Origin of the sequence: Varibaculum massiliense (genome assembly GCF_900106855.1) — a bacterium.
In the GTDB taxonomy this organism is placed as follows: domain Bacteria; phylum Actinomycetota; class Actinomycetes; order Actinomycetales; family Actinomycetaceae; genus Varibaculum; species Varibaculum massiliense.
The window spans coordinates 1,036,853-1,959,598 of record NZ_FNWI01000004.1 but is presented as its reverse complement, the minus strand read 5'-3'; the positions used below and the strand labels follow the sequence as shown (position 1 = coordinate 1,959,598).

Genomic DNA, 922,746 nt, shown 5'->3' with positions numbered 1-922,746 from the left:
GCCGAACAGGTAACTGTCAGGTCTTGATAAACCACTGGTGTACCTGCAAGTTCGCCCGCTTTGGGCTCCCCCGGGGTGCAAAGTTCATAAATAGTGATGGGGCGGGGTTCCATCCGCACTGCTTCGCCGGCGCGAATCCGATCCGCCGCCCGCCGCCCGCGGATTTTCAGGGCGGAAAAAGCGCTCGGCACTTGCATGACCTGCCCACGCCACCCAGACAGTAGGCTTTCCAGATTATCCAAATCCGCTAAAGTGGCTCCGCGGGTAGCAGTAATGGTACCTTCGGCGTCCTCGCTATCGGTTTCGACCCCAAAACATACCCGCGTGGCATAAGTTTTTCGCTGTCCTTGCAGGTATTGCAGCAGTTTTGTTCCCCGCCCGATGCCGGCAACTAATACTCCCGAGGCCGCTGGGTCCAGGGTTCCCGCATGTCCTACTTTGCGGGTTCCCGCCAGGCGGCGCAGGCGCGCCACTACATCATGGCTGGTAACCCCCAGGGGTTTATCCACCGCCAACACCCCGTCGGGAGCAGTCTTTATGGCACGAGGAATGTCCAGTTCTGCACCTGCAGGGCAAAAGTCCGGAGCCGCTTTGGCAGTACCCATCACTGCAGCTAACTAACTTTCAAAGAGGTTATCACTGCCGGAGGTTTCAACCTCGCCAGATTCCGGAGAATCTGCGAGCACGTCGCCATCTGCGTCCTCGGAGAAAATATCGTCTTCACCAGTCCATTCGGTGAAAGCCGGGGCGGCGGGGACGTCTTCAAAAACTTTCTTTTCCCGGGGTTTGCGGTAGGGGTCTGCTTCACCGGCGTAGGAAGCCGTTTGCGAAACCCCTCGTAACTGCTGGTCAGAATACAGTGCACTGGCGAGTTTTTCTTCAAAACTGGCGGCTTGCTCTGGCAGGGCATCGAGCGCGAACTCGATCGTGGGAGTAAGCCTAATCCCCAGGGCTTTACCTACCTCGGAGCGAATCAAACCTTTCGCGCTGTTCAAAGCACGCGCGGTTTTTTTACGGTCGTCCTCGTCACCAAGAACCGTGTAAAAGACGGTGGCGTGTTGCAAATCCCCAGTGACTTTACAATCTGTAATCGTAGTGAAACCGATGCGGGGATCTTTAATGCGACGTTCTAAAAGCCGCGCCACCGTATTTTGAATCCGCTCTGCAACTTTGCGTCTGCGAGCCTCATCGGCCATGAAAAACTCCTTCACCTAATGCGGCTTTTCGGGCGCAAAAACGTCTGCGCCCGAAAAGCCGACAAGTAACGCTATTCGCGCGGTTTCTCTACCATTTCCCAGGTTTCGATCTGGTCGCCAACCTTGATGTCCTTGACGCCCAGCGAAATACCACATTCGTAGCCTTCGCGAACCTCGGTAACATCGTCTTTTTCGCGGCGTAGAGAAGAAATCTGCAGTTCCGGCTCCACTACCACGCCGTCACGCACCAAGCGAGCCTTAGCGCCCCGCTTGATCAGACCCTCACGCACCAGCGAACCAGCGATATTACCGAACTTGGAGGAGCGGAATACTTGCAGAATCTCGGCGGTACCCATCTGTTTTTCTTCATAAATGGGTTTGAGCATGCCCTTCATGGCGTTCTCAACATCTTCAATCGCCTGATAGATGACGTTGTAGAAGCGCATATCTACGCCTTCGGAATCGGCGTATTCGGCTACTCGCTGCGCCGGACGCACGTTGAAACCAATCACTACCGCGTTGTCTACGCTGGCCAAGTTGATATCGTTTTGGGTAATCGCGCCCACGCCGCGGTGAATAATCCGCAGCTGTACTTCGTCGCCCACATCGATCTTGAGCAGTGAATCTTCCAGAGCCTCGACTGCACCAGACACATCGCCCTTCAAAATCAGGTTCAAAGTATCTACCTTGCCCTGTTCCAAAGCGGCGTTGAAATCTTCCAGCGAAATCCGCTTGCGGCGTTTACCCAGTTGGGCGGCACGTTGCTGCGCCTGCCGCTTATCGGCAATCTGGCGGGCAGTGCGTTCATCTTCCGCCACCAGCAGGGAGTCGCCTGCACCTGGCACGCTGGTAAGCCCCAGCACCGCCGTGGGGAAGGAAGGACCGGCTTCCTCTACCGTATTGCCGTACTCGTCAAGCATGGCGCGCACCCGACCATGAGACGAGCCCACTACAATCGAGTCACCAACGCGCAAAGTACCGCGCTGCACCAAGATAGTGGCGACAGCTCCCCGCCCTTTATCCAGGCGAGTTTCAATCGCTACCCCGCGAGCAGCCGCATCCGGATTAGCTTTCAGCTCTAGGGCGGCATCTGCAGTTAGCAGCACCGCCTCTAACAATTCGTGAATACCTTTACGCTGTTTAGCCGAGACATCAACGAACATTACATCGCCGCCGTATTCCTCGGCCACCAGGCCGTATTCGGTGAGTTGGGCGCGAACTTTATCCGGGTTGGATTCCGGTTTATCAACCTTGTTCACCGCCACCACGATTGGCACATTAGCGGCCTGAGCGTGGTTGATTGCTTCCACCGTCTGGGGCATCACCCCGTCATCGGCGGCTACCACCAAAATCGCAATATCGGTAACTTCCGCCCCGCGTGCACGCATAGCGGTGAACGCTTCGTGACCAGGAGTATCGATAAAGGTAATTGCGCGACGTACGTCATCCATATCGATGTTTACCTGGTAAGCACCAATATGCTGGGTGATTCCGCCGTGCTCGCCGCCCACCACATCGGTGTCACGAATCGCGTCCAGCAGCTTGGTTTTACCGTGGTCAACGTGACCCATAACCGTAACCACCGGAGGACGCGGCAAGGCGTCTTCTTCATCGCTTTGCTCTTCTTCCTTCAAGTCAATATCGAAGGATTCTAGCAGTTCGCGGTCTTCGTCTTCTGGCGAAACTACCTGCACCTGATAACCCAGTTCAGAGCCGAGTGTCATCAAAGTATCTTCGTCCAAAGACTGGTTGGAGGTAGCCATCTCCCCCAAGGTCATAAGGACAGTCACCAAGGATGCGGGATCGCAGTCGATACGATCTGCCATATCCGCTAGTGAAGCCCCCGAACGCAAGCGTAAGGGCGTGGAGCCATCTCCGTGAGGTACCTGCACGCCGCCAATCTTGGGAGCGGTTTGTTGCTCGTATTCGGCGCGTTTAGCGCGTTTGGATTTACGCCGTTTAGCTTTCGAGGAACCGCCGCGACCGAACGCCCCTTGAGTGGCGCCAAAACCGCCGCGACCACGATTATTCATCCGGTGACCGCCGGGACGACCCGGACCGCCCGGACCGCCCGGACCGCCCGGACCGCCTTGCCCGCCGCCACCGCGGCGCTGACCGCGCGAAGGAGCCGGCTGATCCATCATGGGAGCAGCTGGTGAATGGGTAGGCATCACATTAGGAGTAGCCCCCGATCCCCGCTTATTTCCCCGTCCCGGACGTCCACGACCAGCGTTTTTACGCTGCCCGGAGCTGCCGCCGGGACGTGGCATCCCCTGGGAAGATGCGAAGGGGTTGTTTCCGGGGCGAGGACCGCCGGGACGTGGCATCCCCTGGGAAGATGCAAAGGGGTTGTTTCCGGGGCGAGGTACCCCGGGACGCGGTGCCGGTTTCGGACCGGGCTTTGCCGCTGACCTGCCGGGTTTAGGTGCCGGTTTAGCTGCCTTTTCTGCCGGCTTCGCGGCAGTTTCTTTAGCATCCGGTTTCGGACCGGGCTTCGGCGTTGCTTTACTAGCTGCAGTTTTCTTGGCGGGTTTAGCCGCGGGCTGCGCCTTTTGCTCTGGGGCAGTATTCGGTTCGTCATCCTTGCTAGCTGCGGCTTTACTTTCTTCCGCCTGGCTAGCGTTAGCTTTCGCCCCCGCCTTGGATTTAGCTGTCTTTGCGGCAACCTTCTGTTTCGCCGCTTTAACTTTGGGAGCCGCTGCCTCGACCTCTTCGGCTAGCTTGGCAAAATGCTCCCGCATTTTCCGCGCTACCGGAGCCTCAATAGTCGAGGACGCGCTTTTTACGAACTCCCCCGAGTCCTTTAGTGCCTGCAGCACAATTTTCGAAGTGGTTCCGAGCTCTTTAGCTAGCTCATGAACTCTAAGTTTCGCCACAATTCTCCTTGCTGGCCTGCCCAGCTAGGAGCAGGCTATTGGTTTAATTGGCAGATCATCGCTGGTTGCTCATCGGGTGACCATCAGCTTCCAACCCTGCTTTCCTGTATCGGGCATCTACTGGGTGTAAATGCCGGTAACCTTACCTAAAAAAAAGTTCCTACACCGCTCACAATAAAGCACCGGTCAAGGCGAAAGCCCAGAACCGGCGCAGCCATTGCAACCAAAGATAGGTTCCGCCTTCTATATTAGCGCCTTAGCGGAAATAAGCCGAAGCCGCGCCTTTCACGCGCGAAGGTAAAACTGAAGGGTTTAGGACTCTTCCGCGGCAGATTCCTGGTCGGTATCGGAATGAATATCGATCTTTGCCCCGGTTAAACGAGCAGCTAAACGCGCGTTTTGCCCCTCTTTACCAATCGCCAGCGATAGTTGGAAATCTGGTACCACCACGTGCGCCAGTACATGCTCGGCAGGTTCTACCGTGACAGAGGTAACACGCGCAGGTGAGAGGGCATTAGCCACAAAAGTAGCCACATCCTCGGAATAATCAATAATGTCAATTTTTTCGTGATTGAGTTCGTTCATAACCGCCCGCACACGCCTGCCCATCGGTCCGATACAGGCTCCCTTGGCGTTGATATTGGGGCGGCTGGAACGCACCGCTATCTTGGTGCGATAGCCCGCTTCCCGCGCGACGGATTCAATAACTACGTCTCCGGAGGTAATCTCCGGGACTTCCCGCGCAAATAACCCGCGCACCAGATCGGGGTGACGGCGAGAAATCTCAATCCGGGCGCCCTTTTCCCCGCGCAAAGTTTTCACCACTACTGCGCGAATCCACTGCCCATGGCGATATTGCTCTCCCGGAACCTGTTCGGCTTTCGGTAAAACCGCCTCAAATTCGCCAACTTTGACCACTACCGCATCTTTATCGCGGCTCTGCTGAATAATTCCCGAGATCACTTCCCCCTGCTTATCGCGGAAAGACCCCAGTACCTGTTCGTCCTCAGCTTCGCGCAGCCGCTGCATAATAATAGAGCGGGCGGTGGTAGTAGCAATCCGCCCAAACCCAGCGGGAGTGTCATCAAATTCGCCAATCTTATTGCCGTTTTCATCTACCTCGGTCGCCATCACGATTACGTGACCGTTCTTGCGATCGACTTCTACCCGAGCGTCATCGAGCGCCCCGGGGGCGTTATGGTAGGCCTTCAACAAGGCGTCCTCGATAGCAGCCATAAGGGTATCTAGGCTGACGCCCTTTTCCGCTTCTACCATGCGTAATGCGGCCATATCAATATCCATGATGCTCCTTGCGAGCTTTAGAACTGTACCACCATCTGGGCTTGCGCAATATCGGTTAGAGGAATGACGCGCTGCCCGCCGGCGGTTTCCAGTTCGATGTCTTCAGTTGTCGTAGCCACCAGCTTACCCTCTTCGCTGGTGCCATCACACTTCTTCAACAAGACTTGATGCCCAATAGCCCTGGAAAACTGGCGTTCGTCCTTTAAGGGACGCTCAATCCCCGGTGTGGAGACCTCCAGATTATAGGTTCCATTAATCGGGTCAACCTCATCCAGGTGTCGAGAAATCTCTAAAGTCGCCTGGGAAAGCTGATCTTCACGCACCGCGCCCGGACCGCGGGGTAAATCTACCGTCACCACTAGACGGGTATATTTTCCGGCACGTTTTACAGCCACGTCCTCAAGGAAAAGTCCGGCAGCTTCACAATCCCCGGTTAATAACTCATGAAGTTCATTTTCTAGTTTGGTTTTAGGTTTCGTCATTTCATTCCCTCGCTGATTATTTATTTCTAAAAATATGTTACCCGTGGCAAACTTAACTTTGATGAAGAAAACTTGGATTGTTCCCCTTACTTTAGCGCTAACCGTGTCCTTGAGCCTCGCCGGATGCGGGGTACGCATTGATGACGGCAGCGGAGACGGGGTACGCGCAGATCAAACGCAAATCGCACGCTACCGCGCTAGTGCCTGTCAAGAGGCAATTAGTGATGGTATCAAGCAGGTATTTGCTGGCAGCCCCAACCTTTTGGCGTTTAAAGATGGTTTTGAGGCACGCAGTAAAGTACTCGGCCCGCGTTGGCCCCGTCCCCAGGTAAAGATAGCGGGGAAAGAAAAACCGGAGACTTTACCCGAACCCCAGCCTTACCGGATTCCGGGAAACGGTGAAGCTCTGATGCAAAAGCTAGTAGATTGCCAGGTAGATACCTTAAATGATGGGTTAACTTTGGCTGCCCTGGCGAGGGAGAGCCAAGAGTCTTCCCAGGGCAATAAGGACGCAGTAGCACAGTTAAAACAGACTACTGCCCTCGCGAAGGTGCTGGTGGCTACGGGAGTGGCCATGGAGCGAGAGAATAAACAGCTGGCACAGGCAGCTTCGGTAACTTTGCCCCCTGCTAATCCCAGTAAGCTCTCCCCTTGGCGCTACCAGGATGGCAAATGGCACCGCGATAAAACGGTTGTGAACGCCAAAGACAAAGAAGAGAAAACTCCCCTTAGCGATCAGCAAAAGAGTGAACTTAGTAGAGGGATTAAACAGCTGGATTCTCTGCGGTACAATATCGAAAAAAATGCGGCACAAGGACGCGATAACCAGTTAAAACAGCTGGTTTCTGAAGAGATTACTCCCCTGTTGCGCCGGCAGCTACAGGAGTTGGTTACCCAGTTGGGGACAGATCCGCGCGAAGCGGTTTATCAGCCCTTTGAGAATCTGAGCGGCAGCGATAAACAAGCCGCCGCAGGCCTAAAAATCGCCTCTGAAGTGCAGATGAATTTGTTGACAGTGACCCCGGATGCTAAAGCGGCGTTGATTGCTCAAACTTTGAGCTCCCTGGTGGATTTACAGGAAAGGTTAGGGCAGGACACGGGAAGTCTCCCCGGGTTAAATGCTAAGGACGCACAGGTAAAAACCGCTAAAGTCGGGGTCAAGCCCTAGCTGAATGTCTCCCTAGGGACACCCCCAGCTGGTTGCCCACTAAGGGTGAGTGTTTAGACGCTGTTGGGCGCGGGTAAATCCCGCAGTTACTACCTCAGTTACAGCTTCGCAGGCTCGATCTAAGGCGTCCTCGAGGGCGGTTTGTTCCCCGCGGGGAAAGCGGGAAAGCACATAGTCAGCCGGATCTTGCCGCGGGTGCGGGCGTCCAATCCCCATCCGCAGGCGGGCATAGTCTCTAGTTCCCAGGTTTTGACTGATAGAACGCAGACCGTTATGCCCGCCCTCGCCGCCTCCGCGTTTGAGCCGCAAATCGAAGGCCGGCAAATCCAGGTCATCATGGATCACCAGCAAATGTTGAGCCGGATCAATCCCGAAAAACTTCACCAGTTTCGCGGTGGGGATTCCGGAAGTGTTCATAAAGGAATCCAGGATTGCCAGGTGTACCGGTAGGGTCGCATCCCCGGGCATTCCTAGACGCAAAGTAGCCACCTGGCTGCCAGTTTTGTGACGCCGCAGCCGTTCACCTTGGGTTTGTACCAGATGAGAAATCACCAGGTGACCAGCGTTATGGCGGGTACCCGCATATTTTTCACCCGGATTTCCCAGGCCAATCACCAGCCAGGATTCTGCCACTTTCTACCCCTTTATATCGCTTAAATCTTTTCCCTAAATTGATTTCGGGGAGGGCTAATGCCCTCCCCGAAAAGTATAGCCAGTGGTTACTCTGCTGATTCTTCCTTAGCTTCTTCCTCGGAAGCCTCTTCGCCTGCTTCGCCCTCTTCAGCAGCGGGCTCTTCCGGCATTTCTTCGGGCAGCGTAATCGAGAGGACATCGTGTTCGTCGTCCAAAGTGGTAACTACGCCAGCAGGCAGTTCTAGCTCGCCAGCACGCAAGACGCGGCCTTCTTCCCAGCCTTCCACGTTGATAACGATTTCTTCGGGAATCTCCAGGGGAGAAACCTGTACCGGCAAATCGAAGATTTCCAGGTTGACGACGGTACCGGGAGCAGGTTCGCCTGTAACCAAAACCGGTACTTCCACTTCCACTTTTTCGTCGCGGCTAACCGCCAGCAGGTCAATGTGCAGAATATCGCGACGTACCGGGTGGCGCTGGATTTCCTTTAACAGCACCAGGTGCTTTTCCCCATCTACATCCAGGTTAATAATCGCGTTCGGGTTATCTTTAACAATCAGGAAAGTGTCATGCCCCGGCAGATTCAGGTGCAGGTTTTCGTCTACGGTGTGACCGTAGAGCACTGCCGGAATCTGTCCTGCTCGCCGGGCGCGACGCGCTGCGCCCTTACCGGTTTCTTTACGTACTTGTGCGGAAAGTTCTGCCGCCATAACTGTGTTCCTCCTTAGGAGTACGGATATTTACTGGACCCCGGAGGACGTGGATTTTTCCACGGCCACGTCGATAACGGCGCGAACGCGCCCTCGCCGAGGCAACCTGGTTTCAGGATATAGTCCCAATCCGCCCAGGTAAACCGGAAGGGCGAAAAGGTTTGGCAACTCACATTTAGAGTCAGGTATTTTCTCTAATCTTGATCGAAGAGGGCGGTAACCGAACCATCATCGAACACGGTACGAATCGCGCTGGCCAGGAGGGGCGCAATTGGCAGTACCGTCAGCTGCGGGAAACGTTTTTCCGCTGAAATCGGTAGGGTGTCGGTAACAATTATTTCCCTAGCCCCACAGGTAGACAGGCGCTCGGCGGCTGGCGGAGAAAGTACCCCGTGGGTAGCCGCCACAATCACATCTTTTGCCCCCGAATGCAGCAGCACTTTTACTGCCTCGGCGATGGTACCGCCGGTATCAATCAGGTCATCTACCAAAACGCAGGTGCGCCCTTCAACCGTACCCACCACCCGGTGAGCAACCGCCACATTGGGACGAGTAGTATCCCGGGTCTTATGTACGAACGCTAGTTCGCATCCCCCCAGCTTATTAGCCCACTTCTCTGCCACGCGAATGCGACCAGCATCCGGGGAAACAATCGTGAGATTACTTTGATCTACCCGCCTTTTTACATAATCAATCAGGACTGGCTGGGCATAAAGGTGATCCCAAGGACCGTCAAAGAATCCCTGTTCTTGAGCGGCATGCAAATCTACACTCATCAACCGGTCAGCACCGGCAGTTTTAAACAAATCTGCGATTAGACGAGCAGAAATCGGTTCGCGCCCCTGGTGTTTCTTGTCTTGCCGCGCATAGGGGAAGAAAGGGGCGACTACGGTGATTCGCGCCGCCGATGCCCGCTTGAGGGCATCAACCATAATCATCTGCTCCATTACCCACTTGTTTAACGGGGCAGTGTGGGACTGCACTACGTAACAGTCCGCCCCCCGCACAGACTCGGAAAACCGCACGTATATCTCGCCATTGGCAAAGTCGTAGGCGACAGTAGGTAACACCTCGGTATGTAGCTCCTCGGCGATTCCCTGTGCAAGCTCGGGGTACGCTCGCCCCGGCACAATCAGAAGGTGTTTTTGACCTGCAGATTTAATCCCCGTCATTGCGTGTTACCTTTCATTTTTGGCCAGATTCGCCATGCCGTTATTTCGATTCTACAAGTCATGAAGCGCACTACAGGTTGGTTTCGCAACAATGGTTGGAGTCACTAGCCAGATTCACTGCCTGTAAATCACAGCGGCGCGCCCGGGCGCCCTCCCCTACCTTCACATCACGAAGCGAAGTAAAGGGACCTACCTCGGCTCCGGCGCCAATAGCCGTATTGCCATGGAGGTCGCATCCCGGCAAAATCACGGCGTCAGCAGCAATAGTGACACTTTTTTCAATCCAAGTGGTTTCGGGGTCAATAATGCTGACCCCGTCCTTCATTAATTGGTTCAGGATTCGCCGGTTATATTCCCGGTGCAGACCAGCCAATTGAACGCGGTCATTACATCCCTCTGCCTGCATATAGTCATCAAGCAGATACGCTCCGGCGCGTCCGTTTCCAGCCGCTATCGCAATAGTGTCCGTCAGGTAAACCTCGCCCTGATCGTTATCAGTACCCAGTCCTGAAAGCGCCTGGATAAGGAACTGGGCGTCAAAAGCATAAATCCCGGCGTTGATTTCCCGGATTTGCCGCTGGGTTTCCTGGCAGTCCCGATCCTCCACAATGGCACTGACCGCGCCGGTTTCGGATCGGATTACCCGTCCGTAACCACTGGGATCAGGGACCTGGGTGGTTAATACCGTTACTTGATTTCCGGCTCCCTGATGGGTTTGCAGCATTTTCTCTAAGGTGGAGCTTTCTAGCAGCGGTACATCACCGGAGGTGATTACCACGGTTCCGCTGAGCTGGCCTTGCTCAGCCAGTTTTTCGAGGGCGCATTGCACTGCCCTCCCAGTTCCCGGGATTTCATCTTGATCAGCTAAAATAGCTTGCGGGCAGTAGCTGTTTACATACTGAGCCACCGCTTCGCGTTCGTGACGAATTACTACGCACAGTGCCTGCGGCTTCAGAGCTGCCACCGCATCGATAGCGTGTCCCAACAGTGCTTTCCCCGCCAAGGGGTGCAGAACTTTGGGGCGGGCAGATTTCATACGAGTACCTTTACCAGCAGCTAATATAATCGCTGCCGCGGGTGCATTTTCCACGATTTGACCCCTTGTAGGTAGCCGGATTGGAAAGAATAGGCACTTAACTGCCAGTTCCGCCCCCAGGATTCGAACCCGGCTCTCAAGGCACCAAAAGCCCGCGTGTTACCTATACACCAGGGCGGAATACTCCTCTATATTACACAGGGCAAATAAGTTTCCTAAAAACGGTATTTCGCGGCGAGGTAGCCACCCCCTTTCACCAATAAGGTTTTCCTGCTGAGCGGAAAAAGAATATCCCCTGCCGAGAGCCGAAATGGTATGTCCCAAAAACGATTAACTGCCCTCGTGTCGCAAAGTTCGGCGGGGCGAATGGCTTAACTGTGTGTCCAGATACATATTTTAGGTAAACCTAACTTCGTGATGCTAGTCATGGCAATCAGACATAGACCAGTGTCTCGACTTCAAGTAAACTTAGCTTGTGATTCCACAAAACATTTCCTCCGACGCTACTGACGAAGTCGATCGCATCATTCTTGCTTGGCAGATTGAACGCCCAGATCTTGATGTTTCTCCGATGGAAGTTTATTCCCGGGTTGCCCGCCTAGCTCGCCACCTAGATTTGGCACGCAAAGAGGCCTTTAGCGCTCAAGGAATGGAACCGTGGGAGTTTGATGTGCTTTCCGTGCTACGCCGCGCGGCCGCTCCCTATTCTTTAACCCCCGGCACCCTGTTGCAGGAACTGCTAGTTTCTTCCGGCACTATGACCAACCGGATTGATCGCCTAGAAAAGAAGGGGCTGGTCAAACGCACCCCCTCCCCGCATGATCGCCGCGCCGTTTTGGTGACTCTTACCGACAAGGGAGTTACCCGGGTAGATGCAGCCCTCAAGGAGCTCTTGCGGCGCGAGTCAGAGCTAGTTTCTCCCCTAGATGAGGACGAGCGGAAGGTACTCTCGGGACTGCTGCGGCGTCTACTACTACCTTTTGAAGGCACCCCGGTGCGTCCTTTGCGCTAGGTAGATATCTGAGTTCATTGCTTCTGCATGACCTAATACACGCTAATAATTGCTTCTCCCCCTTGCTTTCCAAGGCTTTAATCCCGGTATAATGAAAAATAAAAGCGCTGATAGGTGCAGTTTTTAACTCACCGGCTTAGCAGATAGCAACTAGCGCGCGCACTCAAGAGAAAGAAATCGTGATGAAACGCACTTTAGGGAAACTCGGTTTTTTCCGAGCGCTACTTACCGCTCTAGCACTATCAGCATTGATCGCATTACTTTTTCCCGGGCCCGCTCAGGCCGCTGACCCGGAAGAGCTAGATTCTACGCCCAGCTCGACAGAAGTTGCCCCCGCTGCGGAATCTGGCGCCCCCGAGCAGACCTTACCAAGCTCAGGTGCGTCTGCCGTATCGACACCGGCTGCCGCTCCCCTTCCCCAGCGGGCTCCGGCACCGGCACCTGCCGCTACCGTAGAGATTGCTTCTTTTGCGGATCTGGAACCGTATTTAGAAATTAAGACTCTTACAAACGACTGCTTAGATTCTGCCAGTCGGGAGGTGCTGACTTTAAAGCCGGGCGACTATAAACTGGCCAAAGATTTTCAGATCAACCCTGCTAACCCCTATTTCGCAGATAAAAAACAGCTGGTTAAATACGGTTTAATCAACATTGACGGCACGGTTACTTTTGATGGGGATGGACACACTATCTCTTTTCCTGCCCAGGATGCCTTCCCCTTGTTTGGGCGAGTAGCTGCGGATAAGTTCACGATTACTAACCTGAAACTAAAGTACGCGGGGGATGTCGATGGTTTTCCCTTCGCTATGGAACTACGCGGGGGAAGCACCCTAACCGATCAGGGCTTTGTTGCTGCCAGTGGGAAAGTGGAAAATATTGAGGTTTCGGTAGCCGGCAACGTTAAACCTCTAGCCAGCTTAGGCAAAGTACGCTGCTCCACTAACTATGCCGGCAACTACCAAGGAGTCCTCTCTACCGGGTTCACTTGGTTCGCTGATGACACTAACTTCGATAGCCTTAAGATCGACGTTAAGGGAAATATTGGTAGCGAAACCGCCCCGGAGAGAGAAGACGCTTCGGCAGGAGCTTTTGGTTTTACTTTCCACTTCGGTAACACCACTCCGCAGCGAGAAACTAATCAGATTGATGGGGGTAAAACCTGGCGGGAGCTGTATGTTAACCGCAAGCCTCAGGTGCTGGAGGCTACTGGGCATCTAAAGAATTTGAACCTGCAGGTAGGCGGAAATATTCAGGCGGTGACCAAGAATGCCGGTTATGCCGCCGGTATCGGTTTCGACTTGGGGGAAGCCTGGATAGACAACGCCCAGATCAATATCGTTGGTGACCTCAAAGTGGATATGCAGGGTGGTAAAGGCTATCGGTCGGGTATTTCCGCTCCGCTGGCCGCCGGTATCTCTGAGGAGGTACAAAACTTCACTAATTCCCAGCTCCAGGTAAAAAATATTATTTTCAAATCTAATCCGGCTATTTCCCAAAAGACCGGATCCAGTTGGAATTACACCCGGGTTCATGGTCTTGCTGACGATAATTCCAAAGGAAACTATCTCAACGTTAAAAACAACAATATTAAAATAGCCAAGAAGCTGCAGGTAGAATCGTCAATGCTAATCCTGTCTTCTGTCGGTTTTATGAACTCGTGGAACTCTGACGGAGAAAATGGGGTTAACGACCTGCAAGTTTACGAAAACAACACCTATCGGGTTGGCGAGATTGAACTTAAAGGGACCGGGACAGGCGACATTTTTTATGCCGGACTCGCAATGAAAGCGCGCACCGGCAAGGAAACAAACCCCGCAAAAAAGAGCCCTCTGCCGGAGGTAAGTGCTAAAAATAACCAGCTAACCTGCGGGAACTTTAAGATTGATAATCCTAAAGGGGATGTTGATGCCCAGCTGATGATGTACAACCTGGCTAATGCCAAAGGAAATAGCGTCACTTACGGTGATATTTCAGTTTCGGCTAGCAACTTAGATTTTTCCGGCTTGGGACATATTCTCAACAGCGAACCGGAAGAAAACTTCTATCCACAGCTAACGGCGGATAATCATTTTAAGGCGGGAAATATCAATATCTCCGCTAAAACGGCTGGCACAGTCGCGCTAATGTTCGGCTCCCAAGATAAAAAGCAGCCCGCAGAAAAGTGCTCGGCACAGGCTAAATCTTTTAACGTCGCCCTAACGGATCCGGACGCTAAAGAAGCTGCCTATATCGGCGGTTTAACCGCTTTTGGACAGTCAGACATTAAAGATAGTCGGATTGTAGTGGGGGATGTAAAGGTAGCCAGTGCCAGTCAGAAAAACCTGTACTTTGGTTTGGGGGCTGCACGTGCCCAAAATAATGCTACTCACAGCGGAAACACCGTATTTGTCGATAAAAATATCGAGGTCAATCATGCCGGATCCATCTATGGCGGTGGCTATGGCGGATTCTTGCGGGACTTCAGCATTAAAAATTCGCATTTGCAAGTTGATGGAGTACAAAAAGTTGACTCCAAAGGTGGCTCCTACGGTGGCTTTGCCGGACAGATCAACAACACGACCGTTACTGACTCTTCTGCGTTGCTGCTAAATGATTATCAACCCTTCGTTTTCTTGGCTAAGGGCGGAGAGTTAAACCGGGTAGCTCACTATATTAATAAAGCAGTTCCCACTTATTATTCAGGCCTGCTAGGTGGACACTATGGAGACCAGCCAATGATGGTCAAGAACTCCACCTTATTAGTGGAAAAAGACCATGCGGACAGCCCTTTATTTAGAACCACGAATGTGGCTGCGGGCAGCGAAAATAACTATCTAACAGTAGTTAATGGCCCAGCTTCGAAACTAAATCGCACCGCTTACCGGACCGCTGCTACCAAGATTAGTGAGGATGGTCAAGAGGTAGAGGTGATGGCAAAGGCGGGAGAGCCGGTGGGCAGTATCCAGATTGCTAAACGCTCCTTCCAGGACAAATACTGGAACGCCGCGGTGCAGGATTACCAGACCGGCTCTGCAGAGGCCAACTTCAAATACATGGTTAAAGATAGTTCTGGAGCCAAACTTAAAGTTTTCGCTTTGCCAGCCGGGATTGTCACTGCTGATGCCAGTACCGGCAAACTTAGCGACTATTTCTCCCGGCATGCGGGAATCATCGCGGAAAATGGCCCCGCCTATGACCTGCTGGGAATCAACGCCTTTGCTACCCCGGAAACCCCCGGACAACCGGGACAACCGGGAACACCGGAGCAACCAGGGAAACCTAATCCCGGAAAGCCCTCCCCCCAGGGCGACAGCCAGCATATGCCCCCAACCGGCAGTTATGAGTTACTCTCCCTGCTGTTGAGCGGAGTGCTAGTGCTGGCAGGTGCGGGAGTAGCCTATTCCCGCAAGCGGGATAGGCAGCGTTAAGTAGCAGACGTTAGTTAACAAACTGGTTGCGCCGTAGAAGCTTATTCCAAAGTTTCCGACAGGCGCAACCAGTTTTCTTCTAACTCTGCTTCTTCGCTAACCAATTGGGCGCGGCGCTGATTAAGCTTTTGCAGGTGCTCCAACCCTTTGGGGGAGGTATCGGCGGCACCTTCGCTTAATTCCTGGTCTACTTGTTTGAGCTGCTGGTGCAGCTTATCGAGTTTCTTCTCAGTAGCCGAAAGTAATTTTCGCGCCCGATAAATCTCCGCCCCGCTTTTTTGCGCTGGTTTCCTACTTTTCGCGCTATCCTCACCGGTAGTTTTATCGGCAGCAGATTCCTGGTCGCTGCCTGCGACTATCTCTCCGGATGCCCGCAGCTCTAAATACTGTTCCACTCCGCCGGGCAGCGCCGCCAAGGTACCGTCCGCCAGCAGCGCCACCTGCGAATCAGTAACCCGTTGCAGCAGGTAACGGTCGTGGCTAACCACCACCAGGGTGCCGGGGAAAGAATCTAGCAAATCTTCAAGCTGCGCCAAAGTATCGGTATCCAGGTCGTTCGTGGGCTCATCCAGAATCAACACATTAGGTTCCGCCAACAGCTGGGACGCAATCTGTAACCGCCGCATTTCCCCACCGGAAAGGTCACTTACCCGCGTCCAGGCGCGCTCTTTGCTAAACCCTAGTTTTTCTACCAGTTTGGCGGCGGTAATTTCTTGTTCTCCCCACTGGATTCGCTCTTTAATCTGAGATATGGCTTCTACCACCCGCAAATCGGGATTCATTCCCCGGATTTGGGGAGTTTGTTCCAAGGTAGCTAGCTGTACCGTTTTTCCCCGTTTAACTTTGCCGGCGGTAGGGGTAAGTTTCCCACTCATTATCCTCAGTAAAGTGGATTTACCTGCACCATTAACCCCGATAATCCCCACTCGCTGACCGGGATTTAGCCGCCAAGTCACCTGGTTCAAGATTTTTCGCTTTGAGCCGGGATAAGAAAAGGACACGTCCTCTAACTCGATTACACGCTTGCCTAGACGCGCCGAGGCCAAGCGCACTAACTCCACATTGTCACGCAGCGGGGGGACATCACTAATCAGGGCTTCGGCGGCGTCAATGCGAAACTTCGGTTTGGAGGTGCGCGCCGGGGCTCCCCGCCGCAACCAGGCAAGTTCTTTACGCAACTGGTTTTGACGTTTTTCTTCCGCCACCTGGGCTTGCCGCGCCCGTTCCATCCGGGCAAGTATGTATGCGGCGTAAGAACCCTCATATTCTTCCACGTGACCGGGAATCTGCTCCCGTCCATATCCGGGGTCAACTCCCGGCACTACCTCCCAAATCCGGTTACAAACCGCATCCAAGAACCAGCGGTCGTGGGTAATCACTACTAAGGCGCCATTTCCAGAGCTAAAACGGTTATTGAGGTAACGCGCCAGCCAGGCTACCCCCTCTACATCTAAATGGTTAGTAGGCTCGTCTAATGCCAAAATGGGGGCGTCTTTGCCCAAGGTACGCGCCAGGGCAACCCGGCGTGCCTGTCCCCCCGAAAGTTCGGCGCATTTGGTGGACAAATCTATATCTGGCAGCAGACCTTTATCTATCTCCCGCAAATGCGGCTTAGATGCCCACTGATAGTCGGGGATTTTTCCATGGACTTCCTCTTTAACGCTCAGTGTGGGATCCAGAGTCTGCTGCTGGGAGAGGCAGGCAAAACTTACCCCCGGCGCCTGTGTAACACTGCCACTATCGGGTTCTTGGGTTCCGCTCAGCAGCCGCAACAGGGTAGATTTTCCGGCGCCATTGGGGCCTAGGATTCCGATTCGGTCGCAGGGAGAGAGGCTAACGGTTATTCCGGAAAGTAGACGGCGCGGGCCAGCGAGAGCGCCGGCTTCATGGGTTCCAGCTAAGAAGATGCTCACGCCCACCACTGCTTTCTGGCGAGATCGATTTCGGGGGCTGAAAAAGTTAGCGGCAGGGTGTAGGCAACCTGTTCAAGCTGGGCGAGCTCCCCGGCCAGTTTTTCTGCCTTTTCCGCGCTGTCTACCAGGCAAATAACGCTGGGGCCAGACCCAGTAATAAAGGGAATCGCACCTTGCTGCCGGGCGACCTCTATAGTTGCCCCCAACTGCGGAAGTAGACTTAGCGCTGGGGCTTGCAAGTCGTTACGAATTAGCTTTGCGAGGGCGCCGAAGTCTCCGGCATAAAGCGCCTGCAACAGGGCGGTTATCTCCGGTAGGGTCGGCAAAGCGGTCAGCGGCACGCCTGCCTGGTCAAAGCGTTGAAACACCTTTGGGGTAGGCAAGGTTTCGGGGGAAACTGCCACCACCAGGTGTAAGGGTTTTGCTGGCGGCAGGGGGGTAATCCGGTCGCCCCGCCGATCCGCGAAGCAGGTTCCCCCATAGAGCCCAAAGGGAACATCCGCCCCCAGGCTGGCACCCAGTTCGGCTAACTCCCCTAGGGTTAGCCCGGCAGCTAGTACCTGGTTAGCGGCCAGCAGCGCTGCCGCCCCGTCAGCAGACCCGCCCGCCATCCCGGCCGCTACCGGCACCTGTTTGTTAATCTTTATCTGCGCGCCTCCCTGGTAACCACATTGCGCGGCTACCAGCACAAATGCCCGGGTAGCCAGGTTATCCTGCGGATCTAGCCCCGACATTGCCTGTTGGTCGCGTCCGGGATGGTATCCGACTGCGCCGGGCGGGGCGCTAAAGGAGACTTCAAGGTCAATACCGGCGGGCTGCAGAGTTATCTCTACAGTTTCTTTGAGGCTGACGGCTTGAAAAACTATAGAGAGACGGTGATAGCCGTCTTCCGATTCCCCGGCGGCTAGTAATAGATTTACTTTCCCATTGGCGCTAGCACGCGCCTTGAGGGGAGCTTTTTCTGTCGGAGTTTCTCCCGCTACAGGAAGGTTTTCGTGAGCCTTGTATTCGCCCTCGCCAGAGCCGTTTTCCCAGGTAGATTTCCCTTCCTGAGTTTCGAAACCGGCAAGGAGGGCGCGCTGCAACCGCGCAATTGCCACAAACTGCTCCACCCTCAGGTTTTCAGCACGGGCAGTGGGGTCAATTCCACAGGCTTTCAGGACAGGCTCAGCTGCCAGGGGTCGAGCCCAAGATTTTAACCCTGCCCGCAGCATTTTTCTCCGGGAAGCAAACGCCTGGTCAATCAGGTTAAAAACTGCTTGGCGTTCTTTTTCTTTTTGCTCCTCTAAGGGGGTCGCTCCCGGAGCTAAACCGTTCACCTCCCCCATAAACCCGCTTTCACCTGGAGTTTTTATTTCCCGGGTAATTTCCACTAAGGCCGAATCTACGTTGGGTTGCGGATAGAAAACTCGCCGGGAAATCTCAGAACCCATCCGCGCTCGACCGTACCAAGCGATTTTTACGCTGGGCACCCCGTAGACTTTGCTGCCCGGAGTGGCGCACAGGCGCAGCGCCACCTCTTTTTGCACCATTACTAGCGCGCGTTTAAGAGAGGGGAAAACCGCGAATAGATGCAACAGCACCGGAACCGCCACGTTATAGGGAAGGTTAGAAACTAAAACTTCCGGGGAAAAGTCTCTGCTCGAGGTGGAGGTCGCAACCGAAACATTCCCCCCACGCTCATCCCCGGAGCCCTCCGCGTCCTCGGCTATGCTCAATAGTCCCACTAAATCTGCAGGTAACAGTTTTAAGGCATCCTTTTGAATCAGATACATCTGGCGGGCAGCGCCGGGGGCGTGACTGAGAATAGTTGCCGGTAAGAACCCGGCTAGGCGGGGGTCAATCTCGCAGGCAGTCACGCAAGCCCCTGCCTCTAGCAGACCCAAAGTTAGCGATCCCAGTCCGGGACCGACTTCTAGTACCTGGTCACCAGCTTTTACCCCGGCTTCGCGCACGATCTTACGGATAGCGCTCGGCTCAGTAACAAAGTTTTGTCCCAACTGTTTCGTAGGGCGAATATCCAGCTGGCGGCAAAGCCGGTGAATTACGCTGGGAGTCAGCAGAGTGACTGCAGGGTTTTCTTGCACCCTTCCAGACTACTAATAGGATTTAGCCTTTTTCCAATGCTCCCAAGCCTTGGTGGGATTACCATAGCGTCCGGCAATATAATCGAGCCCCCACCTGATTTGGGTAGCCGGATTAGTGCGCCAATCTTCCCCGGCAGAGGCCATCTTGTTCGCCGGCAGGGATTGTGGAATCCCGTACGCCCCGGAACTGCGATTTTCGGCGCGACTATTCCAACCGGACTCGCGATTCCACAGATTAACCAGGCAGGCAAAATCACTTTCTGACCAGCCCCGAGCAATCACCATCTCGTGGGCGATTTCTTGGGCTTCCCCGGCGGGTACCACCGGTCCATAGTCGATATCACTCGAAGTATCTGCCGGACCTACCCGCACAATCTTAGGCTCGGCCTTAACCAAGGTAGTTACCTGTTCGGGGGACTGAAAAGCCACTTGTCCATCGACTTTTTCTACGAAGGTACTTTTCGCTACGACTTCTTCTTTACCCTCGTCCTCGACTACTTTCTTGCCAGGCTCCAGGTTCTTGTCTTCAACTTCTTTAACCGGAGGGGCACTAACTTTTTCTTCTTTACTCACCCCGCGTTCTACCCGCGAAACCCGAATAGTAGCTGCATCCTGGCTAGTTTTTTCCACCGTCACGCGATCCAGAGCAGACAGTTCAATCCCCGCTGCCTGCGCCGCTGCCCGCGGATCCGCGCCCTCTTTATAGGAGCCGCTAACTTCTCCGCCATCAACCCTAAAAGTGGCCTGCAACTGGGGAGCATCTTGATTGCTCACTCCCCAACCGATTTTTGCGTCTTTGGTTCCCTGCAACACCACCGGGCGGGCATGCACAATTTTAATCTCTTGGTTACGGGACATCTGGCTGCCGAGGGCGGGAATCACTTGATCGTATTGCCCAACCTTGATCCCCATATCGGAAACTACTTGCCCTACCGTACGATTCATGGTTTGCACTTGGCGGGTGGCTCCATCAACCGTAACCGAAACTGTCTTATATTCGCTGGCTACCGCCACTCCCCCGCCCAGGACAATCGCGGCAGAAATCCCGGCGAAAATCGCCGTCATTTTCGCGCTAGTGCGCCGATGTTTCCTGCTCATTTTCACCCTCGCTGCTTCGGTTTAACCGGGAAACCATTAACAAATTCCTCAACAACAACACTGTAACCCGATTGTTATCTAAAAGCTACCCCTTTGAAACAATTTGCAGGTGGGATAGGACACCCTATTTTTGTAGCTCACCCCGGGTTTATAGCCCGGTATGAAACGGCTGCTATTGGGCGAAAGCGGCGACTTTCTCCCCGTAAACTTCGCAGGTATTTTTTAGCAGCTGCGCGGACATATCACTTTCGCTCCGCCCAGTAATTTCCGCCAGTTTCCGCACTGTCCATACACACATATAAGAGGCATTCGGCTGCCCCCGGTGCGGGTGAGGCGTTAAATAGGGGGCATCGGTTTCTACCAGCAACCGGGAAGCCGGTATCGCCGCTGCCGCCTCCCGCTGCCACTGATTGGCGTTATAGGTAACCGGCCCGGCAATAGAGGCATACCACCCCTGTTTAGCCAGCACCTTGGCCATTTCTTTATCGCCGCTAAAACAGTGGAAAATAGTGCGCTCCGGGGCGCCCTCCTCCAGCAAAATCCGGATAGTATCGGCGTGCGCCTCCCGGTCATGAATCTGCAGCGGCAAGTCCAACTCTTTAGCTAGGGATATATGCATCCGAAATCCCCGCTGCTGCGCCTGTCGTCCCTGAGGGGAAGTGCGAAAATAGTCCAGGCCGGTCTCCCCAATGGCTACCGTTTTTTCCGAGGAGGTCGCCGCTTCATATACCTGCTGGACTGCCTGCTCTAAGGAATAGCGTTGATGCCATTCTTGCAGCTGATAGGTTTGCCCATCGGGGGCGGTTGCCACCACTTTTTCGTGCAACGCCGCCTCATTGGGATGAATCGCTAGCGCGCAAAATACCTGGGGATTTTCTGCTGTCAATCGCACGGTAGCAGCTAGCTCATCCACCTGGCAGCCCGAAGTAATCATGGCGCTGACCCCCACTTGCTGGGCGCGTTCCAATTGTTCCGCTAAACTCAGCCTCACTCCCTCTACCTGGGGAATCTGCTGATCCCACAGGGGCAGATGGGTGTGATTATCAATGACTTTCCCGGCTAGCGCTAGCGGCATCTCTGGCCAGCCCCGCCGACGACGCGATTTCCCCATCTATTTAGTTTCCTCCTCTACATGGGCGTGAATATGCGCCTGGGTTCCCCCCTGCTCCGGGCTGCTCCAATCAATAGTGCCTTTCAAGTTACCGCGCACTAAAGTACGCACAATCGAAGTCCCTAAACCAGAAAGCGGTTTATCGCCCAGACCTACGCCATCATCGCGCACCCACACATCTAATTCATTTCCTTCTCTTTTTGCCTCCAGGGTGACGGTGCCGTCATTTCCGCCTAAACCGTGTTCAACCCCATTAGCCACCAATTCGGAAATCACCACTGCCAGCACTGAGGCAGTATCGGCATCTATTACCCCAAAACTACCCTTAAAAATGGTTTTAACTTCTTGATCGGTGGCCGCCATTGCCGCCGCCATGCGCAGCAGACGGGAAATCATATTGTCAAAGTCCACGGTTTCATTAACTGTTTGCGATAGCTCTTCGTGTACTCGCGCAATCGAAGCTACCCGCCGCTCTGCCTCCCCCAGCGCCGCCTTTACTTCCGGGGAATCCGAGCGCCGTATCTGCATTCGCAGCAGTGCGGACACGGTTTGCAAATTATTTTTTACCCGATGATGAATCTCGCGGATAGTGGCATCCTTAGTCATTAACTCGCGTTCTCGCCGGCGCATCTCGCTTACATCCCGGCATAGCAACAGGGCCCCCACCCGTTCCCCCTCTTTTTCGAGAGGCAACGCTCGGAAAGATACCGTTCCTGCCGGTGACTCCACTTCCGCCACCCAAGAGGCTTTCCCCATTATCACTACCGGTAAAGCCTCATCTACCTGGGATTGATCTTGGACTACCTCGGTTATTAACTCCGCCAGTACCTCGCCGTTAACCTCTTCGCGCAGCCCTAAACGGCGCAAACAGGAACGAGCATTCGGGGTTAATTCTAATACTCGCCCCTCAGCATCGAGGCTGATGGCACCATCAATCAGGCGGGGCATCCCGTGCATGCTAGTAGGAGGAACCGAAGCAGAGGGAAAAACACCCCGAGAAATCATCTCGCAAATCAATTTAGCGGTCTGATGAAACCATTGTTCTTGCTGCTCAAAGACCCGCAGTGATTGAATATTAACTTCTAAAGTCAGCGCTGCCACTATCCGACCTTCATGTCTGACTGGCAGTGCGCTGGCAATCACCGAATAGGATCCTGCCCAACGCACCTCGGGAACCGCCGGCTTAGAGTCGGGGGCAAAGGCAGCAGACAGCATTCCTGAGCGCATCGGGGAAGCCGCCAACCCCACCACGTCATCAAGGTGAATAGTAAAACCAGTGGCCGGGCGGGTGTGGGCAATCGCCAGGTAACGTCCCCGGTCATCAGGAATCCATAAAATCAGGTCGGCGCTGGCAATATCAGATAACACCTGCCAGTCCCCCACTAACATATGAAGATGGGCAATATCGTCTTCCGATAGATTCTTTCCATATCGGAGAATTAGTTCCCGCATTCCGCTCACGGCTCTTAGTCTATGCTAGGGCGCGGCGGAGCTGAGACAAGGACAAATCTAGGAGCGATTTAGCAAGTTTATTGAGCAAGCCAACGCGCCGCCGCGTCCTCTTCCCCGCGAGCAAAATCCTGCAGGTAAGAAAGAATTTCTCGTTCCACCTTTCCGCCAATAAAGGGAATGTCTACACTGATATTTCCACTGACTCGCCGCAGAGTTTTATTCTTGCCTCCGCCGGCAGGCTCTAAAGTGGTTTCAGCCTGTACTCGCAAAGGAACTTTTTCCAGGCGTACCCGGAATTCACCTTGCGCTACCAGCCCCGGAGCCGGATTGTCCCCCCAGTCCTCTACCACTTCGATTATTAACTGGTCTGGAAGCAACTTCCCGTATGGAGAAGATGCTTTCATCTGTGCAATATCGACTTTTGCTCGCGTTGCCCAAGTTCTCGCCCCCGCCGGTTCTACCCGGACTTGGCAGTGGATTTTCGGCATTTGCGTCCAGCGAAATTCTAAGAATCCCGAATCGTTAAGCAGTTGCCAAATCTGCTCTGGGGAGTCTGGATACTCGATTACCACCTCAAAATCACGCAAGCCTTATCCCTTTCTTTCGACCTATTTTTTCTTGAAGGTCGCCACTTACAGCCGAGGCGGCTAACCTGATAACAACAAGTAATTTTGATTCTACCCAGTTTCAATTTCCAGCACGCCAGGAGAATACCCCAAATGTTCGAGCGCAAAGTTCCTAAGTTTTTCAAGCCCGCTAGCCGAGCCTCCCAAAAACAGATGGCCACGGCAATGCGGGAGGCAATGGCGAAAGCCCGCCAAGCCTCTAACCTTGGGGAAGTAATAGACGCGGTTCTCGATATCCCCAGCGAATACATCGACAATAAGCTGTTGAGGTTAGTTAAAACCCATCCCCAAGCTGACTTGCAAGAATTAGAGGATATTTTAAATAAGCAGTACATTAAGCGCACCGCTTACGCCTCTTCGGCAGTGGGGGCAGGGGCAGCGGTACCAGGCAGTGGAACCGGGATTGCCCTGGGGCTGACCGCCGGAGAGCTGGCAGTCTACGCAGTGCAGACCACCAGCTATATTTTGGGAGTTTCTCGCCTGCACGGGGTACGCCCGAAAGACCGCGAGCAGCGCCGCGCACTGGTACTGTCCAGCCTGCTAGGAGAGCAGGGCGCAGAGATTGTTTCTGACCAGCTGGGGCTACGTACCCTTAATTGGGCGCGTGCTTCTCTAAAGAATCTTTCTTCCCCTACTTTGGGGCAAGTAAATAAGGCGCTAATGAAATATGCCTCAAAGAAACTGGCGCATCGCACTGCGGGCAGAATGTTTGGGCGACTAATTCCCTTCGGAATTGGTGCCGGAGTGGGGTATCTATCTGGTAAGGCGGTTGCCCAGCGCACCGTCAAGGGGCTGCAAACTGCCCTGGGAGAATCCCGGGATGCCTCTGTTAGCGATTTATTGGTGGAGCTGGCTCCGGTAATTGATCTCACCTCCAATCCTACCCGTGCGAACATAGGGGAAGATTTTTTCGCTGACTAAGGGGGTATCAGGGCGCGCGTCCTCGTTTATTTCCCTAAGATAATCTTCTTTATTGTCCAGGAAGCCTGCCCCCAAGCAAAAGAAGCCCCTGTCCGGCTAGAATATGGGCAACGACTAGCGAAAGGTGAGGACGCGTGACGGACAGGCAATACGAGGATTTACTGGCTAAAATTTTAGAAACTGGCAGCAAGAAAGCGGATCGTACCGGAACTGGAACCCGCTCACTTTTCGGAGCCCAGTTGCGCTATAACCTGGCAGAATCTTTCCCCTTAATTACCACTAAGCGGGTATTTATGCGAGGAGTTGCCGAAGAATTGTTCTGGTTCTTATCCGGCACTTCTAATGTGCATCCGCTACAGGAAAAAAATGTCCATATTTGGGATGATTGGGCGAATGAAGAGGGCGAACTAGGGCCGGTTTACGGGGTGCAGTGGCGTTCTTGGCCCAGCCCTCATGGCAATATCGACCAGATTGAGCAACTGCTATCTACCATTAAGAATGATCCCTCCTCGCGCCGAATGCTGGTATCAGCCTGGAATGTTTCCGAGCTGGATAAAATGGCACTTGCCCCCTGCCACCTGCTATTTCAAGCTTATGTGGCGGACGGTCGCTTGTCTTTGCAGGTTTATCAGCGCTCGTGCGATATGTTCCTGGGCGTACCTTTTAATATCGCTTCCTATTCGTTGCTCACCCATATCCTGGCGCAGCAAACCGGGCTGGAAGTGGGAGAACTGATTTGGACCGGCGGGGACTGCCATATTTATAACAACCATGTGGAGCAGGTACGCGAGCAGCTATCCCGCGAACCTTATCCCTTCCCCACTCTGCATTTGCGTCGCGCCGACAATCCTTATGCGTATAAGTGGGAAGACATCGAGATTGAGAACTATCGCCACCATCCGACCATTAAAGCTCCGATAGCGGTTTAGGAGGCAAACAATGAAGGTGGGCATGATTTGGGCGCAGGCAGCGCACCGAGTTATCGGGGATGGCAAAAAGATGCTTTGGCACGTTCCCGCTGATTTTAAGCATTTCAAAGCCACCACTATGGGCAGCCCAATTATTATGGGACGCCGCTCCTTTGAAGCCTTGGGAAAACGTCCCCTACCGGGGCGGCTGAATATCGTGCTAACTTCCCAGGCGGGATACCAGGCCGAGGACGCGCAGGTGGCGTCCTCCCTTTCTCAGGCAACTCAGCTAGCGGAGGCTTCAGGAGCAGCAAAATGTTGGATTACCGGTGGGGCGCGCCTTTACGAGGAAGGGATGGCGGTAGCTGATGAACTGGCGGTTACCTATCTGGATTTAGATGTGGGTGACCAGCCCGGATACGCCCATGCTCCCCAAATTTCTTCGCAGCTTTGGCAGGTAGATGAGGCGCGCTCCGATAGTGATTTTCGCCCCAGATCCGGGGATTGTCGCTGGAAACTGGTTTACTACCAGAAAGTAGGACAGTCCGGCAATTAACACCATTAGATACACAGGTGTACCGTAACCGTTTAGAAAAGAAGTAAGCCAATTAAATTGGGAGGCACGATGGGAAAGAAATACCGTTGGAACACTCTTTCCAACGTGGTGGTAATTCTTGGCATCCTGGTGATTCCATTAATGTATTCCGGGCTGTTTACCTGGGCTTACGAAGATCCGATGCAGCGCGTCAATCTCCTAAAAGCCGCGGTGGTAAACCTGGATCAGCCAGCTACTGCTGACAGCGCTAATGGTGAAAAAACCCTCAACCTGGGCGATAGTCTGGAAAAAGAACTCTATAAAGATGATGCCCCAGGCTTCGACTGGACAAAAGCCTCCCTCCCCCAGGCAAAATCGGGGCTCAAGGACGGCACCTATAAGGCGTTACTGCTGATCCCCAACAATTTGTCCAGTTCTTACGCAAAACTTGCCGACCCGCAAACACCGGTTCCCGAAAAGAAAGCTCAGTTAGAGTTGCGTACCGATGATTCGGTGAACTACCTGCAAGGCACGATGGCAACCTCCGCTGCTTTGGCACTGCAAGCCGCTTTATCTCACGAGGGAGCAGCCGGATATATTGATCAACTTTTACTTTCCACCGCCCCTCTTAAAGAAGGGTTCCTTGATGCCGCCTCTGGCGCCGGACAACTTAGCGAAGGTGGAAATCAACTAGGAAACGGATCCGACACCCTAGTAGTGGGTTTGGGTGAACTGGCTGATGGCAGCGTTAAAATCCGCAATGGCGCCCTGAAGCTGCGCGATGGTGTCACCGCCTATACCGGCGGGGTTTCCAGTCTCAACTCCGGTCTGGGGCAGCTAAATGGGAATATGCCGCAGCTGGCTGCTGGCGCCAAGCAAGTTGACGGCGGCATCGACCAGATTCACCAGCAGGTGGCTGCCATGCAACCTGAGGTTAGTGAGCTGGCAAAAAATGGGAACGAACTGGTTGATATGCTGGCTCCCCTAGCAAATTCTGGGGTTGATACCACCAAAATAAACCAATTGTTGAATGAGCTTAAACAAGCGGTAGAAAAATGTGCGCAAGTGCCTCCACCTGCACTTCCGTCATTCCCGCAGTGTCAACTGCTTACTGATTTGGCGAAAAAACAGGGCATCACCCTGCAGCAACTGTCAGAAAATATCACCAAAGGTCAAGGTCTGCTGGCAATGGTAGACAAGCTTTCCCAGGTGGATCCGCAACAAATGAAGGCGAAACTCAGCGCAGCAGAACAGGGTGTTAATGAACTTAGCCGGCAAACCGCCCTCACCCCACAGGGGCAAATAGGAAAACAAAAACCGACACTAAAGGATGGTACTTATGCCTTGGCGAATGGTTTAGACCAGGCGCAACAAGGGGTAGGGAAACTCGCTTCCGGGGCGGCAACTTTAGATAAAAATTCTGCCCAACTGCGCGCCGGGGCAGGCGCCCTCAGCGGCGGTCTCGATTCCCTTTCCCAGGGAGCCGGTAAAGCCTCCGAAGGCGGCAAACAGCTCTCTACCGGAATCGATAAACTGACTGAAGGCGCCAATAGCCTGGAAGAAGGACTGCGTGACGGTGCCAAACAGATTCCCACTGTTGACCGCGGGCAAGCAGAAAAAGTTTCTCGAGCCGCCAGTGGAGTAGCAGACGTAAAATCTGTACGGGAAAACCCAGTGCATGATAACGGCGCCGGGTTTGCCCCCTTCTTTATGGCGCTATGTTTATGGATTGGCGGGATTGCTATCTTCCTGATCTTCCCGGCTCTAGATTTGCGGCGCCGCCCCCAGGAGAGCTTCTGGCGCTGCGGTTTCCGCTCTATGTCCATCGGGGCGCTCTTCGGGGCGCTACAGGCGATTACAGTAGTGACCGGGCTGCAACTATTCTTGAAGCTGAACGCCCAAAACTTTGGGGCTTTAATCTTGATAGCAGTATTAGCCTCTATCGGATTCGTGGCAGTAAACCAAGCCTGTGTAGCTGCCCTCGGGTACCGAGGACGCGCCCTGTCAGTAGTCCTGCTCTGCCTGCAAATCACCTCTACCGGAGCTACTTTCCCGGTAGAAACTGCCCCTAAGTTCTTCCAGTTCCTCAGCCCGCTGCTCCCCATGACCCATGTGGCACGTACTATCCGCGCCGCAATTGCTGGCGGAGATCTGCATTTGGGCAAGGCGCTAATGGTATTGGCAATCTGGACGCTACTTTCCTGGGTGGCGACCATTATTTCCGCCGCGCGTCGGAAAGGTCAGCGCCCCATGCCCTACGACCCGGCGCTAACCTTCAAGAAAGTTCCTCTGATGTCATCCCCGCTGGGTGGGGAATCGAACAACAGCGTAGAAGATTACGACCAGCGCACTCACCAAGCCAAAGAAAACCTTCCTAGCTGATTGTGCCTGGGAGCGGGGCTGCCAGGGCGCGAGGAGGCTGAGTTTTTCCTCCTGCCCAAAATCCGAAAAGGCTTGCCTTTTCGGATTTAACGCCCGCCTAGCCGACTCGGATAAAACTTTTCCCCCGCCCCTGTTGCAATCAGCGCCGACCTTTCTCCGCGTACACACCTGCTTATTAGCGCTAAAGCAGCCACAGCTTTCGCACGGTTAAGTAGCTAGCTAAGTGCGCTCGTTTTGCGAGGAGGCTAGGTTTTATCCGAGTGGGCGCGGTGGGCATAAGAATTCGGAAAACGCCGCTACGTTTTCCGAATTATTGGGCGGGAGGAAAAACCTATTCCCGTGCTGGACTGATTGGGAGGCGCGCGGTGTGCACCCGGGCTACATGACTTTCGTTTTTTCAACCTCTTTGGTCATATCGTGGATGCGCCCGGCAATCGTACGTCGCAAAACCATCCCGAGGAGCAAGTTCGGAATCACAAACATCAGGATCATCACCAGGTTATAGGCAAAGTCCCCTGCATAAATTCCGGCGATAGCTGAACGCATCAGGTTAATCGCATAAGTGGCGGGGAGCCAGGGACTGATGTTTTGGAACCATTGTGGTAGCAGTTCCAGTGGATAGGCTCCGCCAGCCGCAGAAATCTGTAACACCAGCAACACCACCGCTAAGGCTTTACCCGCATTGTAAAGCGCCACGACCAGCGTATAAACGATAATGGTAAAGACGGTGGAAATAACCCAGCCTGCTAAAATCAAAAGGAAGGGATGCGCCGGTTCAATCTCCACGAACACAATCAGCCCGATCATCAGCAATGTCGATTGCGCCATCCCGATTACCCAGAACATAAAGTAACGACCTAGGTACTCCTGAGCCCCGGTGAATATAGGCTTTTTTGCCACGGCTTTCGGAGCTGATTTCGCAACTGGAGTCGATGCTGTTTCGATATCTTCTGCATCCGTCTCTTCCGACCGGGATAATTCCTGCGCATTCGTATCAACATCAGCGTCTGCATCCGGATCTTTGCGGGGTTCAATGCTCGCGAGGTAGCGTTTACCCACATTCTCAGAGACCTCAGCGCGCAGGAAAACCCCCGCCAGGAGCGCACCCACCCAGAGGGCTATCACAGTAAAAAGCGGAGCCATACCCACCCCAAAGGTGACGACTGGGAACACTGCATTGCGTTTTAACTCTATGGGGGAAGAAATTAGGCGGGCAAAATCTTTGGGTTCAGCTCCCAAGGTGGTGGCGATTTTGTTCAAGTCACTTTGTGCCCGGGTGGAGGCAATCTGCTGACGAGTCTGATTCAAGCGGCTGGCTCCGTCACGCATCCTCTTCGCGGTATTGTTCAGACTCTTTTGGGAACTGCGCATACTAGCAATCATTCCGCCTGCGCTTTCCGACAGGTCAGTTTGCACCGCCTGCAGATAGGAACGGAAAACCTTCACATTTTTTCCGGCAGAATCCAGGTTTGTACGTAGGCTCTCAATCTTTGGCTGCAAGTTTTTCTGATAATTGGATCGAGCAGTTTCAATGGCCTGTTGCGCGTCTGCTATGGCTTGGCGGGCTTTCTTTCTCAGGTCAGAATCGATAGTTACTCCTCTGCGCAGGTCAGCCGCGGTACTGCCCAGTCGTTCGGACAGAATTTGTTGGCGAGCAATCGCCGCGTCCAGCTCAGCTAGGAATCGGTCGACGGTCGGATCCTTCCCCTCTAAATCCGCCCCGTCCGGCCCCAATGCCTGCCCGAGTGCGTCCCTCGTATGTTGGAAGCCAGTGATTTGTTTATCCAGCAAGGTCTTAAGCTTTTCGACTGTTGCCGCACTGCTCTGGCTGGTACTATTAGCCGAATCCAGCAAACTGTCTAACTGTTTTTGCAGGTCGGAAATATTACCTGCTGCCAGTCGCACGGCATCATCGAGCCGAGCAGAGACAGCCGCAAAGGGATCGGTTGTTCCGCCGGTACGATTGCCCCCGGAAACAAATGTGGAGTCAACAGCCTTCTCAAAGGAGTCCTGCACCCCTGCTGCCAACTGTTTTGCCCCAGTAGCCAGTGGTATCGCTGAACCTATCAAAGTAGACAGGGAACTAAGGGTGTTCGCCCCGGAATCTAGTTCCGCAGAGAGGGTTTCGAGGCGGTTACTCAGCCGATCTAGAGCAGCCTGAGTGTCGGCAGTGTCCAGATAAGAAGACACGTCCTCAGCAATACTCACCGCGACTTCTGCCAAGGTTTGCGAAAAAGTCGTGTTGATCTGCGCAGTTACCCCCTGAGCGCCTTGCGTGGTGAGATTGGCTGACAGCGGATTCTTTTTTTCGTTGGTGTGCAACGTGATATTTGCGGGGGCAGCTCCGCCGGCATAGAAGGTAAACATGGACTGGGAAAAATCCGGTGGTAACACAATTGTCGCGTAATATTCCCCCGAACGCGCACCCTCCAAAGCCTTATCTTTGCTGGTTATTACCCAATCGAACTGGTCATTTACTGCCAGTTCCTTGAGTACCGTATTCCCTACGTTGACTTTGACGTTCAGTATTTTGCTGGTGTAACCCTCATCAGTGTTGGCAACGGCAATCTTCAGTCGTCCCGAATTTGAGAAGGGATCCCAGGTCGCCAGGACGTTGAACCAGGTGAAGAACAAGGGAACGGCAATCAATAAAACCAGGGAAATCCGAACCATGATACTGCCGCGAATCTGACGGAAGTCGTCTCGGATGATGAAAAGTACTTCGTTCATCGTGTCTCCTCGCTAGTTGCGGAGGCATCGGCTTGTCCCGCCGGCTTCTCGGAACTTTCATCCGCGGTATCTGCCCGCACAGAGGAGTTAATGAGGCGACGTTTACTGCGACTGTGCTGATGTTCGCTGCTCAGGGGCTCCGAGCGATTCTCGGTTTTGCTAACATTCGTTTCGCGCTGGCGAGCTAGGCTCTCGAAAAGTTCATCTTCCGTCAGATGCGACAGTCTCTCGGCTCGTTCGATGGAGCTCTTGAGTACCACTACGCCAACCAGAGTCCCCATGATGGCCACTCCCCAAATCGCTAGTATCCCCAAGAGCACTGGCTTACTGGCGGAGGTGAGCCAGGAAATCATTCCGAGTACAACTAATCCCAAAATTCCCACGCTACTCAGTCCCTTAATCAAAGCGGGATAGCGGGCATTAAACTCTTCTTGACGTCGCCGGATACGAGTGGAAAATTCTTTCCGGTTCGCGAGCAGTGCAATGATGTTACTCAAGCGATAACCGCGGCTTTGCAACTGAACGTCTTCATTCACGACCAGTTCAGTGCGAGCCAAATCATCATAAAAGAGCTGGGTAAAGTAACCGAACCGACGCCTCCCCACATACCCCAGAAGGAACATGGTTACACTCATAAGCAATAAAATCGCCATCGCGTGCCAGTAATGCCCGTGATAGAACCCGCCGATAGTCTCTCGCATCGCATCGATGCCGTATGAAAACGGGAGCATCGGGGAAAGCAGCCGGAAGAACCTGGGCATAAGCTCAATCGGATAGATGCCCGAGGCACCGGGAATCTGTAATACCACCAGCAAGATTGCCAAGGCGCGTCCCACATGGCTGAACGCAGCTGCCAAGGCATAAATAATTGCCAAATAACACGGTCCGATCAGCATAGAAGTAGCAATAAAAGCGGGAATGTTGGCTGCCTGCACTCCCAGCAGCAAACTGCCCACACTGACAATTAATCCCTGCCCTATAGACAGCACGCCGGAGAGCATGAATCGTCCCAGATATGCCGAGCGTAAACTCAGCCAGTCAAAGCCTTCTTTATCGACTTCAACCCGGAAAATTATGACCAGGATAAGCGCGCCAATCCACAGGGAAAGATTGATGAACATGGCAGCCATTCCCGAACCATAAGAGTTGATGGGAAAAAGCGTTTGCTGGTCGAATTTTACCGGTGAGGTCAGATAGCGTCCGATATTGGTCGGTTCCAAACCAATGACGGTTTTCAAGGGTCCTGTCTGTAGCGCGGTAGCCAGAGTCGCCACATCGGTTTGCGCTCCGCTTGCCGCACCGGAAAGCGCGCCCAGATTGCCTTGCACCTGCTCAAGTACCTTTTGGGTGTCCACGATCTGGTCATCAATTCCGTGAGTCAGAGCCGAAAGTTCTTTGAGAGAAATCCGTGCGGTACCCACCGCAGATTTTATGGCTCCCAGCTGCGCCGACAGCTGCGTCACCCGGGAGTTTAATGTGGATGCGGTCTGGGCGGACTGTTCACGCAGACCAGTGGCACTACGTTGCGCATCGGTAAGAGCCTGATCAAAGGCTGTCATAAGTGCCTTAAAATCCTTGCTTGTTTTTGCCGCATCTGACCCGGTTTTCCCAACCCTGGACAGCAGATCTTCCATCTCATTCAGTTGGGCGTTCAGCTGCCCAGCGAGCTTTTGCGTCTGGGGGAATCCTTCCAAAATCGCAATCTGATCACGTATTTTCGCTATCGAAGCATTTGTACGCTGAATACTGGATTGCAACTGTGAGTCTATTTCTGTGAGTCTATTCTTCGCATTCGATACCGCCGAACTCGCCGCCGCTGAGGACTCACTGAGTGCCTTTTGAGCGTTAATACTGGCTTCCCCAGCTATGACAGAAAATTCAGAAGCATCGGAGACAACCGTCCTTAAAACGCCTTGGGCATCTGCCAAGGCCGCGGAAACGTCACACAATGCAGGATCAGCTGCAGCCAGCGCTACCCGGACTTTTTTCATGGTTTGTAAAGAATCCGTCAAAGATGCACTGGCGGAATCCAAGATGCCTTGCGCATCGGTCAGATCACGGTTGATACCGCTCAAGGCGTCTAAAGCACTTCCCTCAGCACCGACTACATTCGCGTCAATCTTCAACCCGCCGTCACGCAAAGCCTGTGCAATGGCCTCCCCGACCTGCCCCCGAAAAGTTGACGTGATTTGAATATCGAGTTCATTTGCTCCGACATCAGTAATTTTGGGCGCAATAGCGCCTTTCTTTTCATTTACGTAGTAGTTGATACTCGGCTGGTGACGCTCGCCACTGAAAATAGCAACTAAATCTTTACTAAAGGTCTTGGGAATAACGAAAGTAGCATAAACTTCCCCGGCTCTGATTTTATGAGTGGCTGTGCGTTGATCTGTAAACTGCCAGCCGAGCTGTTCATTCTCTGACAATTGTTCGACTACGAGATTGCCAACATTTAGCTGGCCTGTCAGTGCAGATTCCGTTCCCACATCGTTATTCACTACCGCTATGGGCAGGTTTTCCGTCACGGTGTAGGGGTTCCAGAAGGCCAAAATATTCAGCCAAGTGTACAGAGCTGGAGTAACCAAGATGCCGATTACGATAATCAAGGATCGTGGAACCGCAAAGATCCGCTTTACGTCACGAGCAAACACCCGGCAGGTATCTTTCATCCTGCCATCATAACCTTGTGTTCAGATTTTGCCATTTCGCTCTACATCCCATCGCAATCCCACGCGGAGGAATCCTAGTTTGCGAAAGTTTTACGCTTTCACCGCCGGATTCAGGTCAGAGGCACACGCGTTGTCACCATCTTTTTTAGTCGGAAACACGCTTTTTAGCCTCCTGTTATCAATCTTCATTCACGCTGAAGCGAGAAAAATGGGGTTCCCTGGAGTACTTTTATTGAGCCAGCCCCGCACGCAAGCACGTCGCAATTATTGTCCGGTAGGGCGGAGGGTTTGCAGCATGCGCTCCGCCCACTGGGCATTCGGCTCCACTTGGGAACGTATTTTCGAGACCGCCAGTTCATGTTCAGCAAGTTGAGCTGCCAACGCTGCATCTAGGTGTGGAACTTTCATCTGGGCGCTACCGGGTACTAAATCTAGGCGCACACCCGCCAGTCCTAGGCTTCGCTGAATGGGGCCAGCGCTGGTAGTAACCGATTGGGCGCGTTCGTGGGGTGTGAAGGTAACTTTGCGCCGCAGCCACCCGTCACGGTAGATAAGCACGGTCGCGGTGGCAGCAAAGGCGCGACGAAAGCGCGCAAGGGGATCTAGAATCTTGGCTTTTTCGCTGCAAGGAGTGAATATAACTTTCGATTCCGAATCTGAGTTCTTGCCGTTAAAAGCCGCCTGCAGTAGCCTGTCGGTTGCTGCGCCCTCACTGGCTCCTAAATCTCGGATCGCCATCTGTAAAATAACTTTTGCTTGCTCCAAGGTTCCCGCTGGCAAAAGTAGATTGTCGGCAGCTTGTTTCTTTTGGTTGCCGCTGGTTTCCACTCCGTGTCCGGCTAGAGTAACTTCAGCTTGCCACCAGCCGAAAGGTCTCCACAGTAGCGGTTGGATAAATCGGATGGCATGAATACGTCCTGGCGGCAACGTCTGCGACTTTAGCGCCAGCAGACCCGAAGTAATCCGAATCCCATCGTGAGTGATATTGGCGCTGAAATTGAAACCGGAGTTAAAACGTGACCAGGCATAAGACAGTATCATCAGGGGAATAATTCCAATGGAAATAATGGTGGGGATAAGGCTTCCCGCGACTAACCCTTGCACAGTTAGATCTGCCATGATGAACAGTACGATAGCGCCAATCGCCACAATCAGCGCCATTATCAGCAACCAGACCGTTTGCGAAGTCAACAGCACGGAGGCGATCAGACGCCCTGGTGAAACCCGATAAACTTCATACTCATCGCGGTCTAGTTGGTAATCGTCCTCCGCAAACAGCTCGGTTCCAGCTACGCCCTTTGACCGCTCCCCCAGTATCTGCGGTTCGGCGCTCTGCCGTCCGGCGATACGGGATACTACTTCCCGGCGCGCACCATCTAAATACTTATTGGCTAGGAACTGAATCTGTACTCGGGATCCACTGCCGCCTGCCGCCTCGATTCGCAGCTCCCCCACCCCGCAAAGCCGCGCTAAGAAGGGACGATACGCGTCGACGGATTGCACTCGGTCTAAAGGAATCTTCCGGTGTTTCTTAAAGAAGATCCCCCGTCGATACTGCACGTCCTCGGCGGTTATTTTCCAGGAGGTTGCCCGCCACGCGAAATAAAGATAGCCCCAAAGTAGGGCGAGAATTGCCAGCGGTACCACTATTACCAGCAGTAATACTCCCGGGTGTCCCGGTACATTTTCCCGGAGATTCTTAACCAGCATAATCAGGCTATTTAGCGATTGTGTTAACGCCACCACCACGATTACTACTAGCGCCTGCCACACCTGCAGCAACGGGGTGAGCCAGTGTACTCGCCGCCAAGTGGAGTTTTGATTCCTAGCGCCCGCATCGCTCCTACCGGCGGGTTCCCCTGGCTGCCCCCCTTCCCCGAGCGCCAGGGTAGGAAATCCTTTGGAGACTTCCTCAGAATCCGAAAGATTAAAGTTTAGCTTCTGATCAGCCATTTAAATTCCCTCGAGGTTGCTTTCAGCCAGATCTGCAATCTGTTCACGTAGCTGTGCGGCTTGTTCGCGGGGTATCCCCGGTAGCTGCGCATCGGTACTTGCCGAGGCAGTATGCAGTTTTACCTGCGCTATTCCAAAATGGCGGGCAATGGGACCTTCTTCTACATCCACATATTGCAGCCGACCCAAGGGAACCACCGTTAGGGACTTAAACATTATTCCCTTACGAATCTGCAGGTCAGTTCCAGTAACTGCCCAGCCCATCGCGCGAACTTGCCGGGGAATCAGCCACAGCAGCCAAAGCGCTATCGCCACCACTGTCGCGATTAACAGCAGACCAATCCACTTTTGAGGAAGTAGGAAAAATAAAATAATCACTACCGCCGCTGAGCAGAGCAGGAAAAATGCCACTGCTGCCAGGCGCACTTTTATAAGCTCCAAAGAAACTGGCCGGAACTGTACTCCTGTCGGCGCAAAGGGATCTAACTGAGAAGAAGGCATTGCTAGTCCTTTTTGCTTCTATACTACCAGCATCTTCCCCCTAGCCTTTAGTTGCTTTTAGTAGGCGGCAAAGGGATATGAAAAACCCCGGGCAGTTGAGGGGTGCCCGGGGTTTTTATCAGGTAGTAAGAGGATCTACCCGATCATGAAGGAACGTGTAAGGCTAATAGCACCGGCCGCGCCGATACCACCCAAGATAACGATTCCGGCAAGGGAACCGGCGCCGCCCATGCGGTCAATCGCGGAGAGATTGTTGGCCGCATAAGCCGAAGCATCAACATCGTTAGCGGCTAGGTTTCCGCTAACCTCGGTCGTGCGAGCCTGAATCTGAACAGTGGTCTGCACACCATCATTGGACAGCCCTTCGGCAGCCTGTGCGGTGAGCACGCCAGCAGGAATCAAAGCTGCGGCAGCAACCCCACAAGCAGCCATCTTCTTAATCGAAGTTCCCTTGTTCATTTCAGTCTCCCTCACGACCTGAATTCTTTCTTGTTGGTATTAATGTTACCACTCGGTCAAATGAAAGCAAGCTAATAGCCCTGATTTATGGGTGATGTGTGTCACAATTTACAAAAACTTATGAGGTGGAAAGTAGATCAGTTTTCAAAATAGCCTTACGACCAGCATTAATAGGTGTTTTATTGATTATAACAAAGCTATAACGCCAATACTTACCACCCGGTAAGTATTGGCAATTCCCAAAAACTTAAGCCTAAATTCACCCATTTCGTGACTGCTATCTAATAACTTTTTCATCACTTCAAATCTTTTTGCGTCCCAGTTCACATAGTTGGCCTCAGTGGTGTTGCTCGCCCGCCAATAATCAACTGCCACCACCCCGAAAAATGTCAGCGTTCCCCTTTCTTTTATGCAAAAGCCCCACGAAACCCAAATTATCTCGCCTACTTAATCCCCGAAACACGCCCTACTTGATAACCTAAAACCGTGAATGACATGGACGATTTCCTTCCTCTAGCCGCCATGGCGGCCGCCGCGATGCCCGACAACGACTTTGTATCGCTATGCTCGCCCCGCTATAAAACCGAAGACCTGCGCGTATGCGCAGTTAAAGACAAAGCTGAACGCAAGTGGCTAGTAAACTGCCCTACCACCCAACACCGCGATGAAGAACTGCAAATCCAGAGCCGGATAATGCAGGCACTAGCCCATGATGGCGCCCGTTTACCTTTTGCCCTCCCCTGGCCGGCACATTCGGTACGGATTGTAGGCGGAAAACGCGCCCTCGTTCATGCAGCTTTCCCTGGCAGACCCTTGACCCAAGAGGATCTGACCGTCTCAGACAAACTCGCAGAATCATTAGGAAAGGCCTTAGCGTCTCTCCACGACTTGCCGGCGCGGATTCTACAAGCCGCTGAACGCCCAACTTCTAGCGCCGACCAGATTCGCCGTCGCTGGCTAAATCTCTTGGATCAGGGGGCTGCCACCCGCGCTATCCAGCCCCGCCTATGGCAGCGCTGGGAGGAACGCCTCGAGGATGTTTCGCTGTGGCGATTTTCGCCGGCTTTTATCCACGCAGACCTACAAGAGCCCTACCTATATATAGAGGATGAAGCAATCACCGGTATCACCGGGTTTGGCAACGCCCAATTCGGTGATCCGGCTCGCGACCTGGCCTGGGTGGTATCTTCCTCTTCAGATGAATTCGCTAGAGGGGTACTGGGTACCTACCGCAAGCTACGTATAAGCGAAGACCCCAAACTAAACGCGCGTATCGAGCTTAACTCCGAACTGGTATTGCTGGAATGGCTGCTACATGGAGTAGCAGAAAACAACGAAGAAATCATAGCTGACGCTCGTGACTTAATCACCCAATTGGCAGATACCTTGGATAGTACCGGGCTGCTACCTGCCCTCCGCGAGGATTTTGCCTCTAAGAATGCAGATAAACTGACGGAAACCAGCACAGAGAAATTCAAGGAAACTGAGGAAAACGCCGCGGAAATATCCCCCCAGACGGAGGCAATACCCGCTGGCGATACTTCCTCGGACGCGAATGAGGACGCGCAAGCAGACCCCGGTATTTAAGGGTTTTTATCCTCGCGCGGGAAAACCAGCGCAGCGTAAACCTATCTGACCATCCCTGGCGTCTGCAGCTAAACCAGGTCAGGAAAGAGCTCCTCCAGTTTTTGCGGCAAGTGCAGATGCTCATGCCACTCATCTAGAGGACACAGCAAATCGTAGCGCACAAAGTATAGGGCAGCGCCGATATCTTCCAGCCGCATTCCTTTAGAAAACGCATAGACCAGGCGATAGGTATTAATTTGCCGGAGATATTTTTTAACCACTTCTAGACTGTTAGCACCTATCTCGTTAGAGCTATCAAGATCCAAATAATCCGTTTTCCAGTCAATAATGGTGAGCTTACCGGTCTTAGGACTGCGCATAATAGCATCGATTCGCGCCACCAATTTAGTAGCCATCGGAGCAGCAAATTCAACCTCGGAATCGATATACTCCCAGCCGCGCTGGGGATGAATCCTGCCGCCGCGCCATTTCTTCTGCAAACACCTCAACTCGTCAAGTAGTTTTTTATCCAGATGTTTAGATAAGGGATAGACCTTTCCTCTCAGTTCCTGATCTACCCATTCGTGGAATAAAGTTCCTAAAGTAGCGCCCCCCGACGGGAAATCCGGCAGAGGACGCCGCTGACTTAAGGCAAATCCCGCCGGATCTTCCTGCAATTTACGTGCCCGGGTTACCCCGGTGGAAATCGGTAGCTGAACTTGATTGCGGGCTTCCCATTCGGATTGCTGGTCACAGGTGAGCTGTACCGCCTGTTGCATCCAAGAAGAATGGATAGCAGCTATTTCCTGTGTCTCGTCTTCGTCGGAACTGGATAATAACCCCCGTAAGAAAGAATCAGCATGGATATTATCGATTAGCTCGCTCAGCTCGGCCGCCGCCACAGAAAGTTGGGCTAACTCTGGAGAGGGGCTACCAGGCCATTCGAGGTGGCGGGGTGTTGCCTCCCAGTCATCATCCTCACCCGGAAGCCTATTTCGCAGATCACGCATTTTCCCACTGGAGTCTATTTCCGCCAAAAATTGTGAGGGCACTCGCCTAGTCGTAGCAGTTCCCGAGTGTTCACTCCCGGTGAGTAATAATTCGGATTCCGCGCGAGTGAAAGCCACATAAGCTACCCGGCGGTCAGCTAGCTGCGAGTGAAATCCCAAAGCTAGCTGGTAACTGTTTATCACTTTCCCATTCTCTGAAAACACGCTTGTATCGAAGTCATAGCCACTTTCCTCTAGACCGCGCTCAATAGTAGGGAGTACTTCTTTATCGGGACGCAGGTCGTAGGGAATCATCTTCGGATCAGTGGTCCAGGAGGAAGTTTTACATTCGCCCTTACTCGCAGATATCGGGCGGTCGGGAAGATTTCCGCCAAACTTTGCCGGGCTGGGAGGTTCATCGAGACCAGGAACTGCCACCCAAGTCCATTCCAAACCTTTTGCCGCATAGATTGTCATGACCTGGATGGCATTCGGGTTAGGCTCCTGAAGAGGCATATCTAAGCCCCGCTCATGCTTATCAGCCATTTTTAGCCATTCTAAGAAACTAGGCAGGTTGGTGTTTACTCCGCTGGTCTCGTAGTCGCGGGCGACCTTGACAAAACTGTCAAGGCAGCCTTGCGAGAGTCCCCCATCGGGACGCACTTTGACATCTAAATCCAGAGACAGGGTAAAAATGGTGCGCTGCACCAAAGAACCCAACGGATCGTGAATATGGCGGCGTACCTCTGCTAACTGGGAACGTAAAATATCCAGGCGGCGGCGGGCCTCCGTACTAAAAGCGCTGCCAGTTCCCTTTACAGTCCAGCCAGGCTCCGGCAGATTATCGAGGGCATCCATTAAATAAGGTTGGGGATTAATATCCGGGTTATCCTCCGGGTTGGCTAAATGGCGCGCCCAGCGCCACAACAAATCAATGTCGGCCGGGCTGATACCACACCCGGTAATCAGTCGCATTAGGGCATCTCCCCGTCCGGCATCTGCCGATACTTGCAACGCAGCAATCACATCGGCAACTGCAGGATCATAGATGAGACCGGAAACCCCGGTAACCTCCACGGGAAGTCCCTTCCGGCGCAATGCCTGGGTGATTAACGGACCTTGGGAATGTTTACGCAGCAAAACCGCTCCGGTAGGCAAACTTTCTTGCTTATCTGGCGGTAGCTGCTCATTCTTAGCGATTATTTCCTCATGCAGCTGCCAACGCTTAGCAAAAAAATCTGCAATCCCTTCAGCTTCCTTTTCACTATCCTCAAAGAAATGTATTTCAACGTTACCGGAATCATCACGCTTTTGGGGGCAAGTAACCAGCTCTTTTGCCTTAACTGAGGAAGCCGGAGGGGCGAAAGTATCAGGTGAGGGCGCGGATCCAAGTTTGATTTTCGGCTGCTGCGCCTGGATTAGATTACGAATCTGATTTTCTACCTCTTGAACGCTCACCCCCTCTGCCAGCTGCTTCAACGGGTGCACAATCTGGTTCGCTACCGCCAGTATCGCTTCCCGGTTGCGGTAGGTAATCGGCATGTCCTTGACATGCTTGTCGACCTCACCGGATGGCACCCCGAAAGCGGTTAAAAAATCGCGCATCGAAAGTTCCGAAGCTCCTCGCCAGCCGTAGATTGCCTGATTCGGATCACCGACTGCCATCGCGCCTTTACCGGTAAAGATATTGGAAAAAAGTTCTAGTTGCGCCACGGAAGTATCTTGGAACTCATCCAGTAAAATCACGTCATAACGTTCACGAAACTGCTGCCTAATATCGGGAAATTTCTTAACCAATTTCGCCGCATAATAGATTTGATCTGCGTATTCGATATAGCCATTATGTTGCTTGTACTTTTCGTACTCGGAACAGATAGCTAACAATTCCTCCCTTTGAGTCAACGCGTCCAATAATTTTTTCAAACTACTGCTGGGATTTTTTGAGTTCCCCTGGGCTCTGCCACCGCTATAGAGTTTGAACATTTCCTTCAAACCGCTACAGACTTCTTCGGTCTCTAAAAGCTGGTCGCGCAGCTGAGAACCGATAGCCAATGCTCTATCAACTGCAGTTCCTATAGTAATATCGGCGCTCAGTTCCTGTGTCCAGTTGCTGACGATTTCATACATTATCTGCCAGCGCCGCGCCTCATCTAACAGTACACAGGCAGGGGAAATTCCCAAGCGGGAACCATATTGTTGCACTATCTGGTTAGCGAAAGCATTATAGGTGGAAGTTACTGGACGGGAAAGCCCCCCGGTTTCCCTGTCGGTGAGATATTCTGCCACCTCCGGAAATTCTGGACTATCTGCTAAATGCTGCAGATAGTTACCCACGCGAGTAGCTAACTCCCGATCTGCTTTATTAGAAAATGTCAGCCCCAGCACCCGATCGGGAGCTACCAGCCCGTTAGCCACCAAGTACACTACTCGAAACGCCATAGTGGCGGTTTTGCCGGCTCCTGCCCCTGCAATTGCCATCATCGGCTGATTGATTGGGGCAGTAATCACCCTTTCCTGATCTTCGTTGGGGCGATACTGTCCGATGGCCTCGGCAATTTGCGCGGGAGAATACTTGATTTTTTGACCGTTACTCATAGCACCTGTTCTCCTTCACTCATTAACGGGCAGCAAAAACGCAGGGAACAGTTACGACATTTGTCATTTTCTACTGCCTTAAATTCTGCCCCCGAAACTACCTGCGCCGCCTGCAGGATATTTTCTATAAGTTTGGTTCTTCCTTCATCAGTTAAAGGGCTTTGGGACTTTTCTTTCGGAATTTTCTCAAATTCGGAACCCACGTCCTTTTTGTTGGCATGATTAGAGAGGTCGATTAGACTGGCGCTTTGAATTCGGTTTTCCACATTCTCCAGTAACGGTGCCAGCAATTCTTGAGACTGCTCGTCTCCTCTCGTCAGGAGCTCGGCAACCAGCAGCTGATAACAGGCGAGCTGCAGGCACTCATCCATTTTGCTATCCGCAGGGAGGTCGCCGCCCGTCTTGAAATCAACAATGCGGATTCCCTCCTCCCCTGCTTCCAGACGATCCATCCGGGCATTGAGCGCCGCCGTGTCCCCCACCAAGGCACGGGAACTAATCTCGGTTACTGCCGCCTGCTGATGGTCATCTAAATAACGGCTGAGGAGCCGCACCATATTTTCTTTCCGCTGCAGTTCCTTTTGAGAAAAGAACGCCTCTTTATCCTGTGGCCAGTTTGCATAAAAGAACTCTAAGCGCTCGTCTAAGCTGCTATCGATCATTTCTTCCGCAATCTGGTGTACCAGGGTACCCCAAGCTGCCGGACCGGTAGCATCCACTGCTTTTCCACCCCGCCTGGAAAGTAACCAGCGAAATTCACACCTATTCAGCAGTTCTAAAGCAGAGGGCGATATTCCCGCCCGACTACCGGCAGGTTTTAATCCCGCCGAGTTAGTCCACCAAGTTTCATCTCTGCCCACCTGACGCCAGGTATTCGGGTTAGCGGCACGCACACCCTGATAGCTCAGGTAAGCTAACGTTTCTAGGGCTTTGTGACGAAATTCTTTATCGGTTCCCGTGGCGAGGACTGCCCTCAGATGTGCCACCAGGGAACGTAAAGAGGGGAATAATTGTTTCTGCCGGTAGTTTTCACTGCTAATTTCGGAAGCAGATTCTGCGGGCTGATCCCAATCGCTGCCCAGATATTGCGCGAGCGTGAATTTTCCTTTTTCGATTTGTTTGCAGAGGTTTTCATAGAATATGGAGGGGGTTTCCTCGGCATCGGAACGCACGGTCACCAGCAGCTTGCTACGGGCTCGACTGAGGGCGCACCTTGCTAAAGAACGCTCTATCCCGAGGGCACGACTACGGGATTCTCCCGGAACTAGCTGCAGCTTACCACTGGGGCTGAGCAGCGCCTTCGCGTGGAGCAAATCAGATATTTCTTCGACGCGCATCAGCGATCCACTCTGGGAAAACACCGGCCATTGCCCGTCCTGCATTCCAATGACTGCGCAGGTATCCCAGGTGCGTCCGGCCGCTGAAAACACGGTTTCTAATGCCACTGCCGAGCCTAAGCCGTGATTTCCAGTCAACACGTCCTCAGCTTGACTTTGACGCATCAGCACCTGGCAGTAGTCACTCATATCGGCGTTTAAATGACGCTCCGACCAAATCTGGGCATGACGCACTAATGCGATTACTGCATCTAAAGCTTGGTCAGCAAATCGTTCTCCCCGCAAGGCACGCTGATACCAATCGTTTTCCAGGTCTAGTTGCCGCCAAATGTTTTCTAAAGCCTCTACGGGAGGCAGCGACAGACAGCCAATCCCAGCGGTTAGAACCTGGTGGCAGTGAAGGAAAATTTCTCCCCCTTCTACCATCTTTACCTGGGTTAAGGGAAAACGAGGAGTGCCGATTGAGCTGTAAAATCCTGCAAGCTTAGTATCTAAAGCAATTCCAGCGCTGACTAAGGAGCGCTCTAGACGCAACATTTGCAGAGAGTCCAGGGAGAATAGCGGGGAACGTAAGAGGCGGCGTATGGTTTTCCCGCGAGCGTTGACTACTTTATCTTCTAAAATGTTTTCTTTGGAAGGTGAAGTAACTGCGTCTTGCTTACTGGAGTCATTGCCCGGTCGGGCTTTCCGCTTCGCTAACTCACTTTGCCCCGGAAGAGTAAAAAGAGAAAGTAACGCCCCGGTTATCTGATTAGATTTGAATAGTATTGGTCGTTTCTGTTCATTTACGGGAATCTCCATCCCCTGTAGCAGCGACACTACCTCTTCAAGTTGGGTGTGGGTGCGAGCGATAATAGCCATATCCTTCCAGGGAACCTGGCGTTTTAGGTGCTGATAACGAAAATAATCTGCGATTGCCTGTGCTTGCGATGACAGCGTTGAAAACTCGGCAAACTTTTGCTCTCGAGCAGTGTCACTGCCGTTTTCCTTTCCTAATGGGTCTATAAGTCCCAGACCTCCCGAGGTTTCTCGAAATGAATTTTCTAAGGTAATCCGCGTGCTGCTGAGCTCTCTGGCTAGTTCCTCAGCGCCTTGTGGATACCCACCACGGAAGGTTTCTACTGCTGCTTGGGGATTATATAGAGCAAAAATTTTTGCTCCTCGCCTAGCCATTTGAATCAAAAGTCGCACGGCTGAAGCCGGACAATCTTGCAGGTCATCAATAATTACCCAATCTGGAAGGTGGGGCGGTGACAATAGAGAGGCGTCTTCTCCCCACTCTCCGAGCACCTGACCGGCGCGATCTTGCATGCGGGCGGCATCCCAACGATTGTCGGTAAATGAGGGTTCGTAATGACTAAGTAGAGCTGCGGCCGCGCGCCATTCTGGCACCTGATATTCACTACCCAGCGCATCTAAATCCAGGGAAGTGATTCCCCAATGGGCACAAGCTGCAAAAAGGGAGCGCACTTCAGCACGGAAATATTCTGTTTGCCTGACTTCGGGGCCGATGTACTCTGGCCACTTTACGTTTGGAACTTGTTCTAAAAGATCCTGAATTCGTTCCTCTTCTTGCGAGCCGGTCAGCAATACCGGTTCCGGCAGCTGCTCACGCCGATTACTGGCGAATTGTTTCAACACCTGGAAGGCCAAGGCGGTGGGGGTAATAAACGGCCGGGCTATAGGGAGATCTCGGCTAGTTTTGGCAGTGTTTAGGTAATCTGCTCGCACCCGCGAAGGAGTTACCCCCACGACTTCACTTGCCTGATTATGCAGCATTTTCATGGCTGCGAGCGCCAAAGTAGTTTTCCCGCTACCTTCTACCCCGTTCACTACCATAGATTCTCCGTTTTCCAGGCGAGTAAGGATTCTGGCGCCCTCCCCAGTAATCTGAGGTATTTCCAGTTCAGGTGGAGAAGAAGCGTATCGCAGTTTCAAGGTAGCCATGAAGGCTATTATAAGAATCCAACCCTAAGCTTGCAGTCGTTTACTATTTCTCGATTAGCCAGCATGAAAACCGGGGATAGTCACGCGACAATAAAACGACTTTTGCTGTTAGCAAGCAATCGTATCAATAGCGATGTCCGGCAGGTAGGATAGCTTTAGGAAAGTAATTTAAACGGAGGTAAATGTGAATATCTCACTGGGACTTAAGGGCGTAGCAAAAACTTTAGATTTGGAACTAGAGATGACGTCTGCACAGGTCAAAGCTACTTTACAGACTGCCCTAGAAAGGCCAGCAGAGTTGCTGTGCTTAACCGATAAAAACGGCCAGCAGGTGCTGATTAACCCGCAGTTAGTCGCCTATTGTCAGGTGGGCGAGCCACAACCTAAACAGGTGGGATTTGGAATCGGGTAAGCCCGCACCTGCCCTTTAACCAGCTTTTTCATTCCGACCTCTTCCCCTTGCTTGGAGGGGCTGCTGGGTAGCTTTCTACCTGAGGGCGGTCTTTGCCGCTAGGCTTTTAGACCGGTGCGTTCCATCCGTACGCGGTGATGTTCCTTGATTTCTTCCGGGATGTCTTGCGCGCCCTCGGCAGCAAGCTCCGGATAGCCAACGATTGCTTGGCGCATCGTGGAACGCACGTCCCCGAGTACCCGCCGTCCCCATAGTGAAAGCCGCGCCGGAACCGTGGGTTGGGTGGCGCAAGCCTGGGTGATGACTGGCACTGCCCATTCTTCCTGACCACAATCCCAAGGAACCTCGGTCAGGTCTGCCTGTAGCTGCGGGGATAGCCCCGCGGTCAAAGAGCGATTAAAGTCTGCCATCGCCCCAATAGTTACGTAGCTTTTCACTAGACGTTCATACCAGTCAGTAGGGCGCAGGCGCTCTTCTAGCTGAACGGTTAGCCCCATATACTGTTTCATTTCCGCGGGTAAATCTATCCCTAAGTTTTCGCTGACCTGGGCTACTTTTTGATAGTTGTCCCAAGCCCGCGCTGACATCTGCCCTAAAGCGATTTCTTGCTCTACCGTGGGACATAGCGAAGCGTCTTTCGCTAGGCGCTGTTGCATTGCCAGCGTAAAGTATCCGATAAGTCCTAGTCTTTGTGCGTCACTCACCCTTTTAGATTAACCCGCCTGGAGGTCTGCTGCTCGCTTTTGAAGCCCGTAGCTTCAGCTTCCATAAAATAGCAGTCCTATAAAAAGATGTAAGCTGCATTACCCTCATTGTTTGCCCCGTACGCACTTCGGTTAGGATGGAGAAGAAGACAACGGGTTGACCGATCGTTTTTGTAAACGAAGTATTTTTTCCGGGCGCCTCGCCCCGGTCTCCTCAGCGGAGAGCCAAGATTTTTCACGATCGGCTACCTCACATAGTTCCAGGGGAAAATTCCCCGTGAAAGGTATTCGATTGACAACTGAAGAAAATATCCAAGCAACCAGTGGAATTGCTGACACTTCCGCCGCGCACGAGCCTCATATTCAGCAGGCAGAAGCCGATGTAGTGGGCGATTCCTCGATGGATCTTTCCGGAAAAACTTTCGCTGATTTTGGGGTCTCGGCTCCGCTCTGCGAAGCTCTGAAAGAAGTAGACATCCTGCACCCCTTCCCCATCCAAGCGCTGACTTTACCGGTGGCTTTGGAACGCCACGACATTATCGGGCAAGCCAAGACCGGCACCGGCAAGACCTTAGGGTTTGCCCTGCCCGCACTAGAGAACGTAATTGGTCCGGGTGAGGACGGTTTCGAGGATCTGCTAGATCCCGGTCACCCACAAGCCCTAATCGTGTTGCCCACGCGGGAACTGGCCATCCAGGTGGCGCGGGAAACCGCGCAGGCAGCTGCTCACCGCAGCGTACGTATTTGTGAAATCTATGGGGGACGGGCTTTCGAACCCCAGATTGCAGACCTGAAACGGGGAGTCGAGATTGTAGTCGGTACCCCCGGTCGCCTGATTGACCTTATGAAACAGGGTCATCTGAGCTTGTCGTCAGTGCGCACTATGGTGCTAGATGAAGCCGATGAAATGCTCGACCTGGGATTCCTTCCAGATGTAGAGGTGCTACTTTCACGCACCCCGGCAAATCGGCACACCATGCTATTTTCAGCTACTATGCCCGGCGAGGTAGTGGCGCTAGCCAGGCGTTATATGTCTCATCCCACCCATATTCGGGCGCAGGATCCCGATGATCAGGGCGCGACGGTAAAAACCACCCGGCAAGTGATTTACCGCTGCCACGCCCTCAATAAAATCGAGGTGGTAGCGCGAATCTTGCAGGCCCGCGAGCGCGGTCTCACCATTATTTTCACGCGCACTAAACGCACTGCCGCCCGGGTGGCGGAAGATTTAGGTAAACGCGGATTCGCAACTGCCTCCCTCCACGGTGATTTGGGGCAAGGCGCGCGGGAACAGGCGTTGCGGGCTTTTAGGCACGGAAAAGTAGATGTTTTAGTAGCCACCGATGTGGCTGCCCGCGGGATTGATGTCGATGACGTTACCCACGTGATTAACTATCAATGCCCCGAGGACGCCAAAATCTATATTCACCGGATTGGACGTACTGGTCGCGCCGGAAATTCTGGAACCGCGATTACCTTTGTTGACTGGGATGATGTCCCTCGCTGGAAGCTGATTAATAAAGAGTTATCCCTGGGGATAGAAGAGCCGGTGGAAACCTACCACACCAGTACGCACCTATATACTGATTTAGACATTCCCGAGGACGCAGGTGGACGTCTGCCCCTGTCCATGCGCAAACGCGCAGGTCTAGCCGCCGAAAAGTTGGAAGATCTCGGGGAAACTGGTGGTCGCGGTCGGGTACGCTCTGGGCGCGGACATAATTCTCGAGGACGCTCCAGGCGCGGTAAAGGCGCGCGCGGCGGACGGGATCGGCGCCGGGAACGCGATAGTCACCAGGGGGCAGGCACTCAGCGCCAGCCCCGTCCGCGGCGGGCACGGCGCCGCCGCCGTAAAGGCAGTGAAGACTAAGAATTTTTAAACAACCACAGAGGAGAGATAGATGAGCCGCGTTGAGCGATGCGACTGGAATCAGTGGTGGCGCAGTGCCGCAATCTACCAGGTTTACCCGCGTTCCTTTGCCGATTCCAACGGTGATGGGATTGGGGATTTAGCCGGGGTGTTAGAAAAAATCGATTACCTGGAAAAACTGGGAATCGATGCAGTCTGGTTTTCTCCCTTTTATCCTTCCCCCCAACACGACACCGGCTATGACGTAGCTGATTACCTGGATATTAACCCCGAATATGGCGACTTGGAGACTTTCGATAAAGTTCTTGCCGAGCTGCATACCCGGGGAATGAAAGCCATCATCGATGTGGTCCCTAATCATTCCTCTTGGGATCACCCCCTGTTCAAGCAGGCGCTAGCCGCGGAGCCGGGAGATCCGGCGCGCGATATGTATATGTTCCGCAAATGCGCAGATACCACTCCCAATAACTGGGGGTCTATGTTCGGCGGATCTGCCTGGTCAAAAGTGGAGCCCCTAACTGGTAAAGCCAGTGACCGAGACTGGTGGTATCTACATATTTTTGATGCCTCCCAACCTGACTTTAACTGGGAAAATCCCAAGGTTCACGAATTTTTCCGCTCTTACCTGCGTTTCTGGTTAGACCGCGGCGTTGATGGTTTCCGCGTCGATGTGGCGCATGGCCTAGTAAAAGATCCCGCACTCCCCGATGATGTGGTAGGTCCAGATCGCTTGAACTATGAAGGACCAAACAGCGACAATGGACGCGCCCTCGATGTGGGGCCGTTCTTTAACCAGCCGAGGGTCCACGATATTTATCGGGAATGGCGCCAGGTATTAGATGAATATGGCCGTGACCGGATGCTAGTTGCCGAGGCTTGGGTGAATACCCCGGAACAAGAAGCTATGTATGTGCGCGAAGACGAGATGTCACAGGCCTTCAACTTTTCGGTAGTTAACTGCCAGTGGGAGCCGGCAGCTCTGCGGAAAGTAATCCGGCGCACCCAGGAGGCATCCGCCTCGGTTGGCGCTCCTCCCACTTGGGTACTGTCCAACCATGACAAGGTTCGTCATGCCACCCGTTTCGGCTACCCCACGGGTGCTAACACCGACAACGGGATCGGGGCAAGTGACCCGCAGCCAGACCGGAAAATCGGATTGACCCGGGCATTATCGGCAACCGCTTTTCTGGCGGGTCTGCCTGGATCTATCTACCTGTATAACGGGGAAGAATTGGGGCTACCTGATGCTACCAAGCTTCCGGATGATGCCCGTCAAGATCCCACCTGGCAGCGTTCTGGTTTTAGGGTACGAGGACGCGATGGCTGCCGGGTGCCACTCCCCTGGTCAAATGATTCCGGCTCTAACTTCGGGTTTTCCCCTGCGGGAGCTAGCCCTGCCTGGTTGCCGCAACCAGATGATTGGGGTGAACTGTCGGTACAGACACAAGCATCTGACCCGAACTCTCCGTTAAACTTTTATCGCAAAATGCTTGCTGTACGACGCGACCTCGCCCTGGGAATGGGCGAATCTAGCTGGCTAGACAGCGATCCGGAAGTACTGGCTTTGCAGGTTACCGGAGCGAACGGTCGCCAAGTAGTAGTAGTAACTAATCTGGCAGTGGGCTACCGTCCCTTACCGAAAGAGGCGTTGACGGATTCGGCAAAAACTGTGTTGGCAACCCCGGGAATTGCTACCCCGGCGGTCTCGCACGACAATGCAGAAACCCAAATTGCGCCGGGGCAAACTATGTGGATTGAGATTTAGAGCTTCTATGCTCTAAGCCACTCCAAGACCCCCCGAAACTACCTGGTCAACAGTTTTTGTAACCCTTATGGAACAGGTGTAACAAATGCCACTACTAAAAACGTGGTTTTGGGTCGGTGCTTTCACATTTAACCGATAGCCTGGGATTGTAGTTTTGCAAGGAGATTGAATATGGCAGACAACCTTACACACTCTTTAGGTTCATTTACCCGTTCTATTTCTGGACGTCGCGCGGAAGATTCCACCCCGATGGAGTTTTGGACGGGAATGTCACAAGCGATTGTAGAGCGCATCGCTGAGAACTGGGAGAAAACAACCGACAAGTATGCGGCTGGACGTCAAGAGCATTACTTCTCGGCAGAGTTCCTAATGGGCAGAGCTTTGCTCAACAACCTAGACAACCTAGAGCTTTTAGAGGAAGCGAAAAAGGCTACTAACGCCTTCGGGATGAACCTTAGCGATGTACTAGAGGCTGAACACGACGCCTCCCTAGGTAACGGAGGCCTGGGGCGCCTAGCAGCCTGTTTCTTGGATTCTTGTGCCACTATGAACCTGCCGGTACGCGGGTACGGTATCTTGTACCGTTACGGACTTTTCAAACAATCCTTTGAGCACGGCAGCCAGCGCGAACATCCGGATCCCTGGATGGAAGAAGGCTACCCCTTCGTTATTCGCCGCGAGGAACAACCCCGCTTTGTGCACTTTGCAGATATGGAGGTGCGGGCGGTCCCCTATGACATGCCGATTACCGGTTACGGAACCGATAACGTAAATAACCTGCGGCTATGGAAGTCAGAACCCATCGAAGAGTTCGACTACGAAGCTTTTAACTCTCAGCGTTTCACCGATGCGATTATCGAGCGGGAACGAGTTGCAGACCTTTGCCGAGTGCTCTACCCCAACGACACCACCTTTGAAGGAAAAGTGCTGCGGGTACGCCAGCAGTACTTCTTCGTGTCGGCCTCCCTGCAGGACATGGTCGAGAACTACGTGAAGCACCACGGCAATGACCTACGTGATTTCGCCAAGTACAACTGTATCCAGCTAAATGACACCCACCCGGTGTTGGCGATTCCGGAACTGATGCGGATTCTGCTCGACGAGCACGAGATGGATTGGGAAAGCGCCTGGCAGATCGTACAGAAGACTTTTGCCTACACCAACCACACGGTACTTGCCGAAGCCCTCGAAACCTGGGAATACGCGATTTTCCAGCGGTTATTCCCCCGAATTCTGGAAATCGTGGCGGAGATTGACCGCCGGTTCCGGATGGAGCTAGAGGCACTCGGCTTTGACGCTGCTCGCATTGACTATATGTCACCGATTCATGGCGGTCGTATCCACATGGCTTGGATTGCCTGCTACGCAGCGTTTTCGATTAACGGGGTGGCAGCCCTGCATACCGAGATCATTAAGCGCCAGACTCTGAAAGACTGGTACGAGATTTGGCCGCAAAAGTTTAATAACAAGACTAATGGGGTCACTCCCCGGCGCTGGCTGAAGCAGTGCAACCCCCGTCTGGCTAGTTTGCTGACTGAGAAGCTGGGGTCAACCGACTGGGTTACCGATATGGATGAACTCAAATCTCTGCGGCACCTGGTAGATGACTCCGATGTGATGGCGCAGTTGCTGGGGGTAAAGGCCGATAATAAACGGGATTTTGCCAAATGGCTGGAGCAACGCTCCGGAGAAAAGATTGATCCTGCGGCGATTTTTGATGTGCAGATTAAGCGTTTGCACGAATATAAACGCCAGTTGTTAAACGCGCTTTATATTTTAGATTTGTATTTCCGGATCAAAGAAAATCCGCAAAAACCGTGGCCGCATCGGGTATTTATTTTCGGGGCGAAAGCCGCTCCCGGGTATGTACGCGCTAAGGCCATCATCAAATTGATTAACACTATCGGGGAACTGATTGCCGGAGATCCCGAGGTTTCGAAGATCATCCAAGTGGTGTTTGTCGAAAACTACAACGTCTCCCCGGCGGAACATATTATTCCGGCTGCCGATATTCACGAACAGATTTCTACTGCCGGTAAAGAGGCTTCGGGGACTTCCAATATGAAGTTCATGATGAACGGGGCGCTTTGCCTAGGCACTTTAGACGGTGCCAATGTCGAGATTGTGGATTCGGTCGGGGAAGAGAACGCCTATATTTTCGGGGCGAAAGAGGAAGAACTGCCGGAGCTGCGGCGCACTTACGATCCTCGTCACCTCTATGAAACCGTGCCGGGCCTTAAACGGGCTCTGGATGCGCTGGTTGACGGCACTTTGGATGATGAAGGTACCGGTCTGTTCCATGACCTGTTGGGTTCGCTTTTGGATTCTAACGGGTACGAACCGGCTGACGTCTACTATGTACTGGGCGATTTCGCCGATTATCGTAAAGTGCGTGACCGGGCGGCTTTGGACTACGCTGACCAGATGGAATGGGCACGTAAATGCTGGATCAATATTTGTGAATCCGGACGTTTTAGCGCCGATCGCACCATCAGTGACTACGCGAATCAAGTATGGATGCTTGAGCCCCAAAAAATCTAGTTTTCCCGCCAGCTGGTTGCGGGGTTTCGTTAAGGATTACTCCCGGGATTACCAGGAAGCATCAGGGGATTTCTAGGAAGGAATCACAAGTAAAGATACTGACAGCGGGTGGGGAAGCTACTTCCCCACCCGCATTATTTTTTGCTATCGCGATCAAGAATTTTACGGTTAACGCGCGCCATAGCTACAAGTACCGGGCAGCGTGAGAAAATAACAACGACTTTCGCTAACCAATGACGGAAAATCCTAGCAAAGGAGATTTAGATGCGAATCGCGATTACCGCTACCCCAGAAGTTGGCTCCAAGCTGGCAGCAAAACTAATTATTCCCCAGATAAAACCAGGTTTTCGTTTGGGACTAGCCACCGGGTCTACCCCCGAAGGCCTCTACGCTGAGCTGCGTAAAGCCCATGCCGAATCTGATTTCACTTTAGAACACTGCACCGGTTGGGCATTGGATGAATATGTTGGGATTGCACCCGAGCACCCAGAACGCTATCGCAATGTACTTCGGCGAGAATTGGTAGGCGAAGAAAAAACCGGACTTAAAGACGAGAATCTCAATACCCCTGATGGGCTCTCCCCAGACCCGGAAGAATCAGCTCACCGCTACGAAGAAGCAATCACCTCGGGTGTTGACCTGCAGATTCTAGGTATCGGCGCCGATGGGCATATCGGCTTCAATGAGCCTTCAGGCTGCCTGGTCAACCCCACCAATGTGGTTACCTTAGCCCCCCGCACAATCAGTGATAACGCTCGTTTCTTTGATGGTGATGAAGCAAAAGTTCCCCGCCGAGCCATAACCCAGGGCCTGGCAACAATTATGCGTTCACGCCAAGCCATCCTGTTGGCTTTCGGAGAGCAAAAAGCTGACGCGGTTGCCGGCACGGTAGAGGGCGCGGTCAGCGCTTTTTGCCCCGCCTCGATTCTGCAATACCACCTGGATGTAGTGGTGATTGTAGATAATGCCGCCGCTAGCAAACTAAAGTTGGCCGACTATTATCGGGAAACTTGGCAGGCCAAGTACCCGGAGATTTCGCTAGACGCCTAAAAAATTTCCCGAAGCTGCCCAAAACCTAGATTGTCTAGGTTTTGGGCAGCTTTCACATTGAGAATGTTCCAGATTGTAATATCTGGCTATGACGATAAAAGTAGCAATCAATGGATATGGCAACCTGGGGCGGGCAGTCGAACGAGCCGTAAACGCCGCGGGCGATATGGAAGCAGTGGCGGTTTTTACTCGCCGAAACCCGGAAAGCCTAAAAACTGCCGGCACCCCGGTTTACCCCCTAAGCCAGATGGCTGATTTTATGGGGAAAGTTGACGTCTGCATTTGCTGCGGTGGCAGCGCCACCGATTTGCGCAGCCAAGGTCCGGCAGCTGCTGCCTATTTCAATACGGTAGATTCTTTTGACACCCATGCCGATATTCCCGCTTACTTCGCGGATATGGATGCCGCCGCCAAGAAAGCGGGACATGCCGCCCTGATTTCCACCGGCTGGGATCCGGGTCTGTTCTCCATCGCCCGCGCCCTCACCGGAGCAGTCCTCCCGGACGGCTACACCCAGACGTTCTGGGGGCGCGGAGTATCTCAGGGACATTCTGACGCGATTCGCCGTATCAAAGGGGTGGAGCGCGCAGTGCAATACACCGTCCCCAACCCCAAGGCAATGCAGGCGGTAGAAAGCGGCGAAAATCCCCAACTGACCACCGCGGATAAACATACTCGGCTCTGCTACGTTGTGGCTGCTCCCGGCGCCGATAAAGAGCGGATTACCCGCGAGATTAAGCAAATGCCGAAATACTTCGCCGACTATGAAACCACTGTGAACTTTATTTCTGCCGAAGAATTGGCGCGCGACCACGCCGGGATGCCCCACGGTGGGGAAGTGATTCGAGTGGGACATACTCGCGAGGGAATCAAACATTTGGCACGCTTTCAGCTGCAACTGGACTCCAACCCGGATTTCACCGGTTCCATGGTAACCGCCAGCGCGCGTGCCCTGTTTCGTCTGCATGAACATGGTCACCGCGGAGCTGCCAGCGTCCTGGACCTGCCTCCCGCCTGGTATTCGCCACTTTCCCCCGAACAGTTACGTGCCCAACTGCTATAGCTAGTTCCTTTCATCTCCAGATAGGGACCCTTCAGCTGGGAAAAGTTTTAGGTCTGCGAATCTTTAAGTGCAGGTCTACCTGCGGGGTGGAACCAATAACTAAAGGGGCTGGGGAGTAGTGTTACTCCCCAGCCCCTTTAAACTGTAATCCTTACCATTTAGGTAAGAATCCGGAACCTTAACTGCTGCTTACCCCGATTATCTAGGCGGTAGCAAAGGTTAGGCACTTTTCGTCAGCGCCCACCTTGACAGAATCAGCTTGGCAGAGCAGGTGGTTGTTAAATTTGCAGTCGGCAAGCTGGCAAGCCCCGACCTGAGAATTAACTTTCCCCAAACCGCCCTTTTCGTCAAGGGCAATAAAGGTTGCGCACCCACCTTTTGCAATAGTGACCGCATAAGCGTTGCAGCCATTATCGTTGAAGGCACAATCACTAGCTGAACAATTTACTCCTGGCATTGCCATTTGAGTTCCTCCTTTGAAGTTGAAGTTTTCTTATTAAGACATTCTCAATCTACAAAAGGAGCTACTAAAAGAAAAGCATTTATTTTTCAGCTCTCAATCATTTACAACCAATAATATATCTGCTGGTAGAAGCATTTTTTATTCTAATATCTGGAATAGTGTTCCCTAAATTTAAATAGCAATAACAGCATTACTTAAATTAGTATTGCGTACCTAAGTTGTTGTTTATTTACGTTCTTGCAGCTTACGACGGGTATTTTCCAGGCGCATTAGCTCCGAAAAAATTTGCTGATATTGCTGGTCTTGGGGATCGCATCTTTGCAGCCGAGCCTTTATCTCCGCGATTTGACGGGAGAGATCACCGCGAATCATGGCTTCCCACACTCCTCGCGCGTAATCATTTAAGCGCTTCGGATCATCTTGCGGAAGGGGGGAAACCACTAACGCTGACAATAAACTCTGCAATTGTTGCCCAACCTGCGCATTTAGTAGCTCAATCCAACGTTTATTCGCTAGGATTACCGCAGGTTTCCCTTGTAACCCCAGTTCATCCTCGGCGCCGCGCCACAGTTCTGCGTATTTTTCTAAGCCCCCTAGGCTGGAAACGGCAGAAAAGAGGGCGCTAAACATCGGCACTCTAAAGGCTGTGGGGGAAACTGTTTCTATCCCGAGACCAAAAAGGCTGGCCGGCAACTGCAGCAGACATTCCAAGGCTCGCCGTTCCAGATTGGCGACTGGATCAGAGTTGTCTGGCAAAGTTATGGCCGCGCGCGCATCGGGCACGGCTGAGTTCCCGCCCTGTCCAGCTCCGGCGGTTCCTCGGGCCCCATAGGGATCGGCTGCAAGACCATTTCCCGCCCCGGGAACGGTTCTGGTTTGCGCCCGGGACGCGTTATGCACTATCTGACGCACTTCACCCTCGGGCATCCCCACCCAGCCCGCCAGGCGCCGGGTATATTCCGAACGCAGCGCCACATCTCTAATCCGCGACACCACCGGGGCAGCAGCCCGCAAACCATTTACTCGCCCTTCCGAAGTATCCAGGTTATAAGCTTTTAGGATAGTGCGTAAAACGAACTCAAAGAGGGGACGCCGCGAATCTACCAGCGCCCGCACTGCACTACCTCCCTGTTCTTGCCACAAATCGCAGGGGTCCTTACCCGAAGGCTCAATCGCCACAAAGGTTTGGGAAGCGAAAGCCTGATCTTCCCCAAAAGCGTGCAGTGCCGCTTTTTGTCCGGCCGCATCACCATCGAAAGTAAAGATTACTTCCCCACCCCGGGCTTTCCCCGATGACAGCAGCACTCCGGCCGCCGGATCTGCACTATCACCTAGGAGGCGGCGCACAATTTGTACGTGTCCGGCACTGAACGCCGTGCCACAAGTGGCGACCGCACATTCCACCCCCGAAAGATGGGCAGCCATCACATCGGTATAGCCTTCAACTACCACTATCCGCCGCTCTTTACTGATTGCCTTTTTAGCCATCTCAATCCCGTAAAGCACCTGAGATTTCTTATAAGCCGCAGTTTCGGGGGTGTTTAAGTATTTCGGACCTTTATCTTCCTCCGACAGTCGGCGAGCCCCGAAACCAACCACCTCTCCAGTAAGACCACAGATTGGCCAAATCACCCGTCCGCGGAAACGGTCATACAGCCCCCGCTGTCCTTTAGAAAACAACCCCGACGCCGCCAATTCCGGTTCCGTAAATCCCCGTTTTCGCAGATAAACCAAGAGCGAATCCCAAGAATTAGGGGCGTATCCCAAAGAAAACTTGGCGGTAGCATCCCAGTCGAATCCGCGGGCGCTTAAGAAATTACGCGCCAACTCGCCCTCTTTGCTTCCCAGTTGCGAGCGGAAAAACTGCGCTGCATTACGGTTTGCTTCTATTATTCGCGCGCGCGAAACATGGTTCGGATCTTTCCGGTTACCTGTACCATTTTCTTCATAATGCAAGGTAACACCGGTTTTATCCGCCAGGTATTGCACCGCTTCGGTAAAAGAAAGGTGGTGGATATTTTCTACGAAATTAATTACGTCCCCGCCCTCACCGCATCCGAAGCAGTGATAGTAGCCCTGGGCAGGACGCACATGGAACGAGGGGGTGCGTTCATCGTGGAAGGGGCAAAGCCCTTTCAAAGCTCCGACCCCGGCAGGGCGCAAAGAGACCTGTTCTCCCACGATTTCATCAATCCGGGCGCGCTCGCGCACCTGGTCGATATCTTCGCGTCGAATTAACCCTGCCATGTCTCAATCATAGGCGAGGGCGGGCACGTAAACCTACGCTTATTTTCTTTGACCATTAGGCGGGCAGTTTTCAACCACGTATCTGCTTTTGATGCAGGAAAGTAAAGAGCCTTCGCCGCGACTTTTCGCGGCGAAGGCAAAATCTGTTTACTTAGCAACTATTTCTATTTGACGGGAACACTCACAGATTTATCTAGCAACCCGCCACTGAAAACGACTTCCGAGATACTTGCATCAGTTGGAGTATCAAACCAAAGCACACCCTCAACCGTATTTCCGGGGTTAACATCTTCTAAGATCATTCCCCCCTGCTCAGTTCCCCAAATTGCGGCGTCGCTGCTGTAGGAAAACTCTTTACCATCACTATCTTTTAGCTTCACACTGTCTGCAAAGAAAATAGCGGACTTAGAGCCATCATTTTTGGCTTTCATTTTAACCGGAATAAAATGCCCCTGGGCTTTGGCTCCTTCAGCAAACTCATTTTTACCCACGTCAGATACCGGTTCATCAACCGAAACAACTGTGACAGTCCAATCTCCGACTTTGAATTCTTTTCCTAGAGAGTAAGACTCTTCTTCCTTTGTTTCAGCAGCCTTACTATTTTGAGTCTGCGCAGCCGAATTGGTTTGAGCCGACTCTCCGCTGTTACCCTTATTACCACCAAAAAAGCCGGCAATCGCCACTACCAGGACGATAGCGCCTACTATCCATGGCCAGCGTTTCTTTTTCTTTTCTTCCATTGCTCCTCCTCCAGGGGCTAACAAATAAAGAGATTCTTTATAAGTCTGCCCCCCCCCCCCCGAGCTTTTTGTCAAGAATCTAAAACCTAGAGCAAGATTGGAGAAATTTACCGTCCATAAATTATTGTCTGCCGCAGCTTTTCGCAGAAGGATAGACGGATTCCAGCTAGTGTCAGCTAAGCAGTTATTACCGTTTTAATAAATGGGCAGAGCAAGCTACACCAAGTAATTACAAAATATTTTTACGCTACCGCTGGCTAAAAATCGTATCTATCCCACCCAGTTGATTTTTGACGCTAGAGGGAGCGGAACATGCCGCACAGGCGCGCGTGCCACTGATTAGCGGTAGTGTCGGTCAAAGAGGCGATTTGATCAACTAAGGCTCGCCGCCTGCCATCATCGCTTTCTGCCTCCCGCCAAGCAGAACGATGTGGTTCTTCCAGCTCGTCCGGGCGTTCCCAGAGGGCATCGGCAAGTTCAAAGATTGTGGTGCGTTGCGCCAAATAGATAGGTTCAGTTTCCCGCGGGACCATCATATAGGCGGCAGCTATCCCTTTGAGGAGCTTGATTTCGGCGAGGGTATCCTGCGGAATAACTAAATCGGCATCGTAGCGGTGCAGGGGACCGTTTCCTGCCGCCTGCAAAGTAGCGCAAGATACCGCCGAGCAAAAGCGCCCTATCAATTGGGAAGTCATATTTTTTAGCCGCGCCATATCCCGATAGGAGCCATCGAAACTAGCCAGCCACTGTGGCAGAGCCCGAATCCGTTGCCAGGCGTTTTCTAGTTCATTCCCCGAGGCATCCCCGTACCATGCAGTCGTGGTTTCAAATACCAGCTCTAAAGATTTACTATCTCCCAAGGTAGCCGGGTCTAGCTCGCCGGTTTGGATACCGTCCTCGATGTCATGCACGGAATAAGCGATGTCATCGGAAATATCCATGATTTGTGCTTCTAGGCAGCGTTGATGCGGGGGAGAAAATTTGCGCATCCAGTTAAAAACCGGGGCATCTTCGCGGTAGCAATTGTATTTTTTACGCGAATACTCGCTGTTCGCGCCCTGACCTTTGAGCCAAGGATATTTACAAACCGCATCCAGGGTGGCGCGGGTGAGATTTAGCCCCAGAGGATGCCCTTCCGCGCTGATCACTTTCGGCTCCAGCCGGGTAAGCAGACGGAACGTTTGCGCATTCCCCTCAAAACCCCCAATATCTGTGGCTACTTGATCGAGGGCTTTTTCGCCGTTATGCCCAAAAGGAGGATGCCCCAGGTCATGGGCTTGGCAAGCGGCATCCACGATATCGGGCTCGCACCCCATTTCTTGCGCGATTGACCTACCTACCTGGGAAACCTCTATGGAGTGGGTAAGCCGGGTACGGATAAAAGAATCAGTCGCTGGCCCGAGCACCTGGGTTTTGGCGCCCAGGCGGCGCAGCGCCGAAGAATACATAATCCGGGCGCGATCCCGGGCAAACTCGGTGCGATGTGATGATTTGGGCGGCTCCGCCTGATAGCGTTCGCGGTCACGGGGAGAATAGGGCGCGGTTTCCATATCTTTCACTCTAGCCTGTATGCAGGTATTTACCTTTAATAGCCGCCTTCATCTAGAGAAGTATCCAGCTTCGCTGCCTCCAGGATGCGGGCAGCAGCCGCGTCTACCTCTCTGGTAGCTAGCCACCCTTCCGGTAAATGGGTTTTGCGGGGGTTGCCCCGCCGTCCACGTTTCCCCTCGGCGGCCGGAGGGTAAGGCAAAGACGGATCCAGGGTAGAAAACAGTTGCTCTAACTCTTGCATACTATTAGCACTGGTGAGGGCGCGGCGGAAGTCTCCCCCAACCGCGAAGCCCCGAAAATACCACCCCAGGTGTTTGCGCATATCCCGCAGGGCGCGTTCCTCGTTGCCCATCCAAGAACTAAGCATCTGGGTGTGTCGCAACGCCATTTCACACACTTGGCCCAGGTTGGGACGGGCGCGATTATCCGAACCGTTAAGCGCGCTGGCTAGGTCATAAAATAGCCACGGTCTTCCCTGACATCCGCGACCAATCTCTACCCCCGCGCAACCGGTTTGCGCAAACATCGCTAGAGCATCCTCGGCGGAAAAAATATCGCCATTTCCCCAAACCGGGATTTCTAAATCTTGTCGCAGCTGCGCGATGGCTTCCCAATTTGCACTGCCGGAATAGTATTGATTGGCGCTGCGTCCATGCAGCACCACGGCACTCGCCCCTACTTTTTGTGCCAGTTTGCCAGCATCCCGATAGGTCTCGTGATCGGCGTCTATCCCGATGCGAATCTTGGCAGTCACCGGCACGGACTGGCCCCGCGGAGAATCTTTCTCCCCCTTCCTTGCCCCGGCAACCACTGCCGCCACTATCTGCCCAAAGCGCTCTATTTTCCAAGGCAAAGCTGCCCCCGCACCCTTGCGGGTCACTTTAGGCACCGGGCAGCCAAAGTTAATATCCAGGTGATCGGCCAGGCCCTGACGCACCAACATCCGGGCACCTCGATACATAGTTTCCGGATCCACCCCGTGCAACTGCACCGAACGAAACGTCTCTTTCGGGTCTGGTTTAATTAAAGCTAGAGTGCGCGAATTGCCTTCCACCAGGGCGCGGGCAGTAATCATTTCACAAACATACAGTCCACTGGCTGCCCCGTCAGTAGCGGTAATCCCTAAATCTTTTAACGCTTGCACCGCCTGGTCTCGGCAAATCCGGCGAAAAGGAGCGTTGGTTACTCCCGCCATCGGCGCCAGGGCGATGGGGGTGCCAACCGTGATTTCCCCCAGTTTAGTGGGCATGGGATGACTCCTTGCCCGCTTGCAAAATCCCTTCGTCCTCTATCTTGGTAGCTACTGAGGCAGACTCCACCGTATCTACCCGCGAGGATGCCCGAGGTTTTTCGTTTAGGCCGGAGGAGGCACGCACGAATTTCACTAGGAAAGTTCCCACCACTGTAGTCGCCGGAATCGCCAGTACCAAGCCAATTGAGGCCACCAGGGTGCGCACGATTTCCTCCGCGATTTGCGAAACCGTCAGCAGCTCCAGGAAGGGGCGCTGGGATAACATTGCCAAAATCAATGTAGGCAGCGCCGTACCTACATAGGCGAAAGCCAAGGTATAAACCGTAGAGGCAATATGGTCACGCCCAATCCTCATTGCCCGCGAAAACAGTTTTCGCCGCGGCATTTGCGGGTCAGCCTCATCCAGTTCCCAAACCGCAGAAGCCTGGGTAATAGTCACGTCATTTAAAGCACCCAAACCGGCGACTACGATTCCGCACATAAACAGGGAGGGCAGCACCAACGCTGGTAGCTGGGTGCCAAGAATCAACGCGTCCTCGTCGCTAGCTCCGGTAAGCCCCGCCGCCCGCGTACCCGCGTATGCCAGAAGAACCGTCACTACCAGCCCTAAGAGGGTTCCCAGGAGTGCGGTGGTGGTGCGGATAGTAATCCCGTGCGCCAGGTACACCGAGAGGAACATAATTGCTCCTACCCCTGCCAAGGTCACCAACATCGGCGGTTTCCCGGCCATTAACGCCGGCAGCATAAAGAACACAATCACCAGCGTGGAGGCCGCCAGCCCCAATAGCGCCAAGAAGCCGCGCCTACCCGCTACCGCCACCACAATTATCACGTACAGCAGTCCCATAATTGCCAGGGCATTACCCCGTTTAATATCGGTAAACAAGAAGGGGGTGCCGGTTGCCATAGCTTCAGTGTCATAGAGCATCCATACCGCGGTTCCTATTCGAATCGCCGGCTTTGATTCTTCAGGTACCCGAACTGGAACGATGTGATCCTTCCACTGTCCATCCAGGACTTTCACGCACACCAAGGGTTGGGTCTCTGGCAACCCATTAGTGGGGTCAGCGGCTCCTTTCGGCATCTTCAGACCCTCAATCAGGCATTTTTTCCCGTCTAAACCGGTCACCTGACCGCTGATGCGATTTACTCCCGTCTGCGCCCACTGCTGTTTAGCGCCTCTTAAAGGATTCGGGCTATAGAGGGTGACAATACCGATAATAATCAGCACTAAAACCGGCACTATCAGTGCAGTTAGCACGCGGCGCGCGCGGCGTAGCGCCTGCGGATCCGGGTGAGAATTACCTGAACGGCGTATATGCTGGTGCAAACGCGTCCCGCCTTTAGCAGCCCAACAGGCGCGTTGCTAAATAGTTAGTTAGCTCCGCAATTTTTACCCGTTCTTGCTGCATGGAATCACGTTCACGCACGGTTACGCACTGGTCATCCGCGGACTGGAAATCGTAGGTAACACAGAAGGGAGTACCGATTTCGTCTTGACGGCGATAACGCCTACCCACCTGTCCGGCCTGGTCGTATTCGATATTCCAGTTCGCCCGCAGTTCTTGAGCGATCTCTTGCGCCGGACCGGTTAGTTCGTCTTTACGTGAAAGTGGCAGCACTGCGACTTTTACCGGGGCGAGGCGCGGATCCAGGCGCAGTACCGTGCGTTTATCCACTCCTCCCTTAGCGTTGGGGGCTTCGTCCTCGTTATAGGCCTCTACCATAAACGCCATCAAGGAACGGGTTAGACCAGCGGAAGGCTCAATTACGTAGGGAGTCCAACGCTCCCCCTTCGCCTGGTCAAAGTAATCCAAATTCTTGCCCGAAGCCTGTTGATGTACCCCCAGGTCATAGTCGGTACGATTAGCGATCCCCTCGAGCTCGCCCCACTTCGATCCCTGGAATCCGAAGGCGTACTCGATATCAACAGTGCGCTTGGAGTAGTGAGAAAGTTTTTCTTTCGGGTGCTCGTATAGACGCAGGTTATCTGCGCTAATCCCCAGGTTACGGTACCAATCAAGACGTTCATCAATCCAGTACTGGTGCCATTCTTCATCGGTGCCGGGTTCTACGAAGAACTCTAGTTCCATCTGTTCGAACTCGCGGGTGCGGAAAATGAAGTTTCCAGGGGTGATTTCGTTACGGAAGGATTTCCCGATTTGTCCAATCCCAAAGGGCGGTTTCATCCGGGCAGAGGACATCACATTTGCAAAGTTAATGAAAATCCCTTGCGCAGTCTCTGGCCGCAGGAAGTGCAAGCCTTTCTCATCATCTACCGGTCCCAGGAAGGTTTTTAGCAGCCCCGAGAAGGCGCGCGGCTCCGTCCACTGTCCGCGCTTGCCACAAGCCGGGCACGGCACATCCTGCATCGATACCTCATCAGCAGAGGGCAGTTGGTGTTTTTCTGCGTAGGCCTCCTGCAGGTCATCTTCACGGTGGCGAGTATGGCAAGCGGTGCATTCAATCAAAGGATCAGTAAAGGCTTTCAGGTGACCGGAGGCTTCCCAGACCTTGGAAGGTAAGATAACTGAGGAATCCAGTCCGACTACATCGGCACGGGAGCGCACTATCCGATTCCACCATTGGCGCTTAATATTCTCTTTTAGCTCTACCCCTAAGGGACCATAATCCCAGGCAGAACGGGTTCCGCCATAGATTTCACCGCAGGGATAGACAAAGCCACGCCGCTTTGCCAGATTGATTACGCTATCTAACTTCGAGGGCGTTTCAGCCACTGTTCTGTCTCCTTAACTCAACTTATTGCGCCAAGGCGCTACCTCCCCAGATTCTACCGGCTTGGCTCATTTTGCGAGAACTGGAACGCCTGAGCGTGATTTACAACTCTAAAAAGCAGGAAGCGAAGACAGAAAAACTAGTTTCCTCGGGCTTACCTGGAGTTTTCTTTCGCGTCCCCAACAACACCAACATCTTGCTTTTGAGAACGGTTATCGTTTATATTTTTGGTTATGCAAAAAGGAATAAAAAAAATAATTTGCGCCGCCGCTATCGGCGCTTTAGCGCTTACTGGCTGTTCTGCAGGGGCAAAGGGCGCGCAGAACGGAAAAGTAGATGCCGTCGCTTCTTTCTACCCCCTGGCGTACGTAACTAGCCAAGTAGGCGGGGATTTGGTGCAGGTAACCAACCTGACTCCCTCGGGGGAAGCCCACGAGGTAGAGCTATCCGCGAAAGACCTCACCACTATGTCTCGCGCTGACGCCTTGATTTATTTATCTGGATTCCAGGCTGCCGTTGATGATGCAGTTAAAGAAGCAGCTCCTAAAAACACTTTGGATGTAGCCAAGGCTGCGAAGCTCAAGAAACTTTCTGCTGAAGAAGCGGCTGAACACGAAGCTGAACACGACCATGAGGGCGAGCATGAAGCAGACCACGAGGACGAACACGAAGAAGCTGGTCACGACCATCACCATCATGGCGCTTTCGACCCCCACTTTTGGCTAGATCCCCAGCGCCTATCCCAAGTTGTGCCGCAAGTGGTTGCCACCCTTACCAAGGCCGCCCCCAAACACGCTGATACTTTCAAGAAAAACGGGAAAGCCCTGCAAGACAAACTAGCTACCTTGGATAAGGAATATCGCACTGGTCTAGCTAAATGCGCCACTCCTACCGCAGTTACCGCGCATGAAGCCTACGGATACATGGCAGACCGCTACGGATTCGAGCAGGTGGGAGTAAAAGGGGTCGACCCTGAAGCCGAAACTTCGCTTACGCGTCTACAGGAAGTGGCCAATATTGCCAAGGCCAAGAAAGTAAACGTATTGTTTTCAGAGAGCGCCCTCGGCGATAAAGACACCAAGACTTTAGCCGAGCAACTCGGGATTAAATCTGAGGTACTTGACCCCTTGGAAATCCAAGTAGATAAGAACCGGGATTACTTGCAGGTAATGCAAGATAACCTGGAAAAACTGAGTAAAGCGATGAAATGCCAGTAACTGAGAGCAAAACATCTCTACCTTTTAGGGCGACAGATTTATCTGTCGCCCTACAGGGCAATTTGATCCTGGAAAACATTAACCTGCAGATCACCCCCGGCACCACGGTGGCTCTATGCGGGGAAAACGGCTCCGGAAAATCCACTCTGGTGCGCGCAGCCGTAGGGTTAAACCCAGTTAGCGCCGGGAGCCTAGAGATATTTGGCGCCTGCCCCGGCGAGAAGGATTACCCTAAAGCCCTGGCAAAAGTAGGATATGTTCCCCAACGCAAAAGTGCGCTGGGGACCGTTCCGGCTACCGCCCTGGAGGTAGTGCGCTCCGGACTGCTGCGACGAGGACGCATCGGAGGGAAACGATCAGACCGGCAACGCGCCCTAAACGCCCTAGAAAAAGTGGGATTAGCGGCAGCGGCTGGCAAAAAGTTTCAGTTCATGTCGGGAGGTCAACAGCAGCGAGTCTTAATTGCCCGCGCTCTGGTACGAAGCCCAGAGTTCCTGATTATGGATGAACCTTTGACAGGCATGGATCGTCAAAGCGCTCAGAGCCTGGCAAAAACCATTGGGCAAGCCAAAGAGGCCGGTAAGACCATGTTGATTGTGCTACACGAACACGGTTTCCTGGCGCCCCTGATTGACCGGACTATCACCTTGATTTCCGGGCAGATAGCCAAGGACATTGCAAACGAAGATACGCTCCCCGATTTTTACGCAGAGGCGGAGAAAAATGATTATTCCGGTTAACCACATCTTGCCTCTGTCAGCTGCCGCGGTCAGCCCGCAGCAGAGCTTCGCGCTCTCCCCCACTTTCGGCGGCTCTCTGCCTAGCTTCGAAGCCGATTGGAGCAGCCTATTAGCCTCTCCCTTCTTCCTGCGTTCCCTGATAGTGGCAGTACTGGTGGGACTTAGCGCCCCCATTATCGGCACCTACCTGGTACAACGCCGCCTGTCCCTCCTAGGAGATGGTATCGGCCATGTCGCCCTCACCGGGGTGGCACTGGGATGGCTAGTCGGCAACTTGACGGAAGTAGCAGGCGGAGACGCCCTAGCAGTACCGGGAGCGGTAATCGCCTCGATTGTAGGCGCGGTAATTATTGAATTGGTACGCGCCAAAGGCGGAGCCAGCGGGGACGTAGCGATGGCACTGCTATTTTACGGAGGAATCGCCTCCGGAGTGTTGGTGATTTCCCTAGCGGGAGGAACTACCAACCAGTTAAACTCTTACCTTTTTGGCTCCATAGCCGCAGTTTCCTGGTCAGATGTCTATCTCACCATCGCCCTATCGGTATTAATCCTGTTTTTTGGGTTGGGTTTGCGCCGCGAACTCTTTTCTATCTGTAACGACGAAGAGTTCGCACTAGCCAGCGGGATTCCGGTGCGGCTACTTACGGTTTGCTTAGCGGTAGTTAGTGCTCTGACAGTGTCCACCGCGATGCGGGTAGTGGGGGTGTTACTGGTTTCAGCGCTGATGATCGTGGCAGTAGCTATTTCCCAGATTTATGCCCGCTCCTTCAGCGCCACCATGGGATGGGCGATGGCGCTGGGAGTAATCATGTGTATCGCGGGTCTGGTGTTTTCTTACTTCACTGCCGCCGCCTCCGGCTCCGCAATCGTAATGGGGTTAATCATCCTTTATGCACTGGCAGCCGCGCTACGTCCCCTGGTTTACCGCCGGCATTTACAAACTCCGCAAGAACCAAGTAACTGCGGGCACCATTAGGCCTGCCGAGGGCAAAACCTGGAACTTGGACTAGTTTCCGCCAGTTACCGGCACCGGAGTTACCTCCAGTAAATCGGCGGCAGCCTCTAGACCGTCCAGGGTGTTTATCCCCTTTTGTAAAGCATTTAGGGACTGGGCGAGGGAAGGCGTAGCGGGATCTACCCGCACTATTAGCCGGTCGGGTGCTGCCTCTTGCGGAATGATTTTCCAAGTAGCCGCAGGCAGAGTTTCCTGCAATAGCTGCGCTATTAGGGTTAAGAAAACTTGATTTTCCCAGCTGGGTACCCAAGTATCAGCGCAGGCCAAAGCGTTAAGGAGTGTGCGGGGCAAGAGGTAGGTACCGTCTAGCAGCATTCTGCCTGGCGAATCCAAGGCAGCTATCGCCAGGGCGCGGGCGCGAACAGGCAGCGGACGCACTTGCTGGCGGGTTTCACCTTGCGCTATCTGAGCAGCTAAACCAGCCGTTACCGCCTTCTCAAATGCTGACAGCGAAGAGTAAATAGGAACTACCCGGGCGCTGCTGTTTCCTGGCAACTGCACTTGCGGGAGCTGTCCGCTGGGGCAAGTTTCCTCGCCAGAGATTCCGTGCGGAAGTACCGGTAAGATGACCCGTCCCGAGCCTAATGCCGCTGCTATCGATTTAAGCCGGTCAGGCAAATCACGGTGGCTAAAAGCCGCCGCCATTTCCGACTCTAAATCGCCCCTATCAGTGGGATTAACACTGCGTCCCAGGGCGCGTAAAATCGCGTTTTCTTGGCGGGGGGATACAGGTTTCTTGCTGGGAGGCTCCGAGTTTACGCCAGCGAAAGCAGACAAACTATTCTCTCCCGCTAGCAACCGCCAGTGCCTGCTCGATAGTGAACTGCCCGGAGTACAGGGCTTTACCCACTATCGCCCCCTCGACCCCAATGCTGGTGAGCTCGCGCAAAGTACGCAAATCATCCAGGGTACTCACTCCCCCACTTGCCACTACTTTCGCGGAAGTGGCTGCACATACTTCGCGCAGCAACTGCGTATTCGGGCCGCTCAAAGTACCGTCCCGCATCACATCGGTGACTACGTAGCGAGCGCAGCCCGCCGCATCTAGACGGGTAATCATTTCAAAAAGGTCACCGGCATCTTTGGTCCAGCCATGAGTGGATAGGGTATGACCGCGCACGTCCAATCCCACTGCAATCTGGTCGCCATATTTGGCAATCACCTGGCAGGTCCACTCCGGTTTTTCAATCGCCGCGGTGCCTAGATTTACTCGGCGCGCCCCGGCTGAAAGTACCCGTTCCAAAGATTCGTCGTCACGGATACCCCCTGACACCTCTACCTGTAAATTTAACTTTTCTACGATTTCTTGCACCACTTGGGTGTTGTTACCCCTGCCAAAGGCGGCGTCCAGATCCACCAGGTGCAGCCAGCGGGCTCCCGCCTCCTCGAAGCCGCGAGCAGCTTCTAAGGGCACCCCATAGACTTTTTCGCTGCCCGCTTTGCCTTGATGTAGGCGCACCGCTTGACCGGAAACTATATCTACTGCCGGTAGAAGTTCTAACATTTTTCTCCCTTAGAAACTTTGCGTCCAGTTACGTAACAGTTCCATACCGGCATCGCCGGATTTTTCGGGATGGAACTGGGTGGCCGCTAAGGGCCCGTTCTCTACCGCGGCGATAAACGGCTCACCGTGGGTTGCCCAAGAAAAAATCGGGGGTTTCATCCGAGAAGGTTGCCGATAATGCCGGGCAGGGTCAGTGGTGACCCCGTAGGAGTGCACAAAATAAAAACGTTCGTCCTCAATCCCAGAAAATAGCCGCGACCCCTGCCCTACCTGGATTTTCGACCAGCCAATATGAGGCAGAATCGGGGCGTGTAGTTTCTCTACAGTTCCTGGCCATTCCCCCATCCCGGTGGTGTCCTCCCCGTGTTCCAGACCGCGTTCGAACATGACTTGCATCCCCACGCAGATACCAAGCACCGGTCTGCCCCCCGCTAAACGCCGGTCTATCAGGGTGTCACCGCGGCGAGCATGCAGATCCTTCATTACCGCCGCAAAAGCCCCTACCCCGGGTACTAGCAGACCGTCAGCCTCCAGGCAGGCAGAAAAATCGCTGGTCAGACTAACCTCAACCCCGACGCGTTTTAAAGCATTAACCGCGGAGCGCACATTTCCAGAGCCGTAGTCAAACACCGCTACCTGTTTACTCACCGCCCGTTTCCTCCCGCTTATCTAGGTCTTCCCGGCGATTAATATCTTCTTGTAGCCCGCGCAGCTGCCGCAGCAAAATCCCTGGTAAATCGCGCAGGCGTGGGGGGCGAATCTCGGGATAGTCTTCGGGAGAAGTTCGACCTAATAACAAATCTTCCACCCGTTCATCCGCGCAAGAAACCAAGGGACCAGCGGGAATAGTGCGATCAAATTGTCCGTCATAGTAGACACGCGCCGTAATTTGCCCCTGCACCCCCGGGTCATCATCGGAGTCCGAACGCAAAGTGGAAACAAACAGCACCGCCCCGTAGGGGGTAATCTTAGAAACCGCTAGCGCCAGCTCCTCGGCCTCGGGCGAGACTGGACGTTCCTCCCCCAGCAGCGCCTCTAGCTCGTCATCGGGAGTGGGAGTTAGGCGTTTCCACACTACGCACCCGGATTCTGTTTCCACAATCCGGGCATCAATCTCGTGAGCTGCCATCATCGTGGCTAGCGGCACTGGCTCTAGCAGGTTCGTTAATACCAGCGCCACATCCCCGGCTTCCGGAGGGAGTGCCTCTAAATGCTGCCAGGCCTGTAAATCCTGGTCTACCTCTTTGCCGAAACCATCTACGTCCTCGCCGATTATCCCCGACTGCGCGATTACCTGATCGAAGAAGTCTTCCGGCTTTGATTCTTTATCCCGCATAGGATCTTTATCGCGCGGGTCGTCTTGATCCGGAAAATTTTCGGCGTTCACAGCGCACCTTTGGTGGAGGGAATCCCGCTAACCCGGGGATCGATTTCCACCGCTCCCCGCAGCGCCCGGGCGACTGCTTTAAATTGCGCCTCTACAATATGGTGCGGATCGCGCCCGGAAAGTACCTGGACGTGCAGGCAGATTCCGGCGTTATAGGCGAAGGACTCCCATACGTGGCGGGTCATTGATCCGGTAAAGTGCCCGCCTATCAGGTGATATTCCTGGCCGGCTGGTTCCCCGCTATGTACACAATAGGGACGCCCAGCAACATCTACCACTGCCCGAGCTAACGCCTCATCTAAGGGCACGGTGGCATCGGCAAAGCGGCGAATCCCGGCTTTGTCCCCCAGGGCTTGACGCAATGCTGTACCTAGGCAAATAGCAGTATCTTCTACCGTGTGATGCACATCGACTTCGATATCACCGCGAGCAGCAATGTTCATATCAATCAAGGAATGTTTCGCTAGGGCGGTGAGCATGTGGTCATAGAATGGCACCCCGGTACTAATCTCACTTTTACCGCTGCCATCTAGGTTAATTTCCACCGTAATTTCCGATTCCGCGGTTTTCCGGGTGACTTTCCCCCTGCGACTCATTTGGTTACCTCCTCTAGTGCCTGGCGAAACGCCTGATCCTCTTGACTAGTGCCAATACTTACCCGTAGGAATCCTGTGGGACCGACCTCGCGGATTAGGACTCCGCGATCCAAAAGATCGCTAAATACTTGGTGTCGATCCGGGAACGGCCCAAAAAGTACAAAGTTAGCTTGGGTTTTCGGTACCGTGTAGCCTTTGCCCTCCAGCCAAGATGCCAAGTCATCGCGGCGCTGACGCAGCTCTGCTAGCTGGCGCAGCTGCTCTTTAGCATGCCCTAAAGCCGCGATTGCCCCCGCCTGGGTGAGTGCCGAAAGGTGATAGGGTAAGCGCACCCGCATAATATCGGTAATCACCGTTTTTGCCGCCACCAGGTAGCCTAGGCGCAGCCCTGCCATCCCAAAGGATTTCGACATGGTGCGGGAAACTGCCAGGTGCGGGAATTTTCCTAAGAGGGCGAGGGCGCTGGGCTGCTCGGGATCCCGGAACTCCCCGTAGGCCTCGTCAACTATCACCACGGTTGCAGTGCGTCTGCCATCAATAACCGGCCCGGTTTCTTTCGCTTGCTGCAAAATCTGTACTAGCTCGGCTTCACTGCTGGCAGTCCCCGTCGGGTTATTCGGATTGGCCAGCAGTAACACGCTAGGCTTTTCTTCTTTCAGTGCCTGTAGCAGGGCATTCAGATTTAGGTTAAAGTCGCTTTGGCGTGGCACCGTGACATAGCGGGAGTGCGCGCCCCGCACGTACTCGGGATACATCGAGTAAGAATATTCTGTTCCCAAAACCGTGCGTCCCGGTCCGGCGTAAGCGCCCAGCAGTTGCGCCATCACCTCATTAGAGCCATTAGCTGCCCAGATTTGTTCCACCGGAAAATCCAGACCAGATTCGCGCTTCACATAAGCGGCTAAAGCCTCCCGCAGCGCCGTAAAATCCCGATCCGGGTAGCGGTTCAATCCCGCCGCCACCTCGCTAACCGCCCGGGTAATATCGGCAATCATTTCCGGACTGGGCGAATAGGGATTTTCATTCACGTTTAGCCGGGCAGCCACCTCTAGCTGCGGCGCCCCGTAGGGGGTAACCTGCGCCAGTTCTTCCCGCAACGGTAGCAAGGGAGGCTGTTCCATAGATTTTCGTTCCTTTCTTGCTCCCATTCTAAAGGCATTGCCCCTATAATGTTTCGCCCCCGCCAATCAGCTGGTTTCGGTTTTTCTAAGGACGAAAAGCGGCACTTGTGATTAGGCGGGGGAAAACAGAGGTTAGTGACTAGTCAGTGGCCGAAACCATGGTTTCGGCGGTAGCCATAGCTTTACCTTTTTCGCTACCCAGGGAGCCACCCGCCAACTTGTTAACTACCAGGGCGATAGCGCCGTCACCGGTTACGTTAGTGGCAGTACCGATAGAGTCAATCGCCACATAGAGTGCCACCATCAGCGAATACAGCTCCGGCGAGAACCCGAGGAAGCCCATCAGCACGCCCTGCGCGGCCGCGATTGCACCGCCGGGAACGCCCGGTGCCGCTACCATGGTGATCCCCAAGATGATGATGGCCATCGCCATCTTCCCGAAGGTAATGGATTGTCCGGTCATCTGCATGACTGCCAGGGCAAAAGCGGTGATTTTAACCGTAGAACCACCCAGGTGAATGGTGGCGCAAAGCGGAATGGTGAAGCCCGCAATCTCCGCCGAGACCCCGTTGTTACGGGCACACTGATAGGTCACCGGAATGGTAGCCGCCGAAGAAGCAGTCCCCAGCGCGGTGAAGTAGGCTTTCGCCATCCTCCCTAGTGCCGTAAAGGGATTAATCTTCGCAATCGCGCCAGCCACCGTGTATTGCAGTAGCAATAGCACCACAGTCAGGATCACCGACACTAAAATAACTTTGATCATTACCTTGATGACCAGCGCAATCTGCCCGGAGTACGACATATTCAAGAAGGTGCCGAAAATAAACAGCGGCAGCAAGGGAACAATCGCCCGTTTAATCATCAACATGGTGATATCCCGGAACTCCCCGTATGCGCGATGCAAGGTGGGAGTATTCAGTGCCGCCATGCAAATACCCAAGATAAAAGCCAAAATCAAAGCGCCAGTCACGTCCAGTACCGGGTTAATGTTCAGGTTATCTCCCAGCAGGGAGGCCACCGCATTCTTAGGTTCTTTTAGTTCGGGAGCTGACTCGGTGAGAATCCGCGGGAAAACCACTGACGCAATCCCGTAGGTACCGAAACCGGCAAACAGGGTGGAACCGTAAGCGATTGCCACTGTGGCCAGCAGCCATTTACCGGCTCCGCGCCCTAGATCTGCTAACGCCGGACCTACCAGCCCCAAGATGATGAGGGGGATACAAAAACTCAAGAATTTACCGAAAATATCGTTGAAAGTGGCGAAAGGGGCAATGAACCCTTTGGGCAGGCCCGGGAGCATACCAATCAGGGCACCAGCCACAATCGCTACCAAAACCCAAAATAGCAGCTGCCTAAAAACAGCGGGGATACGTGCATTTTTTTCTGCCATAGTTATTCCTATCTGTTATCTATCTAAATCGGCAGTTCACGGCTTCTTCGTGTGCCGGAAGATCTTCGGCGTCCGCAAACGCGGTTAGAGGACGCGCCATTTCTTTAAGTGCCTCACGCTGGTACTCGACCTGCTGTACCGGCTTGAGATATGCCATTACTGACAGTCCACCCTCGTAACGTCCGGTTCCCCCGGTGGGGAGGACGTGGTTAGAGCCCGCCAAATAGTCCCCCAGGGGAACCGGGGTGTAGGAACCGACAAAAATCGCGCCGGCGTTACAGATTTTCTCTGCCACTTCCCGGGCGTGGGCGGTGTGAATCTCTAAGTGTTCGGGCGCATAAGCATTAGCAGCCTCGATGGCGCTAGCCATATCGGCCACCAGGATAATCCCCGATTGGGAACCACTTAGTGCCTGGCAAATCCGCTGGGAGTGCTTGGTAGCCTGCGCTGCCGGAACGATTACTGCTTCTACCTTGCGAGCTAGTTCCTCAGAGTCGGTAAAAAGTACCGAAGCGGCGTTGGGGTCGTGTTCGGCCTGGGAAATCATATCTGCAGCTACCAGTGTGGGGTCGGCGCTGCTATCGGCGATAATCCCAATCTCGGTAGGCCCGGCCTCCGCGTCGATTCCACAAACTGCCCGTACCAGGCGTTTAGCGGCGGCTACGAAGATGTTACCGGGACCGGTGATTACGTCTACTGGTTGGCAAAGTGGATCGGGATCTACGCCCGCTTCCCCGCTCGCCCCATAAGCTAACATGGCGATCGCTTGCGCCCCGCCTACTGCGTAGACTTCCTTAACCCCCAGCAGTTGGCAGGCAGCCAAAATCGTGGGATGAACCCCGCCTCCAAACCGGGCTTGTGGCGGGGAGGTGACCGCAATTTCGCTGACTCCAGCTTCTTGGGCAGCCACCACGTTCATAATTACCGAGGAGGGGTAGACTGCCAAGCCGCCGGGTACGTAAAGCCCTACTCGCTCTACTGGAATCCAGCGCTGTTTAACGATGCCTCCGGGCATTATCTCGGTTATCCGTTCAGTCGGGAGCTGCGCGCGGTGACCGGCGCGGTTATGTTCGATAGACAGCTCCATGGCTTCCCGAACTGCCGGATCAAGCTGCTGCAATGCCTGGGAGAGTGCTTGCTCGGGAACTCGCAAATGCTCGGGCCGGACCCCATCGAACTTTTCGGAAAGATCTCGGAGGGCGCCGGCACCGCGGTCTTTTACTTCCCGCATCAGGGGACGTATTTTTTCTGCCGCCTCCTCTATGTTCATTTGGGCGCGCGGCAGCGCCTGGCGGAGCGCCAGTCCACTGGGCATATTAGCGCGAAAATCAGTAATTGAGAGCATGTGGATATATTAGTTGTTCACTGAATGTTCTTAGCGGTTAAGTCCAGTAGATAAAATGTTTTGACTTACTTGCTAGACTTCCGGTGAGATTTCTTTTGTAAGTTACGCATTACCCAGTCCCGGAATCCGCGATAAGTTAAGAAGAGCAGAACCCCACTGACCAGCCATAACACCCAAGGATACCAGGCGGGAATCGGGGCAACCAGATATAGCGAGGCAGCTACCACAATCAGGCCGGCAAGGAATCCACAAACTGCCCCCAGCAGGGTTCCGGTGAGGAAGGTGTTCGATTTTTCCTGCGCATCCCCCTGGTACCAAGTGATTACAATCAGTGCAACCACCATCACAATCAAGGAACCAATCCGCAGCCATATAGACATTCCGAAACCGTTAAACACCATCACTCCCGCTAGGGACAGTGCCATTAAGCCATCTAGCCACCAGGGGGTTAGCGCCTGTTGATGCAAAGATTCCTGGATATCATCTGCCGCCGATGCAGTGTCTGTTTCCGCCTCTACGCTCCCCGCTAAAGTTTCATTAGCAGTATCGGTGGCAACCGGCGCATCGACAATCGGGGTTTGCCCGGTACGGTGTTCCACCACGCTTTCTTCCGGCACCTGATGGGCAAGTGGTGCAGCTGGGACTGGAGAACCTCCCGCCAGCGGATACGATGATGCTTGCGCAGGCTGCTGGCTGTATTGAGGAACATCTTGAGCCGGAGGAGCCGCCGGGGCGGGGAAGGCCGGAGCCGGCTGCTGCCCAGGTACTGCCTGTCCCTGCTGGGTAGCAAAAGGCCAGTTAGCTCCGCTTTGAGAATTACTTTGCGGGAATCCTTGCGGTTCGGGGTTGCTCATTTAGCTCCTCCAAAATGCGCTAATAAAGTCATACTTTCCCCAGTTTAGTATCATTTAGGGCGTGGCAGATAATAACAGCACACCTTTACCGGCTATTTCAGTGCGCGGCACCATCAAACTGGGACAATTTTTAAAGCTGGCAAATTTGGTCGAGGACGGCGCCGAGGCGCGAATGTTCATTCAATCCGGTGACGTTACGGTTAACGGCGAGGTAGAGACCCGCCGCGGCAGTACCCTCTCCCCCGGCGATATCGTGCAGATAAACCTCCCCAGCGGCACCACCGGAGCCCAAGTCTCCCGTTAATTCCCCAGCAAACGTCGGGTCGAGGTCGGTAAAAGCGCTCGGGGGATCCCGATTGAGCGCGGGAGAGAAGTTTTTCCTCCTGCCCAAAAACTCGAAAAAGCCCCAAGGGCATTTTTCGAGTTTTACGCCCGCCTAGCCTGCTCGGATAAAACTTCTCCCCCGCGCACTCCGCTCAAGCCCGTTCTCGTGTCTTTTACCAGCAACGACCCGCAAGCGGGGACTATCATCGCCATCGCCTTGAAAACAAAAGACTATTCAGCGAGTCGCTTATTTGGTGAGTATCCGATGCTTTCAGTAGTGAGTTCTTGATTATCTTTCGGTAAAAATCCGCTGGTGCGCTCTCAGCACCTACTTGGCGAGAGTCTTGTCGAGCCGTGACCATTATGTGTGATACCAGCGAGCGTGGAGCCTAGGTTTTATCCGAGTAGGCGCGGTGGGCATAAGAATTCGGAAAACGTCGCTACGTTTTCCGAATTCTTGGGCAGGAGGAAAAACCTAGGCTCCTCGCGGAACGTCGGGGATAAATCCGCACGCGGAAAGTTATTTGCGCTTTTCTAGACAGTGGAGGCCTAGCAGGGTTTTCAGCTGCGCCGCCAAACCGGATCCGCGGTTTACCCGCAAATCGTCACCGAGCTGCACGATAGTAGTGCCTTTAGAACTGCGCAGATGCATCCGGACCTCGCTTTGTCCCGGACTAGAACCCAGGATTTCCCGCAGTTGTTCCGCCACCTCCTCGGTTAGGCGATTAGCGGCGAGATAGATATTTAAAGGGCCGGTTGCTACCTGGCTAATGTCGGGCAGCATCATTTCTTGTGCATAGAGGGAAGCTTCTTCGTCACGAATCCGCACCCGCCCCCGCACACTCACAATTTCGTCCTCTACCAGGTCTTGTGAATACTTTTGGTAGGTTTGCGGGAAGAACAATACATCGGTGGAACCGGAAATATCTTCGATGGTGGCGATTGCCCACAAGTTTCCGTCACGTTTTGTGGTTTTGCGTTGCAGTCCGGTGACGAGACCACAAATTTGGATTTGCTGCCCGTCTCTGACCCCATCTTCGCTGGACAGATCCACGATTTCAGTGTCACTATTGTGGGCAAGAATCGTCTCCATTCCCTGTAAGGGGTGGTCGGAGACGTAAAGCCCCAACATATCGCGCTCGAACTTGAGTTTTTGGCGCTTGTCCCATTCGGGCAGATCGGGGATTTGCACGGTGAAAGTTACTGCCTCATCGGCATCCATCATCCCGAAGAGGTCTTCTTGCCCCATAGCGGCGTTTCGTTTCACGTCGATAACCGAGTCCACAGCCTCGATATGGATAGACTCGAGCGGGCGGCGAGCGTGTCCTAAGGAATCAAAAGCCCCGGCTTTAATCAGGGATTCCACTACCCGTTTATTGCATACCTCAATGGGAACTTTGTCCAGGAAATCATGGAAGGAAGTATAGGCACCTTTTTCGTTTCGGGATTTTACGATTTCGGACACCACATTGGTACCCACATTGCGCACCGCTGACAGACCGAAGCGGATGGATTCGCCGACCGCAGTGAAATCTGAGTCGGAGGCGTTCACGTCCGGAGGTAGCACCGCGATATTCATGCGGCGACATTCTCGCAGGTAGAGCCCGAGTTTATCCTTGTTGTCTTTAGTGGAGGTCAGCAGCGCCGCCATATATTCGGTGGGATAGTTGGCTTTGAGGTAGGCCGTCCAATAGGAAACTAACCCGTAGGCAGCGGAGTGTGACTTATTGAAGGCGTAGGACGAGAAGGGAACCAGAATTTCCCACAGTTTACTGGCAGCTTCCTCGGGGTATCCGCGCTCAATCATTCCGTCATGGAAACGCGAATACTGCTTATCCATCTCCTTTTTCTTTTTCTTACCCATGGCTCGCCGCAAAATATCTGCCTGCCCCAGGGAATACCCGGCGACTTTTTGGGCGATCGCCATTACCTGCTCCTGGTAGACAATCAACCCATAAGTTTCATCCAAAATATCGGCGAGGGCGTCGGAGAGTGCGGGGTGAATAGGCTCGATTTCTTGGCGCCCATTTTTCCGCAAAGCATAGTTGGTGTGGGAGTTTGCCCCCATAGGGCCGGGGCGATAGAGGGCGCCAACCGCGGAAATATCCGAGAATTCGGTGGGTTTCATTAGCCGCATCAGCGACCTCATTCCCGCGGAATCTAGCTGGAATACCCCCAGGGTTTCTGCGCGTGACAGCAGCTCGTAGGTAGGGCGGTTGTCCAGGGGAACGTGTTCTAAATCTAGGGGTTCTTTTCCATTCGCCACGATATTATCGAGGGCGTCCGAAATAACCGTAAGGTTACGTAGCCCCAGGAAGTCCATTTTCAACAGTCCCAAAGTTTCGCAGGTGGGATAGTCGAATTGGGTGATAATTGCCCCGTCTGCCAGGCGTTTCATCATAGGAACAATATCGGTTAAATCGTGGCTAGACATGATGACGGCGCAGGCGTGTACTCCCCATTGGCGAGTAATACCCTCTAGCCCTTGCGCCATTTTGATAACTGGCTTTACCTCGCCCTCGTTATCGGAAACATATTGGCGAAACTCGCTAGCTTCCCCGTAGCGCGGATGCTTGGGATCGTAGATTCCGGAAAGGGGAATATCCTTCCCCATAATCGCCGGCGGCATTTTCTTGGTGAGCTGATCACCCAGAGCATAAGGCTTATCCATGATTCGGCAAGAGTCTTTTAAGGCCTGCTTGGCTTTAATTTTGCCGTAGGTGACTACCTGAGCGACCCGGTCTTTCCCGTATTTTTCGGTCACGTAATCAATGACTTCTCCGCGCCGGCGCTCATCGAAGTCCACATCGATATCGGGCATGGACACTCGTTCGGGGTTGAGGAAGCGCTCAAACATTAATCCATGCTCCAGGGGATCAAGTTCGGTTATCCCCATCGCGTAGGCCACGATAGATCCGGCGCCCGATCCGCGCCCCGGCCCTACCCGGATACCTTGTTCTTTCGCCCAGTTAATATAGTCAGCGACTACCAGGAAGTATCCGGGGAACCCCATTTGGGTAATGATTCCACATTCGTAATCGGCCTGTTTCTGTGACTTTTCGGGAATCCCTTGCGGGTAACGTTTATGTAATCCTCGCTGGACTTCTTTCACGAACCAACTGGTGGCGTCTTCCCCCGCCGGCACCTGGAACTGGGGCATATAGTCGGCGCCTTCAGCGGTGGTTTGAAAATGCACCTCGCACATTTCCGCAATTTTCAAAGTGTTATCGCAGGCCTCGGGGAATTCAGAGAATAGTTCCCGCATTTGCTCCGCAGTTTTCAGGTAGTACCCGGACCCTTCAAATTTGAAACGATTTTCATCGTCGAGGCGCGAACCCGAGTTAATACACAGCAGCGCGTCTTGGGTGGGTTGATCACTTTCCAGCACGTAGTGGGAGTCATTGGTGGCTACCAGGGGGGCGTCAATAACTTTCGCCAGTTTCAGCAAGTCATTGCGTACTCGCCGTTCGATTTGCAGCCCGTGATCCATTAGTTCGATAAAGAAGTTTTCTTTCCCGAAAATATCTTGCAGTTCCCCGGCGGCTCGCTTAGCTTCTTCCCATTGCCCCAGGCGTAGGCGGGTCTGGATTTCTCCGGAGGGACAACCGCTGGTTCCGATTAACCCGGTAGAGTAGCGTTCCAGCAGATCCCGGTCGGCGCGCGGCCACTTTTGCATCTGCCCATCTATAGAGGCTAGCGAGCCGAGGCGAAACAGGTTATGCATTCCTTCGGTAGTGCGCGACAGCAAAGTCATGTGGGTATAGGCACCGCGAGCAGATACATCATCGCTTCTTTGGCTTTCTTCCCCCCACAGTTGCCGGGTCTGGTCAAAACGGGAGGTACCAGGGGTTATATATGCTTCGAGACCGATTATGGGCTTGATTCCCGCTTTACGGGCAGCAGCGTAGAACTCGTAGGCACCAAAAAGATATCCGTGATCAGTGATGGCAACTGCGGGTTGACCGACCTCTTTCGCGCGTTCCACCAGTTTCCCAATCCGAGCAGCTCCATCCAACATGGAATAGTCGGTATGAACATGAAGATGAACAAAATCTTTCGCTGGAGCCATGCCCCCCAGTTTAGCTTGGCGCCGGCTTTGTTTCTTGCGCGTGTGAAACTGCTCCCAATGCCGGCATTGGTTTCCCTAGGACGCGCCTGGCGGGTTAGAGTTTATGTCGTTGCGTTTAGCAATGATGCGCCACTAGCTCAACTGGCTAGAGCATCTGACTCTTAATCAGAGGGTTCGGGGTTCGAGTCCCCGGTGGCGTACGAAAATCTCACGATTTTCCTTTCATGATGCGCCACTAGCTCAACTGGCTAGAGCATCTGACTCTTAATCAGAGGGTTCGGGGTTCGAGTCCCCGGTGGCGTACCAAGGTTTTAGCCACAGATAAAGTTCCTCGTTGTCCTCTGTCGAGAGCTAATCGATTCCCAGTTCTTTGCGCAGCCGCGCCACATGTCCTTTGGCGCGTACCCGATATTTGGCGAGCACTACTTTTCCGTCTTTGCCCACTACTACGGTCGTGCGGATTACCCCTTTTACCAGGCGCCCATAGGAGTTCTTTTCTCCGTAGGCACCCCAGGCACTCATCACTTCCCGTTCCGGATCAGAGGCTAGCGGAAAGTTTAAGTCTTGTTTGTCCCGGAACTTTTCTAGGGCTGGCATTTTATCGGGGCTGATACCCACCACCGCGTATCCGGCGGACTTTAGGGAGTTTAAAGAGTCGCGGAAATCGCAGGCCTCGGTAGTACAGCCTGGGGTGGAGGCTTTGGGATAGAAGTAAATAACTGCCCCTTTTTCGGATTCTTCCAAGAGTCCTTGCAAACTAACTTCACTGCCTTGATCGGTAGGCAAGGTGAAATCTGGAGCCTTTTGACCTGGGGTTAACTCTGACATTGAAACTCCCTCTTAAATAGTTAAACGTAGAGATACTAGCGCCGGGGCGCTGTATTGATTTTAACTCTACCATTTTATTTAAGCTGGTCAGAGCCGCTATAGCTGGTACGCGAGGCGGGACTTGAACCCGCACGTCGTAAGACACTAGAACCTAAATCTAGCGCGTCTACCAATTCCGCCACTCGCGCTGGCTAGAACATATTAACCTAAGGAAAGGTATCCTTTCCAGTCCCAGAATCGGCTACTGCCCCTTTTCCTGCTTAAATGCGTCTTCGATAGTTGCCTCACAGATTGCGCGATCCCCGGCATAGACCACTAGGGATTGTCCGGAGGCGACCGCGCGGGTGGGCTTCAGCAGCTGGGCGCGCAAGGTACCGTCTGCCTCTAAATAAACTTTCGCCGGTACTTGTTGTCCATGCGCGCGATATTGCAAAGTTACTTCTGCCTGCCCGGCTAATGCCGGATTGTCCGATTCAGTCAGTAAGACCGCGTCGGTAGCGGTAATTCCGTCTACGCTCAGTAGCTCGCTGGCGCCAACGACTACCGTGTTAGTTTTCATATCGGTACCCAGTACGTAGCGAGGACGCCCATCGACAGCCGGCCGACCCAGGTTTAGTCCTTTGCGCTGCCCGATAGTGAATTGATAGGCGCCCGAGTGGGTGCCGACTTCCGCGCCCTCCGTATCCACGATTTTTCCGGTTTTGCTACCCAGGTGAGAACGTAAGAATCCGCGAGTGTCCCCGTCAGCGATGAAACAAATATCGTAGGAATCGGGTTTGGCTGACATGGGCAGACCGCGCCGCTCCGCTTCCGCGCGCACCTGGCTTTTCGATTCGTACTCCCCTAACGGGAAAACTACTTTCTCTAAGGCTTCTCGCCCCATTACCGCCAATACGTAGGATTGGTCTTTTTCCATGCATTTGGCGCGGTGCAGTTCCACTCCACCTGGTCCGTTAAGAACGCGCGCGTAATGCCCGGTACATACCGCATCGAATCCCAGGGCATCTGCGCGGGTGGCGAGTTCGCGGAATTTGACGAATTCGTTGCAGCGCACGCAAGGATTAGGGGTACGTCCGCGGCGGTATTCATTCAGGAAATCTTCTACTACGGTTTCCTCAAAGGTTTCCGCCATATCCCACACGTAGAAGGGAATCCCCAGCATAGAGGCTGCTAGACGTGCATCGGAGGCATCTTCTACGGTGCAGCAGCCCCGCGAACCGCAACGATTTTGGGTTTGGTTAGCACTGAGCGCCATGTGTACGGCGGTGACGTCATGTCCGGCATCAATTGCGAGGGCGGCGGCGACCGCAGAATCTACCCCTCCAGACAGGGCTGCCAATACTTTCATTTATTTCCTCTCCCGCTCTGCCAGTTTCCGGGAGGCATTGAGGGCGCCCGGTAGTGCCTGTAAGAGCCGGTCTACGTCTTCGTCCCGGGTGGACCAGCCGAAGGAGATCCGTAAAGATCCCAGGGCGTCCTGCTCGCTATATCCTTGCGCCAAGAGGACTGGGGAGGGACGGGCTACCCCGGTGTGGCAGGCGGAACCGGCCGAAGCGCAGATTCCCGCCTGATCCAGAGAGAACAGCAGTCCTTCGGCCTCCGCGCCTGCAAGCGCAAACTGGACAATACCGGGTACTGCCGGGGCGTTGCTGGCGAGTTTTACTCCCGTAATCTTTAACGCGCCTTGTACAAGCTTTTCCCGTAACTGCTGGTGGCGACGGGTAGTTTCTGCTAATTCTTGTTGGGCTGCCGCAAAAGCTGCCGCTGCCCCTACGGCGGCGATTACGTCTTGGGTGCCAGCCCTAAGCGCCCGTTCTTGGCCGCCGCCGCGTCGGTCGCTAGCGATTTTTACTTCCCGGCGCGCTAGCAACACCCCGAGGGATGCCGGGCCGCCCACTTTGTGACAGGCCAGCGAAATAGCATCTACCGGGGAGTCGGCAAAGTTTATTTCTTGACGTCCGGCAGCAGCAATCGCGTCAGTGTGAATAGCAAACCCGCTATCTGAGCTGTTCCCGCTACCTTTCCCGCCGGCAGCGTGACCGCTCTGCCGCGCCCGCGTATCTGCTACTGCCTTTTCGCGCAGCAAGTGGCACAGCTCGGAAACTGGCTGTACCACCCCGTTTTCGTTACACACGCTCATCACCGACACCGCCGCTATTTTAGTGGTGTCCAGGCCAGCTACCGCTTCCAGCTCTACTACCCCGCCGCTATCTACCGGCAGTAGCTGCACCTGGAAGCCGGCATCCTGCAAGTCGCGGGCATTAAGCCCAACTGCATCATGTTCTACCTGGCTAACCACTATTTGGGCGCGATGAGATTCCTGACGGCGCGCCGCCCTAGCCAGACCGCGCAGCGCCAGGGCACAAGAATCGGTGCCACCCCCGGTGAAAATGACTTCTGCCGGTTCGGCTCCCAGCGCCCTCGCCACCCGGGCGCGGGCGGTCTCTAGCAGCGCCGCCGCTTTGCGCCCAGCCGCGTGCGCGGATGACGGGTTAGCCCCGATTCCGGCAAGGCTAGCGGCAGCCTCATTCATAGCCGCTAGCGCCTGCGGGCGTAGCGGCTCGGAGGCAGCGTTATCGAGGTAGCTCAGCTCCACTATGCGTCCAGCGGTTTGATTCTGGACAGGGCATCTGGAACTACCGTGAACAGATCCCCGACTACCCCGAAGTCTGCCATTTCAAAAATGCGCGCCTCGGGATCGTCACAGATTGCCACGATTTTCTTGGCGCCGCGAATCCCGCACACGTGGTGGTGATCCCCGGAAACCCCCATCCCGATATACAGGTTAGGAGCGATGGAGATACCAGATTGCCCGATTTGGGCGGCGCGATCAATCCAGCCTTGTTCGCAGGCCACGCGGGTCGCCCCTACGGATCCGCCTAATACCTCTGCCAACTGCTCGGCCGGACCAAAATCGCCGTTAACGCCGCGACCGGCGCATACCACTACTGGCGCTTCGGTTAGTCCCGCGTGTGAAGATCCGGTGTCTTCCTGAGAAACCACTTGGATGCGTTTAGTGGATTCGCGCAGCTCTACCTGCAGGTTTTCGGTTTCTACCTCGCCGGCTTCGGCTACCGGAACTGCCGAAAGGGAAGTGGTACGCATGGCCACTACCGGAATTCCGCGGCGAATATAGTAACTGGTTTCCCAGGTGCCATCGAGTACCGATTTACCGGCAACCAGTTTCCCATCAACTACCTTTAAGCTGGTCACATCCACGCTGGCTCCGGAGCCTAAAATAATCGCGCATTGAGCAGCACCATCGCGCCCCCAGGAGGTCGAAGGCAGCAGCACTGCCCCGAAGTCGCCGTTGCGCACCGCAGAGCCCACCAGGTCGGCTAGAACTGCCCCTACCTGCCAGGTTCCGGTTTCTTCCGGGTCAAAGTAGCGCACTGCCGCTACCCCGACTTGGGAAAAATGGTGAGGGGCAATGGTGGAGGGCGCGAGTGCTACTACCTTGCCGTCAGTGATTTCACGCGCCAAAGTAATCAGGCGCGCCGCCGCCACCGACAGGTGCTGGGGACGAGCCGCATCCGGGTGGGCAAAAATTAAAACGTCTTTATCTATTTTTTCACTCACGATTTCCTCCTACTTCTCTTGCGCAAAACCGGATTCAACCAGGTATTTCGCTAGCGCTTCGCCGGCATTTGCCGAATCGGTGACGATAGTTCCTTGGTTCTTGGTTTGTTGATAAAGCTGGGCATCTAACACTTCGGTTCCCGAATCGGCAGCCCCTACTTCTTCCGCGCTTAACCCTAGCTGCGTCAGATCCCATTGCTGCACCGGTTTCTTCTTTGCCGCCAACATTTCTTTAAATCCGGGATAGTGGGGGCGGTTCGCCTCGTCATTTACCGAAAGCACCAGGGGGTATTTCGCCCGCAAACTTAAAGCGGTTCCCTCTTGATAACTGGTGGCTGCCACGCCCTCGCCGCTGAAACTAACTTCCGAGGCATCGCTAATCACCGGCAGATTCAAGGTAGCCGCCAAGGCTCCCGGCAGCATCGAGGTCATCCCGTCCAGGGAGGAACTCCCGCAAATCACCAAATCAACGTCCCGGATTTTCTGGATAGCCCGCGCCAACACCCGAGCAGTCACGGTCACATCCGAGCCCGCTAGAGCCGGGTCACACAGGTGATATGCCTGGTCTGCCCCCATCTGGAGGGCGCGCAGCAAGGCTTTCTTCGCCCCCTCCGGCCCCATAGTGAGCGCAATAATTTCGGCATCAGGTACTGCCGCTTTTGCGCTGAGCGCCGCCTCGATGGCGTTCTCATCCAGGTCGTTCAGGGTATCTTCTTCCCCGCGCACCAAGCGACCGTTTTCGATTCGCCGCTCAGACTGCGGGTTGGGTACATGCTTTACAGTTACGACAATCCTCATAGTTCTACCTTGCCACAAGGTTTCGCGGTGAAAAAGTGAGAAGCCCTCTCCCTTAGCTAAGGGAGGAAATTAAATGTTCAACCTACCCCGTTTTACTGAAGGAATGGCTCTATTCTGTAGCACCAGATAAGATGACAAGCGTGTCAAGAAAAGCATTAGACGACTATTTTAGGCCGTCCAGCCCCTATGTGCATGGCGGCGCCGCCGACCCCAGCCGGCTAGGGGTTCACTTGCAAGGCAACGGGGTGGATATCGCAGTGGTTGCCCCTAATGCCCGCGCGGTAGAAGTCTGTTTTTTCACTTCCGCGGAACCTACCGCTCCGGAAAGTCGCTACCGGCTTTTGGGACCGGTAGATGGCATCTGGCATGGACATGTAGCCGGGGTACTGGCCGGCACCTATTATGGTTTTCGCACCTGGGGGCCTTGGGATCCGGAACGCGGACACGTTTTCAACCCCTATAAACTCGCCCTCGACCCTTATGCCCGCGCTATCAGCGGCAATGTTCATCTTTCGAGCCAAACCTACGCCCATAAAACCGATGATCAGCTTTACCCGCTGCATCCCTTCCAGCTCGACCCCACCAACTCGGCTCCCTATACGGTGCGCGGGGTGGTCACCGGTAAAGAGTTCGACGTAGCGCCTGGGCCGGCAATTCCGTGGGAAAACACGGTTATTTACGAGGCACACGTTAAGGGACTCACCAAACAGTTACGGGGAGTACCGGAAGAATTGCGCGGAACTTATGCGGGACTAGCACACCCGGCCACTATCGCCTACCTGAAAGACTTAGGGATCACCACGGTAGAGCTATTGCCGGTACATGCGAAACTCTCAGAAACTTTCCTAAACGAGCGGGGATTAACTAACTATTGGGGTTACTCCACTCTGTCCTATTTCGCGCCGGAACCTTCTTATGCCACCAAGAATGCCCGCATGCTTGGTCCCATGGCAGTATTGGACGAGTTCCGAGGTATGGTATCAATTCTGCACCAAAACGGGATAGAACTGCTGATAGACGTGGTTTACAACCATACCTGCGAAGGCGGGGGTGACGGGCAGGCGCTTTCTTGGCGCGCCCTCGATAACGCCATGTATTATCGTCTGGATTCCCACGGTGCCAGCATCGATTATTCCGGTTGCGGTAACACTCTAGATACCGGGCATCCGCGAGTAATTCAGATGATTCTAGATTCTTTACGCTATTGGGCTGGCGATGTAGGGGTGGACGGTTTCCGCTTTGACCTGGGGGTTACCTGCGGGCGGGGCGAGGAACATTTCACTCGTTTCCATCCTTTCTTCCAAGCCTGCCTTGATGACCCGGTTTTGCGGAATACGAAAATGATTGCGGAGCCTTGGGATATGGGACCGGATGGGTGGCGCACCGGAGACTTCCCGCTCCCCTTCTCTACCTGGAACGATCGTTATCGGGATACCGTCCGCGGCTTTTGGGTGGCCGACGGGCGCGCCCAGTCGCGCGGCGAATCTCGAGGCGCTCCCCCCTTTGAACTAGCTTCCCGACTTTCTGGTTCCCAAGATATGTATGGTAGCGGGAATATCCCGGCGGTGCGTCCTCCCCGCTGTTCAATTAACTTCGTAACCGCACACGATGGATTTACCCTGGGGGATTTGGTCAGCTACGACCATAAACACAACGAAGAGAACCTAGAGAACAACCGGGATGGCTCCCCCAATAATCTGTCTTGGAATCATGGCAGCGAAGGGCGGGCTTTCCAGCTCAGTAATGATATGGACCCGGGCATAGATGGCGATTCCCCACTGGCAGAACTGCTAGCCGCTCGGGTACGTTCTGCCCTTAACTTGTTCACCACTATGCTTATCTCTTCCGGCACCCCCATGATTTTGGCGGGTGACGAGTTTGCGCGCACGCAAGGTGGTAACAATAACGCCTATTGCCAAGACAATGAAACTACCTGGCTGAACTGGGAGCTGGTGGATTGGCAAAAAGACTTTTATGTGGCGGTGCGAAAGCTGATTACTTTGCGGCGCGAGCACCCGGTTTTCCGACCTGCAAACTATTTGACCGGTCAGCGACATCCCGGAGATAGCCTCCCCGATGTTTCCTGGTATAACCAGGTGGGGCTACTAATGGGCGATCGAGCCTGGCATGATCCTGCCAGCCGAGTTTTCCAAATGCTCCGTTCGGGACGCCCCTACGGGGATCAGGATCTACTGGCGGTTTTCAACGGAACCTTGTCCCCCAAACATGTGCGGCTAGCTCCGGGACGAGGAACCGCCTATCAAGAGATTTGGGATTCTGCGGTTTCTGAACCGGAAGCGGAAGCTCCCCCGTTTAACCTAGCCGGCGACGATATCCTGCTCGAGCCCCTATCAATCAAACTTTTCCTAGCCGATTCTAGTGGGGATTAACGAATCCCGTACTATTAACACAGTAACGCCTGGTCTCTGGAAATAACTTGAGAGCCTTTTCAAGTAAGGAGAATCCCCATGCTAAAGAAAGTTATCCTTACGGTTTTCATCGCCTTTATCGTTTTTGTGTTGGCATTCGGATACGCATTCTCTAATCTCAAATCAGAATCCGTCTACTATGCCCAACACACCCCGCACAGTAAACAGGCAGAACCCGTCCTCATGGAAGTGGCACTTAATCTTGACTGGATCTATGCCCCAGATGTAAAGGGAATAAAATACGACTACGACGGTTATCGGAATATCTACAACTATAATTACGCGAAAAAAGAGGCGCCTTCCTTCTGTTTTTGGGCATCTGGGGAATACGAATATTTCGATGGCAATTCTTTGAACTACATTTTCGATAGAAAATTTAAATTAGTTGAAGTATGGAACAGTGACACTCTCAAACGGGTTTCAAAAAATGTGGATCTTCCGGCGGTAAAGAAAGACATTTACCGCACGGTGCAGCCGGTGATTGATGCCCAATCCGAGCCCCTGATTAACCTGCAATGGCTCTACGATTGGGTCAACAAAGACCGCTTTAACTAGCCCCCGTACCTGACGGAACATCTTTACCGAGAAAGCTACTATGTGCGCGAGAGAGATTAGCAGGAGGAAAAATCTCGCCCCTACGCACCTAACAACAAGAAAGAGGCTTATCAGTTGCACCCGGTTTTCCGGGAATATCCTTGGCACCGTAGACTGGGAACCATGAGCGATAGCGGCGAGAGACTAGAAAATTCAACCGATGCGGCTTCTTTAAAGCGCGCGGAGCTGAAATCTCAAGAGATTGAGGCAGCGATCGATAAGGATCCTTCCAAGTTCCGGGTACTCTCCGGGGATCGCCCGACTGGCGCCCTGCACTTGGGACATTATTTTGGGACGATTAAGAATCGGGTAGAGATCCAAAAGCGCGGGGTGGAAACCTGGATTCTGATTGCTGACTATCAGGTGATTACGGATCGGGAGGGTACTGGCCCGATCCGCGAGCGCGTCCTAAATATGCTGGCTGACTATATTGCTTGCGGCCTGGATCCGGAAAAAACCACGATTTTCACTCACTCGTCAGTTCCGGCAGAAAATCAATTAATGTTGCCTTTCCTTTCGCTAGTTACCGAGGCGGAGCTACACCGCAACCCCACGGTGAAGGCAGAGCTGGTGGCTTCGGAGCGCCCCATGTCAGCGCTGCTGCTGACTTACCCGGTACATCAGGCGGCCGATATTTTGTTCTGTAAAGCTAATCTGGTGCCGGTGGGTAAAGATCAACTCCCCCACTTGGAGCAGGCGCGGGTGATTTCTGATCGCTTCGAGCGGGTTTACCGGCGCAAATCGGATTTAGAACACCGGGTGTTCCCCCGTCCGGAGGGGTTACTTTCGGGTGATGGCGCCCTGATTTTGGGCTTAGATGGTGAAAAAATGTCGAAATCGCGGGGTAACACTGTCGAATTGGGGATGACCGGCGATGAAACTGCGAAACTAATTAAACGCGCGAAGACGGATGCGGAGCGCCAGATTACTTATGATCCGGAGAATCGCCCCGAGGTTTCTAACCTGTTACGGCTGGCCGGCCTGGCTAGTGGGCAGGATCCGCGTACTATTGCCGAGGAAATCGGGGATCAAGGGGCTGGCAAACTAAAACAGGTGCTCACGGAGGCTTTGGATGCGGCTTTGTCCCCGATTAGGGCGCGGCGCACCGAACTATTAGCTGACCCCGGCTATTTGTGGCAGGTACTGGAACGCGGGAATCAACGCGCAAATGAAGTTGCTGACCAAACCCTGGCGGAAGTACGTCAGGCGATGAACATGGTTTACTAGGCTGATGCGCGCTCTGCGAGCTCTGATCCGGCTAGCGATTACCCTGGTGGTTATCGCCGTGATTATCGTGGCGGGAACCAATGTTTATGTATGGCAACGCACTAAGGACGAGATTATTTCTCTTACCGAGGCTAAAGATAAAAATGCCCAGGTAATCCTGGTTTTAGGGGCGGGGGTAAATCCGAATGGTACTCCCTCGCCGATGCTGGCTCACCGCCTGCAAACTGCCCTAAATCTGTATCAGGCGGGCGCGGCGAAGAAAATCTTGATTAGCGGCGATCATGGGCAGGTACATTACGACGAGATCAAGGCCATGAAAAGTTGGTTGATTAACCACGGAGTTTCTGCCCAGGCGATTTATGCTGATCACGCTGGTTTTTCCACCTACGAGTCGGCTTACCGCGCAGAGGCGATTTTTTCGGTGCAACGCGCGATTGTGGTCACGCAACCCTATCACCTGCCTCGCGCCCTCTACGATTGTCAAAGCCGCGGAATCGAAGTTTGGGGAGTAGGTGCTGCCGGTAACGCCTATCCGGGGCAAACCGAGCGTAACCTCCGCGAGTATCTGGCACGCACCAAGGATGTTATCTGGGTAGCCACCGAACAAAAACCCACCTATCTGGGTCCCAAGATTTCTTTAGATGGCCCCGCCTCGGCTACTGACGGCTAAAATATTTTCTGCGTTTCCGGATAGCTGTTTCTTCTTTACTCTTCTTTTTTAGTGCTAGCTGGGAGCGGAAAGGACGCGAGGCGCGGTACCTCTTTGTTAGGCTGGAGGGGAATAAGCACGTCTATTAAGGAGTCACTATGGCCGGCGATACGCCTCGTTCCCGCAAAACTCGCTCAACTACTAACGCAGCTGGTCAGAAAGGTGAAACTTCCAGTGCGACCGCTGCTAGTTCGAAGGGGAAGCACGTGCGCTCGAAAGCAACAACCGCCCCCAAAGCGGCAGCGACTCCTAAAGCCAAAACCACCTCCGCTGCAGCTAGCAAAGCTAGAGCTGCCACCAGCGCGCCTGCTAAAAAGACTACTCGCGCAAAGACTGCTGCCCCCAAGGCTACTAAATCCTCTGTTAAAGCGGATTCTTCTAAGCCTCTAAACCTGATTTCTCCGGCGGCTCGCCTAGCCCGGATTCCGGTCACCGAAGTGGAACCGGTTATCGAGGACGGGCTTTGGCCAGTGAAGGCGGTCGAAAATGAATCTTTCCCGGTACGCGCCACCGTGTTCCGGGAAGGTCACGATGCTTTAGGAGCGGAAGTAGTACTGCTGGATCCGCAAGGCAAAGAAACCATGCGCTCCCGGATGTACGACGTTGCCCCCGGTTTGGACCGCTTGGAGGCCTGGATTAAGCCCACCAGTGTCGGGGATTGGAGCTTCAGAGTCGACACTTTCTGTGATCCCTATAAGACCTGGACTAAAGAAGCCTCTATCAAAGTGCAAGCTAACCAGGACGTAGAGATGGAGTTCGAGCTGGGGGCGCGACTTTTCGAACGCGCCGCTAGCGGGGAAGCTATCAACAATCCGACTCAAGAAGCCCCAGATACTGAACGCGCTGAACGCCTCCGTAAAGCCGCCCAGGCGATGCGGGATCAGTCGCGTCCGCCACAAGAACGTCTCTCGGTGGGACTCCATTCCTCGATTCGGGGAATTTTCCGCACCCACCCTCTGCGTGACCTGCTAGAATCTTCCCGCACCTATCCTTTGCGAGTCGACCGCGAACGCGCCCTCTATGGTTCTTGGTACGAAATCTTCCCCCGCTCTATCGGCGCCTATCAAGATAAGGAAGGCCATTGGCATTCCGGAACCCTGCGCACTGCGGCTGCAGATTTGCCCCGCATTGCCTCAATGGGCTTTGACGTCGCCTATTTAACCCCCATTCATCCGATTGGAACTACTTTCCGCAAGGGTCGCAATAACTCTTTGGAGGCAACCCCGGATGATCCCGGCTCTCCCTACGGTATTGGCAGCCCCGAGGGTGGTCACGATGCTATTCACCCTGATCTGGGCAATTTCGATGACTTTGATTATTTCGTAGAAAAAGCGAAAGGTCTGGGACTGGAGGTAGCGCTAGACTTGGCACTGCAATGCTCCCCCGATCACCCTTGGGTTAAGGATCATCCCGAATGGTTCAAGCATCGCCCAGATGGGACGATTGCTTATGCGGAGAATCCTCCCAAGAAGTATCAAGATATTTATCCGCTGATTTTTGATCAGGACTATCGCGGTCTCTATAACGCGGTGCGGGACGTGATTCAAAAGTGGATTGACCATGGAGTTACTATCTTCCGGGTGGATAATCCCCACACCAAGCCGGTGCAGTTCTGGCAAGAAATTTTGGCAGAGTTCCACCAAAAACATCCCGAAGTTTTGTTCCTCGCTGAGGCATTTACCCGCCCCGCGATGATGCGTACCTTGGCACAGGTGGGATTCCACCAGTCCTATACCTATTTTGCCTGGCGAAATACCCGTAAAGAGATTGAAGAATACTTCCAAGAGGTTTCCTGGGAGTCTTGCTCTTATATGCGTCCTTCTTTCTGGCCGACTACGCACGATATTTTGACCCAAGTCATGGTTGATGGAGGGATGCGCGCCTTTAAATTGCGGGCAGTTTTGGCTGCTACCGGATCTCCTCTCTGGGGAATTTATTCCGGATATGAGCTGGTAGAAAATGTGCAGCGCCCCGGTTTTGAAGAGCAGATCGATAACGAGAAATATCAGTTCAAGCCACGTGATTACTCCGGGAAGACTCCCCAAGAAATGATGGGCTTGCTGACCACTTTGAACGGGATTCGCCGCAGGCATCCGGCTTTACAGCGTCTGCGTAACCTGAAGATTCATGGAACTACCCATCCGGGAGTGGTTTGTTTCTCGCGGCACCTGGATGCTTGGGAATCTCCCACCGGAGAAGCTGACACCGTAATCGTGGTGGTAAACCTGAATCCCCATGAAACCGCGATTGGCGCTATCCATCTGGATTTATCGGCGCTCAAGCTCAGCGGCTCTTCCTCTTCTTGCTTTAGGGTGCGAGATGAGCTGGATGGGAAAGTCTACGATTGGGGGGCGGCTAACTATTTCGAGCTCAACCCCTTTGAGCGTCCTGCCCATATTATGTCCGTGGAATCCGTCTAAAGGTCTAGCGAAAGTATTTTAAGGAGTCCGTGTTGAGCCCTAAGCTACCGGAGGAAAACGAAAGCCTGAGCAAACTGTTGCTACCCCCTCCCGCTTCCCAGGCGGTTCCCTCCCCGGCAGAGGATCCTGGCTGGTATCGCAGCGCCGTTTTCTACGAGGTACTAATCCAGGCGTTTTCGGATTCTAACGGGGACGGCATTGGGGATTTCCAGGGGTTAATTTCGCGTCTGGATTACCTGGCCTGGCTGGGAGTGGACTGCCTTTGGCTGCCGCCTTTTTATCCTTCGCCGATGCGCGATGGTGGCTACGACATTAGTGCCTACACCGATGTGAATCCGGCTTTCGGTTCGATGGAAGACTTCACTGCCTTGGTGGAGGCCGCCCATGAACGCGGAATCCGTATCCTGGTAGATATCGTGGTTAATCACACCTCTGACCAGCACCCTTGGTTTGAGGCTTCCCGCAAAGATCCGGAGGGCGAATACGGGGATTTTTACGTCTGGCGCGACAGCGACCAGGATTACCGGGACGCGCGGATTATTTTCATTGACACCGAAACCTCCAATTGGACGTATGACGAGGTGCGCGGGCAATACTATTGGCATCGTTTCTTTTCCCACCAACCGGATTTGAACTTTGAGAATCCCCAGGTGCAAGCGGCAGTAATGAACGTGGTGCGTTACTGGTGCCGCACCGGGGTGGATGGTTTCCGTCTGGACGCAATCCCCTACCTCTTTGAAGAAAATGGCACCAACTGCGAAAACTTGCCGAAAACCCACTGGTTCGTGAGCGAACTCCGCAAAATGGTGGACGCCGAATTCCCGGGAACTTTGATGGTGGCGGAAGCCAATCAGCCCCCCTTGGATGTGATTGACTATTTCGGCAGTGAAACCGACCCGGAGTGCCATATTTGTTTCCACTTCCCGCTAATGCCGAAACTGTTTGCGGCTTTGCGTACCGGATCTTCGAAGGGGCTGCGGCAAATCTTGGCGGAGCTACCAGAGCTGCCGGCAGGTGCCCAATGGGGAACTTTCTTGCGTAATCACGATGAGCTCACCCTGGAAATGGTGACTGACCAGGAACGCGAAGACATGTATTCCTGGTATGCGCCTGAGTCACGGATGCGCGCGAATGTGGGGATTCGCCGCCGCCTGGCGCCCCTTTTAGGGGGTTCGCGCCGCAAAATAGAACTCGCCCATGCCCTGTTACTTTCTATGCCTGGCTCCCCTTTCCTCTATTACGGGGACGAAATCGGCATGGGTGACAATATCTGGTTGCCGGATCGTTTCGGGGTGCGCACCCCTATGCAGTGGGACACTTCCGCCACTGCCGGCTTTTCTTCCGCCGACCCGGAAACTTTCCTGGTGCCTTTGATTGATGCTCCCGGTTGGGATAATCGCACTATCAATGTGCAAGAATCCCTAGGGCGCCCCACTTCCCTGCTGCATTGGCTGCGTAGTGCTATCCAGTTGCGCCGCCGCCTGACATGCTTCGGGCAGGGCTCCTTATCGCAGGTAGGTTCGGATCAAGATTCCGTATTGGCGTTTATTCGTCGTGACCAAAACGCTACGGTACTTTGTGTATATAACTTGGGTGAGGGCGCAGTAGCGGCGCGGCTATCTTTGCCCGGCATGGCCAGCTGGTGTCTGCGTGAAGCCTTCGATGGAGGGTGGTTCCCTGCCGTGGGCGCCGATGAAACCGTCACTGTAACTATGAATCGCCACGGCTTTTATTGGTTGGAGCTTTTCCCTCCCGAGCAGGCAGAACAGACCCGAGAAGAAACCACAGAACCGCCCACTACCACTACTTCTTTGCCGGTGATAGTGCACAGCGCTACCCCGGTAGCCTCCCCGCAGTCAGATACAGAGACCACGGGAGCGGCCGACGCCTATCCGGCCTTAGATTTCTCGGCGCTAAAGGAGCATGAAGATGACCGCTAAGTCCCCTAATAGCCAGCTTAAATGGCCTGGCAGAGATGCTATCATCGACACTGTCTGGGACTATCTCACCCAACGACGCTGGTTTCCTTCCTACTTGGAACGCTCCGAGGTACGAGTTCTGGATTACCGAGAACTCGAGGATCCTCAGTTCCGGCTGTTGATTTTAGAGGCGCAGGGAGTTTGGTACCACATTCCCTTGGCGTTGGTTGCTGATTGGAACGGTGAGGGGATCGTTGGACGCACCGGCGGCTCGCCGGAAAACCCCGGCTATCTGATCGATGGTCCCTATTGTCCGCAGTATGTCCAGTATTGGATTCGTTCCACCCACCAAGCGGGGACTTTGCCGCTACTACCTGAGGGTGAAGATTTAATATCTAACCTGCTGGCAGCCAGTTTAGAAAGTAAAGTTTTAAGCGGAGAGCAGTCCAATTCTTCGGTGCTTTTAGGGGGAAAATACCCGACGATTATCAAGTTTTTCCGGGTGCTGGTTTCCGGAGCTAACCCGGAGGTGACGGTGCCCTTAGCACTGGCTCGCACCGGCTGGCAGGGGGTGCCACAACCGCGCGGATACTCTCAGCTATACCTGTGGGATCCAGACGGTCAACCCCAACAGGTCACCACTGCTTGCGCTGCGGTTCGTCTCGATGAGGCGCGGGATGGTTTCCGCTTGGTTTGTTCCCTGGCCAGCAGCGGCGAAGACCCCACAATAATGGCTCGCCAGTTAGGGAAGACCACTGCAAATATGCATCGCCACCTCTTAGAGGCTTTTGGTGTCGGTGAAGATCCCGCCTCGGGTACTATGATGGCTACTCGGCTTCGGCATCAATATCAACAGGCAGAGGCAGCATACCCCCAGCTGCGAGAGCATCCGCAAATTGGGGAGGAAGTTGATCGCCTCGCCCAGGCGCTGACTGGTCTGGGAGGACTGCCCCCTACACAGAGGGTTCATGGGGACTATCACCTGGGACAATGCCTCTACAGCTCTGGGGATTGGTACGTGATTGATTTCGAGGGAGAGCCTCTACGTCCTCTGGAAGAACGTACTGCCCCCGACCAGGTGGAACGGGACATTGCCGGAATGCTACGTTCTTTCGACTACGCTCGGGTAGAAGGCGGCGCTGATGGCGATTGGCTTAATCGGGCGCGGCTAGCTTTCCTGGAAGGATATTTTGGCGAGGAGCAACGCCCCGCCCCCGCTCTAGTGGTTTTAAGGGCCTTTGAAGTGGAAAAAGCCCTTTATGAAGTGCGCTATGAAGCAGAGCAACGCCCCGACTGGGTAAGCATCCCTCTAAAGGCGCTAATGCTACTTCTGCCACAGTCACATTAACCAGCATAAATAGCCGATCTTTTAGGGCGGACACACTAGCGTTTCCACCCTAAATTCTGATAGACTTGTTACAGAATTGTAATCTTTGTAACTTTGAGGAAATCAGCAGGAGTATTCATGCGCAATCCCTTCGCAAAGCGCCCTACGGCACTCGTCCTCACTCTCTCCTTAATCGGATACATGATTGCCCTGATCGGGCCGGCTTTAGCGGTCGGTGCCGCTAATGCTACCAATGGCAAGGTCATCAAATCCTGGAACGAAATCGGCACCGTCATCACCGAAGATATTAACCTCAGTGATTCGGATTTGCCCGAAGATGCCGCGGGACGCACCCTGAGGGTGGGCAAGAACGTGACTGTCACTGGCGCGACCAGCAAAACCTTCAAAGGACTATCTTTTCTCATTACCGAAGGTCACACCCTAACGCTGAATAACCTGAACATTGACAACTCTGTTCACCCGGAACTAGCGATGGTGACCGTTGGCGACAATAACGGAAATAACCGCCTCGCTTTTACCGGGGAAAACAACTTCACCCGCCAGGATGCCTCCTCGGAAAACGCTTCTAAAGATTACACTGTTCCATTGCCATTAGTGCAGGTAAAGGCAGACACTACCCTGAATATCGGACAAAGCGGCTCCGGAACCTTGAATCTGTCTAACCCGAAATCTCCCCGCTCTCAAGCAGCTCTAATCGGTACCCAGCATTTTTCAGCTTTTGGCACTATCAACATTGCGGGCGGGTCTTTGAACCTCCAAGGATCTTCCCAAAGCGCAGCCATGATTGGCTCGGGTGGCGCTTTTTACGAGGTCAACCCGGAAACTAATCCCAGCTGGCTCAACAACTACGACGAAACCCCTTGGAGCGCCGGGGGCACTATTAATGTCAAGGGCGGAACCATTAACCTGTCAAAGGTTGGGAGCGGCACCTATGGCGGCGCTTTCATTGGCAGTGGTCGCGGCGCGGTGCAGCTCCCAGATTCGGCCGGGGCTGATTGGGCGCAGAAAAACGCGGCGGTAAACATTAACGTCAGCGGCGGACAAATCAATGCTCACGGCAACCATACCGCCTTGGGGGCGGGCAGCTTCACTACCCCGCTACAAGATTCCGCAGGTCAGGTCACCGCTACTTTCACTCAACCTTATGCGCGGGTAAATATCTCCGGTGGCACCGTCCAGGTCAGCCCGGATGCCTCTGACACCGGCAATAGCGCGATCAACATCGGTTGCCGCGGGGTGGGCAACTGGAACCAAGACTTCGCTAATCACAGCTTGCCTTTGGCTCCCGGCTGTGAAGTAGCAATCAGTGGCGGCAAAGTCACGGTGGGGACTGCTGATTCCACCCTCGATAAGACCGGGGATATCGCTGCTATCGGGTCCGGTCCCGATAGCGCCAATCTAGACGTGAAAATCTCCGGATCGGCGCAGGTAACCGCCTATTCTAATGGGCGCGGCGCCGCGATTGGTGGTGGCTACGCCTCCGGAACTTCTAAGGTCACCATCTCGGATAATGCCCAGGTAAACGCCCTGGGGGTAGTACGCGAATCCCCCGCGATTGGGGCGGGCGGTCTGCCTGGACAAGCCGAATTTGCCGGTAACTCCCGCCTAGATGAAGACGCGGTGCGCGGGGCAGATCAAAACCAGGTGATTATTGCAGGAAAAGCAAAGGTAAATGCGGAGACTGCGAAGGATTCCGCTGAAGTCGAACAGCCGCTTAACGGGGCTATTGGCTCTGCCGCTAACCGTTCCGGCCAGGTCAGCATCACTGACCATGCTGCAGTCACCGCCAAAGTGTACGGCGTTCGCCGGGGCGCAGTGATTGGTAGCGCGGGGTGGATCGATTCTTACGTTTCTGACCCCTTCAAGGTTACGATTTCTGGGTCTCCCAAGGTGCAGGCAGTGGTGCAGCCGGTGGCGCAGTCGGGTGCAAAAAAGCTAGCTTACGGTTTAGGGGCGGCGATTGGTTCTGGTTTCCAGACAAAAGTTCCTGCTCAAATTACGCTTTCAGGCAGCCCCAATCTGGATTTGATTGGCGGGCAAGCCAGCTCGGGCGTAGGTCTTGGTTTCAAGAGCAGCGGCGGGGGCAGCTCGGTGACCGCTAACTTGGACGCGGGCGCTAAGATCCAGGCAACTTCCCCGGTCGGCACGCCGAGGACGGACGGTTCTGCTGTCCGCAGCGGCTTTCCTCTAGCTAAGGGGCAGAATATGCCCCTTGATACCACCACCGGCAAGGGGCAGGTACTTAATCTGCGTTTTGCTGATGGCTCCGGAAATCCGCAAACCCTGGGTTTGACCACTGCGGTAGACAAACTCACCCAGGATAAACAGTCTGTGCCTTTCTCGCTGGTTACCCCCGAGGGCGAAACTGTGCATTCTTCTGCGCTCACCAGTACCCTTTACAATAATCTGGCGCTGTCGGTACCTAAGACCGGGAACTACTACCTGCAATCAAAGGTAACCCCCAGCTTGTTCGCCTATCACGGGGACAAGGACGCGGAGGATGCTTTTATCTTCCCAGTTAACGGGCAGATTTACACCCAAGACGGATTGCTGTGGGCGCAGGGTTATTCCTTAAAGTACCAGGTAGCTGGCGCGGGCGGTACCCTCCCCCCGGCTTACACCACTACTCGCTACCTGCCCCCGAATACGGTAATCGGGGCGCTACCGGCGGTAACTCTCCCTACGGTTACTGGTAAAACCTGCGCGGTGGATTATTGGGAGCTAAATGATGCCCAGACCTCAGAGGAAGAGATAGCTCAGACAAAAATCAGCGCCAACACCGTGGTGAAAGCGGTAACTAAGTGTGAAGACACGGTCACTCCCCCAGAACCCCAGCCCGAAAAAGTGTCTTTCACCTGGCAGCTGCGAGATTCCAAAGGCCAGGCATTAAGTGGCGGGCAATTCACTTTGACTGAAAAAGGCGGCGCGGCGGTTAGCGTCCCAGATTCTTCCTCCGGCACTTTCACTGTCAGCGACTTGAATCCGGCAAAGAGCTATGTACTTACTCAAACTGCTGCTCCCTCGGGCTACGACTTGCCGCAGCAAAGAACCCATACCGTTACTTTTGAAAAGATTTCTCAGGAATACCAGGCAAAAGTGGACGACCAGGCAATCAGCGGTGAAGCGTTTGTTATTACCAATACCAAGACCCCGCTGCCTCCCCAGCCGGTAGCCTTCAACTGGAAACTGCAGGATGCAGATAAGAACCTACTACCCGGCGGCAGCTTCAAACTGGTTTGTGGCTCTGAGGAGGTAGCAGTTCCCGCTGCGGGTACTGCCTCGGGCAGTTATAGCGTTTCTTTAGATCCCACCAAGGGAGGGTGTACCCTCACCCAAACTGCCGCCCCCGAAGGCTACGAGCTGGGTGACGTCACCTCCTACGAAATTAGTTTCAAAGAGAAAGATAATGCCAACGGCATTTGGGCCGCGGTGGTTGCCGGTAAAGAAACCAGCGAAGTTACCTTCACTAATGTGGCATTACCGAAACCTCCGGCCACTACTTCTTTTGCTTGGAAACTAACCGACACTGCCGGCAAGAGCCTCAATGGGGCAGTCTTTACCGTGAGCGGTGGGGAAACTCCGCTCACGGTTACCTCGCAAGATGCGGCTAATCCGGGGACTTACAGTGCTTCGAATCTTGATCCCAAGAAGACCTATACTTTGACTGAAACTGCTGCTCCCAGTGGTTACAAAGCCGATACCGCCAGCTATCAGCTCACTTTTGTTGCCGATGGTGCCAGCTACCGGTCGCAGATTGGCGGGAAAGACTTGCCGGATACCGGTCTGGTCATTAAGAACGTCAAGCTGCCCACCCCGGCAGAGATTCGTTGGGAAGTAGTTTCTTCCGCGGATGCTACCCAGTATGTGCCAGGAACTTCCTTTAAGATTACTCCTTTTAAGGCCGATGGCACGACCTTGGATGCGGAGAAAGCTTTCACCGTATCTGATGCCACCACGGCGGTCAGTCTTGATTTGAACAAGGGCGAGGGGCAGTACCGGGTAGTAGTCCCGGATGGTTCCCGTAAGTACCAGGTGGAACAGCTAACCACCAGCCCTGATTTTGCGCCTAAGACGGGCGCCCAGGTGGTAACTTTCACGAAGCAAGCTGACGGACGCTACCTCCAAAACGTAGAAGGAAGCGGCCTCAAGTTTGAAAACACCCCGGTGATGAGGACCGCCCAGTTCACTTGGAAACTGGTAGATAAAGATTCGAAGAAGCCTTTATCTGGCGGCAGCTTCTCCCTAACTAATGGCAGCGAAAAGGTCAGTATCTCTGAAAATGCGGCAGATGCTTCTTTCCAGGCCACTTTGAATCAAGCTAAGACCTATAAGTTGCAGCAGACCGAAGCACCGGAAGGCTACGAAAAAGACACCAAGACCTACACCATCAGCTATGAGGATGGAAAAGTTCAGGTTTCGCCAGATGGCACCAGGGTTGACCTCACTGATGGGGCGCTGGTGATTAGCAATGCTAAGAAAGCTACCGAGTCGACTACCGATCCCACCACGGATCCCAGTACCGAGCCGACTACGCCCGGAACGGAGCCGACCACGGAGCCCACTGATAACCCTACGCAACCAATTGGCGGAGAACTCACTTGGAAAGTGGTTGATTCTAAAGGTCAGGCAGTAGCCGGGACTTCTTTCCAGATCACTCCCCTGGGCAAAGATGGGAAGCCCAATACCGCGGTTGCCTTTACGGTCACGGATTTTGTCAGTGGCCCCACCTCCTTCAGGGTACCCACTGACCTAAACGGCGCTGTCGGTGCCTATAAGGTGCAGGTTGATGACGTAACCTTGCAGTACCGGCTAGAGCAGCTAACGACTGCCAAAGGTATGAAACTAGCAGAACCGCAAACGCTGTCCTTTAATAAGACGGACGGTAAGTGGTCACAAAACGCGACGAGTCCGCTCGTTAACCCGGCGGATCCGGAACAACCTCCGACTACGGAGCCTACTGATAATCCGACTAGCGAGCCGACTGACCCCACCGCTGAACCCCAACCGGGTGACAACGGTGGAAGCACTACGCAGCCGTCAGCTGGCCAAAACGGCGGAGCTACCGAAGCCCCTGCCGGTGCCTATATAACAGGTGGTTCTTCTGCGGGGTCTAGTTCTGCGGCTGGTCCGGCGCCCTCTTCCTTGCGGGTGACCGGCGCGAACGGAGCCACCTTGGCTTTGATCTCCGCGATTCTGGCACTCGCCGGTGCCGGACTGCTCACGGCGCGCAAACTGCGCCAAGACCGTTAGGGCTCGCGTCCTTGGAGGGCTACCCAGGCGGAGGCTTGGGCACCGGCTTCTGCCAGGTTAATCCCGAGTTTGCTTTGCAGTTTTTCTAGCCGCTTCGCCACCGTATTGCGGTGCAGCCCCAGGGTATTGGCCATCTGCTGCCGGTTACCTTTAGTGGCAACATATTGTTCCAGCAGTTCCAGCAGGTCTGTCTCTCCCCGCAGGGGTCGCAGAAACTGTTGAGAAAAAGCAGCCGCGGTTTCCCTACCTATCACCTGCATTAGCCCGGAACGAGAAATCTCTTCCCAGCGGGCTACCTGCTGACTATTTCCGGTGTGCCGCAGCGCCTGCCGCGCCCCAGAGAGACCCGAACTAAAACGAGAGATCGGGTACTCCTGCCCCACGCCTGCTCGCAAAGCAGAAAACTCTTTCCGGGAAAAGTTCGACAAAGTCAGCGGCAACGCCGCTACCGGAATCGCCATCTCCAGATTTTCGGCGTGAAAACGCCACAGCGGTGGAGGCATACTTTTTGTCACTGCCCGCTCCACCCGAGCAGTCAAGACCCGCAAATCCCCCTCTTCCCCCGTAACTACTACCGGCACATACCGCCCGCTTAAGGCGCGAGAGAGAGGAAACGCCATCTCGGTTAGAATCTGCGCCGCCCCCAGCTCCCCAGAAAGTAACAGTTCAAAAGCCCGTTGCAACAAGCGCCCATGATAGGAGGAAACAAACCGGGAGTTAGCTAAGGCCGAAGCGATTAACAGCCCCGCCTGGGAAAGCGCCTGCTGCTGCCACGGCTGGGGAAAGGTAGTCCAACAGGCTTGCAACCAGGCGGTTTCCTGCCCAAGAGCGTTAATAGCAGTGAAAAGACAGTAGCCTTCCTCGGTTTCAAAGGAAAGCTGCGCCATATTGGCGGAAAATCTTTCCCAAGAGTCTGCCGCTAAGTCCTCTAAATCAACAGTTACCGTAGGGGCTATTGTCTGCGTTATTGTCCTGCCCGCCGTATCCCTGACCATTACTAGGGCGCCGATTCCCCGCGCTAGCTCCCCGGTAATCATGTAGACACTGCGCGGCTGCGCAGATGCCTGAATCAGGCGCTGCTGCAAAGCCGTGAGCTTATATTTTCCCGAGGTAGCTTCGACCTCGATCATCCGCGCCACCTCTTGAGAAAGCGCCACAAAAGATTGATCGGCGGCAACCTCTATTAGGTTAAGACCGGTTTTTCGGGCTGCCTGCACCAATAGCGGAGGAACGGTATCGTGGCTGAACCCTAAACCGAATCCCAGGGTAGTAATACCCCCGACCAACAGGCGCTGGGTATACTCTAGCCAGCCTCCTTCACCCTCCGGATTCCCCGCGGAAGTGGTCAGCAGCAGTTCGTTTCCCTCTAAGAAAGTAGCGGGATTTATCTGTTCCGAGGTCGCCACCCAGCGTAGCTTCGCCAAGGGATTGGGACACCACAGGGATTGAATATGTAGCTGCGGTCGCCCGAGCAGCGCCTGCACAGTAATCATATATACATTATGCACATCCTAGTTCCAGATTTTATGCATATTGCATATTTACCCCTGACTTACGTCCTATATAGACTGAAGTCACCACCGCTCAAAAACGGAGGTAGATGGGGCGCTGACCACCTGAGCCGGCAGATAAAATCCGCTAGCGTTTCCTGTTACCCAGGAAAAATCTCAGGTCAGACCCTATTTTAAAACCTTAAAGGAGATCAAAATATATGTCCGAGGATTACAAACCGAATCCCTATGAGGACGCGAAGAATCAGCTGCGGGAAGCCCAAAAAATCTTGGGTTTTTCCGAAGGCGACTACGATATGCTCGCTTCACCGCGCCGCGAAATGAGCGTTTCCATTCCGATTCGTCGCGATGACGGCACCCATGAGGTACTGCACGGCTACCGGGTACAACACAACTTGACACGCGGACCGGCCAAAGGCGGCATCCGCTACAACGAACACGTCGATATTGACGAAGTCCGCGCCCTGTCTATGTGGATGACCTGGAAATGCGCCCTAGTGAATCTGCCCTACGGCGGAGCTAAAGGCGGGGTGACTATTGACCCCAGCAAGTATTCGCAAGCAGAGCTAGAGCGGGTAACTCGCCGCTACATTTCCGAGATTCTGCCGATTATCGGCCCGGAAAAGGATGTGCCCGCCCCGGACGTGGGAACTAACGAACAGACCATGGCCTGGATCATGGACACCTATTCGCAGTTCCAAGGCTATACCGTCCCCGGGATTTGTACTGGTAAACCGGTTTCTCTCGGCGGATCGCTCGGACGCGCGGAAGCCACCTCCCTGGGCGTAGTAATCATGGTAGAAGCCGCTCTGAAGAAAAAGGGCATCAAGTTTGAAGAGGCGTCTCTGGCAGTCCAAGGCTTCGGCAAAGTAGGGCGCGGAGCAGCCGAAATCGCGCAGCGCCGCGGCGGCAAAGTAGTCGCCATCTCCGATATTTTCGGCGCCATCTACAACGCCGACGGTATCGACACCAGGGCGCTAGGCGAATATGTTGACGAAAAGGGCAAGGTCGTGGGCTTCCCCGGCGCAGAACCTCTAGAAGCCGAAAAGCTGCTACTGCTGGACGTAGACGTAGTGGTACCGGCCGCAATTGAAGGGGTGCTCACCAAGGACAATGCACCCGATGTCAAAGCCAAGATCATTGTGGAGGGCGCCAATGGCCCCACCGATTCTGCCGCGGACAAGATCCTGAACGAAAAGGGCGTCATGGTGGTTCCCGACATCCTGGCGAACTCCGGTGGCGTAATCGTGTCCTACTACGAATGGGTACAAGGACGCGACAACTTCTTCTGGCCGCTAGAGCGGGTACAAAAGGAAGAGGAAGAGCGGATTACCGCTGCCTGGAAAGATGTAGAGGCGTACGCCGAAGAAAAGGGCGTAACCTTGCGGGTCGCAGCTACCGTATTGGCGGTGGAGCGCGTCTTGCAAGCTCACAAACGGCGCGGTCTCTACCCGTGATCGGCATCTAGGCAGATAATCTACCCGTTGAGGTGACACTTTTCTCCCCCGAGCGGATCAGACGCTCGGGGGAGATGCTTTTCCGTCACCGCTGACGGTAACGCTATAAACTGAACGCAAAGACGCAGAAAAAGCGGTATTTAAAACGAAAAGAGAATAAGAGGTTATGGATAGCGCAGAACTAACGCAGTATGTTGCAGACTTGGAACCGGCAAAACCTATTTGGATTAATAACTCCGGCAGACCAGCCGCGAGCGGGGAAACTTTCCCGGTAATAGACCCCGCCACTACCAGCACGATTACCGAAGTGAGTTCTGGCACCGCTGCTGACGCCAGTGAGGCTCTCGATGCTGCAGTCAGCGCCCAACCCGGGTGGGCAGCGCGCTCCCCACGTGAACGCGGCGAGATATTGCGCCGCGCCTGGGAACTGATGATGGCATCCACCCAGGAACTCGCTAGCTTAATGAGCTGGGAAAATGGCAAAGCCTATACGGATTCTCTGGGCGAAGCCTCCTACGCCGCCGAATTCTTCCGTTGGTTCTCCGAAGAAGCAGTCCGCTCCGATGGCGATTTTGCGATCCCGCCTGCAGGAGGCTCACGCACCCTGGTTACCGCCCGCCCGGTCGGGGTATGCGCGCTGATTACCCCCTGGAATTTCCCGGCAGCTATGGCTACCCGAAAAATCGCGCCCGCCCTCGCTGCCGGAAATGCGGTAGTGCTAAAACCGGCCTCCGAAACTCCCTTAACCGCCCTCGCTATCATGCGCATCCTAAAAGAGGCAGGCGTACCAGAGGGGGTAGTAAACCTAGTACCCTCCCGTCACTCTGCCGAAATTTCCAATACTTGGCTAGCCGATCCCCGGGTGCGGCTAGTATCTTTCACCGGCTCTACCCCAGTTGGTCGCTCCCTGCTGGGGCTCGCCGCTCCTCGGGTAGTAAATACCGCCATGGAACTAGGAGGTAACGCCGCCTTCGTAGTGGGAGCCACCGCCGATGTAGACGCCGCTATCGAAGGGCTGATGGTTGCCAAGTTCCGAAACGGCGGTCAAGCCTGCACCGCCGCTAACCGCATTTACCTGCACAAAGACATTAAAGAAGAGTTTACGCAAAAACTTTGCCAACGAGTAACGGCTCTGAAAGTGGGCGCGGGACTAGATCCAGAAACCGAAATCGGCACGGTAGTTAACGAAAAAGCGATGCGGGGAATCAACGAGCTACTTTCGTCCGCCCTAGACCAAGGAGCAAAAGTCCTGGCTCAAGCACCCCTCCCCAACGATTTGACCGGATATTTCGTGGCACCCACAGTTATCGACGTGCCACGCGCCGACTCTCCCCTCCTACAAAACGAAATCTTCGGCCCCCTCGCCCCCATTAAGGAATACTCTAGCGAGGACGAACTGCTCAAGATGGTAAACGGCACCGAAATGGGGCTGGCCTCCTACGTTTACGGCGACCTGAACTGGGCGTTACACCTAGCAGAAAGAATCGAAGCCGGGATGATTGGGGTAAACCGCGGTCTGGTTTCTGATCCCGCCGCCCCCTTTGGTGGGGTAAAGCAATCCGGTATTGGCCGCGAGGGCGCCCGCGAAGGGATGAGGGAGTTCCAAGAGGTGCAATACTTCAGCCTTGATTGGTAACCCCACCGGCTAATTACCACCGTGTAAACGAGATCCCTTCCGTCGCGCGCGAGGGATAGATTCATCTGTTTCCCTATCCCGAGGCTGTCTCGGTAAAAGCACTCCGGGTAAAGCGCGGAGGATTAGTTTTTCCTCCTGCCCAAAAACTCGAAAAAGCCCCAAGGGCATTTTTCGAGTTTTACGCCCGCCTAGCCTGCTCGGATAAAACTAATCCCCCGCGCCAATAATACGGTCGGTACGAGATACCCGAGAGGCACGCACTTAGCGTGCAGGGGCGGATTTATGCCGAGGGGTAGGCTTCGGGCCTTAAATCCGTGAAAATGCCAGAGCATTTTCCGGATTTCGGGGCGCGAGGCAAAATCCGCCCCTGTACGCGGACGCTATTCCCCGCGCGTAGCTTTAAATCGCGCACCCTCTTGAAACTCCGGGGGTCGGAAAAATTCCGGATTTCGGGGCGCGAGGCAAAATCCGCCCCTGTACGCGTAGCAGTCCCGCGAGCTATGCACGCTGTTGGAACTCGGGTCGGAAAAATTCTGGAAATCGGGGCGCTATTCCACAGAATTATTCCGCGATTCGTGACACGCTAGATGCATGAGTTCAAAACCTGTAGCAGTAGATCCAGATGTTCTTGCTAACGTTGCCCATGGGCGTTATTTTGACCCCCATTCGGTGCTCGGCACCCACGTTGGAGAGGACTCCGTAACTATCCGTACCGTTGCCCACTTGGCAGATGCGGTCGAGATTGTGACCCCCAAGGGTACTTTCCCGGCAACCCACGAACAAGATGGCATTTGGGTGACAGTCCTAAACGGCACCGAAATCCCTGATTACCGGGTGCGCACCACCTACGGTGAAGAAACCACAGAGCTAGATGACGGCTACCGTTACCTGCCTACGGTGGGCGAGTTCGACCTTTACCTGATCGCCGAGGGACGCCACGAGAAACTGTGGGAGGTGCTGGGAGCCCACCTGCGCACCTACGAGACCGAAATGGGGCAAACCAAAGGTGCCTCCTTCGCAGTGTGGGCGCCCAACGCCCAAGCTGTGCGGGTGGTTGGCGACTTTAACTATTGGGAAGGGGAAACTTCCTCGATGCGTTCCCTGGGTTCCTCCGGGGTTTGGGAATTGTTTATTCCTAACGTGGAAATCGGAGCCCGGTACAAGTTCGAGATTTTAGGACCGGACGGCAACTGGCGACAAAAAGCGGACCCGATGGCGCGCGCCTGCGAGATTCCCCCGTTGACCGCCTCGGTAGTTACTGATAAACATCACCAGTGGGAAGATAGCGAATGGATGGAGAAGCGGGAAAAAACTAATCCCCACACCTCCCCTATGTCGGTCTATGAGATGCATATCGGGTCTTGGTCTTATGACACCCATTACCGGGATTTGGCAGAAGACCTGGTCTCTTATGTGAAAGATATGGGCTTTACCCATGTAGAAATGATGCCGGTTTCCGAGCATCCCTTCTATGGTTCCTGGGGATACCAGCAGACCGGCTACTATGCCCCCTCTTCCCGCTATGGCACTCCCGATGATTTCCGCTACCTGGTAGATAAACTACACCAGGCTGGTATCGGGGTAATCCTAGACTGGGTTCCCGGTCATTTCCCCAAAGACCAGTTTGCGCTCGCCGATTTTGACGGCACCAAACTCTATGAACACCCGGATCCCACCCGCGGGGAACAGCCCGATTGGGGTACTTTGATCTTCAACTTCGGGCGGAACGAGGTGCGTAACTTCCTGGTGGCTAATGCCCTTTACTGGTTGGAAGAGTTCCATATCGATGGTTTGCGAGTCGATGCCGTCGCCTCCATGCTGTACCTGGATTATTCCCGTGAGGAAGGCCAGTGGCATCCTAACCAATACGGCGGTCGCGAAAACCTGGAAGCGATTTCTTTCTTGCAGGAAGCCAATGCCACCTGCTACCGGCTACATCCCGGTATCTGCATGATTGCCGAAGAATCCACGGCTTGGCCGGGGGTTACTGCTCCCACCGATACCGGGGGTCTGGGCTTCGGCTTGAAGTGGAATATGGGTTGGATGAACGATACTTTGCGTTACCTGCGCGAAGACCCGGTCAACCGCTCTTGGCATCATGGCGAACTTACTTTCTCCCTGGTGTATGCGTTCTCGGAACACTATATTTTACCCCTCTCCCATGACGAGGTCGTCTACGGCAAGGGCTCGATTCTGGCCAAGCAACCAGGTGACTACTGGCGGCAACTGGCAGGAGTGCGTTGCCTCTACGCCTATCAATGGTCACATCCGGGCAAGCAGCTCCTGTTTATGGGGGGCGAATTCGCGCAAGGTGCCGAATGGGATGCTAATCGTTCCCTGGACTGGTTCTTACTAGATGATGAGCGTAACCAGGGAGTACAGTCTGCGGTACGCGATATGAACCACATCTACACCACCGAACCGGCACTGTGGGATGACGACCACACCGGGTTCGAGTGGATTGAGTCTAACGATGCTGAACACAACGTGATTTCTTATGTACGCAAGTACCGCGATGATCACGGTGAAGAACACAAGATGGTTTGTATCTGCAACTTTGCCGGTAATCCCCATGAAGGCTACCGGGTAGGTTTACCTGACGGTGGGGAGTGGGAAGAGATTCTCAACACCGATGATGCCAAGTATGGCGGCTCGGGAGTCACCAATTTGGGGCAGGTGAGCGCCGAAGCCATGGAATGGAATGGTCGCCCCTACTCGGTAGAGCTGCGGGTACCGCCCTTGGGCGCCCTCTGGCTGCGCCCCAAACGGGACTAAAATCGGCTAATCTCAGCCTTTAGGGGCTTTGCCCGGATGTGCCCTCGAGAGCAATATTGTTCTCGAGGGCGTTTCCCTATTTCTGAGCTAAAAATCCGGGGTTAATACCCAAAGCCTGCAGGTAACAAAGCCTATCTCGAGGACGCAGCTAGCTTGCAACCAGCTGCGCGGGTTGGGGATGCTGGTGTCTAGACATCTACTCCCATGAAAGTAAGGACTACTAGCAGCAGGTTCAGGGCAATAATCAAGCCCGCGATGACGCCCATAATCCAACGCATTCCGCGTCCATCGGTGTAGCTACCCATTAGTTCGCGTTTGCGGGTATAGGCCGCCAGCGGCACTAGTGCCAAGGGGATCCCGAAGGATAATGCCACCTGGGAAATAACTAACGCCCAGGTGGGGTTGGGGTAAAGCCACAAAATCAATAATGCTGGAATCAAGGTGACTAGGCGCCGGGTAAATAGTGGTACCCGAATATGGAGTAGCCCTCCCATGATTTCCGAACCCGCATAGGCACCTACCGAAGTAGAGGCTAAACCGGAGGCTAACAGGCCAATCGCAAAAATTACTCCGATTCCGTTGCCAAGGGCGCTTTGGATGGCGGCGTGCGCTCCCTCGATAGTGTCAGTCCCGCTCTTTCCAGATAGCGCCGAAGCCGCCAACAGCAATAACGCAACATTGACTGCGCCCGCAACTACTAGCGCATAGACCACGTCATGTTTGGAGACCCGTAACAGGTGAGGAACATCATGGGAACCCCGCTCCGGAAACCGGTGATTTACCAGCGAAGAATGTAGGTAAATCGCGTGCGGCATGACGGTTGCCCCCAGCATGGAGGCCGCGATTAGCACGGTATCGGTACCGGCAAAGCGCGGCAGTAATCCCCCCAGCACCCCCACGGGATCGGGCGGGCTAATTACTAGCCCGGATAGGAAACCCACGGTAATGATTACCAGCAGGCCAATCACAATGCTTTCAAACTGTCTTTGCCGACGTTCATTCTGAAAAATCAGCAGCGCCAAAGATACGCAACCAACTATGCTGCCTCCTGCTAAAAGTGGCAGCCCAAAGAGTAGTTGCAGGGCGATCGCGCCCCCAACTATTTCGGCGAGGTCGGTGGCAGCCGCAATGATTTCCGCTTGGATCCAAAACGCGATGCGTTTCGCTTTCGGCAGTCTATCCCCCAAGATTTCTGGTAGGGATTTTCCGGTAACTAACCCCAATTTGGCGCTTTGATATTGGATAACTACTGCCATCAGGTTGGCCAGTACCAATACCCACACCAACAGGTAACCGTAGCGGGCGCCTGCAGTGATATTAGCGGCCACATTCCCGGGATCGACATAGGCAACAGCCGCCACGAAAGCCGGGCCTAGTAGCGGCAACAGCCCTTTCTTCGCCGCCGCCTTGCCATCGGGAGCGTTCTGAGAATCTGGGGTTAATTGTTCCATTTGCGCAGCTTCACCTTTCTGCATCGGGGAAACTACTTCATCTAGCTAGACTTATACTTTCCCTTAGCCGTTTTTCGGGTATCCCTTAGATAAGTTTCGTATACCCGAAACTTTACCTCGATTTTTCGGAAGATAAAAACCACGCAACAATGCCGTTAGGGCGTTCGAGTGCCATGATTTAGGGGGCGCAAAATCTCCCCTCGCTTTGCGCTAATCACCCTCTGTAAATCTGCTGCCGCCACCAGAATCTGATAACCGCGTTTACCCGCGGATACGTAAATCATTTCTTGCTCAAAAGCGGATTCGTCAATCACCGTCGGGAAATCTTTCTTCATCCCCAAGGGCGAACACGCTCCTTTCAGGTAGCCAGTGAGCGGAGTTAACTGTTTTAGGGGCAACATTGTCAGATGCTTTACCCCAAAGCACCTGGCCGCAGCTTTCAAATCCAACTCATGCGTAGCGGGTACTACCGCCACGAAATGTTCCCCGGGGCCGCCCTCTAAAACTAGAGTTTTGAATACCAGATTCGGATCCACCCCCAAAGCCTGCGCAATCGTGAGCGCATCCAAAAACTCCCCCTTGGAAGAAACCTGCGTCATTTGCGCTGCAATACCCGCATTTTCGAGGGCGCGCATGGCGTTAGTTTTCACATGTTTCTTCCCCATAAGCTCACCCATCCTTCTGCACGCGCTTTTCTGCCAGTTTAGTCGCCTGATGGTTTTACCGCTTTATAAGCCAGCATTCCCCCGCCTGCGCCGCCACACCTAAAGCCAATCGGCGAAGATAATAGCCACTACCCTGGTTCAGTAAAAGCAACTGTGAGAGTGCGGGAGGAGATTTTATCCGAGCGGGCGCGGTGGGCATAAGAATTTGGAAAACGACGCTACGTTTTCCAAATTCTTGGGCAGGAGGAAAAATCTACTTCCGCGCTATCAGCGATCGAAACTTTTAGCGACTACCACCCGTATACGCAGCCCCTTCGAAAAAAAGCTACATGCGCCTAGAGAAAATCGGCGAGGATTAGCACTCCTAGCAGGATAAGTACACTGGGAAAAATAATCGCTTCGAAGCGTTCTAGGACTTCTGCTAGATGCAGGCGTCCGGTAATAATGCGCGCCAACGCCAAGAGCACCCCTGCAAGCACTAAAAATACGGCGCAAAACAGGGCAATTTGCCACCAGGTGGAGAGGGCAAAAACTGGTAGATAGGCGGCTACTTCATCGCCTCCATTAGCCATAGTAACCAACGCAACTGCGCCCACACTGACCTTTTTCCCTTTTAGTTGTGCCTCTGCCTCGTCCTCGTCCTCGCAGTCCCTAGCCCCAACCCGCTCCCGGATTTCGCCGATCCCGGCTTTTACCCCCAGGGCCAGCGGTATCAACCCCAAAAGCCGCAGGTACTCCTGAGGGATCACGAAACCAGAAATCGTACTGAGCACCAGGGTGATCACCAGGATTACCCCGAAACCTACATATTGACCGGCGCATATACGCGCGGTAGTTCCGGGGCGATTCTGGCCGTGCACAAACCACAAAGTTAGTAACGCCAAGTGGTCAATGTTGGTGGCTACAAATAGCACTACCGCCTGGACGAGGGTCGAAAAAATCAATGTGGAGGTCACTCTGCCATTATTACCAAAGAGTGCCGAAGTGAAGAAACCGGGGGCGAGGAATCACAAAAAAGCCGTAGAAGAACGTAAGCTGAAGCACGTGAAAGCAATTATGACGGTTACCGGTATCGACCACACTGGGATTATCGCGGCAGTTTCGCAGGCGCTCGCTCAAAATCAAGTGAATATCATCAATGTGTCTCAGACGTTGATGGATGAATATTTTACGATGATTATGCAGTTGGAATTCGATGAGGAACAGATCGGGTTAGCGCAGGTGCAAGCAGCTATGAAGCCAGTAGAGGAAGCCGAAGGGCTGGTTATTAAAGTGCAGGCCGAGGCGTTGTTCAACGCCATGCATAAACTCTAAATCGGCTTGCCGCTGACCTAGGTAAAGCACCGTAACCACGAGGGAGAACAATGGGGCTGGATACCACCGGAGAAATCCTGGAAACCATACAGATGATTGCCGAGGACAATCTCGACGTACGCACCGTCACCTTGGGTCTGTCGCTACTAGACTGCGCCGATGCCGATATCGAGCGGGCATGTGCGCGGATTGAAGAACGGATTTTAAGCGCCGCCTCCCGCCTGGTGGACACTGCCGAGGAAGTCGCGGGCGAGTTCGGGGTGCCGATTATCAATAAGCGCCTCTCGGTAACCCCGATTTCCCTGGTAGCAGCGGCTTGTCGCACCGCTGATCCTCTCCCCTTTGCCCAAGTATTAGATCGGGCAGGCAAAGCCGTAGGGGTTGATTTCGTAGGCGGCTACTCCGCGTTGGTGCAAGCTGGCGCCACCCGCAGTGATTTAGCGTTAATCGATTCCATACCCGAGGCGTTAGCCACTACCGATATCGTATGTTCCTCGGTGAATATCGGTTCCACCCGCACCGGTATCAATATGAGCGCGACCGCCAAAATGGGTGGGCAGGTACTTGCCGCCGCGCAGGAAACCGCGGATCAAGATGGAATCGGGGCGGCAAAACTGGTGGTGTTTGCCAATGCCGTAGGCGATAATCCCTTTATGGCGGGCGCCTTCCATGGGGTGAGTCAACCGGATGCGGTGGTGTCAGTGGGGATTTCTGGTCCGGGAGTAATCGAGAGGGCGCTTGAGGGAGTACGGGGGCGTCCTTTTGAAGAATGTGCAGAAGCAATTAAAAAATCAGCTTTCAAGATCACTCGCATGGGACAGCTGGTGGGACAGACCGTGGCTAAACGCTTAGGGGTAAATTTTGGGATTGTAGATTTATCCCTGGCTCCCACCCCGGCAGTAGGAGATTCGGTGGCCGCAATCTTAGAAGAACTGGGGGTAGAGGCAGTAGGTGCCCCCGGCACCACTGCCGCTTTGGCGCTGCTAAACGACGCAGTTAAAAAAGGCGGACTGATGGCTTGTTCTCTGGTAGGCGGGCTTTCCGGTTCGTTTATTCCGGTCTCTGAGGATGCGAATATGATCCAAGCGGTGCAGCGCGGTTCCTTAAGTCTGGCAAAACTGGAAGCTATGACCGCTATTTGTTCAGTGGGCTTGGATATGATTGCGATTCCGGGAGACACTCCTGCCGCCACGATTACCGGATTAATTGCTGATGAGGCCGCAATCGGGGTGGCTAACGGAAAAACTACTGCGGTGCGGGTGATTCCGGTGCCAGGTAAAGGGGTAGGCGACCAAGCTAATTTTGGAGGCCTACTGGGTTGGGCACCGATTATGGAGGTATCCCCGTTTTCTTCCGAAAAGTTTGCTGCCCGGGGCGGGCGCATCCCCGCCCCGGTACATTCTTTTAAGAACTAACGCTACCTGACTTGTAAGATAGCCCTACCCTAGTCAGATTCGATGCCCCTGCGGGCCACGGTTATAAAAGTTTGGGCGGGTCTTTGGTTTTCCAAAGACCCGCCCAGAGTTAGTTAAACGAGCTTATTGAGCTTACTGTTCCTCGCTGGTAAACAAATCAGTTGCTGCCGACTCTTCATCGGGAGTAACCGGATTTACCGGCGGAGCTACCGGAGCTGGTTGTTCAGATTCGGCTGCTTCTTCCGGCTGTGCCAGCACTGCCGGCAACTGTTGCATGGGGGTTAGTCCCTCTAGGCCGGTTGCAGTTTCGGTTCCTAGCAAGCCACGCATCTCCTCAAGGTAGGCGGCGATGGACTCGCGCTGACGCTCCAGGCGCTCCACGGTCCGCTGCGCGGCGGCGCGTTCAGCCTGAGCCTCGATACGAGCAGCTTCGCGCACCTGCTCGGCTTCGCCCTCGGCAGCAGCAATGGTAGCTTCCGCCGCGCGGCGCGCATCTTCCTGACGGCGACGAACCACTGCGTCAGTATCAGTCAGCAAACGCTCTGCCCGCTGCAAGGTTTCACCCAAGTGTTTCTCGGCATCGGCGACCTGAGCCTTAGCTGCCGCCACCATCGCGGAGGTTTCGGAACGAGACTGTTCATGCGCTTGGGCATCGGCCTCGCGAGCCGCTGCCCGCGCCGCCGCAATCTCGGTTTCGGCCTCTTGGCGCATCTGCTGAATCTCGGCACGGATGCTATCAGCGCTTTCCCGCGCCTCTTTCAAAATGCTTTCAGACTGGGTGCGAGCATCAGCGAGCGTCTTTTCTGCCTGCGCCTTTGCCTCTTCTCGGCTCTTGGTCGCTTCTTGCAGGGACGATTCCCGCAGTGCCTGCGCCTCGGCGGTGGCATCATTGCGCAGCTGGGAAGCTTCTTGCTCTGCCTTGACCCGCATCTCCACGTAGTCTTTTTCGGCCTGAGCACGCTGTAGTTCAGTTTCCCGATCTACCGTTGCCTTCAGGTCAGAAACCTGGGTGTTGGTTTCTGCCCGCAAAGAGGAGGCCTCCCGCTCTGCCGCGGCCACCAATTCGTCTGCCCGATGCTGCGCGTTAGTCAACACCGTTTCGGATTCGGTTGCGGCGGTGGTGGTGCGTTCCTCGGCCTCGCGGCGAGCCTCTGAAATTAGGGAGGCGGCCTCTGCCTCTGCCCGCTCTGCCATATCTTGAGCGTTCTTGCGGGTTTTATCCATCAGCTGTTCGGCCTCGGCGTTGGCCTTGTTAATCACCGCGGTAGATTGTTCTTCCGCGCTGCGCAGCAACTGTTCTATCCGAGCACCAATCCCGGTATAAGAGCTGCGGTCAGAAGAGCGCAATTGATTTTGCGCATCTGCCAGCTGTTCACCCAAATCCACGTTGCGCTGGTCAACTGTTTCCAGCTTTTGCTGCAATTCGGTAATTTGGTTGTTCAAAGTCTGAATCTGCAAATCGACCTGAACGCGATCGTAACCGCGCATTACGATCGGGAAATCAGTTTGTTCTTCCACCTGGTCCTCCCTGAAGATGAGCCACTGAGATAACGCGTTACCTGAAACATTTTATTCCATAAATTAGATACCGCGAAACCCCGTATCATTGCCTAGTCTTTCACTTCTTGTGGTCTGAAACCAAACGTTCATCTAAAATTGACCCTAGTCACACCCGCAACCAGGTTTAAGCATGGAGGCGGCAAAAAAAGTACAGTGTATATATAGTTGCTCGAATTCGGCTTGGGGGAAACTGGTGAATAAATTATTGCGCAGGTATTGGCTTCCGCTGGTGCTGGTGATTGTGGGCTCTATCGTGGCGCTGTGCGGTGTGGGGACTGCGACTATTTGGAAACCGTCTCCGCGGGTTGCAGCCTCTTTACCCGCTGCTGCTAATAAGCAAACACTGGCGATTACCCGTCCGGGAATGTTTGAGCTCTATGATTCCCCCACCAAAATCACTGTCTCCGGTCAAGGCAAAGTTGCACTGGCAATTGGACGCTCAGCGGATGTGACCGCTTGGGCAGCTGACCAGAATTACGTGGAAGTTACCGGACAAAAAGATCAGAACACCCTATTGACTGAGCCGCACCCCGGCAAAGGCAAAGCCCGTCAGCCCGGTGAAGCCGCCGGTAAAGATATGTGGGTGAAATATAAAGAGGTCAAAGGGGGTCAGATTAACGAAACCTGGGATCGCTCCGAGGGCGCCTGGTCACTGATCGCCTGGTCGGAGGAAGGGAACGTGCAACTAACCCTGCAATGGACCCAGGTAGTTTCCACTCCTTGGTTCTGGCCACTGCTGATTGCGGGGCTGCTATTAGTGCTGCTAGGGGCGCTAGTTGCCATTGTTATTAACCGTCTGGCAAAGGCAGCAGCGAAAGAGGAAGCACAGGTGCGGGCGCGGCGCAAACAGCGCGCTGAACAGGCGGCTGCCGCACAAGCAGCGGAAACTGTGCAAATGCCCTCGTTAAATGCGGTTGCCCATCCTCCTTCGCGTGCCGCCCTGCGGAAAGCTCGTGAGCGGGGAGAAGCCACTATTGAGGTGGAGGGGGTTAAATTCCCCACCGGTTTGGTGCCGGTAATTCACACCGATGAGGACGGGAAAGCGATAAACCCACAGGTAGCTGCCTCCCCAGCGCCGATTGAGCGGGTTTCTTTAACCCCGGCTGTTACTAACTTGGAACTTCCGGCGCCTGCAGACAGTCCGCTGCCGACGCCCGTTGAAAAGACCCCGGATATACAGCCGGCTCAGTCTTACGAGCCACAGCAGCCCGCCGACTCTTATCAGCCCCAGGCTTCATTGAATCCCGCCCAATCCCCACAACCGGTGGACTCTTATCAGCCGCAAGTTTCCTATAACCCGGCAGATTCCTATCAACCGGCTCAGTCGTACGAGCCACAGCAGCCCGCCGACTCTTATCAGCCCCAGGCTTCATTGAATCCCGCTCAGTCCTCGCAACCGGCGGACTCTTATCAGCCCCAGGCTTCCTACAACCCGGCAGATTCCTATCAGCCGACGCCGCAGCCGCAACAGTCAGCTCCCGTAGCAGACCGCCCCGAAGATTGGTTTGAAGACGATAATTTTGACCTAGACGGTTTAGGAGAAGGTCCCGATATTGCGGACTTTGAGGGAGAATCTACCTTCAACCAGAGCCAAGGAGGGCAGCAACAATGAGAAGCACGCGAATCCTGTTGAGCACGGCAATAGCCGGTACCCTGGCGCTGGCTAGTCTTTCCGGATGCACCACTACCGCCCAACGCAAAGAAGTTCCTAAACCTACCAAAACCGTGTCCTACCCGGCGTTGCGCACTGAGCAAGTTGATTCTGTACTAAAAGCGGTAAACGCGGCCTTAGCTGCCGGAGACAAGAGTTTTGATGCGAATGATTTGAGCGGGCGAGTAGCTGGGCCGGCATTAGAAATGCGCAGTGCGCAATATAAAATGCACCAGAAAAATAGCAACTCCTCCCCCACAGCCTTACCGACGTCCTCGGAACTAGCCACCGTTACTTCTGGAAACGATTGGCCACGGAGCTTGATAAATGTTACTGGAGCTGATGGTAACGGCGCCAAATATGTAGAGGTCATCCGGCAGAGCAAAGCCACCGACCCTTATCAGTTGTGGCAGTGGATGCAACTGTTGCCAAAGGCATCACTACCGGAAACAGACGTAGTGGCTCGCGGATCCAAGACCCTGGACATAAAGAGCGACAAGGGACTGTTACTTTCTCCAGAAACGGCCATAAACACTTGGGCACAGACCGTATTTGACGAGAAGGCAAAAAATGCCGACAAAGTCTTTGTCGATCCTTTAATGGAGGGCAAACGGGAGGAGCTTAAATCCCTTAAAGAAGGGGTTGGCAGTGCGGGGAAAGTTGCCACTTCGATTAGTCCTCTAGAAATAAAAGAAAATACTTTAGCGATTGATCTGCCCGCGAAAAATGGGGCGCTGGTGGCAACTACCTACACCCAGGAAGTTAACTTGACGGATGTAGCTTCAGATAAGCCCATTACCCTCAGCGGGGACGTGGTTAATCTGCTGGATAATGGCAAAATTACGGAAAAAGCTACCTGGAACCGGGTTATCTGCGTATTACTGCAGATTCCTCCCAAAAACACTAAAGATGGCAAAATCCGGGTAGTAGCCGCTTCCGAAGTGTTGACGGCAGCCTCTAAGTAAGGAAGGTTTCAATTGGCACAAACACATGGAGCAGTAGATCTTTCCCAGTTTGCTAATAACAATTCTGGGGAGCCTCAGGAGGGGCAAAAGGCAAATCCGGCAGGTAGCGATGATTTTGCTAACGCCGGAGTACCGATGTCTGCAACTGAGGGCAGCGAAGTGGTTCCCGGACCGTTTATTTGCGATGCTAACGAGAGTACTTTTGATCAGGTAGCGGAAACTTCCCTGAAGGTGCCGGTAATTATTGATTTATGGGCACCTTGGTGCGGACCGTGTAAACAGCTCGGTCCGATATTAGAAGAACTCGCCCGCGAGTATCAGGGGCGTTTCCAATTGGTGAAAATCAATGTGGATGAATCTCCCCAGTTGGCGCAGGCTTTTCAAGCGCAGTCCATTCCACTGGTGGTGGCGTTAATCGGAGGGCGTCCCGCTCCCCTTTTCCAAGGCGCACAGCCAAAAGCCCAGATTAAACCGCTTATCGACCAGGTGTTACAGATTGCGGGGCAGGCAGGTCTAACCGGAAAGATGGCGGGGGAGGCAGATGCCAGTCAGGCAGATCCCCGCACCGAAGAAGAAAAAGCAGTAGAAGCACTGGTAGAGGCAGGAAAATATCCAGAAGCCCTGGAGCAGGCACAAAAGCTGCTGCGCAACTCCCCTGAGGAGGCATCACGCTATCAGGCATTAGTCGACAAGGTATCAATGGCGCAGCGGTTAAATGCGGAAGAAGGCCAAGATGACTCTGATCCTCTGGTGCTGGCAGATAGGTTTTTCCAAGCTGGTAATGAACCGCAGGCCTTTGATCTATTGCTTTCGCTAATCGCAAAATCTGCAGATGAGGAACGCGACGGGTATCGTGAGCGATTGCTGGAGTTATTCCGCCTCTCACGTAACCCTGATGCGGTGAAACTGGCACGCCAGCGGCTCTCGCGTCTTTTGTTTTAGCTTTTGCCTGGGGCAAAGAAGGTAGAGCGTTCCTTACGGCTTTGCGGATTTGCTTTAAGGGAAGCCAAATTTTTTGCAAGCCCCTACTCGCGCCCTACTCAATAGATAGAATAGTTTTCACCAGCAATAACAATGAGGTGCTAACGTGAGCATAAAACCCGAGTTCATCCCTGCTTACCAGCCTAAAGAGGGTGCGCAGCGAGCTAAAGAACTTTTTGAAAAAACCTTTTCCGCCCTGCCTTCGGGGGTCTGGCGCGCTCCCGGCAGGGTTAACGTAATCGGGGAACACACCGACTATAACGGCGGCAAAGCCCTCCCCCTGGCCCTCCCCCACGCCATTTACGTAGCCCTTAGGGTTAGCGAGGATGGTCAACTAAAAATTATTTCCGAAGATTTCCCCGAGCTTAGCATCATAAAGCTATCCGATTTGGAAAAACATTATCCCGCTACCGGACCGGGAGCTTTCGTAGGCGGCGTAATTTTAGGATTAGCGCAGGTCCTTGGGGATAATGGTCAAGAGGAACTCGCACGGAGGCTGCAAGCAAAAGTCCCCGGACTAGAGGTGGCAGTAGCCTCTAGCGTGCCGCTTAGTGCCGGGCTATCATCGTCTGCCGCTTTAGAGTGCGCCATCGCAGTAGGAATTGACGAACTAGCAGGTCTAGGACTGACAAAAAGCTTTGAGGGACGCAAACTGCTGGTAGAAGCGGGAAAGCTTGCCGAAAATCGCTACGTAGGAGCCCCTACCGGAGGGCTGGATCAATCTGCATCGATGCTCTGCGAAAAAGACTGCGTGCTAGAGCTAGATTGTTCCACTTGGCAAACCCGCTCCCATCCCTTTGATTTGCCGGCTCTGGGATTATCTTTGCTGGTAATAGATACCTGCACTTCCCATGACCTAGCAGACGGACAATACGGGGCGCGCCGAGCAGCTTGCGAAGAGGCTGCCCGGGTTCTGGGGGTAGAAGAACTGGGAGAACTGGTACCCAAGATTATTTCCCCCGCCGATAACCTCACCGATTTGGATGCGGACGATTATCCTCCAACCTGGGTGCAACAACAGTTGGATAAATTGGAGGATACGGAGCAAGTTTTGCGAGTTCGGCACGTACTAACCGAGATTGCCCGCTGCCAGCGACTCTGCGAGCTTTTAGAGGCAGGAGCCGACCTAGACGAATGGCGTAAACTGTTGGACGCTTCCCATGACTCCTTACGGCGTGACTACCAAGTTTCTTGTAAGGAACTGGATGCGGCAGTAGCGGCTGCGCGCAAGGCGGGTGCATTCGGAGCCCGGATGACCGGAGGAGGCTTCGGCGGCTGCGCGATTACTCTGGTTAATAGCGACCAGGTGGAGGCTACTGCCCGCGCGGTAGTGGAAGCCTTTAATAAGGCTGGTTTTAACCGTCCGCGCTTCCTTTCAGTATCTCCTTCACCGGCAGCTGGGAAAGTAGAATAGTCGCCAAATAAATACAAGTTCCGCCGGGTGAAATCCTCTTAGTTTCACCCGGCGGAATCTTGCGGTTATCTAAACCAGCTGCTATTTCGGCACCCTTAGTAGTGCCACCAGCTGGTGGTTATTCCTCTCTCTTATGCTGTTTGTCATCAGGATCTACCACATTCGGTAATTCATCCGGATTAGGGAGCTTGTCCTTATCTAGCTCAGCTAGTTTAAGTCCCTCGGATTCTTTAGCTCCCGAGCCGCCCATGGCATGCCCTTGCACTATTTTCTCTGCAGTACTTTCTTCTGGGCTAACTTTCGGAGAGGCAGCTTTAAGCGCGGCCGCTTCCTCCTCCTTGAGCTGGGCTAACAATACTTCGTTCTTCTTTTCCACGTCCAAGAAGAACAGCAACACCAAAATCAACAGGTTAGCAATCGTGGGTACCCACAGGTACATGAACTTAATCATTTGCAGGGCGGACTCAGCCTGCACCTTGGCGCCTCCGACATAGCCGCCGGCCTCTAGCAACCAACCGGCAACAGCGGTACCTACCCCGCTACCAATCTTCACGCCGAGAGAGGAGCAGGAGAACATCATGCCGTCAATGCGTTTCTTGGTGCGCAAGAAAGTGTTCTCACTGATTTCTGCAATTAGGGCATTGAGGGTTCCCTGTAGCGGACTCATACCCAGGGAAGCTAACCCGGAGAAGAACAGCATCAGCGGGATTGACCCCATAGACGCGCCCAAAACTACCCCGAGACGACCGAGGACGGCCACGATGTACCCTACAACCGTTACTGGTTGCATCCGTCCCAGCTTGGAGACTACCAGCGGGGTTATCAGCAGCCCCACAATCAACGGAATGTTGATCGCCCAAGCAAAGACCCCCAGCAAGTTAGCATTACCCAAAATATAGGTCATGAAATAGATACCCATATTTAGGGTGGCGGTAAAGAACTGCATCAGGATAAAGCAAACTACGATAATCACGTAATAACGGTTACCCATCAGCTTCAACGCTTCTAGGAAGGAAACTTGGTCATCCTTGGCCGCCTCTTCATCACCATCGTCCAGTTCAGTGTGAGAAAGTTCTTTGACCGAGAACACCGCCAAGCTGTTAGACAAGATACCGATTATGGCGTAAATAATCGCCACGTTTCGCCAGGCAGCGGCATCTCCACCCATCCATTGCACCAAACCTACGGTAATGGTCTGAATCGTGAGGCTAGTACCAAAGGCGAACATGAAGCGAATCGACCCCATCTGCACCCGCTCGGAGCGATTCTTGGTAATCAGCGCGGTCAACGCAGCATAAGCAATGTTGTTCGCGGTGTAGAACACCGCATTCAACAGGGTGTAGGCAATGAAGAACCAAGCATACTGGGCAGTTTTACCCATTGAAGTAGGAATGGCGTAAATCGCTATCAGCATCGCGGCACAGCCGAAGAATGCATAGAACATCCAGGGGCGAGCTTTACCCATTTTTGAATTGGTCTTATCCATTAATCGCCCGAAAATAATGTCAGAAAATCCGTCAAAGAACTTCGACAGCATAATCAGGGTTCCAATGATTCCTGCGCTTAACCCAAGGGTGTCCGTAAGGTAAATCATTACGAACGCCGACAGGAAAGCATAAACTACGTTACCGGCGATATCACCAGAGCCGTAACCTACTTTGTTGTACCACTTAAGGTATTTCTTTTCTTCCATGGGGTATCTTTCCTTTAATTAGTTAGAAAATTTAATAGTGAAAGAGAATTCGGTGGTCTCGAAATCAACCCGATATTTTTCCAGCAGTTTCGGTCCGCAGCTTTCCGAACCAATCCCTGCCATCAGATGATCCAGACACAAGATGGTGCTATCGGATTCCGATAACTGGTAGTCGTGAGTTTTTTCGGTCAGTTCCTCCTGACTGAAGTGGGAAGCGTTGAAGGAATAGGCTTCTTCACTTGCTACTTCTACCTTTAGTTCTTCCCCGCAAAGACGCAGATAGTCGCAGTCTGAGCGGGTTCCGTTTTCTTGAGGACGCAGATAGTTTTGGAACAAATCGCCCACCGAAGATTCAAAATATCCATGCCAACTGGAGCGGCGCTTGTCCGTGTAGTTTTCGTGCGGACCTAGCCCTGCCCAAGTGGCTTGCTGTAGGGATTTGTCTAGGAAGAAACGCAGACCCAAGCGAGGCAGCTCCGGGAACTGGGTATCCCGACATACCTTCGCGTCCACCCGCAACGCTCCGTCAGGTCTGACAATCCAGTCAATATCGGCTTTCAGCATCGGCTGCAAACTAGGAGACACTAAGGCCACTTTGGCGCTGACCACAACGCCCCGGGCTTCGCTATCAGCGCGAACCTCATAAGCATGAGAGTAGGCGCGGTCGTAGCGAGCCCGCTCCCAGAGGGGACGAATATACATATCGTTATCGGTGGGCGCCCGCCAGATATTTAGCTCTGCCGGCACCTGCAGCAGTTCTTTTCCGCCTCGCTCAATCCCATTCAGCATGCCGGTATGCCGGGAGAAACGGTAAGTGTATTCCCCGCTAGACACGCAAATCTCTAAAGGAGTTTCCTCTATCCTAGCTGCGTCCTCTCCCTCGACATCCGCTTTTAATAGCTCCAGGGCGCGAGGAGTGTGCGGGCTGGGATTCTTGAGGGCGAACTCGTCAAACCCTAATGAATGTCCGGCTTCCAGGAACGCCATGGGGCGGGTCAGATAGGTTTCTACCCGCAGGTAACAGCGCCCTTCCGCAGGTACTTCTACTTGCAGTGGAATTTCCACAGTTTCGTGAGCCGGCAAATTGGGTACTTCCAAAGTGCCGCTTTCTTCCTGCCCGTCTACCACTTTTACCCAGCGTAAGGAGGTAAAATCGGCGGCGTTTAGGTGGTCGGCAGTATTGGATACCTGCAGTTTTCCGCCTTCTTGATTATATTGGCAGCGCAAAGGGCGATAGACATTCTTGGCTTCTAGCAGACCGATATGCGGCACCCGCTCTGGGGATACCAAGCCGTCTACACAGAAGTTTCCATCGTGGGGATCTTCACCGCTATCGCCGCCATAGAGCAGGTGCCCTTCGCTATCCCGTACCGCATGGTCACACCATTCCCAGATGAAACCGCCACACATACGGGCATCGGAACGCACTTTGCCCCAGAACTCTTCCAAATCACCCGGACCGTTCCCCATGGCGTGACAGTATTCGACTAAGAGTAAGGGCTTGTCACCCAGCTTTTCCAAATAATCGTCGATATCAGAAAGGGGCGGATACATCCGCGCATACAGATCGATATTTTGGTAGTCATATTTGCGGTCGGTTGACCGATAGAACGCGCTTTCGTAGTGAGTTACCCGGCTGGGATCGAACTGTTTTGTCCAAGCCAAGCATTCTTCGAAAGTACACCCGAATGCGCATTCATTACCTGCTGACCAGGAAAACACACTGGGACGATTCTTTTCCGAGTGGACACAAAGCTGCATCCGATCCATCGTGGCCTCTATCCACTCGGGGTTATTGGCTATCGGATGATTCCAATGCTCCACGATATTTTCTTCAGATTCATCCTGTAACAGACGGTTCCGGGTGCCGTGGCTTTCGTTATCAGCCTCGCTCATCACATAGAATCCCGCCTGGTCACACAGATGATAAAGCTGGGGACAATTGGGATAGTGGGCAGTGCGCACCGCGTTGATATTGTGCCGGCGCATCATCTGCAAATCCCGCTTAATATGCTCGATAGAAACTACCGGGCCGGAATCAGGGTCGCTGTCGTGGCGATTTACCCCTTTGATTTTGAGGGGGCTGCCGTTGAACTTTAAGACCGCGTCCTCGATAGTAACTTCCCGCACCCCCACTTTTTCGGTAATAACTTCGGCCTCGCTGATCATTACCAGGTCATATAGATAAGGGGCGCCAGGGTGCCACAGCCGGGGATTCTCGATAGTAAAGCGTGCGCAATGGGTATAGATACCTTGCGGATCCTCAAAAGGCTCGAGGGCGCAGGTGGCGATCTCTCCCTCCCTACCACTTAGGGTGGCGGTAACCGCCAGAGCTTCGCCGCTAAAGTTGGCACGCAAAGTCACTTCTGCCTGATTGTTCTGCAAATCTGTAGTAACGAAATAATCATTTAGATGGGAGAGCGGTCGTTTCAGCAGGTAAACGTCACGAATAATCCCCGAAGTGCGGAACTTATCCTGGTCTTCCAGGTAGGAGCCATCTGACCACTTGAAAACTAATACCGCCAGGGTGTTTTCGCCCTCTGTTAGATAGTCGGTGACATCAAAAGCGGATTGAGCATGCGCCACTTGGGAGTATCCTACGTATTTTCCGTTTAGCCACAGGTAGAAGCAGGAATCTACTCCCTCGAACACCAAAGTGGCTCCGGGAGCCTGTGGGTCTTTTTCGTAGTTAAAGGTATGGCGATAGGCACCGGCGGGATTGTTATGGGGAACGTGGGGCGGATCAAAGGGGAAGGGATAGTTAATGTTGGTGTATTGATGCTGGTCATATCCGTGATGTTGCCAGGAGCCAGGCACCGAAATCCTATCCGGTAACGCCGCCGCCTCCGGGACAAAGAAATCGGCGGGTACCGCCTCTAGGTTCGGGTAGAAGCCGAAGTCCCATTCTTCGTTCAGCAGCTGGAAACGTTCAGAGGCTTCCCGCTCCAAGTTAAAGTTGCGCCCCCGGTTTTCTTCCTTGGAGGCCTGCAGCGGCGAGAGCGGAATATAGTAGGCGCGCGCCGGGAGGGTATTTTCGTGTAAGACTTTCAGGTCTTGATGGTGAACTTTTAACTGCATCTGCTTCTCCTATGAATGCGATTTTTTATTGTTTGCAGTCCACACCCACTGCGGTGTTATCGATGCCAACGATACTGGCAACGATAACACATGTTAAAGCCGGGCAAGTCCTAATTGAAATTTGTTTTCACCTGGTACGCTTCACGCGTGGCAGGAAAAAACAACCGAGGAATCAGAACTGCCTCTATTCACGATGTGGCGAGGGCAGCGAAAGTGTCTGCGCAGACCGTTTCTAGGGTCGCGCGCGGACACCAGAATGTGTCCCCAAAAACCCGCGAGCGGGTGCTAAAAGCCATTTCTGACCTGGGATATAAACCTAATCGCACTGCCCGCGCCCTGCGCACCGGTTCTTATGAAGTAATCGGGTTGCTGACCCAAGAAATCCGGCGTACCGGCGAAGCACACACTGCCAATGGGGTATTTGACCGTGCCCGCGAGCTGGGATATTCGGTAAGCCTGGTGCAGGTAGAACACCCGAATTCCCCGCAAGTTCAGCGGGCAATGTCACTGCTTTCCCAGGAAGATATTGACGGTCTAGTAATCGTGCAAGCCGGGGACGCAGATGCCGAGCAACTTGCCCTCCCCGCTAACCTCCCGGTCGCCTCCTCGGATTCGAACCTGGTAGATATCTACCCGTCAGCTTCTGCTGACCAGGTAGGAGGAGTCCGCGCGGCAATGCGGCACCTATTAGATTTAGGGCATCGCACCGTTTATCACGTGAGCGGTCCCGATCATTCTCGTTCTGCGCGAGTGCGTGAAGAGGTTTGGCGAGAAGCACTTACCCAGGAAAAGCGGCAGATTCCCGCGGTAATCCCCGGTGACTGGTCGGCTAATGCGGGCTACGAAGCCGGCAAGCAGCTGGCGAAGAACCCGGAAGTCACCGCAGTATTTTGCGCCAATGACGAGATTGCCTTGGGGCTGATTCGGGCGCTACATGAAGAACAGGTGCGGGTGCCTCAAGACGTGTCGGTAGTAGGTTTTGACGGGATTGAGCTTTCCGAGTTCTCCTTCCCGCCCCTTACTACTGTGAACCAGGATTTTTATGCTGCCGGAGTAGAAATGGTCAAACTGATTGACCGCCAATTAAAAGGGGAAACAGAGAATCTACACCTGACTATTCCTACCGAGCTAATAGTCCGCGCTACCACCGCCCCACCCCAAAGGTAATAGCTACCAGCAAAGACTGTCAGTAAAACTGCAGGTAAAACAGGTATTTGGCGGAGAGTAAGGGATTCGAACCCTTGATACCCTTGCGGATATAACGGTTTTCAAGACCGTCTCCTTCGGCCACTCGGACAACTCTCCTGGCCTACGCAAAAGCGCTAGGACACCCCTATGTTACAGGCGCTTAGTGCCACGGCTAAAATCCACCGAAGCGTTTTTTACGAACCGGCTCTTGCGGCACTGGTTTATCTAGCAATCCATGTGCCAGCGCTACCGAGAATGCCGGTGTTAGTGGCAAGCGGGGCAATAACATTGCCTGCACCGCGTGGTAGACGCTATCGCGCAGCCTTTGGTTCTCTAAATCTAGCGGCTGGTTCTCTGGGGAGAGGCGATGAACAATCCGCCCGCCACGCACCAGAAAATGTTCGTAGGCGAAATCAATCCATACACGGTAGCAATGTTCGTAATGGTCTACTTCTTCGGCCTCAGCATCTTCTGCTTGCGCTACCCGCAGCAAAGTAACCGCCGCGCCGATAGCCTCAAACTGTACCCAGGCTTGGCGATCTCGAATCACCGGTTTACCTTCCCAATCTACGGTGAAGGCAAAACCAGGCGCTCCGTCGCGCCGCCAGGCGTCCTCCCGAGCCCGCTCAAACATTCCAGTTGCCGCCAGAATCATCCAGTCGGGTACTTCTTTACCTGCTTGCTTGAGCATCGCTCTGGCTTCCAGGATCAAGCGCGAAAACATAAAGGAATGCCCAACATCGCTGCCGTAGGCACGATGGGTTTCCTGCGGATTTTCACGATTGTATCCGAGCAGGGGTTTCCAATCTGAATCAAAATGCTCCGGGAGCCGCCAGTTATATTCGCGGGAAACTTGAGCAACTCGCTCCAGAATCCGCAGGGCACGCTCTAGCCATTCTCCTTCATTAGTAACCTGTGCCACCAGCATATAGGCTTCTGCTATATGCATATTGGAGTTGATACCCCGGTAATCTTCGCACTCAGAATAATCGCGATTGTAGCTTTCACGTACCATCCCGAATTCGGAATCCCACCAGTGTAAATCGTTATCGCGGATCGCCTCTTGCATTAGCTCATGAGCGCCTATCCTGTCGGCGGCGGTGGCAGAAGCGGCACCTAATAATACGAATGCGTGTGAATAGGAGCGTTTATCATCGCGACCCTCATAAGGAATCGCATTCCCGTCCGCATCTAGTTCGTGTTCAATCGCATCAAACCAACCCCCATTTTCCGGATCCCGAAAATACTGGTTTAGGCAGCGAATCCCGTGTTCTACCAGTCGGCGACAACCGGGCATCCCCAGCAGCACCCCCAAAGAAAACACATGTATCATTCGCGCAGTCAAGTAAAGCTGAATCGGCTGTTCCAAGTCGATTTCGCCATCGCGATCTAGGCAGGCAAACCCAGTCTTGACTTCCGATTTACGCCCATAATCCAGCAGATCCTGTAGACATCCGGACAACCAGCGATTATGTTCGAGTGAGTCGAACCAGAACATTGTTCAGCTCCTTTTTCTTTCTGATAAGGGGTTAGATGAATTCCATTTTTATGGCTAGGGGGGTCACGCAATCGGTTAAAGAATCTAGTGCCAGGTAATCGACTCCGCATTCCCCATAAGCTGCCGCCGCTTCAAGGCTGATGTCCCCGCTCACTTCCAGCAAGGTTCCCGGGTTTAAAGTATCGCGATGATCGGCGGCAAGTGTCGCCTGCTCGGGGCTAAATCCTCGCAAAGTTAGCAACTCTACCCGCATTTTCAGCAGCGGATCGAGATCTTGTACCCGGTCAATCTCTACCTGGATGGGGCTACCTGCAGCGGCGGCACGTACGTGGTTCATAACGTCCCCCAGTCCGCTCCCTAAATGCAGATGAGTGGCTCTCACCAGCGGAAATGACCCTACCCCCAAGCGGGAAGTCATCCCTCCGCCCACGCGCACCGCATATTTTTCCAGCTCTCCCAGACCGGGAGTAACTGAAAGAGTATCGCGCACTACCAGTTTCGTTTGTGAAAGCGCCTGCGCCCACTGCGCGGTCTTGGTGGCGATACCCGACAGGTGCGTTAAAAACCAGAGGCAAAGATCCCCCGCTTCTAGTAGTCCGCGAGTGTTACCACTTAGCTCTAGCACGGGAGTTCCCGCGGTTACGTTAGTGCCATCGGCTACCCGCATAAGCAGGTCATACTCTCCTAACACCTGTGCTAATACTTCGCGGGCAACCGGAATCCCACAGATAGCGCCATCTTGCCTAGCTACAAAACGTACCCGAGAGCGGTCATATTCGGGTACCACTGCCGCCGTGGCGACATCTTCCCCATAGCTGCGTGAAAGGGCGAGGGCACGCTCCACCACTTTGGGCACATAATCTCCCTGAGGATACTGCAGATGATCAGCCATTGATTTTCTCCGTCCTGTCGGTGACTATTTTGGATACTCGAGGGCGCCCTCGCTTTATCTTTTCACGCTTCGCGCCCAGATTTAGGAGTTCAGTACTGGCTCCAGCACTTCTTTACCCCCCAAATAGGGGCGTAATGCCTGAGGAACATACACACTGCCATCTGCTTGCTGGTGGTTTTCCAGAATAGCTACCAGCCAACGAGTGCAGGCTAAGGTACCGTTCAAAGTGGCTACCGGCTGGGTCTTTCCATTCTGGTCGCGGTAGCGAATCCCCAGGCGGCGTGCCTGATAAGTAGTGCAGTTGGAGGTAGAGGTTAGCTCTAGGTAGCGTTCTTGGCTGGGTAGCCAGGCTTCACAATCGAACTTGCGAGCCGCAGAAGTTCCTAAATCCCCGGCTGCGGTATCAATTACTCGATAGGGCAGCTCTACCTTGGCTAGCATTTCTTCTTCTAAAGCTAACAGGCGCTGGTGTTCGTCCTGCGACACTTCAGGGCGGCAGTAAGAGAACATTTCTACCTTATTGAACTGGTGGACCCGAATAATGCCGCGGACATCTTTTCCATGCGACCCGGACTCCCGCCGGTAACAGGCAGACCAGCCAGAATAACGCAGAGGCTCTTCCCCTAGTTCCAGGATTTCCCCGCCATGGTAACCACCGAGGGCGACCTCGGAGGTACCTACCAGGTAGAGATCATCGGCGGGCAGGTAGTAGATTTCTTCGGAATGTTCAGTCAAGAATCCGGTTCCCCGCATGGTGTCGGGAGTGACCAAGGTAGGAGTGGTCATGGGGATAAATCCATGCTGCTCCGCCAAATCCCAAGCGCAGGTAAGCAGCGCCAGCTCCAGGCGCGCCCCGATGCCTCGTAGATAGTAGAAACGGGAGCCAGATACTTTAGCGCCTCGCTTAACGTCGATTGCCTGCAGCGCCTCCCCGATTTCTAGGTGATCGCGTATTTTGATGCCCTCGGCAGCGAAATCACGAATCTTGGGACCACGCTGGGCAAGCACCACGTAGTCATCCTCACCTCCGGAGGGAATCCCGGGAATAATGATATTGGGTAGTGCTGCCAGCAGCTGCTGAGCTGCTTCCCCGGCAGCTCCCGCCTCTGCCTCTGCCTCTTTAACTTTCCCGGCCAGCTCTTTTGCTTGAGCCAGCACCGCAGAACGCTCCTCGGGAGTGGCCTTTCCAATGCTCTTAGAAAGCGCCTTTTGCTCGGCGCGCATGGCTTCAAAGTCTTGTTGTTTCTTAAGCCGGTGCGCATCGGCGGCAAGTACCTCATCAATCCGAGCGGGATCTTCCCCCCGCGCAACGAGCGAATCTTTAGCGGGCTGCGGGTCTTCACGCAGCTGACGAATATCAATCATGTATTAATCATATCGTCACCCGACATCCGTTCTCATCTTGCCTTGACCTGGATATTTTATTTTTCTGGGTTTTCCGGCCCCAGTGAAGGTCGCTTTCCTTCACCCTTCAGCATTCTCCGTCGCTCCCCCGCCGACAATCCCAATATGTTTTAGACTGAAGACTATGACCACTGTGCTCTGGATTCTTGTAATCGTGGCGCTACTTTTAGGAGCTATCGCTTTATCTTGGGCAGTGAATGCCCGCCGAATTGCCACCCGAGCAATGAAAATCGCAATTAAACAAGGATTTTCTGCTCCTACAGCTACCTGTAGCAATGAATCCTCTCGGCGGGTGGTAGTGATCTATAACCCCATGAAGATTGCAAATCTGGATGATTTTCGCAGTACCGTTACCCAGCGCGCTCAAGCCACCGGCTATGAAGAACCGATTTTTTTAAAAACCGACCAGGAATCTTTGGGGGCTAGTCAAGCCCAAGAAGCGATCAGACAGGAAGTGGGACTGGTTATTTCTGCTGGTGGCGATGGCACTTTGCGGATTATCGCCGCCACTTTAGCCACTAGTCGGATTCCCTTGGGGATTTTGCCGCTGGGAACCGGGAATCTTTTAGCCCGCAACCTCAACATCCCGATTGATTCTTTACCCCGCGCCTGTGAAATCGCTTTTACCGGTAAAAACACCGGGGTAGATTTGGGGGTGCTTAAAACGGAAACTGGCGAAAAGTTTCCCTTCCTAGTGATGGCAGGAATTGGTTATGACGCAGAGGTCATGAACCGAGTATCTGACAAGCTGAAAGAATCGATTGGTTGGGGCGCCTACGTGCTTTCCGGGATTGCTGCCTCCAATAAACCCCCGATTACCATGGATGTATCCTTTGGGGGGCAATCGCATCCACGCACTCGCAAAGTCAATACCCTACTATTTGCTTCTTGCGGAGAGCTGGTAGGGGGGATTCCGCTCCTGCCGGAAGCTAGTCCCCATGATGGCTGGTTAGAAGTGTTGATGCTGAGTGTCCGCGGCGGCTTAATCGGATTTTTAGAGGTAATCAGCGGAGTGTTTCGGGACACTCTGGGAGTAAAAAAGCTAACTGCGGGGTTGGTTTCTAAAACTGATGTGATCCGTACCCGCACCGTGAGCGCCAAGGTACACGGCCAGGCACGGATGATTCAGGTAGACGGGGATACCGTGGGTAGCTACCGCGAGATTTCTGCCTCTTTAGATCGCGGCGCAGTCGTGGTACGGGTTCCCTAAGACACCGACCACAGCCTTAGTTTATTTGCGCGCACTCGTGACTATTTGCCCAAAATAGAATCCACCCAGGCTCTAGCCCGCTGAAAATCACTGTTTCCGGTGCGAGGAGCATGGTCGTTTCGCACTTGGTCAGCGCGAGCGTACGAACCTAAGAAACGTAAGTCCTCACTGATGCGGTAGAGACCGCGCAAAGCAGATTGCACTCGTTCTTCTCTAATATGTCCGTCCAAGTCAATACTGAAAACGTACCGTCCCGGTTGCCCGGCTAGCGGACGCGACTCAATGCGACTGAGGTTAATTCCACGAGCCGAGAACTGTTGCAGCATTTCTAGTAGCGCCCCGGAGCGGTAGTCATTAGGTAAACGCACTTGAATCGTGGTTTTGTCCGCCCCGCAAGCTTCCGGTACCTGACCGGGGTTGGCTACTTCCACGAAACGGGTAACTGCGCCCGGATTATCGGCTACGTCCTGGTAGAGAGCTTTAAGTCCATAGGTACTTACCGCCGCTGTTGAGGCCAGAACTGCTTGAAAACCAGCATTACCCTCAGCCAGCATCCGGGCTGATTCGGCAGTAGAGGTGGTGGCCACGTGAATTGCCCCCGGCAGATGATCCGCCACCCAATTACGGCATTGCGCCCAGGCATGAGAGTGGGTACCGATGCGGGTAATATCGGAAAGCTTAGTGCCGGCGCTCACCGCCAAAGTAAACCCGACCGGAACTATCATTTCCGCTACTATCTGCAGGCGTTTATCCCACCCCAGAGAATCCAGGGTGGCGCTAACTCCCCCTTCAATTGAGTTTTCGATGGGAACCACGGCTCGATCCGCTTTCCCTTCCCGCACCATATCCATAGCTAGGCGTTCTCCTGCACAGGGGATCATTTCCGCATCAGCCGGTGCCACTTGGAGCAACGCCTGGTGACAGAAAGTACCCACCGGCCCTAAGAACGCATAACTTTTTATCCCAGTATTCATTTCCGTTTCCTTTTCCAACTGCTTTCACGATACTAGGAAAGATACGCTTTCCCCCTATCTAGACCGTAGAATATGGCTATGGCAAGAACGGTTAAGCACTTCCTCCGCGCGGGCTTCACCCTTCTGTTTAGCTTTTTATTTACTTTACTTACTTTACCTTTAGGCTCTGCGGGGGCTACTACCTGGGAACCTGATCCTGCGCCGAGAACGCTTACTCCAGCCCAGCAAGTCTTTTACCCTGATTTAGAGACCTACACCCCGCCACGTAAGCGCGCTCCCCTTTTAGTGGTATTGACCTCCAAGCTTTCTTGGGAAGATATTTCGGCAGAGTTCGCAAAAAACTCCAACCTAAAAAGCTACGCTACTGCGGGGTTGCTAGGAACAGTTGCCGGCGCTGATTCCAGTTGCGCAAGCCGGTCGGTTATAGCTATTCAAAATGGAGCCCCTCCCGCTACCTATACCTCTTGCCCCCAAACGAAAATCGCGGGTGGAAGAGTAGAGGATGCCGCAGGTTTTAGCCAGTCGGATGCCTCCAAAGAGCAGTTGGAATCTACTTCTCGGGGACAGTTAAGCGGGATTTTAAAAGCCTTTGGACTGAAATCCCAGGCAATCGGCCCCCAAGCGGGATTACTGTTAGCCGATAACCAGGGAAAAATAGCAAATTATCATCCCCTCCCCACCAGCCCGAAACAGCTGCAAACCCAGGTTAAAGCGGCAACTAAACAATCAGCTTTGACAGTGGTTGATTTGAGCGGCATCGAAGAACCTGCTACAGCTTTAGCAATGTTTGAGGGCGCACTGGCTGACCTGGCTCCGGAAACTGCGCTAATATCTGTTTCGCTAACCCCGGCGTCCTCGCAAAACCCTGCACCCTACCTGCTTGCTTATTCTCCGATTGACGCCACCGGACTGGTTTCTTCCCCCAGCACCGACATCCCCGGTTTGGTCACTTTGGCAGACATTAACGCCCAGATACTTTACCAATTGCAACTGCCTTCCCGCGCTGCAAATGCCGGCAAAGCCTTCAAAGCCAGTAATATCCCCGGCAAAGAACAGGCACTGATAAACCTGACAGGCACTTCCTCCCGCCCAGCACAAAATAACTTACAACAACGCCTAGACTATCTAGACCAGCAGTTTTACCGTTCGGCTTCCGCCAAGGATGCTAATAACTGGTTTTACCTGCTTTGGAGTCTTGGTCTGCTCGCAACCGTATTGGGATATTTTGCCACCCAAAGCGACAGCCGCAAACACCACTCAAAGGTAAATAAGGCGCTCAGCTTTACGGCCTTCTTTACCGCTTTGCTAGCTCCTGCCTGCTATTGCGGGTTTTATCTTTCCGGGCTCACGCTAACTTCCTCTTTCCTGCCGGCAATCGGGGCAATTTGCCTGGGCTCCCTAGTTTTAACTGCCTTGCTATTCCTGCTCATCTGGGCTCTGCGGGAAACTTTTTGCTTAAAAGGACGCGCAGTTGCGCAAATAGCCGGGCTGGGCGCAGTCGCCCTCACCTGGGGAGTGCTTTGGTGGGTAAGTCAGAATCCCGAATTCTCTCTGATCGGTACCCCTTTCGGTTATTCACTATTGCATGGTCCCTGGTTGCTGAAACTATCTGCCGAGGCCTTCGGGTTGCTCATTAGTGGCTTAGGAGTAGCGATTGCCTGCCTGCTATTGCAACTAGCGCCACTGCGGCGGATTTTATTGCAAAATCCTCGCCGCCAAGCAGCAACCCTGGCATTTTACGCCGCTTTGCTGTCTGCCGTAATTTTCTACTGCACTAGCTTCGCGGCACTGCTAGCTGCCCTACTATTCCTAATCCCCCTAACCGTCGCGCTTTTCACCCTGGCTCGTCCTCCGCTTTCTCCCCGCCCTAAAGTAGTTAGCAAATCCCGTTTACGACTAGTTTCCTTTGCTTCGCTAACCGTAGTAATCGCAATGTTTTGCGCGGCGAGTGTGGGAGTTATCGGAGTGAGCCCGGATGCTGCCCCCGATAAAATAAAACCCCTGCCATCTTCCGCTAAAACCCCAGTTGCCGTAGTTTTTACCTCCGGCTTGAACTGGACGGATCTTATGGCGGCCTCCCCACAAAACAGTGAAAGTACCGCCGCTCTAAACTCTGGCACCCTGTTTTCCCTAGCGCCTTTCCCCCTTAAAGGGATGGCCTGCCCCCAAGATGCCTGGTTAGCGTTTTCTGCGGGTAAAAATCCCAGCAAATCTTCTCTGGCGGGCAGGAACCTATGTATCATTCCGGAAGATTTAAGCCCTAATCAGCGGGTCAAACTATGGAGCTACTATCAGCGAGCTGCTAAACAGAGTTCCCTATCGGCTCGGCTGGGAATGCTCTCGGAACAACTCCAAGAAAACCAAGTGAACGTGGGGGCTATCGGCAATAGTGCCGGTCTGGCCTTAGCTGACAAAAATGGAATCGTTCGCGGGGAAGTACAAGATATTCGCCCGACACAATCTGGGTATTCCCAGGTCGTGCGGAAGATGGTTTCTACGCACTCTCTTACCCTAATCGATGTGCAGGCCAGCCCCTTAAACCGCAACCCTAACCGACAGAATCAAGAAGTGCTTGCGCAGCGGGGAGAGATATTTTCTTTCCTTAACCCGTCCTCAGGAACTGACACTCCCCAGCCAAACGAAGTGTGGGATCCGATCTGGCTTTTAGAACACGGCGGTTCCCTCTCGGGAGATTCCCTGCAAGCAGGAGCTATAGTTCCGGATCAGAAGGTAGCGTCTGCCCCCACCCAAGATCGCAACGAACTGCGGCAATCCGAGATGAATCCTCAAGAAAATCCCACGCCGGCTTCCTCTCCGGGTATTTTCGGGGATTCCGATAATAATTTCCAGCCAGGTAACCTGCACATATCTTCGCTGTCAACCCTGTTGGTACCCGATCCGGGTAAAGACCAAGAATATGTAGCGAAAACCCGGCGCGCTAACGCCCGGTTATTCCCCAATGTTTCTCCTCACGAGGCGCTGCGCGGAATGCAGCCGGCACGAATTTCTGTTGACCAGCAAGATGCGCAACTAAAAGCCCTCCAAGAAACCTTGGCGGCACTACCCCGTGGTACCCGCACTCTGGTAGTTTCTACCAACCCCGATTCTGCTAAGCAAAAACTGCAGGCAGGTATGATTTTTGGGGAGGGCGTGCCGGCAGGTATAGCTTATTCTTCCTCTACCCACCAAGTGGGGATTGCCCAAAGCGCAGACCTGAGTGCAACCGTTTTGGACTGGCTAAATGCTTCCAACAGCAAGCTAAGTACCTCGGGTGCGCCCTTAACGGTTAGCAGGCAAGCGGGCACCTCCGCCGGAGAACGGATTGAACGTCTGGCGGGTTATGGGGAAAGAGCGGACGCCAGCTATTCTCGCCTGGGGTTTCCTCCCAGTTCCTACGTAATTTTCGCCGCGGATGCGCTATTGATTCTGGGGTTACTGCTACTAAAACTGCCGCGAATCCATTTTTCCCAGCACCGGTCTTATCTCCTTTCACAAGTGGGATATATGGGGCGTTTTATCTGCCTGGCGATAGCAGCCTTGCCGGCAACTTGCCTGGTGGCAGCCATGTTTCCCTGGTGGGAGGCAGATTCCCCCTCCCCCATATTTACTCTGCTCAGTTTCCTTGTTGCCGGATTACTCTCCTTGGCAGCCTGCACCGGTCCTTGGCGCCGTCGCCCGATAGGTCCGGCGCTGGTTGTGGCCGGGTTCAGCGTTTTTGTAATCTGCCTAGATGTAGCTTGGGGATCGCATATTTCCATGGATTCGCCCTTCGGGTCTTTCTCGCTATTAGGCGCCCGTTTCTTTGGCTTCGGAAATGTTTATTATTCCGTGTGTGCAGTCTGGACACTATTGCTTTGCGCCTGCCTAACTCCCCTAGCTAAACGCGCGGTTTCCGGTAAGCATACACTTGCCCGCTGGCAGATTTGGCTGTCGAACTCATTGATTGTGGTGCTCGCCTTAGCGTTTATGATCGTCGATGGGATGCCGCGTTTTGGCGCTGATTTTGGCGGTCCGATTTCTTTCCTGCCTGGTTTCTTAGTGCTACTACTGCTAATTAACGGGAAAAAAGTAAATATAAAACGGTTGCTTATCGCCCTAGTAGTAGCGGGGACTGCTTCCGGAGGGATCGCTCTCGCCGATTGGTTACGCCCTGCGGCTCAACGCACTCACCTGGGTAACTTTGTGCAATCTATTTTAAATGGGGACTTGTTAGAGATTCTAACCCGCAAGCTGTTAGCCAACTTGGGGAGCTGGGGTTTCACCACTTATGTTTGGTCGCTACTGTGCTGCCTGTTGGTTTTCGCCCTCGTGCTTCGCCCCGCCCTATCCCGGGAAAGCCACCCCTATAACTTGGTGGGTCCTTGGGACTTGTCGTTACCTCTAATTGATTCTTCCTACCTAGAATCTGAGGATAAATCCGCACGGTCTTGGCGACAGCAAGCTAAATCCCGAGCCCGGAAACTGATAAACATCATCAGCAACTCGGGCAGCTATTTGCGTCCCCGTTTAGGCGAAATTTCCCTGGTGGACAGGGAAACCGGTTTGCGAATAGGGTTGGCAGCTATTGCGGTAAATCAGCTTTTTGCCTATCTGCTAAATGATTCCGGAACCCAGCTACCAGCTATCGGACTACTCCTGACCGCTCTGACCTATTGTTCGGCAGTATTTGCTCAGCTTTCAGAACCTTTACCCAAGGGAACTCGATAAACTTCCCCCGGTTTTTGTTTTAGCGCCACTTTTAAGAACTTGTATTTCTTGACATGTACCCGGCGCGCGCGCAGCTTAGAAAGCGCTTTCGCAACATCAATAAACTGGTGCAGGCGATGCATTTGGGAACCAAAATCCCGCCTGCTAACGCGATGTTTAAAAGCCACCGGGACTTCTTTAACTGCAAATCCCGCACTTAGCAGGCTAATCGTCATATCGGTTTCCACTCCCCAGCCAGCAGCCAAAGGCAGGGCAGCTTGGAAAGCCGCGGTAGTTAGGCACCGTTGCCCCGAAAGCGGGGCCTGCGGATTCCAACCGGTGGTGCGCCTAATCGCCCACCTGGAAAGCCCGAGTACGAATCCGTGTCCGCCCGCACCCGCCGGTCGCGGCAAAACCGCGATGGTGAAATCAGCTTCCCCCTTGATTACCGGCTCTATCAGCGGGGCAGCTTCAGCGGCAGTGTCGCCGAGGTCTGCGTCTAGGAATAATAGTAGCGGCGGGGTTTCTCCTTTTACTGCCCGCATAGCCACCACTTTTGCCCCGGTTTCCATCGAGGAGGCCTTGCCGCGGTTAACCGTATGGCGTACGGTTACCGCGCCTGCTTGGCGGGCAATAGCTTGGGTATCATCAGATGAACCATCATCTACCACTACGATTAGTTCCAGATCGACATAAGGTAGAGCTTTTACTGCCCGAACAGTGGTGCCGATTCGTTCGGCCTCGTCCTTGGCGGGAATAATTACCGCAACCCGAGGATTAGCCTGTTTACCTGGATCTACATGCATATTTTGCCTCAGTTTTACCTATTTCCTAAGGTCTAAACTTATAACTTTATTCTAACCATAAATAGGCAAACTCTAAACTATTTTTGGGGTCAAGTCCCCGAGCTGAGGATAGCTACAGCTTGGTCGCGCCCTCACGAGTAAACAAGTTCTAGGGTTAAACTTGACTAGGTTGCCAGTTAACAGGAAGGAGGAAGCGGGTGGCTCGCGCGCTGCGAATAAAACGCCGACTCTTCCGGCTGGTCGTTGTTATCCTGACCCTAGCTTTAGTAGCGATAATCTGTGGGGGAACTTTTTTATGGCTACGCTACAACTCCCGCCAGGCGCAGGCCAGTGGTTACTTCAAAAACAAACCGGTTTTGCAGGCTGATTTCCAAGCCAGCGCCTACCACATCAACTCCTTCATTCCCCTCCTGGGTCAACAGACCTTACTAGAACCGGTAAGCTATGGCGATTACCGCATTACCGCAGGTGTTACCGACTCTGGCAGCGCAGTTATTATGCAGCTGGCTGAGGATGGTACCTCTGCCTGGTCAGTTGATTTAGGCGCTCCCCTGGTTGCCTGCTCCCGACAGGCCATCGCAGATTCCGCTGAAGAAAATCGCTATTTGCCTTGCCTTTATCGATCCGGCAATGGCTCTGGGATCGCCCTAGTAGATCTGAAAATGGGAACTGCTGATTGGATCTGGGAATCAGCGGATCCCTACGTAAATATCGGCACCACTGACTCCCAGATTGTGCTGGTGGGTGAGGATCTTTCCCTGCTACGGATCTCGCAAACCGGTGAACAGCTAGCCGAAGGATTAATTTCCCAAAAACCCTCCGATATTCAGTTCCAGCCAGATTTAGACGCTTGCGCTCTCGATGGGCAACCTACCGCCCAAGCTCCAGAAAGTTTTGAGACCTTTTCAGATACTTTATGGATAATCGGACATAAAGGGGTAAACTACCTGGTTAATCCGCAGACTAACCAAATTCAAGTTGCCAGCCCGGGACGCCTGATCCGCAACTCTGATGACACTGCGTGGGCGCTCAGTCCCGCGGATGGGTGCGTGCGCTCGTTCTACATCCAACCGCAACGTTCGCATATCGCCCCTCTTCCGAAAGGCACCACAGTTCCTGCCGATAACACCGGGCATCTTTTAAATATGGTGCAAAAAGAGGGAAAACTTTTCCGGATGGATTGGGAAACCTCCCGCTCTTTACGCGCGGTTTTCACCGAAGCCGAGTTCAAGTTGGGGAATGATACCCAGATTCTACCGACTAAAAAGTTTTTTTATATAGCTAGTGGCGGAAAGCTGGGATGCTATTCCAGACAGGACGGGCACCGCCTCTGGGAATTCAATGAAAACCTGGATACTTTACGTTTGCACCAAGATATTTTGCTTTACACCACTAAAGAGGGCGAGCTAAAAGCAATATCTAGTGCCGATGGCATTACTTTGTGGTCTCTTTCTGATTCCGCTGGCACTAATTTCCCGCCCATCCGCGAGGACAAGCAGTTACGCACTTTATCTCCGCAAGCATTTAAAGCCTGGGGGAAACAAAGCACAGAAAACCAAGGTGTCGCCCAGGGGGCGGCTAACCCCATGAACAAAGCGAAACCTGGTCTTAATTTTCCAGTTGATTCCTGTATTCGCGTCAGCGATGTGAGCGGTTCTGGCAGTTCCTACCAGGTTCAATTTGACCGAGTTTCCTGCAAACTAAAAGGTGCAGAAAAGGTTATTCGGGTTATCGATACCGGAGAGCTGGAACGGGGAAAACCCGCGAAAGACTACATGAGCAAATGTTTAGATAACCCCAAAGCCACCAGTGCGATTACGGTGACCAGCGCTATTGCTGACCCGAAAATCTCTGCCCTTTGTACCGGCAAGGTGGAAGGTGGCCAGAGCAAAAACGCTCAGGAAGAAACTGGCACTACGCAGGTTTCCGAACGCTGAATCTGTAAACCCACCTCTTGCGAAGTTTGCTTTTTAGACAAATGTAGACCTAATCCTGCCTCTGCCTGTCCGGAATATTCTTCACTGCCCTGTCGCCAAGCAACTTCAGCCAAATATTTTCCCCGCCGCACCCGCAAATCTCGAGCGGTAGCCGCAACCCCTTGCTCCGCCAGGCACATTTTTAATCCTCCCGGCGCTACTGCTAGCTGTTCGCGCTCACCAATCTCTATGCCGAATTCTGCCGCAGCTTCAGCGCTGAGGAAGGGACGATACCCCAGGAAGGAGGCTGCAGCTTGGGAACCGGGATGAGTCCAGATTTCCTCGGCACTATTTAGCGCCAAGATTTTGCCTTGATCCATAATCACTATCTGGTCTGCCAAGGAAAATGCTTCATCTTGATCATGGGTTACATAGACGACCGTTAATTCCAGGCTCCGGATAATGTTACGCAGGGTAATCACCAGCTCCTCGCGCAACGCCCGATCAAGAGCAGACAAAGGTTCGTCTAGCAGTAGCAGCTCAGGCTGGGGAGCTAGACAGCGCGCTAGCGCCACTCGCTGGGCTTGCCCACCAGAGAGGGTGTCAATAGTGCGATCTTGATAACCACTTAAACCCACACTATCCAGTAGTTCTGTAACTTTTTCTTGCCTTTTCACTTTAGGAAGATGCGCAATTCCATAGGCGATATTGCCGCTTACATTGCGACTGGGAAAAAGTTGTCCATCTTGGAACATCATTCCGAAGTGACGTTGATGTACCGGTACCTGCTCCATATTGCGTCCGCGCCAAGAAATACTGCCTGCCGCTAAAGGTTCCAGTCCCGCAATTGCGCGCAGGAGCGAAGACTTTCCGCACCCCGAAGGTCCCAGGAGCGCAGTTACCGTACCTAGCGGAACCTCGATACTGAGATCTTTAACCGCTTCCACCTGCCCATATTGCACCCGCGCTTGGGAAATAGTTAAGCCATCCATTAGTATTCACCAACTTTTCTTTTTCGCAGAGCTTCTACTGCACTCATCACCACAGAACAGGTTAAACAGAGGATAACCGCCGCGGCCATCGCCATCCCATTTTCGGCTGGTCCCGCACTTCCCGAGAGTTTATAGATCATCACCGGCAAAGTTAAAGATTCTGGCATCACCAGGAAAGAGGCCGCCCCAAACTCCCCAAAACAAACCGCGAAAGCAAAACCGAAAGCCACTACTAGCGCTCCCCAAATATAGGGACCATCAATGGTTAAGAATATCCGGGAAGGATGCGCCCCCAAGGCGGCGGCGGCTTCTCTTTGCTTGGGGTTAATAGTTTGCAGCATCGGACGCATTAACCGGATTACCAGCGGAGATGCCCCGAGCGCTTGGGCTAAAGGCAGCAGGAAGGGACTGTCAGCCAGGTTCCAGGGAGGAGCAGCCAGGGTGATTAAGAATCCCAAACCAATCACCACGCTGGAAACCCCTAAGGGCAACATATTTATGGAGTCAAAAATCTCGGCGGCGCGCCGCAATCGAAGATTACGATATTGCCGGGAGGTCACGGCTGCTACTAGAGCCCCCAGCAAGGTAGAGACCACCGCTCCGATAAGTGCTGCTCGCAGCGAAACCCCCAGAGAGTTGATTACCGGTTGCTCTATCAAGATAGAGGCATCCGGACGGGTGAGGTCAAGATAGTTTTGCACGGTCCACTGTCCGCGGCGACGAAATGATCGTGCCACTACCTGCGCCATCGGCAGGGCTATCAGGATTACAATCACTGCGGCTGCGCCCCAGACCGCGAAGCGTTGCTTTCCGCGAGCCGGTCGGGAACTCTCAACAGCTTTGAGTTTTACCCCGCCACGTGCCTTATTTTGAAAATGTTGCGAGCCGGCTAGCGCCGCCGCAACTATTACTACCTGCAGTAGTGCTAGGACTGCCGCCGCCGCTAGATCTAAATCAACCGAGGTGGTTTGGTAAATCTGACTCTCTAAAGTCACTACCCCGATTCCCCCCAGAATCATCACCAGCGAATAGGAGGAAGAGCAGTAAAGAAACACTAGGGAGGCTGCCGAGGCGATTGCCCCCAGCAGTTGCGGCAAAGTAACGGTGAAAAACGCGCGGGTAGGTGCGGCACCTAAGGTACGTGCTGCCTGATAGGCGCGGTGATCGATGCGCGCCCAAACCGGCCCTACGGTGCGTACTATCAAGGAAACGTTATAGAAAACCATCGCTAAAATGACGGCTCCAAAGGTACCGTCCAGCTCTAACCCAGCTAGCCAGCCGTCCTCGGCAAGGAGCGCTTTAAAAGCGGCCGCCACCCCGATAGTCGGCAGCACAAAGGGGATAGTTATCGCCGCGCGTAGGGTGGTTCTAAAACGAAAATTTAAGCAGTACAGTACCCAGGCGAGGGGCAGCCCTACCAGGGTAGAGAAGAAAGTTCCCCCCAGCGCCAGGATGAGGGTGTCCCGGATTGCCCGCCAAGTGAAGGGATCAGATAGGACTCGCCAAAAGGTAGAAAAATAGCCGGTTTCGCCGGCTTGCCCCACCCCTAACCAGGCAAGTGCCAGAACGGGATAGAAAAAGCAAATCCCCAGGAAAAGGGCAGGAATTCCCACTGCCAGGACGAGTAGTACTCGTCCTGGCAGCAGGTGGTTTCGGCCAGATAGCCTCATAAAGCCGCTATCCTAATACCGCCTGCACCTGGCGAATCCACTCGCCGCGGTTCTGCTCAATCTGCGTCGGATCTAGTTGCTTATCGTTTTCTGGACGGGGAGCGAACTTCTCTAGCTTCGGATCCAGCTTCACCTGCTCATCAATGGGATAGGTGATGTTTTCACTCATAATGGCGCTCTGACCTTCCTCGCTGTAAAGCCAGTTCAAAACTTTTTCCGCACCAGCAGCGTTCTTTGCACCCTTCAGCACGGCCCCATATTCGACCGCCGGATAGCAGGTACCTGCAATATTAGCGGTGGGAGCAGATTTGCCGTCCTCAGAAACCGACCAATAGGGAGAGGAGGAGTAAGACATTACGATTGGGAATTTTCCTTTGCCTTCCCCTTGGGTAAATTCTTGGTTATAGGCTTCATCCCAGGTGTTTACGGCTTTGGTGCCGTTCGCCATCAAGTCTTTCCAGTAGTTAACGAAACCGTCTTTGCCCTTTTCCTGTACCGTAGCCAGTAGCATCCCTAATCCGGTATCAGATTTGGCGGGATTCTCAATCACGGTCAAGCCTTTATATTCTGGTTTTAGCAGGTCGTCAAAGTTTTCTGGCACTTGCAGATTATGTTCTTTGAAGTAGGCAATATCGTAGTTGGCGCACACATCGGAGCGATCTAAAGGCAGCGCCCCCTCTGCTTCCTTAATCAAATATTTCTCCGCTGAAGCAGGAACCTTAACTTTAGAGGGCGCGATTACCCCCGCTTTGGCTACCTTCACCACGTTATTGGCGGTCAATCCTACCGCCAGATCGCCCAGCGGAGAATCTTTACGCAAGATTAATTTGGAATCGAGGGTACCCGATTCTTCCCCGTTGACCAGCTTAATTTCTTGCCCGGTAGCGGCTTTAGCTTTGGCTAAAGATTCTTTGCCTAGCGTCCAACTGCCATTGGTAACAATAGTTACCTTGTTGCTATCCCCTTTGGTGGGGGTGGAACTTTTATCGTTTCCACAACCGCTTAGTCCCAGAGCCAAAGCTCCGATTGCTAGGGTTGCGGTAAATCGCGCGAGTTTGCGCATTTTTCCCTCCATTTGTCAGGAGGGGACTTGCGGGCGCAAGTAAGAGACTCGACTTCCTGCGCCAGCATTACCTGGTTCAGGTGCGAGGGTCTGTCCACCTGGACACTCTCAGCCTATTTGGCTCCCCTGTCGTTACTGTCACCTAGAGCTTATCACCAGTGATTCTTTAGTCTCTAAAAGGGCGTGTTAATACTGGTTAACACACTTTGGGGAACTTTAGTTACCCAGGTCGAGGACGTCCTTATGGCGTCCCCCATACCAGCTGTTGGTGCGGCGCATGGCTGCCCGCTGAATCAAAGTAACTGCCACCCCCGAGATCGCCGCAAACAGCACTACCTCCAGTAGCGAAGACTGTGCCGCTTCTTCCCCATCTTGAGGAGGTTTATGCCCGGTCACCAGCTTCCAGCCGGCGTTAATTACCAGGTTTGCTACCAGTCCGGCGCCCGCCAAGCTGGCGGCGCTTGCTACTTTCCACCCAATATCCATGGTTTGCCTTTCCGCCTTGTTAGTTATCTCTAAACTACCCTAGGTTAGGTTTTGCTGCTCCCGAATCCCGCTCACCTGCATCGGGTTTTTCTGTTAAATCCTGGTGCGTAATGTCCGCTGAATCGGGCGCGCCCTCCCCGCTTGCCTGGGCATCTTCGGCGGGGTGTTCTTCGCCGGTTTTTACCCTTTGCCCCCGTTTTTGCGCAAGGGCAGAGAGGTCTTTACTTATTTGATCTTTTTCGAGGGCGCGGCGCACCAATTCACGTTCACGTTCGGTTGCCTGGTGTCTGTCGGCTTCATGCTCGGCATATTCGGAAATCAGTTCACTACCTTTCATGAGGGTTACGCAAACTAATCCGATTAGAGAAAGCACCAGGAGCGGCACAAAAATATCCCCTAAAGCACCCGCGTAGGCAGCGCGCACCACCTGCTGTTGGGCGGGGGTTAGCTTGTCCAACTCTAAGGTAGAAGCTTCAGCCATGGCGGCACCTTTTTCCCCTAGCTTTGCCATCCCCTCGCTGACTTGACGGGCAATTTCCCAGGTGAACACGAAACCACAGATTTGGATGCCAATCGCGCCACCCATGGAACGACAAAATGTAACCGTGGAAGTGGCAGCCCCCATATCGCGTAGTTTCACCCCGTTTTGTACCGCTAGAACCAGGTTTTGCATACTGGCACCTTGACCGGCTCCCAACAGGAACATTCCCAAGGCGCAAAACCAGTAGGGACTGTTTTTATCAATCAGGGTAATGAGGAAAATCCCAAGACACATAACCACAAAACCGCCGACCACAAAACGTTTCCAGCGCCCTATACGGGAAACCAGTACCCCGATTAAAGTGGAGGAAATAAAGGTACCGACCATACCCGGAAGTAACGCCATCCCCGCTAGTGCCGGGTTCATATCCTTGGCGATTTGAAAAAACTGGGTGAAGAACAAAGGCGGAGCATTTAAGGCAGTTCCCACTGAGATTGACCCTAAAATTGCCAGCAGGGTGGTACGCCGGGTAAACATCCACATTGGGATAATGGGTTCGGGAAAATGTAGCTCCCATAGCACGAATGTCACCAGGAAAATTGCCGCTAAAGCCAGCATCACCGCGGTTTGCCAAGAGGCAAACGCAAAAGTCTTACCGACCAGCGACAGCCAAATCAAGGTACCGGAAACTGAGGCAGTAATCAGGGCAGTACCCAAAAAATCAATTCTCGGTTTAGTGATTTGCGGGGTGGGAACCTTCAAGAAGCGCCAAAGAACCACCATGGCCGCCAGGGAGAAGGGGATAGAAATCCACAAACACCAACGCCATCCCAACCAAGGAGTCGCCACTATGAAACCGCCAACTAGCGGCCCGGAGATATTGGCAATTGCCATGATTGCCCCAATATAACCGTTGTAGCGTCCGCGTTCGCGCGGCGGAATAATCAGCGCCATAACCACTTGGGTCAAGGACATAATCGAACCCATGCCTAAGCCCTGCAAGATGCGAGTAAATATTAATTGCCAGGCGGCATTAACCGCTCCGGACAGTAAAGATCCCAAAGTGAAGAGCCCGATGGCCCCAATTAGCAGCTTCTTGGAGTCATACATGTCGGCCAGTTTCCCCGAAACCGGGGTGGCTACCGTAGCGGAGAGCATCATGGCGGTAACAATCCAGGTGTATTGAGATTCGCTGCCGCTAAGTGCCGCCATCATTGTGGGCAGCGCGGTACCGATGATAGTTACCGACATTACCGCCACGAACAGCACCATCAGTAATCCCGATAGCACTTGCATAACTTCTGAATGCCGTCTAGGAGAGGCGACCTCATTATTTGAAATCATTTAAATCCTTGCGCCTGGTGATTACCGCTGAATTCTAGCCGCCGCCAGGAAAACTTTTCTAGTTTATCTGGCGATTTAAGCTGAGCCTTTTATTCGTTCTTGACAATTGTGACAGTCGGGAGGTTACTTGCTGCCGCAACTATTGGTGACAGGAAAACTAATTCCAAGTTACCAGGAAGGAATCTTCGTCTATGACGGCTCCTGCAGCTACCTGCGCCAAGAGACGAGCCGCGTCCTCAAACGCGTTTATTACTTTCATCCGCGCCACCCGCTCTACGCGACTAAGACGCCTATTCCCTGGCGGCTGCCCTAGCCATTGCAGCTGGTAGATTGCGAAAGGTTTTCCATGATGAGGGTGAAAGCGCAAGGATGTCGGTACCTGCAGGCTGGTTTCGACCCCCAAGAAGAAATCTGCCCCTGACCCCAGGGAGCCGTAAAGGGCTAATGTATTGCTCTGATTTAGCTGACTGCCCACCTCTTTATCGAATGCGGCTGCCTCTGCGGCTATCCACGCAAGTTTTTCTTCCCCCAATTGGGCGCTTACCAGGGCTTCGGCTTCCTGGTTAAGACGCTGCTGAGCGCGACTGGGGCGATCGGGGGCTCCGGGATCGGTACTCAATTCTCCCAACACTGGTTCTAGCAGTTGCTTTAAAGCATTTTTTTCTATCCAATAAGGGGAATAAATCGCTAGATTAACCGCCGAGTCCGGGTCGGGGGAAAGTATCTGCGCCGGTGAACCAGTAGCGCGATTACCTGGTCCGACCCGCAGACTCCCTCCTAGGCGGCGGCAAATCGCCAGCAAGCCACTGAGCGCATCATATTCCAGACCAATCGGCTCACTGGCGGCAAAGGCATCGGTGAGCGGGTCAATTCCCCGTAATTCTTCTGCTAGTTCTCCGCTACGGCAGCGCGGACAGTCCAGGCGAAAGGCAATCTGGGAATACGGGGGAAGCTGCAAGCATTCACGAATTTGCTGGTCAAGAGAGAAAGGGCCATTAAGTTCCGCCTGTCCACTCAGGCGCAACCTGCCGGGGCTCACCCAGCCTGCGTCCTCCCAAAGAGAGACCGCCAGTGCCTCTATCTCTTCCGGGGTGACTTCCGCGGGGAAAACTACCAATTGTGGGCAACCTGCCGGGGTAAAGTCAGCGGCTTTCAGCAAGCCCTGACTGCGCATATAGGCGGCTCCCGGATTGATAGCTGCCGCTTGGGTTTGAGTTTGTATTCCCTGCTCAGTTAGGCGCAGCGCAGGAACTTTGCCAGTTTCAATCCGCGCAAAGGTAGAGGTATCAGTAAGCGGATTATCGCTCACTACATTTCTTCCATTTCCGGAACTTCACTGCAGCTAAATCCCAGGTAGGATCGGGAGGCGGTCGGCCCACGTTGTCCCTGGTAACGCGATCCTCGAGCCTTAGAGCCATACGGTTTTTCTGCCGAGGAAGATAACTGGAAGAAACATAGCTGACCGATTTTCATACCTGGGTAGAGCAGAATCGGCATAGTTGCGGTATTTGATAGTTCCAAAGTCACGTGACCGTTAAAACCAGGATCGATAAAACCGGCAGTGGAGTGAGTGAGCAGCCCCAGGCGTCCCAACGATGATTTCCCTTCCAGGCGGGCAGCCACATTGTCGGCTAGGCGCACCCGCTCCAGAGTGGATCCTAATACGAACTCGCCGGGGTGCAGCACAAAGGGCGCATTCTCCCCTACATCTATCAAATGGGTGAGGTCGTCTTGGGGCAGCGCCGGGTCAATTACCGAGTATTTATGGTTATCGAAGAGACGAAAGTAACGATCCAGGCGCACATCGATAGAGGCGGGCTGAATCATTTGGGGGTCAAAGGGGGAAATCTCAACTTCCCCGGAGGCACACAGCTTGGCAATGTCACGGTCAGATAAAAGCATGGCTTCAGTCTAGCGCAGCCGGGATAGGTATTAGGGGCAGCTGCTAGCTATCTTCTGCCTATCGGGTTTTACTACTGGATATTACAGAGGACGCGCACGCTCATCCATCCCAATCCGGCGATAGGCACGCGGGATGGCGAAAAATGACCACAGGCAGCCACTAAAAGCTAGTATCCCGGTAATTTCGGCTGCTGTTGCCGCGCTGGCAAATCCCACTATGGCGGAGGTAAGGAAAGGACCTACCGTAGGGCCGATTTGGGAAATAGATTGCCAGATTCCTAAAAACCGCGAGCGTCCTACCTCGGGAGATAGGTCAGCTCCCATTGTGAACAAAATTCCAGCAGCCAGCCCGTTGCCGAGCCCTACGGTGCAGGCAGAGATGAAATAGGGCACCAGGCTCCCTGCCATACCTAAAGCGATGAATCCGACGCCCATAATCGTCAGGGAAGGGATGATGGCAGCGCGGCGCCCGAAGCGATCCATTAGCTGCCCGGAGGCATAGAACACTGCCACATCCAGCAGGGCGCTAACCGCGAAGGTTGCGGAAATAACTTCATTAGACACCGCTAGGGCTCGCCCTACCAGTGGTACTATCACTATCTGTCCTGCTCGCACCAGTGACAGCAATACTGCACACACCGCCAGCAGGGCGGTGGCTAGTGCGTCGGAGGAAGATCGCTCCGCCACCTGCGGGGGAATACTGCTGGCAGCGGGAGTTTCCACCGATTTCGGGGCAGCGGTTTTTATTCCGGTCGCGCCCGCTGCTAACATTTGCGGATCTGGGGCGGTAAATATGGCCACTAATGCCGCCGCTAGCAGCGCCGTTACTATCTGCAAATAGAATGCTCCCGCAACTCCCCAGGCGGCAATAACTGCCGCGCCAATGGCGGGACCTAACAGACGTCCAAGCCGAGCGATTCCTCCTAACATGGCCATTGCCCGGGCTCTAAAAGCTACCGGAACCGTTTCGGTTACGTAACATTGCCGCCCTAGCTGCCAAATTCCGCTGGACAGCGCCAATGCTACTATTGCGCCGAGGTAAATCAGTTGCGCGAATCTGTGTCCGGAAAACCGCAAAGAAATCAGGGTGGCAACCAGGGCGAAGGTAGCTAACACAGAACCCGTAATTAGGGCGTTGCGGTCTCCTAGCCGATCAACGAAACGCCCGATAAGCGGGCCGGTTATGACTGCGGTGATGCCCGCAATTCCTACCAGCGCCGAAGCTAAGGACGCGTGCATCCCCAATTCCAAGGCGGTGATCACCATAACCGCATTCAAGGTTCCCAGCCCGATCCCCCAAGTCAGTGAGGGCGCATAGAGCGGCAGGGTTAACTGCACTAGCGGCGAGGAAGGAGGTTTTGACACCTGGCAAGTATAGTACCGCCTTTGCCCAGTTAGTAGGATTGCCCACCCTATAGGGCTGAAAATCTGTGCAACGCCTTCCGAAGGATTAATTGCAGCTAGCACGCTTTTCGCTCCTGAGAGGACGTGTATTAAGAAAATACAGAAGAGAAAATATGTGCAAAGTGAGTACTATCTGGGGCGAGAGATACTCGCACGATATACCCTAAAAAAGAGCCACAGGAGCAAATCCTGAGGAAATAGCTGAAGGCGCGGCAGCGAGGCCGCGTTTGATTCTGGAGGCAAAGGGTGAAAAAACTAGAAGTCGATGTGGTGGTGATTGGTGGTGGCTCCACTGGCAGCGCCGTGGTACGCGATGTTGCTATGCGCGGATTTAAAACTGCACTGGTAGATCGGGTGGATTTAGCTCAGGGCACTACTGCTAGGTTTCATGGCTTACTCCATTCGGGAGGACGCTACGTAAAATCAGATCCTGAATCTGCAACCGAATGTGCGCAAGAGAACGCTATTTTACGCAAAATTATTCCTCACGCGATTGAGGACACTGGTGGTCTGTTTGTTACTACTTCTCAAGACAGTGAAGAGCACGCCGATATTTTCTTGGAGTGCGCCAACAAGACCAAGGTGCCTGCCTACGAGATTTCTCCTGCCGAGGCCTTGAAGCGCGAACCCCGTCTAGACCGGAAACTGAAGCGGGCTTTCGCGGTACAAGATGGCACGGTTGATGGCTGGAAAATGGTGTGGGGGTTTGCTGAGTCGGCCAATGAGTATGGCGCAGAAATCCTCCCCTACCATTGGGTTACCGCTATAGAGGTTACCGATGGCGCAGTTTGCGCGGTCATCTGTGAGGATCACAAAAATGGTGGGGAAAAAGTCCGCATTGACTGCCGGTTTGTAATTAACTGCGCGGGCCCCTGGGCAGGCGAAATCGCTGCTCTAGCAGGTTGCCATGATGTGGATGTGGTTCCCGGCGCAGGCATTATGATCGCCATGAATCACCGTATATGCCATCACGTAATCAACCGCTGTGTTTACCCTTCGGATGGGGATTTGATTGTGCCTGCCCACCAGGTAGCCATCATCGGCACCACCGACCATGTAGCATCCAGCGCCGACTTTTTACAAATAAAAGACCAGGAAGTCCAACAAATGCTCGATGCTGGGGAGGCTCTCCTGCCGGGATTCCGTCATTCTCGTCCTCTGCACGTATGGGTAGGGGCGCGCCCCCTGGTCAAAGACAACCGGGTGGCGGCTACCGATTCGCGCCACATGTCCCGCGGCATGTCGGTTATGGATCACGAGGAACGCGACGGGGTCAAAGGCATGCTTACCGTTGCTGGTGGCAAGCTAACTACCTGCCGTCTGATGGCCGAGCGCGCTGTAAACATTATGTGCGACATTATGAAGGATGAGCGTCCTTGTCGCACCGCCCTGGAAGCAGTTCCCGGTCAAGAAGACGCCCGCGAACACCGCTTGACTGACCGGTTGCAGGCGCGAGAACAACAATGGAATAAAGACCAAATTATTTGCGAATGTGAACTGGTTTCCCGGCGGATGCTGGAAGAAAAAATCCAGGAATTCCCCAATGCTTCCCTCGATGACCTGCGCCGCCAGCTACGGATTGGGATGGGACCATGTCAGGGTGGGTTCTGCTCTATGCGCTGCGCCGGGATTGTAAATGAACAGGGTGCCGCCTCGGTTGAGCGGGCAACCAATATGATTTCCCTATTTATGAAAAACCGCTGGATTGGAATCAAACCGATTCTTTTCGGGGAGTCCGTCCGGGAAGTCGCCCTCGATAACTGGATTATGCAGGGGATTTTTGACCTTGCGCACGTACCGGGAAAAACACAACTTAGCGAGGTGGCACTCAACCCAGTAGAACAAGAACGCGATAGACAGGAGCGGGAAACCGTAAAGGAGGCACTCGCATGAGAGACGTAGTAGTAATCGGCGCTGGCCTTTCCGGACTTAGTGCCGCAGTTCGCCTGCTTCAGGCCGGACAGGAAGTTGATCTAGTAACCAAGGGCATCGGGGGTATCCAGCTGGGACAAGGCACGATTGACCTGTATGGATACGGGCCGGAGCGGGTAGATAACCCTCTCGAGGCGATTGATAAATTACCCGAATCCCACCCTTACGGGAAACTGGGATCCCAGACAGTTACCGACTCTGCAAACTGGCTAAAAGAGCAGTTGGGGGCAGATTTGCTCGTCGGCAGCCCCGATAAGAACGTGTTCTTGCCCACCTGTCTGGGCGCTTGGCGTCCCACCTGCCTACCCCAACCGTCAATGCTGGCGGGAGCTCCCGAAGATGGTAAGAAGTACGTAATTGTGGGACTACGCCGCCTGAAAGACTTTTACCCACAGATGGTGGCCGAAAATCTAGAAAAGGCAGAGATTCCCGGCGGGGGTAAAGTTAACGCCCGACATATATGGATAGATATTGCGGTACGTAAAGACGAAATGGATACGTCCGGCTTGAACTTCGCACGCGCCCTCGACACCGAAGATTTCCGCACAAAATTCTGTGACCAGGTTAAACCTCATTTGAAAGAGGGGGAAGTGGTTGGTTTCCCAGCGGTGTTAGGACTGAAAGATCGGGGCGCCTGGAAGGATATTGCTCGCCGTCTGGGTCATGAGGTTTTCGAGATTCCCGCGCTACCTCCCTCTATTCCGGGAATGCGAATCAATGAAACTATGACGCAAATGGTGCGTGATCTGGGAGTACGCTACATTATCGGCAGTGAAGTGACCGGACTTACCGCCCGAGATGGTCGGGTGGAATCGGTTACTATCAACTCTGCGGGCTCTGACACCATTATCAAAGCTAAGCACTTTATCTACGCTGGTGGGGGCTTTGAGTCTGGAACTTTGAATGTGGATTCTTACTGGAACGTTAAGGAAAGAGCCTTTGATTTGCCGCTGACAATCCCGACCGGGCCGCTAGTTCATGACGACTATTGGGGACCGGATCAACCCCTGTTCGAAGTGGGGGTACAGGTCGATTCCCAGATGCGGGTACTTGATGCTTCCGGGGATTCACTATATCAGAACCTGTATGCCGCTGGCGGGTTACTAGCGGGAGCCACCCGGTGGCGGGAAAAGTCCGGTGACGGCATTGCGCTAGCTTCCGCTTTGCGGGCTTGTGACACGATTTTGGGGGATACCAATGACTAAGGATTTACGTAATAAACCCGAGTTCAATCCGCTGATGCGCGCCAGCTTGGATGCTTGCGTCAAATGCACGATTTGTGAAACTCAATGCCCGGTAGCGGCAGTTACTCCTCTTTTCCCGGGACCTAAATATGTGGGTCCCCAAGCGGAACGGTTCCGCAAGGGGTTTTCGGTTGATCACACCATTGATTACTGCTCCAGCTGCGGGACTTGTACTTTGGTATGTCCGCAGGGCGTCAAAGTGGCTGAGCTAAATAACGTGGCGCGTGCCGCGATGAAGCAGCAAAATGGACGCCCGCTGCGGGACGTGCTGATTTCCAACACTATGTTTATGGGTAAAGCGATGACCCCGGTGGCGCCGCTGGCGAACTGGGCGCTCCGACAAAAACCGATTCGCCAGATTGTAGAGAAGACTTTCGGGATTCACCATGAGGCGCCGATGCCGGTGGCTGACGGGTTCAGTTTTGAAAAATGGTTCAAGAAGCATGCCCGCACCGCTCCTGCTCCCACCAAGGGCAAGGTAGTGTTCTTCCATGGTTGTGCAGGAGAGTTCTTCGAAACTACTACCTCTATTCGCTCGGTGCAGATTCTCGAGTACTTGGGATACGAGGTGTTAGTACCTCCCCATGGTTGTTGTGGATTAGCGCAGCAGTCTAACGGTCTTTATGACGGGGCAAAGAAACTGATTCGCAAGCTGGCGCATGATTTGAACGTCCCCGGGGATGACCTGACAATTATCGGGTCTTCCGGATCCTGTGTGGGCATGGTCAAGCATGAAGCCCGTGAGATTCTGGGAGTTCAAGATGAGGAACTCGCACAGGTTTCGCGGCGCATCTGGGATATTTCCGAGTTCCTGCTGGATTTGTATGACCGGGGCGAACTGGATCTAGATAATCTGGAGCCGATGAACCTGACGGTTACTTACCACGCGCCTTGTCAGCTAAAATCCACCGGGATCGGTACCCCGGGCAAGCAGCTACTGGATAAGATTCCCGGCCTGACCGTCCACGAATCAGGCGCTACCTGCTGCGGGATTGCCGGTACCTACGGGTTGAAGCGTGAAAAGTACGACATTGCACAGGCAGTAGGTAAGACCGCATTCGACAAGATTAAGAGCACCAACTCTGACCTGGTAGTTTCGGACACCGAGACTTGTCGCTGGCAGTTGGAGAAGGGCGGCGGCAAGCCGGCTGTTCACCCGATCTACCTGTTGTTTGAGGCCATGGGGCTAAAAGATAACTGAGGCTAAGTTAGCTGGGGCTTTTAGCTTGCCCCCCGCTTCGTATCTATTTTGAGGACGCAGCTAGGCTGGTTTTTTTGAGGAGTCGACTTAACGCTTCGGCGATAGGTAAGTCGGGTTCTAGCCAGTCTAGCTGCGTTACTTTTTCTGCCAGGCTCCACTGTAAGCTGAGATGTGAATTCCCTGCTTGCAGGACAGGTATATCACGGGGATAGTAAAGCATTACTCGCATCTGGGCGCCTTTTAGTAGCGGCCAGTTCCCCGCCGGGAGCGGTCCGGGTAAAATCTGCCCCAACTGGGAGGGAGGGATCTCCCAGTCGAGTTCCTCTTTTATTTCCCGTACCAATGCTGCCACTGGTTCCTCGCCTTCGCGCACTTTTCCACCTGGTAGCTCCCATTTGCCGCGTAGTTTTTCGGGGTAGGATCGCTGCGCGCATAGTAGTTTGCCATCGCATATCGCCGCTAGCGCTACTACGAAAGTCATTTGTCCCTCCCTGGGGTTGATGAGCCCAAGCTAGCCGCTTAGCTCATCGTTTCCGGTCTTTATTCTCACTTTAAACGCTCGTCTTGAGTGGAGCGCCGGTACTGGTTATACTCTAAAGGCGGCTAGATGCCAACGCGGGTGTAGTTCATCGGTAGAACGACAGCTTCCCAAGCTGTAGAGGCGAGTTCGATTCTCGTCACCCGCTCCACTATGACGTCGAAAATGATAAGTAGGCGTTTGCGTTAGCGAGTATGCCCCAAGGGGGTCAAAGCGTTAGCGAGTGTATAGCGCGTTTTCCCTGACCTGCGGAAACGCTTTCCTCTCTTTTGGTTGAGCGGGCGTTTGCGTTAGCAGGCGTTGATTTGATCGAGGCGGACGCTATGATCGGCGACCTCGGTAACGAGTTCGGCATCGTGGGTGATGACGATGACGACGGCACCGGTGTCAGCGAGTTTACGCATTACTCGGGAAATCGCGACAAGGTGCTTGTAGCCAACACCGGATGTGGGCTCGTCGAAGATGTAAACTTTCTTGTTCGCAGCCAGTGCTGTAGCAATAACCAGACGTTGACGTTGCCCGCCAGAGAGTGCTTGGGGATGATCAGCCTCGTGGTCGGCAAGGTCGAGTTCTTCAAGGATCGCGTGGGCATCGATGTGTTGCTTTTCGGCTTTGGTCGTGCCGAGCGTGACTTCGTCGATGACGGTATCTGAGAACAACTGTCGGGTAGGGTCTTGCATCACAAGGTAGGCGTCGCGGCTGGTGAATTTTTGTCCGCCGAGTGTGATGGAGGCACCTTTGGCTTTTTCGAGTCCGCAGATGATGCGTGCCAGTGTTGATTTCCCTGACCCGCACGGGCCGAGGAGCGCTGTGATTTTCCCTGCCGGAAACAACACGTGGTTAATATTGAGGACTGTGTTTCCGTGGCGGTAGGCAAAGGTGAGGTTGTCGATCGTGAGCCCGTTCCCTGCTGGTGGCGGGAGTTGTGGAATGGACACGGGAACAAGGGACCGTAGTCCAAGGTGTTTGCGTTCCGCCTCTGGCGTGGCGTAGAAGTCCTCGCCGGTTGCGGTGAGGACGATGTTGCCTTTGTCGAAGCAGTAGACACGGTCAGCGATCCCGGAAAGGAAACTTAGCCGGTGTTCAGCAATGATGATGGTGTGTCCATCGGTTTTGAGGCTGGCGATGAGTGTGGCGAGTTGGTCGATAACGTCAGCGGACAAGTTCGCAGTCGGCTCGTCAAAGACGATCAGCGACGTGTTGTTGCACATGGCGACGGCGCAGGCCACGCGTTGCATCTGTCCGCCTGATAGTTGTGTGACGCGGGATTCCAGCAGGTCGGCGATACCTAACTCGGCTGCAACCTCGTCAATGCGCGCACAAATCTCCTGCGGGGCGCGGCCGAGATTTTCTGGGCCGAAGGCGAGTTCTTGGCGCACGTGGGTGGTGTAGAACTGGGTGCGCGGGTTTTGAAACACTGTCGAACAGTGGTGGGCAAGGCGTGGCAGGTCTGTTTGTGCCACGTCAATGTCGTCGACTGTGACGTTTCCGGTGAGGTCGCCGTCGTGGAAGTGCGGGATGAGCCCGTTAAATAGCCGTAGTGCGGTGGTTTTTCCTGACCCTGACGCGCCACACAGCAAGGTGACGGTTCCGGGTGTGATGGTGATGGTTGCGTCGTTGATTGAGGGGTGGTCTGCTCCTCGATAGGTGAAGGTGACGCCGGTGGCTTGGGCTGTTGTCATAGGACGATTCTCCATATCGCGAAGCCGATAACGATGAGCAGAATGACTGCGTCGATCACACGGAATTTCACGACTGTGACTGAGGTGGGCTTTGCGGTTCCGCCCAGTCCGCGCACGAGGGCAGCCGATGCCAGTTCGTCCCCGCTGCGTACCACGGTCGATAGCAGCGGGATTGTGAAGTATTGCGCCGCACGCAGGGAAAGCGCGGACATGCCGCGTAGTTTCATGGCATCTGAGATCGCTTTAACCTCGTGGCCGATCACGGGCAGCACACGTAAGGCAACCGAGATTGGGATCGTGAAACAGGCCGGGATCCGTGAGCTGGCGAGTGCTTTTTGCAAGGTGGCGGGTCGGATCACGCCGATCGCGTAGGCTCCCATTCCTGCGCTGACACTGAATCGCCACATCCACTGCAAAAACAGCACGAGGAACGCGCTGGCCGTTGACTTCCACACCAGTGGTATCACGAAGACGAGCCCGCTGAGGACCGCAAACGTGGCCAGGTAGACGGCCACCCAGCTCGGGCGCACGAGCGTGTTGGGGTTGATCGCAGCGCTCGCCAGCATCACGGCGGCGAATCCGCCCAGAGCACACACGAACCACGGCGAGTAGGCACTGTAGATCGTGGTGGAGACGATGACGAGCGCTACGATAATCGTGCGCGGGTCGGGAAGTTTAGACAAGACCGGCCCGTTCAAAGTGTTTGCGCGCGACCCTGGTTCCCAACAGACCAGCAAGCCAGCCAACGATGAGCATCACGACGAAGAAGCCCAGTAGAATCGGAATCGTGACAACCTGCGCCATCTTGGCGGCGTACTCTGCGCCCATTTGTTCGGCGATCTGCGACATATATGCGTCTTGGTTCATAAACAGCGGCATCCACGGGGAAACATAGATCGGCAGAATAAACAGTGCGTATGCCAGCGGGACGCGAACCTTCACGTTCTTCGGCCCCTTGGTGATGACTAGGTCGGCGAGCAGGCCGAACACAGCGGCCACCGCGATGCCTCCCACCCAGTGACCGGTCACGAAAAAGAGGATTTCGATGATAATCAGCATGATTGTCAACGCCCCCATCTTCGGAGTGCGTGCTGTGAACAGCGCAAAGACGATGCCGTTAACGAGGATAGAAAGCAAGAAACCGGCATACATGGCGGCGGGGATGAACCCGAGCATTCCGAATGCAAACACGATGACGAACATCAAAGCGGTGAAGACGCCGATGTTGATGAAGTCGCGCGCGTTGAGGCGCGAGGACGTGGGTGTGGACATAGTTATTCCTTTCATGATTATGAACAGTGCTGTGTTTTAGACGAGTTGCCATCCGGCGGCGTTGATGCGTTCTTGCCAGAAATCGCGGTATTGGCCAGACTGGTTGACCAGCTCGTCGTGAGGCCCGCGCTGAGCGATACGCCCACCGTGGGAGAGCACAATGATTTGGTCAGCTTGGCGAATGGTTTCAAGTTTGTGGGCGATGACAATCAGTGTGGAGTGTTTGCGTAGCTCATTCATCGCCGCAACAATGTTGGCTTCATTTTCCGCGTCCAACGCGCTGGTGGCCTCGTCGAACAGCACGATTGGGGCTTTCTTCACCAAGGCGCGAGCGATGGACACTCGTTGGCGTTCCCCACCTGACAGTGCACGCCCGCCAGAACCCGCCAATGAATTCCAGCCGTCTGGGAGGCGGTTGACGATTTCCGTCACGCCCGACAGGTCAGCCGCCCACCTGATTTCTTCATCGGTGGCTTCTGGGTTGCCAAGGCGAATGTTGGCTTCGAGAGTGTCGTTGAATAAGTAGACGTCTTGGAAGACGAGAGACACCTGGCGCATCAGGTCTTCGATGGTCTGCTCGCGCACGTCCACTTCGCCAACGCGCACGCTGCCGGACTGCACATCCCAGAAACGTGCAACCAACCGGGCGATCGTCGTCTTCCCGCACCCAGATGGACCAACCAGGGCACACATGCCACCTTGCGGGACATGGAAGGAAATATCACGGAGAACCGGGGTGTCCGGATCGTAGCTGAAGGTGACGTCCTCGAAACGAACATCACCAGGGGCGTTTATCGGTGTAGAGGCATCGGGTTCGGACAGTTCGGGGGCATCCATGACCTTGTCGACGTGGTTCATCTGCTGGCGGCGTTCTTCCAGCCCGGTCATGCAGCCACCGATGTCTTGGAGCATGGTGGTGAACCGCAGGCACATGCCGATTGTGACCACGGCGTTCAGCGCATTCATTTGCCCGCCGAGGGCGAGTTGGGCGGTCAGCCAGATCATCACCACAATGAGCGCTTGGACGAACATTCCATTAATCAGGTTCGCTAATGTTTCGATCCACAATGCTTTGCGACCCTTGCGGTCAGCCTGTTTGAATGCCCGATCAAGGGCCGGGTAGTCGTCGGCGACATGGCAGGAGCGCAGCGCGCCTTGGCAGGTGGCGAATTCGACCATGCGAGCCGCCAGCTCCGATTCGGCTGGTTCGGAAACCTGCTTACCTTTATCAAGAAGCACGCGGGAAATATGGAGGAAGGCGAGCATGATCGGGAAGGCGATCGTCAAGGTCAGGCCCAGTCGCCAATCCCAGAACCAGGTTCCCACAGTGATCACCAGCACGGCTGAGAGTTTTTGGACGAGGGAGAAAATGAAATGTGCCGCTGACTCGCCCAGGTTCATCATTTCCTGGGTGACCATGCGCGACAGCCGTCCAGAGCTACCCGAATCGAACACTCCCAACGGTAGGCGGGCTACCTTGTTGCCGACCGCTTGGTGGACGTCGTGAATGAATCCGAGCGCGCCGATATAGCCGGTGCGCATGCCATAAAACTCCGTGCCCACGCCCAGCATCGCGATCACTGCCAAGGCGATGAGCCAGCCCGAAAACGACAGCCCCCACACCGGCATTCCGGTTGCTAGGGCACTTGCTGCGGGAAGCAGAGTCAGCAGGGCAAAGCCGTGACACAGTCCTGAGACCGCACCCCACGCTTGACCGACCGAGAGGTCTCGCCACGAGGCGGGTTCCATCAAACGCTTAAAGCGTGGCAGCAATAGTTGATTCATCGTGTCATCTCCTCGCATGCACCTTGGGCAAGAAGTGCCTGATAGTGCGCATTACCCAACAGCTCGTCGTGTTTACCGACCACAGCAATGCGCCCGCGTTCCATGACGACGATTTGGTCTGCCCCTCTGATCGAGGCCAGTCGGTGGGCGATCACAATCACGGTTCTGCCTTTGGCAAGAGTCGAGAGAGCTTGTTGGATTTTCGATTCCGATTCCGGGTCCGCCATCGCCGTCGCCTCGTCCAGCACCAACACTGGGGCATCAACCATGAGCGCCCGAGCGATCGCGATACGGGCTGCCTGCCCGCCCGAAACGTGGGTGTCCTCCCCCAACACGGTGTCGTAACCATCTGGCAGGCTCATGATGAACTCATCGATCTGCGCTGCCCGCGCCGCCTGCCGCACCTGATCCAAGGTTGCGTCTGGCGCGCCCAGGGCAATGTTGTTGTGGATGGTGTCGCGAATAAGCTGTGCATCTTGCAGGACAAATGCAACCGTCGAATACAACACATCCTGGGAAATGCTCTTTAGATCAACCCCGCCGATAGTGATCATGCCAGCGTCCGGGTCATCGAAGCGGGCCATCAAACTCGCCAACGTCGACTTCCCCGCACCCGACGGACCAACCAGCGCGGTCACCGTGCCTGCCGGAACGCTCAGGCTCACCTCGTCTAATGCCTGGGTGTCGTCATAGGCATACGACACACCCCGAATCTCAATATCATGACCGTGTGGTGTCTGTGGCGCATCGGGCTGACTCAACGCCGGTAGCTCCATGACGTTCACCAGCCTCACTGCCGCAGACCCTGCGAGCTGGTACGACCAGGCGATCGTTGCCACCGTCATCAACGCTCCCGGCAACACCAAGGCAATCAACGTCGTCGTTATCACCTCGTAGATGCTCACCCAACCGGCGTTCATCATCAACGCGCCACCGCCAAGGTTCACGATCAACAACACCGGGATCGACACCCACGAAAATGAGGCGACCGACATCGACACCAGCGGCATACACCACGCCCGGTAGAACTTAGAAAACTCGTTAGCTGCATCTAAATAGGCTTTATGTGCTTGGCCGACCTTGCCGAACGCTTTCACCACTGAGATACCGGCAACGAACTCGGCCATCGTTGCCGAAACCTGAGCGAGCTTGGTGTCCATTTGGGCGGTCTTCTCATTCATCCCACGCATCGACATGCCATACATGCCCACATAGAGCGGGATCGTCGCAATCGACAGCAACGCGAGTCGCCAATCCACCACAAACGCATATATCAACAAGGCGAGCGGGGATACGATCGCGTTCAGTTTCTCGATCGGCCCGTGCGCGATCACTGTGTGCACCGTGGACGTATCATCCTGAATGGTCTTGCGGATCTTCCCCTCACCCTCGCGGGTAAACCACGACAGCGGAGCAGTCGACATTCGGGCGGCAATTTGCCGACGCATCTGATTACGCAACGACAGGTCAATAAAATGCGTCACGCCCAATGCAACAAAATATAAAGTCAACCGGGTCATGTATGCGCTGACGAGGAGCATGACGATCCAGTTCACCCGCGCCGGGTCCACCTGGTCTTGCATAAGTTCTCTGCCAAGCTCCACCAAAGCCACATACGGGGCAATGGCCAACACCCCGGAGGCGAACGCTAAGACCTGCGCGACGAACAGTTTGCCTTTCACCGGCTGCGATAGCTGACGGATCGCGTTCTGGCCAGCGACAGATTTTTCCTTCGCGGATCCATACTCGCCTTCAACAACCTGATCTGTTACACTATCGTCCACGTAAACACCGTCCTTATTAGGTAAGTCTAACCTTACTTTATTTCTGGGAGGTGTGTCTAACCGTGCACGTCAACCGCTACAATATCACCCTTGCAGGGTCATGCTCACCTGTTCACCGGTGCGGAATACGAATCGGATCGTATCCTCGTCTACGATGGCGTGGTCGATGAGTGCGCTCCACTGGGCGGGGCGGAACTCGCTCACAGGTTCGCCTGCCAGATCGTCTAGGGCTGTGGTGACGGCGGCATGCTTGGCGGTGTTCGCTGCAATATCTGCCTCTAGGCTTGTTTTGCGTGCGAGTGTCTTACGGTAGGCAGTATCGAGCTCTGTGTACTTGTTTTGGTAGGCGTCTTGGTCGAGCGCGCGTTGCTGGTTTTCGGCTATCAGTGCTTCGATCTGCTCAGTGAGTTCCACGATTTTTGTTTGGCAAGCGGCGGCTTGTTCTTCCATACGGCTCGTATCAAACATGGAGTCAAAGATTTGCAGTAGGTGGCTTTGCCGTGGCTGGCGGGCGATCAGTTGGTTGAGTGCTTGGACGAAAGCGTTCTTGATATGTTCGTCTTTCACCGTCGCGCTGCTGCAAGGGTGTTCGCCTGCGTATTTGTGGTTGCATTGCCAGACTGTGTACTTGTATTTCGTGTTCGACGCCCACGTTTTACGCCCATACCATGCACCACACTGCGCACACTTGAGCCGGGTGGAGAATAAGCCGACTTTTGCTGACGATATGTTGCCATGCCTGGTGGTGAGCTCGTATTGCACCTGATCCCAGATGCGCGGAGCAATAATCGGCTCGTGATTGCCTGTTACGTAGTATTGGGGTACTTCGCCTTCGTTGACCTTCATCTTCTTAGTAAGGAAATCGGTGGTGAACGTCTTTTGCAGCAGGGCATCGCCCTTGTATTTTTCATTCGACAGGATGGAACGCACTGTCGACGTTGACCACACTTCTTTCCCACGCGGGGTGAGAATCTTGCGGGCAGCGAGCTCGGTTTTGATCTCACTGATAGCCATCCCGTCAAGGAAAAACTGGTAGATCAACCGGACAGTCGGTGCCTGGGTTTCATCGATGACGAGACTGCCGTCCGCTCCTTTCTTGTATCCGAGCAGCGACTTGTAGGGCACCATGACTTTTCCATCGGCAAAACGTTTCCTGTGTCCCCAGGTGACGTTTTCGGAGATAGAGCGGGATTCTTCCTGGGCCAGGCTGGACATGATCGTGATGAGCAATTCGCCTTTGGCGTCAAAGGTGTAAATATTTTCCTTTTCGAAGTACACCTCCACTCCCACTTCTTTGAGTTTCCTGACTGTGGTCAAGGAGTCGACCGTGTTGCGAGCAAACCGGGACACACTCTTGGTGAGGATCAGGTCGATTTTGCCTGCCAGGGCGTCATCGATCATGGTTTGGAATCCCTCACGGCGCTTCATAGAGGTGCCAGAGATACCTTCGTCGCAGTACATGCCCGCGAACTGCCAATCATTACGGGAGCGAATGTAGGTGGTGTAGTAGTCGATTTGCGCCTCGTAGGAGGAGGTTTGTTCTTCCATCTCGGTAGAGACTCGCGCGTAGGCGGCGACCCTTCTGCGTGCCGGTACACCAGACAGGGTTGTGACAGTTCCGGGTTTCTTTGTTGCGGGTATCGCAGTGACCGTGCGACTCACACCAACCTCCCCTCACTGGTTAAGCCCACCGGCGTCATAGTTCCATCCGCGAGGTGGAATGTGAGCTGATGCTCGAAGGCTTCAATCATCACGATCTGCTCAACAACCGACACAGGGTCGAAACTTTGGGTGCCGAGCACATCTGCGCAGGCGTGTTCGAGGAGCGTTTCGCGCAGATTATGCCCCCTACAGGGGTTGCCGTTCCCGGTACAGGCACTCCAACATCGCCAAAACTTATACGAGGTTCCAGACTTGTAGGTGCGGGTTTTGCGTTGATAGTTCTTCCCACACGCGCCACAACAGATCCGTCCAGTGAACACGCCCGTGTTCTTTGACGGGGTCGCAGCCGGACCAATCTCACGCCGATAGGCGATTTCTGCTTGCACCGCGTCAAACACAGACTTATCGATGATGGGTGGGAGGGCTTGCTCACCCCAGTATCGCGGCAGCTCCCCGTCATTGAGGGCACGTGTGGGTGCTTGGATCGCAGGGCGGTACATTTTCTGCAGCATCTGGCAGCCCTTGTAGCGCTCATTTTCGAGCATGCGACGAAACACTGACCCGTAGAAGCGTCCTCCACCGCGCGAACGTACACCTTGACCATTGAGGATCGCGGCTGTCTTTTCCGGGCTGATCCCATCGAGATAATTGGCAAACAGTAGGCGCACAATCTTGGCTTCATCGTCAATGATGGTGAACTCGCCGTCTGCCCAGCTATAGCCGTAGACGACGAAGGAGTTTGTTCCACCGTTCTTGTACCGGTTACGGATCGCCCATTTGACGTTCTGGGACAGGGAACGTGATTCTTCTTGAGCAAACGACGCCAACAAGGTCAGCAGGAGTTCTCCGTCAGCGCTGAGGGTGTCGATGCGTTCGCGTTCGAAGCGCACGGCCACACCAAGGTCTTTCAGCTCACGAACCGTAGCGAGCAGGTCGACAGTGTTGCGGGCAAGGCGCGAGATCGATTTACACAACACAAGATCGATCTTTCCTGCTCTGGCAGCGTTCATCAGGTCGGCCAGGCCTTGCCGGGATTTCATCGAAGTGCCAGTAATACCCTCATCGGTGAACACGCCCGCATAGGCCCATCCGGGCGTGGACTGGATCAGGCGCGAATAATACGACACTTGCGCCGATAGGGATGCTAACTGCTCGACGGCGTTGGTTGAGACCCGCGTATATGCTGCCACGTTGACCAGTTTCGGGGTCGGCGGCCGAACTGGTGTCACCACACTAACTTGTGCCACGTTTTCTCCTTTCGCGTTAGGTCTATACACGCTCTAAACCAGGTGTTTATCCAGTCGTTTCGCCCACAATCTGTGGTTGATAGATCGGCGTCCACGCCTGGAACAACAACCGATAGACACGCCGATACTCTGCGGGGGTTAGCACTCCTCGACCTGCCAGCATGCTCAACGTGTGAGCGTCAGTAATGAAGGCGAGTTCTCGGGCGAACACCTCGGGCCTTGTCATCTGATCAACCGTGGTGGCGAGCGTGTTCATGAGCGCCCACCTCGGGTGCCAAAGCGAGCACGCACATAACAGGCGTGACAGCAATACTTTTGACCTGGCTTGTCCACGATCACGAAGCGGTGCCCGCAGTGCGCACAGGTCTGCTCGCGCACTGGCTCGGTTTTCTGCCGTTCCCGCCACGCTTTATGCCTGCAGGCGGGGGAGCAAAACCGAGCCCGAGCACCTCCCCGAATAGGGCTGGCACACCAGCGGCACACCCGCTGAGCCACCACTGAACCGGCCTCGAGATTTCGGCTGGTGCAGTATGAACGGACCTGGTCACGGGTCAAGGCGCAAAACTCGGCAATCGCTTTATATCCCCAGCCTGCTGTGCGCAGGTTACGGATACGTTCTTCTTCAATGTTCTTCACAGTGGGGTCACTCCCTTCACCCCACTGCCGACAAACCCGTATGTGTTAAATCCGCCCGTAAAATGACGAAAAGCCCCGCCACCACCCATGACGGGTAGCAGCGGGGCTAAGTTGCACAGTGGCGCGTGTGGTTAGTAGCCGAGCTTGGCGTTCACGCGCGCTTGCACCGCGCTGTAGAGGTTTCCGAGACGTCGTTTACGTTCCTCACCATTGCCGTACTCGCCACGGATCACGGCGTCAGCCAGCGCATCGATGTTGGGTGCAGCGGGCTTCGTGGCAGGCGTGTTGCCGGAGAGCTTTTCGTTGACTCGCTGTTGGATGGCGGCGTAGTTGGCTCCGAGGCGACGCTTACGTTCTTCACCGTTGCCGTAGTCGCCACGGATCACGGCATCGGCGAGAGCGTCGATGTCCGGTGTGGCTGGTGCTGGTGCTGGTGCTGGGGTGTTGCCGGTCATCTGGTCATACCAAGACTGTGCGCGAGCCATATAGGCGGCATGCTGACTGCCTGCCAGCGAGGCTGGGCATTCGGTCGAGGAGAAGTTCTTGTGACCAAACACGTTCTTCCCCCAGACCGGTCGGCCGAGACCGTAGAATTTACAGATTGCGGCCACGAGGTGTGCTCCGTTATCAAGGCACGCCTCGGATACAGTCCATGGATCACTGGTCATGTCGGCGTGTTCGATGCCAATACTGGTGGTGTTGGCTACCCAGTTTCCTGCGTGCCAGGCGGTGTCGCGGTCCCACACCAACTGACCTATGCGTCCGTCGGATTGGACTTGGTAGTGGGCGGAAGCTGGGCGGGTTTGCCAGACGTCGTAACATCCCTTGATGGTAAGGTTTCCGGCGTTGTGGTGGATGATGACCTTATCGATCCGTCTACCGTTCCTGCCGGGTGTGTAGTGCTTGTTCATGATGAGGTCGATGTCAGCCTCAAGCGCGAGCCAATTCTTCATCAGTGAATCTCCTTTGTGTTTTCAGTGGTCGTTTCGGTGAGTGAGGGTCTGGTGTCGGCGCGGTTCGCGATCGCATCCAAAGCTCCACGCATCTGGGCAGGCACAGGCAGACCCAAGCGGGTGGCGTTCTCAATCAGGGAGATGCCTTCGTTGGACAGGTAGAAGAAAATGACCGCCGCACGCAGCACGCCGGGCGCTCCGAGAATATGGACGTCGATCAAATGGGCGAGCCCGACGAGGGTGAAGATAAGGATCTTGCGGCTGATACCCCTGAAACCAACTGCGCTGGAGAGGCGGCGCTCTGAGATGGCGGCGAGCACCCCGGTGATGTAGTCGGCGATAGCGAAGACGATCAGGGCATAGACGAGGCCGTCGAGGCCTCTGAGGTAGGCGGCGAGCCATGCGCCGAGGCCTGCGAGGCCTGCTTGGGTGGTGTGCCAGATAGCGTGAATAGACATAAAGCGTGTTCCTTCCAGGGTGGGTGGGCAAATGAAAAATACCCCCACCCATCTGGGGTGAAGGCATCAAAAATTGGTGTAGCGCAGCGATTTACATAGTCGGGTCAGTCAAGACCTCCAAGATCGGCAGGCTCAAGTCGAAGGACGCCGCCTTGGGTGCTGGGAGTTCGTGGGTTTCGATGGCCTCTGCTGGTGGTGCAGGCGTTGTATCGGATTCAATTGGGACGATCGGCAACTGCACCTCATCGTCAGGCGTTGACTCATCAGCGGAGACTTCGGTGAGTTCTTTGCTCTTTTCTTCTTCGGCGCTCATGTGTTGTCCTTGGTGATCGCGTCGTAGAGAACGTCGTAGGCCTCGGCCGTTTCGCCAGACAGCTCACCGTCATAGCCATCAAGAAGTGTTTTCACGTCATTGTCGTGGCCGTCGTAGGTCGGACCAGATACTTCAGCGATCGACGCGAGCAGGGCCTGGCGAGCTTCGAGGAATTCACTCGCTTTATCGGGGTCAGCGAGAGCAAAGGTGCCGTCGTCACCAAAGACTGGGCGACCCTGATCGTCAAGTGTTGCGAATTCGGTGACGAGGTCGTATTCGTCCTCCCCGAACCGAGCAATCGCTTCCTTCACTAGCGTGAGGAGTTTGGAGCGCGCCCTAGATTGAGCGGCTTTGAGCGGCATCCCAGCGAGTAGCTCGGCGACGGGTTGGAGGTGCTGGTTGGCGATCTTGATCTTCATCAGTGTTTCCTTTTACTTATGCGAGGTTGGTGGACATGGCCGATAATCCAGTGTTGGAGAAGTACCGCCACGTGATGTTCGATCCGGTTCCGGAGATGGATGTGATCCACCCCTGATTGAGCAGGCTGAGGATCGCGTTCATCCGCGACATCAAATCTTTGGTGCGGTCGAATAGGCGGGTCATGTTGTAATACGACCCATTGGTGACGACCATCAGGTCGTAGGTGTGGAAGACGATCTTCGCCAGCCCATTGCTCGACGCCCACCCGGCGTAGGTGCCTTTCCCGGTGAGCGTGCAGTCTTGCAAGGTCACGTAGCGCGAGCCGGTGGTGTAGAACTTGTAGCCGTTGGTGCGCAAGTCAGCACCGAGATGAATGCCGGCCTTGCCGTAGAAGCGTCCCTTCGGATCCAGGGTGAGGCAGGTGTAGTAGGTGCCGCCGGAAACCGTCTGGTATGTCCAGGCCACATAGTCGCCTTGATAGGCGACCTGGTTGACGACGCCTTGCACGTCGGGCTTGTCCTTGTGGGCACGGCGTGCCATTTCCCCGATGTAGCGGGTGCCGTACCAGAATTTCATCCCGGAACTGGAGATTGTCCCTTCCAACGTGGAGCCGTTATACCAAGCGATCTGATACGGGGTGATGCGGATAGATTGCGTCCACCCGGCAAGACCTACTTGGATGGCGTTGGCTGCGAGCTTGTCTGCCGTAATCGAGCGCGCCTCAATCCGAGCTGCCGACAACGTGCCGGTGGTGATCTTCCCAGCATCCAGCGAAGCAATCTTGGCCGATGTGACCGCAGCGTCCTTGATCATCACGGACTGGATAAAACCGTTAGCGATCGTCAACTTGTCCGAGGTAATGGACCCTGCTGCGATGCGTGCAGCCGACAAGGTACCGGTCGTAATCTTCGACGCCGATAGACTGCCAACCTTTGCGTCCGTGATCGCGGCGTTGGCAATCATTGCGGTGGTGATGAACCCACTCGCGATCGTCAGCTTGTCGGAGGTGATCGAGCCGGCAGCAATCCGTCCAGCAGCGAGATAGCCGCTGGTGATCTTGGTTGCCGACAGTGAACTGATTTTCGCGTCGGTGATCGCGGCATCAGCGATGTGTGCGGTGCCGATGGCGGCGTCTGCGATGTGTGCTTGGCTGATCGCTTTCGGCCCGATCATCGCGGCACCGACCGGTGTTTGTTCCCATTGGTTGTTGGTGAGGATGTATTGGCGGGCGATCACTCCGTCGACGCGCACTTGCCACAGCGCACCCTCCGGTCGGCCAGCCGCGTCCGCTACGCTCGGGTCAACAACGGCAACCGTGATCCGCCCATCCGAGGTTACCGCGATGTCGTGGGCGTCCTGCGCCAGCTGGGTAGCACCAGCGGCTGCGGTCTTGGCCTGGTCAATCTCCACCTGCGCCGACGCCATCTGAGTGGCGACAGCATCGGCGGCGTTTTGTGCATTCTGGGCCGCAAGCAGGGCGTGGCCGACTTGTGTGCGGGCGGCATCGAGTTCCGCACCGAGCTGGGCATGATTCAGATCGGTGGCGAGTGCTATCCAGCCGGGCTGCCCGGTATCAGTGAGCCGGTAGATCCAGATCTCGACCTGTTCGCCATTTTGCCGGAACCACGTGTCACCCAGCTTGGCCTTGGCGGGCTGGATGCTGCCGTAGTGGTTGGTGTTCTTCCCATCCGCTGAAGCGAGTGCGAATCCTGCCGCATCCGACGCAGCCACCGCCGTATTGATGGCGGTTTTGACCTGCCGGGTGACAGACGTGAACTTCCGAGCAGTAGAACCCAGCTCAACGGAGATGTACTGGAGCGTGAGCGGGTTGTATTCGTAAGCGACCACCCGTGCCGTGAGCGCAATCCCAAGATCAGTGTGGCGGACGGTCACGGTGTCGCCAATTTCGACGGTTTCCAGGCGTGCAAGATCAGCGTATTCACGGGTGGTGGCGAGATCGACGAACCGCACCTTATACGAGCCCGACAGCTCATCGACATGTCTTGCGCTGAATTCTGCTGCAGCTAGTCGGCGCAGCTCAGAGTGGGCTTGGTCGAGTGGGAGTTCACCCTCACGCGGGTTGTCTTTGTCGGTGATGGCTTTGACTTGTCCGTAGCGGATGACGCGGATACGCGGCACCACATAATCACCCAACTTCGGACTATCGACATACAGTTCGGGTAGGAGTAGGCCGTCGTATCCGACTGGCAGAATCCGCGTCGCCACTGTTGAGAAGTCAATGGATGATTCAAAGCCGGTGAGGTTCTTCCGATCACGGATGACCACCCCGTGGTTGGCTCCGCGCATGGGCGTGTGATGGATCAGCCAATTATTACGCGTAATCTCGCCGCCCCAACGCGCAGCGAACGTGTTGTCCTCGCCCGCATCCATGAGAGCGGCGGCGATGGGCATGCGCACTATCCGCGCCGATGCCCTGGTCACCGTATCCGAGGAGGTAGCAGTAAACCCGTGCTTAGTGTTTGCCGCCCCAAGGATCTGGGTCAGTGCGCCTTTCGCGGTTTTGTTGACCACGTAGGTGTCGGCGATGAGGTTCGCCGCCAGATCATAGAACACGTGAAACGCCGTCACTTCGAGCATGCCGTCAAGCGTGGTGGCGATCTCGCTGATGCGGAACCCCTGCCGTTGCTCCAGCCCTGGCACGGGCGCTGCCACAATGTTCTCAAGCGTAAGGTTCTGTGCTGCAGGACCGTCTGCTGGGTAGGTGAAGGTCAGTGAGAATTCGCCACCTAGTTCCTCAACCACGATCGGGTTGATGATTTCCCGGTCGAGCACGCCGAGTCCGGTGGTGGTGAATGTCGTGGCGGTGCGGTCGTGAACCGTAATCATGAGAGGCCTTCCAAACAAAACAATTTGGCCACCCCACGAAGGGATGGCCATCGGAACTTGCGTGAGTTGGGTGTTAGGGGTTGCGCCAGTTCGGCGTGATCACGATCTTCGAAATACCCGCGCCGAGCGTGAGGCGATTGATCCCAGGCTTGAAGGTCGGGAAGGTTTCGGTGAGCGCATCGGTCTGGACTTTCCCGTGGGCGTGTGCGACGAGGCGTTCGCTGTCGAGCGTGACGGAACCTGCTGGCGAATTCACGTGATAGACGCGCGCATTGATCGTCAAAGACAACGTTCCGGTGCCAGTAACGGTGATGATCGGATCCGCATCGAGTAGGCCGGGGTTCGTGATCGTCCCAGATGCAGTGAGCGTTACTGGATTCAATCCCTCGGTCAGGTAAGTGAAGGGCTGGCAGGTGAGCCGCGCGGTGAAGAACCCCCACCCCGATAGCTCCCGGCGCAGTTCGCTCACTTCGCAGTGCTTAACCTTGCGGTAAACACCAGGCTCGGCAGTCAACTCAATCGTCGAAGAGCCCGTCAGCTCGTGAGCAGCCTGCCGATACTGGTGGAGCCCGTCACGAACAGGAACGGCGAGCTCAAGCTCGATCTCGGTATCCTCCCAGCCCGTGAAGCGCGTGAGGGTTCCTGCTCTGCCTTCGACCTCAATATCATCCACCGCACGGACGGCTGCGGGAATCGCCACCGGCGCCGTGAGTCGCAGACCGAGCGACGCCGAAGTCTCCGCGCTGTTCAGCGTGAAACCAAACATGATCAGTAGCCTCCTGCCATCACGGTCTGCCGCCGATCGAGGCGTGCGAGTTGTTTGTCAAGAGCAGGTGCGAGTTTGCCAACCAGCGTCCCATCCGAGAGCTTCACGCTAATGTCCAGCGAGGACAGGATGCGTTTCGCCGTTGCGTCCACGATCCCAGCGGCATCCACACGCTCTGCCGCTTCATCAGTACTTCGCTGAGATACAGTCACGGGTTGTGGGGTGAGGTCAACGCTCGGCACTTGCAGGTCTGCCACCGCCTCGATCGGCACGGCCAGCCCGTCCTCAAGGTCGGCGAAGGCGTCTATCGTGTCGCGCGCGAGCCCTGAAGCTGCGGTGACAGCCTTGTTGCCGTCCGTGCGGATGGAGCCTGCGAGGCCTTCGACAAGCATCCGTCCTGCCCAGGCCATCTTGCGTGACGGTGAGTGGATGCCGAAGAAGCCAGTGATGGAGTCCCAAATACCTGATGCCCAGTTCGAGACCGAATTCCACAGCCACCCCGCTAAGGATTGGATACCGTTCCACAGGCCGTAGACGAGGTTTTTGCCCGCCTGGGCCATCGCTGAGACGCCCTGACCAACAGCAGACACAATCCCAGAAATAATCGATGGGATTGCTGCGACGATTGTGGAAATAATCTGCGGCAGGTTTCGTACCAACGCGGTCAAGAGTTGGATGCCTGCTTGGACGAGTTGCGGGATCGCCCCACCAATCGCCGACACAATAGCTCCGATAATCTGCGGGAGCGCGGCCACGATAGTCGTAATGATCTGCGGCAACGCCCCAATCAAAGCCGTCAGTAGCTGGATCCCTGCGTCGATGAGTTGCGGGATTGCGCCGACCACGCCGCTGACGATCGCGGTAATAATCTGTGGGAGTGCTGCGACAATCGCTGTGATGATCTGAGGCAATGCACCGATCAGAGCCGTTAAGAGTTGGATTCCTGCTTCGATGATCTGCGGGATCGCCCCCACAAGGAACGTGACAATCCCGGTGATGATCTGTGGGAGGGCTTCGATGATCACGGGAATGGCAGCGATCAAGCCTTCGGTAAGTCCGGTGATGAGCTGCAACGCCGCATCAAGAAGCAACGGGAGGTTATCGACCAGCCCCTGCACTAAAGCCATGAGCATCTCCACCGCCGCAGGAACCAGTTCCGGTAGTGCTTCGCCGATACCAGAGACCAGTGTGGCGATGATCTGTATTGCCGCCTCCAACAGGGACGGCAACGCTTCGATGATTGCCTCGACCAGAGCGATAATCAACGTCACCGCCGTCTCGGCCACTTGTGGCAACACCTTGATAATGCCTTCAAGGAGCGCGGTCAAAATGCTCATGCCGGTCTCGACCACCATAGGTAGTTGCTCAGCAATAAAACCAAGTGCTTCTTGCAATACGCTACCGAGAGTGTCGATGAGGGCGGGTGTTCCGCCTTCTTCAAAAGCTGTCGTGAGTTCGTCGATCCAGCCGTTCACCATCGGCAACACCGACCCAGCCAACGCCTCAGAGAATCCGCCTGCGAGGAGGCCTTTGAGGTTCTCGACCCCATCCTGCATCGTCGCCAACTGGCCGCTAAAGGTCTTGGATTGGGCGTCCATAGCCCCGTAGAAACGCCCGCCCTCGCTAGTGGCAGACGCAAAGGCGTCAGCGACCATATCAGCCGAAATAGCACCCTTCGCCATATCTTCTTTGAGTTCACCAATACTCTTGCCGGTCTTACGCGAGATTTCTTCTAAGGGGTTGAATCCGGCGTTGATCATCTGCAGCAAGTCCTGCCCCGTGAGCTTGCCGGTCGAAGACATTTGGGCGAAGGCGAGTGTCAAGGACTCCATCTTCACCGCGTCACCTTGGCTAATGTCGCCGATTTCGTTCAGGTGCTTTTTCGCATCCTCCAAGCTCATGCCAAAGCTCAGGAGGGTTTGCATGTTGCCCGCAAGATCCTCCATACCAAACGGAGTCTTTGCCGCCTGTACTTTCAGATCATTGACGAGTTTTTGGGCTTTGGCTTGATCGCCGAGCATCGTGGTGAAGGAGGTCGAGTATTGCTCCATGCGGGCGTTGTACTCCACGCCCTCTTTGAGGGCTCCGGCCATGCCGCGACCGATCGAGGCGATCGCATGCCCGATACCCTTGACCCCGGCGATGATGGCTTCGGAGGCGAGGTTGGCTTTCAACACGTCGCCGAAGATGCGGGTTTTGGAGCTGGTGGTGTACATCTCGTCTCCGAGATCATCGACCGCGCCCTCGAGTTTGCCCGCGTCCTTGGCGGCGTCTTTAGCATCGTCACCGGCACCGTCTGCTTCGTTCCCGAAATCAGAGAGGGCGTCATTATTCGATTTGAGTTCACTTTCGAGCCGGTTGAGCTCCGCGCCTGCGTTGTTGAGCTGGATCTGCCAATTCTTCGTCCGCGAATCATTCTCACCAAACGAGGAAGCGCTGTTTTCGAGTGCGGCGCGCAGGGTCTCGATCTTGGCTTTCTGAGCTTCGATTTCTTTGCCGAGTACTTGGTTGCGGGCGGTGAGGGCTTCGGCGGACTTGTCGTTCTTATCAAACGAGGACGCCACCAGCTTCATCTCACTGCCGAGCACTCGCATCTCACGGTTAATATCCGTGATCGCGCGCTTGAACTCACGCTCACCCTCAAGCCCAATCTTCAAACCAAACGAACTGTCAGCCATGACAAGGTCACCTCCTCGAAGGGATAATGAAAAGGGAGCAAATTGCTAAGTGAAGGGGGAAACCTATGGGAATGAGTGCGGAAGACTTCGGTGCAGTACTAGCTGAGCTAAAAGGGCCTACGCCGCTTGCTGATGCCTTCGAGACGTGTTTCCCTCAACCAGATGAGAGCCGCTGGTGGTTCTCGATCCGAACTCACGCTTCGTCAGTTTTTCTATCGAAGGAATACTTTGATTTTGAAACTGCAAGGAGAGACAACGTAAAGCGAAGTTATAAGGAACTCTTGGCTCGAAAGGTTTGGGAAGGCCATTCGTTCACTCAACGACCTGAGCTTCGCTTGTGGATTCTCGAAGCGTTGGGCCTCCTACAAAACGACAAGCAAGCATTGAAACACATGCTTGAGATGGAGACGAATACTTCTCGCTGCAAGTACCTCAAGGATTTGTTTACTTGGGACGAAATCGAGGATGCAGCGCGTAAGGAATTCCATCGTCTCGTGAACGATTTACCCATGTCACATCGAAATTGCTAAATCCCAGCGGGGATGACGTCGTCGATGAACCATTGACGTAGCGGCTGTGCTCTGCCGGTTTCTAACCGCCAGCAGTCGACCAGATCCAACAGTTCCCCGAACACGGTTAAGCCCACCTCTACCCGTGATAGGTGAAGGTGGGCCATTCCGATATACGTCAGCCGCGTGAACACAGCCTGATCGTTGTCGACTATCCGTCCGCTTCTGGTGCTTTTGGGGCTGGCTCGGTAAGGATGTCTCGGCGTGTGCCGCGCTGGAGAGCTTCGGCGATCGCGCCACGATAGTCCGCCAGATCGGCAGGCACAGTGAGTAGTTCGACCTCGTCCTCGGTCAGCTCTGGGCGCTTGTCGTCTGGGTGGCGGTGGTTGTGGATCTGGATGGACTGGTTGGCCAGCAGCGTGATTAGCCAAATCACCTCACCGAGCGTCTTGCCCAAATCATCAGACGTTTCGAGGGCGTTACCCAGGTGTTCGAGGCCGCCATAGCGCTCGGCGATCAGACGTGTGGCTTTCGTGGTGAGAACGAGCTCGTAGTCCTCCCCGCCAATGGTGACAGTGGCGGAGCGCCCTAGTTCCACAACAGATTCAGTTTTCTTCTTGCAGGTCATCGCTTGGTACTCCTTGCTCGTTAGCTGGTGGCGGGTTCGTAGACTTGGGCATACCAGTTCGTGATCGTCTCAGGCTTGACCCCGGTTGCGCCCTCTAGCACTTCGGCCTTCCACGGATGACGCCCCTTCGCATCTGGCTTGTTACGCCGCAAAATCGTGCCCTCAATGCTCGGGGTCGAGAACGTAATCGAGTCGGCTTTGGTGGCCAGCGTTTCTGTTGGGAGGGCGAACTTGACCCGGTAGAGCCAAAAATACTGATACTTACCGTTGGAGCGTGCTGCGCGGAAACCAATCGCCACCGGAGCCCCACCATCCTCGGAGGCAGAGATGAGCACGCCGTTGGAGTCCACGGTCGCACCCGTCAGCGCGGCTGCCGCTTCGCCGCCGAGGTCGTCGACGCCGAGGGTCAGGGTGCCGGATTTGAATTCTTTGACGATCTCACTCGGCCCGTCATCGGCGTACAGGATCGCTTCAGCCACCTCAACGGAGAGCTCGGCCGAGATGGCTTTGGCCAGCGGTTTGGGTTTGGCGTAGGTTTCCTCACCCGTATCGGGGTTTTCGGTGATGGTGGCGTAGTAGAGCTTGTCTAAGCCAATAGTCGCCATGAGAAATTCTCCTTATCTGTAGGTGTGGTGGGTTGCGACGTCTATCGCGTAATGGTGGAATCCGGTATCAGCTTCAAAGCCAACATAGCTACGGCCAGTGATGGTTAGTTCTGCGTCGAGCAGGGCGCGAGTAATGAGGTTGCGCAGGTCGAGATAGTTAGATTTCGTGAAAAGTGCGAGGCGAACTTCCTCAACCTCGATACTGGGTTGATTGTCTGCGAACACGTCGAACATGTCTGTCAGCGGGGTTGCCACCAGGTACGTCTGCGGCACAGGCGTCGTCGTGTAGAGGCCGACTTCGAACGGCAGCCCGAGCTTGTCAGCGATCATCGAGAGTTGTTCCAATAATGTGTTCATGGCCCCACCTGCTCAATGCGCGCTGTGAGCGCCGCCTTCATGGCTTCGATCGCACCACGCCTTGTTTGCGACCGTGTGGGTGCAAGAAATGGGCGCGCGGGCTGATTACTACGGCCGTGTTCGAGGACGTTCGCGATCAACGCATTCGCTCTACCGTCGCGGCGGTTCTCAGCAAAGCCGACCTTAATATTGTGATCACCTTTCGAGTTCACCTTCACGCCCGTTGTGCCCAAAGCGCTGAGTAGTTGTCCTGTTGAACGCGAGGGCTGCTTGGTGGCGCGTCCGATTGCACTGGTGAGGTTTGCTCGCATGCGCGGCTCGACCACGGCTGCTCCTGCCTCAAGCACCTCATCAGCCGAAGACTCCAGCACACGGCTCGCAGCATCAAGAGAATCAATGAACGCGTTAGGCAGGCGAATCTGGACTCTAGCCATGGGCCTCTCCTTCGGGCGTGGTCTGGTGGGCAAGAATCTCGACATACCGGCCGATCACCTCGACTGCGTCGATCACATACCGCCCGCCTGGTTCACTGATCTCCATATTCGTGGTCACGAATAGTCCGGGGATGGTACGGATGCGGAAGAGGACATCGGCCTTTGAGTACGCTGCCCGGTTCACCCACGCGCTCGATGCGTGTCGGACCTCGATCTGCGCTCGCACGGTTGCTCGCACTTCGTCGCGCGTGGTGGTGAACCCCGCCTTATCGCGGATAACCGTTGGCTGTATAAGGTCGATGGTGGTGCGCATGGATCCCAAAGAAGCCATGAGTTGTTCTCCTTAGACTTTCCAATCCCGGTCCAGACGCAGCAGATTGTTCACCGCGTTCCACACCGCCCGCGCCGCATCTGGTTTATCGGACCAGAAACCTGCCGTGGAACCATCACGAGACTCATAGAAATGGCTGGCGAGCATGACAATGCCCTGCCTGGTTGCCCCAGACATCTCGTGTGTTTCGTAGTGGTTTTCGGGCAAGTGTTGGAAGGAGCAGGCGTAGGAGGTGGCCGCATTGATCAGCGCGCCGATCAGCTTGTCGTCATCGTCGAAGGTGATGAGCAGGTTCGCCTTCACCTGCGCAACCAAATCAACCGTGGTCATTGCGACCACCTCCTTCCACTGTCGCCGGGGTTATGCGGTGGTCTTTTGGGTGAGCAGCTTGACCGCTTCGGGTAGGACGAGTTTGCCGTCCAGTCGCTGGGATGCGAGGAATCCGACCTGTCCGGTGGTGGCGAACAATTCGTTCAGCCGTTTAAAGGAGCGGCCTTGTCGGTCGGCGATCCAGTAATACGACAGGTCACCGAAGGCTACGCTCTTAGCCCCCGACTTAATCTCCGGAATGAACGTGGATGTGTGGATGGGGCGGCCAAGAACCAGATCCGGCGTTCCAGCAGTCAACGCTGGCTGCCACAAGTACTGGCCGTTACCATCCTTGAGCTTCCGGATGGTTTTCACGGTCGAGTCGTTCATCAGCCATACCGCGTTCTTGCGGTACGGGCCGCGCAGGGAATAGTGCAGGTCGATGAGCTCATCAGCGGTAATGTCGGTGGCCTTGGCTGTCGTTACAGCATTTTGTCCGCCGCCAGAGGCTGCGAAGATGCCGGTCGGCTTACCCTTACCGTCCCCGGTGAGGAAGGCTTCTTCTTCAGCCGCGCCGATACGGCGAGCAAACTCCGCCGCCAGGTACTGCTCGACATTAAACGCGCTGTCATTGAGTAGCTCTTCGCTGATTTTGAGGAAGGTGCCGAGCTTAAACGCCGACAAAGTGACCTGAGTAAAGGCTTCATCAGATTCCGTATACGGCTTGCCCTCATCGAGCCACCCGGCAGTGCCATGCGTGGAGACGACCGGGATCTTCCGATCCCCGCTGGTGGTTTGAACGACCTTGGCCAGGGAGCGCATGATGTTCTGATCTTCAAGTGAGGAGATCAGCGTGCGTTCGAACTCATCAGGCACCAGATAGCCGCCCTCAGTATCGACACCCTCGGACAGGGCGTTGCGTACTTCCATCGGAGAAGCGTTAAGCCGCATCGCATCCCAAAACGCTCGCTTATAGGAGGCGGTCGCGCGTGGGGTCATGGGTTTGACCTCGTCATTGTCGGGGTTGATGCCTGGCATTGAGGTCAGCGGTGCGTTGGTTGCCTTAGCGAGGTCGGCGTCGCGGCGCAAGGCACGTTCAGAGCGTGCGATCTCGTTGGTGAGCTGGTCGATTTCGGCCTCCATCTTCGCGTAAGCCCGATCGTCTTCAGCAGACAGGCAACCGGTGCTGGTGTAGCGGCGCTCATCGAGGAAGGCCTTCGCCTTCTCCCAAACATCTGCGCGCTTGGTGCGAAGATCAGAAACAGAAAGTGAAGTAGACATGGATATTGGTCCTTTCAGTGGGGTTGGTTCGCTAGTTCGGCGTACAAATCAAGAACCCGCCGACCAAGAGGTACAGCGGGTTGAATGGTTGGGCGTGGTGGTCGCACCGGCCTCGGCGGCGGTGATGTGGCGGTCAGATGCGCGACGAGTTTTTGCTCGGCTGCGCGGCGGGAAAACACCGTGCCAAGTCCTGCGTTCTTGGGTGAGAACGGCGGACGCTTCAACTCTTCGCCCTCGTCATCGGGTTCGTCTGGGGAGTCGACTTCGTCCTCATCGTCTTCTAGTTCTTCGTCCGGCTTAACGTTGAAGGCCGGGTTGCGTTCGCCTGTCAAGAGTTCGTCGGCGAAACCCATATCGATCGCGGCCCGAGCATCCATCCACGTCTCAGCATCCATGAGCTTGGACAGCTTCGCCCGACTCAGGTTCGTCTTCTCCTGATACGCATTCAGGATCGATTCTTTGACCGAATCAAGCATCGACATCGCACGTGCGAGTTCGTCCTTATCGCCAACCGCCATCGTCGCAGGGTTGTGAATCATCAACATCGACACCGGACTCATAGCCACGGTGGATGCTGCCATTGCGATCACAGACGCAGCAGATGCGGCGATGCCATCGATATTGACGGTGACTGTGCCTGGGTAGTCGATGAGCATGTTGTAGATCTGCGCCGCAGCCACAACATCACCACCAGGCGAATTGAGCCAGATAGTCACCGGCCCAGACCCAGCATTCAACTCACTAGCGAAGATTCCCGGCGTGACATCGTCATCGAACCAGGATTCTTCAGCGATCGTGCCGCTAATGCGCAAAACCCGGACTGCATCTGCGTCCGGGTCAGTTGATGGCTCTGGTGTGAGCCAGTTCCAAAAACGTATCATATCCTCCTCCTTACAGAAGCTTCACTCATAGGTTCCTCAGCCGGTTCAGACTCGGTTGTCTGCGCGTATGCCCCTGCGAGACTGAGCGGGAGCATATTGCCGTTGACTAGGTAGAGGTCGCCGCCTGCCTCGATGCTGATGCGGTCGAGGTTTTCTAGTTCGCGGATATCGTTGGCGCTCATCCAGCCGTTTTGCCTTGCCACCGCATAACCATTCATTCGGGATTCGTAATCCCCACGCAGGAGTCCTTCGAGGTTGAACTTCACGTAGATCTGTGGTTTTTCACGCGGGCTGAGGAGTGTTTTGGTGATGGCTTGTTCGAAGCGGATCACCCACGGATCGAGCGTGTACTTCACAAACTCCAACGACTGCTGCTCAATATTGCTAAAGGAACTCTTTTCGAGGTCGCCGATCATGTGTGGCGGAATACGGAAGATTCGAGCAATTTCGTTGATCTGAAACTTTCTCGTTTCAAGGAATTGAGCTTGTTCTGGGCTGACGGAGATGGGCGTGTATTTCATGCCTTCCTCGAGCACAGCGATCTTGTTGCCGTTCCTCGCTCCGCCGAACGTGGACTGCCAGGACTCCCTGACGCGCGCGGGGTCTTTGATCGTGCCCGGGTGCTCGAGCACACCACCAGGGGCGGCACCGTTAGCGAAAAAGCTCGCCCCGTAGTCCTCGGTAGCCTGCGCCAAGCCGATGGCGTTCTTTGCCATTGCAATCGGGCTATAACCAACCAGTCCGTCAAAACCCAGACCTGGAATATGCAACACGTCGCGGGCGGCCAGCGTGACGGTTTCGAACCTTCCTGTTGGTTCGTCCCATGTCCGCTGATACTCGTAATACAGCCGCCCAAACTCATCTCTGCCTACGGTCATCCGGTTAGGCATGAGTGGATACAGGCCGATGACTTCGTCGCGGCCGTTGCGGATCACTTGCGCAAACGCATTACCCCAGAGCAGCAAGTGGGTCATGAGGGTTTCTCGGAACACGAAGGATGTCATCTCGGGGTTAGGTTCATCATGCAACAGCGGGTATAAGGGGTGGTCGAGGGCTTTTTCCTTGCCGCCACCGTCCTTGTAACGGTATACGTGCAGTGGTAGCCCGGCTATCGCCTCAGCCAAAATCCGCACGCACGAATACACCGCCGTCATCTGCATCGCTGAACGCTCAGTCACCGGACGACCAGACGAGGTCGCTCCGAAAAAGAAGCTATAGCCCGTACCGATTGCATGATCGGTGGCGTTGCGAGTGGTGTCGCCACGCAGCCAATTCAGAAAACCCATGCGGTGTCCTTTCACATGTAAAATTGGAATATGAAAGCGCCCTCAAAACAGTCGTGGGCACTGATGAGTGTCCTGCTAGCGGCATTTTGGTTGTTGCCGCTCATTTCCATGTGGATCAACAGTCTGAGCGATCCCAACGCCAAGTGGTTCATCGCGTTGCTCTTCCTCGCGTTTCCACTACTCACCATCGTTTTGAGCGTTATCGATGGGGCATGCCACGGGTTCGGCTGGTGGTGGCTACTGGCCCCGTTCGCAGGGTTCTTGACCACACTGTTCGTGTACTACAACGATTCAGCCCTCATCTACGGCGTCGCCTACTCGATCTTGGGACTGATCGGCACAGGCATCGGCGCGTTCATCCATGAGCGTGCTCACAGCACGAGTAGGCCGCGCTCGTCATAAACACTGCCGCTGACATGCCCGCTGCCGTTTCGGATGGCGCGGTCGAGTGCCATGATGGTTGCGACCACGCCGTCAATCTTCTCGGTGGATTTTTGTTTGTCGGGTTTGATGTTGCCTGCTGGGTCGGTGCGTACGTGAATGTTGTCAACCATCCACGACAGGACCGGGTGCCCACCATGAGCAAGGCGTCCTTCAAGCGCCAGCTTCATCAATTCCTTCGAGGGCGGGCTCATGTCTTTGAAGCCTTGCCCGAAGGGAACGACGGTGAAACCTAAGGCTTCGAGGTTTTGGCTCATTTGGACTGCGCCCCACCGGTCGAAAGCAATCTCGCGAATATCGAAGCGTTCACCGAGTTGCTCGATGAAGGCTTCGATCGCGCCGTAATGGACGACGTTGCCCTCCGTGGTTTGCAGGAAGCCTTGCTGTTGCCACAGGTCGTAGGGCACGTGATCACGGGCAACCCTTAGTTTGAGGTTGTCTTCGGGTATCCAAAACCACGGCGCAATCGCATACCGCTCGTCACCGGTTTCGGGTGGGAACACGAGCACGAACGCCGTGATATCCGTCGTCGAGGCAAGATCAAGCCCGCCGTAACACACCCGCCCCTCAAGCTCCGCTAAGCCTACTGGGGTGTTGTTTTGGTTCCAGACGTGCATGGGCATCCACCGCACCGACTGCTTGACCCACTGATTCAAACGCAACTGCCTGAACGTGTTCTCCTCAGCAGGATTCTGCCTGGCCGAGGTGCAGGCTTGGCGGACTTTCTCAATCGGGACAGTGATCCCTAAGCTCGGATTAGCCTTATGCCACACGTCCTCGTCGGTCCAATCATCATCTTGCGCCGCCCCATAGATCACCGGGTAGAACGTGGGGTCGTGCTTTTTGCCATCCAGGATGTCTTGGGCTTTTTGGTGTTGCTCATAACAAATGCTATGCGTATCGGTACCCGCTGTCGTGATCAAGAAGTACAGCGGCTGGGTGCGCGCATCCCCACTGCCTTTCGTCATCACGTCGAAGAGCGCCCGGTTGGGTTGGGTGTGTAGCTCATCGAATACCACGCCGGAGATGTTGAATCCGTGCTTCGAATACGCCTCCGCACTCAAGACTTGGTAGAAGGAGTTGGTGGGCTTATAGATGATTCGCTTCTGCGAGGCAAGAATCTTGACACGCTTGGACAGCGCTGGACTCATGCGGATCATGTCGGCTGCCACTTCGAACACGATGGATGCTTGTTGCCGATCGGCAGCGCACCCATACACTTCAGCGTGTTCCTCGCCATCGCCGCAACAGAGTAAGAGTGCGACGGCGGCGGCAAGTTCACTCTTGCCCTGTTTCTTCGGGATCTCCACGTAAGCCGTAGTGAATTGGCGAAACCCGTCCGGTTTGACCGTCCCGAAAAGGTCGCGAATGATTTGTTCTTGCCAATCAATCAACTTAAAAGGTTTTCCTGCCCACCGGCCTTTCGTATGCTTTAAAGCTTGGATGAACGCGACCGCAAAGTCGGCTCGGCGCTTGTCATAGCGCGAGCTTTCAGCCATGAACCGGGTCGGGCGATATTCAGCTAGCTCACGCATACGAATCAGTTACCTTCTGTTGGTTAAAAAATCAGTTGCTACCGGCGATAGCAGGTGCCCTCAGGCCCGGCGGGGCTAGGCTTTAGGCAGATTAGCTAACGCCCAGGCGATCGCATGTCCAGCGTCAGCGAAAAGGTGGTCTGACTCAACGATGAGTTTGAGTTCGCATTCTGCGCGGCCTTTCGAGTTAGACCCGAAACCGCTGACGGGTTCTTCCATCAACCGGTAGATTTGGGCGTTGTTGCCAAAGCCTTCAGCCTTGGTCCAGGTAGCAAAACTTGCTAGCGTGTAGTTGGCGTAGGCAAGAACCGTCCCGTAGGAATCGACGCGCATCTGGAGGGTTTCGCTGGTGACCTTTGTGGTGTTCATGGCTGTTTCCTTATCTGTTGTGTACCGTTTCGGTATGTATATACAGCCATAGACCCGCCTACTTATCCAGTTATTTTGTCGCCTATTTTGCCTCATAAATAGTGTTTTACATCTCTTGGTTAGTGTTTATCAGTGGCGGGGTTTTCCACGCAGAATTACCCGAGAGCGGCTTAAGCAGGATTTTGCGAACCTCAGCATTCTTTTTACCGCTAAGTCCGATGCGGTAAAGCAAGGAGCGCAGTTCATACTTCTCATTACTTACCTGGCTCGCACTGCGAGCGACCGTGCGGCGGATCCGTTTAGCGTATGCGACCAGCTCCGTTAAGAACTCGGTGTAGGCTGTGATCTTCTCGAACTCCGGGAGCTTATCCCACCAAGGAAAACTCACGCCTTCCTCGGTGGATCTGATGCTCAAATGGCTGGCTCCCAGGCTTTTGGAGATAAGGTCTGACTTTGCATTGACAAGTTCAACCAGTCTGTCTAGTTCACGTTCATCAAGAATGGTCGGCAAAGTGATCACCAGCCCGTAGCCAGGGTCTTGCTTGCTACTCATCGCTATTTATCCCCCTTGCCGAGGTTTTCGATTTCTTCTAGATCAACACATAGCTGTCCCATCATCACCAAACCTTCTTTCTTGTGTTTTGTCTGGTCATGTACATACAGCCATAGATTCGCGGGCTTATCCAGTCATTTTCGCCTTAAAATCAAGGAGTTTTAGTGGCCTCGGCCGCTATATGGGAAAGCACAAATTCGGCGCACGGCAAAGCTATCCCGTTTCCCCACAGCTTGTATAACGCCCGATCTGTCACCGGGGCTGCGAGCCATTTGCGTACTTGGTTGCGGGTTTTAGGTTTTTTCAATCCTTGTACCTTGCCCCAGCTGGCCCAGACCTGCCACCAATAATCCAGCACGTCTTCGCTCGGGTTCTCGATGGCGAGTCCGTCTGTCCAAATATCCGGGAATCCTTGTAGGCGGGCACACTCAGTCGGGGTTAAGCGCCTCACGCGATAGTCAGGCACGCAAGGGTCGGTGACCAGGGGCGGCTCGGTCGAATCCGAAGCCAACAGGGCACCAGCAACATTCACGTTTCCTCGGCAGAAGAAGTCCGCCTTCGAGGCGCTCACAACGTCAGGTTCGACGATGGCGATGCCGCCTTGGTTACAGGTCGGAGCTATCCCTGACGTATCGAGCGTCTTGGATACCTCGGTTGAATAACCGTACCTGCCCACTGCCGCGCCGCGTCCCTCATGTAACGCATTAAAACCGTAGGCGGTAGCGATGATGGGAGTATTACCTCCTCCAGTGCTGTAACGAGCGGTCACGGTTGGCGCTATCTGGCATGGTCCGCCCACTCTGGCATCATGAGGATGATGGTCAAACAATAGCGGCTCAATAATACTCTGGTCGTTACTGCATCCGAGCGTGCCCGACAGATTTGTTTGCACGAGCGGGCCTTTACCGCCACCCGATTTACCTGCGCGCATCCGCAAGGCGAACACATCTAAGGATTTGCTTGCCTCGTGAGTGCCTGCTCGAGGATTGGAGGTAGCGGCTTGCCTCTTACCGCAGCCCTGCGTAAGATTCCCTCGCAGGCACGTGGGCTCAAAGAGTATGTGTCCGGCACCTTGGCCTGCAAAATCTGCGATAAGGAAGATTCTTTTACGTCGTTGGGGTACTCCGAAAAATTGCGCGTCCAATACTCGCCACGCAATACTCCATTGGTCTGCCACGACCGCCCCAGCTTTTTGCCATTTGTCAGCTCGAGGTAGGTTAGCTGCTGCTTTTTCGTCCATGATGGCGATAAGCTCGCGTAGCACTTGGTGGAAATCATTGCCTTTGTTGGAGGAGAAAGCTCCGGGCACGTTTTCCCAAACAGCGAATCTTGGATATAGACCATGACTTGCCTTTCTCATTTCTCTGATGACTCTGACGGCTTGGTGGAATAGACCCGAGCGCTCGCCAGCTAAACCTGCCCTTTTACCTGCCACCGACAGGTCTTGGCAAGGAGAACCAAACGTGACCACATCCACCGGCTCTAGCTGACTGCCGTCAATGTCGCAGATGTTGCCCAGGTGTTGCATGTGTGGCAAACGCGTGGTGGTGACCAGGATCGGGAAGGGCTCAATCTCGCTCGCCCACACCGGCACTATGCCAATCTTGGTTGCGGCGAGTGGGAATCCTCCTGAGCCATCAAAAAGCGAGCCGAGCCTTAAAGTTTGTGTCAAGGGTTAGCCTTTCTGTTTGGGGCGATCGACTTCTTTCACCAGATCGAGATACGTGTATTCCTTGCCGTCTCGTAGGCAGGTAATTCCTGCTGCATCCCCGGTGTGTTCGGCATACCGGCGCAGGATCACCGAGGCGTATTTCTCGTCCAACTCCATGCAGTAGCAGATGCGGTCGGTTGCCTCAGCTGCCATGAGCGTGGAGCCGGAGCCCGCGAACGTGTCGAGCACGATCGCGTTCGCCTGGGTGGAGTTCTGAAGCGGATACGCCAACAAGTCCAGTGGCTTGCTGGTTGGGTGGTCGGCGTTGCGGCGTGGCTTGGCGAAGTTCCAGATCGTGGTTTGTTTCCGGTCGGCGTACCACTTGTGCTTACCCGTCTTTACCCAGCCGTAAAGGATCGGCTCGTGCTGCCACTGGTATGGGGATCGCCCCAGTACCAGAGAGTCCTTGACCCAGATACAACAGCCGGAGAGCTTGAAGCCTGCGTCTTGAAAGGCGCGACGGAAGTTCAATCCTTCGGTGTCGGCGTGAAACACATACGCGGATGCGCCCTTCTCACACACTTCCGCCATCTGGGTGAAAGCGGCGAGCAGGAACTCGTAGAACGCGTCCGCACCCATCTTGTCATTGCGGATCGACAAGCCATCAGACGATTCGAACGCCACGTTGTACGGCGGGTCCGTGAGCACAAGGTTGGCGCGCGTGCCATCCATGAGCACCTCGACGTCTGCTTGCGAGGTGGCATCCCCGCACACGAGTCGGTGGCGGCCAAGCGTCCAGATATCCCCGCGCTCCACGAACGCGGCGGCCTCCAGGGCGGCGGTAAGGTCGAAGTCGTCGTCCTCAACCTCGCCCTCATCCAAGGAGCCGATCAACTGCTGGATTTCGGCGTCGTCGAAGCCAGTTAGTTCAGCATCGAAATCCGAAGCATCGAGGTCGGCGATGAGGAGGGCGAGTTTGTCGTTGTCCCATTCGCCGCTGATCTTGTTGAGCGCGATGTTGAGTGCTTTCTCGCGGGTCTCATCGAGCTCCACGACGATCACGTCCACGTCCGTGTGGCCTAGATCTTCGAGCACCTTCAAACGCTGATGACCACCAACGACATGACCAGTGGTGGAGTTCCAGATGACGGGTTCGACGTAGCCGAACTCGGTCAAGGATCGCTTGAGCTTCTCATACTCAGGATCACCGGGCTGGAGGTCTTTACGCGGATTGTAGTCAGCGGGCTTGAGTTCACTAATGGGCATTGGCTTCATGAGCATGTGTAGTCACCGCCTTCTTTAATGCGTCGACGTGAGCGAACGAGTTCTCCCAGCGCAGACCGGGATAGCCGAAATGTCCGTAGGTCGAGTACCTTGTAAAACCAGGCTTGCGAAGATTCAAAGCATCGATAATTCCACCGGGGCGTAGCGGAAACACCTCGGCTGCGGCCTTAGCGAGGATCTCGTCGGAGTATTCACCACTGCCGCGGGTGTCGATGGTAAAGGCGAGCGGGTCAGCCTTCCCAATCGCATAGGAAATGCTCACTTGGCACTCGACGGCCAACCGTGCGTCGACGATGGTCTTGGCTATCAAGCGCGCCATATAGGCACCCGAGCGGTCAACCTTCGAGGCGTCCTTGCCTGAGAACGCACCACCACCATGTGGGGCGAGACCGCCGTAAGTGTCAACCATCAGCTTGCGACCAGTGAGCCCCGTGTCTGCCTTTGAACCACCCACCGTAAACAAGCCCGAGGGATTCACCAGAATCTTGGTGTCAGCGCTAATTGGCAGATACGGCTTACACGCGGGTGCGACGATCAGTGTTTTGACCTCAGCCGCAAGCTCGTCCAGATCCTTGATCTTCTCGTGTTGGATCGACACCACGACGGTTTCGATTGCTACGGGTTGTCCGGCGGCGTCGTAGCGAACCGTCACCTGCGCCTTACCATCGGACTTGATACCGCTGATCGTGCCGTCCTTGCGGGCGTCATCAAGACGCCCACAGATCTCATGCGAGAGTACGAGCGGCAATGGCAAACGCTGCGGGGTTTCGTTGGTGGCGTATCCGTAGACGGTGCCTTGATCGCCAGCGCCCTGCAACGCAAACTCACTCGTGTCTCCGAAGCGAGCCTCCAAGGACTTGGAAACCCCTGCGTTGATGTCTGGGGATTGGCGGCGTGTCCAGACGAAAACGAGGAACTTCCACGGCACATAACCCGCCTTCACCAGCGCGTAACGCACCGACTCACGAATACGCGGACGAACCTTCGAAGTGATCTCGCCAGTCACAATGATCCTGCGGCCAGATGCCATCACTTCTACTGCAACGCGTGCGGCTGGGTCCTCGTAGAGAATGTCGTCAAGGATTGTGTCTGAGATCAGATCGCAGAGCTTATCGGGATGGCCGATACACACGGCCTCAGCAGTCTTCGTAGACATACATACTCACTTTCCGAAGAATCAAGGCATAGAAAAGTGCCCACCCATCTCGGGCAGGCACACGAGAATCAAAGGGGTGTTAGGAGCGGGCTTGCAGCAGGCGCTCCATCACGTCATCACCCGGCGCCGAACCTGAGTAGTCGCTGGTGCAGGTGGCGCGCACTATCTCGTAAATCTCGTACCAGTACACGTTCGCTTGCTTCCCGAAAGACTGGGACATAGCAACGAACGGGGATGCGATCGCAGCCCCTGTGGTTGGGTGTTTGCCGAGCAAGCCGAACTTGGAGATCGCCTGTTCACACTGCACATAACGCGCGAACGCCTGCGCATAGGATTCGATCAAGCGCGGTGCGACGAACTGGGAACAGCCACGTTGATCGAGCCATTGCCATGTTTCTCGGTAGACGAGGTCAGCGCCGAGGGGTTTACCATCACGCTGAATCTCCGACAGATACTCGGCAGGCTCCGGCATCACCTCACCAGCAAGCACCGCACCATCCCCGATATCTGAGCCTTCAAAGTCAAACGGCTCACCCAGCGGATCATCAAGCCGCGTGGCTGGGCGGCCAGCTGCGAGCTTCGCATTCAGCGGATCGGGTTTCGCACCTGCCCGCACACGGCGGCCACCCCGGTTCGTTCCGTCTTTCGCCATAGGTTTTCATCTGCTTTCCTGCTGTGAGACAATTAGTGGCGTGCCGAGACCGAAGACGAAAACTGAACTATTGGATGCCGCCGAGGCGCAGTATGCGAAACTGGACAGCCTCATTGAGGGCATGAGTTCCGACGATCAGCATACGAATTTTGATCCCAGCATCACTCAAATCGGTAAAGAAGCCCACTGGGCGCGGGACAAAAACCTGCGCGACGTCCTTGCCCACCTGCACGAGTGGCAGCGCATGTTGCTTGGCTTCGTCGACGCCAACCGCCAGGGTCAGCCTCGACCGTTTCTTCCGTTTCCTCACACGTGGCGAACCACGCCAACGCTCAACCAAGAGATTTGGACTCAATATCAGGGCACTGAGCTTGAGGCTATCCGCGAGAACCTCGCTGACAGCCACACCGCAGTAGTGGCTCTCATCGGCGAGTTCACCAACGAGGAGTTATTCACCAAGGCGCATTTCCCGTGGACGGGCACAACCTCGCTCGGCTCCTACTGCGTGTCAGCCACATCAAGCCACTACGAATGGGCAATCAAAAAGCTCCGTGCATTCACCAGAAAGCCGCCAGAACAACCCCATAACCAAGCCGCCCCCCAGTAGCTTCTTACCACGCTGTACACCACAGACAGATACTCGGGAGCCTCTGGTATAGGCGCTCCCGTGCGCCTTTTCGTGACTGTCGGGTTCAACGCACCAGGCCTCGTGCCTGCATTCACGCAACATCCGCCCGATCAGCGCTATCCTTAGCAATGCAGGGAAACCCTTCTTGTAGAATGAGAACTTATTGGGCATACAACTCCTGATGCCGTTGCCGTATCAAAATGTGTAGCGAAAAGTTGAAGGGACTGGTCATCAAAAAAATATCTGTGTTTCTTGTATCCGCTCTGGCATATTTTGTCGGCGCGTGGCTTTTCGCCGCCATCTTTCAACGGTGCAAGGATCAGGATCAGAGATTTTTTGTGGTCTTCTTATTGATGCCAATCATGTATGTGTGTTTCACGATTCTTCTTCTGCTTTTCAATAAGCATATCATCGGTATTCAATCTGCCCGCGCGTTGCAACTTTCAGCAGGAGCCTTTATCGGACTCTCAGCTTTTCTCTGTTCACTCGATGGTGTCGGCTCGTTAGTTCATAGTGATTCTTTTTCTCAACTGCTGAGCCAGTTTTCCGTTCCCGCCATCGGCGCTCTTGTTGTTGGTGGTGTAGCGCTTGGGTTTAGCGTTTTTACCCAAGCGCCACACCAAGGAAAAGACCAAATCAATTATCAGTAGATGAATTCAGCTAGCTTTCGGCAAGCTGTCAAACGAATCTCTTCCTTGACGTATCCAGCCAGGAACCATCCTAAAACGGCGCTATCCAAGTCGGCATATTCATTTATTTTCTGATATGCCTCAGTGGAATTATTCGCCCCTAAGCTCCAGCCAATCTGCTTGAATCTGTTGGCTAGTTTGCTGGAATTATTGTGTCGGCGGCGCCTAGCCACTACGACTGGGCGATTAAGAAGCTCCGCGTCCACAATAAAGCCAATAAAACAAATTCCTGCCTCAGGATAGCGCCCAGCGGTTTCCTATTACGTGGTAGTTTAGACAGGCATGGAGACAGTTCTAACATCGATGAGATTTCAGTCAATAGAAAAGTTGGCTTATCTCTGACTAGGTGTGGCGAGGGAAGGGGCACTGATGCGTGATATCGTCAAAATCGCTCTGGTCTATGCCGTATGTGTGCTGGTATTCCAGATAGTTTTTCTTAGCGACCTGGTGTGGGTGCTGTTCCCTGCGGCAGTCATTGAACCAGTTCTCATACCTGTAGTTGCATTACTAATCACCCGGAAAATCCAGGTATCAGAATGGCCGCTAAACTTTTTTGTTTTGCCACTCTTGCTTTACTGCTTTGGCTTGGTTGCTGACATTATGGCATTTTGGATTTCAACTGGAGGAAGCGTGTTTTCAGCCGGAAATCACATTTTGTATCCAGTAGCTCCAGATTCTCCTTCGGATGTTAAATGGTGTGGACTTTATGGAATTCCAGCTGTCATTTTCATGGCAGGCTACCTGATTCGTTTAGCGATGCGAAAAAGGGTAGCCTGCCATGTTTCTGACCCTAATGATCCATCAGAAAATGAAGTTCGCTAGTTTTTCACAGGCTTTATTAATCACCTCTGAGGAAATTGAGCCAGCTAGCTTTCGCCTTAGAACCCCACCCGGTACTCCTGACATGACTGAAACGAATGCTGTCAACGCGCCTGAAGCATTTGAGGCATTAACACTGCTGGCGATCCGCTTGAATCTGTTGGCAAGTTTGCTGGAATTGCTGTAGTACTCTCGCAATGTTGCTGACAGAAGATGAGCGTTGGAGTCGTTGCCGTTTTCTAGCGTGTTGGCGATGACAATGGCATCTCCGTCACAGCAGAGGTCGTCACGGTTACAGTTGTTTCCTACCGATTCCCATTTTCCCTTGTCGTTTTTCTTGTCAAGTACTAGCCCCTTCAAGCCAGGATGCTGACGATAATCGGGGCCTTGACCGACTAGAGCTGTGGCCACCTGATCCAGGTTCGCACTGGGATTCCAATCAAGCGTTTTCTGAATATTCTCCATGGCAGTAGCTAGGTCTCCAGCCCAGCCAGTCCACGCATCAGGGATAACATTCCAGTTGGTGTATCCAAGTGTTGTTGCCGCCAGATGCGCCAGATCAACTGATTCTCCGGTCTTGTCGGTCATGGATTGCCGCCAAGTGTTATCAATATAGCGATTCAAGGCAGCGATGATCTTCTTGCCTACAGCGTCCTTCTCGAGTACGCTCGCGTCAGCACTCCTGAAACTTTCTGCAGATACGGACCAGTTCACCGCAGATCCACTACCACCGTCACGCAGGTAGGCTTTTGCTAAATAGTTGAGTATGCAACGCCAAGTCGGAACGACAATCCGCGTTCCCGCACCATGAGAACCCGCAACGTAGTCCTCACCAACTTTGCTATCAGCACGTAATTCCTCAAAGCGCTTCTCTAAATGCCAGATCAGATCAATCGGAGCCAACTTGTTGTAATTGATGCTGGTGTCGGGCGCAGCGCCACCGGCACTTGAGGGTGCAACATGATCCACTGCTGGAGCTTGACCTGAATAGGCGACCCGATCAAGGTCAAACCCCTGACCATTGTAGTTACTGATTTCAGTGAACTGATCATAGTTCCAACTATCAGGAATAGGGAAGCCGAGGTTGCCAGAAAATCCTGTGGACATGTCAGATACGAACGCGCTTCCAGCGTAGCCTGCTTTGATGATGCGGCTGCAAATATTGCGTGATGCGTAGATACCCACTTTGTATCCGCCTCCCAGGCTTCCACGCACGCCTTGGAAATACGGAAGAATATGGCTTGTGACCTGAGGGTCTGTCGCATCGAAATCAACAGCGAAATAAATATACGTTCCCGGAATACCCAGTCGCTGGGCTGCTTGCCTTGCAAGCGTGGCATGGCGAGTTCCGTTTTCTCGAGTGAAGTGGCGCAATTCGGTGGAATACTCTTGGAATATCGGGAAGAACTTCATCCCTCCGTTGGTGATGCGTTCAAGTTCTCCTGGCCGAATAGCTTTGAAATAGTTGGACGGATCTTTTGAATCCTGATTGGGTTCAGTCAGGTAACGCCCCACAATCTCGTAACCGTTAGCTTTGAGCAGCTTGAGCCGTTGCGTCGTAATCTCAAAGCGTGTATCGCATGCTTTACAGGCGCGATTCGGATCACCTTTCGAGGTCAACAGGCTCATCCATGTGGTCGGATCCACTTTCCCTGTTACTGGCAGCGCATAGGTTTTTTGGAATTCTCGTAGACCTTGATCGATCGCCATATTCCACACGGTGTAAACAGCAGGCACCATTCGGTTGCAAACCAAAGCAATACTGGCAAGACGCACCCATTCTGGATATGCTGACGCATTCGACGCAGAAATAGTCTTCAGCCGTGATCTGGTACCGTTACCGAAATTTCCGGTAGCCTCCCCAGTGCTGAATCCTTCAATGGCCTGCAAAACCTTAATCAAAGCAGTGTTCATTTCTCGACCGTACAGTCCATCTGTTGGGATAATCCCCGTATAGGAACGGTACTGCTGATTAATGAGCTGTTGTGCTTGGCGGATCGCTGCAAGGCCGCCATAAGAATTCAGCAATACGAATTGCTGCATCGATAACAATGCTTTCATGATATCGAGCGTCACGGTGGAATCCCCACCGATACCCATGTCAGCTTTAAGCTGTTTGATAGCTTTGCCTGTTCCACTATAGAAATGCGTCGTGATATCACTGGCACCAGCAGAATATCCCTTACACCACAAAGCGCCTTGGATAATGCCGTACACATTAGAAGTCTCCTGCGCACCGTCATCCTGTTGGTGGATGCCGTTAGGCCACCGAGACTGGAAGCGACTGATAGTTCCCGGTCCGAAATTGTTAGCCGTTGTCGTAATACCCAGCTCGATTTGCAGGGCCCGAATCAAAGCGTTGACCGTGCCCCAGCCGGTATATCCGTCCTCTACGACTGAACCGAATCCAGCCTTGCTCCTATAGGTGCGATTGAGCCATTGCTGTGTTTTTAGCACCATCTGATCCATGAGAAAACTCCTCACTCGATTTATTGATATAAAAAACCCAACACCCACACCTCTTCAATAATTAGAAAAGACGTGAATGCTGGGGGCCTAATAAAACCGCTTAAGCCTTCGTGTCGCTACTGAGAGACAACCAAGGCTTCGTAACAGGTAAAACCGCAGGTAGGTTAATACCCTGTTTGAATCGGTCTTTTTGTGTACGGTTGGCCCCGCCCGCTGACCCCTCAGCGAGTCGTAGAGATTCGACGCCCCCAACCCCTAACCGAATCCTCGACTTGTTCCGTAACTTGGCGCTGGAACAAGGTCAATATTTTTAGGGTGGGGAAGTGCTTAGTGGTTATGTCGCGATTTTCAAAAATCTAGTAGGTGTAGACCCGAGGTTGTTGCCTCCATCGGTCATCATCGAGCGCGCTCTGGCGCGAGTGGCAGGGCTTGCACAGGCTTCGGAGGTTATCAAAGTCGTGGGTGCCGCCGTGTTCGAGCGGGAGAATGTGGTGAACCTCTTGTACGGGTGTGTAGCATCCGGCCTCTAGGCAGTCTTCGCAGAGCGGGTGGGCGGCGACGTAGGCGGCACGGATTTTACGCCAGCGTGAACCATATCTACGATTGATCTTCGGATCCCGCTGATACTTCCGATACCGAGCATCCTCAGCCTTGGCGTGGGCGTCGCAGTAGCGCTCGCGGGTGAGCTCAGGACAACCAGGGTGGGAGCACGGGGACGCTGGTTTGACCGGCATCGCTAGCTCCTTCCCGAACATGGTGAAGCCCCAAGTTCCCGTGTGGGTTCTTGGGGCTTCACCTACTTTTCAACCACTTATATGTTCTCACACTGATATGCGGTTTTCTATCGCATGTTTCGGATACCCGCTAACGCTAGAGCTGTCCATACAAGGCGGTGGCGAACCTGTCGAGGGCCCGGTTCTTGCGCCGATAGACCGTGTCACGCTCGACGTAGAAATGATCGGCGATCATCGACACCTTCTCATCTTGCGTCCCCTCGCTGAGGAAGAAGCCTTCGAGGATGAAGCGGTCGTCTTCAGCGATGACTTCCCACGCAGGCAAGAACCAGTCCATGTACTGGCGAGCCTGCAGGTAGCGAGCCTTGTACGCATCTATTCGCTCGATCGTTGCCACGATCCTGTTCTCGGACGCGTGCAGATCACCCGAGGGCGGTGTGCCGTCCATGCGCGGTGATGCGGGGCTAGCTGCATCAGCATAAGCCGCCTTGATCTGCTCGTCGGTACTCTCGATGATCTGTTCCATCACCGCATAATCCTGCAGCGCAGCGATCGCAGCTTTCCTTGTGTCGAGGTATTTCGTCATCACATGCATGAGCGTGTCCTTTCAGTGGTTGTTTGGATTTCTTGTGCGACCGCGTCAATCAACGCAGCCTGCGTAGCATCTTTCGTATCAAGGGCTTTGAGCACGGCTTCATCGAGCGTCCCTTCCGCAACAAGATGCGTGATCGTGACCGGCTCTAACTGTCCTTGCCGATACAAGCGAGCGTTCGTCTGTTGATAGAGCTCCAGGCTCCAGGTCAGTGAGAACCACACCAACAGATGCCCACCTGACTGGAGGTTCAATCCGTGGCCAGCGCTCGCGGGGTGGATCAAGCCGAGGGTGATCTCACCTTTGTTCCATGCCTCGATCTCCGCGCTTGTTTTCAGTTCGCGAGCCTGCGGGAAGCGGGCGGTGATACGCTCGCGGTCATGGGCGAACCAGTACGCCGCCAGCAACGGGCTGCCGTTGGCTGCCTCAACAAGGTCTTCGAGAGCGTCGAGCTTGCGATCATGAGCCGCAGTCCATTGACCGTCGCTGGTGTAGATCGCGCCCGACGCTAACTGCAGGAGCTTGCCCGACAACGCAGCAGCGTTCGCAGCGTCAATCGTCGCCCCATCAAGGTCGAGGACAAGATCAGATTTCAACTGCTCATACACGCGTCGTTCTTTCGGCTCCAGCACCACAGGCATTGTCGTCACCGTCAATTCCGGTAGCTGAAGGTGGTCGGTGGTTCGCATCGACAACGTCATGTCACCAATCGCACCGTAGATCTCATCCTCAGCACCCGCGCGGGGCTTATAGGTGAACACCTGCATCCCGTTGCGCTTATCGGGCACGAACCAACGCTCGCGATAACGAGTGATAAACCGGCCCAAACGCTGACCGCCGTCGAGGAGCCGGAACTGCGCCCACACATCCATCAGTCCATTTGCTGCAGGCGTGCCGGTCAGGCCAACCCAGCGCTTAACGTGCGGCCGCATTTTCACCAGCGCCGTGAACCGCTTCGCCCGGTGGTTTTTGAAGCTGGAGAGTTCGTCGATGATGACCATGTCGAACGGCCAGCTACCCCCGAGTTGGTTCACCAACCATGGAATGTTTTCCCGGTTGATGACGGTCACCATCGCAGACGCCGCAAGAGCGTTCAGCCGATCTCGCTTGGTTCCGACAGCGACTGCTACGGTGAGCCCTTCAAGGTGATCCCACTTGGCTACTTCTGCAGGCCACGTATCGCGGGCAACTCGCAACGGAGCGACGACCAATACGCGGTGGATGGTGAAGTAGTCGAGCATGAGCTGCCAGATCGCCGTCAACGTGATCACCGATTTGCCCAAGCCCATCCCGAGAAAGATTGCTGCCTCGTCGTGGTCGATGATGTATTGGGTTGCGGTGGTTTGGTAGTTATGCGGCTGATAGTGCATCAAGCACCTCCTGTATGCCGTCCACCGAATCGACAACCAATGCGGTGAAGCCTTGCTCGCGCAGTTGGTTCATCCGACGCTGCTGGATTGGCCTGGGTTGTTTGCCTGCTGCTTTGAGCTCGACGAAAACAGCCCGGCTGTCCATCAGGCATATCCGGTCAGGTACGCCGCTGGTTCCAGGGCAGACGAGCTTCCAGCACAAGCCGCCAGAGGCTTCGACGGCTTTCTTCAGTTGGTGTTCTATGGTTCGTTCGTTCATGGTCACTCCTTGAGTTCGCTTGTAGGGGTGACGGCATGTGACGAGTCGTTCCTAACCTTTTATATAGAGAAAAACACAATGTAATTTCACATGCGTAAGGTAGGGAATGGCTCGTCACAGCTCGTCATCATGGGGTTAGCTGCCGAACTCGGATGCGATCGCGAGCCCGTAGACGTACATGCCGTGTTTGGTCTTTTTCCGCACGAATCCGGCTTGTTCGACAGCAGCGTTGAAGTCGACCATCGGGCGCGCCCATCCTGAGGTGTTTTGTGCCCACGCTCGATACGTCTGGTAGAGGTCACCGGCACGCTCTGATAAGCCGTTCTCGACGTCGCATGAGTCTTCAAGGAACTGGGAGAACCAGTCGTTGTCTTCCTTATAGGCCTGTGAGGCTTGAACGACCTGAGGCGGCGGAGTGAGCTTGTAGCCCTCACTGTGAATGAGGTGCGCTCCCTCCATGATCCAGGAAAGGATCGCCCCGCCAGCGTGTTCGTAGAGGTGGTCGGCGTAGTTCTTCACGTCCGTATCGCCTTCGATGGTGGCGTTGAACGGGATGACGATGAGCCTGCGCCAGATGCCTGCGTCCATGGCTCCCACACGCGGTAGATGGTTCGTGTAGAGCACGAGCGTGTGGGAGGGGGTGAAGGCGAAGGGGTCCTTGAACTTTTTCTCTGCCGAGATCTGATCGGTTGAGGCCAGCTGTTTGACGTTCGAGGTTGATAGGCGCATGCCTTCTTCGGTTTCAGCCGCGATCAAGAGACGTTTGCCTCTGGCTTCTGCGAGTTCGGGTTTGACGTTGCGGCGTACCCCGACCGTGAGCGCGTCAGCTGAGATCGTGCCCGAATACGTCCCCAACACGCGGGCGATCGTGTTCCAAAACGTGGATTTGCCGTTTCGTCCGTCCCCGTAGGCGATGACGAGGGCTTCGACGAAAACCTGACCGATAGCCGCCAACCCCACAATGCGCTGCACATAACCAATCAACTCAGGATCTCCTTGGAAGAACACGTCGAGCGCGTCGGCCCAAATCTGTGCGCCCTCATCGCCGGGGCTGACAGCGGTCTGCTTGGTCAGCAGATCGGCTGGGTTGTGCCTGTGACTACTACCGTCGCGCAGATCCCAGGTACCTGCCGGGGTGTTGAGCAGGTAGGGGTCGACGTCAAGGTCACGGATACGCACCTGCAAGATCGGCCCGGCTTCTTTCAACGTGGCCGTGATGTTGCGTGACAAACGCCGAGATAGAACGAACTTGTGGTAGTTCTTTGCCTCATCCCACGCCCGGAACGCGGTCGCTTGCACAGGCGTGAGCTTGGCGATGCCGCGTGCTTTCGACGAGGCGGAGGCCATGACGATATCTGCGCCGGTTGCTGTCATGGTCTCCCACGTGGACGCGATCAAGCGGTCGGCTTCCTCGAGCTGGCGGGAGGTCAGTTCTTGAACGACGCCTTGTGCGGATAAGTCGTTCTCGTCCCACACGCCATGGTCGTAGACGAGCCACTTGGTGGCGAGCGAGTAGCGGATCTTGTTCGCATACTCGCCAGCTAATGTGTCTGCCTGACCGACATCGGAAAAATCATCCGGACGCAAACCCGCCAACGCCTCATAAGCCTCTGGCGGCAGATAGCCTGGATCAGCAGCGACCTTCGAAGCAAACCTGCACGCGCTATTCCAAATCGCCTGTAATTCGCCCTCGCTGAGCGGTGGTTCGCAAAGGTTGGCTTTGCGATCGAAGAGGTCTCGTGCTTGGTCGGTATCGCCGTAGCGGATGAGGACCCTGCCTGCGAAGCGCGACAACGTAGCGTTGCGCGAGCCTTCACCAATCACGAGTGTGGAGGCATCAAATGCGGCGAACACGTCGATCTCGTCAGCGTCGTCCAACCATGCATTGAGGAGCTGATCGCCCTCATGCACCGTAACTTGTGGGTTAGAGGTGCCGTAGATGAAGCGTCCTGCGTCAAGAGCGTTGCGATCGAAGAAAGCAAACCGCGACGCGAGGCGGTGTTTCAATCCTGCGTATTCGTCTGCGCCTTGTACTTCTCGGATTGGGAAATAAACGTGGAAACGCGGCCGCGCAGACAACACACCCTTCGCCTTCATGTGATTACGAGACGTGGCGGCCATGAACTCCACACCCGCCATCACCTCGCCAAGCTTCTCAGGCGTGACCCACTCGGCCGGAGTTTCGGTGTGATCGTTGTCGATATCCATCACCACGCAGTCCGAGGCTATGAAGGCTGCAGTTGAGCGGCGATCATTCGCATAGGTTGCGGCCACATGATCAAAGGCAGCGGCTGCCGATAGCAAGGCCGCGTCAGTAACCCGGTGCCTGTTTGGGTAGTGGTTATTGTTCTGCACGCCGGTAACCGTGGCAGCAAACAGAGTGAAGGGCGTGGTCATGGGGTGACCTCCTTGAAATCAGAATCGAAAAACTTAATCGGCAACTCGAGGTCGCGTGCCCAGCCGATCTCTAGGCGCATGCCAGGGCTGACGTGTCCGACATATGCCCAGAGGGCTTCGCATTTGGCGAGCAGCACACGGTTGAAAAACATCGCCAGCTCCCGCTGATCAAAATCGGCGTCATCCATAAACTGCGGGAACAGCAGGTGTGGGGCGAAGGGGATCTTGCCCGCGCCCACTGCAAATCCACAGAATTGGCGGGCGAGCTCAACGTTCGCTTCCGTGTCGCCCGAGTAGGGCGAGCAGATATAAACCAAGGGCCGGTAGCCAAACTGTTCGCGCTGCAGCTTTTTGAGCGCGTGGTAGCTCGTCAGATCCAGATAGCCTTCGGTGTTCTTCTTCGAAAACCCAATATCGAGTGTCGTGGCGCTCATGCTTGCACCTGACCCTCACGCTCAATGACCGGGAGGATGCCGAGCTGGTTCTTGAGCAGGTCGTAGATGAACAAGCGTCCCTTTTGCGTCCAGTACATGTGGGTGCGGGTCTGGCCTTCGCCGTATTCGTGGGTCTTTGACTGGGTGTATCCCTGCTCGGCGTACTTGGCGTAGAGGAACCACCGGCCAGACTGATGGAACTGCACGTGAGCATCACGCAGAATGCGGTTGAGCTTCTTCGCGGAAAGTCCGTAGTCCTTCGCAATCGCCGTCGTCGTCAACAACGAATCGGACTGCAGCACGAGGTCGTAGTACGAGACTTTCGGTGCCGCTTCAAGCAAGGCTTGCTCTGCTGCCAGGCGCTTGGCCCGTTCCGCACGCAGCGTGGCGATGGCATGCTCGAGGAACTCATCGTCAGCGAGGAGTTCGTCGTATGCGTACATGCCGTGGCGGCGAATCGTCGGCAACACCTCATCGAACACCCAGGCTTCGAACTTCTGTGCTGCCGGGAGCTTTGAAGAGATGATGAGGCGGTAGAGGTCGCCTTCGGTAATGAAGCGGACCTGCTGGAGTCCGCCAGCGGTCTCAAGGGGGTGGTAATTTGCCACCCCCTTGCAGTGCAGCTTCACCGCGTTCGTCGGATCCTGGTAGCCGAGCGCGGTGGCGACGTCCTTGCCGCAGAAAAGGATCTGACCATCAGTGGTGATGGTGCGAATGGTGCCGAACACGTCGTTGGTAAATGTTTGAATCTGGTTTCCCATGGCGGGGTTCCTTCCCGAGACCCCGTCGAGAAAAAGTCGTGCCGGTCGACACAAGGAGTTAAGGGCCTCACCCCACTGCCGACGAACCCGAAAGTGTTAAATCACGGGTACTCAATCGCTTCTCGTTCTGGCACGATTGGTGTTGAAGCCCCGGTGGAGCGCTATCTGTTAGAGCCATCTGCAGGTATTCTCGCCGGGGCATAGACAAATTTCTCGAGTGCTCTGTGTGGAAGAACCATCATTCTCTTGCTACAGCGGTGCCGACACGGTGGTCTTTTAGACAACATGACCGGTTCCGCTGCCCGCCTCGGTGGGAGCGCAGGGTCGGTTCTCGTTTCTTAGTGGTCTTGGATAAGCTTTCTTCTCTGATGGTGATACTTTGCCGTGTTCTTGATTCTGTCGTTGTTTTCGCGGTATAGTGATTACCACTAGTACCGGCTCGCTTGTATCGGTTTCCGAGACAGGTCAGAGCCGGTCTTCATGTTTTTGGAAGCAGGTGGGCTGGTGGTCGATAAACCGTGGGCCAGTATCGATGAGCAGATTAATATTCTCACTCGTCGTGGCCTATTGGATGCCGGTGATTACCGCCGCGAGTTATCTACTGTCGGCTATTACCGGCTTTCGGGATACTCCTACCCGTTGCGTCAGATCGTTCCATCTGATTCGCCGCAGCGGCGTTTGGACCATTTCGTTCTCGGTGCACGTATGGGGCATGTGGTAGAGCTGTACGAGTTTGATGAGAGGCTACGCTTGGCTGTGTGGCAGGCCTTATGCGAACTGGAAGTATGCTTTCGGGTTGACGTGGGCCATGTGCTAGGCGAGCTCGATCCCTTTATCCACCTCGACCTCGAACGGATTTGGCCGTCAGGCGCAATGCATCGCCGCGCAGTACTGTTTACGCAGAAGCTAGCCCAAACGCAGTCGCGCTCTACAGAAGATTTCGTCACGCATTACAACCAGACCCACGACGGTCGTTTGCCGGTGTGGGTGGCCACCGAGATTCTTGAGTTCGGACAACTCGTGACCCTGTTTTCGTTGGCTCCCTTCGAACAGCGTCGTCGCATTGCTGACAAGTACTTGGCACGTGCCGACGAGTTGGAATCATGGATGCGCACCGTGAATTTCGTTCGTAACGTATGCGCTCACCACGCCAGACTATGGAACAGGCGACTCGTCATCCGTCCGTTGGTCAGACACCGCCGCAGTGACCAAACGCTATCGGCCGTGACACATTCTTCAGGACGTATGTACACCGCGTTGGTGCTCACCGCATTCCTCTTGCGACGAGGAAATTTCACCGCTGAAATACAGGCCATCAGCGACGTCCTAGACAGTTTCCCCACCGAAATTCCTGGCGTCGATCTAACGCACATAGGTGCCAGCCCCAGCTGGAAACAAGATCCCATCTGGACAATCAACAGCTAATCCTTACGGTAATAGGCGCACTCATACCCATCCGCGTCCAACGGTAATCCTTTGGCCCATGCTGGGAGGGTGGACATGAGTTTGCACGCGTCAGCAACGGTGAAGCCCGAGTTTGTGGGTTCGTCGATGACGATTTCGTCGTGAACATGCATCACAATCTTGTGCCCTGCCTTGGCGACTGCGTGCATGCCAACCACGAGTAGGTCACGGGCGATTGCTTGGACGATGTTCTCGACGAGTTTGCCTCCGTAGGTTTCGAGCTGTCCCCAGCGCCGTGCCGTGGTGGTTCCGGTGTAGGTGATGGATGTCCCACCCCAACGGTTCTCGCCTAAGCGTGGCTGGATGTAGGAAAGCCGTCTTCCCGAGGGCAGCTTGATGAAGAGGATCCCGGACTCGACGCTAAACCGCAGGTTACGGAGCCGGATCGGCTGGCGCGAGGTGATCGCAGCGATGGCTGCTTCTTCAACGTCTGCCCAGAGCTGGACGATGTGTGGGTTGGCGGCCCGCCATGCGTCGACGATAGGTTTGAGCTCGTGCTCGGCGAGTCCCATGGTAAGTGCTCCCATAGCTTTGAGCGCTCCGACGGAGCCGCCATAACCACAGGCGAGCACCGCGATCTTCCCCTTCTGTCGAAGCTCACCATTAACGCCGTGCTTCTCGACTGGGACGCCGAACATACGGCTCGCGGTTTCGCAGTAGAGGTCTTTGCCCTCACGGAAGGCTTGAAGGGTGGTGGTTTCTCCTGCGAGCCATGCGATGACACGCGCCTCAATCGCAGAAAAGTCCGCGACGATAAACCTGTGCCCAGGTGAAGGGATAAACGCGGTACGGATGAGTTGGCTGAGGGTGTCGGGCACGGACTCGTAGAGCAGCTCAAGTGCGTCGAGGTTGCCTGTTCTGACGAGTGTTCGTGCTTGGTCGAGGTCAGGCAGATAGTTCCTTGGGAGGTTTTGGACTTGGACGAGGCGTCCGGCGAAGCGCCCGGTACGACCCGCTCCATAGAATTGGATGAGTCCGCGTGCCCGATCATCGGATCCGGTGACGTTTTGCATCGCCTGGTATTTCTTCACGCTCGATTTCGCCAAGTCGCCGCGCAGTTCGAGGACTTCTTTCACCTCGCCAGTGGCGGTATCGAGGGCGGCATGGACGTCGGCTTTCGCTAGTGATTCGAGTTCGCAGCCGTGACCACGGAGCCATTGTTTGAGCTGGATGGGCGAGTTCGGATTCTCCAACCCAGTCAATGTCTGTGCCCGAGCGAGTGTCGCGTTGCGGTGGTGTTCATCCACGGCGACAGCGTTGTCCACGAGCGTGTGGTCGAGAAGAATCCCGGCATCGTTGATGGCTTGGTCGAGGGCGTAGGTGTCCCACTCGTCATCGGACATCGGAAATGATGCGAGCCGCTCGTGGATGGCTTGTTCGACTTCGACGTCGCGCCGGTTGTAATCAATGAAATGTGCCCACCCGGTCGGGTCAGCTGATGGTGGGTTCCTGTGTTTGCCACCGTTGAGGACTGAGGGTGTGGCGGGTGTGCAGAACTGCTTGATCAGCTTGCGCCCCGCAGAATCTTTTTGGACGTCGAGTTTGAGGACGGCGGCAACCGCGTCGAGGCTCATTGGCAGACCGAGGTAGGCGGACCAGATCATCGTGCACCGCCACTGCCTTGGGTCAAGAAACCCCTCGTCGAGAAGCTCGGGATGATGAGTGCGTAGCCAGGCAGACAGGCAGACTCGTTCGAAAGCGGCGTTATGCGCCCACTTGACCACACCCGAATCCACCAAAGCCGCCAGCACCTCGTCGGGCATTGATTGTCCGCCTGCGAGATCCACCACTTTGACTGGTCCACCGTCGACCGAATATCCGAAGAGAAGCAGCTCGAAGGCTGGGTGCTCGGCATACGGGTAAACACCCGTCTTGGCGAGTTGGACGGGGCTGAAAGATTCAATATCGCAGAAGAGTGTTCGCATGACGGGGTTCCTTTCACACAGAGGAAAAGTGGAGGGAACCAACAAGATGTGCTGATTCCCTCCACGTGTGGGGATGATTAGTTTAGGAAGTCGTCATCAGCGGCGAAGGCACCGAAGTCAGTCTCAGCGCTCACGCGCCCACCGCCAAGGCTCTCGCCGTCACGGGTCTTTTGAATGTTCCCGAGCCCGCAGGCGATACCGCGGTTGCCGTTCGTGTTAAACGCATAGAAGGACAGGGATACGCGCGCGTAGCAGCCCGAGTACACCTCGGCGCGATCCAGGATCGGGGCGACGCTCTGATCGACGATCTGCGGAGCGGTCAGCGAGTTGGCGTTGAGGAAGTAGGCGCCCTTGTAGGCTTCGTCGTCGCGCTCAATATCTCCGTCACGCAACGGGAGCTTGAGGGCGGCCTTGTTGGGTCGCTTACCACCAAACTTGGCCGTCCCGGCGTCGATCGCGGCGTCGATGGCCTTCTCGATCGCGGCAATGGTGGCGGTGTCGGACTTGGGGATGATCAGGGAGACGGAGTACTTGGGTTTGCCTCCCTGGATGGAGTTCGGCTCCCACACATGCGCATAGCTGAGGCGAACTTCGCCGGTGACGATACGGGTCGGATTAGTTGTAGTTGTCATGATCTTTTCTGCTTTCTACTTGTTACTTGTTGGGTTGAAAATCGGTGGCCGCACTCACCAGATCAAGCGCTGGCCGTTTATCGGATGCAGGGACCAATGTGGGTTTGCCTGCAGGTTTGGTCACGAGATCACCGAGGATCTCGTTGAAGGCGGGTTTACCCATCAGCTTTTCCATGGCTGTGAGGGTGATGAGCTTGCGATCCCAGATGTCCCTATAACCAGCCGCCTCAGCCGCCGCAGCGACGTCTTTCTCGGAGGTGTATTTGCGTACCGACCTGCCTGCGACGAGCTTGAACCCCTCAAAGACCACACCCTGATTGACAGCCTTGGAAAGCGCGTAGGCTTCCACGTCGGATGCCCACGTTTTGAGCTGCGGAATCCTCGTGAGCACGTCAGCAATCTCCGCATCACTCAGCTCGGCCGGTGGGACGAACTCGAGCTTGGCAAGTTGAAGGTTGGCTTCGGCTCGTGCTCGACACGTTGGCGCGATACGACAGAACTGACACCACGAGCCCGGACAAAACTCACCCTCACCAGCCGAGGCCAGCTCAGCTTTCGGTTTCACCTCGGTTTCAGCCCACTGTTCGAGCTCGGCAACAGAGATTTCCCAGGTGTCGACGTTCGCCCGGCGCGGCTGATAGATCGTCACTGATACCGTCTCGATGTCGTACAGGCTCCCGAAAGCGTGGAGCGCACCGAGCGCATACAGCATCAACTGCGGGTTGTTCACGGCTTCAACCAACACGCCTTGCCCGTATTTGAGATCAATGATCTGCAAGGTGGGTTCGGCGATGATCACGCAATCCCCGGTGCCAAAACTGCCAGGAACAATGTGGGAGAAGTCCAGGCGCTGTTCGATCAGCACCTGCGGATCGCCACAGGTCTCCTGGGCGATGGAGATGTGTTCTTGCACAAACGACACATAGTCGTCGGTCAAGGTTTCCATCTCGTCATCAATCCAGGCCGAGACCGGACGCTTCGAGCGCTGCTTGAGAGCCCTGCGGAGTTTGTGCTCCGCCAAGGCATGAGCGGCGGTTCCTTGCTCAGCAGCAGCAGACGTTGACTCCGGCTCATCCGATTCGAGCCGAGCTGAAGGTGTGCAGTTGAGCCACCTGTGTGCCCCAGATGCCGAGAGGAGGGCGTGGTCAGACGGTGTCATTAGCAATCTCCTTCGCCTGTTCGAGCAGCCAGCCGAACTTCGACGGATCCACCGCTGAGAGCTTGTCCGCACCAGCCTCGACGATCAGCTCACGAACCTTTGCGGTGTGGCCTTGCGCTGAGAGCTCGGAAAGAAAAGCACGTACTTCTTCGAGCGCCACTACCGGTTCAGGTTCAACCTCCGGCTCGTCCGCGAGTAGTTCTGGCTGGCTGTGCACAGCTGGGATGGTTTCGAAGGGTTCCTTGATCTGCAGGGCAAGCTCTGGGCGTTCACCAGGCATTCCTGCGTGGTCTTCGAAACTCTCCTCAACGATCTGCTGAGCCCGCGCAAGCAAATCGGCGAGCGACCGCAGCGCCTGGTTCCCATCACGAATAAAGGCATTGAGCTGTGACATCATCATTTGGACTCACCCGTCTTGAGAGCATCAGCCAATGCCATGAGGTCGTCATCGGTGTTTTCGGTGATGTCGATCTGCTTGACCGAATCACCAGGAACAAGAATCATGACTTTGCGCGGGCTACCAAGCAGTAGGCGCATGAACCGTTCACGCAGCGTCACGTTCTTAGTTGCGACGATTCCGGGGTCGTCAGGGATACGCCGGGCAATATGAAGCTTGAGACTATGTCGAGCCATCGGGCTTACCTTTCTTCCTCATTTGTGGGAGTAGCCCGGTTGGCTTCTCCCTTTCACCCCACTGCCGACACCACCGAAAGTGTTAAATCGGGCATCCTCAACCGCCTGTCGAATCAGCGGTTTTACCTCTGCCACTAGCTGCGATACCCGAGCACGGGTCAACCCCATATCGCGTGCCACCTGCGCCTGATTGAGCTTGTCGGTTGCAAGAAGGCGCGTCATCACCTCATGATGCTGAGGATCCAAACCAGCGATGACGCCACGCATAGCCTCGAGCTCACGGGTGTGCTCGACGCTGTCCTCGCGTTCGATGACCTGGTCTTCAGCGCTGATACCCGGTGAAGCTGGATCAAGGTCGATGTCGAGCATCTGCTCATACGAAAACGGCTTGTTATTCGGGACGCGGCATCCACGTCGAGGACCGCACTCAGCCCCGCACGTGCATGTCTTCTTACCCTTGCCGCGATCGGCGCGAACCGCCTTATGCGTGGCCGCTTCTTCTGCGTTCCACAACTCGTCGAGAATCTTCTGCGGTGTGCGGGGCTTGACCTGGTTGAGTGGAACACCAGTTGTGGCGGCGCGTTGCTGGCGGTCGGTTGCGATCATGAGAGCGAACTCGCCAGGGTCAATGTCGAAAGTGTCAGTGATGGACTCGTTCTTGTTGTTATCTGCTTCGTGCCTGAAGGTGACCTTCATCGAAGGATCTCCATTTCTCCGGGAATCCCGGTGATGTGGAGACCTGATCTGTTTGGCTCAGATCACTAGTGAGAACTGCTAGGAAGACGACAAAGGCGAGCCACCCCACACGCCCCTCAGCAAAGAGGGGTTGGGTGAGGTGACCCGCCGAGCGCTCCCAGAGCAGGTCTCACTAGTGATTTGTTTGTCTAACCCCCACGGCCTGCACCCGCCATAGGGCTTGCTCATCCGCCAGATGAGCTCCCGAACAATCACGCTCAGGCTTGGAGAACGTCAGTGCCGGTGGCCACCAGCACTACCGTCCCCACCCACCCGGTCCGAACTGTGTCGAAACCGAGTGGGCTGTGTACGACTACTTGCCGCGCTTGGACGGCTTAGTCTGCGCTAATGCCGAGGCGGCAACGGACTTGGTCCGCGCCGAAGAACGGCCATCGCGCAGCACAGCTGATGCCTTGCGTGCCACAGCACGCGATGTCTGCTTACGGTTCCTACCCACGCTCTTCACCTCCTTCGCTCTCGCTACGACACCCACCACCACTTGGTGCGTGTTCATGAGCGTTCGCGCGAGTCGGCGTGCGATAATGAGATGACAGTTGCTCGTCTCGTCGGCTCGTGTTTTGCTCACATACTCATCAAACGCTGTGGTTTTGGGACTTCAGATCGGTGAGGGAAGCAAAAACTGGGACTTCTGGGACTAGTTTTGGGACTCGGCATAGAGGAGCGTGACGCATATGGGTTTGCCCGAGTTTTGTCGCGCTGTTTATAAGCGGAAGAGTCCCATCACTAACCAGGCAAAATTCGTCCAAGCCGTATTCCAACACGCTGGCAGCGCAGAGCGGTTAGATGACGAGTACGCACGCAAGATCTTCACCGGAGCAAAACCGATCTCCGAACCGCAATACGAATCATTTTCAACGCCGGTGAACAAGAAATCTTTGCATGATTTCCTTCTTAGCCACCTGAGGCCCCTCCCAAGCACGAAGCGCACGTTGGATGATCGTTGCCAAGAAGTCGGCAAAGACGCCGGGCTGCCCTCAACCCTCACTATCGAACCAGAAGCGTTCATTTGGGCACTCACAGATTGGTTCGACGCGATCATCCACGATCCAAACCATTGCGATGTCCTCGAACACTGCTACCGACTTCGCCTTGAAGGCCAGGAACCAGACGAGATCAACCCTGCACCGCAGCCGCTCTATCAAGGAGATCGCGTCGACGTGACGGAACCGCCCGCACTGCAAAAACACAAGCCAGGATTTTGGGCCGAGTTCACTCACACATGGACACTGCGCAACGTTGGCAGCATCGACTGGACCAGTCGGACACTCGTCTGTACGAATCCAACAGACCCGCGAATACGACCCGTCGGCACCAAACAAATCGCCATTCCTGAAAGCCCACCAGCGACAAGAAAGTTCATCAAGATTTCTTGCACGTTTCGGGCGCAAGGCTATGAAGGGGCGGCCTCAAGCCACTGGGAAATGCGCAACCAGGAAGGCGAGAACTGCTTCCCTCAAGCGACTACAACATTCAATGTCGATGCCACAGTTATTAACCCGGATCTTCACTCGACAAGGTAGGGATGATGAGCGAAGCTGAATTAGAAAACTGGGTCACCATGAAAGAAGCACAAGCTCACCTCGGTGTGCGCCGGGAAACCATCACGAAATGGATCGTGACGCACAATCTTCCCGCCTACAAAGTCGGCAGGGTCTGGAAATTCAAACTCTCAGAAATCGACGAATGGGTCCGCACCGGTCAAGCCGCAGAAGAACCACATCCCAACAACACTCACGAGCCTAAGGAGGAACGCTAATGCCAGAACTGAACTGGGTCGGCAAAGACAAGGTGATCACCCACCACCTCGACGTTCCCTACCGCGTCCTCGACCGCCAATACTCCTACAACGAGCACGGGCAACATCAGGAGGATAACGGCTCCCAGAACATGATTATTCACGGTGACAACCTCGAAGCCCTCAAAGCGCTCCTGCCTCGCTATGAAGGAAAAGTCGACTGTATCTACATCGATCCTCCCTATAACACAGGCAACGAAGGCTGGATCTACAACGACGCCGTCAACGACCCACGAATCAAGAAATGGCTCGGTGAAGTCGTCGGCAAAGAAGGCGAAGACCTCTCCCGCCATGACAAGTGGTTGTGCATGATGTACCCGCGCCTGCGCCTGCTGCAGCGGCTGCTTGCACCGACTGGTGCTATTTTTATTTCGATCGACGACAATGAGGCTGCCCACCTGAAGGCTATGTGTGACGAGATCTTTGGGGCTCGTTGTTTCGTGGCTGATATTTCGTGGCAGCGCACCTATTCGACCCGTAACGATTCCAAAGGAATCCCTGCCGAGGTTGAGCACTTATTCGCGTTCTCCAAACAGCCCGACTGGAACCCCAACAAGCTCGAACGCACAGCCGAAATGGATGATAAGTACAGTAATCCTGACGGCGATAGGACTGCTTGGACGAGCTCAGATGCATTCGCTCCGGGAGCAGCTACACACCAGGGCATGGTCTACGCGATTCAACACCCATTTACGGGAGCAATGATCTATCCGGGCACTGGGAATTGTTGGCGTTATGAACAACCGGAGATGTTCCGCATATTTTCTGGTTGGACTGCCTATGAGTTGAAGGATCTCGATGACGCTGCGAAGCGCGCACGGGTGTGTGGCGTACCTGCTGATGAAGTGAAGCCCGGCGTTTTGGGTCTCGTATTAGCGAAACCGTTGGAGGAAGCTCAAGCCGATGCGCGCGCAGTGTATGAACGCGGCCAGTGGCCTCGCTTCTACTTCACCAAAGGCGGCGAAGGTGGCGTCCGTCGCAAGACATACCTCGATAGTGTGGGTGGGCTGCTACCGACGAACTTCTGGCCATACGAGGTTGCCGGTCATACGGATGAGGCGAAGAAGGAGATCCGTGCGATCTTTGACGGCCGTGTCGCGTTTGATACTCCGAAGCCAACCCGGCTCATCGAACGGATCTTGAAGATCGCAACTAAACCGGGGGACATCGTCCTCGACTCATTTGCGGGGTCTGGTACGACGGGCCATGCAGTGCTCAACGTCAACAAGTCCGATAAAGGCGAGCGTTCATTTATCCTTGTCGAGCTAGGTGATTATGCCGACTCGGTGACTGCTGAGCGTGTCCGTCGCGCGATCACTGGCTACAAGGGCGAGTCAGAAGAATCGATCACGCTGTACGAGCACAAGCTCACGTTGACGGCGATGAAGAAAGCCGACGGCCTGCTCGCCGAGGCAAACAAAATCTACCAGGAAGCTCAGGGCAAGTACACCAAGGTCTCCCGCCCGAAGATCACCACGAAAGTGACAGGTAAATCGGGTAGCTCCTATCTACAAGTTGTCGCCACACAGTCTCACGACCATGACGTTTCGGGTACGGGAGGTGACTTCTCCTTCTATGAGCTTGGCGCGCCGCTTCTTGTTGAGGGCGATTTGAATCCCAATGTTCCTCTTGAGCGGGTCCGTGAGTATGTGTGGTTCACCGAAACGGGGCAGCCGTTTTCGAATCCGCCCAGTGCCCATCCGTATTTCCTGGGTCGGCATGAGGATGCGTCGTTGTTTTTCGTGTATGAGCCGGATCGTGTGACGAGTTTGGATCGTGGCTATCTGGCTTCTATCCCGATCGAGTGTGCGGCTAGTTCGTATGTGATTTATGCCGATACCTGTTTGTTGTCGGATGAGGAGCTGCGCTCGCTGAATATCACGTTCAAGAAGATCCCTCGGGATATCACCCGTCTCTAAGGAGTGTTGGTCATGGAGTTGAAGAAGTATCAAAACCGGGTGATTGCCGATCTGGAGGATTACCTCACCCAGCTTAACGAGCAGCCCACTCTGAGCGAGGCTTTCAAGATGTTTTGGGAGTCTCGCCAGATTGAGGTTGGCACCCTGCAGATGCCGGGCTACCAGAATGTGATCGATGGTGTTCCGCACGTGTGTTACAAGGTCCCAACTGGTGGTGGGAAGACGTTTTTGGCGTGTGCGTCGGTGAAGCCGATTTTTGAGGCTTTGCCGCCGACGCGGAAACAGGCTGTGGTGTGGCTGGTGCCGTCGGATTCGATTTTGACGCAGACGTTGGCGGCGTTGAAGAATTCCTCGCACCCGTATCGGCAGAAGTTGAATACTGATTTTGGTGGCCGGGTTGAGGTGTATTCGAAGGAAGAGCTGCTGGCGGGGCAGAATTTCAGCCCGTCGACGGTGGCTGAGCAGTTGTCGGTGATGGTGCTCTCGTATGACTCGTTCCGCTCACGGACAAAGGACGGGCGCAAGGCATACCAGGCCAATGGGAATCTGGCGTCGTTCTCGACTGCGTTTGGTGCCCCGGAGCAGCTGATCGAGAACGCGGATGAGACGGCTTTGTTTCAGGTGATTAACCAGTTGAATCCGGTGGTGATCGTGGATGAGTCGCATCACGCGACGAGCACGTTAAGCCAAGAGATGCTCACGAATTTTAACCCAGCGTTCATTCTTGATTTGACCGCGACCCCGAAGCGGCAAGCGAACGTGATCTCGTATGTGGATGCGCTCTCGCTCAAGAACGAGAGCATGGTTAAACTTCCGGTCATTGCGTATAACCGGTCCTCGCAAAAGGATGTTGTTACGGATGCGATCGATCTTCGCCGTTCTCTAGAGGTCGCCGCTACACAGCAGTATGAGAATGGTGGCGCTTATATTCGCCCGATCGTGTTGTTCCAGGCTCAGCCGAAGACGAGCGAGGATGCGACTTCGTTTGAGCGGCTGCGTGACAAGCTGGTTAAGGCTGGTATTCCTGCAGAGCAGATCGCGATCAAGACCGCCGACGTAAACGAGCTCAAGGGCGTGGATCTGCTCAGCGAGGAGTGTCCGATCAGGTTCATCATCACCGTGAACGCGTTGAAGGAAGGTTGGGACTGCCCCTTCGCCTACATTCTGGCGTCGTTGGCGAACAAAACCAGCCAGGTTGATGTTGAACAGATCCTTGGCCGTGTTCTGCGCCAACCCCACGCGAAGAAGCAGCCGAATACGTTGTTAAACATGAGTTACGTGTTGACCTCCTCGAACGATTTCGGCGTCACGCTCAAACAGATCGTTGCAGGGCTCAACAGTGCCGGATTCTCCAAGCGCGACTTCCGTACAGCCGATCAAGTAGCTTTCGACTTCACTGGTGCGAACCAGTCCAGCAAACCTGCCCCTACGTCGTCAGACTCAGTGGAAGGTATGGACGTTGAAGAGTTCCTGGAGTTCGATGAAGAACAGGTTGCAGCTGATCTGGATGCGCGCGAAGAATCCGCTAGTTCACCAGAGCCTTCGCCGGATCTGACGGTTGCTTCGATGATCGAGCAGGCGGCTCAGCAGGGTGCGGACTATGAGCAGGAGGCCGAAGAAGCCGCCCAGATGGGTGAGGGTTACGTTCCCTCGGATTTGGAGGATGCTGTGGACACGAGCTTCGTCAACCCCGAATTCGCTGACGAGATCGAAACCCTTCGCCTTCCCCAATTCGTCATCCAAGAACCCGGATCAGCATTGTTCCCGACCGCTCATGAGGGATACAACGAGCTCAAGCACGAGGCACTAGCAGGTGACTTCGACTTGGCTACGAAAGACATCGATATCGACTTGTCGACGGCAGATGAACAGATGTACAAGATCGACGTGCGAAAGGACTCCGAGGTTCCTAAAGCCTTCCGGATGTCGAGCACCGACCAAAAGTTCATGCGCGAACACTTCTCGAAACTGAGCATCGAAGGACAAAAACGTAACACAGCTGAAGCGATCTACCAACGGATCAAACCGATCAATTCGATCACTGACTCTGACTTGCGCGCATACATCGTGCGGATGGTTGAGGCCTTCGGCACCGAGCAACTGCTGACCTATCAAGAACACCCGCATGCGGTAGCAAGCAAGGTCAAACAGAAAATTGACGGTCTTTTGGAAGCGCACAAGGTCAAGAGGTTCTATGAGGACATCGAGACCCGCCGCGTTGATGTTCAACCGCTCTATGCGTTCCCGAAAGCGATCCAGCCCGTTCATGCTTCCTCCCTGATTGGCGGCTCCCTGTATGAGGCCGAAGACAAGATGAACGGCTTTGAGCTCGAACTCGCTGGTCGCTTCTCTGGAATGGACAACGTTCGCTGGTGGCACCGTGTCATTGAACGCAAGGGCTTTTGCCTCAACGGGCCGTTCAACCACTACCCAGATTTCGTCGTGATGACCACCAGCGGCACCATCGTGGTTGTCGAGACCAAGGGCGAGCATTTGAAGAACGACGATTCTAACCGCAAGATCAGGCTCGGGCGGGCGTGGGCGAACATGTCTGGCAATGGTTATCGCTACTACATGGTCTTCGAAGATGGCGTCACTCCACCTGACGGGGCGGTTACTTTGTCGGAGCTCGTGCGTATCCTCGAAAAGCTGTAGGCGGGAAGGACACCTCTTGGGAGAAGACGAGATGGCACAGGCAACGATCACGCCAACGCTGCGCGGTGACACGTTTGCGTCCACGTTCACCGAGGTGGCGCATTCGAACATGTTAGGTCTTCGAAACGACGAACAGTTACGCCTGTTCCACCTGTCTGTCCAAAACAACCGCTTCGACCACACAGCCCTCGTCAAGTTCCTCAAACGCAACGTTGGACGCTACGTCTTCTCCCGCGCCGAATACGAAGGCTATAAGCAACGAGACGATCTCGAAGAGGTCGCTCTCGACGCGGTGAACCGGATGCGTTCACAACAAGACGGCATGGGGCTGGGCGAAATCTTGCTCTACGTCCTGCTCGAACAAATCCTCGAAGCACCCAAAGTGCTGAGCAAGATCGAGCTCAACCAGGCCCGAGGTCAGATCCACAGCCGCTGTGACGCCATCCACCTACTCACACCAGACGGTCAGCGAACCACCAGCAGTATCGTGTTTGGAACCTCCAGCGTGGTCGGCAACATTGGGGATGCTATCACTGCAGCATTCGACCGCGTTGTAGATATAGAACAGAATCGCTCAGACGAGGTTCAGCTCGCCGAGCAGACCGTGTTCACCAAGACCCTCGACCCAGCAACAGCAAGCTACGTGAAAGATCTGCTAATCCCGAAGCCGGGTGGGGCACCCGTGTTCGATACTGCCTATTCGATGTTCCTGGGCTACGACATCGGTTTAGATCCGAAAAACTATGGCAACCAGCAGTATCGGTCTGCACTCGATCAGAAAATGCAGGGTGATATCGCAGCGCACGCCCAAATGATCGCCAACGAGATCAACACCCGAAACCTAGATAACTACTCGTTCTACATTTACGTTTTGCCCCTCAATGAAGTAGACGTTGACGCGGTCGCAATCATGGATGGGCTCGTGGACGGGCCAGGTGGTAGCCATGTCTGACAAGCAAGTAACCGTCGGCGATCTCGTATTTTCCGACATCGACTCCAACGAATTCCTCAAACAGCTGTACGCAAACCTGCTCCACAACTACGGCTTACATCGGTTGGGGCTGGCGAATCGTCAACCATACGACGTGGATCTTGAAGCAGCCCTGCGGTTCGCAGACCTGCTCTCGAAATCAACCCACCCCACCAACCGTGACCGGCATAGGGTGTGGGCGCAAGAAATCGCACTCCTGTGCCACATCCTCTACCCACAAGATGCGCGAACGAAAGCATATGTACCTGCAATCTTCACCACGTTAGGCAACTACCCAGGCCTGAAGCAGTTGGGCGTGACTTCCGATGCAGGCATCCTTGACGCCGCATTCAATGCTTACCAGGCCGAGTACCTCACCGTGCCCGGTGACAAAACGATGAAGTTCTTCGCGCCGCAAAAGAAAATCTACGACCGCCTCACCGACGGCAAGTTTTCCTTCTCAGCCCCAACATCCTTGGGCAAGTCCTTCATCATGCGCACCTTCATCACCAACCAGATCAAATCCGGGGTGAAGGCCAACTTTGCGATCATCGTGCCGTCAAAAGCGCTGATTAACGAGACCCGATCGAAACTGATCGCTGACCTTGGCGAAGACCTAGAACGACACAACTACCGAATCGTCAGTGCCGCCGGTGACATCGTGCTCGAAGGCGATCACAACTTCATCTTCGTACTCACCCCAGAACGTCTGCTTTACCTTCTGATCGGCAAACCTGCGATCGAATTCGAGTACGTCTTTTTCGACGAATCACACAAACTCTCATGCAAGAACAGCCGCGCCCCGTTCTACTACCAAACCGTGACAATCCTTCAACACCGCCACAGGCCACCGCACTTCGTCTTCGCTTCACCCAACATTCCCAACCCAGAGGTATTCCTAAGGCTGGTTGATCCTAACTCTGACGAGAATGAGACCAACGCGGTCGCAACGCAGTATTCGCCAGTCGCGCAGTTCAAATACCTCGTCAACCTGCACGAGAACACCATTTCCAGTTACAACGACCACACCCAAGAATTCACGCACCTAGCCTCGCTTCAAGCTCAGGACGCTACCGCACAGGATGTAACCCGATTTGTTAGTGAATCATCACGAGGTTCAGATCATCGTGGGCAAACCATCGTGTTTCATGCTGCCCGACATCACGCAGTGCAAGCGGCGCGTGACTATGCCCAGGGTTTGGCAGACCTCAACGATAAAGACTTGGACGCTCTCGCAAAAGATATAGAACGCGACGTCCACGAGGACTACTACCTCAGTGGTCTCATCCGTAGAGGCGTCAGCTACCATATCGGCTACCTTCCACCAGCAATCCGCGAACGCATCGAAGGTCTGTTCCGCGAAGGTAAAATCTCGACACTATTTTGTACCAGCACGCTTCTAGAAGGAGTCAACCTTCCCGCCGACAACCTCGTCATCACAACCAACAAAATCGGCAGAGCAGGAATGACAGCAGTCGACTTTAAGAACCTGATCGGCCGAGTCGGGCGTATCGAGTTCAACCTCTACGGCAACGTATTCATCATCGTGGGCGACCAACTTGCATCCGAGCGACAGGCCAAGGAACTCCTGCAAGCGAATGTTCCTGCACAGAAGCTATCTGTGCAAACTGACTCACAAATTATCAGCAAGAAAATGAAGCAAGGAGTCGTTGCTGATCTTCAAGAAGGACAGATTGAGTTCGCCAAGGGAGATGAAAGCTACGAGCGCTACAACATGAAGCGCAAATTCGGCCTCATGCTCTTGCGCGACATCACCACAGGACGTCAAAGCCTAGTGCGTGAAGAATTCTCCGACTACCTCGACGACCAAACCGTCAGCCAAATCCGCGAATCCTTCGCGCACCGAGAAGGGCAACAAGACGACGACATCAACGTATCTGTCGACCAAGCAGAATCCTTAACTCAAGCTGTCCGAGCCGGACTCAAATACCCACACATCTCCCCGGACGGGAAGTTCAACTACGACGAAACTCTCGCGTTTCTCCAAAGGCTCGCCTCAATCTTCAAATGGCGCGTCTACGACCCCGAAACACTCGGAAAAACAGATAAGTACAGCAACCAACTCACGATGCTGCGCTGGTACACCGTATTACTCACACAATGGATGGAAGGTCACGGACTCCGTTCGATCATGAACCGTGCCCTCCAGTACCGCCTGCAACAAGGAACGCTCTACATCAAAGGGCAAGGAGAGATCCGTTACGAGAACACGCTCCAGCACCGCAACATCGTTATCAGTGAAATCCTGAAAGTTCTTGAAGATGTCATCCTCTTCAGTCTGTCGAACTACTTCCTCAAATTCTCCAACGAATACAAGAAGGTCCACGGAAAAGAGCAGTTCGACAACGACTGGTACGAGTACATCGAATACGGCACGACAAAGCAGGAAACCATCCTTCTCCAACGACTCGGATTCACCCGCGAGAGCGCCACCTACATTCGAACCAACGTCTTCAATGCGATCTTCCTTCACGAAGGAAAGCCCTACCTGAACCCGATTCTCCTCGAAAGCTCGAACATCAACGTCCGCAAAGAAGCCAACGAAATCAGATACAACGTGCCAGAAGCCTTCTCGATGCCAGCTTTTATGTTCTAACCCCCGCACTAGGTACCCGCTAACGCAAGCCCACCAGCAGACCCCCTCAACCAGAAACGTGCACCTGCGGCGCGGACGTCATGGCGACGAGCACCAGATCACCGGACGTCCAGCACCCCAACGAACAGCCTCAGAAACGACAAAACCCCTGCTCAACAGGGGTTCAAGGGCTCATGCGGCTTTTATCATTTTCGACGTCTAAGTCTCCGAACGGAGGTGCAAGCACAAGCGCGGAACGCGCTTGAATGCTTGTGACCGGAGTGAGGAAGGGTCGTAGGGAGCGCAGCGACGGAACACCCGCTCGAAGCGAGCTGCTTCTGGCACTCACCCGAACTGGATCTCAGAATGACCTCTTCTAGTGGCACAGTTTACTTATAGTGGCACAGTTTACTTAGTTTTCATCTGAGTCAGGTGCAGAACGTTTGAAGCGATAGCACAAAACATAACAGGTAATCGCGAGAGCTAAAGTAGAAAGAATATTAGCTACACCAGTAATAACGCTGACTGCACCGCAGAACAGTAGTACCGCGAAAACTCCACTACAACCCGCTAAGCAGCAACCAATAACCCAGTACAGATCGGGATTCTCGTACCACCGCATAACCGCTGCTCCCATCTTGTAAAAACCAAAAATCTCTCAGTCAGAATACCGGAAAATTCCGTATCTCGCTTTCCCTTGCGTCCCTTACGGAACCACCGCCCGGAATTAGACAGCTTACAGTCGTTAATCCCCGCACTTTGAACAGCCAGCAGAATAATGGATTACATATGTTAAATAATGAAGTAAACTGACAATAGCTATAAAAAGGAGGATATATAATGAAATCAACAACATCAAATGTTAATTTTAAGCTCGATACTGATGTGAAAGAGTCGATGGAAGATGCTTGTAAAGCTATGGGGTTGACTCTTACCGCCGCCTTTACGATTTTTGCAAAGAAAGTTGGTACCGAGAGACGCATCCCCTTCGAAGTAGCGGCGCCAGTATCAGATTACGCACGCGCTTTACATCGAGATTCGACAGCCTACCGAGCAGGACGGCTCGACACCGTTAGCCTAGAAGAAATGATGGCTCGCTATGGTATGGAAAATTGATTTCACCCGGCGCGCAGAAAAGGCTCTAAGCAAGATTGACGCTACCTCCGCGAAGCGGATCCTAAAAGAACTCCATACCGTTAGCCTGCTAGATAACCCCCGCCCAAAAGGTAAAGCCCTGAAAGGCGAACTAACCGGCTACTGGCGTTATCGCGTGGGAAACTACCGGGTTATCTGCGACATCGTGGACTCACAGCTGCTTATCCTCGCAATTGATTTAGGACACCGAGCGATTCACGCGAGTTTTCTAAAATCAGATCAATGACAGCCTCCAGTTCATCGAGATTCCACTGTCTTTTAGCAGCTTTTTTCTTTAGATCCCTACTAAAAGCAGAAGTGAACTTGGCTGTAAGCCTCCCATTCATGCTAACGCTGCTTCGATAACATCCCGACCACTTACATAGGTTTTACCTTCACCGCGCGCGATCATCTGCTCGGTTTCACGAATAGCTTCCAGACTCTCGGCATTAGGTCGCCGGTAATCGAAGGATAGCGGGATGGACTCAGTGTTCACTATTTCAGTGAAAAATGCGCGGATCACCGACGACAAATCAAGACCGTAGTTCTCCACCACTTTCGCTGTTTCTTCTTTTAACCCGCTATCAATTCTGACAGTTAAAGTGCTAGCTCCCATCAGCCCCTCCTTCCAACATTTGCACATACATTTTAAAATAGCTGTCAGTACAAATTCAAGAGCTTTCCCTTGTTCTCCGCACCGAATCACCGCCAAGAATTGCATATGCCGGCAAAGGCCTGAAAATGATGGCTCGCTATGGCACGGAAAAAATGATTTGGGAAACCGCCGCGATATCTATGAAAGATGAAAACTATAGCAAGCGCTAGTGAATATAAATTTTTCTACCTTGCCAGTGGTTGATCAGCCACAGGTCATGGCTTGCTACGATTAACGTCCCCTCCCAATCATGCAAGGCTTCTTCCAGCGCTTCCATCGCCTCCAAGTCTAGGTAGTTGGTGGGCTCATCAATTATCAGCAAGGCGGGAGAGGTGGCCAGCGCTAACGCAATTTGGGCTCGCCGCTGGTTTCCGGCCGACAGCTCCGGGATGGGCTTAGTCCACAGGGAAGGATGGAGGACGCCTTTGCCGGCCTCGCCAATACCGTTTTCCCAAATGGGGCTAGTGAATCCGGGGTCGTTTTCCTGAGGAAGCTGCTGAGGAACCAGCCCGACCTTCCGCTCGCCGGTGATTGTGCCGCTACTTTGCGCGCCCTCGGGTGGCTGCCCGCGATAGATCCAATTCAATAAGGTAGATTTTCCAGAGCCATTAGCACCGGTGACCAGCAGCTGCTCTCCGTAGGAAAGATCAAAACTGACCGGCGCCAGCCGTCCGGCAACTGTGGCACGACGCGCAGCCACCGCGATTCCGGTGCTTGCAGCGGGTTGATTGAGCTCAAAAGCCAGGTCATAGCTACGGGGTCTACGCACTTCCTGGTTGCTAAGACGCTCGCCTCGCATATCATCATTTCGCATTCGGCGCTGCGCGGTGGCAGCAGCGCGATCGGAAAAAAACTTCTTGGCTTTACCCTCAGCGCTCGCCAGGCGTACGCCCCCGCGAGCTATCTTGCTAGCTTCCTGGCGATGTTTTCTCAGTAACCGTTTCTCGGCCTGCTGAGCTGCATGTAATTCCCGATGCTTGCGGCGGGCATTCGTTTTTTCGGCTAAATATTTCGAGTAGGCGCCCGCGCAGCGATAAAGACCAGTAACCTGACTACTACCAGTAGCTTTAGCTAGTTCATTCCATAGTGCTACGTCCTTATCGTAAATAACCGTGGCAGTGTCCTCGATAAACGCCCGGTCGTGACTCGACATCAAAACCGCGCCCTTCCAGTTATTAACAGTTCCCACTAGAAAATCGATTGCACGCGCGTCTAAATGGTTGGTGGGTTCATCCAAAATCAACACCTCGGGCTTCATGATTAACGTGACCGCCAGTTGCAGCCTCCCCCGCTCCCCCGGGGACATACTACTTAAACTGCGGTCACGTCCTGATCCTGTGAACACCCCCAAGCCAAGCCTCGCCAGAACTTCAGTGAGCCGCGCCTCGAGCGACCAAATATCAAAACAGCTCATTAAGGCAAGTATCTGGTCATAGCGCCGCCCCTCCTGGTCAGTATCAATACCCTGGCTCATTTTGGTGGTCGCGTCCTGAAACTGGGTAGCGATATTTCCTAGAGGACGCAAAGCGCACTCGAGGTAATCTCCGGCGCTTCCACGAGAATCTTCAATTGCCGGCACCTGGAAGAACTCAGTGTTTGTTCCCTCGATCTTGACCTTGCCTTGTTCTGGCAAAAGATCCTGGGAAGCGATGCGAAGCAGGGTGGTTTTCCCGCAACCATTGGGGCCAATCAAACAGGCACGCTCACCCTCCCCTACCTGCAAATTGATGTTTTCGAGCAGCGGTTTAGAGGAGTATGAAAAAGAAATATTTTCGAGAATGATGGCAGACATAATAATCTCCAGGACGCAACGATTAAGGGCGGCGTCTCAGCTGAGCTGAGTAGAGATTACAAAGTCATCGGATTGTAGCTCCCCGCTTGGATAACATCACGAGCATCTAGCGCGTTACCTACCTTGATTTTAGCCAATTCCTTGCCTAATAGCTACAGCTTATTACCCGTTTCGGGTAGGCTACAGGCTGCCAGCTACTTAAAGAGGTCGCGCCAACCGAAGGTGGTGCGCCGATAGATAGCGTTTTTGACCGCGCGAGACGGATCCTTCAAAAACCCCATGCCCTTCTTGCCATATAGGGGATTAACTGCGCGCTTAGCGGCTCTTTTAGCTCTGCCTGAGGTCGCTGCCTTGTAGGAACGCTTAGGGCTAGGTTTTCGCATACCGAAATTCATATTTCCACGATACCCATAGACAGCACTACAAACTATCGCTTTTTCGCTATCTTCTAAGAACGTAGACTCAGCTTTTTATTCAACTGTCCAAAGTGGGTTACTGCGCCCATCTTTCGGGGCTCCCATTTTTTCAAAGGAAATCAGGTCATTGTGGGGGAAGATCTAGGGCACAAAAAACATTCAGAGGGCGCGCTCTCCCTTTTAGGTAGTGGCAGCTCTACCTCCGGGTAGTTTTTAGCAATACCTAAAAATCAGTTTCAGCACTGTTCCCCGCGCCCGGCAGGCGGACTGAAATAGAAGGTATGAATCAAGATAAAGAAAAAGAGGTGCTCAGCACCGATAACATCACCAAAAGTTTTGGAAACGTACACGCTCTCGCCGGGGTTTCTCTAAACATTCACGAGGGCGAGTCGGTGGCAATCATGGGGCCATCAGGGTCAGGAAAATCGACCCTTTTGCATTGCCTATCCGGCGTCCTCGTTCCCGAATCCGGAAAAGTTTTATTCCGGGGCGAGGATATCGCGGCACAAAAAGATGTAACGCGCTCCCGGCTGCGGCTTAGCCAGTTCGGGTTTGTGTTCCAAGACGGGCAACTCATCCCCGAGCTGTCTGCCCGCGAAAACGTGGCACTCCCCCTGATTCTGACCGGAACTCTGCTCCCGAAAGCTTTAAAGCGCGCAGATCAACTGCTCACCCAGCTAGGGCTTTCTGAGCTGAAAAAGCGGCGTCCCGGAGATATGTCTGGGGGTCAAGCACAGCGGGTAGCAATTGCTCGCGCCCTCATCGGCAACCCGAAAGTAGTTTTTGCTGATGAACCTTCCGGCGCCCTCGATCAAGCTACCGGATACGAAATGATGGAAATCTTAACCCGGGAAGTACAACGCTGCGGAGCAGCATTAGTACTGGTAACCCACGATATTAACGTAGCGCAATGGTGTTCACGTCTGATTGAAATTCGGGACGGTCAAATCCACTCCGATCGCGCTCTAGCGCCACAGTCAGGGAGGGCGTAAATGTCGACTACTAGTACAGCCAGCCCCGCTACCTCCTCGCGCGCACAAAACCTCAACTGGTTAACCTTTCATCTCACCAAAGCCCGTTTCCGCTCTCGCCAGGGTGAATCTCTGCTTTATTTGGCGTCAATCCTGGCCTATACGGTGTGTTCCGGATTGGCGTTAACGGTTGCCGGCGGCACCTATATGTTTTATAACCGCTGGATGTCCCCAACGGGAATTGCCGCCCAGCTACTTAAAGCCGATGCGAGTTTCGAGATCATTCTGAAGTTCTATTTCCTCTTAGCCATTTTGGCCTGCGCCCTGATCCTCCCCTCTCTCAGCTCGCTTGCTACTAAGGCGGCAGTATTGGGGGCACGAGGACGCGAAAAACGTTTGGCTTCCCTACGACTGTTGGGAGTGTCCTCTGCAGAGGTCACCAAGATGACCCTGCTAGATACCCTCATCCAAGCGGTTATCGGTTCTCTAATCGGTTCTGCCCTTTATTTAGCTACCCTTCCCGCCTGGACTTTTCTTGAAATAGAAGCCAAATATATAACGGTTACAGAAATGTTGCTGCCCTGGTGGCTACTGTTGATAGTGCTGGCAGCAATCATCTTGCTGGGACAGATTTCCTCCTGGTGGGGCATGCAGCAGGTAAGAGTTTCTCCCTTGGGAGTAACCCGCAGAGCCAGTCAGCCAGCACTGCGCGTTTGGCGCCTGGTAGCTGCGGTAACTATTTTTATCGCCGCTTTCATAGTCAGCCAGGCGACCCTGGGGCTATCACAAACCTGGACGATAGCGATAGTCTCCGCTGTAATCCTGATAGTTATTTTGGGTTTCAATTTACTGGGCCCCTACCTGTTGCAACTAAATGCCCGCTTGCTGGCAAAGGTACCGATTCCCGCGATGGTACTGGCTTCTCGGAGGATAGTGGCCGATCCCAAAACTACTTGGCGGCGCGTAAGTGGTATGGGGTTCTTAGCTTTTATCGCGGGTTTCGTAGCTATGTCGCCAGTGCTGGTTAATAGTGACTATTCCGATGAGATTTCCAGCAACTTTATTTCAGCCACCCGTTGGGATTTCCAAACTGGCACCATGATTACCTTGGCGGTCAGCTTCACGCTGTGCGCCTGCGCCATGCTAATTACTCAGGCGGCAACGGTGATTGAAAATGCTGAGCAATCCCGAGCTTTGGCGAAAATGGGTGCCCCGCGCGGCTTCGAACTGCGCTCCATGTGGCTGGAAACCCTGGGCCCCCTAGCGGTATCGGTGCTGGGAGGAGGCATGTTGGGAATAATTGCCGCGATGCCGATGGTGCAAATGCTAAATAAACTGACTGGGCAAACACCAGAGAATTCGGTAATCCAAATGAGCCTGTTAATGCTGGCTGGTTTGGCGGTTACCGCCGCCTCAATTTTCGCCAGCCACCCGCTGCATCGGCGTTTACGTCTGCTACAGCAACGCGCCAATGACTAGCGGCTAGTCAGGCTCTAATGGGCATTCGCGCGGTTACATAACTAGCGCGGGACCTTAGAGAAGTTACCAAGAAATCTAATCACCCAGCAAAGATTTTGCCGGACTTTCCCATATAGGAAAGTCCGGCAAAATTAATTACTAACTCAGGATCCCCTAAATTTAAGTCCTCCAACTATTCACCCCACACCCAAGAATCACCAAAAGCCCCCAGTTTATGAAAAACCTCATACAACAGGGATTTTACGCAGGTCAATACAGCAACCATCCCCCATAGGACAAACGTCAGTTTTCTTTTCCCCAATTGATAACTATCTTTATTATCAGGTTCACCTAACCTAAACTAATATTTCGGGTCACCGAATAATACGAAAGACGAGGATAAATGAAACTGAAAGCAGTAATCTCCGGTATCTGCGCCTTGGCACTGGCAGCTTCCCTAGGAGGTTGCGCCAAAAACGGTGCCGCCGATAATGCGGATGGAGCTAATGGAAAGCTAAAAATTGTTGCCACCACCGGTTATCTTGCCGACGCGGTGAAAAACATAGCCCCCGACGCCGAGATTACTACCCTGGTAGCCCCCGGAGGCGATCCCCACACTCAAGAATTAACCACCAAAGACACTGAAAAAATCCAAAAAGCGGACCTGGTGGTTTGGACCAGTCACGACATGGAACACAAAATGATGGGCCAGTTCGATGGGCTGGGTGATAAATCCTTGCCCGCAGCAGAAGCCATTCCAAAAAAAATGCTGCTGGACTGGGAAGAAGATGGCAAGATCGAAGGCCACGACCCCCACGTGTGGAATGACCCGATCGGATGGCAATACGCAGTAACCGCTACTGCCGAAAAAATTGCGAAACTAGATAAAGCTAACACCGACAAATACCTCAAGAACGGTAAAGAGTATAACGCCAAGATTCAGGCCATGCATGAAAAGGCCAAGGTCGCATTGGCAAAGATTCCTGCCAATCGCCGCACTCTGGTAACCGGTCACGATGCCTTCAACTACCTGGGACGCACCTACGGACTAGACATTATGGCTACCGATATGGTTTCTTCCGAATCGGAAATCTCTGCGGTACAGATGGAAGAACTGGCAAACACTATTGCTAGCAAAAAAGTTCCGGTTATCTTCTATGACAACCTCAAGAGCCCGGAAGTAGTAAAGCACCTCCAAGAAATGGTGAAGTCCAAAGGTTGGGAAGTTAAACTCTCCGACACCGAACTCTATGCAGACACCCTCGGCGAGAAAGCCCCCACCAACACCTATCTGGGAGCTTTCCAGCACAATGTGGAAGCTATTGTAAAGGCACTCTCATAGAGAACGCGACCTGAGTGCCAGGATGGGCGCTAGGACTCGCCGTCTCCAAGTTTCCTAGCGCCCATCCTCTTTCTTCCGACACCCTTCACTTACTTTCTTAAAGGTTTTAACCCGATGACTTCCAAGAACACTTCTCTAGCCATATCCTCCCAGCAGCAGAGCGCGAATTCTTCAACCAGCATTCCCCCTTGTGTAGTGAAAAATATCAGCGCCGCTTACCGTGACCGCCTCGCCCTCTCCGGGGTGAGTTTTACCGTCCCCAGCGGAGAAATCATGGCGATTCTTGGCCCTAATGGAGCCGGAAAATCTACCTTAATCAAAGCGATGCTGGAACTGATTCCCCGGGTTAGCGGGGAATCCGAATTTTTTGGGAAAAACTTGAGCCGGGTACGCAAGCGCATTGCCTATATGCCCCAGTCTGCCTCAATTGATTGGGATTTTCCCGCACGTGTAAAAGACGTGGTGTTAATGGGAACCTATACCCACTTGGGATGGCTGCGCCGCCCCGGGAAAAAAGAGCATCAGGCCGCGCAAGCAGCTATGGAACAACTAGATATCTCCGATCTCGCAAATCGACAGATTTCTGAGCTTTCCGGGGGACAAAAACAACGCACCTTTGTGGCTCGCGCCCTGGCCGCCAATGCTGATCTTTTGGTTATGGATGAACCCTTCGCGGGGGTTGACATGAAGTCAGAAAAGACGATTTTACAGGTACTGCGTTCTCTAGCTAGCTCAGGAAAAACCGTACTCCTGGTACACCATGATTTGGCTACTGTAAAAGATTTTTGTTCCTCGGTATTACTACTTCGCGAAGGAAACTTGGTGGCCTCCGGACCGCTAGCTGAGGCCTTCACCCCTAAGAACATCTCCCACGCTTACGGAATCGATGGAGTGCTGGCATGAACCTCGCCCTCAGCAACTTTTCTAGCCTTGCCCCCCTGGAGTTAATCTCTCTAAGCGATTATTGGGGAACCTACAGTTTTCGTGTAATGACCGCTGGGGCAATCCTGGTAGGTTTCTTCGCGGGAACCCTAGGATCCCTACTTTACGTGCGTAAACAATCCCTAGTTTCTGACGTGATCGGACACAGCTCCATTGCCGGGATTGTAGGGGCCTTCGTGATTGCATCTTTGTTAGGAGCAGATGGCCAATCGATTTTAATTTTGACGATCGGTGCCACAATTTCCGGATTACTCGCCGTGGCCACCACTAACCTGATAGCGGAAAAATCCAAAGTAGGAGTGGAAGCCGCAATGGCGATTTCTCTGGCCATCTATTATGGCGGCGGCATGGTGGCCTTGAGGCTATTATCCTTTTCCCATTTCTCTGGACGCTCTGGTATTGCACAATACCTGTTCGGAAATGCCGCCACTATGCGTCAAATCGATGTATTCACCGTTGCTATCCTGGGTTTTACCGCTCTATTGATCGTCATACTTTTCTGGAAGGAGATCGCGCTCTTTGCTTTTGACCCCGTAGGCGCCCAGGCAGCTGGTTTTTCCCGTAACCTTTTGATTGCCATTGTCACCTTGTGCACCACCGTAGGTATCGTGATTGGGGTGAAATCTGTAGGGGTAGTATTGATGGTTGCTTTTGCTATTATCCCCGCAGCTGCCGCACGGCAGTGGACCGATCATCTACCGGTATTATTCCTACTAGCTGGAGCAATAGGTGCACTTAGCGGCGGTTTTGGTTCTTATCTGGCAGTATCCATCGGTAAGGTGCCTACTGGACCGGTAATCGTAGTCATCCTTTCGTTGGTTCTAGCTATTTCTTTAGTTTTCTCTCCGCACCGCTCTTTGCTGGCTTACCGGTATCGCCGCCGTCGGCATATCCAAAATTTAAAGCACGAGCAGGAAGATAATGCCTCCCCAGCTCAGGGTAATTCCTGGAAAGAGCAGCCTACTAATCCTGCGGCAATAGCTAACCAGCTGTGTTTCTCACCGACAAAGGCGCAGGAAGGCGACACTCCCTCCCCAATTCTCCAATCAGCCGGAACATTAAGCCACAACTCCCAGCTAGACCCCGAGGTTAATCTGAAATGAGTTTTGTACTTGCAGCCTTATTACTAGCAATTACTACCTCGGTAACTTGCGCCCTACCCGGCACCTTCTTGGTGTTGCGTCGTCAATCCATGCTGGTGGACGCCATGAGCCACGCAGTCCTACCCGGAATAGTGCTGGGCGCGTTGCTTTCTGGATCCACTTATTCTCCGATAATGGTGGTTCTTGCCGCTGGTTTTGGGTTAATCGTAGTTTTGGGAGCCAACTATCTGCAATCCACCGGTCTACTACCTAAGGATGCCAGTCAAGGAGTTATCTTCCCCCTGCTATTTTCGGGCGGAGTAATTTTACTGTCCACTGCGCTGGCGCATGTACATATCTGCGAGGATACGGTACTGACCGGCGACCTGAACCTGCTGGCTTTAGATACCGAAAGGTTGATAATCAGCAATTATGATTTTGGTCCCCGCGCCATGTGGATGCTGCTGATAATTTTCGTAGCGAATACAATATTTTTACTGCTTACCTATAAGGTTATGCAGCTTGTGACTTTCGATAGGGAATCAGCCCGAGTCATCGGGTTCCCCATCCGCACGGTGGAAACTATATTCATGGTTCTGGTGGCCTTAACTATTGTGGTGGCTTTTTCTACTGCGGGCGCCATTCTAGTGATTGCCCTACTGGTAACCCCAGCAGCCACTGCGATTCTACTGTCTAATTCTCTCCCAAAAATATTTGCTTTCACCCTGATTATTGCGGTAATCAGCGCAATTATCGGTTTTATTACCGCTTGGCATTTTAACCTTGCCACCTCGGCGATGATGGCATTTACCGATGGGGTCTTATTCCTAATAGTTCTACTGATCAGCCGGGCGCGCGCCCGTGTCAAGAAGCACGCTTAGAGCTATCCCAGCGGCTCCCTACCGATATCTGCCCTTTGTGTAGGGAATCTTCTCGAGACAGAATAACCCAGTAGAAGCTATTACCATTTTCCCGGAGTTTTCACCCTTTTGGGTGTTAACACTAAAACTCCTGCTTGTTACTTTAAAAATGCAGGCTTTTCGATGTAGAGAAACCGCACAAAATAAAAGTTTATCCCGACTTTAAGGAGCTATCATGACTGGTCAACCCCCGGTTTCAAATGTGAGCGTACCACCTACTCCAGCTGCACCTGGGGTTAAAAAGAATATGGCACTGGTGGCATTATGTATGACAATCGTGGCTTCTTTGCTGATAATCCTGGGATTTTTCCTGGCGGGGAAAGCAGGAGCCGCAGCCCTCAGTAACCTCGATGTCACCGCGGCTCAAGCTGCAGACACCAAGCGACTTATTTTCTTGGCTGTGGCTTCAATTTTGAACTTGGTGGCATTTATTTTGGGATTAATCGCTTTGATTAAGTCGCGCCCCAAGACTATGCCGCTAATTATTTTCCTGGTGGTAATTTTCTTGCCGTCAATCGCCACCGGAATCGGAACCGCGATTCAGAACAGCATGGTACACCTATAGGTACACAGTCCCGCTGTTAGGCAACTTTGCCAGCAGCGGGAACTGTTAAGGAAAAGCTACTACTAGAAAAGAAGATTGAAATGGGTTTGATTCAAGCAGTTAGCGGCGCGATCGGTGGCGCCCTCCAAGATCAGTGGCTAGATGCGATTAGCGCGCAGGACATGGGAGAAGGCATCGTTTTCGTACGAGGCCAACAGATTAGAGGTAAAAACACCGGCACCGGCGCCATTATCTCGGATGGCTCAAAGATTCTGGTCTATGACAACCAAGCTCTGCTGATTACCGACTCCGGTAAAATCGTGGACTTTTCTACCGAATCCGGTGCCTACACCTACAGTTCCACCACTGCGCCCTCGCTATTTAACGGGAATTTTAAGGGCGTACTTCGGGATACTTGGGAACGTTTCAAATTCGGGGGGGCACCCTCGGCACAACAAAAAGCCTTCTTTGTGAACCTCCAGGAAATCAAAGGAATAAAATTCGGTACCCCCAATGCCATTCAATATTTCGACAATTTCTATAACGCGGAACTTTTCTTGAGGTCGCACGGGACTTACTCGCTACGGATAGTTGACCCCATTAAGTTCTATATGGAAGCTATCCCCCGGGATGCGGAACGAGTACATATCGATGACATTAAAGAACAGTACCAATCCGAATTCTTAGAAGCCTTTTCAGTAGCGCTAAACAAGATGAGCCTGGATGGGATTCGTATTTCACAAGTCCAGTCCCATATGAGCGAATTGTCTCGCTATATGCGTGATGCCTTGGATGAGGAATGGTCTGAGCAGCGCGGTTTTGAGGTGCAAGCCGTTGGTATCGCCTCTATCTCCTACGATGAGCAGTCGCGCAAGATGATCGATATGCGCAACCAGGGCGCCATGTTGCAAGATCCCTCAATCCGCGAGGGCTTCGTGCAGGGAGCAGTCGGTACCGGTATTCAAAACGCTGGATCCAACCCGGCAGGAGCCGGGGTCGCCATGATGGGCGTGGGTATGGGAATGAACGCGGCAGGAGGCTTTATGCAATCTGCCTCCGCTTCCAACCAAGCCCAAATGGCCGCCCAAGAAAAGGCAAAACAGCAGGCAGGAGCGGCTGAAAACGCTGGTTCCTCGCCTGAAGCCTGGAGATGCCAGTGCGGTGTCCAAAATACCGGCAAGTTTTGTGGAAATTGCGGTCAGCCACGACCCACCGCTCCTGCCGCTAGTGGATTCTGCCCCAACTGTGGCAAACCTCTACCTAATCCCAAACCAAAGTTCTGCCCAGAGTGCGGAAACCCCGTGGGCTAGACCTGCCAGGTCTGGGTTCTTAGGGGCGGTAAGCGCGGCGCGCGAGGCTCGCCACTAAGAACCCGGCACTGGGGAACCGTATTTATTAAGGAAGGGAACTAATCGTGAGTGATGTGCAATTAAAATGCCCGGCCTGCGGCGCGCCCATCAATTTTGATGTGCCCAGCGGGAAAATGAAGTGCAACTTTTGCAGCGCTATGTTTTCCGTTGAAGAGGTAAATCAATTTAACGGGATTTCCGCCGCTAACCAGGAGCTTGACGCCGCTTACCAAGCTCAAAAGGTAGGCGCGCAACCCCCGCCGCCACCGGGATCGCAACCTGCGGAACAAACAGATTCGTCGCTAGCGGTGCCAACAAATGGCGAGGGCGCATCCATACCTCCCTCTGGCGCTGCCGCCCCCACCCCGCAAACAGGTTGGGTGGAGCCTCCAGCCACCTATATGGATGAGGCGACCGGGCAACAAATGGCGCAATTTGAATGCGATTCTTGCGGCGGAGAAATCATCGGTTCCCCCGATATGGTCAGCGCCAAGTGTCCCTGGTGTAACAACAACTTTGTTGCTACTGGACAGTTGGTGCGCACGCGGGTTCCTGACCGGATGATTCCTTTCGGGATGACCAAAGAGCAGGCACTAGCCGCTTTCAAAAAAGAGGCATCCCGTTTAAAGCTGACTCCCAATGCCTTCAAACATGCCAGTGTAGATGATATTCAAGGAGTTTATGTCCCTTATTGGCTCTATGATGCCAGCGTTTCCGGGATGGCCAACTTCGAGTGCGAACGCACTAGTAGCTGGTCAGATTCGGATTATAACTACACCAAACATGATGTTTACCAGGTTTCACGCAGTGGCAATATCGCCTATCTGGATGTTCCGGTCTCCGGCACTTCCAAAGTAACCGCGGATCTTACCGAGTCGATAGAGCCTTTCGATTACTCCACTTCCGTAGGATTTTCCCCGGCATATTTAACCGGTTTTATGACCAATAAATACGATGTAGAAGCCGAGGAAGCTAATCCGCGCGCCTTGGACAGAATGCGTCACTCCGCCAAGGACGTTTTAAGGGACTCGGTTACCGGTTATGACAGTGTAAAAATGACCAATTCTGCCTTTGAACCTGCTTTCGGGGAGTTAGAATACGTGTTCTTGCCAGTCTGGCTGTTGAACGTGGATTTCGCCGGAAAGAACTATAACTACGCCATGAATGGTCAAACCGGAAAATTCGTAGGCACCTTTCCGGTTTCTAACGTTAAGTACTGGGGTGGATTAATCGGTATCGCTACCGTATTGGCCATCGCATTGGGCTCCGTATTAATTCCATTTATCATGCCTTGGTTTCTGGATTAAGGGGATTGAATGATGAGTATTTTCAAGAAACTTGCCTCTCTCTTGACTGCGGCAACTGTGACCGCATTCCCGCTGATTGGTCTGAACCTAGCTAATGCCCAGGCCGCCGCGCCTAATTCGGCAGCAGTGACGGAACTTTCCCACCCCGCTGCGCATAGCGTCCTTGCTACCGCCAGCGACGACCCATCTGACATTATCAAGTTCCCCGAAGATGAAGAAGTAATGTACCAGGGTGGTCAAAAGGACGTATCTGCGGCGGCTCCTTTTATTCGCGACCATTCCGAAATTTTTAGTGCCGCAAAAATTCCTACCTGGGAAAAACAGCTGCGGGCATTAGCAAATAAATATGGAATAGCTCCATACGTGGTAACGGTTGACGATTTCGATTATTTGTCCCCCGAACAATGGGCTGCAAACTATTACAACGTGAATAAACTCGGCCTGGACACCAAGTCTGCCAACGGAGTAATCATGATCATTAACCCCTCTACCAGGGATTTGTGGTTCTTAGGGCATGGCGAGGGCGAAAAAGCCTTTACCCCTTACGGGATTGACAGATTATATAAACACGTCAAAAAACCCCTGGGGGATGATGACTGGGATGGGGGCATGGAGGTTTACCTGCACGAAATCACTGATTATTTAGAGCAGTGGAAAGCTGGCACCCCCTACAGCAAAAGTCATCCAGTACCCGCTCGCATGACCTTAGAGTCCACCCTTTGGGGGTTGGGAATTGCGCTAGGTGTGGGAGCCCTAAGCGGATATGGGGTGATGGCTCTGCTGGAACGTAAACATCATACTGCCCAGAAACAAGCAGGAGCCTCTAGCTATATTGTTCCCGGTTCAAACCAGATTACCGGAGGTGAGGAGGTCTTTGTGAACTCTTATGTCACCCAGGTGGCGCGACCCAAAGAAAGCAAGAGCTCTAGCAGCGGTTCCTATAGCTCTGGGGGTACCTCGTTTAGCTCCGGAGGGGGCAAATTCTAGAACGCCCTTAGGTAAGCAGTATCAGGCAGCCTGGTCATACCGAAGTAAACTGCTTTGCACCCGCCCCATTTAACATTCGAGTTTTGTTAAAATATTTCTAACAAAGTTAGGAATTGCTCCAATGGTGGGGAAATTGGGAGGACGAGCCGTTGACGCGGATCACTATTGTTGAGGATCAAACCATTCTGCTGGATTCTTTAGCCGCTGCTATCGATGCGGAAGCAGATTTTATGGTGGTCGATAAGCTCACCGATGCCGCCGATATTCACTCATCTCAACGCTTACATCCGGCAGACCTGGTGCTAATGGACGTAGTTACCGCGAACTCTTCAGGATTGAAAGAATCTGCCAAGTTCAAAGCCGCGCATCCCAGCGTAAAGGTAGTGGTATTCACGGCAATGCCCGATGCCTCATTCGTCGAGGAGGCGCGCGCCGCGGGGGTCGATGCGTTTACCTACAAAAATATCTCTACCTCCGATCTGCTAGCCTTACTGCGCGCTACGGTAAGCGGAGAACATAGTTTTCCCGACTCCCCCGCTCGCCCCAGTTTTGGGGCAAACCAGTTCAATGAACGCGAAATGGAAGTTCTGCGTTTAGTATGTGCAGGTTATCCCCGCAAAGAAATCGCGAAGGAAATGTTCTTAAGCGAAAACACTATTAAGTCTTACATCTCCCAGCTGCTAGCCAAAAGTGGTTTCACCTCGGTGGCGCGCTTAGCCTTGTGGGCAGTATCTAACGGCTATATTGCCATCCACGAAAACCGCTCCGACCCAAATTTCCCCGACTAAAATCAGGGTTCCTATGACTACTAGCTCGAAGCTTCCCCCTAATCGCTTCCCCAGTTCCCCCGCTGTAGAGTCCGTCAGACCCACTTGGATTCAAGACTGGCTGGCTCATTTACTATTTGCGCTGCTGTTGGGAATAGCCGTGCTTACCTTGATTTTTGTTCCTTTACGTACAGTTTCTTTCCAAGCTAATAACACCTTGGCGGTACCCAACGACTTCAATCCCACTCTTTCTCGCTTTTTTCAATCTCAAGGTTTAGCGGTAGAGCCCCACAGTGAATGGTCACTATTGCGGCAACTTCGTTCCGGGGCAAACTTTGTAATCACCACGGAAACCACTGCCAACGCCGCTAAAGCTACCGAGCCAAAGGCCTCTTTTATGCCCCTCTACCCCAAATCTGTGGTGCTGGTGTCCCAGAATCCCCAGGTTGGCTCAGTTGATAATCTTCAGAAATTGCTTTCCGGGAAAGAAAAAGTTTATCTGGATCAAGGGGTAGGGCGCCTGGAGCTGATGAGTGCTTTAGCGCTAAGAACCACCTCGGGCAACGAGGGCGCGCAAACTTTCTCCTCTCGGCAAGCCTCGGAGCTACTGCAGAGACTTAAGTCGCGGGGACGATTGGAAACCGGGTCATCCTCGCAAGAGCTAAAGGATGCCCTTGCGCATGGCTACTTTTGCCTGACCACCGATAATCGCAGCACTCACGCCAACTCCCCCTCCCAGCAGCTGCACTATGCCAAGTTCCCTACGGTAATGTTTATAGAAGGTGTCTGGTCACGCAACCCCGGGAATCCTAACCATGACTACCAGTTTTCAACTCCCCCAGCTAATCTCCTCAATCCCGATTCCTACCCTTCATTGTCAACTTCTTTTCAGAAAAATATTAACGCCACCCCGATTGCTAACCTGGGTCAGTATAAGCAGTTCACCTGGGAGCAAAGCCTGTCCAACGATACTTTTGGTGCTTCTTGGGAGTGGAAGAATACCAACGAGTCCTACCAAATCGGCGCCTTTATCGCGCTGCTGTGCCTGCTAAGTTTTTGGGCCGGTTGGCGCTTTTGGACAACTATCTCCCCTTATATACGTCGAGCGGTGCTAGTCCAGGCGGGGATACTCAGCCTGTGGATTTTAGCGCGCATCATCAAGCACTCTCTGCCGGGAGTTTACGAGCGTTACGCCTGGTACTACTACTATGTTCCGATTTATTCGACCTTAACCATCCTATTTTTGGTAATCGCACATTCTTCCCGCCGCCTGCCTCCCGGCTATCGCCGCCTGCGCACTTTTATCTTGACACTGGGAACCGTACTGATGTTGATGGTATTTACCAACGATTTCCATCACCTGCTGCTGCGCTTTGGGCGGGGGCAATCGGGGGTGGACTATGAGTACGGTCCGGGCTACTACTTTTACTATTTTTCAGTCTTGCTACTGTTCGCCGCCGTTCTTTACGTGGCACTGTGGAGTTTCAAAGGTAACCGCACTCGCGTGTTAGCGGCGCTAGGGGTGCTTTTTGCTTTTGCGGTGACCTATTCTTTGGCCTACACATTCCGAGTCCCCCTGGTGAGAGCTACCGAGAATGTGCAAATCTATTGCATCTTTTTCTTATTAGCTTGGGAACTATTGTTCTTTATTGGGCTGATTCCCCAAAACCGGGGTTATACGCGTTTCTTTAAGAAATCTACCCTGCCTATGGAAATCGTTGATCGTAACTGGGAACCCCGCTATGTAACCTCCACCCCCCTCTACCTGGATGATGCAGTTAAACGTCGCCTGCGGGAAACTAACATCCCAGTGTTGCTTATCGACAATTCCTCTGCCTCCCCCCGCACTCTTTACTGCCAGGCACAACCTATCAACGCCGGACACGTAATCTGGGAAACCGATATTAGCGCTGTGCAGGCGTTAGAGAAAACCTTGGCTGCCCTTCGGGAGCGGGAGGCGCACCAAACTAAAGTACTTTCATCCGAGTATGAAGCCTTAAAGCAGGTCAAGCAACCTTCCCAGGCTCCGCTGCTTTATGACCGGCTCGATCTACTGATGAATAATGCCCTTAAACGGGTGCAGGCCAATAGCGCGCGGCTGGACAGTCAGTTACCAAGCAATCAGCTCGCAGAACTTCTGCGCAGCATAAAAATGGATCTTGGGTACGCTAAACGCGCTGGTCTGCTCACTTTATCCTATTTTGAGAACGGAGAGGTTTCAGTCAACGTCTTAACCACATTGTTAAGCCAGTCTTGTACGGATTTTTCTTATGCCAACGCCCTAGCCGGCTTACACGGCCCTACCAGCGGATCCCTCCGCCTAGAGGAAGCACTTTGGTGTCTAGAAGGGTTGCACCGCGGCCTGGGGTGCGTAGTAAGCCTGTCCGATTTAGCAGCGTTTATAAATTTAGAGGTCGGCATGGGTGGACAGCCGGTTAAAATGAACTGGATTTTAGATATTCCTGCTGGTCAAATTGGTCTTTTACAGCCTCTTCTGGATTGGCCGCAAGCAAAAATAAAGCTAATCCTGGAAGACGGAGTGGTTAATCTGCAAATGCGAATTACCCACCCTGCCCACGAGGAACATAGTTTTGCCACCCTTAGTGAGGTAAGTAAAGAGTTCACCGAGGACGTCCCCGCTAATAGCAAGGGGGAGCAGAGCAAATGAGCGCCTTATTCTATAGTCTTTCGCCTGCACTGTTGGCGGCGGGAACTGCCTTGATGATTATCGGTTCCTTGGCGGCGTGCATATTGACGATGAGTCAATGGTTCATCCATCGCCGCCCTTTAGCCACTGGATTCCTCTTGAGCGTGGCGATATTACTGGCCTTTTACACCTGGGGATTTGCGGTTACTATCATCAACTCGCAAGCGGGAATTTTCATTCTTAATGACCATCATTTTGCCTGGTTTGTAGTGGTTTGCCTGGGCTTGGGATTGGCACTGCTAAGAACTACCTACCGGTTTGCAGCGGGGCCTTTACTGGTTTTCTTAGTGGCGCTGCTTCCTCCTATCGTGGGCTTCGGGGGTAAGTGGCTACTTTTAGCTGCCGGAACCTTTTCTACTACTTGGCTATGCGTCCAGGTATGGCGGGAGTTGCAGCTGCTGTTGCACGATTTGAGTCCTTTTAGCATTAAAGAAGCCTTGGACTGTCCCCAGCACGGGGCGCTGTTCGCTGATTCCCGCGGGCATAACAAACTAGTCAATTCCAGTATGGAAGGGTTGCTTGACAGTTTAAACCTGACTTCGCTGACTCGTTATGAAACGCTGGCAAACCAACTGCGAGAGCTGGCAACTGACAAAATAGTTCCTGCGGGAATCGCTGGTCAAGGTGCTAGCGAGGGCGGAATCGGCGACAGTACCAGCGCTAATTTTCGAATAAATGATCCTAAGGGGCGCACCTGGATACTCAATCGCACCCAATTAGCGGATAAGGGCCGCTTTTTGACGCAAATGATTGCCCTGGACGTTAGTAAATATATGTCCTTAAGCCAGGAACTTTCCGACGAGATTGACAGTTTCCAGCAGCGCCAAAAACAACTTGCCCAGGAAACTGCTCGCCTCGAGGAAGCCCTCACCAAGCGCCTGGTGTTGCGGACTCGCTCCTCCATTCACGACACTATTTCGCAACGGATTTCTTTTGTACACCGTTTCTTAGAGGACGGGGTGGCAGACGAGGAGCGACTGACGCAATTGCAAGATTTACTGGCGAAACTCCCTACTGATTTAAGTCATGACCGAGCAGTGATTCCCGCAACGGTTTGGCTGGCTACTTTGCAGGATTTAGCAAGCTCTGCCCAATTGGATTTACAAATTTCTGGGGATTTACCTGCTGAGGAAGACCGGGCACTCCTATTTATGCAGGTACTGCGGGAGGGAATTACTAACGTACTAATCCACACCACCTCCAGCGAAATGTCAGTAAAAATGTGGGAGGATGCCCATAGTTACTGGTTGGAGGTTTCCAACCCGGGGGTGGTTACCACTACCCCGTCTTACGGTACTGGCTTGAGTAACTTGGAGGCGCGTTTGGAAGCTGCAGGCGGCTCTTTGGCGATTCTCACCACCCCCACTTTCACACTGCGCGCGCGTTTGCCCCGTTTCCGTTAATTACCAGGCTGAAAATTCGTACTTTTGGGTGATTACTTACGCTAGCTACCTTCCTAGGGTGGAGGTAAGTGGGGCGAGGGAGCTCCATAGGTCTTACTAACGGGAGGGAACCACCATGAAAAAACTTTTTGCGTTAGCGGGTGCATTCGCCTTAGCTATTAGCTTGTCTGCCTGCGGAGGAGGCGGGAGCAGCGGGGAAAAGAAGGCGGCTCCGGAAAGTAAAGCCCCCGAAACGAAAGTGGGGCTCATATCCACCACCGAGAATGTGCTACTGCCGGAGCAAAAACAGCAAGAGGTAAAGGTGGATGATGCGGAAGCTCTGGAGAAAAAGTGGGAGGAAAAAGGTAAAGAATTTGCCGAGAAAAAGGGAGTTACCTCGGAACGGATTGATGCGACTTTCGCGAGCTTTAGCAAAGATAAAATCAAGAATTACCACCTGTATCTGAACCATAATGGCGACTGGAAAGCCGGGAGTAAATTTAAAATTGGTTTCTATTGCCAGACGGTAAAACCAACCACTATCGATGTGTGGATTGCTCCGGACAGCGATGAGAGCAGTTCCGACCGGAAAGGACAGTTAACCAAAGTGGCCTGCGGGACGGATAAACCGGCGGAGGCAACTTGGGAATATACCCTTCCTGCGGACACCAACAACCTATTGATTGTCCGCAGCCAGCTGCCAGTGGAAGGCTTTATGGTTACCACTGACGAGTTGCAACAGTAGTTACCCGCTCTAAATAACCACTGCCGATTCTGATAAGCATTGATGCGCTCCCGGTAGCCCTTAGGGCTACCGGGAGCTTTAACAGTACGCTGAGCGCATCTACTCCCCCGATGATAACATGGTAATGAACGGAACCTTTTCGGAGGGGAAGATAGATTATTTTGGGTACGACTAAGGCGTGCCAGCAGGCAGCAGCTGCCAAATAAAGGAAATGTAATGCGAAAAATTTTGAAGAATCTAAGTCTACTATTGGCAAGCCTAGCGTTATTGATGCCTTGCGGGCTGTTGGGCTGCGGCTCTGCCTCTGCCGCTCCCTCTACTGCTGCCTATATAATTACAAAGAGCGACGATGGTAGCTTAGTCAAAGAGTTCACCCAAGATCAGGCCGCAGATTTGGTAACCGCGCTTGCTAAGGCCGGAACTAGCGGCTCCCCCATGGCGAAAAATACGGCCTACACTTTAACCTTAAACGCTGATCTAGCGGTGCCCGGTCCCACCAGTGACAAGGTGTTAAACACCGGCAGCGATCAAGATTTAACGATCAAGTCACCGGCGGGCGCCAGCCATAAAATAACTTTTGCGGGGACAGATACCGGAAACTTTGGCATCTTGAATATCCGTTGGGACTCCCAGGTTACCTTGGAAAACGTGGTAATCGATGGACAAGAAAAGCATCGAGGGGTCGCAGTTGGAGGTGGAACCCAACTGACGATGAATAGCGGCGCGGTAGTGCAGAACGGTTATGCGACTAAATCTGGCGGCGCTGGCATCTTGCTTTACGGAACTGGGAAACTGGTCATGAATCCCGGATCGAAACTGCTAAATAACAACAGTGCCGCTAGCGCCCAAGGTAATGGCGGCGGCGCCATTTACGGAACCAAAAACAGTTCCATCGCCATTGATGGCGCCGAGATCAGCGGGAATAAATCTGCTTTCCAGGGTGGAGCTATCCTCGCTGGAAAAGAGATTACCGTTAAGAACTCTACCTTCTCTAATAACTATGCCGCCTATTCTGGAGGCGCAATTGTTTCCGTTTCTGCAACCGAAAAATTTACGGTGGACGGGTGTACTTTTACTGGCAACAGCACCTCTCAGCCCACCAATAAGCCTGGCTACGGCATGGGCGGGGCAATCACCTATGCTCTGGCGAAAAAGGGCGATTTTTCGTTAACCACTTCCACCTTTACTGGCAACAAGTCTAATTCTGGCGGTGCGGTAACCGTCAGCTCAAATCTTGCCCCGCAATTTGGAACGGTGGAAAGTCCTATCTCCATGACAATGAGCGGCAACAAGTTCACAAAGAATCAAGCAGCCGCATTGGGCGGTGGCGCCGTGCTAGTGGACGGCGTCAACCTCTCCCTTGACCGTTGCGAATTCAACCAAAACCAAGTAACCGGCGGGGAAGGGACCTTCGGGGGCGCCATCATGGGATATGCCGGCCCCGCAAAACTGGACGTCACCAACTCGAAATTCTTAGACAACAAAGCTGACCAGGCCGGCGGAATCGTGCTTGGGGACGATATTACTGCCACTGTCAAGAGCAGTGCTTTCGATGGCAACCAGGCAGTTAGTGACCGTCTAGGTACTGGCGGCGGTGCCCTATACGTGTATGCAATGGCAAACGCTACCATCAGTGAAAACACCCAGTTCTACCGGAACACCGCGAATTACGGTGGCGCCATTATTACTCAATCCGTTTCCTTCACTGACCCAGCCGATGAAACTAAGTGGCAAAATCTCGCTACCGACAACACCACCGTTTTTGCTGAAAACGTAGCGAGGATAGGCGCCTGGGAGCCACCAAGCAACTTCGCAAAGTTCACGAACTTGAAGTTCGCGAAACATTCTTTCACCGGAACCACAGTGTTGAGCCGAAACTCGGCGATGAATAACTACGACATTATTTACCTAGCTCCCGGAAACGGACCCATTGAGCTGGTGAACATCTCTTACGACGCTAACGGCGGCACGGGTGGGGTCACGGTAAAAGCTAATAAAGCCAATCCGCACTCAGTATTAAGCGCCGGTGCGGCGCAAGTTACCCGAAAAGGTTACCGTTTCACCGGGTGGAATACTGCCAAGGATAACAGCGGTACCGCCTATAAGGGGGGAGAAAAAATCCAGTTGAGCGCGGACTTAACCCTGTATGCGCAGTGGGAAAAAGTAGAGGCACCTTCGACCAACCCCAGCGATACTGAGTCGCAAAAACCGGTGTCCCCAAGAAAACCAGATCGGAAAAACACCGGCAATCAGTTGCCCCCTACAGGTAGTGAGGCTCTGGTAGCCGCTATCTCAATGCTGGCCGCGCTTGCTGGAGGAGCCGCTCTGCTGACATACCGGCATCGAGCAAGCAAGTAGCCCCGCAGATTACGCCCGGGCATAACCCGGATTATGTCTATTTTCCGGGAAAACACCTGATAGGTTTTCCTGGGTAGAGGAATCGTTACCTCCTAGGTGGTTCTTCGTGTGTCCCACCTCGGAGCTAGTAATTCCCGCCAGAAATCGCTAATTATATTGTGAGTACACCAGTAAAAAAGTAATAAGCACCTCATATTTTTAATTTCCTGATATTGTGGCATCATTTGGGATTACCGTATAAATAAGGTATTAATGTTAATTAAATACTCGCAATCCAACATTAATACCACAATACCCAACTTTTCTACCCGAAAAGCCACACAAGAAGGGAAACATCATGTCCAGCGAGACAACCAACTTGGAACGCTCTCGTGCCAATGGTCTGGTCATCCGCAGTGCCGTAGTGGCATCTGTCGGCGGCTTGATTTTTGGCTTCGATACCGCAGTAATTTCAGGAACAACTAAAGCCTTAGAAGTAGTATTCGACCTAACCCCGCAATCGCTCGGTTTCACCGTTGCCTCCGCAACCATCGGCACTATTGTGGGCGCACTATCCGGAGGGGGGCTAGCCGATAAATATGGACGGAAAAAACTGCTATTCGCTATCGGCGCTTTGTTCCTGCTAGGCAGCCTGGGCACCGCCCTAGCACCGGGCTCTGCCTATTGGCTATTCCTGGCCTCCAGATTCCTTGGAGGCGTGGGCGTCGGCATGGCCAGCGTGTGTGCCCCCATCTATATCGCCGAAATTGCCCCCGCCCGCCAACGCGGCCGTCTGGTTGGCTTGGTGCAGTTCAATATCGTGTTAGGTATTTTGGTGGCTTACGCTTCCAATGCCATTATTCGCGCTATTGCCCCGCATGATACTGCTTGGCGCTGGATGCTGGGGATTATGGCAGTTCCCTCCATAGTGTTCTTGCTATTGCTGTTTACGGTTCCGGAAACCCCGCGTTGGTTAATGGCTCAAGGACGCGATAATGAGGCAGAAACTATTAGCCTGAAGCTTTGCTCCTCGCAGGAGGAATCCGATCAGGAGCTAACCGAGATTAGACAACAGATTAAGCGCGACTTGGAGCAATCTAAGACCAAAGTTAATTTCTTCTCCAAGCGTTATCGCAAAGTAATGCTGATGGCTATCGCTATTGCGGCTTTCAACCAGCTCTCAGGGATTAACGCGATCCTTTACTATGCGCCCATGGTTATGCAAGAGGCCGGAGCCGGCGAAAACGCCTCCTACCTAATGTCTATCGCCGTGGGATTCATGAACTTGGTTGCCACCATGACCGCGCTAACCGTAATCGACAGGCTGGGACGCCGCACTCTAATGTTGGTGGGATCCATCGGGTATCTGGTCAGCTTGGGATTCTTAACCTTTGTGATGTTCCGCTTTGAGGGCAACTTTACTTCCGGTTCCTCGGTGCTGGTTTTGATTGGGTTGCTGGTGTTCATCGCCGCGCACGCCTTCGGCCAAGGCTCAGTTATTTGGGTATTCATCTCCGAAATCTTCCCGAATAAGGTACGGGGAGCCGGGCAATCAGTAGGTTCGACTACTCACTGGACTTTTGCCGCCATCACCTCCGGGGTATTCCCCTCCATGATCGCGTTCCTAGGGGGCGGCTGGTCATTCCTAATCTTCTTCCTGTGTATGTGTGGTCAGCTACTGTGGGTATTGAAAGTAATGCCGGAAACCAAAGGAATTCCGCTTGAAGAAATGTCCAAGAAACTAGGTGTGGAGTAATTATCATGACTGAAATGAAAGCAACCGATAATCCCGTGCTTTGCCTGGGCGAAGCCTTAATCGATGTTATTGAACGCGCCGGTACCGTAGAAGAAAAAGTAGGCGGAAGTATCTTCAATGTGGCCTGCGGAGTGGCCAGTTTGGGACACCCCACCTCTTTGGCTTCCTGGTGGGGAAAGGACACGCGCGGTAAGAGTTTGGAAGAAACATTAGCCAGTTCTGGGGTCAAGGTTGTTCCCGGTAGCGCTAACGCCCAGAAAACTCCCATCGCTAACGCCCATATAAACGAAAACGGACAAGCGACCTACGATTTCGAATTAGAATGGCAAGTCCCGCCACTTCCCGAGGTAAGTACTATCAGCCACCTGCATACCGGCAGTTTCGCCGCCACCTTAGCCCCCGGTGCCGCTGCGGTGGTAAAGGCAGTGAAGGCGATGGCTGCTAAAGGAACTGTTAGCTATGACCCCAATGTGCGCCCGGCTTTGATGGGCACCCCGGAAGAGGTACGTCCTCGTATAGAAGAACTGATTAGCCTTGCTGATGTGGTAAAAGCCAGTGACGAGGATATTGCCTGGCTCTATGGCGAAGATACTCCCCTCGAGGCGGTTTTGCGGAAGTGGAAAGCTATGGGACCGGGTCTGATTGTCGCTACCCGCGGACCGTGGGCTACTTATGCAGTGTGCGCCAATGACCGGGATATGCTGGCGGTCGATCCCCTAAACATCAAGGTCAAAGACACTGTGGGGGCCGGAGATTCCTTTATGGCAGGTCTGATTTCTGGGCTGATTGATGCGGGGCTGCTGGGTTCGGCAGAGGCCAAACAGCGACTGCAGCAAGCCCAACTCAGCGATATCGAAGGCGCCTTGCATCGAGCAACTATCACCTCAGGGATTACGGTAAGTAAGGTAGGAGCTTATGCTCCCACTCAGGAGGAGGTCGCAGAGGTTCGCGCGAACGATCCCACCCTTTAGTTAGGGATAATCCCAGAGTTCTATACAAATAGTGAAGCCTGCGGGGCGTTAGGGTAACGCCCCGCAGGCTTTTTGCTATGAAACTATTTAGGAAACGAATTCTTGCCCGTAGTAACAGGCTTTAAGGATATTTTCGACTTCCGCCATAGTAGCTTTACGTGGCGTACCGGTATAGGACTCGCGATCGAAAGTACGTTGGGTAAGTTCTGGCAGCTGCTCCAAGAAATCGGATTCCGATACCTGGAAGTCTTGCACTTTTAGCGGTACTCCGAAGGTGGCTATTAAGCTTTCTAGAGCCAGCGCCAAAATCTCCCCGGCGTCCTCTTCACGGGCATTAATCCCCAAGCGCCTACAAATCTCCGCCAACTGTTGAGGAGCCTGGAAACGCAGATAGTTAGGAGAAGCCACAAACTTTCGGGGGCGACCTCCTAAGAACCGCACCACATTGGGCAGTACCGAAGAGAAGTATTCCTGCGCTCGTCCTCCAAAGGCGGCCGCGAAAGTTTTAGTTATGGAATCTGCCAATCCCATAGTGGTATTCGCCTGGGCGGTTGAGATTAAGAACGACCCTTCAATCAGCTTTTCTCGCAAATCAACGAATTCTTGACTGCCCTCAGAGGCATTAACTACCTGAGGAAGAATCTTATAGATATTCTCTAGACCGTGCAGCGCCAAAGAATCGGTATATTCGCTGGCCTGCGTGGAAGTGTAGCCCTCGATTCCATAGGCGATGGCTTGGAAGCCACGCTGCAAAGTATCCTTTCGGGAATAGTCAGCCAAAGTGGTATCCATAACCACAATTTGCGGCAGGAACGCAGTGGATCTAACCGGACGAGCAAAGCCGGTATTTTCATCGGTAATCGCTGCCCAGGGAGCTACCGAGGCTCGCCCTCCGGTAATAGTGGGTACACAGATCAGTTGCGGCGAATTAAGGTGAACCGGCAAAGCAATATGCCCCGCGCAGACTTCTTTAATTGGCAGCTCGGGGCAGGCAACCAGCAGCCGCAAGAACTTTGCGACATTAATGACGTCTCGCTCTCCCACGGCAATGATTGTTTGCGGTCCGTAACCGGAAACTTCCCGTACCTTCTTTTTTAGATACTCCGCGGTGAAATGAGCTTCTACATCTTCAATCACCTGCACGGATATTTTCTCACTGCGGGCATATAGCAGTTGCATCACCACATCCAACTGCCTGCTATTGGCGGCGCGTTGATTGGTAATCACCGTAATTTTGGTTCCCAGCTCCAAGTTGGCTAGCTGCCGGATATATCCAGATCCAAGATAGATTTGATTAGGGATTTGGAAAGGCGTCATTACCGGGTTCCTCCTGGCTAGCCGTTTGATATTAAGCAGATTTACCGCACTGATATTGTTCGACACGGAGTTATGCCCATAAGAGCCACACCCCAGGGTCAAGGAAGGCACCATCGCGTTATAGAGCCCGCCGATAGCCCCGAAAGAACTGGGAGAATTCTCAATGATGCGTACGGTATTAACTTCGGTGGCGAACTTGTCAATCACTTCTCGGTCACGGCAGTGAATGGCGGCGCTATGCCCCAACCCATCTTGTTCCACCATTTGACGAGACAGTTCGATGCCTTCGGCAGCATTTTCCGCCCGGAGTACCGCCAATACTGGCGAAAGTTTTTCCCGGGTCAAGGGTTCTTTATAGCTCACTTCTGTGCAGGGCACCAGAATCGCTTGGGTATCTTCGGGAATGCTAAAACCAGCCATTTCGGCTATCTTCGCTGCACTCTGCCCCACAACTGCCGCATTTAGCTTGGCGCTCATACATTCTTCACTGCCAGCACGCGCCCCGAAAAGCAGATCTTCCAGCTGCTCTTTTTCCTTGGCACTTGCCAGGTGGCATCCTAAATGCTCAAACTCTTTAAGCGCCTGGTCAGCAATGGAGGCATCGAGAATCACCGCCTGTTCAGAGGCACAAATCATTCCGTTATCGAAAGACTTGGAAATGGTAATATCGTTGACCGCATTTTTCACCACTGCGCTCTGATGAATGTAGGCAGGGCAGTTCCCGGCTCCCACTCCCAGCGCCGGCTTACCACAGGAGTAGGCACTTTTAACCATGGCATTACCGCCGGTCGCTAAGATAACCGCCACCCCCGGATGGTTAATTAAATCCGAGGTTGCCTGCATGGAGGGAGTGGAAATCCACTGGACACAACCTTTGGGCGCCCCCGCCGACAAGGCAGCTTCGTAGACAATTTTTGCGGCATGAGCCGAACACTCTTGGGCGTAAGGATGGAAGGCAAAAATAATCGGGTTACGAGTTTTAAGACAAATCAGTGCCTTAAAAATAGTGGTGGAGGTGGGGTTAGTAACTGGAGTTAGCCCTGCCACCACCCCTACAGGCTCGGCTACCTGCACAATCCCCGAAAATTCGTCGCGGGAAATAACTCCTACGGTTTTTTGCCCCTCCAAATCTTGGGCAATAACTTCGGAGGCAAAGATATTTTTTACCGTTTTATCCTCGAAGTTTCCGCGCTTAGTTTCCGCCACCGCTTCGGCGGCAAGCACCGCATGAGCCTCCCGCGCTTTGCGAGCAGCGGTTTCCACAATCAGGTCTACGGTTTGCTGATCAAGTTTCTTAAAATCTTTGAGCGCCTGTTGCGCCTCTTCTACCAGCAGATCTACTGCTGATTTTTCTTCAGATTCTTCACTGAGGACGGGAGGGGAGCTTTTTTGCGACATTGCAACTCTTTTCTATTAGGCGTTTTTCTTTATAGGACTCTTTTGTTATGAGCAGCACCATTGCGATAGCAAATAATTAGATATAAAAAATGTTACCTTACCCACAAGATTAAAGGATTGGTTTCATAGGTTTCCCGACCAATAAACTCCTCTGCACCTTTGCGCAACTAAGGGCGAAATGTGTCCGGCAGCAAACCATAGGCTTCGGGAACGGCTTAAATATCGGCAAGTCGCATCAGACGATACTGCAAAAAAGCCATTAACCCCAAGGAAATGCTCAAATAAACTGGCAACAAGCCCACTGATAGACGATCAGCCACTAAACCGAATAGGGGCGGCATAATCAGCACTCCCACAAAGAAACAGGACATTTGCACTCCGGTGATTGCCCGTGAGCGCTCTCTTCCAAAAATCTGCGGGGTGGAATGAATCATCGCCGGGTAGATGGGGGAACACCCAAGTCCGATGGTCATTATTCCGCACACTGCCAATATGGCTGGTCCGGGAATAATCAGAATTAGCAGCCCCAAAGCTGTCAGTATTATTCCCAAGCGGATCATCTGTTGGTCTGTGTAACGCATAGCCAAGAAACCACTGATGGCACGCCCTATGGTGATCCCTAAGAACACCATGCTGGCGAATGCGGCAGCTGCCGCGGCATCCATATTATTAAACAACCGCAAGTAAGTTGCCGCCCACAGTCCGATGGTGTGTTCTAACGCGGAATAACAGAAGAAACAGACCATCATGGCTTTCACTCCTGGGATTTGCACCACTTCGGAAAGTTTCAGATGCCGAGGGCGCACGGGTTGAACTGTTGGCTCCGGGTTTTCCTCAGCATTTACGGAGGAGACATTTTCTGTTCCCTGGTCAGGATGTTTGCTGGAAACAGCGGCGGAGTCGGCCTGCTCGCCGCGTTTCCACAAGGGCAGACTTAGGAACAATATCGCGGTTATTCCCAGCTGTATGCAGGCGGCATACCAGTAGCCCCCGCGCCATCCGCTGCCTCCCGCCAGGGCGGCTCCCATAATGTAAGGACCAATCGTGGCACCAATCCCCCAACAGCAGTGCAGCCAGTTCATGTGGGAACTCTTAAAATGCAGTGCCACATAGTTATTTAGCGCCACATCTATACTGCCAGCTCCCAATCCGTAGGGAATAGCGCAGATACAAAGCGCCCAGAAATTGGGCGCTAACGCGAACCCCAGGATAGCTACCGCTGTTAGTCCCACCGAAATGGCCGTGATTTTTCCAGTGCCTAGCCAAGAAATCAAACGATCTGATAGCAGGGAGGAAACAATGGTTCCCAGGGAAATAATCACCGAGACAATCCCGGCGTAGGAAACCGTTACCATAAAATCTGAATAAATTGCTGGCCAGGCCGACCCCAGCAGGGCGTCAGGCAGCCCTAAGCTGATGAATGCTAGATAAATCAGTGCCAGTAGTAAGTTAGTCAAGGCTGCCTCCCGGCTTAAAAATATCAGGTTTGATCACAGATTTACTGCCCCTAAGCGGCGCTGCATCAAGGCGAATACTCCCAGAGGCAGAGTCAGGTAGAGAGGTAACCAGCCGACCGATAAATACTGAGCTGTCAACCCAAAAAGTGGTGGCATGATAAAAATCGCCACATAGGAGCTGGCCAGGCAGAGCCCAGCAGAGCATCGGGAAGCCCTAAGCTGATGAATGCTAGGTAAATTAGTGCCAATAGTAAGTTCGTCAAGTGCACCTCCGCAATAAAATTACCAATTCCCACGGAATGTTGGCGCACCTAAAAATCTTTCGTAAGTACACTCACCTCCCCAATTTTTCAAGACAATTAGACTAAAAGTGTCACTAAATGAAAGAATGCCCCTATGCCTAGGATCATTGGGGAAACCCTGGAAGAACATCGTAAGAAAACTCGCCAGCAACTCTTTGACGCGCTTTCTGGTCTCCTGCAAACCAACACTTTTGAGTCACTAACCATGGCGAAGATTGCCGAAGAGGCCGGGGTGGGGCGCACCGCAGTCTATAACCATTTTCAAGACAAAGAAGCGCTGCTGCTGGCGTTTATCACCTACGAAACTGGACAGTATTCCCTACGCTTAAACCACTCATTAGAAGGGGTCACCTCTCCCATCAGGATGCTACGAATCTATATTCGCGAACAGCTCACCCTGGGATCGTCCTATCACCTGGCGCCCGGACTGGATTTACGCCGCCAAGTATCACATGAGACCAGTTCAGAACTGCGCCAACATGCACGTATCGTAGAGAATATCTTGCGTCAGATTCTTCGGAGAGCCATTAGCGAGGGTACGCTCCCTCCCCAAAATCTGCCGATTGCGATTTCTATGGTTAACGCCTCTTTGGCAGGCAGATCCTTACCGAAAGACCCGATACGCCGCGAATATTTAATTCATTGCGTGCAAGCATACATATTGCGCTCCTTGGGAGCAGACCATAAGATTGCGCCGCTACCCAGCGCGAAACGATTCTTGGGACGTCCCTTGGATATGGATGAAAATCCTTTCTCCGTGCGTGGGGACGAGGGGATGGCAACTTCGGCCTGCCCTATTCACCGTGCCAGTTAAACTCAATTCTGCTTTACAGGCTAGCCGGGACTTTTCTCCCAGCTTGAATTCTGTTCCCAACTGAACCGATAGCCGTCAGTTATTGCGAGGGCAGCTAAGGCAAGGCGACAAGTATTTTCGCCTCCTAGTCATCTATAATCGCTAGAGGGAAAGTAAAGGAGGCGCTATGAACACTGACCCGGTTCAGCGGGCAAGTGATCCCGCGACGCCGCTAGAAGAATTGCAGTTCTTAGCGCAAAATCACCCTTCCTTGCGTCCATTAATCGCTGAAAACCCCTCCACCTATCCGGCACTTTTAGAATGGCTAAGCGAGTTTTCAGACCCCGAAATCGCAGCCGCTCTACAGCGCCGCCAAAATCGAATCAACCGGGCTGCCCGCCGGGAAGCTACATTCGTTTCCAAAGGCGCTGAAGGCGCACAGCTCAGACCCGGAAAAAGCGCGCAACCTCCCCAAACACCCCAATCGGCGGCGTCACCTGCTAATTTTGCCCCTCGTTCTCACCGCGCGCATGCAAGCGGAGATACCCCGGAGCCGACGGCTGCTATCCCCGCTCAAGAAACCGAGGTGGCAATAGGGAAGGTCAGTCCCGAACCCGCCGCCTCCTCCCCCAAAGCCAAGTTCCCGGCAGTAACTGAAGCGGATGCTAGCGCCTCGCCGAAAACTGCAGCTACCGAAAAAACCAAAGCGGAAAAACTTAAGCTAGCTGACGAAGCTGATTTGGAAGAGTTTTCCCCGCAGGAAGAAAAAACTGCTTCCAAGAAAAGCAAGATTTTCGTGATTATTGTGGCGGTACTTATTGGGCTGGTGCTTTCTATTGGAGGCAATCTCGCCGATCGGCTCACCGGTGGTGACGGATCAAAGAGTTGGTACGGCAAAAATGGGGTAATCGCGCGGATTTTCGGAGATTCCGACCTCAATAAGGATCGCAACAATAACGGGATTCCCGACGCCCAGGAAAATGGGACAGCGAATAACAAAAACGGTAACTCCGCTGGTAAAGCTGGGAAGAATAGTAAGAATAATGCGGGGGCGCAACTGGATGTGAAAACTGAGGGACGCCAGATCGCACCCGCCCCCACCAGCGCCATTGGAGAAGCGAAGGGACTGCCTGACGGCGCCTACCAGGTCAGCGAGTTCTCTTTGCCCGATGCCCCAATCAAATGCACTATCGGCAGCGAAGTGGTATGCACCGCTTTTAGCTTCACTGGAAACATCGGGCAAGATCCGGGAGCGACTGTTAGGTTCACCCTGGGAGCCGCGGGCGCCAAGAATCCAGAAGATTTAGGGGTAAAGGATCGGGAAACCTCGCAAACTATTCTCGCTAGCGGTGCTGCCGCTGCCTCCGGAGCCTACGCCTGCCAATCCTCGGGATCAGGGGTTGACTGTTGGAACCTGCAGACCGGATACGGGTTGAAGCTCACTATTAACAGTGCTGAAGCCTATCATCCGAAAACCAAATCTGATTAACTAGGCAGCCAGTAAATCTTGGGCGACTAGCTCCGCAATCTGGATGGCGTTCAACGCCGCCCCTTTACGCAGGTTATCCGCGCAGCAAATAAAGGCTAAACCTTTGTCACCCGGGACTGACTGATCGATACGCAGGCGACCGGTGAAAGTACCATCGCGGCCAGCAGCATCCAAAGGATTAGGAACATCTACCAGTTGCACTCCCTCAACCTGCTCTAATGCTGCTTGCGCCTGTTCTAAATCAACTGGGCGAGTAAAACGAGCATTTAGGGAAAGCAGATGGGCAGTCATCACCGGGATGCGCACGCAGGTACAGGAGGCTGCGAGTCCGGGGATATGTAAAATCCGCCGCGACTCATTACGCAGCTTTTGTTCCTCATCAGTTTCGTTTGAGCCGTCATCAACAAAGTTTCCAGCTACCGGCACCGCGTTAAACGCGATTGGACGTACGTAGGTTTTGGGCTGCGGGAAATCTATAGCCGTCCCGTCTAGAGCCAGTTCTTCGCAGCGGTCAACGCTGGCTTCTAGCTGGGAAGAAAGCTCTTTCACCCCGGCTCTTCCGGAACCGGATACTGCCTGATAGGAGGACGCCACTAGGGTTTCCAATCCAAACAGGTCGTGAAGCACTTTCACCGTAGGCATGGCTGCCATAGTGGTGCAATTAGGGTTGGCAATAATCCCTTTGGGACGATCCTTGATATCTTCAGGGTTTACTTCCGAAACCACCAAGGGTACTTCGGGGTCTTTACGCCAGGCAGAAGAATTGTCTACTACTACCGCCCCGGCAGCAGCGAAGCGAGGAGCGTGGGTACGGGAAGCCGCGCCTCCTGCCGAAAAGATAGCAATATCGATACCGCTAAGATCGGCGCCCTCCACATCCTCGACAGTTATTTGCTGACCGCGGAAAGTAAGCTGCTTGCCGGCACTACGGGAGGTTGCAAACAGGCGAATGCCCGCTGCCGGAAAATTTCTTTCTTCCAGCAGGGTACGCATTACCCGCCCTACCTGACCGGTTGCTCCTACTAGAGCTACAGTTAATTGCTTAATCATCGTCCGGTACCTCCATAGACCACAGCTTCAGTTTCTTCGGAATCTAAATCAAAGGCTTTGTGGATTGCCAAGACAGCATCATCGAGGCGATCCAGGTTGATGAGTACCGAGATCCGCACCTCAGAAGTGGAAATAATGTCTACGTTGATTCCTTCATCAGACAGGGCTTGGAAAAAACGCGCCGAAATCCCGGGGTTATTGCGCATACCTGCCCCCACCAGGGAAACTTTCCCCACATTGGTGTCGTGATCAACCCGAATGAAATCTAAAGCCTGCTTTTCTTGCTCAAGCTCGCTGATTACCGCAGCTATATCTTCTGCGGGCATAGTGATAGAGATATTTGCCCGTCCCGGACGCGCCTCGGAAATGTTTTGCACAATCATATCGATATTGGCACCGGCTTTCGCCACCGCCGTAAACAGGTCAGCGGCCACGCCCGGTCGGTCAGGCAGTCCCACCACCGTTAGTTTTTCTTGGGAACGGTCATGCGCGATACCAGAAATAATTGGAGCTTCCACTTTTTCCTCCTCGAGAGCTTCCGCAGGGACTATCCCCCGCAACGATTTCGGAGCTGGACCCCGGGCAATCCAAGTGCCGTTCTTATCGGAAAAGCTAGAACGCACATGCAGAGGCACCCGGTAGCGGCGGGCAAACTCTACCGCCCGCAGATGCAAAATCTTGGCGCCATTAGCGGCCAACTCTAAGGTTTCTTCATAGTCGAGGGAGTGCAGGCGGCGCGCAGTAGGCACCAGGCGAGGATCGGCGGTAAATAGGCCATCTACATCGGTATAGATTTCACAAACATCCGCGTGCAGCGCCGCTGCTAAAGCTACCGCAGTAGTGTCCGAGCCGCCACGCCCCAGGGTAGTGACATCATCAGCATCATTTACCCCTTGGAACCCGGCAACTATTGCCACATTGTTTTTGCGGACTGCCCGGGCAATTCTTTCGGGAACCATCCCCACAATCTGGGCTTTGCCGTATTTGGCGTCGGTACGAATTCCGGCTTGCGCCCCGGTAAATGCCATCGCCGGTACCCCCTGGGCGGATATTGCCATGGACAGCAAAGACATAGAAATACGCTCTCCGGCAGAAAGTAAGATATCCATTTCCCGAGCAGGGGCGTTAGCATTAAGCTCGGCCGCCATATCAATCAATTCATCGGTGGTGTCACCCATCGCGGAAACCACTACCACCACTTGATGCCCAGCTTGGCGGGTTTGCACAATTCGTCGCGCTACCCGCTGCAACGACTGTGTATCGGCAACTGAAGATCCGCCGTACTTTTGTACAATCAGCGCCATTTACTCCCCTTGTATAACTGCTCTTCGGCTAACTATCTTCTGTAATTGTATGAGGATAGCTTTGCTGAAGCCCTAGCGTCTCAAATTTGCTGGTCGGTAAGCAAACACACATGTTTAGATTCCCCGACACGCACCTACCTGGGACTTTTGCCAGGGGTCTAGCTCTTTGGTTAGCGGTTATTCGGCGCTGCGTCGCCCTTCCAAAGCGCGCCCTAAAGTAACTTCATCAGCATATTCCAGGTCGCCTCCCACCGGCAGCCCCGAAGCCAGGCGGGTTACTTTTAGCCCGAGGGGGGAAATCGTGCGAGTCAGGTAGGTGGCTGTAGCCTCGCCCTCGATATTGGGATTCGTGGCAATAATAATTTCTTGTACAGTATCGCCACTGAGACGTTTTAGCAGTTCACGCAGACGTAACTGTTCCGGTCCAATCCCATTGATGGGATCAATCGCCCCACCCAACACGTGATATAAACCGCGATAGCTGCGAGTACGTTCAATCGCCCCCACGTCTTTGGCTTCTTCAACTACGCAAATTACCGACTGATCCCGCTTGGGGTTGCGACAAATAGTGCAGAGTTCTTCTTGGGAGATGTTCCCACACTGGCTGCAAAACCGGATTTTTTCTTTGGCGTCCACTAAGGCTTGTGCCAGCAGTTTTGCTTCATCTTTCGGGCGCGAAAGCACATAAAAAGCGATGCGTTGCGCTGATTTTGGACCAATCCCCGGCAGCCGCCCTAGGGCATCGATCAGGTCTTGTAGGGCGCCATCGTACATAGATTTTTAGCCGCTCTCTTTCTAGTTGCTGGGAGAATCGCTATCTGCCGTCTCCACTATCTTGCCACCAAGCAAAGATTTAGCGACCTCGACTCCCCAGCGTCCCCCACTATCATCGACCCCCACATCAGGATCGGACATATCCGGTAAATCTTCCGCGATTTCCGGCGCTGCGGAAGGTTCTGTGGCCACGTCATCTTTTTGCGCCGTATTTTCCTGAGGCCGCGGAGCCGCGAAAGGCTCATTTTCTGCGCGGGGAGCCGCGAGGACCTCGCTTACCTCAGCCCGCGGAGCCGCCTCTGGCATTTGCGAACTTCCTGCCCGCGGAGCCGCCATTTCTTCCCCGGGACGCGGCGCTGCGATTTCTTCATATACGCGCGGTGCCGCAACTTCGGGAGCCGCCTGGGGTTGCGGAGCGATTGCAGCAGGGATTTTGGGAGTTTCCTTATCGGAGGGCGCCGCAGTCTGGTCAATAATCCAACTATCACCGCTGGACGCGAAGCTATCCGAATCCGCTACCTGGTTAACTTCTTTTGTAGCTTTATCTGCGCTTTTAGGTGTCGGAGCTTCCGGGGTCGCGGTAGTTTCTGAAGATTGCGTCGGCGCAGCACTGTCTGTGGGGGTGGAGATATCTTCCCCGCTACCAGCACCTAAATCTTCTGGTTCCGGAGGATAGAAATCTTCTTCCGGCGGGGCTTCATCTTCAATCCCGGGCGCTTTCTCTGACGGTAATGATAGTTTTACCTGTGACAATACTTTGCTAAGGGCGGGGGCAAAACTATCATCACTTCCGACCAACAGCTTCACTTTCCAGGTTCCCGAAAGCTCTTCTGCCAGGCATTTTTCTAAGGGAGCTAATTTATCTTTTAAATACTCAACGGTTTGGGGACTATCGGCTAACAAAGTAAGTTTCTGATTTTGCGCTCCGCCAATCTGCAAGTGGCGGTTACAAGTTGACCACAGCCGCGAATCAACCTCGTTCAGTCGGTTGGATACCTTTCCCCATGCCTGCAACACCTGCCAGTATTGCTCCCCTTTTTCTACCTCGGATGCCGCTTGGGTCGGCAAGTCTTTTTTAGGAGCCTCTGCCGACGCTTCCCCTTGATTTTCATTGCTATTTCCCGTTTCGGGGCTTTGCACTGAAGGAGCAGCTACCCCAGGCGCGACTTGCTTTTCTGGGGAGGCCGCCGGGCGAGGAGCGGTAAGTTCCGGGGCACTGCTTCGCGGGGCAATCGCAGGTGCGCTGGCAGAAGGCGCCGATAGAGCTGAATTTACTCCCGATTCTTCAGTGGAGATGGGGCGCGGAGCGCTACCACTCGGCACGGCACGGTTAGCTTCGGGAACGCGGGGACTTTGGGAGGAATGAGGACGTCCTGGCCGATGTAAGGCCGCCATTGCGGCTTCTGGACCACTAAGAGAACCAGAGGAAACAGCGCCCTGTCCGCTGGCTGTTGTCACTGGGCTTTCAGGTGGCAGCAATAGCCGTGCTGCCAGTAACTCAACTTGCAACCTGGGGGCGGTTGCTCCGGTCAGTTCTGTCAAAGCAGTATTGGTGAGGTCGCTGGCATGAGAAATCCCGGCAGTTCCCCACCGCTGCGCCTGCGCATTCATGACCGCTAGTTGATCTTCGGGGGTACCCGCCAGGGCTGCCTGTGCGTCCTCGGGAGAAGAAACCGACAGTACTAGTAAGTCACGCAAGCGCAGCAATAAGTCTTCCAGGTAGCGCCGGGGGTCATGCCCGCCCTCAATCATTTTGGCGATTACCTCAAATAATGCGGCTCCGTCCCGGTCGATAATCGCGTCTACCGAGCGTTCCAAAATAGAACTGTCAGTGTATCCCAGCAGCGCAGAAGCAGTCCCGTAAGCCAGCTTGCCATCCTCTGCACCCGCCATTAACTGGTCAAGCACCGAAAGCGAGTCGCGTACTGATCCGGCACCCGCCCTCATCACCAATTGCAGCACCCCCGGGGCAGGCTCGATGTTCTCTGCCTGACAGAGTTTCGCCATATATTTTTCCATGATTTCTGGCGGTACCAGGCGGAATGGATAGTGGTGAGTGCGCGAACGAATCGTGCCGATTACCTTGTCAGGTTCGGTGGTTGCGAAAATAAACTTAACGTGTTCGGGGGGTTCTTCCACGATTTTCAGCAGGGCGTTGAATCCCTGTTGGGTGACCATGTGGGCTTCGTCCAGTATAAAAATCTTGTAGCGGTCGCGTACCGGGGCAAAACCTGCTCGTTCGCGTAGCTCCCTCGCATCATCTACCCCGTTATGGCTGGCCGCATCGATTTCTACTACGTCGAGGGAGCCGGAGCCTCCGGTCGCTAAGTCTTTACAGGATTCGCATTTGCCGCAGGGAGTGTCGGTGGGGCCTTCTGCGCAGTTCAGGCAACGCGCCATGATTCGCGCCGAGGTGGTTTTGCCGCACCCGCGCGGACCAGAAAAAAGATACGCATGGCTAATCCGCCCAGAACGCAGCGCCGCCATCAACGGTTTGACCACGTGATCTTGCCCGATCACGTCTTGGAAAGTGTCTGGCCGGTAGCGGCGATAAAGTGCGATGCTCACGGCTCTACTGTACTAAAAGCCGGGCATCAGCGGGGTGCCTGCAAAGTTATTGGGATAAAAAAGACCCTTCACGCACCCGATAGCGCACCCTTATCCTTGCTGCCTTCCGGCCCTGGGGAGGTTCGAATGATATCGCCGCGTGAAGGATCTCCCCCAGTTTAGCCCAGGAGGGCGTTATCTGGAAACGGGAGGGAGAGTACGTGTAAACAGGAATACGGCAGCTCCAGAATCGAATAAAGGGCATTACACGGCACAAAATCACAGCTATGCTGCTCCCCCTAGAGGGATTTAAGTTAAAGACGAGGACGCGGGCCTACAAAAACAGAGATGCCCCTATCACCAAGCTGTGTTCGACTACTCATTTCCTAAATCGACATTAGCTAGGGCGTTTCGGTAAACTCAAACTTGTGCTTGGAGGTATCGCCTAGCGGCCTATGGCGCTCGCTTGGAAAGCGGGTTGGGTGCAAGCCCTCGGGGGTTCGAATCCCCCTACCTCCGCCGATGCCCTCACTAGAAGTTGATTCTGGTGAGGGTTTTAGTGCTTTAGGTTTGGACTAGCTCGCATAAACTCCGGGCAAACTGCACATTGTTCCCAGTAAGGTGGAAGCTACTGAGACGTACTTGCGGATGAACACCAGATCATTATCCAAAATTAAAGTAGATTACTACTTGGCGTAGCGGGGTTATGGTGTTAAATTTATAAATGCAGGCATTAGAGTGCGCTGTATACTCAAGGAACCGAATTAACGTTTAAGCGGTCTGTAAGGTCGCCGGCCTTGGGGGAGCCACCCCACAGTGGGGTGGCTCTATTAGAATATAACTGTGAGTATTTTTGTCTACGCTGACGAGTCGGGCGTATTTGATTATTTACATAATGACTATTTCGTTTTTGGCGGTATTCTTCTTTACTCTAAGGATCAGCGTGACATCATGGGGAGGAAATATTTAAAAGCTGAACGAAATTTAGGTAAAAATGCTCGCCGCTCAAAAAATGGTGAGTTGAAAGCAGCTACGCTTAGTAACGCTCATAAGGGTAGGCTTTTTCGTTCCCTTAACCAGGTGTGCAAGTTTGCGGTTGTAGTGAGGCAACAAAGCATTCTTGAATCTATTTTTTCTCATCCGAAGAGTAAACAACGTTACTTAGACTATGCTTTTAAAATCGGTCTCAAACACGCTATTGTCACGCAAATAAGCGAAGGTGTTATTCCTCCGGACTATTCAGAAGTTATTGATGTGCGAATGGATGAGCACACAACAGCTACCGACGGTCGTTATGAGCTCAGAGAGGCATTAGAAGCTGAGTATAGGATCGGTACATATAATGCGCAGTGGGATAAGTTTTATCCCCCGATTTTACCTTTATTGAGTGGGGTGAACTTTTGCTTGCGTGACTCTGCGAGGGATCCTTTGATTAGAGCTGCCGATATTGTGGCAAATAGGGTTTTCCATTACGCTACCGTGGAGAAACTACCGGAACTGCGCAATAAAGTTATTATCAAGGAGTTACCTTAGACGGCAGTATTCTTTTTAGATACCGACACCGTACGTCTATACACCCTCAACACCTCACGACGCTGCTCTCGGGAATACGAAATATTTATAAAACACTCTCCAACATTCTGTTCGCACCCCAAAATGGGCATTAGCCCCCCAAAAAAAACATGGAGCAGAGTAAGACGGACATCGAGAAGTTGGGTCGCCCCTTAAAAAGGGGCGACCCAAACTGCTATTTAGTTGTTCCTACCAGTTACTGCTGTTTACGGCGGCGAACCATGACCGCGCCCGCGCACAGCTCCTTGCCCATACCGCCTTTTATTACTGTGAACTCGGGAAGCATCTGAGATACAACCAAAGTAGTTAGCAGCAACCGGGAGCGCGCGACCGTAATCCCCCGAGCGGCGGACACTTCTTACAGTCATAGCCCAAGCTGAGCAATGTTTTTCGGAGGTACGACCCCGCTCATACAGCACTTCCTTAGCCTTGAGTTCCTTTGCGGTAACAAAATCTTTACGGTAGCACTCCTGCAAGGCGAGACAGCGAGCTATGGTTGAAAGCGATAACTTTTTCTTTTAAGGAGCAGCAATGACCCAGGTAAAAGCCTACGCAATGGACTCGGCCACCTCGCCCTTCCACCCCGTCACCCTCGAGCGACGCGAGCCGGGGCCCACGGAAATCTACTTCGAAATCAAATACGCCGGGGTCTGCCACTCTGATATTCACACTGGACGCGGGGAATGGGGAGACGTACTCTACCCCCTAACCCCCGGTCATGAAATCGCAGGAATCGTTACCAAAATCGGCTCCCAAGTAACCAAGTTTGCTGTCGGGGATCGGGTAGGGGTCGGTTGCTTCGTGGATTCCTGCGGCAAATGCGAGGCCTGCCAGGCAGGAACCGAACAATTCTGTAATGGCGAAGGCGGAACTATCTGGACATATAACTGCATTGGGCGCGACGGCGTTCCCACTGCGGGCGGCTATTCAACCGGGATCACCGTGGAACAAGACTATGTGTGCCGGATACCGGACGCGATTCCTCTGGAAGAAGCTGCCCCGATTATGTGTGCCGGGGTGACTTTATATTCCCCGCTGAAACGGCTCGGAGCCGGACCAGGCAAGAAAGTCGCCATTGTGGGTATGGGAGGACTCGGACATATGGGGGTACAGATTGCCGCCGCCCTGGGAGCTGAAACCCATGTCATTTCCCGCACTCGCGCGAAAGAAGAGGACGCGAAACGGTTTGGGGCAGTTGCGCTGCACCCCACTTCCGAGGACGGGACTTGGGAAAGTATGCACTCCCAGTTTGACCTGGTGGTATCCACCCTGTCTGACGGAGTAGAAATCGATCAGCTGCTAGATTGCGTAAAAGCTGAGGGAATTGTAGCCATAGTGGGACTACCCGAGAATCGTCAGTCCTTCGCCGTAGGTAACTTAGTGGGCAGGCAAAAAACGCTGACCGGCTCCAATATCGGTGGTATCGCCCTCACCCAGGAAGTACTGGACTTTTGCGCCAAGAAAAATATCGCGCCACAGGTAGAGATTATTTCCGGCGAGCAAATCAATCAGGCCTGGGATAACGTGGTAGCCGCTAAGGTGCGCTACCGCTACGTAATCGACACCGCCACCTTCTAAAGGTGCCAGCCGAGTTGGTTTCGATACCGATACCTCACTACTACTTGATTGTCGCACGAAACTGCCTGATGACGGCAAAGACGCTCAGCGATAAACTCTTCAGAATATGAAGTCTAATCAGTGCAAACCACCAGGATAATAAGCAGTACACCCTACGGAACGCTCAGCTTACCCCAGAATTCTTACTCTCAGCTTTCACTCACCATGATGGCGATAATGCCGTTACCCTTCCTACCCCGTGGAGAAAGGGTAACGGCATTATCAAGCTGGCTGGCAAAGAACCGAATAATATGCCCTCGCAGCTTTGATGCTGCGTGCGCTAATCTAAGGCGACTGCGCATATACACTGTTCATGCCAACCACACTGAGTCTAGGAAAACGGTGGACTAACGGAGGTTTAGCTCTTCAGCCGTAGCATAGGAAGTTTGCGTACCCCGCTTAGTTACTGCATCGCCCGCATAGATATTAGCCTTGCGAATAGACTCAGCAATGTCACCAGTCTGCGTCCAACAATGGCTAAAGCAACCAATGAAAGCGTCACCTGCCCCGGTAGTGTCAACTGCCCTGTCAGAGGTTCCTTCAATTAGCTGTTCTCCGGCTTCACTAATCCACAAGGCGCCCCGTGAGCCCAAAGTGACAATCACATTCGGAATTCCTGAGTGAGTAAGCACTTGCCCTGCAGCACGTATATCTTCTTCGGATTCTACCGGCATCCCAGTTAGTAAAGATAGTTCACTCTCATTTGGCACGATGAACTCTACGTTTTTTACCTGCTCTAACGATAGTGAGGGATCGGCTGGAGCTGGGTTCAACAGAATCGGAATACCCAATTCGTTTCCTAATCGTATAGTCGCATATACCGTTTCTAACGGAATTTCCAGCTGCATCACGATCAGTTTACATTCGGCAATTTGTGCCTTGGCACGTTCCACATCACCGGGAGTTAACAATGCGTTTGCTCCCTTGACAATTATGATTGAGTTACGGGATTGGGGATCCACAAAAATTGGGGCGACCCCCGAGGTAGCATCCGTACGCATAACAAATTTGGTGTCGATACCGTTCTCAGCAAAGTTTCTTATGGTGTTGTCTGCAAACATATCGTTGCCTACTCTGGTGACCATCAAAACTTCCGAGCCCATCCGAGAAGCTGCTATGGCCTGGTTCGCGCCCTTACCACCACAACCCATTCGAAAATCTGGAGCCTCTACGGTTTCGCCTTCATGGGGCATTCGATTGATATAGGAGATTAAATCGACCATATTCGAGCCAACTACTGCAATATCCATTTCTAGTTCTCCTTAATTCCGGTGGTTACTTGGAAAGTGCGAGCTTCCCCAGGGGCAAGTTCAATTAACGTTCCAGCTTTACGAGCCGCTTCGCGCCCTTCTGGACGTGATGTCCCGGGAAGCGCAAACGCAGCAACTTTTTGATCTTCGTTATGCAATATCCATCGCGTTATCACTGGGAAGCTCTCGGTACTAAAACGGGTTTCAAATACCGTTCCGTCCAGGCAGGTCATTTCTAAAATTGCTTCTTCGGTCAGTTCGTCTACTCCATCAGCGAAATATACAATCTCCGGATCGAACTCTTCAGCCCCTTCCAAGGAATTCGCGTCCCGATTACCGGCTTTTATGTCTGCGTTCAACTTCAACCATTTTTGAGTTGGTTTAACATGCGCCGGTACAGATTCACGCAGTTTGAACGCATCTGCAGGCAAGTTTTGGGTAATTTTTCCGCTTGGTGCGAACGCGTAGTTCATATGGCACATATATTGCAGAGGCATAGAGGCGTACTTAGACATGTTTTGCACCCGTAGCTCAATATCGAACATTGATGAATTCTGGTGCAAAGTCACCGAGGGATTGGCTACGTAGTGATCACCAAACCCCTTCAAGTATTCGCGGCAAGAAACTACGCGAATGGCATTGTTTGAAATAATCAATTTTGCCGAGTCCATGGGAGCGCATGCAAATTCACCATGCAACGGATGGTTATCCCCCTCGCCGGGGCAACCAGCGGCAAGCAGCCCCGAATGGAAAGCAAAGCAGCCGTAGGTGTCCTCAATCAAGGTCGCCGGTTTAGGCTCTGAAAACATGTTTTCCATGCGCAGGCTGTGACCGCAAAACTCTGCGTCCCAGATAATTTGCCCCATGAAGGGCAGAACCTCAACATATCCGAGCGAGTTGCGGATAGTTAGTGAAGCAACTCCAGATGAGTAAGTTTTCGTGGTTACCGACCACTGCTCTGAATGTAGTATTTCCGTCTCTAACGGCGTAAACAGGGATCTTGGTAAATTCATTTCATATTGCATTAGATTTCACCCTTTAGAAAAGTTTTATAAGAGGAATAGAAGTACATCAATACCGCACCGAAACAAAAGAGATTAACGGCAAAAGAAATCTGCATCGAGCCAGTCAGGTCGGAGACCAGTCCCTGTACTGCAGGAATAACCGCCCCACCAATAATCGACATGACGATTATCGCTCCGCCGGTTTCGGTATAGCGTTTATCTTCGATCGAATCTAGCGTGCGCGAGTAGATAGTTGCCCAACACGGTCCGAACAAGAACGAAACCAACACCGCAGCATAAACTGCTGTCATATTAGGAACCAAGATTACATACGCTAACGCACCCAATCCACAAAGAGAGTAGCCTACGAGAACTAAGTCTTGATTAAACCTGGTCATCAAAAGATTTGCTAGGAACTTTCCTAAAAAGAACCCAATAAACGCAAAGATCATGAAGTTAGAGGCTGTTCGCTCATTGAGAGAGTGATCCAGATTTAGCGCGAGCCTAATCGTAAAGGACCAAACCGCTGTCTGCATGCCAACGTAAAGGAACTGAGTCAGAATACCAGCTTTAAATCTACGGTTTCCGGCCAAGTATTTTAGGGTCTGGAATATGGTTGCCTTCGTGGTATCTTTCGCGTTATTTACCACAGGCTTACACTTTGGGAACTGCGTAATCATCACCAGAATCAGGATTACCAGCAAGATTAGAATGATTACCCGGTAGGGATGCAGAGTGCGTTGTAGCATTTCCCGAGCAAACTGTTGCGACTCTGCAGCAGTAAGATTTGCCATCTGCTCATGCAGCGCGGCACCTTCGGAAAAAATCAAGTACTTGCCCAGTAGAATTCCCCCGATAGATCCGAGAGGATAGAAAGTTTGGGAGATATTTAGTCGTAGCGTGGAATATTTTTTCGGTCCAATCATCGACGAGTAAGTGTTACAGGACGTCTCAAGGAACGATAATCCAATTGCAATCGCAAACAGTGAAAACAGGAATACTGAATACGTTGCCATGTGGGAAGCCGGGAAAAACAGTGAGCAGCCGACGATATACACACTCAGACCAACCATGATTCCAACTTTGTAGGAGGTGGAGCGGATTACTCGGGAGGCAGGAATAGCAATAATGAAATACCCACCGTAGAATGCCGACTGCACAAACGCGGAAGCAAAGTCAGAAAGAGTAAAAATTGACTTGAACTGTGTAATCAAGATGTCGTTGAGGCTGGCAGCTATCCCCCACATGGGGAAACAAATCGACAGTAAGAGATACTGAAAAATAGGGGTTCGCGAAAGGTAACCGTTGGCTAACTGCAGCGTATTATCCTTTATCAACCCTCGGCTGTTATTTACTTGTCCTTCGGGTGTTTTTTGCCCAGGCAATGATTGCTTTGGCGAAGTTTCCACATCTATACTCATTTGTTGCCCCCCAACAGTTTCATTCCGGCAGAGGCACCAATACGGTTAGCTCCTGCGGCGATCATTTCGTCCATGACGGCAGCGGTTCGAATCCCGCCAGATGCTTTCACTCCCATATTCGAGCCAACAGTTTTACGCATAAGCTCCACCGCATGCACACTTGCACCTGATTGTGAAAAACCAGTGGAAGTTTTAACAAAATCTGCGCCAGCCTTTTGTGCGCATTCGCACGCATTCACGATTTCTTCATCCGTGAGCAGGCAGGTTTCCAAGATGACCTTCACTAGAACCCCAGTACCAGCTGCTTGGACAACACCAGCAATGTCCAGCTGAACTGCGTGCCAATTTCCATCTTTGACCGCCCCCAGGTCTATTACCATGTCGACCTCTTGTGCGCCGTCTGCTACGGCATGGGCAGTCTCAAATTTTTTTACCTCTGTGCAATGCGCACCAGAAGGAAATCCGATTACTGTACATATTTTAATATCACTACCGGAAAGCTCACGCTTCGCCAACGAAACCCTATTGGGGCTTACACACACTGACCAGAATCCTGCGGTTTTAGCCTCTTCGCACAGCTTTTTTACCGCTTCAGATGTTGCATCTGGCGCAAGCAGGGTATGATCAATCAATTTTGCTTTATTGGTCATGTCTACGTCTCCTTCGACTTCATGCAAGTCTTGGTTGACTTGTCACTGGTCTCACGCTACTTTGCTGCCCCAGCCTACAGAACGAATTTTTGGCACATATGTGCCATTTTGGCTATTTGCCTTGTTTCTTTTTCGTCAAGGCGTGTAGCTTACGAGCCGTTACCGTATCTATAACTAACCGGTTAGCATAACCACGTAGCAACGCCGCATAGACTGCTTGCAGCTTATCGGATCCTCCTGCTACCAGGATTTTTTGCTCGTTATGCCGTAAATCCGGCAAGGAAATTCCCAAAGTGCGGTTGTTAAGATCCGGCAGACAGACCCTGCCGTCTTCATCGATGAAGTGCGCACATATTTCCCCCACCGAATGTTCGATCAAGAATTCTCTTTCGTCCTCATTAATGAGCGGACTATGCAGCAGAGTTGCCACGGAACTAACTGAGCCGACCGAATAAAGCACGATACGTGCTCGGCGCGCAAGTTCCATAACCCTACTGACACTCTCTTCTCGCTCAATCGCTAGCTTTGCACCTGCCGATTCCAACACGATTGGATGCCCTATCATGTGCACCTTGGCCTGCAGAGATTCTCGTAGCTCCCGGAAACTGGTTAGAGTGGATAAATCCATGGACGGCATCCTTAGATTGCCACCGACCTGGACTACATCGACCCGCTGTAAAGATTGCCGCTGTAAGCTCGCAGTCAATGCCTGAATGGTTCGAGACCAGTAAACTCCAACGGCGTCTCCATCACGCACCATCCCCATAAAAAGGTCTGCCCCCGCCTGTCCCAGAGCCTTGCGAATATCAATGTCGCGCCTTCTAGGTGGAGACACTAAACGTACCTCGTCAAGTGAAAAAGCAGACCGTAAAGAATCGATGAGCTCTCTGTCTTGCTCGCGTGGATCATCTATTCGAATTTTAACGAACCCGCGCACCTTCGCATGAGTGAGCAATTTGGAAACATTTGGTCGTGAAACATGCAGTATATTAGCGATTTCACTCTGAGATAGGCCGCTATAGTAGAGCTTTGCCACATCCAAGGATTGATGATCCCTGCGGGTCATTCCCAAGCGATCTTTTTTCACCATGAGACTATCTAATCAGTCTGGAGTCTAGTCTGAGGAAATCTGAAAATCAGCCTTTCAGAAAATACAGTTACAAAGTTTTCAAGAACTAAACGTTACACTCCTCGGAGTGAAGCTATCGTCATGCGTTGAGCTAATCAGAAATACTGCAGCAACTCCAACACAAGCCGCATTAAACGCTTCGCGGCGGTACCACATACACCCGCCCTATAGCCAAAACCTCATACTCGCGTTACGCCCGACGCCGTACCAGCACTAACGCGCCGAGAATACTGCTAGCTCCTGCAAGTAACAGCAGTCCTAAGGGCGAGGCGCCGGTATTTACCATTTCTTCTTTGGGGCTAGCTTTCGGCGTGGGAGTCTTTTGGGAATCAGCAGGTTTAACCTTACTGGTGGTAACAGATTTCTCCCAGGTACCAGTGAAGGTAACATCGGCGTCAGCAATCATGACCTGCTGAGGTGACCAGCCTTTGAAGGTCCAGGTGGTTTCGGTCTTGGTTCCGTTAGCCTCTACCGATTCTTTAACCACCTTATGTTTGAGAGCTGCCGGGGTTACCGTGTCACCTTCAGCGGCGGTTGCGGCGCTGGGCAGCAACTTCATCACGCTAGCAGGGAGGCTGGTTCCATCTGCAGCCGCGAATCCATATTTCACCGCGAACTTTTTCGGCTTTTTCTTTACCATGGTCAGGGTCACCGGCTTAGCAGTATCGTTGAACACCAGGGGCATCCCCACGTAAAAATAATCCATAGTCATCTCGCCGGTAACCGTGGGTTCAGTCATCGAAAAGGTTTTACCCGGCTCGAAGTTGGATTGCTTCACGTAAAAAGCTTTTGGCGGGGTAGTGAGAGCGAGCTTGGCCGGTTGGTTCTCAGCCTTGTCCAGGTCTGCACCGGTAACTTTACTTCCGTCCTCGTGTATCAACTTGAAGTGAGCGGTGTATTTCCCGGTAGCCGGGTCATAGGAAGTATCTTGGCAACGCATAATGTCACTGAACTTAGTCTCGGAGTTTTGTTTTTTCATCTCCGCTTGTACCACTGCACAATTTACTAAGTCCGGATTTGAGCTGACCACTTGAGTGTCAATAACAAAAGAAATATCCCAATGCCCGCTGAAGGTTTTTGCGTTCCAACGAGCCTGGTCGTTTTGATTTTTCCACATCCACATAGGTTTGAAGAACCCGCTGTAAAGTTCCCAAACCTTGGTCATATCCAGGGTGCCGCGATAGGCAATCTGATAAGCGTTACTCTCCTCATCTCCTTTTGCCACATCATATAGCAGCTCATTCTCACTGGTAACCAGCCCGGAACCATCGGTGGAGTAGGCATCGCTGCCAGCGTTAATCGGAACATTAGTTGGATCTGCGTGCGCGGGAACCGCATTCACCCCCAACATCGCCAAAATAACCGCAAACGCGACTAGCGGCCATAGCAAAACAGATTTGATAGATTTACCGATTACTTTTTGAGGGGGGGTCATAATAAACAACTCTCCAACAGCAGAAAACAAAAACCATTAGAAACTCTAATGCTATTGTGCGGCGGATTCAAACCTGCGGCGCACCCCACGCACATTGAGCGCATGATTGGACTGGTGCCTCACGTAGTTTGAGCGCGAGAGCATACATAGCGCATCCTATTTCTCCCCCACCACCCCTAACTCGAAGCTCATCTAGTATCATGCCTATTGACAGTACAAATGCTTTAGGAGGAAGAATGTACCAGGTAAAAGGCACGGAACTTTCAGTTTTTGAACTGGCTTTAGGAGCTAATACTTTCGGGTGGACCAGCGATAAAGCTGATTCATTTGCAGTCATGGATGCTTACTGTGAGGCTGGCGGGAACTTTATCGATACTGCCGATGTTTATTCTGCCTGGGGCGAAGGGCTAAAAGGCGGAGAATCCGAAACCGTAATTGGCGAATGGCTGCGTGAGCGCAAAGCACGTGACCAGGTAGTAGTCGCCACTAAGGTCAGCCAGCACCCTGATTTTCCCGGTCTAGCCCCGGAAAATGTTAAAGCTGCTTGTGACGCGTCCTTAAAACGGCTACAGACCGACTACATCGATTTGTATTACGCGCATTTCGATGACAATAAGACCCCGATTGTGGAAATGGCTGCCGCGTTTGATTCCCTGGTAAAGGCAGGAAAAGTGCGCTACGTAGCCATGTCTAACTTTTCTCCCGAGCGGATGCGCGAATGGTTCCAGGTAGCCGCGGACGCAAGTTTGGCAGCACCAGTCGCAATCCAAAATCAATACAACCTGCTTTACCGCAAAGATTTCGAAGAGAACTACCGTCCTATTTGCAGCGAGTTCGGGGTTTCCGAGTTCACTTACTTCTCGCTGGCTTCCGGCTTCCTGACCGGAAAATACCGTAAAGCAGAAGACCTGTCCGGCAAGGATCGCAGCGATTTCTTATCGGAATACAATCGCCCCGAATCGTTTGCGTTAGTAGATTCCCTGGTAAAGGTGGCTGCCGAACTCGAATCTACCCCCACCGCGGTTTCTCTCGCCTGGCTGCGCGCCAAGGGCGTAGCCTCCCCGATTGCCTCCGCGCGTAACCCCCAGCAGCTAAAGGATCTGGTGGCTTCCGCCAGCCTGAGCCTACCGGCGGAAGCGATTGCGACCCTGGACGAAAAGTCGCAACCCTTCGCCTAGGTAATCCTCTGATATCACTAACCAATACCAGCACGGACAGATATCTTTTAACAACTAAAAGGCTGCTAATAAAAAGTTCCGGGGCGGGGAAATAAATCCCCACCCCGGAACTTTTTGGGCGTTAGCCCAACTCATTCACTATTAAATTCTCTAAATAGTCTTTATTTACTGCTTCCAGTAGTGCCGCTGATCCACCAGCGCTTCCTCGTATTCTTTACGAGCCTGCTGGGTGGATTCAATGCGAGAAACTTCCGGCACTGCCACGTCCCAGTAGGAGCAGTTCGGCGGGTTCGGACCGAACAGGTTGGTTTCGATATGAATCATCACTGCCCGCTCAGATTTCTCTGCCTGGCGATAAGCATCCCGGAACTCTTCGATAGTGTGCACTTTCAGCACTTTCAGACCCCAAGATTCCGCGTTCTTGGCGATATCTACCGGCAGTAACTCCCCGTCCTGGTTATGGGGGTTACCTGCCCCCATCCGGTAGCGAGTACCGAAACGCTGAGAGCCGCGCGACTCCGAAAGCGCTCCGATCGAAGAGAACCCGTAGTTTTGCAACAAAACATAGATAACCTTGATATTTTCCTGTACCACGGTGGCCAGTTCCATCGGCAACATTTGGTAGGTGCCGTCACCGACAATCGCCACCACTTCCGAATCTGGCAACGCCATCTTGACACCCATAGCTGCGGGAATCTCGTATCCCATGCAGCTAAAGGCATACTCTACGTGATATTGCACCGGAGTCTTCGCTTGCCATAGGCACTGCAAATCACCTGGCATTGACCCGGCGGCGTTAATCACCACATCGTTGTCGCCCATCATCTCGTTAAGCGCCCCGAATACCTCGGTTTGCGCCGGCAACTCTTGATCATGCGCCCCGTAACATTCGGCGGTCTTTTCGAACCAGTCCTCACGCTCGCTGGCGATTTCCTTGCTGTAGGCCTCGTCAACCCGGTAGTCCCCAAGTGCTTCTTTCAAAGCAGCCAGCGCCAACTTGGCGTCAGCCACCACCATTTCACCCGCATGCTTAGCCGCATCGAAGGCTTTCACGTTGACGTTTACAAAGCGTACATCCGGGTTCTTGAACTGGGTGTGGGAAGCAGTAGTGAAGTCCGAGTAGCGAGTACCCACCCCGATCACCACATCTGCTTTATCCGCCAAATGGTTTGCGCTATTAGCACCGGTAGAGCCGACGCCCCCGACGGCGCATTCATGATCAAAGTTGATGGCGCCTTTACCCGCCTGGGTATCAGAAACCGGAATCCCGGTGGCACTCGCCAAATCACGTAGCTCCTGAGAGGCTTCCGAATAAATGGTGCCGCCACCGGAAACAATCAGAGGACGCTTCGCTGACTTAATAATCGCTGCAGCCCGCTCCATCTCGGTTTCAGATACTGCCGGACGACGCACATGCCAAACCCGCTTTTCAAACATTTCTACCGGCCAATCGAAGGCTTCGGCCTGCACGTCCTGCGGCATTGCCAGCACTACTGCTCCGGTTTCGGCCGGATCCGTCAGCACCCGCATCGCATTCATCAAAGACGGCATTAGCTGTTCGGGACGGTTAATCCGGTCAAAGAAACGTGAGACACAACGGAAAGCATCATTCACGGTTACGTCCAAAGAACGCGGATCCTCCAGCTGCTGGAGCACCGGATCCGGGTAGCGGGTAGCGAACTGGTCAGAAGGCAGCAGCAATACCGGTACCCGGTTAGTGGTGGCCAGCGCGGCGCCAGTCACCATATTCAAGGCACCCGGTCCAATCGAAGTGGTAACTGCCAGCGTCTGCAAGCGGTTCTTGGCTTTAGCGAAAGCCGCGGCAGCATGGACTGCGCCCTGCTCGTTACGCGGCATGTAGTATTCCATTACTCCCCCGTCCGGGGTGGAATCGAGTTCGTTTTGTAGCAGCGCCTGACCGATGCCACACACGTTTCCGTGTCCGAAAATCCCGAAAGTTCCGGGAATCAGGCGGTATTCTTTGCCGTCACGCTCAGAATATTGGTTGATTAAGAAGCGGATTGTCGCCTGGGCAGTAGTTAGGCGAACGGTCTCAAATTTTGCCATCCTTAGTCCTCCTTGATGGTGGCGTTAGTCATGGGTAGACGGGGATCAGCGTCGCCGCCACCCCAATCCTCGGTGAGCCAGACATAGTCGGGATCAATAGTTACTAGCCAGGTGGCGTCCTCAGCCGGGCCGGCCATTACATTCAGATAATACAGGTGGTATCCGGGGGCGGCTACGGATGGGCCGTGCCATCCGTGCGGCATTACTACTACGTCCCCGCTGTGTACCTCGGCGCACACATCAATAGTGTGTCCCTTAGAGGGGTAGATCCGCTGCAGCGCCATTCCGGTAGTGCCATTCGCGGCCGGCTTTACCTGGTAGTAGTAGATTTCTTCCAAAATCCGTTCAGTTTCGGAATGTTCATCATGCTTATGAGGAGGATACGAAGACCAGTTACCACCGGGGGTAATCACTTCGGTGACCAGCACGTGGTCGACCTCTACCGGATTGCCCATGGTGTAGTTGTGAACTTCCCGGGTGCAGTCGCCCTTACCGCGAATCATGGAGATAACTTCCTCTTTGGGGCAGTAGCGCAGCGGTTTCGCATTATTGGCCTTCGAGCTGGGCAGCGCGAACCGCCCGCCCTTTTCGCTGCTCACCGTAAAGGTGGTGTTAATCGGTACGTACAGGTAATCGGTGATTTCACTCCAAATATCCTTACGTCCCTTGATCTCGAAAGTTTCACTGCCAACCTTAACCGTGCAGCCGCCCTCGAGAGGTAAAACCAGCAGTTCGGAGTTACCGGAGGGGACCTCTTGACTGGCTCCCGCCGGCAGATTCAAGACCTTCAGTCCCGAGAACTCCCAACCGGCTTTTTCCGGGGTTAAATCCAATTCGAACTGGCCATTTTTTAGCTGACCGTCGCGGAATAAATAATTTTCGTTATCGCTCATAGCAAACCTACCGTCTCGTCTACGGCCTGCGCCACATCGCCGCTGGCCGGGAATAATAGTGAACGACCGATGACCAACCCTAAGACATTTGGCAGCCGCAAGGCTTTACCCCATGACTCCATGGCGGTATCGGGATCCTTAGATACTTCTCCCCCTAGGATCAAAGAGGGAAGTGTAGTGGCTTCCATGACGCGTTCCATCTCGGCAACGCAGGGAAGTTTTAGCCAGGTGTAAGCGCTGGTACGTCCCAGCCCGGCCGCAATCGCCATCGACTTTATGACTGCGTCTGCGGTGAGGACGTTGCTGACCTTTTCAGCAGGTCCTTCAGAAATAAACGGCTCTACCATCGCCATCAGTTTCCGCTCTGCCAGCTCATCTATCGCCTGCGCAGTCGCCTGCAAAGTGGAGACGGTACCGGCATCTGCATAGTTAATCCGGGTCAGCATTTTTCCCCCGGCCAAGCCGGCATCTTCCACGCCTTGAGCGTCATAACAGTTGAAACGGTCATCCATTCCAAAAGTAGCCCCCGCCAGTCCGGCGCGGTTCATCGACCCGAAAACCACTTTATTATCGAGGGCCCCCAACAGCGCCAAGTCCTCAATCATATCGGCGGTTCCGAGGAAACCGTTTACCCCCGGGCGCGAGAGTGCTTGGGCGCAGCGTGCCAGCAGCTCTTCCCGGTCGGCCATGGCGAAGGGATCTGCTCCCGCCGCCAGCGCTCCGCGCGCCGGGTGGTCACAGGCAATAACCATCAGTTTTTCAGGCTTACCGTTTTTTCCTTGCAGCGCTTGCTTGAGGCTGGGACGAGGACGTTGCTTTAGAGTTTCCGCTATCCGTTCGGGCTCAAAGGCACGGATTTCCGCTAGTTTTGCGATTAGTTTTCCCATGGCGTTACCTCTTAGTAACGATTGGAGCGGACTGGGGGTTCTTGGAAATCATATCTAAAATTTCCGGTTCCGAGGGCATCGCCGTGGAACATTCCAGGCGAGAACTTACAATTGCTCCGGCAGTGGAGGCCGCCGAAATAATCTGCGGGAGATCCCAGCCGGAGAGCAGTCCGTGACACAGCGACCCTCCAAACGAATCGCCCGCACCCAGGCCATTGGTGACCTTAACCGGAGTTACTGGAACTTCAATCCGTTCTTCCCGGGTCTTGCACAGGGTTCCCAAGGGTCCCTGCTTGACCACCGCGATTTCTACTCCCCGCTCCAGGAGGGCGTCGGCGGCGCGATCCGGTTCGGTTTCCCCCACTGCAATGCGACATTCTTCTTTATTACCTACTGCGACTGAGACTTTTTCTAGCATCCGTTCTACTTCCCGGTGAGCGGTTTCTTCATCACTCCAGAAAGTAGACCGGTAATCCAAGTCCGCGATTGTCCATTTATCCTTATCCCCCAAATCGCGTTGGTCTAACGCGTAGTGGTGCGCGCTGCGTGAAGGCTCCTCAGACAGACCGGTCACGGAAATCCAAAAAATCTTGGCATCCCTTACCGCTTCCACAGGAATATCTTCATTACGTAGCTGCAGGTCAGGCGCGGATGGCTCCCGGTAAAAGTAGAGTGGGAAATCATCGGGAGGGAAAATTTCGCAGAAAGTTACCGGGGTAGCAAAGCGCGGATTATCAACAACGTAGGTGTCATAAACCCCCAGGGAACGCATCTCGGAACGCACAAATTTACCGAAAGGATCTGTACCTACTCCGGTAATAATCGCGGAAGAGTGGCGCAGTTTCGCTGCTGCCACCGCCACGTTCATGGGGCTCCCCCCTAGGAATTTTCCGAATTGTTCTACCTTTTCTAGACCGACTCCGGTTTGCAACGGGTAAATATCCACCCCGGAACGCCCGATGGTAAGTACGTCTACGGCCGGCATTTTGAAACTATTCATACCAGCGATCCCCTTTTCCCTTCTTGTTGACTGCATTGTCAGCGCTAGGTTTAGGCACCACCGCCCACCTTTGGCACTTTGTACTTACATTTTAGCAAAGTTTGAGGGAGAGGGGAAGCCTCGAATAAATAAAAGCTATTTTTGTGCCGATATCCGAAAAAAAATTATCTTCAGAGATTTCCGCGCCGACAATCAGGGACGCGAAAATTATTAACTTTAAGAATAATCCCGCATAATGTCATACCTATATGACATTGAGCGCTATAATTACGCAAACACCCCATTTGGAAGGAGCTAGTTATGGCAACCCCCAAAACTTATGTAACCAACATCGAGCTGGATCACGACTCCCCCGTCCCCCTCTACCACCAGATTGCAGAACCGATAAAGGAGCTGATCCTGGACGGTACTATTCCGGCAGGTGCAAAACTCGAGGACGAACTGTCTATGGCCTCACGCCTGGGAGTGTCGCGCCCCACTGCCCGCCGCGCCCTCCAGGCCCTGGTTGACCTGCGCCTAGTCGTGCGTAAACGTGCAGTCGGCACCATTGTTGCCCCCAAGGAAATTCATCGACAAGTAAGACTTTCTTCCCTTTACGATGACCTCAAACAAACCGGACAAAAGCCCACTACCGAGGTAATTTCTTATGAGGAAGTTTCTCCTGATGAGGAAGTTTCGGCAGATTTACGCCTCGATAAAGACGCGAAGGTAATCAAAGTGGTTCGCCTACGGCTAGCCAACGGCGAGCCTCTGGCGATTATGACTAACTATCTACCATTAGAGGTAGCGCCCAGCGAAAAAGAACTGCGATCTGGGGGGCTATATGATGCGATACGCCGCAATGGAGATGAAGTTTTCAGCGCCCAACAAACCATTTCTGCCCGTAAAGCCCGTACCGAGGAGGCGGAAACTCTACAGGAACCGCGGGGAGCAGCTATTTTGACCCTGCGCCGCATTTCTTACAACCGATCAGGAACGCCTATTGAAATCGGAGATCACGTTTACCGCGCGTCGCGCTACAAGTTCACCATTAGCCTTTAGTGACGAAGCTCACCCCCTCTTTGCCCTATTGTCCTGTCAAAGTCTTGACGCTGTAGCTTTTTCCCTTTAACCTGGAAGGGAACCGGCACCGAGGGCGGTGCCCGTTGAAGAACGAAGGAGACTCAATGACCGAGATTAAAATGACCCCCGGTCCCCTGCTAGATGCAGCCAAGAATTCGAAGACCGCGCTGTGGAACGACTCTTCCGATCTGGAAGAACTACGTCAGTCGATCTCTTGGGGCGGAGTAGGTGCGACCTGTAACCCGACCATCGCTTACACTACTATTTCCAAGCACCTAGACATCTGGGCTCCTCGCATCAAAAAGATTGCCGAGAGCATGCCCACCGCCACCGAATCCGAAATCGGTTGGCAGGCTGTTAAAGACATGTCCATTGAAGCTGCCAAGCTGCTAGAACCGGCATTCGAAGCTTCCAATGGTCGCAACGGTCGCCTCTCGGTGCAGACCGATCCGGCTAACTACCGCAACGCCAAGGCCCTAGCCGACCAGGCAGTAGAGTTCTCCGAAATGGCTCCCAACATCGTGGTGAAAGTACCCGCCACCAAGACCGGGATTGAAGCCATCGAGGACGCCACCTACCGCGGCGTATCCATGAACGTAACCGTATCTTTCTCCGTACCCCAGGCAATCCGCTCGGGCGAAGCTATTGAACGCGGCCTAAAACGGCGCGAAGCTGAAGGCAAAGACATTTCCAAGATGGGTCCGGTAGTGACCTTGATGGTTGGCCGTCTCGATGACTGGCTGAAGATCTGCGCCAACCGCGATAAGCTGGTTCTCAACCCGGGACACCTGGAATGGGGCGGAATCGCCGCCGTCAAGAAGGCTGCTGCCGAGTTCGAAAAGCGGGGCTTGCGTTCTCGTATGCTAGTTGCAGCTTTCCGCAACACTATGCAGTACACCGAGCTAGTTGGTGGCGACATCGTAATTTCTCCGCCTTTCGCTTGGTCCAAGCGAATCCAGGAGTCCGACTACCAGTACGAGCCGCGCTTTGACGTACCAGTAGCAGACGAAATCATGGAAACCTTGATGAAGGTGGAAGATTTCCGCCGCGCTTACGAGGTCGATGGCATGAGTGAAGAAGAGTTCGACACCTTCGGGCCTACCGTGCGCACTCTACGCGGATTCCTCAAGTCCAACACGGATCTGCAGGAACTGGTGCGCGACGTGATTTTACCGGCGCCGAAAGAAAAGTAGTACCACGCCGCTAAATAACAACTAAATAGCTTTATGTCGGGGGCGAGATTATCTCGCCCCCAGCTTTTTTAACCACCACATGGCTGCCGGAATGGCAGCAGGAAGAGATATGCAAAAGGCGGGGTCGGTTTTATCCGACCCCGCCAATTGCTTTACGGCTATTTTGATGGCGAGATAATCTCGCCCAGCCAGCGCTAGTATCTAGCGCTCGACCTTAGCCAAAATGTCACGCGCGGAAAGAATCAAGTATTCTTCCCCGCCGTATTTAACCTCGGTACCGCCATACTTGGAGTAGATCACGCTGTCGCCCTCGGCAACATCCATCGGAACCCGGTTACCCTGGTCATCAACGCGACCCGGTCCCACCGCGATTACTTTGCCTTCCTGCGGTTTTTCCTTGGCAGCGTCGGGGATAACCAGACCCGAAGCGGTCTTTTGTTCCGCTTCTGCCTGCTGAATCACGACGCGATCTTCTAACGGCTTAATGGAGACTGACACTGCAGACCTCCCTTTCTTTTTCCAAAATTTTCGGTTTTAGCACCGGAACTTTGACGTCGCGGGTTGTCAGATTTCCGGTACGGTCTGGAGCCTTGCGACCCCAAATGCACTATTTAGCTTAAGGCCATTCTGGCACTCAATCAAGCTGAGTGCCAGCTTTCCCTTACGCCCTGGGCGAATCCTTCCTGAGGTAAGCAAAGCCATTACTCTAACTGCCGCTAAATCATCGGTAAACTGAAAACAATAGGGGGTGGAGAAAACTGATGATAGCAGGAAAAATTCCGCTTAGCTTTACGCAAATGGAACAGTTAATCTACTCGTTGCCGCCTGCAGAAGACCCCATGATCGCGGCTCTTACCACCCCGGAAGGCTGGCAGCTGCTACAAGAATATCCTTACCGTCCGCCTACAGAGGACAAAGATATCGTCAATTACCTACGTAAACACCAACCAGCGAATCTGGCGGCAGCGTTGCAGACCCAGTGGATACTGCGGGAAAAAGCTCAGGAAAAAATGGGGGAGGTAGCGCAAACTAAACTTTTTACTCGCAACGGACTAGAGCAGGCTACCCGAAAAATAGTGGCCGCGCAGCGCGCGAAACGGTTTGCGGCCGCCGGGGTCACTAACCTGATGGATCTCGGGTGCGGAATTGGAGCTGACGCTATGGAACTAGCGCCCACCTGCCAGGATTTTTCTGCAGTTGATATTAGCCCGGCGGCTGCCACCTGCGCGGCAATCAACCTCTCCGACGTACCGACCGCCAAAGTTTTCTGCGAAAACGCCGAAAACATTGCCTCACAGAAAACTTTGCCCGCCCTCTTTATTGATCCCGCTCGCCGCGCCGCCAGCGGACGCGCCCTCTCCCCCGATTCTTGGTCACCACCCCTGGGGAAAGTCCTGGAATGGGGAAAGCGCGCACCTCATCTAGCCGTGAAAATGGCGCCCGGGATTGACTTGGCTTACCTGCCCGCAGGCTATCACGCACAATGGGTGAGCGTAGAGGGCGACCTGGTGGAGTGCGCCCTCTATTCGCCAGGCTTAGCTCCCGAGGGTACGGGACGTTCTGCGCTGCTTATCTACGGCGACCAGGTAGCCCATTTTCGTTGTTCCACTGCCCACAATCCCGGGGAAAACCACCTGCAAGTCCCCCCGGCAACAACCTTGGGCAGTTTCCTTTTTGATCCCGACCCAGCGCTTATTCGCGCTGGAATCCTTTCCGATCTGTGCGAACGCTTAGGGGCAGCACCGGTATCTACCGGGATTGCCTACCTGACGGGAAATGAGCTCCCCACTGTCCAAGACTCTTTAGCATTTAGCTGCTATCAAATAGTAGAAAATCTGCCATTGAAAGCTAAAACGATTACCTCTTACCTGCATTCCCAGCAGACCACGCGGCTGGACATCCTTAAGCGCGGAGTCGCCCTCGACATTGCGACTTGGCGAAAGAAGGTAATGCCTAAGAGGAATCGGGATTGGTCACCGCGAACCGTAACTGTAGCGCTCACCCGGATAGACGGGGCGCACCGCTGTCTAGTGTTGGAAAAAGCTAACTAGCCTGGCGCTGCCCGGGGTTTTCCCTGAGAGGCGCCAAGAAAGTATTGGCGCGTTAGAGACGCGGCTCCACATCATCGGGCGGTTCCACCGTCACCGAGGGCTCATTGGGGTCAGTTTTTTGCGCCTGCACCCGCTCCTGCAGACGTTGCTGAGCCTGTTTGGCGTATTCAATCCCTTTTTCTACCGCCTGTTCGGCGTATTCGCGGCTTTTTTCTGCAGCTTGCTCGACGTAGGGGCGAGACTTCTCTACCGCCTGTTCTACGTAAGGACGGGCCTTCTCCATGGTTTCTTCCGCGTATTCGCGGCTTTTTTCTGCAGCTTGCTCGACGTAGGGGCGAGACTTCTCTACCGCCTGTTCTACGTAAGGACGCGCCTTCTCCACAGTTTCTTCCGCGTATTCGCGTCCTTGCTCTACTAAGGGTTTAATCCGGTCAGCGGCCTTTTCAAGTCCCGGACGCATCTGGTCAAATGATTTCGCCATGTTTTCTTTCACCTTTCGATAGAGGCTGTCTACATCTACCTGCTTATCTTGGGGAATATTGGTTTTAGCCGACGGTTTTTCCGCATCCTCCGGGCTGGGAGTCATATAAATCTGGGTAAGCGCCATCTGGGAATCGGGGCCAAAATTGGAGGGCGAGGGCGGCATTCCCGCTTTCACCAGCACTTCCCCGAGGGCGGCGATCTGCGCGCCATTGTCCGTGCAAAAACGAATCGGAGGAATCCGCACGGTGATTCCCGCCGAGTCGGCTCTCTGGGCAAGGAGTTCGCGTAGACGCGAGTTCGCAGAAAAACCGCCGCCTACTACAATCTCGTGGCAATCAAAATCCTTAGCAGCCTGCACCGCTTTCTTGGTCAAAGAATCGTTGACTGCCTCGGAAAAACCAGCGCAAATATTTTCCCGATTAATGTTTTCCCCGGCGGCCTCTAACCCCTCGATATAGCGGGCAACCGCGGTTTTTAGGCCCGAAAATGAAAAGTCGTAACGGTGGCGCTCCTTGTCTTTACCTGCCTCTAGTCCCCGCGGGAAACGAATAGCCTTCTTGTCCCCTGCCTGTGCCAGCCGGTCTACGTGGGGACCGCCTGGATAGGGGGTACCCAGCAGGCGGCCTACTTTATCGAAGGCCTCCCCGGCGGCGTCATCCAAGGTACCGCCAAGTTCGGTAATATCACTGGCGAGGTCGCGTACCAGTACCAGGTTGGAGTGTCCACCAGAGCAAATCAAGCCAATAAAAGGCGGATGGAACTCTCCCTCTACCAGGGCATCTACCGCCAGGTGTCCGATTACGTGGTTCACTCCGTACAGCGGTTTATCTAAAGCCAGTGCCAGGGCTTTTGCGGCGGAAATCCCCACGGTCAGCGAGCCTACTAATCCCGGTCCTGCCGCACAGGCAATCGCGTCGACCTCGTTCAACTTTACCCCGGCCTCTTCACAGGCTGCCTGCAAAGTGGGCAGGAAAGATTCCAGGTGTGCGCGGGAAGCAATCTCGGGGATGATTCCCCCGTAGCGAGCATGCTCATCCATAGAAGTGGCAGTGCGATCTGCCAGCAGTTTCCCCCCGCGCACCAGTGCTACGCCGGTTTCGTCGCAGGTAGACTCAATTCCCAGGATTAGCGGTTCACTCATATTCCTATTTTACCCACACCCTGGATTGGCGACCTAACGATAACCCTTTGAGCTGGGACACCTATTCATCCTTGAGAAAATGGAAGGCGGGCTCAGAGAATAGTCTCCGAGCCCGCCTTGGCCATGCAAAAGAACGGCTCTAAACCGGTTAGTGCAGGTTTAAACTCCAGCGAGGACAGCTTTGCCGAGCTGCCGGTTTAGCACCGCGATAAAGTCCAGCGGAACCTGCTTGGGGCAAACTGCTGCACATTCACCGAAGTTGGTACATCCACCGAAGCCTTCGGCACCCATCCGGTTAAGCATCTGGGTAACCCGCCGCAGATTCTCTGGTTTACCCTGCGGCAGCAGACCCAGGTGAGTCACTTTCGCAGAAGTAAATAGCATTGCCGAACCATTCGGGCAGGCAGCCACACACGCCCCGCAACCGATGCAGGCCGCGGCCTCGAAAGCCCGATCCGCATCCTTCTTGGGAACCGGAGTGGAATGTGCATCCGGAGCCGCACCGGTATTAACCGAAATGTAACCGCCCGCCTGAATAATCCGATCCAGAGCGTTCCGGTTAACTACCAAATCCTTAATAATCGGGAACGCCTTTGAGCGCCAAGGCTCAATGGTGATTGTGTCCCCATCCTTAAAGGAACGCATGTGTAGCTGGCAGGTAGTAGTGTTATCCTTCGGATCCGGGGAATGGTTTCCATGCGGAACCCCGTTAATCACCAGACCGCACATACCGCAGATTCCCTCGCGGCAGTCCGAGTCGAACGCGACCGGTTCTTCCCCGCGCGCAAATAGATCCTCGTTGAGGATATCCAGCATTTCCAGGAAAGAGGAATCCTCGCTAACTCCGTGGAGCTGATATTCGTGGATAGCTCCCTCGGCGTCTGGGCCAGCCTGACGCCAGATTCGCAAAGTGATGTTCACTTGTAGCTCCTTGTCTTGACCTCGATATTGTTGTAAATCAAATCCTCCTTGTGCAGGACAGGAGGCTGATTCTCGCCTTTCCATTCCCAGGCGGCTACGTACATGAAGTTTTCATCGTCACGCAGAGCCTCTCCTTCCGGAGTTTGATGTTCTTCCCGGAAGTGACCACCACAGGATTCTTCCCGATGCAGGGCATCGATACACATCAGCTCACCCAGCTCTAGGAAGTCAGCCAAGCGACCGGCACGCTCTAGCGACTGGTTCATCTCGCCGCTCTTCTTGCCTGGAATCCGCACATTGGTCCAGAACTCTTTACGCAGTTCTCGAATCAAACCGATAGCTTTCTTCAACCCCTCACGGGTACGGGACATACCGCAGTACTCCCACATGATGTGACCGAGTTCCTTGTGGATGGAATCCACCGAACGCGTACCCTCAATCGCCATCATCCGATCGATACGTTCTTGCGCCTGCTGTTTCGCGGCCAAAACATCGGGATGGTCTTGCGGCAAATCTTTCCAATCCAAAGTATGCGCCAGATAATCATTTACCGTGTTCGGCAGCACGAAATAACCATCAGATAGCCCCTGCATCAAAGCCGAGGCACCCAAGCGGTTAGCGCCGTGATCAGAGAAGTTAGCTTCCCCGCCCACATACAGACCCGGGATAGTGGTCTCTAGGTCATAGTCGACCCAAACCCCACCCATGGTGTAGTGCACTGCCGGGTAAATCCGCATCGGAACCTCATAGGGATCGTCATCGGTAATCCGCTTATACATATCGAACAGGTTGCCGTACTTGGCAGACACAGCTTCCTTGCCCATACGTTCAATCGCATCCGCGAAATCCAAGTAAACGCCGCGAGCAACCCCGTTGATTTCCGGACCTACCCCGCGACCCTCGTCACACATATTCTTGGCTTGCCGGGAAGCGATATCGCGCGGAACCAGGTTACCGAAAGAGGGGTAGATGCGCTCTAAGTAGTAGTCGCGATCTTCCTCCGGGATTTCCCGCGGGTCTTTCTTGCAATCCTCTTTCTTCTTGGGAACCCAAATACGTCCATCATTACGCAGGGATTCACTCATCAAAGTGAGTTTGGATTGCTGGTCACCATGCTGCGGAATACAGGTGGGGTGAATCTGGGTGTAGCAAGGGTTAGCAAAATAGGCACCCTTACGGTGAGCACGCCAAGCAGCAGTACCGTTACAGCCCATAGCGTTGGTGGACAAGAAGAAAACGTTCCCATAACCACCGGTAGCTAAAATAACAATCGAGGCAGTGAAAGTTTCCAGTTCACCAGTCTCCATATTGCGAGCCACAATCCCGCGCGCCCGACCGTCCGAAACGATGAGTTCCACCATTTCATGACGGGAGTGAGAAACTACCGTGCCGGCGTTAACCTGGCGTTCAAGTGCCTGGTAGGCACCAATCAGCAACTGCTGCCCCGTCTGACCCCGTGCATAGAAGGTACGGGATACCTGCACCCCACCGAAAGAACGGTTATCGAGCAGGCCGCCATATTCGCGAGCAAAAGGCACCCCCTGAGCTACACACTGGTCAATAATATTGGCAGATACTTCCGCTAGCCGGTAAACGTTAGTTTCCCGTGCCCGGTAGTCCCCGCCTTTGACCGTGTCATAGAACAGCCGGTAGTCAGAGTCATTGTCGTTGCGATAATTCTTCGCCGCGTTGATTCCACCCTGAGCCGCAATCGAGTGTGCACGGCGGGCAGAGTCTTGGTAGAAGAAAGCATCAACGTGGTAGCCCATTTCGCCCAGCGAGGCGGCAGCGGCGCCCCCCGCCAGACCGGTGCCTACCACGATAATCTTAATCTTGCGGCGGTTAGCTGGGTTAACCAGCGCTGCATTGAACTGGCGCTGTTTCCAGCATTTTTCAATCGGCACATCTAGGGGTGCCTTCTGGTCAGCAATCGGTTCGCCAACGGTGTAAAGACCGTCAACCAGATTTTCTTGTTCAGTCATTTTTCGCATCCTTCCCTAACTAACACGCCACCGGAGCGGGGTTGGTGATTACCAAATAGAGCGGGGGGATGGCGAACATGGCGAACAGCGCTAGTCCCACAATCCCGGAAATATAAACGGTCGCTTTATGGGTGTTTTCCCGAATCCAACCCATAGTTTGCAGGGCGGACCATACGCCGTGCCCCACGTGCAGCGCCACAATCGCCACCGCACCCAGGTAAATAATGAGCGTCCACCAGTTAGCTGGCGAGAACGTGGTTACCATCATGTTCCAAGGAGCAACCGGAATCATTTCCCCATCTACCTTGCAGGTGGCAGAGCTGTATGCATCAGCTGCACCAATCTGCACCCACTTGGTGGTGAAGTGGAAGATGTGGAACAAGATAAACAGCACTAGCAACACGGAGCCGACACGTACGGTGCGGGTCGCATAGTTGTTAACCACGTTCTGTTTGACTACGTACTTCTCACTGCCTCGCCCCACGCTGGCGCGATGCCAGAGGTAGAAGGCGCAAATCATGTGGATAATCACGCATGCAAGTAGCAGGACGCGCAAAATCCAGAGCAAGCCTTCATAAGGCAGGATAGGGGCACCGAAGACCCGTAGGTGGTGGGCGTAACCGTTATAGGCATCCGCCCCCGCTAGAATCTTCAGGTTCCCGTAGGAATGCATTAACACAAACAGTACAAAGAAGATGCCGGTAACGGCCATGCACTGTTTGGCGAAGACTAGGGTATTCCAGCTTCGCCTCTTTTGAATTTCTTTTGTATTGGCCACGTTTCTCAGGCTAACCCACAGCTTTGTAAGGAGTTAGGAATTAGGGTCTAGAGTGAGGGCGAAAAAATGCAACCGGAAAAGAAAACTGCCCTATAAAGCATCTTGAACTGCAGTTTTAGAATTATTTTTTTAAATCAGCAACATCAAGGTATCGGCAATAAATACCTGTTTCTTCGCTGGGGAAGCTAAGAATTATTACTCAATTGAGAAAGTGTGAAGTTTCAAAATACTTTCTACCCGCGGCTAGCCGCATTTATTTCCGTGCCAATGGGGCCGGGAGAGGCACTAGCCAGACGCTTACGCATTACCAAAGCATCTTCGCGCGGATGGGAATAATAGCCACGTCGCACACTTAAAGGCATAAATCCCGCGCCTTCATAAAGGGAGATCGCGGCCTGATTTGAACTGCGCACCTCTAGGAACATCTGAGTCGCTCCCCGTTTCCTAGCCTCATTGAGGGCGGCTCCTAGAAGAATGCCTCCTAGCCCGTGGCGGCGCTGAGCAGGTAAGACGGCTAGGGAATGTAATTCGGACTCCGGTACTAAAACTTCTAGTAGAGCCGCACCTACCAGCACTTCCTCCTCCCAGATTCCCAATGCTAAACCGTAGCGGGCAGTTATCATTTGCCGCAGCTGCGCGTCACTAAAACCTTCTGTCCCAAAACAGGATTTTTCGAGGACAAGCAGTGCCGGCACGTCCTCGAGACTTAAAGGAACGCAGCCCGTCACGATACCTATTTCACCTGGCTAGGGGGCTGCACATCCGGGCGGCGCAGGTAAAGAGGAGACACGGTGGCTAGTAAATCTTCAGGTGTTTTCCCCTGTAAACGCGCTTTGGCAATCCTACCGAGGACTGCTGCCTCTACCTCGGTGGGGAGACCGGGATTTAACGCAAAATCCTGGGGGTATAGCGCTGCCCCCGCCCCAGCAACAATCAAACCGGGTTCGGCTGCCCGGTTCGCAAAGTCTGCGGGCCTGCCCACTTCCGGTCCCCACAGACAGAAAACATCATCAGGACCATCCGCACGATACTGGGCGCAGTAGACCTCCTTACGCCGCGCATCGGTGGTCACGAATACTTCCTGCGTGGGCGGTACCAGGTCTAACACTGCCCGCGCCAGCGCGTCTAGAGAGCTAATCCCGATCACCGGAATGCCCAGCGCATAACCGATTGTGCGGGCAGTTACCAGTCCCGCCCGCAAGCCCGTAAAAGGAGCCGGGCCGCGTCCTACCGCCACTGCCTCGATACCCGCTTTCGCGAGGGCGCACCCGCAAGCTTCCTGCACTACCTCACTTACCAGCTCGGAAAGATGCTCAGCGTGAGAGCGGGAGTCCTGGCTAGAGCGACTAGCTAACACCGGGGTCTTGGCTTCGCTATCCCACAGGGCAACTGAAGCTCCCAACGAAGTGTCAATACAGAGAATCCGCATGTTTTTACCTACTTTTCTTGTCCGTCCTCAAACGCGGAAAACACCGTTTCCCAGTCAGTTCCTTCCCACCGCTTCCCCAGCGGGCGGATAGTGATCCTGCGTTTACCATCATCCATCTGTGCCAGGTCTACTACCCCATTACTGCTGGTAGCAACCCCGCCATGTTCCCGGTGAATCTCAATCTCCAGGCGATCAGCCGAGAGCTGCTCGGTTTTACCTTCTCCCCATTCGATGACGGTAATCGCCTGATCCAAAGTGGAGTCCAAATCGAGGGTTTCCAAATCCGTTAAATCTTTGATTCGGTAGGCGTCAGCATGAATCAAATCTGCACCTCCCACTAGGGAAGGATGCACCCGGGCAACAATAAAAGTGGGGGAAGACACCCTGCCTTTTACCTGCAGTCCGGAACCTATTCCCTGAGTAAAAGTAGTTTTTCCGGCTCCTAGCCCCCCCGAAAGCATCACTAAGTCTCCGGGGCGCAGCTGGCTGGCAAGCGCCTGTCCAACCGCACGTGTCTGGTCAGCTGAGTTAACGGTAATAGTAATCGGCACGTTTCCTCCTAGATATAGACCCGCGGCACTCGAGGATTAAGGTCGGTAACAATCGTATAGTTTATGGTTTCAGCGGCCTTCGCCCAATCATCGGCGGTGGGTTCCCCCTGGGAGCCATCTCCCCACACTCGCACCGTCGCCCCGGGCACTAGCGGCGGTTTTCCGTCCTCACCGCTACCTAAATCCACCATGAACTGATCCATACATATCCGCCCTACCTGCGGATATTTCTGTCCGTTGGCGGCCACCCAGATTTTTCCGGAGGCATGGCGGTCAATCCCGTCCGCATACCCCAGTGGCACAATCCCGATATAGGTATCGCGGGGTGCTACCCAGGTACCTCCATAGGAAACCGGATGCCCGGCAGGCAGTTTCTTTACGCTGATTAAATCGGCCTCTAAACGCATAATCGGGGTGAGAGATAAGCTGGCGGTAGTGGCACGCACCGGATTCGGAGTCAGGCCGTACATGGCGATCCCGTAGCGCGCCAGGTCAAAATGTGCCTGGGGATGCCACAGCAGTCCCGAAGAAGCCGAGAGGTGGCGAATCAGCCCCGTAAATCCGCGCTGTTCAGCGGCTGCACATGCCTGTTGAAAGTCGCTAAGTTGCCGGGCAGTCGCCTGTTCCCCACCGCCCGCTTCATCTCCGCGCGCTAAATGCGACCAGATCCCGCTAACTTCTACCGTTCCCTGTTCACTGGCGAGCTGTGCCGCTGACAGCAAAGGAGATAGGTTTTCAGGCAAGGCACCCTCTCTCCCCATCCCGGTATCTACCGCCAGGTGAATGCGAGCTTTCTTCTTTGCTGCCCGAGCTGCGCTAGCCACGCGTAACAGGGTTTCGGGATTAGATACTGCGATATCCAAGTTGGCTTCAACCGCGGCTTCCAGATTTGCATCGGGACTGAAAATCCAAGTGAAAATGCGGACTTTCGGAAAATCTTTTAGCGCCTGTCTCAGTTGCATGGCTTCCGCCAATTGCGCTACCCCAAACCATTTCACTCCGAACTCGAGGGCGGCGCGAGCAATCTGCGCGCCTCCATGCCCGTAGGCGTTGGCTTTTACAATCGCCATCGCCTGTACATTCGGGTCACATTTGCGCAGTTGCTGCAGGTTTTTTTCCAGTGCCGCCAGGTCAATAATCGCGCGAGCCGGAAAATCAGTGTTCATGTCCATGACTATACCGCTCTGGCTTGTTCTAAAGCATAGACAATCGCACCCGGAACCTGGCGAGCAATATCGGTAGCTACCACTGGGGCTCCCAGGTTATTTACGCTGTCGGGTTGGGAGCAAGAAAATGGCAGTCCCGCTGCCTTCCGGGCAGCCCGGGCGTGTACCCAGGCGGCAGAGGCAACCGCTGCTGATACTTGGGAGGGGGAAAGCTGATGCCCCGTCTGCTCTGCCCGCGCCTGATGCTGGGCGAGCACCGCCCCCACTATTCCGGCTAACACGTCACCGGAACCGGCAGTTCCTGTCCAATAAGGCGCCCCCGCCTGACTAAACATAGTTCCCTCGGCGCTGGCAATCAGAGTGACTGCCCCTTTTAACAGCACGGTTGCGCCGGTTTTATCCGCCAAGTACTGCACCCAGGCCGCCGGGGACGCCTCCACTTCTGCCCGGCTGACTCCACCGCGGCCTCCTCCAGCTCCTAGCGTAGAAAGCAGGCGCGCTGCCTCACCCGCGTGGGGAGTAAGTATTGTCCGGTGAGTGAGGGTTCCGCCGGGAATTTGGGAGATGATTTGGGGATAAAGATCGATGGCGCCCGCGTCCAATACCAGGGGAATTCCGCTGGTAGCAGCCTGCACTGCTTGGTTGAGGGCTTCGCGTACCCGGGCAGAATCTTTGGGGTCAACGCCTGGGCCAACCAGTAGGCATTGATGTTTTCCGGCACCGGAAACTGCTTCTGGGAAGCGGGAAAGGATTGCGAAAGCCGCGTCCTCTGGTCCCACATAGCGCACCATACCGGCACCGGCTCTGCCCGCGCCCTCTACGCACAGCACCCCGGTTAGGGGGAAAGCGGCAGAACCCGCCACTACCTGCACTACCCCCCGGGTATATTTATGGTCTTCCGGACCAGGTACCGGCCACAGAGTACCCACATCTGCTGCCTCCAGGCGGGCGAGCCGCGGCTCTTTCATCTGCAGACCCAGGTCTACTAGCCGCACTTGCCCGAACTGATAGGCGGCGGGCGGCAGCAGGGAAGAGGATTTGCGTCCCCCCATAGTTACGGTCACGTCTGCCCCCAGGAAGGGGCCGGGTAAACGCCCATCATCAGTGAAAATACCGGAGGGAATATCAATCGCCACCCGCAGCACTTTCAAGCGCCGAGATTCATATAGCCGAGTTAATTCCGTTGCTACCTGTGCTAATGGCTCCCGTAGTTTGCCGTTTACTCCGGTGCCTACCAGACCGTCAATCCACACCTGGGCGACGCGGGCGCGGCGGGCAGCCAGGCGGGCAATCTGGCGGGCGTTGCCCGTTAAATCTATCTGCTCGATAGTTACCTCAGCTTTTTTCGCCGCTGCCAGCGCTTTCTCATGAGGATTGTCAGAAATAATCAATGCTAGGCAGGGATAGCCCAGTTTTGCCAGGTAAGACAGAGCATAGAGGCAGTCCCCGCCGTTATCGCCGCCGCCAACTAAACCCAGAATCCGGGTTTCCGCGACTTTCGCGCCCCGGGCAAGTAGAAATTCGACAGTAGTGTCGCTGACCTCGCCAGCTGCCTTTTTCATCAGCGAACCTTGCGGGTGCTCAGCTATTACTTTGGCTTCAGCTTGCCTAACTGTCTGTTTTTCGAATGCCTCAATCATCGCGCCCTACCCTTTGACCTTGTCTTTTATTCTACCGTGACTGATTTGGCCAGGTTGCGCGGCTGATCTACGTCATATCCTTTGCTCTTAGCTACTTCACAGGCAAATACCTGCAGCGGAATCACCGTTAACAAGGGCATATAGAGGGTGGGGGTACGCGGCACCCGGAAAATATGGTCGGCGTATTTATCGACTTTATCGTCGCCTTCTTCCGCTACTACCAGGGTGATTGCTCCGCGAGCGCGCACCTCCTGCAGATTAGAAATCACCTTTTGGTGCAGCTCGGGACGGCGCGGGGTAGGCACCACGATAAACACGAACTGTCCCGGCTCAATTAGGGCAATCGGACCGTGTTTGAGCTCGCCCGCCGCGAAACCTTCCGCATGTACATAGGCGATTTCTTTAAGTTTTAGCGCCCCTTCCATGGCCACCGGATACCCCACGTGACGCCCTAAGAAAATCGTGGATTTCAGGTCTTCACCATAGCGTTTAGCTACCTCTACTACCGGCTCCATTTCATTGAGCAAGGTTTGCATCTTGTGGGGAACTTCCGCTAGTTTCTCCAGGTAATCCGCGATTTCATCAATGAACTTATTTCCGCGCACCTGCGCTAAATACAGCCCCAACAGGTAGCAGGCGGTGATTTGGGCGGTAAATGCCTTGGTGGAGGCGACTGCGATTTCGGGACCGGCATGGGTGAGTAGCACCGCATCGGATTCGCGGGGAATCGTAGAGCCGGGAGTGTTTACGATTGCTAGCACTTTCGCGCCCTGTTCGCGGGCGTGCCGCACCGCCATAATAGTGTCCATAGTTTCCCCGGATTGGCTGATCGCCACCACCAGGGTGCGCTGGTCAACTACCGGGTCGCGGTAACGGAACTCGCTGGCCAGCTCTACTTCTACCGGGATCCTGCACCAATGCTCAATCGCGTAGCGAGCAATCTGCCCGGCATAAGCGGAAGTGCCACAGGCAATAATCACCATTTTATTGACTTGCCGCAACACGTCTTGGCTGATGCGCAGCTCATCTAGAGTGAGGTAGCCTTGCGCATCAGTCCGGTCTTGCAAAGTGGCAGTCACCGCCTGGGGTTGTTCATGGATTTCTTTTTCCATGAAAGTCCCCCACCCACCTTTAGAGGTGCGGTCTACCGAGAAATCCACGGTGAACTGCTTAGGAGTAACCGCCCCACCTGCACTGTCAGCTACCTGCACCTGCTTGGCGGTCACCATCACCAGTTCGTCTTGCCCGATTTCTAGGCAGTCCTTGGTGTGATCGGCAAAAGCTAAAACATCGGAACCGAGGTAGTTGCAATCTTTGCCTACCCCGATAACCAGCGGGGAGGAACGCCGCGCGGCTACCACGATTCCAGGAGCATCCCGGTGAATCGCCAAAATCGTGAAAGTCCCTTTCAGCTGCGCCATGGTCTTCAGCAGCGCCCGCGATAGCCGCGCCGCTGCCCGATGAGCTCCTGCAGCGACCTCAGCAGATACCTGCGCGTCATCTAGGACGGGGGCAGGTACCTCAGCTGCGCCCTCCCCGAGGGTGGTGCCTTCGTCCTCGTCAGCTAAATAGGACGCTGCCAGCAGATTCGCAATTACCTCGGTGTCGGTTTCAGAAACGAAACTAAAGCCTTGCTGTTCGAGGACGCGGCGCAGGTTATCGGCGTTCTCGATAATGCCGTTATGGACTACCGCGAGTTGCCCATCGGAGGAAGCATGGGGATGAGCGTTAATATCCGTTGGTCCCCCGTGAGTAGCCCAGCGGGTATGTCCGATCCCCGAGATTGCCTCCGGCAGGGGATGCTCCTGCAAATCTGCCCGCAAATTCGCGAGCTTTCCGCTCTTTTTGCGAATTTCAATCCCGCCCGGGGTAGACAGCCCAATCCCCGCGGAGTCGTAGCCGCGATACTCCAGGCGGGCCAGACCCCCCATAATCACTGCTTCTGCATCTTTAGTGGGCTCCAGCCCTACCATCCCTAAGATTCCACACATGAGATAGATTTTTTCACGAGTTCCGCCGCATTGCTATCTCGCGCGCCTAAGCAGCATAAATGGAAAATATCACCGACAGTTGCCCGCTAGGGAATACTCAGCCAGCCAGGTGCGGTAGGCTGAGAAAGTCAGATTCTGCTAGTTGAAAGACAGGTAAAATGGGCAGACTTTTTGGAACCGACGGAGTGCGCGGTCTAGCGAATAAAGAATTAACCCCGGAATTGGCTTTGGAACTGGGACGAGCCGCCGCTAAACAAGTGCGCAAAGATGCGCCTAAAGGACACAAACTGCGGGCGATTGTCGGACGTGATACCCGGATGTCCGGCGATTTCTTGGATCACGCGATTTCGGCGGGGCTGGCTTCCGAAGGCGTGGACGTTAACCGCATCGGGGTCGTAACTACCCCTTGCGTCGCCTATCTGACCGCGAAAGCTGACGTTGACCTGGGGGTAATGATTTCCGCCTCCCACAATCCCATGCCCGATAACGGGATCAAGTTTTTTGCCCGCGGCGGCTATAAACTCCCCGATGCGATTGAGGATGAGATTGAGAAACTCCTAGGCGATGAAACTGATCGCCCTATTGGCGAAGGGGTCGGCGAGATCGAGGAAGAACGCGAAAGCGCCGAGAAGCTATATGTTAAACACCTGGTACGGGCAGTTGGAGATCTTTCTGGTCTGCGAGTAGCGGTTGATTGCGCCAATGGGGCAGCTTCCGAGCTGGGGCCGGAGGCACTACAAGAAGCCGGGATTGACACTGTAGTAATTAATGCTTCCCCCGATGGGCGCAATATCAATGACAATTGCGGCTCCACTCACCCGCAGCAGCTGCAGAGCCAAGTAGTGGCTGCCGGCTGTGACTTTGGGGTAGCTTTCGATGGGGACGCGGATCGCTGCCTGGCAGTTGACTCCCAGGGAAACCTGGTGGACGGCGACAAAATCATGGGAATGCTGGCTGCCTATTTCAAGGATAAGGGAGAACTTACCGGAAATACCCTGGTGATTACGATTATGTCGAACCTAGGTTTGATTTTGGCGATGAAAGAAAAAGGGATTAACACCGTCCAGACAGCGGTGGGAGATCGCTACGTCCTGGAGAAAATGCGCGAGCAAGGATTCGTGCTGGGTGGAGAACAGTCTGGTCATGTAATTAACGCCCATCATGCCACCACTGGGGACGGGATTCTGACCGCCCTGTGTATCGCCCGTGCAGTTAAAGATGCTGGTCAACCCCTAGAAAAGATTTGTGAGTTCGTAAAGCGCTTACCGCAAACTTTGATTAACGTGCCAAACGTGGACAAGGCTCGCACCGATGATGCCGGTTTGCGAGCAGAAATCGCTAAAGCCGAGGAAGAGCTAGGCGATACCGGCCGGGTAGTGCTGCGCGCCTCTGGAACTGAACCGCTGGTGCGGGTAATGGTAGAGGCCGCCACCCAAGAACAAGCCGATGCGGTTTGTGAGCGCCTGGCGGGTGAAGTTAAGAACCGCCTGTCTCTGTAAGGAGATTTTCTACTCCCGCCAGCGTTTTTAATCTAGGCGCTGGCGGGAAAACGGATCCAGAATCGGCGCAAATAGTTTTGAGCGGAGCCAACCCAGCGGAGCCTAAAAGATATGCCAGCTAAATCCATTTATGAACAGTTCGATCGGGATGCTTGGCGCGCCCTCGCCGCTAAAACCCCGATGCCGCTTACTGAAGCGGATTTGCGTTCCTTGGCCGCTTTGGGAGATCCCATTGATTTAGAAGAGGCAGACGCGGTCTATCGCCCCCTCTCCGCTCTGCTGCGCTACCGGGTTTTGCATTCGCGCGCCCTCGCCCAAGATCAACAAGATTTTTTCGGTCGCCCTCAAAAGAGGAAAATCCCCTTCATTATCGGAGTTGCCGGATCGGTGGCAGTGGGAAAATCAACCACTTCTCGCATCCTCCAAAATCTGCTTAGCCGCTGGCCAGAGACCTCGCGGGTCGCCTTAGTTACTACTGATGGGTTCTTGTATCCGAATGCAGAGTTAGAGCGGCGCGGACTGGTGGCACGGAAAGGTTTCCCAGAGTCCTATAACCGCCGCGCCCTCCTCAACTTTGTTACCCAGGTAAAAGCGGGAGTGCCGGAAGTAAAAGCGCCGGTATATTCGCACGTCACCTACGATGTAGTGCCGGATAAATATGTGACCGTTGCCAGCCCGGATATTTTGATTCTAGAGGGCATCAACGTGCTGCAACCGGCTTGGTTCTACCGGGGTCATCAAGACCTGCCTAACTTAGAAAAGCAGTTAGATCAGGACGATGGACGCAGCGGGCTCTATGACCATAAATCTCTGGCAGTCAGTGATTTCTTTGATTTTTCCATTTATGTTGATGCCCGAACCCGCGATATTGAGCGGTGGTTCGTTGAACGTTTCCTGTCATTAAAAGAGTCAGCTTTCCGCAATCCGGATTCTTACTTCCAGGTATATGCGGGAATCTCTGATTCGGTGGCCCGCCAAATTGCCCTTGATATTTGGACCTCCATAAACCTGCCCAACCTGGAGCAACAGATTCGTCCCACCCGAGGGCGGGCGACTTTAATCTTGCGCAAAGACGCCCAGCACCGCCTAGAAAACGTGTTCTTACGCAAAGTCTAAACTATCAAGATGACTGCCGAACGTAGCTTTGAACATCTCGTTTGCCATAGAAGACACGAACTACATTAACTGCGGACGTGTCATTGTCGATGGTGTAAAACGCAATAAAGTTATCTACCGGAATTTGTCGCATTTCGAGGCTATGCCAGGGCTCCCAAGCCACCACTTTGTTGCGAGCCGGAAATTGCTCAAGGCTGCGTATGCACTCACGAATCCGGTTCACTTGCGCAGCAGCTATCACCGGTTCCCGTAGCTGGATAGCAATGTATTCAAAGATATTTTTCAAATCCTGCAGGGCTTCATCTGAATATTTGATGAGGTAGCTACCCATTAGATGCCATACTCTCGGTTCATGATTTCATCGACCTCGTCTGCAGAGTACGATTTGCCCGCAAGAATGGAATCGTAACCTTTCTGCAGTTCGGCATTTAGCTGCTCCCTAGTAAGTTCATCCAGGGAAAGAGGCGCTTTCACAGGGAGTTTAATCCCAAATGGAATACTTCTAGTCAGTTTGATCTGGCTGTAGAGCATTTGCACCACCGAGGAGGGCGTAACACCCAAGCTAGAAAGAATATCCTCAACGTCTGCTTTGAGCTGTGGATCTATACGGGCATAGACTGCTGCTGTATTTGCCATGACACTACCTTCCTATTCTTGAGTTGAGATTAGCACTAAGAATAGAACATGTATAGCAGTTCGCAAACAATAGCAAGCTTTTTTATTTTTCCTGGGCTTCTTACCTATACCCTCACTACCATTACTCAGATACAGTTTTGCCCGGTAAAGGCGAAATAAACCGTCTTTACCGGGCAAATAACTAAGCGTGGAAGTTTAGCGCTTGGAGTACTGCGAAGCCTTACGTGCCTTCTTGAGGCCGGGCTTCTTACGCTCAACAGCGCGCGAATCGCGGGTCAGGAATCCTGCCTTCTTCAGGGCAGGACGGTTCGCTTCCCGATCAATTTCGTTTAGCGCGCGGGCAACGCCCAAACGCATTGCTCCGGCTTGCCCGGAGGTTCCCCCACCGGATACCCGAGCGATAACGTCAAAGCGTCCCTCTAGGTCTAGCAGGGTAAACGGCGCACGCACTAGCTGCTGATGCAGCTTGTTCGGGAAATAACTTTCCAAAGTCCGACCGTTAATCTTCCATTCGCCGCTGCCCGGTATCAACCGGACACGCGCAACTGCGCTTTTACGACGTCCCAGCCCAATGCCGGGAGCGGTCACGGACTGTCCGGAGCCAGTCGGCTCCGACTTGGTTTCCGTGGTGTAAGAGCTGGGGGCATTCTCCTCCAACAGCTCTTCGTTTTCGGTGGTATCAGCCACAATTCTCCTCAGGGTCTTGGCTCAGGGCTACTGGGCGATTTTCTTAATTTCGTAAGGTTCTGGCTGCTGTGCCGCGTGGTCATGTTCGGGACCAGCGAAAACATGCAGCTTCTTCATCTGGGCACGCCCCAACCGAGTGTGGGGAACCATGCCGCGCACCGCTTTTTGTACTGCTACCTCTGGTTTCTTAGCTAACAAGTCACCGTAGGTTAGAGATTTTAAGCCCCCGGGGTAACCGGAGTGGCGGTAGGCGCGTTTCTGCTCACGTTTATTGCCGGTAAGTCCGACCTTGGCGGCGTTCACGATAATGACGTGATCACCCATATCCTCGTTGGGAGTGTAGGTCGGCTTATGCTTGCCACGCAGCAGCTTGGCGGCTACGGCCGCCAGTCGTCCGAGAACGACGTCTTCAGCGTCGATGACATACCATTTCTTATCTTGGGTGTCACCGGCTTTCGGATTATAAGTTCGCACGGGCTTAAGCCTTCGTTTCTTCCTTGGGGGTAGAAGCTGCGAGAGCGCGGCAACAGGGTGGCGATAAGTGCCAAAATGTTGCGGACGCCGCCGTAGTTTTCCACCCGACTTTGCATTTCTTTCCGTCTAGCGTCCTGTTTTTGCCAAAGCTGCAGGTAACAAACCTCCGCTTGGATTGTTCCAGGACACACAACATTTAGTATTTTACGGAACCGAAAGCACCTGGTCAAAGCAGTAGCCTGTTGAACTGCACACATAGACCAAGTTACCTCTGCCTACCTGCCTAATCTAGGTAGGCTACAAGGCTGATTTTTCGGGTAGGGTGCGCACTACTTTGGCTTTTGCGGCTTGGGAGGCGTATTCGTCCTCTGGCGGGTAGGCTACCTCCCACAGGGTTAGTCCCCTTCCATCGGCGAGGGGTACTCGTTGGTCGCGCACCCCGGCAGCTAAGAGTTCCGCTATCCAGTTAGTATCGTGCTTCCCCCGCCCAATCTCGATCAAGGCTCCCATCATGAATCTCACTTGAGAATGACAAAAGGCATCCGCGCAGATAATAGCCTGCACGATTCCGTCGTGGGGACGCGAAATATTAAAAGAATGGAGAGTACGTACCGTGGTCGCGCCCTCGCGGGGTTTAGCGAAGGGAAGGAAATCGTGTTCTCCACAAAACGCTTGCGCCGCGAGCTGCATTTTTTCGTTATCCAAAGGCGAGGAGGTGCGCACGATATCTAACCGACAAGGATCAACTGCCCGGGGATCATCACAAATCAGGTAACGGTAGGTGCGTGACAGCGCTGAGAACCGGGCGTCAAAATCGCCAGCAACCACGCTGACCTGTTTAACTGCCAAAGCACCATTTAGTCCGCGTCCAGCTAAGCCTTCTAGGCGGGCGCGCAGCCGAGCAGCGCGCAACTGATCGTCTTCTTCCCGCCCTCGAGAGAGGGAAAGCCAAAAGTCTTTTGAGACGTCCAAATGGGCAACCTGTCCGCGCGCATGTACCCCGGCGTCAGTACGTCCGGCCACTGTCAGTTGCGCCGGTTGGCGGGTAATCAGGGATAGGGCTTCCTCTAGGCGCCCTTGAACCGTCAACAAACCCGGTTGGCGCGCCCAGCCATGGAAAGGCTGCCCGCGATAGGCAAGGTCTAGGCGTAAACGGATCACAGCGCTCATTAGGTCACCAAATCCCAGGAGCGCACCCCGCCACGTATACCGGCATCATTAGGTACGATGATTACTTCTTCTCCCAGGGTTTTACGCACCGATTCTGTTATATGAGCCGAATTTCCTCCTCCCAGGTAGAGCCGATCCCACATAATTGCTTCCCGTAAAACTCCTACCACCCGGCGAACACGGCGCGACCAGTGAGTATCCCCCATTCTTACCCGCTCTGGCTCGCCTACATAGTCATCGAATAGCAGCCCCCAGCGGGCAACCGTATGCGAAAATTCTATATGAGGAGCTAAACGACCCCCATCCCAGATAGAGTTCCCCAATCCGGTACCCAAAGTAATTATCATTTCCATGCCGGTACCAGAGATTACCCCGGCACCAGCCACTTCGGCATCATTTAAAACCAGGGATGGTAGGGAAGTCTGTTCTTTCAAGGCACGGGCGAGATCGAAGTTTTCCCATGCCGCAACCATTTCCGGTAGCACTCGGGTACGCGGGCCAGATTTGCACACGTAGTGGGGAGTAGAGATTACTACCCCGTGACGAATCATTCCGGGAATTCCCAGCGTAATCCGGTTGGCGTCCGCTTGGAATTCAGAGCGGAAACCTTCCACAGTTTCGATTAACTTTTCTGGAGGCAAAGGGTAAGGGGTAGGCACTCGCAGAGAGGGAGCCACCATGGTACCGTGTTGATCCAGTACCGAGGCCTTGATTCCCCCGCCCCCACAATCAACTGACAAAGTGAGGGAATTTTTCAGCTGTTTTCCCATATTTCTAGTTTACCTGGAGATTTGTACTTGCTGATTCCGATAATGTTTTTCTTAAGCTGACGATAAAAACAGTGCGGGCAGTTGGCTCAATCTGCCAACTGCCCGCACAAAGTAGCTGTTAAATACCGGATAACTTATCCGCCGGTATTTATCGGGTTACTTTTCTTCAGAATCTGCAGCTTCTTCCGCGTCTTCAGCTTTTCCAGCTTCCGCGGTTTCTTCGCCACTGTCCGAAGTTTCTACCGCATCTTCCACGGTTTCCTCGGTAGTTTCGGCTTCCTTCGCTTCCTCAGCTTGCTCGGGCTGAGCTGCTTCTTCTTTGGCGGGTTTTACCTTGGCTTTTGCCTCTACCTTTTCGGTAACCAAAGAAATCTCGGCCATAGGAGCGTTATCCCCACGACGAGCCGGCAGTTTCACAATCCGGGTGTATCCACCTTGACGGTTGGGATCCAGATCCGGAACTACCTCGTCGAACAGGGTGTATACCGCATCGAAACCACGGGTATATTTATCAACCTGGGTACTCAGTTTGCGGGCAACCATACGACGATTGTGAATATCGCCCTTCTTCGCTTTGGTAATCAGCTTTTCAATATAGGGCTGCAGGCGGCGAGCTTTAGCTTCGGTGGTGCGAATTGAACGATGCTCGATTAGCGACTTCGCCAGATTCGCCAGAATTTTGCGCTCATGTGCCGGGCCGGCTCCTAACCGGGGACCTTTAGATGGCTTAGGCATTTTTCTTCCTTTACTTTCTAAAAAACTTTATTGTTTAAGCGCCGAGAAAACCCGACTTAGTCATCAGAGAATTGTAGCGAACTGGGGGTAGCCAGATCATCTAGGCTGACCGGAGTGGGCAGCGGAGAATCTTTGAGTGCCATCCCCATTTCGGCGAGTTTCGCCTTGATTTCTTCGATTGACTTGGCACCGAAATTCCGGATATCCAAAAGATCGGCCTCGGAGCGGGCAACCAGTTGCCCCACCGTATTAATCCCTTCACGGGTCAAAGCGTTATAGGAACGCGACTGCAACCCCAGGTCATCAATAGAGAGCGCCAAATCTTGGGCGAGCGCCTGATCGGTTTGCGGAGCGCCAATCTCGATGCCTTCGGCCTCGATGTTCAGTTCCTGGCACAGCCCGAACAGCTCTACCAGGGTTTTACCTGCAGAAGCTAGGGCATCCCGGGGAGCTAGTCCCGGTTTACATTCCACATCTACAATCAAGCGATCAAAGTCGGTACGCTGCTCGACACGAGTAGCCTCTACCTTGTAGCGGACTTTCACCACTGGAGAGTAGATAGAGTCGATAGGAATCCGAGAAATTTCGTGTCCATCCGACTTGTTCTGATCGGCAGAAACGTAGCCACGACCACGCTCTACGGTTAACTCAATTTCTAGCTTGCCAGACTCGTTTAGGGTGGCCAGATAGAGATCCGGGTTGTGAATCTCTACTCCCGCTGGAGGGGTGATATCCCCGGCGGTAACCTGCCCAGCACCTGCTTTCCGCAGATACATCACCACCGGTTCGTCATTCTCGGAAGAAAGCACAATCTGCTTAATATTTAGAATGATCTCGGAGACGTCCTCCATTACTCCGGGGATGGTGCGGAACTCATGCGGCACCCCCTCAATCCGGATAGAGGTAACTGCGGCTCCGGGAATGGAGGAAAGTAGGGTACGCCGCAAGCTGTTTCCTAGGGTGTGCCCGAATCCGGGCTCTAGGGGTTCAAGGGTGAAGCGGGAGCGCTGATCGCTAACCACTTCTTCCGATAGCACGGGTCGCTGTGAAATAAGCAACGTGTTGTCCTTTCTGCCGCCCAGCCCGCCATATGACTGGAACGAACGTTCTGACCTGAGGTCAGTTTCTTAGACAAGACTGCGAAATCTCCCAAATGACGGCCTGGAGACCCACAGAAGTGTTTTACTATCTTCTTTTTTCTGCTTTAGTTAGGACGCGTTAGACGCGGCGACGCTTAGGAGGACGGCAACCATTGTGGGCATGCGGGGTAACGTCCTGAATGGTACCTACCTCGAGCCCGGTAGCCTGTAGGGAACGAATCGCGGTTTCCCGACCTGAACCCGGTCCTTTAACGAACACGTCAACTTTTTTCATGCCGTGCTCCTGGGCGCGCCTAGCAGCAGCTTCAGCGGCCATCTGCGCAGCGAACGGCGTAGATTTACGCGATCCTTTGAACCCCATCTGGCCGGCGGACGACCAAGAAATAACAGCTCCGGAGGGATCAGTAATTGAAACGATAGTGTTATTGAATGTGGACTTAATGAACGCTTTTCCCTGAACAACGTTCTTACGCGCAGCCCGACGCGGCTTACGGCTCTTTATAGAACTAGCAGCCATATCTTCCTTCTTTTCCTCAGATCCAGCAGGTGGTGCCTGCGCTTACTTATACAGCCTTCTTCTTGCCAGCAACGGTGCGCTTGGGACCCTTGCGGGTACGCGCGTTGGTCTTGGTCCGCTGACCGTGCACCGGCAAATGGAAGCGGTGACGCAGTCCCTGGTAGGAACCAATTTCAATCTTGCGGCGAATATCGGCTTGGACCTCACGACGAAGGTCGCCTTCAACTTTGTAGTTGGATTCGATAAAGTCGCGTACTTTAATCAGATCTTCTTCCGAAATATCCTTTACGCGCACATCCGGAGAAACTCCGGTTTCTTTCAGCGTTTTTTGAGCGCGCGTGCGCCCTACGCCGTAAATGTAAGTAAGTGCCACTTCCAAACGCTTCTCGCGCGGAAGATCAACACCGGCAATACGTGCTGCCATTAATTTTCTCTCCACATTTTTCCGGAGGCCGTCGCGCTACCTTCCGCTGCTGCGGCCCAGGCCTCCGGACCTGGGGTCACCTTTGAAAATCAAAGATGCCGGTAGCGCGCTATTCTATTTATTGACTAGCCCTGACGTTGTTTGTGTCGGGGGTTGTCGCAAATCACCATGACAACGCCGTGGCGACGAATCACCTTGCATTTCTCACAGATCTTCTTAACGCTGGGTTTAACCTTCATAATTTTCCTCTAGTTGCGACCGGATTACCCTGCCGCCAATACTTTTTACTTGTATCGGTAAACGATTCGACCTCGCGTTAAATCGTAGGGGCTGAGCTCTACGACCACGCGATCCTCGGGCAAGATTCGGATATAGTGCTGGCGCATTTTGCCCGAAATGTGCGCTAGCACTTTATGACCATTTTCGAGTTCTACCCGGAAATAAGCATTCGGGAGTGCCTCTGCTACGGTACCTTCGACCTCTACAACGCCTTCTTTTTTCGCCATCTATCCTTCACTAACCTTGTCCACATAGGATGACCAGTGGATATAATATACCCCTCTAGTCACAAACCCAATACTCAACTCTACGTTAGTACCGAGACAAACCTAAAGCTGATAGAGGGTTAAATCGGTCACGCATAACTCACTTTTTGCGCTCTAGGCGTGTCGTAGGTTGCAAATTACGTCTTCGAGAAGTAGATTTCCACGCCCTTTTTCTGGAACGACAAAAACTAAAAAGAGCATGCGCATAGCGCTTGCCCCTTACAGCTCCAGCGGTATTACCCCGAAGGGCGCCAATGCGGCTTTACCAAAATCAGGTTGGTTGAGGACGCAAATTCCATCTGCTAACACCGCGACCTGCGCCTCCCAATGGCAAGCCAGGGCGTGATCTACGGTTTTCACGGTCCATTCGTCTGCCATAGTGGCAACCTTATTGGAGCCGCGAGTAAGTATCGGCTCCACGCATAGCACCATTCCCGGTTTTATCGCAGCCGATCGGCCTACGGCGCGGAAGTTAAACACATCGGGCGGCTGATGCATAGCAGTCCCGATTCCATGCCCAGTAAACTCTTCTACGATCCCCGCCGTCCATCCGAAGCGCTCGCCAAAAGAGTCCACTGCGTCCTCGATCGCGGCACCAATATCGTTAACCCGAGCGCGCGGACGAGCTATCGCCGCCACTCCTGCCCAGGTACTGTAGCGAGTAATTTCTAGCAGCTGTTCTTTTTCCGAGGATATGGGATAGGAGTGGGCGGCGATAGTAGGATCCGGCTTGGGAGCTGGTTCTTCCCCGATAATCACGGAAAAGGCGGAATCGCCGTGCCACTGTTTACCATCTCGCTCTAGGTAACAGCCACAATCGAAACTTACTAGGTCACCAACCTGAAAGGGAACATCACCGGGGATACCGTGTACCACGGTGTCATTAACCGAGATACAGATAGTTGCCGGGTAATCAAAATATCCCAAGAAATTAGAGTGCGCGCCCCCATCCGCGATTACCTGTGCTGAGATTTCGTCGATTTGGCGAGGGGTTACCCCCGCCCGAGCATTTTCCCAGACGGCCTCATGGATTTGATTGACGATTAGCGCCGCCTGCCGCATATAACCAAGCTGCTGCCGATTCTTTATTTCGATGCCACGCCCAAATAGCATTTGTATTTATCTTCTTCCCGCTTCGGTTGATATATTACCGCAGCTGAGCGGCAATACTGTCCCAAACCTGGTCAATAGAGCCGTTACCATCGATATTTATTAGCAAGCCAGCCTCGCGGTAGTAACGCACTAGGGGCTCGGTTTGCTCCTTATAAACCTGGAGACGGCGACGAATCACCGGTTCGGTATCGTCAGAGCGATTTTCGATTTCGGCGCGTTTAAGTAGACGCCCTACTACGTCCTCTAATTCAACATCTAGGTTGATGACCGCATCTAAGTGAGTACCCATATTTTTGAGTACTTGATCCAGGAAATGTGCCTGTTCCAGGTTGCGGGGATAGCCGTCTGCCAGGAAACCTTCGCGGTAGCGCGATGACTGCAACTCTGCCTCTACCAGGGAACTAATCACCGAATCTGGTACTAACTCCCCCCGGTCAATCAGCTCCTTAGCTTTTTTCCCCAGCTCGGTTCCCGCCTTCATCTGGCTGCGTAGCATCGCTCCAGTAGAAAAAGTAGGAATATCTAGCAGTTCGCAGATCTTGCGCGCCTGAGTGCCCTTTCCGGCACCAGGTGCACCCAGAATCAACAGGCGTTTTTTCATTTAAGGAATCCCTCGTAGTGGTGTTGCTGAAGCTGAGCGTCAATTTGCTGTACAGTTTGCAGACCCACGCCCACCATAATTAACAGGGTAGTTCCCCCGAATGGCATCTGGGTGACTTTCAGCGGAATCAGCGCCACAATCGGCACCATGGCTACTACCACTAGGTAGAGCGCGCCAGCCGTGGTAATCCGGCTGATTACATAGTGCAGATAGTCCGCGGTGGGAGCCCCTGCCCTTATTCCCGGAATGAACCCGCCGTACTTCTTCATATTGTCGGCGATTTCCTCGGGGTTGAAAGTGATTTGGGTGTAGAAGAAAGCGAATCCCAGCACTAGTAGTGCGTAGCAGATTAGATAAATCAAGGAGTCGTGCTGGAAGTTGTCATTAATCCATTTGACCCAGCCGGCAGTAGGTTTACCGAAACGGGAAATCATTTGCGGCATAGCCAATAGCGAGGCCGCGAAAATCACCGGGATAACCCCCGACATATTGATTTTCATGGGGATATAGGTGGTAGAGCCACCATACATTCGTCTGCCCACCATCCGTTTGGCGTACTGTACCGGGATGCGGCGCTGGGCTTGCTCTACGAACACGATAGCCAGGGTAATCAGGGCAACTAGACCGATAATAATCAGCACTTTCCAGAATCCCCCGGAGGCACCAATAGATTGCAGGTGTGCGGGCATATTTGCCACGATACCGGTGAAAATCAGCAGGGACATACCGTTTCCGATGCCGTTTTCGGTGATTAGCTCGGCTAGCCACATGATGAGACCAGTACCGGCGGTCATAGTCACCATCATAATTAGGTAATTAACCGCCGATTGGTCAGGAATAATCGGTTTACTGGGGGAACATCCTTGTAGCAGCTGCCCCGAACGCGCCATATAAATGATGGTCACCGACTGCAATACCCCGAGTCCAATAGTAAGATACCGGGTGTACTGGGTCATTTTCGCTTTTCCGGCTTGCCCTTCACGGTGCAGATCCTCGAAGCGAGGAATCACTACCCGCATCAACTGGATGATAATCGAGGCCGTGATGTAGGGCATGATTCCCATAGCGAACACTGACAGTGACAGCAGCGCTCCCCCGGAAAACAGGTTCACCAGGTCAAGCAGACCGTTTTGCTCATTGTTCTTTAGGCAGGCCTGCAGGTTCGGATAGTTAACCCCCGGAGAGGGGATATGAGATCCAATCCGGTAGAGCGCCATAATTGCCAAGGTGAACAGGAGCTTTTTCCTAAGATCCGGCGTCTTAAACGCCTGTACGAATACGCTAAGCAAGCTGCCTCCAGCACTATGTTCTTTAACGGCACAGAAAAGATGATTCTATAACCCTTAGTAGCCTACACAATTTCGCCCCTCAATCGCACATACAGCGGTCAATCACACATTAGCTACCCCGTGTTGCTCTCCTAGCACCGACCTAGTTTGAAATTTTGAGGACGTGTGACGAGAAAAATCTAGTCCAGGTAATGCGGGGAGGGGTAAGGAAATAGCTTACAGGCAGCGACCGGAGCCGCCATTGAAGCTGATATGCACATGATCGTAGTGGTTGGCAGTGATGGAATTACGTTCTTCCATGCCCCGCCAGCTGCGTCCAGGCATCCAGATACGTTGTTTCCAGATTACATATTTAACGTTTAAATCCCCGCTGTTTGCAATCGCCCAAGCGGCAATCGAGTCTCCCAAAGCACTAGATACCGGAACCATAACGTCAAGCGCCAAGCCTTTGCCGTGATCTTGCGGGTCACCGGGGCGGAAGCCCCCGATATTGGTAACCCCGAAACGCTGGGAAATCATCGTCCGTACCTGGCGAGGCCAAGGCTGCAAACCGGCATCCCCACTGGGAGAAGCACAATTAGGGGTTTCCGTTTTGGCTGCTACCGCAGCAGATGCCCCCGCAGAGACTGCGGTCACCTTGTTAGAGGAAACCTTAACTCCATCGTCGACTGAAACTGCTTGGTTATACAGATTTTCCTGCAACATCGTGCTGGCAATCTTAGAAACATCGACGCCTTGTTTACTGGCTGCAGCAGAGGGATGAACGGAATCCGCAGCCACTAAACCAAAAGACGCCATAACCACGATTGGTGCCATCAACCAGGTTTTACGCACAATATCTCCTGACGGTCGCGCCGCTAGCAAGCTAGCCGGTACATAACGTTTTCATAACGAATATGTTACGAGTATAAATACTTTTAGGTCGCAGGTGTCAAGTTTTTCGATACTGATTATCCAAAGTCACAGTCGACGCTGCTGCTACCAGCACTTTAGAGAAACAGTGGGTAAAAATAAATCCTGGGCGGGGAGAAAATCTCCCCGCCCAGGAATCTCTAGCTATCTAGATTATTGAGCTGCATCAGGCAGTCAGGTGCAAACTAATCTTGCTCCCGCTTGCTCAGCGAACCGCCGGCAGCTTCAATCTTTTCTTTGGCACTGGCGGACCAGGCGTCCACTATCAGTTCCAGTTTCACCGAGATTTCCCCGGTGCCTAGAACCTTCACCAAAGAGTTCTTGCGAACTGCTCCCTTGGAAACTAGATCATCAACCGTGACCGCTCCCCCCTCAGGGAACAGTTCCTGCAGACGATCCAGATTCACTACCTGATAGACAGTAGCGAAGGGATTCTTGAATCCCCGCAGCTTCGGAAGGCGCATGTGCAACGGCATCTGACCGCCCTCGAAACGGGGGTGAACATTCTTGCGAGCGCCAGTACCTTTAGTACCCCGCCCAGCAGTCTTACCCTGCGAGCCTTCACCACGCCCCACACGCTTGCGACGTTTATTGGAGCCGGGAGCCGGACGCAAATCATGCAAGCGGATTACGTCCTCTTTCGCAGTGTCTTCTGCTTCGGTTACCTTAGTATCTTCAGCCATTAACCAATCTCCTCTACCTGCACCAGGTGAGCAACCTTGCGGATTTGGCCGCGAACAGCCGGATTATCCTGGTGTTCCACACTCTGGTGAATCTTGCGCAGACCCAGCGTCTGCATAACGCGGCGCTGATTCTGGTTGGTATTAACCAGGCCTTTAACCTGGGTGATCTTGAGCTTACTCATCAGGCATTCACCTCTTCAGCGACACCGTCAGCGGCTTTCTCCGCTTCGTCTTTCTTCGCTTTCTCGGCTTTTTCTGCCCGCGCTTCGGCCTGAGCCCGCAGCATCGCTTCCGGCACTACCCGTTCAACGGGCAGTCCGCGACGCGCCGCCACCTCTTCCGGACGCTGCAGCATCTTCAGAGCTGCTACCGTGGCCTGGACGATATTCAAAGCGTTGGCGCTGCCCAAAGACTTGGTCAGCACGTCATGAATACCGGCACATTCCATAACTGCGCGCACCGGACCACCGGCGATTACCCCGGTACCGGGGGAAGCCGGACGCAAAAGCACCACACCGGCAGCTTCTTCACCCTGTACCAAGTGGGTGATAGTCCGCCCAATCATCGGCACCTGGAAGAAGTTCTTCTTCGCGTCCTCCACGCCCTTAGAAATAGCCTGGGGAACCTCTTTAGCCTTGCCGTAACCGACACCGACCATACCTTCACCGTCACCGACTACTACTAGCGCGGTGAAAGCGAAACGACGTCCACCCTTAACTACTTTAGAAACGCGGTTAATGGTAACTACGCGCTCTAAATACTGATTCTTTTCCTGCTCACGACGATTGTCGCGGCGGCCTTTACGCCCCCGGTCTTCGCGGCCTTTGCCACGGGATTCCCGGGAATCGGCGTTTTTATTTTCTTCAGCCATTATTTTCCCTCTCCTCTACAGCTTCAGACCGCCATCGCGGGCACCATCAGCCACCGCGGCGACGCGACCATGATACTTGTTGCCACCGCGATCAAACACGACAGCCGTGATGCCTGCTTCTAGGGCACGCTTAGCAATACGTTCGCCAACCTGACGAGCCGCATCAACTTTCTTCATCTTCTCGCCTCGCTGCTCCGCCTCCAAGGTGGAAGCTGAAACCAAGGTGTGTCCCAAATCGTCATTGACAACCTGAGCAACCATGTGGCGGTTAGACCGAGTAACCACCAGACGAGGGCGCTGCGCCGTGCCATATACCCGTTTACGGACGCGAATATGGCGGCGTTTGCGAGCGACGAATTTGCCTTTACCTTTAGGGGTATACGACATTTACTTACCCGCCTTTCCGGCCTTGCGACGAACGAATTCGCCCTTGTAACGAATACCTTTGCCCTTATAGGGTTCCGGAGGACGAATCTTGCGGATCTTCGCTGCGGTCTCGCCCACTAGCTCCTTGGAAATACCGGAGATAGTGAAAGATAGCGCGCTATTAACCTTAAATTCGATACCTTCGGGAGCTTTAAACGGTACCGGGTGCGAAAAGCCCAGCTGCAGTTCAATGTCGCTGCCGCGAGTCAATACCCGGTAACCAGTGCCCACGATTTCCATCTCTTTAGAGTAACCGTTAGTTACGCCCTCAATCATATTGGAAATCAGCGAGCGGGTGAGACCGTGCAAAGAACGAGCTTCACGGGTATCTGTCTCCCGCTCCACCAGGATATTGCCGTCCTCTTCCCGAATCTTCAGCGGTCCGGAAAAGGTGCGATCCAGCTGCCCCTTGGGGCCTTTAACTGAAACATTCAGACCGTCGATTTTTACTTCTACTCCGGAAGGGAGGGAGATTGGGTTCCTGCCAATACGTGACATTCCTTATTCCCCCTTACCAGATGTAGGCAAGGACTTCCCCGCCTACACCCTTGTCCTGTGCCTGACGGTCAGTCATTAGACCAGAGGAAGTAGACAGAATCGCTACCCCCAGGCCTCCCATGACCTTCGGCAATTGAGTAGATTTTACGTATTTACGCAGACCCGGCTTGGAAACACGCTTGCAGCCGGTGATCGCCTGTTCGCGTTTGCTTCCGTATTTTAGGGTCAAAGTGAGAGTCTTACCCACGCGGGCATCAGTCACTTCGCTTTTGGCAATATAGCCTTCAGTTTCCAGAATCTTTGCGATTCCCGCCTTCATTTTCGATGAAGGCATAGACACTTTGTCCAGATGCGCCGCATTGGCGTTACGCAGACGCGTCAGCATATCTGCGATGGGATCTGTCATAGTCATTTTGGGGTTCTAACCCTTCCTCGCTGCGGTTTCTTTCTCAGACCTGCAACGTAGTAGTTTTACCAACTGCTCTTAGTGACGCCCGGAAGTTCGCCCCGCAGAGCGAGCTCACGTAGGCACACACGGCAAAGTCCGAACTTGCGATATACCGAACGAGGGCGACCGCACCGGTTGCAACGGGTGTAGCCACGCACCTTGAACTTCGGCTTACGCTTCGCTTTATTCTTCAGCGCCGTTTTCGCCATTAACGTTCCTCCTTAAACGGGAAGCCCAGCGCGCGCAGGAGCGCCCGCCCCTCTTCGTCACTGTTAGCAGTGGTAACCAGAGTGATATCCATGCCGCGCACGCGATCAATCGAATCCTGATCGATTTCGTGGAACATGGCCTGTTCGGTTAAACCGAAAGTGTAGTTTCCGCGACCATCAAACTGCTTGGGGCTTAGTCCCCTAAAGTCACGGATACGCGGTAGAGCGGTAGAGACCAAGCGGTCTACGAACTCCCACATGCGATCCCCGCGGATGGTCACGTGAGCGCCAATCGGCTGACCAGCACGCAGCTTGAACTGCGCGATGGATTTACGTGCCCGAGTAACTACCGGCTTTTGCCCGGTAATCGCGGTCAGGTCACGAATCGCGCCCTCCATCAGTTTGGAGTCATGTGAGGCCTCGCCCACACCCATATTCACAACCACTTTTTCCAGACCGGGAATCTGGTTAACGTTCTTATATCCGAATTCTTTCTCCAAAGATTTGCGGATTTCTTCCTGGTAGCGCACCTTTAGGCGCGGAGCCACAGTTTTTGCTTCAGCCATTAGATGTCCTCCCCGGAACGCTTCGCGTAACGCACCCGAACCGTACGCAGACGGCCTCCGCGTTCTGCCTGTTCCTCACGGAAACCAACCCGTGTAGGCTTCTTGGTCTTGGGATCAACCAGAGCCACATTAGAAACGTGAATCGGCGCCTCGCGGTATTCGATACCGCCGGTTGCCTGTCCCTGCTGGTTTTGACCCTGACGAGAGTGATGAGTACGAATGTTAACGCCTTCGACCAGTACCCGGTCGCTGGAGCGGTAAACCTCTAGTACCCGACCCTGCTTGCCCTTATCCCCCGGTTTGAGGGCGGGCAGACCTTTTTCCGCGCGACGCTCGTTGCGCTTGGCCAGTTTCTTTTCGTCACTGGTACGGCCAGCAATGACCTCTACCAGATCGCCTTTCTTTATTTTCGCTCCCATTTACAGCACCTCCGGAGCCAGAGAGATAATGCGCATGAACTTCTTGTCGCGCAGTTCCCGGCCGATGGGGCCGAAGATACGCGTGCCACGCGGTTCTCCACTAGGCTGCAAAATAACTGCAGCGTTTTCATCAAAGCGGATGTAGGAGCCATCCTGGCGGCGACGCTCTTTGCGAGTGCGCACGATTACCGCTTTAACAATTTCGCCTTTTTTGACATTGCCGCCGGGAATAGCGTCTTTTACAGTGGCGACGATGGTGTCACCGATACCTGCAAAGCGCCGCCCGGAGCCGCCCAACACGCGAATGCAAAGCAGTTCCTTTGCGCCCGTGTTGTCGGCGACCTTCAGTCGCGACTCTTGTTGAATCATCGTGTTCTCCTAAAACTGGGCGCAAAGCACCCCTTAGGTTGTTTCTTCCTGTTGCCCGGCGAGGCCGGCTCCCCAGTTGGACACGAAAGTGGCAGACTCAAAATGCTCTGCTTTTGCAGGTCACCAGGTCTCTGCCGTGACTTTCCAGGGCGGAACGCAACCCCTTTAGCTTAGTGCAGATGCGCAGCTAAAAGAAAGTTCCAAGCCCTATTTATGCTGTAAGTTTCCTCACCTGCGCCCGAAATGGGGAAGCACTCGCGGGGCACCTCCACCAGTTACCGGGTTTTGCACCCGGCTCCTAGGTGAAAGAGTGACTAACCCGCACTGGCTACCGTTGATACTGGTAGCGTAGTTCTTTAGATTTCAGGGTTGCAAGATTTCCAGGTCGATATAGTGCTGGCATCTATCTCGTATTTCTTGCGGAACCTCAATCTGGTTCAGATAGCAATAAGCAATGAGTATGTCTAGGACTGTGGTTGGTTCGCCGTGTGCTTCCATCCGAATGTTATCGACAACCTTTGCAAAATCGGGGGCTAACTCTTTCCAGCAGACAGCAATATCTTCCATGTCTTTTTCCTCTTCGGGAGTTGGCTCAACATACACCGAACCATCAGACATGACTTCACGCCGATCCTCCATCTCGTACGCCCTCCTCCCTTGGCTAAAAATCCGCATCCTTAAGAATCATTTTTTGCTCACTCGTCAGCGACAATAAGCTTGCTCAGATTCATAGGGTCTATTTGGTCTTTATCCATAAAGCCCCGGTAATACTCAATAATGCTTCTAGGAACCGGGACTTTTCTATTAACAGCCTGGAGAAGGCAAACCCAGAAAATGGTCGTAGGATCCCGAGGCAAGCTGTTCAACTCTGATTTAACAGCTTGCCCAAAGGGAGTACCTAACTTGGTCTGCTCAATAAGGAAATCCCAGATTTCATCCATTTCTTCCTCACTGGGCAAGAAATCCTCATCATGGTAATCCATATCCGTCATCCTAGCGCCACTCCCCGCATCTACCTCGATTATCAGCAACCTTCTACGCAGAGTACCGCACGAACTAAATATGCTCAGCAACAAAAACCAAAAGGGCTCCAGCGAATTCCCATGAGGGCGAAAACTTGGAGCGGAAAGGGCGCGGGAATAGATTTTTCCGAGTGGACAGACCTTACATCAAGAGACTTTAACTTCGGAAACCTGGCAGCAAAATAGAAACCAATAAGTCTTTAAGGGCATGAGAATTCGGAAAACGTCACCACCTTTTCCGAATTCTTGGACGGGAGGAAAAACCTAGCCCCCGCGCCGAACCCTCCCCTCGCCAGCCCTCACGGGTTCGAATCCCAAAGCTTAAAGCGGTGATACCCCGGCACAAGGCCGGGGTATCACCATCGTGCCAGCAACACTTCGTGTTGCGCACCGTTTCCTCACCCTCACTAATACGAAAACCCGAACGGCTTTCGCACCGTTCGGACTCCTCATCGTAGCCTTCACGTTGAAAGGGATACGGAAGTGTAGGTGGGTGCAAAACCAAACAGGTGGGTGCAAAACATCCCAACCGACTATAGAGCTATCGTGTTCTATGAGATTAGTTGAACGACATTTATTGGGTTCAGCTCAGGTCAGAAAAGAAAATCTTGAACCTGCACTCCTTCGGGCTTCCTTGGAACACCGTTGTCCGAGTCTTTCTGCCCGTAGCCTATTTCCAGAAAAATCTCCGGGGAAGATAGGGCTTGAGCCAGCAGATTCTGCCTCCACAGGCCAACAGCCTTAGCAACCGATCGTGCCTGGCAGTTAATTGATTTGTTCGGATTAAACTCGATGTCAGTAAAGGCATCATACTTGACGGCTGCTGAAAGCAAATCAGGTTTACGAATCAGAGCAGATGCGTATAACCAGTCGTAAAAGTAAGTTTTTGGCTCTAACGGGAAATCCCGCGAGAAAAAACGAAAGCCGATCAATTGACCGCTATCCTTCAAGCGGGGATCGCTTTTTGACTCACGGCTTGAGACCTCAAATAAGTCGGCAAAAGGCCCACCTCGTAAAAATACCTTCGAAGCTTGAAATGCCGATTCAACTGAATAGTCGCCGTAGCCTGGATGATGGATCATTAGATTAAATGCGCTCAATTCAACACCCAGGCTGTCAGGACTTTTAGATGAGACTTCCAAAACCGCATGATCTGGTTCCAACAGATGAAAAGAATCATGCAGGCTAACAATCGAACGCTGCTTTTGTTGTATCGAAAAACCGGGGTGGAACGTAAATTCAGTCTCCCGCTCATCAACGTACGGCAGGCGGTCCAAAACAAGAAAGACTGGTCTCTTAGCCATGTAAATCCCCCGCAGCGTCCACCCATGCTTGCCAATAACTGGGGTACTTAAATACATTTAAAGATGAATCATTGTTGACTGCCCACTTGGCGTAGACATTCCTGTGTATTCCGGATTGCAACAAAGATCGCTTTGTTTCGTAATCATTAACAACTACGAAGGACACTTTTTCCCATGGAATCGTGGCAGCAATCTGGATTTCTGCTTGTGGGTTCGTAGTTAGAAAATCTGGTAAGTCTTCGCTCTGTCGAGAGAATACAACCCCAAATCTTGTGGTCATCTCTTCAACGAACAACTTTTCGACTGCTGCGAGACCGCGCAAGTCTTGTGGATCAGTACGTCTGCACTCTCTTGAGGCAGCATTAGACGGACAAAACGCTACTTGGTCATACTCGAGGTCAGATAACACGGAAATCGGGATAAATAGAAGTGCAACATCCTCTTCCCGACTCCAAAGCTTAGTTCTGTAGCGGTACATCATCAAGAAGTTCGGGAACGAGATCGAGAAACATGACATGTCTGTGCGCTCATCGAGCCGTACTTCATCCAGTGCCTCAAATACGACATCTGGGAAGCCTTCAATCTCATTCCGAGGGAGAATACCGCGTTTTTTGATACCCCCTAAGTTTGTAATAGGAGTAAAATGAACGAGGTGCTCGACTCCCCTATTTTCGAGATACTCAACTACTTCTCTCATCTCAGTGTCACCTTCCTGAAAAGAATATTTTAACAAGGGTTAGTTTCCCAACATCATGGCACCGTAATAGCCGCAGGGTATGCAATTAAATAGCATCATCACGGTTCTCGCCACCCGTATTCTTTCGCAACCTTACTGGCGATCTTTTGATAACGATCTCTTTGTCGCCAATCAACCCCGTAGCGCGAATCTTCGTCGTCAATTACTTCTATAATGGCAGCTTGAGGAACCACACCAGCGTATGCACATGACCCATCAACCAAAGACCTAAGTACTTGTTCAGAACAGTCTAAGGTTTCCGTCACAGTATTAAACCATGACGGGTCATACGCAGGCTTATCTCTGATGATACCCCGCCTGCTAACTAAGTATTCGTGAATGTCGTTAGGAATGTTCGCGCTAGGTTCATAAGGCATGACGTTTCTGGTCAAAGCATCGATGAATCGATCTTCATCAAGGGCAAATCGTTGGGTATTCACCCTCACTTTCTAGGCATGAAAAAGCACCCACCCGATACGGGTAGGTGCCAAAAGGAACAAGAACGGGTTAGGAGCGACCCTGCAGCAGACGCTCCATCACTTCATCACCGGGCGCTGCGCCCGAGTAGTCGGTCGTGCAGGTGGCGCGAACGATCTCGTAGATCTCGTACCAGTACACATTCGCCTGCTTACCGAAGCTCTGAGACATCGCCACGACCGGAGATGCGATCGCAGCCCCGGTCGTTGGATGCTTACCCAACAAACCGAACTTCGAAATCGCTTCCTCACACTGCACATAACGCGCGAACGCCTGCGCATACTACTCAATCAGCCGCTTCGACACGAACTGGGAACAGCCACGCTCGTCGAGCCACTCCCACGTCTCCCGATACAACACCGCCCCATCAGGAATATCCGAACCCTCAAAATCAAACGACGTCGCAAGCGGATCCTCAAGCCTGGTCGCTGGGCGACCGGCAGAGAACTTCTCGTACAACGGATCGGGCTTCACACCCGCACGCACCCGGCGACCTCCGCGGTCTGTCCCGTCCTTAGCCATAGAATGGACTCATCTTACTTTCTCAGGAGGTGCTCGCATGATGCCAATTTTTCTCACCACTGACGATGTTGAAACACTCGAATATGAACTGATTCCAACGTCAGCGAGAGTGAAACTGACAAGACTTCTCGGCAGGAGCGTTAACCAACTGCCAATTGATGAACCAGAGACCCATTCTCACATTCGCTTTCTGAACCGGGTCATCAACAAGGCAAACAATCTGGTCGAGAGGCCGATCTACGTCTTGGAGTCTGACTACTGGGGCCATTACTCAGCTGCTGAGATCGCATGGCACGAGAGCGAGTTCGAGGTCTGTATAAGACGCCTAGATGCAGCGCAATTCATCGAGTTTCTTGCTGATGTGGTCGAGGAACATTTGTTGGAGCTCGATGTTGCGAACGACCTACTAGTCGAAGCAGACTCGAGCGCCAAGCTCAGAAAGGAGCAATCGGGTCGGATATCGGTATCGATCGCGCCATTGGCCGGAAACGTGGCGCTAGATCCGGAAGCGAACCCGAACTTACGAACTCTAGTGAGCCGAATGGATGCAGCACTGAAGCGCGGTGACTATGCGGATGCTTTGGGTAACAGCGCACAGGCTATTGAGGTTATTTCCAAAGAAACAATGGGAACACCATCCGTCGCGAACGAGACCTTCGGATCCTACTTCGAGGGCTACAAGAACAAGACAGGACTCCCAGCAGAAGTTGTTGATTGGATGCTCGAAATCTACAAGCGCAGAAACACAGAACCCCTTGCTAGCCACGGCCAGCTAGAGCCTCCTCAAATCAGCGGCGAGGAAACGGCGTTGATTGTTGAAATGACCAAAGCATTAATCCGATACGAACGATGGTCCTCCACCAACAATGTGACAGCCACTCCGTAGCACCGGGTTGCACTGAACCCCAATTCTTGGACAGTGTGATTCTATCCTGTGTTGGTTAGCGCGTGTTGGCGGTATTCGTTTGGGGTCATTCCCCCTAGTCGTTGTTGCATACGCTCGGTATTGTACCAATGTATGTACTGATTAACCGCTATGCGTAGCTCGTTTATGGAAGTAAAGGAATCATTGTTGAACATTTCTTCTTTCAGATGAGAAAAGAAGTTCTCCATCACGGAGTTATCGTAGCAATTGCCCTTACGGCTCATAGATTGAACGCATTGATGCTCAACTAGCTGACTGATCCATGACTGGTGGTGATAATGGTAGCCCTGATCAGTATGAATAATAACTCCTTCGGGGCTTGTCAAGTTTTTTGTGTAAACGGTTTTTATTAAATAGTGGTTGGGAATCGGTCTGGGTAGTGTAGGGCTAGTTCGCCAAGTACTTTCTGCCATCCTTGGATTGCTAGTCCTTCGATTAGTTTGCCTGGTGCTTTTCGGGGGTTGCCTTTGGGTCGGCCGGCTTGTTTGGCTCGTTGCCTGGCTCGTTTGTCTTCGATATTTGTATCGCTAGCCACATGAGTTTGACAGCGGCTGCATCGGAGGGGAAATGACCTCTGGTTTTGATGATTTTACGTAACTGGTAATTCAGTGACTCGATACTGTTGGTGGTATAGATCGCTTTACGGGTAGCCGGGCCGTAAGCAAGGAACGGGATGAACCTGTCCCAGGCTCGCTGCCAAGCCGCTAGTGTGGCCGGATATTTTTGGCCCCACTGGCTTTTCTCGAAGGCATCCAGCGCCTGAAGTGCGCTGTCTTCGTTAACCGCTGTGTAGATAGGCCTTAGAGCCGCCGCGACGGCTTTGCGGTCTTGGTAGGCCACGAATCGCATTGAGGACCGTATTAGGTGAACCACACAGGTTTGCACGATCGCCCCTGGCCAAGTCGCCGCGATAGCCTCTAGGAAACCAGTTAGCCCGTCGCAGGCGAGGATTAACACATCTTTGACGCCACGGTTGGCCAGTTCAGCGCACACACCAGCCCAAAATTTAGCGCCCTCGGCTGCTTGCACCCAAATGCCAAGCACGTGCTTTATGCCATCAAGATCGCGCCGATAGCGATATGAGCGGCCCGGGAAGTGACCCTGTTTTGATCTTTAATTTTGACTTGGATCGCATCTAGAAACATGACCGGATAAAACGCCTCTAGCGGGCGGGTCTGCCAAGCAGCTACCTCGTCTTGGACAGCTTCGGTGATATTCGAGATCGTCTCGTGAGAAATCTGGGTGCCGAAAGTGGCCTCCAGGTGATGGGCAATTTCCCTGACCGTCATGCCACCGGCATACAAAGAGATAATCATGTCATCAAGACCCGCCAAGCGCCGCTGACCCGGCGGCAACAGACACGATTTGAAGCTGCCAGCCCGATCCCTTGGCTGATTAATCTTAACCGGGCCAACCTCGGTATGAACCGTTTTAGCCGTGGTGCCATTACGCGAATTACCGCTACCATACCCGGCCCGATCATGCTTGTCGTAACCGAGATGATCCCTCAGCTCAGCCTTCATACCGCGTTCAAGAACAGCTTTAATCAACTCCGGCAAAAACCCGCCTTCACCAGTCAACTCCACGCCACGCTCACCAGAACACGCCACCAAGCGATCAAGTAAATCATCATCAATAAACTCACGGCGCAACGCGCCAGCAGCAGAATCCTCAGCAGGAACATCAATCATATTCATAGTCATAGTAAATCCTCATTTCATTACTGAACCGACCATTTACACAAACTATTTGACACCCTCGATTCACGAGATTTTCTTTCGCTCCCTGGATGGCTTGCTCGAGCGCCTCCAGCGGTAGAGCCTCGGTTTTCATTGAGGATCGCCTCGCCCAGCCCACAATCTTCCTGGAGAACACGTCAGTGACGAACGCTGTATACACGAACCCGGATAGGGTTCGAACATACGTGATATCACCAACCCACACTTCGTTGGGCCTACTGGCCGTGAACTGCCGATTCACCAAATCCGGGCGCAGATCCACAGCCTGTGACCCCCTGGTCGTGACCGGCGTACGACCCCGGCGAACACCGGCAATCCCAGCGATTTTCATGAGTCGAGCGACCTGGTCACGACCATTATCCCAGCCCGCGCGTCTGGCTGCGTGCCACATCTTGCGAATACCATAAACGCCAAAATTGTGTGCGTGAATAGTTGCCAACTCTATAGCAAGTGTCCGATCACGAATGCTTCTGGCGCTTGCTGGCCTGCTCTTCGCTAGCCGGTAGCCGCGAGAAGTAATAAACCCTCCTTCCAAGCTAGCCCTAACCGCTGTACCGAGTGCGGGGCCTCTTTTTGTAATACCCGGCCAGATATTTCCAGAAAGGCACAGCTTGACCAGTTCGTTAAATGGTTAACCGGGAAGAGGGTGTCAAATAGTTTGTGTAAATGGTCGGTTCAGTAATGAAATGAGGATTTACTATGACTATGAATATGATTGATGTTCCTGCTGAGGATTCTGCTGCTGGCGCGTTGCGCCGTGAGTTTATTGATGATGATTTACTTGATCGCTTGGTGGCGTGTTCTGGTGAGCGTGGCGTGGAGTTGACTGGTGAAGGCGGGTTTTTGCCGGAGTTGATTAAAGCTGTTCTTGAACGCGGTATGAAGGCTGAGCTGAGGGATCATCTCGGTTACGACAAGCATGATCGGGCCGGGTATGGTAGCGGTAATTCGCGTAATGGCACCACGGCTAAAACGGTTCATACCGAGGTTGGCCCGGTTAAGATTAATCAGCCAAGGGATCGGGCTGGCAGCTTCAAATCGTGTCTGTTGCCGCCGGGTCAGCGGCGCTTGGCGGGTCTTGATGACATGATTATCTCTTTGTATGCCGGTGGCATGACGGTCAGGGAAATTGCCCATCACCTGGAGGCCACTTTCGGCACCCAGATTTCTCACGAGACGATCTCGAATATCACCGAAGCTGTCCAAGACGAGGTAGCTGCTTGGCAGACCCGCCCGCTAGAGGCGTTTTATCCGGTCATGTTTCTAGATGCGATCCAAGTCAAAATTAAAGATCAAAACAGGGTCACTTCCCGGGCCGCTCATATCGCTATCGGCGCGATCTTGATGGCATAAAGCACGTGCTTGGCATTTGGGTGCAAGCAGCCGAGGGCGCTAAATTTTGGGCTGGTGTGTGCGCTGAACTGGCCAACCGTGGCGTCAAAGATGTGTTAATCCTCGCCTGCGACGGGCTAACTGGTTTCCTAGAGGCTATCGCGGCGACTTGGCCAGGGGCGATCGTGCAAACCTGTGTGGTTCACCTAATACGGTCCTCAATGCGATTCGTGGCCTACCAAGACCGCAAAGCCGTCGCGGCGGCTCTAAGGCCTATCTACACAGCGGTTAACGAAGACAGCGCACTTCAGGCGCTGGATGCCTTCGAGAAAAGCCAGTGGGGCCAAAAATATCCGGCCACACTAGCGGCTTGGCAGCGAGCCTGGGACAGGTTCATCCCGTTCCTTGCTTACGGCCCGGCTACCCGTAAAGCGATCTATACCACCAACAGTATCGAGTCACTGAATTACCAGTTACGTAAAATCATCAAAACCAGAGGTCATTTCCCCTCCGATGCAGCCGCTGTCAAACTCATGTGGCTAGCGATACAAATATCGAAGACAAACGAGCCAGGCAACGAGCCAAACAAGCCGGCCGACCCAAAGGCAACCCCCGAAAAGCACCAGGCAAACTAATCGAAGGACTAGCAATCCAAGGATGGCAGAAAGTACTTGGCGAACTAGCCCTACACTACCCAGACCGATTCCCAACCACTATTTAATAAAAACCGTTTACACAAAAAACTTGACAAGCCCGCAAGAATCGAATGATCACACAAATCCATCACCGGGGACAAATACAGCCGCTTCCCCGATATCTGAAACTGGGTAATATCGGAAACCCACTGCTGGTTTGGTTTTTCCGTCACAAAATGACGATCTAAATGATTATCAGCCCGACGCGAGCTTTCAGCGCGCTAAGAGTTGTAGCGCCTACGTTTCCTCGTTTTAGAGCGCAAACCGAGCTGCCTCATCAGCTTAGCGACAAGCTTTCGCGACACCCTCCAACCATCACGTAACAGCTGGAACCTAACCCGCCGATAACCATAACGCTGATGGCTCGTATCGAAAATCTCCCGAATCGCCTGTTTTAACCGAGCATGCCGATCCGGAGACTGCATACGCTTGAGATGATAATAGAACGTTGATCGCGCCAGCTTCGCTACCTGTAACAGTACCGGTAACGGGTATTTAGATCTGACAGTGGCAACCACACGAGTTTTCAGCCTTGCCCCTGATCCCTCAGATCTCGTAATTTTTTCAAATACGCTACCTGTGCTTTTAACCGCGTATTCTCCTCAATCAACGCAGCATCTACAACCCTGGCGCCCCCTTCCTGATCAAGGCTAGCAATCAGCGTTTTCGGCTTCCTACCACGCTTTTTCGGACGTAAGCCCTCATCCCCAGCCAAACGCCACACGCGTACCCACGAATACACAAGATCAGACGAAGAAAAATTAAACTCTGCCGCCAACTGCCTCGCACTCTCACCAGCAAGAAAACGAGCAACAATCGAACGCTTGAACTCCCACGAGTAAACAGATTTCCTATCACGTGCCACAAGCGCCATTTTCCCATGAAGAACCCACCTGTCATAAAGCGAATTCACCGACCGAACCGGCAAACCAAGCCTTCTAGCCGCCGCTCGAGAACCATACCCCGCCTCAAAAGCAGCAACCGCGGCCACACGCTGCTCCACCGACAACGAACTATCACAACGCACAACACTCCTAACCCTAAAACCGAACAAATAACCATCCAACTTTCAGAGTTCAGTGCATTCAGTAGGAGCAGGGTTGCCAGTGAGGATTTGGAAGAGTTAGAGCCTTTTGCGTGAGGGATCTGGGTTGAGAGATTTGTGTTTGGCGATAAGGAAAATGTGTCCGTCTCCTGTAGGTATATCTTCGGGAACTAGCTGGGATATTTCCTCAAATCGAGCACCATGTTTCTAGGATTACTGGGCAACGAAACGAATCCTTGCCGCGAATAAAAATCGATAAGCTCATCATTTAACGCCTGGACAAACATAAGCCTGCAGCCGACCATTTCCGCAACACCTTGAGCCTGCTTAATCGCTTGCTTGATCAACAAAGGGCCTTGAGATTTGCCCCCAGATTGTCTAAAAGTTTTCCCTCGGAAATGTTGGTCTATGCCTAAGCGCCCCAGGAGTACGCAGGGAATATTTCCCGATATCGTTAAATCGTTCTTGACAGAGCCAGGGACTATGTTCTTTTGTAGCTTGTGCATCGATAAGGAGAAGAATCCGATGATTGTGTAAGCATCATCAACCGCAACATAGACGGTACAGCCACCTTGCTCTTGCTCATCTAGCCCGTCACGCTGAAACCACATATCTATTGATGGTTCACCACTGAAAAAACCATCAATTCTTAAATCTGAACTAAGTTTAACGACCCTCGTCCAGGCTTCACCGCTCATACAGATAACTTGATTCCTCTATTCAGCTAAAAAGGCTTCAAGGAAATCCGCGTCATCGGTGCTTATGAAAGTACGATCCGATATGTCTGCCAAGTCAGGGATCGGGGCGCTATGAGATATTGAGGGGTCAGCCTGAATAGAAGAATAAAAGTTAAGCATACTTTCAGGCGATATTACTTGATTAATAGCAACACTAGCCCAGGGCTTCTCCTGGTGGCTCATCTCTTCAAGAGTATCCCCTAGATTTTCATCTTCTTCCTTATTGAAAATTGACAGCACCCGATCTATTAAAGAACGTTCGCTAAGGGTTAGATGATTCGTGTTTGCCTCCGGGATTTCCCTAGGGAACACATAACGACGACCTTTGCAGTAGGGGGACACCTCGGTAACAACCGGTCCGTGTTTCCAGGCGATAACCTGTTCGGGGAACAAGGGGTGGCCTTTAGCCACGAGCATCCAAGCTTGGCAATAATACAAGAGTTTTTGTAGCGCAAAAGCTGTGGTCATATGGTATCTTGCTTCTCGATAGGCAAGAATATATTTAGCTACATCGACTGCCTTTGCCATCTTGTTCACCTCCCGTTGTTTTTATTTACTCTAGCATTAGCTGAGAGCGGTAAACATTAAAACCCCTAAATGTTATTTATATTTCACTCTTATTTTTTAGAGCGGGAGGGGCGGGAAGCGTTCCAGTCGTCTATCGTTTTGGGTAGCCAGCCGTGAGTAGCGTTAGTAGTGGTTCCAACGATCACATCCGGGGGTGGGAGCATATTCTTTGCGCGGTACGAGTACAGGGTTCCGCGTTTTATCCCGATTCTTTCTGCCACATCTAACGCGGATAGGTACCGTTTAGGTTGCTTAGTCACGGGCTTTGTCCTGCCGGTACCCTGCGACGGTAAGGGTTAGCCATGCTGCTATGAATAGCCAGGTGTACCAGCGCAAACCGGTTATCCGTGTCGCTAGAGCGATTATCAGCAACGAAAGCGCCGATACGGTCACGTTTCGGGTCACCATAATATTCCTTTCCAGGGGTAAGTCATGAGATGCTAGGCGGTGAGGGGTTCAAGATACTTCGATTATTTTGAACCCCTCACCTATTAGCTTTGTCAGCCCTTGCGGTGCTTACCGCGTTTTCGTGGTTTGCGCTGCTGCCATATCGCCACCCCTTGCAGGGTTAGGCTTGCAAGCATCAAGGCTGACATCACCCAATCGGCTAGCCTCATAGGCATCATCCCTTTTTAGTTATCAATCAACGTGTTCCCCCCGAACACCCTTTAAGTATAACATGATATCCATCTATATGCAACACTTTATTCACCCTATTTTCCCCATTAAATCACTTGACCTAACCTAACTACTTATGTTATTATGGTGTTGTTGGCAAGGAAAGCCAACAATGTTTGAAAAATAAATAGAGGTGATGCCTATGGACGAAATAAAAGAATGGGGAATATTCGCCATGACAGCAGTCATAGTGATTATCGACCTTCTCAAAAATTGGTCAAAAAAGGGAAACGGTAAACACCGAAAACCCTAAAGGCAGCGGGGGTTCAAAATAGAGAAAGTATCTTGAACCCCCGCAACACCTCTAAACCTACCTTACAAACAAGAAGGTGACTAGATATGAAAAAAGCAATAAGCGCAGTAATCCCCCTAGCCGCTATCTTCCTAGCCCTGCTCACTTTTTCTCGCGATATGCCCTTCTGGATGGCGTGCACCTGCTGGGCTCTATGGGGAACAGGACTAGGTGCAAGCATTATCGGTACCGCATGGAAAGGACGGGAAACCAAGTGACCAAACACTACCTATCCCGAATGCAGTTCGCCGCCCGTATCGGAGTAAAACCCGCATCCCTATCCCGCTACAAACTACCCACCCCAGATGTGATAGTTGGCCCCGATACCCGCCCCGTGCAAGGCTGGACCATCGAGACAATCGACAAATGGAACGCAGCCAGACCAGGACGCGGAAGCCGAACCGATCTAAAGCCCTGGATAAAGTCTTAACGCTCTTGCGGTTTTTGATTTGAACCGAAAACCGCAGCGATAGCTACTAAATCAACCACGCCCAACACCCCGGCAATCCAGTAGGCTTGCGCCCACACCGCAAAAGCCACCACAGCTAGAGTGGCAACCGTTGCCGCTAACCCCATAGCTTGCCCGCGGTGCGCATATTTCGCAGGAATCTCATAGCGAGCATGAGTTTGAAACTCCTCTAGCTCACGGGATGCCCGCATGTTCTCTACATGCTGCTCATAAATCTCTGGTAGCTGGTCACGCAGTTTGGATAAAGTTTCTAAATCGGTCTCCCGAACCGGTACATGCAGATGAATCTCTTGCAGAACAGCATTTACCGTTTGCTGAATGATCTGCTGGCGTTCTGACTCATGTTCGCCGCCCGATTCCACATCGACAGGGGAGATGCTACCTGGGGAGCTGGGAGAAGATTTTGAAGCGCCGCGTAAGTGTGTTTGCCGCTCAGGTCGAACACCGAGAGAATCCCCAGACGTGTCGCTTCCCTCTTCACCCGAGAATCTTGCCGAACGCAGGTTTTCTCCGTCATTGTCTGCCACTTCCTCTCCTTGCCTCGAAATGTCGCGCCCCGCGGCGCCTTGTCTGCTAATTCCTAGCATACCCACCAATTAGCGAAGGCGAAACCCCAACGACCCTAAACCTCGACACTCGAATCCATGCGAGCAGTTAACGCTCGGTCACGCTCCATGGTCGCGTGCTGATAATGCAGGGCAACCTCTACATCCACATGCCCGCCGCGCTCTAGCAGTTCCGCGAGCGTTGCGCCCTGCTGAGCAAAAATAGTAAGCCCGGTATGCCTCAAATCATGGAACACAAACCAATCCATGCCTAGCTGTTCGCGAGCGCGTTCAAATGCGCTACGAACCGTGTTGTGATGTACCGGCGCACCCGGGTCGGTGGTTCTGGGGAATACGGGAGCCGTGGGGTCTTTTGCCACCCAGGTAGACAGGTGTTGTTTGATTACTGGCACTAGAGCGGGCGGAATGGATATCTCGCGGCGCCCCGCCTTGGTCTTTAGATCTGTGTAAGCCCCGCCCATTTTCGAGTTGGTCTGCCTGACGATACGCACCGTTGCCAGGGGCGGGTTGTCTAGGTGGGTGAAATCGGCGCGTTGCAGACCGCATACTTCCCCCATGCGCATAGAGCACCAGGCGCCCAGTAGGACTGCTAGGCGTAGCCGGTCAGGCATAGCTCCAGCCAAGCCCTTGACCTCCTTGGGGGTTGCTACCTGGCGGCGCTCTGGGTCTTTTACCGGGTCGAACACTGGCCAGGTAACCCGGTTAAGCTGTGAGGCGTCCATATATCCGCGCTTTGCTGCCCATCGCAGCACCGCGCGGGTTACGTTCAAGGCATTAGCAGCCGCACCCGGCTTCATATCCTTAGAAGCCCGCGAGCAGTATGCCTCAATATCGCCACAGGAAAGCTCCCCTAAATCCTTGTCCCCTAGTTTTTCTAGGGGGTAGCGTAGCTTCGAGGAATAGGTGTAAAGGGTAGAGCCTTTACGTCCAGCGGTCTTTAGACGCTGTAAATGTTCTTGGGTGGCGTAAGCGAAAGTAACCACCTCTTGATGCTCTTCTGGGGAGCGGAACTCCCCAGAACGGATATCGCGGCGCCGCTCCCCTAGCCAAGCGTTCGCCTCCATCTTCGAGCGGAAAGAACGCGAAACTCTTTTACCCGTATCCGGATTAATAAATGACGCAAGATACGAACGCGCGCCCGATTTCAGCTCCCAAGCCTTCGCCGACCCAAAGCCACGCCGCTTCCCCGCGATCATCACCACCAAAACGATTCCCTCTCGAGTACCACTTCAGTACCACTAGATTCCACCCGTTTTAGTCCTTTTTGTCTTTCCTTGTTCGTCCTTGCCTTTCGGTTTCCACTCTGCCAGCAGACTATCAATGCAGGTTAGAGAGGTTAAAATAAGAAAAAGTCCCGACCAACGCGGGGTTGGTCGGGGCGATTTGTGGAGCTAAGGGGATTCGAACCCCTGACCTTCTCATTGCGAACGAGACGCGCTACCAACTGCGCCATAGCCCCTAGGTACTCTCAAAAGCCTAAGCGGGAAACAACCAAATTTGCAAACCACGAAGCTGTGGGATTGCGCTCAGGAAAAATAACTTGGTTACGCTACCGCCATCACGGCAGATTTATTACGATTTACCTATCAACTAGAAAAACAGGAGCGACCATGGATCCTATTGAGCAGTTACTCGAAAACGAAGCCGCATACGCCGAAAAGTTTCCCGGAGAAGCCCCCCATCTGCCTCAATTGAAGGTGGCCGTAGTAACCTGCATGGATTGCCGGATCGACGTGGAAACTATGCTCGGGGTAGAACCCGGACAGATCCACGTCATCCGCAATGCTGGCGGTCTGGTCACTCCAGACACCATCCGCACCCTGACTGCGTCACAACGCAGCCTGGGAACCGAGTACGTGATGCTGATTCAACACACAGATTGCGGCATGTCCAGGACCGATGACGAAGAATTCCTCGCACAAATCGAAAAAGAAACCGGGCAGCGTCCTGATTGGAGACCCGGGGGGTTCAAGGACGTGGACGAATCGGTTAAAGCCGGTATGAAGAAACTGCTTGACAGTCCCTTCGTGGGCGGTACGGTTCGCGGCTTTGTCCTGGACATCAAAAATGGAGGACTCCGGGAAGTTACCCTATAGAGCGACGCCGCCACGTCCCTAATACTTCACACCATCTGCTGCAGGGGTGAGAGGTTAAGGTCTCTCCTATCCGCTGCAGCCCTGAGCGCTAGCGCAACAAGGTGTGTAGGAGTTTCAAAGACCTCTCTCCATAGGGGTGGTGGCGCACCGGAATATCAAAAAGCCAAGATTTACGGAGAACCGTTTGCTCCCGGGTCATGGCCTTAAACGACCAGTCTCCGTGATAATTCCCCATCCCCGAGTTACCTACGCCCCCAAAAGGCGCCTTCGAAGAGCTCATATGGAGCAAAGTGTCATTGATACATACTCCCCCGGCGTTAACTTTACTCATCACTTGTCGGGCAAAGCCCCGATCTTTCGTAAAGATATAAAGCGCCAGGGGGTGTTCTCGCTCTTCATAGTCCGCCAAAGTTGCTTCCAGATCCGTAAAAGGAAGAACCGGCAAAATCGGACCAAAAATTTCTTCTGACATCACCGGAGAATCCCAGGAAGGATTATCCACAATCACCGGTTTGATCTGCTGGGTTTGTCGGTCAAGAAAATCTTCCGCGTGGCCTCCTCCCTTCGCGCCCAATAGTCTTTGTTCCGCGAGCAGCCCCGACAGGCGGGAAAAGTGCTTGGGAGAAATAATCTTGACGAACGCAGATTTCCGGTATTGCTCACTGGGTAAAGCCTGCGAGATTCCCGCCTGTAAAGCAGCAATTAACTGCTCCCGCACGTCCTCGTGTACATAAATATAGTCAATACTCACGCAAGTTTGCCCCGCGTTAAGCAGTTTTCCGAACAGAATCCTGCGCGCCGCTTTTTCGATATTGGCGGTGCGATCCACAAAGCAGGGAGATTTTCCGCCCAGCTCCAAAGTTACCGGGGTCAAGTAGCGGGATGCGGCTTCCATTACTACCCGTCCTACCGCCGGAGCGCCGGTAAAGAAAATATGGTCAAAGCGCTGCTCTAACAGGGCGGTATTTTCGGCGCGTCCCCCACGGATAACGCTCGCCATTCCGGGCGGGAGGGCGCGGCGCAAGATTTTTTCGATCACCTCGCAGGTATGCGGGGTGTAGGCAGAGGGCTTGACTACCACCGTATTTCCGCCGGCGATAGCGGCGGAAATAGGTTCCATAGTGAGTTGGAAAGGATAGTTCCACGGACTCATCACCAACACCACCCCGTAGGGTTTGCGCTGTACCTGTAGCCACCCGGGCAGCTGGGATAGGGCAGGTAGTTTTGGGCGAGGCAGAGCCAGCCAGGGTAGGCGACGTCGTAAATGTTTTATTTCCGCTTTCACCAGGGAAATTTCGCTCATATAGGCTTCGGCGCGACTTTTATTCAAGTCCAGCTTGAGGGCGCGATAAATCTCTGCCTGCGATTTTTCTATTTCCCGTAACAGGGCAGTGAGATTTTTCTGTCGCCCGGATATCGGGATGGTAGTACCCCGGTTAAAACAGCTACGCGCGGTCTCGACCGTCTGCCTAATAGCTTGCTCTTGAGTACCACTCACGCCTGTCTCCCTCTACCCTAAAGTACCTACTTCCTACCCGGTTCCCTATTATTTTGCTATCAACCGGCCTGTTTTGAATATTTACGGCGATAGATTTCCCGCATCAACAGTGCTTCCGCCTTTTTTAACGGCTTTGCTCCGCAAACGCGGGCGTAACGCGCCGCTAAGGCGTTCTTCTCTAGCACTATCTGAGCGCTATGAGCAGCATCCAGATCCGCGCCGAGACAATAGGCCGCCGTGTTGGTCAACACCGCATTACCGCGAGTGGTGTCATCAGATTTCAGCCCGATAATCTGAGCGAAATCATCCAGGTAGGCAGGTAGTTTTCCGCCAAAAAAGTCCGCTACCTGCGCGTGGTGGCAGGTAATAATAGCGCCGACATCGGGGCGCTCCCGATAAATCCGCAAGTGATTCGCCTGCGTAGCCGCATCGGGGGTGGTGGAACGGCCTTGTTCATCAACCCAGTGCAGGTCATCCCCCTCCCCCTCGCGCCGGGAAGTAAGCGAACGCGCAGGCAAAGGCGGCAAACAGGATAGCTCCCGCTGATACAAATCCTTCGCCACCTTTTCTAAAGCGTTCGCCAGGCGCCGTGCCTGATCAGCACTTTCTGCCCAAATCATGGCACCATGGGCTTTCATTAAAATCACCTGTGCCCCGGTGCGTTGCAAAGTTTTCTCTACCCCGCGATGCAGCTTCTTCGTCGAGGGCAACCCGTAGGGAGCCACCGGCAGCACCTCTTGCCCCAACGCGGCTTGCGCCTCGTCATCCAACGGGAAATCTCTTTTCGCCAACGATAAAGCTGACGCGTAGGGCTGGTGAGTATGAATCACCCAGTGAGCCTGCGGAAATAACCGATAGGTGAGGGCGTGCATCGGGTACTCGGAGGAAGGTTTATAAGAGCCAGACCATTCTTTAGGGCCGGTACATAAAGCTAGTTCCTCCTCAGCCATGGTTTCGTAGCGGCGTCCCGAGGGGGTAATCAAAAAGTCGTCCGCGCTGCCTCGCACTGAAAAATTACCCCAGGTGCGTACCACTAGCCCATCAGAAAGCAGCTGATGCGAAAGCTCAACTAGTTTCGCGCGCTTGGTATCTTCGTCGCAGTTCACAGCTTTACCACCTTTTGGAATACCCGTTCAAAGGCGGCAAGAGCCCGGTCGATATCCTCTTCGGTATAGGCCGCCGAGGTGTAAAGGCGTGAACCTGCCAGAGTCACAATGCCTTCGGCCATATAGGCTGCACCTACATGTTCCATTTCCTTCTTACGCTCACTAGTGGCTTTCAAAACGTGCGGAATCTGCCAGGGCTTCTTCCAGTTAATCGCAAAGTGCATAGTCCCCACGGTTTCCAGGTGACATACGCTGCGCTGGTTAAAGGCCACGAACGGCAGACGATATTGCCTGATGAGGGCGCGCAGCCCATCGGTTAAGCGATCCCCCATCTTGGCAGCCCGGTCACAAGCCGCGGTTTCGGCAATCTCTTTAATGGTGTAATAGCCGGCCAGCGAAGACAGTGGATTAGCGGTCATGGTTCCCCCGACCAGTGCTTTCTTAACTTTATCTCCGGTTTGGATCCCCGCGGCGAGATAGCGCATATATTCTTTGCGTCCTCCCAGTCCACCAGCAGAGGGGTAGCCACCGGCGATTACTTTGCCAAATACGGTCAGGTCGGGCATCACTCCGAAGTAGCCTTGCGCACCGTGTTCGGAAATCCGGAAGGCGGTTACTACTTCATCGAAGATAAGTAGCGCCCCGTATTTGTTGGCCAGCGCCCTCGCCCCTCGTAAAAACTCTTGGGTAATCGGACGGGTACCGGACTCCGGTCCAATCGGCTCGATCATAATCGCGGCGGTGCCGCCGGTCAGTTTCTTGCGTTTGAGCTTGCGTTCCAGATCCTCGAGGTCACCGGGGAAGAACTCGTCAGTTAGCGACATGCAACGCAACGGAATCCCGCTGGCCTGGGTAAACTTTGATCCCGGAATCCGAATACCGTAGGCTAGCTGGTCAGACCAACCATGATAGGCGCCCCCCATTTTTAGGACGTGGCGATGCTTAGTAGCTAGGCGCGCCACCCGGATGGACGCCATACAAGCTTCAGTTCCGGATCCGAAAGCCCGGAACATATCCACTGAAGGAATCAGGTCGCGCACCAGGGCGCCCAGGCGGTACTCGTATTCATGGAAAAGCCCGGTCGAAGGACCGCAGGTATTGAGTAAGTCAATAACTTTCTCCCGCACCTGTGGGGGGTTCGACCCCAGGACTGTGGGCCCGCCCGCCTGCAGGAAGTCCAGGTATTCATTGCCATCCAGATCCGTCAGTTTATTGCCATTAGCGCCCGTAAATACCAGGGGGAAGGGATGGTTAAACGCCAGATTATGCTGCACCCCGCCCGGGATAACCTCCTGCGCTTCCCGGATCATCTTCCGCGATTTGGTGCACTTTTTTGCAAAATATTCGTCCTCATACTCGCGCAAAGCGGATGGAGAAATCGAATAAATCGGCTGCTTAATTAGTTCATCTAGCTCGCGCGTTACTTGCCGCGCTCCTGGACGATTAATATCCATTTTGACCCCCATTGGACGGTGTGAGCGCTTACTCACCACAACGTGACCTAGGTTAACCTTAAGGGGCGGGTCTGTCAATGATTAGCATCGGCGTGAGTAGACCCTAAAAGCCGTAATAACCTGGGATAACAAGACCGTCAAGTGAACGTAAATGTTAGAAAATTCCGCGTAGATACCGAAATTGCGCCTGTATAACGAGAGAACGTGTTACTATCACGCCAGATAAGTGAGAGCTCACTCACCGGAAAGAGGCATTCAAACATGGAATGGGCAACGCAGCGCTTCCAGCAGCTAGATTCGAAGAAAGCAAAACGGATTATTGACGCCGCAGTCAGTGTATTTGCAGAAAAAGGCTACGATGCGGCCAACACTAACGAAATCGCCAAAGCTGCCGGGATAGCAGTGGGCTCCCTATTTCAATACTTCAAAACCAAGGAAAACCTGTTCCGGTATGTGATTCAGCAGGGAGCCGGAATCATCGAGACCGATATCGGCGCAATACTAAAAGCTGAAATCAGCGGGCGGGAAAAACTCCATAGACTGATGCTGCTCACCGTGCGAGCCTGCCAAAAATACCCCGAATACCAGCAGTTATACCATGAAATTACCGCTACTGGGAATCGAGATTTTATCGTTGATATTGCTCGGGAACTGGAAAGTTACGCCGCCGCAGGACTGATTAAGCTGATAAAACAGGGGCGAGAACGCGGCGACATCCGCACGGATTTACCCGCGGAAATCCTCGCCTTCACCGTAGATAACGCCATGGTAATGATGCAATATTCCCTGTCTACTCCCTATTTCAAAGGACGCGCCCAGCTTTACCAAGTGGCGGAACCAAACGAATTTGCAGAACAGATGACGGAAATTCTCTGGTCAGCCCTAGAAAAGAGGTCTTAATGTATTGCTTAACCTACGACGTGGGCACTACCGGGGTTAAAACCTGTTTATTTGAAGTCAGCGACCAGATACGCCCCGTGGCCAGCGCCAGTGAAGGATACGGACTGCAAGTAGTTCCCGGGGGCGGCATTGAACAAAACCCCGATGACTGGTGGGCAGCCATGGCTAGCGCTACCGCGCAAATAAAAGCCCAGGCCGAGGCAGAACTGGCGCAAATCAAGGGAATCAGTTTCTGTTCTCAAATGCAGTCCCTGGTACTGCTAGACGAAAACGCTCGCCCGGTACACCCTTCAATGTCCTATATGGATCAGCGCGGCGGCCCCCAGCTGCGAAAAATTGCTGGACAGGCACCCCGGATAGCCGGGATTAACCTGGTGAAACTGCTGCGCAGCCTCTACCATACCGGCGCGGTGTCTGCCTCGGCGAAAGACCCGGTTTGGAAATACCACTGGATGAAAGAAAACCGGCCGGAAGAACTTGCTAAAGCTCACAAATGGCTAGACGTTAAAGATGCGATTATTGCCCGGATGACCGGCGAATTTACTATGAGTGAAGACAGCGCGTTTTCTACGCTGCTGTACGATATCCGTTCAAAAGAAAAACGTTTCAGCCCCGCCATGCTGAAGATGCTGCAGGTAGACCCGCAGCTGATGCCGGCCATCGTGGCTTCTACCGACATTGTGGGCTCTCTGCGTCCGGAGCAAGCCTGCGAACTCGGTCTGAAAGCGGGAGTGCCGGTCTTTTCGGGAGGAGGGGACGCTTCCCTGATCCCGGTAGGTGCCGGTGCCGCTAGGAAGGGCGACACCCACGTATACATGGGAACTTCCGGGTGGGTGGAAACCGTAACCGACAAGATCACGATTGACACTTCTGCCATGATTGCCACCGTAGTGGGAGCTATCAGCGGAAACTATAACTATTTCGCCGAGATGGAAACCGCCGGAAAATGCCTCGAGTGGGTACGCGACCACCTCGCTAAAGATGAAATCCATATTTATCTGGATCAAAGAGATGTGGCGGACGATCCCGAAAGCGAGTTCCATTCCCTCTACGAATACATGTCAACCGTCATCGACTCCGCACCCGCCGGAGCCGGTGGGGTGCTATTCGCGCCCTGGCTGCACGGTAACCGCTGCCCCTTCGAAGACCCCAATGCCCGGGGAGCCTTTATCGGGATTGGCTTAGAAACCGGAAAAACTGAGCTGCTGCGCGCAGTGGCAGAGGGAGTGTGTTACCACGTGCGCTGGTTCCTGGAAACTCAAGAAAAGAAAGTAAAAACTGCTCCCCGGCTGCGGTTTGTAGGCGGCGGGGCGCTCAGCCCGGTTACCTGCCAGATTCTGGCGGATATTACCGGCAAACCCGTGGACACAGTAGCCAATCCGCAAGATGTAGGAGCGGTAGGAGCCGCGCTAGTAATAGCCGCCGGACTAGGGGAAATCCCTTCATTGGCGGAGGCTTCTTCCCTGGTTCCGGTTACTGCCTCCTATCAGCCGAATCCCGAACATAAAGACCGCTATGACCAGATGTTCGCGGCTTTTAAAGATATTTATCCGGCAAATAAAAAGATTTTCGCGCAATTGGAGGCGATTCGATGAACTCGGAAGGAAATCTTCCCTCGGAAACCGGGGGCGAACCAGCAGTACCAGCAAAAGCGCCGCTGCCTGGCGAGGCTGCTAAAGGTAAAGATGCTGCCATTCAAGCCCTAAAGTTCACTTTGCTATCTATCTCCGCCGGGTTGGTGGAGGCGGCCAGCTTCTCCCTTTTAGAGTGGCTAACTCCCCTGCCCTACGCCTGGACCCACTTTATTTCCATTACTTTGTCGGTGATCTACAACTTCACCCTCAACCGGCGCTACACCTTTAAGTCCGCCAATAACGTACCGATCGCAATGGTCAAAGTCGCGGTTTTCTACGCCTTTTTTATCCCCATCACTATGTGGCTGGGGGCGCTGGCCGACAACGCGGGCATCAATGATTTCATTATCAAGGGCGTAACCATGATCCTGAACTTCATTGGCGAGTTCGCCTGGTGGAAGTGGGTAGTGTTCCGCGGCACCGAAAACACCAACGACCTAGCACGTAAGTAGCTGGACCATGCCAGGTCTGGGTACCGCTGACCGACAAAAAGCACTCGGGGGACCCCAGTGAGCCTTGCTACGCTCGGCTCAAGCCCCCTCGAGTATCTTTTTGCCAGTCAGCTCAGTAATACCTCAAGTAACTGCTAGTCAAGGCTTTACCCGGTGACGCGGGATACATCGCGCGCGCCGCCTTGGTCGGCACTGAGGGCGCAGGCAGCATAGAGTTTCAGGGCATCAGAAACTGTGCGTTTGCGGCTGCGCGGAGTGTACGGATGAGGACGCTGCTCCATCCGTTCGCGGCGGCGATTCAGTTCTGCCTCGGGAACCTCTAGGGTTAGGGATTCAGTATTGACGTCGATAGTGATTTCATCGCCGTCCTCGATTAGGGCAATTAGACCCCCGTCAGCGGCCTCGGGAGAAATATGCCCCACCGAGATCCCGGAAGTTCCCCTCGAAAAACGCCCATCGGTTATCAGGGCGCATTTTTTGCCTAGACCCCGCCCCTTGAGGAAGGAGGTCGGGTAGAGCATTTCTTGCATTCCCGGCCCGCCTGCCGGCCCTTCATAGCGAATCACTACTACGTGACCAGGCTTAACACTGTGGTCTAGGATTTTTTCGATGGCTTCTTCCTGGGATTCCATCACGATGGCTTTACCGCGGAAATGGTAAAGGTCGCTGTCGATGCCGGCGGCTTTAATAATGGCGCCTTTTTCTGCCAGATTCCCCCGTAAAACCGTCAGTCCCCCATTGGCGGAATAAGCGTGGACAGTATCGCGGATGCAACCGCTGACCGTATCGGTATCTAGCTCTTTCCACTGGTTAGCAGTGGAGAACGGCTCGGTGGTGCGCACTCCCCCGGGTGCTGCCCTAAATAATTCCTTAGCCTTATCAGTAGCAGTGCCGCCGCGCACATCCCAATCGGCAAGCCATTTTTCTAGTGAGGGCGCATGAATCGAGGTTACCTCGCGGTTTAATAGCCCGGCGCGGTCAAGTTCTCCCAGCAATGCCGGAATCCCTCCAGCACGATGCACGTCCTCCATGTGGTAATCATTGTGGTTAGGCGCCGCTTTGCACAGGCAAGGGACGCTGCGCCCCAGACGCGAAATATCTTCCAGGTCAAAGCGCACCCCGGCTTCGCGAGCGATTGCCAGCAGGTGTAACACCGTATTTGAGGAACCCCCCATCGCCATATCTAGGCTCATGGCGTTGAGGAATGCCTCCCGGGAAGCGATTTGCCGTGGTAAAACCGCGTCCTCTTCTTCCTGGTAATAGCGCTCACATAACTGTACGATTACCTTACCCGCCTGGGTAAATAGCTCCCGGCGTGCAACGTGCGTTGCCAGAGTGGAACCATTTCCGGGCAGTGCCAACCCCAGTGCCTCGGTCAGGCAGTTCATCGAGTTAGCGGTGAACATTCCCGAACAAGACCCACAGGTGGGGCAAACCGCTTTTTCGATCTCGGTCAGCTGTTGATCAGAAATCTCCTGGTCAGCGGTAGCATTCATTACGGTAATCAGATTGCCGTGTCCGCTTTGGGACGGTCCCACAATCATATCGGGGTCGATGCCGCGTCCGGCCTCCATGGGACCACCCGAGACAAACACAGTGGGAATATTCAGCCGCATAGCGGCAATCAACATTCCCGGAGTGATTTTGTCGCAGTTGGAGATACAGACCAGGGCGTCCGCGCAATGAGCATTCACCATATATTCCACACTGTCGGCGATGATTTCCCGGCTAGGCAAAGAGTAGAGCATCCCCTGGTGTCCCATAGCGATTCCATCATCAATAGCGATGGTGTTGAACTCTTTCGCCACCCCACCCGCAGCTTTAATAGCCTGCGCTACCAGCGGGGATACCTGGTTTAGATGTACGTGACCCGGCACAAACTGGGTGAAGGAGTTAGCGATAGCGATAATCGGTTTCCCAAAATCACTGTCACTCATGCCGGTGGCACGCCACAGTGAGCGCGCGCCTGCCATATTGCGACCGGCAGTGGAAGTTCTTGAACGAAGTGGATAAGCCATTTTTTCTCCCAAACTAATTGTCTGTGGTTGCGGGGTGCGGTTACGAGGACGAGGCGCGCGAGCTGGAATTCCTGCCCGCACCCTAAGTGCGAGCGCAGCAGATTTTTCCGCACGCGCCCTCGGCGCCGCTAGTCACAAAGCTGATACGTCCAACCGTAAGGATCGGGTGCTTCCCCATTTTGGATGTCTACCAGGCGCTGATGAATGCTGGCGGTTACCGGTCCGCAAGGTACTTCCACCTCGAAATCATCGGAACCCAGCCGCCCAATCGGGGTTACTACCGCCGCGGTCCCGCAGGCAAATACTTCACTCACTTCACCCGAGCGAATATCTGCTACCAGCGACTTAAGGGAAATATCACGTTCGAAAACCGGGGTGCCGCTATCGCGCAGCAGCCGGCAGATCGCCGAGCGAGTACCACCCTCCAGGATTACGCCAGTCAGGCGCGGAGTATGTACTGAGCCGTCTTTGCGCACCACAAACACGTTCATGCCACCCAGTTCTTCCAGATTGGTGTGGGTGGTATCCAAGAAGCAGACCTGCTCGTAACCTTTTTCGGCCGCCATATTTTGGGGCAGCAACGAGGCCGCATAGTTGCCGCCACATTTAGCTTCCCCGGTACCACCTGGACCAGCCCGATGGTAGTGGCGGTCAACCCAAATGGAGACCCCTTTGGCTTCCCCACCCGAGAAATAGGCGCCAGACGGAGAACCAATCACCACATATTTCGCTTCACTGGCGGAATGAACCCCCAGGTAAGGCTCAGTTGCGATTAGGAAGGGGCGAAGGTAGAGGGAAGTATTGGGGGCGGTTGGTACCCAACGTTTATCGGCACGCACCAGGTCAACTACCGAAGCCACGAAGTCCTCTTCCGGGATTTCCGGTAATGCTAGACGCCGCGCAGACGCGTTCAGGCGGGCAGCATTGTAACGAGGACGGAAAGCCCAGATAGAGCCATCTTTATGGCGGTAAGCTTTCAGCCCTTCAAAAACCTCTTGTCCGTAATGAAAAACTACGGCTCCTGGTGAGAGGCTCAAGTTTTCGAAGGCCTGCACGCGATGCCCGCTCCACCCTTCACCGGCTTTCCAGTCAGCAACCGCCATATGGTCACCGAACTTTCTGCCAAAAGACAGGGAATCCATAATCTCGCGGTATTCTTTGTCGCTGGCTGGATGCTGGTTGGGCTGCAAAGTAAAGCGCCCCGCCAATTCATCCGCGCTCGGTAGTGGAACTTGCGATGCCGCCTCTAACTGGGTTGGCACATGGGTTAAACCATTCTCGCTCATCATTGTGTTCTTTCCGGCTCCGGGGAGCCTATTTTTGTTCCTAAACTCTGCTTCTCGGTCACTCAGTGGCCGCGTCTTTAGTTTTCTTGTCGTCAGTTGCGAAGGCCGTTTCCCCTAGAGACGGGCAGCAATCGCATCTCCAATCTGGCTGGTACTGCGCTGCAAAGGCTGACCTTGCTCGGCGGCGAGGGCGCGCTCCTCCATATCGGCAGCGATTGCGGCGCGGATATTATCTGCTGCCTGCCCTACGCCCTCGTTTTCTAGCAGCATCGCTACCGAAGAAATCGTGGCGGTGGGATCCGCAATCCCTTTACCTGCGATATCGGGGGCAGAGCCATGTACCGGCTCAAACATAGAGGGGAAGGTGCGATCCGGGTTGATATTTCCCGAGGCCGCCAGGCCAATGCCCCCGGTAATCGCACCTGCCTCGTCGGTTAAGATATCGCCGAATAGGTTGTCGGTAACGATTACGTCAAACCGTCCCGGGTCTTGCACCAGGTAAATAGTGGCGGCATCTACATGCGCGTAATCCCAAGTCACCTCGGGGTATTCTTCCGCGACCCGCTCTACCGTTCGCCGCCACAGATGTCCGGCATGAACCAGCACATTGTGCTTATGCACTAGGGTTACGTGCTGACGTCGCTTAGCGGCCTGCGCAAACGCGAAACGCACTACCCGCTCGACTCCAAAAGCAGTATTGACAGAGACTTCGGTGGCGATTTCTTGATCAGTCCCCACCCGAATCGCCCCGCCGTTACCGCAGTACAAGCCCTCGGTACCTTCGCGTACTACTACAAAACCAATCTCGCCTGGATTAGCCAGTGGAGTGGGGACTCCTGGGTAGTAGCGAGCCGGACGCAGATTCACATAGTGATCCAGACTAAAACGTAGCTTGAGCAGCAAGCCGCGTTCTAGCACTCCGGAGGGAACCGCGGGATCTCCGACCGCCCCCAGCAAAATCACGTCGTGCTTTTTTATGCTGTCTAGTTCTGCCTCGGGCAGGATTTCTCCGGTCTCCCGGTAGCGAGCTGCCCCCAGGTTGAATTCAGTTTTATCAACTGCAATCCCGCTACCTGCCAAGGCAGCGTCCATGACCTTTAGCCCTTCGGCCACTACCTCTTTACCAATCCCGTCCCCGGGAATAACCGCGAGCTTAATGGTATTACCCATAGTCCTTACTAACCTTCCTCCGTGTTACCGCTTGCCGGTTCCCGAAAAGTGTTCGGGGGACCCCGGTGAGCCTTGCTTCGCTCGGCTCAAGCCCCCTCTCACATCTTTTCGGGAACCGACCACAACAGCAGCTATGGCTATCATGCGAAGTCCGCCCTTAGCGCTGCGCCTGCCCTTCCTGATAGTCATCATCACTTTGATTCCACGAGAACATGGCACGCAGTTCACGCCCTACTTTCTCGATGGGGTGGGCTTCTTCTGCTGCACGCATCTGTTTAAACTCCTGAGCTCCGTTGTCTTGATCATTGATGAAACGCTTGGCGAAGGAACCATCGCGAATATCGGACAAAATTCCGCGCATGGCTTCGCGAGTTTGTTCGGTAATTACCCGCGGACCGGACACGTAGTCGCCGTATTCGGCGGTGTCCGAGCATGACCAGCGCTGCTTGGTGATTCCGCCTTCGTTGATCAGATCCACGATCTGTTTCATCTCGTGGCAGACCTCGAAGTAGGCGATCTCCGGTTGATACCCCGCCTCGGTCAAGGTCTCAAAACCGGCTTGGATCAGGTGCGATACCCCGCCACAGAGCACTGCCTGTTCCCCGAAAAGATCGGTTTCGGTTTCCTCGGTAAAGGTAGTTTTAATTACGCCCGCGCGGGTCGCTCCCAGAGCCTTCGCATAGGCCTTGGTGACCTGCCAAGCGTTACCCGATTCATCCTGTTCCACCGCGATAACCGCCGGGGTACCGTAGCCAGCCTCATAGGAGGCACGCACCTTGTGACCGGGGCCTTTCGGAGCCACCATACATACGTCGTGACCGGCACCCGGCTGAATATAACCGAAACGGATATTGAAGCCATGAGCAAAGAAAATCGCCGCATCCGGTTTCAGATTCGGGGCAATTTTTTCGGCATAAACCATCCGCTGTACCTGATCGGGGGCCAGCACCATTACAATGTTACCCTCTGCGGTAGCCTGCTCAATCGATTTAACCTCTAGCCCCTGCTCTTTAGCTTTAGCTACCGAGGACGAGCCTTCCCGTAGCCCTACGACTACCTCCACCCCGCTATCGCGCAGGTTTAGAGCGTGAGCGTGACCTTGCGAGCCGTAACCGATAATGGCAACTTTCTTACCCGCAAGTGCGGCCATATCCGCGTCAGTGTCGTAAAAGATTTCAGCCATTGTTACTTCTCCTTTAGTTGATCTGTGATTGAACGCGGGCCACGGCCAATGGCGACCGCACCCGATTGCACGATTTCGTTGATACCGTAAGGCGCTAACGTCTCCATCAGTGCCTCCAGTTTGGATTGCACCCCGGCAGCTTGGATAACCAGGGATTCGCGGTGAACATCTACTACCGAAGCGCGGAACAGATCCACGATCTGTAGCACCTGGGAACGGTTTTGCGCATTCGCCTGCACTTTAAACAGCACAAACTTGCGGGTGACCGCGTCCTGCGGATGTAGCTCCACCACTTTCAACACGTTTACCAGTTTATTTAACTGTTTAGTTACCTGCTCAAAAGGTAAATCTTCTGCATCTACCTGCACGGTTATCCGAGAAATCGATGGTTCTTCGGTTTCTCCGACCGCTAGGGAATGAATGTTGAAAGCTCGCCGAGTGAACAGGGCAGCTACCCGCGCAAGCACGCCGGGCTGGTTTTCTACCAAGATGGAAAGGGTGTGGCGATTATCCATCACGATCACTCCTCATTTTCCCAGACCGGACCCTGCCCGCCTGCATAGATAACATTGCTATTTGATTCCCCGGCTGGCACCATCGGCCAGACTTGGGAATCGGTAGAGACTCGAAAATCAATCACCACCGGGCGATCATTGGTTTCCATTGCCTGAGAAATTACCTGGTCGACCTGATCTTTAGTGCGAGCCCGCAACCCTAACGCTCCATAGGCTTCCGCCAGTTTCACGAAGTCGGGAATATCTTTGCCCCCTTCACCGTCTTGCAGGAGAGTGCCCGAAAAACGCGAGTTAAAGAACAGTTCTTGCCACTGATGCACCATCCCCAGTACCGAGTTGTTAATAATCGCCACTTTGATGGGTAGATTCTCTAAGGTGGCGACCGCGAGCTCTTGATTGGTCATCTGAAAACAACCATCCCCGTCAATCGCCCAGACTTGTGCCCCGGGGTTTGCAACTTGCGCCCCGATTGCCTCGGGAATTGCTACCCCCATGGTGCCTAGGCCAGCGGAAGTGAGGAAGCCGCGTGGGTTTTCGTGCGGCAAGAATTGCTGCGACCACATTTGATGCTGTCCCACGCCAGTGCAATAAATGGCGTCCTTACCCACCATTTCCCCGATCCGTTTGACCACATATTGGGCGGGGAGGAGACCGTCATCTGGTTCATCATAGGCAAGCGGGTAACGCTCGCAGATGTAATCCAAATGGTGTTTCCAACCGGAAATGTCCCGCGGGTTACGCTGCATTTCCTCTTTAACTTTCGGCAGTAGTCCCTGTAGGGTCTGCCGCAGATCTCCCACGATCGGTATGTCCGCTACCCGGTTTTTCGAGATTTCGGCGGGGTCAATATCAGCGTGAATTACTTTGGCATCGGGAGCAAAAGCATCTAAACGGCCAGTTACCCGGTCATCGAAACGCGTCCCTAGCGCCACCATCACGTCTGCGCGCTGCAAGGCGGTTACCGCCGGCACCGAACCGTGCATTCCCGGCATTCCCAGGCAGTGGGGATCCGAGGACGGGAACGCGCCTTGTGCGGTCAAGGTAAGCACCACCGGAAAATCGGTAATTTCTACCAGTTCCTTTAGTTCTGCCGTTGCCTCGGCAGCTAACGCTCCCCCGCCTACATAGAGGACGGGTCGTTCTGCCTGCGCCATCAACTTCGCAGCGGCTTTTATTTGCTTGGTATGCGGTTTGCGCGGCACCTTATATCCGGGCAAATCCACTGTTACCGGCCAAGAAAAATCAAGTTCGCCGACTTGGGCGTTTTTCGCGATATCTACCAGCACCGGTCCTTTGCGGCCAGTAGAGGCCAAATGGAAGGCTTTAGCCAAAGTAACAGGAATCTCTTCCGGCTCGGTTACCAAAAAATTATGTTTGGTAATCGGCATCGATACTCCCACCACGTCAGATTCCTGGAAAGCGTCAGTACCAATCGCGCTGGCAGCCACCTGCCCCGAGATCGCCACCAACGGCACCGAATCCATATGGGCATCCGCCAAAGCGGTCATCAAATTGGTTGCCCCTGGCCCCGAAGTCACGATTGCTACTCCGGTTTTCCCGCTCGACAGTGCGTAACCTTCCGCCGCATGTCCCGCGGCTTGTTCGTGACGCACGATGATCTGGTTAATCTGCGAGTCATAGAGCGCGTCGAAAACCGGCATGATTGCCCCGCCGGGTAAACCAAACACATCGGTCACCCCCAGGTGCTCCAGGGTAGCGACCACGGCCTTAGCTCCGCTCATCCTTTTAGGAGGAGGAGCTTCGCCTGGTGATTGCTCCTTGTTACTCATCGTTATCCCCGTTCTGGTAGATGTTTCCTCGATTTTTATAAATAAAAAAGCCCTAGGTGCTGTTACCTAGGGCTTGCTACGTCTGGAAACGATTTTAGACGCGTCTAGCCCTCCCTGGTACCAGCAGTACTAGGGCGACTAGGCTAATAATTCGTTTCGTCATAACAAGCTACACGCTACAAGGCAGCGCCATTGCGGGCAGACCTATCTCAAATATTGATATTTTGCTCTAGTTTGGTTTCAGTTAGGGAAACCGAGTCGGAGCTCAAAGGTGACTAACTCCTTGCCATTTTTACCGTTAAATGGACTTTGGTCTGACATGGGCAAGAAGTGGTATGACATCATGGAATTAGTCTGAAGGCTTATTAAGGAGGCACCGTGCAGACAGTCTTCCAATATCTGGCAGAACAACCTGTACTCGTACTTTTCGGATTAATCGGTATCGGCATGTACCTGGGGCATTTCCGCATTAAGGGAATCGGTCTGGGAGCAGCCGCCGTACTCTTCCTCGCGATTGGCATCTCCGCCTGGGGTACTTCCACAGGCGTTGATATGGTTTCGAATTTCCCCCATGCTTTCGGAAAACTGGGGCTCGCCCTCTTCGCCTTCGCCATCGGAATAAACTCCGGAAACTCCTTTTTTGCCTCCCTAAAGAAATCCCTAGGGATTATGGCAGCAACCTTCGCAGTCCTAGCCGGAGGGGGCGTAGTTGCCTACCTACTAGGCAAGCTTGCCGGAATGGATGCCGCCACTATCGGTGGCACCTACGCTGGCGCCATTACTAACACCCCTGCTCTAGCTGCAGCGGGTGCGGCCGCGGGTAATGAACAGGCGGCAACTGTCGCCTATTCGATTTCCTACCTTTTTGGGGTTTTCGGGATGCTAATCGTAGCCACCCTGGCACTCAACTACGGTAAAAACGATAAAGATCGCCCGGTAGCGCTGGTTTCCCGCACGGTACGGGTGGAACGCGACGACCTTCCCTCGGTGCGCGATATTCGCGCCCACGTAGACGGCAACGTCCGTTTTTCCCGGCTTCGCAAGACCGAGGACGGACCGATCGTGCGTCCCACTGCCGACACTAAGCTGGGTAAAGGTTTCCTGGTCACCGTGGTTGGCCCCCAAAACCTAGTGCTAGAAGTAGTTTCCGAACTGGGACACGGCTCCTCCATTTCCCTTTCCGCTGATCGCACTGATTGGGACTACCGCCGGATCACTATTTCTGACCCCAAACTTTCTGGTCGCACCCTGGGGGAACTTGGACTAGAGGAACGTTACCAGGCTACGGTTTCTCGGGTACGCCGCGGCGATACCGATATGCTAGGACGTCCCGACCTGGTGTTACAGCTGGGTGACCGGGTGCGGGTAGTGGCCCCCACCAAGAGCTTGAAGGAACTTTCGAAGTATTTTGGGGATTCCTCTACCGGACTGACCTCAATTAACCCCGTGGCTTTAGGGGTGGGCATGGTGCTCGGCCTGTTGATTGGCGAGTTCCCCATCCTCACCCCTACCGGGGAATACTTCACGATTGGTTCAGCTGCCGGCACCCTGCTAGTAGGACTAATCTTCGGAAAAGTTGGTCGCATCGGCCCCTTCCCCACGACTCTGCCCTACACCGCTTGCCAGGTACTTTCAGAGTTGGGGCTGCTCATCTTCTTGGCACAGGCGGGATACAACGCTGGTAGCCAGATCGAAAAAGCGTTTACTTCCGGGGCATGGCTCGGGATTTTACTGGTGGGAATGGCAGTAACTCTCTCCGTTGGTTTGGGACTGTATTTTGTGATGAGATATGGATTCAAGATGGGTGGAACCCGCCTGTCTGGGTTGCTGGCAGGGGCGCAAACCCAGCCGGCCGTCCTCGCCTATGCCAATAACCGCACTAACTTCGATCCCCGCGTGGCCTTGGGATATTCCCTGGTCTACCCGTTAGCGATGGTCGGAAAGATTCTAATCGCCCAAGTAATTGGTGGTCTATAAGCCTCCCGATACTTTAGTTTTACAATGCGCCAGTCCGCCGGACTGGCGCATTGTAATAATTATCGCCCCTAGTTTGTTTCCTTCGTCCTGGATGCCGGTGGACGCAAGGGAGATAATTATTTTATGACGCAAGAACCCACCCAAAATAACATCGAGGCTGCTAGACACGATTCGCCCTCAGAAGATGCTTTAGGCGACTCCAAAGGGGACGTCCTTAACCCGCACGGCAGCGAACATGAAGAACTGCGCGTGCTACGCGACCGCCTAGCGGCGCAATCTGGGGTGGTAACTCGCCTGGGACGCACCCTGCTGGCGGCAGGAGCCAGCGCTTACCTGGTGAAATTTTCCATGGCGAGGTTAGCCAATGCCATCGGGATTGAAGCCCAACACTCGCAAGTTACTTTTTCCGAAATAGTTACCTCGGTTTATGCGCACGGAACTTTCCGAACTGAATCTCATGAGCAACGCGCTTTCGGCACTAATGCTGCACGCCTAGATGACCTACGGCTTTTTGTACGCTCTCTAAAGCCCGGTTTACTGGTCGAAGACGCCGAACGCAGCCTCGATGAAATTATTTCCCGTAAACCACCCTATCCGGCAGTAATCAACTGCCTGTCCTCCGGAGTAGCCTGTGCAGGATTCTGCTTTTTAAACCGGGGCGGGTTGGTCGAATGCAGCGTAGTAGGAATCGCGGCGCTGTGCGGACAGATTCTGCGTCGCTCGCTGTTAAAGCGCAAAGCCAACCATTTTGGGGTATGGATGCTTTGTGGCTTACTAGCTTCCCTACTCTATATGGGAATAACCCAAGCCCTGTTGTTCACGGGATTACTCACGGTCGGTCACCCCCAGGGAATCATTTCAGCAGTATTGTTCTTAGTACCAGGATTCCCGCTGGTAACGGCAATATTAGACCTGGTAAGAATGGATTTCTTAGCGGGAATGTCCCGCATGACCTACGTGTTAATGCTGGTTATATCGGCAGGAATCTCGGTGTGGATAATCGCCACTTTATTTCAGTGGCATATTGACCCGCCCACTGCTTTCCCAGTCAGCGGAATAGCTCTCTACCTGCTGCAATTTACGTGTTCACTGGTCGCTTCCTTCGGTTTCGCAGTACTGTTTTCCATTCGCCCGCAAGTGGCGCTGTGCGCTGCCTTAGTTGCCGGTTGCGCCAATGTAGGGCGCCTGTTTCTGGTAGCCCAAGGCATGTTACCGCAAGCGGCAGTGGGACTGGCCGCAGTTACTATCGGGATAGTGGCACATTTTATTTCCCGGATCAGCGGTTTCCGTTTCTCGCGCACTTCACTGACAGTGCCTGCAGTGGTCATCATGATCCCGGGAGTTCCCCTCTATGCGGCGATTACCCACCTTTCGAACGGTGACATTCCCCAAGCCACTGCCGCTTTAGTACAAGTCTTCTTTGTGATTCTCTCTATCGGAGTAGGTTTGGCAATTTCTCGGATGCTCACTGATCCCGGCTGGCGGATTGACCGCGACACCGCCCAGCCTCGAATGCTAGAAAAAACCGGCTGGAACGATGACAGCCACGACTTCCAAATGCGATAACAAACAGGGGAGCCGCTGACTTTCGTCAGCGGCTCCCCTCCTCAGTTTTTCAGGTATTAACCCCTTTTTTGGTTTTAGCTTTCCCGGGGAGTTGCCGTGGCATCCAGGCGAATCACTCCGTAGGTCCAGCCGCGACGGTGATACACCGCGCAAGGTTGCATGGTTTCAGAATCGATAAACACGAAGAACGGATGCCCCACCAGTTCCATCTGATAAAGCGCCTCGCTAACGGTCATCACCGATGCCTCGTGCAATTTTTGCCGCACAATTACTGGGGAGTCACCCAGCTGGCTTTCATCAGCTACCCCAATTTGTCGTTCCCGGGGAATATCGGGAGAATAATCGTCATCTTCGGGAGTAACTGCCTTGGCAGCGTCCCTCAAATTAAGTTCCTCGATTTTTAAGGGCTCCTCGTGGCGGTGTGCATCACGGTGCCGGCGGTGATCCTTGGCTCGATCCCGGGCGCGCCGCAGTCTCTCATAAAGCTTGCCACAAGCAATATCTACCGAGGCGTAACGGTCAGAGGAACTGGCCTCCGCGCGAATAATCGGTCCCTTACCGAAAACTGTCAGTTCCACTTTCTCGGAGGTGTCTGCTTGCCGCTGATTGGGTTCGTGAGTCAGCTCCACATTTACCCGCTGAACACGCGGATAAAACTGTTCAACCTTAGCGACTTTTTCCTCGGCATATTGGCGGAAATTGGGGTGGATTTCGGCGTTTCGTGCTTCAACGATAATTTCCATTAGTGTCCTCCAGGGCACGGTAGGGGGATCAAAGATCCCAGATTGATGCGTACCGGCTCATTCCGGTCGCGGTGATTGCAGCTACCACCCCCTCTCGCCCACCTTTGGGCTTTTCAAGTAACAAAATTTTACCCCAAAAAGTCCCACCATTACCCCCTTTTGAGGTTGCGTTCGGCTACGCTAAGCGAGAACACCCCCTTTACCTCTGCCTGTGCCTCATTTATTACCCGAACTGCCTCCCGGATAGTGGCGCCAGTAGTGATAACATCATCGACTAACAGCACTTCCCCACTAAAGTCCAAGTCTGCCACTGCCCCTAGCTGCATACTGCCGGCGCGGCCTCGTAACCGTTCCTGGAAACTACGTCCCGCCTGTTTCTTAGCTCCCGGTTCTAGCTGCAACAAGCCCGAAAGGCGCGCCTTTACCCCCTGAGAATTCAATCCCGCCGTAATCCCGGCAGCTAGCCTACCGGCGGTGGAAGATATCGGAGTTTTGCCCAACCGAAAGGGAGAGGGCGCGGGACAAACCAGTAACGGACGAGAAGAATAAACAGCGAGACCTCTGCCAGAGACCGCACCGATAAAGAAGGGAAGTTGCTGATAATAGGAGGATCGTGAATGTTTCATCGCCAACACTACTCCGCGCGCCCGCCCCTGGTACAGACTCAGTGTCCACACCTGCTTCACTCCCACCGAAATAGCGGAATTAACGCTGGTGGGAGGATGTAAAAATATACCGCGACAGCGGTCGCAGAGCATCGTGTCGAGCTGCCCGCAACCGGGGCAGGTTTCCGGAAATAACAGACGAGAAAAGTCGCGGAACGATTTAGCAGCTGAGGCGCTAACCCAATCCCAGAAGCCGGAGGAACTGGAAGATAAAGCGTGGGCACCCATAGCTCAATGTTTCCCGAGAAAAACCCCACCTCGACCTCAAAAATAATTGCAGCGGGAAAACCTTCGTGAGGCACCCTGGGGAAAACCTGCCACCAGGGAGTTCTGCAGGGCAATAAATATCTAACTATCAGGAAGAATAAGCTGGATAGAAAATATCAGATCCCACGACCCGCCAAGACTGTTCGATATGTCCCAAACGCGAACCGCGATCACTAACTACTTCTACATTGCCATCGGGAGGATTTGGCACCAGGTATTGGGCGTTTACGGGGGCTTCAAAAGATTCATCAGGGGAATTAATCCCCAAAAGCTGCACCTTTGGGGAGGCACCACCTTGTAAGACCGCCACCTGCCCCGAATTTATCCACGCTGCCGAAATAACATCCCGCATAGCCTCGGTCTTGTCTTGAGCCGGAATAATCTGCAGAGGAGTCCCATCTTCCCCGCGCACTATCGTCACCAATTGTGCTTGGAAACTGTAACCTACCTGCCACACCACCAGGCCACGCACGCCGGGGGAACTCAAAGCAAAAAATGGGATTTTCCATTTGGAATCAGTGGGTAGTTTCACGTCCACAGCCGTGCCTCGGGCATTAACTGCTATCAAAGAACCTTCTTGAGTTGAGTCGCCGGTAAAAGCCCATCCCCAGGCATCTATCTGTGGGGCACGCAAATTCTTTCCACGGTAAAGCAGCACCGGCGCTTTCCCTCGCTGCAGACGCACCAGTTCATTTCCGCCTCGAATTGCTACGTGAAAATCGGTAGCAGGACTGCTGGGGGTCGGCCAGGTGATAACCTCATCCGGATTTATTTGCGAGGTAAATAATCCGCTGCGAGAAGATGATTCCTCAACTACCTGGCCATTTTTTACCCCCAACATAATGGGTTTCGGGGAAGCCGCCGGCTGCTCACTGGAAACTTCCAAGGCAGAACCATCTTGCGAAAGAGCCACCTCGTCAATACCGGAAACATCCAATAGGGTTGCTCTAAGCTGTTGATAAAGTTGATCTACTTCCTGCTGAGAACGTAAATGGATAGTGTCCGGCAGCTCAACTGTCGCCTTTTTACTTTGCAAAACCACTAGGTTAGAAGGAATTTTCTTCATCGTCACCGGAGCGCTAACCGCCGGGGCAAGATCATCACTTGGTCCGGTAAACAGAGATTGTAGAAGATGCTGAGCACCATTTTTTCGGGGAACCCACCGGGGATCAGGAACCAAGAAGCGATGATCACTAGACCAGTAGTAAACATTGCGTTTTGCAAAAGCATTTTTAAAAGCCGAGCTGGTAAGCACTACCCCATCGGGAAGGGACTTAATCCGCCACTGCCCGTTTTCCTTGGCTAAGGAATATCTAATGCTTTCTTCTGTGCGGAATTTTTCACTGATTCCCGCCTGGTTAAGGCGTAAACTGGGCTGGCCAGTACCGGTAGCCCCATTTGTTTCCGAGTCAAAATCTATCTTCAATTCCGTCTTGGGGTTGAGCACGGTGACTTGTTCTTGTGGCTTCCAGCGCCGCCGCTGTGAGGAAGTTAGAAATTGGCGGGCAATCCCATAGTCATCGTAAGTACCAGCAGCACATGCCTGCTGAAAATCCGCCAGTAATTTTTCGGGACTAGACCCATCCACCGGTCCGCTGGCTAGCTGAGATAAGGGGTTACGAGAATCAATGTTTACCTCCCCTTTATGAACCGGCCCGGAATCGGGTAGCGCCGCACAAGCCACCATCATAAAGGCGGAGACTAAACCCAGCGTTCCCAGCAAAACTTGCTTAAAAAGCCTCCTGTTTCCGGCTCTATAGAGAGAATCTATTGTTGCGGAGGACGCAGCTAGCTTAAGTTTCACCGCGGATATCTTTCCCATTTCCAGTTTTGCAAACTGGTCAGTTAACCAGTTCATGAGATTTCTCCCGCAGGGTCGTTATCTGATTCTTTAGTTCCGGAATCCTCTAGATTCTTGATTCGCTCCTGAATATCAATCACGCTGTCATTTTCGGGCATTCGTGGCAAGGGGTGTGCCGGAGTAGCTTCCAAAATCTCGGCTGGCAGCTCCGCGGGCATGCGCGGTAATCCCTCTTCCCTGCTTACCGGTTCGGTCCCTAGAGGAACTTCAGTGCGCACTTGATGCACCTGCAAAGACGATTCCTCCAGGTTCTCCGATAAGATAACGTCCTCAGGGTGATCGATTGCCCATACTTGGCGGGCAGCGACCAGATCCTGATTTTCTACCTGCGCCGGGATATCATCGATTTCCTGCCCCTGGTGGCGAGGCAGTAACAAGGTGAAAGCCGATCCCTGCTGAGGACAGGACAAAACCGTTAGCAACCCGGAATGCAGCGCTGCGTCCTCGGCAGATATCGCCAGCCCCAGACCGGTGCCCCCGGTGGTGCGTTTGCGGGAAGGATCCGCGCGGTAAAAGCGGTCGAAAACGTGTTGGGCGACTGCGTCCGTCATCCCGGGGCCGTGATCGCGCACCTGGAAAGCCACCGCCGTATCTGAACCTGCAATGCTAATCTGCACCGGTTTACTTTCCGCGAACTCAATCGCGTTCACCACCAAGTTCTGGGCAATCCGAGTGATACGAGTGGAATCTACTTCCGCTACCGTGTCACCGAAAGTTTCCAGTTCAATTTCCACCCCCATGCTTTCTGCCAGTGCCTTATTTGACTCCACCACCGCTGCTACCAGGGAGGCGATATCGACTTCCGATAGTGAAAGTTGCGCCACTGAAGCATCAATCCGGGAAATCTCGATGAGATCCGCCAACATTTTGTCGAAACGATCCACTTGGCGATGCAAAATTGTAGCGGATCGCGCATTGGTTTCTGAAAGCTGGTCACGTTCATCGTAGATTAAATCTGCCGCCATCCGGATAGTAGCTAGGGGGGTGCGCAGTTCGTGGGAAACATCGGATACAAAACGCTGCTGCAAAGTAGAAAGTTCTTCATAGTCGCTAATCTGTTCCCGCAGATAGGTCGCCATGTTATTTAGGGCTTGGGACAGTTGAGCTAACTCATCTGTGCCCCGTACCGGCAGATGAATTTGCAGGTTACCAGCGGAGACTTTACGTGCTGCCTTAGCAGCTCGCCGCGCTGGCGATAAAATTGAGTAGGAAACTGCCGCCATCAGCACTGTCAACACCCCGAGCAGCACCGCAGTTCCCAGGATTAACACCTGATTAACCAAATAAATGGTTTGCTGTTCGTAAGCTAATGAATAGACCAGATAGGTTTCATAATTACCTACTAGTGGCAGCACCACGCGGGTACCGACCACAATTCCGGGCACCTTTTCTCCCTGCGAATTCCTTAAGGAAACCGACTGCCAGTGAATACCTCCTTCCTGCTGGACTGCTTTCCGCAAACTCTTGGTAATCAGGCTTCGTTGTTCGGGATCGATAATCTCGTTAATCGCCAGGGGACGACTTTCATTCGGGTCTTTTAGTAGCATCGCCCCCACGCCACCGGCACCCGCCGAGGCATCGCGTTGATCCGAAATTAGGGTATAGGCCGCGTCTTGTACTCCGCTCACCGAATCGACTACTAGCGAATCTAAAGAAGTCTGCAAACTTTGCTTGCGCAAAGAGGCATCTTGTAAAACAATATTCAGGCGTTTTTGAAAAATCCCGTTTGAAACATGCGCGGTTACGGAGACAATCAAAATAACCATCATAATCGCGGTAGCCAGCGCCATTACCGCTGTTAGCCGGGCGGTAATAGAGGATAGAAAAAAGCGGATAACCGGCAACTGCGCGATTTTACTTCCCAGAACCTGCAAGCTCTGCCGCCACTGCTTTTGCCGGAGCAATCCCCAAAAACTACTCGGCGCTTCTATTTGCGCAGTTTGATGGGTTGGGGTTTGCGTATCCATCTACGCCTAGTTGCCTCCAGCACGGTAGCCAACTCCGCGCACGGTACGCACAATCTTGGGATGCTCAGGGTCTTCCTCGATTTTGGCTCGCAGCCGCTGCACGTGTACATTAACGAGGCGAGTATCGGTGTTGGCATGGCGGTAACCCCAAATTTCTTCCAACAGCTCTTCGCGACTAAAAGCTTTCCAAGGTGAACGTGCCAAGGTCAATAGCAGGTCGAACTCTAAAGGAGTTAAATCAACGCGCTCCCCACTGCGGAAAACCTCGTGGGCAGCCACATCAATACGTAAATCCCCTAGGTCTACGTCCTCGCCCTGCTCCTCGTTGGTGCGTCCCCGCAGCCGCGCCTTAATCCTGGCTATCAGTTCTTTAGGTTTAAAAGGCTTAGGGATATAGTCATCGGCTCCCGCTTCCAGGCCGGCTACCACATCGGCAGTATCTGATTTTGCGGTGAGCATGATGATGGGCAGGTCAGATACCCCGCGAATCTGCCGGCAGATTTCCACCCCGTCTTTGCCGGGCAACATTACATCCAGCAGCACCAGATCGGGTTGACTCTCCTGGAAAACATCAAATGCCTGGTCACCGTGGTGACAAAAAACAGATTTATACCCCTCGGTTGACATCACGATGCCCACCATTTCCGCGAGTGCCTCATCGTCATCCACTACCAAAATTTTCACGGTCATGAGTTCTATTGTGCCATGCCGAAGCGGTTTTATCGGTATTGCCCGCGCCTGCTCGCATTAATCGGAATCTAGTAACTAGATTGCCGCTCCGCCTACTCTGTCTGGTCGGGTAGTCCCCCCGGTAACAGCCGCAAATGACCGCGGCGTTTCTCAGGGGCACAGTGGGGTGCCGGGCGCACTCCTTGCTTGGCATTTACGTCATATTCGCATCCCGGATGCCCACTTCCGCCGCTGGTAGCTTCCGGACTGAGGCGTCCGTCCCAATTTTTATTTACTTTTGAAGTGGAAAGGTGGCGACGCTTAGAGGCTTCCCGCACCACGTTTGCCAGGGCCTCTAAATCGTCATCACTGGGCTCTGCCGGACTGAACTCGCTGGCTAGCCGCACTACTTGCCATCCTCTAGGGGCAGTCAAAGTATTGGCGTGCTCGGCGCACAGATCGTAGGCGTGCGGTTCTGCTTGGGTAGCGAGGGGGCCGAGGACGACCGTAGAATCTTTATATACGTAGGTTAAAGTGGCTGCCGCCACTTGGTTGCAGCCAGTTTTGGAACATGATCTAGTTACCCGCACAATTGCACGTTAGCGGCGCGGGAAATAAAACCCAAGCCAAACTCGCGGTAGGGTGCGTTCTCGTGAGGGGTTTGACAGGGAACCGGCGAGATCGCCACGGACGAGGCGCCCGGGGAGTTACTTTTTTACCGGTAGTTCCGGCCTGGAGGACGCGGCGGGAAAAATTTGACCAACTGGTGGTGGACTTGGCGACCCTAGCTGCCCGCAAACACCCGGAAGTGGGTCGTATCGAATTTGGGGTGGAAGATATCCCTCCTTCGGATCCGGCCGAGTGGGAATCTCCGCATGCGGTCTTAGGGCGGCTATTTCCTGCGGATAAAAGTGGGAAACTGGCTACCCGAATTGTAGTTTACCGGCTGCCCATCCAATGGCGTTGCCGCACCACACAAGATACCGAACAAGCAGTAAAAGCGGTTCTCGCGGAGCATTTAAGCAGTGAAATTGGCTGCCTGCCCGAAGAGGTGTTCCCCGCCTAAGAATAACTTTTGGGCTTAAGAAAAGTTTTTAGATATTCGGTTAAAGAGATTTTTGCGCTGCCCCTTGAACCACGACTATCCGGGTTCACAGACCCTAGGGATTAACTTTTACCGCAATGGCGGCTATTTCCCGAGCTGCTTTCCCCATCCCAATCGTGCGGAAAGTGCCGGCGGGATCCCCCACCAACTGCCCGGCATAAATCTCGGTTTCACTTTGCCACTGCCAAACACCACTGCCCAGTTTTACCTGTGATAACGTTTCAGGTTTGACCGTTAGCTCCTGTGTTTTTTTGCCAGAAGTCAAAGTAATTTTTTGGGATCTACTACCTGCAAATACCAGGTTCCCTGCTTCCTCGTTAATCAGCACCGCCCCTGAAGTAGTTGGCATAGCTGAGGGATACACTGCCAAAGTTCCTTTGTCGGCGAAGGTTTCTTCCGCGAAAACTGCTGCCACCACCGGCTGATCGGATTTAAGTTTAACTGCTCCTACCCCGTCTTTAACTCCCCCTAGCGGAATTTCAAAAACCGCTCCCCTAGCTACCTGCAACTTTTTAGGAGCCGGCACCGGGGTTTCCCCCTTGGCATCCAGTAACGATACCTGGAGGGTCGCCACCGCTAAGCTGGGATTAAGCACCCGTAAACTAGCTTTACCAGTAATTTTGGCTGCCGGAATCAGCACCTGATTGCTCGGTGACGCCAGGGGCGGCAAATGCGCACCTCCCGCTTTTTGGGCTCCGGTAGCCAAAGTGGTGTTCACCCAAGAGTTCAACCCGGCTCCGTCAGATTCAACTAAAACTCCCAGGCGGGTAAAACCGGGCGCTTGCCCGTCAAGTACTAGGGAGGCATGACCTTTCCCGGGAACTTTTTGCGTCACTTTGGCTGGTAGCGGTCCCTGTTCTGTCCAGATTTGAATCCGGGCAGTTACCGGCGCTCCTGCCGGGTTCACCAGATGCAAAGTAGAAGCATTGCCGGTGGTAGTTCCGGGGGTAAGGAAATAGGCACGATTTGCCGGGACACCACAATAATCAGCAAAAAACCCGTTTTCGCCCTCTTTTCCGGCGCTACTTACGTATCCCACGGCGGCCGCATTTTTCCCCGCCACCGGTTTTACCTGCAAGTTCAACCCGGATTTACCCACTGCCTGCGGGGCTTGCCCGGTCAGTGTCCTCCCGGAAGAATCTACTAACGGTGGCGATCCCGCTGCAGAAATCCCTTGCACCCAGGCCTTCGCATCGTCCCCCGGCAACCCCGGGCATACCACTTGCTGGGTAGCTGCCGGGACTGCCACTTCACTACCGCTATCGTTTGCGCTAGAGGCGGCGGGGAGATTCTTCACTAGTGCCAAGGAAAGCGCACCGGCAGCTAGGAGAATGACCAGCGCTGATCCCAGTGAAATCACAAATTTTGAGGCCGGTTTTTTCACTTTTGCTCCCCCCTTTTCGCTAGCGGCAGACAGGCGGCGGCCGTACCCAGATAGACCAGCAGAAATAGCCCTATCATCAGATAGCGCCCCGGATTAGCGAAATACACTTCCAGTTTCCCGGAAGTACCAGCTGGAATCGTAAAGGCTTGCAGTCCCCCCTCAGATTGGGGTTGCAGGAGGTGATCGTCTATCCGAGCCTTCCATGCCGGGGAGGGGGATTCTGCCAGCAAAACTTGGCGCGGCTTTGAGGAGGAAGAGATATTTTTTCCGCCATTTAGCACCCCGGCCGGTACCGTTTCCTGTTGTTTGCCAGAGGCAATTCGCACCCGCGCATCCGAACGCGGTGGCGAAAACCTGGAGGTATCTAGGCGCCAAACGCTGTAATCGGCGTTAGTAGAAACCGGATGAAAATAACTGGAGGCGGTAAGTTTGGCATTTAGCCCATCCTCACCAGCCGTTTTGGTGATTAACAACTGCTCAACCGCTAAATCGGCACATAAGGTGGCACCCCGGCGGTCATTTCCAGCTACCAGCGCCGCCAGCACCCGACTTTCGGGAGCAGCAATCTGACCGAGTGATTTCGTCCGGATTACCCAGTTGGTGGCGAGCATCCCCGGCCCGGCGTCACGGCGCATCGCTATCTGGTAGCTGCGCCCCTCCCAATCTATTAGCAGCATACGGGTGCGTTTTTCTGAGGCCGATAAAATCGAGAAGGCCACCGGGGCGCGGTCGTTGCCAGCCTTCAATGGGGTGTTGGTGGCGGGAACTGCCCAGGCAGCTGCGGTGGTCAGCGGCAACACTATTGCCACCGCCAGCATGCTTGCGAGTAGGTAGCGCCCCGGTTTAGCCGGTTGTACCGCGCTCCACCCTAAGGCGGCTGCCCCTAGTAGGCCCAGCAGCAGCACCGAAAAAGCGGGCAACGGCCACGGTCTTTGCCCCGGCGCCACCATCTGTGCCGCAGAAAACACCCCTATTAAGACACCTAAAAGGGCAAATAGCCAGGCAGCGCGGGTTGCTAACAGTTGGCGACCAGTAAATAACGCTCCGGTAGCAGCCAAAAATACGCAGACGAAAGTAGCTATTCCTAAAAATAAGGGCACACCCGACAATACTTGCCCCATGACTTGAAGTTGCGAGCGCATTGACAACGGGGTAAATGCGGAGGGCGTCAGGAACAGATATGCCCGCAGGCTGCGGGTACGCAGCGCCCAAATAAAAGACGGTAGCAACGTAACCAGGGCGGGTATCAGTATCGCTAGCCCGCCACCTAGATAAGCAAGACCGCGTCGGAAGGGTAAATGCTTCTTAATGGCAACCCCTAAGGAGCAGCCAAAGATAAGAACTAACGCCGCTAGCCATAGCCAAGGGACACCGGCAGTGACCATCACAAGGCATAGCGCCCCGATACCTGCTGTAGACCTGCGCGAATAGCTAGGTTGATACTTTTCGGTACCCAAAACTCCCGCTAATAAGTAGGGGCGGCGCAAACTGTAATAGGAAAGCACTCCCCAAACTGCCAGGGGTAAAAATACGTGTGTCAGCACGGCAGACAGGTTACCGACCTGCACCGAAACCAATAGGGGTAACGCCGCTCCCCAGCTGAGCGCGGTTAAAGCCCGCAGGGAATTCACCCGCGTGAATGCCACTGATGCCCACCAGGCGCTAACTGCAGCCCCCAGTGGAGACAAAATCAGTAACCACCGTAAAACCGCGGTGGGGGCTATCCCGAAAATAGCGAAAGGGGCGGTGATTACTAGCAGCGGATAGGCAATCGGGTCAGGAGGGCCGCTCACCCCAGTGGACAGAGTGCGCCAAGAGTTGGTTGCCAATATCCAAAAGTCATGCCAGTTACCAGGCAAAACACTCCAGAATCCCCCGTGCATTCCTCCCAGGAACACTCGCATCCCCAAAAGGCTTATAACCAGGAAAAATAGGGCGAGTGACCAGAAGATTATTTGGGCACGCCAAGTATGGTTTTCCAATTGGGTTTTAGCTACCGTCCCCAGTTTGAGAACTGCCTGCCCTCGTTCCCGATTTACCCGCCGAACCAGGCGGCGGTTTTCCCGTACCCTGCTAGCCGGTACTTCCAGGCGGGCAAGTTCGCGCCGGGAGATCTGGGATTGCCGCCGCCCGATCCGGCGCGCTGAAAGAATCTTTCCTAATGACCCCCACACCCGGTTAGCGGAGTTTATCTCTACCGTTGCCCGCTGTCCCTGCGAACGCAGTACCCAATACAGGGCTAGCATCACCGATTTTAGAGGCAGAAACAGTATCCACAGCGGCAGCAGCAGGGAGTTAATAGTTAGGGCGCGATAAATATAGCTGTCCGCGCGTCGCGCCGTCCAGGATTTTTCCTTCTCCCGCGGAGCTTTACCAGCCAAAGGCGTGACCGGAACCGGATCATAAACATAAACCGGCTGGTGAGGAACGGGCTCGTCCGGATCTTGCCACTGGCTATCCCCTTTGGTTTCCTCGTGCTCGTCAGCTTCACCGATATCATTTTTCTCTTCCAGAGAACCATCTTCTTTAGCTACGAAGGCTGCAGCATCACTGGTGGCGACGGGCGGTGAGGAAAATTGCTCTGTTTGCAGGTTTTTCTCTGAGTCCAGGGGAATTTCCCCTTGCTTATCCTCCTGCTCCGTCGTCTCGGGAGACTGGATATTTCCCTTCCCCCTGGCTTTATCGGTTTCCTTATCGCTGTCAGTAGCAGCAGAGTTTTGATTCTGCAGATATTCACGCAGCCTATAGATACCGGCTTGAGCGTGGTAAATCCGTGCCGCCGGCACCAGGCAAACCCGGTAGCCCGCCATGCGTACGCGGCGCCCCAGTTCCAAAGCCTCGTTAAAGGGACTAAGCAGCAGATTTGTCCCGCGCAAGCGATCCCAAAGCGGGGCTTTTACTAGCAGTCCCGCAGTCCCTACCGCCAGCACGTCACTGATGGAGTCATATTGCCCCTGGTCGACTTCGCCCGGGTCGAAAGGGGTGAGACGCTCACCGCCGCGCGTGGCGTGGATTCCCACCGAGGCTAGGGTTTCTGGTTTATCCCAATCCAGGGCTTTCGGACCGGCAATCCCCAAGGTGGTGGAATTCTCGAACGCCTGGACAAGTTTCCCCAGGCAAGAGGCATCAGGGGCGGAATCGTCATGTAACAGCCACAGGTAATCTACGGCCTCCAGATTATCCGCCCGGGCAGCACTGACTGCTTGCCCCAGGTTGGCGGCGGTTACCCGCGAGTAGTGCAAAGGGGCATAGGGACGCAAAAGGGAGGGGGTAAGGTCGCTGGTGGGGTCAGCATCCACTACCACCAGCGAAGTTATCGGGTAACGACTGGCGCGCAGCGCTTTTAAGGTTTGCTCCAGATGGGGGGTACGCCCCTGCGTAACCACGAAAACCTGGACGCTGGGATGCCGGTAACCGGCAGGGGTTTCAGGGGCGGGAGCCACTGCACTAACCCACGTTGCGCCGCAGTCTGCGCCGTTCCCGCTCTGATAGGCCGCCCCAGATTCCGAAGCGTTCATCGTTTTCTAAGGCATAACTGAGGCATTCATCGCGAACTTCACACAGTTCACAAACCGCTTTCGCTTCCCGAGTAGAACCACCTTTTTCGGGGAAAAATGCTTCGGGGTCGGTTTGGGCACAGAGCGCTTGTTCTTGCCAGGAGAGGGGGCCTTGGTCATCCTGCCCAATTTGCCAGGACTGCGGATTAGACGAGATGGGTCCCTCGCCAAATATGTTCCACATATTATTCTCCTCGCAAAAATAGGTTTCTATAAGAGTATAAACTACAAGCGTGTCATTCGGGGAAGTCAGTCGAAAAAATGGTATAGATTTCCTAAGACTGCTGTCCACATTAAAGCCTATAAAAGACCTTTTACCTGCAGTTAAGCTCAATAGCTTTGGTTATGTGTTCTAGAGAAGAAATTTTCTCGATTTCACCACAATTTGGCTCTAGGACGACCGCAGCGCCCTGATAACGCCAAATCTGCCCGATGACTAGAGCTAAAGCTTGCGGATTCGAATCCGCGGTTACTTTGATTAGGATTCGACGCCCCGGACAGTTCTGTTCGCACCAGCGAAAAAAATCAGGAATTAGTCGTCTATCTTCATATGTTTCAAAAGAGGAATCGCCTATCGGGCTGGTTTGGTTAGGTAAGGGAAAAAGCAACTGGTCAGCTTGAGAAAGTACTTCCCGGTTTCCATCAAGGAATCCCGCAGGTAAAGCCTCCGGGTAGCGCCAAGCTAACGGAGATGGACTCACCAGATAGGTTTCGATTCCAGATTTTAGAAAACAGGCTCCACTTTCCGGGGCAGTAACCGCGCAAGCAACTAAATCCGGATCGGAGGCTAGCTCCTGGTTAGCAGCTGTCGATTCCCCCAAGCTCTTAACGGTTAACCCTAATCCCCAGCCTGCGATCCGCCAGAGCAGATCTCGCCAGGAAGAACCTAATCCTAGAGCTAAAACCCCTCCGGGTTCGGCTGCTAGGTCCCCGGCCAAAAGATTTTGGGTTTTTATTACCCAGTTACTGACCACTTGTCCCGATAGTTCTATGCGATCCTCGCCGTACCAGGTAAGACGGGGGGAAGGAATCCCGGCAAGGGCGCTCACCCAGTGGTTATCCCAGGAATATTCTTCATCCATTACGGCACTCCCGCTTGCGCTAGTTTTCCGTTTCCCCGCACACGCACCGCACCCTCGGCAGCGGAAATAAAAAGGGCTTCGCCAGTGCGGATAGTTTCTATGGAGCCACCAACCCCCACTTCCAAATCTCCGGAGATGCCCAGTAGGATCCGAGGTCCGCGTCCGGGAATCGGAATCCATTCCTCTCCGTTAACATCCGATACCGACAGCTCGAAATCATCCACTGGCGCATAGTAGATCCCGGTGCCGCGACCATTCATTTCGGGAGCAATTCGCACCGGGGGTGCGCCGTGAAAATCCATACAGCGTAGGGCTTCGCCAGCATCAATATGCTTGGGAGTAAGCCCAGCGCGCAACACGTTATCGGAGGAGGACATGACTTCAATACCGAGACCGGAAACATAGGCGTGCACTGCCCCGGTAGGGATGAATAACGCCTCTCCAGGACGCAAGGTAACCGGATTGAGCAGCAAAGATAAGACTGCTCCGGGATCGGACGGATAGGTGCGCGCCAGGGCTACTGCTTGCCGGTCTACCCTGAGCGAGGGTGAGGTGCCGCGATCTAGGCGGTCTTGGCAAGCGGTAATCACCGCCTCTATTTGGATTTGACGTTCCTCGTCCAGGGGCGCCAATAGCTTCCGTGCTACTGCCCGCAAACCGCGATAGCCGGGGTGAGCACGTAAAATCTCTAGCATTTCCCGCGCTAGGGGGGCATTTAGATTCTCTAAAACCTCGATAGCCCGACGCGGCGCGCGAAAACCGGCGAACGCCTCGAAGGGGGTAAGCGCGAAAATCATCTCTGGTTTATGGTTCCGATCTCGATAGTTTCGCCGGGGACTATTCCGGGGGATCCCAGCTTCTTCTTCCGCTTGAAAACCCACCTCCGCCAGTTCTTTACCCGGATGCACTTGCAAAGATAGCGGCTGCTCGGGAGCGATTAGTTTCAGTAAGAACGGCAGTTGTCCGTCAAAGCGCGCCGAAACGTCCGCCCCTAAAATCCGGGCAGGATCGGCGGCGATTACTTCCGAAAGCGGGTTTCCTCCCGCTAGGGTCTGTGCCCCATTATGGGCTCCAAACCACAGCTCGGCCACCCGCTGGCCGCCAAATTCAATCCCGGTAAAATCACTGATAGCGCGGGGAGATCCCCAAGCATAGTCTTTGACCGCCCCGGAAAGCCTCAGCACTTTACGAACCTTTCCTGTCCTAAACCAGGCGCGCCCCGTCCACCAGGGATTGCAGTTTCGCCCAGGCAATCGAAGAATGTAGGCGCCCGCCCAGGCCGCAGTCGGTAGAACCAATTACCCGCTCGGGGCCGACTGCCGCCACGAAGCGCGACAACCTATCGGCTACCAGCTGTGGATGCTCCACCACATTAGTAGAGTGGCAAACCACGCCCGGGATTAGCACCTTGTCCGCCGGCAATTGGTATTCGTGCCAGATGCGCCATTCGTGGGCATGGCGCGGGGAGGAGGCTTCAAAAGTGTAGCCTTTGGCATCTACCCGCAACACGTCCTCCACAATATCGGCGAAGGGAATATCGGTGGTGTGCGGGCCGTGCCAAGAACCCCAACATACATGGAACCGAGTAAGTTCAGTGGGAATGTCTTTTAACGCCCAGTTCAGAGCCTCGATACGCACCCCGATGAACTTTTTGTAGTCCTCTAGCGAAGGCTCCGGGTTGATCTGATCCCAAGACTCTGCGATGGAGGGGTCATCAATCTGTACCGTGAGCCCGGCATCGGTGATGATTTTGTATTCTTGGCGCATCGCATCCGCGCATGCCCAAACCACTTCCTCATCGGTGCGGTAATAACGGTTATCTACCCGCGCACAAGATCCGGGCGACAGGGCGGCAATAAAACCGGAGGAAGCATCTAAACCATTAGCTTGCAGCCCTTTGAGCAGCAGATTTACATCTCGGCGGGCAGCCTCGGCCCCGATATAGCTCAGTGGACCAGTAATTACCGGGTTGCCGACGGAGTTGCGGTTGCCGAGGACTCCCGAATCCGGATCCTCATAAGCTTCCCGGAACAGGTTGCGGTCACGTCGATCAGTGAAGGTGGTGAGCCGAATGTTACCGGGTTCAGAGCGAATAACCTCGGTTTTAGCCCAGCGATCCTCATCGGTTTGGGTAAGTCCCCCTAGGCGGGAGAAGGAATAGTTCCACCAGGCGCCATAGTCGACTGCTCCCGAGGTGATGTGGCCGTACTCGCCCTCGTTAACGATATCGATCCCGATTTCGCGTTGCTTGGCCACCACTTCCGCGGAGGCGCGTTCGATCACTTCTTCGAAATCTTGGGGGCTGATTTTCCCGGCGGATAGCAGGTTATTGGCTTCTAAAAGCTGCGGAGTTCGCGGCAGGGAACCCACATGGGTAGTTTTTACGGGCATAAATATTTTCTTCCTAATTATTGAAATAAAAGTTTTGGAGGGCGCAGACGGATTTGCGGTGCGCCCGGATTATTTAAATCCGTTTTACCAGCGGGAACGTAATGGTTTCTCGGATTCCCAGGCCGGTAATCGCCATTAACAGGCGGTCAAGCCCCATCCCCATGCCTCCGGCTGGCGGCATCCCAGCTTCGATTGCCTGCAAGAATTCTTCATCAACTTGCATGGCTTCCGGATCGCCGTTGGCGGCATCTAGGGATTGCGCTTCGAAACGTTCGCGCTGAATCACCGGGTCGTTCAGTTCCGAGTAACCGGTGGCCAGCTCGAATCCGCGTACATACAAATCCCACTTTTGTACCTGTCCGGGTTTTTCGGGATGTGATTTCACCAGCGGAGAGGTGTCTTCGGGGAAGTCCGCTACGAAAGTGGGGGCATAAAGGTCATCCCCTACTTCCGCTTCCCATAGCAGTTCCACGAGTTTTCCGGGAGAATAGAATTTTTCGACTTCAATCTCCCGTGCCTCGGCCAGTTTTACCAGTTCTTCCCGCGGGGTGCGCGGGGTGATTTCTTGTCCCAATGCCGCTGATAGGGAGCCATAGAGGTCAATCCATTCCCACTCTCCTCCCAGGTCATAGGATTCCCCATTCGGCAAGGTGGCGACGGTGGTTCCCAGGGCGGCCTGCGCCGCGTTTTGTACCAGGTGGCGGGTGAGCTCGGCGATCTGCCGATAATTCCCGTAGGCCTGGTAGGCCTCTAGCATGGTGAACTCGGGGGAATGAGAGGAATCTGCGCCCTCGTTGCGGAAATTCCGGTTGATTTCGAAAACCCGGTCAATCCCGCCTACCAGGCAGCGTTTCAAGAACAGTTCCGGAGCAATCCGCAGGTAAAGGTCGGTGTCATAGGCGTTCATGTGAGTGACGAAGGGACGCGCGGCTGCCCCACCGTGCAGGGTTTGCAGCATCGGGGTTTCCACCTCGATAAAGTCTTCCCCACTCAGGGTACCGCGCAGAGAAGCTACCACTTTCGCGCGGGTGCGCACCATTTCTCGAGCAGCTTCCCGGGTAATCATATCGACTTCCCGGTGCCGTACTCGCTGGTCTTCAGAGAGGGAAACTTCCTGCCCGTCCTCGGTTTTGAAAGTTTTCGGCAGGGGGCGTAAAGATTTTGCAGTGAGTTGCCAGGCAGGTTGCCCTTGTGGACCCGGCTGCGCCATTACTGAAAGTTCCCCCCGCTTGGAGGCGATTACCCGCCCGTAAACAAACAGGTGATCCCCCAGATCTACATCAGCTTTGTAGTCGCTTAGGGATTCTTTACCTACCTGGGCGGCAGAAAGCATCGCCTGCAGGCGGGTGCCATCGCCTTGCTGCAAAGTTACGAAGCAGAGTTTGCCGGTATTGCGGGAAAACACTACCCGGCCGGCAACTCCTACGAAGTCCTCCGTTTCTTCCCCAGCTGCCAGGTTTGGGTATTTTTCCCGCACTTGACTCAGGGTATGGGTGATGGGAACCGCGATGGGATAGGGGTTGCGACCATCGTCAATCAGGCGCTGCCGTTTCTCAGCGCGAATACGAATCTGTTCAGGCACACTTTGGTTATTAGCTTCACTCACGCCCTCCATGTTAGCTAGACGAGGGCGAGGGGCGAAAGTTAGCGGCTTTACTTAAGAATCCCCGCCGCGATCACTATTTTAAAAGATGCCGATTCCGGGAAACCTATGATTTACACTTCACCATGGCTTTTACCCCTATTTCCCCTTGTCAAAGCCATCTTCCATGTGCTAACAATAGATAGTTGAGAGTTCTTCGCCCGAATCAGAGAAGGTAGACATGAAGAAAACTGCACGTATAGCAATCTCCGCCCTGGCCGCGGCATTTGTAATCCTAACCGGGGTGCTACTATCCCCGGCAGCCCAAGCCGACCCTCCCTCGGGATATGAGGACGCGACAGACGTAAAGGCAGTAAACGACAGCGCCTGTGGCGAAAACCCTCATGTGTATATGGGAAACAGCCATTACTGCTTGAAAGGCAACATTAAGGGGCAAGGCCAAAGGGGCTGGTGGTACTGGGACGACCAGAACAAAGTTTTCACCTTTGATAACTTTGAGCTGGTAGATACTAATTTGCTATCTCATTCAACAGCCGGTCTGATTTTTATAAAATTCGATGTTAAGAACCCGGGAACTGACAAGGTTACGATCAAATTCAAGGGAAATAACCTGATTAAACACCGCGAAGGTAGCCAAAGTAATTTAAATGATGGTTTGGCCTTAGGTCTCGAAGCAGAAACCCCCCTCACATTTAATCTAGAAGGGGAAACTCCGGATTCAACCCTGACTCTAGATGCTGGCGTTGCCGACAGCAAAAAGCCCAATTCGATAACTGGACTGCGCTGTTTGGCTTCCCAACTCAATATCGGAGGGGAAGGTACCCTCAACCTAAATACTGAATATAACGGTTCCGAAAAATTTGGAATGATTGCCGGGATTGACTTCAGACCCAAGCCGTCAAAGGATGGTGGGAAGGTAAACATCTCCGGGAACGCTAAGTTAAATATCAACAGTAATCCGAATCCCGCAGCTAACGGCAACAACGTCTTCGGCATATTCGCTCTGACTGATACCGCTGTTGCGGGGAACTCGCAGGTAAATATAGATCTTAAAGGACCTGGTAAGGCCGGCACGATCGGAATTTATAGCGCCCAAAATGTCAATGTAACCGAAAAATCGCAGCTAACCATTAACGTAACATCTAAAGAATCACTGCCGATTGGTATTATGCCTCGGACAAATGCCAACTTTTCTACCGCTAAAGACACCACCATTACCACTCCGGGAGGACGCGCTATTCACTCCTACGGAAGCTCCAATTTCTTTGGTCCCGGTGATGTTATTGGCTCCGGTAGTACTGGTTCTTCGTTAAGAGCCGATGGGGGTATCAACTTTGCGGATGGATATGGGGTTTACCTACCAGTCGCCGGAAGCGCAGTGAACCCGGGAGTCGCTGACAAAGCCGGAAAGAAGGTCGGCGCCTGGCGTCTATCTATGCTGCCTCCCAAATACGAGGAAGTTAAAACCGAACCCGGTAAAGCAGTTAAATCCCCGGTGAAAACTACTACCTACACTAAGGACGCCGCTAACGCCACCACGGTCACCTATAGCGCACCCGAAACCGTAGATGTCAACGGGAAACCCTGGAAGGTAGCAATCGATGCCACTACCGGAGAACTGACCGTCACCCCGCACGAAGATGCTAGGAAAGGCGATAAGGCGGAAATTCCGGTTACCCTGTCTTACGCTAACGATATTTTCCCCGCAGATGCTAAGGCGAAATCCAAAGTCGGCTCTAATGAAGCGGAAATCAAGAAGCGCATCGCAATCGCTCCGGTAGTAGTTGAGCCGATTGCTACTCCGGAAACTCCAACCGCGCAAGATTATGACCAGGTTGAGGAAGGCAATTGGCAAGAGCTAGTAATGCCCAGCTATGACCCCGATGAGGAAGGAAAACCGAACCCGCTGGCGGGGATGTTTAGCTACGACCTCGCCAATGTAAAATATCTAAACCATGCGGGACAACCTTTCAATCCCAAAGATCCGGTGAGTAGGGGGAAGAAAGCGGAAATAATAGTTCCCCTTACCGAAAAGGGCAAAGAGAATTTTTCGAAAATGAAATGCCCGGCTGATACGCTTTGCGAACTCCTAGATGACGGAACCGTTAAGTTCACTGTGATTTTGGATTACAAGGAACGGTCCGAAAAACCAGATACTCCCTGCAAGCCCTGTAAGCCCTGCGGTGATCCTGGTACCGTACCAGGTGGCCAGCAACCAGGAACCCACCCCGGAACTACTCCGGGTGGAACCCAGCCCGGAACCAAGATAACCAATGGGACAAAAGGGAATAGCACCCCCACTCCCGACTCCCTAGTACGAACCGGAGCCGTGGATACCGCTATCTTAGGCTTCGGGGCGAGCGTGCTGCTTTTGGTGGGATTCGCACTCCTACGCCGCCGCCATAGTTAGCAGCTAGTAATAGCCAAATAACGACAGTTTGCGGGTCTTCCTAAAGTCAGAGGAAGACCCGCAAACTGTTTTAAAGATAATGCGCCCTAAAAACTAATCGGGTTTAAGGACGGGAAAGCACCACTAGCTGGTTATCGCTCAGCCGTACCTCACCCAGCTTCACCGCCGCTATCAGGCAAGCCGTACTAGCACCCTCCCCTTGCCAGGGTTCAAAGGAAATCGGATCCACTAAATCTAGGTACTCGATTTCGGCATTACTATCGCTGAGGGCATCCCTGGTTGCCGCAAGCACCGCCGCCCCGGATCCAGTGGCCGCTGCCTGACGCACCCCCGCAAACAGGGCTTTTGCGAAGCAGGTTGCGTCCTCGCGCTGGGTGGCAGACAGCGCCAGAGTAGTCTGCGAAACGGTAAGCCCATCCAAATCCCGAAAAGTGGGAACTACCTCTACCGAAACCGGTATATCTAAATCCCGCACCACCAGGCGCACCGCTGCTAATAACTGGGCATCGCACTGTCCGATAAATACTTTGTGAGGACGTACGATTCCCAGCATCTTCACCAATTGGGTCAGGCGATTCTGTGCCTGCTCAGGGTGGTCAGCAGCCTCATACTGCCGAATAATCTTACCGGGGTCAAGCACGGTTTGCGCCGCCCCGAAAGGATAGAAAGCTTCGGTTGAGGGCGCGAAAATAATATCTACTCCGCTGCGCGCCGCTAACTGCAAATCAGCGGAGCTAATCATATCGGAAGTAGTTTCAAAGGCTGGTGCTACCGGATCGGTGTAAACCGAAGCCACCAGGGTATCCACCCTCCCGCTGGCCTCAGCAAAAGCAGCCTGATGCCCGGGATGCCAGTTACCACGAGTGACCATCAACCCCACGGTTCCGGCATTTTTCTCTGCCCGCGCCAGGGTTTGACGATCATGTACTACCAGCGGTTCTTTCGCTTTATTCACGCTATTTCCCTCAAGTTATCTTTTTATTGCTGGCTTGATTCTACCCGCTAGCGGCGAGGATTAACACCCAAGCCCTCTAAGCCTCCATCCACGCGTCTCCCAGAATTCATTCAGCTATTATCCAGTTTTTTGGGTAAAATTTGGCTTATGACTACTAAAGACGCTGCCCGCCTGTTGGTGGTAGACGATGAACCTAATATCCGCGACCTCCTCGCTTCTTCTTTGCGCTACACCGGATTCGAAGTTATCACTGCCGCCAATGGATCCGAAGCTATCAAACAGGCCGAATCCACCAACCCGGATCTAATCGTGTTGGATGTAATGCTTCCAGACGTGGACGGCTTCACTGTCACCCGCCGCCTACGCGAAAATGGCTTCACCACCCCCATTCTTTTTCTAACCGCAAAAGACGATATGAGTGATAAGGTTCAGGGCTTAACCGTAGGTGGGGATGACTACGTAACTAAACCTTTTGGGCTAGAAGAAGTAGTCGCCCGGATTAACGCTATTTTGCGGCGCACCCGGGGGGTTTCCGGGGACGATGCGGTAATTCGGGTGGCTGATATTGCTTTAGACGAGGACGCCCATGAGGTACGCCGTGCCGGGCAAGTAATAGACCTCTCCCCCACCGAGTTCAAACTGCTACGCTACCTAATGATTAACGAGGGGCGGGTGGTTTCTAAAGCCCAAATCCTTGACCACGTCTGGGAATACGACTGGAACGGCGAAGCCGCCATCGTGGAATCCTATATTTCTTATCTGCGGCGCAAGCTAGATGTACCCGGATCTTGCGGGGATATTATTACTACCCGCCGCGGCATTGGCTACATGATTCGCACCGGAAAGCACTAATGTCCTTACCGAAAGCCGCAAAAGCAGCAGAAAACTCTGCGGAAAATCCGGCCTCTAAAGAAACTAAACAGCACCGCACCTATTGGCAAAGAATCCCGCTTACCTGGCGTTTAGTGTTAATAATTATGGCACTGCTAGCTGGGGGGCTGGGTGGCACCGGAACTGCGATGCTAGGGATTTTACATTCCCACTTGGCAGCACAGATTGATTCCAATCTGAAAGCTACCGCCTCGCGGATAAAAACTAATGATCTGGTGGATCTGCTGGATAAAGGGACTTTTCAGGGTAATCAACCCACGAATTATTTTGTGCGGGTAAACTACGCCGGGCAGGTCGCAGAAGCCACTTCCTCTAGTGCAACTGCAGATATGGGGCGCCCGGATCCCAAAGCTTTGGCGCTAGCAGAAAAATCACGAGATATCTCTTGGGAAAAGCCTTTCACGATTGCAGGCGAATCTTCCGCGGCTTGGCGTGCGATTATGTTGCCGGTTCGTAGCGCTCAAGACGCTAAAATCACCGGAACTTTAATCGTGGCACTGCCTCTGCAAACCGTTACCCAAACAGTTACTGCCACCGGAATTAACGTATTGGGTACTTCCGTCATCATTATTTTGATAGGCGGGGTTTTAGCCTACGTGTTGGTGCAAGTCTCCCTACGTCCACTGCGGCAAATGGAGGAGGTCGCCGGAAAGATTTCCTCTGGTGACCTGCATGAACGTATTGATTTATCCCAGGTACGCGCCGGAGAGGTATTATCCCTGGCATCGGCACTGAACTTTATGCTTTCTCGCATTGAGGAAACTATTGTCACCCAGCAGCGCAGCGAACAGAAAGTGCGTCAATTCGTATCTGATGCCTCTCATGAGTTGCGCACCCCCCTGGCTGCTATTCGCGGTTACGGGGAACTTTACAAAATGGGCGGGGTGCCTCCAGAGCGGGTTGATGAAGTAATGGGACGCATCGAGTCCGAAGCCACCCGGATGGGGCTGCTGGTAGAGGATCTGCTGAAACTTGCGCGCCTGGACGAGGGACGGCAGATCAAAATGGAGGCGGTCGATTTATACCGAATCGCGGCGGCGGGAGCTCTGGATTTATCGGCGCTTTCACCAGAGCGGGAAATCAGTCTGCTGCACCTGGATGGCTCCCCCCTGGAGTTGGATAAGGGAGAGAAGGCGCTGGTGCTCGCCGATCGCGATCAACTAACCCAGGTAATAACCAATCTGATAGGCAATGTGGAGCGCTATACCTCGGCGCAAGTCCCGGTTGAGATTTTGGCAGGTATTAGCGCAGGTAATGCCATTTTAGAGGTGCGGGATCATGGCGAAGGGGTACCCGAGGACGAACTAGATGAGATCTTTGGACGCTTCTATCGCCGTGATGGGTCCCGTTCGCGGGAAACCGGGGGCACCGGTCTCGGTCTCTCGATTGTGGCAGCTATTGCCGCGGTGCATGGCGGAACTGCCCAGGCGCTAGCCACTGCGGGGGGCGGGCTTACCATTCGGGTATCTTTCCCCGCAATCGATCCTTCACCCTCCGGCAACAAAGCAGGGAAGAAGCCGGGAAAAGTATTCAAGAAGGGCGCCCCCAAGAACTCCCTTAAGGACTCTGGCAAAGATTCCGCTTAAAGCTGGTTAAATCGGCTCAAGCTGGATTGGTGTTTTTAGCCTTTATTTTCTCTCCTGAGCTTTTAGCCGTAGGATAACCACTGCAACATTCATTCGTCGGGGGTACAGAGGCTATGCCAGGTGCGCCATCTTGGCTGCAGACGGGATTCGTCAAAGCCATGCGGGAGCTGGGGATTACCGATGATGCCTTGTTGCGCAAAGAAGCAGCTAGACTCCTGGAAATGTGGCAGTCTGCCGGACGGAAATTCCACACCACTTCCCATCTAATTCGCCTACTTACTTGTTTGGATCACTTTACAAACACTTCGCAGCAACCAGCTATTTTAACCGTTTCTGCCTGGTATCACGGGGTAATTACCCAATCGCAAACGCGAGCTAAAAATACTACTAACTACGAAAACTATCCGGCTTCTGCCGATTTTGCCCTTGATCGTCTCCTGCAGTTAGGAGCGCAAAAAGAAAAAGCCATTAGGGTCGGGGAACTGATTTTGATGTTAGAGGGGCGCCAGCCTCCCACTGGCGATTTGGATGCCTGCGTGTTTGTGGATGCCGCTATTTCCTATTTGGGCGCCTCCCCTCAGGATTATCGCAGCTACTGTCAGCTAATGCGGGCGGAGATGGATACTATGGATCAGCTGCGTTATGCCCGGTTGCGCCGCTCGCTAATCTCGAAGCTACTAGCGCGGGATACCATTTTCCATTCCCCCTTAGGTAGCGGAAATGAGGGTGCGGCGCGGCAAAATCTGGAGGGCGAATATGCAAAGCTCTCGGCGTTGATTCCGGGGGAACCGGTGGGGAAAGAAAAAGCGGTTTCGCGTCCTAAGAATAAAGAAAAAATTTCCGCTGCCGACACTTCGGAAATTGTGGTAATCAAAGGGGCTGCTAACCGTACGGGGATGCGCCAATCCATTTTGCCGCCGGAAGACAAAATCGCTTCCCCGAAAATTCCGGTAGTCAAAGTTTCCGCCACCGAAAGAAAGGCTTTAGAGGAACACGCCGCGCAACTACAAGCCGAAAATGCCGCGAACGCCACCGAAAATGGGCTGTCTTCAATGGAAAACGTGGCCGACCAATTCTCTACCTTGACTATGCGGAAAATTAATTTAGCCAAGAGTACACGCCCTGGCGCGCAAAACATTGATCAGTCTGAAGAGGAAGCATCCCCCTCCCAGCCTCAGGAGGAAGAGATTGAGGAGACTATGTACTCTTCGGCCGATGACGAGGACTCGTTCGAAGAAATCTAGCGAAACCGCCTCTTCTAGCTGGCGGGAAGCTGCCCTTCCCCGACCTTGAAAAGTGTCCACAGGACAGGATAATGCTGCGGTTTCCTGAAGTTATTATCGCGCATACCTTACTGCGGTGTCTCTGGCTCTAGATTGAGGGCGAAAGCCAATCAATCTGTTATTTTAAGGAGAAACCAAGATGGCACAATTCAATGTAGACTCCGGTCAGGTAGCGGCAGCCGGAGCTCAGGCAGCAGCAATCGCCGGGCAACTGCGCACCGATGCTGCCGCTATGATGGCACAAGTACAGTCCCTGCAAGGATCCTGGACCGGGGCAGCCGCCAGTTCCTTCGCGGATTGTGCTACCCGTTGGCGCGCTGCCCAAGCTCAGATGGAAGCGGCTCTCGATTCCATTGCACAAGCCTTGCAGGCTACTTCCGCCAGTTATGAAGATGCCGAAAGCGGCGCGGCAGCCATGTTTGCTGGGTAATACCCTGATCGAAACTTAGTTTTACTCTCCCTATTGTTTGCCGGCTGTTCAGCTAAACGTTGGTAAGATACACGGTATCCAGGTCGCGACCTTCGATAATGCGCCCATCGAATCCCTTCACTTTCGAAGCCCATGATCCATGCGACAGGTTACCCGGAACAAAATGGTTAAGCACCAATGTTTGCACTGAGCAGCGTTGGGCAATCGTCCCCACAACTTCGACCGAACAGTGTTTCTTAAATACGACATCTAGTGCTTGCTGTTGCTTGGGGGTATATGGAGGATCCCCAAATTGCCAACGCGCATAGTTTGGATCAATTACTTCATGAATCAGCACATTTGCGTCCGCAGCAAGTCGTACTAGGTTCTCAGAAGGACCAGTATCTCCAGAGAAGACTACGGATCCCTCATCCGTGTCAAAACGGTAGGCAAATGCCGGATACATAGTTCCATGTTCCGCCAGTGTGGCGGTCACATACACGCGATCATCTTCGTAAACGAAGAACGGATCCACAGGCGCTTCATTGTGGTTAAGTTTGACCTCAGGGTCAGCTTCCCCAGATTCATAAAACTTCCCATGAGTGTCGCGGTCTATTACCCCAGGACGTTGGACATTAACGCCGACAATCATGTCCTGCGGAGAGCGTTTCTTTGCGCCATAGACTCTGTCTAAAGTTTCGGCCTCAAATGCAGCCAACAGATTATTGACGAATTTTTCAGCACCTGGCGTCCATATATCCAACTCCGGCAAATCTGAGTAAAAACTAGGGCTAAGAACTCTGTCCCATGGTCCATACACTTCCACTCGATGTGATGGCCACCCCTGGTTATATCCACACAACAACAGGTTTGACAGATCTAATGTGTGATCAGAATGCATATGGGTAATAAACAATGTTTGCAGGTCTTCGAATATTTGCGATTCCGGACGCCCCAGGGGGTTCGCCTTGGTTAACTGCCGCGCAACACCCATACCGAAATCGACGACGTAAATCTTTCCACCAATAACTAGAGCCGTTGAAGTCCCGTAGCGGCACAAACCTGATGAATCCGCACTTCCCCAAGTAACTGCGCCACCTGCTGTACCGAGAAGAATAATACGTGCGTCAACCTTTTGCATGGTTCTAATCCTTAAATATAAATGGGCTCAATACCAAAATATCACATTTTTTATATGCACTTGCAACATCTATAATGGTTCATATATCATGTATACGTAACATTTCAAGCAATGCGAAGGAGCAACATGCCACAGGCTTACAACAAGAATGACGCGGTTCTTGCGACATATACCTTTTCCATCCCTGCCGATGTTGACCCCCTAGAAAAAGTTCGCGCCTTCGCAATCGGTCAAACTATTGGAACCTGGGTTGATGTTCCCGGTCTAACACAAGAAATGGTTGACAACTACCAGGGTGAAGTCATTGACATTAATACCCTGGATCCCAGCGATCTGGTAACCGAAGGTGAAAATACCACAACCTACACCGCAACTCTTGCCTTGCCGGCGGTGAGCATAGGAGCTGACATACCGAGGCTTTTTACCTCACTACTGGGCAATGACGCCTCGACTTCCATGGCGGCAAAACTCGTTGACGTTCAGCTCCCTGCGTCGATGACAAGCAAGCTTCCAGGTCCAAAGCATGGTGTGGCTGGGATCAGAAAGCTTCTCGGCATCCCTTCGCGCCCGCTTCTACTCAACATGATCAAACCATGCACTGGTCTTACTCCAGCTCAGGGAAGTGAAATCTTCCGCGAGACAGCATTAGGCGGCCCTGATCTAATCAAAGATGATGAACTCATGGGAGACCCCGAATTCTCTCCTATTGATCAGCGTGTTACCGCTTATAACAAAGCTGCACAGCAAGCTTTTGAAGAAACTGGCCACCGCACCATCTACGTACCTAATATCACTGCGCAAGGCACGGCTTTATTCGAAAATGCCAAGCGCGCTATTGACGCCGGAGCGCGCGCACTCATGGTGTGTTATGCCGCGGTCGGGTACGGTAGCGTCGTCGAATTGCGAGAAAAGTTTGATGTGCCAATTCTCGGCCACTATGCCTCGGCTAATACCTATTACGAAAACGCTTCCTCCGGCATGTCAGCTGCCTTAGCGCTCGGATTTTTCCCAAGGCTCGTGGGTGCCGACATGGCGGTTATTAACACTCCCTACAGTGGTTACCCCATGCGGAAAGCGGCTTACTTAGCTACAGCACGCAAACTGCTCACGCCAATGAGCAACCTTCAGCCGTCGTTCCCGGTTGTTGGGGGGGGAGTTAAGCCCGGGGTCGTATACAGATATTTAGAGGACTTAGGCACAGATATCGTTCTGGCATCAGGTGGAGCCATTCAAGGACACCCCCAAGGACCTGCGGCAGGCGTTAGGGCGATGCGCCAAGCAATTGACGCCTACATGGATGGTGTGACATTGGAAGAAGCAGCTGGCGAACATGCCGAGTTATCAACTGCATTGGATGTTTTTGGAGTAGTCAAATGAGCAAACGCGTCGACGTTCACGCACATATTTGGGAAGAATCGGATATTCCACCTCAGATTAGAAGCTACGACTCCAGTCGCTCGCTTTCGTGTGATGCTGAAACCCTAGTCTCATCCATGGATCACAACGGCGTTGATTTATCTATTGCCGTCGCCCTTGCATATCAGCCAGATTTATCTGATGCGCATATCAGACGCATCAATGATTTCGTTTTACGCGAATGTAACAAATATCCTGAGCGTTTGATTCCGTTTTGTTGTGTGAATCCGCGCAGCCCACATGCGGAGAAAATTGTGGCGAAAGCACTCGCAGATGGCCATAAAGGTTTAAAATTCCACGGCGCATTTCAAAATATGGGTGTAGATGATCCGCAGCTGTGGCCAATTTATAAAGTTCTGGAAGAAGCACAGAAACCCGTCCTTTTTCACTCGGGTGATATCGGCGTCCTTCCGCTCAATGATCAGTATACGAGCGTCAATCGCTTTGACTCAGTATTTTGCGATTTTCCGCAAATGCCAGCCATCTTGGGGCATGCGGGGCGTATCGACTTTTCTCGAACGGCGGGATTACTGCGGAAACACTCCAATGTATACGTAGATATCAGCTCAGTAATTGGACGCGATCCAAACTTCCAGACCCACCCCTTGCGCCATCTCATTACGTTGGTCAAAACGTGGGCGGGGGCGGTTGATCGAATTCTATTCGGATCCGACATGCCCCTCTATAGTTACGAAAAAACACTGGGTAACCTCGACTTGCTTATTGCGGAGTTGCAGGAGACCCCCGATCCTGTGATTTCAACAGACGACGTCGTCGCAATTCGTGACGTCAATTCGTCCGCATTTTTGAATCGCTACCAACTCTGACCGGAATCCAAGAACCGGTCCCGATTATTCAAAGGAGAATGTAATGGCAAAACTCTACACGGCAAAAGAAGTTACCTCCCGTTTACGCGCAGAGATTGACGCGGGCAGACCGTTATTCGCACCGAATTGTGGATTCGGACTATCTGCGAAACTACAGGAAATGGGGGGAGCTGATTTGATTATCGCCTCTGCCACGAGCTATTGGCGGATGAAGGGGCAAGGATCTCTCGCCGCGCTCATGCCAAACAGCGATATCAACCAAATCCTTTTCGATTTACTTCCCGAAATCGTCGCCAATGTTTCTGAAGCGCCGGTCATGACTCTATCTGGAGCCTTTAATCCGCTGTTGCCGCATAAAGAGCATCTGGAACGGCTGCGGGATGCCGGCGTGAGCGGAATCAACCCGTTCATGATCAAGATTTACGGAGATGAAACCGTAGCGCAGATGGACAAGATCGGCATTGGCTGGAAGCGCGAAGTCGAATTCATTGAAACAGCTGTAAAGATGGATATGTTTACCCTCGCTTATGCGTTTACGCCTGAAGAGGCAAAAGTGATGGCCAGCGTCGGTGCCCATTCCATCGCCACGCACTTCGGTTCTACAGTCGGTGGGCTTAAAGGCGCCGCATCTGATATGACGCTCGAAGAAGCCACCGAACGCAGCCAGGAAATGTTCGATGCGGCTCTCCAAGAGAATCCGGATGTCATCCTATTCGCACACGGTGGCCCCATCGAAGGCCCCTCCGAAGCAGCGCACGTAATTAAAAATACTTCTGCGCATGGTTTCATCGGCGGTTCTGCTGCGGAGCGCATGCCGATTGAAAAAGCAATTTTGGCAATTACTAATGAATACAAAAACATACTCAACGACTAATAGTCACCTGTGACGAAGGAGTAACAGATGAATAAAGATGGTAAACCTGTAATTTTATGCGTGGGAATGTGCAATACGAAAGGCACGGAAATTCAATTCCTAGCCAAGCAGGTACGTGCCAATGGCGGCGAACCCATAATTATGGATCTTTCGCTTGGTGGCAGCGTAGATTTCGCGGACATTTCCAACTACGAAGTCGGCAAATTGGCTTCTCTGGATATGGATGAAGTCTTTGCTGGCCCGCGCGCAGACGCAATTAAAAAACTGGGAGGAGCCGGCGCGCAGATGGCTCTCAAGTTACACGAAGAAGGGCGCTGCGACGGTATTATCAGCTGGGCGGGTTCCGTAGGATCCACCACCGTTTCGATTGCGATGAGGGCGCTACCATTTGGGGTTCCCAAGATTCTGATGACCGATATGGCATCATCGGACGTGTCTGGATGGCTGGGTAATAAAGATATTTTCATTGTCTCGCCGACCGCTGAGCAAGGTATTACCGCCGTAACCTCGAAGATCGTCACGCAAGCTTGTGCAGGCATTGTAGCCATGGCCAAGGTGGAAGATTCGCCGATTGATCGGCCACTTGCCGCTGTCACCAGCTATGGAACGACGACACCTACCCAGATGCGAATTACTAATTTCTTCAACAAGAACGGCTGGGATTGCTCGACTTTCCACGCGGTGGGAGTGGGCGCCACGATGGAAGATCTGATTCGCTCCGGTGATATCACTGCTGTTGTCGATATGACGCCTGGTGAATTGACCAACAATATGTATGACTCCGTATACGGGACGCCGAAGACTTGGACTGGTGTGCGTATGACTGCCGCACCAGATATGGGTATCCCCAATGTAGTTGTACCTGGAGGCCTAGATCAGTGCGCTTACGGTGCCTTCGCCACAATGAAGGAAGAATATATAGAGGATTTCCGTACCGGTAAACGTAAAGGTTTCCGCGATACTGGTAAACCTTATATTCATAACGAAAACGTAACTGAGATGGTTCCGACCATTCCGGAAATTATCGAACTCTCCGATTTTCTCGCCGACACTTTGAATGGTTCTAAGGGACCCTGCGCATTCGTAATTCCTATGCGTGGCTGGTCGGCCTACGACCAAGAAGCTGCCCTGTGCACGCGGGAGCGCGGCTGGGCAGAAGGAAACGGCGACGGCCCAGTTTGGGAGCCCGATGAGAAGTATCCACAATGGTCCCGCCGCGCAACTGCCATGTTGAAGCGGATGTGGTCGAAGGTCGATACGAATGTGGTAGATCTTATCTGGACAGATCATCATATTCTTGACGAAGAATTCGCTGACCTGTTGAACACCATCGTGTGGGACATGATCAATGGTGAATGGGAAATCGGAAAATATAATAATTTCTCCGACAAAATTCTCAACAATAAGTTGACGACACTGTAATAGGAACGCCATCGAATCCACTGCAGACGCGTTCGGGACTAACTAATATCAGTTTTTCCCGAGCGCGTCTTCGCAATAATTAGTCGTACACCACTCCGCCGAATTTCAGTGACATGCTCGCGGCTTAACGCCGCATCGGAAATTACAACATCAAATTCACGTATTGGCATCATCGAATACAACGCCCGCTTTGAAAATTTCGTATGGTCAGCGATTAGCACACGCTTCTTCGCACATTTGAACATGGCGCGCTTAACTTGGATTAACTCAGGTTGTTGATGAAAACACACACCATTACTGATAGCAGGTGTCGACATGAAATAGGTATCTGCGCTCAACTGGCTCAAAGCCGAAAGCGACAGGTTACCTTTATAGGCATCGCACAGCTGGTAATATTCTCCCCCCGTAGAGACAAGCGAAATGCCTCTCTTGCTACCAAGCATGTCGAGTACGCGTCCAAAATTAGTAATAACTGTCAAAGGTTCTTTCTGGGGCAATAATTCGGCTAAATTTAAGCCTGTTGTCGAGTCGTCTAGTACAATCGCTTCCCCAGGTTCAATCAGATCAAAGGCGAGTTTGGCAATCGCACGTTTCTCAACCGACTGCTGCCGCAAACGGTAATCAGTTGACGCTTCAAATAGGCTCGAAGCAACTGCAGTTACGACACCCCGAGATTTACGTAGCACGCCTCTTGCCTCCAAGGCATCCAGATCGCGGTGAATCGTCATCCTCGATACGCCAAGTTCATCAACCAGCGTATCTATGCGGACAGATCCAATCTCAAGAACGCGCTCAGTAATAGCGTCCCGCCTCAAATCTTGTTTTGTTGGTGAAACAGCAAGTTTTGCCTCAATCTCGTCATCCATTAGAACAACGCTACCTTTTCGGGACGGGGGAAAATCTTGTCTAGAGCCGCTAAATCATCCACGCTCAACTCAAGCTCAACAGCTTGAGCGTTTGCACGAATCTGCTCAGGACGGGTAGCACCTGCAATAATAGATGCCACGGGAGAGCGTGAAGCAAGCCACGCAATTGCTACTGATGCCTGTTGCACATCACGTTGAGAGCAAAAGTCCTGATACGCATGTAAAACCTCGATATTGACTGCAGCAAGTTTTGGGTCTCCCGGCTTTAATCGGGCATCACGGGGGATTCCATTATTATATTTTCCTGTCAATATGCCTGCTGCCAATGGATAATACGGAACCAGACCTATACCGAAATGTTGCGCTGCCGGAACGATCTCCTGCTCAGCTCGGCGATCTAGGAGATTGTAATGATTTTGCGTCGCAACAAGTCGCCCTGGACGTGAATGATGCCACGCATCCGCCAATTGCCATCCAGTAGTATTCGACACTCCGTAGTAGCGAATCTTTCCTTGGTCTACCAAAGTATCTAACGCATCGATAGTTTCATCGATTGGGGTGAGGGGGTCAGGGGAATGATAGTAATAAAGATCAATCCAATCAGTATCTAGCCGAGATAAAGATGCTTCGCATTGCCTCATAATGTATCTACGCGATCCACGGGCTAAGTCCTTAGGCTCTCCTGTGATGGGTAACCCAAATTTCGTTGCAATAACGACATTGCCACGCCGCTTACCTAGTGCCTGTCCCAGCAACCTCTCTGATAATCCAGGTTCATGTCCGTAAACATTTGCAGTGTCAAAATAGCTCACGCCTACATCCAACGCCGCATCCACAACTTTCTTTGCACCTGAGATATCTTCAGAAGCCGAGCTCTTTCGACCCAAATTATTCGCGCCATATCCCAAAACGGAAACGCGAAGACCAGAATCACCTAACCGCCTATATTTCATACCAACAATATTAGACGAGTTGTGAACCTTAAACCAGCACAATCTTAAATTATCTCGAATGCGTTACATAAATGTCTTTAGCGCTTCGAAAACGGAAAAAATAACACCTAAAAGGTATGAATTTCTTATAGATACGGTAACCTAGATTACGAGTATTTATTTTAAATAAGGTTAGGTGAAATATGAAACTCGCATTCGGTTGTGATCCAAACGCTACAGATCTTAAGCAGGCTCTTATGGCTAAGGCTAAGGATTTAGGGCACGAGGTTAAAGATTTTGGTTCAGATGATCCCATTTACGCTAATGTTGCGGTAGCAGTAGCCGAAGCTGTGGCTGCTGGTAAATATGATCGCGGTGTAGTGGTTTGTGGTACCGGCATTGGGGTTTCAATCGCGGCAAACAAGGTAAAAGGCGCCTATTGTGCTTGCATTGCTGATGTATACCAGGCGCAACGAGCCACCCTCAGTAATAACGCGAACATAATCGCAATTGGATCCCAGGTAGTAGGCATCAAATCCGCGGAAGTGTTTTTAGAGGAATATCTTAAAAACGATTTCGATCCTAATTCGCGCAGCAAAGATAAGGTTGCCCGCATTTGTGAATACGAAGCAGAATAACTAACTATCTATTCACCTATTCGGGAGAATTAAATGAATAAACCAGTGGCTGCTGTAAGCCTAAAAATGTATTTTTCGCAATCACGAACTTTAGAATATTGTCGCGAAATAAAAAGTTTAATTACTAGTGAACCCGCTTTAATCGATAATGTACGCCTGGCAATTCTGCCGGACTTCTTATCCATCCCCCAAGCGGGTGAAATTCTAAAAGACACTAATATTATCCTAGGTGCCCAAGATTTAGCTTACGAAGACCGAGGAGCCTTTACCGGCGAAGTCTCAGGAGCAGATCTAGCAGATCTCGGCGTCAAAGTCGCAGAAATCGGTCACGCTGAACGTAGAACCATTTTCCGTGAAAACGAAGACATGATCGCCAAAAAAGTTGCAGCAGCAAAACGCAACAACATAATTCCCCTACTATGCATAGGCGAACCAGAAAAAACCACAGCCAAACAGGCAGCAAAGCTATGCATAAAACAAGTACACTCCGCACTAAAATACGCCACACCCACAGAAATATGGCTCGGCTATGAGCCCTACTGGGCTATCGGCGCCGCACAGCCAGCAAGCCCTGAATACGTCTCTGAAACATGCCAAAACATCCGAGACGGTCTATCCGACCTACCCTCAACAACCATTCTCTACGGCGGTTCAGCAGGACCAGGACTAATAACCAAACTGGACAACACCATCGACGGACTCTTCCTAGGACGCTTTGCACACGACCCCAAAGCCTTCCTCGAAGTAGCCAAAGAAACCATGTCACGAAAATAAACCAACCCCAAACAAAACACCAGGTGGCGGCCACCTTACAGTAACCGCCACCTACTTTAGGGGTTAATTTAAACGGAAAGACAAGGCGGGGGCGAACGGGGGCGAACCTTTTGGTTCGCCCCCGCCTCTTGCTATTCGTTATGCCCAGCAGCTATGCCACTAAGCAACAGCAGCGTGGTTTAGTACATTCCACCCATACCGGCTGCTGCAGCATCGTCGCCACCTGCCGGAGCCGGAGGCTCCGGCTTGTCAGCTACTACCGCTTCAGTGGTCAAGAACATCCCCGCAATCGAAGCCGCATTCTGCAGAGCAGAACGCGTAACCTTAACCGGGTCAGCAATATTGCTCTTGAGTAGATCCTCATACTCGCCATTGGCCGCGTTTAGACCCTGACCAGCAGGCAGATGCGCTACCCGTTCAGCCACTACTGAGCCTTCCAGACCGGCATTTTCGGCAATCTGCCGCATCGGGGAGGACAGAGCCACCCGCACAATGGAAGCGCCGGTTTCTTCGTCACCAGTTAGCTTCAAGCCGTCCAAAGCCTTGAGGCCGGACTGCAATAGAGCAACCCCGCCCCCGGCCACGATGCCTTCTTCAACTGCCGCTTTGGCGTTACGAACCGCGTCTTCAATCCGGTGCTTACGCTCCTTCATTTCCACCTCGGTGGCGGCACCGGACTTGATCACTGCTACCCCGCCAGCCAGCTTGGCTAGACGTTCTTGCAGCTTCTCGCGGTCGTAATCAGAATCAGTGTTTTCGATTTCCTGACGAATCTGCTTGACCCGTGCCTCGATATCTTCGGCGACGCCCGCGCCTTCTACGATAGTGGTTTCGTCCTTGGTGACTACCACTTTACGCGCCTTGCCCAGCATATCCAGTTCCGCATTTTCCAGGGTGAGCCCCACGGTCTCGGAAATTACCTGTCCACCGGTTAGGATTGCCATATCCTGCAGCATCGCCTTGCGACGGTCACCGAATCCCGGAGCCTTAACCGCAACGGTCTTAAAGGTGCCACGAATCTTGTTCAGCACCAGAGTGGTTAGTGCTTCCCCGTCTACGTCCTCCGCAATAATCAGCAGCGGCTTGCCGGTAGACATTACCTTTTCCAGCAGTGGCAACAGATCCTTAATCTGGGAAACTTTCGATTCCACCAGCAGAATATAGGGGTCTTCTAGTACTGCCTCTTGACGATCCGCATCGGTTACGAAGTAGCCAGAGATGTAGCCCTTATCGAAACGCATACCTTCGGTGACTTCCAGGTGAGTACCAAACGAGTTGGAATCCTCAACGGTGATTACCCCTTCGTTGCCTACCTTTTCCATGGCGTCCGCAATCAAAGCCCCAATCTCGGGGTCGTTGGCGGAGATAGAGGCGGTAGCAGCGATTTCGTCACGAGTCTCGACTTCCTTGGCATCGGCGTGCAGCTGACCCACAACCGCCTCAACCGACTTGTCAATGCCACGCTTTAGGGCGATTGGGTTTGCCCCGGCGACCACGTTGCGCAGCCCCTCGCGTACCAGCGCTTGCGCCAATACAGTGGCGGTAGTGGTGCCGTCACCAGCTACATCATCGGTCTTCTTGGCGACCTCTTTGACCAGCTCAGCACCGATCTTTTCGTAAGGATCTTCCAGATCAATTTCCTTGGCTACAGACACGCCATCTTTGGTGATGGTGGGGGCTCCCCACTTCTTTTCCAAAACTACGTTGCGACCACGCGGTCCCAGCGTTACTTTTACCGTGTCAGCTAGGGTGTTTAGACCCCGCTCCATTCCCCGACGAGCTTCCTCATCAAAAGCAATAATTTTGCTCATAAGATTTTATTCCCTCCATCGCGGCGCTACTGCGCCACGCGGTTAGATCTTTGACCCAGTCTTGATGCCCGCGACGGACGAGGACGCCGCGCCGCTCCTGTCTCGGAACGTCGCCCTCTCATCAAGAACTCGGTTTTTATCACTCTCTAGGTTCGAGTGCTAAATATGATTTTGGCACTCTCCTAAGGCAAGTGCAAACTTTCAGCAGAACCAGAAGGAAAAATATCCTCTAAGTGAAACTTGCAGATTCTGCAATAGCCTCTCGGAGAAGAAATGGATTCCCCCGGGTCAAGAAGCTGGTTCCTACAGTTACGTTCCGGGACACTGTCCGCGAGTAACTACCCTCAGCGAATCAAATAAATAGCGATATCGCATTCCCCAATTTGATATTTGCCGCTATCGGCATCCTGCACATTGCTAATACCTGCGACTTTAGCAGCCTCTTTAGCGGCGGCTTCGAACTGGGAACCCCGATATAGCACAGTGGAGTCGCTCAATCCGCGAGCTTGAGAGTTGTTCGCACTCGGGTTGGTGAAACCGTCAGCTGCCAGCTTATCGGCGACCTCTTTTGCCCAGCCAGATCGCTTAGAAGCGTTTAAAACCCGCACTCGCGCCTCCGCTTTATTCGTAGCCGCAACGCTGGCAGTGGGACTAGCCACAGATTTCTTTTCGGAAGGCTCACTGGGTTTAGCGATTTTTTTGGGACCGGTGGTAGGAGTAGTAGGAGTCGCTGCAGTGGTTGTGGTGGTAGTTTTAGTGGCAGCAGGAGTCGGCGTGTGTCCGGTGCCTTTCATCAGTGCCACTCCCCCCCAAGCCAAAGCTGGTCCTAGCACCAACACCACTAAGATAGGTAGCAGCGTCTGCCAACGCTTGACAGGACGGCGATGAGCACCCGAAGGACCCTCTTCGCCCAGCGCATCGAACTCATCTTCCGGAAACTCTTGTTTACTCACAAACACAGGTTAACCGGATTACAGCAGTCAAAGGGCAACTGCCACGCCGAGGAGCAGCATTTACCGCTCATAGCTTAGGTGGATCAACAGGTTAATATGGAGCTATGAGCACCAACCTGGAAAAGATTATGCACCCTTCCTGGGCCGAGGTAATGACTCCGATCGCCCCAAAAATCTCTGAAATGGGCAAGATGCTGCGCGATGAAGGCAACAACTACCTTCCCGCTGGCGGGGATATTTTTCGTGCTTTTACCTACCCCTTTAATCAGGTAAAAGTACTAATCGTTGGGCAAGATCCCTACCCTACTCCTGGGAATGCGATGGGATTATCTTTTTCGGTAAAACCAGGAGTGGAAATTCCTAAGTCTCTAAAAAATATTTTTAAGGAGCTCCATGACGACTTAGGATGCTCGGCGCCCAGCAGCGGAGATTTACGCCCTTGGGCAGGGCAGGGGGTAATGCTATTAAACAGAGTTCTTACGGTTACCCCAAACGAGGCCGGTTCCCATCGCGGACGGGGATGGGAAGAGGTAACCGACTGCGCCATTTCTGCTTTAGTAGCCCGCGATCGTCCGCTAGTGGCTATTCTCTGGGGCAAGCAAGCCCAGTCCCTAGCTCCCGCCCTTGAAAATACTCCGATTATTCAATCGGCGCATCCTTCACCTCTATCTGCTTCCCGCGGGTTCTTCGGATCCAGACCGTTCTCGCGCACTAATTCTTTGTTGCAACAGCTGGGGGCAAGCCCAGTAAATTGGCAACTTCCCTAACTCCTTATCCAAATCGTTACAATTTGGGCAAGACAGTATAGAGTGGCACACGTGAGTTCGCACAAGAAAAGCGCAAAAACCTACCTGGGGCGCATCCGTCACGCCGTAAATCCGCCCTACCCGCGTAGGCTGCTTCGGGCAGTAATTAGCGTCTTGGTATTCGCCCTATCTTTTTCTCTTACCGGGGCTTTTTTGGTTTACCATGACCTTTCTAGTCGAGTGAACAATATCAGCACTGCCAAGAAGCTGGGGCGCACTCCACCCGATTCTTACAGCGGACGCGCTATCAATATTTTGATTATTGGGTCTGATTCTCGTGCTGGGGAGGGCAATCAGGCTCTTATTAATGATGCCTCCGAGGGGGAGCGATCCGATACTGCCATGGTTATGCATATCTCCAAGGATCGCTCTCAGGTAAACGTAGTTTCAATCCCCCGTGATTTAATCGTTGATGTTCCCGCTTGCGAACATAAGGACGGAAAACAATCGCGACCGCAACGAGTGCAGTTTAACTGGGCCTATTCCATTGGCGGTGAAGACGGTGACCGTACTTCAGCAGTTCTTTGTACTTGGAAAACCGTAGAAAAGCTTTCGGGAATGCGGATTGACGAATCAGTGGTGGTCGATTTCAGCGGTTTTGCTTCCATGATTGATGCTCTAGGTGGAATTAATGTCTATATCCCTACTGCGATTCACGATCAACGGAATTCCGGGTTGGAATTAGAACCTGGATGTACCCATTTCGACGGTCAGCAAGCACTAGGTTATGCCCGCGTCCGACATGGAGTACAAGGATCGGACGGATCTGACCTGCAACGTATTGAGCGACAACAGGCAGTGATGGGAATTATGATGCGCACCGCCTTACAAAAAAATATGTTGACCTCCCTAAATCAGCTTTACGATTTTATCGGTAGCGGCTTGAGCTCTTTGAGTATCTCCGATGGGATATCTTCAGTATCCGAACTTGCCGGTTTAGGCTGGTCACTGCAATCCTTGCAGCCCGAGAATCTTCGTTTTATTACCCTGCCGGTTTATCCAGCTCCCAACGACCCCAACAGAGTGGTGATAAATGACAAAGAGGTAAGACCTATCTGGGAAGCTTTTATTAACGACACTTCTCTGCCTATGGGGATTGAAGTTCGTGATGGTAATGGCAAGGTTTACACTATTGAAGCGGCAACCTCCGCTTCCCCTTCAGCCAGCTCCAGCAGTGCCAGCAACACTGAGAGCACTGAACCTACCCCACGTTCTTCTAACCCCCAAAATAAGGGGAATACTGCCAGTTCCCCGGAGACAACCGATGACCTAGTTGCACTACAAAGGAAGTGCGAAGCAGAAAAGTAGGTCAGATACCCAAGTTTTAATCAGGGAGTAAGTAACTTGAGTCAGCAAGGTCTTCCAGAATCCTTCCCCCCACCCAAACGTCCTCGACCTCACCATTGGCAGGAAATTCCGCCCTCCTATGCCCCTAAGGAAAAAAGAACTCGTCCTGTAAGCTCAAACACGGCTAACCAACAGGCATTCTCATCTACTGCTAGGAGCCAAGAAACAAGTCACCTCTCCCCTGCCTCTGCCGGTCATTCGGCTCGCCCTGCCATTTCTAGGAAACTAGCAGACGGTCAGGCACGTCCTAAAGAATCACGCTTAGCTAATGCCCAAGAAATTCCGGTACAAGTGCGCACCGGTTCACGCTTTGCCGGACGCCCAGCGCCCGCGCGTACCCGGGTATTATCTCAAGACCGCTCACCGGAAGCCTTACCCGAGCCTAGCCCGCAGCTCCCCAGTCGCCTAGAACCAATTCCCCTCACTAAAGAACGCCGAGTTCCGCGCCCGAAATTTAAAGTTCGCCGCATTGTCGCAGCAGTTCTGACTCTAACCCTGATTTTTGTTATCGCTTGGCCGCTCTATCTGTGGCATCTGGTGGATTCTTCGCTAAACCGGGTTGATGCCCTTTCGGCTCTCCCGGCTGGCGAGGGGGAAACTTGGCTAATTGCTGGCTCCGATAAGCGCTCGGACGGTAGCGATGGCGGAATCGTAGGGGCGGATGTAGGAGCTCGCACAGACACGATTATGCTAATACGTAAAGTTAACTCAATTGCTGCCATCGTATCCCTCCCCCGCGACACTGCGGCAAACATTCCCGGATATGGCCAAAACAAACTCAATGCCGCTTATTCTTTTGGCGGCCCAAAACTGCTGGTAAGAACCGTAGAAGGGATAAGCGGCGTAAAAGTCGACCATTATGTGGAAGTCACTATGGGGTCAGTGACTCAGCTGGTAGACGCAGTTGGAGGGATTGAACTCTGCTTGGATTACGACGTAGATGACGCCGATTCCGCTTTGAAATGGCAAAGTGGCTGTCACCAGGCAGATGGAGCCACCGCGCTGGCATTCTCCCGGATGCGCCAGCAAGACCCTAAAGGCGATATTGGTCGGGCGGAACGACAGCGACAGGTAGTTTCCAAGTTGGCAGACACCCTAATAACCCCTTCTACTTTCCTTAATCCCTTTAAGCAGCGTGACCTGGCAATTGCCGGAGCGGAAAACCTGACTTGTGATAGTGATTCGGGTGCCTGGGCGATCGGAAAATTGCTGCTCGCCTACCGCAGCGCCGCTAAGAACAACCTTACCGGGGCACCTCCGATTGCTAATATGGCTTACTATGATGGCGCGCATGGAGCCATGGTGCTGCTAGATCAGCAAAAAACCCCCGGTTTTTGGTCGGCCTTCCAAAAGGGTACGCTGCAACCTAGTCAATACCACCAGTTTCAGTAACTTCAGATAACTGGGATACACCAGCCCGCTCCAAAGATTCCTCGCTTATTTTGGGCAGGGAGAGGGAGCGCTCGCTCCCCGGGCAACAACCGCCTTTTACCCGGATGCAAAAATATGTTCTAAAGTCGCCCCTATAGTCCCGGAATTCTATCGGGACCTGCCTGCCAGGCGCTCCAGGCGGACTCCAGGATTTCTTTAATCCCGTTTTCAGCTTTCCAATCAAGTTCTACCCGAATCCGAGTAGTGTCTCCGATTAGCTGTGCGGGATCTCCGGGGCGGCGCGCTTCCTCGTCAATCTTAAAATCAATGCCGGTAACTTCGCGGATGCCCTCCACGATTTCCCGCACCGAAGTCCCCTGCCCAGTTCCTACGTTGAAGACATGGTTTTCCATTTCCCTCCCGGAAGCCACATAGTCGAGGGCATGCAGGTGAGCATCGGCGAGGTCGCGGACATGAATATAGTCGCGAATACAGGTACCATCAGGGGTGTCATAGTCGGTGCCAAAAATCTTGGGATTTTGTCCCTTGGCTAGACGCTCCAACACCATGGGAATCAGGTTGAGACGAGCGGGATCGCCCAGTTCATCCCAACCGGAACCCGCTACGTTGAAGTACCGCAGTCCAATCCAGCGCAGACCCCAGGCACGTTCACAGTCCGCCATCATCCATTCACCAATCAACTTGGTTTCCCCGTAGGGGTTAATGGGTTTACCGGCTAGCTCTTCGGGAACCACCGGTACGTCAGGCTGACCGTAGACCGCGGCGGAAGAGGAGAAAATCATTTGTCGAGTGCCGGCATCACGCATGGCAGCCATTACGTTCGCGAGTCCCCCCACGTTTTGCTGGTAGTACCACATGGGTTTTTCCACCGATTCACCTACCTGTTTGCGCGCCGCGAAGTGAATAACCGCCGTTACGTCCTCGTCAATCAAGGTTTGGAAAATCTTCTTCCGCGCCCCCGCACTGGCCACATCTAGTTGTACCAGTTTGGCGTCGCCAATCCGATCGGGAGTGCCATAGGATAAATCGTCAATCACGACTACTTTTTCCCCGCGCTCAGCCAGGAGTCGCACCACATGTGCGCCAATATAGCCGGCGCCGCCTACCACTAAAATACTCATGGAAACAGTTTACCCTAGTGCGTAAGTCCTGATATCGTTAACCAGCCCTAAGCTAGAATTTTGCTAGTTTTTCCCCTATTTCTAACTTCAAAGATTGTTAAAAATAGGTTAGAATGTACTCAGGAGAGTTCTAGTATTCCCGAGGTAGGACGGGAGGTGGCAGGAATGCGTGACGCAGCGTCGAAACGACGCATTGGACTCCAGGCGACCCTGGCGGTATTAGCGCTGCTAGTAGCTTTGGGGATTCTAGTCATCTCCCCTGCTGTCTCCATCGCCGGAGACACCAAACCGACCTATGAAATTACTTTAACTCCGGCAAATCCCCAGCCTACCTCCGCTTCTCCAAGTTCCGATTCCAATTATGATCCGGTGCTGCCTGGCCCCTCTCCTACTCCTACTTTTAACGGGCCGCGCATTATTTTGTCCCTGCGTCCGGTGCAGCCTGGTCCTTCTCCAGTTCCTACCTTCAACCAGAATCCTGCCCCCTCGGAAACCGTACAACCAATCGGGGTCGCCCAAGACTTGCGGCGCGCCTCGGCCTCCGGCTCTTTTGCCTGTGGTCTGCGTACCGATGGCACTGCCCGCTGTTGGGGGGTCAACAAATCCGGTCAATTGGGGGTTCCTATTACCCGGCAACCGGCGATTACCCCCCAAACTATCGCTAACCAGCCGGTGAAGTTCACTCAGATTGCCACTGGCCGTGAATACACCTGCGCCCTGGGTACCGACAGCTTCGTTTACTGTTGGGGCGATAACGCCTACGGTCAGTTGGGGCAAGCGCGCCCCCGAAATCAGCTTTCCGGCTCATTTAATCCTCTACGCGTTACATCTCTACCAGCAGATACCGCCCAGATAGCTGCCGGAGGGCGTCACGCCTGCGCCCTCTCCAATTCCGGGGTGCTCACCTGCTGGGGCGCCAATGAAATGGCACAAGTGGGTAACAGCACCAATATCGGGAACCAACTGAAACCGGTTGCGGTAATGACTGGCGTTAAAGAGGTCGCTGCCGGCAATGACCACACCTGCGCCGTCAAACAAGATGGCACCGTGTACTGCTGGGGGGTGAAGTCCCGCCTGGACTCTTGGAATAACGAGCTAGTGGTGGATTACCAGCTGCGCCCAGCTCCGGTATCCGATATGAAGTTCGTATCCTTGCGGGCAGCAGGTGATTACAGTTGCGCAATCGCCGAGAATAAACGTCTCTACTGCTGGGGAATTAACAGCGACGGACAAGCCGGTAAACCCGGGAATATGTCCAATAATCTGGGAATACTAGAACCAGAACTGGTCAGCTCCCTGCCAGAGGTGGGGCAAGTCTACCTGGGGTTTTATGGAGGATGTGCGGTGACTACTGCTGGCAGCACCTACTGCTGGGGGCGTAACGACTTCGGGCAACTCGGCTCCAATATCGCTCTCACCCAACGGGTAGCCGCCACTGACTCGACAGCTATCGGCGCTGCTCCCGCTCTTAGCGGACTGGATTCTCGCCTAGGTCCCAATTCTCGCTCCACCCTGATTATGGGTAATACTTTCACCTGCATGATCGACAAACAGAACAATATGTACTGCTTGGGTAACTGGGCGCAAGGCCAGTTGGCAGATGGGCGGCGCACCGACCGGCTTTCGAATGCTCGTACCGCGCAACTAACCCCGGTATATTCGCGCCTGTAATCTTAAGCTGTGGGAAAACTTTACGCCTATCTGCGCTCCCCGGGACGCATCACCCGAATAATTAAGTTTTGCCTGGTGGGCGGGATGAACTATCTAGTTGACGTCTCGGTGTTCAACTTCTTAAGGCTGGGCGTCTTATCCTCTCATCCCCTGACTTCCAAAGTGCTGGCCGCGGCGGTGGCTACCATTTTTTCTTGGGTGGTTAATCGCTATTGGACATTCCGTAATAAACGCACTAACCGGCGGATGCAAGAATTCCTAGGATTTGCAGTAGTAAATGTACTAGGAATGTTACCGGCGGTTATCTGTCTAGGGATTAGCCACTACCTGCTGGGACTCACCTCGCTCCTAGCTGATAATATCTCTGCTAATGTGATCGGGCTGATACTAGGCACTATTTTGCGATTCTTTCTCTACGAACACACCATTTTCACCGGCAATCAAAAATAGTTATCGGTCAGCTGCATTCTTGAGGAAGGGCCGACAGGTTTTATCGGCGATTGACTCTCAGCTAGGACTAAGGGTCAAGAAGCCTTTCTCGATATCGAGAGGCACCCGATTTCCTGCACTTTTATTGCGCTTAGGGAGGAAGATTTCAGTGGCAGATAGCACCTTAAAGCGTTAGGGTTAAAGCATAAGTCTACTTGGCTTGACCGACCGCACGCGGTCGGTAAGAAAATTTCTCACTGAAGGAGAATCACATGGCAGAATGCTGCTGCAAAAAACCTGTTACCGTGACCGTTACTGGGGCTGCCGGAAACATCGGATACGCCCTCCTGTTCCGCATCGCTTCGGGCGCTATGCTGGGTCCGGATCAGCCGGTGAAGTTGAACCTGCTGGAAATCCCGCAGGCGGTTAAGGCCGCCGAGGGCACCGCAATGGAGCTTAACGACTCTGCTTTCCCGCTGCTGGCAGGCGTGGATATTTTCGATGACCCCAATAAGGCCTTCGAGGGCTGCTCTTACGGTCTTTTGGTGGGAGCCCGTCCGCGCGGTAAGGGCATGGAGCGCGCCGACCTGCTGGCCGCTAACGGCGGTATTTTCGGCCCCCAAGGTAAAGCCATTAATGACCATGCCGCAGAGGACATTCGGGTACTAGTTGTGGGTAACCCGGCGAACACCAACGCCTATATTGCTGCCAAGTCCGCTCCGGATGTACCGGCAGAACGTTTCACCGCGATGATGCGTCTGGATCACAACCGCGCTATCTCCCAGTTGGCAGAAAAGACTGGCGCCGCGGTCAAAGACATCAAGAAGATGATTGTGTGGGGTAATCACTCTGCTGACCAATACCCTGACCTCACTTTCGCTACCGTTGACGGTAAGCCAGCTCCGGAGCTAGTGGAAGAGGCTTGGCTGGACGACTACTTCGTACCCACCGTAGCTAAGCGGGGCGCTGCCATTATCGAGGCGCGGGGTGCTTCTTCGGCGGCTTCGGCGGCTTCGGCTGCTATCGACCACATGCACACCTGGGCGCTAGGTACTCCCGAGGGCGACTGGTCCACTTTCGCCGGTCCCTCTCACGGTGAATACGGAGTTCCCGAAGGTCTAGTCTACGGTATGCCCGTCATCTGTAAGGATGGACAATACCAGGTAGTTGAAGGTCTGGAGCTACCCGAAAAGACTAAGCAGCACATCGTGGCAAACGCGAAGGCAGCTGAAGAGGAAATTGCCACCGTCAAGGAACTGGGAATCCTCTAAATCTCTTTTTACTTAGCCAACCCTTTGGGTCGGTAGAGCCAAAATATTGGGGGGTGGGCATTATGCCCACCCCCCAATATTGCTTTTGCGGGCAACTGATTAAGACAATTAATAACCGCCCAGCTCAGGTAGGCTAGATTTTCTCCATCGGTGCTAAACGTAGCAAGAGCCGTTTGGTTACTCCCCCGGAGAACTCTACTTTGGCGCTCTTCGATCGGCCCCGCCCTTCTATCGCGATTACTCTGCCTTCCCCGAACTTGTCATGGCGCACCCGATCCCCGGTGCCTACCCCGGCGGCTTTGCCAATAGAAGCATTAGCATCGGTGCGTGCGTTCAGCTCGGTACCGAGACGTTTTACTTTCCCGGTTTCGCGCCGCGATACTTTCCCGGTACCACCCGCTCCGAATGCCGGTCCGGCGGTGTCTTCATCCCGGTATCTACCAGTTCGGCGCTGATAGGTACCTTCACCGCGAGTGCGATACCCAGAACTGCTCCGGCGATTGCTAGAGCTGCTCCCCCAACTACTCCCGGAGCTCCAAGAGGAGACAGTATCGGAAGAAAAATCCCATTGCCCATTGTTCTTACTCAATTGTTCAGGTTGGTCTAAAAGTTCACTCGGTACTTCTAGTAGGAACGGAGACAGCGGCTGCCAGCGGGTTTCCCCCCACATTTGCCGATTATGGGCGGCAGTCAAATAGACTTTTTTCTTGGCGCGAGTAATCGCCACATAGGCCAGGCGCCGTTCCTCTGCCATCTCCCCGGCTTCACCTAAGGCGCGCGAGTGCGGGAAAGTTCCCTCTTCCAGACCGGTGACAAAAACTACCGGAAATTCCAGCCCCTTCGCCATATGTACGGTCATTAAAGTAACTTGTCCGCGTTGGTCACCTGGAAGTTGATCCGCATCAGCCACCAGGGCAACGCGTTCTAAGAAATCCACCAGGGTACCTTCCGGTTCGTCCTCACTGAACTGGGAAGCCACGTTATAGAACTCGGAAAGGTTATCCAAGCGCACCCCATCTTGCGGATCTTTCGAGCCCTCCAAAGACTTCAAATATCCCGACTCGGTCAATACCGTCTGCAAAATATCCTTGAGTGGCTCGCCCTCAACATAGCCTTGACGGGCAGCAACTAAACAATCCCAAAACTGAGCGATACTGGTGCGTGCCCGGGAAGCAAGCCCGCTTACCTCGACGGTTGCCGGCATTGTTTCGCTCATCCCTAACAGGTTAGTATCCGCTGCCGCGCTGGGACGCTTTTCGCCCATCTCTTGCAGCCACACTAAAGCTGCCATCCGCCCAAGGGAAACATCATAAGTATTCGCCGCGGCCTGTAGTGCCGCTTGCGCCTTGTTACCCAGGGAACGTTTGGGAGTGTTGATCACGCGAGTAAAAGAGACGGTGTCATCGGGGTTCACCACCAGCTGTAGATAGGCAATCGCATCCTTGATTTCCTTGCGCTCATAGAACTTGGTACCGCCGATAATCCGGTACGGAATCCCCGCATGGGTCAGGGTTTCTTCTAAGAGACGCGAGTGGGCATTTATCCGGTAAAAAACGGCAATATCACCGTAGGTATATCCTCCACCTACCAGCTGATTTATTTCTTCCACCACCGATAGCGCTTCGTCTCGGTCCCCGGAAGATACCCGTACCCCAACTTTTTCGCCCTCACCGGAATCGGTCCACAGCTTTTTCTTGTGCCGGCTTTGGTTGTGCGAAATCACCGCGTTGGCCGCTGCCAAAATATTCCCACTGGAACGATAGTTTTGTTCCAGATAGATAGTGCGCGCCCCCGGAAAGTCTTTTTCAAACTCTTCGATATTACGCACAGTCGCACCCCGAAAAGCATAGATAGACTGGTCAGAGTCCCCCACCACGGTCAGTTCTGCCGGAGTGATTGGGGCGCCCTCGACGCCTTCCGGGTTATTAATCGCCGCGCCAGATACCCCTGAAAGCAACTTGACCAGTATATATTGCGCATGGTTAGTGTCCTGGTATTCGTCTACCAGCACGTGGCGGAAACGGCGGCAGAAACTGGCTTGCACCAGGGGGTTGCTACGGAAAAGCTGTACCGTGCGCATAATCAAATCATCGAAGTCTAGGGCATTAGCTGCCCCTAAGCGACGTTGATAAATCGGGTAAACCTTGGCCAATACTTCCGCATCGGGGCCCGGTTCCACGGAATTCAGATAGGTGTCCGGATCGATTAGGGAGTTCTTGAGATCTGAGATCCGATTTTGAATTTTTTTCGCTACGAACCGCTTGGGATCAAGTTGTAGCTCTTTTAGAATCATAGAAACCAAGCGGGTGGCGTCACTCTGGTCATAGATAGTGAAAGAGGATTTTAGATTGGCAGCCTCGGCGTAGCGGCGTAAGATTCTCACGCACGCCGAGTGAAAAGTTGAAACCAGCATTTCACCAGCTTGCGCCCCCACCAGGGCGCTGACCCGCTCCCGCATTTCTGCAGCAGCTTTATTGGTGAAAGTAATCGCCAGGATTTGTGAGGGATAAGCTCTGCCGGTAGCCAATAGATAGGCAATCCGGCGAGTGAGCACCCGGGTTTTCCCAGATCCGGCTCCTGCCATTACCAGCAGTGGACTGCCGCGATGCTCTACTGCTTGTCGTTGCGGGTCATTTAACCCGGAAATGATCTCTTCGGGATTTGCGGGCGTATCCGAATAGGTGGGGTCGGCAGAGGAAAAAGCTCCCCCGGGGAGCAGGGTTTGGGACGTAGGAGTATCGCCAGAAAAAAGCGCGTTAAAATCGATCATTAAACCTGGTTATCTAAGCTTATTTTCTTGTAATCAGACCGGCGCGGCGTAACACTTGGTTCTGTTCCGCCTCGGTAGCGTTCCATCCGACCGCTAGATATTTCAAAGACAAGGAATCAATGCACAGCGCAGCCACTGAAATGCCGGAATCGGTTTCGTAAGCCACGGCGATGATGCGAATATCTTCCAAAGACACCACGTCAAGCGAATTCACCGGATGGGAAGTAAAGGGTACGATTCCTAAAAGTTCGGAAGCGAAATCAAACATGGAACGCACAGTGCCTTGCCCGTTTTGGTTACGCGCCACCGCCAGCATTACCCGGGACTGTTCGGTGTGCTCGGGAGCAGAATAGAACGCCCGCTCTACCGCTACCGGCAGAGCTTTTCCGAAAGCTTTCTTATCCAAGGAACGGGTGAAACTGCGTCCTCCATCTGCAGAAGCGTAAGCGTTAAAAGTTAGCCCTTCATCGGTTTCTTCCAGGCAACCAAGCACCAATTCGCCGTTCGTAAGTTCGGTAATAGTCGCTTGAATTACACGTTCACCTGCAAGTTTACCTGCCCACCAAGAAATTCCCTGGTCGTCAGAGCACACCGCTACCGCGCCCCGTTTACCATCAGCCTCGGTAGCTACTGCCACATAAGCAAGTCTGCCCGTCCAAATCCCGTGGCGCATCTGCACCCCGTGTCCATGGGCGGTACGCCGGGATACCCAGCTTTGATCTCCGTCAACTAGGCTAGTCAAATCGCGGTAACGCCAAGAATCTCCCTCGTCATCGGTGAAAGCCACCGCGATCCGGTTCTTGGAATCATCATCGTCTGTGCGGGTAGTTACCGCGATAAATACCCGCCCAGTTACCTGCGAAATGATTATCTGGGGGTCAGTGAAGCACTCCCCAGAATCAGTGTAAGTTTCCGAGTCAAAGAGGACGCGTGGCTCTTCCCAACTGATTCCATGATCTTCGCTGCGGGTGTACCAAACCTGAGTCTGTCCACCCTGAGGTCGCTTCTCAAAAGCTAAAATCAGTTTACGTCCCGGGGTGCGATCAATGGCGGGAGCACCGTAGGTTTCCTGAGCATTAGCTGCGCAGATATCGGCAGTTTTCACCCCGTGTACCGGAAGTTTCCGGTCGGGCTCTACCACTGCCTCTGCAGGGGGCTGCGGGCTTGGGTCTTCAGAGGCAACGGTATCTTGCCCGGCTGCATCTGAATTCGACTCGGAAGTTTCGGTTGACCGCGTAGCAACCGCCCCCTGGTCATTACCAGTAACTTCGTTGTCTTTAACCTTTTCTTCTGCCTCGGCAACTGCTTTTTCTTCCGGCAGATTAGGTGCGGGAGTAGCAGAAACTGTTTCTTCGCTTGGTGATTCCTCTACCGTGCTGCCTTCTAAAATCACTACCCCGGAGGATTCGTAAACTTTACGTTCCCCCTCGACTTTATCTGCTTCTTTATTAGCGCTTTCCAAGGCTAAAGGCAGGCGGGAGTCGCGCTCGTCATCACGAGCAGAAGACCCCCGAAAGAGTCTTTTCAAGCGTTGCCAAAACCCAGCCACGTACCTTCTCCTTTACGCCCCAGCTCTAAGCGAGCCTGGCTAATTCCTCTTCTATAATCTCAGAATCTAGCTTCATAAACACGGGTTTAGGTTTAGAAACTGAGCTTCCGACTTGAATTTCATGCCTTCCCCACTGCGGGACCTGGGTGTAATCACCCGTGATAATGGGATAGGTGAAATCTGAACCGTCTTCTCTAGTTTGGTCTAAATCGGTAACTTCTTCAATATGAGGCATGGGGGCAATCTCCCCTGCTCCCCCGAACACCCGGTCAACCACATTCGCCGAGGAGGGTAAGAACGGCGAAAACATTAGATTCAGGTCGGCAATCACCTGGGCTAACACCCACAAAATGGTGTGGAGGCGCTCCTGGGTTTCCGGGGTTTTTAACTTGAACGGCTCGGTAGTAGCCACATATTGATTAGCGAGTGACACCAGGTGCATAACCTGCTGCAGCGCCGCCTTTTGCCGATGAGTCTCAATCAGTTCCCCAACCTCAGCAAAACCTGCTTCTACCTGGTCTAGGAGACGCTGATCTTCCGGTTGTAACTGTCCGGGCTGAGGGATCGCTCCCACCCGTTTATGAATCATGGAGGCCACCCGGTTAACCAGGTTCCCCCAGGCCGCCACCAGTTCATCATTGGTGCGGCGCACGAACTCTGCCCAAGTGAAATCGGCATCCTGATTTTCAGGACCAGCTGCGGAAATAAAATAGCGTAAGGCATCGGCCTGGTAACGCGAAAGCATATCCCGCACATAAATCACCACGGATTTAGAGGTAGAAAACTTTTTGCCCTCCATAGTTAGGAACTCCGAAGAGACTACCTCCGTGGGCAGGTTGAGCCGCCCCATGTCTCCGGGTTTACCGCCCTTATCGCCCTCGCCGTTATATCCGAGTAACTCCGCCGGCCATACCTGGGAGTGGAAAACGATATTGTCTTTGCCCATAAAGTAGTAAGAACGAGCCTGAGGATCATTCCACCATTCCCGCCAGCGTTCTGGTTGGCCGATGCGCCGCGCCCACTCGATACTGGCAGATAGATATCCCACCACTGCATCGAACCACACGTACAAGCGTTTGCTGGGTTGGTCTTCCCAGCCGGGAACCGGAATCCCCCAATCAATATCGCGGGTCATGGCGCGTGGTTTAATTTCCGCCAAAATATTTTTGGAAAAGCGGATCACGTTAGGACGCCAAGTTCCCGAGGCCTCGCGTTCATCCAGCCATTTCCCGAGGGCGTCCGCGAGGGCGGGCAGATCCAGGAAATAGTGAGAGGTTTCCTCAAACTTGGGAGTTTCCCCATTGATTTTCGAAACCGGGTCAATCAAGTCAATGGGATCTAGCTGTTTACCGCAACTGTCACATTGATCCCCGCGCGCCCCGCCTGCTCCGCACAGCGGGCAGGTGCCTTCGATATAGCGATCCGGGAGCGCCCGACCACTGGAGGGACTAATCGCGGCCATCGTCCGCTTCTCAATCAGGTATCCATTGTCACGTACCTGCGCAAACATGGCTTTGGTGACCGCAATATGATTGCCGGTGGTGGTGCGGGTAAACAGGTCGTAAGACAAGCCCAGGTTCACCAAATCTTCTACGATTAGCCGGTTGTTGCGGTCGGCGAGTTCTTGGGGAGAAATTCCTTCTGCCTCGGCCTGCACTAAAATCGGGGTGCCATGTTCATCGGTTCCCGAAACCATCAACACCTGGTGACCCGCCATCCGCATATAGCGACTGAAAACATCGGAGGGGACACCAAAACCGGCTACGTGCCCGATATGGCGCGGACCGTTGGCGTAGGGCCAAGCAACAGCGGATAAAACATGAGTCATACCTCTATCCTAATGCCCCGCTGCCGAGAGCAAAATATACCTAAAGACCTGGTTATTTTCGCTCAGCGAGTATCCGGTTATAAAGCACCTTGGCACTATGTCCGCTTTGTACCGCTACCGCCTTGGCAGCGTCCTTCAGCCTTTGTCCCTTTTCAACCCGATCGAGGACGACTTTTACCGCTTCCGCTTCCTCCAGGGGAGCCCGCGGGGAGGCTCCCGCCACCACTACCACGATTTCTCCCCGTACCCCGGGGGCTTTATCTTTTAGTTCTCCAATACTGCCGCGCCAGACTTCCTCGTGAATCTTGGTGAGTTCCCGACAAACCGCAGCCGGGCGCTCTGCCCCAAAAATCTGGGCTAGTGCCGACAAGCTGGCTGCTAGGCGGCGGGGAGACTCCAAGAAAATCATGGTGCGTTCCTCGCCAGCAAGCTGCTCTAAACGCTGCCTTAGGGCAGCTGATTTGCGGGGCAAGAACCCTTCAAAACAAAAGCGATCCGTAGGCAACCCGGAAAGAGCGAGAGCCAGCAAAGGCGCCGAGGGGCCCGGCAAAACCGTCAGCGAAATCCCGCGTTTAATCGCTGCCTGCACAATCACATAGCCCGGGTCAGAAACTGTGGGCATTCCCGCATCAGTTACCAGCAGCACTCGCTGACCGTCCGCGGCGCACGAAATTATTTGCTCTGCTTTATCTGCCTCGTTGTGTTCGTGGCAAGAAACTAAAGGGGCGCGCCTGACTATCCCCAGGCGTTCTCGCAGTAGCCCAGTGCGGCGGGTATCTTCTGAGGCAATCAAATCTGCCTGTTCGAAGGCGCTAAGTAGGCGAGGGGTAGCGTCAGCGAGATTACCAATCGGGGTAGCCGCTAAAGCAATGACGCCTGCATCCCAGGAAAACTGTTCCACTCTCACAATTATGCCCTATCCGGATAATATCGAGTACATGCAAGCAATGCCTGGACGTCCCGCTCCGCCCCCGCCCGCTGCGGCGCGGAAAACTTTGACGCAAAGCGATAAGGCGAAATCTAAACCCGGTCGCAGACGTCCCCACGCCCCTTCGTGGACTTCTGTTACCTCACTGCCTCGGCTCTACCTGCGCGGATGGCGCGGGCAGCAGGCTAGGGAGGTAATTGAAAACCAGCGCGCCTGGATAGTTACCGTGATTGTCTGCGCCTTCGCGGCAATCGCCCGCCTGGTGCGTCTCGGCGCTACCCGCAAGCTAATTTTTGATGAAACCTACTATGTGAAAGACGCCTATTCCCTGTGGCATTATGGTTATGAAACTAACTGGCCTAAAAGCACGGACTCCAAATTCGCGGTAGGTGATTTTTCAGCGGCAACAGCAGATCCGGCATTTGTAGTGCATCCTCCCCTGGGTAAATGGATTATCGGGCTGGGAATGAAGATTTTTGGTTGGTCTAGTCCCTTTGGTTGGCGAATCGCTGCCGCTATTTGCGGGATAATCCTGGTCTACTTGACCTGCCGTTTGGCTTGGGCATTGTTTAACTCGTGGATTCTCACCGGGATTGCCGGAATGTTTATCGCCACCGATGGGGTGGCGATTTCTCTTTCGCGCGTAGGTCTGTTGGACGGGATTTTAGCGGCATTTTGCCTGGCAGGGGTATTATGTGTAGTTTACGACCAGCTGCAGGTGCGCCAGAGGCTGGCTCGGCAGCTGTTGGGGGCGCGGCTGGGGACTGACTTGGCAGGGATGCGCTGGTGGCTGGTGGCGGCGGGAGTCTGGCTAGGGTGTGCCTGCGCGGTGAAATGGTCCGGCCTTTACCTACTGGCAGTATGCGGGATTTTCGTATTCTTGCGAGATCTGACTCTAAGGCTTTCGGCGCTGCAGATATCCTCCCCCTCCCTCAGCAAGCATTACCCCGGGATACAAGGTAAGTATCGCGCCTGGTTGGGAGCGATTGTGCGGGGAGGACTGCCCGCCTTTGCGCAACTGGTATTGGTGGCCTTCGGGGTCTATTTGCTGAACTGGTGGAACTGGTTTACCCATTCTCACGCCTGGGGTCACGGGAAGACGGCGGCAGCCACCGGACAGTCATCCTGGTTAGATCCGATTTCTGATTACGTCACCTATATGAGTGAGGTAATGAAATTCCATACCGGGGTAACCAGCAAGCACCCTTACCAGTCTTACCCTTGGCAATGGCTGATTGATAAGCGTCCCACCTCGATGCTTTTTGAAAAACCGCACGGCGATAACGGAGATTTCATCGTAGAAGCCATGTCTTCGCTAGGTAACCCGATGCTTTGGTGGGTGGGCATAATAGCCCTGGCAGTGATTATCTATTGCGCTTTTGTGCGCCGTGACTGGCGTGCGGGGGTAATTCTAGTTGGCTACTTAGGGCTCTGGGCGCCTTGGATGCTCTACTGGTACCGCACCATTTTCATGTTCTATATGGTGGTGTTGACACCTTTCCTATCCTTAGCTGTTACCTATCTGATCGGACTTTTGCTGGGATTCTTACGCCCCCTCCCGGAGCCACTGCTAGCTCGCCGAGATCAGCTGGTTGCCCCTCCGCAACGCACTCCCGATATCGCGGTTTCCGTAGGAATCGCCCTGGTCATCGTAATTTTAATGGTTGCGGTATTCTTCTACCCGGTAGTGAGCGGAATGCCGATTCCCTATTCTCACTGGGGTTGGCGGATGTGGTTTAGTTCCTGGATTTAGGGCGCTTATCTCCCTCTTTTAGGGAAATAAAGAGGAACCGCAGCTAGGGCAAAAGCGAGAGGGCGATGCCGTCTAAAATATCGGTTTCGGAAGTCAAAATTTCTTTTAACCCACTGCCGTCTGCTTCGATTTCCCCGTTAATCCGTTCAATAATCCGCGACCACACTAGCGCGCCCGCTCCGATAACATCTGCCCGCCCGGTAGGCATATAGCCGAGGACGGCGCGTGCAGATACCGGCTGATTCATCATCCAGTTACAAGAACGCAGCATTTGCGCGGGGCTGATTCGCGAGCCGTGAATTTTTTCGGGTTCGTACTCGTTCAAGCCGAGGGCGTGGGCAGTGATGGTGGTGACGGTTCCGGCCACCCCGATTAAAGTACGCGCCCGGTCTAACCCCAGTTTCTTGTCAGCCTCTTCAATTAGTTCATCAATAGCTAAAGAGGCTTTTATCAGGGATTTTGCTATACCCGGGGTCTGGCGCGAATCGAGAGACCCGTCCCCGCTGTTAGCGCCGGCAATCACCGGTGCCAGGTAGCGTTCAAAAATCCGCACCGACCCCATGTTCGTAGAAATGGCGTCAATTACTTGCCCGCGCTGTCCTAAAACAAACTCGGTAGATCCTCCCCCGATATCGACTACCAGCAGCGGTTCGTCCTCGTCACGAAAAGAGGAGGTGGCACCCAAAAAAGATAGGGTGGCTTCTTCCTCCCCCGAGATTACTTCCGGGGTTATTCCGAGGCGTTCCTTGATACCACTGAAAAATTCATCCCGATTTCCCGCGTCCCGGCTGGCAGAAGTGGCGACAAAACGGATTCTATCCACCCCGTATTTGGCGATAATCTGTGCGTACTCTTCGGCCGCCGCAAAGCAGCGCTCAAGGGCGGCTGGGGCAAACTGTCCGGTCTTATCGATGCCCTCTCCCAGGCGCACTATCCGCATTTGTCGCGTGAGTACGTTTAGGGGGCCTGCCGATGCTTCCCGACCAGCGATGATTAAACGAATCGAGTTAGTGCCACAATCAATACCTGCAACTAAAGCCATACCTCTATTTTTCCACGGAATCAGGATTGGCAACTAATAGGAGACGCATACGACTAGACACGAAGGGAACCAGAAATGTAAAGACTTATTCGCAGTAGCAGTGCTCACTGTTCCACAACCCGCTGGCAGCTAGGTCGGATAATACTAAATCACCGATGGGATTAACCCCTTTACCAGCGGCGAGGGCGTGACCGACCAAGGCATGCAGGCACTTAACCCGCTCGGGCATTCCGCCAGCGCTAACCCCCGCAATTTCGGGTACCTCTCCAATTCCAATCTGTTGCCCAACATATCCGCGCGCCGCAATATAGGCCAGGTGAGCACGCCGATATCCTGCCGCTACTTCCTGGTCTTCGGACAGTAACTGCTGATAATCAGCCATTTTCCCGGCTGCCTCCACCGTAGACAGGGCGCGCACCAAAGAAGGCAGAGTCAAATAAAAAGTGGTGGGGAACGGGGAGCCGTCCTCTAGGCGCGGGGCAGTGGACACCACCGCCGGAGCTCCGCATACACAGCGCGCAGCAACCCCCACTACCCCTCGTGGAATCCGCCCTAACTGCAAAGACAGGGTTTGAAGATCGGTAGGCGTGGCCGGGTTAAGTTGCAAACTCACTTCTTGGTTTCCTCTTCACTTTGGGCGGTTGCTCCCGGTGCCGGTTTCGGGCGGCTTTGCGCGGAAGCATCTTTGCCTTGCCCGCGTTGACCGGCCAGTTTCACCGAATGGGTAACCTCTAAATACCAGGGACGCTCCGGAAGTTTTTCCAGGCGGGCTTCCCGGCGAGCTTGATAATCTTTGCCGGGATCAACCACCGCATAGCGGGTTTCCCCGGGTTTGACGTAGCCGAGTCTTTCCCGTGCCTGTTGGGTTAAATAGTCTGAATCATTCCACAGCTCTAGTTGGCGCTGCAGTTCTCGATTTTCCTGTTGGGCGGCAACTAGCTGGGCATGCACCTTATTGCGTTGCTCTATCTGGCTGACTAGGTCGAATAGAGGTGCCCCCACTAGCAATAAGAAAATGGAGGCTACCACCAAGATGGTACCTACGGTTACCGAAAAACGTGAGCCTACTTTTACCCTGCGGTTGGCCGCCTTGGCCACCGGGGAGCGCCCGCGATTACGCCTAGCGCTGCGCACCAAAGGAGAAACCGACCGGAAAGCAGACCCCTGCTTCCGGGTATTCTCCCTTTGCACACTCTTGGGCAGTTGCGGCGACTTCACGGCTTCATTATCCCATCTCTTAGGTATTCCGGCATGTTCCCAAGCCGAGCACGCCTTCAATATAAGGGGGCGAGGAGAACCGGGTTCTCCTCGCCCCCAATGACTTATCGCATCAATGCGGCTATATAGTGATACCGCTACTGGTTAGGTTTAGGCCTGAAAGCGCGGGAAGGCGCTGCGACCAGCGTAAACCGCGGCATCACCGAGTTCATCCTCGATGCGGAGTAGCTGGTTGTACTTAGCTACCCGCTCGGAGCGCGCTGGAGCGCCAGTCTTGATCTGACCGGAGTTAGTGGCTACCGCCAGGTCAGCGATAGTTACGTCTTCGGTCTCGCCACTGCGGTGCGAGGTCATGGTCTTATATCCGGCGCGGTGGGCATCCTCCACTGCTTGCAAGGTTTCGGTCAGGCTGCCAATCTGGTTGACCTTTACCAATAGCGCATTAGCAACGCCTTCTTTAATGCCGCGCGCTAGACGCTCGGGGTTGGTCACGAACAGATCGTCACCCACCAACTGCACTTTGTCACCGATATGGGCGGTCAGTGCCTTCCAGGCATCCCATTCGTCCTCCGACAGGGGATCCTCAATGGACACAATCGGGTACTTGGCGACCAGTTCGTCATAGTACTTCACCATGTAATCGGTGTCGCGTGCCTCGCCCTCGAAGTTGTACTTGCCGTCTTCGAAGAACTCGGTGGAAGCTACGTCCAGTGCCAGCGCCACGTCTTTGCCCGGCTCATATCCGGCCTTCTTGATGGCTTCGCAAATCAAATCCAGGGCTTCTGCGTTCGAATCCAGGTTGGGGGCAAAACCGCCCTCGTCCCCGAGACCAGTCGAAAGACCGCGGTCTTTAATAACCCCTTTCAAAGTGTGGTAGACCTCCGCTCCCATACGCAGGGCTTCCGCGAAGGTTTCCGCACCGATGGGGGCAATCATGAATTCTTGAATATCCACATTGGAATCCGCGTGGGATCCACCGTTCAAAATATTCATCATGGGAACCGGCAGTACGTGGGCATTGGGTCCGCCCAGGTATTTGAACAGCGGCATATCGGAATCTTCTGCTGCTGCCTGCGCGACCGCCAGGGAAACACCCAAAATAGCGTTGGCGCCCAGTTTGCCCTTATTCGGGGTGCCGTCCAGGCGCATCATAATGTCGTCAATATGGCGCTGTTCGCAAGCATCCTCGCCGATTAGTTCGGGGGCGATATCGTCAATAACTGCCTGTACGGCATCCTGTACGCCCTTGCCCTGGTAGCGCCCTTTGTCGCCATCGCGGCGTTCTACCGCTTCAAAGGCACCGGTAGAGGCACCGGAGGGAACTGCGGCGCGGCTGGAAGCACCCGAATCCAACAGGACTTCTACTTCCACAGTGGGGTTTCCGCGAGAATCTAGAATCTCACGGGCATTAATAGCAACGATTAGTGACACGGTCATGCTCCTTATAGATATTGTTGATGACTTAACTACAGTCTAGTGGAAGCAAAGCCAGTCGGCAGGTTGCAAAAGTCCCGTTCTTTTATGGGAAATAAGGAATTCTTACTTAGCAGGCTGCATACCTTGCTGCATCTGCGTTTGCAGCGCTTGCTGAGCGCTGGCAAACCCCTGCAGTCTTACCCCTGCGCCCAAATCAGGTTCTAACACCTGCATCCCGGTTTGCATCGCCAAAGCTTGCGTTAATAGGGCGTTAGTTTTCGACCCCGGATTCTGTTTACCAGCTTTCTGATAAGCAGCCGAAAGTTTCGGCGCTAGTTGCGCCACTAATTCCTGAGATGCCTTTCCCTGCCGGGTATCAACAGTAAACTTTTGCAGACGCCAGAAATCTAAGGTAGCGGCAGAAAAATCTGAGCTCCGTAAAACCCCTTGCTTAACCTGTTCTAAGAGCCATTTATTAATATCGGCATCAGTATAACCGGGTTGGTCACTAAGTTCTTGCCGTGCAATCTTAACTACCCCCGCCACGGAAGCTAAATGCATGGGTAGCATTTTCCCACCCGCTAGCGCTTCCCAAACAGCTTGGGGATAGACGTCAGTTCCCAGCGCCTTTTGCAGCTGAGAACGCGTTTGCTGTACCTGTAGTGCTTGCTCTTTCTGCTGTTCGCCCGCCACCTGAGCAGCATTAACCTCGGCTACAACCTGATCGACGGGGAAACTTTCTTTCGCCTTTTCAGCGGAAGAACATCCCCCCAGTCCCACCCCTAACAGGGCAGTGCCGACGCAAATACCGATAACGCGAAGAACTTTGTTATTCATAAGACTGTCTTTCTGAAGCTAATAGCTAGGGTTAGTTTATCAAGGAGGCGCGGTGAGCTCTATTTTTGCGCATTCGATTTTACTTTCCCAAAGGGAGTCAGCACATTTTGCAGCAACTGTGCTACCCACTGCGCTAAGGGCTCATCATGGAGGGATCCTTGCCCCAGTTTTTCCCCTTTGGGGGCGGGAACCAGGATTTGGCGTACTGCCGGTTTAATCACTGTTCCCGGATGTAGCCGCTTTATCCGCAGCATTTGCGAATCCGCCAAACTAATAGGGGAGAAACGCACAAACCGCCCTTGTGCCACAATTTCTTTTATCCCCAGGACGCGTGCCTGCATCCGTAGCTTCGCCACCGTGAACAGTAGCTCCACATTTGCCGGCGGCACCCCGTAGCGGTCGGTCATTTCTTCGCGTACCGCCTCCAACTCGGTTTCTTTACGCACGCTAGAAAGCTTTTGATACATTTCTAGGCGCAGCCGCTCCGAATCCATATATTCGGGGGGAATATGGGCATCAATCGGCAGTTCGATTCGCACTTCACTGTCTTCTTCTTCCGCTTCCGTCCCCTCTTTAAAGCCGCGTACTGCCTCGGACACCATCCGGATATAGAGGTCAAACCCGACCCCGGCAATATGTCCCGACTGTTGTCCGCCCAACAGGTTCCCGGCTCCCCGAATCTCCAAATCTTTTTGGGCAACTGCCGTGCCTGCCCCCAGATCAGTATTAGCGGCAATGGTTTGCAGGCGTTCTTGCGCGGTTTCGGTCAGCGGTTTATCGCCTGGATAGAAGAAATAGGCGTAGGCGCGTTCCCTTCCGCGCCCTACTCGTCCTCGTAATTGGTGTAGTTGGGAGAGTCCCATCCGATGCGCCCCGGAAACAATCAGGGTGTTGGCGTTGGAAATATCTAGCCCCGTCTCGACAATTGTGGTACAAACTAGCACGTCAGCCTGGTGATTCCAGAAATCAACCATCACTTCTTCCAACTGCTTTTCATGCATTTTTCCGTGTGCCACCGCGATCCGGGCTTCTGGAACCAGTTCCGCCAGATGGGCAGCCACCCGGTCGATTGACTCTACCCGATTGTGCACATAGAAAACCTGTCCATCACGTAAAAGTTCCCGGCGAATCGCCGCTTTTACCTGTTTATCGTGGTAGAGCCCGACAAAAGTAAGCACCGGGTGGCGTTCTTCTGGCGGAGTCGACAGGGTGGATAGTTCCCGGATCCCAGTGACTGCCATTTCCAGGGTGCGCGGAATCGGGGTGGCCGACATAGAAAGCACATCCACATTGGTGCGCAGGGCTTTCAAAGTTTCCTTATGTTCCACTCCGAAACGCTGTTCCTCATCAATCACCACCAGCCCCAGGTTCTTAAAAGTCACTTCCCCGGTAATCAAACTATGAGTTCCAATCACCAAGTCGATTTCCCCGCTACGCAGCTGATCTTTAACTTCCCGCGCCTGGGCAGGGGTGGAAAAGCGCGACAGTTGCCCGATTTTCACCGGGAAGGGGGCGAAGCGGTCGGAGAAGGTTTCAAAATGTTGTTTTACCAGTAGCGTGGTTGGCACCAGGAGCGCCACTTGGAACCCTTCTTGAATAGCCTTGAAGGCTGCGCGCACCGCCACCTCGGTTTTCCCGAACCCCACATCTCCGCTGAGCAGGCGATCCATCGGAGCCGGTTTTTCCATATCTGCCTTGACCTCATCAATGGTGGCAAGCTGATCAGGGGTTTCCTGATACTCGAACGCGTCCTCAAGTTCTTTTTGCCAGGGAGTATCGGGACCAAAAGCGTGCCCTTTGGTTGCTTGCCGCGCCGCATACAGGCGAATAAGTTCCGCCGCGATTTCCCGGGTAGCCTTGCGGGCACGGTTCTTGGTTTTCGCCCAATCCGCTCCTCCCATCTTGTTAAGTTGCGGGGTATCGGATCCGGCATAGCGAGAAACCAAATCCAAAGAGTCTGTAGGTACATAGAGCCGGTCACCGGCTTGTCCCCGCCGCGAAGGGGCATATTCCAGCACTAGATATTCGCGGGTGACTGCGTCTTGCCCTTTACCAATAGTGCGTTTGGTCATTTGCACGAAGCGCCCCACCCCGTGCTGGGAGTGCACCACATAGTCCCCGGGTTTTAGGGAAAGAGGATCAACTATGGTTTTTCCCCGCCGACTAGCTAATTTGCGCGGAGCTTGCGCTAGGCGCGGAGACCGTCCGGTCAGATCTGCCTCTGCCAACACCAGCAGCCGGCCGGTTTTCAGGGCGAACCCGCTGGCGATTTTACCGGCGGTTACCAGTACATTTCCCTTTTCTATATCCGAGGAAGCATCTAAGGTTGCTACCGCTTTAGCCGGCAGTCCCGCCTCGGAAAGATTGGCGGCAAAGCGGCTGGCCAAGCCGCGTCCCGAGCAGGATAAAACCACTTTCCAGCCGGCATTTAGATACTGTCCTAAGTCTTTAACTGCCTGGTCGATATGTCCGCGGTAGCCTTGACTATCCCGCGCTTGCAAGGTTTTTTGAGCGCCATAAACATAAGTGGGGCGAGTGGTCTCACTCAGCCCGTTTTCCTCTTCCCCGCCGGTTCCTTCCCCCGCGAATTCTTCCGGTTCTCCGGGAAGACTGGCCGCTTCCTGCCCGGTCACTTCCTCACTTTCAGCGCTCAAAATATCCGCACTGGGCAGAGCGCTTAGCTCCCACCAGCCTAAACCTCTATCACGCACCTCTTGATTAAAATCATTGAGGCTTTGGAGAGCGCGCGCGGCGCGAATCGGGATTTTTCCCCCTCCCGCCGCCGCTTGCCAGGCAGCCTGCTCAAACTCGTGGGAAGTAGCCAACAAATCTGCGGCGCGGCGGGCTACTTTCCCCGGCTCATCGATCACGATGGTGGTATTTTCTGGCAGCAGGGAAACCATGCTTTGTAGTCCCGGCGCCAGCACCGGGGCTAAGGACTCCATCCCCTGTACCGCTATCCCCTGGCTGATCAGTTCTAACATGTCTGCCACGCCTGGCAAGGAGGGTTGCAGCTCGCTAGCGCGCTGCTTCACCTGGTCAGTCAGTAACAGTTCCCGACAGGCAGGCGCCCACAACCCCGCAGGACTATTTTCCAAGCTGCGCTGGTCAGAAAGGGAAAAATAGTTTACTTCCTCCAGGGTGTCGCCAAAGAAATCTAGGCGTTGGGGGTGAGATTCCCCAGGAACAAATACGTCGACGATTCCTCCGCGCACCGCAAATTGTCCTCGCGTGGATACCAAATCGGTTTTCTCGTATCCCAGCTCCAGTAGGCGGGCAGCTAATTTATCGAGAGGATAATCCTCGCCCTCGAGAATTTTTAGGGGCTCAATTTCAGTTAAACCGGATACTACCGGCTGCAATAGCGCCCTAATGGGAGCTACCAGAATGGAGATAGCCTGCCCGGGACCGCTTTTTTCCGGATGGGTCAGGCGGCGCAAGGCGGCAATCCGCTGCGCCATAGTGTCAGCACGGGGCGAGAGACGTTCGTGAGGCAGGGTTTCCCACGAGGGAAAACGGGCAACTCGGGGCAGATAACCGGTCAGTTCCGCCTCTATCTGTTCCGCGGAGCGCCCCGATGCGGTTACGTACAGGATTAAGCCGCGTCCCGGCCTCACCTGCTGTTTATTTACAGATTCCGGGAGGCTTTGCAAAGCGGGAGTTATGGGAGAAAAAACCCCGCTACTGGCTTCGGTTTGCGCTGCTGCAGCGATTAATGCCGGTCGCAACCCTGCAGGGCAATAGAGGGATTGTGGGCTAGCGGGGTGAGAAAAGAACTCTTTAGCTGCCGGCTCATTAGCTATTTCTTCAACAACGGCTTGCAAACTCATCGTTTATATCCTAGATGAGAGCGCTATTCAGTTCACTTTCACCTGCTCGCTCGGGCAGACTTGGTCCCGAGGACGCACTCTCGCCTTAATAAAAATGGCAGATTCTAGGAAGTGTAGACGTCGAAGTGGTTACCTTTGGTACCCCGGTCATAGACCTTGCCGGGGGCGCCAAACGGAGTTCTTATCACGGTGCCTTTAGGCGCGTCGTTGGCCAGCACGATATATCCATCCCCATCGGCTACGAAGCCACTCCCGTTGACGTGACGCCCCGGAATATTGAGACCGCCACCAGGTAACACCTGTTGGGAATAGTAGGTGAACTTGTATCCGCCCCAGTTGATAACCCCTGCACTACGTAGCGCAGACAAAGAATACTGTCCAGGTGAGGCCGCACCCCCGGCTGGATCAGCTTCTGCTCCGGTGAGAACTTTCGCGTTAATGACCTGCAGCCCCAAATCCCCACCTGCCTGGGCAGCCGGGTTAGTGCCGGAAATGGTTTGCGCGGTGGCTTCTGGTACCGGCTGACCGGCAGGGAGCGAAGAGGTATGCAGAGCTACCGCCCCCGAGGTGCCGACTGCCCCCGCGATTACCGCGGTTGCCAATCCCGCCTGCCAGAGTAGATGGCGGAATGGTTTCTTCTTTTGACAATGACGTCCCACGATTATTCCATTCAGTCGACACAATAACCTGCCGGTTTTTAACCAAGCGAAAATTAGTCTAAACCAATATGCAATCTTTTCGCTACCAAATCGTTATATTCGTAGCCGTTACCACAGTTTCCGCAGGGAAAGGTGACGCCCCGCCGAAAATCGGCGGGGCGTCACCATGTTTTAGCTATTTACTTTAGAGCTGAAAATCCGTTAACTGCTGGCAGCTAAACCTGGGAACTCATCTTGGCGATCATCATCAAGAACTCGGCATTGGAGTTAGTGTTCTTCAGTTTAGAAAGCACAAACTCACTAGCCTGCTGAGGCTCCAAGGCGCTAAGCATCCGCCGCAACTTCCAGGTAACCTGCAGTTCTTCCTTGTTCAGTAGCAGCTCTTCCCGGCGAGTACCCGAAGCGTTCACATCGACCGCCGGGAACAGACGCTTATCAGCCAGTTGCCGCGACAGCCGCAGCTCCATATTGCCGGTACCTTTGAATTCTTCGAAAATAACTTCGTCCATCTTGGAGTTAGTTTCCACCAAAGCAGTGGCCAGGATAGTTAGCGAACCGCCGTTCTCGACATTGCGCGCCGCCCCAAAGAATTTCTTGGGCGGGTAAAGCGCCGAAGCATCCACACCACCAGAAAGGATCCGCCCCGAGGCCGGAGCCGCCAAGTTATAGGCACGCCCCAAGCGGGTAATCGAATCTAGCAGTACCACCACATCTTGACCTAGCTCTACCAGGCGCTTTGCTCGTTCAATGGCCAGTTCAGCAACTGAGGCATGGTCGGAGGCCGGCCGGTCAAAGGTAGAAGCAATAACTTCCCCCTTCACCGTGCGCTGCATATCGGTGACCTCTTCAGGGCGCTCATCTACCAGTACCACCATCAGGTGGCACTCCGGATTATTAGTGGTGATGGCATTGGCGATCTGCTGCAAAATAATAGTTTTACCGGCTTTAGGCGGAGAAACGATCAACCCGCGCTGCCCCTTACCGATGGGGGCAATCAAATCGATTATCCGCTGGGTAATATTCTTCGGAGTATTTTCCAAACGCAACTGTTCATTGGGGTACAGCGGGACTAAATCTTTGAATTGAGTACGCGCCCGCGCGTCCTCAATGCTCATCCCATTCACGGTGTCCAAACGCACCAGGGCGTTATATTTTTGCCGCCGATTATTTTCGCCCTCTTTGGGAGGACGGACTGCGCCCTGCACCGCATCGCCCGAACGCAAACCCCAACGGCGCACCTGCCCGAGGGTAACATAAACGTCATTGGGGCCAGCTATATAACCCGAGGTACGCACGAAAGCATGGTTACTTTGCACGTCCAAAACCCCCGCGATAGGCAAGAGTTCTTCCTCGTTTTCCTCGCTGGCATCCTCGTCTTTATCGAATTTGCCGCGCCCCCGCTCGGCGCGATTGTCATTCCAATTGTCATCGCGGCGCCGATTCCGATCCCGGCGCCGGTTACGCCGTCCGCGACCGCGCCCTTCCCCGCGATCTTCGTCCTCGGCGTTGGGCAGAGCGATCTCATCGACCGAATGTGGGGCGTCCGCCTTATTTTTCCGCGCCTTATGTTGGTTATCTTTTTTACCGGCATGCTCAGCCAAATCTTGTTTTAGCTGTTCCTTCGCATCTTCTTTACTGCCGGACTCTTGACGCACCGCACCGTGGTGGCGACCTTTACGACCTCGCGTATCCGCAGTTCGCTTAGGTAAGTCGATTTGCTTGGAGGCAGGTTTTTCAGTTTCCTCAGCGACAGCGCTAGAGGACTGGCGAGCCTCGGTTATTTTTTCGATTAGCTCGTTCTTGCGCAGCCGGGAAATCCCTCGCAACTGCATTTGTGCTGCTAAGGCTTTTAATTCATCCAGCTTCATAGTGCGAAGATTATTGGCGTTCTCGTTTGTGCTCACAAACTTTCCTTCTGAATGTAGGTATGACGCAGACGCGCCTGGGTATTAAGAATCGAGAAAAATGAGTCTCGATTTTGAAGGCTAGAACTGCGCGTTCCTAGCGGTCAAGCCGCCGGTTGCTTTTGCCTTCGTAGATTTAGCTTACCAGGATTCGCGCCCAGCCGGTAACTTCTACTTAGTGAACCTGGCCATGCAGCTAGTAGTGCCGGCGTCTTTGTACCAGAGTATTAGAGTTCCCGCACTCCGCGAGTATCTAATTCTAGAGTCCGTACCTTCCAACCCACTTTTTCTGCCCGCGATTTCACCTGGTCATCCACGCTTGCTAGCACTAGCACGCACGGCCCCGCTCCGGATATAACCGCCGGTAACTGTTGGGCGCGCAACCAATACATCAAATCCAAAGAAGCCGGCATGGCCGCGCGGCGATAGTTTTGATGCAAATAATCCGTGGTGGCAGCCATTAACAACTCAGGATGATCTTCTAGGGCACGTACCAGTAACGCTCCGTTAGCCACATTCGCGGCCGCATCAGCGTGGGGTACCTGTTCAGGGAGTAGCGCGCGTGCCTGGGAAGTATCTAACTCGAAATCGGGGATAAACACCGTGGGACGCAGACCGTAGTGATTCTCGATTTTCACCGCCCAGGTCTTGGGAAAATCCCCGCTGAGTACGGGCTGGTCAGATTCGGTATCCTGCGCAGCTTCCTCCTCTTCTCCCATTTCTAAGAAGGGAGAGGTGAGCTCTTTGGTAGTAGCTGCCTCTTCACTGGAGGTGCGATGGATGCCCGCCAAGGTAATCCCCCCGTAAATCGCGGGTGCCAGGTTATCGGGGTGTCCCTCCAGGTAGGTTGCGATTCGTAGCATGGTGTCGGCATCTAACGCCTGCGGCTCAGAAATAATGGCGCGCGCTATCGCCAGACCGCTGACAATCGCGGAGGCAGACGAGCCCAGACCTCGTGATTGGGGAATCTGGTTTTCTTGCCAAAGGGATACCCCCACCTGGAAGGCTCCTACCGCGTCTAAACCGAGACGGATTGCCCGCACTACCAGGTGGTTTTCGTCCTCGGGAAGCTGATCTTTGCCTTGCCCACGCACATGCACCTGGGTTTTCCCCACAGTCGCCCGAAAACGCACTCGGTCGTGGAGGGAGAGAGCCAGCCCCATACAGTCATAACCAGGCCCCAGATTAGCCGAGGTGGCGGGGACTTTGACTTCTGCTTCGTCTTTTACGATCCGCATATTGCTATTTTAATCCCGGTTATTTTAAGTCTAGGGCGCGAAGCGCGGCCTGTAAGGTGGGCTCAATTACCTGCGGGTTAATATCTCGATCCCCCAGAGCAGTCGCGGTGTCTTTCAGACCATTACCGGTCACGGTACACACTATCGTGGCATCTCCAGGAACTTTCCCTTGCCCCGCAGCTTGCAAAAGTCCAGCTACCGAGGCCGCCGAGGCGGGCTCAACGAAAATACCGGTACTGGCCGCGAGGCGCGCTTGCGCCGCCAAAATAGCTTCGTCCGTGACTGCGGTGATGAAACCGTGGGAATCATCCCGGGCTGCCGAGGCGTAATCCCAGGAGGCGGGGTTGCCAATCCGAATCGCAGTCGCCACGGTTTCCGGGTTCTCAATCGGGTGTCCGGCTACAAAGGGAGCTGCGCCTTTCGCCTGGATCCCCCACATTTGCGGTACCTTGCTGGCGCGCGCCTGCCCGAGTTTAGTTTCTTTTTCTAAAGAGGCGGCAGTGCGCCGACCAGCATATTCGTTGTATCCCATCCAGTAGGCGGAGATATTTCCGGCGTTCCCTACGGGCAGCACGTGAATATCGGGGGCGTCCCCCAGGAAGTCAACGATTTCAAAGGCCGCAGTCTTTTGCCCCTGCAGGCGGTAGGGGTTAATCGAGTTAACTAGGGCTACCGGATAGCTTTCGGTGAGCTGGCGGGGAATGGTTAGGCATTGGTCGAAGTTGCCATCCACTGCCACTAGCCGCGCCCCATGCACTATCGCTTGCGCGAGTTTGCCGGCAGCGATCTTCCCGGCAGGCAGGATTACTGCACATTCCAGGCCAGCTTTCGCCGAATAGGCGGCGGCAGATGCCGAGGTGTTGCCGGTAGAGGCACAGGCCACCATCTTTTGTCCGCTAGAGACCACCTTGGTAATCGCCATGGTCATCCCGCGGTCTTTAAAAGAGCCGGTGGGGTTCACGCCTTCGACTTTGATATAGACTTTCGCCCCTACCTCATTAGACAGATCCTCCGAATAAATCAGCGGAGTGCCGCCCTCCTGTAAAGTAACGATTTCTTCTTCATCACCTACGGGGAGCCAATCGCGGTATTCGTTGATTATTCCCTGCCACAGATGCGCCATGTTTTAGCCCTCCATACTGATTACTTGGATTACTCGGCTCACCGGCTGCGCGGCGGCCAAATCTTTTACCGTTAAGTCTATGGCGTCTGCCCGCGCCCAGGCAGTTGATAGGGAAACTACCGCTTTAGCGGATTCGGCGTCATTGCGTTGGCGTACCTGCTCAATAGAGATCCCCCGGCGAGCAAAAATCCCGGCTACCTCGGCTAATACTCCGGTAGCGTCCTCTACCTCTAGGCGGATGCTGTATTTAGAACGCACCTGTCCGGCCGGCATTTGCGGCAAATCGGCGTAGGCGGATTCGCGGGGCGCACTGCCCCCGGATACCAGGTGGAACGCGGCGGCCACCACATCCGAGAGCACTGCCGAGGCAGTTTGTACCCCGCCGGCACCTTGTCCGTAGAACATTAGCCTGCCCGCGGCCTCGGCATCGATCACAATCGCGTTAAAGGCTCCCGCGATGTTTGCCAGTGGATTTTCTGGTTTCACCAATACCGGCTCTACCCGGCAAGATACGCATTCGCGTCCCTGTTCGTCTTGCGCGAGCTGGGCAATCGCCAGCAGTTTTATAGTACGTCCCGATTCTTTAGCGTCGACAATATCATCCGCGGTGATATGGCGAATCCCCTTGACTGCTACCTGGTCGAGGGAAACTCGAGTGTGGAAAGCCAGCTGCGCCAGCAGGGCGCATTTGGCAGCGGCATCTAACCCATCAATATCGGCAGTGGGATCCGCTTCGGCGTATCCCAGTTCTTGCGCGGTAGATAGCGCCTGCTCGAACGACCAGCCTTTCTTTTCCATCTGGTCAAGCATGTAGTTGGTGGTGCCATTAACAATGCCCTGTACCACCTGGACGCGATCCCCCGCCAAAGATTCGCGCAGGCCGTAGACCACGGGAATGGCGCCTGCGACTGCAGCCTCATAGTAGAGGTCTGCTTCCCGCTGGCGAGACAGATCAAAAAGTTCCGGGCCGTATTGTGCCAGCAAAGCTTTATTGCCGGTGACTACGGATTTGCCAGCTTCGAGGGCGCGGGTAATGTAGGTGCGCGCCGGCTCGATTCCCCCGATTAGTTCAATTACCAGGTCAGCTTGGTCAATCAAGGGTTCCGCCTGGTCAGTAAGCAGGTCGCGGCTAATAAAATCGGGGCGGGGGGCAGCCAGATTATTTACACAAATACCGATAATCTCCAGGCTGGCTCCGCATCTAGCCTGGTAGTCGGCGGCGCGTTCTTGCAGGAGACGCACCACTTGAGCACCCACGGTTCCGCACCCGAGGACCGCTATTTTGACCGCTTTTTTCATTTTCACCCTCTTTTCAACGCTTTCGTCCGGGCATTTTTACCTGCCGGGCTTTCTACTCTAGCGGGTATTAATGACAGAGCGCTCCGCGGATTTATCACTGAGATAAGCCGACCGCTCCGGTATCTAGTCGCAGCAGGTCATCCACAGTTTCTCGCGCGACTATATAACGTGGGGATGATTTACGGCTCAGCCCCACCACTCCGGGGCGGGGCACCATATTGTAATTGGAGGCCATCGCCCTCCCGTAGGCGCCGGTAGCGGGAATTACTAGCAAATCACCAGCATGGATATCGGCAGGCAACGCAATTTCGGGCACTAAAATATCTCCGGATTCGCAATGCATTCCCACAACGCGACAGCTGGTCGCCGGAGCATCTGAAACCCGCGACGCCAAAGTGGTCACATATCCGGCGGCATAGAGGGCGGGGCGGATGTTATCGCTCATGCCTCCATCTACGCTCACGTATTTGCGGACGCTGCCGTCCTCTAGCTGCACGTCTTTGACCGTTCCCACCTGGTACAGGCTGACGCATACCGGACCGGCCAGCCAGCGTCCGGGTTCAATCGAGATGTGGGGTATATCTGTGCCTGCCTGCTGACAGGCTTTCTTTACCGAGGCTGCCAGGGAGCGGGCATACTGGCTGGCAGTAGGCACTTCCTCCCCTTGATAGGAGATTGCTAAGCCCCCACCCAGGTCGACTTCGGGGACGGGCTCGCCAAGGCGTTGCACCTGGGCGCGGAATGCCAGCAGTCTTTCCGCCGCCACCTGGAAGGATGCTAAATCTTTGATTTGGGAGCCGATATGGGAATGCAGCCCCACCAGGCGCAGATTTGGGGCAGCAATAATTTTCTTGACTGCTTGGAGGGCGGCTCCAGATGCCAGGGAGAGGCCAAATTTTTGGTCTTCGTGGGCAGTAGCGATAAAGCTATGTCCCCCAGCGTGCACTCCGGTGGTTACCCGCACCATCACCGGAGCAATGGTATTTTCGCTTTCGCTCAGGGACTGCAAGAGGTCGATTTCAGAAAGGGAATCTACAATGATCCGTCCAATCCCGCTGCGCAGTGCCAGGCGCAGACAGTCGCGGGATTTATTGTTCCCGTGCAGCCCGATCTTCTTAGGGTCAACCCCCATTGCGGGATTGAGCGCGACCGTAAGTTCTCCCAGGCTGGCGGTATCGATTCCCATCCCCGCCCGGGCGAGGGCATCCCCTAAAGCGGTACACAGGAAAGCCTTGCCCGCGTAATAGACGCTGGCACCGGAAAATCCATACCCTTCCCAAAACTCTTCCGCCATCGCCGAAGCAATGGTTTCGGCGCGAGCAGCAAAATCATCTAGGTCAAATAGGTAGGAGGGGGTGCCAAAACGCCGAGCCAGCTCAGTTACTTTTTGTCCGGCAAAAGAAAGCTGCCTATCTTCCTCTCGCTTGACTCCCCCGGGCCACAGCACGGGATTAGCGGCAGGTTCGGGACAAGTGAGCATCGGTAACCTCTCAAGCATCTAGGTATCTTCTCTTAAAGTATCGCCAAGCCGCTATAAGCTTGCAAAACCTTTCCCGCAGGCTGGATAGAACCGGCAACGTGTAAAAAATTCATGGATTTTTTTACACGTTTTCTTGATATGTAAAACTGCTTTACATATTAAACCCCGCCCGTGACGCGAGCTCAGTACGCCGACTTAACGGTAGATTTCTCTACGATGACCCAGGTCGATAAGGATAATCACCAATTCTTGGTCACGAATTTCGCAAATAAGGCGATAGTTACCGACACGATAACGCCAATATCCAGAGTATTTCCCTTTTAGTGCCTTCCCGTATCTTCTGGGATCATCAGTGTTGTTCAAATTCTTTTCTATCCAGGCTTTAACCATCACCAAAATCGGCTTATCCAGTTTTTTGAGAGCCTTTTTGGCTTCCTTGGTGTAGTAGAGGCGATAGTTCATACCCCTAGCTCCGCCCACACGTCATCGTGAGAGTAAAGCTCTACTTCGCCAGCAGCCTTTTGCGTTTCATAATTCTCGATAACTTTAAGGTCATACTCTTCCTCAATCCGTTCCATCATGGTAGCACGGATAACTGCTGATAAGCTCTGGTTTTGGATGCGCGCATAGTCTTTATAACGAGCGAGTTCCTCCTCTGGAACCCGCAAACTAATAACCCCCATTGAATACCTCCCCGCATACGCGTACTACGATTGTATTACTTTTGGGTAATGAAGACAATACTACCAGGTACCTCAGGCAAACTAAATCCGGGAGTTAGGGGGTGGTGGCGGCCTGGTAGAGGGTGAACAGGTGGGCGGTGATTTTGCTTTCGTCACCGGCAAAGTTCACCCCGTAGGCGGCTTCCACTGCCCGGTCTAGCTGGGCGTGCGCCCGGGTTAACTCCGGATAAAGGAAATCATTGTCCGGGTCATACAGCTCCGCCAAGGTAGATGGGGCATAGGTTTTCCGCTTTTCGAGGACGAGGGCGGCGGCCTCCTCGATTGCTCGTTTTTGCTCCGGGGTGGGGTCTGGCCAAATAAAGGTGTTGTAAACGGTGGTGTTCCCGTAGTTATAGTCGCTTTTCAGCCTGCCGGCGACCACTCGCATCCAGGCATTATGAAACTGGGAGGTGAGGACACCGAACTCAAATAGCCCCGCATTTTGGATAAAAAATAATTTATTACCTGGGATCATGCCGTTATCAACAAATCCGATAGGCACATACTTGCGGCGTTCAGAAGAAACTGCAGGCACCGCAATATATTTATCTCCTTGCGGGGGACGAATTTCATCGAACAACCAGGGAGTATCCGCCTTCTTGCGGGTCGCTGCCTTAGCCGAGGACTGGCGCATCTCTTTTACCCGGCGCACCCGCTCCAGCACCAGCGGCAGGTGGGCTAACTCTGACGGCGGGCAATCAACCAGCCACAAGCAGTAACGCGGTTTACCATTAATGAACTCAGCTCCCATAGAAAAGGGGCGAATCCATTTTTCGGCTGCCGGCTCTTTTGCTACTAGTTCGTCTTTTTCTTCCTGCCACAGCAGCAAGTTTCCTCCCTCGGTGGGTTTACCACCCGCTACCATCGGAACAACCTCGCACAGCGGTTTGGTCCGTTTTTCCACAAACACATCCGGGGCGTCTGTCAGATAGCCGTTAATATGTCCTACCTGCTGGCGGCGGGATTCTCCCTCTTTAGAATGCTCAAAAAGATATTTTGGATAATCATCCTGATAAGAAAACCCGATAATCACCACGTGTACATGGGCTTGATTTTCGGCTTCGTTGTCCCAAACGAAACTGCGATGGGCGAAGTTAATGCGAATCCCTTGCTCAAATAGCGGTCGCCATAGCGGGGTAACCTGTTGGCCTTGGCAAATACTGTTGGTAGATACGAAGGCGGCCCGGATCTCGGTGTTTTGCATATAGTTGGCGGCTTTCTGGTACCAGCAGGCCACATAGTCCAGCACCCCCCCCGCTTACCAAATAGGTCTGCCCGATCCTGCTTTTGCTCCGCGGTGTGGTTCGAATAGCCAATAAAGGGAGGGTTACTAATAAAATATGAACACTTTTCCGCAGGTAGCAACTGCTCCCAGTCCATGCGGACCGCATTTGTCAGCACAATATTAGAGTCATCGTGCAGCGGTAAATCCGTTACTTCCCGCTGTAAAATCGCGGCTGTTTCCCCATTAGCCTGCAGCTCGGCAATCCACAGCGCAGTGCGCGCCACCGCCACCGCGAAATCATTAATCTCAATCCCGTAGAACTGTCCCAGATTCACTTTTATCTGGTTAGTAGCGGCGCCCTCCTGCTCAAATTCCCAAGCCTGTTGCCCCCGCTCTAGCTCCGCAATCACCTGGTTTTCCAGGCGCCGCACTTCGATATAGGTTTCGGTTAAGAAGTTTCCGGACCCGCAGGCGCTATCCATCCAGGTCAAACTGGCTAAACGATTTTGAAAAGCACGCAGTTTCGCCCGCCGCGACCTACCGGAAATCCCGGGATCAGACAGGATCCCCTCTAGTTCATTCTTTAAACCGTCAAGGAAAAGCGGATCGATTACCCGGTGGATATTTTCCGGGCTGGTGTAGTGCATTCCGGAGCTGCGGCGAGTTTCCGGATTCAAAGTCGACTCAAAAACGCCCCCAAACACGGTAGGGGAAATCTGCGACCAGTCGGTTCCTTGCGATACCTCATTAAGCAGTAGGTCACGCAGCTCCGCGGTAAAGTTCGGAATCTCTAAACTTCGTCCCGGCTCCCCCGCAAACGAAGAGGGAAATACGGTCTGAGTACCTTCCTCACCCGAACCTTCCCCCGCACCCTTGAAGTGAGGAGCGCCGGCAGCGGAGTCCCGGAACAGTCCCCCATTAACATAAGGAAAAGCCGCGAGTTCTTCCTCCAAATAGGGGTCTCGCTTCTCAAGTGGGGTATCTAGCACTTGGAACAGGCACTGCAGCGCCACCCGGGTTTGAGAAGCGTTAAAACCTCGCAGGTAACGCAGCAGCGCGTCCTTGCCAAAAAGCCCCGCGTCCTCGGCAAAAAGACAAAACACCAAACGCACACACAGCACGTTCAGACAGTGCTGCGACCAGGGAGAATCAGGGTCTTGATATTGCTCCAACAACCCGCGATGCAATTTGCCAATCAGCTGTCCGGCACGGATAGAGACTTGGCGTTCCTTTTCCGTACGCGAATATGCCGGGTCAATCAAAAAATCCAGCAGATAAGACTGCTCGGGCAGTTCCGCTAAGGAAAACTCAATAAAATCGCCGGCCGGATCCTCTTTATTGAGATCATGAATGCGGAAACGCTCGAAGTTACAAACAATAATAAAATCTGGGCGTTGCCGATTCGGCAGCGCATCGGCATAACGTTTCGCCTGCTGGAAAGGGGTAACTATTTGCCCCTGACGCAGCTCACCCCCATCTAGGTTTACGCCAGAAGATTTTTGTTCCACGATGGTTCGCGCTGATGGAATCACCACGTCAATAAAACCGCGAGTCCGGGTGCGCTGCTCAAAACGGCACTTGGTAGAAACTTCGTGCATCCCCAACACATCTTGCAGTAGGGAGAGCCAAAAACTGTGGGTTTCGCCCTTTTCGTAGCCGCGACCTGTCCACTGTTGCACGAAATGCTCCGCCGCCCGCCGCCGGCTGCCTACTTCACTCACCGCACACCTTTCTTGGTGAAATTGTTACTTATCAGTCACCTTACCTTGAATTAGCAATCATTCCCGGCTCTCTCAGAGCTACAGCCATAAACGACGTACCTTAGGTACATTGAGCGCGCGATTAGACCGGTGCCTCATTCATTTTGAGCGCGTCGACCGGGTCGTACTTAGCTTTGGCAAACGAGGAATTTACCTTGGTTTATTAGCAGATTATTGAAGGAATTTTGCGCGGGTACTACAAACAGTAAGGGAGCGGGTAGCTGGTTGCATATTTCTAGTGATTGCACCAAATATCTGACAGACGAGTTGAAAGTTATTTTCTTCGGGTTGTTCATTGCCGGTTATCAACTATCTGCCTCTATCGGAGTTTTCTCTGCCGGTTCACTAAGCTCCATCACCTAAAACATGTGGTATATATGGCAAGTGGATTTTTGGAATAACTTTAAACGCTTGTTGCCAGGGGTAGCCTACGCGGGCGTAATTGCCGGTATCGCCTGGCTGATTAACCTGTTTTTTCCCCTCCTGTCATCTATGCTGGTGGCGATCCTGCTGGGGGTAGCCGTCCGTAACACGAAACTGATTCCGGCTGTCTGCGAACCCGGTATCGCTTTTTCCGCGAAGACAATCCTGCGGACCGGGGTGGTGCTGCTAGGTTTTCGCCTGTCACTACCGGCTATTGCCGCGCTCGGCACCGGTGCGATTGTGACTATCATCTGCGCGGTTGCGGTCACTATGGTGGCGGGTTACCTACTTACTTATTTTATGCGGGTCAGTCACGCCACCGGAATCCTGACCACCTCCGGTACCGCTATTTGCGGGGCTTCTGCCGTCGCCGGGATCTCCCCGGTGGTGTCTGCCCGCAGTCGCGAGGACGCCGATGATGCGGTCGCGACTGCTATCGCTTGCGTTACCCTATTCGGGACGCTCTCCCTCGTCGCTTTGCCGGCTGCCGCCCACGCACTGCACCTGTCCCCCACCCAGGCAGCCGTCTGGCTGGGCGCCTCTATTCACGAGGTAGGTCAGGTAGTAGCAGCCGCAAACATTTATGACCCGGCAATCTCTGATTTGGCTACCGCCACCAAGTTGGGACGGGTAGCCTGCCTGGCAATCGTAGTGGCGATTGTGGGGATTATCGAACGGCGCGTAGTGGAAGTGCGCCACGAACAAGCAGAAAAAGCTAGCTCTGGTAAGCGCCCGCCCCTAATCCCCGGGTTCGTGCTGGGATTCCTGGTTGCGGTCGTGCTAGCTTCGGTGTTGGCCGGCATCCCCACTGTCAATAGCATTTTCAACACCCTAGGAGGCACGGTTGCTACCCTGCTCCTGACGGTAGCGATGGGCGCGATGGGAGCCGGGGTAAACCTGCGCAACGTGATTAAATCCGGAGGGCGCGCCCTCCTCCTCGGAATCATCCTAAGTGTCCTAATCGCCGCAGTCTCGTTGGGAACCGTACTTTTGTTAGTCGACTAGGACGCAGCTGGGAACACGTAGGCGAACGGGAGCCTCCGTTTGAAACCCAAAAATTCCAGCGACACCGAACAGGTCGCACTAGCTGGCAGAAATCTCAATCGTTTCCATATGGCGCAGCTTTTCTGGTCTCTACCGTGAACAGATTCCACAAAACGGTAATGCCAATTCGGGAAAGGAGCAGTGAGACATCGGTAAGGGGACTTCTCCAGATGCAAGAACCGCTGCCTGTTTATCTTTGCATGAGTATTTTACTGTTGCTCATTGGGCAATCGGGAGGAAATTATTTTCCCTGTTTTGGGCGATAAATCTTTCAAGATTCGCTTTACCGTTTCCTTTAGAAATCTTCGTCCTAACTGCATAAGGTTCACATACAACAGATAGCTCCGTAACCGTGCAGCTAGCTGTTCGTTTGAGCGTTTCTGCGAGACATAAGAAAATCGCACTAAACGGGATGGGGGAATCACTGTAACATAGCAGGTCTAGGCATAAACCTTTAGCTAGAAAATCACCTTCGAGAAGAGAATAGTCGTTGTAGACAAACTGGGTAACACATAAACCGGCATAGCTATCTGGGACTCCCTAAAACCCCAAAGAGCGGAAAAGACGGGCAAATTCGTCGGCAATATCCAACTCTTGCCCATCGCTGGTAATACCATCTTGTGCGCTCCCCTTTATCTGGAATTGCAAAGAATGAAAACGCATTAACTACCCCTTCTCCCAGCGCCTATTTTAAGGCTTCAAAGAGAGGGGTAATTCCCGTTTGGATCCCCCTCCAATCCGAACTCATCCCCAATGTTCAAAATGCTGTTACCTGCCTTGTACCGGGGATTTCCTTCGAGTAATAACACTTTATTTTGCGCTAAAAAATTAATTATCCGCTGATTTATGCAGCGGGCGGGATGGTGCATAGGGGGATGAGGTGAGCGTGAATCTAAGATTTCCAGACAACGGTATCCAGCTCTAAAAAATACAATCGAAAATCGAACTAACCGGCTAGATAAGCAGATAATGTCCAATCGTATCGGCGTAACTATGCTATTAAGACGGACCCCTACCACCAGCCGATTATTGCGTATATCCAAATTTTTCCAGCCATTCGGTAATGAGAAAACGAAAGATTTTCATTCTGTCTCCGCACAATCTATCTGGGCGAACGACATCACCATAACTAGCTTTTGAAGAGTAACCACAAGGACCACACATTCCACGGAAATCGCAATCATTACACAGATAAATATCGTTGCTAGTTCGGCTACGGAGTTCAACAACCTCTGGTTTCTGAGCCATAGCATCGTAAGACTCAAGTTGGATGTTTCCCATTCTTACATCTGTATCCCCGCAATAACCGTCGCAAGGATAGCAGTCGCCATTCGGATCAATGGCAATAAGGGTATTTGCGGCACCACAGGGAATCCTCAGACAAGCATTTGAGCGATCGCCAGACCAACAGTTTTTCTTGAATGATTCGACGGTTCGTACGTAAGCAACGCCAGCCTCATGTTGCCTGTACAGTTGAACAAAAGCAGTGAACCATTCTCCAGGATCAAGTGATAAACCACTAGAATCTCCTCTACCTCGCGGAGTCAAAGGTCGTGCTTTAAAAGGTAGGGACAAACCGCCAAAGAATTCACAGACCTCTTTAATTTTACCAAAATTATGTTTTCCTAAGGTGCAGATTGCTCCCTCAACTGAGACCCCAGCTGTTCTCATTTTCGCCAATCCATCTAAAACAATTTCACCCGTCTGTCTCCCAGAATGAAAACGCCGCGCTATATCGTGAATCTCCGGAGGTCCATCGAGACTCAACCCCACCCTAATCTGGTATTTAAGAGCAAGTTCAATAAATTCGTCGCTTATAAGAGTTCCGTTGGTCACAATAGAATACCGAACTACTTTACGGCTGTTCTTCCTTAGTTCTTCCGCTATTTCGAGGAACCGACGAAGAGTTATAAGGGAGAGAGTAGGTTCACCCCCGTGAAGATCAAAAACAAAGTGCTCTCCTGACCTATTCAACCCGGCTGCAGCAACAGTCCGCATAACCTGCGGAGACATCATCTCAGTTGGAGTTGCTTCAGCTGATAAAAAGCAATATGCACAGCGCATATTACAACTACGGTTTAGGTTGACAATTATTCTTTCAAGCGGCTTGTTTCGCCAGGGTGCGGAGAGATCTACGTATCGGTCATTTAAATCTGCTAAAACTCCCATAGCTTGTAGCCGTCGAGTGTTTACCGGTTCAAGACGATTTTGTTGCCAGTCAGTTTTCTCTGTTTCGGATAGTTCTGCCCACGCACCAGTATCTGCATTTAGCAGTACACAGTGCTTTACTCCCTTTGTATCAACCACGGAGATAAGTTTGGGGGGATCTGCTTTTCTAATGGTGGTAAGAAAATCACAGCGCGGAGACTTCATATTTATTGCCTAAAAAGTAACCTAATTTTTCCTGATTTGTATATGGAAACGTACAGTTTTAGCCAGGACTCATATATTTTCTTGTTGGACTCACAGAATACTTTTCCACGCCCAAAATAATTACCTAAACCAGAAACGGGACAGCCACCAAGACAAAGTGACTTTGCCCAGCAGCAGGTGCAGGGAGAGGCATCAATCTCCCAAACGAAAGTAGGCCGCAACTCTATGTAAGTGTGTAAACTACCTAGAGAATAATTCCCGTCAAAAGCCAACCTATGGCAGGCATAAACATCGCCGTCCACATTTACCGCTAACTTCGTAGGTTTAGTGGCGCATATAAGACAGCGCTTCGCCGCAAAGTGAATACGCTTCAGGACACTCCAGGAATAGGAGAGCTTACGTATCGTTTCGTACCGTCCTTCATCAGCCAAAGAAGAAACCCATGTTATCAAACTATGCACCTGCGATTCCCATTCCTGATAGTCGCTCAAATCACGAAAATCTGAATAAGCCGGTTCAACACGAACCGATTGGAATCCCATATCAAGCAAATACTTGTGTAACTCAACAATCCCTAATCCAGAACCGGGCAACCAAGTCGCACGCGCGCCTATTCGCTTACCTTCCTGCTGAAACTGTCGTATATTCCGTATGATGCGACAATGTGTAGGCTTTCCAGATCGAGTGCGTCGCTGACCGTCATGGATCTCCTTTGGCCCATCAAGGCTCACGGAAACAAAGAAATCTGGACGCCCCAAAAGATCAAATTTCTCAGGTGTAAGTAAAGTCCCATTGGTGGTCAAAGAGAATCGATACTTAAAGTTTTGCTTTGATGAACAGTACCGAACAATCTGTTCGATCAATCCATAGGCCAAAAGAGGCTCGCCACCAAAGAACTCAATGCCCAACATCGAACCTTGGACAGCATGCTCGGAGAGATATTCAACTGCCTTCATCGCTGTATCTAAAGGCATATTACGCCTATCCTGGACTCCCTCATAACAATACTTACAGCGCAAATTGCAACCTTCGGCAACGAAAAGCGTCAGCGAACGCATCATGGGCTCACATATAAAATTCTTTTGCCGTTTCTTTCTGGAAGAAGTTTGCATCGGTGGCAGGGACTTATTCCCTACCACAAACAGGCCTCCAGAGTCTCCATCGAAGATATAGTTTTCTCCACAGAATTTGAAAGAATGGGAATTCAGATTTGTTGGGAATGACCCTTCATCCCCCAATACCCTCGTCTGCAGGTTAGTCTCACCATCCGGCTTCATTGTCCCATCCGTCCGGTGTATCGCTGTAATCACACGCAGCTACAGTATCTTTGGATGAACAGTTAATTTGTTCCATGACACTCCCTCCTTTCCCGCTCAATCATAACGGTTTCCTACCACGATGTCCTGCATTCGGCGTGCCTTGAATATGTTGAACGCGCAAATTTTTTGTGTGGGTCAGCAAATTTTTTCTATCGATAATCATGTTGTGGTGGATGAGCGGTCATGCCTGGCATAAACCTGCACAACGTGATCAGAATCAGAGGGTATGTCCCGACCCTAGGGGTGGTGTTGAGCACACTAATCGTGAATAATCGCTAGGAACCGCAATCCATTCATTGGATAGTAAACATTTGAGAGGACGCGAGCGACAGCGAAATCTACGTTCGAGGATTAGCTCAAATACTTACTTAACCCGCAACAAGCACACTCGCACCAACTTTCAAAGAGCAGGGCAATCTCACCACTTTGAGTGTTAGTTATGAACTGCACTTTTGGCAAGTATTGCGACCGGTTTTTGCCGCTCCTGTAGCAAGACGTTTAGATACTTTACTCTCTCTTGATTTAATCTTTAAAATTCGTAGACGATGGTTCATTTTACAGGCTCCTTCTCGTGGTCGTATGTCGAGTCTGAGACTTGCGCACTCGTGCATGCCCGATATCTCAAATGATACTTCAATCTACGCAAAATAGTGCGGTAGCGATTGGCTCTGTTCGCAATATTTTAGGTTTTCAATTTCAGGGTGCAGCACATAGTCGTTACCGAAACCAAAATTTATCGGTATTAGTGTGGGGCTAAAGACTCTGACTACCCATAAAGGAAGCGATGTATCAGAAAGATTAACGGTGATGATTTCTTTCTGACGTTTCAATTCGTCAGCGTAAGTATTATCTGCTAACCGCTTGTCAAGATAATCTCCACTCCACAACCATGAAATCTGCCCTGCGTGTTTGAAACTTGAATAGTATTCCGCATGATGTATGGGATCGCGAACTGTTTCTCTCCTTCGTGAACGTCTTCTGCCGACTTGGATTGCGCTTAACAAAGCAAACTCGGCTTCTTGAAAAGCTTTCCTCAGCGCCCCAAGATAGCTTGAGTTGTCATTTCGAATAACCGCCGATGCGCCATTCGCAAACGCAGGAAAATGTCTTCCCTCGATTATTACTTGGATGATGTCAACCCCACTAATACTGTGATCAAGGACGTGGACGTTGCGATCTTCATTTTCCCAGTGACGAACTCTTCTTAACCAGTGTTCAGTAAGATAATCAGTAGAAAGTCTCGGCGGAGGACTTTGTTCAAACCAGCATCGCATAATTGCATCGCGCTCGATTAATTCAAGTAATGCCCGAGTCTCAGCATCAACAAATGTGGTGGAAGCTGCCACGCCAGAGGAATTGGAATCGCACAGTAATTTTCTGCCAAGTTTTTTGTCATCAATTGGGTAAAATACCATGTCAATTGGCATAAGAACTTCCTGCATGTCCGAATAACGTTTACCTGACACCCATTGATACGGCTTCTCCTCAGAGAACTTTTGCAAATTGAGTTTTTGTCGTTGCAGAGTAGTCATCGGGACAAAATCAGTTGGATTAATCCAAGGAATCGTAATGCTATTTGCTGTCCCTGAATAATCTACTCGGATTCGCCCGCTTTGATACCGTTCATATGCTTCAGCGATTGCTTTGACTTTTGCCATCGCAATCGAATTGGCGACACCGAAGGAAAAACGATTTGAATACGAGCTCTTCGCATCTTCTCCAGAAACAACATTTGCCAGTCCGGAGGCAAAGAAAAATCCATCGGCCTGAATATCTTGTACTACATCTACTTTACGAACAATTTTTTTGTACCCCACCATTGTGGTGTCTAACTTATAAAGAAGGTCATAGGAATCTTCAACCTTCTCGTCTGATTCATAACCAAGGGCAATGCTCAACAGGGGAAAAACCTGATCCCCTAGTTTTAGTTCCTTCTTTAACGGATCGTCAAGGGCACCACCTAACTCACAACTCCCCAACCCCTGTTCTACGCATGAAAGGGTAATGTTTTGCGCTACCGCGCCACATTCCATAAGCGTAAATCGGTATCCTCGATTGCCATATTTATACGGCTGTCGAGACAAATCTCCTGCGATTACAATCAAAATCGGGGCCTCGAAAGGGATAGTTTCACTGTCGTAGATGTATTTGATTTGTTCGAGATCAATCTTTTGGTCATAAAGAACAATCTCCTCACGATCACAGTCGTACTCGTAGTAACCGGCAGGAAAATCATGTTGATTCCTAGTCACGATTACGAAAAGCTTCAACGGGAATAAGGCGCCACCTGAAGGTACTGGACAGATTTCTGAAGAATACCCATCAGCTAAAATAGAACCTAAGGTTTCAATATCCAGTTTCTTATCACTGTAACTTCTAACGCTTGTTCTTTGAGACCCAAGACGATATATACTGGACTGCTTGTGGGATTTAAACGGGAATCTGGTTCCGTTCTTTACCGGTACTTTCCGGCTATTTACGTGGTTAGCAATATCTGTCGAAGTTAGATCACGCCAAAATCGCGCAGGATTATTTGAAATTTTATGAAAATGTAAGTACTGCTCTCGAGAATCGTATGCGAGACCTAAATCCATCAAATCATTTACAGCAGCAGATACCAGTTTCTTCTCAATTTTTATTTTTCTCGATATGTCTGCCACTGAGTTTCGACCATCGCACTGCTCAATTATTTGCCAGAGATATGGGAACGCTTCAATGACGATAGTTTCATCTAAACCAGAGAAAGTGATACTTTTATTGTCTGCTGATAAGGAAACCCCTGCCACCATAATGGGATATATATTCTTCAATTTGTTCCACGATTCTCTCGTGAAAGACTCGACATGCAGACTCATTATTTGTTCCCTCCAAGAGGTGGATACTATCCCGGAATTAGGTTACTCGTTGGCATTGCTGAACCTCATAATTTCAACGGTTATTAACTCAAATAAGAGCTAAATAACATTCCGACATTAGGGGCTAAATCTAGGGCTTCAATTTAGTGCAACCAACATGAAGTGTTGCAGCAACGAAGTGGAGCTAGCGGGAATCGGCGGTGCTGCGCACCAGCAAGGGTTTTCGGAGCACAGCCCCCGAAAACCACTGACGCGGACGAACGCTCAACCCGCGTCCGCAACCTCCCCGCGCCAGCCCTCCCGGGTTCGATTCCCGGGCTGAAAACACTGATGCCCCGGCACAAGACCGGGGCATCAGTGTTAGTTATGTAGCTGCTGAAGATGATACAAAATGTTCGGCTCGAGGGCGACGGTGCAAGCAGGCTTTTCCGCCTGATAACAAGCCAAAATGCCGATTACAGACTTGAGTCGGAAGGCATTGGTTTGGTCGCAAATGATCGGAGCACATCACTAATGGATTTTCTGTCTACGAATTTTGGAGCGGGCTTTACCCCACGAAAGCCGTGCCGCGAAAAAGTTACTCCTCCCGCGCAAAGGTTGCTCCACATTCTTCTGCCGGATCATTGATTCTTCCGTAGTGATTATTACGAGCACTACATCAAAAACCACGACGGCTGGCAATACGTTGCTATTTACACTGACGAGGGAATCTCTGGCACTTCCACGAAACACCGGGAGGGATTCAACCGCATGATAGCTGACGCTCTCTCAGGAAGAATCGACTTGATCGTCACCAAAAGCGTCTCCCGGTTTGCTCGCAACACCGTCGACTCCCTCACAACGGTGAGGAAGTTGAAGGATAAAGGTGTGGAGGTGTTTTTCGAGAAAGAAAACATCTGGACACTCGATTCCAAAGGCGAACTGCTCATCACCATCATGTCCAGCCTTGCCCAAGAAGAATCCAGATCTATCTCCGAGAACGTCACGTGGGGTCACAGGAAGCGTTTCCAAGACGGCAAAGTTTATATGCCCTACGGTAACTTTCTCGGCTACGATCGCGGCGAGAACGGCGAGCCTGTCATCAATCCTGAGCAAGCCGAAATCGTGCGCCGGATCTACCGCCACTACCTCGAAGGCATGAGCATCCCCCAAATCGCGGCATCATTGGAAGCGGACGGACTACTAACCCCACGGCGTAAACACAAATGGAGCCACACCACCATCCAATCCATCCTCACCAACGAGAAATATAAAGGCGATGCTCTGCTACAAAAATCCTATACTGTGGATTTCTTGACCAAAGAGGTCAAACCCAATCACGGCGAAGTGCCCCAGTATTACGTGACCGACTCCCACCCAGCCATCATCGACCCTGAAACGTGGGAACTCACCCAAGCGGAATTCGCGGCTCGAGGTAACGGCCGGCGCGAGCGAGTGTTCACAGGCAAGGTTTACTGTACCCACTGCGGCTCAGCCTATGGCAGCAAAACCTGGCACTCCACTGATAAATACCGGGCTATCATCTGGCAATGCAACGAGAAATTCACAGTTCCTCACCCAAAGAAAATGCCCGTACTACGCGATAATCAGCTGCAAGCAATCTTCCAAACAGCGCTCGCCAAGCTCATCAAAAACCAGCAGCTCATCGACTGGGACTACCTGATTACCACCACATCAGACACCACCGATTTGGAAGAACAAGCCTTACAGCAAGCAAGTGAAATCGAGGTAACTACCAGGCTCATCAACCAAGCCATCACCCACAACGCTCATCACTCCCAAAACCAAGACGACTACCAAGAGTGCTTCACCCAGCTCAAAACTCGCCAACGTGAAGCCATCACCGCCTACGAAACAACTCAGGTAGAAATTGAGCGCCGCCACGGCATCAAAGTCAAACTGACTAGGTTTAAGAAAACCATCCAAAACGCCACCCTCAGCCAAGACTTTGACCTGGCAACCCTGCGTGCGCTTTGCCAGCGCATCGAAATCACACCAACAGGCGAGGCTAGCATAATCTTTGCTGACGGCACCAAAATAGAGGGTTAATACCTTTTAGGTATTAACCCGCAAATCACGCCTATCTGGGCGTTATTAGTTTACTCCCCGCTATATATATGTTTTGGTCACGCCATCACTCGGCGTAGATTACGCACCTGGAAGCGTTCTAACAGTTTTCCGCCGCCGTAGATTCCCCCCACCAGCACCGCAGCGGTAATGAGGGCAGCTATCAAGAGCGAAACCCAAGAGGTATCCAAAAGGACGCAGACCAACACAATTAATCCCGAAGGGAGAGCACACAGCAATAACGCCGCCATTGAGGAGACCATGGTAGCCAGCACAGATTTCCCACTTCCTCCCGAATTATTACGCAGAGCCGACTGTCCCGGCGCCGGACCGGGGATAGTAACTACCGTAGAAATCAAAGAATTTGCGCCCAAAGCCACTAACAGGTAGCAGCAGGCTAAAAAGACAGATTTCAAAATCGCGGAGGTGTCCATTTTCAGCGCTAAACCAAAAATCAAAGTAATCGCCACCATTACCGGAAGTTGATAGCTAGCAAGAACCCCAACACGCACGGTTCTGTCAGTTTTACCGGCAACCCCGCCAATAATCTGATACCAGTAGGCGGAAGAATCATTGGACCACATATTCAGCAGCGCAGTTGCGGCCGTCACCGCTACCAGCAAAATAGTTCCGTTCAACGCCCAAAAAACCATTTCTCCCGAGGGATGGTTTGCCCACAACATAATCCCAAAAATAACTGCCACATACAGTATCGAAGATAGGGAAATAATTTGGCGCGGGTCTTTTCGCTGGTAATAACTTATTCTTGCCCAATGAATCTGCCCTACCGGCGACAGGGGTAACACTCGAGCTAACAGAGGAATCCTCCAGACGTCCTCACCATTTTCGTTAAAGGACGCATCTAAGTTCTTGGCAGCGGATACTTCCGCTAAAACCTGCCCCCGCCCCATTAGAGCATTCGCAAAAACCTTCGGCCACGCCCTCAAGATTAGAACTCCATAAAAGCAGGTAGAGGCGAGGGAGAGCGCCAGCCCCCAATAAAAGTGAGCCATCACGAAAGGAGCAAGCAGGAAAGGAGCAAGCGGAGTAAGTGCCAAGAAATACCAAAAAATCTGCGCCGTGCTTCCAGTCAGTTTTTGCACCAGCAGCGGGAAAAACGCGGTTGCGCCACCACTATCGGCAAACCAATGCTGAATCATAGTCACTAGCAAGTATCCCAAAGCGATTACCACCAGCATACCGATACCGGTAAAAAGCTGGCGAGAGCTAGCGCGCTTGGCAGTTAATCGCGACACCAACCGAGTTTGCAATATCTGAGTGAGCGCTGCAATCAAAAATACCCCTAGCAGCCCACTTAGAACGGTAAGCACACTCGCACCAAGGCTACCGGCAGCTAGCCACCCCGCCAGCGACACCTCGTAGATAACGAAAACTATACAAGAGGAAACACTGACGATATTAGCCGCGAGCAATCCGTAGGCTGAGCGCCGGGTAGGGCCGATATAGGGGCTTAACGCCTGGGGGGTCAGGCTTTGTTCACCAGCTACCGATGCCGATACCATCATCATCCAAATCAGGACGATAAGCAGCGCGTAATAGATTTGAATCGGAGCGGTAAGCCCCGCGCGACCTGCTTGCCAAAAGCCGATTGCCACCCCAAGTAATATAAATGCCACGTAGATGATAGCTAGGACACCGAGGACTATTCGCCACCACTGTTTAGTGAACTGTTTGGTTTGCAAACGCAGGTTTAACCGGATTAACGTCCCAACCATGACAGGTCTCCTTCGCATTGCTGATGTCCCCCTACCAACTGTAGGAAGCGCGAGTTGAGGTCTTGCCCTGCCGCGACTTCTTCGGTGGTTCCGGACACCAGAATACGACCCTGATTAATCACTGCCACATGGGTACATAATGATTCCACGGTCGCCATCACGTGGGAAGATAACACTACTGTTCCCCCTCGCTTCACATATTCTTTTAACACCTGTTGTAGGGTGTTTGCCGAAACCGGATCGACCGCTTCAAAAGGTTCGTCCAAAACCACTAGGCGCGGGGAGGTTACCAGCGCTAAAGCTAAACCGATTTTCTTGCGCATACCGGTTGAGTATTCGCTTATCGTTTTCTTTTTATCTAGCGGCAGTTCAAATGTTTGCAAAAGTGAACGGGAGCGCTGAATTGCACTCTGTTTATCAAGACCGCGCAGCTGAGCGACAAATGTTAAGTGTTCAATCCCGCTGAGACGGTCAAACATATGCATCCCATCAGGTAATACCCCCAACGCTCCCTTTGCCGCTACCGGTTCATCCCACATACTGATGCCATTAATGAAAACTGTGCCTCTATCAGGCTCTAAAAGACCGGTAGCGATAGACAGAAACGTGGATTTTCCAGCCCCATTAGGACCTACCAGCCCGAAAAATGAACCAGCCGGTATTTGCAGATAAAGATGATCTAAGGCAAGGTTATTGCCGTAGAGTTTCACCACGTCCTGAGCATCTATCGCATTAACTATCCCCGCGGGTTCTGGTGCGAGCCTCTCCGGTTTTTCTAGTGAATCCAGCTTAGATTTGGGGAGTTCATGTTCCATGAGTAAAGACTAACAGCCCCCCCCCAATCGCCAACTGTGCGACAGACGGATTCTGGGTTAATACCCAAAACAAAAGGGCTGACCACCGTTCAGGTAGTCAGCCCTATTTTTACGTCTGCGAGCAGGAGCTTTAGATTTTGCGCGCGTTTTCAAATTTTGCGCGCACCTTTGCGCAAAACCCTAGTTTTGCGAAATTGTATCAACTCAGTGTGCTCGTAGTGGAGCTAGCGGGAATCGAACCCGCGACCTCTTCCATGCCATGGAAGCGCGCTACCAACTGCGCTATAGCCCCAAGCTATTTCTACCTTCGCAATGCTGCTCGGTAGGCACCAAATAACTCTAACTAACCGGGTGCCTCAACTTCAAATCTTTAGCCTGTGTATTGCGACATACCCACCCCGAACCAGCGTAAACCACCCCAAAAGTGATTAAGCCAGGGAAGGCAGCGCCGCACCAGCAGGATCCGCCACCCCGAGATTATGGGAGACCAAACGCCATCCGGGTTCACGCGAATAAGGAATCAACGTAGACCAGTGGCAGTTATCTAAACCGCGCAACCCTTGCCAGGCAACTGGATCCAATCCCAGAATCTTCACCAGCCCTTGGGTAAGCGCCGAACCGTGGGAAACCACCACTAACGTGCCTTCAACCTGCTCAAAATATTCAAGCACGCATTTAGCGACCCGCGAGCCCACTTCCGCACGCGACTCTACTCCCGCCACCGGGCATTCTCCGGTAGCTCGCCACTCCTCATAACGCGGCGCAAAACGTGCCTTTAATTCTTTCGCGGACAATCCCTCGAAATCTCCGAATGCCCGTTCTCGTAACCGTTCATCGGGCAGCGGTTCAACCTCCTGGCCACATATATTAGCCAGCGCCTGGGCAGTTGCCTGAGCGCGTCGCAAATCCGAACAGATAATCCGCTGCGGATTCATTTTCACCAGTTCTTTCGCCGCCGCCTCAGCTTGGGCGACACCCGCCTCATTAAGAGGAATATCAACCTGTCCTTGCACCCGTCCTTGCAGGTTATAGTCGGTTTGACCGTGTCGCCAAAAAACAATCTTAGTAGCCATGAATCGCCTACTCTAAACTAACAATCATATTTTCAGCGTCCTGCTGCGCGTCCGGAGATTGCGCCTGCGCCCTCCCCACCTGAGCGGCCTCCTCCAAATCTGGTAAATCTATGCGTGGGCAGTCATTCCATAGACGTTCCAGACCATAGTATTCTCGCTCTTCAGCTAGGAAAATATGAACAATTACCCCCGGCAGTTCCATTAGCACCCAGCGAAACTCGTCATTGCCCTCGATGGTCAGCGGGTCGGCACCGCAATCGTGACAGGCATGGTCAATCTCGTTCATGATTGCCCGCACTTGCCGCGGATTATCCCCAGAGCAGATCACAAAAATATCAGTAATGATGGTTTGCTCGTGAACATCAATCGCCACCACATCAGTTGCCAGCTTGCTGGCGGCAGCCTTGGCGGCTATCTCTGCTAGTTTGCGTGGGTCAGGCTTATCGACCAAGAAGAACTCCTATATCTGTAAAACGCTTACCCCATCTACGATACCGGGTTGCACCATATCCTGCCCCATTGTCTGAGAAATAACCGGACGATCCATGGTCAGCACCATTCCCAAAGCGATAATCAGCAAGATTGACAACCGTAACGTCCAACGCAAGAAGGTCTGGATAAACGTTAGCGGTTCTTCCTCGCCCTGGTCTTCAGGGGATTCTAGCGATGCCCCGTAGCGAGTGTCCTCCTGCTCCGGGGCCTCAGCTTTTTTTGCTTTTCGCTTCCGCTGCCACCACCGGGTTTTTTCCTCCCCAGCAGGCTCCTCGCTGTCGGAGGTAGCTGGCGAAGCGCTCCTTTCACTTCCCGAGGGCGCCTCTGTAGTTACTGGCGCTGGAGTTGCTACCTGCGCGGGTACAGTTTCCGATGCGGGTGCTGTAAGCGCTGTAACCGCCGGAGCCACAGCCTCCGGAGCTGCCGAAGGAGCGGGCGCCAGCTGCCCACCAGTAGGTGCGGTTGCAGCCGGGGCAGCCCCTACAGGTGCCGGGCTTGCAGGAGCCTCAATAATAGACGCCGGAGCCACGGCAGGTACAGCCATCGGATTCATTTGCAGCCCCTGGCTTCCGGCAGGAGCTGCTAGTGGAGAAGGCGCAGGATGCTGTGGTTGTACGGGAGCAGCAGGTTTGGCGGTAACCGCGGGCTGAACCGTGGGAACCGGCTGCCCGGAGGTAGGAGCCACAGCTATAGTGCTTTGAGTTAACGGTGTTGCCTGCCCTACAACCGGAATCTGCGCAGAAGCCGGTTGCACTATCGAGGCTGATTGCGCGGCAGCAGGGGGAAAGGTAGCCTCCGGTGCCTGTCGCATACTTGTAGCCGGAGGGGCAGGAGCCGGACGGGGGGAAACCTGGTTGCCACTTTGCCCCGCCAAACTGCCGGTGCGCGGCGCTAAGGAAGCTCCCGACAACTGAGCTGATGATACCCGCGCTGCCGTGGCGGCTACTGTCGGTGAGGGTGCTGCTTGGAGAGCCGGTACCGGAGCCGTCAAGTTCGCGGCAATCGCTGTAGCAGTATCCGCAGGGATGGCAGTATTTGCCCCGCCCAAACGAGTTTGTGCCAAAGCCTGCTGGAATAACTCGGCGGCAGACCCAGCTCCTGCTGCAGCTATGCTTACAGGAGCACCCCCTGCACTTTCACCTTTAATCTCCATTCCGGCAGGGGCGTTGACCTGGGTAGTTACATTAGCTGGTTGCTGTAGACGCTGAACAGTGGTCGCCGAACCGGCAGGATATTGGGGAGTGCCACCCCGTTGCTGGGAAGAGTGCGCGGCTGGCGCCTCGTACCGCGCAGGCAGGGTACTGGGAGCGGGTTTACGGGGAGCAGCGGTAGCCGGTGCCGGCATGAAAGCCGGTGGCGATACCGGCCTTGCCCCCGAGGCTAAGGCTAGTTGATCTGCCAAAGCGCGATCATCAGCAGCATCGGCTAAAGAATCAATCGGACTTACTTTAATCGGTTGTGTCGAGTCACCATCGAGCTTGCCTCCAACTGCCGCATCTGATTGCGCAAAGCTGCTAGCAGCAGGCTTAGAAGTTGGTTTCAGACCCGTAGCACCGTGCGGATCAGCAAAAATACGGGAAGAGGTTCGCGGCTGTCCCGAAACTGGCTGTACCTGCGGGACACCCTGGGAGCTTTGCCTGGAAACTGCAGGTAGTGGCGCCGGAGATGTAGATACCTGCGGTAGGGACTGCGGTAGGGCGGGTGTTGGCGTGGTTGGCGCTTGCGGAGCCACTCTCTCAGCTACCGCCGGCGCGGTAGGCGCTACAGCCGGTTTCACCGCGACCTGCTCATAAGCGGGCGCGTGCGCAATCGGAACCGCGGGCTCTGCCGCCGCCGGGCGCTCGGTTACATCGGGTTTACTCGGGGCAACCTGAGGATTTTGGAAAGATTCCAGCAGCTCCGCCATTTTTTCGGCTTCGCTTTTTGCTGCCTCCACCTGAGCATCTAAAACTCGCTGTTCGCGGCGTTGCTGATTTCGGGCGGCAGTGCGCAGTGTCTCTTGCTCGGCCTCCTCTAACTTACGCAAACGCTCCGCTGCCTCAGCGGCCAAACGTTCCTGTTCTTGCGCCCGCGCCTGTGCTTCCTCGCGCTCTTTCAGCAGTCGCTGCAAATCTGCCTCGGCTTGTGCCCGCGCCTCCTGCGCGACTTTACGCATCCGCTGTTTGTCGCGGTACTCCTGCACCCAGCTACGTCCATCCTGGTCAGGACTGAGGGGACGCTGGGGATGGCGGGGTTCATCCGGGGGAATCTGCCGCAACTGCCATGATAAATCGCTCTCTACCTGGCTAAACCCCTCTTGGATTTGTCCCCATTGTGATTCCGGGGAAGGCGCCTCCGGTCGATAGCTCGGGCGATGCCCTCCGGTGCGAATCTCCTCCAGGCGCGCCAGTTGCTCGGCAATGGAAATCTGCCCGTATTTAGAAATCGGCGAATACGCCTGCTGCTCTAGGGCGCGGGAGGGAAAGTCTGACTCACTCATTACTTGCCATCCTCTCGATAAAGACCGTATTTCGCAATATATTGCACCACCCCATCTGGAGTTAAATACCAGATTGGAGCCTCGGAGGCCACCCGCTGCCGAATATCGGTAGAAGAAATTGCCATCGCGGGCACCTCTAACAGTGATACCCGTTCAGCAGGTAACTTATCAGTGTTTCCCCAGCGGTGACCGGGGCGGGTTACCCCCACAAATCGCGCCAACTGGAACAGTTCCTCAGCGTTTTTCCAATCCATGATTTGTCGCAAAGCATCGGCACCGGTAATAAAAAATAGGTGACAGCCCGGTCTTTCTCGTTTCAAGTCACGTAAGGTATCCACCGTGTAGGTAGTTTCCCCGCGTTCAATATCCACCCGGGAAACCGTAAAACGCGGGTTGGAAGCGGTGGCAATAGAAGTCATTAAATAACGGTGCTCCGGGATGGTTACCCGCCGCCCCCTCTTGAATGGTTGGGTAGCAGTGGGCACAAAAATTACTTCATCCAGGCCGTAGCGGTGTTGCACCTCGGAAGCGGCCACCAAGTGACCATTATGAATAGGGTCGAAGGTTCCCCCCATTACCCCGATGCGCCTGCCGTCGACGCCGACGCCTACCGTCATTGAGTTCCCCTTTTTGCCAGCTTGCCTGCTACGCCGGTTGTTCCAATCTTAGCAAAGGTGAGCGAGTGTTAATATCCATTACCTCGCTTCCTGACTTATGTATAGATATTGTCTGCAAAACAGCTGCCTGGGGAAAGATGCCGCTTAATCTGCAGAAGGATCCGTCCATAATCCAGCCTCCGCTTCCGCCTGCAGATTCTGGCGCGCCGCCTCTTTCCCATCCATCATTTGGTGGTATTGCTCGCGCCTTTCCTGGTTAGTGCGCCGCGTGGATCCCGCTAGACGTAGATCTTGTCCCCGCGCCCCCAATAGTTCAGCCCCAGCCGACTGTAAAGGCTCGAAATCAAAGATTACTCCACCTTCCATTGGGCCAATCACCACGGTATCCCCACTGGTAGCACCGAGTTTTGTCAATTCGGTTTCTACCCCCAGGGTGTAAAGTCGATCCGCGAGGAACCCGATCGCCTCATCATTGGCAAAATCGGTCTGCTTAACCCAGCGTTCCGGTTTTTCTCCCCGCACTTGATACACCGGTCCTTGCCCAGTCTTTTGGACGGTGACCGTAAACCCGGTTCCTCCTACGGCTGGAGGTCGCAGTACCTGCAAGGGTTGAGCTTCGGTTTCTGGCTCTTGTTCACGCAGCTCCATAACCATCTCTGCCAGGGCAAACACTAAGGCTTCCAGGCCGCGCCCACTGACCGCAGAGACCGCATACATCGGCCACCCGAACTCTGCGAGCTGTTTTGCCTGCAGTTTTACCATTTCGGGGGCGTCGGGGATATCCATTTTGTTGAGGATGATTACCCGGGGACGCTCAGCTAAAGGAATATAGCCGGAGACTTCGTCTAGGTCACTTTCGTAGGCTGCCAGCTCAGTTTCCAGGGCTTTAATATCATCGACTGGGTTGCGGTCAGCCTCCATATTTGCACAATCCACCACGTGGGCAAGCACCGCGCAGCGTTCAATATGGCGAAGAAAATCCAGCCCTAACCCTTTCCCTTGGGAGGCTCCCGGAATCAGACCTGGCACATCCGCCACCGTGAATCGCTCATCACCTGCCTGTACTACCCCCAGATTCGGAACCAGGGTAGTGAACGGGTAATCCGCAATCTTCGGTTTTGCCTCGGAAATCGCTCCGATCAGGGAAGACTTGCCAGAGGACGGGAACCCAACCAGCCCCACATCAGCGACAGACTTAAGCTCTAGGATGAGAACGCGAGATTCTCCTTCCTCACCTAAAAGGGCAAAGCCAGGGGCTTTACGTTTGCGGGTAGCCAGCGCCGCGTTACCTTTACCGCCAGTTCCCCCGCGCGCAACCTCTAGACGCGAACCTACTCCTTGCAGGTCGGCGAGGATTTCGCCATCTTCAGCCTTAACCACCGTCCCAGGCGGAACCCGCAATACCAGGTCTTCGCCGTTCGCTCCCTCACGGTTGTCCCCCATTCCGGGAGTGCCGTTGGTGGCTTTAAGATGCGGCAGGTGGTGATAATCGAGCAAAGTGTGGGACTGGGGATCTACTTCTAGGAACACGCTGCCGCCGCGTCCCCCGTCTCCCCCATCGGGACCGCCCAGCGGCTTGTATTTCTCGCGCCTGACGCTGACGCAGCCGTTTCCGCCATTACCGGCGGTAACATCGATTTTTACTCGATCTACAAAACTGGCCATGATTACTCCTTAGCGCCCAAGCTGAAAGCCATTATCAGCTGCCCACCTGTTGCTATATAAGTGTAGCGGGGTCGCTAAGCGACCCCGCTACCTCTAAGCTATTAGCTTTGCGTTAAGCCGAAACTACGTTTACGACTTTACGACCGCGCCGGCGACCAAATTCAACCGACCCGGCGGTCAGAGCAAAGAGGGTGTCATCCTTACCCATCCCCACGTTCATTCCCGGGTGGTATTTGCTGCCCCGTTGACGAACCAGGATTTCTCCGGCGTTTACGCTTTCTCCACCGTAACGCTTGATTCCCAGGTACTGCGGGTTAGAGTCACGGCCGTTAGAAGAGGAACCTAGCCCTTTCTTATGTGCCATTTTCTTTTCCTTTCTTGCCTGAGGTTAGGCGATCTTAGTGATCTTTACCTGGGTCAGCTTTGCGCGGTGGCCCATGCGGCGAGTATAACCGGTCTTATTCTTGAACTTCTGAATCCGAATCTTCGGTCCTTTGGTCTGTTCTAAGACCTCTGCCGTTACCTTGATTTTCTCTAGATCAGCGGCGTCGGAGGTGACTTTGTCACCGTCAACTACCATCACTGGCTTGAAATCGACAGTGTCGCCAACTTCTGCCGCCAGCTTGTCGACGACGACTACATCCCCGACGGAGACCTTTTCTTGACGTCCGCCCGCCTTGACGATCGCGTAGACCACTTTGCTGCTCATTTCCTTAGTCACGTACATTTTCTTTTGTCCGGAAAACCGAACCCAGCCGGTCTTCCAAACAACCAGCACCGACTAACTAGGCTAGTCGATACCGGCGGCGTTTTTCAAACAAAATCCCTGTCCAGACAGTGTGTTATCTGCCACCGCAAGCCCAAGGAATCATTTGAACCACCTATCGGCAAACTGCAAAACAGTTGCCGTATGGGGTGGCTGACGGGGCTCGAACCCGCGACCTCCTGGACCACAACCAGGCGTTCTACCAACTGAACTACAGCCACCATTTATCGCATAGCGACGAATACCCACTTTATCTAACCGGGGGCGTCAGATGAAATTATTGCGACGCTTGCGGGCTATGTATCCGCTCACACCTACTATCTTTGCAGGTAAGAATCGCGCTTTACCAAAAAACGCGGTTACAAATCGCGTCCGCGAAAGTGCCGATACCGTCCTCACGGGTGCGCAGGTAAAGAGATCCGTCAACTGGCGAAACTTCCATCAGGTAATAGGAACCTTTTCCGTCAGGAACAATATCAATCCGCAAAAACAGCAGATGTTGATCATGTCCCAGGCGATCCTTAATCATGCGATGAATCGCGGATCGTACCTTTTCCCCGAAAATCCACTCTTCGGAATTTGGTTGCCGGTTACCAGTAACTGTTTCTTGTGCCTGCACCTCAGTGGTATTCGGGTTAGTGAGCATAGCGGCTTTTTCTACCGAGTGCGATAAAACTCCGTTCATATAGACCAAGGAGTATTCACCGTGTTCATCAACTTCCGACAGGTAACGCTGCACCATAACCGAGCGCCCTTCCTGTAACAGGCTGTAGGCATGGGTTACTGCTGCCATCCGTGCCATCCCGTTATTCGCGTCGTAGCGCCCCATTTCGCGCCCTCCGGAAGAAACCGCCGGCTTCACTACGAACTCACCGAAAGCAGGAAAACGCGTATGTACCTGATGTTTATTCAGATTCTGTTCTGGCTCTAACCAGGTAGTAGGAATCACCGGAACCCCTTGCTCTTGCAGATTGAGCAAGTAGTGTTTATCGGTTGCCCATTGGACCACATCTGCCGGGTTTAACAAGCGGGGAACTTGATGAGCCCACTGCACGAACTCCTCCCGGTGAGCGGCATAGTCACGCACGGAACGGATTATGCACACTCCCGCTTCTTCCCAATCCACCTCGGGATCGTTCCAAACTGCAATCCGGGCATCAACTCCGCGCGCGTCCAGTTCTTCAACCAGCCCCGCCTCGTCCTCGGATAAATTCGGATACTGTGCACAAGTTACTAAGGTCACGCGTTTCTTCGCCATATCTCCAACCCTAATTGTTTAGTCCTTCGTTAGCTTAGGAAATGAACTCCGCTTTCCGATGTTTGTTATCTCAACCCCACCGGACGCGCCAACGCTAGGGAGATCAATTCCTCCATAAGCTGGGAATACCCGATACCCATATATTCCCATAATTTGGGGTACATAGAAAACGGGGTAAACCCAGGCATCGTGTTCACCTCGTTAATTACCACTGAGTCCTTTTCCGGATCCACAAAGAAATCCACCCGCGCCAGCCCTTCACACCCCAGGGTCTCGAAGGCCTTGGCAGCAATCTCGCGCACCTGAGAGGCTAAATGCTCGGGAATCTTCGCCGGGATCTCTAAACTGACGGCATCTTCCCCGAAATACTTGGTTTTATAGTCATAAAATGCCACGTCATCTCGCATAGCAATCCGCCCCGGCTCGGTGGTACGAGGGCGCCCATCGGCTCCTTGCAATACCGCACACTCTACCTCGAAACCAGTTAGTTCTTGCTCCACAATTACCCGAGGATCCACCGCCTGCGCCTTGGCAATCGCGACCTCCATATCGGCTGCGGCACTCACCTTAGTAATTCCGAGAGAGGAGCCGGCGCGTGCTGGTTTTACAAATACCGGCAACCCCAGGTGTGCCAAGCGCTCCAGCACCCCGGCGCGGTCATGTTTCCACTGTCCCGCAGTCACGGTTTCCCATTTCCCTGCCGGCAGATTTGCCTCATGCAAAAGCACCTTGGTGGTGGGTTTGTCCATCGCGGCCGCCGAAGCCAGCACTCCGCATCCCACATAGGGCAGATGCATCATTTCTAGCAGCCCCTGCACAGTGCCATCTTCGCCAAAGGGCCCATGCAAAAGCGGAAACACTACATCGAAACCGCCTAGATCAGCAAGGGAAAATTCTGACCCCAACTGGGTGGGCAGGCTCACCACATGTCCATCTCCGGGGGATAAAAATAACTGCCGGTTAGCGGCAGGAACCTTAGCCACCCCGTCCTCGGATATCTGGAACTGGTCGGAACTAAAATCTACCGGTACCCACTGACCCTGCTGGGTAATCCCAACGGTAACTACCTCGAAACGGTCATGGTCGATGGCCTCTACCACCCCGGCCGCGGTCGCACAAGAAATCCCATGCTCCCCCGATTCTCCCCCGAACAGCACTAATACCCGAGGTTTACTGTTATCTTTTGGCGCCATAGCCTGTCCTCTCTATACCATCCGCGCGCTGGGCCCGTCAGTTACCCGCGGCCCGGTACTCAAAGATACTAACGCTTCTTCTAAAGTCTGTTTGCCACTGATTACCCGATAGGCAGCGGAGTTGATCGGCATAGATACGCCCTTCTTATGCGCCAAATCGCGCACTACCGGACAGGAACGCGCCCCTTCGACAGTTCCCGCCGAAGCCTGAAGTGCCTGAGAAATATCCATCCCCTGCCCCAGACGGTAACCAAAAGCAAAATTGCGGGAGGAGGAAGAAGAACAGGTTGCCACCAGGTCGCCAAGTCCTGCTAGTCCCAAGAAAGTATCCGACTTGCCTCCCATAGCTACCCCGAGACGTACCATTTCTGCCAGCCCGCGAGTAATCAGAAACGAACGGGAGTTGACCCCCAGCCCTAAACCATCGGCGGCACCTACCGCCATAGCGATAATGTTCTTTACTACCCCACCGATTTCTACCCCCACTACATCTTCGGCAACGTAGGGACGGAAATAGTGGGTGTGGATGCGCGAAGCCACCAGCCCCGCACGCCAGGAGTCTTGCCCGGCCACTGCTGCGCCCGTGGGTTCATGGCGGGCAATCTCCCCGGAAAGGTTCGGCCCGGACACTGCCACGATTCGGGAAGGGTGTATTCCTCCGGCCTCAGAGATTACTTCCGTCATCATTTGCAAGGAGCCCGCCTCTAGCCCTTTTACCAGGGATATTACAGTGGCGTTTAGGGGTATAAAATCGCGTACCTGCTCCAACAGAGCTCGCACCCCGTTTGAGGGAATAGATACCACTACCATCCCGGCTCCCTGGCATACCCATTCCAAGTCGCTGGCGGCCTTGATCCCATGAAGTTTTATGCCTGGCACATAGCGCGGATTTTCGCCCGCATTAATCTGTTCAGCCAGTTCTGCACGCCGCGCCCAAATCCGCACCTGGTTGCCAGCATCAGCAAGTATTTGCGCAAATACGGTTCCCCAAGCTCCGGCGCCTAGTACAGCGACTTTACGAACCGAGGAGGCGGACATAACAATCTACCCTTCCTGCTTAGATTTAGGGTTAGTGCTGGTAAAACCACCTTTAAGATAAGGGTCAAGTTCTCCGAGGGCGCGCGCAGTCACCGGCTTTTCGGGGTGGTCTGCTCGCCAGGCTTTCGCTGCCGCCCCTAGTTGTTGCTTGGTAGGCATCCGGGCAGATTTTCGATCTAGAGGACGGTGCGGCATTTTCTCGCCCCGGATTTCCTCCACCCCGCGACAGATTGCCGTTTCTATCCTTTCGGTTGCCTGATACCAAACTTCTGGATCATCAGCCCGATCGTACAGGTCAGAGAGGTCTACCGCCGGCAAGGCATGTACCCATACATCCTTTTTGCCCTTCAGGTCTGGGCGACGAGCGTAACGATCCAGCACGTCTTGCGCCCCCCACTGCACCACCGGCACTAGCGGAACGCGCGCACATAGCGCCATCCGCGCCGCTCCGGTTTTCATCCGCATCGGCCAAAAATCAGGGTCTCGAGTCAAGGTTCCCTCTCCGTAAACGGCTATGCATTCACCGGCTTGTAAGCCCTCAATCGCGGCAGCAAGTGCGTCCCGGGAGTGGGTGGATTCTCGGTAAACCGGAATTTGTCCGCAGGAACGCATAATTGACCCTAAAATCGGAACCTTGAAAAGTTCTTCTTTACATAGAACCCGCACTGGATACCCGGCGCTGGTCATAAAGTGCATCATGGTCATGGAGTCAAACTCGGAAATGTGGTTAACTACCGCAACAAACCCGCCTTCTTTGGGCAGGTTTTCTTGCCCCTCCCAATGCCGGCGGGTAACCGCCCCTACCGGGATACGCGCCACGCGCACAGAAAACCTATAGAAGCGAGAAAACTTACCGGCCATGCTTACCCCTTATTTTTCCAGCTTAACTTGCGCACCTAATGCTCCCAGTTTAGTCAGGAAATGCTCATACCCGCGGCTAATCATATCGATTCCTCGCACGGTAGATTTTCCTTCGGCGGCCAGTGCCGCAATTAAGTGGGAGAAACCTCCCCGCAGGTCAGGAATAGTAATATCGGCGCCATGTAACGGGGTCGGCCCGGAAATCGCTGCCGAATGGTAATAGTTTCTTTGCCCGAATCGGCAGGCTAGCCCGGTTAAACATTCCCGATACAACTGAATTTGCGCCCCCATCTTATTGAGGGCGGCAGTAAACCCAAAGCGCTGCTCATAGACAGTTTCATGCACGATGGAGAGACCGTGAGCCTGAGTGAGTGCCACTACCAAGGGTTGCTGCCAGTCAGTCATGAATCCCGGATGCACATTAGTTTCTAACACGATCGGTTTTAGTTCCCCGCCGGGATGGTAGAAGCGAATCCCATCTCGTTCCACCGAGAAAGCGCCTCCTACCTTGCGGAACACGTTTAGGAAGGTAATCATTTCTGGCTGGGAAGCACCCTCCACAAAAATATCGCCGTGGGTGGCGAGGGCTGCTGATCCCCAGGAGGCAGCTTCGATACGATCGGAGAGGGCAGTGTGAGTGAAACCTTCCAGGTTTTCAACCCCTTCAATCTGGATAGTGCGATCAGTATCTACGCTGATGATGGCGCCCATCTTTTGGAGGACGTTAATTAGATCCATGATTTCCGGTTCGATGGCGGCGCCCCGCAGCTCCGTAATCCCTTCGGCTTGTACCCCCGCCAGCAGGGTCTGTTCAGTTGCCCCCACCGAAGGATAGGGCAACTCGATTACTGCTCCCCGCAGTCCCTGTGGGGCGGCAATATGAATACCGGATTCCAACTTGTCTACTTGTGCCCCGAACGAGCGCAGAATCGAAAGGTGGAAATCAATAGGACGCGTTCCAATCACACATCCACCCAGGTCAGGTATGATTGCTTCCCCTAGGCGGTGCAGGAGCGGTCCACAGAATAGTATCGGGATTCTAGAAGATCCTGCCAGGGTGTCGATGCTGGCTACCTGAGCCGCCTCGATATTAGAAGGATCAATATACAGCTGACCGCTCGCAGAGTCGTATTCGGCTACCACCCCGTGCAGTTCCAGCAGACCACAGACGATATCCACGTCCCGAATCAGTGGCACATTTTTCAAAATGGAAGGGGTTTTCCCCAGCAGCGCCGCCACCATCGCTTTGGGAACAAAATTTTTTGCCCCTCGCACTTTAATACGACCTGTTAGCGGGTGTCCGCCTTGTACTTCTAGAACCGGATCCACGTGTTATTTCCCCTTCCGCTTTTCCCAGTGTTCCCAGTCTACCTGCCTGTGCGGCTTCAAGTAGACACCTGGGAGAAACTACCCTATTAACAAGGGTGTTTTCACGAAAACTAGGCTAAGAACAAAGATAAACCTTAGGGAACGCTACTTGGACAGGAGCAGGTTTTACGCCACGAGATTAAGAGCGCTTGACCTCAGGCATCCCGAGGGTAACTTCCCGGGCAGAAACTACCTCGGCTGGTGGCAAATGCTTAGCGGGCAGGGTACGCGGCATGAAATCTGGTCTTGCCTGTTCGTAAGCGCTAATCGCGTCCTCATTCCGTAAAGTGAGGTCGATATCGTCTAGCCCTTCCAACAGCCGCCAGCGAGTGTAGTCGTCAATTTGGAAGCTGCAGCTAAAAGAACCGCAAGTAACCAGTTGTTTTTCTAAGTCAACTGTGATTTCTTTGCCCGGCTCCGCCTCTAACATTTTCCATAGGGTCTGGCATTCCTCCGGACTAATAACTGCCGCTACCATCCCGTCCTTTTCACAGTTACCACGAAAAATATCGGCAAATTTGGGCGCCAAAACCACTTTGAAACCATAGTCCCGCAGTGCCCAGACCGCGTGTTCCCTGCTGGAGCCGGTACCAAAATCGGGGCCGGCTACCAGAATAGAGCCGCCTCTAAAGGGAGCGAGATTTAGTACGAAGTCTTTATCTTGCCGCCAAGCCGCAAAAAGTCCGTCCTCGAAACCGGTTTTGGTTACCCGTTTTAGATAGACGGCGGGAATAATCTGGTCAGTATCGACATTAGAGCGCCGCAGTGGCACCCCGATACCGGTATGAGAGATAAATTTTTTCATCGCTTATACCTCTTTCCTGCTAGATACCGCCGGTAAATCCGGGGGACTAGTTAGCTTCCCAGTGACTGCAGTGGCCGCGGCAATCGCCGGCGACACCAGGTGGGTTCGCGAATTCTTTCCTTGCCGCCCCTCAAAGTTCCGGTTCGAGGTAGAAGCCGAGCGCTCCCTCTCCCCCAACTTGTCCGGATTCATCCCCAAGCACATTGAACAGCCAGCATTGCGCCACTGCGCCCCGAAACTGGTGAAGATTTTATCCAGCCCCTCAGCCTCGGCTTGCAGTCGCACCCGCGCAGACCCTGGTACCACTAGTACCCGTACATCCTTAGCTTTTTTGCGCCCTTCCCAAACCTGGGCAACGGTACGTAGATCCTCGATTCGCCCGTTGGTACAAGAGCCGATGAACACCGTATCCACCTTGATATCACGCATCGGGGTACCTGGGGTTAACCCCATATATTCGAGGGCGCGTCGGGCGGAATCTCGCTCACTATCGGTATTCATCTGCTTAGGATCCGGCACTTTCCCACTGAGCGGTACCCCCTGTCCCGGATTAGTTCCCCAGGTAACGAAAGGTTCGATACTTTCGGCAGGAATCGTGACTTCCCGGTCGAACTTGGCGTCCTTATCGGTTGCTAGGCCCTGCCAGTAGCGCACAGCTTTTTCCCACTGTTCGCCCTGCGGAGCGTGCGGACGCCCTTTAATATAGTCAAAAGTGGTTTGGTCAGGGGCAATCATCCCTGCCCGCGCGCCTGCCTCAATCGACATATTGCACACCGTCATCCGGCCTTCCATCGAGAGGTTTTCGATAGCTTCCCCGCGGTATTCGATTACGTATCCCTGCCCGCCGCCGGTACCAATCTTGGCAATAATCGCCAAAATAATATCTTTAGCGAACACTCCCGGGCGGAGCTTCCCGGGGATATTAACCGCCATAGTCTTAAAAGGCTTAAGCGGCAGCGTCTGAGTGGCCAAAACCTGCTCTACCTGCGAGGTGCCGATCCCGAAAGCTAAGGCCCCGAAAGCTCCATGCGTAGAAGTATGGGAATCTCCGCACACAATTGTCATCCCCGGTTGGGTCAGCCCCAGTTGCGGACCAACTACGTGCACGATTCCTTGGTCAGCGTCCCCCAGGGAGTGCAGCCGGATTCCAAACTCTTTAGCATTTTCCCGCAAAGTATGAATCTGGGTGGCGGAAGTCTGGTCTTTAATTGGCAAATCAATATCCACCGTGGGGGTGTTGTGATCCTCGGTGGCAATCGTAAGGTCAGGACGACGCACTTTTCGCCCCGCCATCCGCAGCCCCGCGAAGGCCTGGGGGCTGGTGACTTCATGGCATAAATGTAGGTCTATGTATAGCAGGTCAGGCGCTCCGTTTTCCCCAGGCTTAACCACGTGAGCAGCCCAAACTTTTTCTGCCAAGGTCTTAGCCATGCGCACCTCCTATATTTTGTGTCCCCGAACGTGTCATATCTTTCGAAAGTGTAGTTGGAATTCCACGCTCTAAGATGGCAGTATCAGTACATGGACAATAAAAGTGAAGGAAGTGGGGTCGGGGTTCTCGACAAGGCCACCCTCGTCCTAAGTGCGCTCGAGGCGGGGCCGGGCACCCTGGCGCAATTAGTTACCAGTACCGGTCTGGCACGTCCTACCGCCCATCGTCTAGCGGTTGCTTTGGAGTATCACCGTTTCGTGGCACGCGATGTGCATGGGCGCTTCATACTGGGGCCACGCATCGGGGAACTAGCTTCCGCTGCCGGTGAAGATCGCCTTTTAGCTTCGGCTCGCCCGATCTTAAAGGCGCTTTGTGAACACACCCAAGAATCAACGCAAATGTATCGCCGCCAGGGAGACCAGCGGATTGTGGTTGCCAGTTGTGAGTCCCCTCTGGGGCTGCGCGACTCTACTCCTACCGGTTCGGCACTGTCCATGAAGGCTGGTTCTGCCGCTCAGATTTTGCTCGCCTGGGAAGAGCCAGACCGCCTGCACCGCGGCTTACAGGGGGCTTCTTTTACCGCCACCCAGCTTTCGGTAGTCCGCCGCCGCGGCTGGGCGCAATCTATTGGCGAACGTGAACCCGGGTTGGCGTCAGTTTCTGCTCCGGTACGTTTAGCTTCTGGGAAAGTGGTAGCGGCTTTGAGTGTTTCTGGCCCGATTGACCGCATGGGACGCCAGCCAGGCAGAGTTCACGGCCCTGCGGTAGTTGCGGCCGCCAGTAGGCTCTCAGATTTTATGCGGCGCGCGGAAGGGATCATAGCGGCAAAGCGGCAGCAGGCGGAAGGAAAGTTGCCTTAATGCGCCGCTAGGGTTTTGGTGAGCTGATAAGCATCAAAAGTGGCTTCCAGGCAGCGTTCCCATGAAACCGGACAGGGCTGCCGGCAGCAGTTTTCCTGCATTTTTCTGAGGCTTCCGTCCAGGAGGGCACTAGTAGTTTTTTCCGCTAATTCCCGGTCGCTACCAGCACTAATCCCGGTGACGCCATCGGTAATAAAATCGGTGATTGGGCTTTGCGAGCGCACGATTACCGGTAATCCACTGGCACGTGCCTCGGCGGCGGCAATTCCGAAACTTTCATGCAAGCAAAGAGTTATAAAGAAGTCGGTCTGTCGGTAAGCGTTTAAGAGGCCATCGGCATCCTGCCGCCCCGCTAAACTAACCTGGCCAGTGGCAAGTTGAGGCTGGCGGAGAAGCAGGGGCAACAACGCGCCCTCCCCAAAAATTTTTAGGGAAAAGTTGCCGCGACTACCCAACAGATCGTTTACGGTTTGGGCGAACTTGATGAGGGCGAAGGGGCGTTTGCGGGGCATAAGGCGAATAGCGCTCACGGCTTCAAAGTTCAACGTCCCGCCAAGATTGGCAGTTTCCGTCGGCAAGCCTTCGCTATTTGCTGCCGGTGCAGGTTTGGCAGATTTTTGCGCAGTCTGGTCATTCGCCGCCCAAAAATTAGTATCGACTCCATTGGGAATTATTGGCCAATGCCGCCGATTCCGCGGCTGTAGTACTTGGTTAATTTGGGTGTTCATTAGGGAGGACACTCCAGAAAATAGCACCCCAGCCTCAACTAGGCGATCAAAAAATCCGCTGGCACGCATTAGCGGAGCCCAAGTCGAAAGCTCACAGTGGAAAGTCGCCAAAGTGGGAATGGTACCTTGTGCTGCTACCTGCAGTGCCAGGTGCGCAAAGGGGGAAAGTACCCCGATATGGACATGTAGCAAGTCAAAATGGGGAAAGATTGCGCGAAATAGGGGACCGGCAAAGGGGTTCATGGGGGTAAAGCCAATGGTGGGCATCCCTAGGCGATGCACCGGAATTTGATCTTCAATCCGCCGACCCACAAAGGATCCTGCGCGGGTAGCGGTAATCACCTCTACCTGGTGCCCCGCTTGTTTTAGCTGTTGCGCCAGGTTATAGGTTTGGGTTTCGATTCCGCCTATATGGGGAGGGTAGCAATCTGTAACTATCCCGATACGCATATCCTCATCCTATCTGTGTTCGCACTTTCATAATGTTCGCAGCTAGCATCGAAACTTCTTTAATCCGAAATTTGTTTTCTTAACTTACTTCTATATCTGCATATTAAAAGACAGGAGGTCAAGCCGTGCGGCTTGACCTCCTGTTTAATGTGGTTGTGGTGGTGTCTTACTCTCCCGCGCTCGTTGGGGCGTAGTACCATTAGCGCTGCCTAGCTTAGCTTCCAGGTTCGGGATGGGACTGGGCGTGTCCTAGGCGCTATGACCACCACAAGACTATGTGTTTACCCCCTTGCTTGTTCTTCTTGAACCGGTGATTGTCTTTTAAGGACCGGTTTTTTGGGGGGTACCGTTCTTGTAGACGGTGTTTGAGAGTGGGTGTGAGCGTCTTCGTGACGACAATTTTGTGTGGATGCTTGAACACGTGTTTTAGTGTTGTGATTTGTTTTTTTATGGTTGTTTAGTACCAGTCAGCTTTGCGTTTTACAACGTGTACACTTCTGGCCTATCTACCCAGTAGTCTGCTGGGAACCTGAAAGACCTTATCTTAAAGCAGGCTTCCCGCTTAGATGCTTTCAGCGGTTATCCTTTCCGAACATAGCCAACCAGCCATGCACCTGGCGGTACAACTGGCATACCAGAGGTTCGTCCATCCCGGTCCTCTCGTACTAGGGACAGGACTTTCTCAAGTCTTAACGCGCGCAGCGGATAGGGACCGAACTGTCTCACGACGTTCTGAACCCAGCTCGCGTACCGCTTTAATGGGCGAACAGCCCAACCCTTGGGACCAACTCCAGCCCCAGGATGCGACGAGCCGACATCGAGGTGCCAAACCATGCCGTCGATATGGACTCTTGGGCAAGATCAGCCTGTTATCCCCGGGGTACCTTTTATCCGTTGAGCGACAACGCTTCCATAAGCCATTGCCGGATCACTAGTTCCTACTTTCGTACCTGCTCCACCCGTCAGTGTCACAGTCAAGCTTCCTTGTGCACTTACACTCGAACCCTGATTACCAACCAGGATGAGGAAACCTTTGAGCGCCTCCGTTACCATTTAGGAGGCAACCGCCCCAGTTAAACTACCCACCAGGCACTGTCCCTAACCCAGATAATGGGCCCAGGTTCAGATAACCAGCAACATCAGAGTGGTATTTCACTTGCCGACTCCACAACCACTAGCGTGGCTGCTTCAACGTCTCCCACCTATCCTACACAAACACAACCAGCTACCAATACCAAGCTATAGTAAAGGTCCCGGGGTCTTTCCGTCCTGCTGCGCGTAACGAGCATCTTTACTCGTAATGCAATTTCGCCGAGCTCGCGGTCAAGACAGCACAGAAGTCGTTACGCCATTCGTGCAGGTCGGAACTTACCCGACAAGGAATTTCGCTACCTTAGGATGGTTATAGTTACCACCGCCGTTTACCGGGGCTTAAATTCACCGCTTCGCCCAAAAGGGCTGACAGTTCCTCTTAACCTTCCGGCACCGGGCAGGCGTCAGTGCGTATACCTCGCCTTACGGCTTCGCACGCACCTATGTTTTTGATAAACAGTCGCTTCCATCTTGCTATTGCACCCCACACCCCCTAACCACGCAAAGGCAGTTTCAAGGGGTGGGGCCTCCTTCTCCCGAAGTTACGGAGGCAATTTGCCGAGTTCCTTAACCACGATTCACTCGCTCGCCTTAGTATTCTCTACCCAACTACCAGAGTCGGTTTAGGGTACGGGCGGAATAACACCTCACAACGCAGCTTTTCTCGACAGTACAGACCAACCCTGTTATCAACCCAAAAGGGTCTCACCATCACCCCTCACCCTTATGCGTCTTCCGGATTTGACCTAGAAGACAGGCTACAGGCTTGAACACGGTAAACCACCACCGCGCCAGGCAATCTCACTGTGTCACCACGAAGCTAAAACACTCAAACCAAAAACCCAAAACCCAACGACCCTTATCAACCCGAAGGAAGACAAGAACCGGAAAGGGCGTCAAGCTCAAAGAAATGAGTACTATATACGGTCTTATCCCGGTAGCAGAATATCAACTGCTCAACCATCGACTACGCCTGACGGCCTCGCCTTAGGACCCGACTAACCCAGGGCGGATAAACCTTCCCCTGGAACCCTTAGTTTATCGGCGCCAGCGATTCTCACGCTGGACTCGCTACTCATGCCTGCATTCTCACTCCCACACCACACACGACCCATCACCAGGCCGCTACAACAATGCAGGACGCTCCCCTACCCCACAACACAAAAAGCGTTGTAGTCACAGTTTCGGTGGCATGCTTAAGCCCCACTACATTATCGGCGCACAATCACTCGACCAGTAAGCTATTACGCACTCTTTCAAGGGTGGCTGCTTCTAAGCCAACCTCCTGGCTGTCAACGCAACTACACATCCTTTCCCACTCAGCACACACTTAGGGACCTTAACCGATGATCAGGGCTGTTTCCCTCTCGACAACGAAGCTTATCCCCCGCTGTCTGACTGCCCCACCAACTTAACGCGCATTCGGAGTTTAGCAGATCTCAGTAACCAACAAGGCCCATCAACCAACCAGTAGCTCTACCACACGCAAGCAAAAAATGGGACGCTATACCTAAATATATTTCGGGGAGAACCAGCTATCACGGAGTTTGATTGGCCTTTCACCCCTACCCACAACTCATCCCCCAGGTTTTCAACCCTGGTGGGTGCGGACCTCCACGACGTTCTACCGCCGCTTCATCCTGGCCATGGGTAGATCACCCCGCTTCGGGTCTATACCACGCAACTAAATCGCCCCCAGGACTCGGTTTCCCTACGACTACCCCACAACGGGTTAACCTCGCCACGCAACATAACTCGCAGGCTCATTCTTCAATAGGCACGCCACCACCACACCAACCCAAAAAGGATCCCATGGCTCTGACGGCTTAAAAACGCTTGGTTTCAGGAACTATTTCACTCCCCTCCCGGGGTACTTTTCACCATTCCCTCACGGTACTAATCCACTATCGGTCACCGCGCCCGTCCAGGCTTACCCAATGGTCTGGGCAGATTCACACGAGATTCCACGAGCCCCGCGCTACTCGGGAACAAAACCCGACGCCCTGCATGCGCAACCAGCTACCCGACTGTCACGGTCTACGGCCAGGCATCCCAACCTGTTCACCTCACACACACAATGACGCCCCAAGAACCGGCAGATTCTCAACGACTTTGCCCCACAACACCGACTGCGCAACCCCTGCCGAGTATCACACGCAAACGGTTTAGCCAACACCCGCTATCGCTCACCACTACACACGGACTATCTCACAAAAGGCGGTACTAAGATGTTTCACTTCCCACCCTACCAACACACACCTATCAAAACTTCAGTGCGCGCCAACCACACACAACTATGGTTAGGTTACCCCATTCGGAAACCCCCGGATCAACGCTCGCTCGCTAACTCCCCGAGGCTATCGCCAGCCACAACGTCCTTCATCGGCACACGATGCCAAGGCATCCACCAAACGCTCAAAAACAAAAAACAAACCAATAAACAAAAAAACACCAACCACCCAAAGGTGGTCAACGAACAAGATTCTCACTTTCAAAGCATCACAAAGACACTCACATCCACTCTCCAAAAAACAAACAACCAACCCAAAAAACCCCAAAACCCAAAAGCCTTGAAAGTTAATGAGCCAAACAAACAAACCCACCGGATCTGATTGTTCCTATACCCGACAGCCCCCCAAAACCCCAAAAAGCCTTGGGGGGAAAGTGTTTCCCTGTTCCATTTGCGTTTTAAACAATAAATTCTCCCTAGAAAGGAGGTGATCCAGCCGCACCTTCCGGTACGGCTACCTTGTTACGACTTCGTCCCAATCGCTAGCCCCACCTTCACCCGCTCCCCCTCAAAAAGAGTTAGGCCACAAGCTTCGAGTGTTACCAACTTTCGTGACGTGACGGGCGGTGTGTACAAGGCCCGAGAACGTATTCACCGCAGCGTTGCTGATCTGCGATTACTAGCGACTCCACCTTCACGGGGCCGAGTTGCAGACCCCGATCCGAACCAAGACGCCCTTTAAGAGATTCGCACCACCTTGCGGTATCGCAACCCTTTGTAGACGCCAATGTAGCATGCGTGAAGCCCAAGACATAAGGGGCATGATGATTTGACGTCATCCCCACCTTCCTCCGAGTTAACCCCGGCAGTCTCCCACGAGTCCCCAACACAACTTGCTGGCAACATAGGACAAGGGTTGCGCTCGTTGCGGGACTTAACCCAACATCTCACGACACGAGCTGACGACAACCATGCACCACCTGCACACCAGCCAAAAAGGAAAACCCATCTCTGGATCGGTCCAGTGCATGTCAAGCCTTGGTAAGGTTCTTCGCGTTGCATCGAATTAATCCGCATGCTCCGCCGCTTGTGCGGGCCCCCGTCAATTCCTTTGAGTTTTAGCCTTGCGACCGTACTCCCCAGGCGGGGAACTTAACGCGTTAGCTACGACGCAGAAGACAAAAAAGCCCCCCACACCCAGTTCCCAACGTTTACAGCATGGACTACCAGGGTATCTAATCCTGTTCGCTCCCCATGCTTTCGCTCCTCAGTGTCAGTAACAGCCCAGAGACCCGCCTTCGCCACCGGTATTCCTCCTGATATCTGCGCATTCCACCGCTACACCAGGAATTCCAGCCTCCCCTACTGCACTCAAGCCAGCCCGTACCCACCGCAAACCCACAGTTAAGCCATGAGCTTTCACGACAGACGCAACCAGCCACCTACAAGCCCTTTACGCCCAATAATTCCGGACAACGCTCGCGCCCTACGTATTACCGCGGCTGCTGGCACGTAGTTAGCCGGCGCTAATCAACCCCTACACTCAACACACCCAAAAGTGCGCCTTGTTCAGAGCAAAAGAAGTTTACAACCCGAAGGCCTTCATCCCCCACGCGGCGTCGCTGCATCAGGCTTTCGCCCATTGTGCAATATCCCCCACTGCTGCCTCCCGCAGGAGTCTGGGCCGTATCTCAGTCCCAATGTGACCGACCACCCTCTCAGGCCGGCTACCCGTCAAAGCCTTGGTAAGCCATCACCCCACCAACAAGCTGATAGACCGCGAGCCCACCCAAATCCGGCCAAAGCCTTTCCCACCCACCCCATGCGAGGCAGACAGAACATAAGGTATTAAACACCCTTTCGAATGCTTATCCCAAAGAAAAGGACAGGTTACTCACGTGTTACTCACCCGTTCGCCACTCTCACCAAAAAGTGCAAGCACCCCTTGGATCCCGTTCGACTTGCATGTGTTAAGCACGCCGCCAGCGTTCATCCTGAGCCAGGATCAAACTCTCCAACAAAAACCAAAAACAACCCACCAAAAACAGCAGGCAAAAAAACGATCCAACCAAAAAAGCCAGACCAAAAATGGTTCAAGCCAGAAAACAATCCAGCAAAAACAAACACCAACAATCAAAAAACAAAACGTTCCAAAATCATCAGCATCAAAAAAACAAAAACAAGAAAAAACCAAACCCACCCCAAAAACAAGGCAAGCCCAGTCCAATCCCACACAAACAAAACAAAAAAACACACTATCGAGAACACAAACAACCAAACCACAAACCAACCAAAAACAATCAGTAAAGGTTACTGCGCGAAAAACGCGCGAGTCTCAGTCTAACAGATTTGACTTTCGGCTTTCAACTTATTTCTAAGTGAAACAGACCATAAAAACCAAAGTTCTATTAAATACTAAGTCAAACAATCTAGCCCACTGACCCGGAACTAAAGTTCCTTGCCGGGGCAACAGGTAATAACTTACCCACTGCGTTCAGAAAACTTCAAACTGAGACGCGGTGACCTCTCACACATTACCAAAAACAGGCTATTACTGCAGGTGAGCGGCAGCTAAGTTGCGCTTGCCTTTCCGGAAAAGTACCAAGGAACCCGGCAACACGTCCTCGGAAGTAATAATCCGATCCGGGTCGGTAACTTTTTCATTATTTAGATAGGCGCCGCCGTTCTTAATAGTGCGCATGGCCGCTCCGCGCCCCTTCTCAAAACCCGCCGCTATCAGCAGATCCACCAGGTTAGTTTTCCCGATTTCTACCTGGGCACTGGGCAAATGGGCAGTTGCTCCCTTAAGGGTCTTGCCGTCCACGGAACGTAAATCACCACTACCCCACAGTGCTTCGGTGGCCGCTAGCACCTGATCCAGCGCCTCTTGACCATGAACCAGGCGGGTGACTTCTGCAGCCAGCGCCTTTTGAGCTTCCCGTTTATGAGGACGCTCGGCTACCTCGACTGCCAGCGCTTCGATTTCCTCGCGGGAAAGGAAAGTAAATACCTTGAGGAACCTGATTACATCAGCGTCTTCGGCACCCAGCCAGAACTGGTAGAACTCGTAAGGGGAAAGCATCTCCGGGTCTAGCCAAATTGCTCCGCCCTCGGATTTACCAAACTTGGAGCCATCGGCCTTGGTGATCAAAGGGGTGGTCATAACATGGACGTCTTTGCCCTCTACCTTGTGGATTAGATCCATGCCGCCCACCAGGTTGCCCCACTGATCGTTGCCCCCAGTTTCCAGGGTGCAGCCATAACGGCGGTAAAGCTGCAAGAAATCGTAGGCTTGCAGGATTTGGTAGCTGAACTCGGTGTAGGAAATGCCTTCTTCGGACTTCAGGCGCCGCGCCACCGCATCTTTAGACAGCATGGTTCCCATCCGGAAGTTCTTCCCCAGGTCACGCAGAAGTTCGATTGCTCCCAGGTTCTGGATCCAGTCCATATTGTTGACCATGATTGCCGGGTTGTCGCCCTCGAAATCCAGGAAACGGCTGATTTGCCCGCGCAGGCGCTCTACCCAGCCCGCAACTACCTCTTTAGGTTGCAGCTGCCGCTCGGCGGTCATCCGCGGATCCCCGATTAAGCCGGTAGCTCCCCCTACCAGGGCAATAGGACGGTGCCCCGCCTTTTGCAAATGCCGCATCATCAGCACTTGCACCAGATGTCCGTGATGCAGAGAAGCAGCAGTAGGATCAAAACCGCAATAGAAAGTGACCGGCCCAGCGGCTAGTGCCTGGCGTAGTTTTTCCAGATCCGTGTGCTGGGCAAGTAAGCCCCTCCATTTCAGCTCATCAATAATATCGGTCACGATATTCCTTTCTTATGCAGGTTAAACCCGTGGTTCGTCCTCTTGGGCGACTACGGCGGTAGTCTTCTCGGGCTTAGTCTAACCTACCTACAGATGCGGCTGGTGGTTTGCTTCCTATCCGGAATACTGCCTATTTTTCGAGCAGCATATCCCCGGTCTTAATCCAGCCCTTCTTCCGCATAAATTCGGAGAAAAGCAGGGACAGCGCGGCGGGAGCAATAAAATGCAGTAGCAAAATCATTCCCAAAAGTACCGGCCAGGAAGTGGTTGACCCCATAACGTTCCAGGTCATAATCTGTCCTACCAGGCCGGAAGTTCCCATTCCAGAGCCGGCAGCATTCGATTCCATTTTGAAAACCATAGTGGCGATGGGGCCGAGAATCGCGGATGCCAAGGTGGGGGGAATCCAGATTAAGGGATGCCTCATAATATTGGGGACTTGCAACATGGAAGTGCCGATACCCTGCGAAATAAGACCGGAAACTTTATTTTCTCGATAGGACGCGACTGCGAAACCTACCATCTGCGCACTACACCCCACGGTGGCCGCCCCGGCTGCCAGCCCAGATAGCCCCAAGACGATTCCCAGAGCTGCTGAGGAAATCGGGAGCGTTAAGATCATCCCCATCAGCACCGACACAATAATGCCCATTAGGAAGGGCTGTCGCTCAGTTCCCCAGTTAATGATGGCTCCTAAAGCTGTCATTAGCTCCGAGATGCCTGGCCCGATGGCCAGACCTACGATAGCACCGCTGGTAACCGTAACGAAGGGGGTAACCAATATATCTACCGGAGTTTTACCTGAAACCAGCAGACCAAACTCAACAGCTACGAAGGAGGCGATAAATGCCCCCAGCGGCTCGCCTGGTCCTTTCAACTGCATAGAAAGACCGTCCACGATTCCGCCGCTCAAGATTTTCGCAGCATGGGCGCCAATCATTCCGGCTAGACCGGTGCCTACCACCACAAAGGTAGAGGCCTTCAGACGATGAGCTACCCCTATCCCGATGCCAGCGCCGGTAAGTACCGAGGCTACCGAACCGATCAGTACCAGCCCTCGCCCGATTATTCCCGGAATGAAACCGCCTACTTGCACCATGATGGTGCCGATAATCAGGGAGGCGAATAACCCATGCGCCATGCCAGTCATCGCATCGATGAAAAATAGCGATAGCCAGCCTTTAATACGTTGTTTCATCTTGGAAACTTTCCTTCTCGCGGTAACTCTTTCAGTTTTCGCCTGATAGTCGAAAACTGAAATTTAAGCTACCATAAGATTTTGTGAGAACCCAATTGCGAGACGCCGAAGGAGCTGCCGTCTACCGGCATGAGGCGCTGAGCGTAGTCTTGCAAATCCGTGGAGATTCCCCGCAGCTAATGGTGCTGGTTGCGCGCCGAGAGCACCCACCTTTTCAAGGCTTGTCTGCCCTCCCCTCTGGTCCTTTAGAGCCAGCAGAAAACCTCGGCGCCAGCGCTTTTCGTCATCTTTCCGAAAAAATGGATATTGCCGCGCTTGCCTATATGGAACAGCTGGGCACCCGCTCTGATCCCCGCCGTGACCCCAGCCAACGCACCGTAGCCACCGCCTATTTAGGGCTAGTACCTGCCCACGTGACTACCGCAATTCCTCCTCACGCCCAGTGGGTGCCGGTAAACAACCTGCCGCAAATGGCTTATGACCACGCCGATATTATTTCCGAGGGCATCGACCGGCTGCGGGCAAAACTCTCCTATACCAATATTGCGTTTGCCTTGGCTCCCCCAGATTTCACTATGGCGGAACTAACCCGCCTTTACCAGGCAGCCTTGGGACATGAAGTTTCCCCCACCAACTTGCAGCGGGTGCTCAGTCGCCGCGGGCAGCTCGCCCCCACCGGCCAGTGTAAAGCCCCCGGCACCAAAGGAGGGCGTCCGGCTCGCCGTTTCCGCTTCACTAAGCAAACCCTGCAGGTAACCGACCCCTTCGCCATCCTCCGCCCTTCCTGAAAAACGCAGAGCGCAGACGCTAGTTTTCTCGCAAGTACCCGCGAGGACTAGGTTTTCCCTTCCGTAAGCCCGGGGGCAGATTCTTCATGATCAGCGTTTGCAGCGGGTCTGGCTCGGTAAAAGCACTCCGGGGACCCCGTGACCGGCTTCGCCGGTCAAGCCCCTCTCGTATCTTTTACCGGCCGCGACCCTTGCTATCTCTGCCATAACCACACCCTCACATGTAAGGATAACGGTGCTATGTACTGACTGATCGCGCTGCACTATGAGCTCTAGAAGAACTTCTCTCCCGGGCAAAACGCTTTCTAAACGGTTACTGAACACGCAGATACGTACCGCTAATTTCGGCGTAAGAACGTGTTTGCGTAAGGAAAAAGGAACATAGCCGACCGAAACATCGTCTATGTAGCCAGTGGGCTGAATTATTCCTCCAGCGCGCAAGCAACCGATCTCCGGAAAACAACGACGGGATTAAAAAGTAAAAACTCCTGACACCAGATAGGACTAGGCAGCAGCTATTTGGAAGTACGCCTGAAGCAGAAGTTGTTTGGTCGAAGAATCGCCTGAGCGCGGGGGCTAGGTTTTATCCGAGTAGGTGCGGTGGGCATAAGAATTCGGGAAGCGTCGCTACGTTTCCCGAATTCTTGGGCAGGAGGAAAAACCTAGCCCCCGCGTGCACAAAAATCAAAATGATTATTTAAATTCTAGGTGTTTGCCGGCGAAATCGGTGCGGATGCGCGCTATCTGCTGCTCGGCGGATTGCAACTGCCGCGCAACCTGCGCGGGCGCCGTCCCTCCGCGTCCGGCACGCGCCCGCACGGAACCAGCGGGACTAAGCACTTCCCGCACCTCGGGGGTTAGCAGTGGGTCGATAGCGGCGAATTGTTCGTCGCTCAAATCCGCCAGCTCTATCCCGTTTTCTTCACATTTACGTACGCAGGCTCCGGATACTTCATGTGCCTGCCTAAAGGGCATGCCCCGCGCCACTAGCCACTCGGCGATATCGGTGGACAGCGAAAACCCTTGGGGAGCGAGTTCTTCTAGGCGACCGTAGTCGATCTTCATAGTGGCTATCATCCCGCTGACTGCAGGCAGCAGGACTTCTAACGTGTCGATCTGGTCGAAAACTGGTTCTTTGTCTTCTTGTAGGTCACGCACGTAGGCGAAGGGGAGTCCTTTGAGGACTGTCAGCAGACCAGTTAAATCCCCAATCATCCTGCCGGCTTTACCCCGCGCCAGTTCTGCCACGTCCGGGTTCTTCTTTTGCGGCATGATTGACGATCCGGTGGAAAACGCATCATCCAAGGTGACGTACCCGAACTCTTTGGTATTCCAAATAATGATTTCTTCCGCTAGAGAAGAAATATCAATCCCGGTCTGGGCGCATACAAACGCAAACTCGGCCACCACATCGCGGGTGGCGGTCCCGTCAATGGAGTTTTCCACTACCCGGTCAAAGGCCAGATCCTCCCCCACTTGCACCGGGTCAAGCCCCAGAGTATTGCCCGCGAGCGCCCCGGAACCGTAGGGACTGGCGGCGGCGCGCCGATCCCAATCCTCAAAACGCTGAATATCACGTAGCAGCGGCCACAGGTGGGCGAGTAATTGGTGGGCGAGCAATACCGGCTGGGCGTGCTGCAGATGAGTGCGCCCCGGCATGACCGTATCCCCGGCAGCTTTCGCTTGGCTCAAAAGCGCCTCGCCTACTTCGATGATGCGCTCGGCGAGGGCGCGTGCCTGGTTTCGCAGGTACATGCGGATGAGGGTGGCAATCTGGTCGTTGCGGCTGCGTCCAGCGCGCAGCTTTCCCCCTAAATGCGCCCCCGCCTCGATCAATAGTCCTCTCTCCAGGGCGGTATGCACGTCCTCGTCACCGGGGTCAGGGCTGAAGGCACCGCTTTTAACTTTTTCTTCCAGCCGCCCCAGAGCCGCCAACATCTGCGATAGTTCTTCCGCGTCTAGCAGGCCGGCTCCCGCGAGCGCCCGGGCATGGGCGCGTGAACCGGCTAAATCGTAGAGCGCCAGGCGCCAATCGAAATGGGTGGATACTGAAAGTGCCGCTAAAGCCTGGGAGGGTCCGCCCGAGAAGCGTCCTCCCCATAGCGATACCTGCTCGCTCATATTATTTCTTGCTTTCTTTTTGTTCCCGCGCCGCTGCCAACTGGGTTGATAGCCCATAGATTCCGATGAATCCGCGCGAGAGAGACTGGTCGAAGCTGTCTCCTGAATCGTAGGTCGCCAGGTTGAAGTCATACAAGCCGACTTCGGAGCGCCGTCCATCAACTACTGCCCGCCCGCCGTGCAGAATCATCCGAATATCGCCGGTGACATACTTTTGGCTGTCCTCTACGAAGGCGTCGAGGGAGGCCTTCAGCGGCGAATACCATTGCCCCTCATAAACCAGTTCTGACCAGCGCTGTTCCACTTGGCGCTTGAAACGTCCTTGTTCGCGCTCCAAGGTCAAGTTTTCTAGGTTTTGGTGAGCAGTAATCAGGGCGACAGCGCCGGGAGCCTCATAGATTTCCCGCGACTTAATCCCTACCAGCCGATCTTCTACCATATCCAGGCGGCCTATCCCCTGGGCGCCTGCCCGGCGATTCATTTCCTGAATGATTTCCAGGGGCGACATTTCTTGTCCGTCCAAAGCGACCGGAACGCCTGCTTTAAAACTAATAACTACCTGATCTGGCACCGGCGGATAGGCGGGGTCATCGGTGTAAACATAGACGTCTTTGGTAGGCGGATTCCATAGGTCCTCTAGGTATCCGGTTTCTACTGCCCGTCCCCACACGTTCTGGTCAATGGAGAAGGGGTTGTGTTTGGTGGTTTCGATGGGTAGATCGTGTTCTTCGGCGTAGTTAATCGCCACGTCCCGGGTTAGCGCCAGATCCCGCACCGGAGAAATGCATTTAATTTCCGGGTTTTGGCTGGTGAGCGACACTTCAAAACGTACTTGGTCATTACCTTTCCCAGTGCAGCCATGAGCCACGGTGTCGGCGCCGAACTTATTGGCGACTTTCACCAGGTGTTTACAAATCAGCGGACGAGAAAGCGCCGATACCAGCGGATACTGATCCATGTAAAGACCATTGGCTTTGATTGCTGGCAGGCAGTATTCTTCGGCGAATTCATCTTTCGCGTCAGCCACATAGGCATCGACTGCCCCACAATCGAGGGCGCGCTGGCGGATTACTTCCAGGTCTTCCCCGCCTTGCCCTACGTCAACCGCGCAGGCGATCACCTCTTTGCCGGTTTGTTCTCCGATCCAGCCGATGGCTACCGAAGTGTCCAAGCCGCCCGAATATGCCAGTACTACCCGATCTTTACTCATGGTTATTCTCCTTTTTCTAGGTCTAGTTCTACCTGCGCGAGCGCTTCTTTTAACGCCGGTATCAGGGTTTTTACTTCTTCAAGTTCAATAATTAGGGGCGGCGCCAAGCGGATAATATTCGCCGCTGGAGCGTTTACAATAAACCCCGCCTTAAACAGTGCTTTTGCAAGCTGGGGGGCAATATTTTTTTCGAGGACGAGGCCGCGCAGCAGCCCTTGTCCCCGGGTTGCCTTCACCCCCGGGATTTGGGCATCTGCAATCTCCTGCATCCAGGCGTCCCCAACTTTGGCGGCGCGGGTCGGCAAATCCAGTTCCTCCATCAGGCTGATGGTGCGCGCCACTACTGCAGTTACCAGCGGGTTCCCCCCAAAAGTGGTGCCGTGACTTCCCGGTTTTAGGGCGCTGGCGGCGCGTAGGTTCATCGCTACGCAAGCCCCCACCGGCACTCCGGCACCCAGTCCTTTCGCCAGGGTCACCACATCCGGGATTATTTCTTTTCCGTCACGATAAATCCCCTGGTGGGCGAGCCATTTTCCGCATCTACCCATACCCGTTTGCACTTCGTCAAAAATTAGCAGAGCGCCGGTCTGGTCGGCGAGCTGGCGCGCTGCCGCTAAAACTTCCGGTGCTAGGGGGATTACGCCCGCTTCACCTTGCAACGGTTCCAGGAAAATCGCGGATATTCCTTTCGGATCTACCCCCTGGATGCCTGCTACCGAAGCCTCCACAAATTCGGTGGGCCCCACGAAGGGAGCAAAAGGCTCGCGGTAGGGAGCCTTATAGGTCAGTGAAAGTGAGCCCAAGGTGCGCCCGTGAAATGCCCCTTTCAGTGCAATCGCTCGCCCTCCCGGCTGGGCAGCTAGCGCCATTTTCAAGGCGGCTTCATTGGCTTCGGTTCCGGAATTCACAAATAGCACCCGTGCCTGGGAAGTAATTTCCGCCTCGACCTCGCTACCCCAGCCGGCAGCGCAGATTTTCTTTACTGCCGCCGCGGCCTCTACCTGCTGCGGGGTGGTGAAAAAGTTAGAGACGTGGGTAAAGCGGCTGGCTTGCTCCCCGATAGTCTTCACTATTTCTGGATGGGCATATCCGAGGGCGTTTACCGCGATCCCCGCCAGCAGATCCAGGTATTCTTTACCATCGGCGTCCCACACCCTACTGCCTTTACCGTGGGTGAAACAGGCCTGCGGCTGCCCGAAAACCCCTAATAGGTTTTCCTGGTAGGCACTGATCCATTCAGCGTTATTCATAGTTATCTCCCTTCACCATGGTTCCAAATCCGGTATCGGTGAAGATTTCTAGCAGCATCGAGTGCGGCACCCGTCCATCAATAATGGTGGCTCGGGGTACCCCCTGCTCACAGGCCTGAATGCAGGCTTGCACTTTGGGTCGCATTCCCGCTTCTAGAGTAGGAAGTATTTCGGCGGCCTCACTGGCGGTTATCTGTGAGATCCGGGTATCGGGGTCTGGCCAGTTGCGGTAGAGCCCTTTCACATCGGTGAGGACGATAAGTTTCTTCGCCCCTATGGCTCCGGCTACTGCCGCGGCCGCCAGATCGGCATTGATATTTAACACCTGGGTGGGGTCATCTTGGTTAACCGCGATAGATGACACTACCGGGATCCGTCCGGACTGCAGAAGATCTTCTATCGGTCCGGGATCGACTGCGGTTACTTCCCCAACTAACCCCAGTTCAACCGGTTTTCCCTCAACACTAGCGCTCTTTTTAACAGCCTGTAGGAACGCCCCGTCCTCTCCAGAGATGCCAATCGCCGCAATCGAAGTTTCATTCAGCAGGGAGACCAGCTCGCGCTGCACCATCCCGGTGAGCACCATCCGCACCACTTTCATTACTTCCGGGCTGGTGACCCGAAGACCAGAAACGAATGGAGCCTCGATTCCCAGGGTTTTTAGCATGGAACTGATTTGGGGTCCGCCGCCATGCACGATTATGGGTTCAATCCCCCATTCATGCAGGAAAATAACGTCCCGAGCGAAGGCGGTCTTGAGTTCTTCTGAAATCATGGCGTTGCCGCCGTATTTGATAACAATCCGCGAGCCCGAGTATTCCCGCAGCCACGGCAAGGTTTCTAACAGGATTCCGGCTTTATCCCAGGCAGATAGGTTTTTTACACTCATGATGAATAGTCCGCGTTGATATGAATATATTCGTGGGTAAGGTCATTGGTTAGTACGCTGGCCTGGGCTTTTCCTGCCCCTAGGCGCACCTCTAAATGCACGTCTCGGCTATCAAAGGGAACGTCTTCGCGGCTGCCCCAGGCGGCGCCATCTTTGCATACTTGCACTCCGTTGAACAGTACTGACACCTGCGCCGGGTCGTAGGGGCAAACGCTTTCGGGTACGGTTCCCAGTTCGGAAACGATCCTTCCCCAATTGGGGTCGCACCCGGCGATAGCGGTTTTCACCAGGTTTGAGCGGGAAATAGTTTTCGCCGCGATCAAAGCGCCGGCTTCACTTTCGGCTTCGGTGACTGCGATCTCTACGGTGTGCTGTGCGCCTTCCGCATCATCAGCGAGCTTACGCGCCAATTGGGCGCAAGTTTCGGTCAGTGCCTCGGTAAATCCGCTGGGAGCTTTTCCGCTTTCCCCGGACGCCAGCAAAATCACGGTGTCGTTGGTGGACATGCAGCCATCGGAATCTAGCCGGTTAAAGGTTTTTGCGCAGGCAACTTCCAGCGCCTTTTGGGCAGTTTTGGCATCTAGGAGGGCGTCGGTGGTGATTACACAAAGCATGGTCGCCAGGGCCGGAGCTAACATACCGGCTCCTTTCGCCATCCCCCCGATTTGGTAACCGTCTGCCTGGTAGTGCACGGTTTTCGGCTCGTTATCGGTGGTGAGAATCGCCCAAGAAGCATCAGCGCCCCCCTCTTCAGACAGGCTCTCGGCGGCAATTTCAATCCCGGAGAGCATTTTGTCCATCGGTAGGGGCGTCCCGATCATCCCGGTGGAGCACACTAGGACTTGCCGCGGATCGATTTCCAGGGCGTCCCCGACTGCCTTCGCGGTGCTAACCGTATCTTTGAGACCGTTTTCCCCGGTGCAGGCGTTGGCGCTACCGGAGTTAAGCACTACCGAGCGCATCCCGGTAGCCCCTTTGCTGAGCATTGCCCGCGAGTAAAGTACGGGAGCGGCGGCGAAACGGTTGGAGGTGAACACCCCGGCGGCCACCGGATTTGCCCCGGTGTTGAGGACGAGCGCTAAGTCTTTGCGTCCGCTGCGGCGCATCCCGGAAGCAATCCCGCAGGCTTTGAATCCGGGTACGCTAGTTACGCCCTGGAGGCTTTTTTCGTTTTTCACAGCGCTACTCCAATCTGGTTAATACCGCTATATTCGGGCAGGTCTAGCGCTAGGTTCGCTGACTGCATTGCGGCTTGCGCGGTGCCTTTACCTAAGTTATCGAGGGCGCTGAGGGCAATGATCTTGCCCGAACGCTGATCTAGCGCCACCTGTACCTGCAGGTTTGCGCTGCCGGTAACGGCTTGGGTTTGCGGCCAAATACCGGCGTCAAGTACCTGAATCAGGCTCTCTTCTTGATAAAAATCCTGATAGAGGGCGTGCAGCTGCTTCGTAGAAGTTTTTTCGCTAGCCTCGGCGGTTACGGTTGCCAGAATTCCCCGCGACATCGGCACTAGTACCGGGGTGAGGGTGATTTTATATTCATCGGCGCTTTTTCCGCTGCTAACCGCGAAGTTCTGTGCGATTTCAGGGATATGCCGATGGGTTCCGCCTACCGCATAAGGTTGCGCATTTCCCAGGGCGGAAGTGGCTAAAAGGTGCGGTTTTAGGGATTTTCCGGCTCCGGAATACCCCACCGCTAAGGTGGCCACAATATCTTCCGGATCTATCAGCCCGCTGGCTACCAGGGGCTGGAAGGCCAAGGTGACAGCAGTAACGTTACATCCGGGAACCGCGATTTGTTTGGTTGTTTTTAGCTGCTCACGCTGAGATTTTCCGCTCGCGCAGCTGAGTTCCGGCATCCCGTAGGTCCAGGCCTGGTGATATTCCCCGCAGTAGTAGTGATCCCAGGCTGCTTTAGAAGTGAGCCGATGGTCAGCGCCGCAATCTACCAGCAGACTTTCCACCCCGGCTTCGCGTAGCTGCCCCGCTATTTTTCCCGATTGTCCGTGCGGGAGCGCCAGAAAAATCACGGCACTTTCTTTTAGCGTCACCGGGTCAACTGCAGTTAATTTCCGTTGCGCTAACTGAGGAAGTTGGGGATGGAATTCCCCTAGTTTTTTTCCTACGGAGGAGGACGCACATAGCTGGTCAACCTCAAAGGCGGGGTGGGCAGCGACTATCCGCAGGATTTCTCCGCCCGCAAATCCGCTAGCACCAATAATTGAAACCTTCATAGTGAATATTTATATCAAGTATTGAATACTTATGCATAACTGAGGGGCTTCTATGTGACTAGCGATACTTTCTTTGCCGCGACAATCGGAAGGTAGCTACGAAATCCTGATTTTATAAAAACCACAAGTTTCCTAGTCGACACCTAAGAACCTGCGTGAAACAGCAGCAGTTGTGGAATGACCGGCGGGGAGATTTTCTCCCCGCCGGTCACCGGTCAGTAAATTATTTTATTTTGGCTCTGTGCCTAAACCAATCAAACAAGATCATTCAGACTGCTCAGTGAGTTCTTGATGAAAGGCTACTCCAACTCGTTGGCGTAAACCGGAACCGTTAAGAATGTGGGGAACTCCCCTTGCATGCAGACCTCTTTGAAGATCCGCGCAGATTGCTCCGCCCGTTCCTTGCCGGCCCCGCCGACCTCTTCCAGGAACTTCCCGTACTCCTCGGCGAATAGTTCCTCTACTAGATGCTGGGTGACTTTGCGTCCATCATCTAGTTCGCACTGGTAACGCAGCCACTGCCAAATCTGGGAACGCGAGATTTCCGCAGTTGCGGCATCCTCCATCAACCCATAAATGCCAGCTGCTCCGTTTCCACCCAGCCAGGAGTAGAGGTAGCGCAGCCCTACGGCCACATTGGTACGTACCCCTGCCTCGGTAACAGCGCCCGGAGTAGAAGCGAAGTCCAGTAGCTCTTTGGCAGTCACGTTTACGTCATCGCGCTGCCGATCTACCTGGTTAGGGCGATCCTTGAGGTATCCATCAAAGACTTCCCGTACATAGCCAACCATTCCCGGATGCGCCACCCAAGAACCGTCAAATCCGGCCTCGACCTCGCGGGTCTTATCCTCGCGCACCTTACGCTCAGATTCGGCGTTTACCGCCGGATCCTTTGAGGGAATAAAGGCGCTCATTCCTCCGATAGCGTGGGCGCCGCGCTTGTGACAGGTCTTGACTAGCAACTCGGTATAGGCATGCATAAACGGAACCTGCATGGTGATGTCGGAACGATTCGGCAACACCCAGCTAGGACCGGAATCGCGGAACTTCTTAATCGCCGAGAAAATGTAGTCCCAACGACCCGCGTTTAAACCGGAAGAATAATCCCGCAGTTCATAGAGGATTTCTTCCATTTCGAAGACTCCCACAATGGTCTCAATCAGGCAGGTTGCCCGAATGGTGCCATGGGGAATCCCCAGGTATTCTTCCGAGAAGTTGAATACTTCTGCCCAGAGGCGCGCCTCTAGGTGGCTTTCCATCTTCGGCAGGTAGAAGTAGGGACCACTGCCCCGCTTAATCAGCTCTTTCGCGTTGTGGAAGAAATAGAGACCAAAGTCGGTGAGCGAACCGGATGAGGAGTGCCCCCCAATCCGGATATGCTTTTCCGTCAGGTGCCAGCCACGCGGACGCACAATAATGGTGGGCAGCTCGCCCTCATTGAGCTGGTAGTGCTTGCCATTGGCCGGGTTGGTGTACTCGATGGTGTGCCGAATCGCATCATAGAGGTTCACCTGACCGCCGATTACATTGGTGAAATGCGGAGTGTTGGCGTCCTCTAAATCTGCCAACCAGCATTTCGCTCCACAGTTAAGGGCGTTAATGGTCATTTTCCGCTCAGTCGGGCCGGTGATTTCTACCCGGCGATCTTCCAAGCCAGGAGCAAACGGCGCCACTTTCCAAGAGTTATCCTCACGGATAGCTTTGGTTTCTTCCAAGAAACGTGGCAAGTAGCCATTGGCGAGGCGCTGGCGCCGATCATGCCGCTCCTTTAGTAGTTCTGCGCGGGTAGCACCAAAACGCAACTGCAACTGGCGCAGGAACTCTAGAGCTTCATCAGTTAATATTTCGCCGAAACGGTCGGTGAGGTTAGTCCCCGGATCTTCATGCTGGGGGTAGCGAACCTCGACCTTCCCTTCCTTTAGATCAGTATGGTTATTCATTCTTTTTATGCCTTTTGGTTTAGAACTGAGCTTCTTCGGTTGAACCTTTGATCGCCAAGGTAGACGACTCCGGGTTAATAGCGGTGGCTACCATGTCAAAGTAACCGGCACCCACTTCACGCTGGTGGCGATGAGCGGTGTAGCCATCCTTCTCGGCTGCGAACTCTTTTTCTTGCAGTTCTACGAATGCGCTCATATCGCGGCTAGCATACCCCTTAGCCAGGTCAAACATCCCGTAGTTAATCTGGTGGAATCCGGCCAGGGTGATGAACTGGAAGCAGTAGCCCATCGCCGCCAGATCCTTCTGGAAGGAAGCAATCTGGGCATCATCCAGGTTGGCTTTCCAGTTGAAGGAGGGCGAGCAATTGTAGGCCAGCATCTTGTCCGGGTACTTTGCTTTAACTGCTTCAGCCACGTCCCGAGCCAACTGCGGATCCGGGGTGGCGGTTTCCACCCATACCAAATCGGCGTGGGGAGCAAAGGCGAGCAGACGGGCGATAACTACCTCTTTACCGGCCTTGGTGTAGTAGTGACCTTCAGCAGAACGCTCACCGGTTAGGAACTGGCGATCCAGTTCGTCTACATCGGAGGTAATCAAGTTGGCACCCAGCGAATCGGTGCGCGCCACGATCAAGGTCGAGGTGTTTTGCACATCCGCCGCTAGACGAGCAGCATCTAGGTTACGAATCGCCTGGGAGGTGGGGATCAAAACTTTCCCGCCCAGGTGACCACATTTCTTTTCTGCCGCCAACTGATCTTCGTAGTGAACCCCGGAGGCACCGGACTTAATCATGTTCTTCATTAGCTCGTAGGCGTTGAGGGCGCCCCCGAATCCGGCCTCGGCATCGGCGATAATCGGGGCGAACCAGTCAAAGTCCACATCTTGATGCTCCGACCAGGTGATTTCGTCGGCGCGCTTGAAGGCGTTATTGATGCGGCGCACCATCTTGGGAGCGGAATCGTAGGGATATAGAGACTGGTCGGGATAAGTGTTATCGGAGGTGTTGCCATCGGCAGCCACCTGCCAGCCGGACAGGTAGATAGCCTTTAGACCCGCGCGCACCATCTGCACTGCCTGGTTACCGGTGATGGCACCCAAAGCGTTGATGTAGTCTTCCTCGTGCAGCATCTTCCATAGCCGCTTGGCACCCCGCTCCGCCAGGGTGTGTTCCTCGACTACGGAACCTTGCAGTTCGGCTACCCGCTGCGCGGAGTAGGGACGAACTACGCCCTTCCACCGGGGATTGGTCTCCCATTCCTTTTGAATTGCTGCTGCCCGCTTCTGGATTTCTTCCGCAGTGCTCATGATGTTCTCCTCTAAGTCTTGAGCCCTTTCTGACCAACCTCTCACCGGAGGCCTTAGTTAGAGTATTACGCAATAGAATCTCTCGATATCTAGCGATTTACTGTAAACTATTTAAATAATTCACACACTGCGAACTTTTGAGGAATCTATGGCTAGTGAGGAAGAAAAGTTGGCGCTCTCCCCCAACGCCATCCTGGGGGCGAGGATTCGTCACGCGCGAAAACAGCAGCACCTCACTTTAAAAGAACTGGCAGAAGCGGTTGATCGCGCACCCTCGCTAATCTCGCAAATCGAAAATGGCAAACGTGAACCCCGGCTTTCCCTGTTGAAAGCGATTTCCGAGACGCTCTCGGTTACTCCCTCATACCTACTAGAAGACAAGGCGCCAGACGAGCGCGCGCGGCTGGAACTGGAACTGACCAGCTACCAGGCGCAATCCTCCTATCAGAAACTAGAACTGCCGCAGCTAAACCCTTCTTCTCGTCTACCTACCGATGCCCTGCGAGTAATCGTGGGACTACAACGGGAGCTGGCGTCCTCCCGACGTGTTCACGCGGGAACCCCGGAAAAAGCCCGCGCAGAAAATCGCAAACTACGTGAGGAAATGCGCGCCCACGATAACTATTTAGCCGAAATTGAGCAGGTAGCGGCGGATATTCTCACTGCCTTGGATATGGAAAATGGTCCGCGTGCACCTGGCGATTTAGAACGGATTGTCCGCCACCTGGGATACACTCTGATTCGCACCGATGACCTGCCGGCAGCCGCCCGCGCTATTCGGGATATGAAGAATCGAAGAATCTATCTGCGCCCCAATCAGCCGGGGGAAAAATATGTACGCTCCCTGGGGCTGCGTTCAATAGCCGGAGTGGCTCTTGGACACGATACCCCTCACAGTTTCGGAGAGTTTCTGCGCCAACGCATCGCCGCTAACTATTTCGCGGCTGCTATATTGCTACCGGAAAAGCCGGTAGTAGCTATGTTGCAGGCAGCGAAGAAAGCGCGCGAACTGGAAGTGGGAGCGCTGGTGGATCGCTACGGGGTGCGTTATGAAACCGCCGCGCACCGCTTCACCAACCTGGCAACGCGGCATCTGGGAATCCGCCTGCATTTTGACCGGGTATCCACTGCCGGGGTGCTCACCAAAATCTACGCTAATGACGGGATCAGTTTTCCCGAGGACGTGTCCGGAGCGATCGAAGGGCAACTTATATGTCGTAAGTATGCTTCTATGCAGGCATTTAAGCAGGAGGACACGAGCCTACCTTACCGACAATATACCGACACCCCGATGGGAACTTTCTTTTGTAGCGCCCAGATAGTAACCACCTCCACCGAGAAATATTCCATCGGAATCGGGGTGCCCTTCGCAGAATCTAAATGGTTTGCAGGACGTGACACTAAGAATCGCTTCGCCTCGACTTGTCCCGACCCTAGGTGTTGCCGCCTGGCGAATCCGCGCCTGGCTAGCGAGTGGGACGGAAAAGCCTATCCGGAAGTGAAAACCCATTCCCACCTTTTAGCGGCGGTACCGCCGGGGGCTTTCCCAGGAGTAGATGACGCGATTGTCTACGAGTTCCTAGCCCGGCACGAGCAGGATAAATAAGCGCCCCCCCTTAGACAATACTGTCCGCAGGTTTGCCTCCCTTGAGGAATCCCCCTACGGGCAGCAAACCTGCGGACAGTAATGAAAGCTTAAGAAAAAGGTCTAGGCCTTAATTTCTTTAATGATTTTCTTTGCCCAGTCACGAACCAGCTGGTCATCACGGAAGTCACCTTCGACTGCGCCTCCTAGACGGGCCACCGTGCGTTCCCGCAAAGACAGCTCCTCTGGATCCAATTTGCCCGGGAAAGTCACATATTCTTTGGGTTCAATATTCAAAAGCACCGGTCCCACCCGGGAGGGATCCTGGACTTTATCTTGCGGTACTCCGGAAAGTCCCACCGAGAACGCCCAAAGCGGGGTGCGACGCAGCTCCGAAGCAAAGCGGCGACAAAAATCGCTGGCATTATCCATCCACTTGGTTAGATAAACCGCCGAACCAATAACCACTGCGCCATACCCGTCCAGGCTGTAGACTTCTTCTGGTTTTTCCAGATCCACTTCCAGACCGGCGTTTTCCAGTTCTTCGGCGATAACTTTTCCGACTTCTTCCGTTGCTCCATGCTTGGAGGCGATTGTTACTAAAACCTTCATAGTTCTAGTATGACCATTTTTCCGCTTTCTTGCCATGAAAAGACCAGAAAATCTGGAATTCTCTTAGACTGGAAACCGTGGCGTTGATCGAATCTTCCTCTAATAAAGGGCGAAAGCTCACCGATCTCGCCGTGGTGTCTAAATACTCCGTGGATCCGGTGGTTCTGTGTCGCGGAAACGGTTTGCACCGGGTTTCCGAACTAGGTCGAGGTTCTACCCGCGATGTTTCCTGGCTGTTTTCTCTTCCCGAGCAAAACTTCGATGGTTTCATAGCATCTGAGGAGGGGGAGCGCTTCTTGAGGGAACTGCGCTGGGATTTGCAACGCGCCCTCTCCGTTTGGTTAGGCGGAGGCAGTAGCGCGCAGGCCGAACGCCTCGCTCATCTGCTAGGCAGCTCCACATTAGTGGATGCCGCCCACTACCCCGGTGGCATGGAATATCGCAAACGTCTCGTAGGGGCGATTCCCTCTGCTGAGCGGGAAAGCGATCCGGCACGTCCCTGGATGCTAGATCCGCGCAACCTGGTAGGAGCAATCATTGACCGCTGGGAAGACCTGAGTGAAAACACTAGGCAGCGCATCCGGCAAGCATTCCTGGGAATCGATGCCACCCGCCTACCTCCGGAACTTTCGGGAGCGCTTAAAGCGTGCGGGATTACCCAAACCCACCGCTCCCGCCTGGTGAAATGGTGTACCGACCCTAAAGTGCTGGCCTATCTGGTGGTTATCACCTATTCCAGTTTGCGGGTTCTGCCGGTGAGCCTGGTGAAAGAGTTTCACGGTTCCCTGCTGGTGCTGTGGACTATGGATATTGCTACCGCCATCCCCTACACCTGGGGGGTGCTGGCCATGTTTACTGCCAAACGCCGCTGGGTACGGATGGTAGGCACCTTTACTACCGCGATTACTTTCGCCGCCCCCTACGTGTATTTTGCGATGACCGGCAGGGACTATCCCACTTATGTGATAGTAATCGTCATTTTATTTATTATTTCCGGTTTCTTGGTGGAAGGCACCAAATACTTACGGGAACGTTACCTCGTAAACTTCCTGTTAAAACCGCGGTAGCGGCACTAGCGGTTCAGCTAGCTACTTTTTTAAGCGGAGCTTGGGGACCTACGAAAGTGCGCACCACTCCGTTGCCAATAAAGTAAATGCCGCTAATCCACCATGCCCACCAGACCAGCGGGTTGCGCTCCGGGAAATAAATGGTGAGCCATACAATGCAGGCCAGCCAGATAACTACCGACAAGATATTGAGCCAGCGCAGTTTTTCCACCCGGAAGGGGTGGCAGAAAGTAAGCGGAGAAAGTGTTAACACAATAAACAGCAGCACGATTGTCAGGTTGAACCACCAGGGCAGCGCCACCAGGTACAGATAGAGGATTACGATATTCCAGGCAGCGGGGAACCCTACGAAATAGTTATCGGAACTTTTGGCTTTCTTGTTGCAATAACAGAACATAGAGGACGCACAAACCGCTACCATCAGCACTTCCGTCACCACTAGGTCTATCCCCTTACCAGGAGTTCCCGGGGCGAAAACTAAGGTTTGCGACATGAAAATGGCGGGAATAAACGTCCAGGTCAAGTAATCAACTATTAAATCGAGGGCGGATCCATCGAACCAGGGAACCACCTCTTTTACTCGGTAACGCCGCGCCAAGGTGCCGTCTAAACCATCAACAATCAAACTAATCGCCAGCCAGCCCCACATCTGCAGATAGTCGTGGCGCATCAAAGCTAGCACCGCGCATCCTGCCCAGATTACTGCCGAGGCAGTAAAAGCATGTACCGCCCAGGCTTTCAGATAATCAAGACGGGTGAACTCTGAATGGACTGTTGTTGGGGTCTGTTCCATAGCCCCTATTTTGCCCTAGGGTTTCGAATACGCGAAAACCTGAAAAATGAGTCACCTAATTTTCTGATTGGCGCACACACCTATGCTTTGGCTACTGAAACGGTTTGACCAGTCGGATTATCCCAAACTTCGGTGGGTAGTTTCCCGGGTAGATAGGGATTGTCCTTAGCTACGAACACCGGCACCCCGTTCTTGTCCCGCCGCCGCGATGCAGAGTAATCCTTTAAGGCGCCTACTGCCCACTTCCAAAGCAGGGTAATCGCAATCAGGTTAGTAATGGTCATAACCGCCATGGCAATATCCACTGCGTTCCACACCAGCGGCAGGGAAACCACTGCCCCCAACACCACCGAAGCCACCGAGACTATCCGCACCAACCAAGATGCCCAGGGCTTAGTGGTAACAAAAGACATGTTTACATCGGAGTAAACATAGGCGGCAATAATCGAAGAGAACGCCAGCACCGAGATAATCAACAGCATCAGGTAGGTTGACCAATCCCCTAACTGGGAGGCTACCGCCACCGTAGTCAAAGAGGCTGCCTGAGAGGGATCGGTACCGGTCAGCACCGTTTTGGGGGCGCTCAAAATAATGATGGCAGTCGCGGAACATACGATAATGGTGTCTACAAAAACTCCTAGCGATTGGATGAGCCCTTGGCGCACCGGGTGAGAAACTGTAGCAGTGGCGGCCGCATTGGGGGCAGTCCCCTGCCCGGCCTCGTTAGAAAAGAGGCCGCGCTGCACCCCGTTGATCAGGGCAGCGAAGATTCCCCCACCGATTCCGCCTCCAAGCGCCCCGCCGGTGAACGCGCTTTTCACGATTAACGCCAGAATCGCGGGAATCTGCCCGATATTCATGACCAGGATAATCGCCGCGATAATCACGTAAACCACCGCCATAATCGGAGCCATCCATTCGGTTACCCGTGCCACCGAACGAATTCCTCCTAAAATAATCGGAGCTGCGAAAACGAACAGGATTACCGCGATTATGGCCGAATGGGTGCCCTGTTGGGCTTCAGTAGTGCCGAGGGTGGTCATAATCGAGCCGGCAATCGCATTGGACTGCACCGAAGTGATTACGAAACCGCAGGTGATAATAGCGATGATTGCAAAGATGGAACCAAACCAACGTTTGCGCAGCCCCAACCACATATAGTAGGCCGGACCTCCGCGGAAAGTACCGTCCTCGTTCCTGACCTTGAAGAGCTGCGCCAGGGTAGATTCCATAAAGGAGGTGGCCATCCCTACTAGCGCCACTATCCACATCCAGAAAATCGCGCCGGGACCGCCGATGATTAGCGCGGCCGCCACTCCGAACACGTTGCCTACCCCTACCCGAGCCGCTAGGGAAATAGTGAAAGCCTGGAAGGAGGAGATTCCTCCGTGCGAGCCCTGCCGAGAAGCGAAAACTACTTGCCACATATGGCGGAAGAAACGGAATTGCACTCCCCGGGTAACTACCGTGTAGAAAATCCCCAGGCCGATCAGAATCCAGATTTCGGCGTAGAGGGCGATAGCATCGGCTATTTGCTTGACGATTGCGGCGGCTTGATCCACGTTATTTTTGTCCTTTCAGGCGCCCAAAACTGTTTTGGACGTCCCTCTTAGAACAGTCTGGGAGGGGCTTTTAATGCAAACGTGTCCACACTGCGGAAGCCGGTTAGAATAGCCGCATGAGTATTTCCCCCCTAAATCAGCTGCTGGACGATTTAGAGGACGCGGGGAAATTAGATGACCCCTTAGAGGTCCTCGCAGGGTTCAGCAATTGGGCGACCTCTACCCGTCGAGCGTTATACCCCCATCAAGAGGAAGCCGCTACTGAAATTTTTGCCGGTCACCACGTGATTGCCGCGACTCCTACTGGTTCGGGAAAATCCATGATCGCCTTAGCAGGACATTTGGCGGCACTGGCAAAAGACCAACGCTCCTACTACACCGCCCCCATAAAAGCCCTGGTGTCGGAGAAATTCTTTGACCTAGTAGAGCTGTTTGGAGCCCGCAATGTGGGAATGATTACCGGCGATATTTCTCTAAATGCGGAAGCCCCGATTATTTGCTGCACCGCGGAAATCTTGGCCAACCAGTCACTGCGTGATGGTGCCGAACTAGATGCCGGGGTAGTCATCATGGATGAATTCCACTTTTACGGCGACCCGGACCGCGGTTGGGCTTGGCAGGTCCCGCTGCTGGAACTGCCAAAAGTTCAGTTTGTGTTAATGTCGGCGACCTTGGGAAACGTTGATTTTTTCATCCGGGACTTGAAGGCGCGCAGCGGGCGGGAAGTGGCGCTCGTTGACGGAGCCTCCCGCCCGGTGCCGCTGGAAATGGAATATAGCGAGGACGACTCCCAGTACCTGCTAGAAAGCCTGGTGAAGGCGGGACGCTGGCCGATTTACCTGGTGCATTTTGCGCAAAATGAGGCGGTCAAAACCGCCGCCGGCTTGGCGTCTGCTAATCTGCTGGACCGCGAAAAACGCGAAAAAATTGCTGCCCAGTTAAAGGGAGTGCATTTCACCAAGGGATTCGGCCAAACCCTGTCGCGCCTTTTGCGCCTGGGGGTGGGGGTGCATCACGCGGGCATGCTGCCGCGATACCGCCTATTGGTGGAGCAGCTGGCTCAGCAGGGGCTGCTGGTGGTTATTTGCGGGACGGACACTTTAGGGGTGGGGATAAATGTTCCTATCCGGACTGTGGTGTTCACTTCCCTAGTCAAGTTTGATGGGCGTCGCCAGCGCCACCTGTCGGCTCGGGAGTTTCACCAGATTGCCGGGAGAGCCGGGCGCGCCGGGTTCGACACTATGGGGTTTGTGGTGGTGCAGGCACCGCCCGAAGTAATTGAGACCAAGAAGTTGGCGGCGAAGGGGCAAAAACGCAAGGGCGCGCCGGCGACAAATAGCCAAAAGCCGAAGATTTCCTGGGGGCGGTCTACTTTTGAACGCCTGGTTGCCGCTCAGCCGGAGCCACTGCGCTCCCATTTCCGGATTGACCACTCCTTGGCGCTTAATGTGCTTTCCGGTGAGCGCGACGCCGGGGAACATTTGCTGTGGCTGGCACGCAATAACCATGACGCTCCGCAAAATTCGAATCCGCATTTGCGCCGCTTAGGGCAGGTTTATTCCTCATTAAAACAGGCGGAAGTGGTTCGGCATTTACCTGCTGAAAAGGCAGGTAGCCGCGGGCGCCTAGTGCTCACCCATGATTTGCCGGAAGATTTTGCCCTTAACCAGCCGCTATCTCCTTTCGCCCTGGCTGCTTTGGATTTACTAGATCCTGATAGCCCCGATTACGCCCTAGATTTAGTTTCGATTGTGGAATCGGTTTTAGAGGATCCCCGCCAGGTGTTGATTGCTCAGCAAAAAGCCCAGCGTGACCAGGTGTATCAAAAGCTGCGTTCCGAGGGCGTGGAATATAACCAGCGTCAGGAGATATTAGAGGAAACCACCTGGCCGCAGCCTCTGAAAGAACTGATTGCCGGCGCGTTTAAGACTTTCGCGCACTCTAATCCTTGGGTTTATGGCTCTGAGCCCTCCCCTAAATCGGTGGTGCGTTACCTGGTAGAAAATACCCTAACTTTTACCCAGTTCATTTCCCGTTTCGAGCTTGCCCGCAGTGAAGGGGTAGTGCTGCGCTACCTGACCGACGCCTATCGCGCCTTGGGGCAAATCGTGCCGCCGGAGAAGCGGAATGAGGACTTCGACCAGCTATTAATTTGGCTGGGGAACACAGTTAAGGGTGTGGATTCCTCGCTGCTCGACGAGTGGGAGGCGCTGGCCAGCGGGAAACGCCGGGAAAGCCTCGCGGAGGATGCCGAGGAAGAACCCGCCTTTGGGAGCGGAGAAAACCAGCTACCCAGTGCTAATCCTTTCGCTTTGCGCCGCCAGTTCCGCAATGCCGCCTGGCAGCGCGTAGAAGCCATAGCCTTCGATAGCCTGCCGCGGCTTGCGGCTTGCCAAGATTTACACGCCGATGGGAATGCCTGGTCGGATGAGGATTGCGAGGCTCTGCTGGATGACTATTGGGAACGCTATGATGACCTGACTTTGGATCAAGGAGCCCGTTCTAGCACTCATGCGGTAATTAGCGAGGGCGAACAGGCGCGGGAGCTGCTGTCTCGCTACCTTGATCCCGATAGCGATTTACTGGACGGCAGGAAGGTTTGGGCGTTGCTGCAAGAAGTGGATGATGGCAGCGGGCTATGGGAATGGCGAATGTTATTTGCCCTAGATATCTCGAAAACTGACGCGAGCGGGGAGCTACAACCTTACCTGGTGACTTACGGAGATATCACTTAGGGCGCTACCCACAGAACTTTCTATATTTGCCACGCCCACTAGAGTGGGAGTTATGGATATCGCAACCGGGATTGAGCAAGTAGACCAGCGGATCACTAAAGCCTGTGAGCAGGCCGGACGGGCGCGCAGTGAAGTTACTTTAGAGTTGGCAGTCAAGACTCGCACCAGCGAGCAGATTATTGCGGCTGCTAAGGAGCTGAAAAAACGCGGTCTGCCGGTGGTGCTGGGACATAACCATGTCCAGGAAGCACAAGCTACCAATGAGGCGGTGCGAGCAGCAGATCTGGGGGCGGAAGTTCATATTATTGGTCGCCTGCAGGGCAATAAAATCACTGCCGCCCTCAAGGTCTGTGACCTGGTCGAAACGGTAGATTCTCTTAAAACTGCCCAGCGTTTAGTGCGCCGCCTAGAGGCGAACTATCCCGGGCGGGTTCTGCCTTGCTTTATCGAAGTGAACTGTTCGCGCGAAGCCTCCAAAGAGGGAATAAACCCCGAGGAGGCCTGGGAGTTAACCCAGCAAGTGCTACAAATGGAGCAGCTCAGCTTGCGGGGATTTATGACTATTGGGGCGCTTAGCCCTGATGAACAGCGGATTCGTGAATCTTTCCGAATTTTGCGGGAGCTACGGGATTGCACGGTTGCTACCGGAGGACGCGGGCAGGATGCCCGCGAGCTGTCGATGGGAATGTCCCAGGATTTAGAAATCGCGATTAGCGAGGGCGCAACTATGGTGCGAATCGGCACCGATGTTTTCGGCGCACGCGATTGCCGTTAAGGCTTGTGCCTGCCAGTTCTTAGTTGGCAATCCGCCGGGTATTTAGAATAGCTTCCACATCTACCGGTTTACTTTGCGCCACCAGCTGGGCGGTAGTCAAAGATTCTTCGGTATGCGGATGCGGACGCGAAGGACGGTAGGGAGCGCTCCCCCGCGTTGCTAAATGCTCTGCCAGCAGCTCGGAGGCGTCTACATCGCGGCGTGCCAAGCGCGGTTTGAGGGCGTAAATCGGTTTTGGCATGGGCGTGGGAGTCCATCCGCGCTCATCCTCGCGGCTTTCTTTCTCGCTGACCGCAGCGCTTTTTACCGGCTCTGGCTCTGATTTATCAACCACGATTTCCGTTGGGGCTGCGGCTTTGATTTCCGTATTTGAGTCTGCCGCCACCGGCGCTACTACCGGCGATTCCTTGGCCTCAGTTTCTTCGCTGGTTGCGGCGGTCGGCGCTGCAATATCGGCTATGTTTTCGGTGTTGTCATCTTTGCTAGCGAGTTTAGTTTCGCAGACAACTTCACTGGCTTCATCAGCGACTTTATCGGCCACTTCGTCCTCACCGCGTACAAAATATTCCCGGAAATTCGCGGCGCGGCGAGCAGCTGCCGCCAGTTTGCCCAGAGCGGACTGTCCCCAGTTTTCACTTGCCTGCTGCTTTGCGACAACCTCGGCAGTATCGGCAGTAGAAGTTTCGGTCTTTGCTGGCTGTTCTGCGGATTTTACGCTATCGCTTTCGGTTTTAGCTGCCACATCCACCTGCGATTTTGCATCCGTTTCCGCTTTCGCGCTGAGCTGCGCATATTTCTTTTCGCTTTCGCTCATGCGGTGTCCCTTGGCGGGGCGAGTTTCAAGCGCGTGGATACGTTCCAGGGCGCGTTGGTCGTTTTCTCTACCTGCCTGGGCGGCGCGCGCCCCCAGGAACAAGGTAGCACCCATCGTAGCAACTGGAATCAAAGTCCATAACCAGGAAAAGGAGTTCACCGCCGCTGCCGCTACCAGCACAATCGCTACCGCAAACTGTACAGTTAGCAGGGTGAGGCGGCGGCGGGCCGCCTGCGCCCGCCGCTGTATCTGCTGAGCCCGGGTAATCTTCGCGGCCATCAGTTCACTGTGGTCACGCTGAGCTGGTGCTACTGGTCGCTGCATAGTTCCTCCTAAGACTGGGGGGTTTACGCTGTAACGCTGCCGTTTTTCCGGACGTGACTGGGTGTCCAACACCCGCAAGTTCGCGCTGAAGCGGTCATCGCCATGGGAATGAGCTTGCCGGCGTTTGGTATCAATCAACAGGGGAAGATATATTCCCCCGAGAATCAATACCAAAATCGGTAAGGCCAATCCAATAAACTCCACATATCAAAAATAGGATATTTATCTGCCGGATTCTCTCACCGTAAAGGCGTGTTGAGCAGGGAATGTTATGAAATTTTTAGCAAAATGCAACATTCGTAACAAATGCACCAATAGCCACATTTTTTCTTTATTTTGGCTCGCAGCTACCCGCGAAAGAAACCTATTGTTTAAGCAATCTCACGCAGTTTCCTATCACGCAATTAGCGACCGGCTGCAAGAAGGTTTAGCCCTCGTCCTCAGCAGGTAAACTTCGGGACTCCCCCTCTTTTAGCCGCGCCCGCCCCCTTAGCTGCTCCAGGTATCCACCCTCGGGCATTTCTTCGGCAGTAGCGGCATACCCCAAATGGTCAGCCCATTGTCCGGCAATAAAATAGAAATTGCGTTTGCGTCCCTCAAAACGCAGCCCCAACTTTTCTACTACCCGGCGCGAAGCTTTATTTTCAGGACGCAGATTAATCTCTACCCGGTGCAAATATGGCGCCCCCAGGCATAAATCCAACACCATCGCCACCGCGGTAGTGATTATTCCTCGACCGCTATATTCTTCGGCAACCCAATACCCCAGGTTCCCAGAATGTGAAGCTCCCAGGGCAATATCGCCAATACTTATCTGCCCCACTAGCTGCCCATCAACCCAAACAGCGAAGGAATAGTAGCGTCCTTTCCGCGCTAGGCGGGCGCTCCGCTTAATAAAAGCCCGCAACTCCATATTTTCACTTCGATACCCCGGAGCGGCACCCGCCTCCCAAGGTTCCAACCAACTGTGATTATCGGCTCGCACCTGCGCAGCTAAACGATGATCCCGGGCATTCATCTCCTGAACCAATAGCTGTTTTATTGGTGGATTCCCCGGTTTTATCAGACCGAGGCCTACCGGATCATCTAGCTGCGCACGGAAACGCGCACGCAGACGAAAAGTAGTTCGCTCAGAAACCAAAACAGCGCCCTAATCTAGCACCATGCAATGGAAATAGTCGCCCTCGGAAACCGAGGTTACCGCTTCGGGAATAACCGCCAGCGCGTTTGCCCTGGCCATATTGGAAAGCAACAGGTCTTCCGGTTCCCCAGTCAGGCGCGCCCGGTAACCACTATCCGGCGCGCCCACGATTTTCACCGGCACAAACTGGCGTCTGCCCACCGGAGAACGCCACCCGCGATCTACTCGCGCCCGCAGCGAAGGTCGATACAGCTCTTCCCAACCCGCCAGGTGTCGCAGGCAGGGACGCACGAAAATCTCGTAACTGATTTGGGCAGCTACCGGATTTCCGGGGAGACAAAAAATTGGGGTGCCTTCCCCGACGGTGCCGTAACCGAGTTGTTTGCCGGGAGTCATTGCCACATTGTCAAAACGCGCGGTTCCCAGGGGAGCTAGCACCTCTTTAACCGTGTCGGCACTACCATAAGAAAGACCACCGGTGGTGATAATAATATCTGCCCTTACCAGCTGATCCTCTATAGTTTCAGAAAGCGCCCTGTGTTCATCAGGAACCGCCGCCACCCGGAAAGTATCTGCCCGCGCATCTTCCACTGCCGAGGAAAGCGCGTGTCCATTCGCATCAAAAACTGCCCCGGCTCGTATTGCTTCACCCGGCTCAATCAGTTCGTCCCCGATTGACAAAATTACTACCCGAGGACGAGGACGCACCGTCACCCGCAGACGCCCCACTCCCGCCAGCAGCGCCACTTGCCGCGAGCCAATGCGTGAACCCGCACGCAAAATCACGGTACCGGCGCTTACATCTTGTCCACGACGTAAAATATTCCTACCCTTTGCCGGAGCAGACAGAATCTGCACCCGAACACCGCCTTGATCGGTTTCCTCTAGGGGAACCACGGTATCTGCTCCCACCGGTAAGGGAGCACCCGAGGCAATCCGGACCGCGCTATTTTCCACCAGGGCGCAAGGTTCCGCGTCCCCCGCTTTCACCTCGGCAATAACGTCCAGGTAGACCTGACGCATTTTTCCGGCACCCCCGATATCTCGGGAACGAACCGCATATCCATCCAAAGTTGCCTGGTCGGTGACCGGCAAATCGAAAGGTGCACTCACGTCCTCGGCCAGGACACACCCCACCGCATCCGGTAGCAGCACGTCTAGCGGTTCTAGCGGTGCCACTAGGGACAGACAAGTATTCAAATGTTCCGCAACAGTGCGCATTCGCCCTCCTGAGGTCTAGTACTGTTTCCAGGTTACCTGCCCACGCCCGCGCCTCGACGGCGAAAAGCCGAATGGAGGCAAACGCATAAACGTCTATCATTGATTCATGGATTTAGTGACTAGCAAACGGGCGCTGCGAAAAAAGTTTTTGGATCGCCGCCGCCTGTCATTTTCAGCCGCGCAACGCCACCAGGCAGAAACGCAAGTCTTGGCGGCAGCGAAGCCACTTTTGGATTCCTTAAAGCCTGGCGAGGTAGTAGCTAGTTACCTTTCTTTCGACACTGAAGTTCCTACTTTCTTACTTAACGAAACCATTCTGGCGGCTGGTTTGAAACTGATGGTTCCTTGCGGTCTGGAACAGTCACGTTGGGGGGAACTGGATCCAGCGCAACACACACGTGCGCTTTACCGTCGTTTCAACCCGCACCCTCCCCTGTTATCTAGGGAAATACGCTGCGATGAGCTGGCGAAAATAGGGCTAAAAATTATTTTCTTACCTGCCTTGGCGGTGGATAGGACGGGAGTGCGTCTCGGGCGGGGAGCCGGTTGGTACGACCAGACCTTAGCCCATTGCGGCCCGACTTGTTTCCCTCATCCCGAGCTGATTGCCCTGGTACACGAGTGGGAGGTACTACAGGCGGGAACGCTGCCCCGGGAGCCACACGACCAGCTAGTTGACCAGGTATTGACCTCGGAAGGGCGTCTACAAAAACTAGGTAGCGACTAGCCCAGGTCGATACCGGAGGCGATGGACGAGGACCGACAGGACTATATTGTCCCTGAAAGGGCAGGCTGCGGCGGCTCGGTTCGGGAATCTTGTCTCCCCGGGTTACCCGGTTCCATCCGGCAGCTATACCCCTGCGTTTAACAGTTCTTGCAGATAACGCTGTGCTGTCCCCAAGGGGCAATAACCGACATGTTTTCCGGCGGATTATCTGGGCTTTTCTTGCCACTCAGAAAGCTGAGATAAATCGGGGTATGCGAGAGTTTCTCTGGCGCTGGCGGCGCACCATTGCCCTAGCTGCCGCGGTGGCAGTAATAATCAATTTGCTGCGTTTAGTGCTACCCCAAGTTGCCAGCAAACCGATGATCGTATCTGCCACCACCATAGCCCCCGGAACGGTTATTACCGCTGAGCAAGTGGCAGTTAAAGCGGTTCCGGTGGCGGCGCTACCTCCCCGGGCGTATCAGAAAGTTTCCCAAGTAGTGGGGCAACGAACCGCAGTACCGATTGCTGCCGGAACTACCCTATTCCCGGCGTTATTTTCTTCCTCCCCGTTTGCACGACAATCCTATAAAGGTCAAGTGATATTGGCGTTGCCGCTACGAGAAAGCGATCAGGGTTTGGCCAGCGCCGGCGATGAAGTGATCTTCTTCCTCGCTACCTCTGCTGAAAATCAATCAACATCTTCAGACAATGAAAACGCTGTTACGGGTGAAACTTCTCCAGAAAGTAGCCCCGAGGCAGAAAACAAATTGGCGGGAAATAAGGGACTTGCCGCACAGGTTACCGCCCGAGTGTTATCGGTAAGTGCCGCCAGTGGCTCGCTAACTGGGGGACAAAAGGCAGCCACTATCGAGGTGGCAGTGAACGCCGCGCAGGCACCGCTGCTAGTGCAAGCCAGTAAGACGGAACCGCTACAATTGGCCAGGACAGGCTAAAACCTACTAAAAGAGGATTAATGAGTACAGAAAAAACTGGTTTCATTGCCGGATTCAAAGAGTTTATTTCCCGGGGAAACGCCATTGACTTGGCAGTCGGAGTAGTTATCGGTGCAGCTTTCGGGGCAGTAGTAACCGCCATCGTAGAAAAGTTCATCAACCCGCTAATCGCCGGATTGGTGGGCAAACCCAACTTCGATAACGTTTTAGAGTTCCACCTGGGCAGCGCTACTGTGCAGCCGGGCGCAATTATCACCGCCCTAGTGAACTTCCTGCTGGTAGCACTAGCGATTTATACCTGCATTATCGTACCGATGAATAAGCTGATGCGCGTGCGCGACGCTAAAGATAAGACCGACGAGGAGGAAGAAGAACCCGAGGCAGATCCCCAGGTAGAACTGCTGACCGAAATCCGCGACCTGCTGCAATCCGAAAAATCCGCCTCCCAAAACAGCTAACCTCGTCACGGGTCTGGCTCGGTAAAAGCACTCCGGGGACCCCGTGACCGGCTTCGCCGGTCAAGCCCCTCTCGTATCTTTTACCGGCCGCGACCCTTGCGTGGGGGAGAAGTTTTATCCGAGCAGGCTAGGTGGGCGCAAAATTTGGAAAACGCCGCTACGTTTTCCAAATTTTTGGGCAGGAGGAAAAACTTCTCCCCCGCGCGCCCCGGCTTAAGCGAAGAAAATCTAAATGAGGGCTACTGATTATGTTCGCGCCAGTGGGGAGGGAGTTCGGATAGGTAATCCACCTCGGGGCGGGTTTGCTCGTCACTTGGGCGCGCGAACTTTTCCGGGCTTGGATCTGCGCTTTCCTGCCAGGAAGTGGGTTTACCTTCCTGGATGCGCTGCAAATCCACCTCGGAATAGCTACGCGCCGCAGGATGTTTCATGGTTAATGATTCCGGGTAACTACGTTCTTCAGAATCGTTTCTACCTGGGTATCCCTACGGAGCAGCCCTAACTCGCCAAAAAGTAAATCCACTTCTTCCTCTACGCTACGTTTTTTACCATCAGAACGAATCCAAGCGAGCAGGTCATCTAGCTGATCATCACCGTAGGCGGTAAGTGGCAGTCCCCGAGATAGTCGCGGACGAGATGCGGGACGGTCTTTCTCGCTAATAGCTGCTTGCGGCGCCGGTGAACTGGCTGGAAGCGGAGATGCAGCCGGCTCGGGAGCAGGGGCGGGAGCTGCCGCTGCCTCGCGTCTTGCCTGCGCTTTCTTACGTTCTTCAACCACGTCCACCACCAGGTCAAGTAGGCGCTGTGCCTGCGCGGCGGGATCCATGAAAACCGCGGTGGAATACACTACACTGACTACCCAGCCGTATTCTTTGAGGCGGTCAGGCCAATGCCGTTCGCGCCGCCGCAAAGATTTTTCGGCCACGTAATCGGGGTTATCGGTCAGCACCGCCACCAGCAGTTCGTCTGGATAGTCGGGGTGTCCAATCGCTAGCGGTATCCGCATCCCGTTCTTGGGTCCCAGGTTAGGAATCACGGTTAATCCTACCGAGTAGAGACGTTCCGCCAGGTCAAGCAGGAGGCGATCGGGTTGCGATTCTTCCTCGTCCATGGCCTGTGCCGCCTGTACCGGTCCCACGGTCTGCGCCTGAGCGCGCGCGGCTTGTAGCAAATCGTAGAGCATTCTGGATCCCGCGGTGTGTAGCCGCTGCGGATCAATAGCCTCAGGAGCCATAGAAGAAATCAAAGACAGTTCTTTACGCACCATCGAAACCGCGTCTACCAGCAACGCTGTGCCTTCCATCGCAGAGATTACTCCGAAGTCATGTAGCACCTGCCCGTGAGGGGTTTTCGCAAATCCCACCGATAAAATCACGTGGTCGCGGCGTAAACCAGCTGCACCTGCCGCATCTACGATTACGAAAGGTTCTTCCTGGTTGCGCCCTAAGAATTTATCTAACTTGGGGTTGCGAGCAACTTCGCTCATAATCGCGGCACTGATTCGCTGGGCATGCTTTACGGTTAACGCCACCACTCCTAGAGAATCTTTCGGTTGCAGTTCCGCATGTAAACAAACTTGCCGCACTACCTCCTCAACCTCTTGAGAAGAAGTTTCTACGCATTGGGCTCCCGGTGCAGGCATTCCCCGCCCATCGACCACGGTCAAAGTTACTGGACGCGAGGGACGCGGCACGGTCACCGGCATCACGTCCCGACCGTAATCGTGGTCTGCCAGGAATGCCGCCACCCATTCATTAACCCGTGAGCGGGTAGGGGGCGCGGTCAATTGCGGGAATATCCCGGCAAAATCGGAGATGGTTCCCTGTTCGCTGCGGCGCACATCCCCTACCACTACCACTTGTTCCGCCCGGGCAATCGCGGGAATCACTTCTGCCAAATCCGCATTTTCTACCCCGTCCAACACCAGTAAATCTACGGGGTGATCATTCCCCAGAATCTGAGGTACCAACACCGGGGGAATCATGCGAATAGGACGCATCCGCTCGACAATCGGGAACTGCCCGATAACTTCCGGCAAATCCGTGCGCGCCTCGGTTAACACGTGCTCCAGGTCAGAAACAGTTTCGCTTTGGGAATCAACCAGTTTCGCTATCTGCCGGCGCACCTGTCGCAATACTTGCCCTGCCAAAGAGTTCACTTGTTGCAGGTCAAGTTGGCGCAGTCGCGTAGACAGTTCCCGCAAACGTTCCCCGTCAAAATGAGCCAGCCGGTCATCTAGACGCAGCATTTCTGCCAGTGCCGATGCCCACCAGGCCAGGTCTAGTTCTGTGCGCAGTAACTCGCGGGAAACTCGCCTTTCACGCAGGTCATTGACTAGTTCATCCAGCCCTAAGTCGTGAAGTTCTTTTAGCAGGGATACCCGTTGTGGTAGCCGCTCCGCGCCCTTCTCGTCTGCAGAGAGGCTATCCATCAAGCTGGCTAGGTCATCAAGCGGCATTTCTGCGAAATCCCCGAAACCGGTAGAGAAGAACGGTTGCAAACGCGATATATGGCTGCGTAGCGCTTCCTCGGCTTTTTGCATCTGGTCTAAGCGCCCAGGCAGAACCGGCCAGCCTCCGCCGGGAGAGTATTCGCGCCAAATGCGGCGCTGCTGCTGCACCCGGATTAGTTCACGATGCAGATCCTCTACCCTGCGTCCGGGACGCACCAGGTCTTTCGCCTGTTTAATCAGGTGGCGCCGCTGAGAATTTTTCATATTGAGGGCGCGCTCTTGGCGCCATTTCTTAGTGGCGGTAGCAATCACCATATCGGCGGCGGAACGCTCAAAAATCTGGGGCTTAAACACGTCCATGGCTTCACGCAAACCATCTAGCATCCGCAGCTGGTCATGCCACTGGTTGAGGGTGGTGGCGCGGCGCAGCCCGGTTTCTTTTTGGGCGCGATCAATATCTGCCCGCACCTGCGGTAAGGTGCGCCCGGCTAGTTGGGAAACACCCTCAACAGCGGTATCAACCATTTCGGGGGAAGAAACTACCACCGAATACCAAGGGTTGGTTGCTCGCGTCTGCGCGAAAATCCCTTCTTTTTCTGCTTCCGCGAGTAGTTCTTGGGCACGTTTGGCTCCATCCGCGGCGATATGATGCAAAGTTTCCAGGTCGAAACGTACTTTGGTACGCGGCCCTGGTTTCATGGAGGTTAAATCTGCCAATACCTGTAGGGCATCATAGGCAGATACCTGCCAAGGGTCACGTTTACGGTGCAGCTGTTCCATATATCCGCCCAGTTGGGAGCGCACTTGGGTCAGCTCGTGGCGCATTTTATTGGTGGCTTCAGCTTCTTCCGCTTCAATCGATTCTATCGGGGAGTTTAAGGATTCCAGCAGCTTGGCGGGTACTACATCGTTCCAACGGCTACGATCCGATAAATCCAGGGTGAGCCCTTCTAAACCCAAGCGGTCCAGGGCAGAGAGTACTTGCTGTAGGCGGCGCCGCGCCCCCGGCACATAGGCGATAGTGCGCCCCGCACTGGCAGCATCCGCGAGAATCGCGGTCACTGTGGAGGTGATTTCAGATTCCGGTGGTGCATCTAGCAGCAGGTTCGCCCCGGATGCCACCGCATCTAGGATGTTATGCTGCGCGGGGTCAAGGTCACCCACCCCATGTTCTGCCACGGGGTCACGGTCGCTTAAAACCGGTTCCGGCAGGGGGGATAGTACCGCCCCGGCGGCCTCTACATCTCCGCAAAGTGCCGCAGTTACCTGCGATTGAGCCAATAATTCTTTATTGAGCGCATAGTCTTTTACCAGGTTAGATAAGGGATGTAAGTATTGCCCCACAGTGAGCGAATCGTAAAGATCAAATCCCAAAAGATGTATCATCCCCAGGCGCCGCAACTCGTGCAGGGCATTGGTGGGGCTGAAAGCCTCATCTGCCTGCAGCCCTTGCAGAATGGAAACAATTTCTGCCTGTTCCCCTTTTTCCCGCAGTGCCGCTTCTAGCGGCGGCCACACTTCGACCACATTATCTAGGGTAAGCAGCACGTCTTCATCTGCAGTCAGCGAAAGTTCCACCGGGCATAGCAACGCCGGTCCGGTGATGGTGCGGGGCTCACTGGCATGAACTTTTTCAATATCGTAGACGGCGCTATTTTCACCCGCATCTTCGGAAGTATTTTCACTGTTAGTAGCGTTATTTTCTGTGCTTAGCGCCGAGGCAGCAGTCGCCGATATTTTCGTTACCGAGGACGCGGCTTGGTTAGCTGCCCGATCCCAAGCGGCTCCCAGGGTTCCTCCCTGCCGCCAAGAAGCTGTCCCAATCGCCAGGTAAACCGGTCCACTGCCGTAACGGGCTTCACGATCTCGGGAGGCAGAGAGTACTTCCCGCGCCCGAATCCGGCAATGCGATAGGGCGCGCGGTTCCCGTACCAGGTTGGATAGGCGGGTGGGGCGCCCTCCGTAAAGCTGTGCCAAACCACCGGGGTGGGCAGCAGATAGTTCCAGGTAGGCCGAGGCGGTTTCTTCGGCAATAGTGCGCTCCAGGTTGGCACTCCAGTTACTCAGTGCCGCCTCCACTAGCTGTTTACCGCTGCTAGCAGGTGCTTCTTCCATCGCCAAAGCCTGATTGGTACTCTCGCTTGAGTTCATCTCTGTTTCCGGGTTATAGCTCACGATGCCAGCATACGAGACCTAAGGGGTTTGCCCTGGTTGCCATGCCCTGAGAGGGCGAAAACGATAATAATCACTACCTGGGAAACCCGAGGTGACTACCACTGTAGTTTTAAGCCTGATTAACCAGTGTTATCCTAGACTGGCTGAGGCGCTGACGGCCGCCTTGCGCCCTCGTAGCTCAGGGGATAGAGCACCGCTCTCCTAAAGCGGGTGTCGGACGTTCGAATCGTCTCGGGGGCACTGTTCAGGGTTAGTTTCACCCCTCGCTGTGCTTAAAACTGCTTTGGCTAGGCTCACTCTGGAGGACGACCCCCGGGATATCTACTTTAGGTTCCGGTGTCGCGGGACTGGTTATCCATAATCCGCTGGCGTTCGGCGCGCTCGGTGCGGCGTCGCATCGCCCGCTCGCGCGGCCCTTCAATAGTTAGGAAGGGACGGGAGGCGCGGACAGTGACATCTACTTTCCAATGCCGCCACAGCCAAAGCCCCACTACTATCGCCACCACTAGCGAAGCTATGGCGCCGACTCCTAGCGACCAACGCGGCCCCCAATGTTCGGCTACCCAGCCGATTATTGGCGCCCCAATCGGGGTGGTTCCCAGGAAAAACAGGAAATAGATGGACAGTACCCGCCCCCTGATTTCTTCCTCGGTAGAAACTTGGATAGTGGCGTTAGCGCTGGTAAGCAGGTCTAACATCACGAATCCGGTGGGGATTAGCAACAGGGCAAAGATTTCGTAGGTAGGAGCTAGCGCCAGTGCGCCCTCTAAAATTCCAAAGAGGACGGCTGAGACCACCACGGTGAAAACTCGCGGCTGGCGGCGCCGGGCAGCTTGTAGGGCTCCCGCCAGGGCGCCGATCGCCATAATCGACCCTAGTAGCCCGTATTCACCAGCACCTTTCCCGAATACTCGGGTGGCCATGACCGCTTGGGTGAGCTGGAAGTTCATCCCCAAGGCTCCCACTACCGTAAGAATCGCGATGATGGCTTTAATGTCGGTACGATTTTGCACGTAGCGGAGCCCTTCACGCATCATCCCCTGGGTGTGGGAGGTTTTTTCCCGGCTAAAAAGCTTGCTGGTGTCCATGAGCGCCAATCCCAGAACCGGGACGATAAACAGCACGCAGTTGGCAATAAAAACCCAGCCTGGACCGATTCCGGCGATCATGAACCCGGCGAGACCTGGTCCGATCAAGCGCGCCGAGTTAAATGCGGTGGAGTTTAGACCTACCGCATTCGGCAGGTCGTCCCCGCTGACCAGTTCAGAGACGAAGGCTTGCCGCGCCGGGGAGGTTAGGCAGTCTGCAACTCCAGTTACCAGGGCAAATATATAGATTTGCCAGAGGGCGGCCACTCCCGTGAGCAGCAAAATCCCGGTTATCAGCCCACAAAGGGCGACTATGCATTGACAGATCTGGATTATGCGACGCCGATTAAAGCGGTCTGCCACCATCCCTGCCGGTATCGACAGCAGCAATTGGGGCAGGAATTGCAACGCGGTGACTACCCCGACTGCAAATCCGGATTGCTCGGTGAGCACCATCAGCACTACCCAGTCTTGGGCGACTCGCTGCATCCATAGACCGGTGGAAGCAAAGATATTGGACATCCACCAGAGCCGATAGTTGTGGTATTTGAAGGAGGTGAATGTGCGCGACAAATCTTCCTCCTCAAACCTTGCAATCTAAAACCTGCGGTATTTTCAGCGTAGTACCCTCAGTTACTTCCGGCAGCTTTCCACGCTTTCAGCGTAGCCGCGGAGGCGAGGACGAGTTAAGGAGCGGGTTTTAGGGAGCTATCCCCGGTGTTTTACTCCGGCCGCGCCCTCATGCCAGCAGCATCCCTAATACCCAATAGGTGGCGACACCTGCCACGATAGAGAGCATTGCGTTTGCCCATTTGAAGTGGATGGCGGCGGTAACTAGGATTCCGCCAGCCGCCGGTACCCAGGAGGCTAGCGAGCAAAAATTGGTGTCCATCAGCGCAAACACCACCAGGATCACCATTACTCCCAGCGGCATACTGGTAGCTATTAGGCGCACCAGGGGTGATTCTTCTTTTCCGCGCAGTGCCACAAAGGGGAAAGCCCGCAAAGCATAAGTAACTGCCCAGATTACGGCAATAGCACCCAGGGCGTAAGGGTAGGTTTCAGGATTCATTTCAGGCACCCTCTTTCCCGGAAGGAATGCGGCGCATTACCCAGGCGCAATGCAGCAAAACCACCACGGTAAACAGCGAAAGCGCGGTGATAAGCATATATTTTCCGCACCAGATGGCACCGATTAAACCGCAGGCTAGCGCGGCTAACCCCAGGAGTGGATAGTCGCTTTGCCGATAGGCATCTATTGCCAGGGTGACAAACAGCGCAGGCAGGGCGAACCCTAGGAAATCGGTGTTGAAGGGCAAGGCTTTGCCCACGAAGGCACCCACGGTTACCCCGCCTAGCCAGTACAGGTGGCAGAGCAGATTGATAGAGAGGACGACCGGGCCGGTTAGGCGCTTATCTGTCAGGTGGGAGGCGTTGAGGGCGTAGGCTTCATCGGTTAGGGAGTGGATTGCGTACAGGCGGGCGGGCGCAGATTTTATTTTGCGTAGCGGGAAACTCAAGCCATAAAACACGTGGCGAAAATTTACGAACAGGGTGGTGAGAGCGATTTGGAAAAAGTCGATACCACCGAGGATGAGGGAGACCGCGGTGAACTCCATCGAGCCGGCATAGATAATGGCAGCCGATAAAATAGTCAGCCATACAGGGAATCCTTGGGTAACCGCGAATGCCCCGAATGCAATCCCCAGCGGCAGGTACCCCATGCCCACCGGACCGGTCAGCCGTGCCGCTTGTTTTAAGGCTGACCGTTTTGGAGAAGCTGGGTTTCCGGAATCTCCGGGCGGTTGCTGACCCGGCGGCTGGCGGTCACAGTGCATGTTCATCATGTTAGGCAGTTTGGCTTCTTCACTCACCAGGGGTCTTAAACCCTGGAAGCGAGGGGAGGACGCGACATTTGAATCAAAATAACTATTTTTGCAGCCAGAACCGCTGTCCTTTGCCGGCTGGGACACCTGTTACACCGGGTGGCAAGTGACCAGATGCACGCACGATGTTTTTGGTCGCGCCCTTACTGTCCGTTAAACTATGGAGGTGCTTTGACATTGGAGATGTCGCATAGTGGCCTAGTGCGCTCCCCTGCTAAGGGAGTTGGGGTGGATAGCCCCTCGAGGGTTCGAATCCCTCCATCTCCGCCGACAGACAAGGTTTTTACCCCTATTTATGTCAGTTTTTAGGGTGGTTGTTAGCGCTTCTCACCAGTTTTAATGCCAAAGTGACAGAAAACTACGCGAAAATTTTTAGGCACTAACCCAAAATTCGTCACCCTATACGCGGCAAATCACGCCTATCTGGGCGTTATTAGTTTACTCCCCGCTATATATATGTTTTGGCCACGCCATCACTCGGCGTAGATTACGCACCTGGAAACGTTCTAACAGTTTTCCGCCGCCGTAGATTCCCCCCACCAGCACCGCAGCGGTAATGAGGGCAGCTATCAAGAGCGAAACCCAAGAGGTATCCAAAAGGACGCAGACCAACACAATTAATCCCGAAGGGAGAGCACACAGCAATAACGCCGCCATTGAGGATGCCATGGCAGCCAGCATAGATTTTCCGCTTCCGCCCGAATTATTACGCAGAGCCGACTGTCCCGGCGCCGGACCGGGGATAGTAACCACCGCAGAAATCAAAGAATCTGCGCCCAAAGCCACTAACAGGTAGCAGCAGGCTAAAAAGACAGATTTCAAAATCGCGGAGGTGTCCATTTTCAGCGCTAAACCAAAAATCAAAGTAATCGCCAGCATCACCGGAAGTTGATAGCTAGCAAGAACCCCAACACGCACGGTTCTGTCAGTTTTACCGGCAACCCCGCCAATAATCTGATACCAGTAGGCGGAAGAATCATTGGACCACATATTCAGCAGCGCAGTTGCGGCCGTCACCGCTACCAGCAAAATAGTTCCGTTCAACGCCCAAAAAACCATTTCTCCCGAGGGATGGTTTGCCCACAACATAATCCCAAAAATAACTGCCACATACAGTATCGAAGATAGGGAAATAATTTGGCGCGGGTCTTTTCGCTGGTAATAACTTATTCTTGCCCAATGAATCTGCCCTACCGGCGACAGGGGTAACACTCGAGCTAACAGAGGAATCCTCCAGACGTCCTCACCATTTTCGTTAAAGGACGCATCTAAGTTCTTGGCAGCGGATACTTCCGCTAAAACCTGCCCCCGCCCCATTAGAGCATTCGCAAAAACCTTCGGCCACGCCCTCAAGATTAGAACTCCATAAAAGCAGGTAGAGGCGAGGGAGAGCGCCAGCCCCCAATAAAAGTGAGCCATCACGAAAGGAGCAAGCAGGAAAGGAGCAAGCGGAGTAAGTGCCAAGAAATACCAAAAAATCTGCGCCGTGCTTCCAGTCAGTTTTTGCACCAGCAGCGGGAAAAACGCGGTTGCGCCACCACTATCGGCAAACCAATGCTGAATCATAGTCACTAGCAAGTATCCCAAAGCGATTACCACCAGCATACCGATACCGGTAAAAAGCTGGCGAGAGCTAGCGCGCTTGGCAGTTAATCGCGACACCAACCGAGTTTGCAATATCTGAGTGAGCGCTGCAATCAAAAATACCCCTAGCAGCCCACTTAGAACGGTAAGCACACTCGCACCAAGGCTACCGGCAGCTAGCCACCCCGCCAGCGACACCTCGTAGATAACGAAAACTATACAAGAGGAAACACTGACGATATTAGCCGCGAGCAATCCGTAGGCTGAGCGCCGGGTAGGGCCGATATAGGGGCTTAACGCCTGGGGGGTCAGGCTTTGTTCACCAGCTACCGATGCCGATACCATCATCATCCAAATCAGGACGATAAGCAGCGCGTAATAGATTTGAATCGGAGCGGTAAGCCCCGCGCGACCTGCTTGCCAAAAGCCGATTGCCACCCCAAGTAATATAAATGCCACGTAGATGATAGCTAGGACACCGAGGACTATTCGCCACCACTGTTTAGTGAACTGTTTGGTTTGCAAACGCAGGTTTAACCGGATTAGCGTCCCAACCATGACAGGTCTCCTTCGCATTGCTGATGTCCCCCTACCAACTGTAGGAAGCGCGAGTTGAGGTCTTGCCCTGCCGCGACTTCTTCGGTGGTTCCGGACACCAGAATACGACCCTGATTAATCACTGCCACATGGGTACATAATGATTCCACGGTCGCCATCACGTGGGAAGATAACACTACTGTTCCCCCTCGCTTCACATATTCTTTTAACACTTGTTGTAGGGTGTTTGCCGAAACCGGATCGACCGCTTCAAAAGGTTCGTCCAAAACCACTAGGCGCGGGGAGGTTACCAGCGCTAAAGCTAAACCGATTTTCTTGCGCATACCGGTTGAGTATTCGCTTATCGTTTTCTTTTTATCTAGCGGCAGTTCAAATGTTTGCAAAAGTGAACGGGAGCGCTGAATTGCACTCTGTTTATCAAGACCGCGCAGCTGAGCGACAAATGTTAAGTGTTCAATCCCGCTGAGACGGTCAAACATATGCATCCCGTCGGGTAATACCCCCAACGCTCTCTTTGCCGCTACCGGTTCGTCCCACATACTGATGCCATTAATGAAAACTGTGCCTCTGTCGGGTTCTAAAAGACCGGTAGCGATAGACAGAAACGTGGATTTTCCAGCCCCATTAGGACCTACCAGCCCGAAAAATGAACCAGCTGGTATTTGCAGATAAAGATGATCTAAGGCAAGGTTATTGCCGTAGAGTTTCACCACGTCCTGAGCATCTATCGCATTAACTATCCCCGCGGGTTCTGGTGCGGGCCTCTCCGGTTTTTCTGGTGAATCCAGCTTAGGTTTGGGGTTAGGTTTGGGGAGTTTATGTTCCATGGGTAAAGACTAACAGCCCCCCCCCATTCGCCAACTGTGCGACAGGCGGATTCTAGGAGGGCAAAGCCGCTGCCGGCGATTCCTAGAAGAGCGAGAAAAATACAGATAACAGCAAGCTGGCTATCGGGAAAACGGTTACTTTGGACAATGGTTTACAAATATCGGTTGATTCTAAAGCGAAAAAGACTGATCAGGCTGATAAAAAATATCTGCTTGTTACTGTTACTTACAAAAATACCGGGTCTGAACCAGTAGATTACAACCAGTTTGACTGGAAGCAAACGTCTGATTCAGGAAATATGAAAGATCCCGAACTTCCGGTTCTAGACGAAGAACCCCTAGGTGACGGATCCTTAAAAGCCGGTGGAACCGTGACCGGGATTGTTCCAGTCAAACCTGACGCTGCCAGCATTTCCTACTTCGGAAACATCATAGATAAAGAAGCCACGGCTACTTGGCGACTGAAATAGGTTCTTAATTTAAACTATTTTTATCTCTCATTTTTAGCTGCGTATTTTCCGGCTAGTTAATTGAGTAAAGGTTGTCCCCGGGCTTAGTAAGCCCGGGGACAACCTTTAATTACTTAGGGAAGTTTGGCTTCCTAGACCTCCTGGGATCGACGGCGACTGGCGGCTACCAATCCCACTCCGGTGATTACCGCTAGCGAGTTCAACGCCAGCAAGGTAGTTACCGACACCCCGGTCACCGGCATTTGCTCGCCGGCCGCCGGTTTCCCAGTATTGGCACCTTTAACTACCACAGTTCTGACGGTTTTTTTGCCGCTAGGTTTCACCGGTTGTTTCTCGGCTACTTCAAATTTGAAGCTGGCGCTTTCGCCCCATTCATTAGTGGCGGTAATGGTATGAGCACCTAGTTCCTTTGGTACTTGCACGGATACATAGAATTCACCTTTGCCTACCGCTGGATGGATTCCCAGGTCAACGATGGTCGAATGCATGATTACCCGGTTCTTACTCCCAGGACTAAATCCCGTGAAATGAACTTGCAATGTGTCCCCAGGCGCCAAAGAGCGCACCCGGTTTGTGGAAGCGGCAGCTTGCACCTGATGGTAGCGGCTGTATTCTGCCTGGGCGGCAGCGAGTTTAGATTGGGCTTGCCGATTAACCTCGGCAGCCGCCTTCTGGAAATCCTCCGCCTCTTTGGCCAGTCTCGCTAGTTCATCTGCTTTCTTCTGCGCATCTTTAGCAGCGGTATTCGCATTCCGATAAGTATTAAAGAGGGCGGGCAATCCCAGATTATCTAGGTCGCTATCGGCAGCGTCCAGACCATTTTCCAAGGCGCTCTGCCCCTTTATAGCCTTCAGTTTCTCCGCCAACGCCTGCTTAGCTTTCTGCTCATTTTGCAGGTCGGTGGCGACTTTGGTTACTACTTCCAGGTCTTTATTTGCTTTGTCAGCGGCAGCTTTCGCCTGCTTTAGGTCTTGAGCTACCTTTTCTGCCTTAGCTACCAGCAGATCATGAGCTATCTGCTGTTCAGCTAGCGGATTTAGCGCCTGCTGTGCGGCCGAACGCTCATTTTCCGCCTGACTTACTGCCTCAACTGCCTGCTGGTTTGCGGTTGTCGCCTCCTCCAGATCTTTATCTGCTGCCGTTTTAGCTTGCTCCGCTAGCTGCTGCGCCTGAGTCGCCTTTTGCAGCTGGGCGGCAGCTGCTTGGGCTTGAGGTTTTGCGTCAGCAAGCGCTGCCTTAGTCTCGGATAATTCTTTCTGCGCGGCTCCTAAAGCCGTACCTTTAGCCAGTTCCTCGAGCTCTTTTTCTTTCTCTGCTTGCGCTGCTTCTTTGTCTTTAATGTTCTGCTGCGCTAGTTCGAGGGCTTCCTGCGCAGTAGTTACGCCGGCTTTAGCGTTCTCGAGGGCACCTTCTGCAGCAGTAACGGCTTCTGCAGCTGTCTGCACTGCCTGTTCTTTTTCTGCGACCACGCCTTCGGCAGCCTTCTTATCGTTCTCCGCCGCCGTAACCTTTTGCTTTTCACTTTCTACTGCCGCAGCCGTTTCGGCTTCTTTATCTTGGGCAGCTTTCCAGGCATTATTCTTTTCCTGGGTTTTAGCTTCTGCGGTTGCTACCGCTGCTTTAGCTGTGGCTATCTTGTCATCGGCAGTTTTTGCCGCTGTTTTCAGCTTTGCCAGCTTCTCTTTCGCGTCCGCTAGCTTCTGCTTTGCACCCTCCGGAGTCACCGAGTTGTAGTACTCCATAAACCGTTTTTCGTATTCGTCAACGGTATAGGTTTTTTCTCCTGTCTCAACCCCGTCGCAGACTTCACCCCAAACAGCTCCGTACTTAATCCCTGGACCGGAAGCGCCAGCAAAACCGGTGGCAGTAGAGTGCCCCACGACATTTAAATAGTGTCCAATGTCTGGATATATATCAGGGTATTTCATCATAATATTGTAGGAAGACATAGTCGCCATATCGGGATGCTGTTTCACGGCATCGTCATAGATGGACTTCTCGGCGTACCACCTGGCAACCGGATCGCTTTTACCCCACGCTAGGTTTTCTGCCACCCCAAAGGCGCTCGAGTGCCCTATATGGTATCTGGACCAGTTGGCTTGCGCCTGAGCGATCGCCATTAGGCGGTCAGTAATCACGTAATCGTCAAGTTTTTCACCATTACGTCCACCCTTGGCACGATACTGATTAACTACTCGTACCCAGGCGATAGCTTCTTTCATATTGTTCAAGTTGGTGGTGTCATCGTCGGCTCCCGGCTTCAATGTACCGTTAACCAGAGTGCCATCGGCCTTTGTCTTCGTGGATTTATCGTTCAGAATTTCCAGAGCATCCGTTGCTCCTACACTTTCGAAGAACCCGAAGCTGCCTTTTTTGAAATTAGTATTAGCTTCCGCGACCGCTTTTTCAGCATTTTCTACTTCGGTTTCTGCAGCTTTTACCGCGGCATCGGCTTTCTGCTTGTTTTCCCGTGCCTTTGCCAGATTCTCTTCTGCCTTCTGTTGCGCGGCTTTAGCCTCATCGGCTTTCTGCTTGGCAGTTGCGGTATCACCTCGACGGGCAGCTGAGGCAGCCTCAGCCTTAGCCAGCTCACCCTGAGCAGCTTTAACCTGGTTTGCGGCCGTCTGCACAGCTTGTTCTGCTGCGGCCTTATTACTCTTCGCCTGCTCTACCGCATCTCGTTTTGCTTGCAGCTCACTTTGTGCCGCGGTGACTACATTCTGAGCATTATCTAGCTTGGTTTTCCGTTGCGCAGCAGCGTCTTTAGCCAACTGCACCTGGGCTTTCGCTGCTTCTACGGCCGCCTGGCCGTCCTTTAATGCCTGATCGGCGTTCTCACTAAGCTGTTTTACCTTGGCTTCCAGCTCATTTACCTTTTGCTGCTTGGCGCTGACATCGGCATCTGCCACTTGCCTCGCAGTTTCAGCTTTCGCTTTCTCCTCTTGAGCTGTCTGCAACTGCGTTTGCGCAATGTTCGCCTTCTCTTGCGCCTCTGCTAGCTCCTTTTCAGTTTCTGCCGCCTTGGCATCTGCCACTTTCTTGGCTTTTTCAGCGGCAGTCACCTTATCTTTGGCGGCCTGCAGCTCCCCAGCATCCGGAGCGGGATTATCTGCAACCGCTTTATCGGCCTCGGCTTTAGCTTTCTTGGCTTTAGTAAGAGCTTCACCCGCAGCTTTTGCGGCGCTCTCGGCAGCTGTTTTCTTCTCGTTTGCTTTATCAAGCAGGCTGGCAGCATCACTTGCCGCTTGAGCACTCTCTTTTTGTGCTTTAGCTAGGGCATCGAGGGCGTCTTTCTTTGCCTTTTCACTGGCCGCAGACTTCTCTCCGGATTTCTTTGCAGCGTCCTGCGCCTTCTTCGTAGCTGTCTGAGCATTACTATCGGCCTCCGCCGCTTTCGCGGCGCTCTCCTGTGCCGCTTTCTTCGCTGCCTCCAGCTCGTTTGCCGATTTTATTTTGGGATTGCCCTGCTGGTTTTGCTGCTCAGCACCTGCGGGATCAGCGGGCGCGGTAGGCTCGGGCGCGGCCTGCGCAATCCCGGTAGCTGGTAGCACCCCCGCTAACGCTAAAGCGAATCCGGTGGCAGTTAGTTTTGTGGCATGCTGCTTCATTAAGTTTTTTCTCCTTTAGGTCACCCCTCAATGACCTATCTCAACCCTCAACTTTGAAATTGGAGCGCCCGCTAACGATGATTAGAAACACCAGAACAGACGATGAAAATCTTATCAGGTAGATTAACGTTCCTCAACGGACGTAAGTCTCACTGGTGCTACTAGCGAGTAAAACCCGCCCTACACTACCTCACCCGGTACTCAGATAGCCCGCCGCAACCGGCGAGCTAATCTACCTAGGCAGCGAACTTTTTCATCGCCCCTTGGCGGGTCATACCGATGATCTCACCGATTGCCTGCCAGGTTTGACCTTGCTCACGGGCATCCCTAACCGCTTCATCAAGTCGCTTATCTGCCCTAACCGTTTCCACCAGCGCCTGATAAACCTTAATCAAGGCGGGATCAGTAATAGTCATCTCTGGTTCGGGATCCGCTGCGATTTCTGCAAGTAACTCTTCGTCAGTTTTCATTCAATTCACCCTTTCCTCAAGAATTTCAGTCTGGCTTTCATAGCATGAAAGATGTCCCCGTCTTGATTAACCCCTATTTCCAGGAGTTCACCATTGGGAGTTGGCCCGATAAGAATCTGATACCCGTCCAGGAAGTGCACGATAATGGCATTGCTATAAGCATGAGCTATCGCCTCGTCGGTGAAGCCGTGCCTATGCGCACTGTCCTTAATCACATTGGTAACGTTAGTTACCAAATCACATCTTGTCAACGATTGTTACCAATAGTTTTCCCGGTCTGTTCTTATTTACCCCTGATATGCTTGTTTATCCGCTCATCGTCCACCAAATCATGCTGGGATTCAGTTCTTATTTACCCCTGATATGCTTGGCGAAGGCAAAGAACCTATCGTGCATCAGCTGGGATTCAGTTCTTATTTACCCCTGATATGCTTGATTTAGACCGGCGTTATACGCCCGCTAAGCTGGGATTCAGTTCTTATTTACCCCTGATATGCTTGCGTTTCTCCACCAATACGCAAGCGGCGTGCTGGGATTCAGTTCTTATTTACCCCTGATATGCTTGACAGTAACAACAACCTTACGCCCCATAAGCTGGGATTCAGTTCTTATTTACCCCTGATATGCTTGGCGTTACCGGTCATTACCAGGCTTGAAAGCTGGGATTCAGTTCTTATTTACCCCTGATATGCTTGAGCGCGTCTGTAAAAGTGCGGCCGGTTTGCTGGGATTCAGTTCTTATTTACCCCTGATATGCTTGGCGTGATTCCATACCCGTTTACCTATTAGCTGGGATTCAGTTCTTATTTACCCCTGATATGCTTGTTTCTCCCGTCATAACCAGCACACAGGTGCTGGGATTCAGTTCTTATTTACCCCTGATATGCTTGCGCTGCCGCTAGTACATAGCCCATGTGCGCTGGGATTCAGTTCTTATTTACCCCTGATATGCTTGAGCGCGTCGGTAAAGGTTTTTCCGGTTTGCTGGGATTCAGTTCTTATTTACCCCTGATATGCTTGGTAAAGATAGGCAAGTGCCAATTACTGAGCTGGGATTCAGTTCTTATTTACCCCTGATATGCTTGTACCGGCCGGATGGGAGCCGGAATTACAGCTGGGATTCAGTTCTTATTTACCCCTGATATGCTTGTTCATGATTAGGTTTTGGTCTGCGGTTAGCTGGGATTCAGTTCTTATTTACCCCTGATATGCTTGGGCGGCGGTTTGCTGTGGTGGTTCTACTGCTGGGATTCAGTTCTTATTTACCCCTGATATGCTTGGTCAGGGGTAAATAATCCCAGGTTGTATGGGGTTTTGCGTCTAATTTTTCCTCAAAAAATTGATAGTTGTTCCGGTTTTTCCTCTGCTTTGCTAGGGGTTCCGTTGGAAAAATGGAACGTCCGAGACCATTGCTTATCCGTTAAGAAGAGCATACGAACGTTTCCTTCGGGAGGAATACCGGCACGGACTTGACCGATAGTGGTTACGTCACTTAATCCCGCCGGAGTGTATTTTGCGTAGACACTGAACTGCACCATGCTGAACCCTAAATCCAAAAGCATTCGCCGGTATGCGTTTGCTTCGCGCCGATGGCGGGCGGTGTCCACCGGCAAGTCAAACATCACCAGGCACCACATAGGTTTCTTACTCATAGAAACTACTTAAACCATTTAGGAGGAGAAAAGCTTTTTACTTGACTCTCTACATAAAGGCCAAATAACTGAGCGAGATCCTCAAAAGCTGCAGGAATACCGATACCATCGTCACGATACTGGCTACTGGCCGCCGCCACCAGCTCGGCTTTACAATCAGCCGTAGAAGATTTACCGGCCTTTTCGAGGCGAAAAACCTCCAAATCAATCAGCGGTCGAAAGATTTCCATCAAATCGTCCACCAAGCAAAATAGATTAGCCCGATTGTGATGAAATATCCCCAGTGATGGTTCTAAACCGGCTGCTAGCACTGCTCTTACCCCATGGCCGCGCACAATTGTATATCCATAATCCAGCATAGAATTGACGCCATCACCCAACCCCGGTTGACGCGAGAACTCTTTCCCGAATAGCGCCGACCAATAATAACGGGCTGCTCTGCCTTCGATATTGTCGGGATCACCAGAACGTACCAGGCTTACGAGCTCCAACAACTTCTTGCTGCCTTTTGCTTTCCCACATAACACCAAGGTTTTCGCCTGATTTTCTATTTTTCGCCTAACCACTGCTTTCCACGCAGTTTTTTGTTTAGGCACACTCATACCCGCCTGTGCCACCCGTCGCGCGGCGACCCGAGAATGAGGTCGCCATGCAAAAGCTCCCGCTTCCGGAATCCCCCGCCAATCGCAGAGCAATACACACACATCTGCAGCGGTTAAACGGTGCAACGCAGCCCCGGAGAGTTTAACTCCCATCCCGATAAGAACCACCGCAACATCAGCCACTGGCAGCACCACCTGCGGTTTATCTTCTGGGTGCAGGACTATGGCTCCTGTTTTAGAGGAAATCGACCCAGAAAATTGCGTTAAATCAATAATCCGCCAGGCAGACATGTTTACTCCTATATAGACCAGCTACTGGGTAGCCGCGAGGAATCTTCGCGAATATTTCCCAGCACGTCACGGCGAATTACCAAAGGTTTACAGGTTGAAAAAATCTTATTGATTGCCGGCCACCAACCCCGACCCTGTAAGATTTCTTTGGTTCCCGGCAGCGCATCTTCCGGCATTCCCTCCCCAGCTAAACAAAGTGGACGCATCCTAATCTGCCTATTAGTGGGGAATCCATCTACCGACCAATGCGATATTCCGGGATATTCCGACAGTAGCTCTGCAATTGCTCCTTTTCTTTCCGCAGATAAATCCAGTTCCAACTCGTCATCGACTACTAGCCAACCCAGATACTCGGCATTTCCTTCTCGGAAAGCCTCCCGTAACTTCTTTTCGGCATTACGCACCGAAATGCTTTGTTCTGGTAAATCAACCTGGAATAGATTAACCCCAGCTTTATTCGGTAAATCAACCGTAAATACCCTGAGCATCGCATATACCGGTTTCTTGCGACTCGCAATTCGATAAATCCGTGCATGGTGGATAGAAGTTCCCACCTCCACGCAACCGTTACGCAGCTTCAACATAGGGGCATTCGTTGGGAAGATCCCGACACTGTCATCTGCAGCAAAATGACTGCCATTAACCACTATTTTTCGTTCCGGATTAGCCGGCAGACCCTCTGCCCACACAAAGTCAGGCAAGCGGGTCAAAGCACACCACAAAGCGGGGGTTTCTGCCCGATCAATATCATTCATCGACCAGGCATCACCCAGGCGTTTACGATGAAGTTTCTTCACTTCCTCATGCAGTTTCCCGTCCCCAAGCCGCAAACGGAAATTAGAGAACACTGGAATCTGGTCATCAGCCAATGCTTGGTTATAGATTTCTGTCAGATAACGCATCTGCTCTAGCCAAACCGCATAGATCTTTTGCTGAGCAAAAGTACTACCTTTCCAGCTCTTCCAATTTTGCTCACCACCAGCCATAATCTGTCCCCGCCGAAGATTCTCTCGCTCCACCAGAGTCTGCGCTACTGACGGGCGCATCATCGCGATGGTGGCGGCATCCATCGCATGATGGCGCCTGTCCAGACGGGTTTTTCCCCGTCCTCCAATCAGATTAACCCGTCCTTCAAAACCTGAAGCTCGTCGGGCAGCAGCGGTAATCGAGCCATTAAAGACTCGCACCTTAACTTTATTTTCAGAGTCTGTTGCTTCCCCTCCGCTATTATGATTTGCTGTCGCCGGCTGCGCCTGCGGGGTGCGATAACGCTGCTCAATCCGATGAGCCAATTCACGCGCCATCCAGCTGACTGCTTCCATAGAGCGGTTATCAATCTCGGGGTCTGCTTTAGTACGCGATAACCTGTCAATCACTCCCGCCCGCAAACTTTTGTCATCTTTAACGGAAGTATCGGTAAACCAACCTTTAACCCTAGAAATCGCCTCTTTCTGGCTAACCCCCGGAATACTTGTTTGCGCAGCCCAAACCGCGAAAGGAATATTACTTTTCTCCTGGTTACACCGCCTACAAACTGCCACCAGATTATCCCTGGTATTCGTAGATCCCACCCCTCGCCGCGGAACGATGTGATCCATTTCGGCAGTAGCAAAAGTAATATGGGTTCCACAGTAAAGACACTCGCAATGTTGCCGCTGCAGCGCCTGCTGCTTGCGAATCGCAGCGATACGCGGCAACCCCGAAAGATTCTGACTCCCCTCTATCTGCTGCCGCGCCTCCTCGTTCTTCTTAAAACGTTGCGCTTGGAAACGTTGCAGTTCATTTACCTTTGCCTTGGACATGAAGGCTTCGCGCACGTGCTCGATATTGACCTGTTGCGGTATGCCCCATTCGGCTTCTGCTCGCAGCAACCAGCGATTAACTCCCTTCAAAACCCTGTCCACCACCGGATTTCCCACCGGTTCGCCCACCGGAACCGCAGGAGGCTTCCACTCCGGGGAAACCCCGAACTCTGCTTCCCGTGCCTGCTGCAAATCGACATTATCGGCCAAAATTCGTTCGGTTATCCGTCCCAAACTTTCTACCGAATAGGCCGCCCTGCCGATAGGGAGCCTCACCGAGGACTCTAGTTTCTCTAAGTCTTCATCGTTCAGACTGGCGACAAAATCAGCAGCTATCTGTTCTTCTCGGCTGGTAGCTTTCCCGGGTGCGGATGCGCGAGAAATCTGCTCAATAAACGCACATCTTTCCAGGTAACTGGCTGCACGCCACCACTGTTGCACTGGCTTAATACTGCATTTAGTCAAACGGATATTCGTTTCATCAACCGGCGGAGTATTCCCGGTTCGCTCTCCATCCGCCGTCAATTTCCCGGTTCCGAGCAAATCCTGGCGTTCTATCCCTAAAACTTTAGCCACCTCTATCCAGGTGGGAACCTTCTTGCGGTCTGGGTCGCTTAAGAACTTGAACAAGGAACTCATTTCTTCGCCGGTCAAACGGCGTTCTTTCTGTCCATCCTCATCCTCACGAATTCGCAGATTAGCAATAATGGTGGCAATCCGATAACGCTGAAAAGCCGGATGAGCCTTTTCAGCGCGATCTAAATGTTCCTGCCCTGGCAAAGCATCTTTCCCCACCTTTTCGGCAGCGCTACCTTTGGGTGATTTTGACGCAAAAACTCTATCGATTAACTGCTCACCCAAATCTTCGCTTATTTCCTGACGGGAAAAAATCTTTTTAAGTTCTGTGGCGTAATCACTTTGCAAGAGTTTCCCAGCCAAAATACCGGCATCGCCACGTATCTTTTCCCCGCGATCAAGAAGGTAAAGCAGCTGGCCCGGGGTTAAGTCTTCGGGCAAAATTCGCCCAGTTTTTTCTGCAACTCGCGACCGCAAAGCAATGACTTCATCGGATTCCGGGTGCGAAACATGCAGACTGCTAACCGACACCCAAGGCGAGCGCCAGCCTCGATGCCTCGCTATATGCCGAATCGCAATCGCCAGTTTTTCATGGCGTAGCTGTTCATCTTCTATATATTCCTCAACCAGTAGAGCACGGACTTTCCACGGTTCGTGCGGGTCGGGATACTTTTCCAAATCCGGTAGCGGCCAACCGAGGACAGCCAAAAACTGATCCAACTCCGCGAGCCGCCGACGCCTATTCCTAATAAGACGGCGCGCTCTGCGGGTTCGTCCAGAAATAGCCTTCCGAGTTTCCTGGGTTTTACCACCATCTTTACCGACACCAGCATCGTGCAGCAGCACTGAAAGATTCAAAAAAGAAATCGGATTGTCGTCATCATCAATCTCAAGAGCGCAGAAGCCAGTAGAGTTCCGCCCTACATCAATGCCAATCCGATAACGCCGCTTGTCTTTGGGAGTAATTTCCTTGTCGTTCATAGAACAAGGATAAGCAAATAACATAGAAAAGTGGGAGAAAACACACTTCCACCCCAAAAGATGAAGTGGAAATAATAGCCAAAAGGCTGAGCATTCAACTTCGCTAACGAGGCGAAGCTTACTGAGATTCAGTTCCCTTTAACTCTAAGGTCAATTCTAAAAAAGAGCAAGCAATTCGGCCGAATAGAGTCACCTGTCGGGGGTAATCACCATCCAGATAACAGACTTGAAACACCCGTCAACCAGCACTAAAATAAAAAACCTCAGTGCCTGAAGCACTGAGGTTTTGAGCTCCCCCAACTGGATTCGAACCAGTAACCCTTCGATTAACAGTCGAATGCTCTACCGTTGAGCTATGGGGGATCGACGAATGTAAGCCTACCTTGAGAGGGCGAAAACTTCCTAATCTTCTAGGTCTATAACAATCCCCAATTTCTGTTCCCACTCACGCACTACTGATTGCAGATATCGCTGGTCATCCAGGTTTTCAAAGCTAGATATAGGGGGATACAAACGTAAATTGCGGTTATCGTCACGCAATATCTGTGCGCTAACTCTCTGACCAGAAGGCAACTCTAAGGGGGTGATGAACACCTGCGCCTCGCTAAGAGCCTCCCGAATAATGTCCATAAAGTTGTGTGTAGGAGCTTCCGCCGGGGTAAGAATCAGATCATCGCCCTGGTGAAAAACCATTCGCAACGTACCCGCCTCACTATCCCAGCGGGCGTGAGAAACCTCATCCCAACCAAAACGTGACTTCACCTGCGCAGATTCCACGTCCATTAGTGCTTGCATGGTCACCACCAGGAAGTGATCCTCCGCCACCTTTAGGTACTCAAAAACCCTATCAGAGGAGGTGAGGACGGTTTTCACGGCGTCTGGAACCCTGCGCCCCTTCAGTCTTCGCACAATGTTGATCACGTTATCCACCCTAAACGAAATTAAATAATCCGCCCGCCATCCGGTAGGCTAGATGCGCCCCGTTAGCTCAGTTGGTTAGTAGCAGCGAACTCATAATTCGTGGGTCGCGGGTTCAAGTCCCGCACGGGGCACCCATGCGTTCCTTGTTCCCTACGACCCTTGGCTCCTCAATTTTTAGCGGTGAGGGCGAATTCGCACTTCTCCCCCAATAAGGCGCACTATCTCTAGGCGCGCAAAGTCGCCTTAAACTTCTTAGCGGTAGCCTTAATAATCCGGGTGCGCACCGCCTGAATCTCGCTAGCACTCAGAGTGCCTTCCCCAGAGCGAATCTTCACCGAGAACGCCAGCGACTTCTTGCCCGCGCCCAACTGTTGACCACTGAAAACATCGAAAAGACGTACTTCTTCCAGCAGGTCTCCCGCCTGTTTCTCAATCACCTGTTGCACGTCAGCTGCAGGAATATCCGCATCGACTACCAGCGCGATATCTTCTTTCGCGGGCGGGAAGGACGATACTGGCTTCACCTGCAAATCTTTCTTCGGCATCGCTTCGGTGAACTTCTCAAAGTCAATCTCGAAAGCGCAAGCAGATTCCGGCAACCCGAAGTTGCGGCAAACCGCTGGGTGGAGCTGCCCCGCCAAACCAACGCAGGCACCCCGCACCACGATCCGGGCGCAACGCCCCGGATGGAAGGGCGCGACTGCCTCCGGGGAGCCTGGCTCCCCCATCATATTGTCTTTAGCTAGGCGCTGGCGTCCATCTTTGCCTTGCACGCGCATCGGTACCGCCAAAGTTTGCGCTACCGTCCGCACGAACTCTACCGCGTCCGCCCAATCATAGGAGCGTCCACCGCCCAGCGCACCGGCAAGTTCCGCCTGTCCCACTAGAACACCAGCAATATGCTCCGGCTGGTAAGGAACTCCTTTTCCGAGGGCGCGCTGCTGGTCCGGATCCGGTTTGTGCTCGACCCCGAAAGAACCGGTAAGTTCAGTTCCCATTCCCCGGGTAACTAAACCGGTCTCAAAAATCGCGCATTGCTCATTACCACGGGCAATATTGCGCTGAGCCACCCCCAGCAAAGTATCTAGCAAGGAAGTGCGCAGCAAGGGCTGATCGTCTGCCAGCGGGTTAGCCACCAGCACCGCCTGGCGGCGCACATCCTTTTCTCCGAGTAGTTCAGCGTCAAATACGTCCTCGGAAATAAAGGGATAGGAAAGCACCTGCACCAGGCCGCCTTGCGCCAGCGCCCGCCCTACATCCCGGCGAGCCCGCTGCTTGGGGGTATATCCGCGTCCGGCAATCGGGCGCGGCCTGCGCGAAGGAATGGTGTCATAGCCGGCCAGCCGGGCAATTTCTTCTACCAGGTGCGCCGGTCCAGTCAAATCAGGACGCCACGATGGCGGCTGGGCAATAACATTGCCCTCTTCTACCCGCACTTCACATCCCACATCTTTTAGCAGACCAGTGATGGTTTCCTGATTATATTCCACCCCGGTTAGCCGTGCCGGTTCATGCAACGGCATCACAATTTCGGCAAAGGGCTTGGTGTTATTGAGGTCGCTAACCCGTCCACTGTCGGTGCCCCCGCCGTATTCCACCAGAATATCGACTACCCGCTGGGCAGCTACCGGCGCTAGCTCGAAATCCACGCCGCGTTCAAAACGTTTGGAGGCTTCGGAAGGCAGTTTATGCCGCCGGGCAGTACGTGCAATCGAAGTGGGCTGGAAATGCGCCGCCTCTACCAGTACATTCACGGTATCGGCAGTCACCTCGGTGGAGGCGCCACCCATAACGCCAGCGAGTCCCAGCACCCGGGAGCCTTCTACGCCCTCCGGGGAGTCGGTAATCAGTAAATCTTCGGGATCAAGGGTGCGCTCTACCTCATCGAGGGTAGTTAGCTTTTCGCCGGCTTTCGCCCGACGAACCACGATCGGTTCGCATACTTTATCCAGGTCATAAGCATGCAGGGGCTGCCCCAAATCCAGCATCACATAGTTGGTGGCATCTACCGCCAGCGAAATAGAACGCATTCCTGCCTGTTCCAGGCGGCGCACCATCCAGTCCGGAGTTGCCGCCTGCGCATCAATACCGGTCACAATGCGAGTGACAAACCGGTCACAACCAACATTGCCATTAATCGGAGCCTCATCTGCGACTTTAACCGCAAATCCGTCCTCGGTGGCCGCTGGTACTGACCCGGAAGGTAGATTCTCTGCCAGCCCCAGGTCAGTGAATTTAGCCCCCGTGGAGTGGGCATATTCGCGCCCCACCCCGCGCATTGCGAAACAGTAGCCGCGATCGGGGGTGATATTGATTTCTAGGGTTTCCTCCCCCAATCCCAACAGTTCAATCACTGATTCGCCGGGAGCAGGCAGCTCCCCGGCTGCCGCCTTTTCCGGCAGTAACTGCTCCAGGACAATAATTCCGTTATGGTCATCGCCAATCCCCAGTTCCCGCTGGGAACAAATCATTCCGTCAGAAATATGTCCATAGGTTTTACGGGCGGCAATCTGGAAATCACCGGGCAGAACTGCTCCCGGCAGCGACACCACTACTAAATCTCCCACTTTAAAGTTGTGGGCGCCGCAAATAATTCCGCGACTGGGCAGTTCGGAGGGCTCTTTGCCTTCCCCGGGACGGTCATTAAACTCGCCGACATCGACTCGGCAATAGTTAATGACTTTCCCATTGGATTGTTCTTTGGCATCCAGGGTCAAAACCCGCCCGGCCACCAAAGGTCCAATTACCGCGGCCGGATGGATGGCTTCTTCTTCCAAACCTACCTTGACCAGGTCATAGGAAAGCTGTTTGATATCCGTACCCGGCACTACCTCGACGTGATCTTTTAGCCAATCAAGCGCTACAAATGGCATTGCTAGTTTCCCCTTCCGGTAGTGCCGAACTGTTTAGAAAATCGCACGTCGCCCTCGACAATATCGTGCATATCGGTGATTCCATGTCGCAGCATCAGGGTGCGTTCAATGCCCATCCCGAAGGCGAAGCCGGAATACACATTCGGGTCGATTCCGCAGGCTATCAGCACATTCGGGTTTACCATGCCGCAGCCGCCCCATTCGATCCAGCCTGGCCCGCCTTTCTTTTGCGGGAACCACAGATCCATTTCTGCGCTGGGCTCGGTAAAGGGGAAGAAAGAGGGACGCAAGCGGGTTTTGGCTTCCATCCCGAACATGGATTGCGCGAAATGATCCAGGGTGCCTTTCAGATCCGCCATCGTCAGACCCTTATCGACTGCCAGCCCCTCTACCTGGTGAAACACTGGGGTGTGGGTAGCATCCAGTTCATCGGCACGGAAAACTTTCCCGGGGCAAGCAATATAGACCGGCACTCCCCGCGAAAGCATCACTCGCGCCTGCACCGGCGAAGTGTGAGTGCGCAGCACCAGGTTCCCATCCCCAGGGTTTTCTCCCCCCAAAGAGCGCCCATCTATATAGAGGGTGTCTTGTTCTTGCCGCGCCGGGTGATCGGGGTCGATGTTGAGAGAATCAAAGTTGAACCATTCGTGCTCGACTTCCGGGCCTTCCGCGATTTCCCAACCCATAGACACGAAAAAGTCAGAAATATCTTCCATCAAGGTTTCCAGGGGATGACGCGCACCTTGCGGGTAACGCTGCGCCACCTGGGTTACGTCCAGTGCCTCTGCCGCCAAAGTTTGGGCTTCTTTTTCCTTCTCGAGGGCGGCTAGGCGCTGATCGTATGCAGCATGCAGCTGTTTCTTAGCGCCGCCCAGATTCTTGCCCGCCTGGGCTTTATCCGCCTTATCCAGATTGCGAATCTCCCGGTTAGCCAGGATGATCGGCGCGCTGTCACCCAGGTGAACCCCGCGCGCCCTCTTTAATTCTTCTAGCGAGTCGGCAGCAGAAAAATCGGCTTCTGCCGCCGCAACTGCCCGGGCAATTCCCTCTTGATCTAGCGGGGAGATAGGTGTGGTCGCGTCAGACACAGGTTCACCTTTCATCAATATTTGTTCTCTCTTTTGTCTTACACTCTAGTTGCCAAGTAAATTCGGGGGTAATTTCAGACCGCGAAGCGAAACTTTCCAAAGACGCGAATACAAAAAGATACCGTGCGAAGATAGCCGCACTTGATGGCGTTAATATGTAGAATGGAAACAAACTTGCAATCGAGGAGGCACCTTGGCGACGCTAGCTGGAAAAACGAAGGTTGATATCGTTGTGCCTTCCGTCGATATTGGCGAGGTTCACTCCGCCCTGCTACGCGATATGACGATTATGCTAGCCCAGGCGGGAATCAGCGTAGTTTGCACAGTTCACCTGGAAGATCATCCCGAGAATCTGCTTTCCACTATTAGGGAAACTGATGCTGCGGTTTTGCCGCTTTTCCCGCTGGACGAAAAGACTCTGGGGGAACTAAAAAAGTGCGAAGCCACGGTGCTTGATTCTTTGCTACAGGGCAAGGATCGACAGAATCCCGCCAATTTAGTCACGTTCCAGATGGCTAAGATTCAGGTAGATGCCCAAGTAAAACGGAATCGTCGCCATTTGGCTTTCGTGCATTGGCGGGGGAAGTACCCTGAAAAAGCGGCTACCGTCTATTACTTCTTTGCTCAAATGGTGTGCCAGGCAACGGGGCTGGCGTCTCCTATCCAACTGGAGCTGCCCACAGATCCCGAGAACATTGCCTCTTACCTGCTCGCGGCTTTGCAAAAGCACCCCAGTTTGGACGGGTTCTGCGCGATTGACGATACGACGGCGATGGCGATTGTGCATGGTTTGCGCGAATGCGGCAGGATGGTTCCTCAAGATGGTTCGGTTGTGGGTGGCTTCGACTCTCCCGCTGGTCAAGTTTCTCGCCCCCCTATATCTTCAATAAATGTTGATACCCAGGCACTCGCCTATCAAGAGTTAATGCATATAGCCCAGCGTGAGGGCGATGAGCTAGACCTCGGCAAAGCCCCCAGCGGTCAGCTTTTGCAGTACGTTTCCCGCGAGTCCGTTTAAGCGTTCTCGGTTACGGTTTAGCTAGTTTTGCCCCTTTTCTAACTTTTCCCGCCCGCCTCTATGGGCGCCCTACCCCCCTATCCGTCTTTCCTCTCTTCCTACGCTTTTCCTCTCTTTACCTGTATCCTCCAGCTAAAAACGCGTTGAATCCGGAACATTTGCCTGCCCGCGTAGGATAGAGACATGAATGAATATCAAGGACTTAGCCTTAAAGAACTAGCTGAACGCGCCCCCTTGGGAAATCAGGAAGCCGGAACTGTTAGCCCCAAGCTGGATGTTCCCAAGGAAATTGAGCGTCCCGAATACCTTTTCCATGACGGCCCGGAACGCATCACCGCTTCCGATACTAAAACCCCGGAAACTGTCGAAAAGATTCGCGCTGCCGGGCAGATTGCTGCCGACGCCCTCGTCGCGGTAGGAAAAGCAATTAGACCCGGGATAACTACCGATGAACTCGATAAAATCGGTCACGACTATATTGTTTCGCAGGGTGCCTACCCGTCTTGCCTGGACTATATGGGCTTCCCGAAATCCCTGTGTACCTCGGTGAATGAAGTTATTTGCCACGGAATCCCCGACGATAAGCCCCTGCAAGAAGGCGATATTGTCAACGTGGATATCACTGCCTATAAAGATGGGGTACACGGCGATACCTGCGCCATGTTTAGCGTCGGTCAGGTAGATAAAGAATCCCAGCTGCTAATGGAACGCACTTATAACGCCATGATGCGCGGGATTAAAGCGGTGAAGCCGGGACGCGAAATTAACATTATCGGGCGGGTAATCAGTGCCTACGCGAAGCGTTTTCGTTATGGAGTGGTACGCGACTTTACTGGTCACGGCGTTGGCGAGGCTTTCCATTCCGGTCTGATTGTCCCCCACTATGATTGCGCCCCCTCCTATAACACCGTGATGGAGCCGGGAATGGTGTTCACTATTGAGCCTATGCTCACTCTAGGGACAATAGAGTGGGAACAGTGGCATAATGGATGGACAGTGGTCACCAAAGATCGCTCACGCACAGCTCAGTTCGAACACACCGTGGTGGTAACCGAAGATGGTGCGCAAATTCTGACCCTGCCTAGTAAGGAGTAACTAATGGCTATCGCATTTGGTATTGATATCGGAGGATCGGGCGTTAAGGGAGCCCCGGTCGATTTAGAGACCGGAGAGTTTACCCAGGAACGTTTCCGGATTGAAACCCCCTATCCGGCAACCCCGCAGGCGGTATCCAAAACGGCAGCGGATGTCCTAGCACATTTTGAACTTCCCGAGGACGTGCCGGTAGGTGTTTGTTTCCCCTGTCCGCTCCCGGGTGGGAATGTCCGTTTCATGGCAAACCTGGATCAAGAATGGGTCGGCAAGAACGCGGTAGAGGTATTTTCCGAGGCTATCGGGCGTCCGGTAGCTGTACTAAATGATGCGGATGCCGCGGGTTTGGCCGAGCAACAGTACGGGGTTTTCAAAGATCAGCCGGGAGTTACCGTGTTTACTACTTTGGGGACGGGGATTGGAACCGCCATTTTTGTGGATGGGGTAATGCTTCCCAATACCGAGCTTGGGCATATCCAGATTGGCGGTCATGACGCGGAAACCCGCGCCTCCGCGGCGGTACGTAAACGCGAAAATTTGGGTTGGAAAAAATGGGCGAAACGGCTAACCAAGTATTACCGGGAAATGGAGAAACTATTTAGCCCGGATTTGTTCGTAGTCGGCGGCGGAGTATCTCGCAAACACGAGAAGTTCTTGCCTCTAATCGACATTTCTACCCCGATTATCCCCGCCAAATTGCGAAATACCGCCGGGATTGTGGGGGCAGCGGCAGCCGGAGCTGCCCGTCAACGCCAGCAGGGATAGCTTTTAGTTTTAGCTAGTTTTCTCCTTCAAGGAGGCGCCGGGGGTTGCCCCCGGCGTTTTCCTTTACCCCGACCCGAAAGCTCGGGTTAAGCCCCAAAAGTTGAAATGCGGGCAGCAGGTTAATGGCTACCTCTCAGATACTTACCTTCAGGTTGTGCCTTAGTTTCCGGCAGAGGGAGTTGGCTCAGCAGTAGGAGTTTCTACCCCGGTGGGGTTAGGTTCTTGTGTGGGCGTCGCCCGTGTGGCGGGCGGGGCGGCAGGAGTGGTTTGTGTGGCGCTCGGCTGCTCGGGCACGGGTTCACTGGTCGCAGGTTTACTGGTCGTGGGCTCCTCAGTATGAACAGTTGTCCGGGTGGTTTCAGGAGCCGAAGAACTGGTGGAAATACTTTCTGACGGGCTGGTTTTCTGTTCGGAGGGCACAACTTCTTTAGCAGAAATTGTCATCGCAATAATCACTACCGCCCCGACCAGGATGGCTACGATTGCGGTCACGATGCCCGCGACTTTTACCAAACGACGTTTGTCTGCGCGTTCTTCCTCGTATTCTTGATCCTCCCGCTGCTGTTCCGGGTCAACTTGGGGATTGTAGGCGGGAGGAATCCCCCCGGGGAAAGAATCAACTTGCGGAGTGGCGGCGGCAGGATCTATCGATTTCCTGTGAACTGGGGCAGCTCCCGCTGCTGGATAAGTCGCCCCGGAAGCACCTATCGCCTGGGTAGCAGCGGTATTAGCAACGGGATTATTGCCAACCGGATAGGGGGCAGTACCAGGCGCGCCCGCTGAGGGCTGGTTAACCGGCGGGATTACTTCAGTAGGTGGTTGTCCTTCGAAAGCGGAGGCGGCAGGAGTAGTCGAGGGCGCACCCTCGGGCGGATTCGGTACCGCTATTTTTCTTTGCTCCGTACTATTAGGTTCCGGTTGCGCTACCCGGCGAGTAATCCGCCGATTAGTCTGGCGACCACGCGGAACATAAGCGTTTGCCATCGCCCCGCCAGGCAAATATTCGGTAGGTTTATCCTCTGAGGCATCGTTGCTCATCATGCTCCCGCTTTCTGTCGATAGTTCCAGTCTAAGGTGCTTCCACCTCAAAAATCACACCTGCACCAATTTTCCCGGCTTTTCCTCGGATTTTAGGACGTTCTTCGCCCCTAACCCCGGTAGGCTAGAAGGTAAGTAACCACTTTTATAAAGACTAAAGGAGCTACACGTGAGCGAAGAATATCGGATTGAACATGACACCATGGGGGAAGTTCGGGTTCCCAAGGATGCCCTCTATGCAGCTCAGACCCAAAGGGCGGTAGAAAATTTCCCGATTTCAGGTCGCACTCTTTCCAGCCACCACATCGCGGCTTTAGGGCAAATCAAGCGGGCGGCAGCGATTGCTAACGCCGAACTAGAGGTAATCGATACCGAAACCCGCGATGCCATTGTGAAAGGCGCGGAAGAGGTTATCGCTGGTAAACATGATGACCAGTTCCCGATTGATATTTTCCAAACCGGCTCTGGGACTTCCTCGAATATGAACACCAACGAGGTAGTAGCTACCTTGGCCACTGGCTTTAAGGGCAGCAAAGTTCACCCCAATGACCATGTGAACGCTTCCCAGTCCTCTAATGACGTGTTCCCCTCCTCGATTCATATTGCCGCCTACGAGGCAGTCGAGCATGCTCTGCTCCCGAAGCTAGATCAGCTGGCAACCAGCCTAGAAAAGAAAGCCGAAGAGTTCGCCAATATCGTTAAGGCAGGGCGCACCCACCTGATGGATGCCACCCCAATCATGCTGGGACAAGAGTTCTCCGGATACGCCACCCAGGTACGTAAGGGAATTGACCGGGTCAAGGACGCAGAAAAGAACCTGGCAGAGCTACCTTTGGGGGGCACTGCCGTCGGTACCGGGATTAACACTCCGGAGGGTTTCTCGGAGCGGGTTATTGCCCTAATCGCCGAGAACATGGATTTGCCGTTCCGTCAGGCCGAGAACCATTTCGAAGCCCAAGCCGCGCAGGATTCCTTGGTAGAAATGTCCGGCGCATTGCGGGTAGTGGCAGTTTCCTTCGTGAAAATCGCCAATGATTTGCGTTGGGCATCTTCCGGGCCGCGCTGCGGCCTCGGCGAAATCACTTTGCCGGATCTGCAGCCGGGCTCTTCGATTATGCCCGGCAAAATTAACCCGGTATTGCCCGAGGCAACCGTACAGGTAGCTGCCCAGGTAATCGGTAACGATCAGACGATTGCTTTCGCGGGCGCGCAAGGCAACTTTGACCTGTTGGTGATGCTGCCGGTGATGGCAGTGGACCTGCTAGAGTCGATTAACTGCCTGGGAGCGGTTGCCGGTCTGCTCGCCGAGCGCTGCGTAGATGGTATCGTGGCTAACCCGGAGCACTGCCTGGAACTGGCAGAATCTTCGGCTTCGATTGTGACTCCGCTGAACCGTTACATCGGCTATGAAAATGCCGCTAAAATCGCCAAGCACGCAGTGAAAGAGAAGATGACGGTCAAGGAATCTGCTCTGGATCTAGGATTTGTTGAGCGCGGGGAAATCAGTGAGGAAGATTTAGATAAAGCTCTAAATGTTGCCGATATGACTCACCCGAAAGCCGGTAAGTAACCAGCAACTGTAATAGGTCGCGCCTGCCAATAAATATCCTGGCAGGCGCGATTTTATATTTCGTAGCTAACCACCACAGGGGCATGATCGGAAAAACGCTGATTGTATGCCTCGGCGCGGTCAACTTGCTGGCTGCGCGCAAGCTCTGCCAACGCCGGGGTAGCCAGCTGATAGTCGATACGCCACCCGGCATCATTATCGAAGGCTTTACCCCGCCATGACCACCAGGAATAGGGTCCTTGCACCTGCCCGGCAAGGTTGCGCACCACGTCAACCCAGCCTTGCTCACCCCAGCGATTCAGGAACGCGATTTCCTCGTCTAATACTCCGGCGCGTTTATTATGGTTCGGTTTCCAGTTCTTGATATCCCGCTCGGTATGCACCACATTGAAGTCCCCGCCTACCAGCACTAAGGGTTCGGCATTTTCCGAGGACACATCCGGGGACATCAGCTGCTTCAGACGGTGACCGATTCGTTCTAGGTGCGCCATTTTATGGTCTTGTTTTTCGCTTCCTACTTCCCCGGAATGAAAATAGGCGGAGACTACTCGCACACGCGCGTCCTCTTTCCCGCCTTCATTTTCCCGGGTCAATACCGCTTCTAACCAGCGCCCTCCATCTGAGGGAACCTCAACCGGCACCGTATCTGCCGCTGATTCCGCTAGGTGCCAAGGGGAGGATTTACGCACTGCGACCGCCACTCCCGCGCGCCCTTTGAGCTGCGAGACGTTCACCGCTACCTGCCAGTCATCCCCAAAAAGTTCCTGCGCGATTTCTTCGCTCGCGCGTACCTCCTGAGCCAGCACCACATCCGGCGCAGACTGTTCCAGCCACGCATCCATTCCTTTACGGAACGCTGCCCGGATTCCGTTCACATTAACTGTGGCAACCTTGAGCATCTTTCCCCTTTACTTTGCGTTTTTCGTTTAGCCGCGATGGGTTTCAAGTTTCGTTATATCTATTTTTCCGCTGTCGATTTGGCTGCGAATACCTGCCAATTCGGCGGTGAGACTATCAGAAAACCTGGGCGCATAATCGCCCCAACCAGCCAGTTTAACTCCGGAGTTCTTGAGAGTTCCCCGGTAGTCCCTGCCGGAAATCGAGCCGGTTTTAAGTTGTTTTAGCAGCTGTTTCGCGCACCCGGAAGCATCAATAACCACTGAGGTGAGCATATTGGCCTTCAAATCGGGGGTACTGGCTGCCAGGTCTTGCCCAGTCCAGACAGCTGCCGCATCTTTAGCCGCCAACTCCGCTACCACCCCGGTTTCTTCCGGATTAGCCACTACGAAAATAACATCTACCCTTTCATCGGCTAACTTCAGTAGTTGCTGATGCAGCTCTTTGCTTTTTACCCGCAGCGGTCCGCCCGCGCTTTGTTCCCAAGAAGAAAATCTAATCCCCGAGCCTTTGAACTGGTTATAGTATTCCACCCCCAGACGAAAGGCGCCTGCCCAAGCAGAAACCGGATCTTTCCCAAGGGCGCTGCCCGGATTCTTATCAGTATCCTCTGGCGGTAAATCGCTAACTGCCCCCACCAGACCACTCTTAGTAACCCCGGCGGCGGCATACCCGGCTAGGAAAGCGGGTTTCCGCAAATCAAAATCGATACCCGAAGCATTAGGTAACGCTTTAACCTGCCCAATCGCCCCCAGGATGGCGAAGTTTATTTCTGAATTACTTTTTGCGACCCGCACCATTTCCCGCGCGAATCCCGGCTCTAAAGAAAGCACATTCTTGCATTTCTTTTTCTTTAGCTGCCCGCCAATCTGTGAGGTTTTCTCTACGCTGATAGTTTCAGTCTTCACCGTTTTCTTATTTTCCGGTTTCGCCAGCACCTCCCCCAGAGCTTTACTGAGCGCCACTGCCCGAATATCTTGAGATTTCTTTTTCTCTACCAGGCAAAACTCTCCGCGCGTTTTAGCTACGGTTGCAGGTTTCGCGCCGGAGCTAGTTTTCGAGGAAGAGGCGCAGCCGCCCAGGGTAAGGGCGAGGGTAGCGGCCAAGGCTAAAGGAATCGAAAGTTTGCGCAAACGCATCTGTTATGCCCCGCCTAACCTACCTGTCGAATAGCGGTTTCCACCACGTTTAGCAGCAGATTTGCCCGGGTCATCGGACCGATACCTCCGGGGTTGGGCGAGAGCCAACCCGCCACTTTATCTACTCCCTCGGCCACGTCGCCCTCTAACCGGGCTTTCCCGGTTTCCGGGTTGACCGCGCCGCGAGATACCCCTACATCCAGCACTGCCGCGCCCTCCTTGACCATCTCGGGCCGGATAATTCCCGCTGATCCGGCGCAGGCGACAATCACGTCCGCCTGGCGGGTATGTGCAGCTAAATCCCGGGTTCCGGTATGGCAACAGGTGACGGTGGCGTTAATATCTTTCCGGGTAAGCATTAAGGGCAGGGAACGCCCCACGGTGGTGCCGCGCCCTACTACGCACACTTGTGCGCCCTCCAGTGGCACCTGATACTGCTGCAGCAAATCGATACAAGCGCGCGGGGTGCAAGGCAGCGGGGAGGTTACCGGCTCTTTTACCCGCAGCACCAACCGTCCCAGGTTCATGGGGTGCAATCCGTCAGCATCCTTATCAGGATCGATTGCTTCTAGCACCTGGTTCACATCGACTTGGCGCGGCAGGGGCAGCTGCACAATATAACCGGTACAGGCGGGATTCTCGTTGAGTTTTTCAATCTCCGCTAATACCTGGGTCGTAGAAACCGTATCGGGCAGTTCCACCCGAATCGACTCGATACCTACCTCAGCGCAGTCACGATGTTTACCTGCCACATAGGAAACCGATCCCGGGTCAGAGCCCACCAAAATAGTGCCTAGCCCCGGTTTAATCCCTTGCTGATGCAGGTGCTCAACCTGCTGGCGCATCTGTTCTTTCAGTTGCCGAGCCCGCGCTGCCCCATCCAGCAAAATCGCGTCCCCGCTCCATCCTTTACGCATTTTTCTCCTTAGCTTGAGGGCGCGGGCAGACTCTAATCGTCTGCCCGCGCCACCCTGCATTTATCTATTTAGCTTTAGGCAACCTGGTTAAGCCCCAAATAGAGGGGGAAACGTTTAATCAGAACCTTTACCCGCTCGCGGTAGTCAGAAGTGTCTACCTTGCCCCGGCAAGCATCCTTCAAAACTCCCGCAATAATCTCAGCTACCTCGGTAAATTCTTTCTTCCCGAAACCGCGAGTAGCCAACGCCGGGGTACCAATGCGCAGCCCGGAGCCTACCCGAGGAGGACGCGGATCGAAAGGTACCGTATTGCGGTTGATAGTAATGCCGGATTCGTGCAGCAAATCTTCACCTTGCTGCCCATCCAGCGGGGAGTTACGCAGATCCACCATCACCAGGTGTACATCGGTACCGCCAGTCAACAGGGAAATCCCACATTCGGCAATATCCGATTGCATCAGCCGTTTCGCCAATATTTTCGCGCCCTCTAGCGTGCGCTTTTGCCTATCTTTAAACTCGTCACTGCCCGCAATCTTCATGGCGACTGCTTTCGCCGCCACCACGTGCATCAAGGGCCCGCCCTGCTGACCGGGGAAAACCGCGGAATTAATTTTCTTCCCCAATTCCTTATCGCGCGACAAAATCATGCCCGAACGCGGCCCACCCAAAGTCTTGTGGACAGTCGTAGAAACCACATCGGAATACGGCACCGGGTTCGGGTGTAACCCGGCAGCTACCAGCCCCGCAAAATGCGCCATATCTGTCCACAAATAGGCGCCCACCTCGTCCGCGATTTCACGGAAGGCTTTAAAGTCCTCCTGGCGAGGATACGCAGACCAGCCAGCGATAATCACTTTCGGGCGATACTTCAAGGCCGCGTCACGCACCTGATTCATATCCACCCAGCTGGTTTCTTTATCCACCTGATAGGCGGTGGCGTTATAGAGCTGACCAGAGAAATTTATTTTCATGCCATGGGTAAGGTGTCCGCCGTGGTCTAACGCCAAACCCATAATGGTGTCCCCCGGCTTGGCCAGGGCAGATAGCACTGCTGCGTTGGCTTGGGCACCCGAATGGGGCTGCACATTGGCGAACTCGGCAGAAAATACTTCTTTAGCCCGGTCGCGAGCCAGATTCTCGGCGACATCTACCGCGTCGCACCCTCCGTAATAACGGCGCCCCGGGTAGCCTTCCGCATATTTATTGGTGAGGACGGATCCTTGCGCCTGCAGTACGGCGCGCGGTACAAAGTTTTCGGAAGCAATCATTTCCAAGGTGCCGCGTTGCCGCTCTAACTCTTGGTTTAAAACTGCTGCAATTTCGGGATCCACTTGCGAGATGGATCGGATAAGAAGTTTATCTCCCATTGACTCTTCCTTATTAATAGTGCCGAATCAGCCCAGGCGAGCGACTGATTAACAACTTGCTCCCCGGTGGTATCCCACCTACGCCAGTCACGGTTACCTCTTTAGTCTACCGTGACCTAGGAGGCTTTTACCTAAATAGTTTGTGGCTGGATGCCCGATTCCAAATGCTGACTGCCTCTAAAGTCTGGCACGCACCTCACCTATACTCCCTATGTGCTCTGTTATCGAGTACAAAAAGGTAAAACTTAGGAGAAATCTAATGAGCGAAACTCAACCGTCGGCAGCGGGGACAGCCTCTCACCGCGACAAATCCGATGTCGGATACCGCAAAGGGTTAAAGTCTCGCCACATGCGCATGATTGCGCTGGGCGGGGCCATTGGGTCCGGCCTGTTTTTTGGGGCTTCCGGACGTATTTCTGAGGGCGGTCCTTCAGTAGCCATTGTCTATGCAATCTGCGGCGCCGTAGCCTATATGATGCTGCGCGCCCTGGCCGAACTCAGCCTGTATCGCCCCTCCTCAGGGGGGTTTATTTCCCACGCCCGCGAGTTTATGGGTGAACGCGGAGCCTATTTCACCGGTTGGTTTGCCTTTATTACCTATTCTTCGGCGCTGATGGCCGATATCACCGCGATTGCTAACTATATGCATTACTGGAAGATTTTCCAGGTGATTCCCCAGTGGGGCTGGGCTTTCATCGCTTTGGCACTGATGGTGATAGTTAACCTCGCTTCCGTTAAATTCTTCGGGGAATTCGAATTCTGGTTCGCGATGATTAAGGTCGCGGCGATTGTAATCTTCATGCTTTTAGCGGTTGTGGTCTTGATTCTGGGCATAAACCTGACCGTGGGCGGCCAGGTTTACCATCCGGGGGTGGGTGCGATTACCGAGCACGGCGGTCTCTTCCCCAAGGGCGCTTTCACCATGGTCACTATGTCGCTGGGAGTGCTGTTTGCTTACGGTGGCACCGAATACTTGGGCGCCGCCGCTGGTGAGGCCGAAGATCCCCAAAAAGAATTGCCCCGGGCAGTTAACTCTATGATGTGGCGGATTTTGCTGTTCTACATGGGTTGTATTGTGCTATTCACTTTGCTGTTGCCCCACAACGTCTATGACAAGAACGAATCCCCCTTCGTAACCTTCTTTACCGCCATTGGTATTCCCGCTGCCGGCACCATCATGAATATCGTGGTGATGCTCGCGGCAGCCAGCGCGATTAACGCCGAACTTTATACCTGTGGTCGCGGTTTGCGTTCGCTAGCGGTTTCCGGCTCGGCACCACGCTTCCTGGCGGGGATGAACCGCAACGCGGTACCTTACGCGGCGATTGTGGCTGCAGGTACTGTCGGCTTGGTGGGGGTAATCATCAACATGATTCACCCTTCCGAGGCGTTCGACGTCATCGCCTATATGGCGGGGATTGGGATTTGCTCCATGTGGGGTTCGGTGATGATTTCGAATATCTTGTTCGTGCGTCACTGCCGCCGCAATGGGCTGCAGCGTCCGAAGTTCCATGTTCCTTTGGCTCCTTACACCAACTACGTAGTGCTAGCGGTGTTTGCCTCAATGATTGTTTTAATGTGGTTCGAGGGCGGTCTGGGGCCGGCAGCGATTATCGCGTTCGCCTCGGTGACCGTAGTGTTGGCACTGGCCTGGTTGGTGGTGCGCAACCACGTTGACCATGACATGTTTACTGCAAACGCTCCCGCCGAAACGGGAGCTAGCGAGAACCAGTAACACTTAAGCGTGGGGGAGAGTTTTTCCTCCCGCCCAAGAAATCGGGGAGAGACTAAGTCTCTCCCCGATTTCTTATGCCCACCGCACCCACTCGGATAAAACTCTCCCCCGCGCTTACAGATGCCAAACAGCTATAATCCTTCCCCGTACTAATAACGTGCTAACAGCGCAACAGCCCCCTGGCAACGGGCGTGGGAAAAGCACTCCGGGGCCCCGTGAGCCTCAACAAGTTCGGCTCAAGCCCCTCTCGTATCTTTTCCCGCGCCCTCTTGAAACGTTAGTGCTTGCGGATTCGCGTGTTTAGCGGGCGCGGACTTTCCAGCCTTTGACCCCGCTTTGGTGCAGGGATTTGTCTACGAAGTGCGCGGGATCAAGCGGCTCGCCTGCCTCCATTTCTGCCATTAGGAAGGCTACTACCGCCTCATAGGAATTGGTGCGCTCAAAAATAGTACGTTGCCGCTGGTAGCCGACTCCTAGTTTCACGATGTCGAGCAGTGACCAGAGTTCTTCTGCGCAGTCTAGATCTTCGGCGGCAGGAGTCAGTTTCTCGAGGCAATCCGGCAGAGATTCGCTGAGCAGGGCTTCTTCCCCGTGCACGTCCTCAATCAAGATGGCGTCCATCCCGTAGCGGGCAGCCCGCCAGCGGTTTTCCCGCACAAACCAGTCGGGCAGTACCGGCAGTTCTTTACCCGCGTCTAGCTGCCGCGAAGCCGTCTCTACCAGGGCTTGCGTAAGTGCGGCGCAGGCTGCTACCTCTTTGATAGTGGAAGAGGCGTCCGCTACCCGCGCTTCAATAGTGCCAAACTTGGGGGAAGGGCGAATATCCCAGCGCACCTCATCAAAGGAATCAATCACCCCGGTTTTTAGCATCCCGGAGGTGAACTCTTCCAGCTGTTCCCAGGTTTCAAATTGATAGGGTTTGCCGGCAGTAGGTAGCTGTTGGAATACCATCGCCCGGTTGTCGCAATACCCGGTGTCGACTCCCGCCCAGTAAGGGGAAGAGGCAAACAGCGCCTGAATATGACCAAGTTTGCTGGTCAGATAGTTTTGTATGGGCAATACTTTGTTGCGGTCTTCCACCCCCACATGTACATGGGTTCCAAAAAGTAGCATCTGGCGCCCCCAATATTGGGTACGATTGACCAGTTCTTCATAGCGTTTACTATCGGTAACCTGCTGGTAGCTGGGGTTAGCGAAGGGGTGGGATCCCGCGGAGGCTAACTCTACGCGCAGCGCGGAGGTAACCGGACGCACCAGGTTTATTCCCTCTTTCAAATCCATGATGCAATCGCGCACGTTGCGGCGAGGACGGGAAATTAGTTCTACCGTATTAAGTAGCATTTCCCGATGCACCAGCTGGTTCTGTGGATGTAGCCGCTCCACTTCCTCCAGCACTGCGCTCGCGCATTGACGCAGGTCAAACGAATCTTTGTCGATTAGCTGTAGTTCCCATTCGATACCGATGGTGGAACGCTCAGATTTTGAAAATTCGATACCCATCAGGTGCCTCCTAACGACGGTAATGTTCAGTAAAAGCGGACAGCAACCGGTGGGAACTGGTTACATCTTGGGTCATGCAGCGGGCGATGACCGCTTCGCGTTCAGCGGCCGCGTAGTACGCGTCCCCGTATTGGTCGATGCGGATTTGCATTCCTGCAGTGGTGATTTCCGGATGGAACTGGGTGCCATACAGATTATTTTTAAAGCGAAGTAGCTGGTAGCGGCAACGTTTCCCGCTACCAAGCAAAGTTGCGCCCTCCGGAAGTGCCGCCAGGGAATCCCCGTGTCCGGTATAGCCGCGAATTACCGGATCAAGCTGCCCGGTCACCGGGTCTCCCTGCCCCTCCGCGGTTAAAGTAACCTCCACCGCCTGCAGGTCTTCCCCGGTGCGGTCGGTTAAAGTGGCGCCAGCCGCTTGCCCCAACATTTGCATTCCGTAGCAAAGCCCCAAGGTGGGAAAATCCTGATCTAGCAGGTAATGCATGAGCGGCATTAGCTGGTTATATAGCTGCCGCTGTACAGGATCTTCGGAGCCAGTTGGCTGCTGCGCCCGAAAGGGCGATCCCGAAATAATGACTGCACTGTACCCGCCCGCAATATCCAGGTCGCGCAACAGGTCAAGGCCAGTTTCTTCTGGCAGCAGGTGAGAGCGTAGTTCCTGCCCAATCTTTAGTCCGGTGACCTCAGCAATGGTTTGTAGCTCGTCACGCGCTATTTTTCCGGCGGGACGGCATTGGATAAATAAAAACGGCAGCCTTTCTCGCATGGGTTATAGCTTACGGGTTAGCGCGCCATCCGTCATTCCAGACTCTTCAGGTTGTTAGCACTTTCATAGCCGTTTGCCCAGGTGGGAGTGGGGGCAGTGACAGTTACGGTGGTACCGGAATTTTCCGGGTCAGGAAACTGCAGCTGGTGGGCGTGCAGGCATAGCTGAGGGTCGATATTTTCCGGGGCATCTGCGGGCAAAACTTCCGGATAGAGGGGATCACCCAACAGGGGATACCCGAAATGTGCCAAGGTGGCACGCAGCTGATGAGTAAACCCGGTTTCCGGCTCTAACTGCCACAACAGTTCTTCTTCTGGCGCGGTTCCCTGGCTGCCCGGGTTTGCGTTTTCCTCCCCCTCCGACTTTTCTGTCTTTTCGGGGAGGGGGAATTTTCCGAGGACGAGGCCGCGGGTACGGCTTTGGCAGCGCGTCACCTTCCGCCCGGCCGGGGGCGCTCCTATCGATACTGTCAGCGAGCCGGTTTCTTTATACATCGGAAGCTGGAAATCGAAACGCTCCCCCACCTGGGGAGCCGCCGCTTCTCCCCGGCCACCCCCGCCGCGGCTGCGCGCCAGGTAGGTTTTCTTTACTTGCCGGCGGTCAAATAGCTGTTGGTAACGCGCCCGATATTTCGGATCTAGGGTCAGCAACAAGCATCCGGTAGTGAGCCGATCTAGACGATGCGCGGCGCTGATCTGGTCATTGTGGAACTGGCGGCGAGCAGCCACCACCACCGAGCGGGTAATCCAGGAGCCGCGGGGAATCGTTGCCAGGCTAGCGGGTTTATTTACTACAATTGCCCCCTCGCCCTCCCAAAGCACCTGCAACTTCGGTAAGGCAGCTCCTTCGTCGGGAGCCACTCGATGCAAGTAGTAGCGTTGCCCCGCCAATAGTTGGCTGTCCGGGGATAAAGCGATCCCTAAGGGAGACACCACATCCCCCGCCGCGAACGCCTTCGTAACAAAATCCGCAATCTCGGCGGTAGACAGCGATAGTTTGCGTTCCAGGCGGGCTTGCAACTGCCGCTCTAACGTTTCCTGACCGGTAGAAACGAACCCCACCGGGTCGATTCCGCCCCGCGCCGGCGGGCGCACCGCCTGCCTGTGCTTTATACGTCTTCCCACCGTACCCCGCCTATTTACTATCTTGGCCGCAGCCCTAGCTGTAGTTTCCACCTTATAGCGCCCGGCTGCGAGTAAAACCTTACGCAGAGGCTAACTGGCCGCTTGCTCCGTCAGCCTTTCTGCCAGATAAGTGTTTATTACTGCATTCCTAGAAATAGCCAGGTCAGCCGCCTGCTTATCCAGTCCCTGAATCATCCACTCCGGCATGGTGAGAGTTACCCGCTTCTGCTCAATCGAACGCAGCGGGGAATTTACCTGCGGGTTTTCCAAGTCAAAATATTCGAGGACATCCTCACCATCGTCGAATTTTTTATCGATCTGTTCGGCGATTAAGGTATCAAATGTTTTGCTCATAAATCTCTATCTCCTTCTGCCTGGCGCGCCGTACCGAAATTATCCGCGTGCGTCCTGCTCGCTGAGTAGTAATAGCGCTATAGTATTTACCCTCTATTTTTCCAATAGTTATTTGCCTTGATTCGTCATTACCTGCATTAATCGAGTTAAAAGTTACCGTTTTCCCCTGTGTCCACAGCTTCTGGCTTTGAACAAAACTAATGCCGTGTTTAGACAGATTAGCGTCGCTCTTGCGCGGGTCATACTCAAATTCCACCTCAAACACCCCTGCTTTCAACATCTATTATACATCAAATTGATGTTGAAATTCCAAGTTTCTAACGTCATATCTGGTTGCCGGGGAAATCATGGTCATTAGCCCGAAATCATCGCCGAACACACCATCAACCCCAACAAAACCTACCAACCCAAAAACGGACAAATGTCCTGAAACACCCCAAACCCAAAAACGGACAAATGACCCGAAACACCCACCCCAAAAACCCAAAAAAACCCGCGAGATATGCGGACATATCTCGCGGGACATCACATTGCGGTATTAGTAAAACCGCTACGCGGCTTTACATACCGCTGCGTCGAAAAATGCCCTCAAGCGCAAGCGCTCGGGGCATTTTTCTCCTTGCGGTAGCGGTGGGATTTGAACCCACGGTGGGTTGCCCCACACAGCATTTCGAGTGCTGCACCTTCGGCCGCTCGGACACGCTACCAGGTACTGTATTCAGTTGTTGGTGTGGTTACTCGCGGCCGAAGGCACCGTAGGTACCTGAGGCGTAAAGCGAGGAACCGCCACCGAAATCTGTATGAACAGACTTTCAAAAGTTTAGCGGAAATACGTACCAGAACTAAACTTTGGACGCGAAATGTGACCACTCCCGCGGCAACTTGACCGGTCAATGCAGCAGTCAAGCAACCACCTCACCGGCATCGCTACCGAGTCAAGCAACCTCGACGTGCAGCCGCGCCAAAGCGCCGTCAGGCGAAACTAGTGATCTACCAGCCCATACAAACGATCGCCGGCATCGCCTAGACCAGGACGAATATAGGCTTCGGGGGTGAGTCCCTCATCCAGAGCCGCCACCACCACGGTGACATTTGCCCGCTGACCGACGTGTTCCTCTACGTGCTTAACTCCTTCGGGCGCCGCCACTAGGCAGATGCAGGTAACGTCCCGGGCGCCTCGCTCCAAGGCGTAATCGATGGCTGCCACCAAGGTACCGCCGGTTGCAAGCATGGGATCAACCAGGAATACTTGCCGGTCAGTTAAATCCTGGGGCAGACGATTCGCGTAAGTCTCGATTGCCAAGGTTTTTTCGTCCCGCTTCATCCCCAGGAAACCGACTTCTGCCGTGGGCAGCAGCGCGGTCATGCCGTATAGCATTCCCAAACCGGCACGCAGAATCGGGATCACGATTGGACGCGGAGCCGAAAGAGTTTCGCCCTCCATCGGTTGAATCGGGGTTTCTATCTGTTTGGGGCTAACCCGCACATGCCGCGTGGCCTCGTAAGCCAGCAGGGTAACCAGTTCATCAACCAGTTGCCGAAACACTGATGATGGGGTGTCTTTATCACGCAGAACGGTTAATTTATGTTTGACCAGTGGATGATCAATGACTTTAAATTCCATAACCCCAAATTATCCCGTTTTGCCCTTGCGCGCCTACCCCTTGACAAATCTGCTCCCCATTTTGCCCCGAGCACCCCATCCCTGTTCTAACCTAAGAATTGACGCCGATTCGGGAGAAACAGATGAGCCATAAAGAAAACGGGATTAGCGAAGCTGACGAAATCAAGGTACAGAAAATCCCTAATAAAGTTTACGAAGCCGAGCTTTACCGTTTGCAAGGTGAACTGGGAAAACTACAAACCTGGGTGAAAGCCACCGGAGCGCGAATCGTAGTTATTTTCGAGGGGCGCGATGCGGCCGGTAAAGGCGGCACTATTAAACGGATGACCGAATACCTGTCCCCGCGGGTGGCTCGGATTGTGGCTCTGCCTAAACCTACGGAACGGCAAGAAACCCAATGGTACTTCCAGCGCTATATCGAACATCTGCCCGCTGCCGGGGAAATCGTCCTCTTTGACCGGTCTTGGTATAACCGCGCCGGGGTAGAAAAAGTAATGGGATTTGCCCGCCCCGAACAGGTGCAGCTGTTCATGCGCCAATGCCCCATTTTTGAACAAATGCTAGTCGAGGATGGAATCTACCTGCGCAAATACTGGTTCAGCGTGTCTGACAAAGTACAGTACAAGCGTTTCAAATCCCGCCTAGGCGATCCTTTACGCCAATGGAAACTCTCCCCCATGGATTTAGAGTCCATCACCCGTTGGGAAGATTATTCGCGCGCCAAGGACGACATGATGGTGCATACCGACACTTCGGTGGCGCCTTGGCATCACGTGCTTTCTGATTCCAAGAAGCAGGCGCGACTGAATATGATTCACCATTTCCTCAGTTCCATCCCCTATACCGAGATTGAAAAGCAGGCGGAACCGATTAAACTTCCTCCGCGTCCTAACTCCAACGGTTACGTACGCCCCTCGGTGGCGGTTTCTAAATATGTGCCTGATTTTGCCGGCGAGGTCGCCAAACAGCACAAGAAAAAGAAGCTTGAGGGCAAAGAGGAAGACCTAAAGAAGTATCGCGATAACGAAAATTGATTTCCAACCACTGGGCGTTTGGGTCACCTCTATCCACCCCGGGCGCGTCGATACCGATATGCAACACGTTTTGCAAGAGAACGCTGACTATTATGATCCCGCAGATCACATGACAGTGGAATCAATCGCCAGAGCGGTTCGTTTCGCTATTGATTCTCCCGAAAACGCCATGGTGGAAACGATATCGATTCGCCCGGTGCGGCAGGTGCAGCGCTAGACCAGTTTCCCTAGGAACGGTCGGCAGCGATCAGGTTTTCTGCCCCCAGACGAATGCCTTCTAGCTGATCGTAGGCGGCATCCTCGTGCTCGATGTTGATGTTCATTTCCGGATCGATCTTGGCGATCGCGGCTAGGAACTCGCTCCACCAGGGTACGTCATGACCTTCACCGATGGCCACGAAGCGCCAGGCCGGGTCGGAAGGCCAGGACGAGCAGTAGTGATTCATCCCTACGGGAGTGCGCGCAGATTCGTCCTCGGGAACCGGCCCGAAGGAAGGATCGAGTACCCCGCGAGTGGCCACTCCCGGCTCAATCTTGGTGTCTTTGGCGTGCACGTGGAAAATCTTGTCACCCAGCAGCTCAATCGACTTCATAATGTCCATACCCTGCCACATCAGGTGGGAGGGATCCATATTTACCCCGATGTTCTTGAAACCGCCGACGCGTTCCTCGAACTGCAGGAACTGGGTGGGGGTGAACACGGTGTTGGTGGGGTGCAGTTCCCAAGCCAGTTTCACTCCCGCATCTTGGGCGCGCAGATCCATTTCTTTCCAGAATTTCTCGAGCACCCCGTACTGGTATTCCAGCACTTCTAGCTGTTCCCCGTTCCAGGGGTTAACCACCCACGCCGGATATTTGGCATCCGGGTCGGAGCCGGGCAGCCCAGACATACATACCAGCGCTTTAACCCCGAGTTTTCCGGCCAGTTCGATGGCGCGTTTCAGGTCGTAGGTGTGGCGCGGCCCCACATCGGGCAGCGGGTCGGCGACGTTACCGGAAGTGTTCAGTCCGGCCAGCCTCATTCCTTTTTCTTCGAAAATCCCCAGGTAGTCTTCGCGAGCGGTTTTTGAACCGATGAGCAGGTCAACCGGGCAGTGCGGGGAGGGAATGAAGCCTCCCACGTTTACTTCCGCGCCGGTCAGCCCGAAGGATTTCAAATAATCAAGCGCTTCGGACAGGGTGAAGTTGTGTAAACAAGCGGTGTAAGCACCTAGATTCATAGCCATGGTTTTCTCCTTTTCGTTATCTTGGTTATTTGATTTCCATTTCGGCGCCACCGTTGGCTGCGCATTTGGCAATGGTGTCGAGGATACGCATGGAGCGGTATCCGTAGGCAAAGTCAGGGGTGGGAGGCAATCCGTCTTTAACCCTGACCACCTGCTCTAAGAAGGCGTGTGCCTGGTAAACAAACTGCTGGATTTGAGTAACTCCCACTCCCCCAAAGTCCATAGAGGATCCGCCCTTGAAGTAAGGGAAGTCAGGGTTGACGAGGACGCGGCGCGGACCGCCTAATCCGGCCGGAGCGCTTTGATCATCAACCATGATTTCGCCGGCACGCGCCATATCGAAAGACACCATTCCTTTGGTGCCGTTCACAGTTATCTGCATGGAGTTGGGAGAGTTGAACGCTACCCGCGAGACCGAGAAAGTTCCGATGATCCCGTTTTCAAATTTTAGGGTGCAGGTGGCAACGTCATCGTTTTCTACGGTTTCAGTTGCTTCTGCCTGCGAGGACGCGCCGCGTCCTCCTGCTACTCCTTCTAGAGCCGGGGGTCGTTTCTTGATTACCGTGGATAGCTGGGCACCCGCAACTGACTTTAGGGGGCCGCAAACGAATTCGGCAGCGTCAACCAGGTGGCTGCCCACATCTCCGAGAGCCCCCGAGCCCATCGGTCCCTTGTAGCGCCAAGCAATCGGGGTGTTCGGGTCACAGCCGTAGTCGCACCAGTAACGCGCGTCAAAATGGGTGATTTCTCCCAGCTGTCCGCTTTGCGCCATTTCCGCAATTTTTGCCAGTCCCGGATTGCGGCGGTAGCAATAGCCTAGACCGGTGACTACTTTATCAGTTGCCCCGAATTCCGCCATGGCTTCGGCATCCTCTAGGTTATCGGTCAGGGGCTTTTCACACAGGACGTGTTTGCCCGCTTTCACCAATGCTTCCGCCATTTCGCGGTGCAGCTTGTTGCCCACCACAATGGAAACAATGTCAATCTCGGGATCGTCAACAATGTCTTTCCAGTTATCAGTGGCTTTTTCGTAACCGTAGTCACGGGCAGCGGCCTGAGCAAAGGGCAGGTAAGCATCCGCAATGGTGGCTAGGCGCAGCCGGGGTAGCTCTGACGCGAAGACGGTATTGGCCTGGCGCCATCCGTCTGCGTGAGTACGCCCGGCCATACCCGCGCCAATCACCGCCACCGATAGAGTTTCTTCAGTCATTTTTCTCCTCTTTGAGTTCCGTTAGTGTCAAGAACGCTTGAACGGCCGCCGCAACGAACCGTTGTTAACACGTGTTAACTACTGTCTACAGTAAAGGAGGATTACCCAGAAAGCAAGAGTTAATTCCAGAAAAAATTATTATTTAGTTTTTTGGGGTTATTTCCTTATCTACGAGCGCAGATTCTTCCCCGAAGTTCACCGCAAGCCAACAATTAGCGCGCGTTATTTTATACTTGAGCTATGAGTTTTCGCCCTACGCAAGCAGATGTAGCCCGCAAAGCGGGAGTATCGCGCGGATTAGTTTCCTTGGCGCTATCTGACTCCCCCCGGGTAAATGCGGAAACTAAAGCCAATATCCTGCGCGTCGCCTCCGATATGGGATACGTCCGTAACCAAAACGCCGCGTTTTTATCAACCTCCGGAACCGATCTTCTGGGGGTAATCCTCCCCGACCTGCAAAATCCTTTCTTCGAAGAGGTAGAGGACGCGCTGCGCCTAGCCGCCGAAGAAAACAAACTTTTGTCTTTGGTTTCAACCGCGCGCCAGGATCCGGAAAAAGAATGGAACCTGATAAACCGCTACCAAGAGATGCAAACTATCGGGGTCATCCTCATCTCCCCTGCCTCCTCCCAAGAAAGATTGGCGCGCCTGTCTGAAACCTTCCCGCTGGCAGTGCTGGGGTTAAAGTACGTGGCGGGAAAAATCGACTCTATCCATATCGACGAGGACGCGGCTGCCCGCTTGGCAATCACTCACCTGGCCGAGTGCGGTTACGACCGCATCTTTTCTCTGTCCAGCCCGGAAAGCGTTGACCAGGCAGTAGTGACCCGCCGCCAAGCCCAACGAGCAGCCTTTGAAAGCTTGCGAAAAAAGAAAAAGAAATTCCCAGGATTCCAAGCCTTACTGCCTGACCTGGAACCGGGCGAACAGATTCGCCAATGCCTAGAGGGATCAGTGGCCAAACGGCCGGCATTCATTGCCCATAACAACCTGATAGCGATTGAAGCCTGTACCGCGTTGCGAGCCATGGGGATGGCGCCAGGCAGGGACTGCGGGTTAATCACTTATGACGACACCTACTTGGGGCAGCTAGAGGAATTTTCTATCACCGCTATCGACCAGCACGCCTCCCAACTGGGCAAAGAGGCGATTAAAGCGGTTGCTGCCCGCTACGCTTCCCCCGGGGCTCCGGGACAAGAAATCGCGCTGACGCCCTCCTTGCTACAACGCGCCACCACCTGCAAAAAGCCGCGTTAAAAGACAGCTTTAGCCAAGACCCTGCTGCCCCTTACCAGGGTTAGTTTAAAGTACCCAAATCTATTTCTTGGTTTTATCTGACTGCGACTACAAAGCATCGATAAGGTCGCGTACCAGATGGCTGGGGGTAGTACCCAGTTCCTTAGCTATGGTATTGATCTTGTTTCGACGTGCTTCGTCTAGGCGGATCGTAAAGGGATGAGCATTTTTCCCGACACTAACAGGCCGACCAGGCATCGCGGGGGTTAGGTGTTTGCCGCTGTATTCAGCTTCGCTTTCTTGCATTTTTGCCCACTGCTCGACTTGTTCGTCGTTGTAGGTTGTTCCGTTTGCGGCCGTCCATTTCATTTTTCTAGCCCTACCTCTCTTAACGTCTTTTTGCTCGCTTTCATAGCATGGAAAATATGCCAGGTTTCATCGTTATTTTCGATGGCGATATAGTCGATTAGCTTGCCGTCCGCGATTCCAACCCCTACCCATTGGACGGGATCAGTGTCGCGGGGAATGTATCTTAGGGTGGTATTCCACGTCTTGTACCGTTGCCGGGCTCATATCTGGGTGGCGTTCTTGGACTCTAGGATTTACATATATATCCACTTCAATTCCCATTCGAATTTATTTTTAGATAATAATTATATATTTGTAGTACATAATTACACAAGGGTTCGGCGTACCTTAGCTATATTGAGCGCGTGGTTAGACTGGTACCTCATTTATTTTGAACGCGTCGGCAAGGTCGTTCTTAGCTCCGGCAAACCAGGAATTCGCCTTGATTCATTAGCGGAATTCCAGAAAAAATTAGGCGCGCATTTCCGTCATCTCCGGCGCGCTCTTTTGATATATTTACCTGAATAACTTTCATTGAAGACTTCGCTCTTGTTCTGTAGTGACGCCGGTGAAGAAATCAGAAAAGGAGACAATTGTGGCAAAGAAGCTGATCCTAGATTTAGACACCGGCGTGGACGACGCCTTAGCTATCGCCTATGCACTGGGAAGCCCCGAGCTAGACTTGATGGCGATCACCGGCACTTTCGGGAATGTGTTATTAGAACAAGGAATACGAAACTCTCTGGCAGTGACTGACGTCCTGGGACACCCCGAAGTAAAAGTATTTCCCAGAATCTCCCATGCCCGCACCGCCTCTGAGTTTGAAGTGCTAGAAATATCCCATTTTATTCACGGACTTAATGGGATTGGTGATGTTGATATCCCCTCCTCAACCCGCAGCGCTGAAAAGAAATCAGCAGTCGATTTTCTAATTGAAGCAGTAGAAACCTACGGTAAAGAACTGATTTACGTCCCCACCGGGCCACTCACAAACCTAGCTGCTGCCATCGAGAAAGCCCCTGATATCACTAAGCAGATCGGCAAAGTTGTGCTGATGGGAGGCGCCCTCACAGTCGGGGGGAATGTTAACGCTTGCGCAGAAGCCAATATCTCTCAAGACCCAGAAGCTGCTGACCTGGTGTTCCGTTCGGGAATACCCGCCACCATGATAGGTTTGGACGTTACTTTACAAACTCTGCTTACCTATAAAGAAACCCAGCAGTGGCGCGCCGTTGGAACCCCAGCCGGAGAGTTCCTCGCCGATATGACCGACTATTACATAAAAGCTTACGAAACCACTGCCCCTCACCTGGGAGGATGCGGCTTACACGATCCGCTCGCCGTAGCCGTCGCAGCAGATTCCAGCCTGGTAGAAACCTTGCCGATAAATATGAAAGTAGATTGCAGCGAGCCTACTCGTGGCCGCACAATCGGGGATGTAGAACGGCTTAACGATCCCCAAAAAACCATGGAAGTGGCTGTCGCAGTAGACGTACCCCGCTTCCTCGACGAGTTTATGACCCGAATAGGTTCAGTGGCTCGCTCAGCTAAGTAGCACGATTACTGATTCATCCAATCCAGAAAAGAAGCAGACTATGAAAGCCAATCCCAAACCGGTTAGCGCCAAGGTTGATCCATTTTCCGACCCGGAAACCAGCAATAAAATGGCAATCCGCGCCCTCATCCCCCTATTAATTACTTTTATTTTAGGTACTCTATGTCTGCAAGGATTCAACCTTGTGTACACCCAGGTGGGAGCGGATGTTGGTGCGCCCATGCAGGCCTCCCTCATTACCGCGTTTCCCAGTATCGTTTTGGGTATTGTTTGCTTCATTTACGGATCTCTAGGAGATTTTGTTTCTCTAAAGAAGCTCGTAGTCTTGGGGCTGATCACTCTGTTCGTAGGCTCCCTATTTGGGTTTATAGCAAATTTTTACTTCACCCCTAACCTCTGGACAGTGATTATCGCGCGGGTGCTACAAACTGCTGGGGAGCAGGTAGCTGGTTCCGTATTTTTGGTTATTGCCACCAAATATCTGAAGGACGAGTTAAAAGTTATTTTCTTCGGGCTGTTCACCGCCGGATATCAACTATCTGCCTCTATCGGGGTTTTCTCTGCCGGTCTATTAAGCTCCATCGCCTGGCAGTATCTTTTCCTCGTACCCGCGGTAACCATCCTATTCTTGCCTTTACTGCTACATTCTCTTCCCGATAAGAGCAGTACCGGAGAAAAAATTGACGCCACCGGGTTCACCATCTTCGGTGTGGCGGTAGCAATTCTGACGCTATTCTTCACTTACATGAACTGGTGGATGCTGGCAGTAGCTCTGGTGCTATTCTGCGTTTTCGCTATCTATATCAATAAAGCGAAGAATCCGTTTATTACCCCCGAATTTTTCAAAAATACCCGCTGGGTGCTGGCAATCAGCCTGATACTTGTCTTTTACTCCGTGAACTACTGCATCTCGCCCATCTTCAACGCCATCGGCACCACCATGTATGGAATGACCACCACGAAGGTTTCGCATTATATTGTCTGGGCATTTGTGGTGGCAGCGGTAGTAGGAATAAGCTCCGGTGCGATTGTAGGAAAAATAGGGAAACAGGCTGGAATCTATACCGCCGGTACTCTGATGACCATCGGCTGGTTCGGAGCCGCTTTCAGCGTGGAATCAGGATTCTTGCAGCTCACCATTTTTGCTTGCGTTTTCTACGCTGGCTGCGGCCTGATGTATTCGCCGGTAGTTTCCACCGTGCTGGGTACCGTGCCTAAAGAGGAATCCGGGCGAGGTGTGGGTATGAATGACCTGATCATGAACGTGACCGCCTCTATCGGCATCTCCATTATCGGTAGCCTCATGGATGCTAATACTCTTGCAGGATCTTCTTTTACTGGAGCCACCGGAGACGCCGCCAGCTACGCAAATTTGATGCTAATTTGTGGCTGCACTGCTGTACTGGGTCTGATTGTCTTTACGCTTTTCCGTAGACATATTTATCGCGCAAAATAACCTGTCGGGGATTGGCTAACCTTTCTCCAATACCGACACAGACACTAGCCCAGGGACTTGCCTTTCTTCGCCTGGTCACCTTCAGGATGCAAATCTGGTGAATCCGGCTTGGCCAGGTGCAGGTCCACTGCCACTAGGCGGCGCTTATAGGCGCGGCGCAGCGAGTTACGCAGAGGCAATGAACCCGCCAAGACAACCGCCAGAATCGCCCAGGCGGCGGCGATCACTACCCAAAGCCCTGCCCGAGCTCCGCCCGCGTCCACTACGTTGCCCCCAATCCAGGCGCCCGCCGAGATTCCCAAGGTAAAGAAAGTGTTTAACCAGGCCATTCCTTCGGTAAAACGGGAAGAGGGAACCAAATTAGCCAAAATATTGGTAGCGTTCGTCATAGTGGGCGCGTAGGTGGCGCCAGTTAGCGCCAGGCAGAGCCCTAAAATCCAGGCGTTGGATGCGAAGAAAAAGGTGGAAAAACCCAGCGCCATCAGGATGATTCCCCCTACGAACAGGCGCAAAGCCGAGATTCCCCACTCTTTAGCGCCATAGATTATCGCAGCTAAAAAGGAAGTAACCCCGAACATGGCTAGCAGGATGCCGGCGATTTGGGGCAAACCGATTTCCCGGCAATAGGCCACTACGGTTAAATCTAGAGCACCAAAAGTGAGGCCACAAAGCATGAAGATTGTCCCTAGCACCACCATCGCTGCCGATTTCAGTAGCGGTTTTGCTTCCTCAGGAGAGAAATCAGCTTTCCCGCGGGGAGTGGGCTCGGTTTGCCGCTGCGCCAAGAACCAGAAGCCACCGATTCCCGAAGTCAGCAGGCAAGCGATGATTCCCGCTGCCGGATGCACGACCGTGGCCAAGACAGTGGCAATAATCGGGCCGAAAATAAAAATGACTTCGTCGAGGGCGGCCTCAAAAGCATACGCTGTGTTCAGTTTGCGGGAACCGGCTAATAAATGTGTCCAGCGCGCCCTCACGAAAGCCCCAAAAGAGCCGGTAGTAGCCCCGGTCAAGGCAGCGATTACATAGAGCGTCCAGCGCGGAGCATGGTAGAGGGTCGCCGCAGTTAAAGCAGCCAACAAAATCAGAGAGGCAGCTACCAGAGGACGCAAAATTTTTGCTTGCCCATGCCGATCCACCAGCTGCGCCTGGATGGGAGAAGCCGCTGCCATGGTAATCACCACTACCGCGTTCACCTGTCCCGCCAGGGAATATTCCCCGTAAAGGGTAGAAATCATTAACAGGGTAGAAAGCCCTGCCATCGCCATCGGAAAACGCGCAATCGCCCCGGCGATGGAAAAACTGAGCGCGCCCGGGTAAGCGAAAATCTCTCGATAGGACTTAAACACAACTCCCAGCCTACTGTTTTAGCTACTCTCTATCTTGTCCCAGTTAAACTGGGGACATGGATTTGTCGAATAATCGTCTCTGGCGTCGCGCCTGCACCGCGGCGCTACTGATAGGAATTATCGGCATAGTTACCTTAGGGTTCATCGGGCATCCCGTGTTCGCCAGCCGCATGTTTTCTCTAATGCTGCTGCTACTGGGGGTTTACCGGCTATTTGACCGCTCCCCAAACGCCTGGTGTGCAGTGCGTTCCTGGCAGCTTGACTGCCTTGCCCTTTTCGCCCTTTCGGTAACGCTTTTTATTCTGGCTCCCTACGGCGGCATGATCATGCCCACCGGAATCTAGGGAAAATTTCCCCAGAACCTACCGCCCAAGGTCTAGGCCAGCGACCCCATCGGATCCCAAGCCGGCAACACTATCGGCTCATCCTTAGAATCGATAACCTCCCGGTATTCTTCGGGGAGCCGGTCACGATGCACCGCGATTTCAAAAACGTATTCGTCAAACCAGGAATCATTCATAGTATAAAACCCCTCGTCAGCACGGTCTTCGCAGCCCCAAGAGTTTTCTACCCGCCAACGCCGCGGTTTGCCGTCCAATATATCGACCCCCACAAACAACATGGCGTGCGTCATTAAGGATTCGTGGGAAAGCAGGCGTTCTTGCTTGTCCATCCCGAAATGTACCCCATAGACCCCGCCATAGTCGTAGAGGTTCTTGTCCCACAGGGAAAACTCCCGATCTGCCTGCTGCTCGGTGTCGCAACCGAACCAAACCGGTTTTCCTGCCTGCAACACGGTAGCCGCACAATCCTTCATTACCTGCATCGGTACATTTAGGTACCGCACCGGAGCAGCTCCCAGCACGTTACCCAGGTGATCCACGGTATAAGTTTTCCCGTAAGGGTTAGCTTCGCGCGGATCATTAACTAGGCAAACATAGTTACGCAGGTCATTGACGATATATTTATCCGCGAACTGTTGGGGAGTCACTTCCCCTAGCCGCTCAAACTTATTGTCTTTATCGTTGTATTGCCACACGAACTTTTCCGGGGGCGTTCCCAGATGGATATTGAGAATCCGGTGTACCCCACCCAGCAGTCCCGCTTTTACTTCGGCGACAGTTTCGGGATTTTTTTGCGCGGCTTTTCGCAGAGCCAGCGCCCCTTCCCGTAGGTAACGCTCCAGGATCCGATCCATTTTCTTTGAGTTAGAGGAGGATTCGGTTTCTGGCATTGCCCACTTTGGAACTACCCCGTATTTATCAACTAGCGCCACGAACATATTCCACTGTCCCCCATCCCCAATCGGGTCGGCTAGCAGGTGGGCGACCGTGCGGTCATCGATATCCCGATCCGCCAGCTCAATCTGGGATTCAAAGAAATAGTTCGCTTTTTCTAGTTTGTCCCAATAGAACAGGTAGGCCTGGGAAAACTCGAAGTTCTCGACATTTAGTCGCTTAATCATGGACGAACGCAGCAGATTCAGACCGGCGAATAGCCAGCAGCGTCCCGATTTCTTTTGGTTAGCCACCGGCCAAGCATCTATCTTGTGGGACATAGAACGATCCGCGAATGCCACCACTTGGTGATTTTGCGCCACCTGGTCAATATCTGAGTTGGTAACCGCGTTTTGCATTAACTTACCGCGAGGATCCGCGTAGAAGTCTTTGCGCAGTTCAGATAGTATTTCCGGGGTTAGCGTCGCTTCGCGTTCGCTCACTGTTCCTCCTAAAGTTGGGCGGATAACCGCCATTTTCATGGGCAATAACCAGCGGGGGTAAGCGCCCTGGTTTCACCGATTTTTCTCCTTTGCTTCCAAAATATCCCATCGCACCCGCTTAGTTAATTTGAGGTGCTCTAGCTCTCTTAGGTAGCTGCGGCTCGCCTTGGGCAAAAGAAAATATCCGTAGAAAGGACGCAGTGTTTCCTGCTAATGAAAAGTTAGCTCCCAGGCGAAAACGGGCGAGGCGCTTCCCTCGACAAACGGAATCACCGCATGGCTTTAGCGACTAATAACCTACTTTTCGTCCTCTAAAGCCGAAAGTAGCTCGTCTACCTGTTTAATCCAGATTCGTCCGGAAATATCCGAGGGCATCCGGAGGTCACTGCGGGGGCTGAGACCGAATCCGGAAGTTATTCCTGGCCCACCCGGCACACAAGTCCGTTTGAACTGGGAAGTAAAGAAGCGGCGCAGGAACTCGCGCAGCCAGCGCAAAATAGTTTCCAGATCGTATTGGTGACGGTCCGCTTCCGGCAGGTCTGCCGGCCATGCTCCCTTGTGCTTATCTGACCACGCCTGGTGCGCCAGATAAGCAATATCGCGGGGTTCGCGCCCTAATAGCAGGTGATAGAGGAAGAATTCGTGCAGTTCGTATGGACCGATAGTGTCCTGGGTGGATTGCAGTTTTTCCCCACCTCCCGGAATCAGTTCCGGGGAGATTTCTTGCGCCAAAATATCTTTCAGCACTTGTGTGCAGGCATCACCGAACAGGTTTTGCCGGCAAACCCAGCGAATCATGTGTTGCAGCATGGTTTTGGGGATTCCGGGGTTAACCGAATAGTGCGACATATGGTCTCCCACCCCATAGGTGCACCACCCTAAAGCCGCTTCAGATAAATCCCCGGTTCCAATCACCAATCCCCCCTTATGGTTGGCTATCCGGAACAGGTAATCGGTGCGCAGCCCCGCCTGCACGTTCTCGAAGGTCACGTCATATTGAGCGGCGCCTTCGGCAAAGGGATGCCCCATATCGGCGAGCATTTGCCGGGCAGCCGGGCGAATATCGATTTCTTCGCACTTAATCCCTAAAGACTCACACAGCCTATAGGCGTGAGATTTGGTGCCTGCTGAGGTGGCAAAACCGGGCAAGGTGTAGGCCAAAATTTGGGATTTATCGAGGCCGAGGCGCGCTGCCACCTGGGTGCACACCAAAAGAGCCTGGGTAGAATCTAGTCCTCCCGATACGCCTAACACCATCTTGGGGTTGCCGACTGCCTGCAAACGTTTTTGCAGACCATAAACCTGAATCTGGAATGCCTGCCGGCAGGCACGATCAATACCCTCTTGGTCGGAGGGCAGGAAGGGGAATCTAGCGGGGCGGGGAATCAGTTCCACTCCCCGATCCTCTACCTCTGGCTGGTCAGAGCACAAATGATTTGCCCAAGGATCGAAGGCGGTAGCCGCTCCCGCGGCTCCCACTCCCAGGCGAATCTTTATCTCCCAGGGCTTTTCAGGTTGCCCGGCTCTGGCATCCGCGAAACCACTTTCGCGCCGCCTCCGATTGGCCAGGGCGGTTAAATCAATATCTGCCAGGGCGATCTGGGTTTCACTGGGGAAAGGCTCAGTTTCCGCTAGCTTAGAGCCGTCTTGGTAAATAAAGGTTCGCCCTTCCCAGGCAGCATCGGAGGACGATTCCCCGTTCCCGGCTCCCGCGTGTAGGTAGGCGCAAATCCCGCGCCGGGAAGTGGCCGCAGCCAGTAGTTGCTGCTGCTCGTCGCTCCCTAAAGTGGCAGTATAAGCCGCCGGGTTAGCAATCACACTTGCCCCCTGTAGAGCAAGTGACAGCGCTAGAGGACGCGCCGCAGTCCCGTCACTACCAACTTCTGCCCCCACTGCCAGGCCAGCCACGTCCTCGATATTGATAATCCCGTTTCCAATAGGAGCATCGCTGGCTCCCGGAATCTGGGGTGCGTACCAGTGAACATTCGAAGGAAGATGCGCACCGGAAGTAAAGTAGCGTTTTTCATAAGCCGCACTAGAAAGAAAAACTTTCGGAGTTAGGGCAATAACTTTCCCCCGCGCCAAGAACACCGCGCAATCATAGATTTGCCCCGCTATCCGCAGCGGAGCGCCCACCACGATTAGCTGCGCGCAATCGGAAGTTGCTTTGGCCAGCCGCTCTATTCCTTTTTCTACGCTTGCTAATAGACACTCAGAAAACACCAGGTCATCAAGGGTGTAACCGGAGATACTCATCTCGGGAAACACCGCTATGCAGGCACCTTGGCGGGCAGCTTGTCGCGCCGCCGCCGCGATTTCCGGTACGTTTCGATCTGGCTCGCCGGGGTGGCTGGGAATGGTAATGGCCGCTACCCGGGCAAAACCGTGCGCGTAAGGGCTTGAAAAAGTCATGTTCATATTATTGCACCCGCCCTCGCAACCGTCTGCCTCCCTAAATGTAATCAGCGTCTAATTAGAGGGCGCTGATTTAGTAAGCTCCGGGGTAAATGTGTAGAATCATTGAAGTCCAGCCCCGATAGCTCAGTGGATAGAGCGTTCGCCTCCGGAGCGAAAGGCCGCAGGTTCGAATCCTGTTCGGGGCACCAAATAATTTTCTACGAAATTATTCCCCTATCTGTTAGTTGCTGCCCCCACCTGCTGCATAGCTAGCGGCTTAAAATAGCTGAAAATCGGTAGTTACTGATCTCTTTTCTAGGAAGCGTGCAGAGCCTGGGGTCGCGCGGGGAAAGGTTTTTCCTCCTGCCCAAAATCCGGGTTAATACCCAAAAATGAGCAAGGGTACACTTTTGCTTGGGAGATGTAGATAGGCACTTTTTAGCTGGCATTCTCCCATAGTGCTAAAAGAACTAGGAAGCTAAAAGATTATTCAACGCGTTAGCGCATTATTCACGCTATGTCTCGCTCCATACGCACCGCAAGTTGCTTGGCATCCACAAATTCCTTACTTCGGTATCCAAAAGTTACATAGCTAACCGGCAGGTGCCGAACGAGGGTGGCGAAACAGCTCAGAATTTTCTTTCTCTGCTTTAATTCCAAGTATCTATATTCTCCGTGCCCATTCAGCAAGGGTTCGGAATGAAATGGAATATTAGGCAAATCCGACTGTAACAGTTGAGATTCATATTGACTGATGTATTGTTTAATGTCTTCTGCTTGGTCATGAAAAACAAGAGTCAACAAGTAATAGCGAGAATTTGCGTTTCGATCTCCACTTTCATCTACGAAAAGGCTTAGTTCGCTCGCCATTGCGCTCCTAGTCAAAAGCCGGGGGACTTCCCCCGGCACTTGGAGGTAGCTTATAGCCACCGATTTCATTCTATCTAAGCTCCCCCAACTAGCACAATGCCTCGAACATTCTTTGTGGATATTGAGCAGGAGGGAAATCGGCAGTGGATTATCTTTCTCTAGCAAGTACACAGCTCTCACCAAGGTCGTGCGGGGAAAGGTTTTTCCTCCTGTCCAAAATCCCCATTTGCCCGTGGCAAATACTAATTTCCAACACAAAGCCCGAAAACCAATTCTGATTTATAGCCGGGTATCCGAAAGGTAAAAATGTGATGACAGGCGTGTCCAACCTACTCGGATAAAACCTTTCCCCGAACAAATCTAGAAGGCACTGTCTAGCTAAAGCAACTAATGCACTTTTATCTAAGAGCCGGGTATGCGCGCGTTAGCTGGGGTTTTCCCATAAAGTGAAAAGAGACCGGAAACTGCCGGACTTCCCGTCTGGCAGGTATCCCCTACAAGGAGCAGCAATGCGCAAGTTCGCTTTTTTGGATTTAGATGGAACCATAATCGACCACAACCAGGTGATTAGCTCGAAAGTAAAGGAAGCTATCACCACCGCCACTACGAACGGCCACAAAGTATTTATTGCCACCGGGCGTTCCTATCCCGAACTTTACCCCTCCCTATTTTCCCTGCCCTTTTCTGACTTGATTACCGCCAACGGTGCGTACGTAGAATTGGGAGACCAGGTACTGGCCAATCATTCAATAGACCAGGCCGGCATCGCCGAATGGACGGATTATTTCCGCTGCTCTGGAGCCACTTGGATTTGGCAAGGTAAAGACCACTTCTACCCCTCGGCAAACTTCCTAGACTTTTTCCGGCTGGCGGGTAAATCTGACCGCGCCGCCACCGGCGACTGGTCTGCCTATCTCAATCAGATTATGCCTTACGTACTTACCGGCACCCCCTATTCTGCCGGTAAGTGTATGTTCTACCTCTCCCCCGACGCCTCCTCTAGCTATGAAGAAGCCCATCGGATTTTCGGAGACCGCTTTATGGTGATACCCGGGTCAGTCGATGTGCGCGTAGGCGAAGTGGTGGAGCTGGGGGTAAAAGGAGTCAATAAAGGCACCGCTATGTGCGAAGTTCTCCAGCATTTTGGGGCTTCCCCTGCTCAAGCAATCGCAATCGGGGATTCCGCAAACGACTTTGAAATGGTGCGCGACGCGGGTATCGGAATCGCCTTAACGGGCGGGGCAAAAAAACTAAGCGAAATCGCAGACTGGATTGCACCCTCGATTGAAGAGAACGGGGTGGCGGCAGCCTTTGCACGTTTCGGGTTACTGGATCCCGCCTAGCTATTAAAAGAACTTATATCCGCCCAGATCAACGAAGCTAAAGCCCTTGCCGGTAGAAACATTTACACAGGTAACATCACTACCCCCGAAGGTGCAGGCATATTTTCCAAGTTGGGTGTATTGCCCCGGTCCCAGTGATTGCAGGTCGAAACGTTTACCACTGTTATCCCGTTGACCAGCAACTACGTCTTGAAAAAGCGGGGTGGTACCGTTCACGCAGGCTCCAATACCGGAGGAGGCGTCCCACACCCCTAACACCGACAGGCGCAAGTCACCTTCATTACATTTCCCAACATTTCCGGCAGCATCAAAGTTGCTGGCAGTGGCACAAACCACGCCGCTGCCGCTAGCGAGCGCACCGGATGCATCTGCCGCCTGGGGAACTAGTGGCGGTACGCCATCTTCTAGTTTGTCCGCAATAGTACAAACCACGATTCCGGATTGGGAACGGAAAGTTACTCGCTTCTTGTCCCCTCCCAACTGTGCGGGACTTACCGGCTGCGCCGCTAATACCTTTTTCACCTGCTCACTATCGGCAGTAGCAATGGGTTTAGGTTCGGGAGCCGCCGCGGTTTCGGCAGCACTAGGTTGGACCCCTAAGGGAATCGCGGAGGGAACTTGCCCGGTACTGAGCCGCACTATTTGCCAACTCACTAAAGCAATTAGAACCAGGACTACCAGGCCATACAACAGCCAGAGCGGAGAGCGCCGCGGGGTTTTAGTAGCTTCCTGATTATCTTCGTCTTCTTTAGGAGACACCGCAGGCATAAGCGGCGACGCCTGAGCGGCATTCGCACTAGCTGGTGGCGCGGTAAAAATGCTGGTTGATGCCGGCGTACTGCTGGGCAAAGAACCATAAACAGAGGCAGGAGCATCGTATCCACCCGCGGCTGGTGGCGGCGAGGCGGAAGCCGGGACGTGCTGCTGGGAGCTAGCAGAGGTAGCGGGCTGGTCTGCCGGTGTTGCCATTGGGCGCGGGCTGACCTGCGAATAACTTTCAGCTGGCTGAGTAGGTTCTGGCGCGCGCCGGGGTCTTTGTCGGGGAGGCAGTGCCGATCGCGGGGCAGCCGCGTGTTGCAGAGGGCGTTCAGCAGGGGTTTGCGGAGCTAGTGCAGGGGTCTGCGAAACTTGTGGAATTCCCGGTCCCTGCGTCGAAGGAAGACCAGCTGACTGCGGGCGTTGCTGGGGGTTGCGCGGAGGAAAATAGCGTCCCTGTCCCGAAACCGGGGCGGGCGGATTCACCTGCGGCTCCCCCTCGCCGCGATAACCGTAACCGGGCTGCTCACTCACGCTAGCCACTCCTCATTCACATCGGCGCTGCGCCCTTTGGACAGCAGGAATTGGTTAAAATGCTGCGCCCACTCGCGATGCTGATCCCGCTGATAGTCCTGCAGTTGCCGCAGATCCATCTGCCCTAATTGGGGATAGGCAGCGCCAAGCGCCCGCAAGACCGCGATAGTTTGCCGCACGTCTACTAGGGCATCATGCAGGTCATCTTCCCCGCGCACCTGGTAAAACTCCGCGAGCGCCTCCAGGGTACGTTTACCACGCCGATAGCGATCGAGCGCCCGATCTAGCACCAGGGGGTCAATAACCGGCAAGAAATCTACTCGCTGACGCATGGTCGGTAATCCTAGACGCTCCAAATGGCTATCTAACAGCGGTAAATCAAAGGAGGCATTGTAAATAACCACCGGTACTTGTGCCTGCCCACAGGCTTCTAATACCTGCGCTACCTCGGTCACCACTTGCTCTAGTGGGCGTCCATGTTCACGGGCATACTCGGTGGAGATTCCGTGAACCTGCTGGGCTGGCTCCGGGATGGGAATACCGGGATCAGCCAGCCAGGTCTGCTCCCGGGTTAGCCCGTGACGCCATTCCACGCAGGCAGCGGTAACTATGCGATCAGTTGCGGGTTTTACGCCTGTGGTTTCGGTGTCGAAACCCATAAACGGGCCCTCAATCCAGCTCACCGGTTACTCCTTACCTTGCCTGCGTTTACGGCACTTTCGTTTCAAATAATACGTGGCTATTTAACTGCCGAATGATAGTTGGGGGCTTCTGCGGTCATCTGCACGTCGTGCGGATGGGATTCCCGCAGACCAGCACCGGTAATTTTCACGAAACGACCCCGTGCTTTCAAGGTAGCGATATCGGAAGAACCGGTATAGAACATGGATTGTCGCAATCCCCCGATTAGTTGATAGAGCACCGCCGATAAGGCGCCAGAGAACGGCACTTGCCCCTCGATTCCCTCGGGAACGATTTGGGCATCACTGGTGACTTCCGCCTGGAAATAGCGATCCTTGGAATAGGATTTGCGTCCACGTGAACTCATTGCTCCCAGGGAACCCATACCGCGGTAGTGCTTATACTGTTTACCGTTCACGAACACCAGTTCACCTGGGGATTCCTCACAGCCAGCTAGCAGGGAACCCAGCATCACGGTATCGGCGCCTGCCACCATAGCTTTAGCAATATCTCCCGAATATTGCAGACCGCCATCGGCAATCAATGGCACTCCCGCTTTCGAACAAGCCTGAGCAGCCAAGTTAATCGCAGTAATCTGAGGTACCCCCACCCCGGCGACTACTCGGGTGGTACATATAGAACCCGGCCCTACCCCGACTTTCACCGCGTCTACCCCGGCATCAATCAGCGCCTGTGCGCCCTCGGCAGTAGCTACGTTTCCGCCGATAATCTCAATACCCGCAAAAGTTGGGGAGGCTTTTAGTTTCCGAATCATCTCTAGGGCGAGCTCTGCACCCCCATTGGCGGTATCAACTACCAGTACGTCTACTTCCGCTTCCGCTAACGCTTCCGCGCGTTCCCAGGTATCTCCCCAATAGCCCAGAGCCGCACCTACCCGCAGGCGCCCTTCCTCGTCTTTGGTGGAGTTGGGGTATTGCTCGGTTTTCACGAAATCTTTTACCGTGATTAGCCCGGTCAGGCGTCCTTCATCGTCGACTAGCGGTAGTTTTTCGATTTTCTTTTCGGCCAGCAGTGCCCGCGCTTCCTCGCGGGGCATTCCTTTACGCCCAGTGGTGAGCGGCATCGGGGTCATAGCGTCACGAACCTTGACCGTTGCCCACTTGCTGGCAGGTATAAACCGCAAATCCCGGTTGGTGATTATCCCTTTGAGTTTGCGATCCTCATCCACTACCGGTAGACCGGAAACCCGGTAATGCCCACATTCTTTATCCAGTTCCAAGAGGGTGGCATCTGGACCGATAGTAACCGGATCGGTAATCATCCCGGATTCAGACCGTTTAACTTGGCGTACCTGCGCGGCTTGTTCGGCAATCGGCAGGTTGCGATGCACGATTCCGATACCGCCTTGCCGAGCCATCGCAATCGCCATATTGGCTTCGGTGACCGTATCCATCGCCGCAGATATTACCGGGGTATGCAGGGTAATTCGTTTAGTTAGCCTGCTGGAGGTGTCGACCGCGGAGGGAACCACATCGGTAGTTTCGGGAAGTAAGAGAACGTCGTCATAAGTGAGCCCTTCTAGGGCTTCCAGGTGTTCGATAATCACCTTTTTAAGATTAGCCCGAACCACCAGGTTGTCGCCACTTATATTCATCCGGTGGCGTGTTTTCTAGCAGCTTTGCCCCTGAATGTGACCTGTCTTACCTTGTATTTGGGTTTATTTTCAGCTGCGCCAACTTCCTGGAAACAACCGCCGCAACCAGGGAAAGCCGAGAATTTCTTTATCCTGCCTAAATTCGCTCAACGCTAATTACTATTGCTTTCCCGCCTGAACTGCCAATTAAACTTTTATTTACCGGATTTTCACCGGAGAATAGTCTTTTTTTCAGATAACTGTAAGCTACCTCCCTAATACTTGGTCACAACTTAAAGGGTTAGAAAGGAGCACTGATGAGTAACTTCTCGCGCCTTCCCGGACCGTTGGCAGATTTATGGGAGTGGCAATACCAGGGAGCTTGCCGGGATCTGGATACCGAACGGTTTTTCCATCCCGAGGGCGAACGCGGAGGAACTCGCAAGCGGCGCGATGATGCCGCGAAAGCTATCTGTGCTCAATGTCCGGTAATCGCTCAGTGTCGTGAATATGCCTTGTCCGCCCAAGAGCCCTATGGGGTTTGGGGTGGATTAACTGCGGAGGAACGCCGTGAACTTATTCGCACTAGCAGGCAGGTTCCGCAGCGGCGCAGCGCCTGATAAAAACGCGATGAGGACGCGGGTAGGCAGGTAGCTGAAAATAAAAATGGATCCAGGGAAATCCTGGATCCATTTAGATTATTTGCCCGCTACTTCTTGTTACGGCGCTGGTGGCGAGTTTTACGCAACAGTTTACGGTGCTTCTTCTTGGACATACGCTTACGGCGCTTCTTAACTACCGAGCCCATTAGGCCCTCCTTTTGTTTCTTAGTGCGCGCGCGGCGCCCTTATAACCTGAGGTATTTTTCTCGCCCTACTATACAACAACTTGGGCGGAGGTTAACTATTGGCCACCCCGGAGCTCTGCTCCCAGCTGCCGAAGCCTTGCCCCATCATCTGATCAACAGCGGCGGCGGGAACCCTAAATGATTTACCCACCCGAACTGCGGGAATATCACCAGCGTGAATCATGCGGTAAACCGTCATTTTCGACACGCGCATCAGATCCGCGACTTCTGCCACTGTTACGAAGCGCGGAGCTTGTTGCTGTGCCATAATGTTCCGTCCTGAGTTGATCCATGCCGGTTGGGGGCTATTACTAATAGCTTAGGTCGAAAGCCGGGATAAAATCTAGGCTTTCGCATATCCATGTCTAAAACTACCCCATATAACCCACTTTTCACAACTGTCACAGAAAAGTTATCTAAAAACAACTATCTAACCCAAATTCCTGCAAAAAGTTCCGTCTTACTTTACTTTTTCTTTACCTTGCGAGGGTGTTGTCGAGAATTCCCTATTTAGGCAAGCGCGGGAATCTTACACTTGTCCTAACCGAAACTACTGGCAGCGGGTTAGTATCTAGGCAGGAAATATTTCGCCTGTGAACAAGGGAGGGGTGATGGCAGGAAAAAAGAAGGTCTCTAAACGGGCAAAGGTGCGAGAATCGATAGACCATCTTGCCCGCAACTCCCCTGCCCGCCTGGTGCTGATGGTTTTTGCCGGCATCATTTTCGTGATGACCCTGCTGCTCTGCTTGCCAATCGCTACCACAACCGGCAAACCCGCTCCTCTGGTAGACGCGCTTTTTACTGCTACCTCGGCGGTTTGTGTAACTGGGCTGACCGTGGTCAATACTGCCTCCTACTGGTCTTTATTTGGGCAAATCGTGATTATGCTGGGTATCCACATTGGTGGTCTGGGAGTGATGACCCTGGCATCGATATTGGCGCTGGCAGTATCACGCCACATCGGACTGACCCAAAGAATGTTGGCGGCTATCGAAAAAACCGCTTCCCTGGGGAAAGTTGGCGCCTTAATCCGCACCGTTATCGTCACCTCGTTCACCTGCGAAGGCATTATTTTCATCGCCCTTTTGCCCCGGTTCTTGACCCTCAACGAATCTGTAGGCTCTGCAATCTGGCACGCCCTATTTCAATCCATTTCCATTTTTAATAACGCGGGACTAATTAACTTACCGGAGGGTATAGATGCCCACCTGGGGGATTGGTGGATGATCACCCCGGTGATTCTGGGAACATTCCTGGGGGCTCTGGGATTCCCGGTTATGTTAGACCTCAAAGAAAACTGGCGCTCTCCCCATAAACTCAGTTTGCACTCAAAACTAACTATCACCACCTACCTGGCTGTTTGGCTTTTTACCGCGGTAGTAATCGCCTGCTCGGAATGGAATAACCAGGGAACTTTCGGCTCCATGACCACTTCGGAATCCTTGCAAACCTCCATCCTTTTCGGAGTGAATTCTCGCTCTTCCGGGATTAGCACTATTGACGTGGGACAAATGACCAGGGGCTCCTGGTTTCTACTGGATGTACTGATGTTTATCGGAGGGGGATCCGCTTCGACTGCCGGAGGCATCAAGGTGTCTACCCTGGCAGTCATGATTTTGGCGATTATGGCCGAGGCGCGCGGGGATCGGGATGTAGAAGCCTTCCATCGCCGTATCCCTCCCTCGGTGGTACGCCTATCGGTGGCAGTGACCGGTCTGGGCGCCATCATGGTAGTGACCGCTATCTTCTTCTTACTATCGGTAACCGACTATTCGATGGACGTTATCGGATTTGAAGTAATCTCCGCTTTTGCCACCGTCGGTTTATCTACCGGAATCACTCCAGATTTACCAGTTATCGGAAAATACTCGCTGGTATTGCTGATGTTTGCAGGCAGGACTGGCACTATGACAGTGGCGGCGGCGCTGGCGCTGCGCGAGCGCCGCCGAGTAATCAGAATGCCCGAAGAACGCCCCATCATCGGATAGTTTCGCCAACTGGTTGCGGGCGTTACCCCACAGTTACCGCAGGTAAGGATTGCAAGCCGCGCCTCAACCTCTCTAAAAATACCCGCAGATAGCAAGCAGCGGGAAAAGGTTAGGGCAGCTGCGCAAACTGCTCCAAAAGTTCGGCGTCCCCGGAAACAATAATGATGTCATTAGCGTCCACGCGCGTTTGCGGAGAGGCATACTCGAAGGGTTCACCGGGAGAAAGCACCCCGATAACCGTAACCCCATACCGGGAGCGAGTATCCAGTTCCGCCAAAGTGAAACCGTGACAAGCCTTGGGCGGACGCATTTTCACTACCGAGAAGCCCTTGCGATCCATCTCGATATAATCCAACATCTTGCCACCCACCAGGTGAGCGGTGCGCACCCCGGCATCGTATTCCGGGTAAACCACGTGGTGAGCGCCGATTCGTTTCAGAATTGACCCATGCTCTAGGGAGGTAGCTTTAGCCCAGATAGATCCGATTCCCAAATCCACCAGATTCGCGGTAATCAGCACCGATGCCTCTAACGCAGTTCCTACCCCCACTACGGCTGCCTGGAAATCGGTGGCACCCAGCTGCTCGAGGGCCTCGGCACTGGTGGCATCGGCTTGCACCACCGGCAGACGCGACTGCCACTGGGTAACAATCCGCGGGGATTTTTCCACCGCCAAGACTTCTCGCTCTAGGCTCTCTAAAGAGGCAGCCACTGCCGAACCGAAACGCCCCAAACCGATAACCAGCACTCCAGATGCGCTAGAATCTCGCTTCGCCATCTGCGCTCCTCCTATTGTCCCCAGCTGTAGATAATCACGCGGTCAGCTTCCAGCCTACCGCGCTCGAATGTTTCCAAGGCTCGCCGCGCTAGAGTTAAGGCATGGCCAAGGTAAAAACTAGCTATCAATGTTCCGAGTGCGGGTGGCAATCCAGCAAATGGCTGGGGCAATGCCGCAACTGCAAAGCATGGGGCACCCTCGAAGAAACTATCCCCGCAGAAACCGCGGATACCTCCTCCCGAAATAAAATCGCGGGCAAAGCTCCCCAGAAAAAAGCCCTGCCCATCAAGGAAGTTGATATTGCTGACGCTAGATTTATCCCCACCGGAATCGGGGAACTTGACCGGGTACTCGGTGGCGGCCTAGTGGCCGGATCTGTGGTTTTATTGGCGGGCGAACCGGGGGTCGGCAAATCAACCCTACTTTTGGACGTTGCCGGAAAAATTGCTTCTAGCTGGGCAAACAAGTCGGTACTGTATGTAACGGGGGAGGAATCTGCTGCCCAAGTACGCCTGCGGGCAGAGCGGATTGACGCCCTGGCAGATAATTTATTGCTGGCTGCGGAAACCGAATTGGAAAACGTCCTGGGGCATATCGATCAATGCTCCCCTTCGCTGGTAATAGTTGACTCGGTACAAACTATTGCTTCTGAGCAGGTCAGCGGGCAAGCTGGGAATGTCACCCAGGTGCGTGCGGTCTGCTCGGCTTTAATCGAGGTAGCTAAAAGCCGCGGAATCCCGATCCTGCTAGTCGGACATGTAACCAAATCCGGGGGGATTGCCGGCCCGCGCGTCCTAGAACACCTAGTTGACGTGGTCACTCAGTTTGAGGGGGATCGCCACACCCGCCTACGCCTGCTGCGGGCGGTTAAGAACCGCTATGGCGCTACCGATGAAGTTGGTTGTTTTGAACTGGTAGAGCGGGGAATTATCGGCTTAGCTGACCCATCAGGTCTGTTTCTTTCGCAAACTTCCTCGCGGGTGCCCGGTACTTGCGTAACCGTGACCCTAGAGGGACGGCGCCCGATGCCTACCGAGATTCAAGCCTTAGTGTCTCCACTGGTGTCGGGGGGATCGGCGAGGCGTACCACCTCGGGACTGGATTATTCGCGGGTGGCTATGACCCTGGCGGTACTACAAGCCCGCTTGCGCCTCGCGCTATCTAACTGTGACGTTTATGTTTCCACCGTAGGGGGAGCCAAAACCAGCGAACCGGCAGTTGACCTGGCGGTGGCGTTAGCGATCACCAGTGCTGCCCAGTCGCGCCCTCCCCTAGAAAAAATGGTGGCTATCGGAGAAGTATCCCTGACCGGGGAAATCCGCGCCACCGTGGGGTGCGGGCGACGCTTATCCGAGGCGGCGCGGCTAGGTTTTCGCCACGCCCTAATTCCCCGCCTGGGAGCCGACGAAGTTACTGCCCCCAAAGGGATGACCTTGCATCCAGTCACTAACCTGGCTGAAGCAGTTATGATCGCCTTGCCCGAGGGAGAGGCTACTTCAAAGTAAAGACTTCTTTACCGTCGGTGATTTCTTTACCATTAAGCACCGGAATCGCCTGATAAGTTCCCGTCTGCGCCATATCGCCAGCCTTACATTTATCAACGATTTTCCCGTTCCAGGTAATCGTGGTGTTATATTCCATGCCGGTTCCTAGCAGCAAGGGCTGGGTGTCAACCTTTCCTTGGCATTTCCAAGATTCCCAAACGGTATCTTCGCCGGTAATAACTTTCACGCCCACCTTATCTATTGCGCCGTTCATGGTGCAGGGCTGATTACCCTTGGTGTTACGTAAAACTACTTTGAAATTAACTCCTGCCCCCACCTGGTTTTCCGCCTTTTCCGGCTCTAGCTTGTAGGCGATATTGCTCATTTTGCAGGCGGTTGGCTGGGTTACCAATTGTTCTTTACTTTGCTGCGCTTTGGCACGCTGCTGACTATCGTCTGCCGCCTGCATCCATGACCAGGCGAAACGAACTATCAGCACTACTAGGGAGATCAACACCGCCAAAACTAGCAAGGCTACTATCCGGCGTACCCAAAAAGTTGTCTGTGAGGGACGCGTATATTCGGAGCGGCGCTGGGGGTGGTCTGGACTCATGTCCTCAGGTTACCCCAGCCCTCTAGACAGAAGCCGGATTGGCACCCCCGGGAGCTGTTTTTCCGCCCGCCGGACCGTCCTCGCCATCGTCGATGATGCACCAAGATTCCACCAGCAACGCAATAACCAGTAGCAGCAAGTTAGCTAGGGATAAAGCGATAGTACTAGCGGCAAAGGAACCGGCCATTTCGGTATGACGTAGCTGGTAAACCAGGATTAACTGGGAGAGTAAGTATCCAATAAACAGTGCTGACCACACGGCTGCGGCTTGGGCTACCAGCGCCACCAGCGGGGCTTTAGCTAACTGTATCCAAGAGGATTTTCCATCCCGCAAACGTTTAACTGCCTGCCCGAAAATCCCTAAAACAACCGCCCCGCAAAACACCAGCAAGGTCAAGATGGGGCTGAATTGGAGGGGAGTGCCCCCCATTTTCACCGCCAGATCGCTAAGAAAATAGCCAGCCACCAGCGCTACTAGCGCCAGCACTAACAAGGTGAATTTTCGTAGTGGCCGCATGCTATCACTCGGAATCCTGCAGCGGATTAAAAGCCGCGGTGGGCTGATCGGTAGTATCGAGTTCCTTCTTTGATACCGGGATTGGTCCGGTGGTAGTAGGACGCAAAATGGAACGTCGCTCCACCTTAGGTTCTGGTTCGCTGTCATTAGCGGGGGAATCGGTAGCCGCCTGCAGCTGTTCTGCAGTAATCTCTAACGACTGCGGCAGAGGGGAATCTTCAAGAGTCGGGATTGGCCCCGTGACCAGGCGCCCCGCATGGCGACCACTGCCGTATTCGATGCCCTCTACCTCTTGCTCTGTAGTAACTACTTCCTCGGGGTCATCGGAAACGGCTTCCTCAGGCTCAAGCCTAGTTTCGCTTACTTGGTGTTCTTCGGCGGGTACAGATTGCCATTCCGGGCTGGGTAGTGCTGGCTCTTCACTGGCTTCACCTGCTGGTAACAGCGGAGCTACCGGGGCTTCCTGGTCGATTTTTTTGCCGGTAAAAAACGCTTTAATTCGTTTCCAGAGACTGGTTTTAGCTCTCTCTGCTACTGCAGCCGGCTCTGCTGGGAATTCCTGGTTAACTTCTGCTGGTAATCCCTCATCTAAAACCACTGCTTGTGGGGGTTCCTGGTTACCCATATTAGGTAGCGGCTGGGAACTTACAGGAAGAGGCGGAGCTGGAGCATAAGCGGGGGAAACCGGAAGGGATGGTACCTCCACCTGTCCATCTTCCTGTCCACCTGTGGTCTTTACGGTTTTCTCTTCAACTTGGGGAATTTGTCCGCTGGGATGGAGTTCGCGGGCATCGTCTAAAACACGCCGAGGTAGCGAAGGACGAGAAACCGCTGACCACCGTGGTAAAGGCATAGATCCCGTACCCACCTCAGTTTGTGAATGGCTATCGGATGTCCAATCGGGGTAAATCTCTTTTACTCCATCGCGATCTGGGGCATAGTCGGCTAAAACCACCACTTCGCCCGCGCCTGCAAGTTCGGCAGTGGGCGCCACCAGTGACCAAGGCAAGAGTACAAAAGCACGTTGGCTTGCCCTAGGATGCGGCAAGGTTAGCTGTTCATCCTCGCTGATAACACCCTGATAATCGATAATGTCCAGGTCGAGGGTGCGCGCCCCCCAATGCTCGCTTCTCTCCCGGCCATGCTCATCCTCTATTTCTTGTAGCAGTTGCAGCAGCTCAAGGGGAGAAAGCATAGTCGAAACGATTACTATCGCGTTCAAATAATCAGGTTGCTCTGCTTGTCCTTCTCCCAATACCGCTGCTGTGCGCACCAGCGGGGAGACTTCCACTACCCCTACTCCGCTGGTCTGGGAGAGCTGAGCGAGTACTTTCCGGAAAGTTTCACTGACCTCCCCAAGGTTTCCACCCATGGCGATTACTGCTTGTCGAGGAGAATCCGGGGTCTGTTCTAAAGGATTCTGAGATTCTTCCTGTGGACCTTCGCTAATATCTGCGGGACCCTGCGCATGAATCTCGTTTAAATCAAGGGCGGCTGTTTCTATCTGGGAAACTTCCGGTTCGGGTGGCAGATTCTCTAGGCCGCGCCAAATAGTTACCGCCACGTCCTCTTTTTCTATTCCCAACGGTGCCTGCGGTTTATGTAGACAAACTCGCACTGCCTTTACCCTAGCCAGCTGTAAAGTTTCTTCGGCGATCTGGGTGGCAACTTTTTCTAGCAGGTCGCAGGGCGGACCGGTAATAATCCGGCTAATCAGCTTGGATACCTGCGAGTAATCCACCGTGTCTGCGATCTGGTCACTGGCTCCCGCGTCCCGCAGATCCAGGTAAATATCCGCATCCACCAAGAAAAGCTGTCCATCTTCACGTTCGTGCTCAAGCATCCCGTGTAGTCCGCGTTCTTGAATCCCCACCAAGCTGATATGGTCGAGATATTCCAGACGTTGGCTGATTTCCTCTTGGCTTAGCGACATTTTGCTTCCCTCCACAATTGCCCCGCTACGACCGCGCTCAGCGAGGCCGCGACCTTATGTACTCGAACTGCCCAAACTCCTGCCTGCCCGCACAGCGCACTTACCGCCGTGGTGGCTGCTTCGCGCCGCCCAGTTCCCGCCTGCACCCCTGCGGGCAGGTGATTATCCCAGGCGGCAGGGACTGCCATCTCTAGGAAACGTTTACGGGAAGCCCCAATCAACAAGGGATACCCCAGTTTCGCCAGTTTATCGAGGTTCCCGAGCAGTTCCCAGGACTGCTGCGCGCTTTTAGCGAACCCTAAACCGGGATCTAAAATCAGGCGCTGCAGATTAACCCCGACCTTTTCACAGGCCTGAACGCGTTTCTTTAAACCCTCACAAACCCCACCGATTACGTCCCCACCATAATCACACAAGCTGTCCATGGTTTTGGGATTTCCCCGCATATGCTGGCAAATATAGTAGGCATCATTTTCCGCTACCACCGCCAGCATCTGCGGATCCATTATTCCCCCGGAAATATCGTTAATAATCTGCACTCCGGCGGCTATCCCCGCCTGAGCGGTTTCCGCGTTTACGGTATCTAAAGAAATAGGCAGGGGGCGCCGGGATGCTTTCAGGTAGCCGTGAATAACCGGCAATACTCGTTCTTGTTCTTGCGCGGGGCTTAGAGACTTGGCTCCGGGTCGGGTGGATTCACCCCCGATATCCAGAATATCGGCGCCCTCCGCTTCTAATTCGAGGGCGTGGGAAACCGCTTTTTCAGGGTCGAACCAGGCTCCCCCATCGGAAAAAGAATCTGGAGTGACGTTAACAATCCCCATGACTTTGGTACGTCCCGGCGTCAAGAGGCCAGGAATCTCCAGAATCTTCATGATTCTAGCCTACCTGTCATTAAACGAGCTTTGGGGCTGGAGACAGGCTGAAGCCATATTTCTCTTTCTTTTCCGATATTCGCAGCTACCTTGCCTCATCTAGTTTCCACGGATTAGCGAAAGTACTTCCGCTCGAGAACGCGGGTCTGAACGCATAGAACCGCGCAGCGCCGAGGTGGTGGTACGCGCCCCCGGTTTCTTAATGCCCCGCATGGACATACAAAGATGCTCGCCCTCGATAACTACTGCCGCTCCCTGCGGGTTAAGTTTTTCCATGAGCGCGTCTGCTACCTGTGCAGTCAGTCTTTCTTGCACCTGCAACCGGTGGGAAAATCCCTCTACCACCCGCGCCAGTTTCGATAGCCCGGTAATCCGACCATCACGGGGAATATAGGCTACGTGCGCCACTCCGAAAAACGGCAACAAGTGGTGTTCGCACAGGGAATAAAAAGGAATTCCCCGCACCATCACCATCTCGTCATCTTCCACCTGGAACTGTTTTTCTAAGGGCGCCGCGGGATCGGAGTGCATCCCCGACATTACTTCTTTCCAAGCTCTGCCCATACGTGCCGGGGTTTCCTGCAGTCCTTCCCGCTCGGGATCTTCGCCAATAGCCACCAGCAGGTCACGAATGGCCTGTTCAACCCCCAGTTGGTTATAACTCACCAGCTATTTACCTTCTACTTCCATATGCTCGGGAATCGGGGCAGTGGCCGGTTCTTGAGTTTGCTTAACCGGATGCCCGATTACAGCTCCCGGCACTGCCCCCTCTTTGCCGTACGACCAAACCTCCCGTTCGGGTTGCTTTTGCACCGGCTCAAAAATCTCCTTGAGCTCGTCTTCCAGTAAGGTTTCCTTTTCGATAAGGCGGGAAGCCAAATCATCGAGAATCCCTCGGTTGCGAGTAAGAATTTCCCAAGCCTCACGGTTGGCGTTATCTAGGAAGCTACGAACTTCTTCGTCAATGGTGCCTGCCACTGCCTCGGAATAGTTCCTGCTAGACAGACCATCGCGCCCTAGGAAGGGTTCACTATCGTCCTTGCCCAGCTTAACCGGCCCCACCTTATCGGACATTCCGAAATCGGTTACTAGGCGGCGAGCGGTAGCAGTCGCTTTTTCAATATCGTTGGAGGCTCCGGTGGAAGGATCCAGGAACACCAAATCTTCAGCTACCCGCCCTCCCATGGCATAGACCAGTTCGTCTAGCAGCTGGTTGCGAGTGCGCGAGTAGCGATCCTCGGTCGGCATCACCATGGTGTATCCCAGGGCACGCCCGCGCGGCAAAATCGTAACTTTGGTGACCGGATCGGTATAGCGCAAGGCAGCGGCACATAACGCGTGTCCGCCCTCATGATAGGCGGTGACCAGTTTGTCGTGGTCATTCATCACTCGGGTGCGTTTTTGCGGTCCCGCAATCACCCGGTCAATAGCTTCATCAACTGCCCGCATATCAATCAAATCGGCATTGGAACGAGCCGTGAGCAGTGCTGCCTCGTTAAGCACATTTTCCAGGTCAGCGCCGGTAAATCCGGGAGTGCGCTTCGCAATCTGTTCTAAATCCACATCGGTGGTCATCGGCTTGCCTTTGGCATGCACCTGCAAAATCGCTTTCCGTCCCTTAATGTCGGGGGCGTCCACGTTAATCTGCCGGTCAAATCGTCCCGGGCGCAGCAGTGCGGGATCAAGCACATCGGGACGGTTGGTGGCCGCAATCAAAATTACGTTAGTGTTCTCGTCAAACCCATCCATTTCTACCAGCAACTGGTTTAGGGTTTGTTCACGTTCATCGTTGCCGCCGCCCATACCGGTTCCGCGGTGGCGTCCCACCGCATCGATCTCGTCGACGAACACAATGGCGGGGGCAGATTCTTTTGCCTGTCCGAATAGGTCACGCACGCGGGAAGCACCTACGCCCACGAACATTTCTACGAATTCCGAACCGGAAAGGCTAAAGAAGGGAACTTTTGCTTCCCCAGCTACCGCCTTAGCCAGCAGGGTTTTACCTGTTCCTGGCGGACCACACAACAAAACTCCCTTGGGAATCCGAGCCCCCAGGTTATGGAATTTCGCGGGGTTCCCTAAAAATTCTTGGATTTCTCGCAGTTCTTCTACCGCTTCGTCGGCTCCCGCCACATCGGCAAAAGTAATCTTGGGGGCGCTGGCGTCAAACTTTTTAAATTTGGATTTGCCAAATCCCAGCATTCCCCCGCCCTGCATCCGGGACATTGCCCACCAGATAAGAGCGAAGAATAGCAGCAGGGGAATCATCATCTGTAAAAGGGCTGACCACCAGGAACCGGTGGGGAAAATCGAGTTATAGCCCTTCTTGAGATCCCCATCCTGGATGAGATCATTTATCTGCTCCGCCTGAGACTGCACGAAAGTAAAAGTGACTTCCTTAGCGCCACTCGGCGGAATCACCTGGGCATCTTTCCCCAAGTTTTTCGGGGTGTACTTTTTCGTTAGCTCTAGCTTTACCTGTTGGGTGCCGTCATTGACTATCGCCCGCTCTACAGTTTTCCCTTTGAGTAGCGCAATCCCCTCGGAGGTGTCAACTATGGTGGGTGCCATTATCAGGGAAATCGCCCAAAATGCGGCGATTATTAGAATCGCCGGGATTCCCCATTTGAGCCACAACTTCTGATTTTCTTTTTTCTTATTCGCCATTTATCGGTTTCATACCTTATTAGCCGGTGCCGCGTGGCGGCGTTATTTTATAAAGACAAGCCTAAACGGTTTGCCTCCTAATTGCTTATTCTGGTTGCCCTCAGCCAGATTTTACGCTTTCGGCGCAGCGTTTCCGCAACTGCCAAGGGGATTTCTATTGGTAAACGTGCGGGGCAAGGGTGCCTACGAATGGCAGATTCCGGTACTTTTCCGCATAATCCAGACCGTATCCCACCACGAAATCATTGGGAATATCGAATCCCACATATTTCACGTCAACTGCAACTTTCGCTGCCTCCGGTTTACGCAGTAGCGCCGCAATTTCTACCGAGGCCGCGCCCCGGGAACTCAGGTTACGGGTGAGCCAATCCAAAGTGAGACCGGAATCAATCACGTCCTCTACAATCAGCACGTCCCGTCCCCCTAAATCAGTATCCAGGTCTTTTAGGATTCGTACCACCCCGGAGGATTTGGTGGAAGCCCCGTAGGAGGACACCGCCATCCAATCGATTTCTAGGGGGGTATGAATGAGGCGAGATAGATCCGCCATCACCATCGTGGCGCCTTTTAGCACCCCTACCAGCAATATCTCACGTCCGCGATAATCGTGGTCGATTTGAGTTGCCATTTCCCCAAGTTTGTCTGCGATTTGCTGCTCGGTGATTAATACCCGCTCCAGCGCATCGCCCATATCGTTTGCATCCATTTTTCCAGTCTATCCCCTAGGCTCACGCCGGAAGCACAGTTCATAGCTTCCAGCTTCGCGGGTGCAATTTATCTTTCCCGGCAACTGGATTGGACCGGTACCTCGGCGCGCGGTAGCCAAGAAATCCACCGCATCTAGTTGTACTTTCCGCAGGTCTGAGGCTCGCGCTCCCGCCGCCAGTGCTGCCAGGCGCCACACTCGTTTGCGAATGGCTGCTGGCTGGGAAAGCAGCTGCCTAGTTTCCAGCCTCACTCCTTCGGGTTTTTCCCTTTTAACCTGCGTAAACCAGGATTCAGCTAAGGTGTCGAGAGCATCTAAATCTGCCTGCAAAAGGGCAGCAGTACGCGCCAGGGCAGGTCGCGGATCCATCCCTAAAGCCTTTTCGAGGGCGGGGAGTCCCTGATGACGCAAGGCGGCGCGACGCAGCGGAGATCCGTCCACGGCCTTAACCGGACCATCGGGATAATTCGAAGGGTCATCAATATAGGGCAGTCTCCACTCCTGGCAGGCAGCAACCGTGTCCTGGCGGGGCAACTCTAGGAGCGGTCGTAAATAGCCTGCCTGACTGCCTATTTGACTTTCGGACGCAACTTTTTCTTGAGTTTTTTCGTTCCTACCCCAGCTGCGCATTCCGGCAATCGAGCGCGGTCCACTGCCACGAATCAGCCCTAGCAGCACGGTTTCTGCCTGGTCGTCGCGGGTATGCCCCAGCAGGATAAACACTTCGGAGCCCAGCTTTCCGTAGCGGCTGGCTTCTGCGACTAATGCCCGGTAGCGTCCTTTGCGCGCCGCGCCTTCTTTACCGCCACCTGCTTCTTGACGGGATAGCTCCAATAGGGCGACCTGCCGGTAGCCTAATCCGGTAAGTATTTCTTGCACCCGCCTGGCTTGAGCGGCAGATTCTGGACGCCAGCCATGATCCACAGTAGCAGCAACTAATTTAAAGGTACGAGCGGGCGCCAGGCGTGCACATGCGGCGGCTAGCGCTAGGGAATCTGCCCCACCTGAACAGGCCACCAGCAAAGTCGCTCCGGGATAGGTTTGTTCAAGGTGCTTTAACTGTGCCAGAACAGCTCTTTCTAGCCGTCCCCCGGCGCCAGTGGTCGCTGCTGGATTCACAGACCCGCCAATCCGTCTACAAAATTATCGATGGCGGTCAGCGCAATCCCACCTGATCCTTCCTTAAAGGAATCGACAATCACGCAAAAGGTGAGAGTTCTACCAGATTTGGTAGTTACCAGACCGGTCAAAGACCTTGCTGCCTGCAAAGATCCGGTCTTGGCGCGTACATTCCCGGCTGCTGTTTTTCCCAAATAGCGATCATGCAAAGTGCCATCCAAAGCCCCCACTGGCAGCGAAGAAACCAACGGACGTAACTGCTGGTCACCACCGTGTGCAGCGCGCTGGGTTAACGAAGCCAACAGTTCGGGTTTAATTTTATTCTCGGTTGATAGCCCCGAACAGTCTTGGTTTTGGAAATCTGCCCCCTCTAACTTCATTTCCCCCAAAACTTTTTGCGCTACTTTTATTTCTCCGGGGAAGTTCGCGCCGGTTCCTGCTTTCACCGCTGACGCTCGGCAAAGCACTTCTGCCAGCATATTGTTAGATTCTTTCAGGGTGTCATGGGTAACTTCATGGAGGGTAGCGCTTTTTACCTGGGCTACTTTAGCGGCACCCTTGGGGGTTTCTGCCCGCGCGACCTCACCAACCTCGATGCCTTGTTCCTTGAGTCGTGCCGCGAATTCTTGGGCGGCGGCCAGCGCGGGATCTTCCACATATCCGTAGGTAAGCTCAGGATGCGCTAGTCCATTGCGAATTGCCAGCGGCACCGGTTTTGTTTCGTACTGAGTGTTTGCTTGCTCTACCCAGTTTGGTAGCTCAGCTTGTTCCCCAAAAACAGTTTCATCCAGAAAAAGCCGCACCGAAGTCAGTTTCTTTTGCTTTAGTTTATTCGCGGTTTCAGCAGCTAAATCCCCCAGTCCCGCATGCCCGGTAATAGCGGCAGAATCTCCGGCACCGGAGGACAGCAGCTGATCCCCGTTGCCTCGTAAATAGAGCTTTTCTCCCGCTAAGTGCGCAGAGGTAGTGAAACGGTACTGCGGCCCGAGGGTGTGTAGCGCGGTAGCGGCCGCCACCACTTTACTGGAGGAAGCGGGAGTCATCGCTTGTTCCCCATTTAATTGGGCGACGGTCTTCCCACTGACGGTGTCGATTACCACTGCCCCCACTCTGGCGCCAGTATTTACTGGGGGTTGTTCTATGTTTTGCTCATTCTGCCCCCCGGAAGAGGCTCCGCTTTGAGCTTGTTTTTCCAGTTCTGCGAGCAGATTTTGCACCTGGGTAGAGGTAACTTCTCTAGCACTTTTATCAATCCCTTTCGGGGCCGCAACTGCGGTTTCAGCTACTTCGAGTTGCACACCTTCCGGAAGGTCAACGGAGCGGTTTTCTAAAGTAAGAACCCCAGGCACCAGATTATAGGCGTCCATAACGCCGTACCCCACGCCTCCCAACAGTAAGCCAAGCAAAAGAATCAGCGGTAAAAGTACAGATTTTCGCATTTTTCCCCTCGCTGGCAGATTTTCCACGTATTCTTAAATATAAAACAGACGCCATGACTTCGGCGCTATTGATTTCGCTCCGATTGTCGCATACTTCGCCTGCCAAGGCGGGAAAGGGAACGGAAATGGAATTTGACGTTACTATCGAGATTCCGAAAGGCAACCGCAATAAGTACGAGGTTGACCATGGAACTGGTCGTATTCGGCTAGATCGAATGCTGTTTACTTCCACTCGTTATCCCGATGACTACGGCTTTATTGATGGCACTTTGGGCGAGGATGGAGATCCCCTAGATGCGCTGGTGGTTTTGGAAGAAAGCACTTTCCCCGGTTGTGTGATTCGCTGTCGCCCGCTGGGAATGTTCCGGATGCGGGATGAAAACGGTGGTGACGACAAGGTTCTCTGTGTTCCTGCTGGCGATCAGCGCGCCTCTTGGCGTACCGAAATTGAAGATATTTCGGAGTTCCATCGCCTGGAAATCCAGCACTTCTTCGAGGTCTATAAAGATTTGGAACCGGGCAAATCGGTGGAGGGTGCCCATTGGGTAGGGCGTAAAGAGGCTGAAGCCGAGATTCTCCGCTCGCGGGAACGTATGAAGGAATGGGAAGCAGAGAATGGCAAGAAGTATTTTGGTTTAGTTGCCGACTTCTTCGATGGGCAGATTACCGAATAGCTTTCTGTTTATTAAGCACGCGAGAAACACCAAAAATAGCTTTTAGTGAGCTATTTCACACTTAGGTGTTTCTCGCGTGTTTTACTTTAAAAGTTCAGCATTTCTCCACCAAAAACCGGGTTTCATTACCGAAACCTCATATTTCACCGCCCTGTTATACGTGTTGTTAATGTGAAAGTTGTTGTTAGAGGTGCAAAAGAGCGGTATTGTGGCACCTAGTCCGACTTATAACTCCCAAAGTCGCTCTAGGAGGAAAACTATGAACCCCCACATATATGCGGGAAGAAAAGCAGGAAGGCGCGCCCTGGTTATCTCGGCCAGTTTTGCGTTGGCAGCGTCTGCTTCTATATTTGCGCCGGCAGCATTCGCTTCACCAGCCGACGACAAGGTAAATGCCGCTAAAGCTGCAGAAAGCAACGCCGCGAACTCGGTAGCCGCCATTGAGGCGCAACTTGCTCAGGTGAATACCGAAACTCAAAATGCTCGGGATCTCGCAGAGAGCGCGGAAGCCAGCTATAACGACGCCATTTCTAACCTGGTAGTTGCCAAGCAGGCAGCAGAGAAAACCGCTCAGGATTCTAAGGATGCTCAAGAAAAGGTGGAGCAGGCACGCAAGGCTCTTGCCGGGCTGGCACGTACGGTTTACACCACCCAAGGATCACTGTCTTCGCTGACCCCTTACCTCAATGCCGATGGTCTGCAGACTGTGGAAATGAGAAAGGTATCCGTTGAACTATTTGGTTCCAAGGCTGACGCCCAGATGCGGACTTTTGACTCTATCTCTAAAGTGGCCGGGGTACTCCAGGAGCGTGCCAACACCGCCAAGGACGAAAAAGAGCAGGCAGCCCAAGAAGTCAAGGTGCAAAAAGATGCAGCCGACCAGCTAAAAGCCGAAGCAGAGAGCAAGTTGACACAGTTGAGCGCCCAGCGCGAGGAACTGGTTACGAAGCTAGCGGAGGCGCGAGGGGTAACTGAGCAGGCAGAAAAAGAGCGTCAAGAACAGATTGCTGCCGAAAAGAAGGCACGCGAGGAAGCCGCCGCACAGGCAGCTTTACGCGCCGCTACCCAAAGCGCTCAGCAGCGACCTGCTGCCCGTAGCCAGAGACGACCAGCCCAAGCTACACCACGTTCGCAAGCGCGTTCGCAAAGCCGGTCAAATTCTACGACTGCTAATACCAGCGGCTCCCGGGCAGCGGTGGTTGCCTATGCCAACCGGTTCTTAGGGGTTCCCTATGTATGGGGCGGCACCACCCCCGCGGGCTTTGACTGCTCCGGGTTGGTTCAGTACGTCTACCGGAACTCTGTCGGGATAAAGCTCCCCCGTGTTTCCCAGGCGCAAAGGAATGTCGGTACCCGGGTTTCTAGGGCGCAAGCTCTGCCAGGCGATATGGTGAACTACAACCACCACGTGGGGATTTACCTGGGCGACGGCTATATGATTCACGCCCCCAAGCCGCGTGACAAAGTAAGGATTGCCAAAGTCTACGGAAATCCGGTCTACGTCCGGGTGCTCTAAAAGAATCAATTACCCCCTGATAAATAACTGAAAATTGCAATGCCGGGCGGCGGCGCGGATGGATTTTCCCCGCGCCGCCGCCGTTTTTACTCCTTTTGTAAATAAAAATAATCCCAAAAGTTAACAAGACGATAACGATTTTGGGGTTGCCACTTCCCTTAAGCGCTTCTAACTGATACGGTATAAATGTTCATCGGAAACGTTTCCGATGAAGTGTGGGATCCCTACCCACACTTGTTAATCGATGGTCCAAAGGGGGACGTTAATGTCAAGGAAAACTCGTATTCTGGCAACTTTCGTTGCCAGCGCTTTTGCGTTGACCGGCTTGGCAGCCTGTTCTTCAGGCTCTGACGCTGGCGATGGCAAGGGCAAGGTTTATATGCTGAACTGGAAACCAGAACAGGAAAAAGCCTTCAAGAAAATTGCTGAAGCCTACACCAAAGACAAGGGTGTAGAAGTCAAAATTCAAACCGTGGGTTCTGGAAACTATGAACAGCAGCTAAAGTCGGAAGTTGCTAAATCTGACGCTCCCACCCTATTCAACGTGAACGGTCCAGTTGGTCTGAAGAGCTGGCAGAAATACACTGCTGACCTCACCGACACCAAGTTCGCCAAAGATCTAAATGATCCCAACCTGGCACTTAAGGGCGAAGACGGCAAGATTTACGGCGTGCCGCTGGCAGTAGAAGGTTACGGCATTGTCTACAACCAAGAAATCATGGACAAGTACTTCGCTATGCCGGGCGCCAAAGCTACCAAGATGGATGAAATCAATAACTTCGCCAAATTGAAAGAAGTTGTTGAAGATATGCAGGCGCATAAAGCTGACCTGGGAATTGATGGGGTGTTTGCCTCCACTTCGCTAGCTAAAGGTGAAGATTGGCGTTGGCAGACCCACCTGTCTAACATCCCCATGTACTACGAGTACCAGGACGACAAGGTAACCGATAAAGCCAAGGCAGAATTCAAGTACAATAAAGAGTTCAAGAATATTTTCGACCTCTACTTGGATAACTCCACTGTTGACCGCAAGCTAACTCCTAACAAGAACGTAGCCGACTCTATGGCTGAGTTTGCGCAGGGTAAAGCCGCTATGGTGCAGAACGGTAACTGGGCTTGGAGCCAGGTCGCCGAAGAGAAAGGCAACGTAGTTAAGGAAGACAAGATTAAGATGCTGCCTATCTACACCGGTCACAAGGGTGAAGAAAAGCAGGGTCTGTGCGTAGGTACCGAAGCCTTCATGGCGGTTAACGCTAAGGCCTCCGAGGCTGATCAGAAGGCCACCATTGATTTCATCAACTGGCTCTTCTCCGATCCCCAGGGCAAGAAGTTCGTGGTGGAAGACCTCGGCTTTATCGCCCCCTTCAAGGCTTTCTCTGCTGACGAGATTCCGAACGACCCGTTAGCCAAGGAAATTGCGGCTTCCATTAGCAACGACAAACTGGAAACTGTACCGTGGGTATTCACCACTTATCCGTCGCAGAAGTTTAAGGACGACTTTGGCCAGGATCTAGGACAGTACGCCATTGGCAACCTGGACTGGAACAAGGTAGTTAAGAACTTCCAAGACGGTTGGGCCGCCGAAAAGAAATAACTGAGAAATAACCTCGGTTAGATAAAAGAGGGCGAATGCCCTACAAGGGACAAGGTGGCAGATGGGAACCGCCCGGTTCTTATCTGCCACCTCCCCTTGCCAGCTATACATTCCCCGCCTTCAAAGGCACAACTAGTGGCAAATCAACTCGGTACCAGCTAGAATATCTTCAGTAAACCCAGTTTTTGCTAAAATCTTTTATCCACCGGTCAAAGGAAATGGATAGACAATGAAGTCGAATTTAAAATATTATTTTCCACTTTTTGTGCTGCCCACCTTGGCAGCCTTTCTGATCGCCTTTCTGATACCGTTCATCGTTGGTTTTTTCCTATCTTTTTGTGAATTCACCACTATCACCGATGCGACCTTTGTCGGAATCAAGAACTACACAGAAATTTTCAATTCTCGAGACACGTTTACCTCTGCGTTCCTATTCACCGTACTTGTGGTTGTCGTCTCCATCGTTACCGTAAATCTCTTTGCGTTCGCGATCGCCTGGGTACTAACTCGCAAACTACGCGGTACTAACTTTTTCCGTACTGTGTTCTTTATGCCGAACCTAATCGGCGGCATCGTTTTGGGTTACACCTGGCAAATTATTATCAACGCTTTTTTGCAGAACTATGGCGCGACCCTAGTTACAGACTGGAAATACGGCTACGCAGGATTAATTATTCTGATTAACTGGCAGTTAATCGGCTACATGATGATTATCTACATTGCCGGTCTGCAAAACGTTCCTCCAGAACTCACCGAGGCTGCAGAAATTGATGGAGCAGGCCGCTGGCAGGTATTGCGCAACGTCACCATTCCGATGGTTATGCCCTCCATTACTATCTGCCTCTTCCTAACCTTGTCGAACACTTTCAAAATGTTCGACCAGAACCTGGCGTTAACTGCCGGCGCACCCTCGGGGAAAACCGAGATGGTTGCCCTGAACATCGTTAACTCCATGTTTAACCAGGTAGGTATGGAAGGCGTTGGCCAAGCCAAAGCAGTTATCTTCGTAGTAGTCGTGGTGGCTATCGCCATGTTCCAGCTACGGACAACTCGTTCAAGGGAGATTGAAGCATGAGCACCGCTACTACCGCTGCCTCCGTGCAGCCTGTTGCTAAGCAAAAACCTGCTAAGGGTACCAAGGATTCCGGGGTCAACCCGATTGGCAAGATTATTTTATACATAATCTTAATTCTCTTGACCTGCGTGTTCCTTGGGCCAATCTTGTTCGTAGTTATGAACTCCTTCAAGTCGAAGTTCGAACTGTCGAACAATCCTTTCGGCTTACCTTGGGGAGATACTTTCGTAGGGCTTGAGAACTACGTAACTGGTCTGCAGCTTTCGAATTTCTTTAGTTCGATTCTGTGGTCGTTCGTAATCACTATCGGATCGGTAGCGATCATCGTGATGCTATGCGCGATGACTGCCTACTACATCACCAGGGTAAAGAGTTGGTGGACTAGCGCCTTGTACTACATTTTTGTATTCTCGATGGTGATTCCCTTCCAGATGGTTATGTTCCCCACGGTGCAGGTATCCAGCATCTTGGGTCTAGGTAATCCCCTGGGAATGATGGTGCTCTACCTGGGCTTCGGGGCAGGACTCAGCGTCTTTATGTTCGCTGGATTCGTGAAATCGATTCCGGTTGATATTGAAGAGGCGGCTACTATCGATGGATGCAACCCGGTACAAACCTATTTCCGGGTGGTACTGCCGATGCTCAAGCCCACGGCGATTACCGTAGCCATCCTTAACACCATGTGGGTGTGGAACGACTTCCTACTCCCCAACCTGGTCTTGGGGCCGGGCAGTGAATACCGCACCATCCCGATCGTGGTGCAGTTCCTGCTGGGCTCTAACGGTAACCGGGATATGGGCGCCCTCATGGCAATGCTGGTATTGGCGATTATCCCGATTGTTATCTTCTACATCTTCATGCAGAAGTACATTATCGAAGGTGTCGCCGCCGGCGCCGTCAAAGGCTAAAACCTTCACTCAGGGATTGGGGTGGAAGAAAAATACTTCCACCCCAATCCCTGCTATCGTTAACAGCCATAGAATACTTATTTGAATTAAGGATTTATTTCCATGTCGCATCCGTCGCCCGCCGTGACTATCCGGGACGTCGCTGCCGCCGCCCAGGTCGGGATTACCACCGTTTCACGCGCCCTCAATAATCAAAGCGAGATATCCCCCGCCACCCGGGAACGAATCCTCAAAATTGCCAAAGACCTGCACTACCAGCCCAATCGCCACGCTCAAACCCTGCGAGCTCAACACCTAAACAACATTGCCGTAGTAATGAAGGGTCCCTCGAACCCCTTCTTCCTGTCCCTTATCGACCCGATAGAACAAGCCATTCGCGCGCATGGTTACCAAATGTCACTGTTGCGGATTACCCATAAAGAGGACGAAGTAAATATCGGACGCGGAGCCTATCAAGATTCCGAAGCCGCCGGGGTACTTTTCTTGGGGGGAGAGGCACGCGAATCCACTGCTATTTTCAACAATTTTCCCCTCCCCTTCGTACTGTGCACCATCCCCCCTGCTCCCGCCTGGGATAGTTCCATTGCTGCCGTCAGCGTCGATGAAGCCCACGGAATTTCTCAAATCGTTTCACACCTCACCGGGCTAGGGCATCGTCAGATAGCTTTTCTTGGCCCCGACCAGGCAGAACGTTCAGTAGGAGCCATTCGAGAAAAAGCATTTATCTCCGCCCTGAAAACCCACGGGATTAGCGCTGATGAGCGTTTGATTGTTAGGGGTGGCGAAGGCGATGACCCCTATTCCTTCAGTTATGGATATGAGCTGGCACGCAGGTTACTGGCTCGGCAGGTACCTTTTACCGCAGTCGTGGCGATCAGTGATGTGATTGCTTTAGGCGCTCAAAAGGCGTTGATTGATGCGGGTCTAGAAATTCCGCACCAAGTGTCAGTAACCGGTTTTGACGGTATCCAGTTTGCCCGCTACACCAATCCCGCGCTAACCACCATTGAGCAACCTATTCACGAAATAGCTGAAAACTCCTGTCGCCTGCTATTTGCGAAATTAAAAAAGCAACCTCTGGAAAATCCGCAGGTACTATTGCAAGGCAAACTGCTAGTTGGTGAATCCACTGGTCCAGCTCCTCACATTTAGCCACCTCCAGCAGTTAGCGATAGTTTAGAGCTACTATGAACCGATTCTTCTCTCATTACGGATCATTTGCGACCGTGCTGACCTTAATCGCAGATGTGGCGATAGTCAGCGCCTTTATTACCGTCGCTTCCCTCCCGGTAATAACGATAGGGCCAGCTATAAGTGCTGGCTTTTATGTGCTTTTCCAGATTGTAAGGGAAGAGGGCTCCCGACCCGGTTTTACTTTTTGGCGGCGTTTTCGCGCTGACTTCCGGGGTGCTTTTGGCGGGGGAATTATATTATTCGCCCTGTTGCTAGTAGGCGCCTACCAGATACAACTAATCAAGCACTTGCCAGCCTCCCCCACTTGGCTGCTAATAATGCGCGCGGGAGTCCTGCTGGGAATGGCAGTGATAACTGCCGTGGGTATCTGGTTCTTTGCGTACACCTCTCAGTTCTCAGCCTCGTTTACCCAAACTTTGCGCAACGCCGCGTTGCTCGCCATCGGACACTTGCCACGTACCCTCGGCGCGTTGCTTTTCGCAATCCTGCCGCTAGTAGTCCTCTATCTGCGCCCCAGCCTCTTCTGGAGTGGCATAATCTTGATGCCTCTTTTCGGCACGGGATTCATTTTCTACCTGCAGGCATTGGTTCTAAACGCTCCCCTATCCGCCCTAAAAAATCCCGACCCCACCGACTAAGCCTTCAGATTCTACGTGTACAGCACTTGCGGCAGGTCTGGCTCGGTAAAAGCACTCCGGGGACCCCATGAGCTTCGCAAAGCTCAGCTCAAGCCCCTCTCGTATCTTTTACCGGCCGCGACCCTTGCGCCTGATACTTTTAAACGCGAGGTCTGAGTTTTCCCCGCATGCAAACCGCGACCCTTGCGCGCAATCCCAGTGAGCGCGGAGGCTATATTTGTCCGATCCGGCTAGGCGGGCGTAAAACTCGAAAAAGACCTGGTCTTTTTCGAGTTTTTGGGCGAGAGGATGAATATAGCCTCCGCGCGTTACCTCGAGAGCCTACGGTAGCCCGAAACACGCCGAAAGAGGCATCCAAGACTGGGAGGGGAATTACTTGGGGGCTCAGGCATCTTGCCTGAGCCCCCAAGTCCCTAGAACAGCTCGGTAGGGATCCGAGTTAGGGGAAAATACCTGGCATCCTCCCCTGAGAGCAGGACACCTCCCAAAACGTCCCGCCAGAGCGCCAACTTGCAAACGCTCGCCGCAATTATAGCACTAGCCAGCATAAATACTGAATACTTTTCTGGGGATTCCGTCGCTAATTTGTATCTTTTGCCTTTTGCTGCGCCTGTCGTTGCGCCAGGGCTTTGCGGGTAAGCACTTCCCCATTACCTTTGACGGGATCACCAAACCAGGCTTTGTAAAACTTGTAGAAATTCAGGTTTCCCGCCTGCGCACACTCGTGACTGAGCCCGGCGCGCGCGTCCTCGGAGACTAGATAGGGAGTGTAGTTATAGAGGGCGGCGGTCGTCCAGTTTTTGACGGTGATGTCCCCACTGTTACAGCGTGAATCCGGTCCAAACCCTAAAGTTACCGACTTTCCTGCCTGCACCAGGTACTGTTGGGGATCCGCCTGGTAACGGCGCAATTGGCGCGCCCCGTAATAAACCTGGGTACCAAAGCCAAAAAATTGGGGGTCGCAATGCTGGTGATCCGGGCAGGCATAGCCCATAGCGATTTGATAGCGGGTAGGAGTTAGACGCGTGGAGGAGGTGGTAATCAGTCCCTGTTCCTTTTGCAGAGTCACCAAAATAACCTTCGGATTAATCTGGCAACTGTGGGAAACCTGGGCAATGATTTCTCCGGCGTTAAGGTCTTGTCCGCCCTGTAGGGCTTGCGGGCAGTAGCGATCAGCATCCCGGGCAGCTAGCCGTCCTCGAAAATCTTTAAGACAAGGCACCTCTACCTGCTGACTGTCACTTCCTATAGCCGCCTTCGTTACGCCGGTATTCTCCGGCATTTCTTTCGCTTTTCCGGGGCGACATCCGTATCCCCAATCGGTAATAAATGCCTGGATTTGCCGGGCAGACAGAGAATCCCACCGAGTAAACTCCGCCTCGCTGATTATATTGGTGGCATCAAAACCCTCCGCGCTAACCGGCGGCATAGTAGGTTCAGGAGTGGGAGTAGCAACTTTTTCTGGTTTAATAAATCCATAAATCAGCATTGCTACCAGGGAAATCACTGCCAGCAGGATTACCAGTATCACCAGTGCTGCCAGGCGGCGCAAGCGGTATTTACGGGCAGTGTTAATCACCTTTCTATTATCGCTACATTGCTGTTCCCAGGGCAAAGAAAGTTAAACATTCTTCAGCCTGCAAGCTCTGTACCCCACTGCGCCAGATGCAAGGGTTGGCGGCTTTCGCTAGACTATAAGGGCGTCGGACCGTTTAGCCCCGGGCTCCAAAAATTGCCGCTACGAGCGGCCTCAGCGCCGACTGGCGCTTCTCGGTCCGGCGTTTCCCCTCTGCCCCCTAAAACCCTTAACGCTCACAAGGTTGCACCCGACCTCGAGAGCTATGTCTGCTAAAGCCGTAAGCACCCTAGCTCTCAAAAAGTTCCTCACACCCGCCCGATTGTAGGGCGATAGTCCGCCCTCGAAAGTGTTATAGGTTTTCCAACGGCAATTACGCACGTTAAGTGGACTTTTGCAGCGCAGGCAAGCCGACCCAGCTACGGCACTAAAGTCCCACATCTCCTATTGTCAACGCCCACTGTTTTAGCAGATAGGCACAGATTTTTTCTTTGCTTAGGTAAACGTATAAAGAATTTTATGTTACGGAGAAAAGTTGGATAACCTTGGAACGGATAGTTCTTCGCCAAGGAGGCACCGATGCTGTTCAATAAGAAACGGAAGACAGAAGATTTCTTCGACCTGTTCACCAAAGCGGCACAGAACCTAGATGCCGCCTCCGAATTATTGCTGAGAATCACCCAGGTTGACTCTTTCGAGGAACGCAAGGAGCTACGCGCCCAACTCCACGATTTAGAGCATAACTCGGACGAAATTACTCACCGCACCATGAGTATGCTGAACGCCACCTTTGTTACCCCCATGGATCGGGAGGACATCTCCCTGCTAACCGGAGCGTTAGATGATTGCATGGACGGGATTGATGAGGCAGGGGATTTAATCGTCCTCTACGAGATTCAGGACATTCCCCGGCGGCTGGAAAAACAGGCAAAAATCTTACGGGAGTGCGCCCAGGAAACTGCGATTGCCATCCCGAAGCTGCGGGGAGGGCGCGACCTCAAAGACTTTACGGTACATATCAACAGCTTGGAAAACAAAGGCGATAAACAGTATCGAAAGATGCTGGCCGAGGTATTCACCTCGGAAACTGACCCGATTTACGTCATCAAGATTAAAGATGTCATTGAGTCCTTAGAGACCGCCTGCGATTCCTTTGAGACCTTGGCCAATGCGGTTGAGGCTATCTACATCAAGGAGTCGTAACCCGTGGACACCACCATGGCCTTGGTGATTGCGGTAGTCACCATTGCGTTGATTTTCGATTTCACCAACGGCTTTCACGATGCCGCCAACGCCATCGCCACCTGTGTTTCTACCCGCTCTATGCGCCCTAAATCTGCTCTATTAATGGCAGCTATCATGAACGTGATTGGGGCGATGCTGGGTACCGGGGTAGCACAAACCATTGGTAACGGGATTATCGATATTTCCCATTTTACTGATTCCACCTTAGAGGCAGATCGTCAGCACGGGCTGGTAATCATTTTGGCTGCCCTGGTGGGGGCGATTATCTGGAACATTATTACCTGGTATTTCGGCTTGCCCTCTTCTTCCTCTCACGCCCTGATTGGCGGCATGGCGGGTGTGGGACTAGCAGCTGCTATTACCGTGCAATGGATGGGGATTGTTAGTCACGTGCTGATTCCTATGGTGGTTTCTCCCCTACTGGGATTCTTTACCGCCTATTTCGTGATGCGCTTCTTACTTTCCGCGCTGAAAAGAGCTTCCTATCACCGCACTATGAATAATTTCCGGTTTATGCAGCGTTTCTCGGCGGCGGCGATGGCGCTCGGTCACGGCTTGCAGGATGCGCAAAAGACCATGGGGATTATTACTATGGCGCTGCTAGCTGCCGGCTATCACGCCACCGACGCTGATGGATCTATGCAGATTCCCTTATGGGTGAAACTGGCTGCTGCCGGCGCTATTTCCGTAGGCACCTATTTTGGCGGTGGACGGATTATGCACACCCTGGGGTCGAAAGTTATTGACGTTACTCCCGCTCATGGCTTCGTTGCGGAAACTACTTCCGCCTCGATTCTCTACATCACCGCGTTCCTCTGGCACGCCCCGATTTCTACAACCCAATCGGTTTCCTCCGCGATTATGGGGGTAGGAGCCACCAAGCGGCTATCTGCAGTGCGCTGGGGAGTAGCCGGCAATATTGCTATCGCGTGGATTCTAACCTTGCCGGGCGCGGGTCTGATTGGCGCCCTCAGCTATTTCTTTGTTCACGCCATCTTCCCCTATTAGGGGTTAAAGTGGAAGCAATGACTACTTTCACTTTCCCCCGCCTGAGTACGCGCCGGGCGCTCTCTGGTCTCCTCGCTCTCCTTAGCCTAGGGGCTTTAAGTGGCTGTTCCTCGCAACCGATTGCGACTTCCCAGCTGGAAGTTGGCGATTGTTTTAATATGTCCGAGGAGGTGCTCACCGGTGCTCAACCCGCCGGGCAAGTTGAGCGAGTTGATTGTACTCACCCGCATAACTCCCAGGTGGTGGGAATAAAAAAGCTGTCGGGAAGTACCTACCCGGGACAAAAGCAACTCTATGATTTGGCGCTTAAACAGTGTGCACGCGATTTCAAATCCTTCGTAGGGATTAGTTATCGTGATTCTAAGTGGGATTTGTATCCGCTATCCCCTACGGAAACCAGTTGGAAAGACAAGAAGGAACGCAAACTCACCTGTGTGGCGCTAACTATTCCTGAACAAAATTCCTCCCTGAAAGACTCGGAACAATAGCTGCCCAAATCTTTTGACATATTTTGCCTAGCATATAATTCATGCCTTAAGAGTTATTTCTTCCCGACTCTTGTCTGCAAAATACGGGCGCATACATCCAGGATTTACGTCCTAATAAGGTGTACCTTACAATGGATAGGGTAAATGCTCAGGTAAACATAAGTTTTTCTATTATTGCTCACGGATGTTTGAGGGGATTACGTCATGAGAATCGCCTTCGCCGGCAACCCCAATAGCGGTAAAACCACTATGTTTAATGCCTTAACCGGGCAGAAAGCCAAGGTTGGCAACTGGGGCGGAGTCACCGTCGGACAAGCTGAGGCTAAGCTAAAAAATGAGTTCAGCGCAGGCAAAGAAGCCATTGCCGTGGACTTACCGGGCGCCTACTCCATGTCTCCCTTCACCCCGGAAGAAACCATCACCAGTAAATACGTCCATGACGCTAACCCGGACGCTATCGTCAATATCGTTGACGCAACCAACCTGCGCCGATCCCTATTCTTTACCACCCAACTGTTGGAGTTAGGGGTTCCGGTGGTGGTCGCCCTGAATAAGAGCGATATCAACCAGAAGTAACGCACTCAGATTGACGCTCAGAAACTTCAGAGCGAACTGGGGTGCCCGGTGGTACCTACCGTTTCTACCGCGAAGGAAAACAACGGACTAGATCAGGTTCTGCGGGAAATTTTTGCGCAAGAAGGGAAAGAACAAAAAGCCCCCTACCTGCAAGCAGATATTGACCTCAGCGATAAGCAGGCAGTCGATAAAGAAGATCGACGCCGCTATGAGTTCGTGGACTCCGTAGTCGACACGGTAGAAAAACGGGCAGTGAAGGTTGCTGCCCATACCCGCCAAGACACATTGGATGCGATACTGACCAATAAATTTGCAGGGATAGCGATTTTCGCGGCGATTATGTGGGCAGTATTCGCGATTTCTCAAACCTATCTCGGGCCACTAATCGCTGACTGGATAGTAGGATGGATTGAAGCCTTCCAGGACTGGACCAGTGAACAAATGGCAGACAGTCCCGCTGTTTTACGCACCATTATTGCTGATGGCCTTATCGGAGGGGTAGGCGCGGTTATCGGATTCCTCCCGCTGGTCATGGTGATGTATTTCTTGATTGCGCTGCTGGAAGAATCTGGGTACATGGCGCGGGTTAGCGCCGTTCTAGATCCCATTTTCAAACGCGTGGGTCTGTCGGGTAAATCCGTAATCCCCATCGTAATCAGCACCGGTTGTGCCATTCCCGGCATCATGAGCTGCCGCACTATCCGCGATGAACGCGAACGTCGCGCCACCGCCATGCTGGCATCTTTCGTGCCTTGCGGAGCAAAAATCCCGGTAATCGCACTGTTCTGTGGAGCCTTCTTTGCCGGATCCGCCTGGGTTAGTTGGGTTAGCTACTTCCTGGGGCTATGCCTAATCTTCCTAGGCGCACTGCTGGTAAAGATGGTGACCGGACACAAGTTCCGTAAATCCTTCTTCATTATGGAGCTACCGCGCTACCGGGTTCCTTCCCTGTGGAATGCCACCTTGTCGATGTTGGAGCGCGCCAAGGCCTACATTATTAAGGCCGCCACCATAATCTTGGTGTGCAACCTGGTTGTCCAGCTGATGCAGACTTTCAACTGGAGTTTCCAGGAAGTGGGAAAGGGCGCGGAAAACACCTCTATCCTGGCCTCTATTGCCACCCCCTTCTCCATATTGCTGATTCCGCTGGGCTTTGGCACCTGGCAGCTGGCAGCTGCTGCCGTCACCGGATTTATCGCCAAAGAAAACGTGGTGGGTACCCTGGCAGTGGTCTACGGGCTAACTCGTTTCATCAATACCGATGAGTTGGCAATGACCGGAGGCGCCAATACCGTAGCCGCGACTATGGGACTGACCTCGGTAAGCGCCCTCGCCTATCTGTTCTTTAACCTTTACACCCCGCCTTGCTTTGCCGCTATTGGCGCCATGAACTCTGAAATGCGTGATCGTCGCTGGTTGTGGAGCGCCATCGGACTGCAGTTCTGTACCGGATACACCGTGGCGTTCCTGGTGAACCAAGTCGGAACTCTGATTATGCACGGACACCTAGCAGCTGGTTTCTTCCCCGGATTAATTGCAGTGGTGGTAATGGCTGTGGTGATTGCGTTGATTTCCCACCGGATTCACGCCAATTTCGCTGCCCAGTACAACTTGCATCAGCAAGTGCAGAAGGCTGCTTAAGAAAGAGGAAGAGATTTGAGTACTGTTATTGCCAGCGTGGCTCTGGTAGCGATTGTGGGTGGAGCCATCACCTATATCGTCAAGGAGAAGCGTAAAGGCACCAAATGTATCGGTTGCCTGGTTTCCTCCTCCTGTACTTTTAATCCTGAGGTTGCGGCAAGTCCGGGAAACCGTCATAATCTGCAAATAGCAGGCATTACTAACCAGACAGGTGAGCCGAAATGCCACTGTCACTAGTTTGCGAAACAATGGAGAAAATGAATCTTCTGGAAGCCACTGAGGGGCAAACCTATATCGTCAAAGATATAGCTACTGATGACCCCGAGATGGACAGTTTCCTGTTTCGTTTAGGGTGCTACAGCGGCCAGGAAATCACAGTCATTTCCCGCAAACGTAAAATGTGCATCGTAGTTATCAAAGACAGCCGATACAGTATCGATAATCAAATTGCCGAAGCCATTATGATCTAGGGCGCCGGCGGAGTGCCTTTGATAGCTGCTACTTAGGCTGATTTTCCCACCTGGGGCGCGGCCGGTAAAAGATACGACAGGGACACGCAATCCGCCAGTATCTTGCTTAGTCGGAAACATACCTAATTTGCCTCTTCTTACAACTCCCTATCCTCGCCTAAGCGAGGAAATCGGGTCCCCGGAGTGCTTTTACCGAGCCAGCCCGCATTTCTGGTGCCAATCCGCGGAAAGTAAAAAGGGGATCCCGCCGGTGGATTTTTCCACCGGCGGGATCCCCTTTAAATTTTCAGCTATTACGCCTTTGCCCTAAGGCGGGCACGACAATCCTTAGCGAGGATCGTCAGTCGCTAGATCTTTCGTCAAGGAGCTGTCCAAAGGAATGGACGGTCCCATAGAGGTAGATACGGCAATCTTCTTGATGTACTGCCCCTTCAGGGCTGCCGGGCGCAAACGCAGAACTTCATCCAGGACAGCCTGGTAGTTCTCTGCCAGCTTCTCGGCATCAAAAGAGCTCTTACCTAACACCACGTGCAGGTTGGCGTGCTTATCAACCCGGAAGTCAATCCGCCCGCCCTTGATCTCTTTCACCGCTTTTTCTACGTCCATGGTTACGGTACCAGTACGCGGGTTAGGCATGAGACCACGCGGCCCCAGGACGCGACCTAGACGCCCTACCTTCCCCATCATGTCCGGGGTAGCTACCGCTACATCGAAATCCAGATATCCGCCTTGAACTTTTTCGATGAGTTCGTCGCCGCCGGCCTCATCGGCTCCGGCGTCTAATGCTTCCTTGTCCTTGGGGCTGTTGGCAAAAACCAGGACCCTAACGGTCTTACCAGTGCCATTGGGCAAAGAAACGGTGCCGCGAATCATCTGATCCGATTTCCGCGGATCAACCGTGAGACGGAAAACCGCATCCACGGTGGAATCAAACTTGGTGGAAGCAATCTCTTTCGCCAAGCGGAAAGCCTCTAGCGGTTGATAGAGCCGATCCTTATGAACTTTTTCAGCGGCCTGTTTAAAGGCCTTCGAGTGCTTTTTCATCTGCTTTTCTCCTTGCAGGTTGTGGTGAGGGCGCACATTCCCCTCCACGGTTTATAGTCTTATTTTGGCTGCTCGCCGGGTTAGCCCTCGACGACAACTCCCATTGAACGAGCCGTTCCCGCGATAATCTTTGCTGCCGCATCGATATCGTTCGCGTTCAGGTCATCCTTCTTTTGCTCGGCGATCTCTTTAACCTGATCCATGGTCAGCTTCGCTACCTTATTGGTGTTCGGAGTACCAGAGCCCTTGGCAATCCCAGCAGCTTTCTTAATCAGCTGGGCAGCCGGCGGGGATTTGAGCACAAAGTCAAAGGAGTGATCCTCGTAGACACTGATTTCTACCGGAATCACATTCCCGCGTTGATCCTGCGTAGCCGCATTATAGGCCTTGCAGAACTCCATGATGTTTACCTGGTGCTGCGAAAGCGCGGGCCCCACTGGGGGCGCCGGGTTAGCAGCACCGGCCTCGATCTGTAATTTGATCAGGCCGATTACCTTCTTTTTCTTGGCAGGCATATAGGGTCCTTCTCAATAAAATTTCTTGATTTTACTTTCCCGGCGGTTGCCGGAAACTCTTTGCGGTCTGGCAATTTCTCCGTAGAAAAACTGCCAGCACAATCGTCCATTCTAAGGGCGCACCCGCCCTTACAACCAATTTGGACTGCTCACTGTGAGCAATTAAATCTTTGCCACCTGGTTAAATCCGAGCTCTACCGGAGTCTCCCGATCAAAGATGACCACCAGTACCTTAAGTTTCTGCTGGTCAGGCATAATCTCGGAGATAGTAGCCGGCATAGTAGCGAAGGGACCGTCAGTGACGGTAACGTTCTCGCCAACCTCGAAATCAACCTCAATAACCGGCTGTTCCTTTTGCTTGGCCTTGCTGGTCCGCTCGTCTTGCAACTCCGCAGCCTTAATGGAAGCGGGGGTGGGCGCCAACATGGAAACCACTTCGTCCTCGGTCAGCGGCAAGGGATGTTGCGAATCCCCCACGAATCCGGTGACCGCCGGAGTGTCTTTAACTACCCGCCAGGCATCGGGAGCATCCTCTACTGCCTCCATGCGCACCAAAGCGTAACCGGGAATCCGTACCCGATCCACCACTTTGCGTTCAGTGGATTTTACCTGGACAACTTTTTCCATCGGTACTTCAATCTGGTAGATCTGATCCTCCATATTGAAGGTGACAATCCGCTGCTCCAGATTGGCTTTCACCCGCCGTTCATACCCGGAATAGGTATGGAGGACGTACCAGTAGCCGGGCAAAAACTCTAGTTCTTCGCGTAGCTTGTCTTGTTCGGCCTTTGAAAGCTCTTCAGCGGTGGCCGAGGGCGCGAGTTCCTGGTCTTGCGGGGTGTCGGTAATCTCTAGTTCAGGGGCTTCCGGGGTGGGAGCTTCTTGCTCTGCTGATTCTGAGGACGCGGCTGCTTTCAAGCTGACCTGCGCGTCCTCTTCGGGTAGCGAGTTCGCACCAGTGGCGGCGCCTTCCTCTGAGGAGAATACGGGATCGTTGCTCACGGTATTTTCTTCCTGCTCCTTATTGCCTGTTTGCAAATGTTGTTACTTAAGTTAACCGCCGAATACTTTGCTGACTACCCAGGCGGTGATTACGTCGACAACCCCTGAAAAGGCCATCATCGCCAGCACAAATACGATCACGACCACAAAGAACGTGGTGAGCTCATCGCGGGTTGGCCAAACAACCTTTTTTAACTCCGCGATAACCTGCCGCACGAACTGCACGATGCGACCCCAAAAACCACTTTTCGCCGTTTTGGCATCCGCCTCTACGGAGGCTGCGCCCTCGTTAGGTGCCAAGATCGTTTCCTCACTTGCTGTCTTGGAGCTCCCGTCGAAGCTCCTATTTCGTCCTGTACCGGGCCCGGCACAGGTTTCAGATTTGCAGGGCAGGCGGGACTCGAACCCACAACCTACGGTTTTGGAGACCGTTGCGCTACCAATTGCGCCACTGCCCTTTCAGCCGAATGGCTGACCGAATACGGTGCTAGACAAGTTTATGAGGTTTTGCGGGTGGCGTCCAACCAAAATAGTCGCTTAGTGGGGAAAAACGCATCCTTTTACTTCCTTTACCCGCGGAACCAGCAATTTAATAGGTAAAACTGGTCTAAATAGCTATTGCATTTTGGTCTCGTTGGTGAAGAAACTGATGGGCGTGGCAAAATGAGAGTATGAATAAACCGCAAGAACACAGAATTTCTAACCGTTTAGCCCAGATTTCCCCTTCTGCTACTTTGGCGGTAGATGCCGCTGCGAAAGAACTCAAAGCTCAGGGGCGTCCAGTCATTGGATTCGGCGCCGGGGAACCCGATTTTGCTACCCCTGACTACATTGTTAAGGCTGCGCAGGAGGCTTGTGTCGACCCGACAATGCACCATTACAGCTTGGGGAAAGGACTGCCCCAGCTGCGGGAAGCAATCGCTAAAAAGACTTTGCGGGATTCCGGCTACGAGGTTGACCCCAACAGCGAAATAATTGTTACCAATGGTGGTAAGCAGGCTGTTTTCGAGGCATTCTCGGCGATAGTGGAAGTGGGTGACGAAGTCATTATGCCCACCCCCTACTGGACTACCTACCCGGAAGTTATCAAGATTGCGGGCGGGGTTCCGGTACCGGTAATGGCGGGCGCTGATCAGCACTATAAAGTCACAGTTGAACAGTTGGATGCCGCCAAGACTGATAAGACCAAGGCACTGCTGGTAGTCAGCCCGTCCAACCCTACCGGAGCGGTTTATGATGCAGAGGAACTGAAAGCTATCGGGCAGTGGGCGCTGGAAAACCGCATCTGGGTGATTACCGATGAAATCTATGAGCACCTGATTTATGACGGGGTACACGCTGAACATATTTTGAAACTGGTACCGGAACTAGCCGAACGCACCCTGGTACTGAATGGGGTGGCTAAGACCTACGCCATGACCGGTTGGCGCGTGGGCTGGATGATGGGTCCGAAGGACGTAATCAAGGCCTGTGCCGCTTTCCAATCCCACACCACCGGAAATGTCTCAAATATCGCGCAGCGGGCAGCACTAGCCGCCGTCAGCGGCCCCTTGGACAAAGTAGAGGAAATGCGCGAAGTGTTTGACCGTCGTCGCCAGCGGATGGTGGAGTTGCTACGTCAGGTTCCTGACCTAGAAGTTCCTCTACCCCACGGCGCCTTTTACTGTTACCCCAGCGTAGAGCGAATTTTAGGGCGCGAACTCGCGGGAGAAACTCCGCAAACCTCCGCGGAATTGGCCGATTTGATGCTGCGCAAGGTAGAGGTAGCGGTGGTACCCGGAGAGGCCTTCGGGCCTTCCGGTTTCTTCCGTCTTTCCTACGCGCTCAACGATCATGACCTGGAGGAAGGCGTAGGGCGGATAGTCGATTTTCTTAATCAAGTAAAATAGGTTGTCCTTAGTAACCGGTCTATAACCTATAATCATTAAAAAAGGGCGTTAGTGCGTCCTTAAAGATTATTAGGATCACCAAGGAGGGACTGGGCGTGCGCAGATTCGTAGCGGTGGCGATTGTCGTGATTGCCCTGGCTCTAGTCATCCTGATTGGGATGCGCGCCCTCCTATTCAATGGGGTTCACGAGTTGGGTCCAGCGGTTAGTTTTCAGCCGCAAGCACCGGCCATCACGCAACAGGCACCGCAGGTGGAATCGCTTTCTCCTTCGCCCGAGGGGGTGGAGCAGCCATGAGTGAAAGGCTTAGTTACCCTGACAGCTTTCCCGGTGGGTCTGCCTCATCGTTAACGCCCCCGGCTCCCTCCGCTCAGCCTCGGGCAGCAGCCTCCCCGATTGCGGGCAGCACCCCGGTACCAGAAGTGCAGTTACCTGGGGAAATGACCCTGCCGCAAATCCTGGAAGGTAACGGCGGAACTGGGACGACGCCCTCACCACAAAACTTGCAACCGCAGGAACTAACCCCGCAAGTATCCACAGAGCGTGCTGCCTATCAGGCGCGCCCGCGGCGGGTAATTGAAAAAACCATGACCTCCCAGGGCAAAGTAAAAAAACTGCGGATATCTAACCTGCGTAACCGCATGCTGATACACACGGAACTAATTTCGGCGTTGGCTCTGACGGTAGTGGGATTTATTTTGCTGATTAGCGGGATGTTCCAAATCACCTACGCAGAGCGGACGCAAACCCAGACCATTACTGCTGACCTGCGGAACTTTACAGCAGTTGAGAACGCGAAATCTAGCGGGGGTTTAGTTTCAGCCAAAGATGCGGTAGTGAAGTTTATTAATGCGGCGGATGCCCCCTATAACGGCAGTTTACTGGGCTTTTCCGGCGGACAATTAGCCGCACAGAAGGGCGCACGAGATTCTGCTGCTCATCTAGATAAGCAGCTGCTGGAACAGATAGCCAGTTACGCGGATTTAAGCTCGGCAAAAATGTTTATGGTGCGTACCGACCAGGCCACCTACGCGGTTGGAATCATTCCGATTAGCGCCGCAAGTACCGATGACGCCCTATTAGCGGTGGTTTCTAACTACTATGCCGACATTGCCCCCACCCAGACGCAGCTGCTGTTGTTTGCCGGAATTTCTTTCTTGGTATTGGCGCTGGTAGGGCTGGTAAATGTTCGCACTTCCCAGTCATTATTGGCACCAATCGCCCGACTGCGGGAAATGATGGCTTCGATTACCAGCGAACAAGACCTTACTAAACGCCTGCCGGTAGAGGGCGATGATGACTTGGCGGATGTTACCCGCCAGATGAACTCGATGATCGCTCGTTTGCAAACCAGTTTCGATGAGCAACGCGACCTGCTAAACGATGTTGGGCATGAGCTACGCACCCCGATAACGGTGGTGCGCGGACATCTAGAACTGCTAGATCCTAATGATCCCCAAGATACTTCCCGCACCCGGGAACTGGCGTTAGAGGAACTGTCGCGGATGCATCGGCTCACCGAAGATTTGATTACAGTTGCCAAGAGCGACCGCCCCGACTTTATCCGTCCCGAACGGGTAGATATCGGGGATTTGCTAATGGATGCGTTTGAAAACGCTACCCAATTGGGTGATTTCAACTGGCGAATCGATAACCTCACTATCGTGCAGACCACCGCGGATCCCCAACGGCTGCAGCAAGCCTTGCTCGCCCTCGCCCAAAATGCTTCCAAATTCGCTACTCCCGGTACCGTTATTGCTTTGGGAGCAGGAATCGACTATCAGCAGCCCCTCTTAGATCAGCAGGGAAATCCGGTTGCGGCCTCCACTGTTACCGCACCCAGCCTACAGATGCAGCCACAGGTTCCCCCGGTTGCAGGTACCCATCGCCTCAACCTATGGGTACGTGACCAGGGAATAGGTATCGCCCCGAAGGATCAGGAACAAGTTTTCGGTCGCTTCATGCGGGTCAACCATTCTTATGCTGGCTCTGGCCTGGGGTTATCAATCGTGAACGCCATTGCACAGGCGCATGGCGGGATCCTACAAGTCCGCTCTGCACCTTCGGTGGGATCGGTCTTTAATATCAGCCTGCCGATTTTAGATGATGATTGCAAAGATGAAATACAAGGAGAATAAAACATGACAAGCATCTTGGTGGTAGAGGACGAACCCGGCATTTCCTCTTTCGTCGCTAAAGGATTAACTTCCGCCGGATATAACGTAACCGTAGTCGATAAGGGTACGGACGCGATCTCGGGGGCTCTTGGGGGCGACTATTCGCTAATCGTCCTGGATATTGGACTACCCGATATGGATGGCTTCGAAGTACTGGAACAGATTCGCGGTCAAGGCGCCACCTTGCCGATTATTGTACTCACGGCGCGTTCTTCAGTAGAGGACACGGTCAGCGGCTTGGAGCAGGGCGCTGACGACTATATGTCCAAACCCTTCCGCTTCGAGGAGCTCTTAGCCCGGATCCGGCTACGGTTAAAGAACGCCAGCTCTGAAGATCCCACCAATATGGTGCAAATCAATGTGGGGGGTCTGCACCTGGATTTGCGAACCCGCTGCGCCACCATCGACGGGGAACCGGTAGAACTGTCCGCCCGCGAGTTCACTATGCTGCAGGCCTTTATGGAACACCCTGACCAGGTACTTTCCCGTTCCCAATTGCTAGATATGGTGTGGGGCTACGACTTTGACCCCGGCTCGAATGTGGTGGATGTATATGTGCGTTATCTGCGCCGCAAGATCGGTTCGGAACGCATTGTAACCGTACGCGGCATGGGTTACCGCCTGGTGGTGATGTAACTTTTTGCTGCCACACCTGTGGGCGGCGATAAGTTTTCTCCTTTTTGGCAGCTTATATTTATTCTCTGGAATCATCATAAGAAAGACACCTATGGCAGCTGGACGTTTCACTATTCCCAGTGAAGAAAATTTTGTGGCTGAAACCGCTCGGATTGGAAAACTCTGGGGGGCGGACGCGATTCGTAACGCCGATGGCACTCAGCTGGACGAGGACGTATTAGCGCTGGGTAAAAAGATATATTCAGCCTATTTTCCGACTCGGGGACATAATGAGTTCATCAGCAAACGGATGAATCAAACACCACAGATTTATTTGCTTTCTCAACGAGTATTGGCGGAGAAAGATACAGTATCTATCCCGTTTATGCAGTGTTTTTATGAAGAACAACTGCAAGCAAATCAAGACGCTAATCCTAAACGTTATTGGGAAGTCATCGACCGCACCACCGGGGAGGTCGTTGATCCTGCGAACTGGGAAGCAGATTTTACCCTGCAGGTAGTCAAGATTTCTGAAGCTATCCCCATGCATGAGTATACGGTTACTTTCTTGGCGTATATCATCTGGGACCCAGTCCAAATGTATAACCACCTCACGAATGATTGGGGCGACAAGGAACACGAGATTCCTTTTGATATCCGGAACCCGGAAACTCAACAATTTGTGATGGACACTTTCCGTCAATGGTTAAAAGATAATCCCCAGACTGATGTGGTTCGATTTACTACTTTCTTTTACCAGTTCACCTTAGTTTTTGACCAAAAGCATCGGGAAAAAATTGTAGATTGGTTCGGTTACGCCGCTACTGTATCGCCTGAAGCGCTACAAGAGTTTGAAAGGGTAAAGGGCTACCGGATCCGTCCTGAAGATTTTGTTAATGGTGGTACCTACAATTCTACTTTCTGCATTCCCACTAAACCGCAGCGAGATTGGATAGATTTTGTATCTGATTTTGTCCACAAAAATATCAAGACCATGGTGGACGAGACCCATAAGTCAGGCAAGGAAGCGATGATGTTCCTGGGGGACCAATGGTTGGGAACAGAACCTTATCTAACTGGCTTTGAGAAACTTGGCTTAGACGCAGTAGTGGGATCTATCGGAGATGGCACTACTACTCGAATGATTTCCGATATTCCAGGAGTGAAATATACCGAGGGCCGCTTCCTCCCCTATTTCTTCCCGGATACTTTCTACGAAGGAAATGATCCCAGCATCGAAGCTTTAGACAACTGGAGGAAGGCGCGCCGCGCCATTTTACGTAGCCCAATTGCCCGGATGGGATACGGGGGTTATCTCAGTCTGGCGGCTAAGTTCCCTAAATTTGTGGATACGGTAAGCGCGATTGCCAATGAATTCCGGGATATTCACCAACAGACGAACAGTGAACCAGCTCAAGGTTTCCTAAATGTCGCGATTGTTAACTGTTGGGGCAAAATGCGTTCCTGGCAAGCCTTTACTGTCGCCCACGCCCTCCCCAATAAATACAATCATTCCTACTACGGCATTCTAGAAGCCCTATCAGGGATGCGAGTAAATGTCCGTTTTATTAGTTTCGAGGATCTACTCGAGCACGGTATAGCTGCCGATGTGGATGTGTTGATTAACGCTGGCCCCTACAACACCGCATTTACCGGTGGCGACATCTGGGATGATGGTCGCTTGGTTTCTATTATTCGCAGCTGGGTGCGGAGCGGAGGAGCCTTTGTGGGAGTGGGGCAACCCGCTTCTAGCGAACGCCCCGGAAGATTCTTCCAATTAGCGGACATTTTAGGGGTAGATCAGGAGCGTTTCCATACCCTGTCAGTTGATAAATATTTCCCTCCCGTAACGACTTCCCATTTTATAACCGCTGATCTTGGCGAGGAAGCGGTAATAGATTTTGGGGAACCGGTACCAAACACCTATCCTATCAGCGAAGATACGGTTTTAATTCGGGCTGAGGACGGACAGGTACAGCTGGCTGCAAATGACTTTGGAAAGGGAAGAGGGGTATATATTTCCGGACTCCCCTATTCAGCAGCTAATGCCCGTCTGCTGGAAAGAATCCTCTTCTTTGCCGCTAACAAAGAGAATCAATACGCTCTCTGGAGTTCTAGCAATCCTAATTGCGAGGTCGCTGAGTTCGTAGCGGCACAAAGATACTGTGTCATTAACAATACCGAGAACCCGCAGTCCACGGTGGTTAACCTGCCCGGGGGTAGACAGGAAGAATTTAATTTACCTGGTAGCGGTATAGCCTGGCGGAATATCTGATTATTAGGATTGTTTTCTATGACGGTAACTAAAGCAGTTATTCTGGCGCGCGGGTTAGGAACCCGGATGCGGGCAGATGATGGAACCACTAATCTTGCCGGGGATCAGGCGGCAGCCGCCTCCGCAGGAACCAAGGGTTTGATAAATGTGGGACGACCCTTTTTAGACTATGTAATCAGTTCTTTTGCGGATGCGGGAATTAAGGAAGTTTGCTTAGTAATCGGTCCCGAGCATAATGCTTTCCGTAAGTATTATGACCAAGTTGAAAAAAGCCGGGTTACCATCAGCTATGCAATCCAAGAGGAACCTTTAGGAACTGCTAATGCGGTGGCCGCGGCCGCTGATTTCATCGGCAATGACCGCGCGTTGGTTTTGAATTCCGACAACTATTATCCGCTAGAGGTTTTAACGCAAATAGTGAAGGTTCCCGGTTTAGCAACTGCAGGTTTTGCTCGGCAAGAGCTGATTGCTAAATCCAACATTGAGGCTGCACGGGTGAAAAGCTACGCAATAATGGACGTAGAAAATGGCAAGCTGTGCAACATTATTGAAAAACCCAGTGAAGCGGAAATATCTGCCTTCCCTGATGCTCCTATCAGCATGAATTGTTGGATTTTTGACGCAAGAATCATTCCCGCTTGTCAAACGGTGAAACCTTCAGTACGGGGTGAATACGAGTTGGTAGATGCCGTGCGTTACCTAATTGAAAACGGGGAAGAAATAACCGTAGTGCCGGTTGCTGCCGGGGTGCTGGATATGTCCTCGCGTAAGGATATAGCGGAGATTAAAACTGCTCTTTCCGGAGTGCCGGTGCAGCTTTAAAAAAGTTTTATCCAACGGTTTCCCCTAAAAAATTAACCAGCGCGTTGTATTCAGCGATTATCGGTTTTACACTTGTCCCGCTCGATTCTCAGCAAACCTTTTCTGAGTCAACCTGCCCTCACGTTTCCCCCAAGCAGTGTCATCGATAACAAATGTTCGGAGGTAAAGAAGTTTTCAATTAGTTTTCGCAGGTAAAATCAGATATAGGGCAATATTTTTTATTGAAATATTGCGTTCAAGTTAGCTTCAGCCCGCTTTCAGTTTTGCTATAATTCCTTTGAGTTTACAAATGGTTCGCATTGAAGCGAGCAACTCAACGAGGAGGTTCTAATTTGTCTCGTAAACTAAAACGCGTCATTGCCCTTTCGGGTCTGGTAGCAATGGCATCTTTAGGTCTGGCTGCTTGTAGCGGTTCAGACAGCGGTAGTTCCGCAGACGGAAAAGTCAATATCGAGTATGTACACCGGCTACCTGACGGCGAAGGTATGACGAAAGTTGCTGACATCGTTAAAAAATGGAACGCTGAACACCCTGATATTCAGGTAAAAGCCACCAAGTGGGACGGTCAGGCTCAGGAACTAATTAAGAAACTCGAAAATGATGTTAAGGCAGATAACGCTCCTTGTTTGGCGCAGGTTGGCTATTCTGAGACTCCAGAGATGTTTGCCAAAGGACTGCTGATGGATGTCAGCGAATATGCCAATAAGTATAAAGACAAGTTCAACGCTGGAGCTTTTGAACAGATGGCTGTGGGTGGCAAGTATGTGGGACTACCGCAAGATACTGGCCCCTTGGTTTACTTGTACAACAAAGCCGAGTTCGACAAATTGGGGCTGAAAGTTCCCACTACTGCAGCAGAATTCCGGGAAACAGCAAAACAGGCTGCAGCTCAGGGTAAGTACATCGGAGATTTTGAACCTGACGAAGCACCCAACCTACTCTCCGGCATGGCTGCAGCTGCAGGCTCGCAGTGGTACACCGCCGATGGTGATGCTTGGAAGATTAATACTTCTGACGAGGGCTCTAAAGCAGTAGCCGAGTTTTGGCAGGGACTTCTAGACGATAAGTCGATACTCACCGGTAACCGCTGGGATGACTCTTTCAAGAAGGTAGTTACTGATGGCAAGCTGATTGGTACTATTGGTGCTGCCTGGGAAGCCGCCCTTTTGGCTGATCCCAAAGATGGTATCACCACTCAATCTGGTCAGTGGCAAGTAGCTCAACTACCCGACCTCGGTAAGGGCAAGACTGGGCCTGATGGTGGCTCTGGGGTAGCTGTTCTTAAGGGATGCAAGGCTCCCGAACAGGCCATGGAGTTCAATGCTTGGTTCAACACGCAAATTGCTGACCTCGGAACCCAAGGCTTAGTAGTTGCCGCCAAAGGTGATGCCAAGACTCCGGAAGCTGTTAAGACCTTCTTCGGAGGTCAAGACGTGATGGCAGAATTTATAAAAGCTAATGACAACACCAACACCTTTGCTTTCATTCCCGGTTGGTCTGCAGTAGCTTCTAGTTTCACCACTAATGCTGATGCAGTAGCTAGCGGTAGCAGTAAAGTTGCCGATATATTCGAGAAAGCTAATGCTGACTCCAAGAAAGCGCTGGAAAGTCTGAACCTGAAAGTGAAATAGCCATATTTCACCATAGTTTCAGCTAACAGACTCAACAAGAGGGGGAATAGGTAACTGAATACCTATTCCCCCTCTCTTTATTTACAAAATATTTAGGAGTCTTCAATGACTAAACAACTTAAGACGGTGGAGCATAAGTCTCCGACTGCCGCTAAACGCCAGAGGATTCAGGAACGGCACGAGGCTCGCACCGGTTGGGCATTCCTCGCGCCCTTCGCTTTGATGTTTCTACTAATCTTTTTTATTCCCATCATTATTGCTATTTTCAGTTCGTTTACCAGGCAAGATAGTGGCGGAGGTCTTTACGGTGGAGGCGAGCTTACCACCAAGTTTGTGGGGCTAGAGAATTTCAAAATGGTAGTGACCAGTTCCGCTTTCTGGTCTGGAATTGGGCGGGTACTGGTCTACACCGCTTTTCAGGTTCCAATCATGATTCTGGCAGCCTTGACACTGGCTCTGCTCTTGGACTCCTTCCTAACCAAGCACGTAACCATTTATCGCCTGGGCTATTTTCTACCATTTGCAATTCCAGGCGTGGTTGCGGCGATGATTTGGATGTACCTTTACACCCCGGGTCTATCGCCCATTGTCAAAGGCTTCGCTGCACTCGGAGTAAATGTCGATTTCTTTGGAAGGTACGCCATCTTAGGGTCGATGGCCAATATGACCACCTGGACTTATACCGGTTATAATATGCTGATTTTCTTGGCTGCACTGCAGGCTATTCCTGTTGAGCTCTCTGAAGCGGCACGCATTGACGGCGCCAGCGGTTGGCAGGTTACCACTAGAATCAAAATTCCCATGGTGCGGGGAGCAGCTCTGCTGGCAGTACTACTGTCAATCGTGGGCACGATTCAGTTATTCAATGAACCACAGGTGCTGGGAACCTCTCAGACTTGGATGGGTAAGTCCTATACCCCCATGATGATGGCTTATAACACCATGATGGGGACCATAACACCCGGCGGAGACGGTCCAGCCAGTGCAATTTCGATTGTAATGGCTCTGATTGCAGGGATATTAGCGATCGCCTACGCGTTCATCGAAAGGAAGGTGAGCAAGTAATGGCTGCTACTAAAGAAAAAGAGAGTTCTAAGGATTACGCTTTTACTCCCTCCAAAGAGGGCGAGCCTCCACGCTCAATAGCTCCCTCAAACGGAGCGCGCCTGATTACTACCGGTGTGCTGCTCCTGGTATTGATTTATTTTCTCTTTCCGATTTACTGGGTAGTCATCGCTTCCACTAAGTCGAATTCCGAGATGATTAGCTCCAACAGTCTGTGGTTTGCCACTACAGTTAGTGATTTGCCGGGAGCCATTTCTGCTAACTACCACAGTCTTATTAGCTGGACACAAGGAATGTTTTGGCGCTGGGTGCTTAATTCTCTCATCTACTCCACAGTTGCGGGAGTAGTGGGAACCTTACTGTCGGTAATGGCTGGTTATGCTTTCGCAAAGTTCCGTTTCCCCGGAAAAGGCGTTGCCCTAGGAGTAATAATGGCGGGACTATTGATGCCGGTAGCATTACTGACGATTCCCATGTATATCGTGTTTATGCATCTAGGGATTAATAACACCATGCTGGCAATTATTATTCCCTCCTGCGTATCACCTTTTGGAGTCTTCCTAGGCAGGGTTTATGCACAGTCCTCGGTACCTACTGAACTAATCGAGGCGGCGCGCATTGATGGTGCTTCCGAAGCCAGAATCTTCTTTACCATGGTGCTGCGCCTGCTGGCTCCCGCTATGGTAACAATTTTCCTGTTCATCTTTGTAGCAACCTGGAATAACTTCCTGTTGCCTTTGATGATGGTGTCCTCGCCAGAGATTAAACCGGTAACTTTGGGTCTATACGGCATGATGAGTTACTTCAACCCGGCTAAAGGGGCAGTAATGATGGGCGCTCTACTAGGCGTTATTCCCCTGATTATCTTGTTCCTGGGATTACAAAAGTACTGGCAATCCGGTCTAGCAGCAGGCGCAGTTAAAGGGTAGCGATTATGGTTGTTGGCTGCTTGTTCTTCATAGCAAGCAGCCAATAACCTGCCTGAGGTATTCGCATCCCGTGATTAGGGGCTGCTTGCTTATAACGTCAAACAGTACGTAAAGGATGAAAATAAGTGCAGAGATTGTTACCTAAGCAAATAAAACGCGCGGTTAAAAATTTTCGGGTACAAGGAGATTTTTTAGCAGCTTCCCCTTACGGATCCGGTCATATTAACGACACTCTTCTCGCAAAATGCCACCTGCCTGACGGCAGCGAATCACCCTTGATTTTGCAACGGATTAACACTGATATTTTCACTGACCCGGTAGGGCTGATGGAAAATATCGCGGCAGTTACTGAGTATTTACAAGCAAAGATTATTGCGGAAGGTGGAGATCCGAATAGAGAAACCTTAAGGGTAATCCGCACTTTTGACGGCTACCCTTGCTATCGGGATCCTGATAATAACTGGTGGCGTCTGTACACATATATTGGCGACTCTTACACCCTAGACAAAGTTGAGAATCCTTGGGATTTTTATGAGTCTGGCGTGGGTTTCGGTAGTTTTCAGCGGCGCTTAGCTGATTTTCCGGCTGACACCCTTCACGAGGTTATCCCCGGCTTTCACGATACAGTCAATCGTTTTCACCAATTCGAAAAGGCAGTGGGTGCTGATCCCGTGGGACGGGCAGCTACTGTTCGCCAGGAAATCAACTTTTTCCGTCAATATAAGCATCTGTGCCACGTCTTTCCCGATCTGCAGAGAACAGGTGATTTACCACTGAGAGTTACCCATAATGACACCAAATCAAATAATGTACTTTTGGATAAAAAGACCGGAAAAGCTATCGCAGTTATCGACTTAGACACCGTAATGCCGGGATTAGCTATGAATGATTTCGGAGATTCGATTCGTTTTGGAGCTTCTACTGCCCGGGAAGATGAAATCGATTTGAGTAAAGTTTCCTGTTCTCTGGAATTATTTACGGCATTTACAAAAGGATTTTTGGCGGGTTTACAAGGACACTTGACTGACTTAGAGATTGAAATGCTTCCCCAGGGAGCCCTAATCATGACCTATGAGTGTGGCATGCGTTTTTTGACTGACTACATTTCCGGTGACAACTATTTTCAAATTCAGCGCGCAAATCATAATCTGGATCGGGCTCGTACTCAGATAAAATTGGTTCGTGATATGGAAAGAAAACTACCCATTATGCAGCAGATAGTTTCTCAAACTTCCCACAACTAATATTTAGATAGAGGGAGCGAAAAATATGAGTGAGGTAAAGGGTACTAGCTATTACGTATCCTCCAGTAGGGGAAACGATTGCAATTCGGGAACCAGCGAACACGAACCGTTCCAAACTCTGGCTAGAATTAATGAAATAACTCTGCTGCCAGGCGATAAAGTCCTGCTAAAGAGTGGGGACACCTGGAATGGACAAGCTCTGCACCTGAAGGCAGGTTCTAACGGCTCTAAAGATGCTCCGATTCAAATTAAACCCTACGGCCAGGGCGGGAAACGCCCGATTATTAACGCTAATGGGCAAGGACGTTGGATTCAGGATTATCACGCCCCCATCGAGCTGCACCGTAATAAGGCAGAGGTTTCCAGTGCGCTCCTATTCAGAGATGTCAGCTACCTGGAAATTTCTGGTTTAGAGTTGACCAATGACCGAGAGACGAATCCGGCAGCTGACCCCAAAAAATATAATGATGGTTTAGCTCTGGAACGTACCGGGTTGGCGGGTATTGCTGAGAACGGCCCGGTGAAACACGTCGTAGTTTCTGATATGTACATTCACGATGTAGACGGCAATATTTACGATAAGCACCTTGCTAATGGTGGTATCTATTTCATGGCGCACTACCCTGCAGACGGCAAACCTGCTGCAGAGCCCCAAAAAATCGCTCGTTTTGATGATTTACAAATATTGAATAACCGTGTTGAAACAGTAAGCCGGTGGGGAATAGCTGCAGGCTACACCGCCTATCAAAACATTATCGACCAGCCTCAAGATGGCCCGATAGACGATGCGATAATTGCTAAATACGGATCCAGTAAAGTCTTGATCCGGGGTAACTATGTTAAAGATGCAGGTGGTGATGCTATTACCGTCATGTACTGCGATCGCCCCCTCGTTGAACATAATGTCTCTGATGGAGCTGCCCGCTATATCAACGCCACTGACTATTTACATCCTTACAATATCGAGGGGCCGCAAGATGCTGAATGGGGTCGAGTAGCCGCCGCGATTTGGCCTTGGCGATGCAAAAATGCCATTTTCCAATATAACGAAGCATTCCATACTCGTAACGCCCACTGTGGTAACGGGGATGGTCAGCCGTGGGACGCGGACTACGGAGATGGAACTGTCTACCAGTACAACTATTCTTTCGCCAATAGCGGCGCCACCGTTATGTTCTGTGGCGCTGGGTCTATGCACAATACTTTCCGTTACAACATTGCTCACAGCGACGGACGGGGAGCCCTGGACTTAGCGGGACAACAGGATGCTCACATATATAACAATATTTTCATCATGGCCAACGGATCTAGCATCATTACCAGGGGAGATGCTCCTGCAGTCATAGAAAACAATATCTTTTATAAACCTGATGATGTCCTTGAGGTAACTGAAAATTGGGGATCTAGTTCTCAGATATATGACAATAACTTGTTCTACAACTTTTCCACCCATGCTAATGATTCAAATAAACAGGTAGCAGCAAAAGGAACACCGGTAATCAGTGGCGATACTGCTGTAAAGGTCTCGGATGATAGACAAGCACGCCGGCACAATGACTCTACTTCCCACACAGCATTCGACATTTTCAAGCCACTACCCAATTCTCCCGCTATTGCTACAGGTAAAAGCATTGTTGATGCTAATGGCAATCAAGTGGAGCATGACTTTTTTGGTAGGGATATTCCCCTCAATCCGACCATTGGAGCGGCCGAAGCCCCAGAGGATACCCCTGAAGATTATATCTAGCCTGACTTCGGACCCCCCGAACCTCAATATTTCTAAGGTATTCGAGGCAACTAGACAGATACCTGCAAAATACCCGGGAGCCTGGATTAAATCCAGGCTCCCGGGATGCTTGTTGCTATTCAGCTGTGTCTTGGGAACGCCACTAGGCGTTCTCTACATCGGTGTCCACCCAATCGAAGGTGCGGGTAACCGCTTTCTTCCACAGGCGGTAGTTGCGGTCATATTCTTCGCGATCTTCACCAGGAGTCCAGCGCTTACCTTCTGCCCAGTTATCAATCACATCTTGCTCGCCATCCCAGAATCCCACGGCGATACCGGCAGCATAAGCCGCACCCAGCGCGGTGGTTTCTAGTACCTCTGGTCGTACCAGCGGTACCCCCAATTGGTCGGCCTGGAACTGCATCACCATTTCATCCTTGGTCATGCCGCCATCTACCCGCAGCTCTTTGAGCTCTACACCCGAGTCTGCCATCATGGCATCGAAGACCTCGCGGGTCTGATAGGGAGTAGCTTCCTGTACCGCACGCGCAATGTGTCCCTTGTTGTTGTAGCGGGTCAGCCCCACAATCGCACCCCGGGCATCATCCTTCCAATAGGGGGCAAACAAACCAGAGAACGCAGGCACAAAGTAGACACCACCGTTATCGTCTACGGTGCTAGCCAGTTTCCCAATTTCGTCCGAGGCCTTAATCAATCCCAGGTTGTCACGCAGCCACTGCACCAGCGACCCGGCAACCGCGATTGAGCCTTCCAGAGCGTAAACCGGCTTATTATCACCGATCTTGTAGGCCACGGTAGTGAGCAAACCATTATTGGAAAATACCGGTTCTTCCCCGGTATTCATCAGCACGAAGCAGCCAGTACCGTAAGTATTCTTGGCCATGCCCTTCTTAAAGCAGGCCTGCCCGAAGGTGGCTGCCTGCTGATCACCCAAAATCCCGGAAATCGGGGTGTCAATCAGCAGACCATTCTTACGGCCATAGCCGTACACCTCGGAAGAAGAGCAAATTTCGGGCAGCATCGACATGGGAATCCCGAAGTCTTTGCAAATATCTTCCCGCCACTGCAGGGTACGAATATCCATCAGCATGGTGCGCGATGCGTTGGTGACATCAGTCTTGTGTACCCCGCCGTTCACGCCGCCAGTCATATTCCAAAGTACCCAGCAGTCGGTGTTACCAAATAGCAGGTCACCGGCTTCTGCCTTTTCGCGCGCGCCCTCGACATTATCCAAAATCCACTTGATTTCCGGTCCGGAATAGTAGGTGGACAAATCGAGTCCGCAAATATCGCGATACTTGGAAAGCCCCTCGTCACCGGCGAGCTGGCGAATAATCTGCGAGGTGCGGGTATCTTGCCAAACAATCGCGTTATATACCGGCTCCCCCGTGTTCTTATCCCAGACCACCACGGTTTCGCGTTGGTTGGTAATCCCCACTGCTGCGATTTCATGTCGGTTTACTTCTGCCTTTTGCAGGGCATCAGCTACGCATTCACGAATGTTGTCCCAGATTTCAATCGGATTATGTTCAACCCAACCGGCCTTGGGAAAAATCTGTTCGTGTTCTTTTTGCCCTAGCGACACAATCTGTCCGCTGTGGTCAAACAAAATTGCCCGTGACGAGGTAGTCCCCTGGTCAATGGACATTACATATTTTTTCTCGGTCATACTAATCTTCCTTAAGGATTCTTGCTATTTGTTTTCTCTAAGCTCTTTTTAGGCAGCCATTCCCAGGCCGACGACGATCAGTGGGGTAATAATGGCAGCAATCGTGGGGCCAACTAAGGGTACCCAGGAGTAAGCCCAGTCAGCGTCCGGCTTGCCACCCTTCATCGGAAGCAAGCTGAAGGTAATACGCGGCCCCAGGTCACGAACATGGTTGATGGCGTATCCAGTAGGACCACCCAAAGCGATACCGATAACTACGATACAAAGGGCAACCGCTAGCGGACCTACCTGCGTGGGGGTACCGCCAGAAACCATCACGAAAGCCAACAGACCGAAGGTGCCGATAATCTCGGTAACCAGGTTCCAACCGTAGGAACGAACCTCGGGCGCGGTGGAGAAGCACCATAGCTTGGGACGGGGATCCTCCATCGGTTGATCGAACTGTTTCTTGTAGGTCAGGTAAGCCAGTAGGGCTCCCACCATCGCCCCCAGTAGCTGCGCCACAATGTAGATAATCACGTTAGTAGTGGTTACCGGAATGCCGCCCTTGGCGATGCTGGGGCCGTTGAGGGTTACATTGCTGTCCATTCCGTGCCAGACAGCTTTCATGATGGTGACCGCCGGGTTGAGGTGACCGCCGGTTTTATAGGCTGCATACACACCCATGTACACTGCCAAACCCCACCCGAAGTTGATCATTAACCAGCCGCCGCCTTTGCCTTTCGATTTCAAAAGGTTATTGGTGCAGCAGGTGCCAACACCGAACATCAAAAGAATGGCGGTGCCAAAGAATTCTGAAGCGAAGATCTCGCCGCTACTTGGGGTGGCTGCCGCCATCGGTACCAGCAGATCATTTAATGTCGCTAACATACGCGCTCCTTTGCGCTAGGTTATTGGATTATGTGGTTGCTATTAAGTTTTGTAAGTCACGGTTAAGGTGCGACAAGCTTCCTTGCTGCGTAACATCCTTCCTCAATGACTTCTGCTTTTATTTTTTGTTCTCTAGCATTAATGTTCAACATGGAAGAACAAACGTGCGCGCCGAAGCGCGGGGGTGAGATTTTTGTCAACAGAAACACAACCGGCTGAAGACCCTTTTAGTGAGCCAAGCGCCAGCAAAGATGAACTGGCACGCAGCGCTGCCTTCGCCTACTACGTGCAAGGACAGACCATGGAAGCGATTAGGCGGCGGATGGGAGTTTCCCGCTCCACGGTCTCCCGCTTGCTTTCTTACGCGAGGCAACGGGGGATCGTTACTATTTCGGTGCAAACTTCAAATACCCCCCACACTCGTCTGGAACGTCAGCTGCAAGAACGCTTTGGGGTAAATGTGCATATCGTGGAGTTACCTCCCGACACTACCCAAAACCGCATCCTGGAAACTGTGGCAAAAACTGCGGCGCAAATGTTGGGGCAACTGGTTCAAGACGGGGAGATAGTCGGCATAGCCTGGGGGAACACCACCACCGAAATGGCTGTTCACATAACTAAGAAGGACGTGGATAACGTAACTTTGGTGCAGTTAAACGGTGCCGCTTCTACCGATACCTCTGGAATCGCGCATGTAGGCGGAATCTTGGCACGTATGGCTTACCAGTGGAAAGCCAATATCGTACAGTTCCCGGTGCCCGCCTTTTTTGACAACCCCGAAACTAAAGAAGCTCTTTGGCGCGAGGGCGCGGTGCAGCGCGTCCTCAACTGGCAAGAAAGATGCACCATAGCGGTATTTAGCGTGGGTGCGCTGCGAGCCGAAATCCCCTCCCACGTTTATTCCGCCGGTTACCTCACCCACAGCGAACTTAATAAGTTGGCGCTAGATAAGGTGGTCGGGGACGTTTGTACCGTGTTAATCAGACCGGATGGTTCCTGGAGCGATATTTCTCTAAATAAGCGCGCTACCGGACCTAGCCCGGAACAGTTGCGGCGTATCCCTCGTCGTTTATGTGTAGTTGCTGGTAAAGCTAAGGCTCCATCCCTGTTGGGCGCCTTGAATGCCGGGGTAGTAACCGATTTAGTTTGCGATAAGGCGGTTGCGGAAAAAGTGTGGGCGCTAGTCAAGCCCTAGAATAGAGACATGGTAAAAACCGATTTCACCGACTCTTGTGAGTGGATTTCCCCGCGCGCTGATCACCAACCCACGAAGCCGGTTCCCGCCTGGTACCGGAAAGCCAGCGATAACAAAGATGCGTTGCAGGGCGGTGAAATCCCGGATTTAAGGGATATGACCACTATCGGTACCGGGGGAAAACCGAAAGCGTTTTACCAGGTAGATACAGAGGACGAACTGGTCGCGGCGGTACGAGAGGCAGACCGCGCGGGAGAGCAACTCCTGGTGTTGGGGGGAGGTTCCAATCTGCTATGTGGGGAGAACTTATCTGACCTGGTGGTGGTGCAAGATCGGCGCAGCGGGGTAACGGTAACCGAAGATACCGCTTGCGGAGGCGCCCTGGTGAGCGCGCCTGCTGGGCAATCCTGGGATGAGTTCGTGTGTGCCTGCATTGATGAAGATCAAATGGGTCTAGAAGCCCTTTCGGGTATCCCTGGAACCGTAGGGGCAGCTCCGGTGCAAAATATTGGTGCCTACGGGCATGAAGTGGCGGAAACCTTGTCCACGGTGCGGGTTTTCGATCGGCTTCGTGATGGTATCCGGATTTTGCCGGTCGGGGATTTACAGCTGGGCTACCGCACCTCGATTATTAAACGCTCTTTACAGGATGAGGAGGCCGGAGGGGGACACACCTGGGGTTATACCGGACGTTACGTGGTGCTAGCGGCTGATTTTCAGTTAGCGCATGCCTCCCTGTCTGCGCCCATCGAATATCAACAGTTGGCAGAGAAATTAGGGGTTAAGTTGGGGGAACGCGCTGATATGCGCGAGGTGCGTCAGGCAGTTTTAGAGCTGCGACGCTCTAAAGGGATGGTACTAGATCCCGCCGACCCCGATACCCGCTCCTGTGGTTCCTTCTTTACTAACCCGATTATTTCAACCGAGGACGCGGAGCAACTTCCTCCCGAGGCTCCGCGTTTCCCGGTATTTAATCTGCAGCTGCGCAACGCGGTGACTGGCGAAGCTCCCCAGGTGGAGGGGCAGGTAAAAACCTCTGCCGCCTGGTTGATTTCGCACGCAGGCTTGGAAAAAGGATTCGCCCTCCCCCGTTCTAACCCAGACGAGGGCGCGCCGCGAGCCGCGCTTTCTTCTAAACACGTCTTGGCGCTCACCAACCGCGATCACGCTACTTCTGGCGACATTGTGGAGCTGGCACGCGCAGTCCAGGAAAAGGTAAAAGCCAAGTTCAACGTAAATCTAGAACCCGAGCCGGTGTGGGTAGCGACCGAAGCTAACTAGCGACGGGGAATCAAATGCGCTACATCGGTGAAAATGCCGGTTGCGCCCCAATTAAATAGTTCGTTAGCGCGGGCAGGAGAGTTAACTGTCCACACGTTGACCCCGAACCCTGCGTCCCGGAAAGCGCGCACTTTTTCGCGGGTTAAACCGCTATCTTCGGGGTGAATATAGCTGGCTCCCACCAGTTCTAACACCGAGCGCCAGTCATCGTTAAGCGTGCAGGTTTCATACAGGCAACCGAGCGGGATTTCCGGAGCCAGGGCATGAAATTCCGATAATAATACGTGATTAAAGCAAGACACAATCACTTCCGGACCGTTCAGCCGGTTCAGTTCTTTAATTACCGCGCGGATTAGCTGGCGGGTCATAGCCGCACCCGCTTCATTGGATTTGATTTCAATATTGGCATTTAGCCCGGTCTCATTCATAAAGTCCACCAGTTGGCGGAGGGTAGGAAGCTTTTCTCCCGCAAACTCGGGACTAAACCAGCTGCCAGCATCAATCGATTCTAGATCGGCGGCAGTGAGCCCGTAGTAGCCGCCCGATTTATTGGTGGTGCGATCCAAATTGGTGTCATGGCATACAATTACGGTTCCATCCCCCAAAATATCGACATCGGTTTCAATCCAGTTAAGACCGTGTTCCACCACTTTCCGAAAAGCCGCCATCGTATTTTCCGGGGCTAAGGTATTTAAGCCGCGATGCGCAAAGACTCGATTATCCATATCCATTTTCAAATCACTTTCTAGTTGCTACCCCGTAATAATAAGCATCTTTCCCGGAAGTATGACGGGGAAATATTAAGACTGTAAACCGGTGGCAGTTAGATAAGCGAGGACGGCCCGCACCCGGCGGTTGGGTTCATCGGGAGTCAGTCCCAGTTTCATAAACACATTAGCGATATGTTTTGCCACTGAGGCTCCGGAGAGGAATAGTTTCTTTGCGATTTCCTCATTGGATAAACCTTGCGCCATCAGCCCTAAGACTTCGCTTTCCCGGGCAGTAAGGCTAGCGAGGGCGGATCCGCGTTCCCGCACCAGTTTCACTGCTACTTCCGGATCTACTACTACCCCACCATCGGCCACGGTCTTCAAAGCGTTTAAGAAATCGGCAACCCTAGACACCCGCTCTTTTAATAGGTATCCGGTACCGGCGGCGTGCTGCCCTGGTGGAGGTAGCTGGTCGGCACTAAAAAGTTGTGCCGCGTAGGCCGGGGCCACATATTGACTGAGCACCATAATCCCCAGGTCAGGGTACCCTTCCCGAATCTTTACCGCCGCGCGCAAGCCATCATCACTCATCCCTGGCGGCATCCGCACATCGGTTACCAGCACATCCGGGAGCTGACCGGCCTGGTCCGCCTGTTTCACCGCCGCAATTAGCCCGGGCGCGTCCTCGGCTTGGGCGATTACTTGATGTCCTAGGCGCTCGAGCAGCCCGGCTAATCCTTCGCGGATCAAAGTCGCGTCATCAGCCAAAATGATTTTCATGCTGTCTCCTTCGCGGATACTATAATCGGAATTTCCCCGCGCACCGTAGTTGGCCCGCCCGCCGGGGAAATCACCCGCAAAGTTCCCCCGAAGGCTTCCAGTCGCGCCTGCAAACCGGCCAAGCCATGCCCCGGGTTAATACTTGCCCCGCCGGCTCCATTATCGGTAATCGAAACCACCAGGGAAGAACCCGCCACCACCAATACTGAAACCTCGGCTTGGGGTGCATATTTTGCCACGTTAGTGAGGGACTCACACACCAGGTAGTAGGCGGCAGCGGCGGCTCCTGGCGGTAGCTTGGGCAGCTCAAAGGGCATCCGGACATCCACTTTCAAAGGAGATTCGGCACAAACATCGCGTACTGCCTCGGCCAGTCCCTTATCGGAGAGCACTTTCGGATGCACCCCCGCTACCGTTCGCCGTAGCGCCGCTAAAGCTTGGTCATTGGCGTCTTGCGCTTCCCGCAAAAGACCTAAAATCTGTGGTATCTGCGCGCAGGTATCGGAATCGCCGCTACCTTCCCCCTCCGGGCAGTCCTTAGAAGATTCCGAGGAGGCCAGCACTTCCAGATTTAGCTCCGCCTCGCCGACCTTCATAGACGCCGCCACCAGGTATTGCTGGGCACCATCATGCAGATCCCTTTCAATCCGGCGACGCTCAATCTCGAAAGCATCGACTATTTCCCGGCGAGAGCGATGTAACTGGATTATTTCTTCGGCACTTAAGGGCCCGGAAGCAGCGATAGCAAAAACTAGGCGAGCATAGATCCCGCTAGCCAGTGCAAACAGCAGCCACAGGAATATCAGTGCCAAATAGTCTCGCAGGAAAACAAAGGGTACGGCATGAAAAAAGTAGTTAACCACCAGCAGCAATAGCGTCAGCAACGGCAAGCAGGCAACCAAATTTACCAGCAAGCAAAACAGGAAAATCGGGATGGAACGGGAATTTATATACTCCGGGGTGCTCTGATTGTCTCTTTCTAGAATCGCTTCCCCGCCGGGAACCTGCCAAAAATGCCAGATAGAAGCATCTTGCCGCCCCAGCATGGCGCTGGCGCGGTAACGCACCGCCGCCGTGTAGTGGGAAAGTACCGCCCGCGAGCGCCGGAACATCACCAGCATTGCCCCCACGTGTACCACCAGTGAAAATAGCTCAATCGCTAGGAAGGGAATCCCCAGCCGGAGGCTGGAACGTACCAGGGAGCTGCGGTGGTAAGTTACCCCGCGAAAATAGGGATCAGTTCGCTGCATACCTATATTTTATGAGGACGCTCCCGGTAAAGAACACCGCCCGCTGACTACCTTTAGGGTAGTGCCAGCTCTACCTTAAAAGTAGTTTGTACCCGCTGTTATCGCGCTAAGAAGACCGTCAAGATAGGAGTATGTTGATTCAAACCCAGGGGCTTACCAAGATTTACGGCTCTCATACGGTGCTGGCCGATATTGATTTAACTATTGACGAGGGCGAGCAGGTGGCAATTACCGGGCCGACTCAAGCCGGAAAAACCACCCTCCTGTATCTACTCAGCGGGATTGTGCGTCCCTCTTCCGGAACGGTGATCTTAGATGGCCGGGATTTATCAGAAATGTCGCGCCGCCAGTTGCAGGCACTGCGCCGCGAACGTTTCGGTTTTATTTTCCAATCCGAACAACTCCTTCCCGAACTGCAAGTACTAGAAAACGTGGCTTTACCACTGCTGTTACAAGGATTCGGACGCGCAGAAGCAAAACAGCGCGCCTTAAAAGAGCTACAACGATTGGGACTCGAAGATATTAGTCGGCAAATGACTGCCGGACTCAGCCCGGCTTTGGCTGCGCGAGTAGCTATCGCCCGCGCTTTAGCGATCCGCCCCCGGGTGATTTTTGCTGATCAGCCGACGGCGCTGCTAGATCCCGTCTCTGGCCAAGAAGCGATGCAGGCGTTATCGCTGGCAGCAGCGCGCACCCACGCCACCCTTTTGGTTTCCACCGTAAATCCGCAGGTAGCGGCGTGGTGCCAGCGAACTATCACCCTGCGAGACGGATTAATTGCCCAAGACAGTCGGCGCGAATCTACCTCAGAAACCGTATTCCAGATCGAGGACGCATAAATGACTCTGGGACGAATTATTATCTGCTGGCGAGGGCGAGACTTTAAGGATCGCCCCGCTCAAGCGGCCTCGATACTATCGGCCGCCCTCACCTGTTACTGCCTGCTAGCCGTACTAGGCGGGATTAACGCTTTTCTGGTCAGGCGTTTATGGATATTACCTCAGGGGGCAGATACTTTGGGGCGCGCCCTCGCCGTCTTGCCCAGCCATACCCGTAGCTATGAGCACGAGGCCGTGTCTGTCATCTATATTTCATTGTTTGTTTTCGCCACTCTGCTGATCACCTTTCCGCTGATTGCGCTGTGGTGGAACCGTCTGGAGCTAGATGAGCAACGTTTAGGGGACGCTCTGGTCAGTTTGTATCGCTTGGGAGCCAGCACCAGAACTCGTTTTTTCTTTAGCTGCTATTCGATTTATAGCTATATTTTTACCGGATTTGTGCTGGGTGCCGCAGTTTACGCGCTCTCTTTGCCGATCCTTGAAAATATCCAGATTCTCGGTTTTAACCCCACCGCCAAAGACCTGCTACCCCCTTGGTGGATTCTGCTCCTGTCCCTGGTTGTACTCTTGTTAATCCCGATCTGGAAAATCACTCTGCTATTGCGCCAACAGCGGGGAATTCCCGCAGAAACCCGCCGCCGCTTCAACATTTCTTTCATTTCCTCCTGGTTTAAAGGTTCCACCCGCAACGCCGCCATTGTCTGGTTAATCCTGCTGGCGATTCCTATTGGCGTAGCTGGGATAGCAATCGCTGGATTATTGGCGATGGTCTTAGCGCCCATAATGATGCTGGTTTTCCTTTGGGTACTGCTGTTTTGGCTGCCTACCAAAGTGCTGACCTTGATTTGTTGGCCTTTAACTTTTAGTCGCTATCCTTCCGTGCTTTTGGCTGCTCGCGCAATCCGCGCGAATGCCTCGCGCTTTTGGATTGCGTTAGCACCGGTACTTTCCTTGGCAGCCACCTATCTGCTCTCCCTAGCTTTTCTGGCGACAGCAGACAGCTACACCGACGCTTTAAGTCTCGAAACCCGCTCTAACAGTATAGATAGTGGGTCACAGGCGACTTTGCAGCTGCATTACTTACTGTTACAGCTGGTGCAGCAAGACGTGATAACCGGTTGGCTCTTAACTGCGGCCGCAGTTGCAGTGACTACCGCTTTTTCCCTTGCCATCACGGTGATGGTCTCTAATCGCCGCGAACAAGAGCAAACCAATCTGCTTCTAAAACTGGGGTGCCCACCTGCAGTAATTTGGAGGGCACGCATGTGGGAAGTCATCATCGTTTATGCTTTTGGATTCTTACTGCTAGCCGGATGCGCATTCCTGATGCTTATCACCGCCATCTCTATGGCAGTTTCGCCTCCGATTAGCATTTGGGGAGTCGTATCCTTCGCAATAGCCCCTCTCACCTGGATGATAATCGGGGTTCTAGGGTTGCAAGCCCTGGTGTTTATGGCGCTTACGCGGGTGCGAAATACCGAAATCATCCCGCATTTTGAGCCCCGAGACTTAAAATCTAGACAGCAGGTGCGCCCGCATGATCCCGCTGTTTTAGTTCCGGAATCTTCAATAATTTCGGGAAGTTCAAGCGAAATCGCAACAAATTTTTTGCAGGAAAACGAAAGGTAAACCGGTGAATAATAATCAGCCCGATCAGCCAGCAACTCCCGAGGAGTTCCACCGCTACCAAAAGCCACGCCACGCCACGCCGCCTGCTCCCGCAGCTCCCCCTGCGGGAATGCCAGCGGTTAAAACTCAAGTTCAGCGCCCGGCAACACAGAAGGCTTTCCCAGCCCGCCAGTCCGGCAACGTCCTTCCCCGACACACCGGTGTTCCCCAAGCGGCAAGTCCGCTACCTCCACAGGTCAATAGCTATCAGGGAGCGAATCCGGCTCTCCCCCAAACACCGCAGCCGGTAAACCCGACTTTCACCCAAGCCTCACCGCCGGTAACCCCGGCTTTCCCACAGTCGGCAAGCTCAACTTTTCCCCAGACGCAAGCGAGCGCGCCGCAAATACCGGCGGCAGTTAGCCCGCAACTACCACCACTGCCCTCCCCGCAGACTACTACCTCTACCGGGACACCATTACCCCAAAAGACCGCAACTACCAGTGATAACGCACCACAGGGTGCGCCAGTGGTCAGCCTCAATAATGTTTATAAAATCTATCGGCAGGGCGAAACCGAGGTGCGCGCCCTCGACGGTATAGATTTACAAATCTATTTCGGGCAATTTACCGCGATTGTGGGCCCTTCTGGATCTGGTAAATCTACGCTGCTGCATTGCCTGGCAGGTCTAGACAGCGTCACCCAGGGAACAGTGACAGTCGCCGGCAAAGACCTCGCCAAAATGAACGATAAGACTCTCACCCAGTTCCGCCGAGACCATATCGGGTTCGTTTTCCAATCCTTCAACCTGATGCCTACGCTGACTGCCCTGGAAAATATCCGGCTCCCCCAGCTATTGGCAGGTAAAAAAACCTCTACTACCTGGGAAAACCAAATTATTGAAATCCTGAATTTGAAAGACCGACTAACCCATAAGCCTTCCGAACTCTCCGGGGGACAGCAGCAACGGGTGGCAGTGGCACGCGCCCTGATTACTAAACCTGCCCTGCTAGTAGCGGATGAACCCACCGGAAACTTGGATTCGGCCTCCTCAAAGGAAGTGCTGAAACTGCTACGCAATGCTGCCAGTGAACTGGGGCAATCAGTAGTGATGGTTACTCACGACCCTAGTGCCGCCGCCGTCGCCGACCGAGTGTTAATCGTCAAAGACGGCAAAATCACTCAAGAACTTTCTCACCCCACTCGCGGGCAACTTTCTCAGGTGATCTAAATGCGTTTCCTAACTAAAGCCAACCTGAAGGCTCATTCGCGGCAATATATTGCTACTGCCTGCGCTATTATCATCTGCTGTATTTTTATATGCATCGCCAGCTCCTTCGGCTCCGTCATGGCATGGACTATGGGGGCGGGCGAAACCCAATTGATGAAAAATACCCAGGTGGTAGTTACCTACGGGGAGTTTGACGAAAACTCTCAAGCGGCCGTAAACGGGACCGTCGCTGTTGAAAAGTTCAAAGCGGATCCGCTAGCGGGAATCATCGCTGACCGTGCCGGGATTCGCCAAGCAAATGGCACCGACCTGGAATTACAGCCGGTTTATCAGACCCGGGTCGGGGCTACCATCGGGAAAAAGGCCGTACAGATGCAAGGGATAGGACTGTTTTCGCCCCAGTTCTACCGTCCTCCCCTTAGCGAAGGTAAAGAACCTACCGGAAAAAATCAGATCGCCCTGGCCACGAGCTACTTAGAAAAAACTGGGGTGGGCGTGGGTGACACTATCGAAATCCAGGTTCCACCCTCCTACGACGGCGAGGGTGCGAAACCCACCACCCAAAAAGCTACGGTCAGCGGGATTGTACGCCGGGATGCCTCCATGTATATCGGTCAGGTTCCCGACGTGTACCTCTCCCCTGAACTGGGTAAACGTTTAGCGAAAGCCACCGGGACGGGAGTTAGCCAGATTTTGGTGCATACTCAGCAGGATCCCTCGACACTCGCCCGAAAACTAGGGCAATATCTAAATAACAAACAGCTGCTCAGCCAGGATTTATCGGTGGTTACCGTCACTCAGAAGCAAAGTGAAACCACTGCCGGCAAAGCCGAGCAAATCGCGCTCCAGGCGGTCGCCCTCTTCTTCCCGTTACTAGCGGTGCTGGTTTGTATCGGGATTGTTTCGGTCACTTTTCAGGTGGTGCTCGCCAGAAGAAGGCGAGAAACCGCCCTGCTGCGCTGCGTGGGCGCCACCGTCGCGCAGGTACGCCGGGCGGCGTTCTTAGAATGCCTACTGGTAGGAATAGTTTCCGCGCTAACCGGGACTCTGATTGGTTGGCTAGGCTCAATCGCTTTGGTCTATGGCACCGGCATGATCGGTTCCCTTTCGCAAACCCTGGAGGTAATCGGGATTTTCCCGGTGGCTCTATCCCTGGTTACCGGGATTCTAGTACCGCTTATTGGCGCTTTGCGCCCCACCTTTGGACTCGGAAAAATCCGCCCGATTGCGGCGCTCAATACCCAGGAGCTCAATAAGAAAGGCAAACCCAAGCGACATATTTTCCATTGGATTTTAACCGCATTCCTGGCATTGTCCGGGAGCGGACTTTGGGTCCTGGCCTGGAATAATCGCGGCAGTGAAGATGGCGAGCAGCAGCTAATAACTTTGGGAGCCGCCATCGCCGGCGCCTTAATCCTGATGTGTGCCGCCTTAATGATTTGTCGTTTCCTATTGCCGGCATTTACCGCCCTATTTACCCGCCCCTTCGCCCGCAAGTATGCGACCGCTAAACTCGCTGGTGAAAACGTCAAGCGGGATCCGCATCGCACCGGAGCGACCGCCACCGCTCTGGTGCTGGGGGTTACTTTGATGGCCACCATTTTGATTGGTACCGCCTCGGTACAAAAAACCGTAAATGATGAAATCAACCGGCGGTTCGCAGTTGACTATTCCCTGGTATCTGCCAACCCGAGCATCCCTTTGCCGGGGAACAAGCTAAAGAAAGCTGCCCAGATTGAAGGGGTTAGCTCCATTGGAGAAATCCCCGGAATGGTTACGCAGGCGATTACAGATGCGCAGGGAAACACGCTCACCGAGGAACAGCTGACGGGCAGAGCTGACGAAAATCCAGGGGAGGCGAAACCAGCGGATACGGAACCTACAACCGAAACTCCTGAAGCTACCAGTAGCACCCCCCTAGAGGTAAACGTCGAAACCGGCAGTAGCGAGACCGCTGATGCTAACGAGGGCGCGGGCGCCAAAAATCCCCGGGCTTCCTCAATGGTAGTAGTCACTTTGCCTGACAAGGTTAATTCCTTAACTCGAAAAAGGATTAAAGAACCTAAACGCGGAGAAATGTGGCTGGTAGGGGCGGTAGAAAAACCCATATCGCAACCGGTAAACCTCGGTTTCAAAGGAGGGGAAAAAGTAACCGTCAAAGCGAAGAAGATACCTGCTAGCGCCAGCGGTTTCCCCGTCGATTACAGCGTGGTCTACGGGGTGCTTTCTCGGGCAGACTTTGAGCAGCTAACCTCCAAGGGAGCAAAAGCCGAAAGCTATGGGGTAATCGCAAAGCTTGATTTGTCGCGAGGCTCCACCGACACTATTCAGACGATTCAAGACTTCACCAACCAGTTTTGGGAGCTACCATCAGCAAGTATGGAAAGTTCCGCGATGTTATCTTCCATAGTCACCATGGTTTTGCGGGTAATGATGGGGATTCTGCTGTGTCTGCTGGGAATTTCTGCCATCGTCGCCCTAGTCGGGGTGGCAAATACGCTCAGCTTGTCGGTAGTTGATCGCGCCCAAGAAAATGCGCTGCTGCGGGCAGTAGGCGCTACTCGCACTCAAGTCAGGCGGATGTTAATCACCGAGGGGACTCTGATCGGGCTAGGAGCGCTAGTAGTGGGCGTGGCCCTATCGACACTGTTCTCGTGGTTCGTGATGCAGTGTATGCCGTTCGCCGGCATAATCTCCCAAAAAAATATCGAATTAGAAATCCCCTGGCTGTGGGTGGGACTGGTAGTGCTGGTAACCGAGCTTTTCTGCCTGCTAGCTTCAATCCTGCCCGGCAGGCGCGCGGCGAAGGCCAGCCCCGTTGAAGCCTTAAACGCGGCTGACCAGTAGTAATTGGTTAAGTTAACAAGCTGTCCCTATTCTGGCTGAGATTAAGGACGGCAAAGTACTCCGAAAATTGCCAGGCGTCAATAATTTGTTACAATTCAAACACTCAATTGAGTATTTTCACGAAAGTTTGAGGTTTATATGTTTTCACGACTTAAATTAACCCCCCTGAAGATTGGGGCGGTATTGGGCGCCGGGGCGCTCCTGCTTACCGGCTGCTCCTCCGGGGCTGGTTCTGCGGGCCCTTCTGATTCCGGAAAAAATAAGGACGCAGTGCGGGTCGCTCTGACTAAAGAATCAGAGAATGAAACCGGCTTCGACCCGATTAAGGGCTGGGGCTGCGGTGAGCATGTCCATGAGCCTCTGATTCAGTCCACCCTGGTCAATACCGATAAAGACATGAACTTTGTCAACGATCTGGCCACTGAGTACAAAATGGCCGATGATGGCATGTCTTGGCACTTCAAGATTCGCGATGACGTCAAGTTCAGCAATGGTGCCAAACTGAAAGCCTCCGATGTGGCCTTCACCATCAACACTGTGCTTAAAGATCCCGGTGCTGTCTGCGAACTAACCGGGGTTAAAGAGGCTGTTGCCGATGATGACACCAATGTCACCATCAAGATGGAAGAGCCAAATAACACCTTGCTCTACACCCTGGCCGTACTGGGGATTGTACCCGAAGCTGGCTACGGCTCCTCTTATGGCGCCAAGCCCATCGGCTCTGGACGTTACATCTTAAAGCAGTGGGATAAGGGACAGCAGGCAATCTTTACTGCGAACCCGGATTATTACGGCGAAAAGCCGAAGATGAAGACCCTCATCGCCACCTTCATGGATGAGGATCCCGCGCTGGCCGCAGCGCGTGCGGGTGACGTGGATGTGGCTTACGTTTATGCGCCAAAGTCCAATCAAAAAGTTGATGGCTTTAAGTTAGCAAGTTACGGCACTGTTGACTCCCGGGGCATTTCATTGCCTGTAAGTCCTGCTGGTGGTACTTTCCGCCCTGCTGATAACTCCTTCAATGACAGCTCGAAGGATTACAAGGCTGGTAACGATGTAACTGCGAATCTGGCGCTTCGGAAAGCGCTGAACTACGCGGTTGACCGCGACAAAATGGTTAAGAACGTACTCAAAGGACACGGCACCCCAGCGTTCGGTGTTTCGGATCGCATGCCCTGGTCTAGCGACAAAGCCGCTTTCAAGACTGATGTCAATAAGGCTAAGAAGCTTTTGGCAGATGACGGCTGGAAGGCTGGCTCTGACGGAATTCTTGTCAAAGACGGGTTACGCGCAGAGTTCAACCTGGTTTATCCCTCCTCTGACTCAACCAGACAGGCGATGGCAGCTGATTTTGCTAACCAGATGAAGGAAATCGGGGTCAAGGTGAACCCGGTCGGAAAAGCTTGGGATGATATTTACGGTCTTAGCTACTCCGATCCGATTCTTTGGGGTTGGGGCTCCAACTCTCCAAGTGAGGTCTACAACGTGCTGTATTCAAAGGGTTGGGGCAACTTCTCGCTCTACTCCAACGAAACCGTAGATGAGCACCTGAAAAAGGCTATTACGACCAATGACCGGGAGGAGTCTAACCGCGAATTCCAGGCAGCCCAAGTGGGTCCGGAAGGTCCTGGTATTGACGGTGCCGCCTCTTGGGTATGGTTTGCTAACGTTGATCACCTCTATTTCGTGCGTGATGGTTTGCAGATTGCTGATCAGAAACCACACCCGCACGGTCACGGCTGGTCTCTCGTTAACAACGTGGATCAGTGGTCTTGGAAGTAAAACATTCCGCTGAATCGCTAGGTGAGTCACCAAAGAAGGTGGCTCACCTAGCCGATTCTTCCCCTAAGGTTCCGTGGTTCTTGCGTTTTTCGCTGGTTGCGATAATCAAGCTCATACTTTTGATGCTGGGAGTATCGCTGATTGTTTTCTGGCTAATCTCGCTTTCGCCTATTGACCCGGTACAGGCTAACTACGGTTCGGTCGCCGTCCAAAATATGAGCCCTCAGCAGCGTGCTAATTTAAGTGCCTACTGGGGTCAGAACATCCCGATATGGGAGCGCTACGCCTCCTGGTTCACCGCCTTCTTACAAGGGGATATGGGTATTTCTTTGCGTTATAACGCGCCGGTCTCTCAGGTTATCTGGACAAAGTTTTCCAACTCGGTTTTGCTACTGGCTACGGCCTGGATCCTTTCTGGGGTTCTCGGTTTTACCCTGGGGGTAATCGCAGGGACTAAACGGAATAAAATCACTGACCGCATAATCACCACCGTCTGCTACGGGCTGGCATCGACACCCACGTTTTGGCTGGGAATGCTGGTATTGATGCTGTTCGCGGTCTGGCTGGGCTGGTTTCCTTCCGGTTTCGCCACCCCCATTGGGGTCAGCGCTGCTGACGTAACTATCTGGGATTCCCTGCATCACGCAATCCTGCCGGCAGCAACCCTGAGTGTCGTGAGTATCGCGAACATAACTCTGCACACTCGAGAAAAACTAGTAGACGTGATGGACTCGGACTATTTCCTCTATGCGAAGGCGCGCGGAGAATCCAAGTGGCAAGCGGTGCGGCGTCACGGACTGCGCAATATCGTTTTACCCGCCCTAACTTTACAATTCGCTTCGGTAGCCGAGGTTTTCGGGGGCTCGATTCTGATAGAACAGGTATTTAGCTATCCCGGTCTGGGGCAAGCCACCGTTACAGCGGGCTTAGGATCCGATACGGCGCTGTTAGCCGGGATATCGGTGATAACCGCGGCGGTAGTCTTTACTGGCAATACCATTGCCACCTTGCTATATGGGGTGGTAGATCCGCGAATAAGGCGGGGTCAACGTGGCTAAATCAGTTAATAATAAGAAGAGGCTGGAGACAGGCATTACTGTGGAAAAACAAATTTTTCACCTACCTCACCTGCCACGCCTGACCAATCCCAAGGTGGCTACGCGGCAAGCAGTGCTAACTTTGGCGGTTTTAGTAGCAATTGTGGGTATTGGGATAGCGCTTAGAGATACCGCCACCACTGCAAACTTCACTCGTACCGGTCTTGCGCCAAACCTCAAGAATTTATTCGGTACCGATTGGATGGGACGCGATATTTTTGCCCGCACCTTCGCCGGGCTGTCTACCTCCATCCTTATCGGTATTATCGCGTCCCTAGTCAGCGCGCTAATAGCCGTGATTTTGGGGGTATTTGCAGCTATCGGGCCGTCCTGGGTAGACGCGGTCATTACCTGGCTAATCGACCTGCTACTAGGAATCCCCCATCTGCTCTTACTTATTTTAATTTCGATTGCTTTAGGACGCGGCTTCTGGGGAGTGGCAATCGGTGTGGCCGTAACCCACTGGCCTTCCCTAGCCCGGGTAGTGCGCTCGGAAGTACTACAGGTCAAAGAATCTATCTACATTGCCAGCGCGCAAGCCTTGGGACGCACTCCGTGGCAACTGGCTACTACACACTACTGGCGGGCTTTGGCTCCACAGGCAATGGTGGGCGCGATTTTACTATTCCCCCACGCGATTATGCACGAAGCTGCCATCACCTTCTTAGGCTTCGGTCTTCCCCCCGACTCGCCTGCTATCGGAGTTATTTTAAGCGCCTCAGTCGGCTACGTAAGTGCTGGGATGTGGTGGTCGGCAATTTTCCCCGGCGTGGCATTGCTGGCTGTAGTCCTAATCTTTGACGCTTTTGCGCGAGCAGTACGCGTCCTGCTAAGGGGCGGACAATGAGCAAACAACCAATACTAGCGATCAACGATTTATCAATCGGTTTCCCCGCTAAAGACGGCGAAATCGTAAATGTGATTTCTCGGCTACACGCCCGCGTGCGCCCCGGCGAGATTTTAGCCGTTATCGGATCCAGCGGTTCAGGTAAGAGCCTGCTGGCTGAAGCGATATTAGGAATTAGCTCCCCCGCTGCCTACGTTGCCGGCGATATTGAATACCGCGGGGAAAAACTAAACGCTGCTACGCTTTCAGCCCTTGCTGGCAACGAAATTGCTTTGATTCCCCAAAGTGTAAACAGCTTGGATCCCCTGATGAAAATCGGTCGGCAAGTCAGAGGCAAAAAGGGATGCGACCCCGCACAGATGCGCCGCATTTTTGAGCGCTACCAGTTGCCGCAGGACACCGCCAACAAATACCCCTTCGAGATTTCGGGGGGAATGGCTCGTCGCGTGTTAATCGCTGCAGCGCTACTATCCAAACCACAGTTGATTGTGGCTGATGAACCCACACCCGGCTTGCACGCCGAATTGGCGGAGTTAGTCATGCAAGATTTGCGCGAATTCGCGGACGCAGGAAATGCAGTATTGATCATCACTCACGATGTGGAATTGGCATTGCGATATGCAGACCGGGCATCGGTTTTCTATGCCGGAACCACCCTAGAGGTTGGCCTGATAAAAGAGTGGCAAGATACCAGCACAGAGACGGGCGGGCCCTATCACCCCTACACCCGCGCCCTCCTTAGTTCCTTGCCGGGACGCGGTTTCGCCCCCTATCCCGGAAGCCAACCCCTGCCAGGGAGCTATTCGGGCTGTCCCTTTAGCTCGCGTTGCCCCTGGACGATCGCTGCTTGCAGTGAAGAGATTGCCTCCCTGCGAATTGGTAAAGCCATGGTGCGGTGCGCAAATCCTGCCGCCTATGACGAAAAAGTCCTTAGAGGTGAGGCGAAATGAGTCTGGTCGCTAGCAGAATTTGGTTTGGATACCAGAAAAACAAACCGGTCGTACAAGACTTTAATCTGCAGGTCGAGCCGGGAGAAAAAGTAACCCTATTCGGCCCTAGCGGTCAAGGAAAAACCACGATTTGCAAGCTGATGGCGGGTTTTTTAACCCCCCAAAAAGGTAACGTTCTAATCGATGGTCAACCACTACCGCGCCGCCAAGCTCGCCCGGTACAGCTAATCTGGCAACATCCTGAGCAATCTGTTGACCCGCGGTTGAAGATGGGTGAGAGTTTACAGGAAGCCGGAGATATCGATGAACGGCTCCTAGAGGGTCTAGGGATTGAGCACAGCTGGCTGGCTCGCTACCCCAGCGAGCTTTCAGGTGGCGAAATCCAACGTTTTTGTATCGCCCGTGCCTTGAGAGTCGACCTTAAATACCTCATCGCAGACGAGATAACTACTATGCTCGACCCTATTTCTCAAGCACATATATGGAACTTTGTGCTTGAGGAAGCCCAGCGGAGAAATATCGGGATACTCTCAGTAAGCCACGACCAACTGCTAGTCGACAAAATTGCTGATCGGGTGATAGCTATCGGGTAAATTAGGAACACTTATCTCGGATTTATAGTGAATAAACTTCGCTAGCCCCTATTTAGTGGCGGTTGCTGCGACAAAATTGTCGATATTGGGAAAACTTGCTTTTCATCACCTATAATTGCCTATATGCCTATTCGGCTGAAATTGGGAAGAAGGGAACCGTACTCTCGGAGCAATATCACATTTTGTCCTTTAACCCGAGATAATAATATTTCGAATATTACCTTCATGGAGGAAATCAAATGTCACGTTCGCGGCAGGTAATTCTGAGCTTTGCGCTCGTCGCTATCTTAATGGGAATCTTTGCGGCGTCCCACAACTTCCAGACGGGACAGGTTGGTTGGAACACCGCTTTCACCATTATTCAAACTGTGCTGTGCACGGTGTTGACGGTTCTGGTTGCTAATGACTCTAACCAGCCGAAACCGCCCACTGAGTAACTTGTTAACGCTGTCTTAGCGTACTACCAACCCTGTACTTAATCGTTAACAATTAGTTCATTCCTGGCGGTCTCAGCAATCAAGCATTGCTAGACCGCCAGGAGTTTACCAAGGGTTTTTAACCTAAAGCAGTCAATAGCTGGAATCGAATTCGGCACCTAAGCTAGGGGAGAATCTATGGCTCAGCTGTCAGATAATCTTACGTTGGCCACAGAATGGTCGGCGACATTTAAAATTTTAGGGGATCCCACCCGACTCAAGCTGTTAACCTCTATTCATTTTGCCGGGCAATACGTTTATACCGTTACCGAACTAGCTGAAGCTACCAATTTGCAGGTAGCAACGGTATCTGCCGCCCTACGGGCAATGGAAAAGGTCGGGGTGGTAAAGTCCGCCCGGCAAGGGCGCAGCATCAAATACGCCATCGCTGACGATGATATCCACAAATTACTACACTGGATGGGTGCCACTCACGAGGACTAGCCATCAGTACTGACGCAAATCTATCGGACCTTGCCCCCGCAACTTCATTCGTACATGATCAGCTGCCGCCAGGATTAGACTATGTAGTTCTTCAGTTCTGCTGCCTAAGGCTCGCAACATAAAACCGGGACGGTCGCATTCGCTAAGCGCCCCCATCATATCGGGGTTAGCTGCGCAACGTTCCTTCACCAGTGTCTTAACCTCGCTTACTAGCTCAGAATCAACCCCGGGGTCGAAGCAGATAGCGGTTGCCACGTGGGTTCGCCCCGCCATAAAGAAATCCTTGTCGTCACCAAAGTCAGCTTGGGTGGGATTAATTCGCAAGTTGTCTACCAGCGCTAATTCATCACCTACGGTTATCTCGTTGCGAAGTCTGGCCTGTTTATAGCTAAATAGAGTGCCATCCGGAGACCAGCCGGGAGTGATAATATCCGCCATAAACAGCGATCCCTTTTCAGAGATGTTCGCGGTTATATGTTGGCGGAAATCGGCATCTCGATACAAAATCAGCTGGTTCGGAAGGTACTCGAATACTGCGTCATCTTCCACGGTGAAATCGATATTTTGCACCGCGAAATCGCCGGGGGTACGGTACACCTTGGTAGCTGATTGATCTGTCAGCAATAGGGAGGCGCCCTCCGCAACGCTGATATTCATGCGATAGGCGTCTCCGCCCAAGTAACCGCCGCCAGGATTGGCCATGATGTAATAAACCTGCCCGGAATCATCCAGGTAATGCGGGCGGATAATTTTCATTGCCCGGGTGTTGAACTGGCGGGTGGCAATCGACTTTCCGCCACTGATTGCCACCCCCAGCTCTAGAACCCCGATTTCCTCGTGCGGGGGGTTATGAATAAAGACTCCGCTGGGAATCTGCATTAGACGAGATCCTGCATTAGCACTTCGTGACGAATCCAGTCCAAGACGCCCTCTAGACCTTCATCTGTTTTCAAATCTGTCAATACGAAGGGTTTATCTTTACGGAAGACTTTCGAGTCCTCGACCATTACATTTAGATCCGCACCAACGTGGGGAGCCAAATCGGTTTTATTGATAACGAAAAGATCCGACTTAATCATTCCCTGACCGGCTTTTCGGGGAATCTTTTCTCCCTGGGCTACGTCAATGATGTAAATGGAAAAGTCGACCAGTTCCGGGCTGAAGGTGGCGGATAGGTTATCGCCACCCGACTCAATGAACACCAATTCCAAGTCGGGGAAACGCTTAATCAATTCCTGGTAGGCAGCATCGTTCATGGAAGTATCTTCGCGAATCGCGGTGTGGGGGCAGCCCCCAGTCTCTACCCCAATAATCCGGTCTTCTGGCAATACACTGTCGCGAGCCAGGATTTTCGCGTCCTCGGTGGTGTAAATATCGTTGGTGATTGCCGCCATGGAAACTTCCCCATCCAGGGCGCGGGTAACTCTTTCGATTAGCGCGGTTTTACCTGATCCCACCGGACCGCCAACGCCAACTTTGATTGCACTCATTTTTTCCTTCTCTCTAATAAAATTTATCTCTAACTGTCGAAAACGCTTTTTATGACATAAACATTCGTGACCGCAGATCCTCATGTGCCATCTGGGCAATCTCCAATTGGGGAGCCACACAGCCTAGATCACTTATATCGTGATCCAGGGTCATTTGGGTTGCTTTCTCGATGAGCGGGTAAGCACCAACCAGAATTTTCTGTCCGGCGTCCTGCCCCAGAGGGATAGCCCGGATAGCATTTTGGGTAATCGAGTTAGCCATCTGCATGAGATAGGCAGAAATGGCATCTTCTAGGCTGATACCCGCGGCTGCTAGGGCGAGACCCGCAGCAATCCCCGGGTTGCCGTGCATCTGATGCTCCGCGGTTGCCTGCGCATATTGAGTGACCAGAAAATCTTCAGGGGCGATAAAGGAGGCGATTCTAGCCATCCGTTTACCCATCGAATTCATGGAGGCACGTACCTGTTTCGGTGCTTGGCAAGCGTGCAAGAGAGTATCTAACTCCCTCAGGGTAGCTAGTTTTTCTTCCTCGCTACCTTCTCGCTGGTACAACTGAACAGCACATTTAACTGCCAGCGCGTCATTGAAACTCGCCTGTCTGAGGTAGCCATGTAACCACTTAGCAAAGCTGTCGGGGTTAGCAACCCGATCATCTTGTACAAAGGTTTCTAAACCAGCGGAGTGGGCAAACCCCCCAGTAGGCAGGGCGGAATCGGTAAGGTGCCAAGTTACCAGTTTCCGACGAATGTCAGTGGGTGTGCTCTGCATGACGGAAAGCTTCCGGCATCACGTAATCGCCGCGCTCGTAGTTTACTTTGACGTGATCTAGATAGTCCTCAACGGTATGGTCGTAACGCACCACCATTACTGGCGCCCCAAATTGACTATCCACATCAAAGAACTGTGCTTGCATGTGACGATTTCCCAGGGTATGCGCGACCACGCCCATTTCCCGAATACTCTGCGGTTTGATAACCAGCACATCGGTAGTTTCCATCTTGGCGACGACTGCCGCATCGCCCTCACGAACCAAGATGTCGCCATCTTTTATTTCCCTAAATCCTGGCTTGAACTTAATGGGAATTTCGCGTCCGGATTCAGTGCGAGCCCGCTGCACCCTCTTGAGGCGGGATTCATTATCGAAAACCAGGTAGTCAATTTGTAGTTTTTCCCGCTCTGCAGCGGATAATTCGGCAACGTTACCTAAAATTTCAGATACAGTCATATCTTTCTTTCTTACTTGCTGGCACCCCAATTGTAATACCTATATTGGGTGCTATAACGGCTGTCGACTATTTCAGCGTCACCCGACCCTGACAATCCAGGATACCATTTTACCTGCCCATCATTCAATTAAATGCTGGAATATCTGCGTCTTGATTTACGCCGAAATCCCGGTAATAGCTGGCGGTATCTGAAGGTCAAAAGCAGCCGATTTGCGCCAAGGCGGGGGGTCGCCAACCGAAGTTGACGACCCCCCGGGTCAGGCTTACCTATTTTTTAGAAGAGGAAGTAACGCTGAGCCATAGGCAGCACGGAAGCTGGCTCTGAAGTAATCAGCTTGCCATCCACCCGTACCTCGTAGGTCTGCGGATCAACCTCAATATTCGGGGTAGCTGAGTTGTGCTTCATATCCGCCTTAGAGATATTCCGCATATTCTTCGCTTCCACGAACATCCGGTTCATGCCATCGGCGCGTAGCTCATCTTCCAGACCAGCCTCAATAGCAGCAGTCGGCAAGAAAGTAACCGAAGTCTTAGCCGCCAGTACGCCACGAGCAGCATAAGAGTAACGCATCGTCCGAGGCTCCGGGGTGGGGATAGAGGCATTGCAATCACCCATAACCGAGCGAATAACATACCCGTTCTTCAACACCATCTTCGGCTTCACACCAAAGTAAGCCGGCTCCCAAATAACCAGGTCAGCTAGCTTGCCTTCCTCAACGGAACCGACAGCGTGGCTGACACCAGTAGCAATCGCCGGGTTAATGGTGTACTTGGCAACATAGCGCTTAATGCGCTCGTTATCATTGCCTTCCGAATCGCCAGCCAGCGGACCGAACTGTTCCTTCATCCGGTGCGCAACCTGCCAGGTGCGGGTGACAACCTCACCCACACGCCCCATGGCCTGCGAGTCAGAGGAAGTAATCGACATGATGCCCATATCGTGCAGCACGTCCTCTGCCGCGATAGTTTCCTTACGGATACGAGAATCAGCAAAAGCCACGTCCTCCGGAAGATCCGGGTTCAAGTGGTGGCACACCATAATCATGTCGAGGTGCTCGTCCATGGTGTTAATGGTGTAAGGCAGCGTGGGGTTAGTGGACGCCGGCAACACATTCGGCAGCCCCGCAACCTTCAAAATATCGGGGGCGTGGCCACCGCCAGCGCCCTCAGTGTGGAAGGTGTGAATCACGCGGTTCTTGAATGCCGCAATGGTGTTGTCAGCAAACCCGCCCTCGTTAAGGGTGTCAGTGTGGATTGCCACCTGGAAATCCATCTCATCGGCTAGGGCTAGAGCCTGGTCAATAACATTTGCAGTTGCGCCCCAGTCCTCGTGAATCTTTAGCCCCACAGCTCCGGCCAAGATTTGCTCGCGCAAAGGATCTGGCGCACCCGCATGCCCTTTACCCAGGAAGCCAACGTTAATCGGAAAGTTCTCTGAGGCTTGAATCATGTGTCGCAGGTTGGTAGGACCAGCGGTAACCGTGGTGGCATTGGTGGAATCCACCGGACCGGTGCCACCACCGATATGGGTGGTAATACCGTTGTCGAGGGCGGCTTCTATCTGGTCGGGGGAAATGTAGTGAATGTGAGTATCTACCCCGCCAGCGGTGACAATCATGCCTGCGCCGCCGATTACCTCGGTGCCCACGCCGACTTTAATGTCGATATTGTCTTGGGTGTCGGGGTTACCCGCCTGCCCAATCTTATAAATCCTGCCGTCTTTTACGCCGATATCGGCCTTGTAAATTCCGGTGTAATCGATAATTGTCGCGCTGGTAATCACCAGATCGACCACGTCGTCGGCGGAAACCGAACGACCGTCTTGTCCCATACCATCGCGGATAACTTTGCCGCCGCCGAACGAGACCTCTTCGCCGGGAGTCAGGTAGTCCTTCTCAATGCGGGCAATCAGATTAGTATCAGCAAGTCGAACGCCATCGCCCACCGTTGGACCATTCAGCTCGACATACGAACGCCGCGCCATATCAAACGCCATTATGTTCTCCTATTTTTGTAAATTCGTCTGTACGTTATTGACCTAAACTCGGGCTAGGTCTATTTACTGCTCAATATTTATTAATTTGCCTAGTCGAGCTGGGCGTTAACTTTGCCATTGAAGCCGTAAATCTCGCGCTTTCCACCAAAGTCAACGAGGTTAACCGTGCGGGAATCGCCCGGCTCTAACCTGACTGCGGTGCCGGCGGGAATATCGAGGCGCTTGCCCAGAGCGGCCTTGCGGTCAAAATCAAGCTCACTATTAGCTTCTGCGAAGTGGAAGTGAGAGCCAACCTGAACAGGACGGTCACCGGTGTTGGTTACCTCGAGGGTAATCGCTTCCCGATCTGCGTTCAGCTTGACCGGCTCATCTTGTAGTAAGTATTCACCTGGAATCATGGTTGTTAATCCCTTTCAGTTAGCGAATCGGATTGTGTACGGTGACCAGTTTGGTGCCATCTGGGAAAGTGACCTCCAACTGAACGTCGGGAATCATTTCAGGGACACCTTCCATTACGTCATCGCGGGTCAAAATGTTTACACATTCGCTCATCAACTGGGCAACGGTCTTACCGTCACGAGCGCCCTCCATGATGGCAGCTGAAATCAAAGCAACTGCCTCAGGTTGGTTGAGCTTAACACCGCGATCCTTGCGGCGCTGCGCGACATCGGCAGCGACGACGATAAGCAGCTTTTCCTGCTCACGCTGAGTGAGTTTCATGAAAATCCTCCATTTTATTTAGCTGGTGCAAGGAGCTTAAGTCCTTGCGCTAGATCTGTTTTGTGGTAACGACTGCGGCAAGCACCTTTCTACGTTGGACGTAGTACAGCTTGACCATTGATTTTACGAATTATTCTCTACTTTCCGCGGCAGCGATATCTTCGGGCTCCTCAGCGTACTCATCTTTGGCTAAGGGTTTACCCGTTATCTTTGCTATCAGTATTTGTAGCAACCCGTTTTGATATGCCACGCAACCCAAAATCAGCACCACACCCAGCCATTGCAAGGCAGACGGCCATTCAGAGAATAGCGGACCGGCGATGATAACTGAGGTAACCGGAGATAGGAGCAGAATACCGGCCGACAGGGTCGGATCCAGCCAAACGGAACCATACTGAACCATGGTCCAGGCAGCAGCCTGACCGATGACAATCAGGATAATCAGGTTAATCCAGTTGCCAGTATTGATGGGGTCACCCATCATGGTTGCTTCCGAGATGGAAATACCATCGTTCATCGCTGGCAGCACCATTACGCCCTCAGCGTTCTTGGTCAATACGCCATGGGTCATATTGAAGCCGTTGCCGCCAGTAAACATCCAAATGGTGGGGAATACTGCCTGTGCCAGCATGGTGTACATCATGGGCTGGACGTAGAGATCTTTACGCGGTGCCGATGTACTGGCCTTCCGAGAGAAGTACAGGTAGCACGAGTAGCAGATGCCGGAGGTCAAACCGAAGGCAGTACCAAGGACTGCGGTCTTGAGCTCCATTCCAAACATGGTGATGGTTTTGGGACCGACAAAAGCGTCGCCGCCACTTTCAAACACGCCGCCGGTGAAGAGCACGCCCACAATCATGATGGGCAGCACGAAGGCGAAGGATCGAGGCAGGCGGAACTTGTCGATAATTGCAGTCAGCATGGGCACAATCACAACCTGCAGGTTAAGCAGAATCGCGGCCACGCCGGAACCGATTAGGAAGATTGAGTAGTTCCAGGCGGTGAAGTCCACACCCAAGAACAGACCGGAGATTACCGCCAGGATGATGCCTTTTTTGGGCAGTGACTGCTTTTTGCGGATTTCCATGACACCTAAAGGCAATAGACACAAGAATCCGAGGATAACGCGAAGCCAGGCCTGAGTGGCCGGATCCATATTGGCTGCTTTCACCCAAAGCGGGGTACCCGACAAAAACAAAGTACCGAGCAGGAGAACCAAAACAGCCTTGCCGTGACTGACATGTTTTATTGGAGATGGGACAGTGGTCCCCGTAGTTGATTTAGCTAACATACCCGCTAGCCTATCAAAACTTTTTGTATTAGTGACCATTATTGAAACAAACAATTTGATTCAATTGGTTAGTTGAATTTAGCGTTTATTAACCTTTCCGGTTTGCTTCCCTGATTTCGCAGTTCACAAGGTTTCCAATAAAATAAAATCGGCTTGCGAGAACGCTTTAACTTTTATTTTTCCGACTTTTAATCTTGGAGGATTCATACAAAAAAATCCGCCCGAAAAATTATTAACTATAATTTCTTCGTTGTTGCTTTTCTCACTGTCCAGCTGCCCATCCCAGTAATACAGTACTGCGGCAACTAGGACTCGGCTCAAAACAGGGGGAGCCCTGACCCCAAGAATTTTCAATTTAGTACCGTTAGAGAAGTAAAACGCTAATAGACAAAGCCCAGCCCCTTGCCAGGGAGCCCTCAGCTTGAGCTGTTAGATTTAAGCATAAATAAAGGAGGAATATATGGCGGGAAAACGGTTTGGAAACGGCGTGAAGACCGCGTTGCTACTGGGAATCATGTGGGCGATTCTCTTGGGGATCGGATACCTGATTTCCTACGGCACTAATAATTCTGCGTTCCTATGGATTTTTGCGGCGATTGGGCTGGCCTCCACGTTTTATAGCTACTGGAACTCCGATAAGTTGGCGATTCGGGCGATGGGCGCCTACCCAGTAGACCCGGGACAATACCCCCAGATTGTAAAAATCGTCACCGAGCTGTCTCAAGCCGCCGGGCAACCGATGCCGCGCCTCTATATTGCCCCCACCGCCACCCCGAATGCTTTTGCTACCGGCAGGAACCCCTCCCATGCAGCGGTTTGCTGCACCGAAGGAATTTTGCAGTTGCTAAATGAACGGGAACTGCGCGGAGTGCTCTCCCACGAACTGATGCACGTGTATAACCGCGATATTTTAACCTCCTCAATTGCCGCCGCTATCGGGGGTTTGATTACTTCCGCAGCCCAAATGATGTTCTTTTTCGGAGGAGGACGGCGCGATGAGGAAAGCTCCGGTCCCCTGGCGGCTATCGGGGCGCTCTTAATGGTATTCCTGGCGCCATTGGCTGCAACCCTGACCCAACTAGCGATTTCTCGTACCCGCGAGTTCGATGCGGATCAAACCGGCGCGGAACTCTCCGGTGATCCCCTTGCCCTGGCTAGCGCCCTCAAGAAACTGGAGGCAGGAACTACTGCTCGTCCCCTGACGAAAAATCCGCAAACCGAGAAAGTCGGGTTCATGATGATTACGAACCCATTTAGGGCAGGAGGTATGCGGCAGCTATTTTCTACCCACCCCCCAATGGATCAGCGGATTCGCCGCCTAGAAGAAATGGCAGGGTACTAGCCTCTACTACCTGGCTGTTACCCCGTCAGAGCAGGCTATTCTCCGTCCTTACCGATTAGATCTTCCGGTACGTCCTCGCCGCGGGAAATCGCGCTCATCGCTTTACGGGACACCACTTTGACGCGTTCACGCGCCCCGCGTCCCCCCTCGACCTCGCCAAAGTCTGCGCCCAGCTGCTTTTCGTATTCGTCCAGTAGCTCCCAGCCATGCCAAGTAGAGAAAGGAACCCCGCGCTGTTCAAGTAGCTCAATCATGGCGTCGTGACCCACCGCTTTGCCGGTAGCCACTAGCTTGCCAGCTTCGGCGTCCTCTACCAGGTGGGCGATAGTTTGCTGGGCATCGGACTTGGTAGACCCAATCAGCCCTACCGGACCACGCTTAACCCAACCGGTTGCGTAAATACCGTTCAAGGGGGTTCCCTCCAGGTCGGTGACCCGCCCTTCCTGATTGGGGATTACTCCGCGCCGCTCATCGAAAGGCAGCCCCTCAATCGGAGAGGAGAAATACCCCACCGCGCGATAAACCGCCTGTACCGGGGTTTCCCGCAGCTCGCCAGTACCGGAAACTGTTCCGTCTCCGTTCAGCTGGGTACGTTCGGTAACTAGGGCGCGCACATGCCCGTCCTCATCAGCCAAAATCTCTTTGGGAGCCGAGAATAAATGCAGGTGGATACGGCGGTCAGCCTCCCGGTCGTCCTCATCCATGGCATAATTAATTAAGGTATCAACCACCATTTTGGTTTGTTTTGAGGCCGCTATCGCCTGCTCCGAGCCTTCGTCAAACTCGAAATCTTCCTCAGAAACAATCACTTTTACCCCCGGCTGTTGGCCGAGTTCACGCAGCTCTAAGGGGGTGAACTTCACCTGGGCAGGCCCGCGCCGCCCGAAAATATGCACATCTGTGATTGGGGATTTATAAAGCTCTTTCGCTACGTTTTCCGGAATCTCGGTTTTCAACATATCTGCAGGATGCTTCGCCATGACCCGGGCAATATCCAGGGCAACGTTACCTACCCCAATCACCGCCACTTCTTTAGCCTCTAAGGGCCAAAAACGCGGATAATCCGGGTTGCCGTCGTACCAGGACACAAAATCGGAGGCGCCAAAGCATTCCGGGAGGTCTCGACCGGGTAAGTCGATGGGTTTATCCCGATCAGAGCCGGTAGCAAAAATAATCGCATCATAGTGTTCATGCAGGTCATCAACGGTAATATCGGCGTCCTCGCCACCAACATTTACATTGGCGAGCAGGCGAATATCTCCGCGCTGCAAAACCTTGTAGAGGGCGGTAATAATCGCGCGAATTCGAGGATGGTCTGGCGCCACCCCGTAACGCACCAGACCGTAGGGCGCGGGCAGGCGCTCAAATAGGTCAATCTCTACATTTAGACCAGATTTGGACAAAATATCGGAGGCGTAGATTCCGGCGGGGCCGGCTCCAATCACGGCGACACTGAGCGGACGGTCAGACACTAAAACCCTTCCTTTTGCATTATCAACCTGGCGGCGCCTACTTTTGGCACCCCAAACCTCCCCTATTGTAGCCAGGAAAGCGCTTTATCTCGCATTTTATTGAGCGGTCTCACACTTAGGAGCAACCGGCAAGACAGCGGCACAAAACCCAGGTAAAGTACCCGGGCGAGTCTTGGGCCAAACCTACAAGCGGAAGAGAGCTGACGGGGGCTTGCCGGTCTCGAGCTTATCTGCCCCAATAAAAGCAAACTCGCCCACGAGGGAGGGCGCCTGAGAGAGAATAGAGAAAGTCAAGGAGGAAAAATGAGTACACGGAAAGCTCCGCGCAGGCCAGCGATGTTGGATGCCGAGCAGGCAGAAAATATTCCCGGTGCCGAGGACGCGGCGAGCTCTTCGGAAGTCGCCCACCTGGTAGCCCAAACTCTGTTAGGAATAGAAAAAGAAAGCGATGAGAATGTTCAGCGGCTGCGTCAGCTGCTGGAATCCGGGGGGATAGATACGGTCAGTGAACTGTGGTCCACCTCCCCGGCCAGCACTCTACCAGGCACGCTGTGGCGTCTCTACCTGGTTTATCAGTGGTATTTACGAAATCCACAGCTAGTAAATGAACGTTTCCAGCAGGGACTTGCCGCCCTAGATATTGGGGATATTTTTTCTCGGGAACACTCGGATAAGTCGGTGGCTAACCTCATGGATGAGTTAGCTGCCCTGTGGCAGGCGCAAACTTCGATAGCTGAGCTGGCTCCCCTGCTAGATCGCGTCAGTGATTTCCTGCAGGTACTTGCCAGCGGGGTGAGCGCGGAATGGATTAAGGATTCCCGGGACGAACTGGCAGATTCGGTGACCCTGCGTCCCCAGGCGCTGCTACAAACCGCGGACGACCTGAAACTTTCAGCACGTGCAGCGAAGGCAAATCACCTAAACTAGCAATATATCCATTAGGAGTATTCCTTAAAAACATTGCCGTTATTTTTGGAAGGGGTCAGCATGGAACGCAAACAGGACGCTGAAAACAGGACAGAACCGAAAGTCGGGAAGGCCAAAATTAAAGAAGACGCCACCGGTCAGTCGCACGTAGTACCCTCTCCTGCCGATATCGCCCGGGTTTATAAGGAAAATCCCCAGACTGAACCTACCCCGCAGGTTGATCGGGTGGCAGCACAATCAAATTTTGAGACCGCGACTGCTGATGAACTGATTTCTTCAAAGACCTCACCCGAACAGTTTCCCGGAACCGATTATGAGGACGCCGACTACGACCTGCCTACGGGCGCTTCTCCATTTGTAGACGGCAAAAAAATAGCTGCCGACGATGAGATTTTGCCGCGCCCGAAAAAAACTGTAACTCCCGCTGCTGCTAGCGCCACTAAGACCAAAGCAACTGGTAAAGACGCTAAAGCTACCAGTAAAGATAACGGGAGTACGCCAGCTAAGGAAACCTCGAAAACCGCTGGCAATAGTGAAAAAACTACAGCGGAAAAGAAGCCACGCAAGGTGGCATCGGCAAGCGCCGGTCACGCCCAAACCGATGGCCCGGAAGATCTTTCCACTATCAGCCCCTCCACTTTGCGAGAGGCTCCCGGCATTGACAAATTGGCGCAAGCCGGCCCCCTCGGTCAAGACAAACCTCTCCCCAAAGGACGCTTCGGGGATCGGGAACTGTCCTGGATGCAGTTCAACCAACGAGTATTAGAGCAGGCAGAGGACGAGCGCCTTCCTATCTTGGAGCGCGCCTGGTTCACTACGATTTTCTCCTCCAACTTGGATGAGTTCTATATGGTGCGCGTAGCCGGGCTTAAACGGCGTATTGCCGCCGGAATTGCCCGTACCGCCGCCTCTGGACTCACCCCCCGGCAGGTACTAGACCTGGTGACTGAACGCGCCCAGGTTCTGTGTGCCCGGCAAGCCGGTTTCGTGCAAAACACTTTGCTAGGCGAACTGAAAAAGGTAGGAATCAAGCTGCGGCGCTGGGACGATCTTGCCCCTGAGCAGCAAGAATTCCTGCACGGCTATTTCCGGCGCCAGATTTTCCCCATCCTTACCCCGCTAGCGGTGGATCCCTCGCACCCTTTCCCTTATATTTCGGGACTATCAGTGAACCTGGCAGTAGTACTCCGTAATCCCCTGACGGGCAAACAGCATTTCGCACGGGTAAAAATCCCGGAGAGCCTGCCGCGGCTAATCTGCGTGGAGCAGGCAATAGACCAGATCATCCCGGAGGATGCGCTGGATACCAAGGGAGAGGCCACTTTCGTTACCCTGGAGGACGTTATCGGTCCCCACCTGGATCACCTCTTCCCGGGGATGGAGATATTAGAACATCACGTGTTCCGCCTGACCCGCAACGAAGACTTGGAAGTGGAAGAGGACGATGCCGAGAACTTGCTGACCGCGATGGAGCAAGAACTGTTGCGGCGTCGTTTCGGCCCGGCAGTGCGCCTAGAGGTGGCAGAGGGGATTTCCCGTCCAGTCCTAGACTTCCTGGTGGCCAAGCTAGAGATTGGGATGGAGGACGTTTTCGCCCTGCCGGAACCGATTGACTTGCGCTGCCTGAACGAGCTACATGAACTGGATTTGCCGGAACTCAAATACAAGAAGTTTGTTCCCGCGACTGCCGCCGGGCTCGCGGAAGTAGAATCGGCCAGGCCTACCGATATTTTCGCGATGATTCGTAGCCACGATGTACTGCTGCACCACCCCTATGATTCTTTCTCGACCTCGGTCCAGCATTTCGTAACTTACGCCGCTAAAGATCCGAAAGTACGTTCTATAAAGCAGACGCTTTACCGTACCTCCTCGGATTCTCCAATCGTGTCTGCCCTGATTGAAGCGGCTCAAAACGGAAAACAGGTGCTAGCAATTGTAGAAATCAAAGCCCGTTTCGATGAGGACGCCAACATTTCTTGGGCGCGCAAACTAGAGCGAGCCGGGGTGCACGTAGTCTATGGGATGGTGGGGTTGAAAACTCACTGCAAACTGTCAATGGTGGTGCGGGAAGAAGCCGATGGGCTGCGTCGTTACTGCCACGTCGGTACCGGAAACTATCACCCCAAGACCGCTCGGGGATACGAGGATCTGGGCTTGCTGACTTGCGACCGTGAGGTAGCCCAAGACCTGACTCGCCTGTTTAATCAGCTTTCGGGGTATGCGCCGCGTACTTCCTTCCACCGCCTGCTGGTAGCACCACGTTCTATCCGTCCGGGGATTATTGAACGTATTGAACGCGAGGTTGATAATTACCGCAACGGACTGCCCGCCTATATCGGAATTAAAGTAAACTCCCTGGTAGACGAGGCAGTAACTGATGCCCTCTACCGCGCCAGCCAGGCGGGGGTACCAATCGATATTGTGGTACGCGGAATCTGCACGATTCGTTCCGGGGTGCGCGGCCTCTCGGAAAATATCCGGGTGCGCTCTATTTTGGGGCGCTTCCTGGAACATTCCCGTATTTACGCTTTTGAAAATGCCGGGCAACCGGAGGTGTGGATTGGTTCTGCTGATCTGATGCACCGCAACCTGGATCGCCGGGTAGAGGCGTTAATTCGAATCAAGGATTCCGAGATGACTGCGGAACTCATGGATCTAGTAAAGCTAGAGGCCTCCCCGGAGGTATCTTCTTGGCATTTACGCCGGGATGGAACTTGGCGGCGTCATATCAACGCCAAGGATGGTTCCCCCCTAATGGATATCCAAGAGTACCTAATTAATAAGGCTAATTCGCGTATGAAAGGGCGCTAAGGGCGAATTTTTCCCGCTAACTTCTGAGGTTAAAGCAATTGAACCTCTGTGACCTCAAGGAATGACCTTACAGGTAATTTGTTAGACAATAGAAACAGATTACAAGAAAGGCAAGTGGCTACTATGACGGCTCGACCTAAGCCACCGCACATGCGGATAGTGCGGTCCGCAGGCGCATTAGTATGGCGTTTGCGACCAGAAGCCAACCCCATTCCCGGCACCATGATTCCCGCGCAGCGTCAAGATATCCAGGTGCTGATTGTGCATCGACCTCGCTATGACGACTGGTCTTGGCCGAAAGGCAAACGCGAACCCGGGGAGGCAATACCGGCAACGGCAGTGCGCGAAGTTGAAGAGGAAACTGGAGTCCCCATTCGTTTGGGAGCACCACTGACAGTCCAGAGGTATCGCCTGGGAGCGCGGGTTACTAAAGAGGTTCACTACTGGGTAGGTTTCCCGGATGTTTCCCCGGAAACTTTGCGGGCTCGTCCCCTGGCTCCCCTAGCTTCTACCAAAGAGATTGATAAATGTCAGTGGGTGGGGGCGCGCAAAGCTATGCGGCTGCTGACTCGCCGCGGAGACCGGCGTCTGCTAGAGGAACTACTAACCCGCCTGGCAGAACGCACTTTATATACCCGCACCTTGGCGGTGCTGCGCCATGCGAAAGCTACTAAACGCTCCCATTGGGAAGGCACCGAGATGACCCGGCCACTATCCCGGCGGGGTTCTTCTCAAGTGTTGCGGCTGCTCCCGGCCCTTTCGGCTCTGGGGATTAACCAAATAATTACTTCCCCCTGGCGGCGCTGCGTTGCCACCGTGGCTCCCTACGCCACGCTCTCGGGTACTCCCCTCACGACCGAGGCCTCCTTTACCGAGGACGCCTATCGGGAAGATTCCTCCAAGATGCGCTCAGTAGTGCGGGGCTTACTTACGAAAAGTAAGTTAGATGCACCCGCCTCGCCGCTGGCAATTTGCGTTCATCGTCCCACTATCCCGGGGATTATTGGGGAATTGGCGCCCCTTACCCCTAACAATTTGGGCAGGTTATTACCCCAAGATGACCCCTATTTAAAGACTGCGGGAATGTTGCTAGTGCATATTGCGGATTACCCGGAGCCGCGTGTTGTTGACCTGGAAGTATTTCGTCTAGATCCCTAGCGGCGGTTTTCATCCTTGGGCAGGTATTGCGGCTCTAGTCAGGGAACCCCCGCTAAACTGGGGACATGAGCGATTCTAGTAACCAGCTGCCTGCAGATTCTTCGGCGGGTATCCCCGCCTCCAGCCCGGATTATTCCGCGCCCGCATTCTTACCTCGGGTGGGGATTGGCAGTGACGTTCACGCTTTTGCAGATCCCGCCGACCCGGAGACTGCTTCGCGCCTCTGTATGGTAGCGGGACTTTCCTGGCCAGGGGAAACCCCTCTCAAGGGACACTCTGATGCGGATGTGGCCGCCCACGCCCTCTGTGACGCAATATTGTCGGCTGCCGGTCAAGGTGATCTGGGTTCCCACTTTGGTACTGATCGTCCCCAGTGGCAGGGAGCCTCGGGTAAACAGCTACTGACAGCCACGATGGAGATTATTCACCGTGCAGGTTGGGAGTTAGGAAACGCCGCGGTCCAGGTGATTGCTAATCGTCCGCGAATGGGGGCTCGCTATCAGCAGGCGCGAGCGGCGTTAGAGGAGGCCGTGGGGGCTCCGGTGTCGATTTCCGCAACTACCTCGGACAATCTGGGGTTCACCGGACGCGGTGAGGGCGCGGCCGCGATAGCCACCGCCCTCGTTTATCCCCGGGGATAAACTGAGCTTCGCGAAAAAACTTTATGGGCGGTAATGTCTTCGCTCTGCCCAAGTAAAGAAAAATTCTACTTATTAAAAGACCAGTACTAACTACTTGCCCTGTTTGACCTAGTTAGAGCCTCACGCTCCTGACCGTCAGCGACCTAAATCACATCCATCCAGGTCTTTGGACCTAGATTTTTTAGGGAAATTCTATTTAGCAAAAAGGTTTTCTAAACCCCTAGTTTCCTGCCACTTTACCCCTTGAGGCTCAAAAAGATTCCCACCTCTCACATACCTAAAGTCCCGTGCCATATTGTGATTTGCTTGACAGCAAGATATTATGTTGCGCAGTCGAAGGTCTCGGCATTTATACCAATGGAGAGCAAATGATAAGTACATTCTCAACATTAGTGATGCCCACTGTGGGTGCGGCAGATTTTATTAGCAGCGGGAGTACTGGCGGTATCGCCATCGCCATGGTTATTTACTTCGTAGCCATGATTTTGATTGGCATCTACGGCTATACCCGCACCCAAACCATGGATGATTACATGGTGGGGGGACGTTCCCTGCCGCCGCTAGTAGCCGCACTTTCGGCGGGAGCAGCGGATATGTCAGGTTGGTTAATGATGGGGCTACCCGGCGCCCTCTACCTTTCGGGTCTGGTGGAATCTTGGATTGCTATCGGATTGCTGATTGGGTCCTGGTGCGCTTGGAAATGGGTGGCTCCCCGTCTGCGTTCCTATTCGCAAGTAGCCGGGGACTCGATTACGGTTCCCTCGTTCATGTCGGCTCGCCTCAAAGACAATAAATTCGTTCTGCAGCTGGTAGCCGGGATTATTATTCTTTTCTTCTTCACCATCTACGTGGCCAGCGGGATGGTTTCCGGAGGCGTGTTCTTCGAATCCATCTTCGGTGTTAACTACCACGTAGGTATGGTAATCGTCGCTGGGGTAGTTATTCTTTACACCCTGGTCGGCGGATTCTTGGCAGTTTCCTGGACAGACATGGTGCAAGGCATCATGATGCTAATCGCCCTGCTGTTGGTGCCCGTCTTCGGCGTGGTTGCCCTGGGGGGCTTCGGAGTTATGACTGGTACCCTCAACGGCTTGGAGGGTCACATGTTCTCGATCGTAGGTGATGGTGCTGCCGGCAAACTCTCCATGCTAAACGGTCTTGCCTGGGGTCTTGGTTACGTGGGTATGCCCCACGTGATTGTGCGCTACATGGCGCTACGCTCCCCCAAAGAAGCAGTAGCAGCGCGCCGTCTGGGCATCGGCTGGATGTTCCTGTGTGTGCTGGGCGCAACTTTGACCGCCCTAATTGGGCGCGCCCTGGTCGAAAATGGTCTCAGCGGCATTAAAGAAGCACTAGCTCGGGTGAAAGTTAACCCGCAAGAAAGCATCTACCTGGTAATGGGAGAAAAACTTTTCCCCGCCGTGCTCGCCGGGTTCATGTTGGCGGCTATTTTGGCCGCGATTATGTCCACCGTTTCTTCCCAGCTGCTGGTCACCTCCTCGGCAGTGGTAGAAGATATTTACCGGGGAATCAAGAAGCGCCGCTTGCTGGGCGCCAAAGGTATCAACGCCGGCCGGATGGTGGTGTTAGCGATTTCGGTAGTCGCCGCATGCTTCGCTTGGTTCCGTACCGACTCGATTCTGAAGTTGGTGGCGTTTGCCTGGGCCGGCTTCGGCGCTGCCTTCGGCCCGGTGATTATACTCAGCCTCTACTGGCGCAAATACACCTGGCAGGGTGCGGCAGCCGGTATGGCCGTGGGCGCTATTACCGTGGGCATCTGGGGTAACCTACCCGACACGGTACCGATGTTCTTCCAGGTGTACGAGATTCTGCCCGGATTCTTGCTGAACCTGCTAGTTTCCTGGCTGGTATCTCTCGCCACCTACAAGCCGAATAAGGAAATCGACGAAGAGTTCGATCTGGCAGTCAAGCTAGCTCATGCCTCACAAGAGGAAATTAACTCTGCTTTGGAGGGACGCCAGGTCACCCCGGTGACCGTTACCCCATTCGCGGAAGTAGAGGGCGAAGCGCGAACCTCTTCCTAAACAAAAACTTAATAAAAATAAGGACTAGGAAAAAAGTCCCCTAAATCAGGGTACACACCCGCGCATCTAGTGTTACCTTGAACTTATAAGTGCGTAGAGGGTCGGGTCACACCAAGCCCGGCTCTCTGCGCCCTTAGGTGCGATCGATACCTATTAACAGTTTCCTAAGAAAGGACTGAAACAAATGTCAGAAAGCGTGGCTCCCCCCCAAGTTGGCGGGGAAACCGGCGACTGCCGCCACCTTGCGGATTTGGCGGTGGCTCGTGCTCAAAAGTGGGTGCGAGAGTCCGAGAAATATCCGGAAGATCGAGCAGCTAAACTCCTCTCCCAGGTACTAGAAGACCAAGCTGGTTTGGACTTTACAGTTGCCTTTGTTGATGGAGTTATCCGACCAGAAGATTTGCAGGTGGCTGCGGATGAGATGCATCGCCTTGCCTCCTCTTCCGTAGGCTTCCTCCCCTGGTACCTGCGTCTGCCCTTCAAAGTGGGCGGAAATATGGCTCCGATACTGCCCAAGGTAGTAATTCCTATTACCCGCAGCGTGTTCGCAAAACTGGTCGGAGATTTGGTACTAGACGTATCCGACGCCAAGCTGGGACCGGCGATTGAGCGGCTCAAGCAGGGCGGGATGCGGTTGAATATGAACCTGCTGGGCGAAGCGATTCTCGGTGATGAGGAAGCCAATAAGCGGCTAACCGACACCATGGAGCTATTGGAACGTCCCGATGTAGAGTACGTATCTTTGAAGGTATCGGCAGTGACCGGACCGCACAATCCCTGGGCTTATGATCACGTGGTGGATCGGGCAGTAAACGCCCTACTGCCGCTGTATCGCCGGGCTAATTCCTATGAACCAAAGAAGTTCATCAACCTGGACATGGAGGAATACAAGGACCTCCACATGACCATTGATGTGTTCAAGAAGATTCTGGAAACCCCCGGTCTAGAAAAGCTAGAGGCCGGCATCGTGTTGCAGGCATACCTGCCCGACGCCCTCCCCGCTATGAAGCACCTGCAAGAATGGGCAGCTAAGCGGGTAGCAAACGGGGGCGGACGGATTAAAGTTCGCGTAGTTAAGGGCGCGAACCTGTCGATGGAAACCGTGGATGCTCGCGAGCGGGGCTGGAAACTCACCACCCAAAAGAGCAAACAAGATACTGACTCCAACTACATGAAGGTACTGGACTACGCCCTCACCAAAGAGCACACTCGCAATATCAAAATCGGCGTGGCCGGGATGAACCTATTTACCGTAGGCTTCGCCTACGAACTGGCTCATGAACGCGGAGTGCTAGAGTCCGGTGGCGTAGAGTTCGAAATGCTGACCGGCATGGCTTCCCCCCAGTCCAAGGCAGTAGCCGAGGACACCGGTCACCTGTTGTTCTATGTGCCGGTAGTGAACCCGGAAGAGTACGATGTGGCGATTGCCTACCTGGTACGGCGGCTAGAAGAAAACTCGCTGGATCAGAACTTCATGTCGGATATTTTCGATCTGGATGATGCCGATGTGCTGCACAAGGAAGAGCAGCGCTTCCGCCGCGCCTTGGAGCGGGTATACGACGTTGAGGTCGGCCCGGTACGTCAGCAGAATCGTCTCACCGAGACAGAGGAAGACATTAAATCTTTCGTACAAAGGGACGGGGAGTGGACTTTCGCCAACACCCCGGATTCGGATCCGTCGTTACCGGAAAATATCGAATGGTCACGCCAGATTGTCAAGGCTATTCCCGATTGCCAAATCGGAATTAAAGAGGTTGAAGAAGCCACCGTTTCCGATGCCAACGTTCTAGATCAAATGCTAGCCGGGGCGGAAGCGGCAGCCAAGATTTGGTCGGCGCGCCCCGCCAAGGAGCGCTCGGAGATTATTCACCGCGTAGGTATCGGGCTGAGCCAACACCGCGCCCAGCTGATGGAAATTGCCGCAGCCGAATGTGGCAAAGCCCTTGATGGCGGCGATATCGAGGTATCTGAGGCTATCGACTTCTGCCACTACTATGGACAGCAATGCCTCGAGCTAGAACAGCAAGCGGGTGCCAAGTTCCAACCTGCACGGGTGACGGTTTCTACCCCGCCCTGGAACTTCCCGATTGCGATTCCTACCGGTTCCACCGTGTCGGCACTCGCTGCCGGTTCAGCCGTAATCTTCAAACCGGCGAAAGAAGCTGCCCGTACGGGTGCGCTACTAGCCAAGATTATGTGGGATGCGGGAGTTCCGCGCGAAGTTCTACAGTTTGTCCAGCTGGGCAACCGGGATTTGGGTAAGAACTTGATGGCTGACGAACGGGTAGATCGGGTTATTTTGACCGGCTCTATCGATACTGCCAAGATGTTCCGTTCCTGGGACAACAATATGGGGCTGCTGGCGGAAACCTCCGGTAAGAACGGCATTATTGTTACCCCCTCGGCGGATCTGGATCTGGCGGTTAAAGATATTATTAACTCGGCGTTTGGCCACTGTGGTCAAAAGTGCTCGGCCTCCTCGCTGGCGATTCTGGTTGGTTCGGTAGGTTACTCCGAGAGGGTACATCGCCAGCTACTGGGCGGCGTACGCTCCCTCATCGTGGATTACCCCTCCAACCCCTCCAGCCAAACCGGTTCGCTGTGTACCCCGGCCAAAGGCAAGCTGCTGCGTGGTCTGACCACTTTGGGACCGGGCGAGCATTGGGCGCTCAAGCCCAAGCAGCTTGATGATTCCGGGAAGCTGTGGACTCCGGGTATCCGCGCTGGCGTACAGCCGGGCAGCGAGTACCACCTGACCGAATACTTCGGTCCGATTCTGGGGATTATCCGTTGTGACACTCTGGAAGAGGCTATCGAGATTCAAAATGCCACCGATTACGGTTTGACCGCCGGTTTGCACTCTTTGGATGCCGATGAAATCAACCTCTGGCTGGATCGGGTACAGGCGGGTAACGTCTACATTAACCGCGGCATCACCGGCGCTATCGTGCGTCGTCAACCCTTCGGTGGTTGGAAGAACTCCGCAATTGGTGCGGGCACCAAGGCGGGCGGTCCCTCCTACCTGTTCGGCATGGGCGAATGGGAAGTTGACGGAGTTCCTGAGAACGAGGGCGTAGAGCTGCGCAACCGGGCTCTAGTAGAGGCAGCGAAGGTGGCGCGCTCTTTGGATTCCAATAAAGAGTTCGTGATGGCCTCGCTGCGTTCCTCTCAGCAGGCTCTGGACACCGAGTTTGCTATCGGACATGACCCCTCAGATCTGCGGGTGGAGCGCAACGTATTGCGTTACCGTCCGCTGCCGGTCTTGATTCGTCTGTCCGAGGGCGAGGACGCCTCCCAGGTGCTAATGCTGGCAGCTGCCGGTCGCGCCGCTGGCTCTAAGGTGTCGGTGTCGATGCCGCAAGAACCTGATTCAGCGCTCTTGCAGTACCTGCGAGTACAGCACATTGATTACGAGGTGGAATCCGATCAGTCCTTCCGTGACCGTCTGCCCGCCTGGGCGGCCGGTGCCGGACTGGATGCCCGTATCCGCCTGATTGGTGGAGATGTCAAGGCAGTTAACGAGGCTGTCAATGGCAATGTGAACGTGGCAGTCTGGTCGCACCCGGTGACCGCTTGTGGACGCGTAGAAATGATTCCATTCGTACGTGAACAGGCGGTAGCCTTCACTAACCACCGCTTCGGTAATCACACTCCCCTTTCGGAACAGGTGAAAATCTAGGCACTGGGCTAGATCAATAACTAAATAAATGCCTCGCGGGGGTTGGGAAATGTTTCCTAACCCCCGCGTTTCTATCTAAGTGGTTGCTGATAAGCATGCCTAGCTATGAGACTAAAATTATTGTAAAAGGGCGGATTGAAAAATAAGGAAACTTTCTACCGTCAGGGCAGCCACAAAGTACCATCCCCGGCAGCCAGCAGATTATTCGCGATTCCATAGGAAATCGCGCGATCGCAAAGCGCTGTCACCTGTGGCGTCACCGCAGTAATTCCATAGAGTAGCTGGAAGGCTTCACGCACAATTACTGCGCGTTCTATATTATTGGTGCGCGAAATCTGCCACCGCAACGCATTCGCAACCTCGGTTAACGTCAGTGACCCCAATTTGCGGGGTAACCCAATCGGGGATTGCAGGGCAGTATTCCAGGTTAGCGGATCTATTTTAGTAGGCCAGACCGTGCGCATACCTGGTTCGGGCACTAGCTTTAAACTGGGTCCCAGGCAACGACCGGCTTCATCAGGACGCCGTTCGTTATATCCAATCCGATATTTTTGGCACAACCTGCGGGCCAAAAACTCTAGCGGCATCGGTCCTTCGGCACCAATAATGCTTTTTGCAAAGGATTCAGTAGATCCGGCGACTGCCGGCTCATCCAGGCTTTGTTTTGGTCGGGTGAAACGGGGTCTATAGTCAAAATATCCGCGCACCCGAATAGTGATTAGCCGAGTAGAGGGTTGGCGGTCAGCCTCCGCCAGTATTTCCCGAGGTTTGTGAGGAGCCGCGGGGGGTACCTGTGATGGCATTAGCGGGCTTTGCGCCGCCCTCAGCAGGGCAGAATCTGCTGGGGAAGAGACTTCCTCCGGCAAATCCGCGCCGTAGAGAGCTTCCGGATCTGGCATATCGTCCGCTACCTCTACAAAAGCTGAGCGGGGCGTACTAGAAGAAGTGGCAGTTTGCGTCGGCTCTGCCTGGCTGCTGGCGTGTTTCTTCCGGGCAATGAACTCATCGAAACTCATGTTTAGTTGCGAATCCAAACCCAAAGCCCGGAAATATTCCCAACCGTCAGCGACATTTGCCAAGTTCGCTTCCGGCTGCGGTGTTGGAGCTGCGCTCGGGGTAGCGGTGGGGGGACTTAGCTGTGCGGGAATCGGCGCCGGGGAGGACGCCGACATCATTGCAGGTAACTGAGCAGCCGCGGGGAGAGGTGCTGGCTGCGATGCGGGGGCAGGAGAAGTGGAAACTGCCGGCTCCGCGAGCGGATTAACTGGTTCTTGGGGATAGCTGGCAGCAAAGGGAGGTTCGGATGCTTCCGGAGGCATCGAAAACACTCCCGGCACTTCACTTGTCGCAAACGAGCTGGGCGCCTGGGTACTTACCGGAGCTACAGACGAAGCCGGCGGCGCTGAAGCTGGCTGCGACACATTTGCCGGTGGCGCGGCGGATAAGGGTGAAACTTCGGGTGGCGGCGGCGCTAGACGTGACCCATAATCTTGCGCAGGCGGAAGTTCCGGGGACATTTTTGGCCGCTGCAGAGAACGGCGAGCAGGGAAGCTGCGGGTAGAACGGACAGCAGTAGGCGGGTTATTCGCTGCTGCAACTGGTCTGGCAGGGGGGCTGACAGACCCAGTCGCTGCTGCATCAATGCCGGTCTGCACAGGAATCCAGGGCATTTCCCCGCTAGGAGCGCGCCAATTACCGGCAGAGGTGGCTGGTTCTGCAACATTGGCGCTGGCAACAGCAACCGGGGAATGTTGCCCCTCTACCGCTGAAGATTCTGCGTAGGCAACCTCGGCATGGTTTGCGGATTCCTGGTTGGCGGCAGCGTAGGCCTCCGAAATCATTGCCGCAAGACTCATCTCTAGCGCTTGGGTATCTTCCTGGTCTGCCGGGGAGTGCTCGGGGACAGATTGTGGCTGCGGGTTTTCTACCGGCGCGAATGCCTCCTCACCACCAAGAGATGCCGCTGGCGGCGGCGTTTGTACGGAAGGAGGAGCAGGTGCCGGTGCTACCTGAGGTTGGGGTGCGGGCGGAGCGTATTCCTCTGCCTCCGCGGAAGTGTTTTTCCCTAAATCTGGGATAGCCTGCAAGACCAAGGATGCTGGATTTTGGGAAATAGATTGCCCGGCTTTCATCCACAGTCCGAAAACCTTTTCCGCCAGGTCGCCTTTACCACTCAACATGGCAGCCAAAGCCACCGTATCTACCAGTCTTTTTACCTGCCAGCGCGGCAACTCCCCGGAATCGAGGGCGCGGCGCGTTTGCTCGATACCGGAGCGTAAATCCCACATCCGTGGATCAGCAAGCTGCGGTTTTAGCTGGTCAGCTAGTTCCAGGCAGCGCTGCGCCACCTTGGTAACCGTCAGTTTAGCCACGGCGCTTCGCCCCCTTTCGTACACTCAAACAAGTCACCATCGAGGGAGTAACCAGCCACGCGTTAACCCGCCCGGATCTGACAAGAGTAGCCGCTTTACGCGCCTCTCGTCGTCCTGGTTCCCGAATCCCTCGCTGTATCTGCGAAAACCATTTTAGCAGGTGGACAACTTCGCTATCGATACCAAACATAATATGAGGGGAAACTAAGAGGGCGCATTGAGGAGGCAGTAGTTTTTTGCGGGTTGCCCGCGCCACCTCCTCGGTCAAATAATCATCTACCCAGGCAAAACTGGTATCTTGCGCAGAAGTCATGACCGCGGAAAACTTCGAGCGTGGATCCCCATTGGGGCAACGCACCCAAGGTAGATTTTCGGAGATGCCGAGCAATGGAGATAGGTGCTGATTCGCCCATTGATTCCAGGAGCTAGCCCAGCGAACCTGGAAATGTTTACCCAGGTCACGCAGGCGCGGACCCAGCAGGCGGGAAAGTACCACATTCACGTTAAAAGAATCATCGGGTTTCAAATGCACCAGGTGCGCGCGAAGCAACGGATTGAGAATACGCCGACCGGCTCTCCCCCACAGATTCAAAGGACCATCTACATCCAAAAATAGGATAGGTAGCGGCGAGGGCGAGTCGCAGGAGGCGGCAGCATCCAGCGTTCCGTTTTGCGCCTCTGCCTGCTGTTGCCCCAAGGTAGCCACCCTCCTTAAAAACTGCTAACTCAACATTATCGCGAGATGATAAGCAGTGGAGAAAAACTAGGAGGCAAAGGGACTTAATTGTTATACCTAGGCAACCCGGATGCGGGCATCCCCCCGGACGAATTCTACTGCGAGTCCTCCCCCCACGGCCTCCAGATAGCCCCTAATGGTGCCAACTTTTGTGCTATCTAAATCCCCGCGTTCAATCTTGGAAACTTGCCGTTGCGAAACCCCGATACGTTCGGCCAGTTGTTGCTGCGTCATGCCGGAAGCTTCCCGCAGTTCCCGGAGTTTATAGGCGCGAACTTCCGCCATCATCCGTTGCTTGTGGGCGTCAACCAAAGTTCTATCCACCGGATGCTCCGATAGAAAATCTTCTAAAGTTACAGTCATTTCACTTCCTCCTTCGTAACTGTTCTAGGTGTCGATCATATAAATCGTCAGCAATAGGAATGTTCTTTCTGTACCAGCGCTGCCACTGCCCTGACTTATCCCCCGCAACTAGCAAGATGGCTTGCCTTATAGGATCGAAAGCGAACAGAATCCTGATTTCGCTCCTGCCGCTGGATCCCGGGCGCAGCTCTTTCATATTCCGATGCCTCGAACCTGCAATCCGGTCAACCAAAGGCCTACCCAGCGCCGGACCTTGCTCTTGCAGCATCTCCAAAGCCGCAACGACCTGTGCTCGCGAGTTATCGTCAAGCGTTAGCAGCCACCCGGCTACCAACTCAACATCAACCGTCCACACCTCTCCAGATTAGAACTTATAAGTTCTAAATTCAAGGGTGAACAGGTTGTTAAAATTCACCCCCACCTGCAGCTCAACTCCCCATTTCCCGAAAGGCTGTTAGGTACGCCGAAAATATATCGGGAGAAAGAACTTGCGGGGGACGCGTAGGCGCGGACTACTTGCCGTTGAAGGTGAATTCCTTTTCCCCGTCTGCGCCCTCGCGCACGTCCACCAAGATTTCTTGACCAGGCTCGATATCTCCGAAAAGAATCTTTTCGCTGAGGGCGTCCTCGATATCGCGTTGGATGGTGCGTCGCAAAGGACGCGCCCCCAAAACCGGATCGAAACCGCGAGTGGCTAGTTCTTCGCGAGCGGCATCGGTGAGCTTTAAGGTCATATCTTGCTCTTGAGTGCGTTCTTGGAGCTTGGCGATCATCAAATCCACGATCTGGCGGATTTCTTCCATCCCCAGCTGTGGGAACACGATTACTTCATCTACCCGGTTGAGGAACTCCGGGCGGAACTGCTGTTTGAGCTCTTCCTGTACCCGATTCTTCATCCGCTGATAGGAACCGACCTGGTCATTATCGACCTGGAAACCAGTTTGCACACCTTTGTTGATTTCGCGGGTGCCCAGGTTGGTGGTCATGATGATTACGGTGTTCTTGAAGTCAACCATCCGCCCCTGGGAATCGGTCAGCCGCCCGTCCTCTAGCACCTGTAGGAGGGTGTTGAAAATATCGGCATGGGCTTTTTCAATCTCATCAAAGAGCACCACCGAGAAGGGTTTGCGGCGTACCTTTTCGGTCAACTGCCCGCCCTCGTCATAGCCAACATATCCGGGAGGCGCTCCGAAGAGGCGCGAAGAAGTATGCTTTTCCCCAAACTCCGACATATCTAGTTGAATTAGCGCCGACTCGTCACCAAAAAGGAACTCTGCCAGGGCTTTCGCCAACTCGGTTTTACCCACCCCGGTGGGGCCGGCAAAAATAAAGGAGCCGCCGGGACGATTCGGGTCTTTAAGTCCCGCGCGTGTCCTGCGAATAGATTTGGAGAGGGCGTTGACCGCCTCATTCTGGCCGATGACCCGTTTATGCAGCTCGTCTTCCATGTGAAGCAGCTTGGCGCTTTCCTTCTCGGTCAGCTTAAACACCGGGATGCCGGTGGACATCGCCAGGATTTCGGCGATGGAATCTTCATCAACAGTGCCGATCCGGTCGCCCTCCCCGGACTTCCAGTCGGCCTCCAGCTGGGCGCGTTTTTCACCTAACTGTTTTTCTTCATCACGCAGGCGCGCCGCTTTCTCAAAGTCTTGGGCATCAATCGCGGCCTCTTTATCTCGGCGCGCCTCATTGATTTTTTCGTCCATTTCCCGAATCTCCGGAGGAGCAGTCATCCGGTGAATCCGCAGACGCGCCCCGGCCTCGTCAATCAAATCGATGGCTTTATCGGGCAGGTAGCGATCGGAAATATAGCGGTCAGACAAAGAGGCAGCCGCGCGAATTGCGTCATCGGTAATTATTACCCGGTGGTGCGCCTCGTAGCGGTCACGCAAACCGGTCAAGATTTTCACGGTATCTTCCACGCTGGGTTGTTCTACCTGCACCGGCTGGAAGCGCCGTTCCAAGGCCGCATCTTTTTCAATATATTTGCGGTATTCCTCGGTGGTAGTAGCCCCGATGGTCTGCAGCTCTCCCCGTGCCAACATGGGTTTAAGGATGGAGGCGGCATCAATCGCGCCCTCGGCGGCGCCTGCCCCCACCAGGGTGTGAATCTCGTCGATGAACAAAATAATGTCCCCGCGAGTACGGATTTCTTTCAAAACTTTCTTCAGGCGTTCCTCAAAATCACCACGGTAACGCGAACCCGCAATCAACGACCCCATATCCAGGGAGTAAATATGCTTGTCTTTAAGGGTTTCGGGGACGTCTCCGCGCACAATCGCCTGCGCGAGCCCCTCTACCACCGCGGTTTTACCCACCCCGGGTTCCCCAATCAATACCGGGTTGTTCTTGGTGCGCCGCGAGAGGATCTGCATTACCCGTTCCATCTCGTTGATGCGCCCAATCACCGGATCTAGTTTGTTTTCCCTAGCCGCCTCGGACAGGTTGCGCCCGAACTGGTCTAGGATTGCCGAACCGGATTTTTGGGGCTTTTGTGAACCGGTGCCGACCCCCACGGTTTCTCCGCCCGCTTCGTTTTGCCCCGCTCCCGGGTAACCGGAGAGTAGATGAATCACGTTTTGTCGAATACTTCCCAGGTCAGCGCCCAGGTTGGTGAGCACCTGGTTGGCTACGCCTTCGCCCTCGCGAATCAGGCCTAACAGGATATGTTCGGTGCCGATATAGTTGTGCCCCAGCTGTAGAGCTTCTCGCATCGATAGTTCCAGGACTTTCTTGGCACGCGGAGTAAAGGGGATGTGGTCTTTCGAATCGTTCTCGCCCTTGCCGATGATCTCAATGACCTGGTCACGGACGCCTTTAAGGGAAATGTTCGCCATTTCTAAGGCTTTCGCGGCTACGCCCTCGCCTTCCCGAATCAGCCCCAACAGGATATGTTCGGTGCCGATATAGTTATGCTCCAGGCTGCGCGCCTCGTCTTGCGCCAGCACCACTACCCGGCGCGCCCGATCTGTAAAGCGTTCGAACATTTTTCTCCTTGACCTTTGGGGAGGATTCTTTCGGTTAGGGACTTGACTCCCCTATGTACATTATTAGCTTTTTGCCCTTGCTCTCACCTGGTTTCACTACCGGCTAAGGCTATTTTTTACCAAGAAGAGGACGGCGGATTTAAGAGAGGGGCGATAGGGCAGGTTCCAAGGGCGTAGATAAGGCAAGTTCCCTGGTTCTGTCCCGGGGATTACCCCAGGTGAAACCTAGATATAGCACCCCACAGTCGCCATCAATAGTAACGCCACTGAAACTACGGTTACCAGCAGGTTTCCTATTATTTGAGTGCGTTTCACGGTGGCGCTGGCGCGCTGACGATCTACCACATCCGGGATGGCTTGCCCCAGTTGCTTTCGCCCACGTCTGCCCGAAATAACTGCCACCAAGTGCAACGCCCAGCCAATAAAGGCTCCCACCAGGGCGCCCCCTAGGTGTCCTTGCCAAGACACATTAGGAATCACGAACCCGATTAGCAGGTTAATAAGCAGTAGCCCGCCTAGAGCGCTGGAGGAGGCGTGCAGGTTGCGCGTGTAGACGAATACTCCCGCGCACAGTCCGAGGACCGCCCCGGAGGCACCCACGACTGCCTGCTGCTGACCGGTGAGCAATGCCCACGCCAAAGTACCGAGCGAGCCTCCCCAGGCAGACAGCAAGTAGATTAAGAGAATCTGGTAGCTGCTCATTACCCGTAGAGCCAAGCTCCCCAAAATGTACAGGAACGCCATATTAGAGGCCAGATGCACGATTCCGCCGTGCAGGAAGGCCGCGGTTAGGAAGCGCCAAGGCTCAGTGAAACCCAAACTGGGATAGAACAGGAATTGATCTACCAGTCCGGGAACCAGCCACGATGCCACATAGACAATCCCGCAGGCAATGATGAGAACATTGATTACATTGACGCGGTTGTTTGGATTCGTCATTTCTCCTAAGAGTTAAATTTGTCCGCCACCGAAGTGGCGGACAAATAAAAGTTACTCGCTGATTTCGATGGACTTAATGGTGATGTCCTCGAGGGGACGGTCACGTCCATCGGTGCTAACCGCCGCGATGGCGTCAACCACGTCGCGGGAGGCCTGGTCAGTGACTTTCCCAAACACAGTGTGTTTACCGTTTAGCCACTGGGTCGGCACCTGGGTGATAAAGAACTGAGAGCCGTTGGTTCCCGGACCAGCATTCGCCATTCCCAGTACGTAGGGCTCGTCAAAAGTCAGTTCCGGAACAATTTCATCGCCGAAACGGTAGCCCGGCCCGCCAGTACCGGTACCCAAGGGATCGCCGGTCTGAATCATGAAACCCTGGATGACACGGTGGAAAATCACCCCGTCATAGAGGGGCTCATTGGATTTAAGCCCGGTGGCGGGGTTTTGCCATTCGCGCTCTCCGGTAGCCAAACCTTTGAAATTATTTACGGTTACCGGAGTTTTATCCGGGAACAGTTCGACCTTGATGTCGCCTTTTGAAGTGTGAATTGTTGCTTCCATAGCCTTTATCCTCTCATGAAAGCTAAAAATCCGATACTCAACCCTTCTAAATCGAGTTATTCCCTGGGCTTATTCTTCCCACAAGTTTGGTTTGAACGTCTAAACTGGAAATGTACTAATTGTCGTTGCCGAAGCGGGGGAGCCTCGGTACGCCTAAGTTAAAGGAGCTAACATGAAAACATGCTGCCCGTACAAGCTGTTGAAACAGGCGCGATCCCTGGCGGATCAAGGCAAGGATATTGTTCTTGAGGGTGCACAGGATTTGCAGGAAAAGGTCAGCAGCGACCTAGTACCGGGTGTGGAACACGCGGTTGATAATATGCGAGACCAGTTCCACGAAGTCAAGAAGCATTCCGAGAAGTCTTTAAAGGAGGCTGCTAAGCAAGTGAAGAAGCAATCAACGGAAAAGTTTGGTAAACCAGCCCCTAAGCGGGGGCGTAAAACTCTACTGTTCCTGGTACTAGCAGCGGCTGCCGCCTGCGCCGGCTACCTGCTTTACCGCCGTTCTCAGCCGGTCGATGACCCCTGGGCAGAAGAGTATTGGGAGGACGTAGAAGTGAGCGAATTCGATCCGGAAGAAGCTGCAGAAAAGGCTCAGGACAAGGCGAAAGAGGTTGCCCAAGACGTAGCCGATAAAGCCGACCAGGCCGTTGACGCAGTCAAAGACAAACTAGATAAATAGTTTCTCAAACCTTATAAACAATGCCCTCCCTGCAAAAAGCAGGGAGGGCATTTTTCTGCCGATTTTCCGTTATAACAATGTGAAATACCTTCACACGGGTCTGGCTCGGTAAAAGCACTCCGGGGACCCCGTGACCGGCTTCGCCGGTCAAGCCCCTCTCGTATCTTTTACCGGCCGCGACCCGTCTGCCACGCTTATCCCAGTACATATGCGGATTCGAAGCTACCAGAAAAAGATAAGACCCTCACCGCGCTCCCTTTTGAGACAGATAAGAGCGCGGAAACGTTGTCCAGAAACGATATTCTGGCGAAATATAAGGGTCACTGCCGATAAAAGAACGACAAACACTAAAAGAAGGCGGGGGGATAGCTTTTGTCCGAGTGGGCGCGGTGGGCATAGAGTCCGGGAAATACCTGCGGTATTTCCCGGACTCTGGGCAGGAGGAAAAAGCTATCCCCCCCCCCCCGCCCCTCACATTTGCTGCTTTTACCGAGCTAAACCCGACTTGTCACCAGCAATTGTTCAGTGAGCGCCAGGATTTATACCCCCGAAAGGGAGCGCGCTACATAGCCTCGGGGTCGGAAGCTCTGCTTCCGACCCCGAGATCCTTCTAGCTATTTAGTTATGTCTATTTCCTAGTCCTCGAGTTCTTCGCGCTGGTAGCGGCGGATTAGTACTAATCCGATTCCCGCAACCATTGCCAGAACACCGGTCATTGCCATGATTCCAGTGGTGGAGCCGGTCTTAGCTAGTACCGTGCGCACCACGCGCGGGAACCCACCAGAGGGAGTTCCCGGGGTCGGAGGCGTTGTTCCCGGAGTGTTCGGGGTCTTAGGTGTTTCGGGCGGCGTTCCCGGAGTGGGGTTATCCCCGCTAACGGTCTGTGCCGCATCATTGATGTCACGGTGGAGGGCAACCTTTTGGGCACCCTCACTAGGTTCACCATCCTTGATATCCGCGGTCTTGTAGAGATCCTCGAACACCACGTACTGCCGGTTAGCCTCGATAGCTTCCCCCTTAACCCTGAAGTAGACTTTCGCCTCTCCGCTGGTTTGTCCTTCCTCTACGTGGAAGGAGCCACGTTCAGCTTTCGCGCCATCCTGCTGCTTACCATCCTTATCCAGGTAGGTTAGCCGAGCCTTGGTGGATTTATCCATCAGAGTTCCGGTAATGGTGTATTCACCGGGTTCCAGGTTCTTCCACTTGACCGTGTCTTCGATTACTGACTCTTGACCGGGGGTCAAGACTTTCTTACCGAAGTTTGCATCCTTGGTTCCATCGTTGAAGGTAGTTCCATTCTTAGCAACCGTGGCGATCTCCGGAGTCTTTTGTTCCGGTGAGGCCGGCGGAGTTACTACCTGAACCGTCTGGTCGGCGTCTTCAAAGTTGGAGTGATCAACTACCGGGGTAGCTTTACCCACAACCTTGCCATCTTTAACATCGGAGGCCTTGTAGACCCGTTCAAAGACTACCCAGCTGGAGTTGCTAGAGATATTCTCTGCCGGCACGGTGAATAGTGCATTGATGGTTCCGGTCTTTTCGCCCTTCTTGACTTCGAAGTTAACCGCCGGGGTGTTCGCCCCTACGACTGGCTTGCCGGTCAGTTTGTCCATCAAGGTACCAATCATGGTGTACTTGCCCGAGGCAAGGTTCTTCCAGGTGGCAACGTCTTGAACCTGAGCGTTTTCGCCCTTCTTGAGGTTCAACACTTTGTCCTGGTCAGCGTTGTCACGCGCAACCGTACCTAGTTCTGGGAAGTCCTTGCTGTAGATATTCTTGATGGTGACCTGGATTTCCGGAATCACATCGGTATCTACACTCGGCACCGTGAACTGGACGGTCTGATTATTAATCTTTGATACCGCCATCATTTCCGGATGCGAGGAGCTGAAGGTAATCGCCTCTGGCAAGATTCCGTCCGGATTTGCCTCATCGGTCAGCATCTCGGTCAAGGTACATACCGCACCAGTTTGCGGCTGATGCTTGGAAGGTAGACCAGCCGACACACCCGCAGGCATATCGAAGGTGAAGGCTCCGCCGAAGTTCTTGTCACAGCTAATGGTGAACTTGAACTTGCGATCCTTGTCCGGCACCTGTCCGTCCTGAACCTTTTCAGTCACCTTGGTGAAGCTGATCTTGGGCGGCGCCTGCGGCTTCTCAACTACCGTCACCGTCTGGTTGATGGAGTTCAAATCCAGCTCGGATACTACCGGTTCAGCACCCTGCACCGGCTGTCCGGTCTGGGGGTTAACTTCATTGGCGCGGTAGATACGTTCGAATACTACGAACTTCGCACCCGAGTTTCCGGTCGCTGACGCCGGTACCTGAATCTTGGTGGTCAAGCTACCTGCGGTTACGCCCTTATTCACGGTGAAAGGAACAGCCTTGGTGGTCGCACCAGGAACCGAATTACCCTTCATGTCAACCAGTTGGCTGAGCGCCTGGTAGTTACCTGCGGGCAGGTTCTTCCAGTTGACGGTATCGGTTATTTCCGCAGCCTTACCTTTTTGGATTTCCTTTTCATTTTCCCCATTGGTGGTGGCAGTGGTGCTTACCGAGGGAGCCTCGGTAACCGTCACGGTCTGCGCATCATCGCTGGGGTCGTTGTGGGAAACCACAGTAGAGGTGTTCGGTTTGGGGTTGGTGCCGTCGGTGTCTTCGTAGTTGTAGAGATATTCGTACACTACGTACTTTCCGGCCTGGCTGATTGCCCCTGCAGGCACATTGAACTTCATGGTGGTGGAGCCTGCCAAGGAGTTATCCTTGGTGATTTCCAGTACCACGGGTTCGTTGGTAACTCCCGCTACCGGAGCAGCGTTGTTATCAGTAATGTGCATGAGGTTACCGGTCAGCAGATACTTACCTTCCGGCAGGTTCTTCCAGGTGACCTTATCGGTTACCGTGGTGGCAGTTCCTGCCTGCACGCTAGAGGTACCGTTATCGGTTACCGCGTTGGTCTGCAGTTCCGGCTTACCCATCTTGTTGTAGGTGTTGGTCACGTTCACCAGCACTTCGGGTACCTGGTCGGTGGCCGCTGGCACGGTGAAGTGTGCCGCACCTGCCGTGGAGTCTTGCTGCACGGTGAAACCATTGGTTCCGCTGGTCAGCGAGACCGAGGGGGTCACCTGCTGTTCGATAGCGTTACGCAAATCCTCGTTTATGGAGCATACGTAGCCGCTACGCAAACCGGTTACTTCGGTAGCCACGTTCGGACGTACCAGCACAGTGTTATCGCCCTGGGCTTTGCCGTCCTTGTCGTGGCAACTCACGGTGAAGTAGTAGGCGCGGTTAGCGGACACGTCATCCATACCCGAAACCACTACCTTCTTAAGGATTTTAACCTTGGCTGCCGGAGCTGGCGGAGGCGTAATCGCATCAACCGTCTGGTCGGCATCGGTAATCACCGCGTGTTCTGCCACCGGCTTGGCGCCATTGTTCGGGGTTACACCGTTTACATCACCTGCGCGGTAGATGTATTCGTAAACCACGTAGCGGCTGCCGGACTTGAGCGATTCTCCACTGACGGTGAACTCGTTATCTAGAGTCCCGTTCTTCTCGCCCTCTTGCACCGTGAAGGTTACTGGGGCAGAAGAGTAGGAAGTAACCGCTTCGCCGGTCTTCTTATCCATCAGCTTACCGATTAGTACATAGTCACCGGGCAACAGGTTAGCCCAGGATACCTGGTCCACGATCTTGGCGGAGGTTCCAGCGTAAACCTGGTTGGCCTGCTTCGTTTGACCGTACATACCGGTGGTGCCGTTAGCATCTTTAGCCGAGGTCGCTACAGTGGGCTTTTCCGGCGCCGGGTAGGTGTTGGTGGCGGTGAATGCCACCCTCACTTCCGTGAGTTCTTTCTTCGGCATGGTGAAGGTAGCCGTGTTTTCAGAGCTGCTCAGACCAATCTTGTCGGAGTTGGCGCTGAAGGCTACCTGGGAGGGGGCAATCCCCGCTACCTTGGCTGCCGCGCGATTCTCTGTAATGGTGCAGTTGGCGCCCTCGACGTAAGGCAGGTCGATTGGAGACCCAGCAGTTACCTGGAAGGTCTTTTGTTGCGACTTACCATCAATCGGGCTGGTGCACTTCAAAGTGAAGGCGAACTGCTTGGTGGAGGGAACCTCTAGTCCTTCGCTCTCAACTACCTTTTCTAAGGTGAGTTTCGGCTCTACCGGGCTTTGCGGCTCTTCACCAACGTTTACGGTCTGGGCTTTGTCATTAATATCCGAGTGCTCAACGACCGGAGTCTTGCCGTCAATGACGTTGCCGTTTTCATCGACATCGCCCTGGCGGTAGATCTTCTCGAAGGCTACGAACTGCGACTTGGCTTTCACCTGATCCGCAGGCACCTCGAAGGTCATTTCTTGAGTGCCCTTTAGTTCTCCGCTGGCGACCGAGAACTTGACGACCTGCGCCTGAACGTTCGGTACCGGCTGCTTGGTTGCCTTATCCATCAGGGTGCCAACCAGCACGTAGTTGCCGGCGGGCAGTTTCGCCCACTGTACACGGTCAAGAACTTTAGCCGGGGTCTTGGCATCAAATACCTTGGTACCAACCGAGTTGGTAGCGGTAGTTGCCGCCCGCGGTCCTTCATTTACCGTCTGATTTTCATCATTCGGGTCTTCGTGCTTGGTCACCACGGTTTCGCCACCGGGGTTATTCGGCTCTCCCGGATGGAGGTATTCGAAGGCTACCAGTTTCGGGTTCTTCCGGATTTGCCCCACGGTGACCTGGAAGGTCATCGTAGCTTCTCCGGACTGCAGGGTTCCTGCAGTACCGGGAACGGTGAACGCCTTGGAGGTGGAGTTTACGCCAATCCCCTTACCGGAACCGTCAACCAGTTTCCCGGTCAGGTGGTAGGTCTTACCTGCTTCCAGGTTGCGGTATTTCACGGTGTCAACCAGGGTTACCAGATCGCTATCGGCTTTACCGGTGGTGTCGATCTGCTTGTTGCCGCCCTCGTCGGTGAGTACCGTCGCAATCCAGGGGTTAACCTGCTTGGTCTGGTTTTCGTCCTTGGGATCCTCGTGCTTGGTAACCGGCTCGAATCCGCCATCGACTTTCAGGTCTAGCTGTTCGAACGCTACCAGTGTCGAGTACTTAGCTACTTGTTCCTGGGTAAGGGTGAACGGTAGTTCCACTACCCCACTGGCGGTGGTAATGGTTACTTCCTTTTCAGCGGTGATTCCGGTGCGGGTGGCATCGGTCTTGTCCGCGTTAGGCACCACTAGTTCTCCAGAGAACTTGTAAGTCTTGCCGACCTCCAGGTTCCAGTAGCTGATCTTATCGGTGAGGGTGTACTTGTGATCTGCGCCCTCAACCAGGTCGATATTGCCGTCGCGTCCCTCGCCTTTCAGCTCGGTGGCAATCTTCGGCTCATCGGGGGTCTGGTATTCGTTGGCAGCCTGCACGGCAACCGGAGTCTTGGCGTCCGAACCAATGGTTACGTTCACGCTGGTTCCGGAGGCGGGACCGACTCCTGCGCCCTTACCGTCAACTGTCCAGCTCACGGTCTGGGCATTGGTGCCTTTAGGTAGGACTTGCTGCTCAGTTACGGTGCAGACAGTGCCGGCGCGGAACTGGGCGGACGCCAATACCGGTTCTCCGCCCGGCTTGACGGTCGAGATATTGCCATGAGTACCATCGGTGCAGTTGTAGGTGAAGTTGTAACTGGTGGGCAGGTTCTTTACTTTATCCTTGCTTTCGCCGGCAACTTTCACCGAGGTCTTCTGTACCGAGAAGGTACCCTTTTGTTCAATCTGCTGGTAGCTGTTAGTGGCAGTTACCACCACGTTGCCTTGTTTGCCGTTAGCTTCCCACTGTGCCTTGGTCATCGGCTTGTCGATGGTGAAGGTGTTGGAGGCTGCGGTTGAAGAATCGTTCTGGCTACCATTCCAGCTGATGGCGTGCTTCACCTTGGCGGTAGATAGCTCATTTACCGGAATGAACTTGCCGGAGGAATCAATAGCTCCTAGTTCTTTCACCTGAACTTGGCTGTGCAGGGGCAGACCCCAGTAGGACTTGGAGGCACCCGGGAATAGAGTTACCTCTTGTTCGTGGGCATTGTTTCCATCCCTATAGGTTAGTTGGAAGCGGTAGGCACTAATATTTTGTGTTTGATCCGCATTCCCTTTAACAACCTTCTTCAAGGTGAACGCACCTAGTTCCTGGGTGTACTGGTTGGTCGCCAGGATATTGGCTTTCGCCGTTGCGCTCTTGAGTTTGATAGTTACTTCCAGTTTGTCTTTGCTGGCAGTAGCCTTTACTCCCTCATTTCCAACTACCTGCATGCCGGAACCTGCTTAATCGGCGTTTTCTACCGATTTCGGAGTTTCTTCCCAGACCTTACATTCGGTACCTACCGGCAGGTTATTCAGCTGCGGGCGGGTGGGATCGGCGCTGGAGAACGTCTGGCCATGCTTGAGCTTGAAGTTACCCTTTACCGGGTAAGAGCTACCAGGAATGGTGCAGGAGTAACCAAAGTCGAAGGCTACGTCTTTGAGGACGGTTTCCGGGGAAACTACTCCGGAAACTAGTTTTTTAACTTCGAATCCGCCAACCTTTTGATTGACGTATTTGTTTTCGACTTTGATAGTGGCCTTTTGGCTTTCCCCAGCCTGAATCGGGTTGGACAGTGCCGCGTTATGCACGGTACGACCACCGAGGGTGACCATCTTGGGAGCTTGTCCGTCGAAAGTAGTGGTCAAAGTAGTGTTAGGTACGTTAATACCGGTGGTATCTTCGTAGACTGCACACTGCGACCCTACCGGAATACCGGTAATGGTTGCGGTGCCACCTTTGTTTACGCTTACCGAACCTTCCGGGACGGTTAGACTGGAGGCCTTTTGTCCGGTAGCACACAGGTACTTCATTTGGAAGGTACCAGGAATGTTACCCGCACCGGCGGTTTGATCCACTACCTGCTTGGAGATTTCCAGTTGCCCGGTCTTCTCGGTGTAGGTGTTGGTGGCGACCAGTGCCACGTTGTTATTGGCATCGGTACGGAAGGTAGCAATCCCGTCCGCTTGGCTATCCGCGCCGTCCCATGTGAGGGTGCGGTTCAGATTATGCGGAGTGGCGCTATTTTCTTTCACCTCGCACTTAACGCCAGGTTTCACGTTGATTGCTGCTGAGGTTTCTCCGGCTTTCAAAGTGGGTATGGTCTTCCAGTAGGCATCGCCATCACACTTGTAGGAGAAGTCGAAGGAGTTCGGCACGCTGAAGTGGGTTACTTCGGCTGCTTCTACGTTCTTGCGAACCGTGAACTTGGCCTGCTTCGGAGTGAAAGTGTTGGTCGCAGTGACCACTACGGTCTTAGCGTTGTTCTCGGTGAGGTTGAACTTAGCAACAGTACGGTCACTGTTGGTGTTGGTACCCGAGAACTTTACTTTCACCGTATTTAGGTTGTCGTTTACTTCCTGCTCACTCACCTGGCAGCTCATGCCACTGGTGAGGGCGGAGTCAGAAACCTTGGTTTCACCCTGGGTTTGACCTTTACGCACTACCACAGCCACCGTGGTCTTGTAGCCCCCACAGGCAACATCAAAGTCGAATACCCGATCGGTGTTGGCGTTATCGCCTTCGGTCTTCTTCACAATCTTGAACTCGGCAGGTACTGCCTTCTTGGGCGCTACCGTGATTGTCTGTGACTGATCATTAATCTCTTGGTGTTTCGCGTAGGGTTCACCGCTGGGCTCAGTGGTTTGCTCGCCTTGGTAGATACGTTCAAACACTACGTATTTGCCATCGGCCTTTACCTTGGAGCCGTCAACTGCCAGCTCTACCAGGGTGGAGCCGTTTTCAGTACCGTTGGTAAATACTTGCCGTCCACTGGCAATGATTTCCTTGGGGTTATCTTTATTAACCAGAGTGGCAAAGGCAGTGTAAGTACCGACCTTAAGATCTTTATATTCAATCTTATCTTTGACAATGAAGTCTTTACCGTCGGCCTCAACCGAGCTGATTAGGGATTTCCCGTCATCTCGCACCCAGGCCACAGTCTTAATAGTGGGCAGCTTGTGCTCTTTGGGGCTGACGCTTACGGTCTGACCATCATCATTCTGATCTTCGTGTTTGGCAACGGGCTCACCGGAGGTGTTATTTCCGCCCTTATAGACTTTCTCAAACACCACATAGGAGGCGCCGGGATCTATCTGCTTAGACGGCAACTTGAGATCCATCGTAACCGTGCCGGTTTTACCACCAGAAACGCTGAAATTCTTCTGGGTGGCGGATCCGGGTACTTCACTTACCTGGTCACCTACCTTCTTCATCAGCTTGCCGCTGAGAGTGTAGGTACCGGGCTGCAGCTTGTGCCATACGACGGTGTCAGTAATCTTTACATCCGCGCCTTCGGCCGGGCGTGCTATCTTGCCATCATTTAGGGATTCCCCGTTTACCTTGGCAGTGGTGCCAATCCGCGGCTTTTCCGTTACGGTCTGGCTGGCATCGTTCTTGTCTTTGTGCTCTTTGACTTCGTTTCCGCTCTGGGGCGTAGTGCCTTTGTAGAGAGTTTCGTAAGCCACCAGTTTCTCGTTCTCACGAATCTTCTTCACCGGAACCTGGAAGGCCATATTGACGGTTCCGGAATAGTATCCCTTCCCGTTGTTAATCCCACCGGATGCTTCAGGGTCAAAGGGGTCGCTGACGCCGGTTACTCCAACGCTATTGCCATCACCGTCTACCAATTCACCTTTAATGACGTAGTTCTGTCCGCCCTTAAGGTTTTCGAACTTCACCTTGTCAATCAAGGTTACGGTATCGCCGTCTTTCATGCCGGCAGTATCAATCAGCTTAGGATCCTTACCGGGACCCTCTAGAGTGGTGCCGATGCTGGGCTCAGGTTCCTTCGGGCAAGTGGTTCCGAAGCTGAAACCATGAGTGGAGTTACCCGACACATGAATCTTGTATTTATTCAGGATTACTTGACGCTGGAATGGCTCGTTGCCCTTGCTGAACGTATAAATAGCCGACATTTCCATATCGCCACTGAATTCAGCAGTCAGAGAAGCAGCAACACTGCTCCCGCAACCAGTACCGGCTGGTACTTCCGCATCTACCAGGATGCCTTCACTTAGCTGCGCAATGGTGACATTCGCAGGAATTTTTACGTTAGTACCGGTCAAAGTAACCTTGCCGTACTTTTCAAGCATGGCAGCTGCCTGAGAAGAACCGGTTAACTGTACTCGGAACTGCGTTTCATTGGCGCGGTAAACCGCTATTTTCAGGGAGCTAAGTAGCTCAGAGTTAGTTTTATAAAGAGCGTCCTGTTCCGCAATCGCCTTTGCGGTATCTGCCTTCCACTTTGCGAGAGCTGCCTTATACTCTTCCTCATTCTTTATCTTTTCGTTGTTCTTTAAGGTCTGGTAGGCCTCCCAGAGATTTATCTTTTGCTTAGCAAGATCAGCGATTGCGTAGTAAGCAGCACCTGCGGCCTGGTTTATGCGTGAATCATTGATAGCCCACCATTCGCCTTTGGTTATATACCAAGCAATTACCTGAGCCATGGCATTTTTCTGAGCGGTAGTCTTACCGGCAAACTGCGCCATCGCCTTGTCATAGGCGTCGAACGCACTTTGGTTCTGCTTTATAAATTCCTGGGCAGCGACTGATTTATCAGCTTTTACATATTCTAGGCGAGGATCTCCGCCCTGGTAGAGATAAGCCAATATCTGCATCTGCTTTTTCTGGTCATCAGTCATATTGAAACCAGTGCGGTATGCTCGTGAACCGGTATTTGCGATGGCTTGAGCAGGATCAAGGGTCATCTCCAGCTTATTTGCTTTGTCTCGGAGATCCTTCGAACTTCCTAAATGGTAATAATCGACGGTGGTTACTTCGGGGTCTGCGCAGAAGACACCGCCGATAATCGCACCGTGAGCAGCCGCGGGATACGACTGAATGTGGAAATACCTGCCGGCAGTTCCCAAAGCTTCCATATTATCTTCAAAGTTACGATCCAGAGCTTCCTGGAACTGCTGAGTACGCCCATTTTCCGCTGCATAACGCTGGTAATTTGTCCATTGTCCAGTATTCTGCCTGTAACTGAAATTAATTACCGCACCAGTATCATTCCAGCCGTCCCCCATGTTTAAGGAAACCGGCTGTTGGGAGCTGGTTCCCTGGAAGGTGTCGGAAATATTGTAGGTCTGATCCGTGGAGGCCTGGGAGGGGGCTACCAAGGTGGTGATAGTCCACGCCAGAGCCAATGCGGCAGCTAATCCAGCGACGATCCAACGCCGCAACAACTTCGCAGTTTGACTGTTAATCATCATTTATCCTGTGTCTACTAGAAGGAGGGATCGGCATCTCCACCAACAGATCCTGACGAGGCGTTCATCCGGGTTATGTCATGCCCAAACGCCCAGCCTGGAGGGACCTGGCCTGTTGTTAATGCCGACAGGAACACTATTAACTTGTCTTTGTGCAGTTAATATACTTTAATGCATCTACCATCTTACAAGATTTTCATGGAACACCGCAACAAATTCTTAAGACTTTCTCAAAATTTTTGGGGCACGCAAACCAACGTATCCCCTGCTACCAGCCAAGTTAAAATCACATCCGGTCATCCGACCCGCAAAAACGTGTAGAGGTTCACAGGACAAAAGCCCCAGGTAAACACCCTGGGAAACATTAGAGTTTCGTGAACGTTAGACGAGGGCGGCCTCTGGCACCACCCCTAATCATTAGAAACATTACTGTTACCACTACAAACAATACTTTAGGTGACTAAGTGTCACCAAAGCGCTCAGTTAAGCGGGGAAACCCTCCGGTTCTTTTGCCAGCCACAAAGTAAAAGGGCCGTCATTAACTAGCGACACTTGCATCATCGCCCCGAATACCCCGGTTTCCACTTCGGCGCCGCCCGCGCGCAAATCTGCTACCAATTTTTCAAAAATAGGACGCGCTACCTCACCCTTAGCTGCGTAAGTCCAGGAAGGATGGCGTCCCTTACGCACCGAACCATAGAGGGTGAATTGGGAAACTACCAGCAAAGGCGCGCCCGCCTCCAGAGCCGAAACTCCGCCTTCAAAAATTTGTTGATTCAGCAGACGCCGCACTGTCCAATCGATCTGTGCCTGCCCGTCACCGGGAGTAATCCCCACGAAAGCCACGATGCCAGGGCGCTCCAACTTGCCGACAGTTTTACCGTCCACCGTTACCTCGGCAGACAGCGCTCTTTGAATTAAGGTACGCATAAAACTCTCCTAACCGGCGATATTTAACGATCCGGAATCTGAACGCGGTGAGGCGTCAGCAAAGGCTTTCCGGTCAATGGGGGACTGTCCCAGCCAGGAAACCCCAGAGGGATCCCCAATTACCGTCGCCGCTGCCGCTAAAGAGTGCTCTTCCTCGCCCTCTTGCCAGCTGACGGTTAGTTCCCCGGTGGGAGCAGTCCGTTTAACTAACCCCAAGGCAATCGGTCCGTCCTCGAAATGATTAGCACTTACCCGCACGGTACCGACTTTGCGGCTGCCCGCATAAAGTTCCGCGCCTGCGGGCGGAAGCAGAGAGGAAGTGCCGTCAAGGTGCAAAAACACTGCCCGCCGCGGCGGATGCCCCAGGTTAACTATCCGTGCCACGGTTTCTTGCCCGCAATAGCATCCCTTATTTAGGTGTACAGCGGTGCGGAGCCAATCCAGTTCATGCGGCAGGGTGCGTTGATCAATATCGGTTCCGTAGGGGCGCCAAGCCGCTATCCGCAACGCCCGCCAATCGGACTCGGCAGCAAAAACCGGGGCAGACAGGCTGTAACCGTCCTCAGTTTCTCGTGGCCAAGATACCTGTTCCCAGCGGCTACGCAATTCGGCGTGGACTTTGGCGGTCTTTTCGCCGGGAATCACCCCCAGGCGCGCCAGGCAATCCCGCCCCGGATGCACCTCAGAGCGCGGGGAATAGGCAGTGCCGCCGGGGGTAATCCCCGGCCAGGGGTCAGCCCAGATAGGACCAAAACCGGCTAGCACTTCCTCTGCCAGGCTGGGGGCAAAAAATCCCCAGACCTGTTGGTCGAGGTGGGCGGTTACTTCTACCCGCGACATAAATTTCATAGATTCTAAAAACTGCGCCAAAGCCGAGGCGTCCGGGGTAAACAGCCAGGCAACCTCGCCCGCCCAAACAATTCCGGCCGCGAATTTAACTCGGCCATTAGCGTCCAGGAATAGCATTTCCTGGCTCTCCCCCGCGCCCATATCCCTTACTATCTGCGAAGATAAGGTGGTTAGCCAGGAGGGCACATCCGGGCCAGACACGGTGAGCACCTCGAGACCGGTTTCCGCGATCCCGTATCCGGCCCGCAAAGCCACTTGGTTATCTACAAAAGTCACGTCTAGTCTCCTGGTTTCCGCTGGCTATCAGGAGTTTCTTCGCTCTCTTCGGCTGCTGTCTGACCGCTATCTTTTTTCTCTTCCGGGGCAGCGGCTTCCTCTTTATCTAAATCCCCTCTAGGATCCTCTCCGGCGGGCAAAGAAGTCACCCCGGGAGCGCTTAAGGTTTCCTCCCCCGCAGGCAGGCGCAGCAGACGCGCCGAAAAATCAGATTCGGAATCTTTACCCGGTAAAACTGAATCTTGCGCCCAGAACAGTTCCGAAGAAACCAGCCCCATCATCCGGCTGAGCTGCTCAAAGGAGGCAGGGGCGCGGCGAGAAGAAATCATGATCCTAGGCCCCATCGAAACCGCCTCCCAGGAAACCTCTTCGGTGTAGGGTCCGCCGGAAGATGTCAGGCGGCACCGCGAACGCGCCTCTTGCTCGCTATCTGCGACCGCCGAAGCAGTCACTCGCCAAGAAGTATCTTCCCGCCACAGCAAGGATCCTCGCCGCAACTGGGACAAGCCAGTGGCCGCATCAGCTTGCATATCGGGGGCATCGCCTACCGGTTCAGCCAGCCACGTAAGGGTTACTTGCTGCAAACTGGTGCCGGTAGCGCGAAAAGTAGTTTCTTGCCAAATAAAACATTGCTCGCGCTCGCCGTTTTTGGCTCCCGGATCCTTGGGCAGATTCGTGGTTCCCCAGCCCCGCCACGAGCCTAATAGCCACGCCAAGGGGATTAATTCTTTCGCCAAGCCTAAAGGTAAATCCATCATGGGTTTAAGCCTAGTAGAGTAGGGAAGCAGCAAGCCAGAAAACTGGCGTAATTGGGCGAAGAGCAAAACCGTGAGAACATCGAGGATATGGAAGATTCGGCAGCTAGTCCTCTAGGGGCATCCCGCAGCGCAACCCCGCCCGCTGAGCTAACAACCGCAGCGGCAGGCGATGGGGCAGCAAGTTTCGCGCAAGGTACCTCTTATTCGTCGAAACGACTGGATTTAACGGGAGTATCTGCTGTTTCCCCCATACCACAGGCAAGCAAACTGCCAGATTCTCCGGGGAATAAATCAGTTTCTCCTATCGCCGCCCGCAGCTGGTGGGTAGCGTTACTGGCCGCTCTTCCTCCCCTGGCGATGCTGTTATTCCTGCATTGGAACCCCTACCTGGTGGTGCTAATCGCCGCGGCAGTAACTATCGCGGTTGCCATCACCTGGGGCGGGCTATCCCAAGCTCCCAGCCCGGTCCGCACCGGAATCGTAGTGGCGATAACCGGAATCGGCTGTCTGCTCGCCACCTTCATTACCACTAATCTCACTTGGGTGCCGCTGGTACTGTCTTGGTGTCTGCTGGCGGCCTTTATCGCGGAAATGACCCGGGGAAAACATCGCCCCCTGACTACCTGGTCGTTATCCAGTACTATCACCGGATGCGCCCTGGTGGCAGCAGGTTCCGCCTGGGGACTAGCTACCGCCTATCCCACTATGAATCTGCTGGCAATGGCAGCCCTTCCGGCTATGGGATTAGCGTGTCTATCCTTGGCTCTTCCCACTAAACACGCCAGTATCCGCTGGATGTACTGTGTTTTGAGCGGAACCATTGCCGCCGGGTTACTCACCTATTTTGTACTCTACGGATATTCCGATTTAGCGCTGGCAATTCCCTTCGCCTACCGCAATCCCTCTCTGGCTATCTGGACCATGACCCTGGGGATGGGATTCGGCTCTGGACTTTTGGTAGCCTGCATCAACGTATTGTTTATGGTGCCGGCAGGCAAGAATTACCGCTGGCGGCAACTGGCACTCGCCCTGCTGCCTACTCTGTTCATTTCGGTGCCGATTTACTCGCTGGCACGCCTAATTACCGGATAAGGGCGCTTTTAGACGGCGAGGGCGCGGGCAAGATTAGCGCATTGCCCATAACCTGGGCGCATTTACGCACCCAAACCTAGGGCGAGGACGCAGCCGACACCGAGACACAAACGCCCGATAAACAGCACTTTCCTCTGAAGACTCTTAGCTTTCCTCCGGAATCATCATGATAGAGCCACAAGGACACTCTTCGGCGCAAATCCCGCAACCCTTGCAGTAGTCATACTTGAACACGTACTCGCCGGGTTTAATCTTGGTGATGGCGTTATCGGGGCAAACCCCGAAACAGTTATCGCAACCGAAACAGTTGCCACAAGACATGCAGCGCCGCGCCTCAAACAGGGCAGAATCTTGATCTAGACCCTGCACTACCTCGTCAAAGGTAGAAGCCCGGCGGGCAGATTCAATCTTGGCGCGTACCCGGTGGGGGGCATCTGCGTAATACCAGTTAGTGAGGCGGTCATAGGTGGCATCCCCGGTGACCGGAGGCTTGTGGTATTCGGTTCCGTGCAGGAAAGCATCAATATAACGAGCGGCTTTCTTGCCATGACCAATCGCCACCGTAACTGTGCGTTCGGAAGGAACCATGTCCCCACCGGCGAACACGCCGTGGCGTCCGGTCATCATCTGCGAGTTAACCTGCACAACTCCCTTTTCGATTTCAATATCGCGGGCGCGCTCGACCAGACCTAAGTCAGATTCCTGACCTAGCGCCATCACCACCGAGTCGGCGCCGAGTTCTTCATACTCGCCAGTCGGCTGGGGGAAGCCGTTCTCGTCCAGCTCCATCTTTTCCACCGTTAGCTTGCCGCCATCAATATGTTTAATAGTGGATAGCCAGCGCATCATCACCCCTTCTTCCTCGGCTTCACGCACCTCGGAATCATGGGCGGGCATCCGGTCACGGTTACGGCGATACACAATCACCGCTTCTTCCGCGCCCAGGCGTTTGGCGGTACGAGCAGCGTCAATAGCGGTATTACCTCCGCCGTAGATTACTACTTTCCGCCCTACCATCGGTTTTTCTTCGCCTTCCATTTCGGCGAGCATTTCCACGGCGTCCATCACTTTGGCGCTAGCACCAGCGGGAATATCAGCGTGGCGACCTACATGGGCGCCCACCGCCAAGAACACCGCGTCGAAGTCATCGGCCACATCGTCAACGTTTTCGACTTTGGCATTGAACTCGAAACGTACCCCCAGATCCTCGATCCGTTTAATCTCGGCATCGAGTACCTCGCGGGGCAGACGATACTTAGGAATCCCAAAACGCATCATCCCGCCGGCCATGGGACCTGCCTCTTTTACAGTGACCTCGTGGCCGAGGCGGCGCAGGTGGTAGGCAGCAGATAGCCCGGAAGGACCCGCCCCCACTACCAACACATGTTTACCGGTGGGAGCCGCATCTACGCTTACGTTCCAGCCCTCTTCAATAGCTTTATCGCCCAGGAAACGTTCAATTGCGTTAATCCCTACGGCCTCATCCATTTGCCCGCGGTTACAGGCAGTTTGGCAAGGATGGTAGCAAACCCGCCCCATAGTGGCAGGTAGCGGATTGTTTACCATGATTTCGCGCCAGGCGGCTTCGTAGTCGCCCTCTTCCGCGTGATAGAGCCAAGCCTGGACGTTTTCACCCGCCGGGCATGCCTTATTGCAAGGGGGCAGCATAGATACATAAACCGGGCGTTCGGTGCGCCAAGAACCGGTTTCATTCGCCAGCGAAGAACCTACGTTCAAAGTCACTGCCCAAGGGGCAGTATCTTCACTGCGTACCTGCGGAGTTGGTAGGACTGTGGAACTCATTTATTTTTCCCCCTTAGGAGCCGCGTTTCCGGCAATATGGCGCATCGCTGAAGCAGAGGTTGCCCCGGAAACCGGGTGGTCATCAACGGAAAATGCGTCGCTTTGGGTGCGTTTGGCTTTCGAGGCCTCTTCGATAATGCGTTTAGTAAAGCGCCCCTCGGGGTCTTCGCCCGCCGCCAGGATGCGCTCTAGTACGTCCTCGTCCAGTTGTTCCGGGTCGATGAGGCCGTAGCGACGAATATTACGATCCGCGATTTGCTGCATCCGCTCTAGGACGTCCTCTTGCCCTTTCTTAAATACGTGGGCGAAGCGCCGCTGCGGACGCATATACTCGGTGACCGGCACCGGGCGACGCAACTTGGTAACCGAAGTGATTTCCCCGTTCTCAGCCTCGTACACCGGGAACAACCCGCATTGAGTAGCTAGACGCGCCAGGCGAATAGTCAGATTAGAGGCCGAGCCCCAACCCAACGGACAGGGAACCAGGACGTGAATATAGCGGGAACCGCGGAACTGCATGGCTTTGCGTACCTTGTATTCCAAATCGCGCAAATCCGCGACCGTGGCAGTTGCCACGTAGGGAACCTCGTGCGCCATGGCGATTCGCGGGACATCTTTACCCTGGCCAAACACGTTTCCAGGATTTTCACCCACCGGTTGGGTAGTGGCAGTACGTGCCGCAGGCGGGGTAGCGCCACTTCGCTGCACCCCGGTATTCATATAAGCGCCATTGTCGTAGCAAATATAGAGAACGTCATCATTACGTTCGAACATTCCCGATAGGCAGCCCATGCCGATATCAACGGTGCCGCCATCGCCACCCTGGGCAACTACCCGGGTGTTCTTGCCCTTGGCGCGAAGCGCCGCTGCCGCCCCGGAGGCGACTGCGGGAGCATTCCCGAAGAGGGAGTGTACCCAGGGGATCGTCCAGGCGGTTTCAGGATAAGGAGTAGAAAATACCTCTAGGCAGCCGGTAGCGTTGACCGCCACCAAATCCTTTCCCGCCGCCTCCATCGCGGTGTCGAGGGCGTAGCGCGCCCCTAGGGCTTCCCCGCAGCCCTGGCAGGCGCGGTGTCCGGAGGTTAACGAGTTAATCCGGTTGGGGTCGGACTGGAGGGAACGATAATCTAGTTCCGCGAGCCGGTTACCGACCGCATAGGAGCCTACCTGGTAAAACTTTACATTTTCGCGTGCCGGAATCGCGGTTTCAACGCTTTCACGAAACTGCGGTGCCGGAAGCGGAACACTCATAGTTGCTGACATTACCTGCCTCCTAAATTCCGCGCGCCGCATTGGCACGCTGAGTGGCGTGACGTTGAATGTTTTCACTGATCGGACCAGAACGCCGGGTGGCTTTCTCCCGTTCCAGCTCTGCCTCGACCAGTTCCTGGTCCAAATCCAAGAAGGTTAGGTGTTCTAGCTGATCGGCGGCTACCTGATCAAGCATCTGGTCTAGAGAACGCTCAGTAATGTTGCGCCCGCCCAAACCGGCAATCACTTCATAGTCACGAACTGACTTACCGGCGCGCGAAAGAGCAGAGCGGCAATGGGTGGCCACGATTCCCCCGATGCCTAAGGAGAAAGCTTTCTCTAGGCACACAAAGCGCTTGGCACCCCCCAAATACTTGGCTACCTGCTCGAAGGGGAAGGGACGGAAGGAACAAATCCCCAGTACCCCAAGCTTTTCGCCTTTATCCCGGCGCTGGTCGACTACATCTTTAATGGTTCCCAGCACCGAGCCCATGGCTACGATTACGGTTTCGGCGTCCTCGATCCGGTAGGGACGCACCAGCCCGCCGGAATCGCGTCCGAAAACTTCCTTAAACTCTGCCTGAACCTTGGGGATAAGCTCTAGGGCTTGCAGTTGCTTTACGTGCTGAAGGTACTTTACTTCGGTAAAGGCTTCCGGCCCCACCATCGCCCCAATAGTAATGGGATCGGTCGGGTCGAGGACGACGCGGGGACTATAAGGGGGCAGGAACTTTTCTACCTGCTCTTTTTCCGGTACATCTACCTGTTCCACCGCGTGGGTCAAAATAAAGCCATCCATACATACCATCACCGGAACTGAAAGTTCTTCGGCAATCCTGAAGGCTTGTACGTGCAAATCCGAGGCTTCCTGGTTATTCTCGGCGAACAGTTGCAGCCACCCGGATTCGCGTTGGCTCATGGTGTCGGAGTGGTCATTCCAAATGTTGATGGGCCCGCCGATCGCCCGGTTAGCCACGGTCATTACAATCGGCAATCCCAGGCCAGAAGCATTATAGACTGCCTCTACCATGTAGAGCAGTCCCTGGGAGGCGGTGGCGGTATAGGTGCGCGCCCCCACTGCCGAAGCTCCGATGCAGGCTGACATGGCTGCGAACTCGGATTCGACATTGATATATTCGGCGCTGCCCAGCTTGCCCGCTTTCACCAGCGCAGATAGTGCCTCTACGATGTGGGTTTGGGGGCTAATCGGGTAGGCGCTGATAACTTCGGGACTGCAGGCAGCAACTGATTGCGCAATAGCTTGCGAACCTTCGATTTGTTTTAGCACGTTACTTGGCCTCTTCTTTCATCGAGCTGACCATTTCGTAAGCGGCAACTGCGGCGGCCACGTTGCCCTCGCCCACTTTGCCGTGGAAGCGGTTTTGAATCGCCTGGGTAACGCTGGATAGGCGCACCAGACCAGTCAGGGCAGCCGCTCCCCCCAGCATCACTGCGTTCGGTAGGGGACGTCCCAGGTGTTTCTTGGCGATTTCGGTAGCCGGAATCATCACCACGTGCCCTTGCGGGTGGGCAGCGACTACCTCCTCAATCCCCAATTCAGCGGCTGACTTGGCCGAGTTCACCAGGGCGAAACCGTCCGGCTTCAGACCCGAAAACACGTCCATAATCGCCAGTAGGGTGGCATCTTGCACCACCACCAGGTCGGGTTCCTGTACGGGTTCGCGGGTACGGATTTCTTTATCTTCAATACGGCAATAGGAAACCACCGGAGCGCCGGTGCGCTCAGAGCCAAAGGAAGGGAACGCCTGCGCATGATGCCCATCGGTGAACGCCGCATAGGCAATCAAATCAGCTGCAGTTACGACCCCTTGTCCGCCTCTGCCATGAATACGAACTTCAGTCATACTTTCACCTTAGGACTGCGGTCCCAGCAAAAAGACATCTAGTTTTTAAACCGCGACTACCAGCGTTTTTAATAATCGCAGCTCGGGTAACAGTCAACGGATTCCCTGACGCGAATGTATCTTAATTAAGAAAAATCGCACTTTTTAGCCCTGTTAAAATTGTGACCAAAGTGTTATTTTACGCTGTAACCGGCGCTTATATATCTATTTGATACCGAATCGTTGCCGCTTCGTGAGCCAGGATTAAGCAGAATCTCATGAGTTCATAGTACGGTTGCCCATGTGTCAAAAGCGTACGGAGCCGCAAAGTCCGAAAATTTTTCGGATGCGGACAAGGAAAAGCGAGCGGAGATGTCCTCTCAGGGGCAACCGTTGCGCAGCACTATTCCGAACGCTTCTTTACATACCCGCGCTGGTAAAGACACTTTTCCTGACTCGGATGCGGCGGAAACTCCCCAGGGCGCAGGCTCTCTACCTGTACAAGAAAGCGGCGCGGAGGGCGCTGCTCGCAAACTAGATGATACGCATCAACTTGCTACCAGCAGCGGTGATAGCCCCCTTCCAGGACGTAATAATCAGCCGCAACGGCGTTCGTTACTAGCCCGCAAACCTCAGGGGTTTAGCGCCGAGGACGGATCGACGATTACCGCCACCGGAGGGGTAACTGCTGTTCCCAACACCGGCAATATCCAGAAGGTGCATGCTCCTTTGCTAAGGGATGCCAATCAGACTAGCTCCGCGAACCCGGCAGACAACACTCAGGAGTCCGCTGAGGCCGCGCCGGCGAAGGAAAAAGTTTCGCCGGCACTAGAAAAACTGCATCTGCCGGGAGTGCAAGCGCGCACTTCTAGGTTTCGGCGAGTCACTCACACGGAGTTTTCGCAGCTAGCCAAGCCCTCCGGTCACGAAGATCACTCGGCTAGAGGAAAAGATGCGGGTAAAAATGCAAGAGAAAAAACCGTAAAGCAAAAAAGTAAAAACGATTTCCGTTGGGGGCGGTGGGCACGTGCCGGTTGGGTACCTGCACAAGAGGGCGCTTATGCGATGGCGTTGCTCCCCTATTGGATTGGAGTTATCGAATCTTCACTGCGCTGGATTCACTGGTTAGTGTTCGCGTTGTGGATTTGCGGATATTTCGCGTTTAACGTGGGAGGAATTTGGCTACGCTCCCACCGCAAAGACCGCTACTTCAAGCCTTTGCAAATCTATGGGGTGATAACCCTTATTTTAGGAATAGTTTGCCTTTTATTAGCTCCTCCCCTGCTGGAATGGGCAATAGTTTTCTTCCCGCTGATTGTAATCGCAGTTACCGAATCGGTACGCCACCGGGAACGTTCCCTATTGGCGCGCACCTCCACCATATTGGCTACCGGAGTGATGACCCTGGTGGCCTACGATATTGGAACCCAGTTTTCGCGTTCCTTCGCCCCATTTTCCTGGCTAGAACATACCGCCACCAGCAATATTGAATGGGTGGTTTCCCCCACTGGCAACCTGCAAGGATGGAGCTGGATGCTGGTTGTTGCCTGGATAGTTACCTCTTACTATTGGTCAACTATTCCCTACGTGCGTTCCCTGGTGCGCCAACGCGGATCGCAAGTATTTTTAGCATTCTCGGTCGCCTGTCACGCCATGTTGACTGCAGTAGTCGTAGGATTCTTTATTTTAGGTTGGGTAACCTGGTGGCACCTGGTGGTTTGGGTGCTGCTATTCGTACGCTCCCTGGCAGTACCGCTGCTCCAGCAGCGTTATGCGCAGCTAGTCACGGTTTCCCGAGTTGGTTTTATCGAGATAGCGGTAGCCATGCTGGTACTAATCACCCTGCTGGTATAGGTTCCGCGGCTTTTGGCCTGGCTATTCGCAGCCACTTGAGTCACTTGTTTTCCGGGGTAAGCTCCCGCTTTGCGGGGTTAACTCGCTCCCCAAGATTGCAGTAACTTTTCAAAAGCTTTGGAACTTTCCGGTTGTGGAGCTTCCTCGCGGTTTACCACAAAGGATTGCGCGCTGGCAGTGGTGCTTTTATTTATCCCTAAATTATGGTTACGCGTCTCAATAAAACGGTAATAGTCGCCGTCACCCGAGTGTTGCCAAGCCTTTGCTATCTGCGCATATAGCTCTTTAGAATGATTGGCGCCCAATCCCTGATTGTCCCGGTAGGTTTGCACCGTAGTCAGATTAGGTACATTGGGATTTGTCCGCCCATCCAGACGCGGTACCACATCGGCACCATTTTCTAACGCCACTATATGTACCCCCCGTGCCGGGCGGAAACTTCCGATATTAGATCCCATAGTCACCACACTTTTGACGTTATATTTTTTCGCTAAATAGGGATTCGCGCCTATCTGCGCCGCCACGGCTCCCCCTTGGGAATGTCCAATCAGTTCTACCGGCTGACCGCGGTGATATCCAGCCTGATCGAGAGCGCGGGTAACCGCTTTGGTCATATCAGAACTTCCTGCCAAACCGGCCGCATTAGTTTGCAGATTAGTGCGCATATCTTGTGGATGCGGCCCACGAGCGCTCCAGACTTGGGTACCGCGAATATCTACCCGCCAGGCAATATTTTTTCCCGTACGGTATTTAACTACCCGAATCTCCCCGTGATCGGGATAGGCTTTTGCCTGGTTGAATTGGGTAACCAATCCGTAGGCGTCTAAAGGAACTGGGACATTGCTGCGTTTAGCGCCGATCTTGGGCGCCACTTTCAGGCTGCTTGGTCCACGTGACAGCTTTATTTCCAGAGCTAATATGGCAGAAGGGATTGCGAGAAACATTCCTCTGTAGTCCTCGTTCGCGTTGCCTAAAAATGCCAGCAACGGATTGTCGTCCTCCCAGGCACCTCGCTCAATCCACAGCGGATTAGTGGCCAGTTTCTTATCCCATTCTTTCCAGAGTGAATAGCCAAGAGCGCCCCCGCCAAGTACAAAAAATGGCAGCGAGTCCAGGGAAGAAACATATTTGCGTGAACGGGCTTCGCTGTTTTCGTAGCGCTCAGCTGCCCCCAGTAAATTGCGTTTCAGAGTGACGATATGAGTGCAGGTATCTGCAGCTGCCTGTCGCAGGGTTAATAAGGATTGGATTAGCGCTACCACTATAGGGATACGCGGAAGGCTGGCGGCAGCGGAGAGAGCATCGTTGGCGGTCTGCTGCACCTGCAAGGCACTGGTTGCCGGAGGGGTTAATGCATACGCACTGGCACGGATAGTGCCGGTATCGATACCCATTTGATGACCGCCGCTTACACTGATGGGCGGCAGTTTAATCTCGCTAGACACGGGATGCCTTACAGCTTTCCTGTCTGTTGCAATGCCAGTAGGGAGCGGGTAGCTTGTTCCGCTAACCTGGCCGTTGCCGCTGCCGCCTGGGCAAGAGCGGACATTTCCTGTTCACGGGATTGTAAAATTCGTTGAGCCTGATCGGCTGCTCTAGATTCCCATTGGTTACGTAAATCCATTCCCGCTAGTTGTCCCGCACTGGAGGCAGCCTGCTTTGCCGCCTGTCGCATATCGGAGCTGATGCTGGCGGCTATTGCCACCTCGCTCGTCATAGTTTTCCCCTTTCGTCTCGTTGTTTGCACCATAGTCAGAAGCAGAATTGGCTTCGACTGCCCGATAACTAAGCCAGGAAACGAGGGGATTATTCGCGCTTGTGTACGGACGGTGCGAGTGGCACTACCTGCACTTCTCGTGGGATGCGCTAACATAAAACACATGGTGAACCCCGCAGACGCCCGCCTTAATACTGGACTCAAATTGCCTTCCAGCGTTTCTGATCCCGTAATTTCGGTCAATAACTTGACCAAAGATTATGTCTCGGGCGCGGGCAAGGTGCGTGCCCTCGATCATATTTCCATCGGGATTGCCCGCAGGCGCTTCACCGCGATTATGGGACCGTCTGGTTCTGGCAAATCTACGTTTATGCACTGTTTAGCGGGTTTTGAATCTGCTACTTCCGGCTCTATTAAGATCGATGGCACCGAAATCGTAGGGATGAATCAACGCCGCCTCACCCGGCTACGCCGCGACCATATCGGTTTTATTTTCCAAGCATTTAACCTAATCCCCACGCTGAGCGCGAAAGAGAACATCCTGTTACCTTTCCAGATTGCCCGCCGCAAAGTCCCGCGAGAACGTTTTGACCGGGTAGTGGCAGCTTTAGGTCTGGAAGATCGTTTAACTCATCGCCCTTCGGAACTTTCTGGGGGACAGCAGCAACGAGTAGCTTGCGCCCGTGCCTTAATGCAAGATGCGGTAGTACTATTTGCAGATGAACCCACCGGGAACCTAGATTCTGAATCCTCGCAGCAAGTGCTACGTTATCTGCGGGAAGCGGTCAATGACTTTGGACAATCAGTAGTGATGGTTACGCACGAGGCCTCGGCTGCCGCCTATGCTGACCGGGTACTTTTCCTTTTAGACGGCAAAATCGTTGCCGAACTAGATCATCCCGAGCGTGAACGGGTCTTGGCAGCGCAAACCGAGTTGCCACAGTTCGTACAAAAACATCCTTTGGAAGAGTCGCGGGGACGTCTTAACCGTCTAGAAACCACTACGCAAACCGATAAAGGCTTCTTGCCGGCGGGCAGTAAGCCGGGGGCTTGGCCTGACCGGGAAAAGATGCAGGAAAAACTAGCGAACTTACAGGTGGCACGGGGCGCCAAAATCGAAGTGCAAACCATTCCGGCTACCGGCTCACCGGTTCCTCCCTCGGCAGTTAACCCGGTAGCGGGTCTAGATACCGGGACACTCAACGCCCTCATGGGACCGGCTAAACCGGTGGTACCTGCGGAACTGCGCACTAAGGAAGGAGCGCGGCGCGCCCTCGCCGGAGAGAAACTTACCCCGAAGGCAGCGAAGAAAACCACTGCAGCAAAGAGCACCCCCTCCACCAGTAAACTTACTTCTTCAGCTACATCAAAAACCGCTCCTAAGAAGGGAACTGCGCAGCTGAGCGGCAGCGTGTGGGAAACCCACGATGAACGGGGTACCACTTGGGCGGGATGGACCCCTAAACCAGGGCAAGAACCCGTTAAGACCAGCAAGGACAAAGGCGCTGCCGCCAAGCCGGCAGCTTCTGCACTTCCTCAACGCCAGCAAAAACTTAACCCTAAAGCCTCATACAGTAAAGTTAGAGGTAGTGGCGATGTTAAGGACTTACCGGCAAAGAAACAGGTGGCACCGGCACCAGTGGCAGAGGGGGGAGTGAAACCGCTACCCAAAAAGCCCGCCAGCTCCCCGGTAGCGCCTACCCGCCCCCAAGAAGCACCAAAGTCCCCCTCCGAAAAAGATTCCCGAAAATCGGATGAAAGTAAGCGCTGGTCAGAACTTTATTCAGTGTTTTCTAATCCCGTAAGCGAAACCTCCGGTTTTTGGGAGGACGCGCCCGCGGGTAAAAGCGCGGTAGCACCCGCTGGAGAACAGGTAACCACGGCAGCTAAAAGCCCAGTAAGTTCGAGAGAAACTTCCAAGATTTCCCTCCGAAATCGCGGGGTAAAAGCAAAGAGCGAACTGGCAAATTCGCCGGCATACCCCCAGGAAACCCCACTGAGAAGAACTGCTAACGCCGCTGATTCAGCTGCCGAAAACGCCAATAAAGACAAGGAAAGTGGCAAGAGCAGTCCGATACCGCGGACTCCGGAAGAAACCTTGAGCCAGGAAAAACAGCGCCTGCTGGCCATGATTAAGAAGGCCGAAGCATTGCTGGATTCCTCGCAAGACGCGATTGCATCTTTCCAAGAACCCCAGGATAAAGCATGATTAGGATCGCTTGGCGGAACCTGCGCGCCCACCTGGTGCGTTTCCAGATGGCGCTGCTAGCGGTAGTGCTGGGGGTAGCTTTCTTATCGGGGATTTTCGCCCTCCGCGCCACCCTCTCTGATTCCTATAATTCCCTAATTTCTTCCGCCAATACTTATGACTATTACCTGGTAGGGAAGGTGCAAGGCGAAAAAGTGGAAGGAGAAGCACCGGTACGATCAAGTGTGCCGGTAAAGGCGGCGCGCCAGGCCAAGGAAGTTTCCGGGGTCAAACACGCTGACCCCTATTTGACAGATGTTTGTATGCTGACTGACCAGGACAGTAAACGTCTGGGGAAAGGCGAGCAAGTCTCGATTTTACAGGTGATTTATCCGGGTCATTCCACCCAGCCGCGTCTAGTTAAAGGTGAGGCTCCCAAAGGTAACGCCGAGGTTGCTTTAGAGGAATCTGCGGCTAAGCGCCTGGGAATCTCGACTGGTAAAAGCCTGAAAGTTTATGTTTCCAGCGAAGGAAAATCCGCCAAAGTTTCCGGCATTTATCGTTTCCCCGATCCAGTAGCTTTTACCAACTATATTTTTGTGTCTGAGGACGGCTTTGAAGCGCTGACCCAAAAACCTCTGCCCCCGGCAACTACTACCATCGCTATCACCGCTGAGAAAGGAGCGTCTCTAACAACGCTTCGAAGCGCGTTGAACCAGGAGTTTTCGGGTAGCGCAGAGGTAATGACCCAGGCGGAATATAACGAGGAAATCAATACCGCGGCTTCCACGTCCCTCGATTTTGTGAACGTGTTTTTGCTAGTATTCGCGGCAATCGCCCTATTTGTAGGGGCGTTTATTATTACCAACACCTTCCAAATGATGGTGCGTGCCCAGCAACCGCAATTCGCCATGTTGCGGGCAATCGGCGCTAGCGGAGGGCAAGTATTCTTCGTGGTCGCTTTCCAAGGGTTACTAGTGGGGATTTTAGGTTCCCTAATCGGGGTGGGAGGAGGCTATTTGCTGACCCGCCTGGTTTCCTGGGGGTTGACGCAATCCGGTTTCGAAATGCTACAAATCGGCTGGTCATGGTCTATTACTCTCCTGGCTTTAACCGTAGGAGTAATCGTGACGGTAATCGGTTCCCTCTGGCCGGCTCGCTCCGCGGCACTAACTCCTCCGGTAGAGGCGATGCGGCAAAATACCCAAACTCAAAATCCGGTATGGCCACGCGCGATTATTGGGGCGGTAGTCCTGGCGGTCGCTGTGGGACTGCTGATCTGGGCCTCCTCTGATGGGGGCAAAAGCGGTCTTTGGCTAGGAATCGGTGCCGCCCTATTTTTACTATCCATGCTGATTTTGGTGACCCCTTTGGCCGCAGTCGTGGTGAGAATTCTAGCGGGGCTACTTTGGTGGCTGCGCCCTCATGCTCGCCTAGCGATGCGCACCCTAACAGCTAACCTGCGACAAACTGCCAACACGGCAGCTGCCCTGATGATTGGGGTCGCCCTGGTTGCGGTGGGAGCAACCCTGGCGGCCTCCACTAAATCCTCTACCGAATCGATAGTAAAACAGCAGGTAAATATCGATTTAATGATTGCCCCGGAGCCGCGAGTAGTCTCGATTTCGAATACTTTAATAGACAAAGTTGCCAAAGTTCCCGGGGTTAAGCGGGTTGACCCCCTGACCGGCATGGCACTTTTTCGAGTGCTGGTTCCCGGCAAGAATCCTGCTGACACCATGATGCAGGTAACCCATCCCCAGTTCCAGCGCTATGGTCGGATCAGTGCGGTATCTGGTTCGATAGCTGATTATTATTCCCAGTCGCTTCAGGATCCGCAGGCTATCGTTTCACGCACGTGGGCGAAATCCCAAGGACTCGCCCCGGGAGACACTTTTGAGGTAGTTGGGATTCGTGGGCAAACCACTGTAACCATTGCCTCCACCGTAGACACCGGTTTCTTATTTATGGATGTGGTGCTACCCCATTCGTTATCAGCTAAGTTAGGACCGATGGCAGCCGATATCACCGCTACTGCCGTCATTAAGCTTAAAAATGGGGCTGACCGGGATAAAGTACAGCGCGCAGTAGAAAAAACGATTGCCGACAACCCCTTTATGGTGGTGCAAAATCAAGAGCAAGCCGCCGATAAACTGGCTGCTACCGTCGATCAAGTGCTGGCAGTTCTCTACGCACTGCTCGCCTTATCGCTGATAATAGCGGCTTTAGGGATTATGAACACCCTGTCGCTTTCAGTACAGCAACGCTTTAGAGAACTGGGGTTAATCCGCACCGTGGGGTTGTCTTCCCTGGGGCTTTCCCTAATGATAACCGTGGAGTCGGTGCTGATCACTCTGGCAGGTACCCTTTTGGGGATAGGCGGCGGGGTCTCACTAGCGGTGTTTGTGTGCCGGTACTTATCGGATCAAGGAATCACCACTATTGAGGTGCCTTGGACCTCGCTGGGTTGGATTTGCCTGTTAGCGGTGCTGGTTGGAACTTTGGCGGCCTTACTTCCGGCGCGGCGCGCTCGTAAAATGCCCATTCTAGAGGCAATCTCTTCCGCGGATTAGTCTTATAACCAGTACATATAGTCAAATATCACCACTAAGCAGTCTGCTTACAGACTAGATTCCCGACAGGTTCTGGCGTTTACGGTGCATATAGCTAAATGCCACTAACCTTGATCCGCTAGTAGCAGCGTCTAGCCAGACGGCTACTTGAACCAGTCGTCGTCAGTTGCGGACGGAATATGGTCGCGCCAATCTTCAAAATCGTCGCCGCTGTCATCAGCGGATTGATCGCGCTGTTTAGCCTGCAGCTCTCGCTGCAGTGCCTCGTAGTCCGTTTCGGGACTGTAATACTTGAGCTTACGCGCTACTTTTGTCTGTTTAGCCTTTTGACGGCCGCGCCCCATGGCGTGACCCCCTCCACTATAATCACGGGTACGTTAAGGCACCCTAAAACTTTCCTTAAATGTTCTGTATAAAAACATACCGCATTGCGGGCGCTATGACCATTTAATTCCACGGTTGAGTTCCACGGCACACGAAGTCGCTGGAAAATCTTCCGCTTCGCATAGCTTGGCTTGGGGATTACTTTAACATCCGACGCACTAGCAGCGCCCCCAACAAGAGCGCGCCCCCAGCCACCGCTGCCACCTTCTTAATCGCCTCGGGTTTACCCGCACCGGCCTGTTCTACCGTGTTTTGAGCCCTGCCCGCCAAGACACGCACCCTTTGCTGGGCATCCGCCTTCGCCCGCTCCACATTAGCTTTCGGCGAAAAATAGTCGGAAAGCTCCTCGACAGTGCTGCTCAGCTCGGCGCGAGCAGCCTCGAGCTCCGCCTGAATCTGACTTTCGCTGCGTTGTTCCATTCTTATTCCAAGCCTTTCTTTACTGCCGCAATACCTTCTTTTATTCCCGCTTGCGGATCTGGTTTATCAGACAAACCTTTTTTCAGCGAAGCCTTGCCTACCAGCGCAAAAATCACTATCAAGACCAACAGTATGCCGGCGACAATCAGTTTCGCTGCCCAAATCGGCACGATTAGCGCCAGGGCATAGGCAGCGGCTCCGAATAGGAATCCCAGCATATAGAGGGCAAGTACCCCGGCTACTACCAGGAGGGCAATTCCCACCCCGGAGCGCTTGAGCATATTGGAGACCTTAACTTTCGCCAGTTCAATCTCGCCCTTAACTAAAGCTTGTACCTGGTCAGAGAGCTTTGATACCAGATTTCCCAAGCCCGGACGAGCCGAGGTTGCTTTGGTCTGTACCCCGGGAGCTTTCTGGTTGTCCCCATCCTTTTCAGCAATCGGAGAAGGGGGGATATCGGAGGGAGCGGTGCTGGCCTGGCCAGAGGAAGCATTATCCGCACCGGAGCTAGCGACCTTAGTTTCGGCTTGACTCACAGATGCCCATTTCGTGCCCTCTCCTGCAGTATTTTTATTCGCGTGGTATCCGGGAGTTGCCGGGACTCCCGAAACTGGGCGGTGAGCTGGCGGAGTTCCCGGTGCGGGATGATAACCCGGCGTAGAAGGCACGGGTTGCTGCGAATCTGACATTTTCAAATCGCTCCTATCCATTGCTGAGAGCTGTTCCTGTTAGTAACCATATTCTACGTTACGGACCGATTTCTATCCTGGGCACCGGTTTTCCCCTTAGCGAAGCCTGGTCTGTTCAATCCTGCTAACCTGCAGAAAATCTAGGACAGAGGACGCGGCGGGGAAAATACCGGTAAACAAGCAGTTAAATCCGAGCCTATCCCGGTAGCGTTAATCTGTTTAGCGCTCACCGCATTTTCCCAGGTCAAAACCCCAACGGCTAAGGCTAGCCAAGTATCAGTTTTCATTTCTACCACCGCCGGCGGGGTTCCCCGCCGATGTACGGTTCCGCTGCCAATCTGTACTGCCCCAAAAGGTGGCACCCGCACCTCAACCGCCTGCCCGGGGTGACGCTGAGCTAAAACCTGCAGGCTATAGCGCACCGCGGTGCCGGTCTCTGCCCGGCTGGCACTTCCTGTCCTCCAAGCCGCTAAAGCGGCACGCCCGTCCTCCGCAGAAATTTTTCGTCCCAAACCGGCCTCCTAAGTTGCTAACTGGGGCAGCGCTGAAGGCACCGAGATGCACTAACGCTTTCACCTCGCCACCCCTTAGGCTATAACCAATGCATAATCCACAGCCAGACCAGCGCCAACACTACCGCGCACTTTACACCTTGCTTTCCGCGGCAGCCCTGACCTTACTGGCAGTGTCGATGCTGAACGTTTCCATCCCTTCCATGACCAAGGCGCTGGGGCTAACCAGCAACGATGTTCAGTGGATTATGGCGGGCTACACCCTGATTTTTGGAATTGCGCTAATCCCGGCTGGCAGAATGGGGGATATCTGGGGGCATCGCCGCCTGTTTGTAATCGGGGTAGTGGTGTTCGGGATTTCCTCATTAGGAGCGGGTCTAGCTACGACCCCGCTGATTTTAATTTTGATGCGCCTACTTGCCGGCGTTGGGGCAGCGATTATCAGCCCCCAGGTATTAGGGCTAATCCAAATACTTTTCCACGGGCAAGAACGCGCCCGTGCCTACGGATCCTTCGGAATGATTATCGGGATTGCCACCGCGATTGGCCCCACTATGGGCGGGGTACTAATCGCGTTGCTGGGTACCAATGCGGGATGGCGAGCCGCATTCTTAATCAATATCCCGGTATGCCTAGTAATTATTTTCGTCACCTACCGCACTATTGACCCTGACCCCACCCGCACCGCTAGCGACACCCGCCTTGATTTGCCGGGAATTTTCGTGCTGGCAGCCGCATTCTTAGCAGTAATGTATCCCTTCATCGACGCCACCATGCCCGGCGGGGGACTGGGAAACTGGCGCTGGCTGTTACTGCCGGGCGGAGCCCTAGGATTCTTAGGGTTTTGGGCGCTAGAAAACTTCCGAGAAAGACGCCAAATCCCGGTAGTAATGCCCCGCTCCCTACGTCTAGATCCTTCCTACATGGTGGGTACGATAGTACTTACTGCTTTCTGCGCGGGTTGGACGGCACTTTTTATTATTTACACCTTGTATTTACAACAAGGTCTAGGGATAAGTCCCCTGGTTGCTGGACTTTTACAAATCCCTTTGGCTCTAGGCTCCGCGATTGCCTCCGCTAAATCTTCACGCCTAACCCTAAAGTGGGGACGCTGGATTCTAGTGATTGCTTGCGCCCTAGTGATTATTTCTTTGGCTGTTACGGTGTTAATAACCCAAACTGCTTCCCCCGGGAACATTCCCTACCTGCTAATAGTCTCCATGTTTTGTTCAGGTTTAGGTTCGGGAATTATCTTTTCTCCCGCCCAAGCACTCTCGCTGCTTTCAGTGCCTCCCGGTAGAGCGGGTGCCGCTGGCGGGATTTCCCAAACCGCTCAACGAGTAGGAGGAGCAATTGGGCTGGCCGGCGCTACTTTAGCTTTTTACCTCCGGCTGGGAAGCATCAACGCGGCTCCCGGGAGTACCCCCGCTCGGGAAGCCTATACCGGGGCGTTTAGCTATGGGATGAGCGCGGTAATCGCCTTCATCATCATTGCATTTCTGTTTGCCCTAGCTGACGCCTTAAAACGGCGAGAAAATCCGTTAAAGTTTGAAGTGAATCCGCCGGAGAAAGGGAATAAATAAATGATGGCTTTGGCGATTGGGATCTGCTATCTGCTGCTGGCAGCCTACCTGGCAGCGGGACTAATTTTATTTCACCGCCACCGTCTACCCCGCGGTTCCCGCTTCGGAATAGTCAATGCCGCCACCACCAGGGATGATAAAATCTGGCAGCGTGCTCACCGCGCGGCAGCTCCCCTGCTAGGGGCTAGTGCGGTACTGTGCGTGGTCAACGGATTCGCTATTGCCGCACTCACCGGCGAACACGCAATTTCTGTACAGCTTATCTGCGCCCTAGGCACCGCGATTTTTACCGGAATCGTCTACTGGGCGGCGCGTCGCACCGCCACTGTCAGCGCTAAGAAAACTAACTAACCGGGTAGCCGTATCCTTTACGCGCGAGCCAGAAACTCTACCTCTACCTCGCAAGGGGCTCCTAGCGGCAGGGAGGCAACCCCCACTGCCGAACGGATATGGGGCTGGTCAAAGAGCTTCCCGAAAGTATCCGAGGCTCCATTGGCTACCGTTGCTTGACCGGTAAAAGTGGGGCTAGAGGCTACGAACACGGTCACTTTTAGTACCCGCTCTAACTGATCCACCCCGCCGACAACCTCCCCGCCCGCAGCCAGGGCGTTAAGAGCGCAAACCTGGGCGGCTCGGTAGGCATCCTGGGGACTAACCTCCGTCCCCACTAGACCGATTGCCACCAGCTTCCCATCCACTACCGGGATCTGCCCGGAGGTGCGCACCACTAATCCTTCCGCACCTTGCAGAGCAATCGCTGGAGTATAGGCGGCTACCGGGGTCGCTACTGGAGGTAAAGATAATCCCGCCTCAACTAGACGGTCAGAAACTTTCGACATTTTATTCGCTGCGAGGACGTTTCAAATAGGCAACCGGGTTTTCCCAACCGTTAGGACCGGCAATTACACTGACCAGTTCCCAGCCGTCTTCGCCCCAGTTATCAAGAATCGCTTTTGTATTGTGCGACAGTAGTGGAATCGTCGCATATTCCCATTTAGTCATGACTTAAGTCTAGCGGCAGCGTTGCCCTTAACGCACCCGCGCTAAAACATTGGGGGTAGTGGGCTGGCGAAGTTCAGCCGCAAGTTCATCAGAAGAACTGTTCAGCCACTCCCACCAGTCGGTGACCTCATCGTAATAGCGCAGCATCGCCCGGCGTTCCCTCTCGGTGAGACCGCCCCACACCCCATAATTGGCTTCCGATTGTAGGGCATCCGCCAGGCATTCTAGACGTACCGGACAAGCAAAACAGCGGGTACGAACTTGTCTTTGCGCCGCACCCTGCACAAATAGCGCATCTGGTTCTTGGGAAGCACACAGAGCTCGTGCAGCCCACGTCTCGTCCTGGCTAAAACTCATTGTTCACTCCTTGAACTCTTGCGGCGACATTGCCTATATATGTGACCGTACCTACATTTTGCTAAAAATACAAAACGAAAACGAGAGGAAAACTTAACTAGGTCACCAGGTGGTGATTGCCCACAATCTGCTCGAGAGCTTCCCTCGAAGGTGCCGAAATCAGGTCAGGCAAAGTAGGGTAGTAATATGCACAAAGGCACCGATCGTTATCTGCCACGCCAGCAGCTACGCCGTACCCTGACGGCGATGGCAGCTTTAATCGCTCTGGCAGCAGTACTGCTAGCCGGGCTGTCCCTACCCGTCGTGGGTATCGCCGGGTTAACAGCTCGGGTAGGGATGAGCGCAATGACCGAGATTCCCAGCGAGTTCAAACCCACCCCGCCTTCCCAACAGTCGGTACTTTATTCGCACGACGGCAAAGAAATCGCCCGCTTTTATGCGGAGAATCGAATCGTAGTCAAACTTAAAGATATGTCCCCCTGGGTGCAAAAGGGGACCATCGCCATTGAAGATCACCGCTTCTATGAACATCGTGGGGTAGATCTGGAAGGGATGGCACGCGCCATTGTCAATAACTTGGCTGGTCGTGATACCCAAGGTGCCTCTACCCTTACCCAGCAGCTAGTCAAGAACACCTTAATCGACAAGGGGTTACGCGCGGGAGATATGAACGAGGTTCGCAAAGCCCGCGAGCAGAGCATTTCCCGGAAAATGCGGGAAGCCAAAGACGCCCTCGCCATCGAAAAGAAACTTTCCAAAGACCAGATATTAGAGGGGTACTTAAATATCGCCCCCTATGGGGCTTCGGTTTACGGGGTGGAATCCGCTAGCCGTTACTATTTTTCGAAAGGCGCGAAAGATCTAAGCCTCGGGGAGGGCGCGCTGCTGGCCGGAATGACCCAGTCCCCGGCAAAATATGACCCCACGGTACATCCCGACGCGGGTAAGAATCGCCGTGACCAGGTGCTAAAGGCTATGTTGCGGGAACGGATGATTACCTATAAGCAATACGAGGAAGCCAAGGCAGTAAAAATCGAAGATATGCTGAAGGTTTCGCATTTTCATCAGGGATGCGCTGCTGCTGGAAAAGCTTCCTATTTCTGTGCTTTTGCGGTCAATGAAATCTACAACAATCCGGCTTTCGGAAAATCAGTTAACGACCGCTCCCGGCTACTGCTGCGCGGAGGTCTCAAGATTTACACCACTATGGACTCCGCCATGCAGGAAGCCGCTAGCGATACCGCTTTCAACCGGATTCCTGAAAATGATTCCTCCGGCTTGTCGGTGGCGATAGCTTCCATCGAGCCTGGTACTGGAAAGGTTCGTGCTTTAGCACAGAACACCCCTTATGGGAATCCGGACGAGGAACATCCCCGGGCAACTGAAACCTCTTTTGGGGTAGATAAGGCACACGGCGGGGGCGCGGGCTTCCAACCAGGATCTTCCTATAAACCGGTAACCTTAGCTACCTGGTTTGATAATGGTTATTCTGCCTACTCGGTAGTGGGAGGACGCACCTATTATTCCGCTCAGGACTGGAAGATTTCTGGTAACTGCCCGGTACATGCTGGCTCTTGGCCGTTAAAGAACGCTACCGGGGGAAATAATTATGCCACCTCGGTAGTTGAAGGTACCGAGAAATCTTTAAACACTACCTACGCGGGAATGGCCGTTAACCTTGACCTTTGCGATATCTACAAAATGGCTCAAAAGATGGGGGCGGTCAGCGGGGACCCAAATATAAAAGAAGATTTCGGACCCTCCTTCATTATTGGCGCCTCCTCGGTTCCGCCTTTGAATATGGCTAACGCCTTTGGCACTATTGCCTCTGGGGGAAACCGCTGCACCCCGATTGCCTTGGAAAAGGTTACCGATTCCAATGGTAAAAACCTGAAGGTTCCTTCCGGGAACTGCAAACACACTATCGATGAAGCAGTGGCTAATAAAACTGCCCAAGTGCTAGTTTCTACCGCTAATAGCTATGGAGGTCGGGTAAGCATCGGCCGTCAAGTTATGGCTAAAACTGGAACTACTGACGGCCCCAAAGCCGCCTGGACAGTAGGAGCAACCCCCAATCTGGCGACCGCTGTTTGGGTAGGTTTTTCTCAGGGTGGAAACCGCGATTTGGTGAGAATGACAATTAATGGCAGTTACTACGGGGTGGTTTACGGCAGTACCGTCCCCTCCATGACCTTTAGGGAATACATGGCGAAAGCGGTACAGTCGCTACCTGCTGCCAGCTTCCCCCAGGCAAACCTGCGGGAAGGCAAGACTCTTAACCAAGGGCCGCGCCGCCCAGAAAAGACTGAATCCCAGGAAGGATCCCCCAGCCCTAGCACCACCGAAATCACGGAAACCTTCTACGAAGGAGAAAACTAGATTTTGAGGAAGCGCAGCGCCCTAGGAGCATTAGCTTTATCGGCGGTAGCCTATCCTTTTTGGGAGGCACGCCGCCCGCGGTTGCGCCGCTATCAGCTACTTAAAGCACCCGGGACGTCGGGGTTAAAACCAGAAGAGGCTTCGTATATAGACGGAAACCTGCCGGATTTACGGGGTGGATGCTGTCAGGCACAGCGGAGATGTACCGGTAAAGAATCTGCCGCTACAATAGCAAACCGGCAGCTAAATCCTGCCTGGCAAATACGGATACTCCATCTTTCTGACCTGCATCTTTGGTCAGAAAGCGAGTGGCTAACCAAATACGTGGCTTCTCTAGCAGAATTCACCGAGATAGATTTTGTGGCTTTAACCGGGGATAACTTTTGCGACGCCTCGGGATTAGAAATGCTGCGACGCGCCCTCACCCCTTTAATGAAGCTGCCCGGAGCCTTTGTATTTGGTTCTAATGACTACTATTCGGGGCAGTTCAAAGTACCATTACACTATTTTTTCCCGGAAAAGAAACCAAAACTTCGTCGCGTCCCCGACCTTCCAACTGCTGAATTCCGCGAGTTCTTAACCTCGGGAGGTTGGTCTGATCTCAATAATCAGGTGGATACCTTGACGATTACCTCTCCCACGCGGCAAGGACGAGCGGCTCAGGAGATATCCGTAGCGCTTTCCGGTACCGATGATCCCCATATCGGACGGGACGAGGCGGTACAGGTACCTGATACCTGGGGGAAAGCCGATTTTCGTCTCGCCCTCACCCATGCCCCCTACGCCCGTGTCCTTGACCAATATGCGGCTTGCGCAGCTGACCTGGTACTGGCGGGGCATACCCACGGGGGTCAGGTTTGCCTGCCGGGCTTAGGGGCTTTAGTCAATAACACTGATTTACCGCTTTCCTATTCGGGAGGAGTCCATTCCTGGCGAATAGGCACCGTGCCGAATCCGACGCCTCGGGTACGTCTTGGAAAAACCTATCCCCCAGTTGAACTGCAAGTACTTCGGAGCCAGGCGGGAATTTTAAACCCGACAGCAGCGAGGCAAACTACGGTACATATTTCCCGAGGTTTAGGAACCTCCAAGTTTACGCCGGTGCGGCTAGCATGCCCGCCCGAGGCCGCTATCATCACTATTTCCGGGCTTTCCGCGAATAAATAGCTGGATAAATCTGCCGGAACCATAAAGGGCAAACAGCCGGGAAAAGCCAAAACCTCCGGTTTTTAGATACGTCACGCAAAATATCAGGGGATGCAGTTTTCCCCTGTTCGCTGCGGGAAAGAAGCCTCTTTAGCAGGTAAAGCCGATTTGCGGTAGAATGGTGTCCGGAAAATTTGTATTTGGGAGCCTGTAAGTTATGACATTTGAAATCGGCCAGACCGTTGTTTACCCCCATCACGGTGCCGCGGTGATCGAAAATATCACTACCCGCAAACTCAAAGGTGAAGACACCACCTACCTGATGCTCCGGGTCACCAATGGAGATATGACTATCCAGGTGCCAGCAGCAAATGTGGATATGGTAGGGGTTCGCGATGTGGTTGACGAGGAAGGACTCAAAGAAGTGCTTGCCGTGCTACAGGAGCCTCATATTGAAGAGCCCTCCAACTGGTCGCGTCGCTACAAGGCCAATGGCGAAAAAATTGCTACCGGAGATATTTTGAAAGTCTCGGAAGTAGTGCGGGATTTAACTTTCCGTGACAACGAACGCGGGCTGTCTGCAGGGGAAAAACGGATGTTGGCTAAAGCGCGGGCAATCCTAATTTCCGAACTCGCCCTAGCTAAGGACGAGGACGAGGAAGCCGCCTCCGATCGCCTCGATAAAATCATGGAAGAAGCCCAGGTAGAACACGACCGGGTCAATAACAAGTAAGGGCTAAAGGACTGGTTATGGGGCGCAGCATCTACTGCGTCGTGACGGCTGCCGGTTCCGGAACTCGGCTAGGTAATCCCGGGCCGAAAGCGCTGGTAGAGTTGGCTGGCGAATGTCTGCTGCATCATGCTCTGCGCACCCTCGAACCCCTGGAAGGTTTAGCAGGAGTGGTGATTACTGCTCCTCGGGACTACCTGGAAACTTTCACCCAGGTTGCCCGGGAGGCTTCCCTGTCCTACCCCTGGAAAGTTGTTGCCGGCGGCTCCACTCGCCAAAACTCTGTCTACCTGGGTTTACAAGGACTATTGAGTTTTGATAGAGGCGCCCGGCAGGTGTGCGCTAATGACCCAGAAGCAATCGTTTTGATTCATGACGCCGCACGCGCCCTCACCCCCCTAGAGCAGTTCCAACGGGTTTGCAGGGCGGTCGCATCCGGATGCCCCGCAGTAGTGCCTGCCACCGAGTTGGTCGATACCGTACGGGAAGTCGCGGGCGAGAGCTTTACCCGCCAAGAGGTAGCAATTACCCCTGCCGGTGCCACCCCCGATCGTTCCCGCTTGCGCTGCGTGCAAACCCCACAAGGATTTGCGGGAAACGTTATTTTTGCCGCTCACCAGCAAGGACGCGAGGAAACTAATACTACAGGCGGAGCTCTAGATGATGCTATGTTGGTGACACACCTGGGTTACCCACAATACTTTGTAGCGGGGTCGCGGCGAGCAATGAAAATCACCTATCCCTTGGATTTACATCTAGCCACCTGGATGGCGCAAAATTCGAACCGAGAATGAGAGCAGAAAAATTATGGCTGACAACGGTGACAACCAGAAACATTTACCAGCAGAAAACCATGACCGCACCAAAGGCAAAATATTAGCTTGGTCGCTGTGGGATTGGGGTTCCGCTGCCTTCAACGCGGTGGCCACCACCTTTGTTTTCACCGTTTACCTGACCACCAAAGATTTATTCGCCCCCGGAAACCGCGCCACCACTGATTTATCGATTGGTCTAGCTTTCGCGGGACTGGTGATTGCCCTGGTAGCACCAGTTTCTGGGCAACGCGCTGACCATAAGGGGCGCGGCACCCGGATGCTGGCACTGTTTTCTGCCCTAGTCACTATCTGCATGGCGCTAATGTTCGCGGTCTACCCCACCTCTCCCCTCGGAAAAACCGGAGCGCTGTGGCTAGGGGTAGCGTTGCTATCTTTTGGAAATATCTTTTTTGAGTTCGCATCAGTAAACTATAACGCCATGCTGGCACGGGTTTCCACGAAAGAAAACATGGGTAAAGTCTCCGGAATCGGCTGGGGTATGGGGTATTTAGGCGGAATTATTTTACTGGGGGTGCTCTATGTCGGTTTCATCTCCCCCGAAGTGGGCTGGTTCGGGGTAACTGGTGAAAACTTCCTTAATATCCGGATCGCCATGGTCTTTGCCACCATCTGGTTCGCGGTGTTCTCGATTCCGGTGATTGTGGCGCTGCCCGGACGCCGCCGCGGCGCGGATGGGAAACTCCATCCCGTGACTATGGCAGGGGTCGATTCCCAAGACCAAGAACCTATTGGGGGTTTGGCAGGAGTTAAAGCCGCCTATATTGAACTGTGGGAAACCATTAAACGTCTAGCAAAAACCGCCCCCGAAATTTTACGCTTCCTGATTGCCTCCGCGATTTTCCGAGATGGCCTCGCCGGGGTGTTTACCTACGGAGCCATCCTGGCCTCCACCGTTTTCGGTCTAAGCGGCGGTCAGGTAATGATTTTCGCAATCGTCGCCAACGTAGTAGCAGGAATCGCCACTATCGCTTGCGGGGCGGCCGATGACTTTTTCGGTCCCAAAAAAGTAATGATTTTTTCTCTCGGTTGCATGACCACCCTGGGTCTAATCCTCTTTTTTGCCCATAACGGGGGCGCCAAGATTTTCTGGTCTTTCGGGCTGTTGCTGTGTATTTTCGTCGGCCCCGTGCAGTCGGCCTCCCGCTCCTTCCTGGCTCGGATTATTCCTAAAGGACGCGAGGGCGAACTTTTCGGACTTTACGCCACCACCGGGCGCGCGGTTTCTTTTATGTCTCCAACCTTATTTGCCCTGTTCGTGTGGATCGGGAAGCTTTTCGTGCCCGCCGGTGCTAGCTCCCAGCATTTTGGAGTTTTGGGGATTACTCTGTTACTGGGGGTAGGGTTCGCTCTGCTGGCTCCCCTAAAAGCCCCACAGCGCCCTCAAAAATAAACAAACCTGCCTAAATAGGGCAAGCCGGAAACTATTTGTGGACAGGAATCTCGCCAGAAAACCAGACCTGGGCAACCCCACAACAACAACTCCTAAACACGCTACGGCTCCCCTTAGCTCAAAGAAACCCTAGCGTCAAAAAGTGGTAAGTGACACAATGAGGACATGCATGCGGAAATTAGGGTAAATCCCGGTTATAAGGAGTGGGTATGATTTCCCTGGTTCTGGTGTCGCATTCATTTGCGTTAGCCGCTGCCGCCAAAGAGTTAGCGATGCAGATGATCAGCACCAAAACTGCCCCTAAAGTGCTGTTGGCAGCAGGTATTCGCAAAGGTGAAAATTTGGAGCTGGGTACTGATACCCAGCAAATCAGTGCAGCTATTGAAGCAGCCGACAACCCCGACGGGGTACTGATTTTGGTGGACTTAGGTTCGGCGCTGCACAGTTCGCAGATGGCACTAGAGCTGGTAGATTCTGACCTAGCTGATCGCTGCCTAATCTCCTCTGCCCCTCTAGTGGAAGGGCTGGTGGCTGCCCTGGTAAGCGCAGCTAGAGGCGCCAACCTGAAGCAAGTTGCCGCCCAGGCGCGGGGAGCTTTAGCGGAAAAAATTGACCACCTTGGCGAGCAGGAAGAATCCGATTCTGCAGGCAAAGAAGAATCCGTAGCAGTTACTACCCCTAGAGCCTTAGGGGCAAATCCCTTTTCTGACCCGGATGCCGCCATCCTCGTCCTCAAAATTATTGATCCCCACGGAATGCACGCCCGTCCCGCTGCCGCCATCGCTAGAGCCCTCGATGCTACCAAAGCTGCAGTTTATGCGCGTAAAGGTGGGGCTTTCCGCACGGTGAACGCCGCCTCGCTAACCCAGGTGAGTGCCCTGGGGATTGGCGAAGGCGAAAACCTGGAGCTGTGTACCTCAGATCCCGATGCCCAACACATTTTCAGCGCTATTCGCCAAGCACTATTAGAAATCGACCCCCCGGTGATTGCCGACCCCTCCTGGGGGAAGAACGAAAATGCAGTTAACGGCATTTCTTTGCGGCTTTCTCCGAAGGTTTCTGCCCCGCGGGATCCGGCTCGCAACGGCGACCAGATTGTTATCGGGTACGCGATGCTACTAGGCGGTCAAGAGGACGCCGAGTTTTATCGAGTAAGTCCCAACGAGGGCGAGGCGGTAAATAACGCACGGAAGGCGGTTAAGGCCTATCTGTCTTCGCTGGGGTCAGATTCGATTATTAAAATGCAGATTGGACTGGTAGATGACCCCGAGTTGCGCACAGAGATTGCCCAGGAAATCGCGGGCGGAGTCAATGCCTTTAATGCGGTAGATAAAGCCTATAGGGCGGCAGCAAATAGGATGCGCAAACTCGATGACCCTTACCTGGCGCAACGGGCAGCCGATTTCAATGCGGTATCGCGCCTACTAAAGAAAGCGTTAATCGGTCAGGAACTCGATAATCTCGATGAGCTGATTAAGAAACATTCCACCCCGGCGGTGCTAGTAGTTGACGAACTTGATGCGCCTTTAGCAGCCAGTTTGCCCCCGGAAATCGAGGGGGTAGTTACCCGTAGTGGAGGCGCTACCGGGCATGGCGCGATGGTGGCCGCTGCCCGGGGAATCCCGGTCTATGCTGGTCTGAAATGGGGAGTTCACGATGGGGACACTATTATTTTTGACCCGCGTACTAAACACCTAGAAGTTAACCCCAAAGCCAGGGTGTTTGCCCACTGGATAGAGCTGGCTCGCGAGCGGGTCGCCATCGCCAGCAAAGCCTTAGAGCTACTGGAGGAACCTGCACTTACCCCTTCTGGTAAACGAATTCCGGTACTGGTCAACGTGTCTACCGCTACCGAGGCGATCAAAGGCGCCGAAGGGTGCGGTCTTTTACGAACCGAAACTTTATTTGCCGGTTACCAAATAGCGCCTTCCCGCAAGCAGCAGGCGGAAGTCTACGCGAGGCTTGCCCGCAAACTGGGGCAAACCACTATTCGACTTTGGGATATTGGAGCAGATAAGCCACTACCATTCGCTAAACAACCCCCGGAACCAAACCCGTTCCTAGGGGTGCGCGGGGTGCGTTTGCTGCGCAAATTCCCGCACCTAGTGCGCGAACAGCTGGGGGCAGTCCTGGACGCTAACCAAACTTTAGAGGCTGCTGGACTGGGTAAACCGCTGCGGGTAATGATTCCTATGGTTAATCATGTGCGGCAGGTGGACTGGGTACGTTCGCTGCTTGAAGAGATCACCGCCGATACTTTCGAAATGGAAGAGGATGTCCGTCCTGTAGAAATCCCGTTAGAACTGGGGATAATGCTAGAGACCCCCTCTGCTGCTCTGCGGATGGCAGAGTTCACTTCGGCAGTCGACTTTGTGTCGGTAGGCACCAATGATCTGTGTCAATACGTTGCCGCCGCGGATCGTGAAAACTCGCAGGTAGCAGAGCTGGCTGATGAGGTACGAGAAACCGTAGTAGAAATAATCCGTGAAGTAGTGCGGCTGGCACATAGCGCTGAAAAACCGATTGAGGTGTGCGTATGTGGAGATATGGCCTCTGATCCGGCTTGGACAGGCAAGCTGGTGCAGGCGGGAGTGGATTCGCTTTCAGTGCGGGCGGGCATGATTGCGATGATAAAACAAACTATTCGCCAGCTGTAACCCTTATTTCTGTTTCTTCCCACGCTGCCGACACCTCGAGCGTGGCGAAAATAACCGTTCTACCTGGTGGAAAAGTTTGGAAAGCGGAGGGAAGGCTAGATAGACTGACACGGTGCCTAAGGCATTTTGCCGCTATAGCTCAGCTGGTAGAGCAACGCTCTCGTAAAGCGTAGGTCATCGGTTCAAGTCCGATTAGCGGCTCCGGTTTCCTACCTGCGGGTATTTTTCCGCAGTCTTTCACCAATTTTTCTGGCGTGAGCAATGGTTAAATGCGAAATCAGATGGTTTTTCACCCCGAGGAAAAGTCATTTACCAGGCATATAAGAAGCAGTTAGGATAGGGCGCAGGAGGTAGCAGTTGGCTAATAGTATCGATAATCCCCAGAACCTGGAACTAAAAATTGGGGGGATGAGTTGCGCGGCGTGTGCGGCTCATGTTGAAAAAGCCCTCAATAAAATGCCGGGAGTCAGCGCGTCCGTTAACTATGCGACTGAGAAAGCCACTATTTCCCAAAGTGGTGATTTTGGCGCGAAAGATTTTATAAAAACCGTGGAAAAGGCGGGCTATAGCGCATTTGCGGGCGGGGCTTCGGAAAATGAAGACGGGCAAGAAAACCCGAAGACCAACGCGGAGGAACTGGCAGGGCTTAGGCGCCGCCTAATTATTTGCGCCCTCCTGGCGGCTCCGGTAATAACTTTGGCGATGATTCCGCCCCTGCAATTCCCCTATTGGCAATGGGTGTCTTTGGCTCTAACTGTTCCGGTGGTGCTGTGGGGAGCTTACCCGTTCCACCATGCGGCGTTTGTCAACGCCCGTCGCGCCACCACCACTATGGATACCCTGATTTCATTGGGTACTTTAGCTGCTTTTATTTGGTCTTTATACGCCCTGTTCTTAGGGGATGCTGGCCGGATAGGCATGACCCATGATTTCCAGCTGCTCGCTAGCCCCGGGGAAGCTGCCAGCCACATTTACCTAGAAGTTTGTTCCGGGGTGACTCTTTTTATCCTAGGCGGACGCTATTTTGAGAAACGCGCCAAAGTACGTGCCGGGGATGCACTGCGTTCACTCGCCGAAATGGGGGTGAAAGAAGTAACCGCGCTGCGAGCCGGACAGGAAGTAAAGATCCCGATCAAAGAACTTGGCGAAGGTGAAGAATTTATTTCTCTGCCGGGTGAAAAAATCGCTACCGATGGAGTGGTAGTCTCCGGGGTCAGCGCCGTCGATAATTCCTTGCTAACCGGGGAGTCAGTCCCGGTAGAGGTAGGAGTAGGTGACCAGGTTACCGGCGCAACGATCAACACCTATGGCCGCCTGGTAGTTCGCGCCACGCGGGTGGGTTCACAGACGCAACTGGCTCAGATTACCCGCCTAGTAGAACAGGCGCAGGCCGGTAAAGCCCCGATTCAACGCCTGGCAGATCGGATTTCCGCAGTTTTCGTGCCGGTAGTGATCGCGATTTCGCTGCTTACTTTGCTGATCTGGTTAATATTTTCAACCCCGGTTACCGCTTTTACCTGCGCGGTTGCGGTGTTGATTATTGCTTGCCCTTGCGCCCTAGGGTTGGCTACCCCTACCGCGTTGCTGGTGGGAACCGGCCGCGGGGCTTCGCTAGGGATTTTAATTAAGGGCGCGGAGATACTGGAATCTACCCGGCAAATCGACACCGTCATCCTCGATAAAACCGGGACGGTAACCAGTGGCAATATGGAGTTAGTCAGTATTTATCCCCGCGATGACTTCCAGATTTTACAAACTGCCGCTACTTTAGAGGGCGGTAGCGAACATCCCATTGCCAGCGCGATTACCCGCGCGGCCCGAGAGCAAGGACTTACCTCCCCTAGCAGCGAGGTGCCGGCAGATTTTACCAACTCTGCTGGAGGAGGCGTGCGCGGCACCGTTGAGGGGCAGCAAGTTCTGGCGGGAAACCAGCAGTTCGTTCGTGATGCCGGCGCAAAGATCCCCGAAGAAATGCTCACAGCACTTAACCAGAGCAGAAGCCGCGGGGAAACCACGGTGCTGGTAGCGATTGCGGGCGAAGTGAAGGGAGTGTTGGGGGTTGCTGACCGCATAAAAGAAACTAGCCCCCAGGCGATCTCGCTGTTTAAGGAATTAGGACTCACCCCGGTGCTACTGACGGGGGACGGGGAAACAGTGGCTCACCAAGTAGCCAAGCAAGTGGGCATTACCGAGGTGATCGCCGAGGTTAAGCCGGAAGACAAAGTGGTGGCAGTTTTCCGTAAACAAGGACGGGGCGCCACCGTAGCCATGATTGGTGATGGGGTTAACGATGCGGCCGCGCTCGCGCAAGCAGATTTAGGAATCGCGATGGGCTCCGGCACCGATGTGGCGATACAAGCCGCCGATATTACTTTGATGCGCCCAGATTTGCTGGCCGCGGTAGATGCGATTCGGCTTTCACGCCGCACCCTAAAAATCATTAAAGGGAATCTGTTTTGGGCGTTCGCCTACAATGTTGCCGCCATACCGCTGGCAGCCCTGGGGTTACTTAACCCCATGCTTGCGGGAGCCGCAATGGCTTGTTCCTCGGCATTTGTAGTAGGAAACAGCCTACGCTTGCGCTCTTTTGAGCCGGTGAAAGCCCTCAGCTAGACGTTACTGAGCCGGGCGTTCCCCATCTTGCCAAACCCACTGGGGACCATCGTTATGGTAGCCCGGGCGAGTCAGGATTCCACTTTCGTACTCAATCATTAGATCTGGACCATTTGCCCAAGCCTGACCGTCAACTATTAGGCTCCAGCCGTGGGGATAGGGACTTTGCCAAATCAAAGTAACATTCGGGTTGGCCGCCCCATTGCGCAGCGCCGAATCCTTCGCGTTCTTGATTACTAGCCGCCCATCCTCTAATAGCGGATCTACGGTATGCACTTTCACATGCGCCCCGTAGGGCAAAGTAATTAAAGAGGCCGAGTTGAAGCAGGAAATAGCCTCTGCCAATCTATGAAACGGTACCGGAATAGTCATCTGTCTTTCCTCTCTAAAATCCTGACGGCAGTTAACACCACAAGTAGTTAACGGATCGCCCGATTCGAAAGCGCCAGGTGCCGAAGCCAAAGTGGCGCCCCAAAATCCCGTCTATACTTGCAGCTTACCGGAAAAGTCTGTTAGCTAATAGAAAATGCCACAGCCGAACTTAGGATTTCCTCAATCCTAGGCATCATTGATTCGCCAATAGTCCTGGTAACGGTCGAAATGGTCGAAAGCATCGTGGATTATGGCGCTGCGCGAATACCCCATCACATCATAATCTTGATCATTATCGGGCAAATGTACTTCCAGGCGGGTAGAACGGGGAGTGCTGGGGGCAGAACCCGCATAGATAGTATTCGCGGTATCTACTGCCAAAATTCGGTAAACAAACTGGTCAGGACCTTTGAAGGCAGTTAATTTAAGACGGTCATAGATGCGGGCTTGTAGATCTACTTGCTCGAGGGGATCATTATCTCCCCGGACGACCTCGGCGGGAATCCCCTGTTCGTTAAGTTCTGTGGCAAAGGCTCGCAAAGCCGGTTCAGCCACTTTATCCAGGTAGACCTGAGCTTCTAGGGGGGTTACCTGCCCGAAGGTTCGCGTAATCCGATCGCGCCAATTGCTTTCTATTCGCCCGGCAATAGACCCGGTTCCCGCCAAAATATTGCGGGCTGAGTGCGCCCGCAACTGCCGGGCACGCCGATCTTGTTTTAAGGCTCTGGCCAGGCCTATCATCACTAGGATCATTACTAGCGAGAACGGCAGTCCCATGATGATGGTGGCGTTTTGTAGCGCTGGGATGCCCCCAACTATCAACATCCCGATAGTTAACAGCCCGGTTACTGCCGCCCAAAAAATTCGCAGCCAACCGGGAGCATCGGAGCGTACCGTCGGGAGGAATGCAGACAGGTTCGCCATAATCAGGGCGCCCGAGTCCGCGGAAGTTACGTAAAACAGCAGACCTACGAAGGTGGCTAGACCCATAATGAATACCGCTGCCGGGCATTGTTGCAAAAGCAGATAAAAACCCATTTCGGGAGCTTTTAGAGTGGCGTCTGCGAAGGATTTATCTCCGCTGCGAATCAGGTCGATGGCGGCGTTACCAAAAATAGCTACCCACATGAGGACGTAGGAGAAGGGAATCAGCATGGTTCCGACTACGAATTCCCGCAGGGTACGCCCTCGGGAAATCCGCGCCAGGAACATTCCCACAAAGGATGCCCAAGCCACCCACCACGCCCAGAAGAACAGCGTCCAAGCCGACATCCAGGCACTGACGTCATTGTAGGCGAAGGTTTCGAGGGCGCGGCGCGGGAAAGACCACACGAAGTCCCCGATGTTCATCACGATGGCGTTAAGGAGAAAATCTGTTCTTCCAGTGATGAAAACCCATGCTGCCAGGAACAGGGCTAATACCACGTTGAGTTGACTGAGGAAACGGATTCCTTTATGGATTCCGGTAGTTGCAGAGATGGTAGCCATGGCTACCGCTAGGATCACTAACCCCACCTGAGCGGGGATCCCCTGCTCAATACCGAAAAGGATTTGCAGCCCCACATTTAGCTGCACCACCCCGATTCCGAGGGTAGTGGCTACCCCGAAGATGGTTCCTAGGATGGCGGCTCCATCAACGGTGTGACCGAGGGGACCGTCAAGTTTGTCACCAAAAATTGGATGCAGCGCGGAACGTACCGAGAGTGGTTTCTTCCGGCGATAGGCGAAATACCCTAACGCCATTCCCATCAGGGCATACATTCCCCACCCGGTGATGCCGTAATGGAAAAGAGTCCAGACCGTGGCCTCCCGGGCGGCCTGGATAGTTTCCCCTTTCCCCACCGGAGGCTGTATATATTGGCTGACCGGACCAGCTACCGAGAAAAATAGGATATCAGTGCCGATACCGGCAGCAAACAGCATGGATGCCCAAGAAAAAGTGGAAAACTCCGGACGCGAGTTAGGCGGTCCCAGCCGGGTTTCCCCGTAACGGGAAAACCCGAGGAAAAATACAAAAACTAGAATGATGGCGGCAAGTACAATATAGAACCAGCCGAACCATTTGGAAATCGCCGCGACCGCTACCCCCAACACATCGGCGGCACTGGTGGGGGAAAAAAGTGCCCACAGTGCGATGGCAAGGATACCTGCCGATGATCCCAGGAAAACTGGGAAGTTTACTTTTGCCTCACCCTGTCCATCTTCCGATATTGCGGATGTCGGCTCAGTTGGGGTTTCACCTACAGATTCGCTCATAGAAACCGTCCGTCCCATATTGTCTTCGCCTGCCACCTTCAAAAGTGACAGCTAGTTGTATCTCTAGGTTAAAATACCAGGTTTTTCCCACTGCTTATTTAGCGGTATCAACATGGGGGAAATTTCCTCACTCGCACTAAAAGGGAAAGAAACTGACGTTTCTCTCCCTCTTGTGCTCGCTCGTCGGGGTATTCGGCGGGACGCCTACGGCCCCTTCCTCACTCGCACTAAAAGGGAAAGAAACTGACGTTTCTCTCCCTCTTGTGCTCGTTCGTCGGGGTATTCGGCGGGACGCCTACGGCCCCTTCCTCGCTCAACACAAAAGGGAGAAAAACTGACGTTTCTCTCCCTTTCGGTCTCGCTCGTCGGGGTGACAGGATTTGAACCTGCGACCTCTTCGTCCCGAACGAAGCGCGCTACCAAGCTGCGCCACACCCCGCGTAACTCCCATATTGTAGGCAGACCCTCGGTAAATCTAAAAATCACCTGCCCAGATTCCGGCGGATGTCACATAAAAAACGGAACCGGAACCAGAAAATTTCCCACTTTCTCAAAAATCAAAACCAAAAACTGCCAAGAGCTAATCCTGCTGCCGCCGCCAGCAGCGAGAGCGCCCACACCAAAAGCAACGCCCCCCAGGCGCGATGCCAGTTTCCCCGTTCGGTGACCGAAAAAATATCGAGAACGAAAGTGGAGAAAGTAGAAAACCCCCCAAGAAAACCGGTGGCTACAAGCGTATAGAGCCGGCTATTTGCTTCCAGATTCCCGCCAACCACAGCGGCTATCAGCACCCCACCCAACAGGCAGGCCACCACATTCACCAGAGCAATTCCCCCGGCAGGATGGCGTTTTTCTAGCTTTAACCAGGTCACATCCAAACCCCAACGACAAAGCGCCCCCACTCCGCCACTAGCCCCTAACACCAGCATAAAACCTAACCCACTCATCAGCGTACCTGCCCGCGCCCGCTCTTAGCGCGCCCTCCCGGAGAGTCTTTGGTAGCCAGGCGATATCCCAGCCCCGCGCAGAATACTCCCACTACCAGCAGGATTAAAGCCAGGACTGCCGCGGAGTAAAACTTTCCGTTCAATGCCCAAAAACTACTGTTCAAAGGAGTTTTTTCGCCACTAACCGCCGCGATTCCAAAAGCCGAAAAAGTGGTGAAAGCCCCTAAGAATCCGGTGGTAATCCCTAGTTTAATCCGCGTACCTAGAAGGTGCAGACGGGTACCTTTGCGATTAGCGCGAGTCTTAAAATATCCCAGTAAGAACGCACCCACCAGATTCGCTAAAATCACCCCAAAAGTTAGCGCCGACCAGGTGAAATAGCTATTGGAAATCGACAGGGTGCAGGTATCTAAGCCCCAGCGCGCCCAAGTTCCTGCCATGCCCCCCAAAAAGATGGCAACGCCATCGGCTATAAGAATAGCTGCTGGGCGCCTCGCCCCCGGATTTTCCCTGCTCATCCTCTGAAATCTCCGACCTTAATCATTACAGGTAACATCACTATCCGGTAAAACTCCGCCCACCAGGTATTTATCTACGGTATCTTGCACGCAATCAGACCCTAAACCGTAAGCGGTGTGGGAATAGGATTTCCAGGTCAAAAGCCGCGAGTTAGGGATTTGCTTATGTACGGAACGCGCCATCTCATAAGGAGTCGCCGGATCCCCCGTATTGCCCAGCAACAATATGGGTTGCGCCCCCTCGATTTTTACTTTTTCCCGTTTAGCGGCAGAAGGCCACGGCCACTCCTGAAGCGCGTATTCTCCGTACGCCATCGAAGACCCCATAATCGGGAAGTCCCGTAAAATCTTCTTCCCGCGTTGGTCCCACTCTTTTTTATCTCCCTGCACCGGATAGTCGGCGCCGTTAATCGCCATAAAAGCATCCTGGGAATTATCCTTAAATTTTCCGTCAGAACCGCGATCATTAAATAAATCCGAAACCTGCAAGAGTGGGGTGCCATCGCCCTTAAACGCCGCCTGTAACCCTTCTAGCAGCGAAGGGTAGAGAGTTTCGTAATAGAGCATCCCAATCGCCGCCCCAAAAGCTAAAGCCCCATTTAGGGGGCGAGAAGCATCTTCAGTGGGAATCGGAGAGGCATCGGCAGCGGCGAAAAACTCTTTCAAGTGCTTCAGACCTGTCTCTTTAGTTTTCCAGGGGCAATTCTTACCTTCCCGCACGCACCAGGATGCAAAGTTGCCGAATGCCTCCTCGAAACCTTTCGCCTGCGCTAAGGAAACCTGCCCAAAGGAATACGACCCGTCCAAAATCCCGTCCAGTACCAGGCGCCCCACATTCTTCGGGAATAATTGCGCATAGGTTATCCCCAGGAACGACCCATAAGAATACCCCAGGTAGGAAAGTTTTTTATCCCCGAGGACGGCCCGTAAAATATCTAAATCTCGCGCCGTAGAAACCGTATCTAAATACCGTGCCAAGTCACCACTTTTTTCTTGGCAGCGCTGAGCAAACTCCTTCATATCGGCAATCGAACGTTCCCGACCGGCGGCAGTACCAAGATCGAGGCTCTCGGCTAAAGATTCATCCTTTTGAGCATCCGTGGTGCATTCTATCGGGTGTGAGCGAGAAACTCCCCGCGGATCAAACCCCACTACGTCAAAGGCCGAAAACACCTGATCAGAAAACATATCTGCAGAGTTTCCTAGCAGGTCAACCCCCGATCCACCAGGTCCGCCCGGGTTAATCAGCAGGCTCCCCAATTTCTTCCCGCTTGCCTGGCTGCGAGCCAGCGCCAACTCAATATCTTCCTTCTTAGGGTCGGCGTAATCCAAAGGTACTTTTACCTGCCCGCATTGATAATCTTTAAGCTCATCTTCCGCGCAGGGTACCCAGGAAATTTTTTGCTGATAGTAGCTTTCCAGTCCGGCGGGAATGGCAGCGTCCTCTCCGGCTAAAGAATTAGTTCTAGAGGAAGCAGAAGGGGCTAATTTGGAGTGGGGTTTAATCGGTACCCCACACGCCGATAGGGTTAGGCAAAGCGCAAAAGTTGTTGCTAACAGCGTGAATAGTTTTCGTTTGACCATCATTTACTGCCTTAAATCCATCATCATTGCTTCCATAGTAAGCAACGGGGTCACATTTGCCTCCAGGCGCTGCCTGGCCTTCCGGATTGCATCGATACGCGTCAAAGTGCGCGCAGCCGAAGATCCTTGTGCCAGCTTGACCAGGGTTTCCTCTAAATCAAGGTTAATCACCGGCACCTGCGCCCCGCACTGCAGCAGGTAAACATCGCGGTAGAAACCTAAAAGATTGAGCAGCACCCGGTCAAGACTGTCACGCAGGTAGCGGGTAGCGCGGCGCTTTTGATCTGCTTTTAGCGCAGTTTCCTGGGCTTTTAAAGCCGGCGGCAAACGCGTGCCCTCCTGGTCATATCCCAGGGAGCGCCGCAACTGCGCCAGTTCCTGCTGATCTTTTTCTTCCGCCCGTTTACTAGCATCCGCTTTCGCTGCTTCTACCAATTTTTGCGCCAGCAGCGCTGCCTCACCCACGCTGGAAGTAGTGGTGGCAGAAAGTAAAATTTTTCGGCGCCGCTCCAGTTCTGCCGGATCGCGAGCTAAAGATTTCGCTACCCCAATATGGGATTGAGACATCGCCGCTGCTCGGCGGGCAGTTTCGGGAGCAATCCCCTCCCGTTCAACCAGTAGCTGCGTCACTTCCTCCACACTGGGGGTAACTAGGCTGAGGTGGCGACACCTAGAACGAATAGTAGGTAACACATCGCCGGGTTGGGTGGTGCAAAGTAGCCACACGGTGCGCGGGGGTGGTTCTTCGATTGCTTTCAGCAGCAGATTCGAGCTGCGCTCCACCATCCGATCGGCGTCTTCCATCAAAATCACTCGCCATTTTCCCCCGGCAGGTGCCTGCTGTGCCAGGGTCACCAAGGAAGCGATCTCCTCGATTTTGATGATTAGGCGTTCGGTGGTCACCACTTTAACATCTGGATGGGTGCCTTTAAGGACGCGCTTACACTCGGGGCATTGTCCGCACCCAGGGGTTTGGGGATCTTCGCATTGCAAAGCCGCTGCAAACGCCAGGGCGGCTACGGAACGTCCCGCCCCGGCAGGCCCGGTAATCAGCCAGGCATGTGCCATTTGTCGAGCTAAAGCGGCATCATCACTGCCTGCTTCCCGCAGGTTCCTCGCTGCCCGGGCAGCAGCCTCGAAAACCGCTACCGCCGCTTTTTGCCCAACTATCTGATCCCATACGCTCATAGCTGCCGCAAACCTACCTGCTGATTGCGTATGTTCTGTGCTATTTCCGCCAGGTCAGCGGAGTCTTTGGTCGCAAAATCTCGTTTTTCTTGCCGGCCTCCCTCCGCTTTTGACTTTGCCGCAAAAGCCGCGCTAACCAGGGATAAGACTTGCTGATGGATTTCTTGCACTCCGGCGGTAGCATCAATAACCTTTATCCGCTGCCGGTCGCGCTCAGCTATCTGCAAGAAGGCTTGCCGCACTGCCTGATGGAATTCGGCACCAGCAGCCTCCATGCGGTCGGGACGCTCGGTTCGCCGCGCCACTAGCACCTCCGGGTCACCATCAAGCAATATAGTCAGGTCAGGGCGCAAATTTCCGGTAGCCCACAGAGAGATTTCTTCAATTTTTTCTAACCCCAGACCCCGTCCTATTCCCTGATACGCCAAAGAGGAATCTAAATATCGATCAGAAACTACCACTTCGCCCGCCTGCAGATGCGGTTTAATTACCGTCTGTGCGTGCCAAGCCCGATCAGCAGCGTAAAGCAACGCCTCGGTATAGGGGTCAAGGTCTTCGCCATGCATGACTTCGCGGCGCAATCTTTGCCCCAATGAGGTGCCGCCAGGTTCGAAAGTGGCAATAGCCGCCGCCCCCCGCGTCGTTAACGCCTGCATTAACAGTTTCACCTGGGTAGATTTCCCGGTATAGTCCCCTCCTTCAAAGGAGATGAAGAAACCGGGGTAGGGTGCTGCGGCATTCATGTGTTTAGCTTACCGAACTTGGCAGGCGCGGCGCGCTCCTCTTTTAGCAAAAACGGTTCTAAAAGTCATTTAGGGGCGTGGTTAGCTTAGGACCGGCTTTCCCACCATGCCAGCAGCCGCTCACGCGCCGCCTCTTTACCGATTTCGCCTTCTTCTAGGCGCAAGTTCAACATGTATTTATAGGCTTTACCGACTTGCGGACCCGGCTTTAACTGCAAAATCTGCATAATTTCTTCCCCATCTAGTTCGGGGCGAATCCGGGAAAGTTCCTCTTTTTCTGCCAGCTGGGCGATTCGTTTTTCCAGGTCATCATAAGCATGTTCCAGGCGAGCGGCGCGGCGCCGATTCCGGGTCGTACAATCGGCGCGGGTGAGGCGATGCAGGCGGGTCAGCATCTCTCCAGCATCAGCCACGTAGCGGCGCACTGCCGAATCACTCCAAGCCTGCTCCCCGTAGCCATGAAACCGGAGGTGCAGGGAAACTAGCAGGGTTACGTCTTTAATGGTTTGCTTATCGAAATGGAGGGCGCGCATCCGTTTCCGGGTCAGCTTCGCCCCCACGATTTCGTGGTGATGGAAAGAAACTGTGCCATTACTTTCAAACCGGCGGGTGGCAGGCTTGCCCACATCATGCATGAGGGCGGCGAACCGCAAAATAAAATCGGGACGCGGTACCTCCCCCTCTGGTCCGGTCTCTAAAGCTATCGCCTGGTCAACAACGGTCAAAGTGTGTTCATAAACATCCTTATGGCGACCGTGTTCATCTACGGTAGCGCGCAGATTCGCCACTTCCGGTAGTACCATCGCCGCCAGCCCGGTATAAACCATTAGTTCTAGGCCTTTGCGGGGATTTTTACCCACCATCAAGGCCTCCAGTTCGGAGCGTACCCGTTCGGGGGAAACAATCTCGATGCGGCTAGCCATATTCTCCATAGCTGCCATCACCGGCATGGTTACGTCCAAATCAAGTTGGGAAGCAAATCGGGCGGCTCGCATCATTCGCAGCGGATCATCATCGAAAGACTGTTCCGGGGAAACCGGGGTGCGTAGCTGCCCTGAAACTAAATCGGCTATCCCTTGATGGGGGTCAACTAGGGTTAGGTCGGGCAGGCGCAGCGCCATTGCGTTGACCGTGAAATCCCGGCGAGTCAGGTCGCCCTCTAAAGTATCCCCAAACTGTACTGCCGGTTTCCGGCTGTCCTTTTGATATTTATCGCTGCGATAGGTGGTTACTTCTACAGTTAAACCTGCTTTATGGGCGCCGATAGTGCCGAATTCTTTGCCCATAGTCCACACGTTGCCCGCCCAGTTTTTCAAAATCTGTTCGGTTTCGTCTGGTCGCGCCGAAGTTGCTAGATCCCAATCGTGAGGCTCTCGCCCACACATGGCGTCCCGTACCGGCCCGCCTACCAGGGAAAGCTCCTGACCTTCGGCGGTAAACAAGTCAGCAAGTTCGCGGATCTGTGCCGGCAAATGCGCCAGGGCGCTGAGCATATTCTTTAGAGCGACCGCCGCATTTTCCGGTAGCTGCACCTGGGTTGCGGGCGAACCGGTCAAATTGGTAGCTAACTTCAGATTTTTATTCATTGTTTCCAGATTGCCAGAAACTAGACCACTCTTCCAAGTGGCAAGTTGTTAGCCCCTACTAAGGGCGCAAGGTAGCATTAAAGATATGTCCGTTCGCAATTCGTATCGTCGCCGCCGCCGCGCAGGGTCGCGCCGCTCCGGCTCTTTACCAATTGTTGACGAAACATCTGCTGGCGGGTTGGTATTAAAAGTTGAAAACCGCCAGGCTTTCGTGGCGCTAATTGCACGTCGCAACCGTAATGGGGAAATCGAGTGGTGTCTGCCGAAAGGACATTTAGAGAAGGGCGAAACCGCGCAGCAAGCCGCTCGGCGAGAAATTTTTGAGGAAACCGGGATCATAGGAAAAATAGTTGCTCCCCTAATTTCTATCGATTACTGGTTCGCCGGGGCGGGCAGGCGCATCCATAAAGTAGTGCATCACTATCTGCTAGAAGCCACTGGCGGCACTATCACCGTCGATAATGATCCCGATCATGAAGCTGAGGCAGCGGCTTGGGTACCCCTAGAAATGGTTTCTAAAGTGCTGGTTTATCCCAATGAACGCAAAGTCGTGGCCACCGCCCTCGAGTTATTAGAAATAGAGGATTAGCGTGTCTTCCTCGCGGATTGGGGCAAGGATTTTAGCGGCGATAATCACCTATGCGTGTTTTCTGCTTCTTCCGATTTTCCCCGCTCAAATAGCAATCGCAAAAGCCGCCGAGAACGATGAGGAAGGAAAAATAACTACCGCGATTTCTGCAATCAGCCCCGACACTCTTTCCTATAGCGAGGACGCAGCCAGCAAAGATGAAAAAATCACGGTGAAAGGACAGGTTACCAATAGTTCCCCATCCCCTTTAGAAGAGGTAAATGTCCAGATTTTAGCGGGCACGCGCCTAGCAACCAACGCCACCAATATCCGCGATTGGGTTAAGAGGGACTCCCGTGGAGGAATGGGACAGTTTTATGTTGCAGGCAAGAAAAATATCGGCAATATCAAGGCGGGTAGCGCGGTATCTTTCCAGATTGAAATCCCGATATCTACTTTGCCTGCCGCCAGCCAAAGCAAGCTGGGGGCTTTGGGGATTCAGGCATTAGCCAGCGCGAATAGGATAAAGAATACCGATTCTGTTCCCGGACGATCATTACTGCTGTATGCACCAACACCCAAGTCAGAGGCAAAAACTGATCTAGCGGTGGTTGCCCCGCTTTCGGCCTCCTCCCCTGAAATGGCTAAATGGCTGGCAAGAGGGGGTGCAGGCAGGGGTGCGACTGCCGCTGATCCAGGGGATATTCCTTCTCCCAAAGCCTTGCAGAGCGCCAGGGATAATCTAAAAATCCTCAATAATGTGTCCACGACTGGGGTTACTTGGGTGGTAGATCCGGCGCTGCTTCATTCTGACTCCCCCCTGCTGACCGGTAGGTTTGCTCCTTTACCAGAAAAACCTGCCCCTGAAAGACTGGATCCGGCACTACTGACCGCCCTCAAAACTGCGCAAAGTAAGGGCGCTAGTCTGTCTCTTGATTTATGGGGGGCACCCGATTTAGTGCAGCTAGATGAGGAGGGGCTCGCTAGAACGGCAAAATGGAATCGCCAGGTGGGTGCGCTTATAGGCAAACAGCTACAGCTGGCTCCTAGCAGCGTGTTCTTAGCGGATCCCCGTTGGATAAAACGCGCCGACCAGTTTTGTGAGGATAAATCTACCCAGCTCACCGCAGGTTGCGTATTTTTCACCGGGGCAGACCATCTGACCTTAACCAGTAACTACAACTACCAACCTGACCTGCTCGCTGAGCTAAACCTGGAAGGGAAAAAACGCGCCCTACTGGCAGATTACGGGGTTTTATCGGGACTGCTTGCAGATAATTCTCCCAGGGAGGCTTTCACTAACACCCAACTGGCGCGGGCGCTGCTGGCTGCGATAACCAGCGAGCGCCCCGCCCAGCCGCGGCTAATAAACGCGGTTTTACCCAATGGTGCCGTTGCGAATGCGGTAACCCAAAAGCGTTTGGCAAAGGTCTTATCTGACCCTTGGGTAAATCCTCTTCCTCTAGCTAAAGCGCTGGCAGCCGACCCCACCCCCGTGGCGTTAGCTGAAAAACAAAATGCTAATACCCTAGCTTCTTCACCGGTATCTTCTCTCGGGGTTGCCGGAAGTTCCTACCGCAGTCGCACCCAGACGCTCAACCAGGAACGAAACCAGCTGCTTTCATCATTACAGCAGATTACCCAGTCCTCCCAGCGAATCACTATCCCAGTTAACCAGCAACTATTGCTCGCAACTTCTAGAGCCATGACTGCTGCGGAGCGAAATCAGGCGCTTAATAATGCTGGCAGGCAGTTAGGGATTATTTCTAGGTCAGTGCAAATTCAATCCTCCTCCCGAATAAATCTCATCGCCACCAATTCCCAAATACCGATAAAAGTTACAAATCGACTTCCGCTGGAGGCAAACATACGTTTGCAACTACGTCCGACTGACTCCCGCTTGCGGGCAAAATCTGCCGTAGCAGTGACTCTTGCCCCTAAAGGGTCAAAAACTGTGAAAATTCCGGTTACGGCAGTCAGAAACGGCAATGTCCGCGCTTACGTGGCGATTTTCCCGCAACAAGGTAATCTAGTCCTTGGCGACCAACAACGGATTAACCTGCGGATTCGTAGCGGCTGGGAAGATAGCATTTTCCTGGGTTTTACTATCATCACCGCGGCAGTTTTCCTAGTTGGTCTGGTTCTTAATTTCCGCCGTGGCACCCGGATGAACCGACAATAGGTTAAAGGAGGAGGAAGTGAGCAGCGAGGACGAAAAAACTGACCCGGAAATCAAGGGCATCAAGAAAATTAATGTAGCTCGCGCCTCAGGAATCATGGTCGCGGGAACAATGGTCTCGCGCCTCCTCGGCTTCGTGCGGGCAGCCCTGCTTATTGCCCTCATTGGCTCACTGGGGGCTAATGATGCTTTCCAGGCCGCTAATAACCTCCCGAACATTATTTATAACCTGCTGGCATCCTCAATTCTCTCGGCAGTACTGGTACCGCAGATTGTGCGGGCGCTGCAACGAAAAAATTCTGACGAGTTCATTAACCGGCTACTCACCCTATTTACTACCGGTCTATTACTGCTAACCCTGGTGTGTGTAGCTCTTGCGCCCCTGTTTGTTACCTTATTTGCCGCGAAACTCGATCCCGGTTGGAAACAGTTGGCGATTACCTTTTCTTACTGGTCACTGCCACAGGTATTTTTCTATGGTCTTTATTCTCTTTGGGGGCAGTTCCTAAACGCTAAAGGTTCCTTCGGCCCCTATATGTGGGCCCCAGTAGTGAACAACGTGGTGGGAATTACTGGAATTTTTATTTTCTGGCGAGTGCTAGGCACCGAAACGGATTGGGCTCACGACCCCAGCGTCTGGACCGGGAAACCAATCATCCTATTGGCGGGAATTTCTACACTAGGAATTGTAATCCAGGCGTTAATCTTGTTGATTCCCCTGCGACGTACCGGCTTTAAGATGCGCCCAGTTTGGGGCATTCGAGGTTACGGTCTGGGGGAAGTTTCCCGCACCGCTATATGGGCTTTTTCAGCTCTGTGTGTAGCGCAACTCGGGTTTTTAGCTTTATCTAACGTGGCGGCAGCCGCTAATGGTTTCGCGGTAAAACATCAAGTAACTATTGCCACTACCACCGCCTATAACACTGCCTACACGGTGTATATGATTCCCCAATCAATGATTGTCACCTCCGTGGTTACTGCCCTATTTACCTCGATGAGCGCCATGGTGGCGGTCGGGCAAATCTCTAAGCTAAGAAAACAATTCCTGACCACCCAGCAGGGAGTTTCATTAATCACCATGTTGTGTGCCGCGCTGATTGTGGTGTTGGCGCTGCCCATCATGCAGGTAATCATGCCTACCACCGCACTTGCTTCAGTTAGAGTTTTCGCACAGGTTTTAGCGATAATGGCGCTCGGAATTCCCTTCCTGGGGGCTTTCAATCTTTCGCAGCGACTATTGCTGGCATTTGCGGATGCCCGCAGCACTTTCCTAGTACAAATCCCGATGACGATATGTACCCTGGTTGCTTGTGGATTAACCGTGATTTTCCTGCCCGCACAGTACTGGGTGATGGGAGCAGCAGCTGGCGAACAGCTTTCATACGTATTTGGGGTGGGACTAACCCTGAGAAGACTACACACTCAGCATTTACCTTTAGAATTTACCCGCCAAATGTGGCGTTCCCTCTGGACAATACTTTTGGCCGGAATCGGTTCCGGGTGTGCCGGATGGCTGCTATTGCACTATTGGGGTCCGCTTTCCGGTGGTGATCACGACCCGGCATTAACCCACATTTCTGGTGCTTTGGCACGGGGCTTCGTAGTTAGCCTAGTTATGACGGTGCTCTACTTGAGCCTACTGCTGGTTTGGCGTTCCCCTGCCCTCGCAATTTTAGCGGTTCCGATATGGAAGAAACTTCGCCCTGGTAAACCTCTACCGCGCCTTTGGGCTTTCGAACAACAAACCGCCACTACCTCTGATAATCAAGTGGCAGGTGACGAGGTAGCAGCGAGCGAGATAAAATCGGGGGAAGATACCCCCAACCTGGGGGACGCAGATGGTGAAGCCCGCACCATGACTGAAAATCAAGAACAGCCAATAAAAGAAGATGAGAAATCGTTTTCGCCGCCTGCAGGTGAACTAAGCAAGGAAGATGAGGATCAAGTGGCCAGTAAGCACCCCGAATCCCAGGTGGTCACCGCCAGCTACAACCCCGATGGCTACGTCAATCTCCAACCCGGGATGCATTTAGATTTCCCCGGGCAAGAAAGTTTCCAGGTTTTAACTTTGGGGCAACGTTTAGCGGGTGATTTTTTACCAGAAAAAGAGGTGTGGACGGTCACTGCTGAGAACGGTCAAAACGCAGAACTGCTAGTTTTCCAAGGTAAACAGGAAAAAACTCGCAACTACTACCAGCGCTTGCGCGAGGTTAACGCTAGCGGTCTCCAAGAGTTTATTTGGAGCTGCACCCATCCGGTTGAGGCGGTATTACTGCAGGCGACCCCCGCGCGGCCCCTTAGTGAAATCGTTGGCTCGGGAATGCCACCGCAAGTAATCCATTCCTTGATTTCACAGGTAAGCACAGCTTTAGCACAGCTACATGAAGCAGATTTAGCTTATGGCGCGGTCGCTCCCGCGCATATTTTGGTTTCACCAGCAGGACAGGTAATTATTCGCCTGGATGTAGCCGATCAAAACGCGCCTGCCCGCCTGAAGGCAGCACAAATAGAAGATGGTCAACGGGTATTGGAACTGCTGTATTTCCTGTGTTCCGGGAAAACTGACCAGTTTTTACAGGCAAAAGCAGGCGAGAAGCTACTTCCGCCTTCTGATTTTCACCAGGGTGATGATGTCGACCTCGATGCGGTTGCCTTGGCAGGAGCAGCGATGCCCTCCCCACGTCTTTGCCAAGCAATCGCGCAGCAATTGGGAGCAGCCAATCTATTAGCAGTCCAGAAGTGGCTAAGCGAGGACTCCCCCAGGGGAGAAACCACTGCGGGTTCGGATTCTGAAGCTATCGCGGAGGAGGCGTCCTTAGCATTTAAGGAAACCCAGACTGCTACCGATGATGACCACGTTGAGGAAGCTAATAAGTTTTCCGAAGGTGAAGATTTCAGCGATAAACCCGATAACGATGAGGCCACTGTGGATTCCGGTAAGAAACATGCAGATGCTGAGGAGATTCCCGGCTCACTAGGCGCGAGGAACGAAGATACGGAGAAAGATAAGCCTGATGCTAAGCGACTAGCTATGGAAGTTTCTCCTTCTCAGCGCCCGATAAAACCGGTGTTGCCTCCGGGAGCTAAGCTTCCGGGGCATCGCGAGCTCCCCTACGAAGAGGCGGCCAGAACTCAAGCTATTCCCCTGGCGGAAATGCAGGATATGAATCTTGATCCCCAGGAAGAAAAAGCCGGCTCCGATGCCTGGGTACCGCAGGCGGTAAGTACGGAACAAGCCCGGGCAGGGGCTGTTTCGCAACCCCCCAATTTCTTAGGGCGATTAAGTGCAGGTAAACAGGGGCAGGATGCTAGGCATATCCCTACGCTAGCTAGCGCGACTGCGGACGCGGGTAACCCAGAACCAGGGGCTACCCCGAAAGTTAAGCTAGCACCCACAATGGGTTTAACAAAAAATAAAAAAGCTGTGAAGAATCCGAAAAAAGCCGCAAAACAGCAGACCAAATTGGCGCGGAAAGTAGCTAGAGAGGCGGAAAAAGCAGCTAAGCGGCAGCAACGACAGCAGTTGCGCGAACAGCGGCGCAAAAAACGGATTTCTGAACTGTCACCCCGGGATTTAGAACCGGTCAACGCTACCCGCGGGATAATTCGTTCTAGCCTTGCTGGAATGGTAATCTTACTGGTAGTTTCGGTTTCAGTATTGCTTTTTTGGCCAACCCACACCCCGCCGGTAGCGAAGCCTTCGCCTTCCCAAACGCAAACTATCAAGCAGCCCGTCAAGCCAGCTATTGCGACTAAACCAGCTGAAATTGCCGGGGTAGCCTCTATTGATGCCGAAGGTAACGATACTGAACATCCAGAACTTGCTGACCGGATGATTGATGGCAACGAAGGAACCTTTTGGTTATCTCGATACTTTGTGGATCCCAAACTGGGAGATCGTAGCGGATTCGGGGTGCTGGTTACTTTCAAGGAACAGGCCGATATCTCGCAGATTCAGTTGAAGACCGGTTCTCAGGGCGGCAAGATTGAGGTGCGCGCGCTACCTAAATCTGGGCTTCCTCGCGATGGTAAAATCCTAGCTACCAGTAGTTTTGAAGAGAAAGTTACCATTAAACTTAATCCCAAAGCTAATGCGCATGCTTTAATTTTATGGTTCCCCGAACTACCGGTAGATGACACTGGAAAGAATCGGGCTAAAATTTCCGAAATTTCAGTTTCTTAGACCGGTAACTCTCTGGTTTCGCTTACTGCGTTAACTGGTTGCGGCGCAAGGTTTTAAGCTGCGAAAATAGCTTTAGTAACTGCGGGAGCGGGAAAATCTAGGAGGCTTCATGTCGGTACGCGACATTATCATTATCGGTTCAGGACCTGCCGGCTATACGGCGGCCATCTACACCGCCCGTGCGGGTCTTAATCCCCTGCTGATTGCTGGGGAAGTAACCGCAGGTGGCGCCCTCATGAACACTACCGAGGTGGAAAACTTTCCCGGTTTCCCTGAAGGGATCCAAGGACCGGATTTGATGGCGAATATGCTTTCGCAGGCTGAACGTTTCGGTTGCGAGATTCTTTACGAGGACGCCCTTGAGCTTTCCCTAGAGGGGGAGATAAAACAGGTGGTTACCTCCGAGGGCCAGTATCAGGCTCGCCGCGTGATTTTGGCGATGGGTTCGGAGTACCGCAAACTGAATGTGCCTGGCGAGGTGGAACTATCCGGACGCGGAGTTTCCTATTGTGCTACCTGTGACGGTTTCTTCTTCAAAGACCAGCATTTGGCGGTCGTCGGCGGGGGAGACTCCGCAATGGAAGAAGCGCTATTCTTAACTAAGTTCGCCAAGAAAGTAACGGTGATTCATCGCCGCGATCAGCTGCGCGCCTCCCAGATTATGGCCGAACGGGCTGGGGCTAACCCCAAGATCGATTTCGCTTGGAACAGTACTGTTGCCCAGATTAATGGGGAAGACAAAGTAGAGTCGATTACCTTGCAGTCGACTGTGGACGGCAAAGAAAGCACGTTGGACGCCACCGGCGTGTTCGTGGCGATTGGTCACGAGCCGCGCTCCCAGCTAGTTAAAGAACAGGTAGATCTGGATGAATCCAGATATGTGCGGGTTGACCTGCCCGGTACCGCCACCAATGTTCCCGGCGTATTCGCCTGTGGAGATTTAGTCGACCACACCTATCGGCAAGCAATTACCGCTGCCGCTTCCGGATGCCGAGCTGCCCTGGATGCCGAACGTTCCCTAGCTGACTAGCAGAATTATTCTTAACCATTTAGAGAGGAAAATAAGATGACAAAACCCCTAGAAGTTACAGAAAAAGATTTTGACCAGCAAGTATTAAAATCTGAACTCCCGGTGTTGGTAGATTTTTGGGCACCCTGGTGCGGACCTTGCCGCCAGATGGGTCCGATAGTAGATGAGGTGGCCGCCGAGGTTGCGGGGAAAGCTAAAGTCGTCAAAGTAAATATCGACGAGAACCCCCAGCTGGCAGCCAAATATGGCATTAACTCTATCCCCATGTTCATGGTGTTCAACCAGGGGGAGATTGTTCGCGGCATTCTGGGAGCTAACCCCAAACGGGAACTCCTGGGTCCACTACAGGCAGAAATCGATAAATAATTTTTCCTTCACCAAAGTGCAGGCAAGACTGCCTGGCAGATACGGTCTCAATTCTTTTACCCAGAAATAATCGCTAGCGCTTTATACTGAACAGGTGCGATTTCTAAAGCGATTTGTAATAGTGCTAGCAGTGCTCGCCCTGCTATTGGGGGTCTTAGACCGGGTTACTTGCTGGTGGACGGAAAGCGAAGCCACTCAAGCGTTAGAGAGGCGTGGCGCAGAAAATGCCACGGTCAAGGTGAATGATTTACCTTTCTTAACCTCACTAATCAGCGGGGATATTAATCAGGTGGCGGTAACCATTCCCCGTTTCGATATTGCGTCCGAGGGCGGGGCAGTGCCGGTAACTAATGTGACCGCTCAGCTTCAGGGGTTGCAGCTTAGTCCTACTCGTCTTGATATCGATAAGATTGGGCAGTTAAAAATACAGGCAGATTTAGGTGGGGAAGCGCTATCTGCTCTAGTGGCACAAAAGGCTCCTGAGGTGAAAGTACGTTTGAGCCAGGGGAAACTCACTTTTTCCACTACCAAGTGGGGGCAAGAGATTCTCGCTGACGGGCAAATCGAACTAAACGGCGGCCCGGATGGAGTTTCCCCTACTTTAGTGGTTAAACCGACCGTACTGAAAACCCAGTTGCCATCGCTAATAGCCACCCGGATTCAACTTCCGGATTTCTTGCCGACATTAAATATCCCGATTAGTGGTGTTCCCGCCAGTTTGCAGCTAAAAAGTGCCCAGGTTAAAGCTGATCACCTGGTCTTAAAACTTGAGGGTAAAAATATCTTGATGCCTAAAGATTCTAATTCTTAAAGCCGCGAAGTTATGGGGGGTGCTGCCCGACTGGGCAGCACCCCCCATCCGCAGCTTAAAAACGAGGTCGGGGTCGAAATAGGAGAAAGCTATTTCGACCCCGCCCCTTGCTTTCAGGTATTAAACCCCGTTTTTGGGAATCGGCTTACAGGTTACGCACGATTTCTTCTACCGAGGCTTTCGCGTCACCGAAGAGCATATCGGTGTTTTCGTTAAAGAACAGCGGATTTTGCACCCCGGCATAACCGGGATTCATCGACCGTTTAAACACCACTACTTGGCGTGCCTTCCACACTTCCAGCACCGGCATTCCCGCAATCGGGCTGCCCGGTTTAGTGGCATCGGGATTAACAGTATCGTTCGCCCCAATCACCAACACCACGTCAGTATCGGGGAAGTCGTCGTTAATCTCATCCATCTCTAGCACCACATCGTAGGGAACTTTGGCCTCTGCCAGCAGTACATTCATGTGTCCGGGCATCCGTCCGGCTACCGGGTGGATTCCGAACCGCACGTTTACTCCTGCCTCGCGCAGCTTGGCAGTTAAATCCGCTACCGGGAACTGGGCTTGTGCCTGCGCCATCCCGTAACCGGGGGTAATAATCACGCTGGAGGCATCCTTTAACGCTTGGGCGACCTCGGCCGCACTGGTTTCGGTGTAGTCACCGTAATCGGTGTCTGCCCCCTTCGCCGGTCCCCCGTCAGAGCCGAAGCCTCCCAAAATCACGGAGACGAACGAACGGTTCATGGCTTTGCACATGATGTAGGACAGGTAGGCACCAGAAGAGCCCACCAGGGCACCCGCGATGATCAGCATATTGTTACCCAACATGAAGCCCGCGGCAGCCGCTGCCCAACCGGAGTAAGAGTTAAGCATGGAAACTACTACCGGCATATCGCCGCCACCAATCGCTGCCACCAGGTGTAGCCCCAACACTAGGGCGATAATAGTCATCACGATAATGGCTATCCACTGCATCCAAGTCAAGGTCATGGCGGTAGCGCTCAGGTGCGGGCCGCGCACCATCACTCCGATGAGCACGATGGATACGATAATGGCGATAGCGTTCAGCCAGTTTCGTCCCGGCAGCGTCAGGGGCGCGCCCTTAATCTTTCCCGATAGTTTCAGGTAGGCGACGATAGAACCGGTGAGGGTAACCGCGCCGATAAAAATCCCTACTCCTACTTCACCGAGGTGGAACCCTACCGTGGCGGGGTTAATCGCGGTAGCTGCATCTACGCCCGCTTTCTTGAACTCTCCGGGCATGTGAATGAAAGTGTTATAGCCCACCAGCACCGCCGCTAAACCTACGAAGGAGTGCAGCATTGCTACCAGTTCCGGCATACCGGTCATGGGAATAGTTTTGGCTCGCCACAGTCCGATAATTGCACCTGCAATCATGGCTACGGCGATCAAAAGCGCGGTAACCAGGGTGGATTGATATCCAGGTCCGCCCGCGTTATGAAACGCCACCGCGATAGTAGCGACCACTGCCACCAACATTCCGATTGCCCCAAAACGGTTACCGCGCAGGGCGGTCTCATTTTTTGACAGACCCGCGAGCGCCAAAATGAACAGCAGCGCCGCAATCAGGTAAGCAATGTTTTGCCCCCTGCTAATCCAAAATTCGCCCTTAGAAGCATTGGCAACCAGGGTGGGAGTTACCGCAAATAGCACATTACTCATTTCTTATTTCTCCTCCCCCCGGAACATGGCCAGCATTCGGTGGGTCACCGAGAAACCGCCGAAGATGTTAATCGATGCCACCAAGATTGCTAGGAAGCTAAGTGCGGACACCAGCGGATTAGCGCTGCCTACCTGCAAAATCGCTCCTACCAGAATAATTCCTGAGATGGCGTTGGTTTCACTCATTAGCGGGGTGTGTAACGAGTGAGTAACGGAGGTAATCACATAGAAGCCCACCACAATCGCCAACATCAATATGAAGTAATAGGGAATCAGCGGCTTGGGGGTGGCGGCAATCAGTGCCAGTCCCAAAACAATCCCTACAGCTGCCCACAGCAGACGTTTACGCTTCTTCGAGGCTGCCGCTTCAGCTTTCTTGCGAGCCATCTCGGCTGCGTCAGCGACCGACTCGGTTTTCTCTGGGGCGGGAGCGGCGTGCACCTTGATTGGAGGCGGGGGAAACATATTTTCCCCGCCCTTGGATACCGTAATCCCCCGTACTACTTCGTCCTCCATATCGAGGACGTAGTTACCGTCTTTTTCGGGAGTGATCAGCTTAAACAGGTTAACAATATTTTGTCCGTACAGCTGGGATGACTGCCCAGGTAGGCGTCCGGCCAAATCGGTGTAACCAATAATGGTCACCCCATTTTCGGTGACTACTTTTTCGCCCGGTCTGGTCAGCTCACAGTTACCGCCGCCAGCTGCCGCCATATCCACGATTACCGAACCGGGAGCCATGGCCGCTACTGCCTCTTTAGTGATTAGCAGCGGCGAGCGGCGACCGGGGATATTCGCGGTGGTAATTACAATGTCATTCGCGGCTGCCTGCTCGGTGTAGAGCTTGGTGGCAGCATCTGCTTGATCGGCGCTCATTTCTTTGGCGTAGCCGTCATCCGATTTTTCCTGCGCGATGGGGATAGGAACGAAGGTGGCTCCCAGCGATTCGGCTTGCTCCGCGGTTTCACTGCGCACGTCAGTGGCGCTCACCTGGGCGCCCATAGAGTTGGCGGTGCCAATAGCAGCGAGGCCGGCCACCCCCACTCCAATCACATAGACCTTGGCGGGCGGGATTTTCCCGGCGGCAGTTACCTGACCGGTAAAGAGGCGCCCGAAACTTTCTGCCGCCTCGATAACCGCACGATATCCGGACACATTCGACATCGAGGAGAGCACATCCATGGATTGCGCCCGAGAGATACGCGGAACCGTGTCCATCGCAAACCCGGTAATCCCCCTTTCTACCAGCGCATCTACGGTTTCGGGGTGTCGAGCAGGTGCCATCCTGGCGATTAGCAGCGCCCCGGGCCTAATCAGATCCAGGTAGTTCGCAGGGGGGGTATCTAGAACAGTTACAATATCGGCCTGCCAGGCCGCCTGAGTGTCCACGATTTGCGCTCCGGCGGCCAAATACTGCTCATCTAGGTAGGCGGCTTTTTCGCCTGCCCCCTGCTCAACCAGGACTTCATATCCCAGTTTGCTGAGTTTCTTTACCGTATCCGGAGTGGCAGCGACCAAAGTTTGGTCTGGCGTGGGCTCTTTAGGAACTCCAATTCGCACAGTTACTCCTTACTGTTTGGCTTTTCAAATGCCAATACATTTTTATCCGCGTTTTAACAGTGGATAACTTATTTTTTAGCGTACTCGGTGCCCTATGGGGGCGCACTCTAAGTCCAGCTAATAGGATGTTATCCCGGTGTAGGTAAAGATAGAAAACTTATTGTTTAGGAGTTTCCGTTTTATTGACCGGTCCGGGCCCTTGTAAACCTAAACGCTCCCGGGCTGGTTCATCCAGAAGCTCGCCCCGCCGAATAGTGAGCTCGCGCGGAGCGCTAATCCCGATACGGACATTATCTTTATGAGATTCCACTACCGTAATCACCACTTGGTCGCCGATTACAATCTCTTCGCCACGTCGGCGGGTCAGTACTAGCATCCTTGCTTTCCTCCGTTGTTAAACATATTTTTCTAAATCGAGCTTATCCATCGCTTAGCCGGAAAACTTCTATTCTCCACCACCTGTAGCTTCGTTTTCCTCTGCAGATAGGGATAGCCCCTCACTGATTTCAGCTTCCGTCCGCGCCAGCTGTTCGGCTAGTTGGTCGGGAGCGGCGTCCTCGTCTACGAAATTATCTGGTAGCTCACCGGGGGTGGGTAGACCTGAGGAATATGCCCCGTTCCTGACGTTGTTTCGAAAGTGCTCCTGCCAGCTTTGGGTACGACTGCGTAACGCCTGGGCATACGAGCCTCGTTTAACTCCCCGTACCCTATGTAGTAACACATCTAAATCCCGATTTATTTGATCATCTTCCCAGCGAGCTTTTTCCGCTAGGAGCGCGCGCGTATCGGCTAAAAGAGCTTCCAGCTCATGGTCACTGGGTACCGGCCGAGCCGCCTGCGTCATAGTGATACCTCCCGGTATTTTTTTCTGTTTACAATTGTAGATTATGCCTGTTGCCTGGGGAGGGACTTGCAGAATTATTGCTTGGATTCAACGCTAACCCTAAACTTGGTAGCAGTGATTCTATACCTATAAAGCTAACTGAACTGTTTACTCAATTCGCCGGGAGAAGAAATGCCGTTCCCTGATAATTCCTGTCAACCTGGAAATCCGCCTTCGGGATATCCGCCCTATTCTTTCCTCGGACAATCTGGTAACGGATTCGATAATCAATCCCCCCATTCCCCGGCAGGCTGCCCTGCTGGCTCACAGTATCCCGCGGAATCGGGCTATCCCAGTGGTTTGCGGAAAAATCCGCGTTCACCACTAAGCAACTAAGGTATTGGATGGGGCTTATGCACCCAAACTCAGCAGTTAACTTACCTGTCCAACCCCTGATGGAGCATTCCTATATGGCGCTGGCGGGTTCTGCCGCGATGATAATAGTTGCGGTGCTGCTAGTTGTCTGGACACTGGTTTTTTACCAAAGCGCCGCTCGCTCCCCCATCCTCACTTTTAGTGCCCGCCGTCAAGAAAATCTCTGCCAGCTATTAAAGGCATATCGTCAGCGTCTACTTTCTCTAGAAGCTGATCGGCGTTACCACAGTTTAGACCCCTACACTCGGCAAATTGTTCTAGGAAAAATCCTAGTTAACCTGGCTAGACAGTATTACCGCACTGCCGGTTGGGCTAACTATCGCCCCCAGCAACTACTGGCGACAGACTGGCCGCAAATGGCTTCCTTGATTTCCCAGCTGCTACATCCGGGGACAACTGCCACCAGCTATCCTCTAAGTGAGGTGCCTTCCTTTCACGATACGCTTTACCAGATTGACATGCGCCTATCTGCGCACCAGCAGTCGCTAACTACCCGACAAGACCTGGTAATAAAGCCCCCCAAACGCTCCCGCTTCTGGATTATTCCCGTCACTTTAGTGGTGGTCTCCCTATTAGCCGCTTCCGGGCTGCAAACTCGTAACTGGTTTTTAGAGCAACAGGCAGTGCGCGCTGACCGGGCCGGAAATATCGCCCAGGCACAAACTTTACGGATGCACCAAACCGGTTCCCAGCTAGTTGCTGATCGTTGGTTGGTCAACTATAACTTAGGTACCAGTTACCTAAAGACCGGTAACCTGGTGGAAGCCAATACCTATCTTTTTCGCTCCTCCGGGCATCTTCCGTTCCTGCTGGACGCGAAAATGACGGAGCCCCAGGCGGCGCTGGCGGGCTGCCAGGTTAACTACAACTTAGCTTTAGCAATGATTAAAGCCAACCAGGAAAAAGAAGAAAATTATTCTTTAGATGAGGCGGCAAAACTGCTGGTTTACTGCAACGAAGAAGCCTTAAAAGCCCGGCAATCTTCTTGGAAGGCTACCCAAAGAGGTTCCGATAACCGTAAAGTTGCTGACCGCTTAAAGAGATTATCTAAAGATGCTGACCTATTAATCGCGCAGATAAAGAAACAGGCAGGAGGAGATTGGGTAATGCCCTCTCCCGAGTGGCTGGAAGATTTTGGTCTCTAGCACAAGTGCTGAGCAGATGTTTTTATTCCCTAACCATTTGCGGAAAGCTAACTGCTACTTGCCAAGCAGCTATTAAAACTGTAATAAACCTTGGCATTTAGATTGGTTACTTCTCGAATTGTTTCGGAACTGCTTTTATTCCAAATCCCTATCCGATTTCGCTGCATAAGCGCCCTAAAACCAGCACAATTGAAATTATGAATCGGATGAAGCGCTTTTGGTGGGGTAAACACCCCGGCTTCACCGTAACTATCTGGTTAGTAGCTGTCTGCATTTCAATGGTGGCAGTATTTTCGGGGTTCGGGGGGAAACCCTTATTCGAACGTTTAATCACCCCTCAACCTGCCAGTCCCTCCTCGCCTTCAGCAATCGGGAAAGATCTTTACGAGCGTGCCCACGGCGATACTTATCCGGTTACTGCCGTAGTAGAGGTCAACAATCTTGAAAAAAATGCCGAGCAAATTGCTAAAATGCTGCGCCCTTTACATACCGACCTGTTAAAGGTAAAGAAAGTGAAGGGGATTGCCGACCCTTTTATCGCTTTTGATCCGCAACTTCCAGCCGGGAAAAAGGCACAAGCAGCTACCGATGAAGCCCTAGCGCAGGCGCTGGAGCGAGGCAGAGCGCAAGCCGAGCAAATTGCCAAAGCTAAAGGCGCTAGTTACAGCCAGGTGGAGAAGGCACGCCAGCGCGCTGAGAGAGAAGTGAAAAAAGAATTTGCATCTCACCTCCCCCCAGTGTGGGACACTATCCAGACCAGCCAGCTAAAACAGATGATCGCTAAGGACAATAAAACTTTCCTTATCAATGTGCAGTTAGCGGCTGACGGATATGACCAGGTAGATCCCGATGCACGTGATCAGGTAGCTGCAGTTCTAAGTGAGCTACCCGATTATTTCGCCGGGTCCGCTATCCGCGCCACAGTTAATGTGGTAGACAATACCGGGCTCCAAGACGCCGCTAATGGGCAGGTAAAAGCAGATATGTTGCGCGGGGAGGGAATTTCAATCCCGATTTCCCTGTTAATTATGGCGATAGTTTTCGGAGGAATGTTAGCCGCCCTCATGCCTCTGATTGGGGCCGGGGCAGCTATCGGAATCACCCTGCTATTGATTTTATTGCTGACCTACCTGATCACCGTGGAGTCTTTCGTAGTTAATATTGTGTCTTTCCTGGGACTAGGATTATCGATTGACTACGGACTACTAATCGTTTCCCGTTATCGAACTGAACTACATAAACGGGGAATCCATGGCGAGGAAGATACCTTCATTTTTTATCCTCGTTTCATCCAAATCTTGGTGGGATCCCGCCGCGAAGATGCTTCGGGAATGCGGATTCTCTCTCGCAAAGAGTACCGCGCTCAGCTACTTGCCACCCGTAAGCCCTATATGCAGGCTTTAGATAAAACCATGGACACTGCGGGAGCTACCGTATTTTTTTCCGCGCTAATCGTGTCAATGGCGATTTTAGGGCTGTGTATTTTCCCGCTACCTTTACTGCGTCTTATGGGAATCGGGGGAGTAGCGGTAACTATTTTGGCGATGCTCTCCAATATGACCCTACTACCTGCATTAATGATGCTTTTTGGACCGAGCCTGGCTGCACCTTCCTCCGTTGCTACCTGGGTAAACTGGGTGCGTCGCCATATCTTGCGCAAACCTAATACCCGCTCCGAGGACGACCCCTCCCCGATTTTCCGTAAAGTGTCCACTTTTGTAACCCGCCGTCCATGGCCGGTGCTAGTAGTAGTGACCCTGATTCTAGTGGTGATGTCGATTCCCTTGTACCACATGGAAATGCGTTCTTCCGCAGTGGAATCTATGCCGCGCTCAATCCCCGAGATTGGGGCACTATGGGATATGTGGGAACGTTTCCCCGACTCGGCTAACCCCCAGATTCGGGTGGTCGCTAAAACTACTCCTCAGCAGCTAGAACATTGGGCGGAGGAGAAGGTAAAACCACTTTCTCACGTAAAGAGGATTAACCCCGCCGAAGACCTGAAAATCGATGGCAAACAATACGCTGCTATCGATGTTTATACACAGGAAAAAGATGCCTTCGCTGCGCAAGTGAAACAGGAAATGCAGCAGGTACGCGATTTACCGGCCCCCTTTAAAACTTGGGTTACCGGTCAGGCGGCGTTGCAAACAGATTTTCAAGACACCTTGGCTCAGTACGCGCCCTACGTATTTATCGCCGTTGCTCTCACCACCTATTTGATGCTGTTTCTAATGACCGGAGCATTGTTGCTTCCCCTGCAAGCCCTGGTGTTAAACATGGTTTCTTTAATGTCATCTCTGGGGATTGCGGTTTGGGTATTCCAATATGGTCACGGGGAAAAACTTCTGGGGTTCACTTCCCTCGGGGCGGTGGAATCTTACGTAGTGGCAATCGTATTTTGTTTTGGTTTTGGCTTATCAATGGACTACGAAATGTTCTTGGTTTCGCGGGTTAAGGAAATCTGGGACGAAACCGCAGATAATAAACGAGCGGTTCGTGAGGGGCTCACCCATTCGGCCTCTACTATTACCTCGGCAGCTCTAATCTTGCTAGTAGTATTCTTAGGTTTCACCACCGGAGGTATCCAGGCAATTAAACAAATCGGGTTCACCCTGGCAGTAGCGGTCGCTCTTGACGCTACTTTAGTACGTATGGGGCTAGTACCTGCGATTATGGCTATCTGTGGGCGCGCTAACTGGTGGGCTCCCAAATGGTTGAGTTCCTTCCATTCGCGCCTGCCCCTTCCGGGACGCTAAAGGAGGACGCGGGTTCAGCTGCACGGCGATTTGCCTACCCTATTCGCGAGCCGGATTTCCGAACTTAGACAGACGCCCCAGGAAGGTCAGCGGGATAGTTGCGGTCGGCCCGTTACGATGCTTAGCTACGATAATATCGGCCTCTCCTGGACGGTCATCCTGGTTATAGGCTTCGGGACGATGCAGCAGCATCACCACATCCGCATCCTGCTCTAAAGATCCAGATTCACGCAGGTCGGCAAGCATTGGTTTTCGGTCGGTGCGCTGTTCAGGACCGCGGTTCAGCTGGGCAACTGCCACTACCGGAATATCTAGTTCTTTCGCCAAGAGTTTTAGCGAACGCGAAAACTCGGCCACTTCCTGTTGGCGGGATTCTACTCGTTTACCGGAACTCATCAGTTGCAGGTAATCCACGACCACCAGTTTTAAATCATTTTGTTGCTTTAGCCGCCGGCACTTAGAGCGGATTTCCGGCAGGGTGAGATTGGGGGAATCATCAATATAGAGGGGAGCCTGCGCACACCGCGAAAGTACCTGCGCAATCTTGGTCCAATCCGCATCTTCTAAATCCCCAGAGCTCATCCGGGACATGGAAACTCCGGATTCTGCGGAAATCATACGGCGAGAAATCTCGGTACCATCCATTTCTAGGCTGAAAATTACCGAGGTCATATTGTTATGGATGGCGGCGTTGCGGCAAAAATCGAGCGCCAAAGTCGATTTACCCATGGCGGGACGGGCAGCAACAATTATTAGCTGACCGGGATGCAACCCATGAGCGAGGTTATCTAACTGATAAAAACCGGTGGGTACCCCAGAAGCAAAACCCCCATTTTTTTCCAATTCTTGCAGTTGTTGCACAGTTTCATCTAGAAATTCGGTAATTGGGCGATAATCCTCGGAATTGCCACGTTCACTGACCGCATAGATTTCGCTTTGTGCCTGGTTAATTAGTTCATCAACGTCCCCGCCATCGGCAGCATAGCCCAGCTGCACCACCCGAGTACCCGCCTGAACCAGGGATCGTAACTGTGCCCGCTCGCGCACAATCCGGGCATAGTATCCCGCGTTCGCGGCGGTAGGCACCCCGGAAATTAATTCATGCAGATAGGGGGCGCCCCCGATTCGCTCTAAATCACCGTTACGTTTTAGCTGACCTGCGACAGTGACAGCATCTACTGGCTCGCCGCGCCCAAACAAATCCAGGATAACTTCGTGGATGGTTTGATGCACCGGGCGGTAGTAGTCCTCGCCGGTGATAGTCATAGTCACATCGGCGATTGCATCTTTAGAGAGCATCATCGCTCCCAAAACTGCTTGTTCAGCAGCGATATCTTGGGGAGGAGTGCGATCAAAATCTGCCATCTTAGCCTCCTAACCGTGATTATTAGCTGATTAATTCTGTCATAAACCGGGAGTGAAAACCCAAATGCTTTGTTGAAAACCCAGCACAACTGGTGTAAATGCTGTTGATAACCTGTGGAAATTTTCCAGATAGCTGTGGGTAATAAATAAACGCGAGTTTATAAACAGGTAACAAACTGGGAAACTATTAACAGAGTTTTTCTTTGGTTGTGTATAACAAATGGGGGGAGGATTCGTGGATAAAGCGCCAAAACAGAGCCTTAATCGGCAGATTATATCTTTAGCCCTGCCTGCTTTGGGCTCCCTCATCGCCGAACCTCTGCTAACCATGGCAGACTCTATCTTGGTTGGTCATCTGGGAACTTTAGAATTGGCGGGTCTAGCTATCGGATCCACAGTCCTAACCTTAATTGTGGGCATTTGCGTATTCTTGGCCTATACCACCACTGCCGTCACTGGGAGAGCAGTCGGAGCTGGCAATCGGGGTGAGGGATTGCGCCTAGGAATTCAAGGCATGTGGCTAGGCGGAGCCCTAGGGACAGTACTAGCAGTAATCCTAATAATGTTTGCTCCCCAAATTGTGGGGATTTTTAATCCGCAACCAGCGGTTGGAGCGTTTGCCAGCCACTACTTAATAGCTTCCGCTCCAGGACTTATAGCGATGCTTTCAATGTTAGCTGCTACCGGAGTTTTACGCGCACTCTTGGATACCCGCACTCCCCTGCTAGTTACCACCGTTGGGGCAATCCTTAATGTGCCGCTATCTGCATTCTTGATTTTCGGCTGCTCGCTGGGGGTCGCCGGGGCGGGGGCAGGCACCGCGATTAGCCAGTTTTTCATGGCCACCTGGATGTGGATAGTAATAATAAAGAAATTGCGTTTGGAGGGAGTGTCCGCGCGTCCTCACCCGCAGCTAGTTTTACGCTCGGGCCTGCACGGAATTCCCCTGGTTTGTCGCTCCTTGTTCCTACAAGCCTCGATTGTGGTCACTACTTGGCAGGCTGCTAGTTTCGGGGCGAACACTTTGGCGGGCTATCAGATTCTAAAAACCTTGTGGGTACTGGGAGCTTTCGGTTTGGATGCCTTAGCAATCTCTGCCCAAGCACTGCTAGCGCAAGCTCTCGGACAGGGCAACAAACAACAAATTCGCGTCCTCATAAGACGCTTAAACCGTTGGGCACTAGGATGTGGAAGCTTGATTGGACTCTTACTTGCAGCGGCCTCTCCGCTTTTACCACAGCTATTTACCACCGATCCTCAGGTTCTCTCGGTTACCACTGTCGGCTTAATAGTGGTGGGTCTAGTGCAACCTTTAGCTGCACTCACCTACATTTATGATGGTTACCTGATTGGTGCTGATGACAGTAAATACTTGGCCGCAACGATGGCGATAGTTTTTCTTATCTATCTACCAGCGATTTTATTGGTACGTCTTTTACCTGCCGGCTCCCTTGCTTTAGCTGGAATCTGGGCAGCCTACGGAATCGTTTTTATGGGCGGGAGGGCGTTCTCTCTATGGCTACGCATCCGCAGCGATGCTTGGCTCTAAATGTTCTGAGCTTTTCCTCTTAACTAGCTATCTTGCTATTGCCGCCCGCGAAAGTAGCTGAAGCTTTCCCCCAGCTAAGCAGGAAAAAGTCGGGCAATCTTTATATTTAAGATCACCCGACTTTTCCCCGCAAAGTGTAGCTATGACAGTAGTTGACTACTACTTGCCACCCTCAACATTTACAAACAGTTTGGCGCTAATATCTTCATGCAAATTGATTTGAATCTGATATTTTCCAACCGCTTTAATCGGCTTTTCAATAATAACCTTGCGCCGATCTATGGTCTGCCCGATCTGTTCTTTAACCGCTGCCACCACGTCCTGGGCGGATACTGCTCCAAAGAGACGACCGGAATGGCCAGCCCGCTTGGAAACTACCACGGTATTGTGGGCTTCAATCGCATCCCGCACTGCCCGGGCATCCTCTACGTTAGAGATTTCCCGGCGCCGGCGCGCCCGAATCATTTCGTCGATCTGCTTTTGGGCTCCCTTAGTCCAAGGGTGCGCCATTTTTCGCGGTACCAGGTAGTTGCGGGCATAGCCGCGAGCTACGGTTACTACGTCACCGGAAGAACCCAGCCCCGGTACATCCATATTCAAAATAATTTTGGCTGTTGCCATGACTAGACCCTCCTATCAGCGACCAGAACTTGTGTAGGGAAGCAACGCCATTTCGCGGGCATTCTTAACTGCTTTAGCGATGGCGCGCTGTTGCTGTACGCTAACTCCGGTAACCCGGCGCGAACGAATCTTTCCGCGATCGGAAATGAACTTCCGCAAGAACGGGGTGTCTTTATAGTCGATTTTTTCAACCGGCATATTACGTAGCGGATTAGCCTTTTTCTTTATTGGCTTCGCGCGAAGAACTTTCTTCGCCATATTTACTCCTTAATGGTGTGACCCGAAGGTCTTATCCTGAAATTTTAGAACGGCGGTTCGTTACCCTCGCCGTTATCGCTGGTGGCAGGAGCAGCCCAAGGATTGTCATCCACGGACGGTTGCGCCGCACTCATCGAACCTGTACCCAGGTTTGCAGCAGCGCCCCCGTTAAATCCCCCACCTTGATTGAAATTGGCAGCTGGAGCGCCAGAAGCGAATCCGCCCTGTCCTCCCTGATTGAATCCTCCGCTGGAACGGGGGATCCGGGTAACCTGGGCTTGCGCATAACGCAAGGACGGACCGATTTCATCTACCTGAATCTCTAAGGAGGAACGGTTCTGTCCGTCCCGTTCCCAGTTGCGTTGCTGCAAGCGACCGTAAACAATCACTCGCATCCCTTTGGTTAAAGATTCGGCGATATTTTCAGCCATTTCCCGCCAAGCAGAACAACGCAGGAACATGGCGGTACCATCTTCCCACTGTCCGGATGCGCGATTATAGGTTCTGGGAGTGGAGGCCACGGTAAACGAGGCCACTGGCACCGATTGCGCGGTATAGCGCAACTCAGGATCTGCAGTCAGATTCCCAATAACCGTTATCAGGGTGTCTCCAGCCATTTTGTTCTCCTCGAACTTAATCGCGCCGCAGCAACTTGGTACGCAGAACTGATTCGTTTAGCGTTAGCTGCCGGGTTAGCTCTTCGGCAATCTGCGGAGTAGTGGTCATATCGATGACCGCATAGATCCCCTCAGAATGCTTTTCAATCTGATATGCGAGGCGACGCTTTCCCCAAATATCGGTCGCATCTACACTTCCCCCGTTAGTAGAAACTACCGTGAGTAGCTTCTCTAATGCCGGGGCTACGGTGCGTTCGTCGATTTCGGGATTCAGGATCACCATCATCTCGTATTTGCGCATCTTAACCCACCTCCTTTGGTCTAACGGCCACGGTCCTTCCGTGGCAGGAGGGTATATGCTATCGACCCGAAGGTCGCACTACAGGATAACCCAGTTAGAAGCGCTTTTTCTAGCCGATAATCAACTTTGTTATGAACCCCTCTTTTTCTGGTATTTCACCCAAAAAATTCTTTTCCACATCCATAATGCGGCTGACAAAAAATAAACTTTACAGATTTTTCCCAGCTTCTTGTTCCGTTTTTGACTAGGGCTCAGGTTGCTCACTTTCCTCTGAAGAGGGACTTTCTGCAGGTTGACTAGTTACAATCAGGGGTCGGGAGGTCGTAGGGGGAGGGGGCGGCGAAGGTACCTGTGCAGTTTGATAAGGAGTTGATTTTTCCTTAGGAACAATCTTATTTTCCTTGTCTTTATCCTTATAGGAAAACAGAGGCTCCACAGGTAAGTCTTTGACTGCGTTCTTCATATAAGCCAACCAAATCCTTGCAGGTAAAGTACCTCCGGTAACCTCTCTTACTCCCGCGAAGGGAGTAATTGATTGTTCAGATCCATCTTCGCCAACTTGATACATAGAAACCGCAGTCACCATCTGCGGTACATATCCCACAAATTGAGCTGACCGGTTGTCATTGGAAGATCCGGTCTTCGCTGCTACTGGCCGACCCAGTTTACCTGCAGTCGCTCCAGTTCCTCCGCTTTCGGTAACAGCAGCTAGCGCTTTATTAAGTTCCGAAATATTTTCTTCTTCAAACTGACGAGTTCCGGTAGTATCCGCCTCATAAAGCACATTCCCAGCGGAGTCGGTAACTTTAGCGATAATGTGGGCAGGTCGGCGTATTCCTCCGGTGGCAAAGGTGGTATAGGCATTGGCAATATCAATATTATGAGGCGAACTACTGCCTAAGACCCCAACTAACACATCTTGATCCAGACCGGCAGTATCTTTGGGATACCCCGCGGAAATAGCCACCTGCCGGGTGGTATCCATTCCTACTTCGCTGTTAAGCCTGACATAGGCAGTATTAATAGACATTTTTGTCGCTTGAATAAGATCTACTTGACCATAAGAGGCTCCCCCATAGTTACCTATGTAAGTATCACCAATTTTCATCGGTCCTGATCCGCTAATTTTTTCTTCTAACTTATGCCCGTGTTCTAGCGCAGCTAGCAGGGCAAAAGGCTTAAAGGTAGAGCCGGCTTGCGCAATATCTTGGGTGACCGCGTTTCTCTGAATCTTTTGATAGTCCTCTCCCCCATACTCAGCAATAACTGCTCCGGTAGCGGTATCTATTGAAATTGCCGCCACCCGCAATCCCTGGGGTTTATTTTCCGGCAAAGTCCCTACCGCGTCCTCTAACATTTTTTGTTTTTCGGGATCAATAGTGGTGTAAACCTTAATCCCCGCGCGATCTATTTCGTCTTCGGTATAGCCAATTTCAGTTATTAATTCTTGCCGCACATGCTGCAATAAGTACCCGGTAGTTCCTTTAAAATAGGTGGCTTCCGGCTTTTTTTCTTGTACCTTGGGAAAAGTTGCGGCGTCTCTTTCTGCTGGTTTAATCATTTTGTCAGTAACCATCAGGTTTAATACCCGCTTCCAGCGTGACTTAGCCTGCTCGGGACTAACTAGAGGATCCCAAGCATTGGGAGCAGGAATAATCCCGGCCAGTAGTGCAGATTCGGAAAGATTTAAATCTTTAGCACTCTTTCCAAAATAGGCGTTAGCTGCAGCTTCTATCCCGTAAGTTCCCCTACCAAAATAGATTGTATTTAAATAGTCGTTAATAATCTTTTCCTTAGGAACCTGCCGGTTGATTTTCAAAGCTAGAATGGTTTCTTTAAATTTTCCGGTGTACCCCGTATTTCTTCCGGTGTAGTAATTTTCTACATATTGTTGGGTAAGGGTAGAGGCGCCTTGGGTAGGTCGTCCCCGCACGTTATTCCACAGGGCGCGGGCAATACCTTTAAAATCAATGCCACTATTTTCATAAAAGGTACGATCTTCACTGGCAACTACGGCATCACGAATATAGGAATTTTTGAAAGATTTAGTATCTACGATGGTACGATTTCGTTCCGCAAACTTTCCCATCATAGTGTCGTTATCACCCCAATAAACCGTGGTTACCTGGGCATTCGCAAATTTTTGAGCTTCGGGAACTTCCAGGCGATAGTAGGAAATCAAGAAAGTCAGACATCCGGCAATGATTCCTACTAAAATCAGTCCGCTAATAACTCCTAATATCCTTTTTATCCACACCCCCACTCTTTTAGGATTTTTTCCTGGGCGAGTTACCTTCGAATTTTTCTTATTACCTGGTCTTGAGGTACTAGGACGCGAATTGGTTGGTCGACGATCGTTCTTCATCCCGGAATTTTTCTTCGGGGATACACTGTTTCTTCTAGGTTTAGCATTATTTTTCTTAACACTTTTTGCTGGTTTACCTGCCGGTTTTAACTTTGCAGAGGAAGGGACTGCAGAAACACTATTAGTTCTTCCCCGCCCGGAAACACTCTTAGCAGCAGATACTTTCTTTTTGGGGTTACTTTCATAACGAGCCGGATTAATAGGAGCCACCGAACGCGTAACATCCGCTTGAGCCCGCGCCTGAATTTGTTCTCGTTCGTGTCGACGACGTTCCTTACGGGAAGGAAAATCGTAATCGCCTAACCCGGCGTTGTCTGCGGAGTGTTTTTCGGTCATAGCTACAGATTAACCTAGCTACCGCTCAGGTCGGCACTAATTTAATAGTTAATGACAGATTATCTGCTTTAACGCGGAAAGTTATTGTTGGTTATTTTTAGAATCTTAAATTTTTTCTTCTCATAGTCATCACTTACTTGAACTTAGGGAATTATCAGATAAAACCGCAGGTAAATACCTAAATAGAGGTTGTTAATATTATCAGGATTTACTGGGGATTCTCTGGGGAAGGCGGGGACAGCGGTGAATTATTTAAGTATCTATACACAGAAACTTTGAAAAAATCCCCAATTATTAACAGGTTTATTCACAGGTGTGGAGAAACCCTATTTAACCTGTGCTCATGAGAACTACATTTTTGTAGTTCTACTGGTAGTAGCAATGAAAAATAATGTTAAATAGATTCCCAAAATTTTCCTAAGGTTAGTGACAAATAAAGGGAACTTATTGTGTACATCACTTTGCGTGGCGAGCAGCTTGTCGAATTTGATTCGTTAGTTCATTGACGTGATCGAAAATCTGCGGTTTAGATTTCATTAGCTGGGTAATCTTTTTATTGGCGTGCATTACCGTAGTGTGATCGCGTCCTCCGAATTCTTTGCCGATTTGAGGTAAAGATAGTTCGGTTAGTTCCCGACATAAATACATGGCGATTTGTCGAGCCTCGGTAAGGGAACGCGAACGGGAAGGCGAGCACAGGTCATTGACGGTGGTTTCAAAATATCCGGCGGTCTGAGCCTTAATTAAAGCTGGGGTAATTTCTTGATCATTGGGGTCAGAAACAATATCTTTAAGTACCATTTCTGCGAGCTGCAAGGTTAAGGGCTGTTTAGTAAGGGAGGCGAAGGCAGTAACCCTTAGCAGCGCGCCCTCTAACTCGCGGATATTAATAGTAAAACGAGAAGCAATATAGGACAAGACTTCCGGAGGCGCGCCCACGCCCTCTTGGCGAATCTTATTCCGCAAAATTGCGATGCGAGTTTCTAAATCGGGAGGCTGCACATCGGTAAGTAGACCCCATTCGAAGCGTGAACGCAGACGTTCCTCGAATCCCTCAAGCTTTTTGGGAGGGACATCGGAAGTAATAACTACCTGCTTATTATCGTTATGTAAAGAGTTGAAAGTGTGAAAAAATTCTTCAATGGTTTGTTCTTTACCCTGCAAAAACTGAATATCGTCAATCATTAAGATATCGATATTGCGGTAGCGGCGTTGAAACTCGTGCGCGTTTCCTTCCGATACTGAATTAATGAAATCGTTGGTGAACTCTTCGGAATTTACGTAACGCACCTTGATATGGGGATAAAGTTTGAGCGCATAGTTTCCAATGGCGTGGAGTAGATGAGTTTTTCCTAGTCCGGAACCTCCGTAAACAAAAAGTGGGTTATAGGCTTTTGCCGGAGCTTCGGCAACCGCGATGGCAGCGGCATGAGCGAAACGGTTAGAACCCCCTATAACGAAAGATTCAAAGGTGTATTTAGAGTTAAGCCGGGAATCGTAAGGTTTTTTAGGTGAGGAAACTGTAGTTTTTTCTACAGAAGTACTTTGGGTAGTTTTAGGTGCGGGTGCAACCACTTGTTGTTCATTGGGATTTATAGTCTCCCCATTATCTAGGGAGGGATCGACTGAAACCGCCAAAATAACTTCCCGAGAAGTAGCTTCGGAAAGGTACTTTCGTAAAAACGAACCTAAACGAGTTTCTAGAATCGATTTTGAATAATCATTAGGGGTAGCGATAACGATGGTGTTTTCGTAGGTGGTAAGGGGTTTAGACATGCGAACAAACGCCAGGTCTGCCTGACCCACCTGAGGATTTTGTTTTAAGTTATTAATCGCGTCTTGCCAGATTGTCTGAAGCGAACTAGACATCGATTTCTCCAAAATCTCTAAAATCACTGTGAGGAATTTCCCCAACTTTGGGGGTAATGATGATTCTAGGATAAAAACGGGTTATCCCCAACCTGGGGAAAAGATTGTGGATAACTTACACGCTTGTAGTTTAAGGGAGAATAAGGCAATAGCGTGCGAAAACTCTTTGGAAATAGAAATTTTTGAAAATAGAAAATTAACATCTTACATCTTTGTTATTTTTATAAGTTCCACAGGCTCGGTAAGAGGAAGAAAAAATAGTGGTTATAACCACTGAATAACTATTTGACCTGGCTAAGCGCTATGCGTAGGCTTGCTTATGTTGTCTAATCCAGGGTTAAGAAGCCTGGAACCTAAGATACCGGAGCTTATTATTCCGGTAAGCGAAGAACATTTAGGAGAATTACAGTGACAAAGCGGACTTTTCAGCCGAATAACCGTCGCCGAGCCAAGAAACATGGATTTAGGGCAAGGATGCGCACTCGCGCAGGGCGCGCCATTATTGCTAATCGTCGGAATAAGGGACGCAAGGAACTGTCGGCTTAAAACATGTTGCCCCAGGCAAATCGCCTGAAAAAATCAGCCGATTTTTCCTTAGTTTTTCGGCGGGGAATAAGCGCCGGAAATCAGCTGATGGTGGTGCACCACCTACCCGACCAGTTAGGCACTTCGGCGCCGCTGGTCGGTTTCGTTGTACCTAAAAGGTTTTTGCCCCGGGCAGTGGATCGTAACCGAGTTAAACGGCGCTTGCGAGCACTTAGCGCGCAGCGAATAGAAAGTTTTGGCAGCGGAAGCCTAACCGTAGTGCGCGCCCTTGGAAAAGCAAAAACCGCTTCTTATAGGCAGCTAGGAGCCGCTCTAGATCAGGCTTTAAGTAAGGCGCAGCGAAAGGGAAAAAAGTGAGTGGGAATATCGCGCAGAGGGGGCTAATATTCGTAGTTAGCTTTTATCAGCGCTACCTGTCTCCCCTATTTCCCCCGCGCTGCAAGTATTATCCCAGCTGCAGTAACTATGCGCTTTCGGCAGTGCGAATACACGGCGCCCTTAAAGGAAGTCTGCTTAGTGTTTGGCGCCTTGTGCGCTGTAATCCACTTTCAGATGGGGGAGTCGATTATCCCCCGGAAAAAGGAAAATGGAAAAGCGCGCCCTATCATCAGATGACTTTAAGCGAACTCCAAGAACATTGGGCAAAGATAGATAATGCATCCCTACTCAGCCGGGTAAAACAGTAAAGGAGCAAATCCATGTTGCTAAATGCGCAGATGCTAGCGGCATCTACCCAGCCCACATCGGGCGGCTGGTATGACACCGTTTTATATCCCTTCAAGTGGGTGACTGCCTGGGTACTAGTAGGAATCCACAAGGGACTGACTTTGTTGGGGTTACCGGAAGGACCTGGTGCTACCTGGGTGCTATCGATCGTGGTGCTGACGATTTTCGTGCGGCTACTAATTATTCCCCTGTTTATTAAACAGATAAAGTCCACCCGGGGAATGAGTGCTATTCAGCCCCAAATCAAAGCGATTCAAGAAAAATATAAGGGACGCAACGACCAGGTTTCTAAGCAGCAGATGAGCCAAGAAACCATGACCTTGTACAAAGAATATGGTGTCAACCCGATGGCATCGTGTTTCCCGTTGCTTATTCAATTGCCAATCTTGGCTGCTTTGTACCGGGTACTTTGGCAAATGCCTTTAATCGCTAAGCATCCGGGAGCTCATATCGGAGGGTTTGATTCCACCCTGGCGGCAGAGATGGATAAATCTACAGTTTTTGGGGTTTATCTTTCGGATACTTTTAATAACACCGCCTCCGACCCAACTGCGACAAAAGCCCTGATTATTATTTCCGTGCTGCTCTATGGCGGGTTGATGTTCTTCCAACAGTTCATCAATATGCGGCGCAATATGAACACTTCCAATCCGCAGCAAATGCGGATGATGAAGATGATGGTATATGTGATGCCGCTGATGACCGCCTGGTTCGGTTTTATCGTGCAGATTGGGGTGCTGGTCTACCTGGTAGTGACCATGGTAGTCAGCTTCATTCAGCAGATGTTCGTTATGTATTATTTGCCCACTCCCGGCTCCCCCGCTCATGATAAGCAAATGCGGCGTCACCAGGTAAAATACGATAAATTTAAAGAGGAAACTCTAAAGGAATACAACCAGAAGCTGTCCGAAATGGGACTAAGCGGCGAGGACGTAGCGAAGGGCTTACGCCTCGAGGTTAAAGCTAATCGCCAAGGTAATGAAGATCCCTTTGCCGAGGTGGAAAATGGCGAAGTGTTGCGCGAAGGTGTCGCCCTCCATAAAGAAACCCAGGACAGGCTGCATAAGAAAGCTCAAGACCTGGAACTAGAAGAAAAACCAAGGAAACCGGTTAAAAAGTCCCGCATGATGACGGCGCTAGAAAAAAAGGCTGCCGAACAACAGGAAGGATTAAAGCCGGGAGTACGCAATGCCCAGGCACAACCGAAACGGCTTACTCGCGCACAGCGGGATGCGCAAGCCAAACGTCGCCGTCAGGGTAGCGGGCTGAGTGAACAAGAAAAAGCGAAACGCCGCCAGGCGCGCAGGAAGAATAATGCCGGTAAAAATAGGCGGAAGAACCGATAGGATTATTGCAGGTAGTTAAGAGAGGAATAAGTATCATGAGCGAAGAGGAATCCCCAGACCGGGTGGCAGCTTTAGAAGAAGAGGGCGATATTGCCGCCGATTATTTGGAAGAACTGCTCGATATTGCGGATTTGGGCGGAGATTTAGAAATCGATGTAGAACACGATCGCGCCAGTGTTGATGTGGTTGCGGATCCGCAAGATGTTTCTGACCTGAAGCGTTTGGTAGGTAAAGAGGGCGAGGTGCTAGAAGCATTACAGGATTTAACTCGCCTGGCAGTCTCGCAAAAAACCGGAGAACATTCGCGCTTAATGCTGGATATTGTGGGCTATCGTGAGGAACGCAAACAAGAATTGCGGGCTATCGCTGAAGAGGCGATAACCAAGGCAAAAACCACCGGGGAACCGGTGCGCCTTGAGCCTATGAATCCTTTTGAGCGTAAAGTATGTCACGACGTAGCTGCTGGTGAAGGTGTATATTCCGGTTCGCAAGGTCAAGCTCCGAACCGGGCGGTAGTTATTTATCCGACCGAAACCGGACCGGAATCAGAAGAAGAATAGTTTGCCTTTCCCGCTGACTTTTAGGTCTTAGCGGGCTGGTTTTACTGATTTAGGTTTCGCTATGTCAGCAGCAGGAGATTTTGAGCTTGCGCTCCCAGGAGAGAACGTAAAAGAGTTCTTTGGTTCTTCTTTTACGGTTATGACTCGCTATGCACAGATGCTGGCAGACCAAGGTGAATTGCGCGGACTATTAGGTCCGCGCGAACTCCCCCGGCTCTGGCCGCGGCATGTGCTAAATTGCGCGGCGGCGGAAAAGTTCTTGCCTCTGGGCAGAAATGTAACCGTTGCTGATGTGGGATCGGGAGCGGGACTACCGGGTATAGTGTTAGCTATAATGCGTCCTGACCTGCAGTTTTACTTAATCGAGCCTCTGGCTCGGCGTAGTAAATGGCTAGAGGAAGTAAAGAATGAGCTGGGACTAGAAAACGTAGAAGTATTGCGTTCTCGCAGCCAAGATTTACCCCCTAACCAAAAGTTTTCTGCGGTTACCTCCCGGGCGGTTGCGAACCTGAAGAAACTAGTGCGTATCTCGGGCAAACTGGTGGCTCCTGGAGGACGGATGCTAGCGATTAAGGGCGAGCGAGCTCCCCTGGAACTAACAGAGGCTCGGGAGGAATTGGCAGCCGCTAAACTAGAGTCGGCACATATAGAGGAAGTACCTTCCCTAATGGATGATTCAATCACTCGTATCATCATGGCAACGAAGCGCCCCTAGGGTGGCAAGCTTTTTACAACTCTTGTTGGAGGCATAATGAGCAAGCATCGATTAGCAGATGCAGATATGGTGGAGCAAGCAGATAGCGGAAACGATAACGGCTTTACTAGGCGTGCGTTTAATCCCGGCGAAACCGATATTTTGCCTGCGCCCCAAAAACCGCGGGTAATTGCGGTGGCGAACCAAAAAGGCGGTGTCGGTAAGACTACTACGGTGGTGAACCTAGCGGCGGCGCTGGCTTTAGGTGGATTAAAAGTTCTGGTTATCGATGCTGACCAGCAGGGAAACGCCTCCTCTTCTCTAGGTTTTCGTCACCTCGTTGAAGGCCAGCTTTCCCTTTACGAGGTAATGACCGAAGGAACAGCTCTGCGAGACGCGCTAGTACAAAACGCGAAAATCCCGAATCTTTGGGTAGTACCTGCCTCTATGAATATGGCGGGTATAGAGCTAGAGCTAAACGAGCGGACTAATTTTCAACAGATTCTTGCCGAGGCAGTACATCAATTATTAAGCGGTGGCGAATATTTCGACTATATCTTCATCGATTCTCCCCCATCGCTGGGGATAATGACGGTTAACGCCTTGGTAGCTGCGCAGGAAGTCTTGGTTCCTTTGCAGGCAGAATATTTGGCTTTGGAGGGACTTACTCAATTAACTAACACCATTGATATGTTGGTTATTCGCCTTAATCCCCACCTGCGATTTACCGGGATTTTGCCTACCATGGTTACCACCAACACCTTGCTAGGTAAAGGAGTTTTAGAAGAGGTACGCGCCTACTATGGCGACATAGTGATGGAAACAATTATTCCCCGTAACGTGGCTTTAGCAGAGGCTCCCTCGCATGAAGAATCCATTTTGACTTACCAACCGGCCTCTAAAGGTGCAAAATGTTATTTAGATGCCGCTTATGAGTTGGTTAGCCGGGAGGAGAAATCGTAATGGCGAGAAAGAAGCATTTGGGGCGAGGGCTATCTGCGCTGATTCCCACAGAGCCAGTAGAAACTAAACCTGCAGAAGTGAAAGCAGATACTGACTCTCGACCGGCAGATATTTTTTTTGGTGGTCACGGGCACTCCCCCAAAGGTGGTTCCGCCAAGGAACTTTTGGAACCTCGTAAAATTGTTTCACGTGAAACATTACGTAGTTCGCGCCCCCAAACTGAGCGAAAAAAAGCTGAAAATTTGGCAGCACGCAAGGTAAAGCAAGTTCGATCACCTCAGTCAAAGAAAGGTGAAGGGAAAGACGATGTTTCACGTGAAACATCGTTGGTACCGGTACCGGGGGCGAGACTTGAACTTATAGCAGTTAAGAAAATAAATCCCAATCGCTCCCAGCCCCGCCAAACCTTCGACGAAGATGAAATTGCGGAACTGGCTGCTTCAATAAAAGAAGTAGGACTATTACAACCAGTTGTGGTGCGCACAGATCCTACCGATAAAAACGCTTACGAATTAATCATGGGAGAACGGCGGCTGCGAGCATGTCAGCTGGCGAAAGTAGACCAGATTCCTGCTATCGTTCGTGAAACCAGCGATAACAAGATGTTATTGGATGCGCTCATCGAAAACCTGCATCGAGTTCAACTTAATCCTTTGGAAGAAGCAGCAGCCTATCAGCAGTTAATGGAGGATTTTGGCTGTACTCAGCAGGAACTTTCAAAAAGGGTCTCTAAATCTCGACCCGCCATTACTAATGCTTTGCGACTGTTACGTTTGCCAGCTAGCGTGCAACCGAAAGTTGCTGCGGGAGTGCTTTCTGCGGGGCATGCCCGCGCCCTCTTGGGGATAAGTGATCCAGCAGATCAAGAATACCTAGCCGATCGCATTATTGCCGAGGGTCTATCGGTACGTTCTACTGAAGAAATTGTGGCACTGGGAAATGTGCGCGGAGCGGCAAGGCGACGGGGGACTTCCTCGCGGAGCAAGCCCAAACTTTCTGCTAGTCAAGAGCTAGCGCAGGCACGCTGGACAGATATTTTGGATACTCGTGTGGTTATTAAACCGGGTAAGAAAACCAGTAAATTAGTTATTGAATACGCAGATGAAGCTGATTTAGCGCGGATTACTAGCTTGCTAGAGAAGGCTAGTGATAAACGCAAGTAAGTAAGGCTTCCGCCAGTTAGTTCGCCCGCTTGTAATGAAAGGTCAACAATTCAAAGCTTGAGCAAATCTGAAAATGCTTTTTTGGGAAAAGTACCGCAGCGTTACAGCTAGCTAGGCGCGGATACCGCGAGTGGCAGCTTCGCAAGTAATCACATTGATAAGTTTTCCAAAGCCTAAATCTGACTGGGCTGCTAAAGGCCAAAGCGATGTGTCAGTCATACCGGGTACTACATTAGCGTCAATGAACCAAGGATTACCCGCCTTATCCACAATCATGTCAATGCGAGAAAAATCCTCTAACTCTAGAACCCGGTGACAGTCTAAAGCCAAGGAGCGGACCCGGTCATCAAGATCGGGATCTAAAGGCGCGGGGGTAAAAAATTCGGTGCGTCCGGTTAAATAACGCGCATCAAAATCGTATCTACCAACGTCAGTGCGGATTTCTACCGGGGGTAGAGCCCGAGGAGCGCCTGCTTCTTCAACTATAGAAACCGAGATTTCTCGCCCTGAAACAAAGCGCTCAATTAAAACCTCGTCGTCATAGGCGAAGGCGTTTACCATTGCGGTACGTAGCGCGCCCTCGTTCTCCACGTAGGTAATTCCCATGGCGGAGCCGCCCCGAGAAGGCTTAACCATTAGAGGATAACCCAAGCGATTGGATACTTCACTCAGTAAAGTATCCGCTCCCACCTGGCGAAATAGCATTTGGGGGAGGGCTACTGAACGCGGAGTAGGTAAGCCGTTCTTTTCCACCACCGATTTTGCTACCGGTTTTGAAAGTGAAATCCTACAACCCTTAGGGCCAGAACCTACATAGGGTAGTCCGCTGAGCTCCAGCAAATCTTGAAGCGAGCCGTCCTCGCCCTCACGCCCGTGAATAATCGGCCAAACCACGTCGGGGGCAAAGTCGTTGAGTTCGCTCAACAGATCCCGATCTAGCTCCAGAATTTCCAGATGGTGACCGTATTGGCGCAGCTGAGTAGCTACTCTATTTGCCGAACGCAGCGAAACTTCCCGCTCATGGAGCTGACCTCCGGTAATAATCGCAACTTTTAAGCATTTACTTTCAGTCATGGCTGTTACCTTTCTGCTGGGAAGCAAATAACCTCACTAGCTCCATTTCCCGATGCACCACTTTGGCTAAGCGGCGTACGCCCTCACGGATCTCGTCTTCCGGGGGATAGCAAAACGATAGGCGGATATTTTGGTGACCTTCGTTAGAGGCATAAAAGGCGGTGCCGGGGGTATAGGCCACCAGTTCGCTAACTGCCCGGGTAAGCATAGCTTTGGAATCTAGTCCCTCTGGCAGGGTAAGCCAAGTGTAAAATCCACCTTCGGGAACCGTCCATTGACATTCCGGCAGGTAATCAGCTAAAGCCTCTAACATGGCGTCACGGCGTCCTCGATACATTTGCCGATACGAGTCAATCTGCCCGCGCCAATCATAGTCGCGCAGATAAGCATGAATAGCCATTTGCCCTACCATTGAGGGCGATAAAATAGCGGATTCGGAGGCCACTACCAGTTTGTCCCTGACTGCCGAAGGCGCATACGCCCAACCAATCCGAAAGCCCGGAGCGAAGATTTTAGAAAATGAGCCAAGGTAAACTACCAGGTCAGGGGCAAGTTCAACTAGGGGAGTCATAGTTTGTCCCTCAAAGCCTAGAAGCCCATAAGGGTTATCTTCTAAGATCAATACCCCATATTTACGACACAGTTCCACCAGTTCCTTGCGGCGCGAAATCGACATTGATACCCCGGCGGGATTATGGAAATTGGGGATGGTGTACAGATACTTGATACGTTTTCCTTCGGCGCGCGCCTGCTCAACGGCGCGGGCAAACTCTGCCGGAATCATCCCCTGATCATCAAGGGCAATATGACGCACATCCGCCTGGTAGGCATTAAAAACTCCCAGGGCTCCCACATAGGAAGGCGACTCGGCTAAAATCACGTCGCCTGGCTCAATGAAAAGCTGCGTGACCAGGTCTAATGCTTGTTGCGAGCCGGTAGTGATAACTACGTTATCAGGGTTAGCGTGGATGCCCTCTTCGGCCATTACTTCAGTTATAGCTTCGCGCAGCGGCGCCCAGCCCTGCCCGCCACCATATTGCATCGCCTGTTCACCATGTTCTAGCACCAGTTGCTGGGCGCTATTGGCTAGTTTTGCCAGCGGTAAATCGTGGATATTGGGCATCCCTCCTGCTAAAGAAACCACTTCCGGACGGGAAACCACTGAAAAGAGGGCGCGAATTTCGGATTCTCGCAGGTTATGAGCTCGCGCAGCATAGGAATCCTGCCATAAATCCAGATGGGTTCCTTTTTCTTGCACGCTCATTTTGCCTCTCCTTTGCTAGATTACTAGCCATTTTCCCACGAAGAGGCGAAGCTACCAAAGCCGTGACCATAAAAAGGGCAAAATTGAAGTAAAGAGGTTTTACTCGCGGGGAGCAGAATCGGATTCGCCTTGCGGGTGTTTCCCGCGTTGGCTGCGTAAATACCAGGCGAGGGTGGCAAAGAACGCCACTAAAACCACTAGCAGTAGCGGTAACAGAAAGTCGGGGAGGGCGCTGGCCATGCTGGTGATGCGGGTTTCTAGCGATACTTGCTGGGAGGGGTTAAGTAAAGAGTTAGAGCCTGTGCCGCCGGTAATCAATAAAAATGCTCCTACCCCTACAAACACCAAGCCAGCCACCAGGGAACCCCAGGTGGTTTGGCGCCCTAAAAATCGGAGGGGACGCGGATGAAACAGGCGCTGTTGACGAGCAGTGAGCGAACCCCAGATTAGGGAAAGCAAGGCTACGGGAGTGAACATGCCGAGCGCATACCAAAACATAAGGATGCCGCCGCGAACACTGGAACCGGTTAAGGTGGCCGCCGAAAGGACTGCCCCTAAAATCGGACCGGTACACCCGGACCCGGCCAGCCCGTAAGAGATTCCAAAAAGAAAAATCCCGGCGATACTGGGCCGAGTAGCACCCCCTAAAGCCTGAGGTAGAGGCAGTTTAGGTAAGGGGATAGCTAATACTTGGGCGATACCTAAAGCCAAAATTACCCCCCCAGCTATGAAGGTAACTAGGCGAGAATTAGCGAGTAGCCAAGCTCCAAGACCTCCGGCGGCAAAACCTAGGGGTACCAGGGCAATGACCAGCCCGACTAGGAACACTAGGATGCGCTGTAGGAGGCGCCCGCGCTCCTCAAAAGCACAGGCGAAAAAAGCCGGCAGCAGGAAAGCTCCGCAGGGAGCTAGGAAAGTAACCAGCCCTCCCAGGTAAGCAATCGTAAAGTTAATAGTCATGGGTGATTACTTTGCGTCTTTCAGGGCGATTTCAATCGTTTGTAGAAAACTTTCCGCAGGTAGAGCCCCGGTAATGTAGTAGTTATTAATAAAAAATGCCGGGGTGCCATTAAGGCCAACCGCGTGGGCACGCGCGCTTTCTTCCTCCACTATTTTCGCAGTTTCCGGAGAGTTAAGGTCTTGAGTGAAGCGTTCAAGGTCGCTAACTCCGCTGGACTTAGCCACTTTCGTAACCAGCTCCTGATCCCAAGTAATATGCCCATTGCCTTCTTGACCAGCTAGGTTGGTGGCGGCAATCAAGAACTCCCAGAACTTGCCCTGTTTAGCGGCAGCAATTGAAGCGGCTGACGCCAGATCCGAATGGTAATTCTGGGCGAAAATCGCCAAGTTGTTGAACTCGATCCGCAAAGTTCCGTTATCAATATAGGGTTTCAGCTGGGGAAACACCGCGGATTCATACTGGTAACACATGGGGCATGAAAAGTCTGAAAACTGAATCATGGTTACCGGTGCTTTGGGGTTACCGATTGCCCGGGCATCGTCCTTATTGGAGCGATAAAACGATTTGATAAGCTTCTTACCCTCTTCGTCACTAATTAGGTTTACCCCTTGAGGTAACTGTTGATCACCTTGAGTGTCTTGGGTGTTAAGCGAGGAGGCGTCGGTATTATTGCTACCACTAGCGCTGCTATTACCCGAACCTAGATAGTAGGCGATGAAAAATACCAGCACTAAGAAGGAAATCGCCAGTAGACTTAAGACAATAATGGCTGCTGGTTTTTTCTTGGGTTGCTCGATGGCTGGGGGTTGACTCATTAACCTATTCCTCTCTTTACTTCTAGCCTAAGGGAGAAAAGTAGGTTGAAGCTAGTTAGTTAAAGCACGTCCCGCCGTTGCAGGTGACGCATCGCTAACCATCCCAGGGGGGCGCGCATCCAGAATGTCAGTAAGCGGTACAGTAAGGCTCCAGATAAGGCGATGGCGCCCGGTACCCCGGCGACCTGCAGACCGGCAGTCAGGGCGGCCTCGACTGGGCCAAGCCCTCCCGGGGTGGGAATCAGGGAACCAAGGGTGTTGGATACCAAGAAAGTCACGGTAATAGTGGCAATGGGTAGGTGGTAGCCGAAAGCTGCCACCGCGCAATAAAAGACGGCTAGCTGCAGGCTGGTTTGCAGCAGACAACCCAGGGCAGTCAGGAACATTCGGCGAGGACTGGAAGTAATCCAGATTAGGCGCGGCCATACTTGCTGGAAGGGGGCTTCTATTTTTTCCCAAATCCATTTACGTACTTTGGGTAGGGCGAAAGCGGTTACCAGTAAAGCCACAATTACTAAAACTGCACCTACCATCGTTGAAGAGGGTAGGCGCACGTTCATAGAGGTGCCGGTGAACATTACCATTACTGCCAGCAGCGCCACCGTAATCACGAATTGGAAGAGTTGCATTAGGGAGACGGTAGCCAAAGCCAGGGCGCTGGTCATATTTTTCTTGGTTAAATACCGCAGGTTTAGCGCCCCTACCCCTAAACCTGCAGGCACGACCAGTGAGGTAACCGAACCGGCTATTTGCAGCAAAAATAGTTCTCCATACCCTAGGCGATTAGGGGTGACTGCCTGCAGGGAAAGTGCCTGCCCGCTGCTCATGGCGATAGCAAAGAAGACTCCCGTTAAAATCCACCAGCTATTAGCGGTAACAATCGTGGCGTAGATTTCTTTAAAGTTCAGCGAACCTAAGACCACTAAGACTGCCGCTACCCCCAGCGCGGTAAAAATTAGCGAAGACCAAGAGAACCTGCGCAATTGGGCGCGAGGAACAGTTGCCGGGTCTGTTTGGCTGCTGGTCAATAGTTCTTGGCGCAAGTTGGCAAGTAGAGAGGTTTTTCGTACCTGCCGCCTGGTAGAGTCGGGCAGCGCTAAAGTTTGCAGCACCGGAACCATAGCCTCTATTTGAGAACCGGGAAGTACCTTCCGCAGGGCTTTTACTGCCCGATCTTCTCCCACCAACAGGCTAGTGAGCACTAACAGTTGTACCTGGTCGATAAGGATCGACATTCTGGAGGCCGCAACCTCTCCTTGTGACCAGTTAAGAAAATAGGGGGATCCATCGGATCCTAAACAAAGATTCTCGGCACTGATATTACGGTGAGCGAGTCCTCCCTGGTGGGCGTTTAGTAGCTGCTGCCAGGCAGAGGAGAGCTGTTCATCAGAAATATCGGCAGCACCCAGGGAGCTAAACGGTCTAAGGGCAATGTTGTCCTCGAAAATGTTTAGCATGGTGGTGCCCGAGTGGGCGAGTCCGTGATAGGGACGTGTTCTGACCTGCGCACGGGTGGTCATCGCTCCCATTAGCGCGGTGTATTCGCCATTTTGCCTCACCGTAGTGGCGGTTGATTTGGAGAAAGAGCGTAGCCGCAGGTTATTCCAGATTCCCGTAATCCAGGTGGAGAGACGAGAATCCCCATCGGTGGCCACCATCCGGTAGCAGCGAGAGTCCTCGGAGATTACGCTGTAAACTCGGTCGGCAGATCCGGCTGTTTCTCCTTCAGATTTCAGATCCTGACCGGCAAAAGTGGCGAGCTCTAAGACTGGATCTAGCGGCAAACTTTCCCGTTTCATTTCCCCAACCGGTTGCAGGGAGCCCGCCTCGGTAGTAAAAGTTACCTGTTCGACGCACAGTAAATCCCCCTCGGTGGGAGGATCAAGGCGCAGGATTCGCCGGGGAGTAATCCCTACCCTGGTCAAAGCCACAATCAAGGCGCTTCCGGTGGGACGATGATTGCGCACCCCCCACAGGTAGCGCCCGATACATCCGGTGAAAGTGCCTAATAGGACGGTGACAAGCGCTGAAGGTAAGGTCATGCGACCTTGTAGGACCGCCAGGGCAAGGATTGCCCAGGTTATTGCCCACAATACCCGTACTAGCTGGTCACGTCGGCGTTCCCCCGCCATAGTCATCATCGCTACGACTGCAGTAAAGGGAATGGAAATTGCGACGATAGAACCGCCCACCGCCCACACTTTCAAAGCGTTAGAAAATACGTAGGGTAGCGCTGAAATCAAAGCGGAGGCTCCTAAAGCGACCACTCCCCCTATTAACGCAGTAAATGCGGATTGAAAGGTGCGTAACCATTGCCGACGCAGCGCCAGCATGATGAGTAACGCCACCGGAGCCACTAGGATAAATAGATTTTGCAGCATGGAGAGGGGCAGTAGCAGAATCTGCGCCAAAGTGGTGTTGATAAAGACTTTAGTTAGATCTTGGGCAACCGCCTGGGTGGTGGCGTGGGCGTAAATGGCCAGCAGTACTACCAGGATGATGGCTGCCAGGTAAAGCCCGGCGCGTGCCAGGTCATCGATACGGCGTAAACGGGAGTTTTTGGCGTCTACTATTTCGGTGAGGTGCTGATTCCCTTGGGGGCTCGCAGTATCTCCCGAAATACTCATGTTCTGATTCTATGCAATTTAGTTGGATGTGACCTTGCGCCCAGGAGGGGTTTTTGCTTGCCGGGGGCTTCACGCCCTCGTCTAGGATAAAGAGAGTTCATAATTTTGTTTCAGGAGGATCAATGTTAGGGTTCGTGGCGACCACCGGGGCAATAGATTATCTTACTGACCCGAATCTTTTGCTGAACACCCTCCTGGCTCAACTCGGCGGCTGGATGGTGGCCGCGGTCGCCCTGATTGTGTTTATTGAATCTGGGGTACTCTTCCCGGTACTTCCAGGCGACTCTATGATTTTTGCCTTGGGGATTTTACACAACCGGATTCCGGGGGTACCCGAATGGTTGACTTTCTTAGTACTATTCGTGGCCGCTATCTGCGGAAACCTGGTGGGTTATTGGCTGGGTCGCAAATACGGGCGACGGTTATTTAAAGATGATGCCCGTTATTTGTCAACCGAAAATATGCATAAGTCCGAGGAGTTTTTCCGTCGTTACGGTGGGGTGGCGCTACTATTGGCGCGCTTTGTTCCTTTCGTGCGCACGTTTGTGCCGATCATTGCCGGGATAGGTAAGCAGCATTACCGCACTTTCTTGATCTGGAATATGCTCGGTGCTGCCCTCTGGATTGGGGTGTTTATGATCGCAGGGGTGCTGCTGGGGGATATTCCGGCAGTGGCTAATAACGTAGAAATAATCGCGATTGCGATTGTAGCCATTTCGGTACTGCCGATGGTGGTCAGCTATTTCAAGGCGCGCTCGAAGAAGAAAACTGCCGACAAATAGGGAAACGGTAGCCGGGCAATAGCCAGCGTTTGCTTGCGCGCGACCGGCTTAAAAGCTACGAAGTAGGGGAGTTACTGGTCGCGTTCGATGGCGACAACTTCGTATCCGGCGTCCTTAACGGTGTCGCGGATAACCTGGTCTTCGATCTCGTAGTCAGTCAGGATGGTCACCTGGCTGGGTTCGTCTGTGCGGAGCAGTACCGACACCTGCTTCACCGTATCTAGATTCTCCAGGGCTTCACTTATGTGTTCTACACATTTATTGCAGGTCATGCCGGTGACCAAAATATCGATAGTGCGATCGGTGGCTTTTTGTCCGGGTCGTTTTGCTGGGAAAAACCGCATAATATCCTCTTCTTGTATCTTGCTATGTTCTACCTGAATTCTAATCTTTCGCTTGCGGTTTGCAACGAGTTCAGCTGTTTATGAAACCCGAGAATTTAAGACGGGGCAGGAGATTGAGGGAATCTCCTGCCCCGTACCTAACCAGAGAACTGCTAAGGCCAGTTCCCAGTGGCCTTAACCGTTCATTAATGACCTGGTTAGGGCAATGGCGCCACCTGCGCCAATCAACCCAAGAACCGCGATTGCGGCAATGGTGCCGAGCCCACCCATGCGGTCAACCACACTGGGGTTGCTGGTAGCTCGAGCCGCAGCGGGCGCCGAAGGCGCTGCCTTGGGTGCTTCTACTCCCTGAACTTGACTGGCGGTCCCATTGCCAGTTGCGTCCTTCGCGCTATCCGACCCCTCTTGAGCCGGTTTAGCGGAGTTGTTCGAGGAGGTAGGAGGAGTATCCTTTCCACTTGCGTTATTGGAGGATGAAGTATTGCTAGGGGCTTCCCGGTAACGAACTGGTCCGGGAACCGTTACTGTACGAGTGCTTTCCCGATACTGAACTACTGTGCGTACCGGAGCTGGCTGTGGCTGCGCTTGGCTGGAAGCGCTGTGCTGGTTAGCCTGCGGACGGGTTTGGGGCGTGGTACGCGGCGTAGCATTCCTGTTCGAAGCATCAATAGTCGGTGCCGGGCGCTCCACGGTAGGAGCCGTAGGAACCTCGGGAACATCAGGATGAGAAGGTTCAGTATTCGGATCAGTGCTGGGCTGAGGTGCCGGAGCAGTATCTAGTACCTTAAAGTCTCCGGTAGCCGGAGCCCTAAACTGGTGCAGCTCCAGGCGAGGATTTACGGTTTGCCGCACTGCCTGCGGGTTGACCACCATCTTCTTAATCTGCAGGTACTTGTCGAAAACATTGTTGTCTAGCACCGTAGCGAAGTCATAGTCACACCCGGCATTAACTTTCAAAGCCCCGTAAATTTCGTCCTCTAGTTGAACGAAAACCCAGGCGTAGGTCTGTTTGACCGAAGGCTTGAAGTTGTAGCTCGCTGCCAACCCAAAACCGGTGTCATGAACTGCTTCTTTAATGTGGCGGTAGTTGGCGTCAGCGTCCGTATCGAAAATGTACATGTAGCCACCGCCATTGGGGTTGCGGTAGCTGTCGCGGCTAGGGAAGGGGTTCTGGTCAGAGTCAGAAACGGTTAAGAACCAGTCTTTACCTGCAGGAAGATTACGAATCTCTACGTTTTCATAACCCAGCTGATCGGAACCGATACAGCCGCTTAAGAACTTAGGAGTGTTCGCCACTGAGGTGGTTACGTTTACCTCGCTAGCTGGCGATTCACCTTGTAGGTTGCCGGCAGCCGCGACCGCTAAGAGACCGGCGGGAATCAAGGCCGTTGCACATACCCCAGATACCAGGGTCTTGGCGAAGTTCTTAAGTCTCATGATTCAATCCCTCATCTATTGCGGAGCCGCTTTGGGAACGCTCCATTCATTTGGTACCACTAATAATCTTACCGCATGGTTACTAAATTGCCAGCTGAAAATAATTTAATCTAGGTGAGTTACATCACATAAGGTTTTAACCTTGGTAAATACCCGGGTAGCCCTGGTGAATTTTCTGCAATTTAGCTAGAAAATACCGTATTTTCAATACTTACCATCCGGTAGGTATTAGTTTTCTAGCAGCTTTCCGGTAGCCAGTTCGGGAGCATAACCGATATAGGTTTGGGGGGTGAGAGCCACCAGTCGTGCCTGCGCGTCCTCAGAAAGCCCTAATGAAAGTACGAAGTCTCTCATTGCTGCCTCATCAACTTTGCTATCACGGGTGAGCTCTTTCAGCCGTTCATAAGGGTTGTCCATTCCGGGAGTACCCGCTAAACCTTCCACCCGCATTACTTGCTGCACTGCCTCTCCCAGAACCTCCCAGTTCCGGTCAAGGTCACGAGCCATCACCTGATCGGCTACATCCAACCCGCTGAGACCCCCCGAAAGGTTGTAGAGGGCGAGCAGAGAATGCCCAATTGCCACCCCAATATTGCGTTGGGTAGAAGAGTCTGTAAGATCGCGCTGCAGACGGGAAGTCACCAGGGTTTGCGCCAAAGTTTCCAGCAGCGCACAAGAAATCTCCAGATTGGCTTCCGCGTTTTCAAAACGGATGGGATTGACCTTATGGGGCATAGTGGAAGAACCGGTCGAGCCTTGCGCCGCCAGATTTTGGTGGAAGTAGGCCATCGAAATGTAGCTCCAACAGTCGGTCGCTAGGTTATGCATAATCCGATTAGCCCGCGCCAAGTCGCTATAGAGCTCACTTTGCCAGTCGTGAGATTCAATCTGGGTAGTGAGCGGATTCCAGGAAAGCCCCAAATGCTCCACAAATGATTTAGCTAGCTGCGGCCAGTTAGCCCCCGGCACCGCCACTTTATGTGCGGCCCAAGTACCGGTCGCACCGTTTATCTTGCCCAAATATTCAGCGTTTTCAATCCGGAGAATCTGCCGGTTAAGGCGGTAAGCAAATACCGCCATTTCTTTGCCCAGAGTCACCGGGGTAGCGGGTTGGCCATGAGTGTGCGCCAGCATCGGCACCTCCGCGGCTTGGGCGGCGAGCGCGCCGAGCTGATCGACCAGCTTCTTTGCCCGCGGGAGCCACACCTTTTCCACGGCACCCTTAATCCCAATGCCGTAAGCCAGATTGTTAATATCTTCCGAAGTACAAAAAATATGCACAGCAGCCAAGTAGCGGGGCAGAGCAGTTTCCGCTAGAACATCGGTCGCGCGGCGCAGGCGTTCCTGCAAGAAATACTCCACGGCCTTCACATCATGTTTGGTTTCCGCTTCGATTTGTTTAAGCTCCGCCACCTCGGCTTCGCCGAAGTTTTCTATTAGAGAACGCAGGTAGCGTTTCTCCTCCTCAGAAAAAGGAGCCACCCCTTTTAATACCTGGTTTTCGGCCAGGAAAATCAGCCACTTAACCTCCACTAAGAGGCGGGAGCGGTTAAGTGCCGGTTCGGACAGGTAGTTAGTAAGGGCAGCCACGTGGGAGCGGTAGCGTCCATCTAAAGGACCTAAAGCAGTATCGGTTTGGGCGAAATCAAAACAGTTATCAAGCAGGGTTTGCATAAGTCCTATTATGGCACGCTCAATCAGGGTGAGTAGTTGCCCGCTCTTTAGGGGCGAGGGCAAAATCCTAAACTCGGCTGCGAAGGCAAATATGCCCGCTCGCCGCACTTTTTGAAACAGGCAAGCAGCAAACGGCTAAAAGGAGCAGACTTAGCTTATGAGTCAGGTTAGATTTCGGCAGGCACTATCGAAGCTTCCAGCCTATGTTGCGGGCAAGGGAGAAGCTGGAAAAGTAGTGAAACTCTCCAGTAACGAACTCCCCTTCGCTCCCGCCCCGCAGGTTATCCAAGCAGGTGAAGAGGCTTTAGCAACCGTTAACCGCTATCCGAATGCGATTGGTAGCGCCCTAGTGGAAAAACTGGCTGCCCACTTTGGTTTAGAAGAAAATCAGGTGGTAGTCGGTCCCGGGTCGATTCAGGTGCTTGCCAACGCGCTAACCGCGGTAGCGCAAGCAGGCAACAACGTAATCTACCCTTGGCGCTCTTTTGAGGCTTACCCAATTTTGGTGGGAATCACCGGTGCCTCTTCCCGGCAGATTCCGCTAAATAACCAGGGTAGTCACGATTTGCCAGCGATTTTGGAGGCAGTGGACGCAGATACTGCGGCAGTTATTCTCTGCAGCCCCAATAACCCTACCGGTCCTTCTCTTTCCGCATTGCAGGTTCGTCAATTTTTAGAGGATTTACCCCAAACAGTGTTGACAGTCCTAGATGAAGCCTATTTCGAGTTCGACACTTTGCCTGGTCACGTTGACGGTGCCGCTTTACTCGCGGACTTTCCCAACCTACTGGTACTGCGTACTTTCTCTAAAGCCTACGGACTAGCTGGGCTGCGTTGCGGTTACGGTTTGACTAGTCCCCAGGTGGCGGCGGCAATCCGTAAAGTAGCAACCCCTTTTGGGCTGTCGGGGGTGGCAGAAACCTGCGCGCTGGCGGCGTTAGCCGCCGAGGAAATCATGCGCCAGCAGGTAGCCAAGATTTGTCAAGAAAGAGAGCGAGTGGTGGGCAAACTACGCGAAAACGGTTGGAGTATTCCGCAGGCGGGTGGTAACTTCATTTGGTTTGCCGGGCAGGTCGGCGCAGAAATCCAGTCGGTAGCTCTTTCCCAAGGGATACAAACTCGTGGTTTTCCCGAGGGGGTGCGGGTAACTATCGGCAACCGTACAGAAAATGACCAGTTCTTGGCGGCTATCAGCGGAATTAAACCTAGGTAACCCTGCAGGAAAAATACCCGCTGGCAGTAAAGCTGCGGGCACTAACCTCTAAGTGGGAGTTGCTGGGAACCCTAAGGGCACGCTAGTAACGATTGCTTAGCTAAGGGCGAGCCGCCTGCTACCAGTTACCTGATTGCGGTTACGCCAGCAGCTCGCGGTAACTCCAAAACAGCTCGCGCCGCCAATCAGGTACGGACGGATCTACTAGTATCGCTTGCGGAAGTATCCGGGTCAGTTGCTCGCGAAGACGGGCGGGAATTTCCTGGGGTACTCCAGCACTGTCAACTAAGAAAACTAGCGGCCACGATCCCGGTTTAAAACCGTGAAACTCGGCAGTCAGGACGCGCAGCATTTGCCCGGCAGGTACCGGCGACTGCTGCATTAGCCCAGTTAGCAGCTGTTGATGTTCGTCAGTTGCCGGGGTAACTTCAAGTGTTTCAGAGGCAATCGGAGTGAGGGCATCTTCGGTTGGCATCCCAGCTACTAGGGAGTTTAAACGAGGGAGGTTGTGGGCCTCCAAAGTGATTTCGAATTGTCCCCCCGGGTTAAGGATGGCACCTGTCGGCTGGGCAGCTTCGGTATCTTCGCGTATTCGACCAAGATGTTCAGTTAGGAGGGCGGCATTAGCTTCGGCGGATGCGGGAGCGCGTAGGCGGGTAGAGTAGGCGAGTAAAAACTGGGAATCACCCTTGTTTATGACTTGCCCGCAGCTATATACCGGATAGATTGCGAGGGCGCGCAGCAGGGGTTCCAGCCGACCAGTAGCCGCCGATAGGTAGATGGCTTCATCAAGGGGCTGATCTTTTTCCCGTTTTAATCGATAGTCACGTAAACGGGCGTGCCAGGGTTTTTTCATCTATGGATGCAGCCGGGAAAAGGCCAGTAACCCGAGACCGGTAAGACCGGCAGCGGCCAGACCGACTACGAATACCGCTAGGGAGGAGGAACGAATCCACTGTTGGGCGGCTTGTTTAGTAGAAGTATTTGCTGCCTGGAACTTTAAAGGATTCTGGTTGTTAGCCTGGCTATCAGAATTTGGGCTGTTAGCAGCGGCAGAATCGGGGTCAATTCCCGCCTGGTCCCCTGCCTCTGCAGAGCTGGTTGCCGGGTCGGGGAGGGTAGGGAATGCACCTGCCAGTGGTTGGGGTAGCTGCGCGCGGGTTATAGAGCCGCCGAGGCGTGCAGAATTAGTGCCACCAAGCCGCGAACTTGCTTGTAGCCGAGAAGAGGAGGACAGCCCTGGTCTTTGCGTCGAACCGGTAGCGCCTGTTGCAGGCTGGGAGGAAGGGTCAGTCCCAGAGTTAGCGTTTCCGTTTTCGTTCCCGTGGTGCGGCGTCCGCGGATCAGGAGTTACCCCAGGATTGGGAGTGGGATTCGTCCCCGGGTTGGAGTCTCCACCTTCGTTCCCGTGACCTGGCGTGGAAGTGCCAGGGGTAGTTTCCCCAGGATTGGGGGTGGGAGGATTGTCAGGTCCTTCCCCGGTATTTTCATCGATAGCGTGCTGCAAATCTTGGGGAACCGCGGCTTCTTTACCAACGATAAAGGTGTAGGCCATTTCGGTCTGGTAAGACTTATCGGGATTTTGCGGATTGGTAGTTATGGCTTTTAGGTGGATGGTGTAAAAACCGGACTGGCTAAAGCGCAGTTCAACCGAACTCTCATCACCAGATAAAAGATTTTTGAAACCGCTATCGGATTGCCCCGCGGAAACCGAGAAAGGCATCTGTTGGTAGGTGGCACTGGTCCAGCGAGCCCGCGATTCCACCTTTGTTCCCGAATCCCAGGGGTTTACTTTGGTTACCTGGAAAACGGTCTGAGTATCCTTGCTAAAACCGGAGGCAGCCAAGGCAGATTTATCTGCCTTAAATAGGGCTCCGTAAAAGACTTGCGCACTGGACTGCCCACTTTGATCGGCAGCTACTCGCACGCAGGTACCAATCTTTTCCTTATATTTTGCATCGGAATGGGGATCAACAAATCTCTTTCCCTGTCCTGCCAGACTTGTGTTTTTAGCGTCGGTGTACCCCAGGTAGGTTTTCCCATTGGCATATCCCAAATAAATCGGGGTGTTTTCAGTAACCTGATTAACAAACTGCTCTCCACCAGGGCAATTAGTTTTTGTCCAGTCGTTGAGATTCTGGGGTTTAGCAACTGGAGCAGGGGAAGAAGTGCTGGTGACTGGCGTGTCGGAAGGAGCGGCTAGGGCTAGGGGAGCAGAGCAGACGCCAATGCACAGCGGCGCTGCTGCCACTAGGGTAGTGGCAGCAAAACTGCTGATCTTGCGCAGAATGCTCATAGTCAATCGGAACTTCCCAACCCAACCAATACTTTCAATGTAAGTGTATCACAACATTAAAGTTTAACGATAGAGTTTTAATCGAGTTTCTCCTAATTTAACCTAAATTCCTGGGGTAATGAGTGCGCAATGAGAATTAGTGCCGAGATGGCTTTAACCTAATTATCATCCTTAGCTTCGGCGGCGGCGCGCATCGCCGAAGGTAGCGCCGCTAAAATCCGTCCTACTGCGCGGTCATCGTGAGCCGAAGATACGAACCAGGCTTCAAACCCGGAGGGCGGTAAGGCAATATCTTGTTCCTCCATCGCGTGGAAGAAGGCGCGGTAGCGGAAAGTTTCTTGCGCATTAGCTTGCTCGAAATTGGTAACTCCGTTTTGTGCCGGGCCCTCCCCAAAGAACACCGAGAATAAACTGCCCGCCCGGTTGACTTTCAGCGGTACTTCCGCTTCTTCAGCCTCGTGCTCAATCGCCCCGATGAGAGCATCGGCAACTGCCGTAGTGCGGGCATAGACCGTGTGGTCGGCTAACTCCAAAGTTTTCAGACCGGCGGCGGTGGCCAGTGGGTTACCAGACAGGGTACCGGCTTGGTAAACCGGTCCCAGGGGAGAAAGCTGCTCCATGATTTGGCGGGATCCTCCCAGAGCTGCCAGCGGCATGCCCCCGCCGATGACTTTTCCGAAGGTGAAGATGTCCGGTACGAACTCCATTTTCTCTAACTGTTTTTCCCGCCAGGTAGCCAGCTCGTCCTCATTGGAAAAATCAGGGAGTTTAGCGGGCAGGTCGATCCAATAATCATTTTGCAAACCCCAATACCCCGAAGGACCAACCCGGAAACCAGTTAGCACCTCATCGGTAATCATCAGCGCCCCATACTTGCTGGTGAGCGCGCGAATATGCCGGTTAAAGCCGGGGAGTGGAGGTACCACCCCCATATTGGCGGGGCAGGATTCACAAATAACTGCCGCAATTTGCTCCCCCTTGCGCTCGAAGGTTTCGGTGAGGGCGTCAAAGTCGTTATAGGGAAGCACGATGGTTTCCGCGGCAACCGCTGCGGTTACCCCCGCGGAACCTGGTAGCCCCTGGGTGGCCACCCCGGAACCGGCGGCAGCCAGCAGTCCATCGGAGTGACCGTGATAGCAGCCGGCAAACTTGATGATTAGGTCACGTCCGGTTACTCCCCGCGCCAGGCGAATCGCGGTCATAGTGGCTTCGGTGCCGGTAGAAACCATACGTACCTGTTCGCAGGAAGGCATCCGGGCGGTAATCGCCTGTGCCAGTTTGGTTTCACTTACCGTAGGCGCTCCAAAAGACAGGCCTTTGGCAGCGGCTTCTTGCACTGCCCGTACCACCGGGGGACAGGAGTGTCCCAGCAGTGCCGGCCCCCAGGAACAAACCAAATCCACGAAAGTGTTGTCTTCTTCATCACGCACATAAGCGCCGAAAGCCTCTTTAATAAAGTGGGGGGTTCCCCCCACGGAGCCGTAGGCGCGTACCGGAGAGTTAACTCCTCCAGGAATGGCTTTGCGTGCCTGGGCGAATAGTTCTTTATCGGATTGGTTTGCTTGCTCACTCATGCGCCCATTATCGCCCATAAGTCCCCAAGAGATGATAATCGCGGTCTTTACACAGGTATTTATTGGGACATTGTCGAAGGCTGCTATTGCGCAGGATGCTGGTATCACCGCAGGCTGCAGTGGGTCTGGGGGTAAGAAAGGGGAAGGGATGAAGAATTTGGCGTTGCGCGCCTTAGTGTGGGCGCAAACCCGACAGGCGATTGCGCGACTAAAAACTGAGGAGGACGGGATGACTACCGCCGAATACGCAATCGGAACTTTAGCGGCGGCCGCATTTGCCGGCTTATTGATGGCAGTAGTGAAGGGAGGGGGGATAAAAAGCGCTTTAACTGCAATTATTCAAAGAGCGCTCTCGATTTAAAGTGAAGAAAATATTTGGGAAACATTCGCAGTCGGCGCAGTTTTGGCAGTGGCTGCGCCGACTGTGGCAAATGCGGCGGGAAAGCCAGGGCGGCTATGCCACGGTCGAAACTGCCCTCACTCTGCCTGCGCTAGTGGCAGTGGCAGTTTTGGGGTTGGGAGCTGGCGTAGCCGGGGCGGCCAAAGTGCAGGTCTGTGAGGTGGCACGGACTGCCGCGCGCGGGGCAAGTATAGGGGTGCCTTGGGAAGGCACAGCCGGGGTGACGGTGAATATAGACACCAGTGGTCAGTGGGTTAAAGCTATCGCCAGTAAAAGGTTGGCGGGGTCAGTGATGCCGGCGGTTACCTGCCGCGTAAGTGCGCTTAAAGAAACCGAGTTAATGATGGGGATAGAGCGGTGAATCTTTGGCAGCAACGGAGAAAACTAGCATCTGTAGAGGTAGAGTCAGGCTCAGCCACAATCTGGGCGGTGGGATTTATTTGTCTATTGGTGGCTTTAGCGCTGGGAATTACGCTTCTAGCTGGGGTTTTAGCCGCTAAAGCGCGGGCGCAAAACGGAGCCGATTTCGCGGCTCTAGCCGCCGCGCAAACCTATTTTTACGGCGGTGAAACCGCTCCTTGCGTCGTAGCTGAGCAAGTCGCTCGCGAGAACCAGGTTTCCTTGACCGCCTGTAGCTTGCAGGTTTCTGACGTTAAAGTTGAGGTCAGCACAAAAGCCCCTGCTAACTGGCTGCTTAAAGCCCATTCCCGAGCCGGTCCTCGTCTTAGTGGAAATTGAGCTTGCTAGAAAGCGGCTGTTTCGCCCTTAAAGAGGGACAGCAAAAATTCTAAAAGGTCACGCCCGGCAGATTTTGAAAGCATTTCGTTTCCATTCCCGCATTTAGGAGAGTGGATACAGCGGGGACAACCCTCTTTACAGGGGCACTCATTTACCTGCCGAAAGGTTAAATCCAGCCAGGTTGCCAGCTGACGGAAACCATGTCGTGAAAAACCGGCGCCTCCGGCAGTTCCATCGTAAATAAACACTGTCGGCAGGTCGGTTTGCAGATGCTGGGTTAAAGATAGGCCTCCCAGATCCCAGCGGTCACAGGTAGCCACCAAAGGAAGCATTCCGATTAGGGCGTGTTCGGCCGCATGTAAACCTCCGCCCAACAGCTGTTCTTCATTTAGTTGTAACTGTTTAACCACCTTTTCTTCTAGTGTGAACCAGGTGCCGGTAGTTTGCAGAGTGCGGGTGGGGCAATCTAACTGAAAAGTAGCTTGATAAACATGACCGGGCAGGCGTAATAAATCAAAAGAAGTAACCGTATTTTGCACCTCGATTCGCCCGTAATGCCAACTTACTCCCTGCGGATGGGTTATTGGGGTTGCTTCTTCCGACAAAATCGAAATGCTGGTATCTGTGTTTGCGCGGGTACGAAGCATTTTGGGGCCAGGAACTACCTGCGCGGTGTCCTCATCGCGCGCCGAAACCTGCCAGACGCGCCCTTGATGCACATAGATAGCATCGGGATGCAACACGCTATCGGCGCGGGAGCTATCAACAGTCCCCACCACTTGCGCGCTTTCAGCCTCAATAATCTGTACTTGACCCAGATCCCCGCGAATTTTTACTGCTTCCCAAGGCGAAAACGGTTTGGTGATATCAAAACAAAGTCCCGCCGGTCTTTCTATTAGCAAACCCTGCTGGAGAAGATCTGACATAATCTGGGCGCTACCCTCCCCAAATAGTGAAATATCTTCGCTTTTCAAGGGAAGTTCGGCGGCGGCACACAGCAGTTGGGGAGCAGATACAAACGGGTTTTCGGTATCGAAAACTATGGCTTCAACGGAGCGAAAAATTTCTTCTGGATGATTCGCCAGAAAATCATCTAAAGGATTATCGGAAACCACCAAGATGCCGATTCCGTCTTGTCCCGCGCGCCCGGAGCGACCTATTTGCTGGAAGAAACTGGCGCGAGTTCCCGGCCAAGAACAGGTAATGGTAGCGTCCAGCCCAGAAATATCGATTCCCAGTTCTAAAGCGGATGTTGCCGATAGACCTTGCAAGATGCCTTTTCGCAGGTCTTTTTCTAACTGGCGACGCTCCTCCGGCAGGTAACCGCCGCGATAGGCCGCCACCCGAGACATTAACGCGGGATTGCGGGTGCTAAGTTGATCCCGGGCGACCTGGGCGATAGTTTCCACCCCTTGCCGGGAGGGCGCGAAGACCAGCACTCGCCCTCCGTCATTTACGAGCTGAGCCAGTAGGCGCCCGCCTTCCCAAATAGCGGGATAGCGCGGACCTTCATCATGTTTGTCTGCAGGGTTACCGGGAGCGTCATTGCCGCTGAGCTCCGGGTTTTCTAGGGTAAAATCTTCCTTCTGCCGGAGGATTGGGTCGTTTTCTTCCCAGGGGTTTTGGTTATCCCAACTGGCGGGATCGCTCGCATCGATTACCGGCGGACGCCAGACTAACACTGTATGCGCCCCGCTGCCGGAACTATCGTGGTCGATAACTTTCAGGGTGCGGTCTCCACCTAATAGATTAGCGCCGTGATCTGCAGGATTAGCGGTAGTTGCAGATAGTAGGGCAAAGACTGGCTGGGCGTGATAGTGGCGGGCGAGCCGATGCAGCCGGCGTAATATCAAGGCTACATTTGCTCCCAGCACTCCGCGGTAATAGTGCGCTTCATCGATAACCACCAGTGAAAGACCACGCAAAAATGGTCGCCAAAGCTCGTGACCACGCATAATCGCAAAATGCAAAAAATCCGGGTTGGTTAGCACGATATCGGCGCTCGCCCGTGCCCACTTTTTAACCTCCCCGGGGCTATCACCATCTACCGGCGCTACCTGCAAATCCAGATCGGCGAGCCCAGACCAACGATGCAAAGCCGCAGCCTGGTCGCGAGCCAGCGCCTTGGTAGGTGCCAGGTATAGAGCCGTAGGTCGCGCTCCCTCCAGGTAAGTATCAGCATCTTTTGTATGGGCGTGCCGGGCGAGGAACGCCAGCCAAGCGGCTAAAGATTTTCCGGAACCGGTACCGGTTGTCACCATCACATCCTGACCGCTATGAAGAGCATTTGCGCAGCTAGCTTGATGTTCCCAAAGCCGGTCTATCCCGGCGGCGCTAAGCCCCGCCTGTAAATCTTCGCCCACCCAATCGGGCCAAGGCGCAAAGCTAGCGCGGCGCGCCGGAAGCACTGTTTCGTAAAGCAGCTGATCGGTGCCGAAGGCACGTAAACCTGCCAGCAGATTCTCCAACCCCACCAGCTGCTCCTTCCCCCCAGTGAAAATAGTTTTAGCTAACACTAACGCCCAAATGTCCAATGGTTGTGGAAACCAAAGAGGTGACAAAATAAGGTTAAAGCATGAGCAGCGGGGTGAGAAGTAGTCTAACCGCCGGTTACGTACGCCGTTTTTCGGCTGCTTTCCTCGCCGCGCTACTCCTGGCGGCCTGCTATCTGCTTTTTGTGTGTACCCGCGCGGGACAGGCAACCGATACTCTGGCCATGTTCACCCTTTCTGAACTCAACCGTTCGTTTGCGCCCTGGGATCAAGTGCTGCTGCGGGAATGGTATTTATTTATTTTGGTTCCTCTAATTGCTGCGGCAGTAATAGTTGCCCTGGTAAGAAGGCGTTTTGCCCTAGGGGTTCGGATGCTGGTGATGGTGCTGGCAGCAACAGTAACTACTCAGTTTCTCAAGCATTTTCTGCTTGCTCGCCCCGCGCTGGGAATCACCTACTATATGACCAATTCTTTCCCCTCCGGTCACACTACGACGGCGGGGGCAGCGGCGGTCGCGCTGGTGATGGTAGCCGCCGATCGCTGGCGGGAAGTGGCTACCTATCTGTCGGCGTTGGTGTTGTGGGTGGTGGCTTTAGCGGTGATTGTGGCGCGCTGGCACCGCCCCTCGGACGTATTTGCTGCCATTTGTGTAGTTTCAGTGTTTGCGCTGTTACTTTCTCCTTTAGAGCTGGGCGGGGAACGGGGACAGCGAGCTTTGCGACGAGGACGCATCTTCACTTTCCTGGCAGCAATCATTGCGCTGGTAGGGGTAGTGTTGGTCGCCTACTGTTACTACCAGTTAGCGCGGGGAGGTAACTATTTCACGGTCGGGACTGCCACTATGGATCTGAGCCACCTCGCTAAATCTCGCCACCCCCTTGCCCTTTCGCTGGCTACAGGCACCGTCCTTGCTTTAGGGGGAGCCTGTTGGATTTTTATTTTTGAGGTTGCCCGCGCCGGGATGCGTCCTCGAAAATCTTCCTCTCCCACCTCTTAGGACTTAAGACCCAAAGTATTTTCGCAGTTCAACCAGATGTGCACTGGCAAGTAAAGTAACCATTTTCGCCCTCGCCAGCAAATATGAGAAAAATCAGGAAAAACACAATATCTAGTGGTTCACATTTGGGAAACCTACTATATATGGTGTGTCTATTAGCCATTGCGACCAGTTTTACCTATAGTCGATAGCGTTGGCTACAAAGCCGCAGACGTTAAAACAAGAATTTGAAGGAAGCAAAAGAGGAAGAAAATGGCACCCCAAACGAAGACGAAGCACTTGGTTGATCCGGGTCAGACCGTAAATGAGTATCTATCAAAAGCCGATTGGCGAGTAAACGCCAACGCAAACCAGGGGTATTCGCTGGGGGGCATGATTCTTAACTCTTCGGGCAAACTGATTGCCAACTATTGGCTAAACGAGGTCTACACTCCCGAAATCGGGCAAGCCCACCGCGACGGCGACTACCATATTCACGACCTGGATATGTTCGCAGGTTACTGCGCCGGTTGGTCTCTAAAGCAGCTATTGCAGGAAGGTTTTAACGGAGTTCCGGGCGCGATTGCCTCGAACCCGCCGAGCCATTTTTCCTCCGCCTGCGGACAAATCGTGAACTTCCTGGGAACTTTACAGAACGAATGGGCAGGTGCCCAAGCGTTCTCCAGTTTCGACACCTATATGGCGCCATTTATTCGCAAAGACAACCTGGACTACGAGCAGGTTCACCAGTGCATGCAGGAACTGATTTACAACCTGAACGTGCCTAGCCGGTGGGGCAGCCAGTGCCCCTTCACTAATCTCACGTTCGACTGGACTTGCCCCGATGACCTGGTAGATGAACACCCCCTGATTGGGGATGAACTGATGGACTTCACCTACGGGGATCTAGCCGAAGAAATGGAAATAATCAACCGGGCGTTCATCGAAGTGATGACCGCCGGGGATGCCGATGGACGGGTTTTCACCTTCCCCATCCCCACCTACAACATCACTCCCGACTTTGATTGGGATTCCCCCAACACCGAGCGGCTATTTGCGATGACCGCCAAATACGGTCTGCCCTACTTCCAGAACTTCCTGAACTCGGATCTGGATCCCCATATGATTCGCTCCATGTGCTGCCGCTTGCAGCTAGACCTGCGGGAACTGCTAAAACGTGGCAATGGGCTGTTCGGTTCGGCAGAACAAACCGGTTCCCTGGGGGTGGTGACCATAAACATGGCGCGCCTCGGCTACCTCTATAAGGGCGATCTGGACGGGCTCACCCGCCAGCTCGATCACCTGATTGACCTGGCCAGCCAGTCCCTAGAGAAGAAACGGGAAGTTATTTCCTGGCACATGGATTCCGGTCTTTTCCCCTATACCCGCCGTTACCTGGGCACTCTCGACAACCATTTCTCCACTATTGGGGTAAACGGAATGAACGAGATGGTGCGTAACTTTACCGATGACGCGGAAGATATTACCGGCGAAATGGGGCATAAGATGTGCGCCGACCTGCTAGATCATATCCGGGAACGGATGGTGCAGCTACAGGAAGAAACCGGTCACCTCTACAACCTAGAGGCCACCCCCGCCGAAGGCACCACCTACCGTTTTGCGAAAGAGGACGCCAAACGCTTCCCTGGGATTATTCAGGCTGGCACCGCGGACGCGCCCTACTACACCAACTCTTCGCAGCTTCCGGTAGGCTACACCCAAGACGCCTTCCAGGCGCTAGAAGAACAGGTAGAACTGCAAGGCAAATATACTGGTGGTACCGTGTTGCACCTGTATATGGGCGAAGCGATGAACTCCGCGGAGTCCTGCAAGACCCTGGTGCACCGGGCGCTAGCGAACTTCAAGCTGCCCTATATTACGATCACCCCTACCTTCTCCATCTGCCCAGTCCACGGGTATTTGTCGGGTGAACATTTCGATTGTCCCAAGTGTGCCGAGGAAGGCAACCACGAGCAGCCCTGTGAGGTGTGGACGCGGGTAATGGGCTACTTCCGCCCGGTCACCTCCTTCAATACCGGCAAGCAGAGCGAGTACGCCGAACGGACTACTTTCTCACAAGAGTTAGCCGGTGTGTGATTATTCGGCAGCTGACGGGGAGCCGAGCCTGCTCGGGCAGGCCAGGCAGCTTAACATTGCGGGGCTAGTCCCGTTTTCTACCGTGGACTGGCCAGGGAAGATCGTGGCCAGCGTGTTTTGCCAAGGTTGCCCTTGGCGCTGCGCCTATTGCCAAAACTATGAAATCTTAGATTTCAAAGTACCCGGCGCAGTCCCGTTTGCGGAGCTAGAAGAGTTGCTAGGGCGCCGAAAAGGACTGCTTGACGGAGTGGTGTTTTCCGGTGGGGAGGCGCTGGCGCAGGCAGCGGTGATTCCAGCTGCCCGCTGGGTGAAGACCCAAGGTTTCCAGGTGGGGCTGCACGCCGCGGGAGCCTATCCTTCGCGTCTGCAAGCAATGTTGGCGGATGGTTTGCTCGATTGGGTGGGGCTAGATATTAAAGCCTTGCCCGCCGATTACCGTCAGGTGACTGGAGTAGCAGGTGCGGATAAGGCTTTTGCCTGCCTAGATGCGGTGTTGGCCAGCCAGGTAGCCTACGAGGTACGGTTAACTGTTTATCCGAACCACCCCGGGAAAGTAGTGGAGTTGGCGCGAGATTTGGCGGAGCGAGGCGTAAAAAACTTTGCCCTGCAGCAGGCACGCGAGTTGGGGACTTCCGCCGAATTTAAGGCACAAGCTCGAGGTTGGGATAGCCAAGTAAAGACTTGGGCTAAGGAAATCGGGCAGCTGGGGTGGGAAAACTTTTCTTTCCGTCCCGCTTAAGGTAGCTAGTAACTTTTCCCGCCGCGCCCTCAAAGAGTTAGCCAAATGTTACGAGAAGGATTTTCCGTGAGGTTATCTTAGAACTCTTAGCCATGGGCAGCGCCTGCCGCTAGAATGAGGGCAGTTTTTCCCTACCAAAGGCGAGGCAAGACTGATAGTGAAAATCTGGAAAAGTTGCGGGAGCCTTATTCCTTAGAGCCTAACTATTTTTTCGCCTCGGTCTTTTTCGCGGTAGTTTTCTTAGTGGTTGTGCGCTTCTTGGTGGTTTTCTTGGTGGCAGTCTTCTTGGTGGTTTTGCGCGTTCCGCGCTTCTTAGCAGGTCCTTTCGCCCGTTTTTCCGCCAGCAACGTATATGCCTGATCAGCTTCTATCTCTTCCACGGTGCTAGAACGCGGCACGGTCACATTGGTGGTGCCATCGGTAATATAAGGACCGAAGCGCCCGTCTTTAATTACTACCGGTTTGCCGGAGACTGGATCGGTTCCCAACTCTTTTAGAGGCGGTTTCGCGGTGCGCCCCCGGCGGGTCTTCGGCTGCGCATAAATCGCTAATGCCTGCTCCAAAGTAATCGAGAAAATCTGCTCTTCGCTTTCTAGGGAGCGCGAATCCGACCCCTTCTTCAGGTATGGTCCGTAGCGACCATTTTGGGCGGTAATCTCGGTATCGGATTCGGGATCTTTGCCCACTATGCGCGGTAAGGAAAGCAGTTTCAGGGCATCGTCCAGGCTGGCGCTCTCGATAGACATGGTTTTAAATAGGGAGGCAGTGCGAGGTTTAGTACCCTTGGGGGCGTCCTCGGGCAGTACCTCGGTAAAGTAAGGCCCATAGCGACCATTCTTTACTAAGATTAGGTTCCCGTTTTCTGGGTCTTTGCCCAGTTCTCGCCCGGTATCAGCCGATATCGTGAACAGTTCTTTTACTTTTTTGGCGTCCAACTCATCGGGCGCCAAATCTTCGGGAACCGAGGCTCGCTTGCCTTCCGCGTCCTCCAGGTAAGGTCCATAGCGTCCCACCCGCACGTTTACTCCCGGTTGCACCTCGATAGAGTTCAGAGCGCGAGCATCAATCTCGCCTAGACCTTCCACGGTGTCTTTCAGACCGCGCTCCCAGAAAGCATCGCCCTCGCCGCCTCCAAAATAAAAGTGGCTGAGAAGTTCTTTCCCGTTGCGTTCCCCGGCAGCTATCTGGTCGAGGTCGCCCTCCATGGTGGCGGTAAAGTCGTAATCCACCAGGGAAGCCAGATTTTCTTCTAGTAGCCTGACCACCGAGAATGCCTGCCAAGAAGGCACTAGAGCTTGTCCGGCGCGGCGCACATAGCCGCGCTCAATAATTACCCCGATAGTGGAGGCATAAGTGGAGGGACGCCCTACTCCTTTTTCTTCTAAGGTTTTCACCAAGGAGGCTTCGGTATAGCGCGGAGGCGGGCTGGTTACGTGCTCTGCTTTTTCTCTATCTACGCTGGTAACTGCCAGTTGTTGTCCTTCGCTAAGTTTTGGTAGCGCCGTGGAACTATCGGCGCTGGCGTAGCGGGATTTATCTTTGCCTTCTTCATAGGCGGCCAGGAAACCGCGGAAGGTGATTACGGTTCCCGAAGCGGTGAACACTACTTCGCGCGCCGCGCCCTCCAAACTCAGCTGAGCGCTTACCCGGACGGTATCGGTAGTTCCGCGCGCATCATTCATCTGCGAGGCCAGGGTGCGTTTCCAAATCAGTTCGTAAAGCGCCGCTTGCTGATCGCTGAGGGCTCCTTTTACCTGCGAGGGGGTGCGGAAGTTATCTCCCGCAGGGCGGATAGCTTCGTGGGCTTCTTGTGCGCCTTTCGCTTTCTTGGCGTAAAAGCGGGGTTTTTCGGGGATAGCGTCCGCGCCATATAGCTTTTTTGCTTGGCGGCGTGCCGCCGAAATCGCCTGGTTGGACAGCGCGGTGGAGTCGGTTCGCATATAGGTGATGTAGCCGTTTTCGTACAGGTACTGGGCTACCGCCATAGTTTGCCGCGAAGACATTCGCAGTTTCCGCCCGGCCTCTTGCTGCAGGGTAGAGGTAGTAAAAGGGGGAGCGGGGCGGCGAGTATAGGGCTTGGATTCTACGGAAGTTACCTGGCAGATGGGTTTTTCGGTTAGTGCCTGTGCCAGTTTTTCCCACAGCTGCTGATCCATAACTGTGGCTTTGCGTTTTAGTTGCCCGCGATCATCAAAGTCGCGTCCTACCGCGAAACGTACCCCATCCATTTCTAGGGCGCGGGCGTTAAAATCTTGCCCCTCGGCGTTAAAGGTGGCGGTGAGATCAAAATAGCTGGCAGGTATGAAGGCAATGCGTTCGCGTTCGCGCTGCACTACCAGGCGGGTGGCTACTGACTGCACCCTGCCGGCAGAGAGGTGACGGGCAACTTTGCGCCATAGAATCGGGGAAACCTCGTATCCGTAGAGGCGATCTAAAATCCGCCGGGTTTCCTGAGCCTGGACTAGGTCAGTGTCAATATCTCGGGTATTTTCTAGGGCGCGGTCAATCGCTTCTTTGGTGATTTCATGAAACACCATCCGCTTAACCGGAACCTTGGGTTTTAACACTTCCAGGAGGTGCCAGGCGATTGCTTCTCCCTCGCGGTCCTCATCAGTGGCGAGGTAGAGTTCTTCTGCTTGCGCCAGGTCTTTACGCAAGCCGGCTACAGTTTTTTTCTTATCCGGGTTAACCACGTAGTAGGGCTGGAAACCATCTTCCACGTTCACCGCGAACTTTTTGTACCCGGACTGTTTAAGTTTTTCGGGTAGCGCGGAGGGTTGAGGTAGGTCGCGGATATGTCCCACGGACGCCTCCACCTGGTAGTCAGCGCCCAGGTATCCGCTGATAGTGCGAGCCTTGGCTGGAGATTCCACTATTACCAGTTTTTTAGCGCTCAAAACTGCCTCTTCTCGTGGGTTAAATATTGACCTTTATACCTTATATATATCTCGGAAAGTTCTGGCGTAGCCAAATCGGGTGTTTAGTCCGGCGGTTTTCCATTTGCGAACCAGTTTAGACCCGGGGGAGTTGCTTGTCGTCCTTAGCAAGAATGACTCTAAGATGGCGAAACTTTCATAAAAGCCTTGGAAAATGAGGATAGTTAAATGTTTGCGTGACTTCTCTGTTAGATTCGCTGAGTGAGTGAAAACTCAAGCGCGGTGAGTGAAAACTCAGGTCAAAAAATAGCGTGGCTTTGTAGATCTCTATTTTTTAAACTTTTGATGAGAAAACTACTTCTTTCCACCTATATATGCTGGTAATCGCTAGGTTTAGATGAAAAGTTACATTAAATCATTCACATGGTCAAAATTGCCAGTGATGCAAAACACAATTTGTCCCCAGCCTATTACTAACATGGTAAAAATCTGAAAACATTCTAATATGCCTGGTCAAAACTACTTTATGGTTGGTAAGTATTCGCAATTTCTCCCTACCAGGTGTAAAACTTTCATTTTCCAACATTTTTGCTTCCAATCATGTTCGTTTTGGTGGATAATAGTTAATGAACGGACCGAAGGAATGCAACGTTCACGGAAATCGAAGGATTTGGTTTCCACCAGAAGAAAACGCAAGGAACGGGAACTACGATGAAAACGTGGAAAGAACATGCCAAGACATTAGTCGCTGGCGTTCTAGTCGCAGGTGTGGTTGCGGCAGGTGTCAACCTGGCCGATGCAGCTACCTTTTTCACCAACACCTCCGCCGCAGGTTCTAGTGCAGTCACTGCTAATGCCATTGACACCAACAACCGCGAAGCGGTACGCACCCGTTACCTTAGCGATATTGCCGATACCGATTACCCCGAAAGCCCCAACAACGGTGCGGATCATAATAAATGCCGCGCGGGGGTAGCCAACCCCACCACCGCTAACTCAGTAGGTCGGGCTCTTAACTTCTTCCGCGGTCTCAATGGTGCCGAGGCAGTCAAGATGGATATGACTTCCGGACTGCAAGATTACGCACAGCAGGCTGCGCTTAATATGGCTGCCAACGGTCGGCTCTCTCACTCGATTCAAGAAAACTCCAAGTGCTTCTCCCAAAAAGCAAAGCAGGGGGCCGCCATCTCTAACCTTTCTGATGGTTCCGGACAAACTCCTGCCGAGCAGATTCTGTGGTACTTCATTGATCCTTCTAACTTGGGTGCTTCTACCATGACCAAGGTTGGCTCCAATGACCGCCTGGGGCACCGCATTGCCCTGATGGATCCCACTTTGGCTACCTCTTCTTATGGGAATGTCAATGGTTACAACGCGATTGTGGTAACCGGTGATCACTTGGTCAACACCCCTGATTTCAACAACAAGCAGCTGGTTAATGACAGCGCTTACAAGCCGGAAGTTATGACTTGGCCGTCTGCCGGTTACTTCCCCTACCAGTTGCTGACCACCAACCGCGATGACCGTGACGATGTGGAACGCTGGAGCATCTCCTTCCGTGGCGAAAGCAAGTCGCAGCGCCCTGACCTCTCGAAAGCTCAGGTACGCGTGACTGGTCCGGAAGGCGCGGAAGTTCCCACCACCGTTCTAAGTAACGACCGTGACGGGCAGGGTCCGGGAACCTGGAACTACTACAACACCTTGCTAATCAAGATGCCGAAGATCAAGGATCTGCCGGTAGGTAGCGATGGCTCCCGTGACTACACGGTCAGCGTTACCGGGATTAAAGGTGCTACTCGCCCCTCCTACACCTACACCGTGAAGCTGTTCGATCCCATGATCTCCTCCAGCCAGATGGCTCCCCAGATCAAGGTGAATGCCGCCCCTCGGGTAGCGCAGGGTGGATACGCCGAACCGGCCAAGCTGACCGTGCAGGGCTCCACCGGTATGAAGTACCAGTGGCAGCGCTCCAAGGATGCCGGTAAGACTTGGGAGGACGTCAAGGACAAGTTCCGGATTCCCGATGATCACCGCTTCTACGGAACCGCGAACGATCTGGACTACGCTCCCGGTGCTCGCACCGAAGATAAATGGGGTCTGCTGCGGTCGGCTCCGATTGCTAACCGCGCCGAGGCCGAGTCCTTGCGCTTCCGCTTGAAGGTTACCAACCCGGTGGGTACCTCGATTTCTGAACCGCTGAAGCTGGAATACTACGGATTCGATCAGGATCAGGTAGTTCGCCAGGGCGACAAGCTAATCGCCAAGGTCACCTTGCAGGGTAACTCCGATTCGGTTGAGCGCTACACCGATGTGATCTGGAAAGACCAAAACGGTAAGCAGGTGGGAACTGGTGACACTTTGACTCTGACCCCCGATATGAAGGGCAAGCAGATTCGTCCCACCGTGCAGTTCTGGCTCACCTCGTTCATGTCAGCTTCTCTCTACGAGCTGAAGCTGCCCGCATACTCCGTTGGGTAACTTGCGTTTTCTAAACCTAACGGTCCCAAAGAGGGTCGCGTCCTTAGGGACGAGGACGCGGCTCCTCAAAAATAAAAGAATCCAGTCGTTACCTGGTTGATTGGCTTCAGTAAATAAAAAGAAAAAATCTGGCTCCTAGGACGTTCCCAGTCTAGGAGCCAGATTATTGTTATACAGCAGTGGGGGGGGGGCAGGCAAAATGCCTGCCCCCCAACAATTGCTGTTGCTATTTGATTAGATTATTCCGGTAGCCGCGCCTGAGTAGAGGCCGAGAAAATATGACGCCCGCCCTCTTTAATCCGTACCGGCATAACTGATCCAGCTGGCGGCGCAGAATGCGGAGGTACCCGGATAGTTACCTGGTTCAAACAAGGACGACCATCTTTGCGATGCTCCTTGACATCATGACCATCCAAAGTGCCGTAAACATAGCCGTCAGAGCCCAGTTCCTCAACGTGGGTCACCTTAATCGGAATGGTGTGCTCCGGATCCACCCCGCCCTCTTGAACCTCGAGAGCCTCGGGACGGAAGCCAATAATGACTTCCCCGTTATCCTCGGGCTTAATCGCGTCCAAAGTAGACTGTGCCAACGGAATCTTTGCTCCGCCCAGCACTGCCGAGCCATCCTGAACCTTGAAGGTGCCGATGTTCATAGCCGGGGAACCGATGAAAGCAGCCACGAAAGCATTCGCGGGGTGATCATAAAGATCACGCGGGGTACCCACCTGTTGCAAGATTCCGCCCGCAATCACCGCAATCCGATCACCCATGGTGAGCGCCTCGGTCTGGTCGTGGGTCACGTACAAGGTGGTGACCCCCAAAGTGCGCTGCAACTGGGCAATCTGGGTACGGGTCTGTACCCGCAGCTTCGCATCCAAGTTCGACAGCGGCTCGTCCATCAAGAACACCTGGGGTTTGCGCACAATCGCGCGCCCCATGGCCACGCGCTGACGCTGACCACCCGAGAGAGCCTTCGGTTTACGATCTAAATATTCGGTCAAATCCAAAGTTTCGGCGGCCTGTTCGACCCGCTTATCGATTTCCTCTTGCGGAACCTTCGCAATCTTGAGGGCGAAACCCATGTTCTGACGCACTGTCATGTGCGGATAAAGCGCATAGTTCTGGAAAACCATGGCTATATCGCGGTCTTTGGGCTGCACATTGGTTACGTCTTTATTCCCAATGTAAATCTTGCCGGAGTTAATATCCTCTAGGCCAGCCAACATCCGTAGTGAAGTAGTTTTGCCGCAGCCCGACGGACCCACCAAAACCAGGAATTCTCCATCTTCGATTTCCAGATTCAACTTATCAACAGCCGGGTGATCTGACCCCGGATAGATTCGGGTTACCGAATCAAATATAACTTTTCCCATATTTATATATCTCCTCCACGGGCAGGTACGTGCCCGACGATCCGAGTGGAGTGTCTTTTTGTAACTGCGAGGAAACTAATCCCCACGTGTCACCTGCGACACGAGCGCTGGTTGCGCCTAAACTCAGTCTGCCATATTTATCGCTCTTGCGGTAGTGAGATACGCCAAAGTTGCGGTAATTCATACTTTTTATTTCCCTGTCCGCACGCGTAATTCCAAAAAAACTCCTGTTTCCCTTATGGAGGGCGCAGCTCGATTAACCTCATTAACCGAGGTCGCAGGGGTAGGTGCGACAAAGTCCCCGAGGTCGCCCTCGGGGACTGTCAGAAAAAAAGAACTATTTACCCTGGTTGGCTACTGCTGCAATCTTAGCTTCGGCATCCGGATCCAAGTAGGTTCCGCCCTTTTTAACTGGCTGCAGATTTTCATCCAGCTCGTAATATAGGGGCACCCCGGTAGGAATATTCAAACCAGAAATATCCTCGTCACTAATCTGATCCAGGTGCTTTACAATCGCGCGCAGCGAATTACCATGGGCTGCCACCAGCACCGTCTTGCCAGTCTTCAGCTCGGGAACGATTTCCTGTTCCCAATAGGGCAGTAAGCGCTCCAAAACCTGCTCTAGGCATTCGGTGCTGGGAATCGGTTCCCCGGCATAACGCGGATCAGTGTCTTGAGAGAACTCGGAACCCAGTTCGATTTCTGGGGGAGGAGTGCTGTAGGAGCGGCGCCACAACATGAACTGTTCATCGCCATACTGGTCGCGGATAGCTTTCTTGTCTTTGCCCTGCAAAGCGCCGTAATGCCGCTCATTGAGGCGCCAGCTGCGCTTAACCGGAATCCAATGCCGATCAGCGGCATCCAAAGAAAGGTTGGCGGTCATAATCGCCCGCCGCAGCAGGGAGGTGAATACGATATCCGGCAAGATGTTCTCTTGCTTCATTAGTTCACCGCCGTGGGTAGCCTCTTGGCGACCCTGATCGGATAGAGGAACATCTACCCAGCCGGTGAAAAGATTCTTAGCATTCCATTCGCTTTGCCCATGACGGAGCAGTATCAATTTGTAAGTCATATCTTTAGTCTTTCATTTTAAAGCTGAGGTTGCACGGGGTATAAGTCCCGAAATTATTTCAAATGAGTGCGATAGTAGGCGGCACGCACCTTCGCGGAAATGCGTCCTTTTTCAGAAACCTGCATATTTTGTTCCTGCGCCCAAGCGCGAATCTTGGCAGCGTCGGAGGCGGGGCGAGTGTCAGTACCGGCGACGCGGCGTCCCCCTACCCGCCGTCCCGCCTGAATCCAAGGATCGAGAAGCTCGCGTAACTTTGCGGCATTTTCGGTAGTTAAATCGATTTCGTAATCAACACCGTCAAGACCGAACTTAATGGTTTCATCCCCGAGTTCGCCATTAATATCATCAATCAGAACAATTCTGGTTTTCCTGGCCATACTTTTGCCTTTCCGTTTTTGAGGTTTGCATTTGTCTTTTATATTAACGCTGGCGATAGGGTATTTCTATATTTAGATAAAGAATATCAAAAATATAACTGATAAAGGCGGAAACTTAAAAATGAAACCGCTGGTATTTGCCGCTTAATATGGTCAAGATAGACACGGGAAAGCGAGAAAATAGGGTTTAACCGAAAGGGAGAACTATTATTCTTCTCATATCAGGCATCTTGTACCGTGATTAATTCGGCGGCTTGTTTTGCTCGTTCTCGTGCCTGGTCAATGTTATTTCCTCGCGCCAATGCCACCCCCATGCGTCTGCCGGGGCGAGAATTGGGTTTACCAAATAGCCTTAAATCTACTTCTGGAATAGCGAGAGCCGGCGCTAAACCACGATAAACCGGAGCCGCACTGGCAAGTGGTGCGCAAATTACCGCAGAGGCCGCCGGGGTGCGCAGGCGGGTATCGACCGGCAGCCCTAAAATAGCGCGGGCATGCAGTTCAAACTCGGAAAGATAACCAGAAGCCATGGTCACCATGCCGGTGTCGTGAGGACGCGGCGATACTTCAGAAAATAGGACTTCGTCACCGCAAATAAACAGTTCCACCCCGAACAGTCCGCGTCCACCTAGGGCGGTGGTAACTTTTTCGGCAATAGCTTGCGCCTTTTCTAGCACACCACTGTCCATTGGTGCCGGTTGCCATGACTCGTGGTAGTCGCCATTTACCTGCAGGTGGCCAATCGGTTCGCAAAAACTGGTGATCGTTTTTCCGGTCTGCTGGTCGAGAGAACGCACCGTTAGGAGCGTGATTTCATAGTCGAAATCGACCAGTCCCTCTACGATTACTCTTCCCTGGCTGGCTCCGCGTCCTCCTTCAAGAGCGTAATGCCAGGCAGGCTCGATATCCTCGCGGGTTTTCAGCAGGGACTGCCCTTTGCCAGAAGAGGACATTACCGGTTTTACGATGCAGGGTAGACCGATTTGGTCTACCGCTTGGCGCATTTCCTCTTCCCCAGAGGCAAACAGGTAACGGGAAGTGGGAATCCCTAGTTCTTCCGCGGCGAGGCGGCGAATCCCTTCCCGATCCATAGTCAGGCGAGTGGCATGGGCAGTGGGGATTACCGTGGCCTGGCTGGAAGCGGCAATTTCTTCCAAAGTACCGGTGGCGATGGCTTCGATTTCCGGAATAATAAAGTGAGGTCGCACCTTTTTCACCAGGAAATCAATCTGTTTACCATCAGTCATATCTAGGACGTAGGAATAATGTGCCACCTGCTGTGCGGGTGCATTCTGGTAACGATCTGCGGCGTGGACTTCCACCCCCAGGCGGGTAAATGCAATAGCCAGTTCTTTACCTAACTCTCCCGAGCCGAGAAGTAATACTCGCAAAGCAGATTTCGACATCGGGGTTCCAAAAGTAGTTGGCGTGAGCATGAAAACCCTTTCCTAGAACTAAATTCCCACCCTTTAATGGAGGGATTTGAATACTACTTTACGGGTTCTTTAGTGAGGTAAGCAACCAAAATCCAAGTTGGGAAATGACGGCTGCCCTTGTAGAATAAAACGTGCCTTTGTGGCAGGCGCCTGTAGCTCAGTTGGTAGAGCAACGGACTTTTAATCCGTGGGTCCAGGGTTCGATCCCCTGCGGGCGTACAACGAGGAGTCCGAACGGTGAAAAAAGCCTTCGGGCTTTTTTTATTAGTGAGGAGGACGAAGTTGTGTGTAATCCCGACAGGGATTACTAGCACAACGAGGAGTCCGTCAAAGATTACTTACACTAAATTGTTTAAGCTCGGTCTTGTGCCGGGCTTAAACAATTTTGAGCCTCCGGGGATCGAACCCGTGAGGGCTGGCGCGGGGAGGGTTTGGTGCGGGGGCTAGGTTTTTCCTCCTGCCCAAGAATTTGGAAAACGTAGCGACGTTTTCCAAATTCTTATGCCCACCGCACCCACTCGGATAAAACCTAGCCCCCGCACCTCGGGCTCGAAGTTCGTGAAAGCATGTGTAAAACCCAAAAATCGCTAGCCAATCCACCAAAATCAGCACCCCAACACATTTTCGCTATTCATTCATAATTTGTGTTTACCGCAGCCGATTCTTCAGCGCGAAAGATGTTCCATCCTTCTGGTTAGCCCGTATGCATTGATTAGTCAGCATGCCAAGATGCTCGCGGGGGAAGAAGTTTTATCCGAGCAGGGTAGGCGGGCGTAAAACTCGGAAAATACCCTTGGGGATTTTTCGAGTTTTTGGGCAGGAGGAAAAACTTCTTCCCCCGCGCCCTAGGCTGTGGTTATTGGGCTCATCCTCATAGCGGACAGTGAGCGGGAAATTCGGGCGGGGCGGGTTAGCGACTATGATTGAAGCGATCATGACCTATCGCCGATAAAGGGGAGATCCTTGCGTAAGCGTCTTTTGGCCGTGCTGGCGGTAGCCGGTTTAGTGTTAGCTGGCTGTTCCAGTACCAATTCTTCAAGTAATAAATCCGAGCGCGTGCTCACGATTGGGGTGCATGCTACGCCCTCGACTTTGGATCCTTCGCATAACGATGCGGCGGCGATTACCTATGCGCTGCTCTATAACGTGTATGAAACCCTGTTGCGAGTAGACGGCAAAGGCAAGCTGGTGCCGCTGCTGGCAAAAGATTACCAGGTGTCTGCCGATCGTAAGACTTACACATTTACTTTGAAGGACGCGAAGTTTGCTTCCGGTGCGCCGGTTGATGGGGCAGCGGTCGAAAAGTCTTTTAACTACCTCCTAAACGATAAGACCGTGAGCCCTACCCGCAAACAAGAAATGGAAGCCTTAAAAGCGGTGAAAGACCTCGGGGGTAACAAAGTCCAGTTTGAGCTGTCGCACCCCTCGAACGCCTGGCTGTATTACCTGAGTTCCACTGCCGGGATTATTTATGATCCCCAGGCACTCGATAAGGGCGATTTGGCTACTAAGCCGGCTGGTTCAGGTCCTTACACCTTGAAAGAGTGGCGGCAGGGCGAAGAGATCCAGTTAGCCACTAACCAAAAGTATTGGGGAGAAAAACCCAAGGTAAAGGGAGCGACTTTCCGGTACTTCTCTGACCCTAACGCGATGAATACCGCGATGCTGTCCGGCTCACTAGATATTATTTCTAACCTGGCAGCCCCGCAGGCACTCGATAAGTTCAGTGATGATTCCCGGTTCAAAGTGCTGGAAGGCCACACTAACGGAGAAGTAGTGATGGGGATGAATCAGCAGAGCGAAGCCCTCAAAGATAAACGAGTGCGCCAAGCTATAAATTATGCTCTGGACCGTAAAGCGGTGCGGGATGCTGTTTGGGCAGGCAAAGGCTTGATGATTGGATCGATGGTGCCGCCAACTGATCCCTGGTATGAAGATTTGTCGACTGCCTATCCCTTGAATCGGGAAAAAGCCAAGAAACTGCTGGCAGAGGCGGGATACGGCGAGGGGCTCACGCTTAAGATGCGGATTCCTACTTTGCCTTATGCTGCGGGTGCCGCTACCCATATCAAGAGCCAGCTTTCTAAAGTGGGGATTACCTTAGAGATTGAACAGCTAGAGTTCCCGGCGCGCTGGATAGATGAAGTGATGGTCAAATCTAACTACGACCTCACCATCGTTGCCCACATGGAGCCGCGCGATATTTCTCGCTTCACCAACACCGACTATTACTGGCATTACGATTCGCAGCAGTTCCGGGATTTGTATCAAAAAGCCGATGAGGGTACCCCGGAAGACCAGGTCAAATATATGAAAGAGGCGGCGAAGGTGCTTTCTGATGATGCCGCTGCCGGGTTCTTGTGGCTGCTACCGAATTTGATTGTCACCAAGTCCGATATTTCCGGCCTAGCCGCGAATGTAACCGGGCTGTCCTTCGACCTATCGTCTATTAGTTACCAGAGCTGAGATGAAAGCGCCAGCAAAAGCCATCCTTAAACGGATTGCGACCCTATTAGTCAGCCTGATAGTGGCCTCCCTGGTGGTGTTTTTGCTGATAAATCTGCTGCCGGGGGACGTGACTGGCGTAATTTTAGGGGCGAATGCCGATCCGGCTTCAGTGGCGCAACTGCGAGCAACTATGGGACTAGATCAGCCGCTACTGTTACGTTATTTCAGCTGGTTGGGTGGGATGCTAAGGCTAGATCCGGGAACCTCTATATTTACCGGACAGGCAATTTCTCAGCAGCTTCCCCACCGCCTAGAGGCCACATTTTCGCTGGTGTTTGCGGGAATGATTCTGGCTTTAGTGTTGGCAATCCCCCTGGGTATGTTCGGGGCGCTGCGCCGCAACCGCAAAAGCGGGATTATAGTGTCTGTCCTCAGCCAGTTAGGAATGGCCATCCCCGCATTTTTAGCCGGAATGTTGCTAACCATAGTTTTCGCGGTGAAACTTCAGGTGCTTCCAGCGAACGGGTATGTTTCTTTCCAGGAAGATCCGCTGGAATGGGCGCGCTACCTGTTCCTACCGGCACTTTCGATAGGGATAGTGCAAGGAGCGGTACTTACCCGTTACACCCGCTCGGCTTTTATCGAAGTAATCAAACAAGACTATTTCCGCACGGCGAGGGCGATTGGTTGGCGTTTTCCGGGGGCGCTGCTGCATCACGGGGTGAGAAACGCATCTTTACAGGTAATTACAGTCTTGGGACTGCAACTTTCCACCCTGCTGGTGGGAGCAATCGTGGTGGAACAGGTTTTTGCGATTCCCGGTTTGGGTACCTACCTGATTGCGGCAGTCGGGCAACGAGATTTAACCGTGGTGCAAGCGGTAGTGATGATTCTGGTCGCCGCGGTACTGGTAATTAACGCACTGGTAGATGTGGTTTACCAGCTACTGGATCCGCGAATCCGGCAGGGGGTGGAGCGATGAAGACTGGTCGGGAACTATCGCTACGCCGCCACCCCAACCTGTGGATGGGGATTGCGCTGGTAAGCCTAATAGTGCTGATGGGAATAGTGTCCTTCTTTTACCTGCCCTTTGACCCCACGGAAGTTAGCGAGCAGCGTTTAAGTGCGCCCTCCGCTTCCCATATTTTCGGCACTGATGATTTCGGGCGGGATGTGTTCTCAAGGATGCTTTCGGGAGCCGGAATCTGTCTGCTGGTAGGGATAGTATCGGTCAGTATCGGAGCTATTATCGGGGTTCCCTTGGGTGTTTATGCTGCGGGGCGCGGAGGATTTCCGGCAAGAATTATTGAGCGTAGCCTAGACATTCTCTATGCTTTCCCCGCCCTACTCCTGGCGATATTGCTGGCGGCGGCACGCGGATCCGGTTCCACCTGGACGGCGATGGTGGCGATCGGGATAGCTTCGATTCCCGCGTTTGCCCGCAATATCCGAGCAGCCACCTTGGGGGTAATGTCGCAAGACTATATGGTGGCGGCCAGGGCAGCAGGTACTCCTCGCTATCGCGCCACCTTCACCCACGTGTTACCCAACATCGCTCCCACAATCATTGTGCAGGCCTCGGTGAGTTTCGCCCTGGCGATTTTGGCGGAGGCCGCCCTTTCCTACCTGGGGTTAGGTACCCGCCCGGACACTCCCACCTGGGGGTTAATGCTATTTGAGGCTCAAAAGTCGCTGCTGGTCACTCCGCAGTTGGCGCTGTGGCCAGCCCTTGGGATTGCGCTCACTGTTTTAGGGTTCAACCTTTTAGGTGATGGGCTGCGCGAGGTACTCGATCCCAGGCTTCGGGAGCGGTCATGAAGGGACTAAAAGTAGATAACCTGCAGGTTTCGTTTAGAGGACGCCAGGTAGTTAAAGGAATCAGTTTCGAGATTCCCCCCGGAGCGCGGGTGGGACTGATTGGCGAATCTGGTTCGGGTAAATCGGTCACCGCGCTCGCGCTAATGGGTCTGCTGGGGGAGGGCGCAAAAATCTCCGGCTCGGTGTCTCTGGAGGGGCAAGAACTATTGTCACTGACAGATAGGCAGATGGCGCGGTTGCGGGGCGCAAAAATCGGGATGATTTTTCAAGAACCGATGACCGCCCTTGACCCTACGATGCGGGTCGGTAAACAGGTGGCGGAGGTTTTAGCGCTGCACCAAGGCGGGCGGCGGGGAAAACGCCAGGAAGTCATAAAAATGCTGGAGAGGGTGGGTTTGCCCGCTCCGGAGCAGAGCGCGAGTGCTTTTCCCCATCAACTTTCTGGGGGACAGCGCCAACGGGTGATGATGGCGATGGCGCTGATAAATGCCCCCCAACTGCTGATTTGCGATGAACCCACCACCGCTTTGGATGTTACTGTGCAGGCGAAAGTGCTTCGGCTTTTAGATAAAGAGCTGACAGAAACCGCTTCTGCCTGCCTGTTTATCAGCCACGATTTAGCGGTAGTCAACCAGATTTGTGACTACCTGCTGGTGATGTATCAGGGGCAAATTGTGGAACGCGGCCCCCTGCGGCAAGTGCTTGCGCAGCCTAAACACCCCTATACTCGCGGTCTGCTGGCGACCGCCGATATTGCGGCGGTAAAACCGGGAGCGCGCCTGCCCGTCCTGAGTGATTTCTTTAGGGGGAGCGATGAGTGAGCAACCGATTTTCCTCGCCAAAGATTTAGTGAAAATCTATCCGCGCTCTACCGGACAGGTGCGCGCGGTAGCGGGAGTAAGCCTGGAAGTCGCTGCCGGGGAACGCCTGGGAATCGTCGGCGAATCCGGTTCCGGAAAATCAACCTTGATCCGGATGCTATGTGCACTTTCTCGCCCTACCAGCGGAGAAATCAAGTTTGCGGGGCAGACGATTACCGGGCTAAAAGAAAAACAGTTAGGACACCTACGTTCCCGGGTACAAATTGTGTTTCAAGACCCGCTCAGCTCCCTGGATCCGCGAATGCGGGTGGGCAAAATTATTACCGAACCGTTGCGTTCCCCTTGGGTGCGCGGGCGTGAGGGGGTGCCTACCGATATTCCGGCACGCCTAGAGGAAGTACTGGCGGAAGTTGGTTTAAGCAGCGAGGACGCCGATAAATATCCCCACCAGTTTTCGGGAGGACAGCGCCAACGTATCGCCCTCGCCCGCGCCTTAGTTGCGCGTCCTGACGTGCTAATAGCTGATGAAGCGGTTTCCGCCCTGGATGTTTCGGTAAGGGCGCAGGTACTGAATCTGATTATGCAGATCGCCCAGCGAGACAAATTAACTTTACTGTTCGTTAGCCATGACCTGGCGGTGGTGCGGCACCTGTGTCAGCGGGTCATAGTGATGTGGGAAGGAAAAATCGTAGAAGAAGGTCCGGTTGAACAGGTATTTTCTCATCCCCGGCAAGACTATACTCGCGAACTCATCGCGGCCGTGCCCCAGTTAAACCTGCGAAGCTAATCCTCAAAGCCAGTTGTGGCTGCGAAAAATCTTTCCTGTCAGGCAAGAATCGGCGCGTTATCCCCAGTTTTGGGCGCTTTAGTGCTAATCGGGATGCGAAACCCTATAATGGGAGACTGGAACAAATGATTCAGCCCGGTTTTCGCCGGCTGGGTTTTGCAAATTTCGCGCCATAAACCATGGTTAAGCAGATAAAAGGGGCAGCGCATGAAGTTCGTAGTCGAGCGGGATGTTTTCGAGGACGCAATCAGTTGGACCGCCCGCACTTTGCCGGCACGTCCGGCGGTCGCCGTATTAGGTGGAGTGTGGATGAGCGCCAAAGCCGGGATCGTCACCTTGTCCAGCTTCGACTATGAAGTTTCCTCCCGAAACCAATTCGAAGCCGATGTGGAATCAGAAGGCGAAGTTCTGGTTTCTGGAAAAATGGTGGCGAATATATGTAAACAACTCCCCAAGAAGCCGGTAACCGTGCAGATGGAAGGGGGTAAAGTCAGTATTTCCTGCGGTGCCTCCAGTTTCCAGTTAGCAGTCATGCCCCTGGATGATTACCCAGCATTACCGCCCATCCCCGAGGCTATCGGAGAACTGGACTCGGTAGAGTTTGCGCGGGCAGTCGCCCAAGTCTCTCGTGCCGCCTCCTCCGATGAAGCCCTGCCTCTGCTGGCCACGGTGCGGATGGAGCTGACGGATTCCCATCTGAACCTGATGGCTACGGACCGCTATCGCCTGGCGGTGCGGGTAATGGATTGGCAGCCGAAAGAAACTGATTTTTCTGCAGATGCGCTGGTAAAGTCACGGATTATCTCGGAAATGGCGAAAGCGCTTTCCGGTGCGGGGGAAATCCATTTAGGTTTGGAAAACTCTTCCGAAGGGGGGGCGATTATCGCCCTCGAAGCCGGAGGACGCAAGATTACGTCCCAGCTCACCGAAGGGGATTATCCTCCGGTAACCAGCCTTTTCCCCAAGGACACTCCCATTAAGGCAGTTATCCGCCGCGAAGAACTCGAACAGGCAATTAAACGGGTTGCTTTGGTGACTGACCGTAGCGCCCAAATCCGCATGAATTTTGCGGACGGCACCCTCACTTTAGAGGCCGGGCAGGGCAATGACGCACAGGCGCATGAAGAAATGACCTGCACCTTTATTGCCGACGAGCCGATGATGATAGTGTTTGACTCCCAGTATCTCCTGGATGGTTTAGGCGCGTTAGGAACCGACTATGTGCGGATGTCCTTTACCCACCCCACGAAACCGGCAGTGATTACCGGGCAGGAAGAGCTAGATGGGGATGATTCTGCGGACTTTAGGTACCTGCTAATGCCGATTCGCTATTCCTCCTAGTCAGGTGGGGCAGCGCCCAAAGCCATGTATATTTCCGATATTGCCCTCGACGATTACCGCAGTTTTCACCATTGCGTAGTGCATTTATCGCCGGGGGTAAATATCCTGGTTGGTCCCAATGGTCAAGGTAAAACCAATTTTGTGGAGGCAATCGGGTATTTAACGAACTTTCACTCCCATCGCGCCAGCGCAGACAGTGCGTTGGTGCGCTTTGCGCCTCAATCGGCGGCGCTGGCTGCCCGCGAGGAGTCGGCGTCAGCGAGGTTTGAGACCGAGGGGGAACAGGCAGATAGCAGTTCTGCGAGTACCGCGCCAGGGGCGGCAGTTATTCGAGTGAAAGCCCACAGCCAGGATCACGAAATGCAAGTAGACCTGGAAATAGCTTCTGGGAGAGCTAATCGCGCGCGCCTAGCGCGCTCCCCGGTTCCTTTAAAACAGGTGCGGGGACTGATTGCCACCACGCTGTTCGCTCCGGAAGATTTAGATATCTTGCAGGGTGATCCGGCAGCTAGACGCCGTTTCCTCGATGATTTACTGGTGCAACTGTGGCCGGTTGAGGCCGGTACTATTACTCAGCATCAAAAGATTTTGCGCCAGCGCGGCGCCCTGTTGAAGCAGGCGGCAAAAAAGAAGCGTCGCGGGGCAGATCTGTCTTTAGAACTGTCTACCCTTGATGTTTGGAATAATCAGTTAGCCCAGGTGGGAGCGCGTTTAATTGCAGGTAGAGTTCGGGCTTTGCAGGCGCTTACCCCCCACGCGGCGCAGGCTTACCTGCTGGTTTTAGGGGAAGAACATCTGGCGAACTCCTCCCAAACCTTGGGATTGTCCTATGTGCCTTCCTTTGCGGCTCCCGCTGATTTGGCTGACCCCCAAGCGGTAGCGGTGGCACTCCAGGAAACTTTCGCGGCTCGCCGGGAGGAAGAACTGATTCGCGGGGTCAACCTGGCAGGTGCGCACCGCGATGATTTAGCGGTTACGCTAGATGCGCTGCCGGTGAAAGGGTTTGCCTCCCACGGGGAAACCTGGAGCGCTGCCCTAGCTTTACGGCTGGGACAGTTTGAACTGTTACGGCAGGTGGGGGAAACTCCCATCCTGATTTTAGATGACGTGTTTGCGGAACTGGATCCCTCCCGCCGCTCCGCCCTCCTCGAATTCATGAACCGCGCTGACCAGGTGCTGATTACCGCCACCAGCCGCAAAGATTTACCCGCCGAGATTGAGGGGCATTTTTTTGAGGTATTGCGCGCCGCTCAGGGAACCGCAATCACCCCCATGACGGTATCAAGTGAGATTAGTGCAGAAAATAGTTCCGAAGAAGCAGGCAGGATGTCTGATGACTGAGCAGCCAGAAGGAAATCTCACCTACACTCAGCGGGTATTGCGTGCCGCCCAAGAACACGCTTTTTCTAAAGGGCTGATCAGAATGTCAGCCAGCGAGCTGCGGCGTCACCGTGGTCGGCGCAACTGGGACGGGATAGCTGCCACCGCTTCTAAAGACACTGGCTCCCTAGAGTCCGGGGAAATCTCGCTGGGGAAGATTAAGGGAATAAACGACAGTTACGCCCGCGAGCGAGTTCGCGGATTAGCGCAATTGCAGCCTTCCCCGGCTCTGGCAGGCGGAGGTCACGGTGGCAGATGGTCACGGCGAGAACCACGCAGGCTAGGTGTGGTTTGGGAAAAATATGTCAATAATTTTGGCCTAGGAAAAATGTTAGATGTGGGCAGATTGAAAGCCGATTGGGAACAGATAGTCGGCAGTCAAGTAGCTCAACACGCGCAAATCGAATCCATCAAAGATGGGGATGTGGTGGTGCGTTGTGACTCTACCCGTTGGGCATCCGAGCTGCGTAATCTGACTCCGCAATTAATGGGGTTAATTGAAGATCATGCCGGTTCGGTGGTGATAAAAAGGTTGATTGTGCTCGGCCCGCAGGCGCCCTCCTGGAAACATGGACCGCGCTCGGTTAAAGGACGCGGTCCGCGGGATACCTATGGTTGATTTAGGGCCCCCTCCCGGTACTATCACCGATCAGCAGCAGGTAGGAGGGGCTGCGAGCGGGGGAAACCCCTACACTTTGGCGGGGACAGATTATGAACACTACCGTCCCGCCTATCTGCCAGCAGCTGTACGCGCGGGACTTTCCGGATTACAAGATCCCCAAGTTCTAGATGTAGGAGCTGGTAGCGGCAAGTTTACCCGGGCGTTGGCGGCGCAGGGAATAAAGGTTAGTGCCTTGGAGCCGGCGGCGAGTATGCGGGAAATGTTCCGCGAATCCCTCCCCCAAACCCCTCTTTATAAGGGGAAAGCCGAGGACGTGGGTGAATTGTTTGCGCCCGAAACTTTCGATGCGCTCTGCTATGCCCAATCTTGGCATTGGGTCGATAAGGAAGCTGCGTGCGTTGCCGCAGCCAAAGTGTTGAAACCCGGTGGACGCCTAGTGATTATTTACAATCAGATGAACGTATCTTTCCCCTGGGTGAAGCGGCTTTCACGGGTGATGCGTTCCGGGGATGTGCACCACCCGGACCGAGTGCCAAAAGTGGGGAAGGGATTTCAAAAACCGGAACTTCGGCTCTTTCAATGGGGAGTATCGCTGCCGGTAACCGCCCTTTTCGCCCTGGCTAAGACGCGCTCTTCCTATCTGAAAGCTAGTGAGCGAGGGAAACAACATATGCAGAGTAATCTGCGATCGTATTTGTGGGGCGATTTGGCTTTAGACCCCAGCCAAAATGTCACTTTGCCCTATTACACGCTGGTATGGATTTCTCTCAAAATTAGCTAATAATTTCTATCTACGCAGGTAGAATAGTTTTACCGGGTAATTTTTCTACTTTGAATCACTGTTAACTAAAAGTTAACGTGACTGTCAAGCTGACGTTAACTTCTTCGTTTACTTTGCAAGTGTCAATGAAAAATCTAAAAGAATCGAAGGAAAGATATGCGCAAGAGCATCAAATCTTTAGCGGTTATCGCTGGTCTTGCCTTGACAGCAACCAGCTTGGCCGCCTGTGGCTCCGATAATGCCACTGGAAGTGCAGATAACTCAAAGAAAATGGAAACTGTCGATATTTCCGGCAAGTTGGCGGGCGCGGGCGCGTCCTCGCAAAAAGATGCAGTTGACGCTTGGAAAGCAGGATTTTCCGAGGTCGCGAAGAATGTGGAAGTAACCTACGACCCCACTGGTTCCGGGGCAGGGGTGACCACCTTCCTACAAGGTGGGGTGGCCTTCGCTGGTACCGACCAGGCGCTCTCGTCTGAAGAGGTCGAAAAATCAGCCGCGGTTTGTAAAGACTCCAAAGCGATTAACCTGCCGGTTTATGTATCCCCAGTGGCGGTGGCCTTCAACTTGGAGGGAATCAAGACGCTGAACCTGAAGGCAGAAACCATCGCCAAGATTTTTCGCGGGGAAATCACCAAGTGGAATGATCCGGCTATCGCTGCAGACAATGCGGATGCCAAACTGCCGAATGCCAAGATCGTGGCGGTACACCGCGCTGACCAGTCCGGTACCACCGAGAATTTCACTGATTACCTGCACGCGGCGGCACCGGATGCTTGGCCGGATGAGCCATCGAAGGATTGGCCGGTGGCCGGCGGAGAGTCCGGAGATAAAACCGCAGGTGTAGTGGATAACCTAAAGAAAACTGTAGGCGCGATTGGTTATATCGATGCTTCCCAGGCCGGTGACTTCGGAACAGTAGCGCTCAAAGCAGGCGATGGTTTCGTAGAATACTCGGCCGAGGCAGCGGCAAAGGTAGTTGAAAGTGCCGAAGTTGAGGAAGGACGAGAAAAGAACGACCTGGCGCTGAAACTAAACCGCACCCCGGATGATCCCGAAGCCTATCCGCTGGTACTGGTCTCTTACTACGCGGTTTGCCCGCAGTATAAAGACGCCAATACCGCCAAGTTGGTGAAAGCCTGGGTTAACTATGTGGTATCCGCTGACGGACAGAAGAAAGCTGCCGAGGCAGCCGGATCTGCTCCCCTAGGTGCGGAAATCACCAAGAAAATCACTGCCGCGCTTGACGAAATCAAGTAAGAATCCCCCAAGTTTGGGCTCTGGTGACCAGGAGTATCGGTAAAAACCGGTACTCCTGGTCTTAACCACCTGGAGGAAACGTGAGTACAAAAACCCGCCTTCAAAAGCGAGAATCTGAAAAATCCACCTCCCGAAAAAGCATCTTTAACTGGGAAGGATTATTTTATCTAGCCACCAAGGGATCAGCGGTAGTCATTGCCGCGGTATTAGCCCTGGTAGCGATGTTTCTAACTTTGCAAGCCTGGCCGGCGATCTCTAACCCCGATCTGCGACTACGGATGCGCGGACGCACCGAAATGGTCAGCATCTGGGAATACGTGGCACCCCAGCTTTTTGGAACCGTCCTGGCAGCGGCAGTTGCCTTGGCGATTGCGGTGCCGCTGTCTATGGCGCTGGCAGTGTTTATAAACTTCTATGCTCCCCGGAAAGTCTCCGCAGTTATCGCGGGATTGATTGACGTAATGGTCGCGATTCCCTCAGTTGTCTACGGGCTTTGGGGCGGACTGATTTTACTGCCTATCTTGCAGCCCATAATGGAGTTCCTTGCCACCTATTTTGGCTGGTTCCCGTTGTTTTCAGGGCCAGTTTCCCCGATTGGGCGAGTAATTTTCTCGGCCTCGGTGGTGTTGGCGATTATGGTGATCCCGATTATTACCGCACTTTGCCGAGAAGTCTATGCCCGTACTCCCCCTCTGGAAATGGAAGCGGCGCTAGCGTTGGGAGCTACCAAGTGGGAAATGATAAAAACCGTGGTGTTGCCGTTTGGGCGCTCCGGTACGGTTTCGGCAGCGATGATCGGGCTAGGTCGGGCTCTGGGAGAAACTATGGCAGTGGCGATGGTACTTTCTCCCGGAGCATCCTACGTGTGGTCGCTGTTTAGAGCAGGAGCGCACTCTACGATTGCCTCTAATATCGCCCTCCAGTTCCCGGAGGCCGACTCCAATATGGCGGCAGCGCTAATTTTCACTGGTCTAGTGCTATTTGTTTTGACGTTACTGGTCAACTCGGGTGCGCGGTGGATGGTAGCTCGCAAGGAAAGTTCAGGGAAATAAATGAGTGCAGAAAATCAGAATCAGGGCGACCTGAAAATAAAACAAGAATCCTTAGGCGGCGGGCAGGCTCCCGCCAGCACCAGGGCAACCGGTCTAGGAAAAAGCGATAAGCTAGCAGCTCTTGCTACCTCGGATAATACTTCTGCTCTGCAGGCAGTAATCCTAGAGAAAAAGCTAAAGTACCAGGAAAAACTGGAAGAAGCAGAGCCGAAAACTGAGGTAAAGCACGCCCGGCTGGGCGGAGATAAAGCGTTGAGTTTTCGCCGCAGATTCACCAATAACGTGATTGCGGCTTCGATGTGGCTGTGCGGTCTGTTGGTACTGGTCATCTTGGGTTCTATCGGATACGAACTTATCCGTAGGGGTATCGGGATTATTTCCCCCTATTTCTTGAGCGTTTCTATGAAAGGCGTCTACGGAGGAATGGAGGCTGGTGGCATCTACCACGCGATGGTGGGTACCCTACTGATCACCCTGGTAGCAGCGATTATCTCCGTTCCCCTGGGGCTGCTGGTAGCCATCTACCTGACCGAATACGCGGGCAACACTAAGTTTGCGAAACTAACCACCACTTTGGTGGACGTAATGACTGGTATTCCCTCCATAGTTGCTGGTCTATTCGCGGCTGCCTTGTTCACCATGGTTATTGGTCCGGCGTACCGCTCCGGTCTGATGGGAGCAGTTGCCCTTTCGGTATTGATGATTCCGCTGGTAGTACGTTCATCAGCAGAAATGTTGCGATTGGTACCCAATGAATTGCGGGAAGCATCTTATGCCTTAGGGGTGCCTAAATGGCGCACCGTGATCTCGGTGGTACTGCGCACTTCGGCGGCTGGGTTAGTGACCTCAGTGGTGGTAGCAATCGCTCGGATTGTGGGGGAAACTGCGCCCTTACTGATTACCGCGGGGATGTTCGATGCGATCAATAACAATGTGTTTTCCGGGCGCATGGAAACCCTGCCGGTCTATATCTATCAGCAGTACACCTCCACGGTTTCTTGCGCGGCTCACGCAGTGAACTGTAACCCTACTATCAATGTGGATCGCGCCTGGGGTGCGGCCTTGGTGCTGGTATTCGCGGTATTGGTTTTGAATCTAGGAGCCCGGTTCGTAGCCAAAAAACTCTCGATTGGTAAATAGCTAGCTCGCCCTAGCCGAGGCAGGGATACAAGAAGCAAAGCAGATAGGAAAAGAAAATGGCAATCTGTTTAGAGACTAAACATTTAGACGTTTACTACGGAGATTTCAAAGCCGTAGAGGACGTAAATATGGCGATTGAAAGCCAAACGGTAACTTCCCTGATTGGACCATCAGGGTGTGGCAAATCTACGGTGCTACGGACTTTGAACCGGATGCATGAGGTTACCCCCGGAGGGCGCATTGAAGGCGAAGTCCTGCTCAACGGGCATAACCTCTACGGCAAAGACGTTGACCCGGTGGAGGTGCGGCGAATGATTGGGATGGTATTCCAGCGTCCAAATCCCTTCCCCACCATGTCGATTAAGAACAACGTGCTAGCCGGCTTGCATCTAAATCGGGTTAAAATCAGTAAATCCGAGGGCGATCAGATTGTAGAAGAATCCCTAAAAGGCGCAAACCTGTGGGAGGAAGTTAACGACCGGCTAGATAAACCGGGCGCTTCCCTGTCCGGAGGACAGCAGCAACGCCTTTGTATTGCGCGGGCGATTGCAGTAAAGCCCGAGGTACTGCTGATGGATGAGCCCTGTTCGGCGCTTGACCCCATCTCCACCTTGGCGATTGAAGATTTGATTGCCCAGTTGAAGGAAACCTACACGATTGTGATTGTTACCCACAATATGCAGCAGGCGGCGCGGATTTCTGACCAGACCGCGTTCTTTAATATTTCCGGGCCGCGCCAACCCGGGAAACTGGTGGAAATCGGACCGACTGAATCCGTCTTCCTCACCCCGCACGAAAAAGTTACCGAAAACTATATTGCGGGACGTTTCGGATAGGGTGCCTGCGCGGCGGAAATCGGCAGAAGTTCAGAGCCCGCAGTGTCAGGAAAAACCGTTACCCAGGGTTAACAGTTGGTTAACAAAGTCCCTGCAATTAGTTTCTCAGAGATTGACCCCCCTAAAATGTTAAGTATGGAAAGCCAAAGCGACCAGCCACATTGGGATGGCTCCGGCTGGAAAGTCGAGGATTTATCCAAGATTCTTGATGCCCTACCCGAGGCGTCGGTAGTACTTAATCCCGATAACTCTTTCGCTTATATTTCGCAGTTGGCGCGCATCGTTCCCCTGTTTCATCACGGGAAAATCGAATACCCGCAGCTGTTAGCGCAGATTGACAAGGCGCGCAGCGCGGGACGAATAGTAGAGGAAGACTATGAACTGGTGCATCCTGATGCTGCCGTTCCCTGGTCAGTGCGGGTGCGGGTGGCTCCCATCTCGCCCCGGCACACCCTGGTGTTGCTAGAGGATCGCACTCGCGTCCTCCAAGCTGATGCCACCCGTCGTGAGTTCGTGGTTAACGCTTCCCATGAACTGAAAACCCCGGTGGGAGCGATTTCCTTACTGGCAGAAACGATTCACGACAATGCCGACGATGTGCAGGCGGTGGAAACCTTTTCCACTCAGCTAGTAAAAGAATCGCGGCGGCTAACCAAACTGGTTTACGAAATTATCTCTTTAGCGCGGCTGCAAGACGGGCGTCTGCCAGCCAAGCCGCGTCCTATGTTGGCAATTGAAGCCATTAACGATGCCCTCGATCAGGTGCGTACTGCCGCCGAGGATGCGAATATCACTTTGAACACCGATTTCCCGCAAGGGGAAGATATTTTGGTGCACGCCGATTTAGAGCTGCTGACTTCCGCCCTGCAAAACCTGCTGGAAAACGCGATTCGTTATTCCAATCCCGGAGGTCATGTGAATGTAACGTTGCGGGAAAACGACAATGTGGTGATGGAAGTTGCCGATGATGGTATCGGAATTTCCGAAGAGGACCAAGGTAGGATCTTTGAACGCTTTTACCGCGTCGATCCCGCGCGTTCCCGCTCCACTGGCGGAACCGGATTGGGGCTTTCGATTGTAAAACACGTGGTTTCGGATCTTAATGGCTCTATCCACGTGAACTCTAAACCGGGGGAGGGCGCTACTTTCATCATTACTTTGCCCCGGCACACCGCGCACCATCCAGATGCTAAGCAAATAGCGTTGACAAAGGAACAGGAATGACCACCATATTAGTAGTTGAGGACGAGGAAGCTTACCGTAAACCTCTAGAGTATTCCCTGAAACGTGAAGGTTACGAAGTAATCGGGGTAGCTGACGGTGACCAGGCGCTTTCGATGGTTAAAAGTAACCACATCGACCTGATTTTGCTGGATCTGATGCTTCCCGGGATTCCTGGCACCGAGGTTTGTCGGCAGGTGCGTGAAAGCTACGACACGCCCATCATTATGGTGACGGCTAAAGATGACGTGGTTGACGTGGTAATCGGTTTGGAGCTGGGCGCGGATGATTACGTGACTAAGCCCTATCGTTTCCGGGAACTCTTGGCGCGAATCACCGCAGTCTTGCGCCGCACCCAGGATCTTCCCGAGGTAGGAAACATCTTGGAGGTCGGTCCCGTAACAATGGATGTTGACCGCCATGAAGTGCGGGTACATGGGGAGCTTAAAGAGCTGCCGCTGCGTGAGTTCGAACTGCTGGAGTATTTTTTGCGTAACCCCGAACGGGTGCTTACTCGCGGACAGGTTATGGATCGGGTGTGGGGCGAAAACTGGTTCGGAGACCCCAAGACCCTGGATGTACACGTCAAACGGCTGCGTTCCAAGATTGAGGACGACCCGCACTCGCCGAAGATTATCGTGACTGTGCGCGGGCTCGGCTACCGGATTATGGGTCCGAAATAGCGGCTGTTTTCTTTTAAACACTGAGGGCTTATTTTTTTAAGAACTGCCCGTTTCTTTCCGAGAATGCCGACCATTTCTGTCTTAAAGCCCTGCCCTCGCCTGTCCTCACGCGATACCCAGCTCTTTTCGAGGTTGCTTCCTCATTTCTTCTAACCCCGGGCGCGTCCTCGAAAAAATTTGCCTCTAACGCACCGAAAGTAAAAAAGTGACTTTCCCCCGAAAACTAGGGTGAAGCCGTAAAATGTGGGTTTTTGGGGCTTTCACGGTAGAATAGAGTCAGTGAGCGCCGGATTTTCGGCGTGAATGCCCTGGGGCAGATGGTGCCCAGCGGTCGGAAATATCCGGCTCGGGGCCAGCGAACTAGACCAAGGAGATCCAGCAGGTGGCTGACCTGGGTGACCAACAAGTCCAGCACGAATACGGTGCGGACGACATCACAGTTTTAGAGGGGCTAGAGGCAGTACGCAAACGTCCCGGCATGTATATCGGTTCTACCGGGGAGCGCGGTCTGCACCACCTGGTATACGAGGTAGTCGACAACTCTGTCGACGAGGCTCTGGCCGGCTATTGCGACCATATCGAAGTTGCCATCCAGGCAGATGGGGGTTTGCGGGTCAGCGATAATGGCCGCGGAATCCCAGTGGATATGCACCCCACCGAAAAACGCCCCACAGTGGAAGTGGTAATGACTATCTTGCACGCCGGTGGCAAGTTCGGATCTGGCGGTTACGCAGTTTCCGGCGGTCTGCACGGGGTTGGGGTTTCGGTAGTAAACGCCCTCTCGGTGCGGATGGATACCGTGGTAAAACGGCAAGGCTACGTCTGGCGACAGTCCTTCGGTAACGGCGGACATCCCCTTACCGAATTGGAACGTGGGGAAGAAACCGAGGAAACCGGTACCCAACAGACCTTTTACCCGGATCCGGAAATCTTCGAGACCACTACTTTTAGTTTCGAGATTTTGCGGCAGCGTTTCCAGCAGATGGCCTTCCTGAACAAGGGGCTGCGGATTACTTTAACTGATGAGCGCCCCGAGGCTACCGATGCCGGCGATTTAGTGACTGGCGATGCGCAAGGTACCGCCGATGATCCGGTTCCCGGTTTCCGGCAAGTATCGTTCATGTACGAAAACGGTCTGCGCGACTATGTAGAGTTCATTAACCACTCCAAGAAATCCGAGGTCATCAACCCCGAGATCATCGATTTTGAGTCAGTTAACGAGGACGCCTCCATCAGCCTCGAAATCGCGTTGCAGTGGACCACCGCCTATTCCGAGTCCGTGCATACCTACGCGAACACGATTAACACCACCGAGGGCGGCACCCACGAGGAAGGTTTCCGCTCGGCACTGACCAGCTTGATGAATAAATATGCCCGGGATAAAGGGATCCTCAAGGACAAGGATCATAACTTGACCGGTGACGATATTCGGGAAGGTTTAACCGCCGTTATTTCGGTTAAACTCACCGAGCCGCAATTCGAGGGGCAAACCAAAACCAAACTGGGAAACACCGAGGCGCGTACCTTTGTGCAGCAGCAGGTTTACTCCAAACTGGGTGACTGGTTAGATGCCCATCCCATGGACGCGAAAGCGATACTGGTAAAGGCACAGCAGGCGGCAACCGCGCGGGTGGCTGCTCGCAAGGCTCGGGAAGCTACCCGGCGCAAGTCGGCTCTGGAATCTGTATCTATGCCTGGGAAGCTGCGGGATTGTTCTTCCCGCGATGCCTCCCAATGCGAAATTTATATTGTAGAGGGCGACTCTGCAGGTGGCTCGGCTGTGCAGGGGCGCGACCCGGCTCACCAGGCAATCTTGCCGATTCGTGGCAAAATCCTAAACGTAGAGAAAGCGCGGCTAGACCGTGCCCTGTCCAGTCAAGAAATTCAGTCTTTGATTACCGCCTTCGGTACTGGCATTGGCGAAGACTTCGATATTTCCAAGCTGCGTTATAACGCGATAGTGATTATGGCGGACGCGGATGTGGACGGCCAGCATATCGCCACTTTGTTGCTGACTTTGCTATTCCGCTATATGCGTCCCCTGATTGAAAAAGGGCACGTATTTATCGCCTGCCCCCCGCTTTACCGGCTGAAATGGTCGAATGCGCCCCACCAGTTCGTGTTCTCGGATCGCCAACGCGACGAATATCTAGAGGACGGCAAAACCGATGGCAAGCGCCTGCCGAAAGAGGGCGGGGTACAGCGCTACAAGGGACTCGGGGAAATGAATCCCCAGGAACTGTGGGAAACCACCATGAACCCCGAAGATCGGATGCTCAAACAAGTGACCTTATCCGAAGCAGCCAGCGCGGATGAAGTTTTCTCCATGCTAATGGGCGAGGACGTGGAGTCGCGGCGCGCTTTCATTCAGCGTAATGCCACTGACGTGCGGTTCTTGGATATTTAAGGGACGGGAAAAATGAGTGAAATAGACAACCAGGATCAAAATCAGCAAACAGGCGCCTCGGAAAACTCTCAGCACTCCGGCGCGGCTTTTGGGGGCGGGGATACCGCTTCGGCAGACGCCCTCGAAAATAATTCCGGTCTTTTCCAGGCAAAAGGGCATATTAATCAGGTTGACCTAGAAACCGAGATGCAGCGTTCCTATCTGGATTATGCGATGAGCGTGATCGTAGGGCGCGCCCTGCCGGAGGTGCGGGACGGTCTCAAGCCGGTACACCGGCGGATTCTGTATGCCATGTATGACGGTGGCTACCGCCCCAACGCCGGGTTCTCCAAATGTATGCGCGTAGTCGGCGACGTGATGGGGCACTTCCACCCCCACGGTGACGCCGCGGTTTATGACGCTTTAGCGCGCCTAGTGCAGCCTTGGTCGATGCGTTACCCGATGGTGGCTGGTCAAGGTAACTTTGGCTCCCCGGGTAACCTGGGGCCGGCCGCTCCGCGTTATACGGAATGTAAAATGGCACCTTTGTCGATGGAAATGGTGCGGGACATCGATGAAGACACCGTTGATTTTATGGACAACTATGATGGGCGCACCCAAGAACCCACGGTCTTGCCTGCCCGCCTGCCCTACCTGCTGCTTAACGGGTCAGAGGGAATCGCAGTGGGGATGGCCACCCGGATTCCGCCCCACAATATGCGGGAAGTTGCTGACGGGGTGCAGTGGGCGCTAGCGCATCCCGAGGCTTCGCGCGAAGAATTAATGGAAGCCCTGATCGAACGGATTAAGGGACCGGATTTCCCCACGGGCGCCACTATTTTGGGGCGCAAAGGGATTGAACAGGCATACCGTACCGGTCGCGGTTCCATTGTGCAGCGAGCGATAGTCAACGTAGAGGAAATCAACTCCCGGGTCTGCCTGGTGGTTACCGAACTTCCCTACCAGGTAAATCCGGATAATCTGGCGGCAAAAATCGCTGGACTGGTGAAAGACGGGCAGATCGAGGGGATTGCGGATATCCGCGACGAATCCTCGGACCGCTCCGGGCAGCGCCTGGTGATTGTGCTCAAGCGGGACGCGGTTCCCAAGGTGGTTTTGAATAACCTCTATAAGCGTACCCAGTTGCAGGATTCCTTCCCCGCCAATATGTTGGCTCTGGTAGATGGGGTTCCGCGGACGCTTTCTATCGATGGGTTTATTTCTAACTGGATTACCCATCAGCTTGAAGTAATCGTGCGCCGCACCAATTTCCGCTTGAAGCGGGCGCAAGATCGCCTCCATATTTTGCAAGGCTACCTGATGGCGCTGGATGCCTTGGATGCGGTGATTGCTACTATCCGTAAATCACCCACAGTTGATGAAGCGCGCAGCGCCCTGATGGAGCTGCTCGGGGTAGATGAAGTCCAAGCGGATGCGATTCTGGCTTTGCAGCTGCGCCGCTTAGCCGCCCTCGAGAGGCAAAAGATTCTCGATGAACACACCGAGTTAGAGGCGCGGGTAAAGGATCTACAAGATATCTTGGCTCGTCCGGAGCGGCAGCGGGGAATTATTTCCACCGAACTGGGCGAGATCGTCGATAAGTATGGTGATGAGCGGCGCACCAAGATTATGCCGTTCGCCGGGGAAATGTCGATGGAAGACCTGATTGAAGAACAGGACGTGGTGGTCACCATTACCCATTCCGGGTATGTCAAACGCACCCGCCTGGATCAATACCGCAGCCAAAAGCGCGGCGGCAAGGGTATCAAGGGTGCGCAGCTACGCGAAGATGACGTGGTGGATCACTTCTTTACCACCACCACTCATCACTGGTTGGCGTTCTTTACTAATAAGGGTCGGGTTTACCGGGCGAAAGCTTATGAACTGCCCGAGGGAGGACGCGACTCTAAGGGTCAGCACGTAGCAAACCTCTTGGCGTTCCAGCCGGAAGAAAAAATCGCGCAGGTTTTGGCGTTTAGTTCTTATGATGATGCCGAGTATTTGGCGCTGGCTACCCGCTCGGGGCTGGTGAAAAAGACTCGCTTTACCGAATATGATTCCAATCGTACCGGCGGTTTGATTGCGATTAACTTGCGGGAAATGCCTGATGGTGCCGCTGATGAAGTGGTGTCTGCGGAACTGGTAAATGGTGATGATGAGCTGCTATTGGTTTCCCATAAGGGGCAGTCGCTGCGTTTCTTAGCCACTGACGAGGCTCTGCGTCCTACTGGTCGCGCTACCTCCGGGGTGCGGGGCATGAAGTTCCGCGAGGGGGATCACTTGTTGGCGATGACGGTTATCCGTCCTGATAGTGACCTTTTGGTGGTGACTGAGGGTGGATACGCGAAACGCACATCGGTAGAGGAATACCGGGTACAGGGACGCGGCGGCCTGGGGATCAAGGTCGCTAATCTGGTGGCTGAGCGCGGCGGCCTGGTGGGAGCCTTGATTGTTAATGACGATGATGAGGTCATGGTGATTATGCAGTCCGGGAAAGTACAACGTTCCCGGGTAGACGAGGTTCCCCGTACAGGACGTAACACACAGGGAGTAATTTTCACTCGCCCGGCTGAAGGGGATGCGGTTTTGGCTGTGGCGTTAAATAATGAGAAGTCAGATGATGATGAATCGTCAGAGGCTACGGACGAGGAACTCGATCAAGAAGTGGCCGCTTTAGAAACCGAAACAACTGAGCTCTAGTGAGAGGCTGACCAATGACAACTGATGGTAAAGATCAAGATAAGGCTCCCCTAGGGCAGGGAGAGGACGCTGCCCCGGAGGGCGGCTCAAAGAAGCCGGGCGCGGAAGCAGAAAACAGCGCCCGCAAGCCCCAGAAAGATAAGGTAGCAGGAGCTGCTGATACCCAGGGTGGCGAGGGTAAGAAGACCGGGCAGGATAAGACCGGTCAAGGCGATGGCGGTCACGATAAATCGGGGGAAAGCCCGGTGAACAAGGGTGGCAAATCGCCCCAGTCTGCGGGGAAAAAATCCGCGGGAAAGTCAGGTTCTAAAGGCGGAAAAAATATAGCGATTCCGCAGGTAAAATCGGATTCTGCTACCGGGGGTAAGGCTGGACAGTCAGAGAAAGTTGGCGCGTCCTCGGCGAAGATAGGTGAATATCAGCCGCGCCAAATCTCCTTGGTGGTTTCCCGGATTGACCCCTGGACGGTGATGAAAGTTTCCTTCCTGCTGTCGGTGGCGCTGGGAATCGCGATGGTGCTGGCGGGTTTGCTAGTTTGGTTGCTGTTGAACTCGATGAACGTGTTTAGTTCGGTAGAGAACTTTATTAACGATATTGATCCTACCGGCTCAATTGCTTCAATGATTGACTATCTGCGGTTACCGCGGATGATGGCGATGAGCACGATTATCGCAGTTTCTAACGTGATCTTGATGACCGCGTTTTGTACGGTGGGGGCGCTTATTTATAACTTGGCGACTTCGCTGGTTGACGGAATTAAGTTGGCACTTACTGACGAGTAGTATTACTGCATTCTGTGCCTGGTGGGGGCGCTGGCGGGTGGCGTGACGGAACGCACCTAGGCAGGGTTTGAAAGCCGGGTTAGGAATGTTGTAATCTGCAATGGTGTTCGTGATGGACACGATGGGCCTATAGCTCAGTTGGTTAGAGCGCAGTCCTGATAAGACTGAGGTCGCTGGTTCGAGCCCAGCTAGGCCCACTGCGAGGGAAGTTTGTTCAGCAATCAACCAGGTAGGTAGATTTGAAAAAGATTCTAAAACTGCTGTTTGTCAGCGTCTTTTTCGTCTGGTGTTTGAATGCCGCAAATGACTTACGCAATGATCCCGGAGTTTGGAAGTACCTGTAAACAGGTTTTCTGGCTCAAAAGGGGCTATGGCGCAGCTGGTAGCGCATCTGCTTTGCAAGCAGAGGGTCGCGGGTTCGAGTCCCGCTAGCTCCACAAACACTGATACCCCGGTCTTGCGCCGGGGTATCAGTGTTTTAAGCTGAGGGGCTCGAACCCGTGAGGGCTGGCGCGGGGTGGTAGCGAACGCGGGTTGAGTGTTCGCCCGCGCCAGTGGTTTTCGGGGGCTGTGCTCCGAAAACCCTTGCTGGTGCGTAGCACCGCCGAGTCCCGCTAGCTCCACTTCGTTGGCGCAATCCCTTAGGGTTACTGGCACAAATGAGGAGCCCCAGGTTTACCCTGGGGTTTCACCATTTTATAAGCGAGGGACGAGAACCCGGGAGGGCTGGCGCGGGGAGGGCTCGGCGTGGGGGGCTAGGTTTTTCCTCCTGCCCAAGAATCTGGAAAACGTAGCGACGTTTCCCAAATTCTTATGCCCACCGCGTCTGCTCGGATAAAACCTAGCCCTCGCGCTCTCTGACAGTCGTTCGTACAGCTCTTACCGGTCGTGACCCTTCCGATGCCAGTAATATCAAAGAAGTAAAGTTTCTTTAGGGGGATTGCCAGTGAAGATTTATGAATTTGGATGCTTGGAATATCTTGCACGAGATCTCTGCCGGCAGTTGCGCCCTGGTCGCAGTATTGTGGGTATCGCCGGAGCTCCTGGTGCTGGAAAATCTACGTTAGCGCAGAAACTTGTTGCTTATTTAACTGATGTTTTAGACATTAATAGTGCGTACCTGCCAATGGATGGATTTCATTTTTCGAATGCGATATTGCGGCAAAAGCAGCTGCTAGACCGGAAAGGCGCTCCGGAAACTTTTGATGTGAATGGATACCTTAATGTATTGCAACGGTTGCGGGACATAGTGGATTACCCTGTGTTCGTCCCTACCTATTCGCGCTCGCTACACGAGCCGATTGCGGCTGCTATCGAGATTAAGCCAGACACTCAGGTTATTGTCACTGAAGGGAATTATCTGGCCGCCCAGTATGGCGGTTGGGAACATGTTAAGGAAATACTGGATATCCTGTGGTATTTGGATACTGATAGTTCTTTACTTAAAGATAGGCTTATTGAAAGGCAAATGGCTGGGGGACGGTCTCGAAAACTCGCGGTTAAATGGGTAGAGGAAGTTGATTCCCCCAATAAAGATATTGTGGAAAAAACCAAGCTCGAGGCCGACGCCCTAATCAGATTACTTTTCGATATTTCGGTAGAAAATAGCTAGTTTTCTGCCAGCCACTTCCGAGTGCCGAAGGATTGGATTGATAAGGCTGCGATCCGGCTCGCTTTGGCAAGCGCATTTAAGAAAGTTTCTGCGGTAAGCGCTTGCTTGCCCAGGGCTTTCACGAAACCTCCGTGGAAGAAATCCCCGGCACCAAGAGTATCTACAACGGTAGTCTTACAGGTTTTTAGGGTTCCGGTAATTCCCTCCACCGAATATAGGATCTCTTTGCTACCTCGAGTAATCGCTGAATATTTGACCCCGAAGTTCGCCAGATAGTCAAAAAGTTCTGCGGAGCTGTGGCCGCTGGCAAATGGTTCCGAGACGATAGCAACATCAATGTAAGGTAACAGTTCCTCGGTGTAGCTCTTTACGCTCCCTCCATCTAAAACCGTAGTTATTCCCGAACTGCGAGCCCGCTTCAACACCTCTAAAGTGAGATCAGTTTCGTAACCATCGGTTTCCACAATGTCGAAATTTTCGACCTCGATATCTAGGGCGTTATAGGCAGGAGCGAGGTTTCGCTGGTCAGTAGCAGAAATAACCGCTCTATCGCCGGTTGATTGGGTTACTAAGATCGTGGCCACGGTCGAGGACGTGTTTCCAGGCAGCGTGGATGCCTCAAGGCGAACATGATTTTTTTCGAGGTCTTCGCGAATCAGCTCGCCGATTCTGTCATCGGATATCCGGGTTACCAGAACTGCATCGCCCCTATCTTCTAGTCCCGCACCTAGTTTTGAATATCCGTGTGCGAAGGCCACTGCGGCATTGCTGGCTGGCCCTCCCGCGGCGAATGTGAAATCAAGGGCTCTGATTTTTTCATTTTCGGCCGGGAGCTTTTCCACTAACTGGATAACATCTAAGGTTGCGAGACCAACAAATAACCCTTTTGTCACTTTTCCCCACTTTCTCGCCGACAGCGCGTTTTAATCGCAGCCTATCGCCTTAAACCAACCATGAAGTCTTGCCCTTTCGTAACTCTAACAGGCGTGTTTTCCTGGTTACAGTACACCGTTAGAGCCTGCGATATTAGCTCACCTGTCAGGTAGTGGATGGCAATGGTTTGAAAATAAATTGTTTGACGTTTCCGTCTTGGACTTCTTTGGCGCTTACGCCATAAACATCGTGGATGAGTTCAGGAGTGAGAATATCGTCCGGGACACCTTGAGTGTGTACCCGGCCATTTTTAAGAATAATTGCCTGGTCGCAGTAGCGGGTTACCAGGTTAAGATCATGTAAGATTATGACAGCGGTGTCGCTAACATTCTTGATGATACTAAGAATTTGATGTTGGTATTTGATATCTAGATGATTTGTGGGTTCATCTAGCAGGATACATTTACATTGTTGGGCGAGGGCGCGGGCAATAAGAACCCGTTGACGCTCCCCACCGGAAAGCGTATCCACATAGCGCTCTTGCGCATAGCTCATACCAACAGCGGCAAGAGCCTCTTGACAGATTTTACGATCAGCTGCGCTATATCCTTGAATATCCTTACGATGCGGGGATCGTCCCAGAAGAACAATATCGAGTACGCGGGTTCTTTCCATGTCGTGCTCGAATTGGGAAACCACTGCGATACGTCGGGCAACTTGACCGGGGCGCATTTGGTCTAAAGGCTGCCCACTGAGGAGGATTCTCCCCTCCGATAGTTTTTGTGCAGCGAACATAGCCCTCATAAGGGTAGTTTTCCCGGAACCATTAGGGCCGGCGATACCTAAAATTTTGCCTTGAGGTACCTCGAAGGAGACCCTGTCAAGAACTTTGGTGTCACCGAAATGGACGCTAGCTTTGTCTATCGTGAGGGGAGAATCATTCATCCGTTTACTTTCCTAGTTTCTTAAGCTGATCAGCCAGTTCAAATGTTCCATAAATCGCGGTGGGGGAAGCATAGGCTACTGCGGATTCCGCGTAGATAATGTTGCCATTTTTAACCGCTTTCATGTCCTTGAAGCCAGGAATCTTTTCAAGTCGTTGCATTGAACTTTCTTTGGTGGCACCCCCCATTCCGGTGAGCAAGATGATTACATCGGGGTCTGATTTAACAAATGCTTCTGGCGCAATGGGACCTTGGTGCGGATGATAGTTCGGGTCGATAGCATTAACAAGGTTAAGGGTCTTATTTATTTCCCCCATGACCCCTTTGTTTCCGTAACTAAATAGGTCGGCATCTTCTCCGTAGTAGTAGGCGTAGGAAACTTTGCGGTCTTTACCGATTTTCTCATTACTAACCTGCTCTAGTTTCTCTTTAAGTTCCTTGACGGTGGCATCCGCTTTTTCGGAGGTGCCCATGATCTTGCCTAGCTGAGTAATCTCCGCCAAAGTAGTATCGAACGATTCATCGGATTTTTGATCCGGATAGAAGTAGTTGCACTCGGTAGCATCTACAACGGCAGGGATTCCCTTTTCTGCTACCGCTTTCGGAGCGGTAGTTTCGGAACTGAATCCGCCACCATAAGCAAGATCAGGTTTCAGTTTCATGAGGGCTTCCATAGAAATGGATTCCGTTGACAGCACTTTGATTCCGTCTGCTTTTTTACCTATCCAGGAGGGTGGTTCTTCACCCCATTCATTGGCGCGACCAACAATGGATTTTTCTGCTCCGGCAGCAAATAGGTACGCCAAACCGGTAACTCCCATTGAAACAACTTTCTTAGGATGGGTAGTAAACTTCGTTTCCACCCCACAGTTCTTTACGGTAAGGGGTTCGTCAGCAGCAGCGTTAGAAGAATCCTTTGTCCCGGAGCAGCCAGTGAGGGCGGCGACCGCAAGGCATGCGCCCAACGCGCCAGCCACAATTCGTTTCTTTATCATTCTTTTTCCTTTCTATTTGGAATATTTCTTGATGAGAGCCATTAGCATAGGGGTTCCTACCAGGGCTGTTAGTATTCCGATTGGTAGTTCCGCTGGTCTGATAGCCACGCGGGTGCAGGTGTCGGCAATGACGACAAGCAGTGCGCCTCCCAGGGCAGCGATAGGTAATGCTGCCCGGGTGGTGGAACCTACCAGCTGCTTCGCGGCATGAGGAACGACCAGGCCGACGAATCCGATGGCGCCGGTAAGAGAAACGAGCACCGCTATAGTCAGTGCCACTACGAGGAATAGGAGGTTTCGGTAAAGGCGGGGGCTTGTTCCTAGCGAGATTGCTGCATCGTCTCCCAAATTAAGAATATCGACTCTTCTACCCCAGATTGTGAAGCAGATTATTGCAACAGTTACCACGCTGCCGGCGATGAAGGTGTCATGCCAGGTGGCGTTAGATATTGATCCGAGCGTCCAGAACATTACGGATTTGGTTCCTGCAGCGTTTTTAGCCATGAGGGTTATTAGGCTGGTGATCGCGGAAAAAAAATAGGTTACCGCCATACCTGCAAAAATGATGCGTGTGGGAGTGATTTTTCCTCCGGCAGAAGCTAGCAGGGTAACGAGTAGAATGGAGGCTATTGCTCCCAGGAAGGCACCGAAAGTGATTCCCAATGCAGATAAGATATTGCTGGTTGTTCCGAAAACTATGACTGCTGCTGCGCCGGTGGAAGCCCCGGAGGAAATACCTAGAATATAGGGATCGCCCAACGGGTTGCGCAGTAACGACTGAGTTATCAGGCCGCATATACCCAAGCCGGCACCTACGATTGCTCCCAGAACAGCGCGGGGAAATCTGACCTCCCCAATAATCTGAGTGTCAACGTCAGCGTCAGCAGTTCTTCTCAGGGTGGCATTGATGCCCTCAAGTGCGGCCGATAGTGAAATATCAGTAGCTCCCACAATGACAGCCACTATCAACGAGCAAGCTAGCGTTATCGCTAAAACGATTGCCAGAATTAGGCGTTGCTTTCTATTCGTTAACATGGTGAACCTGTTGCTTCCGGTTTTGTTTCAGATGCTTTTTGGCTGAGATAGCTCCACAGTCTGCGTTCGTGGGCTATCCTCTCGCTGGGATCAAATGCCCCTTCATGTCCGCCTTTGCTGGAATAACGCCAGTACGTTACTTCCCCTCCCAAATTTTTCACCCGTTCGACTAGGGAATCTGCATGAGAAATAGTGGTGACTGCATCGTGACAGTAGCCAATAATCAGCCAAGATGTGGTGCTTAAACTTCGGGGTGTGGCTTCACAGGCTAGGGGATCTTCCTCTTTCATAAAGTTCTCCCAAGCAGTGGTTCGAGGATCCCCGTACTCGTCTAACCATTGACGGCCTAAGGTTGTTTTTGGCAGGTCTTTCGTGCTGCTGATCGGGACGCGACATATTACATGGGATACCAGTTCCGGATGGTGAATGGCGGTATTCGCCGCCAGCAATGCTCCATGAGACATGCCGTGTACAAATGTAGTCTCGGGGGTGCAAATATTTTGACGATGCAATTCACGAATAGAGGAGGCTATATCTGCCCTGACTTTACGTCTTCCTGCTTTAACCCCGGCTTGATGCCAAGCTTTCCCGAATTCAGCGCCTCCTCGGGAGTGAATGACGGCAACGCTGTAACCAAGGGTTAACCATTTTGAATAAATGTCTGGACTATAGAAACTGTGATTGTTCCTCCCGAATCCCCCGTAAATGAATACGATTGTCGGCTGTTTTCCGGCTAACGTTCCGAAGCAGTCTATAGGGATTCGAGTTCCGTCCTCGCTATGAGCCCAAATTTGTCTGCAGGTAAATGTGTTGGCGTTTTCGGAGGTGTCATTCTTGGCGAAAGTTAGTTCTCCAGTTTTCCGATCAAGGCGGTAAAGGCGGGGAGCATTAATAAAGGAGGAGCCTTGTAAATAGAGCTCCTGGTCGAGCACTTTTATCGGTTTAATGTGCTGTCCTAAGGGGAATGATTTTCCAGATTTGTGGGTGATGACATCAAAAGTTTTGGTGTCATAAACCAGAGTTTCGCAAGCATCTTGGTAACCGCCATATACCGGGTTAGATCCAGAGGTTTTCCACTGTGGGTAGAAGACACTGCCTTCGGGTAACCGGATCTCACCGCGCACTTTGATGATGTTTTCGCACTTAGGCGGGGATAGTTGCGATATCTGTTTCACCTAACCTCCTTCATTTGTTCCGTAGTTTTATTTCCCTCTTGTGTAAAAGAAGAAACCATGTAAACTGTGCTTAGGTTAGCATAACCTAAGTAACAAGTTAAAGGCTAGCCTCTAAAGTTTCTATCGCTTGAAAGGAGGGGAAATGAACACACTCGAAATCGTAGAGATTGAGGAAGTGAACACCGATCAAATCACTGTTCCTCACTGCCATCACGGTGCCACCCAGCAGAGCTTTGCATGGAGGTAAGTAGATAGGCATCGGGTAAAAGATAGTGCTAAGACGCACTTTACCCAATATTTCATATAGGTAAGAGGATCAGGGGTTATGTGGAAGATTTGTGCGCAAGTAAGGCCTTTGGATACGAATAGATGCGTTCTTACATGTGCAGATGGTCGTGATCTGGTGCTCTCAACGGATGTCAATAGCATCGTGCGCGTCTTAGATGCGGCGCAGGATGTCCAGTCCACTCACCCTTTGGGCACTCCGTTGAAAAAAGCATTAGAAAAACACAGTTGTTTTATCAACACGCATGACCTAGTCTTCCAGACCCCTGATCCTCAATCTAAGGCCAATGCAGAGGTAATTGTCTGCGGTGACCCCACAATTGCGCGTTTAATAACTTCAGAGCTCCAAAAGATTGATGTCACGGCGCGCCTGTCTTCCCAGTCAGTTCGCGAATGTGCATACCAAGTCTTCAATCGCGGCGCCCTGGTGGTGTGCCGCGGAGATGAGCCTGCTCCCGTATTTGCGCAAACTATTGAAGACAATCTCGGACTAAATATTTCAGTGATCACGGTGGATCACACCCCCGACCAACTATTGGTTGGCCCAGCAGTACTTAAAGGGCAAGGTGCAACTTATAGCGACAGTCTTGCTCGTCTCGCCGGAAATGCAGTCAATAGTGCAGTATTTCAAGCAAAAATGGGTAGCCCCGTATGGGGAAGTTTCTTACCGCGCTTAGGTGCAGCCACAAATATGGGGCACAAAGCAGCGGAATTAATTAAAGCTATTACTCGCAATGAAATCGATAACCAGAAATCAACCCCCCTTGACACTATTTGGGCAATTTCGTTGGACGGGGAGCTCGAAGTTCACGCGGTGTTTCCCACGAATTTTATGATGGGCCCTCAGCCTAAATCCCCGATTCACCCTCCCACCTTTGTGGTTGATAAATGCTATGGAATCGTAAAAGAGCTCACTCGGGTACATCACAGTGCCTATATGCCACCTACATTGCATACTACCCAGGCGCGAACATGTGATTTACGTAGAACATCAACTTATATCAACACTGTATTTTGCCAAGGCTCAACGTTAATCCCCAATGAGCTTGGAGAAGAAGAAAAAGAAGCGCAGGTCCACGACACTGAACTAGCGGCTATTGGTGAATCGGTCGAGCGTTATTGCTCTAACCTAATCGATCTCAAACCGGTATTGCATGGTTCTTATCGGGAATTAACGAGAAAAGGATACCCGCTTCTTCATCCGGAAGAACTGGTGCTATTCTCTGCAAACCAATACCAGCAGCCCGGATTTCCTTTTGTACCTTTGACCCCTGACCTGCCCGTAGGGTGGGTGGAAGGTACCTATTATGAGAATGAAGAGCCAGTTTTCGTTCCCGCCTCCTTGGTGTATGTCAACTGGTATACCAACCAGTATCGGCAAGAACCGAAAGTTAACTTTCCAGCGTTTGCTGGAGTAGCTGCAGGAACCAGCAGTGAACAGGCAATATTATCGGGTATCAGTGAAATTATTGAACGGCATGCCACCATGGTGTGGTGGTTGAATACCCAGCCGCTTCCGCACCTGAAATTACCACAGAAATATTTAGATCTTTTTAGCGGGACGAAAGAGCCACTCCGCCCCGCTTTGATCAATCTAGACAACACATTCAATATTCCGGTGCTAGCCGGGGTAGTTCACAATGATGTCTCTAAACTGGTCCACGTTGGTTTTTCTTGTCGCTCGAGCGTTGAACAAGGCGCCTTAAAAGCCTGGAGCGAAGCGCTAACCTTACAAGAGGGAGCTCACGACCTCGCAAACCCCGAAGGGGCACATTGGACAGCAATCCGTAAAGGTCTACTTCCTGGACGTTCATATAAGAAATGGCGCCGTGACCGCCGCTATCTGGATGATTTCCGTGAGGATCTCAAAGATGTAGATGACCTCCTAATTCAGCAAGAAGTCTTTCTAGATCCTCGCGCGGTAGACAGAGTGAAATCACTGTTAGATATACCAGCAACCCGCAGTATTTCATCTGTGCCACAGCTGAAAGATAGCCAACTAGCTAGTTATATAGAGCGTATCCACGCCCGGGGTATGCGGGTAATAACCGTTGATATCACTTCTCGCGATGTTGCTTCTTGCGGACTGCATGTGATCCGCACATTAATTCCCGGCACGATCGGCAATACTCCTGCCGCATTTCCCTACCTGGGGCGCAATATGGTGGCAGAGGAAGCAGTACGGTTAGGATGGGTGGATTCGCCAAGGCCTGAAGGTAGCATGAATCCCTTCCCAATGCCGCACGCGTAAAACCGATACCGTTGTTGAGAAAGGATAGGCGATTGTGTTCGCAAAGCAGCGTTTAGTTATGCGCGCCGCCGGAGTCTCCGTGTGGCTGCTGGCCCCCGCCATGATGCTGGGTGTCCTGGTGTCTTGCTTATATATTGCAACCGCGGTGTGCAACGCCATGCTTTTCAATGAGCTATTGAGCTCTCGCCGGGTCTTCACGGTGGTGGGACTAATCATAGCTATCGCCGGTTTGCTCTTAATCCGTCCGTTACTTGAGGTCAGGGGACAGCTTCTACAAAATCGAGCGGGACTAGTGGTGAAAAGCCGCTTACGGCAGGCGCTTCTAGAGCAACTAGATGCGCGCGGACCTATGCGGGGAGGACTGGGGCGTTCTGGACAAATACAGTCGGTTCTCACTGATGGGGTTGAGGCGATCGAACCCTATTTCGTCAAGTATTTCACCCAACTGGCGGTCACTGCTCTAACCGCGATCGGTCTAACAATTGCTATTGCCAGCATTTCTCCCCTGATTGCGGGAGTTCTTTTGGTCTGTGGAGTCGCGATTATTGCTATCCCCCGATTATGGGATAGAGCTCTTGCTGATCGTGGACAATCGCATTGGGTAGCGTACGAAAATCTCAATGCCGATTTCGTGGATTCTATGATGGGAATGTCCACTTTGAAATCTTTTGGGGCGGCCAAAGATCATGGCAGCCAATTAGAAAAACAGTCGAGCCAGCTGCTGAAAACTACTATGGGGCAGCTACGGCTTTCATTGGGAGAAACGGGCCTATCAGGAATGATGAAAGTGCTCGGTCCTGCTCTCGGGCTCGTGATCGCAATTTCTTTGATTACTTCCAAGTCGATGCCGATTAGCTCGCTATTTGTGGTTACGCTGCTAGCTATCGAACTTTTCCGCCCGTTTACTGCCTTATCGGCATGTTGGCATGAAGCGTTTTTCGGTATTTCCGCGCTGCCAGCTATGAGCGAGTTATTTGAACAGGAGCAAACTTCTGCCACTACCCGCAAATCTCCGCAAAACATGCCTCGCAGTAACGAAGTATCTTTCGTGGATATCTCCTACACTTATCCGGGAGCTGCCGAGCCGGCTCTTGAGCAAGTCACTTTCGTTGCACCTGCAGGTAAAACAACCGCTTTGGTGGGGCTGTCAGGTTCCGGAAAATCCACTGCGCTCGGGTTATTAATGGGTTTCGATCACCCTGATAGTGGAAGTATCACAGTTGGAGGGGTTCCAGCTGACAGTTTGGATATTGCCCGTACCGTCACCCTGGTTCCGCAAGACCCGATTATTTTTCCAGGAACAGTAAGGTCAATTTTGGCCGAAGCTAATCCCAAAGCGGATGAAGCAGAGATGATGACGGCTCTCAAGCTAGCCTGTGCTACAAATCTGCATCCCGATAACGATCCTGATTCTGGTGACAATATTCTTGATTTAAAAATTGAAGAACATGCTTCGAACCTCTCCGGAGGGCAAAAACAGCGACTTGCAATTGCTCGGGCCCTGGTTCGTAAATGCCCGCTCCTCGTACTTGACGAATCTACTTCTGGTTTGGACACCCAAACAGAAACAACGGTTCTGACGAATATTCGCAAGGCGTACCCGAATCTCACTTTATTACTGGTTACCCACCGTATTGACGCTGCTGAGCAAACAGATCATGTAGTGGTAATGGGACATGGGAAAGTGCTTTGTAGCGGGAATCCCTGTACGTTAAGCCAGGAAGATAATGCCTGGTCAAGATTGATTAGTGCACAGATAGGAGCCTAGTCGACTATGACCTTAGTTTTCAGTAATTTCCTTGCACTGATGAAGCGGCTACGCGAATGTGTTCCCCTCTTCGTAGCCGCCACTATTGTGACTGCACTTGCCCAAATTAGTGTAGTTGGGGTTGCGGTTAGTTCTGTATGGATATCTACGCAATTCATATTAAACCGTACAAACAATCTGACCCTGCTGTTCGTTATGATGTTTACCCTGGTGGTCGTGCATGCCGTGAGTACCCTCTTTGAGGTTTGGTGGTCACATGAAGTTGCTTACCGGATTCTACATACCTTGCGGGTGCACATTTATAACGCTATCGAGCGAATCGCGCCCTTAGGGTTGCAAGGAAAACGCACCGGTGATGTGGCATCGGCTGCCATGAATGATGCGGAACAGTTGGAATGGTTTTATGCGCATACGGCCTCTACTGCCATCTGCGCCATTCTCACTCCAACTTTATTCACCGGGGTGCTGGTGAGTTTTATTGGTCCGATTGGACTGATAATGCTGCTACCAACTGCAGCTATGATTGCATTCCCTTTCGCCCTTATGTCCATACAACGCCGGCAAGGTAAAAAATTACGTTATCAACTAGCCCAGTTGCGTATTGCAGTTCTGGATTCTATTCAAGGGCAAAGGGAACTGCGATCCTTGGGGATGGTGGATAAACAAAATGCGCAGATCTTGGATCTAACACGAAAAGTGCAGGTAACTAAGAATTCGCAAACGATAAGAAAAGCCTGGGAATCAGCTTTTTCTACGATTGCAACCACAGTCGGATCCACGATTTTGCTAGTCATTCTAACTGGATGGGTACTGACCGGACATTTAGATTCGGCTTTGTTACCAGTTGCGGTGGTGCTAGCGGGTCTCGTACCAACCCCCGCGACAACGCTAGTGGGCATGCTGGGAAGAGTAGGAGAAATTGGGGCATGCGCACACCGGATTAATACCATTCTTAACGCTAAGGATCCCATCCCCTCCATCCCCGAAACCAATCATGTCGAATACGAGGCAGAAACAAATCATTTAGTTAGCGACAATACGGTTTTTTCCTATCAGGCAGGTACGCCAGTTATTAACCAAGTTAACTTAACCGCAACTCCTAAACGTTCGATCGCGATTGTTGGAAAATCAGGGGCGGGGAAAACTACCCTAGCCAATCTGGCTATGCGTTATCTTGATCCTCAGGAAGGCGAACTGCGTTTTGATGGGAAAAATCTTCGCTCCTATCAACCGAACCAATATCGCGAAAGACTGGCTCTTGTTCCCCAGGACTGCCATATTTTTGCCGGAACTGTGCGAGACAATCTTGTTTTAGCTAATCCGCAGGCCTGCGATGATGATATTTGGGCAGCTCTTGCCCAAGCTGATATCAGTGAGCTGATTACTTCTTTAGGAGGATTAGACGCGAGAGTCGGGGATCGGGGAACCACGCTCTCGGGTGGGGAACGTCAACGTATCGGGATTGCCCGTGCTTTTCTTCGGCGTCCCGACATGCTCATCCTCGATGAGCCGTTAGCTAATATCGATCCCTTCCTTGAAGCCTCCATTGCCAAAAATATTCGTCACGCGAGGGCTGACCGTACTACTATCGTCATTGCCCATAGGCTGGCTTCTATTCGTATCGCGGACCATATCGTAGTTCTTGATGGTGGGTGCGTGGTTGCAGAAGGGACTCATCAGGAGCTTAAAGATCAGCCAGTTTATAGAACGCTTTTAGGGCAACAAATAGCTTAGTTACCACATAAATCAGTAAATAGGCGAGCTGGCAGTTCGCATTTATCAAGGTTCGCCTATAAGCGCAGCAAGGTGCTGGCGTGAGCATTTCCTTGCATTGCTCGGCACGCCAGCACTTGACTATTGGCAAACTATGCCGCGACTAGTTTGCGGCGATTTAGCCGTAAAGTTACGTCGGCGCTGCGGGCGAGTTGGCGCGAATGGGTCACCACAATAACGCATTTATCCTGTTCATGCGCAGCTCGCTGCAAAATCTCGATTACTTCGCGGGCGGTATCCTCATCCAGGTTCCCGGTAGGTTCATCCGCCAAAATAATCGGAGCCCCCGACACTAGCGCCCTCCCGATAGCTACCCGCTGTTGCTGACCCCCCGAAAGCGCCATGACGCTGCGCCGCGCCTCCTTTTCAGACAGCCCCAGCTGGGTCAAAGTATCGATCCCGGCTTTCCCGTTCACCAGCCGCAAGTTCTCCAGCGGCGTTAAATAATCAATCAAGTTATAGTTTTGGAAAACCAGCGAAATCTGCTTCTTGCGGTGCTGGGCATAGCCAGTTTCCGCGATATCGGTACCATCAAAGCGCACCGCCCCGGAAGTGGGTTTATCTAATCCGGCCAGCAGGTTCAACAAGGTGGATTTGCCGGCTCCCGAAGCACCTACAATCGCATAAAATTTCCCAATCTCGAAGTCGGTGCACACGTCCGATAGAATCTGGGTGCTGGTTCCCGGATACACATATTCAAGGTGGTCTAACTGCAAAATACTCATAATCTTTCCTAACTTATTTTGGCGAGAATAGCTCGCGGGGTTTGACGAAGCAGGGGAACGGTCGCTAACAGTAGCGCCGCAAAAGTAATCACATATCCGAGGACGAGGGCGGCCAGGATACTCCCGGCGCTCCCGCTCGCAGACAGGGCAGATAGGGAGGGACTGGCGGACTTGGCAAATACCAGGGAAGATACCTTACCTGACAGCAGGAATCCCAGGACCGCTCCGATAACGCTACCGACTAGCGCCAAGAAAGCGCTCTCCAAGGCAAGTTGCCCCAAAATATTCGCCTTAGTTTTTCCTACCGCCAGCAGCACCCCGATTTCGCGGGTGCGTCCACGGATCCAAAAGATCATAATCAGGGCGAGGGCGGCTAGTCCGGCTCCCCCCACTCCCACGGCCAGCGCGGTGAGCAGCTTATTTACCCCCGACAGGGTTGCCAGCACCCCCGCAAATTGGGCGGCATTAGATTCGAAACTGAGCTGCGAATCCGCCTGTTTGGCCGCTCGTAACGCGGCAGGTAGCGCGTTCGCGTCCTCGGTAAAGTACCTAGCGGTGGTCAGTTCTTTCCCGCCCAGGCGCTGACTGCTAGCCAGATCCGTGAAAATCTGATTCTCCGAAGCCCCGGCAGGTAGTCCTCCCGGATTTTCGGTTTTTCCGCTGAAAAGCCCCACTACCGGCACTCTGACTGCATTTCCGTTAGCGCTCAGGCGCAACTGGCTGCCAACATGCAACCCGTTACGCTGGGCAAACTCGCGGTGAATCAGCGCGCCCTGCCCTCTTGGAGCCAGGTGTTTGCCGTCCTCTAGCCGATACAGCCTCCCCATAAAAGACGGATGCAGCTGGCTATTAGTAGTCCCGATAATTCCGGCGTCCCCGGCAAACTCGGCATCAAGTTGTACCCCGGAAGTACTGGCTACCAGCTGCGCGCCCTCGGGTTTAGCTAGAGTTTCTTTTTCGAAAGCCGAGCGTTTTACCTGTGGCAAGGCGCTCAGCTTTTCTGCTTGCGCTAAAGAGATAGTGCCGCTATTGCTGTGAGCAGTGAAGCCCGCGTTTACTCCGGAGTTAATCGCCTCGGAAATCCCGGCCACCTGCGCGCGCACCCCTGACTGGGAAATCAGCGCGGTAAACACCACCGTCATAATCAGCGTGAGCAGGATCGCGCGGCGCGGGCGGCGGCTTAGCGAATACCAGGCGCGCCGCCAAATACTAAGCGACCTCATTTGATATCCACCAAGAGGGCGCGCGGGGGGCGACGTAGCATCGGGAACGATGCCGCCAAGACGCAAAGCAGTCCTACCAGCAAAGTTAATAACACAGCAGTTACCACTGAGGGGGTAGATAGAGACACTGCTAGAGCATCCAGGGTTTTAGTAGCGGCCGAAGATTCCATATCGGCGCCTGCCTGCCCTGTCTGAGCCAATTCTTGCATTAGCGAACTATTCACCGAGGCTAGAGCGGAATTACCCAGCCATTGAGCGACTGCGCCAGAGATAAAGAACGCCAGCACAAACGCAGGAATTGCGGTAATCACCAGTTCACACAGGTATTGCGCGAAAATACTGACCTTGGAAGTACCAACGGAAAGCAGCACCCCGGTTTCCTTCTTGCGTTCATTCATCCACAGGAACAGCACCAGCGTTAAAATCAGTAACGCAAACCCGAAAGCGACCATTTTAGTAGTGCTCATCAGGGAATTTATCCCGCTCAGGGCTCCGGTGATTCCTGCTAAATACTGGGTGGCGGGCGAGAGTTGGTAGTTGCGCCAATCAATCTTGAGGGAGCCTGCCTTCTTTTCAACCTGCTCTAAATCCTTTTCGGAAGCGACGAAAAAGTTAGCGTCCTGATAGATCTCGTTGTCTTTACCCATCTGGTAGAGGGCGCGGGTGGTGTCCAAATCCGTGTAAACGGTATTTGCAAACAGCTCGCTGCGCTGAGCTGCCTGCCTGGTATTGGATCCGCGCACCAGCCCCACGATTTCCGTTTCGGTTTCCGCAGTGGACTGCCGCATATTATCTACGTCATAGGGGTTGCCTTTTAGTTTCAGCTTGCTGCCGAGTTTCAGGCCATTAGCTTTCGCTAAATCTTCGTGGATAATCGCCTTGTGGTGATCGCTGGGCCGTAAATGCCTCCCCGCCACCAGGGTTAATGCTCCAGAACGAAAGTTATTGTCGATATCGGTGCGGTTGACTCCCCACACGTTTACCGCATTACCAAACTGGGCTTCTTTCTTTTCGTCGTAATCATTGGTTCCCAGCTTCTGGGTCTGGGCGCCAACCAGATCGGCAGTCACGTTTTGCCGAGCCACATAGGTTTTAACCTCAGGTAGCTTCGCGATTTGGGCGATATCTGCGGGTTTAACAGTTCCGGCTCCTCGCGGGGTTCCTTGGTTGAACTGGGGATTATTTCCCAGGACGAAACCGGCACCCGCCTTGGCTTCTACCTTTGCGCTCTCGCGGGCACTCGCCCTCTCGATGGCATCCGCCGACATCAAAACGGTAGCCACCAAAGTGAGCACCGCGAATACAACAATAGTTTTAACTGGTTTCCTGACGACGTATCGCCATGCTCTTCCCGCGAAGGACAAGTTCCGATCCTTTCAAAACAACCCAAGCACAACTTAGGTAACCCAAATAAACAAAAGTTAGCTTTTCGGGCAAGGCTGGAAGAAACCTGAGTCTAGGACAGTAAAATTCTGGAAAGGCGAAAAATGGAAGGGGAAAAATCCGCTTACCAGGGATATTGTTTCGCAAGTATGTTAGGTCACAAAGACTTAGTAGCGGTTCCCAGGAAGTTAGTCGAGAAGATTAATCCCAAACGGGTAGCGGTAAAGCTCGTTGTTGGAGGCTTTTAAAGCACCTTTAATCGAGTACAGCAAAGTCATCACGAAAACCACAATAAACGCGATGATGGACACCGGAATCAAAATGATAGTGAAACAAAGTATCCAAGCCACTACGGAGGTGATAGTCATCGCCAGGTTAAAGTTAAAGGCACCCGCGGCGGCGTTACGCACAAATCGGCTTTTATCTTTATAAATAAACCAAACGACGAGGGGACCGACAAAGGTGAGCCAGCCGGCCGAAACCACCATAGCAATCACTGCCGCTAAATGAGCCAGGATTGCCATAGTGCGCTCGTCTGTCGTGACAGCATTAGAAGCATTTAGGTGGGGAAGGTTCGGCAGGGGCGCCGAATATGAGGAGCCACTTGGGGGAGCATACTGTGGGTAAGAAGGATTGGGGGATTCAGTATGTCCCCCAGGATACTGCTGGTTGCTGAAGTTGTCTGCTTGAGGTTGATTATTACTCATGTTTTCATTTTCCCATGCGAGTACAGGCAGCAACAGTAGAGCTAGCAATAATTTTTCTACAGCGAAAAGCGCAGGTGAAAGTGGAGCGGGTGGGGCTAGCGCGTAGCTTATTTGGCAGCAAGGTCGGCAGGAGTTAGGTTGACTCTGAGGCGCGGTTGGCGGCGCTGAGCGATTAACCAGTGATGCAAAAGTACCGTTGAGCAGCAGTCATACTCGTTATAGAGGGCGAGGAGACGCAGCTGCTCTGCGTCCTCAGCGCTAAGCTCTGCTCCCGGATCGAGGGCGCCTGCTCGCGACAGCTCGTCATAGACGATTACCGAATCGGCGCCGTTATCCAGGTCGGTAGAGCGCATCCAAGATCCCATATAGAACGGTTCCATCTCTTTCAGGGAATATCCGCCTTGACCGGTGCGAATAGCTGATTGCACCACTTGCTGCAAATCCCTCATCGGCCCGTCGCTGGTTAGCAAGTCGCGCACCTCGCCCTTCAGTAGACCGTGGCGAGAAGATAGACGTTGCAGGTAGAGGCGTTCTTGCGGGGAATAATGGTAGATATGCATTTGCGGGAACCGCTGGAACCGTTGGCGCAAGAAATCCAGTAAGTCAATCAGCAGCTGGCGTTCTTGGGCGCGATTATGCGCCCAAAAGCTCCGATATTTTCCGCCGATGCGCGTTGATAGTTCCCCCACTTCCTCCGCCACGTTTGTGCTATCTGCTGCCAGTAGCGCTTCTTGACCGCGAATAGGTAGCGCCGGGGTTAAAGATTTTTGCTCGCCCCAAGAATCTTCATCACAGCAGACCAGCCCGCCCAGGTAAATCAGCCCGGTGTGATCTTTTAGGGTCCAGCCCCACAGGGAGTCGTTCTCAAAATCCAAATACACGTCCCCCGGATGGGGGTCGGGCAGATCCATTAGCGCGGGGGACAGGGGATTAGTTTCTAGCAGCAATTCTCCTGGATGTTGTCCCACCTGCAACTGGGCTTGCCGGATTAGTTCCGGGCTATATCCACTAGGAGGATGGGCAGCGAAACCGCTGGCAGTGAAGATATTTTCTGCCCGCAGCTCCCGGCGCAGACCGGGACCGACCCCGCTGATCAGCAGGGGATCATCATAGCGCGCCAAAGCCCAACGGCAGTGCGAACAGGCACCGCAAACCGTGTCGAGGGCGCGCCAAGCCTCCCCGGGGGTAGCGGCAAGTAAATCCTGGTCACCTGCTAATTCCCGTGCCTGGTCAGCGATGGGTTCCCACAGCTCTTCCAGTTCGTCCAGAGGAAAATCTACGGTCTTGCCATCCGCCAAGAGAATCTGGGCGTAAGGGGTGAGTTTTGCCGCTAAAGCGGGAAAATCTGCGTTTAGTAATCGCTGATTAGCTACAGCTAGATGGGCGTAACCAGCCAAGAGATTTACCGAGTCTTGGCGGGCATGGGCGGAAAAGCGCGCCATTTGCAGCACCCAAGCAGCGTCCTTGTAAACCAAGAACGGCAGAGTTCCGGTCAAATCTGCACTGGTTAAGGTGAGGTTGGTTTGGAAAACTCTCCCGGCTGCCCGATATTTCGCCGCTAGTTTTTCATCCTCGGCGCTAGTTAAATCCCCAATGTAGCGGTGAAAAACATCGGGGGATTCCAGCTGAGTATTGTCAGTGAGGTAGCACCAAAGCCGCCACTGACAGTTAGCGGCATGCGCCACCTCGGAGACTGCAAGCAGACGGGAAGAATCAGGCATTGACTAGGCTAGTTGGCTCGCTGTGCGTACTCTAGCGCCCAATAGGTGAGCACCGTATCGGCTCCGGCACGCACAATCGCGTGCAAAGATTCGTCAATGGCGCGCTCGCGGTCAATCCAACCATTAGCGGCTGCTGCCTCTAACATGGCGTATTCCCCGCTGACCTGGTAGGCCGCGACTGGAACCGGCGACATTTCTGCCACATCGGCCAGCACATCCAGATAGTAACCGGCAGGTTTGACCATCACCATATCGGCGCCCTCGGTTAAATCTAGCTGGGTTTCAAACATGCCCTCCCGGCGGTTACGGGGATCTTGCTGGTAAGAGCGACGATCACCCTCCAGCGAGCAGGCCACTGCATCCCGGAAAGGACCGAAGAAAGCGGAGGCGTATTTCGCGGAGTAAGCCAAAATCACGGTGTCGGTGAATCCGGCGTCATCAAGCGCCTCGCGAATCACCGCGATTTGACCATCCATCATCCCGGAAGGTGCCACTATATGGGCTCCGGCCCGCGCTTGGCTGAGTGCCATTTTCGCATATAGCGGCAAAGTGGCGTCATTATCGACTTGACCGTCGGCGGTGACCACCCCGCAATGTCCGTGGCTAGTGAACTCATCCAGACAAGTGTCTGCCCCCACCACCAGGTCGTTTCCTACTTCTTCGCGCACGGCGCGGATGCCGCGATTTAAAATTCCATTCGGATCCCAGGCGGGACTGCCTTGCGCGTCCTTGTCGGCGGTATTGGGAATCCCGAATAGCATAATCCCGCCTACGCCAGCTTGCACACACTCGGCGGCCAGTTCGCGTATCGACTCGACTGTATACTGGAAAACCCCTGGTAGAGAAGGAATCTCTATCGCTTCCTCAATCCCGTCTCGCACAAACGCGGGCAACATTAGCTGGGCGGGACTGACTCGGGTTTCCGCGATCAGGTTGCGCATCGCGGGGAAAGAGCGCAGGCGGCGAGGACGAATAGTTGGTTTCAGCAAAAGGTCATCTGTCATTTTTTCTCCTAGGTATCTGCAATGATTTTAACCCACCTGCCTGCCGCTTTCCGAAAGAGCGCTCGCAGCGTTCGCTTCCACCTGCCGAATCTGGTTTTAATCTCCCAGATACTCAGAGAAAAAGCGGCGAAATATTCGGTAATAAGCCTTAATATCTCCAGCTACCGAGGGTTATAAGTATTATTTTTCTGTGGGTGCGATATTTAAGGTTCTGGGCTCGTATTTATATTTTGATCGGCAGACTCTAGGGAAGAAGTTTGCACGTAAGGTTTTATTACTGCGAGCCATCATTATTACGGTCGCGGTTTTTAACTGCCTGTTCTTACTGTATGACGGGATATTAACCCAAGAATTTGATATCGGGTATCTGCTGGCGATCGAGGCATTAGTCATGGCCTTACTGGCGATACGTTTCCCGGTTTTCTGGGTCGGTTACGCGCTGACTTCGGTCGCGTTGATTGGGGGAGATGAGATTTACTGGGCGCCGATTTTTCCCGCCTCCAATATTGCCCTCTTAGATACTTTTTCTTTTTCCCCCAAGCGCTTGGGGCTCGCAGTACTCATTCCTACGCTAATCAATGTCTTTTTCTTTTTCGTCTGGGCAAACCCGGTAGATTTTGAAGCTATAGGTGCTTTTTCGGATGTGGCCTGTTTCTCGGTTGCCGGAATCCTGATCAAAGTTTGGATGGATCGTTCTTTTCAGGTAGGACGTGACGAACAGGTAGCCCGGGAGGCGGAGCGGCGGAACCTGAATGTTCGCCTCCACGATAATGTTTTACGGCACTGCACGCATATTGCACTCGCTGCGGAACAAAGCCAGCGGGACTTGTTATCTCTAGACCAGTTTAGGAACACTGCCGCGCACGAAGCCGCAGAAATATCGCAGGCTATCCGCGCCCTCATCAATTCGGAAAAAACCTTGCCGGAAAAGGCAGAGATGGTGACCCAGAGTTTAGCGGAGGTGCTTTCCAGCTCAGTCACCCGGCTTAAAGAGCAGGGGTTCCAGGTTTTCTATCAGTGTGAAAAAACCGGAGAAATTGAGTGTTCCCGGCAGCAACAGAGCACAGTTACACAAGTAGTGGCAGAACTTTTTGAAAATATTTTCCGTTACGGCGATCCCCAGTATCCAGTAAGTGTCAATGCGCGGATTTCTGAAAATAGCTTCCGCCTAGAAACCAAGAATCAGATCCGGGGCAGGACAGTGGATTCTTCGAAGATGGGGTTAGGGCTGGCCAGTAAACGGATGCTGGAGATCGGCGGCCTGCTCACCTATGGTAAACGCGCTGACCAGTGGCAGAACCTATTACAGCTTGAGGTTGGTAGCGACTAGGTAGACTTCAGCTATTGTCGCGTCCTCGTTACCCCAAGCTTAGGGAAGGTTATTTGGGTAGCTGACTGCTCCGTCTTGCACCAGGACAGCCACTGCGGCTGTTCGCGAGGAAGTATGGGTTTTTTCTAGCAAAACGGTTACGGTTTCTTTCACCGTGGACAGGGAGTAACTCATTTTTTCCGCGATCTCCCGGTTAGACATTCCCTGCAAAATCAGCTTCGAAACTGCTTGTTCGCGCTGGCTAAGAGCAATTTGAGAGGGGGCAGGGATACTTTGGAACAATCCCTGTACTACCGCGTGGGAGACCACCACGGAGTCTTGCATGATTACCGAGAGGAAACTGGGTAAGTCTTTTAAAACATCGGCTTTATTTAGGAATCCCCGCGCACCTGCGAGCAGAGCGGTGCGGGCTACATCTGCCACTTCCAGGCTAGAAATAATCACCACTTTTTGCTGCGGGTTTTGCTGGGTGATCTGCTTGCAGATTACGTCCCCGGTGGTCTCTCCCAAGAGGTAATCCAATAACACCAGGTCTACGGAATCGCGGTGACAGTATTCCCGGGCTTGTTCAGGATTGGAGGTTGCCCAGGAGACCGCACAATTGGGGGTACTATTCAAAATCGCTGCCAATGCTTGCAGTGCAAAAGGATCGTCATCAACCAACCCGATAGTGATTTCTTGTTCGCTCACGGCCACCTCCTCGTTGTTTTTTAGAATATACGTTTCGACGCCACTATAGCTGCAAACCAGCCGGCAGCAAGCACCCCGGTGAAAAATGTAACCACCGAGTAGCCACCCGGATATTAATCCTGGCCACCTGGCGCTAATATCCAGCCACTTGACCATTGAATTAGCCAGTTGACCTTCGGAAACATGGAAGTGTAGCTATCAAAGATTGACTGAATTCAAGAAAGGAAACATGAAATGAACAAGTTTTTGCGACGTTCAGTTTTAGTGCTTCTAGGGATTGCTTTTCCCTTGGGGATGAGTTCTTTATCGTATGCCTCCCCGGTAAATTCCCCGGAGGGGTCTGAAAGTGAAACTGGAAGCAGCGTTGAGGCCTCGGATCCTAATGGTTCCAGTGATCATTTGTTCGATTCCTCAGCTGAGTTGCCTAAGCCAGGTAATAATGATTCGAGTACTAATGCGGAAGGCTCTACGCAAGGAAACGTTAATAGTTCAGCCTCCCCGTATGCACTGGAACCCTTCACTACAGAGCCGGGGATGCATGGAAAAACAGAAATTAATAAAGTGTCGGTCAAGTTTAGGGCGCCTGAAAAGATCTATAATCTTGCCCTTTATGACGAGTTTGTAGATGAAGCATCCGCGTGGAATCTGATGCTGCGGGATTATCAGCCAGAGATTACCTGGTTGCAAAAAGATGCGAAACTGCCTCCTTTGTCCAAATCTACGGTTAGTGAATGGGTTGACGCTTCCGATGCATCGTTGGTAAGTGCAGATCCCAGTCTGAAGATGAGTGAACTCAATTGGTATCTTTTTGGATTTAAAGCCCATAGCTGTAACCAGGAAATTGTTAGAAATTTAGAAAAGGCGGTTGCAGGATTAAATCAGGGTATCCCCCGCGAGAAGAATTCGGCTCTCGATGAAGCAAACGGCTTGTTAAGTATGGAGGGTGATAACAATCTTTTTGATGCCTCATACGGAATGCACGCTCCTGAACTTGAAACCCGGGCAGCTTTTAACGTCAAGGCGGCTAACGCTTATGCCACGAAATGGCGTAATTCACCTAATCCTGCTTACATTTATTTTTCTGGTAACGATTGCGCTAATTTTGCTTCTCAGATTAAACGAGCAGGAGGTTCGGCAATGACCAAGGGTTGGTTCTACCGCTCACGGAATAACTATAGGAGAAACATTAGTGAATCCTGGCGAATTGCCACCAGTTTTGCCAAGTACTGGGGCTTAACGAATAGAACTACAAGTTTGGCTACTTTTGCATCTAGGGTTCATGTAGGTAGCTTCGTTGGGATATCGAACGTCCGAGGACAAGTTTCACACATAGGTTACGTTCACATCGTGAGCTCCCAAAAGACAAAGTACCATAACACTTGGTATCGCTTATTCGGCATTACCCAGCACACAAAAAACTATGCTGGCTGGGTTCGCCCAGGCTATAAAGGGGCAGGGTGGCTATCTCAAAAAGGATGGGTTACGCAGTGAAATTAACCAAGAAGGTGGGGGCGGTTGTTTTAGCTTGCGTTTTGACGTGCATAACTTCAGTCGGGGTGGGGTACCTGTGGGGTAGTCATGCCCAGGAACATGCCGCCGTGAAAGATGTAGCAGATCTGCCCATGTATAGCTGGTGTTCACTTTCTACCTTGCGAGATGCGACTGATGCCGGCTATGGGGTAGAGGGAAGCGAAAATCAGTGCTATCAACCAGTAGTTGGCACTATGGAGTTTCAGAAAAAACACTATAAAGTCTTGCTGTATCCGGAATATCTCAACAAAGATAAGGCTTTCGAGGCTTTCAGTACCATGTATAAACCCTGGATTGATAACATCCAGAAAAAGCTACGTTTACCTGCCTTCAAACCGGAAAATTTCTCCGCCTGGAGGAATTCCGGCAATAAACAAAACAGATACCTGAACTCGCTCGATGACTTATCAGCCATGCGGTTTTCAAAAGAACTCAATATTATTCGAGAGTTCCTCGAAGGCTATCAGGCAGCGGAAACCAATGCGCAACTGCGTAAAAGTCTAGACGAGTTCGATAAACTCGCCATTCCATATTTTAAAGAGGGTGCTCCTGATCAACTTGCCATCGCGAAGGAAGAAGCATCCGATGAAGATGAGGAAGTCAAGATGATAAGAAGAAATAGATACGAAGAAAAAGCAGGTGAGCTTTGTACTGCATTAGCCAGAACCAGGGAAAGTTATCGGCCAGAAATATCTAAACAGTACGATAATAAATCTCTAGAAAAACTACTTATGGCCGACGGCGTTTGCTAGAGTAACCAAAGCTGTGGGCAGCATGAAAGGAACGGCGGGATGCTGAAAGTTTTTGCCTGGATATTCACTATCCTATGTGCAGTGTTGGCGGCTGTAGGGGCGCTGATTCTTTATGTGATTGACACTGACAGCAGTTTCCCTTTTGGCGGCGGAATCATGGTGATGGCCGCCCCGATTTTCGGGGTGATTGGCTGCGTATTGTGGGGAGTGGAAATCACTAAAACCAAACGCGACCAAAAGTAATAGTTCTGATAGTAAAAATCCGCCCCCGCGGCATCGGAAATCCTTTGGGTAAAGCCATTATTTTTCCGAGGACGCGGGGGCGGGATTTATTTAGCAAACAGACCTAAATGTCGTAGTAAAGCTGGAATTCATAAGGATGCACCACCTGCCGCAGCGGGGCGACCTCATTTTGTTCCTTGTAGTTAATCCAAGTCTCCAGCAAGTCCGGGGTAAATACCTCGCCCTCAGTCAAGAAGTCCTGGTCGGCGCGGAGTGCCTCTAAAGCGGCATCCAGGGAACAAGGCAGTTTCGGAATGTCATGATATTCGGCCGGTGGCAGCTCATAGAGATCCTTATCGATGGGAGCTGGCGGCTCTAGCCGGTTTTGAATCCCGTCAATCCCCGCCATCAGGCAAGCCGCAAAAGACAGATAAGGATTCGCGCTGGGGTCAGGAACCCGGTACTCCACCCGTTTAGCTTTCGGAGAAGTACCAGTCACCGGAATCCGGATGCAGGCAGAACGGTTACGCGCCGAATACACCAGGTTAATCGGAGCCTCAAAACCGGGAACCAGACGCCGGTAAGAGTTAACCGAAGGGTTGGTGAACGCCAGCAGCGCCGGCGCGTGTTGCAGCAAGCCCCCAATAAAGTAACGAGCCAGGTCAGAGAGGGAACCGTAACCGGTTTCGTCATAGAACAGCGGCTCGCCCTCTTTCCAAAGCGAAAAATGGGAGTGCATCCCCGAGCCGTTATCGCCCGCCATGGGTTTCGGCATAAAGGTGGCGGTAACTCCTGCTTCCTGCGCGGCGTTCTTAATCAGGTACTTGAACTTCATCATGTCGTCGCCCGCCGCCATCAGCGAGTTGAAACGATAGTTGATCTCGTGTTGCCCCCCGGAGCCGACCTCGTGGTGGGAGCGCTCTACCTTTAACCCGGAGTCACTGAGCAGTTTCACCATGTAATCACGCAGGTCACAGAACTTATCGGAAGGTGCTACCGGGAAATATCCCCCCTTTAAAGGCGTCTTATAGGCGAGGTTTCCGCCCTCTTCTTGCCGACCGGTGTTCCAGTAGCCTTCCATAGAATCCAGTTTCACGAAAGTGTCATAAGGCTGGGTTTGGTAACGCACCGAATCGAAAAGATAAAACTCGGCTTCGGCACCAATAAAGCAGGTATCGGCGATTCCCGTAGAGCGCAGATAGGCTTCGGCTTTAGCGGCCACCTGGCGCGGATCGCGCGGGAAAGGTGCATCGGTGAAAGGATCCACAATAGAACAGTTAATCGCCAGAGTGGGGCAGACCCGGAACGGATCCACATAGGCATCAGATACATCGGCTATCAGTTTCATATCCGATTTCTCTATCGAGGTGAAACCGCGAATCGAGGAACCATCGAACATCAACCCGTTTTCCAGGGCATCCGCAAACTGGTCAGCGGGAATCGTGAAATGCTGACTGGTGCCTATTAGGTCGCAAAAACGGATATCAATCAGCTCAATATCCTGGTCAGCAACAAATTTGAGGGCTTCTTCGTGGGAGTTAAACAATCGTTCCTCCTTGGGTAAACCGTGCGGCTTTCGGATAAGAAAACTAAAAAAAGCATACCGCGCCGAGGCTCTTTAGCGAGATTCCCGCCCAAAAGCGTGAATAGTTTCGCAGATATTTCCCGAGGGCGCGGTGCGGATTCCCTAGGGTTGTTGTCGCTTTCTCTAGCTGCGATGTTCAAAATATTGGCAGGACAGCGCGGATTGACAATCACAAGTACCGCAATCCGAGGCTAGTATCCACATTTTTTATGTGGAGCAGTTGCCGAGGAGGTAGCTGCAGGCAACTACGGAAATCAGTAGCTGTTACCTGCCGAAATGGGTAGTCAGCAATCCCTACTTGCCGATATCTTTCAGTTTGACGTTCCTCAGATCAAAGTCGAACTTGATGTCTTTACCCGAAAAGTCTACGTTCTTGAGGACGAAAGATTTATTCAATTCCATAGGAATTTCTTCCTTTTCCATTCCCATATCAGCAGGATTTAGCTTTTGTCCCAGGAACTCGTCACTACCGTTAATCAGTAATTTTTCCGGGGTCATGAAAATCTTTCCTGATTCTCCCGGCTTTCCGGGTTTAAACTGCATACTCATCACGACCTGGAACCTTAGTCCGTCCTCATTACCCTCGGCAGTGATCTTGTTCCCTTCACGTTTCATGGTTACGTCGGGGGCCGCCATCAGTTTTTCTAGCTCTTCTCCAGGCACGCTAAAAGATAAATTCCCTTTTTCAATCAGGGGATTGTCACCGCCTGTGAGTCCGAAGATTTCGAGCTTAAAATCTTTTATCTTTTGTGGTCCGTCATTTTTCTTATCTGTTTTCTGCTTGCCAAAAGATCCTTGTTTAAATTCTCCTTCAGCGGCAGTAACCTTCGCGTGCCGGTAATAGTCTTTAAAATAGCTAATCAGCATGGGAGAGGAATCTATCTCCGTCTGCACCTTAGAAAAGCCTTCACTGGTGAAACTTTCTTTGAGATTATCCTCTTGGGTTCTGGCAACTACCGCATTAGCGATAAACAGTCCGATCAGGGCGACAACCAGCACCGCCACAATCACGATGGTGACAATCAAACCAGTCTTACGCTTCTGGGGAGGTACAGCCGGCGGCATGGGTGAGGCGGACATTTGCGGGTTCACCGGCGAAAATTGGGAGCTTTGAGGTATCGGGGAACCTTGGGTAACGGGGTTTTCACTATTAGGTTGGGGTGTATAACTCATGCTTTATTTTAACAGTTGTGGTCTAGCTAACGCCGCTAGTTAAGGTGTTTTCTGAATACGTTACCCAACGGTTTATAAACGTTAACCAAAATTTCACACCTAAACTGTCAGCTGCTTCAATCCGCAGTTATCGTTCGAGGCAGGAACGTAGCGCCGTAGCCAGCCCGTCTGCATCCGGAGTCTTAGCTACCGCGGCAACTGCTAACCCTAACTCTCTTGCCACCTGGGCAGAAGGCTCGCCGATGCAAATTAGGTGAGGGAGGGCGCGGGCAAGGTCAGCGAAATCGGAACTAAACACCCCGAAATCAGCGAGGGCGCGCAGGTTAGAACCAGAAGTAACCGCCACCGCATCGGCGCGAAAATATTCCTCCGGACAGGTTGAAACCGGAGCCATCGTGTAGAGGGGACAGGTATCGACCTGGTAACCCAGTTCGCTTAAAGCTGCCGGCAACTCGGGTTTACTGAGGGCAGATCCCGGCAAAAATACCCGGCCAGGGGAGGGCTCATCCGGAATTAAGTCCGCAAAGCGGCGTGCCAAATCGGTGGCGTTGCCACCCGCCTGCAAAGTGACATTCCAACCGGCCTTGCTCGCGGCCTCGGCACTAGCCTTACCCACCGCGGCTACCTGCGGAAAGGTAGTTAAAGACGGTTCGGTAGCCAAAAGTTGCTGCAAGTACTTGACGGTGCGGGCAGAAGTAATAATCACCCAGCTATATTCCCCGCGCTGTAATCGCTGCCGACAGACGGGAAGTTGCGGAGGCGAAACCGGGCGCGAACGGGTAACCGGAGCGCCAATTACTCGGCACGCAGGCAATTCCGCCTGTAAATTTTTTGTAAGCGGGCGCGTAGCCGCGGCAGTCAGTGCCACTGTAAACGTCATCGTCGCCCTCCGAAAATAGTTTCCCGTTGCCGGTTCTTAGCCGCGCGCCTTAGCAGCGCCCAGGTCGGCGAGCTCGCCGCCGCCTGCCTCCAAGAGGGCGCGCGCCACGCTCTCACCGAGTTCGCGTGCCTGGTCAAGCATCTCGGCAAAAGTTTTCTCCGGATCCGCCTGCAAGGAATCACTGATGCGCACCTCGCGGGTGCCATCCAGGGAAATAATCGCGGCAGTCAGAGTGAGTATCCCTCGCTCCATCTGCGCAAACGCCCCCACGGGTGCGGCGCACCCGGCGTTTAGCTCCGCTAAAACCGCCCGTTCCGCCGTAGAGGTAAGCGCAGTTGCCAGGTCGTTAACTTCTTCCAGGGCAGCCGCTAAATCGGGGTGAGCGTCCAGCGCCGCCTCCGATGCCTCCACCGCCAGTGCCCCCTGCGCCGGCGCTGGCAGCACCTGCTCAGGATCGAAACGCTCACTGGCGTAAGCGCCGAGTCCGATCCGATCCAAACCGGCGGCCGCCAAAATCACCGCATCCAAGTCGTGCGCGCCCTGCGAGATTTTGTCGCGCGTCTCCCGGCCATCAGTGAAATCGGCCTGCGGAGCGCTAATACCTTTTACTCTGCCCAGGCGGGTAGGAACATTTCCGCGAATATCCACAATCTTCAGGTCAGGACGCAAAGCCAGGATTTGGGCGGCGCGGCGCGGGGAACCAGTCCCCACGTTGGCGCCTGGCGGCAAAGTTTCCAAAGTTACACCGGGAGCGGCGCACAGAGCGTCCCGGGCATCAGCGCGGCTCGGAATCGCCGCAACTTTTAGACCCGGCGCCGGCTGGGTAGGTAAATCTTTAAAGGAATGCACTGCTAAATGGCAGTTTCCCTCCAGGAGCGCCAGGCGTAGTTGCGCGGCAAATACGCCCACTCCTCCTAGTTTTTGTAAAGAGGCGCGGGAAATATCGCCGGCGGTGCGCACTTGCCGCAGCTGCACATTTAACCCGTGTTTACGCAAAGCGCTAGCCACGGTTTCTGATTGGGTAACTGCTAGGCGAGAGGCGCGAGTACCCAAAACTAAAGCATCGTCCTCCGCCTCGTTAATCCAGCCGGTACCGCGCAATTTAATAGTTTGCGCCTGGCGCACTACTGCGGCAATCCCGGAACCGGCAACCCAGGAGCCCGCCAGCTCCAGACCGGGGTAAGCGCGCACATCTTCCAGTAGCTTGGCGGTCATTTCCCGATGCTTGGGGGTGAAGGGCGGCAGGGAGCCATCCCAGTGAATAATCATTGAACCCAGCAGCTGATCCGGGGAAATCTGAACCCCTAGTAGCCGGGAAGCATCCTGCAATGCCCCCTCAACCGATACTGGAATCTCCGGTCCATTCGCCCAACCATAAGACACGCGGAGCAGATGGCGACCTTTACCGGCAGCTTCCTCCGCCCACGGCCATTTAGAAGTGTAGTGGGTGATCGCTTTCGCCCCCACGCAACCATTTTCAATATCTTCACTGCTCGGACGCTGGACTAACATTCCCGAACCACGCGGATGAGCATCTAAGGCCGGGCAGTCCACAAACAGAGTTACGTGCGCGATGGGCCCGCCCTGCGGGAGCTCACCGACTGCAATACCCGGTACTTTGCTAAGCATCGGCGCCGCTAAATAGCCTGGTAGTGCTACTACTACCTGCGGCACGGTGACGGTGACCGCCTCTCCGATATTTATAGGGCTCGCCCCCGGGGTTGGCCCCGATTTAGTGTTAGAAACCGTTACCTTCCAGCCTGCTGAGCCGGGCTGATCCGATCCCCCGGCAACGGATCCGGCAGCGGCGTCAGGTTCATTTGCAACCGGTGCCAGGTCGAGGGCGCGCACATGGGGCAAAATCAGCCCCCCGCCCTCTTCAATACGCTGCGCTAAGGTTTCTACCAGGCGGAACATTCCTCCCTCAGGGGCAAGTACCGCCGGTTTACCCGGCTTCAGTCCGCGCAAAGCTGCGACTGCCTTCACCAGGGAACCGTGTTCTTTGAGTGCCGGGCGCAGACCGCGCAAGGTGGTGTCGGCGTTTAAGCGGTCGGTGCTGGCAGAGTGGATTCCCCCGGCCACGGGCGCGACTACTTTCTCTAAAACTGCCTGACCTAAGCGGGCAGTTACCAGACCGGAGACGGTGGCTTCTTCTGCCCCCACCTCCGGACCCATAGTTAAGTCCTGGCGGGCGCGCTCCATTTCTGCTTCGCTAAGCGCCCCCACAATCCCGGGATCATCCAGGCTGGCAGGAATCCCCAACATTCCGTGGGGAATCGGAAGGGCACCCTCGGGAATGCCTGCACGTTCATGGTGGAAAATCCAAGATTTACCGCGGGGAGCGACCAGCGGCAAATCTAGTTCGCCGCACAAATCTTTAACTTCTTGCGCCCCTGCCGCGAAAGCCTCAGCGCCAATATCGAAGGTGAAGTCCCCGAAACGTCCCGAGCAGATTAGGCCGCCGGGGCGTCCTCGTTCCTCGATCAGCGCCACCCGCGCGCCCTGTTTTTGCAGAGTATAGGCGCTGGTTAATCCAGCCAGCCCCCCTCCGATAACCAGAACATCATAATCGGCTAATCCAGCTAGGTCGTGCATTGCATCTCCGATATCGTGGGTTGCTACTTAATAAAACTAGCTTAGCGGTAGGTCAGACACCAGTAGGTAATAGTCAGAATGCTTGCCCCAAGAACTGGAACAATAAAATATCTTAATGAATAAACAAATAAATCATATGGAAAGTAAAAAATTACTATTGACATCAAGCCAAAAAAAATAGAATGTAGACATATATTCGCGGAGCTTGCAGCGTTGATCCGAGGTTGGAGGGTTAAAAATGAAAAACTCTACTGCGAAGTGGGTGGTCGCCTTTAGCGCAGCGGCCAGCGTATTAGTCATACTTTCAGCGGTTGCCGAATACTTTTTGGTTGGCGAACTATCGGAAGAAGTGGGATTTAAAGACGGTACTATTTGGGGCATCGTGGGGTGGATAATTTTACTACCCCTGGTATTAGCCTGCATTTTCACCTTTAATTTTGCCCGCAACAGTATTTCTCAAAAGCAAAGCAGCCTTGCGGTCACTAAATATCTGCGCACTCTGGAAGTTACCTTTTGGATTTGTGCAGCGCTATTTCTGGTAGTCCCCGGCATCTATTGTGTGGTACACGATATTGGCCAGGCAGCTATCATCCTCGGTCAGCTAGTGTCCTTTGTGATGTTTGGGTTGTTGGCGTTGGTTTTTCGCCTGTTGCGAGGGTTTATCCAGGTTAATCGGGTTTAGCGTTTAACGCGATTCATGTACCTGGTCGACGATTTCTTGTAAAACCGCCGGGTCAGCGTTCGGGGGTACCCCGTGTCCCAGGTTGACGATATGGGTGGCGGCTTTCTTGCCTTCCGCTAAAACCTGATTGACGTGGTCGCGGCGCACCTGAGCAGAGGCAAACAAAATCGCAGGATCGATATTTCCTTGCACCGCAAAGCGGTCGCCGGGGCCGTGTTCGATTAACTTTACGGCTTCGCCGAGGGGCAGTCGCCAGTCTACCCCGATGCATTCGGCGCCTACGTCACGCATTAAATCCAGCAAGGAGGCGGCCCCCACCCCGAAGTGAATCACCGGTACCCCGTGGGCATGGGCGGAATCAATAACCACCCGGGAATGCTCTGAGCAGTAGGTTTGATAGTCAGCGCGCGAAAGGTCGCCCACCCAGGAATCAAAAACTTGGGCAGTGCGCGCCCCGCCGGCAATTTGGGCGGCAATGAAAGCCGCTGACATATCGGCGCACCAGCGGGCGAGCCGGTTCCAGGCATCCGGATAGGAATGCATAAAAGCCCGCGCTTCCAGGTGATTTTTCGAGCGGGTTTTCCCAATTAGATAGGACGCCAAAGTGAAAGGCGCAGCCGCAAAAGCAATCAGGGGAGTTTCACCCAGCTCGGAGCAGGCAATCTGGGCAGCTTCGGTAATACAATCCGGATCAAAACCTTTGTGGCTGGTGAGGCGGTCAACGTCCTGAGGCTCCAGGATAGGCTCGGCAAAAACCGGGCCTTTACCGGGAACAATCTCTACCTCTAAGCCCGCCAGATAAAGCGGGGTAACAATATCGGAAAAGAAAATCGCGGCGTCCACCCCGTAGCGGCGAACCGGTTGCAGGGTGATTTCGGCAGCCAGGTCAGGGGTGGTGCAGGCGGTGAGCATATCGTTATCAGAGCGCAGGCGGCGATACTCCGGCAGGGAACGCCCGGCTTGGCGCATAAACCAAACCGGAGTTTTCTCGGGGCGCAGGCCGCGAACTGCTTTTAGAAAAGAATTTTGCTCAGACATATTTCCATCATCGCCGGCATTTTCGGCTGGCGCAAGCAAGTGCAGCAAACGGCGGAAGGCGGGCTATTACCCGGGACCGGGAAACCGGAAAGAAGGTTTTTCTGACACATTTTCCGCATCTGTCTGTTGCGAAAAACGATGTTTCTTAGTGACACTCTGGCAGATTATTTTTCCTTGCTAATCCTCTGGACTGCGAAAATAGAAAAAATTGGGGCGTGACTAGGGGTAAACTGGGCGGTTCTTTTAGAAAAATAAAAACATGGTCTAATGAGCCCGTGGGTCTTTCTTCCTATTCGGTACATCATCTCCGGCACGGGCTTAGCGCCGTGGCGGCAGCTGCTAGTACCACCGAGGGGCTTCCTCAAGATCTACTCCAGCGCCTACCCGAGGTGTTGGGAGTTATGCCCCTTTCGACCTGCAACCGGGTAGAAATCATTATCGAAACCGCGCCTTCGCTCTCCGATGAGCAACAAGCTGGGGTAGATCGCTATATCCAATCCCGACTCGGCACCGTCTGTGAAATCCGCCGTGACCGCCAGGTATTGGAACATTTATTCCGGGTAGCCTGCGGACTGGACTCCATGGTGGTGGGAGAGCGGGAAATCTCTGGTCAGTTGCGCCGTGCCCTGAAAGTTGCCACCCAGCAACGCGTATCCTCGGCAACTATCACCCGCGCCTGCCAAGGAGCGCTCAGTACTTCCCGTCGGGTTGCGCAGCTAACCGGAATCGCCTCCCAGGGGCGTTCGGTAGTGGCTTGCGCCCTAGAGATGGCGACCACCCGCATAAATCCTCTGGCAGGTACCCCTACGCTTTTGATTGGCACCGGCTCCTATGCAGGAGCAGCAGTGGCGGCCCTACGCGCCAAAGGAGTCCAAGATATCGCGGTTTATTCTACTTCTGGGCGAGCTGAGCGTTTCGCCTCTGGGCATGACTTGCAACCGGTTGCCAAAGATCAGCTGGTGGCGGCTTTAGAAGCTGCGACTTTGATTGTTGCCTGCCGTGGCATGGGCTCGCCGGTACTGACCAAAGAGGAAGTGCAGCGAGCTTTAGCGCTATCAAGCGGCGAAAAAACCATTCTGGATTTGGCCTTACAAACCGATATCGAGGACGGGATAGCCGATTTAGAGCGGGTGCGGGTAATCGACCTAGAAGAAATTAGCGCCCACGTACCTGAAGCGGGGAAAGCACAGGTAAAACGGGCAGAAGAAATCGTGACCGAGGGAGTAGAGGAAGCCGAAGCGCTGCTCGCGGATCGACAGATGGATTCGGTAGTGGTGGCGCTGCGCGATAGTTTCCGCCAGGTGCTGGCCGATGAGGTCGCCCGCCTGCCGAAAGGGGAAAGCATTCCCCGCGAAGAAGTCGAATACGCGCTGCGACATCTGGCGGCGCGCCTGGCACATATCCCCACTATCAACGCCCACCGCGCCGGACGCGAGGGCATGGGGCGTGAATACGTAAACGCCCTCCAGCAAGTGTGGGGATTAGATTTGGATATTCCAGCGGGATCGGGAGATACAGAACCTGCCTGTCCGGTAACCGGCTTGAGCGTTGATGATTTGAAACAGGAAACCCCCGGTAAGGAGGGACAGTGAGTCAGGTTCTTTCCCAATACGATGCGGTGATGGTGGTCAGTTATGGCGGACCGCGACAAATGGAGGACGTGTTGCCGTTTATGCGCAACGCTACTTCCGGGCGGGGAGTTCCCGATGAACGCTTGAAACAGGTTTCCACTCACTACGGACGTTTCCACGGAATTAGCCCCATAAATGCTCGTAACCTGGAAATCCGCCGCGCCCTCGAGTTAGAGCTCAGCCGGCGCGGAGACGAAATCGAAGTCGTGATCGGTAACCGCAACTGGCACCCCTTTATTCACGACACCCTTTGTGACTTAGCGATGCGGGGGCTTACCCGGGTACTCTGTATTTTCACCTCCGCCTATGTTTGCTATTCGGGATGCCGACAGTACCGAGAAGACTTAGCCGCTGCGAAAGCCCAGCTGCAAGCCCAGGATTTATCGTTGGAACTGGACAAAGTGCGCGCCTACTACACTACCGAAGGCTTCGTGAGCGCCTATACGAAACGCCTGGTAAATGCGGTGCGCACTATGGAAGAAAGTACTGGACGGATTCCTTACGTAGCGTTCGTGACCCATTCGATTCCCCGCGCCATGCAGGAATGTTCCGGTCCTACCGATCACTCCCGCCCTGATTATCACCGACAGCACCAGCAAGTATGTGCCGAGGTGGTGGCGCGAGCCATTAAAGAACTAGGGCGCGAGCTGCCTTGGGATTTGTCCTTCTGCTCCCGCTCGGGGCCACCCCAAATGCCCTGGCTAGAGCCCGATATTAATGACCGGTTGACGCAGCTGAAAGCAGCGGGAATAACCGACGTTGCCTGTGTACCTATCGGGTTTATCTGCGATCATATGGAAGTGGTCTATGACCTGGATACTGAGGCCAAAGAAACCGCAGCCCAGCTGGGGCTTAATTATTTACGGGTGCCCACGGTGGGCACTGATTCCGATTTTATAGGAGCACTCGCGGACTTGGTGACCGAGCGCGCGGGGGAAAAGGCCGGTGGCGAGGTCGTCTACGCCCCAGATGCCCTGGAACCGCGGTGGCCGGCATGGGCTCCGCCAGGAGATTCCCGGGTCAGCAAACACGGCGCTGACCTGCCAGTAGAGTTTGAAATAAAACAAAATTAGAAAGCCAAAGGAGAAAATTATGGCTCATCCGATGCCCAATGATGTGTCCCCCGATCCTCGCGATCATAAGGTGGATCCGGACGAAGTAAATGCGCGCAATAACTTTTCTATGCACGCGGTTTTCGAGCTGGCCTTGCCGCTACCTGCCGAGGAGGCAGAGCGGGCAGCCATGGCACGCGAACTAGAGGAAACCATCTCCGAATTGGGAGTAACGGTGCGTGGCTGGTATGACGTTGCCGGATACCGCGCCGACGCGGATCTGATGTTCTGGTTCCTGGATGAATCCAATGACAAACTGCAAGATGCCTATCACGCGGTGTTGAATTCCCGCCTGGGAGCTCACCTGGTGCCGGTGTGGTCAATTATGAGCGCTCACATGACTGCTGAGTTTAATAAACCGCATCTGCCGGCCTGTTTCGGGGGTTGGGCCCCGCGTGCCTATGCGGCGGTTTATCCCTTTGTGCGTTCCCTGGAGTGGTATTACCTGCCGAAGGCTAAGCGCAGCGCTATGCTCGCTGAACATGGTCGCAATGGTGCCGGCTACCTGGATGTAGCGGTTTCCACCTTGGCGACTTTCGCGCTTAACGATTACGAATGGTCAGTGACCTTGGAGTCCGATGATATTAATCGAGTAATGGGGGTACTGCGCCAGCAGCGTGATTGTGAAGCTCGCCTGCATGTACGTCAAGACACTCCCTTCTATACCGGCAAGCGAATGGAACTATCCGAGTGGGTGCAGCGCCAGACCATCGCCCAGTAAACTGTTTTTAAGAACATTTAGAAACTGCTTTTCCTGCCTATTTAATCTGTTAATAAGGATTGAAGTCCCAGGTGTGGCAGGTATTTTAGAGAAAAGAAAACTTTTTTCTCGGCACGCCGTTTCTCAGGTGGCATAAGTCACAGCAAGCGGGTACTGTTATATCGGTATGTACTGTTTTATCGGTATCAAGAGTTTTGTGTAAGGAGTGATTGGTTTGGATTCGTCCTTTATAGCTAGAATTCCCCTATTTGAGGGGCTTGACCAGGAAGCACAGATGCGTCTGTTCTCAATGATGGGGCAAACCACGTTGCGACGTGGGGAAAACCTATTTGAAGAGGGCGATGATGGCGATCGCTTGTACATCGTGGCCGAGGGGAAAATAAAACTTTCCCATCAGTCCGTAGATGGGCGCGAGAATCTGCTGGCAGTGCTAGGTCCCGGGGAAATTCTGGGTGAGCTCACCCTTTTTGATCCCGGTCAGCGTTCCACTACCGCTACTGCGGTTTCCCCTGCCCGCTTGGTTTTCTTAAACCATTCAGATTTGATGGCGTTCCTGGAGGATAACCCCTCTTTGGCGAAGCACATGTTGAAAGCCCTAGCGAAACGCTTACGGCGCACCAATGGCACGCTCGCGGATTTGGTGTTCTCGGATGTACCCGGCAGGGTAGCCAAAGCGCTACTGGATCTGGCCGATCGTTTCGGGATTCGCACCGAGGACGGAATTCACGTACCTCACGATCTCACCCAGGAAGAACTAGCTCAGCTGGTGGGGGCATCGCGCGAAACCGTAAACAAGTCCTTGGCCGAGTTTGTATCCCGTGGATGGATTAGGCTCGAAGGGCGGGCAGTCACCTTGATTGATGTTGACCGCTTGGCGCGGCGTGCTCGCTAGCAGCTGGGAAACATATCTAAAATCTGACGCTTAATAACGCTTGGGGGCGGCAACCATATTGGTTGCCGCCCCCAAAACATTTGCTAAAACACTTTTCTTACTGGCGCTGCCGCCCTAAAGGGAACCTGGTTGTAATCCCCCGTTTATAGGAAGGGATTACTCCTAGGTAGACAAAACACCGTGTAGGTGCGCTGGCTGTTAGCTAGTCCTCTTTATTCTTATCGCTTTCTTCTGCGGCTTTAACTTTTCGCTCAACTAAGTAGTCTTTGCGACCGGCACGCCGCGCGGTGTGTGAAAGCAAACCCATCCCTAGCAGGGCAATACCCGCAAATAGCAGCATTCCCGATCCGCCTGACCAAGCTAAGTGGTGGGCGATATTAGAGGGCAGCGCCTGATAGAAATGCTCTTGCTGTCCCGCATTATCCAAGGCGGTAAGCAGCGGTTTTAAGGCATGAGCGGTACCGGAGGGATTCACCATAAAGAATCCACCAGCCACAGTAAGTGCCAATCCAGTAACGAAAGCCCCCAGAGAAGAGAACCTGGCCACCAGAATCAGTAAGAACACTACGATTACCGCCGCTACCAGCTCTACCCATTGTCCAACATTCAAAGTGGAAGCTGGCAGGAGCATATCTTCGTTGCGGTTACTTAAACGGGTAGCCACATCAAAAATTAGGTACCAACTGAGCGGTACTAGTACCAAGAAAAGTAGTAATGACCAAATATGGGCTGCTGCCCGCGAAGGTACGGTGGGTTTAACTGTCGCGCCCTCGAAAATTGTGTCCTCGAAACTCTTTTCCCGCTCGGCAGTGGTCAGCACTTCCTCCGGTTCGGTTTCCTCTACGGAATCCCAGTGGGGAGCCTCCTCCGCGGCCGATTCTGGAATGTCTTCTGAACTGTTCAGTAAGGAATAACGCCGGTCAGCGGTACTTTCAACCTCGCTTTCAGTGAGCGTTTCAGGTTGGGGAGTATCAGTAGTATCCTCCTCAAGCTCCACGGCACGTTCGCTAAGCGACTTACGTTCTAACGGTTGGGGAGTCACATTTTCGCCCTCACTGTCCGGAGTTGCCGGTACTTCCGGGGTCGGAGTCTTAGCGACTGGCTCGGCAGCTACCTCGTCTGCCTTCCCGGCTGCTAAATCATCGTGTTTCTCGTCAGTACCAGCAATTACGCTATCTGTGTGACTGAGCTGGTCGGAGGGTAACTCTTCCTTATCCAGGGCAGGGGGAGCTGCGCTCAGCCCATCGCCCGCAATCAAAGAATCGTTGCCAGAGGAAGCAGCAGCCGCCTGCTCACCGGGGATTAAGGTATCTTCGGGAGCCTGCTCCTCATCACCTGCTTCTCCCACGAACCAGGTGCGGGTAGTGAAGTCATTATCCGGCTCGTTCTTACTCATCTGACCTCCAACGAAATCGCGTAGTCTATACAACAGCCACGATAGATTATGGGAGCGGTTTTCAGCGCAAACCGCGCCGCGCTACCTAGAAATAGCCGTGTCAGATGAGCAACTTAATGCCAGTGAAAACTAATCCAGCAACTGATGGCGCACGATAGTTTCTTCGCGGTCAGGTCCTACCCCGACTACGCTAATGCGGCATCCGGAGAGCTCTTCTAGGCGATGAATATATTCCTGTGCCTTTACCGGTAAATCTGCGAAGGTCTTGCAGGCGCTGATATCTTCGTGCCAGCCTGGCAGCATTTCGTAAATCGGCTGGGCATGGTGGAAAGCAGTCTGATCCGCGGGGAGATCATCAAAACGCTGACCATCAACGTCATAAGCTACACAAACCGGAATTTCGTCATACCTAGAGAGCACATCCAGCTTGGTAATCACCAAGTCAGTAAGCCCATTGACCCGAGCGGCGTAGCGAGCAACTACCGAATCGAACCAGCCAGTACGCCGCGGACGTCCGGTAGTTACCCCGAACTCTCCGCCTGATTGCCGCAGTTCTTCGCCCTCTTTACCAAAAAGTTCCGTAGGGAAAGGTCCTTCGCCTACGCGAGTAGTGTAGGCCTTGGCAATCCCGATAACTCTGTTGATGCGAGTCGGCCCGATTCCCGACCCGGAGCAGGCACCGCCCGCGGTACAAGACGAGGAGGTCACGAAGGGATAGGTGCCATGATCAATATCCAACATGGTGGCTTGACCGCCCTCTAAGAGGATAGTTTCCCCGCGATCTAGAGCCAGGTTGAGCTCTGTGGTGCAGTCAAAAACCATGGGGCGTACTTTATCGGCATAAGAAAGCAGCTGGTCAGAAATAGTTTCGGGATCGATAGGTTCTTCACCGAACTGTTTTTCGATTACAAAGTTCTTACCCGACAGAGCGGAGCGAACTTTCTGCCGCAAAATTGATTCGTCAAATAAATCCTGGATGCGCAGACCAATCCGGTTCATCTTATCTGCATAAGTTGGACCAATCCCGCGTCCGGTGGTACCGATCTTGCGCTCCCCCAAGGAGCGTTCCGCCAGTCCATCCATCACCTTGTTGTACGGGGGAATGATGTGGGCGTTGAGCGAAACCTTTAGCCGGGAACAGTCGACCCCGGCCTCTTCCAACATCTTGATTTCGGCGAACATTACTTCCAGGTCAACTACCACTCCGTTACCGATTACCGGGGTGACCGTGGGGGAGAGGATGCCGGCAGGAATCAGGTGTAAACCAAACTTTTGATCCCCGACTACAATGGTGTGACCAGCATTATTGCCGCCATTAAACTTCACCACCCAGTCAACGCTCTGGCCAACTAGGTCGGTGACTTTACCCTTTCCTTCGTCTCCCCATTGGGCTCCGACAACAATCAGTGCGGGCATGAACTATTCCTCTCGAATAAGGATTTTTGCAAGGTCGCGGACGAGATTTACTCGGCAGCGTTTGCACTCTTACTATCCGAGTTTATCCGTCTTGCGCTCGAGTTGGTAGCCGCCGGCGTATCCGGTGAAATCTTGGCGAGGATTAAAAGATAAGGACGCGGGTAGGAAAACCGGGGGAAACTTCGGGCAAGGGGGTGCTTGCCGATACCATGGGAACATGAGCCTTCGAATTTATGATTCCGCCCGTCACCGCATCGTGGACTTCGAGCCGGTCAAGGCCGGACATGTAGGAATTTACCTGTGTGGAGCCACCGTGCAAGGGTCTCCCCATATTGGGCATGTGCGTTCGGCAATTGCCTTTGATGTGCTGATTCGGTGGTTGCGTCGCAGTGGCTATCAGGTCACTTATGTGCGTAACGTGACCGATATTGACGACAAGATCTTAAATAAATCCGCGGAGGCCGGTTGGGATTGGTGGGCGTGGGCCTATCGCTTCGAGCAAGAGTTCGCCGCTGCCTATCGCGCCCTGGGAGTGCTGCCTCCCACCTATGAACCGCGTGCCACCGGGCAGATTCCTGAACAAATCGCTCTCACCCAGCGTCTTATCGATGCTGGTCACGCCTATAGTGACGGGAACGGAAACGTCTATTTCGATGTTAAATCGTTAAAGGATTACGGCTCGCTTACCCGGCAAAAGCTCTCTGATATGCGCACTACCGAGGACGAGAGCCAAATTGATAGCCAAATAGAGGCGGGCAAACGCGATCCGCGCGACTTCGCCCTCTGGAAAGCAGCGAAAGACAGCGAACCTGAAACCGCCAAGTGGGATTCGCCCTGGGGTAAAGGACGTCCCGGCTGGCATTTAGAGTGTTCAGCGATGTCGCGGCGCTACCTGGGTGAAGCCTTCGATATCCACGGGGGCGGCATTGACCTGCGTTTCCCGCATCACGAAAATGAGCAGGCGCAATCTCATGGTGCCGGTTGGCCTTTCGCTAAATACTGGATGCATAACGCCTGGGTAACTATTAAAGGTGAAAAAATGTCGAAATCGCTGGGGAACTCCCTGGTGGTGTCGGAGATTTTGAAGACCACGCCGGCGGCGGTGCTTCGCTTGGCCTTGGGAACTACTCACTACCGTTCGACTGTGGAGTATTCCCCAGAAACCTTGGAGCAGGCGGGTGAAACCTGGAACAAGTTTGCCTCTTCCCTGGCGCGCTTTGCCCAGGTGGCTCCCGAAGTCGGTCAAGCGAGCCCTCAAGAGTTAGCAGCTGCCCTCCTCCCGGAAGCTTTTTGTGAAGCTATGGACGATGATCTAAATATCGCGGCTGCTCAAGCCGTGATACACGAGAAAATCAAGCAGGCAAATACCGCTTTTGAAGGCGGGAAAACTGACGAGGGCGCAAAGGTTGCCATCCAAATTCGCGCCATGCTAGAGGTCTTGGGACTAGATCCTCTCTCTGAGCAATGGTGGGAAGCAGACAGTGGTAATGATTCTGCCGCCGCCGCTGCCTTAGAAAAACTGGTCGCTGACCAGCTGGAACAGCGAGTTCAAGCACGCAAAGAAAAAGATTGGGCGCGCGCGGACGGGATCCGCGACCGCTTAAGCGCGGCCGGGATAGTCATTGAGGACGGAGCTAGCGGCTCCACTTGGCATTTAGGTTAGGGGTTGACATGGCACTTCGCGGAGATCACCACGGCAGAATGAAACGCAGTGATAAGAAGGGCGCTCCTAAAGGTAGCGGCGGCAATAAACGCGGGTTGCGGGCGAAAGGCCCCACGCCGAAAGCAGAGAATCGCCCTTACCACGCGGCTTATCGCGCCCGTATCCAAAAAGAGCGACGCGAAGAAACGCAGGCAGCCCAACGTAAGGCACGTGCCAAACGTTCCCTAATCCAGGTGCGACGCGGGCATCAACTGATTGCCGGACGCAACCCGGTGTTGGAAGCCTTGGAATCTGATATCCCCGTGACCCGGGTGTTCGTGGCAGGTAATCTGGCGGCTAATAAAAAACTGTCCCTGCTACTCGCCAAAGCCAGTGCGCAAGGGGCACCCATCGTGGAAGTTCCCCGCTCCGATTTGGATCTAGCTACCGAGGGCGCAGTCCACCAGGGGGTTGCTCTGGAAGTGCCCGAGTTTGAGTACACGGATTTAGCTGCGCTTTTTGAAAATTCCGAAAAAAATCACACTAAGCCGTTGATTGTGCTGCTAGATGGGGTAACCGACCCACATAACCTGGGGGCGATTGTGCGCAGCGCCGCTGCCTTTGGAGCTAGCGGGGTAGTGATTCCCGGTCGGCGCAGCGCCTCGATGAACGTCACTGCTTGGAAAGCCTCTGCCGGAGCCGCTGCGCGCCTGCCGATTGCCCGGGTGTCTAACCTGGTAAACGCGATTAAGCAGTGCAAAGAGCAAGGTTGTTTTGTGCTGGGGCTTGATGGTGGCGGCACCTCCTCGGTGCGCGAATCCGGTTTGGCAGACGGTCCTTTAGCGCTAGTTACCGGAGCTGAGGGTGAGGGGATTTCCCGCTTGGTGAAGGAAAACTGCGATCTGCTTACCCGAATAGAGATTTCCTCCGATGTGGAATCCTTAAATGCCGCGGTCGCCACGGGAATTGCCCTATTCGAAGTGGCGGCAGTGCGCCGGGAAAAAGCCGCAGAAAACTAAGAATCGTAGCCGAGCAACCGCAAGGTAGCGACCACGGTACAGACAATCGCAAACAGGGTAGCTAAGGCGCAAAAAATTCGCGGCCACAGGGGTGTAATCCGCTTGCGCCAAAGGTAAATTACTAGCACCAGGGCGAAGATTCCTAGGAAGAACCCCAAGGGGATCAGCAAGGCAGTGGCGATGCAGGCTACGCCGAAGGCAATCGGTAAGAAATAGGCGAAGAAGTTATGACGGACACTTTCTGAGTTAATTAGGGACTCAATTTTGCTGTCCAGCAAATCTGGTTGCACCGGTGCCGCCGGAACGGTTTCCCCCCAACCTATTAGTTGACCATATTTTTGCAGCCGCCGCGCATCCTCGGAGCGAACCAAAGCGCCAGCCTTACCCCAAGGAACCCCGGCAACGCTGGCAGCCTCCGCCGCTTGAATAACTTGCGCGCCATTGCCAGCTTTAATCACGGTTAAATCCGCATCCGCTATGGCCACCACCTGTTCGGGAGTGCCCAGATAAGCATGGAGTTGCTCGCGGGTATAGGGTGCAGGCAGCGCAGCGGTTTCTTCCATCTGTTCCACTGCCAGACAGACGGCGTAGATTACTTGATTACGGCGCAGAATCGGGGCAAGTGAGAGCAGAGCCGATAGCTGCTGGAAATACTCATCAAGTGGGGAAAGCTGCGTCTCGGTTTGCAAGCACCTCACCTCACCCGCTCAAGAAAATGTGCCAAGTCCGCGCAATTGTAAACAAGTTGCTCAAATTATGGTAACCCAGTATTCCAGTATGGAAGATTATTTTGAATCAAAGCTGGTCTTTGCGACACTAGAAAAGTTAAAAAAGTAAGAGTGGAGATTACTAAGCCATGAATAGTAAGACAAGTGTTCGCAATGTGGTAGTTACCGGGTTGGCATTGTTTGCCATGTTCTTTGGTGCTGGCAACCTGATTTTCCCGGTAATGATTGGAGTGCAATCAGGGGTTGAACAGGTACCGGCTACCATCGGCTTTATGCTTACCGGGGTGCTGCTACCGATGGCCGGGATGATTGCGGCGGCAACTTCCTCCTCAGGGGTATTGGGGATTATTGAACGGATTGCTCACTATCCCGGCCTGGTGTTTTGCTGGCTAATCTTCCTCTCCACCGGGATGCTGTATGCGATTCCACGTACTGCCGCCGCCTCCTACTCGATGTCATTCCAGGCTACTGCAGGTGACTCTCATCTGTGGTTATTTGTATACACTCTTATCTATTTCGGAATTGCTGGGTACCTATGCCTGAATCCTCGAAATGTTTTGGATCGCATCGGAGGTCTGCTAACCCCGGCATTGTTGATTCTGCTGGCAGTAACGATTATTGCTGCGGTGTTCACCATGTCCCCTTCGGAGGCGGCTCCGATTGAAAAGTATGCTGCCACCCCCACTTTGAAAGGAATCTTTGACGGCTACAACACTTTGGACGCTATCGCTTCCTTCGTGTTCGGGGTGGTAATTATTCGAGCTTTGCGGCAAAAAGGCTTCAAACCGGGTCGGCAGCTTTTTGGGGTTACTGCACTTGCGGGGGTAATCGCAGCCTTCTTCCTCGGTCTGGTCTATTTTGGATTATCGATGGTGGGATCGCGTGTGGGTAGGTTAAACCCTAACGTTAAAGACGGTGGAGAAGGACTGGCTTTTGCAGCTAAACACCTATTTGGCTCCACTGGTAGCGTAATTTTGGGGGCCATTGCCGTTTTGGCTTGTTTAACTACCGCCATCGGGCTAGTTGAGGCTTCGACTCAGTTCTTTAGAGGATTGTTCCCCCAGGTTTCCCGTCCGGTGTGGGTAGTGCTGCACGTAGTGGTTTCTTTAGCGATTGCTAACCTGGGGCTAGAGGCATTGGTAAACGTGATTGTTCCGGTAATGATGTTCTGTTACCCCATCACCATCATGCTTACTGTTACCTGTATCCTGGACATCTTTATCCCTGGCCATATGTTCTGGGCTTACCGTCTATCGGTCTGGGTAGCGGGCATTTTCGGTCTCTTTGATGGTTTGAAGGCTGCCGGGGTATTGGAGGAGTGGATTGACACCACCATTCCGTTGGCCTCGCTAGGGTTGGGTTGGCTAATCCCCTCCTTTATCATGTTGGCGCTCGGTCTGATTATCGATATTGCGCAAGGTCGCATGAAACAGCAATATGACTATGATGCGGTAGCGCGCGAGCGTAACCAGTCCTTGGTCAGTGCCGGTTTGGCTCTTAACGAGGACGAGCTAGACGAATCGGGTAAGCAGCAGGCTGCCGCAGAGAAATCCGATTCGAACAGCTAGAGTTCTTCTAGTCCCGCCAGAATTACCGGCACTATTCCGAGGAGGATAAATGCCGGTAACTGGCATATCCCTAAGGGAACCACCAGGCGGACTGATAGTTTTTGGGCGGCCTGGCGAGCGCGCTGGTCTTTGCCGGCTCGCACCCTGACTCCGGCACCTTTCAGCAAAGCTTCGGGGGAAACCCCATCTTTCCAGGCTGGCTCTAGCGCCTGGGATAGGTATCTTGCCCATTCGGGACTCTGGTTGTTTTGCCTTAACAAGCTCCACGCTGCCTCCCAGGCAACCCCGAAAATCAGGGCGCGAGAAACTTGGGCTAACCGCGGCTCCCGACAGGCTGTAGCCAGGGCAGAAAGTACTCGCGGAATCGAAGAACCGGCAGCTAGCCCGGCATTTGCCAAATCCAGGATTACTGCCGGATCAATAGGTGCTGTGCGCTTAGGGCTGGCGGTAGATTCGGGGCAGAAACGCTGAGGTAGAAACCAGGGTAGGGCACCTAGGAAAATCCAGATAGCTAGGTAAAACATGGTTACGCCTTTTCGGCTTGGGCAACCAGGTGAAACATCCACAGCATCCCGCCACAGAGGAATATAAGACCAACTAAGGCGCTAATAGTTCCCAATCCACCAGCAAAAATAGCCCGCAAAGGATTGGCTCCTAGCGCCGCGCCGAGAGCGATTCCTCCTAAGGGTAAAAGCCCCAAAATGGTTGCCGAGGCTTTCGGGGCGGTCAGGGCGAGTTTGCGGGCGCGCGCCGCCCGTGAAGCCTCGGTCAGCGAGTCAGCACAACCGGTTAGTACCTCGGACAAGGGAGCACCAACTGCCTCAGAAAAGCGCAGCGCGGCGAGTAAACCGGTAAGCGCAGCCTGTTCCCAAGAAGTTAAATAGGGTTCGATAGCGACCTGCAGATCAGCGGTGCTCGCAGTTTTTGGACGAGCAAATCCGTGTCGTGGCAAGGTTTTGATCCAGGCGGAGGTGGGGTCAGCGCCTGCATTTAAGCGGCTAGCAACTTCGATTACCGCCGCTGCCAGGTGCGGTTTTGCCCCAAAGCGGCGCCGGAAGAAAGCGGTGGCACGCCCGAAAAATACGTTAAGTCCAGGTAGAGAGGGATTCTTCTTTTCTGATGCCAGTGCATCCGGTAAATGCCAAGGTAGCCCCGCAACCAGCAGTAAAAGCGCTAATAAAATGGTGGTTCCCCAGTTCATACTGCCTCCGCAAACTGGGTTAAATCCATATTGACCAGCTTAGATAATGCGCGCCACCCCGGCGCGCGCAGCAGTTGACCCTCGGGGGTAACTTTCAGTGCTAACTGTGCTGACAGGCGAGAATGACTCCAAACCGGAATCCCCACCTCGGAAATATAGCGGCGAGTTCGCCCGCGCTCAGTTACCCGGCAAATCTGCACGAAAGCGTCAACGCCGGCAACCACTTGCGCCCCGATAGTAGCTTCCGGCATGAGCGCTAGGGCACCCAGTGCCACCAGGCGAGCAGGAATATCAGTGACTGCATTGGCGTGAACGGTCGCCCAAGTACCTTCGTGACCGGTATTCATAGCAGAGAGTACTTCGCGTACTTCTGCGCCCCGACATTCGCCTAACACGATGCGATCTGGACGCATCCGCATTGCCGCGCGCACCAAATCCGACATGGGAACTGCCCCTACCCCTTGCACGTTCGCGGAGCGTTCTTGCAGGTGAACCAGATGAGGGTGGGCGGGGAATAGTTCGGAGACTTCCTCGATACATACAATCCGTTGATTAGGGGGCACCAGTTCTAGCAGGGCAGACAGCAAAGTTGTTTTCCCGCTGCCGGTGGCTCCCGCTATGAAGCAGGAGGCGCGCCGATGGACTAAAGCTGCAACTATCGGCGCTAACGCCGGGGCTACCGTTCCCGATTTAACCAGTTGAGCAAAGTTTAGCCCGCGGGCGCGGGGACAGCGCAGGGAAATAACCGGGAAGGGAACTGCTAGCGGAGGCAGTATCGCATGTAGACGAATCCCGCCGGGGAGAATGCCATCGGCAATCGGCGCCGCATCGTCCAGGCGTTTCCCGGCCGCCCCGGCCAATCGCACCGCTAAAGCCCGTAAATCTGTTTCAGAACCAAAGCTAATCTCAACTTTGCGCAGACCGCTACCGTTGTCGACCCAAACTTGCTGGGGACCATTAATCAATACATCGGTCACCAAGGGGTCTTGTAACCGAGGAGCAAGTTGCGGACCGAATCCTGCCAGTTCAGAATTTATCTTCGCTAGATTCGCCAGCAGCTGCCCTGTCCCCGCACTAGCGGGACTTTCTTTTCTAACCACCTCGGCGGGGCTATCGCCGGCTGCCACTTGCAAACGCGGATCCGTGCTGGAAACAACTTCTTCTGGTTGCGCAGTAAGGGTATTTATTACGCATCGCAGTCTTGTTCGAAAGTGATTCATCATCGGTCCTCTAAAATTTCTTGCAAAAGCCGAGCTAGGTGTGTCTTGAAGTTAGGTGGCCAGAGAGAACCTAAGCCTTGGGCTTGCAGGCGTTTTAACTCGCGGCAATGGGGCAAAGATAAGGTTTTTTCACCGCTTGTAGATAGCGCTTTTGGTACACGATTATTTACCAGCAGGATTCCGTGGCGATGAAGCTGGCGTAAGAGCTGCGAGCTTTGTAGCGAAGTCTGATAATCGCTAACTACCAGGGTTTTCCCGGGTAACTCAAGCGGAATTCCCGAAGCAGGAAGCTGTCCCCAATCCACTACTACCAGTGAAAATGAGCGGATAAGTAACGAACAGACATAGGAGATATGGCGAGGCTGCGAGCTATCGAGCTGCAGAAAACGAGTTTTATCTAGGGGAGGTAAAACCCTCCGTAAACGCGAAGCTAGCAGGTCGTCAGCAATATCTAGTGAAGAAAAGTGCTCAATAGCGGGAAATCCTAGTTTGCTCGGTCCCTTCGCATATTTTGGACGCTGGGCGGAAGTGGACTGGCTGGTGGCATCCACATAGACCGAATCTTTGGCACTGTTTGCTAAGCCAAAAGCAATCGTGGAGGTACCAATTCGCGGCTTTATCCCGAAAATGTTAAGCACCTGTGCGCGTGGAGGATAGCAACATTGGTCTAACTGCGTCAGTAAAGGAGCAATTTGCCGGGGTAGCTGGAAAATGGAGGTTTGATTCCAGGTTGTCTTCGGTGTGCCACCCCCGCGGACTACAGCGTATCTTTGCGACACAGTAGCTGGTGGAGGATTACCTTTTGGTGGCGGGATTATCCCGGAAAAGCTGGCTTGAATTATCTGCAGATTCTGCGGGAAATCCTTTGGGAAAACGTTTTGGGCAGTGAGCGCCACTCGCAAGGCAGGGGCGGCGGGGGAAAGCGAAGTAGTGAAATGAAAACCGGCCAGAGTTAGCATCTGGGATAAAAAATATATTTCCGCGGGTTTAAAACCCCAGATTAAACAAGTAGGGTGCGGGTGAGTAGCGTGCGAAGTGCGCCCGGGACTTGTTTGTAGAAGTTTCGGCACCACTGGCTCCTTTGGGTGAGGTTAGGCGAGTTACCTCAGGTTGGAATTAGCCCGATATTTTGGGCAAACCGGCCAGGGCTCCCGCAAGGAAATCGCGGAATTATCTACCCCTGGGGACACCCCCGGTTTTGGAGAGCCAGAAAAGAATTTTTGGGCTAATGCCCGATTTTTTCAGGGATAAAAGCCCCTTAGCGTGGGAATTATTTTGTGGCGCGTCCTCTACACCTGCCTATATAGCTTTAGCGCCAGGGTTAGGCAGAGGAAAAACGTTACTTGCGTCCTCGTCTCCGAGAGCGCTTGGTTCGCCGCCCAGTCGAAGAACCGCCTAAATCCAGATAGCTTAAAACGCGGAAGAAAAGATTACGGCAGGCCACAGCGAAAACCCCTAGAGCTTGCGTTATCTTGTTCCAAATTGGAGCAATGCGCGGGTGTTTGCGGAAGACTACCAGTGCCACTACTAGAGCTACCAGTATTACCAAGAATCCGATTCCCCACTTTTGGTTCATAGTGATGCCGGGGTGATCTTGTCCTCGCACTTCAAACCCTTTTACCAAGGCTTGTGGGGTAGTCCAGGTGACGGTATTATCCTTTACTTGCGCACCCGAATTAGCGTCAGTTTTCAACACGGGACCGGGGAAAGTAATTGTCAGGCGGAATTGATCCGTTTGTGCATCCAAGAAATCTAGGCTCTGCACTGGTTCCAATTTCACCAGGTAAGTGTCACCTATATGTTTAATGGTCACAAAGGGCTTCTTCGCCTGGGAAATGTGCTGCGCCTTTACCGTAATCGTGCAGTCAGAGACCTGATCGGTAGATTTATCCTTAATCTCTACTTGCGCAGTTTTTAGGTAATTCTCGATTCCTGGAATCTGGTCTTTGCATTTTATGTCTTGCGCAGTCCGTGGCTGAGTTAAATGGGTACTGAACGAATAGGTGTCGTTGTTGTAAATCTGCATCTGGGTGCTGGCTTCGCAGCCGGACAGCAACAGCGCCAGGGGCAGTAGCGCTAACGCTAAAAGTCGCTTGCGTTTCACTTCACTGCCTCCTTGAGTGCCGGTTTAAACACCCGCCGCCTCTGTTTGCTCACTTTTCATCATACTGTAAAGAGCCTGCAATGCCGGCGCCAAAGATTTTAACTATCTTGCTAGCTACTAAAAATAGTTTAGGGAGGTGTCCTACGGCCTAAAGTTACCTTTAATATGAGCCAGGTCATAGTCATTTTGAGGAAGTTTTAGACTTCTGCAGTAGAGAATGCGGCGGCGATGAAGGACAATGGAAGAGCAAGAGCAACCAAGTGTTGCCGTGTCGAGTGCCGCAGGAGGCAAGAGATAAATGACAGTGACTGAGAAAGATGTGCTAGCTGCCGCCCCGCAGAACGCCCCGAAAGAGGTCGTTGATTGGGTAATTAAAGTTGCAGAACTGGCGAAGCCGAAAGCGATTGAGTTTTGCGATGGTTCCGAAGAAGAATGGACTCGCCTAACCGATTTGATGGTAGAAACCGGGATGTTCACCCGTTTGAATCCCGAGAAGCGCCCTAATTCCTTCCTAGCTCGTTCGCTACCCTCCGATGTGGCGCGGGTAGAATCGCGTACTTTCATTTGCTGCGAAAAAGAAGAGGATGCTGGCCCCACCAACAACTGGGCAGATCCCAAGCAGATGCGCGAGACCCTGCACGAAAAGTTTGACGGCGCGATGGCTGGTCGCACCATGTACGTAATCCCCTTCTCCATGGGACCGCTGGGAGGACCGATCTCTCAGCTGGGTATCGAGCTTAGCGACTCCCCTTACGTGGTCTGCAATATGCGGATTATGACCCGCATGGGTGCCAAAGCCATGGATCTCATCAACGAGGGACGTCCCTGGGTTCCCGCGGTTCACTCCGTAGGCAAGCCCCTGGCCGAGGGCGAGACTGATGAAGCCTGGCCTTGCAATGACGAAAAGTACATCACCCACTTCCCCGAAACCAACGAAATTTGGTCCTTCGGTTCCGGTTACGGCGGGAACGCCCTGCTGGGCAAGAAGTGCTACGCCCTGCGTATCGCCTCCACCATGGCTCGCCGCGATGGCTGGATGGCAGAGCACATGCTGATTCTGCGTCTAACCGATGAAAAGTCCGGTGAACAGTTCCACGTGACCGCGGCCTTCCCGTCTGCTTGTGGCAAGACCAACCTGGCTATGCTGCAGCCGACCATCCCCGGCTACAAAGTCGAAACCGTTGGTGATGACATCGCCTGGATGCGTCCGGGCGAGGACGGCACCCTGCGCGCCATTAACCCCGAGGCTGGATTCTTCGGGGTAGCCCCGGGTACCTCCTACAAGACCAACCCGATGGCGATGGAGACCATGAAAGAAAACTCCATCTTCACCAACGTAGCCTTGACTGACGATGGCGATGTCTGGTGGGAAGGCATCGACGGAGACACCCCCGATCACCTGATTGATTGGCATGGTAAAGACTGGACTCCGGAATCTGGCGAAAAGGCCGCCCACCCGAACTCCCGTTTCACCACTCCGGCTGCGCAGTGCCCGATTGTTTGCCCCGATTGGGAAGCCCCCGAGGGCGTTCCGGTCACCGCGATCCTCTTCGGTGGACGCCGCGCCACCAACGTTCCGTTGGTAGCCGAGCAGTACTCCCCGGCACACGGCGTGTTCATTGGTGCGTCCGTTGCCTCCGAGCAGACTGCTGCCGCTGAAGGCGCAGTCGGCTCCCTGCGTCACGACCCCTTCGCGATGCTGCCCTTCTGTGGTTACAACATGGCTGACTACTGGGGTCACTGGCTAGAAATGCAAGAAAAGGTAGGCGACAAGTTCCCGCGGATTTACCAGGTTAACTGGTTCCGTAAGGACGAGGACGGCAGCTTCTTGTGGCCGGGCTATGGCGACAACGCTCGCGTTCTGGACTGGATCGTGCGCCGCGCCTCCGGCAAGGTTGACGCCATTGAAGGCCCGACCGGCTACTACCCCAAGTTCGAGGACTTCAACCTGGAAGGCACCGGAATGGGTCGGGAAGAATGGGACAAGATGTTCGCCATCGATCCCGATGCCTGGTTGGCGGAGACCGAAGACACCGAGAAGTACTTCTCGCAGTTCGGTGACAAACTACCGAAGGCGATTGCTGATGAGCTCACGAAGCTGCGTGAGCGTCTGCAGGCGTTGAAGTAACCTCCTAGTCGGAAGTTACCTCTTACTTTTGTGAGAATATAAGAGGAAGGCGACCGGAAACGAAAGTTTCCGGTCGCCTTTTTCGTATTTAGTGTCATTCACTGTGATTTCTGCATGGTAGCGGTCTTAGTTTTTGGTTGCGACCGGATGTAGGCGAGAATTTGGGTTACCAACCGTGTGAAAAGCTAAAATAATGGATAGAGAGTTGCTTGCTGAAAGATGAGGCCTCCGGTCCCGAAAGACAACCGTCTTTTAAATCAAATCAATTTCCGATTATGGGGTAATAATGGTTGATCACCGTCGCGTAACAATGAAAGATATTGCCAATTCCCTAGGTGTGTCGGTATCAACTGTTTCCCTAGCATTAAGGGATGATCCTAGGATCTCAATCTCGGTTAAACGAAGAGTGCAAGCCGAGGCAAAAAAGCTGGGGTATCGTATCAGTTTAAGTGGAGCACTTCTGTCTCAATCCAAACCCAAGATTATTGGGGTAGTCGCCAATTTCGAGCAGGAATTACATTCAGCTTATGTAAAAGAAATGCAATCATTAGCCTCGCAGAATGGGTATTGGATGATGGCTGAGAACGCGTCATCTTACAAAAATCCCATTGATGCTTTGAAAAAATTATCGCAGTTTAGGGTGGAAACGATTATTGCAATTGACCCGCCTATTTCCTTGTATTCCAACGATCTAAAACCGACTGTTGTAATCGCTCAAGGCTGTGACTCTCCGACGGCAAGCTTGGTGATTAGCGATAGCTTCCAAGGAGCTAGAGATCTGGCAGACCACTTATATTCCCTAGGGCACCGTTATGTAGTATATCTGGACGGTCCCAAAGGAGTATCTGCAGATGCTAGACGGAAAGTAATTCGTCTAGCTATGGAGCAAAAAGATATTAGCTTGAAGATATGGCAGGCTGGCAACAGCTTAGAAGCTGGATTTGAAGCGACGCAGGAGTTGCTGACAGAAGTTTGGTCTGGAAAGGAAAGACTTACCTGTAAGAGTTTTGGGGAAAGACGAGGCGTGCTAGGTAGGACGACTGCGATAGTTTGTTACAACGACCAGTGTGCTGAGGGCGCGTATATTGCCCTTTTGAAAGCCGGGATATCGGTGCCACGGGATGTGTCCCTTGTGGGTTTTGATAATTCAGAGATTGGGGCAGGAAAGGCGTTCCGGCTGACCACTATTGATCGTAATCGCAACGAAGTCGCTATTCTAGCGTTTGAACTAGCTTGCGCTCAACAGGAAGGAAAGCTGGGAAAATCAATAACGAAGAGCGTTCCCAGTCGCTTAATTATTCGTGAATCAACGGCATGCGCTAATTATCTAGCTGTTAATTAAATGATTGAACTCGCAGTTCATGGCTTTATTGTTTCTAAAATGATTCTTTATTGATTCAAATTATGCACCAAAATAAATAATTTTCTTGACAATTGTCAAACGTTTGAACTAATTTAATAAAACATAGCGCTATGTAATAATAAATCAGTGAATAAACGATGGAGTTTTTATGAGCTTTGTATCCAACTATCTGAAGCTTACGCAGGCACCTCCCACTTCGCTAAGCTTGCAGGAACAGCGGAAAAAGTGGCCGATTGAGTTTTTCAAGACCTACTTAGTGTTGATAGTGGCCTATGGTGCCTTCTACTTATTGCGTACAAATTTTAAGGCTGCTCAACCAGAATTGATCAGTCAAGCAGGGTTTACCACCACGGAACTTGGTGTCATCGGCTTTGCATTTTCCTTGACCTACGGGTTCGGTGGTCTCCTATTAGGCTTCTACTTCGATGGCCGCAACACTAAAAAAGCGTTGGCTACCTTGGTTACTATGGCCGGCGTTATTTCGGTTATCATCGGTATTGTCCTGATGAGTGCACATCATCCGTACGGTTTCTTAATTCTGTTGTGGGCAATCAACGGTCTTTTCCAAGCACCTGGGGGGCCATCTTGTAATTCAACTATGAATAGATGGACGCCGAGACGGCTGCGGGGTCGTTTTATTGGCTGGTGGAACGCTTCGCACAACCTCGGAGCTATGATTGCTGGTATTTTGGCAGTTTGGGGTGCAAATACATTCTTTGGTGGTTCTGTTGCCGGCATGTTTATTGTTCCTGCTCTGGTGGCTATTCCTATTGGCATCTGGGGTATTTTTTGCGGAAAAGACGATCCTAAGGAATTGGGATGGAATACTGCGGAAGAGATCTTTGATGAACCCTCAGCAACCAACGATGTTAGTTCTGCAACGATGCGAAAGAGCGAGATATTGCTTAAGTACGTTGTTAAGAACCCGGCGGTGTGGTTACTGTGTATAGCTAACGTTGCGGCATATTGCGTACGTATCGGCATTGATAACTGGAATGTTCTCTACACGTCTAGTCACCTTGGTTTTTCCCAATACACTGCGGTAAATACGACTTTTGCACTGGAAATAGGTGGCCTCGTTGGCTCGTTATTGTGGGGATATTTCTCAGATCTTTTAGGTGGAAGACGGGCGCTTGCCGCATCTATTGGCATTGGACTTGTAATTATTCCTATCTGGGTATACTCAACCGCTACTACCGTTCCTGTAGTCTATGCCGCACTCTTCTTCATAGGGTTTTTGATTTTTGGCCCGGTTACACTAATCGGAATTTGCGTTATTGGATTCGCTCCGAAAAACGCTACAGTTGTGACTAATGCCGTTCCAAGAGCCTTTGGTTACGTTTTCGGTGACTCTATGGCGAAAGTCTTGCTCGGGCGAATTGCAGATCCCGAAAAGGAAGGCGTAAAGATTTTTGGTCACGTCCTGCACGGGTGGGGCTCAACATTTACGGTACTGATTTTTTCTGCGATTGTTGGTCTAGCATGTCTGATATTGGTGGCATTCTTAGAAGAAAAAATGCTTCGTGCAGATAAGAAATTAAGTAAAGCTTAGAAGTAAGAGGAAGGATAAAGATGACCACGGAATCTATTTCACTGGATGAGCTGAGCGCGGTTGTAATCCCGCTTCTAGAGCAAGCAAGGCAAATTGCGCTAGCACCAGAAGAGTTAGAAATACAGACGAAATCAGATCGTAATGATTTGGTGACTCAAGTTGATAAGCGAATTGAACAATTTCTGGCGAAAGAGCTCACCGAAATCACTGGTTATCCTATGTTGGGAGAAGAGGGTCATACCCTGGATAGTTTTGCCGGTCGAGTTTGGGTGCTAGATCCCATCGATGGGACTATGAATTACGTTGCTACTCACCGGGATTATGCGATTTCTCTGGCTCTAGTGGAAGATGGCATTCCCGCTCTGGGGATAGTTGTTGATGTTACTAAGGGTTTGTTTTACGTTGCGCAGAAAGGTAAAGGAGCCTATTGTAACAATAAGAAGATAGACGTTGTTCCGGATAAACTCCCCTATCAAGATGCCGTATTAATTACCGATATCAAGGAAATCTGTGCGATCCCTCGTCTGAAACAAGCATTGGTAGATTCCAGGGGGCACCGACGTTACGGTTCCGCCGCCTTGGAGCTAGTAGAAGTTGCATGTGGAAGGGCAGGAGCCTTTGTGCACCTGTGGGTATCACCTTGGGATATAGCCGCAGCGACTCTAATTTGTGAGGAAGCTGGCTGCACGGTAACCCGCCTTGATGGAACTAACATGGATGTTAGACAAAAAGGATCCATTCTGGTTGGTTGGCCTAATGTGCATTCCAGCTTATTAAAACGCTTGGTTCAAGATCCCCGGTAATAATACGGGGCGAATGCCCATAATACCCGCCACCATTAGTTCCGGGAACGATTATCTATTGATCGTTCCCGGAACTTTTTTATTAATACGGCTATTAAGGTAACTGAAACAGGTAACGGAAAATAATAGCCACGCAGCTAGTGCTTTAGGGTTTCGTGGGCGGCGTGGCCTTCGGGTTCAATCTGCAGGGTGCAGTGTTCGATTCTGCGCGGGAAATGGTTCTTCATACACTTTTCTACCTGGTGTAACACTTCCAGGGCGTGTCCGTCTTGATAGCATTCCTCGGCGATAACGATATGAGCGGAGAGCAGCACAGTGTGGGAGTTTAACGGCCATACGTGCAGGTCATGAATCCCCGTTACGTGTTCCACCTCCAAAATATGCTCACGAATGTGGTCGGCGTTCAGTTCGCTGGGAACACGATCAAGTAAAATCGAGCCTGCTTCTTTCAACAGTTTGTAGCCTCGAGGCAACATTGCCCCCGCAATCAGCAGGGAAATCACCGCATCAACGCGGGTGATGCCAGTTAGGCGGGTGATTATCCCCCCAGCGATAACCCCAACCGAAGAAATCGCATCAACGGACACCTCTAAGAAGGCGGCACGAATGTTTAGGTTATCGCGGTGTCGTCCTAGCATCACCAGCATCGAAGCCAAGTTACCAATCAGTCCAGCTAGAGCCCAGGCCGCCATTTGAGTACCGTCAACTGGGGCGGGGGTGATGAGGCGAAGAATTCCGTGATAGCCAATAACCGTGCAGATGATAATAATCATGCCTGCCTGCAGACCACCGGCGATTGCCTCGAGGCGCGCGTAGCCGTAGGTCATCGTTCCACTGGCAGGGCGGGTCAACAAAGTGGCGGTAAATGCAGCTACGAAAAGTCCGATAGAATCTATAGCCACATGACCAGTGTCAGCAGCTAAAGCCAGGGAACCAGACAAAATCGAGCCGATAAGCTGGGCGACCAGAATCGCCAAAGTTATCCCGGCGGCAATCAGCAGACGATTACGAGTAGAGTCGGTGGCAGGAGCATGTTGATGCAAAGCGGGACACCTCCAACTTAGCTATACCTAAATTTCTTATGGTGCTCCCTATTCTAGCCACAAAAACTTTTATAAAATTTGCCTTCAGCCCTCCCAAATCTAAATAAAAAGTGTAAGAATGATAAATATGTCGTCAAGTGATACTCCGGCGCTGCGTGGATGGCGCCATTTATTTTCCGGTAAAGAACGAGAAATCTATTATCCTGCGGGACAGGCAGCTTATGATTCCGACACGGTTTTAATGGTAGCTACTGACCGTTTCAGTGCTTACGGTCAGGTATTTCCCACAGAAATTCCGGGTAAAGGTATTGCCCTTACCCAACTAACTACCTGGTGGCTAGAGCAGTTGGGGGATTCTATTCCCAACCACTTCCTATCCACTTCCTCGGTACCCGAGATGGTAGCTGGACGCGCGATGATTTGTCGCCGCCTCGATATGTACCCTCTGGAATGCCATGTTTCCGGTTACTTAGCCGGGGCGGCCTGGCGAGAGTATCAGGCTAAAGGTACCATCGGGGGCGCCCGGATGCCCGAGGGGTTGCAGCAGGATCAAAAGCTAGAGGAACCAGTTTTTAACCCGGTTGCGAAAACCCAGATGGGGCGCCATGACAGTAACGTTTCTTGGGAAGCGTTACAGTCTTTAGTTGGCAGTGGCCGGGTGGATCAGATTATCGAGTATTCGTTGGATCTGTACGATCGGGCAGCCGAAATTGCCCTGGAACGCGGGGTAATTTTAGGATCCACCAAGTTCGAGTTTGGCTCGGCTCTGCCTTATGGCGGTGAAGCCGTGGTCTTGGGTGACGAGGTACTGACCCCGGATTCTTCTCGTTTCTGGAATGCGGATAGCTACGAACCTGGTAAACGTAATCCGCAATTGGATACCCAGATTCTGCGGGACTGGGTAGACTCGGATGCCTGTGATTGGCAACCCTACAAGTTGCAGGATCCGCCAGAGATTCCTGCAGATGTGGTGAAGCAAACATCCGATCGCTACAAAGAAATCTACGAAACCCTAACTGGACGCACTCTTAACGAGTAAGACGCGTAATCATCCACAGATACTATCCACAGTTTTTGCTGCGGTTTTATCACCGCTCACAACCCTGTGGATAATATCTGTGGATAACTATTTTAACGAGAGTCTTAAAGATAGGAATGTCAAATTTTTTTCGATTACCCTCAGGTAAACCTTGAGGGTATTAAGGGTTTGGACTGGTCATAGTGGCATTGAGGCTTTGACCTGCTCGAGTACTTAAGTATGCAGGGTACCTGGGGATAACTTGCGGAAAACTCTGCACCAAATGAAGAAGCTCCGCCGTAATGTAAAGGTTTTTAACAATCCAGACCTCGGTGCATGGCAAAAAATGTTTATAGCTCGCACGCGACCCCAAAACCCTCAAGTAACTACTCAAGGGTTTTGAGGAAGCTTGCAATATCCCAGAGGGCAGGTAAGAAAAAAGCTGCTGCTCGGCAAAGAGTGTGCCGAGCAGCAGCTAAAATTAGATAGATGTAGGCAGCCGGAGCCACCTAAACAGTATGGTAGCCGGGACTACTTCTATTTCTTGTTTGTGATTCCCAGGTAGGCGCTAATCAAGACCACAGCGACTACGATGGCTCCCACGAACTGCAAGAATCCGTTCGTGACTCCTACCTTCATCAAAAGCCAATCAGCCAGAGCTGCAGATGCCATCCCGATGATGATGGTGATGAGCATCCCCATGTTCTGCTTGCCCTTCATAAAGAACCGAGCCAAAGCGCCAATGATGCCGCCACCAATAATCGAACCAATTAAACTCATTATCTTCTCCGTTATACTCTCTCTAGTTATTTTCCGTACTTTTCTTGTTTAGCATTCCAGGACGGTATTGCGCAAAAGCCACCGCCAACGAAATACACAGCAATCCCACGATTTCTCCCACATTTGGCAGGTGGCGGAGGGCTATCATGGTCACCAGCTCACTAATCGCCGGCATTAAACAAGCTAAGAGCGAAAAGATATCGGGCCCTAAACGGCGCAGCGCCACCTGTTCTAACGGGAATGGTAAAGCAGTAGAAAGCACTCCCACCGCAATACAGCAAGAAAGTATCCAGCTACTTTGCCACCCCTTAGCAATCTCTAAAGGCCCGACAATCGGCACAGTCAAGAGGGAGGCCATAAACAAACCCATGGCTAAAGAATCTTGGCCATGACCGGCGGCAGCGAGTTTTTGCCCCACTACGATATAGCCTGCCCAGCAAAAACCGGCAGCAATCGAAAACGCTAACCCGATTCGTGCCGCGGAAGTAGAAATATCCAGACCAATCCCGGAAATAGAAGCCACCCCCACCCCCGCAAGGATTGCCGCGATGCGAGTGCGCCAGCCACGTCCTCTAAAAAGTGCCACCACCACCGGTCCCACAAATTCAATTGACACGCAGGTACCCAAGGGAATCCGGGAAATAGCCTGGTAAAAAGTCATGTTCATAGTGGTGATAAACAGCCCTAGAACCGTAGCGGCTACCAGCGCGCGCCAGGTGAGATCCCGGCGGAAAGGACGGCGAATCAGCACTAAGATAACTGCCGCTGTCGCTACCCGCCACCAGGCCACTGCAGTCGGAGTCATTACCGTAAACAACCAGATAGTGGCGACTGCCGCGCCTGAATATTGCGACAATCCGGAGCCCACGAAAATTAGGGGTGCGGGAATCCGGTCAGAAAATCTCCGCGTGCTACCCATCGCCACCCCCCACGGTTACGACTGTAATTCCACAAACAATGCCCGGTGATCAGAGACCGGCATTTGGATAGTGTCGATATCCAAGACCCGGCAAGTGGGGGGTGCAAATAACTGGTCAATCTGGGAGTAAGGCTTGCTAGCTGGGAAAGTGGGGGAGCTCGCGAAGGTTAGATAGGGGTAGAGGGCGCGAGTGACGTCCTCACGAAGATTCATATCTCCTACCAGCAGGGGAGTTGCCTTCCCCGCTAACAAAGACAGCCCCTCCCAAGATCGGATTAGTTGCCACTTTGCGGTGGTAACCCCCAACTCTAGGTGGGTATTGCCCAGTAAAAAACGTCCCCGAGCAGTAACAATTTCTGCCCCCAGCAGGCTGCGGGTTTGCCCACCATAGAATTTCCAGGTGCGAGGATCTGGGCCGGGAATCCGGATTCGCGGGGGAGCCGCCCCCAGTTTGGAGCTCACCCAGCGGCGCACCGGATGCGGGGTTAATATCCCCACTCCGAACCCGCCCAGTAGGGGACGATTAGCCGAAAAAAGGGGATGTTGATTAGCGAGAGCGCGGGAAGTTAGCGTCACTGGCAGTCTCACTCCCAAAGCCACCTGACCGGCGAAAAAACTTAAGAATCGATGCTGCCAGTCCTGCCCGGTTACCTCCTTTAAAGCAGTGGCGAGGGCGCGGGTCTGGTCTTGAAAACCCGAGCGCGCCTGGTAAAAGTCAACTTCTTGCAAGCAGATAGCATCGGGGCGATAAGCGGCAAACAGTCGGGCTAAATCCAGCCAGTTATCCCCGGGGGAGATTTCGCCCTCAGCTGGGGTGCCGTGTTGCAGATTCGCGCTGATTATCCGCATACTATTCGGCCTGAAAATCCAGGCAGATTGAGTTAATACAGTAGCGTTGCCCGGTTGGCATATCCGGCGCATCCTCGAAAACGTGTCCTAGGTGGCAGCCACAGTTAGCGCAACGAACCTCGGTCCTGACCATTCCGTGTGAGGAGTCGCGGTGATAGCTGACAGCGGCGTCCTCGGGTTGGAAAAAAGCTGGCCAGCCACAGTGAGAATCAAACTTGGTGTCCGAACGGAACAACTGCTCCCCGCAGCCTCGGCAACGGTAAATCCCCTGCCGGTTTTCGTGGAGATGTTCCCCGGTACCTGGGCGTTCGGTGCCGGCCTCGCGCAAAACGTAATATTCGGCAGCGTCTAGTCGCCCCCGCCACTCGTCCTCGGTGGCAGTGCGGGGATTAAACTCACTCATCATTTAGCCTTTCTCTGGTTGATTTTCGCCAACCAACTTGCGTGCCAAGCGGTGAACTTCCTCGTCAGAACGATTACGGTTGAGGTAGCGAACTTCTTGCGGCTGAATCCGACGGGAAACCAGCGCCCAGGGAACCTCTTTCACCAGCCATTGAATAATTTGTTCCCGCAGATAGCAGCGTAGTACCCATAAATCATTGCTATCGGCTGCAGACACCGCAATCCGCACGGTTTGGCAATCAGCATTCATATCGGAGACATCTACGCTGGCGCTGCGTCCATCCCACAGTTCAGTGCCCGACAGTAGCAAATCCACTTGCGCGCGGATGGAATCGATAGGTGCGGAATAGTCCAGATAGAGTTCCACCATTCCGACTTGCTGGGTGTGTTTGCGGGTCCAGTTCTCGAACTTTTGCTGAGTGAAATGGGTGGACGGTACAATCATGCGTCGCTCATCGTAGAGATTCAGCACCACGTAGGTGAGGGTAATTTCCTCTACCGTGCCCAGTTCTTTCACACTGTCTAGACCAGGAACCTGCACTTTATCGCCTACACGCAGCGCGTCCGAGAGCGCAATCTGCATCCCGGCAAACACATTTGCCAAAGTCGATTGCGCGGCCAAAGTTGCTACAATCGAGGCCACCCCGGCTGAAGCCAGCATAGAACCCATTGCCACCTGGGCAGAGGGGAAGGTTAAAATCGCGCTGGCGATACCCACCACTACTACTACGGCTTGTAGGACACGCCGAATCACCTGCGCTTGGGTGAGCATTTTTGAACGGTTACGGGAGGGTTTCTCCTGGTTGGCCTTGACCGCCACGTCCTCAATCAGATAGCAGATACGGGTGGTGAAGAAAGTGAACGCCAAAATCACTGCGATAAGCAATCCATGGCTGAAACGACCGATACCGGTAGAACTTTCAATTTCTAGACCTGAGGTGGTGTATTTCCAGCCCAGATAGGCCCCTAGGATAATCATGGTCAGGAAGAAGGCGCGGGTGGCACGTTTCAGAATTAGTTTCGTGAGCGGCTCCCGCCTAGCCACCAGTTTTAAAGTGGCAGTAGCGATTAACGCCAACACGATCCCGGAGACTACCCCTACGCCCATACCGGCGAGGCTAGTTAACCAGTCGAATACTTTTTCGACGGTTTGATCAGATGATGATGTTCCCCAAGGTTGCAGCTGCATACCACTAGACTACGTTTCACCGGCAAAAAATGCAGTTATTAAACCGCCGAATAACGCGGTAAACCTTAGTTGTGAGAGGCTTCATAGCTGATTACTTTGCCTTTACTGACCTTCGCCCGGTAAGCTAATTCAAGTCTGAGCCGAGGCCTTTAGGCCAGGCCGCAAGGCCCCCATCGTCTAGAGGCCTAGGACACCGCCCTTTCACGGCGACGGCACGGGTTCGAATCCCGTTGGGGGTACGATCTGCCGAAAGGTGGAGCACAATAAAATATGGCCCAGTGGCGCAGTTGGTTAGCGCGCCGCCCTGTCACGGCGGAGGTCGCGGGTTCGAGTCCCGTCTGGGTCGCAGGTCTTTTTAGACCCCCAGGCTCTGTAGCTCAGTTGGGAGAGCGTTCGACTGAAAATCGAAAGGTCACCGGATCGATGCCGGTCGGAGCCACCACTGACAGTTTTTCACCTTAAACACTGTTTATTGCCTCTTGCTTTAAGAAGTAAAATGATCCCAACCTTGCTGGCAGTGCGGTTTTCCATCTAGCAATAGCGGAGCTTGCCCGCTGTCTTTGGAGGAGTCGGGGAGATTAGGGTTACCTGCGCCCTCGCTGCTACTGTCGCTGCATTCTGTATGCCCAGGCGAGTTTGCCGGTAGCACTCGTCCGATAGGGGAAAACCCGCCAAGCAAAAATCCTGCGGGGGCGGTACAAAGTAACCCGTGATCCTCGCCGCCGCCCAGCACCCAATCCCAACAGTTAATCCCCAAGGCATCAGCAAGCCCCGATAGTCGTTTCGCATACTTTTCCAGCAGTTCACTCCGCAAATCAATGACTACTCCAGAGGCGGCAGCAATTTTTGCCCCATCCCGGGTAAGTCCATCGGAAACATCCATCAGAGCATGAGCTCCTGCCCTCGCTAATTGAGGTGCGAGGTCGGCAGGAACTTGCGGGACTTGATAGCGGGAAACCACTTCTTTTACGAGGCTGCGTAGAGCCTCAGGGAGGACGAGATTATTAATTGCCGTCTGGGGGCTCTGGAAGCGTTCTAGCAGCGTTAAACCGGCGGCCGAATCTCCCAGATTACCCGCGAAATACACTAGGTCACCAGGCTTTGCCCCGCTACGCAGCAGAGGGCGGCGCCCTTGTAAATCCCCGATAACCGTAACTGCCACTTGCAGGCATTTCCCCCGGGATAAATCTCCTCCTACCAGGGAATACCCGTAAGTTTCTAATCCTTTTGCCAACCCGGCAGCCAGGGCATTAATCTCGGATTTGCCCATTTCTTTGGGAATAGTCACCGCCGCAACCGCGCTATGGGCGCTGGCTCCCATAGCCGCAATATCGGCGGCGTTTTGGGCGGCGGCGCGCTGACCGATTTGTTCCAGGCTCATCCAGTCGCGGCGAAAATGAACCCCCTCTACCAGCACATCGGTGGAAATTACGGAGCGGGAATCCGGGTGCGCCAAAACCGCACAATCATCTCCCGTACCCACTAGCACTCGGTGGTCAGTATGCAGACCGGAAGTAAAATCAGCGATTAAACGGTCTTCGGCGGTAATCGGGGTGGCTACAACTTTAAAGGCAGGTTGGGAGGGAGAAATAGATGAGGAAGTGTTCTGACCGCTCTTGGCGGAACGCGGCATACTCATGGCTGTTAGCTTACCTGCAGCCTGCGAGCACCCCTAACCCTGGTCTTACCCCCTGTATTGGCAAGGTGAGAGCAAATCCTATTTAATCACGTTATCTAACTGGGCTTTGCGAGTGAGTTTCTGCAAGAAACGATCTTCAGTTTCCTCGAAGAGATCCCGCCAATAGCCGCTTTGGGTAATTTTTCCGTGTTTTAGCACTACCACTTGGCAATCTAGAGCAATCACATCAGTTAGGTCGTGGGTGACTTGGATAGTGGTGGCACCCCCAATGCGTTCGCGCAGCAGCAGTCGTAACTGGTCGGCTACTTCTACGTCCAAAGAGGCCATCGGTTCGTCCAGTAACACCACATCCGGTTCAATCGCCATTGCGCGGGCAATCGCGGCACGTTGCTTTTGACCCCCCGAAAGCTGATTAGGACGGCGTTGTTCAAAAGAACGCATCCCCACCGCCGCCAGTTGCGTGCGAGCCAACTGGCGGGCGCGCCGCTTATCAATCCCCAGGCAACGTAACCCGAATACTACGTTAGCCAGCACGGATATATGGGGAAACAGTGCTGGGTCTTGGGCGAGCAATACGATTTGAGGCTGATCTACGCTCCATTTAATGGAACCGGAATCGGGCACCAAGGTACCTGCCAGCAGAGAAATAATCGTGGATTTTCCGGCTCCATTCGGACCGAGCAAGGCAGTGGCGGAGCCGGGGACAAAATCTAAATCCACATCCAGGTTACGAACCGCGATTTTTGCATCCAGATGTACCCCGGGCCCTGTCTGCTTTTCGCGGGGTGCTTGCTTTGGAAACCCGCTGATTGCACCAGCTGCCCCGGTGCTTTCACCTTGCTTATGCTTGCCCATCAGACGCGAATACCAATAGTCAGAAAGCATCTGGGTGCCACCCATCATCACTATCGCCAGGGCAATAATCACTAAAGACAAGGAAAGTGCCAGGTCAGTATCAGTTTCTCGCTGCAGATACACCTCTAGGGGAAGGGTGCGGGAAATGCCTTGTAGGGAGCCAGCAAAAGTAATGGTCGCCCCGAACTCCCCTAGGCAACGGGAAAATGCCAAGGCGGTTGCAGAGACAATCGCCGGCGCTGATAAGGGCAAAGTTACCTGCAACAAGGTACGGGTACGGGAGGCGCCTAACCCCCTAGCCGCGGCCTCATATTGGAAACCGCGAGTACGTAGCGCGCCCTCGAGGGAAGTAATCAGGAAGGGCATAGCCACGAAAGTTTGGGCGATGACTACTGCCAGGGTGGTGAACCCAATTTGAATCCCCAGTAAATCCAGTTTCGACCCTAAAATCCCCATGCGTCCCCAGGTAATTAGCAACACCAAACCGGCAACTACCGGCGGTAACACCATCGGAAGGGTGACGAAGGTGCGTACTAGGCGGGGGAAGAAACTGTTTTGCGCCTGGGCGAGCCACAGCGCCAGGGGCACCCCAAAAACGATGCACAGTCCGGTAGAAATCAGGCAAGTTTTTAGCGACAACCAAAGGGCCTCTTGGCTTTCGGCGGTGGCAAGTAGCTGCGGAATCTGTCCCCAATGTACCCGCACTACCAGGGCGGCGAAGGGTATTAGCAGAAAAAGTAACGCCAAGGTGGCGGGGCCCCACAGCCAAGCTGGAGATCCCGCCGCTTGATTAGCTCCGAAAGACTTACGCAAGGGAAGTTTTAGCTCTTATCTTTTGACAGGGGAGCAGAGAAACCATAGTTTTCCAGGATCTTTAGCCCCTTGTCAGATAGGACAGCATCGATAAACTTCTTCGCCGCGTCCTGGTGCTTGGAAGCCTTAATCAAAGCAATCGGATAGGCGTTAACCACCTGATCGATGCCTGCAACCTTGATAATTTCTACTTTGTCGCCGGCAGCTAGGGCGTCGGTTTGATAAACCAGTCCCGCGTCAGCCTCACCACTTTCCACCTTGCCGCGCACATCGGTAACTTTCTGTTCCTCAGATACCGGCTTTAGTATGACCCCCAGTTTTTCTTGAAGTTCCTTGGTGGCATTGCCGCAAGGTACGCCCTCGGCGCACACTACCAGTTTCTTTCCGTCCAAGGAGGCATCCAGTCCGGTGACCTTAGCGGGGTTTCCCTTGGGAACGATTAGCGCCAAAGTGTTAGAGGCGAAAGGCTTAACCTCGGTAACTAGATTCGCATCGGTTGCCTTGGTCATGTTCTTTTCATCCGCAGAAGCAAATAAGTCCGCCACCGCGCCGTTTTTTAGCTGATCTACCAGGGTAGAGGAACCCTCGAAAGAGAACTTTACTTCGATATTAGGATCTGACTTCTTTAGTACTTTCTCTACGATTTCCGGGAAAGCTTTATTTAGGGAGGCGGCCGCAAACACCGTTAGCTGGGTTTTTTCTGCCGGAGCTTTGCTGTCTTCGGCCTTACTACCGCCGGAGGACGAGCAGGCACCGAGCGCCAGGGCAAGCCCGGCTGCTAAAGCAACCAGACGAAATTTTTTCACAGTTTATCTCCTTCAGGAAGTTGCACCGAAACATTGGTGGCTTTTACCTGGGCAGTAGCCACTGAACCTACCTCTAAGTTCAGTTCTTCTACCGCCTCGGTAGAAACCAGGGATACTACCCGGTAGGGGCCGCATTGCAGATCTACCTGGCTCATCACCTCGCCTTTTTTCAACGCAACCACTAGCCCCTGGAAATGGTTACGGATGGATTCACTAGGTTCTTCCCCCAGTAGCCCCCCGACAGGTCGCTCCTGCAGAAAACGAGCTACTGAGGCACCGTCGACTCGCTTGGGGCCAGATCCAGTAACTGCTTTGATTAGGTTTTCATCAAGCCAACGGCGAATGGTGTCATCACTGACTCCCAGCAGGTTGGCGATAGTAGATATCCGATAATTTGGCATAGATATAGATTATCGTAAATTCGAGGAAAATACCGCGAAAGCCTCGATAAAGCGGAATAAATAGGAGGAAAACTACGAAAAGGTTAAACATGTAATCAAAGTTAACGATAAGGTGACACTCGTTGGTATTCGAAGAATTTCTCGCACAAATACACGACTAGGCTGCCGGCATCGCAAAAAACACTCCGACAGCCTAGTAAAAGTTCCCCGAATTAGGCTCCCTGGGCGGGCGCCCCACCAGCGTCCTCACCACCGGCGACAGTAGCCCGCACCGGAGTCCAACCCGGCTTTTCCGGGCTTGCGGCAGTCGCAGGACGCCGCGACCGGTAAACGATCGGAGGACGGGTAACGTAACCTACCGGAGCCGAGAGCACGTGCACCAAGCGGGTGAAAGGCCAGACTGCCAGTAGCAACAAACCGGCAATAATATGCAGTTTGAAGCTCAGGGGCACATTAGCCATCAGATCCACCCGAGGCTGTAGCATGAACAGGGATCGCAGCCACACCGAAATGGTTTTGCGGTAGTTGTAACCGCCATCAGCTCCAAAGAGCTGGTTGACAGCAGTTGCTATTGCTCCCAGCGCCAGGGGGATAGCCAAGAAAATGTAGGCAACCAGGTCGCGACCGGTAGTAGCGAAACGTACCGAATGGTTAACGAAACGCCGCCACAGTAAACCGACAAAACCCACTAACGCCGCAATCCCCGCGACGGTACCCCCCACGGTGGCTAGCAGGTGATATTGATGCTGGGAGACCCCCATAGCTTCGGTCATCCAGTCGGGGATAATCAGCCCCATAAAGTGTCCCAACAGCACGAACAGGATTCCGAAATGAAACAGGGGAGAAGCCATTCGCAGGATTTTAGCTTCCCGCAACTGCGAGGACTGGGAAGTCCATCCATACTGGTCAGAGCGGTAACGCCAAATGAGACCGCCAACTAGTAGCGTAATGCAAATATAGGGAAATACTCCCCAAAACAACACGTCCATTACTTCACCCTTCGCTCGCGGTGTCTGATTGAACCGGGGCTAACTGCGGCCACGGCAAGTTATTACTGTCATCCAAGCCCACCAATTCGGTAGGCGGACCTTGACGGATTAGGCGCTCCATACGCTCGGTGGTTTCCCTATCGGCTTCGCCCAACACCATGCGTAGGGCAGCGACCACTTTCTGCCAGGGAGAATCCAGCGAGCACAGCGCAGCGTGCAGCACTTCGATCCCCTCGCGGCTGGCGGCGATTGCCCCTAAGACTAAGGACAAATCTTCGCCCTCACAGCGGGCGGCTAACTCTAAAACCCGCGGTAGATAGTCAGGTAGGGATTCGCGGTGGGGAGGCTCGAAACCTACGGCGCTAAATAAATCCGAAAACACTGTCAGCGCGATCCCGCGTTGCCGGGTATCTCCGGTGGCGTAATAGGTCAGCTCCAGGGCGCAGCGACGTTTGCGGTCAAAAGTCTCCACGTAGTCCTCTTGGACTCCACGTACTCCGCGCATCCGTGCCCATGAACAAAATTCCCGTAGCTCTTGCCCGATAGCCTCGGGTAGCAGCTCAGATTCTGCCTTCACCTGAGAAAGGATTTCCTCCAGGTTATCGCCAGGGTAATCCAAAAGCAGCGCGCACGTCATAAAGGCAGCCGAGCGCTGCTCCGGCGCGAGTGCCACCGCACTTATCGGGGGGGCCTCCTGTCGGGTAGGAATAAAAGAAACCTTAGCGCTCACCGCGGCGCCCTCCCAATTTCCACCGGGACTTTACCCGAGGACGCGCCCTGACCCACCGGACAAATATATTCGCTGGGGGTGCGCGCAGTTTCCGGATGAGTGGTGGGAATGACGTAGCGATCTTTATGTTTAGCGATCGATAGTAAGCGGTACATGGCTCTTACTTGTTCTTCACTCATGCCCACCGCAGCCGGGATTTCTGGATTCGGTTGGTCACCCAGGTTGATATCGCGCATATAGGAACGCATAGCCGCTAGGCGTCGCAAGGAGCGCTCCACCGGCCGCGGATCTCCGGCAGCGAACAGGTCAGCTAAATATTCCAGAGGAATACGCATAGTGGCGAGCGCGGTCAGTAGAACCTTATGGTTCTCCCCATCGGCTCCCGAAGCGGTTACTGCCTCTACTACCGGCGATAGCGGGGGAATGTACCAAACCATCGGCAGGGTGCGGAACTCCGGATGCAGCGGCAGCGCCAGAGAATATTCCACGATCAACTTATAGACCGGAGACTTTTGTGCCGCCTCGATAAAGGACTGCGGAATCCCGCTTTGCCGCGCAGCCGCAATCACTTCCGGATCGGAGGGATCCAACATTACGTCACGCTGTGCCTGGTAGAGATCGGTTTCGTCCTTGACTGCCGCCGCTTGGCTGACCCGATCCGCGTCATAGAGGATAACCCCCAGGTAGCGGAGTCTACCTACACAGGTTTCAGAGCAAACCGTGGGGTCACCGGCCTCAATCCGGGGGTAGCAGAGGGTGCATTTTTCGGCTTTTCCGCTCTTATGATTGAAGTAAACCTTCTTATAGGGACAACCCGAAACACACATACGCCAACCACGACAAGCGTCCTGGTCAACCAGCACAATCCCGTCCTCGGTGCGTTTATACATCGCTCCCGAGGGGCAGGCAGAAACGCAAGTGGGGTTCAAACAGTGGTTACAAATCCGCGGCAGGTAGAACATAAATGAACTCTCTAAATCCGCTTTTACCTGCTGGTTCATCTTTTTGAGGGTGGGATCGTCCTGCATGGTTTCGGTAGATCCGGCCAGGTTGTCATCCCAGTTCGGCCCCCACTCAATGTTCTTTAAGGGCTTGCCGCTCATCTGGGAGCGCGCCTGCGCCACCGGTAGTGCTTTAGAACCCGCCGGAGCCGACAACAACTTGTCATAGTCATAAGTCCAGGGCTCGTAATAATCGTCTATCTGCGGCATATTGGGGTTGGCGAAAATTTTAGCCAGTTGTGCTAGTTTCCCCCCAGAACGCGGAACTAACTTGCCGGAGGCCGTGCGCCGCCATCCGCCTTTCCACTTTTCCTGGTCTTCCCAGGTGCGCGGATAGCCGAGTCCGGGGCGGGTCTCCACATTGTTGAACCACATATATTCAGTGCCGGTACGGTTAGTCCAGGCCTGTTTGCAGGTCACCGAGCAGGTGTGGCAACCAATGCACTTGTCCAGGTTCATAACCATGACCACTTGGCTCATTACTTTCATGACTGGTCTCCTTTAGAGAAAATGCAAACTGCCACTGACATTTAGAACTCCACCTCCTGGCTGCGGCGACGAATATAGGTGACTTCGTCGCGTTGATTGCCGGTAGGACCGGTGTAGTTGAAGGCGTACGAGAACTGCCCATAGCCGCCCAACAAATGGGTTGGTTTAATAAAGATGCGGGTCAGAGAGTTATGGGTGCCGCCCCGTTTACCGGTTGACTGGTTAAGCGGAGTGTGGGTAATCCGTTCTTGTGCGTGGTACATAAATACGGTTCCCTCCGGGATCCGGTGGGACACAATTGCGCGGGCGCTAACCACTCCGTTGCGGTTATGGGCCTCAATCCATTCGTTATCGCGCACCCCAATCTTGGCGGCGTCCTGCGGCGACATCCACACGGTTTGTCCGCCGCGACCCAGAGTGAGCATATAGAGATTATCGAAATACTGGGAGTGAATCGCCCACTTGTTATGGGGAGTGAGGTAGCGGACTGCGACCTCGGCGCTGGGGGTGCCGTCCCCGCGCACCATGCCCGGTGCCGGTTCCCCAAAGAGGTGGTGTAAATCCAGCGGAGGACGGTAGGTGGGCAGGGATTCCCCGTAGGCACACATCCAATCGTGATCCAGGTAGTAGTGCATCCGGCCGGTCAAGGTGTGCCAGGGTTTGAGGTACTCTACGTTTTGGCTAAACGCGGTGTAACGCCGCCCTCCATGCTCACTGCCGGACCATTCGGGGGAAGTAACCACGGTCTTGGGAGCCTGTTGCACATCGGCCAGAGTGATCTGGTAATCAGCGTGCCCGCGCGACATTTCAGTCATATCTCCAGCGGCGCCCACCTTTTCGGTGAGGGTCTTAAAGCCCTGGGTGGCGAGGCGTCCATTGGTGGTGCCCGAGAACTTTAAAATGAACTCGGCAGCAATCTGATCGGTGTCTAGGCGCGGACGCGGCCCGATGGCAGTCTCGATTTCTCCAAACTGTTCGCGCATTTCGCGCAGCTCTTTATCGGGGGTGAAAGGCACGCCCTTGGTACCCATCCCCATTTTTTCGATAACCGGACCCAGGGAATTAAATTTCTCCCCAATCTTGGTGTAGTCGCGCTCGATGGGAATAATCTTTGGCATATTGACCCCTGGCACCCAGCCACATTCCTCGCGGGGAATCACTACCCCCGCGGGATTAGCCAGCTCATCCGGGCTGTCGTGGTTCAAAGGAGCCGCCAGGAGATCCAGTTGGGTGCCCAGGTGATTGCCTGCCATCTTGGAGACCAGCTGCGCTAAATCTTGGAACAACTGGAAATCGGTGCGGGCTTGCCAAGGCGGCAGGATCGCGGCGTTGAAGGTATGCACATAGGGGTGCATATCGGTGCTGGACAGGTCATGTTTCTCGTACCAGGTGGCAGCTGGCAGCAAAACGTCAGAATGCAAAGTGGTAGAAGTGTTGCGGAAATCCGCAGTCACCACCAAATCCAGCTTGCCTTTCGCGGCCTGCTCGCGCCAACGCACGTTACGAGGACGCTGTTCTTCCGGTACTTCCTTGGCCTGGACATCGTTATCGGCACCAATCATGTGCCGTAAGAAGAACTCGGTTCCTTTGGCAGATGACCCCAACAGATTAGTACGCCAGTTAAAGAGGACGCGCGGGTAGTTCACCGGGTTATCCGGATCTTTCGCCGCGAACTCTAGCTTTCCGGCAGCGAGCTGTGCGGCCACGTAGTCAGCGGGTTTTTGCCCGGATTCTTGCGCTTGCCGCCCCAGCTCCAGAGAAGACCGATTGAACTGGGGATATGCGGGCATCCAGCCGCGTTCAGTAGCTTCCAGTAAAGAATCCGCAATGTTTTGCTTTGGCACTGAGGCCACAGACGCAGGCGAAGTTAAGCGGTCGGTGGTCAGCGAATCGTAACGCCACTGATCAGTGGTTAAATACCAGAAACCGGTGGAGATCATTTGCCGAGCGGGACGCTGCCAGTCCAAGGCGAATGAATATTGGGTCCAACCGGTAATCGGGCGTACCTTCTCCTGACCCACGTAGTGCGCCCAGCCGCCCCCGTTAACCCCCTGGGTACCGCACATAGAAGTCAGTGCCAAGATAGTGCGATAGATCTGGTCAGAGTGGAAATAGTGGTTAGTACCGGCACCCAAAATAATTTGGCTGCGTCCTCTAGAATCTAGGGCGTTTTGCGCGAACTCGCGGGCAATCCGGATAGTGGCATTAGCCGGCACCCCGGTGATTTCTTCCGCCCATGCGGGAGTCCCCGGGTTGGAAGAATCCTGGTAATCCTCGCCCCAAATGCCCGGGAGACCAGCACGTTTGACTCCGTACTGAGCTAGCAAAATATCGTAAACCGTGGTCACCAGGTGCCCGTCAACTTTGCGGACTGGCACCCCCCGGTTAATGGTGCCGGCACCCACGGAGCTACCTTTACTTTCTCCGGCCACCAGGTCAAAGCGGGGCAGGGTAATTTCAGCGCTTTCCCCGCCCTCTTGATATAGGCTGAGCTTGGCGTTTACCCCCTCCATCTTCAGGTTCCAATGACCTTTACCTTCCGGAGTGAAACGGTCAGCCAAGGTGCCACCCGGATCCTTCACGCTGTCGTCGGCATCCATTACTAGGAAACGGAATTCTGGTTTTGGTTTTTCTTTAACTTCTGCCGGCAGGCTAGACACATCAGCGGCGCTTAAGAATTTGCCCGGCACCAGCCCTTCGGGGGTTTCTTCTAGCTTTACTAGGAAGGGGGCGTCAGTATAGCTACGCATATAGTCCAAGAAATAGGGAGACTGTTTACCCACGTGGAACTCGTTTAGAATCACGTGTCCCATCGCGGTCGCCAACGCCCCATCGGTACCGGGATTAACCCGCAGCCATTCATCCGCAAACTTGGTGTTATCGGAATAATCAGGGTTAATCGACACCATCTTTTGCCCGTGGTAACGCGCCTCGGTCATAAAGTGCGCATCCGGGGTACGGGTGAGCGGTAAGTTTGAACCCCAAACCAGCAGATAGGAAGAGTTAAACCAGTCTCCGGCCTCGGGAACATCGGTTTGATCTCCGAATACCTGGGGGCTGGCGACCGGAAGATCGGCATACCAGTCATAGAAGGACAGGTTCACCCCGCCAATTAACTGTAGGTAGCGGGCACCTGCCCCGAAGGAAACCATCGACATGGCGGGGAGCACCGAGAACCCGGCAATCCGATCCGGACCGTAGTCTTTAATGGTGGCCACATTGGCGGCAGCTACGATTTCTAGGGCTTCCTCCCAACTGGTACGCACCATGCCACCTTTACCGCGCGCCGATTTATAGGCGGCGGAGGCTACCGGATCCGAGGCGACTGCCCGGAAGGCCTCTACCGGGTCAGGATGGGTTTGCTTCGCTTTGCGGTAGGCATCTAGCAGCACTGAGCGTACATAGGGATGACGAATCCGGGTGGGGGAATATTCGTACCAAGAGAAGGCGGCGCCGCGCGGACAGCCGCGGGGCTCATAGTCGGGCATATCCGGGCCGGTAGACGGATAATCGACTGCCTGCGCCTCCCAGGTGATCAGCCCGTCTTTTACGAATACTCGCCAGGAGCAAGAACCGGTACAGTTCACCCCGTGAGTAGAGCGCACCACCTTGTCATGGCTGAAACGTTGCCGGTAGAACGCATCCGCTTCGCGCCCTCCCACCAGGAACATTTGACGAGCATCCTGGCTTACCTGCCCGCGCCTAAGCTTCGCACCTAGTTTTAATAACGAAGAACCAGCCATTTTATTTTCCTTTAAGTTGTGTGCTTACTAAGTTTTGCTCCCGAGGACGACGCTGCGCCCTCGGGAATAATTGGTTATCCGGGGAAGGGAGCGTTCTTGCGGGCGTACTGCCACCAGCAAAGCGCCGATCCGATAATGCAAAAGACGGTGCAGCCATAGAAGAAGACCGCCGGAGAAATCATAGTGAGGGTTACCGACACTACGAAGGGGCCGAAGGAGGCAACCGAGGCAGTAAATCCTATGGCGCCGCCTGCTTGGCGAGCCGGCATAATCATCGGCATCTGTTTGAAGGTGCCAGCATTGCCCAGGCCAGAGAAGAAGAACATCACCAGCATGGCAATCAAGAAGCCGTAAAAGTCGCTCATGCCGCGGGGATTGTTTAGGTAGAAGCCGGCGATGGCCAGAGTAACCGCCATCCCTACTCCAGAAATGAAAGTCCAGATCGCCCCGCCCATTTTGTCGCAGAACGGCCCCCAGGCCATGCGGACCACCGAACCAATCAGTGGCCCCAGGAAGGCGAAGGAGGCGCCGGCAACCGCCAGTTTCAGGGGGGACTCGGCGCCGTAGTTGTCATTAATGAGCAGACCGAACACTGCCGATAGCCCCGAAAATAGTCCGAAAGTCATCACATACAACACCGTCATGTACCAGGTGTTGGGGTTAGTGAAGATGTCTAGTTGCTGGCGGATATTGGCTTTAATCGGTACGTCACGCAGCAGGAGGAAAGACAAAATGGCAGCTACGATGCACCAGGGTACGAAGAAGATTGCGGCGTTGGATACCCAAATACTTGCCCCATCAGCGGTCTGTTGGGGGGTCATCCAGGTGAGACCGAATAGCGAGAATCCCATTAGCAACGGGCCGACCAGCTGGATAATCGACATCCCCAGGTTGCCGATCCCGGCTTGCAGTCCCAAAGCAGTCCCCGAAAGACGCTTGGGGAAGAAGTAGCCGGTAGAGGGCATATAGCCGGAGAAGGAACCGCCCCCGATGCCGCACATGAAAGCTAAAGCTAGCAGCCACCAATAGGGGGTGTTCGGGTTTTGTACCGCAAAGAACCATCCCAGCATGGGAATCATATAGAGGATTGAAGACCAGCCCACCAGTTTGCGGGTACCCACGATGGGCGGCAAGAAAGTATAGATTAAACGCAAGAACCCGCAGGACAGACCGGGCATCGAGGTCAGCCAATAAAGCTGCGCCTTGGTGAGGTCGAATCCGATCTCGTTCAGTTTAGGGGCGATTGCGGAGACCAGGAACCATACGGTGAACGCCAGGATTAGGGAATAGGTGGAAATTGCCAGGGTGCGCCAGGCAAGACCAGAATTCCATTTATCCGGGTTGTTCGGTTCCCAGTCAGAAAGTACATACTTAGACTTCTTTGTAGCTTCCATAGCTAAAAACTTCCTTCGATACTGGGTAACGCTATTAGCTTGTCAGATTTTTTCTATCATTTCCGTGTTATGATACTTCGAGAAAGTATCTGCAGGTTAAAGCGGTATTTTTATCGGTGATAGTAGCCCGTTTTTAGGGAACATATCCAGGTAATCGCAAGCTTTTATTTGCGTAATTAGTAGGAGGATTTTGCCTTGCCAACGGACCCGCATGCGCATTTAAAAGAGAAAAAACTGCAAAAATTACGTGATCGCGCCGCAGGTGCGGTGATAACTGTGTCGGATCGTTGTAAAAACGGAGAGCGTCCAGATAAGTCGGGACCCTTGGCGCAAGAACTCTTGGCTGGGTACGGAATCGACGTAAATCGGGTGCGGGTAGTAAGCGATGGAATCGAATCCGTCCAAAACGAGATTCGCGCGGCCATTGCTGAGGGGGCACGGGTAGTAATCACTACCGGAGGCACCGGGATTACCGAACGGGACTTGACGCCGGAAGCCACTGCCCCCTTGCTGGAGGCACGCCTGGATGGGATTGCTTGGCAAATCTGTCAGCAGGGTCTAAAAGCCACCCCACTAGCTTCGCTTTCGCGTGGCCTGGTAGGAATCACCGCTCGCGGCGCCGAAGGTGCGATCGTGGCCAATGCACCCGGCTCACGAGGCGGAGTGCGCGACACCCTAAGCGTCCTCGGCCCGCTCTTGCCCCACCTATTAGAGCAGCTAGATCCGGTATCCTTCCCCCTGGATTAACCGGTAAGCCAATCATCCAGAGACGCGGGGAGAAGTTTTTCCTCCCGCCCAAAAAATAGGAAAATGACCAAGTCATTTTCCTATTTTTACGCCCGCCTAACCTGATCGGATAAAACTTCTCCCCGCGCAACGGATGCCTTCGGTAACCGAAAAGGGAAAAATACGCTTAGCTTGCAGAGGTGGGTTTCTACCGAGGGATAACAAGCTGTAGCGGGGGAGTAGATTGTTCCGAGCAGGCGCGGTGGGCATAAGAAATCGGAAAACGGCGCTACGTTTTCCGAATTCTTGGGCAGGAGGGACAATCTACTCCCTCGCTCGACCTGATCCGGTGTCCTTGCCTCGCTAGCGGGAGATGCGTAGCAGCTCGGTTACCGGGGGAATATCTGCCGGCGTATCGACGTCGTGGGCATAGTCAGGGGAAATCTCGCGGGTGGCAAACCCGATTTCGCCTAGCAATCCGCGCACTGAACGGTTTAAGGGATTCGCTCGCGCCATCTCCATCAGCGCCCGCACGGTAAACACTCCCAGAACGTATTGGGTAACTTCCCCCACCTGCCCTAAGAGTATTTTTTCTTTTTCGTCTGCTTCCTCATTATGTTCCTTCAGTTCTCTACCTAGCTGCCGCAGGGCGAAACCCGCCAGGGGAGCGTCCACGGGGCAAACCCCGATAATATCGGAGGGAGAAAACACAAAAGAGTTAGCTAACCTGCGCCAACCAGCAACAATGCCGGCGGCAGGACCAGAGCCGGGAGGCTCCTCCATGGTTAGGAAAACCTGCTCGGGAACTTCAACATTATTGGGGGCTACCACTACTGTGGGAACTTCCGGCAGGAAAGATAAAGTCCAGCTAATTAGGCGATTCCCGGCGATTAGTAAATCGGGTTTGCTGCGTCCGCCTAGGCGTTTGCCAGTCCCGCCCGCCAGCATAATCACCCCATTTAGATACTGCGAGGAACTAGCCATGACTCACGTCCCGACTCGCCACTTCCTGCTCGCATCCGGGACGCACCCAAGTGCCGGAGCGTCCTCCCCGTTTTTCCAGGACGTAACATTCGCGGATAGAAACCATTTTGTCTACCCCTTTCACCATGTCGATCAGGTTCAAAGCGGCGACAGATGCCGCGGTAAGTGCCTCCATCTCGATTCCGGTGCGATCGGCAGTCCGGCAGGTAGCGAGAATCTCGACCCCGTCCTCAGCCAGTTGAATATCGACCGCGCAATAATGCACCCCAATCGGGTGCGCCAAAGGCAACAACAGGGGGGTACGTTTGGAGGCGGCGATTCCCCCGATACGTGCCACCGCTAAGGCATCCCCTTTCGGGACTTCATCGGCGCGCAGGGCTGCCATGATCTGGGGTGAGCACTGCACAAAGGCGCGCGCCCGCGCCTGGCGCACCGTCGGTTGTTTGCCAGTAATATCCACCATGTGCGCCTGACCAGCCGAGTTTAGGTGGGGTAAAGCTTGCGGGTCCTCGTTTTTCATTACTGCTCCTTGTTTTCTGGTGTCCAGACCGTGATACTTCAGGATAAATGTGTCCCTAACAGGGCAACACATCTACCAGACTCCATTGATCCACTTCAGTCACGTCTTCCGGCACGATAGCCAGCGCATTCGCTTGATGAAGGGAAGCCACAAAGTGTGAACGCGCCCCCAGACGGTGGGTAGGGGTAACCGTGGGGGTGTCCCCAACCCGCCCTGCCTCGGTTAAATGTACCGGCACGAATTGGCGTTTACCGGCAGGGGATTTCCAAGCGACTGTAGTAGTGGCGGCGCGAGTTTGCAGCGCGGCGCGTCCCTCTTTACCAGCCAAAGCCGCCAGAATCGGGCGTACAAACACGTGGAATGACACAAACACACTTACCGGATTGCCCGGCAAAGTTGCCACATAGACATCGGCCCCATCAGGAGCTGGAATCGTGCCGAATCCTTGTGGTTTACCCGGCTGCATCGCAACTTTTGTGAACTCTAATCCTCCTGATAAGCCAACCTCTTTGACCACGTCATAGGCGCCAGCGCTCACTCCGCCAGTGGTGACAATTAAATCCGCACCTTGGGCGGCCTGCTGCAAGGTTTTCGCAAACACTTCCGGTTCATCATCGGAACTGTAAACCCCCGATACGACTACGTCTTGGCGGCGTAGTAACGCCTCTAGCAGCACCGAATTCGAGTCCGGGATTTGCGCTCCCTTTAGGCTGGCTCCCGCCGGACGCAGCTCCAATCCGGTAGAGATTACTGCTACTCGCGGACGGCGATAAACCGGCAGCTCCGAATAACCAATCGAGACTGCAGAGGACAGCCCTGCGGGAGTAAGGACTGTTCCGGCCGCTAACACCAGGTCTCCCACCGCAGCGTCCTCGCCCGCCTTACGCACGTTCGCACCCGCGCGCGGGCAACGCTCAATCGTGACCTCTTTCGGCAGGTCAAGCGGGCCAGCCGGCAGAGTAGTGTCCTCCACTTTAATCACGGTATCGGCGCCAGCCGGCATCCGCGCGCCAGTCATAATCCGGATAGCATGCCCGGGACTAAGCTGATAATCCCCATTATCACCAGCGGCAATATCGGCTTGAACCGGCAAAGTTAAGGGCAAAGTTTTTTTGGCCCCATCCTCTCCCGGGGCGCTGGGCAAGTCGTTCTTGCTCCCCGCCCCCGGGGAATCGTCCTCAGCACGGTTTTCGCCCCCGCAAGCTCCTGGCGTTTCATTATTTTCGAGGACGCTCGGCAGGTCGAGGGCGCGCACCGCGAACCCGTCCATGGCGGAGTTAGTAAAAGGCGGCACCGGGAAACGGGCAAACACATCCTCCGTCAAAGTGGCTCCCAAAGCCTCGGTCACCGTCATTACTGTGGGCGGAAGCGGCTTTACCTGCGTTAACACTTGCCCGAGGTATTCATCTACCGGTTTCATGATTATTCATCCTTTCCGGAGGAAGTATGTCCATTAGCCTTTGATCCCCCAAAATGTACTACGTTCCATTTCCCGCTGGCCGCATCCACGATTAAAAGTTTGCCGATGAGCGGTTCGCCTACTCCCACAATCATCTTGATAGCTTCAGTCGCCAAAATAGATCCGGCCTGCCCGCAAACCGCTCCTAGCACGCCGTTTACTCGAGAAGTGGGGGTTGTTCCCTCCGGAGGCGCCACCGGATACAGGTCGCGCAGGGTAAGTCCGTTTGCGAATACCGAAATCTGGAAGTTCATGGCCACTAGAGTTCCCCACAGGTGCGGCCGGCCCGCCGCGGCGCAAGTATCCGACAACAGATATTTTGCGGAAAAATTATCGGTGGCATCAATCACCAGGTCATAAGCGCTAATAATCGTGCGGGCATTGTCGGCAGTGATCTTCGGTTCTAACTGCACCCGCACATTTGGGTTCAAAGTATGTACGGTGGCCGCGGCGGACACCGATTTCACCTGGCCCAAGCTAGAAGCGGGATGGATCACTTGACGCTGCAAATTAGATTGTTCCACCCGATCAGGGTCAGATATCCCCAGGGTACCCACCCCGGCGGCACTTAAATACGCTAAGACCGGAGAACCCAGACCCCCTGCGCCTACTACCAAAACCCGCGCGGCCTGCAAAGAATCAATCCCGCACTCACCTATCCCGTCCACAGTGGCGGTGAGGCGATCACGTTCGGAAACCATCCGCGTCCTTTCCCCTAACTACTGCTTTATACTCTACCGGGAGAGCGCTTCAGGAGGGTGACAGATGCTATTGGACGTAAAAATTACAGAAAAATCCCTGGTAGATCAAGGTTTGTTCCCGGGGGTAGCGGATATTCCCGCCACTTCCGGCGCCCGAGTGGTGTTCAATGGCTGCGTCCGTAATCATGATGGTGGTCAAGAAGTGACCCACCTGATTTATTCCGCGCATCCGGAGGCCGAAAAATTTCTGCTTAAAGCCGTCCGGGACGCCATCCAGATTGTCCTTTCCGAGGGCGAGGACGCGCTTTCCCCGGAGGCTGCTGGCACTAGCGTTGAAAGTTTGGATGCGGTTTTCGTGCGCCACCGGATAGGGCGCCTAGAAATCGGAGAAACCGCGCTGCTAGTAGTGGTGGACGCACCCCACCGCGCCGCTGCTTTCAAAGTGAGCGCCGAAATCGTTGACCAGATTAAGGCGCAGGTGCCGATTTGGAAGGATCAATACTTCACCAATGGAAGTAACCACTGGTCAAACTGTCCCTAAGTTTCGGGTCTGGCTCGGTAAAAGCACTCCGGGGACCCCGTGAGCTTCGCGGGGCTCAGCTCAAGCCCCTCTCGTATCTTTTACCGGCCGCGACCCTTGCCGAGGACAGGTTGACCAGTCTCGAAAAAAGAATTAGTTGTAGATTGGTGAGCTGGTGCGTATCCGAATCCTTGGAATGTGATTTTCCGTTTGTCCTGAGGCATAAATCCGCCCGGGTGCTAGCGCTGTTAGCGCAGCTTTTACGGTTTAACCCAGAGTTCCGGATGGTTAAGGAAGCGCTCAAATCCCATCAGGCACGCTCCCTGCGCGGCGGTGAAAGTTCCATGCTGTCCCGGTTTTACGGTTATGCTGGACCACCTGGAGGATAGTAATCGGTATTTCAGCTCCGACATGAGGATCACTTCCATATAGTCAAAGAGCTGGGCGAAGTGACCACCCATGACCACAGTGTTTAGATCTAAAAGATTTAGTACGTTCGCGATCGTGGTTCCCAGGGATTTCGCGCATAAATCAACAGTCTTTCGAGCTTGAGTGTTTCCCCTAACCATCTGTTCGATTAGGGGATCTACCGACTCATCCAAGGGGAGATTCGCGCGAGTAAGCATCGCGTCTAATCCGGCGTATTGTTCTAGGCATCCATTGGAACCGCAACTGCACTTTGGGCCACTGGTATCTACGCATATATGACCGATTTCTCCTGCCCATCCGTGCTGTCCACTAAATAAACGACCTTCATATATCAATGCCGCACCTACCCCTACACCAGCCGATAAATACAGGAAATCGGAGGTATCGCCAATTTGACCAGGATTTTTATACAGCACTGAATACGCGGAAGCATCCGCCTCATTTACCACTGTTAGCGGGGTAGCAGCATATTTGTGGGAGGTAAAAAAATCTGTAATTTCAATGTCAATCCAGCCCAAGTTTGGCGCGGTTACAATTCGATGTTTAGCGTCTGAAACTAGACCCGGGATAGCCATTATTATTGAAGCAATACGAACTTCTGTGGGTGCTTTCCACTCTTCTAGCATCTGCACACAGCGCCCTAGTATTACTTTTGGATCAGATAATCGAGCGTTAATCGGTTGTGAAACTTTATAGAGTTCCGCGCCAGACAAATCTGTAACCACTACCGAAATATATTGCAAAGCAACTTCAATACCCACAACGCAAAAAGTGCCACTTTTAGCAACCAGTGGTGCAGATGGTCTCCCGATTGTGGTGCGAACCGGATCGAGTTCAGTAAGAATGTCTAAACCAATTAACTCATCTACTAGGCGAGAGACCGTGGCTCGAGTTAATCCTGTCCTTTGTGCGACCTGCGCTCGCGATACGAATCTGTCTGCCCCCAAAACATTTTCCAGAATAAGAAGCAGATTTTCTTTTCTGATTGTATGAGCGTTTTTCCCAGGTCTCATTTATCACTCCTTGAAATAGAGCATAGGAAAAATGCCACCGAACTGGTAATACTTTGCTTCACAGCTATATTTATTCTGCCAGTTCGGTGGCGATTGATAAAAATTTATTTTGTTTTATGCGACTCCTATTTTAGGTTGCCCTTGCGTAGACCATCTTCAATCTCCTCCAGGGAGCGATTGCGGGTTTCGAAAACCTTGCTGTGTACAAACCAAATTGCCAGTACACAAGCCGCCGCGTATCCGAAGAACAAGCTACCGGTCCCAAAGAAGTTGAGGAGGAAGGGGAAGGTTAGCGACACCACGGAGTTGGCACCCCAGTTAATGACCGCTCCGAAGGAGTTTCCGATACCGCGGATATTTAGGGGGAACATTTCCCCAATCATTACCCACATGACCGGTCCCCAAGTTGCTGAGAAAAAGGCGATGTAAATCGTTAACGCAATCGCGCAAATATACGCTGCGGTATGCGATTGGCTGGAAAAATGCATGCCGATGCTCATTACTAATAGAGAAATCGCCATGCCGACAGCTCCTCCAATAAGCATTTTCTTGCGGTCAATCTTGTCCATTAACCAAATTCCGATTACGGTCACTATCACGTTGAAAACGCCGATTCCGATATGTGCAATTAACGCCGCCGAAACCCCAAACCCGACATCAGTGAAGATAGTGGGGGCGTAATAAAGTACGGTATTACAACCCATTATCTGTTGGAAAATCGCCAAGCCAATGGCTGCTACCAGGGCTGGACGGGCAGTCTTGCCAAACAGTTCGCTCCAGGTACCTTCTTCCATATCAACCTGGTGCTGAATTTCCTTAATTTTTGTCTCGACTTCGGTTTCGTCGCCTTTATACATAGCGTTCAAATAGCGCCTTGCAACTTCAGGGCGACCTACTTTAACTAAGTAGCGAGGACTTTCAGGTAGGATCAATGCCCCAATGAACAAAATGGCCGAGGGAAGCGCTGCGATACCGAGCATCCAACGCCAACCGGTGTAGAAACCAGCAAAAGCGTAGTTGGTAATGTATGCCAGCAGAATCCCGGTCATCACCATCAGTTGGAACAAACCGGTTATGAAACCGCGCTTGGAAACTGGCGACATTTCCGATAGGTAGGTGGGAATTAGAGCGGAGGCGGTTCCTACTCCCAAACCGAGGATTAGACGGGAAATAATCAGCACCGCAACCCCGGATGCGATGCCGGATCCAATGGCACCAACGAAGAAAATTATGGAAGCCAGGAGGATGAGGCGACGTCTCCCATAGCGGTCAGATAGGGGACCGATTACGGCGGCCCCCACTACTGCCCCTAGTAAGACGGAGCTAACTACCCAACCTTGACCCCAGGCATCAAGGTGGAGCTGGTCTTGAATAAATAGAATTGCACCTGAAATAACGCCGGTATCATATCCGAAGAGTAGTCCTCCTAGGGAACCGAACAGGTACACGAAAGTCATAGAAATTTTATTTTTTCGCATTTTTATCACCGATTATTTGCCGCATCTTCGCAGCTTGTAGAGCTATTTTAGTAAGTTCCTTTTGGGAACTCGGTTATTGAGAGTGGGGTTGGGTTCAGACATTTTGTCTGAACCCAACCGGCGTGACTAGATGTCAGTTAATAACTAGGCGTCAGCGAGAGCTTTTACCAAGTAGTTGTTCAAAGTAGCCTTGATGGTTTCTAGTTCCCCAGGTTCGTTAGCATTCATCAGTTCAGATTGCGTCTTGTCTAGGGAATACTCCTCCAAATCGGCCAAAGTAAACTGACCGTCCTCAATCTTCTTGCCTATTCCCTGGTCAAAGGAGGAATAGCGTTTTTGTAGGATTTCATCGATGAAGCCATCCTCTTTTAGCTTGGCGGCAACCAGTAGACCAGCCGCATAGGAGTCCATCCCCACGATATGTGCGGCGAATAGATCTTCCTCGGTGTAAGAGCTACGCCTTGGTTTCGCGTCGAAGTTGAGACCGCCGCGAGGACCGATGCTTCCTTCGGAAAGTACTTCCCACATTACTGCAGTAGTTTCGTACAGGTCGGAGGGAAATTCATCCAAATCCCAACCTAATAGTTTGTCCCCTTGGTTGGCATCCAGAGAGCCGAGCATCCCGGCAGAACGCGCAACTCGGACTTCGTGCTGATAGCTATGCCCTGCAAGGTTAGCGTGGTTGCCCTCTAAGTTAAGTTTGAAGCTGTCGTCCAAGCCGTAGGTCTTGAGGAACGCAATGCTGGTGGCGGCATCGAAATCGTACTGGTGAGTGGTGGGCTCTTTCGGTTTCGGTTCAATCAGGAATTGAGAGTCAAGACCTATCTCTTTCGCGTAATCCACAGCGGCATGGAAGAAGCTGGCCATATGGTCTTGTTCGCGCTTTAGATCTGTGTTCCACAGGTTTTCGTAGCCTTCACGCCCACCCCAGAACACGTAGTTTTCTGCTCCCAAACGTTTTGCAATTTCTAAACTGTGTTTAAGCTGGGCGCCCGAGTAGGCGAATACATCTGCAAAGGGGGAAGTAGCTGCCCCGGCTTGGAACCGCGGATTAGTGAACAAATTGCAAGTGTTCCAAAGAAGTTTTATTCCGGTTTCTTGCTGACGTTTTTCAATCCGGTCAACTACTTTGTCCAGGTTTTGATTAGTTTCCCGTAAGGTGTCGCCTTCGGGAGCGATGTCGCGGTCATGGAAGCAGAAGTATTCAACACCCAGTTTTTGATAAAACTCGAAGGAATAATCAACTTTGGCTAACGCCAGCTCCAGGGGGTCAGTAAGAGAGTCGTAGGGGCGTTGCGCGGTTCCCTCGCCAAAGGGATCCACCAACCGCTGTTGGAAGCTGTGCCAATAGGCGACCCCGAAGCGTAGCCATTCTGACATTTTCTTCCCCGCGACAACCCTGTCCGGTTGGTAGTAGTGGAATCCTAGTCCTTGTCGTGGATCGTCGTTTCCAACAAAGGGAATAGTATCCGTTTTCCATAAATCTGACATTTAAGTACCTCCTCGTACGAGCCCATCGGTAAGTGTGTTTTATTTACACCCGAACCAGAGATCGACTATTTGTTTTATGACAAAACAAAGGCTAGCACATTAATAAAATGCTTAGCAAAGTGAGTTATGTCATATAGCTGTACTGCGTAAATAGTCTTGACCAACTTTCGGTACCCAAATAGACTATGTTTGAAACTAAAACAAAGTAAATGTAGACGGAGTTGTCTAGCCCAGTGAAGGGCGAATATGCACGCTCCATACTCTGTAGGAGAAAAATGACTTTAGTAGCTGGGATAGATTCTTCAACTCAATCTTGTAAAGTTCTGGTAATCGAAGTAGAAACTGGGAAAATTGTCCGACAAGGGAAAACGCCTCATCCCGAAGGGACTGAAGTAGCACCTAGTTCCTGGTTAGAAGCATTTCGTGAAGCATCTGCCCAGGCTGGCGGTCTCAATGATGTCACCGCGCTCGCGGTTGGAGGACAACAGCATGGCATGGTGTTACTTGATGAAGCCGGAAAAGTGATTCGACCAGCGCAGCTTTGGAATGACACCAAGTCAGCAGCAAGCGCAGCGGCATTAATCGAAGAAAAAGGGGCGGATTTCTGGGCTCAGGCGGTAGGTTCCGTTCCGGTTGCTTCTCTTACGGTTTCCAAGTTGCGGTGGATAGCTGATCATGAAAAAGAAAACTTAAACCGGATCGCGGCAATTTGTTTGCCCCATGATTGGCTGACCTGGAAAATTCGGGGGTCGGGTGATTTACGTGACCTAGTAACAGACCGCTCGGACGCCTCTGGAACCGGTTATGTGGATTGTGAGGACGGATCCTATCGCTATGACATTTTGGCTCATGCGCTGAGATTATCCGAAGAAGAAGCGCGAAAAATAATCCTGCCGCGCATTGCAGATCCCTTCGAAAAAGTAGGTAACGCCAGCGCAGAGTTCGGTGGGGGTATTTTAGGGCCTGGGTGTGGGGATAACGCCGGTGCGGCTTTGGGGCTTAACCTTCAGGAGGGAGAGGCTTCGCTTTCTTTAGGAACATCCGGGGTAGTGGCGGCAGTAGCTGGCCATCCCCTCCGGGATTCGAAAAGCGGAGTTACCGGTTTCATGGATGCCACCGGAAAGTGGTTACCACTCGCCTGTACTATCAACGGTTCGCAAATACAAGACTACTTCTGCCGAATCTTAGGGATTAACTACCTTGAACTCGATGAGCTCGCCGCCAAGGGTGAAACCGGATGCGGAGGAATGACTTTATTGCCCTATTTTGCCGGGGAACGTACCCCGAATCTTCCTGAAGCAACAGCCAGTATTTTCGGGATGACTCCCGGGGCAATGACTAAAGAGAATTTCGCCCGTCTTGCATTTGAAGGTATAGCCTGCCACATGCGTGCTGCGCTGGAATCTGTGCGAGCTGGTGGGGTCACAGTAAATAAAGCGATGCTGATTGGGGGAGCGGCAAAATCAACGGTTTTAGCGCAGATACTTTCTGACATTTTGCAGATTCCGTTACGTCTACCAGAACCCGGCGAATATGTTGCCAAAGGAGCCGCCCGTCAGGCGGCGATTGTTGCTGGGGAAATACCCGGGCAAAATTGGGAACCACAATTCAGTGCTGAAATACAGCCGAAAGAAGAAAATCCGGCGTGGGAACGCTATCTGCCCCTAATGGAAAAATTACTGTAGGTACATCCGCTTGGGCACTGTCATTGCTGCCGTGTCTTTTTCCGGTTCCGACCCTTGCGCGGAAAATAAGTTTTTCCTCCCGCCCAAAAAATCGAAAAATAACCACGTTATTTTTCGATTTTTACGCCCGCCTAACCTGATCGGATAAAACTTATTTCCCGCGCACATTCGGGTGCTACTCCTAACCCCCTGCGAAGGGCGGGAGTACATCTAGCTGTCCATTGGCGGCAGATTCGCCGAGGGGAGTGTCGCCATCGGCGAGGGCGCCATCGACTAGGAAAGAACTAACCTCCAAAATCGGGGATAAGTCGTTACTGCTGGCTGCTTGGGCGATTTCCCGCAAAGTTTGGTTGGCAGCTGCCGTAACCTGTGCGCTATCAACTCCTGCTGCCTGGGCAGCGCCAGCGAAAAAACGTACCGTGACCACGGATTATCCTCCTATCTGAGAAAGGGAATAGGTTCTGCGTCCCGCCGATATTTCGCGGTGACCAGCAGGTTTATCTGCCTGGGCAGCGAGCCAAAGTTGAGCCAGCTCGCCATTAGAGGCACCTTGGCGCAAAGGAGCAAGTAAATCGACAAATGCCATAGAAAACAGGCAAGGATAGACTCTGCCATTAGCTGACAGGCGGGTGCGGTCGCAGGTCGCGCAGAAAGGCGCGGATTCGGAGGCAATAATCCCGATAATCCCGGCGGGGTGGTCACTGCTGGCCGCCACGTTCCAGCGCCGCGCCGGAGCCGCCGGGTCAGTTTCAATCGGGGTAAGCGAAAAGCATTCTTGCAGGCTTCGCCAGATATCGCGGGCGTTAGGGCGCGAAGCTGCCGAATCCCCCAGGGGGCCAATGGGCATGAACTCTATTGCCCGCCATTGGAAACCGCGCCGCAGCGCAAACCGAACCAGATCAGGTATTTCCTCTAGGGACTGTTGATTTAAAATCACCGAGTTAAGTTTTATAGGCTCTAAGCCGCTACCGGGAAGCTTTTCCAAAGCCGCTGCCACCTCGGAAAAACGGTCACGTTTTGCGAGCGCGTGATAGCGGTCGGGATCCAAGGTATCCAAAGAAATATTGATGCGCCCTAAACCTGCATCGACCAGTGAATCTATCCGGGGAGCTAGACCGATAGCATTAGTAGTGAGCGCGATATCGGCAGGCACGCCCGCCTGCGTAAACGCCTGGTGAATCTGGCGGATGATTTCCTCTAAATCGGGGCGCAACAGGGGTTCGCCTCCGGTCAGGCGAACTTTACGAATCCCTAGTGACAGTGCCACTTGCGCAAGACGCCCAAACTCGGTGGACGTCAGTAAATCCTGGCGGGGAATCCAGGTGGCGGCGTCCTCGGGTAGGCAGTAGCTGCATCGTAAGTTACAGCGGTCGGTAACCGATAGGCGGAGGTCTGCGGCTGCTCGTCCCCAACGGTCAAGCAGGCGCGGTGAAGGCTCATTCCTCTCGGAATTAGCGTGCATCATCCCTCCCTCCGCTATGAGTTACTTGCAAAATATCTAGTCTTGCCAGTTTTTCGCTAAATTTTGTAACTGCGCAATAATTTCCTGGGCGTTAGCGCCTTTACCGGTCATATATCCGGTTAAAAAGGCGGTTAAAGGTGCCCCCGGGCGGGAAGGGCCATGCGCTACCGTTCCAATCAAAGAAAGCAGCTCTGATTCCACATCCTTAAGCGGATCCTCCTGGAGTTGCAGCTGGGTGCGCACCGCTTCTAACCAGCGATGCATTTGCGCCATCTTTTCGGGGTCGTCCTTTTTGGTGTGGCTGGACATCAGCTTCCCCTTTCGCTTATCCGTGAATGGTTCAAGGTTCCTCTTTCTGCCTCAAACCTTAACGATACCAGGGAAGATAGCCTGGGTTAGAGCTTTGTTTTCCGAGGGCGTAGGGCAGGAAAAACACACGCGGAAATCCTCCCCAGATTATTGCTTAGGAGCGGAAGTAGCATCATTGTCTTTCCGCTTTCGCCGAATTTTGCTGAAGCTGCCGCGCAGACTACCTCCGGCTCGAACCCAGTCGTTGATAGCGGAGATTGCTACCGCTAACAGATAAAGACCAATCAACGCCATCATCTGCACAATCATCGGCCAGGCAGTGGGGAGGGGATTGGCGACTGCCGAGAACACCGCGGCAATTACTACTGCCCAACGCCAACCTTTCAACATGGTTTTGGCTTTCATTACTCCCGCAAAGTTGAGCGCCACTAAGATTTCGGGCGCGAGGCAGGAAAGACCGAACGCCAGCACCATGCGCATAAAGAAGGTGATATAGGAGTCGGCTCGCAGCAGCATGACCGAGCCGTTCGGGGTGAAAGAATTCAGAATCGAAACCGCTTTGGGAATCACCCAAATTCCGGAGAGGGCGCCCCCACTGAAAAGTAGGATTCCGACTAAACCAAAGCTGGTGATATAGATTTTTTCTTTGCGTTTTAATCCCGGAGCGATAAAAGCCCCAATCTGGAAAATCCACCAAGGCGCGGAAATCAATACCCCGAGCCAGAGGGAAACCTGAATCCGCATATCAAAGGCGGCACCAATCGTCTGGAAGTTCAGTTGCGGGGCTTGCCCACTTACTTCCTGCAGCGGTTTTTGCATCCAGTTCAAGGTAGGAGTAGCTAAGAACCAGCCGCCAATCGCGGCGACAAAAATTCCTGCCAGCGCCAGTAGTAAGCGTTTTCGCAGTTCTAGCAGGTGTTCAGTTACCCGCATGCGGGCTTGCGGGTTGTTCTTTTTTTGTCCCGGCATCGGGTTAGGGAACTATTTGGTTTCCGGCGAATCCGCGGTGTCGGACTGTCCGCTAGCTACTTCCGGTGAGGAAGTCTGGACGTTACCCTGCGTCGGTGCCGGAGAAGAAGGAGTAGCAGAAATTTGGGGGTTCTGAGTCCCTGCCGCTACCTGCTTGGTATTGTCATCTTCGCTGAGATCAGAAAGTTCAGACTTCAAAACTTTCGCAGATTTACCGATATTGCGGGCAATGTCGGGCAGCTTCGAGGCTCCAAAAACAATGATTAACACCAGGAGCAGAATCAGAATATGTACTGGCCTCACGGTGGTGCCCTTCCTTTCTTGCAGACGGCATCTAAAATTGCCTTCCCCAATTGTAGCGGGGTTAGGCGGCAAATAGGTTACTCCTATTGACAATAGCTAAAACTTACCCAGTTAACCAGCAAATTTTTAGGGTTATATAAAGCGCACGCCCCGTTAATGCTGGTTGCGTCCTCGGTAATCGCCCTCTAAACGCGGTAGTCTGAGGGCGGGAGGCAAAACGTGAGCGAGTTCATTGAGGAAGAAAAAGCGGGAGCCCGCGCCATAGCGGATTTAATGGCGGAGAAGAAAACGATTGTGGTGGCGGGAGCCGGAATGTCCACCGATGCCGGGATTCCGGATTATCGCGGCACCGGTTCTTCCGGGATGCCCACCGTCGATATGGATCAGTTCTTAGGCGAGCTTTATTGGCAAAAATGGGTGTGGCGGCGCAATCAAGAAACCTGGAAAACCGTGGCGCGGCTGCAGCCCACCCCGGGGCATCGGGCTTTAGCGCGTCTGGAGGAGGCAGGGCTAATTAACTGTATCGCCACCCAAAACGTAGACGGCCTAGACCGCAAGGCAGGCTGTAAGAATGTGCAGCTGCTGCACGGCACTTTCGAGGAAGTCCAGTGCCTGGGCTGTGGAGCAGTGTTTTCGCGCGAACATATTGACCAGGAGCTACGTAAACTTAATCCGGACGTAAAAGACGACCCTGATCCTAAAAACGTGGCAGTGTTAGCGGCAGCCGATGAGCAGGCAGCGCGTGCTTGCCAGTTCAACCTGCTGTCTTGTCCGCGTTGCGGTGGGATTATTAAACCGGGAATCGTGTTTTTCGGGGAAGCCTTGCCAGGTGAAGCGATGGATCGTTCTTTCGCGGCTGCGCGGGAAGCGGACGTAGTGCTGGCAGTGGGAACTTCCCTGGCGGTGCTAACCGGGCTATGGGTGTTGCGGGAGGCCTGGGGAACTGGCGCCAAGGTAGCGGTGATTAACCGGGGACCCACGGCCGCCGACTCCCTTGCGGACGTGCGGGTGTCTGGCGGCGCTTCCCAGGTATTAACCCAAGTAGCAGAGATTTTACTGGATTAAATGCCTAGAGCCGGTTCCGCGCGCTCCCTCCTGCGCTTTTGCGAAACCGACTCTAGGTTATCGTTTAGGGGTTATCTTGACACACGTTCCCCTAAAATAGCCGGAGCGACCGGCTCCCTTCATTATACCTAAAAAATGGAAGAAACCTAATCTTTTTTATATGTCACAGGTAGCATTTTGCTACGTACTGCAGCTTTAATAATAATTTTGGTTAGGCTGCTTTAAGAACTCTAAGCTGATGACAGGCTAGAATAGCATTCGACACTACTTTACTTTCAGGAAGTCGCAATGGAAATCCTTTCTCCTTTTCATTACCTGCCGATAGGTGATTCCTCGGCGGATGTCTCTACGCTGCTTTCGACACTGGCTAAATATATGGGAAGCACGGATGATTCCCCGCAAAATCTGCGCAACCCGCGGCTAAGAGGAAAACAAATCCTCTTCCCCTTCCCCCAGGTCAGCGGTTTTCCCCAGGAACTTAAAGAGTACGAAACCCTTCGCCGACAAGTACCGGAAGCAGCTGCTATAGCGTTGCCGGCTCCCGCAGGAGGGGCGGTAATCTGTTACTCCCAGCTGACTATAAAAGGTATGGCAGAAGCGGTGAACTCTGCAGTTGGCAGACCAGGACGTTGGATTCTCACCGCTCCGGTCACCGAGATAGACGGGATTATGACCCTGGCGCGAGCAATCGCGGTCAATATCCCGCCGATAATCGCCGCGAAGACCCAACCCGCCAGCGCCGTGGAAATAATTCGGGCAGTTCAAAGGGCGCAAGATCGTTCCCAAAAAGATGATGCCCCTATTTATCTACAGATTTCTAAGAAACAACTGGCGGAGTTACTGGAGGTTCCCCCCGCTCAACGCACTGAGCTAAGTGCAGTTTCCAAACTGATAGTTACCGGGTTGACCAGCCGCGATCACTTGGCACGTACCGCACAGCAGGCGGGAATAAGTATCGTGCAAGGCTACGGGATTCCCGAATCCTGCGGTCTTTGCGTGCTAGATGGCAAACCGGTGGCGGGCGTACACGTGGCCACTATCGGGGATCGGATTTGGCTGTCCGGAATCTGTATGATGACCGGCTATTTGGCAGATCCGGGAGAAGTAGAATTTATTTCCCGAGGACGCAAGCGTTGGTTACGCACTAAAGACGCCGGACATATACGCGGGTCACAGCTGGTAGTTGATGGGCGCGTACGCGATGTGATTGCCACTGCCGGAGTGCGGATTCAGGCCTCCCTGGTAGAGCGAGTGATTCAGGATCTGCCCCAGGTGGAACAAGTGGTAGTGGTGGGGGTACCCGACCCCAAGTGGGGTTCCCTGGTTACTGCAGTCATCAAGCCGGCACCCGATGTTGCCGAGCAGCTACTTAACCCGCGGCATAACCTAGAGGTTAAAACCGAGGATAAACCGCTATTTCCCCAGTTAAAACCGGTGAAAATTGATCCGGAGCGGGTGCGGGAACTAGCCGGACTGCCCGAGGAAGACGAAGAAGAACCCAAGTTGACTCCCTTGGAAGCCGCAATGGCGGCAATGGCGGCGAAGATTAGGGGAGCCAAAGTGGATGTGGTTGCCGCCGCAGAAACCGGGGAACTGCCGGCCGGAATCTATGAGGTAGCGCGGGGAACCGCTAACCCCAGCGAAGAGGGTGACATTGTCCTCCCAGCTCCGGGCACCTCGGCGCTGGAGCCAGTATCTTTACCGGAGGATCTGGACGGAGATTTAGAGCAAATGGAAATCGCGGCAACTGAGATTACGGGGGGACGCAAACGCCCTGACAGTGGCGACCAACCCCATAGCGCCACGGTGCCTACCGAAGATGAATCCGAACCGTCCACCGATTTAGCGATGTTGGTGCGTTCCCTAGTTACCGGGCAACTGGATCGGGCACACGCCCCCCGAGCCCTCGTCCTCGTAGATAAAATCCCCACTGACCTGCAAGGTAACCTAGATAGGGCGGCTTGCCGCGACTTGGCAGCGCGCCGGGTAGCAGCCGGGGAAGCCTGGATTCGCTAGGTTAACACCAATAACCGGGCTGCCGGTAACAAGTTAGTGAAGACCTTAAGACGAAGCTAACAAGCAGGTAATAAGAAGGGGGAGCATCCTTAATGGCAACTGGTTCGCAGTGGATTGAAGCTGCACGTCCGAAAACTTTACCCGCTTCCTTGGCGCCGGTGATTATGGGGATCGGAGGGGCAATCGGCCTGGGGCAGGCCTCGGTAGGAAAATCGGTACTCGCCTTGCTGGTTGCGCTGGCCTTCCAGGTGGGCGTGAATTTCTCGAATGATTACTCCGATGGGATTCGCGGCACCGATGCCAAAGGAAAACGGGTTGGGCCCCAACGCCTGACCGGGGCAGGATTGGCGGCTCCCCGCACAGTGCTGGTGGCGGCGCTTAGCTGCTATGCGTTTGCGGGAATCTGCGGAATTGTGCTTTGTGTCTGGGCAGGAAGTTACGCTTTGATTGCCCTGGGGGTGCTAGCTGCCCTGGCGGCGTGGTTCTATACCGGGGGCAAACACCCTTACGGTTATCTGCCGGGAGTAGCCGAAGTAATGGTATTTGCCTTCTTCGGCCTGTTGGCAGTGCAGGGAACGATTTGGGTACAAGCCCACACGTTGCCTTGGCGCACCTGGACAGCGGCCAGCGGTATCGGGTTGCTTTCTTGCGCCCTGTTACTGGTCAATAATCTGCGCGATATTCCCGGAGACCGCCAAAGCGGAAAAAATACGCTAGCGGTGAAGTTAGGGGATAAGGGCTCGCGCTACCTGTTTGCCTGCTATCTCTATGCGGCATTGGTATTGGGGGTAGTATCCTTTAATGTTCGTTGGGAAGCCCTACTGTTTGGCGTGGCTATGGCGGTTTGGGTGTGTTTTCCGTTGCTAAAAGTATTGCAGGGCGCCCGCGGTAAAGCCCTGATAAAAACCCTGAAACAGGTGGGGCAAATCACCTTAGGGTATGGGCTGGCTATCGCGGTTCAGTGGGCTTTACAGGGTCTTTAGGCAAGCCAAAAAATTTATAGTTGTTAGGCTGGGAACATGGCTGCGGTAGTTATTGCCCTCGTACAGATTCTGCTAGCGGTATATGCGCTAGTGGATTGCTTGCGCACGGAAAAATCGGATTTACCCGGACGCCTGCCACGCGCTTTTTGGCTGTTAATTATTATCGTATTGCCGGTTTTCGGCCCCCTGGCCTGGATTGTGATTTCTTGGGCGAGTAAAGCTGAAAGCCCCGATGGGCGGGTCGAGATTCCCCGCAATCCCCTCGATATTCTCCGAGGGAGCAGCCAGAGCTCCCAGCCGCAGGAAGTAGAGATACCAGAGGCTCCCGACGATAACCCCGATTTCTTGTTCTCGTTAGAGGCGAAGATGCGGCGGGAACGGATGGCACGCGAGGCCGAGGAAGCAGCCAAAAAACGAGCGGAAAAAAAGCAGAAAGATGCTGCTAGTGGGGAAAAAGATGCTGCCGGTGAAGGCAAGAACAGTTCCGCCGCGGAAACCGGCGAGGACGAAGCCAATCCGGACGCGAATCCTTCGGAAGACCCCTCCTCTCAGGACTAACACTCTTTAGGTTCCGCCGTTTGGAACGACCGCTCTGATAAGGCAGTTGCTGAGGGAATACTCCTGGAGTTTCCAGCTAGCTGCATCCCTTAGTGTCCTTGATTCAAGGCGGCCGCGGAAGTACCTGGCACCATATCGGAAGCCTGAGCTAGGAGCGGAGCTGCCGGTTCACAATAATCCAAACTAATCAGGGTATCCCCTAAGAAAGTAAGGGAAGTCAGCGAAGCCAGGGCGCATTGGCGGCGGGTAGGCAGATGCGCCAGCGGGCGCCCCTCCACAAATAGCCGGAAAGACCAAATCGGCAGCTGGTGCGAAACCAATAAAATTTCACGAATCGTAGAGCCATCGGCAGAGCGTCCCAGGCGGGAAGCATCCTGAATTGGCAGGTGCAAAGCAGAACGCACCGCCTCAGTAACCCGGCTGGCCTGGACTGCGTAAGGCTCACACCAAGAAGGACGGAAAACATTGCGGTAACGCGACCAGTTGCGCGGGTGGAACAAGGCGGCGCGGTTACCGTTTACCACTTCGCCCTCGAACATATTCATCGACTCTAAAAGGCGCTTGTCAGTGCGAATAGGCAGATCAAACAGCTGGGAGGCCGGAGTTGCCGACTCGACTGCCCGCTCTAGAGGGGAAGAAACAATGGCATCTAAATAGGCGCCTTTTTCAAAAAGATATTCCGCGCTCATCTGTGCCATTTGGCGGCCAAGCTCGGTTAGGTGATAGCCGGGGAGGCGTCCGTACAAGACCCCATCTGGATTATCAACTTCCCCGTGGCGCATCAGATGAATAGTGGTTAGGTTCTGCATGGTCTCCACCCTAGCAAACCATTTTTACCTACCGGCGTGCGAAAATCGCACCTAGACCGCTAGGCTAGAAGCGTGAATGCGGAAACGAAGGTAGCAGCCTTCTTCGATCTTGACGAAACCGTAATTAGGGGAGCTAGCTCCTGGGTGCTCACGCGCGAACTTTTCCGACACCGGTTTTTTGGTGTCCGCGACCTATTCTTTGCGGCGCGCCAAGCGTTCCTTTATGTAGTTCTAGGAGAGGATCAAGCCCGGGTTGAGCAGGTAAAAACCCGGGCTTTGCAGGTGATGGCGGGGCATTCCCAGCGCGAAATCATGGAGATTTCCGAGCAGGTGTGCGACCTTTTAGAAAAGAAACTGTTTCCCCAGGCGCAAGGTTTAATTAAACGGCATCAGGCAGCGGGACACGATATTTGGTTGATTTCCGCCGCCCCCTCGGAACTTCCCCAGATGTTGGCGCAGCGTTTGGGGTTAACCGGAGGTATCGGTACTGAGGTTGCGGTGAAAGACGGGATTTACGAGGCGCGCCTAGCTTCCGAACTTATGCACGCCCAAGGCAAGCGAGATCGGGTGGTGGCGTTGGCGAGCGAGCGGGGCTATGACCTGGCATCCTGCTTTGCTTATTCAGATTCCGATAATGATATGCCGCTGCTGACCCTGGTGGGTAAGCCTTCGGCTATTAATCCCGATATTTGGTTGCGGGTGCGCGCCTTGCAGCGGGGGTGGCCGGTGATTGATTTTCGGCGTCGTTCGCGGATTAGCAAAGCCCTGCAAAAAGCTAAAGCTAGGCGGCGCGGCTTTAACCTGGTTGGATTGGGGCAGCGTTTCTGAGTAACCTGGCAGTTGCCTACTTAGAAGGAGCCATTTTGAGCGAAAAAAATCCGCCGGCAGCCGCTGGTTTAGATAAACAACCCGAAGAAGTTTCTGGAATGTTTGACCAGGTGGCCGCCCGTTATGACTTGACTAATGATGTGATGACTTTCGGTCAGCACCGGATTTGGCGGCGCTGCCTGCGGCAAGTGGTGGCTCCCCGTCCGGGGCAAAAAATCCTAGATATCGCCGCCGGTACCGGTACTTCCTCGCTTAGTTTTTACCGCGCCGGAGCCGAAGTTACCTGCTGCGATTTTTCGCCGGGGATGGTTGCGGAAGGGCGAAAGCGCCATAGCGAGTTGAATTTTGTTGTCGCTGATGCCCACGACCTACCTTTCGCGGATCAGTCATTCGACACCGTTACTTGCTCTTTTGGCTTTAGGAATATGCATGACCCGGCGAAGGCGCTGCGCGAATTTGCGCGGGTAACCAAACCGGGAGGCAAACTGGCGATTATGGAGTTTTCTACTCCGCCCTCCCCCCTGATAGCCCGGCTTTACCAGCTCTATATGCGCCAAGTATTGCCTACCGCGGGTCGCCTGGTTTCCTCAGATTCGGATGCCTATACCTACCTGTTTGATTCCATTTTGGATTGGCCAGATCAAGAGACTTTGGGTCACCTAATCCAAGCGAACGGATGGGGAGAAGTTTCCTACCGCAATCTCACCTTGGGGGTTGTAGCGATTCACCGCGCCTTTAAAGAGGATATTTAGGCAAAACGACCGCTTGCGCCGAGGGTTGTAGCAGGAAAATACGAAGGGTTTCCTTAAATCCGCTCGGAATTAAGTAAGAAAACCCTTGCTTAATCGCTGAGGGATTTAGGTGGACTTAAGTCCCAGGATATTTCGCTTGCCAGCAGAAACCACTGTGACTTTAGATAAATAATAAAAGCAAGTTAGCCTGGGGTAGGCGCGAGGATTGTGCCTAAAAATCCTCGTTATTACTTGCTGAGGCAACGGCTTCGGCAAGAACCGATGACTAGCTAGGGAGGGGCGTCCAGGCATGACGGATCAGCTTGCAGACAATCAATGCCAAGTGCTGGTTATAGGTGCCGGTCCTGCGGGCGCTGCTACCGCCTACCACCTGGCTCAAGCTGGCGTTGACGTCCTGGTCCTTGAAAAAGGAATCTTTCCCCGCGACAAAATCTGTGGTGATGGTTTAACCCCGGGAGCGGTAAAAGAAATCCTGGCAATGGGGATTAATCCCCTGTCGGAAGGCTGGCAGCCCAATTACGGATTGAGCGTAATCGGGGGTGGACATCGGATTGCCTTACCCTGGCCGAAAACTGGTTCCCTGCCCGCTTATGGTCTTACCTGTCAGCGCAAAAAGCTCGATCAACGTTTAATCCAGCAGGCGGTGGCCGCGGGGGCGCGGCTGGAAGAAAACACCGTGGTTCAGGATCTACTCACCGATGACGCTGGCTATGCTAAGGGGGTGCGCGCTATCCAGCGTGACCGCGAAACCCGGCAGAAACGCGAGCTCAGTTTCCATGCCCAATACGTAGTCGACTGTACCGGGGCAAACGCCCGCTTGGCTTCCCGACAAGGACGCACGCCCCTGAAGAATCGTCCGCTGGCAGTGGCGGCGCGAGCCTATTTCCGTTCCCCCCGTGGTAACGAAACCATGATGGAATCTCACCTGGAACTGTGGGATGGCAAGCCCGGCAAATCAAATCTGCTTCCCGGGTACGGCTGGCTGTTCCCGATGGGCGAGGGGATAGTAAACGTAGGGTTAGGGTCAGTTTCTTCGGGAGCACAATCCACTAAGTTGCCCTATAAAGAAATCTTTCACCGCTGGGTGGCCAATCTGCCGGAAGAATGGGGTCTGAGCGAAAAAAATATGCTCGGACCCCTACGATCTGCCCCTCTACCGATGGCATTTAACCGCAAACCGGCTTACGAAAATGGGCTACTTTTGGTCGGTGACGCCGCCGGAATGGTTTCGCCTTTTAATGGCGAGGGGATCGCCCCGGCGATGTTTGCGGGGCGGCGTGCAGCTGCTGCTTTAGTACAGGCTTTAGGGCGCACCTCTCGGGCGCAAGCCGAACTCGCTCTCCGGGAATATCCCCGTGACCTGGAAGATCAATACGGGGGTTACTACAGTTTGGGGCGAGTTTTTGTGCGCTTAATCGAAAATCCCCAGATTATGCACGCCTGCACCAAGTACGGGTTAGATAAACCCTCCTTGATGCGTTTTGTTCATAAAATGCTTTCTGATGGTTATGAACGCCGCGGCGGAGTAGCCTCCGACAGAGTGCTACAAATTCTGACTAAGGTGGTAATACCGTCATGAGGAACATCGGTCAGAAAGAACAACTGAGCCGGAAGAAAACCGGAAACTACCGCAGTTGCCACGCCAGTGATGGCGGGGCAACCAAGAAGGATGTGGAGGCCAAATGAGTCCATCGGCATCACTGTTAATCATGGGCGCAGTCGCGATTGTACTAGCCGTAGGCGGTCTGGCGATGTCAGCCGTTCTCGGCCCGAGTCGCAAGACTCGCACCAAACTGGCGACTTACGAATGCGGAATTGATCCCAATGTTCACGAGGATGCGCGTGGACGTTTTCCGATTAAGTACTACTTGATTGCGATGACGTTCATTGTCTTCGATGTGGAAATGGTGTTCCTATACCCCTTCGCGGTATCTATCGGACACTTCGGTCGCGTGATGGCTATTCCGGTATTGATCGACATCCTGTTATTCATTGTGTTAGTGCTGGTGCCCTATATTTATGAGTGGCGCCGCGGCGGACTGGACTATTAGGAGAGAGGTACAGCATGTCTTTTGATAATGAGCTGCCGGCAGGAGTCGCCCTCACTAGCCTAGACAAGTTTATGGGGCTTAACCGCAAAGCTAGTGTTTGGCCGGTGACTATGGGGCTAGCCTGCTGCGCTATTGAAATGATGGCCACCGGCACCCCGCGTTTCGATATTGCGCGCTTCGGGATGGAAGTCTTCCGCGCCTCTCCCCGCCACGCAGATCTGATGATTGTATCTGGGCGGGTTTCCTGGAAGATGGCGCCAATTGTTCGCAACGCCTACGACTCCATGCCCGATCCCAAGTGGGTTATTTCTATGGGGGCGTGCGCTTCTTCTGGCGGGGTATTCAATAACTACGCGGTGGTGCAAGGCTGTGACCATATTGTCCCAGTTGATGTGTATCTGCCCGGATGCCCTCCGCGCCCCGAAGCCCTAATTCACGCGATTATGGTGCTGTGGGATCAGATCCATTACCGCACTCCTCTTACTCAAAAGCAACGGTTGGAGATTGCCCGTAAGGCCGAGAAAGCAGCTTTGGAAGCGACTCCTACTTCCCAGATGAAAGGACTGTTGGCGTGAGCGAAGATGACAAAACGGTAGTCCTCCATTCCGATGTCGAGGATGGGCCAGTAGCAGTAGAGGTAACTGCTCCGCGCGGTTTCACAGCTGGCTCTGATTTTGGTACCCGTCACGGTTTGTTCGGGGTACACGATGACGGGGACACCACTGGTTTTACTGAAATCCAGATTGAACGGCAGATGCCCGGCGAAAGCGGGCGTCCCTACGGTTCCTGGTTTGATGAGGTCGTGGAAGTCCTAGAAGAACTGATTCAAAACGCTGACCTAGAAATAGGTGCGGTAATTGAGCGGGTAGTGGTCGATAATGACGAATTAACTATTTTCGTTGCTCGCGAGCATCTACCTCAGGTTGCTCGCTGGCTACGCGATGACCAAGATTTACGTTTCGAACTGTGCCTCGGGGTCAACGGCGTGCATTATCCCCAGGATAAAGGTCGCGAGCTACACGCGGCCTACATGCTCTTTTCGGCAACCCACAACCGTCAGCTGCGCCTAGAAGTTACCTGCCCGGAATCTGATCCCCGGATTCCCTCGATAGTATCCACTTATCCAGGAAATGACTGGTGGGAGCGGGAAACCTGGGATTTGATGGGCATTATCTTTACCGGTCATCCCGGTCTGACCAGAACTGCTCTACCCGATGACTGGGTAGGACATCCGCAGCGGAAAGACTATCCGCTAGGTGGTATTCCGGTGCAATTTAAGGGCGCTACAGTCCCGCCCGCCGATTCGCGGAGGTCATACAGCTAAATGAAATACACTGACGAAAAAAACAGCCCGCTACTTAGGGCTGCCGGTCCCGCCCTCGACAATCTAATTACCGAGGACACCCCGCAATATGATTTGCACGGTGGGGACTGGGAAGAAATGGCTTCCGAAGTTGAAAAACTCGCCAACGAGCGAATCGTAATGAATATCGGTCCAGTACACCCCTCAACGCACGGGGTGCTGCGCCTGATTGCGGAACTCGATGGAGAGTACGTGCGAGATTTGCGGGTTGGTACTGGTTACTTGCATACCGGTATCGAAAAGAACATGGAATACCGCACCTGGACGCAGGGTGTTACCTACTGCACCCGGATGGACTATGTAGCTCCCTTCTTCCAGGAAGTTGCCTACTGCCTGGCAGTAGAAAAAGTGCTAAAGAAAACCGCTGAAATCCCGGAGCGGGCAAACCTGATCCGCATCCTCATGATGGAACTCAACCGGATTGCCTCGCATGTGGTGGCGATTGCTACCGGCGGCAACGAGTTGGGTGCCACTACCATGATGACCATCGGGTTTAGAGGCCGCGAAGAAATCCTGCGGATTTTCGAACAGATCACCGGTTTGCGTATGAACCATGCTTATATTCGTCCGGGCGGAGTGGCACAGGATCTGCCCCCGGGGTGCACCGAATATATTCGTGATCTGCTACCAAAAACTCGCCGCGACATTAACGAGCTACAGGATCTGACCTTGCAGAACCCGATTTTCAAGGCACGTTTTTGCGATACGGCGGTCATGCCCATGTCGGCCATTATGGCAATGTCGCTGACCGGTCCCTCGGTTCGCGCCGCTGGCTACCCGTTGGATATGCGTAAAATGCAGCCCTACTGCGGATATGAAAACTTTGATTTTGATGTTCCAGTCACCGATCAATCCGATGCCTATAACCGCACGGTAGTTCGCTTTGATGAATGCTATGAATCCCTCAAGATTATCTACCAGGTGCTAGAGCGCCTAGATGAAACCGAGGGTGAGCCGGTAATGATTGCTGACCCGCAGATCAAGTGGCCGGCGCAGCTGAGTGTAGGTACCGATGGTCAAGGGAACTCCCCTGAACACATCAAAGAAATCATGGGTAACTCCATGGAATCCCTAATCCAGCACTTCAAGCTGGTAACCGAAGGCTTTAGAGCCCCGGTCGGTCAAGCCACCCAGCTGGTGGAACACGCCAAAGGCATTATGGGGGTACACGTAGTCTCCGATGGAGGCACTCGCCCCTACCGGGCGCACTTCCGTGACCCCAGCTTTGCTAACCTACAGTCCTTGTCTCTAATGGCTCAGGGCGGCACGATCTCTGACCTGATCGTGGCGCTAGCCAGTGTGGATCCCGTCCTGGGAGGTGTCGATCGCTAATGAGTTTTTACGATCCTGAGGTCGAGCAAAAATTCCGCGCCGAAGCAGCGGAAATCATTGCCCGCTATCCCGAGGGGCATGAACGTAGCGCCATGATTCCTCTGCTGCACCTGGTGCAGAGCATTGACGGGTACGTGACTGCCAACGGCATCGGACTAATCGCCGATATCCTGAACTGCCAGCGCGCAGAGGTTAGCGCAGTTGCCACCTTCTACACTCAGTTCAAACGTCACCCTAACGGCGAATACACCGTGGGGGTTTGTACTAATGCCCTCTGCGCCGTCCTCGGCGGGGACAACATCATGGAAACCCTAGAAAAAGAACTAGAGGTAGGCAATGATGAGACCACCGCTGACGGCAAAATCACGCTGGAGGCGTTGGAATGTAACGCTGGCTGCGACTATGCACCGGTAGTCATGGTTAACTGGGAGTTCTTTGATAATCAGACACCCGAATCTGCCCTGCAGCTGGTGCGCGATATTAAAGCTGGAAAACCGGTACATCCCACGCGGGGATCCGAGGCGGCACCTACTTTTAAAGAAGCTAGCCGCATTTTAGCGGGATTCCCCAACCCCGAGACCGCCAACCAGGGAGTGGCTGCCGGTCCCGCCAGTTTGTGGGGACTAAAAGTGGCCGAGGAAAAAGGCATGGAAGCCCCTGACCCGCAGCAGTTTGAAAAGTCTGAGGCTGCCCAGGCTGGGGAAACAGCTTCGGGTGCAGCTGCTAATCAGGCTGGGAAAGATCCGGTAGGCAAGGAACATTCCTCTGCTGATCACAAGGAGACAGACAAGTGAGCGAAAACGAGAAGTCTGAGATCCACCGGGTTCCGCTAACCCCGATTATCACTAAACAGTATCAGGAACCCGAAAGCTGGACGCTAAAGGCCTACCAGAAAACTGGTGGCTACGTGGGGCTAGAAAAAGCCAAGCAGATGGAACCGGCGCAGATTCTAGATGCTGTCAAGCAGGCGGGAGTGCGCGGACGTGGCGGTGCCGGTTTCGGTACCGGTCTGAAATGGTCGTTCTTGCCACCTGCTGATGGCGGTCCGCGTTATCTGACCGTTAACTGCGATGAATCTGAGCCGGGTACCTGTAAAGATATTCCGATGATTCTGGCTAATCCTCACGCGGTTATCGAAGGGGTGGCGATTACCTGCTTGGCAATCGGTTGCGATCACGCTTTTATCTATATCCGCGGCGAAGTCGTTCACGCCTATAACCGTCTGCTAGTAGCGATTAAAGAGGCCGAAGATGCCGGTCTGCTGGGAGATTTGAAACTGATAGCCCATGCTGGAGCCGGTGCCTACATCTGCGGGGAAGAAACCGCGCTTTTAGATTCTTTGGAAGGCAAACGGGGTCACCCCCGTCTGAAACCGCCCTTCCCGGCGGTCAAAGGGCTCTATGCCCGTCCTACCGTAATCAATAACGCCGAAACCATCGCCCAGGTGTCTACGGTGTTCCGTAATTCCGCGGAATGGTACGCCTCGATGGGGCAAGATAAATCCCTAGGTTACGGGATGTTTAACCTGTCGGGTCACGTTAAACACCCCGGTCTTTATGAGGCGCCGTTTGGGATTACCATGCGCGAACTGCTGGAGTATTCCGGCGGGATTCGTGAGGGCCACACCCTGAAGTTCTATACCCCGGGTGGCTCTTCAACTCCGCTATTTACTCCCGAAGACCTGGATGTCCCCCTAACTTACGAGGACGTAGCAGCCGCCGGTTCTATGCTGGCTACCCGCGCCCTGCAGGTATTTGATGAAACCACTTCCGTGGTGCGGGTGATTAGCCGCTGGACGGACTTCTACCAGCATGAATCTTGCGGTAAATGCACCCCCTGCCGCGAGGGTACCTATTGGATGAAGCAAATACTGCACCGCCTAGAGGCCGGCAAAGGTCAAGAGGGCGATGTAGACCTGCTTTACGATATTGCGGGCAATATCGCCGGACGCAGCTTCTGCGCCCTCGGTGATGCGGCGGCTACCCCGGTGCGCAGCGGAATCGACAAGTTCCGCGAAGAGTTCGAGGCCGGATATACCACTCCCTGGTGGGAGGCCTTCCCGCCCGCCGCCTCGGAGGTTTTTAACGAAGGAGGCGCCCTGTGAGTGAGCAAGTCCAAATCAACATTGACGGCCAAGATATCGAGGTCGCCAAAGGTACGCTGCTAATCCGGGCAGCCGAGAAACTGGGAATCCATATTCCTCGCTTCTGTGACCACCCGCTGCTAGATCCGGCAGGTGCATGCCGGCAGTGCCTGGTAGAGGTAGCGATGCCGGGGCGCGACGGCGTAGTTCGTCCCATGCCGAAGCCGCAACCGGCCTGCACTATGACCGCGATGGCAGGGATGGAGATAAAAACTGCCGCCACTTCGGAAGTAGCAGAAAAAGCCCAACACGGGATTACCGAGTTCCTGCTGATTAACCACCCCTTGGATTGCCCGATTTGCGACAAGGGCGGGGAATGTCCGCTGCAGAATCAAGCTATGTCGCATGGCACCTTGCATACCCGCTTTAGTGATGAAAAGCGGTTGTGGCCGAAACCGGTAGAGCTAACCAGCCAGATTTTGATTGACCGGGAACGCTGCGTGCTGTGTCAGCGTTGTGTACGCTTTGCCAACCAGGTTGCTGGCGATTCCTTCATCGCCTTGCAAGGACGCGGCGGTGGTTCCTCTCCCCGTGACGACCACGACTTCATGGGTGAAAACGTGGGCGCGTTTGACCAGGAAATCTTAGGGATTTCCGATTCTGACGGCTCTAAGCCGACCCTGCGCCTCGACCCCGATGCTCCGGCACTTTCGGATTCTCACGGTAAACCGGCACCGCTTTCTTCTCCGGCTGCCGTTGGCGCCGGCGTAGACGAGAAAGACCAGGCTGGCAGGCTGTTCAGCTCTTACTTCTCGGGTAATATCATTCAGATTTGCCCGGTGGGGGCGCTAACTTCTAAGAGGTATCGCTTCCGGGCGCGCCCCTTTGATTTGGTTTCTACCCGCGGGGTCACCGAACAGGATGCCTCCGGTTCTGCTTTGCGCACCGATATTCGCCGCGGGGTAGTTACCCGGCGGATGGCGCAAAAAGATCTAGAGGTAAACGAAGAATGGATTACCGATAAGGATCGTTTCGGTTACCAGTGGCAGTTCCAGCCTTCGCGGATTAAGACTCCGCTGGTGCGCGAGGACGGGAAACTGGTGCCTACCTCCTGGTCGGATGCTTTTGATCGCGCTGCTAAGGGGTTGGCAACCGCCGGAAAAGGTAAAGTTGGTTTCTTACCTGGTGGCAGGCTAACTTTCGAGGACGCCTACACCTGGTCGAAGTTTGCTCGCGTTGTATGCGGAACTAATGACATTGATCAGCGCACCCGCGCGGCTGGTCGGGAAGAAGAAACTTTCTTAGGTGCCTATTTCGCGGGTGCCGGAATGCCGGTAACCTACTGTGACCTCGAAAAAGCTGGTCAAGTACTATTGGTTGGTTTCGAGCCTGAGGACGAATGTGGCGCGGTGTTCCTGCGGTTGCGCAAAGGGGTACGCTCCGGAAGCGTAAAGGTGGCCACGGTGGCTCCCTTTGCGTCGCCTTCTTCTCTAAAGACAGCCGCAACTGTGCTTGCCGCGGCGCCGGGTACCGAACCAGAAGTAGTAGCCAATGTTAAAGCCGATGCCGCAGGAGATTTCGGTGCGGTCTTTGCGGGACTTAAAGCAGAGGACGCAGTAATCGTAGTTGGCGAACGCGCCGGTACGATACCTGGTCTTCTCAGCGCAGTTAATGATTTGGCAGCTCGCACCGGAGCGCGACTGGCTTGGATTCCCCGCCGCAGCGGCGAACGCGGGGGAGTAGAAGCCGGTGTGTTACCCGGTTTGTTACCTTTCGGACGCGACGCGCGTGACGCGGAAGCCCGCAGCGACCTGGCGGCTGCCTGGAATGCGCAGCTCCCAGATACTCCCGGACGCGACACGGGGCAGATATTAGAAGCTGCCTGCTCCGGGGAACTATCTGCACTGGTGCTCGGCGGTTTAGACCTTCGTGACTTGCCAGATCAAGAGTTAGCGCAAAAAGCCCTGGATGCGGCCTCCTTCGTAATCTCCCTGGAGGTCAATTTAACGCCTGCAGCACAGGCAGCCGATGTGGTATTCCCGGTAGCACCAGTTTCAGAGAAGCCTGGCACCTTTATTAACTGGGAAGGGCGCTTACGTCCCTTCGGGCAGGTCTTGGTTTCTCAAGATATGCCGGATTGGGAAGTGCTAAACAAACTATCCGAAGTAATGGGATGTGAGCTGGGGATTGACTCCCTAAAGTCCCTGTATGCAGAAGCTAATGAGCTGCTCGATTGGGATGGAAAGCGCCTGGCGTTCGCGCCGGCTAAACCAGCGGCACTGCTGGCTCCCGGCAGTGACCAAGTGGTGCTTAGCTGCCATAAGACTCTGATTGATGAGGGACTTTTGCAGGTGGGAGCCACCGATATGCAAGCATCTGGGCGTGCCTCCTTTGCCCGCATCAGCCCAGAAACTGCGAAAGAGTTTGGTATCAGTGCCGGTGGCAAGGTAAACCTGAAAACAGATAAGGGAAGCATCCAGCTCCCAGCGGTGCTAACCGATATGCCAGAGCGCGTTGTCTGGGTTCCGGAATGCTCAAACCGCTCTCACGTGCATGAATCTTTGGGCGTCACCAGTGGCGCCTTAGTCCAGTTGGAGCCTAATGCGGAGGTGCAGCAGTGAATACCGCAATCCTGCTAAGCGCAAACAGTACCGGCGCCGCTGATTTCAGCAATGACACTTGGTGGATAACCCTGATTAAGGCGGTATTCATCGTGGCATGGCTGATTATCAGCGTGATTATGGCCCTGTGGGTAGAGCGGCGCGGCCTCGGGCGGATCCAGACTCGACCGGGACCGAATGTTCACGGCCCCTTGGGGTTATTCCAGGCACTGGCTGATGCCGTGAAACTCTTGACCAAAGAGGATATCTTCAAACGGCACGTCGATAAGGTGATTTATCTGCTGGCGCCGATTATTACCGCCGCCTGTGCATTCTGCATTTACGCGGTCATTCCTTTCGGACCGGATCTGCAGATTGGCAGCTTCTCAACCCCTCTGCAGCTGACCGATTCCAATGTGGCAGTGCTGTATATGTTGGCCGTTGCCGGCATGGGGGTCTATGGCATTATCCTCGGTGGCTGGGCATCTAACGGACACCTGCCGCTTTATGGCGCCACCCGCTCCGCTGCCCAAGTAATCAGCTACGAACTGGCGATGGGAATGTCCCTGGTATCCGTATTCGTAGTCTCCGGATCGATGAAAACCTCCGAGATTGTGGCGGCACAAAGTCCCATGTGGTGGTGCGTCGCCCTCTTCCCGGCTTTCGTAATCTACGTAATCTCGATGATGGGTGAAGTTAACCGTTTGCCCTTCGACCTGCCTGAATGTGAAGGCGAGATTGTGGCCGGTCACATGACCGAGTACTCTTCGATGAAGTTCGCCTGGTTCTACCTGGCGGAATACATCAACATGTTCAACGTATCCGGGATCTGCGTAACTCTATTCCTGGGAGGCTGGCGCTTCCCCGGGGGTGACGCCATTCTCGGAGGCGCGCTTAACAGTGGGCTGTGGCCGTTCCTTTGGTTCGGAATCAAAGTTTGGGCAGTCATGTGGTTCATGATTTGGGTACGCGGTACCCTGCTGCGTGTCCGCTATGACCAGTTGATGATGCTGGGCTGGAAAGTGTTGTTGCCGGTTTCGATCGCCTGGATGGTGATTGTGGTAGTCATGCGGGTAGTCAGCGTCTACGGCATTGGCTCCATTTCACAAAGAATGATGGCGATTGCTGCTGTCTTTGTCGTCGCCCTCATTATTATCTGGATAACCGGAGGCAAAGCGGATCTGCGGGCACAAATCAAGCAAGCAGAAAAAGAAGCCGCCGCCAGCGAGCCCTTTGATGCTTTCAAAGACGGTTATCCGGTGCCACCCATGCCGGGACAAGTATTACCTCCAAGTCCGCGCGCAGTAGTGCGGGCGGGTGCCGGGGAAGAGCACCTGGTAGCCAAAGAAGGGGAATCAGATGAGTAAACGTAATCCCACCAGGGAAGATATGAGTTTCGAGCCGGATGAAAAAGGTCCGGTAGGCGAGTTCTTCGCCCCGGTTGCCGGCTTCGGGGTAACCTTCCGCTCGTTCTTCCGTCCTACGGTTACCGAGCAATACCCTTATGAGGCACCCCACGTACAACCACGTTTCCATGGACGCCACCAGCTCAATCACTATCCGGACGGCCTAGAAAAATGTATCGGATGTGAATTGTGTGCCTGGGCATGTCCGGCAGACGCCATTTATGTAGAGGCCGCCGCGAATACTCCCGAGGCGCAGTATTCTCCGGGTGAACGTTACGGCCGCGTCTACCAAATCAATTATCTGCGCTGTATTTTCTGCGGCTTGTGCATGGAAGCATGTCCCACGCGCGCGCTGACCATGAGTAATGATTTTGAGATGGCAGACTACCACCGGGAAACTATGATCTACGAGAAAGATCAGATTCTCGCTCCTCTCGAGGACGGGATGCTGGCAGCGCCGCATCCTATGGTGGAGGGAACCGCCGATGTTGACTATTACCGAGGAAAGGTGACCGGCGTGACCCAAGCGCAACGCGATTGGGTCAGCGAACACCGCCCAGATGACCCGACTTTGAAGCAGTCGGGGGTTAAGGAGGTTCAGCAATGATATTGCTAGCCCAAGCCACAGCGGCAGCCACAGATTTTACTGCGGGTCAAACCGTATTTTTCTGGGTGGCCGCAGTACTTATGGTGGCGCTGGCGCTCGGCGTACTATTTTGCCGGACTGCAGTTCACTCTGCGGTTTGCATGGTGGGGGTAATGCTCCTCTTAGCAATGATGTACGCCTCGCAAGGAGCCTACTTTATCGGGGTTGTGCAGGTAGTGGTATATACCGGTGCAGTTATGACCCTGATATTGTTCATCATCATGATGGTGGGGGTCGCTGCCTCCGATAACTACCTACGCACCCGGCGTTACTTGCGCTGGAGTGCCTTTTGTGCCGGTGGTTTCGGGGCGTTGTTGATTGCGGTGATGCTGGTTAAAGCCTATTTGCCCAAGTATGGGGAAGTTCCAGATATGCCCACCGCCGCTGCCCAAGGCAGCACCGATTCTAACCCGGTTAAAATCGCAATGAGCCTGTTCACCGAACATATTTACACGATGGAAGTTATCGGCTGCCTGCTGATTATCGCAGTAGTTGCGGCGGTATCGCTCACTCACGGCGACCGCCTCCACAGGCTATTTAAGCAGCCAGAAACAGCGCAGGCACGAATGGAAGATTACGCCAAGCGGGGAATCCATCCTGGTCAACAGCCAATCGCGGGTGTCTACCAAACTAGCAACGCGACCGATGCTCCCAATATCTCCGGCGAGGATCAGCGCACGATTACCGCTTCGGTATCCCCGGCGCTGCGTGCTCGTAACGCTGACCGTTCGCTAGGTGAAGTCGCACCGCACCTGGTAGAGAAGATTCGCGCCGACCAGGGTGGGAACGCTTCCCAGGGTGTACACTCTACAGCGGCCTCCCAAGCTGTGGTTAAATCCGGAGCCTGGGGGATGTCCGGTGAGGACGCGCCTAGTGGTTTGCAGGCTTCCAAGACTCGGGTAATCACGCCTAAAATCCCGGGGGAGCCACCCAGTGATTCCCCGGTAGCAGCCAACTCAGATGCCCCAGAAACGGAGGTCAGTGAATAATGTCTTTGACTTCATATCTTGTATTGGCAGCCATTCTCTTCTTCATTGGCGCGGTAATCGTGCTAACCCGACATTCGGCGGTAATCGCCCTGATGGGGGTGGAACTGATGCTGAATTCCTGCAACTTGATGCTGGTGACTTTCTCAAATATGCACCAAAACATCGAGGGGCAAGTGATGGCTTTCTTCGTAATGGTGGTAGCCGCTGCAGAAGTGGTGGTAGGCCTAGCGATCATCGTTTCAATATTTAGGACGCGCCGTTCGACCTCGGTTGATGAAGTGCGCCTGATGGGACGCTAGGGGGTATAGAAAAATGAACTCATTCTTGCTAAGCGCTGAGCAACAGCAAATGGCAAATGTTTCAGCTACGGGACTGGCAGAGTATGCCTGGCTAATGGTGGCAATACCGCTTTTGGTATCGGGTCTGTTGTTGGTATGTGGTCGCGCTACTGACAAATGGGGACACTGGTTGGCGGTTGCTGCCTCCTGGAGCTCCTTCCTAATCGGATTGGTGATTTTCTGCCAAATGATTGCGCAGGCACCAGGGGAAAGATCAATTGTAGCCCCCGTATTTACCTGGTTTAATGCGGGTAGCGGTAACGAGCAAATCACCCTTTCCTGGAATATCTTGCTCGACCCGCTCTCTATGACCTTCGTGTTGCTGGTAACCTTCGTGGGCTCCCTGATTCACGTTTACTCCGTGGCCTATATGGAACATGACCCTGACCGGCGGCGTTTCTTCGCCTACCTGAACTTCTTCGTAGCCTCGATGCTCACCCTGGTGCTCTCGGATTCCTACGTGGCTTTGTTCTTTGGTTGGGAAGGCGTCGGTTTAGCGTCCTACCTGTTGATTGGTTTCTGGAACCACGAACTACCGAATGCGGTAGCCGCCAAGAAAGCCTTCGTGATGAACCGCGTTGGTGACCTGGGATTGCTCCTTGCCATGATGTCCATGTACGCCGAATTCAACTCTATGAAGTTTGTGGACGTGCTGGGAGCTTCCCGCTCTGGAGATATGACCGCCGGTTGGGCAACCGCCATCGGTCTGTTCTTGCTGCTAGCTGCCTGTGGTAAATCCGCGCAGTTCCCGCTGCAAGCCTGGCTGGGTGACGCCATGGCCGGTCCTACTCCGGTGTCGGCTTTGATTCACGCAGCCACCATGGTTACCGCCGGTGTCTACTTGATTGTTCGTTCCGGGGCTATCTTTGTGGCCTCCCCGACAGCCCAACTTTGTGTGGCAATCGTCGGGGCGATTACCCTGCTATTCGGGGCAATCGTGGGATGTGCCAAGGACGATATGAAGAAGGTACTGGCTGCCTCCACCATGTCTCAGATCGGGTACATGATGCTGGGTGCGGGTCTCGGACCCATCGGCTGGACCTTGGCTATCTTCCACCTGTTTGTGCATGGATTCTTCAAAGCCCAGTTGTTCCTGGGTGCCGGCTCGGTGATGCACGCTATGAACGAGCAGGTTGATATCCGCCGCTTCGGCGCCCTAAATCAGGTAATGAAAGTTTCCTGGATTTGTTTCGGTATCGCCTGGCTAGCTATCTTGGGGATTCCCCCGTTCTCGGGATTCTTCTCCAAAGAACCGATTATCGCGGCAGCTTTTAATGCGGCAGCTTTTGGAACCGGGGGAGCTTGGATCTTTGGTCTAGTTGCCATGATTGGTGCTGGAATTACCTCCTTCTATATGTCGCGCCTGTTCTTTATGATTTTCCATGGGGAAAAGCGCTGGACCACCCAGTTTGATGGTGGCAGCGATGTACATCCGCATGAAGCATCCTGGTTAATGAACGGGCCGATTGTGGTGTTGTCAGTATTCTCCGTGGCTATGGGGATGGTGTTGGGCTTCACTGACAAGTTCAACCAGTGGTTAGAACCAGTTACCGGAACGCAATCTGCTACCGAAAAGGCCACGGTTTATGTGTTGCCGCATACTGCGATTTCGGTTATCACCTTGGTCTTGGTGCTTTGTGGCTTGGGTCTGGCATTCATGATGTACGTTCGCCGACCGGTACCGAAGGTAGCTCTGGCTTCTAACGTCCTAGTAGAGGCAGCCCGGGTGGATCTTTATCAGGACACCGTTAATGAATCGGTGGCCATGCTACCGGCGCAGCTGCTCACTAAAGGGGTGGGTGGCGCTGACCGAGGCGTGATAGACGGTATTGTCCGTGGTATTGCCTGGTGTGCCCAGGCGTTTGGTCGCGCGGTCAGCCACGCACAAAACGGCTACATCCGTGCATACGCCAGTTACATTCTTGGCGGGGTGCTTTTAGCCCTGGTCCTAGTTGTCGGAAGCCAATTGGTTTAGGGCAGGAGGAAAAGATAAATGGAAATTACAGTCCTGAACTCAACTTTCCCGGTGTTAACGCTGTTGGTAGCGCTACCGGCGTTGGCGGCACTGGCTCTGTGGCTGATTAAACCGACTCGAATCGCCGCGCGTCAGATTGGACTAGCAGTATCGGCTCTGGTTTTGCTGGGCACCATCTACCTGGCGCTGAACTTTGACTACACTAAAGCCGCTGCCTACCAGTTCGCGGAAACCCATAGCTGGATTCGCGCCCTGGGAGTTTCCTGGGCGCTGGGGGTAAACGGTCTGGGTCTAGCGATGCTAGTACTCTCCGCCCTACTCACGTTGATTGTGCTGATTGCTTCAGCTCGTGACCTCGAGGGCGAACAAAAACCTTATGATGATGCCGGATATGTGGGTCTGACTTTGGCCACTCTGGCCTTTATGATGCTGATTTTTGCAGCTCGTGACGTATTCGTCTTCTACTTGGCGTTTGAAGCCATGTTAGTGCCGATGTACTTCTTGATCGGACGCTACGGAAACGGAGCGAAACGTAAAGCTGCCGCCATGAAGTTCCTGCTATATTCCCTGGCAGGTGGATTGGTAATGCTGATTGGTATTGTCGGGGTTTACGTCTATTCGCCTAACGCCGCTGCGACCAGCGAAAAACACGCTAGCCTGTTCCTGCTGGAAAACTTGGCGGGACAGCTGAAAGCTAGCCCCGGGGTAGAAATGGCGCTGATGATCAGCTTCTTCATCGCCTTCGCAGTTAAAGCGCCGATGGTTCCGGTGCATACCTGGTTGGCAGACACTGCCGAAAATGCGCGTCCCGGGACATCCGCCCTCCTGGTGGGAATCTTGGACAAGATTGGTACCTTCGGCATGATTACCTTGTGTTTGACCATCTTCCCGGGTGCATCTCAGCGAGCCGCTTTAGCTTTCATTATCCTGGCAGTGGTTTCGGTAATCTGGGGTTCGCTCGCGGCTTTGGCGCAAAAGGATCTGATGCGCCTGATTTCCTTCACCTCGGTAGCCCACTTTGGTCTGATGGTGCTGGGTATCTATGTTGGTAACACGGTGGCTTTGGCTGGTGCCATGGTTTATATGGTGGCGCACGGCCTGTCAATCGCCGGTATGTTCCTGATTGGTGGGTTCCTCACCGAGCGGGGACATAGCCAAGACATTGAGGCTTACGGCGGTATGCAACGGGTGACCCCCCTGATTGCCGGTACCTTCCTAATCTCTGGTTTAGCGGCAATCGCCCTACCTGGTCTGTCGGGCTTCGTACCGGAACTGATGGTACTAATCGGTACCTTCCGGCTCTACCAATGGGCAGCGGTGCTTTGCCTGGTGGGAGTAGTCGCGGGCGCGGTTTACGTGCTGTTGCCTTATCAAAAGATTTTCACTGGCAAGGCCCCCGAACATCGTAAGTCGATTAAAGATTTAGATAACCGGGAACGTTGGGGAGTTGCTGCCCCGCTGATCGTGCTGATGCTGGTGATTGGTTTGCATCCGCAACCGCTGGTTGAGCCGATGACACAAGTGGCCAAACAGGTGGTTGTCACCCAGGATGTGGCTTTTCAAGTAGAAGGGAGCGGAAAGTGAGCTTAACCAACGCTACCGTGATAAACGACTTCAGTGAACTAGGTTTCAACTGGGCGCTAATGGCGCCGGTAATGGTGGTACTCTTCGGAGCGATTATCGGAATCCTACTAGAAGCATTCGTATCTGCTAAGCATCGCTGGAGCGTGCAATGCGCCTGGTCGATAGCCGTAGTAGCGATTGCGCTTTTAACCTTTGCTCCTTCTTTCGGAGCCTTCGATTTGCAAAGCGGTCAGCGGCTAGTGCGCGGAGAACTCATCGTGGACGGATTCTCGATGTTCTCGCAGATGCTGATGTTAATCGTGGGATTGTTAGCTCTGTTGCCGATGGTCGATCGCACCGGCAGTCGGGTATCTGCTTTTGCGGGACAGCCCTCGGATATTCCCGGATCTTTCCAGGAAGAACAGACTGAAAGGCGTGGCTACCAGCGCAGTGAGGTATTGCCACTGAGTCTATTCTCCCTGGGGGGTATGATGCTATTCCCCATGGCGAACTCGATGCTGACTCTGTTTGTAGCGTTAGAGATTATTTCGCTACCCCTATACGCAATGACCGCTATGGCACGTTACCGCCGCCTGCTGAGCCAGGAAGCCGCCCTCAAATACTTCGTACTTGGGGCGTTTGCGTCTGGCTTTATGCTGATGGGTATTTCTTTGCTGTATGGCTATTCCGGATCGCTATTGCTAGATCAACTGGCGTTGGCGATTCCCTATCGGGTAGCTTCCCCGGCACTTTTGATGACCGGAGCCGCCTTAATGATGGTCGGCCTGCTGTTTAAGATTGGTGCGGCTCCCTTCCATGCTTGGACGCCAGATGTGTATCAGGGGGCGCCTACCCCGGTAACCGGTTTCATGGCTGCGGGAGTAAAAGCTGCGGCCTTCCTAGCCATGTTGCGCTTCTTCTCCACCGTAGTGGTGCAGTTCGAAGCTAACTTCAAGCCGTTCTTGTGGACGGTCGCTATTTTGACGATGGCAGTCGGTACCTTCTTTGGTCTGGTGCAGGACAACATTAAACGGATGCTGGCGTACTCGTCTATTGCGCATGCCGGCTTTATTTTGATTGCCTTCACCAAGGGCGCACTGAACGCTAATGGGGCAGTCCTGTTCTACCTGCTTACCTATGGGGTGGCTACCATTGGGGCGTTCGCGATTATTTACCTGGTTCGGGTAACTAACGAAGACGGTATAGCTACTGCCGAGCAACATTCGATGCCGGCCTGGGCGGGTTTCGGGAAAACTCATCCGGTGCTGGCAGGATGCATGATGCTGTTTTTGCTCTCTTTTGCGGGTATCCCCCTGACCGCCGGGTTTATGGGTAAATTCATGGCGTTTAGCGCCGGTGTGCAAGGAGGGGCAACAGCCTTGGTTATTTGCGCGGTGATTGCCTCAGCGATTACCGCCTTCTATTATTTCCGCCTCGGTAAGATTATGTTCTTAGATCCGGTGGCGGAAAATACTACGGTGGCTCCGCATGCCGAAATCACTTATGTGGCGATTGGGATTTGCGCCCTCTTAACTGTGCTTCTGGGGATTTTCCCGGGGTCAGTTCTAGATATTCTACAAAACACCGCTATTGTTATTCCGTGAGTAACTTAACCCAGCAGCGCCTCGAGGAGCTCGAAGATCGGATTTCCGAGAGCCTAGTTCAGGTAGAGAACCGCCTGAATTCAGTGCTATCGGACGATCGCGGGGTACTTGACGATATCATCGGACACTTGGCGAAAGCCGGCGGCAAACGGATGCGTCCCGGTTTGGTACTGCTATGTTCCAACCTGGGATCGCGTCCTTTTTCCGAGGAAGTGCTGCGCGCTAGTGTAGTGGTCGAGCTTACCCACTTGGCAACGCTTTATCACGATGACGTTATGGACTCGGCTCCCACTAGGCGCGGGGTAAACGCAGTCCAGCGGGTGTGGGGTAATAACCGCGCGGTACTGGCAGGGGATTTGGTCTTTGCCCGCGCCTCGCAAGTGGTTGCTACTTTGGGGCCTCAGGCAGTTTTGCAGCACGCGGTAACTTTCGATCGTCTGTGCCGCGGGCAGCTCAATGAAACCTTCGGACCAGAAGCGGGGCAGGACGCGGTACAGTTCTATATCCAAGTGTTGGCAGATAAGACCGGCTCTTTGGTGGCGCAATCAGCACGATTTGGGGCAGAACTTTCCGGAGCTCCCGAGGCCGTGACCAAAGCGGTCGTGCAGTTTGGGGAAAAGATTGGGGTAGCTTTCCAGCTGGCGGATGATGTGATTGATTTGTCCTCTGACAGCGCAGATTCCGGGAAAACTCCGGGAACGGATTTGCGTGAGGGCGTAGACACTATGCCGATTCTGCTGCTGCGGCAAGATGCAGCGCGCGGGGTGCTTGATGAGGACGGGCAAAAGATTTTGGCGGAACTCAGCCGAGGAACTTTGGTGAGTGAGGATGCGGCTTTAGAGCGAGTAGTGCAGATGCTGCGCGCACATTCGGTGCTGGAACGTACCCGACAATTAGCTTTTTCCTGGTGTGAGGACGCGAAAGCGGCGATTTCCTCGCTGGAGGATAAAGAAGTGAAAGCAGCACTGGAAAATTTTGCCGACACCCTGGTTAATCGTATTGCCTAGAGGCGGTCAATAAACTCGGTGGCGACCTCTTCGGGCACTCCCTCTTCCCGCATTACGTCCCTAATCGCGTCCCAACGCTGCAAACGTCCTTGATCTCGCATCTGGCGTAACTTATCCCGATCGGCTTGTGAAGATGCCAATAAATTATCTACGCTGCCGATTTCTTGCTCAAAGTGGTTCTTACGGGCGCGATCACGCGCATTTAAAGCCCCTACGCTGCGGGCGACTAAGAACACCAGCCCGGCTCCACACAGTAGGAAACCGATTGTTATTAATGCACTCATAGTTTGATTCTTCCTGAGTTTCCTGAAGTACTCCTGAACGCCACCTCAAAATAAGCTATCGACAAAGAGTTAGGGATTCGCCCAGCCGTTAGGAATACACCCGAGGTTGTCCCCGCCATCTGAGCTTTGCTGTTGCATTACCGGAGCGAGGTTCCCAGGTTGCGGGCAAAACAGGTGCCCGTGTCCTAGCCAGTGTCCGGTTTCGTGAGAGACTTCGTAAATGCGGTAATCAGTCATAGTTTTACCTTTTTGAAACCACATTCCCGCGCCACCAATCCAGCGGTGAGCATTGAGCACTACGTTATCTCCATTTCGGCAGTTAGAAACTCCCTGGGTGGTTAGGGGGGCACACAGCCTGTCGGTTAGGGAAGGGCTGGCAATAACTATCCGAAAATCAGCTTGCCCATCGGTGCGGGTAAAAGACATTTCCCCTTGTTTTCCTCCCCATCCGCGCGGATCGTTCAAAATGGCGTGGATGCTCTTCGCGGCAGTTTCCCCGTCAATCGGGAGTCCGTTTTCAACTTCTACTCGATAAAGGTAAACCTTTCCGGTACCGCGCCCAGGCCAGGTGCCGGGAACTACTGAGGTCGTCCCCGAAGCGGATTGAGGAACTTTAGTAGAAGTTTCTCCTCCTGGAAGTTCCCCGCTAACCTCCAGAGCTATCTTGCCGGCGTTTTCCTTGTTGTTTGAGGTTACCTGAGGAACCGCTGTCCAGTGCAGAGTGGGGGCGGTTTGTGTTGCCCGCGCTGTGGCTTCTGGAGATCTAGGCATCGCCGAAAGAATCAAAATAAAAGTTATCGTCAATGCAATCGCGAGAGAGGAGGCACGAATTAGTAAATTCCAGTCCGAACGCCGCCGCGCACGACTGGCGCGTGAATGCAGGCGCTGCCTCCTAGGTGGATACACTGACACACTCACCAGTGTAAGCGATTAGGAAAGCCTACTTGACCAACTGGCTGTTTAAGCGGCGTTTTCCCAAGAATACAGACAGATTGATAGAGAAAAGAGCTGAAAAATCGCGTCTTTGTCCCCGGCAAGTAGGTCGGAAAAGTTGGGTCAATCCTACATGGGGGACTCAAGACCTAGGGTTTCATTTTTAGCTGGTAGCATTAGAGAGGAAAGAATCGCTTTTGAGCGCAGTCAAAGAATAAATGGAGGCCATTAACTTATGGCAAAGTATGTCTATATGTTCGCCGAGGGCAACAAGGATATGAAGGATTTGTTGGGCGGCAAGGGTGCCAACCTGGCAGAAATGACTAATCTAGGTTTGCCCGTTCCCCCCGGTTTTACAATCACCACCGATGCCTGCCGGGCGTACCTCAAACATAACGAGGTCCCCGAGAGTTTGGTTCCGGAAGTGACCAAGGCATTGCGTGGGGTTGAAGATCAGATAGGGCGCACCCTGGGAGATGAAGAGGAGCCGCTGCTGGTATCAGTGCGCTCGGGTGCGAAGTTCTCGATGCCGGGAATGATGGAAACCGTCCTCAACGTGGGGCTTAATGACCGTTCGGTTGCCGGTCTGGCTAAAATGTCGGGATCAGCGCGTTTTGCTTGGGATTCCTACCGTCGTCTGGTGCAAATGTTTGGCAAGACAGTTTTGGATATTGACGGTGACCTATTTGCTGATGCGCTGGATGCCATGAAAGAGAAGGTCGGCGCTACCGCTGACGTAGATTTGACTGCCGAAAACCTGCAGGAGCTAACCGACCAGTTCAAGCAGATTGTTAAAGAACAAACCGGCAGTGATTTCCCGCAAGATCCCCGCACCCAGATGGATATGGCAGTCGAGGCAGTCTTCCGTTCGTGGAATACGGAGCGGGCTGCGATTTACCGTCGCCGGGAACGGATCCCGAACTCGCTGGGTACTGCGGTAAATATCTGCACCATGGTGTTCGGAAATATGGGTGACGATTCCGGCACCGGCGTGGCCTTCACCCGGGATCCTTCTACTGGTAAATCCGGTGTATACGGTGACTTCCTGATGAACGCCCAGGGTGAGGACGTGGTGGCAGGGATTCGCAACACTGAACCTTTGTCTCACCTGAAGACGGTTAATGAGCCGGTCTATAAAGAGTTGGTCAAGATCATGCGCCGCCTGGAAACTCACTACCAGGATATGTGTGATATCGAGTACACCATTGAAAAAGGTAAGCTGTGGATGCTGCAGACCCGGGTGGGTAAGCGGACCGCGGCTGCGGCTTTCCGGATTGCTGTCCAGCTTAACGAGGAACGGCTGATTACCAAGGATCAGATGCTAGAACGCGTAACCGGTGAGCAGCTCACCCAGTTGATGTTCCCGCAGTTTGACGTGGATTCGACTCGGGTACGGCTAACTACCGGTATGGCTGCCTCCCCAGGGGCTGCCGTTGGGGGAATTGCTTTCAATAATGAGCAGGCAGAAGCAGCTGTACAAGCCGGTAAAACCTGTATTTTGGTGCGCCGGGAAACTAACCCGGATGACCTGGCAGGAATGGTTGCTGCCGAGGGAGTACTGACCGCACGCGGCGGAAAGACTTCGCACGCAGCAGTGGTTGCTCGCGGTATGGGCAAGACCTGTGTTTGCGGAGCGGAAGCCCTAGAGATTGACCCGGAAGCCGGGACTTTGACCGTTGACGGCAAGACCTTCCACGAGGGTGACGTAATTGCTATCGATGGTGCTACTGGTGAAGTTTTCGAGGGCGATGTTCCAGTTCAGGATTCTCCGGTAACCACTTATCTGGAAGCTGGTTTAGAAGCCGGGCTAGAGGCTTGTGGCGATGATGAAGACCTGAAAGATCTGGTGCGCTGTGTTGATCGCATGATGGAACTGGCCGATGCCCGGGCAAGACTGCAGGTTCGCGCCAATGCGGATAACCCGAAGGATGCCAAACTGGCTGTGGAGTTCGGGGCAACCGGGATTGGATTGTGCCGTACCGAACACATGTTCTTGGGTGATCGTCGTCCGCTGGTGGAACATGCGATTTTATCTGGCGAAGGTTCTAAGGACCGTAAGAATGCGCTAGATAGGCTAGGTGAGCTGCAGGAGCGGGATTTCTCGGAAATGCTGCGGGTTATGGACGGCAAGCCAATGACTGTGCGGCTGATTGACCCGCCGTTACACGAGTTCCTGCCGGATCTAACCGGCTTGGAAGTTAAGGTGGCTTTGCAAAAAGCGCAGGGTGAAGTCAACCCGGAGGATCAGCGGATGCTCTCTGCAGTGCGCAGGATGCATGAAGCCAACCCGATGCTTGGTCTGCGGGGAGTACGCTTAGGGATTTGGATGCCCGGTCTGTTTGAAATGCAGATTCGCGCCTTGGTGAGCGCGGCGGCTGAGCTCAAGAAGCAGGGATTAAATCCCCGTCCAGAGATTATGGTTCCGCTGGTCGGTTCGATTACCGAGCTGGGGCTTATTCGTAGCCGCGCCGAAAAAGTTATTGGTGAGGTTTGCGGGAATGCTCGCGTTACCTTGGATATCCCGATTGGCTGCATGATCGAATTACCGCGGGCAGCGATCACCGCCGAGTCTTTGGCGAAAGAAGCTGATTTCTTCAGCTTCGGCACTAACGATCTAACTCAAACCACTTGGGGATTCTCTCGAGATGACTGCGAGGGTGTTTTCTTCCCCGAGTACATCGAAGAGGGCGTGTTTGGGACTTCCCCGTTTGAGACCATCGACACTCACGGCGTAGGTCGCTTGGTGAACGAGGGGGTAACTCGCGGTCGTTCCACCAATCCGGGAATTAAACTGGGTATTTGTGGTGAGCATGGTGGCGATCCGGAATCTATCCACTTCTTCCATAAGACCGGCTTAGACTACGTGTCTTGCTCGCCTTTCCGGGTGGCAGTGGCGCGTCTAGAGGCGGGTCGTGTGGTGGCTTTGGAAAATATTGAGGGATCCGGAGAGGACGCTACCGCTTAGCTAGCGTCTAAGGGAAAGCCGATTGCTATAAGTGAGCATCCGGCCGACCTGGTGGACTATTTGCTGGGAAAACCGGGGTTTACCACTGTGGATAACTGTTACCCTGAAAGTGGAGGCGCCTGGTTTCCCTGCTCTGGCGGGCAGGGATGCCTGGCGGGTTCGCCCTAGACTATTTTCATAACACCCCTGGGGGTCGGCGGGATTTTCCCGCCGACCCCCTTTTATTTCTTTTAGCTATCCCCGGTTAGGGTCCGGTCTGCCCTATTTCCGGTTATCCCTTTAGGTAATTTTGGGTATTAACCCTAATTTTCGGGTGAGCTGCGGAAAGGATTGGTGGGAGCAAGACTCTCGTAAGGGTTTTTCTCTAGACTCATTGTTAGGAGGTGGACAAGGTGAATTGGATTAACAGCTTCGAAATTATCTGTTACCTGCTTACGGCATTATTGGTTACCGACATCGTAAGGAAGAAAAACTGGGATGAATTGAGCCTGTTTTTCTCGGCGGCACTGGCAGGTTTCGCCCTCGAATTGTTGGCAGTTAGGCTTACCGGAATCTATCACTACAGTTCACAGTATTTTATTAGCATTGGTTGGGTTCCTAACCAGTTCCCTTTCTTTGGGGGGCTAATGTGGGGCGGAGTGGCGGTTGCGGCGCTTAGACTTGCGAAAAAAATCAGGTTATCGCAGGGCTTGACGGCACTGCTCGCGGGCTGGCTAGTGGTTTCAATGGATTTTCTCCTGGATGTGGCGGCTATCAGGTTAAACGGGGGATTTTGGGTTTGGGAAGGTCGTCCAATTACGCTCGCCATCAACCACCATATGTTCATGAGTGTAATCTGGGTGAACTTCTTGGGATACCTCTTTGAAACCCCGATGATCGTCTATTTAAACCAGCGCTTTTGGCAGCGTCAGCTCCGACCAAAGTCAAAACTACTGATTGCCGTGGTTACCGTAGCCATTGGCCTGGCAGGCGTGGCTTTTGTAGGAATCGCCTCCGCCGCCTCCTTAAAACTCAATCAACTAACCGATGAGTGGTTCGCGCCCCTGGTCTTCCTGACGCTCTGGGGTTTCATTTTCTTAATTTCACTGTGGCAGGTAGTGACTAAGAGGACGTGTCTTACTTTTAAGGAACCCAAGGACTGGATAATATTTATTTTTTGGGCAGCAATTTATGGCTACTGTCTGGTAGCGCTCGAGTTCCTGGGTATTTTTAAGGCAGTACCCGCCTATAGATTTTTCGCGTATTTTCTGTGTCTGCTCACTTTGGCTTTATCTCTGGCAAGCGAGCGACGTGAGCTGACAGTTAAGGAGCAGTGTCTACCTGGGTAAATGCTACAAGTGTCAGCCGTAGACCCCCTAAGTGTCAGAAATAAATAATCCTGACACTTTGTTTGCTAAGGTAGAGAAATGAAAACTCCTGTGACCCCACCTGACTATTTTGAGGAGTTTATTAGCGCCTCAAAAGTTCTCGGTGGCGATCTGGCTTCAGTCCTAAGACAAAGTACTCTTGACTCCTATGATCCATGGGGTAAATTTAGGCACCAAATCCCTCCGGCGGGTTTAACTATTTCGCAATGGTGGGGGATTGTCCGGTTGCAAAGGGTAAACAACGCGATTCCGGTCGCCCTGAAGCAGCAGTCGGGAGAACCTTTCTGGTATTGCCTGCCACCTTTGATTTCTAGGGAATGCTACTTTTTAAGCCAGAAGTTATCCAGTTTGGATACGACCATATCTGCGTACCAACGCCACAAGTTTATTTACAACGGATTAACGGACGAAGCCATTTACTCTGCCCAGTTAGAGGGAGCATCTACCTCTCGGAGGGTTGCCAGGCAGTTACTGGAGCAAAACCGGGAGCCGCGAGATTTAAGTGAACGGATGATAGTTAATAACTATTTGGCAATGGAGAACCTACAGGACTTGCTGGGAGTTAAAGCTACCCCGGATTTTATTAAAGAACTGCATCGTACGGTAACGGAGGGGACCTTAGACATAGAAAGCGATGTGGGAAAGATACAGTCTGACCAAGGCGATCGGGTAAAGGTATTTGGGGACTCGGAACAGATTATTTACGTTCCGCCGCCGGCAAGGGAGTTGTCTGCCCGTATGGAAGCACTTTGTGATTTCATAAATGAACCTGAGCCGTGGATGCACCCCTTGTTAAAGGCGATGGTCGTACATTTTATGGTGGGGTATGATCACTATTTCGCAGATGGAAACGGTAGAACTGCGCGTTCTCTGTTTTACTGGATGCTGCTGAAAGCGGGTTTTCCGGCAGCCAGGTTCTTGGTGGTATCGGCGTTGCTAAAGGAGGCGCCCGCTCAGTATGCGCGCGCATTTTTGAATGTGGAATATGACGGTGGGGATTTGACCTATTTTCTCATTTACCAGCTGAAAATTTTACGGCGAGCAGTAGCGCAACTGGAGGAGTATCTAGCAGATGACCGCCGACAGGCAGCTGCGCTTAAGGAAGGCCTCAAAGATCGGGTAGAACTAAACAATCGACAGATCGATATCTTACTGGAATCTAGAGGCGAGCCGGAAAGGCTATGGACTGCGCAAATGGTAGCTGATAGATTCCGGGTATCCCGTCCTAGTGGGTACAGCGACTTAAATAGTTTGGAGAATATGGGGCTACTCCGCAGAGGACGCGAAGGGCGCCGAGTTGTTTGGCGGGTAGTGTCGGGTTGGGAAGATTGGCTCCAGTCAGTTCCTAAGAATGGAGCTGACGGTTAAGGAGCAGTGTCTACCTGGATAAATGCGGTAAGTGTCAGCCGTAGGCTCCCTAAGTGTCAGAAATAAATAATTCTGACACTAATGGGGTTTAAGGGCGGAGCGAGGAACAGATAGGATTGAGCACATAAGCAAGGAAAGGCGAGCTATGGGTATCAGGGCAGGTGACTACCACACCTTTCGCTCGCTCTTGCGCGACAAGTTCCGCGGGGAAGTGCTAGATTCTCGCGCCGATCGCGCCGTTTATGCCACTGATTCTTCGAACTACCGGATACCTCCAAAGCTTATTGCTTGCCCGAAAGATCAAGATGACCTGCGGGTGTTACTACAGGTGGCACGGGAATGTAGAGTGCCAGTGACTGCCCGGGGGGCAGGGACTTCCTGCGCGGGAAACGCGATTGGTCCGGGGGTAGTAATCGACTATTCACGCCATCTAAATCGGATCATAAAAATTGATCCCGAAAAGCGCTACGCGATTGTAGAACCGGGGGTAGTGCAAGCCCAGCTACAGCAGGCAGCAGCCCCTTATGGGTTGCGATTCGGTCCGGATCCTTCTACCTCTTCACGCTGCACCATTGGCGGCATGATTGGCAATAATGCCTGCGGCCCCCACGCTACCGCCTACGGGCGCACCTCCGATAACGTTTTAGAGCTACAGCTTATCGACGGCTTAGGACGCGAGATTATCGCCGGGCAAACCCCGCAAGACCTGGCAGAAACCCCGCAAGATACGCCCGCGCCGGAGAAACAAATCCAACAGATTCCGGGACTGAAATCCCTGGTAGCTGCCAATCTGGCTACTATCCGCACCGAGTTTGGACGTTTTGGGCGCCAAGTTTCCGGTTATTCCCTGGAACACCTGCTGCCCGAAAACGGCTCCGCGCTCGCGCCTTTCTTGTCTGGAACCGAGGGTACTTTGGGGGTTATTACCCAGGCGACCGTGCGCCTCGTTCCCCTACCTAAAGCTCCCGTGCTGGTGGCGCTGGGTTTCCCGGATATGATCGCCGCTGCTGCCGCTGTGCCGCGGATTCTTCCCTCAAAACCCTTAGCAGTGGAAGGAATGGATGCCCGGCTAGTGGAAGTGGTGCGCCAGCATAAAGGTCCGGGCGCAGTCCCGGATTTGCCTCAAGGAAGCGGTTGGCTACTGTGCGAGGTGGGCGGGGAAGGCCTAGATGAGGACGCGACCTTGCAGCGTGCGCGGGAACTGGCGGCCGCCTCCGGGGCTAGCGGGGATGCGGTCATGATTTATCCGCCGGGAGCTGATGCGGCTGCTATCTGGAGGATTCGTGCAGATGGTGCCGGGCTCGGTGGACGTACTCCCCAGGGGGATCAAGCCTGGCCTGGTTGGGAGGATGCGGCAGTGCCGCCTGAAAATCTGGCAGCTTACCTGCAGGATTTTCAAAAGTTGCTAGAAAAGTTTGGATTGGACGGACTGCTGTATGGGCATTTCGGGGACGGATGCGTGCATGTGCGGCTAAATATGCCGCTCGGAAGCGCCACGGGATTGGGTAAATCGCGGGACTTCTTATTTGCGGCTGCCCAACTAGTTGGAAAATATGGCGGTTCAATTTCTGGGGAACACGGGGATGGGCGTGCCCGCTCTCAGCTACTACCAAAAATGTATTCCTCGCAGGCTGTGGATTTATTTGCACAGGTAAAAGCGTTATTTGATCCGAAAAATCTGATGAATCCGGGGGTACTGACCGGTCCGGCAGGCCCGGACGGGGTAGAGGAAAACGTACGCCGTGCCCAAGCGCGCGGCCTTAACGCCCACCCGGAAGGTTTTGCTTTTTCCGAGGACGGCGGCAGCCTAACCGACGCTTTTCATCGTTGCACCGGGGTAGGTAAATGCCGCGCCGATAACAGCGGTGCCGGCGGGTTTATGTGTCCGTCCTTCCAGGCAAGTGGGCGTGAACAGGACGCTACTCGCGCCCGTGCGCGCATCCTGCAAGAAGCCACCAATGGCGGGTTGATTCATAATTTATCCGACCCCGAAATTTGGCAGGTGTTAGATTTGTGTCTGGCGTGCAAGGCATGTTCTGCCGACTGCCCCGCCGGAGTAGATATGGCCAAGTGGCGCAGTGAAACCCTGTTCCGGCGCTACTGGGGACGACCGCGTCCACTGTCGCATTATGCTCTGGGATGGTTGCCCCGGTGGCTGCGGCTAATGGCAAAGGTGCCGGGAGTAGCGCGGCTGGCCAATATGGCTACCAAGATTCGCCCGCTAACCCAGGTGGCATTAAAACTACTCCACTTGGATACGACGCGTACCCTTCCGCGTTTTGCCACCCGTTCGTTAGAGAGGCAATATCCCAATCGCTTGTTTTGGCCGAAAAAAACAGAGATTTCGCCCTGGGGACAGGATTATTCCAACAAGCCCGCAGTGGTAGCGGATAAAAAAATTGCAGTTAAAGCTGGAAAGCGAACCCGCCAAGCCGCGCTTTCAACCTCTAAATCTGTGGTTATCTGGGCAGATTCTTTTTCTCGAGGACTAGATCAACGCGGGGTTAAAGCCGCCATCAAGCTACTTTCTGAGGCGGGTTGGCAGGTGTTTTTAGCACCCCCAGATACCTGCTGCGGCTTGACGTGGATTACTACTGGGCAACTTAAAGGAGCGCGGCGACACCTCGAAAATTTATTGGCTCGCCTGGCACCCCCGGCCGCCAATGGTCTTCCCATCGTGGGAATCGAGCCGTCTTGCACCGCGGTACTTCGCGATGACCTCCTAGAGTTACTCCCCTCCGATCCGCGCGCCCTAATGGTTAGTGAAGCAACCTTTACCCTCGCTGAATTTATTAACGCTTACTGCCCTGACCTGCCACTACCTGATTTAAGCGGGGTGAGCGTGGTGGCGCAGCCCCACTGTCACCACTATTCAGTGATGGGGTGGGAAGCTGATCGCACCCTAATTAAGAAAACTGGTGCAAATCTGGTGGAACTGCAAGGTTGCTGCGGGATGGCGGGAAACTTTGGTATGGAAGCCCATCATCGTCCCATGTCATTGGCGGTTGCCGAACACGCCCTCCTGCCTGCTTTAAAAGATAATCCCGAGGCAATTTTCCTAGCGGATGGGTTTTCTTGCCGCACCCAGGCGGAAACTTTGGCTGGGCGCCACGGCATACATTTAGCGGAATTGCTGACTAATTCGGATCCCTGCACGAAAAAATAATCCTTAAAATCGCCACCGGCGCTAAAACCAGCGTCTTTAGGGGTATCCGTGACACAATAGGAGAAAGATCTTTAAAGAATAGGAAACGGTGAATCGATGGCACTTTTTGAACTGGAATCTGGTCGCCTCATACCTGCACAATTTGGAACCCCGGTGGGGCATGGCCTGGAAACAGATGTGCTGGAATCTATCCGCTCACAGGTGCTAGAGGTTATTGACCGGCCTCTTTTCCCCGTCGCTTGGGCGGGTACTGTTGAGCAGGAAGAAACCGCTGCTGGACCGCATTCTTTAACCGCCCTAGATGCCTCCGGTCAAGTGGTTTCAGTGGAAGTGCTTTCCCGTCTGGATCCAGTCAGCCTAGTAGCCGCGATGTCTCGCCTGGGGCAAGTCTCCGGTCAAGGATGGATGGATTTAGCCGCGCAATACCCCGGGGGAGTACAAGCCTTCCAAACTGGTTGGGCAGAGTTCCGGGAAGCCATGCCACCTACCACTCAACCAGGTCCCCGGTTAATCCTGGTTGTGGGGGAAATCGATCAGTCTTGCTATTCCGCTCTGGGAGTGCTGTTTGCTTCTGGTCTGGAGATTCATCAAGTTTCTTCCCGGCAGATGTCTAATGGGCGGCGCTTCTTAGAGGTTGCCCAGCTTACCTCCACCTCGATGAGCTATGCGCGTCCGCAGATTGGGGGGCATCGCGCCCCGACTCCCCAGATTTCCTGGCACGTTGACGAGGCCGCTTCCTCCCCGGAAGAATCCGAGATTTCGCTAGTTCCCCCGGCTCCTCCCGAGTATGCAGAGGAGGAATCCACAGAAAGTGAGATACCGGATGCGGAGCAAGGGCAAGAGTCCCCTCTTCAAACGGAGGAAGAAGTTGATGCAAGTCAGGGGGAAGTCCCCGAGGAATCACCGGTAGCAGAAGCGGAAAGCGCCTTTGGCGAGGGCGAGGCAGAAAGTGAAGAGACCTCCGCTGAAGCCGCGGTTGAAGCAGAGGAATCAGAGTCGGTAGCTACCCCGCAAATGCTACAAAAAGACCCGGAAGGGCTGCAATCTATTTCTGCCCTAGTCGGTCAAGACGCGGTGTTGCTGTGGTCAGATGAGCGCGGGCGGATTTGCGAAGCCTTGTTAAAGCAAGAGGGCCTGATTGACCCCGGTGACGGGCAACTTACTGATCAGGTGCAAGTTGCATTCGAGCAGGTAGGGGGCAATAACGAAGTTGACGGTTGGGAAGCGTTCCGGATTGGGAATCTGGAAGGCCCCACCTTGGCGGAAGCTATTGCGGAAGTAAATGCGGAGATTGAACGCAACAGTGGGCTGCACCAGGGAAAACACAGTAACTAGAGGAAAGAAAATGGGGAAAGGGAGATCATCAGCTGCTTCTTTACCGACGCAGCCACCGGCCACACCGGCACCGGTAGGGCGTTGGGTACCAGATATTCTCGGCAAGGGATTTCAGGCACGCACAGTGGAGCTACCGCGCGATGAAGAGGGAGAACTGTGCGCCACTTTGGTGCGGCACCTGCCTTCCGAAGATCCTTGGGCAATTTCAGGCACCCCGGATGAAAGTACTTTTACCTGCCTGTTCATTCATGGTTGGAATGATTATTTCTTCCAGCGGGAATTGGCTCGTCACGTTTCCTTAGCGGGGGGCGCCTTTTACGCAATTGATTTGTGTAAATATGGGCGCTCGCTGCGCAAATGGCAGACTTTCGGCTGGACTGATGACCTCCTGTCTTATGACCTGGATATTTTCGCAGCGCTGGAGGTTATTCGCGCAGAACATCCCGGTTTGCCGCTAGTATTAGCCGGTCATTCCACCGGCGGACTGACTGCCGCCTATTGGGCTAATCGTCACCCCGACCAGGTGGATGGTCTCCTGCTCGATTCTCCCTGGATTGAAATGGCGGGGGGAACTTCCCAGCGGTTCGGAGCCCGCGCCCTCGCGGAAATTTTTTCACGCCGCGCAGCCAAGAAAGAAGTACCGCTGCAGTCAGCGGACTCTGCCTACGTTGATTCCTTGATGGGTTGGGACCCCAAGGTTGATGGCACTTTACCTAAACGTCTGGAAACCTGGCAGCGAGATCCGTCCTTACAGGGGTGGCCTCTGGTTTCTCAGTGGAAAGGTACCCCGGATGCGCTAGTGCGTTTCGGATGGGTACGCGCGATAACGATTGCGCAAAAGAATCTTTTGGCGGGGGAAGCCACTCAGGTTCCCACCTATTTCCTGACTTCTACTGCTTCTTCCACCGGGAAACGCAAGCGGGAAATGATGTTTACCGATTCGGTGCTCAACGTGCAAACCATGTGCGCTAATGCCTGGCGGCTTTCTCGGCGGTTGACCATGGAACGTTACCCCGGTAAACACGACCTATTCTTATCTTTCCCGGATGTACGCCAAGAGGTGTGGTTTGGTATTCACCGTTGGTTAGGCCAGGCGCTACCCGGACAAGCTCGCCCGGTTTCGGATATTGGTGATACCGCTGCCCGCGCCATCTGCCCCTAAAAGCTTCTTGCCACCGGGGATTGCTGTAGGGGCAGGTACTGCGGATTCGCGGGCAAGGAAAACTTGGATTTGGCTATTTCACCGACAACAATGGCGTAGATGAAGGCTGCTAACGCCAGGGTTTCTAAAAGAATAGCGATGGTCATGCCGGCGCTGGAAGCTATTGCCGGATGCAGTGCCTTTAAAGCCAGGGGAATCATATTCTCGCCCTCGTCACCGCCATCAGGTACAAAGACTAGCCCCAGGGTTCCCCAAAACCAGGTCAGGTAGTAGCCGGCCGCAAGATTAGCGGGATTCCAAAACTTGGTTTGCGGAAAACCTACTGGAAGCTTACGACTGAGAATCAGGAAAACTACATTTATCACTGCCAGTATCGGGAAAACGATTAGCACCATGGACAGGGTCGCCCACCCTACCGTGCCTTGTAGGTTTCTGAGTACCAGTACTAAAATCGGCATCCCCATTATGGCTATCGCAGATATAACCGTTAAGGTTGTCCGCCAGGCAGTTTTGGGGGCAGGTAGGTCAGGATCAATCGCGGGGGTAGCTATCTCGGAGGGATTATAAGCAGGTTGGAAGTTATTTCCGGGATTCGGAACCGCGGTATTTAAAGTGTATTGGGCAGATCCTGGAAAACCAGCAGGGGAGGCTAACGGCTGATTTTGATAATTGGCGGGCGGGTAGCTGCCTGCCGGGTAAGCAGCCTCCGTGTTGAGAGGGTCGGTTGAAGCCATGTCAATAGGATACGCCGTGAATAACCGCAGGAAAAGCCCTGGTTTTCTCTTGGGGATAGGTAAAACTTGTTGCTTATAGCGGTGGGTTCCCGTTGAACTTAAATGCCGGCGAGCTCTCAAGTTACCCCCGATCACTGGGAATAACTTGAGAGCTCGCCGGGTTACTTTTTATCGCTAACTGGATAACATACCAACCTTTTGGGTTAGCCAGTTAAAAATGTGGCGACAGGTTAGTAACTAAGGTTTTTCTACTCCTGCTTGGAGGAAGATTGCTCTTCCAAGGTCAACTTCTCGATGGCCTCCACATCCGGTTGTGGAGTATGCGGGAACTCTTCCTTTACCTCAACCGAGGGGTTCTTTAGGTCAACCTCAACGTCATCATCTTGGGGATGGTAAGGAATCTTGCCGTTAAGCACATCGGAAACCCGCTGCCGGTCAACAGTTTTCGTCCAGGTAGCGACGAGCAAGGTGGCAACGGCATTGCCGGTGAAGTTAGTCAGGGCACGCGCTTCGGACATGAAGCGGTCAATACCCACGATTACCCCTACGCCGTCCAATAGTTCGGGGCGATGCGACTGCAAACCGGCTGCCAGAGTGGCAATCCCAGCTCCGGAAACCCCCGCTGCGCCCTTAGATGCGATCATCATGAACAGCAACAGACCTATTTGCTCGCCCAATCCCAACGGCTTGTTCATAGCGTCAGAGATAAAGATAGCCGACATGGTCAGGTAAATAGCGGTCCCATCCAGGTTAAATGAGTAACCGGTAGGAACCACAATCCCTACTGTGGCCTTGTGAATCCCCAGGTGTTCCATCTTGCGCATCAGGTTGGGGAGGGCGGATTCCGAGGAGGAGGTGGCCACAATTAGCAAATACTCTTTACCCAGGTACTTCATAAGTTTGAAGATGTTGAAACGCGTGAAAATCGCCAGCACCGAACCTAGCACGATGCAGATGAACAAGATACAGGTTATATAGAACGCCAACATCAAAAGCATCATCTGCCCCACGGCTTTGGCGCCGGTAGATCCCACTACCCCGGCCATGGCTCCAAACGCACCAATCGGAGCCAGCCACAGCACCATATAAAGTACCTTGAAAACAAGCTTTTGGATGGCGGCGATAGCGCGTAAGATTCCATCCCCAGTTTTACCTAAGCTCTGGACGGCGAAACCTACCAGCAGCGCAATGAACAAAGTTTGCAGCACTGACCCGGAGGTTAAAGAGGAGAAGAAGGTGTCCGGGATAATCGACTGGATAAAGCCAACGACCCCCTCGCCCTCTTGCTTGGCTCCCGAAGTAAACTGGGCAACTGCATCTTTGCTGGCCTCAATATTTAAATCACTGCCCGGCTCGATTAAATTGCCTACTCCCAGGCCGATTGCTAGGGCGAAGGTTGACATAGCGATGAAGTAAGTTAGGGCGATTCCGCCAGCCTTACCTACCGAGGCAGCGGCACGTACCGACCCGATACCCAACACGATCGTGCAAAATATGACCGGCACAATCATCATGGTAATCAGACGGACGAAGGTAGTGCCTACTACCTTGAACTCTTTTGCTACGTCGGGGGCAACTAACCCGAAAACGATCCCGGCGACTACCGCGATAATCACCCCGATATATAGCCAGTGGGTATTATCTTTCTTCGGTTTCTTACTCTCAGGTACGTAGGGTTTACTGGCAGTTAGATCAGTAACATCCAAATCAGTTTCGTGACCTGCTTCTATTTTATTTTTATTGCGTTTGAGCATAGCCATAGCGGAACTCCTGCTGACACGTTTTCTCTGCGAAAAATTCGGGGACTAAATGACTAGGTAGAAAGTAACAATTTATCTTCTTAACCCAGTGTAAAAAGTAGAGTACAACTAATAAAACCTTGATGCAAAGCTAAAACTTTACCTTTCGCAATAGTTTGGTAATGTATTCTTCAACGTACACAGCTACAGGCATTTGTGAGGTTACTCACTTATTGTATTGCGGTAAATTATGGGTATACGTCTGGGGAAAAGTTACTTAAGGGGGTTGTAGTGACCAAGTCAGTGCTTGCAAAGCTGAAACAGGGCTACCAGAAACAGTCAACTATAAAACGCGCTTTGTTGAGTGGAACGTTTAACGCTCTGAGCACTTTTTCCTGGTATGCATTGCCTGATTACCTACGTTCCCGCAAGTCTCGCAGTGGCATAAAAATATTGTTGCTTGCCGGGGAGGTAACTTGGGGATGGTTTACGAACGTGATTCCCTCTTTGCGAATCGGTCTTCAAGGTGCAGATAATGAGGGATGCGCGGGGCGTGGGGGCGCTTGCGAATGTTACCGGGATGCCGAAGCGGGCAAAACTAAAAATAGTCAGCAGAGGGGATCCGCGAAAGAAAATAATTCGTGTGAATGTTGCAACCCGGAAAATATTGCTGAAAATGAAGAGGAAGATACGGTCAACACCATCCCGGCACCAGTCGCCTTTACTTTTGCTGCCTTCCTGCTTTCGATAATCTTCCTCGGAGAAAAACTGATCTTTTCGAGGGGAGAAAAGCGACGCCAGGCAGGTCAGCGTTATGCTCATGCTAAGCAAGCAATGTGGTTAGTAATCTTTACGGGAATATTGAGCGCTATCAGTGAAACAATCCCAGATTCAGAAGATGCGCTGGCCAATAAAACTTAATTGAACTCTCAACTAACTCTGATATGGAGTTCTCAAAAGTTGAGAGTTGAGTCGAGAGTTCGGCGGGGTCGCCGGTCGACGCCCGACCTAGGATGCGTCTGCATTATTGCGCCTATCACCAAGCTGTTTCCTCGTTGTTCTTTACTCCTCTTGTCAGCGGTGCCGCTATAGGATGGTGCCCAGGTTCCGATGAAGTTAAATAACCCACAAAAGCGGTTTATTCACGGCTTTGGCTTTGACCAGTAAATAAAGGGGCTGTTAAATTAGCTATTGCCCAAGATCGCCGGTGCCCACACCAGTGGGTTTAAGTTCCAGATCGGAAGCCTGTGTAGGTTGAACGATGCGTAACGTATCGAAAATAGTTGCGCGTCCTCGGGAAAGAGGACGTCCTTCCCCTGGGGAAGGTGGCTACTAGGATCGATAGGTTTATTTTCGCCCCGTGCAATCTGCACGGGGTTTTCTTGTTCTGGCCCCCGGCACGGATAAACGGAAGGAGGGCCTAATGGCGAAAGCTGATAAGCAAGCCATGATCGCTCAGCTGGAAGAAAAAATCAGCTCGGCATCGGCCCTGCTGCTCACCGAATACCGCGGGTTGACCGTGGCTCAGATGACTGAGCTGCGCAAAAACCTGGCAGGAACGGCTACTTATTCCGTCACGAAGAACACGCTGGCAAGGATTGCCGCCAAGAACCAGGGGATTGACTTCCTGGAAGAGGAGCTAACCGGTCCGACCGCAATCGCGTTCGTAACCGGAGAGGCCGTGGACGCGGCCAAAGTGCTGCGCGACTTCGCCAAGGAAAACGAGCAGTTGGTGATTAGAGGCGGTGTCCTGGACGGTAAGTTCTTGTCTGAAGAAGAAGTCAAGAAACTCGCTGAACTGGATAATCGCGAAACTACGCTGGCCAAACTGGCCGGTGCAATGCAAGGCAAACTGGTACAGGCTGCCTTTATGTTCAAGGCGCCCGCCTCCAAGGCGGTTCGCACCGTGGACGCCCTGCGCGAAAAGCAGGAAAAAGCGGCTTAGTAAAGCCGCATAGATTGACAAGAAAAAATCTGCCTCGCGTGGGCAAAAATAGGAAGGAATGCCAATATGGCTAAGCTCAGCAAAGAAGAGCTAATTGATGCTTTCAAAGAAATGACTCTGTTGGAACTGTCCGAGTTCGTTAAAGAATTCGAGGACGTCTTCGATGTAGAGGCCGCGGCGCCTGCCGCTGTCGCTGTTGCTGCCCCCGGTGCTGCCGGTGGCGAAGAAGCAGCCGAAGAAAAGACCGAATTCGACGTAGTGCTCGAAGCCGCTGGCGACAAGAAGATTGCCGTAATCAAGGCTCTGCGTGCGCTGCAGCCCGGACTGGCTCTGAAAGAAGCCAAGGAAAAGGTTGATTCCGCTCCCACCACCGTTCTGGAGGGTGCATCCAAGGAAGACGCCGAAAAGGCCAAGGCTGATCTGGAAGGCGCGGGTGCTTCTGTCACCCTGAAGTAAGGCTAAATAGTCTTTTACTTTTAAAAGGCGGTGCGGGGAAAATATTCCCCGCACCGCTTTTGTATAAAGAAACTAATCTTAATAAGAGGGAGGTGCTAGATAATGACCGTGCTACGGCACTTCGGGAAGAGAGAGTGGCTGCTCAGCGCGCTGGCAATCATCACCATTATTTGCCAGGTATTCTTGGATTTGCGTCTGATCGACTATATGCAAACCATCACCGAAATGATTGTGGAGCCAGGGGCTACCGTCAGCGGGGTGCTGATCGAAGGCGCGAAGATGCTGGGATGCGCCGCTGGATCCCTGGCAGTAGCCGTCATTACTGGTTACTGCATGGCAATGATTGGTGCCACTGTTGCCCGCAACCTGCGTCAAGCGGTGTTTACCAAGGCAATTTCGCTCCCGGAAGCAGACTTTGAACACTTCGGCGCGCCCTCGCTGATCACGCGCTCCACTAACGACGTCACTCAGGTGCAAATGTTTGTAGTGATGGGGTGTCAGCTGATAGTAAAAGCCCCCATTCTCACCGTCTGGGCTCTTATTAAAATCGCAGGGAAGAACCTTACTTGGACTGCCGCTACCGGGGTTGCGGCTTTGATCCTACTAGTGATGATCTTCGTTATTTGGCGGATTGTGATGCCGCGGATGATGCGGATGCAGCGGATAACCGATGACCTTAACCGGGTAACCAGAGAACATATAGAGGGGGTGCGGGTTATCCGTGCCTACGGTTCCCAGGATTTTCACGAAAAGCGTTTTGAAGCCACCAACACTGAACTAACCCGCACCCACTTGGTAGTTTCCGGTTCTTTCTCCTTCATGATGCCCATGATGAACACCGTGATTTCCGGGCTTAACCTGGCGATCTATGTTTTGGGCGCTTTCATGATTTCTGCGGCCGCCGGTCCCGCGAAAGTAACTCTATTTTCGCAGATGATCATATTTTCTGGGTACGCCACCCAAGCGATCAGTGGTTTCCTAATGATGGCGATGGTGTTCGTATTTGCTCCCCGCGCGATTGTAGCTAACCGTCGCATCCGGGAAGTGCTTGATTGCGAACCCTCCCTAGTAGATCCGGTAGTTTCTGCAGACAAACCCGTATTCGCCCTCGGAAAAGAAAAATCCCCAAGCCCACAAGTACCGGCAATTGAGTTTAAAGATGTTTCCTTCCGCTACCCCGGAGCCGAAGAGGACGCCCTCCACCAGATAAATCTGAAAATTGCTCGCGGGCAAACCGTTGCCCTGATTGGAGCCACCGGCAGCGGAAAAACTTCCCTGGTGAACCTGATTCCCCGGGTTTATGATCCTCGCGAAGGCCAGGTTTTGGTTAACGGTAAGGACGTGCGGGAATGGCGCTTGCGCGACCTACGCAACCAAATCGCTTATTCGCCCCAAAAAATCACTCTATTCACCGGCACTATCGCCTCCAATATCGCCTTTGGGGAAGGGCTAAAAAATATTACTCCCGCCGATATCGTTGAGGGTGGTGACACCGCTGCTTGCGATTTTATTGACGATAAAGAGGGCGAGTTCGCGGCAGAAGTAGCTCAAGGGGGCAGTAACTTTTCCGGCGGGCAAAAACAGCGGATTTCGATCGCGCGGACAGTGGCTAGGGATGCCCAAATCCTGATTTTCGATGACACTTTTAGCGCCCTCGACTATGCGACTGACCGGGATATTCGCGGGGAACTGGCAGAAAAAGCTCGCGAAAAAACCCAGATTATTGTGGCACAGCGGATTGCCACTGTGCGGGAGGCCGACCAGATTCTAGTTATTGATCACGGCAAAATCGTAGCGCGGGGAACACATGAGTCTCTAATGGTCTCCTCGAAGATCTACCGCGAAATCGCGCTGTCCCAACTCTCTGAGGAGGAGTTGGCATGAAAGACGCAGAAATGAGCAGGTGGGACCAGCGAGTTGAGTCGGCGCGGCGCGGGCTAGAGCCAGTAAAAGAAAAAATCTCCCCAGTGCGCGTGGGAGGACCGCGCGGCGGTAACGTCTACGAGAAAGCTAAGAAGGGACAGTTCTCCCAGTCAGTGCGGGGACTTGCTCAGTTCTTAGGGCGTTACCGGATAGCTATCCTGTTTGCGGCAGTTTTGGCAATTGTAGGATCGCTGCTAACTGCGATTATGCCCATGTTCTTAGGTTTGATAACCGATGTGATTGCCTCGGGGCTGCGCAGCAGTATTGACATGGACAGGATCTTTCATTTGTTGCGGATGGCAACCCTCGTCCTGGTCCTGGGATTCTGCTTTAACCTGGGACAATCGCTGATAATGGTGGTGGTTACCCAATGCACCGGGCAGCGGATGCGCTACGCTATCGACCGAAAAATCGACCATCTCCCGCTGTCCTTCTTTGATAAAACCAGTCACGGCGACACCATGAGCCGGGTAACCAACGATATTGACACCCTGGTGCAAACCCTGCATTCGGCAATCACCACCATCATCACCGGAATAGTTACCCTGGTAGGCGCCGCTTTTATGATGCTGTACACCGAGTGGCGGATGGCGTTAGCCGGTATGGGAGTAACGCTTCTGGGGTTCGTCCTCAACGCCGTGATTATGGTGTTTTCGCAGCGCTTCTTTATTCGCCGGCAATCCTATCTGGGCAGCCTAAACGGACATATTGAAGAATCTTTATCCGGGCAAGGAATCATCAATATCTACAATGCGGCAGCCGCCACCACCGCCGAGTTTAATCGCCGTAACCAGCGGCTTTTCAACGCCACTTGGCGCGCCGATTTCCTCTCTCAACTGATGATGCCGGTAATGGGGTTCGTCGGAAACCTGGGATACGTGGCGGTATGTGTGCTAGGCGCAGTCCTGGTGGTGAAAGGCAATGTCACCATCGGAGTAATCGCCGCATTTATGCTCTATATCCGGGTTTTCACCCAGCCCTTATCGAACCTGGCTTCCGCGGCGGCCTCCTTCCAATCAGCGGCAGCTGCTGGAGGGCGCGTCTTTGAAATCCTAGAAGAAGACGAACTGCCCGAGGAATCCGAAAAATCTCCCCTGAGTAGCGAGGTAACCCAAGGAGAGGTAGAGTTCCGAGATATCCGCTTCTCCTATCAGCCGGGTAAAGAAATTATTCACGGATTTTCGGCGCGGGTTTGCCCGGGACAAAACGTAGCCATCGTAGGGCCGACCGGAGCCGGAAAAACCACCCTGGTAAACCTATTAATGCGTTTTTACGAACTGGATTCTGGAGAAATCCTCCTGGACGGCACCCCGCTTTCTGCGATGCGCCGCGAGGACGTGGATTCACAGTTCGCGATGGTGCTGCAAGACAGTTGGATGTTCCAAGGGACCCTGCGGGAAAACATTATTTATTCCCACCAGGAGGTACCCGAAGAACGTCTTGAACAGGTGATTAAGGCAGTCGGGCTTAGCGATCTGGTCGCGCAGCTGCCACACGGCCTCGATACCGAGATTCGAGAGGATTCCGCCCTCTCAAGCGGGCAACGCCAATTGGTCACTATCGCCCGTGCCATGCTTGCCGATAAGCCGCTTTTGATCCTGGACGAGGCTACCTCCTCGGTCGATACCCGCACGGAGCAGCTAATTCAGCGAGCAGTAGCCAAAGCTACTGCGGGGCGCACCTCGTTCGTAATCGCGCATCGCCTGTCCACTATTCGCGACAGTGACGTGATATTCGTGATGGAGCATGGCGATATTGTCGAATCCGGGACGCATGAAGAGTTGCTGGCCGCCGAGGGCGCATACGCCCGCCTCTACAACGCGCAGTTCACCAAAGGTGACATAGATGCCTAATAGTTTCGTTCTAGCGTTTAGGGGCTGGCTCGGCAAAAGCACTCCGTGCAGAATACTAGGGGAACTCGCCTCCGCCTTGCGTGTATTGGATCAAAGTGGAACGGTAACCATGATTACCAGCTAAAATAGGGGTTATCTACCTGCGATGAGGGAGGGGCTATGGGTGAGAATCCGCGGCGGGAACCGGCGGTGGCTGGAATGTTTTATCCGCAGGAAGCGGCAGAGATTAAAACCGAGGCACGAAAGCTCAATGAAGCTGCTGGGAAATACTTGCAGGTACGCCCGAATCTGCCACCCGATGATCCCCAAGTAAGTGGGCAGGTCAAGGCAATTGTGGCACCTCATGCCGGGTGGGTATTTTCAGGAATGCTAGCTGCCGCTGCCTGGCGTAGGGCGGCTTTAGGGCGCAAAGTGACCAAACGGATACTGCTACTGGGACCCACTCATCGGGTAGCAATCCGCGGAGTGGCTTTGCCCGGCTGTGACCAGTTCGGAACGCCAGCGGGAATGCTGGCGGTACCCACTCAAAAGGTGCTGGCGCAAACCCAGGATTTACCGCTGACAGTAACTATAGATCCCCTTACTCACCGGGACGAACATGCTCTGGAAGTGCAGGTTCCGCTGATAATCGAGAACTTTGGTGAGGACGTGCAGCTGATTCCGCTAAACGTGGGGGAGGCGGCCCCCACGGCGGTAGCGGAAATCATCGATGCCCTTGCCGATGAACAAACCCTGATAGCAGTCAGCTCTGATCTGTCCCACTATCACCCATACAATCAGGCAGAACGCATAGATGAGGCAACCATTGCGCAGATACAAAACCTGGAACTGCCGCTCACTTCGGAACAAGCCTGCGGGGTGCGCCCGCTAAATGGGCTGCTAGAGCTATGCAGGCAGCGCGGGGTCTATCCGCGCCTAATCGGAAACTACAACTCGAGCGACACCCCCTATGCGGGCAGTGATCGGGTAGTGGGGTACGCCGCCTTCGAGGTAAGGAGCGGCTCATGACAGTGCCTGCAGATGCCGGAAAGATATTATTGCCCCTGGCGCGCGAGGCGATCCAGACCGCGCTATTAGAGCAGGCAGATCCGGTAATTCCCGATGCACCCTCCTGGTTGCAGGAGGAGGGAGCCAGTTTTGTTACCCTCACCGAAAATACGAATCTGCGAGGCTGTATCGGCAGCCTGGAAGAATACCGTCCCCTGGGGCGGGACGTGATAGCAAACGCGCGCGCCGCTGCTTTCCAAGACCCCCGTTTTCCCGCGGTGAACCGGGCGGAGCTGCCTGCTATCCAGATTGAAGTTTCGGTATTGAGCCCCCGGGTAACCCTGCAGGCAACCACTGAGGCAGAAGTAATTTCCCAGCTAAAACCCCAGGTGAGTGGGGTAGTGCTTAATGCTGGGTATGCCCGCGCTACCTTCCTTCCCCAGGTGTGGGAGCAACTTCCTGACCCTAAAGAATTCCTGGCGCACCTGAAAATGAAAGCAGGGCTACCTCCTTCCTGGTGGGATCCGGGCGCGCAGGTGCAGACCTATACGGTTACCGCCTGGAGTGAATGATGTGCCGCACGAAAATAGCGGAAGAAACCGACCTTCCGGGAAAGTGGTTTCACCCGCTCGGTGACGGCAGAATCCAATGCGACCTCTGTCCGCGTAACTGTCGCTTACGGGAGGGGCAAAAAGGATACTGTTTCGTGCGGGAGCGTCGCGGGGAACGGATTGTGCTCGCCACCTGGGGCAGGTCGAGCGGATTTTGCATAGACCCGATAGAAAAGAAACCGCTAAACCACTTTTATCCCGGAACACCCGTGCTTTCCTTCGGCACCGCCGGGTGCAACCTAGGCTGTAAGTTCTGTCAAAACCACGAAATCTCGGCGGCACGGCAATGGGATCGCCTGGCGCAATCCGCCACCCCGACGCAAATCGCGGCAGCCGCGCAAGAAATGTCGGTACAGGCAGTGGCCTTTACCTACAACGATCCGGTTATTTACGCGGAGTATGCAATCGATACTGCCCGCGCCTGCCGCGCCCTAGGAATCCACCCCATTGCGGTAACCGCCGGTTATATTTCCCCCGAGGCTCGAGGCGAATTCTTTTCCGTCATGGACGCCGCAAATATCGATCTAAAAGGTTTTAACGAGGACTTTTACTGGCATTTAACCGGTGCGCACCTGACCAACATCCTGGACAATATTGCCTGGGTGGTGAATAACACCTCCACCTGGGTGGAGCTGACTACGCTGGTTATTCCCGGCTATAACGATGATAGGGCGCAGCTGCAGGCAGAATGCGAATGGATAGCGCGCGAGCTAGGCACGGAGGTTCCCCTGCATTTCACGGCTTTCCACCCCGACCACAAGATGTTAGAGACTCCACCTACGCCCTTGCAGACGCTGCGCACTGCCCGTGAGATTGCCCTCGAGGCCGGGTTAAAGCACGTCTACCTGGGTAACGTACATGACTCGCAGGCCGACACCACCTATTGTGCTGGTTGCGGCAAGGTGCTGATTAGCCGCGACTGGTATCAGTTGCGCGAGTATTACCTGGTGGCAGGTAAATGTCCCGATTGTGGGAAAGAGCTAGCCGGACATTTTGATTCCCGCCCTGGTACCTGGGGATCACGCTCCTGCCCAGTGCGACTATAGCGCTGCGCGGAGTGAACAATTTTGCACCAAAACCACCAGTCAAACGGCGCCAAAACCACCAGAATGGAATATAGACGCTGGTAATGGGGCTTTTTGAATCTGTAATTTTCTACTCTAAATTTACCCAACCAAGTAGTTTCGTAGCTAAACTTTTAGTAAACCGCGACCATATCTACCTGCGGGTTATCACGGTTACCAGATACGGTGCATTCCACGTTAATGGTGCCTCCGTTTACGCTACCCTCTAGCTTAACCTCAAAATTCTCGCCAACTTTTTCCGAACGTAGAACCCCAGCTATACTATGAATTTTTACTTTTGATGAAGGGTACTTGATGCGTAAAGCGTTTTCCCATGCTTTCCCGCAGGCTTGATTAGCTGCAATTGAGTCCAGACCAGTGGAGTTAGTGGTGGCCTTTCTTTCCTCTTCTAGCTTTTGGTTTTCGGCTTTCTCCGCGTCCTGTTTTTTAGCCCGTTCAGCTTTTTTCTCATCTTGTTTTGCTTTTTCTTCTTTCTGCTGTTCCTTTTCAATCCGTTCATGGGACACAGTTAGTTCGATCTCTGTGGCTGGTTTTGCTTTTTCTCCTGCCTTAGGGGACTGCGAAACCACATCCCAATTATTTTTAGCTATAACGATTTTGCCATCTTCAGATTTTATTTTTATGTTGGTAAAACCTGCATCTCTAAGAGTTTCTTCGGCTTGGGCTGCAGTTTTTCCCACTACGTTAGGAACCGCCTCGGCAGGAGTTAATGCGTTGACTATTAGTCCCAAAATAACTAGGGCGCCAATAACGATTGCCGCAATTCCCCACCAGCGTTTATACCAAGGTTTTTTGTTATTCTTATCTTTTTTTTGAATATTTTCAGACACAGAGAACACTCCTAAGTTAGATTTTGATGCCACTGCAAGCCGGGGGGGGGGGAATAAAGGCAAGCATAAACTTTAAAAACATAAAAATTATCCGTCACTGAAGAAGCAGAAATATTTAATTGCGACAGCTCATTAAGTTGAAACCCATGGGCTAAAAAAGGTTAGGCTTTGACGCCCACCTTCTCACTATCTGAGAAAAATTCACATTTGTGTTTATCTACAAAGTTGGAAAGATTGCCAAAACCACCAGTGAAACGGCGCCAAAACCACCAGTCAAAATACGCCAAAACCACCAGTGAAACGGCGCCAAAACCACCAGTGTGAGCTATACTTGCAGGATGCAGTACTTTCAAAGACTTAGCGACCAACAGCTCCAGAGGGCGCTGGAATCAAGCGGAGCAGTCTTAATAGAAGGGCCAAAGTGGTGCGGAAAAACTACCAGCGCGGTTCATCACGCTGCCAGCGCCCTCTATATGGCTAATCCTCGTAATCTGGAACAGAATTTGGTAGCGGCAGATCTCGACCCCAACGCTCTTTTAGAGGGGGAAACGCCACGCCTTTTGGACGAATGGCAGGTAGCTCCGCGGCTTTGGGACGCGGTTCGTTTTGCGGTTGATGAAAGGCAAGCGGTTGGTCAATTCATATTGACGGGTTCGTCCACCCCGGTTGAGCGGTCTAAAATGCTGCATTCTGGGATTGGGCGAATCGCGCGGATGCGAATGCGCACTATGAGTCTGTTCGAATCAGAGTGCCCCCAAGAGTACGTCTCTATAAGTGACTTGTTCGCGGAAAAGAAAATTCCGGTTCTTAAAAATGACTATTCGTTAGCGCAGGTGAGCGAGTTGCTATGCCGGGGTGGGTGGCCAGGGGCGGCGACTCGTGCCGGAATGGATAGCAGGCAGGCTATAAATTACCTGGATGCTTTAATAGAAGAAGAAATTCCTCTCAACAGCGGAAATGAACGTAATCCTGACAAGATGCGGGCTTTCTTGCGCAGCTACGCCCGGCATAGTGCCACCTCAGCCACGCTGATTAACATCGCAAAAGATACCGATATTAGCGAAACTACAGCTCGGGAATATCTGAACGCATTACAACAGTTGTTTGTGATTGAAGAGCTACCAGCTTGGAACCCTAATCTCAGGTCAAAAGCTGCGATTAGAACTACTGCGGTTAGGCATTTTGTAGATCCATCGCTAGCGGCAGCGGCTATGGGGGCGGGCAGCGGAGTACTGCTGCGTGACCTGCGCACCCTGGGATTACTGTTTGAAACCATGTGCATTCGGGATTTACGCGCCTTCGCCAGTGCACTAGATGCAAGGCTGTATCATTTCCGAGATAAAAGCGGAAATGAATGCGATGCAGTTATGGTGCAACGCGATGGACGGTATGGGTTGATAGAAATAAAACTGGGAGGGGAAGGTTTAGTTAACCAAGGAGCTGATTCTCTAAATAAACTTTCCGGTCTTATCGATACCACGAAAATGCCAGCCCCCAGTTTCCGCCTAGTGTTAACTGCCAGCGGCAGCTATTCCCTGGTGCGTCCAGACGGGGTTCATGTGGTTCCCCTGCCTCTGCTGGGATTGTGAGGGCGGGAAACCTAAAGCACCTTAGAGAAGAAATCTTGGGTGCGGGGGTTTTGTGGATGGTTAATTACCTGGTCAGGGGTACCCTGCTCCAAGATTTTACCTTCGTCCATAAACACTACGTGGTCAGCAACTTCTCGGGCGAAACCAATCTCGTGGGTTACCACAATCATGGTCATCCCTCCGCGTGCCAGATCCTGCATGACTGAGAGGACTTCCCCTACCAATTCGGGATCCAGGGCGGAAGTAGGCTCGTCAAACAACATCAGCTCGGGCTCCATGGCGAGGGCGCGGGCGATAGCCACCCGCTGCTGCTGCCCGCCCGAAAGCTGCGCCGGGTAATGGTCAGCGCGCTCTGCCAGCCCGACCCGCTCAAGCAGCTCCAAAGCCTTAGTGCGTGCCTCCTCTTTGTGAACCCCTTTCACCTGTATAGGCGCTTCCATCACGTTTTCCAGCGCGGTCTTATGGGGGAAGAGGTTGAAACGCTGAAACACCATACCCACTTGAGAACGCTGGCGCGCGATTTCCTGATCGGTTAAGCGGCGCAGCACTGTTCCCTGCTCGGTAAGCGAACCGCGGCGGCGATCCAAATACGCGCGTACCGGATTTTTCGAGGGCGCGTCCTCTTTCATTCCCAACAGTTCTCCGTTGAGGTAAACGCGTCCTCCAGAAACCTGTTCCAACTCGTTTACGCAGCGCAGCAGGGTAGATTTCCCGGAGCCCGACGGTCCTAGCAGTACGCAAACTTCACCGGTAGCTACCTGCAAACTTACGTCCCGCAGCACGTGGAGATCCCCGAAAAACTTGTGGACGTGCTGCAGATCCACCATTAGGGGTTGATTTTCTGGTTGTGAGGTCATGGGGTGTACTCCAAGAAAGGATCGTCTTTGGTGGTGCCAGATTCGGCCATCGCGCGCATCTTCCGAGAACCGGCGGGTTTCTTATCCCCACCGGTGCGTTCATCAAAACCACGACCGAAGTAGCTTTCAATATGGCTTTGAATCACCATCAAAATCGAAGTAATCGTCAAATACCAAATCGCTGCCACCAGCAATAACGGAATCGGCAGGAATAGGCGCTGCCCGATGGTTTGGGTGGCGAAAGTAATCTCCAAAGTAAACGGCACTGCCAAGACCAGGGAAGTGGTTTTCAGCATGGAAATGGTTTCGTTGCCGGTAGGCGGAATGATTACCCTCATGGCTTGGGGCAGAATAATCCGCCGCAGAATCTGACTGCGCCGCATGCCTAAGGCGCGAGCGGCTTCTTCTTGCCCGGAATCTACTGCGTTTAGACCGGAACGCACGATTTCTGCCAGATATGCGCCCTCGTTAAGCCCCAACCCTAAAATCGCTGCTACCGCTGGGCTAATCACCGTGTTGGTGTCAAAAGTAAGCAGTTCCGGACCGAACGGCACTCCCAGCGAGAGGGTGGAATAAAGGGTGGGCAACATCCCCCAAAATAGCAGCTGAGTGTAGATAGGAGTTCCCCTAAAGAACCAGATATAGGTCCAGGAAACCCCTTTCATAATCGGGTTAGGGGACTGGCGCATAATCGCCATAGTCACCGCCAGGATTACCCCGATAAGCATGGAAACTACCGTCAAAATCAATGTCCACATAATCCCGCGTAACACTGTGGGGTGGAAGAGGTATATGGCTACCTGATCCCAACGGAACTTTTCATTGGCGACCAGGCCATGCACCAGCATGGCGGCCAGAACCAGCACTACAACCGCGCTAACCAGGCGGCCCGGCGAAAACACCGGGCGCGGCCTGGTCAGCGCGGCGCCATCTTTAATTTTTTGGCTATTCATATTCAAAGGTTATGTCCTGGGAGGCTACTCTGAAACTTTCGGGTTAATCTCGGCTTTGTCGAGGACGAAGTTATCGGAACCGTAGAGGGCGAAAATCTTCTTCAAAGTTCCGTCATCCATCAATTTTTGCAGGGCGGCCTGTACCGCTTTCGCCAGCTGTTCGTTATCTTTGTTAACGACCACGCCATGCTTGGCGGTTTCAAAAGCGTTACCGATAAGTTCCAGTTCCCCGCCGCTCATTTTGACTGCGTATCCCACCACCGGGGAATCTGCTAGCACCGCATCGTACTGCCCGCCGGTAACTTTGGGGACAATCTCGGTCTGCATTTTGTGTTCTTTCACGGTGATGGCAGGCTTGCCGTCCGTCTCGCACTGTTTAGAAAGCTCTTTAATGGTGTCCTGCTGGGCGGTTCCGGTCTGTACCCCCACGGTCTTTCCGCAGGGATTCTTAGGATCGAACTTCTTGGGGTTGCCTTTAGCTACTCCGTAAGAGAAGCCCAGTTCCGCATAAGAAACCATCTGGGTCTCGGCTTCCCGCTCCTTGGTGATGCTGAACCCGGAAACCCCGATGTCGTATTTGGTTCCGATTTGGGGAATCAAAGAATCAAACTCGCCATGAGTGGTGGTGCCGTCTTTTAACCCCATAACTTTGGCAATGGCTTTGACCATATCTACGTCATAGCCGGTAGGGGTCTTGTTGTCGGATTTCATATATTCGGCAGGGGCATAGTCCACCGATGCCCCGTTCTTAAGCACTCCTGCCTTCTTGATTTCTGCCGGCACCAGTTTTTCGACCGCAGGATCGGCTTTAATAGTTGATACGTCAAAGCCTTTTTCACCCGGATCGGCTGCCGGATCCGCGGCAGATCCGCTGCCAGAGCTGCAGGCCGCTAAGCCCAGGGAGGTGAGGGAAATGGCGGCGAGTACCGCAAGTTTGCGTTTCATGATATCTCCAATCACTAGGTATGTAGAAAGTATGCAACGTTACGAATAATTATGCAAAATCTGGAAGGGGGTCTGTGGTGGTTATCTCTTTTGCTCCCCCTGTCGTCCTCGGGATCCCTTTTGGGAAAAAGCTATTTTTTTACGGCGAGGACGCGCACTCGCGCCTTAGGAAACAAAAGACCGATATGCTAGGGACGTGAACAAACGCTGCTCCCGCAGGTCGCGGCGCGCTATCGTCCTCTTGGTGTTTACCTTCGTGATAGCGCTACTTTTCCCCCCGCACGCTCAGGCGCGCGCGCACCCCCGGGTGCTGGTACTGGTTACTTCCGGGCTTTCCTGGTCAGACGTTAATCCTCAAGAAAAGACGGGCAGAGAGTTTCTAGAGGCTTTAGGGCCGGCAAGTCTCGCTAATTTAACTCGCCACAACGCCGCAAAAACTACCTGCCCCCTGGATGGTTATCTCACCTTATCGACCGGAATGCGGGTGACTGCCACCCAGGGACGAGCCAGTGGGCATTGTCCGGATATTCCCGACGTTTCCAGCAGCAAAGTTGCCGCCAGCTTCCTAAAATCATGGAGACAAGATGCCTCTCGGCAAAACGAACAAGCCCTTCCGGGAACCTTAGGGCAAAGTCTGGAGGAAAGCGGCACGAAGGTGCGAGCTGTCGGTGAAGGGGCAGCGATCGCCGCTATGGACAGCGCCGGGAAGATTGCTAAATATAGTCCGTTATCAGACACTTCTCGGCTTACTTCGCAGGTGAATGCGGCGCTAGCAGACAGTGACGTGACCATCGTAGATGTAGGTGCGGTCAGTTCCAGTCCAGAGATTAAAGTTTCACCCACCTCTTTAAACGCCACCCCTGCCGATGGCTTACCCCAGGTAGATAGGACGAGTAAACCGCGCAGTGACCAGGTATTAAAGGCGCTCACCGCTGCCCTGCGCGGAGCGGGAGACAAGGATTTGATATTCGGTCTAGACGTGGCAGACCATTCCGCCACCCCCCATCTAGGGATGGCTTTTTTGCGGGAACCCGGCGCCAAGACCGGGATTTTACGTTCGTCTTCTACCCGCCAACTGGGGTTACTGGCCACCGTGGACTTCACCAGACAAATCCTGGATGTCAGTGGTGCTAACGGTCCGGACTACCTGGTAGGAGGAAGTCTTTCCCCCGAACGGGACTACGGATTAACGGGTAATCTCGATTGGCTTCGCAATCAGTCCTTGCGTGCCGATCAGGCTACTATCGTCCAGGCGCGTTTCATCGTCCTAACCGGGATTATCCTGCTGCTGTCTACTGCGCTTTTGCTGTTCCTATTGCGGCGCAAAAAGTTGCGTAGTTCCTCCCGTACCCGGGGATTACTGGCAGGAATTTGTTTAAGTGCCAGCCTATTAGGGCCAGCAAGCACCTTGGCCGCCTATACGCCCACCAAAATGTTGGGGGGAGCAAAGGGAAACTTCACCGCTAACGCCCTGAAAATGTCTGCACCCCTCCTCACCACCCAATTCCTGCTGCTAGTGCTGCTAATCGCCGGAGTGTTTTCCGCTCTCTGCTTTGCCGGGGGGAAGCTGATTGCCCGGAAATGGACTTACCTGCGCTACTCGGCGCCGATATTGGTTGCTGCCACCTTGGTGCTGGCGTGGATTTTGGTGAGCCTACTAAGCGGATCCCCAGATCAAATCTCCGCCATGTTTTCCTCTGCCGCCACGGCTGCTACCCGTTTTTACGGGCTGAACAACAACAAGTATTCTTTCTTATTTTCCGCCCTCCTGGCTCTCGAATGCCTGATTTTTGCGCCCTTAGTAGCGCGATTTCCCGAGCGGCGACGCCGCTACTTTGCCTACGGTTTCCTGCTTCTAGCGGTAGCGGTAATCCTGGATGGTTTCCCCTGGTTGGGGGCAGATGTCGGCGGCCCGCTGGCGATGATCCTGGGAGTGGGCATCACCTTGAACTGGGTTCTCGGTAAAAAAGTAGGAATCGGGAAAGTAGTGGCTCTGGTAGCGGCTGCTCTGTTGCCCTCAAGCGTTTTTGTGCTGGTGGACAAGATGGCAAGTCCTACTTCTCGCACCCACTTTGGACGTTTCATTTCCGAAGTACGAGGCGGAGGCGGCGGAATTATTGTTGCCCGTAAAGCGCAGGCGATGATTAACAGTTTTGGGGGTCCGATAGGGTTCGCAGTGGTAATGATCTTGGTCTTGGTGGTCATAGCCTTCAAAGTAATAAGTAACAGGCCCGGATATTCCGCCAAACAGCGAAATTTCTTAGGTATTTCTGCCCGTCAGTCGCTAAATCCCATCCCGGGAGCTTATCGCTTTGCGCAAGGGGTTATATTAACTTCCTTGCTTGCAGCCTTAACCAACGATTCGGGGGCATTGATTTTAGTGTGTTCGGGTTTATTTACCCTGCCAGCTATCAACGCGATGCTGATTTTAAGTGCCGGTGCCGAGGAAGCAAAGTCGGCGTTAACTCCCGAAAAAATAGGGTTTAAAGGTTGAGGATACAAAAATTCGGTGAAGTGGGTAACTTTCCTTGCTAGGGTTTTTGTATGCTGAACGCGGTTTGATAGTCTTTTGTGGTGCCTGAGTGTACAAGGCGGGTTACCCAAGCGGCCAAAGGGATCTGACTGTAAATCAGCCGGCGTAGCCTTCGGGGGTTCGAATCCCTCACCCGCCACGTTGCTAAGTCTTCGGACTTGGTGGCAAAGTGGAAGACTGCTAGATGGCAGGGCGGTTTGCTAATCGCTTAGTCAAGTAAGTTTATTCACTGTTGCCCCGATAGCTCAGTAGGCAGAGCGTCTCCATGGTAAGGAGAAGGTCCAGGGTTCAAATCCCTGTCGGGGCTCCAGGGTTTGTTTTCGCAGATCCTCAAGCGGCGGGGTAGCTCAGTTGGTGAGAGCGCACGACTCATAATCGTGAGGTCGCGGGTTCGAACCCCGCCCTCGCTACTTTTCAATTTAGATTGAAATAGGAAATGCCGCTGATCGGGCGGCCCGAGACATAGAGGTAAATAAAGAATGGCCAGCAAGTCGTCCGACGTCCGCCCAAAGATCACCTTGGCGTGCAGCGAGTGCAAAGAGCGTAACTACATCACCAAGAAGAATCGCCGGAATAACCCGGATCGCTTGGAACTGAAGAAGTATTGCCCGCGTTGCCGCAAGTCCACGTTGCATAAGGAAACCCGCTAAGTTCGCGGCGCGGTAGCTGTTTGTGGCTATCGGCTTCTTCTGGAAGCTCTCGACTGTGCTTTATGCACTGGAAGAACCGAATCCGTTGCCATTAGCGAGTACCGTCTGAGAGAAAAAATAGAACAGACTTAAGCCTTAACGATAAAAACACAGGCTTGAAATTAATAAATGGTTGGGGGTTGCAACTTAAGTTGCAACCCCCAACCATTGCTTTTAACTTGTAGCTAACTAGCTACTCCTTGACTAGCCAGCCAGTTTTTGCAGTGCCTTTAGGGACTTTTCTGCGTTAACTTTCGGGCCGCCACCAGCCGGGGGCTCCTCGTCAATCATGATGTCCTGTTCCAACACGTAATAGCCATCGAAACCGGCCTTATCCAGTTCCGCCACAATAGTGCCGAAGTCAATATCGCCCTCGCCGATAGGAGCAAACATACCGGCTTTAACGCCCTGAGACCAGGTAATCTCACCCGGAAGCAGCTTGTCGGTCATTTCCTTGTGTACATCCTTGGCGTGCACGATTACGGTGCGACCGGGGTATTCCTTGACGATTGCTTCCGGATCGCAGCCGCCACAGACCATGTGACCGGTGTCCAAGCACAGTGCCACCTTGGATTCGTCAAGCATCTTGCGGATCTCGCAGTCATTTTGAATCATGGTTCCCCAGTGGGGGTGTACGCAGGCTTTTACTCCCGCCTCGGCGCAAACATCGGTGATTTTGTCCAGGTTACCGAACAGAGTCTTCCAACCTTCGTCATCCAATACCGGGCGGTCATCATAGCCATCACGACCAGAATCGGCTGCCAAGATCAGGTATTCCCCGCCAGCAACCTTGAATGCTTCTAGCTCTTTCTTCACTGCCGGGATGGGGTCGACTTCCGGATCATGCATAATTGCCAGGAAGAAAGCTCCTACCGGCTTGAGATCATATTTGCTTACCTCTTCGGCGCGCGCGGCAGCCTCAATCGGCAGCCAGCCCTGAGGTCCGAATTCGGTGGCGGTTAAACCAATTTCCTTCATTTCGGTCAGCACCCGCTGCGGGGTCATCTGATATCCCCAGCCCGGTACCTCACATACGCCCCAAGAAATAGGAGCTCCCGCAATCTTCATATTTTCCTCCATTATTGATTAACAGGTTGAACGTCTTTTACGTGACCTGTTGCTTTAGTTGTTTTTTACTGCTTGTTGTATTGATATCCCAGTAGATACTAACGCTCTCCTTGCCCACAGATGACGTAGAAAGCGGTGTCTGAAATCTATTCGCCGACTTTAACTGGGCGCTGCTCGCGGGCCGACTTTTCTGCCGCCTCTGCCAGCAGTAACGCCTGGGCGCCATCCTCGATAGAGGGGCTAGGCTTGCCGCCCTCTTTAACGATTGCAATGAACTGGTTGAGCTCAGCTGCGTAGGCATCGGCGTAGCGAGTCAAGAAGAAGTCCAGATAGGGTTCACGGGAAAGCGAATAGCTATCCTTGGACAGCGAAACCGTGGTGGGGCGCATGTTATCGGCATTAAGCTGTCCCTCGTGTCCGGTTACTTCCAGGCGCTGGTCATAGCCGGTAGCGCAGTGGCGATTATTAATAATCGTGGCTACCGCACCCGACTTAGCGGTCAGTACAATCACCGCGGCGTCATAGTCGTTGCAAGCGGCAATCTCTGGATCCAGATTCTGAGGAATGGTGGTTACGGTTTCAATATCGCCCAACAGGAAGCGTGCCATATCGAAATCGTGGATGGTCATGTCTTTGAAGATTCCCCCGGAGACCTTGATGTAGTCGGCAGGCGGGGCGGCCGGGTCACGCGAAATAATGGTTACCTGCTCAATTTTACCGATCTCGCCCTTATCCATAAGCTCTTTTACCCGCGCAAAAGAAGGGTCAAAGCGGCGGTTGAATCCCATCATCACCGTGGGATCTAGCCCCTTGAGCGCCTCACGCAGTTCTTCAACTTTCGCGGTTTCCATGGCTACCGGCTTTTCGCAAAGCGCGGCTTTACCGGATTTAGCGGCAGCGATGATATGCGGAACGTGCAGCGGTGTCGGGGAACCAATGATTACCGCATCGATGTCCGGGTTGTCCCAAATTTCCTTCTCGTCTGTTACTCCCCGTCCGCCGTATTCCTTTGCTAGGGCGTCAGCGACATCCTGGCGAATATCAAAAACCACTTCTAGAGAAGCATCTGGGTTGGCGGCTAGGGTTTTAGCGTGAACATGCCCGATTCGTCCGGCTCCCAGTAATCCAAATTTCAACATAAAACAACTCTGTTCTCTGCAGGGGAGTAACAAGCTCCCGTTCCTTTGTCCTTACATTATTAACAATAGAGGAACGAGCCCGGAATGTAAACACTTAACCCGAAATGTTTCGGTAACGCCGGTTACTATTAGTCTCGGTATAAAGAGGGTGCGCGCCCTCAAAAAAGCAAGAAAATGCTGGAAAAGCCGGTGACGTTACTTCCAGCGCAGAAGCATTAAGAAGCCACCGAAGGCCACACCGAGACCTAAAGCCAAATTCCAGTTACCGGCACTGGGGATAGGGTAGCCACCAGAAGAAATATAGTAAACCACGACTAGAACCAGCCCAATCAGCATTAGTGCCACTGAAAGGGGTGCCCACCAGCTGGGAGATGGCTTCATATCGGCAGCCCATGACTTATTTAACTCTTCGGGCTGCTGGGAGCGGTGAGGCTTAGCGCCCTTGCGCTTACGAGACTCCGGCACGAGGACCTCCAAAGGTGCGATTGTATTAGCTAGACCCATTCTAGTGGGAATAGCGCTACAGACCTAGTTAAGTCTGTCTTACGGTTAATTTAAGTCTAGGATAAAAGCAGGGAAAAATGCCCGGTGATCCAGACAAACGAACCTCGGAAGAATATGAGTAGAAAAACCCAGCAAGTGCGGCCAGATAAAACAAAACGCCGTAGCCGTTTTGACCCCATCGCGGCGTTCGGGGAACTGCTGATTATTGTGGGACTAATATTCGGATTATTCGCTTTTTGGGATGTGTTTGTCACAGACTGGCAGGTGGCTAACTATAATCATGAAGCCTTGAGCTCATTCCAGAAAAATACTAAGAGTTGTCCCAACCGTATTTCCCAGGACGAGCGTAAAAGCGCTCCTCCCAGTATCGGAATAAAACAAGAAAATGAGACCCTGGGAGCGCTGCATGTCCCAAAATGGAACTATATGGTGATTCCAGTTAAAGAAGGCACCACCCAATTGATTTTGAATACCGGGGCTGCCGGACACTACGAAACCACCGCATTACCAGGACAAATTGGGAATTTCTCGGTGGCTGCTCACCGCAGATCCTTCGGATCTAACTTCCGGCGTATTGACGTGTTGAAACCCGGGGACACTGTGGTGATGGAAACTGCAGATGAATGGCTGGTCTATAAAGTCAGGAATCATAAAATTGTGCGACCGACCCAATCGGACGTGATTTTACCGGTTCCAGAAAAGCCAGGGGAGCAGCCCACCGAACGGCTAATGACCATGACCACCTGTAATCCCGAATATGGGAACTGGGAACGCTATATTGTGCACCTGGAATTTGACCATTGGGTGCCTCGAAAGAGCGGTATCCCCAAGGAACTGGCAGAAGGAGGCAACGCATGTGCGGGCTAATCTGGGATTTACTTCCCGGCCCCAAGTGGCTGAAATTCCTGCAGGTAGTACTGATAATTGTCCTAATTATTATGGCTTGTTTTTGGTGGCTATTCCCCTGGATCTCGCAGACTCTGGATCTCACTGGAACTACTGTAGACAGTTCCTTGGGATATAGCTGGGGCGGCGACCTCTAAAATCTTACCCTGGGTTTAGGGGTTTGGTTCAGCCGGTTCCTCGGAACTGTTATTTGCCGGTTGCGAGGGTGCGCTTGACTGCTGCGGTGGGGTCTTCGCTACCTTAACTGTTACCGAAGTACCGTTTTTCACCCTGCCGGAAGGCTCTACCGAAATAATCTGTCCATTGGGCGCCTGACTGGTTTCCTGGGTAACCGTATTGGTCTGCAAACCCAAACCTGCCAGATATCTTAATCCCTCCTGTTGGCTCTTACCCACTACCTGAGCAGAATCAATAGAAACGTAGCCAGAGGAAAGCACCAAAATGACTTCATCATCTTTGTTGGCGGAACTGCCTGCTTCCGGGGTAGTGCGGATTACCCGCTCGGCTGCCGTCTTGGCATCGTCCTCGTATTTGACGGATCCCACTCGCAAACCTGCATCTTCCAGAGTCTTTCGAGCAGCATCCTGGGTCTGCCCCGACACATCAGGTACGGTAATTTCGGCAGCTCCCGAAGATAAATGAATAGTTACCGTAGATCCGGGATCAACCTCAGTTCCCGGGTCAGGGTCGGTTTTAGCCACTTTCCCTTTGTCTACCTCATCGGAGGCAACAGCAGGTCCCTGTTCCATGGTTAATCCCAGATCCTCTAGGGTGCGTTGCGCTTCAATTGCGCTCATCCCGATAATCTCTTTCGGAATGGTCACCTGCTCTGGTTCTTGGTTCTTACCGGAGGCAATCA

Annotated in this window: 772 protein-coding genes, 28 tRNA genes, 3 rRNA genes, 1 other RNA gene, 7 pseudogenes, 1 CRISPR repeat array and 2 riboswitches (2 of these 814 only partly in view); of the genes and pseudogenes, 326 read left to right on the top strand and 485 right to left on the bottom strand. The window is 53.3% G+C overall.

All coding sequences use genetic code 11. The features are described 5' to 3' along the window. The 5 genes from truB to BQ5456_RS08640 form a co-directional block, all read right to left on the bottom strand. Positions 1-605, bottom strand: partial view of a tRNA pseudouridine(55) synthase TruB gene (gene truB, locus BQ5456_RS08660; RefSeq protein ID WP_071129619.1) — the 5' portion only. 439 nt of this gene lie to the left of the window's left edge; 605 of the gene's 1,044 nt are visible here — the first part of the coding sequence; the start codon lies at positions 603-605; its stop codon lies beyond the left edge, outside the window. A 12-nt stretch (positions 606-617) separates the two neighbouring features. After that, a complete protein-coding gene (gene rbfA, locus BQ5456_RS08655) occupies positions 618-1,196 on the bottom strand; it encodes a 30S ribosome-binding factor RbfA (RefSeq protein ID WP_071129618.1) in 579 nt (192 codons plus the stop codon). 71 nt (positions 1,197-1,267) lie between these two features. Further along, positions 1,268-4,072, bottom strand: coding sequence for a translation initiation factor IF-2 (gene infB, locus BQ5456_RS08650; protein ID WP_071129617.1), 2,805 nt, complete (start codon positions 4,070-4,072; stop codon positions 1,268-1,270). A 312-nt stretch (positions 4,073-4,384) separates the two neighbouring features. Beyond that, positions 4,385-5,374 carry a transcription termination factor NusA gene (gene nusA / locus BQ5456_RS08645; RefSeq protein ID WP_071129616.1) on the bottom strand — a complete coding sequence of 330 codons (990 nt, stop codon included), beginning with the start codon at positions 5,372-5,374 and terminating at the stop codon, positions 4,385-4,387. A gap of 17 nt (positions 5,375-5,391) precedes the next feature. Then, entirely contained in the window at positions 5,392-5,856 is a 465-nt protein-coding gene (locus tag BQ5456_RS08640) for a ribosome maturation factor RimP (protein WP_071129615.1), read from the bottom strand. 43 nt (positions 5,857-5,899) lie between these two features. On the opposite strand from BQ5456_RS08640, the gene BQ5456_RS08635 reads away from it, so the two are divergent. After that, complete coding sequence (locus tag BQ5456_RS08635) at positions 5,900-7,024, top strand: hypothetical protein (RefSeq protein WP_159428785.1); 1,125 nt, start codon at positions 5,900-5,902, stop codon at positions 7,022-7,024. Positions 7,025-7,063: 39 nt separating this feature from the next. On the opposite strand, the gene pth is transcribed toward BQ5456_RS08635, so the two are convergent. The 5 genes from pth to BQ5456_RS10450 all read right to left on the bottom strand — a co-directional run bounded on the left by pth (position 7,064) and on the right by BQ5456_RS10450 (position 10,755). Next, entirely contained in the window at positions 7,064-7,657 is a 594-nt protein-coding gene (gene pth / locus BQ5456_RS08630; protein WP_071129613.1) for an aminoacyl-tRNA hydrolase, read from the bottom strand. An 86-nt stretch (positions 7,658-7,743) separates the two neighbouring features. Then, a complete protein-coding gene (locus BQ5456_RS08625; RefSeq protein ID WP_071129612.1) occupies positions 7,744-8,367 on the bottom strand; it encodes a 50S ribosomal protein L25/general stress protein Ctc in 624 nt (207 codons plus the stop codon). Positions 8,368-8,561: 194 nt separating this feature from the next. Then, entirely contained in the window at positions 8,562-9,539 is a 978-nt protein-coding gene (locus BQ5456_RS08620) for a ribose-phosphate diphosphokinase (RefSeq protein WP_071129611.1), read from the bottom strand. 70 nt (positions 9,540-9,609) lie between these two features. After that, positions 9,610-10,629, bottom strand: coding sequence for a bifunctional UDP-N-acetylglucosamine diphosphorylase/glucosamine-1-phosphate N-acetyltransferase GlmU (locus BQ5456_RS08615; protein WP_143037069.1), 1,020 nt, complete (start codon positions 10,627-10,629; stop codon positions 9,610-9,612). Positions 10,630-10,683: 54 nt separating this feature from the next. Then, positions 10,684-10,755, bottom strand: a tRNA-Gln gene (locus BQ5456_RS10450). A gap of 295 nt (positions 10,756-11,050) precedes the next feature. On the opposite strand from BQ5456_RS10450, the gene BQ5456_RS08610 reads away from it, so the two are divergent. Both BQ5456_RS08610 and BQ5456_RS08605 read left to right on the top strand, forming a co-directional pair. Next, entirely contained in the window at positions 11,051-11,587 is a 537-nt protein-coding gene (locus BQ5456_RS08610; protein ID WP_311589137.1) for a MarR family winged helix-turn-helix transcriptional regulator, read from the top strand. A 182-nt stretch (positions 11,588-11,769) separates the two neighbouring features. Next, a complete protein-coding gene (locus BQ5456_RS08605) occupies positions 11,770-14,994 on the top strand; it encodes a hypothetical protein (RefSeq protein WP_071129610.1) in 3,225 nt (1,074 codons plus the stop codon). A 41-nt stretch (positions 14,995-15,035) separates the two neighbouring features. On the opposite strand, the gene BQ5456_RS08600 is transcribed toward BQ5456_RS08605, so the two are convergent. The 6 genes from BQ5456_RS08600 to BQ5456_RS08575 form a co-directional block, all read right to left on the bottom strand. Continuing rightward, positions 15,036-16,907 carry an ABC-F family ATP-binding cassette domain-containing protein gene (locus tag BQ5456_RS08600; RefSeq protein ID WP_235858564.1) on the bottom strand — a complete coding sequence of 624 codons (1,872 nt, stop codon included), beginning with the start codon at positions 16,905-16,907 and terminating at the stop codon, positions 15,036-15,038. Beyond that, positions 16,904-18,994, bottom strand: coding sequence for a 4-(cytidine 5'-diphospho)-2-C-methyl-D-erythritol kinase (gene ispE, locus BQ5456_RS10325; RefSeq protein ID WP_071129609.1), 2,091 nt, complete (start codon positions 18,992-18,994; stop codon positions 16,904-16,906). Before ispE ends, BQ5456_RS08600 begins: the two co-directional genes overlap by 4 nt. A gap of 12 nt (positions 18,995-19,006) precedes the next feature. Then, positions 19,007-20,092, bottom strand: coding sequence for an aggregation-promoting factor C-terminal-like domain-containing protein (locus BQ5456_RS08590; protein ID WP_083378444.1), 1,086 nt, complete (start codon positions 20,090-20,092; stop codon positions 19,007-19,009). Between the two features lie 172 nt (positions 20,093-20,264). After that, entirely contained in the window at positions 20,265-21,203 is a 939-nt protein-coding gene (locus BQ5456_RS08585) for a TatD family hydrolase (protein ID WP_071129607.1), read from the bottom strand. Next, positions 21,204-22,655: a sensor histidine kinase gene (locus BQ5456_RS08580; protein WP_071129606.1), complete on the bottom strand. Its 1,452-nt coding sequence runs from the start codon at positions 22,653-22,655 to the stop codon at positions 21,204-21,206. A gap of 77 nt (positions 22,656-22,732) precedes the next feature. Beyond that, positions 22,733-23,242 carry a DUF2505 domain-containing protein gene (locus BQ5456_RS08575; RefSeq protein ID WP_071129605.1) on the bottom strand — a complete coding sequence of 170 codons (510 nt, stop codon included), beginning with the start codon at positions 23,240-23,242 and terminating at the stop codon, positions 22,733-22,735. Positions 23,243-23,374: 132 nt separating this feature from the next. On the opposite strand from BQ5456_RS08575, the gene BQ5456_RS08570 reads away from it, so the two are divergent. From BQ5456_RS08570 to BQ5456_RS08555, 4 genes are all read left to right on the top strand, one after another. Continuing rightward, complete coding sequence (locus BQ5456_RS08570) at positions 23,375-24,202, top strand: hypothetical protein (protein ID WP_071129604.1); 828 nt, start codon at positions 23,375-23,377, stop codon at positions 24,200-24,202. A 134-nt stretch (positions 24,203-24,336) separates the two neighbouring features. Beyond that, entirely contained in the window at positions 24,337-25,131 is a 795-nt protein-coding gene (locus BQ5456_RS08565) for a thymidylate synthase (RefSeq protein WP_071129603.1), read from the top strand. A gap of 10 nt (positions 25,132-25,141) precedes the next feature. Continuing rightward, entirely contained in the window at positions 25,142-25,666 is a 525-nt protein-coding gene (locus BQ5456_RS08560; RefSeq protein ID WP_071129602.1) for a dihydrofolate reductase, read from the top strand. A gap of 69 nt (positions 25,667-25,735) precedes the next feature. After that, positions 25,736-28,027, top strand: a complete 2,292-nt coding sequence (locus tag BQ5456_RS08555; protein ID WP_071129601.1) for a YhgE/Pip family protein — start codon at positions 25,736-25,738, stop codon at positions 28,025-28,027. A gap of 378 nt (positions 28,028-28,405) precedes the next feature. On the opposite strand, the gene BQ5456_RS08550 is transcribed toward BQ5456_RS08555, so the two are convergent. The 6 genes from BQ5456_RS08550 to BQ5456_RS08525 all read right to left on the bottom strand — a co-directional run bounded on the left by BQ5456_RS08550 (position 28,406) and on the right by BQ5456_RS08525 (position 36,717). Further along, entirely contained in the window at positions 28,406-30,757 is a 2,352-nt protein-coding gene (locus tag BQ5456_RS08550; protein WP_071129600.1) for a YhgE/Pip domain-containing protein, read from the bottom strand. Next, positions 30,754-33,426 (bottom strand): YhgE/Pip domain-containing protein, encoded by a 2,673-nt coding sequence (locus tag BQ5456_RS08545; RefSeq protein WP_071129599.1) that lies wholly within the window; start codon positions 33,424-33,426, stop codon positions 30,754-30,756. Before BQ5456_RS08545 ends, BQ5456_RS08550 begins: the two co-directional genes overlap by 4 nt. 264 nt (positions 33,427-33,690) lie before the next feature. Next, a complete protein-coding gene (locus tag BQ5456_RS08540; protein WP_071129598.1) occupies positions 33,691-35,379 on the bottom strand; it encodes a PH domain-containing protein in 1,689 nt (562 codons plus the stop codon). Further along, a complete protein-coding gene (locus tag BQ5456_RS08535; protein ID WP_071129597.1) occupies positions 35,380-35,880 on the bottom strand; it encodes a PH domain-containing protein in 501 nt (166 codons plus the stop codon). 135 nt (positions 35,881-36,015) lie between these two features. Continuing rightward, positions 36,016-36,339: a hypothetical protein gene (locus BQ5456_RS08530; RefSeq protein WP_071129596.1), complete on the bottom strand. Its 324-nt coding sequence runs from the start codon at positions 36,337-36,339 to the stop codon at positions 36,016-36,018. A gap of 186 nt (positions 36,340-36,525) precedes the next feature. Beyond that, positions 36,526-36,717 carry a hypothetical protein gene (locus BQ5456_RS08525; protein ID WP_071129595.1) on the bottom strand — a complete coding sequence of 64 codons (192 nt, stop codon included), beginning with the start codon at positions 36,715-36,717 and terminating at the stop codon, positions 36,526-36,528. Positions 36,718-36,834: 117 nt separating this feature from the next. Between BQ5456_RS08525 and BQ5456_RS08520 the strand changes: the two genes are divergently transcribed. After that, a complete protein-coding gene (locus tag BQ5456_RS08520; RefSeq protein WP_071129594.1) occupies positions 36,835-37,926 on the top strand; it encodes a phosphotransferase in 1,092 nt (363 codons plus the stop codon). A gap of 68 nt (positions 37,927-37,994) precedes the next feature. On the opposite strand, the gene BQ5456_RS08515 is transcribed toward BQ5456_RS08520, so the two are convergent. Together BQ5456_RS08515 and BQ5456_RS08510 are read right to left on the bottom strand one after the other, a co-directional pair. Then, positions 37,995-41,489, bottom strand: coding sequence for an ATP-dependent DNA helicase (locus BQ5456_RS08515; protein ID WP_071129593.1), 3,495 nt, complete (start codon positions 41,487-41,489; stop codon positions 37,995-37,997). Continuing rightward, entirely contained in the window at positions 41,486-44,773 is a 3,288-nt protein-coding gene (locus BQ5456_RS08510) for a PD-(D/E)XK nuclease family protein (protein ID WP_071129592.1), read from the bottom strand. The genes BQ5456_RS08515 and BQ5456_RS08510 overlap by 4 nt, the downstream gene beginning before the upstream one ends. A gap of 184 nt (positions 44,774-44,957) precedes the next feature. On the opposite strand from BQ5456_RS08510, the gene BQ5456_RS08505 reads away from it, so the two are divergent. Further along, on the top strand, positions 44,958-45,185 hold the full coding sequence (locus tag BQ5456_RS08505; RefSeq protein ID WP_071129591.1) for a DUF3107 domain-containing protein: 228 nt from the start codon (positions 44,958-44,960) through the stop codon (positions 45,183-45,185). Positions 45,186-45,283: 98 nt separating this feature from the next. Here BQ5456_RS08505 and BQ5456_RS08500 read toward each other — a convergent pair whose 3' ends face one another. Continuing rightward, entirely contained in the window at positions 45,284-45,889 is a 606-nt protein-coding gene (locus BQ5456_RS08500) for a ferritin-like fold-containing protein (RefSeq protein WP_143037067.1), read from the bottom strand. A gap of 292 nt (positions 45,890-46,181) precedes the next feature. Between BQ5456_RS08500 and BQ5456_RS08495 the strand changes: the two genes are divergently transcribed. From BQ5456_RS08495 to BQ5456_RS08475, 5 genes are all read left to right on the top strand, one after another. Beyond that, on the top strand, positions 46,182-47,759 hold the full coding sequence (locus BQ5456_RS08495) for a DEAD/DEAH box helicase (RefSeq protein ID WP_235858563.1): 1,578 nt from the start codon (positions 46,182-46,184) through the stop codon (positions 47,757-47,759). 31 nt (positions 47,760-47,790) lie between these two features. After that, entirely contained in the window at positions 47,791-49,524 is a 1,734-nt protein-coding gene (locus tag BQ5456_RS08490; protein WP_071129589.1) for a glycoside hydrolase family 13 protein, read from the top strand. Positions 49,525-49,695: 171 nt separating this feature from the next. Then, positions 49,696-52,065 (top strand): glycogen/starch/alpha-glucan phosphorylase, encoded by a 2,370-nt coding sequence (locus tag BQ5456_RS08485; RefSeq protein WP_071129588.1) that lies wholly within the window; start codon positions 49,696-49,698, stop codon positions 52,063-52,065. 264 nt (positions 52,066-52,329) lie between these two features. Then, positions 52,330-53,115 carry a glucosamine-6-phosphate deaminase gene (locus BQ5456_RS08480; RefSeq protein WP_071129587.1) on the top strand — a complete coding sequence of 262 codons (786 nt, stop codon included), beginning with the start codon at positions 52,330-52,332 and terminating at the stop codon, positions 53,113-53,115. Positions 53,116-53,203: 88 nt separating this feature from the next. Continuing rightward, on the top strand, positions 53,204-54,178 hold the full coding sequence (locus BQ5456_RS08475; protein WP_071129586.1) for a diaminopimelate dehydrogenase: 975 nt from the start codon (positions 53,204-53,206) through the stop codon (positions 54,176-54,178). A 202-nt stretch (positions 54,179-54,380) separates the two neighbouring features. On the opposite strand, the gene BQ5456_RS08470 is transcribed toward BQ5456_RS08475, so the two are convergent. The 7 genes from BQ5456_RS08470 to BQ5456_RS08440 form a co-directional block, all read right to left on the bottom strand. Beyond that, the gene (locus BQ5456_RS08470; RefSeq protein ID WP_071129585.1) at positions 54,381-54,641 is read right to left on the bottom strand and encodes a DUF1540 domain-containing protein; all 261 of its coding nucleotides are present in this window, start codon (positions 54,639-54,641) and stop codon (positions 54,381-54,383) included. 225 nt (positions 54,642-54,866) lie between these two features. Then, positions 54,867-56,888, bottom strand: a complete 2,022-nt coding sequence (dnaG, locus tag BQ5456_RS08465) for a DNA primase (protein ID WP_071129584.1) — start codon at positions 56,886-56,888, stop codon at positions 54,867-54,869. Positions 56,889-57,052: 164 nt separating this feature from the next. After that, positions 57,053-57,628, bottom strand: coding sequence for a DUF4352 domain-containing protein (locus BQ5456_RS08460; RefSeq protein ID WP_071129583.1), 576 nt, complete (start codon positions 57,626-57,628; stop codon positions 57,053-57,055). A 296-nt stretch (positions 57,629-57,924) separates the two neighbouring features. Next, a complete protein-coding gene (locus BQ5456_RS08455) occupies positions 57,925-59,178 on the bottom strand; it encodes a deoxyguanosinetriphosphate triphosphohydrolase (RefSeq protein ID WP_071129582.1) in 1,254 nt (417 codons plus the stop codon). A gap of 35 nt (positions 59,179-59,213) precedes the next feature. Further along, a complete protein-coding gene (gene dusB, locus BQ5456_RS08450) occupies positions 59,214-60,428 on the bottom strand; it encodes a tRNA dihydrouridine synthase DusB (protein ID WP_071129581.1) in 1,215 nt (404 codons plus the stop codon). Beyond that, positions 60,418-61,761 carry a YibE/F family protein gene (locus BQ5456_RS08445; RefSeq protein ID WP_083378443.1) on the bottom strand — a complete coding sequence of 448 codons (1,344 nt, stop codon included), beginning with the start codon at positions 61,759-61,761 and terminating at the stop codon, positions 60,418-60,420. The genes dusB and BQ5456_RS08445 overlap by 11 nt, the downstream gene beginning before the upstream one ends. A 13-nt stretch (positions 61,762-61,774) precedes the next feature. Next, positions 61,775-63,169 (bottom strand): glycine--tRNA ligase, encoded by a 1,395-nt coding sequence (locus BQ5456_RS08440; RefSeq protein ID WP_071129580.1) that lies wholly within the window; start codon positions 63,167-63,169, stop codon positions 61,775-61,777. A gap of 231 nt (positions 63,170-63,400) precedes the next feature. Here BQ5456_RS08440 and BQ5456_RS08435 point away from each other — a divergent pair, with 231 nt between their 5' ends. From BQ5456_RS08435 to BQ5456_RS08425, 3 genes are read left to right on the top strand one after another with little or no spacing between them, the layout of a single operon-like run. Next, positions 63,401-64,384, top strand: coding sequence for a metal ABC transporter substrate-binding protein (locus BQ5456_RS08435; RefSeq protein ID WP_071129579.1), 984 nt, complete (start codon positions 63,401-63,403; stop codon positions 64,382-64,384). Continuing rightward, the gene (locus BQ5456_RS08430) at positions 64,375-65,124 is read left to right on the top strand and encodes a metal ABC transporter ATP-binding protein (RefSeq protein ID WP_071129578.1); all 750 of its coding nucleotides are present in this window, start codon (positions 64,375-64,377) and stop codon (positions 65,122-65,124) included. Before BQ5456_RS08435 ends, BQ5456_RS08430 begins: the two co-directional genes overlap by 10 nt. After that, entirely contained in the window at positions 65,108-66,100 is a 993-nt protein-coding gene (locus BQ5456_RS08425; RefSeq protein ID WP_071129577.1) for a metal ABC transporter permease, read from the top strand. Before BQ5456_RS08430 ends, BQ5456_RS08425 begins: the two co-directional genes overlap by 17 nt. 30 nt (positions 66,101-66,130) lie before the next feature. Here BQ5456_RS08425 and BQ5456_RS08420 read toward each other — a convergent pair whose 3' ends face one another. The 9 genes from BQ5456_RS08420 to BQ5456_RS08380 form a co-directional block, all read right to left on the bottom strand. Then, positions 66,131-66,916, bottom strand: coding sequence for a hypothetical protein (locus tag BQ5456_RS08420; RefSeq protein ID WP_071129576.1), 786 nt, complete (start codon positions 66,914-66,916; stop codon positions 66,131-66,133). 1 nt (position 66,917) lies between these two features. Continuing rightward, a complete protein-coding gene (gene priA, locus BQ5456_RS08415) occupies positions 66,918-67,643 on the bottom strand; it encodes a bifunctional 1-(5-phosphoribosyl)-5-((5-phosphoribosylamino)methylideneamino)imidazole-4-carboxamide isomerase/phosphoribosylanthranilate isomerase PriA (protein ID WP_071129575.1) in 726 nt (241 codons plus the stop codon). 9 nt (positions 67,644-67,652) lie between these two features. Beyond that, positions 67,653-68,291, bottom strand: a complete 639-nt coding sequence (hisH, locus tag BQ5456_RS08410; protein ID WP_071129574.1) for an imidazole glycerol phosphate synthase subunit HisH — start codon at positions 68,289-68,291, stop codon at positions 67,653-67,655. After that, positions 68,284-69,030, bottom strand: coding sequence for a hypothetical protein (locus tag BQ5456_RS08405; RefSeq protein WP_071129573.1), 747 nt, complete (start codon positions 69,028-69,030; stop codon positions 68,284-68,286). The genes hisH and BQ5456_RS08405 overlap by 8 nt, the downstream gene beginning before the upstream one ends. Further along, positions 69,027-69,626 carry an imidazoleglycerol-phosphate dehydratase HisB gene (gene hisB, locus BQ5456_RS08400; protein WP_071129572.1) on the bottom strand — a complete coding sequence of 200 codons (600 nt, stop codon included), beginning with the start codon at positions 69,624-69,626 and terminating at the stop codon, positions 69,027-69,029. The genes BQ5456_RS08405 and hisB overlap by 4 nt, the downstream gene beginning before the upstream one ends. Then, complete coding sequence (locus BQ5456_RS08395) at positions 69,623-70,747, bottom strand: histidinol-phosphate transaminase (RefSeq protein ID WP_071129571.1); 1,125 nt, start codon at positions 70,745-70,747, stop codon at positions 69,623-69,625. Before BQ5456_RS08395 ends, hisB begins: the two co-directional genes overlap by 4 nt. Before the next feature lie 139 nt (positions 70,748-70,886). Next, positions 70,887-72,137, bottom strand: a complete 1,251-nt coding sequence (locus BQ5456_RS08390) for a dicarboxylate/amino acid:cation symporter (protein WP_071129570.1) — start codon at positions 72,135-72,137, stop codon at positions 70,887-70,889. 19 nt (positions 72,138-72,156) lie between these two features. Next, the gene (gene hisD, locus BQ5456_RS08385) at positions 72,157-73,482 is read right to left on the bottom strand and encodes a histidinol dehydrogenase (RefSeq protein ID WP_071129569.1); all 1,326 of its coding nucleotides are present in this window, start codon (positions 73,480-73,482) and stop codon (positions 72,157-72,159) included. A gap of 65 nt (positions 73,483-73,547) precedes the next feature. Beyond that, entirely contained in the window at positions 73,548-74,336 is a 789-nt protein-coding gene (locus tag BQ5456_RS08380) for a hypothetical protein (RefSeq protein ID WP_071129568.1), read from the bottom strand. Positions 74,337-74,397: 61 nt separating this feature from the next. On the opposite strand from BQ5456_RS08380, the gene BQ5456_RS08375 reads away from it, so the two are divergent. Continuing rightward, complete coding sequence (locus tag BQ5456_RS08375; protein WP_071129567.1) at positions 74,398-74,640, top strand: RNA-binding S4 domain-containing protein; 243 nt, start codon at positions 74,398-74,400, stop codon at positions 74,638-74,640. 540 nt (positions 74,641-75,180) lie between these two features. On the opposite strand, the gene dnaE is transcribed toward BQ5456_RS08375, so the two are convergent. Continuing rightward, positions 75,181-78,729 carry a DNA polymerase III subunit alpha gene (gene dnaE, locus BQ5456_RS08370; RefSeq protein ID WP_071129566.1) on the bottom strand — a complete coding sequence of 1,183 codons (3,549 nt, stop codon included), beginning with the start codon at positions 78,727-78,729 and terminating at the stop codon, positions 75,181-75,183. Between the two features lie 126 nt (positions 78,730-78,855). Between dnaE and BQ5456_RS08365 the strand changes: the two genes are divergently transcribed. Together BQ5456_RS08365 and BQ5456_RS08360 are read left to right on the top strand one after the other, a co-directional pair. Beyond that, positions 78,856-78,929: transfer RNA gene (locus tag BQ5456_RS08365), tRNA-Lys, on the top strand. Between the two features lie 29 nt (positions 78,930-78,958). Continuing rightward, a tRNA-Lys gene (locus tag BQ5456_RS08360) sits at positions 78,959-79,035 on the top strand. Between the two features lie 45 nt (positions 79,036-79,080). Here the strand turns inward: BQ5456_RS08360 and BQ5456_RS08355 are convergent. From BQ5456_RS08355 to BQ5456_RS08330, 6 genes are all read right to left on the bottom strand, one after another. Then, positions 79,081-79,557 (bottom strand): peroxiredoxin, encoded by a 477-nt coding sequence (locus BQ5456_RS08355; RefSeq protein ID WP_071129565.1) that lies wholly within the window; start codon positions 79,555-79,557, stop codon positions 79,081-79,083. A 103-nt stretch (positions 79,558-79,660) separates the two neighbouring features. Next, positions 79,661-79,745 (bottom strand) — tRNA-Leu (locus BQ5456_RS08350). 53 nt (positions 79,746-79,798) lie between these two features. Further along, the gene (mnmA, locus tag BQ5456_RS08345) at positions 79,799-80,905 is read right to left on the bottom strand and encodes a tRNA 2-thiouridine(34) synthase MnmA (RefSeq protein WP_071129564.1); all 1,107 of its coding nucleotides are present in this window, start codon (positions 80,903-80,905) and stop codon (positions 79,799-79,801) included. Next, a complete protein-coding gene (locus BQ5456_RS08340; RefSeq protein ID WP_083378442.1) occupies positions 80,906-82,153 on the bottom strand; it encodes a cysteine desulfurase family protein in 1,248 nt (415 codons plus the stop codon). Next, complete coding sequence (locus BQ5456_RS08335) at positions 82,153-83,136, bottom strand: electron transfer flavoprotein subunit alpha/FixB family protein (protein WP_071129563.1); 984 nt, start codon at positions 83,134-83,136, stop codon at positions 82,153-82,155. Before BQ5456_RS08335 ends, BQ5456_RS08340 begins: the two co-directional genes overlap by 1 nt. 9 nt (positions 83,137-83,145) lie before the next feature. After that, positions 83,146-83,934: an electron transfer flavoprotein subunit beta/FixA family protein gene (locus tag BQ5456_RS08330; RefSeq protein WP_071129562.1), complete on the bottom strand. Its 789-nt coding sequence runs from the start codon at positions 83,932-83,934 to the stop codon at positions 83,146-83,148. 140 nt (positions 83,935-84,074) lie between these two features. On the opposite strand from BQ5456_RS08330, the gene glgX reads away from it, so the two are divergent. From glgX to BQ5456_RS08290, 8 genes are all read left to right on the top strand, one after another. Continuing rightward, positions 84,075-86,324, top strand: coding sequence for a glycogen debranching protein GlgX (glgX, locus tag BQ5456_RS08325; protein ID WP_071129561.1), 2,250 nt, complete (start codon positions 84,075-84,077; stop codon positions 86,322-86,324). A gap of 78 nt (positions 86,325-86,402) precedes the next feature. After that, a complete protein-coding gene (locus BQ5456_RS08320; protein ID WP_071129560.1) occupies positions 86,403-86,918 on the top strand; it encodes a hypothetical protein in 516 nt (171 codons plus the stop codon). Between the two features lie 162 nt (positions 86,919-87,080). Continuing rightward, on the top strand, positions 87,081-88,184 hold the full coding sequence (trpS, locus tag BQ5456_RS08315; RefSeq protein ID WP_071129559.1) for a tryptophan--tRNA ligase: 1,104 nt from the start codon (positions 87,081-87,083) through the stop codon (positions 88,182-88,184). Positions 88,185-88,188: 4 nt separating this feature from the next. Continuing rightward, positions 88,189-88,854 (top strand): SanA/YdcF family protein, encoded by a 666-nt coding sequence (locus tag BQ5456_RS08310; protein WP_071129558.1) that lies wholly within the window; start codon positions 88,189-88,191, stop codon positions 88,852-88,854. A gap of 137 nt (positions 88,855-88,991) precedes the next feature. Then, complete coding sequence (locus BQ5456_RS08305) at positions 88,992-91,313, top strand: alpha-1,4-glucan--maltose-1-phosphate maltosyltransferase (protein WP_083378440.1); 2,322 nt, start codon at positions 88,992-88,994, stop codon at positions 91,311-91,313. Between the two features lie 32 nt (positions 91,314-91,345). Then, positions 91,346-93,253: a maltose alpha-D-glucosyltransferase gene (treS, locus tag BQ5456_RS08300; protein WP_071129557.1), complete on the top strand. Its 1,908-nt coding sequence runs from the start codon at positions 91,346-91,348 to the stop codon at positions 93,251-93,253. Continuing rightward, positions 93,243-94,580: a phosphotransferase gene (locus tag BQ5456_RS08295; protein WP_071129556.1), complete on the top strand. Its 1,338-nt coding sequence runs from the start codon at positions 93,243-93,245 to the stop codon at positions 94,578-94,580. The genes treS and BQ5456_RS08295 overlap by 11 nt, the downstream gene beginning before the upstream one ends. A gap of 117 nt (positions 94,581-94,697) precedes the next feature. Continuing rightward, positions 94,698-99,830 (top strand): SpaA isopeptide-forming pilin-related protein, encoded by a 5,133-nt coding sequence (locus tag BQ5456_RS08290; RefSeq protein WP_071129555.1) that lies wholly within the window; start codon positions 94,698-94,700, stop codon positions 99,828-99,830. Here BQ5456_RS08290 and BQ5456_RS08285 read toward each other — a convergent pair. After that, positions 99,827-101,323 (bottom strand): helix-turn-helix domain-containing protein, encoded by a 1,497-nt coding sequence (locus tag BQ5456_RS08285; protein WP_071129554.1) that lies wholly within the window; start codon positions 101,321-101,323, stop codon positions 99,827-99,829. The two genes, BQ5456_RS08290 and BQ5456_RS08285, sit on opposite strands and share 4 nt — an antisense overlap. Positions 101,324-101,541: 218 nt before the next feature. Between BQ5456_RS08285 and BQ5456_RS08280 the strand changes: the two genes are divergently transcribed. The 3 genes from BQ5456_RS08280 to glgB all read left to right on the top strand — a co-directional run bounded on the left by BQ5456_RS08280 (position 101,542) and on the right by glgB (position 107,209). Further along, complete coding sequence (locus BQ5456_RS08280) at positions 101,542-102,798, top strand: Glu/Leu/Phe/Val family dehydrogenase (protein ID WP_071129553.1); 1,257 nt, start codon at positions 101,542-101,544, stop codon at positions 102,796-102,798. A 166-nt stretch (positions 102,799-102,964) separates the two neighbouring features. Beyond that, positions 102,965-104,434 (top strand): NAD-dependent succinate-semialdehyde dehydrogenase, encoded by a 1,470-nt coding sequence (locus BQ5456_RS08275; protein ID WP_071129552.1) that lies wholly within the window; start codon positions 102,965-102,967, stop codon positions 104,432-104,434. 591 nt (positions 104,435-105,025) lie between these two features. Further along, positions 105,026-107,209, top strand: a complete 2,184-nt coding sequence (gene glgB, locus BQ5456_RS08270; RefSeq protein WP_071129551.1) for a 1,4-alpha-glucan branching protein GlgB — start codon at positions 105,026-105,028, stop codon at positions 107,207-107,209. A 188-nt stretch (positions 107,210-107,397) separates the two neighbouring features. Here glgB and BQ5456_RS08265 read toward each other — a convergent pair whose 3' ends face one another. The 3 genes from BQ5456_RS08265 to BQ5456_RS08255 all read right to left on the bottom strand — a co-directional run bounded on the left by BQ5456_RS08265 (position 107,398) and on the right by BQ5456_RS08255 (position 110,281). Continuing rightward, complete coding sequence (locus tag BQ5456_RS08265; protein ID WP_143037066.1) at positions 107,398-108,660, bottom strand: Nramp family divalent metal transporter; 1,263 nt, start codon at positions 108,658-108,660, stop codon at positions 107,398-107,400. A gap of 155 nt (positions 108,661-108,815) precedes the next feature. Beyond that, a complete protein-coding gene (ybaK, locus tag BQ5456_RS08260; protein ID WP_071129549.1) occupies positions 108,816-109,325 on the bottom strand; it encodes a Cys-tRNA(Pro) deacylase in 510 nt (169 codons plus the stop codon). A 335-nt stretch (positions 109,326-109,660) separates the two neighbouring features. Then, positions 109,661-110,281: a cadmium resistance transporter gene (locus tag BQ5456_RS08255; RefSeq protein WP_071129548.1), complete on the bottom strand. Its 621-nt coding sequence runs from the start codon at positions 110,279-110,281 to the stop codon at positions 109,661-109,663. Between the two features lie 28 nt (positions 110,282-110,309). On the opposite strand from BQ5456_RS08255, the gene BQ5456_RS08250 reads away from it, so the two are divergent. Then, positions 110,310-110,639 (top strand): ACT domain-containing protein, encoded by a 330-nt coding sequence (locus BQ5456_RS08250; protein WP_235858562.1) that lies wholly within the window; start codon positions 110,310-110,312, stop codon positions 110,637-110,639. 50 nt (positions 110,640-110,689) lie between these two features. Then, positions 110,690-112,054 carry a PFL family protein gene (locus BQ5456_RS08245; RefSeq protein WP_071129547.1) on the top strand — a complete coding sequence of 455 codons (1,365 nt, stop codon included), beginning with the start codon at positions 110,690-110,692 and terminating at the stop codon, positions 112,052-112,054. Positions 112,055-112,186: 132 nt separating this feature from the next. On the opposite strand, the gene BQ5456_RS08240 is transcribed toward BQ5456_RS08245, so the two are convergent. Further along, complete coding sequence (locus tag BQ5456_RS08240) at positions 112,187-113,542, bottom strand: coiled-coil domain-containing protein (RefSeq protein WP_328585297.1); 1,356 nt, start codon at positions 113,540-113,542, stop codon at positions 112,187-112,189. Between the two features lie 265 nt (positions 113,543-113,807). On the opposite strand from BQ5456_RS08240, the gene BQ5456_RS08235 reads away from it, so the two are divergent. The 4 genes from BQ5456_RS08235 to galK all read left to right on the top strand — a co-directional run bounded on the left by BQ5456_RS08235 (position 113,808) and on the right by galK (position 118,625). Next, positions 113,808-115,226, top strand: a complete 1,419-nt coding sequence (locus tag BQ5456_RS08235; protein ID WP_143037065.1) for a hypothetical protein — start codon at positions 113,808-113,810, stop codon at positions 115,224-115,226. Then, complete coding sequence (locus BQ5456_RS08230) at positions 115,223-116,230, top strand: hypothetical protein (protein ID WP_071129545.1); 1,008 nt, start codon at positions 115,223-115,225, stop codon at positions 116,228-116,230. The genes BQ5456_RS08235 and BQ5456_RS08230 overlap by 4 nt, the downstream gene beginning before the upstream one ends. 12 nt (positions 116,231-116,242) lie before the next feature. Continuing rightward, a complete protein-coding gene (locus BQ5456_RS08225; RefSeq protein ID WP_071129544.1) occupies positions 116,243-117,172 on the top strand; it encodes a tetratricopeptide repeat protein in 930 nt (309 codons plus the stop codon). Positions 117,173-117,317: 145 nt separating this feature from the next. Beyond that, entirely contained in the window at positions 117,318-118,625 is a 1,308-nt protein-coding gene (galK, locus tag BQ5456_RS08220) for a galactokinase (RefSeq protein WP_071129543.1), read from the top strand. A 118-nt stretch (positions 118,626-118,743) separates the two neighbouring features. On the opposite strand, the gene BQ5456_RS08215 is transcribed toward galK, so the two are convergent. Continuing rightward, positions 118,744-120,318: an MFS transporter gene (locus BQ5456_RS08215; protein WP_083378437.1), complete on the bottom strand. Its 1,575-nt coding sequence runs from the start codon at positions 120,316-120,318 to the stop codon at positions 118,744-118,746. A gap of 18 nt (positions 120,319-120,336) precedes the next feature. Next, positions 120,337-123,396, bottom strand: coding sequence for a glycoside hydrolase family 2 TIM barrel-domain containing protein (locus BQ5456_RS08210; RefSeq protein ID WP_071129542.1), 3,060 nt, complete (start codon positions 123,394-123,396; stop codon positions 120,337-120,339). A gap of 147 nt (positions 123,397-123,543) precedes the next feature. Between BQ5456_RS08210 and BQ5456_RS08205 the strand changes: the two genes are divergently transcribed. Continuing rightward, positions 123,544-124,563: a LacI family DNA-binding transcriptional regulator gene (locus BQ5456_RS08205; RefSeq protein ID WP_235858560.1), complete on the top strand. Its 1,020-nt coding sequence runs from the start codon at positions 123,544-123,546 to the stop codon at positions 124,561-124,563. Between the two features lie 48 nt (positions 124,564-124,611). On the opposite strand, the gene BQ5456_RS08200 is transcribed toward BQ5456_RS08205, so the two are convergent. The 4 genes from BQ5456_RS08200 to serS form a co-directional block, all read right to left on the bottom strand. Further along, positions 124,612-124,701 (bottom strand) — tRNA-Ser (locus BQ5456_RS08200). A gap of 55 nt (positions 124,702-124,756) precedes the next feature. Then, positions 124,757-126,082: an AGE family epimerase/isomerase gene (locus tag BQ5456_RS08195; protein WP_071129541.1), complete on the bottom strand. Its 1,326-nt coding sequence runs from the start codon at positions 126,080-126,082 to the stop codon at positions 124,757-124,759. A 31-nt stretch (positions 126,083-126,113) separates the two neighbouring features. Next, a complete protein-coding gene (locus tag BQ5456_RS08190) occupies positions 126,114-126,974 on the bottom strand; it encodes a nicotinate-nucleotide diphosphorylase (protein WP_071129540.1) in 861 nt (286 codons plus the stop codon). An 81-nt stretch (positions 126,975-127,055) separates the two neighbouring features. After that, on the bottom strand, positions 127,056-128,339 hold the full coding sequence (gene serS, locus BQ5456_RS08185) for a serine--tRNA ligase (RefSeq protein ID WP_071129539.1): 1,284 nt from the start codon (positions 128,337-128,339) through the stop codon (positions 127,056-127,058). A gap of 163 nt (positions 128,340-128,502) precedes the next feature. On the opposite strand from serS, the gene BQ5456_RS08180 reads away from it, so the two are divergent. Further along, entirely contained in the window at positions 128,503-129,588 is a 1,086-nt protein-coding gene (locus tag BQ5456_RS08180; RefSeq protein ID WP_071129538.1) for a diacylglycerol/lipid kinase family protein, read from the top strand. 41 nt (positions 129,589-129,629) lie between these two features. On the opposite strand, the gene pheA is transcribed toward BQ5456_RS08180, so the two are convergent. Further along, the gene (gene pheA, locus BQ5456_RS08175; protein WP_071129537.1) at positions 129,630-130,562 is read right to left on the bottom strand and encodes a prephenate dehydratase; all 933 of its coding nucleotides are present in this window, start codon (positions 130,560-130,562) and stop codon (positions 129,630-129,632) included. A 78-nt stretch (positions 130,563-130,640) separates the two neighbouring features. Between pheA and BQ5456_RS08170 the strand changes: the two genes are divergently transcribed. Further along, positions 130,641-135,269, top strand: a complete 4,629-nt coding sequence (locus BQ5456_RS08170) for an acyltransferase (protein WP_143037064.1) — start codon at positions 130,641-130,643, stop codon at positions 135,267-135,269. On the opposite strand, the gene BQ5456_RS08165 is transcribed toward BQ5456_RS08170, so the two are convergent. Then, a complete protein-coding gene (locus tag BQ5456_RS08165) occupies positions 135,233-136,054 on the bottom strand; it encodes a glycosyltransferase family 2 protein (RefSeq protein WP_071129535.1) in 822 nt (273 codons plus the stop codon). The genes BQ5456_RS08170 and BQ5456_RS08165 overlap by 37 nt on opposite strands. Positions 136,055-136,251: 197 nt before the next feature. Between BQ5456_RS08165 and BQ5456_RS08160 the strand changes: the two genes are divergently transcribed. After that, entirely contained in the window at positions 136,252-137,991 is a 1,740-nt protein-coding gene (locus tag BQ5456_RS08160) for a PQQ-binding-like beta-propeller repeat protein (RefSeq protein WP_071129534.1), read from the top strand. Here BQ5456_RS08160 and BQ5456_RS08155 read toward each other — a convergent pair. The 8 genes from BQ5456_RS08155 to BQ5456_RS08120 all read right to left on the bottom strand — a co-directional run bounded on the left by BQ5456_RS08155 (position 137,952) and on the right by BQ5456_RS08120 (position 147,273). Further along, entirely contained in the window at positions 137,952-138,962 is a 1,011-nt protein-coding gene (locus BQ5456_RS08155) for an ABC transporter ATP-binding protein (protein WP_071129533.1), read from the bottom strand. The genes BQ5456_RS08160 and BQ5456_RS08155 overlap by 40 nt on opposite strands. After that, positions 138,962-140,632, bottom strand: a complete 1,671-nt coding sequence (locus BQ5456_RS08150) for an ABC transporter permease (protein ID WP_071129532.1) — start codon at positions 140,630-140,632, stop codon at positions 138,962-138,964. The genes BQ5456_RS08155 and BQ5456_RS08150 overlap by 1 nt, the downstream gene beginning before the upstream one ends. Before the next feature lie 7 nt (positions 140,633-140,639). Then, positions 140,640-141,695 (bottom strand): thiamine ABC transporter substrate-binding protein, encoded by a 1,056-nt coding sequence (locus BQ5456_RS08145; protein WP_071129531.1) that lies wholly within the window; start codon positions 141,693-141,695, stop codon positions 140,640-140,642. A gap of 36 nt (positions 141,696-141,731) precedes the next feature. Further along, positions 141,732-141,833, bottom strand: a riboswitch (TPP riboswitch). 78 nt (positions 141,834-141,911) lie between these two features. Beyond that, a complete protein-coding gene (locus tag BQ5456_RS08140) occupies positions 141,912-142,181 on the bottom strand; it encodes a DUF4235 domain-containing protein (RefSeq protein WP_022864877.1) in 270 nt (89 codons plus the stop codon). A gap of 34 nt (positions 142,182-142,215) precedes the next feature. Further along, a complete protein-coding gene (locus tag BQ5456_RS08135; protein WP_071129530.1) occupies positions 142,216-144,006 on the bottom strand; it encodes an MDR family MFS transporter in 1,791 nt (596 codons plus the stop codon). Positions 144,007-144,163: 157 nt separating this feature from the next. Further along, positions 144,164-145,315: a hypothetical protein gene (locus BQ5456_RS08130; protein ID WP_071129529.1), complete on the bottom strand. Its 1,152-nt coding sequence runs from the start codon at positions 145,313-145,315 to the stop codon at positions 144,164-144,166. Further along, the gene (gene dcd / locus BQ5456_RS08125) at positions 145,315-145,908 is read right to left on the bottom strand and encodes a dCTP deaminase (RefSeq protein WP_071129528.1); all 594 of its coding nucleotides are present in this window, start codon (positions 145,906-145,908) and stop codon (positions 145,315-145,317) included. The genes BQ5456_RS08130 and dcd overlap by 1 nt, the downstream gene beginning before the upstream one ends. Before the next feature lie 81 nt (positions 145,909-145,989). Further along, entirely contained in the window at positions 145,990-147,273 is a 1,284-nt protein-coding gene (locus BQ5456_RS08120) for an MFS transporter (protein ID WP_143037063.1), read from the bottom strand. A gap of 285 nt (positions 147,274-147,558) precedes the next feature. Here BQ5456_RS08120 and glpA point away from each other — a divergent pair, with 285 nt between their 5' ends. From glpA to BQ5456_RS08105, 3 genes are read left to right on the top strand one after another with little or no spacing between them, the layout of a single operon-like run. Next, positions 147,559-149,205: an anaerobic glycerol-3-phosphate dehydrogenase subunit GlpA gene (gene glpA / locus BQ5456_RS08115; RefSeq protein ID WP_071129527.1), complete on the top strand. Its 1,647-nt coding sequence runs from the start codon at positions 147,559-147,561 to the stop codon at positions 149,203-149,205. Next, entirely contained in the window at positions 149,202-150,449 is a 1,248-nt protein-coding gene (gene glpB, locus BQ5456_RS08110; protein WP_071129526.1) for a glycerol-3-phosphate dehydrogenase subunit GlpB, read from the top strand. Before glpA ends, glpB begins: the two co-directional genes overlap by 4 nt. Beyond that, a complete protein-coding gene (locus BQ5456_RS08105) occupies positions 150,442-151,689 on the top strand; it encodes an anaerobic glycerol-3-phosphate dehydrogenase subunit C (RefSeq protein ID WP_071129525.1) in 1,248 nt (415 codons plus the stop codon). The genes glpB and BQ5456_RS08105 overlap by 8 nt, the downstream gene beginning before the upstream one ends. 43 nt (positions 151,690-151,732) lie before the next feature. Here BQ5456_RS08105 and BQ5456_RS08100 read toward each other — a convergent pair whose 3' ends face one another. Next, positions 151,733-152,170 (bottom strand): NUDIX domain-containing protein, encoded by a 438-nt coding sequence (locus tag BQ5456_RS08100; protein WP_071129524.1) that lies wholly within the window; start codon positions 152,168-152,170, stop codon positions 151,733-151,735. 134 nt (positions 152,171-152,304) lie between these two features. Between BQ5456_RS08100 and BQ5456_RS08095 the strand changes: the two genes are divergently transcribed. After that, positions 152,305-152,378, top strand: a tRNA-Gly gene (locus BQ5456_RS08095). 139 nt (positions 152,379-152,517) lie between these two features. Here BQ5456_RS08095 and BQ5456_RS08090 read toward each other — a convergent pair. From BQ5456_RS08090 to BQ5456_RS08020, 16 genes are all read right to left on the bottom strand, one after another. Beyond that, positions 152,518-153,909, bottom strand: coding sequence for an ABC transporter ATP-binding protein (locus BQ5456_RS08090; protein ID WP_071129523.1), 1,392 nt, complete (start codon positions 153,907-153,909; stop codon positions 152,518-152,520). Beyond that, positions 153,906-154,592 carry an energy-coupling factor transporter transmembrane component T family protein gene (locus tag BQ5456_RS08085; protein WP_071130002.1) on the bottom strand — a complete coding sequence of 229 codons (687 nt, stop codon included), beginning with the start codon at positions 154,590-154,592 and terminating at the stop codon, positions 153,906-153,908. Before BQ5456_RS08085 ends, BQ5456_RS08090 begins: the two co-directional genes overlap by 4 nt. Beyond that, positions 154,585-155,181 carry an MptD family putative ECF transporter S component gene (locus BQ5456_RS08080; RefSeq protein ID WP_071129522.1) on the bottom strand — a complete coding sequence of 199 codons (597 nt, stop codon included), beginning with the start codon at positions 155,179-155,181 and terminating at the stop codon, positions 154,585-154,587. Before BQ5456_RS08080 ends, BQ5456_RS08085 begins: the two co-directional genes overlap by 8 nt. A gap of 36 nt (positions 155,182-155,217) precedes the next feature. Continuing rightward, complete coding sequence (locus tag BQ5456_RS08075; protein ID WP_071129521.1) at positions 155,218-156,966, bottom strand: ABC transporter ATP-binding protein; 1,749 nt, start codon at positions 156,964-156,966, stop codon at positions 155,218-155,220. Further along, positions 156,963-158,750 (bottom strand): ABC transporter ATP-binding protein, encoded by a 1,788-nt coding sequence (locus BQ5456_RS08070; RefSeq protein ID WP_071129520.1) that lies wholly within the window; start codon positions 158,748-158,750, stop codon positions 156,963-156,965. The genes BQ5456_RS08075 and BQ5456_RS08070 overlap by 4 nt, the downstream gene beginning before the upstream one ends. 84 nt (positions 158,751-158,834) lie before the next feature. Then, the gene (locus BQ5456_RS08065) at positions 158,835-160,412 is read right to left on the bottom strand and encodes a recombinase family protein (RefSeq protein ID WP_071129519.1); all 1,578 of its coding nucleotides are present in this window, start codon (positions 160,410-160,412) and stop codon (positions 158,835-158,837) included. After that, the gene (locus BQ5456_RS08060; protein WP_235858587.1) at positions 160,409-161,602 is read right to left on the bottom strand and encodes a recombinase family protein; all 1,194 of its coding nucleotides are present in this window, start codon (positions 161,600-161,602) and stop codon (positions 160,409-160,411) included. The genes BQ5456_RS08065 and BQ5456_RS08060 overlap by 4 nt, the downstream gene beginning before the upstream one ends. A gap of 103 nt (positions 161,603-161,705) precedes the next feature. Then, positions 161,706-161,915, bottom strand: coding sequence for a hypothetical protein (locus BQ5456_RS08055; protein ID WP_024058360.1), 210 nt, complete (start codon positions 161,913-161,915; stop codon positions 161,706-161,708). Continuing rightward, positions 161,912-162,295, bottom strand: coding sequence for a hypothetical protein (locus BQ5456_RS10320; protein WP_143037062.1), 384 nt, complete (start codon positions 162,293-162,295; stop codon positions 161,912-161,914). The genes BQ5456_RS08055 and BQ5456_RS10320 overlap by 4 nt, the downstream gene beginning before the upstream one ends. 131 nt (positions 162,296-162,426) lie before the next feature. Further along, positions 162,427-163,248, bottom strand: coding sequence for an N-acetylmuramoyl-L-alanine amidase (locus tag BQ5456_RS08050; protein WP_071129517.1), 822 nt, complete (start codon positions 163,246-163,248; stop codon positions 162,427-162,429). After that, positions 163,248-163,706, bottom strand: a complete 459-nt coding sequence (locus BQ5456_RS08045) for a phage holin family protein (RefSeq protein ID WP_071129516.1) — start codon at positions 163,704-163,706, stop codon at positions 163,248-163,250. Before BQ5456_RS08045 ends, BQ5456_RS08050 begins: the two co-directional genes overlap by 1 nt. 91 nt (positions 163,707-163,797) lie before the next feature. Continuing rightward, positions 163,798-164,019: a hypothetical protein gene (locus BQ5456_RS08040; RefSeq protein ID WP_007000729.1), complete on the bottom strand. Its 222-nt coding sequence runs from the start codon at positions 164,017-164,019 to the stop codon at positions 163,798-163,800. Continuing rightward, on the bottom strand, positions 164,016-164,438 hold the full coding sequence (locus BQ5456_RS08035) for a DUF1617 family protein (protein WP_071129515.1): 423 nt from the start codon (positions 164,436-164,438) through the stop codon (positions 164,016-164,018). The genes BQ5456_RS08040 and BQ5456_RS08035 overlap by 4 nt, the downstream gene beginning before the upstream one ends. A gap of 16 nt (positions 164,439-164,454) precedes the next feature. Then, positions 164,455-167,286 (bottom strand): phage tail spike protein, encoded by a 2,832-nt coding sequence (locus tag BQ5456_RS08030; RefSeq protein ID WP_071129514.1) that lies wholly within the window; start codon positions 167,284-167,286, stop codon positions 164,455-164,457. 73 nt (positions 167,287-167,359) lie between these two features. Continuing rightward, positions 167,360-168,052, bottom strand: a complete 693-nt coding sequence (locus tag BQ5456_RS08025) for a hypothetical protein (RefSeq protein ID WP_024058354.1) — start codon at positions 168,050-168,052, stop codon at positions 167,360-167,362. Positions 168,053-168,054: 2 nt separating this feature from the next. Further along, a complete protein-coding gene (locus BQ5456_RS08020) occupies positions 168,055-170,730 on the bottom strand; it encodes a phage tail protein (RefSeq protein ID WP_071129513.1) in 2,676 nt (891 codons plus the stop codon). 71 nt (positions 170,731-170,801) lie between these two features. Here BQ5456_RS08020 and BQ5456_RS08015 point away from each other — a divergent pair, with 71 nt between their 5' ends. Beyond that, entirely contained in the window at positions 170,802-171,260 is a 459-nt protein-coding gene (locus BQ5456_RS08015; RefSeq protein WP_235858559.1) for a hypothetical protein, read from the top strand. Here the strand turns inward: BQ5456_RS08015 and BQ5456_RS10445 are convergent. Genes BQ5456_RS10445 through BQ5456_RS07970 form a run of 10 tightly spaced genes read right to left on the bottom strand, consistent with a single transcriptional unit; the run spans position 171,257 to position 177,351 of the window. Further along, positions 171,257-171,406: a hypothetical protein gene (locus tag BQ5456_RS10445; RefSeq protein WP_169740224.1), complete on the bottom strand. Its 150-nt coding sequence runs from the start codon at positions 171,404-171,406 to the stop codon at positions 171,257-171,259. The two genes, BQ5456_RS08015 and BQ5456_RS10445, sit on opposite strands and share 4 nt — an antisense overlap. A 44-nt stretch (positions 171,407-171,450) precedes the next feature. After that, entirely contained in the window at positions 171,451-171,867 is a 417-nt protein-coding gene (locus tag BQ5456_RS08010) for a hypothetical protein (RefSeq protein WP_024058351.1), read from the bottom strand. A 20-nt stretch (positions 171,868-171,887) separates the two neighbouring features. Then, entirely contained in the window at positions 171,888-172,472 is a 585-nt protein-coding gene (locus tag BQ5456_RS08005; RefSeq protein WP_024058350.1) for a major tail protein, read from the bottom strand. Between the two features lie 12 nt (positions 172,473-172,484). Further along, positions 172,485-172,829: a hypothetical protein gene (locus BQ5456_RS08000; RefSeq protein ID WP_024058349.1), complete on the bottom strand. Its 345-nt coding sequence runs from the start codon at positions 172,827-172,829 to the stop codon at positions 172,485-172,487. Beyond that, on the bottom strand, positions 172,826-173,263 hold the full coding sequence (locus tag BQ5456_RS07995) for an HK97-gp10 family putative phage morphogenesis protein (protein ID WP_071129511.1): 438 nt from the start codon (positions 173,261-173,263) through the stop codon (positions 172,826-172,828). The genes BQ5456_RS08000 and BQ5456_RS07995 overlap by 4 nt, the downstream gene beginning before the upstream one ends. Further along, the gene (locus tag BQ5456_RS07990) at positions 173,256-173,594 is read right to left on the bottom strand and encodes a head-tail adaptor protein (protein ID WP_071129510.1); all 339 of its coding nucleotides are present in this window, start codon (positions 173,592-173,594) and stop codon (positions 173,256-173,258) included. Before BQ5456_RS07990 ends, BQ5456_RS07995 begins: the two co-directional genes overlap by 8 nt. Positions 173,595-173,606: 12 nt before the next feature. After that, a complete protein-coding gene (locus tag BQ5456_RS07985) occupies positions 173,607-173,924 on the bottom strand; it encodes a head-tail connector protein (RefSeq protein WP_071129509.1) in 318 nt (105 codons plus the stop codon). 30 nt (positions 173,925-173,954) lie between these two features. Continuing rightward, entirely contained in the window at positions 173,955-175,184 is a 1,230-nt protein-coding gene (locus tag BQ5456_RS07980; RefSeq protein ID WP_071129508.1) for a phage major capsid protein, read from the bottom strand. A 14-nt stretch (positions 175,185-175,198) separates the two neighbouring features. Continuing rightward, positions 175,199-176,065 (bottom strand): head maturation protease, ClpP-related, encoded by an 867-nt coding sequence (locus BQ5456_RS07975; protein ID WP_071129507.1) that lies wholly within the window; start codon positions 176,063-176,065, stop codon positions 175,199-175,201. Continuing rightward, positions 176,062-177,351 (bottom strand): phage portal protein, encoded by a 1,290-nt coding sequence (locus tag BQ5456_RS07970; RefSeq protein WP_071129506.1) that lies wholly within the window; start codon positions 177,349-177,351, stop codon positions 176,062-176,064. The genes BQ5456_RS07975 and BQ5456_RS07970 overlap by 4 nt, the downstream gene beginning before the upstream one ends. 30 nt (positions 177,352-177,381) lie before the next feature. Here BQ5456_RS07970 and BQ5456_RS07965 point away from each other — a divergent pair, with 30 nt between their 5' ends. Next, complete coding sequence (locus BQ5456_RS07965; RefSeq protein WP_071129505.1) at positions 177,382-177,753, top strand: DUF2651 family protein; 372 nt, start codon at positions 177,382-177,384, stop codon at positions 177,751-177,753. Here the strand turns inward: BQ5456_RS07965 and BQ5456_RS07960 are convergent. The 7 genes from BQ5456_RS07960 to BQ5456_RS07930 form a co-directional block, all read right to left on the bottom strand. Then, positions 177,723-179,327: a terminase large subunit gene (locus tag BQ5456_RS07960; protein ID WP_071129504.1), complete on the bottom strand. Its 1,605-nt coding sequence runs from the start codon at positions 179,325-179,327 to the stop codon at positions 177,723-177,725. The two genes, BQ5456_RS07965 and BQ5456_RS07960, sit on opposite strands and share 31 nt — an antisense overlap. Positions 179,328-179,402: 75 nt before the next feature. Then, positions 179,403-179,696 (bottom strand): Nmad4 family putative nucleotide modification protein, encoded by a 294-nt coding sequence (locus tag BQ5456_RS07955; RefSeq protein ID WP_071129503.1) that lies wholly within the window; start codon positions 179,694-179,696, stop codon positions 179,403-179,405. A gap of 106 nt (positions 179,697-179,802) precedes the next feature. Then, complete coding sequence (locus BQ5456_RS07950; protein ID WP_071129502.1) at positions 179,803-180,249, bottom strand: virulence protein; 447 nt, start codon at positions 180,247-180,249, stop codon at positions 179,803-179,805. A gap of 151 nt (positions 180,250-180,400) precedes the next feature. Next, positions 180,401-181,921: a DNA cytosine methyltransferase gene (locus BQ5456_RS07945; RefSeq protein ID WP_071129501.1), complete on the bottom strand. Its 1,521-nt coding sequence runs from the start codon at positions 181,919-181,921 to the stop codon at positions 180,401-180,403. 3 nt (positions 181,922-181,924) lie between these two features. Beyond that, the gene (locus tag BQ5456_RS07940) at positions 181,925-183,181 is read right to left on the bottom strand and encodes a site-specific DNA-methyltransferase (protein WP_071129500.1); all 1,257 of its coding nucleotides are present in this window, start codon (positions 183,179-183,181) and stop codon (positions 181,925-181,927) included. Beyond that, on the bottom strand, positions 183,156-184,340 hold the full coding sequence (gene metK, locus BQ5456_RS07935) for a methionine adenosyltransferase (RefSeq protein WP_071129499.1): 1,185 nt from the start codon (positions 184,338-184,340) through the stop codon (positions 183,156-183,158). The genes BQ5456_RS07940 and metK overlap by 26 nt, the downstream gene beginning before the upstream one ends. Before the next feature lie 79 nt (positions 184,341-184,419). Then, positions 184,420-184,992, bottom strand: coding sequence for a P27 family phage terminase small subunit (locus tag BQ5456_RS07930; RefSeq protein ID WP_004007621.1), 573 nt, complete (start codon positions 184,990-184,992; stop codon positions 184,420-184,422). 70 nt (positions 184,993-185,062) lie between these two features. On the opposite strand from BQ5456_RS07930, the gene BQ5456_RS07925 reads away from it, so the two are divergent. Further along, a complete protein-coding gene (locus BQ5456_RS07925; RefSeq protein WP_240923141.1) occupies positions 185,063-185,599 on the top strand; it encodes a ClbS/DfsB family four-helix bundle protein in 537 nt (178 codons plus the stop codon). A gap of 236 nt (positions 185,600-185,835) precedes the next feature. After that, positions 185,836-186,270: a hypothetical protein gene (locus tag BQ5456_RS07920; RefSeq protein WP_235858558.1), complete on the top strand. Its 435-nt coding sequence runs from the start codon at positions 185,836-185,838 to the stop codon at positions 186,268-186,270. Here the strand turns inward: BQ5456_RS07920 and BQ5456_RS10440 are convergent. After that, positions 186,264-186,515, bottom strand: coding sequence for a hypothetical protein (locus tag BQ5456_RS10440; RefSeq protein WP_071129497.1), 252 nt, complete (start codon positions 186,513-186,515; stop codon positions 186,264-186,266). The two genes, BQ5456_RS07920 and BQ5456_RS10440, sit on opposite strands and share 7 nt — an antisense overlap. 163 nt (positions 186,516-186,678) lie before the next feature. On the opposite strand from BQ5456_RS10440, the gene BQ5456_RS07910 reads away from it, so the two are divergent. Next, positions 186,679-187,131 (top strand): hypothetical protein, encoded by a 453-nt coding sequence (locus tag BQ5456_RS07910; RefSeq protein ID WP_071129496.1) that lies wholly within the window; start codon positions 186,679-186,681, stop codon positions 187,129-187,131. Here the strand turns inward: BQ5456_RS07910 and BQ5456_RS07905 are convergent. The 8 genes from BQ5456_RS07905 to BQ5456_RS07870 all read right to left on the bottom strand — a co-directional run bounded on the left by BQ5456_RS07905 (position 187,111) and on the right by BQ5456_RS07870 (position 196,144). After that, positions 187,111-189,597: a glycoside hydrolase domain-containing protein gene (locus tag BQ5456_RS07905; protein WP_071129495.1), complete on the bottom strand. Its 2,487-nt coding sequence runs from the start codon at positions 189,595-189,597 to the stop codon at positions 187,111-187,113. The two genes, BQ5456_RS07910 and BQ5456_RS07905, sit on opposite strands and share 21 nt — an antisense overlap. 356 nt (positions 189,598-189,953) lie before the next feature. Next, positions 189,954-190,331 (bottom strand): HNH endonuclease, encoded by a 378-nt coding sequence (locus tag BQ5456_RS10190; protein WP_072510765.1) that lies wholly within the window; start codon positions 190,329-190,331, stop codon positions 189,954-189,956. Between the two features lie 136 nt (positions 190,332-190,467). Next, on the bottom strand, positions 190,468-190,926 hold the full coding sequence (locus BQ5456_RS07895) for a hypothetical protein (protein ID WP_062613131.1): 459 nt from the start codon (positions 190,924-190,926) through the stop codon (positions 190,468-190,470). Beyond that, the gene (locus tag BQ5456_RS07890) at positions 190,917-192,293 is read right to left on the bottom strand and encodes a DEAD/DEAH box helicase (protein ID WP_071129493.1); all 1,377 of its coding nucleotides are present in this window, start codon (positions 192,291-192,293) and stop codon (positions 190,917-190,919) included. Before BQ5456_RS07890 ends, BQ5456_RS07895 begins: the two co-directional genes overlap by 10 nt. Further along, a complete protein-coding gene (locus tag BQ5456_RS07885; protein ID WP_062613128.1) occupies positions 192,274-192,552 on the bottom strand; it encodes a VRR-NUC domain-containing protein in 279 nt (92 codons plus the stop codon). The genes BQ5456_RS07890 and BQ5456_RS07885 overlap by 20 nt, the downstream gene beginning before the upstream one ends. 135 nt (positions 192,553-192,687) lie before the next feature. Beyond that, positions 192,688-194,949: a phage/plasmid primase, P4 family gene (locus tag BQ5456_RS07880; protein WP_062613126.1), complete on the bottom strand. Its 2,262-nt coding sequence runs from the start codon at positions 194,947-194,949 to the stop codon at positions 192,688-192,690. Beyond that, the gene (locus BQ5456_RS07875; protein ID WP_062613124.1) at positions 194,946-195,383 is read right to left on the bottom strand and encodes a DUF7768 domain-containing protein; all 438 of its coding nucleotides are present in this window, start codon (positions 195,381-195,383) and stop codon (positions 194,946-194,948) included. Before BQ5456_RS07875 ends, BQ5456_RS07880 begins: the two co-directional genes overlap by 4 nt. Next, entirely contained in the window at positions 195,380-196,144 is a 765-nt protein-coding gene (locus BQ5456_RS07870) for a phage antirepressor (protein WP_062613122.1), read from the bottom strand. Before BQ5456_RS07870 ends, BQ5456_RS07875 begins: the two co-directional genes overlap by 4 nt. 504 nt (positions 196,145-196,648) lie before the next feature. On the opposite strand from BQ5456_RS07870, the gene BQ5456_RS07865 reads away from it, so the two are divergent. Further along, positions 196,649-197,569, top strand: coding sequence for an Abi family protein (locus BQ5456_RS07865; RefSeq protein WP_235858557.1), 921 nt, complete (start codon positions 196,649-196,651; stop codon positions 197,567-197,569). Here BQ5456_RS07865 and BQ5456_RS07860 read toward each other — a convergent pair. The 6 genes from BQ5456_RS07860 to BQ5456_RS07835 all read right to left on the bottom strand — a co-directional run bounded on the left by BQ5456_RS07860 (position 197,566) and on the right by BQ5456_RS07835 (position 202,653). Then, positions 197,566-199,533, bottom strand: coding sequence for a DNA polymerase (locus tag BQ5456_RS07860; RefSeq protein WP_071129491.1), 1,968 nt, complete (start codon positions 199,531-199,533; stop codon positions 197,566-197,568). The genes BQ5456_RS07865 and BQ5456_RS07860 overlap by 4 nt on opposite strands. A gap of 77 nt (positions 199,534-199,610) precedes the next feature. Beyond that, entirely contained in the window at positions 199,611-200,165 is a 555-nt protein-coding gene (locus BQ5456_RS07855) for a DUF2815 family protein (RefSeq protein ID WP_062613117.1), read from the bottom strand. Positions 200,166-200,187: 22 nt separating this feature from the next. Further along, positions 200,188-201,324, bottom strand: a complete 1,137-nt coding sequence (locus BQ5456_RS07850) for a DUF2800 domain-containing protein (RefSeq protein ID WP_062613115.1) — start codon at positions 201,322-201,324, stop codon at positions 200,188-200,190. Next, positions 201,311-201,724 carry a hypothetical protein gene (locus BQ5456_RS07845; RefSeq protein ID WP_071129490.1) on the bottom strand — a complete coding sequence of 138 codons (414 nt, stop codon included), beginning with the start codon at positions 201,722-201,724 and terminating at the stop codon, positions 201,311-201,313. Before BQ5456_RS07845 ends, BQ5456_RS07850 begins: the two co-directional genes overlap by 14 nt. Further along, positions 201,721-201,957 carry a hypothetical protein gene (locus BQ5456_RS07840; protein ID WP_062613111.1) on the bottom strand — a complete coding sequence of 79 codons (237 nt, stop codon included), beginning with the start codon at positions 201,955-201,957 and terminating at the stop codon, positions 201,721-201,723. The genes BQ5456_RS07845 and BQ5456_RS07840 overlap by 4 nt, the downstream gene beginning before the upstream one ends. Before the next feature lie 18 nt (positions 201,958-201,975). Further along, positions 201,976-202,653: a sigma factor-like helix-turn-helix DNA-binding protein gene (locus BQ5456_RS07835; protein ID WP_143037061.1), complete on the bottom strand. Its 678-nt coding sequence runs from the start codon at positions 202,651-202,653 to the stop codon at positions 201,976-201,978. Between the two features lie 731 nt (positions 202,654-203,384). Between BQ5456_RS07835 and BQ5456_RS07830 the strand changes: the two genes are divergently transcribed. From BQ5456_RS07830 to BQ5456_RS07790, 8 genes are all read left to right on the top strand, one after another. Continuing rightward, positions 203,385-204,233: an NBR1-Ig-like domain-containing protein gene (locus BQ5456_RS07830; RefSeq protein WP_071129489.1), complete on the top strand. Its 849-nt coding sequence runs from the start codon at positions 203,385-203,387 to the stop codon at positions 204,231-204,233. 5 nt (positions 204,234-204,238) lie between these two features. Beyond that, positions 204,239-204,469: a helix-turn-helix domain-containing protein gene (locus BQ5456_RS07825; protein WP_062613108.1), complete on the top strand. Its 231-nt coding sequence runs from the start codon at positions 204,239-204,241 to the stop codon at positions 204,467-204,469. After that, a complete protein-coding gene (locus BQ5456_RS07820; RefSeq protein ID WP_071129488.1) occupies positions 204,469-206,427 on the top strand; it encodes a site-specific DNA-methyltransferase in 1,959 nt (652 codons plus the stop codon). The genes BQ5456_RS07825 and BQ5456_RS07820 overlap by 1 nt, the downstream gene beginning before the upstream one ends. Positions 206,428-206,439: 12 nt before the next feature. Beyond that, the gene (locus tag BQ5456_RS07815) at positions 206,440-209,082 is read left to right on the top strand and encodes a DEAD/DEAH box helicase family protein (protein ID WP_071129487.1); all 2,643 of its coding nucleotides are present in this window, start codon (positions 206,440-206,442) and stop codon (positions 209,080-209,082) included. Between the two features lie 31 nt (positions 209,083-209,113). Next, entirely contained in the window at positions 209,114-210,034 is a 921-nt protein-coding gene (locus tag BQ5456_RS07810; RefSeq protein ID WP_071129486.1) for a HamA C-terminal domain-containing protein, read from the top strand. Then, entirely contained in the window at positions 210,027-212,669 is a 2,643-nt protein-coding gene (locus BQ5456_RS07805) for a DEAD/DEAH box helicase (protein WP_235858556.1), read from the top strand. Before BQ5456_RS07810 ends, BQ5456_RS07805 begins: the two co-directional genes overlap by 8 nt. An 819-nt stretch (positions 212,670-213,488) precedes the next feature. After that, positions 213,489-213,764, top strand: a complete 276-nt coding sequence (locus tag BQ5456_RS07795; RefSeq protein ID WP_071129483.1) for a type II toxin-antitoxin system RelB/DinJ family antitoxin — start codon at positions 213,489-213,491, stop codon at positions 213,762-213,764. Beyond that, complete coding sequence (locus BQ5456_RS07790; RefSeq protein ID WP_071129482.1) at positions 213,748-214,029, top strand: type II toxin-antitoxin system RelE family toxin; 282 nt, start codon at positions 213,748-213,750, stop codon at positions 214,027-214,029. The genes BQ5456_RS07795 and BQ5456_RS07790 overlap by 17 nt, the downstream gene beginning before the upstream one ends. A 96-nt stretch (positions 214,030-214,125) precedes the next feature. Here BQ5456_RS07790 and BQ5456_RS07785 read toward each other — a convergent pair whose 3' ends face one another. From BQ5456_RS07785 to BQ5456_RS07775, 3 genes are all read right to left on the bottom strand, one after another. Next, positions 214,126-214,398: a type II toxin-antitoxin system RelB/DinJ family antitoxin gene (locus BQ5456_RS07785; RefSeq protein WP_071129481.1), complete on the bottom strand. Its 273-nt coding sequence runs from the start codon at positions 214,396-214,398 to the stop codon at positions 214,126-214,128. 205 nt (positions 214,399-214,603) lie between these two features. Continuing rightward, positions 214,604-216,229, bottom strand: coding sequence for an ABC-F family ATP-binding cassette domain-containing protein (locus tag BQ5456_RS07780; RefSeq protein ID WP_071129480.1), 1,626 nt, complete (start codon positions 216,227-216,229; stop codon positions 214,604-214,606). Between the two features lie 194 nt (positions 216,230-216,423). After that, a complete protein-coding gene (locus tag BQ5456_RS07775) occupies positions 216,424-216,624 on the bottom strand; it encodes a hypothetical protein (RefSeq protein WP_205407868.1) in 201 nt (66 codons plus the stop codon). A 302-nt stretch (positions 216,625-216,926) separates the two neighbouring features. On the opposite strand from BQ5456_RS07775, the gene BQ5456_RS07770 reads away from it, so the two are divergent. From BQ5456_RS07770 to BQ5456_RS07685, 17 genes are all read left to right on the top strand, one after another. Beyond that, positions 216,927-217,637, top strand: coding sequence for an ABC transporter ATP-binding protein (locus BQ5456_RS07770; RefSeq protein ID WP_071129479.1), 711 nt, complete (start codon positions 216,927-216,929; stop codon positions 217,635-217,637). Beyond that, complete coding sequence (locus BQ5456_RS07765) at positions 217,638-219,095, top strand: FtsX-like permease family protein (protein ID WP_071129478.1); 1,458 nt, start codon at positions 217,638-217,640, stop codon at positions 219,093-219,095. A gap of 382 nt (positions 219,096-219,477) precedes the next feature. After that, on the top strand, positions 219,478-220,416 hold the full coding sequence (locus tag BQ5456_RS07760) for a metal ABC transporter substrate-binding protein (protein ID WP_071129477.1): 939 nt from the start codon (positions 219,478-219,480) through the stop codon (positions 220,414-220,416). 114 nt (positions 220,417-220,530) lie between these two features. Beyond that, on the top strand, positions 220,531-221,319 hold the full coding sequence (locus BQ5456_RS07755) for a metal ABC transporter ATP-binding protein (protein ID WP_083378434.1): 789 nt from the start codon (positions 220,531-220,533) through the stop codon (positions 221,317-221,319). Then, complete coding sequence (locus BQ5456_RS07750) at positions 221,316-222,461, top strand: metal ABC transporter permease (RefSeq protein ID WP_071129476.1); 1,146 nt, start codon at positions 221,316-221,318, stop codon at positions 222,459-222,461. The genes BQ5456_RS07755 and BQ5456_RS07750 overlap by 4 nt, the downstream gene beginning before the upstream one ends. Then, positions 222,458-223,321 carry a metal ABC transporter permease gene (locus tag BQ5456_RS07745; protein ID WP_071129475.1) on the top strand — a complete coding sequence of 288 codons (864 nt, stop codon included), beginning with the start codon at positions 222,458-222,460 and terminating at the stop codon, positions 223,319-223,321. The genes BQ5456_RS07750 and BQ5456_RS07745 overlap by 4 nt, the downstream gene beginning before the upstream one ends. Before the next feature lie 214 nt (positions 223,322-223,535). Further along, positions 223,536-223,925 (top strand): hypothetical protein, encoded by a 390-nt coding sequence (locus BQ5456_RS07740; RefSeq protein WP_071129474.1) that lies wholly within the window; start codon positions 223,536-223,538, stop codon positions 223,923-223,925. Between the two features lie 80 nt (positions 223,926-224,005). Continuing rightward, complete coding sequence (locus tag BQ5456_RS07735; protein ID WP_071129999.1) at positions 224,006-225,214, top strand: SPFH domain-containing protein; 1,209 nt, start codon at positions 224,006-224,008, stop codon at positions 225,212-225,214. Positions 225,215-225,318: 104 nt separating this feature from the next. Continuing rightward, a complete protein-coding gene (locus BQ5456_RS07730; protein ID WP_071129473.1) occupies positions 225,319-226,560 on the top strand; it encodes a TFIIB-type zinc ribbon-containing protein in 1,242 nt (413 codons plus the stop codon). 9 nt (positions 226,561-226,569) lie between these two features. Further along, positions 226,570-227,547, top strand: coding sequence for a TPM domain-containing protein (locus BQ5456_RS07725; RefSeq protein ID WP_071129472.1), 978 nt, complete (start codon positions 226,570-226,572; stop codon positions 227,545-227,547). Positions 227,548-227,660: 113 nt separating this feature from the next. Next, complete coding sequence (locus tag BQ5456_RS07720) at positions 227,661-228,335, top strand: response regulator transcription factor (RefSeq protein ID WP_235858555.1); 675 nt, start codon at positions 227,661-227,663, stop codon at positions 228,333-228,335. Between the two features lie 13 nt (positions 228,336-228,348). Next, positions 228,349-230,982 (top strand): histidine kinase N-terminal 7TM domain-containing protein, encoded by a 2,634-nt coding sequence (locus tag BQ5456_RS10175; RefSeq protein ID WP_083378433.1) that lies wholly within the window; start codon positions 228,349-228,351, stop codon positions 230,980-230,982. Beyond that, positions 230,979-232,424: a sensor histidine kinase gene (locus tag BQ5456_RS07705; protein ID WP_071129469.1), complete on the top strand. Its 1,446-nt coding sequence runs from the start codon at positions 230,979-230,981 to the stop codon at positions 232,422-232,424. The genes BQ5456_RS10175 and BQ5456_RS07705 overlap by 4 nt, the downstream gene beginning before the upstream one ends. 115 nt (positions 232,425-232,539) lie before the next feature. Further along, positions 232,540-233,148, top strand: coding sequence for a hypothetical protein (locus BQ5456_RS07700; RefSeq protein ID WP_071129468.1), 609 nt, complete (start codon positions 232,540-232,542; stop codon positions 233,146-233,148). A gap of 216 nt (positions 233,149-233,364) precedes the next feature. Continuing rightward, positions 233,365-235,506 (top strand): InlB B-repeat-containing protein, encoded by a 2,142-nt coding sequence (locus BQ5456_RS07695; protein WP_071129467.1) that lies wholly within the window; start codon positions 233,365-233,367, stop codon positions 235,504-235,506. Positions 235,507-235,843: 337 nt separating this feature from the next. Continuing rightward, the gene (locus BQ5456_RS07690) at positions 235,844-237,241 is read left to right on the top strand and encodes a sugar porter family MFS transporter (protein WP_071129466.1); all 1,398 of its coding nucleotides are present in this window, start codon (positions 235,844-235,846) and stop codon (positions 237,239-237,241) included. A gap of 5 nt (positions 237,242-237,246) precedes the next feature. Continuing rightward, positions 237,247-238,212 (top strand): carbohydrate kinase family protein, encoded by a 966-nt coding sequence (locus BQ5456_RS07685; RefSeq protein ID WP_071129465.1) that lies wholly within the window; start codon positions 237,247-237,249, stop codon positions 238,210-238,212. A gap of 87 nt (positions 238,213-238,299) precedes the next feature. Here BQ5456_RS07685 and BQ5456_RS07680 read toward each other — a convergent pair whose 3' ends face one another. From BQ5456_RS07680 to BQ5456_RS10660, 3 genes are all read right to left on the bottom strand, one after another. Then, positions 238,300-240,927, bottom strand: coding sequence for an aldehyde dehydrogenase family protein (locus BQ5456_RS07680; RefSeq protein WP_071129464.1), 2,628 nt, complete (start codon positions 240,925-240,927; stop codon positions 238,300-238,302). 215 nt (positions 240,928-241,142) lie between these two features. Next, positions 241,143-242,384, bottom strand: a complete 1,242-nt coding sequence (locus BQ5456_RS07675) for an MFS transporter (RefSeq protein ID WP_071129463.1) — start codon at positions 242,382-242,384, stop codon at positions 241,143-241,145. Between the two features lie 33 nt (positions 242,385-242,417). After that, positions 242,418-242,540, bottom strand: coding sequence for a hypothetical protein (locus BQ5456_RS10660; protein ID WP_268872101.1), 123 nt, complete (start codon positions 242,538-242,540; stop codon positions 242,418-242,420). A 240-nt stretch (positions 242,541-242,780) separates the two neighbouring features. Here BQ5456_RS10660 and BQ5456_RS07670 point away from each other — a divergent pair, with 240 nt between their 5' ends. Further along, on the top strand, positions 242,781-243,500 hold the full coding sequence (locus BQ5456_RS07670; protein ID WP_071129462.1) for a TetR/AcrR family transcriptional regulator: 720 nt from the start codon (positions 242,781-242,783) through the stop codon (positions 243,498-243,500). 166 nt (positions 243,501-243,666) lie between these two features. Next, positions 243,667-244,968 carry a variant leucine-rich repeat-containing protein gene (locus BQ5456_RS07665; RefSeq protein WP_071129461.1) on the top strand — a complete coding sequence of 434 codons (1,302 nt, stop codon included), beginning with the start codon at positions 243,667-243,669 and terminating at the stop codon, positions 244,966-244,968. Here BQ5456_RS07665 and BQ5456_RS07660 read toward each other — a convergent pair whose 3' ends face one another. The 5 genes from BQ5456_RS07660 to ffs all read right to left on the bottom strand — a co-directional run bounded on the left by BQ5456_RS07660 (position 244,969) and on the right by ffs (position 250,816). After that, positions 244,969-246,018 (bottom strand): aspartate-semialdehyde dehydrogenase, encoded by a 1,050-nt coding sequence (locus BQ5456_RS07660; RefSeq protein ID WP_071129460.1) that lies wholly within the window; start codon positions 246,016-246,018, stop codon positions 244,969-244,971. Then, positions 246,015-247,322, bottom strand: coding sequence for an aspartate kinase (locus tag BQ5456_RS07655; protein ID WP_071129459.1), 1,308 nt, complete (start codon positions 247,320-247,322; stop codon positions 246,015-246,017). The genes BQ5456_RS07660 and BQ5456_RS07655 overlap by 4 nt, the downstream gene beginning before the upstream one ends. Positions 247,323-247,499: 177 nt before the next feature. Beyond that, the gene (gene recR, locus BQ5456_RS07650; protein WP_071129458.1) at positions 247,500-248,096 is read right to left on the bottom strand and encodes a recombination mediator RecR; all 597 of its coding nucleotides are present in this window, start codon (positions 248,094-248,096) and stop codon (positions 247,500-247,502) included. A 21-nt stretch (positions 248,097-248,117) separates the two neighbouring features. Then, entirely contained in the window at positions 248,118-250,664 is a 2,547-nt protein-coding gene (locus tag BQ5456_RS07645; protein WP_071129457.1) for a DNA polymerase III subunit gamma and tau, read from the bottom strand. A 56-nt stretch (positions 250,665-250,720) separates the two neighbouring features. Continuing rightward, positions 250,721-250,816: signal recognition particle sRNA small type (gene ffs, locus BQ5456_RS07640), an RNA gene on the bottom strand. Between the two features lie 261 nt (positions 250,817-251,077). Here ffs and BQ5456_RS07635 point away from each other — a divergent pair. Continuing rightward, positions 251,078-251,162, top strand: a tRNA-Ser gene (locus BQ5456_RS07635). 324 nt (positions 251,163-251,486) lie between these two features. After that, a complete protein-coding gene (locus BQ5456_RS07630; protein WP_071129456.1) occupies positions 251,487-252,176 on the top strand; it encodes a DUF3800 domain-containing protein in 690 nt (229 codons plus the stop codon). Positions 252,177-252,411: 235 nt separating this feature from the next. Here BQ5456_RS07630 and BQ5456_RS10435 read toward each other — a convergent pair whose 3' ends face one another. After that, complete coding sequence (locus BQ5456_RS10435; RefSeq protein WP_159428783.1) at positions 252,412-252,570, bottom strand: hypothetical protein; 159 nt, start codon at positions 252,568-252,570, stop codon at positions 252,412-252,414. A 176-nt stretch (positions 252,571-252,746) separates the two neighbouring features. On the opposite strand from BQ5456_RS10435, the gene BQ5456_RS07625 reads away from it, so the two are divergent. After that, entirely contained in the window at positions 252,747-253,793 is a 1,047-nt protein-coding gene (locus BQ5456_RS07625; protein WP_071129455.1) for an NAD(P)-dependent alcohol dehydrogenase, read from the top strand. 386 nt (positions 253,794-254,179) lie between these two features. On the opposite strand, the gene rbsK is transcribed toward BQ5456_RS07625, so the two are convergent. The 6 genes from rbsK to BQ5456_RS07595 form a co-directional block, all read right to left on the bottom strand. Beyond that, positions 254,180-255,082 (bottom strand): ribokinase, encoded by a 903-nt coding sequence (gene rbsK, locus BQ5456_RS07620; protein ID WP_024058220.1) that lies wholly within the window; start codon positions 255,080-255,082, stop codon positions 254,180-254,182. Positions 255,083-255,084: 2 nt separating this feature from the next. Continuing rightward, positions 255,085-256,095 (bottom strand): aldose 1-epimerase family protein, encoded by a 1,011-nt coding sequence (locus BQ5456_RS07615; protein ID WP_235858554.1) that lies wholly within the window; start codon positions 256,093-256,095, stop codon positions 255,085-255,087. An 11-nt stretch (positions 256,096-256,106) separates the two neighbouring features. After that, on the bottom strand, positions 256,107-257,507 hold the full coding sequence (fucP, locus tag BQ5456_RS07610; RefSeq protein ID WP_071129453.1) for an L-fucose:H+ symporter permease: 1,401 nt from the start codon (positions 257,505-257,507) through the stop codon (positions 256,107-256,109). Next, a complete protein-coding gene (gene deoC, locus BQ5456_RS07605) occupies positions 257,504-258,157 on the bottom strand; it encodes a deoxyribose-phosphate aldolase (protein ID WP_071129452.1) in 654 nt (217 codons plus the stop codon). The genes fucP and deoC overlap by 4 nt, the downstream gene beginning before the upstream one ends. Positions 258,158-258,269: 112 nt before the next feature. Next, positions 258,270-259,247: a sugar-binding transcriptional regulator gene (locus BQ5456_RS07600; RefSeq protein ID WP_288766728.1), complete on the bottom strand. Its 978-nt coding sequence runs from the start codon at positions 259,245-259,247 to the stop codon at positions 258,270-258,272. A 229-nt stretch (positions 259,248-259,476) separates the two neighbouring features. Further along, positions 259,477-260,721: an SHIRT domain-containing protein gene (locus BQ5456_RS07595; protein WP_071129451.1), complete on the bottom strand. Its 1,245-nt coding sequence runs from the start codon at positions 260,719-260,721 to the stop codon at positions 259,477-259,479. Positions 260,722-260,921: 200 nt separating this feature from the next. Between BQ5456_RS07595 and BQ5456_RS07590 the strand changes: the two genes are divergently transcribed. Then, complete coding sequence (locus BQ5456_RS07590; protein WP_235858553.1) at positions 260,922-261,899, top strand: aldo/keto reductase; 978 nt, start codon at positions 260,922-260,924, stop codon at positions 261,897-261,899. 165 nt (positions 261,900-262,064) lie between these two features. Here BQ5456_RS07590 and iolD read toward each other — a convergent pair whose 3' ends face one another. Genes iolD through iolC form a run of 4 tightly spaced genes read right to left on the bottom strand, consistent with a single transcriptional unit; the run spans position 262,065 to position 266,746 of the window. Further along, on the bottom strand, positions 262,065-263,966 hold the full coding sequence (iolD, locus tag BQ5456_RS07585) for a 3D-(3,5/4)-trihydroxycyclohexane-1,2-dione acylhydrolase (decyclizing) (protein ID WP_071129449.1): 1,902 nt from the start codon (positions 263,964-263,966) through the stop codon (positions 262,065-262,067). A gap of 2 nt (positions 263,967-263,968) precedes the next feature. Then, the gene (gene iolB, locus BQ5456_RS07580) at positions 263,969-264,859 is read right to left on the bottom strand and encodes a 5-deoxy-glucuronate isomerase (protein ID WP_071129448.1); all 891 of its coding nucleotides are present in this window, start codon (positions 264,857-264,859) and stop codon (positions 263,969-263,971) included. Next, on the bottom strand, positions 264,856-265,746 hold the full coding sequence (locus BQ5456_RS07575) for a Cgl0159 family (beta/alpha)8-fold protein (RefSeq protein ID WP_071129447.1): 891 nt from the start codon (positions 265,744-265,746) through the stop codon (positions 264,856-264,858). The genes iolB and BQ5456_RS07575 overlap by 4 nt, the downstream gene beginning before the upstream one ends. 4 nt (positions 265,747-265,750) lie before the next feature. Continuing rightward, positions 265,751-266,746: a 5-dehydro-2-deoxygluconokinase gene (gene iolC, locus BQ5456_RS07570; protein WP_083378432.1), complete on the bottom strand. Its 996-nt coding sequence runs from the start codon at positions 266,744-266,746 to the stop codon at positions 265,751-265,753. A 300-nt stretch (positions 266,747-267,046) separates the two neighbouring features. Between iolC and BQ5456_RS07565 the strand changes: the two genes are divergently transcribed. Beyond that, positions 267,047-267,787: a GntR family transcriptional regulator gene (locus BQ5456_RS07565; protein WP_071129445.1), complete on the top strand. Its 741-nt coding sequence runs from the start codon at positions 267,047-267,049 to the stop codon at positions 267,785-267,787. A 125-nt stretch (positions 267,788-267,912) separates the two neighbouring features. Next, positions 267,913-269,001: a transaldolase family protein gene (locus BQ5456_RS07560; protein ID WP_071129444.1), complete on the top strand. Its 1,089-nt coding sequence runs from the start codon at positions 267,913-267,915 to the stop codon at positions 268,999-269,001. A gap of 201 nt (positions 269,002-269,202) precedes the next feature. Here BQ5456_RS07560 and groES read toward each other — a convergent pair whose 3' ends face one another. Further along, a complete protein-coding gene (gene groES / locus BQ5456_RS07555; RefSeq protein ID WP_022864743.1) occupies positions 269,203-269,499 on the bottom strand; it encodes a co-chaperone GroES in 297 nt (98 codons plus the stop codon). Between the two features lie 263 nt (positions 269,500-269,762). Between groES and BQ5456_RS07550 the strand changes: the two genes are divergently transcribed. Beyond that, positions 269,763-271,052, top strand: a complete 1,290-nt coding sequence (locus BQ5456_RS07550; RefSeq protein WP_083378431.1) for a class I SAM-dependent methyltransferase — start codon at positions 269,763-269,765, stop codon at positions 271,050-271,052. Positions 271,053-271,629: 577 nt separating this feature from the next. Here the strand turns inward: BQ5456_RS07550 and tsaD are convergent. The 10 genes and pseudogenes from tsaD to glmS all read right to left on the bottom strand — a co-directional run. Beyond that, positions 271,630-272,676, bottom strand: a pseudogene (gene tsaD / locus BQ5456_RS07545) (tRNA (adenosine(37)-N6)-threonylcarbamoyltransferase complex transferase subunit TsaD); the annotation flags it as partial. Positions 272,677-272,835: 159 nt separating this feature from the next. Continuing rightward, positions 272,836-273,597 carry a succinate dehydrogenase/fumarate reductase iron-sulfur subunit gene (locus tag BQ5456_RS07540; RefSeq protein WP_071129443.1) on the bottom strand — a complete coding sequence of 254 codons (762 nt, stop codon included), beginning with the start codon at positions 273,595-273,597 and terminating at the stop codon, positions 272,836-272,838. Then, on the bottom strand, positions 273,594-275,579 hold the full coding sequence (locus BQ5456_RS07535; protein ID WP_071129442.1) for a fumarate reductase/succinate dehydrogenase flavoprotein subunit: 1,986 nt from the start codon (positions 275,577-275,579) through the stop codon (positions 273,594-273,596). The genes BQ5456_RS07540 and BQ5456_RS07535 overlap by 4 nt, the downstream gene beginning before the upstream one ends. A 19-nt stretch (positions 275,580-275,598) precedes the next feature. Beyond that, a complete protein-coding gene (locus tag BQ5456_RS07530; RefSeq protein ID WP_071129441.1) occupies positions 275,599-276,357 on the bottom strand; it encodes a succinate dehydrogenase cytochrome b subunit in 759 nt (252 codons plus the stop codon). Between the two features lie 233 nt (positions 276,358-276,590). Further along, the gene (gene rimI, locus BQ5456_RS07525) at positions 276,591-277,085 is read right to left on the bottom strand and encodes a ribosomal protein S18-alanine N-acetyltransferase (protein ID WP_159428782.1); all 495 of its coding nucleotides are present in this window, start codon (positions 277,083-277,085) and stop codon (positions 276,591-276,593) included. 5 nt (positions 277,086-277,090) lie between these two features. Further along, entirely contained in the window at positions 277,091-277,786 is a 696-nt protein-coding gene (tsaB, locus tag BQ5456_RS07520; RefSeq protein ID WP_071129439.1) for a tRNA (adenosine(37)-N6)-threonylcarbamoyltransferase complex dimerization subunit type 1 TsaB, read from the bottom strand. An 8-nt stretch (positions 277,787-277,794) separates the two neighbouring features. Further along, positions 277,795-278,337 (bottom strand): tRNA (adenosine(37)-N6)-threonylcarbamoyltransferase complex ATPase subunit type 1 TsaE, encoded by a 543-nt coding sequence (gene tsaE / locus BQ5456_RS07515; RefSeq protein ID WP_071129438.1) that lies wholly within the window; start codon positions 278,335-278,337, stop codon positions 277,795-277,797. Between the two features lie 8 nt (positions 278,338-278,345). Beyond that, on the bottom strand, positions 278,346-279,503 hold the full coding sequence (gene alr / locus BQ5456_RS07510; protein ID WP_071129996.1) for an alanine racemase: 1,158 nt from the start codon (positions 279,501-279,503) through the stop codon (positions 278,346-278,348). 8 nt (positions 279,504-279,511) lie between these two features. Then, positions 279,512-281,143 (bottom strand): bifunctional ADP-dependent NAD(P)H-hydrate dehydratase/NAD(P)H-hydrate epimerase, encoded by a 1,632-nt coding sequence (locus BQ5456_RS07505; protein ID WP_071129437.1) that lies wholly within the window; start codon positions 281,141-281,143, stop codon positions 279,512-279,514. 26 nt (positions 281,144-281,169) lie between these two features. Next, a complete protein-coding gene (gene glmS / locus BQ5456_RS07500; RefSeq protein ID WP_071129436.1) occupies positions 281,170-283,134 on the bottom strand; it encodes a glutamine--fructose-6-phosphate transaminase (isomerizing) in 1,965 nt (654 codons plus the stop codon). A gap of 158 nt (positions 283,135-283,292) precedes the next feature. Between glmS and glmM the strand changes: the two genes are divergently transcribed. Together glmM and coaA are read left to right on the top strand one after the other, a co-directional pair. After that, complete coding sequence (gene glmM, locus BQ5456_RS07495; RefSeq protein ID WP_071129435.1) at positions 283,293-284,633, top strand: phosphoglucosamine mutase; 1,341 nt, start codon at positions 283,293-283,295, stop codon at positions 284,631-284,633. Positions 284,634-284,744: 111 nt separating this feature from the next. Continuing rightward, positions 284,745-285,749, top strand: a complete 1,005-nt coding sequence (gene coaA, locus BQ5456_RS07490; protein ID WP_071129434.1) for a type I pantothenate kinase — start codon at positions 284,745-284,747, stop codon at positions 285,747-285,749. 4 nt (positions 285,750-285,753) lie between these two features. On the opposite strand, the gene BQ5456_RS07485 is transcribed toward coaA, so the two are convergent. The 32 genes and pseudogenes from BQ5456_RS07485 to BQ5456_RS07335 all read right to left on the bottom strand — a co-directional run bounded on the left by BQ5456_RS07485 (position 285,754) and on the right by BQ5456_RS07335 (position 305,272). After that, positions 285,754-286,080 (bottom strand): type II toxin-antitoxin system RelE/ParE family toxin, encoded by a 327-nt coding sequence (locus BQ5456_RS07485; protein ID WP_071129433.1) that lies wholly within the window; start codon positions 286,078-286,080, stop codon positions 285,754-285,756. Further along, positions 286,080-286,385 carry a type II toxin-antitoxin system RelB/DinJ family antitoxin gene (locus BQ5456_RS07480; RefSeq protein ID WP_071129432.1) on the bottom strand — a complete coding sequence of 102 codons (306 nt, stop codon included), beginning with the start codon at positions 286,383-286,385 and terminating at the stop codon, positions 286,080-286,082. The genes BQ5456_RS07485 and BQ5456_RS07480 overlap by 1 nt, the downstream gene beginning before the upstream one ends. Positions 286,386-286,580: 195 nt before the next feature. Further along, a complete protein-coding gene (rpsI, locus tag BQ5456_RS07475; protein ID WP_071129431.1) occupies positions 286,581-287,072 on the bottom strand; it encodes a 30S ribosomal protein S9 in 492 nt (163 codons plus the stop codon). Positions 287,073-287,099: 27 nt separating this feature from the next. Further along, complete coding sequence (gene rplM, locus BQ5456_RS07470; RefSeq protein WP_071129430.1) at positions 287,100-287,546, bottom strand: 50S ribosomal protein L13; 447 nt, start codon at positions 287,544-287,546, stop codon at positions 287,100-287,102. A 297-nt stretch (positions 287,547-287,843) separates the two neighbouring features. After that, a complete protein-coding gene (gene truA / locus BQ5456_RS07465; protein ID WP_071129429.1) occupies positions 287,844-288,716 on the bottom strand; it encodes a tRNA pseudouridine(38-40) synthase TruA in 873 nt (290 codons plus the stop codon). Beyond that, positions 288,716-289,474 (bottom strand): ROK family protein, encoded by a 759-nt coding sequence (locus tag BQ5456_RS07460; protein WP_143037093.1) that lies wholly within the window; start codon positions 289,472-289,474, stop codon positions 288,716-288,718. The genes truA and BQ5456_RS07460 overlap by 1 nt, the downstream gene beginning before the upstream one ends. Positions 289,475-289,642: 168 nt before the next feature. Then, positions 289,643-290,221 (bottom strand): 50S ribosomal protein L17, encoded by a 579-nt coding sequence (rplQ, locus tag BQ5456_RS07455; RefSeq protein ID WP_071129427.1) that lies wholly within the window; start codon positions 290,219-290,221, stop codon positions 289,643-289,645. Between the two features lie 56 nt (positions 290,222-290,277). Continuing rightward, entirely contained in the window at positions 290,278-291,279 is a 1,002-nt protein-coding gene (locus BQ5456_RS07450; protein ID WP_071129426.1) for a DNA-directed RNA polymerase subunit alpha, read from the bottom strand. A gap of 160 nt (positions 291,280-291,439) precedes the next feature. Beyond that, positions 291,440-291,838, bottom strand: coding sequence for a 30S ribosomal protein S11 (gene rpsK / locus BQ5456_RS07445; protein WP_071129425.1), 399 nt, complete (start codon positions 291,836-291,838; stop codon positions 291,440-291,442). Between the two features lie 46 nt (positions 291,839-291,884). After that, entirely contained in the window at positions 291,885-292,262 is a 378-nt protein-coding gene (rpsM, locus tag BQ5456_RS07440; protein WP_071129424.1) for a 30S ribosomal protein S13, read from the bottom strand. A 125-nt stretch (positions 292,263-292,387) separates the two neighbouring features. Continuing rightward, the gene (rpmJ, locus tag BQ5456_RS10165) at positions 292,388-292,501 is read right to left on the bottom strand and encodes a 50S ribosomal protein L36 (protein WP_083378428.1); all 114 of its coding nucleotides are present in this window, start codon (positions 292,499-292,501) and stop codon (positions 292,388-292,390) included. A gap of 45 nt (positions 292,502-292,546) precedes the next feature. Further along, a complete protein-coding gene (gene infA, locus BQ5456_RS07435) occupies positions 292,547-292,768 on the bottom strand; it encodes a translation initiation factor IF-1 (RefSeq protein ID WP_071129423.1) in 222 nt (73 codons plus the stop codon). Between the two features lie 258 nt (positions 292,769-293,026). Continuing rightward, positions 293,027-293,920 carry a type I methionyl aminopeptidase gene (map, locus tag BQ5456_RS07430; protein ID WP_083378427.1) on the bottom strand — a complete coding sequence of 298 codons (894 nt, stop codon included), beginning with the start codon at positions 293,918-293,920 and terminating at the stop codon, positions 293,027-293,029. A 34-nt stretch (positions 293,921-293,954) separates the two neighbouring features. Beyond that, positions 293,955-294,521, bottom strand: a complete 567-nt coding sequence (locus BQ5456_RS07425; protein WP_071129422.1) for an adenylate kinase — start codon at positions 294,519-294,521, stop codon at positions 293,955-293,957. Further along, on the bottom strand, positions 294,518-295,810 hold the full coding sequence (secY, locus tag BQ5456_RS07420; RefSeq protein WP_071129421.1) for a preprotein translocase subunit SecY: 1,293 nt from the start codon (positions 295,808-295,810) through the stop codon (positions 294,518-294,520). The genes BQ5456_RS07425 and secY overlap by 4 nt, the downstream gene beginning before the upstream one ends. 216 nt (positions 295,811-296,026) lie before the next feature. Further along, the gene (locus BQ5456_RS07415; RefSeq protein WP_071129420.1) at positions 296,027-296,644 is read right to left on the bottom strand and encodes a VldE C-terminal domain-containing protein; all 618 of its coding nucleotides are present in this window, start codon (positions 296,642-296,644) and stop codon (positions 296,027-296,029) included. Positions 296,645-296,907: 263 nt separating this feature from the next. Then, complete coding sequence (gene rplO / locus BQ5456_RS07410) at positions 296,908-297,405, bottom strand: 50S ribosomal protein L15 (RefSeq protein WP_071129419.1); 498 nt, start codon at positions 297,403-297,405, stop codon at positions 296,908-296,910. Next, positions 297,405-297,590 carry a 50S ribosomal protein L30 gene (rpmD, locus tag BQ5456_RS07405; protein ID WP_375711829.1) on the bottom strand — a complete coding sequence of 62 codons (186 nt, stop codon included), beginning with the start codon at positions 297,588-297,590 and terminating at the stop codon, positions 297,405-297,407. The genes rplO and rpmD overlap by 1 nt, the downstream gene beginning before the upstream one ends. Further along, the gene (rpsE, locus tag BQ5456_RS07400) at positions 297,587-298,276 is read right to left on the bottom strand and encodes a 30S ribosomal protein S5 (protein WP_071129417.1); all 690 of its coding nucleotides are present in this window, start codon (positions 298,274-298,276) and stop codon (positions 297,587-297,589) included. The genes rpmD and rpsE overlap by 4 nt, the downstream gene beginning before the upstream one ends. Positions 298,277-298,291: 15 nt before the next feature. Beyond that, positions 298,292-298,663, bottom strand: a complete 372-nt coding sequence (gene rplR, locus BQ5456_RS07395; RefSeq protein ID WP_022864707.1) for a 50S ribosomal protein L18 — start codon at positions 298,661-298,663, stop codon at positions 298,292-298,294. Continuing rightward, positions 298,664-299,200 carry a 50S ribosomal protein L6 gene (gene rplF / locus BQ5456_RS07390; protein ID WP_071129416.1) on the bottom strand — a complete coding sequence of 179 codons (537 nt, stop codon included), beginning with the start codon at positions 299,198-299,200 and terminating at the stop codon, positions 298,664-298,666. It lies immediately after the preceding gene. 13 nt (positions 299,201-299,213) lie between these two features. After that, on the bottom strand, positions 299,214-299,612 hold the full coding sequence (gene rpsH, locus BQ5456_RS07385; protein ID WP_071129415.1) for a 30S ribosomal protein S8: 399 nt from the start codon (positions 299,610-299,612) through the stop codon (positions 299,214-299,216). A 59-nt stretch (positions 299,613-299,671) separates the two neighbouring features. Beyond that, positions 299,672-299,857 (bottom strand): type Z 30S ribosomal protein S14, encoded by a 186-nt coding sequence (locus BQ5456_RS07380; RefSeq protein ID WP_071129414.1) that lies wholly within the window; start codon positions 299,855-299,857, stop codon positions 299,672-299,674. Continuing rightward, positions 299,857-300,423: a 50S ribosomal protein L5 gene (gene rplE / locus BQ5456_RS07375; protein ID WP_071129413.1), complete on the bottom strand. Its 567-nt coding sequence runs from the start codon at positions 300,421-300,423 to the stop codon at positions 299,857-299,859. Before rplE ends, BQ5456_RS07380 begins: the two co-directional genes overlap by 1 nt. Beyond that, complete coding sequence (gene rplX / locus BQ5456_RS07370) at positions 300,423-300,842, bottom strand: 50S ribosomal protein L24 (protein ID WP_071129412.1); 420 nt, start codon at positions 300,840-300,842, stop codon at positions 300,423-300,425. The genes rplE and rplX overlap by 1 nt, the downstream gene beginning before the upstream one ends. After that, entirely contained in the window at positions 300,843-301,211 is a 369-nt protein-coding gene (gene rplN, locus BQ5456_RS07365) for a 50S ribosomal protein L14 (RefSeq protein ID WP_022864701.1), read from the bottom strand. It abuts the gene before it with no gap. 363 nt (positions 301,212-301,574) lie between these two features. Then, positions 301,575-301,850 carry a hypothetical protein gene (locus BQ5456_RS07360; protein ID WP_071129411.1) on the bottom strand — a complete coding sequence of 92 codons (276 nt, stop codon included), beginning with the start codon at positions 301,848-301,850 and terminating at the stop codon, positions 301,575-301,577. Positions 301,851-301,906: 56 nt separating this feature from the next. Then, the gene (locus tag BQ5456_RS07355; RefSeq protein WP_143037060.1) at positions 301,907-302,203 is read right to left on the bottom strand and encodes a hypothetical protein; all 297 of its coding nucleotides are present in this window, start codon (positions 302,201-302,203) and stop codon (positions 301,907-301,909) included. 623 nt (positions 302,204-302,826) lie between these two features. Then, positions 302,827-303,537, bottom strand: coding sequence for a DarT1-associated NADAR antitoxin family protein (locus tag BQ5456_RS07350; RefSeq protein WP_071129409.1), 711 nt, complete (start codon positions 303,535-303,537; stop codon positions 302,827-302,829). Next, the gene (locus tag BQ5456_RS07345) at positions 303,530-304,234 is read right to left on the bottom strand and encodes a DarT ssDNA thymidine ADP-ribosyltransferase family protein (protein ID WP_071129408.1); all 705 of its coding nucleotides are present in this window, start codon (positions 304,232-304,234) and stop codon (positions 303,530-303,532) included. The genes BQ5456_RS07350 and BQ5456_RS07345 overlap by 8 nt, the downstream gene beginning before the upstream one ends. Positions 304,235-304,332: 98 nt before the next feature. Further along, positions 304,333-304,539 (bottom strand): hypothetical protein, encoded by a 207-nt coding sequence (locus tag BQ5456_RS10315; RefSeq protein ID WP_143037059.1) that lies wholly within the window; start codon positions 304,537-304,539, stop codon positions 304,333-304,335. A 241-nt stretch (positions 304,540-304,780) separates the two neighbouring features. Next, positions 304,781-305,272, bottom strand: a pseudogene (locus BQ5456_RS07335) (P27 family phage terminase small subunit). A gap of 37 nt (positions 305,273-305,309) precedes the next feature. Between BQ5456_RS07335 and BQ5456_RS07330 the strand changes: the two are divergent. Further along, entirely contained in the window at positions 305,310-306,158 is an 849-nt protein-coding gene (locus tag BQ5456_RS07330) for a hypothetical protein (RefSeq protein ID WP_071129406.1), read from the top strand. A 41-nt stretch (positions 306,159-306,199) separates the two neighbouring features. Here the strand turns inward: BQ5456_RS07330 and BQ5456_RS10430 are convergent, their stop codons facing one another. The 3 genes and pseudogenes from BQ5456_RS10430 to BQ5456_RS10155 form a co-directional block, all read right to left on the bottom strand. Beyond that, entirely contained in the window at positions 306,200-306,421 is a 222-nt protein-coding gene (locus BQ5456_RS10430; protein WP_159428780.1) for an IS3 family transposase, read from the bottom strand. Positions 306,422-306,546: 125 nt separating this feature from the next. Then, a pseudogene (locus tag BQ5456_RS07325) lies at positions 306,547-307,900 on the bottom strand (IS256 family transposase). A gap of 76 nt (positions 307,901-307,976) precedes the next feature. Next, positions 307,977-308,462: pseudogene (locus BQ5456_RS10155) on the bottom strand (DDE-type integrase/transposase/recombinase); the annotation flags it as partial. Positions 308,463-308,635: 173 nt separating this feature from the next. Between BQ5456_RS10155 and BQ5456_RS07315 the strand changes: the two are divergent. Beyond that, positions 308,636-309,989 (top strand): annotated as a pseudogene (locus tag BQ5456_RS07315) (IS256 family transposase). Between the two features lie 195 nt (positions 309,990-310,184). On the opposite strand, the gene BQ5456_RS10740 reads toward BQ5456_RS07315, so the two are convergent. The 5 genes from BQ5456_RS10740 to BQ5456_RS07295 form a co-directional block, all read right to left on the bottom strand. Beyond that, a complete protein-coding gene (locus BQ5456_RS10740) occupies positions 310,185-310,388 on the bottom strand; it encodes an IS3 family transposase (RefSeq protein ID WP_408056675.1) in 204 nt (67 codons plus the stop codon). A 101-nt stretch (positions 310,389-310,489) separates the two neighbouring features. Then, positions 310,490-310,954, bottom strand: coding sequence for a helix-turn-helix domain-containing protein (locus BQ5456_RS07310; RefSeq protein WP_143037058.1), 465 nt, complete (start codon positions 310,952-310,954; stop codon positions 310,490-310,492). Positions 310,955-311,178: 224 nt separating this feature from the next. Further along, a complete protein-coding gene (locus tag BQ5456_RS07305) occupies positions 311,179-311,706 on the bottom strand; it encodes a GNAT family N-acetyltransferase (protein WP_071129404.1) in 528 nt (175 codons plus the stop codon). A gap of 18 nt (positions 311,707-311,724) precedes the next feature. Next, complete coding sequence (locus BQ5456_RS07300; RefSeq protein ID WP_071129403.1) at positions 311,725-312,273, bottom strand: Panacea domain-containing protein; 549 nt, start codon at positions 312,271-312,273, stop codon at positions 311,725-311,727. Positions 312,274-312,362: 89 nt separating this feature from the next. Next, the gene (locus tag BQ5456_RS07295; RefSeq protein WP_071129402.1) at positions 312,363-312,572 is read right to left on the bottom strand and encodes a helix-turn-helix transcriptional regulator; all 210 of its coding nucleotides are present in this window, start codon (positions 312,570-312,572) and stop codon (positions 312,363-312,365) included. Positions 312,573-313,329: 757 nt separating this feature from the next. On the opposite strand from BQ5456_RS07295, the gene BQ5456_RS10425 reads away from it, so the two are divergent. Both BQ5456_RS10425 and BQ5456_RS07290 read left to right on the top strand, forming a co-directional pair. Next, positions 313,330-313,500 carry a hypothetical protein gene (locus BQ5456_RS10425; protein ID WP_159428778.1) on the top strand — a complete coding sequence of 57 codons (171 nt, stop codon included), beginning with the start codon at positions 313,330-313,332 and terminating at the stop codon, positions 313,498-313,500. Further along, the gene (locus tag BQ5456_RS07290) at positions 313,497-313,712 is read left to right on the top strand and encodes a transcriptional regulator (protein ID WP_235858551.1); all 216 of its coding nucleotides are present in this window, start codon (positions 313,497-313,499) and stop codon (positions 313,710-313,712) included. Before BQ5456_RS10425 ends, BQ5456_RS07290 begins: the two co-directional genes overlap by 4 nt. Here BQ5456_RS07290 and BQ5456_RS07285 read toward each other — a convergent pair. The 3 genes from BQ5456_RS07285 to BQ5456_RS07275 form a co-directional block, all read right to left on the bottom strand. Further along, positions 313,709-314,278, bottom strand: a complete 570-nt coding sequence (locus BQ5456_RS07285) for a hypothetical protein (protein ID WP_071129400.1) — start codon at positions 314,276-314,278, stop codon at positions 313,709-313,711. The genes BQ5456_RS07290 and BQ5456_RS07285 overlap by 4 nt on opposite strands. 95 nt (positions 314,279-314,373) lie before the next feature. Then, positions 314,374-315,513: a tyrosine-type recombinase/integrase gene (locus BQ5456_RS07280; protein ID WP_235858586.1), complete on the bottom strand. Its 1,140-nt coding sequence runs from the start codon at positions 315,511-315,513 to the stop codon at positions 314,374-314,376. A 190-nt stretch (positions 315,514-315,703) separates the two neighbouring features. Next, a tRNA-Ala gene (locus BQ5456_RS07275) sits at positions 315,704-315,776 on the bottom strand. Between the two features lie 151 nt (positions 315,777-315,927). Between BQ5456_RS07275 and BQ5456_RS07270 the strand changes: the two genes are divergently transcribed. After that, positions 315,928-316,413: a beta-class carbonic anhydrase gene (locus BQ5456_RS07270; protein ID WP_071129398.1), complete on the top strand. Its 486-nt coding sequence runs from the start codon at positions 315,928-315,930 to the stop codon at positions 316,411-316,413. A gap of 88 nt (positions 316,414-316,501) precedes the next feature. Here BQ5456_RS07270 and BQ5456_RS07265 read toward each other — a convergent pair whose 3' ends face one another. The 3 genes from BQ5456_RS07265 to BQ5456_RS07255 are packed head-to-tail and all read right to left on the bottom strand — an operon-like array spanning position 316,502 to position 320,471. Continuing rightward, positions 316,502-317,911 (bottom strand): aldehyde dehydrogenase family protein, encoded by a 1,410-nt coding sequence (locus BQ5456_RS07265; RefSeq protein ID WP_071129397.1) that lies wholly within the window; start codon positions 317,909-317,911, stop codon positions 316,502-316,504. A gap of 59 nt (positions 317,912-317,970) precedes the next feature. After that, complete coding sequence (locus BQ5456_RS07260; protein WP_071129396.1) at positions 317,971-319,017, bottom strand: class II aldolase/adducin family protein; 1,047 nt, start codon at positions 319,015-319,017, stop codon at positions 317,971-317,973. After that, the gene (locus tag BQ5456_RS07255) at positions 319,014-320,471 is read right to left on the bottom strand and encodes an aspartate aminotransferase family protein (protein WP_083378423.1); all 1,458 of its coding nucleotides are present in this window, start codon (positions 320,469-320,471) and stop codon (positions 319,014-319,016) included. Before BQ5456_RS07255 ends, BQ5456_RS07260 begins: the two co-directional genes overlap by 4 nt. Positions 320,472-320,732: 261 nt before the next feature. On the opposite strand from BQ5456_RS07255, the gene BQ5456_RS07250 reads away from it, so the two are divergent. The 3 genes from BQ5456_RS07250 to BQ5456_RS07240 are packed head-to-tail and all read left to right on the top strand — an operon-like array spanning position 320,733 to position 323,457. Beyond that, positions 320,733-321,371 carry a TetR/AcrR family transcriptional regulator gene (locus BQ5456_RS07250; protein ID WP_071129394.1) on the top strand — a complete coding sequence of 213 codons (639 nt, stop codon included), beginning with the start codon at positions 320,733-320,735 and terminating at the stop codon, positions 321,369-321,371. Beyond that, on the top strand, positions 321,371-322,966 hold the full coding sequence (locus BQ5456_RS07245; protein ID WP_071129393.1) for a xylulokinase: 1,596 nt from the start codon (positions 321,371-321,373) through the stop codon (positions 322,964-322,966). The genes BQ5456_RS07250 and BQ5456_RS07245 overlap by 1 nt, the downstream gene beginning before the upstream one ends. Beyond that, a complete protein-coding gene (locus tag BQ5456_RS07240) occupies positions 322,963-323,457 on the top strand; it encodes a GtrA family protein (protein WP_083378422.1) in 495 nt (164 codons plus the stop codon). The genes BQ5456_RS07245 and BQ5456_RS07240 overlap by 4 nt, the downstream gene beginning before the upstream one ends. A 146-nt stretch (positions 323,458-323,603) precedes the next feature. Here the strand turns inward: BQ5456_RS07240 and ilvD are convergent, their stop codons facing one another. The 6 genes from ilvD to BQ5456_RS07210 form a co-directional block, all read right to left on the bottom strand. Then, entirely contained in the window at positions 323,604-325,475 is a 1,872-nt protein-coding gene (ilvD, locus tag BQ5456_RS07235) for a dihydroxy-acid dehydratase (RefSeq protein ID WP_071129392.1), read from the bottom strand. A gap of 128 nt (positions 325,476-325,603) precedes the next feature. Then, the gene (locus BQ5456_RS07230; protein WP_071129391.1) at positions 325,604-326,761 is read right to left on the bottom strand and encodes a branched-chain amino acid aminotransferase; all 1,158 of its coding nucleotides are present in this window, start codon (positions 326,759-326,761) and stop codon (positions 325,604-325,606) included. Positions 326,762-326,875: 114 nt separating this feature from the next. Beyond that, entirely contained in the window at positions 326,876-327,931 is a 1,056-nt protein-coding gene (locus tag BQ5456_RS07225; RefSeq protein ID WP_071129390.1) for a 3-isopropylmalate dehydrogenase, read from the bottom strand. Positions 327,932-328,088: 157 nt separating this feature from the next. Continuing rightward, positions 328,089-329,114 (bottom strand): ketol-acid reductoisomerase, encoded by a 1,026-nt coding sequence (gene ilvC, locus BQ5456_RS07220; protein WP_071129389.1) that lies wholly within the window; start codon positions 329,112-329,114, stop codon positions 328,089-328,091. 2 nt (positions 329,115-329,116) lie between these two features. After that, entirely contained in the window at positions 329,117-329,629 is a 513-nt protein-coding gene (gene ilvN, locus BQ5456_RS07215) for an acetolactate synthase small subunit (RefSeq protein ID WP_071129993.1), read from the bottom strand. Between the two features lie 5 nt (positions 329,630-329,634). Continuing rightward, complete coding sequence (locus tag BQ5456_RS07210) at positions 329,635-331,419, bottom strand: acetolactate synthase large subunit (protein ID WP_071129388.1); 1,785 nt, start codon at positions 331,417-331,419, stop codon at positions 329,635-329,637. A 378-nt stretch (positions 331,420-331,797) separates the two neighbouring features. Between BQ5456_RS07210 and BQ5456_RS07205 the strand changes: the two genes are divergently transcribed. Together BQ5456_RS07205 and BQ5456_RS07200 are read left to right on the top strand one after the other, a co-directional pair. Next, complete coding sequence (locus BQ5456_RS07205) at positions 331,798-333,396, top strand: aspartate:alanine exchanger family transporter (protein WP_071129387.1); 1,599 nt, start codon at positions 331,798-331,800, stop codon at positions 333,394-333,396. Positions 333,397-333,519: 123 nt separating this feature from the next. Next, a complete protein-coding gene (locus tag BQ5456_RS07200; RefSeq protein ID WP_083378421.1) occupies positions 333,520-334,962 on the top strand; it encodes a threonine/serine exporter family protein in 1,443 nt (480 codons plus the stop codon). Between the two features lie 74 nt (positions 334,963-335,036). Here BQ5456_RS07200 and hpf read toward each other — a convergent pair whose 3' ends face one another. From hpf to BQ5456_RS07170, 6 genes are all read right to left on the bottom strand, one after another. After that, complete coding sequence (hpf, locus tag BQ5456_RS07195; RefSeq protein ID WP_071129386.1) at positions 335,037-335,705, bottom strand: ribosome hibernation-promoting factor, HPF/YfiA family; 669 nt, start codon at positions 335,703-335,705, stop codon at positions 335,037-335,039. Positions 335,706-335,854: 149 nt separating this feature from the next. After that, positions 335,855-336,598 (bottom strand): ComF family protein, encoded by a 744-nt coding sequence (locus BQ5456_RS07190; RefSeq protein ID WP_071129385.1) that lies wholly within the window; start codon positions 336,596-336,598, stop codon positions 335,855-335,857. Between the two features lie 127 nt (positions 336,599-336,725). Then, positions 336,726-338,495: an LpqB family beta-propeller domain-containing protein gene (locus BQ5456_RS07185; RefSeq protein ID WP_071129384.1), complete on the bottom strand. Its 1,770-nt coding sequence runs from the start codon at positions 338,493-338,495 to the stop codon at positions 336,726-336,728. After that, on the bottom strand, positions 338,492-340,465 hold the full coding sequence (gene mtrB, locus BQ5456_RS07180; RefSeq protein WP_071129383.1) for an MtrAB system histidine kinase MtrB: 1,974 nt from the start codon (positions 340,463-340,465) through the stop codon (positions 338,492-338,494). The genes BQ5456_RS07185 and mtrB overlap by 4 nt, the downstream gene beginning before the upstream one ends. 6 nt (positions 340,466-340,471) lie before the next feature. Beyond that, positions 340,472-341,155, bottom strand: coding sequence for an MtrAB system response regulator MtrA (gene mtrA / locus BQ5456_RS07175; RefSeq protein ID WP_071129382.1), 684 nt, complete (start codon positions 341,153-341,155; stop codon positions 340,472-340,474). Positions 341,156-341,247: 92 nt separating this feature from the next. Next, the gene (locus tag BQ5456_RS07170; RefSeq protein WP_071129381.1) at positions 341,248-341,724 is read right to left on the bottom strand and encodes a DUF3499 domain-containing protein; all 477 of its coding nucleotides are present in this window, start codon (positions 341,722-341,724) and stop codon (positions 341,248-341,250) included. A 62-nt stretch (positions 341,725-341,786) separates the two neighbouring features. Between BQ5456_RS07170 and BQ5456_RS07165 the strand changes: the two genes are divergently transcribed. After that, the gene (locus BQ5456_RS07165) at positions 341,787-342,200 is read left to right on the top strand and encodes a metallopeptidase family protein (RefSeq protein ID WP_071129991.1); all 414 of its coding nucleotides are present in this window, start codon (positions 341,787-341,789) and stop codon (positions 342,198-342,200) included. A 94-nt stretch (positions 342,201-342,294) separates the two neighbouring features. Here BQ5456_RS07165 and BQ5456_RS07160 read toward each other — a convergent pair whose 3' ends face one another. From BQ5456_RS07160 to lysS, 7 genes are all read right to left on the bottom strand, one after another. After that, entirely contained in the window at positions 342,295-343,623 is a 1,329-nt protein-coding gene (locus tag BQ5456_RS07160) for a DUF5719 family protein (protein ID WP_071129380.1), read from the bottom strand. Beyond that, on the bottom strand, positions 343,620-347,066 hold the full coding sequence (locus tag BQ5456_RS07155) for a glycosyltransferase family 2 protein (protein ID WP_071129379.1): 3,447 nt from the start codon (positions 347,064-347,066) through the stop codon (positions 343,620-343,622). Before BQ5456_RS07155 ends, BQ5456_RS07160 begins: the two co-directional genes overlap by 4 nt. 4 nt (positions 347,067-347,070) lie before the next feature. Continuing rightward, entirely contained in the window at positions 347,071-347,364 is a 294-nt protein-coding gene (locus BQ5456_RS07150) for a WhiB family transcriptional regulator (RefSeq protein WP_022864340.1), read from the bottom strand. Between the two features lie 130 nt (positions 347,365-347,494). Beyond that, positions 347,495-348,262: a TIGR03089 family protein gene (locus BQ5456_RS07145; protein ID WP_071129378.1), complete on the bottom strand. Its 768-nt coding sequence runs from the start codon at positions 348,260-348,262 to the stop codon at positions 347,495-347,497. After that, positions 348,262-349,446, bottom strand: coding sequence for a mannose-6-phosphate isomerase, class I (gene manA, locus BQ5456_RS07140; RefSeq protein WP_071129377.1), 1,185 nt, complete (start codon positions 349,444-349,446; stop codon positions 348,262-348,264). The genes BQ5456_RS07145 and manA overlap by 1 nt, the downstream gene beginning before the upstream one ends. A 19-nt stretch (positions 349,447-349,465) precedes the next feature. Further along, positions 349,466-350,653: a cobalamin-independent methionine synthase II family protein gene (locus BQ5456_RS07135; RefSeq protein WP_071129376.1), complete on the bottom strand. Its 1,188-nt coding sequence runs from the start codon at positions 350,651-350,653 to the stop codon at positions 349,466-349,468. Between the two features lie 73 nt (positions 350,654-350,726). After that, positions 350,727-352,268, bottom strand: coding sequence for a lysine--tRNA ligase (lysS, locus tag BQ5456_RS07130; RefSeq protein WP_071129375.1), 1,542 nt, complete (start codon positions 352,266-352,268; stop codon positions 350,727-350,729). 208 nt (positions 352,269-352,476) lie between these two features. Here lysS and BQ5456_RS07125 point away from each other — a divergent pair, with 208 nt between their 5' ends. Further along, positions 352,477-354,666 carry a YPDG domain-containing protein gene (locus BQ5456_RS07125; RefSeq protein WP_071129374.1) on the top strand — a complete coding sequence of 730 codons (2,190 nt, stop codon included), beginning with the start codon at positions 352,477-352,479 and terminating at the stop codon, positions 354,664-354,666. Between the two features lie 103 nt (positions 354,667-354,769). On the opposite strand, the gene BQ5456_RS07120 is transcribed toward BQ5456_RS07125, so the two are convergent. Continuing rightward, entirely contained in the window at positions 354,770-355,621 is an 852-nt protein-coding gene (locus BQ5456_RS07120; RefSeq protein ID WP_071129373.1) for a pantoate--beta-alanine ligase, read from the bottom strand. A gap of 147 nt (positions 355,622-355,768) precedes the next feature. Between BQ5456_RS07120 and BQ5456_RS07115 the strand changes: the two genes are divergently transcribed. The 4 genes from BQ5456_RS07115 to BQ5456_RS07100 all read left to right on the top strand — a co-directional run bounded on the left by BQ5456_RS07115 (position 355,769) and on the right by BQ5456_RS07100 (position 359,811). Continuing rightward, complete coding sequence (locus tag BQ5456_RS07115; RefSeq protein ID WP_143037056.1) at positions 355,769-356,473, top strand: response regulator transcription factor; 705 nt, start codon at positions 355,769-355,771, stop codon at positions 356,471-356,473. Then, a complete protein-coding gene (locus tag BQ5456_RS07110; RefSeq protein WP_071129371.1) occupies positions 356,473-358,098 on the top strand; it encodes a sensor histidine kinase in 1,626 nt (541 codons plus the stop codon). The genes BQ5456_RS07115 and BQ5456_RS07110 overlap by 1 nt, the downstream gene beginning before the upstream one ends. A 113-nt stretch (positions 358,099-358,211) precedes the next feature. Next, positions 358,212-359,342, top strand: a complete 1,131-nt coding sequence (locus BQ5456_RS07105; protein ID WP_071129370.1) for an HD domain-containing protein — start codon at positions 358,212-358,214, stop codon at positions 359,340-359,342. A gap of 178 nt (positions 359,343-359,520) precedes the next feature. Further along, positions 359,521-359,811: a WXG100 family type VII secretion target gene (locus tag BQ5456_RS07100; RefSeq protein WP_071129369.1), complete on the top strand. Its 291-nt coding sequence runs from the start codon at positions 359,521-359,523 to the stop codon at positions 359,809-359,811. A 52-nt stretch (positions 359,812-359,863) separates the two neighbouring features. Here the strand turns inward: BQ5456_RS07100 and BQ5456_RS07095 are convergent, their stop codons facing one another. Further along, complete coding sequence (locus BQ5456_RS07095; protein WP_071129368.1) at positions 359,864-360,931, bottom strand: MBL fold metallo-hydrolase; 1,068 nt, start codon at positions 360,929-360,931, stop codon at positions 359,864-359,866. A gap of 126 nt (positions 360,932-361,057) precedes the next feature. Between BQ5456_RS07095 and BQ5456_RS07090 the strand changes: the two genes are divergently transcribed. The 4 genes from BQ5456_RS07090 to BQ5456_RS07075 are packed head-to-tail and all read left to right on the top strand — an operon-like array spanning position 361,058 to position 365,470. Then, positions 361,058-362,308, top strand: a complete 1,251-nt coding sequence (locus BQ5456_RS07090) for a RuBisCO large subunit C-terminal-like domain-containing protein (protein WP_205407867.1) — start codon at positions 361,058-361,060, stop codon at positions 362,306-362,308. Next, the gene (locus BQ5456_RS07085; protein ID WP_071129366.1) at positions 362,305-363,174 is read left to right on the top strand and encodes an amidohydrolase family protein; all 870 of its coding nucleotides are present in this window, start codon (positions 362,305-362,307) and stop codon (positions 363,172-363,174) included. The genes BQ5456_RS07090 and BQ5456_RS07085 overlap by 4 nt, the downstream gene beginning before the upstream one ends. A gap of 43 nt (positions 363,175-363,217) precedes the next feature. After that, positions 363,218-364,048 carry a phosphoenolpyruvate hydrolase family protein gene (locus tag BQ5456_RS07080; protein ID WP_071129365.1) on the top strand — a complete coding sequence of 277 codons (831 nt, stop codon included), beginning with the start codon at positions 363,218-363,220 and terminating at the stop codon, positions 364,046-364,048. 27 nt (positions 364,049-364,075) lie between these two features. After that, on the top strand, positions 364,076-365,470 hold the full coding sequence (locus BQ5456_RS07075; RefSeq protein WP_071129364.1) for a Tm-1-like ATP-binding domain-containing protein: 1,395 nt from the start codon (positions 364,076-364,078) through the stop codon (positions 365,468-365,470). A gap of 38 nt (positions 365,471-365,508) precedes the next feature. Here BQ5456_RS07075 and BQ5456_RS07070 read toward each other — a convergent pair whose 3' ends face one another. Beyond that, positions 365,509-366,336 carry a DeoR/GlpR family DNA-binding transcription regulator gene (locus BQ5456_RS07070; protein ID WP_071129363.1) on the bottom strand — a complete coding sequence of 276 codons (828 nt, stop codon included), beginning with the start codon at positions 366,334-366,336 and terminating at the stop codon, positions 365,509-365,511. Next, positions 366,336-367,289, bottom strand: a complete 954-nt coding sequence (locus tag BQ5456_RS07065; protein WP_071129362.1) for an aldo/keto reductase — start codon at positions 367,287-367,289, stop codon at positions 366,336-366,338. The genes BQ5456_RS07070 and BQ5456_RS07065 overlap by 1 nt, the downstream gene beginning before the upstream one ends. Positions 367,290-367,471: 182 nt before the next feature. On the opposite strand from BQ5456_RS07065, the gene BQ5456_RS07060 reads away from it, so the two are divergent. Together BQ5456_RS07060 and BQ5456_RS07055 are read left to right on the top strand one after the other, a co-directional pair. Next, positions 367,472-367,906 carry an RpiB/LacA/LacB family sugar-phosphate isomerase gene (locus BQ5456_RS07060; RefSeq protein ID WP_071129361.1) on the top strand — a complete coding sequence of 145 codons (435 nt, stop codon included), beginning with the start codon at positions 367,472-367,474 and terminating at the stop codon, positions 367,904-367,906. 33 nt (positions 367,907-367,939) lie between these two features. Further along, complete coding sequence (locus tag BQ5456_RS07055; RefSeq protein ID WP_071129360.1) at positions 367,940-368,680, top strand: triose-phosphate isomerase family protein; 741 nt, start codon at positions 367,940-367,942, stop codon at positions 368,678-368,680. Between the two features lie 179 nt (positions 368,681-368,859). On the opposite strand, the gene groL is transcribed toward BQ5456_RS07055, so the two are convergent. Both groL and BQ5456_RS07045 read right to left on the bottom strand, forming a co-directional pair. Further along, positions 368,860-370,491, bottom strand: a complete 1,632-nt coding sequence (gene groL / locus BQ5456_RS07050; protein ID WP_071129359.1) for a chaperonin GroEL — start codon at positions 370,489-370,491, stop codon at positions 368,860-368,862. Between the two features lie 344 nt (positions 370,492-370,835). Continuing rightward, positions 370,836-371,444, bottom strand: a complete 609-nt coding sequence (locus BQ5456_RS07045; RefSeq protein WP_143037055.1) for a LytR C-terminal domain-containing protein — start codon at positions 371,442-371,444, stop codon at positions 370,836-370,838. 104 nt (positions 371,445-371,548) lie between these two features. On the opposite strand from BQ5456_RS07045, the gene BQ5456_RS07040 reads away from it, so the two are divergent. The 3 genes from BQ5456_RS07040 to BQ5456_RS07030 are packed head-to-tail and all read left to right on the top strand — an operon-like array spanning position 371,549 to position 374,989. Further along, positions 371,549-372,211: a uracil-DNA glycosylase gene (locus BQ5456_RS07040; RefSeq protein ID WP_071129357.1), complete on the top strand. Its 663-nt coding sequence runs from the start codon at positions 371,549-371,551 to the stop codon at positions 372,209-372,211. A gap of 51 nt (positions 372,212-372,262) precedes the next feature. Beyond that, complete coding sequence (locus BQ5456_RS07035; RefSeq protein WP_071129356.1) at positions 372,263-373,558, top strand: LCP family protein; 1,296 nt, start codon at positions 372,263-372,265, stop codon at positions 373,556-373,558. Positions 373,559-373,594: 36 nt separating this feature from the next. After that, positions 373,595-374,989: an LCP family protein gene (locus BQ5456_RS07030; protein WP_235858548.1), complete on the top strand. Its 1,395-nt coding sequence runs from the start codon at positions 373,595-373,597 to the stop codon at positions 374,987-374,989. A 131-nt stretch (positions 374,990-375,120) separates the two neighbouring features. On the opposite strand, the gene galE is transcribed toward BQ5456_RS07030, so the two are convergent. Continuing rightward, positions 375,121-376,110, bottom strand: coding sequence for a UDP-glucose 4-epimerase GalE (gene galE, locus BQ5456_RS07025; RefSeq protein WP_071129355.1), 990 nt, complete (start codon positions 376,108-376,110; stop codon positions 375,121-375,123). A 165-nt stretch (positions 376,111-376,275) separates the two neighbouring features. Between galE and BQ5456_RS07020 the strand changes: the two genes are divergently transcribed. From BQ5456_RS07020 to BQ5456_RS07010, 3 genes are all read left to right on the top strand, one after another. Further along, positions 376,276-377,781 carry an RCC1 domain-containing protein gene (locus tag BQ5456_RS07020; RefSeq protein WP_143037054.1) on the top strand — a complete coding sequence of 502 codons (1,506 nt, stop codon included), beginning with the start codon at positions 376,276-376,278 and terminating at the stop codon, positions 377,779-377,781. A 9-nt stretch (positions 377,782-377,790) separates the two neighbouring features. Continuing rightward, complete coding sequence (locus tag BQ5456_RS07015) at positions 377,791-378,231, top strand: GtrA family protein (protein WP_071129353.1); 441 nt, start codon at positions 377,791-377,793, stop codon at positions 378,229-378,231. A 251-nt stretch (positions 378,232-378,482) separates the two neighbouring features. Next, positions 378,483-379,481, top strand: a complete 999-nt coding sequence (locus BQ5456_RS07010) for a malate dehydrogenase (protein ID WP_071129352.1) — start codon at positions 378,483-378,485, stop codon at positions 379,479-379,481. A gap of 133 nt (positions 379,482-379,614) precedes the next feature. Here BQ5456_RS07010 and BQ5456_RS07005 read toward each other — a convergent pair whose 3' ends face one another. Genes BQ5456_RS07005 through rsmI form a run of 4 tightly spaced genes read right to left on the bottom strand, consistent with a single transcriptional unit; the run spans position 379,615 to position 386,529 of the window. Further along, positions 379,615-382,251, bottom strand: a complete 2,637-nt coding sequence (locus tag BQ5456_RS07005; RefSeq protein ID WP_071129351.1) for an ATP-dependent helicase — start codon at positions 382,249-382,251, stop codon at positions 379,615-379,617. A gap of 19 nt (positions 382,252-382,270) precedes the next feature. Then, positions 382,271-383,800 carry a sialidase family protein gene (locus BQ5456_RS07000; RefSeq protein ID WP_071129350.1) on the bottom strand — a complete coding sequence of 510 codons (1,530 nt, stop codon included), beginning with the start codon at positions 383,798-383,800 and terminating at the stop codon, positions 382,271-382,273. Positions 383,801-383,825: 25 nt separating this feature from the next. After that, positions 383,826-385,628, bottom strand: coding sequence for a methionine--tRNA ligase (gene metG, locus BQ5456_RS06995; RefSeq protein ID WP_071129349.1), 1,803 nt, complete (start codon positions 385,626-385,628; stop codon positions 383,826-383,828). A 52-nt stretch (positions 385,629-385,680) separates the two neighbouring features. Continuing rightward, complete coding sequence (rsmI, locus tag BQ5456_RS06990) at positions 385,681-386,529, bottom strand: 16S rRNA (cytidine(1402)-2'-O)-methyltransferase (protein WP_235858547.1); 849 nt, start codon at positions 386,527-386,529, stop codon at positions 385,681-385,683. 37 nt (positions 386,530-386,566) lie between these two features. Between rsmI and BQ5456_RS06985 the strand changes: the two genes are divergently transcribed. Next, positions 386,567-388,309 (top strand): dolichyl-phosphate-mannose--protein mannosyltransferase, encoded by a 1,743-nt coding sequence (locus tag BQ5456_RS06985; protein WP_159428777.1) that lies wholly within the window; start codon positions 386,567-386,569, stop codon positions 388,307-388,309. A 43-nt stretch (positions 388,310-388,352) separates the two neighbouring features. Here BQ5456_RS06985 and BQ5456_RS06980 read toward each other — a convergent pair whose 3' ends face one another. From BQ5456_RS06980 to BQ5456_RS10500, 17 genes and pseudogenes are all read right to left on the bottom strand, one after another. After that, positions 388,353-389,351: a Ppx/GppA phosphatase family protein gene (locus BQ5456_RS06980; RefSeq protein ID WP_071129346.1), complete on the bottom strand. Its 999-nt coding sequence runs from the start codon at positions 389,349-389,351 to the stop codon at positions 388,353-388,355. Between the two features lie 85 nt (positions 389,352-389,436). Beyond that, positions 389,437-389,964 carry a DUF501 domain-containing protein gene (locus BQ5456_RS06975; RefSeq protein WP_071129345.1) on the bottom strand — a complete coding sequence of 176 codons (528 nt, stop codon included), beginning with the start codon at positions 389,962-389,964 and terminating at the stop codon, positions 389,437-389,439. Beyond that, the gene (locus tag BQ5456_RS06970) at positions 389,961-390,569 is read right to left on the bottom strand and encodes an FtsB family cell division protein (RefSeq protein ID WP_235858546.1); all 609 of its coding nucleotides are present in this window, start codon (positions 390,567-390,569) and stop codon (positions 389,961-389,963) included. Before BQ5456_RS06970 ends, BQ5456_RS06975 begins: the two co-directional genes overlap by 4 nt. Before the next feature lie 150 nt (positions 390,570-390,719). Further along, positions 390,720-392,006: a phosphopyruvate hydratase gene (gene eno, locus BQ5456_RS06965; RefSeq protein ID WP_071129343.1), complete on the bottom strand. Its 1,287-nt coding sequence runs from the start codon at positions 392,004-392,006 to the stop codon at positions 390,720-390,722. Positions 392,007-392,108: 102 nt separating this feature from the next. Continuing rightward, positions 392,109-392,822 (bottom strand): hypothetical protein, encoded by a 714-nt coding sequence (locus BQ5456_RS06960; RefSeq protein ID WP_071129342.1) that lies wholly within the window; start codon positions 392,820-392,822, stop codon positions 392,109-392,111. 59 nt (positions 392,823-392,881) lie between these two features. Continuing rightward, entirely contained in the window at positions 392,882-396,652 is a 3,771-nt protein-coding gene (gene mfd, locus BQ5456_RS06955) for a transcription-repair coupling factor (RefSeq protein ID WP_083378417.1), read from the bottom strand. Positions 396,653-396,756: 104 nt separating this feature from the next. Further along, positions 396,757-397,311 (bottom strand): hypothetical protein, encoded by a 555-nt coding sequence (locus tag BQ5456_RS06950; RefSeq protein ID WP_143037053.1) that lies wholly within the window; start codon positions 397,309-397,311, stop codon positions 396,757-396,759. Positions 397,312-397,526: 215 nt separating this feature from the next. Further along, positions 397,527-399,179 (bottom strand): transcription termination factor Rho, encoded by a 1,653-nt coding sequence (gene rho / locus BQ5456_RS06945; RefSeq protein ID WP_071129988.1) that lies wholly within the window; start codon positions 399,177-399,179, stop codon positions 397,527-397,529. 263 nt (positions 399,180-399,442) lie between these two features. Beyond that, positions 399,443-400,453, bottom strand: a complete 1,011-nt coding sequence (gene thrB, locus BQ5456_RS06940) for a homoserine kinase (RefSeq protein WP_071129340.1) — start codon at positions 400,451-400,453, stop codon at positions 399,443-399,445. Positions 400,454-400,472: 19 nt separating this feature from the next. Continuing rightward, positions 400,473-401,576 carry a threonine synthase gene (gene thrC, locus BQ5456_RS06935; RefSeq protein ID WP_071129339.1) on the bottom strand — a complete coding sequence of 368 codons (1,104 nt, stop codon included), beginning with the start codon at positions 401,574-401,576 and terminating at the stop codon, positions 400,473-400,475. A gap of 3 nt (positions 401,577-401,579) precedes the next feature. Beyond that, the gene (locus BQ5456_RS06930; RefSeq protein ID WP_071129338.1) at positions 401,580-402,875 is read right to left on the bottom strand and encodes a homoserine dehydrogenase; all 1,296 of its coding nucleotides are present in this window, start codon (positions 402,873-402,875) and stop codon (positions 401,580-401,582) included. Between the two features lie 94 nt (positions 402,876-402,969). Continuing rightward, positions 402,970-404,373, bottom strand: a complete 1,404-nt coding sequence (gene lysA / locus BQ5456_RS06925; RefSeq protein WP_071129337.1) for a diaminopimelate decarboxylase — start codon at positions 404,371-404,373, stop codon at positions 402,970-402,972. Between the two features lie 177 nt (positions 404,374-404,550). Continuing rightward, positions 404,551-404,817: a type II toxin-antitoxin system RelE family toxin gene (locus tag BQ5456_RS06920; RefSeq protein ID WP_071129336.1), complete on the bottom strand. Its 267-nt coding sequence runs from the start codon at positions 404,815-404,817 to the stop codon at positions 404,551-404,553. Next, the gene (gene relB / locus BQ5456_RS06915) at positions 404,814-405,038 is read right to left on the bottom strand and encodes a type II toxin-antitoxin system RelB family antitoxin (RefSeq protein ID WP_071129335.1); all 225 of its coding nucleotides are present in this window, start codon (positions 405,036-405,038) and stop codon (positions 404,814-404,816) included. Before relB ends, BQ5456_RS06920 begins: the two co-directional genes overlap by 4 nt. A gap of 94 nt (positions 405,039-405,132) precedes the next feature. Beyond that, the gene (locus BQ5456_RS10605; RefSeq protein WP_235858545.1) at positions 405,133-406,113 is read right to left on the bottom strand and encodes a type IIL restriction-modification enzyme MmeI; all 981 of its coding nucleotides are present in this window, start codon (positions 406,111-406,113) and stop codon (positions 405,133-405,135) included. A 9-nt stretch (positions 406,114-406,122) separates the two neighbouring features. Then, positions 406,123-406,281: pseudogene (locus BQ5456_RS10700) on the bottom strand (DNA methyltransferase); the annotation flags it as partial. 110 nt (positions 406,282-406,391) lie between these two features. Further along, positions 406,392-407,981, bottom strand: a pseudogene (locus tag BQ5456_RS10500) (DNA methyltransferase); the annotation flags it as partial. Positions 407,982-408,287: 306 nt separating this feature from the next. Between BQ5456_RS10500 and BQ5456_RS10310 the strand changes: the two are divergent. Next, the gene (locus BQ5456_RS10310) at positions 408,288-408,425 is read left to right on the top strand and encodes a hypothetical protein (protein WP_235858543.1); all 138 of its coding nucleotides are present in this window, start codon (positions 408,288-408,290) and stop codon (positions 408,423-408,425) included. Between the two features lie 21 nt (positions 408,426-408,446). Beyond that, the gene (locus tag BQ5456_RS06900; RefSeq protein WP_235858542.1) at positions 408,447-409,490 is read left to right on the top strand and encodes a YeiH family protein; all 1,044 of its coding nucleotides are present in this window, start codon (positions 408,447-408,449) and stop codon (positions 409,488-409,490) included. A gap of 579 nt (positions 409,491-410,069) precedes the next feature. Here BQ5456_RS06900 and BQ5456_RS10655 read toward each other — a convergent pair. The 4 genes from BQ5456_RS10655 to BQ5456_RS06885 all read right to left on the bottom strand — a co-directional run bounded on the left by BQ5456_RS10655 (position 410,070) and on the right by BQ5456_RS06885 (position 416,076). Continuing rightward, the gene (locus tag BQ5456_RS10655; RefSeq protein ID WP_268872100.1) at positions 410,070-410,192 is read right to left on the bottom strand and encodes a hypothetical protein; all 123 of its coding nucleotides are present in this window, start codon (positions 410,190-410,192) and stop codon (positions 410,070-410,072) included. A 363-nt stretch (positions 410,193-410,555) separates the two neighbouring features. After that, the gene (locus BQ5456_RS06895) at positions 410,556-411,836 is read right to left on the bottom strand and encodes a radical SAM/SPASM domain-containing protein (protein WP_159428776.1); all 1,281 of its coding nucleotides are present in this window, start codon (positions 411,834-411,836) and stop codon (positions 410,556-410,558) included. Positions 411,837-411,904: 68 nt separating this feature from the next. Further along, entirely contained in the window at positions 411,905-413,179 is a 1,275-nt protein-coding gene (locus tag BQ5456_RS06890) for a radical SAM/SPASM domain-containing protein (RefSeq protein ID WP_071129331.1), read from the bottom strand. Between the two features lie 680 nt (positions 413,180-413,859). Further along, positions 413,860-416,076, bottom strand: coding sequence for a YcaO-like family protein (locus BQ5456_RS06885; protein WP_071129330.1), 2,217 nt, complete (start codon positions 416,074-416,076; stop codon positions 413,860-413,862). A gap of 657 nt (positions 416,077-416,733) precedes the next feature. Here BQ5456_RS06885 and BQ5456_RS06880 point away from each other — a divergent pair. After that, entirely contained in the window at positions 416,734-418,125 is a 1,392-nt protein-coding gene (locus tag BQ5456_RS06880; protein WP_268872106.1) for a recombinase family protein, read from the top strand. A gap of 77 nt (positions 418,126-418,202) precedes the next feature. Here the strand turns inward: BQ5456_RS06880 and BQ5456_RS06875 are convergent, their stop codons facing one another. From BQ5456_RS06875 to leuC, 18 genes are all read right to left on the bottom strand, one after another. Continuing rightward, positions 418,203-419,879, bottom strand: a complete 1,677-nt coding sequence (locus BQ5456_RS06875; protein WP_071129329.1) for a hypothetical protein — start codon at positions 419,877-419,879, stop codon at positions 418,203-418,205. Then, positions 419,864-420,694 (bottom strand): ABC transporter ATP-binding protein, encoded by an 831-nt coding sequence (locus tag BQ5456_RS06870; RefSeq protein ID WP_071129328.1) that lies wholly within the window; start codon positions 420,692-420,694, stop codon positions 419,864-419,866. The genes BQ5456_RS06875 and BQ5456_RS06870 overlap by 16 nt, the downstream gene beginning before the upstream one ends. Positions 420,695-420,913: 219 nt before the next feature. Further along, a tRNA-Ala gene (locus BQ5456_RS06865) sits at positions 420,914-420,986 on the bottom strand. A 136-nt stretch (positions 420,987-421,122) separates the two neighbouring features. Further along, positions 421,123-421,767, bottom strand: coding sequence for a histidine phosphatase family protein (locus BQ5456_RS06860; protein WP_071129327.1), 645 nt, complete (start codon positions 421,765-421,767; stop codon positions 421,123-421,125). 7 nt (positions 421,768-421,774) lie between these two features. Next, complete coding sequence (rsfS, locus tag BQ5456_RS06855) at positions 421,775-422,218, bottom strand: ribosome silencing factor (RefSeq protein ID WP_071129326.1); 444 nt, start codon at positions 422,216-422,218, stop codon at positions 421,775-421,777. A 9-nt stretch (positions 422,219-422,227) separates the two neighbouring features. Further along, entirely contained in the window at positions 422,228-424,738 is a 2,511-nt protein-coding gene (locus tag BQ5456_RS06850; protein ID WP_071129325.1) for a hypothetical protein, read from the bottom strand. Further along, positions 424,738-425,355 (bottom strand): nicotinate-nucleotide adenylyltransferase, encoded by a 618-nt coding sequence (gene nadD, locus BQ5456_RS06845; protein ID WP_071129324.1) that lies wholly within the window; start codon positions 425,353-425,355, stop codon positions 424,738-424,740. The genes BQ5456_RS06850 and nadD overlap by 1 nt, the downstream gene beginning before the upstream one ends. A gap of 144 nt (positions 425,356-425,499) precedes the next feature. Beyond that, a complete protein-coding gene (gene obgE / locus BQ5456_RS06840) occupies positions 425,500-427,020 on the bottom strand; it encodes a GTPase ObgE (protein ID WP_071129323.1) in 1,521 nt (506 codons plus the stop codon). 112 nt (positions 427,021-427,132) lie between these two features. Continuing rightward, positions 427,133-427,384 carry a 50S ribosomal protein L27 gene (rpmA, locus tag BQ5456_RS06835; protein ID WP_071129322.1) on the bottom strand — a complete coding sequence of 84 codons (252 nt, stop codon included), beginning with the start codon at positions 427,382-427,384 and terminating at the stop codon, positions 427,133-427,135. A gap of 24 nt (positions 427,385-427,408) precedes the next feature. Further along, positions 427,409-427,729, bottom strand: coding sequence for a 50S ribosomal protein L21 (rplU, locus tag BQ5456_RS06830; RefSeq protein WP_071129987.1), 321 nt, complete (start codon positions 427,727-427,729; stop codon positions 427,409-427,411). Between the two features lie 202 nt (positions 427,730-427,931). Continuing rightward, positions 427,932-428,007: transfer RNA gene (locus tag BQ5456_RS06825), tRNA-His, on the bottom strand. Between the two features lie 122 nt (positions 428,008-428,129). Further along, positions 428,130-429,044 (bottom strand): ATP-grasp domain-containing protein, encoded by a 915-nt coding sequence (locus BQ5456_RS06820; protein WP_071129321.1) that lies wholly within the window; start codon positions 429,042-429,044, stop codon positions 428,130-428,132. Positions 429,045-429,109: 65 nt separating this feature from the next. Next, the gene (locus tag BQ5456_RS06815) at positions 429,110-430,237 is read right to left on the bottom strand and encodes a D-alanine--D-alanine ligase family protein (protein WP_071129320.1); all 1,128 of its coding nucleotides are present in this window, start codon (positions 430,235-430,237) and stop codon (positions 429,110-429,112) included. Positions 430,238-430,249: 12 nt separating this feature from the next. Then, a complete protein-coding gene (locus BQ5456_RS06810; protein WP_071129319.1) occupies positions 430,250-431,275 on the bottom strand; it encodes an NAD(P)H-dependent glycerol-3-phosphate dehydrogenase in 1,026 nt (341 codons plus the stop codon). A gap of 6 nt (positions 431,276-431,281) precedes the next feature. After that, complete coding sequence (locus BQ5456_RS06805) at positions 431,282-432,136, bottom strand: lysophospholipid acyltransferase family protein (RefSeq protein ID WP_071129318.1); 855 nt, start codon at positions 432,134-432,136, stop codon at positions 431,282-431,284. A 9-nt stretch (positions 432,137-432,145) separates the two neighbouring features. Further along, positions 432,146-433,465, bottom strand: a complete 1,320-nt coding sequence (gene murA / locus BQ5456_RS06800; protein WP_071129317.1) for a UDP-N-acetylglucosamine 1-carboxyvinyltransferase — start codon at positions 433,463-433,465, stop codon at positions 432,146-432,148. Positions 433,466-433,643: 178 nt separating this feature from the next. After that, positions 433,644-434,309: a 3-isopropylmalate dehydratase small subunit gene (leuD, locus tag BQ5456_RS06795; protein WP_071129316.1), complete on the bottom strand. Its 666-nt coding sequence runs from the start codon at positions 434,307-434,309 to the stop codon at positions 433,644-433,646. Between the two features lie 3 nt (positions 434,310-434,312). Next, positions 434,313-435,740 carry a 3-isopropylmalate dehydratase large subunit gene (gene leuC, locus BQ5456_RS06790; protein WP_071129315.1) on the bottom strand — a complete coding sequence of 476 codons (1,428 nt, stop codon included), beginning with the start codon at positions 435,738-435,740 and terminating at the stop codon, positions 434,313-434,315. A gap of 90 nt (positions 435,741-435,830) precedes the next feature. On the opposite strand from leuC, the gene BQ5456_RS06785 reads away from it, so the two are divergent. Then, the gene (locus BQ5456_RS06785) at positions 435,831-436,601 is read left to right on the top strand and encodes an IclR family transcriptional regulator (RefSeq protein WP_071129314.1); all 771 of its coding nucleotides are present in this window, start codon (positions 435,831-435,833) and stop codon (positions 436,599-436,601) included. Here the strand turns inward: BQ5456_RS06785 and BQ5456_RS06780 are convergent. The 6 genes from BQ5456_RS06780 to BQ5456_RS06755 all read right to left on the bottom strand — a co-directional run bounded on the left by BQ5456_RS06780 (position 436,598) and on the right by BQ5456_RS06755 (position 446,113). Next, the gene (locus BQ5456_RS06780; protein ID WP_071129313.1) at positions 436,598-437,779 is read right to left on the bottom strand and encodes a glycosyltransferase family 4 protein; all 1,182 of its coding nucleotides are present in this window, start codon (positions 437,777-437,779) and stop codon (positions 436,598-436,600) included. The two genes, BQ5456_RS06785 and BQ5456_RS06780, sit on opposite strands and share 4 nt — an antisense overlap. A 153-nt stretch (positions 437,780-437,932) precedes the next feature. Further along, a 5S ribosomal RNA gene (rrf, locus tag BQ5456_RS06775) occupies positions 437,933-438,049 on the bottom strand. Positions 438,050-438,217: 168 nt separating this feature from the next. Further along, positions 438,218-441,302, bottom strand: a 23S ribosomal RNA gene (locus tag BQ5456_RS06770). Between the two features lie 279 nt (positions 441,303-441,581). Then, a 16S ribosomal RNA gene (locus BQ5456_RS06765) occupies positions 441,582-443,122 on the bottom strand. Together the 16S, 23S and 5S rRNA genes form the textbook arrangement of a ribosomal RNA operon. 530 nt (positions 443,123-443,652) lie before the next feature. Further along, positions 443,653-444,915 (bottom strand): tyrosine--tRNA ligase, encoded by a 1,263-nt coding sequence (gene tyrS / locus BQ5456_RS06760; RefSeq protein WP_071129312.1) that lies wholly within the window; start codon positions 444,913-444,915, stop codon positions 443,653-443,655. A 130-nt stretch (positions 444,916-445,045) separates the two neighbouring features. Further along, positions 445,046-446,113, bottom strand: a complete 1,068-nt coding sequence (locus BQ5456_RS06755) for a PTS sugar transporter subunit IIC (protein ID WP_071129311.1) — start codon at positions 446,111-446,113, stop codon at positions 445,046-445,048. A gap of 83 nt (positions 446,114-446,196) precedes the next feature. On the opposite strand from BQ5456_RS06755, the gene BQ5456_RS06750 reads away from it, so the two are divergent. Further along, positions 446,197-446,901 (top strand): NUDIX hydrolase, encoded by a 705-nt coding sequence (locus tag BQ5456_RS06750; RefSeq protein ID WP_071129310.1) that lies wholly within the window; start codon positions 446,197-446,199, stop codon positions 446,899-446,901. 693 nt (positions 446,902-447,594) lie between these two features. On the opposite strand, the gene argH is transcribed toward BQ5456_RS06750, so the two are convergent. The 8 genes from argH to aceA form a co-directional block, all read right to left on the bottom strand. Continuing rightward, entirely contained in the window at positions 447,595-449,022 is a 1,428-nt protein-coding gene (argH, locus tag BQ5456_RS06740) for an argininosuccinate lyase (RefSeq protein ID WP_071129308.1), read from the bottom strand. A 1-nt stretch (position 449,023) separates the two neighbouring features. Next, positions 449,024-450,238, bottom strand: a complete 1,215-nt coding sequence (locus BQ5456_RS06735; protein WP_288766744.1) for an argininosuccinate synthase — start codon at positions 450,236-450,238, stop codon at positions 449,024-449,026. Beyond that, positions 450,235-451,482, bottom strand: coding sequence for an aspartate aminotransferase family protein (locus tag BQ5456_RS06730; RefSeq protein ID WP_071129306.1), 1,248 nt, complete (start codon positions 451,480-451,482; stop codon positions 450,235-450,237). Before BQ5456_RS06730 ends, BQ5456_RS06735 begins: the two co-directional genes overlap by 4 nt. Further along, positions 451,475-452,371 (bottom strand): acetylglutamate kinase, encoded by an 897-nt coding sequence (argB, locus tag BQ5456_RS06725; RefSeq protein ID WP_071129305.1) that lies wholly within the window; start codon positions 452,369-452,371, stop codon positions 451,475-451,477. Before argB ends, BQ5456_RS06730 begins: the two co-directional genes overlap by 8 nt. Next, positions 452,368-453,477, bottom strand: coding sequence for a bifunctional glutamate N-acetyltransferase/amino-acid acetyltransferase ArgJ (gene argJ / locus BQ5456_RS06720; RefSeq protein WP_071129986.1), 1,110 nt, complete (start codon positions 453,475-453,477; stop codon positions 452,368-452,370). The genes argB and argJ overlap by 4 nt, the downstream gene beginning before the upstream one ends. Positions 453,478-453,545: 68 nt before the next feature. Beyond that, positions 453,546-454,604 carry an N-acetyl-gamma-glutamyl-phosphate reductase gene (argC, locus tag BQ5456_RS06715; protein ID WP_071129304.1) on the bottom strand — a complete coding sequence of 353 codons (1,059 nt, stop codon included), beginning with the start codon at positions 454,602-454,604 and terminating at the stop codon, positions 453,546-453,548. A gap of 299 nt (positions 454,605-454,903) precedes the next feature. Next, positions 454,904-456,544, bottom strand: a complete 1,641-nt coding sequence (gene aceB, locus BQ5456_RS06710) for a malate synthase A (RefSeq protein WP_083378414.1) — start codon at positions 456,542-456,544, stop codon at positions 454,904-454,906. A gap of 19 nt (positions 456,545-456,563) precedes the next feature. Continuing rightward, entirely contained in the window at positions 456,564-457,850 is a 1,287-nt protein-coding gene (gene aceA / locus BQ5456_RS06705; protein WP_071129303.1) for an isocitrate lyase, read from the bottom strand. A 148-nt stretch (positions 457,851-457,998) separates the two neighbouring features. Between aceA and BQ5456_RS06700 the strand changes: the two genes are divergently transcribed. Continuing rightward, entirely contained in the window at positions 457,999-459,456 is a 1,458-nt protein-coding gene (locus BQ5456_RS06700) for a helix-turn-helix transcriptional regulator (RefSeq protein ID WP_083378413.1), read from the top strand. A 102-nt stretch (positions 459,457-459,558) separates the two neighbouring features. Here BQ5456_RS06700 and BQ5456_RS06695 read toward each other — a convergent pair whose 3' ends face one another. Continuing rightward, on the bottom strand, positions 459,559-460,047 hold the full coding sequence (locus BQ5456_RS06695; protein WP_071129302.1) for a flavodoxin domain-containing protein: 489 nt from the start codon (positions 460,045-460,047) through the stop codon (positions 459,559-459,561). A gap of 77 nt (positions 460,048-460,124) precedes the next feature. Between BQ5456_RS06695 and BQ5456_RS06690 the strand changes: the two genes are divergently transcribed. Next, positions 460,125-461,114 (top strand): hypothetical protein, encoded by a 990-nt coding sequence (locus BQ5456_RS06690; protein ID WP_071129301.1) that lies wholly within the window; start codon positions 460,125-460,127, stop codon positions 461,112-461,114. A 13-nt stretch (positions 461,115-461,127) separates the two neighbouring features. Here BQ5456_RS06690 and BQ5456_RS06685 read toward each other — a convergent pair whose 3' ends face one another. Continuing rightward, positions 461,128-461,907: a CDP-alcohol phosphatidyltransferase family protein gene (locus tag BQ5456_RS06685; protein WP_071129300.1), complete on the bottom strand. Its 780-nt coding sequence runs from the start codon at positions 461,905-461,907 to the stop codon at positions 461,128-461,130. Positions 461,908-461,987: 80 nt separating this feature from the next. After that, on the bottom strand, positions 461,988-463,469 hold the full coding sequence (locus BQ5456_RS06680; RefSeq protein WP_071129299.1) for an alanine/glycine:cation symporter family protein: 1,482 nt from the start codon (positions 463,467-463,469) through the stop codon (positions 461,988-461,990). A 116-nt stretch (positions 463,470-463,585) separates the two neighbouring features. On the opposite strand from BQ5456_RS06680, the gene BQ5456_RS06675 reads away from it, so the two are divergent. Together BQ5456_RS06675 and BQ5456_RS06670 are read left to right on the top strand one after the other, a co-directional pair. Beyond that, on the top strand, positions 463,586-466,204 hold the full coding sequence (locus tag BQ5456_RS06675; protein ID WP_071129298.1) for a DEAD/DEAH box helicase: 2,619 nt from the start codon (positions 463,586-463,588) through the stop codon (positions 466,202-466,204). Between the two features lie 52 nt (positions 466,205-466,256). Continuing rightward, positions 466,257-466,979, top strand: a complete 723-nt coding sequence (locus BQ5456_RS06670; protein ID WP_071129297.1) for a YggS family pyridoxal phosphate-dependent enzyme — start codon at positions 466,257-466,259, stop codon at positions 466,977-466,979. Between the two features lie 19 nt (positions 466,980-466,998). Here BQ5456_RS06670 and BQ5456_RS06665 read toward each other — a convergent pair whose 3' ends face one another. The 3 genes from BQ5456_RS06665 to BQ5456_RS06655 all read right to left on the bottom strand — a co-directional run bounded on the left by BQ5456_RS06665 (position 466,999) and on the right by BQ5456_RS06655 (position 470,479). Next, complete coding sequence (locus BQ5456_RS06665; protein ID WP_071129296.1) at positions 466,999-468,321, bottom strand: hypothetical protein; 1,323 nt, start codon at positions 468,319-468,321, stop codon at positions 466,999-467,001. Between the two features lie 223 nt (positions 468,322-468,544). Further along, positions 468,545-469,258, bottom strand: coding sequence for a GNAT family N-acetyltransferase (locus BQ5456_RS06660; RefSeq protein WP_083378412.1), 714 nt, complete (start codon positions 469,256-469,258; stop codon positions 468,545-468,547). Between the two features lie 9 nt (positions 469,259-469,267). Continuing rightward, positions 469,268-470,479 (bottom strand): molybdopterin molybdotransferase MoeA, encoded by a 1,212-nt coding sequence (locus BQ5456_RS06655; protein WP_071129295.1) that lies wholly within the window; start codon positions 470,477-470,479, stop codon positions 469,268-469,270. Between the two features lie 106 nt (positions 470,480-470,585). Here BQ5456_RS06655 and BQ5456_RS06650 point away from each other — a divergent pair, with 106 nt between their 5' ends. The 3 genes from BQ5456_RS06650 (at position 470,586) to mscL (ending at position 472,599) form a co-directional block, all read left to right on the top strand. After that, entirely contained in the window at positions 470,586-471,206 is a 621-nt protein-coding gene (locus BQ5456_RS06650; protein ID WP_071129294.1) for a 5-formyltetrahydrofolate cyclo-ligase, read from the top strand. A 251-nt stretch (positions 471,207-471,457) separates the two neighbouring features. Beyond that, positions 471,458-472,141, top strand: a complete 684-nt coding sequence (locus BQ5456_RS06645; protein WP_071129293.1) for an SAF domain-containing protein — start codon at positions 471,458-471,460, stop codon at positions 472,139-472,141. A 20-nt stretch (positions 472,142-472,161) separates the two neighbouring features. Continuing rightward, positions 472,162-472,599 (top strand): large conductance mechanosensitive channel protein MscL, encoded by a 438-nt coding sequence (gene mscL, locus BQ5456_RS06640; RefSeq protein WP_071129292.1) that lies wholly within the window; start codon positions 472,162-472,164, stop codon positions 472,597-472,599. A 239-nt stretch (positions 472,600-472,838) separates the two neighbouring features. On the opposite strand, the gene BQ5456_RS06635 is transcribed toward mscL, so the two are convergent. Continuing rightward, complete coding sequence (locus BQ5456_RS06635; protein ID WP_071129291.1) at positions 472,839-473,030, bottom strand: hypothetical protein; 192 nt, start codon at positions 473,028-473,030, stop codon at positions 472,839-472,841. 2 nt (positions 473,031-473,032) lie between these two features. Then, positions 473,033-477,226 (bottom strand): DNA helicase, encoded by a 4,194-nt coding sequence (locus tag BQ5456_RS06630; RefSeq protein ID WP_143037052.1) that lies wholly within the window; start codon positions 477,224-477,226, stop codon positions 473,033-473,035. Positions 477,227-477,393: 167 nt separating this feature from the next. Between BQ5456_RS06630 and BQ5456_RS06625 the strand changes: the two genes are divergently transcribed. After that, positions 477,394-477,466 (top strand) — tRNA-Arg (locus BQ5456_RS06625). 86 nt (positions 477,467-477,552) lie between these two features. Here the strand turns inward: BQ5456_RS06625 and BQ5456_RS06620 are convergent. From BQ5456_RS06620 to BQ5456_RS06610, 3 genes are all read right to left on the bottom strand, one after another. After that, positions 477,553-478,887, bottom strand: a complete 1,335-nt coding sequence (locus tag BQ5456_RS06620; protein ID WP_071129289.1) for an MFS transporter — start codon at positions 478,885-478,887, stop codon at positions 477,553-477,555. 166 nt (positions 478,888-479,053) lie between these two features. Further along, entirely contained in the window at positions 479,054-479,386 is a 333-nt protein-coding gene (locus BQ5456_RS06615; protein WP_071129288.1) for a branched-chain amino acid transporter permease, read from the bottom strand. 1 nt (position 479,387) lies between these two features. Further along, entirely contained in the window at positions 479,388-480,161 is a 774-nt protein-coding gene (locus BQ5456_RS06610; protein WP_235858541.1) for an AzlC family ABC transporter permease, read from the bottom strand. A 218-nt stretch (positions 480,162-480,379) separates the two neighbouring features. Between BQ5456_RS06610 and BQ5456_RS06605 the strand changes: the two genes are divergently transcribed. Beyond that, positions 480,380-480,467, top strand: a tRNA-Ser gene (locus tag BQ5456_RS06605). 171 nt (positions 480,468-480,638) lie between these two features. Here BQ5456_RS06605 and BQ5456_RS06600 read toward each other — a convergent pair. Then, a complete protein-coding gene (locus BQ5456_RS06600; protein ID WP_071129287.1) occupies positions 480,639-482,342 on the bottom strand; it encodes a hypothetical protein in 1,704 nt (567 codons plus the stop codon). After that, complete coding sequence (locus BQ5456_RS06595) at positions 482,327-483,169, bottom strand: ABC transporter ATP-binding protein (protein ID WP_083378411.1); 843 nt, start codon at positions 483,167-483,169, stop codon at positions 482,327-482,329. The genes BQ5456_RS06600 and BQ5456_RS06595 overlap by 16 nt, the downstream gene beginning before the upstream one ends. A gap of 116 nt (positions 483,170-483,285) precedes the next feature. On the opposite strand from BQ5456_RS06595, the gene BQ5456_RS06590 reads away from it, so the two are divergent. Further along, a complete protein-coding gene (locus BQ5456_RS06590; protein WP_083378410.1) occupies positions 483,286-483,639 on the top strand; it encodes a DUF4352 domain-containing protein in 354 nt (117 codons plus the stop codon). A 131-nt stretch (positions 483,640-483,770) separates the two neighbouring features. On the opposite strand, the gene BQ5456_RS06585 is transcribed toward BQ5456_RS06590, so the two are convergent. From BQ5456_RS06585 to BQ5456_RS06550, 8 genes are all read right to left on the bottom strand, one after another. Beyond that, positions 483,771-487,247: a hypothetical protein gene (locus BQ5456_RS06585; protein ID WP_071129285.1), complete on the bottom strand. Its 3,477-nt coding sequence runs from the start codon at positions 487,245-487,247 to the stop codon at positions 483,771-483,773. A gap of 236 nt (positions 487,248-487,483) precedes the next feature. Next, the gene (locus BQ5456_RS06580) at positions 487,484-487,717 is read right to left on the bottom strand and encodes a hypothetical protein (RefSeq protein WP_071129284.1); all 234 of its coding nucleotides are present in this window, start codon (positions 487,715-487,717) and stop codon (positions 487,484-487,486) included. Positions 487,718-487,722: 5 nt separating this feature from the next. Beyond that, the gene (locus tag BQ5456_RS06575) at positions 487,723-487,932 is read right to left on the bottom strand and encodes a hypothetical protein (RefSeq protein WP_071129283.1); all 210 of its coding nucleotides are present in this window, start codon (positions 487,930-487,932) and stop codon (positions 487,723-487,725) included. A gap of 118 nt (positions 487,933-488,050) precedes the next feature. Further along, a CRISPR array of direct repeats spans positions 488,051-488,997; the repeat unit is 37 nt; unit sequence GCTGGGATTCAGTTCTTATTTACCCCTGATATGCTTG. Between the two features lie 51 nt (positions 488,998-489,048). Continuing rightward, positions 489,049-489,369, bottom strand: a complete 321-nt coding sequence (gene cas2 / locus BQ5456_RS06570) for a CRISPR-associated endonuclease Cas2 (protein ID WP_071129282.1) — start codon at positions 489,367-489,369, stop codon at positions 489,049-489,051. Positions 489,370-489,374: 5 nt separating this feature from the next. Next, entirely contained in the window at positions 489,375-490,262 is an 888-nt protein-coding gene (gene cas1 / locus BQ5456_RS06565; protein ID WP_071129281.1) for a type II CRISPR-associated endonuclease Cas1, read from the bottom strand. A gap of 8 nt (positions 490,263-490,270) precedes the next feature. After that, complete coding sequence (gene cas9 / locus BQ5456_RS06560) at positions 490,271-493,621, bottom strand: type II CRISPR RNA-guided endonuclease Cas9 (protein ID WP_071129980.1); 3,351 nt, start codon at positions 493,619-493,621, stop codon at positions 490,271-490,273. A gap of 291 nt (positions 493,622-493,912) precedes the next feature. Next, a tRNA-Asn gene (locus BQ5456_RS06555) sits at positions 493,913-493,984 on the bottom strand. A gap of 39 nt (positions 493,985-494,023) precedes the next feature. Continuing rightward, positions 494,024-494,530, bottom strand: a complete 507-nt coding sequence (locus tag BQ5456_RS06550) for a hypothetical protein (protein ID WP_143037051.1) — start codon at positions 494,528-494,530, stop codon at positions 494,024-494,026. A gap of 68 nt (positions 494,531-494,598) precedes the next feature. Between BQ5456_RS06550 and BQ5456_RS06545 the strand changes: the two genes are divergently transcribed. Further along, positions 494,599-494,673 (top strand) — tRNA-Ile (locus tag BQ5456_RS06545). 93 nt (positions 494,674-494,766) lie between these two features. On the opposite strand, the gene pheT is transcribed toward BQ5456_RS06545, so the two are convergent. Further along, complete coding sequence (gene pheT / locus BQ5456_RS06540) at positions 494,767-497,415, bottom strand: phenylalanine--tRNA ligase subunit beta (protein ID WP_071129279.1); 2,649 nt, start codon at positions 497,413-497,415, stop codon at positions 494,767-494,769. Between the two features lie 2 nt (positions 497,416-497,417). Beyond that, positions 497,418-498,518, bottom strand: a complete 1,101-nt coding sequence (gene pheS / locus BQ5456_RS06535; RefSeq protein WP_083378407.1) for a phenylalanine--tRNA ligase subunit alpha — start codon at positions 498,516-498,518, stop codon at positions 497,418-497,420. Positions 498,519-498,696: 178 nt separating this feature from the next. On the opposite strand from pheS, the gene BQ5456_RS06530 reads away from it, so the two are divergent. The 3 genes from BQ5456_RS06530 (at position 498,697) to ppgK (ending at position 501,378) form a co-directional block, all read left to right on the top strand. Further along, the gene (locus BQ5456_RS06530; RefSeq protein ID WP_071129278.1) at positions 498,697-499,521 is read left to right on the top strand and encodes a substrate-binding domain-containing protein; all 825 of its coding nucleotides are present in this window, start codon (positions 498,697-498,699) and stop codon (positions 499,519-499,521) included. Between the two features lie 183 nt (positions 499,522-499,704). Continuing rightward, on the top strand, positions 499,705-500,616 hold the full coding sequence (map, locus tag BQ5456_RS06525; RefSeq protein ID WP_083378406.1) for a type I methionyl aminopeptidase: 912 nt from the start codon (positions 499,705-499,707) through the stop codon (positions 500,614-500,616). Positions 500,617-500,619: 3 nt separating this feature from the next. After that, positions 500,620-501,378 carry a polyphosphate--glucose phosphotransferase gene (ppgK, locus tag BQ5456_RS06520; RefSeq protein ID WP_071129277.1) on the top strand — a complete coding sequence of 253 codons (759 nt, stop codon included), beginning with the start codon at positions 500,620-500,622 and terminating at the stop codon, positions 501,376-501,378. Between the two features lie 159 nt (positions 501,379-501,537). On the opposite strand, the gene BQ5456_RS06515 is transcribed toward ppgK, so the two are convergent. After that, on the bottom strand, positions 501,538-502,419 hold the full coding sequence (locus tag BQ5456_RS06515; protein ID WP_143037050.1) for a hypothetical protein: 882 nt from the start codon (positions 502,417-502,419) through the stop codon (positions 501,538-501,540). Positions 502,420-502,585: 166 nt separating this feature from the next. Here BQ5456_RS06515 and BQ5456_RS06510 point away from each other — a divergent pair, with 166 nt between their 5' ends. Then, positions 502,586-503,986 carry a class II fumarate hydratase gene (locus BQ5456_RS06510; protein ID WP_083378405.1) on the top strand — a complete coding sequence of 467 codons (1,401 nt, stop codon included), beginning with the start codon at positions 502,586-502,588 and terminating at the stop codon, positions 503,984-503,986. 53 nt (positions 503,987-504,039) lie between these two features. On the opposite strand, the gene BQ5456_RS06505 is transcribed toward BQ5456_RS06510, so the two are convergent. The 4 genes from BQ5456_RS06505 to glyA all read right to left on the bottom strand — a co-directional run bounded on the left by BQ5456_RS06505 (position 504,040) and on the right by glyA (position 508,306). Then, positions 504,040-504,885 (bottom strand): exodeoxyribonuclease III, encoded by an 846-nt coding sequence (locus BQ5456_RS06505; RefSeq protein WP_071129275.1) that lies wholly within the window; start codon positions 504,883-504,885, stop codon positions 504,040-504,042. 27 nt (positions 504,886-504,912) lie between these two features. Then, on the bottom strand, positions 504,913-506,022 hold the full coding sequence (locus BQ5456_RS06500) for a BMP family lipoprotein (RefSeq protein ID WP_071129274.1): 1,110 nt from the start codon (positions 506,020-506,022) through the stop codon (positions 504,913-504,915). Positions 506,023-506,036: 14 nt separating this feature from the next. Continuing rightward, a complete protein-coding gene (locus BQ5456_RS06495) occupies positions 506,037-506,939 on the bottom strand; it encodes a bifunctional methylenetetrahydrofolate dehydrogenase/methenyltetrahydrofolate cyclohydrolase (RefSeq protein WP_071129273.1) in 903 nt (300 codons plus the stop codon). Positions 506,940-507,013: 74 nt separating this feature from the next. After that, positions 507,014-508,306: a serine hydroxymethyltransferase gene (glyA, locus tag BQ5456_RS06490; RefSeq protein WP_071129272.1), complete on the bottom strand. Its 1,293-nt coding sequence runs from the start codon at positions 508,304-508,306 to the stop codon at positions 507,014-507,016. Positions 508,307-508,329: 23 nt separating this feature from the next. Next, positions 508,330-508,407, bottom strand: a riboswitch (ZMP/ZTP riboswitch). A 158-nt stretch (positions 508,408-508,565) separates the two neighbouring features. On the opposite strand from glyA, the gene BQ5456_RS06485 reads away from it, so the two are divergent. After that, on the top strand, positions 508,566-510,041 hold the full coding sequence (locus tag BQ5456_RS06485) for an amino acid permease (RefSeq protein WP_071129271.1): 1,476 nt from the start codon (positions 508,566-508,568) through the stop codon (positions 510,039-510,041). A 300-nt stretch (positions 510,042-510,341) separates the two neighbouring features. On the opposite strand, the gene BQ5456_RS06480 is transcribed toward BQ5456_RS06485, so the two are convergent. From BQ5456_RS06480 to upp, 7 genes are all read right to left on the bottom strand, one after another. Continuing rightward, positions 510,342-511,541: a glutamate--cysteine ligase gene (locus BQ5456_RS06480; RefSeq protein ID WP_071129270.1), complete on the bottom strand. Its 1,200-nt coding sequence runs from the start codon at positions 511,539-511,541 to the stop codon at positions 510,342-510,344. A gap of 10 nt (positions 511,542-511,551) precedes the next feature. After that, positions 511,552-512,307 carry a glutamine amidotransferase-related protein gene (locus BQ5456_RS06475; protein WP_071129269.1) on the bottom strand — a complete coding sequence of 252 codons (756 nt, stop codon included), beginning with the start codon at positions 512,305-512,307 and terminating at the stop codon, positions 511,552-511,554. A gap of 32 nt (positions 512,308-512,339) precedes the next feature. Beyond that, complete coding sequence (locus BQ5456_RS06470; protein WP_159428775.1) at positions 512,340-513,431, bottom strand: pseudouridine synthase; 1,092 nt, start codon at positions 513,429-513,431, stop codon at positions 512,340-512,342. 90 nt (positions 513,432-513,521) lie between these two features. After that, on the bottom strand, positions 513,522-513,785 hold the full coding sequence (gene brnA, locus BQ5456_RS06465; protein WP_071129267.1) for a type II toxin-antitoxin system BrnA family antitoxin: 264 nt from the start codon (positions 513,783-513,785) through the stop codon (positions 513,522-513,524). After that, complete coding sequence (locus tag BQ5456_RS06460; protein ID WP_235858540.1) at positions 513,769-514,065, bottom strand: BrnT family toxin; 297 nt, start codon at positions 514,063-514,065, stop codon at positions 513,769-513,771. The genes brnA and BQ5456_RS06460 overlap by 17 nt, the downstream gene beginning before the upstream one ends. Positions 514,066-514,407: 342 nt before the next feature. After that, positions 514,408-514,492, bottom strand: a tRNA-Ser gene (locus tag BQ5456_RS06455). A gap of 275 nt (positions 514,493-514,767) precedes the next feature. Continuing rightward, entirely contained in the window at positions 514,768-515,409 is a 642-nt protein-coding gene (upp, locus tag BQ5456_RS06450; protein ID WP_071129266.1) for a uracil phosphoribosyltransferase, read from the bottom strand. A gap of 122 nt (positions 515,410-515,531) precedes the next feature. On the opposite strand from upp, the gene ppk2 reads away from it, so the two are divergent. Both ppk2 and BQ5456_RS10420 read left to right on the top strand, forming a co-directional pair. Then, complete coding sequence (gene ppk2 / locus BQ5456_RS06445; protein WP_071129265.1) at positions 515,532-516,443, top strand: polyphosphate kinase 2; 912 nt, start codon at positions 515,532-515,534, stop codon at positions 516,441-516,443. 58 nt (positions 516,444-516,501) lie between these two features. Next, complete coding sequence (locus BQ5456_RS10420) at positions 516,502-516,660, top strand: SDR family oxidoreductase (protein WP_159428774.1); 159 nt, start codon at positions 516,502-516,504, stop codon at positions 516,658-516,660. Between the two features lie 10 nt (positions 516,661-516,670). Here BQ5456_RS10420 and BQ5456_RS06440 read toward each other — a convergent pair whose 3' ends face one another. Together BQ5456_RS06440 and BQ5456_RS06435 are read right to left on the bottom strand one after the other, a co-directional pair. Further along, the gene (locus BQ5456_RS06440) at positions 516,671-517,669 is read right to left on the bottom strand and encodes a sugar phosphate isomerase/epimerase family protein (protein ID WP_071129264.1); all 999 of its coding nucleotides are present in this window, start codon (positions 517,667-517,669) and stop codon (positions 516,671-516,673) included. A 25-nt stretch (positions 517,670-517,694) separates the two neighbouring features. Further along, positions 517,695-518,879, bottom strand: coding sequence for a Gfo/Idh/MocA family protein (locus BQ5456_RS06435; RefSeq protein ID WP_083378403.1), 1,185 nt, complete (start codon positions 518,877-518,879; stop codon positions 517,695-517,697). A gap of 240 nt (positions 518,880-519,119) precedes the next feature. On the opposite strand from BQ5456_RS06435, the gene BQ5456_RS06430 reads away from it, so the two are divergent. Then, the gene (locus BQ5456_RS06430) at positions 519,120-520,136 is read left to right on the top strand and encodes a LacI family DNA-binding transcriptional regulator (protein WP_071129263.1); all 1,017 of its coding nucleotides are present in this window, start codon (positions 519,120-519,122) and stop codon (positions 520,134-520,136) included. Positions 520,137-520,223: 87 nt separating this feature from the next. On the opposite strand, the gene BQ5456_RS06425 is transcribed toward BQ5456_RS06430, so the two are convergent. Continuing rightward, positions 520,224-520,484: a DNA polymerase II gene (locus tag BQ5456_RS06425; protein WP_071129262.1), complete on the bottom strand. Its 261-nt coding sequence runs from the start codon at positions 520,482-520,484 to the stop codon at positions 520,224-520,226. A 574-nt stretch (positions 520,485-521,058) separates the two neighbouring features. Between BQ5456_RS06425 and BQ5456_RS06420 the strand changes: the two genes are divergently transcribed. Together BQ5456_RS06420 and BQ5456_RS06415 are read left to right on the top strand one after the other, a co-directional pair. Continuing rightward, positions 521,059-522,018: a nucleoside hydrolase gene (locus BQ5456_RS06420; RefSeq protein WP_205407866.1), complete on the top strand. Its 960-nt coding sequence runs from the start codon at positions 521,059-521,061 to the stop codon at positions 522,016-522,018. 40 nt (positions 522,019-522,058) lie between these two features. Further along, a complete protein-coding gene (locus BQ5456_RS06415) occupies positions 522,059-523,474 on the top strand; it encodes an MFS transporter (RefSeq protein WP_071129260.1) in 1,416 nt (471 codons plus the stop codon). A gap of 44 nt (positions 523,475-523,518) precedes the next feature. Here BQ5456_RS06415 and BQ5456_RS06410 read toward each other — a convergent pair whose 3' ends face one another. After that, the gene (locus BQ5456_RS06410; protein ID WP_071129259.1) at positions 523,519-524,823 is read right to left on the bottom strand and encodes an MFS transporter; all 1,305 of its coding nucleotides are present in this window, start codon (positions 524,821-524,823) and stop codon (positions 523,519-523,521) included. A gap of 56 nt (positions 524,824-524,879) precedes the next feature. Between BQ5456_RS06410 and BQ5456_RS06405 the strand changes: the two genes are divergently transcribed. Continuing rightward, positions 524,880-525,167, top strand: a complete 288-nt coding sequence (locus BQ5456_RS06405; protein ID WP_071129258.1) for a hypothetical protein — start codon at positions 524,880-524,882, stop codon at positions 525,165-525,167. 32 nt (positions 525,168-525,199) lie between these two features. Here the strand turns inward: BQ5456_RS06405 and BQ5456_RS06400 are convergent, their stop codons facing one another. Together BQ5456_RS06400 and BQ5456_RS06395 are read right to left on the bottom strand one after the other, a co-directional pair. Beyond that, a complete protein-coding gene (locus BQ5456_RS06400) occupies positions 525,200-526,543 on the bottom strand; it encodes a C1 family peptidase (RefSeq protein WP_235858539.1) in 1,344 nt (447 codons plus the stop codon). A gap of 297 nt (positions 526,544-526,840) precedes the next feature. Further along, positions 526,841-528,955, bottom strand: coding sequence for an NAD(+) synthase (locus BQ5456_RS06395; RefSeq protein ID WP_071129973.1), 2,115 nt, complete (start codon positions 528,953-528,955; stop codon positions 526,841-526,843). Positions 528,956-529,073: 118 nt separating this feature from the next. Between BQ5456_RS06395 and BQ5456_RS06390 the strand changes: the two genes are divergently transcribed. After that, positions 529,074-529,149, top strand: a tRNA-Arg gene (locus tag BQ5456_RS06390). Positions 529,150-529,450: 301 nt separating this feature from the next. On the opposite strand, the gene BQ5456_RS06385 is transcribed toward BQ5456_RS06390, so the two are convergent. Beyond that, positions 529,451-529,810 (bottom strand): DUF3800 domain-containing protein, encoded by a 360-nt coding sequence (locus BQ5456_RS06385; protein ID WP_159428773.1) that lies wholly within the window; start codon positions 529,808-529,810, stop codon positions 529,451-529,453. Positions 529,811-530,319: 509 nt separating this feature from the next. On the opposite strand from BQ5456_RS06385, the gene BQ5456_RS06380 reads away from it, so the two are divergent. Further along, positions 530,320-531,153: an HAD hydrolase family protein gene (locus BQ5456_RS06380; protein ID WP_071129256.1), complete on the top strand. Its 834-nt coding sequence runs from the start codon at positions 530,320-530,322 to the stop codon at positions 531,151-531,153. A 3-nt stretch (positions 531,154-531,156) separates the two neighbouring features. Here the strand turns inward: BQ5456_RS06380 and BQ5456_RS06375 are convergent, their stop codons facing one another. From BQ5456_RS06375 to guaB, 3 genes are read right to left on the bottom strand one after another with little or no spacing between them, the layout of a single operon-like run. Continuing rightward, the gene (locus BQ5456_RS06375; protein WP_071129255.1) at positions 531,157-532,443 is read right to left on the bottom strand and encodes a hypothetical protein; all 1,287 of its coding nucleotides are present in this window, start codon (positions 532,441-532,443) and stop codon (positions 531,157-531,159) included. Beyond that, positions 532,440-533,126: an exonuclease domain-containing protein gene (locus tag BQ5456_RS06370; RefSeq protein ID WP_071129254.1), complete on the bottom strand. Its 687-nt coding sequence runs from the start codon at positions 533,124-533,126 to the stop codon at positions 532,440-532,442. Before BQ5456_RS06370 ends, BQ5456_RS06375 begins: the two co-directional genes overlap by 4 nt. Before the next feature lie 56 nt (positions 533,127-533,182). Continuing rightward, on the bottom strand, positions 533,183-534,739 hold the full coding sequence (gene guaB / locus BQ5456_RS06365) for an IMP dehydrogenase (protein ID WP_083378402.1): 1,557 nt from the start codon (positions 534,737-534,739) through the stop codon (positions 533,183-533,185). Positions 534,740-535,035: 296 nt separating this feature from the next. Here guaB and BQ5456_RS06360 point away from each other — a divergent pair, with 296 nt between their 5' ends. After that, on the top strand, positions 535,036-535,338 hold the full coding sequence (locus tag BQ5456_RS06360; RefSeq protein WP_071129253.1) for a WhiB family transcriptional regulator: 303 nt from the start codon (positions 535,036-535,038) through the stop codon (positions 535,336-535,338). Between the two features lie 89 nt (positions 535,339-535,427). Here BQ5456_RS06360 and BQ5456_RS10140 read toward each other — a convergent pair whose 3' ends face one another. Both BQ5456_RS10140 and BQ5456_RS06355 read right to left on the bottom strand, forming a co-directional pair. Further along, the gene (locus BQ5456_RS10140) at positions 535,428-535,526 is read right to left on the bottom strand and encodes a 30S ribosomal protein bS22 (protein WP_019174583.1); all 99 of its coding nucleotides are present in this window, start codon (positions 535,524-535,526) and stop codon (positions 535,428-535,430) included. Positions 535,527-535,617: 91 nt separating this feature from the next. Beyond that, entirely contained in the window at positions 535,618-535,833 is a 216-nt protein-coding gene (locus BQ5456_RS06355; protein WP_071129252.1) for a helix-turn-helix domain-containing protein, read from the bottom strand. 343 nt (positions 535,834-536,176) lie between these two features. Between BQ5456_RS06355 and BQ5456_RS06350 the strand changes: the two genes are divergently transcribed. Beyond that, entirely contained in the window at positions 536,177-537,553 is a 1,377-nt protein-coding gene (locus BQ5456_RS06350; RefSeq protein WP_071129971.1) for a TrkH family potassium uptake protein, read from the top strand. A 109-nt stretch (positions 537,554-537,662) separates the two neighbouring features. On the opposite strand, the gene BQ5456_RS06345 is transcribed toward BQ5456_RS06350, so the two are convergent. Beyond that, the gene (locus BQ5456_RS06345) at positions 537,663-538,331 is read right to left on the bottom strand and encodes a potassium channel family protein (RefSeq protein ID WP_071129251.1); all 669 of its coding nucleotides are present in this window, start codon (positions 538,329-538,331) and stop codon (positions 537,663-537,665) included. 101 nt (positions 538,332-538,432) lie between these two features. Between BQ5456_RS06345 and radA the strand changes: the two genes are divergently transcribed. Continuing rightward, positions 538,433-539,836: a DNA repair protein RadA gene (radA, locus tag BQ5456_RS06340; protein WP_071129250.1), complete on the top strand. Its 1,404-nt coding sequence runs from the start codon at positions 538,433-538,435 to the stop codon at positions 539,834-539,836. Here radA and BQ5456_RS06335 read toward each other — a convergent pair. From BQ5456_RS06335 to dacB, 9 genes are all read right to left on the bottom strand, one after another. Next, positions 539,823-540,428 carry a hypothetical protein gene (locus BQ5456_RS06335; protein ID WP_071129249.1) on the bottom strand — a complete coding sequence of 202 codons (606 nt, stop codon included), beginning with the start codon at positions 540,426-540,428 and terminating at the stop codon, positions 539,823-539,825. The genes radA and BQ5456_RS06335 overlap by 14 nt on opposite strands. Positions 540,429-540,450: 22 nt before the next feature. Then, the gene (locus BQ5456_RS06330) at positions 540,451-540,945 is read right to left on the bottom strand and encodes a DUF3180 family protein (RefSeq protein WP_159428772.1); all 495 of its coding nucleotides are present in this window, start codon (positions 540,943-540,945) and stop codon (positions 540,451-540,453) included. Positions 540,946-540,949: 4 nt separating this feature from the next. Further along, on the bottom strand, positions 540,950-542,878 hold the full coding sequence (gene folK, locus BQ5456_RS06325) for a 2-amino-4-hydroxy-6-hydroxymethyldihydropteridine diphosphokinase (RefSeq protein ID WP_071129247.1): 1,929 nt from the start codon (positions 542,876-542,878) through the stop codon (positions 540,950-540,952). After that, the gene (gene folP, locus BQ5456_RS06320) at positions 542,869-543,753 is read right to left on the bottom strand and encodes a dihydropteroate synthase (protein ID WP_071129246.1); all 885 of its coding nucleotides are present in this window, start codon (positions 543,751-543,753) and stop codon (positions 542,869-542,871) included. The genes folK and folP overlap by 10 nt, the downstream gene beginning before the upstream one ends. A 99-nt stretch (positions 543,754-543,852) precedes the next feature. Continuing rightward, positions 543,853-544,419 carry a GTP cyclohydrolase I FolE gene (folE, locus tag BQ5456_RS06315; RefSeq protein ID WP_071129245.1) on the bottom strand — a complete coding sequence of 189 codons (567 nt, stop codon included), beginning with the start codon at positions 544,417-544,419 and terminating at the stop codon, positions 543,853-543,855. 3 nt (positions 544,420-544,422) lie between these two features. Further along, positions 544,423-546,420: an ATP-dependent zinc metalloprotease FtsH gene (ftsH, locus tag BQ5456_RS06310; protein ID WP_071129244.1), complete on the bottom strand. Its 1,998-nt coding sequence runs from the start codon at positions 546,418-546,420 to the stop codon at positions 544,423-544,425. 154 nt (positions 546,421-546,574) lie between these two features. Next, positions 546,575-547,126 carry a hypoxanthine phosphoribosyltransferase gene (gene hpt / locus BQ5456_RS06305; RefSeq protein WP_071129243.1) on the bottom strand — a complete coding sequence of 184 codons (552 nt, stop codon included), beginning with the start codon at positions 547,124-547,126 and terminating at the stop codon, positions 546,575-546,577. 9 nt (positions 547,127-547,135) lie between these two features. Beyond that, the gene (gene tilS, locus BQ5456_RS06300) at positions 547,136-548,245 is read right to left on the bottom strand and encodes a tRNA lysidine(34) synthetase TilS (RefSeq protein WP_159428771.1); all 1,110 of its coding nucleotides are present in this window, start codon (positions 548,243-548,245) and stop codon (positions 547,136-547,138) included. Beyond that, positions 548,242-549,684 carry a D-alanyl-D-alanine carboxypeptidase/D-alanyl-D-alanine endopeptidase gene (gene dacB, locus BQ5456_RS06295; RefSeq protein WP_071129241.1) on the bottom strand — a complete coding sequence of 481 codons (1,443 nt, stop codon included), beginning with the start codon at positions 549,682-549,684 and terminating at the stop codon, positions 548,242-548,244. The genes tilS and dacB overlap by 4 nt, the downstream gene beginning before the upstream one ends. Positions 549,685-549,809: 125 nt before the next feature. Between dacB and BQ5456_RS06290 the strand changes: the two genes are divergently transcribed. From BQ5456_RS06290 to BQ5456_RS06260, 7 genes are all read left to right on the top strand, one after another. Further along, a complete protein-coding gene (locus BQ5456_RS06290; RefSeq protein ID WP_071129240.1) occupies positions 549,810-550,358 on the top strand; it encodes an inorganic diphosphatase in 549 nt (182 codons plus the stop codon). A gap of 259 nt (positions 550,359-550,617) precedes the next feature. Next, positions 550,618-551,874, top strand: a complete 1,257-nt coding sequence (locus tag BQ5456_RS06285) for a C40 family peptidase (RefSeq protein WP_071129239.1) — start codon at positions 550,618-550,620, stop codon at positions 551,872-551,874. Between the two features lie 265 nt (positions 551,875-552,139). After that, positions 552,140-553,468, top strand: coding sequence for an ABC transporter substrate-binding protein (locus BQ5456_RS06280; protein WP_071129238.1), 1,329 nt, complete (start codon positions 552,140-552,142; stop codon positions 553,466-553,468). Positions 553,469-553,697: 229 nt separating this feature from the next. After that, a complete protein-coding gene (locus BQ5456_RS06275) occupies positions 553,698-554,543 on the top strand; it encodes a carbohydrate ABC transporter permease (protein ID WP_071129237.1) in 846 nt (281 codons plus the stop codon). Beyond that, positions 554,540-555,451, top strand: a complete 912-nt coding sequence (locus BQ5456_RS06270; protein ID WP_071129236.1) for a carbohydrate ABC transporter permease — start codon at positions 554,540-554,542, stop codon at positions 555,449-555,451. Before BQ5456_RS06275 ends, BQ5456_RS06270 begins: the two co-directional genes overlap by 4 nt. A gap of 102 nt (positions 555,452-555,553) precedes the next feature. Further along, positions 555,554-556,603, top strand: a complete 1,050-nt coding sequence (locus BQ5456_RS06265; RefSeq protein WP_071129235.1) for a LacI family DNA-binding transcriptional regulator — start codon at positions 555,554-555,556, stop codon at positions 556,601-556,603. A gap of 35 nt (positions 556,604-556,638) precedes the next feature. Continuing rightward, on the top strand, positions 556,639-557,283 hold the full coding sequence (locus BQ5456_RS06260; protein ID WP_071129234.1) for a MusI family membrane protein: 645 nt from the start codon (positions 556,639-556,641) through the stop codon (positions 557,281-557,283). 580 nt (positions 557,284-557,863) lie between these two features. On the opposite strand, the gene BQ5456_RS06255 is transcribed toward BQ5456_RS06260, so the two are convergent. Then, the gene (locus BQ5456_RS06255; RefSeq protein WP_071129233.1) at positions 557,864-558,862 is read right to left on the bottom strand and encodes a hypothetical protein; all 999 of its coding nucleotides are present in this window, start codon (positions 558,860-558,862) and stop codon (positions 557,864-557,866) included. A gap of 576 nt (positions 558,863-559,438) precedes the next feature. Here BQ5456_RS06255 and BQ5456_RS06250 point away from each other — a divergent pair. From BQ5456_RS06250 to BQ5456_RS06225, 7 genes are all read left to right on the top strand, one after another. Next, positions 559,439-560,062 carry a DUF47 domain-containing protein gene (locus tag BQ5456_RS06250; protein ID WP_071129232.1) on the top strand — a complete coding sequence of 208 codons (624 nt, stop codon included), beginning with the start codon at positions 559,439-559,441 and terminating at the stop codon, positions 560,060-560,062. Positions 560,063-560,065: 3 nt separating this feature from the next. Next, on the top strand, positions 560,066-561,112 hold the full coding sequence (locus BQ5456_RS06245; protein ID WP_071129231.1) for an inorganic phosphate transporter: 1,047 nt from the start codon (positions 560,066-560,068) through the stop codon (positions 561,110-561,112). Positions 561,113-561,129: 17 nt separating this feature from the next. Continuing rightward, complete coding sequence (locus BQ5456_RS06240) at positions 561,130-561,600, top strand: septum formation family protein (RefSeq protein ID WP_071129230.1); 471 nt, start codon at positions 561,130-561,132, stop codon at positions 561,598-561,600. A 204-nt stretch (positions 561,601-561,804) separates the two neighbouring features. Next, a complete protein-coding gene (locus BQ5456_RS10495) occupies positions 561,805-562,176 on the top strand; it encodes a FeoB small GTPase domain-containing protein (protein WP_205407865.1) in 372 nt (123 codons plus the stop codon). 48 nt (positions 562,177-562,224) lie between these two features. Further along, positions 562,225-563,817, top strand: a complete 1,593-nt coding sequence (locus BQ5456_RS06235; RefSeq protein WP_205407864.1) for a ferrous iron transporter B — start codon at positions 562,225-562,227, stop codon at positions 563,815-563,817. A gap of 15 nt (positions 563,818-563,832) precedes the next feature. After that, on the top strand, positions 563,833-564,054 hold the full coding sequence (locus BQ5456_RS06230; protein ID WP_071129229.1) for a FeoB-associated Cys-rich membrane protein: 222 nt from the start codon (positions 563,833-563,835) through the stop codon (positions 564,052-564,054). A 20-nt stretch (positions 564,055-564,074) separates the two neighbouring features. Beyond that, positions 564,075-564,287 carry a FeoA family protein gene (locus BQ5456_RS06225; RefSeq protein ID WP_071129970.1) on the top strand — a complete coding sequence of 71 codons (213 nt, stop codon included), beginning with the start codon at positions 564,075-564,077 and terminating at the stop codon, positions 564,285-564,287. Positions 564,288-564,614: 327 nt separating this feature from the next. Here the strand turns inward: BQ5456_RS06225 and rplA are convergent, their stop codons facing one another. From rplA to BQ5456_RS06200, 5 genes are all read right to left on the bottom strand, one after another. Continuing rightward, positions 564,615-565,331, bottom strand: a complete 717-nt coding sequence (gene rplA, locus BQ5456_RS06220) for a 50S ribosomal protein L1 (RefSeq protein ID WP_071129228.1) — start codon at positions 565,329-565,331, stop codon at positions 564,615-564,617. An 80-nt stretch (positions 565,332-565,411) separates the two neighbouring features. Continuing rightward, entirely contained in the window at positions 565,412-565,846 is a 435-nt protein-coding gene (gene rplK, locus BQ5456_RS06215; protein ID WP_071129227.1) for a 50S ribosomal protein L11, read from the bottom strand. Between the two features lie 162 nt (positions 565,847-566,008). Beyond that, a complete protein-coding gene (nusG, locus tag BQ5456_RS06210; protein ID WP_071129226.1) occupies positions 566,009-566,848 on the bottom strand; it encodes a transcription termination/antitermination protein NusG in 840 nt (279 codons plus the stop codon). A gap of 51 nt (positions 566,849-566,899) precedes the next feature. Beyond that, positions 566,900-567,148 carry a preprotein translocase subunit SecE gene (secE, locus tag BQ5456_RS06205; RefSeq protein ID WP_071129225.1) on the bottom strand — a complete coding sequence of 83 codons (249 nt, stop codon included), beginning with the start codon at positions 567,146-567,148 and terminating at the stop codon, positions 566,900-566,902. Between the two features lie 85 nt (positions 567,149-567,233). After that, positions 567,234-567,306 (bottom strand) — tRNA-Trp (locus BQ5456_RS06200). Between the two features lie 213 nt (positions 567,307-567,519). Here BQ5456_RS06200 and BQ5456_RS06195 point away from each other — a divergent pair. The 11 genes from BQ5456_RS06195 to BQ5456_RS06145 all read left to right on the top strand — a co-directional run bounded on the left by BQ5456_RS06195 (position 567,520) and on the right by BQ5456_RS06145 (position 581,241). Then, positions 567,520-568,737, top strand: coding sequence for a pyridoxal phosphate-dependent aminotransferase (locus tag BQ5456_RS06195; protein ID WP_071129224.1), 1,218 nt, complete (start codon positions 567,520-567,522; stop codon positions 568,735-568,737). A gap of 95 nt (positions 568,738-568,832) precedes the next feature. Beyond that, positions 568,833-569,033 carry a hypothetical protein gene (locus BQ5456_RS06190; RefSeq protein ID WP_071129223.1) on the top strand — a complete coding sequence of 67 codons (201 nt, stop codon included), beginning with the start codon at positions 568,833-568,835 and terminating at the stop codon, positions 569,031-569,033. Next, positions 569,030-570,874, top strand: a complete 1,845-nt coding sequence (locus tag BQ5456_RS06185) for a sensor histidine kinase (RefSeq protein ID WP_071129222.1) — start codon at positions 569,030-569,032, stop codon at positions 570,872-570,874. The genes BQ5456_RS06190 and BQ5456_RS06185 overlap by 4 nt, the downstream gene beginning before the upstream one ends. A gap of 3 nt (positions 570,875-570,877) precedes the next feature. Beyond that, a complete protein-coding gene (locus tag BQ5456_RS06180; RefSeq protein ID WP_071129221.1) occupies positions 570,878-571,549 on the top strand; it encodes a response regulator transcription factor in 672 nt (223 codons plus the stop codon). Between the two features lie 91 nt (positions 571,550-571,640). Next, entirely contained in the window at positions 571,641-573,803 is a 2,163-nt protein-coding gene (gnpA, locus tag BQ5456_RS06175) for a 1,3-beta-galactosyl-N-acetylhexosamine phosphorylase (RefSeq protein WP_071129220.1), read from the top strand. 18 nt (positions 573,804-573,821) lie between these two features. Beyond that, on the top strand, positions 573,822-574,625 hold the full coding sequence (locus BQ5456_RS06170; RefSeq protein WP_071129219.1) for a sugar phosphate nucleotidyltransferase: 804 nt from the start codon (positions 573,822-573,824) through the stop codon (positions 574,623-574,625). Between the two features lie 380 nt (positions 574,626-575,005). Continuing rightward, positions 575,006-576,256 (top strand): ABC transporter substrate-binding protein, encoded by a 1,251-nt coding sequence (locus BQ5456_RS06165; RefSeq protein ID WP_071129969.1) that lies wholly within the window; start codon positions 575,006-575,008, stop codon positions 576,254-576,256. 105 nt (positions 576,257-576,361) lie between these two features. Beyond that, entirely contained in the window at positions 576,362-577,321 is a 960-nt protein-coding gene (locus BQ5456_RS06160; protein ID WP_071129218.1) for a carbohydrate ABC transporter permease, read from the top strand. Then, the gene (locus tag BQ5456_RS06155) at positions 577,321-578,250 is read left to right on the top strand and encodes a carbohydrate ABC transporter permease (protein ID WP_071129217.1); all 930 of its coding nucleotides are present in this window, start codon (positions 577,321-577,323) and stop codon (positions 578,248-578,250) included. The genes BQ5456_RS06160 and BQ5456_RS06155 overlap by 1 nt, the downstream gene beginning before the upstream one ends. A gap of 125 nt (positions 578,251-578,375) precedes the next feature. Then, a complete protein-coding gene (locus BQ5456_RS06150; protein ID WP_071129216.1) occupies positions 578,376-579,494 on the top strand; it encodes a phosphotransferase enzyme family protein in 1,119 nt (372 codons plus the stop codon). A gap of 25 nt (positions 579,495-579,519) precedes the next feature. Continuing rightward, positions 579,520-581,241: a right-handed parallel beta-helix repeat-containing protein gene (locus BQ5456_RS06145; RefSeq protein WP_071129215.1), complete on the top strand. Its 1,722-nt coding sequence runs from the start codon at positions 579,520-579,522 to the stop codon at positions 581,239-581,241. 142 nt (positions 581,242-581,383) lie between these two features. Here BQ5456_RS06145 and glpK read toward each other — a convergent pair whose 3' ends face one another. Beyond that, positions 581,384-582,910 (bottom strand): glycerol kinase GlpK, encoded by a 1,527-nt coding sequence (glpK, locus tag BQ5456_RS06140; protein ID WP_071129214.1) that lies wholly within the window; start codon positions 582,908-582,910, stop codon positions 581,384-581,386. Between the two features lie 48 nt (positions 582,911-582,958). Further along, positions 582,959-583,780: an MIP/aquaporin family protein gene (locus tag BQ5456_RS06135; RefSeq protein ID WP_071129213.1), complete on the bottom strand. Its 822-nt coding sequence runs from the start codon at positions 583,778-583,780 to the stop codon at positions 582,959-582,961. Positions 583,781-583,973: 193 nt separating this feature from the next. Between BQ5456_RS06135 and BQ5456_RS06130 the strand changes: the two genes are divergently transcribed. Both BQ5456_RS06130 and BQ5456_RS06125 read left to right on the top strand, forming a co-directional pair. Further along, positions 583,974-584,975, top strand: a complete 1,002-nt coding sequence (locus BQ5456_RS06130) for a sugar-binding transcriptional regulator (protein WP_235858538.1) — start codon at positions 583,974-583,976, stop codon at positions 584,973-584,975. Between the two features lie 9 nt (positions 584,976-584,984). Beyond that, on the top strand, positions 584,985-586,256 hold the full coding sequence (locus tag BQ5456_RS06125) for a UDP-N-acetylmuramate dehydrogenase (protein ID WP_083378401.1): 1,272 nt from the start codon (positions 584,985-584,987) through the stop codon (positions 586,254-586,256). Here BQ5456_RS06125 and BQ5456_RS06120 read toward each other — a convergent pair. The 3 genes from BQ5456_RS06120 to BQ5456_RS06110 form a co-directional block, all read right to left on the bottom strand. Next, entirely contained in the window at positions 586,253-586,981 is a 729-nt protein-coding gene (locus BQ5456_RS06120) for a glycerophosphoryl diester phosphodiesterase (RefSeq protein WP_071129966.1), read from the bottom strand. The genes BQ5456_RS06125 and BQ5456_RS06120 overlap by 4 nt on opposite strands. Positions 586,982-587,056: 75 nt before the next feature. Next, positions 587,057-587,746, bottom strand: coding sequence for a response regulator transcription factor (locus BQ5456_RS06115; RefSeq protein WP_071129212.1), 690 nt, complete (start codon positions 587,744-587,746; stop codon positions 587,057-587,059). Then, positions 587,743-588,996, bottom strand: a complete 1,254-nt coding sequence (locus tag BQ5456_RS06110; protein WP_235858537.1) for a sensor histidine kinase — start codon at positions 588,994-588,996, stop codon at positions 587,743-587,745. The genes BQ5456_RS06115 and BQ5456_RS06110 overlap by 4 nt, the downstream gene beginning before the upstream one ends. A 131-nt stretch (positions 588,997-589,127) precedes the next feature. Here BQ5456_RS06110 and BQ5456_RS06105 point away from each other — a divergent pair, with 131 nt between their 5' ends. The 11 genes from BQ5456_RS06105 (at position 589,128) to BQ5456_RS06055 (ending at position 601,710) form a co-directional block, all read left to right on the top strand. Continuing rightward, a complete protein-coding gene (locus BQ5456_RS06105; protein ID WP_071129211.1) occupies positions 589,128-589,835 on the top strand; it encodes an ABC transporter ATP-binding protein in 708 nt (235 codons plus the stop codon). Then, positions 589,836-591,464, top strand: a complete 1,629-nt coding sequence (locus tag BQ5456_RS06100) for a hypothetical protein (RefSeq protein WP_071129210.1) — start codon at positions 589,836-589,838, stop codon at positions 591,462-591,464. 4 nt (positions 591,465-591,468) lie between these two features. Continuing rightward, complete coding sequence (locus BQ5456_RS10735; protein WP_408056657.1) at positions 591,469-592,674, top strand: ABC transporter ATP-binding protein; 1,206 nt, start codon at positions 591,469-591,471, stop codon at positions 592,672-592,674. Next, complete coding sequence (locus tag BQ5456_RS06090; RefSeq protein ID WP_071129209.1) at positions 592,675-595,521, top strand: FtsX-like permease family protein; 2,847 nt, start codon at positions 592,675-592,677, stop codon at positions 595,519-595,521. Between the two features lie 138 nt (positions 595,522-595,659). Beyond that, the gene (locus tag BQ5456_RS06085) at positions 595,660-597,303 is read left to right on the top strand and encodes an ABC transporter substrate-binding protein (protein WP_083378400.1); all 1,644 of its coding nucleotides are present in this window, start codon (positions 595,660-595,662) and stop codon (positions 597,301-597,303) included. Continuing rightward, the gene (locus BQ5456_RS06080; RefSeq protein WP_205407863.1) at positions 597,288-598,361 is read left to right on the top strand and encodes an ABC transporter permease; all 1,074 of its coding nucleotides are present in this window, start codon (positions 597,288-597,290) and stop codon (positions 598,359-598,361) included. Before BQ5456_RS06085 ends, BQ5456_RS06080 begins: the two co-directional genes overlap by 16 nt. A 40-nt stretch (positions 598,362-598,401) precedes the next feature. Continuing rightward, positions 598,402-599,247 carry an ABC transporter permease gene (locus BQ5456_RS06075; RefSeq protein WP_205407862.1) on the top strand — a complete coding sequence of 282 codons (846 nt, stop codon included), beginning with the start codon at positions 598,402-598,404 and terminating at the stop codon, positions 599,245-599,247. After that, positions 599,244-600,197: an ATP-binding cassette domain-containing protein gene (locus BQ5456_RS06070; protein ID WP_071129208.1), complete on the top strand. Its 954-nt coding sequence runs from the start codon at positions 599,244-599,246 to the stop codon at positions 600,195-600,197. Before BQ5456_RS06075 ends, BQ5456_RS06070 begins: the two co-directional genes overlap by 4 nt. Beyond that, a complete protein-coding gene (locus tag BQ5456_RS06065) occupies positions 600,194-600,790 on the top strand; it encodes an ABC transporter ATP-binding protein (protein ID WP_071129207.1) in 597 nt (198 codons plus the stop codon). Before BQ5456_RS06070 ends, BQ5456_RS06065 begins: the two co-directional genes overlap by 4 nt. Positions 600,791-601,029: 239 nt before the next feature. Continuing rightward, positions 601,030-601,227, top strand: a complete 198-nt coding sequence (locus BQ5456_RS06060; RefSeq protein ID WP_071129206.1) for a hypothetical protein — start codon at positions 601,030-601,032, stop codon at positions 601,225-601,227. A 177-nt stretch (positions 601,228-601,404) separates the two neighbouring features. Beyond that, positions 601,405-601,710: an ArsR/SmtB family transcription factor gene (locus BQ5456_RS06055; protein ID WP_143037045.1), complete on the top strand. Its 306-nt coding sequence runs from the start codon at positions 601,405-601,407 to the stop codon at positions 601,708-601,710. A gap of 3 nt (positions 601,711-601,713) precedes the next feature. Here the strand turns inward: BQ5456_RS06055 and BQ5456_RS06050 are convergent, their stop codons facing one another. The 9 genes from BQ5456_RS06050 to BQ5456_RS06010 form a co-directional block, all read right to left on the bottom strand. Further along, the gene (locus tag BQ5456_RS06050; protein ID WP_071129205.1) at positions 601,714-602,589 is read right to left on the bottom strand and encodes an urease accessory protein UreD; all 876 of its coding nucleotides are present in this window, start codon (positions 602,587-602,589) and stop codon (positions 601,714-601,716) included. After that, complete coding sequence (gene ureG / locus BQ5456_RS06045) at positions 602,589-603,200, bottom strand: urease accessory protein UreG (RefSeq protein ID WP_071129204.1); 612 nt, start codon at positions 603,198-603,200, stop codon at positions 602,589-602,591. The genes BQ5456_RS06050 and ureG overlap by 1 nt, the downstream gene beginning before the upstream one ends. A 49-nt stretch (positions 603,201-603,249) precedes the next feature. Further along, positions 603,250-603,969 (bottom strand): urease accessory protein UreF, encoded by a 720-nt coding sequence (locus BQ5456_RS06040; protein WP_071129203.1) that lies wholly within the window; start codon positions 603,967-603,969, stop codon positions 603,250-603,252. Continuing rightward, entirely contained in the window at positions 603,950-604,426 is a 477-nt protein-coding gene (locus BQ5456_RS06035; protein ID WP_071129202.1) for an urease accessory protein UreE, read from the bottom strand. Before BQ5456_RS06035 ends, BQ5456_RS06040 begins: the two co-directional genes overlap by 20 nt. 275 nt (positions 604,427-604,701) lie before the next feature. Beyond that, on the bottom strand, positions 604,702-606,423 hold the full coding sequence (gene ureC, locus BQ5456_RS06030) for an urease subunit alpha (protein WP_071129201.1): 1,722 nt from the start codon (positions 606,421-606,423) through the stop codon (positions 604,702-604,704). A gap of 89 nt (positions 606,424-606,512) precedes the next feature. Further along, positions 606,513-606,821, bottom strand: a complete 309-nt coding sequence (locus BQ5456_RS06025; protein ID WP_071129200.1) for an urease subunit beta — start codon at positions 606,819-606,821, stop codon at positions 606,513-606,515. Positions 606,822-606,840: 19 nt separating this feature from the next. Then, positions 606,841-607,143: an urease subunit gamma gene (locus BQ5456_RS06020; protein WP_071129199.1), complete on the bottom strand. Its 303-nt coding sequence runs from the start codon at positions 607,141-607,143 to the stop codon at positions 606,841-606,843. Between the two features lie 130 nt (positions 607,144-607,273). Beyond that, the gene (locus tag BQ5456_RS06015; protein WP_083378399.1) at positions 607,274-608,434 is read right to left on the bottom strand and encodes a DMT family transporter; all 1,161 of its coding nucleotides are present in this window, start codon (positions 608,432-608,434) and stop codon (positions 607,274-607,276) included. A gap of 123 nt (positions 608,435-608,557) precedes the next feature. Then, positions 608,558-608,788, bottom strand: coding sequence for a hypothetical protein (locus BQ5456_RS06010; protein WP_143037044.1), 231 nt, complete (start codon positions 608,786-608,788; stop codon positions 608,558-608,560). A 106-nt stretch (positions 608,789-608,894) separates the two neighbouring features. Between BQ5456_RS06010 and htpX the strand changes: the two genes are divergently transcribed. Beyond that, complete coding sequence (htpX, locus tag BQ5456_RS06005) at positions 608,895-609,776, top strand: zinc metalloprotease HtpX (RefSeq protein WP_071129196.1); 882 nt, start codon at positions 608,895-608,897, stop codon at positions 609,774-609,776. A gap of 35 nt (positions 609,777-609,811) precedes the next feature. Here htpX and BQ5456_RS06000 read toward each other — a convergent pair whose 3' ends face one another. Next, positions 609,812-611,248, bottom strand: coding sequence for an FAD-dependent oxidoreductase (locus tag BQ5456_RS06000; protein WP_071129195.1), 1,437 nt, complete (start codon positions 611,246-611,248; stop codon positions 609,812-609,814). A gap of 303 nt (positions 611,249-611,551) precedes the next feature. Here BQ5456_RS06000 and BQ5456_RS05995 point away from each other — a divergent pair, with 303 nt between their 5' ends. From BQ5456_RS05995 to BQ5456_RS05970, 6 genes are all read left to right on the top strand, one after another. After that, complete coding sequence (locus tag BQ5456_RS05995) at positions 611,552-612,175, top strand: hypothetical protein (protein WP_071129194.1); 624 nt, start codon at positions 611,552-611,554, stop codon at positions 612,173-612,175. A gap of 60 nt (positions 612,176-612,235) precedes the next feature. After that, entirely contained in the window at positions 612,236-614,986 is a 2,751-nt protein-coding gene (locus BQ5456_RS05990; RefSeq protein WP_083378397.1) for an RNA degradosome polyphosphate kinase, read from the top strand. Between the two features lie 123 nt (positions 614,987-615,109). After that, entirely contained in the window at positions 615,110-616,144 is a 1,035-nt protein-coding gene (locus tag BQ5456_RS05985; RefSeq protein ID WP_071129959.1) for an NUDIX hydrolase, read from the top strand. Positions 616,145-616,209: 65 nt separating this feature from the next. After that, complete coding sequence (gene ispF / locus BQ5456_RS05980) at positions 616,210-616,785, top strand: 2-C-methyl-D-erythritol 2,4-cyclodiphosphate synthase (protein WP_083378396.1); 576 nt, start codon at positions 616,210-616,212, stop codon at positions 616,783-616,785. A 368-nt stretch (positions 616,786-617,153) separates the two neighbouring features. Beyond that, complete coding sequence (gene putP / locus BQ5456_RS05975; protein ID WP_083378395.1) at positions 617,154-618,830, top strand: sodium/proline symporter PutP; 1,677 nt, start codon at positions 617,154-617,156, stop codon at positions 618,828-618,830. A 184-nt stretch (positions 618,831-619,014) separates the two neighbouring features. Beyond that, entirely contained in the window at positions 619,015-622,509 is a 3,495-nt protein-coding gene (locus BQ5456_RS05970; RefSeq protein ID WP_071129192.1) for a proline dehydrogenase family protein, read from the top strand. 161 nt (positions 622,510-622,670) lie between these two features. On the opposite strand, the gene BQ5456_RS05965 is transcribed toward BQ5456_RS05970, so the two are convergent. The 7 genes from BQ5456_RS05965 to BQ5456_RS05935 form a co-directional block, all read right to left on the bottom strand. Next, positions 622,671-624,881, bottom strand: coding sequence for a hypothetical protein (locus BQ5456_RS05965; protein ID WP_071129191.1), 2,211 nt, complete (start codon positions 624,879-624,881; stop codon positions 622,671-622,673). Next, positions 624,874-625,587, bottom strand: a complete 714-nt coding sequence (locus tag BQ5456_RS05960) for a hypothetical protein (RefSeq protein WP_071129190.1) — start codon at positions 625,585-625,587, stop codon at positions 624,874-624,876. Before BQ5456_RS05960 ends, BQ5456_RS05965 begins: the two co-directional genes overlap by 8 nt. An 87-nt stretch (positions 625,588-625,674) precedes the next feature. After that, positions 625,675-625,980: a helix-turn-helix transcriptional regulator gene (locus BQ5456_RS05955; RefSeq protein ID WP_071129189.1), complete on the bottom strand. Its 306-nt coding sequence runs from the start codon at positions 625,978-625,980 to the stop codon at positions 625,675-625,677. A gap of 1 nt (position 625,981) precedes the next feature. Continuing rightward, positions 625,982-626,335, bottom strand: coding sequence for a type II toxin-antitoxin system RelE/ParE family toxin (locus BQ5456_RS05950; RefSeq protein ID WP_071129188.1), 354 nt, complete (start codon positions 626,333-626,335; stop codon positions 625,982-625,984). 157 nt (positions 626,336-626,492) lie between these two features. Next, positions 626,493-628,967, bottom strand: coding sequence for an ATP-dependent Clp protease ATP-binding subunit (locus tag BQ5456_RS05945; protein ID WP_071129187.1), 2,475 nt, complete (start codon positions 628,965-628,967; stop codon positions 626,493-626,495). A 225-nt stretch (positions 628,968-629,192) separates the two neighbouring features. Further along, positions 629,193-629,906 (bottom strand): rhomboid family intramembrane serine protease, encoded by a 714-nt coding sequence (locus tag BQ5456_RS05940; RefSeq protein ID WP_071129186.1) that lies wholly within the window; start codon positions 629,904-629,906, stop codon positions 629,193-629,195. A 51-nt stretch (positions 629,907-629,957) separates the two neighbouring features. After that, the gene (locus BQ5456_RS05935) at positions 629,958-630,467 is read right to left on the bottom strand and encodes a peptidylprolyl isomerase (protein ID WP_071129185.1); all 510 of its coding nucleotides are present in this window, start codon (positions 630,465-630,467) and stop codon (positions 629,958-629,960) included. Between the two features lie 172 nt (positions 630,468-630,639). On the opposite strand from BQ5456_RS05935, the gene BQ5456_RS05930 reads away from it, so the two are divergent. After that, positions 630,640-631,149 (top strand): hypothetical protein, encoded by a 510-nt coding sequence (locus tag BQ5456_RS05930; protein WP_071129184.1) that lies wholly within the window; start codon positions 630,640-630,642, stop codon positions 631,147-631,149. A gap of 635 nt (positions 631,150-631,784) precedes the next feature. Here the strand turns inward: BQ5456_RS05930 and BQ5456_RS05915 are convergent. The 5 genes from BQ5456_RS05915 to BQ5456_RS05895 all read right to left on the bottom strand — a co-directional run bounded on the left by BQ5456_RS05915 (position 631,785) and on the right by BQ5456_RS05895 (position 644,227). Beyond that, positions 631,785-637,433, bottom strand: coding sequence for a VaFE repeat-containing surface-anchored protein (locus BQ5456_RS05915; RefSeq protein WP_071129181.1), 5,649 nt, complete (start codon positions 637,431-637,433; stop codon positions 631,785-631,787). A 12-nt stretch (positions 637,434-637,445) separates the two neighbouring features. Further along, positions 637,446-641,417: a VaFE repeat-containing surface-anchored protein gene (locus BQ5456_RS05910; protein WP_143037043.1), complete on the bottom strand. Its 3,972-nt coding sequence runs from the start codon at positions 641,415-641,417 to the stop codon at positions 637,446-637,448. 480 nt (positions 641,418-641,897) lie between these two features. Continuing rightward, the gene (dtd, locus tag BQ5456_RS05905) at positions 641,898-642,344 is read right to left on the bottom strand and encodes a D-aminoacyl-tRNA deacylase (protein ID WP_071129179.1); all 447 of its coding nucleotides are present in this window, start codon (positions 642,342-642,344) and stop codon (positions 641,898-641,900) included. A gap of 9 nt (positions 642,345-642,353) precedes the next feature. Beyond that, positions 642,354-643,469 carry a CAF17-like 4Fe-4S cluster assembly/insertion protein YgfZ gene (gene ygfZ / locus BQ5456_RS05900; RefSeq protein ID WP_071129178.1) on the bottom strand — a complete coding sequence of 372 codons (1,116 nt, stop codon included), beginning with the start codon at positions 643,467-643,469 and terminating at the stop codon, positions 642,354-642,356. A gap of 2 nt (positions 643,470-643,471) precedes the next feature. Further along, positions 643,472-644,227, bottom strand: a complete 756-nt coding sequence (locus tag BQ5456_RS05895; RefSeq protein WP_071129177.1) for a heme-binding beta-barrel domain-containing protein — start codon at positions 644,225-644,227, stop codon at positions 643,472-643,474. Positions 644,228-644,278: 51 nt separating this feature from the next. Here BQ5456_RS05895 and BQ5456_RS05890 point away from each other — a divergent pair, with 51 nt between their 5' ends. After that, positions 644,279-645,319 carry a hypothetical protein gene (locus BQ5456_RS05890; protein ID WP_071129176.1) on the top strand — a complete coding sequence of 347 codons (1,041 nt, stop codon included), beginning with the start codon at positions 644,279-644,281 and terminating at the stop codon, positions 645,317-645,319. A 144-nt stretch (positions 645,320-645,463) separates the two neighbouring features. On the opposite strand, the gene BQ5456_RS05885 is transcribed toward BQ5456_RS05890, so the two are convergent. The 4 genes from BQ5456_RS05885 to BQ5456_RS05870 are packed head-to-tail and all read right to left on the bottom strand — an operon-like array spanning position 645,464 to position 650,238. Then, the gene (locus BQ5456_RS05885; protein WP_071129175.1) at positions 645,464-647,122 is read right to left on the bottom strand and encodes an NAD(P)-binding protein; all 1,659 of its coding nucleotides are present in this window, start codon (positions 647,120-647,122) and stop codon (positions 645,464-645,466) included. Beyond that, positions 647,123-648,385 (bottom strand): thiamine pyrophosphate-dependent enzyme, encoded by a 1,263-nt coding sequence (locus tag BQ5456_RS05880; protein ID WP_071129174.1) that lies wholly within the window; start codon positions 648,383-648,385, stop codon positions 647,123-647,125. A 10-nt stretch (positions 648,386-648,395) separates the two neighbouring features. Continuing rightward, positions 648,396-649,661, bottom strand: coding sequence for a pyruvate ferredoxin oxidoreductase (gene porA, locus BQ5456_RS05875; RefSeq protein WP_071129173.1), 1,266 nt, complete (start codon positions 649,659-649,661; stop codon positions 648,396-648,398). Between the two features lies 1 nt (position 649,662). Next, positions 649,663-650,238, bottom strand: a complete 576-nt coding sequence (locus BQ5456_RS05870) for a 2-oxoacid:acceptor oxidoreductase family protein (protein ID WP_071129172.1) — start codon at positions 650,236-650,238, stop codon at positions 649,663-649,665. Positions 650,239-650,520: 282 nt separating this feature from the next. Here BQ5456_RS05870 and BQ5456_RS05865 point away from each other — a divergent pair, with 282 nt between their 5' ends. Further along, positions 650,521-652,071: a YwiC-like family protein gene (locus BQ5456_RS05865; protein WP_071129171.1), complete on the top strand. Its 1,551-nt coding sequence runs from the start codon at positions 650,521-650,523 to the stop codon at positions 652,069-652,071. Positions 652,072-652,148: 77 nt separating this feature from the next. Here the strand turns inward: BQ5456_RS05865 and BQ5456_RS05860 are convergent, their stop codons facing one another. Both BQ5456_RS05860 and BQ5456_RS05855 read right to left on the bottom strand, forming a co-directional pair. Next, complete coding sequence (locus BQ5456_RS05860; protein ID WP_071129170.1) at positions 652,149-653,516, bottom strand: lipase family protein; 1,368 nt, start codon at positions 653,514-653,516, stop codon at positions 652,149-652,151. 8 nt (positions 653,517-653,524) lie between these two features. Next, a complete protein-coding gene (locus tag BQ5456_RS05855; protein ID WP_071129169.1) occupies positions 653,525-653,788 on the bottom strand; it encodes a hypothetical protein in 264 nt (87 codons plus the stop codon). 163 nt (positions 653,789-653,951) lie between these two features. Between BQ5456_RS05855 and BQ5456_RS10695 the strand changes: the two genes are divergently transcribed. Further along, positions 653,952-655,997: an ATP-binding cassette domain-containing protein gene (locus tag BQ5456_RS10695; protein ID WP_071129168.1), complete on the top strand. Its 2,046-nt coding sequence runs from the start codon at positions 653,952-653,954 to the stop codon at positions 655,995-655,997. Further along, positions 655,994-658,549, top strand: coding sequence for an ABC transporter permease (locus BQ5456_RS05845; RefSeq protein ID WP_071129167.1), 2,556 nt, complete (start codon positions 655,994-655,996; stop codon positions 658,547-658,549). The genes BQ5456_RS10695 and BQ5456_RS05845 overlap by 4 nt, the downstream gene beginning before the upstream one ends. Before the next feature lie 143 nt (positions 658,550-658,692). On the opposite strand, the gene BQ5456_RS05840 is transcribed toward BQ5456_RS05845, so the two are convergent. The 4 genes from BQ5456_RS05840 to BQ5456_RS05825 all read right to left on the bottom strand — a co-directional run bounded on the left by BQ5456_RS05840 (position 658,693) and on the right by BQ5456_RS05825 (position 660,554). Beyond that, positions 658,693-658,893 carry a DUF3073 domain-containing protein gene (locus BQ5456_RS05840; RefSeq protein WP_071129166.1) on the bottom strand — a complete coding sequence of 67 codons (201 nt, stop codon included), beginning with the start codon at positions 658,891-658,893 and terminating at the stop codon, positions 658,693-658,695. 178 nt (positions 658,894-659,071) lie between these two features. Next, positions 659,072-659,353, bottom strand: coding sequence for a DUF3618 domain-containing protein (locus tag BQ5456_RS05835; RefSeq protein WP_071129165.1), 282 nt, complete (start codon positions 659,351-659,353; stop codon positions 659,072-659,074). 2 nt (positions 659,354-659,355) lie between these two features. Continuing rightward, on the bottom strand, positions 659,356-660,042 hold the full coding sequence (locus BQ5456_RS10135; protein WP_083378394.1) for a phage holin family protein: 687 nt from the start codon (positions 660,040-660,042) through the stop codon (positions 659,356-659,358). A 140-nt stretch (positions 660,043-660,182) separates the two neighbouring features. After that, positions 660,183-660,554 carry a sterol carrier family protein gene (locus BQ5456_RS05825; protein WP_071129164.1) on the bottom strand — a complete coding sequence of 124 codons (372 nt, stop codon included), beginning with the start codon at positions 660,552-660,554 and terminating at the stop codon, positions 660,183-660,185. An 89-nt stretch (positions 660,555-660,643) separates the two neighbouring features. Between BQ5456_RS05825 and BQ5456_RS05820 the strand changes: the two genes are divergently transcribed. Both BQ5456_RS05820 and BQ5456_RS05815 read left to right on the top strand, forming a co-directional pair. Further along, positions 660,644-662,137, top strand: a complete 1,494-nt coding sequence (locus BQ5456_RS05820) for an MFS transporter (RefSeq protein WP_071129163.1) — start codon at positions 660,644-660,646, stop codon at positions 662,135-662,137. Further along, on the top strand, positions 662,138-662,488 hold the full coding sequence (locus BQ5456_RS05815; RefSeq protein ID WP_071129162.1) for an SdpI family protein: 351 nt from the start codon (positions 662,138-662,140) through the stop codon (positions 662,486-662,488). A gap of 17 nt (positions 662,489-662,505) precedes the next feature. On the opposite strand, the gene BQ5456_RS05810 is transcribed toward BQ5456_RS05815, so the two are convergent. The 3 genes from BQ5456_RS05810 to BQ5456_RS05805 are packed head-to-tail and all read right to left on the bottom strand — an operon-like array spanning position 662,506 to position 663,496. Next, a complete protein-coding gene (locus tag BQ5456_RS05810) occupies positions 662,506-662,976 on the bottom strand; it encodes a RidA family protein (protein WP_071129161.1) in 471 nt (156 codons plus the stop codon). Position 662,977: 1 nt separating this feature from the next. Beyond that, the gene (locus BQ5456_RS10305) at positions 662,978-663,139 is read right to left on the bottom strand and encodes a Sp36 family protein (protein WP_143037042.1); all 162 of its coding nucleotides are present in this window, start codon (positions 663,137-663,139) and stop codon (positions 662,978-662,980) included. A gap of 27 nt (positions 663,140-663,166) precedes the next feature. Further along, positions 663,167-663,496: a WhiB family transcriptional regulator gene (locus BQ5456_RS05805; protein WP_071129160.1), complete on the bottom strand. Its 330-nt coding sequence runs from the start codon at positions 663,494-663,496 to the stop codon at positions 663,167-663,169. 186 nt (positions 663,497-663,682) lie between these two features. On the opposite strand from BQ5456_RS05805, the gene BQ5456_RS05800 reads away from it, so the two are divergent. The 8 genes from BQ5456_RS05800 (at position 663,683) to BQ5456_RS05765 (ending at position 675,247) form a co-directional block, all read left to right on the top strand. Then, positions 663,683-665,875 (top strand): transglycosylase domain-containing protein, encoded by a 2,193-nt coding sequence (locus BQ5456_RS05800; RefSeq protein ID WP_071129159.1) that lies wholly within the window; start codon positions 663,683-663,685, stop codon positions 665,873-665,875. A gap of 3 nt (positions 665,876-665,878) precedes the next feature. Further along, on the top strand, positions 665,879-667,042 hold the full coding sequence (locus BQ5456_RS05795) for a metallophosphoesterase (protein ID WP_071129158.1): 1,164 nt from the start codon (positions 665,879-665,881) through the stop codon (positions 667,040-667,042). 196 nt (positions 667,043-667,238) lie between these two features. Beyond that, a complete protein-coding gene (locus BQ5456_RS05790; RefSeq protein ID WP_071129157.1) occupies positions 667,239-667,754 on the top strand; it encodes a CarD family transcriptional regulator in 516 nt (171 codons plus the stop codon). Between the two features lie 17 nt (positions 667,755-667,771). Beyond that, positions 667,772-668,545 (top strand): IspD/TarI family cytidylyltransferase, encoded by a 774-nt coding sequence (locus BQ5456_RS05785; RefSeq protein WP_071129156.1) that lies wholly within the window; start codon positions 667,772-667,774, stop codon positions 668,543-668,545. Between the two features lie 13 nt (positions 668,546-668,558). Further along, positions 668,559-669,977, top strand: a complete 1,419-nt coding sequence (locus BQ5456_RS05780; RefSeq protein ID WP_083378392.1) for an MFS transporter — start codon at positions 668,559-668,561, stop codon at positions 669,975-669,977. Between the two features lie 209 nt (positions 669,978-670,186). Further along, positions 670,187-672,634 carry a putative PEP-binding protein gene (locus BQ5456_RS05775; protein ID WP_071129155.1) on the top strand — a complete coding sequence of 816 codons (2,448 nt, stop codon included), beginning with the start codon at positions 670,187-670,189 and terminating at the stop codon, positions 672,632-672,634. Between the two features lie 128 nt (positions 672,635-672,762). Beyond that, positions 672,763-672,835: transfer RNA gene (locus tag BQ5456_RS05770), tRNA-Thr, on the top strand. A 156-nt stretch (positions 672,836-672,991) separates the two neighbouring features. Beyond that, entirely contained in the window at positions 672,992-675,247 is a 2,256-nt protein-coding gene (locus BQ5456_RS05765) for a heavy metal translocating P-type ATPase (protein ID WP_268872099.1), read from the top strand. A gap of 3 nt (positions 675,248-675,250) precedes the next feature. Here the strand turns inward: BQ5456_RS05765 and BQ5456_RS05760 are convergent, their stop codons facing one another. The 9 genes from BQ5456_RS05760 to BQ5456_RS05720 all read right to left on the bottom strand — a co-directional run bounded on the left by BQ5456_RS05760 (position 675,251) and on the right by BQ5456_RS05720 (position 684,348). Beyond that, entirely contained in the window at positions 675,251-675,619 is a 369-nt protein-coding gene (locus BQ5456_RS05760; protein ID WP_071129154.1) for a hypothetical protein, read from the bottom strand. Positions 675,620-675,805: 186 nt separating this feature from the next. Beyond that, positions 675,806-677,875 carry a choline BCCT transporter BetT gene (gene betT, locus BQ5456_RS05755; RefSeq protein WP_071129153.1) on the bottom strand — a complete coding sequence of 690 codons (2,070 nt, stop codon included), beginning with the start codon at positions 677,873-677,875 and terminating at the stop codon, positions 675,806-675,808. Positions 677,876-678,240: 365 nt separating this feature from the next. Continuing rightward, a tRNA-Pro gene (locus BQ5456_RS05750) sits at positions 678,241-678,314 on the bottom strand. Positions 678,315-678,432: 118 nt separating this feature from the next. Then, entirely contained in the window at positions 678,433-678,822 is a 390-nt protein-coding gene (locus BQ5456_RS05745; protein ID WP_071129152.1) for a fluoride efflux transporter FluC, read from the bottom strand. Further along, entirely contained in the window at positions 678,822-679,340 is a 519-nt protein-coding gene (locus tag BQ5456_RS05740) for a fluoride efflux transporter FluC (RefSeq protein ID WP_071129151.1), read from the bottom strand. The genes BQ5456_RS05745 and BQ5456_RS05740 overlap by 1 nt, the downstream gene beginning before the upstream one ends. Positions 679,341-679,358: 18 nt before the next feature. Further along, positions 679,359-680,927, bottom strand: coding sequence for an alpha/beta hydrolase (locus tag BQ5456_RS05735; RefSeq protein WP_083378391.1), 1,569 nt, complete (start codon positions 680,925-680,927; stop codon positions 679,359-679,361). Continuing rightward, on the bottom strand, positions 680,928-682,112 hold the full coding sequence (locus tag BQ5456_RS05730) for a DNA polymerase III subunit delta' (protein WP_071129150.1): 1,185 nt from the start codon (positions 682,110-682,112) through the stop codon (positions 680,928-680,930). After that, positions 682,109-682,855 carry a dTMP kinase gene (tmk, locus tag BQ5456_RS05725; RefSeq protein WP_071129149.1) on the bottom strand — a complete coding sequence of 249 codons (747 nt, stop codon included), beginning with the start codon at positions 682,853-682,855 and terminating at the stop codon, positions 682,109-682,111. The genes BQ5456_RS05730 and tmk overlap by 4 nt, the downstream gene beginning before the upstream one ends. Before the next feature lie 86 nt (positions 682,856-682,941). Beyond that, entirely contained in the window at positions 682,942-684,348 is a 1,407-nt protein-coding gene (locus BQ5456_RS05720; RefSeq protein WP_083378513.1) for a CCA tRNA nucleotidyltransferase, read from the bottom strand. Positions 684,349-684,526: 178 nt separating this feature from the next. On the opposite strand from BQ5456_RS05720, the gene BQ5456_RS05715 reads away from it, so the two are divergent. From BQ5456_RS05715 to BQ5456_RS05690, 6 genes are all read left to right on the top strand, one after another. After that, positions 684,527-685,030, top strand: coding sequence for an NUDIX hydrolase (locus BQ5456_RS05715; RefSeq protein ID WP_071129148.1), 504 nt, complete (start codon positions 684,527-684,529; stop codon positions 685,028-685,030). Between the two features lies 1 nt (position 685,031). Beyond that, the gene (locus BQ5456_RS05710) at positions 685,032-687,191 is read left to right on the top strand and encodes a DUF6049 family protein (RefSeq protein ID WP_071129147.1); all 2,160 of its coding nucleotides are present in this window, start codon (positions 685,032-685,034) and stop codon (positions 687,189-687,191) included. A gap of 16 nt (positions 687,192-687,207) precedes the next feature. After that, positions 687,208-691,371: a murein biosynthesis integral membrane protein MurJ gene (locus tag BQ5456_RS05705; RefSeq protein WP_071129146.1), complete on the top strand. Its 4,164-nt coding sequence runs from the start codon at positions 687,208-687,210 to the stop codon at positions 691,369-691,371. Between the two features lie 109 nt (positions 691,372-691,480). Continuing rightward, entirely contained in the window at positions 691,481-692,401 is a 921-nt protein-coding gene (trxB, locus tag BQ5456_RS05700; protein WP_071129145.1) for a thioredoxin-disulfide reductase, read from the top strand. A 36-nt stretch (positions 692,402-692,437) separates the two neighbouring features. Beyond that, complete coding sequence (gene trxA / locus BQ5456_RS05695) at positions 692,438-692,767, top strand: thioredoxin (RefSeq protein WP_071129144.1); 330 nt, start codon at positions 692,438-692,440, stop codon at positions 692,765-692,767. Positions 692,768-692,861: 94 nt separating this feature from the next. After that, the gene (locus BQ5456_RS05690; RefSeq protein ID WP_083378390.1) at positions 692,862-693,578 is read left to right on the top strand and encodes an LmeA family phospholipid-binding protein; all 717 of its coding nucleotides are present in this window, start codon (positions 692,862-692,864) and stop codon (positions 693,576-693,578) included. Positions 693,579-693,723: 145 nt separating this feature from the next. Here the strand turns inward: BQ5456_RS05690 and pntB are convergent, their stop codons facing one another. From pntB to BQ5456_RS05670, 4 genes are all read right to left on the bottom strand, one after another. Further along, complete coding sequence (pntB, locus tag BQ5456_RS05685; protein WP_083378389.1) at positions 693,724-695,265, bottom strand: Re/Si-specific NAD(P)(+) transhydrogenase subunit beta; 1,542 nt, start codon at positions 695,263-695,265, stop codon at positions 693,724-693,726. A gap of 3 nt (positions 695,266-695,268) precedes the next feature. Further along, complete coding sequence (locus BQ5456_RS05680) at positions 695,269-696,825, bottom strand: Re/Si-specific NAD(P)(+) transhydrogenase subunit alpha (protein ID WP_071129142.1); 1,557 nt, start codon at positions 696,823-696,825, stop codon at positions 695,269-695,271. 157 nt (positions 696,826-696,982) lie between these two features. After that, complete coding sequence (locus BQ5456_RS05675) at positions 696,983-697,201, bottom strand: carbon storage regulator (protein ID WP_071129141.1); 219 nt, start codon at positions 697,199-697,201, stop codon at positions 696,983-696,985. 69 nt (positions 697,202-697,270) lie between these two features. Then, the gene (locus BQ5456_RS05670; RefSeq protein WP_071129140.1) at positions 697,271-697,669 is read right to left on the bottom strand and encodes a hypothetical protein; all 399 of its coding nucleotides are present in this window, start codon (positions 697,667-697,669) and stop codon (positions 697,271-697,273) included. 392 nt (positions 697,670-698,061) lie between these two features. Between BQ5456_RS05670 and BQ5456_RS05665 the strand changes: the two genes are divergently transcribed. Both BQ5456_RS05665 and BQ5456_RS05660 read left to right on the top strand, forming a co-directional pair. Next, positions 698,062-699,228: a hypothetical protein gene (locus BQ5456_RS05665; protein ID WP_143037041.1), complete on the top strand. Its 1,167-nt coding sequence runs from the start codon at positions 698,062-698,064 to the stop codon at positions 699,226-699,228. A gap of 206 nt (positions 699,229-699,434) precedes the next feature. Further along, positions 699,435-701,987, top strand: coding sequence for an MMPL family transporter (locus tag BQ5456_RS05660; protein WP_071129138.1), 2,553 nt, complete (start codon positions 699,435-699,437; stop codon positions 701,985-701,987). A 39-nt stretch (positions 701,988-702,026) separates the two neighbouring features. On the opposite strand, the gene dnaB is transcribed toward BQ5456_RS05660, so the two are convergent. Then, positions 702,027-703,352 (bottom strand): replicative DNA helicase, encoded by a 1,326-nt coding sequence (gene dnaB, locus BQ5456_RS05655; RefSeq protein WP_071129137.1) that lies wholly within the window; start codon positions 703,350-703,352, stop codon positions 702,027-702,029. A 235-nt stretch (positions 703,353-703,587) separates the two neighbouring features. Between dnaB and BQ5456_RS05650 the strand changes: the two genes are divergently transcribed. Then, positions 703,588-704,901, top strand: coding sequence for an MATE family efflux transporter (locus BQ5456_RS05650; protein WP_159428770.1), 1,314 nt, complete (start codon positions 703,588-703,590; stop codon positions 704,899-704,901). Between the two features lie 159 nt (positions 704,902-705,060). Here the strand turns inward: BQ5456_RS05650 and rplI are convergent, their stop codons facing one another. The 6 genes from rplI to dnaA form a co-directional block, all read right to left on the bottom strand. Next, entirely contained in the window at positions 705,061-705,522 is a 462-nt protein-coding gene (rplI, locus tag BQ5456_RS05645) for a 50S ribosomal protein L9 (RefSeq protein ID WP_071129135.1), read from the bottom strand. A 15-nt stretch (positions 705,523-705,537) separates the two neighbouring features. Further along, complete coding sequence (gene rpsR, locus BQ5456_RS05640) at positions 705,538-705,780, bottom strand: 30S ribosomal protein S18 (RefSeq protein ID WP_022864511.1); 243 nt, start codon at positions 705,778-705,780, stop codon at positions 705,538-705,540. A 44-nt stretch (positions 705,781-705,824) separates the two neighbouring features. Next, on the bottom strand, positions 705,825-706,397 hold the full coding sequence (locus BQ5456_RS05635; protein ID WP_071129134.1) for a single-stranded DNA-binding protein: 573 nt from the start codon (positions 706,395-706,397) through the stop codon (positions 705,825-705,827). Positions 706,398-706,413: 16 nt separating this feature from the next. Beyond that, positions 706,414-706,698 carry a 30S ribosomal protein S6 gene (gene rpsF / locus BQ5456_RS05630; protein ID WP_071129133.1) on the bottom strand — a complete coding sequence of 95 codons (285 nt, stop codon included), beginning with the start codon at positions 706,696-706,698 and terminating at the stop codon, positions 706,414-706,416. Positions 706,699-706,942: 244 nt separating this feature from the next. Next, positions 706,943-709,399, bottom strand: a complete 2,457-nt coding sequence (locus tag BQ5456_RS05625) for a transglycosylase domain-containing protein (protein ID WP_071129132.1) — start codon at positions 709,397-709,399, stop codon at positions 706,943-706,945. Positions 709,400-709,855: 456 nt separating this feature from the next. Continuing rightward, the gene (gene dnaA, locus BQ5456_RS05620) at positions 709,856-711,268 is read right to left on the bottom strand and encodes a chromosomal replication initiator protein DnaA (protein WP_071129131.1); all 1,413 of its coding nucleotides are present in this window, start codon (positions 711,266-711,268) and stop codon (positions 709,856-709,858) included. Positions 711,269-711,676: 408 nt separating this feature from the next. Between dnaA and rpmH the strand changes: the two genes are divergently transcribed. The 8 genes from rpmH to BQ5456_RS05585 all read left to right on the top strand — a co-directional run bounded on the left by rpmH (position 711,677) and on the right by BQ5456_RS05585 (position 717,266). Further along, entirely contained in the window at positions 711,677-711,814 is a 138-nt protein-coding gene (rpmH, locus tag BQ5456_RS10130) for a 50S ribosomal protein L34 (protein WP_083378387.1), read from the top strand. Positions 711,815-711,817: 3 nt separating this feature from the next. Continuing rightward, positions 711,818-712,171: a ribonuclease P protein component gene (gene rnpA / locus BQ5456_RS10730; RefSeq protein ID WP_071129130.1), complete on the top strand. Its 354-nt coding sequence runs from the start codon at positions 711,818-711,820 to the stop codon at positions 712,169-712,171. Continuing rightward, the gene (gene yidD / locus BQ5456_RS05610; protein WP_071129129.1) at positions 712,168-712,500 is read left to right on the top strand and encodes a membrane protein insertion efficiency factor YidD; all 333 of its coding nucleotides are present in this window, start codon (positions 712,168-712,170) and stop codon (positions 712,498-712,500) included. The genes rnpA and yidD overlap by 4 nt, the downstream gene beginning before the upstream one ends. A gap of 12 nt (positions 712,501-712,512) precedes the next feature. Continuing rightward, entirely contained in the window at positions 712,513-713,886 is a 1,374-nt protein-coding gene (gene yidC, locus BQ5456_RS05605; protein ID WP_071129128.1) for a membrane protein insertase YidC, read from the top strand. A 35-nt stretch (positions 713,887-713,921) separates the two neighbouring features. Next, entirely contained in the window at positions 713,922-714,446 is a 525-nt protein-coding gene (locus tag BQ5456_RS05600; protein WP_071129127.1) for a Jag family protein, read from the top strand. 61 nt (positions 714,447-714,507) lie between these two features. After that, positions 714,508-715,161, top strand: a complete 654-nt coding sequence (gene rsmG, locus BQ5456_RS05595) for a 16S rRNA (guanine(527)-N(7))-methyltransferase RsmG (protein ID WP_071129126.1) — start codon at positions 714,508-714,510, stop codon at positions 715,159-715,161. 36 nt (positions 715,162-715,197) lie between these two features. Beyond that, positions 715,198-716,103 (top strand): ParA family protein, encoded by a 906-nt coding sequence (locus BQ5456_RS05590; RefSeq protein ID WP_235858536.1) that lies wholly within the window; start codon positions 715,198-715,200, stop codon positions 716,101-716,103. Next, positions 716,103-717,266, top strand: coding sequence for a ParB/RepB/Spo0J family partition protein (locus tag BQ5456_RS05585; RefSeq protein WP_071129125.1), 1,164 nt, complete (start codon positions 716,103-716,105; stop codon positions 717,264-717,266). The genes BQ5456_RS05590 and BQ5456_RS05585 overlap by 1 nt, the downstream gene beginning before the upstream one ends. 111 nt (positions 717,267-717,377) lie before the next feature. Here BQ5456_RS05585 and BQ5456_RS05580 read toward each other — a convergent pair whose 3' ends face one another. The 5 genes from BQ5456_RS05580 to BQ5456_RS05560 all read right to left on the bottom strand — a co-directional run bounded on the left by BQ5456_RS05580 (position 717,378) and on the right by BQ5456_RS05560 (position 724,007). After that, entirely contained in the window at positions 717,378-718,340 is a 963-nt protein-coding gene (locus tag BQ5456_RS05580; RefSeq protein ID WP_071129124.1) for a D-alanine--D-alanine ligase family protein, read from the bottom strand. Next, on the bottom strand, positions 718,333-719,604 hold the full coding sequence (locus BQ5456_RS05575; protein WP_071129123.1) for an aminotransferase-like domain-containing protein: 1,272 nt from the start codon (positions 719,602-719,604) through the stop codon (positions 718,333-718,335). Before BQ5456_RS05575 ends, BQ5456_RS05580 begins: the two co-directional genes overlap by 8 nt. Positions 719,605-719,703: 99 nt before the next feature. Continuing rightward, complete coding sequence (locus tag BQ5456_RS05570) at positions 719,704-720,564, bottom strand: cytochrome c biogenesis CcdA family protein (RefSeq protein WP_071129122.1); 861 nt, start codon at positions 720,562-720,564, stop codon at positions 719,704-719,706. Between the two features lie 6 nt (positions 720,565-720,570). Beyond that, a complete protein-coding gene (locus BQ5456_RS05565) occupies positions 720,571-721,380 on the bottom strand; it encodes a DsbA family protein (RefSeq protein WP_071129121.1) in 810 nt (269 codons plus the stop codon). A gap of 59 nt (positions 721,381-721,439) precedes the next feature. Next, positions 721,440-724,007 (bottom strand): lysylphosphatidylglycerol synthase transmembrane domain-containing protein, encoded by a 2,568-nt coding sequence (locus tag BQ5456_RS05560; RefSeq protein ID WP_071129120.1) that lies wholly within the window; start codon positions 724,005-724,007, stop codon positions 721,440-721,442. A 122-nt stretch (positions 724,008-724,129) separates the two neighbouring features. Here BQ5456_RS05560 and BQ5456_RS05555 point away from each other — a divergent pair, with 122 nt between their 5' ends. Then, positions 724,130-724,789, top strand: a complete 660-nt coding sequence (locus tag BQ5456_RS05555; protein WP_071129119.1) for a DedA family protein — start codon at positions 724,130-724,132, stop codon at positions 724,787-724,789. A 71-nt stretch (positions 724,790-724,860) separates the two neighbouring features. On the opposite strand, the gene BQ5456_RS05550 is transcribed toward BQ5456_RS05555, so the two are convergent. From BQ5456_RS05550 to purB, 3 genes are all read right to left on the bottom strand, one after another. Then, the gene (locus BQ5456_RS05550; protein WP_071129118.1) at positions 724,861-725,133 is read right to left on the bottom strand and encodes a heavy-metal-associated domain-containing protein; all 273 of its coding nucleotides are present in this window, start codon (positions 725,131-725,133) and stop codon (positions 724,861-724,863) included. Positions 725,134-725,307: 174 nt separating this feature from the next. Further along, positions 725,308-726,570: a hypothetical protein gene (locus tag BQ5456_RS05545; RefSeq protein WP_071129117.1), complete on the bottom strand. Its 1,263-nt coding sequence runs from the start codon at positions 726,568-726,570 to the stop codon at positions 725,308-725,310. A 228-nt stretch (positions 726,571-726,798) separates the two neighbouring features. Then, on the bottom strand, positions 726,799-728,244 hold the full coding sequence (gene purB, locus BQ5456_RS05540; protein WP_071129951.1) for an adenylosuccinate lyase: 1,446 nt from the start codon (positions 728,242-728,244) through the stop codon (positions 726,799-726,801). Between the two features lie 157 nt (positions 728,245-728,401). Here purB and hisC point away from each other — a divergent pair, with 157 nt between their 5' ends. Then, entirely contained in the window at positions 728,402-729,457 is a 1,056-nt protein-coding gene (gene hisC, locus BQ5456_RS05535; RefSeq protein ID WP_071129116.1) for a histidinol-phosphate transaminase, read from the top strand. Positions 729,458-729,596: 139 nt separating this feature from the next. Here the strand turns inward: hisC and BQ5456_RS05530 are convergent, their stop codons facing one another. The 3 genes from BQ5456_RS05530 to hemL all read right to left on the bottom strand — a co-directional run bounded on the left by BQ5456_RS05530 (position 729,597) and on the right by hemL (position 733,327). After that, positions 729,597-730,313 (bottom strand): hypothetical protein, encoded by a 717-nt coding sequence (locus tag BQ5456_RS05530; protein WP_071129115.1) that lies wholly within the window; start codon positions 730,311-730,313, stop codon positions 729,597-729,599. Then, on the bottom strand, positions 730,314-731,759 hold the full coding sequence (locus BQ5456_RS05525) for a hypothetical protein (protein ID WP_143037040.1): 1,446 nt from the start codon (positions 731,757-731,759) through the stop codon (positions 730,314-730,316). Between the two features lie 152 nt (positions 731,760-731,911). Continuing rightward, positions 731,912-733,327 (bottom strand): glutamate-1-semialdehyde 2,1-aminomutase, encoded by a 1,416-nt coding sequence (gene hemL, locus BQ5456_RS05520; RefSeq protein ID WP_071129950.1) that lies wholly within the window; start codon positions 733,325-733,327, stop codon positions 731,912-731,914. 31 nt (positions 733,328-733,358) lie between these two features. Here hemL and BQ5456_RS10690 point away from each other — a divergent pair, with 31 nt between their 5' ends. From BQ5456_RS10690 to BQ5456_RS05505, 3 genes are read left to right on the top strand one after another with little or no spacing between them, the layout of a single operon-like run. Continuing rightward, the gene (locus tag BQ5456_RS10690) at positions 733,359-733,688 is read left to right on the top strand and encodes a DUF4244 domain-containing protein (RefSeq protein WP_083378512.1); all 330 of its coding nucleotides are present in this window, start codon (positions 733,359-733,361) and stop codon (positions 733,686-733,688) included. Between the two features lies 1 nt (position 733,689). Then, complete coding sequence (locus BQ5456_RS05510; protein WP_071129112.1) at positions 733,690-734,088, top strand: TadE/TadG family type IV pilus assembly protein; 399 nt, start codon at positions 733,690-733,692, stop codon at positions 734,086-734,088. Further along, complete coding sequence (locus tag BQ5456_RS05505; RefSeq protein WP_071129111.1) at positions 734,085-734,465, top strand: Rv3654c family TadE-like protein; 381 nt, start codon at positions 734,085-734,087, stop codon at positions 734,463-734,465. Before BQ5456_RS05510 ends, BQ5456_RS05505 begins: the two co-directional genes overlap by 4 nt. 5 nt (positions 734,466-734,470) lie before the next feature. Here BQ5456_RS05505 and BQ5456_RS05500 read toward each other — a convergent pair whose 3' ends face one another. Further along, the gene (locus BQ5456_RS05500) at positions 734,471-736,939 is read right to left on the bottom strand and encodes a DEAD/DEAH box helicase (protein ID WP_159428769.1); all 2,469 of its coding nucleotides are present in this window, start codon (positions 736,937-736,939) and stop codon (positions 734,471-734,473) included. Positions 736,940-737,040: 101 nt separating this feature from the next. On the opposite strand from BQ5456_RS05500, the gene BQ5456_RS05495 reads away from it, so the two are divergent. The 3 genes from BQ5456_RS05495 (at position 737,041) to BQ5456_RS05485 (ending at position 740,770) form a co-directional block, all read left to right on the top strand. Continuing rightward, positions 737,041-737,955 (top strand): phosphatase PAP2 family protein, encoded by a 915-nt coding sequence (locus BQ5456_RS05495; RefSeq protein ID WP_071129110.1) that lies wholly within the window; start codon positions 737,041-737,043, stop codon positions 737,953-737,955. Between the two features lie 252 nt (positions 737,956-738,207). Then, positions 738,208-740,031 (top strand): ribonucleoside triphosphate reductase, encoded by a 1,824-nt coding sequence (locus BQ5456_RS05490; RefSeq protein WP_071129109.1) that lies wholly within the window; start codon positions 738,208-738,210, stop codon positions 740,029-740,031. Next, entirely contained in the window at positions 740,024-740,770 is a 747-nt protein-coding gene (locus BQ5456_RS05485) for an anaerobic ribonucleoside-triphosphate reductase activating protein (RefSeq protein WP_071129108.1), read from the top strand. The genes BQ5456_RS05490 and BQ5456_RS05485 overlap by 8 nt, the downstream gene beginning before the upstream one ends. A 203-nt stretch (positions 740,771-740,973) precedes the next feature. Here BQ5456_RS05485 and topA read toward each other — a convergent pair whose 3' ends face one another. Next, positions 740,974-743,667 (bottom strand): type I DNA topoisomerase, encoded by a 2,694-nt coding sequence (gene topA / locus BQ5456_RS05480; protein ID WP_071129107.1) that lies wholly within the window; start codon positions 743,665-743,667, stop codon positions 740,974-740,976. A gap of 690 nt (positions 743,668-744,357) precedes the next feature. Between topA and BQ5456_RS05475 the strand changes: the two genes are divergently transcribed. Beyond that, positions 744,358-746,124, top strand: a complete 1,767-nt coding sequence (locus tag BQ5456_RS05475) for a CAP domain-containing protein (protein ID WP_071129106.1) — start codon at positions 744,358-744,360, stop codon at positions 746,122-746,124. A gap of 239 nt (positions 746,125-746,363) precedes the next feature. Here BQ5456_RS05475 and BQ5456_RS05470 read toward each other — a convergent pair whose 3' ends face one another. The 4 genes from BQ5456_RS05470 to purT all read right to left on the bottom strand — a co-directional run bounded on the left by BQ5456_RS05470 (position 746,364) and on the right by purT (position 750,382). Continuing rightward, positions 746,364-747,497 (bottom strand): ABC transporter ATP-binding protein, encoded by a 1,134-nt coding sequence (locus BQ5456_RS05470; protein ID WP_071129105.1) that lies wholly within the window; start codon positions 747,495-747,497, stop codon positions 746,364-746,366. Between the two features lie 337 nt (positions 747,498-747,834). Then, positions 747,835-748,569, bottom strand: a complete 735-nt coding sequence (locus BQ5456_RS05465; protein ID WP_071129104.1) for a phosphoglyceromutase — start codon at positions 748,567-748,569, stop codon at positions 747,835-747,837. Positions 748,570-748,622: 53 nt separating this feature from the next. Then, positions 748,623-748,946, bottom strand: a complete 324-nt coding sequence (locus BQ5456_RS05460; RefSeq protein ID WP_071129103.1) for a histone-like nucleoid-structuring protein Lsr2 — start codon at positions 748,944-748,946, stop codon at positions 748,623-748,625. 221 nt (positions 748,947-749,167) lie between these two features. Next, positions 749,168-750,382 (bottom strand): formate-dependent phosphoribosylglycinamide formyltransferase, encoded by a 1,215-nt coding sequence (purT, locus tag BQ5456_RS05455; protein ID WP_071129102.1) that lies wholly within the window; start codon positions 750,380-750,382, stop codon positions 749,168-749,170. A gap of 146 nt (positions 750,383-750,528) precedes the next feature. Here purT and BQ5456_RS05450 point away from each other — a divergent pair. From BQ5456_RS05450 to BQ5456_RS05345, 22 genes are all read left to right on the top strand, one after another. Next, positions 750,529-750,601, top strand: a tRNA-Lys gene (locus BQ5456_RS05450). Between the two features lie 744 nt (positions 750,602-751,345). Beyond that, on the top strand, positions 751,346-752,848 hold the full coding sequence (locus tag BQ5456_RS05445; RefSeq protein ID WP_083378385.1) for an ABC transporter substrate-binding protein: 1,503 nt from the start codon (positions 751,346-751,348) through the stop codon (positions 752,846-752,848). Position 752,849: 1 nt separating this feature from the next. Beyond that, positions 752,850-753,812, top strand: a complete 963-nt coding sequence (locus tag BQ5456_RS05440; RefSeq protein ID WP_071129100.1) for an ABC transporter permease — start codon at positions 752,850-752,852, stop codon at positions 753,810-753,812. Beyond that, positions 753,809-754,648: an ABC transporter permease gene (locus BQ5456_RS05435; RefSeq protein ID WP_071129099.1), complete on the top strand. Its 840-nt coding sequence runs from the start codon at positions 753,809-753,811 to the stop codon at positions 754,646-754,648. Before BQ5456_RS05440 ends, BQ5456_RS05435 begins: the two co-directional genes overlap by 4 nt. After that, positions 754,645-755,469: an ABC transporter ATP-binding protein gene (locus tag BQ5456_RS05430; RefSeq protein WP_071129098.1), complete on the top strand. Its 825-nt coding sequence runs from the start codon at positions 754,645-754,647 to the stop codon at positions 755,467-755,469. The genes BQ5456_RS05435 and BQ5456_RS05430 overlap by 4 nt, the downstream gene beginning before the upstream one ends. Further along, positions 755,462-756,256, top strand: coding sequence for an ABC transporter ATP-binding protein (locus tag BQ5456_RS05425; RefSeq protein WP_071129097.1), 795 nt, complete (start codon positions 755,462-755,464; stop codon positions 756,254-756,256). Before BQ5456_RS05430 ends, BQ5456_RS05425 begins: the two co-directional genes overlap by 8 nt. A gap of 207 nt (positions 756,257-756,463) precedes the next feature. Beyond that, positions 756,464-757,597 (top strand): DNA polymerase III subunit beta, encoded by a 1,134-nt coding sequence (gene dnaN, locus BQ5456_RS05420; protein WP_071129096.1) that lies wholly within the window; start codon positions 756,464-756,466, stop codon positions 757,595-757,597. Positions 757,598-757,621: 24 nt separating this feature from the next. After that, positions 757,622-758,938, top strand: coding sequence for a DNA replication/repair protein RecF (gene recF, locus BQ5456_RS05415; RefSeq protein ID WP_071129095.1), 1,317 nt, complete (start codon positions 757,622-757,624; stop codon positions 758,936-758,938). Further along, on the top strand, positions 758,931-759,596 hold the full coding sequence (locus BQ5456_RS05410; RefSeq protein WP_071129094.1) for a DciA family protein: 666 nt from the start codon (positions 758,931-758,933) through the stop codon (positions 759,594-759,596). The genes recF and BQ5456_RS05410 overlap by 8 nt, the downstream gene beginning before the upstream one ends. Beyond that, complete coding sequence (locus tag BQ5456_RS05405; protein WP_159428768.1) at positions 759,589-760,380, top strand: class I SAM-dependent methyltransferase; 792 nt, start codon at positions 759,589-759,591, stop codon at positions 760,378-760,380. Before BQ5456_RS05410 ends, BQ5456_RS05405 begins: the two co-directional genes overlap by 8 nt. A gap of 156 nt (positions 760,381-760,536) precedes the next feature. Then, positions 760,537-761,637, top strand: coding sequence for a phosphate ABC transporter substrate-binding protein PstS (pstS, locus tag BQ5456_RS05400; RefSeq protein WP_071129093.1), 1,101 nt, complete (start codon positions 760,537-760,539; stop codon positions 761,635-761,637). 80 nt (positions 761,638-761,717) lie between these two features. Next, a complete protein-coding gene (gene pstC / locus BQ5456_RS05395; protein WP_083378383.1) occupies positions 761,718-762,689 on the top strand; it encodes a phosphate ABC transporter permease subunit PstC in 972 nt (323 codons plus the stop codon). Continuing rightward, positions 762,690-763,829, top strand: a complete 1,140-nt coding sequence (gene pstA / locus BQ5456_RS05390) for a phosphate ABC transporter permease PstA (protein WP_071129092.1) — start codon at positions 762,690-762,692, stop codon at positions 763,827-763,829. A 56-nt stretch (positions 763,830-763,885) separates the two neighbouring features. Beyond that, on the top strand, positions 763,886-764,665 hold the full coding sequence (gene pstB, locus BQ5456_RS05385; protein WP_071129091.1) for a phosphate ABC transporter ATP-binding protein PstB: 780 nt from the start codon (positions 763,886-763,888) through the stop codon (positions 764,663-764,665). Between the two features lie 135 nt (positions 764,666-764,800). Next, positions 764,801-765,889, top strand: a complete 1,089-nt coding sequence (locus BQ5456_RS05380; RefSeq protein ID WP_159428767.1) for a sensor histidine kinase — start codon at positions 764,801-764,803, stop codon at positions 765,887-765,889. Then, entirely contained in the window at positions 765,886-766,569 is a 684-nt protein-coding gene (locus tag BQ5456_RS05375) for a response regulator transcription factor (protein WP_071129089.1), read from the top strand. Before BQ5456_RS05380 ends, BQ5456_RS05375 begins: the two co-directional genes overlap by 4 nt. 382 nt (positions 766,570-766,951) lie before the next feature. Next, positions 766,952-768,976, top strand: a complete 2,025-nt coding sequence (gene gyrB, locus BQ5456_RS05370) for a DNA topoisomerase (ATP-hydrolyzing) subunit B (RefSeq protein WP_205407859.1) — start codon at positions 766,952-766,954, stop codon at positions 768,974-768,976. A 12-nt stretch (positions 768,977-768,988) separates the two neighbouring features. Beyond that, complete coding sequence (gene gyrA, locus BQ5456_RS05365) at positions 768,989-771,655, top strand: DNA gyrase subunit A (protein ID WP_083378382.1); 2,667 nt, start codon at positions 768,989-768,991, stop codon at positions 771,653-771,655. Positions 771,656-771,669: 14 nt separating this feature from the next. Then, positions 771,670-772,437, top strand: coding sequence for a DUF3566 domain-containing protein (locus tag BQ5456_RS10685; RefSeq protein ID WP_083378381.1), 768 nt, complete (start codon positions 771,670-771,672; stop codon positions 772,435-772,437). A gap of 123 nt (positions 772,438-772,560) precedes the next feature. Beyond that, positions 772,561-772,634, top strand: a tRNA-Ile gene (locus BQ5456_RS05355). 167 nt (positions 772,635-772,801) lie between these two features. Further along, positions 772,802-772,874, top strand: a tRNA-Ala gene (locus tag BQ5456_RS05350). Between the two features lie 509 nt (positions 772,875-773,383). Then, positions 773,384-774,049 carry a nucleoside/nucleotide kinase family protein gene (locus BQ5456_RS05345; protein WP_159428766.1) on the top strand — a complete coding sequence of 222 codons (666 nt, stop codon included), beginning with the start codon at positions 773,384-773,386 and terminating at the stop codon, positions 774,047-774,049. Here the strand turns inward: BQ5456_RS05345 and BQ5456_RS05340 are convergent. From BQ5456_RS05340 to BQ5456_RS10580, 5 genes are all read right to left on the bottom strand, one after another. Then, entirely contained in the window at positions 774,046-774,942 is an 897-nt protein-coding gene (locus BQ5456_RS05340) for a PfkB family carbohydrate kinase (protein WP_071129088.1), read from the bottom strand. The two genes, BQ5456_RS05345 and BQ5456_RS05340, sit on opposite strands and share 4 nt — an antisense overlap. Before the next feature lie 145 nt (positions 774,943-775,087). Then, positions 775,088-775,867 carry an ABC transporter ATP-binding protein gene (locus tag BQ5456_RS05335; protein ID WP_071129087.1) on the bottom strand — a complete coding sequence of 260 codons (780 nt, stop codon included), beginning with the start codon at positions 775,865-775,867 and terminating at the stop codon, positions 775,088-775,090. 4 nt (positions 775,868-775,871) lie between these two features. After that, positions 775,872-776,861 carry an ABC transporter substrate-binding protein gene (locus BQ5456_RS05330; protein WP_071129086.1) on the bottom strand — a complete coding sequence of 330 codons (990 nt, stop codon included), beginning with the start codon at positions 776,859-776,861 and terminating at the stop codon, positions 775,872-775,874. 12 nt (positions 776,862-776,873) lie between these two features. After that, positions 776,874-777,896, bottom strand: coding sequence for a FecCD family ABC transporter permease (locus BQ5456_RS05325; RefSeq protein WP_071129085.1), 1,023 nt, complete (start codon positions 777,894-777,896; stop codon positions 776,874-776,876). Beyond that, complete coding sequence (locus BQ5456_RS10580) at positions 777,890-779,071, bottom strand: prolyl oligopeptidase family serine peptidase (RefSeq protein WP_235858535.1); 1,182 nt, start codon at positions 779,069-779,071, stop codon at positions 777,890-777,892. Before BQ5456_RS10580 ends, BQ5456_RS05325 begins: the two co-directional genes overlap by 7 nt. A gap of 325 nt (positions 779,072-779,396) precedes the next feature. Here BQ5456_RS10580 and BQ5456_RS05315 point away from each other — a divergent pair, with 325 nt between their 5' ends. Genes BQ5456_RS05315 through BQ5456_RS05305 form a run of 3 tightly spaced genes read left to right on the top strand, consistent with a single transcriptional unit; the run spans position 779,397 to position 785,109 of the window. Beyond that, positions 779,397-781,607, top strand: coding sequence for a YcaO-like family protein (locus BQ5456_RS05315; protein ID WP_071129084.1), 2,211 nt, complete (start codon positions 779,397-779,399; stop codon positions 781,605-781,607). A gap of 34 nt (positions 781,608-781,641) precedes the next feature. Next, a complete protein-coding gene (locus tag BQ5456_RS05310; RefSeq protein ID WP_071129083.1) occupies positions 781,642-783,375 on the top strand; it encodes an ABC transporter ATP-binding protein/permease in 1,734 nt (577 codons plus the stop codon). Positions 783,376-783,381: 6 nt separating this feature from the next. Continuing rightward, positions 783,382-785,109 (top strand): ABC transporter ATP-binding protein, encoded by a 1,728-nt coding sequence (locus BQ5456_RS05305; RefSeq protein WP_071129082.1) that lies wholly within the window; start codon positions 783,382-783,384, stop codon positions 785,107-785,109. Positions 785,110-785,240: 131 nt separating this feature from the next. Here BQ5456_RS05305 and BQ5456_RS05300 read toward each other — a convergent pair whose 3' ends face one another. The 6 genes from BQ5456_RS05300 to hemB all read right to left on the bottom strand — a co-directional run bounded on the left by BQ5456_RS05300 (position 785,241) and on the right by hemB (position 791,911). Further along, positions 785,241-785,873 (bottom strand): ABC transporter ATP-binding protein, encoded by a 633-nt coding sequence (locus BQ5456_RS05300; protein ID WP_071129081.1) that lies wholly within the window; start codon positions 785,871-785,873, stop codon positions 785,241-785,243. A gap of 8 nt (positions 785,874-785,881) precedes the next feature. Beyond that, positions 785,882-787,096, bottom strand: a complete 1,215-nt coding sequence (locus tag BQ5456_RS05295) for an ABC transporter permease (RefSeq protein ID WP_083378378.1) — start codon at positions 787,094-787,096, stop codon at positions 785,882-785,884. Beyond that, on the bottom strand, positions 787,093-788,391 hold the full coding sequence (locus BQ5456_RS05290) for an FtsX-like permease family protein (RefSeq protein WP_235858534.1): 1,299 nt from the start codon (positions 788,389-788,391) through the stop codon (positions 787,093-787,095). The genes BQ5456_RS05295 and BQ5456_RS05290 overlap by 4 nt, the downstream gene beginning before the upstream one ends. A gap of 276 nt (positions 788,392-788,667) precedes the next feature. Further along, entirely contained in the window at positions 788,668-789,186 is a 519-nt protein-coding gene (locus BQ5456_RS10485) for a DUF4870 domain-containing protein (RefSeq protein WP_205407858.1), read from the bottom strand. A gap of 107 nt (positions 789,187-789,293) precedes the next feature. After that, positions 789,294-790,907 (bottom strand): ribonuclease H-like domain-containing protein, encoded by a 1,614-nt coding sequence (locus tag BQ5456_RS05280; RefSeq protein WP_071129079.1) that lies wholly within the window; start codon positions 790,905-790,907, stop codon positions 789,294-789,296. A gap of 8 nt (positions 790,908-790,915) precedes the next feature. Continuing rightward, the gene (hemB, locus tag BQ5456_RS05275; RefSeq protein WP_083378377.1) at positions 790,916-791,911 is read right to left on the bottom strand and encodes a porphobilinogen synthase; all 996 of its coding nucleotides are present in this window, start codon (positions 791,909-791,911) and stop codon (positions 790,916-790,918) included. Positions 791,912-792,101: 190 nt separating this feature from the next. On the opposite strand from hemB, the gene BQ5456_RS05270 reads away from it, so the two are divergent. Then, on the top strand, positions 792,102-793,241 hold the full coding sequence (locus BQ5456_RS05270; RefSeq protein ID WP_071129078.1) for a sensor histidine kinase: 1,140 nt from the start codon (positions 792,102-792,104) through the stop codon (positions 793,239-793,241). A gap of 39 nt (positions 793,242-793,280) precedes the next feature. Here the strand turns inward: BQ5456_RS05270 and BQ5456_RS05265 are convergent, their stop codons facing one another. After that, entirely contained in the window at positions 793,281-793,931 is a 651-nt protein-coding gene (locus BQ5456_RS05265; protein WP_071129077.1) for a response regulator transcription factor, read from the bottom strand. 234 nt (positions 793,932-794,165) lie between these two features. On the opposite strand from BQ5456_RS05265, the gene BQ5456_RS05260 reads away from it, so the two are divergent. Genes BQ5456_RS05260 through BQ5456_RS05250 form a run of 3 tightly spaced genes read left to right on the top strand, consistent with a single transcriptional unit; the run spans position 794,166 to position 796,456 of the window. Further along, on the top strand, positions 794,166-795,422 hold the full coding sequence (locus tag BQ5456_RS05260) for an amidase domain-containing protein (RefSeq protein WP_071129076.1): 1,257 nt from the start codon (positions 794,166-794,168) through the stop codon (positions 795,420-795,422). Continuing rightward, on the top strand, positions 795,419-796,213 hold the full coding sequence (locus BQ5456_RS05255) for a hypothetical protein (protein ID WP_071129075.1): 795 nt from the start codon (positions 795,419-795,421) through the stop codon (positions 796,211-796,213). The genes BQ5456_RS05260 and BQ5456_RS05255 overlap by 4 nt, the downstream gene beginning before the upstream one ends. 39 nt (positions 796,214-796,252) lie before the next feature. Next, positions 796,253-796,456, top strand: a complete 204-nt coding sequence (locus BQ5456_RS05250; protein WP_071129074.1) for a hypothetical protein — start codon at positions 796,253-796,255, stop codon at positions 796,454-796,456. A 103-nt stretch (positions 796,457-796,559) separates the two neighbouring features. Here BQ5456_RS05250 and glnA read toward each other — a convergent pair whose 3' ends face one another. The 4 genes from glnA to hemC all read right to left on the bottom strand — a co-directional run bounded on the left by glnA (position 796,560) and on the right by hemC (position 802,668). After that, positions 796,560-797,981 (bottom strand): type I glutamate--ammonia ligase, encoded by a 1,422-nt coding sequence (gene glnA / locus BQ5456_RS05245; RefSeq protein WP_071129073.1) that lies wholly within the window; start codon positions 797,979-797,981, stop codon positions 796,560-796,562. Between the two features lie 333 nt (positions 797,982-798,314). After that, a complete protein-coding gene (locus BQ5456_RS05240) occupies positions 798,315-799,193 on the bottom strand; it encodes a hypothetical protein (protein WP_143037038.1) in 879 nt (292 codons plus the stop codon). 127 nt (positions 799,194-799,320) lie between these two features. After that, on the bottom strand, positions 799,321-800,073 hold the full coding sequence (locus BQ5456_RS05235) for a uroporphyrinogen-III synthase (RefSeq protein WP_071129071.1): 753 nt from the start codon (positions 800,071-800,073) through the stop codon (positions 799,321-799,323). Between the two features lie 36 nt (positions 800,074-800,109). Continuing rightward, positions 800,110-802,668 (bottom strand): hydroxymethylbilane synthase, encoded by a 2,559-nt coding sequence (gene hemC, locus BQ5456_RS10680; RefSeq protein WP_083378375.1) that lies wholly within the window; start codon positions 802,666-802,668, stop codon positions 800,110-800,112. A gap of 238 nt (positions 802,669-802,906) precedes the next feature. On the opposite strand from hemC, the gene BQ5456_RS05225 reads away from it, so the two are divergent. Beyond that, positions 802,907-803,350, top strand: a complete 444-nt coding sequence (locus BQ5456_RS05225) for a hypothetical protein (RefSeq protein WP_071129070.1) — start codon at positions 802,907-802,909, stop codon at positions 803,348-803,350. Between the two features lie 3 nt (positions 803,351-803,353). On the opposite strand, the gene hemE is transcribed toward BQ5456_RS05225, so the two are convergent. Then, positions 803,354-804,388 carry a uroporphyrinogen decarboxylase gene (gene hemE / locus BQ5456_RS05220; RefSeq protein ID WP_071129069.1) on the bottom strand — a complete coding sequence of 345 codons (1,035 nt, stop codon included), beginning with the start codon at positions 804,386-804,388 and terminating at the stop codon, positions 803,354-803,356. 215 nt (positions 804,389-804,603) lie between these two features. Here hemE and BQ5456_RS05215 point away from each other — a divergent pair, with 215 nt between their 5' ends. The 4 genes from BQ5456_RS05215 (at position 804,604) to BQ5456_RS05200 (ending at position 808,744) form a co-directional block, all read left to right on the top strand. Then, positions 804,604-805,980: a glutamyl-tRNA reductase gene (locus tag BQ5456_RS05215; protein WP_159428765.1), complete on the top strand. Its 1,377-nt coding sequence runs from the start codon at positions 804,604-804,606 to the stop codon at positions 805,978-805,980. Further along, positions 805,977-807,092 carry a ferrochelatase gene (locus tag BQ5456_RS05210; protein ID WP_235858533.1) on the top strand — a complete coding sequence of 372 codons (1,116 nt, stop codon included), beginning with the start codon at positions 805,977-805,979 and terminating at the stop codon, positions 807,090-807,092. The genes BQ5456_RS05215 and BQ5456_RS05210 overlap by 4 nt, the downstream gene beginning before the upstream one ends. Before the next feature lie 19 nt (positions 807,093-807,111). Then, positions 807,112-807,852, top strand: a complete 741-nt coding sequence (gene hemQ, locus BQ5456_RS05205) for a hydrogen peroxide-dependent heme synthase (RefSeq protein ID WP_071129068.1) — start codon at positions 807,112-807,114, stop codon at positions 807,850-807,852. 205 nt (positions 807,853-808,057) lie between these two features. Beyond that, a complete protein-coding gene (locus tag BQ5456_RS05200; protein ID WP_083378373.1) occupies positions 808,058-808,744 on the top strand; it encodes a Crp/Fnr family transcriptional regulator in 687 nt (228 codons plus the stop codon). A 202-nt stretch (positions 808,745-808,946) separates the two neighbouring features. On the opposite strand, the gene BQ5456_RS05195 is transcribed toward BQ5456_RS05200, so the two are convergent. Both BQ5456_RS05195 and BQ5456_RS05190 read right to left on the bottom strand, forming a co-directional pair. Next, positions 808,947-810,140: a hypothetical protein gene (locus tag BQ5456_RS05195; RefSeq protein ID WP_071129066.1), complete on the bottom strand. Its 1,194-nt coding sequence runs from the start codon at positions 810,138-810,140 to the stop codon at positions 808,947-808,949. A gap of 129 nt (positions 810,141-810,269) precedes the next feature. Then, positions 810,270-811,556, bottom strand: a complete 1,287-nt coding sequence (locus BQ5456_RS05190; protein ID WP_071129065.1) for an adenylosuccinate synthase — start codon at positions 811,554-811,556, stop codon at positions 810,270-810,272. Between the two features lie 217 nt (positions 811,557-811,773). Here BQ5456_RS05190 and cysS point away from each other — a divergent pair, with 217 nt between their 5' ends. Beyond that, complete coding sequence (gene cysS / locus BQ5456_RS05185; protein WP_071129064.1) at positions 811,774-813,219, top strand: cysteine--tRNA ligase; 1,446 nt, start codon at positions 811,774-811,776, stop codon at positions 813,217-813,219. Positions 813,220-813,227: 8 nt separating this feature from the next. Beyond that, entirely contained in the window at positions 813,228-814,217 is a 990-nt protein-coding gene (gene rlmB, locus BQ5456_RS05180) for a 23S rRNA (guanosine(2251)-2'-O)-methyltransferase RlmB (RefSeq protein WP_071129063.1), read from the top strand. Here rlmB and BQ5456_RS05175 read toward each other — a convergent pair. After that, positions 814,214-814,906, bottom strand: coding sequence for a hypothetical protein (locus tag BQ5456_RS05175; protein ID WP_071129062.1), 693 nt, complete (start codon positions 814,904-814,906; stop codon positions 814,214-814,216). The two genes, rlmB and BQ5456_RS05175, sit on opposite strands and share 4 nt — an antisense overlap. A gap of 167 nt (positions 814,907-815,073) precedes the next feature. Here BQ5456_RS05175 and brnQ point away from each other — a divergent pair, with 167 nt between their 5' ends. Continuing rightward, positions 815,074-816,513 (top strand): branched-chain amino acid transport system II carrier protein, encoded by a 1,440-nt coding sequence (brnQ, locus tag BQ5456_RS05170; RefSeq protein WP_071129061.1) that lies wholly within the window; start codon positions 815,074-815,076, stop codon positions 816,511-816,513. On the opposite strand, the gene BQ5456_RS05165 is transcribed toward brnQ, so the two are convergent. From BQ5456_RS05165 to BQ5456_RS05145, 5 genes are all read right to left on the bottom strand, one after another. Beyond that, positions 816,510-817,037, bottom strand: a complete 528-nt coding sequence (locus BQ5456_RS05165; protein ID WP_071129060.1) for a hypothetical protein — start codon at positions 817,035-817,037, stop codon at positions 816,510-816,512. The two genes, brnQ and BQ5456_RS05165, sit on opposite strands and share 4 nt — an antisense overlap. 2 nt (positions 817,038-817,039) lie before the next feature. Then, positions 817,040-817,714 carry a type II secretion system F family protein gene (locus BQ5456_RS05160; protein WP_071129059.1) on the bottom strand — a complete coding sequence of 225 codons (675 nt, stop codon included), beginning with the start codon at positions 817,712-817,714 and terminating at the stop codon, positions 817,040-817,042. Next, entirely contained in the window at positions 817,711-818,937 is a 1,227-nt protein-coding gene (locus BQ5456_RS05155; RefSeq protein WP_143037037.1) for a TadA family conjugal transfer-associated ATPase, read from the bottom strand. The genes BQ5456_RS05160 and BQ5456_RS05155 overlap by 4 nt, the downstream gene beginning before the upstream one ends. After that, positions 818,934-819,893, bottom strand: a complete 960-nt coding sequence (locus tag BQ5456_RS05150; RefSeq protein WP_143037036.1) for a CpaE/TadZ family protein — start codon at positions 819,891-819,893, stop codon at positions 818,934-818,936. Before BQ5456_RS05150 ends, BQ5456_RS05155 begins: the two co-directional genes overlap by 4 nt. Before the next feature lie 380 nt (positions 819,894-820,273). Next, positions 820,274-821,038, bottom strand: a complete 765-nt coding sequence (locus tag BQ5456_RS05145; protein ID WP_071129057.1) for an LppM family (lipo)protein — start codon at positions 821,036-821,038, stop codon at positions 820,274-820,276. Between the two features lie 298 nt (positions 821,039-821,336). Between BQ5456_RS05145 and BQ5456_RS05140 the strand changes: the two genes are divergently transcribed. The 4 genes from BQ5456_RS05140 (at position 821,337) to BQ5456_RS05125 (ending at position 826,884) form a co-directional block, all read left to right on the top strand. Next, entirely contained in the window at positions 821,337-823,166 is a 1,830-nt protein-coding gene (locus BQ5456_RS05140) for a phosphoenolpyruvate carboxykinase (GTP) (protein WP_071129056.1), read from the top strand. 286 nt (positions 823,167-823,452) lie between these two features. Next, positions 823,453-824,508, top strand: coding sequence for a LacI family DNA-binding transcriptional regulator (locus BQ5456_RS05135; RefSeq protein WP_071129055.1), 1,056 nt, complete (start codon positions 823,453-823,455; stop codon positions 824,506-824,508). Between the two features lie 169 nt (positions 824,509-824,677). Further along, positions 824,678-826,081, top strand: coding sequence for a hexose-6-phosphate:phosphate antiporter (gene uhpT / locus BQ5456_RS05130; RefSeq protein WP_071129054.1), 1,404 nt, complete (start codon positions 824,678-824,680; stop codon positions 826,079-826,081). Between the two features lie 20 nt (positions 826,082-826,101). Next, positions 826,102-826,884 carry an inositol monophosphatase family protein gene (locus tag BQ5456_RS05125; RefSeq protein ID WP_071129053.1) on the top strand — a complete coding sequence of 261 codons (783 nt, stop codon included), beginning with the start codon at positions 826,102-826,104 and terminating at the stop codon, positions 826,882-826,884. A 137-nt stretch (positions 826,885-827,021) separates the two neighbouring features. On the opposite strand, the gene BQ5456_RS05120 is transcribed toward BQ5456_RS05125, so the two are convergent. Beyond that, positions 827,022-827,927 carry a cation diffusion facilitator family transporter gene (locus BQ5456_RS05120; protein ID WP_071129052.1) on the bottom strand — a complete coding sequence of 302 codons (906 nt, stop codon included), beginning with the start codon at positions 827,925-827,927 and terminating at the stop codon, positions 827,022-827,024. A gap of 127 nt (positions 827,928-828,054) precedes the next feature. On the opposite strand from BQ5456_RS05120, the gene BQ5456_RS05115 reads away from it, so the two are divergent. After that, positions 828,055-828,966, top strand: a complete 912-nt coding sequence (locus BQ5456_RS05115) for a phosphoribosylaminoimidazolesuccinocarboxamide synthase (RefSeq protein WP_071129051.1) — start codon at positions 828,055-828,057, stop codon at positions 828,964-828,966. Positions 828,967-829,482: 516 nt separating this feature from the next. Here BQ5456_RS05115 and BQ5456_RS05110 read toward each other — a convergent pair. Genes BQ5456_RS05110 through BQ5456_RS05090 form a run of 5 tightly spaced genes read right to left on the bottom strand, consistent with a single transcriptional unit; the run spans position 829,483 to position 833,084 of the window. Beyond that, on the bottom strand, positions 829,483-829,725 hold the full coding sequence (locus BQ5456_RS05110) for a GlsB/YeaQ/YmgE family stress response membrane protein (protein ID WP_071129050.1): 243 nt from the start codon (positions 829,723-829,725) through the stop codon (positions 829,483-829,485). A gap of 22 nt (positions 829,726-829,747) precedes the next feature. Next, positions 829,748-830,644, bottom strand: a complete 897-nt coding sequence (locus BQ5456_RS10300) for an EamA family transporter (protein WP_071129049.1) — start codon at positions 830,642-830,644, stop codon at positions 829,748-829,750. 15 nt (positions 830,645-830,659) lie between these two features. Further along, complete coding sequence (locus tag BQ5456_RS10295; protein ID WP_071129048.1) at positions 830,660-831,493, bottom strand: endonuclease/exonuclease/phosphatase family protein; 834 nt, start codon at positions 831,491-831,493, stop codon at positions 830,660-830,662. A 1-nt stretch (position 831,494) separates the two neighbouring features. Continuing rightward, complete coding sequence (msrB, locus tag BQ5456_RS05095; protein WP_408056653.1) at positions 831,495-831,896, bottom strand: peptide-methionine (R)-S-oxide reductase MsrB; 402 nt, start codon at positions 831,894-831,896, stop codon at positions 831,495-831,497. Positions 831,897-831,899: 3 nt separating this feature from the next. Further along, positions 831,900-833,084: a mechanosensitive ion channel family protein gene (locus BQ5456_RS05090; protein ID WP_071129046.1), complete on the bottom strand. Its 1,185-nt coding sequence runs from the start codon at positions 833,082-833,084 to the stop codon at positions 831,900-831,902. 166 nt (positions 833,085-833,250) lie between these two features. Here BQ5456_RS05090 and BQ5456_RS05085 point away from each other — a divergent pair. The 3 genes from BQ5456_RS05085 to BQ5456_RS05075 all read left to right on the top strand — a co-directional run bounded on the left by BQ5456_RS05085 (position 833,251) and on the right by BQ5456_RS05075 (position 833,526). Continuing rightward, positions 833,251-833,323: transfer RNA gene (locus tag BQ5456_RS05085), tRNA-Glu, on the top strand. Positions 833,324-833,356: 33 nt separating this feature from the next. After that, positions 833,357-833,430 (top strand) — tRNA-Asp (locus BQ5456_RS05080). Positions 833,431-833,450: 20 nt separating this feature from the next. Next, positions 833,451-833,526, top strand: a tRNA-Phe gene (locus BQ5456_RS05075). Positions 833,527-833,568: 42 nt separating this feature from the next. Here BQ5456_RS05075 and thiL read toward each other — a convergent pair. The 9 genes from thiL to BQ5456_RS05030 all read right to left on the bottom strand — a co-directional run bounded on the left by thiL (position 833,569) and on the right by BQ5456_RS05030 (position 845,944). Continuing rightward, complete coding sequence (gene thiL / locus BQ5456_RS05070; protein WP_071129045.1) at positions 833,569-834,723, bottom strand: thiamine-phosphate kinase; 1,155 nt, start codon at positions 834,721-834,723, stop codon at positions 833,569-833,571. A gap of 78 nt (positions 834,724-834,801) precedes the next feature. After that, a complete protein-coding gene (locus BQ5456_RS05065) occupies positions 834,802-836,391 on the bottom strand; it encodes an ABC transporter permease (protein WP_071129044.1) in 1,590 nt (529 codons plus the stop codon). Positions 836,392-836,399: 8 nt separating this feature from the next. Beyond that, positions 836,400-837,197, bottom strand: coding sequence for a molybdate ABC transporter substrate-binding protein (modA, locus tag BQ5456_RS05060; protein WP_071129043.1), 798 nt, complete (start codon positions 837,195-837,197; stop codon positions 836,400-836,402). Continuing rightward, positions 837,194-837,598: a TOBE domain-containing protein gene (locus BQ5456_RS05055; protein WP_071129042.1), complete on the bottom strand. Its 405-nt coding sequence runs from the start codon at positions 837,596-837,598 to the stop codon at positions 837,194-837,196. Before BQ5456_RS05055 ends, modA begins: the two co-directional genes overlap by 4 nt. Before the next feature lie 212 nt (positions 837,599-837,810). After that, on the bottom strand, positions 837,811-838,587 hold the full coding sequence (gene narI, locus BQ5456_RS05050; protein WP_071129041.1) for a respiratory nitrate reductase subunit gamma: 777 nt from the start codon (positions 838,585-838,587) through the stop codon (positions 837,811-837,813). Positions 838,588-838,591: 4 nt separating this feature from the next. After that, complete coding sequence (gene narJ, locus BQ5456_RS05045; RefSeq protein WP_083378371.1) at positions 838,592-839,317, bottom strand: nitrate reductase molybdenum cofactor assembly chaperone; 726 nt, start codon at positions 839,315-839,317, stop codon at positions 838,592-838,594. Then, the gene (gene narH / locus BQ5456_RS05040) at positions 839,314-840,807 is read right to left on the bottom strand and encodes a nitrate reductase subunit beta (RefSeq protein ID WP_071129040.1); all 1,494 of its coding nucleotides are present in this window, start codon (positions 840,805-840,807) and stop codon (positions 839,314-839,316) included. The genes narJ and narH overlap by 4 nt, the downstream gene beginning before the upstream one ends. 41 nt (positions 840,808-840,848) lie before the next feature. Beyond that, on the bottom strand, positions 840,849-844,550 hold the full coding sequence (locus BQ5456_RS05035) for a nitrate reductase subunit alpha (protein WP_071129039.1): 3,702 nt from the start codon (positions 844,548-844,550) through the stop codon (positions 840,849-840,851). Positions 844,551-844,624: 74 nt separating this feature from the next. Then, on the bottom strand, positions 844,625-845,944 hold the full coding sequence (locus BQ5456_RS05030) for a nitrate/nitrite transporter (RefSeq protein WP_071129038.1): 1,320 nt from the start codon (positions 845,942-845,944) through the stop codon (positions 844,625-844,627). A 195-nt stretch (positions 845,945-846,139) separates the two neighbouring features. On the opposite strand from BQ5456_RS05030, the gene BQ5456_RS05025 reads away from it, so the two are divergent. Next, positions 846,140-846,691: a MogA/MoaB family molybdenum cofactor biosynthesis protein gene (locus tag BQ5456_RS05025; RefSeq protein WP_071129037.1), complete on the top strand. Its 552-nt coding sequence runs from the start codon at positions 846,140-846,142 to the stop codon at positions 846,689-846,691. Between the two features lie 342 nt (positions 846,692-847,033). Here the strand turns inward: BQ5456_RS05025 and mobA are convergent, their stop codons facing one another. Genes mobA through BQ5456_RS05005 form a run of 4 tightly spaced genes read right to left on the bottom strand, consistent with a single transcriptional unit; the run spans position 847,034 to position 850,334 of the window. Further along, on the bottom strand, positions 847,034-847,654 hold the full coding sequence (gene mobA / locus BQ5456_RS05020; protein WP_071129036.1) for a molybdenum cofactor guanylyltransferase: 621 nt from the start codon (positions 847,652-847,654) through the stop codon (positions 847,034-847,036). Continuing rightward, the gene (moaC, locus tag BQ5456_RS05015; RefSeq protein WP_071129035.1) at positions 847,647-848,174 is read right to left on the bottom strand and encodes a cyclic pyranopterin monophosphate synthase MoaC; all 528 of its coding nucleotides are present in this window, start codon (positions 848,172-848,174) and stop codon (positions 847,647-847,649) included. The genes mobA and moaC overlap by 8 nt, the downstream gene beginning before the upstream one ends. A gap of 55 nt (positions 848,175-848,229) precedes the next feature. Then, positions 848,230-849,594, bottom strand: coding sequence for a molybdopterin molybdotransferase MoeA (locus tag BQ5456_RS05010; RefSeq protein WP_071129034.1), 1,365 nt, complete (start codon positions 849,592-849,594; stop codon positions 848,230-848,232). 2 nt (positions 849,595-849,596) lie between these two features. After that, positions 849,597-850,334, bottom strand: a complete 738-nt coding sequence (locus tag BQ5456_RS05005; protein ID WP_071129033.1) for a HesA/MoeB/ThiF family protein — start codon at positions 850,332-850,334, stop codon at positions 849,597-849,599. Between the two features lie 64 nt (positions 850,335-850,398). Between BQ5456_RS05005 and BQ5456_RS05000 the strand changes: the two genes are divergently transcribed. Continuing rightward, positions 850,399-850,875, top strand: a complete 477-nt coding sequence (locus BQ5456_RS05000) for a molybdenum cofactor biosynthesis protein MoaE (RefSeq protein WP_071129032.1) — start codon at positions 850,399-850,401, stop codon at positions 850,873-850,875. A gap of 239 nt (positions 850,876-851,114) precedes the next feature. Here BQ5456_RS05000 and BQ5456_RS04995 read toward each other — a convergent pair whose 3' ends face one another. The 3 genes from BQ5456_RS04995 to xylA form a co-directional block, all read right to left on the bottom strand. Further along, entirely contained in the window at positions 851,115-852,296 is a 1,182-nt protein-coding gene (locus BQ5456_RS04995; protein WP_071129031.1) for an ROK family transcriptional regulator, read from the bottom strand. 125 nt (positions 852,297-852,421) lie between these two features. Then, complete coding sequence (locus BQ5456_RS04990) at positions 852,422-853,774, bottom strand: sugar porter family MFS transporter (RefSeq protein ID WP_071129030.1); 1,353 nt, start codon at positions 853,772-853,774, stop codon at positions 852,422-852,424. Positions 853,775-853,918: 144 nt separating this feature from the next. Further along, the gene (gene xylA / locus BQ5456_RS04985) at positions 853,919-855,265 is read right to left on the bottom strand and encodes a xylose isomerase (RefSeq protein ID WP_071129029.1); all 1,347 of its coding nucleotides are present in this window, start codon (positions 855,263-855,265) and stop codon (positions 853,919-853,921) included. 275 nt (positions 855,266-855,540) lie between these two features. Between xylA and BQ5456_RS04980 the strand changes: the two genes are divergently transcribed. Then, on the top strand, positions 855,541-856,950 hold the full coding sequence (locus BQ5456_RS04980) for a xylulokinase (RefSeq protein ID WP_071129028.1): 1,410 nt from the start codon (positions 855,541-855,543) through the stop codon (positions 856,948-856,950). 181 nt (positions 856,951-857,131) lie between these two features. On the opposite strand, the gene BQ5456_RS04975 is transcribed toward BQ5456_RS04980, so the two are convergent. From BQ5456_RS04975 to tatA, 5 genes are all read right to left on the bottom strand, one after another. Then, the gene (locus BQ5456_RS04975; protein WP_071129027.1) at positions 857,132-857,377 is read right to left on the bottom strand and encodes a ubiquitin family protein; all 246 of its coding nucleotides are present in this window, start codon (positions 857,375-857,377) and stop codon (positions 857,132-857,134) included. Positions 857,378-857,380: 3 nt separating this feature from the next. Next, positions 857,381-858,415: a GTP 3',8-cyclase MoaA gene (gene moaA, locus BQ5456_RS04970; protein WP_205407857.1), complete on the bottom strand. Its 1,035-nt coding sequence runs from the start codon at positions 858,413-858,415 to the stop codon at positions 857,381-857,383. Positions 858,416-858,448: 33 nt separating this feature from the next. Continuing rightward, positions 858,449-858,721 (bottom strand): DUF6457 domain-containing protein, encoded by a 273-nt coding sequence (locus BQ5456_RS04965; protein WP_071129026.1) that lies wholly within the window; start codon positions 858,719-858,721, stop codon positions 858,449-858,451. A 147-nt stretch (positions 858,722-858,868) separates the two neighbouring features. Next, positions 858,869-859,690 carry a twin-arginine translocase subunit TatC gene (tatC, locus tag BQ5456_RS04960; protein ID WP_071129025.1) on the bottom strand — a complete coding sequence of 274 codons (822 nt, stop codon included), beginning with the start codon at positions 859,688-859,690 and terminating at the stop codon, positions 858,869-858,871. A 12-nt stretch (positions 859,691-859,702) separates the two neighbouring features. Continuing rightward, complete coding sequence (gene tatA, locus BQ5456_RS04955) at positions 859,703-859,993, bottom strand: Sec-independent protein translocase subunit TatA (RefSeq protein ID WP_083378369.1); 291 nt, start codon at positions 859,991-859,993, stop codon at positions 859,703-859,705. A 273-nt stretch (positions 859,994-860,266) separates the two neighbouring features. Here tatA and BQ5456_RS04950 point away from each other — a divergent pair, with 273 nt between their 5' ends. The 4 genes from BQ5456_RS04950 to BQ5456_RS04935 all read left to right on the top strand — a co-directional run bounded on the left by BQ5456_RS04950 (position 860,267) and on the right by BQ5456_RS04935 (position 864,615). Next, the gene (locus tag BQ5456_RS04950; RefSeq protein ID WP_071129932.1) at positions 860,267-861,058 is read left to right on the top strand and encodes an SIR2 family NAD-dependent protein deacylase; all 792 of its coding nucleotides are present in this window, start codon (positions 860,267-860,269) and stop codon (positions 861,056-861,058) included. Between the two features lie 288 nt (positions 861,059-861,346). Further along, entirely contained in the window at positions 861,347-863,074 is a 1,728-nt protein-coding gene (locus BQ5456_RS04945) for an AMP-binding enzyme (RefSeq protein WP_071129023.1), read from the top strand. Between the two features lie 92 nt (positions 863,075-863,166). Next, positions 863,167-864,057, top strand: coding sequence for a 1,4-dihydroxy-2-naphthoate polyprenyltransferase (locus BQ5456_RS04940; protein WP_071129022.1), 891 nt, complete (start codon positions 863,167-863,169; stop codon positions 864,055-864,057). Between the two features lie 36 nt (positions 864,058-864,093). After that, positions 864,094-864,615, top strand: a complete 522-nt coding sequence (locus BQ5456_RS04935) for a PLD nuclease N-terminal domain-containing protein (protein WP_071129021.1) — start codon at positions 864,094-864,096, stop codon at positions 864,613-864,615. A gap of 89 nt (positions 864,616-864,704) precedes the next feature. On the opposite strand, the gene BQ5456_RS04930 is transcribed toward BQ5456_RS04935, so the two are convergent. Beyond that, the gene (locus BQ5456_RS04930) at positions 864,705-865,424 is read right to left on the bottom strand and encodes a histidine phosphatase family protein (protein WP_071129020.1); all 720 of its coding nucleotides are present in this window, start codon (positions 865,422-865,424) and stop codon (positions 864,705-864,707) included. A 72-nt stretch (positions 865,425-865,496) separates the two neighbouring features. On the opposite strand from BQ5456_RS04930, the gene BQ5456_RS04925 reads away from it, so the two are divergent. From BQ5456_RS04925 to BQ5456_RS04840, 18 genes are all read left to right on the top strand, one after another. Beyond that, positions 865,497-866,252 (top strand): HAD family hydrolase, encoded by a 756-nt coding sequence (locus tag BQ5456_RS04925; RefSeq protein WP_071129019.1) that lies wholly within the window; start codon positions 865,497-865,499, stop codon positions 866,250-866,252. 35 nt (positions 866,253-866,287) lie between these two features. Beyond that, positions 866,288-867,004, top strand: a complete 717-nt coding sequence (locus BQ5456_RS04920) for a class I SAM-dependent methyltransferase (protein WP_205407856.1) — start codon at positions 866,288-866,290, stop codon at positions 867,002-867,004. A 289-nt stretch (positions 867,005-867,293) separates the two neighbouring features. After that, a complete protein-coding gene (locus tag BQ5456_RS04915) occupies positions 867,294-868,583 on the top strand; it encodes an NAD(P)/FAD-dependent oxidoreductase (protein ID WP_071129018.1) in 1,290 nt (429 codons plus the stop codon). 103 nt (positions 868,584-868,686) lie between these two features. Beyond that, positions 868,687-869,055, top strand: coding sequence for an NADH-quinone oxidoreductase subunit A (ndhC, locus tag BQ5456_RS04910; RefSeq protein WP_071129017.1), 369 nt, complete (start codon positions 868,687-868,689; stop codon positions 869,053-869,055). 14 nt (positions 869,056-869,069) lie between these two features. After that, the gene (locus BQ5456_RS04905) at positions 869,070-869,630 is read left to right on the top strand and encodes an NADH-quinone oxidoreductase subunit B (RefSeq protein ID WP_071129016.1); all 561 of its coding nucleotides are present in this window, start codon (positions 869,070-869,072) and stop codon (positions 869,628-869,630) included. Continuing rightward, positions 869,627-870,379, top strand: coding sequence for an NADH-quinone oxidoreductase subunit C (locus BQ5456_RS04900; protein ID WP_071129015.1), 753 nt, complete (start codon positions 869,627-869,629; stop codon positions 870,377-870,379). Before BQ5456_RS04905 ends, BQ5456_RS04900 begins: the two co-directional genes overlap by 4 nt. Continuing rightward, a complete protein-coding gene (locus BQ5456_RS04895) occupies positions 870,380-871,750 on the top strand; it encodes an NADH-quinone oxidoreductase subunit D (RefSeq protein WP_071129014.1) in 1,371 nt (456 codons plus the stop codon). Next, complete coding sequence (nuoE, locus tag BQ5456_RS04890; protein WP_071129013.1) at positions 871,750-872,544, top strand: NADH-quinone oxidoreductase subunit NuoE; 795 nt, start codon at positions 871,750-871,752, stop codon at positions 872,542-872,544. Before BQ5456_RS04895 ends, nuoE begins: the two co-directional genes overlap by 1 nt. A 20-nt stretch (positions 872,545-872,564) precedes the next feature. Further along, positions 872,565-873,854 (top strand): NADH-quinone oxidoreductase subunit NuoF, encoded by a 1,290-nt coding sequence (gene nuoF, locus BQ5456_RS04885; RefSeq protein WP_143037089.1) that lies wholly within the window; start codon positions 872,565-872,567, stop codon positions 873,852-873,854. Further along, positions 873,851-876,454 (top strand): NADH-quinone oxidoreductase subunit G, encoded by a 2,604-nt coding sequence (locus BQ5456_RS04880; RefSeq protein ID WP_071129011.1) that lies wholly within the window; start codon positions 873,851-873,853, stop codon positions 876,452-876,454. Before nuoF ends, BQ5456_RS04880 begins: the two co-directional genes overlap by 4 nt. Next, a complete protein-coding gene (gene nuoH / locus BQ5456_RS04875; RefSeq protein ID WP_083378368.1) occupies positions 876,451-877,800 on the top strand; it encodes an NADH-quinone oxidoreductase subunit NuoH in 1,350 nt (449 codons plus the stop codon). The genes BQ5456_RS04880 and nuoH overlap by 4 nt, the downstream gene beginning before the upstream one ends. Beyond that, positions 877,793-878,446, top strand: a complete 654-nt coding sequence (gene nuoI, locus BQ5456_RS04870) for an NADH-quinone oxidoreductase subunit NuoI (protein WP_071129010.1) — start codon at positions 877,793-877,795, stop codon at positions 878,444-878,446. Before nuoH ends, nuoI begins: the two co-directional genes overlap by 8 nt. Beyond that, complete coding sequence (locus tag BQ5456_RS04865; protein ID WP_071129009.1) at positions 878,443-879,474, top strand: NADH-quinone oxidoreductase subunit J; 1,032 nt, start codon at positions 878,443-878,445, stop codon at positions 879,472-879,474. Before nuoI ends, BQ5456_RS04865 begins: the two co-directional genes overlap by 4 nt. After that, positions 879,474-879,773 carry an NADH-quinone oxidoreductase subunit NuoK gene (nuoK, locus tag BQ5456_RS04860; RefSeq protein WP_071129008.1) on the top strand — a complete coding sequence of 100 codons (300 nt, stop codon included), beginning with the start codon at positions 879,474-879,476 and terminating at the stop codon, positions 879,771-879,773. The genes BQ5456_RS04865 and nuoK overlap by 1 nt, the downstream gene beginning before the upstream one ends. 13 nt (positions 879,774-879,786) lie before the next feature. Beyond that, positions 879,787-881,787: an NADH-quinone oxidoreductase subunit L gene (gene nuoL, locus BQ5456_RS04855; RefSeq protein WP_071129007.1), complete on the top strand. Its 2,001-nt coding sequence runs from the start codon at positions 879,787-879,789 to the stop codon at positions 881,785-881,787. Positions 881,788-881,805: 18 nt separating this feature from the next. Beyond that, positions 881,806-883,371: an NADH-quinone oxidoreductase subunit M gene (locus BQ5456_RS04850; RefSeq protein WP_071129006.1), complete on the top strand. Its 1,566-nt coding sequence runs from the start codon at positions 881,806-881,808 to the stop codon at positions 883,369-883,371. Beyond that, the gene (nuoN, locus tag BQ5456_RS04845; protein ID WP_268872098.1) at positions 883,368-884,954 is read left to right on the top strand and encodes an NADH-quinone oxidoreductase subunit NuoN; all 1,587 of its coding nucleotides are present in this window, start codon (positions 883,368-883,370) and stop codon (positions 884,952-884,954) included. The genes BQ5456_RS04850 and nuoN overlap by 4 nt, the downstream gene beginning before the upstream one ends. After that, positions 884,951-885,961, top strand: a complete 1,011-nt coding sequence (locus BQ5456_RS04840) for a polyprenyl synthetase family protein (RefSeq protein ID WP_071129005.1) — start codon at positions 884,951-884,953, stop codon at positions 885,959-885,961. The genes nuoN and BQ5456_RS04840 overlap by 4 nt, the downstream gene beginning before the upstream one ends. Here the strand turns inward: BQ5456_RS04840 and BQ5456_RS04835 are convergent. Both BQ5456_RS04835 and BQ5456_RS04830 read right to left on the bottom strand, forming a co-directional pair. Further along, positions 885,958-886,245 carry a hypothetical protein gene (locus BQ5456_RS04835; protein WP_071129004.1) on the bottom strand — a complete coding sequence of 96 codons (288 nt, stop codon included), beginning with the start codon at positions 886,243-886,245 and terminating at the stop codon, positions 885,958-885,960. The genes BQ5456_RS04840 and BQ5456_RS04835 overlap by 4 nt on opposite strands. Positions 886,246-886,314: 69 nt before the next feature. Beyond that, a complete protein-coding gene (locus BQ5456_RS04830; RefSeq protein ID WP_159428764.1) occupies positions 886,315-887,157 on the bottom strand; it encodes a DUF3152 domain-containing protein in 843 nt (280 codons plus the stop codon). Between the two features lie 256 nt (positions 887,158-887,413). Here BQ5456_RS04830 and ppdK point away from each other — a divergent pair, with 256 nt between their 5' ends. From ppdK to BQ5456_RS04800, 6 genes are all read left to right on the top strand, one after another. Further along, a complete protein-coding gene (ppdK, locus tag BQ5456_RS04825) occupies positions 887,414-890,143 on the top strand; it encodes a pyruvate, phosphate dikinase (protein WP_071129002.1) in 2,730 nt (909 codons plus the stop codon). A 392-nt stretch (positions 890,144-890,535) separates the two neighbouring features. After that, positions 890,536-891,471 (top strand): carotenoid biosynthesis protein, encoded by a 936-nt coding sequence (locus BQ5456_RS04820; protein WP_071129001.1) that lies wholly within the window; start codon positions 890,536-890,538, stop codon positions 891,469-891,471. 387 nt (positions 891,472-891,858) lie between these two features. Then, positions 891,859-892,878: a Fic family protein gene (locus BQ5456_RS04815; RefSeq protein WP_159428763.1), complete on the top strand. Its 1,020-nt coding sequence runs from the start codon at positions 891,859-891,861 to the stop codon at positions 892,876-892,878. Between the two features lie 145 nt (positions 892,879-893,023). Then, positions 893,024-896,044, top strand: a complete 3,021-nt coding sequence (locus tag BQ5456_RS04810) for an FAD-binding and (Fe-S)-binding domain-containing protein (protein ID WP_083378367.1) — start codon at positions 893,024-893,026, stop codon at positions 896,042-896,044. Positions 896,045-896,140: 96 nt separating this feature from the next. Then, positions 896,141-897,379, top strand: coding sequence for a hypothetical protein (locus BQ5456_RS04805; RefSeq protein ID WP_071128999.1), 1,239 nt, complete (start codon positions 896,141-896,143; stop codon positions 897,377-897,379). Between the two features lie 10 nt (positions 897,380-897,389). Then, the gene (locus BQ5456_RS04800; RefSeq protein WP_159428762.1) at positions 897,390-898,541 is read left to right on the top strand and encodes an alpha/beta hydrolase; all 1,152 of its coding nucleotides are present in this window, start codon (positions 897,390-897,392) and stop codon (positions 898,539-898,541) included. Here BQ5456_RS04800 and BQ5456_RS04795 read toward each other — a convergent pair. Then, positions 898,538-899,275 carry a hypothetical protein gene (locus BQ5456_RS04795; protein ID WP_071128998.1) on the bottom strand — a complete coding sequence of 246 codons (738 nt, stop codon included), beginning with the start codon at positions 899,273-899,275 and terminating at the stop codon, positions 898,538-898,540. The genes BQ5456_RS04800 and BQ5456_RS04795 overlap by 4 nt on opposite strands. 248 nt (positions 899,276-899,523) lie before the next feature. Next, positions 899,524-901,035, bottom strand: coding sequence for a cation:dicarboxylate symporter family transporter (locus tag BQ5456_RS04790; protein WP_235858531.1), 1,512 nt, complete (start codon positions 901,033-901,035; stop codon positions 899,524-899,526). Positions 901,036-901,305: 270 nt separating this feature from the next. Here BQ5456_RS04790 and BQ5456_RS04785 point away from each other — a divergent pair, with 270 nt between their 5' ends. The 8 genes from BQ5456_RS04785 (at position 901,306) to amrS (ending at position 909,835) form a co-directional block, all read left to right on the top strand. Further along, positions 901,306-901,935 (top strand): hypothetical protein, encoded by a 630-nt coding sequence (locus BQ5456_RS04785; RefSeq protein WP_071128997.1) that lies wholly within the window; start codon positions 901,306-901,308, stop codon positions 901,933-901,935. A 502-nt stretch (positions 901,936-902,437) separates the two neighbouring features. Next, positions 902,438-902,959 (top strand): 50S ribosomal protein L10, encoded by a 522-nt coding sequence (gene rplJ / locus BQ5456_RS04775; protein WP_071128995.1) that lies wholly within the window; start codon positions 902,438-902,440, stop codon positions 902,957-902,959. Between the two features lie 66 nt (positions 902,960-903,025). Next, on the top strand, positions 903,026-903,415 hold the full coding sequence (gene rplL, locus BQ5456_RS04770; RefSeq protein WP_071128994.1) for a 50S ribosomal protein L7/L12: 390 nt from the start codon (positions 903,026-903,028) through the stop codon (positions 903,413-903,415). 102 nt (positions 903,416-903,517) lie between these two features. Beyond that, positions 903,518-905,299 carry an ABC transporter ATP-binding protein gene (locus BQ5456_RS04765; RefSeq protein WP_083378365.1) on the top strand — a complete coding sequence of 594 codons (1,782 nt, stop codon included), beginning with the start codon at positions 903,518-903,520 and terminating at the stop codon, positions 905,297-905,299. Beyond that, a complete protein-coding gene (locus BQ5456_RS04760) occupies positions 905,296-907,191 on the top strand; it encodes an ABC transporter ATP-binding protein (RefSeq protein WP_205407855.1) in 1,896 nt (631 codons plus the stop codon). The genes BQ5456_RS04765 and BQ5456_RS04760 overlap by 4 nt, the downstream gene beginning before the upstream one ends. Before the next feature lie 159 nt (positions 907,192-907,350). Next, positions 907,351-908,199, top strand: a complete 849-nt coding sequence (gene amrB, locus BQ5456_RS04755) for an AmmeMemoRadiSam system protein B (protein ID WP_071128992.1) — start codon at positions 907,351-907,353, stop codon at positions 908,197-908,199. Further along, positions 908,196-908,750 carry an AmmeMemoRadiSam system protein A gene (gene amrA, locus BQ5456_RS04750; RefSeq protein WP_071128991.1) on the top strand — a complete coding sequence of 185 codons (555 nt, stop codon included), beginning with the start codon at positions 908,196-908,198 and terminating at the stop codon, positions 908,748-908,750. The genes amrB and amrA overlap by 4 nt, the downstream gene beginning before the upstream one ends. Next, positions 908,750-909,835, top strand: a complete 1,086-nt coding sequence (amrS, locus tag BQ5456_RS04745; RefSeq protein ID WP_205407854.1) for an AmmeMemoRadiSam system radical SAM enzyme — start codon at positions 908,750-908,752, stop codon at positions 909,833-909,835. The genes amrA and amrS overlap by 1 nt, the downstream gene beginning before the upstream one ends. A 152-nt stretch (positions 909,836-909,987) precedes the next feature. Here the strand turns inward: amrS and BQ5456_RS04740 are convergent, their stop codons facing one another. Continuing rightward, on the bottom strand, positions 909,988-910,704 hold the full coding sequence (locus BQ5456_RS04740) for a YPYG domain-containing protein (protein ID WP_071128990.1): 717 nt from the start codon (positions 910,702-910,704) through the stop codon (positions 909,988-909,990). Between the two features lie 338 nt (positions 910,705-911,042). Between BQ5456_RS04740 and BQ5456_RS04735 the strand changes: the two genes are divergently transcribed. Next, the gene (locus BQ5456_RS04735; RefSeq protein ID WP_071128989.1) at positions 911,043-912,293 is read left to right on the top strand and encodes an ATP-binding protein; all 1,251 of its coding nucleotides are present in this window, start codon (positions 911,043-911,045) and stop codon (positions 912,291-912,293) included. Between the two features lie 11 nt (positions 912,294-912,304). On the opposite strand, the gene BQ5456_RS04730 is transcribed toward BQ5456_RS04735, so the two are convergent. Genes BQ5456_RS04730 through BQ5456_RS04720 form a run of 3 tightly spaced genes read right to left on the bottom strand, consistent with a single transcriptional unit; the run spans position 912,305 to position 915,048 of the window. Further along, complete coding sequence (locus BQ5456_RS04730) at positions 912,305-913,150, bottom strand: amino acid ABC transporter ATP-binding protein (RefSeq protein WP_071128988.1); 846 nt, start codon at positions 913,148-913,150, stop codon at positions 912,305-912,307. Further along, on the bottom strand, positions 913,147-914,103 hold the full coding sequence (locus tag BQ5456_RS04725) for an amino acid ABC transporter permease (protein WP_071128987.1): 957 nt from the start codon (positions 914,101-914,103) through the stop codon (positions 913,147-913,149). Before BQ5456_RS04725 ends, BQ5456_RS04730 begins: the two co-directional genes overlap by 4 nt. Before the next feature lie 24 nt (positions 914,104-914,127). Further along, the gene (locus tag BQ5456_RS04720) at positions 914,128-915,048 is read right to left on the bottom strand and encodes an ABC transporter substrate-binding protein (protein ID WP_071128986.1); all 921 of its coding nucleotides are present in this window, start codon (positions 915,046-915,048) and stop codon (positions 914,128-914,130) included. A gap of 196 nt (positions 915,049-915,244) precedes the next feature. Here BQ5456_RS04720 and BQ5456_RS04715 point away from each other — a divergent pair, with 196 nt between their 5' ends. The 5 genes from BQ5456_RS04715 (at position 915,245) to rpmG (ending at position 918,231) form a co-directional block, all read left to right on the top strand. Next, positions 915,245-917,542 (top strand): hypothetical protein, encoded by a 2,298-nt coding sequence (locus BQ5456_RS04715; protein ID WP_071128985.1) that lies wholly within the window; start codon positions 915,245-915,247, stop codon positions 917,540-917,542. 96 nt (positions 917,543-917,638) lie between these two features. Next, a tRNA-Tyr gene (locus BQ5456_RS04710) sits at positions 917,639-917,720 on the top strand. Positions 917,721-917,815: 95 nt separating this feature from the next. Beyond that, a tRNA-Thr gene (locus BQ5456_RS04705) sits at positions 917,816-917,891 on the top strand. A 26-nt stretch (positions 917,892-917,917) separates the two neighbouring features. Beyond that, positions 917,918-917,991: transfer RNA gene (locus BQ5456_RS04700), tRNA-Met, on the top strand. 69 nt (positions 917,992-918,060) lie between these two features. Further along, positions 918,061-918,231, top strand: a complete 171-nt coding sequence (rpmG, locus tag BQ5456_RS10105; RefSeq protein ID WP_083378363.1) for a 50S ribosomal protein L33 — start codon at positions 918,061-918,063, stop codon at positions 918,229-918,231. Positions 918,232-918,474: 243 nt separating this feature from the next. On the opposite strand, the gene BQ5456_RS04695 is transcribed toward rpmG, so the two are convergent. From BQ5456_RS04695 to BQ5456_RS04685, 3 genes are all read right to left on the bottom strand, one after another. Beyond that, complete coding sequence (locus BQ5456_RS04695) at positions 918,475-919,338, bottom strand: sugar phosphate isomerase/epimerase family protein (RefSeq protein WP_071128984.1); 864 nt, start codon at positions 919,336-919,338, stop codon at positions 918,475-918,477. A 146-nt stretch (positions 919,339-919,484) separates the two neighbouring features. Continuing rightward, the gene (gene iolG / locus BQ5456_RS04690; protein ID WP_071128983.1) at positions 919,485-920,477 is read right to left on the bottom strand and encodes an inositol 2-dehydrogenase; all 993 of its coding nucleotides are present in this window, start codon (positions 920,475-920,477) and stop codon (positions 919,485-919,487) included. A 195-nt stretch (positions 920,478-920,672) separates the two neighbouring features. Beyond that, the gene (locus BQ5456_RS04685; protein ID WP_071128982.1) at positions 920,673-920,942 is read right to left on the bottom strand and encodes a cell division protein CrgA; all 270 of its coding nucleotides are present in this window, start codon (positions 920,940-920,942) and stop codon (positions 920,673-920,675) included. 153 nt (positions 920,943-921,095) lie between these two features. Here BQ5456_RS04685 and BQ5456_RS04680 point away from each other — a divergent pair, with 153 nt between their 5' ends. Next, entirely contained in the window at positions 921,096-921,848 is a 753-nt protein-coding gene (locus BQ5456_RS04680; protein ID WP_071128981.1) for a class E sortase, read from the top strand. Beyond that, positions 921,836-922,024 carry a hypothetical protein gene (locus tag BQ5456_RS04675; RefSeq protein ID WP_071128980.1) on the top strand — a complete coding sequence of 63 codons (189 nt, stop codon included), beginning with the start codon at positions 921,836-921,838 and terminating at the stop codon, positions 922,022-922,024. The genes BQ5456_RS04680 and BQ5456_RS04675 overlap by 13 nt, the downstream gene beginning before the upstream one ends. A gap of 15 nt (positions 922,025-922,039) precedes the next feature. Here BQ5456_RS04675 and pknB read toward each other — a convergent pair whose 3' ends face one another. Continuing rightward, a protein-coding gene (gene pknB / locus BQ5456_RS04670; protein WP_071128979.1) for a Stk1 family PASTA domain-containing Ser/Thr kinase crosses the window boundary here: on the bottom strand, positions 922,040-922,746 show its 3' portion. Its footprint extends 1,093 nt past the window's final position; only the last 707 of its 1,800 coding nucleotides appear in the window; its start codon lies beyond the right edge, outside the window — the gene reads right to left on this strand; its stop codon occupies positions 922,040-922,042.

Bases quoted from the DNA above. Each gene is read 5' to 3' on its own strand.
- rbfA (WP_071129618.1), bottom strand. From the start codon at position 1,196: ATGGCCGATGAGGCTCGCAGACGCAAAGTTGCAGAGCGGATTCAAAAT.
- nusA (WP_071129616.1), bottom strand. From the start codon at position 5,374: ATGGATATTGATATGGCCGCATTACGCATGGTAGAAGCGGAAAAGGGC.
- BQ5456_RS08640 (WP_071129615.1), bottom strand. From the start codon at position 5,856: ATGACGAAACCTAAAACCAAACTAGAAAATGAACTTCATGAGTTATTA.
- BQ5456_RS08625 (WP_071129612.1), bottom strand. From the start codon at position 8,367: ATGGCGGCAGAACTTTCCGCACAAGTACGTAAAGAAACCGGTAAGGGC.
- BQ5456_RS08620 (WP_071129611.1), bottom strand. From the start codon at position 9,539: ATGACGGGGATTAAATCTGCAGGTCAAAAACACCTTCTGATTGTGCCG.
- BQ5456_RS08605 (WP_071129610.1), top strand. From the start codon at position 11,770: ATGAAACGCACTTTAGGGAAACTCGGTTTTTTCCGAGCGCTACTTACC.
- BQ5456_RS08590 (WP_083378444.1), bottom strand. From the start codon at position 20,092: ATGAGCAGGAAACATCGGCGCACTAGCGCGAAAATGACGGCGATTTTC.
- BQ5456_RS08585 (WP_071129607.1), bottom strand. From the start codon at position 21,203: ATGGGGAAATCGCGTCGTCGGCGGGGCTGGCCAGAGATGCCGCTAGCG.
- BQ5456_RS08580 (WP_071129606.1), bottom strand. From the start codon at position 22,655: ATGCGGGAACTAATTCTCCGATATGGAAAGAATCTATCGGAAGACGAT.
- BQ5456_RS08570 (WP_071129604.1), top strand. From the start codon at position 23,375: ATGTTCGAGCGCAAAGTTCCTAAGTTTTTCAAGCCCGCTAGCCGAGCC.
- BQ5456_RS08560 (WP_071129602.1), top strand. From the start codon at position 25,142: ATGAAGGTGGGCATGATTTGGGCGCAGGCAGCGCACCGAGTTATCGGG.
- BQ5456_RS08555 (WP_071129601.1), top strand. From the start codon at position 25,736: ATGGGAAAGAAATACCGTTGGAACACTCTTTCCAACGTGGTGGTAATT.
- BQ5456_RS08550 (WP_071129600.1), bottom strand. From the start codon at position 30,757: ATGAACGAAGTACTTTTCATCATCCGAGACGACTTCCGTCAGATTCGC.
- BQ5456_RS08545 (WP_071129599.1), bottom strand. From the start codon at position 33,426: ATGAAAGATACCTGCCGGGTGTTTGCTCGTGACGTAAAGCGGATCTTT.
- BQ5456_RS08540 (WP_071129598.1), bottom strand. From the start codon at position 35,379: ATGGCTGATCAGAAGCTAAACTTTAATCTTTCGGATTCTGAGGAAGTC.
- BQ5456_RS08535 (WP_071129597.1), bottom strand. From the start codon at position 35,880: ATGCCTTCTTCTCAGTTAGATCCCTTTGCGCCGACAGGAGTACAGTTC.
- BQ5456_RS08530 (WP_071129596.1), bottom strand. From the start codon at position 36,339: ATGAACAAGGGAACTTCGATTAAGAAGATGGCTGCTTGTGGGGTTGCT.
- BQ5456_RS08520 (WP_071129594.1), top strand. From the start codon at position 36,835: ATGGACGATTTCCTTCCTCTAGCCGCCATGGCGGCCGCCGCGATGCCC.
- BQ5456_RS08515 (WP_071129593.1), bottom strand. From the start codon at position 41,489: ATGAGTAACGGTCAAAAAATCAAGTATTCTCCCGCGCAAATTGCCGAG.
- BQ5456_RS08510 (WP_071129592.1), bottom strand. From the start codon at position 44,773: ATGGCTACCTTGAAACTGCGATACGCTTCTTCTCCACCTGAACTGGAA.
- BQ5456_RS08490 (WP_071129589.1), top strand. From the start codon at position 47,791: ATGAGCCGCGTTGAGCGATGCGACTGGAATCAGTGGTGGCGCAGTGCC.
- BQ5456_RS08485 (WP_071129588.1), top strand. From the start codon at position 49,696: ATGGCAGACAACCTTACACACTCTTTAGGTTCATTTACCCGTTCTATT.
- BQ5456_RS08480 (WP_071129587.1), top strand. From the start codon at position 52,330: ATGCGAATCGCGATTACCGCTACCCCAGAAGTTGGCTCCAAGCTGGCA.
- BQ5456_RS08475 (WP_071129586.1), top strand. From the start codon at position 53,204: ATGACGATAAAAGTAGCAATCAATGGATATGGCAACCTGGGGCGGGCA.
- BQ5456_RS08470 (WP_071129585.1), bottom strand. From the start codon at position 54,641: ATGGCAATGCCAGGAGTAAATTGTTCAGCTAGTGATTGTGCCTTCAAC.
- dnaG (WP_071129584.1), bottom strand. From the start codon at position 56,888: ATGGCAGGGTTAATTCGACGCGAAGATATCGACCAGGTGCGCGAGCGC.
- BQ5456_RS08460 (WP_071129583.1), bottom strand. From the start codon at position 57,628: ATGGAAGAAAAGAAAAAGAAACGCTGGCCATGGATAGTAGGCGCTATC.
- BQ5456_RS08455 (WP_071129582.1), bottom strand. From the start codon at position 59,178: ATGGAAACCGCGCCCTATTCTCCCCGTGACCGCGAACGCTATCAGGCG.
- dusB (WP_071129581.1), bottom strand. From the start codon at position 60,428: ATGCCCACTAAACTGGGGGAAATCACGGTTGGCACCCCCATCGCCCTG.
- BQ5456_RS08435 (WP_071129579.1), top strand. From the start codon at position 63,401: ATGCAAAAAGGAATAAAAAAAATAATTTGCGCCGCCGCTATCGGCGCT.
- BQ5456_RS08430 (WP_071129578.1), top strand. From the start codon at position 64,375: ATGCCAGTAACTGAGAGCAAAACATCTCTACCTTTTAGGGCGACAGAT.
- BQ5456_RS08425 (WP_071129577.1), top strand. From the start codon at position 65,108: ATGATTATTCCGGTTAACCACATCTTGCCTCTGTCAGCTGCCGCGGTC.
- priA (WP_071129575.1), bottom strand. From the start codon at position 67,643: ATGTTAGAACTTCTACCGGCAGTAGATATAGTTTCCGGTCAAGCGGTG.
- hisB (WP_071129572.1), bottom strand. From the start codon at position 69,626: ATGAGTCGCAGGGGGAAAGTCACCCGGAAAACCGCGGAATCGGAAATT.
- BQ5456_RS08395 (WP_071129571.1), bottom strand. From the start codon at position 70,747: ATGGAACAGCCTCCCTTGCTACCGTTGCGGGAAGAACTGGCGCAGGTT.
- BQ5456_RS08390 (WP_071129570.1), bottom strand. From the start codon at position 72,137: ATGGCAGAAAAAAATGCACGTATCCCCGCTGTTTTTAGGCAGCTGCTA.
- hisD (WP_071129569.1), bottom strand. From the start codon at position 73,482: ATGCTCTCAATTACTGATTTTCGCGCTAATATGCCCAGTGGACTGGCG.
- BQ5456_RS08380 (WP_071129568.1), bottom strand. From the start codon at position 74,336: ATGAGCAACCCCGAACCGCAAGGATTCCCGCAAAGTAATTCTCAAAGC.
- dnaE (WP_071129566.1), bottom strand. From the start codon at position 78,729: ATGGCTCCAGCGAAAGATTTTGTTCATCTTCATGTTCATACCGACTAT.
- BQ5456_RS08355 (WP_071129565.1), bottom strand. From the start codon at position 79,557: ATGTCAGAGTTAACCCCAGGTCAAAAGGCTCCAGATTTCACCTTGCCT.
- mnmA (WP_071129564.1), bottom strand. From the start codon at position 80,905: ATGAAAGTATTGGCAGCCCTGTCTGGAGGGGTAGATTCTGCGGTCGCC.
- BQ5456_RS08330 (WP_071129562.1), bottom strand. From the start codon at position 83,934: ATGAGGATTGTCGTAACTGTAAAGCATGTACCCAACCCGCAGTCTGAG.
- BQ5456_RS08320 (WP_071129560.1), top strand. From the start codon at position 86,403: ATGCTAAAGAAAGTTATCCTTACGGTTTTCATCGCCTTTATCGTTTTT.
- trpS (WP_071129559.1), top strand. From the start codon at position 87,081: ATGAGCGATAGCGGCGAGAGACTAGAAAATTCAACCGATGCGGCTTCT.
- BQ5456_RS08310 (WP_071129558.1), top strand. From the start codon at position 88,189: ATGCGCGCTCTGCGAGCTCTGATCCGGCTAGCGATTACCCTGGTGGTT.
- BQ5456_RS08305 (WP_083378440.1), top strand. From the start codon at position 88,992: ATGGCCGGCGATACGCCTCGTTCCCGCAAAACTCGCTCAACTACTAAC.
- BQ5456_RS08295 (WP_071129556.1), top strand. From the start codon at position 93,243: ATGACCGCTAAGTCCCCTAATAGCCAGCTTAAATGGCCTGGCAGAGAT.
- BQ5456_RS08290 (WP_071129555.1), top strand. From the start codon at position 94,698: ATGCGCAATCCCTTCGCAAAGCGCCCTACGGCACTCGTCCTCACTCTC.
- BQ5456_RS08285 (WP_071129554.1), bottom strand. From the start codon at position 101,323: ATGATTACTGTGCAGGCGCTGCTCGGGCGACCGCAGCTACATATTCAA.
- BQ5456_RS08280 (WP_071129553.1), top strand. From the start codon at position 101,542: ATGTCCGAGGATTACAAACCGAATCCCTATGAGGACGCGAAGAATCAG.
- BQ5456_RS08275 (WP_071129552.1), top strand. From the start codon at position 102,965: ATGGATAGCGCAGAACTAACGCAGTATGTTGCAGACTTGGAACCGGCA.
- glgB (WP_071129551.1), top strand. From the start codon at position 105,026: ATGAGTTCAAAACCTGTAGCAGTAGATCCAGATGTTCTTGCTAACGTT.
- BQ5456_RS08265 (WP_143037066.1), bottom strand. From the start codon at position 108,660: ATGGAACAATTAACCCCAGATTCTCAGAACGCTCCCGATGGCAAGGCG.
- ybaK (WP_071129549.1), bottom strand. From the start codon at position 109,325: ATGGGGAAGAAACATGTGAAAACTAACGCCATGCGCGCCCTCGAAAAT.
- BQ5456_RS08245 (WP_071129547.1), top strand. From the start codon at position 110,690: ATGGGGCTGGATACCACCGGAGAAATCCTGGAAACCATACAGATGATT.
- BQ5456_RS08240 (WP_328585297.1), bottom strand. From the start codon at position 113,542: ATGCGCGGTTACGATCGCGTTCAGGTCGATTTGCAGATTCAGACTTTG.
- BQ5456_RS08230 (WP_071129545.1), top strand. From the start codon at position 115,223: ATGAGAAGCACGCGAATCCTGTTGAGCACGGCAATAGCCGGTACCCTG.
- BQ5456_RS08215 (WP_083378437.1), bottom strand. From the start codon at position 120,318: ATGGAAGAAAAGAAATACCTTAAGTGGTACAACAAAGTAGGTTACGGC.
- BQ5456_RS08210 (WP_071129542.1), bottom strand. From the start codon at position 123,396: ATGCAGTTAAAAGTTCACCATCAAGACCTGAAAGTCTTACACGAAAAT.
- BQ5456_RS08195 (WP_071129541.1), bottom strand. From the start codon at position 126,082: ATGTTCTGGTTCGACTCACTCGAACATAATCGCTGGTTGTCCGGATGT.
- BQ5456_RS08190 (WP_071129540.1), bottom strand. From the start codon at position 126,974: ATGGCTGATCATCTGCAGTATCCTCAGGGAGATTATGTGCCCAAAGTG.
- serS (WP_071129539.1), bottom strand. From the start codon at position 128,339: ATGATTGATATTCGTCAGCTGCGTGAAGACCCGCAGCCCGCTAAAGAT.
- BQ5456_RS08180 (WP_071129538.1), top strand. From the start codon at position 128,503: ATGACCACTGTGCTCTGGATTCTTGTAATCGTGGCGCTACTTTTAGGA.
- pheA (WP_071129537.1), bottom strand. From the start codon at position 130,562: ATGAATACTGGGATAAAAAGTTATGCGTTCTTAGGGCCGGTGGGTACT.
- BQ5456_RS08170 (WP_143037064.1), top strand. From the start codon at position 130,641: ATGGCAAGAACGGTTAAGCACTTCCTCCGCGCGGGCTTCACCCTTCTG.
- BQ5456_RS08165 (WP_071129535.1), bottom strand. From the start codon at position 136,054: ATGCATGTAGATCCAGGTAAACAGGCTAATCCTCGGGTTGCGGTAATT.
- BQ5456_RS08155 (WP_071129533.1), bottom strand. From the start codon at position 138,962: ATGGATGGCTTAACTATTTCCCAAGCGCGGGTGCAATATGGGCAGGTG.
- BQ5456_RS08150 (WP_071129532.1), bottom strand. From the start codon at position 140,632: ATGAGGCTATCTGGCCGAAACCACCTGCTGCCAGGACGAGTACTACTC.
- BQ5456_RS08145 (WP_071129531.1), bottom strand. From the start codon at position 141,695: ATGCGCAAACTCGCGCGATTTACCGCAACCCTAGCAATCGGAGCTTTG.
- BQ5456_RS08140 (WP_022864877.1), bottom strand. From the start codon at position 142,181: ATGGATATTGGGTGGAAAGTAGCAAGCGCCGCCAGCTTGGCGGGCGCC.
- BQ5456_RS08135 (WP_071129530.1), bottom strand. From the start codon at position 144,006: ATGATTTCAAATAATGAGGTCGCCTCTCCTAGACGGCATTCAGAAGTT.
- dcd (WP_071129528.1), bottom strand. From the start codon at position 145,908: ATGCTTTTATCTGACCGTGACATTGCCAAGCTGTGTGCCTCCGGGGAA.
- glpB (WP_071129526.1), top strand. From the start codon at position 149,202: ATGAGAGACGTAGTAGTAATCGGCGCTGGCCTTTCCGGACTTAGTGCC.
- BQ5456_RS08105 (WP_071129525.1), top strand. From the start codon at position 150,442: ATGACTAAGGATTTACGTAATAAACCCGAGTTCAATCCGCTGATGCGC.
- BQ5456_RS08100 (WP_071129524.1), bottom strand. From the start codon at position 152,170: ATGACTTTCGTAGTAGCGCTAGCGGCGATATGCGATGGCAAACTACTA.
- BQ5456_RS08090 (WP_071129523.1), bottom strand. From the start codon at position 153,909: ATGACAACAGCCCAAGCCACCGGCGTCACCTTCACCTATCGAGGAGCA.
- BQ5456_RS08080 (WP_071129522.1), bottom strand. From the start codon at position 155,181: ATGTCCACACCCACGTCCTCGCGCCTCAACGCGCGCGACTTCATCAAC.
- BQ5456_RS08075 (WP_071129521.1), bottom strand. From the start codon at position 156,966: ATGAATCAACTATTGCTGCCACGCTTTAAGCGTTTGATGGAACCCGCC.
- BQ5456_RS08055 (WP_024058360.1), bottom strand. From the start codon at position 161,915: ATGAACACGCTCGCCACCACGGTTGATCAGATGACAAGGCCCGAGGTG.
- BQ5456_RS08050 (WP_071129517.1), bottom strand. From the start codon at position 163,248: ATGAAGAATTGGCTCGCGCTTGAGGCTGACATCGACCTCATCATGAAC.
- BQ5456_RS08045 (WP_071129516.1), bottom strand. From the start codon at position 163,706: ATGTCTATTCACGCTATCTGGCACACCACCCAAGCAGGCCTCGCAGGC.
- BQ5456_RS08040 (WP_007000729.1), bottom strand. From the start codon at position 164,019: ATGAGCGCCGAAGAAGAAAAGAGCAAAGAACTCACCGAAGTCTCCGCT.
- BQ5456_RS08035 (WP_071129515.1), bottom strand. From the start codon at position 164,438: ATGAAGATCAAGATCGCCAACCAGCACCTCCAACCCGTCGCCGAGCTA.
- BQ5456_RS08030 (WP_071129514.1), bottom strand. From the start codon at position 167,286: ATGATTACGGTTCACGACCGCACCGCCACGACATTCACCACCACCGGA.
- BQ5456_RS08025 (WP_024058354.1), bottom strand. From the start codon at position 168,052: ATGTTTGGTTTCACGCTGAACAGCGCGGAGACTTCGGCGTCGCTCGGT.
- BQ5456_RS08020 (WP_071129513.1), bottom strand. From the start codon at position 170,730: ATGGCTGACAGTTCGTTTGGTTTGAAGATTGGGCTTGAGGGTGAGCGT.
- BQ5456_RS08015 (WP_235858559.1), top strand. From the start codon at position 170,802: ATGAGTGCGGAAGACTTCGGTGCAGTACTAGCTGAGCTAAAAGGGCCT.
- BQ5456_RS10445 (WP_169740224.1), bottom strand. From the start codon at position 171,406: ATGGCCCACCTTCACCTATCACGGGTAGAGGTGGGCTTAACCGTGTTC.
- BQ5456_RS08010 (WP_024058351.1), bottom strand. From the start codon at position 171,867: ATGACCTGCAAGAAGAAAACTGAATCTGTTGTGGAACTAGGGCGCTCC.
- BQ5456_RS08005 (WP_024058350.1), bottom strand. From the start codon at position 172,472: ATGGCGACTATTGGCTTAGACAAGCTCTACTACGCCACCATCACCGAA.
- BQ5456_RS08000 (WP_024058349.1), bottom strand. From the start codon at position 172,829: ATGAACACATTATTGGAACAACTCTCGATGATCGCTGACAAGCTCGGG.
- BQ5456_RS07995 (WP_071129511.1), bottom strand. From the start codon at position 173,263: ATGGCTAGAGTCCAGATTCGCCTGCCTAACGCGTTCATTGATTCTCTT.
- BQ5456_RS07990 (WP_071129510.1), bottom strand. From the start codon at position 173,594: ATGGCTTCTTTGGGATCCATGCGCACCACCATCGACCTTATACAGCCA.
- BQ5456_RS07985 (WP_071129509.1), bottom strand. From the start codon at position 173,924: ATGACCACGGTTGATTTGGTTGCGCAGGTGAAGGCGAACCTGCTCATC.
- BQ5456_RS07980 (WP_071129508.1), bottom strand. From the start codon at position 175,184: ATGTCTACTTCACTTTCTGTTTCTGATCTTCGCACCAAGCGCGCAGAT.
- BQ5456_RS07975 (WP_071129507.1), bottom strand. From the start codon at position 176,065: ATGATACGTTTTTGGAACTGGCTCACACCAGAGCCATCAACTGACCCG.
- BQ5456_RS07970 (WP_071129506.1), bottom strand. From the start codon at position 177,351: ATGGGTTTTCTGAATTGGCTGCGTGGCGACACCACTCGCAACGCCACC.
- BQ5456_RS07965 (WP_071129505.1), top strand. From the start codon at position 177,382: ATGAAAGCGCCCTCAAAACAGTCGTGGGCACTGATGAGTGTCCTGCTA.
- BQ5456_RS07960 (WP_071129504.1), bottom strand. From the start codon at position 179,327: ATGCGTGAGCTAGCTGAATATCGCCCGACCCGGTTCATGGCTGAAAGC.
- BQ5456_RS07955 (WP_071129503.1), bottom strand. From the start codon at position 179,696: ATGAACACCACAAAGGTCACCAGCGAAACCCTCCAGATGCGCGTCGAT.
- BQ5456_RS07950 (WP_071129502.1), bottom strand. From the start codon at position 180,249: ATGAGTAGCAAGCAAGACCCTGGCTACGGGCTGGTGATCACTTTGCCG.
- BQ5456_RS07940 (WP_071129500.1), bottom strand. From the start codon at position 183,181: ATGCTCATGAAGCCAATGCCCATTAGTGAACTCAAGCCCGCTGACTAC.
- metK (WP_071129499.1), bottom strand. From the start codon at position 184,340: ATGTCTACGAAGACTGCTGAGGCCGTGTGTATCGGCCATCCCGATAAG.
- BQ5456_RS07930 (WP_004007621.1), bottom strand. From the start codon at position 184,992: ATGGCGAAAGACGGAACGAACCGGGGTGGCCGCCGTGTGCGGGCAGGT.
- BQ5456_RS07910 (WP_071129496.1), top strand. From the start codon at position 186,679: ATGCGTGATATCGTCAAAATCGCTCTGGTCTATGCCGTATGTGTGCTG.
- BQ5456_RS07905 (WP_071129495.1), bottom strand. From the start codon at position 189,597: ATGGATCAGATGGTGCTAAAAACACAGCAATGGCTCAATCGCACCTAT.
- BQ5456_RS10190 (WP_072510765.1), bottom strand. From the start codon at position 190,331: ATGCCGGTCAAACCAGCGTCCCCGTGCTCCCACCCTGGTTGTCCTGAG.
- BQ5456_RS07895 (WP_062613131.1), bottom strand. From the start codon at position 190,926: ATGCATGTGATGACGAAATACCTCGACACAAGGAAAGCTGCGATCGCT.
- BQ5456_RS07890 (WP_071129493.1), bottom strand. From the start codon at position 192,293: ATGCACTATCAGCCGCATAACTACCAAACCACCGCAACCCAATACATC.
- BQ5456_RS07885 (WP_062613128.1), bottom strand. From the start codon at position 192,552: ATGAACGAACGAACCATAGAACACCAACTGAAGAAAGCCGTCGAAGCC.
- BQ5456_RS07880 (WP_062613126.1), bottom strand. From the start codon at position 194,949: ATGACCACGCCCTTCACTCTGTTTGCTGCCACGGTTACCGGCGTGCAG.
- BQ5456_RS07875 (WP_062613124.1), bottom strand. From the start codon at position 195,383: ATGAGCGCCACGACACTCGATATTGGGTTTTCGAAGAAGAACACCGAA.
- BQ5456_RS07870 (WP_062613122.1), bottom strand. From the start codon at position 196,144: ATGGGAAACCAGATTCAAACATTTACCAACGACGTGTTCGGCACCATT.
- BQ5456_RS07860 (WP_071129491.1), bottom strand. From the start codon at position 199,533: ATGCGAACACTCTTCTGCGATATTGAATCTTTCAGCCCCGTCCAACTC.
- BQ5456_RS07855 (WP_062613117.1), bottom strand. From the start codon at position 200,165: ATGACAACTACAACTAATCCGACCCGTATCGTCACCGGCGAAGTTCGC.
- BQ5456_RS07850 (WP_062613115.1), bottom strand. From the start codon at position 201,324: ATGACACCGTCTGACCACGCCCTCCTCTCGGCATCTGGGGCACACAGG.
- BQ5456_RS07845 (WP_071129490.1), bottom strand. From the start codon at position 201,724: ATGATGATGTCACAGCTCAATGCCTTTATTCGTGATGGGAACCAGGCG.
- BQ5456_RS07840 (WP_062613111.1), bottom strand. From the start codon at position 201,957: ATGGCTCGACATAGTCTCAAGCTTCATATTGCCCGGCGTATCCCTGAC.
- BQ5456_RS07835 (WP_143037061.1), bottom strand. From the start codon at position 202,653: ATGAAGGTCACCTTCAGGCACGAAGCAGATAACAACAAGAACGAGTCC.
- BQ5456_RS07830 (WP_071129489.1), top strand. From the start codon at position 203,385: ATGGGTTTGCCCGAGTTTTGTCGCGCTGTTTATAAGCGGAAGAGTCCC.
- BQ5456_RS07825 (WP_062613108.1), top strand. From the start codon at position 204,239: ATGAGCGAAGCTGAATTAGAAAACTGGGTCACCATGAAAGAAGCACAA.
- BQ5456_RS07820 (WP_071129488.1), top strand. From the start codon at position 204,469: ATGCCAGAACTGAACTGGGTCGGCAAAGACAAGGTGATCACCCACCAC.
- BQ5456_RS07815 (WP_071129487.1), top strand. From the start codon at position 206,440: ATGGAGTTGAAGAAGTATCAAAACCGGGTGATTGCCGATCTGGAGGAT.
- BQ5456_RS07810 (WP_071129486.1), top strand. From the start codon at position 209,114: ATGGCACAGGCAACGATCACGCCAACGCTGCGCGGTGACACGTTTGCG.
- BQ5456_RS07805 (WP_235858556.1), top strand. From the start codon at position 210,027: ATGTCTGACAAGCAAGTAACCGTCGGCGATCTCGTATTTTCCGACATC.
- BQ5456_RS07795 (WP_071129483.1), top strand. From the start codon at position 213,489: ATGAAATCAACAACATCAAATGTTAATTTTAAGCTCGATACTGATGTG.
- BQ5456_RS07790 (WP_071129482.1), top strand. From the start codon at position 213,748: ATGGTATGGAAAATTGATTTCACCCGGCGCGCAGAAAAGGCTCTAAGC.
- BQ5456_RS07785 (WP_071129481.1), bottom strand. From the start codon at position 214,398: ATGGGAGCTAGCACTTTAACTGTCAGAATTGATAGCGGGTTAAAAGAA.
- BQ5456_RS07780 (WP_071129480.1), bottom strand. From the start codon at position 216,229: ATGTCTGCCATCATTCTCGAAAATATTTCTTTTTCATACTCCTCTAAA.
- BQ5456_RS07775 (WP_205407868.1), bottom strand. From the start codon at position 216,624: ATGAATTTCGGTATGCGAAAACCTAGCCCTAAGCGTTCCTACAAGGCA.
- BQ5456_RS07770 (WP_071129479.1), top strand. From the start codon at position 216,927: ATGAATCAAGATAAAGAAAAAGAGGTGCTCAGCACCGATAACATCACC.
- BQ5456_RS07765 (WP_071129478.1), top strand. From the start codon at position 217,638: ATGTCGACTACTAGTACAGCCAGCCCCGCTACCTCCTCGCGCGCACAA.
- BQ5456_RS07760 (WP_071129477.1), top strand. From the start codon at position 219,478: ATGAAACTGAAAGCAGTAATCTCCGGTATCTGCGCCTTGGCACTGGCA.
- BQ5456_RS07755 (WP_083378434.1), top strand. From the start codon at position 220,531: ATGACTTCCAAGAACACTTCTCTAGCCATATCCTCCCAGCAGCAGAGC.
- BQ5456_RS07750 (WP_071129476.1), top strand. From the start codon at position 221,316: ATGAACCTCGCCCTCAGCAACTTTTCTAGCCTTGCCCCCCTGGAGTTA.
- BQ5456_RS07745 (WP_071129475.1), top strand. From the start codon at position 222,458: ATGAGTTTTGTACTTGCAGCCTTATTACTAGCAATTACTACCTCGGTA.
- BQ5456_RS07740 (WP_071129474.1), top strand. From the start codon at position 223,536: ATGACTGGTCAACCCCCGGTTTCAAATGTGAGCGTACCACCTACTCCA.
- BQ5456_RS07735 (WP_071129999.1), top strand. From the start codon at position 224,006: ATGGGTTTGATTCAAGCAGTTAGCGGCGCGATCGGTGGCGCCCTCCAA.
- BQ5456_RS07725 (WP_071129472.1), top strand. From the start codon at position 226,570: ATGATGAGTATTTTCAAGAAACTTGCCTCTCTCTTGACTGCGGCAACT.
- BQ5456_RS10175 (WP_083378433.1), top strand. From the start codon at position 228,349: ATGACTACTAGCTCGAAGCTTCCCCCTAATCGCTTCCCCAGTTCCCCC.
- BQ5456_RS07705 (WP_071129469.1), top strand. From the start codon at position 230,979: ATGAGCGCCTTATTCTATAGTCTTTCGCCTGCACTGTTGGCGGCGGGA.
- BQ5456_RS07700 (WP_071129468.1), top strand. From the start codon at position 232,540: ATGAAAAAACTTTTTGCGTTAGCGGGTGCATTCGCCTTAGCTATTAGC.
- BQ5456_RS07695 (WP_071129467.1), top strand. From the start codon at position 233,365: ATGCGAAAAATTTTGAAGAATCTAAGTCTACTATTGGCAAGCCTAGCG.
- BQ5456_RS07690 (WP_071129466.1), top strand. From the start codon at position 235,844: ATGTCCAGCGAGACAACCAACTTGGAACGCTCTCGTGCCAATGGTCTG.
- BQ5456_RS07685 (WP_071129465.1), top strand. From the start codon at position 237,247: ATGACTGAAATGAAAGCAACCGATAATCCCGTGCTTTGCCTGGGCGAA.
- BQ5456_RS07680 (WP_071129464.1), bottom strand. From the start codon at position 240,927: ATGTCGCAAAAAAGCTCCCCTCCCGTCCTCAGTGAAGAATCTGAAGAA.
- BQ5456_RS10660 (WP_268872101.1), bottom strand. From the start codon at position 242,540: ATGCCACCACTTTTTGGGTTGACAGCTCAGTATTTATCGGTCGGCTGG.
- BQ5456_RS07670 (WP_071129462.1), top strand. From the start codon at position 242,781: ATGCCTAGGATCATTGGGGAAACCCTGGAAGAACATCGTAAGAAAACT.
- BQ5456_RS07665 (WP_071129461.1), top strand. From the start codon at position 243,667: ATGAACACTGACCCGGTTCAGCGGGCAAGTGATCCCGCGACGCCGCTA.
- BQ5456_RS07660 (WP_071129460.1), bottom strand. From the start codon at position 246,018: ATGATTAAGCAATTAACTGTAGCTCTAGTAGGAGCAACCGGTCAGGTA.
- BQ5456_RS07655 (WP_071129459.1), bottom strand. From the start codon at position 247,322: ATGGCGCTGATTGTACAAAAGTACGGCGGATCTTCAGTTGCCGATACA.
- recR (WP_071129458.1), bottom strand. From the start codon at position 248,096: ATGTACGATGGCGCCCTACAAGACCTGATCGATGCCCTAGGGCGGCTG.
- BQ5456_RS07625 (WP_071129455.1), top strand. From the start codon at position 252,747: ATGACCCAGGTAAAAGCCTACGCAATGGACTCGGCCACCTCGCCCTTC.
- rbsK (WP_024058220.1), bottom strand. From the start codon at position 255,082: ATGGATATTGCAGTAGTTGGCTCGAATATGGTCGATTTAATCTCCTAT.
- BQ5456_RS07615 (WP_235858554.1), bottom strand. From the start codon at position 256,095: ATGAATTTACCAAGATCCCTGTTTACGCCGTTAGAGACGGAAATACTA.
- fucP (WP_071129453.1), bottom strand. From the start codon at position 257,507: ATGAGTATAGATGTGGAAACTTCGCCAAAGCAATCATTGCCTGGGCAA.
- deoC (WP_071129452.1), bottom strand. From the start codon at position 258,157: ATGACCAATAAAGCAAAATTGATTGATCATACCCTGCTTGCGCCAGAT.
- BQ5456_RS07600 (WP_288766728.1), bottom strand. From the start codon at position 259,247: ATGGTGAAAAAAGATCGCTTGGGAATGACCCGCAGGGATCATCAATCC.
- BQ5456_RS07595 (WP_071129451.1), bottom strand. From the start codon at position 260,721: ATGACCCCCCCTCAAAAAGTAATCGGTAAATCTATCAAATCTGTTTTG.
- BQ5456_RS07590 (WP_235858553.1), top strand. From the start codon at position 260,922: ATGCCTATTGACAGTACAAATGCTTTAGGAGGAAGAATGTACCAGGTA.
- iolD (WP_071129449.1), bottom strand. From the start codon at position 263,966: ATGGCAAAATTTGAGACCGTTCGCCTAACTACTGCCCAGGCGACAATC.
- iolB (WP_071129448.1), bottom strand. From the start codon at position 264,859: ATGAGCGATAACGAAAATTATTTATTCCGCGACGGTCAGCTAAAAAAT.
- BQ5456_RS07575 (WP_071129447.1), bottom strand. From the start codon at position 265,746: ATGGGAAAACTAATCGCAAAACTAGCGGAAATCCGTGCCTTTGAGCCC.
- iolC (WP_083378432.1), bottom strand. From the start codon at position 266,746: ATGAATAGTTTCAAAATGCCGGCCGTAGACGTACTTACCATCGGGCGT.
- BQ5456_RS07565 (WP_071129445.1), top strand. From the start codon at position 267,047: ATGGCAACCCCCAAAACTTATGTAACCAACATCGAGCTGGATCACGAC.
- BQ5456_RS07560 (WP_071129444.1), top strand. From the start codon at position 267,913: ATGACCGAGATTAAAATGACCCCCGGTCCCCTGCTAGATGCAGCCAAG.
- BQ5456_RS07550 (WP_083378431.1), top strand. From the start codon at position 269,763: ATGATAGCAGGAAAAATTCCGCTTAGCTTTACGCAAATGGAACAGTTA.
- BQ5456_RS07535 (WP_071129442.1), bottom strand. From the start codon at position 275,579: ATGACTGAACAAGAAAATCTGGTTGACGGTCTTTACACCGTTGGCGAA.
- tsaB (WP_071129439.1), bottom strand. From the start codon at position 277,786: ATGCGGATTCTCTGTATTGACACTTCGTTGGGAGCTTCAGTTGCCCTG.
- alr (WP_071129996.1), bottom strand. From the start codon at position 279,503: ATGAACACTGATTTTCCGGCTCGCGCGATTATTGACCTGGCGGCACTG.
- BQ5456_RS07505 (WP_071129437.1), bottom strand. From the start codon at position 281,143: ATGATTGAGGCATTCGAAAAACAGACAGTTAGGCAAGCTGAAGCCAAA.
- glmS (WP_071129436.1), bottom strand. From the start codon at position 283,134: ATGTGTGGAATCTTAGGGATGGTAGGGCTGGAGCCCACTAAAGATGCA.
- glmM (WP_071129435.1), top strand. From the start codon at position 283,293: ATGGGCAGACTTTTTGGAACCGACGGAGTGCGCGGTCTAGCGAATAAA.
- coaA (WP_071129434.1), top strand. From the start codon at position 284,745: ATGCCAGCTAAATCCATTTATGAACAGTTCGATCGGGATGCTTGGCGC.
- BQ5456_RS07485 (WP_071129433.1), bottom strand. From the start codon at position 286,080: ATGGGTAGCTACCTCATCAAATATTCAGATGAAGCCCTGCAGGATTTG.
- BQ5456_RS07480 (WP_071129432.1), bottom strand. From the start codon at position 286,385: ATGGCAAATACAGCAGCAGTCTATGCCCGTATAGATCCACAGCTCAAA.
- truA (WP_071129429.1), bottom strand. From the start codon at position 288,716: ATGAGCGCTGTGATCCGTTTACGCCTAGACCTTGCCTATCGCGGGCAG.
- rplQ (WP_071129427.1), bottom strand. From the start codon at position 290,221: ATGCCTAAGCCATCTAAAGGTCCCCGGTTAGGAGCCGGCCCGGCACAT.
- rpsK (WP_071129425.1), bottom strand. From the start codon at position 291,838: ATGGCTGCTAGTTCTATAAAGAGCCGTAAGCCGCGTCGGGCTGCGCGT.
- rpsM (WP_071129424.1), bottom strand. From the start codon at position 292,262: ATGGCAGCACGTATTGCCGGTGTTGATCTTCCGCGCGAGAAGCGTTTG.
- rpmJ (WP_083378428.1), bottom strand. From the start codon at position 292,501: ATGAAGGTTAAACCCAGCGTTAAGAAGATCTGTGAGAAATGCAAGGTG.
- infA (WP_071129423.1), bottom strand. From the start codon at position 292,768: ATGGCGAAAAAAGAAGGCGTTGTAGAGGTCGAAGGTACCGTAGCAGAG.
- map (WP_083378427.1), bottom strand. From the start codon at position 293,920: ATGCTATTTGGGCGTGGCATCGAAATAAAGAATCGGCAGCAGCTTGGT.
- BQ5456_RS07425 (WP_071129422.1), bottom strand. From the start codon at position 294,521: ATGAAAAAACGCCTGTTGATTCTGGGTGCACCTGGTGCCGGAAAGGGC.
- rplO (WP_071129419.1), bottom strand. From the start codon at position 297,405: ATGGCTGAAGATACTAAGGTAACCGAAGCAGAAGACACTGCGAAAGAG.
- rpsE (WP_071129417.1), bottom strand. From the start codon at position 298,276: ATGGCTGAAGAAAATAAAAACGCCGATTCCCGGGAATCCCGTGGCAAA.
- rplR (WP_022864707.1), bottom strand. From the start codon at position 298,663: ATGTCGTATACCCCTAAAGGTAAAGGCAAATTCGTCGCTCGCAAACGC.
- rplF (WP_071129416.1), bottom strand. From the start codon at position 299,200: ATGTCACGTATTGGCAGGAACCCAATCTCCCTCCCTTCCGGAGTAGAA.
- rpsH (WP_071129415.1), bottom strand. From the start codon at position 299,612: ATGACTATGACAGATCCCATCGCAGATATGCTGACGCGTCTGCGTAAC.
- BQ5456_RS07380 (WP_071129414.1), bottom strand. From the start codon at position 299,857: ATGGCGAAAACGGCGCTGAAGAATAAAGCGAAGCGTAAGCCGAAGTTC.
- rplE (WP_071129413.1), bottom strand. From the start codon at position 300,423: ATGGCTGAAGCAAAAACTGTGGCTCCGCGCCTAAAGGTGCGCTACCAG.
- rplX (WP_071129412.1), bottom strand. From the start codon at position 300,842: ATGGGAGCGAAAATAAAGAAAGGCGATCTGGTAGAGGTCATTGCTGGC.
- rplN (WP_022864701.1), bottom strand. From the start codon at position 301,211: ATGATTCAACAAGAGTCGCGACTGAAGGTCGCCGACAACACGGGCGCA.
- BQ5456_RS07360 (WP_071129411.1), bottom strand. From the start codon at position 301,850: ATGGAGGATCGGCGTGAAGTCATGTCTGATGGTTCGGTGTATGTTGAG.
- BQ5456_RS07355 (WP_143037060.1), bottom strand. From the start codon at position 302,203: ATGACGGATATGGATTACCATGATGAGGATTTCTTGCCCAGTGAGGAA.
- BQ5456_RS07350 (WP_071129409.1), bottom strand. From the start codon at position 303,537: ATGGCTAAGAGACCAGTCTTTCTTGTTTTGGACCGCCTGCCGTACGTT.
- BQ5456_RS07345 (WP_071129408.1), bottom strand. From the start codon at position 304,234: ATGAGAGAAGTAGTTGAGTATCTCGAAAATAGGGGAGTCGAGCACCTC.
- BQ5456_RS07330 (WP_071129406.1), top strand. From the start codon at position 305,310: ATGATGCCAATTTTTCTCACCACTGACGATGTTGAAACACTCGAATAT.
- BQ5456_RS10430 (WP_159428780.1), bottom strand. From the start codon at position 306,421: ATGAGCCGTAAGGGCAATTGCTACGATAACTCCGTGATGGAGAACTTC.
- BQ5456_RS10740 (WP_408056675.1), bottom strand. From the start codon at position 310,388: ATGCAGTCTCCGGATCGGCATGCTCGGTTAAAACAGGCGATTCGGGAG.
- BQ5456_RS07305 (WP_071129404.1), bottom strand. From the start codon at position 311,706: ATGAGCGGTGAAGCCTGGACGAGGGTCGTTAAACTTAGTTCAGATTTA.
- BQ5456_RS07300 (WP_071129403.1), bottom strand. From the start codon at position 312,273: ATGGCAAAGGCAGTCGATGTAGCTAAATATATTCTTGCCTATCGAGAA.
- BQ5456_RS10425 (WP_159428778.1), top strand. From the start codon at position 313,330: ATGAAAAAAGCAATAAGCGCAGTAATCCCCCTAGCCGCTATCTTCCTA.
- BQ5456_RS07280 (WP_235858586.1), bottom strand. From the start codon at position 315,513: ATGATCGCGGGGAAGCGGCGTGGCTTTGGGTCGGCGAAGGCTTGGGAG.
- BQ5456_RS07270 (WP_071129398.1), top strand. From the start codon at position 315,928: ATGGATCCTATTGAGCAGTTACTCGAAAACGAAGCCGCATACGCCGAA.
- BQ5456_RS07255 (WP_083378423.1), bottom strand. From the start codon at position 320,471: ATGGATATTAATCGTCCAGGAGCGCGGCAAGTAACGCGCGAGCTAGAT.
- BQ5456_RS07250 (WP_071129394.1), top strand. From the start codon at position 320,733: ATGGAATGGGCAACGCAGCGCTTCCAGCAGCTAGATTCGAAGAAAGCA.
- BQ5456_RS07245 (WP_071129393.1), top strand. From the start codon at position 321,371: ATGTATTGCTTAACCTACGACGTGGGCACTACCGGGGTTAAAACCTGT.
- BQ5456_RS07240 (WP_083378422.1), top strand. From the start codon at position 322,963: ATGAACTCGGAAGGAAATCTTCCCTCGGAAACCGGGGGCGAACCAGCA.
- ilvD (WP_071129392.1), bottom strand. From the start codon at position 325,475: ATGGCTTATCCACTTCGTTCAAGAACTTCCACTGCCGGTCGCAATATG.
- BQ5456_RS07230 (WP_071129391.1), bottom strand. From the start codon at position 326,761: ATGAGCGAGAATGGTTTAACCCATGTGCCAACCCAGTTAGAGGCGGCA.
- BQ5456_RS07225 (WP_071129390.1), bottom strand. From the start codon at position 327,931: ATGGGTAATACCATTAAGCTCGCGGTTATTCCCGGGGACGGGATTGGT.
- ilvC (WP_071129389.1), bottom strand. From the start codon at position 329,114: ATGGCTGAAATCTTTTACGACACTGACGCGGATATGGCCGCACTTGCG.
- ilvN (WP_071129993.1), bottom strand. From the start codon at position 329,629: ATGGATAATCGCCACACCCTTTCCATCTTGGTAGAAAACCAGCCCGGC.
- BQ5456_RS07210 (WP_071129388.1), bottom strand. From the start codon at position 331,419: ATGAGTAACAAGGAGCAATCACCAGGCGAAGCTCCTCCTCCTAAAAGG.
- BQ5456_RS07200 (WP_083378421.1), top strand. From the start codon at position 333,520: ATGACGCAAGAACCCACCCAAAATAACATCGAGGCTGCTAGACACGAT.
- hpf (WP_071129386.1), bottom strand. From the start codon at position 335,705: ATGGAAATTATCGTTGAAGCACGAAACGCCGAAATCCACCCCAATTTC.
- BQ5456_RS07190 (WP_071129385.1), bottom strand. From the start codon at position 336,598: ATGGGTGCCCACGCTTTATCTTCCAGTTCCTCCGGCTTCTGGGATTGG.
- BQ5456_RS07185 (WP_071129384.1), bottom strand. From the start codon at position 338,495: ATGAACTGGTTAACTGACCAGTTTGCAAAACTGGAAATGGGAAAGATA.
- mtrB (WP_071129383.1), bottom strand. From the start codon at position 340,465: ATGGATACGCAAACCCCAACCCATCAAACTGCGCAAATAGAAGCGCCG.
- mtrA (WP_071129382.1), bottom strand. From the start codon at position 341,155: ATGACCGTGAAAATTTTGGTAGTGGATGACGATGAGGCACTCGCGGAA.
- BQ5456_RS07150 (WP_022864340.1), bottom strand. From the start codon at position 347,364: ATGTGGAACATATTTGGCGAGGGACCCATCTCGTCTAATCCGCAGTCC.
- BQ5456_RS07145 (WP_071129378.1), bottom strand. From the start codon at position 348,262: ATGGATGAAGAATATTCCTGGGATAACCACTGGGTGAGCGCCCTTGCC.
- BQ5456_RS07135 (WP_071129376.1), bottom strand. From the start codon at position 350,653: ATGCCCGTAAAAACTACCCATGTGGGTTCCCTGCCGCGAACTCCGCAG.
- lysS (WP_071129375.1), bottom strand. From the start codon at position 352,268: ATGGAGGGCGTGAGTGAAGCTAATAACCAAAGTGTGCCTGAACAGATT.
- BQ5456_RS07125 (WP_071129374.1), top strand. From the start codon at position 352,477: ATGAAGAAAACTGCACGTATAGCAATCTCCGCCCTGGCCGCGGCATTT.
- BQ5456_RS07115 (WP_143037056.1), top strand. From the start codon at position 355,769: ATGACTACTAAAGACGCTGCCCGCCTGTTGGTGGTAGACGATGAACCT.
- BQ5456_RS07110 (WP_071129371.1), top strand. From the start codon at position 356,473: ATGTCCTTACCGAAAGCCGCAAAAGCAGCAGAAAACTCTGCGGAAAAT.
- BQ5456_RS07105 (WP_071129370.1), top strand. From the start codon at position 358,212: ATGCCAGGTGCGCCATCTTGGCTGCAGACGGGATTCGTCAAAGCCATG.
- BQ5456_RS07100 (WP_071129369.1), top strand. From the start codon at position 359,521: ATGGCACAATTCAATGTAGACTCCGGTCAGGTAGCGGCAGCCGGAGCT.
- BQ5456_RS07095 (WP_071129368.1), bottom strand. From the start codon at position 360,931: ATGCAAAAGGTTGACGCACGTATTATTCTTCTCGGTACAGCAGGTGGC.
- BQ5456_RS07090 (WP_205407867.1), top strand. From the start codon at position 361,058: ATGCCACAGGCTTACAACAAGAATGACGCGGTTCTTGCGACATATACC.
- BQ5456_RS07085 (WP_071129366.1), top strand. From the start codon at position 362,305: ATGAGCAAACGCGTCGACGTTCACGCACATATTTGGGAAGAATCGGAT.
- BQ5456_RS07080 (WP_071129365.1), top strand. From the start codon at position 363,218: ATGGCAAAACTCTACACGGCAAAAGAAGTTACCTCCCGTTTACGCGCA.
- BQ5456_RS07075 (WP_071129364.1), top strand. From the start codon at position 364,076: ATGAATAAAGATGGTAAACCTGTAATTTTATGCGTGGGAATGTGCAAT.
- BQ5456_RS07070 (WP_071129363.1), bottom strand. From the start codon at position 366,336: ATGGATGACGAGATTGAGGCAAAACTTGCTGTTTCACCAACAAAACAA.
- BQ5456_RS07065 (WP_071129362.1), bottom strand. From the start codon at position 367,289: ATGAAATATAGGCGGTTAGGTGATTCTGGTCTTCGCGTTTCCGTTTTG.
- BQ5456_RS07060 (WP_071129361.1), top strand. From the start codon at position 367,472: ATGAAACTCGCATTCGGTTGTGATCCAAACGCTACAGATCTTAAGCAG.
- BQ5456_RS07055 (WP_071129360.1), top strand. From the start codon at position 367,940: ATGAATAAACCAGTGGCTGCTGTAAGCCTAAAAATGTATTTTTCGCAA.
- groL (WP_071129359.1), bottom strand. From the start codon at position 370,491: ATGAGCAAAATTATTGCTTTTGATGAGGAAGCTCGTCGGGGAATGGAG.
- BQ5456_RS07040 (WP_071129357.1), top strand. From the start codon at position 371,549: ATGAGCACCAACCTGGAAAAGATTATGCACCCTTCCTGGGCCGAGGTA.
- galE (WP_071129355.1), bottom strand. From the start codon at position 376,110: ATGAGTATTTTAGTGGTAGGCGGCGCCGGCTATATTGGCGCACATGTG.
- BQ5456_RS07020 (WP_143037054.1), top strand. From the start codon at position 376,276: ATGCGTGACGCAGCGTCGAAACGACGCATTGGACTCCAGGCGACCCTG.
- BQ5456_RS07010 (WP_071129352.1), top strand. From the start codon at position 378,483: ATGGCAGAATGCTGCTGCAAAAAACCTGTTACCGTGACCGTTACTGGG.
- BQ5456_RS07005 (WP_071129351.1), bottom strand. From the start codon at position 382,251: ATGATCGATTTTAACGCGCTTTTTTCTGGCGATACTCCTACGTCCCAA.
- metG (WP_071129349.1), bottom strand. From the start codon at position 385,628: ATGACTCATGTTTTATCCGCTGTTGCTTGGCCCTACGCCAACGGTCCG.
- BQ5456_RS06985 (WP_159428777.1), top strand. From the start codon at position 386,567: ATGCAAGCAATGCCTGGACGTCCCGCTCCGCCCCCGCCCGCTGCGGCG.
- BQ5456_RS06980 (WP_071129346.1), bottom strand. From the start codon at position 389,351: ATGGCTTTAGTTGCAGGTATTGATTGTGGCACTAACTCGATTCGTTTA.
- eno (WP_071129343.1), bottom strand. From the start codon at position 392,006: ATGACCGTGTCACTAATCGTTGCTATTAATGCCCGTGAGATTCTAGAT.
- BQ5456_RS06960 (WP_071129342.1), bottom strand. From the start codon at position 392,822: ATGAATAACAAAGTTCTTCGCGTTATCGGTATTTGCGTCGGCACTGCC.
- mfd (WP_083378417.1), bottom strand. From the start codon at position 396,652: ATGAGTTTGCAAGCCGTTGTTGAAGAAATAGCTAATGAGCCGGCAGCT.
- rho (WP_071129988.1), bottom strand. From the start codon at position 399,179: ATGAAGCTGGATGAATTAAAAGCCTTAGCAGCACAAATGCAGTTGCGA.
- thrB (WP_071129340.1), bottom strand. From the start codon at position 400,453: ATGCGGATCGTAAAAGACGAAGCAGAAGTCAAAGTCCCCGCCACCTCG.
- thrC (WP_071129339.1), bottom strand. From the start codon at position 401,576: ATGGCGCATCTGTGGCAGGGAATAATCAACGAATACCGCGATTGGCTC.
- BQ5456_RS06930 (WP_071129338.1), bottom strand. From the start codon at position 402,875: ATGAAAAAAGCGGTCAAAATAGCGGTCCTCGGGTGCGGAACCGTGGGT.
- lysA (WP_071129337.1), bottom strand. From the start codon at position 404,373: ATGCTTGAGAGGTTACCGATGCTCACTTGTCCCGAACCTGCCGCTAAT.
- BQ5456_RS06920 (WP_071129336.1), bottom strand. From the start codon at position 404,817: ATGAACTATCGCCTCTACTACACCAAGGAAGCCAAAAAGGCTCTCAAA.
- relB (WP_071129335.1), bottom strand. From the start codon at position 405,038: ATGGGGGTTATTAGTTTGCGGGTTCCAGAGGAGGAACTCGCTCGTTAT.
- BQ5456_RS10655 (WP_268872100.1), bottom strand. From the start codon at position 410,192: ATGCGTTTTCATTCTTTGCAATTCCAGATAAAGGGGAGCGCACAAGAT.
- BQ5456_RS06890 (WP_071129331.1), bottom strand. From the start codon at position 413,179: ATGAAGCCGGATGGTGAGACTAACCTGCAGACGAGGGTATTGGGGGAT.
- BQ5456_RS06885 (WP_071129330.1), bottom strand. From the start codon at position 416,076: ATGAGTCTGCATGTCGAGTCTTTCACGAGAGAATCGTGGAACAAATTG.
- BQ5456_RS06875 (WP_071129329.1), bottom strand. From the start codon at position 419,879: ATGGTTGGGACGTTAATCCGGTTAAACCTGCGTTTGCAAACCAAACAG.
- BQ5456_RS06870 (WP_071129328.1), bottom strand. From the start codon at position 420,694: ATGGAACATGAACTCCCCAAATCTAAGCTGGATTCACTAGAAAAACCG.
- BQ5456_RS06860 (WP_071129327.1), bottom strand. From the start codon at position 421,767: ATGGCTACTAAGATTGTTTTTTGGCGACACGGTCAAACCGACTATAAC.
- BQ5456_RS06850 (WP_071129325.1), bottom strand. From the start codon at position 424,738: ATGAGTGAGTCAGACTTTCCCTCCCGCGCCCTAGAGCAGCAGGCGTAT.
- nadD (WP_071129324.1), bottom strand. From the start codon at position 425,355: ATGACGGTAGGCGTCGGCGTCGACGGCAGGCGCATCGGGGTAATGGGG.
- obgE (WP_071129323.1), bottom strand. From the start codon at position 427,020: ATGGCCAGTTTTGTAGATCGAGTAAAAATCGATGTTACCGCCGGTAAT.
- rpmA (WP_071129322.1), bottom strand. From the start codon at position 427,384: ATGGCACATAAGAAAGGGCTAGGTTCCTCTTCTAACGGCCGTGACTCT.
- rplU (WP_071129987.1), bottom strand. From the start codon at position 427,729: ATGAGCAGCAAAGTGGTCTACGCGATCGTCAAGGCGGGCGGACGTCAA.
- BQ5456_RS06820 (WP_071129321.1), bottom strand. From the start codon at position 429,044: ATGGCGAAGAAACGCGTGACCTTAGTAACTTGTGCACAGTATCCGAAT.
- BQ5456_RS06815 (WP_071129320.1), bottom strand. From the start codon at position 430,237: ATGGCGCCAAAAGATAACAGTAAACCTCGGGTATTAGTGCTGTTCGGG.
- BQ5456_RS06810 (WP_071129319.1), bottom strand. From the start codon at position 431,275: ATGTCCGCCTCCTCGGTTCGTAAAGTCGCTGTACTAGGCGCCGGAGCT.
- BQ5456_RS06805 (WP_071129318.1), bottom strand. From the start codon at position 432,136: ATGGCCGGTAAGTTTTCTCGCTTCTATAGGTTTTCTGTGCGCGTGGCG.
- leuD (WP_071129316.1), bottom strand. From the start codon at position 434,309: ATGAAAAAATTTATCTCTCATACCGGTATCGGGGTGCCACTGCGGCGC.
- leuC (WP_071129315.1), bottom strand. From the start codon at position 435,740: ATGGCTAAGACCTTGGCAGAAAAAGTTTGGGCTGCTCACGTGGTTAAG.
- BQ5456_RS06785 (WP_071129314.1), top strand. From the start codon at position 435,831: ATGGACAATAAAAGTGAAGGAAGTGGGGTCGGGGTTCTCGACAAGGCC.
- BQ5456_RS06780 (WP_071129313.1), bottom strand. From the start codon at position 437,779: ATGCGTATCGGGATAGTTACAGATTGCTACCCTCCCCATATAGGCGGA.
- BQ5456_RS06755 (WP_071129311.1), bottom strand. From the start codon at position 446,113: ATGAAACAACGTATTAAAGGCTGGCTATCGCTATTTTTCATCGATGCG.
- argH (WP_071129308.1), bottom strand. From the start codon at position 449,022: ATGAGCGAGCAGGTATCGCTATGGGGAGGACGCTTCTCGGGCGGACCC.
- BQ5456_RS06730 (WP_071129306.1), bottom strand. From the start codon at position 451,482: ATGAATAACGCTGAATGGATCAGTGCCTACCAGGAAAACCTATTAGGG.
- argB (WP_071129305.1), bottom strand. From the start codon at position 452,371: ATGAGTGTAAAAAACCTATCTGCCTGGGATAAAGCCGGAATCCTGTTA.
- argJ (WP_071129986.1), bottom strand. From the start codon at position 453,477: ATGCGCCGCAGCGGACGCAAAGACTTAGCGCTCGTCCTCAACACCGGG.
- argC (WP_071129304.1), bottom strand. From the start codon at position 454,604: ATGAAGGTTTCAATTATTGGTGCTAGCGGATTTGCGGGCGGAGAAATC.
- aceB (WP_083378414.1), bottom strand. From the start codon at position 456,544: ATGAATAACCATACTGATCTAAAGGAAGGGAAGGTCGAGGTTCGCTAC.
- aceA (WP_071129303.1), bottom strand. From the start codon at position 457,850: ATGAGCACTGCGGAAGAAATCCAGAAGCGGGCAGCAGCAATTCAAAAG.
- BQ5456_RS06700 (WP_083378413.1), top strand. From the start codon at position 457,999: ATGGCTAGTGAGGAAGAAAAGTTGGCGCTCTCCCCCAACGCCATCCTG.
- BQ5456_RS06695 (WP_071129302.1), bottom strand. From the start codon at position 460,047: ATGAAGGTTTTAGTAACAATCGCCTCCAAGCATGGAGCAACGGAAGAA.
- BQ5456_RS06685 (WP_071129300.1), bottom strand. From the start codon at position 461,907: ATGGAACAGACCCCAACAACAGTCCATTCAGAGTTCACCCGTCTTGAT.
- BQ5456_RS06675 (WP_071129298.1), top strand. From the start codon at position 463,586: ATGAGTATTTCCCCCCTAAATCAGCTGCTGGACGATTTAGAGGACGCG.
- BQ5456_RS06670 (WP_071129297.1), top strand. From the start codon at position 466,257: ATGGATATCGCAACCGGGATTGAGCAAGTAGACCAGCGGATCACTAAA.
- BQ5456_RS06655 (WP_071129295.1), bottom strand. From the start codon at position 470,479: ATGCGCACTGTTGCGGAACATTTGAATACTTGTCTGTCCCTAGTGGCA.
- BQ5456_RS06650 (WP_071129294.1), top strand. From the start codon at position 470,586: ATGGATTTAGTGACTAGCAAACGGGCGCTGCGAAAAAAGTTTTTGGAT.
- BQ5456_RS06645 (WP_071129293.1), top strand. From the start codon at position 471,458: ATGCGAGAGTTTCTCTGGCGCTGGCGGCGCACCATTGCCCTAGCTGCC.
- mscL (WP_071129292.1), top strand. From the start codon at position 472,162: ATGAGTACAGAAAAAACTGGTTTCATTGCCGGATTCAAAGAGTTTATT.
- BQ5456_RS06635 (WP_071129291.1), bottom strand. From the start codon at position 473,030: ATGAAACATCCTGCGGCGCGTAGCTATTCCGAGGTGGATTTGCAGCGC.
- BQ5456_RS06615 (WP_071129288.1), bottom strand. From the start codon at position 479,386: ATGAATCCTGAAACCTACCCTTACGCCCTGGGTGCTATTGCCGTAATC.
- BQ5456_RS06610 (WP_235858541.1), bottom strand. From the start codon at position 480,161: ATGATGAACATGCACTGTGACCGCCAGCCGCCGGGTCAGCAACCGCCC.
- BQ5456_RS06600 (WP_071129287.1), bottom strand. From the start codon at position 482,342: ATGGTTGGGACGCTAATCCGGTTAAACCTGCGTTTGCAAACCAAACAG.
- BQ5456_RS06595 (WP_083378411.1), bottom strand. From the start codon at position 483,169: ATGGAACATAAACTCCCCAAACCTAACCCCAAACCTAAGCTGGATTCA.
- BQ5456_RS06585 (WP_071129285.1), bottom strand. From the start codon at position 487,247: ATGAAGCAGCATGCCACAAAACTAACTGCCACCGGATTCGCTTTAGCG.
- BQ5456_RS06580 (WP_071129284.1), bottom strand. From the start codon at position 487,717: ATGAAAACTGACGAAGAGTTACTTGCAGAAATCGCAGCGGATCCCGAA.
- cas2 (WP_071129282.1), bottom strand. From the start codon at position 489,369: ATGAGTAAGAAACCTATGTGGTGCCTGGTGATGTTTGACTTGCCGGTG.
- cas1 (WP_071129281.1), bottom strand. From the start codon at position 490,262: ATGTCTGCCTGGCGGATTATTGATTTAACGCAATTTTCTGGGTCGATT.
- cas9 (WP_071129980.1), bottom strand. From the start codon at position 493,621: ATGAACGACAAGGAAATTACTCCCAAAGACAAGCGGCGTTATCGGATT.
- pheT (WP_071129279.1), bottom strand. From the start codon at position 497,415: ATGCCATTTGTAGCGCTTGATTGGCTAAAAGATCACGTCGAGGTAGTG.
- pheS (WP_083378407.1), bottom strand. From the start codon at position 498,518: ATGAAAGGTGAACCTGTGTCTGACGCGACCACACCTATCTCCCCGCTA.
- map (WP_083378406.1), top strand. From the start codon at position 499,705: ATGAATGAATATCAAGGACTTAGCCTTAAAGAACTAGCTGAACGCGCC.
- ppgK (WP_071129277.1), top strand. From the start codon at position 500,620: ATGGCTATCGCATTTGGTATTGATATCGGAGGATCGGGCGTTAAGGGA.
- BQ5456_RS06515 (WP_143037050.1), bottom strand. From the start codon at position 502,419: ATGATGAGCAACGATGCCTCAGAGGATAAACCTACCGAATATTTGCCT.
- BQ5456_RS06505 (WP_071129275.1), bottom strand. From the start codon at position 504,885: ATGCTCAAGGTTGCCACAGTTAATGTGAACGGAATCCGGGCAGCGTTC.
- BQ5456_RS06500 (WP_071129274.1), bottom strand. From the start codon at position 506,022: ATGCGTTTGCGCAAACTTTCGATTCCTTTAGCCTTGGCCGCTACCCTC.
- BQ5456_RS06495 (WP_071129273.1), bottom strand. From the start codon at position 506,939: ATGCGTAAAGGATGGAGCGGGGACGCGATTTTGCTGGATGGGGCAGCG.
- glyA (WP_071129272.1), bottom strand. From the start codon at position 508,306: ATGGGAGATAAACTTCTTATCCGATCCATCTCGCAAGTGGATCCCGAA.
- BQ5456_RS06485 (WP_071129271.1), top strand. From the start codon at position 508,566: ATGAGCGAAACTCAACCGTCGGCAGCGGGGACAGCCTCTCACCGCGAC.
- BQ5456_RS06480 (WP_071129270.1), bottom strand. From the start codon at position 511,541: ATGGGTATCGAATTTTCAAAATCTGAGCGTTCCACCATCGGTATCGAA.
- BQ5456_RS06475 (WP_071129269.1), bottom strand. From the start codon at position 512,307: ATGCGAGAAAGGCTGCCGTTTTTATTTATCCAATGCCGTCCCGCCGGA.
- brnA (WP_071129267.1), bottom strand. From the start codon at position 513,785: ATGAGCAAAACATTTGATACCTTAATCGCCGAACAGATCGATAAAAAA.
- BQ5456_RS06460 (WP_235858540.1), bottom strand. From the start codon at position 514,065: ATGTTGAAAGCAGGGGTGTTTGAGGTGGAATTTGAGTATGACCCGCGC.
- upp (WP_071129266.1), bottom strand. From the start codon at position 515,409: ATGGAATTTAAAGTCATTGATCATCCACTGGTCAAACATAAATTAACC.
- ppk2 (WP_071129265.1), top strand. From the start codon at position 515,532: ATGAGCCATAAAGAAAACGGGATTAGCGAAGCTGACGAAATCAAGGTA.
- BQ5456_RS10420 (WP_159428774.1), top strand. From the start codon at position 516,502: ATGCAACACGTTTTGCAAGAGAACGCTGACTATTATGATCCCGCAGAT.
- BQ5456_RS06440 (WP_071129264.1), bottom strand. From the start codon at position 517,669: ATGGCTATGAATCTAGGTGCTTACACCGCTTGTTTACACAACTTCACC.
- BQ5456_RS06435 (WP_083378403.1), bottom strand. From the start codon at position 518,879: ATGACTGAAGAAACTCTATCGGTGGCGGTGATTGGCGCGGGTATGGCC.
- BQ5456_RS06430 (WP_071129263.1), top strand. From the start codon at position 519,120: ATGAGTTTTCGCCCTACGCAAGCAGATGTAGCCCGCAAAGCGGGAGTA.
- BQ5456_RS06425 (WP_071129262.1), bottom strand. From the start codon at position 520,484: ATGAAATGGACGGCCGCAAACGGAACAACCTACAACGACGAACAAGTC.
- BQ5456_RS06415 (WP_071129260.1), top strand. From the start codon at position 522,059: ATGAAAGCCAATCCCAAACCGGTTAGCGCCAAGGTTGATCCATTTTCC.
- BQ5456_RS06405 (WP_071129258.1), top strand. From the start codon at position 524,880: ATGGATTTGTCGAATAATCGTCTCTGGCGTCGCGCCTGCACCGCGGCG.
- BQ5456_RS06395 (WP_071129973.1), bottom strand. From the start codon at position 528,955: ATGACTTTTTCAAGCCCTTACGCGCACGGTTTTGCCCGGGTAGCGGCC.
- BQ5456_RS06385 (WP_159428773.1), bottom strand. From the start codon at position 529,810: ATGGCGAGCGAACTAAGCCTTTTCGTAGATGAAAGTGGAGATCGAAAC.
- BQ5456_RS06380 (WP_071129256.1), top strand. From the start codon at position 530,320: ATGCGCAAGTTCGCTTTTTTGGATTTAGATGGAACCATAATCGACCAC.
- guaB (WP_083378402.1), bottom strand. From the start codon at position 534,739: ATGAATATAAGTGGCGACAACCTGGTGGTTCGGGCTAATCTTAAAAAG.
- BQ5456_RS06360 (WP_071129253.1), top strand. From the start codon at position 535,036: ATGAGTAACTTCTCGCGCCTTCCCGGACCGTTGGCAGATTTATGGGAG.
- BQ5456_RS10140 (WP_019174583.1), bottom strand. From the start codon at position 535,526: ATGGGCTCGGTAGTTAAGAAGCGCCGTAAGCGTATGTCCAAGAAGAAG.
- BQ5456_RS06355 (WP_071129252.1), bottom strand. From the start codon at position 535,833: ATGGCACAGCAACAAGCTCCGCGCTTCGTAACAGTGGCAGAAGTCGCG.
- BQ5456_RS06350 (WP_071129971.1), top strand. From the start codon at position 536,177: ATGGCAGGAAAAAAGAAGGTCTCTAAACGGGCAAAGGTGCGAGAATCG.
- BQ5456_RS06345 (WP_071129251.1), bottom strand. From the start codon at position 538,331: ATGGCGAAGCGAGATTCTAGCGCATCTGGAGTGCTGGTTATCGGTTTG.
- radA (WP_071129250.1), top strand. From the start codon at position 538,433: ATGGCCAAGGTAAAAACTAGCTATCAATGTTCCGAGTGCGGGTGGCAA.
- BQ5456_RS06335 (WP_071129249.1), bottom strand. From the start codon at position 540,428: ATGAGTCCAGACCACCCCCAGCGCCGCTCCGAATATACGCGTCCCTCA.
- BQ5456_RS06330 (WP_159428772.1), bottom strand. From the start codon at position 540,945: ATGCGGCCACTACGAAAATTCACCTTGTTAGTGCTGGCGCTAGTAGCG.
- folK (WP_071129247.1), bottom strand. From the start codon at position 542,878: ATGTCGCTAAGCCAAGAGGAAATCAGCCAACGTCTGGAATATCTCGAC.
- folP (WP_071129246.1), bottom strand. From the start codon at position 543,753: ATGAAGATTCTGGAGATTCCTGGCCTCTTGACGCCGGGACGTACCAAA.
- ftsH (WP_071129244.1), bottom strand. From the start codon at position 546,420: ATGGCGAATAAGAAAAAAGAAAATCAGAAGTTGTGGCTCAAATGGGGA.
- hpt (WP_071129243.1), bottom strand. From the start codon at position 547,126: ATGGATGCAAACGATATGGGCGATGCGCTGGAGCGGGTATTAATCACC.
- dacB (WP_071129241.1), bottom strand. From the start codon at position 549,684: ATGCGAAAATCTGTACTTTTACCGCTGATTCTTTTGCTTGGCTTACTG.
- BQ5456_RS06290 (WP_071129240.1), top strand. From the start codon at position 549,810: ATGGAATTTGACGTTACTATCGAGATTCCGAAAGGCAACCGCAATAAG.
- BQ5456_RS06285 (WP_071129239.1), top strand. From the start codon at position 550,618: ATGAACCCCCACATATATGCGGGAAGAAAAGCAGGAAGGCGCGCCCTG.
- BQ5456_RS06280 (WP_071129238.1), top strand. From the start codon at position 552,140: ATGTCAAGGAAAACTCGTATTCTGGCAACTTTCGTTGCCAGCGCTTTT.
- BQ5456_RS06275 (WP_071129237.1), top strand. From the start codon at position 553,698: ATGAAGTCGAATTTAAAATATTATTTTCCACTTTTTGTGCTGCCCACC.
- BQ5456_RS06270 (WP_071129236.1), top strand. From the start codon at position 554,540: ATGAGCACCGCTACTACCGCTGCCTCCGTGCAGCCTGTTGCTAAGCAA.
- BQ5456_RS06265 (WP_071129235.1), top strand. From the start codon at position 555,554: ATGTCGCATCCGTCGCCCGCCGTGACTATCCGGGACGTCGCTGCCGCC.
- BQ5456_RS06260 (WP_071129234.1), top strand. From the start codon at position 556,639: ATGAACCGATTCTTCTCTCATTACGGATCATTTGCGACCGTGCTGACC.
- BQ5456_RS06250 (WP_071129232.1), top strand. From the start codon at position 559,439: ATGCTGTTCAATAAGAAACGGAAGACAGAAGATTTCTTCGACCTGTTC.
- BQ5456_RS06240 (WP_071129230.1), top strand. From the start codon at position 561,130: ATGACTACTTTCACTTTCCCCCGCCTGAGTACGCGCCGGGCGCTCTCT.
- BQ5456_RS10495 (WP_205407865.1), top strand. From the start codon at position 561,805: ATGAGAATCGCCTTCGCCGGCAACCCCAATAGCGGTAAAACCACTATG.
- BQ5456_RS06225 (WP_071129970.1), top strand. From the start codon at position 564,075: ATGAATCTTCTGGAAGCCACTGAGGGGCAAACCTATATCGTCAAAGAT.
- rplA (WP_071129228.1), bottom strand. From the start codon at position 565,331: ATGAAAAAGCACTCGAAGGCCTTTAAACAGGCCGCTGAAAAAGTTCAT.
- rplK (WP_071129227.1), bottom strand. From the start codon at position 565,846: ATGCCTGCCAAGAAAAAGAAGGTAATCGGCCTGATCAAATTACAGATC.
- BQ5456_RS06195 (WP_071129224.1), top strand. From the start codon at position 567,520: ATGAATAAACCGCAAGAACACAGAATTTCTAACCGTTTAGCCCAGATT.
- BQ5456_RS06185 (WP_071129222.1), top strand. From the start codon at position 569,030: ATGAGTGAAAGGCTTAGTTACCCTGACAGCTTTCCCGGTGGGTCTGCC.
- BQ5456_RS06180 (WP_071129221.1), top strand. From the start codon at position 570,878: ATGACAAGCATCTTGGTGGTAGAGGACGAACCCGGCATTTCCTCTTTC.
- gnpA (WP_071129220.1), top strand. From the start codon at position 571,641: ATGGCAGCTGGACGTTTCACTATTCCCAGTGAAGAAAATTTTGTGGCT.
- BQ5456_RS06170 (WP_071129219.1), top strand. From the start codon at position 573,822: ATGACGGTAACTAAAGCAGTTATTCTGGCGCGCGGGTTAGGAACCCGG.
- BQ5456_RS06165 (WP_071129969.1), top strand. From the start codon at position 575,006: ATGGCATCTTTAGGTCTGGCTGCTTGTAGCGGTTCAGACAGCGGTAGT.
- BQ5456_RS06160 (WP_071129218.1), top strand. From the start codon at position 576,362: ATGACTAAACAACTTAAGACGGTGGAGCATAAGTCTCCGACTGCCGCT.
- BQ5456_RS06155 (WP_071129217.1), top strand. From the start codon at position 577,321: ATGGCTGCTACTAAAGAAAAAGAGAGTTCTAAGGATTACGCTTTTACT.
- BQ5456_RS06145 (WP_071129215.1), top strand. From the start codon at position 579,520: ATGAGTGAGGTAAAGGGTACTAGCTATTACGTATCCTCCAGTAGGGGA.
- glpK (WP_071129214.1), bottom strand. From the start codon at position 582,910: ATGACCGAGAAAAAATATGTAATGTCCATTGACCAGGGGACTACCTCG.
- BQ5456_RS06135 (WP_071129213.1), bottom strand. From the start codon at position 583,780: ATGTTAGCGACATTAAATGATCTGCTGGTACCGATGGCGGCAGCCACC.
- BQ5456_RS06125 (WP_083378401.1), top strand. From the start codon at position 584,985: ATGGTAAAAACCGATTTCACCGACTCTTGTGAGTGGATTTCCCCGCGC.
- BQ5456_RS06120 (WP_071129966.1), bottom strand. From the start codon at position 586,981: ATGGATAATCGAGTCTTTGCGCATCGCGGCTTAAATACCTTAGCCCCG.
- BQ5456_RS06115 (WP_071129212.1), bottom strand. From the start codon at position 587,746: ATGAAAATCATTTTGGCTGATGACGCGACTTTGATCCGCGAAGGATTA.
- BQ5456_RS06110 (WP_235858537.1), bottom strand. From the start codon at position 588,996: ATGCAGCGAACTGATCCCTATTTTCGCGGGGTAACTTACCACCGCAGC.
- BQ5456_RS06105 (WP_071129211.1), top strand. From the start codon at position 589,128: ATGTTGATTCAAACCCAGGGGCTTACCAAGATTTACGGCTCTCATACG.
- BQ5456_RS06100 (WP_071129210.1), top strand. From the start codon at position 589,836: ATGACTCTGGGACGAATTATTATCTGCTGGCGAGGGCGAGACTTTAAG.
- BQ5456_RS06090 (WP_071129209.1), top strand. From the start codon at position 592,675: ATGCGTTTCCTAACTAAAGCCAACCTGAAGGCTCATTCGCGGCAATAT.
- BQ5456_RS06085 (WP_083378400.1), top strand. From the start codon at position 595,660: ATGTTTTCACGACTTAAATTAACCCCCCTGAAGATTGGGGCGGTATTG.
- BQ5456_RS06070 (WP_071129208.1), top strand. From the start codon at position 599,244: ATGAGCAAACAACCAATACTAGCGATCAACGATTTATCAATCGGTTTC.
- BQ5456_RS06065 (WP_071129207.1), top strand. From the start codon at position 600,194: ATGAGTCTGGTCGCTAGCAGAATTTGGTTTGGATACCAGAAAAACAAA.
- BQ5456_RS06060 (WP_071129206.1), top strand. From the start codon at position 601,030: ATGTCACGTTCGCGGCAGGTAATTCTGAGCTTTGCGCTCGTCGCTATC.
- BQ5456_RS06055 (WP_143037045.1), top strand. From the start codon at position 601,405: ATGGCTCAGCTGTCAGATAATCTTACGTTGGCCACAGAATGGTCGGCG.
- BQ5456_RS06050 (WP_071129205.1), bottom strand. From the start codon at position 602,589: ATGCAGATTCCCAGCGGAGTCTTTATTCATAACCCCCCGCACGAGGAA.
- ureG (WP_071129204.1), bottom strand. From the start codon at position 603,200: ATGAGTGCAATCAAAGTTGGCGTTGGCGGTCCGGTGGGATCAGGTAAA.
- BQ5456_RS06040 (WP_071129203.1), bottom strand. From the start codon at position 603,969: ATGCAGAGCACACCCACTGACATTCGTCGGAAACTGGTAACTTGGCAC.
- BQ5456_RS06035 (WP_071129202.1), bottom strand. From the start codon at position 604,426: ATGACTGTATCTGAAATTTTAGGTAACGTTGCCGAATTATCCGCTGCA.
- ureC (WP_071129201.1), bottom strand. From the start codon at position 606,423: ATGGCGTTTGATATGGCGCGGCGTTCGTATGTCGAGCTGAATGGTCCA.
- BQ5456_RS06025 (WP_071129200.1), bottom strand. From the start codon at position 606,821: ATGATTCCAGGTGAATACTTACTACAAGATGAGCCGGTCAAGCTGAAC.
- BQ5456_RS06020 (WP_071129199.1), bottom strand. From the start codon at position 607,143: ATGAAACTCACTCAGCGTGAGCAGGAAAAGCTGCTTATCGTCGTCGCT.
- BQ5456_RS06015 (WP_083378399.1), bottom strand. From the start codon at position 608,434: ATGTTAGCTAAATCAACTACGGGGACCACTGTCCCATCTCCAATAAAA.
- htpX (WP_071129196.1), top strand. From the start codon at position 608,895: ATGGCGGGAAAACGGTTTGGAAACGGCGTGAAGACCGCGTTGCTACTG.
- BQ5456_RS05995 (WP_071129194.1), top strand. From the start codon at position 611,552: ATGAGTACACGGAAAGCTCCGCGCAGGCCAGCGATGTTGGATGCCGAG.
- BQ5456_RS05990 (WP_083378397.1), top strand. From the start codon at position 612,236: ATGGAACGCAAACAGGACGCTGAAAACAGGACAGAACCGAAAGTCGGG.
- BQ5456_RS05985 (WP_071129959.1), top strand. From the start codon at position 615,110: ATGACGGCTCGACCTAAGCCACCGCACATGCGGATAGTGCGGTCCGCA.
- ispF (WP_083378396.1), top strand. From the start codon at position 616,210: ATGAGCGATTCTAGTAACCAGCTGCCTGCAGATTCTTCGGCGGGTATC.
- putP (WP_083378395.1), top strand. From the start codon at position 617,154: ATGATAAGTACATTCTCAACATTAGTGATGCCCACTGTGGGTGCGGCA.
- BQ5456_RS05970 (WP_071129192.1), top strand. From the start codon at position 619,015: ATGTCAGAAAGCGTGGCTCCCCCCCAAGTTGGCGGGGAAACCGGCGAC.
- BQ5456_RS05955 (WP_071129189.1), bottom strand. From the start codon at position 625,980: ATGACTGTAACTTTAGAAGATTTTCTATCGGAGCATCCGGTGGATAGA.
- BQ5456_RS05945 (WP_071129187.1), bottom strand. From the start codon at position 628,967: ATGTTCGAACGCTTTACAGATCGGGCGCGCCGGGTAGTGGTGCTGGCG.
- BQ5456_RS05940 (WP_071129186.1), bottom strand. From the start codon at position 629,906: ATGACGAATCCAAACAACCGCGTCAATGTAATCAATGTTCTCATCATT.
- BQ5456_RS05935 (WP_071129185.1), bottom strand. From the start codon at position 630,467: ATGGAAGCAACAATTCACACTTCAAAAGGCGACATCAAGGTCGAACTG.
- BQ5456_RS05930 (WP_071129184.1), top strand. From the start codon at position 630,640: ATGAAAACATGCTGCCCGTACAAGCTGTTGAAACAGGCGCGATCCCTG.
- BQ5456_RS05915 (WP_071129181.1), bottom strand. From the start codon at position 637,433: ATGCAGGTAGTTGGAAATGAGGGAGTAAAGGCTACTGCCAGCAAAGAC.
- BQ5456_RS05910 (WP_143037043.1), bottom strand. From the start codon at position 641,417: ATGATGATTAACAGTCAAACTGCGAAGTTGTTGCGGCGTTGGATCGTC.
- dtd (WP_071129179.1), bottom strand. From the start codon at position 642,344: ATGCGTACCTTAATTCAAAGAGCGCTGTCTGCCGAGGTAACGGTGGAC.
- BQ5456_RS05895 (WP_071129177.1), bottom strand. From the start codon at position 644,227: ATGATGGATTTACCTTTAGGCTTGGCGAAAGAATTAATCCCCTTGGCG.
- BQ5456_RS05885 (WP_071129175.1), bottom strand. From the start codon at position 647,122: ATGAGTTCCACAGTCCTACCAACTCCGCAGGTACGCAGTGAAGATACT.
- BQ5456_RS05880 (WP_071129174.1), bottom strand. From the start codon at position 648,385: ATGTCAGCAACTATGAGTGTTCCGCTTCCGGCACCGCAGTTTCGTGAA.
- BQ5456_RS05870 (WP_071129172.1), bottom strand. From the start codon at position 650,238: ATGACTGAAGTTCGTATTCATGGCAGAGGCGGACAAGGGGTCGTAACT.
- BQ5456_RS05855 (WP_071129169.1), bottom strand. From the start codon at position 653,788: ATGACGAGCGAGGTGGCAATAGCCGCCAGCATCAGCTCCGATATGCGA.
- BQ5456_RS10695 (WP_071129168.1), top strand. From the start codon at position 653,952: ATGGTGAACCCCGCAGACGCCCGCCTTAATACTGGACTCAAATTGCCT.
- BQ5456_RS05845 (WP_071129167.1), top strand. From the start codon at position 655,994: ATGATTAGGATCGCTTGGCGGAACCTGCGCGCCCACCTGGTGCGTTTC.
- BQ5456_RS05840 (WP_071129166.1), bottom strand. From the start codon at position 658,893: ATGGGGCGCGGCCGTCAAAAGGCTAAACAGACAAAAGTAGCGCGTAAG.
- BQ5456_RS05835 (WP_071129165.1), bottom strand. From the start codon at position 659,353: ATGGAACAACGCAGCGAAAGTCAGATTCAGGCGGAGCTCGAGGCTGCT.
- BQ5456_RS10135 (WP_083378394.1), bottom strand. From the start codon at position 660,042: ATGTCAGATTCGCAGCAACCCGTGCCTTCTACGCCGGGTTATCATCCC.
- BQ5456_RS05820 (WP_071129163.1), top strand. From the start codon at position 660,644: ATGCATAATCCACAGCCAGACCAGCGCCAACACTACCGCGCACTTTAC.
- BQ5456_RS05815 (WP_071129162.1), top strand. From the start codon at position 662,138: ATGATGGCTTTGGCGATTGGGATCTGCTATCTGCTGCTGGCAGCCTAC.
- BQ5456_RS05810 (WP_071129161.1), bottom strand. From the start codon at position 662,976: ATGTCGAAAGTTTCTGACCGTCTAGTTGAGGCGGGATTATCTTTACCT.
- BQ5456_RS10305 (WP_143037042.1), bottom strand. From the start codon at position 663,139: ATGACTAAATGGGAATATGCGACGATTCCACTACTGTCGCACAATACA.
- BQ5456_RS05805 (WP_071129160.1), bottom strand. From the start codon at position 663,496: ATGAGTTTTAGCCAGGACGAGACGTGGGCTGCACGAGCTCTGTGTGCT.
- BQ5456_RS05800 (WP_071129159.1), top strand. From the start codon at position 663,683: ATGCACAAAGGCACCGATCGTTATCTGCCACGCCAGCAGCTACGCCGT.
- BQ5456_RS05790 (WP_071129157.1), top strand. From the start codon at position 667,239: ATGACATTTGAAATCGGCCAGACCGTTGTTTACCCCCATCACGGTGCC.
- BQ5456_RS05785 (WP_071129156.1), top strand. From the start codon at position 667,772: ATGGGGCGCAGCATCTACTGCGTCGTGACGGCTGCCGGTTCCGGAACT.
- BQ5456_RS05780 (WP_083378392.1), top strand. From the start codon at position 668,559: ATGGCTGACAACGGTGACAACCAGAAACATTTACCAGCAGAAAACCAT.
- BQ5456_RS05775 (WP_071129155.1), top strand. From the start codon at position 670,187: ATGATTTCCCTGGTTCTGGTGTCGCATTCATTTGCGTTAGCCGCTGCC.
- BQ5456_RS05760 (WP_071129154.1), bottom strand. From the start codon at position 675,619: ATGACTATTCCGGTACCGTTTCATAGATTGGCAGAGGCTATTTCCTGC.
- betT (WP_071129153.1), bottom strand. From the start codon at position 677,875: ATGAGCGAATCTGTAGGTGAAACCCCAACTGAGCCGACATCCGCAATA.
- BQ5456_RS05745 (WP_071129152.1), bottom strand. From the start codon at position 678,822: ATGAGTGGGTTAGGTTTTATGCTGGTGTTAGGGGCTAGTGGCGGAGTG.
- BQ5456_RS05740 (WP_071129151.1), bottom strand. From the start codon at position 679,340: ATGAGCAGGGAAAATCCGGGGGCGAGGCGCCCAGCAGCTATTCTTATA.
- BQ5456_RS05735 (WP_083378391.1), bottom strand. From the start codon at position 680,927: ATGATGGTCAAACGAAAACTATTCACGCTGTTAGCAACAACTTTTGCG.
- BQ5456_RS05730 (WP_071129150.1), bottom strand. From the start codon at position 682,112: ATGAGCGTATGGGATCAGATAGTTGGGCAAAAAGCGGCGGTAGCGGTT.
- tmk (WP_071129149.1), bottom strand. From the start codon at position 682,855: ATGAATGCCGCAGCACCCTACCCCGGTTTCTTCATCTCCTTTGAAGGA.
- BQ5456_RS05720 (WP_083378513.1), bottom strand. From the start codon at position 684,348: ATGCTCAGCGCCCTGGCGCATTTGCCGGCACAGATCCGCGAACTTGCT.
- BQ5456_RS05715 (WP_071129148.1), top strand. From the start codon at position 684,527: ATGTCCGTTCGCAATTCGTATCGTCGCCGCCGCCGCGCAGGGTCGCGC.
- trxB (WP_071129145.1), top strand. From the start codon at position 691,481: ATGTCGGTACGCGACATTATCATTATCGGTTCAGGACCTGCCGGCTAT.
- trxA (WP_071129144.1), top strand. From the start codon at position 692,438: ATGACAAAACCCCTAGAAGTTACAGAAAAAGATTTTGACCAGCAAGTA.
- pntB (WP_083378389.1), bottom strand. From the start codon at position 695,265: ATGAGTAATGTGCTATTTGCGGTAACTCCCACCCTGGTTGCCAATGCT.
- BQ5456_RS05675 (WP_071129141.1), bottom strand. From the start codon at position 697,201: ATGCTAGTACTGACCCGCCGACGTGGCGAAGAGATTGTAATCGGCGAC.
- BQ5456_RS05670 (WP_071129140.1), bottom strand. From the start codon at position 697,669: ATGACGCAGGCGGCTCGGCCGGTACCCAGTGACCATGAGCTGGAAGCT.
- BQ5456_RS05665 (WP_143037041.1), top strand. From the start codon at position 698,062: ATGCACCCAAACTCAGCAGTTAACTTACCTGTCCAACCCCTGATGGAG.
- BQ5456_RS05660 (WP_071129138.1), top strand. From the start codon at position 699,435: ATGAAGCGCTTTTGGTGGGGTAAACACCCCGGCTTCACCGTAACTATC.
- dnaB (WP_071129137.1), bottom strand. From the start codon at position 703,352: ATGGCAGATTTTGATCGCACTCCTCCCCAAGATATCGCTGCTGAACAA.
- rplI (WP_071129135.1), bottom strand. From the start codon at position 705,522: ATGGCAACAGCCAAAATTATTTTGAATATGGATGTACCGGGGCTGGGT.
- rpsR (WP_022864511.1), bottom strand. From the start codon at position 705,780: ATGGCGAAGAAAGTTCTTCGCGCGAAGCCAATAAAGAAAAAGGCTAAT.
- BQ5456_RS05635 (WP_071129134.1), bottom strand. From the start codon at position 706,397: ATGGCTGGAGACACCCTGATAACGGTTATTGGGAATCTGACTGCAGAT.
- rpsF (WP_071129133.1), bottom strand. From the start codon at position 706,698: ATGCGCAAATACGAGATGATGGTGATCCTGAATCCCGAAATCGACGAA.
- BQ5456_RS05625 (WP_071129132.1), bottom strand. From the start codon at position 709,399: ATGACCGAAAAACACTCCGCAGACAACGCCGGGTTAGGCGATTACGAT.
- dnaA (WP_071129131.1), bottom strand. From the start codon at position 711,268: ATGTCTAGTTCGCTTCAGACAATCTGGCAAGACGCGATTAATAACTTA.
- rnpA (WP_071129130.1), top strand. From the start codon at position 711,818: ATGTTGCCCCAGGCAAATCGCCTGAAAAAATCAGCCGATTTTTCCTTA.
- yidC (WP_071129128.1), top strand. From the start codon at position 712,513: ATGTTGCTAAATGCGCAGATGCTAGCGGCATCTACCCAGCCCACATCG.
- BQ5456_RS05600 (WP_071129127.1), top strand. From the start codon at position 713,922: ATGAGCGAAGAGGAATCCCCAGACCGGGTGGCAGCTTTAGAAGAAGAG.
- rsmG (WP_071129126.1), top strand. From the start codon at position 714,508: ATGTCAGCAGCAGGAGATTTTGAGCTTGCGCTCCCAGGAGAGAACGTA.
- BQ5456_RS05590 (WP_235858536.1), top strand. From the start codon at position 715,198: ATGAGCAAGCATCGATTAGCAGATGCAGATATGGTGGAGCAAGCAGAT.
- BQ5456_RS05585 (WP_071129125.1), top strand. From the start codon at position 716,103: ATGGCGAGAAAGAAGCATTTGGGGCGAGGGCTATCTGCGCTGATTCCC.
- BQ5456_RS05580 (WP_071129124.1), bottom strand. From the start codon at position 718,340: ATGACTGAAAGTAAATGCTTAAAAGTTGCGATTATTACCGGAGGTCAG.
- BQ5456_RS05575 (WP_071129123.1), bottom strand. From the start codon at position 719,604: ATGAGCGTGCAAGAAAAAGGAACCCATCTGGATTTATGGCAGGATTCC.
- BQ5456_RS05570 (WP_071129122.1), bottom strand. From the start codon at position 720,564: ATGACTATTAACTTTACGATTGCTTACCTGGGAGGGCTGGTTACTTTC.
- BQ5456_RS05565 (WP_071129121.1), bottom strand. From the start codon at position 721,380: ATGAGTCAACCCCCAGCCATCGAGCAACCCAAGAAAAAACCAGCAGCC.
- BQ5456_RS05560 (WP_071129120.1), bottom strand. From the start codon at position 724,007: ATGAGTATTTCGGGAGATACTGCGAGCCCCCAAGGGAATCAGCACCTC.
- BQ5456_RS05555 (WP_071129119.1), top strand. From the start codon at position 724,130: ATGTTAGGGTTCGTGGCGACCACCGGGGCAATAGATTATCTTACTGAC.
- BQ5456_RS05550 (WP_071129118.1), bottom strand. From the start codon at position 725,133: ATGCGGTTTTTCCCAGCAAAACGACCCGGACAAAAAGCCACCGATCGC.
- BQ5456_RS05545 (WP_071129117.1), bottom strand. From the start codon at position 726,570: ATGAGACTTAAGAACTTCGCCAAGACCCTGGTATCTGGGGTATGTGCA.
- purB (WP_071129951.1), bottom strand. From the start codon at position 728,244: ATGCAAACCCTGCTTGATAACTGTTTTGATTTCGCCCAAACCGATACT.
- hisC (WP_071129116.1), top strand. From the start codon at position 728,402: ATGAGTCAGGTTAGATTTCGGCAGGCACTATCGAAGCTTCCAGCCTAT.
- BQ5456_RS05530 (WP_071129115.1), bottom strand. From the start codon at position 730,313: ATGAAAAAACCCTGGCACGCCCGTTTACGTGACTATCGATTAAAACGG.
- hemL (WP_071129950.1), bottom strand. From the start codon at position 733,327: ATGAGTGAGCAAGCAAACCAATCCGATAAAGAACTATTCGCCCAGGCA.
- BQ5456_RS10690 (WP_083378512.1), top strand. From the start codon at position 733,359: ATGATAATCGCGGTCTTTACACAGGTATTTATTGGGACATTGTCGAAG.
- BQ5456_RS05495 (WP_071129110.1), top strand. From the start codon at position 737,041: ATGAGCAGCGGGGTGAGAAGTAGTCTAACCGCCGGTTACGTACGCCGT.
- BQ5456_RS05490 (WP_071129109.1), top strand. From the start codon at position 738,208: ATGGCACCCCAAACGAAGACGAAGCACTTGGTTGATCCGGGTCAGACC.
- BQ5456_RS05475 (WP_071129106.1), top strand. From the start codon at position 744,358: ATGAAAACGTGGAAAGAACATGCCAAGACATTAGTCGCTGGCGTTCTA.
- BQ5456_RS05470 (WP_071129105.1), bottom strand. From the start codon at position 747,497: ATGGGAAAAGTTATATTTGATTCGGTAACCCGAATCTATCCGGGGTCA.
- BQ5456_RS05465 (WP_071129104.1), bottom strand. From the start codon at position 748,569: ATGACTTACAAATTGATACTGCTCCGTCATGGGCAAAGCGAATGGAAT.
- BQ5456_RS05460 (WP_071129103.1), bottom strand. From the start codon at position 748,946: ATGGCCAGGAAAACCAGAATTGTTCTGATTGATGATATTAATGGCGAA.
- purT (WP_071129102.1), bottom strand. From the start codon at position 750,382: ATGCTCACGCCAACTACTTTTGGAACCCCGATGTCGAAATCTGCTTTG.
- BQ5456_RS05440 (WP_071129100.1), top strand. From the start codon at position 752,850: ATGAAAGCGCCAGCAAAAGCCATCCTTAAACGGATTGCGACCCTATTA.
- BQ5456_RS05435 (WP_071129099.1), top strand. From the start codon at position 753,809: ATGAAGACTGGTCGGGAACTATCGCTACGCCGCCACCCCAACCTGTGG.
- BQ5456_RS05430 (WP_071129098.1), top strand. From the start codon at position 754,645: ATGAAGGGACTAAAAGTAGATAACCTGCAGGTTTCGTTTAGAGGACGC.
- BQ5456_RS05425 (WP_071129097.1), top strand. From the start codon at position 755,462: ATGAGTGAGCAACCGATTTTCCTCGCCAAAGATTTAGTGAAAATCTAT.
- dnaN (WP_071129096.1), top strand. From the start codon at position 756,464: ATGAAGTTCGTAGTCGAGCGGGATGTTTTCGAGGACGCAATCAGTTGG.
- recF (WP_071129095.1), top strand. From the start codon at position 757,622: ATGTATATTTCCGATATTGCCCTCGACGATTACCGCAGTTTTCACCAT.
- BQ5456_RS05410 (WP_071129094.1), top strand. From the start codon at position 758,931: ATGACTGAGCAGCCAGAAGGAAATCTCACCTACACTCAGCGGGTATTG.
- BQ5456_RS05405 (WP_159428768.1), top strand. From the start codon at position 759,589: ATGGTTGATTTAGGGCCCCCTCCCGGTACTATCACCGATCAGCAGCAG.
- pstS (WP_071129093.1), top strand. From the start codon at position 760,537: ATGCGCAAGAGCATCAAATCTTTAGCGGTTATCGCTGGTCTTGCCTTG.
- pstA (WP_071129092.1), top strand. From the start codon at position 762,690: ATGAGTGCAGAAAATCAGAATCAGGGCGACCTGAAAATAAAACAAGAA.
- pstB (WP_071129091.1), top strand. From the start codon at position 763,886: ATGGCAATCTGTTTAGAGACTAAACATTTAGACGTTTACTACGGAGAT.
- BQ5456_RS05380 (WP_159428767.1), top strand. From the start codon at position 764,801: ATGGAAAGCCAAAGCGACCAGCCACATTGGGATGGCTCCGGCTGGAAA.
- BQ5456_RS05375 (WP_071129089.1), top strand. From the start codon at position 765,886: ATGACCACCATATTAGTAGTTGAGGACGAGGAAGCTTACCGTAAACCT.
- gyrA (WP_083378382.1), top strand. From the start codon at position 768,989: ATGAGTGAAATAGACAACCAGGATCAAAATCAGCAAACAGGCGCCTCG.
- BQ5456_RS10685 (WP_083378381.1), top strand. From the start codon at position 771,670: ATGACAACTGATGGTAAAGATCAAGATAAGGCTCCCCTAGGGCAGGGA.
- BQ5456_RS05335 (WP_071129087.1), bottom strand. From the start codon at position 775,867: ATGAATGATTCTCCCCTCACGATAGACAAAGCTAGCGTCCATTTCGGT.
- BQ5456_RS05330 (WP_071129086.1), bottom strand. From the start codon at position 776,861: ATGATAAAGAAACGAATTGTGGCTGGCGCGTTGGGCGCATGCCTTGCG.
- BQ5456_RS05325 (WP_071129085.1), bottom strand. From the start codon at position 777,896: ATGTTAACGAATAGAAAGCAACGCCTAATTCTGGCAATCGTTTTAGCG.
- BQ5456_RS05315 (WP_071129084.1), top strand. From the start codon at position 779,397: ATGTGGAAGATTTGTGCGCAAGTAAGGCCTTTGGATACGAATAGATGC.
- BQ5456_RS05305 (WP_071129082.1), top strand. From the start codon at position 783,382: ATGACCTTAGTTTTCAGTAATTTCCTTGCACTGATGAAGCGGCTACGC.
- BQ5456_RS05300 (WP_071129081.1), bottom strand. From the start codon at position 785,873: ATGAGTATTTTGCAGTTAGACCACCTTGAATATGTGTATCCGGGAACC.
- BQ5456_RS05295 (WP_083378378.1), bottom strand. From the start codon at position 787,096: ATGAGGTCGCTTAGTATTTGGCGGCGCGCCTGGTATTCGCTAAGCCGC.
- BQ5456_RS10485 (WP_205407858.1), bottom strand. From the start codon at position 789,186: ATGAGTAATAATCAACCTCAAGCAGACAACTTCAGCAACCAGCAGTAT.
- BQ5456_RS05280 (WP_071129079.1), bottom strand. From the start codon at position 790,907: ATGCCTGATTCTTCCCGTCTGCTTGCAGTCTCCGAGGTGGCGCATGCC.
- hemB (WP_083378377.1), bottom strand. From the start codon at position 791,911: ATGACAGATGACCTTTTGCTGAAACCAACTATTCGTCCTCGCCGCCTG.
- BQ5456_RS05260 (WP_071129076.1), top strand. From the start codon at position 794,166: ATGAACAAGTTTTTGCGACGTTCAGTTTTAGTGCTTCTAGGGATTGCT.
- BQ5456_RS05250 (WP_071129074.1), top strand. From the start codon at position 796,253: ATGCTGAAAGTTTTTGCCTGGATATTCACTATCCTATGTGCAGTGTTG.
- BQ5456_RS05240 (WP_143037038.1), bottom strand. From the start codon at position 799,193: ATGAGTTATACACCCCAACCTAATAGTGAAAACCCCGTTACCCAAGGT.
- BQ5456_RS05235 (WP_071129071.1), bottom strand. From the start codon at position 800,073: ATGACGTTTACAGTGGCACTGACTGCCGCGGCTACGCGCCCGCTTACA.
- hemC (WP_083378375.1), bottom strand. From the start codon at position 802,668: ATGCACGACCTAGCTGGATTAGCCGATTATGATGTTCTGGTTATCGGA.
- BQ5456_RS05225 (WP_071129070.1), top strand. From the start codon at position 802,907: ATGAAAAACTCTACTGCGAAGTGGGTGGTCGCCTTTAGCGCAGCGGCC.
- hemE (WP_071129069.1), bottom strand. From the start codon at position 804,388: ATGTCTGAGCAAAATTCTTTTCTAAAAGCAGTTCGCGGCCTGCGCCCC.
- hemQ (WP_071129068.1), top strand. From the start codon at position 807,112: ATGGCTCATCCGATGCCCAATGATGTGTCCCCCGATCCTCGCGATCAT.
- BQ5456_RS05195 (WP_071129066.1), bottom strand. From the start codon at position 810,140: ATGAGTAAGAACGAGCCGGATAATGACTTCACTACCCGCACCTGGTTC.
- BQ5456_RS05190 (WP_071129065.1), bottom strand. From the start codon at position 811,556: ATGCCCGCACTGATTGTTGTCGGAGCCCAATGGGGAGACGAAGGAAAG.
- cysS (WP_071129064.1), top strand. From the start codon at position 811,774: ATGAGCCTTCGAATTTATGATTCCGCCCGTCACCGCATCGTGGACTTC.
- rlmB (WP_071129063.1), top strand. From the start codon at position 813,228: ATGGCACTTCGCGGAGATCACCACGGCAGAATGAAACGCAGTGATAAG.
- brnQ (WP_071129061.1), top strand. From the start codon at position 815,074: ATGAATAGTAAGACAAGTGTTCGCAATGTGGTAGTTACCGGGTTGGCA.
- BQ5456_RS05165 (WP_071129060.1), bottom strand. From the start codon at position 817,037: ATGTTTTACCTAGCTATCTGGATTTTCCTAGGTGCCCTACCCTGGTTT.
- BQ5456_RS05160 (WP_071129059.1), bottom strand. From the start codon at position 817,714: ATGAACTGGGGAACCACCATTTTATTAGCGCTTTTACTGCTGGTTGCG.
- BQ5456_RS05155 (WP_143037037.1), bottom strand. From the start codon at position 818,937: ATGATGAATCACTTTCGAACAAGACTGCGATGCGTAATAAATACCCTT.
- BQ5456_RS05150 (WP_143037036.1), bottom strand. From the start codon at position 819,893: ATGCTAACTCTGGCCGGTTTTCATTTCACTACTTCGCTTTCCCCCGCC.
- BQ5456_RS05140 (WP_071129056.1), top strand. From the start codon at position 821,337: ATGACAGTGACTGAGAAAGATGTGCTAGCTGCCGCCCCGCAGAACGCC.
- BQ5456_RS05135 (WP_071129055.1), top strand. From the start codon at position 823,453: ATGGTTGATCACCGTCGCGTAACAATGAAAGATATTGCCAATTCCCTA.
- uhpT (WP_071129054.1), top strand. From the start codon at position 824,678: ATGAGCTTTGTATCCAACTATCTGAAGCTTACGCAGGCACCTCCCACT.
- BQ5456_RS05125 (WP_071129053.1), top strand. From the start codon at position 826,102: ATGACCACGGAATCTATTTCACTGGATGAGCTGAGCGCGGTTGTAATC.
- BQ5456_RS05115 (WP_071129051.1), top strand. From the start codon at position 828,055: ATGTCGTCAAGTGATACTCCGGCGCTGCGTGGATGGCGCCATTTATTT.
- BQ5456_RS05110 (WP_071129050.1), bottom strand. From the start codon at position 829,725: ATGAGTTTAATTGGTTCGATTATTGGTGGCGGCATCATTGGCGCTTTG.
- BQ5456_RS10300 (WP_071129049.1), bottom strand. From the start codon at position 830,644: ATGGGTAGCACGCGGAGATTTTCTGACCGGATTCCCGCACCCCTAATT.
- BQ5456_RS10295 (WP_071129048.1), bottom strand. From the start codon at position 831,493: ATGCGGATAATCAGCGCGAATCTGCAACACGGCACCCCAGCTGAGGGC.
- msrB (WP_408056653.1), bottom strand. From the start codon at position 831,896: ATGAGTGAGTTTAATCCCCGCACTGCCACCGAGGACGAGTGGCGGGGG.
- BQ5456_RS05090 (WP_071129046.1), bottom strand. From the start codon at position 833,084: ATGCAGCTGCAACCTTGGGGAACATCATCATCTGATCAAACCGTCGAA.
- thiL (WP_071129045.1), bottom strand. From the start codon at position 834,723: ATGAGTATGCCGCGTTCCGCCAAGAGCGGTCAGAACACTTCCTCATCT.
- BQ5456_RS05055 (WP_071129042.1), bottom strand. From the start codon at position 837,598: ATGCCAAATTATCGGATATCTACTATCGCCAACCTGCTGGGAGTCAGT.
- narI (WP_071129041.1), bottom strand. From the start codon at position 838,587: ATGGACGTGTTGTTTTGGGGAGTATTTCCCTATATTTGCATTACGCTA.
- narH (WP_071129040.1), bottom strand. From the start codon at position 840,807: ATGAAAGTAATGAGCCAAGTGGTCATGGTTATGAACCTGGACAAGTGC.
- BQ5456_RS05035 (WP_071129039.1), bottom strand. From the start codon at position 844,550: ATGGCTGGTTCTTCGTTATTAAAACTAGGTGCGAAGCTTAGGCGCGGG.
- BQ5456_RS05030 (WP_071129038.1), bottom strand. From the start codon at position 845,944: ATGGAAGCTACAAAGAAGTCTAAGTATGTACTTTCTGACTGGGAACCG.
- mobA (WP_071129036.1), bottom strand. From the start codon at position 847,654: ATGGCTAGTTCCTCGCAGTATCTAAATGGGGTGATTATGCTGGCGGGC.
- moaC (WP_071129035.1), bottom strand. From the start codon at position 848,174: ATGAAAAACGAGGACCCGCAAGCTTTACCCCACCTAAACTCGGCTGGT.
- BQ5456_RS05010 (WP_071129034.1), bottom strand. From the start codon at position 849,594: ATGAAACCGGTAGATGAATACCTCGGGCAAGTGTTAACGCAGGTAAAG.
- BQ5456_RS05005 (WP_071129033.1), bottom strand. From the start codon at position 850,334: ATGGTTTCCGAACGTGATCGCCTCACCGCCACTGTGGACGGGATAGGT.
- BQ5456_RS05000 (WP_071129032.1), top strand. From the start codon at position 850,399: ATGCTATTGGACGTAAAAATTACAGAAAAATCCCTGGTAGATCAAGGT.
- BQ5456_RS04995 (WP_071129031.1), bottom strand. From the start codon at position 852,296: ATGAGACCTGGGAAAAACGCTCATACAATCAGAAAAGAAAATCTGCTT.
- BQ5456_RS04990 (WP_071129030.1), bottom strand. From the start codon at position 853,774: ATGCGAAAAAATAAAATTTCTATGACTTTCGTGTACCTGTTCGGTTCC.
- xylA (WP_071129029.1), bottom strand. From the start codon at position 855,265: ATGTCAGATTTATGGAAAACGGATACTATTCCCTTTGTTGGAAACGAC.
- BQ5456_RS04980 (WP_071129028.1), top strand. From the start codon at position 855,541: ATGACTTTAGTAGCTGGGATAGATTCTTCAACTCAATCTTGTAAAGTT.
- moaA (WP_205407857.1), bottom strand. From the start codon at position 858,415: ATGATGCACGCTAATTCCGAGAGGAATGAGCCTTCACCGCGCCTGCTT.
- BQ5456_RS04965 (WP_071129026.1), bottom strand. From the start codon at position 858,721: ATGTCCAGCCACACCAAAAAGGACGACCCCGAAAAGATGGCGCAAATG.
- tatC (WP_071129025.1), bottom strand. From the start codon at position 859,690: ATGCCGGGACAAAAAAAGAACAACCCGCAAGCCCGCATGCGGGTAACT.
- BQ5456_RS04950 (WP_071129932.1), top strand. From the start codon at position 860,267: ATGGCGGAGAAGAAAACGATTGTGGTGGCGGGAGCCGGAATGTCCACC.
- BQ5456_RS04945 (WP_071129023.1), top strand. From the start codon at position 861,347: ATGGAAATCCTTTCTCCTTTTCATTACCTGCCGATAGGTGATTCCTCG.
- BQ5456_RS04940 (WP_071129022.1), top strand. From the start codon at position 863,167: ATGGCAACTGGTTCGCAGTGGATTGAAGCTGCACGTCCGAAAACTTTA.
- BQ5456_RS04935 (WP_071129021.1), top strand. From the start codon at position 864,094: ATGGCTGCGGTAGTTATTGCCCTCGTACAGATTCTGCTAGCGGTATAT.
- BQ5456_RS04930 (WP_071129020.1), bottom strand. From the start codon at position 865,424: ATGCAGAACCTAACCACTATTCATCTGATGCGCCACGGGGAAGTTGAT.
- BQ5456_RS04915 (WP_071129018.1), top strand. From the start codon at position 867,294: ATGACGGATCAGCTTGCAGACAATCAATGCCAAGTGCTGGTTATAGGT.
- ndhC (WP_071129017.1), top strand. From the start codon at position 868,687: ATGAGTCCATCGGCATCACTGTTAATCATGGGCGCAGTCGCGATTGTA.
- BQ5456_RS04905 (WP_071129016.1), top strand. From the start codon at position 869,070: ATGTCTTTTGATAATGAGCTGCCGGCAGGAGTCGCCCTCACTAGCCTA.
- BQ5456_RS04895 (WP_071129014.1), top strand. From the start codon at position 870,380: ATGAAATACACTGACGAAAAAAACAGCCCGCTACTTAGGGCTGCCGGT.
- nuoE (WP_071129013.1), top strand. From the start codon at position 871,750: ATGAGTTTTTACGATCCTGAGGTCGAGCAAAAATTCCGCGCCGAAGCA.
- nuoI (WP_071129010.1), top strand. From the start codon at position 877,793: ATGAGTAAACGTAATCCCACCAGGGAAGATATGAGTTTCGAGCCGGAT.
- BQ5456_RS04865 (WP_071129009.1), top strand. From the start codon at position 878,443: ATGATATTGCTAGCCCAAGCCACAGCGGCAGCCACAGATTTTACTGCG.
- nuoK (WP_071129008.1), top strand. From the start codon at position 879,474: ATGTCTTTGACTTCATATCTTGTATTGGCAGCCATTCTCTTCTTCATT.
- nuoL (WP_071129007.1), top strand. From the start codon at position 879,787: ATGAACTCATTCTTGCTAAGCGCTGAGCAACAGCAAATGGCAAATGTT.
- BQ5456_RS04850 (WP_071129006.1), top strand. From the start codon at position 881,806: ATGGAAATTACAGTCCTGAACTCAACTTTCCCGGTGTTAACGCTGTTG.
- BQ5456_RS04835 (WP_071129004.1), bottom strand. From the start codon at position 886,245: ATGAGTGCATTAATAACAATCGGTTTCCTACTGTGTGGAGCCGGGCTG.
- ppdK (WP_071129002.1), top strand. From the start codon at position 887,414: ATGGCAAAGTATGTCTATATGTTCGCCGAGGGCAACAAGGATATGAAG.
- BQ5456_RS04810 (WP_083378367.1), top strand. From the start codon at position 893,024: ATGGGTATCAGGGCAGGTGACTACCACACCTTTCGCTCGCTCTTGCGC.
- BQ5456_RS04805 (WP_071128999.1), top strand. From the start codon at position 896,141: ATGGCACTTTTTGAACTGGAATCTGGTCGCCTCATACCTGCACAATTT.
- BQ5456_RS04800 (WP_159428762.1), top strand. From the start codon at position 897,390: ATGGGGAAAGGGAGATCATCAGCTGCTTCTTTACCGACGCAGCCACCG.
- BQ5456_RS04795 (WP_071128998.1), bottom strand. From the start codon at position 899,275: ATGGCTTCAACCGACCCTCTCAACACGGAGGCTGCTTACCCGGCAGGC.
- BQ5456_RS04790 (WP_235858531.1), bottom strand. From the start codon at position 901,035: ATGGCTATGCTCAAACGCAATAAAAATAAAATAGAAGCAGGTCACGAA.
- rplJ (WP_071128995.1), top strand. From the start codon at position 902,438: ATGGCGAAAGCTGATAAGCAAGCCATGATCGCTCAGCTGGAAGAAAAA.
- rplL (WP_071128994.1), top strand. From the start codon at position 903,026: ATGGCTAAGCTCAGCAAAGAAGAGCTAATTGATGCTTTCAAAGAAATG.
- BQ5456_RS04765 (WP_083378365.1), top strand. From the start codon at position 903,518: ATGACCGTGCTACGGCACTTCGGGAAGAGAGAGTGGCTGCTCAGCGCG.
- BQ5456_RS04760 (WP_205407855.1), top strand. From the start codon at position 905,296: ATGAAAGACGCAGAAATGAGCAGGTGGGACCAGCGAGTTGAGTCGGCG.
- amrB (WP_071128992.1), top strand. From the start codon at position 907,351: ATGGGTGAGAATCCGCGGCGGGAACCGGCGGTGGCTGGAATGTTTTAT.
- amrA (WP_071128991.1), top strand. From the start codon at position 908,196: ATGACAGTGCCTGCAGATGCCGGAAAGATATTATTGCCCCTGGCGCGC.
- amrS (WP_205407854.1), top strand. From the start codon at position 908,750: ATGTGCCGCACGAAAATAGCGGAAGAAACCGACCTTCCGGGAAAGTGG.
- BQ5456_RS04735 (WP_071128989.1), top strand. From the start codon at position 911,043: ATGCAGTACTTTCAAAGACTTAGCGACCAACAGCTCCAGAGGGCGCTG.
- BQ5456_RS04730 (WP_071128988.1), bottom strand. From the start codon at position 913,150: ATGACCTCACAACCAGAAAATCAACCCCTAATGGTGGATCTGCAGCAC.
- BQ5456_RS04725 (WP_071128987.1), bottom strand. From the start codon at position 914,103: ATGAATAGCCAAAAAATTAAAGATGGCGCCGCGCTGACCAGGCCGCGC.
- BQ5456_RS04720 (WP_071128986.1), bottom strand. From the start codon at position 915,048: ATGAAACGCAAACTTGCGGTACTCGCCGCCATTTCCCTCACCTCCCTG.
- rpmG (WP_083378363.1), top strand. From the start codon at position 918,061: ATGGCCAGCAAGTCGTCCGACGTCCGCCCAAAGATCACCTTGGCGTGC.
- BQ5456_RS04695 (WP_071128984.1), bottom strand. From the start codon at position 919,338: ATGAAGATTGCGGGAGCTCCTATTTCTTGGGGCGTATGTGAGGTACCG.
- iolG (WP_071128983.1), bottom strand. From the start codon at position 920,477: ATGTTGAAATTTGGATTACTGGGAGCCGGACGAATCGGGCATGTTCAC.
- BQ5456_RS04680 (WP_071128981.1), top strand. From the start codon at position 921,096: ATGAGTAGAAAAACCCAGCAAGTGCGGCCAGATAAAACAAAACGCCGT.
- BQ5456_RS04675 (WP_071128980.1), top strand. From the start codon at position 921,836: ATGTGCGGGCTAATCTGGGATTTACTTCCCGGCCCCAAGTGGCTGAAA.